The organism is Vibrio sp. ABG19, from assembly GCF_029962385.1.
Classification (GTDB): Bacteria; Pseudomonadota; Gammaproteobacteria; order Enterobacterales; family Vibrionaceae; genus Vibrio; species Vibrio ostreae.
This window is the reverse complement of sequence record NZ_CP071708.1, coordinates 1264390-2187135: the sequence shown is the minus strand read 5'-3', so window position 1 is coordinate 2187135 and position 922746 is coordinate 1264390. Positions and strand designations below refer to the sequence as shown.

At 50.8% G+C, this 922746-nt stretch carries 787 protein-coding genes, 48 tRNA genes, 9 rRNA genes, 2 other RNA genes, 6 pseudogenes, 2 riboswitches and 1 other annotated feature (2 of these 855 cut by a window edge); of the genes and pseudogenes, 351 read left to right on the top strand and 501 right to left on the bottom strand.

The features are described from left to right. Both rnt and J0X00_RS16310 read left to right on the top strand, forming a co-directional pair. A protein-coding gene (gene rnt / locus J0X00_RS16315) for a ribonuclease T (protein ID WP_282477213.1) crosses the window boundary here: on the top strand, window positions 1-494 show its 3' portion. Its footprint begins 163 nt before the window's first position; 494 of the gene's 657 nt are visible here — the last part of the coding sequence; the start codon falls outside the window, past its left edge; the stop codon is at window positions 492-494. Between the two features lie 33 nt (window positions 495-527). Next, the gene (locus tag J0X00_RS16310) at window positions 528-1853 is read left to right on the top strand and encodes a Na+/H+ antiporter family protein (protein ID WP_136487946.1); all 1326 of its coding nucleotides are present in this window, start codon (window positions 528-530) and stop codon (window positions 1851-1853) included. 397 nt (window positions 1854-2250) lie between these two features. Here the strand turns inward: J0X00_RS16310 and J0X00_RS16305 are convergent, their stop codons facing one another. The 10 genes from J0X00_RS16305 to nagE form a co-directional block, all read right to left on the bottom strand. Then, window positions 2251-3444, bottom strand: a complete 1194-nt coding sequence (locus J0X00_RS16305) for an ISL3 family transposase (protein WP_282477212.1) — start codon at window positions 3442-3444, stop codon at window positions 2251-2253. A gap of 160 nt (window positions 3445-3604) precedes the next feature. Next, window positions 3605-5119: an amidophosphoribosyltransferase gene (purF, locus tag J0X00_RS16300; RefSeq protein WP_136487947.1), complete on the bottom strand. Its 1515-nt coding sequence runs from the start codon at window positions 5117-5119 to the stop codon at window positions 3605-3607. Window positions 5120-5153: 34 nt separating this feature from the next. Next, on the bottom strand, window positions 5154-5645 hold the full coding sequence (locus J0X00_RS16295) for a CvpA family protein (protein ID WP_136487948.1): 492 nt from the start codon (window positions 5643-5645) through the stop codon (window positions 5154-5156). 62 nt (window positions 5646-5707) lie between these two features. Further along, entirely contained in the window at window positions 5708-6268 is a 561-nt protein-coding gene (locus J0X00_RS16290) for an SPOR domain-containing protein (RefSeq protein WP_136487949.1), read from the bottom strand. 16 nt (window positions 6269-6284) lie between these two features. Next, window positions 6285-7553, bottom strand: a complete 1269-nt coding sequence (folC, locus tag J0X00_RS16285) for a bifunctional tetrahydrofolate synthase/dihydrofolate synthase (protein WP_218562167.1) — start codon at window positions 7551-7553, stop codon at window positions 6285-6287. Between the two features lie 44 nt (window positions 7554-7597). After that, entirely contained in the window at window positions 7598-8524 is a 927-nt protein-coding gene (gene accD, locus J0X00_RS16280) for an acetyl-CoA carboxylase, carboxyltransferase subunit beta (protein WP_136487951.1), read from the bottom strand. A 175-nt stretch (window positions 8525-8699) separates the two neighbouring features. Then, window positions 8700-9494 carry a tRNA pseudouridine(38-40) synthase TruA gene (gene truA / locus J0X00_RS16275; RefSeq protein WP_136487952.1) on the bottom strand — a complete coding sequence of 265 codons (795 nt, stop codon included), beginning with the start codon at window positions 9492-9494 and terminating at the stop codon, window positions 8700-8702. A gap of 159 nt (window positions 9495-9653) precedes the next feature. Next, window positions 9654-14123 (bottom strand): FimV/HubP family polar landmark protein, encoded by a 4470-nt coding sequence (locus tag J0X00_RS16270; protein WP_348984821.1) that lies wholly within the window; start codon window positions 14121-14123, stop codon window positions 9654-9656. 284 nt (window positions 14124-14407) lie between these two features. Then, window positions 14408-16078: a glutamine--tRNA ligase gene (gene glnS / locus J0X00_RS16265; RefSeq protein ID WP_218562169.1), complete on the bottom strand. Its 1671-nt coding sequence runs from the start codon at window positions 16076-16078 to the stop codon at window positions 14408-14410. Window positions 16079-16336: 258 nt separating this feature from the next. Next, window positions 16337-17803: an N-acetylglucosamine-specific PTS transporter subunit IIBC gene (gene nagE / locus J0X00_RS16260; RefSeq protein ID WP_136487826.1), complete on the bottom strand. Its 1467-nt coding sequence runs from the start codon at window positions 17801-17803 to the stop codon at window positions 16337-16339. Between the two features lie 481 nt (window positions 17804-18284). Here nagE and nagA point away from each other — a divergent pair, with 481 nt between their 5' ends. The 4 genes from nagA (at window position 18285) to asnB (ending at window position 24183) form a co-directional block, all read left to right on the top strand. After that, window positions 18285-19424: an N-acetylglucosamine-6-phosphate deacetylase gene (gene nagA / locus J0X00_RS16255; RefSeq protein ID WP_282477210.1), complete on the top strand. Its 1140-nt coding sequence runs from the start codon at window positions 18285-18287 to the stop codon at window positions 19422-19424. Then, the gene (locus J0X00_RS16250) at window positions 19424-20638 is read left to right on the top strand and encodes an ROK family protein (RefSeq protein WP_282477209.1); all 1215 of its coding nucleotides are present in this window, start codon (window positions 19424-19426) and stop codon (window positions 20636-20638) included. The genes nagA and J0X00_RS16250 overlap by 1 nt, the downstream gene beginning before the upstream one ends. 76 nt (window positions 20639-20714) lie before the next feature. Then, the gene (locus J0X00_RS16245) at window positions 20715-22301 is read left to right on the top strand and encodes a cation:proton antiporter family protein (RefSeq protein ID WP_136487823.1); all 1587 of its coding nucleotides are present in this window, start codon (window positions 20715-20717) and stop codon (window positions 22299-22301) included. Between the two features lie 217 nt (window positions 22302-22518). Beyond that, window positions 22519-24183 (top strand): asparagine synthase B, encoded by a 1665-nt coding sequence (gene asnB / locus J0X00_RS16240; protein WP_136487822.1) that lies wholly within the window; start codon window positions 22519-22521, stop codon window positions 24181-24183. Window positions 24184-24275: 92 nt separating this feature from the next. On the opposite strand, the gene rfaH is transcribed toward asnB, so the two are convergent. Beyond that, window positions 24276-24776, bottom strand: coding sequence for a transcription/translation regulatory transformer protein RfaH (gene rfaH, locus J0X00_RS16235; RefSeq protein ID WP_136487821.1), 501 nt, complete (start codon window positions 24774-24776; stop codon window positions 24276-24278). 390 nt (window positions 24777-25166) lie between these two features. On the opposite strand from rfaH, the gene dtpA reads away from it, so the two are divergent. Beyond that, window positions 25167-26651 carry a dipeptide/tripeptide permease DtpA gene (gene dtpA, locus J0X00_RS16230; protein ID WP_136487820.1) on the top strand — a complete coding sequence of 495 codons (1485 nt, stop codon included), beginning with the start codon at window positions 25167-25169 and terminating at the stop codon, window positions 26649-26651. Between the two features lie 104 nt (window positions 26652-26755). Here the strand turns inward: dtpA and hemH are convergent, their stop codons facing one another. From hemH to htpG, 3 genes are all read right to left on the bottom strand, one after another. Then, complete coding sequence (gene hemH, locus J0X00_RS16225) at window positions 26756-27718, bottom strand: ferrochelatase (protein WP_136487819.1); 963 nt, start codon at window positions 27716-27718, stop codon at window positions 26756-26758. 203 nt (window positions 27719-27921) lie between these two features. Beyond that, complete coding sequence (gene adk / locus J0X00_RS16220; RefSeq protein ID WP_136487818.1) at window positions 27922-28566, bottom strand: adenylate kinase; 645 nt, start codon at window positions 28564-28566, stop codon at window positions 27922-27924. Between the two features lie 347 nt (window positions 28567-28913). Then, window positions 28914-30821: a molecular chaperone HtpG gene (htpG, locus tag J0X00_RS16215; RefSeq protein ID WP_282477208.1), complete on the bottom strand. Its 1908-nt coding sequence runs from the start codon at window positions 30819-30821 to the stop codon at window positions 28914-28916. Window positions 30822-31102: 281 nt separating this feature from the next. On the opposite strand from htpG, the gene J0X00_RS16210 reads away from it, so the two are divergent. From J0X00_RS16210 to J0X00_RS16200, 3 genes are all read left to right on the top strand, one after another. Next, the gene (locus tag J0X00_RS16210; RefSeq protein ID WP_282477207.1) at window positions 31103-31972 is read left to right on the top strand and encodes a transcriptional regulator; all 870 of its coding nucleotides are present in this window, start codon (window positions 31103-31105) and stop codon (window positions 31970-31972) included. An 11-nt stretch (window positions 31973-31983) separates the two neighbouring features. Then, entirely contained in the window at window positions 31984-32505 is a 522-nt protein-coding gene (locus J0X00_RS16205) for a regulatory protein ToxS (protein WP_136487831.1), read from the top strand. Window positions 32506-32573: 68 nt separating this feature from the next. Further along, on the top strand, window positions 32574-32852 hold the full coding sequence (locus J0X00_RS16200; protein WP_136487815.1) for a SelT/SelW/SelH family protein: 279 nt from the start codon (window positions 32574-32576) through the stop codon (window positions 32850-32852). 3 nt (window positions 32853-32855) lie between these two features. Here the strand turns inward: J0X00_RS16200 and J0X00_RS16195 are convergent, their stop codons facing one another. The 4 genes and pseudogenes from J0X00_RS16195 to J0X00_RS16180 all read right to left on the bottom strand — a co-directional run bounded on the left by J0X00_RS16195 (window position 32856) and on the right by J0X00_RS16180 (window position 35202). After that, entirely contained in the window at window positions 32856-33263 is a 408-nt protein-coding gene (locus J0X00_RS16195; RefSeq protein ID WP_136487814.1) for a CBS domain-containing protein, read from the bottom strand. Next, the gene (locus J0X00_RS16190; protein WP_136487830.1) at window positions 33260-33610 is read right to left on the bottom strand and encodes a P-II family nitrogen regulator; all 351 of its coding nucleotides are present in this window, start codon (window positions 33608-33610) and stop codon (window positions 33260-33262) included. The genes J0X00_RS16195 and J0X00_RS16190 overlap by 4 nt, the downstream gene beginning before the upstream one ends. Window positions 33611-33695: 85 nt before the next feature. Next, window positions 33696-34454 (bottom strand): annotated as a pseudogene (locus tag J0X00_RS16185) (DUF1538 domain-containing protein); the annotation flags it as partial. A 13-nt stretch (window positions 34455-34467) separates the two neighbouring features. Continuing rightward, a complete protein-coding gene (locus J0X00_RS16180; protein WP_282477206.1) occupies window positions 34468-35202 on the bottom strand; it encodes a DUF1538 domain-containing protein in 735 nt (244 codons plus the stop codon). A 189-nt stretch (window positions 35203-35391) separates the two neighbouring features. On the opposite strand from J0X00_RS16180, the gene J0X00_RS16175 reads away from it, so the two are divergent. From J0X00_RS16175 to J0X00_RS16155, 5 genes are all read left to right on the top strand, one after another. After that, window positions 35392-36306 (top strand): TIGR01777 family oxidoreductase, encoded by a 915-nt coding sequence (locus J0X00_RS16175; RefSeq protein WP_136487811.1) that lies wholly within the window; start codon window positions 35392-35394, stop codon window positions 36304-36306. A 36-nt stretch (window positions 36307-36342) separates the two neighbouring features. Beyond that, entirely contained in the window at window positions 36343-37170 is an 828-nt protein-coding gene (locus J0X00_RS16170) for an SDR family oxidoreductase (RefSeq protein ID WP_282477205.1), read from the top strand. A gap of 401 nt (window positions 37171-37571) precedes the next feature. Continuing rightward, a complete protein-coding gene (locus J0X00_RS16165; protein WP_282477204.1) occupies window positions 37572-38426 on the top strand; it encodes a co-chaperone YbbN in 855 nt (284 codons plus the stop codon). A 258-nt stretch (window positions 38427-38684) separates the two neighbouring features. Next, complete coding sequence (locus tag J0X00_RS16160; RefSeq protein ID WP_136487808.1) at window positions 38685-39614, top strand: SPFH domain-containing protein; 930 nt, start codon at window positions 38685-38687, stop codon at window positions 39612-39614. Next, window positions 39611-40090 carry an NfeD family protein gene (locus J0X00_RS16155; RefSeq protein ID WP_136487807.1) on the top strand — a complete coding sequence of 160 codons (480 nt, stop codon included), beginning with the start codon at window positions 39611-39613 and terminating at the stop codon, window positions 40088-40090. The genes J0X00_RS16160 and J0X00_RS16155 overlap by 4 nt, the downstream gene beginning before the upstream one ends. 76 nt (window positions 40091-40166) lie before the next feature. Here the strand turns inward: J0X00_RS16155 and cueR are convergent, their stop codons facing one another. From cueR to zipA, 3 genes are all read right to left on the bottom strand, one after another. After that, entirely contained in the window at window positions 40167-40592 is a 426-nt protein-coding gene (gene cueR, locus J0X00_RS16150; protein WP_282477203.1) for a Cu(I)-responsive transcriptional regulator, read from the bottom strand. 221 nt (window positions 40593-40813) lie between these two features. After that, window positions 40814-42823 carry an NAD-dependent DNA ligase LigA gene (gene ligA / locus J0X00_RS16145; protein WP_282477202.1) on the bottom strand — a complete coding sequence of 670 codons (2010 nt, stop codon included), beginning with the start codon at window positions 42821-42823 and terminating at the stop codon, window positions 40814-40816. Between the two features lie 84 nt (window positions 42824-42907). Next, on the bottom strand, window positions 42908-43834 hold the full coding sequence (gene zipA, locus J0X00_RS16140; RefSeq protein WP_282477201.1) for a cell division protein ZipA: 927 nt from the start codon (window positions 43832-43834) through the stop codon (window positions 42908-42910). A gap of 240 nt (window positions 43835-44074) precedes the next feature. Between zipA and cysZ the strand changes: the two genes are divergently transcribed. From cysZ to crr, 5 genes are all read left to right on the top strand, one after another. Continuing rightward, entirely contained in the window at window positions 44075-44821 is a 747-nt protein-coding gene (gene cysZ, locus J0X00_RS16135; protein WP_136487803.1) for a sulfate transporter CysZ, read from the top strand. Between the two features lie 146 nt (window positions 44822-44967). Continuing rightward, complete coding sequence (cysK, locus tag J0X00_RS16130; RefSeq protein WP_282477200.1) at window positions 44968-45936, top strand: cysteine synthase A; 969 nt, start codon at window positions 44968-44970, stop codon at window positions 45934-45936. Window positions 45937-46226: 290 nt separating this feature from the next. Continuing rightward, window positions 46227-46484 (top strand): HPr family phosphocarrier protein, encoded by a 258-nt coding sequence (locus J0X00_RS16125; RefSeq protein ID WP_136487801.1) that lies wholly within the window; start codon window positions 46227-46229, stop codon window positions 46482-46484. A 139-nt stretch (window positions 46485-46623) separates the two neighbouring features. Then, window positions 46624-48348, top strand: coding sequence for a phosphoenolpyruvate-protein phosphotransferase PtsI (gene ptsI / locus J0X00_RS16120; protein ID WP_136487800.1), 1725 nt, complete (start codon window positions 46624-46626; stop codon window positions 48346-48348). 104 nt (window positions 48349-48452) lie between these two features. Continuing rightward, window positions 48453-48962 (top strand): PTS glucose transporter subunit IIA, encoded by a 510-nt coding sequence (gene crr / locus J0X00_RS16115; protein WP_136487799.1) that lies wholly within the window; start codon window positions 48453-48455, stop codon window positions 48960-48962. Window positions 48963-49130: 168 nt separating this feature from the next. Here crr and J0X00_RS16110 read toward each other — a convergent pair whose 3' ends face one another. Continuing rightward, window positions 49131-50282 carry a 2-octaprenyl-3-methyl-6-methoxy-1,4-benzoquinol hydroxylase gene (locus tag J0X00_RS16110; protein ID WP_282477199.1) on the bottom strand — a complete coding sequence of 384 codons (1152 nt, stop codon included), beginning with the start codon at window positions 50280-50282 and terminating at the stop codon, window positions 49131-49133. A 351-nt stretch (window positions 50283-50633) separates the two neighbouring features. Here J0X00_RS16110 and miaB point away from each other — a divergent pair, with 351 nt between their 5' ends. The 5 genes from miaB to lnt all read left to right on the top strand — a co-directional run bounded on the left by miaB (window position 50634) and on the right by lnt (window position 56310). After that, window positions 50634-52058, top strand: coding sequence for a tRNA (N6-isopentenyl adenosine(37)-C2)-methylthiotransferase MiaB (miaB, locus tag J0X00_RS16105; protein WP_136487797.1), 1425 nt, complete (start codon window positions 50634-50636; stop codon window positions 52056-52058). A 127-nt stretch (window positions 52059-52185) separates the two neighbouring features. After that, window positions 52186-53295 (top strand): PhoH family protein, encoded by a 1110-nt coding sequence (locus tag J0X00_RS16100; protein ID WP_136487796.1) that lies wholly within the window; start codon window positions 52186-52188, stop codon window positions 53293-53295. Next, a complete protein-coding gene (gene ybeY, locus J0X00_RS16095; RefSeq protein WP_218562183.1) occupies window positions 53292-53756 on the top strand; it encodes an rRNA maturation RNase YbeY in 465 nt (154 codons plus the stop codon). Before J0X00_RS16100 ends, ybeY begins: the two co-directional genes overlap by 4 nt. A 77-nt stretch (window positions 53757-53833) precedes the next feature. Then, the gene (corC, locus tag J0X00_RS16090; RefSeq protein WP_136487794.1) at window positions 53834-54733 is read left to right on the top strand and encodes a CNNM family magnesium/cobalt transport protein CorC; all 900 of its coding nucleotides are present in this window, start codon (window positions 53834-53836) and stop codon (window positions 54731-54733) included. Window positions 54734-54777: 44 nt separating this feature from the next. Further along, window positions 54778-56310, top strand: a complete 1533-nt coding sequence (lnt, locus tag J0X00_RS16085) for an apolipoprotein N-acyltransferase (protein ID WP_136487793.1) — start codon at window positions 54778-54780, stop codon at window positions 56308-56310. Window positions 56311-56433: 123 nt separating this feature from the next. Here the strand turns inward: lnt and J0X00_RS16080 are convergent, their stop codons facing one another. Beyond that, a complete protein-coding gene (locus J0X00_RS16080) occupies window positions 56434-56904 on the bottom strand; it encodes a zinc ribbon-containing protein (RefSeq protein ID WP_218562185.1) in 471 nt (156 codons plus the stop codon). 122 nt (window positions 56905-57026) lie between these two features. Here J0X00_RS16080 and leuS point away from each other — a divergent pair, with 122 nt between their 5' ends. The 13 genes from leuS to J0X00_RS16015 all read left to right on the top strand — a co-directional run bounded on the left by leuS (window position 57027) and on the right by J0X00_RS16015 (window position 70000). Beyond that, a complete protein-coding gene (gene leuS / locus J0X00_RS16075; protein WP_218562186.1) occupies window positions 57027-59603 on the top strand; it encodes a leucine--tRNA ligase in 2577 nt (858 codons plus the stop codon). A gap of 109 nt (window positions 59604-59712) precedes the next feature. Further along, window positions 59713-60315 carry an LPS assembly lipoprotein LptE gene (gene lptE / locus J0X00_RS16070; RefSeq protein WP_282477198.1) on the top strand — a complete coding sequence of 201 codons (603 nt, stop codon included), beginning with the start codon at window positions 59713-59715 and terminating at the stop codon, window positions 60313-60315. A gap of 8 nt (window positions 60316-60323) precedes the next feature. Continuing rightward, window positions 60324-61349: a DNA polymerase III subunit delta gene (holA, locus tag J0X00_RS16065; protein WP_282477197.1), complete on the top strand. Its 1026-nt coding sequence runs from the start codon at window positions 60324-60326 to the stop codon at window positions 61347-61349. A gap of 66 nt (window positions 61350-61415) precedes the next feature. Then, a complete protein-coding gene (rsfS, locus tag J0X00_RS16060; protein WP_136487788.1) occupies window positions 61416-61733 on the top strand; it encodes a ribosome silencing factor in 318 nt (105 codons plus the stop codon). A 1-nt stretch (window position 61734) separates the two neighbouring features. Next, window positions 61735-62205: a 23S rRNA (pseudouridine(1915)-N(3))-methyltransferase RlmH gene (gene rlmH, locus J0X00_RS16055; protein WP_136487787.1), complete on the top strand. Its 471-nt coding sequence runs from the start codon at window positions 61735-61737 to the stop codon at window positions 62203-62205. Window positions 62206-62211: 6 nt separating this feature from the next. After that, entirely contained in the window at window positions 62212-64101 is a 1890-nt protein-coding gene (mrdA, locus tag J0X00_RS16050) for a penicillin-binding protein 2 (protein WP_136487786.1), read from the top strand. Continuing rightward, the gene (gene rodA, locus J0X00_RS16045) at window positions 64098-65219 is read left to right on the top strand and encodes a rod shape-determining protein RodA (RefSeq protein ID WP_282477196.1); all 1122 of its coding nucleotides are present in this window, start codon (window positions 64098-64100) and stop codon (window positions 65217-65219) included. The genes mrdA and rodA overlap by 4 nt, the downstream gene beginning before the upstream one ends. Window positions 65220-65221: 2 nt before the next feature. Beyond that, window positions 65222-66010 (top strand): septal ring lytic transglycosylase RlpA family protein, encoded by a 789-nt coding sequence (locus J0X00_RS16040; protein WP_136487829.1) that lies wholly within the window; start codon window positions 65222-65224, stop codon window positions 66008-66010. A 94-nt stretch (window positions 66011-66104) separates the two neighbouring features. Next, the gene (locus J0X00_RS16035) at window positions 66105-67280 is read left to right on the top strand and encodes a serine hydrolase (protein ID WP_136487784.1); all 1176 of its coding nucleotides are present in this window, start codon (window positions 66105-66107) and stop codon (window positions 67278-67280) included. 140 nt (window positions 67281-67420) lie between these two features. Further along, complete coding sequence (gene ybeD / locus J0X00_RS16030; RefSeq protein ID WP_136487783.1) at window positions 67421-67699, top strand: DUF493 family protein YbeD; 279 nt, start codon at window positions 67421-67423, stop codon at window positions 67697-67699. Between the two features lie 194 nt (window positions 67700-67893). Further along, window positions 67894-68556 (top strand): lipoyl(octanoyl) transferase LipB, encoded by a 663-nt coding sequence (gene lipB, locus J0X00_RS16025; RefSeq protein ID WP_282477195.1) that lies wholly within the window; start codon window positions 67894-67896, stop codon window positions 68554-68556. Further along, entirely contained in the window at window positions 68553-69518 is a 966-nt protein-coding gene (gene lipA / locus J0X00_RS16020; protein WP_136487781.1) for a lipoyl synthase, read from the top strand. The genes lipB and lipA overlap by 4 nt, the downstream gene beginning before the upstream one ends. A 155-nt stretch (window positions 69519-69673) precedes the next feature. Continuing rightward, window positions 69674-70000, top strand: coding sequence for a hypothetical protein (locus J0X00_RS16015; protein ID WP_218562189.1), 327 nt, complete (start codon window positions 69674-69676; stop codon window positions 69998-70000). 218 nt (window positions 70001-70218) lie between these two features. On the opposite strand, the gene glyA is transcribed toward J0X00_RS16015, so the two are convergent. Continuing rightward, entirely contained in the window at window positions 70219-71469 is a 1251-nt protein-coding gene (glyA, locus tag J0X00_RS16010) for a serine hydroxymethyltransferase (protein WP_136487779.1), read from the bottom strand. A gap of 428 nt (window positions 71470-71897) precedes the next feature. Here glyA and J0X00_RS16005 point away from each other — a divergent pair, with 428 nt between their 5' ends. Then, the gene (locus J0X00_RS16005) at window positions 71898-72497 is read left to right on the top strand and encodes a YitT family protein (protein WP_282477194.1); all 600 of its coding nucleotides are present in this window, start codon (window positions 71898-71900) and stop codon (window positions 72495-72497) included. Between the two features lie 92 nt (window positions 72498-72589). Here J0X00_RS16005 and vexH read toward each other — a convergent pair whose 3' ends face one another. Both vexH and J0X00_RS15995 read right to left on the bottom strand, forming a co-directional pair. Further along, complete coding sequence (gene vexH / locus J0X00_RS16000; protein ID WP_282477193.1) at window positions 72590-75703, bottom strand: vibriobactin export RND transporter permease subunit VexH; 3114 nt, start codon at window positions 75701-75703, stop codon at window positions 72590-72592. Beyond that, window positions 75703-76755, bottom strand: a complete 1053-nt coding sequence (locus J0X00_RS15995) for an efflux RND transporter periplasmic adaptor subunit (RefSeq protein WP_282477192.1) — start codon at window positions 76753-76755, stop codon at window positions 75703-75705. Before J0X00_RS15995 ends, vexH begins: the two co-directional genes overlap by 1 nt. 274 nt (window positions 76756-77029) lie before the next feature. On the opposite strand from J0X00_RS15995, the gene J0X00_RS15990 reads away from it, so the two are divergent. From J0X00_RS15990 to J0X00_RS15975, 4 genes are all read left to right on the top strand, one after another. After that, window positions 77030-77114 (top strand) — tRNA-Tyr (locus J0X00_RS15990). 85 nt (window positions 77115-77199) lie between these two features. Next, window positions 77200-77284: transfer RNA gene (locus J0X00_RS15985), tRNA-Tyr, on the top strand. A gap of 84 nt (window positions 77285-77368) precedes the next feature. Next, window positions 77369-77453 (top strand) — tRNA-Tyr (locus J0X00_RS15980). Window positions 77454-77537: 84 nt separating this feature from the next. After that, window positions 77538-77622 (top strand) — tRNA-Tyr (locus tag J0X00_RS15975). A 127-nt stretch (window positions 77623-77749) separates the two neighbouring features. Here J0X00_RS15975 and treC read toward each other — a convergent pair. The 4 genes from treC to gmhB all read right to left on the bottom strand — a co-directional run bounded on the left by treC (window position 77750) and on the right by gmhB (window position 82787). Beyond that, the gene (gene treC, locus J0X00_RS15970) at window positions 77750-79432 is read right to left on the bottom strand and encodes an alpha,alpha-phosphotrehalase (RefSeq protein WP_282477191.1); all 1683 of its coding nucleotides are present in this window, start codon (window positions 79430-79432) and stop codon (window positions 77750-77752) included. 91 nt (window positions 79433-79523) lie between these two features. Next, window positions 79524-80948 carry a PTS trehalose transporter subunit IIBC gene (gene treB / locus J0X00_RS15965; protein WP_282477190.1) on the bottom strand — a complete coding sequence of 475 codons (1425 nt, stop codon included), beginning with the start codon at window positions 80946-80948 and terminating at the stop codon, window positions 79524-79526. 281 nt (window positions 80949-81229) lie between these two features. Beyond that, window positions 81230-82201 carry a trehalose operon repressor TreR gene (gene treR / locus J0X00_RS15960; protein ID WP_282477189.1) on the bottom strand — a complete coding sequence of 324 codons (972 nt, stop codon included), beginning with the start codon at window positions 82199-82201 and terminating at the stop codon, window positions 81230-81232. 28 nt (window positions 82202-82229) lie between these two features. Then, window positions 82230-82787, bottom strand: a complete 558-nt coding sequence (gene gmhB / locus J0X00_RS15955) for a D-glycero-beta-D-manno-heptose 1,7-bisphosphate 7-phosphatase (RefSeq protein ID WP_136483578.1) — start codon at window positions 82785-82787, stop codon at window positions 82230-82232. Window positions 82788-83144: 357 nt separating this feature from the next. On the opposite strand from gmhB, the gene metN reads away from it, so the two are divergent. The 3 genes from metN (at window position 83145) to J0X00_RS15940 (ending at window position 85734) form a co-directional block, all read left to right on the top strand. After that, window positions 83145-84179: a methionine ABC transporter ATP-binding protein MetN gene (metN, locus tag J0X00_RS15950; RefSeq protein WP_136483577.1), complete on the top strand. Its 1035-nt coding sequence runs from the start codon at window positions 83145-83147 to the stop codon at window positions 84177-84179. Continuing rightward, window positions 84169-84846, top strand: a complete 678-nt coding sequence (locus tag J0X00_RS15945) for a methionine ABC transporter permease (protein WP_218562195.1) — start codon at window positions 84169-84171, stop codon at window positions 84844-84846. Before metN ends, J0X00_RS15945 begins: the two co-directional genes overlap by 11 nt. A gap of 78 nt (window positions 84847-84924) precedes the next feature. Then, window positions 84925-85734 carry a MetQ/NlpA family lipoprotein gene (locus J0X00_RS15940; RefSeq protein ID WP_136483575.1) on the top strand — a complete coding sequence of 270 codons (810 nt, stop codon included), beginning with the start codon at window positions 84925-84927 and terminating at the stop codon, window positions 85732-85734. Between the two features lie 126 nt (window positions 85735-85860). Here J0X00_RS15940 and J0X00_RS15935 read toward each other — a convergent pair whose 3' ends face one another. Further along, the gene (locus J0X00_RS15935; protein ID WP_136483574.1) at window positions 85861-86637 is read right to left on the bottom strand and encodes a Zn-ribbon-containing protein; all 777 of its coding nucleotides are present in this window, start codon (window positions 86635-86637) and stop codon (window positions 85861-85863) included. Between the two features lie 3 nt (window positions 86638-86640). Beyond that, the gene (syd, locus tag J0X00_RS15930) at window positions 86641-87186 is read right to left on the bottom strand and encodes a SecY-interacting protein (RefSeq protein WP_136483573.1); all 546 of its coding nucleotides are present in this window, start codon (window positions 87184-87186) and stop codon (window positions 86641-86643) included. Window positions 87187-87283: 97 nt separating this feature from the next. Here syd and queF point away from each other — a divergent pair, with 97 nt between their 5' ends. From queF to xni, 5 genes are all read left to right on the top strand, one after another. After that, the gene (gene queF / locus J0X00_RS15925; RefSeq protein ID WP_136483572.1) at window positions 87284-88129 is read left to right on the top strand and encodes an NADPH-dependent 7-cyano-7-deazaguanine reductase QueF; all 846 of its coding nucleotides are present in this window, start codon (window positions 87284-87286) and stop codon (window positions 88127-88129) included. Window positions 88130-88145: 16 nt separating this feature from the next. Next, window positions 88146-90413, top strand: coding sequence for a tetratricopeptide repeat protein (locus J0X00_RS15920; protein WP_282477188.1), 2268 nt, complete (start codon window positions 88146-88148; stop codon window positions 90411-90413). A gap of 109 nt (window positions 90414-90522) precedes the next feature. Continuing rightward, entirely contained in the window at window positions 90523-92088 is a 1566-nt protein-coding gene (locus J0X00_RS15915) for a GGDEF domain-containing protein (protein ID WP_218562199.1), read from the top strand. 312 nt (window positions 92089-92400) lie between these two features. Then, entirely contained in the window at window positions 92401-93762 is a 1362-nt protein-coding gene (gene ppnN / locus J0X00_RS15910; protein WP_136483569.1) for a nucleotide 5'-monophosphate nucleosidase PpnN, read from the top strand. A gap of 122 nt (window positions 93763-93884) precedes the next feature. After that, entirely contained in the window at window positions 93885-94676 is a 792-nt protein-coding gene (gene xni, locus J0X00_RS15905; RefSeq protein WP_136483568.1) for a flap endonuclease Xni, read from the top strand. Between the two features lie 82 nt (window positions 94677-94758). Here the strand turns inward: xni and rlmM are convergent, their stop codons facing one another. From rlmM to pomA, 7 genes are all read right to left on the bottom strand, one after another. Continuing rightward, the gene (rlmM, locus tag J0X00_RS15900) at window positions 94759-95850 is read right to left on the bottom strand and encodes a 23S rRNA (cytidine(2498)-2'-O)-methyltransferase RlmM (RefSeq protein ID WP_282477187.1); all 1092 of its coding nucleotides are present in this window, start codon (window positions 95848-95850) and stop codon (window positions 94759-94761) included. After that, entirely contained in the window at window positions 95847-96245 is a 399-nt protein-coding gene (locus J0X00_RS15895; RefSeq protein WP_282478309.1) for a DUF423 domain-containing protein, read from the bottom strand. The genes rlmM and J0X00_RS15895 overlap by 4 nt, the downstream gene beginning before the upstream one ends. Then, entirely contained in the window at window positions 96235-96858 is a 624-nt protein-coding gene (locus J0X00_RS15890; RefSeq protein WP_282477186.1) for an alpha/beta fold hydrolase, read from the bottom strand. The genes J0X00_RS15895 and J0X00_RS15890 overlap by 11 nt, the downstream gene beginning before the upstream one ends. Continuing rightward, the gene (locus J0X00_RS15885) at window positions 96839-97759 is read right to left on the bottom strand and encodes a transcriptional regulator GcvA (RefSeq protein ID WP_136483565.1); all 921 of its coding nucleotides are present in this window, start codon (window positions 97757-97759) and stop codon (window positions 96839-96841) included. The genes J0X00_RS15890 and J0X00_RS15885 overlap by 20 nt, the downstream gene beginning before the upstream one ends. Before the next feature lie 522 nt (window positions 97760-98281). Continuing rightward, window positions 98282-99730 carry a tRNA uracil 4-sulfurtransferase ThiI gene (gene thiI, locus J0X00_RS15880; protein ID WP_282477185.1) on the bottom strand — a complete coding sequence of 483 codons (1449 nt, stop codon included), beginning with the start codon at window positions 99728-99730 and terminating at the stop codon, window positions 98282-98284. A 233-nt stretch (window positions 99731-99963) separates the two neighbouring features. Beyond that, entirely contained in the window at window positions 99964-100932 is a 969-nt protein-coding gene (locus tag J0X00_RS15875) for a flagellar motor protein MotB (protein ID WP_136483563.1), read from the bottom strand. 11 nt (window positions 100933-100943) lie between these two features. Further along, window positions 100944-101708 (bottom strand): flagellar motor protein PomA, encoded by a 765-nt coding sequence (gene pomA, locus J0X00_RS15870; protein WP_136483562.1) that lies wholly within the window; start codon window positions 101706-101708, stop codon window positions 100944-100946. Window positions 101709-102124: 416 nt separating this feature from the next. Between pomA and xseB the strand changes: the two genes are divergently transcribed. From xseB to dxs, 3 genes are read left to right on the top strand one after another with little or no spacing between them, the layout of a single operon-like run. After that, window positions 102125-102367 (top strand): exodeoxyribonuclease VII small subunit, encoded by a 243-nt coding sequence (gene xseB / locus J0X00_RS15865; RefSeq protein ID WP_136483561.1) that lies wholly within the window; start codon window positions 102125-102127, stop codon window positions 102365-102367. A gap of 45 nt (window positions 102368-102412) precedes the next feature. Further along, the gene (gene ispA / locus J0X00_RS15860) at window positions 102413-103297 is read left to right on the top strand and encodes a (2E,6E)-farnesyl diphosphate synthase (protein WP_136483560.1); all 885 of its coding nucleotides are present in this window, start codon (window positions 102413-102415) and stop codon (window positions 103295-103297) included. Window positions 103298-103317: 20 nt separating this feature from the next. Beyond that, window positions 103318-105201, top strand: coding sequence for a 1-deoxy-D-xylulose-5-phosphate synthase (gene dxs, locus J0X00_RS15855; RefSeq protein ID WP_282477184.1), 1884 nt, complete (start codon window positions 103318-103320; stop codon window positions 105199-105201). Between the two features lie 136 nt (window positions 105202-105337). Here the strand turns inward: dxs and truC are convergent, their stop codons facing one another. Then, the gene (gene truC, locus J0X00_RS15850; protein WP_218562203.1) at window positions 105338-106081 is read right to left on the bottom strand and encodes a tRNA pseudouridine(65) synthase TruC; all 744 of its coding nucleotides are present in this window, start codon (window positions 106079-106081) and stop codon (window positions 105338-105340) included. Continuing rightward, window positions 106081-106392, bottom strand: coding sequence for a YqcC family protein (locus tag J0X00_RS15845; RefSeq protein ID WP_136483557.1), 312 nt, complete (start codon window positions 106390-106392; stop codon window positions 106081-106083). Before J0X00_RS15845 ends, truC begins: the two co-directional genes overlap by 1 nt. A gap of 80 nt (window positions 106393-106472) precedes the next feature. Between J0X00_RS15845 and J0X00_RS15840 the strand changes: the two genes are divergently transcribed. Further along, the gene (locus J0X00_RS15840; RefSeq protein ID WP_136483556.1) at window positions 106473-107510 is read left to right on the top strand and encodes a DUF3549 family protein; all 1038 of its coding nucleotides are present in this window, start codon (window positions 106473-106475) and stop codon (window positions 107508-107510) included. 4 nt (window positions 107511-107514) lie between these two features. Further along, window positions 107515-107817: a DUF3301 domain-containing protein gene (locus tag J0X00_RS15835; protein WP_282477183.1), complete on the top strand. Its 303-nt coding sequence runs from the start codon at window positions 107515-107517 to the stop codon at window positions 107815-107817. Here the strand turns inward: J0X00_RS15835 and J0X00_RS15830 are convergent. Beyond that, window positions 107774-108319 (bottom strand): GNAT family protein, encoded by a 546-nt coding sequence (locus tag J0X00_RS15830; RefSeq protein WP_136483554.1) that lies wholly within the window; start codon window positions 108317-108319, stop codon window positions 107774-107776. The two genes, J0X00_RS15835 and J0X00_RS15830, sit on opposite strands and share 44 nt — an antisense overlap. Window positions 108320-109201: 882 nt before the next feature. Here J0X00_RS15830 and J0X00_RS15825 point away from each other — a divergent pair. Together J0X00_RS15825 and J0X00_RS15820 are read left to right on the top strand one after the other, a co-directional pair. Beyond that, window positions 109202-109492 (top strand): hypothetical protein, encoded by a 291-nt coding sequence (locus J0X00_RS15825; protein ID WP_136483553.1) that lies wholly within the window; start codon window positions 109202-109204, stop codon window positions 109490-109492. Further along, on the top strand, window positions 109492-109941 hold the full coding sequence (locus J0X00_RS15820) for a YaiI/YqxD family protein (RefSeq protein WP_282478308.1): 450 nt from the start codon (window positions 109492-109494) through the stop codon (window positions 109939-109941). Before J0X00_RS15825 ends, J0X00_RS15820 begins: the two co-directional genes overlap by 1 nt. Before the next feature lie 117 nt (window positions 109942-110058). On the opposite strand, the gene ykgO is transcribed toward J0X00_RS15820, so the two are convergent. Next, window positions 110059-110184 carry a type B 50S ribosomal protein L36 gene (ykgO, locus tag J0X00_RS15815; RefSeq protein WP_136483552.1) on the bottom strand — a complete coding sequence of 42 codons (126 nt, stop codon included), beginning with the start codon at window positions 110182-110184 and terminating at the stop codon, window positions 110059-110061. Window positions 110185-110458: 274 nt separating this feature from the next. Between ykgO and tsaA the strand changes: the two genes are divergently transcribed. The 5 genes from tsaA (at window position 110459) to J0X00_RS15790 (ending at window position 114313) form a co-directional block, all read left to right on the top strand. Further along, window positions 110459-111154, top strand: a complete 696-nt coding sequence (tsaA, locus tag J0X00_RS15810; protein WP_136483603.1) for a tRNA (N6-threonylcarbamoyladenosine(37)-N6)-methyltransferase TrmO — start codon at window positions 110459-110461, stop codon at window positions 111152-111154. Window positions 111155-111295: 141 nt separating this feature from the next. Next, window positions 111296-113011 (top strand): proline--tRNA ligase, encoded by a 1716-nt coding sequence (locus J0X00_RS15805; protein WP_136483551.1) that lies wholly within the window; start codon window positions 111296-111298, stop codon window positions 113009-113011. 153 nt (window positions 113012-113164) lie between these two features. Next, window positions 113165-113812 carry a tellurite resistance TerB family protein gene (locus J0X00_RS15800; protein ID WP_282477182.1) on the top strand — a complete coding sequence of 216 codons (648 nt, stop codon included), beginning with the start codon at window positions 113165-113167 and terminating at the stop codon, window positions 113810-113812. Window positions 113813-113916: 104 nt separating this feature from the next. Further along, window positions 113917-114120 (top strand): YaeP family protein, encoded by a 204-nt coding sequence (locus J0X00_RS15795; RefSeq protein ID WP_136483549.1) that lies wholly within the window; start codon window positions 113917-113919, stop codon window positions 114118-114120. Between the two features lies 1 nt (window position 114121). Then, entirely contained in the window at window positions 114122-114313 is a 192-nt protein-coding gene (locus tag J0X00_RS15790; RefSeq protein ID WP_136483548.1) for a DUF4250 domain-containing protein, read from the top strand. Between the two features lie 230 nt (window positions 114314-114543). On the opposite strand, the gene purL is transcribed toward J0X00_RS15790, so the two are convergent. Further along, window positions 114544-118437, bottom strand: coding sequence for a phosphoribosylformylglycinamidine synthase (gene purL, locus J0X00_RS15785; RefSeq protein WP_282477181.1), 3894 nt, complete (start codon window positions 118435-118437; stop codon window positions 114544-114546). Between the two features lie 309 nt (window positions 118438-118746). Between purL and mltF the strand changes: the two genes are divergently transcribed. Both mltF and J0X00_RS15775 read left to right on the top strand, forming a co-directional pair. Then, the gene (gene mltF, locus J0X00_RS15780; RefSeq protein ID WP_136483545.1) at window positions 118747-120324 is read left to right on the top strand and encodes a membrane-bound lytic murein transglycosylase MltF; all 1578 of its coding nucleotides are present in this window, start codon (window positions 118747-118749) and stop codon (window positions 120322-120324) included. Window positions 120325-120602: 278 nt separating this feature from the next. After that, window positions 120603-120734, top strand: coding sequence for a hypothetical protein (locus tag J0X00_RS15775; protein WP_282477180.1), 132 nt, complete (start codon window positions 120603-120605; stop codon window positions 120732-120734). A 184-nt stretch (window positions 120735-120918) separates the two neighbouring features. On the opposite strand, the gene tadA is transcribed toward J0X00_RS15775, so the two are convergent. Together tadA and J0X00_RS15765 are read right to left on the bottom strand one after the other, a co-directional pair. Next, window positions 120919-121452, bottom strand: a complete 534-nt coding sequence (gene tadA / locus J0X00_RS15770; RefSeq protein WP_136483544.1) for a tRNA adenosine(34) deaminase TadA — start codon at window positions 121450-121452, stop codon at window positions 120919-120921. 127 nt (window positions 121453-121579) lie between these two features. Continuing rightward, window positions 121580-122452, bottom strand: a complete 873-nt coding sequence (locus J0X00_RS15765; protein ID WP_136483543.1) for a LysR family transcriptional regulator — start codon at window positions 122450-122452, stop codon at window positions 121580-121582. 265 nt (window positions 122453-122717) lie between these two features. Between J0X00_RS15765 and J0X00_RS15760 the strand changes: the two genes are divergently transcribed. After that, on the top strand, window positions 122718-123851 hold the full coding sequence (locus J0X00_RS15760) for an S-(hydroxymethyl)glutathione dehydrogenase/class III alcohol dehydrogenase (RefSeq protein WP_136483542.1): 1134 nt from the start codon (window positions 122718-122720) through the stop codon (window positions 123849-123851). Between the two features lie 128 nt (window positions 123852-123979). Next, entirely contained in the window at window positions 123980-124825 is an 846-nt protein-coding gene (gene fghA / locus J0X00_RS15755; protein WP_282477179.1) for an S-formylglutathione hydrolase, read from the top strand. Window positions 124826-124962: 137 nt separating this feature from the next. On the opposite strand, the gene J0X00_RS15750 is transcribed toward fghA, so the two are convergent. The 4 genes from J0X00_RS15750 to J0X00_RS15735 are packed head-to-tail and all read right to left on the bottom strand — an operon-like array spanning window position 124963 to window position 127038. Continuing rightward, entirely contained in the window at window positions 124963-125409 is a 447-nt protein-coding gene (locus J0X00_RS15750; protein ID WP_218562208.1) for a prepilin-type N-terminal cleavage/methylation domain-containing protein, read from the bottom strand. A gap of 48 nt (window positions 125410-125457) precedes the next feature. Then, entirely contained in the window at window positions 125458-125913 is a 456-nt protein-coding gene (locus tag J0X00_RS15745) for a hypothetical protein (RefSeq protein WP_218562209.1), read from the bottom strand. Continuing rightward, complete coding sequence (locus J0X00_RS15740) at window positions 125910-126557, bottom strand: prepilin-type N-terminal cleavage/methylation domain-containing protein (RefSeq protein ID WP_136483538.1); 648 nt, start codon at window positions 126555-126557, stop codon at window positions 125910-125912. The genes J0X00_RS15745 and J0X00_RS15740 overlap by 4 nt, the downstream gene beginning before the upstream one ends. Beyond that, complete coding sequence (locus J0X00_RS15735; protein WP_282477178.1) at window positions 126535-127038, bottom strand: GspH/FimT family pseudopilin; 504 nt, start codon at window positions 127036-127038, stop codon at window positions 126535-126537. The genes J0X00_RS15740 and J0X00_RS15735 overlap by 23 nt, the downstream gene beginning before the upstream one ends. A 97-nt stretch (window positions 127039-127135) precedes the next feature. On the opposite strand from J0X00_RS15735, the gene J0X00_RS15730 reads away from it, so the two are divergent. Next, the gene (locus tag J0X00_RS15730) at window positions 127136-127573 is read left to right on the top strand and encodes a type IV pilin protein (RefSeq protein ID WP_282477177.1); all 438 of its coding nucleotides are present in this window, start codon (window positions 127136-127138) and stop codon (window positions 127571-127573) included. A gap of 149 nt (window positions 127574-127722) precedes the next feature. Here the strand turns inward: J0X00_RS15730 and dnaJ are convergent, their stop codons facing one another. The 4 genes from dnaJ to grpE all read right to left on the bottom strand — a co-directional run bounded on the left by dnaJ (window position 127723) and on the right by grpE (window position 133522). Further along, window positions 127723-128874 (bottom strand): molecular chaperone DnaJ, encoded by a 1152-nt coding sequence (gene dnaJ / locus J0X00_RS15725; protein ID WP_136483535.1) that lies wholly within the window; start codon window positions 128872-128874, stop codon window positions 127723-127725. Between the two features lie 225 nt (window positions 128875-129099). Continuing rightward, window positions 129100-131013, bottom strand: coding sequence for a molecular chaperone DnaK (gene dnaK / locus J0X00_RS15720; protein ID WP_136483534.1), 1914 nt, complete (start codon window positions 131011-131013; stop codon window positions 129100-129102). Between the two features lie 282 nt (window positions 131014-131295). Then, window positions 131296-132567 carry a dicarboxylate/amino acid:cation symporter gene (locus J0X00_RS15715; RefSeq protein ID WP_282477176.1) on the bottom strand — a complete coding sequence of 424 codons (1272 nt, stop codon included), beginning with the start codon at window positions 132565-132567 and terminating at the stop codon, window positions 131296-131298. Window positions 132568-132910: 343 nt separating this feature from the next. Next, entirely contained in the window at window positions 132911-133522 is a 612-nt protein-coding gene (gene grpE, locus J0X00_RS15710) for a nucleotide exchange factor GrpE (RefSeq protein WP_218562214.1), read from the bottom strand. Between the two features lie 227 nt (window positions 133523-133749). On the opposite strand from grpE, the gene nadK reads away from it, so the two are divergent. From nadK to bamE, 3 genes are all read left to right on the top strand, one after another. Beyond that, entirely contained in the window at window positions 133750-134634 is an 885-nt protein-coding gene (nadK, locus tag J0X00_RS15705) for an NAD(+) kinase (protein ID WP_136483531.1), read from the top strand. A 134-nt stretch (window positions 134635-134768) separates the two neighbouring features. After that, complete coding sequence (recN, locus tag J0X00_RS15700; protein WP_282477175.1) at window positions 134769-136433, top strand: DNA repair protein RecN; 1665 nt, start codon at window positions 134769-134771, stop codon at window positions 136431-136433. A gap of 153 nt (window positions 136434-136586) precedes the next feature. Then, a complete protein-coding gene (gene bamE / locus J0X00_RS15695; RefSeq protein ID WP_282477174.1) occupies window positions 136587-136946 on the top strand; it encodes an outer membrane protein assembly factor BamE in 360 nt (119 codons plus the stop codon). Window positions 136947-137113: 167 nt separating this feature from the next. Here bamE and J0X00_RS15690 read toward each other — a convergent pair whose 3' ends face one another. Both J0X00_RS15690 and J0X00_RS15685 read right to left on the bottom strand, forming a co-directional pair. After that, entirely contained in the window at window positions 137114-137473 is a 360-nt protein-coding gene (locus tag J0X00_RS15690; RefSeq protein WP_136483528.1) for an RnfH family protein, read from the bottom strand. 59 nt (window positions 137474-137532) lie between these two features. Beyond that, a complete protein-coding gene (locus J0X00_RS15685; protein ID WP_136483527.1) occupies window positions 137533-137964 on the bottom strand; it encodes an SRPBCC family protein in 432 nt (143 codons plus the stop codon). Window positions 137965-138202: 238 nt separating this feature from the next. Here J0X00_RS15685 and smpB point away from each other — a divergent pair, with 238 nt between their 5' ends. From smpB to J0X00_RS21180, 3 genes are all read left to right on the top strand, one after another. Next, window positions 138203-138691 (top strand): SsrA-binding protein SmpB, encoded by a 489-nt coding sequence (gene smpB, locus J0X00_RS15680; protein WP_218562216.1) that lies wholly within the window; start codon window positions 138203-138205, stop codon window positions 138689-138691. Window positions 138692-138759: 68 nt separating this feature from the next. Continuing rightward, window positions 138760-139127, top strand: a transfer-messenger RNA (tmRNA) gene (ssrA, locus tag J0X00_RS15675). A gap of 96 nt (window positions 139128-139223) precedes the next feature. Further along, a complete protein-coding gene (locus J0X00_RS21180) occupies window positions 139224-139451 on the top strand; it encodes a DUF6538 domain-containing protein (RefSeq protein WP_348984820.1) in 228 nt (75 codons plus the stop codon). Between the two features lie 512 nt (window positions 139452-139963). Here the strand turns inward: J0X00_RS21180 and J0X00_RS15670 are convergent. Next, on the bottom strand, window positions 139964-140848 hold the full coding sequence (locus J0X00_RS15670) for a LysR substrate-binding domain-containing protein (protein ID WP_282478307.1): 885 nt from the start codon (window positions 140846-140848) through the stop codon (window positions 139964-139966). 162 nt (window positions 140849-141010) lie between these two features. Here J0X00_RS15670 and J0X00_RS15665 point away from each other — a divergent pair, with 162 nt between their 5' ends. Both J0X00_RS15665 and J0X00_RS15660 read left to right on the top strand, forming a co-directional pair. Further along, the gene (locus tag J0X00_RS15665) at window positions 141011-142273 is read left to right on the top strand and encodes a D-amino acid dehydrogenase (protein ID WP_282478306.1); all 1263 of its coding nucleotides are present in this window, start codon (window positions 141011-141013) and stop codon (window positions 142271-142273) included. Window positions 142274-142776: 503 nt separating this feature from the next. Further along, complete coding sequence (locus tag J0X00_RS15660) at window positions 142777-144327, top strand: alanine/glycine:cation symporter family protein (RefSeq protein ID WP_136483511.1); 1551 nt, start codon at window positions 142777-142779, stop codon at window positions 144325-144327. Between the two features lie 86 nt (window positions 144328-144413). Here the strand turns inward: J0X00_RS15660 and J0X00_RS15655 are convergent, their stop codons facing one another. From J0X00_RS15655 to J0X00_RS15635, 5 genes are all read right to left on the bottom strand, one after another. Next, window positions 144414-145328 (bottom strand): LysR family transcriptional regulator, encoded by a 915-nt coding sequence (locus tag J0X00_RS15655; protein ID WP_136483510.1) that lies wholly within the window; start codon window positions 145326-145328, stop codon window positions 144414-144416. A 50-nt stretch (window positions 145329-145378) separates the two neighbouring features. Further along, the gene (locus tag J0X00_RS15650; RefSeq protein ID WP_282477173.1) at window positions 145379-146575 is read right to left on the bottom strand and encodes a M20 aminoacylase family protein; all 1197 of its coding nucleotides are present in this window, start codon (window positions 146573-146575) and stop codon (window positions 145379-145381) included. A 150-nt stretch (window positions 146576-146725) separates the two neighbouring features. After that, window positions 146726-148039 carry an MFS transporter gene (locus J0X00_RS15645; protein WP_218562237.1) on the bottom strand — a complete coding sequence of 438 codons (1314 nt, stop codon included), beginning with the start codon at window positions 148037-148039 and terminating at the stop codon, window positions 146726-146728. Between the two features lie 362 nt (window positions 148040-148401). Next, window positions 148402-149346, bottom strand: a complete 945-nt coding sequence (locus J0X00_RS15640) for a bile acid:sodium symporter family protein (protein ID WP_282477172.1) — start codon at window positions 149344-149346, stop codon at window positions 148402-148404. Between the two features lie 267 nt (window positions 149347-149613). Beyond that, a complete protein-coding gene (locus J0X00_RS15635) occupies window positions 149614-150210 on the bottom strand; it encodes a GPR1/FUN34/YaaH family transporter (RefSeq protein WP_136483506.1) in 597 nt (198 codons plus the stop codon). Window positions 150211-150686: 476 nt separating this feature from the next. On the opposite strand from J0X00_RS15635, the gene J0X00_RS15630 reads away from it, so the two are divergent. Then, window positions 150687-151043, top strand: a complete 357-nt coding sequence (locus J0X00_RS15630) for a GtrA family protein (RefSeq protein ID WP_282477171.1) — start codon at window positions 150687-150689, stop codon at window positions 151041-151043. Between the two features lie 102 nt (window positions 151044-151145). On the opposite strand, the gene J0X00_RS15625 is transcribed toward J0X00_RS15630, so the two are convergent. Next, entirely contained in the window at window positions 151146-151871 is a 726-nt protein-coding gene (locus tag J0X00_RS15625; RefSeq protein ID WP_282477170.1) for an outer membrane protein OmpK, read from the bottom strand. Window positions 151872-153003: 1132 nt separating this feature from the next. Between J0X00_RS15625 and J0X00_RS15620 the strand changes: the two genes are divergently transcribed. Further along, window positions 153004-154710 carry a sulfatase gene (locus J0X00_RS15620; protein ID WP_282477169.1) on the top strand — a complete coding sequence of 569 codons (1707 nt, stop codon included), beginning with the start codon at window positions 153004-153006 and terminating at the stop codon, window positions 154708-154710. A 287-nt stretch (window positions 154711-154997) separates the two neighbouring features. Here the strand turns inward: J0X00_RS15620 and J0X00_RS15615 are convergent, their stop codons facing one another. From J0X00_RS15615 to J0X00_RS15600, 4 genes are all read right to left on the bottom strand, one after another. Beyond that, on the bottom strand, window positions 154998-155480 hold the full coding sequence (locus J0X00_RS15615) for a plastocyanin/azurin family copper-binding protein (protein WP_282477168.1): 483 nt from the start codon (window positions 155478-155480) through the stop codon (window positions 154998-155000). Then, window positions 155477-156583, bottom strand: a complete 1107-nt coding sequence (locus tag J0X00_RS15610) for an ABC transporter substrate-binding protein (protein ID WP_218562242.1) — start codon at window positions 156581-156583, stop codon at window positions 155477-155479. Before J0X00_RS15610 ends, J0X00_RS15615 begins: the two co-directional genes overlap by 4 nt. Before the next feature lie 809 nt (window positions 156584-157392). Continuing rightward, window positions 157393-157578 carry a hypothetical protein gene (locus J0X00_RS15605; RefSeq protein ID WP_282478337.1) on the bottom strand — a complete coding sequence of 62 codons (186 nt, stop codon included), beginning with the start codon at window positions 157576-157578 and terminating at the stop codon, window positions 157393-157395. 79 nt (window positions 157579-157657) lie between these two features. Beyond that, complete coding sequence (locus J0X00_RS15600) at window positions 157658-159103, bottom strand: MFS transporter (protein ID WP_282477167.1); 1446 nt, start codon at window positions 159101-159103, stop codon at window positions 157658-157660. 106 nt (window positions 159104-159209) lie between these two features. Between J0X00_RS15600 and J0X00_RS15595 the strand changes: the two genes are divergently transcribed. After that, a complete protein-coding gene (locus J0X00_RS15595; protein WP_282477166.1) occupies window positions 159210-160001 on the top strand; it encodes a helix-turn-helix transcriptional regulator in 792 nt (263 codons plus the stop codon). A 1171-nt stretch (window positions 160002-161172) separates the two neighbouring features. Here J0X00_RS15595 and J0X00_RS15590 read toward each other — a convergent pair. The 6 genes from J0X00_RS15590 to J0X00_RS15565 form a co-directional block, all read right to left on the bottom strand. Further along, window positions 161173-162111: a nucleoside recognition domain-containing protein gene (locus J0X00_RS15590; protein WP_282477165.1), complete on the bottom strand. Its 939-nt coding sequence runs from the start codon at window positions 162109-162111 to the stop codon at window positions 161173-161175. A gap of 56 nt (window positions 162112-162167) precedes the next feature. Next, on the bottom strand, window positions 162168-162650 hold the full coding sequence (locus J0X00_RS15585) for a RidA family protein (protein ID WP_282477164.1): 483 nt from the start codon (window positions 162648-162650) through the stop codon (window positions 162168-162170). 17 nt (window positions 162651-162667) lie between these two features. Beyond that, complete coding sequence (locus J0X00_RS15580) at window positions 162668-163498, bottom strand: PhzF family phenazine biosynthesis protein (RefSeq protein WP_065302312.1); 831 nt, start codon at window positions 163496-163498, stop codon at window positions 162668-162670. A 46-nt stretch (window positions 163499-163544) separates the two neighbouring features. Beyond that, entirely contained in the window at window positions 163545-163892 is a 348-nt protein-coding gene (locus J0X00_RS15575; protein WP_282477163.1) for a RidA family protein, read from the bottom strand. Window positions 163893-164017: 125 nt separating this feature from the next. Next, window positions 164018-164932 carry a LysR family transcriptional regulator gene (locus J0X00_RS15570; protein WP_282477162.1) on the bottom strand — a complete coding sequence of 305 codons (915 nt, stop codon included), beginning with the start codon at window positions 164930-164932 and terminating at the stop codon, window positions 164018-164020. Window positions 164933-165093: 161 nt separating this feature from the next. Then, on the bottom strand, window positions 165094-165486 hold the full coding sequence (locus J0X00_RS15565) for a helix-turn-helix domain-containing protein (protein WP_136483499.1): 393 nt from the start codon (window positions 165484-165486) through the stop codon (window positions 165094-165096). A gap of 114 nt (window positions 165487-165600) precedes the next feature. Between J0X00_RS15565 and namA the strand changes: the two genes are divergently transcribed. Further along, on the top strand, window positions 165601-166686 hold the full coding sequence (namA, locus tag J0X00_RS15560; RefSeq protein ID WP_136483498.1) for an NADPH dehydrogenase NamA: 1086 nt from the start codon (window positions 165601-165603) through the stop codon (window positions 166684-166686). Between the two features lie 384 nt (window positions 166687-167070). Here the strand turns inward: namA and J0X00_RS15555 are convergent, their stop codons facing one another. Then, window positions 167071-167340, bottom strand: a complete 270-nt coding sequence (locus J0X00_RS15555; protein WP_282477161.1) for a hypothetical protein — start codon at window positions 167338-167340, stop codon at window positions 167071-167073. Between the two features lie 373 nt (window positions 167341-167713). Here J0X00_RS15555 and J0X00_RS15550 point away from each other — a divergent pair, with 373 nt between their 5' ends. Then, window positions 167714-167902 carry a hypothetical protein gene (locus J0X00_RS15550; protein ID WP_282477160.1) on the top strand — a complete coding sequence of 63 codons (189 nt, stop codon included), beginning with the start codon at window positions 167714-167716 and terminating at the stop codon, window positions 167900-167902. A 60-nt stretch (window positions 167903-167962) separates the two neighbouring features. Here J0X00_RS15550 and J0X00_RS15545 read toward each other — a convergent pair whose 3' ends face one another. From J0X00_RS15545 to guaB, 11 genes and pseudogenes are all read right to left on the bottom strand, one after another. Beyond that, window positions 167963-168565 carry a 4Fe-4S cluster-binding domain-containing protein gene (locus J0X00_RS15545; protein WP_282477159.1) on the bottom strand — a complete coding sequence of 201 codons (603 nt, stop codon included), beginning with the start codon at window positions 168563-168565 and terminating at the stop codon, window positions 167963-167965. 2 nt (window positions 168566-168567) lie between these two features. After that, entirely contained in the window at window positions 168568-169074 is a 507-nt protein-coding gene (locus J0X00_RS15540; protein WP_282477158.1) for a hypothetical protein, read from the bottom strand. Next, window positions 169074-169283, bottom strand: a complete 210-nt coding sequence (locus J0X00_RS15535) for a DUF2997 domain-containing protein (RefSeq protein ID WP_282477157.1) — start codon at window positions 169281-169283, stop codon at window positions 169074-169076. Before J0X00_RS15535 ends, J0X00_RS15540 begins: the two co-directional genes overlap by 1 nt. Then, entirely contained in the window at window positions 169276-171624 is a 2349-nt protein-coding gene (locus J0X00_RS15530; RefSeq protein ID WP_282477156.1) for a hypothetical protein, read from the bottom strand. Before J0X00_RS15530 ends, J0X00_RS15535 begins: the two co-directional genes overlap by 8 nt. After that, the gene (locus J0X00_RS15525; RefSeq protein ID WP_282477155.1) at window positions 171624-173330 is read right to left on the bottom strand and encodes a hypothetical protein; all 1707 of its coding nucleotides are present in this window, start codon (window positions 173328-173330) and stop codon (window positions 171624-171626) included. Before J0X00_RS15525 ends, J0X00_RS15530 begins: the two co-directional genes overlap by 1 nt. After that, window positions 173327-176776 (bottom strand): AAA domain-containing protein, encoded by a 3450-nt coding sequence (locus tag J0X00_RS15520; RefSeq protein WP_282477154.1) that lies wholly within the window; start codon window positions 176774-176776, stop codon window positions 173327-173329. Before J0X00_RS15520 ends, J0X00_RS15525 begins: the two co-directional genes overlap by 4 nt. 15 nt (window positions 176777-176791) lie before the next feature. After that, on the bottom strand, window positions 176792-178381 hold the full coding sequence (locus J0X00_RS15515; protein WP_282477153.1) for an AAA family ATPase: 1590 nt from the start codon (window positions 178379-178381) through the stop codon (window positions 176792-176794). Window positions 178382-178467: 86 nt separating this feature from the next. Next, entirely contained in the window at window positions 178468-178767 is a 300-nt protein-coding gene (locus J0X00_RS15510) for a hypothetical protein (RefSeq protein ID WP_282477152.1), read from the bottom strand. 79 nt (window positions 178768-178846) lie between these two features. Continuing rightward, window positions 178847-179344, bottom strand: a pseudogene (locus tag J0X00_RS15505) (Arm DNA-binding domain-containing protein); the annotation flags it as partial. 306 nt (window positions 179345-179650) lie between these two features. Beyond that, window positions 179651-181204 carry a glutamine-hydrolyzing GMP synthase gene (gene guaA / locus J0X00_RS15500; RefSeq protein ID WP_136483496.1) on the bottom strand — a complete coding sequence of 518 codons (1554 nt, stop codon included), beginning with the start codon at window positions 181202-181204 and terminating at the stop codon, window positions 179651-179653. 146 nt (window positions 181205-181350) lie between these two features. After that, on the bottom strand, window positions 181351-182814 hold the full coding sequence (guaB, locus tag J0X00_RS15495; RefSeq protein ID WP_136483495.1) for an IMP dehydrogenase: 1464 nt from the start codon (window positions 182812-182814) through the stop codon (window positions 181351-181353). 168 nt (window positions 182815-182982) lie between these two features. Between guaB and xseA the strand changes: the two genes are divergently transcribed. After that, complete coding sequence (xseA, locus tag J0X00_RS15490; RefSeq protein WP_282477151.1) at window positions 182983-184368, top strand: exodeoxyribonuclease VII large subunit; 1386 nt, start codon at window positions 182983-182985, stop codon at window positions 184366-184368. Here xseA and J0X00_RS15485 read toward each other — a convergent pair whose 3' ends face one another. The 20 genes from J0X00_RS15485 to trmJ all read right to left on the bottom strand — a co-directional run bounded on the left by J0X00_RS15485 (window position 184369) and on the right by trmJ (window position 203152). Next, on the bottom strand, window positions 184369-184593 hold the full coding sequence (locus tag J0X00_RS15485; RefSeq protein WP_282477150.1) for a zinc ribbon domain-containing protein: 225 nt from the start codon (window positions 184591-184593) through the stop codon (window positions 184369-184371). Between the two features lie 354 nt (window positions 184594-184947). Then, on the bottom strand, window positions 184948-185832 hold the full coding sequence (locus tag J0X00_RS15480; protein WP_282477149.1) for an alanyl-tRNA editing protein: 885 nt from the start codon (window positions 185830-185832) through the stop codon (window positions 184948-184950). Window positions 185833-185910: 78 nt separating this feature from the next. Continuing rightward, a complete protein-coding gene (gene der / locus J0X00_RS15475; RefSeq protein ID WP_136483491.1) occupies window positions 185911-187395 on the bottom strand; it encodes a ribosome biogenesis GTPase Der in 1485 nt (494 codons plus the stop codon). Between the two features lie 175 nt (window positions 187396-187570). Then, window positions 187571-188731, bottom strand: coding sequence for an outer membrane protein assembly factor BamB (bamB, locus tag J0X00_RS15470; protein ID WP_136483490.1), 1161 nt, complete (start codon window positions 188729-188731; stop codon window positions 187571-187573). Window positions 188732-188743: 12 nt separating this feature from the next. Beyond that, window positions 188744-189358 (bottom strand): YfgM family protein, encoded by a 615-nt coding sequence (locus J0X00_RS15465; protein WP_136483489.1) that lies wholly within the window; start codon window positions 189356-189358, stop codon window positions 188744-188746. Between the two features lie 38 nt (window positions 189359-189396). After that, a complete protein-coding gene (hisS, locus tag J0X00_RS15460) occupies window positions 189397-190665 on the bottom strand; it encodes a histidine--tRNA ligase (protein WP_282477148.1) in 1269 nt (422 codons plus the stop codon). 25 nt (window positions 190666-190690) lie between these two features. Continuing rightward, the gene (gene ispG, locus J0X00_RS15455) at window positions 190691-191809 is read right to left on the bottom strand and encodes a flavodoxin-dependent (E)-4-hydroxy-3-methylbut-2-enyl-diphosphate synthase (protein ID WP_136483487.1); all 1119 of its coding nucleotides are present in this window, start codon (window positions 191807-191809) and stop codon (window positions 190691-190693) included. 8 nt (window positions 191810-191817) lie between these two features. Continuing rightward, entirely contained in the window at window positions 191818-192747 is a 930-nt protein-coding gene (gene rodZ, locus J0X00_RS15450) for a cytoskeleton protein RodZ (protein WP_282477147.1), read from the bottom strand. A 328-nt stretch (window positions 192748-193075) separates the two neighbouring features. Next, on the bottom strand, window positions 193076-194197 hold the full coding sequence (locus J0X00_RS15445; protein ID WP_218562250.1) for a bifunctional tRNA (adenosine(37)-C2)-methyltransferase TrmG/ribosomal RNA large subunit methyltransferase RlmN: 1122 nt from the start codon (window positions 194195-194197) through the stop codon (window positions 193076-193078). Between the two features lie 288 nt (window positions 194198-194485). Then, window positions 194486-194917 (bottom strand): nucleoside-diphosphate kinase, encoded by a 432-nt coding sequence (gene ndk / locus J0X00_RS15440; protein ID WP_282477146.1) that lies wholly within the window; start codon window positions 194915-194917, stop codon window positions 194486-194488. A 133-nt stretch (window positions 194918-195050) separates the two neighbouring features. Next, on the bottom strand, window positions 195051-196343 hold the full coding sequence (gene pepB / locus J0X00_RS15435; RefSeq protein WP_282477145.1) for an aminopeptidase PepB: 1293 nt from the start codon (window positions 196341-196343) through the stop codon (window positions 195051-195053). Window positions 196344-196531: 188 nt separating this feature from the next. Then, window positions 196532-196726, bottom strand: coding sequence for a Fe-S cluster assembly protein IscX (gene iscX, locus J0X00_RS15430; protein WP_136483482.1), 195 nt, complete (start codon window positions 196724-196726; stop codon window positions 196532-196534). A gap of 65 nt (window positions 196727-196791) precedes the next feature. Beyond that, entirely contained in the window at window positions 196792-197130 is a 339-nt protein-coding gene (gene fdx / locus J0X00_RS15425) for an ISC system 2Fe-2S type ferredoxin (RefSeq protein ID WP_136483481.1), read from the bottom strand. 13 nt (window positions 197131-197143) lie between these two features. Next, window positions 197144-198997 (bottom strand): Fe-S protein assembly chaperone HscA, encoded by a 1854-nt coding sequence (gene hscA / locus J0X00_RS15420; protein WP_136483480.1) that lies wholly within the window; start codon window positions 198995-198997, stop codon window positions 197144-197146. Between the two features lie 21 nt (window positions 198998-199018). Next, window positions 199019-199534, bottom strand: a complete 516-nt coding sequence (hscB, locus tag J0X00_RS15415; protein ID WP_136483479.1) for a co-chaperone HscB — start codon at window positions 199532-199534, stop codon at window positions 199019-199021. 190 nt (window positions 199535-199724) lie between these two features. Further along, complete coding sequence (gene iscA / locus J0X00_RS15410) at window positions 199725-200048, bottom strand: iron-sulfur cluster assembly protein IscA (RefSeq protein ID WP_136483478.1); 324 nt, start codon at window positions 200046-200048, stop codon at window positions 199725-199727. Between the two features lie 60 nt (window positions 200049-200108). Then, entirely contained in the window at window positions 200109-200492 is a 384-nt protein-coding gene (gene iscU / locus J0X00_RS15405; RefSeq protein WP_136483477.1) for a Fe-S cluster assembly scaffold IscU, read from the bottom strand. A gap of 36 nt (window positions 200493-200528) precedes the next feature. Further along, on the bottom strand, window positions 200529-201743 hold the full coding sequence (locus tag J0X00_RS15400; RefSeq protein WP_136483476.1) for an IscS subfamily cysteine desulfurase: 1215 nt from the start codon (window positions 201741-201743) through the stop codon (window positions 200529-200531). Between the two features lie 26 nt (window positions 201744-201769). After that, window positions 201770-202291, bottom strand: coding sequence for a Fe-S cluster assembly transcriptional regulator IscR (gene iscR / locus J0X00_RS15395; protein WP_136483475.1), 522 nt, complete (start codon window positions 202289-202291; stop codon window positions 201770-201772). A gap of 129 nt (window positions 202292-202420) precedes the next feature. Beyond that, complete coding sequence (gene trmJ, locus J0X00_RS15390) at window positions 202421-203152, bottom strand: tRNA (cytosine(32)/uridine(32)-2'-O)-methyltransferase TrmJ (RefSeq protein ID WP_282477144.1); 732 nt, start codon at window positions 203150-203152, stop codon at window positions 202421-202423. A gap of 180 nt (window positions 203153-203332) precedes the next feature. On the opposite strand from trmJ, the gene suhB reads away from it, so the two are divergent. Next, entirely contained in the window at window positions 203333-204136 is an 804-nt protein-coding gene (gene suhB / locus J0X00_RS15385) for an inositol-1-monophosphatase (protein WP_136483473.1), read from the top strand. 173 nt (window positions 204137-204309) lie between these two features. Here the strand turns inward: suhB and J0X00_RS15380 are convergent, their stop codons facing one another. The 6 genes from J0X00_RS15380 to queA form a co-directional block, all read right to left on the bottom strand. Next, window positions 204310-204867, bottom strand: a complete 558-nt coding sequence (locus tag J0X00_RS15380; RefSeq protein WP_218562254.1) for a cysteine hydrolase — start codon at window positions 204865-204867, stop codon at window positions 204310-204312. A gap of 111 nt (window positions 204868-204978) precedes the next feature. Next, entirely contained in the window at window positions 204979-205926 is a 948-nt protein-coding gene (gene secF / locus J0X00_RS15375) for a protein translocase subunit SecF (RefSeq protein ID WP_136483471.1), read from the bottom strand. 14 nt (window positions 205927-205940) lie between these two features. Next, entirely contained in the window at window positions 205941-207794 is a 1854-nt protein-coding gene (gene secD, locus J0X00_RS15370; RefSeq protein ID WP_218562255.1) for a protein translocase subunit SecD, read from the bottom strand. 21 nt (window positions 207795-207815) lie between these two features. Next, the gene (gene yajC, locus J0X00_RS15365) at window positions 207816-208148 is read right to left on the bottom strand and encodes a preprotein translocase subunit YajC (protein ID WP_136483469.1); all 333 of its coding nucleotides are present in this window, start codon (window positions 208146-208148) and stop codon (window positions 207816-207818) included. Window positions 208149-208253: 105 nt separating this feature from the next. After that, window positions 208254-209393 carry a tRNA guanosine(34) transglycosylase Tgt gene (gene tgt, locus J0X00_RS15360; protein ID WP_136483468.1) on the bottom strand — a complete coding sequence of 380 codons (1140 nt, stop codon included), beginning with the start codon at window positions 209391-209393 and terminating at the stop codon, window positions 208254-208256. A gap of 110 nt (window positions 209394-209503) precedes the next feature. Then, window positions 209504-210556, bottom strand: a complete 1053-nt coding sequence (queA, locus tag J0X00_RS15355) for a tRNA preQ1(34) S-adenosylmethionine ribosyltransferase-isomerase QueA (protein ID WP_282477143.1) — start codon at window positions 210554-210556, stop codon at window positions 209504-209506. Window positions 210557-210958: 402 nt separating this feature from the next. On the opposite strand from queA, the gene J0X00_RS15350 reads away from it, so the two are divergent. Beyond that, window positions 210959-211429, top strand: a complete 471-nt coding sequence (locus J0X00_RS15350) for a CBS domain-containing protein (protein WP_136483466.1) — start codon at window positions 210959-210961, stop codon at window positions 211427-211429. 228 nt (window positions 211430-211657) lie between these two features. Here J0X00_RS15350 and aceA read toward each other — a convergent pair whose 3' ends face one another. From aceA to J0X00_RS15335, 3 genes are all read right to left on the bottom strand, one after another. Beyond that, complete coding sequence (gene aceA / locus J0X00_RS15345; RefSeq protein WP_136483465.1) at window positions 211658-212968, bottom strand: isocitrate lyase; 1311 nt, start codon at window positions 212966-212968, stop codon at window positions 211658-211660. 154 nt (window positions 212969-213122) lie between these two features. Continuing rightward, on the bottom strand, window positions 213123-214829 hold the full coding sequence (aceB, locus tag J0X00_RS15340) for a malate synthase A (protein ID WP_256612066.1): 1707 nt from the start codon (window positions 214827-214829) through the stop codon (window positions 213123-213125). Between the two features lie 577 nt (window positions 214830-215406). After that, complete coding sequence (locus J0X00_RS15335) at window positions 215407-216312, bottom strand: hydrogen peroxide-inducible genes activator (protein WP_136483463.1); 906 nt, start codon at window positions 216310-216312, stop codon at window positions 215407-215409. A 198-nt stretch (window positions 216313-216510) separates the two neighbouring features. Here J0X00_RS15335 and J0X00_RS15330 point away from each other — a divergent pair, with 198 nt between their 5' ends. The 3 genes from J0X00_RS15330 to ppk2 all read left to right on the top strand — a co-directional run bounded on the left by J0X00_RS15330 (window position 216511) and on the right by ppk2 (window position 218965). Then, entirely contained in the window at window positions 216511-217122 is a 612-nt protein-coding gene (locus J0X00_RS15330; RefSeq protein WP_136483462.1) for a peroxiredoxin C, read from the top strand. A gap of 260 nt (window positions 217123-217382) precedes the next feature. Further along, window positions 217383-218135 (top strand): copper homeostasis protein CutC, encoded by a 753-nt coding sequence (locus tag J0X00_RS15325; protein WP_136483461.1) that lies wholly within the window; start codon window positions 217383-217385, stop codon window positions 218133-218135. A gap of 53 nt (window positions 218136-218188) precedes the next feature. Next, the gene (gene ppk2, locus J0X00_RS15320) at window positions 218189-218965 is read left to right on the top strand and encodes a polyphosphate kinase 2 (protein ID WP_136483460.1); all 777 of its coding nucleotides are present in this window, start codon (window positions 218189-218191) and stop codon (window positions 218963-218965) included. A 101-nt stretch (window positions 218966-219066) separates the two neighbouring features. Here ppk2 and phoU read toward each other — a convergent pair whose 3' ends face one another. The 4 genes from phoU to J0X00_RS15300 form a co-directional block, all read right to left on the bottom strand. After that, a complete protein-coding gene (gene phoU / locus J0X00_RS15315) occupies window positions 219067-219765 on the bottom strand; it encodes a phosphate signaling complex protein PhoU (RefSeq protein WP_136483459.1) in 699 nt (232 codons plus the stop codon). Between the two features lie 17 nt (window positions 219766-219782). Beyond that, window positions 219783-220601, bottom strand: a complete 819-nt coding sequence (gene pstB, locus J0X00_RS15310; RefSeq protein ID WP_136483458.1) for a phosphate ABC transporter ATP-binding protein PstB — start codon at window positions 220599-220601, stop codon at window positions 219783-219785. Further along, window positions 220602-222248 carry a phosphate ABC transporter permease PstA gene (gene pstA / locus J0X00_RS15305; RefSeq protein ID WP_282478305.1) on the bottom strand — a complete coding sequence of 549 codons (1647 nt, stop codon included), beginning with the start codon at window positions 222246-222248 and terminating at the stop codon, window positions 220602-220604. It lies immediately after the preceding gene. Window positions 222249-222324: 76 nt separating this feature from the next. Then, window positions 222325-224526 carry an ABC transporter permease subunit gene (locus J0X00_RS15300; protein ID WP_282478304.1) on the bottom strand — a complete coding sequence of 734 codons (2202 nt, stop codon included), beginning with the start codon at window positions 224524-224526 and terminating at the stop codon, window positions 222325-222327. 418 nt (window positions 224527-224944) lie between these two features. Here J0X00_RS15300 and ppk1 point away from each other — a divergent pair, with 418 nt between their 5' ends. After that, on the top strand, window positions 224945-227056 hold the full coding sequence (ppk1, locus tag J0X00_RS15295) for a polyphosphate kinase 1 (RefSeq protein ID WP_218562258.1): 2112 nt from the start codon (window positions 224945-224947) through the stop codon (window positions 227054-227056). Continuing rightward, window positions 227031-228683: an exopolyphosphatase gene (gene ppx / locus J0X00_RS15290; protein ID WP_282477142.1), complete on the top strand. Its 1653-nt coding sequence runs from the start codon at window positions 227031-227033 to the stop codon at window positions 228681-228683. The genes ppk1 and ppx overlap by 26 nt, the downstream gene beginning before the upstream one ends. 123 nt (window positions 228684-228806) lie before the next feature. Here ppx and J0X00_RS15285 read toward each other — a convergent pair whose 3' ends face one another. From J0X00_RS15285 to phoB, 3 genes are read right to left on the bottom strand one after another with little or no spacing between them, the layout of a single operon-like run. Then, the gene (locus tag J0X00_RS15285; protein ID WP_136483454.1) at window positions 228807-229817 is read right to left on the bottom strand and encodes a phosphate ABC transporter substrate-binding protein; all 1011 of its coding nucleotides are present in this window, start codon (window positions 229815-229817) and stop codon (window positions 228807-228809) included. A gap of 2 nt (window positions 229818-229819) precedes the next feature. Further along, window positions 229820-231118, bottom strand: a complete 1299-nt coding sequence (gene phoR, locus J0X00_RS15280; protein ID WP_136483453.1) for a phosphate regulon sensor histidine kinase PhoR — start codon at window positions 231116-231118, stop codon at window positions 229820-229822. Window positions 231119-231172: 54 nt separating this feature from the next. After that, window positions 231173-231862, bottom strand: a complete 690-nt coding sequence (phoB, locus tag J0X00_RS15275; RefSeq protein ID WP_136483452.1) for a phosphate regulon transcriptional regulator PhoB — start codon at window positions 231860-231862, stop codon at window positions 231173-231175. 216 nt (window positions 231863-232078) lie between these two features. Between phoB and rdgC the strand changes: the two genes are divergently transcribed. The 3 genes from rdgC (at window position 232079) to J0X00_RS15260 (ending at window position 234865) form a co-directional block, all read left to right on the top strand. Continuing rightward, complete coding sequence (rdgC, locus tag J0X00_RS15270) at window positions 232079-232993, top strand: recombination-associated protein RdgC (RefSeq protein ID WP_136483451.1); 915 nt, start codon at window positions 232079-232081, stop codon at window positions 232991-232993. A gap of 215 nt (window positions 232994-233208) precedes the next feature. Next, window positions 233209-234609, top strand: a complete 1401-nt coding sequence (gene yegQ / locus J0X00_RS15265) for a tRNA 5-hydroxyuridine modification protein YegQ (RefSeq protein ID WP_282477141.1) — start codon at window positions 233209-233211, stop codon at window positions 234607-234609. A 1-nt stretch (window position 234610) separates the two neighbouring features. Continuing rightward, window positions 234611-234865 (top strand): YfhL family 4Fe-4S dicluster ferredoxin, encoded by a 255-nt coding sequence (locus J0X00_RS15260; protein WP_136483449.1) that lies wholly within the window; start codon window positions 234611-234613, stop codon window positions 234863-234865. Between the two features lie 64 nt (window positions 234866-234929). Here the strand turns inward: J0X00_RS15260 and J0X00_RS15255 are convergent, their stop codons facing one another. From J0X00_RS15255 to J0X00_RS15240, 4 genes are all read right to left on the bottom strand, one after another. After that, on the bottom strand, window positions 234930-236372 hold the full coding sequence (locus tag J0X00_RS15255; RefSeq protein ID WP_136483448.1) for an MDR family MFS transporter: 1443 nt from the start codon (window positions 236370-236372) through the stop codon (window positions 234930-234932). A gap of 226 nt (window positions 236373-236598) precedes the next feature. Next, window positions 236599-237288, bottom strand: a complete 690-nt coding sequence (locus tag J0X00_RS15250) for a ChrR family anti-sigma-E factor (protein ID WP_282477140.1) — start codon at window positions 237286-237288, stop codon at window positions 236599-236601. Then, window positions 237285-237869: an RNA polymerase sigma factor gene (locus J0X00_RS15245; protein WP_136483446.1), complete on the bottom strand. Its 585-nt coding sequence runs from the start codon at window positions 237867-237869 to the stop codon at window positions 237285-237287. Before J0X00_RS15245 ends, J0X00_RS15250 begins: the two co-directional genes overlap by 4 nt. Before the next feature lie 169 nt (window positions 237870-238038). Further along, window positions 238039-238617 carry an LON peptidase substrate-binding domain-containing protein gene (locus J0X00_RS15240; RefSeq protein WP_282477139.1) on the bottom strand — a complete coding sequence of 193 codons (579 nt, stop codon included), beginning with the start codon at window positions 238615-238617 and terminating at the stop codon, window positions 238039-238041. A 350-nt stretch (window positions 238618-238967) separates the two neighbouring features. Between J0X00_RS15240 and J0X00_RS15235 the strand changes: the two genes are divergently transcribed. From J0X00_RS15235 to csdA, 4 genes are all read left to right on the top strand, one after another. Then, a complete protein-coding gene (locus tag J0X00_RS15235; protein WP_136483445.1) occupies window positions 238968-239786 on the top strand; it encodes an outer membrane protein OmpK in 819 nt (272 codons plus the stop codon). 107 nt (window positions 239787-239893) lie between these two features. After that, window positions 239894-240784, top strand: a complete 891-nt coding sequence (gene panE, locus J0X00_RS15230) for a 2-dehydropantoate 2-reductase (protein WP_282477138.1) — start codon at window positions 239894-239896, stop codon at window positions 240782-240784. After that, the gene (locus tag J0X00_RS15225; protein ID WP_136483443.1) at window positions 240781-241380 is read left to right on the top strand and encodes a DJ-1 family glyoxalase III; all 600 of its coding nucleotides are present in this window, start codon (window positions 240781-240783) and stop codon (window positions 241378-241380) included. The genes panE and J0X00_RS15225 overlap by 4 nt, the downstream gene beginning before the upstream one ends. A 1-nt stretch (window position 241381) precedes the next feature. Beyond that, on the top strand, window positions 241382-242593 hold the full coding sequence (gene csdA, locus J0X00_RS15220) for a cysteine desulfurase CsdA (RefSeq protein WP_282478303.1): 1212 nt from the start codon (window positions 241382-241384) through the stop codon (window positions 242591-242593). Window positions 242594-242753: 160 nt separating this feature from the next. Here the strand turns inward: csdA and csdE are convergent, their stop codons facing one another. The 4 genes from csdE to J0X00_RS15200 form a co-directional block, all read right to left on the bottom strand. After that, window positions 242754-243212: a cysteine desulfurase sulfur acceptor subunit CsdE gene (csdE, locus tag J0X00_RS15215; RefSeq protein ID WP_136483442.1), complete on the bottom strand. Its 459-nt coding sequence runs from the start codon at window positions 243210-243212 to the stop codon at window positions 242754-242756. A gap of 10 nt (window positions 243213-243222) precedes the next feature. Beyond that, on the bottom strand, window positions 243223-244032 hold the full coding sequence (tcdA, locus tag J0X00_RS15210) for a tRNA cyclic N6-threonylcarbamoyladenosine(37) synthase TcdA (protein ID WP_282477137.1): 810 nt from the start codon (window positions 244030-244032) through the stop codon (window positions 243223-243225). Between the two features lie 166 nt (window positions 244033-244198). Further along, window positions 244199-245314 carry a murein transglycosylase A gene (gene mltA / locus J0X00_RS15205; RefSeq protein WP_136483440.1) on the bottom strand — a complete coding sequence of 372 codons (1116 nt, stop codon included), beginning with the start codon at window positions 245312-245314 and terminating at the stop codon, window positions 244199-244201. 71 nt (window positions 245315-245385) lie between these two features. Then, complete coding sequence (locus J0X00_RS15200; protein WP_282477136.1) at window positions 245386-245844, bottom strand: DUF2850 domain-containing protein; 459 nt, start codon at window positions 245842-245844, stop codon at window positions 245386-245388. Between the two features lie 188 nt (window positions 245845-246032). On the opposite strand from J0X00_RS15200, the gene argA reads away from it, so the two are divergent. Both argA and J0X00_RS15190 read left to right on the top strand, forming a co-directional pair. Then, complete coding sequence (gene argA / locus J0X00_RS15195; protein ID WP_136483438.1) at window positions 246033-247373, top strand: amino-acid N-acetyltransferase; 1341 nt, start codon at window positions 246033-246035, stop codon at window positions 247371-247373. Between the two features lie 352 nt (window positions 247374-247725). After that, window positions 247726-247905 carry a hypothetical protein gene (locus J0X00_RS15190; protein ID WP_136483437.1) on the top strand — a complete coding sequence of 60 codons (180 nt, stop codon included), beginning with the start codon at window positions 247726-247728 and terminating at the stop codon, window positions 247903-247905. A gap of 118 nt (window positions 247906-248023) precedes the next feature. Here J0X00_RS15190 and recD read toward each other — a convergent pair whose 3' ends face one another. The 3 genes from recD to recC all read right to left on the bottom strand — a co-directional run bounded on the left by recD (window position 248024) and on the right by recC (window position 257645). Next, window positions 248024-250171, bottom strand: coding sequence for an exodeoxyribonuclease V subunit alpha (recD, locus tag J0X00_RS15185; RefSeq protein ID WP_282478302.1), 2148 nt, complete (start codon window positions 250169-250171; stop codon window positions 248024-248026). Further along, window positions 250171-253806: an exodeoxyribonuclease V subunit beta gene (gene recB / locus J0X00_RS15180; protein ID WP_282477135.1), complete on the bottom strand. Its 3636-nt coding sequence runs from the start codon at window positions 253804-253806 to the stop codon at window positions 250171-250173. The genes recD and recB overlap by 1 nt, the downstream gene beginning before the upstream one ends. Before the next feature lie 356 nt (window positions 253807-254162). Further along, entirely contained in the window at window positions 254163-257645 is a 3483-nt protein-coding gene (gene recC / locus J0X00_RS15175) for an exodeoxyribonuclease V subunit gamma (protein ID WP_282477134.1), read from the bottom strand. Window positions 257646-257811: 166 nt separating this feature from the next. On the opposite strand from recC, the gene J0X00_RS15170 reads away from it, so the two are divergent. From J0X00_RS15170 to J0X00_RS15155, 4 genes are all read left to right on the top strand, one after another. Next, a complete protein-coding gene (locus J0X00_RS15170; RefSeq protein WP_282478301.1) occupies window positions 257812-258702 on the top strand; it encodes a LysR family transcriptional regulator in 891 nt (296 codons plus the stop codon). A gap of 119 nt (window positions 258703-258821) precedes the next feature. Continuing rightward, window positions 258822-259112 (top strand): YebG family protein, encoded by a 291-nt coding sequence (locus J0X00_RS15165; protein ID WP_136483432.1) that lies wholly within the window; start codon window positions 258822-258824, stop codon window positions 259110-259112. Between the two features lie 326 nt (window positions 259113-259438). Beyond that, window positions 259439-260470 carry a 2,3,4,5-tetrahydropyridine-2,6-dicarboxylate N-succinyltransferase gene (gene dapD / locus J0X00_RS15160; RefSeq protein WP_136483431.1) on the top strand — a complete coding sequence of 344 codons (1032 nt, stop codon included), beginning with the start codon at window positions 259439-259441 and terminating at the stop codon, window positions 260468-260470. A gap of 173 nt (window positions 260471-260643) precedes the next feature. Then, window positions 260644-260743: riboswitch (purine riboswitch) on the top strand. 130 nt (window positions 260744-260873) lie between these two features. Continuing rightward, window positions 260874-261884 (top strand): adenosine deaminase, encoded by a 1011-nt coding sequence (locus tag J0X00_RS15155; RefSeq protein WP_282477133.1) that lies wholly within the window; start codon window positions 260874-260876, stop codon window positions 261882-261884. Between the two features lie 46 nt (window positions 261885-261930). On the opposite strand, the gene J0X00_RS15150 is transcribed toward J0X00_RS15155, so the two are convergent. Beyond that, complete coding sequence (locus tag J0X00_RS15150) at window positions 261931-262596, bottom strand: response regulator transcription factor (RefSeq protein ID WP_282477132.1); 666 nt, start codon at window positions 262594-262596, stop codon at window positions 261931-261933. Window positions 262597-263088: 492 nt separating this feature from the next. On the opposite strand from J0X00_RS15150, the gene J0X00_RS15145 reads away from it, so the two are divergent. From J0X00_RS15145 to J0X00_RS15130, 4 genes are read left to right on the top strand one after another with little or no spacing between them, the layout of a single operon-like run. After that, window positions 263089-263691 carry a hypothetical protein gene (locus J0X00_RS15145; RefSeq protein WP_282477131.1) on the top strand — a complete coding sequence of 201 codons (603 nt, stop codon included), beginning with the start codon at window positions 263089-263091 and terminating at the stop codon, window positions 263689-263691. A 25-nt stretch (window positions 263692-263716) separates the two neighbouring features. Continuing rightward, window positions 263717-264043, top strand: a complete 327-nt coding sequence (locus J0X00_RS15140; RefSeq protein ID WP_282477130.1) for a carbon storage regulator — start codon at window positions 263717-263719, stop codon at window positions 264041-264043. Between the two features lie 10 nt (window positions 264044-264053). Further along, the gene (locus tag J0X00_RS15135) at window positions 264054-264731 is read left to right on the top strand and encodes a C39 family peptidase (protein ID WP_282477129.1); all 678 of its coding nucleotides are present in this window, start codon (window positions 264054-264056) and stop codon (window positions 264729-264731) included. Between the two features lie 17 nt (window positions 264732-264748). After that, a complete protein-coding gene (locus tag J0X00_RS15130) occupies window positions 264749-265414 on the top strand; it encodes a hypothetical protein (protein WP_282477128.1) in 666 nt (221 codons plus the stop codon). Window positions 265415-265696: 282 nt separating this feature from the next. Here the strand turns inward: J0X00_RS15130 and J0X00_RS15125 are convergent, their stop codons facing one another. Then, entirely contained in the window at window positions 265697-266635 is a 939-nt protein-coding gene (locus J0X00_RS15125) for a transporter (RefSeq protein WP_282478300.1), read from the bottom strand. Between the two features lie 280 nt (window positions 266636-266915). Beyond that, the gene (locus J0X00_RS15120; RefSeq protein ID WP_282477127.1) at window positions 266916-268010 is read right to left on the bottom strand and encodes a GNAT family N-acetyltransferase/peptidase C39 family protein; all 1095 of its coding nucleotides are present in this window, start codon (window positions 268008-268010) and stop codon (window positions 266916-266918) included. Between the two features lie 85 nt (window positions 268011-268095). Between J0X00_RS15120 and J0X00_RS15115 the strand changes: the two genes are divergently transcribed. From J0X00_RS15115 to J0X00_RS15105, 3 genes are all read left to right on the top strand, one after another. Then, complete coding sequence (locus J0X00_RS15115) at window positions 268096-269547, top strand: RimK family protein (RefSeq protein ID WP_136483427.1); 1452 nt, start codon at window positions 268096-268098, stop codon at window positions 269545-269547. A gap of 51 nt (window positions 269548-269598) precedes the next feature. Next, complete coding sequence (locus J0X00_RS15110) at window positions 269599-270537, top strand: zinc transporter ZntB (RefSeq protein WP_136483426.1); 939 nt, start codon at window positions 269599-269601, stop codon at window positions 270535-270537. Between the two features lie 75 nt (window positions 270538-270612). Next, entirely contained in the window at window positions 270613-271164 is a 552-nt protein-coding gene (locus J0X00_RS15105; RefSeq protein WP_136483425.1) for a gamma-glutamylcyclotransferase family protein, read from the top strand. A gap of 156 nt (window positions 271165-271320) precedes the next feature. On the opposite strand, the gene galM is transcribed toward J0X00_RS15105, so the two are convergent. Next, on the bottom strand, window positions 271321-272355 hold the full coding sequence (galM, locus tag J0X00_RS15100) for a galactose-1-epimerase (RefSeq protein WP_282478299.1): 1035 nt from the start codon (window positions 272353-272355) through the stop codon (window positions 271321-271323). A gap of 331 nt (window positions 272356-272686) precedes the next feature. Between galM and chrA the strand changes: the two genes are divergently transcribed. Together chrA and J0X00_RS15090 are read left to right on the top strand one after the other, a co-directional pair. Further along, complete coding sequence (chrA, locus tag J0X00_RS15095) at window positions 272687-273847, top strand: chromate efflux transporter (protein WP_282477126.1); 1161 nt, start codon at window positions 272687-272689, stop codon at window positions 273845-273847. Window positions 273848-273993: 146 nt separating this feature from the next. Further along, the gene (locus J0X00_RS15090) at window positions 273994-275139 is read left to right on the top strand and encodes an HD domain-containing phosphohydrolase (RefSeq protein WP_136483419.1); all 1146 of its coding nucleotides are present in this window, start codon (window positions 273994-273996) and stop codon (window positions 275137-275139) included. Window positions 275140-275226: 87 nt separating this feature from the next. On the opposite strand, the gene J0X00_RS15085 is transcribed toward J0X00_RS15090, so the two are convergent. From J0X00_RS15085 to J0X00_RS15020, 14 genes are all read right to left on the bottom strand, one after another. Next, complete coding sequence (locus J0X00_RS15085; protein WP_282477125.1) at window positions 275227-276243, bottom strand: tetratricopeptide repeat protein; 1017 nt, start codon at window positions 276241-276243, stop codon at window positions 275227-275229. Window positions 276244-276254: 11 nt separating this feature from the next. Beyond that, window positions 276255-277211, bottom strand: a complete 957-nt coding sequence (locus tag J0X00_RS15080) for a type II secretion system F family protein (RefSeq protein WP_282477124.1) — start codon at window positions 277209-277211, stop codon at window positions 276255-276257. 1 nt (window position 277212) lies between these two features. Then, the gene (locus tag J0X00_RS15075) at window positions 277213-278178 is read right to left on the bottom strand and encodes a type II secretion system F family protein (RefSeq protein WP_282477123.1); all 966 of its coding nucleotides are present in this window, start codon (window positions 278176-278178) and stop codon (window positions 277213-277215) included. A 14-nt stretch (window positions 278179-278192) separates the two neighbouring features. Beyond that, a complete protein-coding gene (locus J0X00_RS15070; RefSeq protein WP_282477122.1) occupies window positions 278193-279647 on the bottom strand; it encodes a CpaF family protein in 1455 nt (484 codons plus the stop codon). Window positions 279648-279662: 15 nt separating this feature from the next. Next, on the bottom strand, window positions 279663-280883 hold the full coding sequence (locus J0X00_RS15065) for an AAA family ATPase (RefSeq protein WP_282477121.1): 1221 nt from the start codon (window positions 280881-280883) through the stop codon (window positions 279663-279665). 9 nt (window positions 280884-280892) lie between these two features. Beyond that, a complete protein-coding gene (locus J0X00_RS15060) occupies window positions 280893-281372 on the bottom strand; it encodes a TadE family protein (protein ID WP_282477120.1) in 480 nt (159 codons plus the stop codon). Beyond that, entirely contained in the window at window positions 281369-281803 is a 435-nt protein-coding gene (locus J0X00_RS15055) for a TadE/TadG family type IV pilus assembly protein (protein WP_282477119.1), read from the bottom strand. The genes J0X00_RS15060 and J0X00_RS15055 overlap by 4 nt, the downstream gene beginning before the upstream one ends. Continuing rightward, window positions 281804-282973 carry a pilus assembly protein TadG-related protein gene (locus J0X00_RS15050; RefSeq protein WP_282477118.1) on the bottom strand — a complete coding sequence of 390 codons (1170 nt, stop codon included), beginning with the start codon at window positions 282971-282973 and terminating at the stop codon, window positions 281804-281806. A 15-nt stretch (window positions 282974-282988) separates the two neighbouring features. Next, window positions 282989-283258, bottom strand: a complete 270-nt coding sequence (locus J0X00_RS15045) for a hypothetical protein (RefSeq protein WP_282477117.1) — start codon at window positions 283256-283258, stop codon at window positions 282989-282991. A gap of 12 nt (window positions 283259-283270) precedes the next feature. Further along, complete coding sequence (locus tag J0X00_RS15040; protein WP_282477116.1) at window positions 283271-284740, bottom strand: type II and III secretion system protein family protein; 1470 nt, start codon at window positions 284738-284740, stop codon at window positions 283271-283273. An 8-nt stretch (window positions 284741-284748) separates the two neighbouring features. Beyond that, a complete protein-coding gene (gene cpaB / locus J0X00_RS15035) occupies window positions 284749-285495 on the bottom strand; it encodes a Flp pilus assembly protein CpaB (RefSeq protein ID WP_282477115.1) in 747 nt (248 codons plus the stop codon). Further along, a complete protein-coding gene (locus J0X00_RS15030; RefSeq protein ID WP_282477114.1) occupies window positions 285492-286829 on the bottom strand; it encodes an AAA family ATPase in 1338 nt (445 codons plus the stop codon). Before J0X00_RS15030 ends, cpaB begins: the two co-directional genes overlap by 4 nt. A 39-nt stretch (window positions 286830-286868) precedes the next feature. Then, window positions 286869-287399 carry a prepilin peptidase gene (locus tag J0X00_RS15025; protein ID WP_282477113.1) on the bottom strand — a complete coding sequence of 177 codons (531 nt, stop codon included), beginning with the start codon at window positions 287397-287399 and terminating at the stop codon, window positions 286869-286871. A gap of 74 nt (window positions 287400-287473) precedes the next feature. Continuing rightward, window positions 287474-287656 carry a Flp family type IVb pilin gene (locus J0X00_RS15020; protein WP_282477112.1) on the bottom strand — a complete coding sequence of 61 codons (183 nt, stop codon included), beginning with the start codon at window positions 287654-287656 and terminating at the stop codon, window positions 287474-287476. 557 nt (window positions 287657-288213) lie between these two features. Here J0X00_RS15020 and J0X00_RS15015 point away from each other — a divergent pair. After that, window positions 288214-288954: an AraC family transcriptional regulator gene (locus J0X00_RS15015; RefSeq protein WP_282477111.1), complete on the top strand. Its 741-nt coding sequence runs from the start codon at window positions 288214-288216 to the stop codon at window positions 288952-288954. A gap of 201 nt (window positions 288955-289155) precedes the next feature. Further along, window positions 289156-290841 carry an AMP-binding protein gene (locus J0X00_RS15010; protein WP_282477110.1) on the top strand — a complete coding sequence of 562 codons (1686 nt, stop codon included), beginning with the start codon at window positions 289156-289158 and terminating at the stop codon, window positions 290839-290841. A 79-nt stretch (window positions 290842-290920) separates the two neighbouring features. On the opposite strand, the gene J0X00_RS15005 is transcribed toward J0X00_RS15010, so the two are convergent. Then, complete coding sequence (locus tag J0X00_RS15005; protein WP_282477109.1) at window positions 290921-291109, bottom strand: hypothetical protein; 189 nt, start codon at window positions 291107-291109, stop codon at window positions 290921-290923. A 98-nt stretch (window positions 291110-291207) separates the two neighbouring features. On the opposite strand from J0X00_RS15005, the gene J0X00_RS15000 reads away from it, so the two are divergent. Beyond that, complete coding sequence (locus J0X00_RS15000; protein WP_282477108.1) at window positions 291208-292113, top strand: LysR substrate-binding domain-containing protein; 906 nt, start codon at window positions 291208-291210, stop codon at window positions 292111-292113. Here the strand turns inward: J0X00_RS15000 and J0X00_RS14995 are convergent. Beyond that, complete coding sequence (locus J0X00_RS14995) at window positions 292110-292316, bottom strand: DUF1127 domain-containing protein (RefSeq protein WP_136483401.1); 207 nt, start codon at window positions 292314-292316, stop codon at window positions 292110-292112. The two genes, J0X00_RS15000 and J0X00_RS14995, sit on opposite strands and share 4 nt — an antisense overlap. 98 nt (window positions 292317-292414) lie before the next feature. Here J0X00_RS14995 and J0X00_RS14990 point away from each other — a divergent pair, with 98 nt between their 5' ends. After that, window positions 292415-293347, top strand: a complete 933-nt coding sequence (locus J0X00_RS14990) for a LysR substrate-binding domain-containing protein (RefSeq protein ID WP_282477107.1) — start codon at window positions 292415-292417, stop codon at window positions 293345-293347. A gap of 179 nt (window positions 293348-293526) precedes the next feature. On the opposite strand, the gene fusA (J0X00_RS14985) is transcribed toward J0X00_RS14990, so the two are convergent. Both fusA (J0X00_RS14985) and radA read right to left on the bottom strand, forming a co-directional pair. Further along, window positions 293527-295614: an elongation factor G gene (fusA, locus tag J0X00_RS14985; protein ID WP_282477106.1), complete on the bottom strand. Its 2088-nt coding sequence runs from the start codon at window positions 295612-295614 to the stop codon at window positions 293527-293529. Between the two features lie 365 nt (window positions 295615-295979). Then, window positions 295980-297359 carry a DNA repair protein RadA gene (gene radA, locus J0X00_RS14980; RefSeq protein WP_282477105.1) on the bottom strand — a complete coding sequence of 460 codons (1380 nt, stop codon included), beginning with the start codon at window positions 297357-297359 and terminating at the stop codon, window positions 295980-295982. Between the two features lie 147 nt (window positions 297360-297506). Here radA and J0X00_RS14975 point away from each other — a divergent pair, with 147 nt between their 5' ends. Beyond that, window positions 297507-299855 carry a PilZ domain-containing protein gene (locus J0X00_RS14975; RefSeq protein WP_282477104.1) on the top strand — a complete coding sequence of 783 codons (2349 nt, stop codon included), beginning with the start codon at window positions 297507-297509 and terminating at the stop codon, window positions 299853-299855. Between the two features lie 158 nt (window positions 299856-300013). On the opposite strand, the gene serB is transcribed toward J0X00_RS14975, so the two are convergent. Then, entirely contained in the window at window positions 300014-300994 is a 981-nt protein-coding gene (gene serB, locus J0X00_RS14970; RefSeq protein WP_282477103.1) for a phosphoserine phosphatase, read from the bottom strand. A 101-nt stretch (window positions 300995-301095) separates the two neighbouring features. Between serB and J0X00_RS14965 the strand changes: the two genes are divergently transcribed. After that, on the top strand, window positions 301096-301707 hold the full coding sequence (locus J0X00_RS14965) for a YtjB family periplasmic protein (protein ID WP_136483395.1): 612 nt from the start codon (window positions 301096-301098) through the stop codon (window positions 301705-301707). Window positions 301708-301783: 76 nt separating this feature from the next. Here J0X00_RS14965 and deoD read toward each other — a convergent pair whose 3' ends face one another. The 9 genes from deoD to J0X00_RS14920 form a co-directional block, all read right to left on the bottom strand. Then, window positions 301784-302518 carry a purine-nucleoside phosphorylase gene (gene deoD, locus J0X00_RS14960; protein ID WP_282477102.1) on the bottom strand — a complete coding sequence of 245 codons (735 nt, stop codon included), beginning with the start codon at window positions 302516-302518 and terminating at the stop codon, window positions 301784-301786. A 141-nt stretch (window positions 302519-302659) separates the two neighbouring features. Beyond that, the gene (locus J0X00_RS14955; protein ID WP_136483393.1) at window positions 302660-303880 is read right to left on the bottom strand and encodes a phosphopentomutase; all 1221 of its coding nucleotides are present in this window, start codon (window positions 303878-303880) and stop codon (window positions 302660-302662) included. Window positions 303881-303894: 14 nt separating this feature from the next. Beyond that, window positions 303895-305292, bottom strand: coding sequence for a thymidine phosphorylase (deoA, locus tag J0X00_RS14950; RefSeq protein WP_282477101.1), 1398 nt, complete (start codon window positions 305290-305292; stop codon window positions 303895-303897). Window positions 305293-305454: 162 nt separating this feature from the next. Next, window positions 305455-306234 (bottom strand): deoxyribose-phosphate aldolase, encoded by a 780-nt coding sequence (gene deoC, locus J0X00_RS14945; protein ID WP_282477100.1) that lies wholly within the window; start codon window positions 306232-306234, stop codon window positions 305455-305457. 500 nt (window positions 306235-306734) lie between these two features. Beyond that, a complete protein-coding gene (locus J0X00_RS14940) occupies window positions 306735-308000 on the bottom strand; it encodes a NupC/NupG family nucleoside CNT transporter (RefSeq protein ID WP_136483390.1) in 1266 nt (421 codons plus the stop codon). Between the two features lie 186 nt (window positions 308001-308186). Beyond that, a complete protein-coding gene (locus J0X00_RS14935; RefSeq protein WP_218562284.1) occupies window positions 308187-309008 on the bottom strand; it encodes a TatD family hydrolase in 822 nt (273 codons plus the stop codon). Next, the gene (locus tag J0X00_RS14930; RefSeq protein WP_168796949.1) at window positions 308983-309120 is read right to left on the bottom strand and encodes a DUF5363 family protein; all 138 of its coding nucleotides are present in this window, start codon (window positions 309118-309120) and stop codon (window positions 308983-308985) included. Before J0X00_RS14930 ends, J0X00_RS14935 begins: the two co-directional genes overlap by 26 nt. 23 nt (window positions 309121-309143) lie before the next feature. Then, on the bottom strand, window positions 309144-309920 hold the full coding sequence (gene yaaA, locus J0X00_RS14925; protein ID WP_282477099.1) for a peroxide stress protein YaaA: 777 nt from the start codon (window positions 309918-309920) through the stop codon (window positions 309144-309146). A 125-nt stretch (window positions 309921-310045) separates the two neighbouring features. Further along, the gene (locus J0X00_RS14920; protein ID WP_136483387.1) at window positions 310046-311470 is read right to left on the bottom strand and encodes a sodium:alanine symporter family protein; all 1425 of its coding nucleotides are present in this window, start codon (window positions 311468-311470) and stop codon (window positions 310046-310048) included. Window positions 311471-312165: 695 nt separating this feature from the next. Here J0X00_RS14920 and J0X00_RS14915 point away from each other — a divergent pair. After that, the gene (locus tag J0X00_RS14915) at window positions 312166-312345 is read left to right on the top strand and encodes a DUF3545 family protein (protein WP_136483386.1); all 180 of its coding nucleotides are present in this window, start codon (window positions 312166-312168) and stop codon (window positions 312343-312345) included. A gap of 92 nt (window positions 312346-312437) precedes the next feature. Here the strand turns inward: J0X00_RS14915 and J0X00_RS14910 are convergent, their stop codons facing one another. The 3 genes from J0X00_RS14910 to nfo form a co-directional block, all read right to left on the bottom strand. Further along, entirely contained in the window at window positions 312438-312989 is a 552-nt protein-coding gene (locus J0X00_RS14910) for a hemerythrin domain-containing protein (RefSeq protein WP_136483385.1), read from the bottom strand. A 113-nt stretch (window positions 312990-313102) separates the two neighbouring features. Further along, entirely contained in the window at window positions 313103-313780 is a 678-nt protein-coding gene (gene ung, locus J0X00_RS14905) for a uracil-DNA glycosylase (protein WP_218562286.1), read from the bottom strand. Between the two features lie 419 nt (window positions 313781-314199). Beyond that, window positions 314200-315075 carry a deoxyribonuclease IV gene (nfo, locus tag J0X00_RS14900; RefSeq protein ID WP_136483383.1) on the bottom strand — a complete coding sequence of 292 codons (876 nt, stop codon included), beginning with the start codon at window positions 315073-315075 and terminating at the stop codon, window positions 314200-314202. A gap of 326 nt (window positions 315076-315401) precedes the next feature. Here nfo and grcA point away from each other — a divergent pair, with 326 nt between their 5' ends. Further along, window positions 315402-315779: an autonomous glycyl radical cofactor GrcA gene (gene grcA, locus J0X00_RS14895; protein WP_136483382.1), complete on the top strand. Its 378-nt coding sequence runs from the start codon at window positions 315402-315404 to the stop codon at window positions 315777-315779. Between the two features lie 135 nt (window positions 315780-315914). Here the strand turns inward: grcA and thrC are convergent, their stop codons facing one another. From thrC to thrA, 3 genes are read right to left on the bottom strand one after another with little or no spacing between them, the layout of a single operon-like run. Then, window positions 315915-317198 (bottom strand): threonine synthase, encoded by a 1284-nt coding sequence (gene thrC, locus J0X00_RS14890; protein ID WP_282477098.1) that lies wholly within the window; start codon window positions 317196-317198, stop codon window positions 315915-315917. Next, window positions 317195-318151, bottom strand: coding sequence for a homoserine kinase (gene thrB / locus J0X00_RS14885; protein WP_282477097.1), 957 nt, complete (start codon window positions 318149-318151; stop codon window positions 317195-317197). The genes thrC and thrB overlap by 4 nt, the downstream gene beginning before the upstream one ends. Before the next feature lie 18 nt (window positions 318152-318169). Beyond that, on the bottom strand, window positions 318170-320629 hold the full coding sequence (gene thrA, locus J0X00_RS14880; RefSeq protein WP_136483380.1) for a bifunctional aspartate kinase/homoserine dehydrogenase I: 2460 nt from the start codon (window positions 320627-320629) through the stop codon (window positions 318170-318172). A 31-nt stretch (window positions 320630-320660) separates the two neighbouring features. Next, window positions 320661-320779 (bottom strand) — a sequence feature (Thr leader region). 295 nt (window positions 320780-321074) lie between these two features. Between thrA and J0X00_RS14875 the strand changes: the two genes are divergently transcribed. Next, window positions 321075-321539 (top strand): hypothetical protein, encoded by a 465-nt coding sequence (locus tag J0X00_RS14875; RefSeq protein WP_136483379.1) that lies wholly within the window; start codon window positions 321075-321077, stop codon window positions 321537-321539. A gap of 26 nt (window positions 321540-321565) precedes the next feature. On the opposite strand, the gene J0X00_RS14870 is transcribed toward J0X00_RS14875, so the two are convergent. Further along, the gene (locus J0X00_RS14870) at window positions 321566-322057 is read right to left on the bottom strand and encodes a putative 4-hydroxy-4-methyl-2-oxoglutarate aldolase (protein ID WP_168796957.1); all 492 of its coding nucleotides are present in this window, start codon (window positions 322055-322057) and stop codon (window positions 321566-321568) included. Between the two features lie 28 nt (window positions 322058-322085). Next, entirely contained in the window at window positions 322086-322475 is a 390-nt protein-coding gene (locus tag J0X00_RS14865) for a DUF3293 domain-containing protein (protein ID WP_136483377.1), read from the bottom strand. Window positions 322476-322794: 319 nt separating this feature from the next. On the opposite strand from J0X00_RS14865, the gene arcA reads away from it, so the two are divergent. Next, entirely contained in the window at window positions 322795-323511 is a 717-nt protein-coding gene (gene arcA / locus J0X00_RS14860) for a two-component system response regulator ArcA (RefSeq protein ID WP_136483376.1), read from the top strand. Between the two features lie 212 nt (window positions 323512-323723). Further along, a complete protein-coding gene (locus tag J0X00_RS14855) occupies window positions 323724-324917 on the top strand; it encodes an ISL3 family transposase (RefSeq protein ID WP_282476786.1) in 1194 nt (397 codons plus the stop codon). Window positions 324918-324948: 31 nt separating this feature from the next. Here the strand turns inward: J0X00_RS14855 and J0X00_RS14850 are convergent, their stop codons facing one another. The 3 genes from J0X00_RS14850 to J0X00_RS14840 form a co-directional block, all read right to left on the bottom strand. Beyond that, window positions 324949-325395 (bottom strand): hypothetical protein, encoded by a 447-nt coding sequence (locus tag J0X00_RS14850; protein WP_218562290.1) that lies wholly within the window; start codon window positions 325393-325395, stop codon window positions 324949-324951. 1 nt (window position 325396) lies between these two features. Next, the gene (arcB, locus tag J0X00_RS14845) at window positions 325397-327742 is read right to left on the bottom strand and encodes an aerobic respiration two-component sensor histidine kinase ArcB (protein WP_282477096.1); all 2346 of its coding nucleotides are present in this window, start codon (window positions 327740-327742) and stop codon (window positions 325397-325399) included. 317 nt (window positions 327743-328059) lie between these two features. Next, a complete protein-coding gene (locus tag J0X00_RS14840) occupies window positions 328060-328983 on the bottom strand; it encodes a TIGR01212 family radical SAM protein (protein ID WP_282477095.1) in 924 nt (307 codons plus the stop codon). A 538-nt stretch (window positions 328984-329521) separates the two neighbouring features. On the opposite strand from J0X00_RS14840, the gene gltB (J0X00_RS14835) reads away from it, so the two are divergent. The 11 genes from gltB (J0X00_RS14835) to J0X00_RS14785 all read left to right on the top strand — a co-directional run bounded on the left by gltB (J0X00_RS14835) (window position 329522) and on the right by J0X00_RS14785 (window position 347579). After that, window positions 329522-334060, top strand: coding sequence for a glutamate synthase large subunit (gene gltB / locus J0X00_RS14835; protein ID WP_282477094.1), 4539 nt, complete (start codon window positions 329522-329524; stop codon window positions 334058-334060). Continuing rightward, a complete protein-coding gene (locus tag J0X00_RS14830) occupies window positions 334060-335529 on the top strand; it encodes a glutamate synthase subunit beta (RefSeq protein ID WP_136483371.1) in 1470 nt (489 codons plus the stop codon). Before gltB (J0X00_RS14835) ends, J0X00_RS14830 begins: the two co-directional genes overlap by 1 nt. Before the next feature lie 416 nt (window positions 335530-335945). Further along, the gene (gene gltB / locus J0X00_RS14825) at window positions 335946-340409 is read left to right on the top strand and encodes a glutamate synthase large subunit (protein ID WP_136483370.1); all 4464 of its coding nucleotides are present in this window, start codon (window positions 335946-335948) and stop codon (window positions 340407-340409) included. Between the two features lie 18 nt (window positions 340410-340427). After that, a complete protein-coding gene (locus J0X00_RS14820) occupies window positions 340428-341840 on the top strand; it encodes an FAD-dependent oxidoreductase (protein ID WP_136483369.1) in 1413 nt (470 codons plus the stop codon). A gap of 222 nt (window positions 341841-342062) precedes the next feature. Further along, window positions 342063-342497, top strand: a complete 435-nt coding sequence (locus tag J0X00_RS14815) for a DUF1499 domain-containing protein (RefSeq protein ID WP_282477093.1) — start codon at window positions 342063-342065, stop codon at window positions 342495-342497. Between the two features lie 117 nt (window positions 342498-342614). Beyond that, window positions 342615-343310: a 5'-methylthioadenosine/S-adenosylhomocysteine nucleosidase gene (gene mtnN / locus J0X00_RS14810; RefSeq protein ID WP_136483368.1), complete on the top strand. Its 696-nt coding sequence runs from the start codon at window positions 342615-342617 to the stop codon at window positions 343308-343310. Between the two features lie 10 nt (window positions 343311-343320). Then, on the top strand, window positions 343321-344274 hold the full coding sequence (locus J0X00_RS14805) for a cobalamin biosynthesis family protein (RefSeq protein ID WP_136483367.1): 954 nt from the start codon (window positions 343321-343323) through the stop codon (window positions 344272-344274). Beyond that, window positions 344275-345132 carry a vitamin B12 ABC transporter substrate-binding protein BtuF gene (btuF, locus tag J0X00_RS14800; RefSeq protein ID WP_218562295.1) on the top strand — a complete coding sequence of 286 codons (858 nt, stop codon included), beginning with the start codon at window positions 344275-344277 and terminating at the stop codon, window positions 345130-345132. A 186-nt stretch (window positions 345133-345318) separates the two neighbouring features. Further along, window positions 345319-345939 carry a TRIC cation channel family protein gene (locus J0X00_RS14795; protein WP_136483365.1) on the top strand — a complete coding sequence of 207 codons (621 nt, stop codon included), beginning with the start codon at window positions 345319-345321 and terminating at the stop codon, window positions 345937-345939. A 202-nt stretch (window positions 345940-346141) separates the two neighbouring features. Next, window positions 346142-346555: a VOC family protein gene (locus J0X00_RS14790; protein ID WP_136483364.1), complete on the top strand. Its 414-nt coding sequence runs from the start codon at window positions 346142-346144 to the stop codon at window positions 346553-346555. Between the two features lie 118 nt (window positions 346556-346673). Continuing rightward, on the top strand, window positions 346674-347579 hold the full coding sequence (locus J0X00_RS14785; RefSeq protein WP_218562296.1) for a LysR family transcriptional regulator: 906 nt from the start codon (window positions 346674-346676) through the stop codon (window positions 347577-347579). Here the strand turns inward: J0X00_RS14785 and J0X00_RS14780 are convergent. The 7 genes from J0X00_RS14780 to secA form a co-directional block, all read right to left on the bottom strand. Beyond that, window positions 347470-348249 (bottom strand): TSUP family transporter, encoded by a 780-nt coding sequence (locus J0X00_RS14780; RefSeq protein WP_136483362.1) that lies wholly within the window; start codon window positions 348247-348249, stop codon window positions 347470-347472. The genes J0X00_RS14785 and J0X00_RS14780 overlap by 110 nt on opposite strands. Window positions 348250-348367: 118 nt before the next feature. Next, complete coding sequence (locus J0X00_RS14775; protein ID WP_282477092.1) at window positions 348368-348991, bottom strand: hypothetical protein; 624 nt, start codon at window positions 348989-348991, stop codon at window positions 348368-348370. Between the two features lie 263 nt (window positions 348992-349254). Beyond that, window positions 349255-352494 (bottom strand): carbamoyl-phosphate synthase large subunit, encoded by a 3240-nt coding sequence (gene carB, locus J0X00_RS14770; RefSeq protein WP_136483360.1) that lies wholly within the window; start codon window positions 352492-352494, stop codon window positions 349255-349257. 16 nt (window positions 352495-352510) lie between these two features. Further along, on the bottom strand, window positions 352511-353650 hold the full coding sequence (carA, locus tag J0X00_RS14765; RefSeq protein ID WP_282477091.1) for a glutamine-hydrolyzing carbamoyl-phosphate synthase small subunit: 1140 nt from the start codon (window positions 353648-353650) through the stop codon (window positions 352511-352513). Between the two features lie 481 nt (window positions 353651-354131). Continuing rightward, window positions 354132-354941 carry a 4-hydroxy-tetrahydrodipicolinate reductase gene (gene dapB, locus J0X00_RS14760; protein ID WP_136483358.1) on the bottom strand — a complete coding sequence of 270 codons (810 nt, stop codon included), beginning with the start codon at window positions 354939-354941 and terminating at the stop codon, window positions 354132-354134. A 110-nt stretch (window positions 354942-355051) separates the two neighbouring features. Then, window positions 355052-355450, bottom strand: coding sequence for an 8-oxo-dGTP diphosphatase MutT (gene mutT / locus J0X00_RS14755; protein ID WP_136483357.1), 399 nt, complete (start codon window positions 355448-355450; stop codon window positions 355052-355054). Window positions 355451-355732: 282 nt separating this feature from the next. Next, on the bottom strand, window positions 355733-358447 hold the full coding sequence (gene secA, locus J0X00_RS14750) for a preprotein translocase subunit SecA (protein ID WP_282477090.1): 2715 nt from the start codon (window positions 358445-358447) through the stop codon (window positions 355733-355735). A gap of 400 nt (window positions 358448-358847) precedes the next feature. Here secA and J0X00_RS14745 point away from each other — a divergent pair, with 400 nt between their 5' ends. Continuing rightward, window positions 358848-359306 carry a DciA family protein gene (locus J0X00_RS14745; protein WP_168796946.1) on the top strand — a complete coding sequence of 153 codons (459 nt, stop codon included), beginning with the start codon at window positions 358848-358850 and terminating at the stop codon, window positions 359304-359306. Window positions 359307-359507: 201 nt separating this feature from the next. On the opposite strand, the gene lpxC is transcribed toward J0X00_RS14745, so the two are convergent. From lpxC to rsmI, 16 genes are all read right to left on the bottom strand, one after another. Further along, entirely contained in the window at window positions 359508-360425 is a 918-nt protein-coding gene (gene lpxC / locus J0X00_RS14740) for a UDP-3-O-acyl-N-acetylglucosamine deacetylase (protein WP_136483354.1), read from the bottom strand. A gap of 97 nt (window positions 360426-360522) precedes the next feature. Next, window positions 360523-361737 carry a cell division protein FtsZ gene (ftsZ, locus tag J0X00_RS14735; protein ID WP_136483353.1) on the bottom strand — a complete coding sequence of 405 codons (1215 nt, stop codon included), beginning with the start codon at window positions 361735-361737 and terminating at the stop codon, window positions 360523-360525. Between the two features lie 30 nt (window positions 361738-361767). After that, complete coding sequence (gene ftsA / locus J0X00_RS14730) at window positions 361768-363030, bottom strand: cell division protein FtsA (RefSeq protein WP_218562299.1); 1263 nt, start codon at window positions 363028-363030, stop codon at window positions 361768-361770. Continuing rightward, window positions 363023-363793, bottom strand: coding sequence for a cell division protein FtsQ/DivIB (locus tag J0X00_RS14725; protein ID WP_282478298.1), 771 nt, complete (start codon window positions 363791-363793; stop codon window positions 363023-363025). The genes ftsA and J0X00_RS14725 overlap by 8 nt, the downstream gene beginning before the upstream one ends. A 228-nt stretch (window positions 363794-364021) precedes the next feature. Further along, entirely contained in the window at window positions 364022-365482 is a 1461-nt protein-coding gene (gene murC, locus J0X00_RS14720) for a UDP-N-acetylmuramate--L-alanine ligase (protein WP_136483351.1), read from the bottom strand. A gap of 10 nt (window positions 365483-365492) precedes the next feature. Beyond that, complete coding sequence (murG, locus tag J0X00_RS14715) at window positions 365493-366572, bottom strand: undecaprenyldiphospho-muramoylpentapeptide beta-N-acetylglucosaminyltransferase (RefSeq protein WP_218563442.1); 1080 nt, start codon at window positions 366570-366572, stop codon at window positions 365493-365495. Then, entirely contained in the window at window positions 366559-367752 is a 1194-nt protein-coding gene (gene ftsW, locus J0X00_RS14710; protein WP_136483350.1) for a cell division protein FtsW, read from the bottom strand. The genes murG and ftsW overlap by 14 nt, the downstream gene beginning before the upstream one ends. A 102-nt stretch (window positions 367753-367854) precedes the next feature. Beyond that, window positions 367855-369189, bottom strand: a complete 1335-nt coding sequence (gene murD / locus J0X00_RS14705) for a UDP-N-acetylmuramoyl-L-alanine--D-glutamate ligase (protein ID WP_282477089.1) — start codon at window positions 369187-369189, stop codon at window positions 367855-367857. Between the two features lie 44 nt (window positions 369190-369233). Then, entirely contained in the window at window positions 369234-370316 is a 1083-nt protein-coding gene (gene mraY, locus J0X00_RS14700; protein ID WP_136483348.1) for a phospho-N-acetylmuramoyl-pentapeptide-transferase, read from the bottom strand. Next, window positions 370313-371674 carry a UDP-N-acetylmuramoyl-tripeptide--D-alanyl-D-alanine ligase gene (murF, locus tag J0X00_RS14695; protein WP_282477088.1) on the bottom strand — a complete coding sequence of 454 codons (1362 nt, stop codon included), beginning with the start codon at window positions 371672-371674 and terminating at the stop codon, window positions 370313-370315. Before murF ends, mraY begins: the two co-directional genes overlap by 4 nt. After that, window positions 371671-373158: a UDP-N-acetylmuramoyl-L-alanyl-D-glutamate--2,6-diaminopimelate ligase gene (gene murE, locus J0X00_RS14690; RefSeq protein WP_218562302.1), complete on the bottom strand. Its 1488-nt coding sequence runs from the start codon at window positions 373156-373158 to the stop codon at window positions 371671-371673. Before murE ends, murF begins: the two co-directional genes overlap by 4 nt. Before the next feature lie 47 nt (window positions 373159-373205). After that, on the bottom strand, window positions 373206-374972 hold the full coding sequence (locus J0X00_RS14685; protein ID WP_282477087.1) for a penicillin-binding transpeptidase domain-containing protein: 1767 nt from the start codon (window positions 374970-374972) through the stop codon (window positions 373206-373208). Next, window positions 374969-375286: a cell division protein FtsL gene (ftsL, locus tag J0X00_RS14680; protein ID WP_218562304.1), complete on the bottom strand. Its 318-nt coding sequence runs from the start codon at window positions 375284-375286 to the stop codon at window positions 374969-374971. The genes J0X00_RS14685 and ftsL overlap by 4 nt, the downstream gene beginning before the upstream one ends. Window positions 375287-375385: 99 nt before the next feature. After that, window positions 375386-376336 carry a 16S rRNA (cytosine(1402)-N(4))-methyltransferase RsmH gene (gene rsmH / locus J0X00_RS14675; RefSeq protein ID WP_136483343.1) on the bottom strand — a complete coding sequence of 317 codons (951 nt, stop codon included), beginning with the start codon at window positions 376334-376336 and terminating at the stop codon, window positions 375386-375388. A 185-nt stretch (window positions 376337-376521) separates the two neighbouring features. Further along, an RNA gene (gene rnpB / locus J0X00_RS14670) (RNase P RNA component class A) lies at window positions 376522-376915 on the bottom strand. A 110-nt stretch (window positions 376916-377025) separates the two neighbouring features. Then, window positions 377026-377889 (bottom strand): 16S rRNA (cytidine(1402)-2'-O)-methyltransferase, encoded by an 864-nt coding sequence (gene rsmI / locus J0X00_RS14665; protein ID WP_282477086.1) that lies wholly within the window; start codon window positions 377887-377889, stop codon window positions 377026-377028. 69 nt (window positions 377890-377958) lie between these two features. Here rsmI and J0X00_RS14660 point away from each other — a divergent pair, with 69 nt between their 5' ends. From J0X00_RS14660 to J0X00_RS14645, 4 genes are read left to right on the top strand one after another with little or no spacing between them, the layout of a single operon-like run. Beyond that, window positions 377959-379764, top strand: coding sequence for a penicillin-binding protein activator (locus J0X00_RS14660; protein WP_282478297.1), 1806 nt, complete (start codon window positions 377959-377961; stop codon window positions 379762-379764). After that, the gene (locus J0X00_RS14655; RefSeq protein ID WP_136483590.1) at window positions 379751-380137 is read left to right on the top strand and encodes a YraN family protein; all 387 of its coding nucleotides are present in this window, start codon (window positions 379751-379753) and stop codon (window positions 380135-380137) included. Before J0X00_RS14660 ends, J0X00_RS14655 begins: the two co-directional genes overlap by 14 nt. Before the next feature lie 3 nt (window positions 380138-380140). Beyond that, complete coding sequence (locus tag J0X00_RS14650) at window positions 380141-380731, top strand: phosphoheptose isomerase (protein ID WP_136483340.1); 591 nt, start codon at window positions 380141-380143, stop codon at window positions 380729-380731. 3 nt (window positions 380732-380734) lie between these two features. Further along, on the top strand, window positions 380735-381304 hold the full coding sequence (locus J0X00_RS14645) for a BON domain-containing protein (protein ID WP_136483339.1): 570 nt from the start codon (window positions 380735-380737) through the stop codon (window positions 381302-381304). 164 nt (window positions 381305-381468) lie between these two features. Here J0X00_RS14645 and sspB read toward each other — a convergent pair whose 3' ends face one another. The 8 genes from sspB to zapE form a co-directional block, all read right to left on the bottom strand. Next, entirely contained in the window at window positions 381469-381960 is a 492-nt protein-coding gene (gene sspB / locus J0X00_RS14640) for a ClpXP protease specificity-enhancing factor (RefSeq protein ID WP_276605438.1), read from the bottom strand. Window positions 381961-381970: 10 nt separating this feature from the next. Then, window positions 381971-382606 (bottom strand): stringent starvation protein SspA, encoded by a 636-nt coding sequence (gene sspA / locus J0X00_RS14635; RefSeq protein WP_136483338.1) that lies wholly within the window; start codon window positions 382604-382606, stop codon window positions 381971-381973. A gap of 100 nt (window positions 382607-382706) precedes the next feature. After that, window positions 382707-383444 (bottom strand): cytochrome c1, encoded by a 738-nt coding sequence (locus tag J0X00_RS14630; protein WP_136483337.1) that lies wholly within the window; start codon window positions 383442-383444, stop codon window positions 382707-382709. Next, window positions 383441-384706, bottom strand: a complete 1266-nt coding sequence (locus J0X00_RS14625; RefSeq protein ID WP_136483336.1) for a cytochrome bc complex cytochrome b subunit — start codon at window positions 384704-384706, stop codon at window positions 383441-383443. Before J0X00_RS14625 ends, J0X00_RS14630 begins: the two co-directional genes overlap by 4 nt. Next, the gene (gene petA, locus J0X00_RS14620) at window positions 384706-385299 is read right to left on the bottom strand and encodes a ubiquinol-cytochrome c reductase iron-sulfur subunit (protein WP_136483335.1); all 594 of its coding nucleotides are present in this window, start codon (window positions 385297-385299) and stop codon (window positions 384706-384708) included. The genes J0X00_RS14625 and petA overlap by 1 nt, the downstream gene beginning before the upstream one ends. A gap of 419 nt (window positions 385300-385718) precedes the next feature. Next, window positions 385719-386111: a 30S ribosomal protein S9 gene (gene rpsI / locus J0X00_RS14615; RefSeq protein WP_136483334.1), complete on the bottom strand. Its 393-nt coding sequence runs from the start codon at window positions 386109-386111 to the stop codon at window positions 385719-385721. Between the two features lie 15 nt (window positions 386112-386126). Continuing rightward, the gene (gene rplM, locus J0X00_RS14610) at window positions 386127-386555 is read right to left on the bottom strand and encodes a 50S ribosomal protein L13 (RefSeq protein ID WP_136483333.1); all 429 of its coding nucleotides are present in this window, start codon (window positions 386553-386555) and stop codon (window positions 386127-386129) included. 269 nt (window positions 386556-386824) lie between these two features. Then, window positions 386825-387928 (bottom strand): cell division protein ZapE, encoded by a 1104-nt coding sequence (gene zapE / locus J0X00_RS14605; protein WP_218562306.1) that lies wholly within the window; start codon window positions 387926-387928, stop codon window positions 386825-386827. A gap of 151 nt (window positions 387929-388079) precedes the next feature. Here zapE and zapG point away from each other — a divergent pair, with 151 nt between their 5' ends. The 3 genes from zapG to degS all read left to right on the top strand — a co-directional run bounded on the left by zapG (window position 388080) and on the right by degS (window position 391767). Continuing rightward, window positions 388080-388532: a Z-ring associated protein ZapG gene (zapG, locus tag J0X00_RS14600; RefSeq protein WP_136483331.1), complete on the top strand. Its 453-nt coding sequence runs from the start codon at window positions 388080-388082 to the stop codon at window positions 388530-388532. A gap of 484 nt (window positions 388533-389016) precedes the next feature. Then, window positions 389017-390384, top strand: coding sequence for a Do family serine endopeptidase (locus J0X00_RS14595; RefSeq protein ID WP_218563444.1), 1368 nt, complete (start codon window positions 389017-389019; stop codon window positions 390382-390384). A gap of 321 nt (window positions 390385-390705) precedes the next feature. Next, the gene (degS, locus tag J0X00_RS14590) at window positions 390706-391767 is read left to right on the top strand and encodes an outer membrane-stress sensor serine endopeptidase DegS (protein ID WP_136483330.1); all 1062 of its coding nucleotides are present in this window, start codon (window positions 390706-390708) and stop codon (window positions 391765-391767) included. 196 nt (window positions 391768-391963) lie between these two features. On the opposite strand, the gene rplS is transcribed toward degS, so the two are convergent. From rplS to ffh, 5 genes are all read right to left on the bottom strand, one after another. Further along, on the bottom strand, window positions 391964-392317 hold the full coding sequence (gene rplS, locus J0X00_RS14585; RefSeq protein WP_136483329.1) for a 50S ribosomal protein L19: 354 nt from the start codon (window positions 392315-392317) through the stop codon (window positions 391964-391966). A gap of 41 nt (window positions 392318-392358) precedes the next feature. Next, entirely contained in the window at window positions 392359-393102 is a 744-nt protein-coding gene (gene trmD / locus J0X00_RS14580) for a tRNA (guanosine(37)-N1)-methyltransferase TrmD (RefSeq protein ID WP_136483328.1), read from the bottom strand. Between the two features lie 26 nt (window positions 393103-393128). After that, window positions 393129-393683 carry a ribosome maturation factor RimM gene (gene rimM / locus J0X00_RS14575; RefSeq protein ID WP_136483327.1) on the bottom strand — a complete coding sequence of 185 codons (555 nt, stop codon included), beginning with the start codon at window positions 393681-393683 and terminating at the stop codon, window positions 393129-393131. A gap of 29 nt (window positions 393684-393712) precedes the next feature. After that, complete coding sequence (gene rpsP / locus J0X00_RS14570; protein WP_136483326.1) at window positions 393713-393961, bottom strand: 30S ribosomal protein S16; 249 nt, start codon at window positions 393959-393961, stop codon at window positions 393713-393715. 302 nt (window positions 393962-394263) lie between these two features. After that, window positions 394264-395643, bottom strand: a complete 1380-nt coding sequence (gene ffh, locus J0X00_RS14565; RefSeq protein ID WP_136483325.1) for a signal recognition particle protein — start codon at window positions 395641-395643, stop codon at window positions 394264-394266. A 327-nt stretch (window positions 395644-395970) separates the two neighbouring features. On the opposite strand from ffh, the gene J0X00_RS14560 reads away from it, so the two are divergent. Together J0X00_RS14560 and J0X00_RS14555 are read left to right on the top strand one after the other, a co-directional pair. Then, entirely contained in the window at window positions 395971-396765 is a 795-nt protein-coding gene (locus J0X00_RS14560; RefSeq protein ID WP_136483324.1) for an inner membrane protein YpjD, read from the top strand. Between the two features lie 132 nt (window positions 396766-396897). Then, the gene (locus J0X00_RS14555) at window positions 396898-398172 is read left to right on the top strand and encodes a CNNM domain-containing protein (RefSeq protein WP_218562308.1); all 1275 of its coding nucleotides are present in this window, start codon (window positions 396898-396900) and stop codon (window positions 398170-398172) included. A 137-nt stretch (window positions 398173-398309) separates the two neighbouring features. Here the strand turns inward: J0X00_RS14555 and luxS are convergent, their stop codons facing one another. The 23 genes from luxS to pncC all read right to left on the bottom strand — a co-directional run bounded on the left by luxS (window position 398310) and on the right by pncC (window position 417380). Then, window positions 398310-398828 (bottom strand): S-ribosylhomocysteine lyase, encoded by a 519-nt coding sequence (luxS, locus tag J0X00_RS14550; protein ID WP_136483322.1) that lies wholly within the window; start codon window positions 398826-398828, stop codon window positions 398310-398312. A gap of 25 nt (window positions 398829-398853) precedes the next feature. Continuing rightward, window positions 398854-399459 carry a hypothetical protein gene (locus J0X00_RS14545; RefSeq protein ID WP_136483321.1) on the bottom strand — a complete coding sequence of 202 codons (606 nt, stop codon included), beginning with the start codon at window positions 399457-399459 and terminating at the stop codon, window positions 398854-398856. A gap of 16 nt (window positions 399460-399475) precedes the next feature. Further along, entirely contained in the window at window positions 399476-401041 is a 1566-nt protein-coding gene (gene gshA, locus J0X00_RS14540; protein ID WP_282477085.1) for a glutamate--cysteine ligase, read from the bottom strand. A gap of 156 nt (window positions 401042-401197) precedes the next feature. Further along, window positions 401198-404053 (bottom strand): pitrilysin family protein, encoded by a 2856-nt coding sequence (locus J0X00_RS14535; RefSeq protein ID WP_282477084.1) that lies wholly within the window; start codon window positions 404051-404053, stop codon window positions 401198-401200. A 9-nt stretch (window positions 404054-404062) separates the two neighbouring features. Next, window positions 404063-404524, bottom strand: a complete 462-nt coding sequence (locus tag J0X00_RS14530; protein ID WP_282477083.1) for a YqaA family protein — start codon at window positions 404522-404524, stop codon at window positions 404063-404065. Then, window positions 404518-405468, bottom strand: a complete 951-nt coding sequence (locus J0X00_RS14525) for an NADP-dependent oxidoreductase (RefSeq protein WP_136483317.1) — start codon at window positions 405466-405468, stop codon at window positions 404518-404520. Before J0X00_RS14525 ends, J0X00_RS14530 begins: the two co-directional genes overlap by 7 nt. A gap of 127 nt (window positions 405469-405595) precedes the next feature. Continuing rightward, window positions 405596-406726 (bottom strand): sodium ion-translocating decarboxylase subunit beta, encoded by a 1131-nt coding sequence (locus J0X00_RS14520; protein WP_136483316.1) that lies wholly within the window; start codon window positions 406724-406726, stop codon window positions 405596-405598. Between the two features lie 9 nt (window positions 406727-406735). Then, window positions 406736-408517, bottom strand: coding sequence for a sodium-extruding oxaloacetate decarboxylase subunit alpha (gene oadA / locus J0X00_RS14515; protein ID WP_282477082.1), 1782 nt, complete (start codon window positions 408515-408517; stop codon window positions 406736-406738). A gap of 26 nt (window positions 408518-408543) precedes the next feature. Continuing rightward, the gene (locus tag J0X00_RS14510) at window positions 408544-408801 is read right to left on the bottom strand and encodes an oxaloacetate decarboxylase subunit gamma (RefSeq protein WP_136483314.1); all 258 of its coding nucleotides are present in this window, start codon (window positions 408799-408801) and stop codon (window positions 408544-408546) included. Window positions 408802-409170: 369 nt separating this feature from the next. After that, window positions 409171-409247 (bottom strand) — tRNA-Arg (locus J0X00_RS14505). A gap of 132 nt (window positions 409248-409379) precedes the next feature. Beyond that, window positions 409380-409456: transfer RNA gene (locus J0X00_RS14500), tRNA-Arg, on the bottom strand. A 73-nt stretch (window positions 409457-409529) separates the two neighbouring features. Then, window positions 409530-409606: transfer RNA gene (locus J0X00_RS14495), tRNA-Arg, on the bottom strand. A gap of 132 nt (window positions 409607-409738) precedes the next feature. Beyond that, a tRNA-Arg gene (locus J0X00_RS14490) sits at window positions 409739-409815 on the bottom strand. A 73-nt stretch (window positions 409816-409888) separates the two neighbouring features. Further along, window positions 409889-409965 (bottom strand) — tRNA-Arg (locus J0X00_RS14485). 89 nt (window positions 409966-410054) lie between these two features. After that, window positions 410055-410147, bottom strand: a tRNA-Ser gene (locus J0X00_RS14480). Between the two features lie 58 nt (window positions 410148-410205). Then, window positions 410206-410282, bottom strand: a tRNA-Arg gene (locus J0X00_RS14475). A 39-nt stretch (window positions 410283-410321) separates the two neighbouring features. Then, a tRNA-Ser gene (locus J0X00_RS14470) sits at window positions 410322-410414 on the bottom strand. A 195-nt stretch (window positions 410415-410609) separates the two neighbouring features. Beyond that, a complete protein-coding gene (csrA, locus tag J0X00_RS14465; protein ID WP_004415691.1) occupies window positions 410610-410807 on the bottom strand; it encodes a carbon storage regulator CsrA in 198 nt (65 codons plus the stop codon). A gap of 92 nt (window positions 410808-410899) precedes the next feature. Continuing rightward, the gene (locus J0X00_RS14460; RefSeq protein ID WP_282477081.1) at window positions 410900-412087 is read right to left on the bottom strand and encodes an aspartate kinase; all 1188 of its coding nucleotides are present in this window, start codon (window positions 412085-412087) and stop codon (window positions 410900-410902) included. Window positions 412088-412305: 218 nt separating this feature from the next. After that, window positions 412306-414888 (bottom strand): alanine--tRNA ligase, encoded by a 2583-nt coding sequence (alaS, locus tag J0X00_RS14455; RefSeq protein ID WP_136483312.1) that lies wholly within the window; start codon window positions 414886-414888, stop codon window positions 412306-412308. A gap of 185 nt (window positions 414889-415073) precedes the next feature. Then, window positions 415074-415532, bottom strand: a complete 459-nt coding sequence (gene recX, locus J0X00_RS14450; RefSeq protein ID WP_136483311.1) for a recombination regulator RecX — start codon at window positions 415530-415532, stop codon at window positions 415074-415076. A 138-nt stretch (window positions 415533-415670) separates the two neighbouring features. Next, complete coding sequence (gene recA, locus J0X00_RS14445; RefSeq protein WP_136483310.1) at window positions 415671-416720, bottom strand: recombinase RecA; 1050 nt, start codon at window positions 416718-416720, stop codon at window positions 415671-415673. 171 nt (window positions 416721-416891) lie between these two features. Beyond that, a complete protein-coding gene (gene pncC / locus J0X00_RS14440) occupies window positions 416892-417380 on the bottom strand; it encodes a nicotinamide-nucleotide amidase (RefSeq protein ID WP_218562314.1) in 489 nt (162 codons plus the stop codon). An 86-nt stretch (window positions 417381-417466) separates the two neighbouring features. Here pncC and mutS point away from each other — a divergent pair, with 86 nt between their 5' ends. Continuing rightward, entirely contained in the window at window positions 417467-420028 is a 2562-nt protein-coding gene (gene mutS / locus J0X00_RS14435; protein ID WP_282477080.1) for a DNA mismatch repair protein MutS, read from the top strand. 275 nt (window positions 420029-420303) lie between these two features. On the opposite strand, the gene rpoS is transcribed toward mutS, so the two are convergent. From rpoS to folB, 11 genes are all read right to left on the bottom strand, one after another. Next, entirely contained in the window at window positions 420304-421296 is a 993-nt protein-coding gene (gene rpoS / locus J0X00_RS14430) for an RNA polymerase sigma factor RpoS (protein ID WP_282477079.1), read from the bottom strand. A 69-nt stretch (window positions 421297-421365) separates the two neighbouring features. Further along, on the bottom strand, window positions 421366-422364 hold the full coding sequence (locus J0X00_RS14425; protein WP_282477078.1) for a peptidoglycan DD-metalloendopeptidase family protein: 999 nt from the start codon (window positions 422362-422364) through the stop codon (window positions 421366-421368). Then, window positions 422364-422990, bottom strand: coding sequence for a protein-L-isoaspartate(D-aspartate) O-methyltransferase (locus tag J0X00_RS14420; RefSeq protein ID WP_136483305.1), 627 nt, complete (start codon window positions 422988-422990; stop codon window positions 422364-422366). The genes J0X00_RS14425 and J0X00_RS14420 overlap by 1 nt, the downstream gene beginning before the upstream one ends. After that, a complete protein-coding gene (gene surE / locus J0X00_RS14415) occupies window positions 422983-423762 on the bottom strand; it encodes a 5'/3'-nucleotidase SurE (protein WP_136483304.1) in 780 nt (259 codons plus the stop codon). The genes J0X00_RS14420 and surE overlap by 8 nt, the downstream gene beginning before the upstream one ends. 65 nt (window positions 423763-423827) lie before the next feature. Continuing rightward, window positions 423828-424874, bottom strand: a complete 1047-nt coding sequence (gene truD, locus J0X00_RS14410; RefSeq protein WP_218562317.1) for a tRNA pseudouridine(13) synthase TruD — start codon at window positions 424872-424874, stop codon at window positions 423828-423830. 46 nt (window positions 424875-424920) lie between these two features. Further along, window positions 424921-425397, bottom strand: a complete 477-nt coding sequence (ispF, locus tag J0X00_RS14405; RefSeq protein ID WP_136483302.1) for a 2-C-methyl-D-erythritol 2,4-cyclodiphosphate synthase — start codon at window positions 425395-425397, stop codon at window positions 424921-424923. A 141-nt stretch (window positions 425398-425538) separates the two neighbouring features. Beyond that, a complete protein-coding gene (ispD, locus tag J0X00_RS14400) occupies window positions 425539-426234 on the bottom strand; it encodes a 2-C-methyl-D-erythritol 4-phosphate cytidylyltransferase (protein ID WP_136483301.1) in 696 nt (231 codons plus the stop codon). Beyond that, window positions 426231-426515 carry a cell division protein FtsB gene (gene ftsB, locus J0X00_RS14395; protein WP_136483300.1) on the bottom strand — a complete coding sequence of 95 codons (285 nt, stop codon included), beginning with the start codon at window positions 426513-426515 and terminating at the stop codon, window positions 426231-426233. The genes ispD and ftsB overlap by 4 nt, the downstream gene beginning before the upstream one ends. Before the next feature lie 243 nt (window positions 426516-426758). Then, window positions 426759-427562, bottom strand: a complete 804-nt coding sequence (locus J0X00_RS14390) for an undecaprenyl-diphosphate phosphatase (protein ID WP_136483299.1) — start codon at window positions 427560-427562, stop codon at window positions 426759-426761. A 15-nt stretch (window positions 427563-427577) separates the two neighbouring features. Then, window positions 427578-428069 carry a 2-amino-4-hydroxy-6-hydroxymethyldihydropteridine diphosphokinase gene (gene folK, locus J0X00_RS14385; RefSeq protein WP_282477077.1) on the bottom strand — a complete coding sequence of 164 codons (492 nt, stop codon included), beginning with the start codon at window positions 428067-428069 and terminating at the stop codon, window positions 427578-427580. Then, the gene (gene folB, locus J0X00_RS14380; protein ID WP_136483297.1) at window positions 428066-428419 is read right to left on the bottom strand and encodes a bifunctional dihydroneopterin aldolase/7,8-dihydroneopterin epimerase; all 354 of its coding nucleotides are present in this window, start codon (window positions 428417-428419) and stop codon (window positions 428066-428068) included. The genes folK and folB overlap by 4 nt, the downstream gene beginning before the upstream one ends. Before the next feature lie 189 nt (window positions 428420-428608). On the opposite strand from folB, the gene plsY reads away from it, so the two are divergent. Beyond that, a complete protein-coding gene (gene plsY / locus J0X00_RS14375) occupies window positions 428609-429211 on the top strand; it encodes a glycerol-3-phosphate 1-O-acyltransferase PlsY (protein ID WP_136483296.1) in 603 nt (200 codons plus the stop codon). A gap of 170 nt (window positions 429212-429381) precedes the next feature. Then, window positions 429382-430575, top strand: coding sequence for an ISL3 family transposase (locus tag J0X00_RS14370; protein WP_282476786.1), 1194 nt, complete (start codon window positions 429382-429384; stop codon window positions 430573-430575). A 29-nt stretch (window positions 430576-430604) separates the two neighbouring features. Here J0X00_RS14370 and J0X00_RS14365 read toward each other — a convergent pair whose 3' ends face one another. Both J0X00_RS14365 and tsaD read right to left on the bottom strand, forming a co-directional pair. Continuing rightward, complete coding sequence (locus J0X00_RS14365) at window positions 430605-431420, bottom strand: alpha/beta fold hydrolase (protein WP_282477076.1); 816 nt, start codon at window positions 431418-431420, stop codon at window positions 430605-430607. A 260-nt stretch (window positions 431421-431680) separates the two neighbouring features. Next, window positions 431681-432706, bottom strand: a complete 1026-nt coding sequence (gene tsaD, locus J0X00_RS14360) for a tRNA (adenosine(37)-N6)-threonylcarbamoyltransferase complex transferase subunit TsaD (protein ID WP_136483294.1) — start codon at window positions 432704-432706, stop codon at window positions 431681-431683. A gap of 233 nt (window positions 432707-432939) precedes the next feature. Here tsaD and rpsU point away from each other — a divergent pair, with 233 nt between their 5' ends. The 10 genes from rpsU to J0X00_RS14310 all read left to right on the top strand — a co-directional run bounded on the left by rpsU (window position 432940) and on the right by J0X00_RS14310 (window position 441065). Beyond that, window positions 432940-433155 (top strand): 30S ribosomal protein S21, encoded by a 216-nt coding sequence (gene rpsU / locus J0X00_RS14355; RefSeq protein ID WP_001145625.1) that lies wholly within the window; start codon window positions 432940-432942, stop codon window positions 433153-433155. Window positions 433156-433183: 28 nt separating this feature from the next. After that, a complete protein-coding gene (locus J0X00_RS14350) occupies window positions 433184-433627 on the top strand; it encodes a GatB/YqeY domain-containing protein (protein WP_136483293.1) in 444 nt (147 codons plus the stop codon). Window positions 433628-433789: 162 nt separating this feature from the next. Then, window positions 433790-435541 carry a DNA primase gene (gene dnaG / locus J0X00_RS14345; RefSeq protein WP_136483292.1) on the top strand — a complete coding sequence of 584 codons (1752 nt, stop codon included), beginning with the start codon at window positions 433790-433792 and terminating at the stop codon, window positions 435539-435541. A gap of 97 nt (window positions 435542-435638) precedes the next feature. Then, a complete protein-coding gene (rpoD, locus tag J0X00_RS14340; RefSeq protein WP_136483291.1) occupies window positions 435639-437519 on the top strand; it encodes an RNA polymerase sigma factor RpoD in 1881 nt (626 codons plus the stop codon). Between the two features lie 140 nt (window positions 437520-437659). Continuing rightward, a tRNA-Ile gene (locus J0X00_RS14335) sits at window positions 437660-437735 on the top strand. A 98-nt stretch (window positions 437736-437833) separates the two neighbouring features. Then, window positions 437834-438925 (top strand): site-specific integrase, encoded by a 1092-nt coding sequence (locus J0X00_RS14330; RefSeq protein WP_282477075.1) that lies wholly within the window; start codon window positions 437834-437836, stop codon window positions 438923-438925. A gap of 283 nt (window positions 438926-439208) precedes the next feature. Next, window positions 439209-439529, top strand: coding sequence for a helix-turn-helix transcriptional regulator (locus J0X00_RS14325; protein WP_282477074.1), 321 nt, complete (start codon window positions 439209-439211; stop codon window positions 439527-439529). After that, entirely contained in the window at window positions 439514-439840 is a 327-nt protein-coding gene (locus J0X00_RS14320; protein ID WP_055467268.1) for a HipA N-terminal domain-containing protein, read from the top strand. The genes J0X00_RS14325 and J0X00_RS14320 overlap by 16 nt, the downstream gene beginning before the upstream one ends. Continuing rightward, on the top strand, window positions 439824-440870 hold the full coding sequence (locus J0X00_RS14315; RefSeq protein WP_282477073.1) for a HipA domain-containing protein: 1047 nt from the start codon (window positions 439824-439826) through the stop codon (window positions 440868-440870). The genes J0X00_RS14320 and J0X00_RS14315 overlap by 17 nt, the downstream gene beginning before the upstream one ends. Before the next feature lie 3 nt (window positions 440871-440873). Then, window positions 440874-441065, top strand: a complete 192-nt coding sequence (locus tag J0X00_RS14310; RefSeq protein WP_282477072.1) for a hypothetical protein — start codon at window positions 440874-440876, stop codon at window positions 441063-441065. A gap of 270 nt (window positions 441066-441335) precedes the next feature. Here J0X00_RS14310 and J0X00_RS14305 read toward each other — a convergent pair whose 3' ends face one another. From J0X00_RS14305 to J0X00_RS14295, 3 genes are all read right to left on the bottom strand, one after another. Beyond that, window positions 441336-441581, bottom strand: coding sequence for a hypothetical protein (locus J0X00_RS14305; protein ID WP_282477071.1), 246 nt, complete (start codon window positions 441579-441581; stop codon window positions 441336-441338). Between the two features lie 146 nt (window positions 441582-441727). After that, window positions 441728-441976 (bottom strand): hypothetical protein, encoded by a 249-nt coding sequence (locus tag J0X00_RS14300; protein ID WP_188963142.1) that lies wholly within the window; start codon window positions 441974-441976, stop codon window positions 441728-441730. 116 nt (window positions 441977-442092) lie between these two features. After that, window positions 442093-442893, bottom strand: coding sequence for a TIGR02391 family protein (locus J0X00_RS14295; protein WP_282477070.1), 801 nt, complete (start codon window positions 442891-442893; stop codon window positions 442093-442095). 967 nt (window positions 442894-443860) lie between these two features. Here J0X00_RS14295 and J0X00_RS14290 point away from each other — a divergent pair. The 10 genes from J0X00_RS14290 to J0X00_RS14245 all read left to right on the top strand — a co-directional run bounded on the left by J0X00_RS14290 (window position 443861) and on the right by J0X00_RS14245 (window position 451043). After that, window positions 443861-444100: a hypothetical protein gene (locus J0X00_RS14290; protein ID WP_017048924.1), complete on the top strand. Its 240-nt coding sequence runs from the start codon at window positions 443861-443863 to the stop codon at window positions 444098-444100. Window position 444101: 1 nt separating this feature from the next. After that, window positions 444102-444446 (top strand): TraK family protein, encoded by a 345-nt coding sequence (locus J0X00_RS14285; RefSeq protein ID WP_282477069.1) that lies wholly within the window; start codon window positions 444102-444104, stop codon window positions 444444-444446. A gap of 343 nt (window positions 444447-444789) precedes the next feature. Further along, a complete protein-coding gene (gene traJ, locus J0X00_RS14280; protein ID WP_282477068.1) occupies window positions 444790-445152 on the top strand; it encodes a conjugal transfer transcriptional regulator TraJ in 363 nt (120 codons plus the stop codon). Window positions 445153-445157: 5 nt separating this feature from the next. Beyond that, window positions 445158-446930, top strand: coding sequence for a TraI/MobA(P) family conjugative relaxase (gene traI, locus J0X00_RS14275; RefSeq protein WP_282477067.1), 1773 nt, complete (start codon window positions 445158-445160; stop codon window positions 446928-446930). 29 nt (window positions 446931-446959) lie between these two features. Further along, window positions 446960-447736 (top strand): P-type conjugative transfer protein TrbJ, encoded by a 777-nt coding sequence (trbJ, locus tag J0X00_RS14270; RefSeq protein WP_282477066.1) that lies wholly within the window; start codon window positions 446960-446962, stop codon window positions 447734-447736. Between the two features lie 2 nt (window positions 447737-447738). Next, window positions 447739-447927, top strand: coding sequence for a hypothetical protein (locus tag J0X00_RS14265; RefSeq protein ID WP_017048919.1), 189 nt, complete (start codon window positions 447739-447741; stop codon window positions 447925-447927). Between the two features lie 2 nt (window positions 447928-447929). Next, window positions 447930-449021, top strand: a complete 1092-nt coding sequence (trbL, locus tag J0X00_RS14260) for a P-type conjugative transfer protein TrbL (RefSeq protein ID WP_282477065.1) — start codon at window positions 447930-447932, stop codon at window positions 449019-449021. 101 nt (window positions 449022-449122) lie between these two features. After that, the gene (locus J0X00_RS14255) at window positions 449123-449368 is read left to right on the top strand and encodes a hypothetical protein (RefSeq protein ID WP_282477064.1); all 246 of its coding nucleotides are present in this window, start codon (window positions 449123-449125) and stop codon (window positions 449366-449368) included. Window positions 449369-449535: 167 nt separating this feature from the next. Then, window positions 449536-450261 (top strand): hypothetical protein, encoded by a 726-nt coding sequence (locus J0X00_RS14250; RefSeq protein WP_282477063.1) that lies wholly within the window; start codon window positions 449536-449538, stop codon window positions 450259-450261. Window positions 450262-450758: 497 nt separating this feature from the next. After that, a complete protein-coding gene (locus tag J0X00_RS14245) occupies window positions 450759-451043 on the top strand; it encodes a hypothetical protein (RefSeq protein WP_282477062.1) in 285 nt (94 codons plus the stop codon). A 186-nt stretch (window positions 451044-451229) separates the two neighbouring features. Here J0X00_RS14245 and J0X00_RS14240 read toward each other — a convergent pair whose 3' ends face one another. The 6 genes from J0X00_RS14240 to J0X00_RS14215 all read right to left on the bottom strand — a co-directional run bounded on the left by J0X00_RS14240 (window position 451230) and on the right by J0X00_RS14215 (window position 459465). Further along, the gene (locus J0X00_RS14240) at window positions 451230-452201 is read right to left on the bottom strand and encodes a hypothetical protein (RefSeq protein WP_282477061.1); all 972 of its coding nucleotides are present in this window, start codon (window positions 452199-452201) and stop codon (window positions 451230-451232) included. After that, window positions 452179-453927, bottom strand: coding sequence for a hypothetical protein (locus J0X00_RS14235; RefSeq protein WP_282477060.1), 1749 nt, complete (start codon window positions 453925-453927; stop codon window positions 452179-452181). Before J0X00_RS14235 ends, J0X00_RS14240 begins: the two co-directional genes overlap by 23 nt. Before the next feature lie 3 nt (window positions 453928-453930). After that, entirely contained in the window at window positions 453931-455163 is a 1233-nt protein-coding gene (locus tag J0X00_RS14230; RefSeq protein WP_282477059.1) for a metallophosphoesterase, read from the bottom strand. A gap of 1406 nt (window positions 455164-456569) precedes the next feature. Beyond that, the gene (locus J0X00_RS14225) at window positions 456570-457772 is read right to left on the bottom strand and encodes a hypothetical protein (RefSeq protein ID WP_282477058.1); all 1203 of its coding nucleotides are present in this window, start codon (window positions 457770-457772) and stop codon (window positions 456570-456572) included. Between the two features lie 132 nt (window positions 457773-457904). After that, window positions 457905-459092, bottom strand: coding sequence for a site-specific integrase (locus tag J0X00_RS14220; protein WP_282477057.1), 1188 nt, complete (start codon window positions 459090-459092; stop codon window positions 457905-457907). 10 nt (window positions 459093-459102) lie between these two features. Beyond that, the gene (locus tag J0X00_RS14215) at window positions 459103-459465 is read right to left on the bottom strand and encodes a hypothetical protein (protein ID WP_282477056.1); all 363 of its coding nucleotides are present in this window, start codon (window positions 459463-459465) and stop codon (window positions 459103-459105) included. A 72-nt stretch (window positions 459466-459537) separates the two neighbouring features. On the opposite strand from J0X00_RS14215, the gene J0X00_RS14210 reads away from it, so the two are divergent. Next, window positions 459538-459948, top strand: coding sequence for a hypothetical protein (locus J0X00_RS14210; RefSeq protein WP_218562344.1), 411 nt, complete (start codon window positions 459538-459540; stop codon window positions 459946-459948). Between the two features lie 275 nt (window positions 459949-460223). On the opposite strand, the gene J0X00_RS14205 is transcribed toward J0X00_RS14210, so the two are convergent. Further along, window positions 460224-460688: a hypothetical protein gene (locus J0X00_RS14205; protein ID WP_282477055.1), complete on the bottom strand. Its 465-nt coding sequence runs from the start codon at window positions 460686-460688 to the stop codon at window positions 460224-460226. A 704-nt stretch (window positions 460689-461392) separates the two neighbouring features. Here J0X00_RS14205 and J0X00_RS14200 point away from each other — a divergent pair. From J0X00_RS14200 to J0X00_RS14180, 5 genes are all read left to right on the top strand, one after another. Then, window positions 461393-461728 (top strand): helix-turn-helix domain-containing protein, encoded by a 336-nt coding sequence (locus tag J0X00_RS14200; protein ID WP_282477054.1) that lies wholly within the window; start codon window positions 461393-461395, stop codon window positions 461726-461728. Further along, window positions 461721-463127 carry a HipA domain-containing protein gene (locus tag J0X00_RS14195; protein ID WP_282477053.1) on the top strand — a complete coding sequence of 469 codons (1407 nt, stop codon included), beginning with the start codon at window positions 461721-461723 and terminating at the stop codon, window positions 463125-463127. Before J0X00_RS14200 ends, J0X00_RS14195 begins: the two co-directional genes overlap by 8 nt. Window positions 463128-463314: 187 nt before the next feature. Further along, window positions 463315-463635, top strand: a complete 321-nt coding sequence (locus J0X00_RS14190) for a helix-turn-helix transcriptional regulator (RefSeq protein WP_282477052.1) — start codon at window positions 463315-463317, stop codon at window positions 463633-463635. Beyond that, window positions 463620-463946, top strand: coding sequence for a HipA N-terminal domain-containing protein (locus J0X00_RS14185; protein WP_282477051.1), 327 nt, complete (start codon window positions 463620-463622; stop codon window positions 463944-463946). The genes J0X00_RS14190 and J0X00_RS14185 overlap by 16 nt, the downstream gene beginning before the upstream one ends. Further along, window positions 463930-464976 carry a HipA domain-containing protein gene (locus J0X00_RS14180; RefSeq protein WP_282477050.1) on the top strand — a complete coding sequence of 349 codons (1047 nt, stop codon included), beginning with the start codon at window positions 463930-463932 and terminating at the stop codon, window positions 464974-464976. The genes J0X00_RS14185 and J0X00_RS14180 overlap by 17 nt, the downstream gene beginning before the upstream one ends. 522 nt (window positions 464977-465498) lie before the next feature. Here the strand turns inward: J0X00_RS14180 and J0X00_RS14175 are convergent. The 8 genes and pseudogenes from J0X00_RS14175 to J0X00_RS14140 form a co-directional block, all read right to left on the bottom strand. Beyond that, window positions 465499-465609: pseudogene (locus J0X00_RS14175) on the bottom strand (integrase core domain-containing protein); the annotation flags it as partial. A gap of 96 nt (window positions 465610-465705) precedes the next feature. Beyond that, window positions 465706-466959 carry an enolase C-terminal domain-like protein gene (locus J0X00_RS14170; protein WP_282477049.1) on the bottom strand — a complete coding sequence of 418 codons (1254 nt, stop codon included), beginning with the start codon at window positions 466957-466959 and terminating at the stop codon, window positions 465706-465708. Window positions 466960-467034: 75 nt separating this feature from the next. Beyond that, window positions 467035-467736 (bottom strand): FadR/GntR family transcriptional regulator, encoded by a 702-nt coding sequence (locus J0X00_RS14165; RefSeq protein WP_282477048.1) that lies wholly within the window; start codon window positions 467734-467736, stop codon window positions 467035-467037. A gap of 109 nt (window positions 467737-467845) precedes the next feature. Then, window positions 467846-469132 (bottom strand): TRAP transporter large permease, encoded by a 1287-nt coding sequence (locus J0X00_RS14160; protein ID WP_282477047.1) that lies wholly within the window; start codon window positions 469130-469132, stop codon window positions 467846-467848. A gap of 4 nt (window positions 469133-469136) precedes the next feature. Beyond that, entirely contained in the window at window positions 469137-469616 is a 480-nt protein-coding gene (locus J0X00_RS14155) for a TRAP transporter small permease (protein WP_282477046.1), read from the bottom strand. A gap of 14 nt (window positions 469617-469630) precedes the next feature. Next, window positions 469631-470512 carry a TRAP transporter substrate-binding protein DctP gene (gene dctP, locus J0X00_RS14150; protein WP_282477045.1) on the bottom strand — a complete coding sequence of 294 codons (882 nt, stop codon included), beginning with the start codon at window positions 470510-470512 and terminating at the stop codon, window positions 469631-469633. Window positions 470513-470646: 134 nt separating this feature from the next. Beyond that, the gene (gene idnD, locus J0X00_RS14145; RefSeq protein ID WP_282477044.1) at window positions 470647-471690 is read right to left on the bottom strand and encodes an L-idonate 5-dehydrogenase; all 1044 of its coding nucleotides are present in this window, start codon (window positions 471688-471690) and stop codon (window positions 470647-470649) included. 10 nt (window positions 471691-471700) lie between these two features. After that, entirely contained in the window at window positions 471701-472468 is a 768-nt protein-coding gene (locus J0X00_RS14140) for an SDR family oxidoreductase (protein WP_282477043.1), read from the bottom strand. 806 nt (window positions 472469-473274) lie between these two features. On the opposite strand from J0X00_RS14140, the gene J0X00_RS14135 reads away from it, so the two are divergent. Next, window positions 473275-473487: a cold-shock protein gene (locus J0X00_RS14135; RefSeq protein WP_047460531.1), complete on the top strand. Its 213-nt coding sequence runs from the start codon at window positions 473275-473277 to the stop codon at window positions 473485-473487. A 248-nt stretch (window positions 473488-473735) separates the two neighbouring features. Continuing rightward, entirely contained in the window at window positions 473736-476468 is a 2733-nt protein-coding gene (acnA, locus tag J0X00_RS14130) for an aconitate hydratase AcnA (RefSeq protein WP_282477042.1), read from the top strand. 94 nt (window positions 476469-476562) lie between these two features. On the opposite strand, the gene J0X00_RS14125 is transcribed toward acnA, so the two are convergent. Both J0X00_RS14125 and J0X00_RS14120 read right to left on the bottom strand, forming a co-directional pair. After that, entirely contained in the window at window positions 476563-477780 is a 1218-nt protein-coding gene (locus tag J0X00_RS14125) for an MFS transporter (RefSeq protein WP_218562353.1), read from the bottom strand. A 494-nt stretch (window positions 477781-478274) separates the two neighbouring features. After that, window positions 478275-478946 (bottom strand): type 1 glutamine amidotransferase domain-containing protein, encoded by a 672-nt coding sequence (locus J0X00_RS14120; protein ID WP_136483267.1) that lies wholly within the window; start codon window positions 478944-478946, stop codon window positions 478275-478277. A 110-nt stretch (window positions 478947-479056) separates the two neighbouring features. Here J0X00_RS14120 and J0X00_RS14115 point away from each other — a divergent pair, with 110 nt between their 5' ends. Both J0X00_RS14115 and J0X00_RS14110 read left to right on the top strand, forming a co-directional pair. After that, window positions 479057-479947: a LysR family transcriptional regulator gene (locus J0X00_RS14115; RefSeq protein WP_218562363.1), complete on the top strand. Its 891-nt coding sequence runs from the start codon at window positions 479057-479059 to the stop codon at window positions 479945-479947. A 529-nt stretch (window positions 479948-480476) separates the two neighbouring features. Continuing rightward, the gene (locus J0X00_RS14110) at window positions 480477-481619 is read left to right on the top strand and encodes a GNAT family N-acetyltransferase (RefSeq protein ID WP_136483265.1); all 1143 of its coding nucleotides are present in this window, start codon (window positions 480477-480479) and stop codon (window positions 481617-481619) included. An 11-nt stretch (window positions 481620-481630) separates the two neighbouring features. On the opposite strand, the gene J0X00_RS14105 is transcribed toward J0X00_RS14110, so the two are convergent. Continuing rightward, window positions 481631-482488: a LysR substrate-binding domain-containing protein gene (locus tag J0X00_RS14105; RefSeq protein WP_282477041.1), complete on the bottom strand. Its 858-nt coding sequence runs from the start codon at window positions 482486-482488 to the stop codon at window positions 481631-481633. Window positions 482489-482590: 102 nt separating this feature from the next. On the opposite strand from J0X00_RS14105, the gene J0X00_RS14100 reads away from it, so the two are divergent. Continuing rightward, window positions 482591-483238: a glutathione S-transferase family protein gene (locus J0X00_RS14100; RefSeq protein WP_282477040.1), complete on the top strand. Its 648-nt coding sequence runs from the start codon at window positions 482591-482593 to the stop codon at window positions 483236-483238. A 368-nt stretch (window positions 483239-483606) separates the two neighbouring features. Here J0X00_RS14100 and J0X00_RS14095 read toward each other — a convergent pair whose 3' ends face one another. From J0X00_RS14095 to J0X00_RS14085, 3 genes are all read right to left on the bottom strand, one after another. Further along, window positions 483607-484569, bottom strand: a complete 963-nt coding sequence (locus J0X00_RS14095) for a transposase (RefSeq protein ID WP_282477039.1) — start codon at window positions 484567-484569, stop codon at window positions 483607-483609. Between the two features lie 298 nt (window positions 484570-484867). Next, window positions 484868-485782, bottom strand: a complete 915-nt coding sequence (locus tag J0X00_RS14090) for an alpha/beta fold hydrolase (RefSeq protein WP_282477038.1) — start codon at window positions 485780-485782, stop codon at window positions 484868-484870. 18 nt (window positions 485783-485800) lie between these two features. Then, window positions 485801-486172, bottom strand: coding sequence for a helix-turn-helix domain-containing protein (locus J0X00_RS14085; RefSeq protein ID WP_282477037.1), 372 nt, complete (start codon window positions 486170-486172; stop codon window positions 485801-485803). 77 nt (window positions 486173-486249) lie between these two features. Between J0X00_RS14085 and J0X00_RS14080 the strand changes: the two genes are divergently transcribed. After that, window positions 486250-487002, top strand: a complete 753-nt coding sequence (locus J0X00_RS14080; protein WP_136483259.1) for an SDR family oxidoreductase — start codon at window positions 486250-486252, stop codon at window positions 487000-487002. Window positions 487003-487226: 224 nt separating this feature from the next. On the opposite strand, the gene J0X00_RS14075 is transcribed toward J0X00_RS14080, so the two are convergent. Next, entirely contained in the window at window positions 487227-487760 is a 534-nt protein-coding gene (locus J0X00_RS14075) for an acyloxyacyl hydrolase (protein ID WP_240798122.1), read from the bottom strand. A gap of 209 nt (window positions 487761-487969) precedes the next feature. Here J0X00_RS14075 and J0X00_RS14070 point away from each other — a divergent pair, with 209 nt between their 5' ends. Then, window positions 487970-488542: a YceI family protein gene (locus J0X00_RS14070; RefSeq protein ID WP_282477036.1), complete on the top strand. Its 573-nt coding sequence runs from the start codon at window positions 487970-487972 to the stop codon at window positions 488540-488542. Window positions 488543-488781: 239 nt separating this feature from the next. Further along, on the top strand, window positions 488782-490536 hold the full coding sequence (locus tag J0X00_RS14065; protein WP_282477035.1) for a GNAT family N-acyltransferase: 1755 nt from the start codon (window positions 488782-488784) through the stop codon (window positions 490534-490536). Between the two features lie 431 nt (window positions 490537-490967). On the opposite strand, the gene J0X00_RS14060 is transcribed toward J0X00_RS14065, so the two are convergent. Then, window positions 490968-491897, bottom strand: coding sequence for a LysR family transcriptional regulator (locus J0X00_RS14060; protein WP_282477034.1), 930 nt, complete (start codon window positions 491895-491897; stop codon window positions 490968-490970). 295 nt (window positions 491898-492192) lie between these two features. Between J0X00_RS14060 and J0X00_RS14055 the strand changes: the two genes are divergently transcribed. After that, the gene (locus tag J0X00_RS14055; protein ID WP_282477033.1) at window positions 492193-493692 is read left to right on the top strand and encodes a UbiD family decarboxylase; all 1500 of its coding nucleotides are present in this window, start codon (window positions 492193-492195) and stop codon (window positions 493690-493692) included. Window positions 493693-494071: 379 nt separating this feature from the next. On the opposite strand, the gene J0X00_RS14050 is transcribed toward J0X00_RS14055, so the two are convergent. After that, window positions 494072-495805 (bottom strand): BCCT family transporter, encoded by a 1734-nt coding sequence (locus J0X00_RS14050; RefSeq protein WP_282477032.1) that lies wholly within the window; start codon window positions 495803-495805, stop codon window positions 494072-494074. Window positions 495806-496105: 300 nt separating this feature from the next. Beyond that, on the bottom strand, window positions 496106-498619 hold the full coding sequence (locus J0X00_RS14045) for a CoA transferase (RefSeq protein ID WP_282477031.1): 2514 nt from the start codon (window positions 498617-498619) through the stop codon (window positions 496106-496108). A gap of 509 nt (window positions 498620-499128) precedes the next feature. Here J0X00_RS14045 and J0X00_RS14040 point away from each other — a divergent pair. The 3 genes from J0X00_RS14040 to gcvA all read left to right on the top strand — a co-directional run bounded on the left by J0X00_RS14040 (window position 499129) and on the right by gcvA (window position 503153). Beyond that, complete coding sequence (locus tag J0X00_RS14040; protein ID WP_136483252.1) at window positions 499129-500286, top strand: iron-containing alcohol dehydrogenase; 1158 nt, start codon at window positions 499129-499131, stop codon at window positions 500284-500286. Window positions 500287-500462: 176 nt separating this feature from the next. Beyond that, the gene (locus J0X00_RS14035) at window positions 500463-501953 is read left to right on the top strand and encodes a CoA-acylating methylmalonate-semialdehyde dehydrogenase (RefSeq protein WP_282477030.1); all 1491 of its coding nucleotides are present in this window, start codon (window positions 500463-500465) and stop codon (window positions 501951-501953) included. Window positions 501954-502229: 276 nt separating this feature from the next. Continuing rightward, window positions 502230-503153 carry a transcriptional regulator GcvA gene (gene gcvA, locus J0X00_RS14030; protein ID WP_136483585.1) on the top strand — a complete coding sequence of 308 codons (924 nt, stop codon included), beginning with the start codon at window positions 502230-502232 and terminating at the stop codon, window positions 503151-503153. Between the two features lie 220 nt (window positions 503154-503373). Here the strand turns inward: gcvA and glmS are convergent, their stop codons facing one another. Both glmS and J0X00_RS14020 read right to left on the bottom strand, forming a co-directional pair. Beyond that, entirely contained in the window at window positions 503374-505206 is a 1833-nt protein-coding gene (glmS, locus tag J0X00_RS14025; RefSeq protein WP_136483209.1) for a glutamine--fructose-6-phosphate transaminase (isomerizing), read from the bottom strand. 92 nt (window positions 505207-505298) lie between these two features. Next, on the bottom strand, window positions 505299-506060 hold the full coding sequence (locus tag J0X00_RS14020; protein WP_282477029.1) for a DeoR/GlpR family DNA-binding transcription regulator: 762 nt from the start codon (window positions 506058-506060) through the stop codon (window positions 505299-505301). 436 nt (window positions 506061-506496) lie between these two features. Here J0X00_RS14020 and pykF point away from each other — a divergent pair, with 436 nt between their 5' ends. Next, complete coding sequence (gene pykF / locus J0X00_RS14015) at window positions 506497-507909, top strand: pyruvate kinase PykF (RefSeq protein WP_136483207.1); 1413 nt, start codon at window positions 506497-506499, stop codon at window positions 507907-507909. Window positions 507910-508353: 444 nt separating this feature from the next. On the opposite strand, the gene J0X00_RS14010 is transcribed toward pykF, so the two are convergent. From J0X00_RS14010 to J0X00_RS14000, 3 genes are all read right to left on the bottom strand, one after another. Further along, window positions 508354-510225 carry a diguanylate cyclase gene (locus tag J0X00_RS14010; RefSeq protein ID WP_282477028.1) on the bottom strand — a complete coding sequence of 624 codons (1872 nt, stop codon included), beginning with the start codon at window positions 510223-510225 and terminating at the stop codon, window positions 508354-508356. Window positions 510226-510453: 228 nt separating this feature from the next. Beyond that, window positions 510454-511152, bottom strand: coding sequence for an oxidative stress defense protein (locus J0X00_RS14005; protein WP_282477027.1), 699 nt, complete (start codon window positions 511150-511152; stop codon window positions 510454-510456). A gap of 274 nt (window positions 511153-511426) precedes the next feature. Next, window positions 511427-512329, bottom strand: coding sequence for a LysR family transcriptional regulator ArgP (locus tag J0X00_RS14000; RefSeq protein ID WP_136483205.1), 903 nt, complete (start codon window positions 512327-512329; stop codon window positions 511427-511429). Window positions 512330-512500: 171 nt separating this feature from the next. Between J0X00_RS14000 and J0X00_RS13995 the strand changes: the two genes are divergently transcribed. Next, window positions 512501-513124, top strand: coding sequence for a LysE/ArgO family amino acid transporter (locus tag J0X00_RS13995; RefSeq protein WP_136483204.1), 624 nt, complete (start codon window positions 512501-512503; stop codon window positions 513122-513124). Between the two features lie 135 nt (window positions 513125-513259). Here the strand turns inward: J0X00_RS13995 and mscS are convergent, their stop codons facing one another. The 6 genes from mscS to J0X00_RS13965 form a co-directional block, all read right to left on the bottom strand. Further along, window positions 513260-514123, bottom strand: coding sequence for a small-conductance mechanosensitive channel MscS (mscS, locus tag J0X00_RS13990; RefSeq protein WP_136483203.1), 864 nt, complete (start codon window positions 514121-514123; stop codon window positions 513260-513262). Between the two features lie 311 nt (window positions 514124-514434). After that, on the bottom strand, window positions 514435-515511 hold the full coding sequence (fbaA, locus tag J0X00_RS13985; protein ID WP_136483202.1) for a class II fructose-bisphosphate aldolase: 1077 nt from the start codon (window positions 515509-515511) through the stop codon (window positions 514435-514437). A 151-nt stretch (window positions 515512-515662) separates the two neighbouring features. Beyond that, window positions 515663-516826, bottom strand: a complete 1164-nt coding sequence (locus J0X00_RS13980; RefSeq protein ID WP_136483201.1) for a phosphoglycerate kinase — start codon at window positions 516824-516826, stop codon at window positions 515663-515665. A 254-nt stretch (window positions 516827-517080) separates the two neighbouring features. Next, a complete protein-coding gene (epd, locus tag J0X00_RS13975; RefSeq protein WP_136483200.1) occupies window positions 517081-518106 on the bottom strand; it encodes an erythrose-4-phosphate dehydrogenase in 1026 nt (341 codons plus the stop codon). 245 nt (window positions 518107-518351) lie between these two features. Beyond that, window positions 518352-519308 carry a siderophore ABC transporter substrate-binding protein gene (locus J0X00_RS13970; RefSeq protein WP_282477026.1) on the bottom strand — a complete coding sequence of 319 codons (957 nt, stop codon included), beginning with the start codon at window positions 519306-519308 and terminating at the stop codon, window positions 518352-518354. Between the two features lie 89 nt (window positions 519309-519397). Next, window positions 519398-521491: a TonB-dependent receptor gene (locus J0X00_RS13965; protein WP_282477025.1), complete on the bottom strand. Its 2094-nt coding sequence runs from the start codon at window positions 521489-521491 to the stop codon at window positions 519398-519400. 162 nt (window positions 521492-521653) lie between these two features. Here J0X00_RS13965 and J0X00_RS13960 point away from each other — a divergent pair, with 162 nt between their 5' ends. After that, on the top strand, window positions 521654-522550 hold the full coding sequence (locus tag J0X00_RS13960; RefSeq protein ID WP_136483197.1) for a LysR family transcriptional regulator: 897 nt from the start codon (window positions 521654-521656) through the stop codon (window positions 522548-522550). Between the two features lie 81 nt (window positions 522551-522631). Here the strand turns inward: J0X00_RS13960 and tkt are convergent, their stop codons facing one another. Further along, window positions 522632-524629 carry a transketolase gene (gene tkt / locus J0X00_RS13955; protein ID WP_282477024.1) on the bottom strand — a complete coding sequence of 666 codons (1998 nt, stop codon included), beginning with the start codon at window positions 524627-524629 and terminating at the stop codon, window positions 522632-522634. Between the two features lie 379 nt (window positions 524630-525008). Here tkt and metK point away from each other — a divergent pair, with 379 nt between their 5' ends. The 8 genes from metK (at window position 525009) to ruvX (ending at window position 531994) form a co-directional block, all read left to right on the top strand. Next, window positions 525009-526163, top strand: a complete 1155-nt coding sequence (gene metK, locus J0X00_RS13950) for a methionine adenosyltransferase (protein ID WP_136487555.1) — start codon at window positions 525009-525011, stop codon at window positions 526161-526163. 404 nt (window positions 526164-526567) lie between these two features. After that, window positions 526568-527365, top strand: a complete 798-nt coding sequence (locus J0X00_RS13945; protein WP_136487556.1) for a DUF2189 domain-containing protein — start codon at window positions 526568-526570, stop codon at window positions 527363-527365. Between the two features lie 206 nt (window positions 527366-527571). Further along, on the top strand, window positions 527572-528078 hold the full coding sequence (locus J0X00_RS13940; RefSeq protein ID WP_206208448.1) for a SprT family zinc-dependent metalloprotease: 507 nt from the start codon (window positions 527572-527574) through the stop codon (window positions 528076-528078). Window positions 528079-528259: 181 nt separating this feature from the next. Then, window positions 528260-528976: an endonuclease gene (locus J0X00_RS13935; RefSeq protein ID WP_136487558.1), complete on the top strand. Its 717-nt coding sequence runs from the start codon at window positions 528260-528262 to the stop codon at window positions 528974-528976. 223 nt (window positions 528977-529199) lie between these two features. Continuing rightward, window positions 529200-529931 carry a 16S rRNA (uracil(1498)-N(3))-methyltransferase gene (gene rsmE, locus J0X00_RS13930; protein WP_218562396.1) on the top strand — a complete coding sequence of 244 codons (732 nt, stop codon included), beginning with the start codon at window positions 529200-529202 and terminating at the stop codon, window positions 529929-529931. Window positions 529932-529942: 11 nt separating this feature from the next. Next, window positions 529943-530899 (top strand): glutathione synthase, encoded by a 957-nt coding sequence (gshB, locus tag J0X00_RS13925; RefSeq protein ID WP_136487560.1) that lies wholly within the window; start codon window positions 529943-529945, stop codon window positions 530897-530899. Window positions 530900-530976: 77 nt separating this feature from the next. Continuing rightward, on the top strand, window positions 530977-531540 hold the full coding sequence (locus J0X00_RS13920) for a YqgE/AlgH family protein (RefSeq protein ID WP_136487561.1): 564 nt from the start codon (window positions 530977-530979) through the stop codon (window positions 531538-531540). 28 nt (window positions 531541-531568) lie between these two features. Next, window positions 531569-531994: a Holliday junction resolvase RuvX gene (gene ruvX / locus J0X00_RS13915; protein WP_136487562.1), complete on the top strand. Its 426-nt coding sequence runs from the start codon at window positions 531569-531571 to the stop codon at window positions 531992-531994. Between the two features lie 157 nt (window positions 531995-532151). Here ruvX and J0X00_RS13910 read toward each other — a convergent pair whose 3' ends face one another. Together J0X00_RS13910 and J0X00_RS13905 are read right to left on the bottom strand one after the other, a co-directional pair. Further along, entirely contained in the window at window positions 532152-533267 is a 1116-nt protein-coding gene (locus J0X00_RS13910) for a PilT/PilU family type 4a pilus ATPase (protein WP_136487630.1), read from the bottom strand. A gap of 45 nt (window positions 533268-533312) precedes the next feature. After that, a complete protein-coding gene (locus J0X00_RS13905; RefSeq protein ID WP_136487563.1) occupies window positions 533313-534350 on the bottom strand; it encodes a type IV pilus twitching motility protein PilT in 1038 nt (345 codons plus the stop codon). A gap of 40 nt (window positions 534351-534390) precedes the next feature. Here J0X00_RS13905 and J0X00_RS13900 point away from each other — a divergent pair, with 40 nt between their 5' ends. From J0X00_RS13900 to hemW, 7 genes are all read left to right on the top strand, one after another. Then, window positions 534391-535101, top strand: coding sequence for a YggS family pyridoxal phosphate-dependent enzyme (locus J0X00_RS13900; RefSeq protein WP_282477023.1), 711 nt, complete (start codon window positions 534391-534393; stop codon window positions 535099-535101). Window positions 535102-535312: 211 nt separating this feature from the next. Further along, window positions 535313-536131: a pyrroline-5-carboxylate reductase gene (gene proC / locus J0X00_RS13895; protein ID WP_282477022.1), complete on the top strand. Its 819-nt coding sequence runs from the start codon at window positions 535313-535315 to the stop codon at window positions 536129-536131. 122 nt (window positions 536132-536253) lie between these two features. Beyond that, on the top strand, window positions 536254-536811 hold the full coding sequence (locus tag J0X00_RS13890; RefSeq protein WP_136487566.1) for a YggT family protein: 558 nt from the start codon (window positions 536254-536256) through the stop codon (window positions 536809-536811). Next, entirely contained in the window at window positions 536811-537101 is a 291-nt protein-coding gene (yggU, locus tag J0X00_RS13885; protein WP_136487567.1) for a DUF167 family protein YggU, read from the top strand. Before J0X00_RS13890 ends, yggU begins: the two co-directional genes overlap by 1 nt. Window positions 537102-537269: 168 nt before the next feature. Continuing rightward, complete coding sequence (locus tag J0X00_RS13880) at window positions 537270-537671, top strand: DUF4426 domain-containing protein (RefSeq protein WP_256612999.1); 402 nt, start codon at window positions 537270-537272, stop codon at window positions 537669-537671. A gap of 17 nt (window positions 537672-537688) precedes the next feature. Further along, a complete protein-coding gene (locus J0X00_RS13875) occupies window positions 537689-538312 on the top strand; it encodes an XTP/dITP diphosphatase (protein ID WP_282478272.1) in 624 nt (207 codons plus the stop codon). Continuing rightward, the gene (hemW, locus tag J0X00_RS13870; protein WP_282478296.1) at window positions 538312-539490 is read left to right on the top strand and encodes a radical SAM family heme chaperone HemW; all 1179 of its coding nucleotides are present in this window, start codon (window positions 538312-538314) and stop codon (window positions 539488-539490) included. The genes J0X00_RS13875 and hemW overlap by 1 nt, the downstream gene beginning before the upstream one ends. Before the next feature lie 124 nt (window positions 539491-539614). Here the strand turns inward: hemW and glsB are convergent, their stop codons facing one another. Together glsB and trmB are read right to left on the bottom strand one after the other, a co-directional pair. Beyond that, the gene (gene glsB, locus J0X00_RS13865) at window positions 539615-540535 is read right to left on the bottom strand and encodes a glutaminase B (protein WP_282478271.1); all 921 of its coding nucleotides are present in this window, start codon (window positions 540533-540535) and stop codon (window positions 539615-539617) included. A 171-nt stretch (window positions 540536-540706) separates the two neighbouring features. Then, window positions 540707-541426, bottom strand: a complete 720-nt coding sequence (gene trmB, locus J0X00_RS13860) for a tRNA (guanosine(46)-N7)-methyltransferase TrmB (protein ID WP_136487571.1) — start codon at window positions 541424-541426, stop codon at window positions 540707-540709. A gap of 194 nt (window positions 541427-541620) precedes the next feature. Here trmB and mutY point away from each other — a divergent pair, with 194 nt between their 5' ends. From mutY to J0X00_RS13800, 12 genes are all read left to right on the top strand, one after another. After that, complete coding sequence (gene mutY, locus J0X00_RS13855) at window positions 541621-542676, top strand: A/G-specific adenine glycosylase (RefSeq protein ID WP_136487572.1); 1056 nt, start codon at window positions 541621-541623, stop codon at window positions 542674-542676. Window positions 542677-542697: 21 nt separating this feature from the next. Beyond that, window positions 542698-542970 carry an oxidative damage protection protein gene (locus tag J0X00_RS13850; RefSeq protein ID WP_136487573.1) on the top strand — a complete coding sequence of 91 codons (273 nt, stop codon included), beginning with the start codon at window positions 542698-542700 and terminating at the stop codon, window positions 542968-542970. 94 nt (window positions 542971-543064) lie between these two features. Next, window positions 543065-544192 (top strand): membrane-bound lytic murein transglycosylase MltC, encoded by a 1128-nt coding sequence (mltC, locus tag J0X00_RS13845; RefSeq protein WP_282478270.1) that lies wholly within the window; start codon window positions 543065-543067, stop codon window positions 544190-544192. A gap of 150 nt (window positions 544193-544342) precedes the next feature. Then, a tRNA-Phe gene (locus tag J0X00_RS13840) sits at window positions 544343-544418 on the top strand. A 53-nt stretch (window positions 544419-544471) separates the two neighbouring features. Then, window positions 544472-544547: transfer RNA gene (locus J0X00_RS13835), tRNA-Thr, on the top strand. 7 nt (window positions 544548-544554) lie between these two features. Beyond that, window positions 544555-544630, top strand: a tRNA-Phe gene (locus J0X00_RS13830). Between the two features lie 132 nt (window positions 544631-544762). Continuing rightward, a tRNA-Asn gene (locus J0X00_RS13825) sits at window positions 544763-544838 on the top strand. A 1193-nt stretch (window positions 544839-546031) separates the two neighbouring features. After that, window positions 546032-546107 (top strand) — tRNA-Phe (locus tag J0X00_RS13820). 57 nt (window positions 546108-546164) lie between these two features. Then, window positions 546165-546240 (top strand) — tRNA-Thr (locus tag J0X00_RS13815). A gap of 33 nt (window positions 546241-546273) precedes the next feature. Then, a tRNA-Asn gene (locus tag J0X00_RS13810) sits at window positions 546274-546349 on the top strand. Between the two features lie 36 nt (window positions 546350-546385). Continuing rightward, window positions 546386-546461 (top strand) — tRNA-Thr (locus J0X00_RS13805). A 38-nt stretch (window positions 546462-546499) separates the two neighbouring features. Then, window positions 546500-546575: transfer RNA gene (locus J0X00_RS13800), tRNA-Asn, on the top strand. Between the two features lie 539 nt (window positions 546576-547114). Here J0X00_RS13800 and djlA read toward each other — a convergent pair. After that, window positions 547115-547966, bottom strand: coding sequence for a co-chaperone DjlA (gene djlA / locus J0X00_RS13795; protein ID WP_136487575.1), 852 nt, complete (start codon window positions 547964-547966; stop codon window positions 547115-547117). Between the two features lie 215 nt (window positions 547967-548181). On the opposite strand from djlA, the gene lptD reads away from it, so the two are divergent. The 6 genes from lptD to apaH all read left to right on the top strand — a co-directional run bounded on the left by lptD (window position 548182) and on the right by apaH (window position 555112). Next, entirely contained in the window at window positions 548182-550536 is a 2355-nt protein-coding gene (gene lptD / locus J0X00_RS13790) for an LPS assembly protein LptD (protein WP_136487576.1), read from the top strand. 63 nt (window positions 550537-550599) lie between these two features. After that, a complete protein-coding gene (gene surA, locus J0X00_RS13785; protein WP_136487577.1) occupies window positions 550600-551895 on the top strand; it encodes a peptidylprolyl isomerase SurA in 1296 nt (431 codons plus the stop codon). Further along, window positions 551885-552880, top strand: a complete 996-nt coding sequence (pdxA, locus tag J0X00_RS13780) for a 4-hydroxythreonine-4-phosphate dehydrogenase PdxA (protein WP_136487578.1) — start codon at window positions 551885-551887, stop codon at window positions 552878-552880. Before surA ends, pdxA begins: the two co-directional genes overlap by 11 nt. 27 nt (window positions 552881-552907) lie before the next feature. Then, a complete protein-coding gene (gene rsmA / locus J0X00_RS13775) occupies window positions 552908-553723 on the top strand; it encodes a 16S rRNA (adenine(1518)-N(6)/adenine(1519)-N(6))-dimethyltransferase RsmA (protein ID WP_136487579.1) in 816 nt (271 codons plus the stop codon). A 188-nt stretch (window positions 553724-553911) separates the two neighbouring features. Further along, a complete protein-coding gene (gene apaG / locus J0X00_RS13770; protein WP_136487580.1) occupies window positions 553912-554292 on the top strand; it encodes a Co2+/Mg2+ efflux protein ApaG in 381 nt (126 codons plus the stop codon). A 10-nt stretch (window positions 554293-554302) separates the two neighbouring features. Continuing rightward, on the top strand, window positions 554303-555112 hold the full coding sequence (apaH, locus tag J0X00_RS13765) for a bis(5'-nucleosyl)-tetraphosphatase (symmetrical) ApaH (RefSeq protein ID WP_282478269.1): 810 nt from the start codon (window positions 554303-554305) through the stop codon (window positions 555110-555112). A 98-nt stretch (window positions 555113-555210) separates the two neighbouring features. On the opposite strand, the gene folA is transcribed toward apaH, so the two are convergent. From folA to rplU, 6 genes are all read right to left on the bottom strand, one after another. Continuing rightward, entirely contained in the window at window positions 555211-555693 is a 483-nt protein-coding gene (gene folA / locus J0X00_RS13760) for a type 3 dihydrofolate reductase (RefSeq protein WP_136487582.1), read from the bottom strand. Between the two features lie 13 nt (window positions 555694-555706). Further along, window positions 555707-556177 carry a threonine/serine exporter family protein gene (locus tag J0X00_RS13755; RefSeq protein ID WP_136487583.1) on the bottom strand — a complete coding sequence of 157 codons (471 nt, stop codon included), beginning with the start codon at window positions 556175-556177 and terminating at the stop codon, window positions 555707-555709. A gap of 1 nt (window position 556178) precedes the next feature. Further along, entirely contained in the window at window positions 556179-556940 is a 762-nt protein-coding gene (locus J0X00_RS13750) for a threonine/serine exporter family protein (protein ID WP_136487584.1), read from the bottom strand. A 242-nt stretch (window positions 556941-557182) separates the two neighbouring features. Beyond that, complete coding sequence (cgtA, locus tag J0X00_RS13745; RefSeq protein WP_282478268.1) at window positions 557183-558358, bottom strand: Obg family GTPase CgtA; 1176 nt, start codon at window positions 558356-558358, stop codon at window positions 557183-557185. Window positions 558359-558649: 291 nt separating this feature from the next. After that, window positions 558650-558907, bottom strand: a complete 258-nt coding sequence (rpmA, locus tag J0X00_RS13740; RefSeq protein WP_136487586.1) for a 50S ribosomal protein L27 — start codon at window positions 558905-558907, stop codon at window positions 558650-558652. Window positions 558908-558927: 20 nt separating this feature from the next. Further along, complete coding sequence (gene rplU / locus J0X00_RS13735; RefSeq protein ID WP_136487587.1) at window positions 558928-559239, bottom strand: 50S ribosomal protein L21; 312 nt, start codon at window positions 559237-559239, stop codon at window positions 558928-558930. Window positions 559240-559510: 271 nt separating this feature from the next. On the opposite strand from rplU, the gene ispB reads away from it, so the two are divergent. Next, window positions 559511-560482, top strand: coding sequence for an octaprenyl diphosphate synthase (ispB, locus tag J0X00_RS13730; RefSeq protein WP_136487588.1), 972 nt, complete (start codon window positions 559511-559513; stop codon window positions 560480-560482). Window positions 560483-560699: 217 nt separating this feature from the next. Further along, window positions 560700-561893, top strand: a complete 1194-nt coding sequence (locus J0X00_RS13725; protein WP_282476786.1) for an ISL3 family transposase — start codon at window positions 560700-560702, stop codon at window positions 561891-561893. Between the two features lie 143 nt (window positions 561894-562036). On the opposite strand, the gene mdh is transcribed toward J0X00_RS13725, so the two are convergent. Continuing rightward, window positions 562037-562972, bottom strand: coding sequence for a malate dehydrogenase (mdh, locus tag J0X00_RS13720; protein WP_282478267.1), 936 nt, complete (start codon window positions 562970-562972; stop codon window positions 562037-562039). 398 nt (window positions 562973-563370) lie between these two features. Between mdh and argR the strand changes: the two genes are divergently transcribed. The 5 genes from argR (at window position 563371) to J0X00_RS13695 (ending at window position 569108) form a co-directional block, all read left to right on the top strand. Beyond that, window positions 563371-563844, top strand: a complete 474-nt coding sequence (argR, locus tag J0X00_RS13715; RefSeq protein WP_136487590.1) for a transcriptional regulator ArgR — start codon at window positions 563371-563373, stop codon at window positions 563842-563844. A 384-nt stretch (window positions 563845-564228) separates the two neighbouring features. Beyond that, window positions 564229-565197, top strand: a complete 969-nt coding sequence (locus tag J0X00_RS13710; RefSeq protein WP_136487591.1) for a TAXI family TRAP transporter solute-binding subunit — start codon at window positions 564229-564231, stop codon at window positions 565195-565197. Window positions 565198-565426: 229 nt separating this feature from the next. Further along, window positions 565427-568006, top strand: a complete 2580-nt coding sequence (locus J0X00_RS13705; RefSeq protein ID WP_282478266.1) for a TRAP transporter permease — start codon at window positions 565427-565429, stop codon at window positions 568004-568006. A 118-nt stretch (window positions 568007-568124) separates the two neighbouring features. Beyond that, window positions 568125-568562 (top strand): universal stress protein, encoded by a 438-nt coding sequence (locus J0X00_RS13700; RefSeq protein ID WP_136487593.1) that lies wholly within the window; start codon window positions 568125-568127, stop codon window positions 568560-568562. Window positions 568563-568724: 162 nt separating this feature from the next. Further along, entirely contained in the window at window positions 568725-569108 is a 384-nt protein-coding gene (locus tag J0X00_RS13695; protein ID WP_218562405.1) for a DUF2061 domain-containing protein, read from the top strand. A 133-nt stretch (window positions 569109-569241) separates the two neighbouring features. Here the strand turns inward: J0X00_RS13695 and J0X00_RS13690 are convergent, their stop codons facing one another. Both J0X00_RS13690 and rraB read right to left on the bottom strand, forming a co-directional pair. Continuing rightward, the gene (locus J0X00_RS13690) at window positions 569242-570042 is read right to left on the bottom strand and encodes a hypothetical protein (protein ID WP_282478265.1); all 801 of its coding nucleotides are present in this window, start codon (window positions 570040-570042) and stop codon (window positions 569242-569244) included. Between the two features lie 114 nt (window positions 570043-570156). Next, entirely contained in the window at window positions 570157-570579 is a 423-nt protein-coding gene (rraB, locus tag J0X00_RS13685; protein WP_136487596.1) for a ribonuclease E inhibitor RraB, read from the bottom strand. A 14-nt stretch (window positions 570580-570593) separates the two neighbouring features. Here rraB and J0X00_RS13680 point away from each other — a divergent pair, with 14 nt between their 5' ends. Further along, complete coding sequence (locus J0X00_RS13680; RefSeq protein ID WP_136487597.1) at window positions 570594-570776, top strand: hypothetical protein; 183 nt, start codon at window positions 570594-570596, stop codon at window positions 570774-570776. A gap of 96 nt (window positions 570777-570872) precedes the next feature. Here J0X00_RS13680 and tldD read toward each other — a convergent pair whose 3' ends face one another. From tldD to J0X00_RS13550, 26 genes are all read right to left on the bottom strand, one after another. Next, window positions 570873-572318: a metalloprotease TldD gene (tldD, locus tag J0X00_RS13675; protein WP_136487598.1), complete on the bottom strand. Its 1446-nt coding sequence runs from the start codon at window positions 572316-572318 to the stop codon at window positions 570873-570875. Between the two features lie 2 nt (window positions 572319-572320). Then, window positions 572321-573148: a carbon-nitrogen hydrolase family protein gene (locus J0X00_RS13670; protein WP_136487599.1), complete on the bottom strand. Its 828-nt coding sequence runs from the start codon at window positions 573146-573148 to the stop codon at window positions 572321-572323. An 11-nt stretch (window positions 573149-573159) separates the two neighbouring features. After that, window positions 573160-577101: a YhdP family protein gene (locus J0X00_RS13665; protein WP_282478264.1), complete on the bottom strand. Its 3942-nt coding sequence runs from the start codon at window positions 577099-577101 to the stop codon at window positions 573160-573162. 11 nt (window positions 577102-577112) lie between these two features. After that, window positions 577113-578582 (bottom strand): ribonuclease G, encoded by a 1470-nt coding sequence (gene rng, locus J0X00_RS13660; protein ID WP_136487601.1) that lies wholly within the window; start codon window positions 578580-578582, stop codon window positions 577113-577115. A gap of 22 nt (window positions 578583-578604) precedes the next feature. Further along, complete coding sequence (locus J0X00_RS13655) at window positions 578605-579195, bottom strand: Maf family protein (protein WP_136487602.1); 591 nt, start codon at window positions 579193-579195, stop codon at window positions 578605-578607. A gap of 7 nt (window positions 579196-579202) precedes the next feature. Continuing rightward, window positions 579203-579691, bottom strand: a complete 489-nt coding sequence (gene mreD / locus J0X00_RS13650; protein WP_136487603.1) for a rod shape-determining protein MreD — start codon at window positions 579689-579691, stop codon at window positions 579203-579205. Beyond that, window positions 579681-580583, bottom strand: coding sequence for a rod shape-determining protein MreC (gene mreC / locus J0X00_RS13645; protein WP_282478263.1), 903 nt, complete (start codon window positions 580581-580583; stop codon window positions 579681-579683). Before mreC ends, mreD begins: the two co-directional genes overlap by 11 nt. A gap of 54 nt (window positions 580584-580637) precedes the next feature. Next, a complete protein-coding gene (locus tag J0X00_RS13640; RefSeq protein ID WP_020332232.1) occupies window positions 580638-581681 on the bottom strand; it encodes a rod shape-determining protein in 1044 nt (347 codons plus the stop codon). A 149-nt stretch (window positions 581682-581830) separates the two neighbouring features. Then, a complete protein-coding gene (locus J0X00_RS13635; RefSeq protein ID WP_282478262.1) occupies window positions 581831-585382 on the bottom strand; it encodes a DUF6701 domain-containing protein in 3552 nt (1183 codons plus the stop codon). Next, entirely contained in the window at window positions 585379-585855 is a 477-nt protein-coding gene (locus J0X00_RS13630) for an MSHA biogenesis protein MshP (protein ID WP_282478261.1), read from the bottom strand. The genes J0X00_RS13635 and J0X00_RS13630 overlap by 4 nt, the downstream gene beginning before the upstream one ends. Next, window positions 585845-586546: a prepilin-type N-terminal cleavage/methylation domain-containing protein gene (locus tag J0X00_RS13625; RefSeq protein WP_282478260.1), complete on the bottom strand. Its 702-nt coding sequence runs from the start codon at window positions 586544-586546 to the stop codon at window positions 585845-585847. Before J0X00_RS13625 ends, J0X00_RS13630 begins: the two co-directional genes overlap by 11 nt. Further along, window positions 586546-587127 (bottom strand): prepilin-type N-terminal cleavage/methylation domain-containing protein, encoded by a 582-nt coding sequence (locus tag J0X00_RS13620; RefSeq protein WP_218562411.1) that lies wholly within the window; start codon window positions 587125-587127, stop codon window positions 586546-586548. The genes J0X00_RS13625 and J0X00_RS13620 overlap by 1 nt, the downstream gene beginning before the upstream one ends. Further along, window positions 587124-587618 (bottom strand): prepilin-type N-terminal cleavage/methylation domain-containing protein, encoded by a 495-nt coding sequence (locus tag J0X00_RS13615; protein WP_282478259.1) that lies wholly within the window; start codon window positions 587616-587618, stop codon window positions 587124-587126. Before J0X00_RS13615 ends, J0X00_RS13620 begins: the two co-directional genes overlap by 4 nt. 120 nt (window positions 587619-587738) lie before the next feature. Continuing rightward, window positions 587739-588215 (bottom strand): type II secretion system protein, encoded by a 477-nt coding sequence (locus J0X00_RS13610; protein ID WP_282478258.1) that lies wholly within the window; start codon window positions 588213-588215, stop codon window positions 587739-587741. Between the two features lie 33 nt (window positions 588216-588248). Continuing rightward, window positions 588249-588821, bottom strand: coding sequence for a prepilin-type N-terminal cleavage/methylation domain-containing protein (locus J0X00_RS13605; protein WP_136487611.1), 573 nt, complete (start codon window positions 588819-588821; stop codon window positions 588249-588251). 93 nt (window positions 588822-588914) lie between these two features. Then, the gene (locus tag J0X00_RS13600) at window positions 588915-589367 is read right to left on the bottom strand and encodes an MSHA biogenesis protein MshF (RefSeq protein ID WP_218562415.1); all 453 of its coding nucleotides are present in this window, start codon (window positions 589365-589367) and stop codon (window positions 588915-588917) included. A gap of 2 nt (window positions 589368-589369) precedes the next feature. After that, entirely contained in the window at window positions 589370-590599 is a 1230-nt protein-coding gene (locus tag J0X00_RS13595) for a type II secretion system F family protein (RefSeq protein WP_282478257.1), read from the bottom strand. 8 nt (window positions 590600-590607) lie between these two features. After that, on the bottom strand, window positions 590608-592332 hold the full coding sequence (locus tag J0X00_RS13590; protein ID WP_282478256.1) for a type II/IV secretion system protein: 1725 nt from the start codon (window positions 592330-592332) through the stop codon (window positions 590608-590610). Further along, on the bottom strand, window positions 592322-593434 hold the full coding sequence (locus J0X00_RS13585; RefSeq protein ID WP_282478255.1) for an MSHA biogenesis protein MshN: 1113 nt from the start codon (window positions 593432-593434) through the stop codon (window positions 592322-592324). The genes J0X00_RS13590 and J0X00_RS13585 overlap by 11 nt, the downstream gene beginning before the upstream one ends. Then, the gene (locus tag J0X00_RS13580) at window positions 593434-594276 is read right to left on the bottom strand and encodes an AAA family ATPase (protein ID WP_282478254.1); all 843 of its coding nucleotides are present in this window, start codon (window positions 594274-594276) and stop codon (window positions 593434-593436) included. Before J0X00_RS13580 ends, J0X00_RS13585 begins: the two co-directional genes overlap by 1 nt. A gap of 5 nt (window positions 594277-594281) precedes the next feature. Continuing rightward, a complete protein-coding gene (gene mshL, locus J0X00_RS13575) occupies window positions 594282-595940 on the bottom strand; it encodes a pilus (MSHA type) biogenesis protein MshL (RefSeq protein WP_282478253.1) in 1659 nt (552 codons plus the stop codon). Window positions 595941-595955: 15 nt separating this feature from the next. Next, window positions 595956-596297: an MSHA biogenesis protein MshK gene (locus J0X00_RS13570; protein WP_282478295.1), complete on the bottom strand. Its 342-nt coding sequence runs from the start codon at window positions 596295-596297 to the stop codon at window positions 595956-595958. A gap of 1 nt (window position 596298) precedes the next feature. Continuing rightward, on the bottom strand, window positions 596299-596955 hold the full coding sequence (gene pilO / locus J0X00_RS13565; protein WP_136487618.1) for a type 4a pilus biogenesis protein PilO: 657 nt from the start codon (window positions 596953-596955) through the stop codon (window positions 596299-596301). Next, a complete protein-coding gene (locus tag J0X00_RS13560; protein ID WP_282478252.1) occupies window positions 596955-598400 on the bottom strand; it encodes an MSHA biogenesis protein MshI in 1446 nt (481 codons plus the stop codon). The genes pilO and J0X00_RS13560 overlap by 1 nt, the downstream gene beginning before the upstream one ends. An 8-nt stretch (window positions 598401-598408) precedes the next feature. Next, window positions 598409-600415 carry an RNase E specificity factor CsrD gene (csrD, locus tag J0X00_RS13555; RefSeq protein WP_218562421.1) on the bottom strand — a complete coding sequence of 669 codons (2007 nt, stop codon included), beginning with the start codon at window positions 600413-600415 and terminating at the stop codon, window positions 598409-598411. A 384-nt stretch (window positions 600416-600799) separates the two neighbouring features. Then, window positions 600800-601345 carry a single-stranded DNA-binding protein gene (locus J0X00_RS13550; RefSeq protein WP_136487620.1) on the bottom strand — a complete coding sequence of 182 codons (546 nt, stop codon included), beginning with the start codon at window positions 601343-601345 and terminating at the stop codon, window positions 600800-600802. A 284-nt stretch (window positions 601346-601629) separates the two neighbouring features. Between J0X00_RS13550 and J0X00_RS13545 the strand changes: the two genes are divergently transcribed. The 4 genes from J0X00_RS13545 to J0X00_RS13530 all read left to right on the top strand — a co-directional run bounded on the left by J0X00_RS13545 (window position 601630) and on the right by J0X00_RS13530 (window position 608140). Next, a complete protein-coding gene (locus J0X00_RS13545) occupies window positions 601630-602280 on the top strand; it encodes a LuxR C-terminal-related transcriptional regulator (protein ID WP_282478251.1) in 651 nt (216 codons plus the stop codon). A 130-nt stretch (window positions 602281-602410) separates the two neighbouring features. Then, window positions 602411-603280: a UTP--glucose-1-phosphate uridylyltransferase GalU gene (gene galU, locus J0X00_RS13540; RefSeq protein WP_136487622.1), complete on the top strand. Its 870-nt coding sequence runs from the start codon at window positions 602411-602413 to the stop codon at window positions 603278-603280. Window positions 603281-603415: 135 nt separating this feature from the next. Beyond that, window positions 603416-606238: an excinuclease ABC subunit UvrA gene (gene uvrA, locus J0X00_RS13535; protein WP_282478250.1), complete on the top strand. Its 2823-nt coding sequence runs from the start codon at window positions 603416-603418 to the stop codon at window positions 606236-606238. Between the two features lie 69 nt (window positions 606239-606307). Next, entirely contained in the window at window positions 606308-608140 is a 1833-nt protein-coding gene (locus tag J0X00_RS13530; RefSeq protein WP_282478249.1) for a PglL family O-oligosaccharyltransferase, read from the top strand. A gap of 56 nt (window positions 608141-608196) precedes the next feature. Here the strand turns inward: J0X00_RS13530 and J0X00_RS13525 are convergent, their stop codons facing one another. Continuing rightward, window positions 608197-609318 (bottom strand): alanine--glyoxylate aminotransferase family protein, encoded by a 1122-nt coding sequence (locus J0X00_RS13525; RefSeq protein ID WP_282478248.1) that lies wholly within the window; start codon window positions 609316-609318, stop codon window positions 608197-608199. Between the two features lie 175 nt (window positions 609319-609493). Next, window positions 609494-609671: riboswitch (Lysine riboswitch) on the top strand. Between the two features lie 106 nt (window positions 609672-609777). Here J0X00_RS13525 and lysC point away from each other — a divergent pair. Further along, window positions 609778-611127 (top strand): lysine-sensitive aspartokinase 3, encoded by a 1350-nt coding sequence (gene lysC / locus J0X00_RS13520; RefSeq protein WP_136487626.1) that lies wholly within the window; start codon window positions 609778-609780, stop codon window positions 611125-611127. 79 nt (window positions 611128-611206) lie between these two features. Here lysC and metH read toward each other — a convergent pair whose 3' ends face one another. Beyond that, window positions 611207-614887 (bottom strand): methionine synthase, encoded by a 3681-nt coding sequence (gene metH, locus J0X00_RS13515; RefSeq protein ID WP_282478247.1) that lies wholly within the window; start codon window positions 614885-614887, stop codon window positions 611207-611209. Between the two features lie 190 nt (window positions 614888-615077). Between metH and J0X00_RS13510 the strand changes: the two genes are divergently transcribed. Further along, window positions 615078-616403: a sodium:proton antiporter gene (locus tag J0X00_RS13510; protein ID WP_282478246.1), complete on the top strand. Its 1326-nt coding sequence runs from the start codon at window positions 615078-615080 to the stop codon at window positions 616401-616403. 866 nt (window positions 616404-617269) lie between these two features. On the opposite strand, the gene J0X00_RS13505 is transcribed toward J0X00_RS13510, so the two are convergent. The 10 genes from J0X00_RS13505 to dusA form a co-directional block, all read right to left on the bottom strand. Continuing rightward, a tRNA-Asp gene (locus J0X00_RS13505) sits at window positions 617270-617346 on the bottom strand. An 85-nt stretch (window positions 617347-617431) separates the two neighbouring features. Beyond that, window positions 617432-617547: ribosomal RNA gene (gene rrf / locus J0X00_RS13500) — 5S ribosomal RNA — on the bottom strand. 167 nt (window positions 617548-617714) lie between these two features. Then, window positions 617715-620584: ribosomal RNA gene (locus J0X00_RS13495) — 23S ribosomal RNA — on the bottom strand. 326 nt (window positions 620585-620910) lie between these two features. Then, window positions 620911-622463, bottom strand: a 16S ribosomal RNA gene (locus tag J0X00_RS13490). The 16S, 23S and 5S rRNA genes sit together here with 1 tRNA gene alongside, the layout of an rRNA operon. Window positions 622464-623078: 615 nt before the next feature. Continuing rightward, entirely contained in the window at window positions 623079-623855 is a 777-nt protein-coding gene (locus tag J0X00_RS13485) for a phosphoadenylyl-sulfate reductase (RefSeq protein ID WP_136487937.1), read from the bottom strand. Continuing rightward, entirely contained in the window at window positions 623848-625581 is a 1734-nt protein-coding gene (gene cysI, locus J0X00_RS13480) for an assimilatory sulfite reductase (NADPH) hemoprotein subunit (protein ID WP_218562425.1), read from the bottom strand. The genes J0X00_RS13485 and cysI overlap by 8 nt, the downstream gene beginning before the upstream one ends. After that, window positions 625581-627428, bottom strand: a complete 1848-nt coding sequence (locus tag J0X00_RS13475; RefSeq protein WP_218562426.1) for an assimilatory sulfite reductase (NADPH) flavoprotein subunit — start codon at window positions 627426-627428, stop codon at window positions 625581-625583. Before J0X00_RS13475 ends, cysI begins: the two co-directional genes overlap by 1 nt. Window positions 627429-627542: 114 nt before the next feature. Beyond that, window positions 627543-627773 (bottom strand): hypothetical protein, encoded by a 231-nt coding sequence (locus J0X00_RS13470; RefSeq protein WP_136487934.1) that lies wholly within the window; start codon window positions 627771-627773, stop codon window positions 627543-627545. Window positions 627774-627876: 103 nt separating this feature from the next. Further along, window positions 627877-628116, bottom strand: coding sequence for an envelope stress response protein PspG (locus J0X00_RS13465; protein ID WP_136487933.1), 240 nt, complete (start codon window positions 628114-628116; stop codon window positions 627877-627879). Window positions 628117-628319: 203 nt separating this feature from the next. Next, window positions 628320-629303, bottom strand: coding sequence for a tRNA dihydrouridine(20/20a) synthase DusA (dusA, locus tag J0X00_RS13460; RefSeq protein ID WP_136487932.1), 984 nt, complete (start codon window positions 629301-629303; stop codon window positions 628320-628322). A gap of 245 nt (window positions 629304-629548) precedes the next feature. Between dusA and zur the strand changes: the two genes are divergently transcribed. Beyond that, a complete protein-coding gene (gene zur, locus J0X00_RS13455; protein WP_168797075.1) occupies window positions 629549-629998 on the top strand; it encodes a zinc uptake transcriptional repressor Zur in 450 nt (149 codons plus the stop codon). A gap of 23 nt (window positions 629999-630021) precedes the next feature. Then, a complete protein-coding gene (locus tag J0X00_RS13450; RefSeq protein ID WP_136487930.1) occupies window positions 630022-630483 on the top strand; it encodes a chemotaxis protein CheX in 462 nt (153 codons plus the stop codon). A gap of 127 nt (window positions 630484-630610) precedes the next feature. Here the strand turns inward: J0X00_RS13450 and pgi are convergent, their stop codons facing one another. Further along, a complete protein-coding gene (gene pgi / locus J0X00_RS13445) occupies window positions 630611-632263 on the bottom strand; it encodes a glucose-6-phosphate isomerase (protein ID WP_282478245.1) in 1653 nt (550 codons plus the stop codon). A gap of 319 nt (window positions 632264-632582) precedes the next feature. Between pgi and J0X00_RS13440 the strand changes: the two genes are divergently transcribed. Further along, a complete protein-coding gene (locus J0X00_RS13440) occupies window positions 632583-633002 on the top strand; it encodes a secondary thiamine-phosphate synthase enzyme YjbQ (RefSeq protein WP_136487928.1) in 420 nt (139 codons plus the stop codon). Between the two features lie 71 nt (window positions 633003-633073). Here J0X00_RS13440 and alr read toward each other — a convergent pair whose 3' ends face one another. Both alr and J0X00_RS13430 read right to left on the bottom strand, forming a co-directional pair. Further along, complete coding sequence (gene alr, locus J0X00_RS13435; RefSeq protein WP_282478244.1) at window positions 633074-634168, bottom strand: alanine racemase; 1095 nt, start codon at window positions 634166-634168, stop codon at window positions 633074-633076. 4 nt (window positions 634169-634172) lie between these two features. Further along, complete coding sequence (locus J0X00_RS13430; protein WP_136487926.1) at window positions 634173-635582, bottom strand: replicative DNA helicase; 1410 nt, start codon at window positions 635580-635582, stop codon at window positions 634173-634175. 162 nt (window positions 635583-635744) lie between these two features. Here J0X00_RS13430 and J0X00_RS13425 point away from each other — a divergent pair, with 162 nt between their 5' ends. Next, entirely contained in the window at window positions 635745-636509 is a 765-nt protein-coding gene (locus J0X00_RS13425; protein WP_282478243.1) for a DUF481 domain-containing protein, read from the top strand. A gap of 83 nt (window positions 636510-636592) precedes the next feature. Here the strand turns inward: J0X00_RS13425 and rplI are convergent, their stop codons facing one another. The 15 genes from rplI to fkpA all read right to left on the bottom strand — a co-directional run bounded on the left by rplI (window position 636593) and on the right by fkpA (window position 646633). Continuing rightward, on the bottom strand, window positions 636593-637042 hold the full coding sequence (gene rplI, locus J0X00_RS13420) for a 50S ribosomal protein L9 (RefSeq protein WP_136487924.1): 450 nt from the start codon (window positions 637040-637042) through the stop codon (window positions 636593-636595). 33 nt (window positions 637043-637075) lie between these two features. Then, window positions 637076-637303 (bottom strand): 30S ribosomal protein S18, encoded by a 228-nt coding sequence (gene rpsR / locus J0X00_RS13415; RefSeq protein ID WP_000090471.1) that lies wholly within the window; start codon window positions 637301-637303, stop codon window positions 637076-637078. 15 nt (window positions 637304-637318) lie between these two features. Next, window positions 637319-637621: a primosomal replication protein N gene (gene priB / locus J0X00_RS13410; protein WP_136487923.1), complete on the bottom strand. Its 303-nt coding sequence runs from the start codon at window positions 637619-637621 to the stop codon at window positions 637319-637321. An 8-nt stretch (window positions 637622-637629) separates the two neighbouring features. After that, window positions 637630-638007: a 30S ribosomal protein S6 gene (gene rpsF, locus J0X00_RS13405; protein WP_136487922.1), complete on the bottom strand. Its 378-nt coding sequence runs from the start codon at window positions 638005-638007 to the stop codon at window positions 637630-637632. 200 nt (window positions 638008-638207) lie between these two features. Continuing rightward, window positions 638208-638684 (bottom strand): bacterioferritin, encoded by a 477-nt coding sequence (bfr, locus tag J0X00_RS13400; protein ID WP_218562430.1) that lies wholly within the window; start codon window positions 638682-638684, stop codon window positions 638208-638210. A gap of 86 nt (window positions 638685-638770) precedes the next feature. Next, entirely contained in the window at window positions 638771-638959 is a 189-nt protein-coding gene (locus J0X00_RS13395; protein WP_136487920.1) for a (2Fe-2S)-binding protein, read from the bottom strand. Window positions 638960-639275: 316 nt separating this feature from the next. Next, on the bottom strand, window positions 639276-640460 hold the full coding sequence (gene tuf / locus J0X00_RS13390) for an elongation factor Tu (protein ID WP_218562431.1): 1185 nt from the start codon (window positions 640458-640460) through the stop codon (window positions 639276-639278). A gap of 122 nt (window positions 640461-640582) precedes the next feature. Beyond that, window positions 640583-642679: an elongation factor G gene (gene fusA / locus J0X00_RS13385; RefSeq protein WP_136487918.1), complete on the bottom strand. Its 2097-nt coding sequence runs from the start codon at window positions 642677-642679 to the stop codon at window positions 640583-640585. A gap of 75 nt (window positions 642680-642754) precedes the next feature. Continuing rightward, complete coding sequence (gene rpsG / locus J0X00_RS13380) at window positions 642755-643225, bottom strand: 30S ribosomal protein S7 (protein ID WP_136487917.1); 471 nt, start codon at window positions 643223-643225, stop codon at window positions 642755-642757. A gap of 117 nt (window positions 643226-643342) precedes the next feature. Then, on the bottom strand, window positions 643343-643717 hold the full coding sequence (rpsL, locus tag J0X00_RS13375) for a 30S ribosomal protein S12 (RefSeq protein WP_136487916.1): 375 nt from the start codon (window positions 643715-643717) through the stop codon (window positions 643343-643345). A gap of 183 nt (window positions 643718-643900) precedes the next feature. Next, on the bottom strand, window positions 643901-644176 hold the full coding sequence (gene tusB, locus J0X00_RS13370; RefSeq protein WP_282478242.1) for a sulfurtransferase complex subunit TusB: 276 nt from the start codon (window positions 644174-644176) through the stop codon (window positions 643901-643903). An 8-nt stretch (window positions 644177-644184) separates the two neighbouring features. Further along, window positions 644185-644541 (bottom strand): sulfurtransferase complex subunit TusC, encoded by a 357-nt coding sequence (gene tusC / locus J0X00_RS13365; RefSeq protein WP_136487914.1) that lies wholly within the window; start codon window positions 644539-644541, stop codon window positions 644185-644187. Next, complete coding sequence (gene tusD / locus J0X00_RS13360) at window positions 644538-644945, bottom strand: sulfurtransferase complex subunit TusD (RefSeq protein ID WP_240798232.1); 408 nt, start codon at window positions 644943-644945, stop codon at window positions 644538-644540. Before tusD ends, tusC begins: the two co-directional genes overlap by 4 nt. Continuing rightward, complete coding sequence (locus J0X00_RS13355; protein ID WP_136487913.1) at window positions 644942-645664, bottom strand: transcriptional regulator; 723 nt, start codon at window positions 645662-645664, stop codon at window positions 644942-644944. The genes tusD and J0X00_RS13355 overlap by 4 nt, the downstream gene beginning before the upstream one ends. A gap of 171 nt (window positions 645665-645835) precedes the next feature. Then, a complete protein-coding gene (gene fkpA, locus J0X00_RS13350) occupies window positions 645836-646633 on the bottom strand; it encodes an FKBP-type peptidyl-prolyl cis-trans isomerase (protein WP_136487912.1) in 798 nt (265 codons plus the stop codon). Window positions 646634-646772: 139 nt separating this feature from the next. Here fkpA and J0X00_RS13345 point away from each other — a divergent pair, with 139 nt between their 5' ends. Together J0X00_RS13345 and J0X00_RS13340 are read left to right on the top strand one after the other, a co-directional pair. Next, window positions 646773-647750, top strand: a complete 978-nt coding sequence (locus J0X00_RS13345; protein WP_282478241.1) for a hypothetical protein — start codon at window positions 646773-646775, stop codon at window positions 647748-647750. 2 nt (window positions 647751-647752) lie between these two features. Further along, window positions 647753-647980: a SlyX family protein gene (locus J0X00_RS13340; protein WP_136487910.1), complete on the top strand. Its 228-nt coding sequence runs from the start codon at window positions 647753-647755 to the stop codon at window positions 647978-647980. A gap of 1 nt (window position 647981) precedes the next feature. Here the strand turns inward: J0X00_RS13340 and J0X00_RS13335 are convergent, their stop codons facing one another. The 10 genes from J0X00_RS13335 to tsaE all read right to left on the bottom strand — a co-directional run bounded on the left by J0X00_RS13335 (window position 647982) and on the right by tsaE (window position 657655). Further along, window positions 647982-648107, bottom strand: coding sequence for a hypothetical protein (locus J0X00_RS13335; RefSeq protein WP_282478240.1), 126 nt, complete (start codon window positions 648105-648107; stop codon window positions 647982-647984). 31 nt (window positions 648108-648138) lie between these two features. After that, window positions 648139-648327: a DUF2065 domain-containing protein gene (locus J0X00_RS13330; protein ID WP_136487909.1), complete on the bottom strand. Its 189-nt coding sequence runs from the start codon at window positions 648325-648327 to the stop codon at window positions 648139-648141. Window positions 648328-648446: 119 nt separating this feature from the next. Beyond that, the gene (gene hflC / locus J0X00_RS13325) at window positions 648447-649430 is read right to left on the bottom strand and encodes a protease modulator HflC (protein ID WP_282478239.1); all 984 of its coding nucleotides are present in this window, start codon (window positions 649428-649430) and stop codon (window positions 648447-648449) included. A 2-nt stretch (window positions 649431-649432) separates the two neighbouring features. Next, window positions 649433-650623, bottom strand: a complete 1191-nt coding sequence (gene hflK, locus J0X00_RS13320; RefSeq protein WP_136487907.1) for an FtsH protease activity modulator HflK — start codon at window positions 650621-650623, stop codon at window positions 649433-649435. 45 nt (window positions 650624-650668) lie between these two features. Continuing rightward, complete coding sequence (hflX, locus tag J0X00_RS13315) at window positions 650669-651958, bottom strand: ribosome rescue GTPase HflX (RefSeq protein ID WP_136487906.1); 1290 nt, start codon at window positions 651956-651958, stop codon at window positions 650669-650671. A 42-nt stretch (window positions 651959-652000) separates the two neighbouring features. Next, window positions 652001-652264, bottom strand: coding sequence for an RNA chaperone Hfq (gene hfq, locus J0X00_RS13310; protein ID WP_136487905.1), 264 nt, complete (start codon window positions 652262-652264; stop codon window positions 652001-652003). 197 nt (window positions 652265-652461) lie between these two features. Beyond that, on the bottom strand, window positions 652462-653394 hold the full coding sequence (gene miaA, locus J0X00_RS13305; protein WP_136487904.1) for a tRNA (adenosine(37)-N6)-dimethylallyltransferase MiaA: 933 nt from the start codon (window positions 653392-653394) through the stop codon (window positions 652462-652464). After that, entirely contained in the window at window positions 653391-655466 is a 2076-nt protein-coding gene (gene mutL, locus J0X00_RS13300) for a DNA mismatch repair endonuclease MutL (protein ID WP_282478238.1), read from the bottom strand. Before mutL ends, miaA begins: the two co-directional genes overlap by 4 nt. A 12-nt stretch (window positions 655467-655478) precedes the next feature. Then, entirely contained in the window at window positions 655479-657152 is a 1674-nt protein-coding gene (locus J0X00_RS13295) for an N-acetylmuramoyl-L-alanine amidase (protein WP_282478294.1), read from the bottom strand. Window positions 657153-657190: 38 nt separating this feature from the next. Next, the gene (gene tsaE / locus J0X00_RS13290) at window positions 657191-657655 is read right to left on the bottom strand and encodes a tRNA (adenosine(37)-N6)-threonylcarbamoyltransferase complex ATPase subunit type 1 TsaE (protein WP_136487901.1); all 465 of its coding nucleotides are present in this window, start codon (window positions 657653-657655) and stop codon (window positions 657191-657193) included. Between the two features lie 207 nt (window positions 657656-657862). On the opposite strand from tsaE, the gene queG reads away from it, so the two are divergent. Further along, a complete protein-coding gene (gene queG, locus J0X00_RS13285; RefSeq protein ID WP_282478237.1) occupies window positions 657863-658975 on the top strand; it encodes a tRNA epoxyqueuosine(34) reductase QueG in 1113 nt (370 codons plus the stop codon). A gap of 864 nt (window positions 658976-659839) precedes the next feature. Here queG and J0X00_RS13280 read toward each other — a convergent pair. The 11 genes from J0X00_RS13280 to orn all read right to left on the bottom strand — a co-directional run bounded on the left by J0X00_RS13280 (window position 659840) and on the right by orn (window position 662118). After that, window positions 659840-659916: transfer RNA gene (locus tag J0X00_RS13280), tRNA-Met, on the bottom strand. Window positions 659917-659976: 60 nt separating this feature from the next. Next, window positions 659977-660052: transfer RNA gene (locus J0X00_RS13275), tRNA-Gly, on the bottom strand. Window positions 660053-660086: 34 nt separating this feature from the next. Then, a tRNA-Met gene (locus J0X00_RS13270) sits at window positions 660087-660163 on the bottom strand. A 199-nt stretch (window positions 660164-660362) separates the two neighbouring features. Next, a tRNA-Gly gene (locus tag J0X00_RS13265) sits at window positions 660363-660438 on the bottom strand. A gap of 122 nt (window positions 660439-660560) precedes the next feature. Continuing rightward, a tRNA-Met gene (locus tag J0X00_RS13260) sits at window positions 660561-660637 on the bottom strand. A gap of 59 nt (window positions 660638-660696) precedes the next feature. Next, window positions 660697-660772 (bottom strand) — tRNA-Gly (locus J0X00_RS13255). Window positions 660773-660893: 121 nt separating this feature from the next. Then, window positions 660894-660970 (bottom strand) — tRNA-Met (locus tag J0X00_RS13250). A 60-nt stretch (window positions 660971-661030) separates the two neighbouring features. Continuing rightward, window positions 661031-661106: transfer RNA gene (locus J0X00_RS13245), tRNA-Gly, on the bottom strand. Between the two features lie 50 nt (window positions 661107-661156). Beyond that, window positions 661157-661232 (bottom strand) — tRNA-Gly (locus J0X00_RS13240). A gap of 51 nt (window positions 661233-661283) precedes the next feature. Further along, a tRNA-Gly gene (locus tag J0X00_RS13235) sits at window positions 661284-661359 on the bottom strand. 213 nt (window positions 661360-661572) lie between these two features. Beyond that, window positions 661573-662118, bottom strand: a complete 546-nt coding sequence (gene orn, locus J0X00_RS13230; protein WP_218562437.1) for an oligoribonuclease — start codon at window positions 662116-662118, stop codon at window positions 661573-661575. A 170-nt stretch (window positions 662119-662288) separates the two neighbouring features. Between orn and rsgA the strand changes: the two genes are divergently transcribed. The 6 genes from rsgA to J0X00_RS13200 all read left to right on the top strand — a co-directional run bounded on the left by rsgA (window position 662289) and on the right by J0X00_RS13200 (window position 670118). After that, window positions 662289-663350 (top strand): small ribosomal subunit biogenesis GTPase RsgA, encoded by a 1062-nt coding sequence (gene rsgA, locus J0X00_RS13225; RefSeq protein ID WP_136487882.1) that lies wholly within the window; start codon window positions 662289-662291, stop codon window positions 663348-663350. 147 nt (window positions 663351-663497) lie between these two features. Further along, the gene (asd, locus tag J0X00_RS13220; RefSeq protein WP_136487883.1) at window positions 663498-664355 is read left to right on the top strand and encodes an archaetidylserine decarboxylase; all 858 of its coding nucleotides are present in this window, start codon (window positions 663498-663500) and stop codon (window positions 664353-664355) included. Between the two features lie 165 nt (window positions 664356-664520). Further along, window positions 664521-665936: an SLC13 family permease gene (locus tag J0X00_RS13215; protein WP_282478236.1), complete on the top strand. Its 1416-nt coding sequence runs from the start codon at window positions 664521-664523 to the stop codon at window positions 665934-665936. 243 nt (window positions 665937-666179) lie between these two features. Then, a complete protein-coding gene (locus J0X00_RS13210) occupies window positions 666180-667064 on the top strand; it encodes a DMT family transporter (protein ID WP_282478235.1) in 885 nt (294 codons plus the stop codon). 234 nt (window positions 667065-667298) lie between these two features. Next, window positions 667299-668831 carry a 2,3-bisphosphoglycerate-independent phosphoglycerate mutase gene (gene gpmM / locus J0X00_RS13205; protein WP_136487886.1) on the top strand — a complete coding sequence of 511 codons (1533 nt, stop codon included), beginning with the start codon at window positions 667299-667301 and terminating at the stop codon, window positions 668829-668831. Window positions 668832-668981: 150 nt separating this feature from the next. Continuing rightward, on the top strand, window positions 668982-670118 hold the full coding sequence (locus J0X00_RS13200; RefSeq protein WP_136487887.1) for a murein hydrolase activator EnvC: 1137 nt from the start codon (window positions 668982-668984) through the stop codon (window positions 670116-670118). Between the two features lie 104 nt (window positions 670119-670222). Here the strand turns inward: J0X00_RS13200 and J0X00_RS13195 are convergent, their stop codons facing one another. From J0X00_RS13195 to nudC, 4 genes are all read right to left on the bottom strand, one after another. Beyond that, window positions 670223-671179: a DHH family phosphoesterase gene (locus J0X00_RS13195; RefSeq protein WP_136487888.1), complete on the bottom strand. Its 957-nt coding sequence runs from the start codon at window positions 671177-671179 to the stop codon at window positions 670223-670225. A gap of 93 nt (window positions 671180-671272) precedes the next feature. Further along, a complete protein-coding gene (locus tag J0X00_RS13190) occupies window positions 671273-671908 on the bottom strand; it encodes a TetR/AcrR family transcriptional regulator (RefSeq protein ID WP_136487889.1) in 636 nt (211 codons plus the stop codon). A gap of 139 nt (window positions 671909-672047) precedes the next feature. Then, the gene (gene hemE / locus J0X00_RS13185) at window positions 672048-673115 is read right to left on the bottom strand and encodes a uroporphyrinogen decarboxylase (protein WP_136487890.1); all 1068 of its coding nucleotides are present in this window, start codon (window positions 673113-673115) and stop codon (window positions 672048-672050) included. Between the two features lie 294 nt (window positions 673116-673409). Then, window positions 673410-674195, bottom strand: coding sequence for an NAD(+) diphosphatase (nudC, locus tag J0X00_RS13180; RefSeq protein ID WP_282478234.1), 786 nt, complete (start codon window positions 674193-674195; stop codon window positions 673410-673412). 175 nt (window positions 674196-674370) lie between these two features. On the opposite strand from nudC, the gene rsd reads away from it, so the two are divergent. Beyond that, entirely contained in the window at window positions 674371-674865 is a 495-nt protein-coding gene (rsd, locus tag J0X00_RS13175; RefSeq protein ID WP_136487892.1) for a sigma D regulator, read from the top strand. A 124-nt stretch (window positions 674866-674989) separates the two neighbouring features. On the opposite strand, the gene rpoC is transcribed toward rsd, so the two are convergent. From rpoC to J0X00_RS13110, 13 genes are all read right to left on the bottom strand, one after another. Next, window positions 674990-679192, bottom strand: coding sequence for a DNA-directed RNA polymerase subunit beta' (rpoC, locus tag J0X00_RS13170; RefSeq protein WP_218562442.1), 4203 nt, complete (start codon window positions 679190-679192; stop codon window positions 674990-674992). Window positions 679193-679293: 101 nt separating this feature from the next. After that, on the bottom strand, window positions 679294-683322 hold the full coding sequence (gene rpoB, locus J0X00_RS13165; RefSeq protein ID WP_136487894.1) for a DNA-directed RNA polymerase subunit beta: 4029 nt from the start codon (window positions 683320-683322) through the stop codon (window positions 679294-679296). 230 nt (window positions 683323-683552) lie between these two features. Beyond that, window positions 683553-683921: a 50S ribosomal protein L7/L12 gene (gene rplL, locus J0X00_RS13160; protein WP_136487895.1), complete on the bottom strand. Its 369-nt coding sequence runs from the start codon at window positions 683919-683921 to the stop codon at window positions 683553-683555. A 59-nt stretch (window positions 683922-683980) separates the two neighbouring features. After that, entirely contained in the window at window positions 683981-684475 is a 495-nt protein-coding gene (gene rplJ / locus J0X00_RS13155; protein ID WP_136487896.1) for a 50S ribosomal protein L10, read from the bottom strand. Between the two features lie 290 nt (window positions 684476-684765). Beyond that, window positions 684766-685467, bottom strand: coding sequence for a 50S ribosomal protein L1 (rplA, locus tag J0X00_RS13150; protein WP_136487897.1), 702 nt, complete (start codon window positions 685465-685467; stop codon window positions 684766-684768). 4 nt (window positions 685468-685471) lie between these two features. Next, window positions 685472-685900 (bottom strand): 50S ribosomal protein L11, encoded by a 429-nt coding sequence (gene rplK, locus J0X00_RS13145; RefSeq protein WP_136487898.1) that lies wholly within the window; start codon window positions 685898-685900, stop codon window positions 685472-685474. Window positions 685901-686057: 157 nt separating this feature from the next. Further along, complete coding sequence (nusG, locus tag J0X00_RS13140; RefSeq protein WP_004728254.1) at window positions 686058-686606, bottom strand: transcription termination/antitermination protein NusG; 549 nt, start codon at window positions 686604-686606, stop codon at window positions 686058-686060. A 12-nt stretch (window positions 686607-686618) separates the two neighbouring features. Continuing rightward, window positions 686619-686999 carry a preprotein translocase subunit SecE gene (secE, locus tag J0X00_RS13135; RefSeq protein ID WP_136487899.1) on the bottom strand — a complete coding sequence of 127 codons (381 nt, stop codon included), beginning with the start codon at window positions 686997-686999 and terminating at the stop codon, window positions 686619-686621. A 243-nt stretch (window positions 687000-687242) separates the two neighbouring features. Then, the gene (gene tuf / locus J0X00_RS13130; protein WP_282478233.1) at window positions 687243-688427 is read right to left on the bottom strand and encodes an elongation factor Tu; all 1185 of its coding nucleotides are present in this window, start codon (window positions 688425-688427) and stop codon (window positions 687243-687245) included. Between the two features lie 105 nt (window positions 688428-688532). Beyond that, window positions 688533-688608, bottom strand: a tRNA-Thr gene (locus J0X00_RS13125). A 13-nt stretch (window positions 688609-688621) separates the two neighbouring features. Beyond that, window positions 688622-688696: transfer RNA gene (locus J0X00_RS13120), tRNA-Gly, on the bottom strand. A gap of 34 nt (window positions 688697-688730) precedes the next feature. Continuing rightward, window positions 688731-688815, bottom strand: a tRNA-Tyr gene (locus J0X00_RS13115). A 48-nt stretch (window positions 688816-688863) separates the two neighbouring features. Continuing rightward, window positions 688864-688939, bottom strand: a tRNA-Thr gene (locus tag J0X00_RS13110). Window positions 688940-689146: 207 nt separating this feature from the next. Between J0X00_RS13110 and coaA the strand changes: the two genes are divergently transcribed. Further along, window positions 689147-690070 (top strand): type I pantothenate kinase, encoded by a 924-nt coding sequence (coaA, locus tag J0X00_RS13105; protein ID WP_282478232.1) that lies wholly within the window; start codon window positions 689147-689149, stop codon window positions 690068-690070. 108 nt (window positions 690071-690178) lie between these two features. Here coaA and birA read toward each other — a convergent pair whose 3' ends face one another. After that, window positions 690179-691141, bottom strand: coding sequence for a bifunctional biotin--[acetyl-CoA-carboxylase] ligase/biotin operon repressor BirA (birA, locus tag J0X00_RS13100; RefSeq protein WP_136487961.1), 963 nt, complete (start codon window positions 691139-691141; stop codon window positions 690179-690181). Next, window positions 691141-692181 (bottom strand): UDP-N-acetylmuramate dehydrogenase, encoded by a 1041-nt coding sequence (gene murB, locus J0X00_RS13095; RefSeq protein WP_136487960.1) that lies wholly within the window; start codon window positions 692179-692181, stop codon window positions 691141-691143. The genes birA and murB overlap by 1 nt, the downstream gene beginning before the upstream one ends. A gap of 65 nt (window positions 692182-692246) precedes the next feature. On the opposite strand from murB, the gene J0X00_RS13090 reads away from it, so the two are divergent. After that, window positions 692247-692681: a GNAT family N-acetyltransferase gene (locus J0X00_RS13090; RefSeq protein WP_282478231.1), complete on the top strand. Its 435-nt coding sequence runs from the start codon at window positions 692247-692249 to the stop codon at window positions 692679-692681. Between the two features lie 89 nt (window positions 692682-692770). Beyond that, a complete protein-coding gene (gene pssA, locus J0X00_RS13085) occupies window positions 692771-694111 on the top strand; it encodes a CDP-diacylglycerol--serine O-phosphatidyltransferase (RefSeq protein WP_136487958.1) in 1341 nt (446 codons plus the stop codon). Between the two features lie 467 nt (window positions 694112-694578). On the opposite strand, the gene J0X00_RS13080 is transcribed toward pssA, so the two are convergent. The 11 genes from J0X00_RS13080 to trxA form a co-directional block, all read right to left on the bottom strand. After that, window positions 694579-694655 (bottom strand) — tRNA-Asp (locus J0X00_RS13080). 84 nt (window positions 694656-694739) lie between these two features. Then, a 5S ribosomal RNA gene (gene rrf / locus J0X00_RS13075) occupies window positions 694740-694855 on the bottom strand. 152 nt (window positions 694856-695007) lie between these two features. Further along, window positions 695008-697897 (bottom strand): 23S ribosomal RNA (locus J0X00_RS13070). A 389-nt stretch (window positions 697898-698286) separates the two neighbouring features. Continuing rightward, window positions 698287-698362, bottom strand: a tRNA-Glu gene (locus tag J0X00_RS13065). Window positions 698363-698549: 187 nt separating this feature from the next. Beyond that, window positions 698550-700102: ribosomal RNA gene (locus J0X00_RS13060) — 16S ribosomal RNA — on the bottom strand. Between the two features lie 508 nt (window positions 700103-700610). Next, entirely contained in the window at window positions 700611-701324 is a 714-nt protein-coding gene (fre, locus tag J0X00_RS13055) for an NAD(P)H-flavin reductase (protein ID WP_136487146.1), read from the bottom strand. 15 nt (window positions 701325-701339) lie between these two features. After that, window positions 701340-701609 (bottom strand): 2Fe-2S iron-sulfur cluster-binding protein, encoded by a 270-nt coding sequence (locus tag J0X00_RS13050; RefSeq protein ID WP_136487147.1) that lies wholly within the window; start codon window positions 701607-701609, stop codon window positions 701340-701342. Next, window positions 701606-703459, bottom strand: coding sequence for a 4-hydroxy-3-polyprenylbenzoate decarboxylase (ubiD, locus tag J0X00_RS13045; RefSeq protein WP_282478230.1), 1854 nt, complete (start codon window positions 703457-703459; stop codon window positions 701606-701608). Before ubiD ends, J0X00_RS13050 begins: the two co-directional genes overlap by 4 nt. Before the next feature lie 131 nt (window positions 703460-703590). Further along, window positions 703591-704589, bottom strand: coding sequence for a hypothetical protein (locus J0X00_RS13040; protein WP_218562449.1), 999 nt, complete (start codon window positions 704587-704589; stop codon window positions 703591-703593). A gap of 101 nt (window positions 704590-704690) precedes the next feature. Continuing rightward, complete coding sequence (gene rho / locus J0X00_RS13035; protein WP_136487150.1) at window positions 704691-705950, bottom strand: transcription termination factor Rho; 1260 nt, start codon at window positions 705948-705950, stop codon at window positions 704691-704693. Window positions 705951-706146: 196 nt separating this feature from the next. Beyond that, complete coding sequence (gene trxA / locus J0X00_RS13030) at window positions 706147-706473, bottom strand: thioredoxin TrxA (protein ID WP_136487151.1); 327 nt, start codon at window positions 706471-706473, stop codon at window positions 706147-706149. Between the two features lie 111 nt (window positions 706474-706584). Here trxA and rhlB point away from each other — a divergent pair, with 111 nt between their 5' ends. Beyond that, window positions 706585-707913 (top strand): ATP-dependent RNA helicase RhlB, encoded by a 1329-nt coding sequence (rhlB, locus tag J0X00_RS13025; RefSeq protein ID WP_282478229.1) that lies wholly within the window; start codon window positions 706585-706587, stop codon window positions 707911-707913. A 7-nt stretch (window positions 707914-707920) separates the two neighbouring features. Further along, a complete protein-coding gene (gene gppA, locus J0X00_RS13020) occupies window positions 707921-709414 on the top strand; it encodes a guanosine-5'-triphosphate,3'-diphosphate diphosphatase (RefSeq protein ID WP_136487153.1) in 1494 nt (497 codons plus the stop codon). Window positions 709415-709505: 91 nt separating this feature from the next. Here the strand turns inward: gppA and J0X00_RS13015 are convergent, their stop codons facing one another. Beyond that, window positions 709506-712940, bottom strand: coding sequence for a PAS domain-containing hybrid sensor histidine kinase/response regulator (locus J0X00_RS13015; RefSeq protein WP_282478228.1), 3435 nt, complete (start codon window positions 712938-712940; stop codon window positions 709506-709508). Window positions 712941-713090: 150 nt separating this feature from the next. Beyond that, complete coding sequence (locus J0X00_RS13010; RefSeq protein WP_136487155.1) at window positions 713091-714257, bottom strand: 3-phenylpropionate MFS transporter; 1167 nt, start codon at window positions 714255-714257, stop codon at window positions 713091-713093. A gap of 288 nt (window positions 714258-714545) precedes the next feature. Between J0X00_RS13010 and J0X00_RS13005 the strand changes: the two genes are divergently transcribed. The 9 genes from J0X00_RS13005 to fis all read left to right on the top strand — a co-directional run bounded on the left by J0X00_RS13005 (window position 714546) and on the right by fis (window position 724327). Continuing rightward, on the top strand, window positions 714546-716369 hold the full coding sequence (locus J0X00_RS13005; RefSeq protein WP_282478227.1) for a DUF294 nucleotidyltransferase-like domain-containing protein: 1824 nt from the start codon (window positions 714546-714548) through the stop codon (window positions 716367-716369). Between the two features lie 13 nt (window positions 716370-716382). Further along, window positions 716383-717009, top strand: coding sequence for a 3'-5' exonuclease (locus tag J0X00_RS13000; RefSeq protein ID WP_136487157.1), 627 nt, complete (start codon window positions 716383-716385; stop codon window positions 717007-717009). Window positions 717010-717222: 213 nt separating this feature from the next. Next, window positions 717223-719172 carry an acetate--CoA ligase gene (gene acs, locus J0X00_RS12995; protein WP_136487158.1) on the top strand — a complete coding sequence of 650 codons (1950 nt, stop codon included), beginning with the start codon at window positions 717223-717225 and terminating at the stop codon, window positions 719170-719172. Window positions 719173-719479: 307 nt separating this feature from the next. Then, window positions 719480-719929, top strand: a complete 450-nt coding sequence (gene aroQ, locus J0X00_RS12990; protein WP_136487159.1) for a type II 3-dehydroquinate dehydratase — start codon at window positions 719480-719482, stop codon at window positions 719927-719929. A gap of 61 nt (window positions 719930-719990) precedes the next feature. Then, on the top strand, window positions 719991-720449 hold the full coding sequence (gene accB / locus J0X00_RS12985) for an acetyl-CoA carboxylase biotin carboxyl carrier protein (protein ID WP_136487160.1): 459 nt from the start codon (window positions 719991-719993) through the stop codon (window positions 720447-720449). A gap of 13 nt (window positions 720450-720462) precedes the next feature. After that, the gene (accC, locus tag J0X00_RS12980; protein WP_136487161.1) at window positions 720463-721806 is read left to right on the top strand and encodes an acetyl-CoA carboxylase biotin carboxylase subunit; all 1344 of its coding nucleotides are present in this window, start codon (window positions 720463-720465) and stop codon (window positions 721804-721806) included. Window positions 721807-722011: 205 nt separating this feature from the next. After that, window positions 722012-722899 (top strand): 50S ribosomal protein L11 methyltransferase, encoded by an 888-nt coding sequence (gene prmA, locus J0X00_RS12975; protein ID WP_282478226.1) that lies wholly within the window; start codon window positions 722012-722014, stop codon window positions 722897-722899. Between the two features lie 139 nt (window positions 722900-723038). Next, window positions 723039-724007 (top strand): tRNA dihydrouridine synthase DusB, encoded by a 969-nt coding sequence (gene dusB, locus J0X00_RS12970; protein ID WP_136487163.1) that lies wholly within the window; start codon window positions 723039-723041, stop codon window positions 724005-724007. 23 nt (window positions 724008-724030) lie between these two features. Then, entirely contained in the window at window positions 724031-724327 is a 297-nt protein-coding gene (gene fis, locus J0X00_RS12965) for a DNA-binding transcriptional regulator Fis (protein WP_000462885.1), read from the top strand. A gap of 107 nt (window positions 724328-724434) precedes the next feature. On the opposite strand, the gene J0X00_RS12960 is transcribed toward fis, so the two are convergent. From J0X00_RS12960 to J0X00_RS12925, 8 genes are all read right to left on the bottom strand, one after another. After that, entirely contained in the window at window positions 724435-725760 is a 1326-nt protein-coding gene (locus J0X00_RS12960) for an aromatic acid/H+ symport family MFS transporter (RefSeq protein ID WP_282478225.1), read from the bottom strand. 128 nt (window positions 725761-725888) lie between these two features. After that, entirely contained in the window at window positions 725889-726668 is a 780-nt protein-coding gene (benD, locus tag J0X00_RS12955) for a benzoate diol dehydrogenase BenD (protein ID WP_282478224.1), read from the bottom strand. Then, window positions 726665-727708, bottom strand: coding sequence for a benzoate 1,2-dioxygenase electron transfer component BenC (gene benC / locus J0X00_RS12950; RefSeq protein ID WP_282478223.1), 1044 nt, complete (start codon window positions 727706-727708; stop codon window positions 726665-726667). The genes benD and benC overlap by 4 nt, the downstream gene beginning before the upstream one ends. Before the next feature lie 20 nt (window positions 727709-727728). Continuing rightward, a complete protein-coding gene (gene benB, locus J0X00_RS12945) occupies window positions 727729-728220 on the bottom strand; it encodes a benzoate 1,2-dioxygenase small subunit (RefSeq protein ID WP_282478222.1) in 492 nt (163 codons plus the stop codon). Next, window positions 728217-729596 carry a Rieske 2Fe-2S domain-containing protein gene (locus tag J0X00_RS12940; protein WP_282478221.1) on the bottom strand — a complete coding sequence of 460 codons (1380 nt, stop codon included), beginning with the start codon at window positions 729594-729596 and terminating at the stop codon, window positions 728217-728219. Before J0X00_RS12940 ends, benB begins: the two co-directional genes overlap by 4 nt. 186 nt (window positions 729597-729782) lie before the next feature. After that, window positions 729783-730721 (bottom strand): catechol 1,2-dioxygenase, encoded by a 939-nt coding sequence (gene catA, locus J0X00_RS12935; protein ID WP_282478220.1) that lies wholly within the window; start codon window positions 730719-730721, stop codon window positions 729783-729785. 96 nt (window positions 730722-730817) lie between these two features. Continuing rightward, window positions 730818-731108, bottom strand: coding sequence for a muconolactone Delta-isomerase (catC, locus tag J0X00_RS12930; protein WP_282478219.1), 291 nt, complete (start codon window positions 731106-731108; stop codon window positions 730818-730820). An 82-nt stretch (window positions 731109-731190) separates the two neighbouring features. Continuing rightward, entirely contained in the window at window positions 731191-732309 is a 1119-nt protein-coding gene (locus J0X00_RS12925) for a muconate/chloromuconate family cycloisomerase (RefSeq protein ID WP_282478218.1), read from the bottom strand. A 115-nt stretch (window positions 732310-732424) separates the two neighbouring features. Here J0X00_RS12925 and J0X00_RS12920 point away from each other — a divergent pair, with 115 nt between their 5' ends. Beyond that, complete coding sequence (locus tag J0X00_RS12920) at window positions 732425-733327, top strand: LysR family transcriptional regulator (protein WP_282478217.1); 903 nt, start codon at window positions 732425-732427, stop codon at window positions 733325-733327. Window positions 733328-733340: 13 nt separating this feature from the next. Here the strand turns inward: J0X00_RS12920 and J0X00_RS12915 are convergent, their stop codons facing one another. After that, a complete protein-coding gene (locus tag J0X00_RS12915; RefSeq protein ID WP_282478216.1) occupies window positions 733341-734120 on the bottom strand; it encodes an IclR family transcriptional regulator C-terminal domain-containing protein in 780 nt (259 codons plus the stop codon). A 199-nt stretch (window positions 734121-734319) separates the two neighbouring features. Here J0X00_RS12915 and J0X00_RS12910 point away from each other — a divergent pair, with 199 nt between their 5' ends. From J0X00_RS12910 to J0X00_RS12895, 4 genes are read left to right on the top strand one after another with little or no spacing between them, the layout of a single operon-like run. Then, the gene (locus tag J0X00_RS12910) at window positions 734320-735135 is read left to right on the top strand and encodes a CoA-transferase (RefSeq protein WP_282478215.1); all 816 of its coding nucleotides are present in this window, start codon (window positions 734320-734322) and stop codon (window positions 735133-735135) included. A gap of 5 nt (window positions 735136-735140) precedes the next feature. Continuing rightward, the gene (locus J0X00_RS12905) at window positions 735141-735917 is read left to right on the top strand and encodes a CoA-transferase subunit beta (protein ID WP_348984826.1); all 777 of its coding nucleotides are present in this window, start codon (window positions 735141-735143) and stop codon (window positions 735915-735917) included. An 11-nt stretch (window positions 735918-735928) separates the two neighbouring features. Then, window positions 735929-737131 (top strand): 3-oxoadipyl-CoA thiolase, encoded by a 1203-nt coding sequence (gene pcaF, locus J0X00_RS12900; protein ID WP_282478213.1) that lies wholly within the window; start codon window positions 735929-735931, stop codon window positions 737129-737131. A 15-nt stretch (window positions 737132-737146) separates the two neighbouring features. Beyond that, window positions 737147-737944: an alpha/beta fold hydrolase gene (locus J0X00_RS12895; RefSeq protein WP_282478212.1), complete on the top strand. Its 798-nt coding sequence runs from the start codon at window positions 737147-737149 to the stop codon at window positions 737942-737944. Between the two features lie 93 nt (window positions 737945-738037). Here J0X00_RS12895 and J0X00_RS12890 read toward each other — a convergent pair whose 3' ends face one another. Continuing rightward, window positions 738038-738922: an AEC family transporter gene (locus tag J0X00_RS12890; RefSeq protein WP_282478211.1), complete on the bottom strand. Its 885-nt coding sequence runs from the start codon at window positions 738920-738922 to the stop codon at window positions 738038-738040. Window positions 738923-739198: 276 nt separating this feature from the next. On the opposite strand from J0X00_RS12890, the gene J0X00_RS12885 reads away from it, so the two are divergent. After that, a complete protein-coding gene (locus J0X00_RS12885) occupies window positions 739199-740362 on the top strand; it encodes a 5-methyltetrahydropteroyltriglutamate--homocysteine S-methyltransferase (protein ID WP_282478210.1) in 1164 nt (387 codons plus the stop codon). Window positions 740363-741007: 645 nt separating this feature from the next. After that, complete coding sequence (locus tag J0X00_RS12880) at window positions 741008-743098, top strand: TonB-dependent receptor (protein ID WP_282478209.1); 2091 nt, start codon at window positions 741008-741010, stop codon at window positions 743096-743098. Between the two features lie 131 nt (window positions 743099-743229). Here the strand turns inward: J0X00_RS12880 and zntR are convergent, their stop codons facing one another. Next, window positions 743230-743628 carry a Zn(2+)-responsive transcriptional regulator gene (zntR, locus tag J0X00_RS12875; RefSeq protein WP_136487167.1) on the bottom strand — a complete coding sequence of 133 codons (399 nt, stop codon included), beginning with the start codon at window positions 743626-743628 and terminating at the stop codon, window positions 743230-743232. A gap of 74 nt (window positions 743629-743702) precedes the next feature. Between zntR and J0X00_RS12870 the strand changes: the two genes are divergently transcribed. The 3 genes from J0X00_RS12870 to purD all read left to right on the top strand — a co-directional run bounded on the left by J0X00_RS12870 (window position 743703) and on the right by purD (window position 746887). Beyond that, window positions 743703-743831 (top strand): phosphoribosylamine--glycine ligase, encoded by a 129-nt coding sequence (locus tag J0X00_RS12870; RefSeq protein WP_136487254.1) that lies wholly within the window; start codon window positions 743703-743705, stop codon window positions 743829-743831. Window positions 743832-743938: 107 nt separating this feature from the next. Continuing rightward, a complete protein-coding gene (gene purH / locus J0X00_RS12865) occupies window positions 743939-745531 on the top strand; it encodes a bifunctional phosphoribosylaminoimidazolecarboxamide formyltransferase/IMP cyclohydrolase (RefSeq protein ID WP_136487168.1) in 1593 nt (530 codons plus the stop codon). A 63-nt stretch (window positions 745532-745594) separates the two neighbouring features. Further along, window positions 745595-746887: a phosphoribosylamine--glycine ligase gene (purD, locus tag J0X00_RS12860; RefSeq protein ID WP_218562462.1), complete on the top strand. Its 1293-nt coding sequence runs from the start codon at window positions 745595-745597 to the stop codon at window positions 746885-746887. A 133-nt stretch (window positions 746888-747020) separates the two neighbouring features. Here the strand turns inward: purD and J0X00_RS12855 are convergent, their stop codons facing one another. After that, window positions 747021-747728 (bottom strand): DUF1481 domain-containing protein, encoded by a 708-nt coding sequence (locus J0X00_RS12855; RefSeq protein ID WP_136487255.1) that lies wholly within the window; start codon window positions 747726-747728, stop codon window positions 747021-747023. A gap of 42 nt (window positions 747729-747770) precedes the next feature. Next, window positions 747771-748043, bottom strand: coding sequence for a nucleoid-associated protein HU-alpha (gene hupA, locus J0X00_RS12850; protein ID WP_136487170.1), 273 nt, complete (start codon window positions 748041-748043; stop codon window positions 747771-747773). 330 nt (window positions 748044-748373) lie between these two features. Between hupA and J0X00_RS12845 the strand changes: the two genes are divergently transcribed. After that, window positions 748374-749453, top strand: a complete 1080-nt coding sequence (locus tag J0X00_RS12845) for a hemolysin family protein (protein WP_136487171.1) — start codon at window positions 748374-748376, stop codon at window positions 749451-749453. An 85-nt stretch (window positions 749454-749538) separates the two neighbouring features. Here J0X00_RS12845 and J0X00_RS12840 read toward each other — a convergent pair whose 3' ends face one another. Further along, window positions 749539-750834: a mechanosensitive ion channel family protein gene (locus tag J0X00_RS12840; RefSeq protein ID WP_136487172.1), complete on the bottom strand. Its 1296-nt coding sequence runs from the start codon at window positions 750832-750834 to the stop codon at window positions 749539-749541. Between the two features lie 383 nt (window positions 750835-751217). Further along, window positions 751218-751823: a DUF416 family protein gene (locus tag J0X00_RS12835; protein WP_136487173.1), complete on the bottom strand. Its 606-nt coding sequence runs from the start codon at window positions 751821-751823 to the stop codon at window positions 751218-751220. Between the two features lie 72 nt (window positions 751824-751895). On the opposite strand from J0X00_RS12835, the gene J0X00_RS12830 reads away from it, so the two are divergent. The 8 genes from J0X00_RS12830 to J0X00_RS12795 all read left to right on the top strand — a co-directional run bounded on the left by J0X00_RS12830 (window position 751896) and on the right by J0X00_RS12795 (window position 759023). Beyond that, window positions 751896-752822, top strand: coding sequence for a D-2-hydroxyacid dehydrogenase (locus J0X00_RS12830; protein ID WP_282478208.1), 927 nt, complete (start codon window positions 751896-751898; stop codon window positions 752820-752822). Next, on the top strand, window positions 752822-753466 hold the full coding sequence (locus J0X00_RS12825; protein WP_282478207.1) for a uracil-DNA glycosylase family protein: 645 nt from the start codon (window positions 752822-752824) through the stop codon (window positions 753464-753466). The genes J0X00_RS12830 and J0X00_RS12825 overlap by 1 nt, the downstream gene beginning before the upstream one ends. Before the next feature lie 105 nt (window positions 753467-753571). Continuing rightward, a complete protein-coding gene (locus tag J0X00_RS12820; protein WP_282478206.1) occupies window positions 753572-754546 on the top strand; it encodes an LPP20 family lipoprotein in 975 nt (324 codons plus the stop codon). A gap of 97 nt (window positions 754547-754643) precedes the next feature. Then, on the top strand, window positions 754644-755657 hold the full coding sequence (locus tag J0X00_RS12815) for a hypothetical protein (RefSeq protein WP_136487177.1): 1014 nt from the start codon (window positions 754644-754646) through the stop codon (window positions 755655-755657). A 3-nt stretch (window positions 755658-755660) separates the two neighbouring features. Next, complete coding sequence (locus J0X00_RS12810; RefSeq protein ID WP_136487178.1) at window positions 755661-756257, top strand: LPP20 family lipoprotein; 597 nt, start codon at window positions 755661-755663, stop codon at window positions 756255-756257. 156 nt (window positions 756258-756413) lie between these two features. After that, entirely contained in the window at window positions 756414-758018 is a 1605-nt protein-coding gene (locus J0X00_RS12805) for a transglycosylase SLT domain-containing protein (protein WP_282478205.1), read from the top strand. Between the two features lie 46 nt (window positions 758019-758064). Further along, window positions 758065-758247, top strand: a complete 183-nt coding sequence (locus J0X00_RS12800) for a hypothetical protein (RefSeq protein ID WP_136487180.1) — start codon at window positions 758065-758067, stop codon at window positions 758245-758247. A 2-nt stretch (window positions 758248-758249) separates the two neighbouring features. Then, window positions 758250-759023 carry an ETEC_3214 domain-containing protein gene (locus tag J0X00_RS12795; RefSeq protein ID WP_218562466.1) on the top strand — a complete coding sequence of 258 codons (774 nt, stop codon included), beginning with the start codon at window positions 758250-758252 and terminating at the stop codon, window positions 759021-759023. A 96-nt stretch (window positions 759024-759119) separates the two neighbouring features. Here the strand turns inward: J0X00_RS12795 and J0X00_RS12790 are convergent, their stop codons facing one another. Continuing rightward, window positions 759120-760439: an MBL fold metallo-hydrolase gene (locus J0X00_RS12790; protein WP_282478204.1), complete on the bottom strand. Its 1320-nt coding sequence runs from the start codon at window positions 760437-760439 to the stop codon at window positions 759120-759122. Between the two features lie 419 nt (window positions 760440-760858). On the opposite strand from J0X00_RS12790, the gene J0X00_RS12785 reads away from it, so the two are divergent. Next, a complete protein-coding gene (locus J0X00_RS12785) occupies window positions 760859-761731 on the top strand; it encodes an alpha/beta hydrolase (RefSeq protein WP_282478203.1) in 873 nt (290 codons plus the stop codon). 27 nt (window positions 761732-761758) lie between these two features. On the opposite strand, the gene rfbB is transcribed toward J0X00_RS12785, so the two are convergent. Further along, window positions 761759-762784, bottom strand: coding sequence for a dTDP-glucose 4,6-dehydratase (gene rfbB, locus J0X00_RS12780; RefSeq protein WP_282478202.1), 1026 nt, complete (start codon window positions 762782-762784; stop codon window positions 761759-761761). 662 nt (window positions 762785-763446) lie between these two features. On the opposite strand from rfbB, the gene wecA reads away from it, so the two are divergent. Together wecA and J0X00_RS12765 are read left to right on the top strand one after the other, a co-directional pair. Beyond that, window positions 763447-764538: a UDP-N-acetylglucosamine--undecaprenyl-phosphate N-acetylglucosaminephosphotransferase gene (gene wecA, locus J0X00_RS12775; protein WP_282478201.1), complete on the top strand. Its 1092-nt coding sequence runs from the start codon at window positions 763447-763449 to the stop codon at window positions 764536-764538. 433 nt (window positions 764539-764971) lie between these two features. Continuing rightward, window positions 764972-765923: pseudogene (locus tag J0X00_RS12765) on the top strand (IS66 family transposase); the annotation flags it as partial. 306 nt (window positions 765924-766229) lie between these two features. On the opposite strand, the gene galU (J0X00_RS12760) reads toward J0X00_RS12765, so the two are convergent. The 13 genes from galU (J0X00_RS12760) to J0X00_RS12700 all read right to left on the bottom strand — a co-directional run bounded on the left by galU (J0X00_RS12760) (window position 766230) and on the right by J0X00_RS12700 (window position 780844). Next, complete coding sequence (gene galU / locus J0X00_RS12760) at window positions 766230-767096, bottom strand: UTP--glucose-1-phosphate uridylyltransferase GalU (RefSeq protein ID WP_282478200.1); 867 nt, start codon at window positions 767094-767096, stop codon at window positions 766230-766232. 71 nt (window positions 767097-767167) lie between these two features. Then, window positions 767168-768334, bottom strand: a complete 1167-nt coding sequence (locus J0X00_RS12755) for a nucleotide sugar dehydrogenase (RefSeq protein ID WP_282478199.1) — start codon at window positions 768332-768334, stop codon at window positions 767168-767170. A gap of 93 nt (window positions 768335-768427) precedes the next feature. Next, entirely contained in the window at window positions 768428-769258 is an 831-nt protein-coding gene (locus tag J0X00_RS12750) for a glycosyltransferase (RefSeq protein ID WP_282478198.1), read from the bottom strand. Next, window positions 769248-770261, bottom strand: coding sequence for a hypothetical protein (locus tag J0X00_RS12745; RefSeq protein ID WP_282478197.1), 1014 nt, complete (start codon window positions 770259-770261; stop codon window positions 769248-769250). The genes J0X00_RS12750 and J0X00_RS12745 overlap by 11 nt, the downstream gene beginning before the upstream one ends. Before the next feature lie 25 nt (window positions 770262-770286). Then, a complete protein-coding gene (locus tag J0X00_RS12740) occupies window positions 770287-771156 on the bottom strand; it encodes a glycosyltransferase family A protein (RefSeq protein ID WP_282478196.1) in 870 nt (289 codons plus the stop codon). Between the two features lie 15 nt (window positions 771157-771171). Next, a complete protein-coding gene (locus tag J0X00_RS12735) occupies window positions 771172-772140 on the bottom strand; it encodes an acyltransferase family protein (RefSeq protein ID WP_282478195.1) in 969 nt (322 codons plus the stop codon). Then, a complete protein-coding gene (gene wzy / locus J0X00_RS12730; RefSeq protein WP_282478194.1) occupies window positions 772130-773344 on the bottom strand; it encodes an oligosaccharide repeat unit polymerase in 1215 nt (404 codons plus the stop codon). Before wzy ends, J0X00_RS12735 begins: the two co-directional genes overlap by 11 nt. Next, complete coding sequence (locus J0X00_RS12725) at window positions 773344-774255, bottom strand: glycosyltransferase family 2 protein (RefSeq protein ID WP_282478193.1); 912 nt, start codon at window positions 774253-774255, stop codon at window positions 773344-773346. The genes wzy and J0X00_RS12725 overlap by 1 nt, the downstream gene beginning before the upstream one ends. Then, the gene (locus J0X00_RS12720; protein ID WP_282478192.1) at window positions 774248-775504 is read right to left on the bottom strand and encodes an oligosaccharide flippase family protein; all 1257 of its coding nucleotides are present in this window, start codon (window positions 775502-775504) and stop codon (window positions 774248-774250) included. Before J0X00_RS12720 ends, J0X00_RS12725 begins: the two co-directional genes overlap by 8 nt. Before the next feature lie 170 nt (window positions 775505-775674). Beyond that, window positions 775675-776682 carry an NAD-dependent epimerase gene (locus J0X00_RS12715; protein WP_282478191.1) on the bottom strand — a complete coding sequence of 336 codons (1008 nt, stop codon included), beginning with the start codon at window positions 776680-776682 and terminating at the stop codon, window positions 775675-775677. Between the two features lie 349 nt (window positions 776683-777031). After that, window positions 777032-779200: a polysaccharide biosynthesis tyrosine autokinase gene (locus J0X00_RS12710; protein WP_282478190.1), complete on the bottom strand. Its 2169-nt coding sequence runs from the start codon at window positions 779198-779200 to the stop codon at window positions 777032-777034. A 55-nt stretch (window positions 779201-779255) separates the two neighbouring features. Continuing rightward, window positions 779256-779696, bottom strand: a complete 441-nt coding sequence (locus J0X00_RS12705; RefSeq protein ID WP_282478189.1) for a low molecular weight phosphotyrosine protein phosphatase — start codon at window positions 779694-779696, stop codon at window positions 779256-779258. A gap of 11 nt (window positions 779697-779707) precedes the next feature. Continuing rightward, a complete protein-coding gene (locus tag J0X00_RS12700; RefSeq protein WP_282478188.1) occupies window positions 779708-780844 on the bottom strand; it encodes a polysaccharide export protein in 1137 nt (378 codons plus the stop codon). 1010 nt (window positions 780845-781854) lie between these two features. Here J0X00_RS12700 and J0X00_RS12695 point away from each other — a divergent pair. The 9 genes from J0X00_RS12695 to J0X00_RS12655 all read left to right on the top strand — a co-directional run bounded on the left by J0X00_RS12695 (window position 781855) and on the right by J0X00_RS12655 (window position 793965). Next, a complete protein-coding gene (locus J0X00_RS12695; RefSeq protein WP_282478187.1) occupies window positions 781855-782742 on the top strand; it encodes a hypothetical protein in 888 nt (295 codons plus the stop codon). Window positions 782743-782848: 106 nt separating this feature from the next. Next, on the top strand, window positions 782849-784942 hold the full coding sequence (locus tag J0X00_RS12690; RefSeq protein WP_282478186.1) for a YjbH domain-containing protein: 2094 nt from the start codon (window positions 782849-782851) through the stop codon (window positions 784940-784942). 120 nt (window positions 784943-785062) lie between these two features. After that, on the top strand, window positions 785063-786001 hold the full coding sequence (rfaD, locus tag J0X00_RS12685; RefSeq protein WP_282478185.1) for an ADP-glyceromanno-heptose 6-epimerase: 939 nt from the start codon (window positions 785063-785065) through the stop codon (window positions 785999-786001). Window positions 786002-786324: 323 nt separating this feature from the next. Continuing rightward, complete coding sequence (locus J0X00_RS12680) at window positions 786325-787491, top strand: nucleotide sugar dehydrogenase (protein ID WP_282478184.1); 1167 nt, start codon at window positions 786325-786327, stop codon at window positions 787489-787491. A 374-nt stretch (window positions 787492-787865) separates the two neighbouring features. Next, window positions 787866-788849: a lauroyl-Kdo(2)-lipid IV(A) myristoyltransferase gene (gene lpxM / locus J0X00_RS12675; RefSeq protein ID WP_282478183.1), complete on the top strand. Its 984-nt coding sequence runs from the start codon at window positions 787866-787868 to the stop codon at window positions 788847-788849. Window positions 788850-788903: 54 nt separating this feature from the next. Beyond that, complete coding sequence (gene waaF / locus J0X00_RS12670; protein ID WP_282478182.1) at window positions 788904-789944, top strand: lipopolysaccharide heptosyltransferase II; 1041 nt, start codon at window positions 788904-788906, stop codon at window positions 789942-789944. A gap of 62 nt (window positions 789945-790006) precedes the next feature. Continuing rightward, window positions 790007-791269, top strand: coding sequence for a lipid IV(A) 3-deoxy-D-manno-octulosonic acid transferase (gene waaA, locus J0X00_RS12665; RefSeq protein WP_282478181.1), 1263 nt, complete (start codon window positions 790007-790009; stop codon window positions 791267-791269). A 343-nt stretch (window positions 791270-791612) separates the two neighbouring features. Next, window positions 791613-792557, top strand: coding sequence for a polysaccharide pyruvyl transferase family protein (locus tag J0X00_RS12660; protein WP_282478180.1), 945 nt, complete (start codon window positions 791613-791615; stop codon window positions 792555-792557). Between the two features lie 172 nt (window positions 792558-792729). Continuing rightward, window positions 792730-793965 carry an O-antigen ligase family protein gene (locus tag J0X00_RS12655; RefSeq protein ID WP_282478179.1) on the top strand — a complete coding sequence of 412 codons (1236 nt, stop codon included), beginning with the start codon at window positions 792730-792732 and terminating at the stop codon, window positions 793963-793965. Window positions 793966-793997: 32 nt separating this feature from the next. On the opposite strand, the gene J0X00_RS12650 is transcribed toward J0X00_RS12655, so the two are convergent. Then, on the bottom strand, window positions 793998-794714 hold the full coding sequence (locus J0X00_RS12650) for a 3-deoxy-D-manno-octulosonic acid kinase (protein ID WP_282478293.1): 717 nt from the start codon (window positions 794712-794714) through the stop codon (window positions 793998-794000). A 95-nt stretch (window positions 794715-794809) separates the two neighbouring features. On the opposite strand from J0X00_RS12650, the gene J0X00_RS12645 reads away from it, so the two are divergent. The 6 genes from J0X00_RS12645 to coaD all read left to right on the top strand — a co-directional run bounded on the left by J0X00_RS12645 (window position 794810) and on the right by coaD (window position 800198). Then, window positions 794810-795892, top strand: a complete 1083-nt coding sequence (locus J0X00_RS12645) for a glycosyltransferase family 9 protein (RefSeq protein ID WP_282478178.1) — start codon at window positions 794810-794812, stop codon at window positions 795890-795892. Then, window positions 795885-796667: a glycosyltransferase family 2 protein gene (locus J0X00_RS12640; RefSeq protein ID WP_282478177.1), complete on the top strand. Its 783-nt coding sequence runs from the start codon at window positions 795885-795887 to the stop codon at window positions 796665-796667. The genes J0X00_RS12645 and J0X00_RS12640 overlap by 8 nt, the downstream gene beginning before the upstream one ends. Beyond that, window positions 796667-797749, top strand: a complete 1083-nt coding sequence (locus J0X00_RS12635) for a glycosyltransferase (protein WP_282478176.1) — start codon at window positions 796667-796669, stop codon at window positions 797747-797749. The genes J0X00_RS12640 and J0X00_RS12635 overlap by 1 nt, the downstream gene beginning before the upstream one ends. Before the next feature lie 66 nt (window positions 797750-797815). Then, window positions 797816-798904: a glycosyltransferase family 4 protein gene (locus J0X00_RS12630; protein ID WP_282478175.1), complete on the top strand. Its 1089-nt coding sequence runs from the start codon at window positions 797816-797818 to the stop codon at window positions 798902-798904. A gap of 43 nt (window positions 798905-798947) precedes the next feature. Further along, entirely contained in the window at window positions 798948-799631 is a 684-nt protein-coding gene (locus tag J0X00_RS12625) for an acyltransferase (protein ID WP_282478174.1), read from the top strand. 69 nt (window positions 799632-799700) lie between these two features. Then, window positions 799701-800198: a pantetheine-phosphate adenylyltransferase gene (gene coaD / locus J0X00_RS12620; protein WP_136487206.1), complete on the top strand. Its 498-nt coding sequence runs from the start codon at window positions 799701-799703 to the stop codon at window positions 800196-800198. A gap of 71 nt (window positions 800199-800269) precedes the next feature. Here the strand turns inward: coaD and J0X00_RS12615 are convergent, their stop codons facing one another. From J0X00_RS12615 to J0X00_RS12580, 8 genes are all read right to left on the bottom strand, one after another. Further along, complete coding sequence (locus tag J0X00_RS12615; RefSeq protein WP_282478173.1) at window positions 800270-802273, bottom strand: LTA synthase family protein; 2004 nt, start codon at window positions 802271-802273, stop codon at window positions 800270-800272. A 236-nt stretch (window positions 802274-802509) separates the two neighbouring features. After that, window positions 802510-803514, bottom strand: a complete 1005-nt coding sequence (locus tag J0X00_RS12610; protein ID WP_282478172.1) for an NAD-dependent epimerase — start codon at window positions 803512-803514, stop codon at window positions 802510-802512. 39 nt (window positions 803515-803553) lie between these two features. Further along, on the bottom strand, window positions 803554-804390 hold the full coding sequence (gene mutM, locus J0X00_RS12605) for a bifunctional DNA-formamidopyrimidine glycosylase/DNA-(apurinic or apyrimidinic site) lyase (RefSeq protein ID WP_282478171.1): 837 nt from the start codon (window positions 804388-804390) through the stop codon (window positions 803554-803556). Window positions 804391-804655: 265 nt separating this feature from the next. Continuing rightward, on the bottom strand, window positions 804656-805129 hold the full coding sequence (locus J0X00_RS12600) for a hypothetical protein (protein ID WP_282478170.1): 474 nt from the start codon (window positions 805127-805129) through the stop codon (window positions 804656-804658). A 259-nt stretch (window positions 805130-805388) separates the two neighbouring features. Further along, window positions 805389-805556: a 50S ribosomal protein L33 gene (gene rpmG, locus J0X00_RS12595; RefSeq protein ID WP_005371942.1), complete on the bottom strand. Its 168-nt coding sequence runs from the start codon at window positions 805554-805556 to the stop codon at window positions 805389-805391. Window positions 805557-805569: 13 nt separating this feature from the next. Beyond that, window positions 805570-805806 (bottom strand): 50S ribosomal protein L28, encoded by a 237-nt coding sequence (gene rpmB / locus J0X00_RS12590; RefSeq protein WP_004728407.1) that lies wholly within the window; start codon window positions 805804-805806, stop codon window positions 805570-805572. A gap of 422 nt (window positions 805807-806228) precedes the next feature. Beyond that, on the bottom strand, window positions 806229-806903 hold the full coding sequence (gene radC / locus J0X00_RS12585; RefSeq protein ID WP_282478169.1) for a DNA repair protein RadC: 675 nt from the start codon (window positions 806901-806903) through the stop codon (window positions 806229-806231). A gap of 176 nt (window positions 806904-807079) precedes the next feature. Beyond that, window positions 807080-808756 (bottom strand): methyl-accepting chemotaxis protein, encoded by a 1677-nt coding sequence (locus J0X00_RS12580; RefSeq protein WP_218562507.1) that lies wholly within the window; start codon window positions 808754-808756, stop codon window positions 807080-807082. Between the two features lie 279 nt (window positions 808757-809035). Between J0X00_RS12580 and coaBC the strand changes: the two genes are divergently transcribed. The 3 genes from coaBC (at window position 809036) to lpxL (ending at window position 812089) form a co-directional block, all read left to right on the top strand. Next, the gene (gene coaBC, locus J0X00_RS12575) at window positions 809036-810256 is read left to right on the top strand and encodes a bifunctional phosphopantothenoylcysteine decarboxylase/phosphopantothenate--cysteine ligase CoaBC (RefSeq protein WP_282478168.1); all 1221 of its coding nucleotides are present in this window, start codon (window positions 809036-809038) and stop codon (window positions 810254-810256) included. A gap of 242 nt (window positions 810257-810498) precedes the next feature. Further along, a complete protein-coding gene (gene slmA, locus J0X00_RS12570; protein WP_136487214.1) occupies window positions 810499-811089 on the top strand; it encodes a nucleoid occlusion factor SlmA in 591 nt (196 codons plus the stop codon). 49 nt (window positions 811090-811138) lie between these two features. Beyond that, a complete protein-coding gene (lpxL, locus tag J0X00_RS12565; protein WP_136487215.1) occupies window positions 811139-812089 on the top strand; it encodes an LpxL/LpxP family Kdo(2)-lipid IV(A) lauroyl/palmitoleoyl acyltransferase in 951 nt (316 codons plus the stop codon). A gap of 247 nt (window positions 812090-812336) precedes the next feature. On the opposite strand, the gene pyrE is transcribed toward lpxL, so the two are convergent. Continuing rightward, window positions 812337-812978, bottom strand: a complete 642-nt coding sequence (gene pyrE, locus J0X00_RS12560; RefSeq protein ID WP_136487216.1) for an orotate phosphoribosyltransferase — start codon at window positions 812976-812978, stop codon at window positions 812337-812339. Between the two features lie 220 nt (window positions 812979-813198). Further along, entirely contained in the window at window positions 813199-813918 is a 720-nt protein-coding gene (gene rph / locus J0X00_RS12555; protein ID WP_136487217.1) for a ribonuclease PH, read from the bottom strand. A 256-nt stretch (window positions 813919-814174) separates the two neighbouring features. On the opposite strand from rph, the gene J0X00_RS12550 reads away from it, so the two are divergent. Together J0X00_RS12550 and J0X00_RS12545 are read left to right on the top strand one after the other, a co-directional pair. After that, complete coding sequence (locus J0X00_RS12550; RefSeq protein WP_282478167.1) at window positions 814175-815041, top strand: YicC/YloC family endoribonuclease; 867 nt, start codon at window positions 814175-814177, stop codon at window positions 815039-815041. Window positions 815042-815222: 181 nt separating this feature from the next. Further along, on the top strand, window positions 815223-816479 hold the full coding sequence (locus tag J0X00_RS12545; RefSeq protein WP_282478166.1) for a site-specific integrase: 1257 nt from the start codon (window positions 815223-815225) through the stop codon (window positions 816477-816479). A 17-nt stretch (window positions 816480-816496) separates the two neighbouring features. On the opposite strand, the gene J0X00_RS12540 is transcribed toward J0X00_RS12545, so the two are convergent. Beyond that, window positions 816497-817756 (bottom strand): hypothetical protein, encoded by a 1260-nt coding sequence (locus tag J0X00_RS12540; protein ID WP_282478165.1) that lies wholly within the window; start codon window positions 817754-817756, stop codon window positions 816497-816499. 129 nt (window positions 817757-817885) lie between these two features. On the opposite strand from J0X00_RS12540, the gene J0X00_RS12535 reads away from it, so the two are divergent. The 6 genes and pseudogenes from J0X00_RS12535 (at window position 817886) to mobF (ending at window position 823156) form a co-directional block, all read left to right on the top strand. Beyond that, a complete protein-coding gene (locus tag J0X00_RS12535; protein ID WP_222751113.1) occupies window positions 817886-818089 on the top strand; it encodes an AlpA family phage regulatory protein in 204 nt (67 codons plus the stop codon). Between the two features lie 42 nt (window positions 818090-818131). Next, entirely contained in the window at window positions 818132-818380 is a 249-nt protein-coding gene (locus J0X00_RS12530; RefSeq protein WP_282478164.1) for a hypothetical protein, read from the top strand. A gap of 140 nt (window positions 818381-818520) precedes the next feature. Beyond that, entirely contained in the window at window positions 818521-818826 is a 306-nt protein-coding gene (locus tag J0X00_RS12525) for a hypothetical protein (protein ID WP_282478163.1), read from the top strand. Further along, entirely contained in the window at window positions 818823-819554 is a 732-nt protein-coding gene (locus tag J0X00_RS21175) for a type IV secretion system DNA-binding domain-containing protein (RefSeq protein WP_348984825.1), read from the top strand. Before J0X00_RS12525 ends, J0X00_RS21175 begins: the two co-directional genes overlap by 4 nt. Then, window positions 819485-820555: pseudogene (locus J0X00_RS12515) on the top strand (type IV secretion system DNA-binding domain-containing protein); the annotation flags it as partial. The gene J0X00_RS21175 and the pseudogene J0X00_RS12515, both read left to right, overlap by 70 nt. 3 nt (window positions 820556-820558) lie before the next feature. Next, window positions 820559-823156, top strand: a complete 2598-nt coding sequence (gene mobF / locus J0X00_RS12510) for a MobF family relaxase (protein WP_282478162.1) — start codon at window positions 820559-820561, stop codon at window positions 823154-823156. A 56-nt stretch (window positions 823157-823212) separates the two neighbouring features. Here the strand turns inward: mobF and dcm are convergent, their stop codons facing one another. Genes dcm through J0X00_RS12495 form a run of 3 tightly spaced genes read right to left on the bottom strand, consistent with a single transcriptional unit; the run spans window position 823213 to window position 825180 of the window. After that, entirely contained in the window at window positions 823213-824388 is a 1176-nt protein-coding gene (gene dcm, locus J0X00_RS12505) for a DNA (cytosine-5-)-methyltransferase (protein ID WP_282478161.1), read from the bottom strand. Between the two features lie 23 nt (window positions 824389-824411). Next, window positions 824412-824957, bottom strand: a complete 546-nt coding sequence (locus J0X00_RS12500) for a hypothetical protein (protein ID WP_282478160.1) — start codon at window positions 824955-824957, stop codon at window positions 824412-824414. Beyond that, window positions 824947-825180 (bottom strand): helix-turn-helix transcriptional regulator, encoded by a 234-nt coding sequence (locus J0X00_RS12495; RefSeq protein WP_282478159.1) that lies wholly within the window; start codon window positions 825178-825180, stop codon window positions 824947-824949. Before J0X00_RS12495 ends, J0X00_RS12500 begins: the two co-directional genes overlap by 11 nt. Window positions 825181-825575: 395 nt before the next feature. On the opposite strand from J0X00_RS12495, the pseudogene J0X00_RS12490 reads away from it, so the two are divergent. The 3 genes and pseudogenes from J0X00_RS12490 (at window position 825576) to J0X00_RS12480 (ending at window position 829393) form a co-directional block, all read left to right on the top strand. Beyond that, window positions 825576-826786: pseudogene (locus tag J0X00_RS12490) on the top strand (integrase arm-type DNA-binding domain-containing protein). Window positions 826787-826982: 196 nt separating this feature from the next. Further along, window positions 826983-828068, top strand: a complete 1086-nt coding sequence (locus J0X00_RS12485) for a hypothetical protein (RefSeq protein WP_282478158.1) — start codon at window positions 826983-826985, stop codon at window positions 828066-828068. Window positions 828069-828190: 122 nt separating this feature from the next. Continuing rightward, window positions 828191-829393: an IS256 family transposase gene (locus tag J0X00_RS12480; RefSeq protein ID WP_282476358.1), complete on the top strand. Its 1203-nt coding sequence runs from the start codon at window positions 828191-828193 to the stop codon at window positions 829391-829393. Window positions 829394-829796: 403 nt separating this feature from the next. Here J0X00_RS12480 and J0X00_RS12475 read toward each other — a convergent pair whose 3' ends face one another. From J0X00_RS12475 to J0X00_RS12445, 7 genes are all read right to left on the bottom strand, one after another. Beyond that, a complete protein-coding gene (locus J0X00_RS12475) occupies window positions 829797-831203 on the bottom strand; it encodes a ThiF family adenylyltransferase (RefSeq protein ID WP_282478157.1) in 1407 nt (468 codons plus the stop codon). Beyond that, a complete protein-coding gene (locus J0X00_RS12470; RefSeq protein ID WP_282478156.1) occupies window positions 831200-832360 on the bottom strand; it encodes a multiubiquitin domain-containing protein in 1161 nt (386 codons plus the stop codon). Before J0X00_RS12470 ends, J0X00_RS12475 begins: the two co-directional genes overlap by 4 nt. Window positions 832361-832478: 118 nt before the next feature. Further along, a complete protein-coding gene (locus J0X00_RS12465) occupies window positions 832479-835868 on the bottom strand; it encodes an ATP-dependent helicase (RefSeq protein ID WP_282478155.1) in 3390 nt (1129 codons plus the stop codon). 3 nt (window positions 835869-835871) lie between these two features. Then, window positions 835872-836474: a hypothetical protein gene (locus tag J0X00_RS12460; RefSeq protein ID WP_282478154.1), complete on the bottom strand. Its 603-nt coding sequence runs from the start codon at window positions 836472-836474 to the stop codon at window positions 835872-835874. Then, window positions 836471-837262 carry a sigma factor-like helix-turn-helix DNA-binding protein gene (locus J0X00_RS12455; protein WP_282478153.1) on the bottom strand — a complete coding sequence of 264 codons (792 nt, stop codon included), beginning with the start codon at window positions 837260-837262 and terminating at the stop codon, window positions 836471-836473. Before J0X00_RS12455 ends, J0X00_RS12460 begins: the two co-directional genes overlap by 4 nt. Window positions 837263-837624: 362 nt before the next feature. Then, complete coding sequence (locus J0X00_RS12450; protein ID WP_238844871.1) at window positions 837625-837810, bottom strand: AlpA family phage regulatory protein; 186 nt, start codon at window positions 837808-837810, stop codon at window positions 837625-837627. A gap of 161 nt (window positions 837811-837971) precedes the next feature. Continuing rightward, a complete protein-coding gene (locus tag J0X00_RS12445; protein WP_282478152.1) occupies window positions 837972-838409 on the bottom strand; it encodes an RNase H family protein in 438 nt (145 codons plus the stop codon). Window positions 838410-838637: 228 nt separating this feature from the next. On the opposite strand from J0X00_RS12445, the gene radC (J0X00_RS12440) reads away from it, so the two are divergent. The 3 genes from radC (J0X00_RS12440) to J0X00_RS12430 all read left to right on the top strand — a co-directional run bounded on the left by radC (J0X00_RS12440) (window position 838638) and on the right by J0X00_RS12430 (window position 839949). After that, on the top strand, window positions 838638-839114 hold the full coding sequence (radC, locus tag J0X00_RS12440) for a DNA repair protein RadC (protein WP_086597662.1): 477 nt from the start codon (window positions 838638-838640) through the stop codon (window positions 839112-839114). Continuing rightward, complete coding sequence (locus J0X00_RS12435; RefSeq protein WP_282478151.1) at window positions 839111-839341, top strand: hypothetical protein; 231 nt, start codon at window positions 839111-839113, stop codon at window positions 839339-839341. The genes radC (J0X00_RS12440) and J0X00_RS12435 overlap by 4 nt, the downstream gene beginning before the upstream one ends. Before the next feature lie 119 nt (window positions 839342-839460). Continuing rightward, window positions 839461-839949, top strand: coding sequence for a TIGR00645 family protein (locus tag J0X00_RS12430; protein ID WP_136487221.1), 489 nt, complete (start codon window positions 839461-839463; stop codon window positions 839947-839949). 120 nt (window positions 839950-840069) lie between these two features. Here J0X00_RS12430 and J0X00_RS12425 read toward each other — a convergent pair whose 3' ends face one another. From J0X00_RS12425 to J0X00_RS12410, 4 genes are all read right to left on the bottom strand, one after another. Further along, entirely contained in the window at window positions 840070-842283 is a 2214-nt protein-coding gene (locus J0X00_RS12425) for a TonB-dependent receptor (protein ID WP_282478150.1), read from the bottom strand. Window positions 842284-842446: 163 nt separating this feature from the next. Next, window positions 842447-844420: a Fe(3+)-hydroxamate ABC transporter permease FhuB gene (fhuB, locus tag J0X00_RS12420; protein WP_282478149.1), complete on the bottom strand. Its 1974-nt coding sequence runs from the start codon at window positions 844418-844420 to the stop codon at window positions 842447-842449. Beyond that, a complete protein-coding gene (locus J0X00_RS12415; RefSeq protein WP_240798211.1) occupies window positions 844417-845319 on the bottom strand; it encodes an iron-siderophore ABC transporter substrate-binding protein in 903 nt (300 codons plus the stop codon). The genes fhuB and J0X00_RS12415 overlap by 4 nt, the downstream gene beginning before the upstream one ends. A 17-nt stretch (window positions 845320-845336) precedes the next feature. Further along, on the bottom strand, window positions 845337-846122 hold the full coding sequence (locus J0X00_RS12410) for an ABC transporter ATP-binding protein (RefSeq protein WP_136487225.1): 786 nt from the start codon (window positions 846120-846122) through the stop codon (window positions 845337-845339). A 158-nt stretch (window positions 846123-846280) separates the two neighbouring features. Here J0X00_RS12410 and J0X00_RS12405 point away from each other — a divergent pair, with 158 nt between their 5' ends. Further along, window positions 846281-848110 (top strand): ABC transporter ATP-binding protein, encoded by a 1830-nt coding sequence (locus J0X00_RS12405; RefSeq protein ID WP_282478148.1) that lies wholly within the window; start codon window positions 846281-846283, stop codon window positions 848108-848110. 138 nt (window positions 848111-848248) lie between these two features. Here J0X00_RS12405 and J0X00_RS12400 read toward each other — a convergent pair whose 3' ends face one another. Together J0X00_RS12400 and recQ are read right to left on the bottom strand one after the other, a co-directional pair. Next, window positions 848249-848551: a DUF3630 family protein gene (locus J0X00_RS12400; protein WP_218562532.1), complete on the bottom strand. Its 303-nt coding sequence runs from the start codon at window positions 848549-848551 to the stop codon at window positions 848249-848251. Beyond that, the gene (recQ, locus tag J0X00_RS12395) at window positions 848544-850379 is read right to left on the bottom strand and encodes an ATP-dependent DNA helicase RecQ (protein WP_136487228.1); all 1836 of its coding nucleotides are present in this window, start codon (window positions 850377-850379) and stop codon (window positions 848544-848546) included. Before recQ ends, J0X00_RS12400 begins: the two co-directional genes overlap by 8 nt. Before the next feature lie 254 nt (window positions 850380-850633). Between recQ and rarD the strand changes: the two genes are divergently transcribed. The 4 genes from rarD to ggt all read left to right on the top strand — a co-directional run bounded on the left by rarD (window position 850634) and on the right by ggt (window position 855068). Continuing rightward, the gene (gene rarD, locus J0X00_RS12390) at window positions 850634-851566 is read left to right on the top strand and encodes an EamA family transporter RarD (RefSeq protein WP_282478147.1); all 933 of its coding nucleotides are present in this window, start codon (window positions 850634-850636) and stop codon (window positions 851564-851566) included. Window positions 851567-851647: 81 nt separating this feature from the next. After that, on the top strand, window positions 851648-852451 hold the full coding sequence (locus tag J0X00_RS12385) for an AraC family transcriptional regulator (RefSeq protein ID WP_282478146.1): 804 nt from the start codon (window positions 851648-851650) through the stop codon (window positions 852449-852451). Window positions 852452-852514: 63 nt separating this feature from the next. After that, on the top strand, window positions 852515-853171 hold the full coding sequence (locus J0X00_RS12380) for a LysE family translocator (RefSeq protein WP_282478145.1): 657 nt from the start codon (window positions 852515-852517) through the stop codon (window positions 853169-853171). Between the two features lie 121 nt (window positions 853172-853292). Next, the gene (gene ggt / locus J0X00_RS12375; RefSeq protein ID WP_282478144.1) at window positions 853293-855068 is read left to right on the top strand and encodes a gamma-glutamyltransferase; all 1776 of its coding nucleotides are present in this window, start codon (window positions 853293-853295) and stop codon (window positions 855066-855068) included. A gap of 789 nt (window positions 855069-855857) precedes the next feature. On the opposite strand, the gene uvrD is transcribed toward ggt, so the two are convergent. After that, window positions 855858-858032 (bottom strand): DNA helicase II, encoded by a 2175-nt coding sequence (uvrD, locus tag J0X00_RS12370; protein ID WP_282478143.1) that lies wholly within the window; start codon window positions 858030-858032, stop codon window positions 855858-855860. Between the two features lie 324 nt (window positions 858033-858356). On the opposite strand from uvrD, the gene J0X00_RS12365 reads away from it, so the two are divergent. The 4 genes from J0X00_RS12365 to J0X00_RS12350 all read left to right on the top strand — a co-directional run bounded on the left by J0X00_RS12365 (window position 858357) and on the right by J0X00_RS12350 (window position 860892). Then, complete coding sequence (locus J0X00_RS12365; protein ID WP_136487235.1) at window positions 858357-858620, top strand: DUF2282 domain-containing protein; 264 nt, start codon at window positions 858357-858359, stop codon at window positions 858618-858620. Window positions 858621-858749: 129 nt separating this feature from the next. After that, window positions 858750-859646, top strand: a complete 897-nt coding sequence (locus J0X00_RS12360) for a DUF692 domain-containing protein (RefSeq protein ID WP_282478142.1) — start codon at window positions 858750-858752, stop codon at window positions 859644-859646. Then, on the top strand, window positions 859636-860400 hold the full coding sequence (locus J0X00_RS12355; protein WP_282478141.1) for a DNA-binding domain-containing protein: 765 nt from the start codon (window positions 859636-859638) through the stop codon (window positions 860398-860400). The genes J0X00_RS12360 and J0X00_RS12355 overlap by 11 nt, the downstream gene beginning before the upstream one ends. A gap of 9 nt (window positions 860401-860409) precedes the next feature. Then, complete coding sequence (locus J0X00_RS12350) at window positions 860410-860892, top strand: DoxX family protein (protein ID WP_282478140.1); 483 nt, start codon at window positions 860410-860412, stop codon at window positions 860890-860892. Between the two features lie 141 nt (window positions 860893-861033). Here J0X00_RS12350 and prlC read toward each other — a convergent pair whose 3' ends face one another. After that, entirely contained in the window at window positions 861034-863076 is a 2043-nt protein-coding gene (gene prlC / locus J0X00_RS12345) for an oligopeptidase A (protein WP_282478139.1), read from the bottom strand. A 160-nt stretch (window positions 863077-863236) separates the two neighbouring features. On the opposite strand from prlC, the gene J0X00_RS12340 reads away from it, so the two are divergent. The 9 genes from J0X00_RS12340 to J0X00_RS12300 all read left to right on the top strand — a co-directional run bounded on the left by J0X00_RS12340 (window position 863237) and on the right by J0X00_RS12300 (window position 878170). Then, window positions 863237-864076 (top strand): 23S rRNA (adenine(2030)-N(6))-methyltransferase RlmJ, encoded by an 840-nt coding sequence (locus J0X00_RS12340; protein WP_136487240.1) that lies wholly within the window; start codon window positions 863237-863239, stop codon window positions 864074-864076. Between the two features lie 150 nt (window positions 864077-864226). Then, a complete protein-coding gene (gene gorA, locus J0X00_RS12335; RefSeq protein WP_282478138.1) occupies window positions 864227-865582 on the top strand; it encodes a glutathione-disulfide reductase in 1356 nt (451 codons plus the stop codon). Between the two features lie 651 nt (window positions 865583-866233). Next, the gene (locus J0X00_RS12330) at window positions 866234-867382 is read left to right on the top strand and encodes an efflux RND transporter periplasmic adaptor subunit (RefSeq protein ID WP_136487242.1); all 1149 of its coding nucleotides are present in this window, start codon (window positions 866234-866236) and stop codon (window positions 867380-867382) included. Between the two features lie 6 nt (window positions 867383-867388). Continuing rightward, complete coding sequence (locus tag J0X00_RS12325; protein ID WP_282478137.1) at window positions 867389-870517, top strand: efflux RND transporter permease subunit; 3129 nt, start codon at window positions 867389-867391, stop codon at window positions 870515-870517. A 177-nt stretch (window positions 870518-870694) separates the two neighbouring features. Further along, a complete protein-coding gene (locus J0X00_RS12320) occupies window positions 870695-872032 on the top strand; it encodes a serine/threonine-protein kinase (protein WP_282478136.1) in 1338 nt (445 codons plus the stop codon). Then, window positions 872029-873474 carry a chromosome partitioning protein ParA gene (locus J0X00_RS12315; RefSeq protein WP_282478135.1) on the top strand — a complete coding sequence of 482 codons (1446 nt, stop codon included), beginning with the start codon at window positions 872029-872031 and terminating at the stop codon, window positions 873472-873474. Before J0X00_RS12320 ends, J0X00_RS12315 begins: the two co-directional genes overlap by 4 nt. Then, window positions 873474-874043, top strand: coding sequence for an ECF-type sigma factor (locus J0X00_RS12310; protein WP_136487246.1), 570 nt, complete (start codon window positions 873474-873476; stop codon window positions 874041-874043). The genes J0X00_RS12315 and J0X00_RS12310 overlap by 1 nt, the downstream gene beginning before the upstream one ends. A 1-nt stretch (window position 874044) precedes the next feature. Then, window positions 874045-875610, top strand: coding sequence for a hypothetical protein (locus J0X00_RS12305; RefSeq protein WP_282478134.1), 1566 nt, complete (start codon window positions 874045-874047; stop codon window positions 875608-875610). A gap of 223 nt (window positions 875611-875833) precedes the next feature. Then, window positions 875834-878170, top strand: coding sequence for a hypothetical protein (locus J0X00_RS12300; RefSeq protein ID WP_282478133.1), 2337 nt, complete (start codon window positions 875834-875836; stop codon window positions 878168-878170). 54 nt (window positions 878171-878224) lie between these two features. Here the strand turns inward: J0X00_RS12300 and J0X00_RS12295 are convergent, their stop codons facing one another. The 10 genes from J0X00_RS12295 to J0X00_RS12250 form a co-directional block, all read right to left on the bottom strand. Continuing rightward, complete coding sequence (locus tag J0X00_RS12295) at window positions 878225-879154, bottom strand: SPOR domain-containing protein (protein ID WP_282478291.1); 930 nt, start codon at window positions 879152-879154, stop codon at window positions 878225-878227. A 146-nt stretch (window positions 879155-879300) separates the two neighbouring features. Next, window positions 879301-880239, bottom strand: a complete 939-nt coding sequence (locus J0X00_RS12290) for an ABC transporter permease (RefSeq protein WP_136487250.1) — start codon at window positions 880237-880239, stop codon at window positions 879301-879303. Between the two features lie 2 nt (window positions 880240-880241). Continuing rightward, the gene (locus J0X00_RS12285) at window positions 880242-881219 is read right to left on the bottom strand and encodes an ABC transporter permease (RefSeq protein WP_136487251.1); all 978 of its coding nucleotides are present in this window, start codon (window positions 881217-881219) and stop codon (window positions 880242-880244) included. A 171-nt stretch (window positions 881220-881390) separates the two neighbouring features. Further along, window positions 881391-882947, bottom strand: coding sequence for an ABC transporter substrate-binding protein (locus J0X00_RS12280; protein ID WP_136487252.1), 1557 nt, complete (start codon window positions 882945-882947; stop codon window positions 881391-881393). 92 nt (window positions 882948-883039) lie between these two features. Beyond that, entirely contained in the window at window positions 883040-884755 is a 1716-nt protein-coding gene (locus J0X00_RS12275) for an ABC transporter ATP-binding protein (RefSeq protein WP_136487253.1), read from the bottom strand. 907 nt (window positions 884756-885662) lie between these two features. After that, window positions 885663-885739 (bottom strand) — tRNA-Pro (locus J0X00_RS12270). Window positions 885740-885744: 5 nt separating this feature from the next. Further along, window positions 885745-885820 (bottom strand) — tRNA-His (locus J0X00_RS12265). A 72-nt stretch (window positions 885821-885892) separates the two neighbouring features. Next, a tRNA-Pro gene (locus J0X00_RS12260) sits at window positions 885893-885969 on the bottom strand. 5 nt (window positions 885970-885974) lie between these two features. Then, window positions 885975-886050, bottom strand: a tRNA-His gene (locus tag J0X00_RS12255). A 33-nt stretch (window positions 886051-886083) separates the two neighbouring features. Then, window positions 886084-886160: transfer RNA gene (locus J0X00_RS12250), tRNA-Arg, on the bottom strand. A gap of 292 nt (window positions 886161-886452) precedes the next feature. Between J0X00_RS12250 and J0X00_RS12245 the strand changes: the two genes are divergently transcribed. Continuing rightward, complete coding sequence (locus J0X00_RS12245; RefSeq protein ID WP_136487957.1) at window positions 886453-886860, top strand: cytochrome c5 family protein; 408 nt, start codon at window positions 886453-886455, stop codon at window positions 886858-886860. Window positions 886861-886996: 136 nt separating this feature from the next. Here J0X00_RS12245 and rep read toward each other — a convergent pair whose 3' ends face one another. After that, complete coding sequence (gene rep / locus J0X00_RS12240) at window positions 886997-889012, bottom strand: DNA helicase Rep (protein WP_136487956.1); 2016 nt, start codon at window positions 889010-889012, stop codon at window positions 886997-886999. A 289-nt stretch (window positions 889013-889301) separates the two neighbouring features. Here rep and J0X00_RS12235 point away from each other — a divergent pair, with 289 nt between their 5' ends. After that, window positions 889302-889553, top strand: a complete 252-nt coding sequence (locus J0X00_RS12235; protein WP_136487955.1) for an accessory factor UbiK family protein — start codon at window positions 889302-889304, stop codon at window positions 889551-889553. A 138-nt stretch (window positions 889554-889691) separates the two neighbouring features. On the opposite strand, the gene ilvC is transcribed toward J0X00_RS12235, so the two are convergent. Continuing rightward, the gene (gene ilvC, locus J0X00_RS12230) at window positions 889692-891176 is read right to left on the bottom strand and encodes a ketol-acid reductoisomerase (protein ID WP_136487954.1); all 1485 of its coding nucleotides are present in this window, start codon (window positions 891174-891176) and stop codon (window positions 889692-889694) included. A gap of 137 nt (window positions 891177-891313) precedes the next feature. Between ilvC and ilvY the strand changes: the two genes are divergently transcribed. Continuing rightward, window positions 891314-892207 (top strand): HTH-type transcriptional activator IlvY, encoded by an 894-nt coding sequence (ilvY, locus tag J0X00_RS12225; protein ID WP_136487953.1) that lies wholly within the window; start codon window positions 891314-891316, stop codon window positions 892205-892207. 134 nt (window positions 892208-892341) lie between these two features. Here the strand turns inward: ilvY and J0X00_RS12220 are convergent. The 7 genes from J0X00_RS12220 to J0X00_RS12190 form a co-directional block, all read right to left on the bottom strand. Further along, a tRNA-Ser gene (locus J0X00_RS12220) sits at window positions 892342-892432 on the bottom strand. Between the two features lie 104 nt (window positions 892433-892536). Next, window positions 892537-892652: ribosomal RNA gene (gene rrf / locus J0X00_RS12215) — 5S ribosomal RNA — on the bottom strand. Between the two features lie 128 nt (window positions 892653-892780). Further along, window positions 892781-895670: ribosomal RNA gene (locus J0X00_RS12210) — 23S ribosomal RNA — on the bottom strand. A gap of 378 nt (window positions 895671-896048) precedes the next feature. Further along, window positions 896049-896124 (bottom strand) — tRNA-Val (locus tag J0X00_RS12205). 27 nt (window positions 896125-896151) lie between these two features. Then, window positions 896152-896227 (bottom strand) — tRNA-Lys (locus J0X00_RS12200). A 19-nt stretch (window positions 896228-896246) separates the two neighbouring features. Beyond that, window positions 896247-896322 (bottom strand) — tRNA-Glu (locus J0X00_RS12195). A gap of 68 nt (window positions 896323-896390) precedes the next feature. Then, window positions 896391-897943: ribosomal RNA gene (locus J0X00_RS12190) — 16S ribosomal RNA — on the bottom strand. A gap of 556 nt (window positions 897944-898499) precedes the next feature. Between J0X00_RS12190 and J0X00_RS12185 the strand changes: the two genes are divergently transcribed. After that, entirely contained in the window at window positions 898500-899048 is a 549-nt protein-coding gene (locus tag J0X00_RS12185; protein WP_282478132.1) for a gamma carbonic anhydrase family protein, read from the top strand. On the opposite strand, the gene J0X00_RS12180 is transcribed toward J0X00_RS12185, so the two are convergent. From J0X00_RS12180 to J0X00_RS12165, 4 genes are all read right to left on the bottom strand, one after another. After that, complete coding sequence (locus tag J0X00_RS12180; RefSeq protein WP_282478131.1) at window positions 899041-899307, bottom strand: DUF1488 domain-containing protein; 267 nt, start codon at window positions 899305-899307, stop codon at window positions 899041-899043. The genes J0X00_RS12185 and J0X00_RS12180 overlap by 8 nt on opposite strands. 1 nt (window position 899308) lies before the next feature. After that, on the bottom strand, window positions 899309-900139 hold the full coding sequence (aroE, locus tag J0X00_RS12175) for a shikimate dehydrogenase (RefSeq protein WP_282478130.1): 831 nt from the start codon (window positions 900137-900139) through the stop codon (window positions 899309-899311). An 83-nt stretch (window positions 900140-900222) separates the two neighbouring features. After that, window positions 900223-901137, bottom strand: coding sequence for an oxygen-dependent coproporphyrinogen oxidase (gene hemF / locus J0X00_RS12170; RefSeq protein ID WP_282478129.1), 915 nt, complete (start codon window positions 901135-901137; stop codon window positions 900223-900225). A gap of 15 nt (window positions 901138-901152) precedes the next feature. Further along, window positions 901153-901710, bottom strand: coding sequence for an L-threonylcarbamoyladenylate synthase (locus J0X00_RS12165; protein WP_136487770.1), 558 nt, complete (start codon window positions 901708-901710; stop codon window positions 901153-901155). Window positions 901711-901936: 226 nt separating this feature from the next. On the opposite strand from J0X00_RS12165, the gene purE reads away from it, so the two are divergent. Together purE and J0X00_RS12155 are read left to right on the top strand one after the other, a co-directional pair. Next, entirely contained in the window at window positions 901937-902422 is a 486-nt protein-coding gene (gene purE / locus J0X00_RS12160) for a 5-(carboxyamino)imidazole ribonucleotide mutase (RefSeq protein WP_136487769.1), read from the top strand. A 4-nt stretch (window positions 902423-902426) separates the two neighbouring features. Beyond that, window positions 902427-903563, top strand: coding sequence for a 5-(carboxyamino)imidazole ribonucleotide synthase (locus tag J0X00_RS12155; protein ID WP_282478128.1), 1137 nt, complete (start codon window positions 902427-902429; stop codon window positions 903561-903563). Between the two features lie 64 nt (window positions 903564-903627). On the opposite strand, the gene J0X00_RS12150 is transcribed toward J0X00_RS12155, so the two are convergent. From J0X00_RS12150 to J0X00_RS12135, 4 genes are read right to left on the bottom strand one after another with little or no spacing between them, the layout of a single operon-like run. Beyond that, window positions 903628-904215 (bottom strand): type I DNA topoisomerase, encoded by a 588-nt coding sequence (locus J0X00_RS12150; protein ID WP_136487767.1) that lies wholly within the window; start codon window positions 904213-904215, stop codon window positions 903628-903630. Window positions 904216-904255: 40 nt separating this feature from the next. Continuing rightward, window positions 904256-904732 (bottom strand): DUF494 family protein, encoded by a 477-nt coding sequence (locus tag J0X00_RS12145; protein ID WP_282478127.1) that lies wholly within the window; start codon window positions 904730-904732, stop codon window positions 904256-904258. Window positions 904733-904734: 2 nt separating this feature from the next. Further along, window positions 904735-905868: a DNA-processing protein DprA gene (gene dprA / locus J0X00_RS12140; protein WP_136487765.1), complete on the bottom strand. Its 1134-nt coding sequence runs from the start codon at window positions 905866-905868 to the stop codon at window positions 904735-904737. Beyond that, a complete protein-coding gene (locus J0X00_RS12135) occupies window positions 905855-906637 on the bottom strand; it encodes a hypothetical protein (protein ID WP_282478126.1) in 783 nt (260 codons plus the stop codon). The genes dprA and J0X00_RS12135 overlap by 14 nt, the downstream gene beginning before the upstream one ends. A 138-nt stretch (window positions 906638-906775) precedes the next feature. On the opposite strand from J0X00_RS12135, the gene def reads away from it, so the two are divergent. From def to J0X00_RS12105, 6 genes are all read left to right on the top strand, one after another. Next, window positions 906776-907288 carry a peptide deformylase gene (gene def / locus J0X00_RS12130; protein WP_136487763.1) on the top strand — a complete coding sequence of 171 codons (513 nt, stop codon included), beginning with the start codon at window positions 906776-906778 and terminating at the stop codon, window positions 907286-907288. Between the two features lie 15 nt (window positions 907289-907303). Further along, the gene (gene fmt, locus J0X00_RS12125; protein ID WP_282478125.1) at window positions 907304-908251 is read left to right on the top strand and encodes a methionyl-tRNA formyltransferase; all 948 of its coding nucleotides are present in this window, start codon (window positions 907304-907306) and stop codon (window positions 908249-908251) included. Between the two features lie 69 nt (window positions 908252-908320). Beyond that, on the top strand, window positions 908321-909616 hold the full coding sequence (gene rsmB / locus J0X00_RS12120; RefSeq protein ID WP_282478124.1) for a 16S rRNA (cytosine(967)-C(5))-methyltransferase RsmB: 1296 nt from the start codon (window positions 908321-908323) through the stop codon (window positions 909614-909616). A 62-nt stretch (window positions 909617-909678) separates the two neighbouring features. Beyond that, the gene (gene trkA / locus J0X00_RS12115) at window positions 909679-911055 is read left to right on the top strand and encodes a Trk system potassium transporter TrkA (protein ID WP_136487760.1); all 1377 of its coding nucleotides are present in this window, start codon (window positions 909679-909681) and stop codon (window positions 911053-911055) included. A gap of 12 nt (window positions 911056-911067) precedes the next feature. Continuing rightward, window positions 911068-912513: a TrkH family potassium uptake protein gene (locus tag J0X00_RS12110; RefSeq protein ID WP_282478123.1), complete on the top strand. Its 1446-nt coding sequence runs from the start codon at window positions 911068-911070 to the stop codon at window positions 912511-912513. A 5-nt stretch (window positions 912514-912518) separates the two neighbouring features. Further along, entirely contained in the window at window positions 912519-913142 is a 624-nt protein-coding gene (locus J0X00_RS12105; protein ID WP_348984824.1) for a DUF3157 family protein, read from the top strand. Window positions 913143-913298: 156 nt separating this feature from the next. Here J0X00_RS12105 and J0X00_RS12100 read toward each other — a convergent pair whose 3' ends face one another. Beyond that, complete coding sequence (locus J0X00_RS12100; RefSeq protein ID WP_136487758.1) at window positions 913299-913943, bottom strand: hemolysin III family protein; 645 nt, start codon at window positions 913941-913943, stop codon at window positions 913299-913301. Between the two features lie 71 nt (window positions 913944-914014). After that, window positions 914015-914806: a sporulation protein gene (locus J0X00_RS12095; RefSeq protein WP_136487757.1), complete on the bottom strand. Its 792-nt coding sequence runs from the start codon at window positions 914804-914806 to the stop codon at window positions 914015-914017. Window positions 914807-915489: 683 nt separating this feature from the next. Here J0X00_RS12095 and J0X00_RS12090 point away from each other — a divergent pair. The 4 genes from J0X00_RS12090 (at window position 915490) to J0X00_RS12075 (ending at window position 919108) form a co-directional block, all read left to right on the top strand. After that, window positions 915490-915756, top strand: coding sequence for a YihD family protein (locus J0X00_RS12090; RefSeq protein WP_282478122.1), 267 nt, complete (start codon window positions 915490-915492; stop codon window positions 915754-915756). A gap of 249 nt (window positions 915757-916005) precedes the next feature. Continuing rightward, window positions 916006-917430: a cytochrome c oxidase accessory protein CcoG gene (ccoG, locus tag J0X00_RS12085; RefSeq protein WP_282478121.1), complete on the top strand. Its 1425-nt coding sequence runs from the start codon at window positions 916006-916008 to the stop codon at window positions 917428-917430. A gap of 59 nt (window positions 917431-917489) precedes the next feature. Beyond that, the gene (locus J0X00_RS12080; protein WP_136487753.1) at window positions 917490-918476 is read left to right on the top strand and encodes a serine/threonine protein kinase; all 987 of its coding nucleotides are present in this window, start codon (window positions 917490-917492) and stop codon (window positions 918474-918476) included. Between the two features lie 32 nt (window positions 918477-918508). Next, window positions 918509-919108 carry a thiol:disulfide interchange protein DsbA/DsbL gene (locus J0X00_RS12075; protein WP_282478120.1) on the top strand — a complete coding sequence of 200 codons (600 nt, stop codon included), beginning with the start codon at window positions 918509-918511 and terminating at the stop codon, window positions 919106-919108. A gap of 164 nt (window positions 919109-919272) precedes the next feature. Here the strand turns inward: J0X00_RS12075 and J0X00_RS12070 are convergent, their stop codons facing one another. Together J0X00_RS12070 and J0X00_RS12065 are read right to left on the bottom strand one after the other, a co-directional pair. Further along, the gene (locus tag J0X00_RS12070) at window positions 919273-920211 is read right to left on the bottom strand and encodes an acyltransferase (RefSeq protein WP_282478119.1); all 939 of its coding nucleotides are present in this window, start codon (window positions 920209-920211) and stop codon (window positions 919273-919275) included. 113 nt (window positions 920212-920324) lie between these two features. After that, a complete protein-coding gene (locus J0X00_RS12065) occupies window positions 920325-921848 on the bottom strand; it encodes a YifB family Mg chelatase-like AAA ATPase (protein WP_136487750.1) in 1524 nt (507 codons plus the stop codon). A 485-nt stretch (window positions 921849-922333) separates the two neighbouring features. On the opposite strand from J0X00_RS12065, the gene ilvG reads away from it, so the two are divergent. Continuing rightward, on the top strand, window positions 922334-922746 hold the start of the coding sequence (gene ilvG / locus J0X00_RS12060; RefSeq protein ID WP_136487749.1) for an acetolactate synthase 2 catalytic subunit. It continues 1234 nt past the right edge of the window; the window shows 413 of its 1647 coding nt (coding positions 1-413); it begins with the start codon at window positions 922334-922336; its stop codon lies off the right edge, out of view.

Sequence of the window (922746 nt, the reverse complement as noted above, 5' to 3'; positions counted from 1 at the left end):
CTTCTACCATCCATTTTCATGTCGAGCCTTTTGAAGGTGCCAACCTGGAAAAAGCCGCGCTGGAATTTAATGGTATTCGTGATCCTTTCAGTCCGCTGCGCGGTGCGGTGAGCGAAGAACACGCCCTTAAAGAGATCTACAAACAAGTGCGCAAAGAGCAGAAAGCGGCCGATTGCAGCCGCGCGATTATCGTCGCGCATAACGCCGCTTTTGATCACGGCTTTGTGATGGCAGCCAGCGAACGCTGCAAGCTTAAACGAGTTCCGTTCCACCCCTTTGCAACCTTTGACACCGCGGCATTAAGCGGATTGGCTTACGGTCAGACAGTACTGGCTAAAGCCTGCAAAGTCGCAGGGATGGAATTTGACAACCGTGAAGCCCATTCAGCGCTTTACGACACACAACAAACCGCGGAGCTATTCTGCGGCATCGTCAACAAATGGAAAGCCCTTGGCGGCTGGCCGTTGGGCGACGATGACAATGAACTTGAATAATAATTAATTTTTGCATTATTGACCGAGAAGTATATGAATCCTGTAGTTATTTCTGTCTGTGTCATGCTGATCCTGGCGCTGATGCGCGTAAACGTCGTGGTTGCCCTGACGTTTAGTGCCATCGTTGGCGGCCTGGTTTCCGGCATGGATCTCAATAGTACGGTGGCAGCGTTTGAAAGCGGCCTGGGTGGCGGTGCGACCATCGCACTCAGCTACGCAATGCTGGGCACTTTTGCCGTGGCTATTTCTAAATCGGGCGTCACCGATTTACTCGCACAAAGCGTCATTAAACGTATTCATGGTCGTCATAGCATGGCCGCGTCGACCGGAATGAAGTACGCGATTGTGTTCGCTCTGCTGCTGATGGCAATGTCATCGCAAAACCTGATCCCGGTGCATATCGCTTTCATTCCAATTCTTATTCCGCCTCTGTTGAGCGTATTTGCCAAACTGGGTATCGACCGTCGTCTGATTGCCTGTGTGCTGACCTTTGGTCTGATCACGCCTTACATGGTACTGCCGGTTGGCTTTGGCGGCATTTTCCTCAATAACATCCTGCTGAAAAACCTGCGTGATAACGGCCTTGAGCATGTCACGGCAAGCCAGATACCTATGGCTATGCTGCTGCCAGGCCTGGGCATGGTATTCGGCCTGCTGGTTGCGATGTTCTTCTCTTACCGTAAGCCACGTGTATACCAGGAAACCGAACTGACGACCATCAGCCAGGAAACCACCGCAATCAATAAAATGCACATTGCTGTCGCCGGCGTTGGTATCGTGGTTGCGCTTGCCGTACAACTGGCAACCGGTTCAATGATCATCGGCGCTCTGGCCGGATTTATGGTGTTCACCTTTGGTGGCGTGATTGCCTGGAAAGAGACGCACGACGTCTTCACTCAAGGCGTGCACATGATGGCGATGATCGGTTTTATCATGATTGCAGCGGCAGGTTTTGCCGCAGTAATGAAAGCAACCGGCGGCGTGGAAGATTTGGTTCAGGCTCTGTCGACCAGTATCGGCGACAACAAACCACTCGCGGCACTGCTGATGCTGGTTGTCGGTCTGCTGGTGACCATGGGTATCGGCTCGTCGTTTTCAACCATTCCGATTATTGCCACTATCTACGTTCCGCTGTGTATCGCGTTCGGCTTCTCGCCTATGGCAACCATTGCCCTGGTGGGTACCGCAGCCGCACTGGGTGATGCAGGTTCACCGGCATCAGACTCCACGTTAGGCCCGACATCAGGCCTGAATGCAGATGGTCAGCACGAACACATCTGGGAAACCGTGGTTCCGACCTTTATTCACTACAACCTGCCACTGATTGCTTTCGGCTGGCTGGCGGCGATGGTGCTGTAGTTTAGCGCTTGCATCACGCACAAAGGCTTCCCGCAGGAAGCCTTTTTTATCTCTCAGGGCCTCTCTCCTCCATTGCCCTGTCATCGATGCCCTCCTCTCACAGCCACTGCCGTTTGACGGCCAACATCCCGGGTAATGATAACGCAGCGGTTTGCTCTGCCGCTTCATTAACGCCATGCGACCAACACGGCGTCACTGCACAGTCCCAATAGTCGCAATAGTCGCCACAGCAACGCATTCATTACGGGGCAATCCTGGCCTGGATCGCTGTATTCCATGACACCACAGATAAGATGTCAGCGCACTTTACCCGTAAATTCATGGGCTCATGATCCTGTATGTATGAACCGATACGACCAGACAACCTGGCTGGCTGAACGGCAGGCATAAAAAAGGTTCATCGCGGCTTTCCGGGGAAAGCCGCTTTTATCTTTAAAAAAAAGTAATCGATATCTCGGTAACCGTAGCCCATTCGTTTGATTAACTTTATCTTGTTGTTTATCCCTTCGAGCGTACAGGTATTGAGTGGGTAGCTTGCAGAAGCAACGATGCCATGAAGATACGGTTTGAGCTTTCTCGCGAAGTCCATAAGCGGCTTGATCCCGCTTTCTTGAACTTGCTCCCACCATACGTCCCATAAGTCTTCCGCTTCTCTTTCCGACTGGCACCTCCATAACTCTTTAAGCTGAGAGCCAAGTAAATACGTCACCATTAAGTCCTTGTTCATGCTCAGTATCTCACTCAGATAGCTCTCCTGCTTACCGTCTAAATTAGCTCTGTTTTTGAGGAGAACCCAGCGTGAACGTTTCACCCATTGGCGCGTTTTCTTGTCCTGTTTGAGTTGATTAGCTTGGTCAACTCTGACTCTATCCATCACTTCCCGGCCAAATTTGGCGACCACGTGGAATAAGTCGTACACAATGCGGGCGTTAGGACAATGTTGCTGCACTTCAAAGTCGAAAGCCGTATTCATATCCATTGCAACCGCTTCTATGTTCTGGCTATGCTCACCGAGTAATTCAAAGAAGGGACGGATATCTTTTCGGCTGCGTCCGACGCCTATCCAAAGCACTTGATGCGTCTTAGCATCCGCGATAACAGTGGCATAACGATGTCCCTTGAAGAGAGCAAACTCATCCATGACCAGTTGTCTCAGCTCTGCCCAGTTAACCTCTGGCACCACATGTTGCAGCCGACGCTTATCTATCGCCTTAATCGTATGCCAATGAACCCCCCTCATCTGGGCAATATGTTTGATAGGAAGAAGAGGCAACAACTGCTCAATGTAACTTCTTAAGCGGTTAGTCAGGCGAGCAAAAGGTTCAAGCCAAGAAATAGATTCGGTTTTGATACCGCAGTCAGGGCACTTGATACGCCTTGTTTGTAGGGATAGCTCGACGGGTACGCCGAGAATCATCGCTTCCTTAATCGTGCGCCACTGATAATCATGTATGGCTTGAACATGTTGCCCACATGAACATCGAGCAGTTGTGCTGGGTTGGAGAGTAATCGTGATGAGAGAAGACGTTTGTACAGACTTTACGACATGAAAGCCTTCCCAGAACGATGATAGGAAAGTATGATTCGGCATGAAAACGGTAGTTTGTGTAAGGTTGTGTTTGGCGATGTAACCTTATCACTTACTACCGTTTTTGTTTTAAGTTCCCGCTAATCCGCGATGAACCATAAAAAAGGCTTCTCGAAGGAAGCCTTTAGCAATAAACCGTAGCTAATACTGATGGTACAGGGGCTTAAGCGCCTTCGTTGTACAACTCAAGGTTGGCCAGCTCTTGCTGAATCTCACGCTCCGTCTTGGCATCATCGCTGCGCATCGACTCCAGGAAGTCCAGGTATTGCTGGTCGATATCGCCCGTCACGTATTCGCCGTTAAACACTGAAGTTTCAAACTTAGCGATGTCCTGGTTACCCACGCGTACCGCATCAACCAGATCATCCAGTGTCTGGAAGATCAGTGCGTCAGCACCAATTTGCTTACAGATCGCATCGTTATCACGGCCGTGTGCAATCAGTTCGTTTGCACTTGGCATATCGATACCGTAAACGTTCGGGAAACGAATTTCCGGCGCCGCAGACACCATGTACACTTTCTTCGCACCTGAATCACGCGCCATTTCAATGATCTGCTCTGAAGTCGTGCCACGAACAATCGAGTCATCCACCAGCAGTACGTTCTTGTCTTTAAATTCAGAACGGATGGTGTTCAGCTTACGACGAACCGATTTCTTACGCTGTTGCTGACCTGGCATAATGAAGGTACGGCCTACGTAACGGTTTTTCACGAAACCCTGACGGTATGGCTTATCCAGCGCCTGAGCAATCTCCAGTGCGATATCACATGAAGTTTCAGGGATTGGGATCACGACGTCGATATCCAGGTCGCTGAAATCAGCCTTGATACGCTCACCCAGTTTTTTACCCATTTCAACGCGTGCGCTGTACACCGAGATTTTGTCGATGAATGAATCAGGACGGGCAAAGTAAACGAATTCGAAAATACATGGATTCAGAACCGGGTTATCCGCGCACTGTTTAGTGAACAGTTCGCCTTCAAACGTCGCGTAAATCGCTTCGCCCGGCGCGACATCACGCATAAAGTCAAAACCAACCGCATCCAGAGCCACAGACTCAGACGCCACCATGTATTCAGTACGGCCGTTCACTTCACGTTTCCCCAGACACAAAGGGCGGATGCCGTTCGGGTCACGGAATGCAATCATGCCGTGGCCGATGATCATCGCTGTCACCGCATACGCGCCGCGAATAGTACGGTGCACGTTAGCAATGGCACGGAATACATCGTCCGCAGTCACGTTACCTTTTACTGTGTCGATCTCGTGCGCCAGAACGTTCAGCAGGACTTCTGAATCCGACGTTGTGTTGACATGACGACGGTCTTTCTCGAACAGTTTCTGACGAACTGCCGTGGCGTTGGTCAGGTTGCCGTTGTGTGCGAGGGTGATACCAAATGGTGAGTTTACGTAGAAAGGTTGAGCTTCTGATGCGCTGGAGCTGCCAGCAGTCGGGTAACGAACATGGCCGATACCCACAGAACCCTGAAGACGCTGCATGTGCTTAGCTTCAAACACATCCTTGACTAAACCGTTCGCTTTACGCAGACGAAAACGATTGCTTTCGATGGTACAAATACCAGCGGCATCTTGGCCACGATGCTGCAATACCGTTAACGCGTCATAAATTGACTGGTTTACAGGCGTTGTACCCACGATTCCAACAATACCACACATGTCCTAATCCTCGATTTGCGACAATAGCCGGCGCTTAACGCGCGCCGGACAGAAAACTTGATGTTGCTTGTAAGTGTTCAAAGAACGGAGCAATAATGCGGCTAAATTCCGGCACCAGCTGCGAGCCCTTCCACCACTCAGAGCTTGGGAATGCGGTGAACGCATCCATAAAAAATAAGGCTGCTGCAACAATCAGAACTCCACGCAAAGCGCCGAATACGACGCCGAGAATTCTGTCTGTTCCTGAAAGCCCGGTCTTCTGTACCAACTGCGAAATCACGTAGTTGACAATAGCTCCGACAATCAGCGTTGCGACAAACAACGCTGCGATTGCTGTACCATTGCGAAACATTTCATCTTTAATGTTAGTAAAGTATACCGCCAATTTGGCGTAGTACTCGGAAGCGATGTAAAAAGCTCCGAACCAGATTACTAACGACAATGCTTCTTTGGCAAAGCCACGTACCAGACTGATCAGCGCAGACAGGCCAATCACACTTAAAATGACAATATCTAACCAGTTCATGAGTTCTTACATTCTAAGTTGGCGCGCATTTTAACAGAAAAAAACGCGACGCAAACGTTTTCTTATGGGTTTAGTGGTTTAAATTTAAGCAACTGACCTTTTGCGCCGGTAATTTCTTCTAATTCCAGCAGCTGTTTTTCCAGCTTACTTTTCGAAACATCCGGGCCAATGATCACGCGGGTAAAACCATTTTCTTGTTTGGTATGAGCCTGATAGCCTCGCTTTTGCAGATCCGCGACCATGTTTTTCGCGTTATCTGCATTCTTGAGCGCCATCAACTGAATCAACCAGGCACTGTCCTGATACTCATTTTTTTCCGCCACACTGCGGGTCGCGGTAACCAAAGATTGCGCGGACTCAGCCTCCGGGGCTGAGTCTGTTTTGCTCTCCGGAGCGGTCGCAATCGCGACTACCGGCGTTTCAGGCAAGGCCGCATCTTCTTCTACCGGTTCCACCACCTCGAACTTTTCCACTTCACTGTCCAGTTCAGGCTTAATGGGGATGGCGGTCATCTCTTCCTTGTAATGCAGCTTTTTGCCATCAAGCACATCGGGTAACACGATAACCCCGACCGCTACAAGAATAATGGTACCGACCAAACGGCTTTGGAATTTACTTGCCATCTTTACTCCCTTGGAATTACGACGGGTTGGATTGTTGCCAATGCTCCAGCACTTCACCGACGGTATGGAAGGAGCCGGCGACGACTATGACATCGTCCGCCTGCGCTTGTGTCAACGCCGCTTCAAAAGCCTCTACCGGGTTCGCATAGCGCACCTGATCCACATCCAGTGTCAGACACAATTCATCCGCTGTCGCAGCGCGAGGGCCGCTCAATGACGCCGGATACCACTGCTTTACGACCGGTTTCAGAATCGCCAACGTCGACTTCACATCTTTGTCGTGCAGCATACCGACCACCATATGCACGCTCTGATCCTGAAATCGTTGCTGTAACTGCGATACAAGATATTCTGCCGAATGCGGGTTATGCGCGACATCCAGTAAGATGGTTGGCGAGTGGCTGATTTGCTGCATACGCCCCGCCAGAGTCGCATTGCTCAGGCCATTGACGATATTCACGTCACTGATCTCCAGCGCGGCGCTGCCCAGCGCCATCAGCGCTGTCGCTGCGTTTGGCAGCGGCAAAGTCGGTAACGGCAGATCGCTCAGATCAAACGAGCCACAGCTCCAGTTCCACGTCGTGTCACTGGTTTTTTGGTAATTGAACTGGATTCCGACCTGATAGAAATCGGCGCCAATGTCGTCCGCATGTGCTGCTACAGTCGGCGGAGGTGTCGGCTGACCGCAGATTGCCGGCTTACCTGAACGGTAAATCCCGGCCTTCTCGAAGCCAATCACGTTAATATCGCTGCCCAGCCAGTCAACATGGTCAACGGCCAGACTGGTGATCACCGACACATCATGATCGACCACGTTGGTCGCATCGAGACGCCCGCCCAAACCGACCTCTAACAGGACGACGTCCACTTGCTCGGTCTGAAACAGACGCAATGCGGCCAGCGTACCGAACTCAAACAAGCTGAGCGTAATGGTACCGCGCTGCTGTTCAACAAACGCAAAGGCTTCCGTGTGCTTTTCATCAGGCAGATCCTGACCATTGACTCGGACACGCTCGTTGTAACGAATTAAGTGGGGAGAACTGTAGACACCAACTGAATATCCGGCATCGAGCAGAATCGCTTCCATCAATGCACAGGTTGACCCTTTACCGTTGGTACCGGCAACAGTAATCACGGTCGGAGCAGGTTTGGTGAGATTGGCTTTTTGAGCGACAGCCTGAACACGGTCCAGACCCAGGTCAATAGCGGAGGAATGAATATGGGTTAAATAATCAAGCCACACCGATAATGGCGATGTGGCTTGTGGAATTGGGTTTTGATTCATCTAACGTATAACCATTGTTTTGCTTGGTTTAGTTAGCGACTACTTTACCCTTTTTTGTCCGCTTCTGGTACAGAATATGGTTCTTCATTTGGCGCATCGTTCACAGAAACAACCAGCGGTGATTCCTGACGAGTCATTTTTGCCAACAGTCCAGCCACGCGCTGACGCATTTCACGACGGTCAACAATCATGTCAATCGCACCGTGATCCAGCAGGAACTCACTGCGCTGGAAGCCTTGTGGAAGGTCTTCACGTACCGTCTGTTCGATAACACGACGACCAGCAAAACCGATCAGTGCTTTCGGTTCACCAATATTGATGTCACCCAGCATCGCCAGACTCGCAGACACACCGCCCATGGTCGGATCAGTCAGCACAGAGATAAACGGCAGACCTTTTGCGGTCAAACGCTCCAGTGCCGCACTGGTTTTTGCCATCTGCATCAGCGACATCAGCGCTTCCTGCATACGGGCACCGCCACTGGCGGAGAAACAAACCAGACCACAGTTAGCTTCGATTGCAGCGTCAACCGCACGTACAAAACGCGCGCCAACCACTGAGCCCATTGAGCCACCCATGAAAGAGAATTCAAACGCACAGGCAACCACAGGAATGGTCATCAGCTCGCCTTTCATTACAATCAGGGCATCTTTTTCACCACTGCTCTTCTGAGCAGCTGCAATACGCTCTTTATAACGCTTCGAGTCTTTAAACTTCAGCTTATCTTGCGGCTCTAGTTCTTCCGCAATTTCGTAGCGGTTTGCTTCATCCAAAAATGACTCAAGACGACGACGCGCTTTCATGCGCATGTGATGGTTACATTTTGGACAAACTTCAAGATTGCGCTCTAATTCGGCGTAATAAAGCACCTGTTCACAAGATGTACATTTGGTCCACACCCCTTCAGGGATAGACGCTTTACGTGAACTACCGATGTTGCTTTTCTCTAAAATCTTCTCAAGCCAGCTCATGCAAGACCTTTTACTCTCTCATCTGCCGCCGTATTGCGACAGATTTTTATTCGACATTAACGCGTGTGGATTAAAGCACAGAAAATGCCAACTGTGGACAAAAAACTGGTTGTACCTATTTCCTGAACAGTTATCCCACGCACAACATTGTTTAATTTGAGCTAATCCAATCCGGTTAGTTCAAACTTTCTGGTAAGAACAGCGGTCCCATCGGCGCTTCAGGCAGCTCAAACTCCGGCGGGTAATCAACATCGACCAGATACAAGCCTTCCGCTTTGGCCGTCGCCCCTGCCAGGCTGCGATTTTTCGCCGCCAGCAACCACTCTATCCACTCCGGTGCCTGCTCACCACGACCGACCGCAATCAGGCTGCCGGTAATGTTACGCACCATATGGTGGACAAACGCATTGGCTTTAATATCAATCACAACGTAGCGCTCATGACGAGTGACGTTTAAGTGCATTATGTTACGCCAAGGACTGCGTGACTGACAATGTGCAGCTCTGAATGACGTGAAGTCATTCTCACCCAGCAGGAATTGTCCGGCTCGATGCATACGCTCAGCATCCAGTTCACCATGATAGTGACTCACACCAGAAGACAAAATTCCCGGGCGATACATGTGATTGTAGATCACATAGCGATATCTGCGTGCTGTTGCACTGAATCGGGCATGAAATTCGTCCGGAACCTCTTTTGCCCAGCGCACCGCAATGTCCTTAGGTAAATTGGCGTTGGCACCCATGGTCCAGGCCACCATTTTACGGCTCGCTGTGGTATCAAAATGGACAACCTGGCCAGTACCATGCACACCCGCATCAGTGCGGCCTGCACACTGAACTTCTACCGGATGATTAGCGATCACAGTCAGTGCTTTTTCCAGCTCTTCCTGCACGCTTTTAACTTCTCGTTGGCGTTGCCAGCCATAATAGTGAGTACCGTCATACTCGATACCCAGAGCGATTCTCATGTCGTTTTTCTCTTAAACATCTAAGGGAAATGGGGCGGGCAGTATAAACCCTCTGCATGATAAATTCTAATGCACAGAAAAAAGAGGCAACCCGGTTGCCTCTTTTCTTACCCAATTATGACACTGCCGATGCAATACCACTCATTATAAGGCGACAGATTAAGCCCGACCATTAATCACATCGATCAGATGCTTGGCTTGGCGGCGAATATCATCATTGCCATCAACAATCGCTTCTTCCAATAGCTTCACTGCCCCTTTGTGATCATTCATTTCCATATAAATCTGGGCCAGATCCAGCTTACCGGCGGCTTCAGCATTGCTGTCGACATCAATATCGGAAATGTCACCGATCACATCCGGAAACTCATTCAGCCCCACATCCAGCTTGAGCTCTTCATCGTCAGGAGAAAGGCCTATATCTTCCCGCTCAACCTGAGCCATCAGCTCATCAATGGTCATAAACTGATTCTGCTGCGGGTCGAAGTCCATGATGTCTTCTTGCTTGCCCCAGTTTTCAGTTTCCACTTCCGGCTGCTGATTCTGAATTTCCGGATGCCAGGCCGCCAGATCTTCTTCCGGCACATCATCGACGATGTCAGCCTGCTGGTCCGCCGTCAGGCTAAAGCCGTTCCAGTCTTCGCCGCCCATATCCAGCATGGCTTCAATGTCCATACCCGCACTGTCAATCGTTTGGGCATCAATCGGACCATCAAACGCGAAGCCGTCACTGTGAGGCTGTTCATCAAGCAACGCATTGAGCGCGTCCTCGTCAAATTCCTCTCGCGCCGCCATCTTGTCTGGTTGAGGTGATGGCGTATTCTCGCTTTCGCCATGCGGTTCAGGCTCAGATTCACCACCCATGGCATCTTCGGCGAAAGACTGCTCCAGCTCGGCAAACAACTCATCAGACAGTGCTTCATCTTCATCACCGTCAAAAATGAACTCTGATTCTGCTTCATATTCACTGTCAGCCAGAGCATCGGCTTCGCTGTACTCCGGCAGCTCTAAGTCATCGAAAGCAAACGCTTCATCTGCTTCGGCACTTTCTGGCGGCTCTGCTTGTGCTGAGCTTTCAGGCTGTGCCTCGGCTTCCGGCTTCGCGATGCTGTCAGCCAGAGCATCCGCTTCGCTGTATTCCGGCAGCTCTAACTCATCGAAAGCAAACGCTTCATCTGCTTCGGCACTTTCTGGCGGCTCTGCTTGTGCTGAGCTTTCAGGCTGCGCCTCGGCTTCCGGCTCTGCAACGCTGTCAGCCAGAGCATCCGCTTCGCTGTACTCCGGCAGCTCTAACTCATCGAAAGCAAACGCTTCATCTACTTCGGCACTTTCTGGCTGCTCTGCTTGTGCTGAGCTTTCAGGCTGCGCCTCAGCTTCCGGCTCTGCAACGCTGTCAGCCAGAGCGTCTGCTTCGCTGTACTCCGGCAGATCTAAGTCATCGAAGGCAACCCCTTCTTCCTCTGACTCAGCCTGAGTATCGGTAAATTGCGCAGCCAGGTCTTCCGCTTGTGGCTCATGCTCTTCAGATTGTGGATCAAGCTCTTGCGTTTGTGGGACAGACTCTGCACTCGCTTCAGCAGTCAGCTCTGGCTCTTGCGGCGTGGCTTCCGCCTCTGCGACCGCTTCTGGTTCAGATTGTGCTTCTACCGGCTGATCCAGCCCGGCAATCAACTCATCAGACAGTGCTTCATCTTCATCACCGTCAAAAATGAACTCTGATTCTGCTTCATATTCACTGTCAGCCAGAGCATCGGCTTCGCTGTACTCCGGCAGCTCTAAGTCATCGAAAGCAAACGCTTCATCTGCTTCGGCACTTTCTGGCTGCTCTGCTTGCGCTGAGCTTTCAGGCTGTACCTCGGCTTCCGGCTCTGCAACGCTGTCAGCCAGAGCATCCGCTTCGCTGTACTCCGGCAGCTCTAAGTCATCGAAAGCAAACGCTTCATCTGCTTCGGCACTTTCTGGCTGCTCTGCTTGTGCTGAGCTTTCAGGCTGTGCCTCAGCTTCCGGCTCTGCAACGCTGTCAGCCAGGGCATCCGCTTCGCTGTACTCCGGCAGATCTAAGTCATCGAAGGCAAACCCTTCTTCCTCTGACTCAGCCTGAGTATCGGCAAATTGCGCAGCCAGGTCTTCCGCTTGTGGCTCATGCTCTTCAGATTGTGGATCAAGCTCTTGGGTTTGTGAGTCAGGCTCTTGGGTTTGTGGGTCAGACTCTGCACTCGCTTCAGCAGTCAGCTCCGGCTCTTGCGGCGTGGCTTCCGCCTCTGCGGCCGCTTCTGGTTCAGGCTGCTGCTGTTGCTCCAACCCGGCCATAAAATCAGCCGATGACAGCGGTTCAATTTCCTCTACGCCCGACGAATCAGCACCAAGTGGATCGTCCAGTAACCAATCATCATCCTGAGGAACGCCAAATTCATTCGCGACCGGTTCAGGCTGATTGCTGACGTTTTGTGGTGCGACCGGCTCATCCGCTGGTGCTGCGGGTTCCGCTTCGCTTTCGCTGCCTTCAATTTGCGGGCTAAACTCAAATTCGTCATCGCTGTCGCTATCGAGAGAAAACTCACTCTCATCACCAAAATCGAACTCTTCCAGCAAAGGATCATTGTCTGGTACCGCATCCAACAAATCATTTTTGAAATGGGTACTGTTGTACTCTGACTCAGGCTGCTGCGCCTGTTGCTCGATTTCCAGTAGCTCATCAAAGAATTCAGTGCCGTCATCCAGTTCCGCCAGCGCTTCCGGCTCGTCTTCGCTGGTTTCACTGCTCTCCTGCTCTTTCTCCAGCCATTCATCCAACAGGCTGTCACTGTCAATATCGAATGCATCATCTGCCGTCTCAGACGCACTCTGCTCTAACAGTTCATCCAGCATTTGGTCACTTTCATTCTGGGCAGAAATCTCGTCTGATTCTGCCAGCAACTCATCAAGCAACTCGGTGCTGTTACTATCGATGTCGAGTTCGAGATCCTCATCCAGCATTTCATCCAGCAGTGCCGCTTCATCGCTCTGCGCTTCAAGCTGATCCAGATCAGCCTGGGCTTCAATGTTACTGAACAGGCTTTCTAGCTCCTCATCCGAGGTAACTTTGGCATCATCGAGACTGTTCTCGTCCAGCAGGCTGTCAAAATCGAGCGCAGCCAGGTCGTCATCTTCATCCGTGCTGCTGTTAAACAAGTCATCCAGCATCGACTGTTCCAGCATACCGGATTCGAGCTCTTCGCCCGTATCATTTTCTCCGAGCAACGTGTCGAGGTCGTCCTGCACCGCAGAATCATCATCCGACAGGTCGAACACCGCTTCGTCGTCATCTTGCGGCTCTTGCACCGCCTGATCCAACGTACGCTCCATCTCTTCCAGACCCAGCGCTTTTTCATCACCGTTGACACTGATGCCACTGTTACCGCCAAAGTCGGTATCCAGATCTCCGTCATCGTCGATACCGGCAAACGGATCTTCACCGTCTTCATCTTCCAGATTGAAATCGAGATCGTTTTCATCCAGATCAGCAAAAATATCATCCTGTGTATCGTCAGCTTCTGCGGTTTCATCGCTGAACGTCAGTTCGCTGTCATCCGCTTCGCCAAATAAGTCATCATCTAGCAGCAGATCATCTTCCAGACTCTGCAGGGTTTCATCTCCGGCCACAACCGCAGCGGCCTCAGCCTGAGGTGGCGGAGTTTGTTCGGCAGGTTTCTGTTCCTGATTATCGGTTTGCGAGCGGCGATTGAGCAGCATCAGCACCAGGAAGGCGATCGCTAAACCCGGGATGAGTGCCATCAAGCCGACCAACCAACCATTGGACAGAATTTGATCCCAGGTTGATGGTGCCAGCTTCTGCTCTGCCTGCTGCTTGCTGCGTTGTTCATCCAGCAATTTTTCCACTTCTGAGCGGATGCGGTTCTCATCACCCAGTTCGTTTTTCAGCGTATCCACTTCTGACTGCATCTCAGCCAACATCAAACGCAAACGATGGTTCTTCTCTTCCAGCGCCAGCATCTCTGAATCGGATGAAGCAATCTGCTGCTCAACTTTATCCACGTCGCTGCGGGTGACTGGCGCAGGCGTGGCGTCGGGGGCCGCTGGGGTAGCTGTCGTCGCTGGTGTGGCCGGTTGGGCTGCAGGGGGCGGTTGAGGCTGCGGGGCGGCGATTTGCACCGGGGCTACCGGTCGGGCTGTGGTCTGGTTGAGGCGCGCCTGATGCGCGTTCATGACATTGACCGCTTCCTGAGTGGTCGCGCTGCGGACCTGCGCCAGCGATGGCACACGCAGCGTACTGCCAGGCATCAGGCTATGGATGTTCTGATTTTCAAACGCCTGAGGGTTAAGGCGATAGATGGCCAGCAAGGTCTGCTGAACAGAAACACTGGGCGACGGTCGTAACCGGCTGGCGATTGACCATAACGTGTCCTGCTCTGACGTCGGGCCAAAAAAAGTCGACGGCTCATTGGACGGCATGATATTGGCCGCTCTGGCCGAGACAGGAGCCGTCTGTTGGCTACGTACAGAAGGAGGCGCAGCCTCTGAGGTGCGAGCAGGAACGACCTGTTCGCTGAATTGAGGCTCGGATTGCACTTCACCGCCAGGTCCGATCAGGCGGATGCCCTCTGCATATACGATGGAAGTCTGAGTCACAACGGCTACGGCGAGAGGCCATAGCAATCGCTTGAAAAATTGATGCATAAAAGGCTCAGCTGAGTGCTTTAACTAATGAATTCTGTGATCTGTTAAATATATCGGATCGGAGGGGCAAAACTATAGGGGATAAAGTAAAAAATGTACCTAAGCCACAATAATCGCAGCAATCTCACACAAAACCTGCGGTTTTGCTAAGACTTTGGGCCAGGATTACGCGTTATTGATAAAAAGAAAGCCAGCATGCAGCTGGCTTTCGGATCAGGTTACCATTCGCTCAGATATCAGGCGTTTTCAATTTTCGCCCAGGTATCGCGCAGACCAACGGTGCGGTTGAAAACCAGCGCCTCTGGCTGTGAGTCTTTCGCGTCGGCACAGAAATACCCCATACGCTCAAACTGGTAGCCGAACTCAGCTTCTGCATTCGCCAGGCTTGGCTCAACAAAACCGTGCAGTTTGACCAGAGATTCCGGGTTAATGGTGGCAGCGAAGTCATCCGCGGCACCCGGGTTTGGTACGGTGAACAGACGATCGTACAGGCGGAACTCGGCAGCAACACCTTGCTGAGCCGATACCCAGTGAATCACACCTTTCACCTTACGGCCATCTTCCGGGTTTTTACCCAGTGTATCGGCATCGTAAGTACAGTAAATGGTGGTGATGTTACCCTGCTCGTCTTTTTCAACACGCTCAGCTTTAATCACGTAGGCGCCACGCAGACGAACTTCTTTACCCAGCACAAGACGCTTGTACTTCTTGTTGCCTTCCTCACGGAAATCTTCACGTTCGATCCAGATTTCACGGCTGAATGGCACATGACGCTCGCCCATTTCCGGCTTATTCGGATGGTTAGCAATGCTCAGCATTTCAGTGCTGTCCGCGTCAAAGTTTTCAATCACAACTTTGACCGGATCCAGAACCGCCATCGCACGTGGTGCGTTTTCGTTCAGGTCATCACGAATACAAGATTCCAGCACGCCAAACTCAATCATGTTGTCTTGTTTGGTCACACCGATACGTTTACAGAATTCGCGAATTGAGCCTGAGGTAAAACCACGGCGGCGCAGACCTGAAATGGTCGGCATACGCGGATCATCCCAACCGTTAACCAGTTTTTCGGTCACCAGCTGATTCAGCTTACGCTTCGACATCACGGTATATTCCAGGTTCAGGCGGCTGAACTCGTACTGACGTGGGTGACATTCGATGCTGATGTTATCCAGAACCCAGTCATACAGGCGGCGGTTGTCCTGGAATTCCAGCGTACACAGCGAGTGAGTAATCCCTTCCAGTGCATCGGAAATACAGTGGGTAAAGTCATACATCGGGTAGATGCACCACTTGTCACCCGTTTGGTGGTGGTCTGCAAAACGCACGCGATACAACACAGGATCGCGCAGTACGATGAATGACGATGCCATATCGATCTTGGCGCGCAGACAGGCAGTGCCTTCGGCAAATTCACCGGCACGCATCTTTTCGAACAGTGCCAGGTTTTCTTCTACGCTGCGATCGCGGTATGGGCTGTGCTTACCCGGCGCGGTCAAAGTACCACGGTATTCACGAATCTGCTCCGGACTCAGCTCTTCAACATACGCCAAGCCTTTTTGGATAAGTTCCACCGCATATTGATACAGCTTGTCAAAATAGTCAGATGAATAACAAACATCACCGGACCACTCAAAGCCCAGCCACTGTACATCTTTCTTAATTGACTCAACGTATTCGAGATCTTCTTTTTCAGGGTTTGTGTCGTCAAAACGTAAATTACACTGACCCTGATAGTCCTGAGCAATACCAAAGTTCAAACAGATCGACTTCGCGTGTCCGATATGCAGATAGCCGTTCGGCTCCGGCGGGAAACGAGTATGCACGCTAGTGTGTTTACCATCCGCTAAATCTTTATCTATGATTTGGCGAATGAAGTTCGATGGACGAGCCTCAGCTTCACTCATCTATAGCACCTCAAAGTTTATTTAGTATTGTCAGAAAACGGTTTCTGCGAAGAAGGCGTAAAGCCCGGCAGAGCAGAAATATTGCCACTAATGATCCACAATTCTGAATGAATTCACAATAAAAACTGCGGTTTTCTTACGATTATTTCTGCTCGCGGGTGGTTAAATGCACAAACAAAAAGCCCCCGCATGATGCGGAGGCTTGGATTTAACCAAACTCAGACTACAACCTGAACACCAGCGATGCCGGGACAGTGGTTAATCTTGGGAACGAATATCTTTCATCTGACCGGCAATGATTTCCGCCATTGGCCCCAAGATAACCTGCAGGTTGTTAGCCCCCAGTTTTACCACGCCCATCGCGCCCAGCTCTTTGAGCTGCTTCTCGTCAATCACCGACATATCATTCACAGTCAGTCGCAGACGAGTGATACAGGCATCAATATTGGCCAGGTTATCATGGCCGCCCAGTACCGCCAGATATTGCTTGGCCAGTTCAGCGGAATCGCCCGATGCCGCGCTCATGGTCGCCGCTTGCTCTTCATCTTCACGACCCGGTGTTTTAAGGCCAAATTTAACGATGACGGTACGAAATACCACGTAGTAGATAGCGAAGAAGACCAGGCCCTGCACAATAAGCATGTACCAGTTGATCGCCAGTGGGTTACGCGAAGAGAGCACCATATCCACCAGACCTGCCGAAAATCCAAAGCCGGCCATCCAGTGCATCGATGCTGCGATAAAGACAGAAATACCGGTCAGCAGCGCGTGCAGAACATACAGCAGCGGAGCCAGGAACATGAAGGAGAATTCCAGCGGTTCAGTCACACCGGTAAAGAAAGAAGCAAAACCGGCGGCGATCATGATAGAGGCCACTTTCTCTTTATGCTTGGCATTTGAGGTGTGGTAAATCGCCAGTGCCGCACCCGGCAGGCCAAACATCATGATTGGGAAGAAGCCCGCTTGATACATACCGGTAATACCAGGAACCGCGGTACCTTCCGCAATCGACTTCGCGCCACCAAGGAAATTAGGAATATCATTAATACCGGCGACATCGAACCAGAATACCGAGTTCAGCGCGTGGTGCAGACCAATCGGAATCAGCAGGCGGTTAAAAAAGGCATAAATACCTGCACCTGTTGCGCCAAGACCTTGAATAGACTCACCAAAGTTTACCAGGCCACCGTAAATCGCCGGCCAGACGTACATCAGCACAAACGCAATCAGGATACCGACAAATGAGGTCAGGATTGGCACCAGACGCTTACCGGAGAAAAAGGCTAAAGCTTTATGTAACTCGACGGTTGAGTAGCGGTTGTAAATCTCAGCGGAAACAATACCGACCAGAATGCCGACAAACTGGTTATTAATCTTGTTAAATGCGGCAGGAACGGCAGAAGGATCAATACCCTGGATTTGCGCGACTGCGCCTGGTGAGAGCAGGGTTGTGACCACCAGAAAGCCAACGAAGCCGGACAGTGCCGCTGCACCATCTTTATCCTTGGACATACCAAACGCCACACCAACTGCAAACAACACTGACATATTGTCTATAATGGCGGCACCAGCTTTGATCAGAAACGCTGCCAGAGCCGAGTTCGCTCCCCAGCCATTCGGGTCAATCCAGTAGCCTATACCCATTAAAATGGCCGCCGCTGGCAGCGTCGCCACCGGCACCATCAGGGCCTTCCCTACTTTTTGAAAATATCCAAGAATATTCACCTTACGTTCTCCCTATAGGAATTTGGTATACATTGGCTGACTTATTTTAGTCACTCAATTTAGTCCATGTCAGTGTATGCGAAATATTTCGGCTCACAAATTAAAACCGATTTAAATGTGATCTTAATCAAGAGTAAATTGGAAAAATCAAGGAATTTGCTAGCGAGATCATAAAACTTATTTTATCATACAAAAAAACAAACTCGTAACAGTACTATCTGGCGTTGAGTTACTCTAAAATAGTGACAGATACAGCCGTTGACGCCATGATAACCCGAGCCGGGTCGCGTTCGGAAGTCATTGAACTGACAAACGGTTTATCACTTATTTTCAACCAGAGCCTGCGTCTCTGGAAATCAAAAAGATAATTTGCGACCTAATTGAAGTCAGCAAAGAAAGTTCTGCCTCACACTTTCTGCTTAACTGACTGGCCTTGCCACATGAATTGATCAGATCTCGATAAAGATAAGGACTCGCTAATATGTACGCGCTAACTAACTGTAAAATCTACACGGGTAGCGAAATGCTCACAGAGCATGCAGTCGTGGTTGATGGCGACAGAATCCACTCTCTGCAACCTGTCGCTGACTTACCGGCTGAATTAGCCACTATTGACCTGCATGGCGCCAACTTAAGTCCCGGATTTATCGACGTTCAGCTCAATGGTTGTGGCGGTGTAATGTTTAATGATGACATCAGCGCCGCCACCCTGCACACCATGCACCGCGCGAATTTAAAGTCCGGCTGTACCAGTTTTCTGCCCACCCTGATTACTTCATCCGATGATGATATGCGTCAGGCGGTGGCCGCGCAGCGCGACTACCAGCAGCGTTTCCAGAACCACTCCCTCGGTCTGCATCTGGAAGGCCCGTACCTCAATCAGATCAAAAAGGGCATCCACAGCGTCGATTTTATCCGCTCGTCAAACGACGAAATGATCCGCTTCATCTGTGATAACCGCGACGTGGTGACCAAACTGACGCTGGCACCGGAAAAAAACAATCCGGCCCATATTACGCAACTGGCAGAGGCCGGCATCGTGGTTTCTCTTGGCCATACCAACGCGACCTACGTCGAAGCACGGCAGGGATTTGAAGCCGGGATCAGCTTTGCCACTCACCTGTTTAATGCCATGACGCCGATGATCGGGCGTGAACCGGGGGCTGTCGGTGCCATTTATGATACGCCGGATGTCTATGCCGGTATCATTGTCGACGGCTTCCATGTCGACTACGCCAACATCCGCATTGCCCACAAAATCAAAGGCGACAAGCTGGTATTAGTGACCGATGCCACAGCTCCTGCAGGCGCTGAGATGGATCACTTTATTTTTGTCGGTAAGAAAGTATATTACCGGGACGGCAAGTGTGTAGACGAAAACGGCACACTTGGCGGCTCAGCCCTGACGATGATAAAAGCAATTCAAAATACGGTTGAGCACGTCGGTATCGCTTTAGACGAAGCCCTGCGGATGGCAACCCTATATCCTGCCAAAGCTATTGGAGTGGACAACAAACTGGGTCGAATCCGTCCTGGCATGATTGCCAACCTAACGGCGTTTGACCGCGACTTCCAGGTAAAAGCGACGGTAGTAAACGGACAATACGAGCAAAATGTGTAATGAATGGCGGACAAATAGGTAACGTAGATCTTGTTAAACAGCTCAACAGCGCAGCGGTTTATCGTTTAATTGACCAGCAAGGTCCGATTTCCCGCATTCAGGTTGCCGATGTCAGCCAGCTTGCTCCGGCCAGCGTCACCAAGATCACCCGCCAGCTTCTCGAACGCGGCCTGATAAAAGAGGTCGCGCAACAAGCGTCGACCGGCGGGCGACGTGCCATCTCTCTCACCACCGAAGTGGCTCCCTTTCATTCCATCGCGGTGCGTCTCGGCCGCGATTATATCCAGCTCAGCCTGTACGATTTAGGTGGCAAAGAGCTGGCTAGCGCCGAACACGAATTTCTCTATGCCCAGCAGCCGCAATTAATCGAAGGTCTGCTTGGTCATATTAAAGCTTTCATTGCCCAGCACAGCACGCAGATTGATCAGTTAATTGCCATCGGTGTGGTCTTGCCAGGCCTGGTCAATCCTGAAACCGGTGTGGTGGAATATATGCCACACATCGATATTGATACTCTGGATCTGGGCGATATTCTGCGCGAGCATTTTCATGTCGAAAGCTTTGTTGGTAACGATGTGCGCGGTATGGCACTGGCTGAACACTATTTCGGCGCCAGCCAGGATTGTCAGGATTCCATTCTGGTCAGTGTGCACCGCGGCACCGGTGCCGGCATCATAGTCAACGGCCAGGTATTTCTGGGCTCTAATCGTAATGTGGGCGAAATCGGCCATATCCAGATAGACGCGCTCGGCGATAAATGCCAGTGCGGCAACTTCGGCTGTCTGGAGACCATTGCCACCAACCCGGCGATCATCAAACGCGTCACCAACCTACTGGCGCAGGGTTATGAATCAAGCCTGGCCGGCATTGAGCCGCTGAACGTCGAAACCATTTGTCAGCACGCCAATCAGGGCGATGAGCTGGCCAAACAGGCGCTGGTTCAGGTCGGAAACCAGTTGGGTAAAGCGATTGCCATTACCGTCAACCTGTTTAACCCGCAAAAAATTGTTATCGCCGGTCAGATTACTGCGGCTCCGGAGATTATTTTCCCGGCTATTTTGCGCAATGTACACAATCAGTCGCTCAAGACCTTCCACCGCGATTTGCCTATCGTTGCCTCAGCGGTGGATAAGCAACCGACCAAAAGCGCATTTGCCATGATCAAGCGCGCGATGCTTAATGGCGTTCTGTTACAAAAATTGCTTGAAGACTAATCAGTTGCATATCCTATAATATAGGGCCGTATCTCTATGAAGATACGGCCCTTTTTTAATTAAAATAAGAAACACTATGGATTTGATCATAATCTCTGCGGCATTTCTGGCTGGGTTTATCGCACTAAAATGTCACCTTCCTCCGTTAGTCGGCTTTCTGATTGCCGGGTTTGCCCTCAATGGCTATGGCTTTGAGTCAAACGAAACCATTACCACACTGGCTGACCTCGGTGTCACCCTGATGCTGTTTACTATAGGTTTGAAACTGGATGTCCGTTCTCTGCTTGAGAAGGAAATCTGGGCCGGAGCCACCGTGCACAACCTGCTGTCGACCGCCATCTTCACCCTTATCCTGATGGCGTTCAAAACTCTGGGGCTCGACAGCCTGGCCGATGTACCGGTCTCAAGCCTAGTGTTGCTGGGTTTTGCGTTGTCCTTCTCAAGTACCGTATTTGCGGTTAAATCCCTGCAGGAAAAAGGCGAACTGAATGCCACTTACGGCACACTCGCTATCGGTATTTTGGTCATGCAGGATATCTTTGCCGTGATATTTTTAACCGCATCGACCGGTAAACTGCCGGAATGGTATGCCATCGGCCTGTTTATGTTGCCATTCCTGCGCCCACTGATGTTTGAGCTGCTCGACCGGGTCGGCCACGGTGAAATGCTGATTCTGCTCGGTATCTTCCTGGCCCTGGTGGTGGGAGCTGGTCTGTTCGAACTGGTCGGGATGAAGCCGGATCTGGGCGCACTGATCCTCGGTATGATGCTGGCCGGACACAATAAAGCTTCGGAGCTCTCCAAATCGTTGTTTAACTTAAAAGAGTTATTTCTGGTTTGCTTCTTCCTGAATATTGGCCTGTCAGAAGAACCGACCGCAACCGGCTTTTTCCTCGCCCTGCTGCTGCTGATCCTGCTACCGATCAAAGGTATGCTTTATTTCTGGGTTATTAATCGCTTCCATTTCCGGGTGCGTACCTCGCTGCTAGCGTCAATTTCGCTGTTCAACTTCAGTGAGTTCGGCCTGATTGTTGGCGGACTGGCCTTTAAAATGGGCTGGTTGCCGGGCGATATTCTGGTCGCCCTGGCCATCTCGGTACCGCTGTCGTTTATTGTCGCCGCACCACTGAGCCGCAAGGGGCACGAACTTTACCAACGCTCGTCACATTGGTTTGATCAGCCCGCGCCGGAAGTCCTGCATCAGCGCGACGCCTTGATTAACCCGGGCAACGCTCAGGTGCTGATCCTCGGTATGGGCCGTATCGGAACCGGCGCTTATGAAGAAATGACCCAACGCTATGGCCAGATCTGTCTGGGTGTCGAACTACGCGAAGACGCCGCCAAAGGTCACCGCGATCAAGGGCGCAACGTCATCAGCGGCGATGCCACCGACCCGGATTTCTGGGAACGTATCCTTGATACCGGACATGGCAAAATGGTGCTGCTGGCGATGCCACATCACCAGGCCAACCAGATTGCCCTGTCGCTGCTGAAAAAGCGTCACTTCCCTGGTCATATTGCGGCAATTGCCGAATACCCGGACCAGATGGACAGCCTGATTGCCGATGGCGCACACGCTGCGTTTAACATCTACAGCGAAGCCGGCACCGGTTTTGCCCGCCATGTTTGCGACCAGCTCAATCCACATTTCAGCCGCAGCTAAACTGGTGATGACAACAAAAGTTAGCGGCTTTTGTTGTCATTCCCGGTGACAAATTAGCCCTTTTCTAAATTCCGTTTAAAATATTAGCCCTTAAATTAAATAATATTCATCACACACTCTTTTCTTTAAACTTTTTCACAATTATGGGTTGCCTTTTTTAACCAAAGTGGCAAATTGAAGTCATCTGATTGAAACTCGTCTAATTAAGGAAAGTTGTATGTGTTCTATCTTCGGTATTTTAGACATCAAAAGTGACGCGGCAGCACTTCGTCCGGTCGCTCTTGAAATGTCTAAGAAACTTCGTCACCGTGGCCCGGATTGGTCAGGTATCTACGCATCAGACCGAGCAATTCTGGCTCATGAGCGCCTGGCTATCGTTGGTCTGAATAGCGGTGCCCAGCCTCTGTACAGCCCAGATAGAAAACTGATCCTTGCAGTCAATGGCGAGATCTACAACCACAAAGAAATCCGTGCCCGCTACGAAGGCAAATACGAATTCCAAACCGATTCTGACTGTGAAGTTATCCTGGCACTGTACCAGGACAAAGGTGCCGACCTGCTGGAAGAGCTGAACGGTATCTTTGCATTCGTCCTGTACGATGAAGAGAAAGACGAGTATCTGGTAGGCCGCGACCACATCGGTATCATTCCGCTGTACCAGGGTCATGACGAGCACGGCAACTTCTACGTAGCATCTGAAATGAAAGCGCTGGTACCGGTGTGTAAAACCATCGGTGAATTTCCTCCGGGCAGTTCCCTGAGCTCTAAAGATGCAGAGCCAAAACGCTACTACATCCGTGACTGGAACGAATACGCAGCGGTGCAGAACAACTCCACCAGCAAAGAAGATCTGACCAAAGCACTGGAAGATGCAGTAAAACGCCAGCTGATGACCGACGTCCCTTACGGCGTACTGCTGTCCGGTGGTCTGGACTCCTCGATCACTTCTGCAGTCGCAAAACGTTTTGCAGCAATGCGTATTGAAGACGATGAAAAATCCGCAGCATGGTGGCCACAACTGCACTCATTTGCCATTGGCCTGGAAGGCGCACCGGATCTGAAAGCGGCTCGTGAAGTGGCGGACAAACTGGGTACTGTACACCACGAAATGACCTACACCGTACAGGAAGGTCTGGATGCCATCCGTGACGTGATTTATCACATCGAAACGTATGATGTCACCACTATCCGCGCATCAACGCCGATGTTCCTGATGGGCCGTAAAATCAAGGCCATGGGGATTAAAATGGTTCTGTCAGGCGAAGGCGCTGACGAAATCTTCGGTGGCTACCTGTACTTCCACAAGGCACCAAACGCACAGGAATTCCACGAGGAAACCGTCCGTAAACTGCTGGCGCTGAACATGTTTGACTGTGCCCGTGCCAACAAATCTCTGGCAGCATGGGGTGTTGAAGGCCGGGTACCATTCCTGGACAAAGAGTTCATCGACGTGGCAATGCGCCTCAACCCGGCCGACAAGATGTGTGGCAACGGTAAGATGGAAAAACACATCCTGCGTGAGTGTTTTGAACATTACCTGCCAGAGTCCATCGCATGGCGTCAGAAAGAGCAGTTCTCTGATGGCGTAGGCTACAACTGGATCGACACACTAAAAGCAACTGCTGAAGCGAAAGTCACTGATCAGCAGATGGAAACCGCGAAGTACCGCTTCCCGTACAACACACCATCGACCAAAGAAGGTTACGTGTACCGCGAGATCTTTGAAGAACTGTTCCCGCTGGAATCAGCGGCGCACTGTGTCCCTGGCGGCCCTTCGGTTGCCTGCTCTTCGGCGAAAGCAGTAGAATGGGATGAGTCGTTCAAAAACTGTATCGACCCGTCAGGTCGCGCAGTAAAAGCGGTTCACAACGAAGCATACTAATCCCCTTTCCAGCTGACTGCTCAGCGGGAAAACCGGATACGTAAAAGGCGCCTGTGGCGCCTTTTTTATTACTCGGACCAAATTAAGCAGGATTAACCTTTCAGGTCGAGATGCTTGTTATCAATGCTCATCGCCACTGGCTGACTGATCATTTTCACCAGCATAATCGAACGGCTCTCACCGTCCGGCTCCTGATAGATAGCCTTCAGCCCTTTGAACTGACCACCTTTGACTTCAATTTCCTGTCCCTTCACCGGCCCTTCAGACTGGGACATCGCCTGCAATGCACAGCCGAACTGCTTCAGTTCGTAGACTAAGTCACCCTGGATCTCTTTAGGCTCAGAGCCGAAACGAATAAAATCCGCCACCCCGCGCGTTGAACGTACCGTGGTGAATGTCGGACCTTGCTGAAAATCAAAACGGACAAACATGTAAGACGGAAATAACGGTTCCCGCACTTTTTGCCGCTTGCCGCGTAAAATTTTCTCGACTTCGATTTCCGGATAAAAGCACTCTACCCCCTGATTTTCCAGATGGGCTTTCGCTCTGACCTGCTCTCCTCGTTTACAGTACAGTAAATACCAACGTTTCATTTCTAACCAACTTTTCTTAACAACTGTGAACTATGGTTTACTCCACTCTGGATGAAGCTGATTGTTATCTCTTTGCTTGTAACACATGATCTTCAAATATGGAAAATTAGATTTCCAGATCCCCCGCCGCCAGACCCACCGCTAACTAATTGTATTTTATACCATTTAACATACGGATTAAAATTCGAACAAATAAGATCATTGCAGTTTTATTCTCTTGCATGTATACGTATCGACCGAATAAAACCTTAGCAATAATGTATTTAACAATATTATAAGCCTAAGGAAAATCATCATTTATAACACTGCATCAAAAGTGATATCCACGGTTTGCACAACGCACCACCGTGAACATTCACCAGAGATGGTTTCTGTCACAGGAAGTACTTTATGTCAGACTTGAATATATTCAAGCAACCTAAACCATTCTATTTGATCTTTTCAATAGAATTTTGGGAGCGATTCGGATTCTACGGGATGCAAGCCATCCTGACCGTTTACATGGTCAAAATTCTGAATATGGATGAATCGACCTCTTTTGTTCTGTTTGGTGCCTTTTCTGCGCTGGTTTACGGTTTCGTTGCCGCCGGTGGTTGGATCGGTGACAAGGTCATCGGCAGTAAACGGGCCGTGACGCTAGGTGCCATCATTTTAATGATTGGTTATGCCCTGCTTGGCTTGTCCACCGCAGAGCAAAGCTTCGGTGGTCCGACACTTATCTTTATTGCCATGGGCTTTATCACTGTGGGTAACGGCCTGTTCAAAGCCAACCCGTCCAGCCTGCTGGCCAAAGTCTACCCGGAAAACGATCCTCGCCTCGATGGCGCGTTCACCATGTATTACATGGCGATTAACCTCGGTTCGTTCATTTCGATGATCATCACCCCAATCGTAGCAGAGCGTGCCGGCTACGGCATGGCATTTGGTGTCAGCGCGATTGGCCTGGCGATCACTGTGGTTAACTTCATCATGTGCCAGGGCATGCTGCGCAAAGTCGGCTCACCGGCTGATCTGGCACCGGTGAATAAAACCAAACTGCTGCTGGTCACCGTTGGCTCTGTTATTGCCAGCTTTGTATGTAGCTACCTGCTGCAGAACCTGGCACTGGCGCACGGTATCCTGGTTGTCGCCGGCTTGACGATTGTATTTTTCTACTTTAAAGAAGCCCTGTCGATTCGCGGTATCGAGCGCCAGAAAATGCTGGTTGCTTTCGTGCTGATGCTGCAAGGTGTGGTGTTCTTCGTGCTCTACTTCCAGATGCCAACCTCACTCAACTTCTTTGCGATTCATAACGTCAGCCACGATATCTTTGGTATTGGTGTTGAGCCGGAGCAATTCCAGGCTCTGAACCCGTTCTGGATCATGGTGGCCAGTCCGGTCCTGGCGATGCTGTACGGCAAACTGGGCGATCGTCTGTCGATGCCGTTTAAATTTGCCTGTGGTATGGCGCTGTGTGCCATGTCATTCCTGATCCTGTCCTGGGGAGCGAACTTTGCCAATGCTGAAGGCATCATCAGTTCAAACTGGCTGGTGTTGTGTTACGCATTCCAGTCGATCGGTGAACTGCTGGTGTCCGGTCTGGGCCTGGCCATGGTGGCTCAGCTGGTTCCGCAGCGTATGATGGGCTTTGCGATGGGGATGTGGTTTTTGACCTCAGCAACCGCAGCCGTTATTGCTGGCTGGGTCGCAAGTCTGACCTCTGTACCGAGCCATGTAGCGTCCGCCACTGAATCACTGGCTATCTACGGTGATGTGTTTGGTAAGATTGGTTATGCCACTGCGGCCATTACCGTACTGACCTTCCTGATTGCACCTAAGCTGAGTAAAATCTGCCGTGGTGAGAACGAAGTCGTGCTGGAAACCGCGCAAGCTTAACGTCGGCCCGTCCAACATAAAAAGCCTCAGTTCGTGCTGAGGCTTTTTCGTCTCTGATGGTTGTGTATCTGAGCGTTGGGCTCTGGTATCGGTTAAGTCCGGCGTTACAGTCGTTCTCTGACCAGGCTTGCCATCATCGCGATATGAGCGGCTGAATCGTTGAGACACTCGATATAGTGGAATGTTTCTCCGCCGGCATGCAGAAAAATCTCGCAGTTTTGCTCGGAAATTTCTTCCAGGGTTTCGAGACAGTCAACCGAGAAGGCCGGACACAGAATATCAAGCTTTTTGACACCTTGCCCCGGCAGTGCCTGCAGGGTTTTGTCCGTATACGGCTGCAGCCACTCTTCACGGCCAAACCGTGACTGATAAGTCATCAGAACTTTCTCAGGAGCCAGGCCCAGTTCGGCAGCCAAAAGACGGGTGGTCTGCTCACAATGCTGAGGATAAATATCACCATTATCCGCATAGCGCTTGGGAATACCGTGATAGGAACAGACCAACAGATCACCCTGACCATTCTCCTGCCAGGACTGACGCACCTTGTCGGCCAGCGCTTGGATGTAAAGCGGATGATCGTGGTAATCGCGCACGAAGCTCAGATCCGGCACCACATCAACCTGTTTCATCGCTTTCGCCACACCGTCAAACACCGCCGCGCTGGTTGTTCCGGAATACTGCGGATACAACGGCAGAACAATAATGCTGTCCACACCTTGCTGCTGCAGCTTCTGAACGCCGCTCAGCAGGCTAGGCTCGCCGTAAGTCATGCCCAGTTCAACCGGTATATTGAGCGCCTGTTGCAAGCCCTGCTGCTGACGTTTGGAATAGACCATCAGCGGTGAGCCTTCATCCATCCAGATACTCTGGTACAGCTTAGCCACCTTTGGCGAACGTAACGGCAGAATAATGCCATGCAGGATCGGACACCACAGCCAGCGGCTCATATCCACCACACGCTGGTCGTGCAGGAATTCACTCAGAAAACGTTTTACCTCAGCCGCCGTCGGCGCTTGTGGCGTCCCCAGATTGGCTAACAGCACACCATAATTTTTGTTGTTTTGCATAATGTCCATTCAGGTTTGTCACGCAGCGTCACGCGCTGCCGGATTAAAATTGAATCTCGCAACATGACCGGCATCCCGGTCCCGGGCTGGAATCAACCGGTCTGAAGGTGCTTGTACGGACTTTTAGCAGAAAAAGTTCATAAAAAAAGCGACCTTACGGTCGCTTCACTATAACAAATATTCAGCTCAGGCTAAAATTGAGATTAAGCCAGTGCTTTCTCGATATCTGCGCTTACTTCAGCCACTTGCTTAGTGCCGTCGAATTTCAGGTATTTAGTGTTACCCGCTTGCGCTTCTTTACCGTAGTACTCAATCAGTGGTGCAGTTTGAGTGTGGTATACATCCAGACGTGCACGTACGGTTTCTTCTTTGTCATCTTCACGGATAACCAGATCTTCACCCGTCACGTCATCTTTACCTTCCACTTTTGGCGGATTGTAAACAACGTGGTAAGTACGACCTGAAGCCAGGTGAGCACGACGGCCCGCCATGCGCTCAACGATCACATCATCAGCAACGTCAAACTCAATCACGTAGTCAACGTCAACACCCATTTCTTTCAGACCGTCCGCTTGCGGGATAGTGCGTGGGAAACCATCCAGCAGAAAGCCTTTTTGGCAATCTTCTGCAGCGATACGCTCTTTGATCAGACCAAGAATGATTTCATCAGAAACTAGCTGACCAGCATCGATAACGGCTTTCGCTTGTTTACCAAGCTCTGTACCCGCTTTGATCGCAGCACGTAGCATATCACCAGTAGAGATTTGTGGAATACCGTACTTCTCCATGATGAATTGAGCTTGTGTGCCTTTACCTGCACCTGGAGCACCTAGAAGAATGATGCGCATGTTTAATCCTCTTTAGAAATGATATTTATACCGAAGCTCACAGCTCCTTGTGTCGCGAGACGGTAAGTTTCGGTATAACGAGACCAATAGGGTTTGTTGATGACTCCGCATGCCATAACGCAAACGGTTAAGCCCAACAAACAGGCGTGCCAAAATACACGCCTTATTAGTGACATTCAAGTCTGCTATTCTATCACAGAAATTCGTTGCACAGCGCTTTCTAAGACTAAAGAATACCCGTCAGCCGCCGTTTTCTCTGCAATTACATCAAAGATAGCGTGACTTCACGTCATATCGGCCCGTCGCCAATAAAAAAAGCTCGCACGCGGCGAGCTTTACCCTAAAACTTATTCAACCTTAGTCAAAAGCTGATTGATTGCAGTGACAAATTGTGACGGATCTTCCATCGCACCACGTTCCGCCAGCATCGCCTGGCCAAGCAGCACTTCGACCCAACGGGCAAACGCTTCCTGATCCGGCTCATCAGCCATACGTTTCACCATGGCGTGTTCCGGGTTGATTTCAAGAATGTACTTCACTTCCGGCGCCGCTTGACCGGCAGCCGCCAGCAGTTTCGCCATCTGTGTGCCCATTTCAAAATCATCAGTGACCACTACCGCAGGGGTTGAAGCCAGTTTGAAGGTGGTACGCACGTCTTTAACCCGCGCGCCCAGGTACTCTTTCACACGTTCAACGACAGATTTAAACTCTTGTTCTGTCTCTTTGTGTTTCTCTTTTTCCGCTTCGTCTTCAAACTTGCTCAGATCAAGGCCCGCTTTACTGATGGACTGGAACTGCTTACCGTCAAACTCGGTCAGATAGTTCATCATCCACTCATCAATGCGATCGTACATCAGCACGACTTCGATGCCTTTGGCTTTAAACTGCTCCAGGTGCGGGCTGTTTTTCGCTGCGCTGTAACTGTCCGCCGTCAGGTAGTAAATCTTATCCTGACCTTCTTTCATGCGTTCAACATAAGCACTCAGGCTGACATTCTGCTCAGCAGATTCACTGTCGCAGGAAGCAAAACGCAGCAGGCCGGCAATCTTCTCTTTGTTGGACATGTCTTCGGCCAGGCCTTCTTTCAGCACCATACCGAATTCTTTCCAGAAGCCCTGATATTTTTCTGCATCGTTGGACGCCATGCGTTCCAGCATGGTCAGCACCCGCTTGGTACAAGCGTTACGCAGCGATTGCGTGACCTTGTTATCCTGCAGAATTTCGCGCGACACGTTGAGCGGCAGATCGTTAGAGTCAATCAGGCCACGCACAAAACGTAAATAAGACGGCATAAACTGTTCAGCGTCATCCATGATGAACACGCGCTGCACGTACAGTTTCAGGCCATGCTTGTGATCGCGGTTGTACATATCCCAAGGCGCTTTAGCCGGAATGTACAACAGACTGGTGTAGTCGTTTTTGCCTTCAACTTTGTTGTGGCTCCACACCAGAGGATCAGCAAAATCGTGTGATACATGCTTGTAGAACTCCTGATACTCTTCATCACTGATATCAGATTTGGCACGAGTCCACAAAGCCTGCGCTTTGTTGATTTGCTCCCATTGGGTTTCACCGCTTGGCTTGCCTTCCTCATCCATCACCTGAGTCTGGATGTAGACCGGGATACCGATGTGGTCTGAGTATTTCGAGATCACATCGCGCAGACGCCATTCCGACAGGAACTCTTTACCTTCGTCACGCAGGTGCAAAATGATGTCAGTACCACGGGAAGATTTCGTGATGGTCTCCACGGTGTAATCGCCTTCACCTTGTGAATACCATTGCACCGCTTCTTCTGCCGCCAGACCCGCCGCACGTGAACGTACCGTCACCGCATCGGCAACAATAAAGGCCGAGTAAAAACCGACCCCGAACTGACCGATCAATTGTGAGTCTTTAGATTGATCTTGAGATAATTTTGAGAAAAATTCAGCCGTACCCGACTTGGCGATCGTACCCAGATGCTCAATCACATCGTCACGGCTCATGCCGATACCGTTGTCAGAGATGGTCAAAGTATTCGCTTCGCTGTCAAACGACAACTTCACTCCAAGATCAGCATCATTTTGATACAAATCTGCGTTAGATAACGCCTGAAAACGCAATTTATCCGCTGCATCTGATGCGTTCGAGATCAGCTCACGCAGGAAGATTTCTTTGTTGGAATACAAAGAATGTATCATCAGATGAAGTAGTTGCTTAACTTCAGATTGAAAACCACGTGTTTCTTTGTTTGCCATTGCAGTTTCGCTCATATTAGCTCCATAACATCATTTTTGCCCCCAGACTAAAATTTGGGGTATGAGGAACATCGATTTGGTATTAACATGTGGCCCCGGAATGTAAATTCAAGGTCAAAAACTATAAAAACTGAGTTTTTTGAAGTTTTTTTGATTATGCTCTATCCGAATTTTTATCAAGGAAGATAACCCCCGAATATTTCAACGTCGTTTTTTAATTCGTTCTACAGGGAAGGTTGTGGATAGTGGGTAGTCATTAGTCCAAGCTCTAAATACTAATTAAAAAGAAGATATCGATGAGTAATACAGCCACAAAGTTCATTCTTGCTGACAGATTTACTTTCGACCCAACGAGCAATTCGCTAGTAGACAAAGAAGCCGACAATGAGAATGTTCGTCTCGGAAGCAATGAAAGCCGCATACTATTACTGCTATCTCAACGCCCAAATGAAGTGATAACCCGCAATGAACTGCATGATTTCGTCTGGCGTGAGCAAGGATTTGAAGTCGATGACTCAAGCCTGACCCAAGCCATATCAACACTGCGCAAGATGTTGAAAGATTCGACAAAATCACCGCAATTCGTGAAAACTGTACCCAAACGTGGCTATCAGTTGATCGCAGAAGTTGAACCATTAGAAGCCGACGAAACTGCCCAGGCGCCGGATGAACAACCAGAGCAAACCGACAGCTCCGGTAGTAGCGTCATGCGCGCTGATATTCAGGTGACGGCAAACTCTGTCCCTGCATACACCACCAGCACGAATACAGAAAAGGCCGATCACTCACCTCTGACTTTACTGCACAAGTGCGATCTGCGGGTCAAGATCATGCTGATTGTCGCCATCTTACTGCCTTTATGTGTCATTTTGTTTACCAGCCCGGCCCCCTCCAAGCTGCGCCAGTTAGCCAATTACAATGGCGTAACGGTCAGTGCCCCTGTCAACCAGCCTGATCTGAGTGCCTGGATGCCACTGATTGAATCCTGCATCATCAAATACGCTAAGCTTCACCCGGGTGAAATGGCACCCAAAGAGGTCATCGCCACCGGCGGCCACAATAATCAACTGGTGCTGAACTACATTCATGCCCCTCAGTTTTCCGGACAGAACATTACGATACGTATCCTGTCCACCGAAGAAGATATTGATCAGATTTGCCAGTGAGGAGGCCCATGATGAACAGAAGAATTGCGATCCTGATTTTGCTGATTTCTGCCGCATTCAGCGCTTGGTTTTACTGGTTCAGTGACATCAAACTGCAACAGGTGCTGACCTCGCGCGAATGGCAATCCAAAATGGTCACCCTGATTGAGAGTAAACAACAAAATGATTCCGTTGGCCCGCTGCGCCGGGTTGATGTCACTTCAAACGTCAAGTACCTGCCTAACGGTACCTACCTGCGTGTGTCGTTAGTCAAGTTGTATGCGATGGATAAATCGGTACCGGAAGATGTGATCAACTGCTCGGAATCAGGCGAATGGGACGTCAGTGATAACTACCTGCTGCTGACACCGACCGATTTTAAAGACGTCTCTTCCACCCAGAGTAAAGATTTCACCCCCGAGCAGCTGCAATTGATCACCCAGCTGTTCCGCATGGACTCGGAGCAGAGTCAGCGGGTAGATATCGTCAATGATAAAACCCTGCTGCTGACCAACCTTAATCACGGCTCCACCGTGTTGTTCGGCAATAAATAGCCCTGTGGCTCAGCGCTGACAACCTTCAGCGCTGAGCCTCCTTTGTAACGTCAAGAGATAGTGCCATTATGGACAAAGCCCGTATCGATATTTACTACTGTCGCCAGTGCAACTGGATGTTACGTTCCACCTGGTTAACCCAGGAGCTGTTGCATACCTTCAGTGAAGAGATCGCAACCATCTCGCTCCACCCCGATACCGGTGGCCGGTTTGAAATTTTCTGTAACGGTGAACAGATCTGGGAACGCAAACAGGATGGCGGTTTTCCGGAGGCTAAAGTGCTCAAGCAACGCGTGCGTGATTTGATTGATCCGCAACGCGACCTCGGCCATTCAGACCGTAAATAATCACTATTCCTCATCTCGCGCCATGCCGTTGATCACGATATTATTGTAACTAACCATACCGATGACCCGACCATTTTCGATCACCGGTGCCCGGCTGATACCAAAGCGCTCGAACAGACGGGCGCAATATTTGACGTTCATATCCGGCGAGACCGATAACGCTGGCTTGGTCATGATTTCATAGATGTTGGTCCGCTTGGGCGAACGGTTGGTGGCCAGGACTTTTTTGGCAATATCGTTCATCAGGACAATACCGTACTCATCGTCCTCATGACGTTTATTGACGATTAACGCCTTCACCTGGTGCTGCTTAGCGAGACAGATCCCGTCATGGACCGTGGTTAAACCATCAACCATGACATAAGTATTCGCCATGACATCGCGAACGTGAATATTGTCGTGCCGACTCATAGGTTGTCCTCAATCACTTTGGTTAATGTTTCGACCTGATGCGCGACTCCGACTGCGTCTTCTATATCAATCTGAATCGCAATCCCCTGCCCCGATTCCTGATCAAACTCACCGACTTCGGCGATGGTTTCCAGAATATGGCGCGACAAATGCTCCTCCACCATCAGCAGCACCACATCTTTCTGCACTTCCAGGGTCAGGCCAAAAAAGGTGCGTTTTTTATTGAGCCCCTCGCCACGAGCATTATTAATCACTGTTGCCCCGGTAGCTCCCGCCTCACGCGCCGCGTCCAGCACCTCGTCGGTTTTGCTGTCCTCAACAAATGCGATAATCAGTTTAAACCTCATCATCTTTCTCCTTGCGCAACCTTGCTGCTGCCAGGCTAGGCTGACCAGAAACCGGCGCACTTTGCGCCGCCCGGCGTTCAGCCCTTCGGTTAAGCCACAGGGTTAACTGGGCATAGCCCATCACTGAAATCATCGGAAACAGGCTGGCAAAGGCAATCAAACCAAAACCATCCATCACCGGACTGCGTCCGGGCACCGTCGACGCCAGTCCGAGCCCAAGAGCAGCCACTATCGGTACGGTCACCGTTGATGTAGTGACCCCACCGGAATCATAAGCGAGCGGAACAATCAGCTTCGGGGCATAGAAGGTTTGCACCACCACCACGATATAACCGCCGATAATGTAAAAATGCAGCGCATCGCCGACCACAATCCGATAGCAGCCCAGCGTGATCCCGAGCGCAACCCCGAACGCCACGGCCACCCGCAGCCCGTTAACCCGGATACTCCCCCCGGACACCTGATTAGCCTTAAGCGCCACCGCGATCAGCGACGGCTCGGCAATCGTGGTACTAAAACCAATCATAAACGCAAACAGATACACCCAGTAGTAATCAACCCAGTGCAGGCTTTGTCCTGCGCTGAGCCTGAACTGCTGCAAAAACTGCAGATTGGTCAGCTGTTCAGCCATGGTTTTACCAAGCGGAAACAGTGCCAGTTCCAGGCCGAGTAAAAACAGCGACAAACCCAGAATCACATAAATAAAACCCACCGCTATTTTGACCGGATGCGCGACCGGTTTACGCAGCACCACCAGTTGAAAGCCAAAAATAATCACCACAATCGGCAGCACATCGCGCATGGTTGTGGTCAGGGTCTGGATAAATTCCGTGAGTCCTATCATGACGTGCCAGCCTTCATGTCATCATCATCCCGAAGACCATCACAAACATCATCGGCAACAGGGAAGCAAACGCAATCAGGCCGAATCCGTCCAGCATCGGGTTGCGCCCCTTAATGGATGAAGCCAGCCCCACTCCCAGCGCCGTGACCAGAGGCACAGTGATGGTCGAGGTCGTCACCCCACCGGAATCGTAGGCGATACCAATAATAAACGGAGGCGCGAACAGAGTCAGAATCACGACGCCGAGATAGCCAAACGCAATCATGTAATGAATCGGCCAGCCACGCAGAATGCGCAGCACACCAATCACAATCGCCAGTCCAACCGAGAACGCCACCGTCACTCTCAGACCGTGGGCATACTCATCACGCGTCAGCTCACTGTCCACGATAACGCCTCCGAGCGCGGCCACCCGCGCGGCTTCTTCCGCCACGGCCGTCAGCGCCGGCTCGGCAATGGTGGTACCAAAACCAAGGCAAAAGGCGAACACCAGCAGCCATACCACACTGCCTTTACGGGCCAGCGCCTGAGCCATCGACTCCCCAATCGGAAACAGGCCCATTTCCAGGCCGAAGATAAAGAAAGTCAGGCCGAAGACCACCAACACCAGGCCGGTCAGTACACTGACCAGATGGGGCAAAGGCTCCTGCAGCACCAGCAACTGGAAAAAAGCAATCACAGCGATAATCGGCAGCAGGTCACGCAGACTACCCATTAACGCTTTTAACAGTGCCACTACCCCAGCCATACCTGCTCCGATACAAATAGTTACACTTATGATGGCAAAGGATACATCACACTGATGTGACCCACCCGGCGCCGTGGCGAAAAAGTCAGCAAAGGTTAAAAAACAGAATGTTGGAACTTGAGCCAGATTCCTCTAAGCTGATGAGGCGGACGTGACAGCTATACTTAAACGAGCAAGCAAGGAGGCGACATGAAAATATTGATCACCGGGGGAACCGGCTTTATCGGACGTGAACTGATTAAGCTGCTGATGACTCATGATTTGGTCTGCCTGACCCGCAACTCTCATCACGCCCGCCAGCGGCTTGCCCACGTACATAATGACAAACTGACGTTCATCGAAAGTCTGGACGATCTGCACGATCTCAATCGCTTTGACGCTGTGATCAATCTGGCCGGAGAGCCGATTGCGGATAAACGCTGGACCGAACAGCAAAAGCAACGTATCTGCGACAGCCGCTGGAATCTGACAGAACGCCTGGTCGAACTGTTTCATGCCAGCACCAAACCCCCTCATGTGCTGATCAGCGGCTCAGCAGTCGGCTATTACGGTGACCAGCAGGAACACCCGTTTGACGAAAGCCTGCAGGTCAGTTCCCAGCGTTTTTCACATCAGGTTTGTGCAACCTGGGAGCAGATCGCTCTGCGCGCCCAGTCGGATCAAACCCGGGTATGTATTATGCGCACCGGTGTCGTTCTGGCTCCGGAAGGCGGAGCGCTGAAAAAAATGCTGCCGCCTTATCGTCTCGGCCTCGGCGGCCCAATTGGTTCCGGCCAGCAGTACATGCCTTGGATCCACATGAGCGATATGGTCAAAGCGATTGTTTACGTACTGGAAACCGAACATGCGCAGGGTATTTTTAACTTCAGTGCTCCGCACCCGGTCACCAATCGCAGGTTCAGCCGCTGTCTGGCACAAACGCTGAAACGTCCACATATTTTAACCACGCCCAAGTGGGCCATCCGTCTGCTGATGGGCGAAGCGAGTGAATTGTTGTTTGACAGTATCCGTGCCAAGCCGAAGAAACTGACTGAACTGGGTTTCCAGTTCACATACTCACGCGTCGAGCCGGCGCTCAAACATCTCCTGCAACATCACGTCTGACGATTTGACCTGAAATAATCCCTATCTGGAACTTGCATGACCCAATCGATATTAATTACCGGCTGTTCATCCGGTATTGGCTACATGGCTGCGACCGAATTACATCAGCGCGGCTACCAAGTGATCGCCTCCTGCCGCAAAGCAGAAGATGTACAACGCCTGCAGGCTGAAGGCCTGACCTGTATTGAGCTCGACCTCAGTGACGAAGCGAGCATTCGCCGCGGCGTCGAACAGGCCCTGCTGCTGTCGGACAATAAACTGTATGCCGTGTTCAACAATGGCGCCTACGGCCAGCCGGGCGCGTTAGAAGACCTGCCGACCGACGGACTGCGCGCTCAATTTGAAACCAACTTTTTCGGCTGGCATACCCTGACCACGCTGCTGATGCCGCACTTTCGCCGTCAGGGCTATGGCCGCATCGTGCAAAACAGCTCCATTCTCGGTTTCGCCGCAATGAAATACCGCGGCGCCTACAACGCGTCAAAATTTGCGATTGAGGGCTGGAGCGATACTCTGCGCCTTGAACTGCACGGCAGCGATATCCACATCAGCCTGATAGAACCGGGCCCGATAGAAACCCGCTTTCGCGCTAACGCTCTGAGTGCATTTAAACATTGGATCGACATCGACCATTCATTCCACAGCGCCAGTTACCATGCCCAGCTCAACCGGCTCGGTAATGATAAATCCAATAATGCCTTTGTGCTGCCTCCGGAGTCCTGCCTGAAACCTCTGCTGCACGCCCTGAGCTCGTCCAAACCGCGCTTACGTTATCGGGTCACCACTCCGACCAAAGTGTTTGCGCTGTTAAAACGCCTCCTTCCCGGTCGAACTTTGGACAAACTGCTGAATAAAGCAGCGTAAAATTACAATTCTGTCATTAATACGTCACAATCCGATGCGATGATGATTGACGAATCGTAGGATTCGTTTAACCGATTAATCAGCATTGCATTGGGTACACATCTATGACTTTAAACCAATGGAATTGGCTCGGTGTTGGTATCGCGCTGACACTCTTTCTTGTTTTATAGCGTTCTATTGAATTGCTTACCGCGCTTTGCGCTTCAACAGCTACCCTGACGGTAGCTGTTTGCTTTTCTGTGACTGCACAGCGCGCGTGACCTCTTTTGCGCAGCGGCCAGCTCTGGCTGTGATTCAGAACCATTTCAGCACGAAAAACTTTACCATCGCCTTGCTATGACTTGTGTTTTCAATTCATGCCCCCATCTATGGCTTAAAGCGCAAGCGTAAAAGGAATCATCATGCAATCACCTCATATTACTGACGTTACCCAACACAATTTCCGCGAAGTTATCGAAAGCTCAGCGTCCCGCCCTATTCTGTTTTACTTCTGGGCACCGATGAGTGAAGAAAGCGTACAACTTATTCCGCAATTGCAGCAGTTAACTCAGCAGTACAATGGTGCATTCCAGCTTGCCCAGCTTAACTGCCAGGACGAGCAAGCCATCGCGTCACAATTTGGTATTCAGGCTCTGCCGACCATCGCGCTGTTTTTCAACGGCCAGCCGGTTGATGGTCTGGGTGGCCCGCAGCCGATTGAAGCGATTCAGGACATGCTTAACCGTCACCTGCCAAGTCAGGATGAACAAAATCTGCAGTACGCACAGCAACTGATCAAAAACCAACAGCACCAGCAGGCACTGACTCTGCTGCTGGCGTTGCCGGAGCAGTGGAAGAGTAAAGGGGATGCCAAACTGGCGCTGGCCGACTGCTTCCTGGAAACCGGTCAGTTTGACGCCGCTAAAGCAGAGCTGAGCGCGATTCCGCTCGAATATCAGGACAGTTACTACAAAAGCCTGATCGCAAAACTGGAACTGCATGAACAGGCAGCTGACAGCCCGGAAATCCAGGCACTGGAAACCGCGCTGGCTCAAAACAGCAATGACGCCCAAATCGCTGTCGAACTGGCCACCCAGTACCATCAGGTCAAGCGTGATGAAGAAGCACTCGAGCTGCTGTGGAACTTCCTTAAAAGCGACCTCAACACACTCGATGGCGAAATGAAGAAAGTATTTATGGACATCCTCAGCGCGATTGGCCAGGGGAACAGCGTCGCCGCGCGTTACCGTCGCCAGCTGTACTCTCTGTTGTACTAACTCGGCTGTTGTACTAACTCGGCTGTTGTACTAACTCGGCTTTTGTACTAACTCTGCCCGACGGAGCCCGCAGTACCTCGCCAGGCTGACATCGAATCGATTCCGTCAGCTTGCTCCGTCAGGGAAGCTCACTATGTTTTTGATCATTAAGGCAGGATATCCTGCCTTAATTTTTTCTGGCGGCGATTAATTCATCACATAACATTGCCTATCCTGCCGCTATACTTGTTAATCTTTCACCTTTGCAAGGATAGGAACATGGCAATGGAATCTTTGATTACCATCGGCATTTTTGTCTTCGTCGTTATCGTGTTCATCGCCTCGGCGGTCAAGACGGTACCACAGGGCGATAACTGGACCGTTGAGCGCTTTGGCCGCTACACCCATTCACTCAGTCCCGGTCTTAACTTCATCATTCCTTTCATCGACCGCGTCGGGCGTAAAATTAATATGATGGAGCGGGTGCTGGACATTCCGGCTCAGGAAGTGATCAGTAAAGACAACGCCAATGTGGTGATCGATGCGGTCTGCTTTGTGCAGGTGATTGATGCCGCGCGGGCAGCTTATGAAGTCAATGATCTGGAAAATGCGATCCGCAACCTGACGCTGACCAACATGCGTACTGTACTTGGCTCAATGGAACTGGACGAAATGCTCAGTCAGCGCGATATGATCAACACCAAATTGCTGACCATCGTTGACCAGGCAACTAACCCCTGGGGTGTCAAAGTGACCCGGATTGAGATTAAAGATGTCCAGCCTCCGGCGGATCTGACTTCAGCGATGAATGCGCAGATGAAAGCCGAGCGTGAAAAGCGCGCCTCTATCCTTGAAGCCGAAGGAGTGCGTCAGGCGGAAATCCTCAAAGCCGAAGGGCAAAAACAGTCAGAGATCCTCAAGGCTGAAGGGGCCAAACAGGCCGCCATTTTACAGGCCGAAGCCCGTGAGCGCGCCGCTCAGGCGGAAGCCAGAGCCACTGAAATGGTTTCGAATGCCATTGCCCAGGGCGATATGAAAGCGGTCAATTACTTTATCGCTCAGGGCTACACCGAGGCACTAAAAGCCATCGGCAAGGCTGAGAATGGTAAAATCATTATGTTACCGCTGGAAGCGACCGGTTTGATGGGCTCGATTACCGGCATTGCCGAAATGTTTAAACAAACGGATACCCGTAAGGTGGATTCTTGATCGACTGGTTAACCCAATTTAATCACTGGCACTGGCTCGGACTCGGGCTGGCCTTGTTGGCGACCGAGCTGCTCGGGATGGCCGGTTATTGCCTGTGGCTCGGGCTGTCGGCGTTACTGGTGGCCGGGCTGATGCTCGGCATTCCGCTTAGCTGGCAACTGCAATGGTGCAGCTTTGCGGCTTTTTCGCTGGTCACGACCTGGCTGTGGTGGCGCCGTCAGCTCACTCACGACAAGCGCAGTGATGCCAGCCGAACACTCAATCAGAAGCAGAAACAGTTGATCGGGCGCAGCGCAACGGTCGCAGAAGATGTACCGGTTGGCCAGTTTCGCCTCCAAATTGGCGACAGTACCTGGATAGCAGAATGCGATACGCCGCTCAGCGCCGGACAGAGGGTCGAAGTCATTGCCGTCGATGGTACGGTACTGAAAGTCCGCCTACAACACGTCAGCCTACACCAACCCGCTGATCACTGAACTGTGCCTTTCCGCACCGTTATCCGGCCGCAACAGTGATGACGACAATAAAAGTGATCACGACAATAAAGACACTTTAGTCATCAGATGAGGCTGCCAGTGAATGCTGGCAGCAATGCCCTTTGAGATTATCGATGATTGGGCACTCACTGTTTTCATCACCGGGACACTCATTCACCCACTCTTCAAGCTGCTGCTTAATCAGGGTCAGCTCTTCCAGTTTTCTGCTCACCTGCTCCAGCTTGAGCTGGGCTTTTTCTTTGACCGCGTGGCTGGTACGCTGCGGGTTATTGGCCAGGGCCAGCATCGCCTTACATTCGTCGAGGGAGAAACCGACGCTCTTGCAGCGCGCTATCAGCAACAGATCATCCACATGACTCTGATTGTACTGACGATAGCCATTGTCAGAACGCACAGGGGCGGCAATCAGCCCTTTCTCTTCATACAACCGCACCGACTTAGCCGTCAGGCCGGTTTTTTTTGCCACTTCACTGATGTTCATCTTTCCTCCGTCGGGGCACTGCAGACAAATAGCCACTTGTCTGCAACGTAACCACTTGCCTCCAGCGGCTACCGCCAAATCCGGCACACAGTAACAAACAAAAAGGAGACAGGGTTAAACCATGCCTCCTTCCGGGGGTAATTGCAATGATTTGGCTCAGGTTACCGGCCAGGCGGCTTATCGCGCTTAACCCGTTCACGCAGGTAACCAGACCAGCACCATCAGCGGATCATATCAATCAGATCCTGTTCGCCACGCACTTCAATGCCAAGTTCCTGCGCTTTGGCCAGCTTAGAGCCCGCCGCTTCACCGGCAAACAGAATATCGGTTTTCTTCGATACGCTGCCGGTTACCTTAGCACCCAATGCCTGCAAAGCCGCTTTGGCATCACTGCGTGACAGCTGTGACAAGGTCCCGGTCAGAACCACCACTTTACCGGCCAGCGGCTGCGGCGTATCTTCGCTTTTCGCTTCGATATCCGGCCAGGTGATACCGAGATCGATAAGATCGCGCACTACGTTCTGGTTGCGTTCCTGAGTGAAGAAAGCATGGACATGGCTGGCGACTATCATACCGACATCCTGCACTTCAATAAGCGCTTCCACCGACGCCTGCATGATGGCGTCCAGATTGTAGAAATGGTGCGCCAGGTTCATTGCCGTGGCTTCACCGACTTCACGAATCCCCAATGCGTACAGGAAACGTGGCAGTGTGGTCTGTTTGGCCGCCTGCAGCGCATTGACAATATTCTGCGCCGATTTTGGCCCCATGCGATCCAGAATCGTCAGCTCCCCAGCGCGCAAGCGGAACAGATCCGCTGGCGTGGTGACCATCTCTTTGTCCACCAGCTGTTCGATCACTTTATCGCCCAGACCATCGACATCCATCGCTTTACGCGACACAAAATGTTTCAGCGCCTCTTTACGCTGCGCCTGGCACACCAGGCCACCGCTACAGCGTGCAACCGCTTCACCTTCTACCCGCTCAATGTCTGACTGACACACCGGGCACTGGGTCGGAAACACGATATCGCGTGCGCTGTCAGGGCGCATTTCATTCACCACCGACACAATCTGCGGGATCACGTCACCGGCACGGCGGATGATCACCGTGTCGCCGACTTTAACGCCGAGACGTTCAATCTCATCCGCGTTGTGCAGGGTCGCATTACTGACCGTGACCCCGCCGACAAACACCGGCTCCAGTTTCGCTACCGGAGTAATGGCACCGGTACGCCCGACCTGGAATTCCACATCATTGAGTAGCGTCATCTCTTCCTGAGCCGGGAACTTATAGGCAATCGCCCAGCGGGGCGCGCGGGCCACAAAGCCCAGCCGCTCCTGCAGGTCAATCGCGTCGACTTTGATCACCACGCCGTCAATTTCGTAGGCCAAATCGGCACGACGCGTCATGATGTCCTGATAGTACGCTTTCACCTCTTCCAGCGAATCGACCCGTTTGGTTTCCGGGCTCATCGGTAATCCCCAGCCTTTCAGTTGCAGAAAACGCTCATAATGGCTGCCGACCAGTTCACCGCCTTCAATCACCCCCACGCTGTAGGCATAAAATGCCAGCGGGCGCTTGGCGGTAATGCGCGAATCGAGCTGGCGCAGGCTGCCTGCCGCCGCGTTACGCGGGTTCACAAACACTTTTTCGCCTTTTTTCAGCGCTGCGGCATTCATTTTGTCAAAGCCGGCTTTCGGCATAAACACTTCACCACGGACTTCAATCCGGGTTGGCCAGCCACTGCCGCTCAGACGCAGTGGAATCGATTTAATGGTACGTACATTCTCGGTAATGTTTTCACCGGTCGCGCCATCACCACGGGTCGCCGCACGCACCAATACACCATCAACATACAGCAGGCTGACCGCCAGGCCGTCCAACTTAGGTTCACAACAGAAACGGGCCGATTTGGCCGCCGGAACGCGATCACTCATGCGGCGATAAAAGCTGTCCAGCTCGCCGTCATCGAATGCATTATCGAGCGACAACATCGGAATATCATGGGTCACCGGCTCAAAACCGCTCAACGGTGCACCGCCGACACGTTGGCTGGGTGAGTCCGGCGTGATCCAGTCCGGATGCTCAGCTTCAATATCCAGCAGCTCACGCATCAGACGATCGTACTCGGCGTCCGGAATGGTCGGGGCATCTTCGACGTAATAACGTATCGCATGATCATGCAGTATTTCTTTAAGCTCTTGTAAGCGTTGCTCTACGTTTTGCATTGCGTTTCTCTCGCAGTCAATCAGGTTCTATCATGAAAAAAGGCCCCGACACGGGGCCTTTCTTAACCAAACAAGGTTATGGAATCAATTATGTGCTGTCCGGTTCCGAAAGTCAGTAATTTGCTTACGGTAAGCGGCCAGGCGATCCGGTGTCATCAGGTTGCGCGCGTCATCGAGGACGTTGCCGCCCATATCATCGGCGATCTGCTGTGCCGTTTTCAGCATCAGCTTAAAGTTATGATCCGCTTCACCAAAGCATGGCAAGGTCATAAAGAATGAAATACCCTTGGTGGTGAATTCTGCCGGATCATCGTGTTTCAGCGTCCCGGGATGCATCATGTTCGCGACACTAAACAGCACCTTACCGGTACCGGACAAATCAGCATGGCGATGAAAAATATCCATTTCGCCGTACAACAGGCCGTTCTGCTGCATACTATCGAACAGCTTAGTACCAACAAAGGGTTCGTTGCCGGCACAATGTACATTCAACACGATAACCTGCATCTCATCCTGGGCCGGTTCTTCGGCCTGAGGAGCCGGTTCTGGCTGCGCTTGAGGCTTCTCTACCACAGGTTCAGCATCGACACCTGCTCGCGCAGTGCTGAACATCGGCTCTGATGGTGCTTCATAGACAGTCAGAGGCTCTGGCTGGGCTTCATCAACTGGCGCAGTTTCAGGCGCTTGAAATTCTGAGCGCACCTCACTCTGCTCTGTCAGCGGTTCTTCAGCAGCGGTGTAGCCACCGATCAGAGGATCCACCTCAGGCTCATCTTTAATCCCGAAGTCCGGCTGGTTGCGATCCTTACGAATGATTTCATAATCATCTTCCGGAGCAAAAGCACGCGCTGCCGCTACTTCATCTTCTTCAGGCTCTACGTCAATCCGGCCAAGTGGTTTATCACCAAACTTAGACTTCCCTTCTTTTTTACTGGTCCACAGACCATGAAATAGCAAAGCGGCTATCGCTAGCGCGCCAACAATAATGAGTACGAATCGCAATTCCTGCATCTTAAACTCTCAGTTTCTCGATTTTTGATGTCCTGAGCTTCAACGCTTGTCGTTAACGTTGCCAAAGGTAGGTTTTATCGGCTTATCAGTTTACTTTACCAAAAGTCAGCCCCTGTTTAGAACAACTTAATGTTAAAAGGTGCGTTAATGGTGTGATTTTTACCACGCTTTTCTTCCTCTGTTGCTCAGTTACAATAGAATGCAACTTTCACCGCTGGCAAATCGTATACGGAATACACTATGCAAAATCATAAGCGCTCAGGCTTTGGCTATTTTTTCTACGGCCTGGAACTGGCTTTATCACCCGGCATCCGCCGATTCGTGATTATGCCACTGTTGGCTAATATCCTCTTAGTTGGTGGCGCCCTGCTCTATCTGTTTTCACACCTCGACAGCTGGATTAATCAATGGATGGGACAAATCCCGGACTGGTTGTCCTGGCTGAGTTACATTCTGTGGCCGCTGTTGGTACTGACCATTCTCGCCACCTTCTCCTACTTTTTCAGCACGCTGGCTAACTTTGTCGCCGCACCGTTTAACGGTCTGCTGGCAGAAAAGGTTGAAGAAAAACTCACCGGTCACACGATTAATGACGAGGGTATACTGGCCGTCATCAAAGATGTGCCACGCATCATGGCAAGGGAATGGCGTAAACTGCTTTATACCTTACCCAAAGCCATCGGTCTGTTTCTACTGCTGCTGATCCCGGCCCTTGGCCAGACCCTGGGGCCGATTCTGTGGTTTTTATTTACCGCCTGGATGCTGGCCATTCAGTACTGCGACTATCCGTTTGATAACCATAAAGTCGCATTTAATGACATGCGTAATAATTTGAAACAAAAACAGGGCAAAGCGTATGGCTTCGGCATGCTGGTGTCGGTTCTGACAACGATTCCGATCATCAACCTATTTGTCATGCCGGTAGCGGTTTGTGGCGCGACCGCGATGTGGGTCAGCGAGTTTAAAGGGCATTATGTGACCCGATAGACATTTTGGCGGTGAAAGCCGCCGATACCTATAAGTTATAACTTTTTAATCCTTTTACCTTTTTAACCGAGCACATATTCTCTAAATCGTATCCGCAACGTATCGACTTATCGATAGCAAAACATGCGAAATGAAGGAACATCACAATGAGCAAAATTTACGAAGACAATTCTCTTACTATTGGTAACACGCCACTGGTTCGTCTGAACAAAGTCAGCAAAGGTAACGTACTGGCTAAAGTTGAATCACGTAACCCAAGCTTCAGTGTTAAATGCCGTATCGGCGCCAACATGATTTGGGATGCAGAGAAGCAAGGTAAACTGAAACCAGGCATCGAACTTGTGGAACCAACCAGTGGTAATACAGGTATTGCTCTGGCCTTCGTTGCTGCAGCGCGCGGTTACAAACTGACGCTGACTATGCCTGAGTCAATGAGTCTTGAGCGCCGTAAGCTGCTGAAAGCGCTGGGTGCAAACCTAGAGCTGACTGAAGCGGCTAAAGGCATGAAAGGCGCGATTGCTAAAGCGGAAGAAATTGTCGCCAGCAACCCTGAAAAATACCTGTTGCTGCAGCAGTTCGATAACCCGGCTAACCCACAGATTCACGAAAAGACCACAGGTCCTGAAATCTGGGAAGCGACTGACGGCCAGGTTGACGTATTCGTTGCTGGTGTTGGTACTGGTGGTACTCTGACGGGTACCAGTCGTTACATCAAAGACGAGAAAGGCAAAGCCATCACTTCTGTTGCAGTAGAACCGGCTGAATCTCCGGTCATTACGCAAGCACTGGCAGGCCAGGATATTCAACCAGCTCCACATAAAATCCAGGGTATCGGTGCCGGATTCATCCCTGGCAACCTGGATTTGGACCTGATTGACCGTGTTGAAACTGTGACTTCTGAAGAAGCGATCGAGATGGCTCGTCGTCTGATGGAAGAGGAAGGTATCCTGGCTGGTATCTCATCTGGCGCAGCCGTTGTTGCTGCTAACCGCCTTGCAGAACTACCTGAATTTGAAGGAAAAACTATCGTAGTTATCCTACCAAGCTCAGGCGAACGTTACCTGAGCACTGCCCTGTTCGCCGGCATTTTCTCTGAGAAAGAAAACCAGCAGTAATATGTGGTGAAATCAAATTTTGGTTTAAAAAAGCCCCCTTGAGGGGCTTTTTTGTTGATCCTAGCCTCACCTTTGGTAATATCAGGCATGTTTTATTTCTAGCTTCAAAATAAAGAAGCAGACAAGATTAGATTCAATGGCTGAGTGTCAACAAGGCGATTGATTATTTTTATACCAGTATCAGTTCTGACACGAAAAGCTCGTAGCTCAACTAGCAGAAACGAGCTGATACGGTTAAGCTAATTCTGGTTAATAAACTTACAAAAAATAAATTAATTGGGGTATAAAACATGTACGAGAAGCAAGTAGAAATCACTGCAGAAAACGGTCTTCACACTCGTCCGGCTGCTCAGTTCGTTAAAGAAGCTAAAGCATTCGACGCGGACATCACTGTGACTTCTAACGGTAAAAGCGCTAGCGCGAAAAGCCTGTTCAAACTACAGACTCTGGGTCTGGTTAAAGGCACTGTAGTGACTATCTCTGCAGAAGGTGCACAAGCTCAACAAGCTGTTGACCACCTGGTTGCTCTGATGGATCAACTACACTAATTCGCACCATTCCTGTCAAAGCCATTTTGTTCCCGCAAAGTGGCTTTGTTGGAAATAGGCTCTAGAATTAGCTACATATATCGTTAGCACAAACGTCCACTTATCTCCCGTTTACAGTTGACCAATTTAAGGTAAGGCTATGATTTCAGGCATCCTAGCATCTCCAGGTATTGCTATTGGTAAAGCACTACTACTTCAAGAAGATGAAATTGTCCTAAATACAAACACCATTTCTGACGCTCAAGTTGAAGCTGAAGTTGCGCGTTTCTACGACGCACGTAACAAATCTTCTGCCCAACTTGAAGTTATCAAACAAAAAGCCCTTGAGACTTTTGGTGAAGAAAAAGAAGCCATCTTTGAAGGCCATATCATGCTGCTTGAAGATGAAGAGCTAGAAGAAGAAATTTTAGCCCTCATCAAAGACGAAAAACTGTCAGCAGACAACGCGATTCACACTGTGATTGAAGAGCAGGCAGCTGCGCTTGAGTCACTGGATGACGAATACCTGAAAGAACGTGCTACAGATATCCGCGATATCGGTACACGCTTCGTGAAAAACGCCCTGGGCATCAACATTGTATCGCTGAGCGACATCAATGAAGAAGTGATCCTGGTGGCTTACGACCTGACTCCGTCAGAAACTGCACAAATCAACCTGGACTACGTTCTGGGCTTTGCATGTGATATCGGTGGTCGTACGTCTCACACCTCAATCATGGCTCGTTCTCTGGAACTGCCAGCGATCGTAGGTACTAACGACATTACCGCTCAAGTGAAAAACGGCGACATGCTGATCCTTGACGCGATGAACAACAAGATTGTCGTCAACCCAAGCGATGCTGAGCTGGAAGAAGCGAAAGCAGTAAAAGCCGCATTCCTGGCTGAAAAAGAAGAGCTGGCGAAACTGAAAGACCTGCACGCTGAAACCACAGACGGCCACCGCGTAGAAGTATGCGGTAACATCGGTACAGTGAAAGACTGTGACGGCATCATCCGCAACGGCGGTGAAGGCGTTGGTCTGTACCGTACAGAATTCCTGTTCATGGACCGTGACGCACTGCCAACGGAAGAAGAGCAATACAAAGCTTACAAAGAAGTAGCAGAAGCGATGGCTGGCCAGGCTGTGATTATCCGTACTATGGATATCGGCGGCGACAAAGACCTGCCATACATGGATCTACCAAAAGAGATGAACCCGTTCCTGGGCTGGCGTGCCGTACGTATCAGTCTGGACCGTCGTGACATCCTGCGTGACCAGTTGCGTGGTATCCTGCGTGCATCAGCACACGGTACTCTGCGTATCATGTTCCCGATGATCATCTCAGTTGAAGAAATCCGTGAACTGAAAGCAGCGATTGAAGAATACAAAGCTGAACTGCGTGCTGAAGGCCATGCATTCGACGAAAACATCGAAATCGGTGTGATGGTTGAAACCCCGGCAGCAGCGGCAATTGCCCCTCACCTGGCAAAAGAAGTTGCTTTCTTCTCTATCGGTACCAACGACCTGACCCAGTACACACTGGCAGTAGACCGTGGTAACGAAATGATTTCTCACCTCTACAACCCGCTGTCTCCGGCTGTTCTGACTGTGATCAAGCAAGTTATTGATGCATCACACGCAGAAGGCAAATGGACCGGTATGTGTGGTGAATTGGCGGGTGATGAGCGCGCTACACTCCTTCTGTTAGGTATGGGTCTGGATGAGTTCTCAATGAGCGGCATCTCTATTCCTAAAGTGAAGAAAGTGATTCGTAACACCAACTTCGCTGAAGTGAAAGCAATGGCAGATGAAGCACTGTCTCTGCCAACTGCAGCAGAAATCGAAGCTTGCGTTGAAAAATTCATCGCGAAAAACTCTCAATAATCTGCTAATACCAATAACATAGACGACTAAAAGTAGTCGTCTATTGTTAGTGAGTGGTATACTATACTTCACAGAATATATTAAAACGTTAGGAGCATGACACAATGGGTCTGTTTGACAAACTTAAGAAGCTAGTCTCTGACGACAGCGCTGACGCGGGTGCAATTGAAATCATCGCACCTCTTTCTGGTGAAATTGTAAACATCGAAGACGTGCCAGATGTCGTGTTTGCTGAAAAAATCGTTGGTGACGGTATCGCTATCAAGCCTACTGGCAACAAGATGGTAGCTCCTGTTAACGGTACTATCGGTAAGATTTTCGAAACGAACCACGCATTCTCTATCGAGTCTGACGATGGCGTTGAACTGTTTGTTCACTTCGGTATCGACACCGTTGAGCTGAAAGGCGAAGGCTTCAAACGTATCGCTGAAGAAGGTCAGTCAGTGAAAGTGGGCGACACTATCATTGAATTCGATCTGGCTCTGCTGGAAGAGAAAGCGAAATCAACTCTGACTCCTGTTGTTATCTCTAACATGGACGAGATCAAAGAGCTGGCTAAACTGTCTGGTTCGGTAAATGTTGGTGAAACTGCTGTACTGCGTGTAACTAAGTAAGCGGTTTGCAAAGCATTCAAAAAACGCTGCCATCGCAGCGTTTTTTTTCGTCTTTAATTTAGGGGGTTGCTTACATGTTAGGTCTTTGCTGACATGAATGCGTGAGCCGCGCCCCTCAACCAGGCCGCACCACAACAGGGTTACCGCCTGAATTATTCTGGCTGAGGTTTATAACCCCAGCGCGTAACGCAGTACCTGCTGCTTCACCGGCCCGGCATTGTCCGCCAGTTTCAGCGCCGCATTGCGCACCCACTTGAGCGGAGTGTGGTCATTACTGAATGCGGCATAGAAGAAGTCCATGCCACTTTGCATTAACAGGTTATCGCCCCGCCGCTGCCGCTGGTAACGCTCAAACTGTGCCTGGGTCAGTTCATCATGCCCGGCGGTTGCCTCCAGCAGGGCTGCGACATCCTTAAAGCCGAGATTCACGCCCTGCCCCGCTAACGGATTGATAGTATGCGCTGAATCGCCAACCAATACACAATGATTGCTGACATAGGTTTGCGCATGACGCCGGGTAAGCGGGAACGAGCCGTGCTGTAACACTTTAATATCCCCCAGCTCCGGCGGGAAATGACTCAGTATCTCTGCACGCAGCTGAGCCGGACTCATATGGCTAAGCTGCTTGATACGCGCCGGGCTGTCATACCACACCAAGGAGCCCTGATGACCGTTGAGCGGCAAAAATGAACGCGGGCCGGACGGGAAGAATTGCTGCCAGGTGATATCCTGCTGCGCCAGCTCGGTTTCGACATTAATCAGCATGCAGTGCTGGCGGTAATCCCAGGCGGTGATGCCAATACCGGCCAGGCTGCGCACCCTTGAGTTTGCGCCGTCCGCACCGATAATCCACTGACACTTCAGCTCAGTACCGGATTGCAGTGTGAGGGTCTGGCTGTCGCCAAACTCAATCGAGGCCAGTTTATCCGGACACAACAAAGTCAGATTCGGATAAGCACTAAAGGCTTGCCACAAACCCAGTTGAATCACCCGGTTTTCCACCATGTAGCCCAGTTGCTGCAGCCCCAGCGCCTCGCTGGAAAAACGAGTGCGGCATTCGGGATGCTCCCAGGTCTCAAGACGGCGATAAGGGCAAACCCGCATCGCACGGATACTGTCCCAGGCGCCCAGTGCTTGCAGTAAATCAACCGAAGTTTGCGAGATAGCAGAAATACGAACATCCATGGGCTGATCATCGTTAAACGCAGCAGGCTGATGCCCGTCCACAACCGCTACCCGACGCCCCTGCTGGGCAAAGCCGATGGCAGCTGCCGCACCGACCATACCACCACCAATGACTACTATGTCAAAATCGTTCATATCTACTGCTTCTACCTGACTGAATCGTAAAAACTAAGTCTACCACACAACCACTGTTTGGTCGGGTTGCGAGCGACAAAATATGACCATAAACAGCGGTTTGCTAAAGCATGGGGCAAGGTTGGTTTTCCTCTCGGCTCAAATTCCCTGCCCGGCAGAGAGGCAAAGCCAGTCACCACAACGGCTGGGGGTGAGAATGACTGGTCAGCTCCGGTTGAAACCAGTACAATACGCCGCTTAGCACCCAAGTGGTGGCTAATTTTTAACCAAGTCTGGCAAAAATATCCAGACGTCACTGGAAACACTGGGCGATTTGCTCCCTTAATTTAAACTAACGACCGAGCGAAGAACATGAGTAAAAAACTGCTAATCAAAACCTGGGGCTGCCAGATGAATGAGTACGATTCATCAAAAATGGCCGACCTGCTTAACGCTGCGAACGGCTATGAGCTAACTGAAGAACCAGAGGAAGCAGACGTACTTCTACTTAATACCTGTTCGATTCGCGAAAAAGCGCAAGAGAAAGTATTCCACCAGCTGGGCCGCTGGAAAACACTGAAAGACAAAAAGCCAGGCGTCGTAATTGGCGTGGGTGGCTGTGTCGCGACTCAGGAAGGCGATCATATCCGTGACCGCGCACCGTTTGTCGATGTTATTTTTGGCCCGCAAACTCTGCACCGTCTGCCAGAGATGATCAAACAATCTCAGTCAGATCATGCACCGGTGATGGATATCTCCTTCCCGGAAATCGAAAAATTCGACCGTCTGCCAGAGCCGCGTGCTGAAGGCCCGACCGCTTTCGTCTCTATCATGGAAGGCTGTTCTAAGTACTGTACTTACTGTGTGGTACCTTACACCCGTGGTGAAGAAGTCAGCCGCCCGATGGATGACGTGCTGTATGAAATCGCGCAACTGGCAGAGCAAGGCGTACGTGAAGTCAACCTGCTGGGTCAGAACGTAAACGCTTACCGCGGCCCGATGCATGACGGTGAAATCTGTTCATTTGCCGAGCTGCTGCGTCTGGTTGCGTCAATCGATGGTATTGACCGTATTCGTTTCACCACCAGCCACCCGCTGGAGTTCACTGACGACATCATCGCTGTATACGAAGACACCCCTGAGCTGGTGAGCTTCCTGCACCTGCCGGTGCAAAGCGGTAGTGACCGTATCCTGACCATGATGAAACGTCCGCACACCGGTATCGAATACAAGTCTATTATCCGTAAGCTGCGTAAAGCGCGTCCGGATATCCAGATCAGTTCTGACTTTATCGTTGCGTTCCCCGGCGAATCTGACAAAGACTTCCAGGACACCATGAAACTGATCCGCGATGTCGATTTCGATATGAGCTTTAGCTTTATCTTCTCGCCTCGCCCGGGAACACCAGCAGCGGATTACCCTTGTGATCTGACGGAAGAGACCAAGAAAGCACGTCTGTACGAGCTGCAACAGCAGATCAACAGCCAGGCGATGCGTTACTCACGCCTGATGATGGGTACCCAGCAACGTATTCTGGTTGAAGGTCCGTCGAAGAAAAACCTGATGGAACTTCGTGGTCGTACCGAAAACAACCGTGTAGTAAACTTCGAAGGACCGGCTGAGCTGATTGGCCAGTTTGTCGATGTCAACATTGTTGATGTGTTCCCGAACTCTTTGCGCGGTGAACTCGTAAGAACAGAAAAAGAGATGAACTTGCGTGTCGTGACTTCTCCTTCAGAAATGATGGCGAAAACACGCCGTGAAGATGAGCTGGGAGTAGCTACGTTTACTCCTTAAGTTTCAGTAACCCAAGACCGGCAAGATTTCGCGCAGAAACTCGCATTTCGTGCTGACTTGGGTATACACTGTCATGAGACGCCCGGTCAAAATCGGGCGTCTGAAAATGACATACTGAGAGGTTAAATTGAGCAATAAAATCGTTACTTTAGAGATAGATCTCGAACCTTCCGATAACCGCCGTCTTGCCAGTCTGTGCGGTCCTTTCGATGACAACATCAAGCATTTAGAACGTCGTTTAGGCGTTGAAATCAACCACCGTAGTAACTACTTCACGATTGTAGGTAAAGCACATACTGCGACTGCCGCGCTCGACATTCTGAAGACTCTGTATGTCGACACTGCGCCGGTCCGCGGCCAAATCGCCGACATTGAACCGGATCAGATCCATCTGGCAATCAAAGAGTCCGGCGTACTGGAACAGAGCACCGAATCGGAGCTGGTTACGCACGGCAAAGAAGTGTTTGTCAAAACCAAAAAAGGCATCATCAAGCCACGTACGCCAAATCAGGCTCAGTACCTGGTCAACATGGTGACCCACGATATCAGTTTTGGTATTGGCCCGGCCGGTACCGGTAAAACCTACCTGGCGGTTGCAGCCGCGGTTGATGCCCTGGAACGTCAGGAAATCCGTCGCATTCTGCTGACTCGTCCGGCGGTTGAAGCGGGTGAGAAACTGGGCTTTCTGCCCGGTGACCTGAGCCAGAAAGTCGACCCTTACCTGCGTCCGCTCTACGATGCGCTGTTTGAGATGCTCGGCTTTGAACGGGTTGAAAAACTGATTGAACGTAACGTCATTGAAGTGGCTCCGCTGGCTTACATGCGCGGCCGTACCCTGAACGATGCGTTTATCATTCTCGACGAAAGCCAGAACACCACCGTCGAACAGATGAAAATGTTCCTGACCCGGATCGGCTTTAACTCGCGCGCTGTCATCACAGGTGACGTGACCCAGATCGACTTGCCACGCGGTGCTAAATCGGGCCTGCGCCATGCAATCGAAGTACTGAGCGAAGTCGAGGAGATCAGCTTCAACTTCTTCCTCGCCGACGACGTTGTGCGTCACCCAGTGGTGGCTCGTATCGTCAACGCCTATGAGAAGTGGGAAGCCCAGGATCAGAAAGAGCGTAAAGAGTACGAGAAACGCCGTCGTGAAGAGCGTGAATCTAAACTGCTCGAGCAGCAGAAAGCTGAGCTGACAAGCTCAAGCGCTCTGGAAGAGTCTGGTGAGTCATGAGTATCGAACTTGATTTACAACTGGCCGTCGAGGATGAAACCGGGCTGCCGTCGTGTGACGATTTTGCCACCTGGCTGAGTGCAGCCGTCACGCCGTTTCAGCCTCAGGCTGAAGTGACGGTGCGCATCGTCGATGAACAAGAGAGCCACCAGCTCAACCTCGAATACCGCGGCAAAGATAAGTCCACCAACGTGCTGTCTTTTCCGTTCGAAGTACCGCCCGGTATCGAAATGGATTTGCTCGGTGATCTGGTGATTTGCCGCCAGGTCGTTGAACGCGAAGCAGAAGAGCAAAATAAGCCTCTGCTAGCACACTGGGCCCATATGGTTGTACATGGCAGTCTTCATCTGCTAGGTTATGACCATATCGAGGATGACGAAGCTGAAGAGATGGAGTCCCTCGAAACAGAAATCATGCAGAAAATGGGGTTTGAAGACCCATATCTGGCCGATAAAATCTAGTTTTCCGCTGCCATAACGGCGCGGTTAACTTAATGTGAGCTATCACACATCTGATAGCGTTACCGAATAGAGAAACAATGAACGAAGATAATTCGCCCTATTCTTCCGAAGGAAACAAAGAAAAATCGGACGGTCCGAGTAGAAAGTCCTTCTTTGAGCGCCTAGGTCAGTTATTTCAGGGAGAACCCAAGGATCGTCAGGAACTGGTTGACGTGATCCGCGACTCTGAAGTCAATGACCTGATTGACCATGACACCCGCGATATGCTGGAAGGGGTTATGGAAATTGCCGAAATGCGGGTTCGTGACATCATGATTCCCCGCTCACAAATGGTCACCGTCGAGCGTACCGATAACCTGGACTCGCTGGTCGCCTTGATTACCGATGCGCAGCATTCGCGTTATCCGGTCATCAGCGAAGACAAAGACCATGTGGAAGGCATTCTGCTTGCGAAGGACTTACTCAAATACTTAGGCTCGAACAGCTCCCCGTTTGACATCGAAGAAGTGATCCGCCCGGCGGTGGTGGTGCCTGAAAGCAAACGCGTCGATCGTCTGCTGAAAGAGTTCCGTGAGGAACGATATCACATGTCGATTGTCGTAGATGAGTTCGGGGGGGTTTCCGGCCTGGTGACCATTGAAGATATTCTGGAAGAAATCGTTGGCGATATCGAAGACGAAACCGACGATGAAGAGCAACTGGATATTCGTAAGCTCAGCAAACACACCTATGCGGTGAAGGCGCTGACCACCATCGAAGAATTCAACAATACCTTCGGTACCCGCTTCAGTGATGAAGAAGTGGATACGGTCGGCGGCCTGGTGATGACGGCCTTTGGCCACCTGCCAAGTCGTGGTGAAATCGTGGAAATCGATCGCTACAACTTCAAGGTAACGGCTGCTGATAATCGTCGCGTGGTTCAACTTCAGGTAACCATCCCCGATATGGAAGCTCTTCCGGAGATCAGCGAAGAGTAGTTCAAATCTCTCTTACTTCGGTAAGAGCATCAGAAAAGTTGCAGATGACGAATACAATTCATCGCCTTATGCGGCCGCTTGCGGCCGCTTTTGTTGGCGCCCTCACTACCCTGGCTTTCGCTCCTTATCAACTCTGGCCTGTGGCCATTCTCAGCCCGCTGCTGCTGTTATTGCTGCTCCATAAACAATCCGTCAAAGGCGCTGCGCTGATTGGCTATTGCTGGGGCCTGGGACAGTTTGGCATCGGTATTAACTGGGTTCATATCAGCATTGATACCTTTGGTGGTATGCCCAAAATCGCCAGTGTGTCCCTGATGTTACTGTTAGTCGGCTACCTGGCTATCTATCCGGCGCTGTTCGCCTGGGCGCTCAATCGCTTTTTCCCGGCCTCGGGTCGTGGCCGCTTATTACTTGCCGCTCCCGCTCTCTGGCTGGTCAGTGACTGGTTACGCGGCTGGGTGATGACCGGCTTTCCATGGTTGTGGCTTGGTTACAGTCAGATAGACAGTCCGCTCGCCAATTACGCGCCGCTCGGCGGGGTGGAACTGCTGACGCTAATGGTGATGCTGTCCGCTGGCGCACTGGCCCTGACGCTACTGAGTAAAAGTAAAACCCTTCTGCTGATCCCGGCGGTTATCTTTGCTGCCGGCTACGGGCTCAATGCCGCGCGCTGGGTCAAACCGGACACGGACAAAACCACCAAGGTAGCCTTGATTCAGGGCAATATACCTCAGGCACGTAAATGGCTGCCAAGCGAACGCTGGCCAACCATTATGAAGTACACCGACCTCACCCGTGAAAACTGGGATGCGGACATTATTATCTGGCCGGAAGCCGCCGTGCCGGCCTTCGAGTTTGAGCTGACTTCCTACCTGCACAACCTTGATGCGGCAGCACGCCTCAACCACAGTACCATCATCACCGGCATTCTGAATCAGACCGATGACAAGCAGTATTACAATAGCGTGCTGGCACTGGGTGATACTCCACAAGGCGAATACCAGTACGATGTGTCCCGGCGTTTCCATAAGCATCACCTGTTGCCATTTGGTGAGTTTGTTCCGTTTGAAGACCTGCTGCGTCCGCTGGCGCCGTTCTTCAACCTGCCGATGTCTTCATTTACCGCGGGTGACTATATCCAACCGAATATTATCGCCAGTGGCCATGCCCTGACGCCAGCACTGTGTTACGAAATCATCTTCAACGAGCAGGTACGTGCCAACACCACCGACGACACCGACTTCCTGCTCACCCTGTCCAACGATGCCTGGTTTGGCCGCTCGATTGGCCCGTTACAACATATGGAAATTGCCCGTATGCGCGCGCTGGAACTGGGTAAACCGCTGATTCGTGCCACCAATAACGGCGTGACCGCTGTGACTGACTACCGTGGTCAAATCACCGCCCAAATCCCGCAGTTTGAGACCGGCGTGCTGCGTGCCGAACTGGTGCCGACCCGTGGCCAGACGCCATATCATGCTCTGGGCAGTTGGCCGCTGTATATGTGGACTGCCCTGGCTATGCTGGCCGGCCTGTTGCTGCAACGCCGCCGTCACCATCCTGATGCAGATAGCTGACCATCAAAAACACTAAGAGCCCCGTCGGGGCTCTTAGTGTTTTTGCGTGTTACCGGAACGGATTCTTGTCGTATCACCAGGCTCTTGTCAGGACATCAGGCTCGGTGTCCGCATGAGCAAGTGCTAAGGCTTAAACGGCTGACGACTGAAAGCGGTCGCGCCGCAGCGGGTACAAGGGACAATTTCGGTCGGGTGATTGTATTCCATCCGATGGCCGCAGCTGTCGCACACCAACACGCCCAGTCCAATCATGTCCCCGGCTTTGTACAACCCCTGATGCTCGAGATCCTGAAACAGCTCGACCCACTCCACTTTGGTGCGATCGGTAATATCCAGCAGGCCCTGCCAGATGGAGTTGGTGATCATCAGATAAAACGGGCTGCTTTTTTCCTCTTCATAACTGTCAGCGAACTCTTTAAGGTCAGCTTTTATGTAGGCGGAAATCAGCGCCAGCTCATCTTTGGTCAGGTCATTGGCGGCGGCTACGACTTTGCCGGAAGTGTCCAGAATATGATCGACTTCTTGCGGACTCTTCTTGAGGGTTTCGACCACCTCTTCAACTAAAGCCTCGTAACCCGTTTTTTGTTTTGGCATATGTCACCTCTATCAAACCCGATTGGCTATTGTTGTGCTCCCTTGCTTTAGGTATTCTATGACGATCTATTAGTATCTGTTCAAACTGAACTCACAAATTCCAAGATAACCGGATATCATCGATGCAAGAGCAATACAACCCGCAAGATATTGAACAAAAAGTTCAACAGCATTGGGACGACAACAAGACCTTTGTTGTAAGTGAAGACCCAAATAAAGAAAAATTCTACTGTCTCTCAATGTTCCCGTACCCAAGTGGCCGTCTGCATATGGGTCACGTGCGTAACTACACTATCGGTGATGTGGTCTCTCGTTTCCAGCGTCTGCAAGGCAAAAACGTCATGCAACCAATCGGCTGGGATGCTTTCGGTCTGCCGGCAGAAAACGCTGCAGTCAAAAACAACACTGCGCCAGCGCCGTGGACCTACGAAAATATTGAATACATGAAAAACCAGCTCAAACTGCTGGGTTTTGGCTACGACTGGAACCGCGAATTTGCGACCTGTCGTCCGGAATACTACCGTTGGGAACAAGAGTTCTTCACCAAGCTGTACGAGAAAGGCCTGGTTTATAAGAAGACGTCTTCCGTTAACTGGTGTCCGAACGACCAGACCGTTCTGGCCAACGAACAAGTTGAAGACGGCTGCTGCTGGCGTTGTGATACCCCGGTAGAGCAAAAAGAAATCCCGCAGTGGTTCATTAAGATCACGGCATACGCGCAAGAGCTACTGGATGATCTGGATAATCTGGATGGCTGGCCGGAAATGGTGAAAACCATGCAGCGCAACTGGATTGGCCGCTCTGAAGGTGTGGAACTTAAGTTTGCAGTCAAAGATCAGGCGCAGGATCTGGAAGTGTACACCACACGTCCGGACACCCTGATGGGTGTGACGTACGTCGGCATCGCTGCCGGTCACCCGCTGGCAACGAAAGCGGCGCAGAGCAACCCTGAACTGGCTGCTTTCATCGAAGAATGTAAAAACACCAAAGTCGCCGAGGCAGAACTGGCGACGATGGAGAAGAAAGGCATGGCAACCGGCCTGACGGCGATTCACCCGCTGAATGGTCGTGAAGTACCGGTTTACGTGGCTAACTTCGTGCTGATGGACTACGGTACAGGCGCGGTGATGGCAGTACCTGCCCACGACCAACGTGACTACGAGTTCGCCACTAAGTATAACCTGGAGATCATTCCGGTCATCAAACCCGTTGACGGCAGCGAGCTGGACATTTCGGCTGAAGCGTACACCGAGAAAGGTGTGCTGTTTGACTCAGGTGAGTTCGATGGTCTGGAATTCCAGGCCGCGTTCGATGCGATCGCAGCCAAACTGGAAGCAGAAGGTAAAGGGGTCAAAACCGTTAATTTCCGTCTGCGCGACTGGGGTGTATCCCGCCAGCGTTACTGGGGTGCGCCAATTCCGATGGTCACCACTGAAGACGGTGAAGTTCATCCGGTTCCGGCTGACCAGCTGCCGGTCATTCTGCCGGAAGATGTGGTAATGGACGGCGTCACCAGCCCGATCAAAGCGGACAAAGAGTGGGCGAAAACCACCTTTAACGGTGAACCGGCTCTGCGTGAAACCGACACATTCGATACCTTCATGGAATCGTCTTGGTACTACGCGCGCTACTGTAGCCCGCAAGCCGATGACATCCTGGATCCGGAAAAAGCGAACTACTGGCTGCCGGTTGACCAGTACATCGGTGGTATCGAGCACGCGTGTATGCACCTGCTGTACTCACGTTTCTTCCACAAACTGCTGCGTGATGCCGGGTATGTGACTTCTGACGAGCCATTTAAACAGCTGCTGTGTCAGGGTATGGTGCTGGCCGATGCGTTCTACTACACCAACGAGAAAGGCACCAAAGAGTGGGTTTCTCCGACGGAAGTGAAAGTAGAACGTGACGCGAAAGGGCGCATCGCTTCTGCTGTCGACGGCGAAGGCCGCAACGTTGCACACTCAGGCATGATCAAAATGTCTAAGTCGAAAAACAACGGTATCGACCCGCAGGAAATGGTCGACAAATACGGTGCAGACACCGTACGTCTGTTCATGATGTTTGCTTCACCGGCGGATATGACGCTGGAGTGGCAGGAATCAGGCGTTGAAGGTGCCAACCGCTTCCTGAAACGCGTCTGGAAACTGGTGCGTGAGCACGCAGAGAAAGGCGCAGCCGGCGCGGTTGACGCGGCAGCACTGAACGCAGACCAGAAAGCGCTGCGTCGTGATGTCCACAAAACCATCGCCAAAGTGACCGATGATATTGCGCGTCGTCAGACCTTCAACACCGCAATTGCAGCGATCATGGAGCTGATGAACAAGCTGGCGAAAGCACCACAGGAAGAGGCTCAGGATCGTGCAATTCTGGATGAAGCACTGAAAGCGATCACGCTGATGCTGTACCCGATTGCACCGCACATCTGTTTTGAAATGTGGAATGCTCTGGGTCAGGCAGACATCGACAGCGCGGCATGGCCAACCTTCGATGAAGCGGCTCTGGTTGAAGACGAAAAACTGATCGTTCTGCAGGTTAACGGTAAGCTGCGCGGCAAACTGACGGTAGCGGCGGACGCGACGAAAGAGCAAGTCGAAGAGCTTGGTCTGAAAGACGAAAACGTGCTGAAGTTCACCGACGGCAAAACCATTCGCAAAGTTATCTATGTTCCGGGCAAACTGCTGAACATCGTTGCGAACTAATTCCGTCTCTGACGGTCTGTAAACAGGGCTTTTGGCCCTGTTTACTTATCTCAGCCCATCATGGTGGTGGGCTGAGATAAGTAAATCCATTTCATGAGAAAGTAGCCCCATGCGTTTGACATTGTCATCTACATTGAAGTTATCACTGGTTGTTCTGACCGCCTCCCTGCTCAGTGCCTGCGGTTTTCACCTGCGTGGTGACTACGATGTTCCGGAAGAACTGAGTACGATGTCGGTCACCAGTTACGACCAATACAGCACCTTTACCCGTTTAGTGAAAGGTCAGCTGCGCCTGAATGAAATCGCCCTGGTCAGCCCGAGCGAAAATGTGCCAAACCTGCATCTGCTGAGTGAAGGCATCAGTGAGCGCACTCTGTCGCTGTACCAAAACGCACGCACGGCAGAAAAAGAGCTGACCTTCCGCGCCTCTTACCGTGTTCTTATTCCTGAGCTGGGTGAAAAAACCTTCTCCACCAGCGTGACCCGCAGCTACCTGGATAACCCGCTGACTGCACTGGCAAAATCGGTCGAACGCGACATGATTGAAGATGAAATGCGCAAACTGGCCGCGAGTCAGATTGTGCGTCAGATGGCACGTCTTAAAGCCTCGATCGAATCTGGTCATATGGACGATCCGCAAACCGGTGATACCCATTCGGATTACCAGATCAACACCGTTCAAGAGCCAGCCGCTGCCGGCAACACTCAGTAGGCGGTCTGATGAGATTGTATGCTGACAAACTGGCCGACGCGCTGCAAAAGTCGCTGCTGCCGGTTTATCTGGTGTTCGGCAACGAGCCTTTGCTGATTCAGGAATCGCGCAGCGCGATTGAACAGCAGGCGCGCAGCCAGGGTTTTGAGGAAAAACATCGTTTTCAGATCGATGCCAGCCTCGACTGGAACGAAGTGTATGACTGCTGCCAGTCAATGAGTCTGTTTTCCAGCCGTCAGTTGATCGAGCTGGAAATTCCCGAGGCGGGTCTGAATGCCGCCGCAGGTAAAGAGCTGGCCAAGCTGGCTGACAGCCTCAATGCGGATGTTTTGCTGGTCATCGTCGGTCCGAAACCGACCCGGGCGCAGGAAAACAGCGCCTGGTTTAAGGCGCTGAGTGCGCACGGCGCGATGGTCAACTGCCTGACGCCCGACATCAGCCGCCTGCCCCAGTTTGTTACCACGCGCTGCCGGGCGTTAGGTTTACAGCCCGACGCCGAAGCGGTTCAGATGCTGGCACAGTGGCACGAAGGTAACCTGTTTGCCCTGGCCCAGAGCCTGGAGAAACTGATCCTGCTTTACCCGGATCGCCAGCTCACTCTGGTGAGACTGGAAGAGTCGCTCAGCCGCCATAACCACTTTACACCGTTTCACTGGATTGATGCGCTGCTGGAAGGCAAAGCCAACCGTGCTCAGCGCATATTGCGCCAGCAAGCGGCCGAAGGCGTGGAGCCGATTATCCTGATGCGAACAGCTCAAAAAGAGCTGTTTCAGCTGCTGCAGATGCGCCAGGCGATGAACAGTCAGCCTATCGGTAGCCTGTTTGATAAATATCGTATCTGGCAAAACAAACGTCCGTTATACGCCGCCGCTCTGCAACGTCTGTCAGTGCAGCATCTGCAACATCTGGTGCGCTTACTTGCCCAATGCGAAATTGTGGCAAAAACTCAATATGAACAGTCGCCCTGGCCGTTATTACACCAACTGAGCCTGGAGTGCTGTGTTCCGCAGGCAAACTTACCCTTGCCTGCCTGAAGCGTGCTATAGTGCCGCGCTTTTTTCATATCTTGTTATCGTTATTTATTTCAGAGGAACATTCCCTTGCAACGTGAAGAACTCAAAGACTTTCTTGCCGACAAAGCCGACGACATGAAAGCGGTCGACATTATTACCCTGGATGTGATCGGTAAATCCAGCGTCACCGATTACCTGATCATCTGTACCGGGACGTCGAAAAGACACGTTGCGTCCATTGCTGAGCATGTGGCCAGCGAAGCCAAAAAAGCCGGCATTGAACCGCTGGGCATCGATGGCGAGAATGAAGGCGAATGGGTCGTGGTCGATATGGGATCAACCATGCTGCACGTGATGCAGGAACAACAACGCGAGATGTACCAACTGGAAAAACTCTGGAGCTAAGGTGAAGATTCAACTGATCGCCGTTGGCACCAAAATGCCCAAGTGGGTCGAAGAGGGTTTTCAGGAATACCGTCGCCGCTTTCCGCATGATATGCCACTGGAACTGGTGGAAATCAGCGCCGGTAAGCGGGGCAAAAACGCCGACATTGCAAGAATTCTGCAAAAAGAAGGCGAAGCCATGCTGGCAGCCGTGCCAAAGGGTAACCGAATTGTTACTCTTGACATTCCCGGTAAGCGCTGGGACACCGAACAACTGGCGCAACAGCTGGAAAGCTGGAAACTGGATGCCCGGGATGTATCGATCCTGATTGGTGGCCCGGAAGGTCTGGCACCGGCGTGTAAAGCCGCCGCAGAGCAGAGCTGGTCATTATCACCCTTGACCCTGCCCCACCCACTGGTGCGAGTTGTGATGGCAGAAAGCCTGTACCGCGCCTGGAGTATTACCGCTAATCACCCTTATCACCGAGAATAGAGACTGATGTTACGTAAGCGTAACCCTATTCGAGACTATCTGGCAGAAGCACGGTTATTTCGTAACCGTGCTATTGTATCTTTTGTCGGCATTGTCTTGATGATGGGGATACTGGTCGCCAACCTGTACAACATCCAGGTGAACCAGTATCAGGATTATAAAACCCGTTCCAATGATAACCGCATCAAAGTCGTCCCTATCGCTCCCAACCGCGGCCTGATATACGACCGCAACGGTGTTTTGCTGGCTGAAAACCGCCCTGTCTTTAACCTGGAAATCATCCCGGAAAAAGTCAAAGACATGGACGACACCATCACGCGCTTACAACAGATTCTGCAAATCACGCCGGAACAAATCGCCGCGTTTGACAAAGAGCGTCGTCAAACCCGCCGCTTTAATTCGGTGCCGCTGCTGACCCAGCTGACTCAGCAGGAAGTGGCCAAATTTTCCGTTCAACAGTACAAGTTTCCCGGCGTGTCGGTGACAGCCAACCTCAAGCGCTTCTACCCGTACGGCGAAGTGCTGACCCACGTGCTCGGTTACGTATCACGCATCAATGACCGCGACATGCGTCGTCTTGAGCAAGAAGGCAAAGAAGCCAACTACCAGGCCACGCGTGATATCGGTAAGCTCGGCATCGAACGTTACTACGAAGATGTGCTGCACGGCACCGCCGGTTACCAGGAAGTGGAAGTCAACAGCCGCGGCCGTATCATCCGCACTCTGAAATACGTTCCGCCTACGCCGGGCAAAGATATCGTCCTCAATCTCGATATCGATCTGCAAGTCTATGTGCATAACCTGCTGGAAGGCCGTCGTGGCTCAGCCGTGGTGCTGGATCCGAAAGATAATGGCGTACTGGCCATGGTATCGAGTCCGAGCTACGATCCGAATGCGTTTGTGCACGGCATTTCAAGCAAGGCGTACAGCGCGCTGCTCAACGACAAAAACCGCCCGCTGGTTAACCGCACCACACTCGGGATTTATCCGCCAGCATCAACAGTCAAACCCTTTATCGCGGTGTCGGCACTGGAAGAAGGCGTCATTACACCCAACACCACCCGCAATGACCCGGGTTACTGGCGCATTCCAAACTCGAAAACCCGTCCGTTTCGTGACTGGTCCCGCTGGGGACACGGTACAGTGAATGTGACCAAAGCACTGGAAGAATCGGTCGATACGTTCTTTTATCAGGTCGCGTATGACATGGGCATCGACCGCCTGTCGACCTGGATGATGAAATTCGGCTTTGGCGACTACACCGGTATTGATATCCACGAAGAAAGTACCGCTAACATGCCTACTCGTGAGTGGAAAATGGCCCGCCACCGCACGCCTTGGTATCAGGGCGACACGATACCGGTGGGTATCGGCCAGGGTTACTGGACCGCGACCCCGATGCAAATCGCTAAGGCGACCTCGGTGCTGGTCCATCACGGTGAGGTGATTGCGCCGCACTTGCTGCGTTCAACCATCAACAATGGTGACAAATTCTCGACCCAGAAAGAGACCGAATACACCACCTATCCGCCGATCACCGGAGTACCGGACAAATACTGGAATATCGCCATCGAAGGCATGCACCTGGTCAACCACGGCAGCCGTGGTACCGCACGCCGCGCCTTTTACGGCTCTGAATACCAGAGTGCCGGTAAGTCCGGTACTGCTCAGGTATTTGGCCTAGCGGAAGGCCAGAAATATAACGCCGACGAACTGGCCGAGCACCTGCGCGACCATGCGCTGTACACCAGTTTTGCGCCGGTCGATAACCCGCAGGCGATTGTCACCATAGTGCTGGAGAACGCCGGTGGCGGCTCAAGTCATGGTGCACCGGTTGCCAGACAGATCTTTGACCACATTATTCTCAAGAAAGACGATAAGGCAAAACAGGAATGAAACTCGATCCTTCTACCGGCCGGAACCGGGCCTTTTTCGAACGCTTGCATATCGACCTGCCGCTGCTGCTGGGATTGCTGGTCGTGATGGGGTTTGGCCTGGTGGTGATGTACAGTGCCAGCGGCCAGAGCCTGGCGATGATGGATCGTCAGGCAATGCGTATGGTACTGGCGCTGGCAGTGATGATCGGCTTGGCCCAGTTGCCACCGCGTACCTACGAGCGCCTGGCACCGGGACTGTTTTTTGTCGGCGTGATCCTGCTGCTGGGAGTACTGTTTTTTGGTGAAGTCTCCAAAGGTGCTCAGCGCTGGCTGAATTTGGGCTTTGTCCGTTTCCAGCCATCGGAATTACTCAAACTGGCGGTGCCTTTGATGGTGGCACGCTATATCGGCAAGCGTCCGCTGCCGCCGAGTTTTCAGACTCTGATGATTTCGGCTGTCATGGTGTTCTTTCCGACCATACTGATCGCCAAACAGCCCGACCTCGGCACCTCGATTCTGATCGCCGCCTCCGGAGTGTTTGTTATCTTTCTGGCTGGTATCAGCTGGAAAATTATCGTCGCGGCGGCCATGGCGGTCGGTGCGTTTGTGCCGGTGCTGTGGTTTTTCCTGATGCACGAGTATCAGAAAACCCGGGTACGTACTCTGTTTAACCCGGAGTCCGACCCGCTCGGTGCCGGTTACCACATTATCCAGAGTAAAATTGCTATCGGTTCGGGCGGGATTCCCGGAAAAGGCTGGCTGCACGGCACCCAATCCAACCTGGAATTCTTACCTGAACGACATACTGACTTTATCTTTGCAGTAATCGCCGAAGAATGGGGCATGATAGGCATCCTTGCGCTATTGGCAGTTTACTTATTTATTATTGGCCGCGGACTCTACCTGGCAAGCAACGCACAAACCGCATTCGGTCGCATGATGGCCGGCAGTATTGTGCTAAGCTTTTTTGTTTATGTGTTTGTAAACATCGGGATGGTAAGCGGTATTTTGCCGGTAGTGGGTGTACCTCTTCCACTGATCAGCTATGGCGGTACTTCTATGGTCACCCTCATGGCAGGATTTGGTATTCTGATGTCAATCCATACCCATAGAAAAGCGTTTTCGAAGGCAAACTAATGATGCACTCCAAGCTCCTTGTTACCTTTTGCTGCGCCGCAATCCTGGCCGGCTGTAGTACCACCCCATCCGGGCGCTACGAGATCGACGATGATGTGGCGCCTGATACGCCAATGTCGGTCGATCATATTGAAGATGCCAACCCGCAGTACGAACCGTACAGTCTCGGGGGCAACAAAGATTACACCCTACGCGGTGTCAATTATCAGATTGAAAAACAGACGTCGGGCTTTAAACAGCGCGGCAAAGCGTCCTGGTACGGTAAAAAGTTTCATGGTCACCTGACCTCAAACGGCGAAATTTATGACATGTACTCAATGAGCGCTGCGCATAAAACCCTGCCGCTGCCGAGTTATGTCAAAGTAACCAATCTGGATAATGGCAAATCGACCGTGGTGCGGGTCAATGACCGCGGCCCTTTCCACTCCGGGCGCATCATAGATTTAAGTTATGCCGCAGCGTATAAAATCGGTGTGGTTCAGGCCGGCACCGCGAATGTAGAGATCGAGGTGATTGCCGTCAACAAAAGCAGTGATGCCAAGCCGAAATCCGGTGCACCTCAGTACATCATTCAGGTGGCATCTTCACAAAATGAACAAAGAGTGCGAACTTTAGCGCAAGAAATGGGTCAAAGCCTTTCAGTGCAAAGTTTTGTCGAGAGTATTGACCAAAGCCATCGCCTGTTTCTGGGGCCGTTCAGTGATTACACACAAACACAGGACACCCTCGAAAAGGTGAAAGCTCTGGGGTACGATACTGCCTTTATTAAAAAGCACTCAGTCACGCAATAATGGCATCCCAAGCCCGACCTGATTAGTCAGGTCTGGTTTGAGAAGTCGTTTCTGTTAATATAACGAACAATTAATTAAACAATTCGCATTCATCATGAAAAAAACCATCCTAAATTCTGTTTTAGCGTCTTCAATTGCGCTTTCCGCTACGTTCACCAGCACAGCTAACGCTTCTCCTGTCGTAATTCCAGATGCGCCACAGATCGCGGCAAAAGGTTTTGTACTGATGGACTATCATTCAGGCAAAGTTCTTGCCCAGAAAGAAATGAATACCAAGCTGTCTCCAGCCAGCCTGACCAAAATGATGACCAGCTACGTCATCGGCCAGGAACTGAAGCGCGGTAACATTTCTAACGATGATGACGTCACTATCAGCCGTAATGCCTGGGCGAAGAACTTCCCGGAATCATCAAAGATGTTCATCGAAGTCGGCACGACGGTCAAAGTACGCGATCTGAACCAGGGCATCATTGTTCAGTCAGGTAACGACGCCTGTGTCGCAATGGCAGAACACATTGCCGGCTCAGAAGATGCGTTCGTCGATCTGATGAACGCCTGGGGCAGCAGCCTGGGTATGAAAGATACCCACTTTGCCAACGTGCACGGCCTGGACAACGCGGACCTGTACACCACGCCTTACGACATGGCGCTGCTTGGTCAGGCTCTGATCCGTGACGTTCCGAACGAATACAAAATCTACTCAGAGAAGAAATTCACTTACAACGGCATCACTCAGTACAACCGTAACGGTCTGCTGTGGGATAAAAGCATGAACGTGGACGGCATCAAAACCGGTCACACCACCAACGCAGGTTTTAACCTGGTCAGCTCGGCAACCGAAGGCAAGATGCGTCTGGTTGCCGTTGTTATGGGCACCAAAGACATGAACGCACGTAAATCAGAGAGCAAAAAGCTGCTGAGCTACGGCTTCCGTTTCTTTGAAACCGTTGAACCACACAAAGCGGGCGAAACTTTCGTCAACGAAAAAGTATGGATGGGTGACAAGTCAACGGTTGCTCTGGGTGTAGGCGAAGACACTTACGTCACTCTGCCACGCGGCCAGGCGAAAGATCTGACTGCCAGCTTCGTGCTGGAAAAAGAGCTGAAAGCTCCTATCCAGAAAGGCGAAAAAGTCGGTACTCTGTACTACCAGGTAAACGGTGAAGATGTAGCACAACGTCCTCTGCTGGCGCTGGAAAACGTCGAAGAAGGTAGCATGTTCAGCCGTCTGTGGGACTACATTGTCCTGCTATTCAAAGGCTTGTTCTAAACCGACCGGCAGTGAGCCGTAAGGTGTAAACCTGTCAGACAAAGCCGCCTGCTGGCGGCTTTTTTGCGTGACTTGAGATCGCTGTCAATAGGCTGTACTATTCGACACCGTTATTGAATACCAAACTTGGAGTTTCCAATATGTTGACCATCAACTCTGATGCAAAATTGAAAGACCTGCTAGAGTTCCCATGCTCGTTTACTTACAAAGTGATGGGTCATGCGAAACCTGAGCTGCCAGAGCTTGTGTTGGAAGTTATTCAGCGCCATGCTCCAGGTGATTACAGCCCACGCGTCAAACCAAGCGGCAAAGGCAACTACCACTCAGTGTCAGTGACTATCACTGCAATTTCAATTGAGCAGGTAGAAGTGCTGTACAAAGAGCTGGGCGATATTGAAATCGTACGCATGGTACTGTAAGCGGCTCAATCTGGATTTATTTGATATATTCAATTTTTTTTGAAAGCAGCCACTGGCTGCTTTTTGTTTATTTATCAATAAATTAAAATAGTTACATAAATTTCAGGGTCAAAAATAGTGCTTCGATCTGTAGTTCAAAACGCTGAACACGTTTATAATCCCAGCACTTTATATATCACTGACGGACTTCTACGATGGATAACCAGCTTGTTGTCAGACGATTAGGTCGACAGGATTACCATCCTGTTTGGCAGGCAATGCATGACTTTACCGATCAACGCGATGACAGCACCTGCGATGAAGTATGGCTTGTCGAACACAGCCCGGTGTTCACCCAGGGTCAGGCCGGTAAAGCCGAACACCTTCTCAACACTGGTGACATTCCGGTTGTACAAAGTGATCGTGGCGGCCAGGTGACTTATCACGGTCCCGGTCAGATCGTCGCTTACTTCCTGATTAATCTGCGTCGTAAGAGCCTCGGAGTACGAGAACTCGTCACTGATATTGAGAACCTCGTAATTAACACGTTAAAAGCTTACAATATCGACTCTGCCGCGCGCCCGGATGCTCCTGGCGTTTATGTCGATGGTAAAAAAATCTGCTCACTCGGTCTTAGAATTCGTAAAGGCTGTTCGTTCCATGGTTTAGCGCTCAACGTCAACATGGACCTCTCTCCTTTTCAGCGTATCAACCCATGCGGTTACCAAGGTATGCAAATGGTGCAAGTGAGCGATTTAGGCGGCCCGGGTGATATCGCGGACGTCGAGCAACAACTCATAAAAGAACTCGTCAGCCTGTTTGGTTACGAACAAGTAGAATTCAGCACTGAAGCACCTGTCATAGGTAAGAAAGCATGAGCAAACCAATCCAAATGGAAAAAGGCGTAAAATACCGTGACGCCGACAAAATGGCATTAATTCCAGTTAAAAACATGCCTGCCGAGCAGAAAGAAATCCTGCGTAAACCGGAATGGATGAAAATCAAACTGCCTGCGGACAGTCAGCGTATTCAGGACATCAAGTCAGCAATGCGCAAAAATAATCTCCATTCTGTATGTGAAGAAGCATCCTGCCCTAACCTGGCCGAATGTTTTAACCACGGTACTGCAACCTTTATGATCCTGGGTGCTATCTGTACCCGTCGTTGTCCATTCTGTGACGTTGCCCATGGCCGTCCTCTGACTCCGGATGCACAAGAGCCGCACAAACTGGCTCAGACCATCAAGGACATGAAGCTGAAATACGTGGTGATCACCTCAGTGGATCGTGATGACCTGCGTGACGGCGGTGCTCAGCACTTCGCGGACTGCAACCGCGAGATCCGTGCTCTGAACCCTGAAATCCGCATTGAAACCCTGGTTCCTGACTTCCGTGGTCGTATGGATGTGGCGCTGGATCTGCTAAAAGATAACCCGCCAGATGTATTTAACCACAACCTGGAAACTGCACCGCGCCTGTACCGTAAAGCGCGCCCTGGTGCCAACTACAAATGGTCACTGGAACTGCTGCGTAAGTTCAAAGAGATGCATCCGGACGTTCCGACCAAATCAGGCCTGATGATGGGTCTGGGCGAAACCAAAGAAGAGATCGTCGAAGTACTGAAAGATCTGCGCGCTCACGGTGTGACTATGCTGACTCTGGGCCAGTATCTGGCTCCAAGCCGTCACCACCTGCCGGTAGAACGCTATGTGCCGCCATCGGAGTTTGATGAGCTGAAAGACATCGCACTGGAGCTGGGCTTCACTCACGCGGCCTGTGGCCCGTTCGTCCGTTCGTCTTACCATGCGGATCTGCAAGCGAAAGGCATGGAAGTCAAATAATTTCCCGCCTTTGCTTTAAAAACCGGCTTAAACGCCGGTTTTTTTATTTCTGTAGATCAGCCGGCAACGACAGCGCTTGAGATGAGCAGAGAAAATAGTCTACACTTTGCGCAACTATGTATATACGGACATGATGTCCTGTAAGGATGACCAGAATGACCAAACTGAGCCTGCTGGCTATGGTAGCAGTGGCGACAGCATCCGGCTGTGCGTCGAATACCACACAGGACAACTATCGCGAAGCCTCGTTTGAACTGTGCAACACAGAAGTGAATATCTACTCACTCAGTGACGACGGACGGGTGCGGATTGTCTGTGCCGACGGCGCTAAATTCGCCCTGCAGCAAGAGAGTACACTAGAAACCATGCGTGATATTAATATCGACTACTGTGATGGTGAAGGACTGGGTAAATTCAGCGAAAGCAACAGCTACTATCTGTTCAAATGTAAATCCGGCACTCTGCTGAGCATTGCCAAGTAATCCGGCGTGCTATCTGCCCGTGATACGTTTTGTCTATGGGACATGTTGTCCATGACACATCTGTCCGGGCGACGGACATAATCAGCGCCACTGAAGCACCTGTATTGAATCAACCTCAGTGCCGTTACTTAAAAAAAGATATAAAAAAGGCCTGCATCATGCAGGCCTTTAACGTCGATGGGCTCATTTACGCGTTAGCGTAACTGGCTTATCGGCACTTATGCGTAAACTGGCAGACGTTTACAGATTTCCAGAACTTTCTGTTTGGTTGCTTCGATCACAGACTCATCGTTGATGTTGTCCAGAACGTCACACATCCAGTCAGCCAGGTTCTTCGCATCTTGCTCAGTGAAACCACGACGAGTGATCGCCGGAGTACCAACACGGATACCAGAAGTCACGAACGGGCTGCGTGGGTCATTTGGCACTGAGTTTTTGTTGACAGTGATATTTGCTGCACCCAGAACGGCGTCTGCTTCTTTACCTGTGATGTTTTTATCAATCAGATCAACCAGGAACAGGTGGTTTTCAGTACCGTTAGAGACGATCTTGTAACCGCGCTCCTGGAACTGAGCAACCATAGCTTTCGCGTTTTGTACTACACGCTGTTGGTATGCTTTGAATTCAGGTTCCATCGCTTCTTTGAACGCGACGGCTTTACCAGCGATCACGTGCATCAGAGGGCCACCCTGACCACCAGGGAATACCGCTGAGTTCAGCTTTTTGTACATCTCTTCACCAGCGTTTGACAGGATCAAACCGCCACGTGGGCCAGCCAGTGTTTTGTGAGTTGTCGTAGTCACAACGTGTGCGTGAGGGATTGGAGTCGGGTATACACCCGCAGCAATCAGACCCGCTACGTGCGCCATGTCGACAAACAGGTACGCATCCACTTTATCTGCGATTTCACGCATGCGTTTCCAGTCAACGATTTGTGAGTAAGCAGAGAAGCCACCGATGATCATCTTCGGTTTGTGCTCCAGTGCCAGCGCTTCCATTTCGTCGTAGTTGATTTGGCCGCTTTCGTCGATACCGTAAGGAATGACGTTGTAGTGCTTACCAGAGAAGTTAACTGGTGAACCGTGAGTCAGGTGCCCACCGTGCGCCAGGCTCATACCCAGAACTGTGTCGCCCGGATTCAGCAGAGCCATGTAAACTGCGCTGTTTGCCTGAGAGCCAGAGTGAGGCTGAACGTTGGCGTATTCACAGCCAAACAGCTGACACGCACGGTCGATAGCCAAAGATTCTGCTTTGTCGACGTACTCACAGCCGCCGTAGTAACGCTTGCCTGGGTAACCTTCAGCGTATTTGTTAGTCAGCTGAGAACCTTGCGCTTCCATGACACGCGGGCTGGTGTAGTTCTCGGAAGCGATTAGCTCAATGTGTTCCTCTTGGCGAAGAGTTTCTTCTTGGATTGCTGCGAATAGCTCCGCATCATAATCAGCGATATTCATATCACGCTTTAGCATCTGTATCTCCTGACTCAGATTGTACTGAAATTGGCAAAAAACTGCACAATGAACCCAACGCAAACGTTTTCGTCACTCTAATGGCGCGCATTCTACATAATTTGATCTGTTGCTTAAAGTCCAAATTGCAGAAAATATCATGCAGTTTTTTCATAATGACAGACGAAGTGTTTTATCTTCCCGCAAAGGAAGTGTTCCTGACTTCGGGTTAAGGCCCACCATAGCATAAAAAGCGTGCTCCAGAAGGAGTTCCGCCCCACCACGTAGACCCGCCTCACAGTCTGCTTCGTCAAAGTGTCAATTTTATGCTTTACACCCTGTAAAGCGTTAATTACATAGGTTTACCTCAAATTTCCCCGCCTCGCTACCGAAATGATCAGCTTTTCTTTACTATCCGGAGCATTATCGGCCACTAAAATTTAAAGTTGATGGAAAAACACACACGTAAAGAAGATTGGATCGCGATGCTGACCGGTACCTTCCTGGTTGCCCAGGGAGTATTCTTACTCCAGGCCGGTCAGTTATTAACCGGAGGCGCTGCAGGACTGGCTTTATTACTCAGTCAAATCCTGCCTCTGTCGTTCGGCTGGCTGTTCTTTTTAATTAACAGTCCGTTTTATCTGCTGGCCTGGAAGCGTTTCGGCCACCAATTTGCCATCAACAGCGCAATGTGTGGTGCACTGGTATCAGTATTGACCGACCATCTTGCACTGGTTATCAGCTTCAGCAATGCCGAGCCGGCATTCTGCGCACTGGCTGGCGGCGTCCTGATGGGGCTGGGGATGCTGATTCTGTTTCGTCATCGCGCCAGTATCGGCGGCTTTAACGTACTGTGCCTGTATATCGAGGATAAATTTTCGATTCCGGTGGGAAAAAGCCAGATGGCGATGGATTGCGTGATCCTGGCGGTCTCGATGTTCTTCGTTCCAGGGCAGACCATCCTCACCTCCATTTTTGGTGCCGTGATGCTCAACCTGGTGCTGGCAATGAACCATAAACCCAAACGCTATATTGTCACCTATCGTTAGCGCCCTGCTGCGCAGAGCAATGAGCCCGCATTACGCGGGCTCATTGATGACACCATGACGGCTACCTTGTGTAAGGCTCACGCAGAGCAAGATTACTCATGAGTTGAACGCGAGCGGACATCGTACCCCAGTTCACGTTGCAGCTCGGCTTCCACATGACCAGGCGCCGCCGTTGAGCGGGCAATTAACTGGTACATCGCCGGTATCACAAACAGGGTCACCAGGGTTGAGAAGCCCATGCCAAAGAAAATCACCGTACCCACCGATACCCGGCTCTCATAACCGGCACCAGTAGAGAGGATCAGCGGTATCGAGCCAGCCAGCGTGGTAAACGCCGTCATCAGGATCGGGCGTAAACGTCTTGCCGCCGCATCGACTACCGCCTTTTCAAAGGCCAGACCACGGTCACGCAGCTGGTTGGCAAACTCAACGATCAGAATACCGTTTTTGGTCACCATACCAATCAGCATGATCATGCCGATCTGGCTGTAGATGTTCATGCCCTGCCCCATCAGATAAAGGCCGATAAAGCCGCCAAACACGCCCATCGGGACGGTAAACATCACCACCAGAGGGTTGATAAAGCTTTCAAACTGCGCCGCCAGCACCAGATAAGCCACCAGCAAAGCCAGAGCAAACACCACCGCCACACTGGACTGGTTCTCTTTAAAATCTTTCGACTCACCGGAGTAACTGATGGAGATATCGCTCGGCAGTTGCTTGATCGCCTGCTGATCGAGAAAATCGAGCGCGTCACCTAAGGTATGCCCATCGGCCAGGTTGGCAGTAATCGTGATCGATTTCTGCTTGTTATAGTGCGAGAGGCGAATCGATGATGCCACTTCGTCGATTTTGGTCACCGTATCCAGCGTCACCAGATCACCAGATGAGGTACGCATATAGATTTGCGTCAGATCGGTCGCATTATTAAAGCTGTTCTCATCACCACGCAGATAAACATCGTACTCCTGACCACGTTCCAGGAACGTAGTCACACTCTTACCACCCAGCATCACTTCCAGAGTATCGGAAATATCCTGTACACTGATACCGAGCTCAGCTGCGCGCTGACGGTCCACCGTCACCACCAGCTCGGGCGTTTTTTCCGAATAGTCAGTATCCACCCCGGTCATCACACCGGACTGACGCGCCTGCTCTTCCATCACGTCGGCCCATTTTTGCAACTCAGCGTAATCCGAGCCTCCGAGAACAAACTGGACCGGCTCGTTTGAGCCGCCGCGGAAACCGGGCATAAACGGGAACACCCGCACATCCGGAATACCGGCCAGCGCCTGCCGCACCAGGCCTAACCCGTTCTGAGCAGTCACAGTACGCTCTTTCCAGTCTTCCAGAATCATGATGACAAAACCGGTCTGGTCGCCGGCATTACCGCCAAACGCCGGCGACTGAATGCTGAATGACTTGAGAAACCCCTGCCCGAGCATCGGCATCAGACGCTCTTCAACCAGATCCATGTTGGCCGCCATGCGGTTATAACTGGTCGCATCCGCGCCACGCACAAACGCAAAAATCACCCCGCGATCTTCCGATGGCGTCAATTGAGCCGGTACCATTTGATTCAAACCGTAACTACCAACGATACAGGCCAGGATCACCAATGGAGCGGCCCACTTCAGGTTCAGGGCATGCGCCAGCCAGGCGCGATATCCCGACTCAAGCTTGCTGAACAGATGATCGACCGCGCGGTTAAAGCGGTTGGATTTCACATTGGCGCGCAGAATTTTACTGCCCAGTACCGGCGTCAGGGTCAGAGCAATCAGGGAGGAGAATATCACTGACATCGCCAGCAGCACGGAGAACTCGGTAAACAACAAGCCGACCATGCCATCCATAAACGAAATCGGCAAAAACACCATCACCAGCACCATGGTGGTCGCGATTACTGCAAATCCCACTTCACGCGCCCCTTTGAAAGCGGCTAGCAAGGGCTTCTCGCCCTGTTCAATATGGTGGTAGATATTCTCCATCACCACTATCGCGTCATCCACCACCAGGCCAATCGACAGGATCAGCGCCATCAAAGTGATCAGGTTGATAGAAAAACCAAAATAGTAAGCGGCAATAAATGAGGAGATCAGTGACACCGGTACCGTCACTGCCGGAATTAACGTCGCGCGCGCCTGACCAATAAAAATGTACAACACCAGAATCACCAGTGCGCCGGTAATAAACAGGGTACTGAACACCTCTTCAATCGAACGGTCAATAAACACCGTCGAGTCATAGTCAATCGCCAGGCGGGTCCCTTCCGGCAGGAACTGCTGAATGTTAGCCACCGCAGCATGGACCCGATCAGCGACATCGAGCGGATTAGCATCAGACTGCGGAACGATGCCCATACTGACGTTGACCACGCCATCGCTCTTAAAGGTCGAGTTTTCGTTCTCGGCCCCAATAAACACATCGGCCACGTCACGCAGATAAATCGGGCTGCGTCCGCTGGCATGCTTGACCACCAGATCCTGAAAGTCTTCTGGTTTCTGGTAACTACGCGCAGTGCGCACCGACATCACGGTCGAGTCGTTGCGCACTTCACCACCCGGGCTCTCGAGGTTTTCGCGGTTTAGTGCATCGGCAATATCGGAGGTCGTAACGCCCCGCCCCGCCATCAGCTCAGGCTTGAGGCGCACATACATCACCTTGTACAAACCGCCGGACACATCGACCGAACTGACTCCGGAGATCAGACTGAAACGATCAATCAGTACCCGGTCGATATAATCGGTCAGTTGAGTACGGTCCATCACGGTCGAACTGAGGTTAATGTAAACCGAAGCTTCGCCGGAGCCGTTATTCTTAAACACTTCCGGATCATCAGCCGAATCCGGTAACCAGCGCTGGGCACGGGCCACCGCATCACGCACATCACTGATGCCGGTATTGAGGTCATAACCGAGCTCAAATGTCACCGTAATCCGAGACATGCTGTTACGGGTAATCGAGGTGATTTCATCGATCCCGCTGATGCCCGCCAACTGGTCTTCCAGCACGGAAGTAATCTGGTTTTCGATGATGGTCGCCGAAGCGCCTTCATAACGGGTTGAAATCGACACCACCGGACTTTCAATATCCGGCATCTCACGCACTGCGAGTTTGGAAAAGGAGACCATACCGAACACGCACAGCAGCATACTCAGTACGACCGCTGCAACCGGTCTTTTTACCGAGACATCAGACAGCCACATTACAGTTCACCCTCTTTTGTCACCGGTTGACCGGAGACATCCACTTCTGTAATGGTCGCGCCATCTCGCATATTGACGATGCCCTGCACCACAATGTGCTGGCCAATTTCCAAACCATCTTCAATCACCACTTCATTCTCGATTCGCGCGCCGAGATGCACTTCACGCCGGCTGACGATGTTGTCGTCACCAACCACATACACATAACGCTTAGTGCCAGAGTATTCAAGCGCTTGAACCGGAATGATTGGCGCATTGATCGGGGCAAAATCAAGTTGGGCCGACAACAGCATGCCGGGTTTGAGTAAGCCTTGCGGATTCGCGAAATGAATCCGGACCCGCAGGTTAAGCGTTTCCTGATTGATGCGCGAATCAATCGCCACCACGTGGCCTTCAAACATCTCACCCGGCCACGCATTGGTGCGCCCGAGCACTTTCATGTCTTTCTGTAACTTGGAGAGATAACGCTCCGGCACCTGTAAATCGAGCTGCATCAGAGCAAGGTTATCGAGAGTCAGCAATTCTTCGCCGGCACTGACCAGTTTGCCGCGGCTGAAATCGATAAAACCGACCGTGCCGCTAAACGGCGCGCTAATACGCAGATCTTCCAGATTGGCCCGGGCAGCGTTGAGACGCGCCTGGGCGATTTCGACGCTGGCGCGCTGGGCGTCAATTTCGGTCTGGGTAATGGCGTTGCGCTTCACCAGTCGCTCAAACTCGCGCAGTTTACGCTGCTCATCACGCAGATACGCCGCGGCTTCGGTCACCGCTGCACGCGCTTTATCATCATTGAACTGGACCAGCAGTTGATCTTTTTTGACCTGCTGATTGGCTTTCACCGCGATAATATCGACTTTACCGGTCACTTCCGGGGCAATATCAACCGATTGATCCGCTTTTAGCTTGCCGACCAGTGACAGTGATTGAGAAACCGGGTGTGCCTCTACGCTTTCAATCACCACAGGTATAGCGCGCGACGCCCCGAAGGCAGACAACGGCTGAACAGTAAGGGCAGTAAGTAGGGTAACAAATAGACGAGTTGTTTTTTTCATAATAATGATCGATATATTGAATCTTATTATATTGTAACCGCTAATCTTTTTTTTAACGTCAACTAACGTAAAGATAGCTGGCAAAACTGTAAGCAATCCGCGCCAAAATGCTGTTTTATTAGCTTCTTTGACGAAAAAGCCAGCATTCGATTCAAAAACATAAAAAAAGGGTTTACAGAGAGAGCGAGTTTGATAATATGCGCTCCGCACTTGAGCGACGAGTTGGGAAAACGTCACTTAAGCTTATTCCGGTAGAGAATAAGAAAAACACCCTGGAGGGGTTCCCGAGTGGCCAAAGGGAGCAGACTGTAAATCTGCCGGCTCCGCCTTCGATGGTTCGAATCCGTCCCCCTCCACCATATTCTTCTCGTAAGAGAAAAACTTGATTGATGCGTTGGGAAAACGTCAGTCAAGCTTATTCTGATAAAGAATAAGAAAACCCCTGGAGGGGTTCCCGAGTGGCCAAAGGGAGCAGACTGTAAATCTGCCGGCTCCGCCTTCGATGGTTCGAATCCGTCCCCCTCCACCATATTTCTCTTTAAGAGAAACCCCTTGTTTGATGCGTTGGGAAAACGTCATTCAAGCTTATTCTGTGAAGAATAAGACCAACCCTGGAGGGGTTCCCGAGTGGCCAAAGGGAGCAGACTGTAAATCTGCCGGCTCCGCCTTCGATGGTTCGAATCCGTCCCCCTCCACCATATTTCTCTTTAAGAGAAACCCCTTGTCTGATGCGTTGGGAAAACGTCATTCAAGCTTGTTCTGCGAAGAATAAGACCAACCCCGGAGGGGTTCCCGAGTGGCCAAAGGGAGCAGACTGTAAATCTGCCGGCTCCGCCTTCGATGGTTCGAATCCGTCCCCCTCCACCATATACAGAAAGCCAGCTCATTGAGCTGGCTTTTTTGTTTTCAGCCACCGCTTCTTTTCAACCACATCGTGGCGAATCAGGCATCCAGCGACAGAATGCCTTTTATTTTACTTACTCAGAGACGTCCGCTACTCAAGCAAAATCACCAGGGTTTCATACGCGCGCAGAGTCTGCTGCTGAGTGACAGCTTGTTCCTCCAGCTGCGCATAATTGCCCAGCAGATAGCGCGCCCGCTCTAAATTCAGCGTCTCGGCCAGTTCGCACTGTACCGCATCGGCATAATAGTTGTTAAGGCAAATCAGGGTTTGCGTCGATGAGCGGCGCTGATAGGCAAAAATAGCCGGATGATCCGGTAGTAAGTCCTGGTAATCGCCCGTGGTAATCACCGGCACTTGCTTACGCAGTTCAATCAGACGCTGATAAAAGTAAAACACCGAATCCGGATCAGCCAGCGCCTGCTCTGCATTAATGGAGGGATAGTTGATCGCCACATCCAGCCACGGCTGCCCCTGACTGAACCCTGCATGAAGAGCATCGCGCCACTGCATCGGCGTGCGCGAGTTATCCCGTGATTTCTGCGCCAGAATCGCCATCATCTCCTGATGGGAAGTCTCTCCGTGGCGTACCATCAGATCATACATATTGATACTTTCCACATCGCGGTACTGCTCCAGGCGGGTATACCCCGGATTAGTCATGCCAATCTCTTCACCCTGATAAATATAAGGCGTGCCCTGCATCATATGAATCGATGCGGCCAGCATTTTGGCGGCTTCAACCCGGTACTGACCATTATCACCAAAGCGGCTGACCACCCGTGGCTGATCATGATTACACCAGAATAGCGCGCCCCAGCCTTGTCCGTTAAGCCCGCTCTGCCAGTGATTAAAAATCTGTTTGAGCTGCACAAAGTCAAACGGTGCACAGGCCCATTTATTGCCATCCGGATAATCGACTTTAAGATGATGGAAATTGAACACCATGGATAACTCGCGTCCATCGAGTGCTGAATATTGCTGGCAATGCTCTAAAGTGGTTGATGACATCTCACCCACCGTCACGCTGCCATAACGCTGGAACACATCACGGCTGATCTCCTGCAGGTACTGATGTACTTTAGGGCCATCGGTATAGAACCGCCGTCCGTCACCGCGCTCATCATCAACAAAGTCCTGCTGTTTGGAGATAAGGTTAATCACATCAAGCCGGAAACCATCGACCCCTTTTTGCGCCCAGAAACCGATCACCGCTTTGACTTCCTCACGCACCGCTGGGTTCTCCCAGTTGAGATCAGCCTGTTCGGTTGCAAACAGGTGCAGATAGTATTCCTTGGTCGCTTCATCCAGCGCCCAGGCACTGCCACCGAATTTCGACTGCCAGTTGTTCGGTTCGCGCCCGTCTTTAGGCGCCTTCCAGATATAGTAGTCACGATACGGGCTGGATTTGTCACCCAATGCCGCCTGAAACCAGGCATGCTCGGTCGAGGTGTGATTCACCACAATATCCATGATGATACGAATACCGCGCTGGTGTGCCTGCGCCAGCAACTGGTCAAAATCCTGCATCGTGCCGAACTGCGGATTGATGGCGTAATAGTCGGAAATATCGTAACCATTATCGACCATGGGCGACTGATAGACCGGCGTCAGCCAGATGGCATCAATGCCCAGCAACTGCAGATAGTCGAGCTTACTGATAATACCGCGCAGATCGCCGGTTCCCTTAGCGCCGCTGTCACAAAAGCTTTTCGGATAGATTTGATAAATCGTGGCGGTTTTCCACCACTCAGCATCGCCCTTATTGCTTGTCATACTCTTAACTCACTTACCTGAAAAATAAAAAATCCGCTATCAGGCTGAACGATAGTGACCACTCAACCTGAGTCACTGATGCCTGAGCCACTTATGCCTGCGCCACCGTCAGCTCGCCCTTGGCTTTAGCGCGCTTATACATCAGTAGAGTCAGCGCCACCGGCACCGCGATCGCAATTAACATCGCCAGTAAAAACACCATCCAGTACTGCGGCTGAATCGACAAAATACCTGGCAGACCACCAACCCCTATACCGTTTGCCATCACCCCAAAGCTGCCGCACACTGCAGCGGCTAGTGCGCTGCCGATCATGGCGCACAACATCGGAAACTTATATTTGAGGTTGATGCCGTACATGGCAGGCTCAGTAACGCCCAAATAAGCAGAGATCGCCGCCGGTACAGAAATATCCCGCTCGCCCTCTTTTTTGCTGATCAATATGATGCCGACCACCGCCGAGGCCTGGGCAATATTCGACAGGGCAATCAAAGGCCAGATAGGCGTGCCGCCGAGATCCTGCATGAGCTGCAGATCAACTGCGTTGGTGGTGTGGTGAATACCAGTGATCACCAGTGGCGCATACAAAAAGCCAAACAGCATCGAACCGATGACGGCAAAGTCACCGGTCATGGCTGCTTTAGCTGCGATACCAACCCCGTCACCGAGCATGCGCCCAAACGGGCCAATGATGGCGTGGGCCAGCAGCACCGACAGGAGGATAGAAATAAACGGTACCACCACTAAATAGAGGTAAGCCGGGACAATGCGTTTGAGGTTGGTTTCAATCAAAGCCAGCACCACACCGGCCAGAATGGCCGGAATCACCTGCGCCTGATAACCGACCTTATCAATCACAAACCAGCCAAAATCCCACGCTTCCGGCACCTGCTTACCAATCAGATAGGCGTTCATCAGTTGCGGTGACACCAGGGTTATCCCGAGCGTGATGCCCAGAATCGGTGTACCGCCGAGTTTTTTCACTGTCGACCAACAAACCCCGACCGGCAGGAAGAAAAAGATGGCCTCACCAATCAGCCATAGGAAGGAATGGACGCTGGCCCAGAACTGACTGATTTCAACCAGGGTTTTGCCATCAAACATACGGATGTCGCCGATGACATTACGAAAGCCCAGAATCAGACCGCCAGTAATGATAGCCGGCAGCAGGGGCACAAAAATCTCGGCCAGATGGGAAATTCCCCGCTCCAGCATGTTCATGTTCTGGCGCGCCGCCTGCTTGGCCTCATCTTTGGAAGCTTCAGTCTGGCCACTCTGTTGCAGCAGCAGCTTATACACCTGATCAACCTCAGTGCCAATCACGACCTGAAACTGACCGGCATTGGTAAAGCAACCTTTGACCATGCTCAGCGCTTCCAACTGCTTACTGTCTGCTTTAGCTGGTTCATTGAGCACAAAACGCAGCCGGGTCAGGCAGTGCGTTACGCTGGCAATATTCTCTTTGCCACCGACCAGCTCGATAAGACGCGCAACGTCTTGTGTCGCTATCTTACTCATATCCTCGTCCACCTTATTGGTTAAGTTCTTTTATCGTAATTAGGTTTTTTATAATAGTTCAATTGCATATGGGAACATTCCCATTGCGATGTAAAGAATAGTGACATAAGCAGAAATAAAGCAGAATGGGACTGTTCCCATTAATTGAAAAAGATCACATCCGGGGTAAGAGCGATGGATAAAAAAGCGATCTTGGTCGGATCGGGAGCCGGCCGCAGAAGCAAAAATGAACCTCAGAATGCCACCCGCACAACAGGCGGCAGGGTGAATCGCTAAAAGGGTTAATGGCTGGAAGGGTTAAATATCGTCGTCGCTGGTGCCTGGGTCAGATGAACACATTGGCTGATTTCACCCCGTAAGTGCTGAATCAGCAATCGGGCAGCCTGCTCTCCGGCTTCGCGATACCCGGGATCAACGCTGTACACCTTAGGAAACAAAAACGACAGCAGTTCATTGCCACCCACTCCGGTCACTGCCACGTCTTCACGCTGACACTCCTGTAGGCGTTTAATGACCCCCATGGCAATACTGTCGCTGGCACAAACAATCGCTTGGGTCTCGGCGGTCAGCACTTTGTCGACCAACTGATAAGCACTGTGATGATTCAGTTGCCCAGTTTGATAATTGGCCGCATAACCGTGCTCGGCACACCATTCAAGATAGGTATTAAGTCGCAGCGCTCCGGTGGTCTTATCTCCCGGGTCGACCCCGATATAAGCAATCCGGTTGAACTGCTGCTGCTCAAGATGAGCCAGCGCCGCGCGAATCACGCCGCAATTATCATAATTAATCGAAGAGACGCTGTCGCTGTCCATCGCAATCACGACGGCGCGATTATGCCATGGCGCCAGACTGACCATATCCAGCCCGGTAAAACCAAACACGATCACCCCGTCAACGTTACGCCTGGCCAGCACCTCGAGATGTTCACTTGTTTTAGCACGGTCGAACTGGCTTTCCATGATCACGACATCGTAGCCATATTGATAGAGTATCGGCAGCATACTGCTGACTGAGCGGTTTTCTGAAGGCGAGTCGAGGCGGGAAATAATCACACCCACCACTTTCTGCCGTCCGCCACGCATCGACTGGGCGGACTTGGATGGCACATAACCGTGTTCGGCAATCACCTGCTCTACTCTGGCACGGGTTTCCGGTTTCACTTTCGGATCCCGAGTCAGAACCCGGGACACCGTCGATTTACCAACCCCAGACAGTTTGGCAATATCCAGAATGGTGAGCTTTTTACTCATAGCAGGTCCAATGCAGTAAACCGGCTTATCAGCCGCGTGACTGCAGATACTCAGGCACGCTGCTGATGCTATCCAGTACAGCATCCGCCAGCGCTTCGCCTTGCTCGGTGACCGGTTTGCCGGTGCGCACCAGAATCTTAGTCCCCACGCCAGCGGCGGCGGCGGCCATCAGGTCTTCTGCTTTATCCCCTACCATGACCGAGTTCGCCATATCGATTTTGAGAAAATCACGCGCCGAGATGAACATCCCCGGTTTTGGCTTACGACAGTCGCAGTCTTCTTTATATTTACCTACGCCATGTTCAGCATGGTGCGGGCAATAATAGATACCATCAAACTCGACGCCGTTGTCAACGAAGTTCCAGTCCATCCACTGTGTCAGCGACAGAAAACGATCTTCACTGAACTTGCCGCGGGCAATCCCCGACTGGTTCGTCACCAGCACCAGCATGTAGCCCATGGCTTTTAGCTTTTTCGTTGCTTCGAACACACCGTCGATAAATTCAAAATCGTGCTCATCATGCACGTAGCCATGGTCAACGTTAATCACGCCGTCACGATCTAAAAACACAGCAGGTTTTGCCAAAATATTGCTCTCAAATAAGGTAGATAACTGGTTTTGATTATACCCGAGTCACCTCAAGATGCGAGTTTGATTGCACCGGTTATCAGCGGGCTCCCCGACAGCGCGCTGAGCCATCATATGCGCCTTATTTCTTTCCCTGCTATTTAATCACTTTCCCGTATTACATCGATCACTTTTTCGGAGTTAAAATTGGCCCATTTAGACGTCTAGACGTCAAAATATCGATTGACTTGATTGTCGATAAACCATAGCATCGTCTCCCCAGTGAGAGAGAGTTCAAAATTTTATACTGTTAATCACGGAAGGGCTCAGGATTATGAGCGTCGTCCGGTTCAGTATCCCTGCACAGGTTTAAACATGATTGAAATTAGTCACGTAAATAAAGTGTTCTACCAAGGTGATAAGGAAATTCACGCCTTGAAGGACATCAATCTTAAAATCGCACAAGGCACAATCTTCGGTGTTATCGGTTCTTCAGGTGCAGGGAAAAGTACTCTGATCCGTTGTGTCAACATGTTGGAAACTCCAACCGACGGCAGCGTGATTGTCGACGGTGTCGATCTGACTAAACTGAATTCAAAACAACTGTCGGAAACCCGCCGTAATATCGGCATGATTTTTCAGCACTTCAATCTGCTGTCATCGCGCACTGTGTTTGGCAACATCTCCCTGCCACTTGAACTGGCAGGCAAAGATGAACAGTACATCGAACGTAAAGTCACTGAACTGCTGAAACTGGTTGGTCTGGCAGATAAACGTGATACCTACCCGGCTAACCTGAGTGGTGGTCAGAAGCAACGTGTGGCGATTGCCCGTGCCCTGGCTTGTGATCCCAAAGTGCTGCTGTGTGACGAAGCCACCAGTGCACTGGATCCGGCAACCACCCAGTCGATTCTGGAGCTGCTGAAAGAGATTAACCGCAAACTGAACATCACCATGCTGCTGATCACGCACGAAATGGACGTGGTAAAAAGCATCTGTCACGAAGTGGCGATCATCGGTGGCGGTGAACTGGTTGAGAAAGGCAGTGTAGGTGACATTTTCGCCCACGCCAAAACTGAACTGGCGAATAAATTTATCCGCTCAACGCTGGATCTGTCGATCCCGGACGATTACCAGGCACGCCTGAATGAGCAGCGCGTGGCAGGCAGCAGCCCACTGGTTCGCCTTGAGTTCACCGGTGCGACTGTCGATGCACCACTGATGTCACAAATCGCACGTAAATATAATATTGATGTCAGCATTCTGAGTTCAGACATCGATTATGCCGGCGGCGTTAAATTCGGCATGATGGTAGCTGAAATTTTCGGCACCGAAGCCGACAGCGTTGCAGCAATGCAATACCTTCGCGATCACAAAGTAAAAGTAGAGGTTCTTGGTTATGTCCTTTGATGTTGTAAGCAGCTGGTTGTCACTCAACGGTGATCTTCTCCTAACTGCAACCTGGGAAACCGTCTACATGGTCGCCGTAGCAGGTATCGTTGGCTTTGTTTTTGGTATTCCTCTGGGTGTGATTCTGCACACCAGCAAGAAAGGCGGATTACTGGAAAACCCACGCCTGAACAAGGTATTGGGTGCTATTGTTAATATCGGTCGTTCGGTACCTTTCCTGGTACTGATGGTCGCTATCATTCCTGTGACCAAAATTATTGTCGGCACCTTTATCGGTACCACAGCCGCCATCGTTCCGCTGACTATCGGTGCTATCCCGTTTGTCGCGCGTCTGATTGAAGGCGCGCTGCTGGAAGTACCAAGCGGTCTGGTTGAAGCTGCTCAGTCAATGGGGGCAACCCCGATGCAGATCATCAGCAAAGTGCTGCTGCCGGAAGCCATGCCAACCATCATTAACTCAATCACCATCACGCTGGTGACTCTGGTCAGCTACTCAGCAATGGCCGGTACTGTCGGTGGCGGTGGTCTGGGTGACGTGGCAATCCGTTACGGCTTCCACCGTTACGACATCTCAGTGATGACAGTAACAGTAGTAATGCTGATTGTGCTGGTACAAATTATTCAGTCGGTCGGTGACAACCTGGTGCGCCGCGTCGATCACAGATAAACCGTTCTTTTCGTAAACACAACATAGTTACGTTAACCAACACAGATACGTTAAAAAGTTTATAACAAGGAGAATATTATGAAATTTAACCTTAAAGGTTTACTGGCTATCGCAGCCGCTGCATCAGCGCTGGTTCTGGCTGGTTGTGGTGATAAAGCCGTGGACAACAGCAAAGTAAAAATCGGTGTAATCGCCGGTGCTGAAGCTCAGGTTGCTGAAGTGGCTGCTAAAGTTGCCAAACAGAAATACGACCTGGATGTAGAACTGGTTACGTTCACTGACTACGTTACACCAAACGCGGCTCTGGATGACGGTTCTATCGACGCGAACGCATTCCAGCACAAACCATACCTGGACAAGCAAATTGCTGACCGTGGTTACAAACTGGCAATCGTAGGCAACACTTTTGTATACCCAATCGCAGCCTACTCAAAGCAAATCACCTCAGTTGACCAGCTGCAGGACGGCGCACGTATCGCAGTACCAAACGATCCAACTAACCTGGGCCGCTCTCTGATCCTGCTTGAGCAGCAAGGTCTGATCAAACTGCGTGAAGGCGCGGGTCTGGAAGCGACAGTACGTGACATAGCAGAAAACCCGAAAAACTTCCGTATTGTTGAACTGGAAGCCCCTCAGCTGCCACGTTCACTGGACGACGTTGAACTGGCGATCATTAACAGCACATTCGCAAGCTCAATCGGCCTGACACCAGAAAAAGATGGCGTGTTCGTCGAAGACAAAGAGTCTCCATACGTCAACCTGCTGGTTGCTCGTCAAGACAACGTCAATGCTGAAAACGTACAGAACTTCCTGAAAGCTTACCAGACTGACGAAGTAAACAAAGCGGCTTCTGAAATCTTCAACGGTGGCTCAGTCAAAGGCTGGTAATGCCTGCCTGGCACTGGCGTAGCAAATAGCGAAAATGCAGTAGCAAAGACAAAAAAGGTTGGCTTCGGGCCAACCTTTTTTATTGCGTGCAATCTCTGCTGCTGCCGTCAGATAGCCTGCCCCTGGCTATTTCAGGTGATCCCAGGAGATATTGGAGACAATCCGGCAGCTGTCGCATTTGAAGTGAAAAATATCATGCAGCGGCTCTGCAAGCAGCCATTCCCCGCCGCATTTCGGGCACGGCCTGGCCTTTTCGTCAGCCAGACTGCTGCCGCCGACCCGGTACTGGTAATAGTAAGTCGGCACCTTGGTCAGGTACTCAATCCGGCCACGCAGATCCCAGCCACGGCGGAACAAATCGCTGTCGGCGTCGCAGATTTCATGCAGCGCAGCGAACTCCGCCTTGCAGCCGCCCGCCATCTGGATTTCATCACACGCCTGCCACTCGGTCTGCCATTTGATCACCGCTTTGTGGTCACCGTTCAGGGTTGGTTCATTGCGATAAAGCGGGATCGGCAGCAGACTCTCGCCGCTGCGCAGCGGTGAACAGGTATGCACGTAAGTGGTATACAGTACCTGCCAGCCCGGCGTTTCCTCTTCGGCTGCCTGCTCTGAATTGATGTCCCGCCCCAGCAGGCGCACTTTCGGAGCCAGCAGGCTGGCTTGAGCCAGACGACCAATACACACCTTAACAAAATCAGAATGATTTTTCGGGTGCAGACTCTCCTGCTCCGGACACACGGCGCGGACAAAAAATTCGCCGTCTCCCAGCACTATAGGAAATTCACGCCCCAGCACCTGACCGTTGTAGCGCAGCGCGTCCATCAGACCATTCACGGCCTTATCCACGGCACTGATGGTGGTGTTATCAAAGCATTCAAACTGAAGTTCAACCACAAACATAACTTATACCGCCGGCTCTAACTGGGTTAAAAACTCGGCCACATCACAGCTCAATACCTGGCGTTTATCCGTGCCCAGCGTTTCCCGAATCACCTGGCCGGTCAGATTACAGATAGAGATCACGTCCATCTCGTCCTCTGTGGTCGCGATAAACACAGTTGGTTTTTGTTTCAGACGACGCTGCATCACCAGATGCCCCAGGATATTCTCCTGCAGACGGGCGAAATCTTCATCGCTCCACACCTGAAGCAAAGTCAGCGCTTCACCGCGCCAGGTTGCCGGCATATCAGCGGCAAACTGAGAACCGTAAAAATGGCCAATATCTTCATGTAAGGTCAGTTCCATACCACGCTCGACATTCGCCAGATCCACCGGCGTCTCACGCTCGACCGGTTGCCACTCGACACCATCGGCCAGAGTGCGCACCACACACTGAGAAGCCAGACCAAGCAGCTCCTCGTTGTAGGGCAGACTCTGATGCTTGTGCTGCACTGCATCAAGATAGCGTTGACTGAATGAGAATAAAGCCCGGGCCACGGAATGTGCCATGAAGTTCTCCATTGTTGAGTTAGTCGCGCCTGCCAGATGACACACGCGGCGGTATTGCGTAGAATTCCGGTTATTCTAATCGAATTGACTGTAAAGTATGAGCAAATATTCTGACGCAAAAGAACTGGCGGGTTTAACCCTGGGTAAAACCACCGAATACGCCAATCAGTACGACCCGTCTCTTTTGCAACCGGTGCCGCGTAGCCTGAACCGAGACGACCTTAACCTCGGCGATACGCTGCCGTTTCAGGGCTGTGACATCTGGACCTTGTATGAACTCTCGTGGCTGAATGACAACGGCCTGCCTCAGGTTGCGATCGGCGAAGTTGCCATTCCGGCCACCAGCGCCAATCTGATCGAGTCCAAGTCATTCAAGCTTTACCTGAACAGTTTCAACCAGACCCGTTTCGCCGACTGGCATAGTGTGCAGCAGTGCCTGGTCAAAGATCTCTCCGCCTGTGCCGGCGAAAGCGTCACGGTAGATGTCAAACCCCTCAGCGCCTACACCGCGCAGCCAATTGTCACCATGCAGGGCGAATGTATCGACGAGCAGGACATCGCGATCACCCGCTACGATTTTGACGCTAGCCTGCTCAATGGTGCCAGCAGCGATGAGATTGTTGAGGAGACCCTGCACAGCCACCTGCTCAAGTCCAACTGCCTGATCACCAACCAGCCGGACTGGGGCAGCGTCGAAATCGCTTACCGCGGGCCCAAAATCGACCGCGAAGCTCTGCTGCGTTACATCGTCTCATTCCGTGAACACAACGAGTTTCACGAGCAGTGTGTCGAGCGTATTTTCACCGACATCACCCGTTACTGTCAGCCGGAGTCACTGACGGTACAGGCGCGTTATACCCGCCGTGGCGGACTGGATATCAACCCATTCCGTTCCACGCAGCAGGCCGCACCTGCGCACAACCAACGTATGGCTCGTCAATAAAAGGATTTCGGACAGCATGACTCGTTTTCGCTGGCAGCACTGGCTGGGACTAACCCTGCTCTGTTTTGCAACCTGGTCTCAGGCAACCATTTACTCGTCTCCGACACTGAATGAAGCAAACGGCCTGGTGGAGATCTCTCCCAAGCAGGCCAAAGCACTCGCGACCGACTATCTCACCCAGCGAAAACTGGCTGATAAAGTGGAAAAAACACCGTCCACTATCAGCCGCGACGAGACCGACAGCCGGGTGCGTACACCCGGCAGTACCATCGATGCGATGAAAATCATTGCCAAAGCGCAGTACCAGCTTGGTTTTCCGCACATGGCATTCCAGGTCCTGGAGGAAGCACGTCAGTTGGCCCAGCAGTATCAGTTGGCCTATCTCGAGCTCGACGTCGACACCCTGCTGGTACGTCTGCAATGGATGGATGACGGCGATGCTTCTGCTGCGCGGGAAAAACTGCGTGACATCGCCAAACGCTACGAAGCGCTGGAAAATTCCGATCAACTCGCCAAGGGCATCAATTACAAGATGACCATGCTGCGTGCGGAAATCGCCTCACGCGCCAACGATGTTGAGCTGGCTGACCGTCTGTTTGCCGAAGCCAAGCCGTATATTGACAGCCTGCCGTCGCCGCAACAACAAATCGCATATCATCTTGAAGTGGGCCAGCATTACCTGACTCACGAGCGCTACAATCTGGCCCTGTCTGAATTACTGATGTCGTACTGGAGTGCGATTGAAGATAACGACGGTGCCCTGTTGGCGAAAACCAACACCTTATTGGCCCAGCTGTTCTATGAACGCCGCGTGCTGGATAAAACGCTGGTTCATCTGTCCCAGGCGGCTGATTTTTACGACAACTACGACAAATCGCCGGCTCTGGCTGCGGTCCTCAAGCGTATGGGCGACGTCTACTTCCTACAAGGCAAATATAACCTCGCTCTGGTGCATTACTTTAACGTCATCGACCATGAGAGCGGTGACAACAATCTGCACAGCGTGATAGAAGTGCGCCTCAGTCTGGCTGCCACTTACCTGCAACTATTCAACTATCCGCTCGCCGAGCAGTATCTGGTGCGAGCGGAAGATATGCTCAGCTACACCGATATTCCGCTGCTTAAAGGCCGGGCTGCATTGCTCAAAGCCGGCCTGGCTTACCATCAACAGCAGAGCAGCAAGGTGATTGAACAGGCTCAGCAGGCGCTGTCTATCAGCCATGATGTCGGCGATCTGGCGATGGAAGAGCAGGCTTATCACCTGCTGTCTCTGGGTTATGAACAACGTGGCGACTATGCCAACGCATTAAGCAGCGTCAAACACAGCAACTCAATCGCCAAGATCCGCCAGGAAAAGCTCAATCAAATCAGTGAAGATGCTTTCCGCCAGCAGAAAGAGTTTGTCGAGCAGACACTGCATCTGGTCGGCCAGGAAAAAGAGCTGCAGGATACCAAGCGCGAATACCGTAAATTCCAGAAAATCGCCTTTGCCCTGTTTATTGCCAGCGCCGTGTTTTTCCTGATTGTGCTGCGCCGCGGCTACCTGCTGCAACGCCAGAAAGAAGAGATTGCCGAGCTCAATACCAACCTGTATACCCACTCGCGCTCACGACTGCACAATCTGCGTATGCTCAACTCCAAACTGTTATCAACGCTGGAAAAAAGCAGCCAGAGCTATGAACAGTGGCATATCAGCGAGCTGATTCATGAACCGCTCAACGACCGCTTACGGTTCGCCATGATTGATGTGCCTTTCCTGCGTAATATGTACCTGCAGCACGGCTACAGTGCCGGACTTGAGCTCGAGCACGCCTTTGGCGAGTTTATTAAATCCAAGCTGGGCGAAGACGCGCGCTTGTACCACTTCTCTGATGCCAACCTGCTCTACATCGAACCGTGCAGCGACCGCGATCAACCACCGGAAGTACTGTGCAATAAGGTCCAGGACTGGATGCAGGAGTTTCAGCCGGAGCGGCCGCTCAACCGTACCATCCGGATGGGCATTGCCGATTATCCTTTCCTGCCGCGCGCTTATACCGCGATTAATGATAAAGAGTTACTCGATATTTTGCTGATGGCCGCCAGCGTAGCGCGTGAGCTGAGTATTCGCGAAAACAGCAGCCACTGGGTCTATCTGCGTGCGATTGATAACGCGCCAGCGGCCAGCTTTGCCTCAAACGATATTCGTAAATCATGCAAGCACGCCATCAACCAAGGGCTGATCAAAGTCCATTCTTCGTTCAAAAATGAGGAAATCATCAAAAAACTTTTAAAAGATGGGTAAAAGCTACGCGGTTAAGGCACTGAATTCGTGACGAATTCAAAATATTTGCTATTATCGACAAATCAGTAAATAGGATCGTACTGATCCCCTTTTTATTAGTTTGTTGTCGATGGGCATTCTTGAACAAGATATCCAAAATCAGTTAGACCAATTGCGTAGTAAATTGGAACAAACACGTTTGACACATCGGGATACTTCGTTCAAATTTAACCGAGAACAAAAAGTCCTGAAGCGCATCGTCGCATCGTTAAGTCAGGCTTGTCAGGGCGAGAATATCCAGTTAAACGGGTACCTTTCTGAGCTGCGTCAAGCCATCGAACAACAAACCGATATAAGCTCAATCATACCCCGACTGGCCGTACTGGAGCGCATGTTGAAGCAACAAACGTTGAACATGGATAAACAGAGTCACCACCTTGATGCTCAGATCAAAAGCAGTGGTGAAATTCTGTTACGCGTTCCCGGCCTGCCGGCAAAAATCAAACGTGACCTGCGTGATCTGCTCAGTTTTTCCGCCGCTCAGCCCCCCTCCAAAGTGGAACAGGCGATGCGACTGCTGGCGCTGTACGAACGCTCCGTCAAGATCATCTCCGCGAACCCGCAAGCATTGAATGCTGATTTGGCTGGCGGAGCTGACCAAGAGCTGTTGGCAAGTTTGAGTGAGGAACTGCAAAACCTGATCACCGAACTCGACTTCGACGGCGAATATGGTGACCTGCTGACCGACATCCGTGCCAAGCTGCTAAGCGGGGTGACCACCCAGTCGCTGCTGGAACTGACCATGGACGTACTCAAACTGGTCATCGCCGGCACCCACGCGGAACGTAAAGGCTCCGAGAAGTTTCTTGACCAAGTCAACACCTCCCTGTGTAACAACATCAAAAGCGTCAATCAGAACCTCGAGCAAAGCCAGAGCTACCAGGTGCACCGCGCGGAAATGCACGTGGAACTCAGCTCCCTGGTCGGACGCAGTCAAAGCACCCTGAAAGAAGGCACCGAACTGGCAGCCACCAAAGCCAGACTGGGGCCTATGCTGGATGAACTGGCTTCATTATCAGAACGTCTGACCCATGCCGAACAACGTGAACAGGTTCTGATTGAACGCATGCAGTACACCCGCAGCCAGATGGAAGCGCTGTACGAAATGACTCAGGATTATCGCCGCCGCCTTGATGATCAGGCCCGGCGTATGCAGCAGGATACCCTGACCAACGTCTATAACCGCAGTGCATTCAATGACCGGCTGGAACACGAATACCATCGTTGGATTCGTACCCAGAACAACCTGCGTCTGGTGATGCTGGACATTGATAAATTCAAAGCGATTAATGATAGTTTCGGCTTTATGGCCGGCGATAAAGCACTGCGTATTATCGCCCGCACTATCAGCAAAGAAGTCAACGAGACCGCGACCGTGGCAAGATTTTCCGGCGAAGAGTTTGTTATCCTGCTACCTGACCACAGTGATAATGACAGCTACCAAATCATTCAGCAGATTCAGCGCAATGTATCTAAACTGCCGTTTAAATTCCGCGATAAAAGCATCACCATTACCCTGACCGCGGCCAGTACCTGTTTTAAAGAATCGGACACGCCGGAAATCGTACTCGAACGCGCCTATCGAGCGATGAGCGATGCGAAGAAATACGGCCCGAATCAGATAGCCTGGAAGTAAAGCAGCGCCGTTCTCCAACCACATTCCCCATCATCAACGTGGCCATTTTTTGTACAACTCCACACGATTTTAGTGACCGCCTTCACATCTGCTGCGGCATAATATTTCCCAAAACTGTAGATCCGAACAAGATTGAAAGCGTAATATCAATTAGTTAAGTTATTAACTGCGGCTCAGTTTTCCCCATAACCAAAGTCACAATAAAATGCGCCGTCAGTGTTCCCATCCGGTGTAACGAGCAAAGTAATCACTACGCATTCCAACCCGCTCGCCAGGTGGACTCTCATTAACCTCTCAGCAAAGGAGGTCAGCATGATCACCCAAGTCAGCCCTGCGGGCAGTATGGATCTGTTGTCGCAACTTGAAGTAGAACGACTCAAAAAAACCGCGTCGAGCGGCGACCTGTACCAGCTCTACCGCAACTGTACCCTGGCGGTACTCAACTCAGGCAGCCACACCGACAACTCGAAAGAGCTGCTGGATAAATACAGCAATTTCGACGTCAACGTCCTGCGCCGCGAGCGCGGGATTAAACTGGAACTGACCAACCCGCCTGAGCACGCGTTCGTCGATGGACACATCATCAAAGGGATTCAGGAACACCTGTTTTCAGTGCTGCGCGATATCGTGTATGTCAATATGCACCTCGCCGACAGCCAGCGCCTCAATCTGACCAATTCGACCCATATCACCAACCTGGTGTTTGGGATCCTGCGTAATGCCGGTACTCTGATCCCGGGTATCATTCCCAATCTGGTGGTGTGCTGGGGCGGACATTCAATTAACGCGACCGAGTATCAGTACACCCGTGAAGTCGGTAATGAACTCGGCCTGCGCGAATTAAACATCTGTACCGGTTGTGGTCCGGGTGCCATGGAAGGGCCGATGAAAGGTGCTGCAATTGGCCATGCCAAACAGCGCTACCAGGAAAAGCGCTATCTTGGCCTGACCGAGCCTTCAATCATCGCCGCCGAGCCGCCAAACCCGATTGTCAATGAACTGGTGATCATGCCGGACATTGAGAAACGTCTTGAAGCCTTTGTACGTCTGGCGCACGGCATCATCATCTTCCCGGGCGGCCCGGGTACAGCTGAAGAACTGCTGTATATCCTTGGCATCATGATGCATCCGGAAAACACTCATCAGCCGATGCCTATCGTGCTGACCGGTCCGAAAGAGAGTGAAGAGTATTTCCGTTCGATTGATGAGTTTATTGCCGAAACTCTCGGTGATGACGCGCGTAAACACTACCGCATCGTGATCGACGATCCGGCTGAAGCGGCGCGCATTATGCGCAATGCGATGCCGACCGTGCGCCAGCACCGCAAAGATCACGAAGATGCCTACAGCTTTAACTGGTCGTTGAAAATCGAGCCGGAGTTCCAGTTACCGTTTGAGCCCAATCACGACAACATGGCCAACCTGGATCTGCACCTCGATCAGGCACCGGAAGTACTGGCCGCCAATCTGCGCCGCGCTTTCTCCGGCATTGTGGCCGGTAACGTCAAAGCGGAGGGAATTCGTGAAATCGAGCAGCATGGACCGTTTGAAATCCACGGCGACCCGATATTAATGAAGAAAATGGACAAACTGCTGAAAGATTTCGTGGCTCAGAACCGGATGAAACTCCCCGGCGGCAGTGCCTACGAGCCTTGTTACCGCATTGTCTCTTAAAGCACTGGCTACCCGCCCGTGCGGGTAGCAATCTCGAACAAACTCATTACAATAAGGGCCTTATCGCCCTTATTTTTTTATCTTGTCCCACGCCGGGCAGACAACCCAGGTAATCAACCCTTATGTCTCTTCATCTTGTCATCATCGATGCGTTAAATCTGATCCGCCGCGTCCACTCCGTACAACCCGATGAAAGTGACATTGCCCGTACTATCGACACCACGACCCGCACCCTGCAGCGCATCATTAATGAAGCGCAGCCGACCCACATTATCGCGGTGTTTGATCACCACCTACAACACCGTGGCTGGCGGGCAGAGATCCTGCCGGACTACAAAGCCAACCGTAAACCAATGCCGGAGCCTCTGGCACAAGGGCTGGACGCGATTCAGCAAGCCTGGTGGCAACTGGGCATCGATTCGCTGCTCTCTGACGGTGACGAAGCGGACGACCTGGTCGCGACGCTGGCGGTTAAAGTGGCCTCGCATCAGGAAAAAGTCACCATCATCTCCACCGACAAAGGCTATTGCCAGTTACTGTCACCGACCCTGCAGATCCGGGATTATTTCCAGCACCGCTGGCTGGATGCGCCGTTTATCGCCAAAGAATTTGGCGTCAAACCCGAGCAACTGGCCGACTATTGGGGGCTGGCGGGTGTCAGCTCAAGCCAGGTACCGGGCGTCCCAGGCGTCGGTCCGAAAGCCGCCAAAGAGATCCTGACCCAGTTTGCTGATATAGAAAGTGCCTACGCCAGTGAAGAACTGGCACCGAAGTACCGCAAAAAGCTCGACCAGCACATCGAACTGGCCCGGGTATGTAAACAGGTCGCCGGGCTCAAAACCGACATCGAACTGGGTTTTAATCTGCAGGATATCCGCTACGTTGTGCCGGGTAGTGAAGAATCTCAGAGCTAAAGAAAGCATCGCGCATAAGATCAGCCGATAAAAAACGCTCCCCGGGGAGCGTTTTTAGTCTGAGCAGCGAGCGATGAATGGATTAATACGGCGAAATCGTTTTCAGCACCTGAACATGCACCGTGATCTCTTCCCGGTCATGGTAAAGATGTTTCGCCTGCAGGCGGAATTTCACGTCATTGTCGCGCAGGAACAGCTTGAGGTTCTCAATATCTTCCAGCACCTCATCATAGCGCCCTTTCATCGGCAGCTTGAGGTTGAAAATCGCTTCTTTGGCCAATCCTCGGATCAGCCACTCGCCCATCAACTGTGCAACGCGTGACGGCTTTTCGATCATGTCACACACCAGCCAGGTGACGTTTTTACGCGGCGGTTCGAACTTAAAGCCATCCACCATGTGATGAGTCACCTGACCGGTTTCCATCAGACTGTCAGCCATCATGCCGTTATCAATCGCATGCACGAACATCGAACGTTTCACCAGTTGGTAGGTCCAGCCCCCCGGACAAGCACCGAGGTCAACCGCCCACATCCCGGAGGCCAGACGGGTCTCCCATTCTTCACGCGGAATAAAGACGTGAAACGCCTCTTCCAGCTTGAGGGTGGAACGGCTCGGAGCATCCGCCGGGAATTTCAGGCGCGGAATGCCCATAAAGAACTGCGAGTTGTTCGAGCTGTAAGAGAAACCGGCATAGCAATGGCCAGGCGCCACAAAACAGACATGCAGCACCGGCTTTTTCGGATGCTCTTTTGCCATCAGTAAGCCTTTGCCACGTAGCGCCTGACGCAGCGGAACCGTAAACTTGCGGCAGAACTTGAGCAGTTCTTTAGCTTCATTGGTGTCCGGCGTTTCGACACGCAGATCGCCGCAACGCGGAAAATCTTCTAACTCACCCAACCGGGACAAAATCGGTGAAATACGGTCATCTTTCGGCAGATCTTCAAACTCGGCCGCCACAGCAAACATCTGGCGGGCAAAAATCAGCGTCTGGAAATCAATCTCTTTGATCAGTTTCTGCGCATCACCTTCCTGGTAACACTCAAACATCACGAAACCACTATTGGTTTTCATGCGCGGAAATCCATACACTTCCAGTTGCGTGGCCTTGTCCTGAATCTCGCCGGCGCACTCTTTTTCAAAGCCCGCACGGCAATAGAGCATGACTTGTTTCACTGCTTCACCTCTTTAATACTCATCGCTGCCAAGGCAAACAGTCCCCAGCCGATCATAAACAGCAGCCCGCCAAACGGTGTCACCGGACCAAACCACTTGATTCCGGTCAGTGCCAGCGCGTACAGACTGCCGCTAAAACAAAAGATGCCGATAATAAAGCAAATCGCCGCGCGGCTAAAATAGTTTCGCGCTTTTTGTGCCAGTGGCAACTGCAACAGGATGCCGCACGCAATCAGCGCCGCCGCATGGATGAACTGGTACTGCACACCGGTTTGAAACACTTCCAGCAGATAAGGGCTCAGGATAGCTTTCAGACCGTGCGCCGCAAACGCCCCCAGGGCAACGGCAATGCCAGAAAACAGACCGCCAAATGTAAGTAAATACTTACTTTGCATCATACACCTCTTTAATAAACTGACTTAACCGCTCTACCGCCAGAGCAATATTGCCGGCTTCAGTGTGGCCGGACGCTTTGCGCGGTTTAAAGCTGTGGTCACCATCGGGCAAAAAACTGACCTCAATCTGGTCACTGAAGGTAAAATCGGCAAACTCATCCCGCGGACCAAAGGTATCGCGCTCACCCTGTAAAATCAGGCACGGTTTGGGCATGGTTGCCAGATGGTCACCTTTGAACTTTTCCGGTTTACCGGGCGGATGGAACGGAAAGCCAAGACAGGCAATCCCGACCACATGTGAGTGCTCACTCAGCAGCGAAGCCATACGCCCGCCCATCGACTTACCGCCAATCACCACGGGACCGGTGGCGTATTCGGCCAACACAGCTTGATAAGCATCGAGCAGCTTCGGTGCCCGATCCGGCGGACGGCGCTTGCCATCTTCACTGCGTTTGACCATATAAGGAAAGTTAAACCGCACCACCTTGATGCCGCGCTGCGCCAGTCCGGCTGCGACGGCAGCCATAAATTCATGATCCATATCTGCCCCGGCACCGTGGGCAAAAATAAATGTCAGTGGATGGCTGTCGCCATCAACGCGCACCTGCGTCATCGAGTAATTCCTCTTGTTCTCTGCGAGCTTTTTTCAGCATCCAGTCACGGAAAGTGGCGATACGCCCCATGTCCGCTTGTTTTTCATGGCACACCACATAGAAGGCGTTGTTGGTCATCAGCACCTGATCAAACGGAGCCACCAGCCGTCCGGCATCCAGCTCCGGCTGCGCCAGTACATTGTTACCCAGCGCGACCCCCTGCCCGTGTACGGCCGCCTGCAATACCATAGTCGAGTGACTGAAAATCGGCCCGTGGTTGACGTTAACGCCATCCAGGTTGTTCTCTTTGGCGAACTGCTTCCACTCTTTGCGTGACGTATCATGCAGCAGGGTGTGCTGACCAAGGTCACTCAGGTTAGCGAGCGGCTTACTGCCAATCAACAGGGACGGCGCACAAAGCGGGATCAGAAACTCCTGATACAACTTATCGGCGCGTAATCCCGCCCAATGGCCGCGGCCGTAATAGATCGCGACATCAACATCGTCGGTCAGCGATCCCTCTTCCATATCGACCGCTTTGATCCGCACATCGATATCCGGCTCCTGCTGATTAAAGTCCGCCAGACGTGGCACCAGCCACTGAATGGCAAAACTTGGCGGCAGACTGATGGTCAGCGCGCCTTTCTCGCTGCGTTCCAGCAGTTTGTCTGTTGCCTCTTGCAGGGAGACAAAGAGGTCTTTGATATCAAGAAAGTAACCCTGGCCCTCTTCCGTCAGCAACAGCGAACGGTTGCGGCGCCGGAACAGCTTAAGACCGAGAAATTCTTCCAGCGCTTTAATCTGATGACTAACCGCTGCCTGGGTGACAAACAGCTCTTCCGCCGCGCGAGTAAAACTCAGATGGCGGGCCGCTGCTTCAAACACTTTCAGCGAGTTTAATGGTGGTAATCTTCTCGACATGAGTACACTCTGTAACAGATTAGTTTTTTTAATCTGAAACATTATAAATTGTCCGTTGCTAACCAGCCAGAGAAAATCTATATTGCACCCCGCAACGCTGACCTGAACGGCTTGATTCTGTTTAGAATCAATGGGCTTAGTTGTTGCGATGTTGTGTTTGCAAACTCGGTTTTCGAGTTCGGTAGGTTTCTACCACCCTGTTTTGTGCAGTTATCCCCTGCTACAAAATATACTTCCTGTATTTATTTTTTGACCTGTCTGTCAAATTTTTAGCACCGCCTATATGGCGGTGTTTTTTTATCTGCCCCGCACAATAACCTGCTGATACTTACCTCAACAACTGTAACAATTCGTTAATAATACTAATTCGAAACTGTGATTTTGTGTCCGAAACGGCGCGCTTTTAGCCACGATTGAACCATTAACCAGCGGCCAATAAAAAAGCGCAAACCCGGCTGAGTTTACGCTTTTCATTATTCCAGACTGTTGCGGCTATGCCGCTGTCTGGTCGTCAGGCCAACCTTATGGGCGGTAGACCTTGATATTTTTAAAGCCCTGCTCTTGCAGATACAGCGCCTGCAGACGGCTCATCACACCACGTTCACAGTACAGCAGATAAGTCTTCGACTGATCCAGATCACCGAACTGAGTCGCCAGTTTGTAGAACGGCAGGTGCTGAACTTCAACCCCATCCAGTTCCAGCGGCTTATCATCTTCTTCATCCGGGCTGCGGATATCCAGTACCACGGCGTGCTCCTGCACGGCGGTGACCAGTTCCACTTCCGGAGCCTGCTGCTGCGACTCTTTCTCAATGTCACGAATGTCCATCTGGCGGGCATCGTAAACCACTTTTTCCAGAATAGAGAAGTCGAACTTGGCTTCTTCCGCTTCCAGCTTACCCTTCACCGCTTTCACTGTCGGGCTCTTCGAGATCACACCACAATATTCCGGCATGGTCTTGGCAAAATCTTCGGTACCGATGTCGCGCGCCAGAGTAATGATGTCATCTTTATCCCAGTTGATCAGCGGGCGCAGAATCAGGGTATCCGTCACGTTATCGATATGACGCAGGTTGGTCAGAGTCTGGCTTGATACCTGCCCCAGCGCTTCACCGGTCACCAGAGCCTGGATACCGAACTTCTCAGCCACCATACCAGCGGCACGCATAAACATCCGCTTAAGGATCACGCCCATCTGGCCGTCATCAACTTTTTCCAGGATTTCAGCCACCACCGGCTCAAAATCAATCGAGATAAAGCGCACTTTGGCCGATGAGCCGTACTTGTTCCACAAGTAGTGAGCGACCTGTTTAACACCAATCTCGTGCGCCGGACCACCCAGGTTGAAGAAACAGTAGTGAACTTTAGAGCCACGTTTGATGTGCAGGTAGCTCGAAACACCAGAATCGAAACCACCGGAAATCAGGCTCAGTACGTCTTCCTGTGTGCCCAGCGGGAAACCGCCCAGACCTTTGTGGCGGGCAATGATTTGGTTCAGCAGACCATCAACCACTTCAATACGAATGGTCACATCCGGTTTTTGCAGCTTAACGCGCGCGCTTTCCACCGCCTGATTCAAGCCGCCGCCAACATAGCGCTCAAGCTCAATTGATTTAAATTCGTGCTTACCACGACGTTTGGCACGCACTACGAACGTTTTGCCTTCGATCAGATCGCGGCTCTGTTCCAGTACCTGCTCATAAATATTGTGCAGGTCGGTAAACTCACTCTGCTTCACTTCCAGTACTTGCTGGATGCCAGGTGTGGTGGTCAGAATTTCCAGTGTCTCGGCGAAAAATTCATCGCTGTTGCCCGACACTTCAATATGATCACGACGGTTAAATACCGCGACACCTGTGGTACGGTTCTTGACGATATTGCGAATATTACCCTCAAGAATTTTAGTGAAACGCTTACGTACTGATTCACTTTTAACAAAAATTTCCGGATGTGGTTTAACTATAAATTTCATAAGGCTATTCGCAATTTAATGTGGACATTCTCTGGCTGACACTTCGGGTGGCGCTCAGTACTTCCGGGTCTGGCCGTTCATCATCGTGCTCTCACCAAGCATAGTGATGATATCACCAAGCATTCGGCAGACTCTAAGGGGGCCGGATTATACACGATCTCGGCCAAGAGAGGAAAGGTTAGAAAAAAGGCAAGCCGCCAGGCTTGCCTTTGTGACTAATACTACAGAGTTTTTTACTGGTTCTGAGTCTGACCGTCGCCCTGAGGGGCGGAAGGCACCTCATCGCTGTAGAGCGGTTCGCCCTGCATGATACTGATTTCAACCCGGCGGTTGCGCGCGCGCTGCGCTTCGGTATCGTTCGGGCCCAGTGGATCGGTATCGGCCATACCACGCACTTGCAGACGTTGGTGGTCAAAGCCTTTGACACTTTCCATCTCCTGTGCCACCGAGACGGCACGCTGGGCAGACAAGTCCCAGTTAGAGCGATACAGCTCTGAATCTAGACGCTGGTTGTCGGTATGGCCAGAAACACGCACGATGCCCGGTACATCTTTCACCAGTTCCGCTATCTGACGCACCAGAGGCCGGAACTTAGGCTGCAAGAAAGCGGATCCTTCCGGAAATGCCCCTTTCTCACGAATACGAATCACGATCTGCTGACCGAGGTTTTCCACTTCAATCGCACCCTGATCAATCTCTCGCTCCAGGGCCTTTTTAATGCTTTCGAGTATGGTTTCCATCTCTTCCGACATCGCCTGCGACTGCTGTTGCTGCATTTCAGATTCAGTGTTCTGATTGGTCTGAGTCGATGTCTCCGGTGACTGACCACCGGTCATCTGGCCCGCATCACGCTGGGTACCACCGGCGCGATCCGATTCACCTTCGTGGAATTCGAGTGTCTGCTGCGTGACATCAATCGTCTGCTGCATAATGACATCGATTGGCGTCGGTTCCGGGCGGCCGGGACGAAACTCCTGAGCGATAATACTGGTCCCTTTCGGGATATCTTTAACCTCCAGGCGGTTTTGTACCCCGAAGGCAAACTTCATCGAACCGGCGATCTGCTTAAACTTGAGTACGTCCATCTCTGAAAACGACAACAAAAGTACGAAGAAGCACATCAGCAGTGACATCAGGTCAGCAAAGGTCCCCATCCACAGCGGCAGACCGGGTGGCGGGCAATTTGGCTTTTCCTCATCCATTATAAGCTCCGCTATTCGTTATCCACATCAAGGGCGCGCTTACCTTCGTTGAGATAGTTTTTCAGGTAGCTGTCGATGACACGTGGGTTCTGACCATCCTGAATCGCCAGCACGCCATCCATAATCAGGCGACGGTTAAGCGTTTCCTGTTCGCGGCGCAGTGAAAGTTTGTCGGCAATCGGGAAAAACACCATGTTGGACAATACCGCACCATACAGCGTCGTCAACAGGGCGACCGCCATCGCAGGGCCGATTGACTTCGGGTCATCCATGTTGGACAGCATGGCAACCAGACCAACCAGAGTACCGATCATGCCCATCGCCGGAGACACATCACCAAATGCGCGGAACACGCTGGTGCCGGCCTGGTGGCGTTCATCGGTCAGAACAATATCTTTTTGCAGCGTGGCACGGACTACGTCGGCATCGTGACCGTCCACTAACAGGTCGATCCCTTTTTGCATAAATGAGTTGGAAATTTCCATCTCTTCCAGAGCCAGAAAGCCGCCTTTACGCGCAGCGTCGGCCATTTCAACCACCTTAGCAATCAGGTCTTCCGGCTCATCGGCTTTGAACATGAAGGCTTTACCGGCAATTTTGGCCGCTCCGAAGAACTGGCCCATGGTAAATTTCATCAGCACAACAAACAGTGAACCACCGACTACGATTAGAATCGAGGTGACATCGACGAACATCATCAGGCTGCCGCCCAAGATCATCGCCATAATAACGAAAGCTAAGCCACCAATCAGACCTATTAGCGTTGCTAAATCCACGAAGCGCTCCTCATGCTATTCATTCGCGTCTAAGACATTACTCTCGTTATCGGCAAGAGAATGCATTCTTTAACTTTTTTATCAGCTTGCGCTGCTCGATATGTTAGCTGGCGCGCTTTGCGACCAGATGACACTGAGCGCAAAAAGAAAAACGGGGCCAAGTGAATAAGCGCCAGCCTATGCAACACATCCCCCTGCGGCGAACCACGTGTCTCAGTGTATACTTAAACCCAAAGAATATGCACCCGCCAGCGGCACAGAAATGCAGGATAACGATAAGACTTTGGTGCCAATATGATCTTTCTTTCGACTGCCGGGTAAAAAACGTTGTATTTCTGACAAAATTGCTTGGTTAAATTTGACCATCACCACGCCCTGCGGTAACGTTCGTGCATCTTTCCAAAGGCAATATAATTATGGCGAGCAAGAAACCTGAAAACATGTCCTTCGAAGCGACCATTCAAGAGCTGGATCAACTGGTCGACCAACTGGAGAACGGGGATTTGGCATTAGACGACGCCCTGAAAAAATTTGAGCGTGGTATTGCCCTTGCCCGGTCCGGACAGAGTAAACTGGATGAAGCGGAACAACGCGTGAGCATTCTGCTCAGCAACAGTGATGACGCGCCGCTGACCGAATTTACCGATTTGCCTGAATAATTCTGAATTATTCTAAAATAACACTGAATTGCTAATGAGTGCCCTATGATTGAGGCCCTATCCTCTTTCCAACAAAGAAATAACCAACAACTTGATGTGTGGTTAAACCGTCTGCCTTATCAGAACCTGTCGCTGACTCAGGCGATGCGTTATGGCCTGCTGCTGGGCGGCAAACGTGCGCGCCCTTACCTGGTCTACATCACCGGCCAGATGCTGGGCTGTGAACTGGCAGCGCTTGATACTCCGGCCTCTGCGATCGAGTGTATTCACGCCTACTCGCTGATACACGATGATCTGCCGGCGATGGACGATGACGAACTGCGTCGCGGTCAGGCAACCTGTCACATCAAGTTTGATGAAGCCACCGCCATCCTGACCGGCGATGCGCTGCAGACGCTGGCCTTTACCATTCTGGCCGAAGGTGAGCTGTCGGCTGACGGTGAGTCCAACCGGATAAAAATGGTCCAGGCACTGGCTGAAGCCTCTGGCGCGCAGGGCATGTGTCTGGGGCAATCCCTTGATCTGGCGGCCGAGAACCGTCTGGTCACGCTGGAAGAACTGGAAAACATCCACCGCAATAAAACCGGCGCCCTGATGCGCTGTGCGATTCGGATGGGCGCGATGGCGGCCGGCCAGGCTGGTCTGGATATTCTTCCGCAACTTAACCGCTATGCTGACGCCATAGGCCTCGCATTTCAGGTTCAGGATGATATTTTAGATATCATCAGCGATACAGAAACCTTAGGCAAACCTCAGGGCTCTGACCAACTCTTGCACAAAAGCACCTACCCGGCTCTGCTTGGGCTCGAAGGTGCGATGAAAAAAGCTCAGTCACTGCTTAGCGAAGCGCTGCAGGCACTGGAAGATATTCCGTATAACACTGAGCATTTAGAACAGTTCGCCCGATATGTCATCGAGCGCAAAAATTAACACTATAAGCGCGCATTACTATGACTCTTGATATTTCAAAATATCCAACACTGGCTCTGGCAAGCAAACCAGATGAATTACGCAGCATGCCAAAAGAGGTGCTGCCTAAGCTTTGTGACGAACTGAGAACCTACCTGCTCAACTCCGTCAGTCAGTCAAGCGGCCACCTGGCCTCAGGTCTGGGTGCCGTAGAACTGACTGTAGCTTTGCATTACGTCTATAACACACCGTTTGATCACCTGATCTGGGACGTGGGCCATCAGGCCTACCCGCATAAGATTCTGACCGGCCGCCGTGAGCAGCTGCCGACCATTCGTCAGAAAGGCGGTCTGCACCCATTCCCGTGGCGTGGCGAAAGCAAATACGACACCTTATCCGTCGGTCACTCATCGACTTCCATCAGCGCCGCACTGGGCATGGCTATCTGTGCCGGTAAAGAAGGCCAGGATCGTAAAGTGGTCAGCGTGATTGGCGATGGTGCCATCACCGCGGGTATGGCGTTTGAAGCCATGAACCACGCCGGTGATGTCAAACCGGACATGCTGGTGATTCTCAACGACAACGAAATGTCGATTTCCGAAAACGTCGGTGCACTGAACAATCACCTGGCGCAGCTGCTGTCAGGCAACCTGTACACCTCCATTCGCGAGGGCGGCAAAAAAGTCCTGTCCGGCGTGCCGCCAATCAAGGAACTGGTGCGCCGCACCGAAGAGCACCTCAAAGGCATGGTGGTACCGGGCACTCTGTTTGAAGAGTTTGGTTTTAACTACATCGGTCCGATTGACGGCCATGATGTACTGGAACTTATCAAAACCCTGAAGAATATGCGTGAGCTGAAAGGCCCGCAATTTCTGCATGTGATGACCAAAAAAGGCAAAGGCTACGAGCCGGCAGAGAAAGATCCGATCGGTTATCACGGCGTGCCTAAGTTTGACCCGTCCCATAGCAGCCTGCCAAAGAGCACCAACAACAAACCGACCTTCTCCAAGATCTTCGGTGATTTTCTGTGTGACATGGCCGCTCAGGATCCTAAACTGATGGCGATTACTCCGGCGATGCGTGAAGGCTCAGGCATGGTGCGCTTTTCCAAACAGTATCCGGATCAGTATTTTGATGTGGCGATTGCCGAGCAACACGCGGTGACACTGGCGACCGGTATGGCGATTGGTGGTTATCATCCGATTGTGGCGATTTACTCCACTTTCTTGCAACGTGGCTACGACCAGCTCATTCACGATGTTGCCATCATGGATTTGCCGGTGATGTTTGCCATTGACCGCGCAGGCTTAGTCGGTGCCGATGGTCAGACCCACCAGGGTGCGTTTGATCTCAGCTTTATGCGCTGCATCCCGAACATGGTGATTATGGCGCCGGCCGATGAAAACGAATGCCGTCAGATGCTCTACACCGGCCACCAGCATCAGGGACCCAGTGCCGTGCGCTACCCGCGTGGTAACGGTATGGGCACCGAACTGGCAGCGACATTCAGCGCGCTGCAAATCGGTAAAGGCCGCATTGTGCGTCAGGCACAAGCTGCGGGCGAAGACGCCAAAGTGGCGATTCTCAGCTTTGGTACTCTGCTACCGGGCGCTTTGCAGGCAGCCGAAGCACTCAATGCGACGGTGGCCGATATGCGCTTTGTGAAACCGCTTGATGAAGCCCTCATCACAGAGCTGGCTAACAGCCATGATGTGCTGGTCACGCTGGAAGAAAACGTAGTCGCCGGTGGCGCTGGTGCCGGAGTGGTGGAATTCATGATGAGCAACAAACTGATTAAACCTGTGCTCAATCTGGGTCTGCCGGATCAGTTTGTCGCCCAGGGTACGCAGGAAGAAATGCACGCCGAGCTTGGCCTGGACGGTGCAGGAATTGAGCGCGCTATTCGCGCTTATCTGGCCAAATAATCCGCGCATCGCTTAGCCGATAAGCGTCTGAGAGCAGACAAAAAAAGCCTTCTCATTGAGAAGGCTTTTTACTAGGCAATGCTTGACTAAGTAATGCTTTACTCGGCAATATTTGCCGCGCTGTTGCGGGCAGATGCTATTTGGCCACTGTCTCGCACGGCTGAGGATTGTCCCAGCCAAAAGTGGCAAACAGACGCTGCCAGGTGTGGTCAAACCCGGCACGCAGCACCAAAGGCTGCTTGGTATACGGGTGAATAAAACTCAGCTCGCTGGCATGCAGCATCAGACGATGGCTGTCATACACCTCGCGATACAGACGGTTATGCTTGCCATCACCATGCGTCGTATCACCGACAATCGGGTGGCGCAGGTGTGCCATATGGCGACGCAGCTGATGTTTACGCCCGGTTTTCGGCTGCATTTCCATCAGACAGTAACGTGTGGTGGGAAATTGACCGGTTGAATGCGGCACTTCCACCTTGGCCAGCGGCTGATAGGCCGTCACGGCATCCTGAGCTTCTTTGTCCTGACGGGCAAACTTATCCGCAATCTTATCCAGCTCTTCTTTAAGCGGATAATCCAGCACATCAGCCTGCTCAATCCAGCCACGTACAATCGCATGATACGTCTTTTGCATCTCATGCTGCGCGAACATCGGCATCATATTCGCGGCGATCTCACTCGACAGGGCAAACACCAACACACCGGACGTCGGCCGGTCGAGACGATGGAGCGGAAACACATGCTGACCAATCTGATCACGCAGGGTCTGCATCACAAACTGAGTTTCGTGCTTATCAAGCCAGGAGCGGTGCACCAGCATACCGGCTGGCTTGTTCACCGCCACCATGTACTCGTCCTGATAAATAATTTCCAGCATTAGCGGCATGCCTCATCAATCTGGTAAAGAATCGTCATTACAGGGCCGAACTGTGTCTGTTCCAGCCAGACCTGCTCAAAATAAGGCGTGATGGCAAAACCACGCGGCAGCGATTGCCCGGATGCGATCATCTGCTGCAAACGCGGCACAAAGATCCACTGTAGCCATTCGTGCGGCGCCAGGCTATCCAGCGCAAACGGCTGGCTGCTCTGCAGTGCCATCTCGTCTGGCGCCTGGCTCTGCCATACACCGCATGCTCTGAGTTCGGCTTCCAGCTGCTGCAATAAGGAAAAAAGTGTCGGGGCGGTCATTAATCTATACACTCTGGCCTTGAATTAGCCGCGAATGATACCATCTATTCAACACAGAAAGTTAGGACCAATTTGATCCCATGCAATCCATTCATACTCTGAGCGAACTGCTCAACAACAGTGGCTGCCAGTACCAGGTATTTGACCTGGGTCGTCGCATTCAGCCCATCGATAACGCGCAATTTGCCCAAGTCGAAAAAGGCGCGCAGCCGTACCCTTTTCCGCTGCAGCGTAAAGCTCATCTGGCGATTGCCTACTGGAACGAGAGTCAGCAACCCTGGATCTGGTTTCTGAAGTTCAGCCTCGACGAGCGCGGCCTGTTGGCCCAGGCCGATATCGGCCAGTTTATCAAGTATGTGATTGAAGCTATGGGCACACGCCTGAATCAGGAACTGAGCGAAGAGCAGCAACAGAAACTGGCCAATAACCCTTACACCTTCAAACCATCCGATGACAAAATGGCGGTGTTCCATAGCCAGATCCGTGCCCGCCTTAATCTGTCGTGCAGCCAGTATTACGAACATGCCCAGCATTATTTCGATGGTGGCCTGGGTTGGGATAACTGGCAGACCGTCGGCCTGCAGGGGATTACCGATATCTGTGCCCGCCTTGGCAAACAACAAAACGGGGTGCTAGTGCGTAAAGCCATCGCCCATCTGCCAGCGCAACCGCTGTATGCTCTGCTTGGGGCGCTGGAACACACGGCTCTGCCGGATAAACTGGCCCAGCGCCTGGTTGAATTTGCCGACAGTGAAATCCACAGCCAGGATCCGGATTTGTTCCTGCTGTCAGCGTTAGTACGTGCCTTGTCCGGCGCTCCGGCTGAGCACCAGGTCACGGTGATCGATGCGATTCTTGCCAGTGCGCGTTTAAGCCATCAGGAAATATTGATTGCTATCGCCGGACGCAACTGGTCAATGTTGAACGACAGCGGCCGCGCGCAGCGCTTTTTAGTGCGCCTGGCTCAGACCGGTAACCAGACCCTGTTTAACCAGCTGTTTGCCGATCTGGTGATGCTGCCTGAACTGCGTATGGTGTTATTGCCATTGATCCACACCAGCCCGTCGCCGGAGCTGGCGGACGCGCTGCTTAAATTGCAGCAGTCAGCAAAAGGATAACGTGATGATCGGTGACCTGCTCAGCATCTTGCTGTTTTGTCTGGCCTGTTTTGCGTTCTGGCAGCAGCGTCGCCAATCCGAAATCGCCAAGACTCGCATCAACCGCAAGTGTGATGAACTGGAACTGCAGTTACTCAGTGTCTCGTTCGGCCAGCACAAATGGAAAACGCCAGACAATCGCTGGCGTTGGCATACGGTGTATTATTTTGAATTTTCAGCCCTGGGTGATGACTGTTACCAGGGCCATCTGGTGATGCAGGGTTTCAGGCCGCAGGCATTCCACCTGCCGCCGCACCGAATGCTATAAAGTCGTGCTCTGCCCCTGAAGGCTCGGTCTGTTGCCATTCAAACGCATAGTAAGAGCCGAAGGCATCCTGGCGGGTAGCACTAAGCTGAAAGCCCAGTTTGTGTAAGATAGCGATGGCGGCATAATTGCTCAGACTGGTACGTGCCGTTACCGCCGTCAGATTAAGCCGTGCGCACGCCTTAGCAAAGAACGCCTGCAGAGCTTCGCTCGCCAGCCCCTGTCCCCAGTAGGCTTTATCAAAAATAAAACCCAGTTCTGCCCGGCCATCTTCGGCCTGCACAAACACATGGCCCATAAACTCACGGTTATAGTTATCGAGCACTGCCATCGCGTACAGACTGTCATCATGCAGCACACGTTTAAACTGCTCTCGGGCGGCAGAGACCGTTTGCGGACCGTTAAGTTGGGCGCGGTTTTTCGCACAGCAATTGAGGATGAGAAATTCAGACTCAAACGATTCTGTGTAAGGAATAACAAGCGTTCTGCGAGTTACTATCGTCACGGACAATCCTTGTTAGCAGCAATTCCGAATAGACAAACCGATCCTTCTCCGCCACCAAGCGCATGCTCGCGGGCGGGAAAATCGAAAAAGAGAACCAAATAGACGAAGTAATATTGATTTAGGTGGCGACCTTAGTTGTTTTAGAGCTGAGCCAATTTATGTTTTTGATTTTGTGCTCAATGATTGATCGCGCCACGCGAATGTCATCGTCATCAGGATCAGACGACAGTGGTTGAAAAAATATTAAGAAAAGCCCCGACACACTAGGTATCGGGGCTTAAGTCTTACTCGCAGCATTCCGGCTACTGATGTTGCTCCATGCATCATCCATAATAGCGACAGAATCCTTCTGCCTTGTCCTCGCATCGCCGTCCTAGCGGTGTCCTTAAATCCTTTATGCTGATAATCCCATCAGCGCACTTCACTTGTTCCCTGAGCGGTGTCCTTGCCATCGTCCTGATGGTATTCCGACCTCGTCCCGAGGTGTCCTTCGCATTCCGTGCCAGTTTACTCCGTGTAAACTGTCGAATCCGTTCGAAGTCCTGTCTTCCGTGCTGGCGACTATCCGTCATCGCCAATTTCATCCTGAAGCCACCGTCCAGTGGTGAATCCAAATCCGTGTCAGTTCCCTTCCGACAGGGTTCAATTTACCCCTTTGGACTTTTTGTGCAATGCCCGCAGAACGTTTTTTTTATACCAAAAACACCACAAACAACAAAACTATTTTAATATCAAAAATTTAAATCAATTACAGCGCATATTTCTCTGCTGAAAAATCCAATATCCTACACTGTTTGTAAGCGATCTCGCACAAGCCCCTCCCTCTTTTGCTCGTGGGGAATTCGCAGTATGATCGGGCTAACTCAAGCATAAGGACAAATCATGCTCACAAAAGATGTATCACAGGAGCTGGAAGCTATTCTGACCAGCCTGCAGCAAGAAGGAAAAGAGCCCACTGTCGCTCTGGTTAAATCCCGTCTCTCCACCCCGGTTCCTATGCCGGCGCTGATCACTACCATAAAAAGCTGGAAGAGTGCCAACCGGGTACCGAAAGTTGAAGTGGCCGCACCGGTCGCGAGCGAAACGGATCGTATCACGCAGCTTGAGCAGCAAGTCGCCGACCTGACCTCGCGCCTGCAGGCCCTGGAGCAGAAGCTGGCGGGTGAAGAATGATGAAACTATGGGTGGATGCGGACGCCTGTCCGAAAGTGATTCGTGAAACCCTGTTTCGCGCCGCGGAACGCACTGGCATTGAATGTACTTTTGTCGCCAACCACCAAATTCCGCTGCCCAAGCGCGACAATATCCGCAGCCTGCAGGTCGCCAGTGGTTTCGATGTCGCCGACAACGAAATCGTGCAAAGAGTCGAGAGCGGCGATCTGGTGATTACCGCCGATATTCCGCTCGCCGATGAAGTGATCAGCAAAGGTGGCCTGGCACTGAGTCCGCGTGGCGAGTTGTACACCCTGGAAACCATCAAAGCACGCCTCAATATCCGTGACTTTATGGATACCATGCGCGCCAGCGGTATTCAGACCGGCGGCCCGGCCGCTCTTTCCCAGACTGAGCGACGTGAATTTGCCAATCATCTGGACCGGATTCTCGCCAAAGCCAAGCGCTGATCGAAACGCGGTTCCCGGCAGCAAAAAACCTGCGTCTGTCGCAGGTTTTTTAGTGAGCGCTCAACACCGCCCGGAGTAAGCAGCGGTTGTCAGCGCTGATCAGTCCGCCTTTGTCTGTTAGCGCTGCACCGCTTTAAATCTCGGATTGGTTTTACAAATCACATACAGGCGTCCGCGACGTTTAACGATCTGGCAGTCCGGGTGACGTTGTTTGGCGCTTTTCAGCGAGCTGAGCACTTTCATCGATAATTCCTGTTCGTTACTGCACGGTTCTTAATGGCTGTATCAGCATTCATCACCGGGCAGAGGTTGATTAAATGAATCTGAATCAATAATAACAATTGTTATGTTATAACATAAGCAAATAATAATCCGATTGCACCGCTTTGCAAGTACTATTGCATCCAACCACGATAAATGACGCGATTGAGCGCAGATGACTGAGCGCGCGCCCGACAGCGCTTTGTCGGCCAAAATGTGTTATTTTGCCGCCATGTTCTCTACTTTGACTCCTGCCATGCATTCGATTGAACCGATAGCGATTATAGAAAGCCCGTATAAAGAGAAGTTTGCCGTTCCACGTCAGCCACGCCTGGTGCCCAGCGCCACTGCACGTGCCCGCTTAACTGGTGAGATTAACTGCCAGGAAGCGGTACGCGGCATCGAGCAGTTCAGCCATTTATGGCTGCTGTTTCTGTTTGACCAGAATCTGGCAGCTGGCTGGAAGCCGACCGTGCGCCCGCCGCGCCTTGGCGGCAATGAGCGGATTGGCGTGCTGGCCTCACGTTCCACCTTCCGCCCCAACGGCATTGGTATGTCGGCGGTCGAACTGCGCGGCGTCAGCAAACAGGACGAGCAGATCTATCTCGATCTCGGCAGTGTCGATCTGGTCGATGGCACCCCGATCATCGACATCAAACCCTACATCCCCTACTCGGATGCGATCAGCGATGCTACCGGCGGTTATGCCGATGCTGAACCTGAACGAGCCGAAGTACAGTTTGCGCCCGCTGCCGCTGCCTGCCTGGTTGGCCTGCCCGACGCCACAAGCAAACAGGCCGTGATCGAAGAAGTGCTGAGCCAGGATCCACGTCCGGCGTACAAGAAAAACAAGCCAGACAGCAAAGAGTACGCGGTGAATTTGTACGATATGAACGTAAAATTCATCGTCAATGACAACTTAGTGACCGTCACCGCAATAGAACGCTTTTGACGAGAGCATTTGGCTGATATTATTAGCGGCTAAATAAATTTATCACCGGTCAGCACTTACCAATACTGCGCCAGCGATAGCGGCAGCAGAGTGAATGACACGAGCGGTGATCCCATCAACTTTTGATAAACGGATACATAAATGCGTACCAGTAAATATCTTCTTTCTACGCTGAAGGAGACTCCAAACGACGCAGAAGTTGTGAGCCACCAGCTCATGCTACGTGCGGGCATGATCCGTAAGCTAGCTTCAGGTCTGTACACCTGGCTACCTACCGGTCTGCGCGTAATGCGTAAAGTAGAAAACATCGTTCGTCAAGAAATCGATAATGCAGGTGCAATCGAAACTTTGATGCCCGTTGTTCAGCCGTTTGAACTTTGGGAAGAGACAGGACGCAGCGAAAAAATGGGTCCTGAGCTACTGCGCTTTACTGACCGACACGAGCGTCCGTTTGTCCTGAGCCCGACTGCAGAAGAAGTGATCACCAGTCTGGTGCGTAACGAAGTCAACTCTTACAAGCAACTGCCACTGAACCTGTATCAGATCCAGACTAAATTCCGTGACGAACGTCGCCCGCGTTTTGGTGTCATGCGTGCACGTGAGTTTTCGATGATGGACGCGTACAGCTTCGACATCGACAAAGACGGCCTGCAAAAAACGTACGATGCCATGCACGATGCGTACTGCAAAGCATTTGACCGTATGGGCCTGGACTACCGTCCTGTGCTGGCAGACAGTGGTGCTATCGGTGGTAACGGCTCTCAAGAGTTCCACGTACTGGCAGAAAGCGGCGAAGACCTGATTGCGTTCTCAACCGAATCTGACTACGCAGCGAACCTGGAAAAAGCCGAAGCGCTGGCGCCTGCGGATGCGGCGGATGCACCCACTTTGGAAATGACTCTGGTTGACACCCCGAACGCGAAAACCATCGCGGAGCTGGTGAACCAGCACGGTCTGCCAATCGAAAAAACCATCAAGACGCTGTTCTTCAAAGCGTCCGATGTTGTTGATGCGCCAATCGTTGCCCTGCTGGTTCGTGGTGACCATGAGCTGAACGAAATCAAAGCGGAAAATCTGCCAGAAGTGGCTGCGCCGCTGGAAATGGCGACCGAAGAAGAGATACGTGCCCTGGTTGGCGCAGGTCCTGGCTCACTGGGTCCGGTTGGCCTGAAACTGCCATGCATCGTTGACCGCAGCGTGGCTGTGATGAGTGACTTCGCCGGTGGTGCCAACATCGACGGTAAACACTACTTCGGTATTAACTGGGGTCGTGACGTAGAACTGGGTCGTGTAGAAGACCTGCGTAACGTGGTAGAAGGTGATCCAAGCCCATGTGGTAAGGGGACCATCCAACTGAAACGCGGTATCGAAGTAGGTCACATCTTCCAGCTTGGCACCAACTATTCAGAGAAAATGAACTGTAACGTGCTGGGTCCTGACGGCAAAGCTGTGACTCTGGAAATGGGCTGTTACGGTATCGGTGTATCACGTGTGGTCGCTGCAGCTATCGAGCAGAACAACGACAAATACGGCATCATCTGGCCGGATGCGATTGCGCCATTCCAGGTTGCTATCGTGCCAATGAACATGCACAAGTCTGAGCGTGTTCAGGAAGCGGCTGAGAAACTGTACGCTGAGCTGACTGCAGCTGGCATTGAAGTATTGTTTGATGACCGTAAAGAGCGTCCGGGCGTGATGTTCTCTGATATGGAACTGATCGGCGTACCACACACAGTGATCATCGGCGATCGCAGCATGGACGAAGGCAACTTCGAATACAAAAACCGTCGCAGCGGTGAGAAATCTCCGGTTGCGATGGAGCAAATCATCGAGCACATCAAAGCGCAACTGGCCTAATACCAGACGGTTGATGGCAACATCGATGACGGAAAAGCTGCCTGTGGGCAGCTTTTTTTATGCCCATTAATCTGCCATTCATCTTGCCTGTCTTACACTTATCCGCAATCTGGTGAGTTAATGCCAGCCCTGAGACAAGCAAGGAGAACAGGAATGGATCTGAAATCACTACTTAATCAGGCACTCAATTCTGATCTGGTGCGCAAAGGCACACAGCAGGCTAAAGCCGCGACGCAAAATAAAAGCCAGCTCGCCACCTTTGGTGCTGGTGCGCTCGGCGGCGGTCTGCTTGGTGTACTGATGGGCTCGAAAAAGAGCAAGAAGATGGGTAAAACTGCGCTCAAAGTCGGTGGGGCGGCCGCACTCGGAGCCCTGGCCTATAAAGTGTATAACGACTGGCAGGCCAATCAGCCCGCTTCCGCTCCGCCGGCAGACAGTTTCGATGAAAACAACCCGCGCCATGAGCTCTTGATCGTCAAAGCCATGATTGCGGCCGCCAAAGCCGACGGGCATATTGATGACGACGAAATGGGCAAAATTAACCAGGCCGTCACTGAACTCGGCGCCGATGCCGGTGTGGCGCAGCTGATTGATCAAGAGCTGAAAAAACCGCTCGATCCGGCCGAAATCGCTCTGCTGGCCGAGACACCGGCCCAGGCCTCCGAGATCTACCTTGCCTCTCTGCTAGTGGCCGATGAACAGAATTTTATGGAAAAAGCCTATCTGGATGAGCTGGCCAAACAGCTGCGCCTTGACGACGAACTGGTCGCACGCCTGAATCAGCAGGTCAGTGGTGAATAAACCACCACTTACACCTAAGCCTTGCGCCAAAACAAACCTCAGGTTTTGTCTTCATACCCGGCTCTGTGTATATTGAGAACAGATACCATTTAGAGGGCAAAACCATGCAAGTGTATACCTGTTGTGACCTGGTGCGAGAGCTCTATGCCCAGATTGGCAGTGGCGATCAGGCTTATGTGCCAAAAGCCATTTCCTGCGCGGTACGGGCGTTGAACGACGTGGCGGCAGATACCTCCCTGCCACTGGCAACGCGCGAGAAGGCGGCCTTTGCAGCGGCGAACTTACTGATTTCAGACTTTGAGGACTAACATGAACCTGGCCAATTTCGAAACCATGGATCCTGTCATGCTGATGAGCATTGTCAACATGAAACTGCGCGATGATTTCTCCGGCGATCTGGACCAACTGGTGGCGTATTTTGATATCGATCGCGCGGCGCTGGAAGCTCGTCTGGCAAGCGCCGGCTTTGATTACCTGCCTGAAGCGGGCCAGTTCCGTTAACAACAGCGCTTTATCAACCACCCGACACTCACAATCAGCGGCCGGCCACGGCCGCTTTTTTTATGCTCGTTAACCAAATATGTCGCAAAAACCAACCGACCGTAAACGCAAAACCGTAGCAAACCGCCTGCTCATACGGCGGTTTGGGTTTCACAATGACAATAAAAAAGCGCAGACCGAAGTCTGCGCTTTTCATCAATCCGTCAGGCGTTTGCCTGCACAGACAGGGATTAACCCAGGTTCTTACGCGCGTTCTGGAACATACGCATCCAGGCGCCGTTTTCACCCCAGCTGTCCGGGTGCCATGAGTTCGCTACGGTACGGAATACACGTTCCGGGTGCGGCATCATGATGGTCACACGGCCGTCTGCTGTTGTCAGGCCGGTAATCGCGTTTGGCGAGCCGTTCGGGTTGTTCGGGTACTGCTGCGTCGGGTTACCGAAGTTGTCCACGAAGCGTACCGCTACCGTACCAGACTGCTCAAGCGCATTCAGGTGTGCTTCATCGCGCACTTCAACACGACCTTCACCGTGTGATACTGCGATAGGCATACGAGATCCCGCCATGCCATCGAAGAATACAGAATCCGACTTCTGTACTTCAACCAGGCTGAAGCGAGCTTCAAAACGCTCAGATTCGTTACGCACGAAACGTGGCCACAGGTCAGCGCCCGGGATCAGCTCTTTCAGGTTAGACAGCATCTGACAGCCGTTACACACACCCAGAGAGAAAGTATCCTGACGGTTGAAGAACTGCTGGAACTGTTCACGTGCCTGAGCATTAAACAGCACTGACTTGGCCCAACCTTCACCGGCACCCAGTACGTCACCGTATGAGAAGCCGCCACAAGCAACCAGACCCTGGTACTCGTCCAGTGCCGCCTGACCAGTCAGGATGTCGCTCATGTGAACATCGACCGCATCGAAACCGGCACGGTCAAACGCCGCGGCCATTTCAACGTGTGAGTTTACGCCCTGCTCGCGCAGAATTGCCATCTTAGGCTTAGCCCCTTTTGCAATGTAAGGCGCTGCCACATCCTGGTTGACATCGAAGCTCAGTGCCACGTTCAGACCCGGGTCAGTGTTGTCTTGCTTAGCAACAAATTCCTGATCAGCACATGCCGGGTTATCGCGCATCGCCTGCATCTTATGCGTGGTTTCTGCCCAGATAGTACGCAGTTCGGTACGCGAGCGATCCAGCAGTACGTCTGCACCAGAAGCCACCACAAAGCGGTCTGACGCTTGTACCGAACCGATAACGTGTGAACACTGTGCCAGACCATTGTCTGCCAGCGTCGCCAGTACAGCATCCAGTTCAGCGTTCTTAACCTGAACCACAGCACCCAGCTCTTCGTTAAACAGCGCCGCCAGAGCGTCGTCGCCCAGTGCTGCGATATCGGCCTGCACACCACAGTGGCCGGCAAACGCCATTTCCGCCAGAGTCACCAGCAGACCACCGTCACCTTTATCGTGGTAAGCCACCAGCTTGTCTGCGCGAACCAGAGTCTGCATCGCATCAAAGAAGCCTTTCAGCTGCTCTGCGTTGTCAACGTCAGCAGGCTTATCGCCCAGCTGCTTGTAAACCTGAGTCAGTGCGGTTGCACCCAGACGGTTCTGACCGTTACCCAGGTCAACCAGTACCAGAGACGTATCGCCCTGGTCAGTGCGCAGTTGAGGAGTCACTGTCTTGCGTACATCTTCAACACGGCCAAACGCAGTAATAACCAGTGACAGTGGCGAAGTCACTTCTTTGCTTTCGCCGTTCTCTTCCCACTTGGTCTTCATCGACATTGAGTCTTTACCCACCGGAATGGTCAGGCCCAGCGCAGGACACAGCTCTTCGCCGACTGCTTTCACTGCTTCATACAGACCCGCATCTTCACCCGGGTGACCGGCCGGAGACATCCAGTTTGCTGACAGTTTAATGTGTTTGATATCGCCGATATCGGTCGCCGCGATGTTAGTCAGAGACTCACCGACTGCCAGACGCGCTGACGCGCCGAAGTCAAGCAGAGCAACCGGAGTACGCTCACCCATCGACATCGCTTCGCCGTGGTAAGTATCGTAGCTCGCTGCTGTTACCGCACAGTTCGCCACTGGCACCTGCCAAGGACCAACCATCTGGTCACGCGCAACCAGACCCGTTACGGTACGGTCACCAATGGTGATCAGGAAGGTTTTTTCAGCGACAGCCGGCAGACGCAGTACGCGCTCTAGCGCATCATTCAGTTCGATGCCGTTGCGATCCAGCGCCGGGCTGTTGACTTTCAGAGTCGTCGCTTCGCGGTGCATCTTCGGCGCCTTACCAAGCAGGATATCCATTGGCATATCGATTGGCGTGTTATCGAAGTGGCTGTCTTCCAGCGTCAGGTGACGCTCTTCAGTCGCTTCGCCCACAACGGCGTAAGGCGCACGTTCACGCTTACAAATCGCGTCGAACTGGGCCATGTTTTCTGCCGCTACCGCCAGTACATAACGCTCTTGCGATTCGTTACACCAGATTTCCAGCGGGCTCATGCCCGGTTCATCGTTTGGTACGTCACGCAGCTGGAATTTACCGCCGCGGTTACCGTCATCCACCAGCTCAGGCAATGCGTTCGAGATACCGCCCGCGCCCACATCGTGGATGAACGCGATTGGGTTGGCATCGCCCAACTGCCAGCAGCGGTCGATCACTTCCTGACAACGGCGTTCCATCTCCGGGTTTTCACGCTGTACCGAAGCGAAATCCAGATCTTCAGCCGACTGACCAGACGCCATAGAAGAAGCGGCACCGCCACCCAGGCCGATGTTCATCGCCGGGCCACCCAGTACAATCAGCTTAGCGCCGACCGGGATCTCTTTCTTCTGCACGTGCTCGTCACGGATGTTACCCATACCGCCGGCAATCATAATTGGCTTGTGGTAACCACGAATTTCTTCACCCGCGTGAGAAGTGACTTTTTCTTCGTAAGTACGGAAGTAACCCAGCAGGTTCGGACGACCGAATTCGTTGTTGAATGCCGCGCCACCCAGAGGGCCTTCCAGCATGATGTCCAGCGCGCTGACGATACGGCCAGGTTTGCCGAAATCGCTTTCCCATGGCTGAACAAATTCAGGAATACGCAGGTTAGAGACGGTAAAACCAACCAGACCCGCTTTTGGCTTACCACCGATACCGGTTGCGCCTTCGTCACGGATTTCGCCACCGCTGCCGGTTGACGCGCCTGGCCAAGGTGAAATCGCGGTTGGGTGGTTGTGAGTTTCCACCTTCATCAGGATGTGCGCATCTTCGTGATGGTAGCCATACTGACGAGAATCCGGGTTCGGGAAGAAACGACCGACTTTAGACCCTGTCATTACCGCCGCGTTGTCTTTATAAGCAGACAGCACGTGATCCGGCGTGGTTTCAAAGGTGTTTTTGATCATCTTGAACAGAGATTTATCCTGCGCAACACCATCGATGGTCCAGTCTGCGTTGAAAATCTTGTGACGACAGTGCTCTGAGTTCGCCTGAGCAAACATCATCAGTTCGATGTCGTTTGGATTGCGACCCAGTTTGGTGAAGTTTTCCACCAGGTAATCAATTTCATCTTCTGCCAGAGCCAGACCCAGAGCAACGTTCGCCTCTTCCAGAGCTTTACGGCCACCCGCCAGAATATCCACTTCAGTGTGAGGAGCGGGTTCTGCCACGGTAAACAGCGCCTGTGCCGCTTCCAGTTCGCTGAACGTCACTTCCATCATGCGGTCATGCAGCAGCGCTTTCAGCGCCGCAACCTGCTCTTCGCTCAGAGCCTGTTCGCTTTCGATGTAGTAAGCCGTGCCACGCTCAAGACGCTTCACCTGAGACAGACCACAGTTTTGCGCGATGTCGGTCGCCTTTGAAGACCAAGGCGAAATCGTACCCGGACGAGGGGTGACTAACAGCAGTAATCCCTGCGGTTCATGTTCTTGAATGGTTGGACCGTAAGTCAGCAGCTTCTCTAACTTTTCGAGTTCCGCACCATCGAGATCGGCTTTGAGATCAGCAAAGTGCATAAACTCAGCATAGATGCCGGTCACTGGCAGGTTTTGTTCACGACAAGTTTCCAGTAGTTTGTTAACTCGAAACTCGGAAAGCGCTGGGGAGCCACGCAAAATTCTCATGTGCTTAGGTCTCTTATATGCAAGTGATTAAGATGTAATTGGAATGAATTCATATAAATAACAGCAGATTAGGCCATTTTTCACTGAACTCATACCGATTTCATCTGTCGTTTGCGTGCGCATTATAGAGGATTTTTTTTTGTGACGTAACATCAAAAGCAACCGTTTGCGTCATTTTTTTTCTTAAATTTGAATTTCCACTCATTTGCTCAAATGTTAGACGCAAATTCCAGCCATCACCTGCAAAACTTTGCCAAGTGGATGGGGTTTGGTATAAAGGCAACACTAGACGTAAGAGATTTCGAATTCATGACCAAGCTTTCCTTCGCCTCACTGAGTCGCATCGTATTGCTGGCCGCCTTTACTTTACTGGCCTCCGGCTGCCAGATAGACTCCGAACCTAAAAGTGAGCTCGACCATATTCTGGAACGCGGCGTATTGCGTGTCGGGACCCTCAACAATCAGCTCTCCTACTATATCGGTCCCGATGGTCCGGCTGGTCTGGATTACGAACTGGCGCGTGAGTTTGCCCGCGAACTGGGCGTGAAGCTGGAAATGAAACCGGCTTACCGCCTGGCGAGCCTGTTTCCGGCCCTGAAAAATGGTGAGATAGACATCATCGCCGCCGGTTTGAGTCAGTCCGAGCAACGGCTGAAAAATTACCGGGCCGGCCCTGCTTATTACTACGTATCGCAGCAGATCGTGTATAAGAAAGGCGAATGGCGGCCACGTAATATTGAGCAGTTGCTGGCAAAACAGAACGAACTGTACGAAAACAACGGCGAACAGCCCATTCTGAGTGTGGTGGATGATTCACACTTCGAAAGCACCCTCAACAGCCTCAGAGCGACCTATCCGGAATTTCACTATCACGTCGATAATAACGCCGACGTGAATGATCTGCTCAAGCAGGTTTCTGTGGGGGATCTGCCATTTACCATGGCCGATTCGGTCGAGATTTCACTGTCCCAACGTATCTATCCCGATATTGCGACGGCATTTGAGCTAACCGAAGATCAACCAATTTCCTGGTTTATGCGCCGCTCGGATGACGAAAGCCTGTACGCCATGATGATTGAGTTCTTCGGTAACCTGAAACAGTCCGGTAGTCTGGCCTCTCTGGAAGAGAAATACATCGGTCATATCGGCAGCTTTGACTATGTCGATACCCGTGCCTTTATCCGTGCTCTGGATAGCCGCTTGCCGAAATGGATGCCGCTGTTCCAGAAATATTCGGAAGAGTTCGACTGGCGTCTGATTGCCGCGCTGGCCTATCAGGAATCACACTGGAACCCGAATGCCAAATCACCGACCGGGGTACGCGGCATGATGATGCTGACCCTGCCGACCGCGCGTAGTGTCGACGTCACCAACCGCCTCAATCCGGAACAGTCGGTACGTGGCGGGGTGGAATACCTGCGCCGGATGATAGAGCGGGTGCCGGATTCAATTCCCGATCATGAGAAAATCTGGTTTGCCCTTGCCTCGTACAACGTTGGCTACGGCCACATGATGGACGCGCGTCGCCTGACCAAACTGCAGGGCGGTTCACCGGATTCCTGGGCGGATGTGAAAGATCGCCTGCCACAACTGCGTCAGAAACGTTACTTTACCCAGACTCGTTATGGTTATGCACGCGGGGACGAAGCACTGAGTTATGTGGAGAACATCCGCCGTTACTACCAGAGCATCATCGGCCACGTCGAGCAGAAACAGCTTGAGAACGATGACTCAGGTACCGACGACCTGGCAGTCATCAGCGTTGAAGAGCCTGACGATACCGAAGATGACATGCTGGAAGAGAGTGAGGACGAGCTGGCACCGATCCAGAGCGCAGCCACGCCTGCGCAGCCAACCAGCGCCGCGCCAACAGCCGGTTCGCAATAATTACTTGATTTTTGTCCTTAAAAACCATACATAGGAAGGGGTCAGCACACGCAATGCCGTTGGCTGCCCCTTGGTGTGCTCCCGGATGATCACGCCTCTGCAAACGCGGGGTAGCATGACATGGCGGTGTCACACCAACACATTAAGCTGTTATTTTTGGGTTTCCTGCTCACCTCTCCCCTTGTTCTCAGCCCCCAGCGGTGTTAAGCCGCGGACTTTGCTGTGCGGATGAGAGTGGCAGGGTTTCTTGTTTATAGTCAGTTGTAGGAGGGTGTTTTATGCTGCGACGTAAACGTCACACAAAACTCCTGAATAAAGCCAGTTCGGCCAGTCGCCGACGCCGTATGATGACCAACAGCAAACGCAAAGTGCTGGCCCGTCATCGCGCGTATGTTCAGTTATCAGGATAGTGCTCAGTTTCCGGACAAGGTCACGTTCTGCAGATAAGATAACCTTGTCCGGATGAGCTCCGGAATGCAAACATCTGCTGCCAGTGGATGTTTGCCAATAGCCCGTCCTCTGCCATTGAACCCAAGCTTCCGGTCATTAAACCCATTCTGCCAGCTCGCAAACCAGTTCTTGGTGTGACACCACTTATTCATTACCCGCTTGCTGCTGCGCTTGTTTCTCCGCCTCTTTACGAGCTTTAATTTCCTTACGACGACGTTGAAAAAATGCCTGCAACTGAGCCCGGCACTCCTGCTCCAGTAAGCCTTTTTCGACGGTGGCGTAATGATAGGCCGCCTGACTGCTGAACAGATCCAGTACGGTACCGGCGGCGCCCGCTTTGAGATCCGGCGCGCCAAACACAATCCGTTTTACCCGGCTGTGCAGCAAAGCACCGGCGCACATCGGGCAGGGCTCGAGCGTGACATACAAGGTGGTATCAAGCAGACGATAGTTGCCCAACACCGCTCCCGCTTTGCGCAGCACCTGAATTTCCGCATGCGCGGTCGCATCACAGGCAGTGATCGAACGGTTCCAGCCTTCAGCGATCACCGCGCCGTCTTTAACCAGTACCGCACCGACCGGCACTTCACCTTGCGCTTCCGCCGCCGCGGCCAGTTCCATCGCGCGGCGCATAAAGAGTTCATCCTGGGGAGTAAAAGAGAATGTGCTGTCTGTCATGAGGGCCTCAATAGTCAGTGAAGCGCGATTATAGCAAGCTCACAGGCCGGATATTCAAATTAAATTTCCTGTGCCGCTTAATTCACTGTACCGGCGACGTCGCTGCGCGGTGAAATTCCCGACGGCTTCAGCCCGGCAAATGCTGGGCGAGATAATCCACCAGCAAACGTACTTTCGGCGACAAATGACGGTTTTGTGGATACAGCGCCCATACCCCTTCGCGGTCATCCCGATAGCTGGGCAGTACTTCAACCAGACGCCCGGATTCCAGATGCTCGGAGACGTAATAATCTGGCAACTGCGCCAGACCCATACTTTTCAACACCGCATCGAGTAACACCACTCCGCTGCTGCAACTGATGCGTCCTTTGACCCGAATCGAGCGCGACTGATGATTTTCTTTAAAACGCCAGTGATCATACGTCCCAATCAGACAATAGTGCTGGTTGAGCTCCGACAAGGTATGTGGCGTGCCATACTGAGCGAGATATTCCGGCGTGGCACACACGTACAGATGGCGGTTACTCAGACGACGGGCAATAAAACTCGAATCATCAAGCTGGCCGAGCCGCACCGCAACGTCAACACCCTGTTCAATCAAGTCCAGCTTCTGGTTGCTGAGCACCAGATCCAACTCCAGCTGCGGGTAGAGCTGCAAAAAATCGTGCAGCAGCGGCGCGATTTTCTGCTCGCCGTAAGTGACCGGTGCGGTCACTTTGACCTTACCTTTCGGTGTCTGCTGCATCTGGGTCACGGCCAGCTCGGCCTGTTCCAGCCCCTCAAGCAATGCGCGGCACTGCAGGTAATACACCTGCCCGGCTTCGGTCAGTGACACTTTACGCGTGGTGCGCAGCAGCAGCTTGACGCCCAGACGCTCTTCCAGTACCGCCACCCGGCGGCTGACGTTGGCAACCGAGGTCGTCATACGCAGCGCGGCCTGAGTAAAACTGCCGGTTTCGGCCACCGCAACAAATTCATTGACCCCTTCCCAGCTTGCCATAGCCCCTCACTTAGCCTGATGATCTCGATAAGCTTATCGTAATTACAATTACTTACCGTTTGATTATTACAAATTCGTAAAAGTCATTCTCACTTTACCCCGATTATAACAAGCTGAGAAGCGTCTATACTGATTATCTTAGTTCGCGCTCCGGCGTCGCTTTCCCGAGCGATAACGCTCTGACCCGGATGCAGACAATTGAATCAGTTTGATGGTGTCACGCACTCCGTCTTTCACCTTTAATGTTATGAAAAGGAATCACTCCATGTCACAAGACAAATTTATCAAATCTCGTGCAGCGGTAGCCTGGGGACCAAAAGAGCCACTGAAAATCGAAGAAGTGGACGTAATGCTGCCGCGTAAAGGCGAAGTACTCGTGCGTATCGTGGCAACCGGTGTTTGTCACACTGACGCATTCACTCTGTCTGGTGACGATCCGGAAGGCGTGTTCCCGTCAATCCTGGGTCACGAAGGTGGCGGTATTGTGGAAATGGTCGGCGAAGGCGTAACCAGCGTAGAAGTCGGCGATCACGTTATCCCGCTTTACACTGCAGAGTGTGGCGAGTGTAAATTCTGTAAATCTGGCAAAACCAACCTGTGTAGCGCGGTGCGTGAAACCCAGGGTAAAGGTCTGATGCCAGACGGCACTACCCGTTTCTACAAAGACGGTCAGCCAATCTACCACTACATGGGTTGCTCCACGTTCTCTGAATACACTGTACTGCCAGAAATTTCACTGGCGAAAGTGAACAAAGAAGCGCCACTGGAAGAAGTGTGTCTGCTGGGCTGTGGGGTAACCACAGGTATGGGCGCCGTAATGAACACTGCGAAAGTGAAAGAAGGCGACACTGTGGCTATCTTCGGCCTGGGCGGTATCGGTCTGTCTGCGATCATCGGTGCACGTATGGCTGGCGCCAGCCGCATCATCGGTATCGATATCAACGAGCGTAAATTCGACCTGGCCAAGCAACTGGGTGCGACCGACTGCATCAACCCGCAAAACTTCGACAAGCCTATCCAGGAAGTGATCGTTGAGATGACCGACGGCGGTGTAGACTTCTCGTTCGAATGTATCGGTAACGTGAACGTGATGCGTCAGGCACTGGAATGCTGTCACAAAGGTTGGGGTGAGTCTGTCATCATCGGTGTTGCCGGTGCAGGTCAGGAAATCTCAACGCGTCCGTTCCAGCTGGTAACCGGTCGTGTATGGCGTGGTAGCGCATTCGGTGGCGTAAAAGGCCGTTCACAACTGCCTGGCATCGTAGACCAGTACCTGGCGGGCGAATTCGGCCTGCAAGAGTTCATCACTCACACCATGTCACTGGACAAGATCAACGAAGCGTTTGACCTGATGCACTCAGGTGAAAGCATCCGCTCTGTGATTCACTACGACAAATAATCGCGTAATCACTTACGTCGATTGCAAATAATCCCGACTTAGGATTATCCCGCACATTAATCAGGTTGCAGCACTGCCAACGGCGCTGCAACCTTGTGCTATCGGAATACTCTGTCCAAGGAGCAAGAATGAGTCTCACCAATCTCAGTCAGGCTAAGGTGTTTGAAGGCTGGCACAAACAATATCAACACCGCTCAGACGTGCTGAGCTGCGACATGCGTTTCGCGATTTACCTGCCACCGGAAGCGTCTTCGACCAATCCGGTTCCGGTTCTTTACTGGCTGTCAGGCCTGACCTGCACTGACGAAAACTTCATGCAAAAAGCCGCGGCGTTCCAGAAAGCCGCTGAGCTGGGTATCGCGATCGTTGCCCCGGACACCAGTCCGCGCGGCGAAGGCGTACCGGATGATGCTGAAGGCGCCTATGACTTTGGCCTCGGCGCGGGTTTTTACCTCAACGCGACGCAAGAGCCATGGAAGCAGCACTACCAGATGTACAGCTACATTGTCGATGAGCTGCCACAACTGATTGAAGCCCACTTCCCGGTCAACAAACAGAAAGCAATTTCCGGCCACAGTATGGGCGGTCACGGTGCCCTGACCATCGGGATGAAAAACCAGGATCAGTACACCTCTATTTCAGCCTTCAGCCCGATTTGCCATCCGATGACAGTGCCATGGGGCCAGAAAGCGTTCCGTCACTACCTGGGGGAAGATAAATCGACCTGGGAACAGTACGACGCGGTCGAGCTGATGAAAGCGCTGCCGGTCAAAACGCCGATTCTGATCGACCAGGGTGAAGCCGACAACTTCCTCAACGACCAGCTGAAACCGGAAACAATGCAAGCCGTAGCAGAGGCCAAGCAGCTAGACGTGCAGATTCGTCTGCATCCGGGTTACGACCACAGCTACTTCTTTATCCAGAGCTTTATTTCAGAACATCTGGCGTTCCACGCCCAGTTCCTGAAAGCGTAAGGTGAGTCAGCATTTCACCATCGCCCTGCGTTACCCCGGATACCCCCTAAGCCCGCAGCTGCGGGCTTTTTGTGACTCACAACAACATGATCCCCGCGGCAATCCATCGGTTTCGCCACAAGCGGTTTCGCCACTTATCATTCATCATCAGCCTGATATTGCGCATAGCGTGACAGCAGGGTACTTAGCTCTATGCTGCGTTCGACACCGAGTCGATCGCGCCAGATCACTTCGATCCGAATCGATTTCAGTACCGGGCTGAGTAGAGTCACACTCCAGACCAAGCGATAATCCGAACCCGCAACCTCTTCGCCGCTGACCACATCGCGCGCAAAATCCGCGACCGTCAGCTCAGACAACGAAGATTGCGCGCCCCGGGTATAAAACCAGGTCAGCTTTTGCTCTGCCAGAGCAAGCGCCTGCCCGCTGCGCTGTGCATAATCGCTGCGCTGCTCAATAAACAGTTGCCAGCTCATCAGCCCCAGCAATCCAACACTGACCAGGATAAAGGCGATCATGACTTCTATCAGGCTGAATCCGTTCGCCCCGGCAGCTATACGCCGCCTAACGCGGCTCGCTGCCATTCTCTCTTTCTCCGTCTGATAGCTGCTCTTACCATCGAAATATCCATCTCAGCGTGCGCTCCAAGATCCCGGCTGCCAGACGATGCTCTGCTGTTGCTCCGGCTCGCTTTCTGCCTCTTCACTGCTAGCAGTATCGGCCTCGACGACATAGGCCAGAGTCCGTTGTATACGCCGATAGCCGTAACTGGCCCCGACCGTCACCAATCCCGGCTGACCGGATTCGCTCGGTTGTACCATCTGGTAATCAAACCGCACTAAACCATGCTGATTACACAGCGCAATACTGGCCTTGTCCGGCAGTCGCCCCGATTGATGAGTGATACTGAACAGGCACTCCAGGCCGCCTTCCGCTATCCAGAACTGCTGGCGTGAAATCAGCTCATTGTGGGCCCGTTTGATTTGATAAAACAGAGCCTGATGCAGCCCTAGCGTCATCACTAACGCCAGCATCAACAGCAGTGACACCACCAGCAGGGTGACCATGCCCTTGGCGTTCGTGCTCATTTTCCGTTACGGGTTAAAAGCTGAAAGGAAAGGCTGTGACTGAACTGTGGCTGCCTGGTCAGCCGCGCGCTGAGCCTGACCTCGGTGAGCAGAGCGGTAGCCTGCCCGCCAGCCACACGCCAAGTCGTGACCCGAAACTCTGAAACCCGGATCTGGCGCGGTTCAAACAGCGAATAACAATTCCCGCCCCAGCCGGAGTCCGACGCCTGAAGAAAAGTGAGCGGTGCAGGCTGGGCTTTCTCGCAAAGACGCAGTACTCCCTCTTCACGGTCAAAGCGATACACTACGTTGCGATAAGCCTGCTCACCATTTTCGGCAACTCGGTACACATAACCCAGTGATGCCGCATCCGGCCCCGACTGGATGACATGACCGCCATCCAGCAGAGTCACGGATCCGCCGCGGTCAAATCCGGCCTGATAGAGATCCTCTTTCAGCACCTGCATAACACTGCTCATAGTCTGCACCAGCAGCAGTTGCTGGCTGCGCTCTGCGACATAAGCCTGGCCTTTAATCATGACCTGGCTGGTCACGGACAATGCCATCAGCCCGAGTAAAGAGGCCACCATCATTTCGATCAGCGTTACACCACGTTGACGTTGCAGGCCGCGATGAAACGGATTAATCACATTTTGGATAGCCATAGCTCTCTCCATCCGGCGCACAGACCATCACCCGGCTGGCACCAAATGACGTGGTAAGACGCAGCTCCGGAGCCCCTGCACCGTCGGGATGAAAATAGAAACTGCCGTTACTGACTTTGCCGCGCACACCATCAAACTGAATCCGGTCGCGCGCGAAGGTGGCTCTCAGCTTGAGCGCGTGGAACTCGCGGCCATCGAGTGCCATTAATCGTTCTCCGCTACCGGGTTCGCTGCTGTCACTCAAAATCAGACGCCAGTGACTGTCGTTGTCAGCCTCCCAGACAATATGCCCCCATAAATCGCGGTTACGCAGTACAGCCTGGGATTTGGCGTGCTGGATGAAGCCCTGTAACTGCCCCGCCAGAGAACGCATTGTTTCCCGGCCGGTCACCTGGCTGAAATCGGGTATCGCTGCCGTCAGTAAAATGCTCAGCATCACTACCGTTATCAGCAGCTCTAGCAAACTAAATCCGCGAACCATTTCCAAGAACCTCATGCAATCAGAGAGAGAACCCATAACCCGTCTTGCTATCAGGCTAACAAGTTTCACAATGGTCTGAATACAGACAGGAAAAGCGATGGAAATGATTCGAATAAATAACTGCAACAGAGGACAAAGCAACATTCAGGGTATGACGCTGATCGAATTGATCCTGGCGATGGCACTGCTGCTGATACTCTCAGCCCTGACCTATCCGCTCTATGCTGACCATATGCAGCGCGCGTACCGCGGCCTCGCTCTGAGTGACATGACCCGGATTCAGTTGCAGCTTGAGACCAGTTACCGCAACGGCTATCACCGCCAGGAGATATTTAACGCCGGCCACTGCCTGCTGTGCGAATCAGACCCAAACCGGTATCAGATAGGACTGGAGCTGTCTGAAGGTGGTTATATGATTTATGCCACACCGCAAACACAAACTGAGCAGAACAGCGACAGGTGCGACGGACAGCTCTATACCCGGCTGACACTCAGCAGCCAGGGCGAACGTGAGCCCGTTGCCTGCTGGCGCTGATCACCAGGCACAAAAAAGGCCTGCAATGCAGGCCTTGTTAATTCTCGCTTTAAGCTAATCACTATCATTTTACTTAATCACGATCGTTTTACTTAATCACTATCGGTTTAACAGGTTACCGGATTAACTTAACGAATAATGTGTTCAGCTTAGCTGGTCAGATCGTCGAAGAATTTCTTCACACCGTTGAAGAAACCTTCCGATTTTGGCTTATGCTTATTAGCCGCTTCGCCACCGCAAGACTCTTCCAGCTCACGCAGCAGCTCTTTCTGACGCGCGCTCAGTTTCACCGGAGTTTCGACAACCAGCTTGACGATCAGGTCACCAACCGCACCACCGCGCACACTCTTCACGCCTTTACCGCGCATGCGGAACATACGACCGGTCTGAGTCTCTTCCGGCACTTTGAGGTTCACACGGCCATCCAGTGTTGGCACTTCGACTTCACCGCCCAAGGCTGCCATCGCAAAGCTGACCGGTACTTCACAGTACAGGTTATTGCCTTCACGTTCGAAAATATTGTGCTCTTTAACGTGCACCTGTACGTACAGATCGCCCGCCGGAGCGCCCATTTCCCCGGCTTCACCTTCACCGGCCAGACGGATACGGTCACCAGTATCCACACCTGCCGGGATCTTCACATTCAGCGTCTTGGTCTGCTGCTTACGGCCCTGGCCATGGCAAGAATCACAAGGATCTTTGATGATTTTGCCTTTACCGTGACAGGTCGGACAGGTTTGCTGCACAGCAAAGAAGCCCTGACGCATCTGTACCTGGCCGTGGCCATGACAGGTGCCACAGGTCTGAGCCGAGGTGCCTTTCTTCGCACCAGAACCGTCACAGCTGTCACAGTGCACCAGAGTCGGAACCTGGATCTCTTTCGAAACGCCACGCACGGCCTCTTCCAAAGTCAGTTCCATGTTGTAACGCAGGTCAGCGCCACGCTGCGGACGCGGAGAACCGCCGCCGCGACGGCCACCGCCGAAAATATCACCGAAGACGTCACCGAAAATGTCGCCAAAGTCAGCAGAACCACCGCCGCCGAAACCGCCGCCGCCAAAGCCGCCACCGCCCTGTTCAAAGGCAGCATGACCATACTGGTCGTACGCCGCTTTCTTCTGTGGATCAGTCAGAATCTCATACGCTTCTTTTACTTCTTTAAACTTATCCGCAGAGCTGGCCTCACCCTGGTTACGGTCCGGGTGGTATTTCATCGCCAGGCGTTTGTACGCCTTCTTAATATCGCGCTCAGAGGCATCACGGCTAACGCCTAATACTTCGTAAAAATCACGTTTTGACATGTTCTAGGTCACCAATCTGTTACTGCAAACGACGTGGTTACGCCGCTTGGTGTTTGTATCGACATAGTTAAAGAATCTAGCCCCTAGGATCCTTAACTAAGTCGACAAATTTACGGGCGTAAGAGTTTCCCCCAACGCCCGCATCGAACTTCGTGTTTCCCGTGAGGGAAGAGTCGAAGATGAAGGGCCTGAATTGTACAAATTCAAGCCCCTTCAGACAAAGAATTATTTCTTGTCGTCTTTTACTTCTTCAAACTCGGCGTCAACCACGTCGTCATCTTGCGATGCTGACTGCTGACCAGCATCAGCGCCTTGCTGTGCCTGAGCTTTCTGCTGAGCAATTTCCATCAGTTTCTGAGAAGCCGTCATCAGCGCTTGAACTTTCGCGTCGATTTCTGCTTTATCTTCACCGCGCTTCGCTGTTTCCAGCTCGTTCAGTGCAGCTTCGATTTTCTCTTTCTCGTCTGCTGGCAGAGCGTCACCCGCTTCTTCGATTTGCTTACGAGTACCGTGGATCAGTTGGTCAGCCTGGTTGCGTGCAGTGGCCAGCTCTTCGAACTTTTTGTCCGCTTCTTTGTTAGCTTCTGCTTCCTGAACCATTTTCTCGATGTCTTCATCGCTCAGACCACCAGATGCCTGGATAGTGATGTTCTGCTCTTTACCCGTTTGCTTATCTTTCGCTGATACGTGCAGGATACCGTCCGCATCCAGGTCGAAGGTTACTTCGATCTGTGGCATACCACGTGGTGCAGCTTGGATGCCTTCCAGGTTGAACTGACCCAGAGACTTGTTGTAAGTCGCCTGTTTGCGCTCACCTTGCAGTACGTGGATAGTTACGGCGTTCTGGTTATCTTCTGCCGTTGAGAACACCTGGTTCGCTTTAGTAGGAATCGTGGTGTTTTTCTCAATCAGCTTAGTCATTACACCACCCATCGTCTCGATACCCAGAGACAGTGGCGTTACGTCCAGCAGCAGTACGTCTTTCACGTCACCCGCCAGTACGCCACCTTGAACTGCAGCACCAACCGCTACGGCTTCATCAGGGTTCACGTCACGACGTGCTTCTTTACCAAAGAAGTCAGCCACTTTCTTCTGAACCATAGGCATACGAGTCTGACCACCCACCAGGATAACGTCAGTGATGTCTTTCACAGACAGGTCAGCATCCGCCAGTGCCACTTTCAGTGGTTCCAGAGAACGTTGTACCAGGTCTTCAACCAGAGATTCCAGTTTCGCACGCGTCACTTTAACGTTCATGTGCTTAGGACCCGTCGCGTCTGCAGTGATGTACGGCAGGTTCACGTCGGTTTGCTGTGCAGAAGACAGTTCGATCTTCGCTTTCTCTGCCGCTTCTTTCAGACGCTGCATCGCTAGCGGATCGTTTTTCAGGTTGATGCCTTGTTCTTTGTTGAACTCTTCAACCAGGTAGTTGATCATGCGGTTGTCGAAGTCTTCACCACCCAGGTGAGTGTCACCGTTGGTTGCCAGAACTTCGAACGTTTTCTCGCCTTCAACTTCATCGATCTCGATGATTGAAATATCGAATGTACCACCACCCAGGTCGTATACCGCAATAGTGCGGTCGCCGCCTTGTTTGTCCAGACCGTAAGCCAGAGCAGCTGCAGTCGGTTCGTTGATGATACGTTTTACTTCAAGACCTGCGATACGGCCAGCATCTTTGGTTGCCTGACGCTGTGCATCGTTGAAGTAAGCTGGAACTGTGATAACCGCGCCGGTTACTTTCTCGCCCAGGTAATCTTCAGCCGTTTTCTTCATTTTCTTCAGAACTTCAGCTGAAACCTGTGGCGCTGCCATTTTCTGGCCTTTCGCTTCGACCCAAGCGTCACCGTTGTCTGCCTTAACGATTTTGTAAGGCATGATAGAGATGTCACGTTGTACTTCTTCGTCTTCATAACGACGACCAATCAGACGTTTGATTGCGAACAGCGTGTTTTCTGGGTTGGTTACAGCTTGACGTTTCGCTGGTTGACCAACTAGCGTTTCACCATCTGTGTACGCAATAATAGAAGGTGTTGTACGCTCACCCTCAGCATTTTCAATTACGCGAGGTTTGTCGCCGTCAAGCACAGCAACACATGAGTTAGTAGTACCTAAGTCAATACCAATGATCTTACCCATCAGGCTATCTCCGAATAAATTCTATGTTCGTTTTGCTATACCCCTTATGTGGGGGTAGAGAATCGGGTTTCAACCCTGCTCACCAACAAAAACGTTGATGTTTGTTTCTCGTATGCCCCATAGATAAGGGCGGCAAGAGCCTTTTCAAGGGCCAAAATAAAAAAAGTTTTAATTTTTCTCGCTCTGACGTGGCAAATCGCCGTTCCTGGCCAATAAAAAAGCGAAGCCGCTAGGCTTCGCTCTGAAATATAAACAGATTATATCGCTCTGCAGCACGCTGTTTTAGCGTGATTCTGTTGCCAGTTCACCGTCCGCTTGTTGTGCAGCCAGCGCGCCTTCACTTTTGGCCACGATGGTGTTAACCGCCGTATCACCCACCACGTTAGATGAGGTACAGAACATATCGTTGATCCGGTCGACCGCAGCGATAATCGCCAGACCTTCTGGTGGCAGGCCCAGTTGGTGCAGCAATACACCGACCATCACCACACCGCCGCCCGGAACACCGCCGGCACCAATCGACAGCAGCAGAATCGTCAGACCCAGAGTAAAGATATCGGCCAAGTTAATCGGCTGGCCAAACGCGTTGGCAACAAAAATGGTCGCCAGCGCAATATAAATAGACACACCGGACATGTTCATGGTCGCGCCAAGCGGCACACCGAAACCGGCTACCGATTTTGACACTTGCAGCTTTTCAGTCAGGGTACGCATCGTCACCGGGATGGTGGCATTTGAACTGGCGGTCGAAAGCGAGAACAGTACCTGCTCACGGGTCGCGCGCAAAAATTGCTTCGGTGAAACGCTGGTTGTCATGCCGACGACCACCGGATAGAAGACGAAAATCCAGAACACCAGCATCACTACCACCAGGGCCACATAACCGGCGACCGAGAACAAGGTATTCGCATCCAGCGTCGCACCCAGTTGAGTCATCAGGGCAAATACACCGTATGGTGCCAGGCTCATCACCAGACCGACCAGCTTCATCATGATTTCATTGGCCATTTTAAAAGTACGGATCGCAGGGCCACCACGAGAGTCCAGGGCCTGAATGGCCAGACCGGTCAGAATCGCCATAAAAATAATTTGCAGCATGTCACCGTTAGCAAACGCCTGTACCGGGTTACTCGGTACAATGTTTACCACCAGCGAGAAAATGTCCGGCGTTTCTGTTGTGGTCAGCTTAACAGCCTGCGCAACCGTCCCGGCCAGATTCGCATCCGCCCCCGGCTGGAAAATCATGCCAACGGTCAGTGCCGCCGTAATCGCAATAATGGTGTTAACCAGGTAAAGCGCGAAAGTTTTGGTTCCCAGACGTCCAAAAGCCGAGATGTCTTTCAGGTCAACAATACCGCATACGATCGATACGTAAACCAGTGGCACCACCAGCAATTTGATCAGAGAAACAAACATCCCGCCTGCGCCTTCTGCAGCGCCAAGCAGATATACATCAAACAGGGCAACGCCCGAAAAAAGATACTGAATACCGGTGCCGAGCACCAAGCCAGCAAATAAACCTAAAAAGATTTTTGTTGAGAGCGATTTATCCATCGTTCCACTCCAGATTGTTGTGTTGAGTATTTCTAGTTATACAGCCGTTTATGTCACACATTGTGCAAAACGTGCGCGCATCATACACAGCAAACCAACAACCCAAAGCATTTGTTTACAAAAATGTTACATTGAGCAAGTTAGAATAATGAACATTTTTTAGCCATCAATCCCGTATTAAACTCTAATCGGTTGTTTTTAGTGTTATTTCTATTATTAATTAGCAATTAATAATAGAAAGCCATACGCAACAGTGAGTTACTGCACTGTTAGGCATAAAAAAAGAGAGACATTCGTCTCTCTTTTTTTACTTGATTGTCATAGCCGTTATGGCAGATGATGCTTATTTAGCAACCATTACCATCGCCGGACGTACAACACGACCATTCAGCTCATAACCTTTTTGCATTACAAACATCACTGTGTTTGATGCATGGTCAGGGCTTTCCTGAATCGACATCGCCTGGTGCAGCTCCGGATTGAACACTTCACCTTCCGGGTTGATCTCTTTCAGACCAAATTTAGCAATCGTGTCGACGAACGTTTTATGAGTAAGCTCAACGCCTTCCAGAATCGGTTTAATCGCTTCTACTTCACTATCAGCCGACTGAATTGCGCGCTCCAGGTTATCAATCACCGGCAGCAGCTCTTCAGCAAAACGGCTCAGCGCGAATTTACGTGCTTTGTCAATTTCCTGCTCGCTGCGGCGGCGCATGTTTTCCACTTCAGCACGGGCACGCAGCACGGCATCCTGCTGCTCTTTAACACGCTCTTCGCTGGTCAGCAAAGCGGCTTCCAGTTGAGCGATCTTTGCTTCTTTCTCATCAAGTTCGTCTGCAGAGTCAGCGCCTTGATTCCAATCGATATCAGCATCAGTGCCTACGGCTTCCGCTTCAGTTTGTACCGCGTCTTGCTGCAGCTCTTCGTCTTTCATCTTGTTTTCTTCGTTGCTCATGATATCTCCAGAACTCTTATCACTTATGTGCTAAGGAGTTGAAATGCTTATGAGATTATTACTGTTTTCCTCAGTAAGTCGCTGATAATGACGACCTGGTCTAATATTTGACCGGAAAACCGCAATAAGCCCTCGTTTCCTGACACAAAAATTCGCATAAAAGCGTAACTTGCCTTTATTATGGGGATGAAGAATTCTGATTCAAGCCTAATTCGGTTGGAAAACTTATGAAAAACCCATTTGAAGTGATCGCCATCATTGGTAAACCCCGGGATCAACAAGCAATTCAGACACATAAAGATCTCTACCATTGGTTAACTTCTTTAGGTAAGTCCGTGTTTATCGATGATCGGTTGCGTGACATCCTGACCGATATCCCCGGAGACCACTTCGCCAGTCTGATTGAACTGGGCAAGCATGCTGACCTCGGCATCGTTGTCGGTGGTGACGGCAACATGCTCGGAGCCGCACGTGTCCTTTCGCGCTTCGATATTTCGGTTATCGGCGTCAACCGCGGTAACCTTGGCTTTTTAACCGACCTCAATCCGGAAGATTTTCAGGATCGTCTGATTGATGTCCTCGCCGGCAACTATCTGGAAGAAGAACGTTTTCTGCTAGAAGCAGAAATTCACCGCCACGGCCAGGTGAAAAGCCAGAATGCAGCCCTCAACGAAGCGGTGCTGCACCCGGGAAAAATCGCTCATATGATTGAATTTGAAGTCTACATCGACAACAATTTTGCGTTTTCCCAGCGCTCAGACGGCCTGATCATTTCGACTCCGACCGGATCTACCGCCTATTCACTCTCCGGCGGAGGCCCGATTTTGTCGCCGAGCCTGAATGCCATCACTCTGGTCCCTATGTTCCCGCATACCCTCTCATCCCGCCCATTGGTCGTTGACGGCAAGCGCCATATCAAGCTGATTGTCTCGCCAGATAATCGGGGCACGCAGGAAATCAGCTGTGACGGCCAGGTATCCCTACCAGTGTCACCTGGAGATGAAATCCATATTTATCAGAGCCCTAACGTGCTGAAACTGATTCATCCGCAAGACTACAGCTATTACCATGTATTGCGAAATAAGCTCGGCTGGTCGAGTAAATTGTTCTAAAACCAAGATACGAGACCCAGATCACACTTTCTCTCTGGTTAAGCAAAAGATTTCACCTGACCAACTTTACTGTATAAAGAAACAGTATATACTGTTTTCTTATACAGTATTGTTCAATTATACAGGTGCACAAAATGCTGGCTCATCTAAGTGTAAATAATTTTGCGATTGTTAAAGCTCTGCAACTGGAGCTGTCAAAGGGAATGACCACCATCACCGGTGAAACCGGTGCCGGTAAATCGATTGCCATTGATGCGCTTAGCCTCTGTTTAGGCGGCCGCGCGGAAGCCAGCATGGTGCGACAAGGTGAAGAAAAAACCGAAGTCAGCGCCGCTTTTGTCCTCGACAATAATATTCACGCCACCCGATGGCTGGAAGATAACGAACTGCTGGATGGCAAAGACTGCATTCTGCGTCGCACCATCAGCAAAGACGGCCGTTCACGCGCCTTTATTAACGGCAGTCCGGTACCACTTTCTCAGCTAAAATCCCTAGGTCAATTGCTGATCAACATCCATGGTCAGCATGCTCACCAGCAACTGATGAAGCCGGAACAACAGCTGGCGATGCTGGATCAATACGCCGGCCACGGTGAACTGATGAAAAAGACCCGTCTTGCCTACCAAAACTGGCGTCAGGCCAACAATCAGTTAAAACAGCTGCAAGAAAACAGCCAGCAGAATCTGGCTCAGCTGCAACTGCTCGAATACCAAATCAAAGAACTGAATGAACTGGCGATCGGCGAAGACGAATACGCTGAGCTGGAGCAGGAGCACAAACGTCTGTCCAACAGCGGTGAACTGGCGATGAACTGCCAGCAAGCAATTGAACTGCTCTACGAAGGTGAAGATGTCAACGCGCTTGGCATGCTGCAAAGCGTCAGCCATACCCTGATTGAACTGGCTGAAATGGACACAAAACTGGCCGTATTGCCAAATATGATCAGTGAAGCCATGATTCAGCTCGAAGAAGCCAACAATGAACTGCGTTCCTATCTGGATAATATCGATGTCGATCCGGAGCGCATGGCGTATGTCGAAGAGCGCTACTCACGCATTATGTCCTTGTCACGCAAGCACCATGTCCTGCCGGAAGAGCTGTATCAGCATCATCAGGATCTGCTGCAGCAAATCGAACAACTCGACTGCTCGGAAGAAAAAATGTCGGAGCTGAAAGAAGAAGTCGGCAACAAATACCAGTTACTGGTCAACGTGGCAGAGAAACTGCACAAATCACGCAGCCGCTATGCCAAAGAGCTGGATAAGCTCATCAGCCAGAGCATGCATGAACTGAGCATGGAAAAAGCCGAATTCAAAATTGATGTGTGTAATCAGGGCGGCCACCCATCGCCGCTTGGTTTTGACTCAGTGACCTTTCTGGTTTCCACCAACCCGGGCCAACCGTTGCAGCCAATCGCCAAAGTTGCGTCCGGCGGTGAACTGTCGCGGATTTCGCTCGCCATCCAGGTGATTACCGCGCAGAAAGTCGATACTCCGAGCCTGATTTTCGATGAAGTGGATGTGGGTATCTCAGGCCCGACGGCAGCCGTAGTCGGCAAAATGCTGCGTACCCTGGGCGAGTCCACCCAGGTCATGTGTGTCACCCACTTACCTCAGGTTGCCGGCTGCGGTCATAACCAGCTGTTTGTCGCTAAACACACCAAAGGCGGCACTACGGAAACCCAGATGGTTAAGCTTGATAATGAACAACGAGTAGCAGAGCTGGCTCGCCTGCTGGGTGGTAGCCAGATCACAGAATCGACGCTGGCCAATGCCAAAGAGCTGCTCATCGCGGCTTAATCGACAAAATTTGCTAATTTTTGTTCACGCTTTGCAACCTAATTCAAAATTCGCAGTCATAAAAAGCTCAGGGAGAGTGTGAAGTTTTTACTTCTGCCCTGAGCTTGTTTATTATCACCCCAGTTTTGAGTTTGATCAGCAGTAGAATTGAATATGCAGTTAACCAAGTGGCTTGTTGCCCTACCCCTTGCCGTGACCATGTTGTCAGGCTGTTCTGTCGTTGAGCGTCTGGTTTATCGTATCGATATCAACCAAGGTAACTACGTTGAGCAACTGTCGGTTGATCAACTGAAGTTTGGTATGTCTAAAGATCAGGTACGCTACGTATTAGGCTCGCCAATGCTGGTAGAAAACGGCTATCCGGATACCTGGTATTACATCTACCATCACACACCAGGACACGGCGACACCGAGCAGAAAAATCTGGTCGTCAATTTTAATAATGACGGCAACCTGATGGATATCGCCGGTGATTTTAAAACCAGTGATGACTTCTTTGAAAGCCTGAACTAAATCGTGAGTCGGCGCTTTCAAGCTATCTCGGATAGGTAAAAATCACAGATAGTCAAAGCATCACAGAAGATGAAACAACACCAAATAGCGGATAGCAAAAGAGCTCGCCTAAGCGAGCTCTTTTTATTGCGCCGTGTTAACTCGGGTTGTTTAAAATTAACACATCATCAGGCTTCTTCTGCTTTGCGCTGCGCACTCGGCTTGCCACCGGTGGCCGGGGCTGCTTTAGCAGCCGCTTTAGCTTGTTCAGCGCGCTTGCGGCGGATTTCTTTCGGATCAGCCAGCAGCGGACGGTAGATCTCAATCCGGTCACGATCACGCACGGTCGCATTCAGCTTCACATTACGGCTGAACACACCGACTTTGTTTTTGCTCAGATCAATCTCTGGATACATCTTCAGTACGCCCGAAGTCTGAATGATCTCTTCCACCGTCATGTCTTTATTGACGACCAGAGTCAGCACACGCTGCTCATGCGGCAAAGCATACACCACTTCAACATGGATCATGTCTGATTCAATACTCATTGCGCGTTAACTCTCTTCGCTTAAACCGTGTATACACAAGCTTGCTAATCACAAGCCGGTTATACATAAACCTGTTTGGCACGCGCGGTAAACGCATTCACCATATTACTGGTCAGCTCGTTAAACACCTTACCAAACGCCAGCTCAATCATTTTACTTGAGAACTCAAATTCTAGTTTCAGCTCAACTTTACACGCCGATTCATCCAGTGGAGTGAAAAACCAGCCGCCACGGAGAGTACGGAACGGGCCATCCACCAAGTTCATAATGATCGACTGACCATGGCTCAGCTCATTAGAGGTCGTGAAGGTTTTGCTGATGCCGGCCTTGGACACATCCACAGACGCCACCATCTTATCTGAGGTTGTCTCCAGCACGCGGCTGCCCGAACATCCGGGTAAAAATTCCGGATAGCTCGCCACATCATTGACTAAATGAAACATCTGATCCGCACTGAACGAGACCAACGCGGAACGACTGACTTGCTTCATCTTTTCTCCTCACCTTCGCGTGAACTGCACCAAAAATTCGTGCCTACATAACTATTTATACCTATATTCCGCTCAGTTGAGTTCAGTTCGGAATATCGTACCCACTCTGATTGTACTTTTATCCCTTAGCGAGCTCAAGTTACTGCATAATGCCTCTTGAGCTATGATTCGGTTAACCTTATGCTACACAAAGAAAACCATTCCCTAACTTTCCACCAATCCGTATAATGCGCCCACTATGGTAAAGAAAAATTCAAAGACAAAAGCGGGTAGCAACACTATCGCGCTGAACAAAAAAGCCCGCCACGAGTATTTCATTGAAGATGAAATCGAAGCTGGTCTGGAGCTACAGGGCTGGGAAGTCAAATCACTTCGCCAGGGTAAAGCCAACATCGCAGAAAGTTATGTATACATGCGTGACGGAGAAGCGTTTATCTCCGGCATGACCATCACGCCACTGCAGCAAGCCTCCACTCACGTGGTCGCGAACCCGACCCGCGTGCGCAAGCTGCTGTTATCGCGTCGTGAACTGGATAACCTGTTCGGTCGTATAAACCGTGAAGGGATGACGTTAACCGCGCTATCGCTGTACTGGTCACGTTCTTGGGTCAAGCTGAAAATCGGCGTCTCGAAAGGTAAAAAACTGCACGATAAACGTGATGACCTGAAAGACAAAGACTGGCAACGCCAGAAAGCACGCGTCATGAAGAGCAATAACCTGCGTTAATAGTAACCAGTTAATCGTATACCACTGGACACACAATACTTTTCTGGTAGTATGCGAGTTACAACCTTGGGGCTGATTCAGGATTCGACGGGAATTTTGCAGTCTGAGGTGCATGCCGAGGTGCGGTAGGCCTCGTTAACAAACCGCAAAAAAATAGTCGCAAACGACGAAAACTACGCACTAGCAGCTTAATACCCTGCTGAGAGCTCTCTCGCCCTAGCTTCCGCACGTAAGACGGGGACCAACGAGGGATCAAAACCAAACGCGCTAGCCCGGATTTTCCCACCTGAGAGATGAACGGCGAATTATAATTCAGGTTAGTCATTCATTAGCGTGTCGGTTCGCAGGTGGATGGCGAAATTAAAGATCGACTAAGCATGTAGTACCAAAGATGAATGATTTTCGGACGCGGGTTCAACTCCCGCCAGCTCCACCAATCGATTGGAAAGGGCGGTAACTCTCTGAGTTATCGCCCTTTTTGTATTCGCCACTTCAATATTAGGCTGTTTGTACTACATTTTGGTACTAAAACATGCGCTATTTATCTATTTCAAAATCTGGCATTTGGCAGTTTCGCTATCACATCCCCTCTGAGCATCGACACTTACTTGACGGGCTTCGTGAAGTTAAACGATCGCTAAAAACATCAAGCAAAGATAAAGCTACGCTTTTAGCATTAGAACTAGAGATACAGGTTCGTCGCACCAGCATATCCCCCGACTGCAACCACAGCACTAAAGCAAGTCAGATCCATTCATAACGAAAAAAAGCACCCACCAGCAAAACAGAAAAAGCTTAAGGTGTTATGCCCAGAAAAAAAAGAGTCTGTAGAAGAGATCATAGCTCGTTTAAGGGCCAATCGAGATGGAATCTAACAATGAGTGCATGGCCAATTCGATGGGATCTGCTGTTTCGATACTGAATGATTGAGATTATTGCGTCATGGCAAGATCGCTTGATTGTATTGCTTCCGACACCGTTACCGCCGAGGGTTTTAAATCCCGCCTGCCGTTTATTGTTTTCGGTTACCGTTCACCACTCGAGTGCTGCTGTGTCGGCCAAGCGCGTAAATACGATGTACACAGACTCCGTCCAACTGGAAATATGGCGACATCAGCCTGGCGGGCCGCTGCCAGCGAAAGGCTAAGATAACTCCCAACAGCCGATTAAGTTCGAATCACCGCGTGCACGTCTCCCGGTGGCCGTGTCACCACTCCACTACCAGCACCGAGGGTTGAACACCCAATGACGCCACGACAGCCGCACGGCACCTTACGCGCCGATTTGCTGTTTCAGCCAGTCTCTGAATACCCGGGTGGTCTCATTGGCGGTATGAGTAATGAGAAAATAACCAGCGTTGGCCGCGATGGGCTCAAACGGCGTCACCAGTTTGCCGCTCTCCAGCTCGGTGGTAATCAGCGCCATCCGGGCCATCGCGATCCCCACTCCCGCTTCCGCCGCCGACATCGCCATATCAGTACGGTTAAAAAAGTGGCCGCGCTGGGTCGCCAGTTCCAGTCCCATTTCCGAGGCCCAGTACAGCCATTCAAAATCGCGCGGCGCTTTAGCCCACGGCATGGCATCGTGCAGCAGCACCACCTCTTTCCAGCCGGATGTATGACCAAGATCAGGGTGTCCGGCAAGATAAGCCGGGCTCATCACCGGCAGCAGCGATTCAGCCATCAGTAGTTCGGCGTTGGCTTTCGGATAAGGTAACGGACCGTAATCGATCGCCAGGTCAAAGTCACGCCGGTCACTGTCAACCAAGGCGCCTTCAGCAAACATCTGAATCTGAATATCCGGATTGTGACGATAAAAATCATCCAGCCTCGGCACCAGCCATTTAAACGCCAGAGACGGGGTCAGTTTGAGCCGGATCTCCTTACGGTTATCGCCCTGACTCAGGCTTTGCACTGCTGAATCGATTTCCTGAAAACTGCGCTGTACCACGGTCAATAATGTCTGGCCGGCTTCGGTCAGACGGACACCGCGCGAATGCCGTTCAAACAGACTAAAACCTAACTGCTCTTCCAGCTGCAACAATTGCTGACTAATCGCACCGGTTGTCAGATGCAGATCTTTCGCTGCACTGCTGAAACTCGGGTACTGAGCGACCTGCATAAAGGTATATAACGCGGAAACACTTTGGCTTTTCAGCCTGTCACTGTGTTTTTTTGAGTGATGACTCGATGTATTCAATATTGCCTGCTTATAGAATTTCTAAACACTGGTGATAATTTTTATCGATTGTTAACAAAAGGTAAAGCAAAGAAACTACGCCCAATACAAAAAAACAGCCAGTCACATAGGAAGTCAATGATGGAAGTTATCGTTTTAGGCAGCGGCGTCGTGGGTTTAACCTCAGCATGGTATCTGTCACAGGCAGGACACAGTGTCACGGTGATCGATCGCCAGGCACGCAGCGCAGAAGAAACCAGTTTTGCCAACGCCGGTCAGATCTCTTACGGCTACTCTTCACCATGGGCAGCGCCTGGTATTCCGCAAAAAGCGGTAAAATGGCTGTTTGAAAAGCATGCTCCACTCAAAATCAAACCATCGCTGGATCCAAAACTGCTCGGCTGGATGACGCAAATGCTGTCCAACTGCCAGTTGTCGCGTTACCAGGTTAACAAAGCCCGTATGCTGGCGATTGCCAACCACAGCCGTGAATGCCTGAATCAGCTTAACAAAGAGCATAACGTGCAGTACGAAGGTCGTCAGCAAGGTACACTGCAGGTGTTCCGTGATGAAAAACAGCTGGTTGCGATTGAAAAAGACATGCGCCTGCTGGAAGAGAGCGGCGTGCGCTTTGAACTGATGAATGTTGACAGCTGCATTGCCCAGGAACCGGGCCTGGCCCCGGTCAAAGACAAGCTGGTCGGCGGCCTGTACCTGCCGGATGATGCCACCGGTGACTGTTACCTGTTCTGTCAGCAAATGACTGAGCTGGCCAAAGCTCACGGTGTGCGTTTTGAATTCAACACGCAAATTAAAGCACTGGCTAAAGAAGGCAATAAGATCGTCGGTGTCCAAACCGATAAAGGCCTACTTAAAGCCGATGCTTATGTGGTCGCTATGGGTAGTTACTCGACGTCATTGCTAAAGCCAATAGGCATTGATATTCCAGTCTATCCGGTCAAAGGCTACTCGCTGACTGTGCCGATCACCAATCGTGACCTGGCACCGAAATCGACCATCATGGATGAGACCTATAAAGTCGCGCTGACCCGTTTTGATAACCGGATTCGGGTCGCCGGTACCGCAGAATTGGCTGGTTTTGATCCGTCTATTCCGACCGCACGCAAAGAGACCATCGAAATGGTGGTACGCGATCTGTTCCCGCAGGGAGGCGACTTCAATCAGGCGGAATTCTGGACCGGCTTCCGTCCGATGACGCCGGATGGTACACCGATTATTGGTAAAACTCAGTTCGATAACCTGTTTACCAATACCGGCCATGGCACGCTTGGCTGGACCATGGCATGTGGTTCTGCCCATCTGCTGGCCGACATTGTCACTCGTGGTGAAGCTGCGATTGATACTAAGGGCCTCAATGTGTTCCGTTACCAGAGCGCCTCTTAAGTCGCTTTGTCCGTTTGACCTGGTTGCCGGTGCAGCCAGGTGAACTGTTGAAGTGTTTGATCGGTTTAGCAGCACAACCGGTTAACTTTGCCCCATATTTACCGCACTAAGTCTGTTAAAAATGTTGCCTGAGTGGCTGGCCTCCCTCGCTTTCTGCTCAGGCACATCAGCCCGAACCGCGTAATCTGCCCGGATAGGGCGCCATTTTAGCGTCGCAGAACGATCCTCTACTGTTCTCTCACCGACAAGTATAGTCATATCTACCAGTTACTTATTCATCAATAGTGATATCATTTGCTTTATTAAGCAATTACGCACCAATCGACCATTTATTAACCAAAAACTAATAAAGCATACCATTAATTTAACATTTACCTAGCATTTCGTGCTCTAGCTCACGCTCCTGCGCTTTCCCAGACAAATCAGTTAACATTTAAATTACAAAAAGATTATTATGTTGAACGGAAAAACTAACACAACTTTCTAATAACAGGGAAATATTCATGCAGTCATTTGTTGATTTTCTGAACGGAATCATCTGGAGCCCGGCACTGATTTATCTGTGTCTTGGCGCAGGTTTGTTCTATTCAATCCTGACCCGTTTCGTTCAGGTGCGTCACTTCTTTGAAATGTGGCGTTTGCTATTGTCAGGCAAAAGCTCCTCTAAAGGGATTTCTTCATTCCAGGCACTGGCCGTATCACTGTCCGGTCGTGTCGGTACAGGTAACATCGCCGGTGTAGCAGCGGCTATCGGTTTCGGTGGTCCGGGTGCGGTATTCTGGATGTGGGTAGTGGCCTTCTTCGGCGCAGCAACTGCCTACGCAGAATCCACTCTGGCGCAGATTTATAAAGAAGAAGACAACGGTGAATTCCGTGGTGGTCCGGCTTACTACATTGAGAAAGCCATGGGCCAGAAATGGTACGCCTGGATCTTCGCTATCTCGACCATCTTCGCGTGTGGCGTGCTGCTGCCGGGTGTTCAGTCCAACAGTATTGGTAATGCGGTTGAAGCTGCATTTGGCTCAGGTGACATGATTAACACAGCGATCGGCACATTCAGTTTTGCAAAAATTCTGACCGGTACTGTGATTGCCATCATGCTTGGCTTCATCATCTTCGGTGGCGTAAAACGTATTGCCAGTTTCACCCAGATCGTGGTGCCATTTATGGCTCTGGCGTACATCATTACCGCTTTCGTGATCATTCTGCTGAACATCGGTGAAGTACCACGTATCTTTGCCATGATCATCGGCGATGCCTTTACACCTATGGCAGGTGTAGGCGCGGCGATTGGCTGGGGTGTGAAACGTGGTGTTTACTCGAACGAAGCCGGTCAGGGTACAGGTCCTCATGCCGCGGCGGCGGCAAGCGTAGAGCACCCGGCTCAGCAAGGTCTGGTGCAATCATTCTCTATCTACATTGATACCCTGCTGGTTTGTTCAGCAACAGCGTTCATGATTCTGATCACGGGTGCGTACAACGTACACGGCGGCGCAGAAGGTGTGTTCCTGGTTCAGAACCTGGCCGCAGATATCAGTGCTAACGGTCCGGTCTTTACTCAGACCGCTATCGAAACCGCCCTACCGGGCGTGGGTAAACCATTTGTTGCCTTTGCACTGTTCTTCTTCGCCTTTACCACCATTCTGGCTTACTACTACATTGCAGAAACCAACATCGCCTACATCCGTCGTACCTTTAAAGTTGACGGCCTGATGTTCATCCTGAAAATCACCATCATGGCGGCGGTATTCTACGGCACGGTGAAAACGGCTAACCTGGCCTGGGCAATGGGTGACATTGGTGTTGGCCTGATGGCGTGGCTGAACATCATCGGTATTCTGATCATCTTCTTCCTCGCCAAACCAACCATGGCGGCGCTGAAAGATTACGAAGATCAGCAAAAACAGGGTGTGGATGAGTACATCTTCAACCCGGTAAAACTGGGCATCAAGAATGCGACTTACTGGGAAGAGAAATATCAGCGTAAAACGGGTAAATCCCCGCATACAGCAGTTGAAGCCAGCTCGGAAACAGCACAAGAAACTTCAATCTGATAACAGCTGATTAAAATAATAAAAGCAGTGGATTACACAAAACCAAGGGCCAGCAATGCTGGCCCTTTCTTATTGGATCGAGACCGCTATGAGTGATTAAAGTCAGGATAAATATCGCGCATGTCCTGCAAGATGGTATCAAACAGCGTCATCGCACTCTGAGTCATAATTTCCCGCTTCGGACGCACCATAGAAATCACACTGTCAGGAATGTTGTCCAGCAGCGGCACCACCGCAAATTCGTTCTTGATATAATCCAGATCGAGCGATTCGACCGAAAACAGCGCGGCAAAATCAGCAGTCTGGATCAAAGCACGGGCCAGTGTCATTGATGTGCACTCACGAATGCGTGACGGGATAGGTAAACCGTTGACCGAAAAAAGTTGATGGTGATAAGTATTCGGGTCATCCGGCGCATCCAGTGTCAGCCATTCGCTCTGGTGCAATGTGCGCAGCGAGCGGGTATTGCACAGCGGATGCGACTTGCGCGTCACGACCACATTCGGAATACGGCAGATAGCCTGCCATTCCAAAGCGCTGTCTATCACCGGAATCTGCGAGGTAATGGCAAAATCAACCCCACCCTGGCGCAATTGATTAAGCAACGGCGCCGGACGCAGTTCAATAATACGCAGCGTTACTTCCGGATAACGCTGCATAAATGCGTTCAGGCTGGTGGTCAGCGATTTGATCAAAGACGCCACCGGCGTTACGCCGATGGTAATACTGCAATTGGATACCCCGCGCATGGTATCGATGTCCTGTTTGGCACGCCGTGCAGTCTCGTTCATCATGCGGGCATAGCCGAGCAGACGCTCACCATAAGGCGTGAGTGTCAGACCGCCGGAAGTACGTTCAAACAGCGCCACCCCGTATTGTTGCTCCAGCTCTTTAATCGCTTTGCTCAGAGCAGGCTGAGTCAGGTGTAACTGCTCGGCGGCCGTTTTCAGGCTGCCGGCATTACTGACCGCCAGAAAGGCTTTAATCTGATGTAATTTCATCTCGTCCTGTTACCTAATGGCGCCCTGTTCTCAGCCATAGTAAGCCGGTATTAATCTGCACGCAGATAATCACCGACCAACCGGACCCAACAGGCCGCACCTATCGTTACTAACTTATCATTAAAATCATAGCCCGGATTATGCACCGAGCAGCCATGCCACTCGCCTAATCCGTTCGCCAGGGTAAAATAACAACCCGGACGCTGCTGCAGCATCCAGGCAAAATCTTCGCTGCCCGGAATGACCGGCGCGTCATCGCCGGCCACATTGTCATCACCCAGCACGGCTTGCACCGCCGCACGCGCTGCCAGCGTTTCCGCAGCCGAGTTATGCACAGACGGAACCTGGCGCAAATACTCCACTTCGCCGCTAATCCCAAATGCCTGACACTGACCGGCAACAATTTCGCGAATGCGTTTTTCAATCAGATCCTGATTAGCAACACTAAAGTTGCGCACAGATAGCGTCATCATCGCATCATTTGGGATCACATTTGGTGTTGTACCTGCCAAAACCTGACCAATACTGATAATACTTTGATCCGCGGGATTGATATTGCGCGACACAATACTTTGCAGCCCGAGAATGATATGGCCGATGGCAATCGTGACATCGTTGGAGAGATGCGGCAGAGCTGCATGACCGCCTTTACCGGTCAGACGTATGGTCACTTTATCGGACGACGCCATAAACACCCCACTGCGTACATCGGCCTGGCCGACTGCCTTACCCGGCATATTATGCAACGCAAAGATGGCATCACACGGAAATCGCTCAAACAGACCATCTGCGATCATGGCTTTGGCGCCCGATAATCCCTCTTCATCCGGCTGAAAAATCAGATTGAGCGTGCCATCGAACGACCGGTGACGCGCCAAATGATATGCCGCCGCAAGCAAGATGGCAGTGTGGCCATCATGACCGCAGGCATGCATGCGCCCGTCAATGGTACTGGCGTAAGGCAATCCGGTTTGTTCATGAATCGGCAATGCATCCATATCAGCACGAAGGCCGATCGTGCGCGCTGAAGAACCATTTTTCAGCACTCCGACCACACCGTGGCCACCGATCCCGGCATGGGTCTCATAACCCCACTCGCGCAGCAGGCCAGCCACCAGCTCGGCAGTTGCCGGAACTTCGGCACCGAGTTCAGGGTGAGCGTGAATGGTATGGCGGGTCTGGATAAATTGTTCGCAACTGGCGACAAAGTCGGCGTCATTCAACAGAGAGAATTCAGGTACTGTCATCGTCATTTCCTTATGTTGGATTCAGGTTACATCAGCACGGGTTAAGTGCAGCGTTTTACTTATGCGAGCATGTTAACTGCGGCGCTTTATGACTACAGTTCTTTATGACTACAGTTCGTTATGACTACGGTTCTTTATGACTAAGGCTCTTTAAGACTTAACAGCTTTAGCCGGAAAACGGCCCATCGCGATGCAGCTGACCACGATGGCGAACATCAGATAAAAAGCCGGTGCCATCTTGTTACCACTCCACTCAATCAGACTAGCGACCAAAAGCGGAGTAAAACCACCGAAGACGGTTACACCAAAGCCGTAAATCATTGAAATCCCACTGGCCCGGTACTGCTGCGAAAACGCTTCCATGATCAGTACCAGCAGTGACGCATTCGATAACGCAAACAGGGCAATCAACACACCAATGACCAGCAGCGCTTTGACCACAGAAGCATCGCCACCCAGTAACGTGAAGGCCGGATAAATAAACAGGAAGGAACCGAACATGCCGAGCAGCGGCAGTGTTTTTCGGCTCGCCAGACGATCAGCCCATTTGCCGAACACCGGCATCAGCACCATCAACATCAGCCCCGCCATGACAGCGACGGCAAAGGCCGTGGTCGAGGAATAACCCAGCTCTTTGATGAGGTAAGTCGGCATGTAAAACACCTCAATATACATGCAGGCCGTGCCACCCCAAATCATCAGCATACCGGTTAGTATGGTACCACCCTGCTTGCTGAGTACGGTCTTGAACGGAGTGTCCTGCGCTTTTGGGTCAGCCTGATGGGATTCATTGAGATGACGACGGATGTACCAGCCAACCGGACCAATCAACAAGCCCAGTACAAACGGAATACGCCAGCCCCAGCTATGTACCTCTTCAGCTGACAACAGCCCGTTGACGGCAAAACCGACCAGAGCCCCGACCAGGGCAGCCGCGCCCTGACTGGCGATCTGCCAGCTCACCATATAACAGCGCCGCTGATAGTTATCCGATTCCATCAAGGCCGCAGAGGCAGTACCAATCTCTCCCCCCGCCGACAACCCCTGCAGCAGACGCCCTACCACCAGAATAATCGTGGCAGCAATCCCTATGCTTTCATAGGTCGGCGTCAGCGCGATCATCCCGGTTCCGACGGTCATCAGGGTAATAGTCAGGGTCAGCGCCGCTTTACGGCCATACTTGTCGGCATAGTTACCGATCATAACCGCGCCCAACGGTCGCATGACAAAACCGACCCCGAATGTCGCGAGCGAGAGCAGTAAACCTGCGGCAGCGCCACCGACATTGAAAAATAACTCACCGATAATGACGGCAAAAAAGCTGTATACGGTAAAGTCGTACATTTCCAGTCCGTTGCCGAGCGAAATGGCGAAAATGGCTTTACGTGAATCTGCTGTCTTGGCTTGCTGAACTTGGCCTGATGCTACTTCAGCATCAAGTGAACTCGATAGTGTGCTGCTCATGGTGTCCCTTCCCTGTCATTCGTCGCGATTCATTCGCTATCAATGCTATTGATAATAACCATTGCCCAACTTTCCATCACAAACCAAAAGCTAAGCAAATAACTAAAAAGTTAATTCTGCGGGCAGCAAAGCAAACCATAATCGCGCAAAGCGCACTACTTACGGGCATTGGATCTCATTTTTTACCAATACATGCTCAACCTGAGTCATATCACCGTATAAACCCTGTAACCATCGACCATTATCATCTATATGTACGTGCACGAACAATTGACTAAAAGTTTGGCCGATAAAAAAAAGGAAACAAAAAAGAAGACCGAAGCCTTCTTATTGTCATGATTGAATATGAGATCCGCGGCGGGCTAACGGCTACTTTCAGCGTCAGGCTGAGCACTCATCTGAGACGTTCGCTTGCTCCAGTATCCTGCCAGTAAAGAGCCGGAAAGATTGTGCCAGATGGAGAAAATCGTTCCGGCCACGGCTGAAGCCGGGGTAAAGAATTTCATCGCCAGAGCCGTCGCCAGACCCGAGTTCTGCAAACCGACTTCAAAGGCGACCGTACGACAAATACTCTCATTAAAGCCTAGCCCCCGGCACACCCAGTAACCCGCGGTAATACCCAAACTGTTGTGCATGATCACTGCCAGCGCCACGATAGGACCAATTGTCTGTAACTGGCCAGCATTCAGTGCCACAACGATAGCGATGATCATCACAATCGCCACCATAGAAATCAAAGGCAGGACAGGTTCCAGTTTTTCGGTAACAGAGTGGAGGAAAACGTTGATCAGCAGGCCAATCGCCACGGGCAACAGCACGATTTTAATCAGGCTGAGTAACATGCTCATCGCAGGCACATCCACACTGTGTCCCGCCAGCAGCTCGACCAGCAACGGGGTAAGTACTACGCCGAGCAGCGTCGAGATAGACGTCATGGTGATCGACAGCGCCACATCGCCTTTGGCCAGATAGCACATCACGTTGGATGAGGTACCGCCGGCCACACTGCCCACCAGCACCATACCTATAGTCAGAACCGGATCGAAACCGAGCAGCAGACTGATCAGCAGCGCCGCCAACGGCATCACGCTAAACTGCAGAATCAGCCCGACGCCAATCGCCTTTTTATTGCTGACAACATTAAGGAAATCTTTCGGTTTCAGAGTCAGGCCCATGGCCAGCATAATAATGGTCAGTAAAGGGACAATCTGGCTTTTCAGGTCGACAAATAATACGGGAGAGAAATACGCCCATAGAGAGAACAGCACGGCCCAAAGCGGGAAGAGCTGAGTAATAATCCGTAGCATGGTGATACATTCCTGTTGTAGTTTTTAAATAGAATTGTTGTGTTTATAAAACACTCATCAAACTATCATTTAACCATCAACAAACAACCGCAAATTTAGTAGGGGCAAATCATTTTCGGCCGGGATGAGACCAATGAGTCAGTGGAATGAAACGGGTTAATAAGTCGGATTAGACTATTGATCAGCAGATTTAAACCAAGCTATCAAACCGCAGGCATAAAAAAAGCTGGCACCAGGCCAGCTTGTTGTCCGCACTCGTGTCAGCGCTTATGCAGTGATTTCTTGCGCAGCAGGCGCTGACGCTTTTTTCTTCTCGCCGATTGGCAGTACCACACGACCGTATTCGTTGTTCAGTACTTGTGCCATTGCGAAGTACACTGCGCTCGCGCCACAGAAGATACCTTCGAAACCTGCAATCATGCCGATGAATTCATTACCGGTGAAGTCACGAATCGCCAGCAGAGCAAACAGGATAGTCAGAGAACCGAATACCACTTGCTTCGCTACCGGGTAGCACAGTGAACCGATGAACATAAAACCAGTGAAGATGCCCCACAGTGCCAGGTACCAGCCCATGAAAGAAGCCGGGCTTGCAGGCAGACCCATTTTTGGCATCACGATAAGACCAACCAGAGTCAGCCAGAACAGACCGTAAGAGGTAAACGCCGTCGTACCGAATGTATCACCACGTTTAAAGCACATGATGCCAACAATCACTTGGCTCAGACCGCCGTAAAAAATACCCATAGCCAGAATCATTGAATCCAGCGGGAAGAAACCTGCGTTATGAATATTAAGCAGAATAGTCGTCATGCCGAATCCCATCAGGCCAAGCGGTGCTGGGTTAGCTAATTTAGTAGACATCAAAGTTACCTTCAAAAATGTGAATAAAAATTGCGCGCGAATTTTAAATGCCACAAGAATAAAAGATAGATTTTATTTATGCAAACTTAGATTTCATATATATAGTTATTGAGCAACTTAAAACCAAAAGCTACAACATCAGAAAAAATAATTAAAAGTTGTTATAAAACAGAACGTTAAATTACAATCGAGTTGGAACAATTACTCAGTGCCGTACTCATAACTCGTTTCTGTATTTTCACTTACCGTCGCCTGCCCTATATACGGAGCAGCGTTCTATATTATCCATAAAGATAACAGCAATGGATTGCTTATTGGCACTAACATAAATGAAGACAATTGATGATGTACTCACACAGGGTCAGAACAGTGGCGGAGGATCACTTTCTGATCTCAATGACATTGCACTGCAGCGCTGCAACACAAATACTGACAGAACAACTCACAACCTCGGTGACGATAGCCAAAAATGCAGTATGCTTAAACTCTTTGCCAAATACAGCGCGATCGGCATAGTGAATACCGTCATTCACTGGGGGATCTTTGTTCTGTGTGTCTACGGGTGGAACAGTAGCCAGGCAGTTGCCAACCTAACCGGCTTTATACTGACCGCCAGTTTCAGCTTTTTTGCCAACGCCCGTTTTACCTTTCAATCTCAGGCGACCGGGGGCCGCTATCTCCTGTTTCTCGGATTTATGGGCCTGCTATCTCTGGCCAACGGATGGCTGGCCGATCAACTGGTACTGCCACCAGTGCTGACCCTGGTGACCACTTCCCTGCTCAGCCTGCTGCTTGGGTTTATCTACACCAAGCAAGTTATATTTCGCCGCTGATCGGGTTGTTGTGTCACGCTGGTTACTGTCTGTTCCTAGAGCCTCAAAGCAACAAGCCCATGACAACATGGGCTTGGTCACAATCAGAATCAACCGCCAGGCTCAGAAGTGCCACTTAACCAATAACGAAGCGTTGCGCTCATTGGCATTATCGATACCAAATTTATTATTCCAGAACGAATACTCGATACCGAGATACAAAGGTGATTCCAGGCCGAGATGTTTACCGGCATTCCATTTGATTTGTGAGGTCCAATTCATCTCTGCCTTGTTAGTGTACGAGGCGGACGACCAGTCAAGAAAACCATCCCACAGGAACTCTTCTTGCGCAATCGTCACCGGCAGGCCCCAGGTCCAGGTCAGCTGCTCATCGTCATCATTATTATCGTTATCGGCTTTATAAAGGTTGATATTGAAATATTTGAAGCCGGGAACATCGAGTGAAAAGCCTACACCATATAGCAGGTTGTCAAACCCTTCCCCAGACTCCCAGGTACTCGCCAGCAGCACATCCTTAACCGGACCAAATGACAGCTCACTGCCGGACAGATTACTCAGACTCAGGCGCGGTGAAAACTCCATGTAGTTTTCAGTGGTGCCGTCATCCCATTTGAGCCGATCCATGAAGAAGAAAGTATCGCCCCAGTTATGACCACTGGCATGTTCAAAGGTAAATACCTGGCGATCTTTATCGCCCACTTCATAGTGACTGCCGTTCAGATAAGTCAGGCTGAAATCCTGCCATTTCATTTCAGCCCAAGCCGTTGAAGTAGTCATGGCACTGCACAGGCCAATCAACAAAGTTGTCTCTGCGTGTCTGGTTTTCATCAATTCGTCTTCCTTTACGTAGGTTTTTTCAATTATCCCCACCGTGCCCTGCCGCAAGCAGAATGCATCGGTGGCATACAGATAGCAAAAATCTGACCATCTGGTTAAAAAAAGAAAAACTAAATAAAAAAACCAACATCATCAATAAGATAAAGAAAAACCACAAACTTCAAAAATAATTCATACGAAAAGTGATTGCATAACTCATGTGCACAATACGCATACCATGCTCTTAAATTGTGCAGAGAACATAATTTCATCGTACATTCCTTTTGCTCCTCAACGACAACAGTGAGCCAGAAACCATGATTTCGTCGCTGTGAGAGCGGATAATTCTTACAAGACCGTCCGAACAGCAAGCGTAATATGGGATTCACAGATTGCTTTTTGAGAAGAGATTAGATCTAAATCACAAATGAGAGTTGTGCTAGTTGTTCACGACATTTAAGCAAGCTATTTTAGAAGCGTTATAACGAATCATCGTTTATCAGACTCAAATAAAAAACATGAGTTTAAAACGGATTGTTATCGCGAAAGCGAGCAAAACCTGACAGGATTAACTTCTAACGTATTGAGTATGAAGTTAATCCTGTCAGGTTTTTTTATACATAAAATTTGCTTTTTTCGATTATGAAACGGGATTGTTACCAGTAGTAGGGTATAACCGGCGGTATTGCTGTTAGAGTTTGTATTTATCTTTCCCATTTTTATGTCGACGAATCATACGGATTCTCAGCTCATTTTAGTATATTTTTTACTCGGAGTTAAAAAAATCTGAGCCCATGAAAATACAAAGTAGAGTTCACTACATTGACGGTAGTGAATATCGAAAAAATTAAGCGTCTCAATGATGACCGTAACTTTGTAAAAAATATTCAGACCGACATAAATACCGGCTGCATTATAAATACCGATGTGTAAAAGAAAACCGAATAGCCATTATTTCCGCGATCGGAACTTGGTTAATTTGTCACACTCTATGAAAATTATTCACAAGACTTTTAAAAAATTAAGGCCAAATTTAAAGATCATTTTTATGACTAAAAATACTGCCGATAACGAGGTTCAAACATAGCCTAAATCGGCAAGCTCTTTGATGTTTCTGTTTACTTTATAAAGGTGAAAATATCTCATGAAGAATATCTTAGTTCCATCATTGATCACGCTAGCCGTTAGTGGCCAGCTATACGCAAATGAATACACACCGCAAATAAATAGTGAACGTCCAAATATAGTTATTATAATTGCCGAAGATATGAGCTCTCGAATAGGGGCTTTCGGTGACGAGATTGCGACAACCCCGAATCTGGATGCTTTGGCGAAAGAGTCAGTTCGGTTTAATCAGGTTTATACGATGGCAGGGGTAAGTGCCCCTTCTCGCGCTGGTCTTATTACCGGTGCACCTCAACATAAAACAGGACTTCAACACATGCGAACCTCAAAAATGAAGTACGCCGGTGTGCCGCCATCATATGTGAAAGCCTACCCTGAGTTACTGCGCAAGAATGGTTATTTTACATACAACGATATAAAGACAGATTATCAGTTTGTAAACGGTGCTTTTGATACTGGACCATTTACTATTTGGGATGCGAATGGAAGCGCGAAGAATTTTAACGATTTCCTAGTACCCTCTGCATGGCGGCAGCATGATCTTCAAAATAAACCATTCTATATTAATTTGAACCCAATGATCACTCACGAATCGGGTTTATTTACTCCTGAGCGTACTCCCGAAAAGTTCCGTGCTATGCAGCAGTTGGTAGAGAAAATTCGCGCTCAATACACGTATAAAACTCCAGATTCTAGCAAGATTGAATTGCCGAAATACCTTGTTGACTCGCAACAAACTCGAGATGAAATAGCTCGATTTTATGAAAACATTCAGATAATGGATACTCAGATCGGGAATGTTATCAGCGATTTGAAAGAAGATGGATTATGGGATAATACGATTTTTATATTCACAACCGATCATGGCGACTGTTTACCGAGGAGCAAACGCGAGGGGTTTGTTTCAGGAACGCATGTGCCAATGATTATGCATGTACCTGATAAATACAAGCCTGATTGGATGCCAGAGAATGGCGAAGAAGTTGACCGTTTGGTTTCTTTCGAAGATTTAGCACCGACTGTTCTTGGTTATGCGGGGGTAGAATCACTGCCTTACATGAATGGTATCGATTTATCTGACGATAATCCTAAAGAGCGAGAATACGCGTTTTCAGATCGTGCTCGTATGGATTTGGCAGATCTACGCTCTTATTTTGTTAAAGACAATGACTTCCAATATGTACGTAATTTTTCTCATAACCCAAATGGTGCGACGGTCGAATTTCGCGATTATTTAAGCTCTGTTGATGACCTAAACCAAGGGCATAAAAATGGTACTTTGACAGCAGATCAAGAAATCTGGTTTACCGCGAAACCTGACGAAGAGCTTTATGACTTGAACGCAGACCCTGAGCAATTAAACAACCTAGCGTCTGATCCTAAATATAAAGAAACACTGGACCGTTTTCGTAATGTAATGGATGAATGGCGAAATATTGGCTCTGACACCAACTTGATCGATGAAAAAACACTCATTGCTGATTTATCTAGCCCTGATGGAACCCAAAAAACCACGTTGCCTCCCGTTGCTGAGCTTGACAAAGTCACAGGAAAAATATTCTTAACCCCTCGTACCGGAGGTGCTTCTATTGGATATAGTTATGACAATAAAACATGGCATGTTTACAACAGAAGTTTCCTACCAAATCAAAGTGAAAAGAAACTTTATATCAAAGCCGTACGCTATGGCTGGAAAGAGAGTGAAGCAGTGGAGTTCCTACTTTAGATAATCGACATGAGCGTGGATAAATATCCGTTGCCGTTTGTTCACGCTCATTTCAATCTTCTTTTCCTCTCTTCTTACATTACCGATGAATCATACCCATCAAAATACCACGGTCAAACCGTGCTTGGCGTTGCCAGACATTGCCAAAATATGACTAAGTCAAAAACAAAAAACCGATATTACGAGGTATATTGATAGTGAAATAAACAATGAAGGCAACAGGCGAGGTTTACCTCGCCTGTTATTTACGGGCGTTAACTTGGACTTGAGTGTTATTATATTCTTTATTATTTACGGATGTTTTCCAGAAGATAATCAACTCTCTGTGGCTTTAAATGTGACTTGGCTTTTAAGCTAGGGAGCTTCTTTTCTACTTTGTCTAGGTTTGTTGCTCGACCTACTTGGATCATTCCCACCATCCCCATCATTAGGTGAGGGGGACAGTAGTAGATATGAATACCTTCGGTTGCTAACTTTACAGTCGTTCTTTTATCCATTTGTGTTTGCCAACGCTTTGTACTTGCTGGTGTAATAAACGATTGTGCGTAATGACCGGAATGTTCAGGTATAAAAACCACGGTATCTCCAGCCTCAGCTTGAATCACTGCAGGTTCAAATACCATTGATTCATTGCCCGCGTAATTCAACATTTTTATGGTCCATTCTTTTGCCTGAGCTTGTGAAGTGAGCATAAACAAGATAACGAACACTAGCTTAGTAGAATGGCGAAAAATGTGTTTGCTGTTGTTCCGCAACTCTAACTCTGTCATAGAGATGTTCCATCTAAATCAATCGTGAAAGTCCCATGAGGGTTAACAGGCAGATACTTCTCATAGAAATTAAGATAGTTTTTCTCAGGTTGTAGATCTTCAAATAGCCCTGGGTACAGGGATTTTGCCAAATACTGAATCATGGTGTAGTCGATGATACTTCGAGAAGCTCCTTGATAAACTCCGTGAATCCTACCATTTTTCACAGCAGGTAAAGAGCTCCATCCCGGACGCAGGGAAAAGCCCGCCAAGCGAAGTTGAGCTTGCTCATGGGAGATGCCTTCCCCCATTGTCATCGCATCTTTTTGTTTTACGTTTTCCGTACCTGCGATGAATATAACCTCTGGTTTAGATGCTATTACTTGCTCTGGATTAATCGGCCCCCACCACTCAACAAATGGTGCAGCAATATTTTCTGCTCCGGCCAAATCAAGCATTGCTCCCCACATATTTTTACCATAAGTGAAGCTATACTCTGATGGCCCTTTGTTACCAAACTCAACGTAAACACGTGGTTTAGGTCGGCCAGATTTTTTAATCCGGGATTGAATATCTTCTATCGCTGATTGATACTCGTCTGCAATCTGCTTGGATCGTGCGATTTGATTGGTAAGCTCGCCAATAACTAAAGTGCTTTTAATATGACGCTCTAAAGTTTGAGCATTGTAATCCAAAACGACCACTGGAATTCCCGCGTCTTCTAAGCGGTCTATATCAAAGCCAAGACCTTTATATTGCCAGTCTGCCAGTACAACAACATCCGGTTTTAAACTGATAACTTTTTCTATTGAGAATGTTTGTGCCTCTACCTCACCGACATCGACAATATTGTCTAAGTCTGGGCGTACTTCGACGTATTGCTTCCAACTCGCTGGTCGCCATACCTGCCAAGTATCTTTAGAAATACCTACGATATTGTCCAACGCTTTATCTGTACCGACTGCTATGTAATCTTCAGCGTAAAAGCCAAGCACAACACGTTTTGCTGGTACATTGATGTTGATTTCGCGGCCCAGTACATCTTCAATAGTTCTTATTTCAGCCTGAACTGACCATGAGATCAGACTAGTAACCACAGCAGCAATTAGTAATTTAAACTTCATACGTAAATCTCTATGTTATTAGTTTATTTAAATGTTAGATGGAGAACCATTTTTCATGCTTATAGTACACATTAATAGTGATAATGCTAATTATTTTCATTTGCGTACAAAAGGCAAGCCATTCGGCTTTAAGTTGGGTAATCGCTACTCTGAACTAGCCGCATTGAGGCGAACCTAAACTGGTTTTACCAGTGGTGTATCAGTACGATCCAATGTGACACGTCTTTGCCCCGAAATCATTTCGCATTTAATTCCTGACCACTTTCTTAAGTCAGTTATTGACCGACTTTTCTTGATGACAGATTGTGAACCTAGTTGAACATTTGCAGCTATACAGACATGTTCTGCAATTTATGAGTGAAAGGAAGAATAAGACCTATATAACGGTATGTTGCTGCGATGCCATACAAACGATCAAGGAATCAATATACTTTTCCTAATCTGACAGAACCCTTTTAGACCATAAGGTTTAGCAAGGCTTGGTCCAGAATTACCACAGAAGATCAGTCTTCAACTCTGTGATGATGATGATCGGTTTGATGTATATGAAATGATGGCCGGGGCACCATCATCGGCCCGTGTGTTTCTTAACTACTTACATTTGCCAAACGGCCAGCATCACAATGAACATCACTGCGAAGAAACCAAATACCTCTGCAAAGTTTTGAGGAAAGCAAAAATCCATAAAAAATGCCAGTCAGTAAAACTGAGTGGCATTTCATTTATTTACAAAAGGCTTTATTAGCTATTTATGGCTAGCCCTACTCCCACTCTAATATAAACAAGCACAAAATACATCGAAATAACAGCTAGTTAGAAGGGATACCTTTCTCAATACCATCATCTATACCATGCACTGATTTTTCTTGATTTTTTGCAGTTCGTCGGCGTTTTAGTTCTGCTTTGTCCCAAACTGAAGATTCGGCCATATCACAACGAAGCTCTTGTTTCTCTTCAATAGTAAGCATTCGTGGGGCCGATGTAATTCTATCCATCTTGCGCCTCTAATTTATGCCGCACATTTTACATAGCACACTTATTCTTCCTCTTCGCCGGTTACGGCCTCAGACGACATCAGTGCTTCGCCGGTACCAACTTCATCAGCAGAAAACACACAATAACCGCTGCAGCAAAGTTATATAGCATTCCTGTCACAAACGCAGAGGAATACTGATTCGCCAACTCTACAGATGCGCTAGTCTCGGATAATGCGCTAGTAAATAAAATACCGATAATCGCTACTCCCAATGCAGCCCCAAGTTGCTGAACAGTAGATATAACTCCAGAAGCCATACCTGCCTGATTTGTTTGAACAAACCCCAAGACCAAATTCAATAATGGTGTCATTATTGCACCTTGCGCAAATCCAACAATAAACAAAACTGGAATTAGGTGAGTTGGTATTAAATCAGACCCAGCCTCATGCACTTGTAAAATCAAAGCACCTATCGATACAGCATAAATTAATGCGCCGACACCGATTACTCGTTCACCGCACCTGACAATGAGCTTAGGGATAACTAGAGAAGCGACAACAAAACCGATACTACATGGTGCAAAGATACTACCAGCAATAAATGGATCCACTCCAAACCCTGTTTGTACCATTAATGCAAAACTCAAGAAAAATGAGCTAGATGTGGAATAGACAAATAGCACCAGCAGCGTTCCTAATGCAAAGTGTCTTTGGAACAAAAGCGACATATCGACTAAGGGGAGCTTACCTAACTTCCGATGACGCTCCTGTTGACGATAGAACAGCAGCAGTGTCAATGCTGCCCCGAGCAATGAATACACAGTCCAATCAGGCCATCCTTTGTCCGGCCCTTCAAGCAATGGAATTAATAATAGTGATAAGCCTATACTAACCAATATTACCCCGCCCCAATCTAAATTTGGCCTTTGTGCCGCCCTCGATTCCGGAATAAACCGAGAACCAATAACGGCGATGATTCCAATCGGAATATTCATCAGAAAGAGACTACGCCAACCTAAACCAAAGAAATTTCCATGGACAATCCACCCACCTAATACCTGAGCAGCAATAGCGGCCACCCCAAGCGTCATCCCCAGTAAACCAAATGCACGACGGCTATCATCCCCAGTAAAGTTGACTCGAATGGAGGCATATACTTGCGGGAACAACAGCGCCGCTGCAAGTCCTTGTAATACTCTCGCCCCAATAAGGAGGCTCGCACTAGGTGCAATCGCACAAAAAGCGGAAGCTAAGGTAAAGGCCGTCATGCCTGATATAAACAAACGACGTCGTCCGAACATATCGCCTAGCCGACCTCCGGTAATGAGAAGTACGCCAAACGCTAATTCGTAACCAGCGAGAATAAGGCCTATCTGTGAAAAACTCGCATCCAACCCAGCTTGCATACTAGGAATAGCGATATTAACAACAAATAAATCAAAAATAGTGACAAAGCCAGCCAATAACAATACATATAAACCACGCCATGGCGCAGATTGAGAATGAACATTATCACTGGTTACAGGTGCAGAATCTGTACTCATGTTGTGTCTCCAAAGTCATAAAAAACTTATTCTACAACCCCAATAGACAGTTACAATTTAACACTTTATGCTATTACTTACAGTAATAGTCTCAGAGATCACCAACATGCGGACGATGAAACGAACGCGCGAAGAACTTGCCACTTTTTTGCGCACCCGCCGAGAGCGTCTATCCCCTCACGAAGTTGGATTACCCAGCGGCGGGAGAAGGCGAACGCCAGGTTTACGTAGAGAAGAAGTTGCGGCTCTCTCCGGTGTCGGACTAACTTGGTATACCTGGTTAGAACAAGGACGTGATATAGGCGTATCAACGGCCTTTCTAGATAACCTCTCCAGGGTTCTAAAGCTCGATGCCTCTGAACGTCGACATCTGTTTTTATTAGCGCATGAACGTCCACCAACAGATCCAGGAAAAACTTGGTGTGTCGTCCCACCTTTGATTCATCGATTAATGGATGACATCCCACAGCATCCAGCCTACGTTTTAAATCTACGCTGGGATGTGTTGGCTTATAACGAGAGAGCCAATCACCTGTTTAACTTCGAACAGCACCCTCCAGAAAGACGTAATCTGTTATGGATACTTTTTACCGACCCCGCGCTGCGAAAGGTGTTTAGCTACTGGGATAATGAAGCACCTCAGATATTATCCAGTTTTCGTCGTGACTATGCTCAAGCCAGTCAGGAAACCGATATCAGGGAGTTGGTGGATGAATTGAAGAAAGTCTCACCCGATTTCAATAAGTGGTGGAAACAACATGATGTACATGCGCCATGTAATGGAACCAGAGCTCTGCAAATCAACGACAAAACCGTGACGTTCGAACACTCATCTCTGATTATTGATGCAGACCGCCATTTACGCTTAGTGATTTATGCCCAAAGTGAACATGACTAATTAAAAGCAAGGGTAAGTTATCCTAAGGATATTGCATCAACCTATAAAAAATGCCATTCAGTATTACTGACTGGCATTCCATTTCTATTCTAATGGCCTAATTAGCTATTATAGCCCGCCCTACTCCCACTCGAATATCAACGGTCACAAAATACATCGAAATAACAGCTAGTTAGAAATATCAGCTTTCTCGATACCATCATCTATACCATGCGCAGATTTTTTTTGATTTTTTGCGTCTCGTCGGCGTTTTAGTTCTGCTTGGGCCCAAGCTGAGGATTCTTGCATATCACGACGAAGCTCTTGTATCTCTTCAACACTAAGCCGTCGCGGACCTGATGTAACTCTATCCACCTTGTATCTCCAACTTGTCACTGTATATTTTAGATAGCTCATCAAAACATGAGTTATCAGCAAGGTACCTTAAGCATATTTTTTAGATTATTTTTCATACACATATTAAAAATCATCAGAATTGAACAAAAATTGCGTAATGAGAAATATCCTTATTAAAGAAAAGGAATAAATTATGGCTTTGAAACCAGGGAAAACCAATAGCCAAGTCGACCGGCAAGCCAGATCAGCGTCGACATGACAACAAAAAAACGCCAGGCGACACTCCAATCCTAAAGCCTAGCAAATCCTCGACCAAGTAACGCTACCTAAAGATCGAGTTAGAATAAGCTGAACTGACTATTGTAGCTAAAACACAAAACACAAAACACAAAACACAAAACACAAAACACAAAACACAAAACACAAAACACAAAACACACTTTTGCCCCAATCCAAGTTTACGCAATAAAACCGTGAAGAATTTAAGCTGAGAATTATCTGACTTTTCCTAATGGTTGTAATATCTATTGAAGCGTAATAATAATGGGTCCAATTCAACGAGAGCACCATTTCAGGTACTGGTATTCCCGTATGAAATTGAAATACCAGAACACGTTTTGCTGATTGCTTGCTGAACAGGCAATGGTGAATGGTAGGCAATTTCTGGCAGTGGAGAAGATCAAGAGTCGTTGTACAATGCCAAAAACAGAAAATTATTGTAGGCGATGAGTAAGAAGTGACCTGATTCACCTCAAAGATAAAGACTTTATTACTCTTTCACAGTTGCTGAGTTGTTAACCGGTAATCGATGCAACGAAACGTTATAAGAGTTCTTTTATATGTTGAAGATTAAAAAGTGAAGCAACGCTCTCACCAAGATTCCTAATAATATTCCTGGTATTGCATATTTAAATAGTCGTACAAAACGATAGCTTAGACCCAAGAATATACCTACACCCGGCAAGTCGAATGTATTAACCAGAAATCCGGCGGAGGTATTTATCTGCGTAGCGGACATATTGCCTTGTTGAATCAAATCGGTCGCAACACCTAAATAAGCAGTCCCTCCACCTAGGTATTTTGCCAGAGTGGGCATAACAAACATGGAAGATATATTGACGGCGTTCAACAGAGGCAATAATGTTTGCTCTAGAGCTGTAACGGCTCCAGCGGCTTTGAGAATGCCGACAATAGTAATTGACAAAGTCAGCATTGGAATAGCACCTACAGCTAATCGAATTGCGTCAAGGCCGGCATCATTAATCACCTTTATTAAACCACTATGGGACGAACTGTCATTTGATTCTTGGTCTGAAGAATGGCTGTCTTTATCTGATAAATTTCGCCCTGAGAAATACCAAGTCAATGAAGATGCACATAATCCACCGATGATAGAAATGGCAATTGCCGCCGTCCAATTGAGGCCTAAAGGGATCATTGGATAGAGAATATTGCCTTGCGCCATTGCTAATAGCATCGCCAAGGTTGCTGCCAAGTGTCGGTCTGATACACCTCGACTTTGCATAATAGACAATGTAGCAAGTGGAGCCGCGAAACTGATAAAGTTCATCTGAAGTAAGGCGAAGGTGCTCATTCCGGTTAAGCCAAACGGCTTAAAAATTGGAGTCAGCTTCTTAACAATGATATCCATTATCCCCTTTGTTTCCAGTACTTTCATGATACACAGCATGACTATCATGACAGGGAGAAGCGTATAGAGCGCGATATCAACAGAGAACCGACCTGAAGACAGAATAATTTCAATGAATGACATGCTGATTCCTGAAAGATATTTTTAGCGTTAGAAGTAGGGGGTTATTAAAGTTGTGTTTATTTGATGGCGAAAATGGCATCTACCTGGAGAATCATGTTGAAAGGCAGTGAATTCGCACCCATAACAGAGCGAGTGTGACAGCCCTTTTCGCCTAAAACTTCGACCAGTAAATCAGAGCAACCGTTCACAACTTTGGCATGATCAACGAAGCTATCGCTGGCATTGACCATACCAAATAATTTAACGACCGAATCAATACGTGATAAATCACCTAATACATCTTTAGCAACGGCCAGTATTTGTAACCCCACATTGCGCCCAGCCAAATAACCTTCCTGAACGGTAAGATCGTTACCCAAAGTTCCTGCTATAAATTGCCCATCTTCGCTTCTTGGTCCTTGCCCAGATAAATAAAGCATGTTTCCAACTAAACGTGCAGGTTGATATTGACCTGCCGGTTTAGGAGCTGAGGGTAAAATAATATTAAGTGATTCAAGTGTTTTCTCTGGTGATATTTGCATACCAATCTTCTCAATCATTAGTGAATGTTATTTGTTCAGCTAAGTAATCGTGCGCTGCCTGACACTTTGATCCCAGAGCCAATTTGAGGTGAGATCTCAGCGGTTAAGCGTGAAGGCATACCCATATCTTCCCCTTGATAAATCACGATAGATCCCTGATGAGGCCAAGTGATATCTCTGAGATATCCAGAAAGTGCTGCTGCCGCCGCTCCAGTTGCAGGGTCTTCAAATACTCCTCCAACAGGAAACGGATTTCGCGAGTGGAATACTTGATTCTGCTCAGCGTAAATCAGGTTGAATGTCACCAGCTTTTCTCGAAGAGATAAATGACGACCATCTTCTTGGTTATACTGCATCGCTTGCAATGTTTGTCTGTCTTTTAAGGCAAGGATCAAGTGATCTCCACCGCCATGAGCTATCGCTGGTGGAATTCGTAGATCAAGATCTGCCTCACTGAGGCCAAATAAAGCGAGGGCTTCAGAGAGTAATTCCTTACCAATTGGGCGGCTATGAGTAGGTGGAGAGATAAATGAAGCCCCCCAGTCCTGCTCAGAGAAGTAGCCTTCGACACTGATTTGCGCGTGATTGAGTGTTAATTGAAAGGTTCCAGGCCCAAAATCTCGCGCAAGAGCGGAGCCGAGCGCAATGGTTGCATGACCGCAAAAGTCTACTTCAACTTCTGGTGAAAAATACCGAACTCGCCAACCTGCATCGTTAGGAGCTGCAAATACAGTTTCCGAATAACCAATCTCTGCGGCCAATGTTTGCATCGTTTTGGTGTCAGGCATCAATTCACATAGAACAACGCCGGCGGGATTTCCCCCTTCTGAACCGTTTGAGAATGCAGCAATACGCTGAATATTCATAATATTTTTCTCCGAAATTAGGGAATTACAAAGATATGCCAATATCTCAACGGGTAAGTGGTTCAAAGGAAGCCACTAAGTCTATTTCAACCAAAGCATCTTCAAGAGCCAGTTGTGAGATAACGGTAGAACGAGTTGGCAAATGGTCGCCAAATGCGCGGGCAAATGCGGCATCAAATTTCTGAAAATTATTTCGCTCGGTAATCCATACACCGGCTTTTACGACGTTTTCTGGCCCCAAATTATATTCAGCTAGGACCTTAAACTGATGAGCAAGAATTAAAGCTGTCTGCTCTTCAATATCCCCTTGGATTTTGCCGTTGCTATCAAACGCAAGTTGACCAGATAAGAACAGTAATGAGCCTGATTTTATTGCTGGGGAAAGATGTGGCATATTGAGATCTCCTTTGATTATCTTCTGGAGACGATTGTGTCAACATGCACTTTGGGAGGCAATATCTTAAATTTGCACAATACTCATGCATTATTTGCATGAATTATACTTAAAGATAGCACTAACTATTTCCATGGTACTGGCTGAAATAGTTGTGAAATCCATTCACCAAATGCATCTGTGCGAGCTGATACATAGTGACGCGACGCTCGAACCAGATAAATTCCTCCATCACTATCAAAATGCCATTGCGGCATTAGTTGCACTAAGGTCCCTGTATGTATGTCTTGAGCAACAAGCCACTCTCCGGCGCCAAGCACTCCAATACCAGCCCGTGCCGCTTCTAGCATGGCGATACTATCGTTAGTGACTAATGTTCCGTTGGTACGAACCATAGCTAGTTGCTGTCTATCGGAAAGGCGCCATATTGGATAGGAGTGAAGACTTGGGTTACCGATACAGTTGTGCTCAAGTAGTTGGTCTGGCTCTAGAGGCGTTCCATGCTGTTGCAAATAATTAGGTGACGCAACAAGAATTCGTTTATGGCTGGCCAGCTTACGTGCAACGAGACGACTGTCGGTTAGATGCCCAATTCGAATAGCAGCATCAAACCCACCTTCAATAAGATCGACATAATCATCGCTATAGTTAATATCCAGTTCTAGCTTTGGATATTTCGCCATAAATTCAGGAATTTTCGGTGCTAACCACAAACGGCCCATCGTGGCAGGAAAAGCCAGTTTTAGTCTTCCACTCAGATTATTCGCGTTTTCAGTCGCTTCTTCTTGCGCTTCTTCTATAAGGTCAGTCGCTATCCTATATTTATCAGCGAGACGTTTACCTGTATCCGTTAGTTGAACCTGACGTGTCGTGCGTTCAACCAAACGAACACCAAGGCGGGTCTCCAATGAAGCGATACGTTTAGAAATAATGGTAGGATGTCGTCCAATTGCTTTTCCGGCTGCGGCAAAAGTTCCGTTAGCAGCAACGGCTAGCAGTGCCGCAACTTCATCAATATGTTGGCTGTTTATTTTCATCATAAATAGGGGCCTGCAGTCTGGTAAACACCTGCGGAATTGTACGGAATCTGCTAGTGTTTTAATAATATACTAGGTAACGTCCTGATTTTTTCCTGTTTAGGTTAGCGATTCAGGAATTAAATATATCGAATAATTCTGGAACAGTATTATTCCATTGAATTTTAAGGCAACAACGTTTTTTTTAGTTCGTCAAGATCCTCTTCAATTGCTGTTTTCAACCCTCGTTTTTCTAGCCATTGCCTACCCCATATACTTAAATCCAAAACAAGCTTATTTAGTTCCCTCCCCTCTTCACTGAGTGAATACTCAACCTTCGGCGGAACGACAGCATAAACCTTGCGCAGAACTAGTCCATCTTCTTCCAGCTCGCGTAGCTGCTTCGTAAGTAATCGTTGATTAATACTAGGCATAAAACGTTGTAGTTCACTAAAGCGGAGGGTTCCATCTTTGAAGAGATGATAAAGGATAACTCCTTTCCATTTTCCTCCCATGATATGAAGGGCCGCCTCCATGGAGCACCCTGGGGCTGAATCGTAGTTGCGTAATTTCTTCATGTTCACCTCTAAGTTACCTTTAGGTAAGTATATGTATTTTTTTACTGTATTTAATAATTTTGTTTATATGTTAGTTTGATTAGCCTTAATAGCAAGTCACTTTCTGGAGTAATAATGTCAACCTTACTTTTTGAACCAATTACCATCAATGGTATTGAGTTTCGCAACCGTATTGCGATGTCTCCCATGTGCATGCACTCGGCGTCAGATAACGGGCATATTAATGATTTTCATGTAGTCCATTATGGTGCTCGAGCCCTTGGAGGAGCAGGCCTCATCATGCTGGAGACAGCCTCCGTATTACCTAATGGACCCATTGGACCTGGTGACATAGGCATATGGGATGATAGTCATATTGAAGGTCTATCACGGGTGACTAGCGCAATTCATCGTTTCGGTTCCAAAGCGGGTGCACAAATTGGTCATGCTGGGCGTCAACTGGGTATTGACTTACCTTCAATTGCACCTTCTGCGATTCCTTTTACTTCTGATTCTCGAGTGCCACAAGCTATGACTGTCGATCAAATTAAAGAGGTCGTTGAAGCATTTCGCCAAGGTGCTCGCCGCGCTCGTGAAGCCAGTTTCGATGTAATTGAAATTCACTGTGCACACGGATATTTATTGAATCAGTTTTTGTCACCATTGGCGAATAAACGTACGGATGAGTATGGTGGGAACCAGGAAAACCGCTATCGCATTGTGCGTGAAGTTATTGATGCAGTGCGGAGAGAGTGGGACGGCCCACTATTCCTTCGTATCTCTTCTACAGATTATGCTGAAGGCGGTAATCGGCCTGAGGATTTCCTCGTTTACGGTAAGTGGATGAAGGAGCAAGGTATTGATCTTATCGATTGTTCAACTGGCGGTATTGCTATGGTTGACGTAAACACTTATCCGAACTATCAGGTTCCTGCGGCTGAACTTCTTCGTCGAGAGTTGGACATTAAAACAGGTGCTGTTGGGCTTATCGAAACTGGTCGTCAGGCGGAAGAAATTTTACAAAATGGTCGTGCAGATTTTGTTTTTGTTGGCCGAGATATGCTCAAAGACCCTTTCTGGGCTCGTAGCGCAGCTGATGATCTAAAAGTGGCTATTTCAGTGCCACCACAATACACTCGTTACGGCTCTGGCTGGCAGCGGTCACAACCAAGATTACCTGCCGCCCCATTAGATATAACAGTAGAGTGCACGAACACCTGATATTCAGGGTTCGATACATTGCGGTGTCTTACCATCAATGAAATACAGTGAACTGTAATGTTATCCCCCTGATAGGGCATATCAAGGGGATAACCTCGTTGAAAAAACAGATTGATAAATCAGTTGCAATGAACCTTATCTTAATGCCTGCTAAATCGGAAACAATAGATTCAAATGTCGTAAAACCACAATCAAATCATAAGAATCTAAACCACTCTTTAAACAATTCAATACCAGCAGTGATTCATCAATTTCTAAACTGGTAAACCACTTGGCAAAACGTTGTCCAGATATAAATTGCATTTTCTATGGCACATAGCATAGGGGTCAGAGGTACATGAAAATAAGAGCCGGTGCACCATCACCGGCCCATGTGCTTTCTAACTACTGGCGTCGACCAAACGGCCAGCGTCTCTTTTTGTCGATTTGATCGACCGATCTCGTCATGTCCTTGTAAGCACGTCCGGCCAACCTGTTTTGAAATACCTCCATTTTGTCGGCAATGGCTTTCATCTTCGGGCCGTGCCCGGTGTTGTGCAGCCACTGGCCCAAAAAGTAGAAAGCCAGCATCACAATGAACATCACGGCAAAGAAACCAAATACCTCCGCAAGGTTTTGAGGATGAAGTGAGAAACCATAAAAAATGCCATGCATCGTAAAAACGCTCAAGATGTCGGATTAGTCTCTTCAGAGGGCCAACTCACCCGCTTTACCATCACAAACATCCAGCTCAACTGGGAGGCCTCGGGCGACTTTTGCAAAGCATCTTTCGCCAAGAGTTGCATGTTGAGACGCCCCCCAGACACGCCAAACACCATTTCTGTGTTCATGACAGCAGCAGTCACAGCATTTCCACCGGTGATACTTTTGGCATTTCCTACAAGGTGTTTGACTCGCCTGTGGGCGAAAACCTGTTGTTTGTCACCACACCGCACCGGTACACTTAGACCCGCTCGCCATTCGTGCCAGCATCGAACAGCTGGCCGCACTTGAACCCAGGTTTATATACCTGACCCACTACGGAACGGTGCAGCCGACGGCCGCGAATATCCGGCAGTTACTGGCATCACTGGGTGCCTTTGCCGCCATCGCCGAACAACACGCCAGCCCGCTTGAAGGTTGTCACCAGCGCATTGCCGAAGCCATGCTCGACTGGCTGACAACACAACTGGCGACCATCAACCCGGCGGCAGACCTGCAACAGGCCCGCGCCTAGCTGGCAACAGATGCCGACTTCAACACCCAAGGGCTGGAAGTCTGGCTGGACAAATCCAAGTCACTCTGAATCTATTAAAGTCCCGAAAAAGCTGATGTCCGGGTAACCAAGAACTCTGATAGCAGCATTTTCATCAATAATGACTTCGACCTCGTTAGCGTCTTCTGGCGGCTCCAGAGGAATTCTTCCCCCCGGTAGGTAAATTAATTCCTGATTTGACGAGCCCCTCCAACGAAGATTCGTATTCCTGAAAGAAGAAGAGTAGCGACCAGTTATCATCAAGTCACAATGTTCTCTGAGCAACGCCCAATCCCTGCGTTTTACTAGCTCACTATACGTAAAACCTGTATATAAAACCGTCGAGCAGCCAGAGGAGCGCCTGAAAGAACTTAATAACCAACGTGTGTTTGATGCCTGTTGTAGAGGCTCACCTCCAAGTAGGGTTATGCCATCAATATCTCTGTATTGAAGAATTTCATCCAATAATTGCTCCCGATGTATCAATTGTTTAGGCTCAAATGACCACATCTGCTGATTCCAGCATCCTTCACAAGCTAACGAACATCCCTGGAGCCAAATAACGTAACGTTTACCAGGGCCATATATATGGCTTTCTGGTTCAATATGGGCAACGTTGAAGTATTCGCCGTAATCCTTGGCCACGTCTACACCATCCGGGTCAGAACCAGTTGAATCTGGCCTTTGCTGTTGGTGGTTTCCTTAACCGAGTAGCCTTGGGACCTGGCTTTGTCAATGGCTTGCTGGCGCGTTTTTTCAACTCTGGCCTTTCGCTCTTCCTCAAGGCGAATACGTTCCTGCTCGGCAAGCTTTTCGAGATGCTTTGCATAAGCCGATTCGTAAGCACTGCTCACGTCACTCAGAAATCTGGAAACCTTGGTATAACCCTTTACTGAAAAGCGATCGACGGTTCGACCTGCATACTCATCTGAATCATGCATCATCACCCAGCGATCACGTTCAAATCGAAATAACTGACGGCCGTTGTAATCGCTTCGATTAGTTAGAATATCGCCAATCCGAAGTCGATTGCGCTGAAGCAGACCAAGACCATCAGAGGTAACTTTTTGTGGCTCAGCACCAACCACTGCCAGAGCTTCTATCAGCACCTCTTCAATCACAAATGGCGTAGTAGTTTTGATCACAGCACTCATCAGGATTTCCCCTTGAGCGACTGAACCCTGGTCGTTTGTTGAGTCTGCTGTTGATGAAATTCATCGGTCTTCTTAACACTGCTGACGACGCCTTCCAGATTCAGCAACTCGTCCAAAGCCTCCAAACAGCTTTCACCCTTGAAACCAACGGTTTTAGCAGTAATCGCTCCATCGTCATCAATCGTAAGCGTGATTTTCTGTTCAGCCATTGGTGGACTCCTTGTCACATACAATTTTCGCCTTCAGGCGTTGAGCATCCTCTCTGGCTTGATTAATCTGATCAGTATCAAATACCACCAGATAACGATTCTGCTGATATTTACGCAGTTCCGTTCCTTCTGCTGGCAGCTCTTCTGATGGCCACAGGAATTGGTTTTCAGCAGCTATATTACCTTTCAGACCGAGCTGTTTGGCAAAGGCATCGGATACTTGTTTCTGCTGATACACAAACGATGCACCGTGTTCATTCAGTGCTTTTTCTGCTCGCTCTTGGTCTACTTTGCTGTTATCCAGTGTTTTTTGAGCCTCCTGAATATCACGCTCGATTTTCTTCAGGCCTTGTTCACAATCAGCTAGGCAGCGTTCAAAAGCACTGTAATACTTTTTCCAGGCCTTTTCCTTGATGAATGTTTTCCAGTTGTTTGCCTGCCTTACATCCATGGCTTGCAGAGCTTCTCGTTTGACTTTTATACAGGCCTGGCGAGCCTGTTGTGTTAATTCTTCACGTCTGGATTTGGCTTGTTGAATAGATTCCTGTCGAGCCTGCTTTTCCAGCTCATCAGCGTCTTTTGGTGCTGCCAGAGGTATCTCTGGCAAAGCTTCTGCCAGAAACTGTTCAGGCTTTAGATCGTTGATTTCGATCTCATTCACCTGCTGATCTGTCAGCTTTTCGGCAGCTGCAACCCAGCTATCGCTGAATTTTCGCTCAACCTGAGAAGTGGCCTCGGCCTTATTCTTTTCCAGCTGCTCAAGATCAGACAACTTCTGTTTCAACAGCTCGTTCACCTTCGACTGATCGGCTTTTAATGCATCACGACGCTGCTCCCAGCGCTGGTTTTTCTCGGCTTTATCCAGCTCCTGCTCGGTATCGGCACCACGCCTACGAATTTTATCCTGCAAGGATTCCAGACGCTGACGATATTGATCTCGTTCCGCTGGCGTTGCTGTAATAACGCACCAATTTTTGAGGACGTCGATTTCCTGATTCAAGGATTTCACCGATTGTCCCTGCCCGAGCAAGAACCCTTTGATAAAACCTCTTAACTTGTCAGCGATGCCAGCTTGCTGTTGGTCGATGTTGAACTGGGCAGTAGTCAATACTTCAAGTCGTTGCTGCCAATCCTGTTCTGAATTTTTCCAAGCCTGATACAAGGTATCCGGCTTTACACCCTCCGGACAATAAGGTGGGTGTACGACCACGTCATAATCAATAAAGTGGGCAAGCTGGCTGCGTTGCCAAGCCGTCACCCCAGATGCCAACTGTTTGGCATCATCACTCAGGAAGCTGTCGATACTCTGGGTGCTGATATCCTCAAGCTCAATTTCACGAACCTCCTCAACCACACATTCCAGACCCGGTTGATCAGCGAAACGGAGCCGTTGTTGATAATCGCATTCGCCTATCGCTGTTTTGGCTTGATATTGCCAGGCGGCCTCCTCAAAGGCCTGTTCGTATGCTTGCTCAAGTTTATGGCTTTGCCGTATTGATAGCTTTAAGCACCAGTTGGCAGCAGAAAAATCCGTTTGATCTGGCAGTAGCCAGTTACCCTCATTCGATAACAACAATGACGGTATCCGGTTATCGCTAAGCACAACGCCTGTACGAGCCTGCTTTGAAATTTCACTGGACTGAGTTCCCAATAGCAACCGCCAGCTATCACCAGAAGCACCAAAACCGGAATGAGTGGCCGCTTGAAGATGTTCCAGCGTATCGCCCAGACAATCGTTCAATGTGCCGCATAGCTGATGGGAGTGGTTGGTAACGACAGCGCCATCCGGATGCTGAACGCTGAATTGCTGCTGGTTCTGTTGCAGGTATTCCTCATTGCTATTTTCCCAGAACAGTTTGCAGAAGCTGCGGAAACTGTCATCGATCTGCTGACGCTCCAGCTGGACTCCCCAGGAAGGTTGATCAGCAGATACCAAAGGCTGACCAGACATCAACAGCAGCCCTTGAGCCTGAGTGGTGGTGTGATCTACCAGCACCAAAGTACCTTGCTGGCTCACACCCGTGCGAATCAGACAACGACCAGACAGGGTATCAATCGCCACCTTATTGGCGTTTTTCTCGCCCAACAGCAGATAAATACGAATGCCTTTTTCTGTCTGCTCTTTGATGGCCTGAATCAGCGATTCGTCTTTCAGTTGCTCACAGGCAATCAGCAGGGTCAGACGAGCCATGGAGATAATCCGGCTGAGAAACTCACTATTCCACATCGGCAAAACGCTACTGAAGTCTGCATCAGACTCCTGTTTGCTGAACAAAGCCGGTAAATGCTCGTGCTGGTAATCGATTCGAAATTGTTCCTGACGAGATACGATCCGTGTCATCAGAGAGCCTCCGCTACGGTGTTATTGATCTGCTCTTGCAAGTATCGAGGCAACTCAGCCTCTTCTTTCGGAGTGAAGGTCGGTGAGCCATCAACAATAAATCGGCCACCACTCTCACGAATAAAATCTAGCCCGCTGCTGCATTCCCAGCACCAGGTATGCTCCGTACCGACCAGAATCCAGTAGCGACCGTGGTTATCATTTTGCTTTTGCAGGATTTCGCGCGACCAGCTGTCTGGCAGTTCTGCTTCTTTTCCGTGCTGCTTATCCAGCGTTAACAGCAAGCCATCAGCATCAGTAAAATAAGCAGCCACTGAATTCAGGTTGCGGCTCTGGCGTGGGGTATGTACATAACGATCTGAATAGATGAAGTGTTCGATATATTCACCACCTGTCAGCTGTTGCAATAACTCACCAAGATCCAGCAGATCAGTATTTACCAAGCTGATTGGCATCCGCAACTTGCGGCTTCTGGACGAAGTGAGATCCGCCATTGCCGCAACATGCCAATAAGCCTGCGGCTGACTTTCGCGTGGAATCTCTGACAGCAAGGACTGCTGTTCTTTAAGTGGTAACTCAAAGTCATTCAATGCAATATGATCCAGCCATTGTGCCTGATTTTTACGAGCCTCCGGCGATGAGTGGTACTTTCTGCTGTAGAAATCTTCAAGCCAGAAGCGCTGCCATTTCTCGGCATCAAGCTGGTCGACTGGTTGAATAGGAATATGCTTAGCCTGAACTGACTTAAACCGACCTATAACAGTTGAAAGACCCGAACAATTCAAGCTACCGATCTGTAATTTCTGGACAGCGGATGGATAACGCTGAATCGACTCCAGAGAAGCCTGCAAGCGACGGTCTTCAATCAACCAATCGCCGTCGAATTCTCCGGCAATAGCCGCCATGACATCGTTCAGGCGATCACCAAAATCGTCAATGGAGAGAGCCAGAGCTTCTGGGCGTGAGCCGGTTTTGTTCTGTTTGAATTGCAACATATCCAACTGGCCTTTTAGGCTGACTAGCGACTGCGAAAAGTCGAGCGTCCATTCAAGCTCAATCTGTCCTGATTTTTCGGGCGAGCAAATCACTTCGGGTTCGAGCGATGCCAGCTGCAGGCTGTAATGCTTAGGCTCAGTCTTGTTACGATCGACAAAGGACTCTTCCAGAACGTTTAGCTGTACAGGCTGCTTAACTTGGAATTCTGACCGAGCTGCGTCCGCTCCTTTTTTCCAGCCTTTCATATTGGGATCTAAGAACGCCGTATCTCGCTGCATCAAGACCGGACGAGTTCTCAGCAACGGATCATTATCTGTGTACCAGATATGATAAAGACCTCGCTCTTTAGCTTCGAACAAGCCGCTATCAATAACTTGCTGACCTTTATCCGTGATTCCGGATTCATCCCACAGCGTTTCTCGCTTGAGATATGCCTTCAGTCGAGGCGGCATATCCGCAGGATTGTTTTGCATGCCCTTTAACAGGGACACCAGATCAGGTCTATCACGCAAGAATGTAACCTTGGCGATAATGGGAAAACGCTTTAGCTGAACATTTCGACTGAGCGTTAAGGCTAGTGAGCCTTTTTTGTTTACATTCTCTTTGACAGGCGTGGAGTGGTTTTTAGCCTCACCTACCGGTTCATTAGCGTCAGCGATTCCTTTCAAGTCTGAAAAGGAACTCATCTGGTGTTTTTTATGGTTACTCATGATCGAGACTTCCCTTTCTTACCTGCATTGTGGTGCGGTTGTTTTTGGCTATTTTCAGTCAAAACATGGCAGGATTCTGCGAGTTTCTTTAGCTCCAGCGTACGGGAACGCTGAGAGAAATATTCATGATGCCCAACAATCACCAACTGGTAACGGGCACGGGTAATGGAAACGTTAAGACGGTTGGGCGAGTCCATAAAGCCATCACGGTAAGTATTAACCATCGACAAGAACACGACATCCGCTTCCTGACCCTGGAAGTAATCCACAGTCGCCAACTTGATCGATATGCCTTTGAAATTAAATCGTGCATAACGATAGGCATTACCCGGCAGCTTTTGAAGGGCTTCCCGCAGGGCTTTTTCCTGACCTTTGTAGAAGGTCAAAATCGCAACGTCGAAGGCTTCGCCTTTTTTGTTTTTGCCTTCTGCCCAATCACAAAACGCTTTCAGCTCAGTCATCAGAGCCTGTGTTTCCTGCTTGTTACTATTGCCCCGTAATGTGGTTCCCCGAATGTCCAACCAGATATTTCTGGAATCATATCGCGGATAGTTCCAGGCTCGGTCGGAAGTCGTTTTGCCTCCATCGGCCAAAACACCTTTGGGGTAAAATTGCTGTCGAGGGAATACCGATATATCCGGATGCATCCGATGTTGATAGGTCAGCGTCGTATAGCGTCGGGACTTCTCAGAAGCATCAAATCCCTGATTCAAGGTCGTTGGTTCGTCGCTCTTACGTTTGACCAGTCCATCCCCCGATAACGCCTCAAGAATCGACGGGAAGGCAATATTTTTGAGTACATGAATTCGGCCATCAGCTGATGCTGACTTGGGGAAAAGCCGTTCCAGAGTGTCCTCCAAATAGCCGGTTTTTCGCTTCTGGTTGGCAGATAATCGCAGCCAGTACTCACGCTCCAGACGCCAGCACACTTCTTCCGACCATTTAGTGCTGTCGATACGGTCGAGCAATTCTTTATGAACATGAACGGTATCCGTGTATTCAGAGGTTTTAACTTTGAACGACTTACAGCCAGTTCCCGAAACCTTATGCTGCGCCGCCTGGGACGTGCGGCACCAATCGGGATGCAGAATCAACATATCGTCCGGAATCCAGCCCGTCAGTTCGCCCAGACAACCTTCTTCGACAAAACATAAACTGCGGCGATACAGCTGATCTGGCTTCTGCTGGATCTGTTTCAGCCCAAGCTGATGGCTATCTGCATCACGTCCTGCGTTTGCCGTTACGACCATCAGGTTATCCAGGCCCTTGGCAAGTTTTGGCAGCGAAGTACGTGTTCGAATTTCTGCAGCCAATGCACTTGCAACGTCACGGGTAACAGGCACCAACACTGGATGGGAATAGGGATTCCGATGGTCACCTCGCAGCTCCTCCAGCAGGAAGCAGGCTTGCTGGACTGCAGCAGGAAGGTTCTGACCGGGTATTTTACCTTTTGGTGGAACCAGCATCAGATTATCGAGGTTGGCGACGATCTGCTCACGATCAGTGAACGGCGATAGCTGACGCACGTCGCCTACCAATACCCAGCGTTTGGCGAAGCGGGCAGGCACCAGGAATTCCTGAAAAGTGGTTTTACTGCACTCGTCGATGATCATCACATCAAACGGTGGCTCGCCGGTATCCAGCGACACCTCGCGATCATTGAACAGTCTCAGGATACCGATGGTAGTACCGCAAACCAGATTGGAAGAATCTACCATCAGCTGCTTGCTGAGCTGATCACACCCGTGGATTTTCTGAAGACCGCTGAGCATATTATCGAACTGGAATTCTTCAACACCGATGGCATTGTTTTCATCACCGATGCGCAACGGAAAGATCTGTGCTGACAGCGCTGGGTTTTCCTTGATCCGCTCCAGTACATTGTTGATCGCGGCATGGGTCGAAGCTGACAACAGAACACGCTTGCCCTGCAACACCAGCTGCATGATCAGTTCAAGAATGGTGGTGGTTTTACCTGTACCTGGCGGGCCATCCAAAATGGTGAAATCTTCGTTAGCCAGGGCTTTGGTAACAAACTCACGCTGACGATCACAACCATCGAAGTTCGGGTCTGTCAGTACTGTCCAGCCGGACTCGGAGATTTGCACCACAGGTACGTCTGGCCAACTCGTCTGCCCACGTTTTTGCAACATCTGAACCAGCGGCCAATGTCCCCGTGCAGGCCGGCTCATCAATTGGTTGATGGCATCTTTCTGGCGTTTGAGCTGACTGGTATCCACACTCACGCGGATCTCGCAGGACTTCCCTTGTTGGGATGGATAGTCGCTGCTCCAGTTTTTCTTGCCTTTGATATTTCTGGCCAAGAGGATCTGGCGCTCGTCCTGACGGGCCTTGAGTACGCGGAAGCCGTCATCAAATTTTCGTTGAGTAGAGTCCAAAATTTTAATGTTCTGGTTATCGCCAAAGAAGTAATCCAGATCAGACTTGCCTGTATCGTCGCCACCTTCATTTTCGATCAGCTGTATCCACTTTTCTTCGACGCGCGCTTTTTCCAGTTGCCAGGCGAGAGCTGGAAATACGGAGCAAGTGAGAGAATCGGAATCATTGAATTCCTGATTAGTACGACTTTCCAATATTAGGCTTTGCGCTTGTTTGCTATCTTCTACTCGCAGTTCCCAGTGATCACTTTGCAGGGATTGAGCTTGATATTGAAAGTGACCGCAACTCAGCTTAGCCAGCTGCTTACTGGTAACATTTTCAAGCTTGTGCCCGTCGACCTGCGGCGGGGAGTCTGCAAACAGTAGCCAACCATTACCTTCTGGTTTGGCTTGCCATTGTTTAAGCTGGGATTCGTCCAGCCCCTTGATCAAGGTGAAAGGCGTGTCTTGCCCGTCAACGGACAGCGTGCTGCTGGCTTTCACATGGCCTTGCACAGTCAGCCCAGCACCATTTTGCTGCATCACTTTACATAGTTGGCCATCAATATAAACAGAGTCCAGCTTGTCAATTTGAACAGCCAGTGGACGCAGTTCCAGCTGATAACCGCTCCATGAGATAGGATCGTCGTCTAATTCAAGGTCAGGCAAATACAGCTGATGCTCCGAGGCGCTATAACCATCGTTGGGGATATCTGTCTCTCGTCGACCTTTACCTTTGCCTTGTCGAATAGGGTCGTCCTCATCCGGGTCAAAATCAGCATCGGGTAGCTCTCCATCAACGGTGAGAATTTCAAACCAGCCTTGCTTACCAGCCACAACTTCAATTTTGCTCACCGGCATCAGTTGCCAGATCAGTTTGTCAGGCTTGAGCTGATAGCGCTTGTTGGCAACAGGCTTCCATTCGCAGCTGACTTCCTTGTTCTCCAGTGCCTTGATGCTGTTATTCAGGTAATGCATAAACGGCATCAGGACATTATTTGTCTGGCTGGCCAGTACTTCAGCCTTGAAGCCTTGCTGTTCAAGGGCCGTAAAAAACGGGTTTTCCATAACAAGTTATCCTGATTATTTTCTGACGAACGGGTTTTCGCCTTCCTGTTTTAGACGGGGCTTTTTACTGTTGAAAGTATCCAGAAGTTCTGGCTCTGCCGAGCTGGCAGGAACTGCGCGCCCCTTCGCCCAAGCACGGGTATCCTGAATCATTTCCGCCATAGTAAAAGACAGTGGAGAGGTGGCCTGAATGGCCTTGAGAATATCGTCCTTGTTTAACTGGTGGCCTTCGTCAAAAGCCAGAAACATGGCCTCCTTGACGGCTTCTTCCAGTTCAGCTCCGGTAAAGCCCTTGCTGGCGAGCGCCAGCTCATCCAGTTCTTCTTGCGTAAAATCATCGAGACGATTACGGCGCTTCAGATGAATAGAGATAATGTCCTGGCGATCCTGCTGTACCGGCAGGTCCACAAAGAAGATTTCATCGACACGGCCTTTACGTAGCAGCTCGGGTGGTAATTGGGCGATATGGTTAGCGGTCGCTACCACAAACACCGGTTTCTCTTTTTCCTGCATCCAGGTCAGAAAAGTACCTAATACGCGGGATGTCGTACCGCCATCTGTGGCACCAGAACTTTGCATGCCCGACAGACCTTTTTCGATTTCATCCACCCAGAGAATACTGGGTGCCAGCGCTTCAGCAGTTTGTAGTGCCGAACGGATATTAGCCTCAGACTGCCCCACAATACCGCCATAGATTTTACCCATATCCAGACGCAACAGAGGCAGTTGCCAGGCATTCGCCACTGCTTTGGCGGCCAGGCTTTTACCTGTGCCCGGCAAACCGAGCAGCAACACACCTCTGAGAGTTTCCAGACCAAAATCACGGGCGTCTTTGGTGAACGACTGACGACGGCGATTCAGCCAGGATTTGAGGTTATCGAGGCCGCCGATATCGTCGAGCGTGGCTTTCGGATGGAAGTATTCCAGATGTCCGCTCTTGCGAATCACCTGCTCTTTTTCTTTAACGATAAAAGGGATTTCAGATTCGGTGAGACGTCTGAACTGACAAGCGGCCTTTGAGAAAGCCAGTTGGGCTTCGCTGGTTGAGAGACCAAGTGCAGACTCGATCAGAGCGGATGACTCTTGATAGTCCCTGTCGCCCAGTTCATATCGCTGCTTGGCCTGTCGCATCAGAGTTTTGAGGTCATCGGTATCCGGTAATGGCATTTCCATCACCTGCACCTCTTTCTCCAATTCTGGAGGCAGTAAAGGAGCAGGCTGGGATAACACAACAGTGACGTTATTGATTTCACGGCTGGCAACGGCGATCGCAAATGCACGCAAGCGGCTGATCAGAGTGTGCTCATTCAGGAAATGATGGAAGTCCTCCAGAAGCAGGATGAATTCAGATTGGTCTTGCGAAGATTCAACCAGCCACTCCAGAGCTTCCTGAGGCTGTTCACCCTCATCCTCCGATTCCCAGGAATCGTCTTCGAAATCGTATTTTCTCAAGCCCTGCGGCATGTTCCATACGTAGAGGTCTCTGTTCAGGTCTGTGGCCACCTGAATGCAGCAAGCGCGAATACGCAAGGTTTCGTGACTGATGATTTGAATAACCGGTGCAGCTGTTTCCGTATTTATCTTGAACAAATCCCTAAATGTCACTGTCTAACCTCCATGTTGAATTGCCAGTAACTATAACTCATGTAAGATGTATATAAGCATTAGAAATATCAAGACTCTGCCAACACTCAGGCGGAGCTTCTGGCCCTGACCCACTGAAAATAATCCGTACAGACTGATCCCGCTGCAATAATCGCCCCCTGTTTATCCAGCACTGGGATACCCTCCAGATGATCGAGAAATAGCGTCAGCATACTGTCGACCATGCTGTAGTACTCACCGGCCAGCCATTGGTTCTGGCTCAGCTGCTGTTCAACAATCGCAATAAAGCCACGAGCCGAAAGTTGATAAAGGATGGTGCGCTCCGGGCGATGGCGCACATGCAGCGGTGCGCCGACACTCGGGCTGGCTTCCCTACCAACCAGCACCGATCACTCCCACTCGAATATCAATAATAAAGAAATAAACTTATATAACAGCCATTTAGCATAGTGGTCAACTAAAATTGTCACGCGTATGCACAGCTGTTGCCGGAGCTCCCCTCTCTACTATCGCGTCAGTCAGTGCTCGCAGATCTTCATGGATGATTTCGGTCAGCTTCTGATTACCAAATTTGCTCACTAACTCTCGGGCATAAACTGAGCGACGCATGTCCCGGGTAGAGTCCGCCATCTGATAGCCACGCAGCCATTTCTGAGCCCACGCACCAAAAGTTTAAGCATCTTTGGTTCTCGCCTTCGCACGGGCTTTCTCTTTGGCCGGTGACTTTCCATCAATAACCATTCGCTTCGCTTCATTGAGACGCTCACGAGCTTCAGCTAACGTGATGCCTCCTACTCCGTAGCGGCCAAAGGTAATGGTTTCTTGCCTACCATTGATCGAGTAGTTGTAACGAAAGGAGATAGATCCCGCGGTGGTGACGGCAACATAGAGGCCATCACGGTCATTGACTTTGTATAGTTTATCTTTGGGTTTGAGATTGCGTAGCTTGGTATCAGTCAGCATGTTTCGACCTTTATTCTTGTTTGATACCATGCTGAAAAACCTCTAAATAATAAGAAGTTAATCTTTATAAAACAGATAGATATGAAAATTTAATACCATGTCCCATCAAAAACATTCAGCATGGTATCGGGCGTAATCCATGGCATTACTGATGAATCATACCCATCAAAATACCACGGTCAAACCGTGCTTGGCGTTGCCAGACATTGCCAAAAATGACTAAGCCAAAAACGAAAAAAGTCCGCAATTACGCGGACTTAAGTATGATTTAGTGCCTGTTAATGCCAGACCTTTCTTAAAGGAGGATTATTCCCACTCGATCGTCGCTGGTGGCTTACCAGAGATGTCGTAAACAACGCGTGAGATGCCGTCAACTTCGTTGATGATACGGTTGGAAACCTTACCCAGGAAGTCGTATGGCAGGTGCGCCCAGTGCGCGGTCATGAAGTCGATGGTTTCCACTGCACGCAGTGAGACAACCCAGTCGTACTTACGGCCGTCGCCCATTACGCCAACAGAGCGAACTGGCAGGAATACAGTGAACGCTTGCGATACTTTGTTGTACAGATCGGCAGCATGCAGTTCTTCAATGAAGATAGCGTCCGCGCGACGCAGCAGGTCACAGTACTCTTTCTTGATCTCGCCCAGTACACGTACGCCCAGACCAGGACCTGGGAACGGGTGGCGGTACAGCATTTCGTATGGCAGACCCAGTTCCAGGCCGATCTTACGAACTTCGTCTTTGAACAGCTCACGCAGCGGCTCAACCAGACCCATTTGCATGTCTTCTGGCAGACCACCTACGTTGTGGTGCGATTTGATAACGTGTGCTTTACCGGTTTTTGATGCCGCAGACTCGATAACGTCAGGGTAAATAGTGCCCTGTGCCAGCCATTTCGCGTTGGCCAGTTTCTTCGACTCTTCGTCAAATACGTCCACGAACACGTGACCGATGGTCTTACGTTTTTCTTCCGGATCAGACTTGCCTTCCAGCGCTTTCAGGAAGCGAGCTTCCGCATCAATCTTGATGATGTTCAGGCCGAATTTATCGCCGAACATATCCATCACCTGCTGACCTTCGTTCAGGCGCAGCAGACCGTTGTCTACGAATACACACGTCAGCTTGTCACCGATAGCGCGGTGAACCAACATCGCAACCACAGATGAATCAACACCGCCAGACAGGCCCAGGATCACTTCGTCGTCGCCCACTTGCTCTTTAATGCGAGCAATTGCGTCTTCGATGATTGACTCAGAAGTCCACAGACGTTCACAACCACACACACCCAGCACAAAGTTTTCCAGCATCTGCTGACCTTGTTTGGTGTGAGTTACTTCTGGGTGGAACTGTACGCCGTAGTATTTCTTCTCTTCGTTGGCCATGGCCGCGTAAGGACAAGTGTCGGTCTCACCCACTTTCACGAAGTCAGCAGGGATCTCAACGACTTTATCACCGTGGCTCATCCACACATCTTGTGTTTCAGCCAGATCTTTAAACAGCGCAGACTCGCCAGATACTTTTACCTGTGCGTAGCCAAATTCACGCTCGTTTGAGCCAGCGACTTTACCGCCCAGTTGTTCTGCCATGGTTTGCATGCCGTAACATACACCCAGTACAGGAACACCTGAGTCGAATACATATTGAGGTGCGCGTGGCGAGTTCAGTTCAGTCACGCTTTCCGGGCCACCAGACAGGATGATACCGTCCGGATTGAATTCACGAATATCCGCTTCTTCAACGTCCCAGCTCCACAGTTCACAGTAAACACCGATTTCACGGACACGACGAGCTACCAGCTGAGTGTACTGAGAACCGAAGTCCAGGATCAGAATACGTTGGTCATGAATATTTTTAGTCATTTTGAGCAGTCTTATAAGCTAGGTTATTAAAACAGAGGCGAGTGTACCCGCCTCTTCTTAATGCTTCAAGGGAAAAGCAAACGTTTACCTCAAGGGTATAAGCAGAAAAAACATGGCCAGTTTTACACTGGCCACATCATCATCACTTAACCGCGACGGTAGTTTGGCGCTTCCTTGGTAATTTGTACGTCATGTACATGAGACTCTTGCATACCTGCACCAGAGATACGAACAAATTCAGCTTTAGTACGCATATCTTCAATCGTTGCAGAGCCAGTCAGACCCATGCTTGAACGCAGACCACCCATTTGCTGGTGAACGATCTCTTTCAGACGACCTTTGTATGCGATACGACCTTCAATGCCTTCAGGAACCAGCTTGTCTGCCGCGTTGTCGGACTGGAAGTAACGGTCAGAAGAACCCTGAGACATCGCGCCCAGAGACCCCATGCCACGGTAAGCTTTGTAAGAACGGCCGTTGTAAAGAATCACTTCGCCCGGTGCTTCTTCAGTACCCGCGAACATAGAACCAACCATTACGCAAGATGCGCCGGCCGCGATAGCTTTACAGATGTCACCCGAGAAACGGATACCGCCGTCAGCGATAACCGGGATACCGTATTGGTTCGCCACTTCTGAAGCATCTGCGATCGCGCTGATCTGAGGCACACCCACACCAGTGACAATACGAGTCGTACAGATAGAGCCAGGGCCGATACCCACTTTTACTGCGCTCACGCCAGCTTCAATCAGCGCTTTCGCGCCAGCCGCTGTTGCAACGTTACCGCCGATGATGTCCAGGTCAGGGTAAGTTGCGCGAGTATCACGGATACGTTGCAGAACACCTTCAGAGTGGCCGTGTGAAGAGTCGATCAACAGAACGTCAACCCCCGCTTCAACCAGGGCTGCAACACGTGCTTCGTTACCCGCACCAGCACCCACAGCAGCACCAACGCGCAGACGACCACGTGCATCTTTACATGCATGTGGCTTACGCTCGGCTTTGTGGAAGTCTTTTGCGGTGATCATACCGGTCAGTTGGAAGTCGTCGTTAACAACCAGAACTTTCTCAACACGTGCTTCGTGCATTTTTTCCTGCACTTCTGCGCGGGTTGCACCTTCTTTCACTGAAGCCAGACGCTCTTTTGGAGTCATCACAACAGACACTTTCTTGTTCAGGTCGGTGACGAAACGTACGTCACGACCCGTGATGATACCTACCAGCTCGTTGCTTTCAGTGACGACCGGGAAACCGGCAAAACCGTGTTTTTCAGTCAGAGCAACCACATCAGCGATAGTCGCGTCAGGGTTGACGGTGACAGGATCCGTTACCACGCCCGCTTCGAATTTCTTCACGGTACGAACTTCAGCAGCTTGCTGCTCAATCGACATGTTCTTGTGGATAAAGCCAATGCCACCTTCCTGAGCCAGAGCGATAGCCAGACGGGCTTCCGTCACGGTATCCATCGACGCAGAAATCATTGGGATGTTCAGTTGGATGTTTTTCGTCAGCTGAGTGCGAAGATCAGCTGTATTTGGGAGAACGGTGGAGTGTGCTGGCACAAGTAGTACATCATCGAATGTCAGCGCTTCTTTGGCAATTCTTAGCATTTGCAATATCTCACAATTAATAGGAGTAAAAAGAACAATCCAAGCCTCATCGTTTCGCATAATGAGTTACAGCAGTGCTGTATTTGGATTAGATATTGCGGACGCATTATACGCCCAGAGCAATCGTTTGACCACACGTTTTTTCATTTTTTATTTGCATTACCCCCCTTGATATGTATTATATTGCCGCTAACTTCCATACTCACGTCTGAGAAACTTAGCGAGCCTTCCTTGACTAATCAAAACATCTACACCGTTTCACGCCTCAATGCTGAAGTCCGTTTATTACTGGAAAATGAAATGGGCGTGGTGTGGCTGATTGGTGAAATCTCCAACTTCTCCGCACCGGTTTCCGGTCACTGGTATCTGACCCTTAAAGACTCCCGCGCCCAGGTAAAATGTGCCATGTTCAAAGGCAATAACCGTATGGTGCGTTTTAAACCGCAAAACGGCCAGCAGGTACTGGTCAAGGCCCGTCTGTCGCTGTACGAACCGCGTGGCGACTACCAGTTGATTATTGAAAGTATGCAACCGGAAGGCGATGGCCGTCTGCAGCAGGAATTTGAACAGCTGAAGATGAAACTGGCCGGTGAAGGCCTGTTTGCCCACACGCTGAAGCAGCCTCTGCCGGAACATCCGCGCTGTGTCGGTATTATTACCTCCAAAACCGGTGCAGCCCTGCACGATATTCTCAACGTACTCAAACGACGCGATCCCAGCCTGCCGGTTATCATCTACCCGACTCTGGTGCAGGGTGAAGAGGCGGCAATCAGTATCGCCCAGGCCATCGGCCGGGCCAATGCCCGTGCCGAATGTGATGTGCTGATCGTAGGTCGTGGTGGGGGTTCGCTGGAAGATCTATGGTGCTTTAACCATGAGATTGTCGCGCGGACTATCTCCGCCAGCCAGATCCCGATCATCAGTGCGGTCGGGCATGAAATTGATGTCACCATTGCCGACTTTGTCGCCGATGTGCGCGCCGCGACGCCGTCTGCTGCTGCTGAACTAGTCAGCCGCGACAACAGCCATAAGAAACAGGCGTTTCAGGGCTTTGAGCATAAACTGGCCAGCGCAATGCGCCACTACTTTGCCGGGCACAAAGCTCAGGTAAGCCGCCTGCAGTACCGTCTCGACAAGCAACATCCGATGTATCGTCTGCAGCGTCAGCAGCAGCAACTCGATGAGCTTACGATGCGCCTTGAGCGCGCCACGCAGCGCCAGCTCAGTTGTATCCGTCAGCACCTCAACAAACAGCAGCACCGTTTAGAGCTGCAATCACCGGATAAAACCCTGCGCGAGCAGAAATACACTCTGGCTCTGCGCGAGAGAGCGCTGCAGGAGGCGATGCAACGCCTGGTGACCCGTTCACAACACCGCTTTGCCCGTCTGGCCGACAAGCTCAATACCGTCAGTCCGCTGGCAACCCTATCGCGTGGCTACTCAATCACCCAAACCGAACACGGCAAGATTGTACGCCAGCCACAGGATGTGCAAACGGGCGACCGTCTGGTGACCCGTTTAGCCGATGGCGAGATCTATTCCATCGCCGAGTAATCACGCTTTCGCAGGCTGAAATTCAAATCGTACCCGTGATTTGGATTTCAGCTCATTGCACTGGTTGCAAAAATAGCTTGCCGCACCACATGCCTGCAATTTTTCCATTGCAGCAGCGCAATCCGGACAAAATCCGACTTTGTCAAAATAGCACTGACACGGCTTGCAGTAATAATGCCCATCCCATTCCAGCTCCTGCTTACAGCGGGGACAACTATTGTTCATATGCTTTCCTCTTCTGCTGCCTGTCACACCAGCCTGGTTATTCCCCACCCGATCTGATTGACTCAATTTATCCTGAGCTCATCCTGTGTGATCTCAGAACTGCAATCCATGATCTTTATCACAAGCGCTGCTGCTATGCCTATTTTTTACCCCAGTGCTTGCTATGCTGAGCAGACAAAGATCGTCACCTGATCTTATGCTTTCTACATCTTGATCAGCGATCTACCCCGAAAAGAACATTTATATCACCACACACCGAAAGCATAAGTTACATATTCTGCATTTGGATTTTAAACAGGATTAAAGTCTTAAAATGAATTTAATGAGATCAAATAAAAGAATTTAATAAAAAGATCATTGTTCCGAAGTATGATTTACACGAGTGTGCATTTCGATATGCTGCTCATCGCGCTGCGTCAGCCGAACCTGCAGGCTGCTAAACTCGGTCAGACTCGCGGAATGCGTTCCGCCACAAGGGATCACGGCCAGATTCCCCTCCTGCAGATCACACTGCCAGTAACGGGAATCGGTCAGATGTTCCCCTTCGCAGCGCATAGTGATCTGCGCCTCGGTCGCCAGCCAGTTCGCTAACTGCTGATTAACCTTATTCTCTATTTCAGCCAGATCCAGCAGCATATTCTCACTGTTTAAGCCTCTTTTACGGAGTGTTTTACCAAGGCGGTAAGTATCCAGGCAGCTATCCTGGTCAACAAAGCTGGTGACCTGAGCGTAACTGTTGAAATCACAATGGCCGTGCGGGTCTTTCCGTTCGGCATCTTTACGCCAGTAGCCAGCGGCCAGCACCTTATTCAGCGCCAGATAGGCAAGATGACCGGCACTGTGACCGCGGCTCAAACTGTGTTGGTACTCCTCATCCACACTCAGTACCACGTCCTCACCGACGCTGACTATGCTGTCAGACGCCTCAATCACATGCACCACTACAAACACCCAGCCCGGCTCATCGCGTTTAACCGGGATCGCCTGACCGACATACAGCTCGCCGCTCGCCAGTTCAATCGCCCCCACCTGGCAATCCGTCACCGCATAGCTCGCCTGAGCCGTGCTCAGGGTGCCACGATCTGCAGGATGATCCGGCCAGATGTGGCTGACCGGATGAAACGGGGTCCGCGCGGTAACAACATACAACTGGTCGCCCTGGAGCTGAATCTTCTGTACCGGGCTCGACAGGCTGAAAATAGCTTGAGTAAAAGTAATCTGGGTTGGGGTGTAAGACATAATAACTTCTCTGCAAAACGAAATGGAAAAACTCGGCGCTTAAGATAGCAAAAAGCCCGGCGATTGCCGGGCTTGAGTTTATTTTTTGCGACCTTTCATCATGGTCATAAGACGCTTACGTTTACGCTCTTGCGATAACGTCATCTTATTGGTTTTACCCTCAAACGGGTTTTCGCTGTTCTGGAACTGAATACGAATTGGCGTGCCCATGATGTCCAGCGACTTACGGTAATAGTTCATCAGATAACGTTTGTACGAATCTGGCAGTTCGTTCACCTGGTTACCGTGAATCACGATGATTGGCGGGTTGTAACCACCGGCGTGCGCGTATTTCAGCTTCACACGGCGTCCGCGTACCATTGGCGGCTGGTGATCGTCGGTCGCCATTTTCATAATACGGGTCAGAACTGACGTACCAACACGGGTCGTTGCCGAGCGATACGCTTCCTGCACCGATTCAAACAGGTGACCAACACCTGTACCGTGCAGGGCCGAGATAAAGTGGATACGGGCGAAATCAACGAAACCCAGACGACGATCCAGCTCTTTCTTAACACGCTCTTTGACGTCAATGTCCAGGCCGTCCCACTTGTTAACCGCAATCACGATTGAACGACCGGCATTAAGAGCAAAGCCCAGCAGGCTCAGATCCTGGTCAGAAATGTTTTCGCGCGCATCAACCACCAGCAGCACAACGTTGGCATCTTCGATCGCTTTCAGGGTTTTGACCACTGAGAACTTCTCAACCGTTTCGTTGATGCGCTTACGGCGACGGACACCCGCGGTGTCGATCAGAACGTATTCACGTTCATCGCGTTTCATCGGGATATAAATCGAATCACGCGTCGTACCCGGCATATCGTACACCACCACACGCTCTTCACCGAGGATACGGTTGGTCAGGGTCGATTTACCCACGTTCGGACGACCGATGATCGCCAGTTTGATTGGCTGATCCTGCAGGCGCTGATACGCTTGCTCGGCTTCTTCTTCGGTGTAATCCAACTGCTCTTCTTCTACGTCGACCATACCGGTCAGATCGTTCAGCTGGGCCTGCTCTTCCTGCATCTGCTCAGCCACAGGGCTTAGCACGCGGTCAATCAGCGCGCCGACACCACGACCGTGGGCCGCAGCGATCTGGTACATGTTGTCCACGCCCAGTTGCCAGAATTCCGCACTGGCCGCATCGGCATCAATACCATCCACTTTGTTCACCACCAGCACAGCGTTCTTTTCAACGCGGCGCAGGTGGGCAGCAATCGCTTCATCTGCCACCGTCAGGCCGGCACGACCGTCAACCAGGAACAGAACGACATCGGCTTCATCAATCGCAGCCAGAGACTGCTGAGCCATTTTGGTTTCCACACCTTCTTCGGTGCCGTCGATACCGCCGGTATCGATGACGATAAATTCATGCTCACCCAGTTTCGCCTGACCATACTTACGGTCACGAGTCAGACCAGGAAAGTCCGCTACCAGTGCATCTCGTGTGCGGGTGAGTCGGTTAAACAGTGTCGATTTACCTACATTAGGACGCCCAACAAGAGCAACTACAGGTATCATAACAACCTCTACAATATTCATTTCTTATGTAGTTATAGGTAAACACTCGAGCCCAAGCGTTAAATTTTTAACTATAACCACAAGTTTGTTTTGACTAGACGGATAATAATCCGGGCAATAAAAGGCTCCTGGCCGTTACCAGCCAGGAGCCTTTTGTGAATTATATCACGAATTATTAATTGATCTTGAGTTTCTTTATGTCGCCGTCGCGGGTCATCACCAGATAACCGTCATCGAGTGCCAGCGGTGCCACAGCGAAACCGCTGTCGTCCACCAGTTGCTGGGCAACAAAATCACCGCTGCTGCGGTCAATCCAGTGCAGATAACCTTCACTGTCACCGACCACCAGGTAACCATCGATCAGAGTCGGCGCCGTCAGCTGACGGTTTTGCAATTTATCGTTGCTCCACAGCTCAGTACCGCTGCGCGCATCAACCGCCACCACGTGATCTTTATCCGTCACCAGAAACAGGTTTGAACCGTCACTCGCCAGATCAATCGCAGATGAGTAATTGCGCTTCCACATCGGTTTACCCGAACGCAGGTCAATCGCAATCAGCTGACCGTTGAACCCAATCGTGTACAGAGTCGCACCAATAATCAGCGGCGATGAATCCACATCGACCAGACGATCAATCTCAGTTGCGCCTTTCGGCTGACCAACCGGCTGCTGCCAAATCATCTGACCGCGTTCAATGATCGCGGCCGCCAGACGGCCGGCAGATGTCCCCCAGAACACACCGCCGGAAGCCGTAGCCGGGCGGCTGTCACCACGCAGAGTCAGGGTTGGTACTTCAGTACTGATGGTCCATTGCTGTTCACCGCTTTCCGGATCGAGCGCCACCAGAGCGCCGCGGCTGGTATTAACCAGCACCAGGTTGCTGTCAGCGACCGGAGCCGCCAGCACTTCACCTTCCACGCTGACGCGCCAGGCCAGTTTACCGCTCTCTTCATCAAGCGCGATCACTTCACCGTTTTCACTGCCAAGATAGATTTGGCCGTACGCCGAGCTGATACCACCGGACAAACGAGCCGGAGTGTCATTGTGCTCCAGTTCCGCTTCCCATAGGGTTTTACCGTTTTTCGGATCGAGCGCTTTCACTTCCCCGTCACGGCTGGCGACAAACACTTTATCGTACGCGTAATCCGGCGCAAGCTTTGAGAAGTAATGACCGACACCGTCACCCACGGAGCTGCTCCACTGAGATTCAGGTGTAAATGCACTTTTCACCACCGGCACCGGCGCCATGATGATGTTTTCTTCTTCTCCAGCACAGCCGGCCAGTAAACCTACGACAGCCGCAGACAGGAGCACTTTGTTGAACATTTTTTTCATCAAGGTGTGCCCTTATTTGGCCAGGTCATCCAGTTTCATTTGCAGAGTCTGACTTGCGTCATCCGCCTGCTGCGCTTCGCTGTAAGCTGCATAAGCACCGGCTTTGTCACCGCTGCGCAGGGCGATATCACCGCGCAATTCAGCCACACGACCGGTCCAGCCGTTTTCAGTGATGCTGTCCAGCTCACTCAGAGCCGCTGAGTAGTCACCCTGCTCTGCCAGCACGCGAGCCACACGGTAAGTAATCACCGGTTTCAGCGCTGCGTCCTGGGTGGTTGACTGGGCCCATTTCAGTTGCGCCAGAGCTTCATCAAGCTGCTTCGCTTCAACCTGCACTTTAGCCAGTTGCAGCGCTGCCAGCACGGCGTATTCAGATTCTTTGTTGCCATCAATAAATTGCTGTACGTCAGCTTCGCCCTCTGCACCTTTCGAGGCCAGAGTCGTCATTGCGGCCGTGTAACTTGCGGATGCGGCTTCCTGCGCTTCAGAGACAGAGTCCTGATAAAAACGCCAGCCAAACAGACCACCCAAGCCGATCACTGCGCCAAAGATGACGGCTTTACCGTTCTCTTTCCACCAATCTTTGATCGCTTCAACTTGTTGTTCTTCAGTATCGTAGAGTTCCACTTCCTGTCCTCTTAGTATGAAATCTCAAAAATTAGCGTTTAGACGAGGTGCGCCAGTTTGGCTGCGATCTCGGTTTGCGAAACGGTTTCCTGTTCGCCACCGGCCAGATCTTTTAGTACCACAGTACCGTCTGCCACTTCGTTTTCACCCAGTACCAGAGCGACTGCCGCGCCGACTTTGTCTGCACGTTTGAACTGTTTCTTAAAGTTGCCGCCACCAAAGTGAGTCATCACACGCAGGCCAGGAACCGTCTCACGTAACTGCTCAGCCAGCTGCATGCCCGCAGTCAGGGTACCTTCACCCGCGGTCACCATGTACACATCGACATTGCGACGCACTTCGTTCAGTTCCAGGGTTTCCATCATCAGAACCAGACGCTCAAGGCCCATGGCGAAACCGACTGCCGGCGTTGCTTTACCGCCCAACTGCTCAACCAGACCGTCGTAACGACCACCGCCACAAACTGTGCCCTGGGAACCCAGGCTTTCAGTGATCCATTCAAATACAGTACGGTTGTAGTAATCCAGACCACGTACTAAACGCTCATTAACGGTGTATTCGATACCCGCCGCGTCGAGAAGTTCACACAAACCGGCAAAATGTTGTTTTGATTCAGCATCCAGGAAATCAGACAGCTTAGGCGCTTCACCCAGAATTGCCTGAACATCCGGATTTTTAGAGTCCAGCACACGCAGCGGGTTGGTGTACATGCGACGTTTACAATCATCGTCCAGCACATTCTGATACTGCTCAAGGTATTCAATCAGCGCACTGCGGTATTCCGCGCGTGCTTCCAGAGAACCGATTGAGTTCAGCTCCAGACGCACATACTTGGAGATGCCCATATCGCGCCACATGCGTGCAGTCATCATGATCAGTTCCGCATCCACATCCGGACCATCCAGACCAAATACCTCAACCCCACACTGGTGGAACTGACGGTAACGACCTTTCTGCGGACGCTCGTGACGGAACATCGGACCCATGTACCACAGACGCTGTTCCTGGTTGTAAAGCAGACCGTTTTCGATACCTGAACGAACACAGCCCGCAGTCCCCTCAGGACGCAGCGACAGGCTGTCGCCATTGCGGTCTTCGAAGGTGTACATCTCTTTTTCCACCACGTCGGTGACTTCACCGATAGCGCGGCTGAACAGATGGGTCATCTCAACGATTGGCATGCGCACTTCGTTGTAACCGTATGCGCTGATCACGTTTTTCACGATGCCTTCCACTTTTTGCCAAAGCGGAGACTGAGAAGGGAGGCAGTCGTTCATGCCTCGGATTGCTTGAATAGTCTTTGCCACAGTAAATTACCGTATATCGTTGAGATTAATCTTGTTGTTTCACGTCGATGCGGTTGTTTGCATCTAACACAGCGGCTTTAGCGCGAATTTTGGCTTCCAGACGATCAACCAGATCATCGTTGTCAAAACGCTCTTTCTGACGCACGCCATCTTCGTAAAACGCACTTTTCTTGTTGCTGCCTGCCAGACCTAAATGCGACACCTCAGCCTCACCCGGACCGTTGACCACACAGCCGATGATAGACACATCCATCGGGGTCAGCACGTCTTCCAGGCGCTGCTCGAGCGCGTTGACAGTCCCGATCACATCAAACTCCTGACGAGAACAGCTTGGGCAGGCGATAAAGTTGATTCCCCGCGAGCGGATACGCAGCGATTTGAGGATATCAAAACCGACTTTGATCTCTTCCACCGGGTCAGCGGCGAGCGAGATACGCAGCGTGTCACCAATGCCTTCCGCCAGCAGCATGCCAAGACCGACCGATGATTTCACTGCGCCAGCACGGGCACCGCCCGCTTCGGTAATCCCCAGGTGCAGCGGCTGGTCGATCTTCTTCGCCAGCAGGCGGTAAGAGTCGACGGCCAGGAACACATCCGAGGCTTTAACACTGACTTTGAACTGGTCGAAGTTAAGACGATCAAGAATATCAACATGACGCATCGCCGATTCAACCAGCGCTTCAGGCGTTGGTTCACCGTATTTCATCTGGATATCTTTTTCCAGAGAACCACCGTTGACACCGATACGGATAGGAATGCCTTTGTCGCGCGCACAATCCACCACGGAGCGGATACGACCTTCGTTACCGATATTGCCCGGGTTGATGCGCAGACAGTCAACACCGTACTCCGCCACTTTAAGCGCGATACGGTAGTCGAAGTGAATATCGGCCACCAAAGGCACCGATACCTGTTGTTTAATCTGACGGAACGCTTCCGCCGCGTCCATGGTCGGAACCGAGACACGCACAATGTCGGCTCCCACATTTTCCAACGCCTTGATTTGTGCAACCGTCGCAGCCACATCTGTGGTGCGGGTGTTGGTCATGGATTGTACGGCGATAGGCGCGCCGTCGCCAATAGGCACGTTACCCACGTAAATGCGTGTCGATGGGCGACGTTTGATAGGAGACTCGTGTTGCATAGTAATGTCTAAGGTAAGGTGAATCGTGCTACTTTGCCTGAAGTATACCCAGAAAGGTCGACAGGTTCACTCGCAAATGTCACTGACACGCCTTCCGGAGCACCAAGAATCACTTGCAACGGCTTTTCACCACGCAGATTCAGCGTCTGGCCGGCTTTTTTAATGCCGGTTGACAGGGTTTTACCGCTTGCGTCTTTGACCTGAATCCAGCAATCGGCAGTAAAGTTCAGGGTCAGCAGATTAGCCACGGCCTGTTCAGTCGTGGCGGACTCTTCAGGCATCGCTTGTTCAGAAACAACTTGTTCAGAGGCAACTTGCTCATCTGCGACTGGTTGCGGCTCTTCAGCCATATCGGTGTCCGCAACCATTTCTGCAGCATCGCTGTCTTGTGCAGCAGAGATCTCATCATCCACACCGTTGATGGTCGCAAAATCCGGCTGCATCTCATCGCTGTTGCCTGCCACGGTGCTTTCCACCACGGCAGACACCGCATCAGCAGCGCTGTCCGGCTTCAAGGTATCCTGCTCGTTATTTTGCCACCACCACAGAGAAGACATACCAATGATCACCAGCAGGATGATCCAGGTAATGGTCATGATACGGCTATCGTGCTTGTCACGCTTGGTCTTTTTAGAAAAGCTTTGCATGGTCTGCTCTTGAGGTTGCAGCCCTTCCATCGCTTCGAAAGCATCCACGATTTCGCTTTCTGATAAGCCAACGGCTTTGGCGTAGGAGCGCAGGTAACCACGGGTAAATGTCGCCACCAGGTCGGACTTAAAATTATTGTCTTCCAGATTCTGGATAATGGTGATACGCAGTCGCAGACGATCCGCGACCTGCTTTTGCGTTAAGCCCAGAGCTTCGCGCTTTTGCTTAAGAAGTGTTCCTGGTTGTACGTGTGGCGTGCTTGGTGTGAGGTTGTCTTGTTCTGTGTTCATCCGCAATGTCAATCTCGTGTTTTTGTGCTCAAATCCACTGTCCCGCGCGCTTTTATTATTGATTGTTAGTAGCCGTCAGGTTGTGAGTTTCAACAACAGGAATGTATTGGTGTTATTTTATCAGTCTTTTGTCCAGACTTTGATAATAGAGAATCATTCTAATAGATAATAGGCGGTAAACAACATGCAATTGGGAAAGAAATTACAGACAGCTCAAGGTTTTTCGTTAAATTGACACAGAAAGCCCCGCCCAGCCTGCTGTTGCCCTGCCCTGACACCAAAAACAATAAAGCCAGAGAGAACTCTGGCTTTATTGTAACTATCTGTATTAAAGCGTTTTAACCGGAATGGCATTTTCCGCGCTTTGTTTGAGCTTAGTCCGCTTGGTACGGTCAATCACATCACCGACCAACTGACCACATGCCGCATCGATGTCATCGCCACGGGTTTTACGTACCGTCACAGTGATATCGTATTCCATCAACACTTTCTGGAAACGGTCAATGCGCGAGTTGCTCGGTTTTTTGTACGGCGAACCCGGATACGGGTTAAACGGGATCAGGTTGACCTTGCACGGCGTATCTTTCATCAGCTGTGCCAGCTCATGCGCATGCTCTGTGCCATCGTTGACGTGATCCAGCAGAACATACTCCACCGTCACTTTACCGCGGTTCGCGTTGGACGAGGCAATGTAGCGACGCACAGACGCCAGGAAGTCCTGGATGTCCCAGCGATCATTGATCGGCATGATTTCACTGCGCAGTTTGTCGTTTGGCGCGTGCAGCGAGATAGCCAATGCCACGTCGATGTTGCCGGTCATTTGATCCAAGCCAGACACCACGCCAGAAGTTGATACGGTCACACGGCGCTTCGACAGGCCAAAACCCAGATCATCGAGCATAAGTTCCAGCGCTGGGATCAGGTTTTTCATGTTCAGCAGCGGCTCCCCCATACCCATCATCACCACGTTGGTGATAGGACGACGGCCGGTCTCTTTTTCCATGCCAATTTCACGTGCAGCACGCCACACCTGACCGATGATCTCTGATACCCGCAGGTTACGGTTAAAACCTTGCTGCGCCGTTGAGCAGAATTTGCATTCCAGAGCACAACCAACCTGAGACGATACACACAAAGTCGCGCGGTCGTCTTCCGGGATGTACACGGTTTCGACGTCCTGATCGCCAACACGCATCGCCCATTTGATCGTGCCGTCACTCGAGTGCTGCGCTTCCGATACATACGGTGCACGAATTTCACAGCGCTCTTTGAGCTGCTCACGCAGTTTCTTGTTCAAGTTGGTCATCTTATCGAAGTCATCACAGCCAAAGTGATAGATCCACTTCATAACCTGCTCAGCGCGGAATGCTTTGTCGCCCAGTTCTTCAACGAAAAATTCGCGCATGCCTTTGCGATCAAAATCGAGCAGATTGACTTTTTCTGTGCTCATGTGGCCTCTCAGAGATGGAACAAGAATTAAGGGCGCGAATTGTACAGCCTTTACGCAGTGACAACAAGAGTTGAAAAACCATGACTTTACTAAGACATTAATAAAGCAATGATTAAATTTTAACCAGACAAACTTTGAACTGGCTCACACTGGCTGAAAGCCGTACTGAGCGCACCGCAAAGACAAAAAAAGCCCTCCGCAGAGAGCTTTCAACCGGTCAATTGCAACTGACTAAGTGTCAATCACTGACTTGCTAGGTGTCAATCAATGACAAATTTGCTGATTTGCTTATTTACTGCGTGGGCAAATTTCAGATTGCGGAAAGAAAAACTCGATTTCACGCGCTGCCGATTCCGGGCTGTCGCTGCCGTGCACTGAGTTGAGACGCATGCTAATCGCGTAGTCAGCACGCAGTGTGCCACAAGCCGCCTGCTCCGGGTTGGTTTTCCCCATCAGCTCACGGTAACGGGCAATCGCATTTTCGCCTTCCAGTACCTGAACCATGATAGGACCAGACGTCATAAACTCTTTCAATGGCGCGAAGAACTCTTTGCCTTCGTGCTCAGCATAGAAACCGCTTGCCTGTTCATTATTCAACTGCACCATTTTGGCCGCGATAATGCGCAGACCCGCTTTTTCAATGCGGTGGTAAATTTCGCCGATCAGATTACGTTCTACTGCGTCAGGCTTAATAATCGAAAATGTTCTTTCAAGAGCCATAAGATAGATGTCCTTTATTGACTATTTTAGTTATTTACCGCCCTCTCACTCCGCATACCGGTGGCATGCCGGCATTTGGCCCCTGAGAGCGGCCATCAGGGCAACTCAGGCTGCCCTGTGTGACGGGATGGGTTTACTTGGCTTCATCCATCAGAATGCGTGCGACAGTACGGATACCAGTACCGGTTGCACCTGCGCCCCATTTATCGCTGGCTGACTTGCGGTAAGTCGCCGCGCAATCGACGTGCAGCCATCCCTGCTTGTAGTTATCGACAAAGTACGACAGGAAGGCTGCTGCTGTGCTGGCACCCGGTGAATAATCACCTGAGCTGATGTTCGACAGATCAGCAAAGTTCGATGGCAGCATCTCACGGTGGAAATCGGCCAGTGGCAGTGGCCACAGACCTTCGTGCTCTTCTTTCGCGGCCGTCAGCGCGTTGTGCGACAACTGGTCGTCAAAGCTCAGCAACGCGTGGTAATCGTTACCCAGCGCGTTTTTCGCCGCGCCGGTCAGGGTCGCACAATCAATAATCAGCTCTGGTTTCTGCTCTGACGCGTAGATCAGACCATCCGCCAGCACCAGGCGACCTTCAGCATCAGTGTTCATGATCTCAACGGTTTTACCGTTTTTGTAGGTGATCACATCGCCCAGTTTCAGCGCGCGGCCGGAAACCATGTTTTCCGCGCAGCACAGGATCAGTTTAACCCGCTTATTGAAACCACGCAGAATCGCCAGACCGAGCGCGCCGGTTACAGTCGCAGAACCCCCCATGTCCGATTTCATCGCGGTCATGAAGTTCGATGGCTTCAGGCTGTAACCACCTGAGTCGAAAGTAATGCCTTTACCGACCAGACACGCGAACACGGGGGCGTTTTCATCACCGGTCGGGTTAAAGTCGAGTTGCAGCATCGCAGAGGTACGCTCTGAGCCGCGACCAACCGCGTAAATACCTTCCCAGCCCTCGGTAAGCAGATCTTTATCTTTCACGATGCGGTAAGAGACCGCATCAGGCGCCAGCGATTTAATGAATTCAGCCGCCATCGTGGCCAGCTGACGCGGTGCCACTTCTTCGGCACTTTTGTTGATGATGTCGCGCGTCCAGTCAGAGGTTTTGATGCGCGCCTGCAGTTCATTCTCTTCTGCAGCGGCCAGAGCGTTCCACTCCAGCGTATTCTTGCGCTTGGCATCACGGTAGCCCTGGTAAAACGCCCAGATAGCTTCCAGAGTCCAGCCTTCACCGTCGAGCAGTAACGCACGCAGTCCCTGACTATCGAGTTTACGTGCGGCACGTTGAATAGCGCCCAGATCATGGGTTTGATCGAGGTGAATGGTTGCACCCTGTTCAGAAAACGAAATAAGCGCCTTCTCTCCCCACTGAGGCTGGGCAGATTCTTGGCTAATAAATACAGACATCTGTGTAGACATGGTTACTCCTTGTCTTTATCGTGGCATTGCTTGGCCACGTCGAATAATGAACGTTCGGATGTTAGCATTTTGTCAGGTAAAAATGTCAAATTGATAAAAAAACGGACCATTTGGCCCGTTTCTTTTGCTCAAAACTGTTAACTTGGCTTTATTTCCAAACTCGTGGTTGCCAGGTTCAAGGCTTAAGCTTAATCGCGCTCATCCATCCAGCACAGGATTACCGCTTCGAGAATCTTTTCATTTGAGTGGTTAGGCTCATCATCAAAATCTTCCAGATCCAGAATCCACTGATGCAAGTCAGTAAAGCGTACTGTCTGCGGATCAATGTCCGGATACAGGTCGCACAGTTCAATCGCGATATCGCGTGAGTCGGTCCATTTCATAGCATCGCTCCTAGGATAAAACGCCCCGCATCCGTGAGGAAGCAGGGCTGATTAAATGAATAGAATTAATGATCTTCGCTGGCGTGGTTGAGCGAGTACTTAGGAATCTCGACCACCAGGTCTTCATCCGCAACCCGAGCCTGACAGCTCAGACGAGATTCCGGCTCCAGACCCCATGCTTTATCCAGCATATCATCTTCCAGCTCGTCACTCTCTTCCAGTGAATCAAAACCTTCACGAACAATACAGTGGCAAGTGGTACACGCACATGATTTCTCACACGCGTGGTCAATACTGATACCGTTTTTTAGTGCCACATCCAGAATGGTTTCTCCTGGTTGCGCTTCTAATACTGCGCCTTCAGGACAAAGGGATTCATGAGGCAAAACAATAATCTTTGGCATGGTTATAATCTCTTTAAATCTCGTCAACAGAATGACCGGCCAGTGCCGCGCGGATGGATTTATCCATACGACGTGAGGCAAACTCCTGACTGGCTTTGTCGGTATCTTTAATTCCCTGCTCAATCGCATCAGCATTATCGCCATTGCGCAGTTCAATCAGGCTTTCAATTGCCTGCAGCAGTGCCTGACGCTCTTGCTCATTGAGCAGGTCATCACCGTCTGCCTGCAGCGCTGAAATCAGACCTTCAATCACGCGGTCTGCTTCAACACGTTGCTCAACCAGAGCACGGGCCTGCATGTCATCTTTGGCATGGGCCATCGAATCTTTCAGCATGTCCGCCACTTCATTATCGCTCAGACCGTAAGACGGTTTGACCTGAATTTCGGAGTGCACGCCAGTACTTTTTTCCATCGCCGTCACCGACAGCAGGCCATCGGCATCGACCTGGTAGGTGACGCGAATGTGTGCCGCGCCGGCCGCCATCGGCGGAATGCCTTTCAGCGAGAAACGCGCCAGAGAACGACAATCGTCGACCAGTTCACGTTCACCCTGCACCACGTGCACGCTCATTGCGGTCTGGCCGTCTTTGAAGGTGGTAAATTCCTGCGCGCGGGCGACAGGGATCGTGGTGTTACGCGGAATGATTTTCTCCACCAGGCCGCCCATGGTTTCAATACCGAGCGACAGCGGAATCACATCCAGCAGCAGCATTTCTGAATCCGGCTTGTTACCAGCCAGGATATCGGCCTGAATCGCCGCGCCAATCGCGACCACTTCATCCGGGTTGATGCTGGTCAGCGGGGTACGGCCAAAGAATTCGCCCACCATGTCACGCACATAAGGCGTGCGGGTTGAACCACCGACCATTACCACTTCCAGCACTTCCTCAGCGCTGACATCCGCATCTTTCAATGCGCGGCGGCAAGACAGCAGGGTCTTTTTCACCAGTGGCTGAATCAGTTCATTCAGAGTCTCGCGGCTCAAGGTACCGCTCCAGCCCAGTACCGATACTTCGGTCTCTGCGCTGTCGGTCAGGGCAATTTTCGCCGCGGTCGCAGCATTCAGCAGACTACGGTAATGTTCTGCGCTCAGCTTACCGGTCTGGCCACTCAGTTGTTGCAGGTGCTCAGCAATCAGGTGGTCAAAGTCATCGCCGCCCAGCGCAGAATCACCGCCAGTCGCCAGCACTTCAAACACCCCTTTCGACAGGCGCAGAATGGAAATATCAAAGGTACCACCACCGAGGTCGTAAACCGCGATCACACCTTCCTGACCCGAGTCCAGGCCGTAGGCAATCGCCGCAGCGGTTGGTTCATTGAGCAGGCGCAGGACATGCAGACCCGCCAGGCTGGCGGCATCTTTGGTGCCGACACGCTGCGCATCATCAAAATACGCCGGGACGGTGATCACCACGCCCGCCAGTTCACCACCCAGGGTGTGCTCGGCGCGCTGGCCTAACGCTTTCAGAATATCAGCAGAAACCTGAATCGGGTTTTTGTCACCGCGTGCGGTTTGCATCACAGGTAAGCCATTGTCACTGGCTTTGAAGTGGTATGGCAGGTTGCGGTAACGCTGCTGGATATCCTGTAATGAACGGCCCAGCAGACGTTTCACCGAAATAATGGTGTTTTGCGGATCTGCCTGCGCTTTATCTCGTGCGTCGTAACCCACAGAAATCTCGTCGCCAGCGTAGTTGACTACGGATGGCAGAATGCTTCTGCCCTGCTGGTCGACCAAGGTAGACGCTGTCCCACTTCGAACCGAAGCAACCAGCGAGTTGGTGGTTCCCAGGTCAATGCCAGCCGCCAGCTTGTGCTGGTGCGGGGCTGAGCTTTGGCCGGGTTCTGCAATCTGAAGTAATGCCATGGATGGGTCCTTTTATTTGAATTAGCCGAGCAGTTTGTCTTCGACTCGTTCTATTTCATTTTTTAATTTGGCAATAAATTTGAGCTTACGAACGGTGTCAGCAGCGACATCCCATTGCATCTTATTCAGCTCCTGTTCTACCTGAGCTAAATGCTGTTTGTACATGCGGCTCACTTTCGCATCGAAATCAAACAGAGCACTTTCCGGGTCCGCGCTGTGTTCAACCGCTTCCAGTTCCTCACGCAGCTCCATCTGTTCCATCAGGAACATCGGATCCTGCAGCGTCTGCTGCTCGCCACGTAACTCTACCCCGTTGAGTGACAACAGGTATTCGGCGCGGTTAATTGGGCTTTTTAACACTTGATGGGCGTCATTAATCTGCGCCGCTTTCTGTACCGCCATCAGACGGTCGCGCTCAGAGGCGGTGGCAAAGTTATCCGGGTGGAAACGTCTTTGCAACTCGCGAAACTGAGAAGAAAGAAGGCTACCATCCAGATCAAACTGAGTTGGTAGCCCAAATAATTCAAAGTAATTCATGTAAAACCGGTCCCTATGCTCGGGCTCTGGCCGTACTCAACGTCCGCCAAAACACCGATATGATGCCCCGGTCAGAACCAGTCAGTAACAGATGATGCGCTCAGGGCTTGGGGGATGCTATCGACATCACACTTGGCCAGTCAACGAACGTCATCATCAGACAATGACTCAACTCACCGGGAGACAACCGTTAAACGTTGAAGCTTTCACCGCAACCACATTCACTTTTCGAATTTGGGTTGTCAAATTCAAAGCCTTCGTTTAACCCTTCTTTCTTGTAATCAAGCTGAGTGCCGTCGAGGTAAACCAGGCTCTTCGCATCAATGATCACTTTCACACCGTGATCTTCGAACACCTCATCTCCCTCGTTGAGTTCGTCAACGAACTCCAACACGTAAGCCATACCAGAGCAGCCCGTCGTTTTTACGCCCAAACGTAATCCAATGCCCTTGCCACGATTGTCAAGGAAGGATCTCACTCGGTTTGCTGCGGTTTCTGTTAGGGTAATGGCCATGTTACAACCTTTGACTGTCAATGAATAAAGGGGGGGAGCAGCACTCTGCTCCCACATAAATTACTGATCGTGTTTTTTCTTGTAATCCGCAACGGCGGCTTTGATCGCGTCTTCTGCCAGAATTGAACAGTGAACTTTCACTGGAGGCAATTCCAGTTCTTCTGCGATTTCAGCGTTCTTGATAGCAGCCGCTTCATCGATAGATTTACCTTTAACCCACTCGGTTACCAGTGAGCTGGACGCGATAGCACTACCGCAACCGTAGGTTTTGAATTTTGCATCTTCGATGATGCCTTCCGGTGATACTTTGATTTGCAGACGCATTACGTCGCCACAAGCCGGAGCACCAACCATGCCGCTGCCGATTGATGGGTCTTCTTTGTCAAATGAACCAACGTTACGTGGGTTCTCGTAGTGATCAATTACTTTTTCGCTGTATGCCATGATAGTTACCTCAAATCCTCTATATCCCTGGAACGATTAGTGGTGAGCCCATTCAACGGTACTCAGGTCCACACCCTCTTTATACATATCCCATAGAGGAGACATGTCGCGTAGTTTGTTGACTGCTACACGAATCAGTTCGACTGCGTAGTCTACTTCTTCTTCCGTCGTAAAACGACCGAATGAGAAACGAATTGAGCTGTGAGCCAGTTCGTCGTTCAGACCCAGCGCACGCAGTACGTACGATGGTTCCAGACTGGCTGATGTACACGCACTGCCTGAAGAGACGGCGATGTCTTTCAGCGCCATCAGCAGTGATTCACCTTCAACAAACGCAAAGCTGATGTTGAGGTTGTGCGGAACACGCTGTTCCAGGTCACCGTTGATGGTCACGGCTTCCATATCTTTCAGGCCATCCAGCATGCGGTTACGCAGTGCCAGAGCGTGATCGTAATCTTTCTGCATGTCTAGCTTAGCGATGTGGAACGCTTCACCCATACCTACGATCTGGTGAGTAGCCAGAGTACCTGAACGGAAACCACGCTCGTGACCGCCGCCGTGCATTTGCGCTTCGAGACGGATACGCGGCTTACGACGCACGTACAGAGCACCGATACCTTTCGGGCCGTAGATTTTGTGTGCAGACAGAGAAATCAGGTCCGCTTTCACTTCCTGAACATCGATAGGCAGTTTGCCTGCTGACTGGGCTGCGTCAACGTGGAACACGATTTTACGTGCACGGCACAGTTCACCAATCGCGGCGATATCCTGGATAACACCGATTTCGTTGTTCACGTGCATGATAGAAACCAGAACGGTGTCATCACGCATCGCAGCTTCCAGCTTAGCCAGGTCGATCAGACCATTTGACTCAGGCTCAAAGTAAGTCACTTCAAAGCCTTCACGCTCAAGCTGACGAGTGGTATCGAGTACCGCTTTGTGTTCAGTTTTGCAGGTGATGATGTGCTTGCCTTTCTTGCTATAGAAGTGGGCAGCACCTTTAATCGCCAGGTTGTCAGATTCAGTCGCACCAGACGTGAATACGATTTCACGCGGGTCTGCATTCAGAAGATCGGCAATTTGCTCACGTGCGGCATCTACCGCTTCTTCTGCCTGCCAGCCATAACGGTGAGAGCGCGATGCCGGGTTACCGAAGTTACCGTCCATCGTCATGCACTGAACCATCTTTTCAGCAACACGTGGGTCTACAGGTGTTGTTGCTGAATAGTCTAAATAAATAGGCAGTTTCATTTTTTACTCCAATGTAAACATTGCCGCTATGAGCGAACGTTAATACCAACGGGTGCCGCACCGATAGTGACGGTATTTGATTTCTTCTGGGACAACCCTTGGTTAACCGCGAGACCAATATCCTGGCGGTCTGAAATCTCTAAAACTTCGTTATCAATCATCAACTCACCCAGAGTGATGTTGTTGAGGAAGTCGCTGATGCGTGAGCTTAGGTCACGCCACAATGTGTGGGTCAAACAACGGGTTCCACCCTGGCAATCACCTTTGCCGTTACACTTGGTTGCATCCACGGATTCATCAACCGCTGCAATCACAGTACCGATTGAAATCGTGCTGGCATTCGCGCCGAGGCGGTAACCGCCACCAGGTCCGCGTACACTGGCCACCAAGCCTGCTTTACGCAGCTTAGAAAACAGCTGTTCTAAGTAGGAAAGCGAAATACCCTGACGTTCTGAAATGTCCGCCAGTGGCACTGGGTTCTGTTGCGAATGCAGAGCCACATCTAACATGGCTGTTACTGCATATCTTCCTTTAGATGTAAGTCTCATATCACACCGTATCCACATTGTTTCTGTGGTTAGGAGTGTTCCATACCTGACCAATATGGTCAAGTATTTATTTGACTAAATTACTCGGGTATTTACCCCTACCATTGACATGGTCAATAATGTCAGCCGTTACTGATTATCGCGCTGATTTTTCTCAACTGCCGTTAATATACCACGCAATATATTCAGTTCCTGCTCCTCAGGTCGCGCACGGCTAAACAAGCGACGCAACTTGTTCATCACCTGACCCGGTTTGTCCGCAGAGATGAACTGGGTCTCCAGCAACACCTTTTCAAGGTGGCTGTAGAACATTTCCAGCTGGTGATGACGTGGGTATTCCACTTCCGATGCCGGTGCAAACTGCGCCTCCTGCTGGTTAAGATACGCAACGCGGATCTCGTAGCACAGCGTCTGTACTGCCATGGCCAGGTTGAGCGAGCTGTACTCCGGGTTGGCCGGAATCGCGACGTGATAATGGCACTTTTGCAGCTCTTCGTTGGTCAGGCCAGTCCGTTCACGACCAAATACGATCGCAACTTTGTGATGCAGGCCTTCCTGGGCGAATTTTTCGCCACACTCACGCGGGTCGAGCATCGGCCATTCCAGCGTACGCGAGCGCGCACTGGTGCCCACCACCAGGCCGCAGTCATCCACCGCCTGCTCCAGCGTAGTCACAATCTGCGCGTTGAGAGCAATATCACTGGCACCGGCGGCCAGTGCGATGGCCTGAGCATCGACTTCACATTGCGGATCCACCAGTACCATTTGCTTTAGCCCCATGACTTTCATAGCACGAGCTGCGGAACCGATATTGCCAGAATGCGACGTTCCGACTAAAACCACCTTAACATTGTCTAACATTGCGTTATTACACCCCTAAAATTAGCGCGCCCGAATCTTAACATAAACCTGAGTAAAATGGTCAGACCCTTTCCCGCCCCCGACCGTTAAGCGCACAAAAAATAACCACTTCCCTTTTGGTAGAGTTTTGGTATACTGCCGCCCGCTTTTTCGTTCTTTAACATCCGTTGGGAAAACCGTATGCATCCTATGCTAAACATTGCTATTCGCGCAGCGCGAAAAGCAGGCAACCATATTGCCAAATCTCTAGAAAATGCTGAGAAAATCGAATCAACTCAGAAAGGCACGAACGACTTTGTTACTAACGTAGACAAAGAAGCAGAAGCAATCATCATTGCGACTATTCAAAGCTCTTACCCGGAGCACTGCATCGTTGCCGAAGAAGGCGGTCTTATCGAAGGTAAAGATAAAGACGTACAATGGATCATCGACCCACTGGATGGCACCACTAACTTCATGAAAGGTTTACCTCACTTCGCGGTATCTATCGCCGTGCGTTTTAAAGGTAAAACTGAAGTTGCTTGTGTTTATGACCCAATGCAGAACGAACTGTTTACCGCACAACGCGGTTCAGGCGCACAACTGAACAACGCGCGTATCCGCGTCCAACCAGTGAAAGATCTGCAAGGTACTATCCTGGCAACTGGCTTCCCGTTCAAACAGAAACAGCACTCAGAATCGTACCTGAAAATCCTGTCAGCTCTGTTCGTTGAGTGTGCAGACTTCCGTCGTACCGGCTCTGCAGCACTGGATCTGTGTTACCTGGCGGCTAACCGTGTTGACGGTTACTTCGAGCTGGGCCTGAAACCTTGGGACATGGCAGCAGGTGAACTGATCGCCCGTGAAGCTGGCGCAATCCTGACTGACTTTGCCGGCGGTACTGATTACATGAAATCAGGCAACATCGTTGGTTCAAGCCCACGTGGTGTAAAAGCGATTCTTAAGCACATCCGTGAAAACGGCAACAGCGCTATCCTGAAATAAGGCGCTGGTCAGCCCGTGCTGACGGCTGTGAAAACTGGACTACTGTAAAAACTGAATACCGCACGCGGTGGTTCAGGCAAGACAAATAACAAAGCCCCGGCACTGCCGGGGCTTTTTCGTTTCAGGCTAATGCTATCAAATGAATATAGCCATTAAGCCTCGCACAATCACTCTCAGCGGTTGAGAACGTTGAGCAGATCCTGCGTCGTGCCCACTTCACCCAACATGGGGAACACCGCGGCAATACTGTGTGCGTGGTTATCGAGATTAAGGTCGGTCATGGCATCGCTGCACAGAGTGACGTTATAACCGAGCTCAAACGCCTGACGCGCGGTCGATTCAACCCCGATGCTGGTGGCAATACCGATCACCACCACCTGAGTCACCCCCAGAGCCTGCAGCTGCTGATGCAGTTCAGTATTGATCAGCGCGCCCCAATTTTGCTTGGTGATCAGAATCTCATCACTATGCCGTGGCAGTTCATCCACCAGCGTGCTCCAGTTATCCGGCAGCGAACCATGTGACCCCAGGCCGCGGTCCACGCGTCCCGGCGCTGCACCGGCTACATTGACCAATACCACAGGTTGCTGATGCTGATGAAAAGCACTGATCAGCTGCGCTGCGTTCTCCAGGACACCCGGAACGGTCTGCTGCGGTGGCAGCGCAACAATGCCGTGTTGTAAATCAATCACGATCAGCGCAGTCTTGTTATCAATTTGAGTGATAGCCATGATCTCTCCTATTCTGGTTATCTATCCGCCGGGCGATTTTTCGCCCCGGCGCGGCCAATTTGCAGGCCTGAAAAGAAAAAAGCCACTGACAAGTCAGTGGCTTTCGTAATGTTATGGCAGCTCGTCCAGGTCAGCGCCCTCTTTTTCCACTTGGGGTGGCATGAGGTGCTCACGAGTTATGCCCAGTTTCAGCGCCAGGGCTGAAGCCACATAAATCGACGAGTAAGTACCGACTGTGATACCCAGCAGCAGTGCAGTCGCAAAACCGTGGATATTGGCACCGCCCTGTACGAACAGCGCAATCACCACAAACAGCGTAGTACCTGAAGTAATCAGAGTACGGCTCAAAGTCTGGGTAATCGAGATATCCATGACTTCAGGTGGCTCGCCTTTACGCAGTTTACGGAAGTTCTCACGAATACGGTCAAACACCACTATGGTATCGTTGAGTGAGTAACCGACCACGGTCAGCAGCGCCGCAACGATAGTCAGGTCCACTTCAATCTGCATCACAGAGAACACGCCCAGGGTAATGATAACGTCGTGTGCCAGTGCCAGTACTGCACCTGCCGCCAGACGCCATTCAAAACGCATCGATACGTAAATCAGGATACAGATCAGCGAGACCAGAATCGCCAGGCCGCCCGCTTCGGTCAGTTCATCCCCCACGTTCGGGCCGACAAACTCGATGCGACGCATTTCAACGTTTTCACCCGTGCCCTGCTTGATGGCATCGATGATCTGGTTACCCAGAGTTTCACCGGCAACGTTGTCACGCGGACGCAGACGAACCATCACCTCACGCGCTGAACCAAAGTTCTGCACCGTGGCATCACCAAAGCCTTTCGCTTCAAGTGACGTACGGATCTGCTCCAGGTTAGCCGGCTGCTCAAAGCCCACTTCAATCAGCGTTCCGCCGGTGAAGTCGAGGCCCCAGTTAAGCCACTTGGTCGACAGAGTGAAGATCGATGCACCGATCATCAGCAGTGAAAACACAAACGTCACTTTCGACCAGCGCATAAAGCCGATCGTATGGTCTGCTTTCATTAATTGAAACATAATACTTCCCGGCCTCAGATCGACAGTTTCTTGATGCGTTTACCGCCGTACGCCAGGTTGACGATACAACGCGTGCCGATGATGGCTGTAAACATGGAGGTCAGAATACCGATTGACAGTGTCACCGCGAAACCTTTGATCGCACCGGTACCCACAGCAAACAGAATGATGGCTGTGATCAACGTGGTGATGTTGGCATCCGCAATGGTACTGAACGCGTTAGCGTAACCTTGGTGAATCGCCTGCTGCGGATTACGTCCGTCGCGCAGCTCTTCACGAATACGTTCAAAGATCAGTACGTTGGCGTCCACGGCCATACCGACGGTCAGAACGATACCGGCAATACCCGGCAGCGTCATGGTGGCACCCGGAATCATCGACATAATACCGATGATCAGCACCAGGTTAGCCGCCAGCGCCATGTTGGCAATCAGACCAAACTTACGGTAGTAAAGCAGCGTAAACAGCATGACCGCGACCATACCCCAGATACAGGCCTGAATACCCATATCGATGTTCTGCTGACCCATTGACGGACCAATAGTCCGTTCTTCAACGATAGAGATAGGCGCGATCAGCGCACCGGCACGCAGCAGCAGCGCCAGGTTATGCGCTTCAGAGACCGAGTCGATACCTGTGATGCGGAAGTTACGGCCCAGGGCAGACTGAATGGTTGCCTGGTTGATGACTTCTTCATGCTTGGTCAGGATGACTTTGCCTTCCGGCGTCTTCTTACCGCTGTCTTTGTACTCGGCAAACACGGTCGCCATCAGCTTACCGATGTTCTTCTTAGAGAACGCCGCCATCTTGCTGCCGCCTTCACTATCGAGTGAAATGTTCACCTGAGGACGGCCGTATTCATCTGCGCTGGAGCTTGCATCCGTGATGCTTGAACCACCCAGAATGACACGTTTTTTCAGCACAACCGGACGACCTGAACGATCGGTTTTCACCTCACTGCCCGGTGGTACACGGCCTGCAGCCGCCGCTGACAGATCAACACTGTCATCGACTTCGCGGAATTCCAGCGTCGCCGTAGCACCGAGGATTTCTTTGGCACGTGCCGTGTCCTGAACACCCGGCAGTTCAACCACGATGCGCGTTGCACCCTGACGCTGAACCAGTGGCTCAGCCACACCCAGTTCGTTCACCCGGTTACGTAAAATAGTGATGTTCTGTTCTACGGCGTAATTACGGATTTCCTGCAGACGCGTTTCCGTAAAGGTTGCCGTCAGAGTGTAATCCCCTTCCGCATCAGAAGAGACAAACGTCATATCGCGATGTAAAGGCGTCAGGACACGACGGGCTTCATCCACCTGTTCAGCACTGCGCAGGATAATTTCCACCGAGTCGGACTGAGGACGAATCGCGCGATAACGAATTTTCTCTTCGCGCAGCTCGCTACGGAACGCTTCTTCCTGTTGGCCGACCAGCTTTTCCATCGCAGCGTCCATGTCCACTTCCATCAGAAAGTGCACACCACCACGCAGGTCAAGACCCAGCTTCATTGGCGCCGCACCGATAGACTCCAGCCAACCAGGGGTTGCCGGGGCCAGGTTTAACGCTACGATCTTATCACTGCCCAGCGCTTCGCCAATAACGTCGCGGGCACTAATTTGAGTATCGGTGTCTTTAAATCGAACCAGAATAGATCCATTTTCGAGAGCAATGGATTGATGAGAGAGATGCGCTGCATCGAGCGCTTGAGTGACAGCATCCAGCGTTGACATATCTACAGAGGCGCCACGCGCCCCTGTAACTTGAATAGCCGGATCTTCACCGTAGATATTTGGAAGTGCGTATAATGCGGAGATGGCAATAGCAAAGACTACCATCAGGTACTTCCACAATGGATAACGGTTTAACACAGCGAGGATCCTCTAGCTGTTTTATAGAGATTTCAGCGTACCTTTAGGCAGCACTGCAGTAACGAAGTCTTTTTTGATCACAACTTCATTGTTTGCGTTCAGTTCAATCGATACGTAATCGTTGTCTTCCGCGATCTTAGTGATTTTACCCACCAGGCCACCGCTGGTCAGAACTTCATCACCTTTTGACATGGATGCCATCAGGTTCTTATGCTCTTTTACGCGCTTTGATTGTGGGCGGTAGATCATGAAGTAGAAGATCACCGCGAACATGCCAAGCATGATCAGCATTTCAAAACCACCACCTTGTGGGGAACCTTCACCTGCTGCATGTGCTACAGAAATTAAACTCATTGAGAAACGTCCTCTAAGTTATTGTTGTCTAATTGTGGATTTTATTGGGCTGCGCCAGATTAAATTCAAGCTATTCAGCGTATAAATCTAACCTGGCGCACGAAATCACGCTTTTTCTGTCTGCAGTGGTGGCACTTCGCGGTTACGACGGGCGTAAAACTCAGTGACAAACTGCTCAAAGCGGTCTTCTTCAATCGCACTGCGAATGCTCTCCATCAGGCGTTGGTAATAACGCAGGTTATGGATAGTATTCAGACGTGCACCCAGGATTTCGTTACAACGATCCAGGTGGTGCAGGTACGATTTTGAATAATTTTTGCAAGTGTAACAGTCACAGTGCGGATCAAGCGGTGATGTATCCGTTTTATGTGATGCATTACGGATCTTAATCACACCGCCAGTCACAAACAGGTGACCGTTGCGCGCGTTACGGGTTGGCATCACGCAGTCAAACATGTCGATGCCGCGGCGCACGCCTTCCACCAGGTCTTCCGGTTTACCCACGCCCATCAGGTAACGTGGCTTATCTTCCGGCAGTTGCGGACAGGTATGCTCCAGTACGCGGTGCATGTCTTCTTTTGGTTCGCCAACGGCCAGGCCGCCGACCGCATAACCGTCAAACCCGATCTCGGTCAGGCCTTTTACCGACACATCACGCAGATCTTCATACACACCGCCCTGCACAATGCCGAACAGTGAGTTGGTGTTTTCCAGTTTATCGAAGTGATCACGTGAACGCTGAGCCCAGCGCAGTGACATTTCCATCGATTTTTTCGCTTCATCGTGGGTCGCCGGGTATGGCGTACACTCGTCGAAAATCATCACGATGTCCGAACCCAGGTCTTTCTGGATTTCCATCGATTTTTCCGCATCCATAAAGATCTTGTCGCCGTTGACCGGGTTACGGAAATGCACCCCTTCTTCGGTGATCTTACGGATGTCACCCAGGCTGAATACCTGGAAGCCGCCTGAGTCAGTCAGGATCGGACCTTGCCAGTTCATGAAATCGTGCAAATCTCCGTGCATTTTCATCACTTCCTGACCCGGGCGCAGCCACAGGTGGAAAGTGTTGCCCAGCAGAATTTCTGCCCCCGTCGCCGCCACTTCTTCCGGTGTCATGCCTTTAACCGTACCGTAAGTGCCCACGGGCATAAATGCCGGAGTTTGTACTGTGCCACGCTCAAAGGTCAGTTGACCACGACGAGCGGTGCCATTAGTTTTTTTCAGTTCGAACTTTAACTTCACAAAGCCTCCAAATGTCAGAGAAACAGTCTGACGGATTTACATCGCCCGGATAAGAGTCCTGACGACGATAGATTAAATAAGGTTTATTGCGTTTTTGCGCTGTGGCTGATTTATGCCGTACGCTTACGAATAAACATCGCATCACCATAACTAAAGAAGCGATACTGCTGCTGCACGGCATGCTGGTAGGCTGCCATGGTGTGCTCGTAACCGGCAAACGCACTCACCAACATGATGAGGGTCGATTCCGGCAGATGGAAATTGGTGATCAGACAATCCACCAGTTGGTATTCATAACCGGGGTAGATAAAGATCTCGGTATCGCCAAAGAACGGCACCAGCTCAGTACCGTTTTTCAGTGCATCCTGCGCCGCACTCTCCAGTGAACGTACTGACGTGGTACCGACAGCAATGATGCGCCCGCCACGTGCTTTGGTCGCAGCAATGGCATCCACCACTTCCTGCGGTACTTCCACATATTCGGCGTGCATGTGGTGATCGTTGATATTCTCAACCCGCACCGGCTGGAAGGTACCTGCACCGACGTGCAGCGTAACGTAAGCCAGTTCGACACCTTTAGCCGCAATTTGTTCAAGCAGCGCCTGGTCAAAGTGCAGACCAGCCGTCGGCGCGGCGACCGCACCCGGCTTCTGGTTGTACACCGTCTGGTAGCGCTCTTTATCGGCATCCTCATCCGGACGGTCGATATAAGGCGGCAGCGGCATATGACCAATCTGGTTAAGAATGTCCAGCACCACAGTGTCGGCAGTGAAACGAATCTCAAACAGCGCATCGTGACGCGCTTCCATCACCGCATGAAACTCGTCGTTTTCGCCCAGATACAGTTCAGTGCCTGGTTTGGGCGGTTTCGAGCAACGTACGTGGGCCAGAATCGAGTGCTCATCGAGCATACGCTCCACCAGCACTTCCAGCTTACCGCCAGAGGCTTTGCGGCCAAACATACGCGCCGGAATCACCCGGGTGTTGTTGAAAACTAATAAATCGCCCGGTTGCACACAGTTGAGCACGTCTTTAAAAGTGCCATCAACCAGCTCACCGGAGTTACCATCTAGCTGCAGCAGACGGCTGGCGGTACGTTCCGCCATCGGATAGCGAGCAATCAGCTCGTCCGGTAGTTCAAAATCAAAATCTGAAACTTGCATGACTTTCTGTTGATTCTCTCGGCTTTCGCCATTATCGGATGGGTGCGACGGTTTAATTCGCGGCGCGGCAGTATACCTCAAGATGAGAGATTCATCGACATTTGCGTGTTCGGGTTTGCAGTTTTTGCCTGCGCTGATTGTGCCGGATAGCAACCTGATTTGAAAAGCGCCCGATTGTAATCAAACATGACACTTGCCTTTCTCGTCCGCTGCAACAGATAACAAAAACCGACTGAACTCTCAGATATTTACCGGCAAAAAAACTATAGTTAGGGAAAAGAGATAATCCATGAACACGTTATCTGCCCGGTGCGGCAAGCAGGCGAGCCAGTTGCTGTGGCAGACTTTGCCAGGTGGCGGAGCGCTCAGCGCCTGCGACCGCAACAAGAACAGGAGTCGGTTATGATCAAGGTTGAAGATATGATGACGCGCAACCCGCATACTCTGGAGCGCACCCACACTCTCGCCGATGCCAAAAACATGATGGAAGCGCTCGATATTCGCCATATTCCGGTGGTGGACATCAACCGCCAGTTGCTGGGCATTGTCACTCAGCGCGATATTCTCGCCGCTCAGGAGTCCAGTCTGCATAAAAGTCCGCTTGAGCAGGAAGAGATTCAGCAAACTCCGCTCTATCAGGTGATGCATACCAGCGTGATGAACGTGGCACCGCAGGCCGGACTGAAAGAGAGCGCCATCTATATGCAAAAGCACAAAGTCGGCTGTCTGCCGGTAGTCGCGAAAGGCGAACTGGTCGGCATCATTACGGACAGCGACTTTGTCACCATTGCGATTAATTTACTGGAACTGAGCGAAGAGGTCGAGCCAGAAGAGCTGGAGCCGGAAACGGACTTCGACGACAGCGAGCTGTAAAGCCGACCCCATCCCATCGATTGGCTTGCAATAGATTGGGTTGGCCATCAATAGTGACTGCGGCGCGAGCAAAGCTTGCAACGAAAAGCATCGTCTCAAAACCATACCGCCTGGCGTATAAAGGCTGATGTAAAAAGCTGACGTAAAAAAGAGCGGCCGGGGCCGCTCATTAGATGGATGGTGACAGTAATGGTGATAAAGCAGTGCCCGTCCGGCACTGCTCTCCGGTCAGAACTGATCTTCTTCGGTTGAACCGGTCAGCGCCGTCACCGACGACTGGCCGCCCTGAATGGTGTTGGTCATCTTATCGAAGTAACCGGTCCCCACTTCCTGTTGGTGCGCCACAAAGGTGTAGCCTTTTTCTGCCGCCTGGAACTCGCGGCGCTGCACCATTTCCACGTAATGACGCATACCTTCACCCTGAGCATAAGCATGAGCCAGTTCAAACATGTTGAACCACATATTGTGGATGCCGGCCAGAGTGATGAACTGATATTTGTACCCCATGTCTGCCAGCTCCTGCTGGAAGCGGGCGATGGTGTCCGCATCAAGGTTTTTCTCCCAGTTAAACGATGGCGAACAGTTGTAGGCCAGCAATTGATCCGGGTACTGGGCATGAATCGCTTCGGCAAACTTACGCGCTTCTTCCAGATCCGGCTTGGCGGTTTCACACCACACCAGATCGGCATACGGAGCATAAGCCAGACCACGCGCAATCGCCTGATCGATACCGGCCCGTACGCGGTAGAAACCTTCTGCCGTGCGCTCACCGACAATGAAGTCCGCATCATACGGGTCGCAATCCGAGGTAATCAGATCCGCAGCGTTGGCATCGGTACGGGCAATCACCAGCGTGGTCGTGCCCGCCACATCCGCTGCCAGACGCGCCGCAACCAGTTTCTGCACCGCTTCCTGGGTCGGCACCAGAACTTTACCGCCCATGTGACCACATTTTTTCACTGACGCGAGCTGGTCTTCAAAGTGCACCCCGGCCGCACCGGACTCAATCATCGACTTCATCAGCTCATACGCATTGAGCACGCCGCCAAAACCGGCTTCTGCATCGGCGACAATCGGCAGGAAGTAATCAATCCCGCCCTCATCCTGCGGCGACTTGCCGGATGACCACTGGATTTGGTCAGCACGGCGAAAGGCATTATTAATGCGCTTTACCACGCTCGGCACAGAATCAACCGGATAGAGCGACTGGTCCGGATACATAGTGCTGGCGGTGTTGTTGTCTGCTGCGACCTGCCAGCCGGACAGATAAATCGCTTCAATCCCCGCTTTGGCCTGCTGCACTGCCTGACCACCAGTCAGTGCGCCCAGACAGTTCACATAGCCTTTTTTGGCATGGCCGTTGACCAGTGACCACAGTTTGTCAGCACCACGCTGCGCGATGGTGTTGGCCGGCGTCATGGAACCGCGCAGGCTGACCACCTCTTCCGCACTGTAAGTACGTTTGACGTTTTTCCAGCGTGGATTGGTGGCCCAGTCTTTTTCCAAAGCTTCGATTTGTTGGCGGCGAGTCAGTGTCATAATCATTCCCTCTTGTTATACGCTTGTGGCGCATGGTCATCCTTTTCGCTATCAGCACATCCCGGCCTGATATTGATGAGACGTTCACGTTATTGATTGTTGTTAAAATATGTCATCGGCACGACGCGAATGTGCGCCGGGCGGTATCCTGGCATCAATCCAGATAGTCATACCCGGGTATGGTCAGGAAATTACTCAGTTCATCACTGGTGGTCAGGCTTTCCATCAGCTCGGCCGCCTGCTCAAAACGGCCGGCCTGAAAACGTGCCTCGCCGATTTCCGCTCTGACCACCTCAATCTCCTCGGCGAGGTAAGCGCGGAACAGTTGCTTGGTCACGACCTGGCCGTTATCCAGCGCTTTGCCGTGCTGAATCCACTGCCAGATAGAGGCGCGGGAAATCTCAGCGGTGGCGGCATCTTCCATCAGGCCGTAAATCGGTACACAACCGTTGCCGGAGATCCACGCTTCGATGTACTGCAGAGCCACCCGGATGTTGTGGCGCATGCCCTGCTCTGTGCGCGGTCCTTCGCATGGCTCAAGCAGGTCCGCCGCATGAATCGGTGCATCAGCCATCCGGCTGACATCGAGCTGGTTACTGCGCTCACCCAAAACCTCACTGAACACGTCCATCGCGGTATCGGCCAGGCCCGGATGCGCAACCCAGGTGCCGTCATGGCCATTGGTGGCTTCGAGCATTTTGTCAGTGCGAATTTTATCCAGCACCCGCGCATTCTCCTGCGGGTCTTTGGCCGGAATAAACGCCGCCATGCCGCCCATGGCAAACGCGCCGCGCTTGTGACAGGTGTAAACCAGCAAGCGCGAATAGGCGCTCAGGAACGGTTTATCCATGGTGACGACCTGACGGTCCGGCAGGACACGATCCGGATGCTTTTTCAATGTTTTGATGTAGCTGAAAATGTAATCCCAGCGTCCGCAGTTCAGACCGACAATGTGCTCTTTGAGCGCGAACAGGATTTCGTCCATCTGGAATACCGCCGGCAGAGTTTCAATCAGCACGGTCGCCTTAATCGTGCCGGTATCCAGACCGAAATAGGACTCGGTAAAATGGAAGACTTCACTCCACCATTTGGCTTCCTGATGCGCCTGCAGTTTCGGCAGGTAAAAATACGGACCGCTGCCTTTTTTCAGTAACGCCTGATAGTTGTTGTAAAAATAGAGCGCAAAGTCGAACAGCGCGCCCGGGATCACCATGCCGTCAAACTGAACGTGTTTCTCTTTGAGATGCAGGCCGCGCACCCGGCAGATAAGTACCGCCGGATCGTTCTTAAGCTGGTAGCTCTTGTCGTTGTCCGGATTGGTGTAGCTGATGGTGCCATTCACCGCATCACGCAAATTGATCTGGCCGTCGAGTAACTTGTCCCAGGCCGGCGACATCGAATCTTCAAAATCAGCCATAAACACTTTCACGTTGGCATTTAAGGCATTGATGACCATTTTGCGCTCGGTCGGTCCGGTGATTTCGACCCGGCGATCCTGCAGATCGTGCGGAATCCCGAGGATCTTCCAGCTGCCTTCGCGAATATCCTGCGTCTCAGTAAGAAAATCCGGCAGCGCCCCTGCATCAATCTTGCTCTGACGCTGCTCGCGTTCAGCAAGCAGCCCGTCAACCTGCGGCGCAAAGCAGGCACACAAGTCAGCCAGAAACGCCTGGACTGGTTTTGAGAAGATCTGCGCCTGGGTCTGAGTCACATGGCCGGTCACATTGAGCCGGGTCAGATTGTCGCCTGATTGATGCCCGGCGGTATGCTGAGTTGCGGCGCTATCTTGAGTACAGGCAGAGCCTTGTTCTGGCGTTTGAGCAAGCATGAGTCCTTCCTTAGAATCGTTAACAAGCAACATTTGTAAGTTTTGAACTACAAACGCTTCTTGCGCCTCTTGGCAGTGAGTATCTTCCTTTTCCTCAGCCAGCGGTAAACTGCATTAAATGTTGCGCTGCGGCGGCTGAGGTTTAAGTGCTAAAAACATAATTAAAATCTACTCCAACAAGGAAGTAACGAAAACCCCCTCAAGCCACCAAAGCTGAAATTCGAAGTTTTATTCCGCTGCCGATTTAGGGGTATCTCACTAGGCAAATCCGTAACTAATTACGTAATAAAATTACAGTGAAATTGAGTCTGTTAAAAAGGGTCAAACAGCAGATACAGATGAGGGAAATATCGCCAGAGGTTGCACAGACGGGGTATCAGCAGAGTGACCCGAGCGGGTTTAAAACCGGTGACTAAGGAGTTTGTGTAAAATTTACTTTGTGAAGTTTTACGATTTTATGAAAGGTTCACTCAGAATGTTCTGTAAAATTTTACAATAAAAAAATCACCAGCAGAGTTTAATACTAAAAAATGCGCCTATATCAGCGCATTTTCACTAGTATTCGACCACTCTACGGCGCTGGCTACGCCAATTCTCGACCTGAGAAGACCTAAAGCAGCTCCGAAACCACCTCCGCCAGACGCTCAAAAGTGTGACTCCGCGAAGAACTCGGGCGCCACACCAGACCAATTTCCCGCGATGCCTGCTGGCCGGGCGGGTCGATCACCACCAGATTCTGGTTATCAAGTAAACCGTGTTTGATCGCCATTTGCGGGATAAAGGTCGTCCCCAGCCCATTCGCCACCATCTGCACTAAGGTATGCAAACTGGTGGCAGTAAACGGATTGATCTTCTCTTTATCCGTCAGCTTACAGGCCGAAACTGCGTGCTCGGTCAGACAGTGTTCATTCTCGAGCAGAAAAACCGAGTTGTCCGGCAGGTCATCATATTTGATCGGCACCCGAATCGCGTCCGCCTGTTTACGGCTGATCACCATGCGGAACGGATCCTGGCCGACCACGCGACTTTCCATACTGCCGATATCCATCGGCAGTGCCAGCAGCAGCACATCCAGCTCGCCGTTACGCAAGGCGGTGAGCAGATTGGCGGTGGTGTCTTCGCGCAGCAACAGATGCAGCTGCGGATAGTGCACATTGACTTCCTGCACCAGATCGCCGAGCAAAAAAGGGGCGATGGTCGGAATGCAGCCGAGTTTGAGTTGCCCTTCCATTAAGTCGCCCTGACACTGTTTACCCAGTTCCATCAGATCCTGGCCACGCGCCAGCAGCTCGCGCCCTTGTTTCACCACCTCTTCACCCGCCTGGGTAAACACCAGCGGGCTTTTTTTATCTTTCTTTTCATACAATGGGCAGCCAATCAGCTCTTCCAGATTCTGAATCCCTTTACTTAGCGTCGACTGACTGACAAAACACCGCTCGGCGGCATCACTGAAATGACGGGTCTCATGGAGCGTCACCAGGTAATGCAGCTGCTTTAAACTGGGCCATTTATTCATCGTAAGTTTAGTCTTTGTTCTGTTTCTGTTTTTTTCGCCGGCAGATTTTTGGCTCATCGCTTTTTTCGATAAACTTAATCTATTTAATTCGCTTTTTTCTATACTACGATCTGTACTATAGTTTGTCTCGCAATTATACGGACTGGGTTAACTAATCTTGGTAACCCGGAACTAACCATTAATCTTAGGAGCAAAAAAATGGTACTAGTAGGTCGTCAAGCCCCTGATTTTACTGCTGCAGCAGTGCTAGGTAACGGTGAAATCGTTGATAACTTCAACTTCGCAGAATTCACTAAAGGTAAGAAAGCGGTTGTTTTCTTCTACCCACTAGACTTCACTTTCGTTTGCCCATCTGAGCTGATCGCATTCGACAAACGTTTCGAAGACTTCAAAGCTAAAGGCGTAGAAGTAATCGGCGTTTCTATCGATTCTCAGTTCTCTCACAACGCATGGCGTAACACTGCTATTGAGAATGGCGGTATCGGTGAAGTTCAATACCCACTGGTTGCTGACGTTAAGCACGAAATCGTTAAAGCATACGATGTTGAGCACCCAGAAGCTGGCGTTGCTTTCCGTGGTTCTTTCCTGATCGACGAAGACGGCGTTGTACGTCACCAAGTTGTTAACGACCTGCCACTAGGCCGTAACATCGACGAAATGCTGCGCATGGTTGACGCTCTGAACTTCCACCAGACTCACGGTGAAGTATGTCCTGCACAGTGGGAAGAAGGTAAAGCTGGTATGAAAGATTCTCCAGCGGGCGTAGCTGCTTACCTGTCTGAGCACACTGCTGACCTGAACAAAAAATAATTCACCTCTTAAACGCCCGCGCTCAAACCGGGTTTGTGGTTGGATTATAAGTGATACAACTCGCCAATCAGTTTAAGAAGTAAAGTCTGTAAAGCCCCGATCACCGAGCGGGGCTTTTTATTTGCCTTGTCCTCACTCAATGGCTTGTGCTCAGGCAATGGCGGAAATGCCTCACCATCCGCTTTACCTCTATTTCCTGCCCTCTGCGCTAGCGAACCTTGCTACAATCTGGGCTCTGTTTTCTGACTGGTCGCCAAACAATGCCTTATCATCTCGAAGTCTGTATCGACACCATTGAATCTCTGCCGCATGCTCTGGCTGGCGGTGCCACCCGTATCGAACTGTGCTCGTCACTGGCCCTGGGCGGCCTGACACCAAGTTTCGGTTTAATGCGCCAGGCCGCGCAACGTTCCAGTGTCCCGGTGTACGCTATGATCAGGCCGCGCCAGGGCGATTTCCTCTACGACGCTGACGATATCGCCTGCATGCAATACGATATCGCGGCGGCCCATCAGGCAGGATTGCAGGGCGTCGTGCTGGGACTGCTGACTGAACATGGTCAAGTGGATACACAGCGCTGCCGGAAACTGATCGAACAGGCGCACAGCCTTGGCCTTGGCGTAACCTTTCACCGCGCCTTTGACCAGTGTCAGGACGCGCAGCAGGCGCTGGAGAGCATCATTGAGCTTGGCTGCGAGCGGCTGCTCACATCAGGTCAGGCGCCAACGGCGCTGCAAGGTGCCGACCTTATCGCCGAGCTGGTCAGGCAGAGTAACGGACGGATTGCGATTATGGCGGGTGCCGGGGTGAATGCCGCCAATGCGCCGCTCCTGGCGCAGCACACCGGCGTGACTGAGCTGCACCTGTCGGGCAAAACCACCCGCGCCAGCAAGATGCGTTTTATCGCCGCGCAGAGCAAAATGGGCGCCGCTGCAGTGGATGACTTTGTGGTACCGGTCACCGACCGTCAGACGATTGCCGATACCGCATCAGCTCTCAAATCAGGAGCATAAGCCTGTTGATGCATTAGGTCGGTGCTAATATGCGCTTATCAAAGGAGTGAACGATGACCAAATTAAAAAGAAAAGTGTACGAGAAAGAGCTCGAACGGCTGCAGGTTGAACTGGTTAAGCTGCAAGAGTGGGTCAAACATGAAAAGCTCAAAGTCGTGGTCATTTTTGAGGGCCGCGATGCCGCCGGCAAAGGCGGCGTCATCAAGCGTATCACCGAAAAGCTCAATCCGCGGGTGTGCCGGGTTGCCGCTCTGCCCGCACCGACGGAAAAAGAGAAAACCCAGTGGTACTTTCAGCGTTATGTTGCCCATCTGCCGGCGGCTGGTGAAATCGTGCTGTTTGACCGCAGCTGGTATAACCGCGCCGGGGTAGAGAAAGTGATGGGATTTTGCAGCGGCGAAGAGTATGAAGAGTTTCTGCGCTCCTGCCCGGAATTTGAACGAATGTTGCAGCGCTCCGGGATTATTCTGCTCAAATACTGGTTCTCGGTCTCTGATGAAGAGCAGGAAAAGCGCTTTCTCGAGCGGATCAAAACCCCGATTAAACGCTGGAAGTTCAGTCCGATGGATCTGGAGTCCCGTCACCGCTGGGCCGATTACTCCAAAGCGAAAGACAAGATGTTCGCCTACACCGATACCAAGCAGTGCCCTTGGTGGGTGGTGCCTTCCGATGACAAGCGCAGTGCACGCCTTAACTGCATCAGCCATCTGCTCAGCAGCATCGAATATCGCAGCATTGAATATCCGCCCATCCACCTGCCGGAAATCAACAAGGAAGGCTATGTTCGCTCGCCGATAGAAGAACAGACGCTGGTACCGCTCAAGTATTAACCCGCACGATAACAGCGCCGCTTGCGTCGGCGCTGTTATTTGTAGCGATTGATGTACGCACCGCTCTTTATATACGCGCCGTTCTTTGTGTAGGCTCAGGTCTAACGCAGTGCGTCATCGATGCCTTCATCGCCAAGGTGGCGCACATCCTTACCTTTGACGAAATAGATGATGTACTCACAGATGTTCTGGCAGCGGTCGCCGACCCGCTCGATGGAGCGCGCCGACCACATCACCTGCAGAATATGCGGAATGTTTTTCGGGTCTTCCATCATGTAAGTCATCAACTGACGAATCACCGCTTCGTACTCTTTGTCGAGCTTGTCATCCAGCTTATGCACCAGAGCAGCCGCTTCCACGTCCATACGCGCAAACGCATCGAGCACCTGATGCAGCATATCTATTGCCTGACGACACAAGGGTTCGAGCGAGACATGAAACTGACTCTCTTTAGCATCCGGGCTCTCAATCGCCACATAAGCAATTTTGGTCGCCACGTCGCCGATTCGTTCCAGATCAGTGATGGTCTTAATGATGGCCATGATCAAGCGCAGGTCTTTTGCCGTCGGCTGGCGCTTGGCAATAATGCGCGTGCACGCCTCATCAATCGACACTTCCATCGCGTTGACTTTATGGTCATCGCGCACCACTTTGCGCGCCAGATCTTCATCACCTTTATTGAGCGCCTGCATGGCAAATGACAACTGCTGCTCAACCAGGCCTCCCATCGTCAGCACATGCGTGCGGATCGACTCCAGCTCCACGTTAAACTGTCCTGAGATATGACGACCTAATTGCATATTGATTCCTTTATCGATTAACCGTAGCGCCCAGTAATGTAGTCTTCAGTCTGTTTTTTCAATGGTGAAGTAAAAATAGAATCGGTATCTGCGTACTCGATCAATTTTCCCATATGAATAAAAGCGGTATGGTCACTGACCCGGGCAGCCTGTTGCATATTGTGGGTGACGATCACCACGGTGTACTTGGTTTTCAGCTCGTGAATCAGCTCTTCGATCGTCAGGGTGGAAATCGGATCCAGCGCCGAAGTCGGTTCATCAAGCAGCAGAACTTCCGGCTCAATCGCAATCGCACGCGCAATCACCAGGCGCTGCTGCTGACCGCCGGACAGCCCAAAAGCATTCTCATGCAGGCGCCCTTTAACCTCATCCCACAAGGCGGCCGCGCGCAGCGCATGCTCAGCGGCATCATCCAGCGCGCGGCTGTTACGAATCCCCTGCAGGCGTAACCCATACACCACATTCTCGTAAATCGACTTCGGAAACGGATTGGGGCGTTGAAACACCATGCCGACCCGGCGGCGCAGCGTCGGCACATCCACGTCCGGCGAGTAAACATTCTTGCCGTGCAGTTTGACTTCGCCCTCGACCCGGCAACCTTCGACCAGATCATTCATCCGGTTGATGCAGCGCAGCAAGGTCGATTTGCCGCAGCCGGACGGGCCGATAAATGCCGTGACCTGGCCTTTGGGAATCCGCATCGAAATATCGTTCAATGCCCGGGTCTGTTTGTAAAACAGATTGAGGCCTTCGATCGCAATCGCAGTCTGTTTATCGGTTAAGTTGTTGACGTCGAGCGGCGCCTGGTAACCCAGCGCCTGATTGACAGAAAGCATTTAATCTTGTCCTAAAGTTCGGTATTTCTCGCGTAAGTTATTACGAATGCTGATCGCCGTGAGGTTGAGCGCCACAATCACTGTCACCAGCAAAAATGAGGTCGCGTACACCAGCGGGCGCGCCGCTTCAATATTCGAAGTCTGAAAGCCGATGTCGTAAATATGAAAACCGAGGTGCATAAACTTACGTTCCAGATGAACAAACGGGAATTCCCCGTCCACTGGCAGACTTGACGCCAGCTTGACCGCCCCGACCAGCATCAGCGGTGCCACTTCACCCGCCGCACGCGCAATCGCCAGGATCAGTCCTGTAATCATAGCAGGGCTGGCCATCGGCAGAACAATGCGCCAGATAGTTTCAAACTGAGTCGCGCCTAACGCCAGAGAGCCGTGGCGCACCGAGAGCGGAATCCGGGTCAGGCCTTCTTCGGTCGCCACAATCACCACCGGCAGCGTCAGCACGGCCAGAGTCAGGGCTGACCACAACAGGCCAGGCGTCCCGAACGTCGGCGCAGGCAGACGCTCGGCATAAAACAGCTGGTCGATCGAGGCACCTATGGTGTAAACAAAAAAGCCGAGGCCAAACACACCGTACACAATGGACGGAACCCCGGCGAGGTTAATCACCGCAACCCGGATCAGGCGGGTAAAGGTATTGTCTTTGGCGTATTCATGCAGATAAACCGCGGCCACCACACCGAGCGGCATCACGATGACCGACATGATCAGCACCAGAAAAACCGTGCCGAAAATGGCGGGGAAAACGCCGCCTTCCGAGTTGGACTCACGCGGATCATCGGACAGAAATACCCACACCTGCTTGCCCCACTGCGCAATTTTTTCCCCCAGCGTCATGTCATTCGGAAACCAGTAATCGAGAATCTGACTGAGCGGAATCCGCACCTTGAGGCCATGCATATCTTCCATCAGCAGCGCCTGATGACTGAGCTGGGAGCGCAGAAAATCTAGGTGCTGCTCCGCCTCAACCAACTTGGCATCCAGCGCTTGCTTGCGCTCACGATAACGAGCCAGATAGTCGTCAGTTAGCTTGCCGTTCAGTTCATGACGGCGCCGCTCAAGACGCAGGTTTTCGACCTGATTACCAATCTGGCGAATCTGTTGATTAATCACGCCATCCATCTCGGCGCGCAGTTCCTCGGCCTGCTCCAGCCCCTGGCTGAGCAAGGTCTCGATGTGCGGGCTGATGTTGCCATTAACCTGTTCAAAACCAAGCGGCTTGCCGTAAAACTGGCCGTCACGGGCCCGCTCTATCACCATCCAGCCGGCGGGTTTGGTCGGCTCACTCAGCTTGAGCGCCAACATAGAGACAAAATCGCTGCCATACAGTTCACGGTTAGCAATTTTGATATTGAGCCGTGTCGCGCTGCCCGCTTCGATCACCTCGTCCGGTAGCTCGATATCCATATCCTTCAAATGGCTGACCGGCACCGATTCCGATGCATACAACTGCCCCACCAAATACTGACCATCTTGCGATTGCCACTGGTAAAGTGGCGCCGGCCAGAAATAGGTCAGCCCTTTCCAGCCGATCAGCAGCAGCAACCCCAGTACCGAAATCAGACTCAGGCTGACTGCACCACCGGTTAACCAAATCCATGGCGCGCCGGATTTCATCCAGTGCGAAATTTTCATCTGCAATCCATTAGTTTCCTTGGTAACCTATTAATTTCATTGGTAACTCATTAATTTCATTGGTAACCCATTACAACGAACGATACTTAGCGCGCAGTCGCTGACGTACCCATTCCGCCAGCGAGTTAACCGCAAAAGTAAACATAAACAGCAGTAACGCCGCCAGGAACAAAATACGGAAATGCGAGCTGCCCACTTCTGATTCCGGCAATTCAACCGCAATCGTGGCCGACAAGGTGCGCATGCCTTCGAGAATATTCCAGTCCAGGATTGGCGTATTACCGGTCGCCATCAGCACGATCATGGTTTCTCCCACTGCGCGTCCCAGCCCCATCATCATCGCCGAGAAAATACCCGGACTGGCAGTGAGCAGCACAACATGAATCAGGGTCTGCCACGGTGTCGCACCCAACGCCAGCGAACCATCGGAGAGGTGCTTCGGTACGGAGAAAATCGCATCTTCCGCGATGGTGAAAATGGTCGGGATCACGGCAAAGCCCATGGCAAAACCGACCACCAGCGCATTACGCTGGTCAAAATCGATACCGTGCTGGGCCAGAAAAACCTGAACGTCGCCGCCAAACAGCCAGCGCTCAATGTCTGTGCTGTACGACAAAATCACCACGCTCACCGCCAGCAGCACCGGGATCAGGATCAGCGCATGCCAGCCACCAGCCATTCTGCGCAGCCAGGTTTTCGGCAACGATGACCAGACCAGGCCTATCAGCACCGCCGACAAAGGTAAAAACAGCACCAGCGCGGCAATCGCACTGAGGTTATTCTCCACAATCGGCGCAAACCACAACCCGGCGAGAAAACCGATGATCACCGTCGGCAGCGCTTCCATCAGTTCAATACTCGGCTTGACCACCCGGCGCATTTTCGGGGCCATAAAATAAGCGGTATAGATGGCGCCCAGCACCGCTATCGGCACCGCGAACAGCATGGCATACAAGGCCGCTTTAAAGGTCCCGAACGCAATCGGCACCAGGCTGAATTTGGCCTCGAAATCATCACTGGCTGATGTCGACTGCCACACATACTGCGGCTCAGGGTAGCTTTCGTACCACACTTTCTGCCACAGAGACGAGAATGACACTTCCGGATAGCCGTTATCCACCTCAGCCACGCTGATGGTGCCACGATCATACGTCGCCAGATAGCGTTCATTGGATGACATCGCCGCCAGCTTCGGCACCTGCTGATAGGCGCGGGCGAACACCACCAGTTTGTCGCTGGTGGTGTAGTGACTCTGCACCGTACCGTTCTGATAAAAACTGTAAAAGCCCTTACTGTAAGTATCCGGCAGAATAAAACGCAGCTGCTCGGCCAGTTTAAAATCCCGGATCTGGGTCAGGTGGCGTTCGCCGTTGTGTAACACGTCAAACCATTGAGTGACCAGTCCGTCCTGATGGGAAACCAGCAGTGAGTAGGCACCGGACAACAGATAGATGGCACTGACAGCATGGTCGGCTTGACCCTGGCTGAGATCAATCACCTCACGCACGCGGTAATTCAGGCCGTCGCGCACTGCCACCGCCAGCTCAGAACCGGTGCGCAAATACAAAGTGCGTCCGTCCGGAGTCAGCTTGATCTCATCAAGCTGGTCAAACGGGGCCGCAAAAGTAAAGTCATGACGAATGGCCGGATTGCCCCGCTCAGCCCAATGCACAGAAACCTGATTATCCGACTGGTAAGTGGCTAAAAAGACCGTGCTGTCGCTGACCGCCAGCGCCAGTTGCTGAATATGAATTGACTCCGGCAACAGTGACCAGTCCGTACCGAGCGGCAGCGCTTCCAACTTAGGAATAAACAGACGCCCCTGCGCGCTGACGGTGTTGGTAAAATGGGGACGGGCGATATAGACCCGGTTAGCCGCGTCCGTCACGGCGAACCAGCGCGTATCGGCCATACCAGCCGCAAACTGCACCGGTTCCAACGGCAATGATCCGCGCCACAATGGCTGGCTGCGCTCATGATTGAGCGACCAGAATTCGGCCTTGCCCTGCGCGCTGAGGACAAACGCGTGCTCACCGTAATCATCCACCGCCAGCATCTTAGGCGCCGGCGTGTTAATCGGCTGACTGGCATAGCCGGTTTCCAGTTTCGCATCAGAAAACAGCGGCAGGACCACCAGAACCAGATAGATAAAGATCAGAATCAGGGCGCCAAGCACACTGACACCACCACCAGTCACTGCAAGACGGACAAGACGATCCTTAATAATTCGTTTTTGATCCCGCTCTTTCAATGAAAACTCGGCCTGTGCCATCAATCCCTCTACCTCTGCCGCTCCGCTACACGAAAATGTCATCAAAATGCGATTGCACGCCCGAATACGAGCAGGCCTTAACCTGTCTGAAGGGGAACGCCTGAAGAGTGTGACTCTCAGCGGTGAAATCCGGCCTGGGTGACAGAGTGCCTGTAAACCTTATGGCGACCGGTTTGCGCAGTGCATTTATTGAAGATACTCAAGTACAAGATTATAGGTCTGTTAAGTGACAATTATATTACAGATCACATTAAACAACTGAAAATAAAACAACTATAGAGAGTACGCACTTTTGCAATAAAAGTGTCATATTTAAAAACTAATTTGCAATGAATACCCCAGGGTTAATAACTAAACAATCATTAAAAAGTCATTTTAACCCGACACAAAATCATCAGAACAAGTCAGTAGGTAAGTCATGAGCGCGGAAAAGTTGTATATCGATAAAGAATTAAGTTGGCTCTCTTTTAACGAGCGGGTGCTGCAGGAAGCCGCCGATAAGACCGTGCCGCTGGTGGAACGTATCCGTTTTCTGGGCATTTTCTCCAACAACCTGGATGAATTCTATAAAGTCCGCTTCTCCGATGTAAAACGACGTATTCTGATCAACCGCGAACGCGGCGGCAATGACTCCAATAAACACCTGCTCAGTCGCATGCAGAGCAAAGCATTCAAACTCAATCAGGATTTCGACAACCTGTATAATGACATCATTCTTGAGATGGCACGGCGGCGTATTTTCCTGGTCAATGAAACCCAGCTCGATGAAGCGCAGCAGCGCTGGATCAGCAAGTATTTCCATAAAGAAGTGCTGCCGCACATTACGCCGCTGCTGATGAAAGATGACATTGATGTGCTGCAGTTTCTCAAAGATGAATACGCCTATATCGCCACCGACATGAAAAAAGGCGACGAATCCCATTATGCGCTGATCGAAATTCCGACCGATCACCTGCCGCGTTTTGTCATGGTGCCGGAACAGAAAGGTAAACGTCGCAAGACCATCATTCTGCTCGACAACATCATCCGTTACTGCCTGGACGATATTTTCCGCGGCTTTTTCGATTACGACTCGCTCAATGGCTACGCCATCAAAATGACCCGCGATGCGGAATACGATCTCAGTCATGAAGTGGAATACAGCCTGCTGGAGCTGATGTCGGAAGGCCTTAACCAGCGCCTGACCGCGATGCCGGTGCGTTTTGTTTACGAGCGCGATATGCCGGAGCAGATGCTCAATTTCCTGTGTGAAAAGCTGCAGATTTCCCATTACGACAGCTTGCTGCCGGGCGGGCGCTATCACAACTTTAAAGACTTTATCGGCTTTCCGAACGTGGGACGCGACTATCTGGAAAACCGTCCGCTGCCGCCAATCAAGTGCGCCGATTTTGAAGGCTACCTGAATGCGTTTGACGCCATCAAAGCGCAGGATATCCTGCTGCACTACCCGTACCACAGCTTCGAGCACATTACCGAGTTGGTCCGTCAGGCGTCCTTTGACCCGAAAGTGGTCAGCATTAAGATCAATATCTACCGTGTGGCCAAAGACTCTCGTCTGATGAACTCGCTGATTGATGCGGTCCATAACGGCAAAAATGTCGTGGTGGTGGTGGAACTGCAGGCCCGTTTTGATGAAGAGGCCAACATTGAATGGTCACGGGTGCTGACAGAAGCCGGCGTGCACGTGGTGTTTGGTACACCGGGAATGAAAATCCACGCCAAACTGCTGCTGATCACCCGCCGTGAAGAGAATGAATTTATCCGTTACGCCCATATCGGCACCGGTAACTTCCACGAAAAGACCGCGCGTATCTATACCGACTTTTCTCTGCTGACCGCCGACAAAGATCTCACCAACGAAGTGCGTAACGTGTTCGGCTATATTGAAAATCCGTTCCGCCCGGTGAATTTCAATCATCTGATTGTCTCACCGCGCAATTCACGTAACCAGTTGTACCGTCTGATCGATGAGGAAACCGCGCATGCCCTGGCGGGTAAAAAAGCAGCGATTACCCTGAAAGTCAACAACCTGGTCGACCCCGGCCTGGTCAATAAACTGTATGCCGCCAGCAGTGCCGGTGTGCAGATAAAGATGATCATTCGCGGCATGTGTTCTCTGGTGCCCGGCTTAGAAGGCATTAGCGATAACATTCGTATCATCAGTATTGTCGATCGCTTCCTGGAGCACCCGCGGGTTCTGATCACACATAATGAAGGCAATCCCAAGGTTTATATCTCTTCTGCTGACTGGATGACACGTAATATTGATCACCGTATCGAAGTGACCGCACCAGTGCGTGACGAGCGGCTGAAACAGCGTATTATAGACATCATCAATCTACAGTTTACGGATACCGTCAAAGCACGGGTGATCGATAAAGAAATGAGTAACCGCTACGTTAACCGCGGTAACCGAAAGAAAGTTCGTTCACAACTGGCTATTTATGACTATCTTAAAAATGTAGAAAAACAAACACGTAAGCATAAGGGATCAGCAGATATCCATGACTCAGCCCAGCAACACGCCTGACCACGCTAAGACTGAAAACGATCAGCCAGACAACGATCAGCCAGACAATACGACGCCTGGTAACGATACGCCTGCAACCGACAGCGTGAATGACACGCAGCCTGAACACGTGTCAGGTGATAGTTCAATTCGGGATGAGACCAGTACACGCGAAATCGCCGCGATTGACTTAGGCTCGAACAGCTTTCACATGGTGGTGGCTAAAGTCGTTGACCAGGATTTACAGCTGATCAGCCGCCACAAACAGCGGGTCCGTCTCGCTTCAGGTCTGGATGAGCAGCACAATCTCGATAACGCATCGATAGAGCGCGGCCTCGAGTGTCTGGCGATGTTTGCCGAGCGTCTGCAGGGCATTGATGCCGACAATGTACGTATCGCCGCGACGCATACCCTGCGTCAGGCCAATAACGCGCACATCTTTCTGCAACGCGCGCAGCAAGTGCTGCCCTACCCAATCGAGATTATTCCCGGTACAGAAGAAGCGCGCCTTATCTACCTCGGAGTCGCACATACTCAGCCCCAGGCAGAATCGATGCTGGTGGTCGATATCGGCGGCGGCAGTACCGAAATGGTGATAGGCAAGGGCTTTGATGCCGAGCTGGTCAACAGCAAACAGATGGGCTGCGTCTCCTATACCGACCGCTATTTTTCTAACGGCAAACTGTCGAAGAAGAATTTTGCTCAGGCGATGCTGGCAGCCGAACAGAAACTGGAATCGATAGCCAGTAAGTACCGCAAACTAGGCTGGAAGATCGCCTTTGGTTCATCCGGTACCGTCAAAGCGATTCACGAAGTGCTGATCGGCCTCGGATTTGATGATGGCATCATTACCGAGGAGCGGCTGGGTAAACTGATCGACAAACTGTGTGACTGGAACTCGATTGACGATATTCAGCTCTCCGGTCTGACCGAAGATCGTAAGCCGGTATTTGCGGCCGGAGTCGCTATCCTGAGTGCGATTTTCCACGCCCTTAAGATCAAAGAGATGTTCTTCTCCGACGGCGCGCTGCGTGAAGGCTTGCTGTATGAGATGGAAGACAGGTTCAAGTATTCGGATATTCGCCTGCGCACCACGGAAAACCTGGCGACTAAACATCTGGTTGATTTGGAACATGCCGCCAAGGTCAAAGGCCAGGCACGCGAATTTCTCGATCAGGTCGCCGCTGAACTGGGGCTGAAAAAGAACAACGAACTGTTCGATTTGCTGGAATGGAGCGCCCTGCTGCATGAAGTCGGTCTGAGTATCAGCTTGCAGGCATTTCACCGTCACTCAGCCTACATACTGCACCATACCAACATGCCCGGCTTTAACAGCGAGCAACAACTGGTGCTGTCGACGCTGGCCAGATTCCAGCGCAAAGCGTTAAAACTCAATGAAATGGCTGATTTTTCCCTGTTCAAGAAAAAACATATTCTTGGCCTTATCCGGGTGCTGCGCCTGGCCATTGTGGTTAATGGTCAGCGCAATGACGACCCGTTACCTGAGCTAAGTCTTAACATCAAAGACGACGAATGGCAGCTCAAATGCGTAGAAAAAGAGTGGCTGGAGAACAACAAGCTGCTGCATGCTGACCTGCTCAGTGAACAGGAGTACTGGCATAATGCCGGCTGGCAACTGAGCTTCTAGCTATCGGCTGACAAAGAGTAAAACATCGCAGGTCAAACAAGACGGACTGCTAACATAAAACAAGCCAGCACTGTGCTGGCTTGTTGCGTTTGCGGGGGCGCAAGCGGAGCAATAGGCGTTGATTTATTCGATACCGACCTTGTGCAACTCCTGATGAACCAGATCCGGTGAGATAGGCAGATATCCATCTTTCGCGACTATGTCCTGCCCCTGCCTGGAGAAGATAAAGCGGATGAATTCACGCTCAACCGGACTCAGCTCGCGGGTCGGATTCTTGTTAATATAAACGTACAGATAGCGGGATAGCGGATAGTCACCGGACAAAATGTTAGCGCGGGTCGGCTCAACATACTGCTCACCTTCTACCGCAATAGGCAGTAACTTGACCCCGGAGACACGGTAACCGACCCCGGAGTAACCTATGGTGTTGATGGTCGAAGCCACCGACTGCACCACCGAAGCCGACCCCGGCTGTTCGTTGACGCTGCGTTTAAAATCACCGCCGCACAGCGCATTTTGCTTAAAATAGCCATACGTACCGGACACCGAGTTACGACCAAACATCTGAATACCACGTTTCGCCCACTCATAAGACAAACCAAGTTGCTCCCAGCGTTCGACCGACTCGGTCGCGCCGCAGCGCAAAGTGGCGGAAAAAATACTGTCGAGCTGAGTGAAATTAAGCCCTTTGATTGGGTTATCACGATGCACGAAGATACCAATCGCATCAATCGCCACCCGCAGCGCCGTCGGTTTATAGCCATAGGTACGCTCAAACGCTTCGATTTCACTGCTGCGCATCGGCCGACTCATCGGACCAAACTGAGCGGTACCTTCGGTCAGCGCCGGTGGCGCAGTGGCTGAGCCGGATGCCTGCACCTGACCAATCACATTGGGGTAAATCGATTTAAACTCTTCCACCCACAAGGTGGTCATTCCGGCTAAGGTATCGGAACCAACCGTAAGCAGGTTACCGGCCACGCCGGGCGTCTTTTCATAGTCACTTAGGTCATAGTCACTTAAGCCATTGTCACTTAAGTCATAGTCACTTACGCCATTATTACTTAAGGCCTGTGCCGACGCCGGGCCATAACAGGCCGCCAGCAGCGCCAACAGAGTTATTTTTTTCCACATGCTTACTTCACCACCAGGCGCTTGGGCAGCACAAACGAGAACTGGCTGCCGACACCAACCTGGCTTTTGATGTCTAAATGAGAGTCATGATGCGACAAGGCATGTTTCACAATCGCCAGCCCTAAACCACTGCCGCCAGTGTCACGCGAGCGCGCTTTGTCAACGCGGTAAAAACGCTCAGTCAGACGATGCAGGTGCTGCGGCTCGATACCGTCGCCTTTATCTTCCACTTCCAGACAGGCGCCCTGCGGGCTTTGATACCAGCGCACATTGATCTCGGCGCCAGGCGGGGTATATTTGACCGCATTATACACCAGATTTGAGATCGCACTGCGTAACTGATCTTCATCCGCCAGCACGCGCAGTTTTTTATCCACCTCAAAATGGAGCTGATGCTGATCATCACCGCTCAGGCTGACCGCTTCTTTTTCCAGAATCTCCAGAATCGACGGCACATCAACCACTTCGTCCAGTTCGTGAATCGGCGAGGCTTCAATCTTGGACAAGGTCAGCAGCTGGCTGACCAGACTGTTCATGCGGTTGAGCTGCTCGGTCATCACACCGTGCGCTTTCGGCCACATCGGGCCGACCAGCATATCCGGGTCTTCGGTCATCTCCAGATACCCCTGCAGCACCGTCATCGGGGTACGCAGTTCGTGCGAGACGTTGGCAAAGAAGTTACGCCGCATACCTTCCAGCTGCTTGAGCTGAGTGACATCACGCACCACCATCAGGTGCTCGCCCTCGGTATACGGCACGATCCGCAGTTCGAGCGAACGTTCCACATTGAGCGGCGAACGCATGTCGAGCGGCTCAGTGAAGTCGCCTTTTTGCAGGTATTTGATGAAATCCGGAGTACGAATCAGGTTTGAGATCGGCTGTCCGGCATCATCCGGCCAGCGAAAGCCGAGCAGATGCTGCGCCAGGCGGTTACACCACACAATGTTGCCTTCACCGCGAAACACCACCACCGCATCGGGCAACGATTCTGCCCCGTTGCGAAAACGACGGATCAGATTGGTCAGTTCTTTGCGCTTTTTGCGCTGGCGCTGCTGCAGGCGGTAAATGCCGTTAAACAGCGACTCCCAGTTGCCGGACCCGGAGGGCGGCGTGAGGCGCTTTTCATCCCACAGCCAGGCAGAAAGTCGCATCTGGTTATGTAAATGCCACACAAGCTGCAAAGCCGTGGCCGCCAACAGCAACCACGGCATGTAGCCGAATATCCACCCGACCACAATCCAGGGCAGGTAAAAAAAAGCCAGCTCCCAGGCCAGCTTTTTCCAAGTTAAACGTTCAACCATAATGTCTTCATGCCGCATCCGATTCGGCGGAATCCAGGACCGGCGTCAGTCCCCTTACGCTTTGGTTGAGAAACGGTAGCCAGCGCCGCGCACCGTCTGGATCAGCTTATCGTGACCCGCTTCTTCCAGTGCTTTACGCAAACGACGGATATGCACATCAACGGTACGGTCTTCCACGTAAACGTTCGTGCCCCAGACGTTGTTCAGCAGCTGCTCGCGGCTGTACACCCGTTCCTGGTGCGTCATAAAGAAATGCAGCATTTTGAATTCGGTCGGACCCATATCCAATGCATCATCATTGGCCGTCACACGGTGCGAGACCGGATCCAGTTTCAGGCCCTGCACATCAATCACGTCTTCCAGTGCCGTTGGCGTCACACGGCGAATGACCGCTTTGAGACGAGCCACCAGCTCTTTAGGAGAGAAAGGTTTGGTAATGTAGTCATCAGCGCCGACTTCCAGGCCACGGACTTTATCTTCTTCTTCACCACGTGCGGTCAGCATCACAACCGGAATGTTACGTGTCAGCTCTTCACGTTTCATATGCTTGATGAAGTTAATGCCGCTGCCACCAGGCAGCATCCAATCAAGCAGAACCAGATCAGGGAAGGGTTCAGCCAGTTTATTCACCGCAGTGTCATAGTCTTCGGCTTCCACTGCCTGATAACCTTTTTGTTCAAGCACGAAACACAGCATTTCACGAATCGGCGCTTCGTCTTCAACAACCAGAATCCTTCTAGACATAATTGAATAACCTTTTTATTTAATCAACGCTGTGCATTATGAGAAATGATTATGACACTTTTGTGACCTTTGCAAACAATTTTTAATATAACTTTCTTATCAAATTCATCGTTATATCAACCTGGTTTCGGGTGGCAATTTTTTGAATTCGCCGTGAGACATTGCCAGAGAGATGTCCTATGATGTCACGCTTTCGAACAAGGAAAAGAAATAGATATGTGGTTTAAAAACTGTATGGTCTATCGCGTCAACCGCGATATCAACTTCAATGCCGACCAGCTGGAACAGCAACTGGCAGAGTTTCGCTTCACCCCTTGTGGCAGCCAGGACAAACAGAAATTCGGCTGGGTACATGCGATGGGCAAACATGGCGACATGATGACTCACGTCAGTGAAGACCGCATTCTCATCTGCGCCAAGAAAGAAGAAAAAATGCTCCCGGCCTCGGTGATCAAAGACTCACTCAATGCCAAAGTTGAAGCAATGGAAGCCGAAGAAGGCCGTCCGTTGAAAAAGAAAGAAAAAGACAATATCAAAGACGATATCGTCATCGATCTGCTGCCACGCGCGTTCAGCCGCAGCCAGTACACCTTTGTGCTGATCATGCCGTCGCAAGGTCTGATCCTGGTCGACGCCAGCAGCTACAAAAAAGCCGAAGACGTGCTGGCGCTGCTGCGTAAAACCATGGGCAGCCTGCCGGTGGTTCCGGCTATCCCGGAAGTGGCCGTCGAAACCACCCTGACCCAATGGGTCAAAGACGGCAACCTGCCGCAAGGTTTCAACCTGCTGGATGAAGCCGAGCTGACATCGACTCTCGATGACGGCGCCGTAGTGCGTTGTAAAAAACAGGAGCTGACCAGCGATGAGATTCTCAATCACATCGCTGCCAACAAGGTGGTGACTAAGCTGTCTGTCAACTGGCAGGATCGGCTGAGCTTTATTCTGGCCGAAGACTGCAGCATCAAACGCATCACCTTCAGCGATGAACTGAAAGATGAGAACGAAGACATTCCGCGCGAAGATCAGGCGGCGCGTTTCGATGCCGATTTCTCGCTGATGTGCGGTGAATTTTCCGCCTTCCTGCCGAATCTGTTCGACGCCTTAGGCGGCCTGCCGCAAGCCGACGCTTAAGCCCCTCCCCGATTCAGGCCGGTCCCTTGTGACCGGCCTGACTTTTTTGAGACAGTCGTTATCCACCTGGCAGCAATCACTCTGTCAGCTCATCCTCTCTTATCACCTGCAATCTCAACTGGTCATGGCTCACATTTTGACGTAAAATTTGCGCCCCTTCCAATGCCATCAGGTGGCATTGGCCTGACTTGAGATCAGATTGAGATAAAGAAGCAATGACTACTGAGAAAACTTTCGTACCTGAACTGCTGTCACCGGCAGGTAGCCTGAAAAACATGCGTTACGCGTTCGCCTACGGTGCAGATGCTGTGTACGCAGGCCAGCCGCGTTACAGCCTGCGGGTACGTAACAACGAATTCAACCACGAGAACCTGCAAATCGGTATCGATGAAGCGCACGCCCAGGGCAAACGCTTTTACGTGGTCTGTAACATCCAGCCGCACAACTCGAAGCTGAAAACCTTCATCCGCGATCTGAAACCTGTGGTTGATATGGGTCCGGACGCACTGATCATGTCTGACCCGGGTCTGATCATGATGGTACGTGAAGCTTTCCCTGACATGGCGATTCACCTGTCCGTACAGGCCAACGCGGTCAACTGGGCAACCGTGAAATTCTGGGCAGCTAACGGCGTTGAGCGCGTTATCGTCTCTCGCGAGCTGTCTCTGGAAGAGATCGAAGAGATTCGTGAGCACTGTCCGGAAACCGAGCTGGAAGTTTTCGTCCACGGCGCACTGTGTATGGCTTACTCAGGTCGTTGCCTGCTGTCTGGCTACATCAACAAACGTGACCCGAACCAGGGCACCTGTACCAACGCCTGTCGTTGGGAATACAAAGTTGAGAAAGGCAAAGAAGACGAAGCGGGTCAAATCGTTGAACAATTCGATCCAAATGCCGCTCAGGCAATTGAAGTACAGGAAGAGCGTCCGGAAACCACCATCGGTCGTGGTAAGCCAATTGATGACGTTGTCCTGCTGTCTGAAAGCCACCGTCCGGAAGAGAAGATGGCCGCTTATGAAGATGAGCACGGCACTTACATCATGAACTCCAAAGACCTGCGTGCGGTACAACACGTTGAGCGCCTGACCAAGATGGGTGTGCACTCACTGAAAATCGAAGGCCGTACCAAATCATTCTACTACTGTGCACGTACTGCTCAGGTTTACCGCAAAGCGATCGATGATGCTGTGGCCGGCAAACCGTTCGATGAGAACCTGATGGGCACACTGGAAAGCCTGGCGCACCGTGGTTACACCGAAGGCTTCCTGCGCCGTCACACACATGACGCGTACCAGAACTACGACTACGGCTACTCTGTCTCTGACGCACAGCAGTTCGTCGGTGAGTTCACCGGTAAACGCCGTGGCGACATGGTGGAAGTGGAAGTGAAGAACAAATTCATTCTGGGCGACAGCCTGGAGCTGATGACGCCAAAAGGTAACGTTGTTTTCACTCTGGAAGCGATGGAAAACCGTAAAGGCGAAGCGATTGCCGATGCGAAAGGCAACGGCCACTTCGTTTACATTCCGATGCCGCAGGATATGGATCTGAACTACGCTCTGCTGATGCGTAACCTTAACGCTGGTCAGGATACCCGTAACCCAACAGGCAAATAATATGGCCTTATTGATCACTGATAAGTGCATTAACTGTGATATGTGCGATCCGGAATGCCCGAACGGCGCCATCTCGATGGGCGAGTCCATCTTTGAGATTGATCCGGATCTGTGTACCGAATGTAAAGGTCACTATGACAAGCCGACCTGTCAGTCGGTGTGTCCGATCACTAAATGCATCATTGTTGATCCGAACCACGTTGAAACAGAAGAAGAGCTGTTAGAGAAATTCGTGATCATTCAGGGTCTGGCCTGATAGGTTACGCCCCTTCACGGCGGCGCAACCCAGACAAAAAACGGTCTCAGCTGAGACCGTTTTTTTATGCGCTTTTTTCCGTCGCCCAACTGTAGTCATCAAGCTGAATCAACGGCGCGCGCGCCGCGTTAAGCACACAGGTAAACGCAAATAACGCCGCCAGCAGATAGCCGGTCTGGAACGCATCGGCCACTACGTCCTGAGGCGTCTCCAGTAAGGTACTGATTGAGCTGCTGGCATCAAAACCGGGGATTTGCGAGTAAATCAGGGTACCAAATACCGCCGTACCGACTGACGCGCCCAGCGAGCGCGACAGCGCCGCCATAGAGGTAATCCGCCCCAGGCTGGCTTTACCAGCCACGGTCTGTATCAGCACCTGGGTCGATGGCATCACAGTGCCCAGCCCGAGGCAGCATAAAAAACCGACCGCACTGACCGCATTCGGCCCCATATCGACCGTAGCTAACGTCAGAAACGCCAGGGTACTGACGCTCATGCCGCACACCGGAATCCATTTTGGTACTCCGCTGCGGGCAATCAGTTTACCGGTGATAAACGAGCCGGTAATAATGCCGGCCGAAAGCGGGATCATCAGCAGGCCGGAGCGGGCCGCGCTGACGCCCAGACCGATTTGCATAAAAATCGGCAGGAAAAACACCAGGCCAAACAAACAGGAAGCAAACAGAAACGTCGAAATCAAAGGCACATGAATCTCTTTACGCACCAGCAAAGGTAAAGGCAGAAAAGAGTGACGGACCCGCTTTTGTTGCCACACAAAGCTCACCACTAACAACACAAACACACCAAGTAGCAGCAGGCTGGTTTCTGATCCCCAGGCAAAGTAATGTCCACCGGCCGACAGCCAGTAGATAATCGTTGTCATCAGGGTCGGAAACAGCAACAACCCGAAAACGTCGATGCGGCTTCTGGCACTTTTAACCTGACTCGACTGCAGACGCGATAAACGAAACAGCGCCAGCGCGACCAGCGGCAGATTAATCCAGAACAGCCATTGCCAGGAGAGATAAGTCACAATCACCCCGCCCAGCACCGGGCCACCGATACTCGACAGCGCAAACAACGCCGAAAAGTAGCCCTGAAAACGTGCCCGCTGACGCGGCGCGACCAGTTCGCCAATCAGCGCCTGTGACAGGCTCATCAGGCCGCCACTGCCCAAACCCTGGATAATCCGCCCCGCGACTAAGCCCGGCATGTTGACCGCCAGAGCGCAGACCAAAGAGCCAAGTGCAAAAATGCTGAGCGCAATCCCGAGCATACGTTTACGACCGTATTGGTCGCCCAGCCAGCCATATATCGGCACAGAAGCCGCACCGGCCAGCATATAGCCAACCGCAATCCAGGAAGAGAGTTGGATGTCACCCAGCTCACTGACCATGGCCGGAGTAGCAGTGGCCAGCAGAGTCTGATCCACCGCGGCCAGAAACATCGGCAGAAACACCGTGGCAAACAAGCTGAGAAACGTTTTTTTATCAATAGGCTGAGACATACTTTGGTGCGACATAGTGTGATTTTATGTAATAGATTGAATACTCATGCATCATACACTGAACCCGGCGCAGAAATGCCAGAGAAGTGTGGTCGGGACAAAAAAAAGGCCACAAAGTGGCCAGCAGGAGTAACAAATCAGGAGGGTGACTTTTAGGCTTAACACCCCAGCAAGACAATCCCTGAATACAAGGTTCTTATGGATAAAGTTCTTACGGATAATGTTCTTATGGATAAAGCCCTTTGCCAAACATATTAAACAGCCGAGCCACACCACGGGTAAACAGCATCGGCTCAGTCAGTACCGTCAGACACAGGCAGTCCTGGTCCTGAGCGGTTTGGGGTGAATGATGCACACTGCCATCACGCAGAATGAAATCACCGGCGTCATAATGATCGTCTTCATCTTTGAACCCGCCGTGCAGCACCAGCGTTGATTCCGTGCCCAGATGAGTATGCTGAGGAATACTCACACCGGCACTGATGTACATTAGATTCATGTGCGTGTTGTCATCACTGTGCAGCGCCAGGCTGAACACCTTGCCGCCATAACTGCGCCATTTCGCATCGGCGCTCACAAAGCGCTTCAGCGCCCGTGGAACGGCAATCTGACGGCCGTTGACCGACACAACCGGCGCTTTGGCCCGGGTCAGTTTGGGCCGCGCAGGCGCATCACTGGCAAAAATCTGCTCCAGCATCTGCTGCCAGTGGGCATCGGCAGTGGGCGCCGCGGATGCCTGACTGGGTGTCATTTCTAAATTGAGTAGTGCGTCTCCGCAATGCTCTTCCAATTGCCGGGTTTGCTGACGGCAGTGTGGACACATCTCTAGATGAGTGGCCACAGACACGCCATGAATGGCATCGATAGAGCCTTGGGCATAGGCTTCAAGTAATGAAAAATCTGGATGGTAGCTCATAGCCGCTCCGCATCGATTGAAGTTCTGAGTTTTTCCACTGCCAGACGCAAGCGTGATTTGACGGTACCGAGCGGAATGTCAAACATGTCGGCCACCTGCTGATGAGGAATTTCCTCAAGGTAAACCGCACGTACCACTTTTTGCTGCGCTTCCGGCAGAGTGTCGAGAAATTTAAGCACCTGCTCTTTGAGCATTTCATGCTCCGGAGCGTAGTGCTCAACCAGGTCAGGCGGGCAGAAATCTCCCGGCCAGATATCGTCAGCAAGGACATGAGGCTCCTTGCCTTTCTGTTTACGCATCAGGTCAAAACACAAATTACGTGCAATGGTGTAGACCCAGGTCGATAACGAACTTTTTGAGCCATCAAAAAGATAGGCTTTATGCCACACGGTGGTCATCGCTTCCTGAACCAGTTCAACGGCGACGTGCTCGTTACCCAGATGCTTGAAAACAAACTGTTTCAGCCGCGGAGAAAAATAATGAAAGATAACTGCGAAAGCTTCCTTATCGCGTTGTTTCACTTTCTCCATACACTTGGTCCAGTCCTGACGGCTGAAGGTTTGTGGATTCACATTAGTCATGAGATGTCCTGTCCTTAACGGCCTGAAATTCAGGCCTTCCTGCACCTATCGCCTGTTGTACGAGCTGAGCATCCATTCAGATCACAGCAAAGCGGTCAGGCACCCTGCTTTCATTATAGTGCCAGCTTTTTCTGTTAGTGCGGATGGCCGTCGGTCACGTTGGAGGGAGTCAGTCGTCGTACGCTTCGATAGCCTGATTCAGGAAGGCCAGCGCGCTGTGGCAGGTTTCCTGCTGGGCCAGTTCATCAAACTGACCGTTAGACAGCGGCAACAGTTCCAACCAGCGCTGACTGACCCAGCTGGCATCATCGAAGAAACGATGATCATACAGACTGCCGATCTGCGGAAACTCCTGATACAACTTTTGCAGATGCTGACTGAGGAAAACTTCCCGCTCTGGCATTTGCTGAGTTGGCCAGTTCGGCAACCATTCCACTTTCGCGCGGCGCAACCCGTCGTGCTCGACCCGGATCTTGCGGATCACGAAGCGTTTCATTCCCACCACGGTAATGCCCAGCAGGCCGTCATCGAGCGTTTCGAAGTCGACAATTTTCACCCATGTACCAAATTCGGAAAGAGGATTTGCTTTTCCTGTGCTTTTGCTATCGAACAAACAGATCCCGAATCCGCTGGCGGTTTTGCTGCATTCCGCCACCATACGTTTGTATCTTGGCTCAAAAATACGCAGTTTCATCTTACCTTCGGGTAAAACAACCGAACTGAGCGGAAATAACATTATCTCTTCCATCTGGATTTCCTGCCTATGTGAAGTTGATCTGCTAACCAAGTGTGTTTGTTGTGCATACGCAATTTGCAAAACCCCAGATCACTGACTACGCGTTTAGGTTATTCAATAAGCTTAATATCCTTCAACCCAAACGTTTGCGTGACAAAAATCACAAATAAAATGCAAATTCTTGTAACACAAAAAAGTTCCGTAAATAAAATACAATAATGTGACCATGATCACCAAAGAAGCTAAATTTTGCACGCCGTATCACTTTTAATTGAGATTTTAGTCGCTATCATTCCCGCCAATTGGAAGAAGCAGTGATTAATTATTCTTCTGAATCAATACATACATAGAGAGTCCCCCTTATGCGCAAATTACTTTTAGCTCTTGGTCTACTGGCAGCATCCGCTGCACCAGCTCTGGCAGCTGACTACTCAGATGGCGATATCCACAAAAACGATTACAAGTGGATGCAGTTCAACATTATGGGTGCGTTCAATGAGAAAGGTGCCGCTGACGAAGATTCAAGCCACGATTACCTGGAAATGGAATTCGGTGGCCGTTCAGGCATTTTCGATCTTTACGGCTATGTTGATATCTTCAACCTGACTTCAGACACAAGCAGCGACAAGTACGGTCGTGATAAAATCTTTATGAAATTTGCACCGCGTGTCTCTCTGGACGCTCTGACTGGTAAAGACCTGTCTTTCGGTCCGGTACAGGAGCTATATCTGGCTTCTCTGATCCAATGGGATGGCGGTAGCGACGGTCTGAACACTCAGAACATCGGTCTGGGTTCAGACGTGATGGTGCCATGGTTTGGTAAAGTAGGCGTAAACCTGTACAAAACTTACGATTCAGGTAAAAAAGACTGGAATGGTTACCACTTTGCCACTAACTGGTTCAAACCTTTCTACTTTTTCGAAAACGGTACGTTCATCGCATACCAAGGTTACATCGATTACCAATTTGGCATGAAGAGCCAATACAACACGTCTAGCACTGGCTTTGACATGTTCAACGGTATTTACTGGCACTCAGACCGCTTCGCAGTGGGTTATGGCCTGAAGCTGTTCAACGATGTATACGGCTTTGAAAACGGCGAAGGTCTGCCATGGGATGCATCTGCAACTGCAGACTCAACCGGTATCGGCCATTACCTGGCAGTAACTTACAAGTTCTAAGTAAATCCTGCTCAAGCTTTGAGAGGGCGCCAATCGGCGCCCTTTTTTATTGCTTTCGCTCTGCGGGGCATTATCCTTAGCGCAAACCCTTAACCGAAGTTGTTTGCATGAATATCGTGATTGTCGGTCCCGGAGCCATTGGCAGCCTGTGGGCGACGCATCTGCACCAGGCCGGACATCAGGTGGCGCTGTGGGGCACTCAAAACGCCACACACTGGTCGCTGCAATGTGATGAGCAGCCCAAGCTCAATTTTGCCTATAATCAGCCTGACACGCTGCACCGCGCTGATTTGTTACTGATCACGGTGAAAGCCTGGCAAGTCGCGTCGGCTTTACCTGCCCTGCTTGAGCAAATTGCCGATGAGACCATCCTGCTGTTTATGCATAACGGTATGGGGGCGCTGGATGACCTCAGTGATCGCCTCGCGCCTTATCCTGTGCTGTTGTCGACCACCACGCATGGCGCGCTAAAACCTGCGCCGGACAAGGTGCTGCATACCGGGCAAGGGCAAACTCAAATCGGGCCCTTTAATACGCCGGGTGCCCGCTGCGAGTTTGTCTGTGACGTGCTGCAGCATGCCCTGCCCCAGGTGAGCTGGAACCAACACATTGAGCACGCCCTGTGGCAGAAACTCGCGATTAACTGTGCGATTAACCCGCTGACAGCGATTGAGCAAATCAGTAATGGAGAGCTGGCCGACCCGCGCTATCGCGCCCGGCTAGATAGCATCATTGCCGAAGTTGCCGCTGTGATGCGCGCGGAAGACATTCCGGTCGATCAACACTCGCTGCGCGCCACCGTCGATCTTGTCATTGCCGCCACGGCACGTAATCGCTCTTCAATGCATCAGGACGTTGTCCATCAGCGCCAAACCGAGATAGACTTTATCAACGGATACGTGGTGCGCAAAGCGCAGCAGCATGGTCTGGCCGTACCGGTTAACCAGCAACTGTATCAACACATTCAATCCTTACAACAAAGTTGGACCCAAGCATGACAAAACGCATTCTGATCCCTATCGCTCCGGGCACGGAAGAGATGGAAGCCGTCACTCTGATTGATATTCTGGTCCGGGCCGGTTATCAGGTTGTGGTAGCCAGCGCGGATTTCGACGGTCACCTCACCATGCGCGCGTCCCGAGGCGTGACACTGACTGCCGACTGCAAACTGGTCGACGTCGCCGATGATGAATTTGATGCCGTGGTGCTGGCCGGCGGTGTCGGCGGCGCAGAAGTGTTCCGTGACAGCACTGTGCTGGTCGAGATCATCAGACAGCAAAAATACGATGGCCGCCTGGTTGCCGCCATTTGCGCCGCGCCGGCGGTGGTCCTGCAGCACCACGACCTTTATCCGGGTGCGCTGATGACCTGTCATCCCAATTTTCAGCAGTGTATTCCCGCCGACTTGTGGCGGAACCGCCGCGTCACCTATGACGTCAACAACAATCTGCTGACCAGCCAGGGGCCGGGCACGGCGCTGGAATTTGCGGTCGAAATCATTGTCCAGCTGTCCGGAAAAGCGCTGGCGCGTGAAGTCGCCGTTCCGCTGGTTGCCCTGCCTCAGCTTAACTATGAAAAACTGGGTATCGAATAACATGCTGGATATTGCCGCGGTTCGCGCCCAGTTTCCGGCGCTCAAGCAAACCATTAATGATCAGGCGCTGATCTACCTCGACAGTGCGGCGACCACGCAAAAGCCGCAAGTGGTGATTGATGCCATCAGCCGTTATTACAGCGCGCAGAATGCCAATGTGCATCGCGGCAGCCACAGCCTGACCGCGCATGCCACCAGCCAGTTTGAAGCCGCGCGTGAACGCATCGCCCGCTTTATCAACGCGCCAAGCAGTAAAAGTATTATCTGGACCCGGGGCGCGACCGAAGCACTTAACCTGATTGCGCAGACATACGCCCGTTCAACTCTGCAACCCGGCGATGAAATCCTGGTCAGCGAAACCGAGCATCACGCCAACATCGTACCGTGGCAGATAGTGGCGCAGCAGACCGGCGCTAAGGTGGTCAAAATTCCGATGACCGCCAACGGCGAGTTTGGCCTGGATGCTTTCCACCACTTGCTGTCTGACCAGTGCAAAATTGTCGCGCTGGCCCACATCACCAATGTCACCGGCACCCGCCAGCCGATTGAAGCGGTGATTGACGCCGCCCATCGGGCCGGCGCAGTGGTGGTGGTCGACGGCGCGCAGGGCATCGTGCATGAAGAGATCGATCTCACCGCGCTGGACGCCGATTTTTATGTCTTCTCCGGTCACAAACTGTATGCACCGGCCGGTATTGGCGTGCTGTATGGCAAACTGGCGCTGCTGGAAGCGATGCCACCCTGGCACGGCGGTGGAAAAATGGTGGAGAAGGTCTCGTTTGACGGCACCACCTTTGCCGAGCTGCCGGGTAAATTTGAAGCCGGCACGCCGAATGTGGCCGGCGCGATTGCACTGGCGACGGCCATCGACTGGTACTGCGGGTTTGAGCGCACCGAGGTTGAAGCGCATCTGCATCAGTTGCAGCACACGACCTATCAGGCGCTGCTGCAGCTGGACGATATTCAGGTGCTGGGCTACCAGCCGGACTCAAGTATTCTCAGTATCGTGATGGACGGCGTCCATCATCAGGACTTGGCCACACTGCTCGATCAGCAGGGCATTGCGGTCCGTGCCGGCCATCACTGCGCTCATCCGTTAATGGATGCCTTCGCTGTCAAAGGCACTGTGCGGATCTCGTTCGGGATTTATAACTCGATGCAAGAAGTGCAACGCTTAATCGCAGCAATAGAAAAAGCAGTCGATATGCTGTAGTTGAGAGGAGAAGGGTTTTAGGAACCAGGAATCAGGATCCTAAAATCTTATACCCAAACAACTTGGAGTTGCAGGTAGGCGGCAAATAAGTGAATCCCCAATCACATAGAGACAGTATGTGTGATTGGGGTGAACGAATGCAGCCAACACCGTTGCAGCTTCAAGTAGGAAGGGGATATGTCGCCAGATGTTTAATCTGCTCAACAATCGCTTTCAGGCCATTGCCGCGCGACGGGCTGAGATGCGCAATCAGGCCCAGTCGGGCAAAGTAATCATCGATATCAAACGCCTGAATCTGGGCGCTGGTTTTACCTTCATAAGCCGCCATCACCAGAGCGATCAGGCCACGCACGATGCGCGCATCCGAATCGGCGCAAAAGTGCCACACATCGCCCTGCTGAGCCGCCAGCAGCCAGACCTGGCTTTCACAGCCAGCGACCGTCACTTGCTCGCTCTTTAGCGCATCCGGCATCTGTGGCAGCTTTTTACCCCACTGAATCACCTGACGATAGCGATCTTCCCAGCCTTTCATCTGCTGCATCACTGCCAGTACATCAGTGCTGTGAATGTCGCTGCCAAATGGCGAATCCGGAAAATCAGACCAAGAATAATCAGACATAAAGGCTCCGTTACGCGCGGTGTTTCTGAATCAGTTTTTCGATAATGCGTGACACCGCGACAAAGCCGAAGGTCGCCGTTACCACAGTCGCCGCACCAAAGCCGCTGGCACAGTCCATACGTTTCGGTCCTTCCGCACTGGATTTGACCGCGCACACACTGCCATCTGCCTGCGGATATTTAAGGTGCTCCGTGGAGAACACACAATCAATACCGAATTTACGCGCCGGATTGGTCGGGAAATTATGGAAACGGCGCAGACGGTCTTTGATCTTTTTCGCCAGCGGATCCTGAATCGTCCTGGTCAGGTCCGCGACTTTAATCTGGGTCGGATCGGTCTGACCGCCAGCCCCGCCAGTCGTGAGCACCTTGATTTTATTGCTGCGGCAGTAAGCCAGCAGTGCAGCTTTCGCTTTAACGCTGTCGATTGCATCCAGTACATAGTCGTACTCTTTGCTCAGGTACTCATGCTGGTTATCGGCAGTAATAAAGTCGTCAATCAGGTTCACTTTGCATTCCGGATTGATCAGTCTGACCCGCTCGGCCATCACTTCGATTTTGCTCTGGCCAACCGTACCGCTCATGGCGTGGATCTGACGATTGATGTTAGTGACGCACACATCATCCATATCGATCAGGGTCAGTTCACCAATTCCGGAGCGCGCCAGCGCTTCCACCGCCCAAGAGCCCACACCACCAATACCAATCACACACACATGGGCCGCACGCAGAATGTCCACTTCGCTGTTGCCGTATAAACGACGTGTGCCGCCAAAACGCTGGTTATAACTGTCAGAGGCTGGGGTATCGAGTTCGCGCATACTAATCATCCACAACAGGAAATGTCCGGATTACCACACGATCGGCGACATTTACGCGCCGTCTATTGGCTCCGGACCATCCACAATCAAAGGGTTCAAAAAAGAAAGAGTGCGATTTATACGCACTCTTTAACCAAAAGTCTAGCCGGGCAAGCCCGCCGGGTAACTATTGTAACTTCTCTGGCGGTGTAGCCCAAGGTGCTTGTGTCGGACTGTTTTCCAGCCCCAGTTTCCATACCCGGCCAAAGTGTTTGTAATGGCCGGCTTCGGTCCCGGCACGCGGCCCCATGCCGTGGTACAGATCGAGGTGATTCTGTTTTACCGCACCGCCGGTATCGAGCACAATCAGCAGGCGTAGCTGATGAGCGCCGGACCAGCTGCCATCGGCATTCAGCAGCGGTACTTCGGCCAGAATCGGCGTGCCCATCGGTAACAGCGAGCGATCTGCGGCCACCGAAGCCATCGGCAGCAGCGGGATCCCGGCACTACCCGTTACTGGCGCCGCAGCGCGCGGGGCAAAAAATACATACGACGGATTCTGCTCCAGCAGCTCTTTAACCGTAGCGTCATCGTTGGCCAGCACCCAGTCTTTAATCGCTTTAAGCGACATCTTGTCACGTTCGACCAGGCCACGCTCAATCAGAATCCGGCCGATACTCACGTACGCTTTATTATTCTTACCGGCATAGGCGAAATATTCCAGCGTGTCGTCATCGCCGAAATGGACAAAGCCACTGCCCTGCACTTCCATAATAAACGGATCAATCCGGTTAGCAGCGTAGCCTAATTCCAGCCCCTGACCTTGCAGTGCACCAGCGTAGATCTGCTCACGGGTCGGGCAGTCTGAACTGCAATCCGGTTTGGCATAGACCGGAAAATGAAACTCGTCATCCGGGGTGTGACGCAGCTCGATCACCGGCGAAAAATAACCGGTGAACAACACATTGCCTTTCTTATCACCGCCGCCCATCTGTGCAGCCTGAATACCAAACTGAGCCAGAGTCTGCGGATCGCCGCTTTGCATCGCCCACTCACTCAGTTGCTCGTACAACGGGCCGTACATCGCCGCCATCGAAGGCGATTTCGTCACCACCGCCTCACTCTGCTTGGCAAACTCGGTAAAATCACGTGGCGAGTTGGAGTGTACATCAGCGACCTGATTCAGTGGCTGGGCAAATTCGGGATCTAGGTACTGCTGGGCGCGATCAGTCGGCTGGGCACAGCCGACAAGCAGCGCTACCGGCAGCGCCAGAGAAAGATAGGAAAATAAACGTTTTGTCACTGGAGTTCGTCCATTTGCTGAATTAGGCAAAAGGATGACAAACTCCGCTCACAAGCGCAATTCAGGAATGGTTACTGAAGATGTTTTTTGTCATTTTCTGACAATTGCCCCGCCGGCGCTGACAATTGAAAAGTCGGATTATAGTGCGCTGACGAAGCTAACCTCATTTCCGTGTGCTCCTCATTTCGCATCTGAAACAGATAAGCCTGGCCACCGACCCGATAACGCAGCGAGTGCCCGTCATAGTCATAGCGGGTCGTCACCACCCGGCCATCCATTAACACAACATCCGGCCGGATTTCGATGGTTTGCGCCAGATACGGCGCGACATCTTTTTCTTTCCACACGCCGTACAGAGTGCTTTTCGGCGGCTGGGTCAAGGATGCCAACTGACTGAACAGATTGCCGTACAGCAGCAGAACCAGCACAGTGCCTGCCACCGCAATCGTTAGTAAACAACGCTCAACGGTTTTGCGCTGCACAGAGCGCAACGCGGCAAAAAGCGCTGCGAAAGCCTCATTATCTGACATGTTATTCCATTTTGAGTTGCATAATGTGGCAGCCGAGGCCACCATTTCACTGACCGGGATAACCGGCCCGACCCGGCTCTGTCACATCAAGATGATATTTTAAGCTGAAAGCAAAAAAATACTTGTTTACAGATGAATAAAAAGTCATTATTCAAACATAAATAAACAATCAACTTGAGTGTCAGGCCGTGAAAATTCGTAGTACCGCCCTTGTAAAGGGGTTCAGACAATCCGCACCCTATGTCAACGCTCACCGTGGCAAAATCATGGTGGTCATGGTGGGTGGTGAAGCGATTGCTGATAAAAACTTCACTAATATCATCAGCGACCTGGCATTGCTGCACAGCCTGGGAGTCAAAATCGTCCTGGTGCATGGTGCCCGTCCTCAGATCAACCAAATCCTCGAAGCGAATAATCACACCACGCCTTACCACAAAGGTATCCGTATCACCGACGAAGAAGCACTCGGCCTGGTTATGCAGGCTGCCGGTCAGTTGCAACTGGCGATCACCGCCCGCCTGTCGATGAGCCTCAACAATACCCCGATGGCCGGCACTCAGCTCAATGTCGCCAGTGGGAACTTTGTCATCTCCCAGCCGCTCGGCGTGGATGACGGCATTGATTACTGCCACAGTGGTCGTATCCGCCGCATCGATATCGACGGGATTAACCGTACCCTAGATCAAGGCTCAATTGTACTGCTGGGTCCGATTGCCAGCTCTGTCACCGGTGAGTGTTTTAACCTGCTCTCAGAAGAAGTGGCGACCCAAGTGGCGATAAGATTAAAAGCGGATAAATTGATCGGCTTCTGCTCGGAGCAGGGCATCATCGATGAGAAAGGCAACTCGATCGCCGAATTGTTCCCGGCCGAGGTTGAAAAACTGGTCCAGCGTCTGGAATCAGAAAGCAATCCGTCCAGCGATGATTCGACCGGAACCCTGCGCTTTTTGCGTGCCGCGGTTTCCGTCTGCCGCGCCGGTGTACCGCGCAGTCATTTGATCAGTTACAAAGAAGATGGCGCTCTGATCCAGGAACTGTTCTCGTTTGACGGTATCGGTACCCAAATCGTCATGGCGAGTGCCGAACAGGTGCGTCAGGCTCAGATTGACGATATCGGCGGCATTTTTGATCTGATTCGCCCGCTGGAAGAACAAGGCATCCTGGTACGTCGTTCGCGTGAGCAGTTAGAACAGGAAATTCATAAGTTTACCATCATCGACAAAGACAGCCTCTTGATTGGCTGCGCCGCGCTCTATCCGTATCAGGAAGAGAGCATGGCCGAAATGGCGTGTGTGGCGATCCATCCTGAGTACCGTGATGGTAACCGTGGTCTGCTGCTGCTCAATCACATGAAACACCAGGCCAAACAGATGGGCATTGAGCGTTTATTTGTCCTCACTACTCACAGCTTACACTGGTTCCGTGAGCAAGGTTTTACCGAAGTCGGGGTTGAGAGCCTGCCGATGGCCAAGCAGAGCCTGTACAACTATCAGCGCCGTTCAAAAATCTTAATTTTAAATCTTAAGTGAAATTTTCATCTATATTACTGCCATGAAAGCAGTATATAGTTCGAGCAAAGCTCAATATAAAAAGATTCAATCCGTTGCATCTTTTTGTTTATAAAATCAACACTTTTCAAGCCTGCCATAACTGTGTAAAATTCGCTCAAACGTGACAGGCATCACCTTTTTATTGCGGTGACCTTTTGTATTCAGGTGACCTTTGCTGCACGTTGCACTCCAATCACTTCGATTTGAATACCTGGCTTTGAAGCCTGCAGCTTAAGTGAAGCGGAGTCTCAGGATTATCAGCTAAGCGACAAAGCTTAGTACGCGCATGGATTGCTTTTATCACTCAACCAGTCGTTAAGAGCAACTTAAGATGAAAACCGTTATTTGTAACTCACTGCAAAGCTTTTGGGATATGGCCGATAACGAGTTCCTGGAAGGGTTGGACGTGCATTGCGTTTTCCCGGTAAGCGAGCAACTTCGGACGTTTATCCTTGAATCAAAACAACGCTACAAGATTCGTACTATTACTTTTACCAAAGCGTTTATCTGACGCGATAAAGGTGCCTGACTGACTCAATGTAGCCATTAAAGACATAGTCACTGACCCAATAGTTAACAGGCAGCCCAAGGGCTGCCTGTTTGTTTTTCCCAGCGCGATACAGCAAAATTCAGGACGCGCTTAAACGCTGCACCAAACCACTGGCACGCTGGGTTTTCAGCTTGATCGCCCGCTTCATCACGCCCATATCACAATACAGTGCCAAACGACGCTTGGCGCGGGTAATACCGGTATAGACCAGCTCACGGGTCAGGATCGGGCTGAATTCCGGCGGTATAATCAGCAGAGTAAAATCAAATTCACTGCCCTGGGATTTATGAATCGTCATCGCATAGGCGGTTTCATGCAGAGGAACCCGGCTTGGCAAGACCGCTTTTACGCTGCCGTCCGGCAGCTCAAAATAGACTTTAAGCCGTTGCTGATCGTCCTGCTCATCGCGCAGGCAGATACCAATATCGCCGTTATATAATCCCAGAGCGTGATCATTGCGGGTCACCATCACCGGGCGACCGCTGTACCAGAGCTCATCCTGAACTTTGATCAGTTTGCGTGCCGCCAGAGCGCGCTCAATCCGCACGTTGAGTCCGGTGACGCCAAAGTCACCCTCGCGCAGCGCGCACAATAGGCGGGTCTGACTGAACAAAGTCAGTACCTCGCGCGCTTTATCGGCCATCGACTCCGCAACGCGATCGGACTCCGCAGCCTGCAACGGCTGACGCAGGCGCTGCAGATACAGCGTATAACCTGTCACCAGCGACTGCAGCATCTGATGGTAATGCTCACTACTGAGCGCAAAATGGGCAATGTCGGCAAAATCTTGCTGCCACACCCGGTCAATCCACATTGCCTGACCGCTGTTGACGGCTTTGGCCAGCTGGCCTATTCCGGAGCGGGCATCGAAGCGGTAACTCTTTTGCAGCATACATAAACTGTCGCTAACCGCTGCGCGGGCACCTGCGGCAATCTCATCCTGACGCGGGTTAAGCGCCGCCGGCATAAATCCGGTTAAGCGCGCCAGCAGCTGACTTTGTTCGGCACTGTAACCCTGCTGCAGAAAAGAGCAGATATCGCCCAGCACCGCACCGGCCTCGACCGAGGCAAGCTGGTCTTTATCGCCAAGCAGGATCAGACGCGCGTGTGCGGGCAACGCATCGACTAATTTGACCATCATAGGCAAATCGACCATTGAGGCTTCATCAACCACCAGCACATCCAGGTGCAGCCGGTTAGCGGCGTGATGACGGAACTCCGCGCTGTCCGGGATAGCCCCCAGCAGCCGGTGGATGGTGCTCGATTCAGTCGGGATCAGCGCTTTAAGTTCCGGCTCCACCGCTAGATCCGCGACAGCTTTGCCGATCGACTCGGTCAGCCGCGCTGCGGCCTTACCGGTCGGCGCCACCAGCTTGATGGCCGAAATATGGCCCTGCTGCTGCGACTGGCTGATCAGCGCCGCAAGCAGTTTGGTCACCGTGGTGGTTTTACCGGTGCCGGGGCCGCCGGAAATCACCGCAAAACGGCGCGTCAGCGCAATCGCCGCCGCCACTTTCTGCCAGTTGAGGCAGTGAGCCTGCGGCACTAAGCTGTCCAGCACGTTCAAATCCGTCAGGCGCGGCGCCCCCTGCAACTTGGCATCAATCGCGTCCCAATCCAGAGCTCCCTCATCGACCACATCCAACAGGTCACACACCAGACGCTGACGCGCGACCTGATTGAGATCCGGGCTGAGCGCCTGATGCAAAAAGCGATAGTCACGGGCAAACAGATTATCCAGCCGCAGACGCAGATTATCGACCTCCGCAGGCTTTAGGATCATGGGTGTCCCAAAGCTCTGTAAGCGCTGCGCCAGAGTCACTTCATAGTGCCAGTAACGATGCAGATACAGCCGTTCACCGTCGTACATCAGCGGCACCGCTTCGCCCTGCACGCCAAGCAAAGTGCACTGCTTAACCAGCTCGGCCCAGTCACAGGCCAGCCATAACTGATTAAGCGGCAGCGCGGCATCCCCAAACAAGCCGAGCCGGGCGGCGAGATCCAGTGCATTGCCCTGCTCATCACGCAGTGGCAGGCAGATATGACCGCGCCCCAGCTCTGCGCTGACCGCTGCCGCCACCAGCAGCAGTACACTGCGCTGCGCCTCACTCAGTTGTCCGGCCGGACACTGCGCGGTTATAAAGCGCGCGAACTGGTAATCGATCTGGCGCAGCCCGCCCTGCTGGCTTAGCTGCTGTAAGGTGGTTTGTACCTCATCAAAGGTCATCATAAATCAAGCTCCATCTGCCCGGCAGAGGTGGTTCGGCTTTGCGGCTCTAATCCACGAATCAAATCATCCAGTTCCTCGAGCATCGCCTGGCTCGGTCTGGCGCTGAAAATACCATGATCCGATTCTCCATCCATGCCACGCAAAAACAAATAATATACCCCGCCGAAATGGCGCTGGTAGTCATAATCGGCAATCCGGCTGCGCAGAAAACGGTGCAGCGCCAGGGCATAGAGCTGGTACTGCAAATCATAGCGGTGCTCGGCCATCGCCTGCTGCAGGCGCGCGCCATGATAGGCGGCCACATCATCACCGAGATGATTGGATTTCCAGTCCAGCACGTAATACTTGCCCTGATGTTCAAACACCAGGTCAATAAAGCCTTTCAGCATGCCCTGTACGGTATAGAAGCAGAGGTCACCGGCCTGAGCCGACAGCGGATCGTGACGCTGCACCACCCGGTTCAACGCGGTTGCGCTCAGCACTTCGATCGGCAGTAAAAATTCCATTTCGGTCAGACGCTGCTCCGGCGATTTCTGATTAAGACGCAGCGCTTTACCGTCCAGCGGCGTGCTGAGCACAGTATCGACCAGCTGCTGCAACACTGGCAGCCACTCGCTGCCGACCTGCTCGCGCTCCATCAAGTCGCTAATAGCCTGGGTATTCAACTCACTGCCGGCAGGCTGGGTAAATTCCACCTCCTCAAACAGCGAGTGCAGAAAGGTGCCCGGCTGGGCGCCGCGCGGAAAGGTGAAAATTGAGCGCTCCGGTTCCGGCAGCCCTTCCTCATCATGTTCATCGGCCGAATCCACATCGAAACCGCCGATTTCCAGCGTGGCATCATGGCTGTGACTGCCCTGTTTGACCAGGCCGGAGTAGCTGGTGATGCGCCATAAACGGTCAATCTCGCGGCTCAGCGTACGCGCGTTCAGCTCAGGCAGACTCTCCTGGCGGGCGACAAACGGCTGCGGCGGCAGCTCCGGCGGCTCACTCGCAGCGACACAGGCCAGCGTATCGACCTGCTGCTGCACGCTGCTGCGCAGCAAATCCAGCCCACCCTGCTCACCATTTTGCAGCAGGTAACCCATCGCGCTTTGGTGTACCCCGGTCGGCTCTTTGCTTGAACGGCCATTGCGCAGTGGTGCCAGGCCGATGAAACAGCCGTACACCGCACGGGTCAGCGCCACATAAATCAGGCGCAGATCTTCTGCCAGGCGCTCTTTGTCAGCCTGCTGCAACGAAGCGTCCTGGGCAGTGATATCCAGCAGAGTCTCACCGCTCGCCGCATCATAATATTTCCCTTCACTCGCTTCGCGGTAACTGAGCACAAACGGCAGAAACACCAGCTCATACTCCAGGCCTTTCGATTTATGAATGGTGACGATCTGAACCAGATTCCGCTCCGACTCAAGGCGCTGAATCGCCTCATCACTGCCGCCCAGCCCCTGCTCGGCATCGACAATCGACTGCGCCAGCCAGCGCAGCAGACCGTGGTCGCTGTCAATCTCCTGCGTCGCCTGCTGCAACAATTCACTGAGATGCATAAAATCTGTCAGTAAGCGCTCGCCATCACTTTCTTCCAGCCAACGTTCAGCGATATGACGCAGACTGAGCACACTACGCAGCATCGGCAACACGCCGCGATCGATCCATAACTGGCGATATTGCTTAAACTCATTGACCGCGTTTTCCCACTCATTCTCATCGTTATTGAGCGCATCCAACTGCTCGGCATTAAGCGCAAACAAGGGCGAAGCCAGCGCGGCACGCATCGCGCGATCATTTTCCGGTGTCAGCACCGCCTGCAGCAAACGCTGCAGATCCGCCGCCACCGCACTGCTGAACACACTATCGCGGTTGGAAAGGTAGACACTGGCAATGCCCTGTCTGGCCAGTGCTTCTTTGATCATCCGCCCTTCATTACCGGTGCGCACCAGCACCGCGATATGACCGGCTTCAATCTGCGCACCGTCACTGAACTTTGCGGCGCCCTGCTGGGCCGCGCTGAGAATATGCTGGATCTGGCTGGCGGTGGCATTGGCCATGGCATCAAAATAGCTGCCTTTGGTGACCGGCGCTTCGGCCTCAAGATGCCAGTAATTGAGCGCCGGCTGCGCCTGACCATCAAGTAACCAGCCACGCTGCGCGGCTTTCGGGCTCGGCTGCACCGGCAGAAACGGAATGTCGTCGTCGTAAATAAACGGGCTGTCCGGGCGTTCAAACACCTGGTTAACGGCGGCCACCATATCCGCGCTCGAGCGCCAGTTAGTACCGAGCGTATAGTGAGCACTTACCTGATTACGGGCACGGATATAGGTAAAGATATCCGCGCCGCGAAAAGCATATATCGCCTGTTTCGGGTCACCGATCATAAACAGCCCGCACTGCGGGTAATCAAGATAGATGCGGCTGAAAATACTGTATTGCAGCGGATCGGTATCCTGGAATTCATCGATCATCGCTACCGGATACAGCGTGCGGATGCGGGCCGCCAGCGTCCCTTGCTCATCGCCGTCCAGCGAGGCCGATAACTGCGTCAGCAGATCATCAAACGACAACCACTGTTTGCTCGCTTTGGCCTTCGCCAGCATGGTACGACAATGGGTAATCGCATGCGCCAGCAGCGGCGCTTCCAGCGTCACCGGCTGGGCGAGGAAACGTTCGATAGCCGCAAACAGCTCGTGCTGCGGCACTGCGCCGGAGGGCGTTTTCTCAGCCAGTACATTCTGGGCAAAGCGCTTTAAGTGCTCCGGCACGTCATAGCCGCTGGTCGGCTGCGCCGCCCAGTGCGACACGGTTTCAATCCATTGGGGCAGGGATTTTTTGGTATAGCTGCGTTTGTTGATGCCGGAACTGGCAATGCAGTCATGTATATCGTCCTGCGCCGCACGCCACTGCGCTTTCAGCGCTTCGATGCGTTGCAGATTGTCCTGATGCAGGGCCGCGAGATCGCCGTCCATCACCGGTGTGGTCAGTTTAAGCGGCGAGCCGGTCAGATAGCCGCCGATTTTCTCCAGCAAGGCCGCCGGTGATGCCCACAGGCGGCGCACTTCGGCGGCCAGATGCAGCGGCAGCGGATAGAACTGGCGCCGCCAGTAATCGGCCACCACCTGAGCTTTGAGATGGCTTTCATCGGTGACAAATTCATTATTAAAACGGCTGCCCGACTCAAACGCATTCTGGGTCAGCATACGCTGGCAGAAACCATGGATGGTATACACCGCGGCTTCATCCATCTGCCGCTCCGCATTGAGCAGCAGACTGGCCGCCTGGCGGTGGTCGCTCACTTCCTCAAGCAGGGGGGCAATCACAGGATCGCTGCTCACCCCGCGGCTGAATGCCAGACGCGCATCGTGAATCCGGGCCCGGATCCGATCTCGCAGCTCGGCCGTGGCCGCTTCGGTAAAAGTCACCACCAGGATCTGGTCAACCGTCAGCGGCACCGCATGCCGGGTTGCTTCGTCCAGTCCGTCAAATCCGGCCTCATGGCCGTGCCCCAGCAACAAACGCAGATAGAGACCGGCGATGGTAAAGGTTTTACCAGTCCCGGCAGATGCTTCAATCAAACGGGCGCCATGCAAGGGAAAACGCATGGTTTCCAGCGGTGTTGCCGTGATGTGGGAAGTGACACTCATGGTCTGATGCATCCTCAGTTGATGATTGACCACCCATTTCCGCTGCCGGGTAAACAGAGGATTATGTGATCCAAATTATAAAAATGTATGTATTTATGTAAATTTTTGTTTTAGCGCAAGGTAATGAGATCTGACTCACGATACGCACCAAGTTGGCACACTATACTGCACCCCATTGATGCAAGCCCGCCATACACCATCCGGTGAGCTCGCACTCCACCGCATTCTGTTTCAAACGACTACTGTTTCAAACGACTACTGCTTTAAACAAACGAATAATGGTCCCTCTGACCTGTGGCCGTACAGCGAACGCCCTACACTATAATGATTTTCTGGCGGCCACCCACTCTTACCCATTACTCTCTCTCCGCACTGTCTGTCAGTTGCAGCCTTGGCGCCTGAAACACCAGGCTTGCCAGCATACGTACCTGCTGCGCCAGTTCCTCATTCCATTGCGGCCATAAGCGCGCAATGTAAGCATCGTTACCTTCACCATGACTCATAAAGCCGTCATTAAAGGTATCTGCCATCTTCTTCAGTGCTTTCTCTTCGTCATCCACCCACTTACCGCGGCTGAAGCCGGCTTCAATACCCGCCTGCACCGTTTTAGGGAAATAAGGCAGCGGCTCGGTCATGCCCTGATAGAACAAGCGCACCAATTCATTGAGCTGCGCCGTCGCAAGGCTCTGACTCTGCTCAGCCGATTCACCGAGCGGCGGCAGCACCTGGTGCACCACGCCCTCTTTACGGTCATAACCGATCAAATGGGTGGTCACCCTGTGCCCCATGGCGGCAGCGGCCAGATGATCAATCCAGGCAGCGAGAATGTCCTGCGAGCGAATCGAGCCGCTGCGATAACGCACCAGCCCCGACTGAAAACAGCGTGTCAGCCAGCCGGTTAACTGCACCGGGCGCGATTCGCCCAGTCCATCCAGCGTGAGGTTGACCTCGCGGTCATCGAGCGGCGCCTGACACAGGTAATGGATTTTTTCCACCAGCTCTTCCGCCTGAACCCGGTTGGTTTCAAATTCCAGCTCACCAAAGGCGCCGACCGGCAGTTTACCCTGGGCGCGCTGCTGCTGATTAAACTCAGCCAGCACTGCCTGACGTTTCTCTTCATCCGCCGCACCGAGCAGGTTTTCCAGCAGCGCATCTCGCAGCTGATAGCTGGCCAGCCCGCCGAGGGCAAACGGCTCATCATCTTCCATCACCGGCAGCGGCGGCTCAAACACCACTTTAAGACGGCGGTTGAAAAAATAGCGCACCGGCAAACGCCAGAAGCGCTGCAGCTCAACCAGATCCAGCTCGAGCGGATAAACCACATCGAGCAGGTAATCCTCCAGCGCGCGCTGAAATTGTCCGCCCGGCTGGCCCTGGCGCAGTGCAGCCGGTAACCATTCACGGGCGTAGCTGCCAACATCAGACAAAAACGCCTGCGGGCTGAATGGCACCATGGCATGGCTGAAATGGATTTGATCCACCAGACGCTGGCCCGATTCGTCACACGGCAATGCGCTGTCAGTCACCAGGCAGTAATTCTGCTGACAATATTCCAGCAGCTCACTGACCAGTACTGACGGCACGCGCACGGTATTATCCTGGATCGAACGGCCGACGTAACTGATGTACAAGGTCTGCTGGGCCGACAACATCGCCTCCAGGAACAGGTAACGGTCATCATCACGCCGTGAGCGATCGCCGGGACGGGTGCGGCCATTCATCAAATCGAAACCTTCCGGCGGCATCGAACGCGGGTAGACGCCGTCATTCATGCCGAGCAGACACACCACGCCAAACGGAATCGAACGCATCGGCATCAGGGTACAGAAGTTGACCTGGCCGGCCAAAAAGCGCTGACTGACCCGGGTGCCGGACAGTTTATCGTGCAGGTACTGGCTGATAATAGCCGGCGCGATATCCTGCTGGTAACCGGCATCGCTGAGCTGCTCTTTCAGCGCCGCCAAGGTATCGCGAATCGATTTAAGCGCCATCTCCCCTTCCAGCTCGACACTGAAACAATCATCCAGTAGCGCGGAGAGCCGTTCACGCCAGGCATCGATCGACTGGGTCTTGGCCAACTCGCTGCGGTAATGGCTGATGGTGTCGATAAAGTGCGCCAGCTTACCGGCCAGCTCGGCACTCATGCCCTGCACTTCATTGTAAGGAGCCAGCATCTGCGCACCATTATCAAACAGACCGGCCGAGGTCGGCATCGCATAGCCCAGCAACATACGGGCAATACCGAACTGCCAGGTATTCTGGCCGGTGGGCGGCAGCTCAAACTCACTCGCGGTGCTGTCATTCAGCCCCCAGCGGATACCGGACTCTTCCACCCAGCGCTTGGCAATCTCGAATTCACTGGTATCGAGGGCAAAACGCGCCATCATGGCCGGTGTTTCGAGCAGCTCCAGCAGCTCAGAAGCGAGACAGCGCGACTGAGGCAGATTGACCAGCTGCATGAAGGCGTTGAGGATCGGGCTTTCCTGATCGGCGGTACGATCCGAAATGGAATACGGGATAAAACGCTCGCCCGGCGCGTTACCGAACACCGCCTGAATGTAAGGGCTGTAAGCGTTGATATCTGCCACCATTACAATCACGTCGCGTGGTTTGAGGTCCGGATCGCGGTCAAACATCGCCAGCAGCTCGTCGTGCAGCACTTCCACTTCCCGCATCGGACTGTGGCAGGCGTGCAGAGTCAGCGAGCGATCGCCGCTTGCCACCTGCGCTTTATGCGCGCTGCTTTCCAGCAAACGGTCATCCTGATGCTCTGCGAGATGGAGAATATCGGCCTGCAGCTGATGGAGCAGGCTATCGCGCTCAACCTCAATAAACAGTTCGTGCTCTTCATTCTCGCTCTGTGCCAGCAGATAAAGGTTATCGCGCCCGAGTTTACCGAGCGACGCGAGCAGGCTGTTACCCACCGCCTGCGCGGTGTGCAGTTCATCCTCCTGCGGATAGTCATCCAGGCTGCCTTTGAGCGGTGAGACCTCCGCACTGACTTCGACCCGGTCACCATCAAGCGCCAGCCGCTTGCGACGCTGGTTTTCGACCCGGGCGAGATATTTACGATCGCGAATGTCACCCCAGTAGTGCTGGCAAGGGTTGGTAAACATCAGATGGACATCGATGTGCTCCCCGAGTGCTTTCAGTGCGTCCATATAGCGCGGCGGCAACGCCGAAATACCAAAGATAAACAGCCGCTTAGGCAGTTTATTCAGCCACTCCTGACTGAGGCCAGGCGCGGCCAGCGCATCAATAAAACTCTGATACAGATTGGCACGGTGATAATGCGACTGGCCCTGCTCCAGGGTGTAATCGTAGAGCGCTTTCCACAGCAGCGGCTGCCACGGGTGTTCACCGTCGATTTCGGCCACATCCAGCCCCGCTTCCCAGCTGGCAATCCAGTCGGGACGGTACACCAGGTAGCCATCGAAGATATCGGCGATTTTTTCCGCCAGCTGATACAGCTTGGACTGATCGCTGTCATCCTGCAGATAGCGGCGCAGCGGCACGAATTCGTCCTGACCGAGCATGCCCGGCAACAGCTCCATCAGCTTCCAGGTCATCGCCTCTTTGTTAAAAGCACTGCGTTTCGGTACGTCCGGCAACACATGGGTAAACATCTCCCAGATGAAGGTGGCCGGCAGCGGAAAATCAATATTGGCGGCCACGCCCAGCTCCTGCGCCAAAGCCATTTTCAGCCACTGCGACATCCCCGGGCTCTGCACCAGAATCTGCTCTTTGGCAAAGGGATTGGCCAGCGGATCATTTTTAATCAGATGCACCAGCAGGATTTTCAGCGTATCAACTTTATTGGAGTGGTAAACGGTAAACACAAGGCACTCACGCAGCTCTAACCATAATAATATTCAGATTATCATAAGCATGCCCGGCTGTACGGGATAGAGTGCGCAAAGGGTTAAGCAATACGCAATTTGCCGTGCTTGTAACCGGTCAGATATACTGAACCTATTCTGATTGATGTTAAACACAACTAAACCTATGGCTGCCAATATTTCGCTCAAGCAATTGCGGGTCTTTACCACCGTCACCCAATATAAAACCCTGACTGCCGCCAGCGAGATGCTGTTCCTGTCCAAAGCTGCGGTTAGCATGGCGTTATCGGAGCTGGAAAAACAGCTCGGCCACGCGCTGTTTGACCGGGTCAATAACCGCCTGATCCTCAACCAGGAAGGGCAAAAACTGCTGCCGCTGGCCGATGAACTGCTCAGCCGCGCCAGAGATCTCGACCAACTGTTTAACGACAACCAGACCCTGTCCGGCCAGTTACGTATCGGTGCCAGTGATACGATTGGCAATCAGGTCGCGCCCTATCTGCTCAGTGCCTTCCGGGATAAATTTGACCATCATTCACAAAGCCTGTTTATTGGCAATTCGGCACTGATTTGCGAGAAACTGGTCGACTATGAGCTGGATATTGCACTGATTGAGGGGAAAACCCTGCACCCGCAACTGATGTCGACCCAGTTCAGCCAGGATGAAATGTGCATCGTCTGCGCGCCGCATCATCCGCTGGCTGCACAAGACAAAGTATTGCTGCGTGATTTCGAGCAGAGTGACTGGGTACTGCGTGAAGCGGGCTCAGGCTCACGTGAGTTTTTCCTGCGCGCGATTGCGCCGCGTATCGAGCAGTGGCATGAAGCGTTTGAACTCAATACCACCGAAGCGCTGATCAACAGCGTTTCGGCCGGACTGGGCTTTGGCTGCCTGTCGCGCCTTGCCGCCAAAAGCGCCATTAATGATGGCCGCATCAAGGTGCTCAATGTCCCGCTCGACATGAAACGCCGCTTCTGGGTCCTGGTACATAAAGAGAAATACCAGAGCCCGCTGCTACAACGTTTCATCGAATTCTGCCATCACTGGCAAGGCTGATTCAGACTGTTCATCCGCACTTAAGCACACGCCACAGTTTTCGCACTGTGGCTGGACTTCTGATTGCAAAAACTGTATAAAAAGCCAGTAATTTATTAGCAAAATGTAGAGGATGAACCATGGCTGTCATCGTTAAGTACGTGGTGGAACGCAACGGAGAAGAGAAAATGACTTTTACCTCGAAAGCCGAAGCTGACGCATATGACAAAATGCTGGACATGGCGGACGAGCTGTTCGAACTGCTGGGTAAAAGTGAACTGGTAGAAGACGAAAGCAAACAGGAAGAGCTGGCCATGTATCTGGCCCAGAACAAAGAAGAAGTTCTGTATGCCCTGGGTGCCAAACGTAAACCGACACCAAAGAAACCTAAAGCCGTCAAAGACGATCAAGCTGTCGACGACGCCGCTTAATCCAATCCCAAACCGCTGTTGTTGTTTTCCGGCTTAAGTCGTTGCTTTTCGGCTTTAGCGGGTAAACCGGTAGCGGTTTTTTTATTTTTTTCATGCAATTAACACGCAAAACCAGCATCACTACCGGCTAATTCCATCTAAAGAGATATGTCTCTCATCAGACAAAAAGTATCGTTCTACGGACGGATCCCCGCTTTGCACTTTCCTCACCGGGTGACTCTCTTTATGATGAGCTTAATCGTTTTGAGCGAATCATTTTTAAACAGACAGCAGCGCTCAACCTGCTGTAAACCGGATTACTAATTATAAAGTTTATGGAGACCAACATGGCAAACTTTGCACTTGGCTTTGGCAGCGCGACCAAAAACCGCGACGGTAAAATCATTGAAGCTTTCTTCCCTGCCCCAATTCTGAACCCAAGCGACAAGCTGATTGCCGATGTAGCAGCGGTTGCAGGCTACAGCGCAGGTAACCAGGCCATCGAAATCAGCGCAGAGCAGAGTGCCCAACTGGCACAAGCTTTCGCCGCCAACGAGCAGGCAGCAAATGCATCATTTGCAGAAAAAGCCGCCGCTTCAGCGCAGCCACTGGTACTGGTTGTACTGGCAGCAGACGAGCAACCACAGAGCGTGGCAGAAGGTTTCCTGAAACTGCAACTGATCTCAAACCGCCTGGTTCAGCCACACGGCATCATCCTGGATGGTATCTTCGGTCTGCTGCACAACATCGCATGGACGAACGAAGGTCCTATCGACCTGCCTGAACTGGCTGATCGTCAAATCGAAGCGCGCCTGGCTGGCCGTGCTCTGAGCGTCGATTGTGTAGACAAATTCCCTAAAATGGTGGATTACGTGGTACCAACTGGTATCCGTATCGCTGACACGTCTCGTGTCCGTCTTGGCGCGCACGTCGGCGAAGGCACCACAGTGATGCACGAAGGCTTCATCAACTTCAACGCTGGCACCACCGGTGTGAGCATGGTTGAAGGCCGTATCTCTGCTGGCGTACTGGTCGGTAACGGCTCGGATATCGGCGGCGGCGCATCTATCATGGGTACCCTGTCTGGCGGCGGTAAAGTGGTGGTTTCTATCGGTGAAAACTCGCTGCTGGGCGCCAACTCTGGTCTGGGCTTCCCGCTGGGTGACCGTTGTACGGTTGAATCGGGTCTGTATGTAACGGCAGGCACGAAAGTGCGCATGCTGGACAACCAGGGCAACGAAGTTGAAATCGTCAAAGCACGTGATCTGGCTGGCGTTTCTGACCTGCTGTTCCGTCGCAACTCTCAAACCGGTCAGGTTGAGTGTCTGGCGAACAAATCTGCGGTTGAGCTGAACAGCGAGCTGCACAGCAACAACTAAGGATCACTCCTTGATGATTAATGAGGCTGGCCATAGGGCCGGCCTTTTGTTTGTCCGCTCTTGCGGCTTACGTTGTTCTGCCCTTCCTTTGGTTTACCCTTCATTTACGCAGCCTGCTGAAAATTGGCGTTTTTCTCTCAATCGGTTATCATTAACCATGTTCCTATATAAAGTGGAACACACAACTGTTGCTTCGTATAACCCCACTGATAAGGTGTGGGGGTCTCTACCAGAATCCGTAAAATTCTGATTACGAAGAGTTAAGCGCATGATCGCTTTTCTCTTTGTATGGCCCGACACCACTGCCCAAGGCGAAAAGCGATTAATCTCTGTTCACTCACGCTGACCATACAGTCCGGTATTGGCGGCAGAACAGGCCAACTTTTTGATTAAGAGCCGATATATGAAAGAATTTATTCAGCAACTGCCAAAAGTAGAGCTCCACCTCCACATCGAAGGTTCACTGGAACCTGAACTGATGTTCAAACTCGCTCAGCGTAACCACATCGACATCCCGTTTGCTTCCCCCGAAGAAGTGCGCACCGCCTATCAGTTTTCTAACCTGCAGTCTTTTCTCGATATCTATTATCAGGGCGCCAATGTGCTGATCCATGAGCAGGACTTTTTCGATCTGACCTGGGAATACCTGCTGCGTTGTCAGCAGGATAACGTGATGCACACCGAGATCTTTTTCGATCCCCAGACGCACACCGCGCGCGGCATTGCGTTTGAAACCGTACTGAACGGCATCGTCGCCGCTCTCAATAAAGCAGAGCAGGAGCTCGGCATTACCAGCCAGATCATCATGTGTTTCCTGCGTCACCTGAGTGAAGACGAAGCGCTACAGACCCTGGAACTGGCCCTGCCGTATAAAGATAAAATTGTCGGTGTTGGTCTGGATTCCTCCGAACAAGGTCACCCGCCGGAGAAATTCAGCCGCGTGTTTGCCAAAGCGCGTGCGGCCGGCTTTATTGCCGTCGCCCACGCCGGCGAGGAGGGCCCAGCGCTCAATATCCGCAACGCGATTGATCTGCTCGGTGTACAACGGGTTGATCACGGCGTGCGCTGCGTTGAAGATGCCGCCCTGGTGGAAGAGCTGAAACAGACCCGCATGCCGCTGACCGTATGTCCGCTCTCCAATCTGAAACTGAAAGTATTCCAGCACATGACTGAGCACAACATCGTCGAACTGCTGCGCCAGGGGCTGTGCGTCACCATTAACTCAGACGACCCGGCCTACTTTGGCGGCTACATGACCGACAACTTCCTGGCGGTCTCTGATGCGCACAGCATGACCCATCAGGAGCTGGCCCAGTTCACCCGCAATGCGATTGAAGCCAGCTTTATCTCTGCAACAGAAAAAGCGCGCATGAACCTTAAGGTAGACGCCATACTAGAACAGCACTCTTTATAATCTTAACCATCAAATTTGAGTAAGGGTCGTCATATTGACTGCCCTTCTATTTCAGGAACTGATTAGGCTGCTTAACCAAGTTAATCACCTGTTGGCGTTTGTGAATATTCAGTTTTTTGTAAATTTTATACACATGGGTTTTTACTGTACTTTCTGCCAAAAATAAGCTCTCCGCTATTCCGCTGTTTGACTTACCTTGCGCCACTAATTGTAAAATTTGCTTCTCACGGTTAGACAATTGACTGAAACTGCTTGGTTCTTTATGCTCATGGGAACGTAGATGGTCAATCATTTTCTCCAAGTAATGGCGTGGAAACCATAATCCACCAGCCAAGATACATCGGACACAATTGACTAATTGCTCTACTGAAGTGTTTTTAAACAAAATGCCTTTCAAGAAGGTCCATTGGGGAAAAAATATGTTAAACATATCATTAGGTATATTATAAATTAAAAATCTAATTTCAAGTTGATCAAAGTCAGGCAAAAGATCTTGTTCATATAGATATAGAAAGTACTCATACTCAACTAGAACCATATCCACTTGTTGTACATGTATACTATCTAAAAATCGCTTCCCTTCACAAATTATAAGCTCCCCTGCCCCTCCAAGCTTGAGTTGCTGTTCTATCAAACTGCTCTGCAGGTTATGTTCTGCCAATATAATTAAAGGATTGTTTTCCATAACATTATTACAAATATCCTTAGCCATGAAATTAATTATAAAAATTTTAAGTTAATTTTCATAACATTATAGAACACCAAACCAAGTTATGCCGAAATATTAAAATCAACAGATTTCAAAATAGACCATATAGTCATATCACTACCAAAATATAAAATAAAATCCATTATAATCAATAAATTAAAGATATCTCATCACATATTTAACACCAAAATGACAATATGCAACCAAAGGTAGTATTATCCACTACAACTTTTATCCTATTTTTTAATACTATTCTCATACAATTAAAAGGATAAAAAAATATTTCATTTACAATCAATGGAATAACAATATTTTTTTAACTTAAAATAATTAAACGCATAGAAGTACTTGATCATTCTTTTTCCGGTCTAAATTATGAGACACCTAGTTTTTAGCATTTATCTACAATAAGTTTGCTTCGGATAAAAAATGTCTGGAGTTAGGAGTAGTAGTTCAATCTAAAGTTCGACAATATTGAATATCGGAGATAGAAAAATGCAAGTAAAAAATTCAACTCTAGCACTTATTATTGCATCACTATTTTTGTCTGGCTCTGCACTTGCGAGTGGTGGACATGATAGAAATAGTAACGGTGGTATTGAAGACAGTTTTAATACTGAAGATAGTTTCAATACCGATCTTGACTACAACAAAACCAATTCGTTTAATTCAAACGAAACCAATACAACTAACACGACTAATACCACTACAAATACCTCCAGTACAAATGAGGGCAACGACAACAGTAGCTGGGATTCCGAAATGAACATGAACAGCTGGATGTTTGTTAAAAAAGAATCTACTGATATTAGCATTGATGTCGATACTGTCATTGCAGAAAGTGCTTTGAGTGCCGAAGTAACAGGAAACACCGTAAGTTACGGAGCCAGTAGCTCACCAGCTTCGTCACGTGGGTTCGGCCGGGGTCATGGCCATGATAACGATGACAGTTGCTGCGGCGGTTTAACCGTCACACACACTAACTCGTTGAGTGGCTTTGATGGTGCAGCTGGTATCAATGTTGTTGGTCAAAATGCGGGTAACAACAGTTTGGTGCAACAAGCGATTTCAACTAACGCATCTGTATTTACCAACTAGGTTCTTTGGCTAGCAGGAGACAGCAATGCGTATTGCACTGATTGCCTTGAGTGCGATGGCAGCACTATCCGCTAATGCCGATGATATTGTCATGTCTACTAACGAGTTATCCGATGCAGTTTTGGGTAACTCGAGAGGTGGCCAATATTACATCGACATAGAGAACGTATCAGCTTCATCTGACATCTATGGAACAAGCACTGGTAATACTGCTAATAACTCTGTGACCGGCAACAACATAATGACTGCTGGTGCATTGGCTGGCAGTTCAGGTATAAACAGTGTTATCCAGAACAGTGGCAATAATGTACTGATACAAAACTCAACGGTCGTAAACCTAACACTCAAATAACTAGATGAATATGAAAGTATGGCATTACTCATTATGGGCGGCACTGGCACTGTCAGCATCCGCCCATTCTTTAGACTTTCTACCTAATCGTGGGCTATATTCCGTGCCGGTTAAAAGCTATAAAGAAATGTTGTTTGGCGATGTTTATCGACAACAATATGATTTTAGCTGTGGTTCAGCCGCAGTGGCTTCACTTCTGACTTATCATTACGAAACTCCAGTATCCGAACAGGATATTTTTAAAGTCATGTTCGATAACGGCGATCGGGCCGTAATTGAACAAAAAGGATTTTCTCTTTTTGATATGAAGAAGTATTTGGAGTCAAAAGGTTTTCGTGCTGATGGGTTTAACATTAGTCTAGAAAAAATCCGTGATGTAGGAGTACCAGGCATAACTCTAGTCAACTTCGATGGTTATCAACACTTTGTTGTCGTCAAAGGAATTAGTAATAACTCCATTATTGTAGGGGACCCGTCACGTGGGACCTTAAAAATGGACTTTGAACGCTTCAAACAATATTACCAGGGCGTGGTTTTACTTATACGGAACTATGCAGAAGTAGGCAGAGAGAGCTTTATCACCTCTGATGATTTCTCAGTACATACACCGTCACCTTTAGCAACTGGTGTTCGTCGAGAGTCACTAGGGATATTCAGTATTACCCTACCAGAAGCGGGTGAGTATTAGCCATTAAGGATATCAATATGACATATTGGAAAATACTCTTTGGAGTTCCGATGTTGTTCATTAGCTTACCGGGGTATGCATCACCAACCTCGGATATCTTGATAGAACAAGGAACTACTCTCGTGCCATTAGGAAATCAAGATCTATCGAAGTATCGCGGAGGATTCAGAATAAAAGATAATTACATCATTAACATAGGGCTAAGTATTACGTCATCTATTAATGGTGCTCAAGTTTTTCACAGCAAAATAGCGAATTTAATAATACGGAATGGCGTACTAAAAAAACAGTTGCCAGATAGAAAACAGCCGGCTCACCTTGTGAATGTAATACAGGCGGGTCAAGGTAATATCGTTGATAACGGATATGCCTCGAATACAGATAGTCCATTGGATGATAACGAGTACGGTGTGGACGTGAGCCCACCACATAGAAGTACCGATAACTCGCAGGCATGGTCAGAAAACTATGATATTTCGCAAGTTTTGGATGCCCCGGTCATGCCAATAGATTCTACAGGATTTGGATCACAGTCGATTACGAACTTAATCCAAAACAGTTTAGATAATAGTGTTATAGGGATAAGTACCATAGTCAATATTGATACACAGCTAGGTAATGTCATCAAACAGCTCCAAATCAATCAAAAATTGGAAAACGCAATTAACTCAAGATTATACTAACTATACATTTAACATTTTGTACATTTGCCATTGTATCAACTTCATAAATACAAATACGTAAAGTAAAATTCGCATTATTTACTGTTGTAATCATCCTAGCCCTAGGCGCTGGGATGATTTCTTTCTGTTGCTCTATAAATATGCAAATATTCTAAACAACGTGGAGTTTCAGTTAGGCAGCAAATGAGTGAATCCCCTATCACATAGATAGATACACTGTGTGATAGGGACGAACGAATACAATCAACAGCGCTGCAGCTTCAAGTAAGAATGGGATAAGACTTACATGCTAAACGGTACCCTAACAGTCAATTGGAAATCAGGGGCATCCTCTGTCAACCCAGCTTGTACACCAATGTTCAATGACGTTTTACGGTTAAATGCGTAATTCACCCCAAAATTAAATGTGTCCAATTGCAACATTCGTGCATTTTCTTGGGTACTGCCGTCCACTTTGCTTTTCAGGATTGTTTGGTGACTTAACCCCATACTCAATGAAAGGTCCGGGTTTATAGCAAAACCCATTCCCGCCCCCAACCCAATCGTATCACCTAAATCGACTTCAACAGAATTGCCGTCCACAGTCACATCGTCTTTAAAGTTATAAATATAGCTGATATTAGCGTATAAAACGGCAGGATCCGTGGGATATAGCATAGATAACGAAGGCTCAACACTCCAAAAGCCAGAACCGGTCGGTACTTCATTAAACGTACCATTACTGTTGATATCGACATCATATGGCGACTTACCAGTGTCTGATTTTACCGTTATGCCACCAATCCAGTAAGGCGTTGTTTCAAAATTAAACTGATGTCGCACGGCCAGTTCTATATCACCCAAACCACCGCCATCGAGCGAGTTTCGACTGGCAGAATCATCACCTTCACCAATTTCTCGGGTAAACACTTGATCGTTGCGGTAGACATAAGGAATGCGAAGCTCAATCTCAGTATCATCAGAAATACCATATCGGACCGCACCACCCGCGGTAATTGTTGTACGATCTGAATCGGACACCTCAATACGCCCGACCAGCAAAGTGGGCAGAATAGTATAGCCCACCACGGAGACTCTATTTGAAGAGTTTTGCGTATAACTTAACGATAAATCAAAAGCAAACTGCCCCTCCGGGGTCAATACGCCGGAACGCACAAACACATCATTAACGGTTTGGGGGCGCTTAACCAGTTCTGACTCTTCAGCAGAAAAGGATGACATTGAATAACAGAGTAAGGATAGGGGTAAAGCACAGTATGATTTAGTTAAACTTAGCATTCGACCACCTTTAGACAGTTTCCAGTAGATGACTATCCTTAAACCTAGACAGAAATCTGAAAAAAACCCAATCGAATACTGATTATTTATCCTGAATCACAGTTAAAATTTTGTGATGGGCAATTGTTTATGCAACAGGTATCTCTAGCGTTAAATAGTCATCTGATACTCTCTATTACTGAAACGTTCACAGCGCAATTGCACTGGTTTTCTCAATTGAATGTTAAGCATCGCGCCGACTGATCACCACACAAGCAATCTGTTTTTGCTTACCGAACCCGAGGATCTGTGACAAGGCTCTTTTACCAACCGGCACATAGCCGGACGCCACTGCATGATCTTCCGACTCGGCATGCGGATCGTGGAAAAAGAAAAACTTCTCACTCATCCCGCTCAACACGATCCAGTGCGGCTCTTTCTTGCCGTCAAAACGATAGGTACTGATCAGCAGCAACACACAAGCGCCCTGATTGACCCACTCCTCAAGCTGAGCCTGGGTTGGCGGCGCGTCAATGGTTTCAACATCTTCTTCAAGCAACTGGCGGCAAAAATCCTGATGAACCAGCTCAATCACTTCTTTTTTATTCGCATCACGCACACTGTCGATAAACGGTGTGCTGCGTGACTGACTCCATAACTCAACGTGAAAGCCGCGCCGCGCCGCCGCCAGAGCCAGCCCTTGTCCGCTGCAGCCGCCGTGCCCGGCCGCCATGAAAATCGTGGTCGCCTCACGCCACAACTGCATCTCTTTCACCCTGCTTGGTTCAAAGCTGTCATCCAGGCAGGAGAAGCTCATTAACAGACAAGCCGCGCCGCAGGTAAAAGGGGTGGTCTGAACGTATAACGGCATCGGTAGCAGAACTTTCGGGCCATGGGGCGTTAAACGCTTTTGCATGCGACGTCCATCACATAAATCGTCATAGTAATGGATCAATAGCTTCAAAGTTTTATAGCTCATTTTTTCATATAATTTAATGGCTGCTATATTGTCTTCACGAACTTCTAGCCGTAATGTAGTAGAGCCTTGATCAAGAGCGGCACGCTCGCATTGCTCAACTAAAGTCTGAGCAATCCTCCGCCCTCTGAAATCAGGTTTAACGGCAATCGAATACAACCTTGATAGCTGTGTACCTTGATGAAACAACAACAATGCATATCCAGCCAGTTCCTCACCGGCATCAGCCACCAACAAGATCGCCTGGTCGGAGTGTAAAAAGCGCTTCATTTGACGCGGAGAAATTTTATCGCCTTCAAACAGCTGTTGTTCTAATGCATTGAGCGCAGAGAGATCAGAGTCTTTCGCATGACGAAAGTCCATACGATGTCCTTACTGGGTTGACAGGATAGTAGTTGGCAAGATTGCGATATAATCATACACCTATTGCTATAGGAAAAAACGAAAGATGGCAAACCTTTTAATCGTGACCGATCAGGCCAGTGACTGGCAACAGTACTTCCCTTCCGAACAAGTGATCAGTGTCGATCAATACCTGGATGCGGACTGGAAAAACAACCACCGCAGCCTGCAGGTCGTCAACCTGTGTCGCGATTATGACTACATGAGCGCCGGCTATTACTGCTCGCTGATGGCGGAAGCGCGCGGTCACCGCGTGATTCCGCGCGTGATGGCGATTAATGATATTAATCAGCCATTTTTGCTCTCATCCGGACTGCTTAAACTCAATAAACTGTGCAAAAACACCGAGACTATCGCGTGTAAGATTTATTTCGGCCGCACACCGGAGCCCGGCCTGGACAAACTGGCCCGTCACCTGTTTGAGCAGTTTATGGTCCCGGTAATAGAACTGGAAATGACCAAGGGTCAGGGCCAGTGGCAAATTAGCAAAATCGCCCCGTTCCCGTTCCAGGACCTCAATGATCCGGAGCAGGATTTCTTCATCGAATCGCTCGAGCTGTTCTCGACCAAGGTGTGGCGCAAACCCAAACAAGAGAAAAAATACCGCTACGACATCGCCATGCTGGTCGATGAAGAAGAGAAAATGCCGCCATCAGATGCCTCGGCCCTGAAACGTTTTCGCCGCGCCGCCAACCGTTTAGGCATGAACCTGGAAAACATTTCACCGGATGACTTGTCACGTCTGGGCGAATTTGACGGCCTGTTTATCCGCGCCACCACCAACATCAGTAACTACACCTATCGCTTTGCCAAAACCGCAGAAAAAATGGGCCTGGTGGTGATGGACGACTCAGAGTCGATCATGAAATGTACCAACAAGGTATTTCTGACCGAACTGCTGCAACGCAATAATGTGCCGGCACCGAAAAGCGTGATCCTGCAAAGCTTTGACCCGGACTGGCAGGCCCATCTGCAGCAGCATCTTGAGTTTCCTATGGTGCTGAAGATCCCTGACGGCGCGTTTTCACGTGGCGTGGTTAAAGTGCGTAATGAACAGGAGCTGGAGAAGGAAGCCGCGGCGCTGTTTGAAAAGAGCGCGCTGATTCTGGCACAGGCCTTTATGCCAACCGACTACGACTGGCGCATTGGCGTGATGAACCGCCAACCGATATTTGCCTGTAAGTACATGATGAGCCGTGGTCACTGGCAGATTTATCAGCACCACAACAGCGGCCGCGTTTCATCGGGTGGTTTCGAAACTCTCGATCTGAAACAAGTGCCGAAAACGGTGGTCGACGTGGCGGTCAAAGCGGCTAACTTAATTGGTGGCGGTTTGTATGGTGTTGACTTAAAAGAAATTGACGGCCAAGTTTATGTTATTGAAGTCAACGATAACCCAAGTATTGATCACCACGTTGAAGACGCCTTCCTGGGCGATCTGCTCTATGACCGGGTGATGACTGAGTTTTTACGCCGCATTCAGATGCGTGGTTTCTAAGCTTGGCAGGCCGCTTGCGGCCTGCTGAACTTTCCAACGAAAAGGACCGATATGGATTTTCTCATCGATCACTGGCACTTTACTGAATCACAAGTTATTCGACCAACCCAGACACCGGACAGCATAGAAGCGGATCACTGGTATCACTGCCAGCGTGATGCGCCGGGCGTACGGGAGTGGCTGATCGACAACGCCATTCCGGCGTCTATCATTGACAGCCTGCTGGCCGAAGACACCCGCCCACTGTTTGAACAGTATGATGAGCAGAACTTTCTGCTCATTCTGCGCGGCGTAAACCTGAATGAAAATGCCGACCCGGCCGATATGCTCAGTGTGCGCATTCTGTGTTACAACGGCGCGCTGATTTCAAGCCGCAAGATCCCGTCTAAAACCATCAATGCGATTCGCACCGCGCTGAGCGAAGGGCGTGGCCCAAAAACTCTGGCCGAACTGGTGCTGGGTGTGATTGATGGCCTCAGTCGCAACATAGATAACTATCTAGATCTGGTGGAAGAAAAGATCACCGATTTTGATGACGAGCTTGAGCTGACCGAAGAACTGATGACCACGCACAAAGCACTGTTGAAAATCAAACGCTTTATTAAACCACAGCAATACGCGATTGACGATTATCAGAACTCGAGTGTACCACTGGCCGGCCACAAACAGTTGCGATTGCGCCATAGTGTCAACACCATCACCCGCATCAACGAAACGCTGGACTTTTATCTGAGTGAACTGGAAATCATCAAAGGTGAACTGCGTCAGTACCATGCGGAAAAAATGAACCAGAACACTTATCTGTTCTCTGTGATTGCGGCCATTTTCCTGCCAACCAGTTTCCTTACCGGCCTGCTCGGTGTTAACGTAGGGGGGATTCCCGGTACAGAATCACCGATTGCGTTTGGCCTGTTCTGTGCCGGACTGGTACTGATCTTCGGACTGGAATTGTGGATATTGCGCCGTCTGCAGTTCTTCGGCGGCAAGTAACCAGAGCTGCGATGCGCCAGCAGATAAGCGGCGTTCGCTCAGTTAGTGTATGTCTCTAAGCAGCAGGAACAGTTTATGTACATTTTCGGCTACGGCAGCCTGATGAATTCAGCCTCACGGCAACTGACCGGTAACACCGGGCAGGCTTTACCCGCTATCGTGCACGGCTTAGTGCGCCATTGGGGCAAAATTGACGACAGCTATGTTATTTCTCCTCTGGTGGTCAATCCTGGCCAGGGAGAGGTTAATGGCGTGCTGCTTGAGATTGATGATGCCGCACTGGTGGAGTTTGATCGCCGCGAACGTGGCTATCAACGCATTGCCCTCAGCGCCGAGCAAATTGAAACTGATCACGCCTTTGATCGCACTCAGCCCATCTGGGTCTATATCAAGGATGATCATCAACCGCCATGTGCCAACAGCCCGATTGTCCAGACTTATGTCGATACCGTGCTGGCGGGTTGCCTGGAAGTATCGGAAAACTTCGCGCGCCATTTTGTCGAACACACACTTGGCTGGCATCATCCGCTGGAAAACGATCGCCATGCACCGAAATACGGTAACCTGGCCGGCGTCAAGCAAGATCACCATCCGCTGATCGATGCCCTGCTGGCTGACGTTCGCTAAACACCCGGCACAGAATTCATCATTGACAGAAAGGCCCTCTGCTTGCAGAGGGCCTGTTATCATCTCTTTGTTCACCCCAATCACATAGATACACTATGTGATTGGGGTGAACAAATGCAGCCAACACCGCTACAACTTCAAATAGGAAGGGGATAGCTATGCCAGTTGGAACTGATACACAGTCGTGAACTTATATTCCTGCTCCGGTAACAAGATACAGCTCTGCTGAGCCCATTCTGGATGGTTGGGTGAATCCGGCAGAAACTGAGTTTCCAGCGCCACGCCTTGATAGCTCCGGTACTCACTGCCATTACGGCCCGGCGTACCTTGCAGCCAGTTGCCGCTGTATAGCTGCAGCGCCGGCTTTGCGGTAAACACCTGCATAACCACCTGTTCATCATCTGACACCAGAGTGGCGGCACACTGCCCGCCGCGACATGCATCGTTGAGCCAGTAACTGTGGTCATAGCCTTGCGACGCTTGTTGCTGCTCATCTTTAAGCAGATCCTGACCCAGGGTTTTCGCCTGCTGAAAATCAAACCCGCTGCCCTGCACCGGCGCTAAATGACCCAGCGGAATCGCGCTATCATCAATCGGCAGATACTCCGACGCCGCGATTGACAATCTATGCCCAAGCACGTCGCAGCCGGACTCGGCACCCATCAGATTAAAATAAGCATGGTTGGTGAGGTTGACCGGAGTTGGCTTATCGGTGCTCGCCTGATAGGTGATACTCACCTGGTTATCATCACCCAGCTCATAACGCACGGACGCGCTGACATGACCGGGAAATCCCTGTTCACCATCTTGCGATTCAATGGTAAAACAGGCGAAGTTGTCGCCCTGACTGTCCAGCGTCCAACGACGATGACTCCAGCCCGGAGCGCCACCATGCAGACAGTTATCACCCTGACTGGCCACCACCTGGATCTCTTCGCCCTGATAACGATAGCGCGCATTAGCGATCCGGTTAGCATAACGCCCGACCGATGCGCCCATAAACGCCCCCTGCGCTTCAAAGTCTGCCATAGTGTCCACACCGAGCAGCACTTCACGGCTTTCTTGCGCCAGCGGCAAGCGGCAGCTGAGCCAGGTTGCACCAACATCCATCAGCACAATACTCATACCATGACGGTTAGTCAGCTCCACCAGCTGCGCCGGGCGACCATCACCAAACGCCTGCTGCGTCATCGATTCAAACAACGAACTCTTCACCACATCCTCTCTTTTGGTTACGGAAGCGGCAAAACACCAAACGTGCAGGCTTCCTTTCGGGTCAATAACGCCAGTCTAGCAACTAACCCATTGAGTTGACTGTGAGTTAGCCCGCACTAGTGAAAACGTTTTCACTGATATTGGCGATACCATCTCCCCATCAATGATACGACTATCTAACAATTCACAGCTGTCGCGTAATTGTCATCTCACTGCGCTATTTTCTTACAACTTTGACGTTGAGCATCAAGTAGTAAGCCATTACATTTTCCTCAGTTAATCCAACGGGTGTAAGCAGCAGGCGGTTATGTTCGAGATATTTAAAATTTTCTTTGCCTTAGGATGGGTTAGTTTCGGCGGCCCGGCAGCACATATCGGCTACTTTCGTCACACCTTTGTCGAACAACGCGCATGGCTGAGTGATGAAGAATACGCTCAGTTGGTTGCGCTCAGTCAGTTTTTACCAGGCCCGGGATCCAGCCAGGTGGGTTTCGCGCTCGGTTACCAGCGTGGTGGCTTGGGCGGCGCATGTGCTGCGTTTATCGGCTTTACTCTGCCTTCCGTGCTTTTGATGCTGGCCGTTGCCCTGCTGAGCAGCCAGTTTCTACAGCAGCCACTATTTCAGCATATCGTGCATGGATTGAAACTGCTGGCGGTCATGGTGGTAGCAGATGCGACCTGGGGCATGTTCAAAAATTTTTGCCAGCAGAAGCTCACCTTGTCCCTCTGCTTACTCACCGCTATCGTTCTGCTCCTTATCCCCTCATTGAGCAGCCAAATGTTGGTGCTGATCATCGGTGCCTTAATTGGGGCCTTGTATCTGAAACATCCGACAAGCCCAGGAAAAACCAGCAGATTCTCGCTTTCGTGGCCGCCATTAGTCGCTTTTCTTGCTCTGTTTTTTGCGTTACCTCTGCTCGCGCCGTTATCATCCTACTGGCAAACATTGGATCAGTTTTATCAGGCCGGTAGCCTGGTGTTTGGCGGCGGCCATGTCGTGCTGCCTCTGCTGCAAAACGCTCTGGCAGATAACCTCTCTACCGACGCCTTTCTGACCGGCTACGCTGCCGCGCAGGCAGTTCCGGGCCCCATGTTTACCCTGGCGACTTTCCTGGGCTTTGTTCTTCATCCTGAAACCCCTGTGATCGGTGCTCTGCTGGCAACGCTGGCGATTTTCCTGCCGGGTTTCCTGCTGCTATTGGGCGTGATTAAGAACTGGCAAGCATTGTCGAACGTTCCTGCCATCGCCGGGGCGTTGCAAGGGGTTAATGCCTGTGTGGTGGGTCTGCTGCTGGCGGCGCTTTATCAGCCGGTATTTATCAGCGCTGTCGCAGATGCTTATGATCTTGCCTTTCTGCTGATCGGTTTTATTTTGTTAAAAGTCGCTCGCGCCCCCATCCTGGTACTCGTGCTGTACTTTGCCGTTGCAGGCATGCTGCTGGGATTCATTTATCCCCTTCCTACTTAAAGCTGCAGCGGTGTTGGCTCAACTCTGAGTTGTTTCGGTATCGATCAATCATGAGTGCAAAATATCGGCGCACTATTGGTCGTTTCCTTACTCGATCACCTAAACTTAACTGTTAGGAGAAAGGGGATCTATGAGGAGGCGTACCGATGGAAACACACAGTAAAACCAGCGAACACAGTTACTTTCCGACTGCTGGTACTTTGAATAATCAGTTGGCCGATATCCACCAAAGGTTACGGGTGGCTGAGCCGGAAATCGACCGGATTTCGTTTGCGCTGTATGACGCCGATAGCGATCATTTAAAAACGTATGCTGACAGTACTTTTCACGGCTTCGAGCTGATGCACTATGAGTTTCCGCTGGATGCACTGCCCTCACTTAAACAGTGTTCGCTGTCCGGTGAAAGCCGCTACATCAACGACATTCCACAAACGCTCACACCTCGTTATCCACACACGAAATGGCTGATTGAACAGGGCTTCCAGTCTTCAATGGCGGTTCCCGCTTATCACGGCGAACATTTCATCGGTTTTATCTTTCTTAACTCTTGCCAGAAAGACTATTTTAATGAAGTACGTAAAGCCTCGCTCAAACCCTATATCGAGATTATTCGCTTTATTGTTTCGTCCGAATACGATTTAGTCCACGCACTGCTGCAATCAGCAAACGATATGAATGCCAGTTCACCGGAACACTTTCAGGAATCGCACGAACACAAAGAACGCATCAGCCGCTTTGCGAAAGTGATTGCCCTGGAGGTCGCCCCTATTTATGACCTCGATGACGAGATGATCGAAACCATCAGCCAGTTCTCTAAATGCCACGATATCGGCAAATTATCGGTTCCGGCCAGCGTATTGAATAAATCCAACTCACTGGTGGATGAAGAGCGTGAACAGCTCAACGATCATGTCGAAAAAGGAGTCGAGATCATCAACCATATCATTGAGGATATGGGAGCGCCCAACCATCCTTGTGTATCAGTATTAAAAGAGATTGTGGCCTATCATCACGAATTTTTGGATGGCAGTGGCTATCCCTACGGGCTGACCCAGGATGATATCCCGATATCGGCTCGCATTATTTCAGTGGCCAATATTTTCGATGCCCTGACCAGTCACCACCCCTATAAACAGGCCTGGTCCGTTCCTTTTGCCTTGCTGGAGCTGGAAAAAATGGTGGTGGTTGGCAAGCTGGACAAGCATTGTGTGAATGCACTCCGTAGCCATCAGGACTACCTGAAAAAGGTGATCGAAGCCTATCCGGAACCTGATCCAATCGATAAGCTTTAGCAACGGCTATAAACAATAAGCGCAACCCTGAGGTTGCGCTTATTGTTTATAGGTAAAAATGCTGTTGATAGGTAAAAATCGGTTAAGTTACTGTACCTTGACTCGTGTGCTGTCGCTCGAGTTCGCCCGCACCTCAAGTAACGCACGCTCCAGATTTTCATTCGCCACCTTGTAGTAGGACGGCTTTTTATCAATCGCCTGTTGCAGGAACGGAATCGCATCTTCCGGCTTGCCCTGCAACATCAGGAAATAACCCACGTTGTTAAGCGCTTCCGGCGCATCCATAAAACGCATAAAGACATTCAGCGCCCGTTGGGCATCCCCTTCCGCCAGATAAATCAGCGCCAGATTGTTCTGCGCTCTTTGGTTATTGCTGTCCTGTTCAAGTGCAGCCTGGGTATAACGTTTGGCCGGAGCATACTCTCCGCTCATGTAATAGGAGTAGCCCATGTTCATCAGCGCCTTACTCGATTTAGGCTCGATTTGTAGCGCGTGACGATAGAAGCCTTTCGCCACATCATGATTGGCTTTAACATCATATAAAATGCCCAATCCCATATAGGCCAACGCCGGTGACTGATCATCGCTGCTCAGCTTATCAAGCTGTTCCACGGAAACGTTGGAAGTATCCAGTTTATTGCGACTTGCCAAACGTAGCTGGTCAGCATTGATGGCACGTAAAAAATAGCTTTCACCCTGCTTGGTATCGCCTTGTTTGGTGTAATTGGATCCCAACTGTTCCAGTACCTGAATGTTGTTTGGGTTGGCTTCCAGAGCTAACAAGTACGCTTGCTCGGCCAAATCCAGATTACCACGCGATTGGTGTATGCGCCCCACAGTGTAGAGTGTTTTGTCGCGGTATTGCGTATCAGGGAAATCCAGCGAACGCAGATACTCATACAAGGCCAAATCGGTATTGTTGTTTTTCAACGCATAATCGCCACGTTTGATCGCTTCGGTTTCAGTCATCGGCGCCGCGTCAGAGCTTAACGTTTCTACCGGACGACCATCGTAAAGGGCGTTCTCGAAAGGCTTGGGTTGGGTGGATTGGTTGGCGCAACCAACAAGCAGGCTGGCACAAAGAGCAACAACTTGATATCTCATAAACCTCTCCTTTACGAACCAAAATAGACTAACAAGAAAAGAATGGTAGGGCCTACAGCAACAATAAAGAAACATGGCCATATAAAAAGTAATAGCGGAAAAATCATCTTGGTGGGGATTTTTGCCGCAATTTCTTCGACTTCCTGATTGCGTTTGTCACGAAAATCTTCGGTATAGTCTCGTAATGTTTGAGCCAGACTGCCACCAATCCGAGATGCATGCGCTAACATGCTTACCAATCCGCTAATCTCGGTGATGCCGGTCCGTTCAACTAACTGAGCCAACGCCTGAGGAACTTCCACGCCAGCTTTAATTTTAGCGCAGACAGTATCGAGTTCATCCGCCAGTTCGGGATGAGAAATAACCAATTCATCCGCAACTCTGCGCAAAGCTGCATTAAAGCCCAAACCAGACTCAGTACAAACTACCAACAGATCGAGAGCATCAGCTATACCCCCTCTAATCTTTGATTTTCTTTTCTTGACTAAATGTCTTAAAACAACATTAGGACCAAAAAGACCAACAGCGATAGAGGTAACGATAATTAACAGGAGATTTTCCGTATTAGGAAATAAGAAAAAAACAAGAGCACTCAGAGTAATCGCTGCTAAAGTAAGCGCTGTTTTTATCGCATAGTACATATTTAGAGCATTAGCACTATGAAAACCGGCATGCATCAATTGATGACGAACACTATCTCGTTCCTTGATATCTCGGGGAGAGAACATTGGCGAGATGGATTCTAGTGTATTACTGATTTTACTATTTTTTTTTCGATGTAAGCTGGATGAACCAACCAAGCTCTCTTGTCTTATCTCGCCTAGTTGACGCTTAATCTGGTTTCTGCGCCCAGTAATGAGCAAAGCTACTGAAAAAAAGAGCAATACAGTTGAAATCATTATCAGCGCGAAGAAAATGGTTCTCTGTGAAATTTGCACTGAGGAAAAAACAGCCATAATATTTTCCATATCACACCTCAAAGTTGATTATCTTTCTCATCCATAAAGCACCAAAAAAAAGACTAACCACACCGTAGCTAATTAAATTAACTCCTCTAGGATCTTCGTATAATGGAGCTAAAAATTCAGGCTTAAATAGTGACATGGCAATAAACAATACAAATGGTGATAATACCAATATCCAGGCAGACATACGACTTTCCGCTGAAATAGTCTTTATTTTTCGCATTAACTTAAATCGGGAGCGTAAAACTTTACACACTTTGTCTAGGTTTTCCGATAAATTACCACCTGTTTCTTTCTGTAAAAGTACGGCGCTAGAAAATGCCAGCATTGACACTGTTGGAGTTCTGTCAGCCATTTGCATAATTGCTAGTCGCATATCATAGCCGTAATTGAGTAAGTTGAATGTGTTTTTAAACTCGATACCTATTGGCGCTGGCATTTCATCACCAACTTCCTTAAATGCTTGGGTTACAGGTTGGCCAGCCTGTAACATACGTCGAATAATATCAATCGCGTCAGGGAGTTGCTCTTCAAATTTAGCGAGTCGATCCGATATTTTCTTGTGTACGAAAACATGTAAACATCCCCATACAAAAACTACTGCGGCTAAACACAAATACCAAATCTGATTCAGTATCAATAAGCCTAAACCAGCCCCTAAGCTTAGTAACGCAGTAACCGCTAACGTTTGGGACAATGACCAGTCAAGACCTGATAATTCGAGATTTTTCTTAAACGAGGCCAGTAGTGGAATCTGTATTAACTTACGGTCAAGAGGCGTTAAACTTTTTAGATAATGCTCCTGGAGTAAAGAGCGACTTTCTGCATCCAGGTTAGCCTGGCTCTCTTTCAAACGACTCGCAAGTTGCTTATGTTTTGCTTTGTTACCTGCGGCAGGTAGTAATAATGCTTGTGAAATAATCACCACGGCAAAAAATAGCAAAACTAAAAACATGGTTAAATCTTGCATAGAGACCTCCTATTCTAACGGTGTGTCTCGCTAAAAATCTCATGCGGTAAATGGAAGCCTCTTTTTGATAACGCATCATGACACTGAGGCACTACACCAGTTGCAGTGTAATAACCCAGAACATTACCATCTTCATCCATTCCAAGACGCTGAAATTTATAAATTTCCGACATGGTAATAATATCACCTTCCATACCATTAATTTCAGTAATGCTAACCATACGGCGTTTACCATCTTCTTGGCGCTCCATTTGCACCACTAAATGTATTGCCGATGCGATTTGTGCTCGCAAATTCTTAGTGGAAATATTCCAGCCAGCCATCGAAAACATATTTTCTACCCGGCTCAACGCATCGCGCGGCGTATTGGCGTGTATTGTTGCAAGCGAACCATCATGGCCAGTATTCATCGCAGCCAGCATATCAACCGCTTCACTGCCACGCACTTCCCCCAAAACTATTCTGTCCGGTCGCATCCGTAACGAGTTCTTAACCAGCTCCCGCTGAGTAATTTCACCTTTACCTTCCAGGTTAGCCGGACGCGTTTCCAATCTGACCACGTGCGGTTGTTGCAGTTGCAACTCTGCTGAATCTTCAATCGTGATGATGCGATCTTCTTTGGGGATAAAACCGGAAAAAATATTCAGCGTAGTGGTTTTACCCGAACCTGTCCCGCCAGAAATCAGAATGTTGAGCTCACCTTTAACCGCAGCTTCAACAAAGGCAGCCATCGGTTCAGACAGGGAATTAAAAGAGAGCAGGTTATCCATCGTCAATTTATCAACGGCAAAGCGACGTATAGAGACTGAAGGTCCGTCCAATGCGAGAGGTGGGATAATTGCGTTAACCCTCGAACCATCTGCCAAACGGGCATCGACCATAGGAGAGGCTTCATCTATGCGACGACCAACCTGACTGACAATACGATCAATAATATTGCGCAAATGGCGGTCATCCAAAAACGTGTAGGGTGTTCTTTCCAATTTACCACGCCGTTCCACATAAACACTTTTAGCACCATTGACGAGAATGTCCGAAACCGTTGGATCATTGAGGAGAGGCTCCAACGGCCCTAAACCGAACACTTCATCTTCGATCTGCTTAATGACTCGTTTACGCCCCTCAGCACTCAATGCATGAGTTTGGTCTTCAGACATTAACTGTACGATAGAATCGTGCAAATCTTTTTTTGCTCGTTCTTTTTCAAGGCTTGAGAGTAGCGCTAGATCTAATGTTTCAAGTAATCGTTTATGATAAAAATGCTTGATTGATAGCTCTTGCTCCAGTTGCTTGCGCGCATCGTCTATTTCTCGATTTTTAAGTTCAGCCTCGCGAACTTTCCGCTCCAACTGGTTTTCATTTTTATATTCAGTTCGACTCGTTACCTCAGGCTCATCGGAGCCAACCACTGGATCCGATAAAGACTGATCTTGATATTCAGTATTAATATTTTTTCTCTTGAAGAACATATGGCCTCCGAAGAATCATGAAAACAATCGCTTTATCCAGCCTTTCTGCTCGATAGTTTCAGGTGCGAGAGTCTGAGAAAGTTCGATAATCGATTTAGTAATTGAACTGTTTTTCTTCAGCTCAACAAATGGTTTACCCAAATTGGCACTCTCAATAGCGACTTTAAAATCATTGGGAATACTATGAGTCTCCATACCAGGTAACGTTTGTTGAATATCTTTTAATTTTATCGATTGATTTTTTTCGTAACGATTGATAATTAACTCGATTTGATCTTTTGACAGACCGTATTCCATCATTAAAGACTTAACGATTCGCGACGCATTTTTTATTCCCACTAAGTTTTGCTGAGTCACCATAAAAACTTTTGCCGCTTGAGAAAGCACTGGTGAGAACATTCTATCAACACCCATTGATAAATCGATAAAAACATAAGGATAAAACTCACGTAAAGTTGGAATTAACTTTCCTAATTGCATCGCTTTATCAAAGTTTTCATTGTGATTTTCATGCTTAAAACTCAAAACATGTAATCCGGATGGATGCTTAGAAACCAAACTCTGTAATGACATCTCATCCAAGTCAGCAACATTAGCAATCGCATCATTGATACTGTAGGTCGGATTAATATTGAGATAATCCATAATGACACCGAAGTGAATATCCAAATCGAGTAACAGCACTTTACTGTCACATTGCATTGCAACTTCAACGGCAGTATTTAAAGCGATAGTAGTTGCTCCAGACCCGCCTTTTGTATTAAGAAACACAAATAACTGACCTAATTTTCGTGCAGAGATTTTTTCTTCCGCACTATTTTTCAAAAGTGGAACCAAATCCGATAAAGTTGCCTGATCAGAAACAAAATCAGTCGCACCGATGCGTAATGCTATTTTAAGCGCACCACTATCATTTTCATTACCAAACACAACCAGCGATGTGTTAGAGCCTTCATCAACCTCCATACTGTCATAGTTTTGCATTTCAACAATTTTTTGCGCCCAGTTAGGTCCGGTTTCAACAAAAATTAAATCCGGTGGATTAAAGCTCTTAAAGCTGTCTTGTTTCATACTATGCAAAGAAAATGCATTAAAAGTGATGTTTCGACACAACGACAATTCTTCACTCAGATGAATTTTAAAACGATCGCTGGAGTATAAAACCCAAATAGTTAAATTGGTTTTTAAACGAATATTTTCACTCTCACCACGAGATAAATGCACTGTTTCACCCATGCCCACTCCTTAACAATCCGTCTTCGCGTCTGGATCGTCGACTCTTAATACTCCCAAAGATTCAGCAGGCAGTGTCGTCTGAAAATCTGGTACGGTAATAACACCATTATCACTTAAAAAGCCAAGAGCCCCAGAAAACCCGTAATCGTAATTGATAACTCTGGCTCTGACATAACGAATATTGATATGCCCGGCAACAGGATCAACAATCACATCTCCATCTTCGTCAAGATAATTAATCTCTATGTTATCAGCGGTAAAATCTTTAGGCGTCCATTCACTAAACACTAACGTTTTAATCTCGCTATCATTAACTACACAGACTGTAGCAATACGTGCTGAGCGCCGACTGATATCATTGAGCGTCTGTAATGAATAAACAAATACCGCAATTTCAAAAATAGCAAATAAAATAATTAGCAGAACAGTGGCCACAATAGTAAATTCAATCACCGTCAGGCCATGCTGATTGTTTAACTTTCTCGTCATTGTGTCACCCTCATCACGGCAGAAGCAGTCAAAGTTACATCCGACAAAAGATCGTTTAGCCATGGACCAACCAGCGGCTGATAAGGATATGTGCCGGTAACCACAACATAATCATCGCCTGTACTATAGGTTACGGTCACGGTCATTGCCTCAAGTATTGGCTGCGTGTCCACTACTGTCTTTGGACTCCCATACATAACCGCTTGCTTAATCTTCTCATCGGAAGCAATATTTTCTGCTTTTGCGGTACCGTAAACCTCAGTGACAGCCATACGAGCACCATTTTGTACGGCTTTACTCAATATGTTGTAACGGATGAAAGCATTGCCAAACTCAGCGATGGCTGCCAGTATCAACAACAATACGGGTAAAACAATCAACAACTCGATCGAGGCTAACCCTTTGATATTTTTCACACGCGTCGTTTTCATTTATGAATCCTCATTTAAAGGATCTTTATACAAGACGATACGATAAGAGCCGCCGGTATTACTTTCACCATCATTGTGGCTGTTTTGTACCGTACAGTCGTACATGTACTCACCCACAATGGAGTCTTTACCGCTATTATTATCAGGGGCTTTCTCAACCAGGAAAAAACAGCCCACAGCGACCACAGAGAAATCCTGACTGCCAGAACTCGGAGAGCTGCAATCAACGATAGGTACAGCAATTTCTCTTCGCCCATTGTGTAAATCGTTGGCTAAATATTCATCATGAGTAATGTTTTCAGTGGTTACGCCATCAGAAGAGAAATCACTGCTGCTTGTTCCGCCTTTGTATTCGCCAAATCGGGTATTGATACCTTGCCCAACAGGACCAATGGTATTGCCGGGCTTAGTAGTAACAATATCATTTTTACCTACGCAGCCTTGGAAGTTACCCGCTAATTGATTGCGAATATGGTTGTCTTTGGCATTTTTATTTGCGCTCTCATCCACGTCCAAATCTAATAACTGAAAATTCCCCGGCCCCATTTCAGAGTTATTTTCACTTAGTTTGATGTCATAATTGACCCCGTCTTCAAACCCTGCGGTTTCTTCATCCGAAGCATCATTCGCACAGATAGCCATAGGCACGACATTACAGGTATCGCCCCCTGCACTAGGGCCGGCAACGGCACTGGCACTGATTGCTTTAGTATCGGTGAATAATTGGATGAAAAAACTTTGTAATGTCAGATCACTGACAGCCACTCGTACATAGCAATCCCCCCCCAGCACACAGCTACCACCGGTAAAGCGAGAATCGTTATTGAAAGTCACTGCAATATTTGCATCCGGAACCGTCACTTCTGCATTGCCCGAAGACTGTCCCATTTTGGTCAACGCATCTTTTGCTGCCTGACTGGCTGCATTCTGAACCGTGTTCTGGTCAACTCCGCTTTTATTTAGAACAACGGCTGCAGCCAGAGCAGCAGCATCGACCCCGTTTTGAAGTTTCGTCCGGTTCATAAACGCATGATTAATATCAATGGCTAGTGCAGCCGCACCAAGCATCGCCAACAAGGCAATAGTGACAATCACAACTACTACACCTTGTTGGCGCCGGCTTCGTTTATGTCCTGGAACCGAACGTCCAGGTTTAAATTGAGTTTTCATAGCACCCTCTCCGGGTTAAAAACCAGTAATGATCTGACTGGTCGATGATCCTTTTAAATCTTCACTCTTTTTGCCGGTATAGATACTGTAGGCATCTTCCATCCGCTCACCATTACCATCGGGAATGATTGTCATATTCTCCTGAGTTGCGTTCGGGTTGTAGGTTTGCAACTCTCTGATTTGCGCAACGTGTCCGCCTAACTTTTGCACCCCAACGTGGCTCTGATTAGCGCATCCACTCATGGCCAATGTAATACCCATACCGATCAGTAGCGTCGTTTTCATACTCTTCTCTCCCTATAACCCGTGGCCGAATGAGCCTTCCGAACCGCCTTTACCTGCAGTGACCGCAGGGTCATAGGAGGAAGAAGCCCGAGTGCGTTTTACATCACCGGGTGAAGCCAGATATGCACCTTGTCCGAGTAAGTAGTACTTCATATCAGTAGGTTCAACAAAGGCATCCGTGGGTAACGTCACTTTAGAGCGATCAATCGGTTTAGCTAGTCTTGGGGTCACCAGAATAACCAGTTCGGTTTCACCAGAAATATACTCCTGGCTGTTAAAAAGCTGCCCCAGCAACGGAATATCACCCAGCCCTGGCATTTTAGAAATGGAGTCGCGCACGTTCTCACTCAGTAAACCGGCAATACCGATAGTTTGGCCATCAGCCAGCTCGAGAGTAGAGGAAGCGCTACGCCGGGTAATCGGCGGGATAAAATAGGCAGCATTAGAACCGGTAGGCGTAAACGTTAAAGTAGTCGAACTGGCTATTTCACTCACATCCACCGCCATATTAAGATTGATTTTTTTATCGCTCAGCACAGTGGGGATAAATTTCAGTCCGACACCATAGGGCTTATATTCAATGGTAATGCCATCGTCGTCAGGCACTGGAATAGGAAATTCGCCGCCCGCCAGAAACTCAGCTTTAGCCCCGCTTAACGCAGTCAGGTTCGGCTCGGCCAACACTTTTGCCACGCCATTCTCTTTAGCGATATCCAGTGCCAGGGTAAACAAGGTGTCTCCGTCAATAAACGTAGACAGCAATCCGGTGCCTTCGATGGTTGGTGAGTTAAACACCGGACCAATCACACCAGGGGCTATGTCATCAATATAACCACCAGCTGATGTACCGCCCCAGGAGAACTTGCCGTTGTTTTGGAAAAAGTGGAAATTAGAGTCCAAACGGCGCACCAGGCTGCGCTGCACTTCAGCGACAGTGACTTCCAGCATCACTTGCTGCGCACCACCGATGCTCATCAGATTAACCACACCGGTTTTCTCCGCTTCTTTGTTACGCGAGTCGGTTTCTTTATCTGCCGACTCGCCTGCGGCATAGGTTTCTGCCAAACGCAGCGCAACATTCATCTTGTCTTGCGAGCTGACCTGGCCACTCAGTATCAGACGGTTTTGCGAACTGTGTACCGCGATATTCTCATCCGGCAGAAACTCGTAGAGCTTGGCTTTGAGGCTATTCACATCGTGGGTCACTTCGATATTGATCGATTCAATTAGCTGCCCGCGGCGATCCCAGGCCATTAGATTGGTTGAACCCAGTTTTTTACCAATCAAAAACAGCTCATTGGATTTAAGCATCACAATATCCAGCACTTCAGGGTCACCCAGAGAAACCCGACTCGCATTGCCCTGCAGCAGTACATGGGTCGATTTATGATGCGGAACGGTGACCACTTTACCGCTCTGAGTCGCAGCTGCCCAGACACTGAATGTAAAGAACACAGTCAGAATGACTAATATGTTTTTCATAACTCACCTCAATTCCTTACACGCACATTGGATGTGTCCGTTCCCTTGATAATCGTGACACTTGGTGGCGGAACGTATTTCACCACTTTCGGCTCGATGGCATGCGGGTTACGCAAAGCGAGCTGTATGTCTCCCTTACTTTTGGCACTTAAAAGCTTTTCAGCTTCTTTAGGGGAGACTTCTAACGTGACGGCCCGTACGATCACCGGTTTGTTGTCACTGGTACGTGCGGTCTGATCAACTGCCAAAACTTTAATGTCCTTAAGAACCGTATCTGTATTCGCGGAGTTCTTTCCATACTTAACAGTGCTCAATACATCCACTTTATTGCCAGGCAACAAAAACCCCGCCACACCAATCACATCATTAACCCGGATCGTTACTGCACGTTTATCTTCCGGCAGAACAGCAGCGAGAGTGGCACCTTCACCAGGAATGCTTAACCTTTGGTTCAGGACAACTTCATCCGGATACAAAGTCTCAGAAGCAATTTTTCCGATAACATCCGCCGGATCACTAAACTGATTGTCATTAGTCCACGATTTCTCTATTAGACGTGTTGTCAGATGCTGGGCTTCAATCACCGTCGTCACCGGTATCTCTGTAGCGGCAACAATAACTGGCACACGTTCTACCACTTCGACTTCGGTTGTGGGCTTAACTTGGTTATCCATCCACTGCTTGGCGAAAAACACTGCTCCCAGTCCCAACAATATTGAGACCAACAGTAATAAAACCACTTGATTGCGACTCATCTGGTACCTCCTCCTTTGCCATCGGCGGTGAAGTAAACCTCCCAGGCGCGCTGCAAAATTTCTGGCGTAACAACGGGTTGAGTATCTTCAAAAGCAACGATGTCTCGACTAATCCCAAGTAAGTCTTTTGGCAGGCAGGGATAAAATCCTATGTTATGCCGACGATGCAAATCATAAAGCGCATCAAAAGACGATGATTGAACAGTCATATTTTTGGTTGCAGCCATATCTTCCCACAAGGCGTGGTATTCGGTTCTCTCCAGAGGATGGAACTGAATCTTATATCCTAGCCGACGCAAGAACGCAGGATCACTGATCCTTTCCGGATCCAAGTTAGTGGAAAACGCTAAGGTCAGTATAAAAGGGATAGTCACTTGTTGACCGTTTGGCAATGACAGGTAGTCATAAAAATACTCCATCGGTACAATCCAACGGTTCAGAATAGCATCGACCGGAAACGGTTGACGCCCCAGGTCATCAATGATGAAAATACCGTTATTGGCCATCATCTGCAGCGGTGCCATCCAGACTCTGTTGTGCTCAGTATGATTCACTTCCAGCATATCCATGGTAAGCTCCCCACCGACCTGAATACTTGGCCTCTCACACAACACCCAACGCTGATCATGTTGATCCCTAAAAGACAAAGAATCTAAGCCTTTACTTTCTTCAACTCTGACGTGGTGCTGCTGAGAATAAACTTTGATAACATTGCCCATTGCATACACGGCATGTGGTATATAAACCGATGTGTTGAGCGAGTTGAGCAATCGGGTGGCGACAAAAGTTTTACCGGTCCCGGCATCTCCATAGAGTAACAGTGCCCGCCCTGAATTAATCGCCGGTCCCAACACCGAAATTAGCCGTTCTGAACCATAGACATCACTCAGAGCGTGTTCGACATCCGGACGAGTAATAATCTTAGAACGCACATCCTGGGCCGAAACCATCTGATTATAATCATCCAGCGAAACCGGAGCCGGCCCTATGTATGCATCTCTTAAAAATGCGCGTTCAGCTTCCCGTCCACCAGTCTCAGATAAACCGTATCTGACATGGCCAACAGTAGAGTGTGACTCTGCCTGAAATACCTCGACCAATGAACGCAGTCTCAGTAAGGCGAGCAACTCTTCCACCAGGTGGCTGCTGATGCATAAATACTTGCTAAGCTGCAGAACATCGATTTTGGGATAAGCAGAGAGATGCTTTAACACCAAGTTTTCCAGTACTGCTTTCGGTACTTTCAAGTCATCAAAACTTACTGGCACCTCAGGAGCTTTGGCTTGTGGCGTTAAAACCGTTCGATGAATATTATCTATCACCAATGTGCCCATTGACTGACTCCTTGGTTTCTAATCTTTGTCACGCAAAGTTCAAAACGAAAAATGTAAATATTGTGCTAAAGCGACTCCACAAACAACAACTGGAGCAAATGGCATTACCAGCCGATTATCTTTCAGATCGCAAACAATAAAACTCCGATATGGTTTAGCACTGAAGCAGAGTAAGGCTCTGAAAAAACCATCGATACTTATTTCTTTGTTAAATATTATAATTTTATTTAAAACCCAATACATACAACCTATAAATACCGAACTAACACCTATGCAAAATACTAAGTTCAGTAAATCATTAAAGCCAAAAATAAATCCAACTATAGCTAGTAACTTTACGTCTCCTGGTGCCATCCAGCCACAAAAATGGAATAGTAGAGCTATAGAAAAAAACATAGACATCGAAAGGAGATGAAGAAGAAAAGTATCAACATCTCCTTTTAAAACTGTGAGCTTTAATGTCACAAGCAGTACAATCAGGCCAAGAAGATAATTAGGTATACGATGCTCTTTCGCGTCATTAATGCCTACTATAAATAAAAGAAGCCAGAGGGATATATCCATAACCATATTGCCACCTTCGAACCTAGTGTAGATTAAGAGTCATATTCCTCTCTGGCTGTGTGTTGATATCTAAAATCAGTCTATGAACCGTCAGCAATATTTCCAATAATGGCTGTTATTTTTGTCTGTAACTGAGTTCCCATTGTTGCAAACAGACCAGCTAAGGCTACTACCAATAAACCCGCACCAATTACATATTCAACTACTGTCAACCCTTCTTCATCTTGCCAAAAGTTTTTAATCGCTTGAGTGAACTTATTCATGATTTGGTCTCCTTCCTGACACATTGAATGTTCATATTCAATTTAGATAGTTCTATCAGTAGCGGTTAGGACTTTTTTGTCAGGGTTTGGTACTTTCTTTAACATTAAGTAACAAAATACTCACTAACTATTGATTTAAAAATCATTTAAAGATGCGAAATATTTGGCACAAATAGCGTTTAATACCCTTTAGTAGTAACAACACGCACTGTTATATTGATATTTTTCGCTTTATTACTCGGTAAACAGGCCATAAACAGTCACCAGCAACATTCTCATTAGTGAAACAAACACAATAAAGTTACATTGCATATTCAACCATTGATCACTTGGAAATGTGCGCTAAACCAATTATTTGACCTAAGACCTTGGGAGGTTTATTTGCACTTTTTTGGCTTAATTCTAGGCTTACAATTAAGCCTCTTGCTTTCTCGGGTGGCAACTAGTGTGGTTTTAGAATCTGTGCCTTTCGAAGCTATAACTTTAGAAGAAGCTATGACTTTAGAAGCTATGACTTTAGAACCTTGGTGTGAAAATCTGTGGTGTGAGAATTCGGTATGGCAGGAAAATATCAGGGTCACTGGTTAGGTAGTCCGCTGACGACGCTCCCACGGCGTGTTCAGGACGTGTGTAAGCACTATTTCGATGTGGTTGAGCACGGCAGTGATGTCTCGGTCCTTAGTGAACCTGATGTCTCCTATGCGCTGTTTTTTTATCAGAAGGATCGCTGCCAGGGGTTACTGCTGACTTCACTCAAGATCTGTATGAATTTAAACAAGTACTTGATCATTATTCACGATGGCTCATACAAAAACAGTATCGGCCACCAAGAACCCGTTCTGGCCCTGCTTGATATCAGTGAGGATGAACCCTCGATGGCTATCTCTGGTATTTGCGAGAAGCTTAACAATAACGTTGACCAGCAGACCATTGAGCAACAAGTTCTGCATTCACCTAAATCTCCACATAGTCTAAGTAAAGAGATGTTAGATATTCTGCGTTATATTGATTTGAATATTACTAAAGAAATCCGTGAAGAAGATATTGCCGAATACTGCCACTATTCTATCTCGTACTTTTCAAAACGCTTTCACAAAGTGATTGGCGTCAGCTTTCGCGACTACATCTGCGATAAACGTATCGCCATGGCCAAGAGATTATTGGTGGATGAGAAAAATGCCAAAATCGCTTTTATCGCTTATCAATGCGGCTACCGGGATGTGTCTTACTTCTCGCGTATCTTTAAAAAGAAAACCGGCATCAGCCCCGGCGCTTTTCGCCAGCTTCATTCGCGCTGAACGCCCTGTCAGGCGCTTACCACTGGTAACACTTTGGGTATAAGTCCGTGTAATTAAGGCTTTATTTGCACAGTGCTTACTGCTAAAGTTAACAAAAATTTAACATAACAATAAACTCGTTTTGCCAAACCAATGCTGACTTTACTGACGACCTGAGCTCTCTGCAGACAGGCGGACAGGCGAGCAGCCAGGAGTTAGAGAATGATCCAACCTAACACATTGAGCAAATCAAACTGTGCTCTCCACACACCCGACGAGATGATTTTAAAATGGGCGCAACAGCGTCCGGACGAAATCTATCTCAAACAGATTATTAACCGCCAGTTTGTCACCTTTACTTTTGCGCAAGTGGCCGATCAGGCGCTGAGACTGGTCTCGGCTTTACAATCACTCGGTGCCGAGCCCGGCGATAAAATCGCCCTGGTCTCGAAAAACTGTGCTGAGTGGTTTATCTGCGATCTGGCCATGATGCTGGGTGACTTTGTCAGTGTCCCCATCTTCCCGACCGCAGGTGCCGAAACGATCGAATACTGCATCACCCACAGTGAAAGTAAGATTCTGATCGCCGGGAAACTGGATGATGGCAAAGCAACCGAACAGGTGCTGACTCATCTGCCTGACTTAATCACCATTTCACTGCCCTATGACTCAGCGCCAAAATGTCAGCATCGCTATACCAAGCTGATTGCCGAGCATACGCCCAGTGAATTTCGTCCTCAGCACAGCGAGGACAAACTGATGTCTCTGGTTTACACCTCCGGTACATCCGGGGTTCCCAAAGGCGCCATGCTGACCTACGGCGGGTTCTGCTGGTCGGTACAGCAACTGATTAACCATATCGGCATTGAACCCAATGACCGCCTGTTCTCATATCTGCCGCTGGCTCATATTACCGAACGGGTTTATATCTTTGGTTCCTCCGTGATGGGCGGCGTACCTACGGCGTTTCCGGAATCGCTCGATACTTTCATTGATGATGTCAAAATGCAGCGCCCGACACTGTTTATCTCCGTGCCGCGTCTGTGGACCTTGTTCCAGCAGCGGATTCAGGACAAGCTGCCACAGGCAAAATTAAACCTGCTGCTTAAGATCCCGCTGGTCAATTCGCTGATCAAGAAGAAGATAGCCAAAGGACTGGGCTTAGACCAGGCGCGCGTGCTGGGCTGCGGTTCTGCGCCGGTGTCGCCGGCGCTACTGGCCTGGTATCACAGCCTGGGTCTCAACATTACTGAAGCCTGGGGCATGACGGAATCCTTTGCCTACAGCACACTCAACTATCCGTTCCGGGCTGATAAAATCGGTACCGTTGGTAACGCCGGGCCGGGGGTAAAAATAAAAATTGCCGATGACGGCGAAATCATGGTGCAGAGCCAGGGGCTGTTCGCCGGCTATTATAAGAACGACATTGCCAGTAAAGAGTCGTTCAACAATCAGGGCTGGCTGCATACCGGAGATATCGGCACACTCGACAGTGAGGGTTTTCTCTCGATTCAGGGACGTAAAAAAGATACCTTCAAGACCGCCAAAGGTAAGTTTGTCTCACCGGTGCCGATCGAGAAGAAGCTGTTTGAATATAGTCGGGTAGAAATGATGTGCCTGATCGGGCTCGGACTGCCGGCACCGATCCTGCTCGTCGTGCCGCATGACTTTACGAACTTTAACCGCCAGCGTTATGAGCGCAGCACTGAGAAAGTCATCGCCAAGATGAATGCACAGCTCGAATCCCATGAACAGATCAAGGGCGTGCTGATGATTAAAGAGCCGTGGAGCATTGAGAACGGCATTCTCACCCCGACCCTGAAAATAAAGCGCCACGTGCTGGAGCAAAAGTATCACCAAGTGGGCCAGAACTGGCCAAAAGGGCAACTTGTCGTTTGGGAAGACTAGCCCTGTGACACAACAGCAAAAGGGAGCAATCAAAGCTCCCTTATTTTTCAATCTGAATAAGCCAGTTTTATAGTCCGCATTACAGATAGTCTCTGTAATCGTGGCGGTGAGGCGGCTTTTCCTGCCAACCAATATCCTTACGCAGGTGTTCATTTAACGGTAATGATTGTTGCGGCTGTTGCTTGTCCCCGCTTAGCTTGCGCCATAATCCTGAAATTACACGCCTTAAGCTGAATGTTTGCCGCAAGTTTTTTGTGCTGGTTGTCATGCTTACTTCCTGTACCCACTGCTTTGTTAGTCGTATTATGGAAATATTCCCGTCCGGAAACGAACGATCATTCACCACTCGTCATATAAGCAGAAGTTATGGACAACCGGTTACGTCACCTTTCCGGGCTGCGCTTTTTTGAAGCGGCGGCCCGCCACCAAAGTTACAGTGAAGCTGCGCGAGAGCTGTTTGTCTCTCAGGCTGCCGTCAGTCAAAAACTGCGTCAGTTAGAGCAGCAACTGGGCTGTAAGCTGTTTATGCGCCAGGGGCGGGAAATGTTGCTGACCGAAAAAGGCCAGCAGTTGTATCTGCAAGTCAGTCAGGGCTTTGAACGCATTATTACCGGACTGAACCAGATTCAGAATGAACCACTGGAAGGCATACTGTGCGTACGTACCCCGCCCTCTTTCGCCTCACGCTGGCTGATGCCACGCTTGTGGCGCTTTACCATGGAACATCCCTATATTCCGATTCGCCTTATCACCGATTGTGACAGCCCGAACATCCGCCACAGCGCAATTGATGTGGCTATCTGGCAGGGGAATGAAGATGTCACCGAGTCCGGCTTGAAGCAGGAATTTCTCCATGAAGAGCCAGTCTATCCGTTCTGTTCGGTGCAGCTGGCACAATCTCTGCAACTGGTCCATCCGGATCAACTGTTGCAATGCTGGCTGATCCACTTCGATTCACAAAGCTTTCCCTGGTCCGAGTGGTTTGCAACGGCCGGAGTCACGGTCAGCAAAGAGACCATGCAATGGATGGAAGTCAGTACCTTTGATATGGCGCTTAATGCGGTGATCGCCGGACACGGTGCGTGCCTGGCTACCGATAACCTGGCCGCTGACTATGTGCAACGCGGCGTACTGGTTAAACCGTTCGAGATCGGCCTGACTCCCGGCGTGCGTTACAGCTTGATCAGCGATCCCTCCTCTTCCCGCGCAGCGCGAATTGAAGCATTCAGCGACTGGCTACGACGGGAATTAGCTCAGACATCATTGGCTTAACGCCAGAACGGCTTGTTCACTTCCGCCATCACCTGTTCATACTCCAGCCCCAAATCTTTCCACAGGTGGGGCGGAAGTTCTGCCAGATGGCGGCGAGTGCGGTAGTTGCGATGCCAACGTCGCAACTGACTTAAGAATGCGTTAAGCCAACCGGATAATTCACTCTGTTCTGTCACTCTGGTTTCTAGATTCACAGCCTTCATAAGTCCTCCTTGAACCCTGCTCGGTTGTGACTAATAATCGTCATTAACCGCTATTTCCACAAACGATAGATTTTGCCATTCAGTTAAGGAAAACTAATGTGAGTCAACGTATACCGCCATTACAGGGGCTGTTCTATTTTTATACCGCGGCAGAAAGCGGCAGTTTCAAACTGGCGGCAGAGAAGCTGTTTGTCACTCCCGCGGCAGTCAGCCAGCAGATTCGTCTGCTTGAAGAGTGGCTCGGTGCAGAACTGTTTATCCGCCAGCATCGTAAAATTCAGCTCACTCACGAAGGCAACGTGCTCTATCAGCAGGCGCAAAAAGGCTTTGCCCATCTGCAGGAAGGCATTCGCCTTATCAATCAGGATCCCTCCCCTCACCAGTTATCTATTTCGACTCTGCCTTCTTTCGCCCAGCACTGGCTGGTACCGAGGATCGGTGATTTTCGTACCCATAACCCTGATATTTCGCTGCTGATAGAACCCACCAGCCAACTGGTCAATTTTCAGGACTCCAGTGTCGATGTCTGTATCCGCTACGGCAGCGGCGACTATAAAAACGTGCGATCGGAGTGGTTGATGGATGAAGTGCTATACCCGGTTTGTCACCCGATTTATCAGCAGCAACATCAGATTTATCAACTGGAAGATCTGGTACGCGCCGATTTGATCGAGGACATCTGGCCAGATATGGACTGGGGGCTGTGGCTGAAAAATGTCGGTCTGCCAAGCAACCAGCCGACGCTGCAGTACAACGGTTCCCAGTTTGTGCTGGAAGGCGCGTTAGCGGTGCAGGGTGTGGCGCTGGTCAAACATGCGACCGTGTGTCGCTATATCGAAGAAGGCAAACTGGTACAGATTGGTAATGTGGCGCTCAAACCCAGATTCCAGTTCTATCTGTGCGCGCCCAATGGTTACTTTAAACGTCCGAAGATCCAGGCTTTTCACCGCTGGCTACAAGCACAAATCAACCAGTTTCAGCAGCGTTACCCTTATCTGGGGGAAGTGCGTGACACCCGGTTTGATCTGTAACTTCACCGCAGAACAAAGCCGAAAGTCCGTAAGTCCGTAAGTCCGTAAGTCCTTAAGTCCTTAAGTCCTTAAGTCCGCTAATAAAAAAGAAAAAAGAAAAAAGAAAAAAGAAAAAGCCCCGTTAGCTTGCACTAACGGGGCTTTGTTATTACTTAGCTTAAAGCGTTTAACTTAAAGAATTACTTCTTCGCGTTACGCTCTTTAACTTCAGCAATTACTTTTTCAGCAACGTTTGCTGGACATGCTGCGTATTTTTCGAACTCCATAGAGAACTGACCACGACCAGAAGTCATAGTACGCAGAGTACCGATGTAGCCGAACATCTCTGAAAGAGGAACGTCTGCTTTGATACGTACGCCAGTTGCGCCAGCTTGTTGGTCACGGATCATACCACGACGACGGTTAAGGTCACCGATTACATCACCAACGTGGTCATCTGGAGTGAACACGTCAACTTTCATGATTGGCTCAAGAAGTTGCGCGCCCGCTTTAGGCATAGACTGACGGAATGCGCCTTTCGCTGCGATTTCAAATGCGATTGCAGATGAGTCAACTGCGTGGAAACCACCGTCGAACAGTTCTACTTCAACGTCCAGAGTAGGGAAGCCAGCCAGCACACCGTGCTGCATCATGCCTTCAAAACCTTTCTCAACTGCTGGCCAGAATTCCTTAGGAACGTTACCACCAACGACAGTTGATTTGAAAGTGAAGCCAGAGTTTGGCTCACCTGGTTTGATACGGTAATCGATCTTACCGAACTGACCAGAACCACCAGACTGTTTCTTGTGCGTGTAGCTATCTTCAATTGCTTTAGTGATAGTTTCACGGTAAGCAACCTGAGGAGCACCCACTTCCAGCTCAACGCCGTAAGTACGTTTCAGGATGTCTACTTTGATGTCCAGGTGCAGTTCGCCCATACCTTTCAGGATGGTTTCGCCTGAATCTTCATCAGTCTCAACCTGGAATGATGGATCTTCTGCAACCATCTTACCGATCGCAATACCCATTTTCTCAGTAGAACCTTTATCTTTCGGAGAAACCGCGATAGAGATTACTGGAGTTGGGAAGATCATTGGCTCAAGAGTACATTCGTGTTTTGGATCACACAGTGTGTGACCAGTTTGAACGTTCTTCATACCAACAACTGCGATGATGTCACCCGCTTGTGCTGAAGTGATTTCAGTACGGTCATCTGCTTGCATCTCAACCATACGGCCGATACGCTCAGTTTTACCTGTTGCAGAGTTAAGTACAGTGTCGCCTTTCTTCATCACGCCTGAGTAGATACGGATGAAAGTCAGAGCACCGAAGCGGTCATCCATGATCTTGAATGCCAGCGCTTTCAGCGGTTCTGCAGCGTCTACGATCGCTTTTTCACCAGTTGGTTCACCAGTTTCTGGATCAGTCAGATCTTGTGGATCAACTTCAGTTGGGTTTGGCAGGTAATCAACAACCGCGTCCAGAACCAGCTGAACACCTTTGTTCTTAAATGCAGAACCACAGAAAGTTGGGAAGAACGCCAGGTCACGAGTACCTTTACGGATACAACGTTTGATGTCTTCGATAGAAGGCTCTTCGCCGTCCATGTAAGCCATCATCAGATCGTCATCTTGCTCAACAGCAGTTTCGATCAGGTATTCACGGTATTCTTCTACCTGATCAACCATGTCTGCTGGAACTTCTTTGATTTCGTAGTTTTCTGGCAGACCTGAGTCATCCCATACGTATGCTTGACGGTTCAGTACGTCTACCACACCCACGAAGTCATCTTCACGGCCGATAGGCAGAGTCATTACCAGCGGAGTTGCCGCCAGTACGTTCTTCACTTGCTCTACAACGCGGAAGAAGTCTGCACCCATACGGTCCAGTTTGTTAACGAAGATCAGACGAGATACTTCTGATTCGTTCGCGTAACGCCAGTTGGTTTCTGACTGAGGTTCAACACCGCCAGAACCACAGAATACACCGATACCGCCATCAAGAACTTTCAGAGAACGGTATACTTCTACTGTAAAGTCAACGTGTCCAGGAGTATCGATAACGTTTAGACGGTGGTTTTTCCACTCACAAGTTACCGCAGCTGATTGGATAGTAATACCGCGCTCTGCTTCCTGCTCCATGAAGTCTGTAGTAGATTCACCATCGTGAACCTCACCAGTTCTATGGATTTTACCAGTAAGCTTAAGAATACGCTCAGTGGTAGTGGTTTTACCCGCGTCAACGTGCGCGAAAATACCAATGTTTCTGTATTTCGATAAATCTGCCATTGTCTTACTCTGTTAATAAGGTATAAAGTGCGCGCAGAGTATATCACAATCCATCAAGACTGATACCCCTGCGTCCATTTGCTGAAAAAAAATATTTATACCCTTACTACTTGAAGCTGCAGCGGTGTTGGCTGCCTTCATTCCCCCCAATCACATCGTGTCTCTATGCTCATAGGGATTCACTCATTTGCCGCCTACCGGCCACTCCAAGTTGTTTGGGTATAGACCCGGTTATTGCTGCTGAAATGTTCGGTCTATGCTGATGAAATATAGGTGATAGCACGCCATCACGCGAGGGGACCTGATAAATATTCTGACCTCCCCCGTCCGGACCAAACCCGGCCCCTCTTTAACTCATGTTCTGATTACAGTTCATCAAACGCACTGATCGCTTCCGACAATTTGCGTACCCCGTGAATCTGCATGCCCTCGATACCGCCTTTGGGCATATTGGCTATCGGTACGATGGCTTTCTTAAAGCCGTGCTTAAAGGCTTCATTGAGGCGTTCCTGCCCGCTCGGTACCGGACGAATTTCCCCCGCCAGACCGACTTCACCAAACACCACCACATCTTTCGGCAGCGGCTTGTCACGGAAACTCGACAACAGCGCCATCAGCAAAGCAAGGTCAGCACTGGTTTCTGTCACCTTAACGCCGCCGACCACATTGACGAACACGTCCTGATCCGCCATCTGCAAACCACCGTGTTTATGCAGCACGGCTAATAATAGAGAGAGACGGTTCTGCTCCAGACCGACCGCAACCCGGCGCGGGTTGGCCAACTGGGAGTAATCCACCAGCGCCTGAATCTCCACCAGCAGCGGGCGCGTGCCTTCCCACACCACCATCACCGAACTGCCTGAGGTTGCTTCTTCACCACGTGACAGGAAGATTGCCGACGGGTTACTCACCTCTCGCAGGCCCTGGCCAGTCATGGCAAACACCCCGAGCTCATTCACCGCACCGAAACGGTTTTTATGGCTGCGCAGGGTACGGAAGCGGCTGTCAGTGCCACCATCGAGCAGGACTGAACAGTCAATAATGTGCTCCAGAACTTTAGGCCCGGCCAGCGTACCGTCTTTGGTCACATGGCCGACAATAAATACCGCCACGTTATTTTGCTTAGCATAGCGGGTCAGCGCCGTCGCCGCTTCTCGCACCTGAGCCACACTGCCCGGTGAGGACTGTACGTCAGCCACGTGCATCACCTGAATCGAGTCAATCACCATAATGCGCGGCTGCTCGCGCTCAGCAATCTGGCAAATCCGATCGACATTCGTTTCCGACAGCATCTTAAGATGCTCTTTGGGTAAACCGAGTCGTGAAGCGCGCAAAGCAACCTGCTGCAACGACTCTTCGCCGGTGACATATAAGGTCGTCATCTGGGCCGAAAGCAGACACATGGTTTGCAGCAGCAGGGTCGATTTACCCGCGCCCGGGCTACCACCAATCAAGATTGCCGCGCCCGGGACGATGCCGCCGCCAAGTACGCGGTCGAGCTCTTTAAAACCACTGGTAAAACGCGGCACTTCCTGCAGATTGATTTCCGCCAGCGTCTGTACCGTGGCTTCCGTCGCGCTGCCGGCATAACCACTCAGGCGTTCATTGCGTGCTGCCTGCGGTGAAGCCGCCAGACGAACTTCTGAAATGGTATTCCAGGCGCCACAGGCGTTACATTGCCCTTGCCAGCGCGGAAAATCAGCCCCACAGTCATTACAGACGTAGGCACGTTTAGCTTTAGCCATGAAAACTTAAACCTCAAACCTGAAAAATGTTTAAAAGCTGTGAAGCGACAGCTTTTATAAATTCATGAATCACTGCAACATACTGCTAAAGAACCGGCCCTCCGGGCCGATGTATCAAGTATGAGAATGACACTCTAACAGAAAACTATGCAGCCACCTGAAATACTCTCGTTCACGGAACAATTGATTCCGGCCTATCACTCACCTGATTTTGAGTCGTTGCTCAATCAACTAACCGAAGGTCATCCGCCTTCGGTCAAACTGTTGGTTAAGATGGAACTCAAACGCCTGATGACACCGTGCACTAAAAGCATTGATCTGCGTGGCCGGGTTCAGGGCGAGTGCCGTGAGTATCAGTTGGACGGACTCAAACACTGGCTGGATGATGTTGCCTTTAACACTTATCACAAAGGGGTGAAAAGATTCGGCAGCTACACCGAAGGTGTCTGGGACCTTTTGTATAACACCCGCAACAACTTCCGGGTGATGAAACAGCGTGGCACGCTCAATCAGGGCAAGATCACCGAACCGAACAGCCCGTTTGAAGTTGAACCGGTCAAACTCGGCTACGATCTCAAACGCCAGGAAAACCGGCTGAAAATATCGTCGCAGGTAAAAATCATTCTGCGTAACAGCAAGCACACCGTGCACGGCCTGAGTATTGATCTCTCCTCTTCCGGCGCCAAGTTTAAAGTCCCGTCCGCTTTTGATTACAAACTGGGCGACACTATTTCAGTCACGTTTACCGAAATGAGCGAGACCTCCGAGGTACCCGGCCTGGATCAGGCGATCGAATACCGTATTCTGGCAATTGACGACTCGTATGACAATGATGCCATCAAGTTTTTGCGTACTCTTAAGCTCACCGAGACCAATGTCATCGAACGCATCATCATTGAATCACTGCGTGACAACAGCCAGAAAGCCAAGCATGACAACCAGGACAAAATCATCCGCGCCCGCACACGCGGCTATGAGCACAGCTATCTGAAACATACGTCCAACCTGCCGGTGTTTTTCAGCGGCAGTGAACTCCAGCTGGTGCTGATGACCGAAAACAACCAGTCGATCTGGCAGTACTGGCAGGATGAGCGTAATCAGCAGGCACTGAGTAATCTGTTCAATAGCGCACGTATGGAGCAGCTGACCAAAGACGGCCTGCGCGGCAGCAGCAATGTGCTGTATGCCTTCAAACATGATCATCAGGGTAAGACGCTGTTCTTTTCGATGATGATGCCGGAAGCCACACGCGCTCAGCGCCATCTGTTCTGGCACATCGGTGCGCGGCGCAGCAGCTGGAAAGCGTTTCGTCTTTCAGTGTTTGAACTGTCAGATCAAGAACGCCAGGAACTTGCCAGCCACTCACGTGAACTGACCGATCGCTCCAGTGCCCTGACCCACTGCGCTATACTGCAGGAAATCACAGACAGCACCAGCGCCAAAGATTATCTGCTGGTCGAGAAGCCGGCCCTGGCGAGCAGTGAGCTGGCCCCGTTCCGCCATCCGCGCAAGGTTTCCCACACCCCGATTAACATTTATTACGATGCGCGCTCACGGCGCCGGGAGCCGCGCTATCGTTTCAAGACTCCGCTGCAACTGCACATCGAAGGTAACGTATTGGCTGAAGGCTTCACCATCGATATGTCCAAGCGTGGTCTGAGCATAGTGCTGGATAAAGCGGTTGACCTCAAAGCCGGCGATAGCGCACAGATCAACTTCCGCGAACTGCGTTTGTATGACAAAAGCCTGCCGCTTGATGCCCTGCCGTACACGGTGATCCGGGTCGGCCCGGAAGGACGTAAACTGCAGTTAATGGTTGAGGAAACCACGCAGACGTTAAAGAGCATTGCGTTTTTCAACAGCATCATCGAGAACAATCAGGATAAAATGCTGCGTAAAGATGAAGTGCTGCCGAGTGCCCATCTGCTCGAAGGGCTGCATAACATTCTGCTGGATAAAATTGTCAGCGCGCCGGTATTCGTGGAAAAAGTCGGCGCTAACCTGCGGCCGAAAGTCATCGGGGTTAACTATCCCTTGCCGCCGCATCTGGCGCTGCTGGCCAAACTGGGCCACGATAACCAAATCACGCTTGAACCTATCTACAAAGGCCACACCAATACACTGCTCGCTACGCCAATGCGGCGCATTGACGGTGCGGAGCCGCAGTATCACGAAGTCTATATTGCCGCGGCCAAATTCGGTGCCCGTATTCAGTCGGTCGAATCACGCCTCATCACCGATTTCGTCAACATTAAAGATCGTATCCAGTTTATTCAACATGCTCTGGAACTGGGCGAGCTGTTTGTGCTGCGCATCAGTGCAGCGCCGGTATTCGATCCGTTTACCACCCTGATGCGCAGCGATCTGGCCGAACTGGCGCAGATCAGCATGCCACATGCCAAAGCGCTGGAGAAAGAACTCGGCGCCATGGCCGGATTTGGCGAAATCATCGATATCACCGAAGAAGTACTGATTCGGCTTGAACTGACCCAGTAACAGTGCCCAGGCCGAGAGCGTAAGCTGAAACAGACCACTAGAAACTAATATAATCTAATAGAAACTAATAGAAAACGAGGCTCCATAGCCTCGTTTTTTTGTGCGCAGCTGTATCTGTGCTGCTTATGGTCAACGACTCAGCGTCGCAATATCTTCACTTACGGCTTAGCCTGCCAGCTCAGTTTCTGCTGCCTGACCAGACCGGCCGACAGAATGCACAGCACACCGCCCAGCGCCGAGAAACGTACGGAAGTCTGCGCCTGTGCTTCCACCTTAGGTTTCGCGTGATACGCTACGCCCAACCCCGCCACGCCCATCATGACCAGATCGTTGGCGCCGTCCCCGACCGCCACGGTATTGTGCATTTCAATGTCGAACTGCTGGGCCAGATCCGCCAGAATTTCCGCTTTGGTCTGCGCTGAAACCACATCGCCCAGCACTTTACCGGTCAGCTTGCCATCGACAATCTCCAGTGTATTCGACTGCGCGTGATCGAGTGACAGCATCTGCTGGAGGTGATCGGAGAAATAGGTAAAGCCGCCGGAAGCGATCGCGGTCTTCCAGCCGAACGCATGCAGAGTGCCAATCAGAGCCGGCAGTTCCGGCATCAGCGGCAGCTCTTTGCGCACCGCTTCAAGGATCGAGGCATCGGCGCCTTTCAGCTTGCCGACGCGCTGGCGCAGACTCTGTTCAAAGTCCAGTTCGCCCTGCATGGCACGTTCAGTCACTTCTGCCACTTCTTCGCCGACTCCGGCCAGTTTGGCAATCTCATCGATACATTCAATCTGAATCGCGGTCGAGTCCATATCCAGTACAATCAATCCTGGCTTGGATAAATCCGGCACTTCGCTGATCCGTGCATAATCGAGCTCTAATCCCTTGAGAATCGTCTCATGCTCAGCGGTCAGTTCACCTGACATCAGCGCCACTTCGTAATGCCCGACTTTCCAGCATTCGACAATGGCATTGAAATGGCCGGTAAAGAAATCCATGTCTTCAAATTGCTGCGCAGTCAGCGTCGGTGCGTAGACAATCCAGTTCGCTTTTGCTTTCTCCAGTCGGTTAGCTAAACGCGTTTCAGGCAGACGGTTAAGTAAATTTGTATGTTTTTTGATAGATAAAGTTGTTAAAGCGTCCATGTCCACTTTCCATTGTTGGTATTCCCTGACGTTACCCTATTGCAATTTCAAAAGGCAAGTCTCAATATGAGCCGGAGTTTATTTTTCTTTAGGTTAACGGTATGGATGGTTCATTATTCTCCTTTCGTATGGTGATGCGGGTGCTGGCTGTCATCCTGTTAGCCGTGATGTTTTTCATCACCATTCAGAACAGCGTGGTGATCAGCAAGGGTAATGAACGCATTCAGGCCAACCAGTTAGAAACCCTGACAAAAGTGCTGATTACCCAGGCGTCGCAATCGGCCAGCAGCATGATTGCCGATCAGGATCAGGAACGTTTGCTGGCGCTGACTAACCAGTTAGCCTCAGAACGTCTGGTCTTTGATGCCACCATTTATGATGCAGAAGGGGTCAAACTGGCCGCGAGTGATTCGGCCCTGAGTGTGCGTGAAGTACTGGGGCTCGATACGCCGCTGCAAACCGCGAGCATCGGCCGTCAGCAACTGGTTGAACCTGTGATGCACGATGGCAGCCTGATCGGCTTTGTGCGCATCACCTTTGAAACCGGTAAAGTGACTGCCATTTCTGACCACCACTACCGTAAAAGTGACCGCTACATGTACCTGATGCTGCTGATGAGCTTTATCAGTGGCGTATTGCTGACCTTGCTGCTGCGGCGTCAGCCGAAAGATAAAGGCGAGAACCTGTTGCTGAAAAATGCCGGGGAAATATAAACCCCGGCACTGTTAGTGAATGACCAAACCATCCGCTTAATGACCAAACCACCGCCCAGCCTGAGCTCTCGAATGCCTAAGGTGTGGCGGCTTTTTCCGCATCCGCGACCAGCACTGAATCGAGCGCTATCTCTATCATCTCATTGAAGGTGGTCTGACGCTCTTCTGAAGTGGTCTGTTCGCCGGTTTTGATGTGGTCCGAGACGGTACAAATCGCCATCGCTTTGGCGCCATACTCGGCCGCAACGCCGTACAGACCGGCGGCTTCCATCTCCACACCGACGATACCGTACTTTTCCATCACCTCAAACATCGATGGATCCGGGGTATAAAACAGCTCAGCCGAAAACAGGTTGCCGATTTTAACTTCAATGCCACGTGCCAGAGCCGCATTCTCGGCCGCTTTGACCATACTGTAATCAGCGATGGCGGCAAAGTCGTGATCTTTAAAACGTATCCGGTTCACTTTTGAGTCGGTACAGGCACCAAGGCCAATCACCACATCGCGCACCTTGATGTCATCGCTGACCGCACCACAGCTGCCAACCCGGATGATTTTCTTTACCCCGAAATCTTTAATCAGCTCAGTGACGTAAATCGAGCAGGACGGAATGCCCATACCATGCCCCATCACTGAGACTCGGCGGCCTTTATAGGTGCCGGTGAAGCCGAGCATATTACGGACATCACACACTGCCCGGACATCCTGTAAAAAGTACTGAGCAATGTATTTGGCCCGCAACGGATCGCCCGGCATCAAGACGACATCAGCAAAATCGCCCAGTTCAGCATTGATATGTGGAGTTGCCATATGTGTTTTCCTTTCGCGCTTATACCCAACGTCACTGTTATCCAGTAACACTGACCTTATCCAAGTCTAAGCGCTGAATCGGGTTTACGCCGCAGCGCAACCCGATCTTTACCTGGCAATGACACAGCGCCAGGTCAGGAATTAAAGGAAATTACTGCCGTAGTCCATCGCCGACACGCCGAAGTAGTCAGCCAGGCTCTGGCCGATATCAGCGAAGGTTTCACGCTGGCCCAGAGAGCCCGGCGCCACTTTTTTGCCGTACACCAGCACAGGAATATGCTCACGGGTATGATCGCTGCCCGGCCAGGTCGGGTCACAGCCGTGATCCGCGGTCAGGATTAGGACATCATCGTCCTGCATCAGATCCAGCACCTGTGGCAGACGCTGATCGAAATATTCCAGCGCAGCGGCATAACCGGCCACATCACGGCGGTGGCCATAGGCCGAATCAAAGTCAACGAAGTTAGTGAACACAATCGTGTTGTCACCGGCCGCCGCAATTTGCTCCAGTGTGGCATCAAACAGCGCCGGAATACCGGTCGCTTTGACTTTATCGGTAATACCGCAGTTGGCATAAATGTCAGCAATCTTACCAATCGACACCACCTTGCCCTGCTTCTCTTCGACCAGCTTTTGCAGCACAGTCGCCGATGGTGGCTCGACCGACAAATCACGCCGGTTACCGGTGCGCTCAAACTGACCCTTGCCCGGCCCGATAAACGGACGCGCAATCACCCGGCCTATGTTGTAATCCGCCAGCTCTTCACGGGCGATCTGACACAGTTCCAGTAAGCGCTGCAGACCAAAGGTCTCTTCGTGACAGGCAATCTGGAATACCGAATCGGCCGAGGTATAGAAAATCGGCAGACCGCTCTGCATGTGCTCTTCACCCAGATCATCGAGCACCTGAGTCCCGGAAGCGTGACAGTTGCCAAGGAAACCGTCCAGACCCGCGCGGGCCAGAATACGATCCGTCAGTTCCTGCGGGAAACTGTTCTGTTTGTCGGTGAAATAGCCCCACTCAAACAGCACCGGCACCCCCGCGATTTCCCAGTGGCCTGACGGAGTGTCCTTACCGGAGGAAAGTTCAGCCGCATGGCCGTATGCGCCGATAATATCAGCCCGCTGATCCAGCCCGGGCGCAAAGCGACCGGTCGCTTCCTGGTGTGCCATCGCCAGGCCCAGTTTAGACAGATTAGGCAAAGTCAGTTCGCCACGACGCTGGGCGTTATCCGCCGCGCCTGCGGCACACTGATCGGCAATGTGGCCCAGGGTATCCGAACCGACATCACCAAATTTGTCGGCATCCGGCGCCGCGCCGATACCAAATGAGTCCAGGACTAAAATGAATGCTCTTTTCATTGCTTGCTCCAGCATTAAATATCTTGTTCACGGATCTGACGGTACACATCCGGTGTCGCCACATAGTCGCCACCGATGGTAATCGCCTGTTGCAGCGCCTGTGCCGCCTGCTGCCACTGCGCTTCACTGCGCGCATGGATAACGGCCAGCGGTTTGCTGCTATCTGCGCTTTCACCCAGACGGATAAACTGATCAAAACCGACCGCATAATCGATGTTGTCGCTCGCCACGCGGCGACCGCCGCCCATGCCGACCACAGCCATGCCAATCGCCCGGGTATCCATCGCAGACACTACGCCGCTCTGCGTGGCATACACCGGCTTCACGATCTCCGCTTTATCCAGATAACGATCATAGTGCTCGACAAAATCGTCCGGGCCGCCCAAACCAGCCACCATCTGACCAAAACAGCGCGCCGCCGCACCGCTGTCCAGTGCCTGCTGCAGTTTCTGCTCGGCCTCAGCACTGTCTTTAGCCAGATTGCCCAGCACCAGCATTTCGGCACACAGCGCCATGGTCACGTTGTACAGACGCGGATTACGGTATTCACCACTCAGGAAGCGCACGGCCTCGCGCACTTCCAGCGCGTTGCCGGCCGAAGAGGCCAGCACCTGATTCATATCGGTCAGAATCGCGGTGGTTTTCGTACCGGCACCATTGGCAACCGCCACTATCGATTTGGCCAGCTCTTCTGAGGCTTGATAGGTCGGCATAAAGGCGCCGGATCCGACTTTGACATCCATGACCAGCGACTGCAGACCCGCGGCGAGTTTTTTCGACAGAATCGACGCGGTAATCAGAGAAATGTTATCCACCGTGGCGGTGATATCCCGCGTGGCATAGACGCGTTTGTCCGCCGGCGCCAGATCACCGGTCTGGCCGATAATCGCCACGCCCGCCCGTTTGGTCACCGCACCGAAGACCTCATTGCTCGGCGTGATGTTGTAGCCAGGAATGGATTCGAGCTTATCCAGCGTACCGCCGGTGTGTCCCAGGCCACGCCCGGAGATCATCGGCACATAACCGCCACACGCCGCGACCATCGGCCCCAGCATAAGGGAAGTAACGTCACCCACGCCCCCGGTGGAATGTTTATCGACAATCGGGCCAGCGAAGTTCATCGCGCTCCAGTCAATCACCATGCCGGAATCACGCATGGCACAAGTCAGCGCAATGCGCTCATCCATGCTCATTTCACGAAAGAAAATGGCCATTGCAAAGGCGGCAATCTGACCTTCCGACACCGTGTCGTCAGCCACCCCCTGGATAAAAAACTCAATCTCTTCGGCGCTGAGCGGTTCGCCGTCGCGCTTTTTACGAATGATTTCCTGCGGCAAAAATGGCACGGCACGCCCGCTACTGGCCGCGGATTTATCACTGAATGAAGACGACTTATCACTAAATGAAGACATAGCTATCCCCCCAAGCTCTGTTACAGAGCCATGGTTAAGAGAAAAAATACGTGGTGAATCGAAAATACTGATTAGTAGAAAACACTGATTATTCGAAAACACGGCGAGTAAAAGGTGATGCGTGACGCACCACCTGTTTACTCAGAGATGAAGCTGAGTCGATCAGTACGCCGCCGGATCAGCTTTGTCATTGCTCACTTCCAGCGTGTTAAGCAGATTGGTCAGCAGGCTTGAGGCGCCAAAGCGGTAGTGACGGCTGTCGACCCAGTTATCACCCAGGATCTCATCGGCCATCGCCAGGTAGAGCGCAGCATCTTCTGCCGTGCGCACGCCACCGGCCGGCTTAAAGCCAACACTTTGTGCCACGCCCATGTCACGGATCACTTCCAGCATCATGCGCGCATATTCCGGAGTCGCATTTTGCGCCACTTTACCGGTCGAGGTTTTAATGAAGTCCGCGCCCGCTTCAATACAGATTTGCGAAGCCTGTTTAATCAGCGCTTCCTGTTTCAGCTCACCGGTCTCGATGATCACTTTCAGCAGCACCTTATCACCACACGCCGCTTTACACTGTTTAACCAGCTCAAAACCAATCTGCTCATTACCAGCCATCAGTGCGCGGTACGGGAACACCACATCCACTTCATCTGCGCCATAAGCGACAGCCGCTTTGGTTTCCGCTACAGCAATCTCGACATCGTCATTGCCGTGCGGGAAGTTAGTCACCGTCGCAATACGCACGTCAGGTGTACCTTGTTCACGCAGGGTCTTCTTAGCAATAGGAATAAAGCGAGGGTAGATACAGATGGCGGCGGTATTACCGACCGGGCTTTTCGCATCGTGACAAAGCTGGATCACTTTGGCATCCGTATCGTCATCATTCAGCGTGGTTAAATCCATCAGTTTCAGTGCACGTAGTGCTGCTGCTTTTAAATCGCTCATTTCTATCTCCGATCAATAGTGTCAATTAGCTCACCACCCGAATGGTCATCTGACATCATTCCGGGCAGCAATAAAATGAACGGACTTGGTTCCCTGAAGACTCGGCAGCCGGACATCAGCCAGCCTGCCAATTGCTATCCTTGTCACCGCACAGTACCCGTTTACGCTCGGTTTCGGGCTCAGCAGGTGTATATAGGTACTGTTGAGACGGGCATGACAACTCCTGTCACCATGCTTACCGACCTACACAGTATAGATATTCACAGCAAAACTGTAGCGCCCTGCCCGGAGCAAACGGTTTGTATCTCAAAATAACAGACTGAGGAAATCAGCCTCTGTCGGGCCGGCGCGCCATAAAGCCAATCACGCAGGTCGGGTGGGTCCGTTCTGTCCACCCGACTTTTCTCCCGCCCTGAGAGAAAAAAATAAAAAAACCCCGCAGCATTCTCTTGCTACGGGGTGATGTTTAAACGGCGTCTATATATAGATTCTCGACTGACTTAGAAAGACAGGAAGAAGCCAGCAATGGTTGCTGCCATCAGGTTAGATAGCGTACCAGCAGCCACAGCTTTCATACCGAAACGAGCGATGTCGTGACGACGGTTAGGTGCAATACCACCCAGGCCGCCCAGCAGAATCGCAATCGATGACAGGTTCGCAAAACCACACAGAGCGAACGAGATGATTGCTGCGGTCTTCTCAGACATCACGGCGCCAGTTGTTGCCAGTACCTGCGCATTTTCGCCCACGTAAGGCACGAAGTTCAGGTAAGCAACGAATTCGTTCACTACGATCTTCTGACCAATGAAAGAGCCCGCCAGAGTCGCTTCAGACCAAGGCACACCGATAACGAATGCCAGTGGAGAGAAAACCCAGCCCAACAGCAGTTCCAGAGTCAGTTGTGGCATACCGAACCAGCCACCAACGCCACCCAGAATACCGTTGATCAGCGCGATCAGACCGATAAACGCCAACAGCATCGCACCGATATTCAGAGCCAGTTGCAGACCCATTGATGCACCACCAGCAGCGGCATCAATGACGTTAGCGGGTTTGTCGTCGCCGCCGTCGATGTCTACGTTACCCAGTTCTTCTTCCGGAGCGTCAGTTTCAGGTTTGATGATTTTTGCAAACAGCAGACCACCCGGTGCCGCCATGAAAGAGGCCGCAACCAGATACTCCAGTGGCACACCCATCGCTGCGTAACCGGCCATGACACCGCCCGCTACCGAAGCCAGACCACCACACATCACTGCGAACAGCTCAGACTGTGTCATTTTTGGTACAAACGGACGGACTACCAGTGGAGCTTCAGTTTGACCAACGAAAATGTTGGCTGCAGCAGACATAGATTCCGCACGAGAAGTGCCCAGCGCTTTTTGCAGGCCACCCCCCAGAATCTTAATAACCCACTGCATGATACCCAGGTAGTACAGAACTGAGATCAGGGCTGAGAAGAAAATGACGGTAGGAAGTACCTGGAAAGCAAAGATAAAACCGATACCGTCAACAGAGAAGTTAACCAGGCTGCCAAACAGGAAGCCGATACCGTCTTTACCATAATCGATTACGCTCTGAACACCAGCAGTGAAGCTTGCCAGCAGATCACGACCCCAAGGGACGTAAAGAACGAAACCACCCAGTGCGAATTGGATAGCGAATGCGCCACCCACGGTTCTAAAGTTAATAGCTTTACGGTCTTCAGACAGCAGCAGGGCGATGCCGAGCAGTACTGCCATACCGATGAGGCTCATAAACAGGCTCATAGTTTATGATTTCCTTATAAGTTTATTGTTGGCGTGTAACAAAATGGAGCTCAAAAGCGTGGCAATTATACTCACCCCTAGATCGATAAAGTAATGCACCCTTCACACTTTCTAATAAGATTCACTGTTCATTCATTTCAATATGTGACTTTAATCACCATTTTGTCACTAAATGTGACAATCGTACTACATTTCCGTTGGGATTCGTTCACAAATAGAAAAGAGCAAATTGCTGTTTTTCCAAACTGTACTAGCAACCGTTTGCTTATCCTCTTTTCGCAGCAGAACCAGTTCGTTCAATACCAGAGGCAAACGGCAGGGATGGTTGTTGTGGCCCTGGTATCCGCACAATGGCATATCAGGGGCATCGGTTTCGAGCACTAAATGCTCAAGTGGCAGAGCAGAAATTGTACGCCGGGTTTTATTGGCGCGCGGATAGGTAATCCCGCCGCCAACGCCGATTTTAAAGCCCAGATCGATAAACTGACGCGCTTGCTGCTCACTGCCAGAGAACGCGTGTAATACGCCACCGCCCTGAAAGCGTGTCTGCTTGAGCAGTTGCAATAAACGGTTATGGGTTTTGCGGCTGTGCAGCACCACAGGCAAGCCTGCCGCTTGTGCTAACGCCAGTTGGCCGAGTAACAGCGTTTCCTGCACCTTGGCGTCAATATCCACCATAGCGTCCAGCCCCACTTCTCCCACAGCGACACAAGCAGAGCTGCGGGCGTCGAGCGCCTGTTCAAGGTCATCTAATGGATTTAAACCAGCCGATGCTAAGAAATAAGGGTGGTAGCCCAGTGCATAATAGATGTGGTCCGGATAATCAGCAGCGAGTGTCGCCACCCGCTGCCAGTTTTGCCGGCCGATAGAAGGGATCAGAATGCGTTGCACACCCTGCTGGCATGCCAAAGCCAATTCGTCGGCAAACTGCGCCGCGAAGGCATCGAAATCAAAATGACAGTGAGTATCAAACAGAGGATACTCAGGCGTCGTCACGGCTGCGCTCATGGACCGGGTCTTTACGATACGGCACACAACAGCGTTTCTGCTCCGGCGTCAGTCCCATGCTGACACACCAGGCATCATAACGCGCCAGCCACTTTTTAAACCATGCCATCATACTCTGTCCTCTTGCGGCGTTAATTAAGCCTGCTCTTCGCGTTTGAATACCAACTCGGTCGGCGTCGATTCATCCGCGGCAAAATAGTAACCTGCCGTATCAAAAGCTTCGAGCTGCTTCACCGATTCAATGCGGTTTTCAATAATATAGCGTGCCATCATGCCGCGCGCTTTTTTGGCGTAGAAGCTGATGACCTTGTACTGACCGTTTTTGCAGTCTTTGAACACCGGCGTAATGATCTGCGCATCCAGTGCTTTCGGCTTCACCGCCTTAAAGTACTCGTTAGACGCGAGATTGATCAGCACATTATCGCCCTGCGCGCTGAGCGCCTCATTCAGCTTGTCGGTAATGATGTTGCCCCAGAACTGATACAGGTTACTGCCGCGTTCATTAGCCAGCTTCGTGCCCATCTCCAGACGGTATGGCTGCATCAGATCAAGCGGCTTGAGCAGACCGTACAGGCCTGAGAGCATACGCAGATGGCTCTGGGCATAGCTCAGGTCATCATCGCTCAGGGTTTGCGCATCCAGACCGGTGTAGACATCACCTTTAAACGCAAAGACAGCCTGACGGGCGTTATCCGTGGTAAACGTCTCGCTCCACTCGGCAAAGCGTGCCACGTTGAGACCGGCAATTTTATCGCTCACTTTCATCAGCTCAGAAATGTCAGCCGGGGTCAGTTGGCGGCAAACCTCAATCAGCTGTTTGGATTGCTCGGTCAGCTCCGGCTGGGTGTAACGTTCACTCGGTAGCGGTGACTCGTAGTCAAGCGTTTTGGCTGGTGATACCACAATCAGCATAATCATATCCTAGTTGTTTTCTTTGCCTATAGCCTACAAAAAAAGCCATGCATTGTCTGCATGGCTTTTCCAATAACAGCTATCGGTACAATCTTACAACCAACAGCCCTATAACGTATCCGTGGTTACTTATTGTTATCCCAGATACCGTCTTCCAGCTGAGATTTCAGCTCAGGGTACTCATTGGCATCAAAGGTCGGCACTTTACCCGCTTTCAGCTGACGGTTGTAGTCTTTGGCCAGCTTAATCACGATACCGGACAGCAGCAGAATCGCCACCAGGTTAACAATCGCCATCATACCCATCGACACGTCTGCCATCGACCATACGGTTGGCAGGGTCGCCAGTGAACCAAACATCACCATACCCAGGAACACGATACGGAAGATAGCCAGACCTTTCTTGTTGTTGTGTTCAAGGAAGATAAGGTTCGTCTCAGCGTATGAGTAGTTAGCGATGATTGAGGTAAAGGCGAAGAAGAAGATCGCCATGGCGATAAAGATGCTACCCCAGTTGCCCACTTGCGAGCTTAGCGCGCGCTGAGTCAGCTCGATACCGGTCACATCGCCGTGCGGCACGTATTCCCCCGACATCAGAATAATAGCCACAGTCGCTGAACAGATAACGATGGTGTCAACGAACACACCCAGCATCTGTACATAACCCTGTGAAGCCGGGTGTGGCGGGTACGGTGTTGCCGTGGCAGCCGCGTTCGGCGCAGAGCCCATACCGGCTTCGTTCGAGAACAGGCCGCGTTTAATACCGTTGATCATCGCCTGGGCAATCGCATAACCCAGACCACCAGCCGCCGCTTGCTCAAAGCCGAACGCACTCTTGATAATCAGAGTCAGCACTGCTGGCAGCTTCTCAATGTTCATCACCATCACAAACAGCGCAATACCCACATATGCCAGCGCCATAAACGGAACGATGATTTCTGCCGTGCGGGCAATCTTACGGATACCACCGAAGATCACAAACGCAGACAGTACAACAATCACAATACCGATGTGCAGCGGCTCAAAACCAAATGCGGTAGTCATCGCGTTCGTGATCGAGTTGGCTTGTACTGCGTTGAATACCAGACCAAACGCGATCATCAGGAAGATAGAGAACAGGACACCCATCCAGCGCATGCCCAGGCCTTTTTCCATGTAGTAAGCTGGCCCACCGCGGTAATTGCCGTCTTTATCACGAGTTTTGTACAGCTGCGCCAGCGTACTTTCTGCAAATGAGGTCGCCATACCGAGCATAGCGGTCATCCACATCCAGAAAATCGCACCCGGACCACCCATGGTCAAAGCCACAGCGACACCCGCCATGTTACCGGTACCGACACGAGCAGCCAGACTGGTACAAAGGGCTTGGAAAGAAGAAATACCAGCTTTGTCCTCTTTGCGGCTGTTCTTCAAAACTGAGAACATGTGGCCGAAATGACGGAACTGAATGAAACCTAAACGCAGTGTGAAATAAATGCCCACACCCACCAGCAGATAAACCAGAATTGATCCCCAAAGCAGATCGTTCATCAAATTAATTAAGTCTGTCACAAGAACCTCTCGTAGAGTGATTGCGCTAATCTGAGCCGATCGTCAGCACCACAAACGTATCTTCGCAAACAGCGAAATTATCAGAGTTATGGCATACGTTTGTTGTGATTTCCGCGGTCGGGATGACCAGTAGAATAAATCAGCGAATTTTTGACGGGCGGATAATGCAGGCTGCAATAGCAAAAATCAATATGCAGCAAAGTGCATTTTATTGTTATTTTTTACTATACAATCACCATTCATTAACACGTTACCAATCAAAAATAACACAAAGTCAGAACAATAGACCAGCAATTACGTAACATATCAGGATAAAAACACAGCATAAAAGCCTGGTTGCATAAAATCAATCTCATCCATTGAGAATAAAGGGATAAGGCGCAGAGCGACGTTATTTTGTCAGTAAAAAGTCATAATTTTAAATCAAGCGCACAAAAAACCATCAACCACAGATTGTCGCACGAACTCTTCAACACCTTTTTAACAACCTTCCCAGACCACTTTATCGTTTGCGTGACTCCAAGTGCTGCTTTTTTGCTCACCTCAATCGATGGAAATTGTGAATTTCAGACAAAAAACACATTTAATATTCATCTAAACGAAACAAATGAGAAATAAATCAAAGTTAGCCTGAGGCTAAACGTGCTATTTAGACAGCACTCATGGCGAGATGACAACAACAATGAGGCTTGATTATGGATGACTTGCACTTTGATGAAATGTTGGATAGGGAAATCACCAAGATTCGCACTACCCGTGCGAAACCGGCCAAACGAATGTGGCGGGAGATCGAAGCCATTCGCGATAAAAAGCGTCTGGAAAAAGAGCTGCTCGACATGGACGTCTGTCTGGAACTTGATGAGCTCAAACTATGATGTAGTTTAACCAGTGAGACGTCAAAGGCACCCTTGGGTGCCTTTTTAGTGTCTGGACTTTAGCCTGGCTATCGCCCAACGGCATTACCGAATCAGGTGCATTCGGATTCGCTTTTACGTACCCGGCGCGCAAGCTGAGTAAAGCGATCAGCAATGGTTTCACCAAACACTGGATCGTCTTCATTCTGGCTCCATTGCTCTTCCACTTTCTGCCAGTCTTCCACGCTAAAGGTGCGGCTGATAAGCGGTAAAATCGACTGCTCTTCCAGTTCCATATGGCGACGCTGCGCGCTAATAAAGCTTTCCATTTTTTCGATAAACACATCCTGCGGCACCACCGCGTCCTGCAGAATCATTTCAACCACATCGACAAAAGCGTGGGTTTGCTCAGCCAGACGTACGTGCTCTTTCTCCAGGTCCTCTACCGATTGGTTATCACCGTAATGGTCCATATAATAGCGGTAGAGAATGTCTTCTTTCGGATGATGCACCGTTTCAGAATGTGTCGCCAGGTAATCGACGATCTCTTTGACCAGGCTGTAGTTGATTGGCTGCTCATCCTTAAGCAATTGCAGCTTGTTACGCAAAATCGCCAGTAGCCGTGTCATGTAGCCGTGTTCGCGTCTGATTCTCTCGATCATCATAGTGTGTCTCCCGTACACTTACTTAAAGTAAGTGTATATAAGGAAGCCGGGACACGCTTTGATTCTGGTCGAAAAAAACGCAATTATCGCCCAAAGACGATATCTTACCCAACTCAGTCAGAGTGTGGCTGCCAGTCGATGGGTGCTAAACCTTGCTGCTCAAGTATCTGATTGGTTTTGGAAAAATGTCCGGAACCGAAAAAACCACGGTGGGCGGATAACGGGGACGGGTGCGGCGCGGTCAGCACATGGTGACGCTGACGGTCAATCATGCTGCCTTTTTTCTGCGCGTGAGAGCCCCACAACAGAAATACAATGCCGTCACCATGCTGATTAAGCGCATCAATCACTCGGTCGGTAAAGGTTTCCCAGCCGGTTTTGGCGTGTGAGTGGGCCTTGCCCTGCTCAACGGTTAACACCGTGTTGAGCAGTAATACACCTTGTTCAGCCCAGCTCTTCAGATAGCCGTGTGCCGGGATGGTAAAACCGGGAATGTCCTGTGCTAACTCTTTATAGATGTTCACCAGGGATGGCGGTGTTTTGATACCAGGTTGCACAGAAAAGCATAACCCGTGAGCCTGATTTGGCCCGTGATAAGGATCCTGGCCGAGAATCACCACTTTTACCTGGTCAAACTCAGTGAAACGAAACGCGTTAAAAACATCGTGCGCGGGAGGAAAGATGACTTTGCCGGCCTGTCGCTCGGCTTCAATAAACGCCAGTGTGTGCTGAAAATACTCTTGTTGTTTTTCGTTGCCGATGACATCGTGCCACGTCAGGGACTGAGCCATAAACCTTCCTTACTGTCTGAATGAGCAGGTGATTGTAACCTGATTTTGCTTCAGACGTCAGTGCCGTCGGACATGGCCCAGTGTGACAGCAGAACATCAGCTAATGATGGGGTCTGCTCGGTTGCGGTGAACGATGATGACCCTGACCGGTGACGTGGCGGTTTGGTACCGGCATACGTGGCACGGCGCGTGAAATCGTGGTGAGCGTAGCGCATGAAATGGTAAGTGAGGTACGAGTCACTGCTTGCATAATGGCATCCTTCTTTATCTGTTATTTAAATATCAGCTATAACATCAATGATTCAAACATGCGCCACGCAACGGCGAGTGCGCATGGGTAAAATCATAGTGATGAAACATCATCTACATATAAATGTAATGAAAGAAAAATGCCAAGAAAGAGAAATTAGCCGAATATTTTACGCCTGCTGATGAAAATGGCGTAGCGCCTGAATCTCATCCGCCCAGAGATCCGGGTCGATCGTTTCTAAAATCAATGGGATACCATTAAAACGAGTATCTTTAGCTATGTATTCAAAACAGCTCCATCCGATCTCTCCCGCCCCCAGCGAGTGGTGACGGTCGACCCGGCTACCGTAGGCCGACTTTGAATCATTAATATGCATTGCCCTTAAATAGTGCATACCGACAATGCGATCGAATTCAGCAAAGGTCGCTTCGCACGCTTGGGCACTGCGCAGATCATAGCCGGCAGCAAAGGTATGACAGGTATCTAAGCACACACCGACCCGCGATTTATCTTCCACCTGCGCGATGATTTCCGCCAGATGTTCAAACTTCCAGCCGAGGTTAGTGCCTTGCCCTGCGGTGTTCTCAATCACCGCAATCACATCTGGTACGGCCTGATGAGCCAGGTTAATCGATTCGGCGATCGTGGCCAGACATTCACTTTCGCTAACCTGTTTCAGATGACTGCCGGGATGGAAGTTGAGCAGCGTCAGACCCAGTTGCTGGCAGCGTTCCATCTCGTCAATAAACGCCGCGCGTGACTTATTGAGTTTTTCTTCTTCCGGCGCGCCCAGGTTAATCAGATACGAGTCATGCGGCAAAATGTGCTCAGCGGAAAAACCCAGCCGGGCACAGTTGGCTTTGAATGCCCGGATAGTGGACGCTTCCAGCGGCTTGGCCACCCACTGACGCTGGTTCTTGGTAAACAGAGCAAAGGCGTTGGCGCCGATCTCTTTCGCTCGCAACGGAGCCTGATCGACCCCGCCGGATGCCGAAACATGCGCGCCGATAAATTTCGTGGTCAGGTTGGTATTACTGTTTGTCATTCAATCACTACACACTTTCAGTTCTACTTGCTAACTGCCTGATGTCGGGCCAGGCAGAACACGCCAAGAACTAAATATGTAGTAAAATTACTACATATTTAGTTCTCACATAAATTTGAGTACTTACGACCAGAAAAGCATTGCTATGTTTTAAAACGCTTTGTTGATCATAATCAACATTTTAACCGTTATTGAATTGTGGCTTAATGTTGTTTATTGACCTAAATCAATACAATAAATAGGGATATTGGATATATAATATCAAGCTCAGCCCGCATTGAAAATTAACAACCATTCATGCCCTATCAGTGAACGAGGAGATTGTAATGATCCAAGGTATCCAAATTACTCAAGCCGCTAATGATGACCTACTTAACTCCATTTGGCTAATCGATAATGAAGCCAACGAAGCGCGCTGCGTTGCCGCTGTCGCCGGTTATCAAGCCGATCAGGTGGTGGCTTTAAACGAACTGGGTCAGTTCGAAAGCCGTGAAATTGCAATTGAGCGCACACCACGCATCGAAGGCGGTCAGCACCTGAACGTCAACGTCCTGAAACGCGAAACCCTGCTGGATGCAGTCGAAAACCCGGATAAATACCCACAGCTGACGATTCGTGTTTCCGGCTACGCGGTGCGTTTTAACTCGCTGACTCAAGAGCAGCAGCGCGACGTTATCGCGCGTACTTTTACTGAGACTCTGTAAGTCTCAGACCGACACTTAAGTCACAGGACAAAGTCCAGATGCAAAAAAGCGGTGCTCCAGGCACCGCTTTTTATTTACTGTGGCACAACGACTCATTTGCTCACCCAGAACAAACCGTCGCTCTGTATCGGCCGATTAAGACTGCACATTAACCAGCAGCGATTTCAGCGCGTCGAAGTCATTATCCAGATCCACCGACAGCAGCTCCATCGCCGCATGCTTGGCCAGAGGAGCCGGCAGTTCGATATCTGACTGCAGAATATCATCCACCACTTCTTTGAATTTCGCCGGATGCGCGGTACACAGGAACAGGCCAGTTTCACCCGGCTGAAGCTGTTCATTCAGGACGCGGTAAGCGATTGCACCGTGTGGCTCACACAAATAACCCAGAGCGTGCAGCTCTTTCACCGATTCAGCACTTTCGTTATCCAGCACTGCGCCTTTACCCAGAGTTTCCAGACCCCAGTCTTTCAGGCGGCACAACTCTTCGATACGCGGCCAGTTGTTCGGCTGGCTGACGTCCATGGCGTTTGAGGTGGTGGCAACCGTTGGCTTGGGATCCCATTTACCGGTTTGCAGGTAACGAGGCACCGTATCGTTGGCATTCGTTGCCGCGATAAAGCGCTTGATTGGCAAACCGAGTGCTTTCGCCAGCAGGCCGGCAGTCAGGTTACCAAAGTTACCGCTTGGTACCGAGATCACCAGGTTTTCGCGTTCAGCTTTGCTCAGCTGCGCGGCAGCTTCGAAGTAGTAGCAGATCTGCGCCATCAGACGACTAATGTTGATCGAGTTTGCTGAGTTCAGACCGATCTGCTTACGCAGCTCAGCATCATCAAAGGCTTTTTTCACCAATGCCTGACAGGCATCGAAATCACCGTTGATCGCCACAGTGTGGATATTGTTACCCAGGGTACAGAACAGTTTTTCCTGCAGCGGACTGATCTTGCCTTTCGGATACAGGATCACGACATTGATGTCTTCCATGCCGTAAAACGCGTGCGCTACTGCTGCACCGGTATCACCGGACGTTGCGGTCAGGATGGTGATTTTACCGCCGTCAGAGACGGCAGCCAGTGATTGCGCCATAAAGCGACCACCGAAGTCTTTGAACGCCAGAGTCGGGCCATGGAACAGCTCCAGTGCGTACACGCCGTCTTTGACTGACTTAATCGGAGCCGGGAACTGAAATGCCGCATCGACCATAGCGTTGACCTGCTCTTCTGCCAGTTCGTCACCAATCAGTGCCGACAAAATCTTGGTGCTACGCGCGACAAAGTCTTGCGCCAGCAGCGCATCGATGTCATCAAACTTAGGCAGTTCCGACGGGAAAAACAGGCCCTGGTTACGGCCTAACCCTTGGCGCACGGCTTGGCCAAAGGAAACTTGTTCATCATTTTCTTTTATGTTGTAAAGCTTCATAGCTCACTTCCTGTCACTTTCGAACCCTGCTTGTCGAGACGACAAACATGCACGAATCCTTCTTCATTTTGGACGTAATTTTGTTCCAGCCAACGCGCAACACGCTCAGCCACTTCTTTATCTTTGCAGACACTGAACAGGGTCGGGCCGCTGCCCGAGATACCGGTGGCCAGAGCGCCTGCAGAGGTCGCGTACTGACGCGCCTGCGCAAAGCCAGGCAGCAGTTTCTCACGATACGGCTCTGCGATCACGTCTTTGATCATTTTTGCCGCCAGTTCAGGCTGACCGGTATGGCAAGCGTGAATAAAGCCGGCCAGATAGCGGCCATGGGCAATAATATCCTGACGACGATACTGCGCCGGCAGAATCGCGCGCGCTTCGGCGGTGGAGACCTTGATGCCCGGATACGCCATCACCCAGTACCAGTCATCAAAACACGGGACTTCCTGGCTGATGATACCCAGCTCTTCCAGCATCAGTTGCACACCGCCCAGATAACACGGCGCCACATTGTCATAGTGGATGCCACCGGAAATCTTGCCTTCCATTTCGCCCATCAGCGCCAGCAGCTCGGTTTCATTCAGCGGCTGACCGTGAAAACGGTTCAGCGCATCGAGTGCGGCCACGATAGAACAGGCACTGGAGCCAAGGCCGGAACCAATCGGCATATTCTTTTCCAGTGTCATGTCGAGCGGTTTGAGTGCGATGTGCTTTTTGTCCAGTTCGCGGGCAAACACAGTCCAGCAGTCGTAAACGATATTCTCTTTCGGATCGGTCGGTAGTTTAGCAACAAAGTTACCAGCCGTGTGCAGAGTAAACGCTGCGCTGCCCGCTTTGACCATCACGCGGTCGCCGAGCAGAGTGCCGTCCACCGGGGACACCGCGGCCCCCAGTACATCAAAACCGACACTGACATTACCAATCGATGCCGGAGCATAAACGACGACACTCATATCACTTGAACTCATTGATTAAACCCCTAATTTCCAGCCTAAAGTACGCATCACATCGGCAAATACACCGGCCGCAGTCACTTCGGTACCCGCGCCGTAGCCGCGCAGTACCAGAGGAATTGGTTGATAGTAACGGCTGTAGAATGCCAGCGCGTTCTCGCCATCCTTGATCTTAAACATTGGATCGTTTTCATCGGCCACCGCAATACGCACGTGACACTGGCCGTCGCTGATCTCACCCACGTAACGCAGCACTTTGCCTTCTTTAGCCGCTTCATCACACAGCGACTTGAAGTACGCATCCGCCTGCGGCAGACGAGCCATGAAATCTTCCACACTGCCTGACGCATCAAAGCCCGGAGGCAGAGCCTGCTCGACATTCACATCCGCCAGCTCCAGCACCATACCCGCTTCACGTGCCAGGATCAGCAGCTTACGCGCCACATCCATACCGGACAGGTCATCACGCGGATCCGGCTCAGTGAAACCCTTCTCTTTGGCGACTGTGGTGGCTTCACTGAAAGAAAGCCCTTCATCGAGTTTACCGAAGATAAACGACAGCGAACCGGACAGAATACCGTTGAATTTCTCCAGCTCATCACCGGCGGCAATCAGGTTTTGCAGGTTTTCAATGACCGGCAGACCGGCGCCAACTGTGGTCTCGTACATCAGTTTACGACGTGAGTGGCGCGCCACTTCACGCAACTGATGGTAGTACGCCATGCTGGCCGTATTGGCTTTCTTGTTCGGTGTCACCACGTGGAAACCGGCCGACAGGAAGTCTGCATACTGGCTGGCAATCTCATCGCTTGACGTACAGTCGACCAGCACCGGGTTAATGATGTGGTTGCGTTGCACCAGGGCAATCAGACGCGCCAGTGAGAACTCTTCTGAAGCATCGTTCATGCGGTCACGCCAGTGCTCCAGCGGCAGACCGTCACTGTCCAGCAGCAGGCCTTTGCTGTTCGCCAGACCGCACACGCGGATCACGATACCTTTGTCTGCCAGTTTCGCTTGCTGACGATGGATCTGATCAACCAGTTCGCCGCCGACACCGCCGACACCGACCACGAACACATCGAGGAAGTGTTTCGAGTTGAACAGATTTTCGTGGCACGATTTGATCGCCAGCGACACTTTATCTTCCGGGATCACCGCTGAGATCGCACGCTCAGACGAGCCCTGGGCAATCGCCACGATATTGACGTGCGCTTCGGTCAGTGAAGCGAAGAATTGTGACGCCACGCCGCGTGTGGTGCGCATGCCATCACCAACCAGAGTGATGATCGACAGGTCATCGATAAACTCAACCGGCTCGAGCAGTCCATCTTTCAGTTCCAGCTCGAACGACTCGGCCAGCGCCTGTTGGGCCAGCGCTTTGTGCTGCGCTTCAATACAGAAGCTGATGCTGTACTCAGAAGAAGACTGAGTGATAAGCACAATCGACACACCCGCAGCAGACATAGCGCCGAACACTCGGCTCGCCATACCAACCATGCCCTTCATCCCCGGGCCGGAGACGTTGACCATGGTCAGATCGTTCAGGGTAGTGATGCCTTTGATCGCCAGTTTATCTTCACCGGTATCCTGGCCAATCAGCGTGCCCGGACCTTGCGGGTTGAAGCTGTTTTTGATCAAACAAGGGATATGGAACTGGGCAATCGGCGCGATGGTTTTCGGGTGCAGAACGGACGCACCGAAGTAAGACAGTTCCATCGCTTCCTGGTAGCTGAGTGATTTGAGCAGACGCGCATCGTCGACCAGACGCGGATCACAGTTGTAGACACCGTCGACATCGGTCCAGATTTCACAACAATCAGCCCGCAGACAAGCTGCCAGTACCGCCGCCGAATAGTCAGAACCATTACGGCCCAGGCACACCAGCTCGCCTTTTTTATTGCCGGCAGTAAAGCCAGGCATGATGTTGACGTGATTGGCTGGGAGTGGGTTCTGTTTAAAGCGCTGCGTGGAAGCATCCACATCCACCATGGCTTCCAGATAGTCGCCTTTGGCCAGCAGGTACTGCACCGGGTCAATCAGGTTAGCGGCCAGCCCCTTCGCTTCCATCACCGCTTTCATCAGCTGGATAGAAATGCGCTCACCTTTACTGATGATGCGGGCATTAACATAATCCGGGCAAGTGCCCAGCAGGCTCATGCCGTGCACATACTGACGCAGTTGCGCCATGGCTGTGCTGACCTGCTGCTCGAAGTCTTTACCATCGATATTCGGTAATACCGCTTTAATCGCTGCAAACAGCTCATGAAATGACGTTTCCAGTTCTGCGACCTGGAGTTCAGCTTCGCCGTTGCGCAGTGCATTTTCAATCACGGCCACCAGCTTGTTGGTGGTTTTACCCGGCGCTGAAAGCACCACTGCCACTTCTTCTTGTTGTGCATTGTTGGCAATGATATCGGCCGCTCTTAAAAAACGGTCAGCATCAGCTAACGATGAACCTCCAAACTTTAATACTCGCATCCCTTCCTCCGAATATTGTAAAAAACTGGTATAAAAAAAGGCCTGTACCGGTTGGGGTACAGGCCTTTTTTCGAAAATTTTACGCTCAGCAGCCTGCCCCAACATGCGTAATGTCGGTAATAATAATGGTGGTGGTCATTACTACTAGGCTGTTTGTAAACATATGAATTCTTGCGTAAGTCGTGTGTTTGCGTTCCCTTACGTTTAACCTATTTTTGCTTAAAGAGTCAACGAAAAATTTGATTTTTTGGCCTCTTTTTCAAAATTATCGCCTAAAGCTTCAAATCATCATGATTCATATAACTGCTTTATGGCCGAAGCGGGTATACGCTAGGTTGATGATTCAGAATCAGATTATTTCTTCGGCAGCCCCGCCGATTTTGTGCTTTACTTAAACGCAGTGCAGTGGACAGCAGACAACGATAAAAATGATAAGGAGGGGTGAATGAAAGTCATTCTCGGCATATCTTGCCTCGCCTTCGCCTTGTCGGCGCAAGCCATCACCCTTCCCTCGCTGCCATCGCAGCAGGTCACCTCACCACACAACATGTTTTTCACCACCGAACAGGACAATCAGGGCTTTGACAGTTGGGTGATTGATGGTGGCTACATGTACAACATTTTTCGCGATGTCGACCTGTATGTTGGTGCGCGGGTCAATTCATCGATTAACGGCGGAGAAAATGGTTTTCTCAGCGGCGTGCGCTATCAACTGACCGAGCGGGTATCGTTGAAAAGTACCGTGTACTCCCTCAACCGCAGTGATGATGACAGTAAGAATGGCAATGACTCCCTCTCAGCCGAACTCTCCAGCAGCCTGCGTCTGTCAGACAATCTCGACCTGCGTGCCACACTGGATTATCAGCAGTGGCAGCAAGGCATTGAGGTCGGTATCGGCTTTCGTTTCTGACGTCAATCGGACTCAGTCAGTCTGACTCAAAGAGAGCTTAAATCCAGTTGGTGCTGGGAGAGCAGCACACCATTCCAATCGGCATAAATGTAATCGCCCGGATGAATCATCTGATTGTGGATATTGAGGCTGACGTTGATATCTCCGGCACCGCGTTTCTCGGTTTTGAACGGACAGGCGGCCAGCGCTTTAATGCCTAAATCGATTTGCGACATGGTCACCACATCACGCACTGCGCCATTGATGATCACCCCTTCCCACTCATTTTCAATCGCACTGATGGCAATCTGATCGCCCATCAGCGCTTTGCGGCAAGAACCGTGGCCGTCGACCACCAGCACCTTACCCTTACCATTACGGCTCAGGACTTCTTTGACTTTAGAATTATCATGGTAGCAACGTACGGTGACAATCTCGCCCCAGAACGCACTGCGCATGCCAAAGTTTTGCAGTGGCAACTCAAGCAGCGTTACCTTGGATTGGTATTTATCACAAATATCCGGTGTTATATCTCTCATCATTCCTCCATGATTCTTGCTGGGCTTATTATGGTAATTTATCGCGCAGCGGGCCCAGGCAATACGCCTGATGAGGCACACAAGCGTGCAGCCACAACTCGCCGTCGCTGATATAGTAAATCGCATTCTGGCCAAACTCAGTGGCCAGCTGCAGCGCTGCAGCTAAAGGCATGGCTACGGCAAAACTGTCTTCAAACCAGTCAAACCTTGGGTCGCCGACCCGGACTCTACTCCAATCATAGTTGGCTATGGTTTGCTGTAAACGTTGATTATTTACGCAATTCTCACTGTCTGACAACCGAATACTTTTCGGGTTCCATGCGGTAATTACCGCAAAAGAGGCAAATAACGTCTCGTTTTCAAAGCAAAAACAGACATTTTGGTAAGCCTGCCATAATCTTGGGTCGATAGTGCTCATTCTCGTCTTTTTACAACTCGTTATTACTATTCATATCTGTTACATTTCAACCCTTGATATAAATCAACAAAGTTGTTGGAATTAACATCAGGCCGTTGTTAGCAAGCTGTTAACATTATAGAATTCGTTTTAAAGACTAGTAGAACCAGTGGGATATTGGATCTCAATGGCTAGTGTTATCCATGGAAGGCGGGCAACCAAAGTCAGCATAATCACGAAAATCTTTGGTTTATTATCAACATAAAATTACTTGTATGTTATGTTTTTGCCTAGAATAAGTTCTATTAGCACATTTTTTTCACAAGTTTAGGTACCGCCAATGCAAACCCCGCAGATTCTTATCGTTGAAGACGAGCAGGTGACTCGTAACACTCTGAAGAGTATTTTTGAAGCAGAGGGCTACGCTGTTTTTGAGGCCAGTAACGGTGAAGAGATGCACCATGTGCTGACCGATAACGCCATTAATTTGGTGATTATGGATATCAACCTGCCAGGTAAAAATGGCCTGCTGCTGGCTCGCGAACTGCGTGAGCAAGCGGACGTAGCCCTGATGTTCCTGACAGGTCGCGACAATGAAGTTGACAAAATTCTTGGCCTGGAAATCGGTGCAGATGACTACATCACTAAACCGTTTAACCCACGCGAGCTGACCATTCGTGCCCGTAATCTGCTAAGCCGTTCGATGAACGCCAGCAGCAGCCACGAAGAAAAACGCTCGGTTGAGAAATACGAATTCAACGGTTGGGTTCTCGACATCAACAGCCGTTCACTGATCAATCCTAACGGCGACAGCTACAAGCTGCCACGTTCAGAGTTCCGTGCCCTGCTGCACTTTTGTGAAAACCCGGGCAAGATCCAGACTCGTGCGGATCTGCTGAAGAAAATGACCGGTCGTGAGCTGAAACCACATGACCGTACTGTAGACGTTACCATCCGCCGCATTCGTAAACACTTTGAATCGGTAACCGGTACGCCGGAAATCATCGCCACTATCCATGGTGAAGGTTACCGCTTCTGCGGCGACCTGGAAGAGTAATCCAGGCTCTGCCAGCAGGTGTCAGCGCCGCTGCCATAACGACCTTATGCAGCACCGGATCTCGCCTCACCAGCTCACAAAGATGAAAAAGCCTCTGCATTAGCAGAGGCTTTTTTGTGGTTCATCGCGGATTAGCGGGAACTTAAAACAAAAACGGTAGTAAGTGATAAGGTTACATCGCCAAACACAACCTTACACAAACTACCGTTTTCATGCCGAATCATACTTTCCTATCATCGTTCTGGGAAGGCTTTCATGTCGTAAAGTCTGTACAAACGTCTTCTCTCATCACGATTACTCTCCAACCCAGCACAACTGCTCGATGTTCATGTGGGCAACATGTTCAAGCCATACATGATTATCAGTGGCGCACGATTAAGGAAGCGATGATTCTCGGCGTACCCGTCGAGCTATCCCTACAAACAAGGCGTATCAAGTGCCCTGACTGCGGTATCAAAACCGAATCTATTTCTTGGCTTGAACCTTTTGCTCGCCTGACTAACCGCTTAAGAAGTTACATTGAGCAGTTGTTGCCTCTTCTTCCTATCAAACATATTGCCCAGATGACGGGGGTTCATTGGCATACGATTAAGGCGATAGATAAGCGTCGGCTGCAACATGTGGTGCCAGAGGTTAACTGGGCAGAGCTGAGACAACTGGTCATGGATGAGTTTGCTCTCTTCAAGGGACATCGTTATGCCACTGTTATCGCGGATGCTAAGACGCATCAAGTGCTTTGGATAGGCGTCGGACGCAGCCGAAAAGATATCCGTCCCTTCTTTGAATTACTCGGTGAGCATAGCCAGAACATAGAAGCGGTTGCAATGGATATGAATACGGCTTTCGACTTTGAAGTGCAGCAACATTGTCCTAACGCCCGCATTGTGTACGACTTATTCCACGTGGTCGCCAAATTTGGCCGGGAAGTGATGGATAGAGTCAGAGTTGACCAAGCTAATCAACTCAAACAGGACAAGAAAACGCGCCAATGGGTGAAACGTTCACGCTGGGTTCTCCTCAAAAACAGAGCTAATTTAGACGGTAAGCAGGAGAGCTATCTGAGTGAGATACTGAGCATGAACAAGGACTTAATGGTGACGTATTTACTTGGCTCTCAGCTTAAAGAGTTATGGAGGTGCCAGTCGGAAAGAGAAGCGGAAGACTTATGGGACGTATGGTGGGAGCAAGTTCAAGAAAGCGGGATCAAGCCGCTTATGGACTTCGCGAGAAAGCTCAAACCGTATCTTCATGGCATCGTTGCTTCTGCAAGCTACCCACTCAATACCTGTACGCTCGAAGGGATAAACAACAAAATAAAGTTAATCAAACGAATGGGCTACGGTTACCGAGATATCGATTACTTTTTTTTAAAGATAAAAGCGGCTTTCCCCGGAAAGCCGCGATGAACCTTTTTTGTTAGCCGCAGATCGGTCAGTATCAGTACACTTTATCAATGCTCACTTTGTGCTGCACCAGCCAGATCTCGCCCTGACTGTCGCTCAGACCCAGCGCGACACTGACGCTGCGGTCGATATTCACTTCACTGCCGCTCTGGAACACCACTTCCCAGCGGTTATCACTCTCAGTGCGCAGCTCGACCATGTCACCATCAATGATCCACATCGAGTCGCCCTGTTTAATCACGATCTCACTGACCGTCAGATCGGCTGGCAGTTGATCGGACGTTTCCAGGCGCAAAGTTCCGTTCAGATTCTGGCTTTGCGCACCGGCGCCGGCTTTAGGCATCTGATCGGTCCAGAGATTACTCTCGAGCTGAATCGCCGTTTGTTCAATCATGGCCAGGTTGCCCTGCTGCCAGTTCACATTCGGGGTCGAACAGGCGACTAAACCTAAGGTCGCCAACAATAAAAGCCATTTCTTCATGTTATCTCCTTTGCGCTAACCACTGTTTTAATACCTCAATGTCGTTCAGGTACTCGTTTTTAATTTCATCGACCCAGTCTTCAATATTCTCCCACCAGGCCGGCGCATCCGGCGACTGCGCTTTCTGCGCCACACTCTGAATGTGTTTCAGACCAATTGACCCTGCCGCCCCTTTGATCTTGTGCGCTTCCGAAACGATACCATCCTGATCTTTCGCTACCATATTGGAGTCGAGGATCTCGATGTAGTCCGGCATCATCTGCTCAAACATCTCAATGCTGTCGAGCACCGGCTGCGGGCCCACAATCTCAACATATGACTCCAGCATACTGAGATCGAGCAGGCGGTTATACAGCTCATCATGACCATCCTGCGGCGCTTCTGTCGGCATATTAGTCTCCTGGGGGACTTCGGTATGCTGATAAACCAGTTTATTGATCACTTCCTGCACCGCCTTCACCGACAATGGCTTACTAATCGCTTCATCCATACCTTTGCGCTGATACTCAGCTTTGTCTTTCAGCACGTTGGCGGTCAGGGCCACCAGCGGCGGCAGCTGAGGGTACGTCGCGCGATAATACTGGGCGACGTCAAAGCCAGTCATGTCCGGCAACTGGATATCAAGGAAGGCGAGATCAAAGGCCGCAGGATCGAATTTCTGTTTGGCCTCTTCACCGGTCATGGCCACTGACACGGTATGACCCAGGCTTTCCAGCAGCGAACGTGCTACGGTAATGTTGAGCTCAATGTCTTCGACCATAAAGATATTCAGGCTCTTATGCTCAAGCGGGCCCTGCTGCGGCTCGCTCTCTTGGGCCAGCGGTACACAGATGCTGACGGTAAAGGTGCTGCCAAAGCCCTCTTCGCTGCTGACCGTGATATCACCGCCCATCAGGTTAATCAGCTGACGTGAGACTGCCAGGCCGATACCGGTGCCGACGGCATGCAGGTTGTCTTTGCCGGACTTAACCTGATAATACATGGCAAAAATCTTATCCAGTTCTGCTTCCGGAATGCCGATGCCGGTATCTTCAATGTCCATCACGATGTAAGCCTGACCATCTTCAATATCGGCGCTGACGGTCATCACTACCCCGCCCTCTTTGGTAAATTTCATCGCATTGCTGATCAGGTTCCACAGCACCTGACGCAGGCGGGTCGCATCCACCTCAACCAGCGCCGGCAGATCGGTGAGACGTTCCAGATCGAAACGCAGCCCTTTTTGCTCCGCCATCAGAGCCGACAGGCTTTCCAGCTCAACCACGAACTCCTCAAAGCTGAGCGGTGCCGGGAACAGCTCCAGTTTACGCCGGTCGAACTTATCCATATCGATGATATCGTTAAAGATATTGCCCAGAGTCACCGCGCTGACGTTAATGGTCTGCATATGCTTACGCTGGTCCGGATCGAGCGGTGTATCGAGCAGCATGCGGCTCAGGCCGACAATACCGTTCAGCGGAGTGCGCAGCTCATGACTGATGGTGGAAATAAAGGTGGTTTTGTCACGGCTGGCTTTTTCCAGCGACTCTTCATGGCGTTTGCGTTCGGTGATGTCGCGTCCGAAACCAACCAGCCCGAGGTGGCGGCCCTCTTTGCTGTAAAACGGCACTTTACGCAGCTCGAAGTAATTTTTGCGTCCGTCCGGATATTCCAGCCACTGCTCATAGGTGAGCGAGCGGTTATTCTGGAACACTTCCTGGTCGGTTTCGACAATCGACTGGGCGATCTCTTTGCGGTACACATCCCACGGCGTCAGACCGACCAGATCGCTTTCGCGTTTGCCGGTCAGCTCTTCCATCGCACGGTTACAGCCCGAGAATTCGCCTTTGGCGTTACGGTAGTAAATCAAATCCGGTGACGCATCGATAAACGAGCGCAGCAGCGCAGTACGCTCAGCCAGTTCCATCTGAGTTTTCTCACGCTGAAACACCTCATTTTCCAGGTCAGCCATCGCCATCTCGCGCGCTTCTTCCGCTTTGATGCGCTCTTCGATCTCCTGATTGAGCTTGACGATGTTCATCTGCAGCTTCTGATTGAGCTCCTGGTCACGGGAGCGCATGTCTTTCAGCTTCGACACCAGTTTAGATAAGCGCTGGCGCGACTCTTCCAGTTGATCGACCACCACGGAAAGGAAATAGACCGCCCACGGTGTGATCAGCAGGCCGAAAAACACCGAGCGTACAATATCGATATCGTCGACATAGCCATTCAGAGCCAGGGTGATCCCGACCTGAACCACCACCGCCAGCGCAACCAGGGCCAGCGCCAGCAAAATAGAAAAACGTAAAATGCCCAGTTTCACCAACAGGTCAACGTAATACTGAGCGAGATTCTTCATCGGTTTCATTCAATGCTCCGCAGCAAAAATTCGACGGCTTGAGGCCGCACGGGGCCATTGCCCGCAGCGACTAGTCTAACGTGTTTCAAGGTCAGGCGTCAGCCATTGGCTTCACAACCCGTTGAAAAATCGGAGCAATGAGCAGCGATTTCAGCCATAAGGAGACAATCGCTGCCGGAGCCCGGCCGCTCGCAACGCCGGGACAGGAAGACGAGTGCTATATCAGGGTAAGACGAGCGCTGCGGCAGATGAAAATAGTGCTACAGCAGATGAAAACGAGTGCTACGGCAGATGAAAACGAGTGCTACGGCAGATGAAAACGAGTGCTACGGCAGATGAAACGGCCGGCCGAGCAGCGACCCCTGCGCGCCATCCCGGTCCAGAGTACGGCCGATGGCCGTCATCGCCAGCCAGCGGTTTTCACACCACAGCGGCGCCAGCAGGGTCGGCTGCCGCGCTGCCGAGGTGACGCGATGAAACACCACCTCAGGCGGAGTGCGGCGAATCATCTCACAGACCGTAGCGACATAATCATCCAGCTGCGGCGCCTGCAGACGACCGGCACGCCAGGCTTTCGCCATGGTGCTGCCCTCAACAATGTGCAGGCCGTGCAGCTTAATGCCGTCGGTCCCGACCGCCAGCACCTTATCCAGGGTGGTGAGGTTATCGGCCCGGCTCTCGCCAGGCAGGCCGACGATCATATGGGTGCAGACTTTAATCCCTAGCGCGCGGGCACGGCCGGTCATCTCTGCATAACAGGCAAAATCATGGCCGCGGTTAATGCGTTTCAATGTTTGCTCCCGGGCGGTTTGCAGGCCAAGTTCGAGCCAGATTTCATAGCCCTGCGCTACATAACCGGCCAGCAATTCCAGCACCGCATCCGGCACGCAATCGGGCCGGGTACCGACACACAGGCCGACAATATCCGCCGTCTGCAGCGCCTGTTCGTACATGCTCTTCAGGGTCTGTACTTCGGCATAAGTGCTGGTATAGGCCTGAAAATAGGCCAGATACTTTTTCGCGCGCCGCACTTCACCGGCCCGGTCGTGTAACTGCTCAGCGATGCTTTTGACCTGGCTCTGTTCATCGGCAAACGAGGCCACGTTACAAAAAGTACAGCCGCCGCGGCCGATGGTGCCGTCACGGTTCGGACAGCTGAATCCGCCGTGCAAAGTCAGCTTATGCACTTTTTCGCCGTAGCGGCGCTGCAGATCCTGGCCGATGGTATTGACTAACTGGTGCAGTTGCATGCTAACCCTTACTTTTCCGTTGTTCACAAATGAAAATAAATCTCACTTCGATTTATGTAATTAAATTACAAATTTTGGCTGAAATATTAGGAACATGAGGGCAAATTTTCTCTGGCAGAAATCAATAAACATTCATTAAAAACTGCCTTTATTCACTATTGTTGCATTCGTGTTATACAGGTTATGCATTTGAAAACAAAAAAAACGCCCCAAAAAGGACACTTTTCGTTGCATTTTCGTGCAACAAAATTGTAGGATACTTACAGTTTTGCGTGGTTTTTTGATTAGTTTACAACACAAAACTTCGCAAATTATCGGTGATATTCCGCGCCTACCTATATAAACCACTAGGAAAGTGGTTCGATAAAAGGGATATCACTAAGGATTGTTTTTCTCACAAAACTTTTCCTGTGAGAGACGGAAAGGAAGCGAACCGGCCACACTGGCTGGTTTAGATTCATAACAATTAAAGGACAGGATACACAGCTGGGGCTTGCCTTGGCTTAATTGTGTCCGCTTGAACTGGAAGGATGTATCTATGGTAGATCAAGAGCAAAGTTCACAAGGTCTCTATACTCCGGAATTGGAGCATGACGCTTGTGGTATCGGTTTTGTTGCTCATCTGAAGAACCGTAAATCTCACCAAGTCGTGACTCAGGCATTGGATATGCTGGCACGTATGGAACACCGTGGCGGCCAGGGTTGTGACCCGTGCAGCGGTGATGGTGCAGGTATCTTGTTGCAGAAACCGCACGAGTTTCTGCTGGAAGAAGCGGTTAAACTGGGCATCAAGCTACCGGCGTTCGATAAATACGGTGTCGGTGTGGTACTGTTCCCGAAAGACGCAGACAAACGCGCCCAATGCCGCGAAATCCTCGAGCGCAATGCCAAGCGCCTGGATCTGGATGTGATCGGTTACCGTGTTCTGCCAACCGACAACTCAATGCTGGGCGCTGATCCGCTCAGCACGGAACCGCAATTTGAGCACGTGTTTATTTCCGGCGGTCCGGGCATGAACGCGGACGAGCTGGAGCGTAAACTGTACGTTCTGCGTAACTACACCGTACGCGTATGTCTGGAAAGCGTGTCGAACATTGGCGACGACTTCTACATCAACTCACTGTCTTACAAGACGCTGGTGTACAAAGGTCAGCTGACCACCGAGCAGGTACCGCAGTACTTCCTCGACCTGCAAAATCCGACCATGGTGACCGCGCTGGCGCTGGTTCACTCACGCTTCTCTACCAATACATTCCCTAAATGGCGCCTGGCGCAGCCTTTCCGTTACATTGCCCACAACGGTGAAATCAATACCGTACGCGGTAACCTGAACTGGATGAAGGCACGCGAGGCTATCCTGCAGTCAGACCTGTTCACCCAGGCTGAAATCGACATGCTGCTGCCAATCTGTCAGGAAGGCGGTTCAGACTCAGCCAGCTTCGATATGGTGCTGGAACTGCTGGTACTGTCAGGCCGCAGCCTGCCACACGCCCTGATGATGATGATTCCGGAAGCGTGGCAGGAAAACAAAAACATGGATCCGAAGCGTCGCGCTTTCTACCAGTTCCACGCCAACGTGATGGAACCGTGGGACGGCCCGGCTTCGGTGTGCTTTACCGATGGCGTACAGGTTGGTGCAACGCTGGACCGTAACGGTCTGCGTCCGTCCCGTTATACCGTGACCAAAGACGATTTCCTGATCATGGCATCCGAGTCCGGCGTCGTTGAAATCGCTCCGGAAAACGTGGAACACCGTGGTCGTCTGCAACCTGGCCGTATCTTCGTCGCTGACCTGGAACAGGGTCGCATCATCTCTGATGAAGAAGTTAAAGATGGCATCGCCAATGCGCAGCCATACCAGAAATGGGTGGAAGACAACCTGCTGAGCCTGAAAAAACTGCCAGCTTCAGACAACGTCCACAGCCAGCCTTCACCGGAGCGTCTGCTGCACCGTCAGCAATCGTTCGGTGTCAGCAGCGAAGAAGTCAACGACATCATCCTGACTCTGGCGAAAACCGCCTACGAACCGCTTGGTTCGATGGGTGCGGACTGGCCGGTTGCCGTACTGTCACATCAGTCACAGCATCTGTCTAACTACTTCAAGCAGCTGTTTGCCCAGGTCACCAACCCGCCGATCGACCCGATCCGCGAGCGCATGGTGATGTCGCTCAATACCTACATTGGTCGCGACCAGAACCTGCTGGCAGAAAGCCCGGCGCACTGCCGTAAAGTTGAGCTGGAATCTCCGGTCATCTCTAACGCCGAGCTGGAAAAACTGCGTGCTATCGACAACGAGCACCTGCAGGCGAAAACCCTCGACATCGTATTCCAGGCCAGCGAAGACGCCGGTAAGCTGGAACGCGCGCTGAAACGTATCTGTCAGTACGCCGAAGATGCGGTGGTTGACGGTTACTCTATTATCGTTCTGACTGACCGCGCGGTGAACTCAAACCACGCGGCGATTCCGGCCATGCTGGCAGTCGGTGCCGTGCACCACCACCTGATCCGTAAAGGTCTGCGTGCTAAATGTGGCATCGTGGTTGAAACCGGCGATGCGCGTGAAACCCACCACTTTGCAACTCTGGTCGGTTACGGCGCCAACGCGGTCAACCCGTACCTGGTCACCGAGACCATCGTTGATCTGCAGCGCGTCAAGAAACTCGACGCAGACGTTTCTGTCGAGCAGTACTTCGACAACTACCGTAAAGGTATCAATGGCGGCCTGCTGAAGATTTTCTCGAAAATGGGCATCTCGACCCTGCAGTCGTACAGCGGCGCGCAAGTGTTTGAAGCGCTGGGGATCAGCAAAGCCGTGGTGGATAAATTCTTCACCGGCACCGTGACCCGTATCCAGGGCATGACGCTGGATGATATCGCCAAAGAAGTGCTGGTTCGTCACCGTGTCGGTTACCCGACCCGTGAAATCCCGCTGCAAATTCTAGATGTGGGCGGTGTTTACCAGTGGAAACAGCGTGGTGAAAAACACCTGTTCAACCCGGAAACCATCCACCTGCTGCAAAAATCGACCCGTAACAAAGATTTTGCTCAGTTCAAGCAGTACGCCGCTGAAGTCGACCGTCAGGGCGACAAAGCCGTCACGCTGCGCAGCCAACTGGACTTCGTTAAGAATCCGGCCGGTTCCATTCCGATTGAAGAAGTGGAATCGATTGAAAGCATCGTGAAACGTTTTGCGACCGGTGCGATGTCGTTCGGTTCTATCTCGTACGAAGCGCACTCGACCCTGGCTGTGGCGATGAACCGTCTGGGCGCGAAATCAAACTCTGGTGAAGGTGGTGAAGACCCAATCCGCTTTACGCCAAAAGAGAACGGCGACTGGGAACGCTCAGCGATCAAACAGGTCGCGTCAGGCCGTTTCGGCGTCACCTCTTACTACCTGACCAACTCTGAAGAGATTCAGATCAAGATGGCGCAGGGCGCAAAACCGGGTGAAGGTGGCCAGCTACCGGGCGACAAAGTCGATGACTGGATCGGTGCAACGCGTCACTCCACTCCGGGCGTCGGTCTGATCTCGCCACCGCCGCACCACGATATCTACTCTATCGAGGACTTGGCGCAGCTGATCTACGATCTGAAAAACGCCAACCGTAAAGGCCGTGTCAACGTTAAGCTGGTGTCCGGCGCAGGCGTCGGTACGATTGCCTCTGGTGTGGCGAAAGCGAAAGCTGATGTCGTGCTGATTGCCGGCCACGATGGTGGTACCGGTGCATCGCCAATTTCATCCATCCGTCACACCGGTCTGCCGTGGGAACTGGGTCTGGCTGAAGCGCACCAGACACTGCTGAAAAACGGTCTGCGTAACCGTATCGTGGTTCAGGCTGACGGCCAGATGAAAACCCCGCGTGACATCGCGATCGCTACTCTGCTGGGTGCAGAGGAATGGGGTGTGGCGACGGCGGCCCTGGTGGTTGAAGGCTGTATCATGATGCGTAAGTGTCATAAAAACACCTGTCCGGTTGGTATCGCAACCCAGAACAAGACCCTGCGTGAGCGCTTTGACGGCCGCGTAGAAGACGTGGTGACCTTCTTCCAGTACATGGCGCAAGGTCTGCGTGAAATCATGGCGGAGCTGGGCTTTCGCACCATCAACGAGATGGTTGGTCAGGCCCAGAAACTGAAAGTGCGCGAAGAAGTCGGTCACTGGAAGTACAAAAACCTGGATCTGTCGACCCTGCTGTTTATCGAGCCGCCACGTGCCGGCGACGGTATTCACTGTCAGACTCAGCAGAACCACCAGCTGGAAAGCGTGCTGGATCGCCAGTTGATCGAAATTGCCCAACCGGCGCTGCACAGCGGCCAGGCAGTTGAAGCTGAATTGCCGATCATCAACACCGACCGCAGTACCGGTACCATGCTGTCGAATGAAATTTCGAAAGTGTACAAAGATGCCGGTCTGCCGCAGCCAATGAACGTCAAGTTCAACGGTAGTGCAGGTCAGTCATTCGGTGCCTTCCTGACCAAAGGCGTTAAATTCGAAGTCGAAGGCGATGCCAACGACTACTGGGGTAAAGGCCTGTCCGGCGGTACGCTGGTGCTGTATCCGGATCGCAACTCCAGCCTGGTGGCTCAGGATAACATCGTGGTCGGTAACGTCTGTTTCTACGGCGCGACCTCAGGTGAGTCTTACATCCGCGGTCTGGCAGGTGAGCGTTTCTGTGTACGTAACTCAGGCGCCAAGGTGGTGGTGGAAGGCGTGGGCGACCACGGCTGTGAATACATGACCGGTGGTGTGGCTGTGATTCTGGGCGCAACCGGACGTAACTTCGCCGCCGGTATGAGTGGCGGTACCGCCTACGTGTGGAACAAATCAGGCGACTTCGAAACCAAGCTCAATGCTGAGCTGGTGGACTTGGATCCGATCGAAGCCGAAGACAAAGCACTCCTGAAAGAGATGCTGACCAAACATGTAGAGTTCACAGGAAGTGACGTTGCACAAGCGTTCCTGGACAACTTCGAAGATAACCTGGCCGATATGGTTAAGGTCATGCCGCGTGATTACAAAGCGGTACTGAAGCAGCGTCAGGAAGCAGCAGCAACAGCAGAAGCGGAGGCAGTGTAATGGGTAAGCCTACTGGATTTTTAGAATTTGGTCGTGAACTACCACAGAAGATCGACCCGGCAGAGCGTATCAAGAACAACAAAGAGTTTGTTCTCAACGACGAGTTTGGCAGCAAGATCAACGAGCAGTCATCCCGTTGTATGGATTGTGGCGTACCGTTTTGTCATAACGGCTGCCCGATTGGTAACATCATTCCTGAGTTTAACGATGCGGTGTATCGTGACAGCTGGGAAGAAGCGTGGAACATTCTGAGCTCGACCAACAACTTCCCGGAGTTTACCGGTCGTGTGTGTCCTGCTCCGTGTGAAAGTGCCTGTGTCCTGGGCATTAACCAGGACCCGATCACCATCTGTAACATCGAAAAGACCATCGTGGAGCGTGCCTACCAAGAAGGTTACGCCAAACCGAAAACCCCACGCAGCCGCACCGGCAAAAAAGTGGCGATCATCGGTTCAGGCCCGGCGGGCCTGTCCGCAGCCGAGCAGCTCAACAGTGCCGGCCACGAAGTGACGGTATTTGAACGGGATGAGAAAGTCGGTGGTCTGCTGCGCTTTGGTATCCCGGATTTCAAACTGAGCATGGATGTCATCGATCGTAAGATTAATCTGATGGCGGAAGCCGGCGTCAAGTTCGAAGTCAACCAGCACATCGGTGTCGATGTGAACGCTCAGCAACTGCGTCAGGAATTTGATGCCGTGCTGCTGACCGGTGGCTCAACCGTACCGCGTGATCTGCCGATCCCGGGCCGTGAACTGAATGGCGTATACTTTGCGATGCAGTTCCTGGGTCAGAACAACCGCCGTGCCAACAACATGGACCTGAAGACGGAAGAAATTCACGCCAAAGGCAAGCATGTGGTGGTCATTGGTGGTGGTGATACCGGCTCTGACTGTGTCGGTACGTCCAACCGACACGGCGCAGCCAGCATCACTCAGGTGGAAATCATGCCGATGCCACCGGAAAAGCGCCCGGCAAACATGCCTTGGCCGCAATACCCGATGATTCTGCGCACCTCAACTTCCCATGAAGAAGGCTGTGAGCGTCACTGGAATATTCTGACCAAAGAATTTATCGGCAACGATAAAGGCGAAGTGACCGGTCTGCGCATTGCCGACATCGTGTGGAAAGACGCCGCACCTGGCGAACGTCCGGGCTTTGAAGAAGTCGCGGGCAGCGAGCGTGTGATTGCGTGTGATATGGCGTTCCTGGCCATGGGTTTCCTGCATCCGGAACCACACGGCGTGCTGGCTCAACTGGACATTAAACTGGATGAGCGCGGCAACGTGGCGACCCAGGATTTCGCCACCAACCAAAAAGGCGTATTCGCAGCAGGCGATATGCGTACCGGCCAGTCTCTGGTGGTACGTTGTATCAACGAAGGCCGTGAATCTGCCCGTGCGGTTGACGCTTACCTGATGGGTAATACCCATTTAGAGGCAAAAGCGGACTCACTGATGCTTTCAGCATAAAAGTCCAGAAATTAAGGCTCGACAGAAGCAATTCTCTGCGAGCCTTAATTTAGACACCATAAGATCCTTCCTATTGTTCCTATTTGGCTAGCAGTCTCTGCTAGCCTTTTTTATGTGATTCTCATCCGCTGAGAGTTATTTGTTAAAAACCTGTAACACCACCATTCCTATCTATTTGAATTTATTGACAATTAACAGAGTAATAGCTGGTAAATAGCTGACAGACATGATTATTCACCAAAAACTTGACCTTTTTCACAATAAGCTATAGGTTGTGAATTCAGTGATAAATAGACTGTCTCGAATTGTTAAGTTTTTAGTCACTTAATTTTCATAATTATTTAAATTATAACAATACGAACGAATAGTTAGTCATTTACTGTCTGGATGACAGAGAAGCAAAAGGGAGAATTGCAATGGCTCTATATGATCCAAGTCTTGAGAAAGACAACTGTGGATTCGGCTTGATCGCGCACATGGAAGGTCAGGCTAGTCATAAATTGGTTCGCACCGCGATTTCTGCTCTCGATCGCATGACTCACCGTGGCGGTATTGCTGCCGATGGAAAAACCGGTGATGGCTGTGGTCTCCTGCTACAAAAACCCGATTCTTACCTGCGCCTGATGGCTGAAGAACAGCACTGGAAGCTGGGTAAGCAATACGCGGTTGGTATGATCTTCCTGAGCAGAGATCCTGTAAAAGCGCAGACTGCGCGCGACATCATTAATAAAGAGCTGGCGCAAGAAACACTCACGGTATCCGGATGGCGTACCGTACCAACCAATCCGAAGGTACTGGGTCCGATCGCCGCGGAATCCCTGCCTGATATTCAACAAGTCTTCATTTCTGCCCCGGCTGGCTGGCGCGAGCGTGATATTGAACGCCGCCTGTATATCGCCCGTCGTCGCATCGAAAAACAGATCAGCGAAGACAAAGATTTCTACATCTGTTCGCTTTCAACTCAGGTCATTGTTTACAAAGGCTTGTGTATGCCGGCGGACCTGCCACGTTTCTATCTTGATCTGGCAGACCTGCGCATGGAATCCGCGATCTGTCTGTTCCACCAGCGTTTCTCAACCAATACTCAGCCTCGCTGGCCGCTGGCTCAGCCGTTCCGCTATCTGGCGCACAACGGTGAGATCAACACCATCGAAGGTAACCGTCAGTGGGCCCGTGCCCGCGCGTACAAGTTCTCTTCGCCGCTGCTGCCGGATCTGAAGAGTGCCGCCCCGTTTGTTAACGAAACCGGTTCTGACTCGTCCAGCCTGGATAACATGCTGGATCTGTTTTTGGCCGGTGGTATGGATATCTTCCGTGCCATGCGCATGCTTGTGCCGCCTGCGTGGCAGAATCACCCGGATATGGACGACGATCTGCGCGCGTTCTACGATTTTAACTCCAAACACATGGAGCCGTGGGATGGCCCGGCCGGTATCGTTCTGTCTGACGGCCGCTACGCAGCGTGTAACCTCGATCGTAATGGTCTGCGTCCGGCGCGCTACGTGATCACCAAAGACAAGCTGATCACCCTCGCCTCTGAAGTCGGTATCTGGGATTACGCTCCGGATGAAGTGGCCGAGAAAGGCCGCGTCGGTCCGGGCGAGCTGCTGGTGATTGACACCCGTAAGGGCAAACTGTGGCAATCGGCCGAGATCGATAACGATCTGAAGAGCCGTCACCCGTACCGCGAGTGGATGAAAAATAACGTCTACCCGCTGAAAAGCTTTGCTGAACTGCCGGATGATCAGGTCGGTGAGCGCAACTTCGATGAAGATCAGCTCAACACCTACCAGAAACAGTTTGCGGTGACCCGTGAAGAAGTGGATCAGGTGCTGCGCGTCATGGCCGATATGGGCCAGGAAGCGGTCGGCTCTATGGGTGATGACACTCCGATGGCGGTGCTGTCTTCCAAAGAGCGCCTGCTGACCGACTATTTCCGTCAGAAATTTGCTCAGGTCACCAACCCGCCGATCGACCCGCTGCGCGAAAAACACGTGATGTCGCTGGCGACCAGTATCGGTCAGGAAATGAACGTCTTTAACGAGACCGATGGCCACGCCCATCGTGTGACTTTCGACTCGCCGGTCCTGCTTTACTCAGACATGCAGCAGCTGCTGACGCTGAGCGATCAGCATTACCGCAATACGATTCTCGACATCAACTTTGATCCGCAGCAGCAAGATCTGAAACAGGCCCTGCTGGAACTGTGTGATAAAGCCGAGCAGGTGGTGCGCGAAGGCACAGTGCTGATCGTTCTGTCGGACCGCGCCCTGACTGAAGGCAAACTGCCGATCCCGGCCGCGATGGCCGTCGGCGCGGTGCAAACCCGCCTGGTGGAAGCCAACCTGCGTTGTGACGCCAACATTATTGTTGAAACCGCGACCGCCCGTGACCCGCACCAGTTCGCCGTACTGATCGGCTTTGGCGCGACAGCAGTCTACCCGTACCTGGCGTACGAAGTGGTCGGCAAACTGGTTGATGACGGCGTGCTGGAGAAGAGCTACCGCGACGCGATGCAGAACTACCAGTACGGTATCAACAAAGGTCTGTACAAGATCATGTCCAAAATGGGCATCTCGACCGTGGCCTCTTACCGTTGTTCACAACTGTTTGAAGCGGTCGGCCTGCACACCGACATCGTCGATCTGTGCTTTAAAGGTGTGGCGACCCGTATTCAGGGCGCGAACTTTGAAGACTTCCAGCAGGATCTGTTCAACCTGTCACGCAAAGCGTGGACCAAACGTAAAACTGTTGAACACGGTGGTCTGCTGAAATACGTCCATGGCGGTGAATACCACGCCTACAACCCGGATGTGGTCGGCACACTGCAAAAAGCGGTCAAATCCGGCGCAAGCAGCGATTATGCTGAGTTTGCCAAACAAGTGAACCAGCGTCCGCCAGCCATGCTGCGCGACCTGATGACACTGAAAAAATCCGATAAGCCACTGCCGCTGGAGCAGATTGAACCGGCTACCGAGCTGTTTAAACGTTTCGACTCAGCCGCAATGTCTATCGGCGCCCTGAGTCCGGAAGCGCACGAAGCGCTGGCCATGGCGATGAACCGCATCGGTGGTCACTCAAACTCAGGTGAAGGTGGTGAAGATCCACGTCGTTTCGGTACCGAGCGTAACTCGCGCATCAAACAGGTCGCCTCCGGCCGCTTTGGTGTCACACCGCATTACCTGACTAATGCTGACGTGCTGCAAATTAAAGTCGCACAAGGCGCGAAACCAGGTGAAGGCGGCCAGCTGCCGGGCCACAAAGTGACGGCGGAAATCGCCAAGCTGCGTTACTCGGTGCAGGGCGTCACCCTGATTTCACCGCCGCCGCACCACGATATTTACTCGATTGAAGACTTAGCCCAGCTGATCTTCGACCTCAAACAGGTTAACCCGCAGGCGCTGGTTTCGGTCAAACTGGTTTCCGAACCAGGGGTCGGCACCATCGCGACCGGTGTGGCGAAAGCCTACGCGGACCTCATCACTATTTCCGGTTATGACGGCGGTACCGCCGCCAGCCCGCTGACGTCGGTTAAGTATGCCGGCAGCCCTTGGGAACTGGGTCTGGCGGAAACGCAGCAGGCACTGGTCGCCAACGGTCTGCGCCACAAGATCCGCCTGCAGGTGGACGGTGGCCTGAAAACCGGTCTGGACGTGATTAAAGGTGCGATTCTCGGTGCGGAAAGCTTCGGTTTTGGTACCGGTCCAATGGTGGCGATGGGTTGTAAATTCCTGCGTATCTGTCACCTCAACAACTGTGCAACCGGTGTGGCGACTCAGGACGAAACCCTGCGCCGCGACTACTTCAAAGGTCTGCCGGAAATGGTCATCAATTACTTCACCGGTATTGCCGAAGAAGTACGTGGCTACCTGGCGGAGCTGGGCGTTGAGAAACTGACCGATCTGATTGGCCGTACTGACCTGCTGGAAACCGTGCAGGGCATGACCGCCAAACAGAGCAAACTGGACTTGTCCGGTATTCTGGAAGCGCCGCTATCACCGGATAACTTGCCACTGTACTGCACCCAGCCAAACACACCGTTTGACAAAGCGGTACTGAACCAGAAGATTGTCGACGATGCGCTGCAAGCGGTTGAGAACCAGCAGTCGACTGAACTGTACTATGATGTGATTAACACTGACCGCTCCGTCGGCGCCCGCCTGTCGGGTGAAATTGCCAAACGTTACGGCAACGCCGGTATGGCGGCTAACCCGATCAAAGTGGTACTGCAAGGTACCGCGGGTCAGTCCTTCGGGGTATGGAACGCAGGCGGCGTAGAGCTGTACCTGACCGGTGATGCCAACGACTACGTCGGCAAAGGCATGGCCGGCGGTAAGATTGTGATCAAACCGCATCTGGGTACCGCGTTTACCTGTAACGAAGCGACCATTGTCGGTAACACCTGTCTGTACGGCGCAACCGGCGGTAAGCTGTTTGCGGCCGGTAAAGCGGGCGAACGTTTCGGCGTACGTAACTCAGGCACCATCGCGGTTATCGAAGGCGCGGGCGACAACGCCTGTGAATACATGACCGGCGGTATCGTCGCGATTCTGGGTGCAACCGGGGTCAACTTCGGTGCGGGTATGACCGGTGGTTTTGCTTATGTGCTGGATGAAAACGGCGATTTCGCAGGCCGCGTCAATGACGAGTCGGTCGAAGCGCTGTCGCTCAATGAGCTGTACATCCATCAGGAGCATCTGCGTGGTCTGATCGCCGAGCACCTGGAAGAAACCGGTTCAGTGCATGCTGAAAACATTCTTGCGAACTTTGATGAATGGATTCCGAAGTTCTACTTAATTAAACCTCAGTCTGCGGATCTACAGACCCTGCTCGGTCACCAAAGCCGCAGCTCTGCAGAACTGCGCGTTCAAGCACAATAATTGGAAGGAGCCGAAGTAATGAGCCAGAACGTATACCAATTTATTGATGTTAACCGGGTTGATCCGGCCAAGAAGCCGATCAATGTGCGTAAAATTGAATTCGTAGAAATTTACGAACCTTTCACCCAGCAGCAAGCGGGCGCTCAGGCGGACCGCTGCCTGGATTGCGGTAACCCGTATTGTGAATGGAAATGTCCGGTGCACAACTACATCCCGCAATGGCTGAAACTGGCCAACGAGGGCCGGATTCTGGAAGCGGCCGATCTGGCGCACCAGACCAACAGCCTGCCGGAAGTGTGCGGACGCGTCTGTCCGCAGGACCGTCTGTGTGAAGGTTCCTGTACCCTGAACGATGATTTTGGCGCAGTCACCATCGGTAATATTGAAAAATACATTACCGATACCGCGTTCGAAATGGGCTGGAAACCGGACATGTCGAAAGTGGTGTGGACCGACAAAAAAGTCGCGATCATCGGTGCCGGCCCTGCTGGCCTCGCTGCGGCTGACGTACTGGTGCGTAACGGGGTCAAACCGGTCGTGTTTGACCGTTACCCGGAGATCGGTGGCCTGCTGACGTTCGGTATCCCGTCCTTCAAGCTGGAGAAAGGCGTGATGGAAAACCGTCGCCGCGTCTTCACTGAGATGGGGGTTGAGTTCCGCCTTAACATCGAAGTGGGTAAAGATGTCCAGCTGCAGGATCTGATCAACGAGTACGATGCCGTGTTCCTGGGCGTAGGTACCTACAAGTACATGCGTGCCGGTCTGGAAAACGAAGATGCGCAAGGCGTGTACGATGCCCTGCCGTTCCTGATTTCCAACACTTATAAAGTGATGGATCTGCCAAGCAACGAACCTTTCCTCGATATGGCCGGTAAAAAGGTCGTCGTGCTGGGTGGTGGTGATACCGCAATGGACTGTGTACGGACCTCAATTCGTCACAACGCGGCTAACGTTATCTGTGCGTACCGTCGTGACGAAGAGAATATGCCGGGCTCACGCCGCGAAGTGAAGAACGCCAAAGAGGAAGGGGTTGAGTTTATGTTCAACCTGCAGCCGCTGGGGATTGAAGTCAACGCCGCGGGCCACGTCAGCGGTGTCAAAGTGGTCAAAACTGCACTGGGTGAACCGGATGCCGCCGGCCGTCGTCGTCCGGAGCCGGTCGAAGGCAGCGAACACGTGCTGGCGGCCGATGCCGTTATCATGGCGTTTGGTTTCCAACCGCACCAGATGAGCTGGCTGGAACCATTCGGGGTCGAGCTGGATCAATGGGGCCGCATTAAAGCGCCTTCTGAGCAATCATTCCGCTTCCAAACCAGCAATGAGAAAATCTTTGCCGGTGGTGACGCAGTACGCGGCTCAGATCTGGTGGTGACCGCTATCGATGAAGGTCGTAAAGCGGCCGAAGGCATCATGGACTTCCTCGAGGTCTGATCGATAGCCGTAGTGCCTGTCGCCATGCGTCAGGCGCTACACGCTTCACTGTTTGACAAAAGGATTCATCATTGATGAATCCTTTTTGTTTTATACTAGGGACTGTCGGCTGCAGCGCTCAGGGCGTTGGGTTTAGTCAAGCTAAGCGAGGTAAACCTAAGCTAAGCGTGATGACCTTGCGGCCGCTTATCTTCACTCATATCAAGTTACAGGACCGCGCCGATGCAAAGAGAGGGAATCCTGCTGGTTGCCGTGCTATTGCTCAGCGCGTGCAGTCAGGGAGTCGCACCAATGACAGACAAAACCCAAACCCCTTGCGGTGATAAGCCCAACTGTGTTTCCACCCAGGAAAGCCGCGACAAGTTTGCCCTGGCGCCCTTTATCCTGCGTCCGGGCGTCACGCTCGATCAGATTGAACGGGTCGCCCTGACCCTGCAGGGGGCGAAAACCGCCGACAAACAGGATAACTACCTGCGCATCGAGTGCACCACGCGCTTCCTGCGTTTCGTCGATGATCTGGAGATCCGGCTGCGTGACGATCACCTGATCGTGCGCTCTGAATCGCGGGTCGGTTACAGTGACTTTGGCGTCAACCGCCGCCGCGCCGAAAATCTGCGCGAGAAACTGGCCGCTGCCGGTATGCTGCGCCAGCCTTAGAGCTTCTCTATACACGAATAAACCCGGCCTCACACGAATAAACCCGGCCTCGCGCAAGCAGCGCAGAACGTGGTAGACTCTGCGCAGTTTTTTCATAATTGATATAAGAGATTCTGCATGAAAATTGGCATCATCGGCGCAATGCAACAGGAAGTCGCGATTTTAAAAGACGCCCTGGAGAACGTTCAGCAAACCAGCAAAGGCGGCGCGACCTATTACACCGGTCAGCTGCACGGCGTAGACGTTGTGGTACTGCAATCGGGCATCGGTAAAGTGGCCGCTGCGGTCGGTACCGCGATCCTGCTTGACCAGCACCAGCCGGATGTCGTGATCAATACCGGTTCAGCCGGTGGTTTTGACTCCTCCCTCAACGTCGGCGATGTAGTGATTTCAACTGAAGTTCGCCATCACGATGCTGATGTGACCGCATTCGGCTACGAAATCGGTCAGATGGCTGGCCAGCCAGCCGCGTTTAAAGCCGATGACAAGCTGATGGCGGTGGCAGAGCAAGCGCTGGCCACCATGCAGGACAAACATGCGGTTCGCGGCCTGATCTGTACCGGCGATGCGTTCGTGTGCAGCGCGGAACGTCAGGCAGAAATCCGTCGCCACTTCCCGTCAGTGATCGCGGTTGAAATGGAAGCCTCGGCTATTGCCCAGACCTGTCACCAGTTCCAGGTGCCGTTTGTGGTGGTACGTGCTATCTCGGATGTGGCCGATAAAGAATCTCCGATGTCTTTTGACGAGTTCCTGCCACTGGCAGCGCAAAGCTCGTCAGAGATGGTGATCAAAATGGTGGAACTGCTGAAGTAAAGCCACGCTCATGGACGAGATATTTCATACTTTGTATGCCAACGGTGCGCTCCTGGTCATGTGGGGCGCGCTGTTATTTCATCTGATCCTGCCTATCCCACGCGGTGCTCATCCGGTCACGCTGTGGCACAAGTTCGCCGATCTGCTGGCCAGTAAAGTCAACACCCAAACCAATTACGCTCAGAGTCAGTTATCCGGTACCTTAGCCTGGATGCTGATGATCCTGCCGGCGCTGGCGGTTCTGATTGCCCTTAAACCACTGGTCTGGCAGCCACAGCTGTTTGAAATGGCCCTGTTGCTGCTGGCGCTGGACTGGCGCAGCCAGGAGCAGCTCGCCAATCAGCTCAGTCAGGCTCTGGCACGCGAAGATAAAAAGCTGGCGCGCAGCCTGCTGATGCCTTACGTCAACCGCGATACCTCCACCCTGTCACCTCTGGGGCTGGGTAAGGCCGGCACCGAAACCATAGTGATGGGTTTTGGCCGCAATGTGGTGTGCGTACTGTTCTGGTACGGATTACTCGGTGGCGTTGGCGCCCTGCTCTATCGCCTGATGGTCGAACTGTCTCGCGCCTGGTCACCGTCCCGCGCCCGTTTTCAGCCATTCGGACGACCAGTGGTGCACGCGGTCGCAATACTGGAATTTATTCCGCTGCGCCTGTTCAGTTTGTTTGTGGTGTGCGGCAGCAAAGCCACAGAAGTGTTGTCGACCACGCTGGCACAAAGCCGCGCCTGGCCGCTGCCCGGGCCGGGCTGGTTGCTGTGTGCCGTCGGCAACAAACTGCAGCTGTCGCTGGGCGGACCAGCCATTTACGGCGAGCAGAAAGCGGTGCGGGTTAAAATTGGCGGTCGGATAGCCCCGTCAGCCATTCATCTGGCGCAGGTACATAAACTGCTGGCTTGGCGCATCTTCGCCTGGATTGTGGCAGAAAGTGCCGTGCTGGTATTGATTCATCAAGGAGTTTAAATGCGCCTCTGGACGCTCAGCCTTATCTGTTTCAGCGCCTGGTGTCAGGCCGCCCCGTCTCAATCTCAGGTCGCCTCGTCTCAATCTCAGGCCTCATCGGTGCAGCGGATTATCAGCCTGGCACCGCACGCAACCGAAATCGCCTTTGCCGCCGGCCTCGGCGATAAGCTGGTGGCGGTCAGTGAACACAGCGACTACCCGCCAGCCGCGCGGAAAATAGAGAAAGTGGCCAACTATCAGGGCATCAAGATCGAACGTATTCTGGCTCTGCACCCGGATCTGGTGCTGGCCTGGCCGTCGGGTAATCCGGCACGCGAACTGGATAAACTCAAACAGCTCGGCCTCAATATTTACTATTCAGAAACCGGCGATCTGGACAGTATTGCCAACAATATCGACAAGCTGAGCCAGTATGCCGATGATCCGTCGGTCGGTGCCAGGGCCGCAGCCGATTTCCGTCAGCAGCTCAGCGAATTGCGTGCCCGCTATGCCGATGCAAGACCAGTGCGCTACTTTTATCAGCTCAGTCAGAAACCAATCATTACTCTGGCGCAAAACGGCTGGCCGACGGAAGTGTTCCGCTTTTGCGGCGGTGAAAATGTGTTTCAGGACAGCCCGTCTCCCTACCCGCAGATAGGTATCGAGCAGGTGCTGGTCGCCCAGCCGGAAGTGATTTTCACCTCCCAGCATGCAATGGCCAACGGCACCATGTGGTGGCGCTGGTCAGAACAACTGCCGGCGGTAGCAGAGCGCCATGTCTGGTCACTCAATTCGGACTGGATCAACCGCCCGACCCCGCGTACGCTCAATGCGATCAAACAGGTGTGTGATTATTTTGATCAGGTGCGAAATCAGTAACAGGATCAGCAAAAATCCCTTACAATCTGCGCCCCATAAATACATCACTCGCAGGATGTTATCCGCCGATAAACCGGCTGTGACCAGATTAGGTTATGCTTAAGGCAGCCAAAGGTCGCAGGTTATGTCGTGGCGGCTACCATCCGGCGAACCTTTATTCACAGATCTAACAAAGCGAACGACATCTTGGATACTTCACTGCTCTTTCTGATCGATATGTTTGGTACTGCAGTTTTCGCCATTTCCGGCGTACTTTTAGCCGGACGGTTAAAAATGGATCCGTTCGGGGTTATTGTACTGGCCAGCGTCACCGCCATCGGCGGCGGCACGATCCGCGACATGGCTCTGGGCGCTACCCCGGTCTTCTGGGTACGGGATACCACTTATCTGTGGGTGATCCTGATCACCTGTATTGTGATGATGATTGTGGTACGCCGCCCGAAGCGTCTGCCGTGGTGGATTCTGCCGGTGTGCGATGCCATCGGCCTGTCGGTATTTGTTGGCACCGGAGTGGAAAAAGCGCTGATGTATCAGGAATCGGCGATGATTGCGATCATCATGGGCGTGATCACCGGCTGTGGCGGCGGCATTATCCGGGATGTGCTGGCGCGCGAAATCCCGATGATACTGCGCAGTGAAGTGTATGCCACCGCTTGTATTATCGGCGGGGTATTCCATACCACTGCACTGGCGATGGGCTACGACAGCTCGACCGCGTTTATCTCCGGTACCCTGTCGACCCTGATTATCCGCCTCGGTGCGATTCGCTGGCACTTATCCCTGCCAACGTTTGCTCTGACCCGCTAACGCCAGCCATCACCGCTGGCAGTGGCTTAACGCTGCGTCGCAAACCACCTTAAACGGTGTTTTTTTTATTGCTTTATCCTGCTTTTTCCGCCACCAGACGAATTTCTCACCCAGCCCAGGCAATTAAATAAAGTAAAATGTTTACTTAATCAGTTTTACGACTAAGCTGAAAGAGCAGACCGATAATAACCAGGAGAATGTCATGTCAGCTTATGTCGAACACGCCAATATCACCGTCGCCGATTTAGATCAGGCGATTGTGTTTTTACAGACTGCTGTGCCGGAATTTACCGTGCGTCATCAGGGACAAAACCGCTATCGCTGGTGTCATATCGGTACAGAGCACAGTTACATCGCCCTGCAAGAAGTCGTCGAGCGCACTGAGCCGGACCGCACCCCTTATGTCGATGTCGGTATTAACCATATCGGTATTGTGGTCGATGACAGCCACGCTGTGGAGCAGCGCCTGCTTGCCGCCGGCTATCGTGCCAATGAATTGAGTGAAGACAGTGCGTACCGGCGCCGGGTGTACTTTTTCGACCCGAGCGGAACAGAGTGGGAATTCATCGAATATTTCTCTGCCGACCCGGCGCAGCGTAATCATTATCCGGAGTAAGTGCCAGCCAAAGCGGTCAAAGATAAGGTCAGTGCTGCTTGGTGTGCGCTGCGACATAGACTCATTGGTGGCTTAGGGTACAATAGGACTATCTATTCCTGATTGTCATTGAAAGCCCATGCTATTGGAAGGCATTGAAACTTTGCTGGTACTGAGCAAAGAAAAAACCATGAGTCGTACCGGTAGTCAGCTGTATATCAGCCAGTCTGCGGTCAGCAAACGGATTGCAAATCTGGAAAAAAAACTGGGTAAAAAGCTGATTGCTCCGGCTGGCCGCCAGGTCAAACTGACTGCCGAAGCCGAGCAGCTGATTGCCAATATCGGCCCGACCTTTAACGAACTGCGCGGCATGATTTTCGAGCAGCAGGCGCTGGAAGATAACACCCAGATCCGCCTCGACTGCTCGGAAACTCTGGTGGCCGGTTACCTTAGCAAGGTGATGGGCCAGTTTCGCCAACGCGACCCGCATTTTACCATCACCACCCACCATACCCCGCGTATCGTTGAACATGTCCAGTCCGGTAAAGCGACTTTAGGCTTCTGCGCCGGTTATCTGCCGGGCAATCACGGCCTGATGGCTTTTCACCTGTATGACGAGCCATTCTGTATTGTCAGTCACAGCCCGCTCAGCGGTCTGCCGGCTGAGCTGGTGACCAACGATCTGAACAATCCGGCCAATACCTACCAGGCCGCGATCCTGGAACGACTCGGTATCACGCCGGTAATGGAAATGGACTCCTACACCGCCGCCGCCCAACTGGCGCTGGGCGGAATGACTCCGGCGCTGGTGCCTTTATCAATCGTCAATGCATTGAAAATAGAGCCGGGCTACTGCCACTATTTTGCCGAGCTGGCGCCGCTGTTTCGCCCAATTCACATCTGTGTACGCGCGACCAGCTACCGCTCGCAAAGGGTCAGAACATTGATAGCAACCATTGAGAGTGCTGTTCCCACAACAGCTTGGTCGCCATCAGCATCGACATCACAATCACCAGCGGACGGATCCACTGCTGGCCTTTACTGATCACCACTTTCGCGCCCAGGCGGGCACCGATAAAGCCGCCGACGGCCATCGTCAGGCCAAGCTGCCAGATAGGCAGACCGGCTATCAGGAAAAAGGTCAGCGCGGCAATGTTGGAGGTAAAGTTGAGTACCTTGGTACGTGCGGTGGCTTCCACCAGACTGAAATGGCCCAGCACCACAAAACATACGGTAAAAATTGACCCTGTGCCCGGGCCAAAGAAGCCATCATAAAAGCCGACTCCGCCACCGACACAAAACGCAAACAGCGCTTCCGGCAGAGGCTTTTTACCTGAATCAGCACGAGTTTGCGGTGCCAGCAGAAAGTAGAGTGAGATAGCAATCAGCAGCAGCGGGATCAGGCTGGTCAAAAGCGAGGCATCTATCACCTGCACCAGCTCAGCACCGGCGGCAGAACCAACAAAGGTACACACAATCGCCAGGCGCATATCTTTGAGGCTGACAATGCCGTTACGGATAAAATACCAGCTGGCGGAAAAGCTACCGAACGAACTCTGCAGCTTATTGGTCGCCAAAGCCTGAGTCGGCGGCACCCCGGCCGCCAGCAGAGCCGGCACGGTCAGGAGTCCTCCCCCTCCGGCCATCGCATCAATAAACCCGGCCACACCCGCGACCACAAACAGCAGAGCTAAAATATCTAACGAGACTTCCATGAACTTCCAAAACTGAGACGAGAAAGGCTACACGCTACCACTGCGCCCCGTCCGCTAACAGCGAATTGAAAGAAAATGATCCATTCCTAATATTCAACGATAAAATCCCGTAGCGCGATTAACGATAGTAATCTTTGCCTGTTACCTGTTGCAGCCAGTCTTTCACGGCATATAAAGAAACAAACACCGCCGGATGAGAGGCTTGCTCTCCGTTCGGCCAGAGGACACTGCCCGAGACATAACCATGATTGATGCCAATCAGCTCAGCATGATCATTATAAACCCCGCCACCGGACATACCGCTGGACACGACACCGGTTGTGGCCGACATCTGGCATCCGTCCCAGCCCTGAACAAATACATCGCCGACATACTTACCCTTGCTCGCCGACAGAGGCAGTCCTATCGGATAGCCGACATGCAGGATTTCCTGGCCATTAAACACCATACCTACCGCAACAGAAATGGTGCCGGCATTTTTGACCAGTGCAATATCGCAGTAAGGATGGTAGTAAACTTCTCTGCCCTGCAGAGCCAGAATGACCCGGTTGTGTTTCGCTGTCAGTATCCAGCTTTCATCCAACCTGGCCATCGAACCTTCTAAACTGGCAAGTACCGGAATTCCAATAAATATTTTCTGGTTGTTTTGCTCTATCGTGCCATCGATATCACTCCTGGCGATCCATTGACTGCTGCATCCGGTCAGTAGTAAGCACAACATAATGACGAAACGTTTCAGCATGACTCATCACTCCGTTCAGTAAGGAGGAACTAGCCACATTGACAATTCAATCAGTAAAGTTTGTTGTTTTTATGATAAATCCCACATTAATAGTAGGGAAAGTAGAAACGAAGATGAGCAAGTGATGCCGTTGTCGCAAAAAATAGACAAGCTTTCAGCTGTGCTACCAAACTGAGTCATAGCGACAGGAAATAAAAAAGCCCGCTCAGATGAGCGGGCAATGAGGTTGTCAGATAAGTTTTACTTACCCGTATTGTTATCCGTTATGCTTTTGCAGCCTGATCAGCGCGCACTTGTGCGTGCAGTTCCTGAACTGACGTTACGTTCGCTTTGGCATCCGCAGTGTGAGACATACAGGTTGCAAACGCCGCATTCAGCGTTGTGGTGTAGTTCACTTTCTCAGCCAGAGCGCCGCGACGCAGAACTTTTGAGTCTTCAATCGCCTGACGGCCGGCAGCCGTGTTGATGATGTAGGTGTACTCATTGTTCTTGATGCGGTCCAGAATGTGCGGACGACCTTCGTGTACCTTGTTGACCAGACGAGGGTTGATACCCGCTTCGCCCAGAATCACAGCCGTACCGTGAGTGGCATCCAGTTTGTAGCCCAGTTTCTCCAGCTTAGAAGCCAGGTCAACCACACGCTCTTTGTCGCCTTCACGCACAGACAGCAGTGCACGGCCACCTTCAGGGTACACGTTGCCACAGCCCAGTTCCGCTTTCGCGAAAGCTTCAGCAAACGTTGCACCAACACCCATCACTTCACCGGTAGAGCGCATTTCAGGGCCAAGCAGCGGGTCAACACCCGGGAACTTGTTAAAAGGCAGCACCACTTCTTTCACTGAGTAGTACGGTGGAATGATCTCTTTGGTGAAACCTTGCTGTTCCAGAGACTGGCCAGCCATGACACGCGCAGCGATTTTCGCCAGCGGTGCACCGGTTGCTTTCGATACGAAAGGCACGGTACGGGCCGCACGCGGGTTCACTTCAATCAGGTAAACTTCGTTGTCTTTGACCGCAAACTGCGTGTTCATCAGACCACGAACGCCCAGTTCCATCGCCAGTTTCTCAACCTGCTCACGCATCTTGTCCTGGATTTCCTGGCTCAGCGTGTACGCTGGCAGAGAACATGCCGAGTCACCAGAGTGAACACCTGCCTGCTCAATGTGCTCCATGATACCGCCGATCACAACGCGCTCGCCGTCACAGATAGCATCGATGTCAACTTCGGTTGCATCATCCAGGAAACGGTCCAGCAGAACCGGAGACTCGTTCGATACGCTCACCGCCTCGTTGAAGTAACGACGCAGGTCTGCTTCATCATATACGATTTCCATCGCACGGCCGCCCAGCACGTAAGAAGGACGAACCACCAGCGGGAAGCCGATTTCTTTTGATTTCTCAACCGCTTGCTCGATTGCAGTCACGGTCGCGTTTTCTGGCTGTTTCAGACCCAGACGCTCAACCGCGTGCTGGAAACGCTCACGGTCTTCTGCGCGGTCAATCGCATCCGGGCTGGTACCAATGATAGGCACACCTGCCGCTTCCAGCGCACGCGCCAGTTTGAGCGGAGTCTGGCCGCCGTACTGCACGATAACGCCTTTTGGTTTTTCAACGCGTACAATGGCCAGTACATCTTCCAGAGTCACGGGTTCAAAGTACAGACGGTCTGACGTGTCGTAGTCAGTCGATACGGTTTCCGGGTTACAGTTCACCATGATGGTCTCGTAACCGTCTTCACGTAGCGCCAGTGACGCATGCACACAGCAGTAGTCAAATTCGATACCCTGACCGATACGGTTCGGACCACCGCCCAGAACCATGATTTTGTCTTTGTCAGTCGGGTTCGCTTCACACTCGTCATCGTAAGATGAGTACATGTACGCAGTGTCAGATGAAAACTCAGCGGCACAGGTATCCACACGTTTGTAAACCGGGTGAATGTTGAACTGGTCACGCAGACGGCGGATTTCGCTTTCCGCTACGCCCAGCAGAGCAGACAGACGAGCATCCGAGAAGCCTTTGCGCTTCATCGCGCGCAGTGTGGTCTCAGTCAGACCGGCAAAGCCACCCGCTTTGATGTCATTTTCCATCAGTACCAGTTCTTCAATCTGAACCAGGAACCAACGGTCGATGTTCGTCAGGTTGAATACACCGTCGACCGACATACCGGCACGGAATGCATCAGCAATGTACCAGATACGCTCGGCACCTGCGTCTTTCAGCTCGTGACGAATCTTAGTCAGTGCATCCGGAGCATCCAGATCGACCATTTCGTCCAGACCGTTAGCACCCACTTCCAGACCGCGTAGTGCTTTCTGCAGTGATTCTTGCTGGTTACGGCCGATGGCCATCACTTCACCGACAGATTTCATCTGCGTGGTCAGACGGTTGTTAGCACCCGCAAATTTCTCGAAGTTAAAGCGAGGAATCTTGGTCACAACGTAGTCGATGGTCGGCTCGAACGACGCCGGAGTTGCACCGCCGGTGATGTCGTTCATCAGCTCGTCCAGCGTAAAGCCGACTGCCAGTTTGGCGGCGACTTTTGCAATCGGGAAACCGGTCGCTTTTGAGGCCAGTGCAGAAGAGCGCGATACACGCGGGTTCATCTCGATGATAACCATACGGCCATCTTTCGGGTTGATACCAAACTGTACGTTTGAACCACCGGTTTCTACGCCGATTTCGCGCAGAACCGCCAGAGATGCGTTACGCATCAGCTGGTACTCTTTGTCAGTCAGAGTCTGGGCCGGTGCCACAGTGATCGAGTCACCAGTGTGGATACCCATAGGATCGAAGTTTTCGATCGCACACACGATGATGCAGTTGTCCGCTTTGTCGCGCACCACTTCCATCTCGTACTCTTTCCAGCCGATCAGAGATTCGTCAATCAGCAGCTCGTTGGTTGGCGACAGGTCCAGACCACGGCGACAGATTTCTTCAAATTCTTCTTTGTTGTAAGCGATACCGCCGCCGGTACCACCCATAGTGAACGAAGGACGGATGATACATGGGAAACCCACCATATCCAGCACGCGGTATGCTTCTTCCATTGTCTTCGCGGTATCGGCTCGTGGACACTCCAGGCCGATAGATTTCATCGCTTTATCAAAGCGCGAGCGGTCTTCTGCTTTATCAATCGCATCCGCCGTTGCACCGATCATCTCCACGCCGAACTCTTCCAGCACGCCATGTTTTTCCAGCGCCAGCGCACAGTTCAGTGCCGTCTGGCCACCCATGGTTGGCAGAATCGCATCCGGACGCTCTTTTTCGATGATCTTACGCACAACTTCCCACTGGATTGGCTCGATGTAAGTCGCATCCGCCATTTCCGGGTCAGTCATAATGGTCGCCGGGTTAGAGTTGACCAGGATAACGCGGTAACCCTCTTCACGCAGCGCTTTACACGCCTGCGCGCCAGAGTAGTCAAACTCACAAGCCTGACCGATAACAATTGGACCAGCACCTAAAATCAGAATGCTTTTAATGTCAGTACGTTTTGGCATTGTTTACTACTCCAAATTAAGCGCGGTGTTGTTTAATCAATTCAATGAAGTGGTCGAAAAGCGGTGCCGCATCGTGTGGGCCCGGGCTCGCCTCAGGGTGACCCTGGAAGCTGAATGCCGGCTTGTCCGTACGGTGGATACCTTGCAGTGAACCATCAAACAGCGATTTATGAGTCGCACGCAGGTTCTCCGGCAGAGTCGCTTCATCGGCCGCAAAACCGTGGTTTTGCGAGGTGATCATCACGACATTACGATCCAGATCTTTCACCGGGTGGTTAGCACCGTGGTGACCGAACTTCATCTTGACCGTTTTAGCGCCTGAGGCCAGTGCCAGAATCTGGTGGCCCAGACAGATACCGAAGACCGGCAGACCTTTTTCAAGGAATGTCTTGGTTGCTTCGATAGCGTAAGTACATGGTTCAGGGTCACCCGGGCCGTTCGACAGGAACACGCCATCCGGATTCAGCGCCAGAACGTCCTCGGCAGACGTTTCAGCCGGAACCACAGTCAGACGACAGCCACGGTCAACCAGCATACGCAGGATGTTACGTTTCGCACCGAAATCGTAAGCCACAACGTGGTACGGCAGTTCGCTGTCATCTTTCGCTTCAGGCAGTCCGCCTTCCAGCGTCCATGAACCTTGCTTCCATTCGTAAGCTTCTTTCGTCGTTACTACTTTCGCCAAATCCATCCCTTTCAGGCCCGGGAACTCTTGTGCTTTTGCCAGCGCCAGAGCTTCATCCAGGTTATCGCCTGCCAGAATGCAACCGTTCTGAGCACCTTTTTCACGCAGAATGCGAGTCAGCTTACGGGTATCGATATCCGCAATGCCGATGATGTTTTGCGACTTAAGGTAATCAGAAAGGGAACGTTCACTACGGAAGTTAGAAGCGATAAGAGGAAGATCGCGGATCACAAGGCCTTGTGCATGAATCTGGGATGATTCTTCATCTTCGGCATTGGTGCCGGTATTGCCAATGTGAGGGTAAGTAAGGGTAACGATTTGTTGAGAATAGGAAGGATCAGTGAGGATTTCTTGGTACCCCGTCATCGAGGTATTAAAAACGACTTCACCAACGGACGAACCATCTGCTCCAATGGAAATTCCGTGGAACACTGTCCCATCTTCCAGGACTAACAGTGCTGATTTACTCAAGACAACCTCCAGAATAAAAATGCAAAAATTTTAAATTAAACTGCATATTTGCCTTCCTGTTCGCATTTTAACTTTGCTTTAGGGCATATCAGACAAATTGGCGGTATTCTAATTATCACCGTGACTTCTGTCAATAATTGTTCAAAAATAAAATTGGAATTTGACCTGTTACAACGAAAAATTCACTCAAACACAGCAAAACTACATGTTTTGGCCGGTTTGAGAATTAACTTATGCAGAATTGAATAAAAAACAGCCACACAGAGTCAATCTTGGCGTTTTTTTTGCTATCCCGATTGAGGCAAACGATAATCTGGATTTTTTAACACATAAAAAATCGATTACATTCCATTTTTTACTTCAAACTAAAATAATAAGCAGAAAAGTAGTCAGGAAAGACTAAAAAAGGATGAGATGATTTTGCTGAGTTTAACAGAAAGGAAACGAATGCGCCAAGGGGTCTTGGCGCATAATTATGTAATTAGAGATCGTTAAGACCGATCACGTCTGTCATGGTGTAGAAACCCGCTGATTTTTCATCCAGCCAGATCGCAGCCTTAACGGCGCCATTGGCAAAGGTCATGCGGTCGGTCGCTTTGTGGGTGATCTCAACCCGCTCACCGATATCAGCAAACATCGCAGTATGCTCACCGACAATATCGCCAGCGCGGATAGTGGCAAAACCAATTTCGTTACGGCTGCGCTCGCCGGTAATACCTTCACGGGCATACACAGCCACATCGCTGAGCTTATTGCCCATCGCACCGGCAATCGCTTCACCCATGCCGATAGCAGTGCCGGACGGCGCATCGACTTTATGACGGTGATGCGCTTCGACGATTTCGATATCGCAGTAATCACCCATCACTTTGGCCGCTTTTTCCAGCAGCTTGAACACCAGGTTAACACCCACACTGTAGTTCGGTGCCATCACGATTGGAATAAGCTTAGCAGCTTCATCAATTTGCGCGCGCTCTTGTTCACTGAAACCTGTGGTACCAATCACCAGCTTCTTACCATGTTTTTTACACAACTCCAGGTTAGCCAGCGTGCTGACCGGGGCGGTAAAATCAATAATGACGTCAAACTGGTCAATCACCTGCTCCAGGTTGTCGACCAGGGCAACATCAAAACGGCCTTCACCGCACAGTTCACCGACATCGACCCCCACCAGAGATGACTCGGGACGTTCTGAACCCGCACCCACAGTAGACAGCGGGTTATGATGCGTCGCTTTAACCAGATTACGGCCCATACGACCGGCAGCGCCTGCAATCGCAATTCTTACCATTGCGTATTCTCCATTCTTTTGTTCATTCGTGCACAGCACGATGGTTCCTGCTAGTAACGATAAACTATCAACTATCGCTGGCTGTGGCTAGCACTTACTGTGGCTGAGCGTTAAGCGAATTCTCTCAGCACGCGCTCCAGCACGGGCACGTTGGCTTCCGGGAAAGGATAGTCTTTCAGATCGGCGACTTTAACCCACTGCCCACTTTGTCCTTCACGTCCGTAAGGCTGGCCGTTAAACGCCGTCACCAGGATGAAATCAAACTTGAGTGATTTTTCCGGATAGTCATATTCCAGGTGCTCGAAACACGCCTGCTCAGTGACTTCAATGCCAATCTCTTCGTTGAGTTCGCGCGTCATCGCCTGTTCAATTGACTCACCCGCTTCAACTTTGCCGCCGGGAAATTCCCAGAAACCGCCTTTATGCAGGTTATCCGGACGCTTAGTGATAAAAATGTGTGATTGGTCGGGATTAAAAATAATCCCTGCGACGATATGAATACGTTTCATATAAATTCCTGTGCATTAGAACTCGGAGCTCACTATTGACCGACTAGATTATCGCTCAAGATGTGAAAGTCCAGAGTTAGCTGCGCCCGGCCGTTATCATCCGAGATCAGGCTGAGCATAAATATGCAATAGATTGTGTTATAAAAACTCATCAGAGAAAGTGGGCTTAGCAACAAAGCCATGACCCTCTCTGTAAACGGGCGGGCAATCTCAAAACACTGACCAGCAGACCAACAGACAAAAAAAGAGCCGCCCTGGGGCGACTCTCTGTTTCAATCAGGATCAGGCAATCTTGCCATGACACTGTTTGTATTTTTTACCACTGCCACACGGACAAGGTTCGTTGCGACCGACTTTACGCTCGTCACGCACTTGTGGCTGATGATCATTCTGCTCGTCGTCGGAACCATCCACGCTCTGGTGCTGAGCCTGAGCCAGACGTGCCGCTTCTTCAGCCTGCACCCGGCGCTGCTCTTCCATGCGTTCCACTTCTTCCTGCTGCTGAACACGAACTTTGGACAGAATCATGATCACATCAGATTTCAGTGAATCAAGCAGACCTTCAAACAGTTCAAACGACTCGCGTTTGTACTCCTGTTTCGGGTTTTTCTGCGCGTAACCACGCAGGTGAATGCCCTGACGCAGGTGATCCATCGCCGCCAGATGCTCTTTCCACAGCGTATCTAGAGTCTGCAGCATCACCGATTTCTCGAAGTTGCGCATTACAGATTCGCCCACTGCGGCTTCTTTCTGCTGGTAAACGGTGACCGCCTGCTCAAGGATACGCTCACGCAGCGCTTCTTCGTACAGTTTGTCGTCGTTATCCAGCCATTCCTGCAGCGGCAGTTCCAGATCAAAGTCGTTTTTGAGGCGATCCTGCAGGCCGGCGATATCCCACATATCTTCCAGTGACTGCGGCGGGATGTACTCATCAATCACAGCCGTCAATACATCGATACGGTTTTGTTCAATCATCTCACTGATGTTGTCTGCCACCATCAGCTCATCACGCAGCTCGTACACCACTTTACGCTGGTCGTTTGCCACATCATCGTATTCCAGCAGCTGCTTACGAATATCGAAGTTGCGGCCTTCCACTTTACGCTGGGCCTTTTCGATCGAGCGCGACAGCATCTTGCTTTCGATCGCTTCGCCTTCTTCCATACCGCTCTGGATCAGGCTCGCCATCCGATCTGAGGTGAAGATACGCAACAGGGTATCTTCCATCGACAGATAGAATCGGGTTGAACCCGCATCCCCCTGACGACCGGCACGACCACGTAACTGGTTATCGATACGACGTGATTCGTGACGCTCAGTACCGATAATGTGCAGACCACCGGATGCCAGTACCGCATCGTGCACCTGTTTCCACTCTGCTTTGATCTCGGCAATCTGTTCCGGAGTCGGGTTATCCAGCGTCTCAACTTTAGACTGCCAGCTGCCACCCAGCACGATATCGGTACCACGACCGGCCATGTTGGTCGCGATAGTCACCGAACCTGGTTTACCCGCTTCCGCAACGATTTCCGCTTCTTTTTCGTGGAACTTGGCGTTCAGCACGTTGTGCTTGATGTTGTCTTTCTTCAGCGCGTTGGAGAGCAGTTCCGACTTTTCAATCGATACCGTACCCACCAGTACCGGCTGGCCTTTTTCGACCCGAGCCTTGATGTCTTCTTTAATCGCGGCAAATTTTTCTAATTCGGTACGGTACACCACATCCGGCATATCGTTACGAATCATTGGTTTGTTGGTTGGAATCACCACAGTTTCCAGACCGTAGATCGACTGAAACTCGAACGCTTCAGTATCTGCAGTACCCGTCATACCCGACAGTTTTTCGTACAGACGGAAGAAGTTCTGGAACGTAATCGAAGCCAGAGTCTGGTTTTCGTTCTGGATCTTCACGCCTTCTTTGGCTTCCACCGCCTGGTGCAGGCCATCCGACCAGCGACGACCCGGCATGGTACGACCGGTGTGTTCGTCAACAATGACCACTTCGCCATTGTCCGTCACGATGTAATCGACGTTCTTCTCAAACAGAACGTGAGCGCGCAGTGCCGCGTTCACATGGTGCAGCAGGCTGATGTTAGCTGGCGAGTAAAGGGTATCACCCTCTTCCATCAGGCCATTGTTGATCAGCAGCTCTTCGACATATTCCTGACCGGTCTCGGTCAGATAAACCTGTTTGGATTTTTCATCCACGGTGTAGTGACCGTCACCACGGTACTCTTCCGAATCCTCTTTATCCTGCAGCTTCAGGTGCGGGATCAGAGTATTAATCTTAGTGTACAGCTCAGAACTGTCTTCTGCCGGACCGGAAATGATCAGCGGAGTACGCGCTTCATCGATCAGGATCGAGTCCACTTCATCGACCACAGCAAAGAAACGTTCACGCTGCACACGGTCTTCCACACGGAAGGCCATGTTGTCACGCAGGTAGTCAAAACCGAATTCGTTGTTGGTGCCGTACAGGATATCCGCTTGATACGCTTCTTTTTTCTCTTGTGGTGGCATGTTCGGTACGTTGACGCCGACGGTCATACCGAGAAATTCGAACAGCGCACGGTTGGTTTCCGCGTCGCGTTTAGCCAGATAGTCGTTGACGGTGACAATATGCACGCCTTTACCGGGCAGCGCATTCAGATAAGCCGGCAGGGTTGCGGTCAGGGTTTTACCTTCACCGGTACGCATCTCTGCGATTTGGCCGGCATTAAGCACCATACCACCAATAAGCTGCACGTCGAAATGACGCATGCCAAAAACACGTTTAGAGGCTTCACGTACGGTTGCAAAGGCTTCTGGAAGGAGTTGGTCGAGCGATTCGCCCTGTTCAATACGTTGACGGAATTCGACGGTCTTGGCTTTCAGTTCATCGTCAGAAAGTGTTTCAAATGCAGGTTCGTAGTTGTTGATTTCTTTTACGATTTTTCTTAAGCGACGCAATGTACGGTCATTGCGGCTGCCAACCACTTTGGTCAGTAACTTAGTTATCATTGATGTGAATCTCTCTTTACTTCGATCATCCCGATCTACTTAATGCCTTTGTAGTGTCTACCTAATTTCAACTAAGGATACTGAGGTATGTCATGTATCTTGGGATATTGTGATGGTGACGCGTATTTTCAAGGCAGTAAATGAATTAAGTGGCGCCTAGTTTAGAGAATTTTTGTCCGAACAACCATGCTCAACCCCGTTTGTTTACAGCAAGCTTACTAATTTGTGCGCTCAAGCCACTGTTTAGTGCGTCATTGGTCATCAAAGCGCACTGCAGCAGGCCGGTTGATACCGGTGTGTAGCGCTCAACTGCCGGGCGCTTCTGGCTCAGTGCAGATCCATTTTCGTTCAGGGCCGATAACAGTTAGAATAAAACCAGACCCATTACCGGATGCACCCGATGCGCGATCACCGCCCGACCAACACTGAAGAACTGCTCGAAGCATCGCGACTCAAGCAGGTGCAAGAGCATGCCAAAGAAATTCTCCAGCTCAATCAAATCCTCAAAACGCTGTTGCCACGCGGCACGGAAAAGCATGTGCGCGCCGCCAACATCCGCGGTGGCCATCTTATCCTCGAAGCCGCCAGCGCGGCGATCAAAATGAAGATCGACTACGATCGTCTGTCACTACTCAATCAGCTGCGCGCGCAAGGCTTCGGGCGCTTGATCAGCATAGAGATCCGGATCAACCCGGCTCTCTATCGCGGCAACTCTGCCGCGGCGGCAAAAAAAGACGAGGCAAAAGCTCGCCCTCCCCTGACTGATCATGCCGCCCATGTGTTGATGACCATCGCCGAAAATGCGTCACCCAAAGTGCGTAAGCGACTAGAAAGCCTGGCCAAACTTGCCAAAAAGTAGTCATCCGCCAAAGGGAAAGCTCGGTAACGGATGCCAGTCGCTGTCTATGCCAATAGCTGCGTAATTCATACCTTATATGTAAGCAATACCGATAGCTGTGTAAATCCTACCAAGCGCCAAATTTCAGACACAAAAAAGCCAGACCTGAGTCTGGCTTTATTATTCTTTCGACCTGATGACAGGCTTTCAAGTGCTGATGCGTTAAGCAATCACCATGTTTGGTTCTGCAAATGCCACCGGAGAGCCCACTTCTTCTTCGAAGGTCGCCCATTCCCACGCTTCCTGATCCGCCAGTACTGCGCGCAGCAACTGGTTATTCAGACCGTGGCCCGATTTGTAGGCACAGAATTCACCGACAATCGCGTGTCCGCTCATGTACAGGTCGCCGATTGCGTCCAGGACTTTATGGGTCACGAATTCGTTGGCAAAACGCAGGCCTTCTTCGTTCAGAATGCGGTAATCATCCAGTACGATAGCACAATCGAAGCTACCACCCAGACACAGGTTCTGTGACTGTAAGTATTCGATATCACGCATGAAACCAAAGGTACGTGCACGGGAAATCTCTTTTACAAAGCCTTGCGATGAGAAGTCGAACACCAGATGCTGTTCGTCACCATCAATCGCCGGGTGATTGAATTCGATTTCGAAGTCCATTTTGAAGCCGTTATGCGGGCGCAGTTCCGCCCACTTGTCGCCGTCTTCAATGCGAACTGGTTTCTTAATACGAATGAATCGCTTAGGTGCGTTCAACGTTTCTACGCCCGCTTGTTGCAGCAGGTATACAAACGGACTCGCACTACCGTCCATAATCGGAATTTCCGGCGCATCCACCTCAACGATCACGTTGTCGATGCCCATACCCGCTAACGCTGCGCTCAGGTGCTCAACGGTAGAGATACGAATGCCTTCGTCATTCACCAGAGCGGTACACAACATGGTGTCACGTACAGATTCTGGGTCAGCCGGGAAATCCACTGGTGGATTTACGTCAGTACGACGGTAAACGATACCCGTGTTTGCAGCAGCTGGGCGAAGAGTTAACGTGACCTTACGACCAGAGTGAAGTCCCACCCCAGTTGTTTTCACTATTTCTTTCAGTGTACGTTGTCTAATCATCTACTTGCCTCTAAATCGATGCCACAAAGCTCGGCCGATATACTTACCGACCGACATCCTACCAGAATTTTGAACAGTGTCAAATTGTGGCGAGATTCTAATCAGCCTGACGACGTAAGAAAGCCGGGATATCCAGATATCCGTTTTCTTTCTCTTGCTTAGGCGCAGTGCTTTGGCTTGCTGAAGCAGACGCTGAGCTCTGAGCCGGTGCTGGCTGAGTTTTCACTTCTACTTTTTCTTGCAAAGGTTGTGCCGGTTTTTCTTCCACTTTCGCTGCGACTGCCGCTTGTTGTGGTTGAGCTGCCTGCGCAGGTTTCGCTTTACCGCCGGCGACCAGAGTGATATCCGGTTTACGCTCGTTGCCGATACCTGTGGCAACAACCGTTACGCGAATCTCTTCAGCCATATCCGGATCCAGAGAAGTACCGATCACGACAGTCGCATTGTCAGAAGCAAATGCTTTAACAGTGTTACCAACCGTTTCGAACTCATCCAGACGCATATCCAGACCTGCGGTAATGTTAACCAGTACGCCTCGCGCGCCAGCCAGGTCGATATCTTCCAGCAGTGGGCTGGAAATCGCCATTTCGGCCGCTTCTTCAGCACGGTCTTCACCTTTCGCAACACCGCTACCCATCATGGCGTGACCCATTTCCGACATTACGGTACGTACGTCCGCAAAGTCGACGTTGATCATACCCGGACGAGTAATCAGTTCTGCGATACCTTGTACTGCATTCTTAAGTACGTCGTTCGCGCTGGCAAAGGCTTCAAGTAAAGTGATCCCACGACCCAGTACTTTCAGTAGTTTTTCGTTTGGAATAGTGATCAGAGAGTCAACATGCTTAGACAGCTCTTCAATACCCTGTTCCGCGAACGAAAGACGTTTTTTACCTTCAAAGCTGAATGGCTTAGTCACTACAGCAACGGTCAGGATGCCAAGTTCTTTAGCCACTTCCGCAATCACAGGAGCAGCACCGGTACCGGTACCGCCACCCATACCAGCGGCGACAAATACCATATCGGCACCTTCGAGAACTTCTTTAATACGTTCTCTGTCTTCGAGAGCTGCATCACGTCCTACTTGCGGATTAGCACCCGCACCCAGGCCTTTGGTGATATCGCCACCGATTTGAATGACTGTGCTTACGCTGGTTTTACGAAGCGCTTGTGCATCTGTATTGATACTGATGAATTCCACGCCTTCGATGGACTCACGTACCATGTGTTCAACGGCGTTACCACCGCCACCACCAACCCCAACGACTTTGATTACAGCTTCGTCAGACATTTCCATCATCGGTTCAAACATGTGTTATCTCCGTTTTTCCTGCAACTCAGGTTAAAACTCTTTTTGTATCCAATTACGCAAACGACCGAATAATCCCGACACCGACTGGCGCTTAGGCTCCTGGTAATCGCTGTCGTCATTAATCTGGCTGTCTTTTGCGTAATGAAGTAAACCCACTGCCGTAGAATGATACGGCTCTTTAACGTAATCGGTCAGGCCACTGACCTCGAGAGGTTTGCCAACTCTGACCTGGTTGCGGAACACCCGCTCCGCACACTCAACTAAACCTTCTATTTGCGCCGCGCCGCCGGTTAACACAATACCGGCTGCCAGGTGATGTTTAATTCCGTCCTGGCGCAATGTTTCCTGAACTGAGTCAATCGTCTGGTTTACCAGGCCCATTAACTCAGTGTAGCGAGGCTCAATGACTTCCGACAAGGTTTGACGCTGCAAACTGCGAGACGGACGCCCACCCACGCTGGGAACGTTAACTGTGTCATCTTTGCTGACCAGTTCGCTCAGCGCACAGCCGTATTTAACTTTGATCTCTTCGGCGTCGCTGACCGGTGTGCCGAATGCAAACGCAATATCACTGGTGACCGCGTTGCCGGCGTATGAAAGCACTTCGGTGTGCCTTAGAGCGCCGCCCGTCCAGATGGCAATATCCATGGTGCCTGCACCAATATCGATCACACACACACCAAGTTCGCGCTCATCTTCAGTAATAACGGCATTACTGGCCGCCAATCCTGAGTACACTAACTGTTCAACTTTTAAACCGCAACGTTCCACCGCTTTAATGATGTTTCTTGCCATATCATTGTGACAAGTGATCAAATGTACGCTGACTTCCATACGTACACCTGATAATCCTAGCGGATTTTTAATGCCTTCTTGATAATCAATCGTAAATTCTTGAGGAATGACATGCAAGATTCGCTGCTCTTCACCAATTTTGATTGATTTCGCGGTATGGATCGCCCGATCCATATCGTCCTGGGACACCTCTTCATCCGAAATGGTTCCCATGCCTTTTTCAATTCGGCTGGCAATGTGTCGCCCGGAAATCGACAAAAACACATTGTTAATCTGGCACTCGGCCATTAATTCTGCCTGGTCTATCGCACGCTGGACCGATTTCACCACCGATTCCAGATCGTTGACGCCACCTTTATCCATACCACGAGATGGACTATTACCTGAGCCAATAATATTAATTTGACCATCAGGGAGGACTTCACCCACAAGCGCGGATACGGTGGCGGTGCCGATATCCAGACCAACAATAATGTTGTCGTTGGCAGTTTTAGTCATCTGTATTCTCTTGTGCTAACTCTTGTTCTGAGATCCAACCTACTGCAGCGCCGGTATCGTATCTGAGGTCGATATAACTGACCCGGTCAGCGTCACTGCCTAATTGCTTGTAGAGCAGGAAAAAGCGGTTAATACGTTCATCAAGCGACTCTTTTCCCAACTCCAGCCGGATACCGTTATCCAAAATGATTTGCCAGGCGCGGCGTTCATTGAGCAGCAGCGATGAGATGCTGTGCCCGATACGCGCAAACTTATCCTGATACTGACGCCAGACTTTTAACACTTCCGGCGCACTGCCCTGTGGGCCATACAGTTTTACGTGCTCTTCATTCACCAGACCGATATCGCCGTCAAACACGTACCCAGTGTCATCCAACAGCGCATTACCATTCCAGATGGCGGCAACTTTGTGCTCGGTCAGAAACACTTTAATCGTATCCGGCCACTGCTTGCGAATCGAAGCATGTGACACCCAGGGAATCGACTGCACGCTGTCCTGCAGCACATCAATATCCTGGGACATAAAAGTGCCGATGTGATCGATACGGGCAAAAGACCGCTGCACATCAGAGGTCGAGACGTATTGTAAATCACCCTGCAATACGATTTTGGACAGTGGCAGACGTTGCTCGTCCCACATCCAGCTGATCGTCGAATACAACAAAAAGCCAATCAGCAACAGCACCACGATAAAAAAACTGCCGCCAGCGGCATGTTGTTTTAATTGCGGCGACGCGGACAATCGGCGACCTTCGGCAAACACGTTACCTTTGGCGAACACATTATTCAGCAAAGTCCGATGATCCTGTTGACGACTGGCAAATTGATTCCCTATTTCTTTTTGCAATAGAGGCAAAAGCACTGACTTTAACCTTTGGATTATACTGAGGTGCTGGAAAGTATCAAATACTGATAGATAAAATTACTCGTCAATATGAGCTTAGTTCAGCCACCACCCCAGATATACAACTTTTTACTTTTTTTTGCAGCGTTACTGCCCCTGCATCTTTTCAATGCACAGTTCCAACGCCGCCAAATCTTTGGCTACTTTGCCCACATCACCGGCGCCTTGCGTCAGAACCAGGTCACCGTCTTGTAGGACGTTGGCTAAAACTGACGGTAAGGTCTTGCTGTCAGGGACAAAAATCGGATCCAGCTTACCGCGGCTACGAATGGTGCGGCACAGGGATCGGCTGTCTGCACCAGCGATGGGTTTCTCACCGGCCGAGTACACATCCAGCATCAGCAGCACATCAACCTGCTCCAGCACATTGGCAAAATCGTCATACAGATCGCGGGTCCGGGTGTAACGGTGCGGCTGGAAAATCATCACCAGACGTTTATCACTCCAGCCATTGCGCGCGGCAGCGATGGTCACATCCACTTCGGTCGGGTGATGGCCATAGTCGTCCACCAGCATCGCTTTACCACGACCAGTGGCAAATTCACCCAACTGGTCAAAACGACGCCCGGTGCCCTGGGTACTCTCCATCGCGCGCAGAATAGCGCCATCATCGACATCGTCTTCGGTCGCCACCGCAATCGCGGCGGCGGCATTGAGTGCATTGTGGCGGCCCGGAATATTGAGAGTGATATCGAGGTTTTTGCGCCCCTGACGCACCACGGTAAATTTGCCCTGCTGACCTTCCTGGCGGTAATTTTCAATCCGCACATCGGCGTCTTGTGAGAAACCGTAAGTGATCACATGGCGGCTGATACGCGGGATCAGTTCACGAATCACCGCGTCGTCGACACACATGATCGCGCGACCGTAGAACGGCAGGTTATGCAGAAATTCGATAAAGGTCTGTTTCAGAGTTTCAAAATCGCCACCATAAGTGTCCATGTGATCCGCTTCGATGTTGGTCACAATCGACATCATCGGCTGCAGATGCAGGAACGAGGCATCACTCTCGTCGGCTTCAGCAATCAGAATACGGCTCGAACCAAGACGGGCGTTAGTACCGGCGCTTTTCACCAAGCCGCCGTTGACAAAGGTCGGGTCGAGGCCGGCTTCAGAATAAATCTGTGTCACCAACGCTGTGGTGGTGGTTTTACCGTGCGTACCGGCCACCGCGATACCGTGACGAAAACGCATCAGCTCAGCCAGCATCTCGGCGCGGCGCACAACAGGGATACGTTTTTCACGCGCCGCTTTGATTTCCGGGTTCTGTTCATTGATAGCGGTCGAGACCACGACCACGCTGGCCTGCGCTATGTTCTCTGCAGCATGGCCGATAAAAATGGCGGCACCTTTTTCCGCCAGACGCTGAGTCACAGCGTTCGAGGCGATATCAGACCCTGAGATCTGGTACCCCTCATTGAGCAACACCTCAGCGATCCCGCTCATACCGGCACCGCCGATACCGATAAAATGAATGCATTTCACCCGGCGCATTTCCGGAACCATAGCGCGAATCTGTGCTAAATCTTGCGTGTGTTTAATTGTCATGAATCTGTTCTCAATTTGGAGTGTGGCCAGGCTCTGTCAGCGCAATAATCGCCTCCGCCACCACTTTATCTGCGTCCAGTTTGGCCGCATGGCGGGCCTGCTCGGCCATCGCCAGCAGCGCCGCGCGATCCAGGCCGGAAATCGTCTGTGCCAGTTTATCCACGGTCAGTTGCGGCTGCTCAATCATTTGCGCCGCGCCGCATTCGACCAGATGGTCGGCATTAAGCGCCTGCTGGCGGTCTTTGTGCATAAACGGAATGAAAACCGCGCCGACTCCGGCTGCAGACACTTCAGAAACGGTCAAAGCGCCTGAGCGGCACACCAGAAGGTCGGCCCAGGCATAAGCCTGCGCCACATCATCGATAAACTCGGTCACTTCGGCATCAGTCACGCCCTGCTGCTGATACGCCTGTTCTACCTCAGCCTGGTTATTTTTACCCGCCTGATGGCGAATCTGATAACCGGCGCCCAGTTTCGCGGCGACCTGCGGCAGAGTCTGGTTAAGAATTCGTGCGCCCTGACTGCCGCCCATGACCAGAATCCGCACCGGGCCTTCACGCCCAGCCAGACGCTGCGCTGGTGCCGGCAACGCCACCACATCGGCGCGAACCGGGTTACCCACTACCGGCGCGTGCGGGAATGCGCCGTCAAAAGCCTGAAAGACCTTACGGGCTATTTTCGACAGCCACTGGTTGGTCAGTCCGGCCACCGCATTCTGTTCATGCAGCACGACTGGAATACCCAGCGTCCAGGCGGCGATGCCTCCCGGCCCACTGACGTAACCGCCCATGCCCAGCACCGCATCCGGCTGCCAGGCCTGCATATGACGGCGTGCCTGCATAATGGCGTTCACTATCTGAAACGGCGCTTTAATCAGGCGCGCGATACCCTGTCCGCGTAATCCTTTGACGCGAATAAAATCAATCTCGATACCATGCTTAGGCACCAGATCCGCTTCCATACGATCAGCGGTGCCCAGCCAGCGGATGTCCCATCCCTGCTGCTGCAGCTGTTTCGCCACCGCCAGCCCCGGAAAGACATGCCCTCCGGTGCCACCAGCCATTACCATCAATCGTTTATTGTTTTTCATCATTGAGTTCTTTTGTGTTGTGGCGTTGCGCCAGCCGGCATTCGTGATCAATACGTAACAGTATCGACACCGCCACCGACATAATAATCAAACTGGAGCCGCCGTAACTGATCAGCGGCAGAGTCAGGCCTTTGGTGGGCACCATACCAGCCGCAGCACCGACGTTAACTAAGGTCTGAAACGCAAACCAGATACCGATACCAAACGCCAGATAACCACCAAACTGGTGATCGTGTTCGAACGCTTTTTTACCGATCAGGATCGCTTTGAATACCAGGCTGAAAATCAGCATCAGCACCAGAGTGACACCGACAAAACCAAGCTCTTCTGCCATCACGGCGAATACAAAGTCGGTGTGCGCTTCCGGCAGGTACTCCAGCTTCTGAATCGAGTTGCCCAGCCCCTGGCCGAACCATTCGCCACGGCCAAAAGCCATCAGAGACTGAGTCAGCTGATAACCGCTGCCAAACGGGTCTTCCCACGGGTCTAGAAATGAGGTCACACGGCGGATACGATACGGTTCAGCAGCAATCAGCGCCACCACGGCCAGAATGCCAGCCACCATCAGCGCCAGGAACTGGGACAGTTTGGCCCCGGCAATAAACAGCATGCCAAACAGCGTCACCAGCATCACGATCACAGTCCCGAGATCGGGCTGACCGAGCAGCAGGATCGCCAAGGTCCCAAACACCATGATCGGCTTCATAAAGCCGCCGAAGAAGGTCTGGCGTACTTCATCGTGTTTACGCACCAGATAACCGGACATGAAAATAAACAGTGACAGCTTAGCCACCTCGGCCGGCTGCAGGTTGAACAGCCCGAGCGGGATCCAGCGCGATGCACCGTTGACCGACTTACCGGCCAGCAACACGATGATCAGTAAAAGGAATGAGATCGCCAGCAACACGGTGCTGTATTGCATCCAGCGTTGCATCGGTACCCGCAGCACCACGGAAGAAGTGGCGAGCGCCAGCAACAGAAAGATGCCGTGGCGGAACATAAAGTGGAACGGATCGTCAGTCAGCCGTGAACTGATTGGGAACGAAGCCGACGTCACCATCACCAGGCCAATCAGCATCAGGCCGAGCGCAATCCACACCAGTTGCCGGTCAAACAGGACTTGTGGTGAGGGCGTGCGCAGCCAGTGGCTCAGGGCGGAAATGGGTCTGGACAGTAACAAAATCGTTCCCTTGGTTTAATTGCTTCAAGCGCTTAATGAAATAAGCGCTTAGTTAAGTACATCGATAACGCTGCACACCGGCAGATGATGCCGATTGATAGATTAAGCATAGTGACGCGCCAGCTCAGCAAAAGCATCGCCGCGCGCCATAAAGTTAGCAAACTGATCAAAGCTGGCACAGGCAGGCGACAGTAAGACCATATCTCCGGCCTGAAGTTGCGGGCGAATCGCACGCACCACATCCTGCATGCTGTCATAACGCTGCGCCGACGGATGAAGCGGCATAAACTGATCGCCGTCGCGGCCGAAACAGCACAATTGCAGCGGCAGCGTAGCCAACACCGGCTGCAGCGGCGTAAAGTCCGCCCCTTTGCCAACCCCACCGACCAACAGGTACAAAGTGCCCTGTACGCTCAGACCAGACAGCGCGGCCAGCGTGCTGGCCACGTTGGTGGCCTTAGAGTCGTTAACCCAGGTTATACCCTGATTATCGGCAACCACCTGACAACGATGTGTCAATCCGGTGTAAGACTTAAGCGCCGCGAGTGCATTTGTATAATTCACGCCCGCGGCATCGAGTAAAGCAAGCACCGTCAGTACGTTAGCGACATTGTGTCGCCCGACTAGGGTCAGTTCGCGGCTCGGTAGTACTGCCGTGCCGCGCGCCATCAGCCACTCCTGCGGCTCAGCGCCGTCGGCACTGATGAGTGCCGTGCAGTAATCGGCCGGCTGTTCCAGACCAAAGCTCACGCTGCGGACATTGTCCTGCTCGGGCCAGGTCTGATTGTCATCGGCGTTAATCACCGCCGTGGCCGCATGGTCAAAAATCCGCAGTTTCGCCGCGCGGTAGTCCTGCATGCTGTCGTAGCGGTCCATATGATCTTCAGACAAATTAAGGAAGGCAGCGGCAACCGGCGCCAGGCTGGCAGTAGTTTCAAGCTGGAAGCTGGACAGCTCCAGCACATACAGCTCAGCAGACGTCGCGAGTAAATCCAGTGCCGGCACACCAATGTTACCGCCAATCGCGGTTGCAACACCGGCAGCGTTAGCCAGCACGCCGGTTAAATCGGTGACGGTGCTTTTGCCGTTTGAACCGGTAATCGCAATCACCGGCTTATCGCAGTGCCAGGCAAACAGCTCAATGTCACCCACCACAGGGACTCCGGCGGCCAGCGCCTGCTGAATCTGCGCCGTGGCCAGCGCAATGCCGGGGTTGGCGACAATCAGATCCGCCTCCAGCAGCCACTCCAGGTTCCAGCTGCCGCAATGCAGGCCGACCTCAGGGGTAAGCTGGTCACGCCCGGGCGGCGTATCACGGGTATCAATCACCCGCACCTGCAACTGAGGATGAAATTTTTGCAGATATTTAACGACAGAGAGCCCGGTAATACCGAGCCCTGCGACCACTACATGCTTAATGCCTTGCCAACGGTCCATTTTATTTCCAATTTCAGTGAGTTACTTTAACGTCACCAGCCGGATTAGCGCACCTTAAGCGTCGCCAAACCAATCAGTACCAGTACGATAGAAATGATCCAGAAACGTACGATAACCCGCGGCTCCGGCCAGCCTTTCAATTCATAGTGGTGATGGATAGGGGCCATACGGAAGATACGCTGACCGCGCAACTTGTAAGAGCCGACCTGCAGAATCACCGACAGAGTTTCCATCACGAACACACCGCCCATGATCACCAGCACAAACTCCTGACGCACCAGCACGGCAATCGTACCCAGCGCGCCGCCCAGTGCCAGTGAGCCGACATCGCCCATAAACACTTGCGCCGGATAGGTGTTGAACCACAAGAAGCCCAGGCCGGCACCGACCATGGCAGTACAGACCACCACCAGCTCCGAGGTGTACGGAATGTATGGAATATGCAGATAATTAGCGAAGTTAACGTTACCGGTTGCCCAGGCAATCACGGCAAAACCGGCCGCGACCAGTACGGTCGGCATGATCGCCAGGCCATCCAGACCATCGGTCAGGTTGACCGCATTACTGGTTCCGACAATCACAAAGTAAGTCAGCACGATGTACAACAGCCCCAACTGCGGCATGACATCTTTGAAGAAAGGCACCACCAGCTGAGTCGCGGCAGTATCCTGGCCATGGGCATACAGGGCAAATGCCACCACCAGCGCAATCGCCGACTGCCAGAAATATTTCCAGCGTGCGATCAGGCCGTCGGTGTTCTTACGCACCACTTTACGGTAATCATCGACAAAACCGACCACCCCATAGCCGAGTAGTACCGCCAGTACCGCCCACACATACGGGTTGCTTAAATCAGACCACAGCAGGACAGTGATAATGATCGAAGCCAGGATCATCACCCCGCCCATGGTCGGCGTACCGCGTTTACTGAAATGCGATTCCGGACCGTCGTTACGTACCACCTGGCCGATTTGCAGCAGCTGCAGGCGTTTAATCAGACGCGGGCCCATCCACAAGGAGAGCGCCAGGGCGGTCAGGATGCTGACGATTGCTCGAAATGACAGGTATTCAAACAAACGGAAAAACGAAAAATATGGCTGGAGTAACTCCGCAAGCCAAATAATCATGAGTATTTCTCCTTAAGAGCAGCAGCGATCTGGCCCATACCCGCACTGTTCGCCCCTTTGACGATCAGTACGTGAGCGCGATCCTGTTGTTGGTCAAGTTGCTGCTCGATAAACATAATCATATCCTGATGAGAGGTAAAATGACGGCCGTGACAGACCTCGCTGATCACTTTCGTATCCTCACCATATGTCAGAACATATTCAAACTGGAATGGTGCAGCATGTTCACCGACTTGTCGGTGAAGTGCAAGGCTTTCCTCGCCTAACTCGGCCATATTGCCTAAAATCAACCAGCGGGTGGCACAAAAACCACCCAGCAGATCCACCGCGGCCTGCATGGCCGGAACACTGGCATTGTAGCTGTCGTCAATCAGACGAATGTTGTCGGTCAGTTGCGTCGCTTCCACCCGGCCTTTCACTTTGGCCAGATGAGCCAGCCCGGCCTGAACCTCACTCAGTGTCGCGCCCAGTTCCAGTGCCAGTGCGCAGGCTGCCAGCGCATTGGCGACATTGTGCTGGCCGATAATGCCAAGCTTCACCGCGATTTCTCCCTGCGGCGTCACCATGATAAAGCTCGCTTCACCGGTGCTATTCAACACGATGTCACGCGGATAAAAGTCAGCGCTGTGATCCGTCACGGAAAAAGTTTGCACCGTTTTGTCGGCCAGCACCGCCTGCCACAGTTCACCGCCGTGACTATCGAGGTTGACCAGTGCGGTGCTCCCCGGCTTAAGACCCTGATAAATTTCACCTTTAGCGCGTTTCACCCCATCAATCGAGCCAAAACCTTCCAGGTGCGCAGCCGCCACATTGTTGACCACTGCCACATCCGGCTTCACCAGCGCGGTGGTATAAGCAATCTCACCGATGTGATTGGCACCAAGCTCAATCACCGCGTAATCATCCTGCGCTGTCGAGCGCAGCAGCGTCAGCGGCACCCCGATATCATTATTAAAGTTACCGGCGGTAAACAGCACCTGACCTTTGGCGCTAAGAATACTGGCCACCATCTCTTTAACCGTGGTTTTACCGCAGCTGCCGGTGATCGCAATGGTCGGGGTTTGGCACTGCTGATGCACCCAGCTTGCCAGCTGGCCGAGCGCCTGTTTGCTGTCGTCCACAATCAGTTGCGGCGTCGCAACCGCCAGTTCGCGCTCAACCAACAAGGCACTGGCACCGGCTTCTACTGCCTGGGCGGCAAAATCGTGCGCGTCAAAGCGCTCGCCGACCAGAGCCACAAACAAGGCTGCAGGCGGCAGATTGCGGGTATCGGTTGAAACCGCACTGATTGCGCGGTCTGCGCCCACAAGGCGCGCGCCCAGTACAGCCGCAAGCTGAGTTAAAGTCGTGGTAATCATGCCGGTAACTCCAGTAATTGTTGGGCGCTTTCACGGTCCGAGTAGTGAATCGTCTCATCCGCCAGCACCTGATAATCTTCATGCCCTTTGCCCGCCAGCAGAATGATGTCCTGCTCACCGGCCTGCTGCAGCGCAAAACGCGCCGCATCCAGACGGCGGTGCTCGACATGGGCATGGGCAGGCTCACGCATACCGGCCAGCATGTCCTGGACGATTCGTTGCGGGTCTTCACTGCGCGGGTTGTCGTCGGTCAGAATCACCCGATCGGCAAACTGCTCCGCCACGGCGGCCATCATAGGTCGTTTGCCTGTATCGCGGTCACCGCCGCAGCCGAAAATGGCCCATAAGCGGCCCTGACAATGTACGCGCAATGCACGCAGCGCCTTTTCCAGCGCATCCGGCGTGTGGGCGTAATCGACCACGATTTTGGCTTTACCTGGTGCCTGAAACAGTTCCATGCGACCTAAAACCGGGGTCAGTTTAGGCGCCGCCGCTAACAACGCCGTTTTATCAAAACCGAGACTGAGTAAAGTCGCCAGTGCCAGCAGCAGATTGGACGCATTAAATTCGCCAATCAGCGGCGCATGCAGCTGCCCTTCGCCCCAGCTGCTGCTGAAATCAAGGGTAATCCCACTTTCAGCATAACTGACGGACGTTGCCCATAAACGGCGTTCAGACGCTGGCTGAGCAAGCAGAGAAACCGCCACAGATTGGGAGAGCTGTGCGGCCCATTCAGCGCCGACAGCGTCGTCGACATTGATAATCGCATGCTGCGTATTGTGCTCGGTGAACAGGCTCAGTTTGGCGGCGGCGTAAGCCTGCATGGTGCCGTGATAATCAAGATGGTCGCGGCTGAGGTTAGAAAACACCCCGGCGGCGAAAGTCAGCGCTTTGACGCGCCCCTGCACCAGACCATGCGAGGAGACCTCCATCGCGGTGTATTGCGCACCTTGCTGCGCCAGCGTATGCAGCGTCTCCTGCACCTGAAGTGCATTACCTGTGGTATTGGCGGCAGGCGCAAGGTTGGCCAAAAAGCCATTACCGGTTGTGCCCATCACCGCAGCTTTGCTGCCGAGCAGTTCAATCCACTGCGCGATCAGCTGGGAAATGGTGGTTTTGCCATTGGTGCCGGTGACGGCAATCACCTGATTAGCATGTACGCCGTACAGACGGCCGGCCAGAGCGGACAAATGGTCACCCAGTTCGGCCAGATAGACAACAGCCATACCGCTGCGCCACTCGAGCTGGCCATGCGGATGCTGCTCACACGCCTGCGCCAGAACCAGATTCGCGCCTTGCTGCAACGCTTTATCGATAAAGCGGCGTCCGTCGGCTGCATGGCCGATAATGGCGACAAAGGTATCGCCCGGATTGACTTTGCGACTGTCGAGTTCCAGCCGGGTGACGGTCAGCGCCGTCAGTTCTGGCTCATCAATGCTCAGCCAGGGAGCAAGCAGTTGGGGTAAGGCCATGCCAGTGTTCATTGTATTCTCACACTCTCTGCCCCTGCCGTGACGACGGCCGGGTTGGTTCAGTTTTGAAAACGGTTCTCATCCGGTGCAATGTTTAAGATCTGCAACGCGCCTTTCATAATTTCAGAAAAGACCGGACCGGCGACCGCACCGCCGTAATAGGAGTCGCCCTGCGGCTCATTGACCATCACCATCAGTGAAATACGCGGGTCGCTGACCGGCGCCACACCCGCGGTATAGGCAAAATATTCATCGCTGTAGCCACCGGCAATCGCTTTGCGCGATGTGCCTGACTTGGCCGCAATCCGGTAACCCGGTACGGCGGCTTTGACTGCCGTACCGCCCGGCTGGGTCACGGTTTCCAGCATATCCAGCACTTTGCGGGCATATTTGGCGTCCACCACCTGGTGCGACAGATCCTCATCGTTACTGTCAATCAGATGCACCGGCTGATATTTACCCAGGTTACCTAAGGTGGCATAAGCGTGCGCAAGCTGGATCGGGGTGATCGCCAGACCGTAGCCAAACGCCAGGGTGGCAATTTCAAACTGCGACCAGCGGCGGCGATTGGGGAAAATACCGGTGGTTTCACCAACCAGGTTAAGGCCGGACACTTCACCCAGGCCGACTGCGTTATACATGCTGAGCATATCCTGCAGCGGCATCCCCAGCGCCAGGTGAGTCACACCGACGTTGCTGGATTTTTTCAGAATCATCTGCAGCGTCGCTTTACCAACTTTCGACGTATCGCGCACCCGGCTGCCGCCGATGCGCATTACCCCATCGCCAGTATCGATAATGGTTTTCTCATCCGCCGTGCCGTTGGCCAGCGCCGCCAGGACCACAAACGGTTTGACCGTCGACCCCGGCTCAAACGCATCGGTGATGACCCGGTTACGCATTTTAAAGCTCTGCCAGTCAGCACGGTTATTCGGGTTATACGACGGCGCATTGACCATCGCCAGCACCGCGCCGGTTTTGACATCCAGCATTACCGCCGAAGCAGAAGTGGCGCGATAATCGGCCATTGCCTGCTTGACCGCACGAAACGCAATCGCCTGCAGACGCTGATCGATGGTCAGCTTAAGCGGCTTGCCCTCTTCACGCTCTTCGAGCGAGATGTTCTCCACCACGCGGCCATAACGGTCTTTACGAATAATACTCTTACCCGCTTCACCGGTCAGCCATTTGTCATAACTGCGCTCGACCCCTTCCAGGCCATGACCGTCAATACCGGTCACACCAATCAGGTGCGCACTGACTTCACCGGCCGGGTAGTAGCGGCGCGATTCCGATTTCAGTCCGACCCCGGACAACTTGAGCTCACGAATGTATTTCGCCATCGCCGGGCTGACCTGACGCTGCAGGTAGATGAAGCGCCGGGTTTGGTTGTCGGCGATTTTTTTCATCATTTCCTGACGGTCCAGACCCAGTACATCGGCCAGCGCGTACCAGCGATCCTTTTCGACCAGACCGCCCTTTTTGTAAATCGTGGCCGGATCGGCCCATACCGCTTCGACCGGCACACTGACCGCCAACGCTTCACCATTGCGATCGGAAATAATACCGCGCGCCGATTCGAGCGTTTTGGCCCGCACCGAGCGCATATCGCCCTGACGGATCAGGTTATCCGGCTCAATGATCTGGATAAATGCCAAACGCCCGACCAAAAGGCCGAAAGCCAGCAACACAAAAAATACGATCAGATAAAAACGCCAGCGAATGAATGTCGGCGCATCGCCTGCGCTGGCTTGAGGTTTGGATTTTGGGCTATCGGCAGACTTAGATTTAGACTTGGCGCTGTCTTTGGCTGGCTTTTTCGTCATTTGAGTTCAATCACTACTTCTTTGTCAGCATCAGGACGTTTCATATTGAGGTCGTTTTGGGCCACTTCCTGCACCCGGCTGTGTTCCGCCAGTGCGGTTTCTTCCAGGATCAGGTTGCGCCACTCGTTGTCGAGGTGGTCACGCTCTTCCAGTACCTGATCTTTTGCAGTAATGGCCTGGCGGGTATGGTGGGTGGTGAACACCACCCCCATGGCTGACGCAAAAATCAGCACCAGCATCACCAAAGGCACCCGCCCGACCGTAAGCAGGTCGAGAGCGATAAGTTTGGCAAGGTTCGGCTTGGTTTGCGACATATTAACTATTTCTTACCTGCTTTGAGCTAATCATTACCCGCTTTCAGCTCTCGGTTAGCGGTTATGTTTATCGGTTATGAGAAAGTCGATTGCTGGCCATCACAGTTTTTCTGCAATGCGCAGCACCGAACTGCGTGAACGCGGATTCATCTCCACTTCCTGCTGCGAAGGTTTAATCGCCTTACCGACCGCTTTCAGATTAGCGCTACCGAGCGCTTTGATCTGATCCTGGGTCAGTGGCAGACCGTGCGGCACTTCCGGGCCCTGACTCTCTTTACGGATAAAGCGTTTCACCATGCGATCTTCCAGCGAGTGGAAACTGATCACAGATAAACGGCCTTCAGGCGCCAGAATCGAAGCCGCACCTTTAAGGGCAGTATCAATCTCTTCCAGTTCACTGTTGATGTAGATACGAAAGGCCTGGAACGTGCGCGTCGCCGGATGTTTTTTCTCTTTAAAGCTCTTTGGCGCCGCTTCAGAAATCAGCGCAGCCAGATGACTGGTGCGAGTCAGCGGCTCTTTTTCTTCGTTGTCACGATGAGCAACAATTGCTTTGGCAATACGGCGCGCGTGTTTGTCTTCCCCAAATTCACGAATCACCCAGGTGATGTCATCGAGATCCGCCTGCAGCAGCCACTCCGACACCGGCAGGCCGGAAGTCGGGTCCATCCGCATGTCGAGCGGGCCGTCTTTCATAAAACTGAAACCACGTTCGGCATCGTCCAGCTGCGGTGAAGAGACGCCTAAGTCAAACAGCACCCCATCGACCTTACCGACTAAATCGTAACGCTCGGCGTATTCGGCAATGCCGGAAAACGGGCCATGTACGATGGTAAAGCGCGGATCGTCGATCTTCTCTGCTTCGGCGATGGCCTGCGGATCGCGGTCAATACTGAACAGACGGCCATTCGGACCCAGTTTGGACAAAATAGTACGGCTGTGCCCGCCACGACCAAAGGTGCCATCGATATAAGTGCCGTCCGGCTTAATTGCCAGACCGTCGATCGATTCATGGAGAAGCACGGAAATATGTTGGAAAGATTCAGTCATAATGGTCTCATTTTGCGGGAACGCCCGTCAGTGTCTGTGAGTAGTGTACCGATTTCCCGCACTACTGCTACCCATAAGCATATACAGGACGTGACATTGCGCTAAGTTTAATGGTTTTACGGTCGACTAAGTCAGTAAAAAGCAAAAAACCCATCATAACGTTGCCGTTATGATGGGTCCTGAATAGGTGGAGCCGACGTATAAGCCGGGTTCTGTTCCGCTTGCGCGGTAGTAGCCATTCGTCTAGGCCAGCAATCGCTCACTGGCTCAAGCAACCTACCCGCTTCCTAACGCGAGCCACGCTGTGTGGAAGCCTATTTGGTCTTGCTCCGGGTGGAGTTTACCCTGCTACGAACTGTTGCCAGACGCACGGTGCGCTCTTACCGCACCCTTTCACCCTTACCTGATCCCTTACGGGCCATCGGCGGTCTTCTCTCTGCTGCACTTGTCGTAGGCTTGCGCCCCCCAGGCGTTACCTGGCACCCTGCTCTATGGAGCCCGGACTTTCCTCCCCCTTATCAGTCTCCCCAACACAAGGTCAAGGGACGTCAATAAGGCAGCGACTACCCAGTCAACTCCAGGCGCGAATTCTAGCGGCAACGCCCGCCACTGTCTAGGAAGAATCGGACTTAGTGCTAAAATTGAGCCCAAGTGGTCATTCCTGCAGCGATTTGGGTGCCATTGTGGGCTTAGCCCAGGTTGTCCAGCCCCCACTTATACAGTGCGTTCTTTTTCAGGTTGTAGATTTCCGCTGTGGCGGCGGCCGCTTTTTTCAATGGCAGCTCTTTAACCAGAATCCCCAGCGTGCGCAACGCTTCTTCCGGCAGCGACTCTTCAGCACTATCACGATAGCCGTGGATCAGCACCACCATCTCGCCCCGTTTGCGGTTGTCGTCTTCTTCAATCCAGTCGATCAACTCGCCGAGCGGCAGCCCCTGAATGGTTTCAAAGGTTTTGGTCAGTTCACGCGCCAGCACCACATCACGCTCCGGGCCGAGGATCTCCAGCATATCCTGCAGGGATTCGGTAATCCGGTGCGGCGATTCATAAAAGATACAGGTCCGTTCGGCTTTCGCGATTTCCAAGAATTTATCCTTACGGCCCTTGCTCTTCGCTGGTAAAAAGCCTTCAAAACTAAAGCGGTCAGATGGCAGACCCGAGGCACTCAGCGCGGTGATTACCGCGCACGCACCTGGTAATGGCACAACTTTAACACCGGCCTGACGACACTGATTGACTAAATGGTAACCTGGATCACTGATGAGTGGTGTCCCGGCATCAGACACAAGCGCAATAGATTGCCCGGCCAGTAATTTCTCAACTAATACTTGAGCTTTTTGCTGTTCGTTGTGATCATGCAGAGCGAACGTCTTCGTTTGAATATTGAAGTGCGACAGCAGTTTGCCCGTGTGACGAGTGTCTTCTGCGGCGATAACGTCAACATTTGACAGCACATCCAGTGCCCGTTGGGTAATATCCCCTAGATTGCCTATCGGAGTCGGAACTATGTATAAAGTTGGGACTTCTGTCGGCAAGGTTTTGCTATCTGTCATTTGTTTACCATCACTTCAACGATTAATATAGAGACAATTTTACACGGATTAACGAAAGAACTCATGGCTATGAAAAACCATCAGAGACGCAGTGTACCACGCTTACTCACTCCCGTTGCATTAGCAATTACCCTGGCCGCCTGTTCGTCGACCTCAACCTCACCGTTGAAAGTCAACCTGACAGACGAGCCAAGCTTGCCGACCCAGGTCTATTTGATGCAAGCGGACAGCAGTCAAGGCAGCCTGCAAAACGACTGGTTGATCATGGCGCTGAAAGCAGCACTGGCAGAAAACGACACCGCGCAGGCCGACCTGATTAACCGTCGCCTCGCCAAACAGACCCTGAGCCATGCGCAGCAGGCGGAATGGCGCCTGACTCACGCAGCACAGCTGTTTAACGCCGGGCAGTACGCCGATGCCCTTAAGCAGCTGCAATTTACCCACGACTGGCAACTGGCCGATCAGCAGTGGCAGCAATACCACCAGCTGCGGGCCGATATTTTCACCGCGCAGGATCGCAGCTTTGACTCCAGCCGCGAGCTGGTTGCGCTGTATGATTTCGTCAATCGCGAGCAGTATGAAGCCTTATCCGACCAAATCTGGACCAACCTGAGCCGCTACTCTGCCCAGGACATCACCAAGCTCTCGGCCGGTGCCGATGAAGCGGTGCTGGACGGCTGGCTGCAACTGGCAGTGTATGTCAAAACGCTGGGCAGCGATCTGCCCCAGTTGAAGAATACCCTGCAAAAATGGCTGCAGGAGAATCCGGATCATCCGGCAGCACGTTATACCCCGCAGGCAATTGAAGATATCCTTAACCTGGAAATCGTCAAACCTAAGCACACCGCGCTGCTGCTGCCGCTGAGTGGTAAATTCTCCAAGCCGGCACACCAGATCCGCGATGGCTTCATCATGGCACTGATGAACGATGAACAGCGCGATCCGCAAGCAACGCTGACCATCATCGATACCAACAGTGAAACGCCAGAGTCGATCGATAAAACCCTCATCAACAACAAGATTGATTTTGTGGTCGGTCCGCTGATTAAAGACAACATCCAAGCGCTGCAGAAACATCAGCAGCAACGCGGTCAGACCATCCCGGCCCTGGCACTCAATATTCCCGATCAGGTCGAGGAAGGTGCGGACACCTGTTACCTCGCCCTGTCACCCGAGCAGGAAGTCGAGCAGGCAGCCAAGCATTTGTATGATCAAGGCTACCGCTATCCATTGATTCTGGCCCCGCAAGGCAACTACGGCCAGCGTGTGGTTGAAGCCTTTGACCAGGCGTGGAAACAGTACAGCAAACACAAAGTCGCGGTCAGTCAGTATCAGGATCGCCGTCAGCTACAACGCAACATCAACAATGTGTTTGGTCTGCAGGACAGCCAGCAGAATATTGCTCAGATGGAATCCCTGCTGGGCATGAAGATGGAAAGCCAGCCGCGCAGTCGTCGTGACATCGACGCCGTGTATATCGTCGCCAATAGTGCGGACCTGACCCTGATTAAGCCATTCATTGAAGTAGCGATTAACCCGGATACTCAGCCACCAAAACTGTTCTCGAACTCAGCCAGCAACAGCGGCGGTCGCCAGTATGAAGATTTGAGCGGTGTCAGCTACAGCGACATTCCACTGCTGATTCACCCGGATGAGAAGATTGCCGAGCAGATGGAAAAACTGTGGCCGAACTCTTCCAACGCCGAGCGCCGTTTACAGGCAATGGGCATGGATGCGTACCAGCTGATGGTTGAACTTCCGCAGATGAAAGTCGTCCAAGGTTATACTATCCAGGGCCAGACCGGTGTGCTGGGCATTGACGATAACTGTGTTGTACAGCGTGAAATCAGCTGGGCTGACCATGGGGCTCTTTAGCCGTCTTAAGCCAGTCAACCGGCGTCAGCAAGGTCAGAATTATGAACAGGCGGCGGCAGATTATCTGCGCCGCCACGGCCTGCTCCTGATTGAGCAAAACTTTCAGGTCAAGGCCGGTGAACTGGATTTGATCATGCGCGACAATGACACCCTGGTGTTCGTTGAAGTGAAATACCGCCATGACCAGCGCCACGGTCACGCTGCTGAAACCGTAACCAGACAGAAGCAGGCACGCTTGATCAAAGCGGCAAATTGGTGGATGCTCAAACAAGGCCTGAGTGCCGACCACACCAGTTTTCGATTCGATGTCGTGGCCATTCATGATAACGGACGCCAGATTGACTGGATAAAAAATGCAATCACCGAAGGATAATCGATGCTAGACAGCATTAAAGACAGTTTTACCGAAAGTATTCAAATTCAAATCGCCGCAGCAGAAGCGCTGCCGGATGCCATCATGCATGCCGCTCAGGCGATGGTCGCGACTCTGCTTAATGGCAACAAGATCCTGTGCTGTGGCAACGGGGGATCAGCCTCAAACGCGCAGCAGTTTACCTCTTGCCTGATTAACCGTTTCGAAACTGAACGCCCGAGTCTGCCAGCCATGGCCATGACCGCTGATAATACCACCCTGACCGCGGTCGCTAACGACTACCACTATCAGGAAATCTTTTCCAAACAGGTGCGCGCATTTGGTCAACCAGGTGACATTCTGCTGGCGATCTCCACCAGTGGTAACAGCCAGAACATTATCAAAGCGATGGAAGCGGCAGTAACCCGTGACATGACCATTATCGCGCTGACCGGCAAAGACGGCGGCGAGATGGCGGGCCTGCTGGGTGAAAACGATGTGGAAATCCGCATTCCTTCGCACCGTACCGCCCGAATTCAGGAAGTGCACATGGTCACCCTGCACTGTTTGTGCGACTTGATCGATCAGGTTTTATTTCCCGCTCACGAAGAGTAAGTTATGAAAACACTACGCCTATTTTCTGTTTTACTGGCTCTGGTCTCCCTGTCGGGATGTGCCGGACTGTTTATCGCCGGTGCCGCGACCACGGTCAATATCGCAACCGATCCGCGCTCCACGCAAGAGATCTGGAAAGATAACAATCTGGAGCTCGACATTACCGGTCTGGCCAATAAAACGCCTTACCAGCATCAGATGCGTATCACAGCCAAATCCTACCGTGGTACCGTGATTCTGATCGGTCAGTCGCGGACTGAAGATATGCTGCGCCAGTTCGTCGGCCAGGTCGAGCAGCTGCAAGGTGTCAAAGAGCTGCACAACCAGGTCAAAATTAAAGAGCCGCTTTCGTTTGGCCAAATCAGTAATGACAGCTGGATCACCACTAAGGTGAAATCAGCGCTGCTGGCCAAAGGTGAACTCAACGGGGTGAAAGTCTCGGTGATCACCGAGGACAGTGAAGTGTACCTGTTTGGCTATGTCAGCCGTGAACATGCTGCTATCGCCACCGACGTTGCGCGCAATATCTCCGGTGTTACTCAGGTCATCAAAGCGTTTCAGTATGCGGACTAAACGCTGAGTGTCTCACGCAGATTAGCCCAGGCTCCGGGCATAAAAAAATGCCCGGCCCGCAAATCGAGACATAAAAATCAAGACATAAAAAAAGCAGCGTAATAACGCTGCTTTTTGATTTTCTGCTGGCTAACTTGCCACTCTAATGACGAATAACCCTGCGGTTATTTCACCACACGCAGGCTTGGTTTGCCTTTGGCCGGACGAGGTGTTTCTTCCTCGTCACCAGCTTGCTCGCCATCATCCTCAACCGTAGCAACCGATACATCGGTCAGCGCCGGCTCAGCCGGGCTCTCATCCTGCAGGTTTTCTTCCGGCAGTTCCATGTACGCCTCTTCAGGCTCAAACATGGTACCCGCCCCGTTCTCACGGGCATAAATGGCCTGTACCGCGTAAATAGGCACGATAACCTGATGCGGGCGACCGCCAAAACGGGCGCTGAATGTGACCGCGTCGTTACCCAGTTCCAGGTTACCGACCGCACGTGGCGCAACATTAAGAATGATCTGACCGTCCTGTACGTATTCCATCGGAACACGTACACCCGGCAGAGTGGCATCAACCACCAGATGAGGCGTCAGTTCGTTATCCAGCAGCCAGTCATAAAATGCCCGAAGCATGTATGGCCGGCGCGGTGTCATTTGCTCGATATCCATTACTCAGGCCTTAACGAGACAGACGCATCTCGCGTTCTGCTTCAGTCAGAGAAGCCAGGAATGAATCACGTTCGAACACACGGTTCATGTAAATCTTCAGCTCTTTAGAACCCGGGCCGATCAGTTCAATGCCCAGTACCGGCAGACGCCACAACAGCGGAGCCAGGTAGCAGTCGATCAGGCTGAACTCTTCGCTCATGAAGTATTCGTATTCAGCAAAGAGCGGCCCCAGAGTCAGCAGCTCACCACGCAGTTCGTTACGTGCAGATTCCGCTTCCTCCGCACTACCTGTCACGATCTTGTCTGCCAGTGAATACCAGTTACGTTCGATACGGTAAATCATCAGACGGCTGTTACCACGGGCAACCGGGTAGACAGGCATCAATGGCGGATGAGGAAAACGCTCATCAAGGTATTCCATGATGATTTTTGAGTCGTAAAGCGCAAGCTCACGGTCAACCAATGTTGGTACTGATTTATATGGGTTCAGTTCAAGCAGTTCTGCAGGCAGATTGTTATCGTCTACCAGCTCAACCTCAACACTGACACCCTTTTCAGCCAGCACAATACGCACCTGATGGCTATACATATCTGACGCACTAGAAAATAGAGTCATCACAGAACGTTTATTGGCAGCTACAGCCATGGAGCCCTCCAGCACACACTTACAAATATAAAAAACAATGGAGGCTGAGCCTCCATTGATGATTCGATGAATCAAGAATTAGCACGGCATAATAGCACAATTAGTGCACATCACGCCAATACTCTTTCTTAAGCAGCACTACAACTATGGTCAACAGCACCAGGAAGGCCATCACCCACCAGCCCATGCTCTGACGCTCGAGCTTGACCGGCTCACCGGAATACTCAAGGAAGTTCACCAGGTCACGCACTGCCATATCAAATTCGCCGCTGCTCAGTTCGCCATTACCACGTGATTGGGTGCCCACCACGGTACGCACTTCTTCACCGTTCACCATATGGGTGCCGAATACCGGATCCGGAATACCTTGCAGCTCTTCCAGTACGTGCGGCATACCAACGCTCGGGAAGACAATGTTGTTGACCCCGAACGGACGACTCGGATCGGCATAGAAAGAACGCAGGTAGGTATACAGCCAGTCAACACCACGCACACGAGCCACCAGAGTCAGATCCGGAGGCGGCGCGCCGAACCACTTGGCCGCGGACTCTTGCGGAATCGCGTTTTCCATCAACGAACCAATTTTGGTTTGCGGATCAAAAATCAGATTCTCTTTCATCAGGTCAGCCGGAATCCCCAAGTCAGTGGCAACGCGCTCATAACGCTGATACTGAGTCGAGTGACAACCAAAACAGTAGTTCATAAACAGCTTGGCGCCACGCTGCAAAGAAGCCTTGTCAGTCAGGTCATTACCCGCTTTGTCCAGATGTACATTGGCTCCGGCTGCCATCACCAGGGAAGGCAGCATGGCAAACAAAATTACAATCCATTTTTTCATTTGAATGTCACCCTCTTCGGTAATGGTTTGGTTGCTTCGTTTTTACTGTAGAAGAACAGCAGCACGAAGAACATGAAGTAACCCAGACTAAAGATGCGCGCCAGCAGAGTATAAGTTGGCGTCGCAGGCAGCGCGCCCAGAATACCCAGGGCAATGAAACAAATGGTAAATTGGATAATGTTCACCAGGTGGAACTTACTGCGGTAGCGGTAAGAACGCACTTTACAGCGGTCCAGCCACGGCAACAGGAACAGCACCACAATCGATGCACCCATCGCGATAACACCAATCAGCTTGTCCGGTACCGCACGCAAAATGGCGTAGAACGGAGTGAAATACCAAACCGGTGCAATGTGCTCAGGGGTTTTGAGCGGGTTAGCCGCTTCAAAGTTAGGCGGCTCAAGGAAATAGCCTCCCATCTCTGGATTAAAGAACAACACATAACAGAACAGGAACAAGAAACCCGCCACACCAACCAGATCTTTTACCGTGCCGTAAGGATGGAAAGGAATCGAGTCGATAATGTCGTATTTCTTGGTGTAGTACTCATGGAACTTGAACTGGCTCTGGTAATCGTCCCCCATCGAGCCTTTTGGCAGCTTGGTTTCGATACCATCCGGGTTGTTTGAACCCACTTCATGCAACGCCAGAATGTGCAGTACAATCAGCAGCAGCAGCACGATCGGCAGCGCAATCACGTGCAGCGCAAAGAAGCGGTTCAGAGTCGCACCGGAGATCACGTAGTCACCACGGATCCACAAAGTCAGGTCGTCACCAATCACCGGAATGGCACCAAACAGAGAAATGATCACCTGTGCGCCCCAGTAAGACATCTGACCCCATGGCAGCAGGTAACCCATAAAGGCTTCCGCCATCAACGCCAGGAAGATCAGCATACCGAAGATCCACAGCAGCTCGCGCGGTTTCTGGTACGAGCCGTAGATCAGACCACGGAACATGTGCAGGTAAACCACCACGAAAAATGCCGACGCGCCGGTCGAGTGCATGTAACGCAGCAGCCAGCCGTATTCGACATCACGCATGATGTATTCGACTGAGGCAAACGCCCCTTCGCCGGACGGCACATAGTTCATTGTCAGCCAGATACCGGTCAGGATCTGGTTCACCAATACCAGCATTGCCAAGGAACCGAAAAGGTACCAAAAGTTAAAGTTCTTCGGCATCGGGTATTCAGACAGGTGCTTTTTGTACGCATTCATCGCGGGCAGGCGTTTTTCCACCCAATCAAGTAGTGCTTGCATTATGCCTCCCCGGTTTCGTCAAGACCGATAACCATACGGGTATCGCTCAGGTACATGTACTTAGGAATGACCAGGTTGAGTGGAGCAGGTACACCCTGGAATACACGGCCCGCCATGTCGAACTTAGAACCATGACAAGGACAGAAGAAACCCGATTTAACACCTTGCACTTGTTCACTAAAAGAGTCCGGTAAATAGGTAGGTGAACAGCCCAGGTGGGTACAGATACCAACCGCGACAAAGTATTCAGGCTTGATCGAGCGGTAGGTATTTTGTGCGTAGTCAGGTTGTTGATCTTCTTCAGAATTTGGATCGCGCAGTTGATCATCGTGCTGTTTAAGACCATCGACGATTGACTGCGAACGACGTACAACCCAGACCGGTTTACCACGCCATTCGACGCGAACCATTTGCCCCGCTTCGAGTTTACTGATGTCAACTTCGACCGGGGCGCCGGCGGCTTTCGCCTTGGCACTTGGGTTCCACGATTTGATAAAAGGTACAGCCACAGCAGCCGCTCCCAACCCGCCGACCACTGCTGTGGTAGCGGTTAAGAAACGTCTGCGACCGTTATTTAAAGGCACATTGCTCATCCAGACATTCTCCCATTTGCTCCTTGTGGATTCCTGTTATTCCTCTCAAGAGCATGGCTAACAAAATACGTTTATAATTGTATGTATTTGATGAGTGAGCATAAATAAAACCCTACTTTTTGACAAGATAAAGCTACCTTTTGCTAACATCAGTGCGGCGTTTCGCACGTCAGGTCACAAAAGAAGCAGAAGGGTGAGAAAACCGACAGAAGGACGCTGTGAGAAAGAGCAGCATTGCCCTGCGGGAGAAGAGTGAAAACAGTTCTATTTGCTGACAAATTAGCTGCTAACTATCTAAAAAAACTGAATTTAAAGCGAAAATCCTGAATGACAGACACAAAAAAGCCCGGTAAAAACCGGGCTTTTTGATCCACAATCCAGCCAGGCTGGAAAGCGAGACTCTTTTCGTAGTGAAAAGATTAACGCTTAGAGAACTGTGGACGACGACGTGCTTTACGCAGACCAACTTTCTTACGTTCAACGCGACGAGCGTCACGAGTAACGTAGCCAGCTGCACGTAGAGCAGGACGTAGAGACTCATCGTATTCCATCAGAGCGCGAGTGATACCGTGACGGATAGCACCTGCCTGACCAGAAATACCACCACCAGAAACAGTGATGTAAAGGTCTAGTTTCTCAACCATCTCAACTAGCTCTAGAGGCTGTTTAACAACCATGCGAGAAGTTGGACGACCGAAGTACTCATCAAGGCTACGCTTGTTGATTACGATGTTGCCGCTGCCTGGTTTAATGAAAACACGCGCAGCTGAGCTTTTGCGACGGCCAGTGCCGTAGTATTGATTCTCTGCCATTTCCGAAATCCCCGATTAGATGTCTAGTACTTTAGGTTGTTGAGCAGCGTGGTTGTGCTCAGCGCCTGCGTAAACTTTCAGCTTACGGTACATAGCACGGCCTAGAGGACCTTTTGGAAGCATACCTTTAACCGCTAGCTCAAGTACCATCTCTGGCTTACGTTCAATCAGCTTCTCGAAGCTAGTTGACTTAAGGCCACCTGGGAATTCAGTGTGACGGTGGTACATCTTGTCTTTAGCTTTGTTACCAGTTACAGCAACTTTCTCCGCGTTTACGATGATGATGTAATCACCAGTGTCAACGTGTGGAGTGTATTCAGCTTTGTGTTTGCCACGTAGGCGAGATGCAATTTCACTTGCTAGACGGCCAAGAGTTTTACCTTCAGCGTCTACAACGTACCAGTCGCGTTTTACAGTTTCTGGTTTAGCAACGAAAGTTTTCATGCTAATAATAACCCGTTTAATCAAATTTACACTTAAAGGAGCGTATACGCTCCCACTGTCTAAGAGCCCAGTCATCACCCCTTCGAGTGGGTGGCACTCTCGGCCTTTAAAAGACCTGCAGTAACGGTGGGTCGCAGGATTATAGAGAAGAGAGAAGAAAAAATCACCTCTTTTTGCTTAAAAAACTCATTTTTTTAAGCCCTGCGCCCTTTTTTTCGGGCTTACGCCCAATGTTTTTCAGGCTGACGCCCTATGTACAGCGGAATGAATTACGCGAGATGCTCGCGAGCCAGATATTCATGGCTCTGCATTTCTGTCAGCCTTGACTGACAACGTTTAAATTCAAACTCCAGCTGGCCCGCAGTATACAGATCTTCGAGCGCAACTTCTGCAGAAATTATCAGTTTTACATGCCGTTCGTAGAATTCATCGACTAAGGCGATAAAACGGCGTGCCGCGTCATCGATGGTGCGCCCCATCTGCTCCACGTCCGCCAGCAACACCGTGTGATACAAACGTGACATCTCTATATAGTCGTTCTGGCTGCGTGCGGTCTGGCACAACTGGGCAAACGTGGCATGCAGCACACCATCACTGGCAGCAAGCACATCAATGCGGCGATGATTGATCTCAATTTGATCCGCTTTAGGTTTATCTAGGCCAACCAACTGAGTGTAATATTGCTGCAGATTGCTGCGCGCCTGGTCATCAAGCGGATAATGGTAAATTTCAGCCTGCTGCAACGTACGCAAACGGTAATCCACTCCGCTGTCAACATTCAGCACATGGCAATTGGCTTCAATCAGGGCGATGGCCGGCAGGAAACGAGCGCGTTGCAAGCCGTTGCGATACAGATCGTGCGGCGGAATATTGGAAGTAGCGACCAGGATCACGCCGCGCAGGAACAGCGCCTGAAACAGAGTTCCTAGGATCATCGCATCGGTGATGTCTGACACAAAAAATTCATCAAAGCAGATGATCACCGCCTCATCACGGAATTTATCTGCCACGATCTCTAAAGGATCGCCGACATCACCCAGTTGTCTCAGTTCATCATGTACCCGATACATAAAGCGGTGGAAGTGGACGCGCATCTTTTTATCGGTCGGCAGCGCCTCATAAAACGTATCCATCAGATAGGTCTTACCGCGCCCGACGCCCCCCCAGAAATAGAGACCTTGCGGCGGCTTCGGCACTGCCTCTTTTTTACCGAGTAACTTTTGCCAGCGTGAAGGTCGTACCACTGGGGTATTAATGAAATCGATTACCTGATGATGCAAGGCATCCAACGCATCAACCGCGCGCGCCTGCGCTTCATCCCTTTGAAAATCAGATCGTTTTAGATCTTGCTCGTATCGCTGCTTTGGTGTCATGACAGTCTGCTAAAAAAATGAGGGGTAAATTCTGACGGTTAAAGGGTGTGCTTTTTGCTTTATCCGCCAACAGTCTCATAGTAACATGTCCCTTGAACATGTGTAACCAACCAGTGAAAAACATGTTAAATAACAACAATAAGGAGCAGTTATGCCTTGGATATATGCCATTGTGGGCTTGCTAGTAGGACTCGTTGCAGGGATTGTAATTGCTCGCCTGACGACCCCTCAATATAAGTCCCAGAAGACCCTACAGAAAGATTTAGACAGCGCTAAGTTTGAAATTGAACAGCATCGCCAGGAGCTGGCGGACCACTTCGCCCAGGCTGCGGAGATGCTGGATACACTCGGTAAAGATTACACCAAACTTTACCAGCACATGGCTGCCACCTCGTCAGAGCTGCTGCCAAGTTTGCCTGAGCAGGACAATCCGTTTGTGAAAAAGATTGCCCAGCATAAAGAGAGCGACACCTCATCAGCCAGCAGTGACGATACGTTCGAGCAGCCGCCGAAGGATTATGCCCAAGGCGCGACCGGCCTGCTGAAACCAGAAGAGAAAGCCATCATCCGCTCTTCTGAAGTGGTCAGTGCCAAAGCGAGTTAATCGTCCGCAACGGTTGTGCGCTGAAGCGACTGTTTTATCGAGATATCGCTTTCTGCAAACAATGTTTTATCTAGACGTGTTTTATACATACGCTTTATACAAACATACGCTTTATACAAACATAGTTTTCTATAAACGTTGCTATACCGAGACAACTTGGCGTTGCAGCCAGCACCGAGGCAGCTTCAAGTAGGAAGGTAATCTGCGCCACACCATGCGTCACCGCCCACCATACCTTTGTGGCCGGTGACGCATTCGTTTAAGGGCTGCTTTCTTTTAAGTCATGCATGCGTTATCGGTGATGCCGGGTTTAGTGCTTACACATCGTTTATGAGTTAAACATCGTTTAGCGCGCAAACATCGCTGTGCAGTAAATGAACTTTACTCATGTTTTTGAGTCATAACCCTCACTGAGCCTGTTGAAATGTCAGATCCTGACACAAATATCACAATAGCCAGACGTTAATCTATGAGGAGTTTTATGATGAAAAAACCTTTGCTTGCCTTAACCGTCCTGTCTCTAAGCTTAAGTTCCATCATCGCCCCACTACCGGCCTCCGCCGCCCTGCCTTTATCTGTCAACGGAGAACAGGTTCCCAGCCTGGCCCCAATGCTGGAAAAAGTCACTCCGGCCGTGGTCAGCATTGCGGTTGAAGGCACTCAAGTCTCTCGCCAACGTATTCCAGACCAGTTCCGTTTCTTCTTTGGCCCTGACTTCCCGACTGAACAATTACAGGAACGCCCGTTCCGTGGCCTCGGCTCCGGTGTGGTCATCAACGCCGACAAAGGCTATGTGGTCACTAACTACCATGTCATTAACGGCGCGGAAAAAATTCGCGTCCAGCTGCATGACGGTCGTGAGTATGACGCCGAGCTGGTTGGCGGCGACCAGATGGCCGATATCGCCCTGATCAAACTCGATAAGGCGAAAAATCTGACCCAAATTAAGATTGCCGATTCCGACCAGCTGCGGGTCGGTGATTTTACCGTCGCGATCGGTAACCCGTTTGGTCTTGGTCAGACCGTCACGTCGGGTATTGTGTCGGCGCTGGGCCGCAGTGGCCTCAACATCGAAAACTTTGAAAACTTCATCCAGACCGATGCCGCGATCAACAGCGGTAACTCCGGTGGCGCGCTGGTCAACCTTAATGGTGAACTGATCGGCATCAACACCGCGATTCTCGGCCCGAACGGCGGTAACGTCGGCATCGGCTTTGCCATCCCGGCCAACATGATGAAAAACCTCACCGATCAGATCCTCGAATTCGGCGAAGTGAAGCGCGGTATGCTCGGCGTGCAGGGTGGCGAGATCACCTCTGAACTGGCCGAGGCACTAGGTTACGACTCCAGTAAAGGCGCATTTGTCAGCCAGGTGCTGCCGGACAGCGCCGCGGATAAAGCCGGTATCAAAGCCGGAGACATCATTACCTCGGTCAACGGCAAGAAGATCGACACCTTTGCTGAGCTGCGTGCCAAAGTCGCCACCCTTGGCGCAGGCAAAACCGTTGAACTGGGTATCGTGCGTGACGGCAAGTCGCGCAGCTTCGATGTCACCCTGGGTGAACAGAGCAACGCTAAGACCAAGGCGGATAAACTGCATGAAGGCCTGACCGGTGCTGAGCTAAGCAATACCACCGATCAGGATCCGATAGAAGGGGTCAAAGTGACCAGCGTGGAGAAAGATTCTCCGGCGGCCAACTATCAGATCGAGAAAGATGACATCATCATCGGCGTGAACCGCAAACGGGTGAAAAACCTCGGTGAACTGCGTAAAGTTCTGGAGAAAACCCCCAATGTACTGGCGCTCAATATCCAGCGCGGTGAACGCACCATTTATCTGGTGGTTCGCTAGTCAGCTTTCAGGGCGAGACTCCGCCCTGATCTGTCACCAGAAACATTCTGGTTATTAGTGATATATTTATAGGAAAAGGGCAGCTTTGTTACGCTGCCCTTTTGTTATTTCAGCCGGTAATGCTATTCTTCGGATTCGTTACCAAACTGCCCCAACGCGAGTCAGGTCGTTGAAATCGTTATCCGATCTAAACCGGGCAGAACCGAACCAACCCACGCGATGCCGAGCAGGTACTGTTGTATCCCTGACTCACCATCAGGCCCTGAGCAGCGTACGTGGAATACCTTTATTTTCGTCATCGACTAACCGTTTGGGGAATATATGCTGAAATTTCTGGGTCGCTCGGTCGGACTTGGGCTGGTCACCGCTGCTGTGGTGGTGTTTGCTGTGCCTTCACTGCGTCAGCACGTGATACCACCATCGGCGCCCAAACCAGCCAATATTGCGTCACTGCAAATCTCATTTAATCAGGCCGTACGCCGCGCTGCGCCTGCCGTGGTCAATATCTACAGCCGTAAATATTCCGAGAGTGACAAATCCAAACTCTCCACCCAGGGGCTGGGCTCGGGGGTTATTGTCAGCGAAAAAGGCTATATCATTACCAACTATCATGTCGTAGCCCAGGCAGACCAAATCATTGTTGCGCTGCAGGACGGCCGTGTTGCCGCTGCCCAGTTAGTCGGTAAAGACCGCCGCACCGATATCGCTGTGTTGCGGGTCGATGGCACCAACCTGCCGGTTATCCCGCAAAACCCGAACTACCAGGCTGAAGTCGGTGACGTGGTACTGGCCATCGGTAACCCGTATAACCTCGGCCAGACCACAACGTTCGGCATCATTTCGGCGACCGGCCGCTCCTCAATCAGTGCCGATGGCCGCCAGGCGTTTATTCAGACTGACGCCGCCATCAATGAAGGCAACTCAGGTGGTGCGCTGGTCAATACTCAGGGCGAACTGGTCGGCATCAACACCGCCTCATTCCAGCAGGCAACCGAGCTTGAGACTTACGGCATTTCGTTTGCCATTCCGTTCGCGCTGGCGCACAAAATCATGGACAAGATCATCGCCGACGGCCGGGTCATCCGCGGCTATATCGGCGTTGACGGCCAGGACATCAACTCGATGACCTCAAGGCTGCTCGGCAGTGAACATGTCGGCGGGATTGTGGTACTGGGCATTGACCCGAACGGCCCGGCCGCCAAGGCCGGCTTTCAGATCCGCGATGTCATTCTTAAAATCGACGGCCAGAAGATCAACGGCCGCCAGAACGTGATGGATACCGTGACTGACCTGCGTCCGGGCACTGTGGTCGAATTTACCCTGCTGCGCAAAGGCAAAGAGGTCACGGTGCCGGTCACGATTGCTGAGGATAGCCGCGAATAACCTGGGTCAACAGCCTGAAGTCCGATGGGCACAAGGTAACCCAAGGCACAAAGTAAACAGATGAGCTCAGAAGCTGGCCACTGCATTGCAGCCGTTAGAAAAACGCTGAGCGAGAAAAATACCTGAACCTATTCAAGAACGCATAAAAAAACGGAGCCCAAAGGCTCCGTTTTTTATGAGAACGCGAGTTCTAGCATTACTTCTTAGCAAGCTTCTCTTTGATACGAGCAGCTTTACCAGACAGTTCACGCAGGTAGTACAGCTTGGCACGACGTACTGCACCACGGCGTTTAACTTCAATGCTATCAACAACTGGAGAGTGTGTTTGGAACGTACGCTCAACACCTTCACCGTTAGAGATCTTACGTACAGTGAATGCTGAGTGCAGACCACGGTTACGGATTGCGATTACAACGCCTTCGAAAGCCTGTAGACGCTCACGGTCACCTTCTTTTACCTTAACTTGAACAACAACAGTGTCACCTGGTGCAAATTGAGGTAGGTCTTGTTTCATTTGCTCTTGTTCTAGAGCTTTGATGATGTTACTCATTGTGTAAATTCCTAGAATAAACTGATACTAAATTTAATAGGTTACTTAGCGTGAGTCTCTTTAATGTACTCGGCTAGTAATTGTTCCTGTTCGTCAGTCAGAGCTAGGTTTTCCAGGAGCTCTGGTCTTCTCAGCCAAGTTCGGCCCAGCGACTGTTTCAGTCGCCAACGACGAATGTCCTCGTGATTGCCGGATTTCAGTACCGCAGGTACCTCTTTTCCGTCTAACACTTCCGGACGCGTATAGTGCGGACAATCCAGCAGGCCATTGGCAAAAGAGTCTTCTTCTGCCGACGCGAAATCTCCCAATACTCCCGGAATAAACCGTGAGACCGAATCAATCAACGTCATGGCCGGGATTTCCCCGCCCGTCATCACAAAGTCACCAATTGACCATTCTTCGTCAACTTCAGACTGTATGATGCGCTCATCTACCCCTTCATAACGGCCACAGATCAGAATCAGATTCTGATTGGTTGCCAGTTCTTCAACGCCTTGCTGGTCGAGTTTTCGACCTTGAGGCGAGAGGTATATGACTTTCGTCTTTCCCGGTGCAGCGTGTTTCGCAGCATGGATGGAATCGCGCAAAGGCTGAACCATCATTAACATGCCAGGGCCGCCACCGTAGGGTTTATCATCGACAGTGCGACGTTTGTCATGAGTGAAATCACGAGGATTCCAGGTCTCAACTGACAACAACCCTTTTTTAACCGCTTGACCTGTTACTCCGAAATCGGTAACGCTGCGGAACATTTCAGGAAATAGGCTAATTATGCCAACCCACATGTGTTCTTCGCCTTATCGTTTCGAGTTTAGAACGCAGGATCCCAGTCAACTTCGATCCGTTGAGCTGAGCGATCAATCTGCTTGATCACTTGCTCTTCAAGGAACGGAATCAATCGTTCCTTTTGGCCAAAAGCATCTTTCAGATTTGCTTTCACTACCAGAACATCGTTCGAACCGGTTTCTAGCATGTCCACCACTTCACCAAGGTCGTAACCTTTCGTCGTGAACACCTTCATACCGAACAATTCCCGCCAGTAGAACTCGTCTTCTGACAATTCAGGCAGAGATGCCGGGTTGATAGCAATTTCTAAGTTAGTCAGCAGGTTTGCGTCTTCACGGATTTCAAGCCCTTCCAACTTAGCCACCATACCTTTGTTATGGCGCTTCCAGCTTTCTACTTTGTACTCAACCCATTCGCCCTTGTGGTTCACGAACCACGGACTGTAATCGAAAATGCTTTCAGCATTGTCTGTATAGGAAAAAACTTTAAGCCAGCCACGAATGCCATAAGAAGCACCAAACTTGCCTACAACAATCTTTTCGCTTTGCTCACTCATTGTTTCTTTGCCTTTCATCGACATAAACTAATTACTTCTTACTAAAGTAAGAATTAAGCCGCTTTTTGAGCGTCTTTAACTAGCTTAGCTACGCGGTCAGAAACTGAAGCGCCTTGTGAAACCCAGTGGTTCACGCGATCCAGATCCAGGCGCAGGCCTTCTTCTTGACCTTGAGCTGTAGGGTTGAAGAAACCTACTTTCTCGATGAAACGGCCAGTTGCAACGTTGCGGCTGTCAGCAACAACGATTTGATAGAATGGACGCTTTTTAGCGCCGTGACGTGCCAAACGAATGGTTACCATGTCGTCCTCTTTGCTTTCTCAAAAATAAAATTAACCCCAGTAACCATTTTATCAAAAACGGCTTGGGGTCTCGTGCCAAAATAAAGCCCCGGAATTTTACTCTTATTCCGGGGCATTGCAAGGGTTTTAGCTATTTTTTCGCCACCAGAAGTGGGGATAAAATACCGTGAGCTGGCTAACAGTTTGAAACTTAGCTGCAGAAGCGCACTGATGACGGGCGACTGCATTTAACCAACCTACTGGCCTGAGCCGGTTTTCACCCGTTCAAGCCAACTGTCTGCCCCGGCTGCAGACTATCCGTGCTAGCGACCGAAGAAACCGCCGCCACCGCCACCCATGCCGCCCATCATGCCTTGCATGTTGCGCATCATGCCTTTCATGCCACCCTTTTGCATCTTCTTCATCATCTTCTGCATCTGGGTGAACTGTTTGAGCAGACGGTTGACATCCTGTACCTGAGTACCGGAACCGGCTGCAATCCGTTTTTTACGCGAACCTTTAATCAGCTCCGGACGCTCACGCTCTTTCATCGTCATCGAACTGATGATGGCTTCCATCTGCTTGAACATACGGTCATCAACTTTATCTTTGATGTCGGTTGGCAGCTTGTTCATGCCCGGCAGCTTATCCAGCATACCCATCATGCCGCCCATGTTCTGCATCTGACCCAGCTGTTCGCGGAAGTCTTCCAGATCGAAGCCTTTCTTCTCTTTGAACTTCTTGGCCAGTTTTTCCGCTTTTTCCTGGTCGACATTGCGCTGCAGATCTTCGATCAGCGACAGCACATCGCCCATGCCCAGAATACGTGACGCCACGCGATCCGGGTGGAAAGGCTCCAGCGCATCGGTCTTCTCACCAACACCGAGGAATTTAATCGGCTTACCGGTAATATGACGCACCGACAGCGCTGCACCACCACGGGCATCACCATCGACTTTGGTCAGAATCACACCGGTCAGCGGCAGTGCATCACCAAACGCTTTGGCGGTATTGGCCGCATCCTGACCTGTCATCGCATCGACCACAAACAGGGTTTCCACCGGCGTGATCGCCTGATGCAGCTGCTTGATTTCCGCCATCATCTGTTCATCGATAGCCAGACGACCGGCGGTATCGACGATCAGAACGTCGTAGAATTTTTTCTTCGCGTGATCAATTGCCGCGTTGGCGATATCAATCGGCTTCTGGTCAGCAGAAGACGGGAAGAAATCGACCCCCAGGTCGGTTGCCAGGGTCTCGAGCTGTTTGATCGCCGCCGGGCGATACACGTCCGCCGAGACCACCAGCACTTTCTTCTTGTCACGCTCTTTGAGCAGTTTCGACAGTTTACCGACCGAAGTGGTTTTACCGGCACCCTGCAGACCCGCCATCAGAATCACCGCCGGTGGCTGCGCCGCCAGATTCAGTGCTTCATTGGACTCACCCATGACCGCTTCAAGTTCATTGCGAACGATCTTGATGAATTCCTGGCCCGGAGTGAGAGATTTAGACACCTCAACCCCAACCGCATTTTCCTTCACACGGGCGACAAACTCACGCACAACCGGCAGAGCGACATCCGCTTCCAGCAACGCCATGCGAACTTCACGCAGCGTCTCTTTAATATTGTCTTCTGTAAGACGTCCTTTTCCGCTGATATTCTTCAGCGTACTGGACAATCGATCCGTTAAATTCTCAAACATGCTTTTCTCTTCGCGATTAGGCGATCAATAGCGCTGAGTATACCTTAGCCAAAAGGATAGGCATACCCATAGTGCGGTTGCTGGTCAGTTTCTTTGTCGGTTTGCGCCCATCGAAGCGGGATTTTGCTGCTCACAGCGCGATTTTGCGCGTCACTGTCAGGCTGTGGCTCCCTTGTGGCGGCCTTTGGGGACGAAAACTGATACTCAACCCTAAGGTGGGGGTAAATTCTTATATCTCAACTCTCAAAATCGATCACGATCCAACGTAGCCCATCGGGGTCAGGCAAGGTATAATTCGCCACTTAGTCCACCATTATTGTGAGAAGCATGGATAACCTTATCGCTATCGTTGCCGCCATCTTGTACCTGCTGTCAATTGCGACGATTGTACCCGGCCTTTCCGGCCAGACCGGCATCAAAGCTAAAGCTGTCTTCGTCAGCGCCGCACTGGCACTGTTGTTTCACGCCTGGCTGCTCAGCGACCTGATTCTGCACGGCAGCGGCCAGAACCTGAGCATGCTTAACGTCGCCTCTTTAATCAGCTTTATTATTTCGCTGGTAATGAGTATCGCGATGTTCAAAACCCGTTTGTGGTTCCTGCTGCCGGTGGTGTACAGCTTCTCTGCCATCAACCTGTCGGCGGCAACCTGGTTGCCGGGCACGTTTATTACTCACCTCGAGAATGATCCTAAGCTGATGGTGCACATCTCGTTTGCACTCTTCTCCTATTCAACCTTATCGATTGGCGCTCTGTACGCGTTGCAGCTGGCATGGCTCGATTACAAGCTCAAAAAGAAAAAAGGCCTGAGCATCAATCCCAATATGCCGCCACTGCTCATGGTTGAGCGTCAGCTGTTTAAGATTATTCTGATTGGTAACCTGCTGCTGACCGGCACCCTGATCACCGGTATTTTCTTTATCGGCGATATGTTTGCCCAGGGCAAAGCGCATAAAGGCGTGCTGTCTTTTATCGCCTGGATTGTTTACTCCATTTTATTGTGGGGGCATTACCAGCGTGGCTGGCGCGGGCGCAAAGTGACCTGGTTTGCGGTCGCAGGGGCGACACTACTGACGTTGGCGTACTTTGGCAGCCGATTTGTCAGAGAGATTATTCTGCGCTAAGGTCAACGGGTTAGAAGATTGACACCCAGCCACAGTTAAGCCATTAATAGTTAAAACGACCGTTAGTTCATCATTAAAAAACGGATCAGGCCAACCTGATCATCTAAATTCATTACAAGGAAACCAAGCGTTTTGGACGACATATCAACGGGTATCTTATTTGCGCTGCTCGCGTGTCTCATTGTTATATCTGCTTATTTCTCCGGTTCAGAAACCGGCATGATGTCGCTTAACCGCTACCGTCTTAAGCATTTAGCGAATACCGGCCACAAAGGGGCCAAGCGGGTCGAAAACCTGCTGGGACGTCCGGACCGTCTGATTGGTCTGATCCTGATCGGTAACAACCTGGTCAACATCCTCGCCTCTGCCATTGCCACCATTCTCGGCATGCGTCTGTACGGCGACATGGGGGTTGCTATCGCCACCGGTGTGCTCACCCTGGTGGTACTGGTATTTGCCGAAGTGACACCAAAAACCCTGGCCGCGCTGTATCCGGAACGGGTGTCCTACGCGAGCAGTATTCTGCTCAGCCTGCTGATGAAACTGCTGTCACCACTGGTGATTTTCGTCAACTTCATCACCAACGGTTTTATCCGTCTGCTTGGCCTGTCAGCCCAGCACGGCGGTGACGACCCGCTCAGTTCAGAAGAGTTGCGCACTGTGGTCAACGAAGCCGGCGGTCTTATCCCACGCCGTCACCAGGACATGCTGCTGTCGATCCTCGATCTGGAGCACGTCACCGTCAACGACATCATGATTCCGCGTAACGAGATTACCGGCATCAACATTAACGATGACTGGAAATCGATTGTGCGTCAACTGACCCACTCGCCGCATGGCCGCGTGGTGTTGTACCGTGACAATATTGATGAAGTGGTGGGTATGCTGCGTCTGCGTGAAGCCTCGCGTTTTATGCTGGAGAAAAATGAATTCACCAAAGAGACACTGCTGCGCGCAGCCGATGAAGTCTATTTCATTCCGGAAAGTACCCCGCTCAACGTCCAGCTGCTGAAATTTCAGCGCAATAAAGAGCGTATCGGTCTGATTGTCGACGAATACGGTGATATCAATGGCCTGATCACGCTGGAAGATATTCTGGAAGAGATCGTCGGTGAGTTTACTACTTCGATTGCACCAAGCCTGTCGGATGAGATCACACCGCAAGGGGATGGTAGCTTCCTGATTGAAGGCAGTGCCAATATCCGCGATATTAACAAGAGCCTGAAGTGGAAACTGCCGACCGATGGTCCGCGCACCCTGAACGGTTTGATTCTGGAACACCTGGAAGAGATCCCGGCCAGCCACCTGAGCGTGAAGGTCGCCAGTCATCCGATGGAGATCGTCGAGCTGGAAGAGAACCGCATCAAGCTGGTGCGCGTTCACCCGCGCAAGAGCAAGAAATCTTAGTCGCAGGCCGCTTAAAAGAGAATCGGCAGATTCAGACACTAAAAAAGGCTTGGGAAATCCCAAGCCTTTTTTATCCGCCTACACACTGCTTTTCCGCCCGTAAACTGCGCCGTCATTGCCACTCGGCATGCGCGGGCTTAGTTCACTTTCAGCTCTTGCAGCATCGACTCCGGCAAGGCCAGTTCGTCGTTCTTGTTGACTGAAATACCGGCCGCAATCACCTTCTCTGCAATCGCTTTCGCTTCGGTCAGTGAGTGCATCGCTGCGGTACCGCACTGGTACTCGTTCAGCTCAGGGATTTTATCCTGACCTTCGACTTTCAGTACATCCTGCATCGCTGCCAGCCACGCGCTTGCAACCTGGTCTTCGCTTGGCGCACCAATCAGGCTCATATAGAAACCCGTGCGACAGCCCATTGGCGAGATATCGATGATTTCGACGTTAGCCCCATTAAGGTGGGCACGCATAAAGCCGGCATACAGGTGCTCCAGCGTATGGATACCACGCTCTGACAGAATATCCTGATTCGGCAGGGTGAAACGCAGGTCAAATACCGTGATGGTATCGCCCTTTGGTGTTTGCATGGTCTTGGCCACACGTACCGCCGGCGCACTCATGCGAGTGTGGTCTACGGTAAAGCTGTCTAATAATGGCATGTTTGTCTCTCCCTTGCAGGCCAGCTTAGAAAAACCAGCTGCGGTTATCTTCTAATTCCTGACGGCACTGTTTCAGCTGCCATCCATAATCATTGGCTTGTTGTTCAACCTTGCGCGCCACACGTTGTAATGCGGGCTTCGACTGATAGGTTTTACGTTTAAATCCGCCCCGTCCTTCATGATAGGCGAGATACTGATGATAGGTATCCCATTTCGAGACCCCAAGCGTACGCTGAGTTTCGCTGGTATACCAGCCAATAAACATCAGCGCATCATCAAAATTGGTGCGCGAGCCGCCATAATCGGTCGCATCCTGAAAATCGTCCCAGGCCGGATCCTGAGCCTGGGCATAACCATATGCACTGCTGACCCGGCCCCAGGGAATAAAGCCGAGCAGGTAATCTTTCGGTGGTTTGGCATCATGACGGAAACTGCTTTCTTGTTTGACGAACGCCATCGCAATTTGCATCGGCGTGCCCCACTCTTTTTCCATCGCCAGCGCATCTTCGTACCAGTCCGGATACTCACGGAAAATCTCGCACAGATTATTCTGCTGGGCCGGTGGCGATGTCGCACACCCGGCCAGCATTCCGGCACTGGCAAGAACCGCTAACTGGAAACCTTTTCTCATCGCAGTGCCCGGCCGCTTATTTCAGGTAGGCAAAGTAGTGTTGCAGAAAGGCATCGAAGTCGAGCTCGTCCTGCTGTTCAATCTCAGCCTGAGCCGCAACCGAACGCACCACTTCCTGTTCCATCACCTGTTGTGAATACACTTCATATTGATGGTCGAGGTTGTGCTGACGGTACTTCAGCCCCAGCGCGCAGCCGGTTTTACCCAGGCCGCCCATCTGTTTGGTCATCGCCAGGATTTGCGCTGACAAGGTACGCTCCGGATGGTCGATCCAGCCTTGCAGCTCACGACAGACATCCTGATAGGCACTGCCGCCCTGGGCCGCATCCATCAACTCAGCAATCTGCGCCAAATCGGCAAACACACGTTTGGCCCAGCTTTGCAGCGACAATTTTTCACCATGACAACCGATCTGCAGTTCCAGACCCGGCTTGCGCCCTTCCAGTACCACTTTGCTCCAGTTGTCACGCCAGCATTCCAGCTCACAGCCATCCATCGGGTCGGAATCAGACAATGCCGCCCAGGTCAGGAACAGATCGAGGAAACGCACCTGCTGCTCAGTGATCCCCACCGGGCTGAACGGGTTGACGTCCAGTGAACGCACTTCGATGTATTCCACCCCACCGCGACCGAGCGCTTCGGACGGTTTCTCACCGCTTTTCGCCACCCGTTTCGGACGGATTGGCGCATAGAGTTCGTTCTCAATCTGCAGCACATTGCTGTTGAGCTGACGGTATTCACCGTCCACTTTCACGCCCAGCTTGGCAAACTCGTCAGAAGGCGTGCGAATCGCCTGGTTAAGGCCCTGCAGGTATTGCTCAATGCTGTTAAAACCAATTTTCAGCGCACTCTGCGCATTATTGGTGTAACCCAGATCGCTCAGACGCAGCGAAGTGGCGTATGGCAGATACAGAGTCTGACCGATATTCTCAAACGGCAGCTTACTTTCGCGGCCACGCAGAAAAGAGGAGCACAAGGCCGGCGAAGCACCGAAGAAATACGGGATCAGCCAGCCAAAGCGGTAGTAGTTACGGATCACGGCAAAGTAAGCATCGGACTTGGTCGCCTGACGCTGCTCGTCATCCTGTTCACCATACAATGCATCCCAGAAAGAATCCGGGAACGAGAAATTAAAATGCACGCCTGAAATGATCTGCATCAGGCTGCCGTAACGGCGTTTCAGACCGGTACGGTAGAGTGTTTTCATGCGGCCACTGTTGGAGCGGCCATACTGCGCCAGTTCGATGTCATCTTCACTGCCGACATAACATGGCATCGACATCGGCCACAGCTTCTCTTCACCCATTTTGCTCTGGGCAAAATGATGGATATCAGCCAGCTGGGACATCAGGACAGGCACCTGGTTCGACACCGGGGTGATGAACTCAAGCAAAGGCTCAGCGAAATCCGTCGTGATCCAGTTGTTGGTCAGTGCCGAACCCAGTGCTGTTGGATGAGGCGTCTGTGCGATAGCTCCATCCGGAGTATAACGCAGCGTTTCACGTTCAACGCCTCGGCCAAACTGTTGAAACACTTCAGGTTGTTGAGCGACTTTGGTAAGTCGCGCGGCAAAATTAGTCAAAATGAGATTCGCTTATGTGTGTGATAATCCAAATGAAGCTGAGCTAACTCCGCAACACAAAACAGCGTCGATTATACGCGGGACCGATAAGGTAGCCCGTAATCCACCATGTTTGCAACAGGAGGCGTAAACTTCGCCTCCTGTGTTATGTGTACTCTAGCGGATGATTTCAAGCTCTTCTACGGGAATTGTTAACTTTTCCAGTTCAGGTTTGAGTGTTTTGGTATCGCCGACCACTATGATCTGGTAATCATCCGGATTGAACCATTTGGCGGCCAAATCATCCAGGGTCGATTTATCGATATCCTTCACGATCTCATTGCGCTGCTGCAGATAATCGCGATCGAGATTGTAGGTCAGGATACTGCTCAGCAGCTGCGCTTTCTGTGACGGTGTTTCATAGTTGAGCGCATCCTGCTGGCCCACCGCCAGGCGCATAAACTGCAGCTCTTTCTCCGTCATACCCTGCTGGCTGAAGCGGCTCATCTCTTTTTCCATTTCGATGATCGACGGCACAGTTGAATCCGCACGCACCTGAGCATTATAGACAATCGCGCCGACTTCACGGTTGCTGGCAAAATAGCCGTTCGCGCCGTAGGTGTAACCTTTGTCTTCACGCAAGTTCTGGTTAATGCGGCTGTTAAAGTTACCGCCGAGATTAAAGTTAGCCAACTGGCTGCGGTACAGCTCACCGGTGGCGTCAAACGGCAGACCGCGCCGTACCAGACGCACGATGCTTTGCGGCGCGCCCGGTTTATCAACCAGATACACTTTCTGACCGTTGAGTTTCGGGATCACCTGCGGACGCAGCAGTGGCGACACCTCACCTTTCCAGTCGGCGAAGAAATGCAGCTCACGACGCACTTCACGTTTGCTGATATCGCCCACCACCACAATCTGCGCGCCTTGCGGGGTGTAATGCTGCTGGTAGAAACCTTTGACATCATCCAGCGTCAGCGCAGCAATCGACTGTTTGGTACCGTCACTGGTGCGGGCAAACACCGAATCACCAAACAGCACCTGACGGGTGGCCTGGGAAGCCAGCCAGCCCGGCTGCTGGTGCTGATACACCACGCCTTCAATCATCTGCTGCTTGATACGGGCAAAGTCTTCGGCGCGGAAGCCGGGATGGAACAGCACTTCCGACACCACATCCAGCGTCTGCGGCAGATTTTTCTTCAGGCTCGAAATCACGATGCTGGTCGAATAGGAATTGGCATTAACGCTGACCTGCGACCCGAGTTTATCCAGTTCAGCCTGGATCTGTTCCACACTGCGCTTAGTAGAGCCTTCCTCCAGCATCGCCGCAGTCAGATTGGCCAGCCCTTCTTTCCCGCTCTCGACATGGCGCTCACCGGCCGGCAGCTTGATTTTGACCAGCACGGTCGGGGTTTCTGAAGTCTCGGTGCCGAGCAGTTCAGCGCCATTATCAAAATACAGCTCATACAGCGACGGCATATGCGCCTGCACCGCCTTGGCCACTTGCGGCATCACCGAACGGTCAAAGTCGTCATCAACTGTGCGGTAGTTGAGCTCGTCATCGCTGATTTTGTGATACTCAGGCAGCTCGCGTGCCGGCGGAGTGAAGTTGTCTGGCTGCACCGCCAGCTCGGTTTTCCCGCGCGGCACCACACTCAGGGTCACTTTATGTTGACCATCAAGATAACGCTGATAGACATCCTTGACCGATTGCGGCGACACCGCGCGCAACTGCTCAAGCTGGGTTTCAATCCGATCCGGCTGACCATAGAAGGTTTCATTGCTGGCCAGCTGAGTCACCTTACCCTGGACACTTTCCAGCGCAAATACCGCATTGGCCTCCGCCATGCCGTTGATCTGATCAAGACGACCTTCAGGCACACCCTGCTGCTCAAATTGCTGCAGCGTCTGCATCAGCTCATGATAAAGCGGTTTAAGCTGCGCCTTATCGCCGGACGGTGCCATGGCGTAAACATAAAAGTTGCACGCCAGCTCAGCACATTCCTGGAACGCACCGGCGTCGACCGCTTTCTGGGTTTTGACCAGGTTCTGATACAGCAAGCCGTTAGTTCCGCCGCCCAGCACCTTGGCCAGCGCATCCAGTGACGCCTGATCATCCGAGCCGCGGTAGCTGGTCGGCCAGCCGATCACGACCATCGGTTGCTGAATGCGATCCTGCATGGTGACATAACGGTCCTGCGGCACAATCGCCGGCTGTTTCGGCGCCTTATCCACTTCCGGACCGCGCGGGATAGAACCAAAGTACTTATTGACCCACTGCAGCGTCTGTTTGACATCGATATCACCACCGATCGTCAGCACCGCATTGTTCGGGCCGTACCAGCGCAGGAAGAAAGCTTTCAGGTCATTAACATCGACCCGGTCGAGATCCTCAACATAGCCAATCGTCTGCCACGAATAAGGATGGTCTTTGGGATACATGGCTTCGCCCATTTTCTCCCAGATCAAACCATACGGGCGGTTGTCGTAATTTTGCGCGCGTTCGTTTTTCACTGTGTCGCGCTGAATCTCGAACTTACGCTGCGAGACGGCGTCGAGCAAAAAGCCCATCCGGTCGGACTCCAGCCACAGCACTTTTTCCAGCTGATTGGCCGGCACGGTCTCGTAGTAGTTGGTGCGGTCGCGGTTGGTCGAGCCATTGAGCGAGCCACCCGCTTCGGTGATCAGACGAAAATGTTCCTGATCCGCCACATGTTTCGAGCCCTGGAACATCATGTGCTCAAAGAAATGGGCAAAGCCGGATTTGCCCGGAACTTCACGCGCCGAACCGACGTGGTAAGTCACATCAACGTGAGTCAGCGGATCGGAGTGATCCGGCGAAAGAATCACCGTCAGGCCGTTGGCCAGGCGGTACTTTGAATAAGGGATCATCACTTTTCCCGGCTGTGCATCCTCTTGTTCAACAAGAGTGACGCCGGAAGGCAGAGATGAGAAAAGCGATGTTGGGGTGTTCGTTGAGGTACAGCCATAAATGGCGATAAGAGAAACGACACCAATCCAGATTTTTCTCATGACATATCCTTAGAAAAAACCATAAAAAACAGCAGCCAGCAAAGAATAACGTGCGGCTTTGCCAATCAGAATCAGTAAGGCGACCAAAAACCAGTGCATACGAAGCCAGCCAGCCGCCAGGCAGAGCGGATCACCGATAATCGGTAACCAGCTCAGCAGCAGAGCCCAGTAGCCGTGTTTATGCAGCCAGGCTAAAGCTTTATGACCCTGCTTTTCCTGATCAGTTCGATTTGGCAGCCACAAACCAAGCCAGTAGTTTGTCATACCACCCAGGGTATTGCCCAGTGTTGCCACCAGAACAATCATGATTGGCGAGTATTGCGGAAGAGATAAGGTTGCAACCACGGCGGCTTCGGAGCCGCCGGGCAGTAGAGTTGCACTGAGAAACCCGCCCCAGAACAGCACCCACAGGGCGGAGTCTGCAAACAGCGGAATCAGTTGGGAAAAGCCAGAGTTAATCCACTCTAGCATTGCATATCAAGCAGTACCTTGCCCCGGGTATGGCCAGACTCAAGCTGAATGTGGGCCTGCGCCGCCTCGGTCAGCGGATAGACGTGCTGAATTTCGGTTTTCAACAAGCCGACACTGACCATGTACAGCATGGTATCGAGTTGCTGCGGATTGGGGTCAACCAGCATACCGGTGGCATTAAAGCCAAGCAGCTTGGCTTTTTCACAAATCAGCTCGGCGCTTAACGTCGGCACAGTGACCACCCGCGCGTCATCGCTCAGACACTTGAGCGCATCCAGCGCCGCATCGCCGCCGACCAGGTCAATCAGCACATCCACATCCTGCAGACGCTGTGACACCGGCTCGAAATTGTAGTTAATCGCATGCGCGCCTAAGGTGGCAAGGTAATCCAGGTTACCTTCACTGCAGGTGGTATACACTTCGGCTTTGGCCGCAATGGCGATTTGCACCGCCAGATGACCGACGCCGCCGGCCCCGGCCAGGATCAGCACTCGTTCACCTTCTTTCACTTCGGCTTTGCTCAGCGCCTGAGCGGCGGTTTGTCCGGCCAGCGGTAACACCGCCGCGGCTTCGAGTGTGACCGCATCCGGCACCACACTCAGCTCACTTTGCGGCACGCACACATACTGACTGTAACCACCGCCACGCAGCGGAAAGCCGATAAAGCCCGCCACATTCGCGCCCGGCTGCAGAGCGCTGACACCTTCGCCGACTTTGACCACGGAGCCGGAAATATCATAACCCGGCACCCAAGGCAGATTGTCTTTATTCTGCGCGGCGGCCCAGCCAAGTCCGGCCCGGGTTTTCACGTCAATCGGATTCACGCCGGCAAAGGCGACCTTAACCAATACTTCGCCGGCCTGCGGCTCGGGTAGCGCGGATGATTGAATGGCGAGCACGTCCGGCCCGCCAAATCGGGTAATTACAATCTGCTTGTTGTCCATGTCCTTTCCTTGAGCCTGTGGGCGAAATGAAAAAAGGATGCCGAAGCATCCCTTTGAATATATACCAAATTATCTGCGACCGTGAATACGGGCTTCGCAATTTGGCCTTTAGTTAACCGATAGATAGTTAACCGACCAGCGCCAGCAACACACCCGCGGCAACTGCCGAACCCAATACCCCGGCCACGTTGGGCCCCATGGCATGCATCAGCAAAAAGTTCTGCGGATTGGCCTGCAGACCGACTTTGTTGACCACCCGCGCTGCCATCGGTACTGCCGATACACCGGCCGCGCCAATCAGCGGGTTGATGTCCTCTTTGGAGAACTTGTTGAGCAGCTTCGCCATCAGTACGCCACCGGCAGTACCGATACTGAATGCCGCCGCACCCAGCGCCAGGATACCCAGCGTCTCCAGGTTGAGGAACTTGTCTGCCTGCAGTTTAGAGCCGACACCCAGGCCAAGAAAAATGGTCACTATGTTGATCAGCTCGTTCTGCGCCGTTTTCGACAAACGCTCGACCACGCCCGCTTCACGCATCAGGTTACCCAGACAGAACATACCGACCAGCGGCGTCGCCGCCGGCAGGAACAGAATCGTCATCAGCAGTACCATCAGCGGGAAAAGGATCTTTTCCGCTTTACCGACATGACGCAGCTGCGCCATTTTGATCTGACGCTCTTCTGGCGTGGTCAGCGCTTTCATGATCGGCGGCTGAATAATCGGCACCAGCGCCATATAGCTGTACGCCGCTACCGCAATCGCACCGAGCAGATCCGGCGACAACTGACTGGCGAGGAAAATCGCCGTCGGGCCGTCCGCACCACCGATAATCGCGATTGACGACGCATCGGCCATGGTGAACTCCATGCCCGGCACATAGTTGAGCAAAATCGCCCCGAACAGCGTGGCGAAAATACCCAGCTGCGCCGCTGCGCCAAGCCAGAGGGTTTTCGGGTTGGCGATCAAAGCGCCAAAGTCGGTCATCGCACCAACGCCCATAAAAATCAGCAGCGGGAAGACACCCGACTCAATACCGATATGGTAGACGTAGTACAACAGGCCGCCCGGCTCGGTAAATCCGGCGTTAGGAATGTTGGCCAGCACCGCACCAAAGCCAATCGGCAGCAACAGCAAAGGCTCAAAGCCTTTACTGATCGCCAGAAACAGCAGCAGGCAGCCGACCAGAATCATGATGATCTGGCCAAACTGGAAATTGGCAATGCCGGTTTCCAGCCACAGGGTCATTAATCCGTCCATGGTTCTCCCTTACGCCAGGCTGAGCAGAGGTGCGCCGACAGTCACAGAGTCACCCTCTTTGACCAGCAGCTCCTGCACCACACCGCCGCGTGCGGCGCGAATTTCGGTTTCCATCTTCATCGCTTCCAGTACCACCAGAATATCGCCTTCGGCGACTTCGCTGCCGGCATGGACATTGATTTTGAAGATATTGCCGGCCAGCGGTGCCGGAATCGATTCGGCATCCTGCGCCGCGACGACCGGGGCGGCCGCCGCCGGTGCTGCTGCCGGAGAGACCGACGTCAGCTGGCCCTGCGGCCCGACTTCGACGTTGTAGACCTGACCGTCCACTTTCACGCTGTAAGTTTCAATCTTACCGGCAGATGCGGCAGGCGCAGATGAAGGCGCAGCAGGCGCTGGCTCACTGCCTGGTGCCGGTTCAAACGCATCCGGATTGCCGCGATTGGTAAGAAACTTGAGGCCAACTTGCGGGAATAAGGCGTAAGTCAGTACATCATCCACCTGCTCATCCGCCAGTCGGATACCGTTGGCTTTCGCTTTAACCTGCAGCTCACTGGTCAGGTTATCCAGCTCATCACTGAGCAGATCAGCCGGGCGGCAGGTAATCGGCTCAGCGCCTTCCAGCACGCGGCTTTGCAGCTCAGCATTGACCTCGGCCGGCGTCGCACCGTATTCGCCTTTCAGCACACCAGCTGTCTCTTTGGTGATGCTCTTGTAGCGCTCACCGGTCAGCACATTGATCACCGACTGAGTGCCGACGATCTGCGAGGTGGGTGTCACCAGCGGGATATAACCGAGATCCTGACGCACACGCGGGATCTCCTGCAGCACTTCGTCCATACGATCAGACGCGCCCTGCTCTTTAAGCTGGCTTTCCATGTTAGTCAGCATCCCGCCCGGAACCTGGGCAATCAGGATACGTGAATCGACCCCTTTCAGCTGACCTTCGAATTGAGCGTATTTTTTGCGCACTTCACGGAAGTAGGCCGCAATCGGCGCCAGTTTTTCCAGTTGCAGCTGGGTATCGCGCTCTGTGCCTTCCAGCATCGCCACCACGGTTTCAGTCGGGGTGTGGCCGTAAGTCTGGCTCATGGAGGAGATCGCGGTATCCAGAATATCGATACCGGCTTCAACCGCTTTAATCGCGGTTGCGGTCGACAGACCAGTCGTGGCATGGCAGTGCAGCGCCAGCGGCACATCACACGAGGCCTTAATACGGCGGATCAGTTCATCCGCTTCATACGGCTTGAGCAGACCGGACATATCTTTGATACACAGCGAGTGACAGCCGAGATCTTCCAGGCGCTTGGCCAGGTCAACCCAGGTCTCGATGTTATGCACCGGACTGGTGGTATAAGACATGGTGCCCTGGGCATGACCGCCGACATCAATCGTGGCTTTCACCGCCTTCTCGAAGTTACGTACATCGTTCATCGCATCAAAGATACGGAACACATCCATGCCGTTGGCATGGGCACGTTCAACAAATTTTTCCACCACGTCATCGGCGTAGTGACGGTAACCAAGCAGGTTCTGGCCACGCAGCAGCATCTGCATCGGCGTATTCGGCATCGCTTGCTTCAGCGCGCGCAGACGCTGCCACGGATCTTCACCCAGATAACGGATACAGGCATCGAAGGTGGCGCCGCCCCAGGTCTCTAGCGACCAGTAGCCCACTTTGTCCAGTTCGGCAGCGATCGGTAACATATCCTCGATACGCATACGCGTCGCGAACAGGGATTGATGTGCGTCACGAAGGACCACATCGGTAATAGCGAGTGGTTTAGACATGCTTATAAACTCCTTTTAAATTCTGACTACTTCGCCGCTGAAGTACGGTGTTGGTGTACAGCAGCGGAAATCGCAGCCACAACCTGAGGGCTGACAGCAGCAGAGGCGGGTTGCATTTTTTTCGCTGGGGACTTGGATACGATCGGCTGAGGTACTTCTTGTGGTACCCATTTAGACATTAACCGAACGAGATAAACCAAAATGGTGAGGAATAGAAATACGACCGTCATCCCTGTAACCATCAGGGTGGCCGCATCAACTAGCAGGCTTCCGATATTTGTCATTTTGCTTCCTTTCAGTGTCATCCTGACAACATATACCGCATACGTATAAAGACGCAGCGATATGTGAACAAGGATTATCAATTGTGGTGAAAAATTGTCAATTTAGTTCACACCACTCTTTAAGGCTTGCCACAAAATCAGCGTAAGATTCGTCACACAAATCACAAAATGTCATGCAATCTGCGATTTACTCGCTCAGTTATGTGCCGAATATGACGAGGTTAGTAGATAATCGGAATGAAAATTGAGATGCGGTTAATAAAGTGGCAACTCGCTTTGTAAAAACAAAGAGTTGTAAATAAAGAATAGACAAAATGCTAATGGAATGTAAACAAAAAAGCCCTGCACGAATGCAGGGCTTTAGAAAGGTGGCGCGCTCGAGAGGATTCGAACCTCTGACCGCCTGGTTCGTAGCCAGGTACTCTATCCAGCTGAGCTACGAGCGCGCAATTTTTGTTATCGATGGCAAATAAAGCCAAGATAAACAGGGCAATGCCCTTCACATTGCTTCTGTAAACAGAAGCTCGGTTCAAAAAGCGATTCAGGATAAAACCTGACTAACTTTTCAAAATGAAAAGTGGCGCGTCCGAGAGGATTCGAACCTCTGACCGCCTGGTTCGTAGCCAGGTACTCTATCCAGCTGAGCTACGGACGCGCAGGCTTGACTGTAGCAGCGAGAAATCCCGCTTCTGCAATCGACTTTTGATAAATCAAAAGCTTAAAAATAGTGGCGCGCTCGAGAGGATTCGAACCTCTGACCGCCTGGTTCGTAGCCAGGTACTCTATCCAGCTGAGCTACGAGCGCGCAATGTTTGTTATCAATGGCGGATAAACCAAAGATAAACAGGGCAATACCCTTCCCAATACTTCTGTAACCAGAAGTTCGGTTCAAAAAGCAATTCAGGATAAAACCTGAGTAACTTTTCAAACTGAAAAGTGGCGCGTCCGAGAGGATTCGAACCTCTGACCGCCTGGTTCGTAGCCAGGTACTCTATCCAGCTGAGCTACGGACGCGCAGGCTTGACTGTAGCAGCGAGAAATCCCGCTTCTGCAATCGACTCCTGATAAATCAGAAGCTTAAAAATAGTGGCGCGCTCGAGAGGATTCGAACCTCTGACCGCCTGGTTCGTAGCCAGGTACTCTATCCAGCTGAGCTACGAGCGCGCAGTTCGTGAAGTCTATCACGTTTTGAGGCGTGAACTATATCACGTTTTTATTCTTTTGGAATAAAAAATTGACCTAAGGTCAAGAAATGGCGGTGAGGGAGGGATTCGAACCCTCGATGCGGCTACAAACCACATACTCCCTTAGCAGGGGAGCGCCTTCGGCCTCTCGGCCACCTCACCACTTTTCTTCTCAAAGAACTTATGTTCCAAGAGAACCTTGCATATTCCCGCAGGAATATGGCGCGTCCGAGAGGATTCGAACCTCTGACCGCCTGGTTCGTAGCCAGGTACTCTATCCAGCTGAGCTACGGACGCGCATTTCACTTAACATGCTAAAATTAAGCGTCGCAAGAATGGCGGTGAGGGAGGGATTCGAACCCTCGATGCGGCTACAAACCGCATACTCCCTTAGCAGGGGAGCGCCTTCGGCCTCTCGGCCACCTCACCGTCTTGCGGGGGCTCATATTACGTTTTACCAAAAATATGTCAAACACTTTCTTGGCAAAAATAATAAAAAACTGCTTAAGCGTTGGCTATTTAACCAAAGCGCCGGGAATTTGAACTTTCACCATTCAAATCCCCCTATCCCGATAAAAAACACGACAAAAAAGGCCGGCAAAATTGCCGGCCCTTCTCTGATAATCAGTAGTTGCCTGATGCAACGTTACCATTACCCTTTTCCGCTTGAATGCGCATGTAGATTTCTTCACGGTGTACCGATACTTCTTTTGGAGCATTCACACCGATACGTACCTGGTTACCTTTTACGCCCAGCACAGTCACTGTCACTTCGTCACCGATCATGAGGGTTTCGCCAACACGGCGAGTCAAAATTAGCATTATTTGCTCCTTGAGTGATCTCTGTATTCTCTTGCAACGCTTTTATTATCCACTAAAAGTTATATTTACGTAAACTCTCTAATGCAGACTAATCATCCCGAACAGGCATGTTTAGCTTCAACTGCGACGAAAAGCTGCGAATCAATATAAGCTTCATGTAAAATATTTGCTGCTTTATCAATATCTTGCGGCGAAAGCATTAACATTAATGATTGTGAAGTGGTTGAAACATGCTCAACCCCAATATTATTTGCCGCCAACAATGCACAACACTGTTCCTTCAGTTCTGGTGCTTGCAAACCAACCTTGGTCAGTAAGCTTACTTGCTCACTATTACGGATTTTATTGCTGAACACCAGATCCAACTTAGCACAAGCGTCATGTTTTATCACAACACCCGCCCATTCTGCCTTTTCGATCACATTCCACACTTCAATTCCCAGCATCTGACATTGTGCTGTCAACGCGGCAAGTGAGTCATGATCAACCGTGACCAACGCCAAATCACGCTGCAGCGCCAGGCCGCAGATTGGCTGAGTACCGGTTTCGCCTTTAATCAGGCTGCCGGCATTAACATCAAAGGTCGACAGAACGCGCAGCGGAACCTGGTTTTTCCATGCGAAACGAACGCATGGCAGGTGCAGGACCTTAGCGCCTTTACGAGCCATCTCTTCCATTGAAGGAAAATCAATCACATCCAGCTTTTTCGCGCCAGGAACCACACGCGGATCGCAGGTATATACCCCGTCAACATCAGTAAAGATCTGACACTCATCCGCTTTTAAGGCGCCCGCCAACGTCACCGCACTGGTATCAGAACCGCCGCGGCCTAACGTGGTGATATCCCCATTCTCATTAACACCCTGGAATCCGGCCACGATAACAATTTGATCCTGCTCCAGCAGGTCCGTTATCGCCTGAGTATCAATGGCTTTAATCGTCGCATCATTATGCTGATTATCGGTGACGATATTTGCCTGACCGCCCGTTAACGAGCGCGCCGCATAACCCAGTTTATTCAGGGTCATCGCCACCAGTGCCATAGATACCTGCTCACCGGCAGAGAGCAAAACATCAAGTTCTCTGGCAGTCGGAACACTGTCCACCTGATGGGCCAGGCCCAGCAGACGGTTGGTTTCACCCGACATAGCAGAAACAACTACAACAACTTGATTACCATCATCTTTCGCTTTGATGATGTGCTTGGCGACTAAGTGCATGTTTTCAATTGAACCAACTGAAGTGCCACCAAACTTTTGCACGATAATGGGCTTTTTCACCAGTATTCACCTTCCCAGGACCGAAGTCTCATTAAGACCAAACCTGTCAACAATCAGTTGAATATCAGTTTGATCACAATAAAAAACAAAACCAAGCGGCTAATCAGCCCGCTGTTGCTCAAGCTAATTAAACCACTTGGTTGACCAGATAAAGTTACACTCAATCAACAAAACGCTGATTGAGTGTCTTTAATTTTCAATGAATAACGATTTGATCGTTACAGACGCTCGGAAATCCAGGCATCGACTGACGCAAGCGCTGCCGGCAATGCTGCTGCATCGCTGCCACCCGCCTGAGCCATATCAGGACGACCACCGCCTTTACCACCGACTTGCTGGGCCACCATGTTGACCAGCTCACCGGCTTTCACTTTAGCCGTCAGATCTTTTGTCACACCGGCAATCAGGCCCACTTTATCGTCAGCCACGTTACCCAGCATGATGATGCCGCTGCCCATCTGGTTTTTCAGTTCATCAACCATACCGCGCAACGCTTTGTTATCCGCGCCATCCAACTGCGCAACCAGTACCTTCACGCCGGCAATCTCTTTGACATTGCTGGTCAGGTTGGCACTTTCTTTCGCTGCCAGTTTGTCTTTCAGCTGATTGATCTCTTTTTCCAGAGTCTTCGCTTTTGACGCCATCTCGTTCATTTTCTGCTGGTACTGAGCCTGTTGCTCGTCCAGGTAATCCAGCGCCGCTTCACCGGTCACCGCTTCGATACGACGCACACCGGCTGCGATACCGCTTTCCGAGATGATTTTGAACAGGCCGATATCACCAGTACTGTTGGCGTGGATACCACCACACAGTTCAGTGGAGAAATCACCCATTGACAGTACGCGTACCATCTCTTCGTATTTCTCGCCAAACAGTGCCATCGCTCCTTTCGCTTTCGCCGATTCCACATCCATAATGTTGGTTTCGATCGGGTGGTTACGACGCACTTGTTCGTTCACCATACGCTCAACTTCTTTCAGCTCTTCAGCAGTGACCGCTTCCAGATGAGAGAAGTCAAAACGCAGCGCTTCAGCACGCACCAGCGAGCCTTTCTGCATGACGTGCTCGCCCAGGATACGGCGCAGCGCTTCGTGCATCAGGTGTGTCGCTGAGTGGTTGAGTGAAATGGCTTTACGACGCTTGGCATCCACATCTGTGGTCACGCTGTCGCCTTCAGCAAATACGCCTTCCGCCAACACACCGTAATGGGCAATCGCGTTACCCAGTTTCTGGGTATCTTCGACCTGGAAAACACCAGATTCAGTTTTAATCGTACCGGTATCACCGCACTGACCACCAGATTCCGCGTAGAACGGCGTTTCATCCAGAATGATGATCGCCTCATCGCCTGCCGACAGTGACGATACTTCATTGCCTTCAACAAACAGCTTGCTGATGCGGCTTTGACCGGCAGTTGCGCCGTAACCACAGAATTCAGTTTTGCCGTCCACTTTGATCATTGAGTTGTAGTCAGCACCAAAGTTACCCGCCTCGCGCGCGCGCTGACGCTGCTCTTCCATCGCCGCTTCAAAGCCCGCTTCATCAATGATGAAACCACGCTCACGTGCCACGTCGTTGGTCAGGTCAGCCGGGAAACCGTAAGTATCGTACAGCTTGAAGACAGTCTCGCCGTCCAGCTCGTTACCTTGCAGGTTGTCCAGCGCTTCATTGAGCAGTGACATACCGCGATCCAGGGTGCGGCCGAAGTTTTCTTCTTCGATGCGCAGTACTTTTTCCACGATAGCCTGTTGGTTCTTCAGAATATCACCGGCTGTGCCCATGATGTCCGCCAGAGGGCCAACCAGTTTGTGGAAGAAAGAACCCTGAGCACCCAGCTTGTTACCATGACGTACCGCACGACGAATGATACGGCGCAGTACATAGCCACGGCCTTCGTTAGACGGCATTACGCCATCCACAATCAGGAACGCACAAGAACGGATGTGGTCTGCCACCACGCGCAGTGACTGATTAGACAGGTCGTCGTAACCAATCACTTCCGCTGTCGCTTTAATCAGCGTCTGGAACACATCGATTTCGTAGTTAGAGTGTACGCCCTGCATGATGGCAGAGATACGCTCGATACCCATACCGGTATCTACCGATGGTTTTGGCAGCGGTTCCATAGTGCCGTCAGCGTGACGGTTGAACTGCATGAAAACGTTGTTCCAGATTTCGATGAAACGGTCACCGTCTTCTTCTGGTGTGCCCGGACGGCCGCCCCAGATGTGATCACCGTGATCGTAGAAAATTTCGGTACACGGACCACAAGGGCCGGTGTCACCCATCTGCCAGAAGTTGTCTGATTCGTACGCTTTGCCGCCCGGCTTATCGCCGATGCGCACAATACGATCCGCCGGAACACCCACTTGTTTATTCCAGATATCAAACGCTTCATCATCGGTTTGGTAAACCGTAACCAGCAGGCGGTCTTTTGGCAGTTTCAGTACATCAGTCAGAAACTCCCATGCAAACTTAATCGCATCTTCTTTGAAATAGTCACCAAAGCTGAAGTTACCTAACATTTCGAAGAATGTGTGGTGACGTGCGGTGAAGCCCACGTTTTCCAGATCGTTGTGCTTACCACCGGCACGCACACAGCGTTGCGCGGTCGCCGCTCGGGTGTATCCACGCTTCTCCAAGCCTAGGAAACAATCTTTAAACTGGTTCATACCTGCGTTGGTGAACAGCAGGGTCGGGTCATTATCAGGCACCAGAGATGAACTCTCGACAATTTGGTGGCCTTTACTTTCAAAGAATGAGAGGAACGCGCGGCGAACCTCATCCGTGCTCATGTACATGCAGCTCTTCCTGAAATACTCAAGTTAGAATTTTGCGCTATTGTAAAGCATGGATAAGACTTCGCCTAGTTTTCTTCAAGAAAAGACGAAAATGAATTGAATTTTAACCCAATGTCAGAAGGTTAAATTTGCCCGTAACCGACAGGACAACAGAGAGTCTGGCCAGCCCCCGGGCACAGGTGGGATTATTCGGTCTCGTCACTCAGCGCATACTGGATTTGCTCAAAGCTGAAACCGCGGTACTGCAGAAAACGCACCCGCTTGGCGTACTCTTTATTATCCTTGCCGCGCAAATCGCTGAATTTTTTCTGCGCCGTCTGTCTGGCCAGTTCAAACCAGTCGGTGCCCTCTTCGGCCAGCGCCTGATCAATCAGGTCACCGTTGACCCGTTTTTGCTGCAGCTCCTGACGAATGCGCCGTTCACCGTGACCTTTACTGATGTGCTGACGCACCTGGCTGTGGGCAAAACGCAAGTCGTCCAGAAAGCGGTGCTCAAGACAAAAGCTGAGCGCCTGGGCGATCTCCTGCTCGGGGTAGCCCTTTTGTTGCAGTTTCTGCGCCAGTTCATGTTCGCCATGGTCACGGCGTGACAGCAGTGCCAGTGCACTCTCCTGACAACTGCGCGGAGAAGATTTGCCAAACATAGTCGCTCCTTGGCGTGTGAATCACATTGATGAGGTGAGCGCGGCTTAGCACGCCAGAATAGGCAAAGCCCCGCACAGGCGAGGCTTTGATTAACTGTTGATTGTAAGCCAGTCTTGCTCGGTGGCAAACCGCGCGGCTTACAACTCTTCTTCTTGCTCTGGCACTGCACCAAACTCTGGCTCATCGGCTGGCACCTGAGTCGGGTTCAGCAGCATATCACGCAGTTTAGTGTCCAGTTCTTTGGCAATATGGGTGTTCTCACGCAGGTACTTACACGCGTTTGCTTTGCCCTGGCCAATTTTATCGCCATTGTAGCTGTACCAGGCACCGGCTTTTTCCACCAGCTTGTGTTTCACGCCCAGATCCACCAGCTCACCTTCGCGGTTAAAGCCCTGACCGTACATGATCTGAGTATTGGCTTCTTTAAATGGTGCCGCGATCTTGTTCTTAACCACTTTGATACGGGTTTCGTTACCGACCACTTCGTCGCCTTCTTTAATCGAACCGGTACGACGGATATCGAGACGGACTGACGCGTAGAACTTCAGCGCGTTACCACCTGTTGTGGTTTCCGGGTTACCGAACATCACCCCGATCTTCATACGGATCTGGTTGATGAAGATACACATACAGTTCGACTGTTTCAGGTTACCGGTCAGCTTACGCATCGCCTGTGACAGCATACGTGCCTGCAGACCCATGTGGCTGTCGCCCATCTCACCTTCGATTTCCGCTTTCGGCGTCAGTGCTGCAACCGAGTCCACCACCATAACGTCAATCGCACCTGAACGAGCCAGCGCATCACAAATTTCCAGCGCCTGTTCACCGGTATCCGGCTGAGACACCAGCAGTGCGTCGATATCTACGCCCAGCTTCTTGGCATAGACAGGATCCAGTGCGTGCTCAGCATCGATAAAGGCACAGGTTTTACCTTCACGCTGCGCAGCGGCAATCAGTTCCAGAGTCAGTGTGGTTTTACCTGATGATTCAGGACCGTAAACTTCGACGATACGCCCCATTGGCAGGCCACCGGCACCCAGAGCGATATCCAGAGAAAGTGAACCTGTAGAAATGGTTTCAACATCCATGGTGCGGTTATCACCCAGACGCATGATGGAACCTTTACCGAATTGCTTTTCAATTTGACCCAGGGCTGCGGCCAGAGCCTTCTGTTTGTTCTCGTCCATTACTCTCTCCAGACTGTCACTACTGCTCATGGTGAGGCTATCAATAGTGATACGTGAATGCGTAAAATTTGCTTCGACATAAGCTGTCATATTGCTGCTCATTATACTGTTGATTCATACAGTGTCCACCCCTGTATAGAAAAAACTTGCAGCAACCCGACAAACTTCAAACTAACTTACTGATAAATGGTTTGCCACCCCGGCCAGGGCATGCTGTACCGCTAACTGACGCACTGTTTGCCGATCGCCGGCAAAAAACTGAGTCTCAACCTGCTGCCAGCCCTGCTTGTCCGCCCAGGCAAAACAGACCATGCCGACCGGTTTTTCTTCGCTGCCGCCACCGGGTCCGGCGATACCGCTGATCGACACGGCGATGGTGCCGTTCGAATGGGCCAGTGCGCCCTGCGCCATCTCAATCACCACCGGCTCAGATACCGCGCCATGCTCCGCCAGCGTTTCTGCGCGCACGCCAATCATCTCCTGCTTGGCCTCGTTACTGTAGGTGACAAAGGCGCGGTCAAACCAGGCCGAGCTGCCGGCAATATCAGTCACCGCGGCGGCCACACCACCACCGGTACAAGATTCTGCCGTGACCAGCACCTGCTGCCGTGCAAGCAATAACTCGCCTACCTGTTCACTTAATCGTTGCTGCAATTCCATGCCCAAAAACCTCTTGTTGTGTCTTTTCGCTCGATAGGGATTCACGTATCCTAAGCCGCTATGTCCACAAACAAAAGAAGTAACCCGTGACTGCCGAGCAAAAACATACGCCCATGATGCAGCAATATCTCAAACTCAAAGCGGAGAATCCGGATATTTTGCTGTTTTACCGGATGGGCGACTTTTATGAACTGTTTTATGACGATGCCAAACGTGCCTCGCACCTGCTGGATATTTCCCTGACCAAACGCGGCGCGTCGGCCGGGGAGCCGATCCCGATGGCCGGTGTGCCATTTCATGCCGTGGAAGGGTATCTGGCCAAACTGGTTCAGCTCGGCGAATCGGTGGCTATTTGTGAACAAATCGGCGACCCGGCCACCAGCAAAGGCCCGGTGGAACGTAAAGTGGTGCGTATTGTCACGCCGGGCACGGTCACCGACGAAGCCCTGCTCTCGGAGCGGGTTGATAACCTGATCGCGGCGATTTACTACCATAATGGCCGCTTTGGTTACGCCACGCTGGACATTACCTCCGGCCGTTTCCAGCTCAGTGAGCCGGAGTCGGAAGAAGCCATGGCGGCCGAACTGCAGCGCACCGCGCCGCGCGAGCTGCTGTTTCCGGAAGATTTCGAACCGGTGCATTTGATGGCCAGCCGTCAGGGCAACCGCCGCCGCCCGGTGTGGGAGTTTGAACTCGACACCGCCAAGCAGCAGCTCAACCAGCAGTTCGGCACCCGTGACCTGGTTGGTTTCGGCGTCGAGCAGGCCAAGCTGGGCCTGTGTGCGGCCGGCTGCCTGATCCAGTATGTCAAAGACACCCAACGCACCGCCCTGCCGCATATCCGCTCGCTGACGTTTGACCGTCAGGATCACTCAGTGATCCTCGATGCTGCGACCCGCCGTAATCTGGAACTGACCCAGAACCTGGCCGGCGGCAGCGACAATACTCTGGCCGAAGTGCTTGATCACTGTGCCACCCCGATGGGCAGCCGGATGCTGAAACGCTGGATCCACCAGCCGATGCGCAGCCTGGATACCCTCAATCAGCGTCTCGATGCGATTGGGGAAATCAAACAGCAGGGCCTGTTTGCCGATCTCTATCCGGTGCTGAAACAGATTGGTGATATCGAACGTATTCTGGCCCGTCTCGCCCTGCGCTCGGCCCGGCCGCGCGATCTGGCCCGCCTGCGCAACGCGCTGCAGCAACTGCCGGAGCTAAGTGACGTATTGCAGCCGCTTGAAGGCGACTATCTTGGCAAACTGCGTGAGTTCGCCCAGCCTCTTGATGAGCTATGCGAACTGCTTGAGCAGTCGATCAAGGACAACCCGCCGGTGGTGATCCGCGATGGCGGCGTGATTGCCGACGGCTACAGTGCCGAACTGGATGAATGGCGCGATCTGGCCAACGGCGCGACCGAATACCTCGACAAACTGGAGGCAGAAGAGCGCGATCGCCACGGCATCGAAACGCTCAAAGTCGGCTATAACAATGTGCACGGCTTTTATATTCAGGTCAGCCGCGGCCAGAGCCACCTGGTGCCACCGCACTATGTGCGTCGCCAGACCCTGAAAAATGCCGAACGCTACATTATTCCGGAACTGAAACAGCACGAAGACAAGGTACTCAATTCCAAATCCAAAGCACTGGCACTGGAAAAACAGCTGTGGGAGCAACTGTTTGATCTGCTGCTGCCACAACTGGAGCAGATGCAGAACCTGGCCTCAGCGCTGTCGCAACTGGACGTACTGCAAAACCTGGCCGAACGGGCGGAAAGCCTCGATTACTGCCGTCCGCAACTGAGCGAAGAGCCGGGCATTCATATTCAGGGCGGCCGCCACCCAGTGGTCGAGCAGGTGCTGGACGAACCCTTTATCGCCAACCCGATAGAGCTGAATCCGCAGCGTAAAATGCTGATCATTACCGGTCCGAATATGGGCGGTAAATCGACTTATATGCGCCAGACCGCTTTGATTGCCCTGCTGGCGCACATCGGTGCGTATGTACCGGCCGAGTCCGCCCGTATCGGCTCGCTGGATCGCATTTTCACCCGTATCGGCGCGTCAGACGATCTGGCCTCAGGCCGCTCGACCTTTATGGTTGAGATGACCGAAACCGCCAACATTCTCCACAATGCCACCGCCCGCAGCCTGGTACTGATGGACGAAATTGGCCGCGGCACCAGTACCTATGATGGCCTGTCTCTGGCCTGGGCCAGTGCGGAATGGCTGGCCAAACAAATTGGCGCGATGACGCTGTTTGCGACCCATTACTTTGAGCTGACCGAGCTGCCCAACACCCTGCCGCATCTGGCCAATGTCCATTTAGACGCGGTAGAACACGGCGATGATATTGCCTTTATGCACGCAGTGCAGGAAGGCGCAGCCAGCAAGTCGTATGGTCTGGCCGTAGCCGGACTGGCCGGCGTACCGAAAGCGGTGATCAAGAACGCGCGCAGCAAACTGAGCCAGTTAGAGCAGCTCAGCCTGCAGCAACCAAGCAGCCACCCAAGTCAGGTGGATATCACCAATCAGCTCAGCCTTATCCCGGAGCCAAGCGAAGTGGAACAGGCGCTGGCCGGTATCGACCCGGATGATCTGACCCCGCGTCAGGCACTGGAAGCGTTGTACCGCCTGAAGAAAATGCTCTGAGCCTTGCCGGCATCAACTGACGGTCGGTAAGTTCACACATTCAGCAAGATCAAAAAAGGCACTCAACTGAGTGCCTTTTTCATATTTAAGCTGCGCATTGACCGCTTTAGCTGCACATTGGCCTTGCTAAACGGCGCAGTAAGGTACAATTCAGCAAGGTACAATTCAGCAGGGTACAATGCCGTAAGAACAATATCGGCCGTAAGAACAATATCGACCGTAAAGAACAATATCAGCCGTAAAGAACAATATCGGTAAAAGGTATCACTAACGGATTATTGCTCGTTTTCTACGTTAAACAGCGATTCCATATTCAGACCCTGTTTCATCAGGATTTCACGCAGACGACGCAGGCCTTCGACCTGGATCTGACGTACCCGCTCACGGGTCAGGTTAATTTCGCGACCGACTTCTTCCAGCGTAGAAGGTTCATAACCGAGCAGGCCAAAACGGCGCGCCAGCACTTCTTTCTGTTTCGGATTCAGTTCATCCATCCAGGCAACCAGTGAGTCACGGATGTCATCGTCCTGAGTCGAGACTTCCGGGTCCGAGTTGTTGATGTCCGGAATAATGTCGAGCAGCGCTTTGTCGCCGTCACCACCAATCGGCGTATCCACTGAGCTGATACGCTCATTGAGGCGCAGCATTTTGCTGACATCATCCACCGGTTTATCCAGCTCCAGTGCGATCTCTTCTGCCGTTGGCTCGTGATCGAGTTTTTGCGACAGTTCACGCGCAGTACGCAGGTAAATGTTGAGCTCTTTGACGACATGAATCGGCAGACGAATGGTACGGGTCTGGTTCATCAGCGCACGTTCAATGGTCTGGCGGATCCACCAGGTGGCGTAGGTCGAGAAACGGAAGCCGCGTTCCGGATCAAATTTTTCCACCGCACGGATCAGACCCAGATTGCCTTCTTCAATCAGATCAAGCAGAGCCAGACCACGATTGCTGTAACGGCGTGAGATCTTGACCACCAGGCGCAGGTTACTTTCGATCATACGTTTGCGTGCCGCTTCATCGCCACGCAGAGCACGGCGGGCATACAAAACTTCTTCTTCGGCGGTTAAAAGTGGTGAGAAACCAATCTCACTCAGATACATCTGAGTGGCATCCAGACTCTTCGTCGATGCGTCAAATTCTTCGCGAATCTCTTCAGATTGGTCTTTACTGTTAGTGAGTTGTTCTTCAGCTTCCGCGGCATTCATTGCTTCGGCATCGAATTCAAACTCTTCGTCGACTTTAGTGGCTGTATTGCTGATACTCATAGCGCCTCCCCTGGCGAGCTAGCAAGACATTACTACTGCTTAATGTCACATGACTCTGAACAAGTATGTTTATGGTAAGTAGCGTTTTGGATTCACTGACTTACCTTGATAACGAATTTCAAAATGTAAGCGAACACTACTGGCTCCTGAACTGCCCATTGTGGCTATCTTCTGGCCGGCGTTTACACTTTGTCCTTCTTTAACCAGCAACCGATCGTTGTGGGCATAAGCACTCAGATAATGATCGTTGTGCTTGATAATGACTAGATTGCCATATCCGCGTAGTGCACTGCCCGAATAAACCACTGTTCCTGCTGCGGTGGACATGATGGACTGACCGCGCTGTCCTGCGATGTCGATCCCCTTGTTGCCTTGATCCCCAGCGGAAAAGTTCTGAATCACCCGACCTTTAGTCGGCCACATCCACTTCGCTACTTTAGTACTCGAACTCGCTGGCTTAGCGTTGGAACTCGCTGGCTTGGCGTTCGATTGAGCTACCTTAGCGTTCGAAGATGAAGATTCACTTACTTTTTTGTTAACAGTTTGTTTATTTACAGAACCAACATACTCCTTTGGTTTTGATTGTTCAACACCCTTACTTGGGTATTTTTTAACCTGATCAGCGGTTACATTAGCAGTTTGTGATATTGATGCGGTATTAGAGCTATTGCTCGCTTTGATCGGTTTAGCAGCAGAAGCCGCTGCTTTAGCCGGCGCTGATGCGGCCGTAGCCACAGCAACCGCTGGACCAGCTCCGGTGCCGCCATAAGCGGGAGGCGTGTAGGCAGGCTGCCAGAGCTTAAGTTTCTGCCCCGGGTGAATGGTGTAAGGTTTCGCCAGATTATTGTAACGAATGATGTCATTGACGTTCTTATCGGTAATATAGGCGATGTAGTACAAGGTATCGCCACGGCGAACCTCATAGTAGCTGCCACGATAACTGCCACGTTCGATAGAGGTGTAATCTTTCTTCAGTCCCGATACCGGCGCAGGGGTATGCGCTACGCAGCCTATCATCAGACTGCACAGCCCTGCGACCAGTAAACTTCGGCACCAAAGCGGGCGCATCAGGCCAGATCACCAGAAACTAAAGGCACAAAACGCACCATCTCCACCACATGGGTGTCGAAATGGTCACCATGGCGAACAATCAGCAGCAGTTGCTGCTCTTCTTCACCGACCGGGATCACCAGACGTCCGCCGTCAGCCAGTTGATCCAGCAGAGCCTGCGGAACAACGGGAGCGGCTGCGGTCACAATGATGGCATCAAACGGCCCTTTCGCCGCCCAGCCCTGCCAGCCGTCACCGTGTTTGGTGGAAACATTATAAATATCGAGCTGCTTAAGACGGCGCTTGGCTTCCCACTGCAGCGACTTTATCCGCTCCACCGAACAGACATGATCGACCAGCTGTGCCAGCACTGCGGTCTGGTAACCAGAGCCTGTGCCGACTTCCAGCACCTTACTGTCACGCTGCAACCCGAGCATCTGGGTCATTTTCGCCACGATGTAAGGCTGGGAAATGGTCTGACCCTGACCGATCGGCAAAGCGTTATTATCATAGGCCTGATGCATCATCGCCTGCGACACGAACTTTTCCCGTGGCAGAGCGTGGATGGCGGCCAGTACTTTCTCATCACTAATACCGTGACCGGATAACAGTTGAATCAGTTTGTCCGCTTTCGGATTAGTCATCCGCACCTTCCTTTCCCTTGGTCATCAACCAGTCGTTCATCGCGCCCAGCGACTCATGGGCGGTCAAATCCACCTGCAGCGGCGTAATCGACACAAAACCATGCTCAACCGCATGGAAATCGGTGCCTTCACCGGCATCCTGCTCACGCCCCGGAGGACCAAGCCAGTAGATATCGTGGCCACGCGGGTCTTTCTGTTTAATCATATTCTCGGCATGGTGACGGGCACCCAGGCGCGTGACCTTCTGGCCTTGCAGTTTGGCCAACGGCACATCCGGAATGTTGACATTGATTAATCGGTTGGTCGGAATCGGAGAAGATAAATGTTGCTCAACCAGCTGACGGGCAATTTTCCCCGCGGTGGCAAAATGATGTTTTCCGACCAGAGAAAACGCAATCGACTGCACGCCGAGGAAATGGCCTTCCATCGCCGCCGCAACCGTGCCTGAATAGAGCACGTCATCGCCGAGGTTAGCGCCGTGGTTGATACCACTCAGCACCAGATCCGGCAAATCATCTTTCATCAGCTCGTTTAACGCAAAATGCACGCAGTCGGTCGGCGTGCCCTGCACTGAATAGGTATTCGGTTCAATCTTGGTGACGCGTAATGGCTGCTCTAAGGTCAGAGAGTTCGACGCTCCGCTGCGGTTGCGATCCGGGGCGACAATCACGATTTCAGCCATATCTGCCAGCGCATAAGCCAGAGCACGAATGCCCTCCGCGTATACGCCATCATCATTACTGAGCAGAATTTTTAATTTTTTATCACTCATCCGTCCGTTACGCCTGTTGATGTTCACTCATAAAACCGCTGTGTTCATTCGTAGCCACGCGGTATTCACTCATAGACCCGTTCGACGGCAATCTCTTCCACCAGCTCGCGTACAATCGAGGTCGCGAAGCTGCCGGCATCCAGCGCAAAGCGCAGGGTAATCTCATCACCGTTGACGTCCCAGCTCAGATCCTGCGGCATCATCGACACCGCACGTCGATCGTGACGCATACGGTTACCGCCAATCAGCTTGAGCAGGTCCGGCTCCGCATCCAGCTGCGGCTGCTCCAGCGCCAGCGCGTCACTACGGGTTGGCAGCGCGTTGTCACCCGCCAACGCCGCAGAAATCGCCGCCTGACCTTGTTCCAGCAGCGCGTTCCATTCGCTGAGCTTATCGGCCTCAACCAATGACTGCTCCTTACCTTGCAGGGCGATGTCGCCGTCAATAAAGCGATAAAAACAGCCGGCCTCAATGCGCGCAGACACGATATGATTAAAGATCCACGAACGGGCACTGGACAGATACAGGCTACGCTGACTCTGGTTGCGGGTACGCACATTCTCTCGCCCCCAGCGCCGCGCTTCATGCAGGTTGTTGCCATCGCGGCCAAAGCGCTGATTACCAAAATAATTCGGAACGCCTTGCTGTGCAACTACTTGCAACCTTTGCAGCACATCATCCATATCGCTGACTTCACTTAAGGTCACCTCAAACCGGTTGCCCTGCAGATCGCCCGGACGCAGCTTTTTATTGTGACGCTGCATCGCCAGCACCTCAATACTCGGATACTGGGCTTCAAACTGAGCCAGATTGGGGAACTTACCCTGTGGCAGGTGAACACTCAGCCACTGCTCGGTCACCGCATGGCGGTCTTTCAGGCCGGCCCAGCTGACGTCTTTCGACTTCACGCCGCACGCTTTGGCCAGTTCATTGGCAACAAAACTGGTATTCTCACCGGTTTTGCGAATCCGGATCATTACCTGTTCGCCCTGACCACTGAACTCGTAGCCCAGCTCCTCAAACACCTTAAAGTGTTCCGGCTTGGCTTTGATTTTTGCTTTCGCTGTTGGTTTACCACATAAATAAGCCAACGATGATAAAAGATCTGTCATTTTTTATTCCGATATGTGAGCGCAGTACGCCAATCACCTGATGTGATCAGGCTTTAACCAGCAGTACCACAGCCTCACAGGCAATGCCTTCTTTACGCCCGGTAAAGCCAAGCCGCTCTGTCGTGGTGGCTTTAACATTGACGTTGGTTAATGCTGTTTCTAAATCGTGCGCGATGGCCGCACACATGGCGTCGATATGCGGCGCCATTTTCGGAGCCTGAGCCATGATGGTGACATCGCAGTTACCCAGACGGTAACCCTGCGCCTTCACCCGGCGGTAAACATCTTTGAGTAGCTCTCGGCTGTCCGCGCCTTTCCATTTCTCATCGGTATCCGGGAAATGGCGGCCGATATCACCGGCCGCAATCGCACCAAGCAGCGCATCACACAGCGCATGCAAAGCCACGTCGCCATCGGAGTGCGCGATCAGACCTTGCTCGTAAGGCACCGCGACACCACCGATAATCACCGGTCCTTCACCACCAAATTTATGCACGTCAAAACCGTGGCCGATTCGAATCATGTTCAGTCCTTCTTCTTTTTATCGCTGCTTTTTATCGCTAATTTTTTTGAGCTATTTGTTAAGACACAGGTTATCGCGACTCAGTTGGTCAGCCGTGGCTTAAGCTTTTTGCCTTAAGCTTTTTGCCTCAAACTTTTTGTCTTAAGCTTTTTGTCTTAAGTAAAAGTCCGCCAACGCGAGATCTTCCGGCTGAGTAATTTTAATGTTATCGGCGCGGCTGGCAACCAGGCCGGGTTTGTCACCCAACCACTCGAAAGCGGACGCTTCATCGGTGATCGCTATCTGTTGCTGCAAAGCCTGAGCCAGCGCATCACGCAGTGGCCGGATGCGGAACATCTGCGGCGTCAGCGCGTGCCATAAAGCCACTCGTTCCACTGTATGGTCGATATTGCCGCTGCCGTCACCACGCTTCATGGTATCACGTACCGGCGCGGCCAGAATCGCTCCGACCGGATGTTCCTGAGCGGCCTCAATCAGGCGCGAAATATCCGCATGCTGTACACAAGGCCGGGCAGCATCATGCACCATGACCCACTGATTAGATAACTGCTGCTGGCAAAGATAGTTCAGCGCCGATAACACCGAATCGGCCCGTTCACTGCCGCCATCAACCCGCACCACGCGCGGATGAGCAGCCAGCGACAGCTCAGCAAAATAGGGATCGCCCGGACTGACAGCAATCACCACCTGGCCGATAGCCGGGTGACTGAGCAGTTTTTCAACCGTATGTTCAAGCACAGTATGGCCGTGCAGAGTCAGATATTGTTTCGGCCGGTCGGCCTGCATCCGGCTGCCGACGCCGGCGGCAGGAACGATGGCAGTGATAAGGTCAGTCATGACCGGTTTTCCTCACCTATGATGCGGTAAAACGTTTCGCCATCCTTGACCATACCCAGCTCGTGGCGGGCACGCTCTTCTATCGCGTCCAGTCCCTGACGCAGATCGTCAATTTCGGCAAACATTTCCTGGTTGCGCACATGCAGGTTATTGTTCACCTGCTGCTGAACCTCGATTTCACCCGCGACCGAACGATAGTCAGCAATACCGTTTTTACCCATCCACAAGTCATACTGCAGGCAGGCAAACAACAGAGTCAGTGCCACTGCAAATACACGCATTGCCTTTCTCTCGCTTCTCTCATAAACACATACTGATTAATGGAAATGCTGCCGCCCAAAGGCAGCAGCGTATATATCGATCTATTGTCTTTAACATAGGTATTCTCTTTAACATCGGTATCATCGTTAACCGATGACCATGGTTAACCGATGACCATAGTTACATGTTAAGAAAAGTTCACCACTTATACCATAAGCCCGATAGTGAGGCGAGTCAGGAGCCGGCCCGCCCCAACACTTAGCTTACTGATTGAGTAAAAAGGCAAACAACCCGATACCTAATAATAAACGGTAAATCACGAACGGTGTCATGCCCATGCGAGAAATCAACTTCAGAAAAAAGAAGATACACAAATAAGCACTGACAAAAGAGGTCGCAATTCCGGTCAGCATAAAACCGGCATGGACAGGCGCACCACTGGTCACCAGCTGCATACCAAGATAGCTGGCTGCCAGCACAATGATCGGAATCGACATCAGAAATGAAAAACGTGCGGCTGCCTCGCGGGTAAAACCGAGATACAGCGCTGCAGTGATAGTGATACCCGAGCGGGAAGTGCCGGGAATGATCGCGACCGCCTGAGCCAGACCGATAAACAGCGCCTTTTTCCAGCCGGCCTGATATTCATCATCCTGCGCGACGGAGTATTTATCGACATACCACAGCAGCAGACCAAACACGATAGTCGTGGTCGCTATCACCCACGCACTGCGCAGATAGGTTTCCACCACATCTTTCATCACCAGGCCAAACACGCAAGCGGGGATCGTCGCCAGCACGATCATCCAGGCCAAAGTGACCTCTTTGCCGCGCTGACCTTTGAAAATCGATCCGAAAAACGCCCGTAACAGGGTGATGACCTCACGCCGAAAATAAATCACCACCGCTGCCAGCGTACCGGCGTGCACTGCCACGTCGAACGCCAACCCCTGATCGGCCCAGCCAAAAATGGCCGAAGGCAAAATAAGGTGCGCGGAACTGGAAATCGGTAGAAATTCGGTTAAGCCCTGAATTAAAGCCAACATGAACGCTTCAAAATAACTCATTGTATTCTCTTATTATTAATTAACTGAGAACCAAAGCTCCACAGGCTTAAGCGCCTCCAGCCCTTTGGCTTGCTGCCACACCTGTGCGATCGTTTGCTGATCGCCGGGAATGGACAACGTCGGACACAGCTCATACAAAGGCTGTATCACAAAGGGATATTGATAAATGTCCGGGCGGGGCAACTTGGGTGCCGCGGGCGACACAGTGTCTCCATACAGAATGATGTCGAGATCAAGCGTCCTGTCCTGAAATTTCTGCGCCTGGCTGTCACGGCCCCAGCGCAGTTCAATATCACGCAGGGTTTGAGACAGCTCAGACAAATTTAGTTCCGTCTGCAATTCAACCACCAGATTAAAAAAGGCATGGCTGTCAAATCCGACCGATTCACACTCATAGATAGTGGAAAGGCGCAGCCCTTCCCCTAACCCGGCCAACTCGTTAATCGCGGCCTCTATGTGTTTGTGACGCTGCAGATTGGAACCCACACCCACATAGGTGGTGATCATGCTTTTCCTCGCTCAATGATCACACCCACGCCTTTGGCCTGAGCCACTGCACCCGGCTTAGTGAGGCGAATCCGGATCCAAGGCACCGAGAAACGGCTCATAATGATCTCTGCCACTTCTTCTGCCACGCGTTCCACTAACAGGAAACGGCCGTTTTCAATGTGATCGATCACCGCCTGACTGACCTGAGAATAGTCCAGGGCATCCGCCACATCGTCACTCAGCCCGGCAGGCTTATTGTCGTGTGCCATTTCCAGATCCAGTACCAGCTTCTGCTTGATCTCTTGTTCCCAGTCATACACACCGATGGTGGTGATCACTTCCAATTGCTCGATAAAAACTTTATCCATCTTTCTATTACATCCTTTTTACAGGTCGGATACCCTATTTGAGGAAAAAAACGTATTATTCTGCTGAATCGCGTTATCATATACCTAAACCACCTCAAGATGCGAAATCCGGACAGAATTTTTACTTTGAGCTTGGTTAACAAGGACTTGTGAACCGATCTTCCGGTAAATCTTCACTTTGAGGAAATTATGACGCCACTGGCACTCATTATGATCATTTCTGCTTACCTGCTAGGATCCGTCTCCAGTGCGGTGTTGATCTGCAAAATGACCGGACTGCCAGATCCGCGCGCCGTCGGCTCGCATAATCCGGGCGCGACCAATGTGCTGCGTATCGGCAGCAAAAAGACCGCGGCGGCCGTGCTGCTGTGTGACATGCTCAAAGGCACCATTCCGGTCTGGAGTGCGTATTTTCTCGGCATTGATGCGCTGCTGCTGGGCGTGATCGCGATCGCTGCCTGCCTTGGCCATATGTATCCGCTGTTTTTTCATTTTAAAGGTGGTAAAGGGGTCGCTACAGCACTGGGGGCGATCGCACCGATCGGACTCGATCTGACTGCGATGATCATGGCCACCTGGCTGGTGATCGCGGTGATCTTTCGCTACTCTTCTCTGGCCGCACTGGTCACCGTACTGCTGGCACCGTTTTATACCTGGATGGTCAAACCGCATTACACCCTGCCGGTGGCGATGCTGTGCTGCCTTATCGTGCTGCGCCATCATCAGAATATTAAACGCCTGATCAGCGGCACCGAGCCGAAAGTCGGCACCAAACACCGGGATCTCGACTAACCGGGTAGACCCGCAGTAAACGCGAGCGCGGCCGTGAGGTTCAGATCTAAAAAAAGGCCGTAACGGCCTTTTTTTAGGTTCATCGCGGATTAGCGGGAACTTAAAACAAAAACGGTAGTAAGTGATAAGGTTACATCGCCAAACACAACCTTACACAAACTACCGTTTTCATGCCGAATCATACTTTCCTATCATCGTTCTGGGAAGGCTTTCATGTCGTAAAGTCTGTACAAACGTCTTCTCTCATCACGATTACTCTCCAACCCAGCACAACTGCTCGATGTTCATGTGGGCAACATGTTCAAGCCATACATGATTATCAGTGGCGCACGATTAAGGAAGCGATGATTCTCGGCGTACCCGTCGAGCTATCCCTACAAACAAGGCGTATCAAGTGCCCTGACTGCGGTATCAAAACCGAATCTATTTCTTGGCTTGAACCTTTTGCTCGCCTGACTAACCGCTTAAGAAGTTACATTGAGCAGTTGTTGCCTCTTCTTCCTATCAAACATATTGCCCAGATGACGGGGGTTCATTGGCATACGATTAAGGCGATAGATAAGCGTCGGCTGCAACATGTGGTGCCAGAGGTTAACTGGGCAGAGCTGAGACAACTGGTCATGGATGAGTTTGCTCTCTTCAAGGGACATCGTTATGCCACTGTTATCGCGGATGCTAAGACGCATCAAGTGCTTTGGATAGGCGTCGGACGCAGCCGAAAAGATATCCGTCCCTTCTTTGAATTACTCGGTGAGCATAGCCAGAACATAGAAGCGGTTGCAATGGATATGAATACGGCTTTCGACTTTGAAGTGCAGCAACATTGTCCTAACGCCCGCATTGTGTACGACTTATTCCACGTGGTCGCCAAATTTGGCCGGGAAGTGATGGATAGAGTCAGAGTTGACCAAGCTAATCAACTCAAACAGGACAAGAAAACGCGCCAATGGGTGAAACGTTCACGCTGGGTTCTCCTCAAAAACAGAGCTAATTTAGACGGTAAGCAGGAGAGCTATCTGAGTGAGATACTGAGCATGAACAAGGACTTAATGGTGACGTATTTACTTGGCTCTCAGCTTAAAGAGTTATGGAGGTGCCAGTCGGAAAGAGAAGCGGAAGACTTATGGGACGTATGGTGGGAGCAAGTTCAAGAAAGCGGGATCAAGCCGCTTATGGACTTCGCGAGAAAGCTCAAACCGTATCTTCATGGCATCGTTGCTTCTGCAAGCTACCCACTCAATACCTGTACGCTCGAAGGGATAAACAACAAAATAAAGTTAATCAAACGAATGGGCTACGGTTACCGAGATATCGATTACTTTTTTTTAAAGATAAAAGCGGCTTTCCCCGGAAAGCCGCGATGAACCTTTTTTTATTGGTGTTGCAGAGTGACTTATTTCAGCGCCTTGGCCAAAAAGCGTTGCAGCATTTCCGTCACGAACTGCGGCTGCTCCAGATTACTGATGTGGCCGGCCTGCGGGATCACCACCAGTTCACTGCCGCTAATGCTGTCCTGCATCAGATACGATTCCAGCACCGGACGCGGGCTGTCTTCAGCGCCAACCGCAATCAGTACCGGCAGCGCAAACTTCTCGACCTCTTCCATCAGGTCACGACGACCAAATACCATCCGCCCGATACGCGCCACTTCCACCGCCTGCTCACCGCTCAGAGCGACCAGATGCTGTTTAAAGCCCTGCACCAGTTGCGGCGTCGTTTGCGCTGCCTGCTTGGCAAAAAACATCGGTGCCACCGTCTCGACAATCGGCTCCGGCACCGCTTGCAGTGAGGTAATGGTATCCAGCATGTGGAAGTACTTCGCATGGGTCACTTCCGGCTCCAGGCCGACAAAAGTATCCATCATTACCAGGGCTTTGACGCGCTGCGGCGCCAACGCCGTGAGCTCTGCGCCCCACATACCGCCCACCGACAGGCCAACGATGGTGAAGGCCTCAATGCCGAGATGATCCATCAGCGCCAGAATATGTTGGGCATAATCACTCAGGCTGCGCATCGATGCCGGCGCCGGTTGCGACTGACCATGCGCCCACAGGTCAGGCACGATACAGCGGTATTTTGCGCTCAGCGCTTCGACCTGCGGCGCCCACATCGCGCTGTCCCACAGATAACTGTGGCCAAACACAATCACTTCACCCTCGCCCTGATCAAGATAATGCATCTGCTGGCCGTCATGGGTAAACATCGTCATGGTCATTATTCCTTTCTTGGTCTGGCAATCAGCATCGTGGCTAATTGCTGTTGTCACTGATAACTATTGTTACTAATAACTATGTTACTAATAACTGTTGTCACTGATTACGATTGCCGCTGAGTGATGAGATTGCACCGGATCTTACTGACTGACCACACATCACCCGCGCTCAGATAAAAAAACGGCCGCCGCAGCGACCGCCCTTCTTTATTTAACACTGATCCGATCCGAGATTTAAAATCAAACCGAACCGAGGATTAAGCGTCAGCCGCAATCGGCGTCAGTTGATCAATCGGCCAGCGCGGACGCGCATCCAGGCTCAGATCCGTGGTATCACCGTTTTTGAGGCGCTGCATCCCGGCATAAGCGATCATCGCACCGTTGTCGGTACAGAATTCCGTGCGCGGGTAGTACACCTCACCGCCGATTTTGTGTGCCAGTTTACCGAGCGACTCACGCAGCTGCTTGTTGGCACTCACGCCGCCGGCAATCACGATACGTTTCATCCCGGTTTGTTCCAGGGCACGTTTACACTTGATCACCAGCGTGTCACACACCGCTTCCTGGAACGCATAGGCGATATCGGCGCGGGTCTGCTCATCATCACCATTGCTGGCAATGGTATTGGCAGTAAAGGTTTTCAGGCCGGAAAAGCTCATGTCCAGACCCGGACGGTCGGTCATCGGACGCGGAAACTTAAAGCGGCCCGGCGTCCCCTTCTCCGCCAGACGCGCCAGCAGCGGGCCGCCCGGATAATCCAGCCCCATCAGTTTCGCGGTTTTATCAAACGCTTCACCGGCCGCATCATCAATCGACTCACCGAGGATCTGATATTCACCAATGCCTTTCACTTCCACCATCATTGAGTGGCCGCCGGACACCAGTACCGCGACAAACGGGAACGGTGGCGGGTTATCTTCCAGCATCGGCGCCAGCAGGTGGCCTTCCATGTGATGCACAGGCACCGCCGGCACATTCCAGGCGTACGCCAGGCTGCGGCCGATTGTGGCGCCAACCAGCAGCGCGCCCACCAGGCCCGGGCCGGCCGTGTAAGCCACACCGTCAATATCGGCCGGCGTCAAATTGGCATCGGCCATCGCCGCTTTAATCAGAGGAATGGTTTTTTTAACGTGGTCGCGTGAGGCCAGTTCCGGCACCACACCACCGTAGTCTGCATGAAGTTTGACCTGACTATAGAGTTTGTGCGCCAGCAATCCGTTCTCGTCGTCATAAATCGCTATACCCGTCTCATCACAAGAGGTTTCAATACCAATAATGCGCATAGTTTTCTCAGCGTGCTTTCATCTATAATTAGAAATTGGCGCCATGTTACCTCGGCTTGGCTTTACAAACAAATTTTGTACAGACTGTAGTCGACAAAATGCTTTACAAAGCCCTGTCGATCGGATTAAAATTCGGCACCATTTTTGATCAAGCTGGTAGATAGACTAAGCAAATTATTGTTTCGGTCACTGAACTCCAGCGTTAACGAATTAACCCCTGAGGTGAAAGGCATATGCCAGTAGTTAAAGTACGTGAAAACGAACCGTTCGACGTAGCACTGCGTCGTTTCAAGCGCTCTTGCGAAAAAGCAGGTATCCTTTCTGAAGTGCGTCGTCGTGAGCACTACGAAAAACCAACTACAGTTCGCAAACGCGCTAAAGCAGCAGCTCAAAAGCGTCACGCTAAGAAGCTTGCTCGCGAAAACGCTCGTCGCGTTCGCCTGTACTAATAACTGATTCCTTACTTAGGAATTTGTTATGGCTCTGATTGACACGCTCAAAGAAGAGCAAAAATTAGCGATGAAAGCCAAGGACAAAACGCGCCTTGGCACTATCCGTTTAGCTTTGTCAGCCATTAAGCAACGTGAAGTTGACGAACAGATTACTCTGTCCGACGACGACATTCTTGCTGTGCTGACGAAAATGGTTAAACAGCGTCGCGACTCTGTTGCGCAATTTGAAGCAGCCGGTCGTCAAGACCTCGCTGATGCGGAAAAAGCCGAAATTACAGTACTTGAGGATTTTATGCCTCAACCACTGACCGAAGACGAAGTGTCTGCACTGATTGACAGCGCAATCACCGAATCAGAAGCAGCGGGCATGCAAGACATGGGTAAAGTAATGGCTGTGCTGAAACCGCAAATTCAAGGGCGCGCAGATATGGGTAAAGTAAGCGGTTTAGTTCGCGCTAAGCTGGCTTAATACCACGCCCAATTGCAGCAAGCCGTGCTATTCTTCGGAACGCACGGCTTGTTTGTATCTATACTCCTGGCCTTTGCAGACCCGAACCTCAGCCTTAACCGCGAGGCTCGCCGCCTATCCGGCCGGATGTAATTTTTCGTTTAGCTCTTTGTTTTAGGTTTTATGGCAGGACAGATCCCTCGTAGTTTCATTGATGACCTCCTCGCTCGACTTGATATCGTCGACATCATTGACGCACGTGTAAAACTTAAAAAAAAGGGTAAAAACTACAGCGCCTGCTGCCCGTTCCACAACGAGAAAACCCCCTCTTTCAGCGTCAGCCAGGAAAAACAGTTTTATCACTGTTTCGGTTGCGGCGTACACGGTAATGCCATCGACTTTATGATGGAGTACGAGCGACTGGAATTTCCGGAAGCGATTGAAGAGCTGGCCTCCTTTCTCGGCCTGGATGTACCGCGCGAAGCGCGCTCCAACGGCAGCTTCAATAACAGCAGTAATGCCCCGCGCGCCAGCAGTGAAGAAAAGCGTAATCTGTACGACTTAATGGGCAACATTGCCCAGTTCTACCGTCAGCAGCTAAAAGTTGCCACCAACCGCACCGCCATCGATTACCTGAAAAACCGCGGTTTATCCGGTGAAATCGTACAGAAGTTCGGTATCGGCTACATCGCTGACGAGTGGGACCAAGTGCGTAAAAACTTCGGTCAGAGCCGCCATAACCAGGACATGCTGGTCTCCGGTGGCATGCTGATTGAGAACGAAAAAGGCAACCGCTACGACCGTTTCCGTGGCCGTATCATGTTCCCGATCCGTGACCGGCGTGGCCGGGTGATCGGCTTTGGTGGCCGGGTGCTGGGTGACGGTACACCGAAATACCTCAACTCGCCGGAAACGCCGATTTTCCACAAAGGTAAAGAGCTGTACGGCCTGTATGAGGTGTTGCAGGCTTACCGTGAACCACCGCAGATTCTGGTGGTCGAAGGTTATATGGATGTGGTGGCACTGGCGCAGTATGGTATCGACTACTCCGTCGCTTCTCTGGGTACCTCAACCACAGGTGACCACTTACAACTGCTGTTTCGCCAGACCAACACCGTCGTGTGTTGTTACGACGGTGACCGTGCCGGCCGTGAAGCTGCCTGGCGCGCGCTGGAGAATGCGCTCAGCTACCTAAAAAGTGGCAACATTCTCAAGTTCCTGTTCCTGCCCGATGGCGAGGACCCGGACAGCTACGTGCGTAAATACGGCAAAGACGCCTTTGAACAGCAGATGCACAACGCAGAGCCGCTGTCTAAGTACCTGTTCTCCAATCTGCTCAGCCAGGTGGACACCAGTACTTATGAAGGCAAAGCCGCCTTACAGGCGATGGCACTGCCACTGATTAACCAGATTCCGGATGAATCGCTGCAGGATCAGCTGCTGCGCATACTGGAGCAGAAGACCGGCATTTATAAAAAGCCGAGCGTGCCGGCGGCCGCTAACCCGCGCCCGCAGCCACACAAAGAGATTAAACGCACCCCGATGCGTGAAGTCATCGCTTTGCTTCTGCAAAATCCGAGCTATGCTGAAATAGTACCTGATCTTTCCAGCGTGAAAGAGCTCGCTATACCTGGGTTGAGTTTGTTGGTCGCAGTGCTTGAAAACTGTCGACAAAACCCCCATATATCAACAGGCCAATTACTTGAACATTGGCGCAACGAAAATCATGAGGCACTTCTGTCTCGTCTGGCGAGCTGGGAGATACCGCTCGTCGAAGACAATCAGGAAGAACTATTTTTAGACTCACTGGACAAGATTCTTGCTCAGTGCGTAGAGAAACAAATTGACAACTTGCAGGCTAAAGAGAGAAGCGTCGGTTTATCAAGCGACGAAAAAAGGGAGCTAGTAGCGTTAATGCTAGAATTAAAAGCGTAACCCAGTTTAAATAGTCAGCAACGAATAAATTTGTTAGTATACGTGGTTTGCATTTCGCATACTATTCCTTCACCAGATACGAAGTTGGATACCGTCTATGGATCAAAGTCCGCAGTCACAGCTTAAAGTACTTGTCTTAAAAGGCAAGGAACAAGGCTATCTGACCTACGCCGAAGTAAATGACCACCTACCTGCCGAGATCGTCGATTCTGAGCAGGTAGAAGATATTATTCAGATGATCAACGACATGGGCATCAAGGTAGTAGAAACTGCCCCAGATGCCGATGATCTTGCGTTAAACGACGACGATACGATCACTGATGAAGATGCAGCAGAAGCCGCTGCCGCTGCGCTGTCCAGCGTAGAAAGCGAGATTGGTCGTACGACCGATCCAGTCCGCATGTACATGCGTGAAATGGGTACAGTAGAACTACTGACTCGTGAAGGTGAAATTGATATTGCCAAGCGCATTGAAGATGGTATCAACCAGGTTCAAAGCGCGGTCGCTGAATACCCGGGCACCATCCCTTACATCCTGGAACAGTTTGATAAAGTCCAGGCTGAAGAGCTGCGCCTGACCGACCTGATCTCAGGTTTTGTCGATCCGAATGAAGAAGAGAGCACTGCGCCAACTGCGACGCACATCGGTTCTGAACTGACCGAAGCCGACCTCAAAGATGAAGACGACAAAAACATCGACGACGATGAAGACGACGAAGATGAAGACGGTGACGGCGATTCAAGCGACGACAGCGAAGAAGAAGTCGGTATCGACCCTGAGCTGGCTCTGGAAAAATTCACGCAACTGCGCAACAAATTCCAGAACCTGCAACTGGCGATCAACGAGCACGGTAACGAAAGTTCGCACGCTCAGGAAGCAACTGATCTGGTACTGGACGTATTCCGTGAATTCCGTCTGACACCTAAACAGTTCGACCACCTGGTGGAAACACTGCGCACTTCCATGGATCGCGTTCGCACCCAAGAACGTCTGATCATGCGTTCGGTGGTTGAAGTGGCTAAGATGCCGAAAAAATCGTTCATCGCGGTTTTCACTGGCAACGAGTCAAGCGAAGCGTGGCTGGATCAAGTACTGGCGTCTGACAAACCGTACGCGGAAAAAATCCGTCGTAACGAAGAAGACATTCGCCGTTCAATCCAGAAACTGCAGATCATCGAACAAGAGACTTCTTTGAGCGTAGTACGCATCAAAGACATCAGCCGTCGCATGTCGATCGGTGAAGCGAAAGCCCGCCGTGCGAAGAAAGAGATGGTGGAAGCGAACTTACGTCTGGTTATTTCTATCGCCAAGAAATACACCAACCGTGGTCTGCAATTCCTCGATCTGATTCAGGAAGGTAACATCGGCCTGATGAAAGCGGTGGATAAGTTTGAATACCGTCGTGGTTACAAGTTCTCAACTTACGCCACATGGTGGATTCGTCAGGCGATCACCCGTTCTATCGCCGACCAGGCGCGCACAATCCGTATTCCGGTTCACATGATCGAAACGATCAACAAACTGAACCGCATCTCTCGTCAGATGCTACAGGAAATGGGTCGTGAGCCACTGCCGGAAGAACTGGCAGAACGCATGCAAATGCCGGAAGACAAGATCCGTAAAGTACTGAAAATTGCCAAAGAGCCAATCTCAATGGAGACACCAATCGGTGACGACGAAGATTCGCATCTGGGCGATTTCATCGAGGATACCACCCTCGAGCTGCCACTGGACTCAGCAACATCAACCAGCCTGAAAGGCGCGACCCGCGACGTTCTGGCCGGCCTGACGCCACGTGAAGCCAAAGTACTGCGTATGCGTTTTGGTATCGACATGAACACTGACCACACGCTAGAAGAAGTGGGCAAACAGTTCGACGTCACCCGTGAACGTATTCGTCAGATCGAAGCCAAAGCACTGCGTAAGCTTCGTCACCCAAGCCGCTCAGAAACTCTGCGCAGCTTCCTGGACGAATAATCGACCAAGACTGAAAAAAGGTGAGCTCTGGCTCACCTTTTTTATTGTCTGTTGTGCTAAGTGAATAAAAACTAAGCGCAATTGGCCACCCTAGCGTCTAGACACCCCGTAAAGCTTCCCCTATAATCTTTGACCTGTATGGCCCCTTAGCTCAGTGGTTAGAGCAGTCGACTCATAATCGATTGGTCCCCAGTTCAAGTCTGGGAGGGGCCACCATTCAAATCAAGCACTTATCGCTTACCCTTCTTTGAATGTTGCCTTTTATTTCGTCCCGAGGTACAAAATCAGTACAGTACGCATTCGGGAGTACTCACATGGCAACTTTAGTTAAAACCTCTTCAGGTACCTGGAAAGCCGTTATTCGAAAAACCGGCTGGCCAACGACGTCTAAAACTTTTCGTCTCAAACGCGATGCCGAGGATTGGGCAAGACGCACTGAAGATGAAATTGTACGTGGCGTGTATATCAAACGTTCCTCATCTGAACGACTCACCATTGAAGAAGCATTAAAACGCTATCTGGCAGAAATTTCACCGACCAAGCGACCGGCGACCGCTGCTTGTGACGCGAGACATTCCAAACCGATTATCAAAGCCCTGGGGAAATACTCCCTGGCCGCCCTGACGCCCGAAATCATTGCCAAGTATCGAGACGACCGGTTAGCAGGCCTGGACCGTTGTGACGCCAGAGGTAACCCGGCACCCAAACCACGCTCAGCGAATACCGTGCGCATAGACCTGGCCCTGCTCAGTCACCTGTACAACATTGCGATTAAAGAATGGGGTATCGGCCTGGCGATTAACCCGGTTCAGAATATTCGTAAGCCCTCCCCGCCTTCTGGCCGGGAACGACGCTTGACCGAGGAAGAAGAGCGACAGCTCCTGAAAGCCGTTGAGGCACACACCAACCCGATGCTGGCCTGGATTGTTCGTATCGCGCTGGAAACCGGGATGCGTTCCTCTGAGATCACCTCTCTGCGCCGCTCTCAGGTCGATTTAAAAAAGCGTGTGGTTTTCCTGGTCGAAACCAAAAACACCATGCCGAGAACCGTTCCGCTTTCTCTCCTGGCGTTAGAATCCTTTAAGCAGGCGATTAATAATCCGGTACGGCCCATTGATACCGACCTGATTTTCTTTGGCGAACCAGGCAAAGACGGCAAGCGACGCCCGTACAACTTCAACAAGGTATGGATGAAAATTAAAGCCAAGATTGGCCTGAAGGATTTTAAATTCCACGACCTGCGCCATGAGAGCGTCAGCCGCTTGGTTGAAGGCGGGCTAAGTGATCAGCAAGTCGCCGCCATCAGCGGCCACAAATCCATGCAGATGCTACGCCGCTACACGCACCTCAGAGCCGAAGACCTGGTTGAAGAACTGGACGCAATTGCCAAAGGGAAAAAGGCTTAGCCAACTCTGCCCCTCAAGTGTCAATGAAATGAGGATTAGCCGGTTTAACCAGGCTTTACTAACCAGAAAAGGCTGGTTTATTGACACTTGAGGGGCCAGAAGTACAGATCAGTTGAGCCACAGGAATTGCATAGCACCAAAGGTTCGTATATGAGCCACTTTTCTACCTAAAACAACCCAAGGGTCATTAATGGCATAAAAGCGGTTTACATAGGCTATTTTTGAGCTTATATTCATAGAAAACCGCCATATGGTTCATATTTGATACATCAGAGGCAATGCTATGAATCCTAAAGTGCTACAACTTCGCAATCTCACCAGTAAGCTTGAGTCCGAAATTCACGAAGTTTTCGAAGAGATGCTTAGCAACGTTGAAGCCTCAAGCAACCGTCCTATTTCAAGCTACTCAATTTACGAGACCAACACTCTGATTGAGGATATGCAATCACGCAAGAAGAGTATCTCATTAGAAGATCTTGAATTGCAGACGGATATTTCTAAATCAACGATAAAACGAATGCTTAAAGATCCAAGCAAGACTTCGCTGGATAACTTTTTAGCCGTTGCGAATGAACTCGGAATGAAAATATGGATCGAAAAGTAAAAGTTCTTTTGTACGGCAAGTTTTGCGGGGTTTTGTCTCAAAACGAACAAGGTTATCTGTTCGAATATGAGCCTGGTTATCGAGGCCGTAGCTTATCGCTGAGTATGCCTGTCGCCGATGGGCCATTTGAGAGTAAAGAGCTGCATCCTTTTTTCCTCAGTCTTGCCCCAGAAGGGTGGCTGAAGAAGCGCTACTCAGAACTACAAAAAATTGATGAAAACGATCCGCTGGGTATGCTGCTGTCCAACGGCAAAAATTTACTTGGTGCAGTCCAACTGTTGAGGTTAGAAGACCATGTATCCGAGCAATAGAAGCCTTATTAGCCTCGATGAACTCAATGAACAAAATAGAGAACAAGTCGAGTATAAAAAGGGGGAGATCAAAACCCTGCTAGGTTCGAATAGATTTCAGATCCAATTGCCTTTTTCGCGCGCGGAATTTGTTACTGAGTTGCCAAAGAAACAAAAAGGCATGAGTATTTCCGGTTATCAACCCAAGCTTTCTCTGGCGATTAATGACGATAACCAGCTAGGGGTTGTGGAGGATAAGGCGCTATTTATTCTCAAGCCTTCACCAGAAGAATTTCCTCATCTTGCCGAAAACGAACACGCAACCATGTTAGTCATGAAATTCCTCGGTTTCGATACGCCTCCATTTGGATTAGTTCGATTTAACGATCCGGACGGAGAAGGTGAACTCGCCTTTATGATTAGGCGCTATGACCGCTTAAACGCAGGTAAAGAGGCGATTCATCAGGAGCAACTGGATGCCGCAATGGCCGTACGGGAAAAGTACGGGAAGACAGAAGGCGATGCCGAAGGATATGTGAGCTACGAGCAAGCCTGTAAGTTCTTAATTCATCAAGTAGACGGCAGCTTAAACTTTAAGAAAGAGTTATTTAGCCGAATACTCGTCGCCTACTTTCTCGGTAACAATGACCTACACCTTAGAAACATTGGTTTGCTACTACCGGAACAAGAGGCCACGCGACTCGCGCCAATCTATGATTACGTATCTATAGCGCCCTATCCTGGCTACATCGCAAACGAGAACCCATTAGCATTACCTCTTCTCGCGAGTGAAGAAGGCGATAATTACAATACCAATGGTTATCAATCACATAGTACATACACCGGCTATGACTTTCTCACTTTCGCGCAAAATATTGGTCTCAACCCTAAACTGGCGACCAAAATGATCCAAGACTTGTGCGCCAAGCAAGAGGAGATTCTCGATATCTACCGTAATAGCTTCATGCTCCCAGAGCATGTAGAGAAAGTCGCTGAATGGATATTGAGCCGAATTAACTACTTGGGCCAATTAGAGCATGTGGCGGTTTAATACATGGTTGAAGGCGGGCTAAGTGAGCAGCAAGTCACCGCCATCAGCGCCCACAAATCGATGCAGATGCGACGCCGCTACACCCACCTCAGAGCCGAAGACCTGGTTGAAGAACTGGAAGCGATTGCGAAAGGGAAAAGGCTTAGCAAACACCGCCCCTTAAGTGTCAATGAAATGAGGTTTATGCCTATGTAACCTGGCTGTGCTCGATAGACAAGGCTGGTTTATTGACACTTGGGGGGCGCTGTACCTACGTGTAAGGCAAGATAGTTAGCCACCAGTCTCCACAACAACAATTCATACTGCCTAAATCGTTTTGTCATATTAGGAAAAGTATGTTGATTCCTTACTCGTTTGTTATGTGCCTTGAAGGCTAAGCTAGAATAACATAAATTACTAATATTATTATAGTTTTATATTTCACAGTTGACTAACTCATAAAAGAGCTTTTCTTACGTATCACCTTTAACAAGTACAATGTTCTTCTAAATTTTCACATTCATCACAATACGAACACACGCACTCTTCTTCTTTTTCTCCACAATTGTCACAAGTAGGACATGAACAAAAATCGCTTAACTCACCACAACCATCGCATTTTTCACAAATACATTCATGTTCTTTTTGTTCACATTCATCACAATACGAACACGTGCAACAGCTTCCAGGCAAAGCACATCCATCACAAATTTTATCCATATCATCAATCATTATTTTTACCTCTATTATTTATAAAACACGATATATCATAAGCACGTAACGCAAAACTCACGAGTGGAAAAACGCGTTGGCGTTTGACGTCCCAGCAGCTGCAAGCTGCGAGTAATGCACCTTGTTATGGGTTGTCACAAATCTTCTTAAAACCGCCAAGACTTAGCCCCGGTGATAACTAACACCTCACCAATTAAATTTTGATGAGCGTAGTTGATTAGCTCATCGAGGGATGAAAACTCTCTAGCATCTTGGCCAGTTGAATCACCAAGATAAGCTGTTGAGGCACCAACTTTTATGGCTAAGCACCATGTTTCGTTATCTTGTGGAAGTGCCGCAACCTTTGCTGCACTTGAACTAGATGCCTTTTCAAATTTTGACCTTTCGTAGATCATATCTATTTCCTTGTGAGATCAATTACACATAACGCCCGCATTTGCGGCTGGTTTGGAGCGCAGCGGAAAACCAATCCGGCAACATGCGCTTGTTAGCACTAGAATGGCATGCAATTTTATACTTGCGTCGCATTATCTAGTTTCCTATGTATAAACGATACTGTAGACATAATATCCAAAGCATCTTGTTCGCTCATTGGCCAAGATGTTTTAGGCGCATGAGCAATGGGGTTTCTAACTGAACCAAATAGCCCTACAAGCATATTACTAAAACCTTTTTGCTCGCTTACTTCAGTGTCCGTGGTTAAGCTGTTTATTCTTAGGACTGGGTTCTTGACTGAAAACGCAGTATTTACCAGGTCGGCACCATCCGTCGTTAAGCTGGACATGTCTCTGATTCGCTGCGCGATACCTTTTATTGCTTCTAGAACAGCATGAAAGTAGTTTTCATCAAGTAGTTCTGCACGACAGTAATTAAAGACTTCGGCATGAGCACCTCGATCTTCAAGTTTTGCCCTCAATGCACCAGCTCTCTCCCTAGCTCCTCTGAGCGTTGTCTCTCTCGTTGTTCTAGCTACTTTGCCGTCCTCTCTGACGTAGAACCCAGAGAAGGATAAAACTACATTTAATTCAGATCTTCGCCATTCAAATTTTTCTTTATCGCGAGCATAGCTCACGGGGTCAAGCGCTCGATTAATGAACATTACTAGATGATTACCCACTTGATGCTTATTCTGAGCTTCAGCGAGAGCGTTGAAGAGTCTCTTCCATTTAGTCATTGTTGGAGCAACATCTTGGATTTTACAATCCTGAATCAAATACCTCAGCTCTGAACCAGTTAAGCCTCGTTCAGTATCTGCAAGCACTCGACAAGCTGCTTCTAATTTTTGTGCGTTGAAAGGTTCGATTCGTTCCATGATTTTGTAGTGCTGACAGTGCTTTTTAAGCAGACATTGTCTTTATAATATTTTCAGAAAATACAGATACCATAGTAGTAGCATACTGTTCTGTAAGCCTTATCTTTCCTTGCTCTCACAAATTGCAGAACATGTCTGCATAATAGCAAGTGCTCACCTAAGCTCATAATCTGCTAGTAAAGAAAGTTGGTCAATAAGTGACACGAGAAAGTGGTCAAGAATTAGATGTTGGGTGATTTTTGGGGCATTTACGAGTTAACACTTTCATTTCATAAGCTGTCGTTACGACTCTCAAAAGCCCCCTCATATGTCAATAACACCACCATTACTATAACAGTGTCTCACAACCTCTCTCAGAAAATCGTACCAATTGACATTTAAGGGACACGACCATAAGGACTCAAGGCTTATCTCCTATTTAGTGAAAACATCAGATCTAAATTTCACAAAAAATAGAATATTTAGGAATAAAAAGGGTTAGTTTAAGATCCTTTAGTAATTTAACTACAACTTTTCTTAGTCTAGTCACTATCTTTATCAATTCACCGTTTAGATCCTGCCCCCTCTATATCTCCTTCTCTTCTAAACACTTAAAAGCCCAACGTAATAAATAAAATAATCCAATGAAAACAATCCATTAAAAAAACAAAACTACTAATAATTTATTTAATTTCGATATACCGAAATGAATATATCTCTCTGACGAATTTTAGCGGCTAAAAAAGCCATTCTAAAACGGTAAAAACAAAAGAAAACGCAACAAAAGTATAGCTAAACTTTGTATAATTTAGTGTTATTTTGCGATATTTGATGCAATTTAGGAGCAGTTAGACGCATTTGACGACACATTCATCTTATGATTATCCTTCAATAGTTCCCCACTCCACCGTTCAGCAAAAATAGCCATCAAGGGTGTTCTCGTGGGCCATTATCCCAACCATTCACGAATGTAAGGAAGGAGAGCAACATGACGACTGAAGAATGGTTGTACAACAAATACGGAAATTCTCCGCTGCTGTCATTTACTCAGGTTGCAGAGATCCTGCATCGCAGTCCTGAAGGGTTGAGAATTACTCTTCGCACTAACTGTGATTTAGCCAACAAGCTGAAACCCAATCGACTCAAAATAGGCAGACGCGTTTATTTCAAAGTCTCCGATATCGCCAACTTAATTGACCAGGCTACCCCGGACAATATGGAGGCTTGAGATGTCGGATTACGTCAAAGAGCTGCAAGCCTGGATTATCCAGCGCCAGCCCAATACTCGCCCTCCCACCAAGCAGGAAGTCCTGGCAACTTTCCTTGGCGTTCAACCCTTCGTCGAGGAAAGCATTGAGGCCGGATATAACCTCAAAACCATTTGGGAGTACCTGACGGAGCAGAAATATATCTCGTTCCGCTATGAAACGTTTCTGCGCTACGTAAAGCAGTACATCACGACAGTTCCCAAGCCCCACACAACCGATAAGACAGTGAAAAAGAAGCAAAACGTTTCGCGAAAAATCAGCGGATTTTCGTTTGATGCCAAGCCAAATAAGCAGGACTTGATATGAATACGCAGCCACGCTGTTTACCCGCTATCAGCTCGCAGCCGCAGCGCTACCAACGTGCAATGCCGACACAACTTTGTGTGTTTTTCGCTGGTATTGATGTGGTTTGTTCGTGTTTTTGCCTGCTTTTGGGCTGGTTTACGCACAATTGCGCGATAGCAGCGCAGCATACCTGCGATATCCAAAACACAGTTGCGGGCGATATTGCGGGCAGGATAGGTGAAGTGGTCCCCCCGACAAGTCGGCGGTTACCACTTCACTTCCCTTATTCGCGCCAGGGCGCTCAACGGTAATCCTGCCCTGCGGGGCCGAGTCAGTAACAGACGGTTCGAGACGGAGACAACACATGAATCATGCAGAGAAAGTCACCAGGAAGAATACGACGCCAATCAAAGTCTATTGCCTGCCGGAAGAGCGTGAACAGATTGAAGCCAACGCCAAACAAGCCGGGCTGAGCGTATCCACTTACCTGCGCAGAATTGGTCAGGGACGCCAAGTGAAAAGCGTCGTCGATGCTGAGCAAGTGCGGGAACTGGTTAAGGTCAACGGCGATCTTGGCCGTCTTGGCGGTTTACTCAAACTCTGGCTGACCAACGATGTTAAAGCCGCGCAAATCGGTGTGCCGACCATTAAAGCCGTGCTGAACCGGATTGATACCACCAAAGATCAGATGAGCACCATCATGGAGTCGGTCCTGCGCCAAAGGTGATAGTCATGATTGTTAAACACATTCCGATGCGTTCCACGCACAAATCTGATTTTGCCGGCTTAATCAATTACCTCACCGATGCTCAAAGCAAAGAGCACCGCTTAGGGCACGTAAAGCTGACGAACTGCCACGCCGATTCCGTGCGGGACGCAATCAGCGAAGTGCTTGCCACTCAGCAGTCGAACACCCGGGCAAAGAACGATAAAACCTATCACCTGATCATCAGCTTCCGAGCCGGTGAACAGCTTGAGCAGGACGTGCTTTCAGAGATTGAAAAACGTGTATGTGACAGCCTTGGATTTAGCGATCATCAACGTATCAGCGCCGTTCACAACGACACCGACAACCTGCATATCCATGTTGCCATCAATAAGATTCATCCCACGCGCCACACTATGCACGAACCGTATGCCGCCTATCGAACCTTGGCCGAACAATGTGAGCAGTTAGAAAAAGCGTTTGGACTCCAGCAGGACAATCACACACCACAGCAAACTCACAACGCTGCGCGCGCGGCTGACATGGAGAGACATTCTGGTATTGAGAGCCTGACAGGTTGGATTAAACGAGAGTGCTTAGAAGAGATGAAAGCCGCCCAAACCTGGGCTGAACTGCACGATACCTGCCGCACACATGGCCTAACGCTATCGGCCAAAGGTAATGGTTTGGTTTTCTCGGCTGACAATGACATCACGGTCAAAGCCAGTACGGTTGCGCGCTATCTCTCAAAGCCCAAGTTAGAAGCTCGATTCGGTACTTTCCAACCGTCTCAGACCGATAGCAATCACTCCGGCCAAACCGCGCAGCGCAATTACCAAAAGCAGCCGCTAAAAACACGCATCGATACCAGCGAACTGTATGCACGCTATCAGCGTGAGCAAAAGGCTCTCGCAACTCATAAGGCCACCGCTTTAGCCCAGCTTCGCCACAAGAAAAACCAGCAAATCATCAACACCAAAAATAACAACAAGGTGCGCCGCGCCGCCATCAAACTGACCGGCAGCGGCCGATTTACTAAACGCGTACTGTATTCCCAGGCGAGCCAGGCACTGCAAAGCCGCTTGGACTCTATCCATAAACAATACCGACAAGAACGCCAACAGGTTTATCAAACTCACAGCAAGCGCACCTGGGCCGACTGGCTGAAGCACCAAGCACAACACGGCGACCAAAACGCATTAGCCGCATTGCGGGCGCGAGAAGCGGCTCAAACACTGAATGGCAACACGCTCCAGGGAAGCGGGCAGACACGCAAAGACCAGAGCTGTGTGATCGATTCAATCACCAAAACCGGCACCGTTCTGTTTCGCTCCAAAAATGGCGCAGTACGTGACGATGGACAGCGCCTCCAGGTTTCGACTCAATCCGATTCTGAAGCGATAACTCAGGCGCTCAAAATAGCCCTGGAGCGTTATGGCAATCAAATCAGCGTCAATGGTTCCCCGGAGTTTAAAGCTCGCGTAATTCGCGCAGCGGCAGACACCGGCCTGCCCCTCACTTTCAGCGATAAAGGTCTGGAACAACGCCGACTCGCACTGCTGTCTGCCAACCATCAGGCCACACCGGCTATGGCTCAACGCCGTGGTGTTCCGCCGATTGGCAAAGCCCCACCTGGTATCAGGCGCAACACGCTCAGCACTCTTTCCCAGCTTGACGTCATGCGTTTTGCCAAACCAGCGGAGCAAAGGCCAACGGCACTGGAACAACGCAAAGCGCAACTGCGCGCTGAAATGGCTCAGAAAAAACAGAAACAAGCCAAGAAGAGCAGAAGTCGATAAACCACTTAAACGTCAGTAAGGAATATACGATGAACATCAGCACAAAAATTTTAGCGGCTAAAATTCGTCTTTTAGCACTCGGCGGGATAATGGCGCACGCTAACCCTGTTTGGTCCGGTATACCGGTGGCCGACGGCGTTAACCTGCAACAAAACATCATTTCAGCAATGGAAGCCGTGACGCAGACCGCCAAACAAATCCAGCAGTATCAGTCCCAATTGCAGCAATATGAAAACATGCTGCAAAACACCATGGCTCCGGCTTCCTACATCTGGGACCAGGCTCAATCCACAATTCATGATCTGACTCAGGCGACCAATACACTCGCCTACTATCAGAATCAGCTTGGCAGTCTGGACGAGTATCTGGGCAAATTTCAGGATGTGGCCTACTACCGCAGTTCACCTTGTTTTTCCTCTTCAGGGTGCAGTGAAACGGAAAGGACAGCCATGATCCAAAACCGTCGCTTAGCGTCTGAATCCCAGAAAAAAGCCAACGACGCGTTATTCAATAACCTGGCACTCCAGCAAGACAACTTACAAACCGATGCCCGTCAGCTTCAGCGATTGCAGTCAGCCGCTCAGGGAGCTGATGGTCAGATGGCCGCCATCGGTTATGCCAATCAACTTGCCAGTAACCAGGCTAACCAACTGCTGCAAATCCGCAGTTTATTGATTGCTCAGCAAAACGCTGTCGGTGCTCGGATGCAGGCAGACGCCGATAAAGAGGCACTGCAACAAGCTGCCCACGAAGCACTTTTTGATTTTGGTTCGCCAACCGACCGTTCCCAAAACAGAGGGTTTTAAGCATGAAAATTACTTCATCTATCGCTTTGTGCCTGCTTACGTCATTGCTTCTGCTTGGCTGTGACCAATCGCAAGACATCAAAGATATCGATTGCGACTCACCGAACCTGACCAAAGCAGAAAAACAACAAGCCAACTGCTTTTGGAACATGGGTGACCCTACCGATCGCAGCCAGAATAAGGGGTTCTGATCATGAAGGTTCGTCAGGTAATTTCCTTGGGCTTGATTATCCCTTCGGCAGCCGCCCATGCTGCCATTGATAACAACGGTGTGCTGGATGATGTCGCATTACAGTTCATGACGGTCGCCAGTACCTGGGCAGGCGTGATGACTAACTACGCCAGTTGGCTGTTCTGGCTGCTTGGCACAATCTCTCTGGTTTGGACCGGAGGAACCCTCCTCCTCCGCCAAGCGGATATCAGAGAATTCTTTGCTGAGTTTATCCGCTTCATAATGACGTTCGGCTTCTTTCTGTGGCTGCTACGTAATGGCCCTGAATTTGCCACGTCTATCATCGATTCACTGAGAATCATCGGTGCAGAAGCTGCGGGGTTACCCCGTGAACTCACGCCATCCGAGCCAATCAGTATTGCGCTGGATATTGTGGCTAAATCAGGCAATGCCTACAGCTTTTCCAGCCCCTTCGACAGCCTGGCGATCTTTATCATCACCCTGCTGATTGTCGTGTGTATGACGATTGTTTCTGCCAACGTGTTAGTGGCCTTGGTGTCGGCCTGGGTACTTTGCTATGCAGGCATCTTTGTCCTCGGCTTTGGCGGCTCACGCTGGACCTCCGATATCGCCATTAACTATTTCCGCAACGTCCTTGGCCTGGCGTTAAAACTCATGACGATGACACTCATGATCGGCATTGCGATGTCCATCATGAATTCATTCCTGGTCAACCTATCTGACGACGCCCCCATGCGAGAGCTATTGGTTATTTTCATTGTTGCTCTGGTCCTGGTGCTACTGATCCACTCCGTTCCCAATATCGTTGCTGGTCTCATCCCAGGCGCAGGTGCCGCCAGCAGTTCGGGCAACATCAGTGCCGGAGCAATGGCTGGGGCCGCAATGACCACCGGGGGAATGGCCACTGGTGCAGTCATGAGCACTGCCGGTGGCGCATCCGCCCTTCAAGCCGCGTTTAAGTCGGCGACCAACTCAGACATGGCTGAGATGATGACAGGCTCAATTGGCAGCGATTCTGCAAAGTCCGAAGAACCAGGTACAGGTGACACACCGTTCGCGAGAGCCGCAGGTATGGGGCGTGAGTCGAATTGAGTTTTAGCGGGCAGGTAGACGGTTGGCTAAAGAATCACACACCGAAGTTCTGAGAGAACAGGTCTCCAGGATTTCACCATTAGGCATAGAGGAGAACAAGCATGGAACTACATTTTCCACCTCAAAACTGGACCGACTTTGGCGCGTTTTTCGCGGTCATGTTCCTGGTAATGCTGGCGTTTTATTTTGCTGGTCAGTGGGCACACTCAACCAAGTACAGTCAGCGGCTTTATCGCTTAGCTGACGTGCTGGAAGGGATTCAAAACAAAGTGGCCGATAAGGCGTATCGAGGAATGATGTCTTTGAATAAGCCAACCAACAAAACCAGAGGTTGGCCGTTCAAGTAACGCAAATAATCAAGACACACAGGCCGGTGCTCGCAACACCGGCCCGCATTTTCACATTAACCTTCCTGAGAGGCATAACATGACAACAAAACATTATAGAGCACCTCACACAGAGTTAAAGTGCTTAAATTTCACCCTATCCAATGTGTCTTGTGAGGACTGATAGCATGTCACGCAAGAACACTAAGACAACACCAACAGCAATCAAAGGCTATTCCTCTGAAGTACGTGTAGTTCTGCGAGTAGTAAAACAAGGTAGCGTACCAGAGGCTACTCGCCGTTTGATAGACAAGCTGAAGCACTTTCAGGACAAGCCCTTTGTTCTCAGGTCTCTAAACTCACTGATTAGCCCTCACAGAGATATGCAGCGCCGCGTAAGAGTCAGAGCGTTTCGGGTCTTAACGGTTCTAATCAGTTATATGGATTGGGCAACATTCCGCATTGGAGTCCCAAAGACCGCATTTAATGATCCAGTCAAACACCGAGCCATGATCAAGCGGTATGAAAAAATGTATAACGAAACAATGCCTGAATCCTCTTGGTTTCGTTATATCGATAAATTAACGCAAGCAGGCTACCTCAACAGTGCCAACATGGATATTCGTAACCAAGACGGTCAAATTCGTGGGACGGCTGGACTTAAATGGTTAACCATGAAACTGATGAAAGAACTTCGTATCAAATCGGGCTGGCTGGATGAACAAAGAAATCATGCACTGGAGCGGTTAAAAAAGTCAGGTCGGTGTAACGTATGGCCTACCTATTTCAGTAAAATGGCCCAGAAGAAACGAGTTAAAGCGATAGTGGACGAAGCCACACAAACAGAATCATTCCAGGGGCAATTTGATACAGGCTTAACACCGCCCGACTTGAGATACCCACCCATTCATTAGTACGCCCTAATTTTTATGCCAATTAGCTTTGGTAGACTTGTCACGTCTTCAAATCAGCCATCAACGCTAACGCTCAAGTTTTAACCTGAATATATCTAAAATCTTGCACCGTATCCCTCTGACATAACTCCGTTGAGTCTGTTCAACAGACTCGGTTTTGATGTACCTACAAGCGTTCCGAAAAAATGAGAGTTGATAAAAGAATCCGGTATAACAAGTGGTTACTTCATTAACCTCACGGTTAAGATCTATCACTGGTTTATTCATGCCTCGTCCCTCGTCATGAATAAACTTTTTAAGTAGATATTGAAGGTTTACGCTGCGCTATGCCCAAAGGGACAAGCCCCTCTGGACTCCCATTGGAAGCTTGGTCACCTTGCTACAAGAGCAGCTCACATATTGAGCACCTGAGCAGATGGTGAGATGATAGTTTTTACGCCAGGAAGGTAATCGACTTAAACCACCAAAATCTTCTCACCTAGAGAGTCAGACGCAGCATGAAAAGAAAAGCACCCGATACAGAGCCACCACGCCCCCTCACAGAAGCCGAAAAGGAAAACTTGAGGAAAGATATGCTGGAGTCGTCAAAATGGGCCAGAGAAGAACTGAGAAAGAGAAAAGAAGCCAGGGCATCTCGTTCTGAGTATCTAGATCATGATGGGCCAAGACCACTCACGCCTGAAGAAATTGAAGATCTACGCCAGGACATGAAAGATGCGTCCGCCAAGATGACTGAGGTTTTAGAAAATAGGTATAACTCGAAGCACCGTAAAATCAAATAAGGTTATGCATTGATTGCCTTCGAGCGTTCTGTCCTAGAATGCATAGGTAGACATTTATTTGAACAAGTACAACGCGATAAAAATTTTATTAAGATTTTTATCTTAAGATCCACAAGAAATAAAAACACATACTGCCAGCCAAAATAATATTATGACTAGCAGTCATAGCAATATATTTTTATAGAATTAAACCTTAGAAGATATTTTAGATATAATCAACTCACCGCTTGCATTTACTTCATGAGTCACATTTCTTTTATATTCAGAGTAAATGCAACTAACATTCTCAAATATATACCCCGCAAGAACAGATGCTAGAATATGAGGCTTTGGTCCAAATTGAATTATGGTAACATTATATTCCTTCCTCAATGGTTGAATGAGCTGACATAAGCTCTCAAATGTTGTTCTAACACTATTAATTGGTAATTTTATGAGCTTTTTACCTTTTTCAAGATTATGCTCTATAAAAGACTTATTTATGAATAATGCTATCTCTTCATAAGTTGGTAATGAACCAGGGGCAGCTATAACCCCATAACTAATATCAGGTTCAATCATATTGTAAAAGCTCTGAGGACCGATATTATCGAATCCAAGCATAAATATAACTGCTTTTTTTCTTTTTGTGATAGAAGAACCATTACAACCAGGAATGACCCTCACCTCTCCCAAATCAAAATCTAAGAACTTGCTAGAAATAGGGTATTCAGCAGATGAATACACAGAAAATATTTCAAATTTATCAGGATCTGTTTTAAAAATAAAATTCAATATCGCAGAATACCAATTTCTTGACATCGAAGAATAATCTATAAGTATTTTAATCTTACCTTCTGAAGATAAATGTTTTATGCTGTTTATTTTTTGTATTAAATACTCATATATGGCAGTAACTTCTCCATGATTTACATATACTTTTTTATGACTTTGGTCGTAATTAGAAAAATAATCTTCTGATTTAGAGTTTATCTCTTCAGAAAATGTAAGGATCAAGGCGTCCTTCATTTTTTCTTTAGAAAGATAATTATACAAATATGCACACCTTGGCTCATACCCTGAAGAAAATATAGCCAAATCAAAAGTGATATCATTAAATTCAGATATTGACAAATCTTCAATATTCAATTTAACATTAGAATAGCTCTTGTTGTTCATGACTACTCCTCGCCTTAATATTTAATACATTATAAATTTTTAAGCTTCTATCTTTTCTAGGAAACAAATCAAAGTAAGGAGCTAAACAGTATGCTAAGAAAAAGTCACCTTCTTTCTCAGGAAAGTAGTGTTTAACATTTGAATTACGTTTTAAAGACGGATATAACAACCCCAAATCTACAGCTGTTTTTATATGATTCCAAGTTTCATCATCTAAACTTGGATCTATATTAATTGCTTGAGGAGTATTCGAGCCAAGTTTTTCTACATGAGTTTTACTTTTAAAAAAGTTACCTAACTTTTGCATTAACTCATGAGCCTCTCTACCACCTCTTTCAAATTTGATAACCTCTAACTCTGCAAATGAGAAAGCTTTCAAATTCTTAGTTTGAACTTCAGGAGAGATCTGTTCAAGAAATTGTCCTTCCAATAAGTGCTTAAACAGTCTAAACAAGCGTCTTGGATTTCCATCTGAACACCTAGCGATTACTGAAACACCACTAAAAACAGAAATAGATGAGTTACCTTTCCTATTTTGGTATTTTTCTCTAATGATTAGCAATCCTTTCAGCTTTCTATATATGCTGTTCCTATATAGTTCAATATTATCTCTATACGCGCTATTTGCTCTAGCAATCAGCTCTGGAGTACAATGTTTCTCTACAAGAGATAATATATATTTCTCATCATCAAAATCACCATCCAAACTAGTTAATTGTGATTCACCAACTAGTTTGTTAAGATCAATGCCTGACGAAAAATCATACCTCTTAAGTCTATTTTCAAAAAGCTTAATAGCGAAGTCATAAATGGTCATATCAGCTATATCTTGATTTTTATTATGAGTACCCAATCTATCTATATAAACATAATTTAAATCATGATGAATATTAACGTTTGCTGAAACATAAGTACCTAGAGTGCTATGACGATAAGGCATAGTTGTTATTTTAAAGGATAAGTCTGAAGAAGATCTCATGTGTGTATTAATAATTTTCAAATGCTCTTCTGTTAAAAACTCTGCCTCATCAATACATAAAACCCATTTTGTTATTTCGGAATCAAATCCGAACTCTCTGTTTAATTGTTTAGTAACAATAGAGAATGGAGAAAAAAGATTATTGTGAAAACTTTCACCAGCTTTATTTTCATCATCACTCGTAGGTAAACCCATCGAAAGCTTATTAAAAAACAAGCTTTTCATATATTCAATTTTTTCTAGTTCATATTGAATACTAGAAAGATTATTTACTATCTTATCTTTACCCAACCAAAACTCAGAGATGTTTTTGCTAACTCTCGATTCTAATCTTAATTGTTCAATTTCATCTTCTATATACTCTTCAATACAGCTTTTTATAGTTTCTATTAATCTAGAGCAAGTAGATAAATTCAAACTCCATTTAAAATATTCATCGGTATGATCACCAAAATTATTTACTGAATTTACCCAATCAACCTTTAACGGAACATATGTAGCAATGATACTCTTATCTTTTATAATATCTTGCGCTCTCTTATCTTGTATATTTTTTAGATTTGAGTGTGATAACATTTTCACTAATGCTGTTTTACCTGAACCTCTAGAGCCAAGAATTACTTGATTATTCTCCGTTAATATTTCGGTAAATGAATCAGTCCAAATAAATTCAGAAGATAATTGTTTAGCACCAATAGTTCTTGCGTTAGAAGATTCAAAAATGTCACTAAGTTCTAGATCTTTCATTACTTACTCCTTGAGAAGCGCAAGATTGTTATTCTTGTTAAACATCACTTCAAAACCATGGACAACTGACATCTCATTCAATAGGTTCAATAAAATCCTACGGTTGCAATATTCCAGCCCATTTAGTGAAGAAGATAAAGATTCCCATTTTATACTATCGCTCTTCTTAAAAAGCTCTAAAACCGTACGCTCTAGTTCTTTCTTTAGCTTTTTTCTGTTCATAAATGAACCAAAGTATTCTTCATGAGAAATAGAATCTCGCTCTACATCGGACTTTATCCATTTTTTATTTAAAAAATAGGACCAACTCTTTATCTTCCCACATATATTGTCTTCATTTTCACATATCTTATCTATTTCAATAACATGAAAAAAATTGGCAACGCCGTTATGATACTCTTTTAGTGAAGCACTGAAACTACCCGCACATAAAGTAACAACTGGAACATTATTTATGTCGGAATGAATATCGAACCTCGGGATATGTTTATGACCGTGAATCAGTAAATCAAACTCATTTTCAACAGCGAATTGAAGAAAATCTTCACTATTTTTCATCTGACTAAAATCAGGGTCATCAAAAGTCGTATCTGAATAATTTTTAGGATGATGGTGTGTAAACAATACCCGAATTCTACGTTCAGAATCATCTAAATCACTAATTTTACTGGATATTTCCTTCAAGTGTTCGATTTTAACTTCACCGTGATGAGGTCTTTTATCAAAAGTATCAAAAACAGAAGAGTTTACCCCTACCGCAATTACTTCATCACTGAGCCAAATCGATGTATATGGAGATTTGTAATATGATTTAAAAGATGCATTATCATGAAGCTCTTTGAAAAAATCATGCTCCATTATATTCCAAAACTTTTTCTCAACTATCTTATCTTGAGGTAATCCGTCATTTTGAGCAGTTTCTTCGTCCTTCCAATGACTATCATGATTTCCAGGTACAAAATAAATATTAGTAGTAGAAATATCTAGAATATCTGCTAAGTCTTTAATTCTCTTGGATGCTAGTTCGAACTCTTTATATCCTGCTCTATTTGTTATATCACCAGCGATCAGCATGTGAGTAGCTTGTATTGAGTTCTCTTCTACAAAAGAACGAAAGTCATCAATGTAATTTTTAGAGTTGATGTTAGACGTACTCCCTTCGGTACAAAAGTCATCACCTCTTGCCGACTCCCCCACATGCAGGTCACTAATAATCAATATCTTAACTTGCTTCACGATACTCTCTATCTTAAGTCTGCGATGTGCCCAATCATATCTAGAAGAATATGACCACAAGCCTAATGTAAGTAATCTTACTCTATCAGACACTTACCTCATGGTCATCTACAAGTTCAGGTAAAGTACGTTTAGCGGGAGGGTTTCATAATAAATGTGCATGTAAGCACTCTTTGCGATCATGACCAGTCCTTTAATCTAGCCTCAGCTTAGTAGCTGTGACTACTATTGTTCCTAGTTAGTACTTAACCCATAATCTAGCAATGAAAAAGTGTCAGCTTGAATAGCCACCAAATTGAAGAAGCCTAAAAATACTTTTCCATATAACTAAAGGTACACTAGAGGTACAGTCACTAGTTTTGACACTTTTAGTAAAACTACGCTAAACTACTGTTTAATAAATACTTTAAGGTATTTTTAGTTACGCTTAATTTACCTCGGTTTTCCTAGACTTCCTGCGTTAGTGGCTAACTCATAATCGATTGGTCCGCAGTTCAAGTCTGCGAGGGGCCACCATTATTTTGAAAGCCTGATGGAGAAATCCGTCAGGCTTTTTTCGTTCTAGTCCGGTCGATATCCGGTCCCTTTTCTCTAAACAATAACTACTTCCGGTAAGCTCTGGTCCATCAGGTTAGCCGAAAGACTCCACGTAGTCGCCATAGAGACACAGTTCCTAGTTCAGACTGGATATCCACCATCAGAACCTTTTCTCATCTGTACAGCACGAATCAGAGCAGATACATACCACTCAACATCAGAACTGAATCCCAGAAAAACTTCGCGCTGGAACCAACAAAAATATAACCAACATCCTGTCCATTAGCTGAAGTTATTAATATAGATATGGGATGGATATCTAGTTCAGTGACAGGAAGGACACCCATGGTCCAAAAGCTCTCAGAACTAGCCAGTCAGGAAAAAACAGCATTCAATGATGACCGATTACCCTCAGTGGTAATCGGTCTGTCTTTCTTTAATGTAACTTCGGCTAGTAATCATCGACACTCAACCACAGCACCAGAACCAGCAGCTAAACGCAGGACTGGTATTCATACTCAGAACGGAAAAACCAACGGCACACTGGATTACAGCGCGAATCTGGTATGAGTTAGGGCTACGAGTTGGGTTGGTGCAATCAGATGGAACTACCGTCGACGACGTCGGCAAACTGGACGGAAAACCTAAATAAGAAATTTACATTAGGGTTCGTGTCCAGCTCGGTATCTAACCAAAATCGCAGCTAAAGACCGGATAGAAACCGGACCGACGACGCCGTCGCGATAATTACAGAAACTACATCATGCAGGAAGTCAGGCAGGATAAGCCTTAGAGAGAGATTACAGGGTCAGTCTGGTGTGACCGACCCAGCGATCTAGGATTTTAGTTGGGGGGTGTTGTGGTGGCGGCTAAGACTCAAGATACTTTTGTACCAATTTTAGCCTTGTCAGTTGCGATTCAATGACGCCCAGATCTTGCGGAGAGGATAAGAAATCCAACATCTGCTGAATACTTTTTGCTTTGATTGGGTTTGCTATGAAAAACTTAAGCATGTCTTCAACATACAGGGAAATTTTAAAACATTTTATCTCGGTGTTTGGTGGTAGGAACCCTAAGTGAGATAGCTTGTTTCTAGAATCCCTTAGGTTATTCACAATCATTTTCTCCAGTTCATTCTCTTCATAAATAAATGAGAGTTTCCTAGCTATTTCTTTTGTATCATTTGCCTTAAGTAATATCTCTAGTGTTGATGATAGCTTTAAGAATCTAGATTCAAGATCTAAGGTATCTATTGAAGATATGTAGTTTATGAGTGTATTTAATAAAAAATCCCTATAGGGGCTGGAATTAATCTTCCTTAAATAAAGATTGGTATATTTATTAAAGCTAGACATGTCATCAATGACTGGCGATTCCAAGTTAGTATAGTGCTTCAATGTGATCTGTTCATTGGTGTTTATATCGCTGGAGTCATCGAACAAAAAATGATCCTTTCCCAACCTAATCAAAGAACGACTCCAGTATTTAGATTCTTGGTCTTGTGCTAGTAAGTTAAACTGTTTTTTGAATAACAATTGCCATATAGCTCTTAAAGCGTCTACTGATTCTATAGCTTTTTCTATAGCAGCGTCTCTACTGGGTGCTTTAACGAAGGCTAGAACGAATCCCTTACATCCATCACCTTGAATGAAGTCATAGTCAATTTTATTTTTTAAATTTCTAGGAGGATTATCATAGAATACCAACCTGACCTCATTTATATTTTTTGGCGGAATTTTAATTCGTGTGTTAATGGAGAATAGTATTTTATATGTATGAATAATTTTAGATTGATCATGAATCATTTGGTCAAATATAGATAATATTCGTTCTGTATTCTCTATTTCATTTTCTTTAAAGCTTTCTTTTATGGATTCTTGAAATATATCAAAAGTTTCTCTTGTACTTAATGTGCTTTTTTGTTGTACATAACCAAATAATGTGTCAGATATCAATTCAAAATATGGTCTTTGGGATACATTGCCATTATCATTCAACCTGAGCATAGGCTTTATTTCTTTAACTAATCGTTTTGCACTCTTCTCTTCTTTGTTGTTCCACTTACTTTTCAATGTGTTCTCCTTTAAAATAAAAAGAGTTAAGCCGGACTCAAAACTCGATCATATATTCTAAACATTATCTATGCGTTTGGAATAGAGTGGCTAGAATACACTATTCATGAGCCACTCTTTATCACATACGTACTATACGCTAACTCCACCAACCAACTCAGCCACATTCGCGCTAACCTCTCTCAGCCTTGAACTAGCTAAATGGGCATACCTTGTACTAGTTTGAGGACTCTGGTGCCCCAACAAATGCTGAACATCATAGAGAGTCGCATTTCCGCTGTTGATCAGGATCGAGGCAAAGCTATGCCTGAGGTCATGAATACGAAAATTATCGATTATACCAGCGGCGGCTTTAATCCGAGCAAATGCCTTCTTCGGATGAGCGATAGGTCTACCGGGTGCATCTCCGGCAAAGATATAGGGGTTCTTCGGTTGTTGAAATCGTCGTTGATCATGGATGACTTCCTTAGCTAAATGGTTGAGCAGGACCGTTCTCGACAGTCCCGACTTAGTGTGTGGTAGAAATAGGCTCCAATTGCCGTCGTCGTCGACGGTAAGATACTCCCATTTTGAGCCAGTTATTTCACCTATGCGCATTCCGGTCAGAAGTGCGAATTTCAGTGCGTTAGATTGGGTGCGACTCGGTTCCTCGTTACATGCCTTGATGAAGGATGAAACCTCGGCTCGTGACAGGAAACGTTGACGGACGTTATTTTCCTTCAACTTCCTGATGTACTGACCGGGATTAGAATCAACATAGCCCCATTCCATTGCCAGTCTGAACATGCGAAGGACCAAGGAACGTAGACGGTTCACCGTTGCAGGTTTCCTACCTTCTAGTAATCCATCTAGCAATTTCTGAATGTCTTGCTGACCGATATCAGTGAGAGGTTTCTTGCCCCATTTCGGATAGAAATGAAGCTTAAGACTACCCGCATCACTTTTGGCTGTGAGCTTGTTCATCATGGCATAGGGAAGATAGTGCTGTTCTGCGAACTCTTGGAATGTGAGTACATTGCGCTTTTCGTCCCTCATTGCTTTGGGATCATTCCCTAGTGCAATTTCCCGTTTATGGTCATTGGCAATCTGACGAGCAGTGTTGATGTCTAGTGCTGGATACTCACCTAACTGGATAGATTTCTTGGTTCCGTGGAGAGTATATCTGAACAAGAAACGTTTTCTGCCTTGGCGGTTGACGATCATCTTAAGCCCAGAGCATAACTCGTCTGTGTATTCTGTTTCCTTACTTTTGCTCGTCGTCGGCGTCGGTGGCAGTGAGTCGAGTTGGCGCTTATTGAATTTGAATTTTCGGGATTGCATCACTGCCTCCTTAGTCATTCTCGATGGAGAAGTATTGGCGTAATTCGGTGAGCAGTGTCTTAGGTAGCAGTATGTAGATACCCTTACCAGAGTCCTCGACAATGCTCAGGGTGAGCACTGCTCCGTAGTCCAGATCGTCTTCGAATTCGGTGTAGGTTAATGCTCGCTTTAGCATTTCGATATCGTCGACGACGACGGCAGAGATTTCGGAAATTGATGTGAGAAACCAGAGCTCACATTGCAGTTCATCCCATGCCTGCTGGGTTTCTGTTTCATCGTGAAATGGTTCGGTGAGTATGGCTTTGACTTGTTTTTGTAGGATTGTGGTGATTGGAAGGGTTGTGATTTGTTGAAGGTTGGTGATCTTGTTCATATTTAAATTCCATGTTTATCAGTATCATGGATTTAATATGTTTTTGATTTTCATAATAATACAGGAACTACAATGTCCAGTTGGAATAAAACTAAAGGTATTTTAAAACAGACTAACCCATTAATTTGGCTAGTAGCGGAAAGTGTAGAGCAGTCATCGAAGGCAATGCAAAATGCATCCAATAAAGATTTGCAGGCTTTGAGATTGGAAGCTGAAAAGCAAAAAATTCAAATGCAATTTGCTCGTGACCAAGCCAAAGTTGAACAAGAATTGGCTATTGCTAGAAGAATAGACAGCGCTTTAGAAGTCGAAATAGAAGAGTTTTATGATAATTCCCTTAGTGGAAAAGCTGGTTTATCTGCTGACGCGAAGAGCGAGACTGTTTCTTTAGGTGCATCTGGTGAAGGTCGAAAAGTTACTAAGCGGGTCTACAGATTTAAAAGTTCTGTAAATGAGGAAGTAGTTACACAAGAGCCCGTATAACACCAACCACCCACCTAAAATCCTAGATCGCTGGGTCGGTCACACCAGACTGGCCCTGTAATCTCGCACTAAGGCTTATCCTGCCTAACTTCCTGCATGATGTAGTTTCTGTAATTATCGCGACGGCGTCGTCGGTCCGGTCTCTGTCCGGTCTTTAGCTGCGATTTTGGCTAGATACCGAGCTGGACACGAACCCTAATGTAAATTTCCTATTTAGGTTTTCCGTCCAGTTTGCCGACGGTGCCGTCATTACGTCGACGACGTCGAGAAACCCATCATGACTTCTGTATGAGCGCTAATAGGTCAGCTTTTTGCTCATCGTAATCTTTCGATTTGATATGCAGATAAATAGATGACTCGGCTTTTGTTGCCAGATTAAGGCCCCGAGCAATTGCAGCACAGAAACCTTGATTGTTGGCTGAACCGGAAGAATAGAGAGATTTATACACCTGACTTTTCCATGGCTTGTCGCCCTGTGATTCGATAAGGTCTAGCAGCCTACTGAGAAGAATCCACTGTTTTGAATGCAATCCTGCTCCGCCACTTTGTCCGGCAATACGAAAGTAGAGTTGATCATCTTCGCTGTTTTGAGCAATCTCGTAGAGCACCGTTCCTTGGGACTTTGCTCCTAGCTTTGGTGCTTCACCTGTTTTAAGAATGGTAGAGAATGGATTGTCTACTGATGTGGTTTTAGATGTATCAGCCTCTGCATTCTTCCTGCTGTTTTTGGGTTGGTTCATAGAAACTCCTTTATTTCATTGAGTTAGAAATAAGAAAGCCCCTACCGGACGAATCCAATAAGGGCTCTTACAATTCAATAATATAAATTCGTTTTGCTGCTTGTTACGCCTAGGAGTTTTTTCCTGTCTTTTCCGGTACCGTTCCTGTCTTTCCACCCAGACTTAACCCCATTGCCTCGTCGGCGTCATCGTACTAATCATAGCCAACAATTCCCGTCGGCGACGTCGGTAAAATCATTCGGGTAATCAGGTGATGTGATTTTGCTGGTGGATTTAGGCGGGATTCATGGCAGGGTTACTATGTTGATTGTGCGGGGAGGTTGCGTCAGACCTTCGCTCATAATCGATTGGTCCCCAGTTCAAGTCTGGGAGGGGCCACCAAATTCTAGAAGGTTAGTAAGCGTAGTGTTTACTAACCTTTTTTTGTACCTGACGATTTTGGGTCAGGTAAGCCCCGATCACGCACTCTTCTCTGTCTTCTCCCAATATTAATCCGAATACTACGCTGTTGCCAAATGTGTCCTTCTGGCTGATAAAACTCTCTCATAGAGAACAAAGAGAGAGATCGAACTCGCAAACCAATCATAAGTAACTTAAATTGCACTTATAGATAATTTCTTATACAGTCACGACAAAAGTGAGTTATAGTGAACTTATATATTGAGACGAACCCCATAATAACAAAAGTACATTAAAAGGCACTTATGAAAAAAGGTAAGATGGTAAAGGCACAACCTATGCCTGATTTGAATACCGAGTTCAGTATGGAAACGCTGGGGTGCGCCATTCGCTCAAAGCGCACCGATAGAGGCTGGCGTATTGATGATCTCGCTTCAAAAGCCAACTTATCTCGTAGAACAATCATGAAAGTAGAAAAAGGCGATACCAGTGTCACCTTTGCCAATGTACTCGTCCTCATGGACATCTTAGGGCTATCGTTACGCCTTATCGATTTAAACCTATTTGTTCGTCCACATAGCCAAATAACCTCCCAAGCTGAAAACAGCGTGAGAAGCAATGAAGATGGTTGGTATGAGTAAGTTACAACAGTTAGACGTGTTTATCGGTACGAATACCAAAATTGGTCGTTTGATTCTTCCTGTCGGAACAGAAACAGAGTTCTCATTCATCTATGAAGATGAATGGAAACACACTGGTTTCCCAATTTCGCCACACATCCCTTTCGATGATCGGGCTTCGCCACGTAGTATTGAGAACTACCTCAGAAATCTCCTTCCTGAAGGAGAAGCCTTTGAGGAGATGATACAAAACACCACTATCTCCAAAAGCAATACATTCGGGCTGATTCGTAAGCTTGGTGCGGAAACATCTGGCGCATTGTCTTTTCGAGTTCCAGACTCAGAACCTGGGGAAACCAGCTTTAGATCTGTACCTGATGATGAACTAATAGAACGACTAGAGCGAAATCTAGCGCCATTAGTGTATTGGGACGGTAAGGTTCGCCTTTCGGTTGCTGGTGTTCAAAGCAAGTTAAACTTACTTAAGCGCGGTGATGAGTGGGGGTTTGGTGAAGGCAAATTAAGTTCGAACTGCATTCTGAAGTTTGAAAGCGGTAAAGCACCGTGTATTGCTGTTAATGAGTTCTTTTGCATGACATTAGCCAAGCTAGCAGGTCTGGACGTCGCTAATGTTGAGTTAACTCGCATTGGGAAGACTAGAACACTGATAATAGAGCGGTTCGATCGTGCCTATATCGAGGCTCGTAATGTCGTTCAACGAAGACATGTGATTGATGGCTGTCAGGCAACTGACTTACCTCCAGGTTACAAATACGAGCGTCAGAATGGAGATGAAGGCGATGGCGTATATATGCGTGATGGCGTTTCTTTCCCACGCCTACTGAGCGTCAAAACCATAGACACGGTCATCACCAATCTAAAGCTTACCCAATGGATGCTCTTTAATCTAGCAACGCTAAACTACGATGCCCATGGTAAAAATATTAGCTTCTTCGTCACCCCTAAAGGGCTAGAACTCACCCCTTTTTATGATTTAGTAAACATAGAAGCCATCGCTCAAGAGGGAGCAAAACGTAACTCACGAAGCGGTAAATTGTCTGCTGATGAGGGTCGTGCCGCCAGTATCCCTCAATATTTTGCAATGTCGATTGGAGATTGGGAAAGTGAAGACTTTCAAAATCCGCCGAAAGGTAACTTCAAACGCCCTATCACCAGCTATGATTTAGCTGAATTCGGCGCTCTGCTGGGTTATTCAGGCACCAAAATGGCTTCCATAATGGTAGAAACCGTTGGTGCTATAAAAAAGGCCCTGAAGGAAGCGATTGACCTTACCGAAGATCAAGGAATCGAGGATGGAGAACGTGAACACATAGAGCTATGTGTCTCACTCATCCAAACAGAGTGTGAATACTTGCTAGAGCAAGCCGACAGTGTGCCAGAAATGAGTGAGCTTCTTTAATGGCTAAAGATGATTGAGTAGGACTGTCCTCGAAAGACCGCTAAAGGCTCGTACATGAGCCATTTTTCAACCCAAAATAACATAAAGGTCATAAATGAAACCAAAGCGGTTTACACGGGCTATTTTTGAGCTTATATTTAAATAAAACCGCCATATGGTTCATATTTGACACATCAGAGGCAACGCGATGAATCCTAAAGTGCTACAACTTCGCAATCTCACCAGTAAGCTTGAGTCCGATATTCACGAAGTTTTCGAAGAGATGCTTAGCAACGTTGAAGCCTCAAGCAACCGCCCTATTTCAAGTTACTCAATTTACGAGACCAACACTCTGATTGATGATATGCAATCACGCAAGAAGAGTATCTCATTAGAAGATCTTGAATTACAGACGGATATTTCTAAATCAACGATAAAACGAATGCTTAAAGACCCAAGCAAGACTTCGCTGGATAACTTTTTATCCGTTGCTAATGAACTCGGAATGAAAATATGGATCGAAAAGTAAAAGTTCTTTTGTACGGCAAGTTTTGCGGGGTTTTGTCTCAAAACGAACAAGGTTATCTATTCGAATATGAGCCTGGTTATCGAGGCCGGAGCTTATCGCTGAGTATGCCTGTCGAAGGTGGGCCATTTGAGAGTAAAGAGCTGCATCCTTTTTTCCTCAGTCTTGCCCCCGAAGGATGGCTGAAGAAGCGCTACTCAGAACTACAAAAAATTGATGAAAACGATCCGCTGGGTATGCTGCTGTCCAACGGCAAAAATTTACTGGGTGCAGTCCAACTGTTGAGGTTAGAAGAGCATGTATCCGAGCAATAGAAGTCTGATTAGCCTCGATGAACTCAATGAACAAAATAGAGAACAAGTCGAGTATAAAAAGGGGGAGATCAAAACCCTGCTAGGTTCGAATAGATTTCAGATCCACTTGCCTTTTTCGCGTGCTGAATTTGTTACTGAGTTGCCAAAGAAACAAAAAGGCATGAGCATTTCCGGTTACCAACCCAAGCTTTCTCTGGCGATTAATGACGATAATCAGCTCGGGGTTGTGGAGAATAAGGCGCTATTTATTCTCAAGCCTTCACCAGAAGAATTTCCTCATCTTGCCGAAAACGAACACGCAACCATGTTAGTGATGAAATTCCTCGGTTTCGATACGCCGCCATTTGGATTAGTTCGATTTAACGATCCGAACGGAGAAGGTGAACTCGCCTTTATGATTAGGCGCTATGACCGCTTAAACGCAGGTGAAGAGGCGATTCATCAGGAGCAACTGGATGCCGCTATGGCCGTGCAGGAAAAGTACGGGAAGACTGAAGGCGATGCCAAAGGATATGTGAGCTACGAGCAAGCCTGTAAGTTCTTAATTCATCAAGTAGACGGCAGCTTAAACTTTAAGAAAGAGCTATTTAACCGAATACTCGTCGCCTACTTTCTCGGTAATAATGACCTAAACCTTAGAAATATTGGTTTGCTGCTACCGGAACAAGAAGCCACGCGACTCGCGCCAATCTATGATTACGTATCTATAGCGCCCTATCCTGGCTACATCGCAAACGAGAACCCATTAGCATTACCTCTTCTCGCGAGTGAAGAAGGCGATAATTTCAATACCAGTGGCTATCAATCACATAGTACCTACACAGGCTATGACTTTCTCACCTTCGCACAAAATATTGGTCTCAACCCTAAACTGGCGACCAAAATGATCAAAGATTTGTGCGCCAAGCAAGAAGCGATTCTCGATATCTACCGTAATAGTTTCATGCTGCCAGAGCACGTAGAGAAAGTAGCTGAATGGATATTGAATCGAATTAACTACTTGGGTCAATTAGAGCATGTGGCTGTTTAATACATGGATGCCCTGACCTGCGCCATGAGAGAGTCAGCCGCTTAGTCGAAGGCGAGCTAAGTGATAAGCAAGTCTCGGCCATCAGCGGCCACAAATCGATGTAGGTGCTGCGCCGCTGCACTCACCTCAGAGCCGAAGACCTGGACGCGATTGCCAACGGGAGAAGAGTTAGCTAATACCGTCCATTAAGTGTCAATGAAATGAGGTTTGTGCCGATGTAACCTGGCTGTACTCAATGAACAAGGCTGGTTTATTGACACTTGGGGGCCGGTACGTTTAAGTGCAAGATAGTCAGCCACCAATCTCCCCAACAATTCATATGGCTTAAATCATTTTTGGACAGAATGAGCTAGTGACTTTTGCTAAATTAGCGCATCATGGATAACTACAGTGACCTGCCCCCGAGTCAAGCACACTGCGGGTATCAACTTGTAGCAGTATAATCACAAACTCGTCACAACCCATGTGCGCGTCAATATCGCTTTTACGCATGCTCACTTATAAGCGTTGCCCCTCTTCACACAAAAATTGCTCAGTGAGCTCACGCACTTCGTTCAATGTTTTGAAGACATACATGTTAAGTATCTCCGTACGATAAGCCCGGTTGAATCTTTCGATAAAGGAATTTTGTGTGGAAAGAGACAAGTTAGTTTGAACTTGAGGATAAATGCTGAACTTAAAGGATAACTCTTTGTAAGTTCAGCACGCTTAATATTGTCTAATAAAAACCTAAGGACGAGAAGCTGTACCGTCAGGTGTTCTTGCGTTCGTCCATGAAGGTATACCCCCTTCAATTGGGTATTTTTTGGCTAGGTCTTCATTAATATCAATACCCAGGCCTGGTTTATCGCTAATATATGCATATCCTTGCTCAATCTCTGGACATCCTGGGAATACTTCACGAAGTGCATCGTTCATAGGAGTATATTCCTGAATTCCCATATTCGTGCTGTTCAGGCTCAGGTGCATGTTTGCCGCCACACCCACTGGAGAGATATCACCCGGTCCATGCCAAGCCGTACGTACACCACACAGTTCACTCATCACAGCCAGTTTCTTCGCAGGAGTGAGACCGCCTATCATGCTGATGTGGCAGCGAATAAAGTCAATTTCCTTATTGATAATCAGTGATTTATAATCATTCGGTGATGTAAAAAGTTCGCCCATAGCAATCGGTGTTGATGTTTGTTGGCGGAAGGTTTTCAACCAGTCCACATTTTCTGGAGCAACCGGGTCTTCCAGATAAAACAGTTGATAGTCTTCAACATTTTTTGCCAATTGCAGCGCATTAATCGGTGTAATTCGTTCATGCACATCGTGAATGAATTCAATGCCAAACCCTAGTTTGTTACGTAAATGATCGAACAACTTAGGCACTGCCTTCGCATAAGCCTCTGGATCAAAGTAAATGCCATGCGTTTTATTTCTCGGAGAACGCTTTGGCTGAATGTTTTTGGCTCGGTCCAATTTGTTGGCGATCAGCTTAAGATCTTCAGTACCAGCACCACCATACATCCCCATCTGGCAGCGAACATATTGATAGCCTTCTTCCATCGCGGCACGAATACTATCTTCAACTGCCACCTCATCTTCACCATCAGTATGACGATAAAGCGGAACACCATCACGACATCGACCACCCATTAAGTCATAAACCGGCATACCTGCCACTTTACCTTTTAAGTCCCACAATGCCATATCAACACCCGACAAGGCATTGTTTGTAATAGGACCATTACGCCAATAACCACTGACCATTGCGGATTGCCAAATATCTTCAATACGGGCGGGATCCTTGCCAATCAGAAAAGGTTTCAGGTACTCATCTATCGCTGTTTTTACGGCCACAATACGTTGGGTGAATGTGGCACATCCCAATCCGTAGATTTCAGGCTCATTGGTTTCAATTTTAACAACGGCCAGGTCAATTCCACCAGGCGCAGTAAGAATCGTTTTTACATTTGTAATTTTCAATGTACTCATTAACCGATCTCCAGCTTGTTAGTTGTCCTACATTTAGAATTGTAAAAAAATGCCCTGAACGGACATTTTTGTGGATTACTCTCCGAATTTCTCTAAAGCATCCACGTTATCGCCCATAGCTTCATCTAAGATCTGAACCGCTTTCTCCGCATTTCGCTCAGCAATTGCCAGATAAACATCTCGATGAGCATCAATACTTTTTCTGGAAATACCGAAAACACGGTTGATTTCTTCCAGATAGTACAAATACATATCTTTCATCAATGTCATCGCTGAAACAAACATACTATTATGTGATGCTTTAACGATAGCTAAATGAAAATCGTAATCGGCTAAAGAATATTTTTTATATTCATGCATAAAAAGCCACATACGACTTAATGCTTTTTCCATTTCTTCCAGATCACTGTCTGTCGCATATTCCACAGCTAATTGGATACATTTGAATTCAACTGTTTTTCTGAATGTTAGCATATCGTAAAACTCATTTTCACTTAAGTGCATAACAGGCTTTACGAAATCTTGAGCAAACATTTCTTTATCAAATTGATCAGAAACGAATGTTCCTTTACCTTGATAGGTGACAACAATTCCATAATCACGAAGTTTTTGAACTGCGCTACGAATGCTGACCCTACTCACTTCAAACATATCGGCAAGCTTTGGCTCTGATGGTATTTTTGTACCAGGTTTCCAAATATTGTTGCAAATGTTTGCCTTAATCTGATCGTAAACAACATCTACGACGTTCTGCTTTTTAATTGCTTTCAGGCTCATATCAAAGTTATATAGTCACGTAACTTGTAGGACATTATCGTCTAACACTAATAGTGAGTAAACCACTTTTGCTTCAATTCGATGTTATCCGTGATATGAGCCTGTCCATCTAACCTCTTAGCATCGATGGTAACCATGTCGATAATGCCGGGACGTAAGTAAACAATAGTGCACACAGTATCTCGACGACTATAAATGGCATAATCGCTCTACTCACAGCACTCACGGGTTGCTTACTGATCCCACATGCGACAAACATGGTCGTTCCAAACGGAGGCGTAGCCTGACCCAAAGCAAGAAGAAACACAAAGATCAGTCCGAAATGTATCGGATCCACGCCGAAAGAGATCGCAATAGGAGACAAAATAGGTGCCAAAATTAAGTTTGTTGCACCAACTTCCATAAACATTCCAAATAACAAAAGAAGAATATTAACTAAGAACAAGAAAATATACTTGTTATCAGCAATATATAAAAATGCTTCTGTTACTATAACCGGAATCTCATAGTATGTGATCAACCAACCGAACATCTGAGCCGTAATAACCAACATCATTAAGTTAGCGGTACTCACTGCTGTACTGTGAATAATTTCCCAAGAGGATTTTAATGTCACCTCCTTGTAGATCACTAAGCAAACGATCAATCCATACGCAACGGCAACAACCGCTGACTCGGTTGGCGTAAAAACCCCCGCATAGATACCACCAAGGATAACGAGTGGCATGACCAAGGCCCATGAAGCGGAACGAAAAGCAAGTAGAAATTTTTTGAAACTGAAGTTATCTTCTTTCGGATAGTTTTCTTTCCTTGCTTTGAAGTAGGCATATAAACATAAAGCGAAACCACAAATGATGCCAGGGATCACACCGGCCATTAGCAATTCAGAAACAGATGTGCCAGTTATATTGCCGTAAATAACAAAAACGATGCTTGGAGGAATGATAATTCCTAATGTTCCGCCAACAGCTTGTAATGCAGCGGCATAGTTTTCTGGGTACCCTCGTTTTGTCATTTCCGGATACATTAAGCCACCGATTGCAGCCGTTGTGGCAACTGAAGAGCCAGAAATCGCGGCGAAAAATGTACAAGCCAGCAAAGACACCAACGATATTCCGCCAGAAATCCATCCTACACACGAGTCCGCAAAGGCTACTAGCCGCTTTGATAGACCACCTTCTGACATGATATTCCCAGCCAAAATAAATGCGGGAATAGCTAGCATCGAAAAGTTGTCTGCACCAGTAAAGATTCGCTGTGCAATGACAAGGAATTGCAATTTGTCATCTAAGAGTATAGATACAATACATGCGAAACCCAAAGACCAAGTAATAGGCAGGCCTATAATTAACGTTACGACAAGACTAATCAACAAAAATATTGCAGGATAATCCATAACCTTATACTCCACCTATATTTTTCACTTTAAACATCGTTTCGTACCCATTCATTATTACAGCAAGCAATGAGAGACAAAAACCGACAAACATAATAAAGTAAATAATAGCCATAGGGATCTGCATTGCAGGACTTAATTGATAGACGCCAAGTTGAATAAACTTATAAGCACTATAAGAAAATATAACAATGACAGTCATAGATATTAATAACTTTGCATAATCTATTACTGTTTTAAACCAACCACTAATGTAGTTATCTATAACGCTAATTCTGATCATATCACCATTATAAATAGCGGCATTAAAACCTGTAACAATCATTATAACAAAAAGATATCTCGATGCCTCTTCTGACCATGGTAAGCTATAGAAAATGACAAATCTTGTAAAAGTTTGTAGCAAAACCACAGATACCATTAATATCAAACTAACAGCAGATACAAACGAAGAGATGGATTTTATTTTTTTATATAATTCCATTTTCAACCCTCTATTTATCCATGTTTAATCTTATCTAACATAGGACCATATTCATCTCGATAACTATCTCTGAAACCCTTAGAGTTATTGATAAACTCATCTTTATTTGGATGAGTAACGATTACTCCTTGCTTCTGTAGATTTTCAAGCGATTTTATTTCTAAGTTTCTATTTAATTGACGTTCATAAACATTCATTTCATTCATCGTGTCAGAAAATATTTTCTTATCTTCATTACTTAACACACTCCACAAAGCCGGATTCATCACAACAAAGACTGTCGAATACGCATGCTCTGTGATTGCTAAATACTTGTTTACCTGTCCTACGTTATTAGTATCAATAACCAGGATTGGGTTTTCCTGCCCATCGATTGCGCCTTGTTGCATCGCAGTATAAGCTTCAGACCACGCCATTGGCACAGGATCAGCATCTATGTATCGCCAGAAGCGCTGATGAGTTTGGTTTTCCATGGTACGGATCCTGAGCTTTTTCACATCAGCCAGTTCATTGACTGGTTTAACGCTATTGGTTAAGTTTCTGAATCCCGATTCCCAAATTCCGACTGCTTTTAAACCGACATGGTCGAGTTGATCCATAAAGTAATGGCCAAGGTCGCCAAGAAAAACTCGGTCCGCATGCTCATAACTTGAGAATAAATAAGGTATATCTAACACAGAAAACTCTTTCACAAAGTTCGCCAGTACCGCCTGGTTAACCACGGTTAAATCAAGCGTACCCATTTGAATATTCTCGATCGCGTCCCGTTCTCCGCCAAGTTGTCCGTTATGAAAAAGATTTATTTTGTATCTTCCGTTAGTCCGCTCTGAAATCAATTGGGAAAATTTTTCCATCGTTCGCCCAATCGCTCCCATTTCAGAGGATACTTGGCTCATTCTTAAATTAATGACTCCATCTTTTGACGCAGTATACACTTCAGAGTCTTTATTTATCATTAAGAATGATAATAGGAAGACGAGGGCAAGAGATATTATTATGTTCTTCATATTAGGCCTTCGCTATTATTAACTTACTGTATTTTTAAGATCACTTTGGTTGATTTAGATTTATCAGCGGCAGCGATAATCGCAGATTTCGCGTCATCCAAGTCAAAAACACCTGAAATTAATGGCGTTGGATCGACTCTTTTGGTCTCCAACCAATTCACAGCTACTGCAAATTCTTCATTGAATCTAAAAGAACCAATCCATTCAATTTCTTTGACCAGGAATGAACTAATCGGATAGTCAATACTGCTGTTCCCCATGCCTAACTGAATACATTTTCCATTAGGCTTAGTAAAAGCGACCGTTGTTTGGATCGCAGAAGGGACACCTGTCGCTTCAAAAGTGATATCGAAGTAACCATTGTCTTGCTGATATTTCGCTACTTCGTCGTTGTCAAGCGGGCTAAAACTGTGGTCTGCTCCCATTTCTATTGCGACGTTACAGCTACGCTCACTGACATCGCAACCAAATACAACTTGGGCTCCCGCGGCTTTGGCTGCTGCAATCACTAACCCGCCAATCGTACCCGATCCAATAACCAATACCTTTTTACCAATTAAGCTACCCGCCATATTAATAGCATGAATTGCAACACTTAATGGCTCAGAGAATGCCATGATTTCAGATGACATAGACGCATCATAAGGGAAACACTGATTCGTATTCACCGATACATATTGTGTAAAACCACCTTGAGTATGTGGATAATGTTGCGCACTACCCATGAATTTCATTGATTTACAATGATTCAGTTGTCCTGTTCGGCATCGTTCACACTGGTAGCAAGGTTGAGATGGGTTAATCGCGACTTTCTGTCCCACTTTTAACGTAGATCCCACAGGGATATTTTTTACGACTCCGACAAACTCATGACCAATCACCATCGGTTCTTTAATCACTGATGCTCCGGCTCGTCCATGTTGATAATAGTGAATATCTGAGCCACAGATCCCACCGGCTTCAACCTTAACCAATACTTTATGTTCGTCATGATTCAGCGTTCTATTTTCGATTACTAGATCTTGTTCTGAGCGAATAATACAAGATTTTGACTGCACTTCTGTCATCACTGTGCCCTCACAATACAGATAACCAGCCGCCATCAACATAGATGATCTGGCCATTAATATAGTTAGACGCACTAGACGATAAATACACGGCTGTACCAATCAGTTCGTCAGGGTGTCCCCAGCGTTTAGTGGGATTGCTTGCTTTCACCCAACTGTCAAATTCTTTATTCTCAATAAGAGCAGTATTCATATCAGTAAGAATATAGCCAGGACCAATAGCATTCGTCTGGATATTATGTTGTGCCCATTCAGCAGACATTGCTTTTGTTAGCATTTTAACTCCCCCTTTCGCAGCGGTATATGGAGATACCGTTGCTCTAGCAGCTTCACTAGTCAAAGAGCCAATATTGATAATTTTCCCTCCAGTATCTTTCGCAATCATACGTTTTGCCGCTTGACGAGATACAATGAATACACTATTCAAGTTGATATCAATTACTTTTTTCCAGGACTCTAATTCTAACTCCACCATGGGTTTTCGATACTGGATACCCGCATTATTAATAAGAATATCAATATGAATATTGTCACGATCAAATTCTTCAAATACCTTTAATACTTGCTCTTCAGAAGATACATCGAATACTCTCCCTAACACATCAAGCCCTTCAACTTTCAATTGAGCAACAGCTTTAGAGAGAACGTCTTCATTCCGGCCATTCAAGATCACGCGAGCCCCTGCGTGAGCTAACCCTCTAGCATAAGAGAATCCCAACCCTCTTCCTGAGCCAGTCACAAGTGCGGTCTTGCCATTCAAATCAAAAATACTATTCACTTTAACCTCGCCTTAACACAGCAGTTGTCTAACAAGTAAGGAAAGGTTATCACTATAAAAACACTAAACAACTCCGTTTTTATTAGCTTGAGCCTTAGATCACGTTCCACAATAAACTTGTAGGACATTTACTTATGGGTATCATGTTTTGAACAAAACGGTCATAGCTGATTGCTTTTTAATCACCCTTGTTAGAGCTTAATAACATCGCCCGATGTTCTATTTTCTTATCCACTTTGCTAGGAAAGATTCCTCTTGACGCTCTTCTTTGAGGTACAGTACAGGTACAGTCACTAGTTTTGACACTTTTACCAAAACCAAGCTAAACCACTGTTTAGTAAATACTTTAATGTATTTTTAGTTACGCTTAATTTACCTCGGTTTTCCTAGACTTACTGCGTTAGTGGCTAACTCATAATCGATTGGTCCCCAGTTCAAGCATGGGAGGGACCACCAATTTCCAGAAGGCACGTAGAGAAAGTAGCGGAATGGATATTGAGCCGAATCACCATTTGGGTCAATTAGGCCATGGTGCTGTTTAACACATGAACTCCGTACTGGTATTTTTAAATCAGAGCCGTACCACTAAATGAAACTAGGATTGAGGACTAAACTAACTATTTTCAATTTAAGGTTTATACTTAAAGTAGCTCTACCAATTTGAGTTACTTTTTCATTATCAACCAAGTTTCCTTTCACAGTTATTCTCGCTCCTTTTCGTTTAACTGCTGCGACAGATATCTTGATTTACTATGGAATAGCTCTATTTTTCAGAGCTTTAACCTATAACATTAGTCGAGGTATGTATGTCTGACAGAGTAACGGGATCAGTAAAATGGTTCAACGAAACTAAGGGCTTTGGTTTTATCACCAAAGATAGTGACGGTAAGGATATTTTTGTTCATTTCCGTTCAATTTCCTCTGATGGGTTTAAGACCCTGTTGGAAGGCCAAAAAGTAAGTTTTGAAGTTGAACCCGGTGAGAAAGGCCCGCAAGCAACCAATGTGACTCTCATCTAAGTACGGTTGAAGGCTGAGCCAACTCAAGCTTTGCCTTCATTTTTTAGAGTCTAGTTATTGTTTGAGGGCAAAAATCCATTCCAACGTCTTCCTTCTTTTCGAATTTCAACTCTGATCCTTCAGGTTATAGATTTTCAGCTGATTAAAGCTATTTGGATATGGGAAATATGAAAATGTCCCAGAAAACATATCTATGACAACGAGGCTGCCTTTTTAAAAGGTCAACCATCATTGAAAGGAAGTTAATCATGAGACCTACCAACGAAAAATCATGGCGTGAAACATACCAAAGGTCGATGAAGGTAAACGGAACCGAATATAAATACTGGTCTCTAAAACAGCTGGCCCAAGACTATCAAGCCAACCTGTCGAAGATCCCTTTTACTAAGCGCATACTTATTGAAAATATCGTTCGACAAGCGTCTGATTTTGAAGAAGCAGCTCGAATTATCGAAGCGTTGTTTCTTACAAAATCGACTTTCCCTTCAGAGAGTCACGGGCATTCATCTGAGTTTAATTTCTATCCCAGCAGAGTCTTGATGCAAGACTACACCGGTATTCCAGCCTTGGTTGATCTGGCTGCTATCAGAGATGCGATTGCACAAACTGGCGGGGATCCAAGCCACGTCACACCCATGTGTAAGGTTGATCTTGTCATTGACCATTCGTTGATTGTCGATCAGTCAGGTTCAGAATCCGCGATACATACGAATTATGAACACGAAATGGCTCGAAACAAAGAGCGGTATACATTCTTGAAATGGGCACAAAAGAACTTCCGGAACTTGACCGTTATCCCTCCCGGTAAGGGCATATGCCATCAGGTTAATCTGGAATATCTGGCACAAGTTGTTCATGAAGACGAAAATGGTGTGCTATTCCCAGATACGGTTATCGGAACCGATAGCCACACCACTATGGTCAATGGATTAGGAGTGTTGGGCTGGGGCGTCGGTGGAATTGAAGCTGAAGCCGTAATGCTAGGCCAACCACTCAATATAACGATTCCCAAAGTAGTCGGAGTGAGGCTTGATGGGCAACTGCGTCCCGGTGTTACTGCAACGGATTTGGTCTTATCTATCACTGAGAAGCTAAGATCCCATGGTGTGGTGGGTAAGTTGGTCGAGTACTATGGTTACGGTTTAGCCGCTTTGTCTGTGGCCGACAGGGCTACGATTGCTAACATGGCTCCAGAGTACGGCGCCACATGCGGTTTTTTCCCTATCGATGAAAACACACTTGCCTATTTGACCCTTACTAACCGATCTTCTGCTCTGGTTGACAAAGTTCGAGCTTATGCGAAAGAGCAAAGCCTATGGTGGGATACAAAAGAAACCTCACCGGAGTATGATGAAAATATTGTGGTAGATTTATCGACCATTGTGACCTCAGTGGCTGGGCCCAAAAGGCCACAAGATCGACTTAACATCAGTGCAATTAAGCAAGCGACGCTTGAACAATGCGCTATTGAAGGTGTTTCCTCCTCAAGCCCCGGAGCAAAACATTCCGAGTCATCCACGCACCTCCATCATGGTGATGTCGTAATTGCCGCCATCACTTCATGTACGAACACTTCAAACCCAGCGGTTATGTTAACGGCCGGATTGGTTGCGAAGGCCGCCGTGGAAAGAGGGTTGTCCGTTCCTGCTTATGTAAAAACGTCTCTCGCACCAGGGTCATTGGCGGTAGCCAGATATCTCAATGAGACTGGGCTGCAACATTACTTAGACTTGTTGGGATTTCATCGTGTTGGATACGGGTGTACTACATGTATTGGGAATTCAGGTCCACTCAAGAACAATCTAGAAGAAGAGATTTCGGCAAATAGCTTGCACGTATCCGCTGTGTTATCAGGGAACCGAAATTTCGAGGGACGAATCCATCCATCAGTCAGCTTAAACTGGCTTGCCTCTCCACCATTGGTTGTCGCGTTTGCGTTAGCGGGTACAACCTGTATTGACCTAGAAAATGAACCCATTGCCATCAATAGTAAAAATGAGCCTGTCTATCTGCGGGAGCTTTGGCCGAGTCCGCTCATGCTGGAGGAAATGCTGAGTCAGGTTCATGAGAGCCACTTTAGATTGAGTTACAGTGACATTGCTGAAGGGGATGAAGAGTGGGAACAATTATCGATGCAAGATAGTCCCTGTTATCCTTGGGAGCCGACCTCGACCTACATACAACGTCCACCATTTTTGGAACTTCCATCCCCCACATTTCCTATTGAGTCAGCACGTGTATTAGCTATTTTGGGAGATTCGATAACAACAGACCATATTTCTCCGGCGGGTCTTATCTCAGTAAATAGTCCTGCAGGACAATATTTGCGGTCAGAAAATATCACTCCAGAAGAGTTCAATAGCTACGGTGCGCGCAGAGGGAACCACAACGTCATGGTTCGCGGCACTTTTTCAAACGTGCGACTGGAAAATAAAATAGCATCGCCGACTAAAGGTGGCGTCACAAGATGTTTCGGTGATACCAAGCTGGATGAATGTAACATGTCGACCACGGAGAAAAGGCCTCCAGTCATGCCTATTTTTGAAGCGAGCAGAAACGCCATTGAACTGCAGGTGCCATTGGTCATATTTGCTGGCAAAGACTATGGTTGTGGTTCAAGTCGAGATTGGGCCGCTAAAGGATGCTTGTTATTGAATGTAAAAGCCGTCATCGCGGAATCGTTTGAACGAATTCATCGCAGCAACTTAGTGGGTATGGGCATATTGCCGCTCCAACTTAAAAGACCAGGCGAACTCGACGCGCTCACTCTGGAAGGCAATGAGACCGTGTTTATTGCCCCTAATGAGCCGATGAAGCCCTTGCTGGAATTAGACATTATTGTCGTAACGGCTCAAGGTACAGAACATTCCGTACCTGTTGTTGCACGTATCGACAATCCAAAAGAGTTAGAGTATTTCAACGCAGGAGGCATTCTTCAGTATGTGCTAAAGCAACTCAAGACGCCTAAAATGCCATTGTGAAATTTAATCTCTCGGGTGACGGGGCATGTGGGAGCTAAAGATATGATTGATAAAGGGAAGGCTCCCAACGAACTGCGCAGGGAGCCTTTAAGAGTTACGCTGCTGCCATGCTCAAACGTGGTACAGGCTTGTCATTGATTGGAAGATGAATCAATGCAGCAATAAACGCGAGTACGGCCGCTGACCACCAAATTGGATCATAAGACCCGTAATAATCGTAGATACGACCACCAACCCATGCCCCCAAAAAGCTGCCGACTTGGTGAGTGAAAAACACCAAACCATATAGCGTCGACAGGTAACGAGCTCCAAACATTTGACGGACTAAACCAGATGTAAGCGGCACCGTTCCTAACCAACAAAAACCGATGGCAGCACCGAAGATAAGCGCCGTTTGCTCGGTAATCGGCAGTGCCAAAAAAGCACCGATCACAACCGTACGCATCACATACAACGCAAACATCATATAACACTTGCTAAAACGATCTGCCATTACCCCCCAGAAATATGAGCCAAGGATGTTAAATATACCCACGTAAGCCAACGCCATGGCCGCGGTTGATGCAGGTAGATTTTTATCCGCCAAATAGCTAGGCAGGTGAGTCGCGATAAACATCACATGGAAACCACACACAAAAAAACCAGCATGAATCAACCAGTACCCTTTGTGGGCAAACGCTTCTTTCAAAGCTTCTTTTAGTGTTTGTTTGCCCTCGTGAACATGGTTGTTAGCAGTATTTGCATTTCGCTTTGCCGTATTCATGAATAGTGCAAACAACACCATAAAACTGCACAGTACCGCGAAGATTTGCATTGAACTTTGCCAACCAGAAGCGCTCAACAATGCTTGCGCCCCCGGGATCATAGCAAACATGCCGAATGATCCAGCTGCCGTGGTCAAACCGAAGGCTTTCGCCGCATGTTGCGCTGGTACAACTTTAGCGACTGCACCGAGCACGATCACGTAGCTGGTTGCGCTTAAACCAAGACCAACAAGCACACCTAGCGATAAGTACACCATTGTTGGATCAGCGCTGATAGAAGTTAAGTACAGCCCCAGGGCGTAAGAGATAGCACCTAAAATGATGATACGTTTCGCTCCCCAACGGTCAGCGGCCATACCCACAAATGGCTGGAACGCTCCAAACAATAAGTTTTGCAATGCGATTGCAAAGCTGAAGAACTCTCGTCCCGTTTGGAAGTAGTCGGATATCGGTGTCATGAAGATACCAAAGGATTGTCTGATCCCTAGACTGGTAATCAAAATACCGATACCTAGCCAAACAAGCAGTGGAAATCGAAAAATAATCATAAATCGCTCTTATTAATGAGTGTGGTGCTGAAAATGGCCTTCCTGCCACTTATGAATTCGAGATCACCACTGGTAATAGACTTCACTGTCACTATTGCCAATAACCTTGACGAGTTATGGATAAAGATTAATAACAGGCACTAAATGTTACACTCAGGTAACAAATCATTTCGAAGTGTAAAGAGTGTTATGCAGTGACACAAATGATTAAAAGTGAATTAATTCATGCAAATTGTGCATAAATAAATTTAGGCTTATGGCTAAACGCCTAAACATCCAAAGGCAGAGCGTAAACGGCGAAGTTGAGCCATAAACCTCCCGCTAAAATAGCGGGAAAACAAAAAAGACAAAAACAAAGAGCAAAAACAAAGAGGACACACACCTTACTATGACGGCGTGTGTCCTCTTTAATTAACATCGCTCAGAGACAAAAATAGCCCACGTTCCGTGAGCTATTGGGTAATTAATCGATCTTAAACCTTAGCGGTTGTGGTTTACGACAACGCCGCGACCAATGCTTTACCGACGCCATGAGCACTGGTTGGGTTTTGCCCGGTAATCAGTCGCTCATCAACAATGACGAACTCCTGCCAGGGCTGCACTTTACTGAAACGGGCTGCTTTTCGGGTCAGTGATTCTTCCAGCAAGAACGGAATGTGTTCGATGGTGCCAAAATCAATCTCTTCTTCGCGGGTAAAGCCGGTAACCGATTTAGAGGCCAGTAAGCTTTCACCGCTGCTCAGAGTAATTGGCAGCAGTGCCGCCGGGCCATGACAGACAGCCGCAATCGTGCCGCCACCTTCATAATGTTTGGCCGCCAGTTGTGCAAAGCTGGCATTGCTTGCCAGATCGGACAGCAAGCCGAAGCCGCCCGGGTAGAATAGCGCAACATAGTCATCAATATTGATTTGCGAGACCGGAATGGTGTTATTGATGCGATTTTGAAAATCATCATCCGCCAGTACTCGGCTGTTCACCTCATCACCTTCGATGTCAGTGCCATACAGCGGTGCTTTGCCACCGTTAATCGACGCTATGTCATACTCAAATCCCGCTGTGGTCAGCTCATGAATGACGTGCGTAATCTCTGGTGAGTAAGTGCCGTTCGCCTGGTCGGTATCGCCCAGAGTGGCATGGTTGGTTACCGGAATTAGAATCTTCTTCATTGCTGTCTCCTGCATTATTGAGTACAAAAAAGATACTAATTGAAAATCATTTCAATGATAATACCGCCAATCAACAAAAGATTATTGCTAAATAGCAACAATGGAAGATTATGAACAGTTTCGAGGGCATCATCGAGTTTGTCGCCGTGGCGGAAACTCAGGGCTTTTCGGCGGCCGCTAAACAGCTCAGTTGCAGCACCAGTCACGTCAGCCGCCAAGTATCGCGGCTGGAGGATCGCCTGGGGGTCACCTTATTTGCCCGTTCAACCCGGCAAATCAACTTAACCGATGCCGGTCAGCTGTATTACTCGCAATGCCGAGAGCTGGTGACCGGGCTGGAACAGGCCAATGAAGGCTTAAACTCACAGCAAATTACTCTAAGCGGCACCTTGCGTGTTAGTGCTGCCGGCGGATTCGCGGAAGAACACGTCGCTCCGGCCCTGATGCAGTTTGCCAAGTTGTACCCAGAAGTGACCATCGAGATGGATTTTAACTCCCGGATGGTCAATTTTATTGAAGATGGCATCGACTTCGCGATTCGTTACGGCGCGCTAAAAGATTCGGGTCTGGTTGCCAGAAAGCTGGTTGACCGCCCAATGGCCGCCGTCGCCAGCCGTGACTATTTACATCGCTTTGGTGAGCCAACCCACCCGAATCAACTCAAACAGCATAGCTGCATCATTACCAATAACGATCACTGGCAATTTGCCAGCGAGAGCAAACCTCTCAGCGTGCGAGTGCACGGGCGCTGGAAAAGTAACAATTCCAATGCAGCCATTGCAGCCTGCGAGGAGGGGCTTGGCATCGCCTATATGCCGAAAAGCAGCCTGGCCAGAGGATTGGAATCCGGCACGCTGTTTCCGATCCTGCAAGACTTCTGGGGACCAGGCAACAGCAGCTGGATTGTGTATCAGAACCAACGCTTTCTGCCGTTACGTGCCCGCCTGGCGATCGACTATCTGGTCAGTTATTTCGCTGACTGGGCACAAGCTGGCAAATAACGTCCGCTCTAAGCAGGACACACACCGTATTCGAAAGCCACAGCTAAACAGGACACACACCCGATTAGAAGCCAAACAGAGCCAAACAGAGCCAAACAGGACACACACCTCAGCTAACGGCAAAGCTAACCGATCTAACCAGCGTTCTAAGCAGGACACACACCCGATTAGACAGTGTGTGTCCTGCTTAATGTCTCCCACAAATTGTAAACCTAAGCCGGAGCGATAGAGTCAGATTAATAACGGGATAGTCACCTATGTTCCAAAAGCTCATTAATCTGACCATAAAAAAGCTGCACAACATAACTATATGTATTTAAATAAATAATAACTCATTTGTAAGAAAATAGATTAAGGAGGGTTACCCATGTTCTAAAAGCTTTTAAAGCTGTACAAAGAGGCAGATCCGCCGTTAACAATCCTGTCCATATAATGCGTATGTCCCGCTAACGGTTTGCTGATCACGGTTTGTCCTGATAAGGGTTTCTGCTAGGATAAATTACGCCTGTTTACTGCTTGGACGCTCCCCATGGCCCTCATCAAAGTTCACCAACAACTGACCGACATTCCGCAGCCTGAGTGGGACGCGCTGCGCTGCTGTGACTATCCGTTTCTGTCATACGCCTATCTGAGCGCGTTAGAACAAAGCGGCTGTGTCAGTGATGACAGCGGCTGGCATCCACTCCATCTGACCTTAGAAGATGAGCACGGCTCTCTGCTGGCAGCGATGCCGATGTATCTGAAAAGTCACTCCTGGGGCGAATACGTGTTTGACTGGTCATGGCAGGAAGCATTTGAAAAAGCAGGCGAAGAGTATTTTCCCAAGCTGGTGACGGCAATTCCGTTTACACCGGTCAGCGGCCCGCGCCTGCTCTATCGCGCAGAGGTCATCAGCTATGACGACGCCCTACAGCCGATGCTGAGCGCAGTGCGTCAGCTGTGTGCCGAGCATCAGTTCTCCGGCTGGCATGGACTGTTTGTCGAAGCGCGGCATATCCAAAAGTTCAAGCCGCTCTCGGTACGGATGGACTGCCAGTATCACTGGTATAACCGTGGCTATCAGCACTTTGATGATTTCCTTGCGACCCTGACTTCACGTAAACGAAAAAACCTGCGTAAAGAGCGCGAGAAAGTACAACAGCAACAGGTGGAACTTCGCGTTATTGAGGGAGAGCTGCTCTCTGCCGACGATGTGGCGGTGTTTTTTGAGTTCTACCAGCTGACTTATCTCAAACGCGGCCGCTATCCTCATCTCAATCAGGCCTTCTTTGAACAGCTACGCCGGCAGATGCCCACCCAGATTGTCCTCATCATGGCGTACCACCAACAGCTGCCCGTCGCCGGAGCCTGGTATTTTAAAGACTCGCAAACCTTATACGGCCGTTACTGGGGCTGCACACAAGAGTTCGACAGCCTGCACTTTGAAGCCTGCTACTATCAGGGGATAGAGTACTGCATCACGCATCAGCTTGCGCACTTTGACCCGGGCGCGCAAGGGGAACACAAGATTCAGCGCGGCTTTGAGCCGCTTGCCACCTGGTCCGTGCACTGGATTGAGTCCGCGACGTTTCGCCCGGCGGTCGCCGATTTCGTCCGCCGGGAGCAGCAGCTGGTACAAGACAGAATGGCGGCTCTCGCCACGTATCTGCCTTACAAGTCAGATCAGCCCTGAGCGCCCGTGCCTCAGACTACCGGTAAGGCTGTTTTAGCGCAGCAAAGCTCACCGATTTGATTGAGAAACTGACGCGGCAGCAGCGGATGGGATTTAGCGGCCACCAGCAACACAATATCGACCGCTGGCAGCGGCGGAAAGTCACTCAGGATGGTGAGATCGTCGGTTACACTGAGCCGCCCCATCGCGCCAACCGCCAGCCCCTGACGGACAATCGCCCGCTGCGCCGATGACGTATTACAACACGCCACTAAGTGAAACGGCACACCGCGCTTGGTCAGGCTGTCGATCGCAGCAGCATGATAACGGCAATCTGCCTGAAACAGCGCCAGCGGCAACGAAGCACCCTGAGTGACCGCCGCATCCGGCTGCGCGCAGATCCAAACGCCCTGATCACTGGTAATCCAGTACCCTTCCTCACTGTTGGACGAACGCGTCACAATCGCGGCATCCAGCTTACCTTCGTCCAGCCACTGGCGCAGTACCACACTCGGCTCATTAAACACCTGAATTGAACAGGTCGGTTTCGCCGCCAGTAATGCCTGCATTAATTTCGGCAATACCTGATCGTTATAGTCTTCCGGACAGCCGAGTCGCAGTGGCTGTTTGTGCTGGAACTGTTGCAACTCGACCAGCGCCTTATCGTGCCGATCCAGCAGTTCATGGGCATGATTGACCAGGCGGATACCCGCTTCGCTCAGGGCCAGATTACGCCCCTCTTTGACAAACAGTTCACTACCGATTTCCTGCTCCAGCTTGCGCATCTGCGCACTGAACGCCGATTGGGTCCGGGCAATTTGCTTGGCGGCGCGGGTAAAACTGCCGGTGTCGACAAAGGCCAGAAAACTGCGTAACGAGTCAATATCCATATCAATCCATCGCTTTTATTAATGGTTATTATCCAAACAATCCGTTAGTCAGGCTGCGATTGTTTTTCTATGCTGAGCAACAGACAAGACAAGGAGTTATGTATGCAACTTTATATCGCCAATCAAAACTACTCAACCTGGTCACTCAGAGCCTGGCTGATTTTTGCCCACTACCAACTGCCGGTCGAGATCCGTAAACTGCAGCTATGCACCCCGGAGTTTTATACCACGCTGCAAGCCATTACGCCGACAGGCAAAGTCCCGGCGCTACAGGATGGTGACATAGTGGTGTGGGAATCGCTGGCGATTCTTGAGTACGTCAATGACAACCATCTGAGCGGCCAAGCCTGGCCAGCGGATAACGCTGACAAAGCTAAAGCTCATGCCATCAGTTGCGAAATGCACTCCGGTTTTACTGCCCTGCGTAACGAAATGCCGATGAACTGCCGCGCGCGCCGTCACGTTGAGTTAAGCGATGCCGCACAACAGGATATCGCCCGCATTGATACGTTATGGAGTGAGCAGATGGCACGCTATCCAGGCCAATGGTTGTTTGGCAAGTGGTCTATTGCGGATGCAATGTTTGCCCCGGTCGCGCTGCGCTTTAAAACCTACGGTATCGAACTATCACCCGGCGCCGCCCAATACCGGGATCACTTGCTCGCCAGCCCGACCATCCAGCGCTGGCTCAGCGAAGCCAGCTTAGAAACCGAGATTGTTGATATCGATGAGGCTGGCACGCCAGTCTGATTTTTAGTGGGACACACACCGTTATTCTCATACTCTTAACGGGACACACACCGTAAATATTGACGACTGATTAAAGTGTGTGTCCTGCTAATATATCCGAGCAGTATCCGAGCAGGACACACACCTTGAATTATGGTGTGTGTCCTTATCCACTCCCTCATCCACTCCCTTCAACACAAATGAATCTGAACAGGACACACACTTTAAGCGCAAAGACTAAACGTATAGTGTCCTTCACTCTCTAAACCAATATCAGAAAACGAAAGTAAATGAGGGTTATGACATCAAGGTGTACCAAAGCGGAAAGAAAGGTGTACCAAAGAGGACGTAAATACAGCAGAAATGAATCTGTACCCGGTTTTAAATAACTAAGAAATGACGATCCCCAGCATACGCTGGCGATTTAACTGCGATTTAGCATGCATGAGATGACGCTGCGAACCAACCCATGCTCTCGGCCTCTTCTCAAGTTCAGAGCAAAGCGTTAAACACTCTTTCTGCACCAGTGATAAACGCTGCAGAATGCCCGGTGCGCTCTCATCAAGAACCCCACGTTTACCTTCTCTCATCTGCCGTCCCAGCCAATCCAACAGCTCCAGATAATCCATCAATCGAAACGGGATACCACGCTTTTTTTCCTGGCTGTGGTAACCAATAAAATCCAGCAAAGCACGCGCAGAGGTTTTACCTCTATCCAGGGCAACCAGGCGCGCTTTCACCGAAGTATGGTCAGACTGCTCAGGCGTATCCGCGACTTTCGCCCGTACAGGATTAAGATCAGCGTACGCCATAGCCGCCAGCAGAGCTTTGTCATCGAGCAGGGCCTGAGACTTAAACCGTCCTTCCCAGAACCGACCTGTGCACTGATCCTCTTGATTCGCCTGCCGTGCTATCTGGTAATTTAACTCTTTCATAAACCAGCTCAGTGAGCAAAGACGAGAGCGCCAAACCTCGATAATTTCCCGGCACTTCTGCCATTCGGCGGCAGCTAATTTCTGACCTGATTGATAACGCTGAATCAGTCTAGGCAAACAATGTTCTATCCCCCAGCGTTCAATGACGTCTGAATCGGAAAGTGCAGCCACGCCGTCCATGTCAATAAAGGCCACCAGGTGATAGTGATTACTCATCACTGCATAAGCGCAAATATCAATGCAGTAAATGGTCGCCAGAGTTAAAATGCGCTCTTCCACCCAAGCGCGACGATGTTGATAAGACTGACCGGTATGAGAATCCTCTCCACATAAATACGAACGACGTACGCAGCGAGAAACGCAGTGATAATAGGGTGTGATGTCAGGGCAAATCAACTGAGAGCGTGCTGTCGTCATAGGTCATGTCATTTATGGGTGATATGACGAGTCTGGCGCACAGAGCATAAAGCGCAAACGCACAAGAAAAAACTGCAGTCCAGATATCGTAACAGCTGCAACTGCACTGCTTATAAAGCATTAGAAAATGGCCGCTCACCCGGGGGAAATGAACAGAAATAAACAGGACACACACCGTCAGTCACATTGAAATGATGGTGCGTGTCCTCGTCAAGGTCTCCACATTGAAATGATGGTGTGTGTCCTCGTCAAGGGCTCCCCGTTAACGGAGTGTGTCCGGCTAACAAACGGGCTAACACTACTCACATGGTGATAAACCGGCGATGAATGGCGCCATGTAATGGTGAGCCTCAAACACACAGGCGAGATGCGTCGCACCTGGCATCTCGTGACTTTGCAACAACTCACTCCCGTGCTGATTTGCAAAATCGCGCATCGCCTCACTATCAAACAGTTCATCGTTCTGAGCAAACAGCAGTAAGGTTGGGACAGGTAACGAAGACAGCTGTTTCGCGGGATGACGTGGCGTCAGCGCGTTAGCCATGTTAACGCTATAGCGCGAGACGAAGTCAGGTGCAGCCTTTAATACTTGCGCCGGGAAATTGAGCTTAACCGCCCAACACTGCCCGAACAGGTAGCCCGCACTGATTGCATTAACAATGAATGGCCACTGCCGTACCTGAGCAAAGCGCTGTTTCTCATCAATTGGACGAGCGATTCCGGCAAACGGACCAAGCTCAGGCGCGAGAAGAGTGAGGCTGTCAGCCGAGCGCCGATCATTGTAGCGGGTAAAATAGTTGATCAGCATACCCGCGCCACTAGAGTGGCCAGCAAGATGCCGCTGCGCATAAGGAAAACATCGTGTTATCTCATCGACTATCGTATCCACATCCCGCCAAATGAGCTCAGGTTGGGCAACGCTGCCCCGTTTTCCATCAGATTTACCATGCCCGCGTATGTCAACCAGGCAGACTGCAATTCGGGGATCGACACACAGCTGATAAGCCAGCACCGGATAACCTGCGTTACGATGAACGCCACCGCCATGGTACAGAATAATCACATCTGAGGGGGTATCACTTTGCTGATATACACAAAAGCTCAAACCCGCTACCTTCCCCTCACGGGTTTTCACCGCAGCATATTGCGCACTATCAAATTGGCCGAGATATTGAGAGTAACGATTAAAGTCAATCAAGTCAGAGAGTTCCATTCAAATAATTTCATCATTTCAACCAGCAGTATGACCCAACAGTGCCTGCCTATGTTCCGTCATCCATAATGCCAGAGAATCCAGCGTGGGTTTTAATGTTTTACCAAGCTCAGTGATCTGGTATTCCACTCTGGGTGGCATCTCCGGATAGACAGTTCTGGTCACAAGCCCTCTCGCCTCGAACAGGCGTAACTGCTTAGTCAGTTCCTTCTGAGTAATAGTCCCAATCGCGCGCTGTAATGCACCGAATCGAATCACCCCATCGGTCACGATGAGACGGTAAAGAATGGGGATCGCCCACTTACCGGAAATGATGTTTACGAAATCCACCATAGGGCAATGGAAGCTATTGGCAGCCAGTTTATTTTGATCAATTCCTTTAGTATCCATTTGGTACCTACTTCCTTATTCATACTATTAACTTAATAATGTTCATTTTTAACCCAAACAACAAGCAGGAAGTGAATATGAATGACCGGTTGAAAAACAAAGTGGCCTTGATTACCGGAGGTACCGCAGGAATCGGTTTGGAAACGGCCAGGCAGTTTCAACTCGCAGGAGCCAAAGTCATCGTGACCGGGCGCAGTCCCAAGGGGATTCGACGCGCACAACAATACTTAGACACCTCTGCCACAGTTATCCCAAACGATGCTGCATGCCCAGGCCAGCAAAAACGATTAGCGCAGCAACTCAGCGCTACAGTCAACAAATTAGACATCGTCTACCTTAACGCTGGTGATGTGACACACCTGCCTTTAGAAGAATGGGATGAAACCAGCTTTGACCGTGTTATCGCAACTAACCTGAAAGGGCCATTTTTCCTGATTCAATCCTTACTGCCACTACTTAATAACGGGGCTTCGATTATTCTGTGCGGTAGTGCCTCGGCCCACATTGGTCTGGCACAAAGCAGCATCTATGCTGCCAGCAAAGCCGGTTTAATTTCTCTGGCCCGGACTCTTTGCGCCGAACTCAAGCACAGAGGAATCCGGGTGAATGTTCTGAGCCCGGGACCGACTCAAACGGATGCATTTGATAAATTTGGTTTACCGGCAGAACAGCAAGCGGTATTGCTGGAACAAGTCAAACAACTGGTGCCGCTCAACCGCTTAGGTACACCTGTAGAAGTCGCCAAAGCGGCATTGTTTCTCGCTTCTGACGATTCGTCTTATATGCTGGGTTCCGAGCTGCTGGTTGACGGTGGGGTGGTAAATATCTAGTCACTACCAGCACACACCTGACAACGATGAGAAGGTGTGTGTCCCCTTTAACTTCTTGAACTTAACGCCCCGCTAACCTAACCCCGATTACGGTGTGTGTCCTCGTTACGTTCCTAACGCACAAGAAAAAACTGCAGTCCAAATATCGTAACAGCTGCAACTTCACTGCTTATAAAGCATTAGAAAATGGCCGCTCACCCGGGAAAAAATGAACAGGACTGATGTCACCAGGAATAACGCACATTGATCAGTGCGGTGTTGTAGCCGGCGTTCTCATCATACAGCCCGCCGTTCGAGTAGTGAACATACATAAAGGCGAGATAAACCGCGTCATATTTCAGCCCGGCCGCGATTCGGTCTTCAAACTGGAAGTGGCCGCCCATGTCACGATCGTTGACATAACGGTCGCTGATGTAACTCACCCCGATACCGAACTCAACCACAGGGACGCCACCGAGCAGCGGCTGCGTGAACTGGTAATAGAGCACCGGCGTCAGCGCGATGATGCTGAAATCATCATCGTCGCGCAGGAACCAGCGGTTGTAGGACGCATCCCAGTACACAGCGAGATGGCCGCGGTCACTCTCCAGCCAGCGGTAATCGAGGTCGTGTTGCCCCCCAATGCGCCCCAGCAGGTCGTCTTCAAACGAATAACCGGCCCCGATGCTGACACCGTCCACCAGGCTCTGACTGTAACTGGCAGGAACAAACAGAATAGACATGATGACTATCAATAGATTACGAAATAAAATATTCATAGTTTTGCTTTCTTGTTGTTATTGATAAAGGACATTTTAGTATAGGCACGCCATTAGTGTACTTTCTTGGCGCGGCGTCTGCAGGCAAAGTGACTAAGGCAACGGCCGTTTGCAGGCAGGCCCTTTCACTCTCATACCAACAATGTTTGTCATCCCGTGAATTAACCGACTACGCTTATGGCTAATCCTCTCCCGATAAGGTTAGCATAATGAACAAAATCACCACTTCCCTCTGCCTCGCACTCACCGCTTTCTCTGTGCCAACGCTCGCCACCGGTGACTACCTGCTTGACCCTAACCTCTCTTCGGTCAGTTTCGCCACCATCAAAAAGCAGTACATCGTCGAACCGGCCAGCATACGTACCCTGAGCGGACAGCTGAGCGAAGATGGTAAGTTCTCAGTCAATATCGACCTGACAGGCATCCGTACCGGCGTACCGATCCGGGACAGTCGCCTCAACGAGATCTATTTTGAGAGCATGAAATATCCGCAGGTGACGGTCAGCGGTGCGGTCGACAGTAAACTACTGTCCGGGGCCGCCAGCAGCAGCATTATCTCAGCAGAGGTCACCCTGTACGGCCACAGCAAGATGGTGGATTTCCCGGTGGTGATCATGCCCGCCGATGGTAAGGTCATGGTCAGCTCCAGCGCTCCGGTCATCATCAACGCCGCTGATTTCTCGATTCCGGCCGCCAACCTGAGCGCCCTGTCAGACACCGTGGGCGGGCTGAGTTTGTCGGACAGCGTGCCGGTCAGCCTGACGCTGCTGTTTCAACAATAAGTTCAGTAATTACTTAAACAGTAACTTCAACAATAACACGCGGCACTTGAGCGCTTAATGGAATCAATAGTTTGGTGAAACCAGCACCAGCCGGCGTCACTAATTTGTAGTCAAGTCACTAATTTGTAATCAAGTCACTAATTTGCAATCAAACCGCCATTAAAGCCTCATGAAAGCGCCGCGAATCTGACACACAGCCTGACTAGCATAACGTCAACACATAGGATTGTGAGGACGTTATGCTATCCACCAGCCCCTTCAAATTACCGCGTAAAACCCCGTTTGGCCTTGGCGAACACCTGGCAGAATGGGCAACCGGATTAAGCCATCTGGATAAATTCTACGCCCAGCGCCCGGCCGGCTGTGACACCGCGCAGTTCCTGCGCTTTACCCTCGAAATTCTCGGTATCGATTATCAGCTCACGAAAGGATCGTTAGCTCATGTGCCGCAAAGCGGTGCCACTGTAGTGGTTGCCAACCACCCGCTCGGCTGCGTGGAAGGCGTCATTCTGGCCGAAATGCTGCTGACCCGCCGCTCTGACATCAAGATCCTCGCCAACCACTACCTCAAAACCGTACCGGAACTCGATTCACTGTTTATCGGCGTCGATGTGTTTGAAACCGAGAAATCGGCCAAAGCCAATCTGCTCGCGATGCGCCAGGCACATAAACACCTTGAGCAAGGGGGATTGCTGCTGATTTTCCCGGCTGGTGAAGTGTCGCAACTGGTCGATCGCAAACAGCGCCGCCTGGAAGACAAAGAGTGGAGTCACTCAGTCAGCCGCCTGATCAAAAAACACAAAGCTAAAACGGTGCCGGTGTTTATCGACGGCCATAATTCGAAACGCTTTTATATGGCAGGTAAAATCCACCCGCTGCTGCGCACCCTGATGCTGGGACGCGAGCTGCTCAATAAAAAACAGAGCTGTATCTCAATCGCGATTGGCGAAACCATTCACTACAAAGAGATTCACGATCTGTGCGACCAGCAGCTGGTCAATTACCTGCGCCTCAACACCTACCTACTGCACAGCCAGCACACCATCACGCGGAATAAGGCGACCCAGGACAGTTCGCTGCAGCCAATCGACAGCCGACTGCCATTGGAGGATCTGCGCCAGGATTTAGCGCGCCTGCCTTTCTCCGATCATCTGCTGCGCCACAACGAATTTGACGTCTACTGCACCCGGGCCGAAAACATTCCGGCCATCATGCATGAGATTGGTCGGGTAAGAGAAATCAACTTCCGTCAGGTCGGTGAAGGCACTGGGCTGGCGCTCGATATCGATGAGTTTGATCGCGACTACCTGCATCTGTTTATTTGGGATCGCGAGCGTCAGGCACTGGTCGGCGCCTACCGTCTTGGCCTGGTGGATCAAATTCTGACAGAGCGCGGTATCGACGGCCTCTACTCCAGCACCCTGTTCCATTACGATCCGCGCTTTTTGCACAACATGGGCAATGCGATTGAAATGGGTCGCTCGGTGATCGACACCTATTATCAGAAGAGCATGGCACCGCTGCTGCTGCTGTGGAAAGGCATCGCCACTTACGTCAGCCGCAACCCGCAGTACACTCATCTGTTCGGGCCGGTCAGCATCAGCAGTGATTACAGCGATCAGGCTCGGCGCCTACTGGCCGATACCATGACCCTGCACTACTACGACAAAGCGCAGGCGGATTTGGTCGAAGCCACCAACCCGCTGCCGGTCGGTCAAAATCTGTGGAATGCCAGCCTGCTTACCTCACTGGCCGATCTACAACTGCTGTCGCGGGTGATTGCGCGTATCGATGAAGGCAAAGGGATACCTGTTCTGCTGCGCCAGTATCTCGGCCTGAACGGCAAACTGGTCAGCTTCAACATCGACCCGGACTTTAACGATGCGCTGGACGGCCTGATTGTGGTTGACCTGCGCAACGTACCGCAGCGCACGCTGGCGCGCTATATGGGCAGCGCCGAAGCTGAGCAGTATCTGGACTACCACCAGCAATAATTATCTGCCAGACGAAACTATCTCTTAGGAGGACACACACCGTAATTAAATGCGCATCTCTTAACAGGACACACACCGTAACTCAAGCAGCAACTAAAGGTGTGTGTCCCCGTAACAAAGAGGCATCGTAACGGCGTGTGTCCCGCTTACTTTCCCTGCAATCATCTTTCTGCCCGCGAAGCCACGCCCTCTCTTACCTGGACACACACCGTAACTCAAGCAGCAACTAAAGGTGTGTGTCCTCGTAACAAAGAGGCATCGTAACGGCGTGTGTCCCGCTTACTTTCCCTGCAATCATCTTTCTGCCCGCGAAGCCACGCCCTCTCTTACCTGGACACACACCGTAACTCAAGCAGTAACTAAAGGTGTGTGTCCCCGTAACAAAGAGGCATCGTAAGGGCGTGTGTCCTGCTTACTCTTTCTCTGCAGACTTAAGCGCTACGATGGCGCGGGTGGGTGACAATCTCACTGATGATGTGCTCGCGAAACCAGCGGTGTGCGCTGTCATTGTTGAATTTTTCGTGCCAATAGACGGAATGCTGAGACTGCGCGACCCGAAACGGTAGCACCCGAACCACCAGGCCGAAGTCCTGCGCCATGTATGTCGCCAGATGCTGCGGCACCACAGAGATCATCTCGCTGCTGCGAATGGCACTAAAAGTCGGGATATAGCCCTGAGTGGTGAGTTTAATATTGCGTTTCAGACGGCGTTGGCTGAAATAGCGGTCAATCTGTTTCGAGCTGCCGCCACCAGTCACGGTCTGCACAAACGGCTGGGCAAGAAACTGATCCATGCTGATCTCAACCTGATTAGCCAGCGGATGATCCGCGCTCATCACCATCACCCAGTGATCTTTATCGATCACCTTACGGATGAAATTGGGCGCAAAGTCTTCATCTATGGTGATCACAAAGTCGATCAACCCCTCCAGCAGCAGGCTGCGCGCCTGCACATCCCAGTTGATAACATGAAACGACACCTGCGACTCATCATCCAGATAGGGCCGGAGCACATCCGGCAGAATGTAGGCACTGACGTAATCCGGACAGGCAATAATAAACTCGCGCTTATCCTTATCCGGATCATAACTGGCGGCAAAAATATCATTCAGCCCGTCCAGCACCAGCGCCAGACTCGACTGGATCTCAAGCGCAGTTGGCGTGAGCTGCATGTGTGACCCGACCCTTACCAGCAGTTGGTCATTGAGTAAGCGGCGTAACTGGGCGAGATGCTTACTCATGGTCGGCTGGGCGATACCCAGCGACTCTGCTGCCGCGGTAACACTCTTGTACTCCAGTAAGGCATTGAGCGGGATCAGCAGATTCATATTGATCTGATTAAGCGGTTTAACCTGCTTCATAAACATTCCAAAACATAATATTTCACATTCATTTTAGGTTATGGATAACTTGTACTCAATCTCTATACTGGACCGCAGATAACAGGTTGCTCTCTGCGACCCGTTCACAGCACCACCCCGCGTACCAACGGCGTATCGCCCGCTTTGACAGATCCGACAAATCACGCCCGTCAGACACAGCCTTAATGCTGGGCCAACGCACGCCCGTGATGGCCTTGTGTATTCCTCAAAGCCGCTGCCCACCGTTGTGCGTTAAACCTGAAGTAGCAGCACACCACCGCTGCGAGGATCTAACATGCAAAAATACCGCCCTGAAGATTATCAACGCGCCCGGGAAGAGATCACCGACCTGCGCTCCGCGATTCAATTTCTCTCCGAATATGAAGGCCAGCTGCTGGAAACCGATATCGAAGTCGATCCGGTCGGTGAACTGTCCGGTGTCTATCGTCATATCGGCGCGGCCGGCACTACCATGCGCCCAACCAAAGAAGGCCCGATGATGCTGTTTAACAACATCAAAGGCTTTGAGAAATCACCGGTTGCGATTGGCGTACTGGCCAGTCGCGCACGTACCGCCCTGCTGCTCGGCCATGAGCCGGAACACCTCGGCCATGCCATGATGCAGGCCGCCAACAACCCGATCAAACCGATCCTGGTCGATCAGGCGCCGTGCCAGGAAGTGGTGCACTACGCCGACGATCCGGACTTCGATATCCGCAAACTGATCCCGGCCCCCACCAACACAGTGGAAGATGCCGGCCCGTACGTCACCCTCGGCCTGGTGTATGCCGAAGATCCGGAAAACGGCGATACCAACGTCACCATTCACCGCCAGTGCTTTCAGTCGCGGGATGAAGTATCGATCTTCTTCGCGCCGGGCCGTCATATTGATGTGTTCCGTAAAAAAGCCGAAGCGATGGGCAAACCTCTTCCCATCACGGTCAATATCGGTCTCGATCCGGCAGTGTATGTTTCTGCCTGCTTTGAGCCACCAGTCACACCGCTTGGCTTTAACGAACTGGAAATTGCTGGCGCGTTCCGTAACCGCCCGGTCGAACTGGTTCAAGCCAAAACGGTAGATACCAAAGCGATTGCCCACGCAGAAATCGTGATTGAAGGCGAAATTATGCCGGACTACCGCGTGGTGGAAGATCAAAACAGCCACACCGGTAAAGCCATGCCGGAGTTTCCCGGTTACACCGGCGAAGCCAACCCGAGCCTGCCGGTGATCAAAGTAAAATCGGTGACAACGCGCACCAACCCAATCACCCAAACCTGTATCGGCTGCAGTGAAGAGCACGTCAGCCTGGCGGGTATCTGTACGGAAGCGAGTATTTTGTCGATGACTGAGCGCGCTATGCCGGGCCGGGTGCTCAACGTCTACGCCCACTCGTCCGGTGGCGGTAAACTGATGGCGGTGATGCAATTCAAGAAACTGAGCGCCAAAGATGAAGGTCGTCAGCGCCAGGCCGCACTGGTCGCCTTCGGTGCCTTCCCTGAGCTGAAGAACATCATAGTGGTTGAAGATGACGTGGATATTTTTGACTCTAACGATGTGCTGTGGGCGCTCAATACCCGCCACCAGGCCGATGTCGATACCATCGTCATTCCGGGCGTGACCACCCACGTACTCGACCCGTCACAAATGCCGGACATGAGCCCGTCGATCAAGGCGCGCGGTATGTCGTGTAAAACCATCTACGACTGCACCATCCCTCTGGAACTGAAAGAGACCCGCTTCCAGCGCTCGCAGTTTATGGAAGTCGATTATCAACGCTTCTTACCACAAGACTGATCCTACGAGCAGAGCTCCAGCAGAACATGCGCTAAGCAGGACACACACCTCAACGAGCGATAAACCCAAAGGCGTGTGTCCTCGTTAAAAAGCGACATCACGACGGTGTGTCCTCTGTCCCGGTTAAAGATTGGCCCTGTTAAGGCTTCAACGATTAAAGGGATTTAAGAGAAGGCGTGTTCAAGTGACCAAAAGTAAAAAGGCACAGCCAGAAATCAATCTGACTGCGCCTGAACAATCGGCAGGACAACCCGGCGTATGCTCCCCCTTATACCGGGTTGTCCCTGTGCTTACTGTGCCCCGGCCAATGGGTGGGCGAGAGACAAGTAACTGATTCACCTAAGGGCGAAGATTATCGGTTAGTGGATCACTCCCTTGCTCAGGAAAGATCGGCGATTTCTCTTTCCACGATTTTTTTCACTTGATCCTCATCGGCAACAAAGCTTTCTCTGTCTTTGCGTAACGATTTCACCAAACCAAACATCATCGCAATAATAACAAGGGTAAAGGGCAAAGCCCCTGCAATCGAGGCCGCTTGCAGTGCTTTTAACGCCTCTTTCCCCCCCATTAACATAATCATCAGGGTGACCACTCCCAGTAACGAGCCCCACAAAATACGTTGCTGGACAGGTGGACGACGCCCGAACGATAGCAGCCGGCCCAATACCAGAGTGCCAGAGTCCGAAGCGGTCACGAAAAAGACCACCACCACAATCAGCGCGCAGACTTTTGCAATGGTCGCTGCGATACCAGGGGTGAGCACATCAAAGGCGGCAAACAAGGTGCCCGCATAATCCCAATGGTTTACCGCGGTGTGGTAAATGGTCATGTTCGAGCCATAAATCGATTGATAGATACCCGCTGAACCGATAACGCTGAACCAGATCAAGGAAACTAACGTCGGGATAAAGATGACGCCCATAACAAACTCGCGGATGGTACGTCCTCGTGAGATGCGCGCGATAAACATGCCGACAAACGCCGACCAGGCAATCCACCATCCCCAATAGAAGATGGTCCAGCCGCCCTGCCAGGTTTGTTCTTCTGTGCTTCGTGCCGTCCACAAAGTCATAAAGAAAGACTGGGAAACGTATTCTCCCAGCGTCGTTAAACTGCTCGCAATCAAGTAGTTACCATTCGATGCCAAAAGAAAATACAGAATAATAGTAATGCAGATGTAGCTGTTGAACTGAGACAGCATATTAATACCTTTGGCGACACCGCTTGTGGCCGACAAGGTCGCAATCAAGGTAATAAAGATGATAGACAGAACGGTGACGGTGGTGGATTTTTCTGCTAAAAAGTTGAGTGAAATGAGTCCGGCGCTGATCTGCTCCACCCCCAGTCCCAACGTGGTGGCAATACCGAAGATAGTGCCAAAAACGGCCAGTATATCCACCGCATGCCCTATCGGGCCGTAAATCTTATTGCCAATTAATGGATAAAGCGCGGAACGAATTGAAAGCGGCAGCCCCTTCCGAAAAGAAAAATAAGCGAGTGACAAGCCGACGATGGCATACAACCCCCACCCCACAGCTCCCCAATGGAATACGGTTAGGGTCACTCCCCCCACCGCGGCTTCGGCCACCAGATCATTAGGAACCGGAAATCCGGCATCTCCGGGTTGCAAGCCAGCGGCCAGTGCGACCTGTTTGGCTTCAAAAAAACGCCTGACCGCGCTTTTCACCTCGGCGCTCATGAACGGATTGCCGCCGCTCCAGTCGCTGGCAAAGTGTATCATGGGTTCAGACATGGAAAAAAACAGCATACCGGCCCCGGTTCCACAGCCAAACAGCATAGAAAACCAAGCAAAATTGGAAAACTCCGGTTTTTCGTCATCCCTGCCTAACCGAATGCCTCCCACCTTAGAAAGCATTAACGTTGTGCACACCAGGAAAGAAAGCAGCATGATGATAATGTAATACCAGCCCAGCGTTTCTTCGATCCATCTTTTTAGCCTCAGGAACTGCTGACTGGCCACTTCCCCCAGCAAAATGGTATAGAGAATAAACACCACAACCATCACTAAAGCGGTTATTCCCAGGGTTGCATTGAGGCCTTTAAGTACTCCTCGCTGAGCAATAAAGGCATCGATCTGTCTATCTTCAAGCATTGGTAACCTCTTATTTTTTTTATTGTGCCAGTGTTATCCTAAAAATCTAAAAGGGATACAACAAACTAGAAAAACAGGGTCATTCCATAAGTAAATTAATGGATTACCAGCAAAACCCTATCCGTTTAACCCGGTTTATATGCACTAGTGTCGCTTACTCTGGGATAATGCGATCAAGTCATCGCCACAGGGGCAGTGACTTGATCCGATTGCATTATTGAGTCCCAACCACTGAATACATGTTCTATTACTTATTACTTAGTAATTACTAATTATTGGCTATTGGCTTTTGGCTACGCGCTAGCCGGGCAAATATTGTTTACTCCAGCCTAAGCTGGCGATATTAAGCTCGATCATGCTTGCTATTTCACACTCGCTATAGCCGATACTGGCTAACACGGCTTGGGTTGAGTGACCAAATTTTTCCGTCGCAGCGATCGCCCGTATTGCCGCCCGGCTTGGCCGAATCGAATAGTGGTCAATTTGGGTAAAACAATGCCCGCTGGGATGATCAGGATAAATAGAAAACGCATAACTCCCTAAATGCGTGCCAACGCTGCCATCGTGCACACGGCTGTATTGCTGGCGTAAAGCCTCGATGGAGTTTGGCTCCGCCACCGCGACATCGGCCTCACGGAGAAGATTGAGCCAATGGGCAGTCGCCGCTTGTTTGAAAGCATTTTTTAAATAGACGTGTACATCCGGCGTATCGCTCAGCTCGGTTAAACCCTCAATGGCGGTGAGTTGGTCCAATTCGCTCGGATTGGAGTCGAGAAAGATCCAACCGTCCAGGGTTTGATAAAAATGTGACAGCGGATGATTGCCTAATACGGTGCGGCCCGATGCCTCGTTAAATGGCTCTCGTCCTTCATAATCAAACATAAACGGAAGCTGAGCCATATTGGTGACCGCCGAAAGAGACGTTCTGACCCTGCTGACCTGACCGGTCATTAATTGATGGTACATCGCCAACGCCATCCCCATACCCGCTGCAAAACCACAGTTGACGTCTAAGGTACCGACATGAGCGTGTTCTTCCGGCGTTTCACTTCCGCCAAAACGCATCATGATGCCACTGTTGGCCTGAATAATATCATCGTAACCAATGTAGTTGGTTTTAGGTCCTGGCAAGGGGCCACCAAAACAGTCTAAGCGACAAAACAGCACCTCCGGATTGACCGCAAGCAGACTCTGAGCGTCCAGGCCCAGAGGTTCAAGCTGGCGTTGCGGGGCATTAATCAGCACCAGATCCACCGACCGGATCAGGCGATGCAGCACTTCACGGCCTTGTTCGGTCATGATGTTAACCAACGCTTTCTTTTTGCCCATATCAGTTTGAAAGCTGTAGACACAGCCGATGAGCGGATCATAAAGCGGCGTGACCGGATCCAGCTTAATCACCTCTGCCCCAAATCGGCCTAAAAACGCGCCCGAGTGAGGTCCGGCGATCACATTGGTCAGATCGAGCACTTTTTTACCGTCCAGCCAGCCTTTCTGCTCTTGGCCAGTGGCGCCAACCGCTTGAACTGCATTAGGTGCAAAAGGAGAAACTGTGCTATTTAAACGCTCTAATGCTGCCTCAAAACTGACAAATTCTCTGCCCCTGGCTTGGATAAACGCCGCCGGATTGTGTTCAAACCAGACTAACGGGCCAGGCTGCTTCATCCAGCCATATTCTGGGTCATTCACCTCAATAATTAAACCGGCCTGGTTGGTATGCTCGTCATGCAGCCATTCTTGCGTTGTACGCTGTGACGCGCCAGGGATCCCCGTTTCGCCAAAAATGCGATCCCACTCACTGGCCGTTTTGGTCAGAAACGCCCGCTTCATTTTAGCGGCAACGACCTTGGCCCATTTTTCCGGCAACGGGTAGACTCCGAGTGAGGTCTCCCCGTCCCATTCATCGACCGGTAAGTGCAGATCTTTTACTTCGGGAAAGCCTTCCGCCATCAGCTCATCGTACACGCCAAGAACCTGCAGAGCACGTTTGGCATGATTACGGTGAGACGGACACACACAGTAAAACTTTCGGCCATCGGCACAATCATAGGTGCGGAAAAACGGATCTAAGTACTCTTGCAGCTCGGCATAACTGAGATCCATGTCTATGTCATTGTCGCGACGATAAGCAATTTCATGCTCCCGCATGGTCTTGTAGCGCTCGGGCAGCTGATCAATCACAAACGAATTATATGAAAGGCCTTCCATTAAGGCCGCCGCGACCGGCACTTCGATGTGGTCGCCCTGGCCGCTTTGCGCCCGTTCATACAAGGCCATGACAACGGAACTGGCTGCCAGCGATATGGCATAGGAGGAGCCAAGCGGAACCGGCGAAAAGCTGGGCTCAATCCCCATCAGCACACGGTTAAATCCCATATCGGTAAAAGAGCCTGAGGTGGCCGCGATGATCGCCTCGGTCGCTTTCCATTCTCGTCTTAGCATGTCGTTGCTGGCAAAGCCTGGTATCGACAAGGTGATCAGTTCAGGACGCTCTGCGCGTAATGCATCGAAATCAATGCCAAGTCGACTTAAAACACCCGGCCGAAAGTTCTCGATCACCACGTCTGCCTGCGCAATCAGCTGTTGTGCCTGGCTTAGCCCTGTCGCGGATTTTAAGTCTAAGGTGATGCACTGTTTATTGCGATTTAACACTGCATTGGCAGGGCTAACCCACTGTGGCCCTTGCGGTGGGTCAATATGAATCACTGTTGCGCCAAGGTCGGCTAACGTCATGGCAACAGCTGGAGCAGCGATTTGTTGTCCAAAGTCCACGACCCGGACACCAACAAGAGGCAGTTGATGGTTATTATTCATCTCTATTGATCCTGTGTAAAAAGCGTCTTTTCACTGAATGAAGAAACCCCGTTTGGAGCGGGCTTATTCACTTGTTTTTTATTACCGCGGCAGAGCCACCTCGTAAGTACTGCAAAGTTCAGCACAGGCGGAATACTAGAATTGCACTTCGATAGCCACTAGCAATAAAAACAAGACCAATGGGTGAATTTTTTTTATGTCTGCGAAAAAATAACAAAGTTGAATATACAAGCGGCTGATAAAAATAAGATATTTAAATAGGCTCACCAGAGCAGATTAACAGCTATAAAAATATTTAACTCTAAGGGTTATTTTTTATTGCTTTAAAGATCCAAGCTTATTCATAACAATGAAGTTGTTTATCAGTCTTAGGTTGGGTTAATTCCTGCTGAGTCATAACGCAATAATGCTTACCCGTATTTAATTGCCGTATTGAATGCTTAGCCGTATTTGAGGTGTTATTTGCAGATAAGCTAAGGATAAGCTAAATAACAATAAGTGGAGCCGATATGTCTAACCAAATAATTCTGCCTCGTATCCTCCAGGTAGGAGAAAATGCCAGTTTAGAAATTCCGACCATTCTGAACAGTCTAGGGTGCTCTCGCCCCCTCATCATTACAGATAAAATGATGGTTGAACTGGGCTATGCGCAACAAGTTCAGTCTTGCTTAAACGAGCATCAAATCATCTCGGAAGTGTTTGATGATACCGTGCCAGAGCCAACAGTCAGCTCAATTCAGGCGGGAGTCAACGTCGTTCGTCATGGTAACTTTGACAGTATTATTGCTTTAGGCGGCGGCAGTCCAATCGACAGCGCAAAGGCGATCAGTATCCTGGGTAAATTTGGCGGCGAAATGCGCGATTACAAATTCCCAAGAGTCGTCAATGAACAAGGTCTGCCTATCATCGCCGTCCCGACCACAGCCGGTACCGGCTCCGAAGTGACACGCTTTACCATCATCACCGACGAGACCAATGATGAAAAGATGCTGTGTGCAGGGGTGGGTTTTATGCCAATCGCTGCTCTGGTCGATTACACACTGACCCTGAGCCTGCCTGCCCGAATCACCGCCGATACCGGCATTGACGCTTTGACGCATGCCATAGAAGCCTATGTCAGTAAAAAGGCCAGTCCGTACAGTGACAGCCAAGCCATTGCCGCGATGAAGTTAATCGGCCCTCACCTGCGCCGCGCTTATCACGATGGTCGAGATCATCAAGCCCGGGAAGCCATGATGTTAGGTTCTACATTAGCCGGCATTGCCTTTTCTAACGCTTCCGTTGCCTTAGTGCACGGTATGAGCCGACCGATTGGCGCCGCCTTTCATGTTCCTCACGGGCTCTCCAATGCCATGCTGTTACCCGCGGTGACCGAGTTTTCAATTCCAAGCGCAGCGCACAGGTACGCGGACTGTGCGCGGGCAATGGGTGTTGCTACGCAATCCGATAGCGATCAAGAGGCCAACCGTAAACTCATGGCGGAACTGCATGCGCTCAATGACGAACTGATGGTACCGACGCCAGCGCAATTTGGCATCGACCGCCAGCAGTTTTTGGCACTCATGCCTACGATGGCAGAACAAGCTCTGGCATCAGGCTCACCAAATAATAACCCCGTTGTACCAACACCAGAACAAATCATCGAAATTTATCAACAGCTTTGGTGAGTGAGTACAGCATGACGAGCTCGCCCGGACGGCTCGCTCTTAGCGCAATGTTTGTACTTAACGCAATGTTTGTACTTAACGCGATATTTGTACTTAACACCATATTGATAATTAACGTAATACCTTGTACTCAAAGAAAAAACCAGTAACAGGCAAACTATATTCGAGGAAGAACAATGAACACCATCGGACACCTAATTAACGGTCAGTTAGTAACAACAGCTCAACGCTTGCAAGATGTTTACAACCCTGCAACCGGTACAGCCTCAAAGCAGGTTGCCTTAGCACCGAAAGAAACCGTGCAAGAAGCGATTGCCGCTGCGCAGGCAGCATTCCCGGCCTGGCGCGATACGCCAGCGATCAAAAGAGCCAGGGTTATGTTCCGCTTCAAGGAATTACTGGAGCAACATGCAGATAAAATTTGCCAGTTGATCGGCGAAGAGCATGGCAAGATCTGCCATGACGCGGCTGGTGAGCTACAAAGAGGCATCGAGAACGTCGAATTTGCCTGCGGCGTGCCGGAACTGCTCAAAGGCGAGTTCAGTAAAAATGTCGGGCCAAATATTGATTCCTGGAGTGAATTTCAGCCATTAGGTGTAGTGGCCGGAATTACCCCTTTCAACTTCCCGGCCATGGTACCGATGTGGATGTTTCCGCTCGCCATTGCCTGTGGTAACACCTTCGTTCTGAAACCTTCAGAACGCGACCCGAGCTCAACCCTGTATATTGCCCAGCTGTTAAAAGAAGCCGGCCTGCCGGATGGCGTACTCAACGTAGTCAATGGCGATAAAGAAGCCGTTGATGTGCTATTAACGGATGAGCGTATTAAAGCGGTCAGCTTTGTCGGGTCGACCCCGATTGCCGAATACATTTATGCCACAGCGTGTGCCAATGGTAAGCGTTGCCAAGCATTGGGCGGAGCGAAAAACCACGCGATTGTGATGCCGGATGCGGATATGGACAATGCGGTTAACCAACTGCTCGGCGCGGCATTTGGCTCATCAGGTGAACGCTGCATGGCGTTGTCGGTTGCGGTTGCGGTCGGCAAAGAAGCGGCCAATGCCTTGGTCGACAAAATGCAAACCGCGATGCAGCACCTTGCAGTTGGTGAGTACAGTGACAAAAACAATGATTTTGGCCCGGTGATCACGCGCGAGCATCAGCAAAAGATTATCGGTTACATTAACAGTGCGGAAGCTGATGGTGCGAGCGTAGTGGTCGATGGTCGCCATCCCAACGTAGCGGGCTATGAGAGCGGCTTCTTTGTCGGCGCAACATTGATAGATGGCGTCACCCCCTCAATGCAAAGCTACCAGGAAGAAATTTTCGGTCCCGTCCTGCAGGTGGTTCGTGTCGAGACCATGGAACAAGCAATGCAGCTGATTAATGATCATGAATACGGAAACGGTACTTGCATCTTCACGCGTGATGGCGAAGCTGCGCGCTATTTCTCTGATCACATTCAAGTGGGCATGGTCGGGATCAACGTACCGCTTCCTGTCCCCGTCGCTTATCATAGCTTTGGCGGTTGGAAACGCTCGCTGTTTGGTGATATGCATGCCTATGGCCCTGATGGGGTGCGCTTCTACACCAAGCGTAAAACCATCACACAGCGTTGGCCGTCAAGCGGCGTGCGCGAAGGTGTGACCTTTGCTTTCCCGAGCTAAGCCTCCCATCGTCATCATAGCCAGTCCAGCCTAGCGCTGGCCTGGCTTTTTTATCCGGTGTAAAAGTCGCTGTTTACGATATTCAGCGAATCGCTTCTTCATATTCATCACCTCCGTCATTGGATAAACATTAGTCAGTGCAGACCAGAGCAGATTAAAGGGAACTGGTCACAAAATAGCAAATGCAGCCGTTCACGCCCAACTTGTTAGGGTTAGAATGACGGTAAAAAAAAACGTTTTAAACGCACACAGCCTAGTGAACATAAGAAGCAAAAAATGAAAAAAAAACTGCCCCCCCTCAATTGGCTTAGATCATTTGAAGTTTCCGCACGCTGCCTGAACTTCACCCAGGCAGCTCAGGAACTTAACATGACTCAAGCCGCCGTCAGCCAGCAAATCAAAGGATTAGAAGCGCAATTAGGTACTGAGCTGTTTAAACGCTTACCCAGAGGCTTAGAACTGACCAAATCCGGCCGTGCATATATTCCCATCGTGCATGAATCTATCAAACGGCTGGCCGACGTCACCAATGAATTGTTTGGGCAAGGGCAGACCCGGCCGTTAACCATTCGCTCTAGTCTGGTTTTTTTTAGCACGTGGTTAGCGCCGCGATTAGGGCGTTTCAGAAAACTGCACCCAGAGGTCAACCTGCGCCTGCCGGCCAATATCTGGGTAGAAAATCTCGATAAAGAATCGGACATGGAGATTCGTTACGGAATGGGGGAGTGGTTTGGTATGCATTGCCACAGACTCACCTGGGACTACCTGATCCCGGTATGTAGCCCTGCACTTCTCAATACTACTATCCCGCTAACCACGCCCAATCAACTGCTCAATCACACCCTGCTGCATGTTGACGGGTATAACGAAGGATGGGCTTACTGGCTGAACAAAACCGGCTTTGCGCACATTGACTCTTCGCAGGGGATTCATTTTGATACCTTAATTTCAGCCCTCGAACTGGCCAAAGCTGGCGAAGGGGTTGCATTAGGAAGAAGCTCTTTGATTCAAGGCATGCTCACCGCCGGGCAATTGGTGGCGCCATTTGAACAAAAACTCCCAACCAGTGAGGCATTTTATCTGGTGAGCCCTAACCAAGCTATCGAGCATCCCCACGCTCGCCTGTTTCGGTCTTGGCTGTTAAACGAAGTGGAACAAGGAAAAAGCCACTGGTCTTTGCCGGCCTGCGGGACGGCCTAGTGCTGATTATATGGGGTCTGTAGACACAAACGAAGCCCCCTTAAAACTCACTCCTCTCAGCCCTCTTTTAGCAGGACACACACCATCTCTTACCAGGACACACACCGTAACTCAAGCAGCAACTAAAGGTGTGTGTCCTGTTCCGGGAAAGTGAATACACAAAAAGGCGCAGCCAGAAATGCCTCTGACTGCGCCTTTGTTGTTGGGTCGGGTAACTGAATTACTCTACGGTTACCGCTTTAGCCAGGTTGCGTGGCTGGTCGACGTCGGTGCCTTTGATCAGGGCAACGTGGTATGACAGCAGCTGCATCGGTACGGTGTAGAAGATCGGTGCGGTGATCTCGCTGACGTGCGGCATCGGGATGATCTTCATGCTTTCGTCGGCTTCAAAGCCGGCCTTCTCATCGGCGAACACATACAGCAGGCCGCCACGGGCGCGCACTTCTTCTACGTTCGATTTTAGTTTTTCCAGCAGGTCGTTGTTGGGTGCAATCACCACGACCGGCATATCGGCGTCGATCAGTGCCAGCGGGCCGTGTTTCAGTTCACCGGCTGCATAGGCTTCTGCGTGGATGTAGGAAATTTCTTTCAGCTTCAGTGACGCTTCCATCGCGATTGGGTAGTACTCACCGCGGCCCAGGAACAGGGTGTGGTGCTTGTCGGCAAAATCTTCCGCCAGGGTCTGGATCTGCTTGTCGAACGCCAGAGCGCTTTCAATTTGTGCCGGCAGCGCGTGGATCGCCTCAACGATTTCCGCTTCTTTGGCTTTATTGATTCGGCCCTGCTCTTTACCAATTGCCGTGACCAGCATCAGCATCGCCGCCAGTTGCGTCGTAAAGGCTTTGGTTGAAGCCACACCGATTTCAGTTCCGGCGCGGGTCATAAACGCGATGTCGGATTCACGTACCAGAGATGAACCGGAGACGTTACAGATGGTCATCGCAGCCATGTAGCCACGCTCTTTGGCGATACGCAGCGCAGCCAGAGTATCGGCGGTTTCACCCGACTGAGACAAGGTGATCAGCAGGCTGTTCGGACGGGTCACGAAGTTGCGGTAACGAAATTCAGACGCGATTTCTACGTCACAGCTGACACCGGCCAGCGCTTCAAACCAGTAGCGCGCTGCCATGCCCGAGTTGTAAGAAGTACCACAGGCGATGATCTGCACGTGCTCTACTTTACTCAGGATCTCGACCGCGTTAACACCAATGCTTTCGGTGATCACTGAATCTTTAGTGATACGGCCTTCCATGGTGTTGAGCAGCGCTTTTGGCTGTTCAAAGATCTCTTTTTGCATGAAGTGACGGTACTGGCCTTTATCACCGGCATCGTGCTCGGCGTTCGATTCGACAATCTCACGCTCAACCTGCTCACCTAAAGTGTTAAAAACGTTCACTTCGCGGCGGGTCATTTCCGCCACGTCACCTTCTTCCAGGTACATAAAGCGGCGGGTCACACTCAGCAGGGCCAGTTGATCTGAAGCCAGGAAGTTTTCGCCGACACCAAAACCGATCACGATCGGGCTGCCGGAACGGGCCACGACCAGACGGCTTGGGTCTTTGCGATCCACAACCACAGTACCGTACGCTCCTTCCAGCTGCTTAACGGTTTTTTGTACCGCTTCCAGCAGCGAAGAAGCGCTGCGCAGTTCCCACTCCACCAGGTGAGCGATCACTTCGGTATCGGTTTGTGATTCAAATACGTAGCCGCGCGCGCGCAGTTGCTCACGCAGGGTTTCGTAGTTTTCGATGATGCCGTTGTGCACCACAGCGATGTCACCGGACATGTGCGGGTGGGCGTTGACTTCAGACGGCTCACCGTGCGTGGCCCAGCGGGTATGGGCGATCCCGGTACCACCGGAGACCTGCGCGGCGTCAACCGCGTCGGCCAGTTCCTGCACTTTACCCAGGCGGCGGATGCGGGTCAGTTGCTGCTCTCCATCCACAATCGCTACACCGGCTGAGTCGTAACCACGGTACTCAAGACGGCGCAGGCCTTCGACCAGAATTTCTGCCACATCACGCTGCGCTACCGCGCCAACAATTCCACACATGTTTATACTCCATTAATCATTTTGTTCTGTTTTGAACGACATTATCCTACCCGCCAACACAGGCATACCATTCAAAACGGGATAATTGGTTATCAGGCCCGGATCACCCGCACCTGATGAGATTCAATTTGTTCAGCATAGTCATCAGACAGATCTCTGTCCGTGACCAGCACGTCTATACTGTCCCAGGCCAGTTCCAGATTGGGAATCTTACGGCCGATTTTTTCTGACTCGACCATCACAATCACTTCACGCGATACTTCCGCCATCACCTTGCTCAGGCCGACCAGTTCGTTGAACGTGGTGGTGCCGCGTGCCAAATCAATGCCGTCTGCGCCGATAAACAGCTGATCAAAATCATAAGAGCGCAGCACAGATTCTGCCACCTGGCCCTGGAATGATTCCGAATGGGTATCCCAGGTGCCGCCGGTCATTAATAAGGTGGGTTCGCTTTCCAGTTCATTGAGGGCATTGGCGACATTGAGCGAGTTGGTCATCACCACCAGGCCGCGTTTGTCGTTCAGTTGCTGAATCAGTGCCGCGGTGGTACTGCCGCTGTCGATCACAATTCGGTTATGTTCCCGGATTAACTCTGCTGCCGCCTTTGCCAGCTCAACCTTTCGAAACGAAACTTTTGAACTCATTTCATCAGCGACCACTTCGCGCGGCAGGGCTATCGCACCACCGTAGCGTCTGAGCAGCAGGCCATTGGTTTCCAGTGAGGCCAAATCCTTACGGATGGTGACTTCGGAAGTATCAAACTGACTGGAAAGCGCTTCGACGCTCACTTCACCTTTCTCATTGACCAGATTGGCAATCGCGTGGCGTCTGAGCTGAGTATTTCGTTTCGACATGATTTCTTGTTTTGTTAGTTTCGAACCGAAAGAAATTATAATCAAGATGAAACATTTCTGTCCATTTATTTCGATCCAAAAAATTATTATTTCGCGCTAAAACCTTGTCCTAAGACAAACCTTAGACAGTGATATTGCCTTCATTCAGTGTTAGAATTCACACCCGAAAAGAAAAAAAATTACAGAATCAGATCACGAACTGGTGTCACAAAAGCCGTTCAACATGGATAAGTTGAAGATTTCTGAAATTTCATCCCATACAAATGGTCATAAAATGACTAAATTTGTTGAAAGACTTTCAGCTTTGAGGTGAGTAAAACTCGTGAACTACACTTGGCAATAGAAGAAGATAAGTTGCCACCACCGAGCTCACTTCGACGCTAACAACGAAACTTTACTTTATTTATTAAATTTTATTTACCGGAGAGACCCTTCCATGAAAAAGACCAAAATCGTTTGTACGATTGGCCCTAAAACTGAATCTGTAGAGAAGCTGACTGAACTGGTTGCAGCTGGCATGAACGTGATGCGCCTTAACTTCTCTCACGGTGACTTTGTTGAGCACGGTACTCGCATCGCGAACTTCCGTACTGTCATGGAAAACACAGGTAAGGAACTGGCTATCCTGCTGGATACTAAAGGTCCTGAAATCCGTACCATCAAACTGGAAAACGGGGATGACGTTGAGCTGGTTGCCGGCCAGGAATTCACCTTCACGACGGATACTAAAGTAGTCGGTAACAAAGACATCGTTGCAGTGACTTACGCAGGTTTCGCGAACGACCTGAACGTCGGTAACACTATCCTGGTTGACGATGGTCTGATCGAAATGGAAGTGGTGGCGAAAACTGACAGCGAAGTAAAATGTAAAGTTCTCAACAACGGCGCACTGGGCGAAAACAAAGGTGTTAACCTGCCAGGCGTTTCTGTGAACCTGCCAGCGCTGTCTGAAAAAGACAAAAACGACCTGAAATTTGGTTGTGAGCAAGGCGTTGATTTCGTTGCAGCATCTTTCATCCGTAAAGGTTCTGACGTGAAAGAAATCCGCGACGTGCTGAAAGCATTCGGCGGCGAAAACATCCAGATCATCTCTAAAATCGAAAACCAGGAAGGCGTAGACAACTTCGACGAAATTCTGGAACTGTCTGACGGTATCATGGTTGCACGTGGCGACCTGGGTGTAGAAATCCCGGCTGAAGAAGTTATCTTCGCGCAGAAGATGATGATCGAGAAATGTAACCGCGCGCGTAAAGTGGTTATCACTGCAACCCAAATGCTGGATTCAATGATCAAGAACCCACGTCCGACTCGCGCAGAAGCGGGTGACGTAGCGAACGCGATCATGGACGGTACTGACGCAGTGATGCTGTCTGGTGAAACCGCGAAAGGTAAATACCCGGTTGAAGCTGTGAAGATCATGGCGCAAATCGCAAACCGTACTGACGCCGCACTGAAAGCGGAACTGGGCTCTCGTCTCGACAGCCCACGTCTGCGCATCACTGAAGCTGTATGTAAAGGCGCGGTAGATACTGCTGAGAAACTGGCTGCACCACTGATCGTGGTTGCAACTGAAGCGGGTAAATCAGCACGTTCAGTACGTAAGTACTTCCCGACTGCGAACATCATCGCGGTAACGACTAACAAGAAAACCGCCGCTCAGCTGGTGCTGACTAAAGGTGTGCGTCCGGTCGTGGTTGATTCAATCGCCAGCACTGATGACTTCTACCGTCTGGGTAAAGAGATTGCTCTGGAATCTGGTCTGGGTAAGAAAGGCGACATCGTAGTTATGGTTTCTGGCGCTCTGGTTGCTTCAGGTACCACTAACACAACGTCTGTTCACGTACTGTAATTTCAGTAGCAGCACTTGTCCGGTCTGCGCCGGATAAAATAACAGACAATAAAAAATCGGGGCATGCCCCGATTTTTTTGTCTTTAATTTCTGTGGTTCAGCTACCAGCCAAAGAACTCTTTGTGATGGGTATTCAGCAATAAAACCATAGGTAGGAAATAAAGTGCGCTCAGTTTTATGCCCAACACCAACAAAAAGCCAATGGTCAGCCTCACCAGAAAGTGGTTAACCATACCTGCCCCGTTTTGCCCGGCGTCCTTATCGTGCTGTCTGTTCATCACGCAGCGGTGACGACATGACCACCCAGTTTCCGGACAGCTATTGACGAAAAGAACAACAGTCTACTTATTGTACAGTTTAGCTCAAGCAAAAAGAGAAATTAGACTTTAGTCTCAGTGTCAGAAAAATGTGACACCCATCAAGATTTATCGGCATTAATAGACTTTATGCGATATCATCACAGCTATAACAGAGGGAAACCCGGTTACGCCCCAGAGTTTTAGACTCATATAAGGCAATATCGGCGCATTTATAGGAACGGGTGCTGTCCTGATTCAAGTCGGTAATTCCGGCACTGATGGTCACGGTTAGACTTTGGTCTAGGTCAACCGCATGGCGCAGACGCTCGACCACCGCCTGCGCTTCATCGATAGCCGTATGCGGCATAATCACAGCAAATTCCTCACCGCCGATCCGGCTGATAAAGTCGGTAGTGCGTAACTGGCTCACCAGAAGGTCGGCGACCTGCGCGATGACCCGGTCACCGGCGTCATGCCCCTGCTCATCATTAATCCGTTTGAAAAAGTCGATATCAATCAGCACCAGACAAGCATCGTGGCTGTCGGGATAACGCGCCACCAGCTGAGTCTGAGCCTGCAACTCCTGCTCAAATTTACGCCGGTTCCACAAATGGGTCAGCGAGTCCTTCTCACTCAATTCACGCAGCTTATTTTCCAGTGCTTTGTGCTCGGAAATATCCACCAGTGAAGTTATGTAATAACTGATGCGTCCGGCTTCGGAGATAGCCTGGATGCGCATGATGGTGGTCAGATGGCGCTGCTCCGGGGTGACAAATTCCACTTCGCCCTGCCACAATTTCTCCTGTTCAATGCGCTCCATTATGCGGACAATAAATGTCATGCCATGTTGATTAAACATCACTTTCAAAGCATTTTTTCCAAGAACCGCGTCACTGGATAAACCCGTAATTGTTTTAAATTGCTGATTGACCTTAATCACTCGGTTCGTGTTGTCAGAGATCATCACCGCCGACATCCCCTCCAGAGCCGCGCGCGCCAGTTTGCTTTCAATGTTACGGCGATGGTAATGCAGCGCCATCGAGAAGGTCGGCAGGATAAACACCAGCAACAGCAGAAACACGAAAATCCCCTGCTTGACCAGATCATCCACATCCCGTTGCAGACGCTGTTCCAATTGCTCAGGCGACAAGGTGATCACCAGATGCAGCTTTTGGTCTGCGGAGAGATCAAAGGTGGTAAAAATCAGCAGATGGCCTTTTTCCTCGGTATAGCCATTTTGCATCTGCTTGATTTCATCCCAGCTGAGCGTAAAACGCTGCGCCAAACTTTCTCCGCGCAGGGAGCCTTGCCCCGGCGCATGCAGGTAATTACGTCCTGAGGCGGCCAAATAGATCCCCTGTTCAGAAACCAGATGCGGCCGCAGTTCGTTATTTAGCACATAATTGAGCCGGTTGGCCAGATTCCACGGATCGACACTGACCATGATGTAGCCATAGCGCTTATCCAGTACCGATACCGGTGTAATGACCCGAATAGACGGTAAGGTTAAGTCAACATCCGGCCCCAGCGCGTGCTGTGAACTCCAGATACCAATATCATCGGCGGCGAGGGTTTGAGCGTAGCGAAAGAATCCGCTCTGTGAGTGATCGTGGCGGTCTTCCATACTTTGCGCAGAATGGGTATGCGGATAATAATCGACCCGCAGTTTTTCGATGCCTTGATTGTCAACGAAACGGATATGATCGTACCACTTCTGACTCTTGAGCACAGACACGAACATACTTTTCAATTGGTTCTTATTGTGTTTGCTCGGGTCAAGCGCAAAATCGGCCGTCAACTGGCCGTCGCCGAGCAGGTCAACCACAGAGAACAGCTGCTCCTGACTGTTGGCAAATTCACGCTCACTGTAGGTCAGCTGATTCAGGCCGCTCTGAGCGATCTCAATAATGGATGCTTGCTTGATTGCCTGGTAGCGCTGGGAGTAGTAAGCGGCCGTTGCGGTCAAAATCAGGGTGCTGACAATCGCAAGAAAGATCACTACTCTTGAAAATCTCATCACTCTGCGCCACTAATCCGCCAAAAATTAAGTCGGGCATTATAGCACCATCGCACGCAGACAGAATATAAAACAGCCGATTCATCATTTAACTCCATGCTTTCTGCATTCGGCAGCAAAATAACGTGGTGTTGCAATGAATTATCGGCTGTCGTTGGTGAATCATCCTTAAAACTAAAAGTTAATCAGTTATCCGCTTGTTATTTGAATTGGCTGCGCTCGGCACAGCTACTCCTCCAGACGATAGATAACCTGTACCCGATCGCGGATAGTCAGCACTGAGTCCTGATAGGTATCACTGATGGCGCGCTTTTCGCTCATGTTCATGCTGCGCATCAGTACCGGTTGCTGATTGGCATCGTTATATTCCACCTGCCAGATAGCACCGAGATGACGCTCAAAACCTTTTGCCACTGATTGTGCCTTAAGTTTGGCATCCTCAATCGCGGCCATACGTGCCTGCATCTGATATTTAGCCGGATCACTGACTTTGAGCTGAATGTTATCCACCTGGTTGATACCCGCAGCCAGAGCAATATCGAGATACTGATTCAGATTGGCGATCTCGCCGACTTCAACCGTCACATTACGCGACGCACGGTAGCCGACCAGTTCCGGCTGGCCCGATTGCGGATAATGATACTGCGGCGCAACAAACAGGTTGGAGCTGGCAATCTGCTTGCGCTCCACGCCAGATTCGGCCAGGCGGTCGGTAAACTGCGCCACTACCTTGTCCACAGCAGCTTTGGCCTGCTCGGCATTCATCGTGGTTTCCACCACCCGCACCGAGAACTGCGCCATGTCAGGCTGAGCCTCGACTTCACCATACCCTGTGGTCACCAGATGAGGAAAATCCGCAGTTTGTGCAAGCACACTCAGTGATGTCACACTGCAAAACACTAACGCTAGCTGGGCGATCCATTTCATTTATTCACCTTTTCTCGTCAAAGCCGGGGCCTGACCATACAGGGCCCGGGCAGATAAACCAGAGCAATAGCGCATCAACCCGTGCTGACTGCTCCCCTGTCTCTTGTGTTGTCTCGCCTGCACAGTTTAGCTTAGCCCGCAGGCACCCCCAACTGTGCACACCACCAACACGCAGACTTTGAGCTTATAATAGGTGAAAGGTTGCACACTCTCCGTCAATCCCAGGTAAACTGACATAACTTTGACCTGATAACCCTTACGACCCTGACTGTGACTATATTGATTGCGGCAAAACACGCTGCGCCACGCGGATAATGTCGCGCGACAGACGCTTCAGAATGCCGCTCTCCAGCTGCCAGTGATGCCAGTACAGCTTTTGATCGATGCGCATGCCCGGCAAGATCTCCACCAACAGTCCCTGCTCCAGCTCAGCGCGAATCTGAATTTCCGGGATCATGGCAAACCCGATCCCGGCCAGCGCGCCTTTCACACACGCCTCAGAACTGCCGACACTGTGCTTAACCGGACTTTGCATCTCATAGCCCAGCGACTTACGCACAAAGCGCTCGTTGACATAATCATTGGGATCAAACGCGATTGAGGGGGCGCTTTCCAGTGCCGCGCCGCTCACGCCAGCCGGGAAATAGCGCTGATAAAATCCCGGCGCACAGACGCACAGATAAGGCATATCGCCAAGCAGCACCGCTTCACAGCCGGGGATCGATTTAGCCGACTGACTGATGGCAGCGACCACCTCGCCGTTTTTGAGTTTTTCTATCGTGCGGTGCTCGTCATCGACCAGCAGGTTAAGCTGGATATTGCTCTGCTCAACCAACGGTGCCAGCGCCGGGATCAGCCAGGTCGCCAGACTGTCTGCATTGGTAGCAATGGAGACTGAGACGGTTTTGTCGCTGTCATCACCACTCAGATCCGGCAGAATTTCCTGTTCCAGAATGCATACCTGACGATATAAGCCGAGCAACTTCTGTCCGGCCGGTGTGACGCGCGGTGGTTGCTCGCGCACCAGCACCGGCTGCGCCAGCCACTTTTCCAGCTGCTTAATCCGTTGTGATACCGCCGACTGCGAGATACACAGTACGTCGGCGGCTTTTTCAAAACTGCGCTGAGCGATGATCTCATCCAGGGCTTCTATCCAGCGATAATCCAATCCGCGCATGACCCGACCTCATTAGCCTAACTTATTAGCAATTAATATTATTAGATTTATTTATTTTCACCCATCCTTTATTTTAACGCCAGATTTAATACTTACTCAGTTTTAAAACATAACTATTGTTTTCTGAATATAACTATTGTTTCCGAACAACTATTGGCTTTAGGTTTCACTATGAACTTATGGATTTTACTGCAGGGCTTTGGTTTCGGCGCGACCATGATTATTCCGATCGGGGCTCAGAATGCGTTTGTGCTTAATCAGGGCATTAAGCGCAACCATCATCTCACCACCGCCACCCTGTGCAGCTTTTTAGACATCTTTTTTATCTCACTGGGGATCTTTGGCGGCGGCGCAATTCTGACTCAAAATGAATGGTTGCTGGCGCTGGTGACCCTGGGCGGCATTCTGTTTCTGATTTTCTATGGTATCCAGTCGCTGAAAAGCGCCTTTGACCAGCAGCAGGCAAGCAGCGATAAGCAGGCGATGCTGCGCGGTCGCCGGGCGGTGATTCTTGGCACCCTGGCCGTGACCGTGCTCAACCCGCACCTGTATCTGGATACGATTGTGATTCTGGGCTCGATTGGCGGCCAGTTTGAAGGCAGCGACCGGCTTTCCTTTGCCATCGGTACCATACTGGCCTCGTTCGTGTGGTTCTATTCACTCTCCATCGGCGCGGCAAAACTGGCCCCGACGCTGTCCAAACCTAAGGTGAAAAAGATCATCGATCTGGTGGTGGCCGCAGTGATGTTTCTCATCGCCTTTACGCTCGGCCATAACCTGCAGTGGCCGGTTTAATCCGGCGCTGCAGCATAGAAGAAATGCCAAGCATAGAAAAAGTGCCAAGCACATAACGTAAAAACGGAGGCTGAAGCCTCCGTTTTTTCTTAGTGAACCAAGTTGGTCCTAATAAATAACGAGCTGAATGAATAATTAGTCCAGCTTGTTGAGATGCACATCCATTTGCGGGAATGGGATCTCGATACCGTTTTCATCCAGCGCTTCTTTAATTGCCTGAGTCAGATCCCAGTAGACCGGCCAGTAATCGGCACTGTTCACCCAAGGGCGCACAATCAGGTTGACCGATGAATCTGCCAGCGTATGCACGGCAATATTGACCGCCGGATCTTTCAGTACGCGCGGGTCACTTTCCACCACTTTACGCAGCACTTCTTTGGTCTTTTTCAGATCCGCTTTGTACGATACGCCAATCAGCATATCCACCCGGCGGGTGTCGTAGCGTGAGTAGTTGACAATCGAGTCGCCAATCACAGATGAGTTCGGCAGTACGATCATCTTGTTATCCGGCGTTTTCAGAATGGTCTGGAAAATATGGATAGAATCCACTGAACCGGCCACGCCTGCCACTTCGACGTAGTCACCGGATTTGAACGGACGGAATGCCACGATCAGTACACCAGCGGCGAAGTTAGACAGCGAGCCTTGCAGAGCCAGGCCAATTGCCAGACCGGCCGCACCGATAACCGCGACCACAGATGCCGTCTGCACGCCGATGCGGCCCAGCGCCGCAATCAATACGATGACAAACAGCAGGTAACGCACCAGACCGTAGATGAACTGCACCACGGCTTTGTCCATCTGTTTCTTCTGCAGTACTTTGGACACGCTGCCGGCAATCACCTTGACGATGATATTACCGATAAACAAGATCAGCAGCGCAGAGATAATATTCACGCCGTATTGGATCAACAGATCCGAGTTATTGGTCAGCCAGGTATTGACCTGACCCAGACTATCGACAATTGGTATGTCTACACTGCTCGATTCACCAGCCATAGTGTTTATCCTCTAGAGTAATCATTATGTATTTCTATATAAACCACTGACTATCATACACATAATATGCGCCGTGCTGACATCAGATTTTGGTTAATTATTCGTTTGGCACAGCTTATCTGCGACAATTTGCATTAAATTGACACAGCAAGTTTAAAAGCTTACAAAGCAAAAGGTTATGAGGTGAGCATCGTGCCTGTTACAGCGTATGCAATAAATACCGGCGTTGCCAACTCAGGCACTGATTTGTTTGCGGCAGATACAAAAAAACCCGCTCGATGAGCGGGTTTGCGAATCACATCAATGCCAGATTACAGTACGTCAACTGAGTTCAGGTCAGAGAATGCTTGCTCCAGGCGAGTTACCATTGAAGCTTGACCAGCACGCAGCCATACGCGTGGATCGTAGTATTTCTTGTTTGGTGCATCTTCACCAGTCGGGTTACCGATTTGACCTTGCAGGTAATCGTGGTTAGCCGCTTCGTATTCACGGATACCATCCCAACATGCCCACTGAGTATCAGTATCGATGTTCATTTTGATAACACCGTAGCCGATAGATTCGCGGATTTCTTCCAGAGAAGAACCTGAACCACCGTGGAATACGAAGTTCAGTGAGTTTTCTGGCAGGTTGAATTTCTCAGAAACGTATTTTTGAGAATCACGCAGGATAGTTGGAGTCAGTACTACGTTACCTGGTTTGTAAACGCCGTGTACGTTACCGAAAGAGGCTGCGATAGTGAAACGGTGGCTGATTGCGCTCAGTTTTTCGTAAGCGTATGCCACGTCCTCCGGAGAAGTGTACAGCTCAGATGCGTCCATGTCAGAGTTATCAACGCCGTCTTCTTCACCACCGGTACAACCCAGTTCGATTTCCAGAGTCATGTTCATTTTCGCCATGCGCTCAAGGTATTTCGCTGAGATCTCGATGTTTTCTTCCAGAGACTCTTCAGACAGGTCGATCATGTGAGAAGAGAACAGTGGCTTACCGGTTTCTGCGAAGTGTTTTTCACCCGCGTCCAGCAGACCGTCGATCCATGGCAGCAGTTTTTTCGCTGCGTGGTCAGTGTGCAGGATGACAGGCACGCCGTAAGATTCTGCAACAGTGTGAACGTGTTTTGCACCCGCGATCGCACCCAGGATTTGAGTTTGCTGACCTTCAAGTTTCAGACCTTTACCAGCAAAGAAACCCGCGCCGCCGTTAGAGAACTGCACGATAACCGGAGATTTAACTTTCGCTGCTGCTTCCAGTACTGCGTTTACAGAATCAGAACCGATACAGTTTACTGCTGGCAGAGCAAATTGGTTTGCTTTAGCAATTTCAAATACTTTCTGAACGTCGTCGCCAGAGATCACACCTGGTTTAACGAAATCGAAGATCTTAGACATGGATATAATCCTATTTTTGTCGTTTTAATTAAAAACGGTAAGTTTACATTCTTGTAAAAGCTTGCTTACAACTGGCGCTATTCTAGCAGAAGAAACCGGCCGGTGCAGCAAACAAGAAAGCGGGAAATCACTCCCGCTTTCTATCAATCAGTTACGCTTTAGCGCGTGCTTCCAGCATTTCAACTGCAGGCAGAACTTTACCTTCTACAAACTCAAGGAAAGCGCCGCCGCCGGTTGAGATGTATGAAACGTCTGCTTTGATGCCGAACTTGTCGATCGCAGCCAGTGTGTCACCACCACCGGCAACAGAGAAACCTTCAGACGCTGCAATCGCTTCTGAAATGCCACGGGTACCGGCTTCGAAGTTCTTGAACTCGAATACGCCTACCGGGCCGTTCCACAGGATAGTTTTCGCGTTTTTCAGGATTTCAGCCAGTTGCGCCGTTGAATCCGGGCCCAGGTCGAAGATCATGTCGTCATCCTGAACGTCAGCCACGTTTTTGATTTCCGCTTCTGCGTTTTCGTCGAAGGCTTTGGCACACGCCACGTCAGTCGCAACCGGAATGGCACACTCGTCCATCAGTTTCTTAGCCGTGTCAACCAGGTCAGCTTCGTACAGAGACTTACCTACGTTGTGGCCTGCTGCTGCGATGAAGGTGTTGGCGATACCACCGCCAACAACCAGTTGGTCAGCGATTTTCGACAGTGATTCAAGTACCGTCAGTTTGGTCGATACTTTAGAGCCGCCAACGATAGCAACCATTGGGCGAGCCGGGTTGTCCATGGCTTTACCCAGTGCATCCAGTTCGTTCGCCAGCAGAGGACCTGCACATGCGATCGGTGCAAACATACCCACGCCGTGAGTTGAAGCTTGTGCACGGTGCGCGGTACCGAACGCGTCCATTACGAATACGTCACACAGTGCTGCGTATTTCTTAGACAGCTCTTCTTCGTTTTTCTTTTCGCCTTTGTTGAAACGAACGTTTTCCAGAACAACCAGTTCACCAGCGTTCAGTTCCAGACCTTCCAGGTACTCTTTCGCCAGTTTCACTTCGCAGTCCAGCGCGTCGTTCAGGTAGTTCACAACAGGCTGTAGAGAGAACTCTTCTGCGTATTCGCCTTCAGTAGGACGACCCAGGTGAGATGTCACCATTACTTTCGCGCCAGCTTCCAGGCAGTGCTTGATCGTTGGTAGTGATGCCAGGATACGTGCATCAGAAGTCACTTTGCCATCTTTTACTGGTACGTTCAGGTCAGCACGGATAAATACGCGTTTACCTGCCAGATCCAGGTCAGTCATCTTGATTACAGACATGGTTTGTCCTCTCAAATATTCAAAGAAAATAAAGTTTTCGTCAGTTCGGCGATCCTGCCGAACCTGTCAATTCTTAAACTGCTTAGTCAATTTTTAAACTAAGTTAGTCAATTTTCAAACTACTTAGTCAATGTTCAAATTACTTAGGATATGGGGATCATGATATTTATTTCAATGCTAAAAATAAATATTTTTCCCCAATCAGGGGCAGCGTTCTCCCCATTCGGGGGCAACCGCCTCACCAGGCTAAAGCGCTATTGCGCGGCCTGCATCGCTAACGCAGTATCGAGCATACGGTTAGCAAATCCCCATTCGTTGTCGCACCAGACCAGCATTTTGACCAGTTGCCCGTTACTTACCCGTGTCTGGGTTCCGTCCACAATCGCACTGTGCGGATCATGGTTAAAATCGATGGAAACGAGCGGCGCTTCAGTATAGTCAACAATGTTGCTTAATGTACACTGAGACGCCTGTACTATGGTTTGATTTACGTCATTAACTTTCACATTTGTGTTCAAGGTAACGCTTAAATCCATCGCGGTCACATTTACGGTCGGCACGCGCACCGAAATGGCTTCAAATTTGTTGGAAAATTTCGGAAATATCCGTTCGATCCCTTTGTGCAGTTTGGTATCGACCGGAATGATCGACTGGCTGGCCGCACGGGTACGGCGCAGGTCACTGTGATAAGCATCGATGACCTGCTGATCATTCATTGATGAGTGAATGGTGGTGATGGTGCCGGAGTCAATGCCGAACGCATCGTCGAGGACCTTGATGATTGGTACGATGCAGTTGGTGGTACAGGAACCGTTGGAAACGATGTGCTGATCAGCGCTCAGGGTGTCGTGGTTCACACCATAGATGATGGTGTTATCGATGTCCGCTGCACCAGGATGGGAAAACAGCACCTTGCCGGCGCCGGCCTCAATATGTTGCAGTCCATCGGCACGCGATCCGTACACGCCGGTACAATCGAGCACGATGTCGACATCAAGATCGCGCCACGGCAGCAGCGGTATTTCAGCCAGATGCAGAATACGCACCCGGTCAAAGTCGCCGTTGTCATGATGAATATACATGTGTTCCTGATCGTGGCTGATTTTTTTACCAAACCGGCCATGACTGGTGTCATATTGCAACAGGTGCGCCATGGCTTCGGGCTTGGCAAGCTCATTCACCGCCACCACTTTAATGTGTTGGTTTTTGCCACTTTCGTACACAGCCCGCAGCACGTTACGGCCAATGCGTCCGAATCCGTTGATCGCCACTTTTAACATCGGTTCACTATCCCTTATTCCTTGTGCTGTGATGGTAGCGAGAAACGTCCGTTGATTCACCAAAAATCCGCCGCCAGCGGCTATCTTTTCTGCTTGTTTTGGAGTGAAACCGCTCCCAGCCGGGCTGGTTTACTGTACACCCAGTGATTAATTAAGCCGCTCTATGCCTAATTTCGGCGCATAAAGAAGCCCGGCACCATGGCCGGGCTTGAAACAGGACAGTGTTCAATCTTAATCAGGCAGGCTTACTGCTCAAAACGACTGCTCAGATCGTTGAGGGTTTTGACTACACTCTGATAGCCGCCCAGGGCCAGGTACCACTCTTTCGGGTTGAGGTAGTAAACCTGCTCTTTTTGCCATGCCGTCGTCGCGGTGATCTTGTCCATTGCTGACAGAGTTTCCACCGCTTTACCTTGACCACCGGTCGCCGCGCCGCGATCCAGCACAAACAGCCAGCTAGGGTTTTCAGCCAGGGCCGCATCCAGACGCTGCTGACGCTCAGCCTGTTGCTGCTTGGCTTCTTCTGAGCCTGGTTTGGCACGTGGTTTCGGCTCTGCCGCTTCCACGGCCGGTACCACAGATTTGAGGCCGGTCAGGTCATACAGCATACCAAAACGCTCACCCGGCGCATGCAACATCACATGGCCGTTAATGGTAAACAGCACCAGTGCCGGGCCTTGTTTGGCCGCTTGCGCATGCAGGCTGTGCAGTTTGTTATTGAATTCGACACTCAGTTGCTGCGCTTTTTCCTGCTGGTTGAACAGGGTGCCGAGCAGTGCCAGATTATGCTGCATGCCTTGCACGAAGTGGCCAGCATCAATGCTCAGATCCAGTGTCGGCGCCAGTTTGCTCAGCTCCTCGTAAGCACGTGACGAACGGCCGGCAACGATGATTAAGTCCGGCTGCAGCTGTTTCAGCGCATCGTAATCGGGCTTGAACAGATCGCCAATTTTAGTGACGTCGTCTCCTGAGTAGTGGCTGAGGTATTGCGGCATAAAAGTGTCCGGCACGCCCGCGGCGCTGACACCCAGGGCATTCATGGTATCCAGGGTTGCCAGGTCAAACACAGCCACACGCTGCGGTGCCTGCTCAACGGTCGTCGTGCCCTGCTTGTGCTGCACGGTCAGCGGAAACGCCAGCGCAGGCTGGATAAAACTCAATACGCTGGCGACAACCGCCAGGCCAACTGCCAATATTTTCATTGCTGTTCTCTTATATAGTCAGGTTTGCTCACGATAAAGCGGAAGGCCGGTATTTTATTCTCCGGGCCTCCCGCCTTTACTCTGTCAACTTAGAAGCGCATGGTCAGCGCCAGGTTGTACTTACGACCATCGAGGATGTAACGGTAGTTCTCGTCTTTCTCCGGGTTGATCTCTTTGTTAAACGCGTTGTACACGCCTGCTTTCAGGCTGATGTCTTGTTTGATTTTGTACACCAGACCGAGGTCAAACAGGGTATAGCCCGGGATCTTGAGGCCGTTGCTTGAGCTGCCGCTGGTGCCGGTCTGCCAGCGACCGGTGGTTTTGCTGCGGTAGTTACCCTGGGTCCAGAGCAGCAGTTTCTCCGTTGCCTGCCATTCCACTGACGCGTTGTACATGTGTTTCGCCACATCATTGAGCGGCTCACCTTTGTACTCACCGCTCTTCTGCTCGGTTTTGGTAAAGGTGTACGACTGGCGCAGCAGCACATCTTCGTTGATCTGGTAATCCATGGTCGCTTCAATACCGGACATTTCCGCTTTAGCGATGTTTTCGTAGGCGGTATAACCGTATTGGTGCGCCGGATAGACAGTGCCGCCGTAGTTACACTCGACGTTGGCTTCACAGATACGGCCGGTGCGGTTGATCTTGTCTTCAAACTCGGTCAGATACGCGGTCAGCGTGGCGGAGATACCCGAATCATAGCTGTCGTCAAAGCCAAGGCCGATTTCATAGTTGATACTGGTTTCCGGTTTTAGATCCGGGTTACCGATGATCACACCACCGCGCGAGGTGGAACCAAAATCGGTTGCGCTCTGGCGCAGGCTCGGCGCTTTGTAGCCGGAAGTCACCCCGCCTTTGACCACCCAGGCATCGGTCAGGCCGTAGACGGTGTACACTTTCGGGCTGAAGTGGTTACCAAACGCTTCGTTGTCATCAAAACGGCCGCTCAGCACAATTGACCAGTCATCCATCGGCAGCCATTCATTTTCGGCAAAAATCGAGTACTGGTAACGTTCCATGGTGTTGATGGCATCGGCGTCGGCGACCACAGGCTCAGACAAGCCATTGGTCGCACCATCTTCCAGTTTTTCGTTTTTGTAGGTCGCGCCGACCGTCAGGGTATTGGCGTCCCAGAACCAGTTGGCTTGTGAGTTCAGGGTCAGCACATCGAAGTCGATACCGTTACCGGTATTTTCGTTCACCCGCGACGGGTTCTCGGAGTGGTCGTAGTTGACGTAAGATTTAACGCGCATGCGATCATAGTGACCTTCATGCTCAAGGAAATAGGTGTCACGGATGGATTTGCTGTAGCTCTGCTCCGCATCACTGATGCTGCCGTCGCGGTTGGTGACGGTTTTCGCAATACTCACGCCCGGGTTATGGGTGCGCTCCTGCTCGGCACGGCTGTAGCCGAATGTCAGGTTGTTTTGCTCATTCACGCTCCAGTTGAGCTTAGTGCTGAAGTTGCGGCGTTTGTATTCCGGATCGGACGCTTCACTGTCATCGCTGCCGATAAAGTGGCTTTCGTCCTGATTGAGGTAAGAACCGGTGAACTGCAGTGAGAGCGTATCATCGATCAACGGCGCATTGAGCGCCACGCTGGTCTGGGTGGAATCTTCATTCACTTTGTTCGAGCTGTCGGCCAGGTTGTATTCCGTGGTGATGCTGCCGCTCCACTCATTGCCGACTTTCTTGGTGATCACGTTAATCACGCCGCCCATCGCATCCGAGCCGTACAAGGATGACGCCGGACCACGGATGACTTCGATACGCTCGATTTGCGAAACAGGAGGCAAAAAGTTAATCGGCGTACCAGCCTGGGTGCCATTAAGGCCAAAGGCATCGTTGCCTTGTACCGGACGGCCGTCAATCAGGAACAAGGTGTAATCAGATGACATACCGCGAATCATGATCGACTGCTCTACACCACCACCGGAGACTTGCACCCCGGAAATATTTTTTAACACATCAGTGATGTCGGTGTAGGACTTTTTTTCGATATCTTCAGCGGTGATCACCGAGATGGTTGCCGGGGCACGGGTAATATTCTGCTCAAAGCCCGAGGCGGTGACCACCACAGTTTCGTGAGCCTGATCTTGCGCCTCATTGGCCAGAGCCGGGAATTGACAAACCAGGCCGAGGGATACTGCTAATGAGACTCTAGATGGCGTCCATGTGTACATCTGACACTCCTTTCTGCTTTAAATGAAAATAATTATCAAAATCAAGATGAGAATTATTCACAAAAAGGAGTGCATGAATAGGGCAAGATGTGGAATACTTAGGCCCAGTTATGGAACAAAGCCTAATTTTTGTTGTCACCTCGGCCCGAAGAGGAAAGAAAAATGCAGGATCTCAGTGCAGTGCGCGCCTTCCATGCGCTCTGCCAACACAAAAGCCTGACCGGAGCGGCCAAAGCCCTCAACCAGCCTAAATCCACGCTCAGCCGCCGTCTGACTCAGTTAGAAGAAGACTTAGGCCAGGCTCTGGTCACACGCCAGGGCAACCGCCTGGCGCTGACCAAAGCCGGCGAAGTATTTGCCACCTACTCTGAGCAGTTGCTTGATCTGGCCAATAAAAGTCAGGAAGCCCTGCACGAGCTCAACCATGAGGTCAGCGGTGAAATGACCCTGGTCGTTCATCCTAACCTGACCCGCGGCTGGATGAGCCGGGTACTGGATGAATTTATGCTGCAACATCCGCAGTTGCGTGTGCGTCTCTACAGTCAGTTTCAGCATGGTGAACAGGCGCTGGAACCGGATTTGATTATCTGGATCGGCGATATCGGTCCGGCTGGCTACCGGCGCGAACTGCTCGGAGAGTGGCGCTGCGCCGTCTATGCCTCCCCAGCTTATCTTGAGCAGCATCGCCAGCCCGGCCATCCGCGCGATCTGACGCAGCACGCCTGGATTGACCTGGTCGCGCTGCGCCACGAAGCGCTGACGCTGACCCACCCGCAACTGGGCGATTATGTGCTGCCGGCCAAAGAGAGCCGCCTGCAGTGCGACAGTCTCTACATGCAGATCGACACCATTGCCAAAGGGCGCGGTATCGGCCTGCTGCCCAACTGGGTGGCACAAAGCTATGAAAAGCATCATCCGGGCAGTATCGCGGTCTGTCTGCCGCAGTGGTCAGCCGCCCCTTCCAATATCAACTGCTACTACCCGACCGGACGCCATCCGTTGCGGCTGCGCCTGTTTATTGATGCGCTGCGCGCCGCCTGCCCCGATGAGTGGAAATAAGCATGTCGCTAGCATGCCTTAAACGAAAAAGGCCCTGCTCAGTGAGCAGGGCCTTGGGTTTCATTGCGTATTAAACCCGGCTTACGCCAGCAGTTCGTTCGCCGTATTGACCACGTTTTCCGCCGTGAAGCCGAACATCTTGAACAGCTCGCCCGCTGGTGCAGATTCACCGAAAGTAGTCATACCGATGATACGACCGCCAAAGCCGACGTACTTGTACCAGAAGTCTGCGATGCCCGCTTCAACCGCGATACGTGCCGTGACGTCTGATGGCAGTACCGCTTCACGGTAAGCCGCATCCTGCTTGTCGAAGGTGTCCGTCGATGGCATAGACACCACGCGAACCTGCTTACCTGCGGCAGTCAGTTGCGCTGCGGCTTGTACGGTCAGTTCCACTTCAGAGCCGGTCGCGATCAGGATCAGCTCAGGTTTGCCGGCACAATCTTGCAGAATGTAACCGCCTTTGGCGATGTCCGCCACTTGCTGCGCGCTGCGTTCTTGCTGAGCCAGGTTCTGACGCGAGAAGATCAGCGCCGATGGCGCATCTTTACGCTCGATAGCCAGTTTCCACGCGACCGCAGATTCGACCTGGTCACACGGGCGCCACGTGCTCATGTTTGGTGTCATACGCAGTGACGCTACTTGCTCGACCGGTTGGTGAGTCGGGCCATCTTCACCCAGACCGATGGAGTCGTGAGTGTAGACCTGGATGTTCTGAATCTTCATCAGCGCCGCCATACGCATCGCGTTACGTGCGTATTCCATGAACATCAGGAAAGTCGCGCCGTAAGGCACGAAACCACCGTGCAGGGCAATACCGTTGATGATGGCGGTCATACCGAATTCACGTACACCATAGTGGATGTAGTTTCCGGCGAAATCTTCGTGAGTCAGCGACTTAGAGCCAGACCACATGGTCAGGTTAGACGGAGCCAGGTCGGCTGAGCCGCCCATGAATTCAGGCAGGATCTTACCGAACGCTTCCAGCGCGTTTTGGGACGCTTTACGTGACGCGATGTTGGCCGGATTGGCTTGCAGATCAGCAATCACTGCGCTGGTCACTTGTTCCCAGTCAGCCGGCAGATCACCGGCCATGCGGCGCTGGTATTCCGCCGCTTCGGCCGGGTAAGCCTCAGCGTAGGCTGCAAATTTTTCATTCCAGGCGGCTTCTTTGGCTGCGCCGGCTTCTTTGGCATCCCACTCGGCGTAGATATCGGCCGGGATTTCAAACGCGCCGTATTCCCAACCGAGGAATTCACGCGCAGCTTTGATTTCGTCTGCGCCCAGCGGAGCGCCGTGACAGTCGTGTGAGCCCGCTTTGTTTGGTGAACCAAAACCGATGATGGTCTTGGTACAGATCAGGGTCGGACGACCGGTTTCCGCCTGTGCGGCTTCGATAGCGGCATTAATCGCTTCTGGATCGTGACCGTCTACTGCCGGGATAACGTGCCAGCCGTAAGCTTCGAAACGTTTTGGCGTATCGTCAGAGAACCAGCCTTCAACGTGACCGTCGATAGAGATGCCGTTGTCATCCCAGAAGGCAATCAGTTTGCCCAGACCGAGCGTACCGGCCAGAGAACATGCTTCGTGCGAGATGCCTTCCATCAGACAGCCGTCGCCCAGGAATGCATAAGTAAAGTGGTCAACGATGTCGTGACCTTCTTTATTGAACTGCGCGGCCAGCGCTTTTTCCGCAATCGCCATACCCACGGCGTTAGTGATACCCTGACCCAGCGGACCTGTGGTGGTCTCGATGCCTGGTGCGTAACCGTATTCAGGGTGACCCGGGGTTTTCGAGTGCAGCTGACGGAAGTTTTTCAGGTCGTCGATTGACAGCTCGTAGCCACTCAGGTGCAGCAGAGAGTAGATCAGCATAGAGCCGTGGCCATTGGACAGCACGAAGCGGTCACGGTCAGCCCAGTTCGGGTTTTGCGGATTGTGGTTCAGGTGACTGCGCCACAGCACTTCAGCGATGTCAGCCATGCCCATCGGGGCGCCTGGGTGACCAGAGTTAGCCTGTTGTACACCATCCATGCTCAGCGCGCGGATTGCGTTAGCCAGTTGTTTACGGGAAGACATGTCAGCTCCTAAAGCAATATGCGAAAAAATATCCGTCGGTCGCCAATTGACCTCACCAAGCCGCTTTCAGGGCGTGACGTTGAGGTCAATCGGGGAGAAAATTGGCCGATATTGTCGCAAAGCCGGATCGGCACTGCAAACCTTTTGCTGGCGCTTTGTTCCAATTTTGCAATGCTTTACGACATATTGATGCACAAAGCCTGCAAAAGTCCTGCCGATAAGCAAACGTTTGGTTAGCAATCAGACAAAAAAAGAGCTTGTAATTTAAGCATTCAAAACTAGAATAGACGTCTAGATGTAGAAACGCCTACATAATGAACGATTTTACAGAGCAGTGACCACGGCGCACTGCTCTTTTGATTATAGAATTGGAGCAATCATGGCTAAGCACCTGTTTACTTCTGAATCAGTATCAGAAGGCCATCCGGATAAAATCGCAGACCAAATCTCTGATGCGGTTTTAGATGCCATTTTGGAACAAGATCCAAAAGCACGTGTTGCTTGTGAAACTTACGTGAAAACCGGCATGGTTATGGTCGGTGGTGAAATCACCACTTCAGCTTGGGTTGATATCGAAGAGCTGACGCGTGAAACCGTACGTGAAATTGGCTACACCCACTCAGACATGGGTTTCGATGCGGACTCTTGTGCGGTACTGAACACCATCGGTAAACAGTCTCCAGACATCAACCAGGGCGTCGACAAATCTGACCCTAAAGAACAGGGCGCCGGCGACCAGGGCATCATGTTCGGTTATGCATGTAACGAAACTGACGTGCTGATGCCTGCACCAATTACATACTCTCACCGTCTGGTTGAGCGTCAGGCGAAAGTGCGTAAGAACGGCACCCTGCCGTGGTTGCGTCCGGATGCAAAATCTCAGGTCACTTTCCAGTACGACCAGGGCAAGATCGTCGGTATCGACGCGGTGGTTCTGTCAACGCAACACTGTGATTCAATCTCTACCCCGGATCTGCGTGAAGCGGTGATGGAAGAGATCATTAAGCCGGTTCTGCCAGCTGAATGGCTGAACAAAGAGACAAAATTCTTCATCAACCCAACCGGCCGTTTCGTTATCGGTGGTCCTATGGGTGACTGTGGCCTGACCGGTCGTAAGATCATCGTTGATACTTACGGCGGCGCAGCACGTCACGGTGGTGGTGCATTCTCTGGTAAAGATCCATCAAAAGTAGACCGCAGTGCAGCGTACGCCGCGCGTTACGTAGCGAAAAACATTGTTGCTGCCGGTATGGCTGACCGCTGTGAGATCCAGCTGTCTTACGCTATCGGTGTTGCGGATCCAACCTCAATCATGGTGGAAACGTTCGGTACTGAAAAAGTCTCACACGACATCATCATTGAAGCGGTACGTCAGTTCTTCGATCTGCGTCCGTACGGTCTGCAAGAGATGCTGAACCTGCTGCAACCTATCTACAAGAAGACCGCAGCATACGGTCACTTCGGCCGCGAAGAGTTCCCTTGGGAAGCCACTGACAAAGCCGCTGAACTGCGTGACTTCGCCGGTCTGAAATAAGTTCTTTCAACGGACATAAGTTCAGTCAGCGCACATCATAAAGCGCCACATTTCAAAGCCCTTGCCATCGCGCCAGGGCTTTTTTATTACCCCTCTTTCTTGCCCGCTTACTTGCCCGCTTAGCTCGCTGCCTATCAGTGCTTTCAATCTGCTATTTCCTGGTTAAATTTTATTCGTTTATTTGTGTTTTTGCTGCACGTCAGCAATAGTTAATACGAACAGACTGAATAGTTAATACCAACAGACGCAATCGTTCATACCAACAGACGAAATAATGAATACCGATAGAATTGATACTGCGCTGCCCGGGGGACTTTCCTCTTCAAGACACCACGCTCTTGCAAGGCACCCCGCTGGCTGCGTTCCTTATCCCACTGCTGTGCCTAATCGATCAGGGAGGATTTATGCCTCGTACGGTTCACTCTTCCGACTTCGACCATAAGCAAAAAGAAGTCGGTCCACAGGAATACGCCCGCACGCTGCCATGTAACTCGGTGAGTGTGTCTGCTCCGTTTCACTGGCTGGCGCTCGGCCTGCATGACTTTATCCGCATGCCGCTCATCAGCGCGTTCTACGGGCTGTGCTTTATGGCCGCCGCGATCGGTATTGTGCTGCTGGTGCAGTGGCAAGGCACCCACCTGGTCATTCTGCCCAGTCTGGTGATCTATATGCTGATTGGCCCTTTCCTTGCGCTCGGTTTGTACGCCGCGAGCTGGGAACGGGAGAAAGGCCACTCCGCCGGTCTGCTCCATTCGATTAAAGCCATTACCCGTAACTCCAGTTCACAGTGGGCATTTGCGGTGATGCTGGCCGTGGCGATGATTTTCTGGATGCGGATTGCCGCGCTGCTGCACGCGCTCTATCCGTCGGTGCAGGGCGCGCCGCTGACCGACTTCCTGCCGTTTCTGGTGATTGGCTCGCTGGTCGGTTTCGTGATTGCCTGTGTCATCTTCAGTATCTCGGCGTTTTCGATTCCGCTGATGATGGAGCGCCGCGTCGATGTGATGACCGCCGTGTTCAGCAGCTTTAACGCGGTGAAGTCCAACATTCCGGCCATGATCGTCTGGGCCGGGGTGATTGGCGGCGGGATCCTGATTGGCTTTGCCACCTACGGTATCGGTATGCTGTTTACTATGCCGATTCTCGGCTACAGCACCTGGCACGCCTACCATGCGATCATCAAGAAGAAACATGACGGCTAATCCTGGCCACAAGCGGACAATGTGTAACAAATGACACTGATATCAAAGGTCTCCAACCTGACTCACTGTCCCGTCCACTGGATACTACAGCGAGTACGGTCAACAGTGTTATGATAAAACCTCAGCCAAATGCTGAGGTTTTTTTTATCTTTTCTCTCGTGCCCCCGTGACCACACGCCGTTACTGAGCACGCTTCGCCGGAGTCCCTGTTTGTGGTCGATTTTGAACTGCAGTATCGCGCCAAAGCGCAAATTCAACGTTGTATCGACAAAGCCGAGCGCTATTTTAAGCGTCCCTTTGCCACTCCAAAGCTGAGCTTTCAACTGCGCGGTAAAGTGGCCGGCAAAGCCTATCTGCAGTTGCAGGAGATCCGTCTCAATCCGGTGCTGTTTGGCGAAAACCCGCACGCTTTCATCGAGGAAGTGGTGCCGCATGAAATCGCCCACCTGATCACCTATCAGATTTACGGCCGGGTGCGCCCGCACGGCAGCGAGTGGCAACACATCATGACTGAGGTATTTGGCGTGCCCGCCAATACCACCCACCGTTTCTCGGTCGCCTCAGTACAGGGCAAGACCTTTGAGTATCTGTGTGCCTGTAACCGTTATCCGCTCTCGGTGCGCCGCCACAATAAAGTGCTGCGCAATCAGGCGGTGTACCGCTGCCAGCAGTGCCAGCAAACTCTGACCTTCACCGGCAAACAACTCTCTTAAAGCTGCGTCTGTGCGGCCATTGCCGAGCCTGATTTTATCGGACGTTATATGTTAACGGCCACCGCAGCGCGCAAGTTTTGGTCAGACAGTGCGCTGCGTTCCGTAATGATAAAAACATCTGCTCAAACTGCCATTTATGAGTGATAGACTGGAAAAAATCACACTATAACCAGTCTTTACTATGTTGCGTTTATTACTTGCGCTGGGCTTAAGCAGCCTGGTTTCGGCAGCCTGGGCTTCAGCACCGACCTCTTTTTATCAGGCCAAAAAGGCCGCACTGACGATTTATCAGGATCATCCGGTCAGCTTTTACTGTGGCTGTAACATCACCTGGCAGGGCAAAAAAGGCACACCGGATCTGCAGAGTTGTGGCTATCAGGTGCGCAAACAGCAAAAACGTGCCAGTCGCATCGAATGGGAACACGTTGTTCCGGCCTGGCAGTTTGGCCACCAGCTGCAATGCTGGCAAAAAGGCGGGCGCAAAGAGTGCTCACGTCATGACGCCACCTTCAAGCGTATGGAAGCGGATCTGCACAATCTGACCCCGGCGATCGGTGAGGTGAACGGCGACCGATCCAATCTCAACTTCAGCCAGTGGAACGGCATCGACGGTGCGACTTACGGCCGCTGCGAAGTACAGGTCAACTTTAAACAGCGCCGGGTGATGCCGCCGGAGCGCGCGCGCGGCGCGATTGCACGGACCTATCTGTATATGAGCGACCGCTACGGTTTTCGTCTCTCCAAGGCCCAGGCTCAGTTGATGCAGGCCTGGAACCGCCAGTATCCGGTTAACCAGTGGGAGTGCGTGCGCGATCAGCGTATCGAACGCATTCAGGGCAACCACAACCCGTATGTCATCGAGCAGTGCCGCAGCTACGCACTGAGCGCCAAACCTTAATCGTACGCGCTTTATCATCTGCGCGTTAATCCGCGCGGCCACACCACAGCCTGACTGCCCAGCCGCAAGCGGTCTATGACTATGCTGACAGATGACCATGCTGACTTTGCGCCAAAACTGACTTTGTGCCAAAACAAGGGCAATCCGCGATTGCCCCTTGTTTTTTTGCTGTAAAGCGCCCATCTTAAGGGCCAGATAATTAGCATATTTCAGGAATACCAGCATGCGAGTTCCCCGTATTTATCACCCGCACCCTATTACTCATCTTGGCGCGCTCACTTTGAGTGAAGATGCGGCCGGTCACATCGGGCGCGTACTGCGCATGCAACCGGGTCAGGAAGTCCTGCTGTTTGACGGCAGTGGCGCGGAATTTCCGGCTGTGATTACCGAATCCGGTAAGAAGCAGGTGGTGGTCGAACTTTCTGAGCGGGTTGAGAACAGTATTGAGTCCCCGCTCGATCTCCATCTGGGACAAGTCATTTCCCGTGGCGATAAAATGGAGTTCACCATTCAGAAATCGGTCGAGCTCGGCGTCAACACCATCACACCGCTCATCTCTGAGCGCTGCGGCGTCAAGCTGGATCCGAAACGGTTTGAGAAGAAACTGCAGCAATGGCAGAAGATAGCCATCAGCGCCTGTGAACAGTGTGGCCGTAATATCGTGCCGGAAATTCGTCCGATCATGAGCCTGGAAGAGTGGTGTGGCGAGCAGAGCGACGCGCTCAAACTCAACCTGCATCCGCGCGCTAAATATTCCATCAATACCCTGCCACAGCCGGTAAGCAAAGTGCGCCTGCTGATTGGCCCGGAAGGCGGCCTGTCATCACAAGAGATCAAGATGACCCGCGATCACCAATTTGAAGAAACGCTGCTCGGCCCGCGCGTACTGCGCACCGAAACCGCAGCCTTAACCGCAATTACAGCCCTGCAAGTTCGCTTCGGCGATCTTGGCTAACGGAGATGAGCATGATTAAACTCGGCATCGTAATGGACCCGATTTCGTCCATTAACATCAAAAAAGACACCAGCTTCGCCATGATGCTAGAAGCGCAACGTCGCGGTTATGAGATTCATTATATGGAGATGAATGATCTACACTTAGATCAAGGCGTCGCCATGGCTGACACCAAAGTTGTCGAGCTGAAAGAAGATCCAACCGGCTGGTATGAATTCAAGTCCGAGCAATCCATCGCCCTGTCTGAACTCGACGCCGTGCTGATGCGTAAAGATCCTCCGTTTGATACTGAATACATTTACGCGACCTACATTCTGGAACGTGCAGAAGAAGAAGGTACCCTGGTGGTCAACAAGCCACAAAGCCTGCGTGACTGTAACGAAAAACTGTTCACTGCCTGGTTCCCGGAACTGACGCCGACCACGATGGTGACGCGTAAAGCCGAGAAGATTAAAGCGTTCCGCGAGCAGCATGGTGACATTATCCTTAAGCCTCTCGACGGCATGGGCGGCGCCTCGATTTTCCGGGTCAAGCAAGGCGATCCGAACGTGTCGGTGATCATTGAAACGCTGACCAACCAGGGACAAAACTACTGCATGGCACAGACGTTCGTGCCGGATATCAGCAACGGTGACAAACGTATCCTGGTGGTGGATGGTGAACCGATGCCTTACTGTCTGGCTCGTATTCCGGCCGCCGGTGAAACCCGTGGTAACCTGGCTGCCGGTGGTCGTGGTGAAGCACGCCCGATCAGCGACACTGATCGCAAGATTGCCGAAACCGTGGCACCGGTACTAAAAGAAAAAGGTCTGATCTTTGTCGGCCTTGACGTCATTGGCGATAAACTGACTGAGATTAACGTGACCAGCCCGACTTGCGTACGCGAGATTGAGGCGGCCTTCGATATCTCAATCACAGGTAAACTGATGGACGCGATTGAGCGTCGTATCAAAGCCTTGTCATTGTAAGGAGCTCCGCTCCTGAAAATTGGGCCTCACTCGCGGTGCAAATACCGCAGTGCCGGCCCTTGCAAGTGGAGACACAGATGAACCTGACCAACCATTTTCTCGTCGCCATGCCGAGCATGCAGGATCCTTACTTCAAGCACAGTGTGATTTACATCTGTGAACACAATGAAGAGGGGGCGATGGGGCTGATGATCAATGCTCCGATTGATGTCACTGTCGGCGGGATGCTCGAGCAGGTTGAAGTGGAAGCGGCGTATCCGCAGTCACACGCTGACAGCCTGAAACGTCCGGTATTTAACGGTGGGCCGATTTCGGAAGATCGCGGTTTTATTCTGCACCGTCCGAAAGATCATTATGAATCGAGCATTCATATGACCAACGAGATCAGTGTCACCACCTCAAAAGATATTCTGACGGTACTGGGCACCGATGCCGAGCCAAGCGGCTACATTGTCGCACTGGGCTACTCCGGCTGGTCGCCGGGTCAGCTCGAAGATGAACTGGCGGAAAACTCCTGGCTGACGATTGAAGCCGATCCGGAGCTGATCTTTAACACCCCGGTGCATGAAAAGTGGAATAAAGCGATTCAGAAACTGGGTATTAATCCGCACCAGCTGTCCACCCAGACCGGACACGCCTGAGCGGCGCGCAATTTAAGAGAAACACCCTATGTCACGCACTATTATGGCGTTTGATTTCGGTACTAAGAGTATCGGCAGCGCCATTGGCCAGGAAATCACTGGCACCGCCTCACCATTGAAAGCGTTTAAAGCCAACGATGGCATTCCCAACTGGGATGAGATTGAAAAGCAGATCAAAGAGTGGCAACCCGATCTGCTGGTGGTTGGCCTGCCGACTGACCTGCAAGGCAAAGCGCTGGAAACCATTACCCCGCGCGCCAAGAAGTTTGCCCAGCGGCTGCACGGCCGCTACGGCCTGCCGGTCGAACTGCATGATGAACGGCTGTCAACTGCCGAAGCGCGCGCCGAGCTGTTCTCGATGGGCGGCTACAAAGCGCTGAGCAAAGGCAACGTCGACTGCCAGTCGGCGGTGGTGATCCTGGAAAGCTGGTTCGAAACTCTGTGGGGCGAATAGCGACTGACTGCGCAGCATTTCCATCCTGCTCCAGCAACAGCATGTAAAAAACAGCCTGCTTCGGCTGTTTTTTATCATTCCCCATCACCCCGGGCGCTGAATCCATATACACTTAGTCCATATAAACTTGGTCCACATAAACTTGGTCCATATAAACTTAGTCCATATCAATCTGCACATTCGCCAGTGAACCGCCGGACAGCGCAGAACCCTCTGTGCCCGAGCGGGTTTTGAGCATCAGACGCAGATCATTGGCCGAATCGGCACTGTGCAGCGCTTCCTGCTCATCGATTTTATCCTCTGCCACCAGCTGATACAGCGCCTGATCAAAGGTCTGCATGCCGTTCTCACGTGATTTGGCCATGGTCGCTTTCAGTTCATGCAGATCGCCGCGCCGGATAAGATCCGCCACGCGCGGGCTGTTGAGCAATATTTCAAACACCCCGTGCCGCCCCTGACCCTGTTTATCCGCCAGCAATTGCTGCGCGATAATCCCTTGCAGGTTGAGCGACAGATCAAACAGAAACTGCTCGCGGCGCTCTTTGCTGACCAGATGTAAAATGCGCTCCAGCGCCTGGTTGGCATTATTAGCGTGCAGGGTAGCCAGACACAGATGGCCGGTTTCGGCAAAGGTCATGGCGTATTCCATCGTCTCACGTGTGCGGATCTCCCCGATGACGATCATGTCCGGTGCCTGACGCAGCGAGTTTTTCAGCGCCACTTCAAAACTGTCGGTATCCAGGCCGACTTCACGCTGGGTCACGATACTGCGCTGATGGGGATGAACGAACTCAATCGGATCTTCCACGCTGAGGATATGCCCGCTGCGCTCGGCATTGCGATAGCCGGTCATCGCCGCCAGGGTGGTCGACTTACCGGAGCCGGTCGCTCCCACCACCAGCACCAGGCCGCGCTTGGCCAGTGCCAGATCTTTCAGTACCGGCGGCAAATCGAGCTGCTCAAAGGTCGGGATGTCGGTTTCGATGCGGCGGATCACCGCGCCCGGCTGCTCGCGCTGCATAAAAGCACTGACCCGGAAACGGCCAAAGTCACGCACCAGGGCAAAATTAGCTTCATGGCTGGCGGCAAACTCTTGCTGGCGGGCACTGTCCATCATCGCATCCAGCAGTTGCCCGACCTGAGCCGAGCCAAGTGCACTGCCCTCAGCCTCCAGTGCGCCGTTGACCCGGTACAGCAGCGGCGCGCCGACCGTGATATAGATATCGGACGCTTTACGCGTCACCATGCCCTGCAGGCACTCATCGAGTTGCATCATGCTCTCTTTATCCTGATTACTCATAAACGCTCGGCCAGCTGCTTAAAACCCAGCAATATCGGTGGCGATTTTTTGCTGCACTTCAGCCTGATCCACCAGCCCTTTCGCCAGCAGCTGCTTGGCATTCTGCTCCATGGTCTGCATGCCGTGCATGGCACCGGTCTGGATAATCGAGTACATCTGCGCCACTTTATCCTCGCGGATCAAGTTACGGATCGCCGGAGTGGCCAGCATCACCTCATGACAGGCCACCCGGCCGCCCCCGACCCGTTTGAGCAGCTTCTGGGCGATCACCGCGCGCAGTGACTCCGACAGCATGGAGCGCACCATAGATTTATCATTGCCGGGGAAGACATCGATAATCCGGTCGATGGTTTTCGCCGCCGAGCTGGTGTGCAGGGTACCAAACACTAAGTGGCCGGTTTCTGCGGCGGTCAGCGCCAGGCTGATAGTCTCCTGGTCACGCAGCTCACCAACCAGAATCACATCCGGATCCTCACGCAGCGCGCTGCGCAGCGCATTTTTAAAGCTATGGGTATCGCGGTGCACTTCACGCTGGTTAATCAGGCATTTATTGTTGCTATGGACAAACTCGATCGGGTCTTCAATGGTCAGGATATGTTTATTATGGTGGGCATTGATGTAATCCACCATCGCCGCCAGTGTGGTCGATTTACCGGAACCGGTCGGGCCGGTGACCAGCACCAGGCCTTTCTCATAGTTGGCGATTTTACTGAAGATCTCCGGCGCTTCCAGCTGCTCTAAACTTGGAATCGTGGTCGGGATGGTCCGCAGCACCGCTGAGGCACCACGCGCCTGATGAAATGCGTTGACCCGGAAACGGCCGACCGACGGCAGTTCAAAGGAAAAGTCCACTTCGAGCCGTTCTTCATACTCGCTGCGCTGGGCATCGTTCATAATTTCAAAAATTAATCGATGCACGTCAGCATGGCTAAAAGCAGGCACACCAAGCTTTCTCACCTCGCCGTCGATACGAACCATCGGAGGAACGCCTGCAGAAAGATGTAGATCTGACGCATTATGTTTTACACTAAATTCCAGTAATTCAGAGATATCCATTTAATTTTCCTATGGTCAACAGACCCAAATAAGTCCGGCTATGAGTAGTATTCAACAAAATCTTGAACTTATCACGGCGCAGATCGCAAGCGCACAACAAAAGTGTGGTCGCGCTCCAGGCTCAGTGCAACTTCTGGCAGTGAGCAAGACTAAACCGGTTGAAGCCATTCTGGAAGCTGCCGCGGCAGGCCAGCGCAGCTTTGGTGAAAACTATGTCCAGGAAGGCTGCGATAAAGTGCAGTTTTTCGCCACCCAACATCCTGATCTCGATCTGGAATGGCATTTTATCGGCCCGCTGCAATCCAATAAAACCCGCCTGATTGCCGAGCACTTTGACTGGATGCACACCATTGACCGCGCCAAGATTGCCCAGCGCCTCAGTGAACAGCGTCCGGCCCATCTGCCGCCGCTGCAGGTGCTTATCCAGGTGAATACCAGTGGTGAAACCTCTAAGTCCGGCATCAGTGCGCAGCAATTATTTCCGCTCGCGGAATTGATTTCTACTCTGCCGGGCCTCACGTTAAGAGGATTGATGTCAATTCCGGAGAACGTCACCGACTATCAGTCGCAGTTGGCCGCCTTTCAGCAACTGGCCGCGTTAAAACAGCAACTGGCGGACAAGTTTGACGGCATTGATACCCTGTCGATGGGCATGAGCGGCGATATGGACGCGGCAATTGAAGCCGGCAGTACCATTGTGCGCATCGGTACCGCGATTTTTGGTCAGCGCGATTACAGCCAGAAAGGGTAATCCGCGCCGTGATCCAGGGTGTGGTTAACGTACCATTTGCCGCACCGTTTTACCGTCTGTAACGATTTAAGCGGGTGCACCGCGCAGACAGACTGTACCCTAAGTCATCAGTCTGGTTGTGACACGAATTTGGAACTCAGGTCTGCGGCTCTGAGCCGGTATCGGCCGATATCAGCACAGGTCAGCAGCCACAATATTGGACAAGAGAAGCATGGAACAAAGAACCGTCGCCTTTATCGGGGCAGGAAACATGGCACACGCCATCATCGCAGGTTTGGTCAGCAGCGGCTATCCGGCGCAGAGCATCATTGCCACCGCACCTTCTGAAACCCGCCGCCTGCCGCTGGAGCAGAACTATGGTATCCGCACCAGCAGTGACAACCTGGCGGCGGCCAGCGAAGCCGATGTGGTGGTGCTGGCAGTCAAACCGCAGCTGATGGCTGAGGTTTGTAAGCCGCTGCAGGCGATCGATTTTTCCGGCAAGCTGGTGATTTCGATTGCGGCTGGTGTGTCGGCGGCGCGTCTCAATGAGATGCTGGCAACGCAACTGCGTCTGGTGCGCGTCATGCCAAACACCCCTTCGCTGGTGAACCGCGGTATGGCCGGTCTGTTTGCGACTCCGCAGGTGGCCGAGCAGGATAAAGTGTTCACCGCAGATCTGATGCGCGCCGTGGGTGAAGTGTGCTGGGTAGAACAAGAGTCCGGCATCAATAGCGTGATTGCTGCAGCAGGCAGTGCCCCGGCCTATTTCTTCCTGTTTATGGAAGCAATGCAGGCTGAAGCGATAGCCCAAGGCTTTGACGCGGCAACCGCGCGTCTGCTGGTGCAGCAGTCAGCGCTAGGCGCTGCGGAGATGGTTAAAGCCAATCCGCAGATTGAACTGTCGACCCTGCGTGAGCAGGTGACCTCGAAAGGCGGCACCACCGCCGAAGCCATCCGCACTTTCAATGAGCATCAGCTCAGTGAGATTGTCGCGCAAGCGATGCGCGCTGCCGTGAGCCGCGCACAAGAGATGGAAAAATTATTTTAATATTAACGATCGTTTCATTACCCTAGTGCACACTCAATACTTCCGCTGCCGCACCCGTGCCAGACAGTGGTAAATTGTGCCGTGTCAGACCCAACGATCATCCTACGCAGTAAGGGCAACCTATGAATGCAATGAGTTTTTTAATCTCCACCCTGTTTGATCTTTATATCATGGTCGTGATTCTTAGAATCTGGCTGCAGGCAGCGCGTGCTGATTTCTACAACCCATTTTCCCAGTTTGTGGTAAAAGCGACCCAGCCGGTAGTCGGCCCGCTTCGCCGTGTTATTCCATCCGTCGGCAGCCTGGATCTGGCCACGATCTTGTTCGGTTATGTGTTGTGTATTCTCAAATACGTTGCCCTGATCCTGATCGCCTCCGGCGGCAGTGTGGTATTCAGCGCTGACTTCCTGCTGCTTGGTCTGCTGTCGCTGATTAAAGCGGCCGGTGGCCTGCTGTTCTGGGTACTGCTGCTGCGCGCAATTCTGAGCTGGGTTAGCCAGGGTCGCAGCCCGGTGGAGTACGTGTTCCATCAGCTGACCGAGCCGATGCTGGCGCCGATCCGCCGCGTGATCCCTGTGATGGGCGGTTTTGACCTCAGCGTACTGGTGCTGTTCATTGTGCTGCAGTTTGCTAACTTCCTGATGGGTGACTTTATCGGTCCTATCTGGTATCAGCTATAATGAAAGCAGCCTGGTTTGACGGGGACGATCTGGTGTTACGGCTGTATATTCAGCCCAAGGCCAGCCGTGACACAATTGTCGGTTTACATGGCGATGAGCTGAAAGTGGCGATTACCGCCCCGCCGGTGGACGGCAAAGCCAACGCACATCTCAGTAAGTTCCTAGCAAAACAGTGTAAGGTAGCGAAAGGACTGATCGCGATAGAAAAAGGGGAGCTTGGCCGCCACAAACAAGTGCGCATCAGTGCTCCGGTCTGTCTGCCGCCGCCGGTTGCGGCACTGCTCAGTTAATTACATACTTCCCCACCTTATGGTGGGGATTGTTTTTAGAGCAGTGCCATTTGATCACCATCCCGAACCTGCGGGCCGGGTGGGTCTTTTATGGAGAAAGCCCTTATGCATCTGAAACATTCTCTGCGCCAGCTCAGCGCACGTCACTGGGCTCTGGGCCTGCTGCTGATGGCCATCGTGCTACCGGCCAGCGCACAACAACAGATCACGATAAAGGATATTGAGGTACACTACTCGGCGTTTAACTCGACCTTCCTCACGCCGCAAGTCGCCACGCAGTACCAGTTGACCCGTAATGGCTACTCGGCCATCCTCAACGTCAGCGTACTCGATACGGCCGCGCTGGGTAAACCGGCCACCGAGGCTAAGCTCTCCGGCCAGGCCAAGAACCTGATCGGCAACATACGTGAGCTGGAGTTTCGCGAGGTGAAAGAAGGCGATGCGATTTATTATCTGGCTGAATTTCCGATCAGTAACGAAGAAAACCTGACCTTTGACATTGACGTCAACGCCGGGATGAAAGGCGCCGGCAAGCTCAAATTCAGCCAAAAATTTTATGTAGAACCGTAAACAAAATTGAGATAAGCATGAACAAGATTGTATTGGCCACTGGCAACCAGGGCAAAGTACGCGAAATGGCCGACCTGCTGGCCGAATTTGGTTTTGACGTGGTCGCACAAAGCGAATTTAACGTCTCTGACGTGGCAGAAACCGGCACCACCTTTATCGAAAACGCGATTATCAAAGCGCGTCACGCCGCCAAAGAGACCGGTATGGCGGCGATTGCTGATGACTCAGGCCTGGAAGTGGATTACCTGGCCGGTGCGCCGGGTGTCTATTCTGCCCGTTACGCAGGTGTTGGCGCGACCGATGCCGACAATCTCAATAAGCTGCTTGAGGCGATGCAGGGCGTACCGCAGGAGCAGCGCACGGCGCGTTTCCACTGCGTGCTGGTACTGATGCGTCACGCTGACGACCCGACACCGCTGGTGTGCCACGGTAAGTGGGAAGGGCGTATTCTGGAGCAGGCTCAGGGCAGTAACGGTTTTGGCTATGATCCTGTGTTCTTTGTACCGCAAGAGAACTGCGCTTCGGCAGAGCTTGAACCGGCGCGTAAGAAGCAGCTGTCACACCGTGGGCAGGCACTTAACAAGCTGTTTCAGGCGATTGAAGAACAAAAGCAGTTTGCCATTGAAGAGCAGAAGCTGTGATGTTAACTCCTCCGGCGCTGAGCCTGTATGTGCACATTCCGTGGTGCGTGCAGAAATGCCCGTACTGCGACTTTAACTCGCACGCCCTGAAAAATGATATTCCGGAAGATGAGTATATTGATGCCCTGCTGGAAGATCTCGATACCGATATTGAACGTTATCAGCTCAATCAGGCCCCGCGCCCGCTGCATTCGATTTTTATCGGCGGCGGTACGCCAAGCCTGATTTCAGCCGAAGGCATCGGCCGACTGCTGCGCGGGATTGAAGCACGGATCCCGTTTCAGCCGGAGATCGAAATCACCATGGAAGCCAACCCGGGCACGATTGAAGCCGAGCGTTTTGCCGGCTACCGCAGCGCGGGCGTGACCCGGATTTCGATTGGGGTGCAGAGCTTTGAGCCGGAGAAACTGACCCGCCTCGGCCGCATTCATGGTCAGGCTGAAGCGGTCAATGCCGCCAAACTGGCGCACCAGATTGGCCTCACCAGCTTTAACCTTGATCTGATGCACGGCCTGCCGGATCAGAGCCTGGAGCAGGCGCTGGCTGATCTTGACCGCGCGCTCGAGCTCGATCCACCTCACCTGTCCTGGTATCAGCTCACCATCGAGCCCAATACGCTGTTTTACTTTAAGCCACCAACCCTGCCGGATGATGATGCGCTGTGGGATATTTTTGATCTCGGCCATCACAAGCTGACCGAGGCCGGTTATGTACAGTATGAGATCTCCGGTTACAGCAAACCGGGTTATCAGTGCCAGCACAACCTCAACTACTGGCGTTTTGGTGATTATCTGGGTATCGGCTGCGGCTCGCACGGCAAGCTCAGTTTCAGTGATGGCCGCATCGTACGTACCACTAAGGTGAAGCATCCGCGCGGTTATCTGGCGGCCTATCAGAATCTGACCAAGCCGTATCTGGATAACGAGCAGCTGGTGGCCGATATCGATCGTCCGTTCGAGTTCTTTATGAACCGTTTCCGTTTGATCGAGCCGTGTCCGAAAGCTGACTTCACCGCCACCACCGGCCTGCCGCTCAGTGTGATTGAACCTACCCTCAACTGGGCGTTGCAGCAGGGCTATCTGAGTGAGGATGCCACCCACTGGCAGATCACCGAGAAAGGTAAACTGTTCTTAAACGATCTGCTGGAAGCCTTTATGGCGGAAGAAGAGGACGAGTAGCTTCCGTAGCTTGCTCACCTCATCGAGGTTATCTCAGCTGCTGTTCGTGAATGAGAAATAGCAAAAAGTCAGCCGATTGGCTGACTTTTGTCTCTGCAGAGCGAATGATCACACTCCGGTGCACTCAGAAGATAGAGCGGCCGATTCGCTGCGCCAGCAGCTCCAGTGCCCGGGTACCGGCCAGTGAGTTACCGCACGGATCCAGCTCCGGTGACCAGACTGCGATGGTCATTTCGCCCGGCACGATAGCGATAATACCGCCGCCGACCCCGGATTTACCCGGCATGCCGACCCGGTAGGCAAACTCCCCGGCACCATCATACAGGCCACAGGTCGCCAGCAGCGCGTTGATCTGCTTACTTTGCGTGGCAGTGATCACCGGCTCGCCGGTATGCACCGACACGCCTTTATTGGCCAGATAACTGAACATTTTCGCCAGCTCGACACAGCTCATTTTCAGCGCGCAGGCATGAAAATAGTTATTCAGCACCGGCAGCACTTCGTTGTCAAAGTTACCAAACGCGCGCATCAGATAAGCGATGGCCGCGTTGCGGTCGCTGTGCATCATCTCCGACGCGGCGACCACTTTGTCATACACTAACTGCGCTTCGCCGCTCAGTTGGCGCGCGAACTCCAGCAGGCGCTGGCGCGGCGCCGACAAGCGGCTTTGCAGCAAATCGGCAATCACAATCGCCCCGGCGTTAATAAACGGGTTGCGCGGAATGCCCTTCTCCATTTCGAGCTGGATCAGCGAGTTAAACGCCTGTCCGGACGGCTCCTTGCCGACCCGGCGCCATAGCTCATCCGGCTGATACAGATTCATGGCCAGGGTCAGGCTGAGCGCTTTCGAGATCGACTGAATCGAGAAGCCCTCGTGCGCGTCACCGGCGGTGATCACTTCACCCTGATTGGTGTACACGGCGATACCCAGCTTGTCATTCGGCACCTGTGCCAGGGCTGGTATGTAGTCTGCGACTTTTCCTTGTCCGATCAGTGGGCGAACTTCATCCAGGATGTCCGCCAGTATGTCTGAGGTCGGTTTCATGTCTTCAACTGTCTTGGTTGTTATTGTTGTTGATAGGATATGAGGTGCAGCCAGCTCAGGCTGCGCAGTCAAAAAAGCCAACATTGCAGTCATGTTGGCTTCGTTTCACGTTATGCCCGGTCAGTATCAGTTGCCCGGTCTGGCTTGTCCAGCGTTAGCTGGCGGCCCAGATTAACTGATGCGCTGAAATTTGATGTCCCACACACCGTGGCCGAGACGGTGGCCACGCTGTTCAAATTTGGTCAGCGGACGATCCGCCGGACGCTCGACAAAATCGCCTTGCTGCGCGATGTTCTGGTAACCCGGCGCCTGATTCATCACTTCAATCATGTGCTCGGCGTAGTTTTCCCAGTCGGTCGCCATGTGGAAGATACCTTCACCCGGGATCAGCTTCTGACGCACCATCTCCGCGAACTCCAGCTGCACGATACGGCGTTTGTGGTGACGCTTCTTGTGCCACGGGTCCGGGAAGAACAGCTGCAGTGTCGTCAGGCTGCTGTCAGGAATCATATTGGCGAACACTTCCACCGCGTCGTGACACATCACGCGCAGGTTAGTCACCCCCGCCTCACGCGCCGAAGAGAGACACGCCCCCACACCCGGGCTGTGCACTTCGATACCGATGAAGTTTTTCTCCGGTGCATTCTTAGCCATCTCAACCAGAGAGGCGCCCATGCCAAAGCCAATTTCCAGTACCACAGGGTTACTGTTACCAAATACCTCGCTCCAGTCCAACAGAGCATCCTGATAATCAATACCCATGGTTGGCCAACACTCTTTCATCGCGGCTTCCTGACCTTTGGTCAGACGGCCTTCACGACGAACGAAACTGCGAATTTTACGCACAATTTTGCCGTCTTCAGTGAACTCATTTTTGGTTACTTCAGTCATGGATATTGCCTGCTTAATTTTTACTCTCACTCAAAGGGCTTGTGATTATCCAAAGAATTGCTTTGGGTGCAAGTGTTATTGCTAACCAAAGAACCGCAAAGATAGCGAAATAACCGCAAATATTGTCTGTTTTACTTCTGGTAAAATATGTGCTGCAATTTTGCCCCATTATTATTCTTAATACAGAGCAAGTCGTGACTCCTTTCGCTAAGGCTATTCTTACCTGGTATGACGCTTACGGGCGTAAAAACCTGCCGTGGCAACACAACAAAACCGCATACAGCGTCTGGCTGTCGGAAATTATGCTGCAACAGACTCAGGTTGCTACCGTGATCCCTTACTACCAGCGCTTTATGCAGCGCTTCCCGACCGTGACTGCGCTGGCCGCAGCCGAGCAGGATGAGGTGCTGCATCACTGGACCGGCCTTGGCTATTACGCCCGCGCGCGTAATCTGCACAAAGCCGCCAAGATTGTCGCCACCGAGTACGGCGGTGAGTTTCCGACCGACATTGAGCAGCTCAATGCCCTGCCCGGCATCGGCCGTTCGACTGCTGCCGCGATTTTGTCTTCGGTGTACAAACAGCCGCACGCTATCTTAGATGGTAACGTCAAGCGTACCCTGGCACGCAGTTTTGCGGTCGAAGGCTGGCCGGGGCAAAAGAAAGTTGAGAATCAGTTGTGGCAACATGCCGAGCAGCACACTCCGGCCACCGATGTCGACAAATACAATCAGGCGATGATGGATATGGGCGCGATGATCTGTACCCGTTCCAAACCCAAATGCAGCCTGTGTCCGGTGATGGAGTTCTGCAGCGCATACCAGCAAGGCAACCCGCTCGACTATCCGGGCAAAAAGCCGAAGAAAGACAAACCGGTCAAAGAAACCTGGTTTGTCATGCTGCATCACGGTGAAGATGTGTGGCTGGAGCAACGGCCGCAAAGCGGGATCTGGGGCGGCCTGTTCTGCTTTCCGGAAACGGCCGATGCCGCGATTGAACACGCTCTGGATCAGCGCAGTATTGCTGATAAGCTGGTAGTAGCGAAAAAGACTTTAATCGCTTTTCGCCACACATTCAGCCATTATCACCTCGATATTACTCCGGTTTTGCTGGAATTATCCGCCAAACCCGACATCATCATGGAAGCGGACAAAGGTCTTTGGTATAACTTAAACCAACCTGAAGAAATCGGCTTAGCTGCCCCTGTAAAGCAGCTGCTGCAAAGTCTTCCATTTGAAATTCATGCATAAAAAATTAAAGAGGAAGTCGTTATGAGCCGCACTGTATTTTGTGCTCGACTACAAAAAGAAGCGGATGGTCTGGATTTTCAGCTGTATCCGGGTGAACTGGGCAAACGTATTTTCGATAACATTTCGAAAGAAGCCTGGGCGCAATGGCAATCTAAGCAAACCATGTTGATCAACGAGAAGAAGCTCAACATGATGGATCCTGAGCACCGTAAACTGCTCGAGCAGGAAATGGTGAACTTCCTGTTTGAAGGTCAGGAAGTTCATATCGAAGGTTACACGCCACCAAGCGAGTAATTCGAGACCATTTCTATGAAAAACAATGACATCACAGCCTTCCGCTCTGGTGTCATTTTTGTTTTTAACCGTCTCAATCACGTTCGGGGAGCAAATGAGAAAGCTAGTTTATTGCCTGACGGTCATGCTGTTGGCAGGCTGCAGCCGGGAATTTGTCGAGAGCTTGTACGATGTCGATTACGAGCCTACTAACCGCTTTGCCACCAATCTGGCGCAGCTGCCGGGCCAGTTTGTCAAAGACACCGCGGCCCTCGATGCGCTGATCAACAGTTTCTCCGGCAATATCGAAAAACGCTGGGGCAGCCGCGAAATCAAGATTGCCGGTAAGCGTAACTATGTCAAATACATCGATGACTACCTGAGCCGGGCCGAAGTTAACTTCAACGACGGTCAGATCCTGGTCGAAACCATCTCGCCGACCGATCCTAAAGGTCACCTCAAGAAAGCCATAGTCACCACCCTGCTCACTCCGGATGATCCGGCCCATGTCGACTTATTCTCATCACAAAATATTGAATTAAAAGGGCAGCCTTTTCTGTATCGTCAGGTGGTCGATCAGGAACACAAGCCAATTCAGTGGAGCTGGCGCGCCAACCGCTACGCGGATTACCTGATTGCTCATCACCTTAAAGTTAAACAGGTCGACTTTAAACAAGCCTATTATGTCGAGATCCCTATGGTCGAAGATCAGGTCGAGATCCGCAGTTACCAGTACGCCAGTATTGTCCAGCGTGCGGCGCGCAAATATGACATTCCGGAAGATTTGATTTACGCCATCATCAAAACCGAGAGCAGTTTCAACCCTTATGCGGTGAGCTGGGCCAACGCCTACGGACTGATGCAGGTAGTGCCAAAAACCGCCGGGCGCGATGTGTTTAAGCTGGTCAAGAACCGCTCCGGCCAGCCGTCCCCCGAATATCTGTTTAATCCGGAGAACAATATTGATACCGGAACGGCCTACTTTCACATTCTCAAAACCCGCTATCTGCGCGATGTGCGCAACCCGGTCTCACTCGAGTACAGCATGATTTCAGCCTATAACGGTGGTACCGGCGGGGTACTCAACACCTTCGACCGCAACCGGCAGCGGGCGATGAATGACCTCAATTCACTCAAACCGAATCAGGTTTACTGGGCTTTGACCAAAAAACACCCGAACGCAGAGTCGCGCCGCTATCTGGAGAAAGTGACCCAATTTAAGAAACAATTTAACGCTGGCTGAGAAAAAGTTAACGCTGGCAAAGAAAAAGTGATGCATTTGCAGTAAAAACCACCACCTTGCTTAAAATAGCGGCGCTTAAGCGATTTTTTAATTTTTTTTAGAAAAACAGGTTGACGACTGGAGGGAAAATCCGTTTAATAGCGCTCCGTTGCCCGGATAGCTCAGTCGGTAGAGCAGAGGATTGAAAATCCTCGTGTCGGTGGTTCGATTCCGCCTCCGGGCACCACAATTTAAATGTTGTTGGTGCAGGTCACCAGCAGCAGTAAAAGAATACAGTGCGCCGACTTAGCTCAGTAGGTAGAGCAACTGACTTGTAATCAGTAGGTCACCAGTTCGATTCCGGTAGTCGGCACCATTCTTTTGCCTCGATAGCTCAGTCGGTAGAGCAGAGGATTGAAAATCCTCGTGTCGGTGGTTCGATTCCGCCTCGAGGCACCATATTATTTCCGGTGCTCACTAACCTTGTAAGGTTAAGTTGAAAATCATCGGTCAGTGCCCTGGGCGGGCCCGTTATTCCGCCTCGAGGCACCATTATTTGGTGCTTTACTCTGCAAAGAGTACACAAATAATTCCCCCTTAGTTCAGTCGGTAGAACGGCGGACTGTTAATCCGTATGTCGCAAGTTCAAGTCTTGCAGGGGGAGCCACTTTACAAAACCCAGTCTTCGGACTGGGTTTTTGCTTTTGTGCAGTATGGGAAATTAAACGCCTTTGTGAACGGTAGATATGTCGCAACCGAAGGTCGGCCCGTACAAGTCCTGACAGCGGGAACCTCTTTAGAAAATCCAGTCTTCGGACTGGTTTTTTGCTTTTCTGCAGTATGGGAAATTAAACGCCTTTGTGAACGGTAGATATGTCGCAACCGAAGGTCGGCCCGTACAAGTCCTGACAGCGGGAACCTCTTTAGAAAATCCAGTCTTCGGACTGGTTTTTTGCTTTTCTGCAGTATGGGAAATTAAACGCCTTTGTGAACGGTAGATATGTCGCAACCGAAGGTCGGCCCGTACAAGTCCTGACAGCGGGAACCTCTTTACAAAATCCAGTCTTCGGACTGGGTTTTTGCTTTTCTGGTCCAAAAAAACTGTGCGAAAATTCCATTTCTTTGTGAACGATGAATATGTCACAACCAGTAGGCTGGCCCGTACAAGTCCTGACAGCGGGAACCTCTTTACAAAATCCAGTCTTCGGACTGGGTTTTTGCTTTTCTGCAGTATGGGAAATTAAACACCTTTGTGAACGGTAGATATGTCGCAACCGAAGGTCGGCCCGTACAAGTCCTGACAGCGGGAACCTCTTTACAAAATCCAGTCTTCGGACTGGGTTTTTGCTTTTCTGCAGTATGGGAAATTAAACGCCTTTGTGAACGGTAGATATGTCGCAACCGAAGGTCGGCCCGTACCAGTCCTGACAGCGTGAACCTCTTTTAGAAAACCTAATTTCTTTACAAACCTAGCTTCGGACTGTTTTTTTGCTTTTGTGCGCAATCAACAGTGCCGTATGAGACATTAAACCGCTCCTGCCCGGTAACGGATAGCGCCCCGTATACTCACCAACAGCCGTAGTATTCAGTGCAAAAGATAGCCTCACAGCGTGAAGCTGCCGTTTAGTTTGATCCGCTTTGCCGAAAAAACACCCATTCCGAACTAACTATCTGGCAGCTAACAAGCCAGCGCCCTCGCCTGTCTCCCTGGCGCAACAGCTTTTAGGCCGCGGGATCTGGGCAAATAGTAGCTTCTGATGGATAAAAACAGGCCATTAAGTATAGAAAAACAACAAACGATATTTTTTTTGCATTTTACTGTTGACGGGAAATCGGAAAACTCGTTTAATACACCCCGTTGCCTCGATAGCTCAGTCGGTAGAGCAGAGGATTGAAAATCCTCGTGTCGGTGGTTCGATTCCGCCTCGAGGCACCATATTTTAGAATGTTGGTGTACATCACGAGCATGCAACAAAACATAAAGATTCGGTGTGCCGACTTAGCTCAGTAGGTAGAGCAACTGACTTGTAATCAGTAGGTCACCAGTTCGATTCCGGTAGTCGGCACCATTCTTTACAAGACCTTGAGTCTTAAAAATCTGTTCCCCCTTAGTTCAGTCGGTAGAACGGCGGACTGTTAATCCGTATGTCGCAAGTTCAAGTCTTGCAGGGGGAGCCACTTTTCCTCAATGAGCTTTAATAGCTGATTGAAAAGGCCGACTTAGCTCAGTAGGTAGAGCAACTGACTTGTAATCAGTAGGTCACCAGTTCGATTCCGGTAGTCGGCACCATTGTTTTGACAATAGCAAAACAGTGAACAACAAATAATTCCCCCTTAGTTCAGTCGGTAGAACGGCGGACTGTTAATCCGTATGTCGCAAGTTCAAGTCTTGCAGGGGGAGCCACTTTAGAAAACCCAGTCTTCGGACTGGGTTTTTGCTTTTCTGGTATATGGAAAATTCTTCATTTGTGAACGGTAGATATGTCGCAACCGAAGGTCGGCCCGTACAAGTCTTGACAGCGGGAGCCACTTTAGAAAACCCAGTCTTCGGACTAGGTTTTTGCTTTTCTGGTCCAAAAAAACTGTGCGAAAATTCCATTTCTTTGTGAACGATGAATATGTCGCAACCAGTAGGCTGGCCCGTACAAGTCCTGACAGCGTGAACCACTTTTAGAAAACCCAGTCTTCGGACTGGGTTTTTGCTTTTCTGGTATATGGAAAATTCTTCATTTGTGAACGGTAGATATGTCGCAACCGAAGGTCGGCCCGTACAAGTCCTGACAGCGGGAGCCACTTTAGAAAACCTAATTTCTTTACAAACATAGCTTCGGACTGGTTTTTTGCTTTTCTGGCCCCCACCCTGCCTGACAGACTGACCAGCCGGCAAACTGCACAGGTAAAAAAGGCAAGCCGCAGCTTGCCTTGTGCTTGAGCACGCTCAGATTACTTGATGCCTTTTTCCTTTTTGATCAAGTCATAGGCATGCTGGATTTCCTGCGATTTCTCTTTGGCGACGTTCATCATCTCCGGCGGCAGGCCTTTGGCCATCAGTTTATCCGGATGATGCTCGTTCATCAGTTTACGGTAAGCGCGCTTGATTTCTTTCGCGTCGGAATTTTCATCCACCCCGAGTACCGAATACGCATCGGCCAGACGGTCGCGGCTTGACGTTTGCTGCCACTGGCCGCCTGAGTAGTGTTGCTGCCCCTGTCCACCAGCGCCACCTTGCTGGAAACGAAACGCCGCTTCCTGCATACGCAGGCGACGCTCTAGCTGGTCAGCCGAAAAACCTAATATCTGAGCAACACGGTGCAGCACATCGCGCTCACTCGGATGCAGATCGCCGTCGGCAAAAGCGGCTGAGATTTGCAACTCGAGGAAAAACTGCAGCAGGTCAAAACGGCCGCCGGACGAAATGCGTACTTTTTCCAGTACCCGGTCAAGCGGGAAATCGGCATCTTTACCGTCACGAAACGCGTCCTGCGCTGCACGGCGCTGGTCGCCATGCAGGTTCATGCGATCCATCATGACACTGGCCAGTTGAATCTCTTGTTTGGTGACCTGGCCTTTCGCTTTGGCCACATGGCCCATCACAGCAAAGGCCGCTTTAAAGAATTCTTCCTGCCGTTCCGCCTGGCTCGGACCGGAACCAAACCCGCCGGAACTGAAGCCGGCACGGCTCATACGACGGGCTTTATCAAACTGATGCCCAATAAACAGGCCAAAGATTGCGCCTAGCGGACCGCCAAACAGGAGGCCGAAGAAAGCGCCAAGAATTTTGCCAAAAATATGCATTATGTGCTCTCAATCTATGAATTTTTTAGGTGTGCCGTGGTCTGATAGTGCCGGGAGCGTGAAATTCCTTTATGATAAGGAACGGTTTTTATTATACCCAAGTCATCTCATCGGCTGTGTCACAGCCAGGTTCAGGATGAATTTACATACAGGTGCTTGGGTGTATCATCTCCCAATATCGGACTTAAACAATTTCAACAGGATAGTACAATTCGATGTCACGTTTTTCCCGCACGTTTTTAGCCGCTTCGATTAGCGCCGCGCTCTTTGCGCCTCAGACTCAAGCAGACGCTACGGTGGATGACAGTGTGCAGGAACTGCCCACTATCGATCAATGCCTGGTGGATAAACCAGCAGCAGAGAATTCCGCCCAACAGCCTATCAATGTCGAAGCGGATAAGCTAGAAGCAATTAATGGCGATCGCGCCACCTACTCCGGCCATGTTGTTGTCATTCAGGGTAATAAGCAGATTCAGGCTGACAATGTGACCCTGCACCAGAAAGAGAACCTGGTGGTGGCTGAAGGTAATGTGAATTTCAGTGACGGCCAGGTCAGAGCGCGCTCAGATAAAGCCACCAATGATCTGACCAATGATCAGATGACACTGGAGAACACGGAATACAAATTCCTGTGTGAGCCAGGCCGTGGTAATGCAGCCTATATCTCCAAGACAGGTAAAGCGGTATACGAGATTGAAGATGGCTCGATTACCTCCTGTCCGGAAGATGATAATGCCTGGCGCCTGAGAGCCTCGGGGATTCATGTCGACCAGGATGAGGAACAGGCCACCTTCTATAACCCGCGTCTGGAAGTGCTCGACGTGCCGGTGTTTTACTTCCCGTACCTGACCGTGCCGATTGGTGATACCCGTAAAACCGGCTTCCTGTATCCGACCGTTTCTTACGGTTCGCGCGACGGTTTCGAACTGGAAGTACCATTCTACTGGAACCTGGCACCGCAGTACGATCTGGAAACCACCCTGCACTATATGGACAAGCGCGGTACTCAGCTCAACAGTATCTTCCGCTACCTGACTGATTTTGGTCAGGGCAGCCTCAAATCTGAGTTTTTGCCGGATGATGATCTGAACCCGGATCTGGGTAAGCGCTGGGCATTCCAGTATCAGCACAGCGGCATTTATGACCAGTCATGGAAATTCGATTTCGATTACTCCAAAGTCAGCGATATTAACTACTTCTCTGATCTGAGCTCGTCGATCGGTAACCGTGAAGACGGTCAGCTGATTCAGGAAGGTGAAGTTGCCTACCGCAGCCAGAACTGGGACAGCGCCATCCGGGTACGCCAATTCCAGCTGCTGCTGGATGATAACAACAGCACCCAGCAGCCTTATCGTCTGATGCCGCAACTGGCGTTTAACTACTACTCACCTCAGGCCCTGCGTTACATGGATCTGGACTTTAAATCGCATATTTCGCGTTTTGAGACCGATGCCAACGGCCGTCCTTCTGCGACCCGGGTACATATCGAACCAGGCATGCAAATCCCGATTGCCACCACCTGGGGCACCTGGACCACAGAAGCGCGCGTACTGGGCACTTACTACCAGCAAGATCTGGACGACGTCGATATGACCGACTCCGATAACCGCGATCTGGAAGAGAGCGTGACCCGCGTCATTCCTGAATTCCGCACTCACGCCGGTATCGTGCTGGAACGAAATACCAAGATCTTTGACAGCTACACCCAGACCCTGGAACCACAGATCCAGTACCTGTATGTACCTAAAAAAGACCAGAGCAATATCGCCCTGTATGACACTACCCTGCTGCAAACCGACTACTACGGTCTGTTCCGCAGCCGCAAATACAGCAACATCGACCGTGTCGCCGCGGCGAACCAGCTAAGCTACGGCGCTTCCACCCGTTTCTTCGACGATGCGTATAAAGAGCGCCTCAATATCTCGTTCGGTCAGATTTTCTATATCGACAAAGATTTGAAAGTCCGCTCCACAGCATCGGATGAAGAGACGGAGTCGAACTACTCGGCCTGGGCTGTGGAAATGGATTTCAACTACGATGACTTCCTGTTTTACCACGGCGGCGTGCAGTATGACGTCGATACCAGCTCCATGCAGCTCGCCAACAGTACGCTGGAATACCGGTTTGATGGTGGTTTCATCCAGACCAACTACCGTTATGTGCCAAAAGAGTACATTCAGGAAACCGTGGACTTTGATGTCTCCAACATTACTGAAGACGGTATTTCTCAGGCCGGTCTGCTGGCCAGCTACCAGCTGTCACGCAAATGGAGTTTCAGCGGCCAGTACTTCTATGATCTGACCACAGATCAGGCGCTGGAGTGGCTGGCGGGCTTCCGCTATACCTCTGACTGCTGGTACATGGGTTTCAACTACAGCAACCAGCTTAAGGGCTGGAACCAGACCCTTAGCGACGGTTATGACAACTTTGGCGATCCTGATTATGAGAACAACTTCAGCTTCAATATCGGCATTATCGGCTTTGGTACCAGTGTTGGTTCCGACTCTGATCTGCTGAGCAGCAGTGATAACTCTCTGGGATACGGTCGTCCGTTCTTCCTGAATAACTGAGTCTCTGAGTCACGAACAGACAGGCCTGCCCAAGGCAGGCCTTTGCAATAGATAGGACATGTAATGAAATTGTGGAAACACACCCTACTGACGCTTGTCGGGCTACTTACTATCGGTACTGCGCAGGCACAGCCGGTTGAAATGGACCGCGTCGCTGTCGTCGTCAATGACGGCGTTATTTTACAAAGTGATGTGGATGCCGCCATGCTGACCGTTCAGGCCAATGCCAAACAAAACGGTCGTTCACTGCCGGCGCAGGATGTGCTGCGTGAGCAGGTGGTGGAAAAACTGATCATTGATACCCTGCAACAGCAGGAAGCGGATCGGATCGGGGTACGCATCGATGATGAACGCCTTAATCAGGCCATCAACGATATCGCACGGGATAACAAACAGACTCCTGAGCAGCTGCGCGCGGCTGTGGCAGAACAAGGCCTGACCTACGCCGAATTCCGCGAACAGATCCGTAAAGAGATGTCCGCCAGTGAAGCGCGTAATGCACTGGTGCGCCGCCGCATCAACATTCTGCCGGCTGAAGTCGATACCCTAGCCGAGATCCTGGCCCAGGAAACCAATGCCACTGTGCAGTACAAAATCAGCCACATCCAGCTACGCTTCAATGACGGGCAGGATAAAGCAGATGTCGAAGCTCAGGCCAAGAAACTGGTCCAGGAGCTGAACGATGGCGCTGACTTCAGTAAAATGGCCAGCACCTACTCAAAGGGCCCGAAAGCGCTCGAAGGCGGTGACTGGGGCTGGATGCGCAAAGAAGAGATGCCAACCATCTTCGCTGACCAGATTAAAATGCAGAACAAAGGCACTATTATTGGTCCGTTCCGCAGCGGTGTCGGTTTCCACATCCTCAAAATTGATGATGTCAAAGGTCTGGAGACCGTGGCCGTGACTGAAGTCAATGCCCGCCATATCCTGATTAAGCCGACCATTATCCTCAGTGATGAAGGCGCTCAGAAGCAGCTCAATGACTTCATTCGCCGTATTAATAACGGTGAAGCGACCTTTGCTGAACTGGCACGTCAGTACAGCCAGGACCCGGGTTCAGCGGCACAAAATGGTGAACTGGGTTATCAGACCCCTGACCTGTATGTACCGGAATTTAAACACCAGGTAGAAACCCTGCCAGTGGGGCAAATCAGTAAGCCATTTAAAACCGTGCACGGCTGGCATATTGTCGAAGTGATGGATCGCCGCGAAGTTGACCGTACCGACTCCGCACTGAAAAACAAAGCGTACCGAATTCTGTTCAACCGTAAGTTCAATGAAGAAGCCAGCGCCTGGCTGCAGGAGCTACGTGCCGGTGCTTTCGTTGAAGTACTCAAGGACAACGAAGATGACAATTAAACGCATCGTCGTCACCGCCGGAGAACCGGCGGGCATTGGCCCGGATCTGGTGTTGGCACTGTCGCAGGAAGACTGGTCGCATCAACTGGTGGTGTGTGCCGACAAATCGGTGCTGGCTGAACGCGCCAAACTGCTCGGCCTTGATGTCACCTTATTAGACTACGATGCTGCAGCACCGGCCTCTGCGCAGCGTGCCGGCACCCTGGTAGTGGATCACATCGCGATCAGCAAACCTGTGGTTGCCGGTCAGCTCAATGAAGCCAACGGCCGCTACGTATTAAATACGCTAGAAAGAGCCGCTGCAGGCTGTATGAATGATGAATTTGATGCTATTGTCACCGGCCCCGTGCATAAAGGGGTGATCAACCGGGCTGGCGTTGCATTCAGCGGCCACACCGAGTTCTTTGCTGAGCAGTCCAATACCCCTCTGGTGGTGATGATGCTGGCAACAGAAGGGCTGCGGGTTGCACTGGTCACGACCCATATTCCATTGGCTTATGTGTCTAAAGCGGTAACCAGTGAGCGCCTGGAAAAGATCATTCATATTCTCCACAAGGATTTGGTCGAGAAATTTGCGATTGAGCAGCCGAACATTTATGTTTGCGGCCTCAATCCGCATGCCGGGGAAGATGGTGTACTGGGTCATGAAGAGATCGACACCATCACACCAACCCTGGAAAAATTGCGTCAGCAAGATGGTATCAATCTGATCGGTCCGTTACCGGCCGATACCATCTTCAGCGAAAAATATTTGCAGCATGCAGATGCTGTTCTGGGCATGTACCACGATCAGGTGCTGCCGGTACTGAAATACAAAGGCTTTGGCCGCTCGGTAAACATTACCCTTGGCCTGCCGTTTATTCGGACTTCGGTTGACCACGGTACGGCGCTTGACCTGGCAGGTACAGGCAGCGCAGACGTCGGCAGCTTCAGAACAGCCCTTGCGCAAGCGATTGAATTAGTAGACAAGAAGAAGGCTTCTTGACGACAGTAGAAGAATATTGAGAACACTATGAGAAACGATGTCCATTTAGGACACAAAGCGCGTAAACGTTTTGGTCAGAACTTTCTGAACGATCCATACATCATTGATGGCATCGTATCAGCCATTAACCCTCGTCCGGGACAAAACCTGGTTGAGATCGGTCCTGGTCTGGGTGCCATCACCGAGCCGGTCGGCCGTGAAGTGGATAAGTTCACCGTGATTGAGCTTGACCGTGACCTGGCTGAGCGCCTGCGTAACCATCCGGATCTGGCTGACAAGCTGACCATCCATGAAGGCGATGCAATGCGCTTTGATTTTACCCAGCTGGTGAAGCCGGGTAACAAGCTGCGCATTTTTGGTAACCTGCCGTACAACATCTCTACCCCGTTGATGTTCCACCTGTTTGAATATCATAAAGATGTGCAGGACATGCACTTTATGCTGCAAAAAGAGGTGGTTAACCGCCTGGCAGCAGGTCCGGGCAGCAAGGCTTACGGTCGGCTGACCGTGATGGCGCAATACTACTGCAAAGTGGTTCCAGTACTGGAAGTGCCGCCGACTGCATTTGTGCCGCCACCGAAAGTCGACTCAGCCGTAGTCCGCCTGGTGCCTTACGAGGTTCTGCCACACCCGACGACCAGCCTGAAGTGGCTGGACCGCGTGGTACGTGAGGGCTTTAACCAGCGCCGTAAAACGGTACGTAACTGCTACAAAGGTCTGCTGGAACTGGAAGTACTGGAAGAGCTGGGTGTCAACCCGACCATGCGTCCGGAAAACCTGACCCTGCAGCAATTCGTTGCCATGGCCAACTGGCTTGACGCCAACCACGGCCAGCAGGCATAAACAGAAAGGATGACCCTAACGGTCATCCTTTTTTGCATTCTTGCCCGCTTGAGTAATTTGTTCCCTTTCGTTGTTTCGTGTCCGGTATGCCTTTATGAGCGCATCTTGTCAGGTTATGTTTGCGTAACGGTGGTCATCTTCCATATCCTGCGGTAATGTCGACACAGCGATTCGGAAAAGGAGTTTTTATGGATACTGCCACGCCCTGTATTAAGGTACAGGTTCATACCAAATACATACCTGAGCAATCCACCCCGGAACAACAGCGCTATGTTTTCGCCTATTTGATCACGATAAAGAATCTCAGTAACCAAACCGTGCAGTTGATCAGTCGCCGCTGGTTGATTACCGATGCCAACGGCAAACAGATGACAGTCGAAGGCGATGGCGTGGTTGGCGAACAGCCGTTTATCCCCGGTCATGATGAATATACCTACAGCAGCGGTACAGCCCTGGAGACTCCGGTCGGCGTGATGCAGGGCCACTACATCATGCACGATGAAGAGGGTAAACAGTTTATCGCGGAAATTGAGCCATTCCGGCTTGCCGTCCCTCATGTACTGAATTAAAGGATACGGCGTGGCCAATTATATTGTCGGTGATATCCAGGGCTGCCTGGATGAATTACAGCTGCTGCTGCAACAAGCCCAGTTCTCTGCCGAGCAGGATACCTTATGGGTCGCCGGTGACCTGGTGGCGCGCGGGCCAAAATCGCTCGAAACATTGCGTTTTATCCGCGATCTCGGCACGGCCGCTAAAGTCGTACTGGGGAATCACGATTTGCACCTGTTGGCGGTCGCCAACGGTATCCACCCGGTCAAAAAGAAAGACAAGACCGAGCCGATTTTCGCCGCACCGGACGGGCCTGAGCTGCTGCAATGGCTACGTCGTCAGCCGCTGCTACAGGAACATGATGAGTTTGTCGTTGCCCACGCCGGCATTTCACCGATGTGGGATCTAGCGACTGCCAGAGCGGCAGCGGAGGAAATCAGCGTCCTGCTCAGCGGTGAGCGCTGGTTGTGGCTGATTGAAAACATGTACAGCAATATGCCGGATCAGTGGAGCGCGGATTTAAAAGGTATTGATCGCTACCGCTATATCATCAACAGTTACACCCGGATGCGCTTCTGCCATCCCGACGGCAAACTGGATATGAAATGCAAGTTACCGCCGGATCAGGTCAGCCGTAAAAAGCTGCTGCCATGGTTTGAGCTCAAACAGCGGGTCGCGCTGGATAAAACCGTATTATTCGGCCACTGGGCCGCGCTGGAAGGCTATCGCAGCAAGCAAATCATCGGCCTGGATACCGGCTGTGTCTGGGGCGGAACTCTGACTATGCTGCGCTGGGAAGATAAACGTTATTTTGCAGTTGAGGCGTTGCAGTACTGACCTGCAGCAACCTTGCGGTAGCAAATAAAAACTCGTCATAACGACGAGTTTTTATTTTAGTGCTTACGCCCAGTTTCCGGTGCCGCAGGATTTGGACTCTAGATTTTCTCAAGCACAACAAAATCCATATCGTACTGGTTTTTTTCATCGGCACGGTAGTGCTCACGATGAGTTTCTGTCCAGTCGTTGCCCCATTGCGGGAAACGAGTATCACCATCGAGCTCTGCAGCAATGTATGTCAGATAAAGCTTATCGGCCTGGGGCAGACACGCCTGGTAAATACTACCGCCACCAATGATCATGACTTCTTCGGCACTGCCGGCCAGCTCCAGCGCAGCGGCAATTGAAGTCACCACATCCACGCCGTCAATCTTCAGTTCAGGATCGCGGCTGATAACAATGTTCTGCCGACCCGGCAGCGGGCGACCGATTGATGCGTAAGTCTTACGCCCCATCACGACCGGCTTACCCATAGTACAACGTTTAAACCAGACAAAATCAGCGGGAAGATGCCACGGCATCTCATTGTCTTTACCTATAACTCTGTCGCTTGCCATCGCGGCAATCATACTGATGATCATCAATTTCTTCCTGTTAAACAATCGGCTTGCGGCGATAGAATAACAGCCCCGGCACAGCAAGACCAACCGCAAGACCGGCAATGATGAACATCGCTTTAAGAAAGTTCTCAAGCAGGGTTTCCAGCAGCTCCGGATTAAAGCCGAGATGGTTGATCTCCACCATGGCGATCATCGCCCGGTACGCAAATACGCCCGGCACCATAGGGATCAGGGCCGCAACAGTAAACACTTTCGGGTGCGCAAGAAATTTGTGCGACCAGTGCACGCCAATCATACCCACGATAGTAGCGGCGAAAAATGTCGCCCATTCAATCGGAATGCCAAAATGCATCATGATAAAGCGTGAGCCATGCCCTATCGCTCCGCCCAGCGCGCAATATTTGAGTGCCCGCACCGGTACGTTAAACACCAGCGCAAAGCCGACCGCTGGAATGGCGGCAAAAAACATATCGTTAATCAGTCCGAGTAACAGTTGCCAGTTCATCTTACCACCCCCAGATTCCGGTAATACTCATCGCGGCTATAATGCCAAGACAGGTCGACAGCGTCAGCAGACTGGCCATCACAAAACGGGCAATACCGATATCGATGTACCCCTTAAGCATATCTGCCACCGAATTGATCAGCGGGAAACCCGGCACCAGCATCAGCACAGAAGATGCCATCACCAGAGTCGGGTTATTGCCGAGCTGAAAGTTCACCGCCTGGGCGGAAATCACTGAAGTGACAAAAGCGGTCGCGGCAAAGTTAAGCAGCGGATTGAAATGACGATGGCCGATCTCCTGACGTACTGTCATACCGACCGCAGAGGCAATAAAGGTGATGGCAAACACGGTCCAGTCACCACCGGCCAGGCGGCTGAATGCCGCACACGACAAACCGATCATCACGACCACCACCCAGCGGTTGTAGCGCTCTGGGCTGATCTGATTCAGCTTTTTTTGTGCCATGTTATGATCCAGCAAGCCACGCTCGATCATAATGCAGATGCGCTGGATCTCCGTCACTGCCCGCATGTTAATTCCGCGATCCGCGCAGCGGCGGGTCGTGGTAATACAGTGGCCCTGTTGTACTGTGGTAACCACCAATGAACTGGCTGATAACGAGACTTCCACCTCGCTCATGCCACACGCCAGCCCGATGCGGCGCATAATATCCCCAACCAGGGTACTTTCCGCTCCATGAGCCAGCAGCATTTGTCCGGCCTGAGCAATCAAACGAGAAATACTTCTCTGTTGCGAGGTCATGATCCCTTTCCTAAACGTCAACTTACTTAAAATAAAACCCGCCAAACCGATGGCGGCAACAGGCTGCCAACCACACCGTAACCCAAGCGGTACTCGCAATGGTGCCCGGCGCGCAGGTTACAGTGTGCATGAAAAAAGCGCTTGGAAATATGATTTAGATACAAAAAAGCCGCAATTTCCATTGCGGCTCTGAATTGAGAGTTTTTTGCCTGATACGCGCAAAATCTCAGAATTTAGTCCGATTATTCACGCACATAGATGACGTGACCATCGTCTTCTTCGTCATCCCAGTCATCCCAGTCGTCGTCATCATCTTCGGTGATCACGTTACGACCAGCCATGGCGTCTTTGTGGTAATCATCCCACATAAACTCGACTTTCTGCTCTTCGCTCAGCTCTTCTTCGGCGCGCGGCAGAGTTTCCATGAAGTCAGCCAGCTCGCGACAAAGTTCAGCCGTACCTTGTTTGTTGACCGCTGAAACCTTGAAGTAAGGGCCTTCCCACGCGAGCGCTTCTAAGATCTCCTGGATCTTTTCATCCGCTTCTTGTTCCAGCATCAGATCCGCTTTATTGAACACCAACCAAACAGGCTTCTTGGCCAGCTTTTCGCTATACTGCTCCAGCTCATCCATAATGGTCAGCGCGTTTTGGGCTGGTTCACTTCCATCGATAGGTAAAATATCGATCATGTGCAATAGCACGCGACAACGCTCAAGGTGTTTGAGGAAACGAATCCCCAGACCGGCACCTTCAGCAGCACCTTCGATCAGCCCTGGAATGTCAGCAACCACAAAGCTTTTCTCAGGTACTACACTCACGACACCCAGACTTGGGATCAAGGTGGTAAACGGATAATCCGCTACCTTTGGCTTCGCTGCTGACACAGAACGAATAAAGGTTGATTTACCTGCGTTCGGCAGGCCCAGCATACCGACATCAGCCAGCAGCAGCAGCTCAAGACGCAGTTCACGAACCTCACCTTTGGTACCCATAGTCTTTTGACGTGGCGCGCGGTTTACCGACGATTTAAAACGGGTGTTACCCAGACCGTGCCAGCCACCTTTGGCAATCATGACTTTCTTGCCATGCTCAGCCACTTCACCGACAATCTCATTGGTATGAATATCTACCGCACGAGTCCCAACCGGCACTTTCAGCGTAATGTCTTTACCGCGTTTACCGGTACAGTTACCGCCGCTACCATTTTGACCACGTTCTGCCGCGTAGAAACGCTGAAAACGATAGTCAACCAGTGTGTTTAAGTTCTCATCAGCCTGGATGTAGACATCGCCGCCGTCGCCGCCGTCGCCGCCGTCAGGGCCACCTTTCGTTACGAATTTTTCACGCCAAAAGCTCACGACACCGTTACCGCCATCGCCTGCTTCGACTTTAATTACCGCTTCATCAACGAATTTCATTACTTACTCCGCATTACTTGCGTTGCAATATCACCGCGTTGCCATCCAAACCTGCTGCGACAACTGATTGTCGCCACTTAAGCCTGCGCTATGCCAATGATATAAATTTTAGCAGAAGTTTGCGTGACCCAGGATCGCGCCCCCTCTGCTTGGGAACAGATAACAAGCCGCTCTGCAATGACGCTACCTGAGGTAACACTCGGCAGGGCCTCTTGTTATTGGCTCTTCTCTCCAGATAAATAAAAAACCCCACCTAACGGCAGGGCTTTTAAATTCATCGAGAAACTAAACTTATTCAGCGTCGATGCTAACGAATTTACGGTTTTTAGGACCTTTCACTTCGAATTTCACTTTACCGTCAGATAGAGCGAACAGAGTGTGGTCTTTACCGATACCTACGTTAGTACCAGCGTGGAACTTAGTGCCACGTTGACGAACGATGATGTTACCTGCAAGTACAGATTCACCGCCGAAACGTTTTACACCAAGGCGTTTACTTTCAGAATCGCGGCCGTTACGAGTAGAACCACCAGCTTTTTTGTGTGCCATTGTTAAACTCTCCTAATAACTTAAGCGTTGATACCAGTGATTTTCACTTCTGTGAACCACTGACGGTGACCTTGTTGCTTACGAGAGTGCTTACGACGACGGAACTTAACGATTTTAACTTTATCGCCACGACCGTGCTGTACAACTTCAGCAGTCACTTTACCGCCCTCTACCAGAGGAGCGCCAACTTGGATTTCTTCACCGTTAGCAACCAGCAGAACTTTATCAAATTCTACAGTTGCGCCAGTTTCAACGTCTAATTTCTCTAAACGAAGAGTTTGACCTTCGCTTACACGGTGTTGTTTACCACCAGATTGGAAAACAGCGTACATATTTTACTCCGCTCTTTCCGCACAGCCAATGCTTACATTTTGAGCAATAAGGGTGTGCGCTAAACTAATCATCAATAGGGCGCAGATTCTACGTGAATGACGACCCTATGACAAGCCATATTTGAAAAAAATTGGCGAAAAGCTAATCGCCAAATAAAAGTGCGCCAATCATGCCCTTAAGCCATGTATTAATCAACGTTTTTTAGTGTATTATTGCCGCATTCTTGAAGAACCAAATGCCTTACAAGTTCTAACTTCAGCCGGATGTACAATGGATTTTAAAGCTATCCAAACGCTTACTGCCGATGACATGGCAAAAGTGAATGAAACAATTCAAGCGCAGCTCAACTCTGACGTTTCTTTAATCAACCAACTTGGCTTTTATATCGTCAATAGCGGTGGCAAGCGTCTGCGTCCGCTGCTGGCGGTTTTATCGGCCAGAGCGCTCGGTTATCAGGGCCAGGGTCATACCCTCGCTGCTGCGTTTATTGAATTTACCCATACCGCCACACTGCTGCACGATGACGTGGTCGATGAATCGGACATGCGCCGCGGCAAAGCGACGGCCAACGCTGCGTTTGGTAATGCGTCCAGTATACTGGTCGGCGATTACATTTATACCCGCTCGTTCCAGATGATGGTGGAGCTTGGATCGATGAAGATCCTGCAGCTGATGAGTGAAGCGGTTAACGTGATTGCAGAAGGTGAAGTTCAGCAATTAATGAACTGTAATGATCCGGACACCAGCGAAGAGAGCTACATGCAGGTCATCTACTCCAAGACTGCCCGCTTGTTTGAAGCCGCTACTCAGATTGGTGCAATCTTAAACGATGCGCCAGCGCCTATTGAAATGGCCCTGCAAAATTACGGTAAATATCTTGGCACCGCATTCCAGCTCATCGACGATGTGATGGACTACACTGCCGACGGTAAAGAGATGGGCAAAAACGTCGGTGACGACCTGGCAGAAGGAAAACCGACCCTGCCACTGCTGCATGCGATGCGGAACGGCACACCGGAGCAGGAAGCGATGATCCGTGAAGCGATCGAACAGGCCAACGGCATGGATCGTTTAGATGACATTCTCGCGGCAATGGATCAGGCCGGCTCGCTGGCATACACCGTTAAGAAAGCGCAGGACGAAGCCGATAAGGCGATTGCAGAGCTGGATGCGATTCCGGACAGCGAATACAAACAAGCGCTGATTACCCTGGCTCATATGGCGGTACACCGCAGTAAATAGGCCGGCGTCCCCACGCCCAGCGACTCGTCGCGCGACAGTCATAATTCGTCCTCAATGTGTAAACACATATCAGGACGAGACACCGCAAACAATAAAGCCTCGCACCCAGCGAGGCTTTTTTGTGGTTCATCGCGGATTAGCGGGAACTTAAAACAAAAACGGTAGTAAGTGATAAGGTTACATCGCCAAACACAACCTTACACAAACTACCGTTTTCATGCCGAATCATACTTTCCTATCATCGTTCTGGGAAGGCTTTCATGTCGTAAAGTCTGTACAAACGTCTTCTCTCATCACGATTACTCTCCAACCCAGCACAACTGCTCGATGTTCATGTGGGCAACATGTTCAAGCCATACATGATTATCAGTGGCGCACGATTAAGGAAGCGATGATTCTCGGCGTACCCGTCGAGCTATCCCTACAAACAAGGCGTATCAAGTGCCCTGACTGCGGTATCAAAACCGAATCTATTTCTTGGCTTGAACCTTTTGCTCGCCTGACTAACCGCTTAAGAAGTTACATTGAGCAGTTGTTGCCTCTTCTTCCTATCAAACATATTGCCCAGATGACGGGGGTTCATTGGCATACGATTAAGGCGATAGATAAGCGTCGGCTGCAACATGTGGTGCCAGAGGTTAACTGGGCAGAGCTGAGACAACTGGTCATGGATGAGTTTGCTCTCTTCAAGGGACATCGTTATGCCACTGTTATCGCGGATGCTAAGACGCATCAAGTGCTTTGGATAGGCGTCGGACGCAGCCGAAAAGATATCCGTCCCTTCTTTGAATTACTCGGTGAGCATAGCCAGAACATAGAAGCGGTTGCAATGGATATGAATACGGCTTTCGACTTTGAAGTGCAGCAACATTGTCCTAACGCCCGCATTGTGTACGACTTATTCCACGTGGTCGCCAAATTTGGCCGGGAAGTGATGGATAGAGTCAGAGTTGACCAAGCTAATCAACTCAAACAGGACAAGAAAACGCGCCAATGGGTGAAACGTTCACGCTGGGTTCTCCTCAAAAACAGAGCTAATTTAGACGGTAAGCAGGAGAGCTATCTGAGTGAGATACTGAGCATGAACAAGGACTTAATGGTGACGTATTTACTTGGCTCTCAGCTTAAAGAGTTATGGAGGTGCCAGTCGGAAAGAGAAGCGGAAGACTTATGGGACGTATGGTGGGAGCAAGTTCAAGAAAGCGGGATCAAGCCGCTTATGGACTTCGCGAGAAAGCTCAAACCGTATCTTCATGGCATCGTTGCTTCTGCAAGCTACCCACTCAATACCTGTACGCTCGAAGGGATAAACAACAAAATAAAGTTAATCAAACGAATGGGCTACGGTTACCGAGATATCGATTACTTTTTTTTAAAGATAAAAGCGGCTTTCCCCGGAAAGCCGCGATGAACCTTTTTTGTTACGTAACCGGACCGACCGTATCAGTTGCATAGCTTGCCCATAATCAACCGCAGCGCGCATAAAAAAACCGCTCGTCACAAGAGCGGCTTTTATGTGATTTGTCGGCAGGGCTGAGCGATCAGCCAGACGATTTACTTAACGAAATCAACACCGATTTGGATATCACCTTTCAGGGTGTCCAGCATGCCTTCCAGTGCGTCCTGCTCGAACGCGCTCAGCGCGCCGTAGCTCAGCACTTCTTCGATACCCTCTTTACCCAGCTTGACTGGTTGAGCAAAGAAAGAGGCATGTTCACCATCACCTTCGACATACGCATACTCGATAACCGCTTCATCGCCCTGCAGCGCTTTGACCAGCGACAGACCAAAACGACATGCAGCCTGACCCATCGACAGCGTTGCCGAGCCGCCACCCGCTTTCGCTTCTACCACTTCAGTACCCGCGTTCTGGATACGCTTGGTCAGTGCCGCCACTTCTTCATCGCTGAACTCAACGCCCTCTACTTGTGACAGCAGCGGCAGGATAGTCACACCTGAGTGACCACCAATCACAGGCACACGGATCTGGCCTGGATCTTTGTCTTTCAGTTCTGCAACGAAAGTTTCTGCGCGGATCACGTCCAGCGTCGTGATACCAAACAATTTGCGTTTGTTGTAAACACCGGCTTTTTTCAGCACTTCGGCCGCGATTGGCACAGTGGTGTTGACCGGGTTAGTGATGATACCGATGCACGCATTCGGACAAACTAAGGCGATACGCTCAGCCAGAGACTTAACGATACCCGCGTTAACATTGAAAAGATCCGCACGATCCATGCCCGGTTTACGTGCGACACCCGCAGAGATCAAGACTACGTCGGCACCATCCAGCGCAGGGGTTGGATCTTCACCAGAGTAACCTTTGATCGAAACCGGAGTCGGAATGTGGCTTAAATCAGCCGCTACGCCTGGCGTTACCGGTGCAATGTCATATAGAGCCAGATCACTACCGGCAGGAAGACGGTTTTTCAGTAACAGAGCGAGGGCTTGACCGATGCCGCCTGCGGCACCAATAACAGCGACTTTCATCGTAGTTCTCCTTGAGAGTGAATCTTCTTATAAGTTTTTAAATATTATGTAGGGTGGTGTTGTCTATCTTTTATCCAACCCTGAAAAAGCTATAGCAATCACAAAGTGATTACAATCAATTAACGTCAGCTTTGCGACCTTGCGCAACTCCGCTCGTAGCGGCCTTTGGCAAGGGGCGCGATTATGAAATGATTTGTGTTGGATGACAAAGATTTAAGTGCTTAACTGAACTAACCTTATCTATTTTACAGTGACCTTTTAGACAGTTTTAGGTGATAATTTGGCACGACTCCCCGACCTATGGGAAAATACTTTGAGGGGCCGTATCTCTTTCGCGCCAGTAAAACCGCGCAAGAGATACCGCTCTTCATCATCATTTCGCAAACAGTAGAAGAACAATGCGCCATACAGATAACAAACAAGACAATCTCGTCCGTGCTTTCAAAGCGTTGTTGAAAGAAGAACGCTTTGGATCTCAAGGTGATATTGTCGACGCTCTCAAAAATGAAGGCTTCGACAACATTAACCAGTCAAAAGTATCACGCATGCTGACTAAGTTCGGCGCGGTTCGTACCCGCAATGCGAAAATGGAAATGGTTTACTGTCTGCCAGCCGAACTGGGTGTGCCGACCGTGTCCAGCTCGCTGCGTGAACTGGTCCTCGATATCGACCACAACAATGCCCTGGTTGTCATTCATACCGGTCCGGGCGCCGCGCAGTTGATCGCACGTCTGCTCGATTCTCTGGGCAAATCGGAAGGCATCCTCGGTGTGGTGGCCGGTGACGATACCATTTTCATTACCCCGACCTTAAGCATCAGCACCAAGCAACTGTTCACGTCCGTATGTGAACTTTTTGAGTATGCGGGCTAAGCTTTGCTATCGGCTGCAGTAACCTGGTTTTACTGAGTCAATTACCAACAAAGCGTATTAAAAACAGCCAGATGGAGTCACTCAGCCTAGCTTTAGTGTGACTCCACTCTCAAGTTAACCAAGGGTTAACATCTGGAACAAAATCTAATTAACTGATTGATTTTCATCCCTTTCATGCCTAAAAATCACGCGACTAAGTGTGAATTAAACCAGTCTGTTTTCCTACATATTGAGACAATCCTATAATTATCTTTCAATTTTTTGCTATTATTCAGCGACTTTTTTAACTTGTCGGTTGAAAAAGCCATCGTTTCTCGATGAAGAAACGCCCAAAGCAACTACACTTGGTTTGGGGCAAAATAGTAAAAGAAGGAAGGGAAATTCATGGCATTGAATAAAATAATTAAGGTCGGTGCAATTGCTGCCGCAATATTGGGCGCAGGCGCTGTTAACGCACAGGAATTCATCACAATTGGTACAGGTTCAGTAACTGGTGTTTACTATCCTACCGGTGGTGCTATCTGTAAGCTGATTAACAAAGACCGCAAGGAACACAATATCCGCTGCTCTGTAGAATCGACTGGCGGTTCTATTTACAACGTCAACACCATTCGTTCCGGCGAACTGGATTTCGGTATCGTTCAGTCTGACTGGCAATACCACGGTTACAACGGTACCAGCGAGTTTAAAGACCAAGGCCCGTACAAGAAACTGCGCGCAGTGTTCTCTCTGCATACCGAACCTTTCAACATCATCGCTCGCTCAGATTCAGGCATCAACAACGTGAAGGATCTGGCCGGTAAGCGCGTCAACATCGGTAACCCGGGTTCTGGTGACCGCGCCACCATGCAGGTTGTGATGGATGCATTTGGCTGGACCAATGATTCATTCAAACTGGCTTCAGAACTGAAAGGCTCCGAGCGTTCACAAGCTCTGTGTGACAACAAGATTGACGCCTTCATCTACATGGTTGGCCACCCGAACGGTTCAATCAAAGAAGCAACCACTTCTTGTGATGCAAAACTGGTTCCTGCTACCGGTCCTGAAATCGAGAAAATTGTTGCTGACAACCCGTACTACGCTTACAGCACAGTACCGGCTGGCATGTACCGCGGTACTGACACTGACGTGAAAAGCTTCGGTGTGGCAGCCACACTAGTGACCAGCGCTGATGTATCAGACGATGTGGCTTATAACGTGGCCAAAGCGGTGTTCGAGAACTTCGACACCTTTACCCGTCTGCACCCTGCTTTCGCTAACCTGAAAAAAGAAGACATGGTCAAAGCAGGTATCTCTATCCCACTTCACCCAGGTGCAGTGAAATACTACAAAGAAGTTGGTCTGCTTAAATAATTAAGCCGGCTGACTGATGCCCCGCTAACATCAGCAGACCTACGTCTGCTGATGATGACAATATCAAGCCCGATCTTTATCGGGCTTTTAACAGTAGTGTTTTTAGTCACTACCGTGTGTTTAGTAACAACCATGTGTTTAGTAACAACCGTGTGTTTAGCTTTTCGTTTGCTTTGAAAGGCTGCCTTTCCATGTTTACCAAGACCATCAAATAATAAGGATAACATCCATGACGCAGACAACGACGCCGTCGCAAGATGTGCAAGAGATGGTTGCACAGGCTAATACCGGAGCAAGGAATCCAAAAGGGATCCCAGGCCGAATTCTGTGGTTTGTACCACTGTGCTGGTCACTGTTCCAGCTGTGGTACGCCTCCCCGCTGCCATTCATTTTTGATTTTGGCGTACTCAATGATACCCAGGCTCGCGCCATCCATTTAAGCTTCGCTATTTTCCTCGCCTTCACCGCCTATCCGGCGCTGAAGAGCTCTTCCCGTGAGCGTATTCCGGCGGTCGACTGGATTCTGGCTCTGGCGGGCAGCTTTTCCGCGGCCTACATTTATCTGTTTTACCAAGAGCTGGCCGGCCGTTCAGGCGCACCAACCACGCTCGATGTGGTGGTCGCCGGCATTGGGATGCTGTTACTGCTCGAAGCGACACGGCGCGCGCTCGGTCCGCCGCTGATGGCGGTAGCCGGTGTTTTCCTGCTGTATACCTTTGCCGGTCCTTACATGCCGGACGTGATTGCTCACAAAGGTGCCAGTCTGAATAAAGCCATGTCGCACCTGTGGCTGACCACAGAGGGTGTCTTCGGTGTGGCACTCGGCGTATCAACCTCGTTTGTATTCCTGTTTGTGCTGTTCGGCGCGATGCTGGAACGCGCAGGTGCCGGCGCTTACTTTATTAAAGTCGCCTTCTCGATGCTCGGTCACATGCGTGGCGGTCCGGCCAAAGCGGCAGTGGTTGCCTCCGGTTTGTCCGGCCTGGTATCCGGCTCTTCGATTGCTAACGTGGTGACCACAGGTACCTTCACCATTCCGCTGATGAAGCGGGTCGGTTTCCCGGGCACTAAAGCGGGGGCAGTGGAAGTTGCCGCATCAACCAACGGTCAGCTGACACCGCCGATTATGGGCGCAGCCGCGTTCCTGATGGTGGAATATGTCGGTATCTCCTATGTGGAAGTCATTCGTGCCGCCTTGCTGCCAGCACTTATTTCCTACATTGCATTGATTTATATCGTGCACCTTGAAGCGTGTAAGGCCGGTATGCAAGGTCTGCCACGCCGCCACAACCCGACCCTGCTGCAAAGCCTGGCGTCATTTATCGGCACCATTCTTGCCCTGTGTGTCATCAGTGCCGTGGTGTATTACGGCATTGGCTGGACCAAAGATGTGTTTGGCGCCGCCGCCACTCCAATGGTTACCATCGCATTGCTGATCGTCTACGTCCTGCTGGTACGCGTGTCAGCCAAGTACGCCGATCAAGCCGGTATGAATCTCGATGAGGAACTGACTGAAATCCCGGACACCGGGCCAACGGTCAAATCCGGCCTGCACTTCCTGCTGCCGATTGTAGTTCTGGTCTGGTGTCTGACCGTTGAGCGTTTCTCGCCGGGTCTGTCTGCATTCTGGGCCACGGTGTTTATGGTGTTCATTCTGCTGACCCAGCGCCCGCTGATGGCAATCTTCAATCAGACCGGAGATCTGTCCGGCAAGCTGAAAGAAGGCGTAACGGATCTGCTGGAAAGCCTGGTTGCCGGTGCGCGCAACATGATCGGTATCGGTGTAGCGACTGCAGCAGCAGGTACGGTTGTTGGCGTAGTGACTCTGACCGGTATCGGCCTGGTGATGACTGACTTTGTCGAGTTCATCTCTGGTGGCAGCGTGATCATGATGCTGATCTTTACTGCGGTGATCAGCCTGATCTTAGGTATGGGCCTACCAACCACAGCCAACTACATTGTGGTATCCACCCTGATGGCCCCGGTGATTGTCACCCTGGGCGCGCAGCACGGCCTGATCATTCCGCTGATTGCCGTACACCTGTTCGTGTTCTACTTCGGTATTCTGGCCGATGATACACCACCGGTCGGTCTGGCCGCGTTTGCTGCGGCAGCGATTGCCAAGTCAGACCCGATACGGACCGGTATCCAGGGCTTTACCTACGATATCCGTACTGCCATTCTGCCGTTTATGTTTGTGTTCAACACCCAGCTTCTGTTGATGGGGATTGATACCTGGTGGCACCTCGCGCTGACGGTGATATCGTCGATTATCGCCATGCTGCTGTTCTCGGCGGCCACTCAGGGCTGGTGGTTTACCAAGACCAAATGGTGGGAAATCGTCGCCCTGCTGGTGCTGACGTTCACCTTCTTCCGTCCGGGATTCTGGTGGGATATGGTTTATCCGGCGCAGAAACTGTATCCGGGTACTCAGCTTGAGCAGGTGGTCGAACAGACTCCGGTCGGCCAGTCGGTGGCGATGATTGTGGCTGGTGACACGCTCGACGGTGATCATGTCTCGAAAACCGTATTGCTGCCGTTTGATGATCGTGCCCAGGGTGCGGATGAGCGCATTGCTTCAATGGGACTGATGCTGAAACCGGAAAACAATCGTATGCTGATTGATATGGTGGAATTCGGCAGTCCGGCAGAAGCGGCCGGTATCGACTTTGACTGGGAGATCCGTTCGATTGTGGTCGACAGTGATCGTCCGATGAAAGAGTGGGTATTTCTGCCAGCGCTGTTGCTGACCCTGTTACTGGGCTGGAACCAGAAACGCCGTGCGGCGCGCGAGCAGAATATTGCCTGATGCGATTGATCAGATGCCCTGCCTGGCAGGGCATCTGTGATCAGGCCCCCGGCAGCCAAATCCTGCTCAGATATACTGGGTAGTATGAAGGCCCTACCCTACACAGAGATTACGCATCATGTATAAACATATCCTTGTACCGGTTGATTTAAACGAAAAAGGCTTTGGTGATAAAGCCCTGCAACAGGCAATCTGGCATGCCAAACAAGCCAATGCCACCCTGCATCTGCTTAACGTGTTACCCGGCATCCATATGTCGATGGTCGCGACCTACTTTCCGAAAGATGCGGCCGCCAAAATGAAGCAGGATGTGCGTCAACAGCTGACTGCATTTGCCGAGCAACAGATTGGTGATGCCGTGCCTTATCAGTTGCATGTTGCTGAAGGCAAACCGTATTCGACCATCCTCGACTACGCCAAACAACTGCATGCTGATCTGATTGTCATGCCAAGCCACAAGCGCTCGAAACTTGATAAAGTCATGCTCGGTTCAGTGGCCAGTAAAGTCGTGGAGCTTTCACCGGTTCATGTACTGGTGGTCAAACCCCAGGCTTAACTCTGCTTTGCCCGCAGCGGCCATCTTAGTGATAGAAAAAGACGCTCAATGCGTCTTTTTTATTCGGTAAAACCTATCAAATAAATCGTTCAAACCTATTTTTGTTTTTGCGAATAATTATCAATAATACTCGCATCAAACAGATACAGGGTTGGACCGATCATGAAAAAGACACTCAGCTTTGCCGCTATTCACTTCACCATTGCGTTTAGCGTCGCCTACATTCTGACCGGGGATGTCATCATCGGCAGCCTGATCGCCATGCTGGAACCTATGGTCAATACCGTGGCTTTTTACTTTCATGATCAAGCCTGGAACCGTTACGCTCAACGCAGCGGTAAGACGGTCAATGCGCGCATCAAAACCGCGACCTTTGCACTCATTCACTTCAGTGTCGCCTTTAATGTCGCCTATCTGCTGACGGGGAGCTGGTTAGTCGGCGGGATCATGGCGCTGATTGAACCCAGCATTAATACCTGTGCTTACTATCTGCATGAGAAAAACTGGCAAAGTAAACACACCACTTCGTGGGGATGTGCTCACTAAGTATAAAGAATCAGTCATGCCAGCGCCGCTCTGCTGAAAATAGAAATCCCGCCTGCCTGCGGGATTTGTTGACCTCTGTCGGAGCTTAAAGCGCAGTGACCTCGGCTCAGAGCGGAATGACGCCACCGATAGCTCATAACGGGAAATGGCTGACGCACAGATCCTGATTTAACCCGAGCTGGAACGCCAGTATCTGCCCGTCCAGCTCAATCCGGACATCATAACGGGCTTGGTTTTCCGGCCGCTGCGGATCAAAGTATTGCGGAGCCTCAATCTGGAACAGTGCGCTGGCACGGCTGCTGCGTACATCAATCGGCAGCTGATAAGTCATGCTGCCAAACTTAACCGTCGCCGCAATCAGTCCGGGTGAATAGGTCTGAAAGAACAACTCCACCAGCACTTCACAACCACCGCCATGGTGCCAGATCTGCTCGGTCGCAACATGCTCAAGCCGCACATGGCGGATACACTGCAAAAACGGCGCACGCCAGATGCCGATCCGGCTGTCATAAGGTTTGGCCTGCTCAGCCGATAAGGCACACAGCTGGGCCGGCTCTTCATCAAGCAGCCACTCTTCCTCCTGTTCAAGGAACAGGATTTCAAACCGGTTACGGCCCGGATTCAACCAAGGTCGAATATCTTTACGATACACAGTCTGCAAGCCATCGCAGTCAAACAGGGCAACTCCGTTGAGACGCACTTCAGCATGATAGTCGATCCCCTCCAGCACCAGATCAATCGCCGCAAAGCTGAGCAGAGTGTCGTCGATCTCGATGTCATGCATCAGATGCCATTCCTGCTCAGCAATGCTCTGTTCAGACAGCTCATCAGGCAACACGGCGCTGAGCGGCGCCGGAAAGGTAATGTCATTCTGGGGAATGGATAAATCGGTCAGAGGAGAGAGCTGCCAGAGGCCGGCAAGAGAAAGCTGCATGAGATCCGCCGTTAGATAATAATCAGTTAAGGGCTTGAAGCACGATTTACTTCATTCAAACATGCAGGGTAAAAAAATACCAGCCAAGTGGCTGGTATTTGTAACGATTATTATTTATGCGTCGTCGTCTTCATCTTCTTCGTCGTCACCGTACAACGCATCTTCACCCTCATAGTAGGTGCCCCAGCCGTCGTAAATGACGTCGTATTTTTCCGCCAGGTTGACCAGCTTCTCGACCTGCGCATCAATGCTGTCTGCATTCAGTGCAGACTGCATGGTCGCATCGAAACACAACAGCTTGTTGCCGTCTTCATCTTCGGTTTCTTCCGCTTCAAGCACTTCGAAACCCATCTTGAACGCTTCGACTGCCGCTTTCTCTAGCGTGTCAAAATCTTCGGCAAAGAAGTGGTGTTCGATCTCGTACTCAGCTTCTGGATCACTGCCGTCCTCAAGGAGTGCCTGAATGATATCGCGAGTCTCTTCCTTTTGGATCTCGAGTAACTCTTCAACTGACAGATATTCATCTTCATGAGACATAAGTGTGCTCCAGAATGGTTAAATTAGGTCAAATTTCAGTGCGACGAAATATGGCACGGATCGTCAGTAATTACCACCCACAAAACGATCCGGATCCGATCTTTCTGCCGCTGTTGGTTGATAAATATGCCAAAACCACCTCACGCCAGCAAGCCGCCAAAACAAAGCCGCATCACTGCGGCTTGGTTATGATATGAGCTGACGAATTAGCTATGAACTGATATTAGTTATGCACCGATATTCGTTATAAAGCGGTATTACTTATAAAACGGCATTAGTGATGAACCGATTCTCTACTCGGTACCACCCACGGTCAACGCATCCAGCTTCAGCGTTGGCTGACCAACACCGACCGGCACGCTCTGGCCGGCTTTACCGCACACGCCGACCCCGCGGTCGATACTCAGATCGTTACCGACCATAGAAACTTGCTGCATCGCTTCAATCCCGGAACCGATTAAGGTGGCGCCTTTGATCGGATGAGTCACTTTACCGTTTTCAATCATGTAAGCTTCAGAAGCTGAGAACACAAACTTACCGGAGGTGATGTCAACCTGACCGCCACCGAAGTTCGGTGCGTAGATACCTTTCTTCACTGTCGAGATGATCTCTTCCGGCGTATGCTGACCAGGCAGCATGTAGGTGTTGGTCATACGCGGCATTGGCAGATGGGCATAAGACTCACGGCGGCCGTTACCGGTCGGTGCCACCCCCATCAGGCGCGCATTGTGCTTGTCCTGCATGTAGCCTTTCAGAACACCTTTTTCGATCAGCACATTGTACTGACCGTTCACACCTTCATCATCAACGTTGAGTGAGCCGCGCAGATCTTTCAGCGTGCCGTCATCGACGATGGTACACAGATCAGAGGTGACTTTCTGGCCAATCTTGCCGGAGAAGACCGACGATTCTTTGCGGTTGAAGTCGCCTTCCAGACCATGACCTACTGCTTCGTGCAGCAGTACGCCCGGCCAGCCAGAGCCCAGTACCACCGGCATAGTACCGGCCGGGGCCGCGACCGCTTCCAGGTTAACCAGCGCCTGACGAATCGCTTCGTCAGCAAAAGAGTACGCCATCTGCTGACCATTTTCTTCCGAGAGGAAAAAGTCGTAATTGAAACGGCCACCGCCGCCTGAGCTGCCGCGTTCACGGCGATCGCCTTTTTGCGCCAGAACACTGATCGACAGACGCACCAGCGGACGGATATCACCGGCATAAGTACCATCGGTCGCTGCGACCAGGATCTGCTCATGCACACCACTTAGGCTGATAGAGACTTCCTGAATCAGCGGCTCTTTGGTGCGGATGTAAGCATCCAGCTGTTTGAGCAGTTCGGTTTTCTGCTGTTTCTCCCAGCACTCCAGCGGGTTAACCGCAGCGTAGTAACTCTGGTTACTGCTGCGTTGAAAAGCCTGGACTTTGCCATTCTGGCCTTGCTGGGCAATGCCGCGCGCTGCGATAGCGCTCTGTTTCAGCCCGTCGAGCTGGATTTGGTCAGAGTAGGCAAAACCGGTTTTCTCGCCGGTAATCGCACGCACACCGACACCACAGTCAATGTTGAATGAACCGTCCTTGATGATGCTGTCTTCGAGCACCAGTGACTCATGCCAGCTGGACTGAAAGTAGATGTCAGCATAATCAATTTCACGAGTGGCGATGGTCGCCAAAGTGTCAGCGATATCCTGCTCTGTCAGCCCGGCGGGGGTTAATAGTGCTTCTTCAATACGGGTAATACTCATAGCTAACTCTTTATCTCTTTAAATTGATTATCAAAGCGCGTGTGCTCAATGATAGGCATGGTACGTCTTAGCCTGTCCAGTTGGTCCAGTTCAATATCAGCCACCAGATTGGCAGGGCTTTGTCCCAGCGAAGCCACTACTTCACCCCAAGGGTTGATGATCATGGAGTGGCCCCAGGTTTCACGTCCGCACGGATGGTGACCGCCCTGACCGACCGCGATCACCCAGCACTGGGTCTCGATTGCGCGGGCACGCAGCAACACTTCCCAGTGCGCGCGTCCGGTTACCGCGGTAAACGCGGCAGGTACCAGCAGAATCTGAGCCCCGAGGCGGCGCAGCTCTGCGTATAAATTAGGAAAACGAACGTCATAACAGATAGACAGCCCAAGCTGTCCGAACGGTGTCGGTACGACCACCACTTGGTTACCCGGGGTAAAGGTTTCCGACTCCCGATAACGCTGATGGCCATCGGCAACATCCACATCAAACATATGCAGCTTATCATAATGTGCCACTGCTGCGCCCTGCGGATTAAATAAAATCGATGTGGTTGTCACGCCCTCAGCTCTGGCGATCGGCATACTGCCTACCAGTAACCATAGCTGATTGTCGCGCGCAATGCGGGATAGCTCAGCCTGCATCGGCCCCTGGCCGAACGCTTCAGCATGACTGTGGTAGTCTTCGCGATTGCCCAGTACCACCGCGTTTTCCGGTGTCACCACCCATTCCGCACCCTGACCGGCCAGCACTTGTGCCTGCCTGGCGATGTAGGCCAGATTCTGTTCTACATCCGGACCTGAGGTCATCTGAATTAATCCGACACGTTGCATGTTCTCACTCCCTATTCTGCTAACTTTCTCAGCTTTTCCGGTAACTTGAACTCACCGCGGGTACGCGAGAGCTCTTTGACCGTCGGCGCATCCAGTGGCCCTTTCACTTCATAGTTGACCTGGGTAAAGATCTCGACCACAGGTGAAATCAGCGTATTAACGGCCAGCACATACAGCGCGGTGGCCGGCGTGACCGCAAATGCGCTCAAAACCGGAATACCGGAGGTCAGATCCGGCACAAAATTCACTTCCGCATCAACCGTTCGGGTGTTGAGATCCGCCAGACCTTTAATGGTCATCTCGCCCGCCACCGCATCCATTTTGATGTTATTGGTAACAAACACCCCCTGGGAAATTTCGCCGTTACCGGTGATCGAGTTAAATACCATGCCGTCATCAAACACGTCACTGAAATCAAGCTGCATTTTACGAATGATCGAATCGAGGCTGAACAGCCCCAGCAAGCGGGCCGCGCCGCTGACGTTCGAGATCACGCCTTTGCCGAGCTCAGTCTCCAGCTTGCCCTGCAGAGTGTTGACCTTCATTGACCAAGGCGCCCCGTCCCACTGCAGCTGGCTGGTCATATCAAACGGCGCTTTCTGAATACCGGAGCTGATACCGAAACGCTCCATCAGATCGCTGTTATTGTCACCTTTCATGGCCAGATTCATCGTGGTATGGCTGCGGTCATTGTGCAGCGTCCAGCCACCGTTGATGTGCACTTCATTGGTACCGCTGGTCAGATCAATCTGTTTCCAGTTCAGGGTATTGTGCTGGCGCTCCATCGCCATCGCCAGCTTACCGACTTTATAGCCCTGCAACCAGAAGTCACTGATATCCAACTTAAGATCCGGCATCAGCGCGTGGAACTGACGATCAAAATCAGAAATCAAGGGGGCATCCTGTTTCTCGATATCGACCAGCGGCGCTTTCCCATCCTGCTCATCGAGCTGCGGAATATAGAGATGCAGACGCTGTAAGTTAACACTGAGCTTGTCCGGCAGTTGATAATCCGCCACACCCTGCGCTTCCTGACTGTCGATCGTCATCTGCCACAACTGATCTTTCTGACGCGCATTAAAAACCACATCATGCCAGTCCAGATCCGCCACATGCAGCTCTTTGACTCGCACGTCGACCCGCTGCGGGGTCGGGATCTGCGGGGTATTCACAGTCGCCAAAGCTGAGGTTGACTTGCTTTGTGGCTCAGGCTGCAGCAGAGAAATCCACTGGTCGAGATCTAACTTGTCAGTACGGATCTGCGCATCATGCCCGACCACGGGGCTGATGCGAAAACTGCCCTGGCCGACCACCAGATTGGTGGCGGTCAGGACCGGAACGGACTTGGTAATGTCGATTTCAGCCTGGTACTTGGCATTCGGCACCTGAACCCGGGCACTGATCGACTGCTGGTTACCGGAGGCTTGCAGCAATGCCGTCCCCTTGCTATTAACCGGCTTATTGAGCGGATACGGATAACGGCTCGCCACCCGGTTCAGATTAGCACGTGCATCAATCTGATAGGTAAAGCCGACATCGTTAAGCTGAATATCGACGCCCATCTGCCACGGCGCATGGCCCTGGAGAGGATTGAGCCAGCGCGCGCCGACATACGGCGCGAGCGGTTTCAGTTCCCAGTCACCGACCAGATCGATATTAACCGCATAGCCCTGCGCGGCACTTTCGCCCCGAAAATCAAACGAAATCGGCTGCTCAAGCAGCGAAGCCGACAAACCGGCGGCGGTCACCACATCATTGTCAAACTCAATCCGGCCGCTGACCGCTTCCAGCGTCATCGGCGGCGCATCAATCTCGACATGGTTTTTATCCAGGTCCACCCAGCCCCAGGCACGCGGCTCCTGCTTGGAGCTAAACGGAATATTGAGCTGGAATTCAGACGTCACATCACCGCTGACCTGAATCGCAGTCAGTGCCGCCCCCACCGAGTCGACCAGCGGCGTCGCGGTCATGTAATCACGCACCGTATTGCCCTGCGCCACTGCGCTGGCTTCAATTTCAATATGTCCGTCCGATTCAAGATGCGGAATACGGCCGGTAATACGCTGCGCTTTGACCTCTTTCAGTGTTGCGGCATGTGAGTCAAGGTACATGGCATCATTTTCAAACAGCAGATCAAGCTGCATATCGGTAATCGCCGGCCAGGCGGTATCAAAACTAAAGGTCGCCTGTTTGAGACCAACCCAGGCCTGGAACATGCCGTTGTGATTCGAATAAGGGAAATCGCCCAGCTCACCGTACCACAGCAGCTTGGCAGTATTGACTTTACCGCCCTGAATCGCGGTTGAGAGATAGTCGGTCAGCTCATGACCCAGCGCCAGGGTCGGCAGATAACGCCAGGTCTCGCCGGCATTATGCAGATCGGCTTCGGCGTAAAAGGACAGAAACGGACTTTTATCCTCAGGAAAATCGAGCCGGAACGCGCCCAGCACCTGCAGATCCGGGGTCGCCGCGGTGACTTTATCCGCCCACAGCGACCAGCCGCTGTCATCGCGCTGCCACACCATATCGACCTGACCCTGGCGAATATTGAGCGGCGCCTGGAACACCTCACCATACGGCAGCACATCATCAATCAGACTGGCGTGAATCACCGCCTTATCCGGCGTTCCGCTCACTTTAGCCTGCAGATTATGCACTTCCGGCAGCAGTTCCCACTGCTTGATACCAATATCTTGCAACGTGGCCGAATAGCGCAGTGACTCAGGCGTCACACCTTGCTGCACACGCAGGTTTTCCACCAGACCGCTCGGACTGAGCTCATCAAGTAACTGATTGGTTTGCTGGGATTCCGGCACCAGACGGGCCAAGGGCAGCAGGGCCGCAATATCCAGTTGGGAGGCGTTGAGGCGCCACTGCTGCGGCTGCCAGTCCAGGGCGAAGTCGAGCTCCGGCCACGGCGTATCGTCAGTACGAGCTTTTAGTGAGTGCGCACTTACTTTCCAGCCATCTTTATGCGGAGAAAGGACCAGAATACCCGATTCAAGCAGCAGCTCATGGCGCTGCGAATCTGTGGCTTGTTCACTGCCGGATGACAACTCGGCATCCTGCTCAGCTTCTGACTCGGCAGGAGCCTGCTGCCAGATAAGCTCAGACGGTTTTAAGGCGACATAGCCATCGACCGGCTGATTGTTTTCCAGTGTCATCCAGCCGTCGAAGCTGACCACACCGCGCTGAATCCCGGTCGCATCTTTCAGATAACGGGTCAGCCACGGCAGGACGCGCAGCTTATCGGCACTGACATAGAAATCACCGGAAATGTCACTCAAAGAGCCGTGATCGCGAAAGTCAGCACTCACTTTGAGCGAGTTGATTTCCGCATCGGCCAGGCTGACTACCCCTTCGGCCAGATGGCGCTGGCCCTGGTTTTTCCAGTGCAGCTTATCAATATCGAGCTGGCGCATATCGCCGGCCAGACTTTGATACTGAATGGTGGAGTTCTGCAAAGAAAAGTCATCTAACTGACGTAAGAAAAGATCATCCAGGCGGCGTAATACCCGCCCCTGAGCGCCGGGCAGCGCCTCGTCGCCGGAAGACGGGTTCAGCTGGTTGAGATCAACCGAACGGATATCAAGCCTGAGCTGATGGATAACCAGATTAGCGACCACCGGCTCTTGCTGTAGCAGCGAGTCAAACAGATCAAACTCGACATCAATCCGGTCGGTGTTAAATTGAATCTGACTGCCGTCAGGGAAACGGGCCTGAACGCCCTGCAGGGCCAGCGACGGGTGGGTATTGCGCCAGAAGCCACGTACATCCGAGATTTCAAACTGAATGTGGCTCTGCGCGCTGACCCAGCCCTGGATCTCATCCTTAAAGCGATTCATTTCCGGCAACAGAACACGCAGCGCCGTGATGGCAATTGCCAGCAGCACCAACAAACTGACCAGCAGCCAGGTTACGATCCGCCCAAGGCGAGTTAACATTGAGATCACTCGCTGTCCTATTACATCATTACGACATCAAATTGCTCTTGCACATACAAAGGTTCAGCCTGAATACGTACTTCCTTCCCGATGAAGACTTCCAGCTCCGCCAGAGAGTGTGATTCGTCGTCGTGCAGCGTTTCTGCCACCGCCGGTGACGCATAGACCACAAACTGATCCGCATCGTAGGCCCGGTTAACCCGGGTAATTTCACGCAGGATCTCGAAACACACGGTATCAACGGTCTTCACGCTGCCACGCCCTTCACAAGTTGGACAAGTGGAACACAGCACATGTTCAATACTTTCGCGCGTCCGTTTACGGGTCATTTCTACCAGACCAAGGTGGGTAAAGCCGTTAATGTTGGTTTTCACCCGGTCTTTGCTCAGCGCTGCATCAAGTGAAGTAAGTACCCGCTTACGGTGTTCTTCGGATATCATGTCGATAAAGTCGATAATGATAATACCGCCCAGGTTACGCAAACGTAGCTGGCGCGCAATCGCCTGAGTGGCTTCAATATTGGTGTTGAAAATCGTCTCTTCCAGATTACGACGCCCGACAAACGCACCGGTGTTGATATCGATGGTGGTCATGGCTTCGGTCTGATCGATGATCAGGTAACCGCCGGACTTCAGTTCGACTTTACGCTCCAGGGAACGCTGAATCTCGTTCTCGGTGTCGTACATATCGAAAATGGGCTGATCGCCTTCGTACAACTCAAGCTTATCGGTCAGCTCAGGCACAAATTCCGAGGTGAACTCAAGCAGATTTTCATATTCCTGCCGTGAATCGACCATAATTTTGGTCAGGTCAGTACCGACGAAATCACGCAGAATGCGCTGTGCCAGGCCCAGTTCGCCATACAGGGTCGAACGACTCTTGTATTTAGCCCGGCGCTCCATCACTTTACCCCACAGACGCTTAAGGAAAGCGGCATCCTGGGACAGCTCTTTCTCTTTCGCCGCTTCGGCAGCGGTACGGATAATAAAGCCACCGTGCTCATCGCAATATTGCGAGACCACATTTTTCAGACGATCACGTTCAGATTCGCTTTCAATCCGCTGCGAGACACCGACATGGCTGGCACCCGGCATGTAGACCAGGTAACGGGAAGGAAGAGTGATATCTGTGGTCAGACGCGCGCCCTTAGTGCCAAGCGGATCTTTCACCACCTGCACCACGATATCCTGGCCCTGACGCACCAGTTCCGAAATATCACGCACCTGGAATTGCTGTTTCTCGTTCTCGGCCACGCATTCAGTGTGCGGAACGATATCAGAAGCATGCAAAAACGCCGCTTTGTCTAAGCCGATATCAACAAACGCAGCCTGCATACCAGGCAGAACCCGGCTCACTTTGCCTTTGTAGATATTGCCAACAATGCCCCGCTTTGCTTCACGTTCAATGTGGATTTCCTGAAGGACACCGCCTTCAATCATCGCCACCCGCGTTTCACTCGGTGTGACGTTTAAGAGCAACTCTGCACTCATGAGCGCACCTCAATGTTTTAAATTATAAGAATTCGCGCAAGAGCTGGTCAGTTTCGTAGAGTGGTAGCCCGACGACGGCGTAGTAGCTGCCTTCTAATCTTGTTACAAATCGTCCACCCAATCCCTGAATGCCATAACTGCCAGCTTTATCGCAAGGTTCACCGCTTTGCCAGTACTGTTCGATTTCTTGTTCGGTCAGAGCTTTAAACCAGACGTCTGTGGTCACCACGACAGAGCGATGCTGCTGTGCTGTAGCCACCGTTACCGCGGTCATCACCTGATGGCGATTGGCCTGCAGATGCAGCAGCATGCGGCGGGAGTCCGCAAAATCGTGCGGTTTTTCCAGCACCAGTCCGTCCTGCACCACTATGGTGTCGGAGCCAATCACGACCATATCATGACTTGCTACCGTATGATTGCTGGCGGCTGCCAGGGCTAAGCCAGCCAGCGCTTTATCACGGGATAAACGTGCTACATACTGCCGCGCACTTTCATCCGCTTGCTGCGCTTCTTCGACATTGGGGACCAGGACATCAAACTGATAACCCAACTGAGCTAACAATTCGCGCCGTCTTGGCGAGCCGGAAGCTAAGATCAGTTTTTTATCGCTCATCGCGTTATCACTTAATATGCCAATGACGTCGAACCCGACGCAGTAATAAGAACATCCACGGCCAGAGTATACAGCTAATTAAGCCACTCCAGAGTGACAATGGATTAAATGTCACGTCCTGGATCAAATATTCGCCAAAGAAAATCAGGATTTCCAGCACCATAGAAAGCACGGCAATCACCATTGCCTGCTGCCACAGTGCCATATTACGCAACACCAGGAAGTTGAGTGCGACCAGGTAAACCACGATCGACATCATCATGCCGCGAATACCCAGCGTCGAGCCGAGCAGTAAATCCCACAGTAAACCCAGTATCAGTGCGCTACCGACGTTGACCCGGTGCGGCAGCGCCAGCACCCAGTAACAGGTCACCAGCAGCAACCAGGACGGGCGCAGCAGATCGAGCGCACCTGGCCAGGGAATGGTTTGCAACACCAGAGCAAAAAAGAATGAGGCCCAGATAACAACACGGCCTGCCCAATCATTACTGGCCATTATTATTGCCCTCTGCATTGCTGCCAACTGTTGTCGGTTGCATATCAACGTTAATCACTTGCTGCTGGCGGTCTTCATTCGGCCAGATCAATAGCAGGTAGCGTAAGCGGTCAAAATCGACCACCGGCGTTGCTTTAATCGCCGCAAATTCACGCCGGGTATCTTTATCGACCTGGGCAACGTAAGCCACCGGATAACCTTCCGGATAAACTCCGCCCAACCCCGATGTCACCAGCATATCGCCGACTTCAATATCGGTACTGGTGGCAATGTGCTCAAGCTGAATCTCATCGCTCTGGCCGTTCCCGGACGCGATGACACGGATATCATTACGGATATTCTGCACCGGAATGGCATTGTTGGGGTCAATCAGCAGCAATACGCGGCTGTTATGCGCCGCAACAAAGGTCACCTGACCGACAATCCCTTTTTCATTGATGACCGGCTGGCCTTCGTAAACGCCATCCACGCGGCCTTTATCAATCACCACCTGATGACGATACGGTGAGGTATCGACCGCCATCACTTCCGTCACGACTTTTTTCTCATCTCGCACAAAAGTAGAGCCAAGCAGTTTACGCAGGCGCTGGTTTTCTTCGCGGTATTGGTCAAGCAGGATCAGATCGCTTTTCAGCGTCAACACGTCCTGTTTCAGCGTGCGATTCGATTCCATCAGTTGCTGACGGGTGTTAAAACGCTCGTAGAATCCATCAAACATACTGCGCGGCAGGTCGGCAGCATATTGAATAGGCGCAACTAAACTGTTGAGCAAAAAACGTACATGTGTGAATGTACCTAAACGACTATCAGCCAGCATAAGGCTGGCTGATATAATGACCGCGAAAAACAGACGCAACTGAAGGGAAGGCCCACGGCCAAATATTGGCTTCATCTTAAACCATCCTAAAGTTGAATTCGGGCACTCCGCAGAGTGCCAGACAAGCCATTATTCATCGCTGAACAGATCGCCACCATGCATATCTATCATTTCAAGAGCTTTACCGCCACCACGCGCCACACAAGTCAGCGGGTCTTCAGCGATAACAACTGGGATGCCGGTCTCTTCTGTCAGCAGACGATCCAGATCTTTCAGCAGTGCGCCGCCGCCGGTCAGAACCATGCCGTTCTCGGAAATATCAGACGCCAGCTCTGGCGGACACTGTTCCAGCGCCACCATCACCGCCGAAACGATACCGGTCAGCGGCTCTTGCAGCGCTTCCAGGATTTCATTCGAGTTCAGGGTAAAGCTGCGTGGCACACCTTCGGCCAGGTTACGTCCGCGTACTTCAATTTCCTGAACTTCATCGCCCGGATAAGCGGAACCGATCTCGTGTTTGATCTTCTCGGCCGTCGCTTCACCGATCAGGCTGCCGTAGTTACGGCGCACGTAGTTGATGATCGCTTCATCAAAACGGTCACCACCGATACGCACTGATGATGAGTACACCACACCGTTCAGAGAGATAACCGCCACTTCAGTGGTACCACCACCGATATCGACCACCATAGAACCGGTCGGCTCAGACACACGCAGGCCCGCACCGATCGCCGCCGCCATCGGCTCATCAATCAGATACACTTCACGTGCACCGGCACCCAGCGCCGATTCACGGATTGCACGACGCTCAACCTGGGTTGAACCACATGGCACACAAACCAGCACGCGCGGGCTAGGTTTCAGAATACTGTTGTCATGCACGCTGCGGATAAAGTGCTGCAGCATTTTCTCTGTCACGTAGAAGTCAGCAATCACGCCGTCTTTCATCGGACGAATAGCGGAAATATTGCCCGGCGTACGGCCTAGCATCTGCTTAGCTGCGTGACCCACAGCCGCAACAGTTTTGCCACCACGACCTTTATCCTGGCGAATGGCAACGACGGAAGGCTCGTCTAGAACGATACCCTGTCCTTTAACATAAATAAGTGTGTTGGCTGTACCTAAATCGATCGATAGGTCATTTGAAAACATGCCACGAAGTTTTTTGAACATAATCTTCGTTCGTCCTGCAAGAAATGAAGAGAAAAATTGCACTAAATGTACCAATGCCTTGCCATCACAGCAAGGCATTGAGGTCTAAACATGGGCTGAAACACGCAATTTCTAACAGATTCCTAACCTGGGGGGTGAAAATGACGGGATCATTGCCCGGTCAGGCGTGCTTCACCACGGAAAATCACCCGATCGTTGCCGCGATGCACGCCGAAGGTCACCACTGCCGACGGATCCTCATCACCAACACCGCGCCAATTGTATTGCAGCCAGGGATTATCGGCCCCCTGCGGACCACAGGTTACGCTGCTGTCGGCCAGCTGCGGCGAGCGGCTACTGCTGTCATCAAGTCGCAGCCAGAAACGTACCTGTTCACGCACACTGTTCTGCTCCTGCTCGGAATGGGGAGTCGCCATCAGTTGATCGCTCTCTCCTGCCGCTACTGTCGGGATTTGCAGTGACGCCTGGCGCGGCTCGAGTGATGAATTGAACTTACCGGCATCTGCAGTCCATATGCTCTGGCGGCAAACCGAATTGGCGCTCGATCGGAACCAGCTGCCGTTATCATCACGGTTGGTGACAAAGCGGCTGCCCTGCCAGTATTCCGTCCGCAGCGGTACATTTATCTTACTGACGGTGGTACCGCCGACGTCATCCAGCACCATACGCCCGTAACGAATATCCGGTTGCGAACCAAACACCGCACCGCGATCCACTGTCGTACCATCCTGAGTTAATGTCAGTTGCGGTGAAGTAAAGTCCACACCATCCACTTTATCGGTCACCCGCAAGCCAAATCCGCTGCTAAACGGACCATCCGCGCTGGTGGTATAAGGAGAGGGATTGGTTACACGCTTGCTGAATGTCAGTGAGTGCTCACCTGACAACACACCATCCGACCAGGAGCCGGAGCCATCCCAGAACTGTAGATCGTAATCGGCAATCCGCGCGCCGAGATCGCCACCACTGCTGTCCACCGCCAGCAGCTTAATATCGGCGATCAGGGCCGGATCAAATGATGAATAGTTTTGGGTAACCTGGCCCTGGCTGTTCTGCGCTTCAACACTAAACCCATAACCAAACGGCTGATTCATGTAAGCAAAACCTGCCTGACCATCGGGATAATCCCAGTCGTTGGCGCTGAGACTGAGCCAGGCCGGATAAAAGCGGCCAATTTCGCGATAACCCGGATTGACCGTCATGCCGAGGTACTCATCACTCAGGCCCGCTTGTACCCGCAACACCCCGACTTCACTCCAGTTGAGATCGCTAAAGGGCAGATATTCATCGTTAACCCCTGAGGTATTGTATCGTTGCAACTCACCATTGAGCGTACCGTTCGCTCCATCTTCGGGTTCAGCAACCCGATAGCTGAGTTCTGCCTTTGCACTGAGTTGTGCGGCAGACGAAAAGAAGTTTTGCGTCACCGGCCGGGCACACAGGCCTGAAGTTTCAATCTCACCTTGTGCGGCGCCACCACTGATCCAGCGTAGCGGACGCACATTCAGCCCGAATGTGTTGCCGGCTGCAGTAAAGGCAGTGCTGTTGCGAACAGTAATATTGCCGTCCATCGCACTGCTGTCACCGGGCGAACAAATGGCTAAGGTCCACGGACGTGAATACACAGTAAAACTGCCCTGCAACGTGCCTTTACCTTTGATCGGGCAATCGTCGCCCAGCTCGCGGCAGTTAAAGTTGCTGTCTTCCAGCAGCACGGTTTTGATGCCGCTGTCGTCCATCACTAAATCCGCCGTCGCTTCCCCATCTTTGAAAACAGGAGAAAACTTCAGCTCACCAACGCCGTTAGCTGGTGCCTGCCACACTGAACTGACCGCAGGCGTGCCTTGGTAGGCTAGATCTTTCGGGCTGCCATCCGCAGTACAGGTTTGGGCCGTGATGGTAACTGGCTGCGGTTTGCTGGCAATCACGCGCTGGTCTTCGGCGGCCAGTTTATACGGTACAAAATGGTAAGTGCCGACGACCGAGTCACTGGTGCCTTTGGGATTGAGATGCCCGCTGATGGTCAGGGTCTGGCTTGCCGTCGCGGCTAAATCAAACCATAGCTCGCCATTGCTGTTAGGGGTATACAGCCCGTTGCTGCCGCTGCCTTTTCCTTCCACCAGCGTCAAATCACTGCTGGCTGGTGAAATACGGATCTGACCGCTGTAAGAACGGCTGGGCAGACTGTTAAGATCCACCACCTGAAACTCCAGGCGTTGGGTCTCACAGATGAGTGCATAGTCCGCTGCAGGCTGTAACGTGAGTGCATACTGACTGGTGATCGAGCTGCCGTCCCAGCACTCCGGTTTATTGGCGGGTGCACGTAAAGCCAGACCACTGCTGACAGTAAGCAGATTGGTGGTGATCGAGCCCTGCATATTCATATAGTTGGGAATGGTGACACTTTTCGCCAGCACCGATGCACGCAGCTCATTATTACTGCGCAGCAGCATATCCGCGCGTGGGCCGTAGAATACCGGCGCGATATAACCCGTCATACCATCGCGATAATGGGTATCCAGAGCATTGGCCGGAGCCAGGCTATCGACAATATTGACCTGCGCATTGCTCTCGAAATACCAGTTGCCGCTACCACTGCCGGATACTGTTCTGAAATTGATCCGCGCCGAGTTGTAAAAATATAGGGCCACGTTACCACCATAAGTCAGGGTTTCGATTTTGCGTCCGTCATCCAGCATCAGGTAAAGCCTCTTCGTCGACCAACCATTGAGATAAAGACTACGTAAATTCTTTTTCAGGTGAATATAGATATTGCCGTCAGCCGGATCGGAATAAGAACAAACGGCAGAATTGGCCCGGCACACAGTCTGATAACTGCGCGAATCCGTGGTCCCATTGTTAATTTCGATCGTATCCTGGCCATCAAAATTAATGTTGAGCGGCTGCGGCGTCTTAGCTTTCCTTTTTTCGAGCAGGCCATCATCATTACCGGGGTAACAGCCCATGCTACCGTTACAGATCCTGGAGTCCGGATTCTTATATTCAATATACTCATTACCCACGTCATCAAAACCAATCCGCAACGTGTCCCAGGAAGTGCCGTTTTGCCATGGCTGGGAGTAATGATAAATATTATGCTGATCTGCCAAATAAGCCGGTGACCAGCCACGGATATCGGTGGCCGCGTTCTGCACATTGAACTTGCTGGGCGGGAAAGCGGCGTAGGCGCTGCTGCCCGCAGTTTTCCAGCTCTGCACTGGTTGCGGGAACACATCACAGGTATCGACCGGGATATGGATGGGCGGCTCAGAACCATCTGGATTACAATTCAAGTGATAAATAGATTCATCACCACGTATATTTCTTGGTCGCCCAAGATCCAAAATACTGCCTCTATCGCGCCATTCTCCCCCGTACGTGAGATTGCGTATGTAGTAAGTGGCTCTCAGTAAGGTGTAAACCAGACGCACCCGATAGCGGACTCCCTTCTGTAAATAAGGCTCGTTGAATTCTGCGCCAAACAAACTTCCTTGATTTCTGGTAGACCACAACTCACGGCCGAAAAGAAAGCCATCATCACTAAACAGCTTTTGCTGCACATCACCCTGACCAATTACATCAAACTCTATCGCCGTATCCTGCCACCAATAAGACGACACGGTACAACGTTCCACCAGCGCAAAGGCTGGCCTGGCCATGCACAATAACAGCAGCAATGTCAGTTGAATGACTCTTTTCACAATGCCTCCTTCACCAGCACATCCTGGACCCGTTCGACCTGATAACGGCCACTGCCACAGGTGACACGACTTTCCAGCTTAAATATTTGCTCATCCTGCAGCTCCCCAAGCGGAATACACTGAGTTTGTGCCGAACAACCCGGATACTGCGTTATCATGCTGTTTGCCTCAGCCGAGATTGCTGTCCAGTCATCATTACATACGGTGCTGACCGCGGCCGACTGGCCGAGCGGATAGAATTGGGTCAGCGCCATCTCATTGACGGAATGGGCAGCAAACCAGGCCTGAGTACCGAGCAGTTCGCGCGCCAGGCCGTCCTGATTGGACCATTCCATCCGGCTTAATGCCGAAGCGAGAAAGCCCATCACCACAATAACAAACAGGGCGACCATATATAAATTGCCGCCCTGTTTACGCCGCCCGGCCAATGGCTGACGGGCAGCTGGGCATGACTGCACTTTATCAGGGAACATTGAGTACCTGCACATCCTGTTCAAAATCACTCGACTCACCATTCTGGCTGAAACGCAGCGACAAATGCACCACGCCACTGCGTTGCAAACTGGCCGACTCATAATCAAAACTGCCGCTGCTGATGCTGTCACCGACGATAACCCCATTACGGCTGATGGTGCTGGCAGCAAAATTAAGGCAATACTCCACCGCCGAGCGATACATATAAAATCGTTGTGCCACCGACTGGCTGCTGAGCGGCTGCGCTAAAGTCAGCGTGGTATCACTGCCGCTCATCGCAATGCCGCTGCCGGAGTTAAACTCTTCCTGATGACTCGGATTGATCATCATGGTCAAACCATCAAAGTTGAGCGAACTGCTCGCCTGCGATACGTTACCGACCAGAAAACTGAGCTGTGTGTTGTCTTCGCCGCCCAGGGCATAAAAACCGGAATAGACAATCGGGTAAAACGATAAACACTGCCCACTGCTGTCCGTGGACAGTGCCAGACTGTTGGGAATTGCGTGGCGAATCTCACGCATCATTTTTTCCAGTACAAACTGGGCCTGGGTCTGGATACGCTGCCGGGCCACGCTATCAGCGTAGCCGCGACTGCCGAGTTCGACAAATCCGGCGATCCCGAGTACCAGAATCGAACCGACAATCAGGGTCAGGATCATTTCGACCAGAGTAAATCCGCGCGTGCGCATCAGTAATTCCCCCGATAGGCGACAAACTGGTACTGGCCATAACCGCCGGTATCCACTGTGAGGCGGATTTGCTTGAGTGCAGTCACTGCCGCCAGCGGCTGATAATTACTGCCGGCATAACTAACGGCCACGGTGACGGTAAAATGGCGGTAGTTGGCACTCACATCCTGGCCCAGCACATTGGCCAGCGGATAAACATCGGGATTCGAACCGCAATCGCTCGCCCTGTCGCTGTACCAGCAGCCGATATAGTCATCGACATCGTTAAACTGATCCGGTGAGGATTCTCCGGGCGTTGAATTCCCGTCCCGGCCCAGTGATTCAGGAGGCGTACACGCCTCGGCGCCCGCTTCACCGCAGCGCAAAAAGCCGCCGTCAAAATCACTATTTTCGTCAAAACCGAGCGCCAGGATCTGGCTCATCATACTCTGGCCAAGATTGGCGGCGCGGGTCTGGTAATGCGGCGTGGCGGAGCGCTCGACCTGCGGATAGAGAAAGCTGACCAGAGTCACCATCGCCAGACCAATGATCACCATCACCACAATGCTTTCAATCAGGGTGAAACCGCGCTGGCGCATCATACGCAGCCTCCGCGTGACACATAGCCCTGCGAGTTAATGCAAATCTGGGTTGAGCTGTCCGGCGCGCTGATCAGGATCGTCAGGCCGGGCTGAGTAATCCCGACCGGATTACCGAGCAGATCAAACGACAGGCTCTGGTTATTGAGCGATACAGAAGAGGCGAACGAGAGTTGGTCACCACGCAGCACATCGCTGCGTGCGTCATCATTTCCGGCCTGGCAGGCCGCGACCGAGCCTACACAGTCTGGTGTCACGGCCAGGGTATAATAGCCGTTGCTTTGCAGCTGTTCGGCACTGAGGTTGGACTGCATGCGGCTGAGCTGGATCTGGCGGATAATCGAGATCGCCTGCTCCTGGGCGGTAAAGGCAGAAAAGCTCGCCACACCGACAAAGCGGCTGGCAGCGTACACCGACACAATGCCGATTAAGATGATCACCACGATCAGTTCCACCAGGGTAAATCCGGCGTTAGTACGAGCAGATGAGTGCATCGATTCTCTGGTTAAGGAAAGATAAAGGGTAAGTGTAGCAAGCCGGTCAAAGCTCAGGCTCTAATTTCAGACCGGCTAAAGCAATAAAGGCCAGCGAGGCTGGCCTTGGAATACATCTGATTAACAATCTCCTGCATCTGACACTGTAATAACAGGTTCGGATCCAGCGGTTTCTGCTGCTTTATATGTAACATTACAAGTCCAGTTTGGATTGTCTCCTGCTGGAGTAACCTGAATTACAGCACCCGCAGTATCAGCTCCCCCAGAAACTTGCCAATCACCGTCAGTATCAAATCCTTTCATAGCAGCTACAATGCCTGCACTGCTAGCAGTAGGGTATCCAAAAATAGTATTTACATTACCTTCGGCTGAAGAAATAACTACCACTTCATCGCTAGTTTCAACCCCACTAATCGCAGCCTTACCATAAACAATACCCGCAGCCCCCTGCATTGCACCTTTCAGACCTTGAAGTGCTGACGCTCTAGCATCACTTTGCAAATTCAGGAAACGCGGCGCGGCTGTGACCGCCAAAATGCCGAGGATTACGATCACTACCACCAGTTCGATAAGGGTAAAACCGCCTTGTCTTTTCATTGTAACTCTCTCTCTTATAGAAAAATAAATCGTTTATTGTAAGGTGACCGTTACCCGGCCGGTTCGGATCTCGTACACAAACTGATGTGCGCTGTTGCCTTCCTGCTGCACGTAAGTGCAGGTCCAGTTACTGCCGTCAGCCTGTGCGCTGTATCGGATATCATCATTACTGCTGGCATTGGCCACCGTATCGACTTGCGGTGGGTTCTGCAGCAGGTTGTCCATCAAGTCGACACAATTCTGGTCATCCAGACTGCCCGGCGCGCTGCCACCGTTATCATTGAGCGCAAACGGATAACCGTCGCGAAAATCGGTGCTGGTGCCGCTGCTGTCCTGGGCGCGGGTCAGCCAGAAGTCCATGCCATCATAGTTAACCGTATTGTAGCGCTCGTTACCAACCGTCACCGAGGGACGCGATCGCGCTTCCCACTGCGCACGGGCAGAGAGCACGCCAGTGGCATAACCACCGGCCACACCTTCAATACTGGCCTTTTTGGCCTCATCGGTAACGTCGAGAAAACGGGGTAAGGCGGCCACCGCCAGTAAGCCCACCACCACAATCACGATCACCAATTCGACCAGGGAGAAACCCGACTGCTTACTCATATCTCTAATCCTAACACACTCATCAATGTTGCATATACAGGCAACCGGTTTTCGCTCAACTTCGTGACACGGTAAATAGAATCTGCGGCCCGATTAAGGCTGCGGGCGTATTTTCGCTGAAAACCTGTTGTTTTGTAACCGTATTTCTATCGTATTGTCGTTGTGGTATTCAAACACACATTCATAGCCGTTACTCAGCGTTGTGCCAGTCACCCGCGGCGGCTGATTCAAAATTGTGACCTGCGGGTAAAGCTGGGCTAACAGAGTGTTGCAATCTACCGCGCCCTCGCCGTCCAGGCGCGGATAGAGCCAGCCATGCGGTGAGAATGTCATCCATTCGCCATCAATCTCACTGCGCTGCGGCTGGCCGCGCAGCAGCCACTCCTGCTTGTAAAAGTTGGCCCGCTCAATCATACGGCCGCTGGCAACCTCAAACGCGGTACGCTGTAATTCTCTGTTTATCGGCTGCCAGGCAGAAAACATGACCGCAATCAGACTCAATACCACCAAGGCCCACAAAATCAGGCCGGAACGCTGTGTGAGCACCGTTAACGCCCTTTGATGGCATCCATCATGCCCCACATCGGCAGGAAGATACCCAGCGCCAGTACCAATACCATCGCGGCGACAATCACCAGCAGAATAGGTTCGATCCTGGCGGTCAGCGTTTTGAGATCATAATCCACTTCACGATCATAGAAATCCGACACTTCGAGCAGCAGCTCATCAATCCGGCCGGTCTCTTCCCCGACCGCGATCATCTGGATCACCAGCGGGGTAAACACGCCACTGTTGATCGCTGTGGCCGACACACTGCTGCCAGCCTCAATCGCCGCCTTCATCTCCAGCAGGCGCGCCTCGAGAAACTTATTGTCGAGCGCTTCGGCAGCCAGAGCCAACGACTGATTAAGTGGCACCCCAGCACGTAACATTAAGGAAAACGTGCGGGAAAAACGCGACAACTGTGCCCGATTGACTATGGTGCCGACAATCGGCATACGCAGGCGGAATTTATCCCACTTTTCGCGTCCGGCTGCGGTGTTGAGCCAGGCGCGAAACGCAAACAGCAAGGCCATCATCACCGCGACCATACCCAGCCAGTAGTGAACGAAAAAGTCCGACATACCAATCAGAATCCGGGTCGGCAACGGCAGATCAACACCGAAGCGCTTAAACATGCTGGCAAACTGCGGAATCACTTTGATATTGAGAATAAACAGCGCCAGTAAGATAAAACTGATCACAAAGGTCGGATAACGCAACGCGGTTTTGATCCGTTTGCGGGTTTCAACCTCCTGCTCATAGTAGTTGGCCAGCTGTAATAATGCCTGATCAAGACGACCGGTATTTTCACCGACATTGATCATCGATACAAATAGCGGGCTGAACACGCCGGTATGCATCTGCATCGCCGATGACAGACCACGTCCGTTGGTCAGTTCGTTGGTCACTTCTTCCAGCGCATGCTGCAACTGCTTGTTGGAGCAGTTTTGAGTCAGACCTTTGATTGAACGCAGCAGTGGCACACCGGCCTTGGTCAGGCTGTACATCTGGCGGCAGAAGATCACCATGACTTCGAGCGGTACCGCAGGTACCAGCAGCGTGCGCCAGTCAAAACCGCTACCAGCGCTGGTTTTGCCTTTACCGCGCGCGATCGACGTCGGGATCACCCCTTTGTTGATCAGCGTTTCAGCCGCCAGCTCTTCGTTCGGCGCTTCAACCGAACCTGAGGTCTTGCTGCCGTCCAGATTGCGGCCTGAGTATCGATAGGTTGGCATACGTTATCCTACAACTCGAACGCCTGGGCCATGCCGGACGAGTCACCCTCACCCAGGGCCATCACTTCATCCAGACTGACCACGCCCTGCAGCGCCAGCTCCATCGCCGACACTAACAGAGGTTTGTAGTCTTTATCGGCGCGCGCAGCGCGGGCAAAACCGACCGCATCATTGGCACGCAGTGCGTCCATCATATGGTGTTCCAGCTCCAGCATTTCAAATACCCCGATCCGACCGCGATAGCCGGTCAGGTTACAGCTCTGGCAGCCGCGGCCACGCATAAACGGCGCCGCGACCTGATTGGGAAAACGCTGTGCCAGCCACTGCTGGCGCGCATCATCCACCACATCCTCGCTTTTACAATCCGGGCAGACTTTACGGATCAGGCGTTGTGCAATAACGGCCCGCACCGCACTGGCCACCAGGTAGCCAGGTGCGCCCATATCAATCAGACGCAGCGCACTGTCGACTGCGTCGTTAGTATGCAGGGTCGACAGCACCAGGTGACCGGTCAGTGCCGCACGCAGGCCAATTTCCACCGTCTCCTGGTCACGCATCTCGCCGACCAGAATGATATCCGGGTCCTGACGCAGAAAGGTGCGCAGCAGGGTTGAGAAATCGAGATTAATTTTCGGATTAACCTGCACCTGGTTGACCCGCTCGATGCGGTATTCAACCGGGTCTTCCGCGGTAATGATTTTCTTACCGGCGACATTAAGCTCGGACAGCGCACCATACAAAGTGGTGGTTTTACCGGAACCGGTCGGCCCGGTCACCAGGATCATACCATGCGGGCGTTTAAGCTGACGCCGTAGACGCAGCAACAGATCTTCCGGAATACCGGACTGTTCCAGCTTGCGCACCCCGGAGGTCTGGTTGAGCAGACGCATCACCACCGACTCACCATGCTGCACCGGCATGGTCGACATCCGGATATCCACTGACTGACCTTTACTGCGGATATTAAACCGGCCGTCCTGCGGCAAGCGTTTCTCGGAAATATCCAGGTTGGCCATCAGTTTGAGGCGCAGTACCAGCGCCGGTGCGATGTTAACTTCATTAAGCAGGGTTTCATGCAACACCCCGTCGATGCGCTGGCGCAGACGCAGCATGTTCGCTTCCGGCTCGATATGGATATCCGACGCACCGACCTGAATCGCGTCTTCAAACAAGGAGTTGATCAACTTCACCACGGTGACATCTTCGCTGTCTTCACCGCCTATGGTGTAATCAAAAGCATCGTTGCCCTGGTGTTCAGCGTGCAGCTGCTCCGCAAACGAGGCGATTTCTTTAGTGCGACGGTAATATCGGTCAAACCCTTCCACCAACTGCTTTTCCGAGGCAATCACAAACTCAAAGCCGTACATCGGCAGCTGGTTCAGCAGCGACTCCTGGGCAAACAGATCCGCCGGATCACTCATGGCGACGCGCAGAATATCGCCTTCACGGCCAATCACCAGCGCCCGTAAGCGGCGCGCATGCACTTCCGGCAGCAGTTGCACCGCATCAATGTCGATGTGGGCGCGATTGAGATCAATCAGTGGCAGAGAAAGCTGCTGGGACAGAAAGGTCAGCATCTGCTGCTCGGTCAGAAAACCAAGCTCAATCAGGGTGCTGCCCAGTTTACGCCCGCTTTCACGCTGGGCTACCAGCGCCTGTTCAAGCTGCGTTTCACTGACAATGCCCTCTTCAACCAGCAGGTCGCCGAGACGTTTCCGAAGTTTAATTTGCACGTTTGTCTTCCTCCACAGCAGCAATCACGGCCAGACGATCGCGGATAAAGGTTTGTGATTGCGAAGAGAGTCCCACTTTGCTCAGCGCCTGCTGATACGACGCTCTCGCCTCAGGCAGGGTGAACGCCCGCTCCTGCTGAATGGCCAGACCCAGCCACCAGCGGCCATTGCCGGGCTCTTTTTGTGTCAGCGCCTGATAGCTCTCCAGCGCCAGTTCGTTATGTTTACTCTTTTGCGCCAGAGCGGCGCGCAGCGATAAATACTCCAGCGATGGCGCGGCAGGCAGAAAAGCCAATGGCGACAGCGCCGCTTCCGGCTGCTGTTCTTTAATCAGTAATTTCGCCAGAGCGATACGCAGCCGCTCGCCCTGGCGATTAAGTTCAATGCCGTTTTGCAGCAGGTCAAACGCACGCCGTACATCCCCTTTACCATAGTAAAGCGCCGCCAGTTTCTGGCGCACGGTTTCATCCTCGGGGGTATAACGCAGTGCTTCACTGTAGGCATCGACCGCATCCTGAAAATCATTGCTGTCGAGCGCTTTATCGGCGCGGCTGAGCGCTTTTTGCGCCAGTTGCTGCGGGGTCAGTTCCACCTGCTCAACCATCATGTGCGCGTCACGGTTATCGCTTTCCACGCTCTGTGCCGATGTATCGGTAGCCGATTGACGATCTGACTCCTGCGCAGCAGGTTGCTGCGGCGGTGCCGATCGCGGTGCCGTGACGGATGGAGGCGGTGGCTGAGATTGGGCCGCGGCTTGAGCGACATTTTTTTCGCGCGGCGCATCACTAACGGTACGTGACGGCCGGTAGACTTCAATCGCCGTCGGGCTGGTATTGCGGGTCGGCGAAGCCGTCGGAGCTAACTCAGTTTGCTGCGCTGCGAGCAAGACAGGTTCGCCTTGCCCTTCGTCCGCTGGCAGACTGTGCGGCGCCTGCCAGGACACCGCCCAGCCGCCTAAAGCCAGGCTGAGCGCGCAACCGCCCAGCGCCCAGACCCAGCCGGGACGGGTTTTCACCGGCGCCACGCGGGCCGCTTCAATCTGCTCCAGTGAGGCTCCGCGCTTGGCCGCCAACTGGGACAGCGCTTTGTTGATCTCACTCATTACTGACTCCATCCCCACAGCAGCGGGGTTTTGAATTTAGGTTTACAGGTATCAAAGGTGTCATGAATTGCCGCATAAACATGCTGGTTGCTCACTTCAGGTACCGCATCATAAAACGCCAGTAACAGCGCTTTATGGCACACCTGGTTGATAAGACGCGGGATACCATGACACGCGCGCCACAAGGCTTTCTTTTGCCCGAGGCTGAACAGCTCCTGAGCCGCACCGGACTTTTTTAAACGGTTATCGATATAAGCCACGCTCTCTGCCAGATTGAGCGGGCGCAGGGTGGCACTGAAAGTGATGCGCTGACGAAACTGGCGCAGATGATGTTCGCTCAGGCGCACATCCAGTTCCGGCTGGCCTATCAATACCATCTGCAGTAATTTGGTCTGCTCGGTTTCCAGGTTGCCGAACAAACGCAGCACTTCCAGCGCTTCATCGGATAACGCCTGCGCTTCATCCACCATAGCGACCACCCGCTTGCCCTCATCGTGCAGCGTCATCAAACGGGCCTGAATGCTTTCCACCAGCGTGCTGTCACTGAGTTCACCGAGCTGCAGTTCGTGGGCCACCGCGCGGCGCAACTCCATCGCACTCAGCGCCGGATTGGGTAAATAGAGCAGCTCGACATCAGAGGACAAATGGGTCAGCAACATCCGGCACACCATGGTTTTACCGGTGCCGACTTCACCGGTGATTTTGATTACCCCTTCGCCCATTTCCAGCGCGGCGCCGACACTTTGAATCGCCTCATAATGCGGCGCTAAGCCCAGAAATAACCGCGTGTCCGGGGTGAGGTGAAACGGCAACTGCTCCAATCCGAAGTGGGCCAGATACATAATAATTACTCAGCGTCCGGGAACCATTCCTGCAGCAGATCGCGCGAACGTTCCAGCTCTTTATGCCAGGTGTTCACCCCGACCACGGTCGGCTTCAGCAAGATGACCAGCTCGGTTTTCTCTTTGGTCTGGGTGGTGCTGCGGAACAGGTGGCCGAGGGCAGGAATATCGCCCAAAAACGGCACTTTCGACACGCTGTTACTGGTATCGGTTTTCATCAGACCGCCAATCACCACCACATCGCCATCCTGAGCACGAATCACCGAATCCGATTCACGAATCGAACTGCGCGCCAGTGGCAGCGTAAAAGTACTGTCGTTATAGGTAATTTCTTTGTCCTGCTGCTCGACTTCGATTACAGACGGGTGCACATGCAGCAGCACATTGCCTTTATCATCGATCTGCGGCGTGACATCGAGCGAGATGCCGGAGAAGAACGGCGTCAGTTCAACGTTGGGGGCAGCCTGGGTATTGTCGCCCGAGCCGACCACACTGGTCAGATCGGTCACATAGTACTCATCACTGCCGACCTTGATCACCGCTTTCTGGTTGTTGGCAGCCGTCACGCGCGGGCTGGACAGCACATTCAGATCGCCCTGGGTGGCCATAAAATTAAGCACCGAGGTAAAACTGCCGTCGGAAATGGTGATATTGGTCTGGCCGCCGAGCAAGGTACCGATGGCATCCAGTCCCGGCAGGGTCGAGCTACCGCTGCCAACCCGGTTGATCACCACATCGCCGTTACCGAGCGACATGTTTGACCAGTTAATCCCTTGCTGATAGCTGTCAGTCAGAGTCACTTCGAGAATTTTCGCTTCCAGCACTACCTGGCGCTGCATACGCTGCTGCGACACATCGAGAAAACGGCGCACTTCGCGGATTTCATCCGGATAGGCACGCAGAGTGATCACCCCCGCTTGCGGGGTCACCACCACATTCTGCCCGCGCCCGCTGCCAATCAGGCGACCGACCGCGGTTTCCAGCTGCGGCCAGAAGTCACTCTCACTGGTGGTTTCGATTTCTGTCCCGCCACGTGCTGTTTCTGCCGAAACCGAGCTTTCCCGATTAGACCCGTTTGAATCAGAAGATGAAGAACTATTGCTGTTGACTGAACGTCTTCCGTTACTTGAATTATTACTGGAGTCCGTATTGGTAATCGTACCGGTGGTGATCGACGTCAAGGAGCGGCCACTGCGCTTAAACTGCAGATAATCGACCGGAATGGTCACGGTACGCAGGCCCGCCGGATACACCTGCACCACTTTTCCCTGGGTTTCGATATCATAACCGTACAGGTTGCGTACCACATCCAGTGCTTCATCCAGAGTAACATCGCTCAGATTGACCGTGATGTTGCCTTCAACGGCAGGGTGAATGGCTACGCTGTAGCCGGTATTTTGTACCAGGCTGGCAAAAAAGGCCTTGGCATCCACCTCTTTGGCCTGAATGCGAAAGCGCTTGAGATTACGCACCGCACCGGATTCCGTCTCATGCAAATCGGGCATCAGATCGGCTTCGACCGAAGCGGGCAACTGCTCCAGATTACGGCTGTTTGAGTCCTGGATCGACTGGTCAAGTGACTTCTTTACCTCAACCGGATCCCGATGCCCCATCGAACACCCCATTAAGGCGGCGATCATGACACCGATAACCACTTTACGCATAAGTAATCTTCTACCTTATTGTTTGATATCAAGGGAAAACAGCGTGAGTTCCCAATGCTGTCCACCACGCGTGAGCCTGACCATGGATTCAGTCACAGCCGCGACCAGATAACCATCCACTTTATCGCCGCTCTGCACGACCCGGTCGTTGACGATGGCATTGCAGGTCTGGCTGCACAAAATGCTGTTCAGCTCAGGTAACGCCGTTTTCGCCGGTGCACTGGCTTTAGCAGCCGGAGTAAACCCCAGCGGCGCGGTCGGATCTGTGCTGGCGAATGCCAAAGTGCTGCCGAGGAGCGCGCCGCCCAGCAGCATATAACTTTGCCTGACTCGTGTTGTCAGCCTGCGAATTACCATATTAGCCACCAATAAACTCCTGGCGTGAGCCCAGGGTATACACCTGCACAATCAAGCGTGCCTGCGGGTATTCTTCCACCGCGTAGTGGAAACTGCGCCAGTAGTATTTGACCGGCAGACTCTCCAGCGCCAGCAGATAATCACGGATGGCAAAATAGCTCCCCGTCAGCTCAAGGCGCACCGGATGGACATAATACGTGCTGCTTTCCTGCTCCTGCTGCGGTTGACCGGTTTTCATCGGCTCAGCCGGCAGTGACGTCAGACTGATCAATTTGAGCTTGCTGCTGCGCTCTAAAACGCTTTGCAGCAATTGTGCCATTTGAGTCGGCGAAACCAGAGTCGACGTCAGTTCAGCCAAGGTCATCGACAGCTCCTGACTCTGCGCTTGCAGGCTGGCGAGCTGCTTATCGACATCCGCATCGGGATTTTTGCTCAGCGCGACTTCAAACTGCTGAATCGTCATCACTTTGCTGCCATTCGCTGCATTCAGACTGGCCAGTTGGCTGCGTTGCTGCTGATAGCGTGCCAGGACAGGATCCAGCAGCCAGGTCTGCAGCAGCAAGGCAACCGCGACTAAACCACACACGGCAATCAGCCATTTCTCGCGCGCCGAGCGCACAGCAAAAGCCTCGTTCCAGGCAATCCAGCGTTGCTTCATCACTTAGCTCCTTGCTGAGTCTTCAGTTCAAAAGTAATCACATCATCGTCATTGCGGCCAATCACCAAGCGGTCAAAACTGCGTCCGGTCAGGTGCAATTCACTCTGAAACTCGGCAATCCAGCTCGGCACCACTTCCGCATCACGGGCCAGCCCTTCAATGTCGAAGCGCTGCGGCGTCATATCAATCTGACGCAATGAAATATCTCTGCGGGCCAGTTTGGCCAGGGCATTCATCACCCCGGAATAACCCACCTGCTGGGAGTGATCAAACTGATTGATCGCAGCCAGTGACTCCTGTTTAGCGTCAATCTCTTTTTTGAGCCGGGCGACAGCAGCCAGTTTCTCTGCCGAGGGCTGATGCTGGGCAACCTGCTGTTTCAAGGTGCTGATCTGTTTGTCCCGCTGCGCTGCGAGCGCTTTAGCCTCCGCAACCTGCTGATCCAGCGCAGACAAACGAAAGTGATAAACGACGGCCACAGCCAGCATGATCAACGCCACTCCGCCCCAGGCGAGGCAAACATTAGCCAGGGTGAAATGATCTTTTTGCGGCTTGAGCTGCTGCTGATAGAAATTCACCGCTGAGTCAGGCAGATGGCGGCAATGGCGCGCCAGCAACTGGCCGGATAACTCCTGCGGCACCTCATCGGAGAGAGTGAACACCTTTACGTTCAAACGCTCATTCAAGCCGCTAATCAACTCCGCATGATCCTCGCCATCACAGCAGATATGCAGCTGATGCAGGGGAATGCCTTTTAGCTGGGAGGAGAGGTAATCAATCGAACGTTGCAGCTCCAGAGCCAGTCCGTCCAGTTGCAACATCGAGCTGGCCATACCGGTTAGCGGCGCGACGATGCCGCGCAAAGTGCGCTGGAAATTACACTGCTTATCGACAAACGCATCCAGTTTAAAATGGCCGCCCTGACTGCGTTGCAACAACAAAAAGTGCGCCTGTTCGGGCAGGCAATGAGCCCAGACTTCCTGCTCGGGAACCATGCGCCCCAGATGGCAGCCGAGCTTTTCCAGACTGTCCGCTAACTCGAGGATCGGCGCTTTGGCCATGACATACGTCTGGACCTTGTTGCTGCCGGTCAACGGGTGAGCATCAGCGACCACCTCGGTCACTTTCTCGCTGATTAGATCTTTAAGTAGAAAAGGCAGGGCGGCCGTCCACTCTTCACGCGGTACGGCCGGCTGATCAATCTGGTAGCTCTGATAAAGCTGGGAGTGTAACACCACATCCAGGGTGACCCCTTTCAGGCCGGCTTTGCGCACCGCTGCACACAAAGCTTGTTGCCAGCTATGACCGTCAAGCGTGCTGCGTTCCGGCAAGGCAGGCACAGCCGCAGAGGCAAAATAAATTGCATCTGGCTGCACCACAGCGCTGATGGTGTGCTTCTGGCTGCTCTTGCGGGTCAGTTTCTTGATTACATCATCCAATGTCATAGATTATTTCACTTTGTTCGCCAGCGGTTACGACGTCCGGGTTTGACCAGACTTTTCAGTGCGTTGACAGGCGGTGGCGGCGCAGGAATCAAATCCTGCTCTTCGGCAAACAGACGCCCCTGGCCACCATCAACACCGAGCGACAACAACATCTGCCATTCGGATTCACTCTCCACCCCGACCGCAATCACTTTGGTTTCCGTGCCGCTGCACACCCCGATCATACTGCGTACAAACAGCTGATTTTCATGGCGCTGATCGATGTTCTTAATGAGGCTACGATGTAGTTTCAAATACTTAATTTTTAAATCTTTAATGTAATGAGTGGCGACAATAGTCCGCCCGGCCTGGCCAACCACCAGCTCACAGCCCATTCCGGCCATCATCCGCATCACCGGACGCATGTAATCGAGATGCTGCACCAGATGACCTTCAGCAAATTCGAACGACAAACGCGAACGCAGGCTATGCGGCAACTGCATCAGCTCATTGCGGAACCAGCGCAGATAGCGCTTATCGGCAAACGGCACCACATGCATATTGAGCGAGAAGGTTTCAGCCTCCCACTCGGCTTGTTTGAGCAGTTGCAGCACCCGGCTGAATACGGCGCGATCCAGTACCATTTCATAGCCAACCGTTTCTAGTGCAGCGCTGAAGCGGGAGGCTTTCAGCAGACCCTGCTCAGGATCATCAATCCGTACAAATAACTCATTATGAACTAATGTTAGTCCATTAACCGCATCAGATAAATAACATGGCTGACGAAAAAGCCTGATTTTTTCGGGAGTTAAGCATTGGTCAAACAGAGTTCTCCAGCGTACGCTACCGCGCTCATCATCTGCTTTGGCCACTTTTTTAAACCGGCTCCAGGCATTACTGCCCTGCAACTGGGCGCTGCGCAGTGCCGTTTCCGCTTCATCAATAATCCGGCCACGTCGCTCACCTTCCTGGTACATACTGACTCCGATATGGAACCAGTTGTCATGATCCATCGGGATTGGCGGTGTGATGCGTTCAATTAATTTGAGACATTGTGTCGCTACATGCGCGACATCCTTCGAGCTCTGATTCGGCATAAAAATAGCAAATACCGCATCGTAATAGCGGGACAGAATCACTTCCGGATAACGGGCAATGACGTTGGAGATGCACTCTCCGACCTCAACCACAAAATCATCAATGGTACGTTTATCCTGCTCTTCCCGCGCGGCATCCAGCTCTTCCATACGAATCATAATCACGCCGCCATGAGCGCCGCTTTCCAGCATGGTTGATTCCAGCTTACTGTCGAACAATATCCGGTTGGCCGCCCCGGTCAGCTGATCCAGAAACGTCTGGCTGCGGATAAAGGTATCAAAACGGCTGCGTTCCTGGCGCGCATCCTGTAACTCTTCAATCAACACATCCAACGCTTCACTGGCGGTATACGGCCACTCACGCTCATCTCCTTTGGCGTACTGCTCAACCCGGCCGGCCAGAATCATCCGCCCGCGCTCTTCCAGCAGCTCTGAGCCATGCAACTGCTCTTTGAGCCACTTCACTCCGCGCACCAGGCAGAACACGATTAACATCACCGCCAGAGTGATCGAGCCCATGGCACCCATGGAGTAACCATAACCGAGGTATGGCGGGACTATCTTGAAATGAATCGAGTAGCCCTGATTACGCGCTAAAGCGATATCCGTATCGTACAGCCGAGCGGGGTCGGTCTTCGATGAGGTGTCTTTAAAACGGTAGATAGTGCCGGCCGGCGAAGAGAGCTGCATCTCCACGATGTTAGAGGCCTGCAGCATTTTGGGCATCCAGCGCTGCATGGAGTATGCCGCATCCGGATCTTCTAATTCTTTGTCCACCACCTCAACGATCCCGTGCAGGTAGTGATTGAGGTACTCCTGCCCCATACGCTGAAACGACAAAGTGCCACCGATGAACAGAATAAACATCGCACTGATAACAATTAACGTAACGAACGCAACTAAACGCGTACTCAATTTAAGCGTCGGTGTATACCGCATGAAACTGAATTCCCTTCCTATTCATCGGTTGAGGCAACAAACTCAACGGGCATTGAAGCATTCTGTCACTCGGGATCCCGGTGATCTTATTCACTCAAAGCGACCAGCGGAGCTGATCAATACAGCTTTGCGAGCCGAGAAGTCATGCTTATTGTGATGTCCCGTCTGGCGGTGGACTATATCATCCGATGCTCGCCATCAATACGCGGACGGGTTTACTGCCTGATAATCGATGTTCGACCCCGCCTCAATACCGGGTTGCGCGGTATCAGCGGGAGACTCAGTCTGGGCTGGATACGGTTCCTGAAGCCACAATTTGAGTATCGATGAGTTAACTATATAAAAAAGCCGCGAAATTCGCGGCTTTTTTATATCTCGGAGCTCTTAGAATGGGATGTCGTCATCAAAATCCATTGGTGGCTCATTGTACTGCGGCTGCGACTGCTGCGGTGCCTGCTGCTGCTGTGGCTGTTGTGGCTGGCGCTGCTGCATGGCCGGTTGCTGAGGCTGACCCCAACCACCCTGCTGTTGTGATGACTGGTTCATGCCACCACCTTGTTGCGGCATACCGCCTTGCTGACGGCCACCCAGCATCTGCATGATACCGTTATAACCCTGAACAACGATTTCAGTGGTGTAACGATCCTGACCAGATTGATCCTGCCATTTACGAGTCTGCAGTTGGCCTTCAATATAAACCTGTGAACCTTTACGCAGGTATTCACCAGCGACTTCTGCCAGCTTGCCGAACAGAGCAACACGGTGCCATTCGGTTTTCTCGCGCTGTTCACCAGTCGCTTTGTCACGCCATGTTTCTGACGTAGCAACTGTGATGTTTGCTACCGCACCACCACTAGGCATGTAGCGAACTTCAGGATCGCCACCCAGGTTACCAACCAAAATTACTTTATTCACGCCACGGCTTGCCATGTTCTGCTCCGTATTTAAATTCGGTGTATTTCTGAAATAGTCGGCAAGGATAACATGCTTTGCATCGACTACCAATCATCCACCAGATAGTTCTCTCTCCCGGCGCAAAAATCCATCCTTCACGCTCAATTTCTTCGGCGCACTTCGAGCTTTTTACCCCTGATAAGCTGCTCATTTACCTGAACAATTGAATTCTCACGCAAAGCCTGATTTTGCATTCGCCTCTGTCGATTAATTTCGGCATGTTACAGCTTTCAGCCCCACAGATGGAAAGGAGAACTGTCATGTCACGCACCAACTACACCCGCACGATTTACCTGCTGTGTCCGGATCAAAACCAGCCACCCGCCCCCTCGCTGCAAGAGGCATTATCGCGTCTGCCAGTCGACGTACCCAGCATCGAACCCGAACAACTCCTGCACGAATACAAAACCGACAAACATAAAATCCTGTTATTTAATTATGACCAACATCAGGAACTTCGCCAGCGCCTGAGCCCGTTACGGCTGACCAATATCAACCTGGAAACCATACTGTTTAACGTCAACCGCCGGCTGCGCACCGAGGATTTGCTCTCATTCGGTCATCTTAAGGGGCTGTTTTATCGGCAAGACACGCCTGAACTGATTGCCGACAATCTGGCGGAAATCATCAATGGCTATAATCGCCTGCCGCGCCATGTCATTAGTCAGCTGCTGCATCATTTCCGTCACGTCTGTCAGCATCACAACACCCAGGCCAGCCTCAACCTGACCACGCGCGAGCTGGAAATACTGCGCTGCCTGCAGACCGGCAAGTCCAACCTCAGAATGGCGGAAAGTCTGTTCATCAGTGAATTTACGGTCAAATCGCATCTCTATCAGATCTTTAAAAAGATTGCGGTCAAAAACCGTACTCAGGCGGTCGCCTGGGCTAACCAGAATCTGTTCTCATAACTGAGGTGAGCAGCACATTTTCTGGTCCGGGACGGAGAATGTGCTGAAGTCACGCCCCAGAACATGGTAAAGTCGTAGCCAAATTGGCTTCCAACTATACAGAATCAAAGAAAAATAGGGCTTTAAACTTATGATCAACAAATGCCTTTTCCCGGCAGCTGGCTACGGCACCCGCTTCTTACCGGCAACAAAATCAATGCCAAAAGAGATGATGCCAGTGGTGAACAAACCTCTGATTGAATATGGTGTTGAAGAGGCCATTCAGGCGGGTATGACTGGTATGTGCATTGTGACCGGACGAGGCAAGCACTCGATCATGGACCACTTTGATATGAACTACGAGCTGGAACATCAGATCAGCGGCACCAACAAGGAAAAACTGCTGGTTGATATCCGTTCGATCATCGATACCGCGCAGTTCACTTACATCCGTCAACGCGAGATGAAAGGCCTGGGTCACGCGATTCTGACCGGTCGTGAACTGGTCGGTGATGAACCCTTTGCCGTGGTGCTGGCCGATGACCTGTGTGTGAATGAGCAGCAGGGTGTGCTGGCCCAGATGGTTGCACTGTACAAACAGTTCCGCTGCTCGATTGTCGCCGTACAGGAAGTCCCGCAGGATGAGACCCACAAATACGGTGTGATCTCAGGCGAGATGATCAAAGACGATCTGTTTCGCGTGGATGACATGGTGGAAAAACCAGAACCAGGTACTGCACCGAGCAATCTGGCGATCATCGGCCGCTACATTCTGACTCCGGATATTTTTGAGCTGATCGAAAATACCGAACCAGGCAAAGGCGGTGAAATCCAAATCACCGACGCGCTGCTGAAACAAGCCAAAGCGGGCTGTGTGCTGGCTTACAAATTCAAAGGTAAGCGTTTCGACTGCGGCAGCGTTGAAGGCTACATTGAAGCCACCAACTACTGCTTCGAGAACCTGTACCAGAAAGATCAGCAAAAGGTTGAGCTCGACAAGCACTCAACCCAGAAATCATAATTGCTGTACCTGACCTGATTCTGCAAGCCATCCTCCGGGATGGCTTTTTTTAACTGTTTTTTTATCCAGTAATTATTTGCACACTTGTCACTCTATGTAATACTTGTCCGACTTGGTATGACATAGAGAAAACTGATGGATAAAATCGAAGTTCGTGGTGCCCGTACCCACAATCTGAAGAACATCAACCTGACCATTCCGCGTGACAAACTGATTGTCATCACCGGGCTGTCCGGCTCGGGTAAATCATCGCTGGCTTTTGACACCCTGTACGCTGAAGGACAACGTCGCTACGTTGAATCCCTGTCGGCCTATGCCCGTCAGTTTCTCTCTTTGATGGAAAAACCCGACGTCGACCATATTGAAGGTCTGTCGCCGGCCATTTCTATCGAACAAAAATCGACCTCTCACAACCCACGCTCAACCGTCGGTACCATTACCGAAGTCTATGACTACCTGCGTCTGCTCTATGCCCGGGTCGGTGAGCCACGTTGTCCGGATCACCATGTGCCGCTGGCCGCACAGACCATCAGCCAGATGGTCGATAAAGTGCTGGAAATGCCGGAAGGCGCCAAGATGATGCTGCTGGCACCGATCGTCAAAGAGCGTAAAGGTGAGCACGTTAAAACGCTGGAGAATCTGGCCGCACAGGGCTTTATCCGCGCCCGTATCGACGGTGAAACCTGTGATCTGTCCGATCCGCCGCCGCTGGAACTGCATAAAAAGCACACTATTGAAGTGGTGGTGGATCGTTTCAAAGTGCGTAGCGATCTGCAGCAGCGTCTGGCAGAGTCGTTTGAAACCGCGCTCGAACTGTCCGGCGGTATCGTCGTGGTCGCTCCGATGGACGGTGACGGTGAAGAGCATGTCTTCTCCGCCAACTTCGCCTGTCCGCACTGTGGCTACAGCATGCGTGAACTGGAGCCGCGCCTGTTCTCATTCAACAACCCGGCCGGTGCCTGTCCGACCTGTGACGGTCTTGGCGTACAGCAGTATTTCGATCCGCAGCGCGTGATTCAAGATGACAGCCTGAGTCTGGCCCAGGGCGCGATTCGCGGCTGGGATCAGAAGAACTTCTACTACTTCCAGATGCTGACTTCACTGGCCAAACATTACGATTTCGACCTGCAGGCACCATTTAAACAGTTGCCGAAAAAGATCCAGGACGTGATCCTGAACGGCTCCGGCCGCACCGAAATCGAATTCAACTACATCAATGACCGTGGAGACATCCGGGTTAAACGTCATCCGTTTGAGGGCATACTCAATACTCTGGAGCGCCGTTACCGCGATACCGAATCCAACTCGGTGCGTGAAGAGCTGGTGAAATATATTTCGACCAAATCCTGTGCCAGTTGTGACGGCACCCGGCTGCGGCTGGAAGCGCGGAATGTGTTTGTCAACGACACCACCCTGCCGCAGATTGTTGAACTGAGCATTGCTGACGCGCTGCAGTTTTTCCAGTCGCTGCAACTGGAGGGCCAACGCGCCAAGATCGCCGAGAAGGTCATGAAAGAGATCAACGACCGGCTGCATTTTTTGGTCAACGTCGGCCTCAACTACCTCAACTTATCGCGCAGCGCCGAAACCCTGTCCGGCGGTGAAGCACAGCGCATCCGTCTGGCAAGTCAGATTGGTGCTGGCCTGGTTGGCGTAATGTACGTGCTGGATGAGCCGTCTATCGGCCTCCACCAGCGTGATAATGAGCGCCTGCTTAGCACCCTGACTCATCTGCGCGATCTGGGCAATACTGTCCTGGTGGTCGAACACGATGAAGATGCCATCCGCCTTGCCGATCATGTGATTGATATCGGTCCGGGAGCCGGAGTGCATGGCGGGGCTGTGGTTGCCGAAGGCACGGTGCATGAAATCATTGCCAACCCGGACTCGCTGACCGGCCAATACCTCAGCGGCAGCAAAGCGATTCAGATCCCGGCCAAACGCGTGCCTCGTGACCCGAAAAAAACCGTCGAGCTCATCGGCGCCTCCGGTAACAACCTCAAAGACGTTAATCTGTCGCTGCCGGTGGGCCTGTTCAGCTGCATTACCGGCGTATCGGGCTCCGGCAAGTCGACCCTGATCAATGACACCTTCTTTAATATCGCTCACATCGCCCTGAACGGCGCCACCACCTCCAAACCGGCACCGTACAAATCGATTCAGGGTCTGGAGCACTTTGATAAGGTGATCGATATCGATCAGAGTCCGATTGGGCGTACACCACGCTCGAACCCGGCCACTTATACCGGCATTTTCACTCCGATTCGCGAGCTGTTTGCCGGAACTCAGGAGTCGCGCTCCCGCGGCTACAAACCAGGCCGTTTCAGCTTTAACGTCCGTGGCGGACGCTGTGAAGCGTGTCAGGGCGATGGCGTAATTAAGGTTGAAATGCACTTCCTGCCGGACGTATATGTACCGTGTGATATCTGTAAAGGTAAGCGCTACAACCGCGAAACCCTGGAAGTGCGCTACAAAGGTAAAACCATTGATGAAGTGCTGGAAATGACGGTGGAAGACGCGCGAGCTTTCTTCGAACCGGTGCCGGTGATTGCGCGTAAACTGCAGACCCTGATCGATGTCGGCTTGTCTTATATTCGTCTGGGCCAGGCGGCAACCACTCTGTCCGGTGGTGAAGCACAACGGGTCAAACTGGCGCGCGAGCTGTCGAAACGCGATACCGGCAAAACCTTATATATTCTTGATGAACCGACCACAGGTCTGCACTTCCACGATATTCAGCAACTGCTCGATGTCCTGCACCGCCTGCGCGATAATGGCAACACCGTGGTGGTGATCGAACACAACCTGGATGTGATTAAAACTGCCGACTGGATCGTCGATCTCGGTCCGGAAGGTGGCCAGGGCGGCGGCGAAATTATTGCCGAAGGAACCCCGGAAGATGTGGCCCAGGTCGAAGGTTCACATACCGCGCGCTTCCTTAAACCTATGTTGAAATAGAAAAAAGCGCTAAAGTGAAGAAACCAGCGGATGACGCTGGTTTCTTTTTTCGTTTACTAGTGAGACGTTATGGCAACCTTGTTACTCAGTGGCACTCAGCTCGAACCGCAGGCCCCTCGAGCTCCGTTGAATAAACCTTTTCTCCTGGTGCTGGGCGCTGTTTACCTGCTCGCCATGCATTTTTTCATGCCTAATCCCGGCGGCTCCGGACTGGCGCTGGCTTTTAATCCGGCGACCTGGCTGACCCTGAGCGTGGCACTGGCCATTGGCCTTTATCAGCTGGCCTCCTATCGTAAGCTGCGTTACTCCAAGCTAAGTATTGTCCTGCTGATCTGCAGCGTAATTATGTCGCTGCCGATGCTCTACACCAATGCCTACTGGCCGGGAGCCATCAGCCGCATGACCGGATTATGGGCCGGCCTGCTGCTGTTTATCGTGCTGCAGCAGTTCTACTTCAGTAATAAACACAAACAGCGTCTGTTGTGGTACATCATATTGGGCTGTCTGATTGAAGCTGCCTTTGGCCTGGTGCAGTATTTTGTGCTGCAGCCAGGCAATCCGTTTGGCTACAATGCCGTCGATAATCGTCCGTATGGCATTTTCCAGCAGCCTAACGTCATGGCCAGCTTCCTCGCCACTGGCCTGGTTTTGTCCGGCTACCTACTGGCCCGTCAGCCGAAGAAATACAACAAACACCTCAGTGAAGTGAGCCTGCTTTATCTTACCCCACTGATGACAGTACCGCTGCTGATCGTTCTTGCCTCACGCACCGGCTGGCTGTCGGCCATTCTGGGAGTCGGTCTGATCCTGCCGTATCTGTACCGTTTTTCTCCCCGCCAGCGCTTCGTTAACTGGCTGCTGGCCACACTGGGCGGGATACTAATTGGTATCGGCGCCATGTACTCCCAGGGCGGCGATGGTCTGGTGGCGGACAAAGCGGATCTGGACAGCCCGCGCCGCTACACCTTCCCGCAAACCCTCGACATGCTGATCGAAAAACCGTTTACTGGTTACGGCTACGGTGACTTTGAGTCCAGTTATATTCTCTACACCGCACGCCAGCACCAGCTCAATGATCAATACCCGGCCGGTCTGCCGGCGATGGACCATCCGCACAACGAAATCCTTTACTGGGGGGTCGAAGGCGGCCTGTTGCCGGTTCTGGGGATGGCCATTGCTGCGGCTTTTGTCCTGCTGCGCATCCGCTCAGCCAAACGGGGGACCCGGCTGGCGATGTTTGCTCTGGTGCTGCCGATCCTGCTGCACACCCAGCTTGAGTATCCGTTTTATCACTCCGCCATTCACTGGATCACCTTCGTGATCCTGCTGTTCTGGATCGATCTGCGCGTCGCCAGATTCCATGTGGTCCGTTTTAGTAAGATCAGCCGTTCGGTGCTGCGCGTACTGAGCCTGATCCTGCCGCTACTGACTGGGTTTTATATGCTCAGCGCGCTGCACACTAACTACGTTCTGATGCAGTTTGAGCACTCCAAGCCGCGTAATCCGGCCCTGCTGGATAACGTCACTAACCCTGTTGTATGGCGTGACCGCTTCGACTGGGATGTGTACAGCACTTACCTCAATATAGGTCTGGCACAAGACAAACCTGAGTATATCCAGCCGTACATTGACTGGTCGCTGGACATTATCAGACACAAACCGCGCCCGGCGTTTTACAGCAATCTGATCCTGGCCTATCAGGGGCTGGGCGATAACAGCCGGGCCGAACAAATCCGCGCCGAAGCCAGTTTCCTGTTTCCGGGCAAGGATTTCAGTCAGATTCAATACCGGGCCCCGTCTGAAGCGCTATCTCAGACTGCGTCCAGCACCTCATCCGCTGATCTCGGTCACAGCCAGCTACGCAGGGCTGTAGGCTCTTTACCTGAGCCTGCTAGCCAGTGATCAAAAAAGGTGGCCTTGCGCCACCTTTACTCTATTTGGATCTCATGTTGCGACAATCAACGCTGCAGCGCTTCTTGTAGTGCTTTCAGACACAAGGCAATATTTTCAGAACGGGCGCCATAACCCATCAAGCCGATTCGCCACGCTTTACCCGCCAGCGCGCCCAGGCCAGCACCGATTTCCAGGTTGTACTCTTGCAGCAGATAACGGCGCACCGCTGCATCATCAACGCCTTCAGGAATATAAACCGCATTCAGTTGCGGCAGGCGGCTTGCTTCATCCACCACAAAGCTCAGCCCGAGCGTCTCTAAACCTGCTTTTAATTTCTGGTGCATCTTACTGTGTCGCGCCCAGGCATTCTCCAGCCCTTCATTTTTCAGGACCAGCAGTGCTTCATGCAGTGCATACAGGCTGTTGACCGGAGCCGTATGGTGGTAGCTGCGCTTACCCTGCCCGCTCCAGTAACCCAGCACCAGGCTTTGATCCAAGAACCAGCTCTGAATCGGTGCCGTGCGGGTCTGAATTTTTTCAATCGCCAGCGCAGAAAACGTCAGCGGCGAGAGGCCGGGTACGCACGACAGACATTTCTGACTGCCGGAATAGACCGCATCCAGCTGCCATTCATCCACCAGCAGCGGTACACCACCGAGCGAGGTGACGGCATCAACAATCGTCAGCATACTGTGTCGCTTGGCAAGCTGGCCGAGCGCTTTGGCGTCGCTGCAGGCACCGGTCGAGGTTTCAGCATGCACAAAGGCCAAAATTTTCGCATCCGGATTCTGTTCGATAGCGGCGGCCACTTTATCTACCGAGACTGGCGTCCCCCATTCATCATCCACCAGTACCACTTCACCACCGCAGCGCAGCACGTTTTCACGCATGCGCTCACCAAACACGCCGTTACGGCACACAATCACTTTATCACCCGGCTCGACCAGATTGACGAAACAGGCTTCCATACCGGCACTGCCCGGCGCCGAGACAGCAATGGTAAATTCGTTCTCGGTCTGAAACGCATATTTAAGCAGTTGTTTGAGTTCGTCCATCATGGTGATAAACAGCGGATCAAGGTGACCGACGGTCGGACGACTCAACGCCTGCAGCACCTGAGGTGAAATATCAGAAGGCCCCGGGCCCATCAGAATGCGGTGTGGTGGAATAAAACTGCGAATAGTCATGTTGGCTCCATGCGTTGGGGGATGAAATATCAAGACTAATGCAAATTATGCCCTATCACAATTGGCCATAAGTCGAGAGGTCGAACCTGTCACATGCGCAGTGAATAATTATTTTGTCCGCAAGCAGAATTTACAATTGACATTAACGGCATAAACCCGTTCAATGTGTGAGCTATTTAGCAGAAGAGGAGCACTGCCCAGGCAGATATTTTGTGGAGCCTCAACTCCAAAACAAAATATTCAGGGGGAGTAGTGCCGAGACAAATCTTAATTGTGGTTTTGATTTGTCGGTTGACTGGGCTGAATCCCTTCAACTGTCATTGGCCCCGAGCTGATGAAGAGCTTCTGAGGTCATCTTTTCATAGTCTCACCTCTTTTTTGCTCTAAAGAACACTCTCTTCAAACATCGGATGTTGGAATACCAACCATTTTTATTTCTGGAATTCTGGGAGAAATGCCGTGAGAGCATTCAATGTCGCCAAGTTTGGCGGAACAAGCGTTGCAAATTTTGAAGCCATGAGCCGTTGCTCTGCCATTATCGAGAACAATCCACAAACCAAACTTGTGGTGAGCAGTGCATGCTCGGGCGTGACAAACCTGCTGGTTGAACTGGCGAACGGTGTCCAGGACGCAGAGCGTCGCTTGGCTGTAGTCAAAGAACTGGCAGACATTCACAACGCCATTATCGACCAGCTGGCGGAGCCGGTTAAGGTTGAGAAAGAAGTACACGCTATTCTCGACAGCGTCGCGAGCGCAGCAGAAGCGGCATCGTTCCAGTCGAGTAAAAAGCTGACCGACCATCTGGTCGCATGCGGTGAACTGATGTCGACTCATATCCTGGCTCAACTGATGCGTGAACGCGGGGTTGACGCGGTGCGTTTTGACATCCGTGAAGTGCTACGTACCGATGACAACTATGGTAAAGCTGAAGCACAAGTCGAAGAAGTGAAACGTCTGGCGCAAGAGAAACTGATTCCTCTGTGTGAGAATCAGGTTGTCGTCACACAAGGTTTTATCGGTTCCGATGAGCAAGGCAATACCACCACTCTCGGCCGTGGCGGCAGTGACTACTCAGCGGCGCTGATCGCCGAAGCGGTTCAGGCTTCAGGCCTTGAGATCTGGACCGACGTACCGGGCATTTACACCACTGACCCGCGTATCGCACCAAAAGCATCACCGATTCCGGAAATCACTTTCAGCGAAGCGTCAGAAATGGCCAACTTCGGTGCCAAAATTCTTCACCCTTCAACGCTGGTACCGGCGATTCGTCACGGTATTCCTGTGTTCGTCGGTTCATCGAAAGAACCGGAAAAAGGCGGGACCTGGATTCGTCAGCAAGTGGAAGAATCACCACAATTCCGTGCTCTGGCACTGCGTTGCAACCAAACCATGGTGACCCTGCGCAGCGACAAGATGTTCCATGCCTATGGTTTCCTGGCCAAAGTGTTTGAAGTGCTGGCGAAATATAAGATCTCGGTTGATTTGATCACGACTTCAGAAATCAGTGTTTCCCTGACTCTGGATAAAACCGATACGTCAGGCGGCGCACCGGAACTGCATCAGGCCGCTCGTGAAGAGCTAGAACAACTGTGTACGGTAGAAGTCGAACACAACCTGTGTCTGGTTGCTCTGATCGGTAACCAGATGGAAACCAAAGGTTACGCTAAGCAAGTGTTCAGTACCCTGGGTGACTTCAACCTGCGCATGATCTGTTACGGCGCGAGCGATCACAACCTGTGCTTCCTGGTTGACGCACCGGTCGCGAAGAACGTCATCCAGACTCTGCACCAGGAGCTGTTTGAAGGTTAATGCTCTGCCAGTGCCAAGTAGTGAGTTTCAGGCATTAAAAAGGTCACCCTCGGGTGACCTTTTTGTTGGCTGGCGTTTATTAGCCGTTAATATTCGGACCGAGCCATTTTTCCGCTTCCAGGCTGTCCCAGCCCTTACGCTCGGCGTAACTCTGGACCTGATCATCCTGAATCTGTGCAATAGCAAAGTAACGCGAGTCCGGATGCGAGAAGTACCAGCCCGACACTGAAGCGCCCGGCCACATCGCATAACTGGTGGTCAGCGACATACCAATGGTCTGCTCGACGTTGAGCATTTCCCATAGCGTGCCTTTCTCGGTGTGCTCCGGACAGGCCGGATAACCCGGTGCCGGACGAATACCCTGGTATTTCTCACGAATCAGCTCATCGTTAGACAGATTTTCATCGGCTGCATAACCCCAGATTTCCTTACGCACTTTTTCATGCAGGCATTCAGCAAATGCTTCCGCCAGACGATCCGCCACCGCCTGAATCATGATCGCGTTGTAATCGTCGCCCTGCGCCTTGTACAGATCCGCCAGCTCACGCTCACCGATACCACCGGTCACCGCAAACGCACCAATCCAGTCATGCTTACCACTCTCTTTCGGCGCAATGTAATCGGCCAGACAGTAGTTAGCGCCTTTCGGCTTCAGGGTTTGCTGACGCAGGTTATACAGCACATGCGCCACCTCGCTGCGCGACTCATCGGTGTAGACTTCAATATCATCACCAATACTGGCGGCCGGGAACAAGGCACACATGCCGCTCGCTTTAAGCAGGTCTTCGCGTTCAACCCGATCGAGCAGATCGTTGGCATCTTTAAACAGACGCTGCGCTTCTTCTCCCACCTCTTCATGCTCGAGAATCGCCGGGTATTTGCCCATCAGAGACCAGGTCATAAAGAACGGAGTCCAGTCGATGTACTGACGCAGCGTAGCAATATCAAAATCGTCAAATACATGCACACCCGGTTTAGCCGGGACCGGCGGCGTGTAGCTGTCCCAGTCGATCGGCGCTTTATTGGCGCGTGCTTCTTGCAGCGTGACCGGACGGCTTTTCGGCGTTTTACGCGCGTGCTGATCACGAGTACGCTCGTAATCCAGATTCAGCTTTTCGATAAAGGCCGGCTTCTGCGTTTCCGACAGCAGCGCCGAACACACACCTACCGCGCGAGAAGCGTTGTTCACGTACACCACCGGCTGATGATAGTTCTGCTCAATCTTCACCGCAGTGTGTGCTTTCGAGGTGGTCGCACCGCCGATCAGCAACGGCAAATCAAAGCCCTGGCGCTCCATCTCTTTGGCGACGTGCACCATCTCATCCAGTGAAGGAGTGATCAGACCGGACAGGCCGATAATATCCACCTGCTCTTCTTTGGCGACTTTGAGAATGGTCTCACACGGTACCATCACGCCCAGGTCGATAATTTCGTAGTTATTACACTGCAGCACCACGCCAACGATATTCTTACCGATGTCATGCACATCGCCTTTCACCGTCGCGAGCAGAATCTTACCGTTGGAAGAACCGGATTGTTTTTCCGCATTGATGAACGGCTCAAGGTGCGCCACCGCCTGTTTCATTACCCGCGCCGATTTCACCACCTGCGGCAGGAACATCTTACCTTCACCAAACAGATCGCCGACCACGTTCATGCCGTCCATCAGCGGACCTTCAATCACTTCCAGTGGTTTGCTGGCATTCACACGGGCTTCTTCAGTATCTTCAACGATAAATTCAGTAATACCTTTCACCAACGCGTGCTCAAGACGCTTGGCGACCGGCCAGGTACGCCACTCTTGTGCAGACGCATCTTCCTGCTTGCCAACCGCATTTTCGCGGTACTGTTCGGCGATTTCCAGCAGACGCTCGGTACCATCGTCACGACGGTTGAGCACCACGTCTTCCACCGCTTCACGCAGTTTGTCCGGCACGTTATCGTAAATCTCAAGCTGACCGGCATTGACAATGCCCATGTCCATGCCGTTTTTGAAACAGTGATACAGGAACACGGCGTGGATCGCTTCACGCACATAGTTGTTACCACGGAACGAGAACGACACGTTAGAGACACCACCGGAGATCATCGCGTGCGGCAGATCGCGTTTGATGTCCGCCACGGCATTGATAAAGTCCAGGGCGTAGTTATTGTGTTCATCGATACCGGTCGCGACCGCAAAGATGTTCGGGTCAAAAATGACATCTTCCGGCGGGAAACCGACTTCATCGACCAGGATATGGTAAGCACGGGTACAGATTTCCAGCTTGCGCTCACGGGTGTCCGCCTGACCGACTTCGTCAAAAGCCATAACGATCACTGCCGCGCCATAGCGACGAACCAGCTTAGCCTGCTGAACGAATTTCTCTTTACCCTCTTTAAGGGAAATCGAGTTCACGATGCCTTTGCCCTGGATACATTTCAGGCCGGCTTCAATCACTTCCCATTTGGAGGAGTCGACCATGACCGGAACCTTGGAAATCTCCGGCTCGGAGGCACACAGGTTAAGGAAGCGCACCATACAGGCTTCCGCATCCAGCATACCTTCATCCATGTTGATATCGATGATTTGGGCACCGTTTTCCACCTGCTCGCGCGCGACATCCAGCGCCTCATCGTACAGCTCTTCTTTGATCAGACGTTTAAAGCGGGCAGAACCGGTAACGTTGGTCCGCTCACCGACGTTCACAAACAGTGTCTCTTTAGCGATATTGAGCGGCTCAAGGCCTGACAGGCGACATTCTACATTCAGCTCTGGCAGCGCGCGGGGCGTTACGCCCTCAACAGCTTGCGCCATCGCCGCAATATGTTCTGGTGTAGTACCACAACAGCCGCCGACCAGGTTAAGGAAACCCGTTTGGGCCCATTCAGAAATGTGCTCAGCCATATCTTCCGGTGACAGATCGTATTCACCAAATGCGTTTGGCAGACCAGCGTTCGGGTGAGCAGAGACATAGCACTCAGAAATACGCGACAGCTCTTCGACATACTGACGCAACTCATCCGGACCCAACGCACAGTTAAGACCAAATGAGATAGGACGCACGTGACGCAGCGCATTATAGAACGCTTCTGTTGTCTGGCCAGACAGTGTCCGGCCGGAAGCGTCGGTAATGGTGCCGGAAATCATCACCGGCAGCTCAATCCCCATTTCTTCAAATACCGACTCAACCGCGAAAGCACACGCTTTGGCATTCAGAGTGTCAAATATGGTTTCGATAAGAATCAGGTCACTGCCACCGTTAATCAGCGCACGGGTCGACTCTGAATAAGCCGTCACCAGTTGATCAAACGTAACGTTACGATAGCCGGGATCATTCACATCCGGTGAAATCGAACAGGTCCGGTTGGTTGGACCAAGCACGCCAGCGACAAAACGTGGCTTATCCGGTGTCTTTGCCGTCCATTCATCGGCAGCTGCACGGGCTAACTTTGCCGCCGCGAAGTTAATCTCTGCGCTCAGCGATTGCATGTCGTAATCGGCCATCGCAATTGTAGTGGCGTTAAATGTGTTGGTTTCCAGAATATCCGCGCCGGCTTCCAGATAAGCAGAGTGAATTTCTTTAATCAGTTGAGGCTGACTCAGTACAAGTAAGTCATTGTTACCTTTGAGATCGCAATGCCAGTCAGCAAAGCGCTCACCGCGATAATCTTGCTCTTCCAGTTTATAGCCCTGAATCATCGTACCCATACCACCGTCAATGAGTAAGATACGCCTATTCAGTTGCGTTTCGATTTGGTGTCTCACATTACTTCCCACAGTACAGCCTCATTCCTTATGCCTTTTGACATCCTATCACACATTGATTAGAAATCTAGACGTCTAAAATACCAAATTGGCACTTATTATTCCTATTATCAATGAATCATGCAGCACTAAAAAAACGTTTGCTATTTGCTCAACATCCAACGACAATTTCGCTCATATTTTGTTACACAATGAGAAAAAAATGTCGGTCTATTACACTCTGTGCTTTCTATCTGCCGCGGCGATGATGATCGCCTTTTTAAACAGTAAAATAGGGAAGATGCAAACCACCATTGCCATAACAGCGGGTTCTATGCTCCTCTCGTTACTTATCTTAATTGCTGGTCAGAATAATTGGTTCCATCTGACACAAATCGCCACCGAAACCGTCACTAGTATCAACTTCGAAAATTTTCTTCTCAAAGGCATCCTTGGTTTTCTTCTCTTTGCCGGCGGCCTCGGTATCAAACTTCCTAATCTGAAAGACCAAAAATGGGAAATCACCGTCTTAGCGCTCGGAGCGACATTATTCTCCACCTTTTTTATCGGTTTCGTTCTGTACGGTTTCTGCCACCTGATTGGTATTCAGTTTGATTTGGTTTATTGCTTACTGTTTGGCGCTCTCATTTCTCCGACCGACCCTATCGCCGTTCTGGCTATTGTAAAAAAACTCAACGCGCCCAAGCGTATCTCGACTCAAATCGAAGGTGAATCCCTGTTCAACGATGGTTTCGGCCTGGTTATCTTCGTCACCATCTTTACCATTGCATTCGGCACTGAAGCGCCTACCGTGATGAGCGTAACTGGCCTGTTTATCCAGGAAGCGATTGGCGGTATCGTCTACGGTTTCCTGCTTGGCCTGCTGTTCCATTATCTGATTAGTGCCACTGATGACCACTCCATGGAGCTGCTGCTGACCATTGGGGTTCCAACCGCAGGTTACGCGTTCGCGGATGTGATCCATGTATCCGGCCCGCTGGCGATGGTAGTATCCGGTATCATGATCGGTAACTGGACCCGCTTTATCGGTTTCTCTAAAGAGAGTGAAGAACATCTGGATCACTTCTGGGAACTGGTCGATGAATTTCTTAACGGCGTACTGTTCCTGCTGATCGGTATGTCAATGCTGCTGTTTGAATTCCACCAAGAAGACTGGATTCTGATGGCATTTGCGGTCCCTCTGGTACTGGCTGCCCGCTACCTGAGCGTGTTTACTTCATACATTGGTTTCAAACGCTACCGCAGCTACAACCCGTGGTCGATTAAAATTCTTACCTGGGGTGGTCTGCGTGGTGGCCTGGCGCTGGCTATGGCTCTGTCCATCCCGTCTGGCGTGATGATCATTCCTGATAAACTGATTGATGTAAAAGAGCTGATTCTGGTCATGACCTACGCGGTCGTGGTGTTCTCGATCTTAATTCAGGGCTCAACCATTACCCCTATGATTGAGAAAGCCAAGAAGGAAGAGAAAGCGATGGCGCAGCAAAGCGCTGCACAAGAGAACCTGGTTAAAGACCAACAGTCTTAAACCCAGCAGATCAACACGCACATATGAGAGCCCCGCAGACTACTGCGGGGCTTTTTTGTAGGTGTTATCAAGTTCTAAGGAGTCTATTCCAGATTCTAGCATCGTAATTCCTTAGGTAAAAATAGCGGCACGGCTATCTACCCGACATCAACACAAAAGATGCTTCTGCCTTCTCTCATACCAAGGGGCCAAGGTGAAGCTCCTAAATGTCAGCGGACACCTAATCTAGGTTGGTGCAATATCAGCTCTGTGGGCTGTATCCGTCGTTCAATTAGCCTAGGAACCTATGCTCTGAAGTTGTAACGAATCAGATAAAAGATATGCCGTAATCACTTGGAGTGAAAAATCTCTCCTTATAGGCGCTGGAAGTCCGGGTTTGAAATAGCACCCAATAAAAAAGCCCAGGCACAAGTCTGGGCTTCTAAACAACAATGGCAGACGGCCAGCATTGCTGCGGGGACGCCTAGTCTAGGGTTTCGAATAAGTGGCGGATGGCCGGGCTGGCGCACCATCGGAGACGCGTACGTCTGGGACTCGTTCGGCCAAAGGACGAAACGCTTCTCTACCACCAAAAACAAAAAACCCAGTCATAAGACTGGGTTTCTGTAAATAAGTAACGGACGGCTGGGGTCGCACACGACGGGCAGGCCTCCCTGCGGGACTCGTCATCGCAACGCGATGAATTTGGCTCAGCTTAAAACGACAAAACCCCAGTATTACTGCGGGGACGCCTAGTCTAGGGTTTCGAATAAGTGGCGGACGGCCGGGCTGGCGCACCAGCGGGACTCGTTCGGCCAAAGGACGAAACACTTCTCTATCACCATAAACAAAAAACCCAGTCATAAGACTGGGTTTCTGTAAATAAGTGGCGGAGCGGACGGGACTCGAACCCGCGACCCCCGGCGTGACAGGCCGGTATTCTAACCAACTGAACTACCGCTCCGCATTGGTCAGACTATAAAGTCTTTTCTCGTTTTTGCTTTCAGGCTATTCCTTAAAAAAGGAGCAAACTGAAGCAAGTAATTAAAGCCTGGCGATGTTCTACTCTCACATGGGGAGGCCCCACACTACCATCGACGCTGTTTCGTTTCACTTCTGAGTTCGGAATGGAATCAGGTGGGTCCAAAACGCTATGGTCGCCAAGCAAAATTTTGTCAGGAACAAAATTTAACGCACTTTAGTGCGGCCCGAAGGGTTAACTACATGGATGTAATTAATAAATTCAATTCCAAAATTCGGAAAGCTGTTTATGTTCTCATCACACATTCAATGTACTGGTCATTGAGTCCATCAAAACCCCTTGGGTGTTGTATGGTTAAGCCTCACGGGCAATTAGTACAGGTTAGCTCAACGCCTCACAACGCTTACACACCCTGCCTATCAACGTTCTAGTCTCGAACAACCCTTTAGGACACTTAAAGTGTCAGGGAAGACTCATCTCAGGGCTCGCTTCCCGCTTAGATGCTTTCAGCGGTTATCGATTCCGAACTTAGCTACCGGGCAATGCGTCTGGCGACACAACCCGAACACCAGAGGTTCGTCCACTCCGGTCCTCTCGTACTAGGAGCAGCCCCCTTCAATCTTCCAACGCCCACGGCAGATAGGGACCGAACTGTCTCACGACGTTCTAAACCCAGCTCGCGTACCACTTTAAATGGCGAACAGCCATACCCTTGGGACCGACTTCAGCCCCAGGATGTGATGAGCCGACATCGAGGTGCCAAACACCGCCGTCGATATGAACTCTTGGGCGGTATCAGCCTGTTATCCCCGGAGTACCTTTTATCCGTTAGAACCACCGGATCACTATGACCTGCTTTCGCACCTGCTCGAATTGTCATTCTCGCAGTCAAGCGGGCTTATGCCATTGCACTAACCTCACGATGTCCAACCGTGATTAGCCCACCTTCGTGCTCCTCCGTTACTCTTTGGGAGGAGACCGCCCCAGTCAAACTACCCACCAGGCACTGTCCTCGAACCGGATAACGGTCCAGAGTTAGAACATCAAACATACAAGGGTGGTATTTCAAGGACGGCTCCAACGCAACTGGCGTCACGTCTTCAAAGCCTCCCACCTATCCTACACATGTAGGTTCAATGTTCAGTGCCAAGCTGTAGTAAAGGTTCACGGGGTCTTTCCGTCTAGCCGCGGGTACACTGCATCTTCACAGCGATTTCAATTTCACTGAGTCTCGGGTGGAGACAGCGTGGCCATCATTACGCCATTCGTGCAGGTCGGAACTTACCCGACAAGGAATTTCGCTACCTTAGGACCGTTATAGTTACGGCCGCCGTTTACCGGGGCTTCGATCAAGAGCGTCGACCGAAGTCTAACCCCATCAATTAACCTTCCGGCACCGGGCAGGCGTCACACCGTATACGTCATCTTACGATTTTGCACAGTGCTGTGTTTTTAATAAACAGTTGCAGCCACCTGGTATCTGCGACTTCCAATAGCTCCATCCGCGAGGGACTTCACCGTCAGAAGCGTACCTTCTCCCGAAGTTACGGTACCATTTTGCCTAGTTCCTTCACCCGAGTTCTCTCAAGCGCCTTGGTATTCTCTACCCGACCACCTGTGTCGGTTTGGGGTACGATTCCTTACAATCTGAAGCTTAGAGGCTTTTCCTGGAAGCATGGCATCAATGACTTCATCACCGTAGTGACTCGACATCGTGTCTCAGCCTTACAGAGAGCCGGATTTACCTAACTCTCAAGCCTACGCACTTGAACCTGGACAACCGTCGCCAGGCCCACCTAGCCTTCTCCGTCCCCCCATCGCAATTGTAAGAAGTACGGGAATATTAACCCGTTTCCCATCGACTACGCCTTTCGGCCTCGCCTTAGGGGTCGACTTACCCTGCCCCGATTAACGTTGGACAGGAACCCTTGGTCTTCCGGCGAGGAGGTTTTTCACCCCCTTTATCGTTACTCATGTCAGCATTCGCACTTCTGATACCTCCAGCATGCCTTACAGCACACCTTCAACGGCTTACAGAACGCTCCCCTACCCAATGCGATAAATCGCATTGCCGCAGCTTCGGTTTACAGCTTAGCCCCGTTACATCTTCCGCGCAGGCCGACTCGACTAGTGAGCTATTACGCTTTCTTTAAATGATGGCTGCTTCTAAGCCAACATCCTAGCTGTCTGAGCCTTCCCACATCGTTTCCCACTTAGCTGTAATTTGGGACCTTAGCTGGCGGTCTGGGTTGTTTCCCTCTCCACGACGGACGTTAGCACCCGCCGTGTGTCTCCCGGATAGTACTTACTGGTATTCGGAGTTTGCAAAGGGTTGGTAAGTCGGGATGACCCCCTAGCCTTAACAGTGCTCTACCCCCAGTAGTATTCGTCCGAGGCGCTACCTAAATAGCTTTCGGGGAGAACCAGCTATCTCCGAGTTTGATTGGCCTTTCACCCCTAGCCACAAGTCATCCGCTAATTTTTCAACATTAGTCGGTTCGGTCCTCCAATTGATGTTACTCAATCTTCAACCTGCCCATGGCTAGATCACTCGGTTTCGGGTCTATATCCAGAGACTGTGCGCCCAGTTAAGACTCGGTTTCCCTACGGCTCCCCTAAATGGTTAACCTTGCCACTGAATATAAGTCGCTGACCCATTATACAAAAGGTACGCAGTCACACCACGAAGGTGCTCCTACTGCTTGTACGTACACGGTTTCAGGTTCTATTTCACTCCCCTCACAGGGGTTCTTTTCGCCTTTCCCTCACGGTACTGGTTCACTATCGGTCAGTCAGGAGTATTTAGCCTTGGAGGATGGTCCCCCCATGTTCAGACAGGATAACACGTGTCCCGCCCTACTCGATTTCACTGAACATACGCTGTCGGCTACGGGGCTATCACCCTGTTTCGCGGTCCTTTCCAGAACCTTCACCTGACGCATATAAAGCTTAAGGGCTAATCCAATTTCGCTCGCCGCTACTTTCGGAATCTCAATTGATTTCTTTTCCTCGGGGTACTTAGATGTTTCAGTTCCCCCGGTTCGCTTCATTAACCTATGTATTCAGTTAATGATACCTGCTTATGCAGGTGGGTTTCCCCATTCGGAAATCGTAGACTCAAGTGGCTCTTACTGCCTCATCTACGCTTATCGCAAGTTAGTACGTCCTTCATCGCCTCTGACTGCCAAGGCATCCACCGTGTACGCTTAGTCACTTAACCATACAACCCGAAGGAGTTTCGAGTTGATGAACCAAGTCACCAAGGTTTCGTTGTCTCTCATTATTTGAATGAGCGAGAGACTTTTCGATTTTGCCGGACTCAATTTTGAAACTTGTTAAACAAGTTTCTACCAAGCACACTTGAATGTGTTGTTGGTGTATTCCATTTCGGAATACATTGAGAACTTTACAAATAATGTTTCGTTTACGAATAAACAAAAGATTATTTTGTCAGCTTTCCAAATTGTTAAAGAGCAATAACAGCCCGAAGCATTACGCTTCAAAACCATCAATCTGTGTGAACACTCATCGCAATAATCATTCGTATAAGGAGGTGATCCAGCGCCAGGTTCCCCTAGCGCTACCTTGTTACGACTTCACCCCAGTCATGAACCACAAAGTGGCAAGCGTCCTCCCGAAGGTTAAACTACCTGCTTCTTTTGCAGCCCACTCCCATGGTGTGACGGGCGGTGTGTACAAGGCCCGGGAACGTATTCACCGTGGCATTCTGATCCACGATTACTAGCGATTCCGACTTCATGGAGTCGAGTTGCAGACTCCAATCCGGACTACGACGCACTTTTTGGGATTCGCTCACTTTCGCAAGTTGGCCGCCCTCTGTATGCGCCATTGTAGCACGTGTGTAGCCCTACTCGTAAGGGCCATGATGACTTGACGTCGTCCCCACCTTCCTCCGGTTTATCACCGGCAGTCTCCCTGGAGTTCCCGACTTTACTCGCTGGCAAACAAGGATAAGGGTTGCGCTCGTTGCGGGACTTAACCCAACATTTCACAACACGAGCTGACGACAGCCATGCAGCACCTGTCTCTCAGTTCCCGAAGGCACAAGACTGTCTCCAGTCTCTTCTGAGGATGTCAAGAGTAGGTAAGGTTCTTCGCGTTGCATCGAATTAAACCACATGCTCCACCGCTTGTGCGGGCCCCCGTCAATTCATTTGAGTTTTAATCTTGCGACCGTACTCCCCAGGCGGTCTACTTAACGCGTTAGCTCCGAAAGCCACGGCTCAAGGCCACAACCTCCAAGTAGACATCGTTGACGGCGTGGACTACCAGGGTATCTAATCCTGTTTGCTCCCCACGCTTTCGCATCTGAGTGTCAGTATCTGTCCAGGGGGCCGCCTTCGCCACCGGTATTCCTTCAGATCTCTACGCATTTCACCGCTACACCTGAAATTCTACCCCCCTCTACAGTACTCTAGCCTGCCAGTTTCAAATGCAATTCCGAGGTTGAGCCCCGGGCTTTCACATCTGACTTAACAAACCACCTGCATGCGCTTTACGCCCAGTAATTCCGATTAACGCTCGCACCCTCCGTATTACCGCGGCTGCTGGCACGGAGTTAGCCGGTGCTTCTTCTGCAGCTAACGTCAAACGAATGCGCTATTAACGCACCCGCCTTCCTCACTGCTGAAAGTACTTTACAACCCGAAGGCCTTCTTCATACACGCGGCATGGCTGCATCAGGCTTGCGCCCATTGTGCAATATTCCCCACTGCTGCCTCCCGTAGGAGTCTGGACCGTGTCTCAGTTCCAGTGTGGCTGATCATCCTCTCAGACCAGCTAGGGATCGTTGCCTTGGTGAGCCCTTACCTCACCAACTAGCTAATCCCACCTGGGCATATCCTGACGCGAGAGGCCCGAAGGTCCCCCTCTTTGGCCCGAAGGCATCATGCGGTATTAGCCATCGTTTCCAATGGTTATCCCCCACATCAGGGCAATTTCCCAGGCATTACTCACCCGTCCGCCGCTCGCCGCCCTTAACGTTCCCCGAAGGTTCAGTTAAGTCGCTGCCGCTCGACTTGCATGTGTTAGGCCTGCCGCCAGCGTTCAATCTGAGCCATGATCAAACTCTTCAATTTAAGATTTTGTTCCCTAAATAATTAGGGGAGGCTCAATGAATACTGACTTCAAATTACCTTAGTAATTCAAAGCTATTACCATTCCAACAGAATGGTAATGAATTGACTGTGCTCGAATGATTGCTCATTCAAATTGGTCACTCAGTTCATTGATACCTAAGTTGATTCTTTAGAATCATCTTCGATTATCATCAACGAGTGCCCACACAGATTGATAGGTTTATATTGTTAAAGAGCGTTGCCTTTCGAAACTTTCTTCTCAAAGCGGAGGTGCATTCTAGCGAGTTAATTTGAAGAGTCAAACACTTTTTCAAATTTATTTCTCAGAAGCTTTTCACCTCACTGACCAGCGCTGAAGCCTTGCGGCGTCTGCCGTGTCAGTGAGGCGGCATTATAGAGAGTTGCTTCCCGTTGGCAAGCGATATTTCAAAAAAATGCAAAAATAACGCTTAAGTGGCGATTTAACACTCAAAGCCTTATTTATCCATTTTTACCCCAAACTTGGCAACAACTTATCCACAGAGTTATACCTTTATGGGAGGTAAGCCAGGCAGAAAAGACAAAACAACTAAGATAAAAAAAGCCGCTGACGCGGCTTTTTTTATCTGTTTCGGATTAAATACCCGAACCATCCTGTTCAGGTGGTGTATCTTCGTGAAGACCACACTCTCGTTTCAAACCAAAGAAACGGGTTTCTTCTTCACTCATACCCGGTTCCCACTTACGTGTGGTATGGGTATCACCCACTGAAAGGTACCCCTGCTCCCATAACGGATGGTATGGCAGGTTGTGTTCCTCTAAATAGTAGTGCACGTCTTTATTAGTCCAGTCGATGACTGGTAAGAACTTAAACACACCATTTTGGATGGCAAGAATAGGCAAGGTTGCACGTGACTTAGATTGTTCACGACGCAGCCCGGAGAACCAGGTCCCCACTTCCAACTCGTTCAGAGCTCGGCGCATTGGCTCGACTTTGTTCAGTTTGTTGTACTGTTCAATGCCGGTCACGCCTTGTTCCCATAATTTACCAAAGCGCGCTTCCTGCCATGCAGGCGATAATTCGGCCGAGTAAATTTTCAGGTTCAGGCCCAGGCGCTCAGTCAACTGGTCAATAAACTGATACGTCTCAGGAAACAGATAGCCGGTATCGGTCAAAACAACCGGGACATCTTTCTTCACCGAAGTTACCAGGTGCAGCATCACAGCAGCCTGGATACCAAAACTGGAAGAAACCGCATGGGTTCCCTGCAGGTTATCCAGTGCCCACGCAACGCGGTCCTGAGCAGTTAATGTTTCCAGATAAGCGTTAATCTCTGCCAGGTGCAGCGTTTGCTGCACCTTAGTCAGGGTTAACAACTCCGTCAGATTCGGAGTAGTTACGGTCTCAGGCATAAAAATCCCTCTTGGAGACCACCACTTCCTGGATAATACCGGTACGAATAGTGAAGTCACCAAAGGCTTCGCCATCCTGACGCTCAGTTGCCCAGCGTCCTACCAGTTGATCGATCTCTTCCAGGATTTGTTTATCAGTGATGTTCTCTTTATACATTTTAGGAACACGGGTACCCGCGCGGTTACCGCCAAGGTGCAGGTTGTAACGACCTGGTGCTTTACCTACCAGACCGATTTCAGCCAGCATGGCTCGACCACAACCATTCGGACAACCCGTAACTCGCAGAATAATGTTGTCTTCTTTTGGCAGTTGGTGTTTTTCCAGAATGCCTTCCACATCCGTCACGAAGCCAGGCAGGAAACGTTCTGCTTCTGCCATCGCCAGCGGACACGTCGGGAATGCCACACACGCCATTGAGTTCTTACGCTGCTCGCTGACAGTGCTGTCCATCAGGCCATGCGCTACCGCAATGGCTTCGATTTCCGCTTTCTGCTCTGCCGGAACACCCGCAATAATCAGGTTCTGGTTTGCGGTCATACGGAAATCGCCCTGGTGAATCTTCGCGATTTCAGCGACACCGGTTTTGAGCGGTTTACCCGGATAATCGAGCAGACGGCCGTTTTCGATAAACAGCGCCAGGTGATGTTTCCCATCAATACCTTCAACCCAACCAATACGGTCACCACGGTCGGTGAACTCATATGGACGGCTGTCAGCGAATGTTACCCCAGCACGTTTTTCCACTTCGGCTTTAAATACATCCACACCAACGCGGTCCAGAGTGTATTTGGTTTTCGCGTTCTTACGGTTAGAACGGTTACCCCAGTCACGCTGAGTGGTAACAACGGCTGCTGCGACATCCAGAGTTTTATCCAGCGGGATAAAGCCAAAGTCATCAGCACGACGCGGGTAAGTCGATGTATCACCATGCGTCATTGCCAGGCCACCACCCACCAGCACGTTAAAACCAACCAGTTTGCCGTTATCGGCAATCGCAACGAAGTTCAGATCGTTGGCATGCACGTCGATGTCGTTGTGCGGCGGGATAACCACTGTGGTTTTGAATTTACGTGGTAAATAGTTGCTACCCAGGATTGGTTCTTCATCTGTGGTTTCAACTTTCTCGCCATCCAGCCAGATTTCTGCGTAAGCGCGGGTTTTCGGCAGCAGATGCTCACTGATTTTCTTCGCCCACTCGTACGCTTCCTGATGCAGTTCAGACTCTACCGGGTTTGAAGTACATAGTACGTTACGGTTTACGTCACCCGCGGTTGCGATTGAATCGATACCAATGCTGTTCAGCGTCTGGTGCATCAGCTTAATGTTTGGCTTTAGTACACCGTGGAACTGGAAGGTCTGACGGGTGGTCAGACGGATGCTGCCGTACATAGTGTGCTCAGTGGCAAACTTGTCGATCGCCAGCCATTGCTTCGGCTGGATGATGCCGCCCGGCATACGGGCACGCAGCATCACGTTATGCAGTGGTTCCAGTTTCTGTTTGGCACGTTCGTTACGAATATCACGGTCATCCTGCTGGTACATACCGTGGAAACGGATCAGCTGGAAGTTATCTGCAGTGAAACCACCGGTGATGCGATCCTGCAGGTCCGCTTCAATGGTGCCACGCAGGAAATTACTCTCGCGTTTCAGACGCTCGTTGTCAGAAAGTTGGCCCAGTACTTCGCCCAGTACTTCCTGAGTGTTGTTTTCAATTTTGTAGCTCATTAGTACACATCTCTCTGGTAACGTTTGGCTTTGCGTAGGTCGTTGAAATACTCTTCTGCTTTCTCACGTGACAGACCGCCTTGTTGCTCAGCGACTGTGACTAAAGCTTCGTGTACATCTTTTGCCATACGGGTTGCATCACCACAGATGTAGACATAAGCGCCATCTTGCAGCCATTGCCATACTTGCTTGGCCTGTTCCAGAACACGATGCTGTACATACACTTTTTCATTCTGATCACGGCTGAATGCCACATCCAGACGGTGCAGAGCGCCAGACTTGAGATATTTCTGCCATTCCACCTGATACAGGAAGTCCTGAGTAAAGGTGCGATCACCAAAGAACAGCCAGTTTTTACCTGATGCGCCACGGTTATCACGTTCCTGGACGAAACTGCGGAACGGCGCGATACCGGTCCCCGGACCAATCATGATCACCGGGGTTGCGTCATCCTGAGGCAGTTTGAAGTTATTGTTGTGTTCAATGAACACTTTCACTTCTTCGCCTTCTTCCAGACGCTGACCAAGGAAGCCTGACGCGCCACCCTGACGAGGCTGGCCATCTACATCGTACTCAACGATACCGACGGTCAGGTGGACTTCTTCATCCACTTCAGTCTGGCTGGAGGCGATTGAGTACAGACGCGGAGTCAGACGACGCAGCAGAGAGATCAGCTGCTCAGCCGACAGTTTGGTTTTCTTCTCCAGCAGCACATCCAGGATCTGGGTGTTGGCTGAGTACTCACGTAACTTGTCTTTGTCTTCCACCAGCTGCTGCAGTTTTTCACTGCCGGACAGTTCAGCAAATTTAGTGACAAACTGTGGATTAGAAGTGGTGATTTCAAATTTGCTGACCAGAGCACTGTGCACCGACAAGCTTTCGCCATCGATTTCAACACTTTCGACCCCAGACAGACCAGCCGCTGCCAGTACAGCATTGGCCAGTTCAGGACAGTTTTCATACCACACGCCCAGTGCATCACCCGGCTGATATGACATGCCAGATTCCGCCAGATCAATTTCAATGTGACGGACATCTTTGCCTGAATCACGACCAGTAATTTTCTGGCTGGTGAGCAGCGTCGCTGTGTATGGATTTTGTTTGTTGTACTGAGAATGGTGACCAGCAGCCTGACCAACCGGAAGCTGAACCACTTCCGCCTGGCTGTTTGCCAGCGCTTCTTTGACCACTTCCAGTGCTTTAGCACGCCATTCCGCTGCCGGTGCATCGTAATCCACGTCGCAGTCAACACGGTCGATGAAACGTTGTGCACCCAGTTTTTCCAGGAAGGCATCAAAGTCTTTACCGGTTTGGCAGAAGAATTCATAGCTGGAGTCACCCAGACCAATCACACCGTACTGCAGATTTGGCAGTTTTGGCGCTTTCTTCGATTGCAGGAACTCATGCAGCTCCAGAGCGTTGTCTGGTGCTTCGCCTTCGCCGTTGGTCGAGGCAACAAAGATCACGTGCGTTTCTTTCGCCAGATCTTTGCCTTTGTAGTCGCTGGCATCAAACAGCTGTACCGCAACACCGGCTGCCTGCGCTTCCTGTTCTAACAGTTCCGCGACGCCTTTGGCGTTACCGGTCTGCGAAGCATAGATGATGCTCAGCTTACCAGCTGGTTTTGCTGCCGTCAGTGCGGCGGCCTGAGTCAGAGGAGCTACAGCACCCTGAGTCTGGCTTAATCCCCAAAAATAACCGCTCACCCAAGCCATCTGCTGAGGTGAGAGTTGTGAAATCGTTTGTTGCAGCTGGTTGAGCTGCGAGTCGTTTAGTGGGCTTGCCAACCCAGCTAGTTCTTTTGGTATGGTGTTTCCTGAAGACATTGTCACGACTTCCTTATTCATTGCGTGACGATAGATTAACCACTCCTCTTAATAACAAGAAAGAATAGATGAGCATGTTTTATAACTTTTTGGAAGTAAGGAGGATAAAATTTCACCCTTAGCACTTAAGTGCCCTTATCTGGCTTCCACCCTTACCTGTTTAAAGCCGACCGCCATGGCGGATTTGGAGGCTTGATCCAGGTCGCCGTAGTGGCACTCCTCACCATTAGGGCCGGTCAGTAATAAGAAACCGCCTTCCTGATGGCGGAACTCCACTATCCATTCTCCTTCATCTGAATAAGGCTCGATGATCGCTTCTACCAGCATCTTTGCGCGGTATAGGTTTCTCAGTTCCGTGATAGTCATCGCCATTCTCACTATATTGCCGATCCTTCGTTATTAAGCATGGACGATTTCCATCAGAATGCGAATCGGCCGATACAGAAGGTTGATGACGACCACGCTCTGCTCAGCGGCGCCAGTTCCTGTATTGCGCATTACGGCCAGTGTCCCGGCAGTAATAACGGTAGGCCAGTACCGCCAGACCAATCACAATGATCCAAGGCAATAACTTAAGCGCGATGCCGAGCACACTAAGCAGCAGCATAGTCACTGCCGCCGCACCAGCGGCCACCAGCACGCCCATCATGGTCAGCCCGCTGACCAGTAAGCCGACCACAAATACGGTCAGTACAATCAATTCCATCATAATGCTTCTCTGCGCCTCTTGCGTTACCCATCATGTGCTGTACTGACAATGTACAACTCTCATGCTGAAAGTGTTGCAGATTACAGGCCAGAAAATCAAACAGGCTAACCCACTGATAACTAACCGTGAGGCAATAAAAAAGCCACATGAGTTACCTCACATGGCTTGGTCATTTGGTCAAAAATACCAGTTAGCGGTGAATTTTACACACCGAGATCCTGGTATGGAATTTTGGCCAGCGCCTGCTCGACCACTTCAATGCCCGCGCCCGGTTTGTGCGCATTTTCACTGATGTGACGACGCCACTGGCGGGCACCCGGCATACTCTGGAACAGGCCCAACATGTGGCGGGTGATGTGGCCCAGATACGCGCCCTGCGACAACTGCCGCTCAATGTACGGATACATCTCGTGCACAATCTCAGAGCGCTTCTTGACTGGCTGTTCGAGGCCAAAGAGCTGCTGGTCAACTTCCGCCAGAATATAAGGACTCTGATACGCTTCGCGGCCAATCATCACCCCGTCCAGATGCTCGAGGTGCAGTTGCGCCTCCTGCAGTGACTTAACGCCACCATTGATAGCGATAGTCAGATGCGGAAAATCCTGCTTAAGCTGGTAAGCACGCGGGTAATCGAGCGGCGGGATCTCTCGGTTCTCTTTCGGACTCAGGCCACTCAGCCACGCCTTACGGGCGTGAATAGTAAACTGCTCACAACCGCCCTGCTCAGAAACCAGAGTCACAAAGCGGGTCAGGAATTCATAAGAGTCGAGATCGTCGATACCGATGCGGGTTTTCACCGTCACCGGAATATTGACCTCAGCTTTCATGGCTGCAACACATTCGGCAACCAGCTCAGGTTCAGCCATCAGGCAGGCACCAAAGCGGCCGTTCTGCACCCGGTCAGACGGACAACCGACATTGAGGTTAACCTCATCGTAGCCGCGCTCTTCGGCCAGTTTGGCACAGCGCGCCAGATCCGCCGGGTTAGAGCCGCCCAACTGCAGGGCAAGCGGATGCTCTTCCTGGTTGTAGGCCAAAAAGTCACCCTTTCCATGGATGATCGCACCTGTGGTTACCATTTCGGTATAAAGTAAGGTTTGCGATGAGAGCAAACGATGGAAATAACGGCAGTGGCGATCGGTCCAATCTAACATTGGCGCCACAGACAGCCGGCATGAGTGAGTCATTGGTCTAACATCCCCGTTTTCGGTCTAAAGCATTCGGTCACCGGGTGACCAAAACAAAGCTTGGCATTGTAATCGCTTCTGTTTATCTCGCCAACCGTTGTTCGAGGTATCGTTTTGTGAACAAATAAGGTAAGTTAGCGCTTATCTGACGAGATATCCTTGTTAGTGGTTGAAAAAGCCGGTTTTATTGATGAGGAAACGATCTTCATTCGGAAATAGTATATGATTACTAAAGTCCGGCAATTATGGTGATAAATTTGGATACTAAGCTTACCCAACAGATTGAAGAAATATGTGCCGCACGAGGTGTCAGGCTCACAACGCAGCGCAAACGGGTCTTTGAACTGATTTGTGCCAGCAAAAAGGCATCCAGTGCCTATGAGTTACTGGAAGACCTCAAACAGAGTGAACCACAAGCCAAACCACCAACCGTTTATCGGGCACTGGACTTTCTGATGGAGCAAGGTTTCATTCATCGGGTGGAATCCACTAACAGTTTTATTTCCTGCTGTTCCTGCAATGCCCACAAGCATTTCTCGCAACTGTTGATTTGTGACCAGTGTGGCAACGTCATTGAACTGCAAGATGATAGTCTGATAGCCTTACTGGCAGACAACGCGGAGAAACACGGCTTTAAGATTGATAATCATGTGATTGAATCACATGGCGTGTGTCAATCGTGTTCCTCAAAATAAGAATGAAACAATAGAAGAAGGTTATGCGCGCTGAATTTGTAAACCCGTTTTTAGCGTCTTTGTTGAACGTTTTAAAAACGATGGCTTCACTAGAGCTGAAGCCCCAGAAACCTCGTCTGAAAAAAGATGAGATCGCCCGCGGTGATGTGTCCGGTTTGATTGGCATGATCGGGCAGCAGACTCGTGGCTCAATGTCGATCACCTTCGATGAGAGTCTGGCACTGGAGATCATGCAGAACATGCTGGGCGAAAGGCCAAACGGGTTGAACGAAGAAGTGACCGATATGGTGGGTGAAATCACCAACATGGTTACCGGTGGTGCAAAACGCATTCTGGCAGAAAGCGGCTTTGATTTTGATATGGCCACGCCTGTGGTGGTATCCGGCCGTGGTCACACCATTCGCCACAAGTGCGAAGGCTCCATCATCATCATGCCGTTTGCTTCCCAGTGGGGTAACGCTTTTATCGAGATCTGTTTCGAATAATCCCTGGCGGTATTCATACATAGAAAAAGCGGATGCACCGGCATCCGCTTTTTTGTGTCTGTGACTTCAGAACCTGAGTCGTTTCTGAATCTGCATGCTTCGGGCACTTGGCCCGAAGCATTAATGGTTAAGCGCGAAACGCTTTAAACGCATTGATCAGACCGTTGGTTGAACTGTCGTGTGAGCTGATTGCCGCATCGTCTGCCAGTTCCGGCAGGATTTGGTTAGCCAGTTGTTTACCCAGTTCTACCCCCCATTGGTCAAAGGTGAAGATATTCCAGATCACGCCTTGTACGAAGATTTTGTGCTCGTACATCGCAATCAGGTTACCCAGCGTACGCGGGTTGATCTGTTTGACCAGAATCGAGTTGGTCGGACGGTTACCTTCAAACACTTTGAATGGAACCAGCTCTGCCGCTTCCTGCTCTGTTTTGCCCGCTTTTAGCAGCTCAGCTTTCACTGTCTCAGCTGACTTACCAAATGCCAATGCTTCAGTCTGAGCGAAGAAATTCGACATCAGTTTTTGATGATGGTCGCTAACGGCATTGTGAGTCTGCGCTGGCGCGATAAAATCACAAGGAATCAGTTTGGTACCCTGGTGAATCAACTGGTAGAACGCGTGCTGGCCGTTAGTACCTGGTTCACCCCAGATAATAGGCCCCGTCTGGTAAGTCACCGGGTTGCCGTTACGGTCAACGTACTTACCGTTTGATTCCATGTTACCTTGCTGGAAGTAAGCCGCGAAACGGTGCATGTACTGATCGTATGGCAGAATTGCTTCTGATTCCGCGCCGTGGAAATTGTTGTACCACAGGCCAATCAGCGCCAGGATAACCGGAATATTGCTTTCAAACGGAGTCTCAACAAAGTGTTGGTCCATTTCATGCGCACCGCTCAGCAGCTCAACAAAGTTGTCGTAGCCGATAGACAGGATGATCGACAGACCAATCGCTGACCATAGTGAGTAACGACCGCCCACCCAGTCCCAGAATTCAAACATGTTGTCAGTATCGATACCAAACTCTGCCACAGCCTGAGCGTTGGTTGACAGTGCCGCAAAGTGTTTTGCAACATGCGCTTCATCACCGGCAGACGCCAGGAACCAGTCACGGGCTGAATGCGCGTTAGTCATGGTTTCCTGAGTGGTGAAGGTTTTCGATGCCACCAGGAACAGCGTAGTTTCCGGGTTCACTTTCTTCAGTGTTTCTGCGATGTGAGTACCATCAACGTTCGACACAAAATGCATAGTCAGATGATTTTTGTATGGCGTCAGCGCTTCTGTCACCATATAAGGCCCCAGATCCGAACCACCGATACCGATGTTCACGACGTCAGTGATGGCTTTGCCAGTGAAGCCTTTCCACTCACCACCGATGATGCGCTCAGAGAAACCTTTCATTTTCTCCAGCACAGCGTTGACTGCAGGCATGACATCCTGACCGCCAGACATCACCGGGTTATTGCTGCGGTTACGCAGTGCCGTGTGCAGCACTGAACGACCTTCAGTCTGGTTGATCGCTTCACCGCTGAACATGGCTTCAATCGCGCCTTTAACGTCTGTCTCTTCTGCCAGAGCCAGCAAGTGCTTCATGGTCTCTTGGTTGACCAGGTTCTTAGAGTAGTCAACCAGAATGTCAGCGCCAAAACGTGTAGAGTAGTTGGCGAAACGCTCACTGTCCTGTGCGAACAATGATTTGAGGTCCATATCCTGTGCAGATTCAAAGTGTGCAGTCAGTGCTTTCCAAGCTTGTGTTTGCGTTGGATTGATATTTTTCAACATGGTATCTATCCCGATGTTACTTTGGTTTTATTCCACTAATCTTAGCCACTGGCGCCAAGAATGCAGAATCCCCGATTGAGCAAAAAGAAAATGATAAAATTGGGTGCGGATTGCCGCTTAAAAATGTAATAAATTTTCAATGCACAATTATGACTCAGCTGTGCGCTACCCGCATTGAGTTAAGTCACGTAAACACCTAGTGTTTAACTATTACCTGGTGTTTAACTATTGCCTGATATTTAAATATTGTATTGCAATCAAGTGGCGCCACCATAGCGTTTCTAGCACCGTTTGCCAAATAGATTATGGAGAGACCCTTATGTGGGCACAACAGAAAATTCAACTACGCGCATACCCGCGCGGCTTTCATCTGATCACTGATGAAATTGAACAACAATTGCCGCAGTTGCGTGAGTTATCTGTCGGTTTACTACATCTGTTTATCCAGCATACCTCAGCCAGCCTGACCATCAATGAAAACGCCGATCCGACCGTACGCTCCGATATGGAACAGCACTTTAACCACTTTGTTCCGGAGCGGGCTGCCTACTACGTGCATACCTATGAAGGGGATGACGACATGCCGGCTCACATCAAAGCATCCCTGCTCGGATCCAGTATCACGCTGCCAATCAGCAACGGCCGGTTAGCTTTAGGAACATGGCAAGGCATTTACCTCGGGGAGCACAGGGATCATGGTGGGCCGCGCCGTCTGATTGCGACGCTGCAGGGCGAATAAGGGAGAGCCAGGGTGTGCAGAGAAAAATGTCATCGCGCCTTCAGCTATTGAGCGCCAATAAAAAAACAGGCCTAAAGGCCTGCTTCGCTATAAGACATCACCACCCGGGCGGTCAGCTTAGTGACCAGCTCATAGCCGAGAGTTCCGACATGGCGTGCGACATGCTCGACCGGTAGGCCGTCGCCCCATAAAATGGCTTCATCGCCGACTTTCTCGCTGCCATGCGGGCCTAAGTCAACACACAGCATATCCATGGACACCCGCCCCGCCAACGGCACGATACGGCCATTGACCAGCACCGGCGTACCGTTTGGTGCCATGCGCGGATAACCATCGCCATACCCTATAGCGATCACACCAATCCGGGTATCGCGCAGCGCGGTCCAGTGTCCGCCATAACCGACACTTTCACCCTCTTTGACGTCACGCACCGCGATCAGCCGCGATTTCATCGTCATCACCGGCTGGTAACCCAGCTCTGATCCGGTCTGGTCGGCAAACGGCGACACACCATACATAATGATACCCGGACGAACCCAGTCCATCTGGCTGCGTGGCCAGGCGAGTAATCCGGCCGAAGCCGCCATCGAGCGCTCACCCGGCAGACCGAGAGTGACGGCCTGAAACTGTTTGATTTGTTCGTGAGTAACCGGGCTGTCCAGTTCATCGGCACAGCCAAAATGGCTCATAAAGCGCACCGGTTGCGCCACATTGGCACAGCGTTGCAGGCGCTCAATAAATCCCGCGCACTGTTCAGGGCGCACGCCAAGGCGGTGCATGCCGCTGTCGATTTTGAGCCACACCACGACCGGTTTATCCAGAGTGGCAGTTTCCAGCGCTTGTAACTGCTCTTCGCAGTGCAGCGCAGTCTGAATATTGTGTGCGGCCAGTAATGGCAAATCGGCGGGCAGATAAAACCCTTCCAGCAGCAAAATAGGTTTGGTGACACCACTGGCGCGCAGCTGCAGCGCTTCTTCCATCCGGGCGACGCCAAACGCATCGGCTCCTTGTGCATGCTCAGCAACCGGGCATAAACCATGACCGTAGCCATTGGCTTTCACCACTGCAATTAAGCGGCTGTGCGGCGCCTGCTGCTGGATACGCTGCAAGTTATGGCGCAGCGCAGCCAGATTAATATGGGCGGTGGCCGCCTGGGTATAGCTCATACCCTTACTCATCATCGTCAAAGGCCGGCCCCGCGTAGTTGTCAAAGCGCGAATACTGGCCCTGGAAGGTGAGACGTACCGAACCGATAGGGCCGTTACGCTGCTTACCGATGATGATTTCAGCGGTGCCTTTCAGCGCGCTGTCCGGGTGATAGACTTCATCGCGATAGATGAACATGATCAAGTCGGCATCCTGCTCGATTGAGCCGGATTCACGCAAGTCCGAGTTAACCGGACGTTTATCGGCCCGTTGCTCGAGCGAGCGGTTCAGCTGTGACAGTGCGACCACAGGTACATTAAGCTCTTTGGCCAGCGCTTTCAGCGAGCGTGAAATCTCAGCAATTTCCAGTGTCCGGTTATCAGACAGCGCCGGTACACGCATCAGCTGCAGGTAGTCGACCATGATAAGCGACAAGCCGCCGTGTTCACGTGCAATACGGCGTGCACGGGAACGCACTTCGGTTGGTGTCAGACCCGAGCTGTCATCGATGTACATGTTTTTCTTCTCCATTAGGATCCCCATGGTAGAAGAAATACGTGCCCAATCCTCATCATCAAGCTGACCGGTACGAATCTTGGTTTGATCAACCCGTGATAATGAAGCCAGCATACGCATCATGATCTGTTCAGCCGGCATCTCCAGCGAGAAGATCAATACTGGCTTTTCCTGCTCCATGGCCGCGTTTTCACACAGGTTCATCGCGAAGGTGGTTTTACCCATCGACGGACGTGCCGCCACAATGATGAGATCCGAGCCCTGCAGACCGGCGGTTTTCTTGTTGAGGTCGGTAAAACCGGTATCGACCCCGGTCACACCATCCTGCGGCGTTTTGTACAACAGTTCAATCCGCTCCAGGGTCTTTTCCAGAATGTTGTCAACATTCTGTGGCCCTTCGTTCTCACTGGTACGCGCTTCAGCGATAGCAAACACTTTACTCTCTGCCAGGTCGAGCAGATCTTCCGAGCTGCGCCCCTGCGGATCATAACCGGCATCAGCAATTTCATTCGCCACACCAATAAGGTTGCGAACCAGCGCGCGTTCAGCGACAATTTCGGCGTAAGCATTAATGTTGGCCGCACTCGGCGTATTCTTGGCCAGGTCAGCCAAATAGGCAAAGCCACCGACATCTTCCAGCTGCTCACGCTGTTCAAGAAATTCGGACAGCGTGATCAGATCGAGAGGTTTGCTCGCTTCCAGAATAGATTTCACGCCATCGAAAATCAGGCGATGGGGCCGGCTGTAAAAGTCGTGAGTAACAACCCGCTCTGAGACCGTGTCCCAACGTTCGTTATCCAGCAATAAGCCGCCGATCACGGACTGCTCGGCTTCTAAGGAATGCGGCGGTGCTTTGATCGCTTCCACCTGGGCATCGGAAGATTTGCGGTTTCGATTATCTGTTCGGGGATCAGCCATGACTTCACTCGGTAACTCTTTAATGACCGACCATTATACACAATTTATAATCACCCAAGAGAAAGTTTATGGGCTGCGAAAACAGAATTAACGGTCACATGACCCACGCCCGACGAGACAAACTTATTATGCAATTTATCCACCCGTTTTTTGAGGTACTGCGTGTCCAGAATTTGGCTTCTTAGTCTTGGCCTGATGACCAGTTACTGTGTATTCGCACAGGAAGAACCTGATAGTGAAAGCGAGATTCAGGTGCCTTCCCACTGGACCAGCCAGGTAGAATTTGGCTACCAGTCCCATACCGGCAATACCGATTCGGAGTCGCTCAATACCCGCATCAAAGGTGAATATATCGAAGGGCGTCACCGGACCAACGGTGAGTGGCGTTTTTACCGGCTGAATAAAAATGGTAAAGAGGACAAACGCCAGTCGAACTATGCGCTGCAGACCGACTACAAGTTAGGCCCGAAATCCTATCTGTACGGCAGCTTTAAAGGGATTGATTCACGCTACAGTGCCTACTTTACCGATTACACCTGGTCGGCCGGTATGGGTTATCAGCTGACCAATACCGAAGATCTGCTAATTGAACTCGAAGCCGGCCCCGGTTATCGCTATCAAAAACCGAACCTGGATGAAATCGACAGTGACGATGTGGTGTTCCCGAATAAAGTGAAGGAGCCTATCTTCCGCAGCAACATCAAAGCGGAATGGCAGGTATTCAAATCACTTAAGCTGGCGGCAGACCTGAACCTTATCAACGGTGAAAGCAATACCCGGCTCGATTCCGAGCTGAGTGTCATTAATAACATCACCGAAGATATCGCTCTCAAGATCAACCAGTCGCGCCAGTATCACACCAAGGTGCCGGAAGGACTGAGCAAGGCCGACAGCGTGTTGTCGGTCAACCTGATCTTCCTGTTCTGAGGTTCTGAGGCCCGGAGCACGGATTACAGACATAAAAAAACACCAGCCGAGGCTGGTGTTTTTAATTCGTCTGTCAGCTGAAATTACTCAGCAACAACCTGCAGATTCACAGTTGCGAAAACTTCAGAGTGAAGTTGAACGCTAACTTCGAATTCACCAGTGTTGCGCAGAGCGCCTTCAGGTAGGCGAACTTCGCTCTTAGAAACTGCAACGCCTGCTGCAGTGATTGCATCAGCGATGTCACGAGTACCGATAGAACCGAACAGTTTACCTTCGTCACCAGCTTTAGATGCGATAACTACCGCTTCCAGAGCTTCAACTTGGTCAGCACGAGCTTGTGCAGCAGCCAGTTGCTCAGCAACTTTCGCTTCAAGTTCAGCACGACGGCCTTCAAACATTTCAACGTTAGCTTTAGTTGCCATTACAGCCTTACCTTGTGGGATAAGGAAGTTACGAGCATAACCAGATTTAACGCTAACTGTATCGCCAAGACCACCTAGGTTACCGATTTTATCAAGTAGAATAACTTGCATTGCTTAATCCTCTTTCTTAATAAACGGTGCCAATTACTGATGTTTGTCAGTGTATGGCAGTAGAGCTAGGTAGCGAGCACGTTTGATTGCACGAGCTAGCTGACGCTGGTACTTAGCACTGGTACCAGTGATACGGCTAGGTACGATTTTACCAGCTTCAGTGATGTAGTTCTTAAGAGTTGCTACGTCTTTGTAATCAATCTCTTGTACGCCTTCTGCAGTAAAACGGCAGAATTTACGACGACGGAAGAAACGAGCCATGGGCTATCTCCTGATCTAAATTTGGATAATGTTGTCGGCATGAAGCACCACTTTACCGACGCCATTCCGGCCGGTCTGGTAAGCGACAAACCCGCTCACCTGAATGGTGCTGCCTTGTACTAAATGTTGAGTTAACGCTTTTGACCTTTGCCCGCTGACCACCACTGGCATGCGGCAATACACTTGCCTCGGCAGGTCGGCTTCAAGCACTGTAGAGCGATGTTCAAGCCAGAAACGGCAATGTTCAACACCCGACGGGCTCTTGCTTCGAATCGGAGGTTTCGCGACTGAGCCACTCAACTCCATTCGATTGGTCATAAAGGAAATTACTCAGCTGCTTCTGATTTAGCTTCTTCACGATCTTCGCGACGAGGAGCACGCTCTTCTTTCGCTTTCAGCATGATAGACGCTTCAGTTACAGGCGCTTTAGTACGCATGATCATGTTACGCAGAACTGCGTCGTTGAAACGGAAAGCAGTTTCCAGTTCATCGATAACAGCTTGGTCAGCTTCAACGTTCATCAGAACGTAGTGAGCTTTGTGAAGCTTGTTGATTGGGTAAGCCAGTTGACGGCGGCCCCAGTCTTCCAGACGGTGTACAGTACCGTTCGCTTCAGTGATAAGACCAGTGTAACGCTCGATCATGCCAGCAACTTGCTCGCTTTGATCAGGGTGCACCATGAATACGATTTCGTAATGACGCATCGAATTGCTCCTTACGGATTATTCAGCTTCCAGAGTTGGCCCGGTCGTCCAGAGGAAGCAAGGAACTAATGAAAATTGACCGAGAATTTAGGAGCGGAGATAGTACAGAAAGACAGCAGCTTTAGCAAGGGAAATGTGTGGGTCTCACAGTGTGGAATTCAGGGTCCGGGACAGCGCCCAAACCCTGTAAAGATAAACCGTTAGTCTTCATCGACAAACTGGGCTTGCAGATAGTTTTCAACGCCAGTCATTTCAATCAGACCAAGCTGGGTTTCCAGCCAGTCGACATGTTCTTCTTCGTCTTCCAGAATATCCTGGAACAGATCACGGGAGACGTAATCACGAATATCTTCTGCATAAGCAATCGCATCACGTAAGTCCGGTATCGCGGCCATTTCCAGTTTCAGGTCGCATTCGAGCATCTCTTTGGTGTCCTCGCCGATCATGAGTTTACCCAGATCCTGCAAGTTGGGGATGCCTTCCAGAAATAAGATACGTTCAATCAGATGATCCGCGTGTTTCATCTCGTCGATAGACTCGTGATACTCCTTATCAGCGAGGTGTTTCAGGCCCCAGTCTTTATACATACGGGCGTGGAGAAAGTATTGATTGATGGCAACCAGTTCATTGCCGAGAATTTTATTCAGGTGTTGGATGATGATTGGATCACCTTTCATGACAAAGCCCTCCTCTTTGGCTCTTTTAACTGTAGAACCAAATGAGAGAGTGTCAAAAAAGTCAGCAAGTTAAGTATTAACTAATACTAACTGGCCTGTTGGTATTGAACCGGAATAATTTCGCCGAGAATCTCTTTTGCCTGCCTCACACATTTTCCGCATTGAGAGCCGAGAGCGGTACAGCGTTTGATTCCACGAATATCCGTGACGCCCTGTTCAAGGGCTAACTTCTTAATCTTTTTGTCAGAGACACCATGGCACAAACAAACGTACATACTTCACCTCTCATTCATCATTAATGGCAATATAAAAGAGAATCATTCTTATTACTAGCCATTTTCAGGCACGAGCTAAGATCGATTAGTTATAAAAAACCGGTGAAATTTGAGGGCAAAAATAGTTAGCTGCCGCAATAATGACAGTTATCTTAGTAACACTTTGTTTTAGAAAAGAAGTTATCTCGAACGAAAAACTAAGGCAGGAATTTTCTTATAACCGAATGGCTATAAGGCTCAAACTCGATCGATAAAAAGCAAAAAGGGAAGCCGAAGCTTCCCTTTTCTAATGCGATATGCGCACTAAGTTTCGCGATTAAGCGAAGATCTTAGCTACAACACCAGCACCTACTGTACGGCCGCCTTCACGAATCGCGAAACGTAGACCTTCGTCCATCGCGATTGGAGCGATCAGGTCAACAATCATCTTGATGTTGTCGCCTGGCATTACCATTTCTACGCCTTCTGGCAGCTCGATGTTACCAGTTACGTCAGTTGTACGGAAGTAGAACTGTGGACGGTAGCCTTTGAAGAATGGAGTGTGACGACCACCTTCATCTTTAGACAGTACGTAAACTTCTGATTCGAACTTAGTGTGTGGAGTGATTGAACCTGGTTTAGCAAGTACTTGACCACGTTCTACTTCATCACGCTTAGTACCACGTAGAAGTGCACCAACGTTCTCACCTGCACGACCTTCGTCTAGCAGTTTACGGAACATTTCAACACCTGTACAAGTAGTAGTTGTTGTGTCGTGGATACCAACGATCGCAACTTCATCACCTACTTTCAGGATACCGCGCTCGATACGGCCAGTTACTACTGTACCACGACCTTGGATTGAGAATACGTCTTCGATTGGCATCAGGAACGGCATGTCTACTGCACGCTCTGGCTCTGGGATGTAGTTGTCCAGTGCTTCTGCCAGTTCAACGATTTTCGCTTCCCACTGCTCTTCGCCGTTTAGTGCGCCTAGTGCAGAACCTTGGATAACTGGTAGGTCATCACCTGGGAAATCGTATTCAGAAAGAAGTTCACGAACTTCCATTTCTACTAGTTCTAGCAGCTCTTCATCATCAACCATGTCACATTTGTTCATGAATACGATGATGTATGGGATACCAACCTGACGGCCTAGCAGGATGTGCTCACGAGTTTGTGGCATTGGACCATCTGTCGCAGCAACAACTAGGATACCACCGTCCATCTGTGCAGCACCGGTGATCATGTTTTTAACATAGTCAGCGTGTCCTGGGCAGTCTACGTGTGCGTAGTGACGAGTTGGAGTGTCGTACTCTACGTGTGAAGTAGAGATCGTGATACCACGCTCACGCTCTTCTGGAGCGTTGTCGATTGACGCGAAGTCACGAGCTGAACCACCGTACACTTTTGACAGTGTAGTACAGATAGCTGCTGTTAGAGTTGTTTTACCGTGGTCAACGTGGCCGATAGTACCAACGTTTACGTGCGGTTTCGTACGTTCAAATTTTTCTTTAGACACGATCGTGTTCCTTCCTAGTTATGATTCACCTTGAGTAACGTACACTCAGGGCGCGCCAGAAATTGCTATTTTATGCGCCAACGTCCGTCAGCGCAATAGATACGTCATTAATCAAATAACAACTAACCGCGTTCTGCCACAATTGCATCAGCAATGTTTTTTGGCACCTCGGCGTACTCTTTAAACTCCATGGAGTAAGAAGCACGACCTTGGGTTGCAGAACGCAAATCAGTCGCGTAACCAAACATCGCAGACAGTGGGACGCGGGCACGGATAATTTTCAGACCCGCCGGGCCATCATCCATACCTTCGATGATGCCGCGGCGACGGTTAAGGTCACCGACTACATCACCCATCCAGTCTTCCGGAGTGGTTACTTCGACTTTCATCATCGGCTCAAGAATAACCGGATTCGCTGCAAGCGCACCTTTCTTGAATGCCATGGAGCCGGCGATCTTAAACGCCATCTCACTCGAGTCGACATCGTGGAATGAACCATCGTAAAGTGTTGCCTTAACATCCAGTACTGGATAGCCGGCCAACACACCGTTGTTCATTTGTTCCTCGATACCTTTCGCTACCGGGCCGATGAATTCCTTAGGAATCGCACCACCCACGATTTCGTCGACGAAGACAAAGCCTTCGCCAGGTTCGGAAGGTTCGACTTTCAGCCAGACATGACCATATTGACCACGACCACCTGACTGACGAACAAACTTACCTTCCACTTCCGCTTTACCAAGAATGGTTTCGCGGTATGCAACCTGAGGTTTACCCACGTTACAGTCTACGTTGAATTCACGCTTCATGCGGTCAACGATGATGTCGAGGTGAAGTTCACCCATACCCGAGATCAGAGTCTGACCGGTTTCATCATCGGTTTCCACGCGGAATGACGGGTCTTCTGCAGCCAGTTTACCCAGCGCAATACCCATTTTTTCCTGATCGGCTTTAGAACGAGGTTCTACCGCGATCTGAATAACCGGAGTCGGGAACTCCATGCGCTCCAGAATCACTTTATGATTCGGATCACACAGGGTATCACCTGTGGTTACGTCTTTCAGACCGATTGCCGCAGCAATATCACCAGCGCGAACTTCTTTGATTTCTTCACGTTTGTTGGAGTGCATCTGAACGATACGACCGAAACGCTCTTTCTTCTGTTTCACTGAGTTGTAAACAGCATCACCTGAGTTCACAACACCAGAATAAACACGAATAAAGGTCAGCGTGCCCACGAATGGGTCGGTTGCGATCTTAAACGCCAGAGCCGAGAAAGGTTCGCTGTCGTCAGCGTGACGCTCAACTTCTTTCTCGTCATCATCAATACCTTTGATTGAAGGAACTTCAGTCGGTGATGGCAGATACTCAACCACAGCATCCAATACGGCTTGTACACCTTTGTTCTTAAATGCACTACCACAAGTGGCCAGTACAATTTCGTTATTTAGTGTACGCAGGCGCAGGCCTTGCTTGATTTCAGCTTCGCTCAGCTCACCTTCTTCAAGGTATTTATCCATCAACTCATCGTTCGCTTCTGCCGCAGCCTCAACCAGGTGAGTACGCCACTCTTCAGCAAGCTCTAACATGTCGGCCGGAATGTCTTCGTAAGTGAAGGTCATGCCTTGATCGGCTTCATTCCAGTTGATGGATTTCATCTTGATAAGGTCGATGACACCTTTGAACTCGTCTTCCGCACCAATGTTCAGTTGGATAGGAACCGGGTTCGCACCAAGACGGTTTTTAATTTGGTCTACAACGCGTAAGAAATCTGCACCCGCACGGTCCATCTTGTTAACAAACACCATGCGTGGAACATGATATTTATCTGCTTGACGCCATACAGTTTCAGACTGAGGTTCAACACCTGAGGAGCCACAGAACACAACGACAGCACCGTCAAGTACACGAAGAGAACGCTCTACTTCGATTGTGAAGTCAACGTGTCCCGGGGTGTCAATGATGTTGATGCGATGATCGTCGAATTGAGCTTCCATACCACGCCAGAAGGTGGTAGTCGCAGCGGAGGTGATTGTGATACCACGCTCTTGCTCTTGCTCCATCCAGTCCATGGTGGCAGCACCATCGTGAACTTCGCCGATTTTGTGAGAAAGGCCAGTGTAGAACAGAATACGCTCAGTAGTGGTAGTTTTTCCTGCATCTACGTGAGCACAGATACCGATGTTGCGGTAGCGCTCAATAGGAGTTTTACGAGCCACGATTGTATCCTCTTACTAAGGTTAACCTTAGAATTTAGAAATGTGCTGCGAGAGAACCTCGCAGCACAGAAGGTATTACCAGCGGTAATGAGCAAACGCTTTGTTCGCTTCTGCCATACGGTGAACGTCTTCACGTTTCTTAACAGCAGTACCTTTGTTTTCTGACGCGTCTAGCATTTCAGCAGCTAGGCGTGCAGCCATAGATTTTTCACCACGCTTACGCGCAGCTTCAACCAACCAACGCATAGCAAGTGCGTTACGGCGAACCGGACGTACTTCTACAGGAACCTGGTAAGTTGAACCACCAACACGGCGAGATTTAACCTCTACCGCTGGGCGAACGTTTTCAAGAGCTTCTTCAAATACAGCTAAGTGATCTTTACCAGATTTCTCAGCCATAGAGTCTAGTGCAGTGTAAACAATTTTCTCTGCAGTAGATTTTTTACCGTCAACCATAAGGATGTTAACGAATTTTGCCAGCAGTTCAGATTTGAACTTTGGATCTGGAAGGATCTTACGCTGACCAATAACGCGACGACGTGGCATGGAATATTCTCCGTTGTCTTCTTCAGGTTTTATCCAAAACTTTTCAGTTTTTTCAAAAAATTAAAATTGAAAATAAGTGTTTGGCCTTACTTAACGCTTTCTTTATAAAAAGACGCATTAAGACTTAGGACGTTTCACACCGTACTTAGAACGAGCTTGTTTACGATCGTTAACGCCTGAACAGTCAAGCGCACCACGTACAGTGTGGTAACGAACACCCGGAAGGTCTTTAACACGACCGCCACGGATCAGAACAACGCTGTGCTCTTGCAGGTTGTGGCCTTCACCACCGATGTATGAAGTCACTTCAAAACCGTTAGTCAGGCGAACACGACATACTTTACGTAGTGCTGAGTTAGGTTTTTTAGGTGTAGTAGTATATACACGAGTACATACACCACGTTTTTGTGGGCACGCTTCTAGTGCAGGCACGTTGTTTTTCGCAACTTGCTTTACACGTGGCTTGCGTACCAACTGGTTAATAGTTGCCATTAGCTAGCTCCTGAAATTTACTAAAAAGTAAGCTTTGTGAAAAATCTATCCCTATTGCACTTAGCGCAATTAGGGACGCAAAATTCTATGCAGCAGTGGGAAGTGTGTCAAGAAATATACAGATCTTTTTTGCCGGTTGGCGCAAGTGGGGTGGACACCCGAACGTACACCCCGCAGCGCTTATTACCAAGTAATTGATTTACCGTATTTTACTGTGGCATCCACCCAACCATCCATATCGATAACCTCAACCAGTGGAGGACAGTGTGCGAGCCATCCGCGCGCTTGCAGATCCTCTTGCAGTGCATACACAGGAACAGCCGTCGGAAGATGGGAATAAAACGGGCTGACCTGACTCGCCGCATACACGGCATTCTCAACCAGCAACAGAGCATCTTGGCTAAGCAGGTAACGGCTGACCAGCGCCAGTTGCTGAGGCGTTTTTACAATATGCAGCATACGATGTCCTAAAACGTCACAATCTGATCAAAGCGTTGCCACAGCGTCGCAATCGCCTGCGGCTCCAGCGGCTTAGTCCCGACCACCAGATCCTCACTGCGCAGGCCCCATTCAGTGAGGCTGTGCGCGCAGGTATAACGCTGTTCGATGTCATACAAATCGAGCAGTTTAAATGCACTGATGTAATCGCGGCTCAATACTGCACCCGGCTCCTGACCCGCGACCAGTTGCAACACCCCTTCACCAATAAAAAATACCGCCAGATCTTCGCTATAAGCCGAGGCCGCCAGCAAAGCATCCAACCCTTCCCGACCGGCACTGACGGCATGCGGCGCGGAATGAAATACAAACGCGACTTTATTCAAAACTGTACCACCCTGTCTTGTGCCAATAATGCTTCTGCCAGACTACCAAGCCCGGTCTGTTCGAACGGTGCGGCCAGATTCGAGGCAGGCAACTGGTGCTGCTCGGCTTCAGCTGGGCTGAGCACACCGCGGCGCAGCGCAGCAGCCACGCAAGTCTCGAGGCGTACATTATGTTCTGCCGCCAGGCGCTGCCATGCGGCAACCAGATCAAATTCATCGTTAGCCGGTGCGGTCAATGCCGAGCCATTCTGCACTCCGTCCTGATAAAAGAATACGCTGCGCAGAGTATGGCCCTTGGCAATCACCCGGCTGGCAAACAGGTAAGCGTTGCGCGCCGACTGGGTACCGTACACCGAGCCATTAACCAGCAAGGTAAAAGTCAGAGTCTGGTTTTCAGTGCTCACTTCTCGTCGTCCTCGGTCTTGCGCTGACGGATATAGAGATAGACGGTGTGCTTAGAGATGTTGAGGCGATCCGCGACGCGGTTAATCGCATCTTTAATATCAAAAATACCTTTATCAAACAGCGCCATCACAATCTGACGGTTCTTGGTGTTGTTCGACACCGATTTGTCAGCATTGATCTCTTCAATGGTGCGCTCTACGGTCTGATCCACCAGCTCCTCAACGTCACTGGCGAAGTTGACCGATGAGGCGGCCGCTTCCGCTTCCTGGGTCGGCATAAACGAGTGCAGCACCTGCGAAAACGGAGCGTCGAGGTTGACGTTGATACACAGCAGACCAATGACGCGGTTTTCGTCATTGCGGATCGCAATCGTGATCGACTTCATCAGCACGCCGCCTTTGGCGCGGGTAAAGTAAGAACGCGAAAAATTGCGCTCCGAGCCCTCGATGTCGCGCAGCATTTTCAGCGCCAGATCGGTGATCGGCGAGCCGACCTGACGCCCGGTATTTTCACCATTGGCAATTTTGACCGCCGAGGTGTTCAGATCTTCCAGCGAATGCAGAACGATTTCACAAAATGGCCCAATCAGGCTGGCTATCCCATCCACGACCGCTTCATATGAGCGCAGAATGACTTTGTCATGGTCCGTAAATGGTTTGACATGCACGGATTCCATTTCAAGTAACATATCGGCATTAAGGTTTTCTGTCGTTGTCACTGTACTTTGACCCTAGAACGAAAAATCAACAAATTGATGTAAGTTTATCAGAAAATTTTAACCGAATACTCAGCTATCTTGCCAACAAGTGATTTAGAACAACTTATGTACCCGGCGTACAAAAAAAGGGCCTGAACAAGTCAGGCCCTCCGATTACTTACTCAGTGCGGCTTACTGCGCGCTTTTCGCTTTTGCGTCGGCATCGCCGTTATCGATCTTCAGCAGCTCAACTTCAAACACCAAAGTTGAGTTAGCCGGAATCGTTGGCGTGTCCTGCTCGCCGTACGCCAGTTCTGGCGGGATAACGAACTTGTACTTAGCACCCACTTTCATCAGTTGCACGCCTTCAGTCCAGCCCGGGATCACACGGTTAAGCGGGAATGTTGCCGGTTCACCGCGATCGTAAGAGCTGTCGAACTGAGTACCGTCGATCAGTGTGCCTTTGTAGTGCACTTGTACGGTGTCCGTTTCTTTTGGCGTTTCGCCTTCACCCGGAGTCATCACCTGGTACAGCAGACCCGAGTCAGTCTTCTTCACACCATCCTGTTTTTCAAAATCAGCACGGAAGTCATCACCAGCCTTCTTGTTGGTGGCGGCTTTCTCTTCAGCCTGAGCTTTCATTTTCTCTGCAACACGTTTGTCCAGGCTTTCCAGCGCGGCACGCGTCTCTTCTTCAGTCATTTCTGCTTTACCGGCAAATACGTGCTGAATACCTTCCAGAACCAGATCCTTGTTGAGGTTAATTCCGATTTCAGCCGGCTTTTCAATACTGTTGCTCAGGTAGTTAGCAAACGAAACACCGATGGCGTACGCTGCTTTATCGTCTTCTGACTGCAGGTTCACCGTTTTCGCGGCGGCTGACTGTTCAGCGGCAGGTGCCGCACCTTCCGTTTTCGGTGCATCTTCCTGACAACCTACGGCCAGCATAACGGTTGCGGCAAGTAGCGACACTTTCAAAAGTGATTTCATTGAATTCTCCAATTTCGAGGCAAACCTTTTGTTATTGTGCACAAAACTTGGTTTCAAGCTGGTGCGCAACACAAAGTTGTACCAATATAGCTTTATGTATTCAGATTGTCTTTACACACTAGACGGATAATTAGATTTGATGCGAATAATTTCTCATTCCATCCTGCTGCTTGTTGTCATAGCGATGTTAAATGGCTGCTTTTTCTCTAACCAGGAAGCCGAACGCTGGGAGCTGGAGCCGGAAGGGTCCACCAGTTTCGGGCTCAGCAGAGACGGTCGCTTCGCCCTCGTCTATTCCAAACAACACCAATTGGTGTTCTGGGATCTCACCGAGCGCAAGCAACTGGCAGAACTCGGGGCTCATGACCCGCAGGCCAGCACAGTATCGCTGATCCGCATCTCAGATAACGGCCGCTTTGCGATCACCGCGACCCAGGACAATTTCGCCGTCTGGGACCTTGGCTGGACACAAGCCGAAGGTCTCTGGTCCATCTCTGATGGTCAAATCCGCGCAGTGGATATCGCCAGTAACGGCGAACAGGTGCTGCTCGGATTATCCAATGGCAAAGCCATTTACGTCGATTTAGTCAGCGGGCGGCGCCTGGAGTTCCTTGCCCACCAAGAAAAAGTTAATTCTGTCGCGCTGGCCCCTAACGGACGCTACGCGCTGACCGGCGGCAATGATTACGCTGCATACCTGTGGGATACCCAAAGCGGACAAATTCTGCGTAAGTTTGAACACGAACAAAGGGTCAATCGGGTCGCACTACAGCGCGATGGGAAACTGGCCTTTACCTCAGACGGCGGTAACCAGTCTCTCATCTGGGATCTGGAAAGTGGTCAAAAGCGCTCAGCGCTGCGCAGCTTCTCGCGTCAGCTGATTTTTTCTAGCGCACGCTTTTCCGATGACGGTTCAAAACTGGTGACCGGCACGCCATCCAGCCGCATCGAAGTGTGGGATACCAAGAGTGGCAAAAAGTCCGCCACCTTCGAAGCAGAACCTCGAAAAGATGCCCGCCCGCCACGCGCAGTAGTGTATGATGCGGCTTTTGATGCACAGCAGAGGGTCATATCGGCCACGTCTGCTGGGATAGCCCAAGCCTGGAAACTCGATTAATCATGCAAGACAACACCACGCAACAGCTGCTACAGCGTATTGATGACCTGGAATGTAAATTAGCGTTTCAGGAGCAGACCATTGACGAACTGAACGAGGCCCTAAGCCAGCAACAACTGCTGATCACTAAGATGCAGGATCAGATGAAATACGTGGTGGGTAAAGTTAAGAATATGGATACCTCCAACCTGGCCGACCCGGCGCAGGAAACGCCGCCGCCTCATTATTGAGTCAGGCGCTGCATCCGTTTTTATCTCGTCGCTCTGAGCCTTGAAACAAGCAGCTCAGGGCGGCCTGAATCTGAGCCGGCGCCTGCGATGCCGTTGCTGGCTGCGGGTTCATATCGGCCAGTTCCATCGCTCTATTCCTTCGCTCAATTCGCCGCAGCTCAGCGAATAAACCAGTAGGCAATCACCGCACCGGTGACCACCAGGCAACCGCCTATCCGGCGCAGTTGGGTATCCGGCTGCTGACTAAGCTGAGCGACCATTTGCCGCCACCCATTAGGCGAGATTAACGGCCCCAACCCTTCGGCAATCAAGACCAGGCCAAAGGCAATCCAGAGTGAATCCGGCATTTTCTTTCTCTCCCGAGCGTATTCGCTCAACATTCTGTCTATGCCAACAATCCGATAAGCCCGGTCAGTACAGACGAAAAAAAGGCTCCGTGACGGAGCCTTGGTATACTATCAAGCGATTACTGAGCGGAGACCGTTCCCTTCGCATTGTTCATGTATTTGAAGAAGTCGCTCTTCGGATCCAGAACCAGAATATCGCTCTTATTACTGAATGATTTCTCATACGCCTGCAGTGAACGCAGGAAACCGAAGAACTCCGGATCTTTGTTGTAAGTATCCGCATAGATTTTGGCTGCATTCGCATCCGCGTCACCACGGGTCACGCGCGCGGTTTTATCCGCTTCGGCCAGAATTGTTGCCACTTCCAGCTCTGCCTGAGCTCGAATCACTTCTGCTTTTTCACGACCTTGCGAACGGTGCTTACGAGCAACCGACTCACGTTCAGCACGCATACGACGGTAAATCGATTCACTGATTTCATCCGGCAGGTTGATTTTCTTCATCCGGAAGTCAACCACACGCACACCCAAATCTTTCATCGCGCTGGTCCGTGTATCCGCCAGCACGTTTTCCATGATTTGGTCACGCTGACCATCGATTTCCAGAGCCTGCTTGGCCGCTTCAGTGGTTACCACCTCGGAATCCGGACTGTCTGGCAGCACGTCGCTGTTGCGCGGACCGGAAACGATTTGTTTGATTTCACGCGCACCGATTTCTGAACGCAATACGTCGGTTACTTTACGTTCCAGCAACGCTTCTGCCGTCAGAGCGTTACCGCCACCGGTTGCCAGGTAGTACTGACCAAAGTCATCAATACGCCATTTCACGTACGAATCAATGATGACGTCTTTTTTCTCCGAGGTCACGAAACGGTCAGAACGGCCGTCCATGGTCTGGATACGAGCATCAAGAGTCTTCACACGGTCAAATAGTGGCATCTTGAAATGCAGACCCGGCTCGTAAATACGGGCGATTTCGTTGTTGTCTTTCAGGACACGACCAAAGCGGATTACGATACCGCGTTCCCCTTCAGGGATCACGAACATCGCCATCAGCAGCAGTGCCAGAACAACAACAACGACAGGGATCATCAACTTACGCATTCTTAGTATCTCCCTTGACGTGTGCTGGTTGAACGAGATTGGTCTTCACTTGGCGTTTCAGTACGCTGTGATTCCAGTTCGATCTTGTCGTAAGCCGACGAAGATTTGGTCTGACGTTTGGTCTGCTCACCTTCCTGACCTGCCAGCTTATCAATTGGCAGGTACAGCAGGTTGCCGCTTGAGTCTGAATCCACCAGCACTTTAGATGTATTACTGTACACTTCCTGCATCGCATCCAGGTAGAGACGATCACGGGTAACTTGTGGCGCCGCCTGGTATTCCGGTAACAGTTTCTCGAACTGCGCTACCTGACCCAGAGCTTCGTTGACGATGCGCTCATTGTAACCTTGTGCTTCTTTCTTCAGACGCTCAGCACGACCGGTTGCTTTAGGCAAAATTTCGTTTTTGTACGCTTCTGCTTCACGGATGAAACGCTCTTCATCTTCTCGCGCGGCAATCGCGTCATCAAACGCGTCTTTTACCTGCTCCGGCGGACGGGCAGACTGGAAGTTGACATCGACCAGAATCAGGCCCATGTCGTAGTTATCAATGATTTGATTCAGTGTTTCCTGAGTGTACTGACGAATCTGTTGACGACCACTGGTCAGGATGCTGTCCATCAGCGAGTCACCGATTACCGCACGCAGTGCAGAGTCGGTGGCCTGACGCAGGCTGTCATCCGCATTGGTCACCTTGTACAGGTACTTGTACGGGTCAGCGATACGGTACTGAACGTCCATCGAAACCGTCACCACGTTTTCATCTTTGGTCAGCATGAGACCTGATGCACGCAGTGAACGGATCGCCTGCACGTTAACCGGAGTCACTTCATCGATAAAACGCGGACGCCAGTTCAGGCCCGGATCAACGATACGATCGTATTTACCCAGACGTAACACCACGCCACGCTCAGCTTCACCAATTGTGTAGAAGCCAGCAAAGAACCAGATAGCGATCGCTATAACAGCAATGACACCAAAGCCAATTGCGCTACCACCAGAGAAAGACGGTCCTTTCCCTCCGCCTCGCTTACCAAACTTGCCCCCCAGTTTCTGACTCAGCTTGTTAAAGACTTCGTCTAAATCTGGCGGACCTTGTTCACGGCCACCTTTACCGCCGCGATTATTGTTACCCCAAGGGTCATTATCGCGGCCGTTGTTGCCGTTGTTATTACCGGGCTCATTCCACGCCATTAGAAAGCTCCATCATTTGATATGACGTTATACTTTAGCAGTCCTTTAAGTAACTATAAAGTCACGTAAAACTGCCTCTTCTCTTTTCTCTAGTCTAGACCAATCCACCTGCTGCATACGAACTGTGATCAGTAAATTGCCTTCCTGATCATACTCTTCGTCCTGTATACACTTCATTTGGAAGAATGTACTACGGATTCTGCCCTGATGTTGCGGCGGAATGCACAGGCGGTGCTCGACTATCTGACTGGCCAAACGCTCGGTCAGTGCTGCAAATAGCAGATCCAGCCCCTGACCTTCCATAGCCGAGAGCCATACCGTTCTCGGTACGCCTTCGTCATCTCTCTCTATACGAGGTTGCTGTCCATCCAGATTATCTATTTTGTTCATCACCAGCAGAGTCGGGATTTCATTCGCCTCAATCTCTGTCAGTACAATATCAACAGCTTGGATATTCTCACGAAAACGGTCATCACTGGCATCGACAACATGTAACAAAATGTCAGCTTCCTGAGTTTCTTGTAACGTTGCTTTAAATGCCGCCACTAAATCGTGGGGTAAGTGACGAATAAAACCTACCGTGTCAGCCAGAATCGCCGGTCCGACATCCGCCAGGTCAATTTTACGCAGGGTAGGATCCAGCGTCGCAAATAACTGGTCTGCGGCGTAGACATCTGCCGCGGTAATGCGGTTAAACAGTGTCGATTTGCCTGCGTTTGTATAGCCGACCAGAGAAACAGTCGGAATTTCTGCCCGGTTACGAGCCCGTCGACCTTGTTCACGCTGTTTAGCCACTCGGTCTAAACGGCGCAGAATCGCTTTGATACGTTCACGCAATAAACGACGGTCGGTTTCCAGCTGAGTTTCCCCCGGCCCACGTAAACCGATACCCCCTTTCTGCCGCTCCAGGTGCGTCCAACCACGAATCAGGCGCGTTGAGATATGACGCAGCTGCGCCAATTCAACTTGTAGTTTACCTTCATGGGTACGGGCACGCTGTGCAAAGATATCCAGGATCAGACCGGTACGGTCAATCACCCGACACTGGCAGAGATGTTCGAGGTTACGTTCTTGGGCAGGAGAAAGGGCATGGTTGAAAATCACCACATCCGCGCCGGTCATCTGAACGGCTTGTGCGATTTCCTGGGCTTTGCCCTCACCGACATAATATTTAGGGTGAGGAGATTGTCGGCTGCCGGTCACAACCTGCAGCGTCGATACTCCAGCAGAAGAGACCAGCATCTGGCATTCGCTGAGATCTTCCCACTCACCCTCTTGCGTGAAGTTGATATGAACAAGTACGGCTCGCTCACCGGCTTCATAACGGTCAAACAAGCTACCAACTCCTTAATCGATAGTAATATACACGCAGAAGAATTAGTCTTCTGACTTATCAGCACCACGCTCATTAGCAGGACGTTCACCGCTGTGATGGCTCACAGGACGAGCAGGTACTACTGTTGAAATCGCGTGCTTGTAAACCATTTGGTTTACTGTGTTTTTCAATAGGATCACAAACTGATCAAATGATTCAATCTGGCCTTGCAGTTTAATGCCGTTTACCAAGTAAATTGATACTGGGATACGCTCGCGACGTAGTGCATTCAAGAATGGGTCTTGTAGAGATTGCCCCTTAGCCATTTTATTTTCCTTATTTTGTATTTTGTTGTAGTTATTTAGCTAGCGGTGCACGAACTTCTGTGCGGCCTTCGCATCTGAGCTAAACGAATAAAATCACCCCGTTGTTACCTATGATTGGGGCAGATGCGCCAAAAACAAGTAACGGATCCTTTACAGGGTACATCTACGCAAAAGCGATCACATTATACACAGCTAATTCAATCAGATGCTATGGCATTTGAGAGAGTTTCCAATGCTTGTTCAACGTTTTCGCTATCTAACCAAGTTAAATCATTCCAGCTGCGTAACCAGGTGATCTGACGCTTGGCCAATTGACGAGTGGCGCAGATTCCGCGAAAAATCGCTTCATCCAGAGTACCGTTCCCGTCTAAGTAATCCCACATCTGTCGATAACCGACACAACGAATGGATGGCAGATCCGGGTGAAGATCATCACGCTGATACAGCGCTCTGACTTCTTGTTCAAACCCGGCTTCGACCATCTTTTCAAATCGGAGTTCAATTCGACGATGGAGTTCAGCCCTTTCCTTGGGAGCTATAGCGAACTGCTTAACCCGGAAAGGCAATGCCTCACCTTTAGTTTGAGTCAGTTCAGTAAGAGTTTTACCTGAAATCCGGTAAACTTCCAATGCCCGAGACAATCTTTGTGGATCATTTGGATGAATTCGCTGCGCAGAAACGGGATCAATGTCTTGCAACTGCTGATGCAGATGAGCCCAGCCAAACTGTTTGGCCTCGTCATCGATCTGCTGACGAATATCAGGATTCGCCGCCGGCAGAGGCGATAAACCTTCCAGCAGCGCTTTGTAATACAGCATAGTACCGCCCACCAGTAGCGGGATTTTGCCCTGATCGGCAATCGCCTGCATTTCACGCAGGGCATCGCGACGAAAATCAGCTGCTGAGTAAGCCTCGCTCGGATCGAGAATATCGATCAGACGATGCGGCGCCAGTGCCAGTTCAGACGGCTCCGGCTTGGCGGTGCCGATATCCATGCCTTTATAAATCAAAGCGGAATCGACACTGATGATCTCGACCGGGAATTTCTGGCGCAGGCGAATCGCCAGATCGGTTTTACCGGAGGCGGTCGGCCCCATTAAAAACAGGGCTAAAGGTAATTGTTCACTCATGACTTCAATGCTGCAATGGTCGCGGAAAAATCCACAGGCCGGACAAACTGCCTGTCGTGTAAGGGAAGGGTTCCCTGCCACAACTGCTCAATCTCTGCTATCAATTGGATGGCCTGCGACAAAGTGTAGTCCGCTTTGCGGTCTGCCACATAATCAGCCAACCAATCCGCCAGAGCGCCGAGGGTTAACTCATCCGCTGCCTGCTCGTAAATTTGGGTGACGTAAGATAACAGATCTGGCAGTAAGTTTTGCAGATTTTGCTGCCTTAATGGTTGCGGCACCCCCATCACCATCAAAGAAGTGCCATTGCGCGCTTTGAGCTCAATACCAAACCGGCTGAGCAGAGGCTGATAATGCGGCAGCGCGGCAGCTTCCTGCGGGGAAATTTTCAGTGCCAGCGGTACCAACAGCGGCTGACTCCTGAGTGACTCTTGCTGCGGTTCAAGCTGACCACGACTGCGCAGCCAGGCCGCTTTGGCCAGTGACAACAATACACACCCCTGCAGAGACGTCATCAGCAGATACTCGCCTTCCACCACAGCAACCGCTTTGCCGAGCTGTTCGAGGCTGAGCGGCAACTCCTCTGGATGGGGAACCTGTGTCTGGTGCTGAGCTGGTTGATCGCCTTGTGAAGCTGCGGATGGTAAATCCGGGGTTTGCATTAAACGCTGGTAGGCTCTGACCTCTGCCGCACTGGGAGACGGTTTGGAACCGCGCTCGGATGCCGCCCGGCCCGACGAAGACGAGACCTCACGCCACTCAGAACGCGGCGCCGATTCACGCACCTGACTGCGCTCGCCGCCTGATGAAGAGCGGTCGGAGGCGTAGTCAGAACGCCCCGGATAGGACGGGGTATTTTCCACCGCACGATAAACATGCTGAGGCACCGGCGATGAGCCGGCTTCAGCCACCGCTGGCTGCGCCAGCCGGTTGTCCTCTTCTGCCGTCTGTTCTGACATCGCGGCCTGCTCTGACATCACGGCCTGGTCACTTGGCTGCACTGGCGGGGATGGCTGAGACGACGAATGGGGCTGATGGAATGCCGCTTCACTGTGGGCCGGAGCATCAATATGCTGGCTTTGTGCTAACGCGCTGCTCAGCGCCTGATAAATAAAATCATGCACCAGTCGGGCCTGATGGAAACGCACCTCATGCTTGGCGGGGTGGACATTAACATCCACTTGATGCGGATCGATTTCGATAAACAGGACATAAGTTGCGAACTGGTCGGGACGCAGGCTGGTTTCATAACTCTGGCGGATGGCATGATTGATGAGTTTGTCGCGCATCATGCGTCCGTTGACATAGCAGTACTGCAAGTCACTTTGGCTACGGGCGCCCTCTGGGGTGGTTATCCAGCCATGCAGTCTGAGCCCCTGATGTTCGAGCTCAATTTTCAGCATATGACGCACAAAAGAGGCACCGCAAACCGCAGCAATACGCTTTTCCAGCTGAATTTCCGTTTTGGCAGCCCGGTACTGGCGAATCATTTTACCGTTATGGCGCAGATTAAAGGTGACATCAAAACGGCTCAGAGCAATACGCTTGAGCAACTCGTCGATATGGGTAAATTCGGTCTTTTCGGTACGCAGGAATTTGCGCCGCGCCGGAGTATTGAAAAACAGATCCAGCACTTCCACACTGGTTCCGATCGGATGTGCTGCCGGTTGCAGCTTCACTTCCATATCGCGGCCTTCACTGTAGGCGGACCAGGCTTCTTCCTGTGTCGCCGGGCGAGAAGTCATAGTCAGACGTGACACCGAACTGATACTGGCCAGCGCTTCACCACGAAAGCCGAGGCTGATGATGGCTTCGAGATCATCCAGAGTATGGATTTTAGAGGTCGCGTGACGACTCAATGCCAGCCCTAATTCATCTTTATCTATCCCGCAGCCGTTATCTCGGATACGGATCAGCTTGGCACCGCCTTTTTCGATATCGATATCGATGCGGGTAGCACCGGAATCAAGGCTGTTCTCAACCAGTTCTTTGACCACAGAAGCCGGTCTTTCCACCACTTCCCCGGCGGCAATCTGGTTTGCCAGACGTGCCGGCAAAATACGAATCGTCATACACGCCCCGTGTTATTTATTGGGAATAATCAGCACCTGTCCCACCGCCAGCTGATCAGAACGCAGCTTGTTGGCATCGCGAATACTCTGAACGCTGACACTGTATTGTGAGGCAATTTTACCGAGGAATTCACCACGCGCCACCTTATGTTTACGCAATGGCTTATCTTTCAGACTGACGGTAATTTTCAGCTTCTGTCCCAGGCGCAGAGTATCGGACTTCAGGTTATTCTCACGCTTAATCGCCTCAACCGATACTTTATAGGTCGCGGCAAGCTTACCGAGGTAATCACCGGATTTCACCTCATGGGTAATCGTCTCGGTCTCAACCGGATTATTCAGCACCGGAACCTGGACCGGAGAACGCTGCCCTCCCGGAATAGTCAGTACCTGCCCCACCGCAATGCTGCTGCTTTTCAGCTTGTTGACCTGCATCAGGGTATCCACGCTGGTACCGTACTTACTGGCAATCACCGACAACGATTCGCCGCGCGCCACTTTATGCTGCTGCTTTTTACCCCGGTTGGCAAACAGTGTTCCTTCCGGCGGATTATCCTCAAAATACTGCACCACCGCTTTGGTCATCGCCCGGGCCAGCTTGTCCTGATGGCTGCGCTGGAAGAGTAGCTTCTCCTCCGTGGGGTTAGAGATAAAACCGGTCTCTACCAACACCGAAGGAATATCCGGTGATTTCAACACTGCCAGACTGGCGTTGACCGGGTCTTTTTTATGTAAGTGTGCCACTTTACCCATTTCCCGCAAAATGTTGGAGGCGACTTTGTAGCCCTCTTTCTGCGAATGGCTGAACTGCAGATCAAGCAAGGTCTGACTGACGTTGCGGTCGGCATTGTTCTTAGACAATACTTCACCGGCACCACCCAGTAATTCTGATTGCTGCTCATGATTTTCAACCCAACGGGCAATCTCGGTATTGGCACGACGGGTGTTAAGCACAAACACCGATGCGCCACGCGGCTGCGGCGAACGGAATGCGTCTGCGTGTACCGACACCAATAAGTGCGCTTTGTTCTTACGGGCGATTTCTGAACGTTTGTTGAGATTGACGAAATAGTCGCCACGACGAGTCAGTACCGCCTTCATACCCGGAACCGCATTGATCTGCGCCGCCAGCTTCTTGGCCACACTCAGCGTGATGTCCTTTTCATAGCGACGGGACGGACCAATTGAGCCCGGATCTTCGCCACCATGTCCGGCGTCGATAGCCACCACGATATCTTCGGTACCATACAGCTGAGAGGCATCTCGGCTGACTTTATTCTCGCTGCTGCCAGCAGATGACGCGGTCGATGACGTATCGCCATGGGGCAGATCGATGACCAAACGATGACCGTACTGCCCTCCCGGTGTCGGAGCCAGTTTGAACAATTGCGGCGTGGTGCTTTTTTTCAATTCCAGCACCAGACGGTAGGTCGATTTCTCAGGAGGAGAGCTGGCACGGATTTTGGTAAGAATTGCACTGTCGCTGACCGAAACCGGCAGCTTAGTGCCTGATGAGGTTTGCTGCAGGTCAACCACCAGGCGATCAGGGCCACTTAAGGTAAAGTAACTGAAGGTGACCTCAGACTTAACGTCGATCACGACACGAGTTTCATCGGGTGAGGGCCAGACCCGCACCCCTTCGAGAACATTGGCATTCGCAAGCGCAGAAACAAATGCCAGCGCCATGACAATCAGGGCGCTGCAAAAACGGGAAGGTTTAACAATCAACATAACTCCAACTGACTCAGTAAAGTTCGCCCATAGTCATTATTGGCCGTCAACACCGCCTGACGTTGCTGCCCATCGTAACGCATTTCAATATCCAGGTCGGATGTGGGCAGCATGCCGTAGCCCTTCTCAGGCCATTCCACCAGACAAATAGCATCATCGGTAAAGTAATCGCGGATACCCATGAATTCTAACTCTTCCGGATCCGCCAGACGGTAAAGATCAAAATGATAAACCTGCCAATCGGCTAACTGATACGGTTCCACCAAGGTGTAAGTCGGGCTTTTCACATTACCCGGATGACCGAGAGCGCGAATGAAACCGCGGCTGAACGTGGTTTTACCGGCGCCTAGATCACCGTGCAGATAGAGGGTGGTTTGTTGCGAGCACAGATTTGCCAGCGCCGTGCCGAGTTTTACCGTCTCTTGCTCATCTTTAAGAGTGAAAGTCTTGGTGCTCATGAATAATATCTCTAATACGTCGAACATCGACTATATAAAAATCAAAAGAAACAGAATAGTAAACTGGGTTGGATTTAAGAGACAAGCTCTGTTCTGTAAGCATACCGAAAAATCTTCGGTGGATAAGAAGTAAAAGCGCCGGATCCGGCTGGATCCACAGACTGAGATCCGCTAAGATCCCGCCCCCCTTGCAGCGAGCGTTAGACTATGGATTACCATCAACTTGCCGATCAAATCAAACTGTGGGCCAAACAACTCGGTTTTGACAAGGTTGGGATCTGCGATGTCGATCTAAGTGAACACGAAGCGGAGCTGCAGCGCTGGCTGGATGCCGGCTACCATGGTGATATGGACTGGATGGCAAGACATGGCATGCTAAGAGCCCGGCCAGACGAGCTGCTGCCAGGCACGATTCGGGTTATCAGCGCACGAATGAACTATCTGCCACCACAAGCCCAGTTTGCCAGTAACCTTGATGATCCGAGCCAGGCCTATATCAGCCGCTATGCGCTGGGGCGTGACTATCACAAGCTGGTACGCAACCAGTTAAAAAAGCTGGGTGAAAAAATTGAGCAGGCCGTGGGACAGTTAGGTTATCGCCCGTTTGTGGACTCGGCGCCTATTCTGGAGCGCCCGCTGGCGCAAAAAGCCGGACTGGGCTGGAGCGGCAAGCACTCACTGATACTGGATAAAGACGCAGGTTCATGGTTCTTTCTCGGTGAGTTGCTGGTTGATATCCCGTTGCCGGTTGATACACCAGCCAGTAATGAGTGCGGAAAATGCCAGGCCTGCATGACATCCTGCCCGACCGGTGCGATTACAGAAGAAGGGGTCGTTGATGCCAGACGCTGCATTTCGTATCTGACAATTGAGTTTGCCGGTGTGATACCGCTCGAGTTTCGCCAAGCGATGGGTAACCGAATTTATGGCTGTGATGATTGTCAGTTGGTGTGTCCGTGGAACCGCTTTTCCGATGTGACCGAACAGATCGATTTTCATCGACGGGATATTTTTAACGACCCGGATCTGGTCACGCTATTTGAATGGGATGAAGAAACCTTCCTACGCAATATGCAAGGCTCGGCAATTAGACGTATCGGCCATGAGCAATGGCAGCGTAACTTAATTGTTGCCATGGGGAATGCCCCTTACTCTGGCAGAATCATTGCCACGCTGGAGAGTCACCAAGGCCGCTCAGAATTGCTGGATACACATATTGAGTGGGCGCTGGCGCAACAGTACCAACAGTTACCACAGACGAATAACAAGCATCAACGCTTAATACGGATAATCCAAAAAGGGCTGCCAAGGGATGCATGAGTAATATCTGGTGACACAACCGCTACGCACATACTTTGATATGGTTCTCAAATATACGTAATGTGGAAAAAATTTTAACTCCACTTCATTTTCTAAATTTCAGAAAAGTTAGTCACACCAGCAGGAAATGATTAGGATCAACGAAAATACAGTTAATGATCGTTTTTTATCCAGAAGAAAACCGAGAAAAATCAAAAGATATCTATTAGAATCAAAAAGTTACATATAACCCAGTTGTTGAACATAACTGGGGACACGAGAAAAGATCCTGCCGCAAGTGTCCATTCCAGCTACTGAAAAACACTTTATACACCAAGTTATCCACAATTCTATTCTGTGGATAAGTCTGTTAATGAACGGTACAAAATCCGTGTACTCCTGACAAAAGAGCAACGAAAACTTGCTGGATAATGTTTTTTTGAGGTAAAAAAACCACCCTGCCAGACAGCAGCGTGTTCTTTTTAAATGGGGGTTTATGCTTCACAGCATTAGAGAAAGAGCGTTGGCGACTAAGCCAGATTTGCTGTTTTCAAAGCAAAAAAATCTGCGAACCAGTCGCAGTATTCTTTAACTTCTATTCACTTTGTTGAATTTGGTTGCTTTGCCGGGCTGTATTTGAACCTAGCGGCGCATCCGTCGATGACCTGAGGGTTATGATTATCACAACGGTCAGACTATCTTGAATTTGGTTGCGGGGGCCGGATTTGAATCGGGCGGCGCATCCGTCGACGGCCTGAGGGTTATGATTCTCATAACGTTCAGACTATCTGAAATTTGGTTGCGGGGGCCAGATTTGAACCGGGCGGCGCATCCGTCGACGGCCTGAGGGTTATGATTATCACAACGAGCAGACTATCTTGAATTTGGTTGCGGGGGCCGGATTTGAACCGACGACCTTCGGGTTATGAGCCCGACGAGCTACCAAGCTGCTCCACCCCGCGTCCGTATTGTGTTCACCGTTGAGCACGATGAGGGCTTGTACTTTCGGTTAAGAAAGAATTTGGAGCGACACACGAGGTTCGAACTCGTGACCTCAACCTTGGCAAGGTTGCGCTCTACCAACTGAGCTAGTGTCGCATAACAATTCGTTATTAAACCAATTGCTTGAATTTGGTTGCGGGGGCCGGATTTGAACCGACGACCTTCGGGTTATGAGCCCGACGAGCTACCAAGCTGCTCCACCCCGCGTCCGTATTGTGTCACCGTTAAGCACGATGAAGGCTTTTACTTTCTGTTAAGAAAGAATTTGGAGCGACACACGAGGTTCCCTTACCTTTAACAAAAAGGCGTGACCTCAACCTTAGCAAGGTTGCGCTCTATTTAATGAGCGAGTGTCGCAAGGATTAATCGTATTAACGATTAATCTAGCTTTCTTTATCAAAGAAAATGGAGCGACACACGAGGTTCGAACTCGTGACCTCAACCTTGGCAAGGTTGCGCTCTACCAACTGAGCTAGTGTCGCATAACAATTCGTTATTAAACCAATTGTTTGAATTTGGTTGCGGGGCCGGGTTTGTACCGGGCGGCGCATCCGTCGACGGCCTGAGGGTTATGATTCTCATAACGTTCAGACTATCTGAAATTTGGTTGCGGGGGCCGGATTTGAACCGACGACCTTCGGGTTATGAGCCCGACGAGCTACCAAGCTGCTCCACCCCGCGTCCGTATTGTGTCACCGTTAAGCACGATGAAGGCTTTTACTTTCTGTTAAGAAAGAATTTGGAGCGACACACGAGGTTCGAACTCGTGACCTCAACCTTGGCAAGGTTGCGCTCTACCAACTGAGCTAGTGTCGCATAACAATTCGTTATTAAACCAATTGCTTGAATTTGGTTGCGGGGCCGGGTTTGTACCGGGCGGCGCATCCGTCGACGGCCTGAGGGTTATGATTCTCATAACGTTCAGACTATCTGAATGTGGTTGCGGGGGCCGGATTTGAACCGACGACCTTCGGGTTATGAGCCCGACGAGCTACCAAGCTGCTCCACCCCGCGTCCGTATTGTGTCACCGTTAAGCACGATGAAGGCTTTTACTTTCTGTTAAGAAAGTAATTTGGAGCGACACACGAGGTTCGAACTCGTGACCTCAACCTTGGCAAGGTTGCGCTCTACCAACTGAGCTAGTGTCGCATGTCATCGTTAAGCACGATAAAGGCTGTACTTTCTGTTAAGAAAGATTTTGGAGCGACACACGAGGTTCGAACTCGTGACCTCAACCTTGGCAAGGTTGCGCTCTACCAACTGAGCTAGTGTCGCATTGTCATCGTTAAGCACGATACAGGCTGTACTTTCTGTTAAGAAAGATTTTGGAGCGACACACGAGGTTCGAACTCGTGACCTCAACCTTGGCAAGGTTGCGCTCTACCAACTGAGCTAGTGTCGCATCAACAACGATTTCCGTCGTTTAGGGCTGCGAATTATAAGAGCATTTTTTTGCGATGCAAGAGATTCTCGCTAAAAAAACAGAAGTTTTTTTTGTTTGCCGAAAAAACATGCAGAAAGCACCATATTTGAGAGGCTTACTGGCGACTATAGCAGCAGCAAGCGTCTCAAGCGGACATTGAACACAGCCCAAATGCGTTATTCGCACCACAAATCAGATGGAGAATATGGTCGCACGATAATATTTGAGTTCAGCAATCGACTCACGAATATCATCCAGAGCAAGGTGGCTGCCCTGTTTAGAAAAACCATCCAGAATTTCCGGTTTCCAGCGCCGAGTCAGTTCTTTCAGGGTACTGACATCAAGATAGCGATAATGAAAATAGGCTTCCAGGCGTGGCATATGCTGGTAAAGGAAGCGACGATCCTGGCCGATGCTGTTACCACAGATGGGTGACTTACCCTCAGGAACCCACTGGCGCAAAAACGCGATAGTCTGTTCAACGGCTTCATCTTCGCTGATGGTACTATTGCGCACACGCTCCACCAGCCCGCTTGAGGTATGCGTATTGGTACACCAGTCATCCATTTTCTGCAATTCTGATTCTGGCTGATGAATTGCTAACACCGGACCTTCAGCCAGAATATTGAGCTGAGAGTCGGTCACAATAGTCGCAATTTCAATGATTTTATGAGATTCCGGCTCTAAGCCAGTCATCTCCAGATCGACCCAAATCAGGTTTTGATCGCTAAAAGACATAGACGGGTACCTATAGGTTTATCGATAAAGCAGGTACTATATACCCAAGTGTACATAATTCAAATTGTCAGCCGCGGCTGATAACGAAAATTTCAACCCGATGATTTGCGGCAATCTGCGGAGTTTTTCCGGGCTTCCCAAACCATCCAGCAACACGAAAGTAGAGCAGAGTGGCAAAGAAAAAAAAGCTGACTAAGGGTCAGGTACGACGCGTTCGGAATAACCAACACCGTAAACTGAAACAGGAAAAAACCATCGAATGGGATGAGTCGATGCTGCACAGCGCCAAAACGGGTCTGGTGATTACCCGTTTTGGTCAACATGCTGATGTGGAAGATCCGGAAAGCGGTGAAATTCACCGTTGTAACCTGCGCAGAGGGATTGAAACGCTGGTCTCAGGTGACAAAGTTATCTGGCGCCCGGGAGTGGAAAAGCTGGCCGGCATCTCCGGAGTGGTCGAAGCCGTTGAGCCACGCCAATCCGTACTGACCCGCCCGGATTATTACGATGGTTTAAAACCGGTGGCTGCCAACGTCGATCAGATGGTGATCGTCTCTTCTGTTCTGCCCGACTTATCGCTCAATATCATTGACCGTTATCTGATAGCGGCCGAAACCCTGGCGATTTCTCCATTGCTGGTCCTCAATAAAGTCGATCTGCTGGACGATGCTCAGCGTGAACACTATCAGACCTTGTTGGGTGAATATCAACGCATCGGTTACGAAGTGCTCTACGTCAGTAAAAAGAGTGGTGAAGGCATTGCGGCGCTGGAAGCTAAATTGGGTGAACACACCAATATTTTTGTCGGTCAGTCCGGTGTGGGTAAATCCAGTCTGGTGAATGCCCTGATGCCTGATTTGGAAGACTGGGTGGAAGAGGGTGAAATTTCCGAAACCTCAGGCCTTGGTCAACATACGACGACAGCCGCCCGTTTGTATCACATCCCTTCCGGTGGCGACCTTATCGACTCGCCGGGGGTGCGTGAATTCGGCCTGTGGCACTTGAGTGCAGAAGAAGTGACCAAAGCGTTTGTCGAGTTCCGCCCGTTTCTGGGTGGCTGTAAATTCCGTGACTGTAAGCATGGTGACGATCCGGGCTGCATGCTGCGTGAAGCGGTCGACAAAGGCGACATCAGTGCCGCGCGTTTTGAAAACTACCATCGCATTATCGAAAGCATGGGTGAAAATAAAGCCAACCGTCAGTATTCACGCAGTAAAAAAGCCGACTTGTAAGCGCTTAAGTCGCGATTTTGCGCAAAAACGTCGATACAGATAAAAAAGCAGAGATGTAATGACGTATGCTGGGATAACTGCTGACATGCGTCATTATTTTCAGTAACATTCTGCGCCCAAAAGTTAAACACATTGGAATTGTAAACAATGGATAAGATTAAAGTCAGACTGCAATACTGGATTCCCCAACATGGCCTGACCCGCCTGATGGGTAAACTGGCTTCAGCCAAGGCTGGCGGTCTGACCACAGCCGTCATTCGCTGGTTTATCAAACAGTACAACGTCAATATGGACGAAGCACTGCATTCAGATCCAAAGCACTTTAAAACCTTCAACGAGTTTTTCGTGCGTGAACTGAAAGCTGGCGCGCGCCCAATTGCCGCTGGTGACGAGGTAATTACCCACCCGGCCGATGCCTGTGTGAGCCAATTCGGCCCTATTACCGATGGCAAACTTATTCAGGCCAAAGGTCACGACTTCTCAGCCCAGGAACTGCTGGGCGGCGATGCCAAACTGGCAGAAGAATTCCGTGACGGTGACTTTGCCACACTGTATCTGTCGCCAAGCGATTATCACCGTGTTCATATGCCGTGTGATGGCACACTGCGTCAGATGATTTACGTACCTGGTGACCTGTTTTCGGTTAACCCGCTGACCGCTGAAAATGTGCCAAACCTGTTTGCACGTAACGAGCGTGTCGTGTGTATCTTTGATACTGAATTTGGCCCGATGGCCCAGGTGCTGGTTGGCGCAACGATCGTCGGCAGTATCGAGCTTATCTGGGCGGGTACCGTCACCCCGCCGCGCGGCAACACCGTATACCGCTGGGACTATCCGGCGGACGGTGATAAAGCGGTCGTACTGAAAAAAGGTCAGGAGATGGGCCGTTTCAAACTGGGCTCAACTGTGATTAACCTGTTTGCTAAAGATGCGATTCGTTTTGATGTGACCATGCAGAACAATACGCCGACTATGTTAGGTGCTGCGTACGCACATAAAGCCTAAGCGCTCAACGTCGCCTTCGCTTTCTGCGGAGGTGACGTTTGACTCTCCGCACACTTCCTGATCTGCATGACGCTTAATATGTAAAACTTTGCCACTCCTCTAAGACCTGTCACGGTTAAAACCTTACTCTGTCTGCAGTTATTTCGATTGGATAAGGAAGACGCGATGCAGACACTCAACACCAGCCTTATATTGCGGCTGATGATTTGTTTCGGATTGCCGGCATTGGTGCTGATGTTACCGATCGATGCCATTCCTATCGCCGACCTGACTCTGGTGCAACACCGCTTACTGGCGATTTTTCTGCTCGCGGCTTTGCTGTGGGTACTCGAACCGGTACCGGTATTCGCCACCTCAATTCTGATCATCGCCCTCGAGCTGGTCATGATTTCCAACAAAGGTCTGCACGCTTTTCGGGCACCGGTTGAAGGTCACGAGCTGGGGCAACTGCTGGCCTACACTGATATTTTTTCCGCCTTTTCCTCACCGATCATCATCTTGTTTATGGGTGGCTTTGCCCTGGCCATTGCCGCATCAAAATATGAACTGGACAACAACCTAGCGCGGGTCCTGCTCAAACCGTTTGGCAGTCAGCCTAAATTCATTATGCTCGGGCTGATGCTGATCACGTCCGTGTTCTCGATGTTCATGTCCAATACCGCAACCACAGTGATGATGCTGGCTCTGCTGGGCCCCATCGTTGCCTCAGCGCCAAAAGGCGACCTGGGGATTAAAGCCTTGGTACTGTGTATTCCAATCGCCGCCAATACCGGCGGCATCGCCACGCCAATAGGGACACCACCGAATGCCATCGCCTTGCAGTATCTGACCGGCGATAACAGCATCAGCTTCTTGTCCTGGATGATGATGGGGCTGCCGTTTGTGCTGATCCAGCTCACTCTGGCCTGGTTTTTACTACAAAAACTGTTTCCGTCTTCCCAGGCCAGTATGAGCCTCAAACTGGATGGTCGTTTCCAGCGCAGCTGGCAGGCGATGGTGGTGTATGTCACCTTTGCGCTTACCATAGTGCTGTGGATGACTACGGCGCTGCACGGCATGAACACTTACGTGGTCGCCATCCTTCCGCTGGCAGTGTTTACTCTGACCGGAATTATGGGCAAAGAAGAGCTGAAACAGATCAACTGGGATGTGTTGTGGCTGGTTGCCGGCGGGATTGCGATTGGTATCGGTCTGGAACAAACCGGACTTGCCCACGCACTGGCGCATGCGATTCATTATGAAACCCTGTCACCAATGGCCGTCGTCATCGCCTTATCTCTGGTGTGCTGGCTGATGGCCAACTTCATGTCCAATACCGCCACCGCTAACCTGTTAATGCCAATCGCAGCGGCCATTGGTACCAGTATGCCGAGCCTGGCCGAAGCCGGAGGCCTGCAGGGGCTGTTAGTCGTGGTGGCATTCTCCGCTTCTCTCGGGATGATATTACCGGTCTCAACACCGCCGAACTCGCTGGCCTACTCGACCGGCCTGATTGAAAGCAAAGATATGGCTAAGACCGGCCTGGCACTGGGCATTATCGGTCTGCTGGTTGTCTACCTCGCTGTAGCTATCCTGATCTAAACAGATAGTACTGCTATGAACAGGATAACCCTGCATAGGGCCAGCGCCACGGCGTGTGGCCCCCGTCTTTTATACTGCGCTTAACCGTCTATCGCACTGTACGACTGGCGGTCAGTGCCCCATAAGTCACTGTTTTAACCATTGCGCTGCCAATCCACCCTGCGGTCAATTCACTTTGTTTTCCATGTGGTTAATGGCATATTGAGTGCTCTTTTCTTTCCCCTTTCTGATAAGGACAACCATATGGGATTTGAGTGGCTGGCGCTGGCTGCGGCGTTTTTGTGGGCCGTGGCCAGCCTGTTATCAGTAGCGCCAGCCCGACATCTGGGCACATTTGCCTACAGTCGCTGGCGCATGGGCTGCACCTCGGTCATTCTGGCCAGTATCGCCCTGCTGACCGGTGGCTGGTCCAGTGTTGCTATGGCTGACGTAACACCGATGATGTTGTCCGGTCTGATTGGTATTTTTATCGGCGATACCGCACTGTTTGCCTGCCTGAACCGGATGGGCCCCCGCCAGTCCGGCTTGCTGTTTTCCTGCCATGCGGTGTTTTCCGCCATCATGGGCTATTTCCTGTTTCAGGAGAGTATGAGCAACCTGGAATTACTCGGCTCGGCGTTAGTTTTCAGTGGCGTACTGACTGCGATCTTTTTTGGCCGGCGCGGACAAAACCACAGTCTGGAAACGTTGAATGGCAGCGTCTGGGCCGGGGTTGCTCTTGGCCTGACGGCCGCACTGTGCCAGGCGCTGGGCGGTATTATTGCCAAGCCGGTGATGCAAACCAGCATCGACCCTGTCGCAGCATCGGCCATCCGGATGATGACCGCCTTCTGTGCCCACTGTGTGCTGCGCGCAACCGGCACTAAGGTCAGCCGGGCACTGCACCCAATCACCGGTCGTATTTTTGTGATTACCGCGGTGAACGGTTTTCTCGCCATGGCGGTTGGCATGACCCTGATTCTGTATGCGCTGCGCGAGGGCAATGTCGGTATGGTTGCCCTGCTCTCTTCCACCACACCTATCATGCTTTTGCCTATACTTTGGGTCTATACCCGGCAACGTCCGAACCGCTTTGCCTGGCTGGGAGCCACCGTGGCGGTGATAGGTACCAGTATCTTGGTGTACTGAGAATTGGTGTACTGAGATATGTGACGACTGATATCTCAGACAACGAACACCTCAGACAACTGGGGCAAACAGCCCTAAAGCCACTGAGGTTAAGGGGCTGCTGAATTTGATCAATAGGCAACGTTTTATTGCATTGATAGGGAAATTCATTGATCTTACCCTACTGCAAACACAGCAAAGTGTAGTAAAATTACGCTAATTTCTAGTTACTATGAATTTGACGAGGTCATTACTATGTCAGCTAAGAAGCCTATGGCTCTGGTGATCCTGGATGGATGGGGTTACCGTGAAGACAACTCAAGCAACGCGATCAACAATGCAAACACGCCTGTTCTTGATGGTCTGATGGCAAACAATCCGAATACCCTAATTTCTGCTTCAGGCATGGACGTTGGCCTGCCAGACGGTCAAATGGGTAACTCTGAGGTGGGCCACACGAACATCGGTGCAGGCCGCATCGTGTATCAGGATCTGACTCGCATCACCAAATCGATTGCCGACGGTGAATTCCAGCAGAATGAAGTACTGGTCGCTGCAATCGACAAAGCGGTTGCCGCAGGTAAAGCCGTTCATCTGATGGGTCTGATGTCTCCGGGTGGCGTTCACTCACACGAAGATCACATCTATGCCGCCGTTGAAATGGCAGCAGCACGTGGCGCAGAGAAAATCTACCTGCACTGCTTCCTGGACGGACGTGATACGCCGCCACGCAGCGCAGAAGCGTCACTAAAACGCTTTGATGAGCTGTTCGCTAAACTGGGCAAAGGCCGCATCGCATCGGTAGTTGGTCGCTACTACGCGATGGACCGTGATAACAACTGGGATCGCGTTGAAAAAGCTTACGATGTTCTGACGGCAGCACAAGGCGAATTCACCTTTGATTCTGCGCTGCAAGCGCTGCAAGCGGCTTACGCACGTGAAGAAAACGACGAATTTGTTAAAGCGTCTGAAATCCGTGCGGAAGGTCAGGAATCTGCAGCCATGCAAGACGGCGATGCAGTGATCTTTATGAACTACCGTGCTGACCGTGCACGTCAGATCACCCGCACTTTCGTGACTGACTTTGCAGGTTTTGAGCGTAAAGTCTTCCCGGCGATCGACTTCGTGATGCTGACTCAATACGCAGCAGACATTCCGCTGCTATGTGCATTCCCACCAGCATCGCTGGAAAACACTTACGGTGAATGGCTGGCGAAAAGCGGCAAAACCCAGCTGCGTATCTCAGAAACTGAGAAATACGCACACGTGACTTTCTTCTTCAACGGCGGCGTAGAAAACGAGTTTGACGGTGAAGAGCGTCAGCTGGTTGCGTCACCAAAAGTGGCAACCTACGATCTACAGCCTGAAATGAGCTCCAAAGAGCTGACGGACAAACTGGTTGCGGCGATCAAGTCTGGTCAATACGACGCGATCATCTGTAACTACCCGAACGGCGACATGGTCGGCCATACCGGCGTATACGATGCCGCAGTTAAAGCATGTGAAGCGGTTGATGAATGTATCGGCCGTGTCGTGGAAGCGATCAAAGAAGCAGACGGTCAACTGCTGATCACTGCCGACCACGGTAACGCTGAGATGATGATCAACCCGGAAACCGGCGGCGTGCACACTGCGCACACCAACCTGCCAGTACCACTGATCTATGTGGGTAACAAAGACATTACCCTGAAACAGGGCGGTAAACTGTCTGATCTGGCGCCAACCATGTTGGCACTGACTGATCAGGAAATCCCAGCTGAAATGTCTGGCGCAGTTCTGTTCTCGTAAGCCTGGCTTACCGGTTATCAAACCCCGATTTATCGGGGTTTTTTTTCGCCTTTTTGTGCCCGCCACCGAACAATGACAAACTTTTTACCTGCCATACGCACCATTAGGTATACTGGCAGCTTCAAGGCCCATTACGATTATTGTAAAAACATGACGTTATTCACTTGCAAAATGGCTTCCCGCGCCCGATTCGGTCTGTGGCTGCTGGTCATCGGTGCCGGCAGTCTGCCGCTTACGACGCAGGCCGCATCGCAGCAGGAGCTGAAAGGGGTAAAGAACGAGATTTCCCGCCAGCAACAATCACTGTCGGCGCGGCAGAAAGAGCTCGATCAGCTGCAAAAGTCATTGAAACAGCAGGAACTGGATATTTCCACGCTGGAGAATCAGATCAAGTCCAGTAAAAACCAGCTTGCGCAAGCCAATGCCAACATTGCCCGGCTGCAGGAAAAAATTGCCCGGCTGGAAACCCAGCGTAAGCAGCAGGCCGACCAGCTGGCCGAACTGATTGAAACCTACTATATCACTCAGCGTGCCAGTTCAGCGGGTGATATCTTTAACAACAGCGCGCAGCAAGATCGCATCAGCCAGTATTATCAGCACCTGGCCAAAGCGCGCAGTGAAACGATTGAAGCATTGCAGCAGACTCGCAAGGCACTGGATGACAGTGACCACCAGCTGAAACTGGAACGGGATCAAATAGAATCACTGCTGGAAGAGCAGACACATAAACGTGACCAGCTGGCCAGCACCCAGACTAACCGCCGTAAAACCCTGGGCAAAATTCAACAAAGTATCTCCGGTGATAAAGTCTACCTGGCTGAGCTACAGCGTAATGAAACCCGTCTGAAAGCCGAAATCGCCAAAGCCGCCAAACGCAATGCCGTACCTATGAATGGTATCAGCCAGCAGCGCGGCAAGCTGCCGTGGCCGCTGAAAGGACAAGTACTGCATAATTTTGGTGAGCGCCAGACCGGACAAATTGACTGGAAAGGCATGGTGATCGATGCCAATTATGGTCAGGCGGTCAAAGCGGTTTATCCGGGCACTGTGGTGTTTGCCGAATACCTGCGCGGTTACGGCCTGGTGGTCCTGCTGGATCACGGCAAAGGCGATATGACCTTGTATGGATTCAACCAGTCACTGATGAAAAAAGAGGGCGACAAAGTCACGGCCGGCGAAACTCTGGCTCTGGCGGGAGATACCGGTGGGCAAAGCCGTCCAGCACTCTATTTTGAGATCCGCCGCAACAGTAAAGCCGAGAACCCACGTAACTGGCTGAGTCGTTAACGTCTATCCTATTATCCGTTCTAGTTCAAAGGCCACTTCATGAGTGGCCTTTGTTGTTTCATCGCGCTGTGATAGTGCTCAGCTATAACTTAACCATCCAAAGCTTAACCATAATAAGCTTCAACGGCTTCAATCAGACGGGTCAGGTCCTGCTTGGGCAGCAGGTTAATCCCGGCCGCAGCTTCACGCCCGCCACCGGTCTCAAACTGTGCACACAATGTCCCGGCACCCTGCTTGTTGCTGAGCGGCGCGCGCAGCGAGACCGTGAAATGCTGCTCATCGGCTTCGGTCAGCACCAGATGGGCCTGATCCGGCTGCTGATTGGCCAGCAGATTACCGTACACCCCGCTGACACGATGGGAGGCCGACTCATCCGGCAGTTCAAACACACGCAGCAGCGGACTTTGATGCACCGCCTCCAGCGCCAGAGCATGGGCAATATCGCGCTCATAAGCGGCTTTAAGAACATGATAGGCCGAGTCCGGATCGGCAATCACCTCAAACGGTGAGGTGTAGCCACTCAGGGCACGCAACAAATCGGCCGGATGGTAGTGCAGATCGGCGGTGGTTTTACCATATCCGTTATAGTTAATCAGGGTGCCGAGCTCTTTAAGCTGCTCAGCCTGAGAGGTCCTCAAACCGGCTTTAGCCGCCAGCCCGTCAGCCACCTTAAGCAGGTTATCGCCGTAAGCCGCGGTAATCGCCCAGTCATGGTACTGGCCCTGCAGCAGCTCATCGACTATCAAAGCCGTGCACATGTTCGCATCCAGATTGATATGCGCTTGCAGATTATCATGCTGAGGGATATCACCGGCCTGATGGTGATCGGCGTAAAACACGCGTGCACCGGCAGCGAGTGCCTGTTGTAACGCGGCGCTGTTTTTTGCCATCGAGACATCAAGCACCGTCAGACTGTCACCGGTCTGAAAAGGCACTTTAGCGAGCAGTTGAATATCGCGTTTGACCCCAGTCACCAACTGGCTGTCGAGCGGCGTCGCGAGGCGCAACTGAAGCAGAGCGATGATACCGTCGGCATCACCATTGAACACGTCATAATGCATAATGAAGGCTACTTTTAATTCCTTGTATTAACATGGGAAATTATCAGTATCTGCGCCACCAGCCTAAGAATGAAAGGTTATATATCATCCCTTTTAAGCATGCATTGCCCGTACGCCATCGGCCAGTAATTGCAACTGCTCCACTCCCTGCTCGGTCGCGTTCGGTTTCATCACCGAAATAATCTGCAGCATGCCCTGATGGATAATCTGCTCGGTGATGTCGGTTTTAGGTGACATGGCCGCCTGATAGGCCAGCCAGCTGCAGGCAATCAGATGCAGAGTCGTGACCAGCTGTTTCATCTCTTCCTTATTGAGGTCGAGTAACTGCATGTCAACAAAGGCCTGCATGATGTTCACCAGGTTAGCCTGCAACTTTTCCTGCACGCGGATGTAATCCTGATGCAACTCTTCGTCACGCTGCAGAATCTCTGGCAAATTGGCGTAGAAAAAACGGTATTTCCACATCAGGGTAAAAATCGAATCAAGATAATGCTTAAGCAGAGTCAGGGTTTCGTACTGCCCCTGCAAAGGTTTAAAGCGCTCTAATAGCTCGCTCGAGTAGAGGGCAAAAATCTCACGCACGATTTCCTGCTTATTGCGAAAATGGTAGTAGAGATTGCCCGGGCTTATCTCTATGTGCGCAGCAATATGATTAGTGGTCATCGGGCGTTCGCCATGCTCATTGAACAGCTCCAGTGCGGCATGGACAATTCTGTCTCTTGTTTTCATCTGGCGGTCACACTCCTTCCTGATTAAGTGAAGTATATACCCAAGTTGTGGTCAGTGGCATGATCACACACGCTCAGAACCGGAACAGAGTAAAAAAAAAGCGCCCTGATTCGAGCGCTTATATTTACAAACTGCAAAGTTACTTATGGTACGGCTTGGATAACTCATGCACCGCATCAACAAATACGCCGGCGTTTTCCGGCGGCACATCAAGGTGAATGCCATGACCAAGGTTGAAGACGTGGCCGGTGCCACCCTCCCCAAAGCCTTGCAGAATTGACGCGACCTCTTCGCGAATCCGCTCCGGCTGAGCGTACAGCATCGACGGATCCATGTTGCCCTGCAGCGCCACTTTATCACCAATGCGCGCTTTGGCGTCCGCAATATTGATGGTCCAGTCGAGACCCACCGCATCACAACCGGTGGCAGCAATCTGCTCCAGCCACATACCACCGTTTTTAGTGAACAGCGTCACCGGCACGCGGCGGCCGTCGTTTTCACGGATCAGACCATCGACAATCTTGTGCATGTACTGCAGTGAGAACAGGTTGTAATCACGCGGAGTCAGTACGCCGCCCCAGGTATCAAATACCATGACCGACTGCGCACCGGCTTTGATTTGCGCATTCAGGTACTCGATCACGCTATCCGCCAGTTTATCCAGCAACAGGTGCAGGGTGGCTGGCTCGGCATACATCATTTTCTTAATCTTGGTGAAAGCTTTTGAGCTGCCGCCTTCAACCATATAAGTCGCCAGAGTCCACGGGCTGCCGGAGAAGCCGATCAGCGGAACTTCCCCCTGCAGGTCTTTACGGATCTGACGCACCGCATTCATCACGTACTGCAGCTCGCCCTCCGGATCCGGCAGACCAATTTTATCGACATCAGCTTTACAGGTAATCGGGCGATCAAACACCGGACCTTCTCCGGCCGCAAAACGCAGGCCAAGGCCCATTGCATCCGGAATAGTCAGAATATCTGAAAATAGAATGGCGGCATCGAGCGGGAAACGACGCAATGGCTGCAGAGTCACTTCTGAAGCCAGCTCGGCATTACGGCACAGCGCCATAAAGTCGCCCGCTTGCGCACGTGTTGCGCGGTATTCTGGCAGATAGCGTCCAGCCTGGCGCATCATCCATACCGGGGTGCAATCAACTGGCTGCTTGAGCAGTGCGCGCAGATAGCGGTCGTTTTTTAATTCTGTCATTCCGTATTCCACTTCTATTTAGGCTTATGGTTTGATGGTTACATCATCGCAATGGGGCGTATTCTAACATTGATTGCCACTGCGTAACGAGGAGCTTTGCAACCTGGATCATGTTATTAAGTATTAAATCATTGCTTAATTTGCGTACGATGTCATTCAATGTTACAAATTTGTTCGCTAGCGAAAACTACAACTATAACTGGGTATTTGATACTCAGCATCTCATAACGACATCTTACTTACCCCCTCCCGAAACGGAGGGTTTTTTTTAGCGGTCCGTTCACAGCACCCGCTTTAAGCATCCGGGTAATCACGCTTGATTTCACTCAGGGTGTGCTCAATCAGCTCACGGGCGATCGTGCCCTTCGGCGCGACCGGCGGCATTGTCTGGGGAGTAAACCATTTAGCATCACACAGCTCGGTGTAGTCCGGTTTGACCTCTCCGGCTTTATAGTCGGCCACAAACCCCATCATCATACTGGATGGGAAAGCCCATGGCTGGCTGCCGAAATAACGGATATTGTGCACATCAATTCCGGTTTCTTCTTTGATTTCCCGCGCCACGCACTGCTCCAGTGTCTCACCCACTTCGAGAAAGCCGGCAATCACTGTGTACATGCCTGAGCGGTGACGGGCATGCTGAGCCAGCAGGATGTGCTGCTGACGCCGCACCGCAACAATAATACACGGGAAAATACGCGGATAGTGCAACGTACGACAGTCATGACACTGCATTGCCATATCACGATGATTGAGATAATTACGCCCGCCGCACTGTGGGCAAAAGCGCATGCTCTGGCTCATATGGCCATACTGAATCGCTTTGCTGGCGAGCAGGAAAATTGCCTCCGGCAGTTGCAGCATGTCACGCAGTGATACCAACTCAAGATCCCGGTCCAGATCCGCGGCATTGAGCCAATAAACCGGTAAACCCTGATAGCGATCGATCTCGATCGCCGACTCCGTCGGCAGATCCCACTGATCTGCGGTTCCGAAAGGCAGGGTCCCATCTACAGTCCAGATCTCACTTCCTGAAACAACGCACCAATAAGCGTTTTTCGCGTCACTGTTTTTTAACATGCTCACTCCTGTTTGCTTGCAGTCTGTACATTTTACTGGCAATCTAACTTCATACCAGAGTTTGTACGGATTTGATTTCAAATCTATTCAATCTCTTAGGGACGATAAGTTGTACTGTACCGCAATAACAAATAGGCAAAGGATAGATCATTATTAATGATCCGATCATGAGGACATGGTCATGCTAAAAAAATTCAAAACAACGCAAGAACAGTGGGGCGGCTCAAGTGACGTCATCGATCACTGGCTCAATAAGAGGCAGCAACTGATCGTTGAATACTGCAAACTGGCAGCGCTGCAACCCTGTGCAACAAAAGCTGCTGTCACTGAACTCCCCTCTCCCGACGAACTGAAGTTTTTCTGCGAAGAGCTCGTCGATTACATTTCTGAAGGCCATTTCAAAATCTACGATATGGTGATGAACAAGTGGCAGGCCACTGGCTTTCACGCCACCGACGAAATCAATCAGACTTATGCTGAAATCGTCGAAACCACCGATCCACTGCTCAACTTCAATGACCGCTACGCTGACGTCAGTGAAGATGATGATATGGAAACCCTGGATGATGATTTGTCTGAAGTGGGAGAACTTTTAGAATCACGCTTTGAAACCGAAGACCAATTGATCCAATTGATTGCCGACAGTCTGTCGATCCCGCCCGGTGCATAACTAGCCAGCGTATCATGCCACCAGCGTAGCAGCGGTCAGCAGAAGCGGATAGCTGACATTGATTTCGCAATCGCAAGCAATAAAAAAGGCACCCGAAGGTGCCTTTTTTCATACTGAGATACGATTACTCGTCAGCAGAGAAGCCTGCGTTCAGCAGCGCTGCCAGATTGTCAGTCGCTTGTTCCGCTGAAGGACCTTCTTTTTGTGCATCACGTTGAGACTGACGCTCTTGGTGATACGCAAAACCAGTACCCGCAGGGATCAGACGACCCACGATCACGTTCTCTTTCAGGCCGCGCAGATCATCACGCTTACCAGAAACCGCAGCTTCAGTCAGTACGCGCGTCGTTTCCTGGAACGATGCGGCTGAGATGAACGATTCTGTTGCCAGAGACGCTTTGGTAATACCCAGCAGTTCGCGTTCGATACGTGCAGGTTCTTTACCTTCTGCTTCAAGATTACGGTTAGCAATCTTAACTTGTGCGTATTCTACTTGCTCACCAGGCAGGAACTCAGAGTCACCTGCGTGAGTAATAGTACACTTACGCAGCATCTGACGAACGATAGTCTCAATGTGCTTATCGTTAATCTTAACGCCTTGCAGACGGTATACTTCCTGAACTTCGTTGGCAATGTAAGTCGTTACTGCGTGGATACCACGTAGGCGCAGAATGTCATGTGGAGACTCTGGACCATCCGCGATAACGTCACCACGTTCAACACGCTCACCTTCGAACACGTTCAGCTGACGATGCTTAGGAATCATCTCTTCGTAAGTCTCACCGCTGTCGCGAGTGATGATCAGACGACGCTTACCTTTGGTCTCTTTACCGTACGATACCGTACCTGTATGTTCAGCCAGGATCGCAGGCTCTTTCGGCTTACGGGCTTCAAACAGGTCAGCTACGCGAGGCAGACCACCGGTGATGTCTCGGTTACCACCAGATTTCTGCGGGATACGAGCCAGCGTGTCACCCACGCTTACTTCTGCACCATCGTCAATGTTAACGATCGCTTTACCCGGCAGGAAGTACTGCGCTGGCATATCGGTACCTGGGATCATAACGTCATTGCCGTTAGTATCAACCAGTTTGATAGCCGGACGCATATCTTTACCTGCTGACGGACGAGCGGCTGGATCGGTAACTTCACTTGAAGACAGACCCGTCAGATCATCAGTCTGACGAGAAACAGTTACACCATCGATCATGTCAACGAACTGGATACGACCTGCCACTTCAGTAATGATTGGCAGTGTGTGCGCTTCCCAGTTAGCAACGGTTTCGCCGGTATCTACCGCATCGCCGTCTGCTTTACTCAGCAGCGAGCCATATGGCAGTTTGTGTTTCTCTTTGGTACGGCCAAATTCGTCAATGATAGTCAGCTCAGATGCACGAGAAGTGATCACCAGCTTGCTGTCTTTGTTGATAACGAATTTCGCGTTATGCAGTTTAACCGAACCTTTGTTCTTCGCCTGGATGCTGTTCTCAGCTGCTGCTGTCGATGCCGCACCACCGATGTGGAACGTACGCATCGTCAGCTGTGTACCAGGTTCACCGATTGACTGAGCCGCGATAACACCAACCGCTTCGCCTTGGTTAACCAGGTGACCACGCGCCAGGTCACGACCGTAACATAGTGAACAACAACCGAAGTCTGAATCACAAGTTACTACTGAACGTACTTTAATGTTGTCCACGGAATTCTCTTCCATGATTTGACACCATTTTTCGTCGATCAGCGTGTTACGCGGGATCAGTACTTCTTCAGTACCTGGTTTCAGAATGTCTTCTGCAACCACACGACCCAGAGCCAGCTCAGTCAGGGCAACTTTAACGTCACCACCTTCGATGTGAGGCATCATTTCAACGCCTTCAACGGTGCCACAGTCGTGTTCAGTAACCACAACGTCTTGTGCAACGTCTACCAGACGACGAGTCAGGTAACCCGAGTTCGCTGTTTTCAGTGCCGTATCCGCCAGACCCTTACGAGCACCGTGCGTTGAGATAAAGTACTGAAGTACGTTCAGACCTTCTTTAAAGTTCGCAGTGATTGGCGTTTCGATGATCGAGCCATCCGGACGAGCCATCAGACCACGCATACCAGCCAACTGACGAATCTGCGCTGCAGAACCACGAGCACCTGAGTCGGCCATCATGTAGATGCTGTTGAACGACTCTTGTTTCTCTTCTTCGCCATCACGGTTCAGAACCAGTTCAGAAGACAGGTTTTCCATCATCGCTTTCGCAACGCGATCGTTGGTCGATGCCCAGATATCGATCACTTTGTTGTAGCGTTCGCCGGCTGTTACCAGACCAGACTGGAACTGTTCCTGAATCTCACGTACTTCTTCTTCTGCTTCTGCAATCTCAGTGTATTTCGCAGGTGGTACAACCATATCGTCGATACCTACAGAAACACCTGACAGTGCCGCGTATGCGAAACCGGTGTACATGATTTGGTCAGCGAAGATTACCGTGTCTTTCAGACCCAGTTTACGGTACGCCTCGTTCAGCAGGCTAGAAATCTGCTTCTTGCCCAGCTTTTGGTTAACGATGCTGAATGGCAGACCTTTCGGTACGATTTGCCACAACATTGCACGACCAACCGTGGTATCCACCATCTTGGTTTCTGTCGTGCTGTTACCGTCTTCGTCAACCACTGTTTCAGTAATACGTACTTTTACGCGTGCGTGCAGTGCAGCAGTCTTAGTGCGGTATGCCTTCTCAGCCTCTTTCGGGCCAGCCAGGTACATGCCTTCACCCAGTGCGTTCACTTTTTCACGGGTCATGTAGTACAGACCCAATACAACGTCCTGAGAAGGTACGATGATCGGATCACCTGATGCTGGCGACAGAATGTTGTTGGTCGACATCATCAGAGTACGAGCTTCCAGCTGAGCTTCCAGAGTCAGAGGTACGTGTACCGCCATCTGGTCACCATCGAAGTCCGCGTTATAGGCCGCACACACCAGTGGGTGCAGCTGAATCGCTTTACCTTCAATCAGCACTGGTTCGAACGCCTGGATACCCAGACGGTGCAGTGTTGGTGCACGGTTCAGCAGTACCGGGTGTTCACGGATAACTTCATCCAGGATATCCCATACTACTGCTTCTTCACGCTCTACCATCTTCTTAGCTGCTTTGATAGTCGTCGCCAGGCCACGAGTTTCCAGCTTGCTGTAGATGAATGGTTTAAACAGCTCGAGTGCCATCTTCTTAGGAAGACCACACTGGTGCAGACGCAGGTAAGGACCTACTGTGATTACAGAACGGCCTGAGTAGTCTACACGTTTACCCAGCAGGTTCTGACGGAAACGACCCTGTTTACCCTTGATCATATCAGCAAGAGATTTCAGAGGACGTTTGTTCGAACCTGTGATCGCACGACCGCGACGACCGTTATCCAGCAGCGCATCAACAGACTCTTGCAGCATACGTTTTTCGTTACGTACGATGATGTCCGGAGCAGCAAGCTCTAGCAGACGCTTCAAACGGTTGTTACGGTTGATCACACGACGGTATAGATCGTTCAGATCTGAAGTCGCAAAGCGACCACCATCCAGCGGTACCAGCGGACGCAGATCCGGCGGAAGTACCGGAAGCACAGTCAGGATCATCCACTCAGGTTTGTTACCTGATGAGACGAACGCTTCAACCAGCTTCAGACGCTTGGTAACTTTCTTGCGTTTAGTTTCAGAGTTAGTGGTATCCAGCTCTTCGCGCATCTGCTCAGCTTCCGCTTGCAGATCCATAGAGGTCAGCAGATCTTTGATCGCTTCCGCACCCATTTTCGCAGAGAACTCGTCGCCCCACTCTTCCAGGCGATCCAGGTACTCTTCTTCTGTCAGCATCTGACCACGTTCCAGGTCAGTCATACCTGGTTCTGTCACTACGTACATTTCAAAGTACAGTACGCGCTCGATATCACGTAGTGGCATGTCCATCAGCAAACCGATGCGAGACGGCAGTGATTTCAGGAACCAGATGTGAGCTACTGGTGACGCCAGTTCAATGTGGCCCATACGGTCACGACGAACTTTAGTCTGAGTAACTTCAACGCCACACTTCTCACAGATAACTCCGCGGTGTTTCAGGCGCTTATATTTACCACAAAGACATTCGTAGTCTTTTACCGGACCAAAGATACGCGCACAGAACAGACCATCGCGCTCAGGTTTGAACGTACGATAGTTGATGGTCTCAGGTTTCTTTACTTCACCAAAAGACCATGAACGAATCATGTCCGGTGAAGACAGACCGATTTTGATTGCATCAAATTCTTCGGTCTTATGCTGTGCTTTCAGAAAGTTTAATAAGTCTTTCACAATCAGCTCCTGTAAGGAGTTAAAAGGAGCTCGCCGCGTGAACTGCGAGCACCTTCCTACCAGAAAACCGGTTAGGTTCCCCATGCGGGGAACCTTAAGGTTTACTCTTCGTCTTCTAGCTCGATGTTGATACCCAGCGAGCGAATCTCTTTCAACAGTACGTTGAACGATTCAGGCATACCAGGTTCCATCGAGTGGTTTCCGTCGACGATGTTCTTATACATCTTCGTACGGCCGTTAACGTCATCCGACTTAACGGTTAGCATTTCTTGCAGGGTGTAAGCCGCACCGTATGCTTCCAGTGCCCATACTTCCATCTCACCGAAACGCTGACCACCGAACTGAGCTTTACCACCCAGCGGTTGCTGAGTAACCAGGCTGTAAGAACCGGTTGAACGAGCGTGCATCTTGTCATCAACCAGGTGGTTCAGTTTCAGCATGTACATGTAACCAACCGTTACAGGACGCTCAAACGCATCACCAGTACGACCATCAAACAGAGTCAGCTGGCCAGATTCTGGCAGATCACCCAGTTTCAGCAGTTCTTTGATCGATGCTTCGTTCGCACCGTCGAAGACTGGAGTCGCAATTGGCAGACCACTACGCAGGTTGTTCACCAGCGTACGCACTTCGTCATCAGACAGCGCAGCAATATCGACAACCTGACGGGTATTACCCAGATCATAAACCTTCTGCAGGAACTCACGCTGTTTAGCCAGCTCTTGTTGTTCCTTCAGCATCTGGTTGATCTTGTCACCGATACCTTTCGCAGCCAGACCTAAGTGAACTTCCAGGATCTGACCGATGTTCATACGCGATGGTACACCCAGCGGGTTCAGTACGATGTCAACAGGCTGACCTTTTTCATCGTATGGCATGTCTTCAACAGGGTTAATCTTAGAGATTACACCTTTGTTACCGTGACGACCCGCCATCTTATCACCCGGTTGGATGCGACGTTTCACTGCCAGGTACACTTTAACGATCTTCAGAACGCCAGGTGCAAGGTCATCACCTTGGGTGATCTTGCGACGCTTGGTTTCGAATTTCTTGTCGAAGTCAGCTTTCAGCTCGTCGTACTGTTCAGCCAGCTGTTCCAGCTGAGTTTGCAGTTCGTCGTTTTCCAGTGTCTGTTCCAGCCACTGTTTGCGCTCGATAGAATCCAGCTTCGCTTCGCTGTAACCACCGGCCAGCAGCAGTGAACGAACACGAGCCAGCAGACCGCCTTCCAGGATCTGGAATTCTTCGGTCAGGTCTTTCTTCGCTTCTTTCAGCTGCATCTGTTCGATTTCAAGCGCACGCTTGTCTTTCTCTACGCCATCGCGAGTGAAGACTTGTACGTCGATAACCGTACCTGCAACCGAGTTAGGTACACGCAGAGAAGTATCTTTAACGTCAGACGCTTTTTCACCGAAGATTGCACGCAGCAGTTTCTCTTCAGGGGTCAGCTGAGTTTCACCTTTTGGTGTTACTTTACCAACCAGGATGTCGCCACCCTTCACTTCAGCACCGATGTAAACGATACCTGACTCATCCAGCTTAGACAGCGCTGCTTCACCTACGTTTGGAATATCCGCAGTGATCTCTTCCGCACCCAGCTTGGTATCACGCGCCACACAAGACAGCTCTTGAATGTGGATTGTGGTAAAGCGGTCGTCTTGAACAACACGCTCAGATACCAGGATCGAGTCCTCAAAGTTGTAACCGTTCCAAGGCATGAATGCGATACGCATGTTCTGGCCTAGTGCCAGTTCGCCAAGGTCAGTCGAAGGACCGTCTGCCAGTACGTCACCGCGAGCCACAGGCTCACCCGGCATCACACATGGACGCTGGTTGATACACGTGTTCTGGTTCGAACGGGTGTACTTAGTCAGGTTGTAGATGTCGATACCCGCTTCGCCAGGGATCAACTCTTCTTCGTTCACTTTAACCACGATACGAGAAGCATCTACAGACTGGATCATACCGCCACGTTTAGCGACTGCAGTTACACCTGAGTCTACCGCTACGTTACGTTCAATACCGGTACCAACCAGAGGCTTTTCAGCTTTCAGAGTCGGTACTGCCTGACGTTGCATGTTCGCACCCATCAATGCACGGTTCGCATCATCGTGTTCCAGGAATGGAATCAGCGATGCCGCGATCGATACAACCTGGTTGGTCGCAACGTCCATGTAGTTGATGTGTTCACGTGGGTGAAGACCAGATTCACCTTTCTGACGAGCAGTGATCAGCTCATCAGCAAAGCTAGATTCGTCAGTCAGTTTCGCGTTCGCCTGAGCGATAACGAATTGACCTTCTTCGATAGCAGACAGGTAATCCACTTCATCCGTTACGATGCCGTCAACCACACGACGGTATGGGGTTTCCAGGAAACCGTACTCGTTGCAGCGTGCGAACGCAGACAGCGAGTTGATCAGACCGATGTTTGGACCTTCAGGCGTTTCGATAGGACACAGACGACCGTAGTGGGTCACGTGTACGTCTCGAACTTCAAAACCAGCACGCTCACGAGTCAGACCACCAGGACCCAGAGCAGAAATACGACGTTTGTGCGTAACTTCTGACAGCGGGTTGTTCTGATCCATAAACTGAGACAGCTGTGAAGAACCAAAGAATTCTTTAACAGCAGCAGAAATAGGTTTCGCGTTGATCAGATCTTGTGGCATCACGTTGTCCAGATCGCCCAGGCTCAGACGTTCTTTCACTGCGCGTTCTACACGTACAAGACCAACACGGAATTGGTTCTCTGCCATTTCGCCTACTGAACGGATACGACGGTTGCCAAGGTGGTCGATATCGTCCACTTCGCCTTTACCGTTACGGATCGAGATCAGTTTCTTCATCACTTCGATGATGTCTGTTTCATCAAGAGTGCCTTGCTCACCGGCGTCTGCACGCTCGATAGAGCTGTTGAACTTCATACGGCCTACAGTAGACAGGTCGTAGCGTTCTTCAGAGAAGAATAGGCTTTCAAACAGGGCTTCAGCCGCTTCTTTCGTTGGCGGCTCGCCAGGGCGCATCATGCGGTAGATTTCTACCAGCGCCGAAATACGGTCAGTCGTGCTGTCGATACGCAGCGTTTCAGACATGAACGGACCGTGGTCTAGATCGTTCGTAAACAGAACTTCTAGCTTTTTGTAACCGGCTTGTGACAGGTTCGCCAGCGACTCCAGGCTGATTTCCTGGTTCGCACTCACGATAACTTCGCCTGTGGCTTCGTTGATGTACTCTTTCGAAGACACTTTACCTACGATGTACTCAACCGGTACTTCGATAAAGGTCACGCCATCTTTTTCAAGTTGACGGATATGGCGAGCCGTTACGCGGCGGCCTTTTTCCACATACACTTTGCCATCAGCTTCGATGTCGAACGACGCAGTTTCACCGCGCAGACGCTCTGGAACCAGCTCCATTTTCAGAGTCTGATCCTGAACTTCGAAGTTAATTTTCTCAAAGAATAGGTCTAGGATTTCTTCTGACGTCTTACCCAGCGCACGCAGAATGATCGAGGCTGGTAGTTTACGACGACGGTCAATACGAACGTACAGGTTGTCCTTCGGATCGAACTCGAAATCCAACCATGAACCGCGGTAAGGAATAACACGCGCGTTGTATAGAACTTTACCAGAAGAGTGGGTCTTACCCTTATCGCTGTCGAAGAACACGCCTGGGCTTCGGTGCAGCTGGGATACGATAACCCTCTCGGTACCATTGATTACGAAGGTACCATTCTCTGTCATGAGTGGAATTTCACCCATGTAGACTTCTTGTTCTTTAATATCTTTGACAGTACCTGCTGGCGCGTCTTTATCAAAAATCACCAGGCGCAGTTTTACGCGCAGTGGTTTTGAATAAGTTACACCACGGATTTGACATTCTTTAACGTCAAAAACTGGCTCACCAAGACGGTAGCTAACGTATTGCAGCTCTGAATTGCCGTTATAGCTCTGGATAGGAAATACAGAACGAAAAGCGGCTTCAAGTCCGTATTGTCCTTCAGGATCCTGTTCGATAAATTTTTCGAACGAATCGAGCTGGATCGATAGCAGGTATGGAATGTCCAAAACTTGTGGACGAGTACCAAAGTCCTTACGGATGCGCTTTTTCTCGGTATAAGAGTAAACCATGGGGTTCCTCAGCTCGCTGATAAGTGACCCAAACTGTCTGCATCAAAGAAGACAGTGACTAAATAGCTGTTTACTGTAGTGACGTCTCATTACGAAAGAATGAGGCGTTTTTTGCATGGATATGAAACGCTTAAACAGCGGGAAAATTCGCTCATACCCTACAGCGCAAAAAGGCCGGTGGTCAATAAACCACCAGCCATTAGCCTTACGGCTAAGAAATTAAGTAATTATTACTTAACTTCAACAGTTGCACCAGCTTCTTCAAGCTCTTTCTTCAGTGCTTCAGCTTCGTCTTTAGAAACTGCTTCTTTCAGAGGTGCTGGAGCACCGTCAACTAGAGCTTTAGCTTCTTTCAGACCTAGGCCAGTTGCGCCACGTACTGCTTTGATAACAGCAACTTTGTTTGCGCCAGCAGCAGTCAGAACAACGTCGAATTCAGTTTGCTCAGCAGCAGCTTCGCCTGCAGCAGCACCGCCAGCTACAACAGCAGCAGCAGCAGTAACACCGAATTTTTCTTCCATTGCAGTGATCAGTTCAACAACTTGCATTACAGACATTTCTGCAACTGCGTCTAGGATTTGCTCGTTAGTAATAGACATAACAATTCTCTTTTAAGTCAACAATAAGTTTATTTAGCAACCAGTAAAAAGCAAGGCTATTAAGCCGCTTCTGCTTCTTTTTGGTCGCGGACAGCAGCGATAGTGCGAACCAGCTTGCCAGCAGAAGCTTCTTTCATGCACATCATCAGACGTGCAATTGCTTCGTCGTAAGTTGGTAGCGTCGCTAGTACTTCAACGTCAGTAACTGCGCCTTCATATGCAGCCGCTTTGATCTCGAATTCTTTGTTCTCTTTAGCGAAGTCTTTGAAAAGACGCGCTGCAGCACCTGGGTGCTCGTTAGAGAAACCGATCAAAGTAGGACCTACGAATACGTCTTGAAGACATTCGTAAGCTGTGCCTTCTACTGCACGACGTGCAAGTGTGTTACGAACAACTTTCAGGTAAACACCAGCTTCACGAGCTTGTTTACGCAGAGTTGTCATCGCAGCAACTTGTACACCACGAGAGTCAGCTACAACTGCAGAAAGTGCACCACTGGCCGCTTCGTTGACTTCAGCGACAATTGCTTTTTTGTCTTGAAGATTTAAAGCCATCTTGGATTACTCCTGGTTGTTGTTACACCACTCACTATTATCACAACAGTGAGAGCTTAATAGGTGCATTCCCAGAAGAAAGGTAACTAATAAAATTAGAGCTTTCTGTCAGTTCGGGCACCATCTACGTAGGTTGCATTAAGTTATCTTTCGATAACGCCTACGGTCTTGGACGGAGACTGGGTCTTAATTCACACTGAATTCCGCAGAATTCAAAGAACCAAAGTTCAGCCCCAACCACAAATATTAGGCGCGAAATTATACACTAATTTCGCACCTAAGCAAATGCATTATGCTTGAGTGTTCAGGCTAGCCTGATCAACTGCAACACCAGCACCCATAGTAGTAGAGATGCTTACTTTCTTCAGGAAAGCGCCTTTCGCTGAAGAAGGTTTTGCTTTCTTAAGCGCAACTAGCAGAGCTTCTAGGTTCTCTTGCAGTTGGTTGCCTTCGAAAGACACCTTACCGATAGTGGTGTGGATGATGCCGTTCTTGTCGTTACGGTAACGAACCTGACCTGCTTTTGCGTTCTTAACCGCTTCAGCAACGTTAGGAGTTACAGTACCAACTTTAGGGTTTGGCATCAGGCCGCGTGGACCAAGGATAGTACCCAGTTGACCTACAACGCGCATTGCATCTGGAGATGCGATAACTACGTCGAAGTTCATCTCGCCTTTCTTAACTTGGTCAGCAAGCTCTTCCATACCTACCAGGTCAGCGCCAGCTTCTTTAGCAGCTTCAGCGTTTGCACCTTGAGTAAATACAGCAACACGTACTTCACGACCAGTACCGTGTGGCAGTACAGTTGCACCGCGAACGTTTTGGTCAGATTTACGAGCGTCGATGCCCAGGTTAACAGCAACGTCAACAGATTCTACGAATTTTGCAGTCGCCAGTTCTTTCAGAAGAGCAACCGCTTCGTTGATTTCGTACTCTTTAGTTACATCCACTTTTTCGCGGATAGTACGCATGCGCTTAGTTAGTTTTGCCATTATATTAACCCTCTACCACTAGGCCCATTGAACGAGCAGTACCCGCGATAGAACGCTTCATTGCTTCAACATCAGCACCAGTCATGTCAGCAGCTTTAGTTTCTGCGATTTCTTGGATTTGAGCGTCAGTAATGGTACCCACTTTTTCAGTGTTTGGACGACCAGAACCAGACTTGATGCCTGCTGCTTTCTTCAGAAGAACTGCTGCAGGTGGAGTCTTAGTTTCGAACGTGAAAGAACGGTCGCTGTATACAGTGATAACAACTGGGATTGGTAGACCTTTCTCAACAGATTCTGTTTTTGCGTTGAACGCTTTACAGAATTCCATGATGTTCACACCACGTTGACCTAGAGCAGGACCAACTGGTGGACTTGGGTTAGCCATACCCGCTGCAACTTGCAGCTTGATATAAGCTTCAACTTTCTTAGCCATGATATTTCCTAAATTATGGGTTCAAACGCTAACCAATCGATCAGCTCCCCGTTTACTGTCTTAATTCTACCGGCCTTTAAAACAGTTAAAGACCAATAAAAAGGCGCGAAATTATAGTCAGATTTCGCGCCTTAAACAAGCCTGTAAAGGTGTTTTTTTAATCAAGTTTCTCAACTTGACCAAATTCAAGCTCAACGGGTGTTGCACGACCAAAGATCGATACAGACACTTTCAGGCGGCTCTTCTCGTAATCCACTTCTTCAACGGTACCGTTGAAGTCAGCAAATGGACCTTCGTTAACACGTACCACTTCACCGGCTTCGAACATGGTCTTAGGACGCGGCGCTTCGCTCGCTTTCTCCAGACGGTTCAGAATCGCATCCGCTTCTTTATCAGTGATAGGTGCTGGACGATCAGAGGTACCACCAATGAAGCCCATCACACGAGGAACACTACGAACCAGGTGCCATGATTCATCATTCATGATCATTTGCACCAGCACATAGCCAGGGAAGAATTTACGCTCGCTCTTGCGGCGTTGACCCGCGCGCATCTCAACAACTTCTTCAGTTGGAACCAGAACTTCGCCGAACAGCTCTTCCATGCTATGCATTTTGATATGTTCGCGTAGCGACTGAGCGACACGACCTTCAAACCCTGAGAAGGCTTGAACTACATACCAGCGTTTTTTTGGAGCTTCACTCATGTATTAAACCCTCTATACTCCGGTTGCAAAGGCAACAAGACGAACCATAATGCCGTCAATGCCCCAAAGCACCAGAGCCATTACTATACTTACAGCTAACACGATCAACGTGGTTTGCATCGATTCCTGACGCGTTGGCCAGACAACCTTGCGAACTTCCATACGCGACTCGCGTGCAAAAATAATCGCAGCTTTACCTTTTGCGGTGGTCGCTGCTACGCCAAGCGCAGCTGCAATCAGCACAATCACACCTGCAGCGCGAATCACTACAGACAATTCACCATACAGGTAATTACCCACAACAGCAGCGGCCAGCAGAACAAAAGTGACTAGCCACTTAAACGTATCTGCAGCACTTGAGCTATCAGGAGTCTCAGCATTGTTTGCTTTCATAAACCAACCTGTCACAAGTCTTACTATAGACGACAACCGCCCCGCTGTTGCAGGGCAAATCCATTCAAAAAACACATCACGTGTTGATTGAGCGCTCAGACCAAGCACTTAGTCTTAGTCCCAGAATTCCTTGCTCGTGATCGACTAATAAATCGACACAAAAAGATACAGCGCAGAAAAAGGGCATCAAATGATGCCCTCTTTACTACTGTGTAGTCAAATCATTCTTCACTAATCGAAAGATTAAGCAAAGATTTTCGCTACAACACCAGCACCTACTGTACGGCCGCCTTCACGAATCGCGAAACGTAGACCTTCATCCATCGCGATTGGAGCGATCAGCTCAACAACCATCTTGATGTTGTCGCCTGGCATTACCATTTCTACGCCTTCTGGCAGCTCGATGTTACCAGTTACGTCAGTTGTACGGAAGTAGAACTGTGGACGGTAGCCTTTGAAGAATGGAGTGTGACGACCACCTTCATCTTTAGACAGTACGTAAACTTCTGATTCGAACTTAGTGTGTGGAGTGATTGAACCTGGTTTAGCAAGTACTTGACCACGTTCTACTTCATCACGCTTAGTACCACGTAGAAGTGCACCAACGTTCTCACCTGCACGACCTTCGTCTAGCAGTTTACGGAACATTTCAACACCTGTACAAGTAGTAGTTGTTGTGTCGTGGATACCAACGATCGCAACTTCATCACCTACTTTCAGGATACCGCGCTCGATACGGCCAGTTACTACTGTACCACGACCTTGGATTGAGAATACGTCTTCGATTGGCATCAGGAACGGCATGTCTACTGCACGCTCTGGCTCTGGGATGTAGTTGTCCAGTGCTTCTGCCAGTTCAACGATTTTCGCTTCCCACTGCTCTTCGCCGTTTAGTGCGCCTAGTGCAGAACCTTGGATAACTGGTAGGTCATCACCTGGGAAATCGTACTCAGAAAGAAGTTCACGAACTTCCATTTCTACTAGTTCTAGCAGCTCTTCATCATCAACCATGTCACATTTGTTCATGAATACGATGATGTATGGGATACCAACCTGACGGCCTAGCAGGATGTGCTCACGAGTTTGTGGCATTGGACCATCTGTCGCAGCAACAACTAGGATACCACCGTCCATCTGTGCAGCACCGGTGATCATGTTTTTAACATAGTCAGCGTGTCCTGGGCAGTCTACGTGTGCGTAGTGACGAGTTGGAGTGTCGTACTCTACGTGTGAAGTAGAGATCGTGATACCACGCTCACGCTCTTCTGGAGCGTTGTCGATTGACGCGAAGTCACGAGCTGAACCACCGTACACTTTTGACAGTGTAGTACAGATAGCTGCTGTTAGAGTTGTTTTACCGTGGTCAACGTGGCCGATAGTACCAACGTTTACGTGCGGTTTCGTACGTTCAAATTTTTCTTTAGACATGAGTTGTCCCTCTAGGTACGGATATAGGTGGCTTTAATTAATGACCACGCAACCAAAAATTACCGGTAGTAAAGTATATATCAAAAGGAAAGTTTTGCTTAGAGCTGGTGCTGATAGGCAGAATCGAACTGCCGACCTCATCCTTACCAAGGATGCGCTCTACCGACTGAGCTATATCAGCACTCTTAAATGAGTGGAGCGGGCAGCGGGAATCGAACCCGCATCATCAGCTTGGAAGGCTGAGGTAATAGCCATTATACGATGCCCGCACACGTAACTCTGAGAGCTATTTCCTTAAGAATATGGTGGAGGGGGACGGATTCGAACCATCGAAGGCGGAGCCGGCAGATTTACAGTCTGCTCCCTTTGGCCACTCGGGAACCCCTCCAAATTTTTTGCCATTTTCACTGCCATCAAGCCTGGCTTGAGGAGAAAATGGTGCCGACTACCGGAATCGAACTGGTGACCTACTGATTACAAGTCAGTTGCTCTACCTACTGAGCTAAGTCGGCATAAGTGGGGCGCATTCTATTGAATGATTTCTCACCTTGCAACCCTTAAACTTAAAAAAAATCAAAATTTGCCACGTTTTTGTTTATTCGATGGTTTTTCATTCAAATTTCCGGCCAATCGCTAATTATGCCATCTTTCTCATTTGCTTTATCAGCACCATATTGTATGTTCCCCTCTCTTATTCTAATTATACGATTGAGCATTTTATGAGCCCGTACTTATCTTTTGCTCGTCATCAGTGGGCAGAGTTACGTAATTCTGTACCTATGACGTTGTCGGAAGCGGACCTGCGAGAGCTGCAAGGCATTAACGAAAGCCTCACAATTCAAGAAGCGGTCGAGATCTACCTCCCGCTGGCGAGGCTGTTAAACCTGTATGTCGCTGCCAGGCAAAGCCGCAACTCAGTACTGAATCAGTTTTTAAGCAATACCGAGAAAGCACCTCCTTTTGTCATCGGCATTGCCGGCAGTGTCGCGGTAGGCAAAAGCACCACTGCACGTCTGCTGAAAGCGCTGCTGTCACGCTGGGACAACCACGCCAAGGTCGAACTGATCACTACTGATGGCTTCCTGTACCCGAACCAGGTGCTCAAAGACCGCGGTATCATGCATAAGAAAGGGTTTCCCGAGTCTTATGATATGCGCCGCCTGGTGCAGTTTGTTTCCGATGTCAAAGCCGGCACACCGCATGTGGCAGCACCGGTCTATTCCCATCTGACCTATGACATCACCGATGAACAAAAGGTGGTTGACCGCCCTGATGTGCTGTTGATTGAGGGGTTGAACGTGCTGCAGAGTGGTATGGACTACCCGCATGATCCGCATCGGGTGTTTATCTCTGATTTTCTCGACTTTTCAATCTATGTTGATGCTGACAGCAGCATGATTGAAAAATGGTACATCGAGCGCTTTATGAAGTTCCGCCAGGGTGCCTTTACCAAGCCCGGCTCTTATTTCAGTCACTACACCCAGTTAAGTGAAGATGAAGCGATCAGCAAGGCGAAAGAGATTTGGCACAGCATCAACGGTAAAAACCTGCAGGAAAACATCCTGCCGACCAAGGAACGCGCCCAGCTCATCCTGCGTAAAAGCATCGACCATACCGTCGAGCGGGTTCTGCTACGCAAATAGTGCCGTACTGGAACAAGCCGAATAAACAAAAAAGAGGCGGCTGCCTCTTTTTTGTTGTACTTCATTCTGATTGCTCTCGGCCAGAGAAAGACTGGCGCTCAAAGCACGTTACTCACCTTTACGCAGTGATATCTCACCACCGACGTAGCTTTTCAGGCCTTGCCCGGTTTCCAGCAGTACACCGCCATGAGCATCGATGCCGCGTTCGATACCACTTACCTCGTTATTGCCCATAATCAGCTTCACTTTGCGGCCGATGAAGTTATCCAGGCGGTTCCAGCGCTCGACGAAATCCTGCATACCATGCAGCTCATAGTCACGCAGCGCCTTATCCAATGCCTGAATAAAGGCGATCGCCAGCTGGTTGCGATCAATACGATCCTGACCGATCACCTCCGCCAAACTGACCCAGGGCTGATCGATAGCCGATTCACGATCCTGCATAATCAGGTTCATACCCATACCGATCACCAGATGGGCGGCACCGCCGGCCTGTCCGGACATCTCAACCAAAATCCCGGCCAGTTTGCGGTCCTGATAGTACAAATCATTTGGCCACTTGAGCTTAACACCATCAAAGCCCATGTTTTCCAGCGCTTCGACCACGGCCACACCCACAACCAGGCTCAGCCCCATCGCGGCAGCCATACCGGCTTCCAGACGCCAGTACATGGAAAAGTAGAGGTTAGAGCCAAACGGCGATATCCACTGCCGTCCGCGCCGTCCGCGACCGCTGGCCTGATATTCAGCCAGACACACAGTACCGGAGGCGATATTGTCGAGATTATCGATCAAATGCTGATTGGTTGACCCGATGATGGGATGCAACTCAACCGGATTACTGACCTGCGACTGGATAGCCGCTTCTTCCAGCATCATCAGCGGCTGGGCCAGTTGATAGCCTTTGCCCTGCACGCGGAAGACATCTACGCCCCACTCCTGGATTCCCTGGATATGTTTGCTGATGGCTGCGCGGCTCATGCCAAGCTGCTCACCTAATGATTCACCGGAATGAAAAGTGCCATCTGACAGGGTCTTTAATAACGCCAGCTTTACACTATGCTCTTTCACTACGCTTGCTCCAGTATTTCCGTTAAGTTGGTTTCCCCTTGCACGCCGATAAAGCGCACTTCATGCTCAAGGGTAATAGCATATTTGTCCTGTACCCTCTGACGGACCAATGCCGCCAGCTCAATCACATCCCGTGCCGTGGCATTATCCGCATTAATCAGCACCAAAGCCTGTTTGCTGTGTACCTGGGCACCACCAACACGAGTGCCTTTGAGACCAGCACTGTCGATAAGCCAACCGGCCGCGATTTTCATGCCGTCACCGGCCGGATACGCCACCATGTGGGGAAATTCAGCCAGCAACTGGTGATATTGTGCCTGACTTATCACCGGATTTTTGAAAAAGCTGCCCGCATTACCGACTTCATGCGGGTCCGGCAGTTTATCGAGCCGGGTCTGACACACACACTGGTATATCGCTTCAGCGCCACAGGGCTGCGCCAGTGCTTTAAGCGGCCCATAGGAAGAGACCGGCTGCCAATTCTTGGCCAGCTTAAGCCCGACAGCCACCACAATCGCCTTGTTATATAAAGCGTGCTTGAAAATAGAGTCACGATAACCAAACTGACACTGTTCAGCGGTCAGACGTTGTACCGTCAGGGTATCCAGACATAAGTAATCGACGTAATCACACACATCTTTAAATTCGACCCCATAAGCACCAATATTCTGAATCGGCGCCGAACCGGCACAGCCCGGAATCAAAGCCAGATTCTCCAGTCCGTATAACCCCTGCTCCATACACCAGGCCACCAATTGCGGCCAGTCTTCACCGCCATGGACATGCAGATAGTGAAACTCAGCATCCTGGCTGTGGTCGATGCCGGATAACTGGTTCACCATCACCAGGCCCTGATAAGGCGCAGTAAACAGAATATTACTCCCCTTACCCAGCATCAGTTTTGGCGTGTGTTGCCATTGCTCGGATTGATAAATAGAAATCAGGTCCTGAACCGACTCAATCACAGCCAGAGATCGACAAGACTGATCGATGGCGAAGGTATGGTACGGCTTTAAATTCGCGTCGAGATGTAATTGCATGGGATTCTTTGGATAAACTAAACTTGGGTCATTCTACAACAGATGCACTTTTAAGACAGATACAAATGCCGACTCTGAACTTTGAACACATAGACCCGATAAAGTTGCCTCTGGTAAAGCGTTTTTACAAACAGCACTACCCGGGCACCAAGCCAAAAAGCGATGAACTGATGATCGGTGGCTACACTGAACAGGGTATGAAAGCCATCGTGCGCTTTCGCCAGGTCGCTCAGTACCGTCTGCTGACCGGCATGGTCGTAGACAGCCGCCTGCGCGGTGACAAAATAGGCTCTCAGCTGCTAAGTTATTGTCAGCAGAACGTACTACAGGACAAGGATTACTGTTTTGCATACTCACATCTTGAGGGTTTCTATCAGCAAGCCGCGTTTGAAACCATTGATTCCAGCCAGCTGCCAGCCGAGCTGCTCGGTCTATTCCAGCGTTACAGTGCGAGTGGAAAAGATCTCATTCCAATGCAATTCATTCCAGAGATCAGGTAAGAATTGTCCTCTTTCCTAGCCATTGTTCATTCACTTTTGGTAATATGCTCTGATCGCAATTTTGCACATACGTAAGGTAAAGCATCCCTATGATTGCTCGTAGAAATCCATTCGAACAGCTACCCACTATTGCGCAAGATCCGGATAAGTTTGGTATTTTGTTCTCAGCCGAGGAATTTCGTACTCATTTGATTGAGTCGATTCGTCAGGCGAGTAAACGCATTTATATCGTGGCTCTCTACCTTGAGGACGACGAAGCTGGACGTGAAATTCTCACTGAGCTGTATGAAGCGAAGCAGCGCAACCCCGGGTTGCAAATCAGTATTTGTGTAGACTGGCATCGCGCCCAACGCGGCCTGATAGGCGCCGCGACCTCAGAAGGTAATGCGGCGATGTACAAGTCTTTTAAACAGCAGTATGACCACTGTATCCCGGTCTACGGTATTCCGGTGCGGGGCAGAGAAGTGTTTGGTGTTCTGCATCTCAAGGGCTTCATCATCGATGATGAAGTGATCTACAGCGGTGCCAGCCTGAATAACGTCTATCTGAATAAGAAAGAGCGTTACCGTTTTGACCGCTACCATACGTTCGAAAACAAAACGCTGGCTGACAGCATGGTGAAGTTTATCCAGCAACAGATGCTGGAGCACCCTGCCGTTAACGATTTGGCATGTAACAGTAAACCAAGTACCAAAGAGATTAAAGCCGATATTCGTCAGTTCCGTGCTTCGCTAACCCAGGCAAGCTACGAGTTTGAGCCGGAGAAAGTCTCAGAGCAGCAGATTGGTGTAACACCACTGGTTGGTATCGGTAAACGCCGTAACCGGCTGAACCAGTACATAGTCCAGCTCATCGCTCAGGCGAAAGAAGAAATCTTTATTTGTACCCCTTACTTCAACTTCCCGCGCGGAGTCGCGAAAGAGGTACGCAAAGCGATTCGCCGTGGAGTGAAGGTACATATCGTGGTGGGTGACAAAACCGCGAATGACTTCTACATTCCGCCAGAGCAAGGTTTTAAAACCATCGGTGGTCTGCCTTATCTGTATGAACTTAACCTGCGCCGCTTTGCCAAGCTGAACGAGGCCAATATCGCCAGCCGTAACCTGTCGATTCACCTGTGGAAAGACGGTGACAACAGCTTCCACCTCAAAGGCATCTGGATCGATAAACGTTATATGCTGCTGACCGGTAATAACCTCAATCCACGCGCGTGGAAACTGGATCTGGAGAACGCCCTGCTGATCACCGATGATCACCATCATCTGAATGAGCGCTTTGAGCAGGAGATTGAAAACATCCTGCAACATACTCAACTGGTGTGTACTTATAAGCAGATAGAGAAGATGGAAAACTACCCAGAGCAGGTCCAGCGCCTGATCCGCAAGATTATGCGCCTCAAAGCCGACCGGGTACTGAAACAGATTCTTTAACCCGAACCTGCGATATCACATAATAAACAGCCCTGGCCTAGTAGCGGGGCTTTTTTGTAAGGGTCTAGGGTCTAGGGTCTAGGGTCTAGGGTCTAGGGTCTAGGGTCTAGGGTCTAGGGTCTAGGGTCTAGGGTCTAGGGTCTAGAACTTAAAATAATAACCTGGGCAGATAACAAGATATTCCGGTCTCGATGTTGGCAGGAATAGATAAGGAAGTAGCGGACGGCTGGGGTCGCACACGACGGGCAGGCCTCCCTGCGGGACTCGTCATCGCAACGCGATGAATTTGGCTCAGCTTAAACGACAAAACCCCAGTATTACTGCGGGGACGCCTAGTCTAGGGTTTCGAATAAGTGGCGGACGGCCGGGCTGGCGCACCATCGGGACTCGTTCGGCCAAAGGACGAAACACTTCTCTATCACCATAAACAAAAAACCCAGTCATAAGACTGGGTTTCTGTAAATAAGTGGCGGAGCGGACGGGACTCGAACCCGCGACCCCCGGCGTGACAGGCCGGTATTCTAACCAACTGAACTACCGCTCCGCATTGGTCAGACTATTAAGTCTTTTCTCGTTTTTGCTTTCAGGCTATTCCTTAAAAAAGAGCAATCTGAAGCAAGTAATTAAAGCCTGGCGATGTTCTACTCTCACATGGGGAGGCCCCACACTACCATCGACGCTGTTTCGTTTCACTTCTGAGTTCGGAATGGAATCAGGTGGGTCCAAAACGCTATGGTCGCCAAGCAAAATTCTGTTTAACTACCGCTGTAAGCGATAATTACCTTTTATTTTCACTTTTTTAAAAGTGAAGACAAAAGATTGGAAAGCTGTTTATGTTCTCATCACACATTCAATGTACTGGTCATTGAGTCCAATCAAAACCCCTTGGGTGTTGTATGGTTAAGCCTCACGGGCAATTAGTACAGGTTAGCTCAACGCCTCACAACGCTTACACACCCTGCCTATCAACGTTCTAGTCTCGAACAACCCTTTAGGACACTTAAAGTGTCAGGGAAGACTCATCTCAGGGCTCGCTTCCCGCTTAGATGCTTTCAGCGGTTATCGATTCCGAACTTAGCTACCGGGCAATGCGTCTGGCGACACAACCCGAACACCAGAGGTTCGTCCACTCCGGTCCTCTCGTACTAGGAGCAGCCCCCTTCAATCTTCCAACGCCCACGGCAGATAGGGACCGAACTGTCTCACGACGTTCTAAACCCAGCTCGCGTACCACTTTAAATGGCGAACAGCCATACCCTTGGGACCGACTTCAGCCCCAGGATGTGATGAGCCGACATCGAGGTGCCAAACACCGCCGTCGATATGAACTCTTGGGCGGTATCAGCCTGTTATCCCCGGAGTACCTTTTATCCGTTGAGCGATGGCCCTTCCATTCAGAACCACCGGATCACTATGACCTGCTTTCGCACCTGCTCGAATTGTCATTCTCGCAGTCAAGCGGGCTTATGCCATTGCACTAACCTCACGATGTCCAACCGTGATTAGCCCACCTTCGTGCTCCTCCGTTACTCTTTGGGAGGAGACCGCCCCAGTCAAACTACCCACCAGGCACTGTCCTCGAACCGGATAACGGTCCAGAGTTAGAACATCAAACATACAAGGGTGGTATTTCAAGGACGGCTCCAACGCAACTGGCGTCACGTCTTCAAAGCCTCCCACCTATCCTACACATGTAGGTTCAATGTTCAGTGCCAAGCTGTAGTAAAGGTTCACGGGGTCTTTCCGTCTAGCCGCGGGTACACTGCATCTTCACAGCGATTTCAATTTCACTGAGTCTCGGGTGGAGACAGCGTGGCCATCATTACGCCATTCGTGCAGGTCGGAACTTACCCGACAAGGAATTTCGCTACCTTAGGACCGTTATAGTTACGGCCGCCGTTTACCGGGGCTTCGATCAAGAGCGTCGACCGAAGTCTAACCCCATCAATTAACCTTCCGGCACCGGGCAGGCGTCACACCGTATACGTCATCTTACGATTTTGCACAGTGCTGTGTTTTTAATAAACAGTTGCAGCCACCTGGTATCTGCGACTTCCAATAGCTCCATCCGCAAGGGACTTCACCGTCAGAAGCGTACCTTCTCCCGAAGTTACGGTACCATTTTGCCTAGTTCCTTCACCCGAGTTCTCTCAAGCGCCTTGGTATTCTCTACCCGACCACCTGTGTCGGTTTGGGGTACGATTCCTTACAATCTGAAGCTTAGAGGCTTTTCCTGGAAGCATGGCATCAATGACTTCATCACCGTAGTGACTCGACATCGTGTCTCAGCCTTACAGAGAGCCGGATTTACCTAACTCTCAAGCCTACGCACTTGAACCTGGACAACCGTCGCCAGGCCCACCTAGCCTTCTCCGTCCCCCCATCGCAATTGTAAGAAGTACGGGAATATTAACCCGTTTCCCATCGACTACGCCTTTCGGCCTCGCCTTAGGGGTCGACTTACCCTGCCCCGATTAACGTTGGACAGGAACCCTTGGTCTTCCGGCGAGGAGGTTTTTCACCCCCTTTATCGTTACTCATGTCAGCATTCGCACTTCTGATACCTCCAGCATGCCTTACAGCACACCTTCAACGGCTTACAGAACGCTCCCCTACCCAATACGATAAATCGCATTGCCGCAGCTTCGGTTTACAGCTTAGCCCCGTTACATCTTCCGCGCAGGCCGACTCGACTAGTGAGCTATTACGCTTTCTTTAAATGATGGCTGCTTCTAAGCCAACATCCTAGCTGTCTGAGCCTTCCCACATCGTTTCCCACTTAGCTGTAATTTGGGACCTTAGCTGGCGGTCTGGGTTGTTTCCCTCTCCACGACGGACGTTAGCACCCGCCGTGTGTCTCCCGGATAGTACTTACTGGTATTCGGAGTTTGCAAAGGGTTGGTAAGTCGGGATGACCCCCTAGCCTTAACAGTGCTCTACCCCCAGTAGTATTCGTCCGAGGCGCTACCTAAATAGCTTTCGGGGAGAACCAGCTATCTCCGAGTTTGATTGGCCTTTCACCCCTAGCCACAAGTCATCCGCTAATTTTTCAACATTAGTCGGTTCGGTCCTCCAATTGATGTTACTCAATCTTCAACCTGCCCATGGCTAGATCACTCGGTTTCGGGTCTATATCCAGAGACTGTGCGCCCAGTTAAGACTCGGTTTCCCTACGGCTCCCCTAATTGGTTAACCTTGCCACTGAATATAAGTCGCTGACCCATTATACAAAAGGTACGCAGTCACACCACGAAGGTGCTCCTACTGCTTGTACGTACACGGTTTCAGGTTCTATTTCACTCCCCTCACAGGGGTTCTTTTCGCCTTTCCCTCACGGTACTGGTTCACTATCGGTCAGTCAGGAGTATTTAGCCTTGGAGGATGGTCCCCCCATGTTCAGACAGGATAACACGTGTCCCGCCCTACTCGATTTCACTGAACATACGCTGTCGGCTACGGGGCTATCACCCTGTTTCGCGGTCCTTTCCAGAACCTTCACCTGACGCATGTAAAGCTTAAGGGCTAATCCAATTTCGCTCGCCGCTACTTTCGGAATCTCAATTGATTTCTTTTCCTCGGGGTACTTAGATGTTTCAGTTCCCCCGGTTCGCTTCATTAACCTATGTATTCAGTTAATGATACCTGCTTATGCAGGTGGGTTTCCCCATTCGGAAATCGTAGACTCAAGTGGCTCTTACTGCCTCATCTACGCTTATCGCAAGTTAGTACGTCCTTCATCGCCTCTGACTGCCAAGGCATCCACCGTGTACGCTTAGTCACTTAACCATACAACCCGAAGGAGTTTCGAGTTGATGAACCAAGTCACCAAGGTTTCGTTGTCTCTCATTATTTGAATGAGCGAGAGACTTTTCGATTTTGCCGGACTCAATTTTGAAACTTGTTAAACAAGTTTCTACCAAGCACACTTGAATGTGTTGTTGGTGTATTCCATTTCGGAATACATTGAGAACTTTACAAATAATGTTTCGTTTACGAATAAACAAAAGATTATTTTGTCAGCTTTCCAAATTGTTAAAGAGCAGATGTTGAATAAACATCATTCAAGAGTTCTTAATAAAAACGCTTTGATGATGACTTTCGTTTTAGACAAGGCAAATTGAGAGGACGTGTGTAATCATACACGACGACCAATTTAACGCAGTATAAAGCGAAAGTGGTATCCCGTAGGGGAGTCGAACCCCTGTTACCGCCGTGAAAGGGCGGTGTCCTAGGCCTCTAGACGAACGGGACACAATCTAACTTGATGTTTTTGCTTAACTCTTCGTTGTACTGCCTGTCCTCGTTCAGTTACATACTTATGTATGTGCCTTCACTCGTCAGTTGCACGCCTTGATTTAAACAAAAATCTCTTCGTTATATCTCTTTTCTATAAAACCATATCAATCTGTGTGGACACTCATCGCAATAATCATTCGTATAAGGAGGTGATCCAGCGCCAGGTTCCCCTAGCGCTACCTTGTTACGACTTCACCCCAGTCATGAACCACAAAGTGGCAAGCGTCCTCCCGAAGGTTAAACTACCTGCTTCTTTTGCAGCCCACTCCCATGGTGTGACGGGCGGTGTGTACAAGGCCCGGGAACGTATTCACCGTGGCATTCTGATCCACGATTACTAGCGATTCCGACTTCATGGAGTCGAGTTGCAGACTCCAATCCGGACTACGACGCACTTTTTGGGATTCGCTCACTCTCGCGAGTTGGCCGCCCTCTGTATGCGCCATTGTAGCACGTGTGTAGCCCTACTCGTAAGGGCCATGATGACTTGACGTCGTCCCCACCTTCCTCCGGTTTATCACCGGCAGTCTCCCTGGAGTTCCCGACTTTACTCGCTGGCAAACAAGGATAAGGGTTGCGCTCGTTGCGGGACTTAACCCAACATTTCACAACACGAGCTGACGACAGCCATGCAGCACCTGTCTCTCAGTTCCCGAAGGCACAAGACTGTCTCCAGTCTCTTCTGAGGATGTCAAGAGTAGGTAAGGTTCTTCGCGTTGCATCGAATTAAACCACATGCTCCACCGCTTGTGCGGGCCCCCGTCAATTCATTTGAGTTTTAATCTTGCGACCGTACTCCCCAGGCGGTCTACTTAACGCGTTAGCTCCGAAAGCCACGGCTCAAGGCCACAACCTCCAAGTAGACATCGTTGACGGCGTGGACTACCAGGGTATCTAATCCTGTTTGCTCCCCACGCTTTCGCATCTGAGTGTCAGTATCTGTCCAGGGGGCCGCCTTCGCCACCGGTATTCCTTCAGATCTCTACGCATTTCACCGCTACACCTGAAATTCTACCCCCCTCTACAGTACTCTAGCCTGCCAGTTTCAAATGCAATTCCGAGGTTGAGCCCCGGGCTTTCACATCTGACTTAACAAACCACCTGCATGCGCTTTACGCCCAGTAATTCCGATTAACGCTCGCACCCTCCGTATTACCGCGGCTGCTGGCACGGAGTTAGCCGGTGCTTCTTCTGCAGCTAACGTCAAACGAATGCGCTATTAACACATCCGCCTTCCTCACTGCTGAAAGTACTTTACAACCCGAAGGCCTTCTTCATACACGCGGCATGGCTGCATCAGGCTTGCGCCCATTGTGCAATATTCCCCACTGCTGCCTCCCGTAGGAGTCTGGACCGTGTCTCAGTTCCAGTGTGGCTGATCATCCTCTCAGACCAGCTAGGGATCGTCGCCTTGGTGAGCCCTTACCTCACCAACTAGCTAATCCCACCTGGGCATATCCTGACGCGAGAGGCCCGAAGGTCCCCCTCTTTGGCCCGAAGGCATTATGCGGTATTAGCCATCGTTTCCAATGGTTATCCCCCACATCAGGGCAATTTCCCAGGCATTACTCACCCGTCCGCCGCTCGCCGCCCTTAACGTTCCCCGAAGGTTCAGTTAAGTCGCTGCCGCTCGACTTGCATGTGTTAGGCCTGCCGCCAGCGTTCAATCTGAGCCATGATCAAACTCTTCAATTTAAGATTTTGTTCGGCTCAATGAATACTGACTTCAAATTACCTTAGTAATTCAAAGCTATTACCATTCCAACAGAATGGTAATGAATTGACTGTGCCGATACCGAAGTATCGATTGGTCACTCAGTTCATTGATACCTAAGTTGATTCTCTAGAATCATCTTCGATTATCATCAACGAGTGCCCACACAGATTGATAGGTTTATATTGTTAAAGAGCGTTGCCTTTCGAAACTTTCTTCTCAGAGCGGAGGTGCATTCTAGCGAGTTAATTTGAAGAGTCAAACACTTTTTCAAATTTATTTCTCAGAAGCTTTTCACCTCACTGACCAGCGCTGAAGCCTTGCGGCGTCTGCCGTGTCAGTGAGGCGGCATTATAGGGAGGTTTTAAAATGGCGCAAGGGCTTTTTGCAAAAAACTTTAAAAAAACGGCCATTCGCTGAATAAAGCATCGAAATGATGAAAAAGAGGGCATTTTAGCCCTCTTTTCTTTATCTGCGCTGTAGTCACAGTTAGATAAATGCGTACGCATCCGCAAACATACGTTCACTCAGCGCCTGTTTGTTCTGAGTAAACATCTCTCTTGCCGCGCCCGCCATCTCAAATCGACCGGCGATATAGATATCGTAATCAGCAAGTGATTCGAAATCCTGACTGATGGCCTGAAGCACATTACCCACTTTGCCCTGCCAGTTAGCTTCTGCTTGTTCCACTACCGGAATAAAATGCACATTGTCATATTGAGCGGCAATTTGAGTCAGTTCATCTTTAGCATACAGCTGGTTCGCATCACGGCCACCCCAGTACAGATAGATAGGATTGGTCTTCTTCTGGGCCACACAATGATCAAGAATAGAACGCACATAGCTAAAGCCGGTACCGCCGGCGACCAGCAACAGCGGACGTTCGCTGTCTTCTTTTACCCAGGCATCACCGTGCGGTGCATCAATCGTGATGTCACCATTTTCTTCCAGCGCCTGACGCATCGCGTTCACCACATCCTGCGCGTAAGCATTATGTTCTGCCGCACCGATGTGCAGTTCCAGTTCACCTTCGTGGCGACACGGGCTACTGGCAATCGAAAACGGGCGCTTGTCTTTCTCGCCCATTACTACCATCAGATACTGGCCAGCTTTAAACGCAACCGGTGCTTCCGGGTGCAGCAAGATCTGGAAAGTGTTGCTGGCTAATGGCTGGATAGACTTTACTTTACATTTAATGGTCATGAGCTTCCTTCTTACCTACTCCTCGAAAGTAAGTACTAAATGACTTTCAGCGAAGGCCTGACAGGGAAATACCCATCCTTCGGCTTGCTCCCTCTCTGTGAGCATAGGCTCCAGGTGGTAACTCACCTCACCTTCTACTTTACGGCACAGGCAGGCTGCACAGGCTCCTACCTGGCAACGGTGCGGAAATGAAACATGCTGGTTGAGCGCAGCATCCAACACCGTCTGGCCTTTTTCTACCTCAAACTGAATATTACTCGGAAGCAAACGTACAGTGTAGGTCATAGGATATCTAATTTGTCCCAGATTTGGTCGATTTTTGCTACTAGTTTAGGATCCTTTTTAATCGGCGTCCCCCACTCACGTTCAACCTCTCCGGGATATTTGTTGGTGGTATCCAGGCACAGTTTCGAACTCTGCTGGTCGCAGGCCGGAATCCGTAACGTATCACGCGCCGGATCCATCCGGGTAGTAATAGCCCAGATAATGTCATGCCAGTCATGGATATTGACGTCTTCATCACACAGCACAACAAACTTGGCATCAACATAATCAGCAACGAAAGTTTGCAACGCATCTAATACGGCTCTGGACTGCCCCGCCATCTCTTTATACATAGAGACCAGCACAAAACGATTATCCGCTGAGGCTGGAAGATGAATATCGATGATTTGTGGATGCTGCTGTTTAAATGCCTGCATTGCCTCAGCCGGAATGTCACTTTTCTCTGCAGTGCTCACTGGCGCTGACATCGCCAGTTCCGCATCCCACTTAATCGTAGCATCCAGCCCCATTTTCGAACCCAGTCCGACCACAGGTGAGGCGAAATCGAGTGAATCAATCGGCGTATGCTCAATCATCAGAGTATCGCGCACCGGATCCATATGGGTGGTCATGGCCGCAATCACTTCGCTCCAGTCACGGGCATTGACCGCCTCATCGCACACAATCACATATTTGGTGTACATAAACTGACGCAGGAAAGACCATACCCCCATCATCACCCGTTTGGCATGACCCGGATACTGCTTCTTCATGGTCACCACCGCCATACGGTAGGAGCATCCTTCCGGTGGCAGGTAGAAATCCTCAATTTCCGGGAACTGCTTTTGCAGAATCGGGACAAATACTTCGTTGAGTGCGACCCCTAATACCGCAGGTTCATCCGGCGGACGTCCAGTGTAGGTACTGTGATAAATCGGCTTTTGCCGCATGGTCACATGGGTGACCGTAAACACGCGGTGCCGCTCGACCTCATTGTAATAACCGGTGTGATCGCCATACGGACCTTCATCGGCAAACTCATTCGGGTCAATGTAACCTTCCAGCACAATTTCAGCGCTGGCCGGTACTTCCAAATCATTGCTGATTGACTTGACGACTTCCGTTTTACTGCCGCGCAGCAAACCTGCAAACGCATATTCGGATAAGGTGTCCGGCACCGGTGTGACCGCGCCGAGAATAGTGGCCGGATCCGCTCCGAAAGCGACCGAAACCGGGAAAGGTTCACCCGGGTTGGTTTCCATCCAGTCACGCAAATCCAGTGCACCGCCACGGTGAGCCAGCCAGCGCATGATGATTTTGTTCTTAGCAATTTTTTGCTGACGATAAATACCGAGATTCTGGCGCTTTTTGTTTGGTCCGCGGGTCACAGTCAGGCCCCAGGTCAGCAACGGGGCGACATCATCAGCCCAGCAGCTCATGACCGGAATCTTATCCAGGTCCACCTCATCGCCCTGCCAGACTATCTGCTGGCAAGCCGCCTGACGCAGACGCTTGGCCGGCATATTGAGGACCTGTTTGAACACCGGCAGTTTATCCAGTGCGTCTTTAAAGCCACGTGGCGGCTCTGGCTCTTTAAGATAAGCGAGTAGTTTACCTACTTCACGCAGCTCTTTGGCATGACTGCGTCCCATCCCAATCGCGACCCGCTCCGGCGTACCAAACAAATTCGTCAGCACCGGGATATCGGAACCAATCGGATTTTCAAACAACAGAGCCGGACCGCCTGCGCGCAGCGTGCGATCGCTGATCTCTGTCATTTCATAATGAGGGTCAATCGGGTGAGTAATGCGTTTTAGCTGACCATGCTGCTCAAGATGGTCGAGAAATTCGCGTAAATCCTTAAAACTCATAGGGCTTCTGATGGCTGGTTAATCTGCAGGCAGTATAACAAAAAGAGGGAGTTACGCTCCCCCTTTTGCTGTATAGAATCGTTATAAACAACGCCTTTGTCTGCACAGGTGTGCCCGGAAAACCGAAAACATCACTGAGAAAGAACCTGTAAGATAGCGTGTCGTTTGACCTCACGGTTATTGACCAGAAGATCGTTGAGCCACGATTGATACCCCTGCTCGGCCAATGCCTGTGCCACTATCGGCGCATCGTCGGCACGGCCGAGACGCGACACCAGAAAAGCTTTCACTTCATCACTCATCGGATTGAGACGCGCCAGATCCTGCAAAGCCTGGGATTTCAGACGTGGATTACCCTCCGCCACCATCAGTTGCCCAATGGCAAATTCGTCACCCTGACGGGCCAGACGGGCGAGGCGATCCAGCTCCTGCTCAATATAGAAGTCGGCGCGCATCAGCCATAACAGTTTGTAAACCTGGGGATCTTCACTGACCTGTGCCAGACGCACCATCAAAGAGGAAGTGGGTAACCAACTGGTCACCGGGGCCTGAGTCAGCTGCTCTGTCAGCGCTTTGACCGCAGGCGGAGACAAATTGCCGAGCTCACGGATCAGCAGCGCTTCTCTGGCCTGAACCAGGTGTTCATGCCCGGATAGCCACTGCTGCAGGTTGAGTTCATAGCGCTCGGCTTTAAACACCAAATCCAGCACACGCTGATCCTGATTCCACTGCTTGATTAACCGGTTCGCAATGCTCTGGTAATCAAACGCCGGAACCGAAAACTCGTAGCCCTCTCCTTTCTCCATGGTCTGATAGACCGGAACCGCCTGACGCTGCGATTCGATAAAATTGACCATATACGGTGTCAATACCAGTTGGCTCTGATCGAGATGCTGCAACAGCAGATAACGCACCGCTTCCTGTTGCGGCAGGGCCAGCCGTTGCAGAGCAAAATTCAGCGCATCGACATCATCCTTCACCGCCATTTCGACCAGTTCCGCTACTTTCTGTTGCAGCTGGCTGTCTTGCAATAACTGCTCACGCTGCTGCGGGGAAATTTCCACCGCCCGGGCGGGCATCATACTGAGTGAAAAAGTAAGGAGAAGTGTGCACAACATTCCTTGTTGCATATTAACCTCCTGTTAACATTTCAGCCATTGTCGATGCTTACTGGCCAGAATGCAAACAAAAACACCACCCATTGGGTGGTGTTTTTTTAACCTGTTGATTGTTATTGACGACGCATGGCGTCAAAGAACTCATCGTTGGTCTTGGTCATCGCCAGTTTGTCGATGAGGAACTCCATTGCGTCGGTTTCACCCATCGGGTGCACAATCTTACGTAGGATCCACATCTTCTGCAGCTCATCGGTTTTGGTCAGCAACTCTTCACGACGGGTACCTGAACGATTGAAGTCGATAGCAGGGAAAACACGTTTTTCTGCAATCTTACGATTCAGATGCAGTTCCATGTTACCTGTACCCTTGAACTCTTCGTAGATCACCTCATCCATCTTCGAACCCGTATCCACCAGCGCAGTCGCGATGATAGTCAGGCTGCCGCCCTCTTCAACATTACGGGCCGCGCCAAAGAAACGCTTCGGACGGTGCAGTGCGTTGGCATCCACACCACCAGTCAGCACCTTACCTGATGAAGGTACCACGGTGTTGTAGGCACGCGCCAGACGAGTGATAGAGTCAAGCAGGATAACGACGTCTTTCTTATGTTCAACCAGACGCTTGGCTTTTTCAATCACCATTTCTGCCACTTGTACGTGACGAGAAGCTGGTTCATCAAAAGTCGAAGCAATCACTTCACCTTTAACCAGACGCTGCATCTCGGTCACTTCTTCCGGACGTTCGTCAATCAGCAGTACCATCAGCACACACTCAGGGTGGTTGCTGGCAATGCTCTGCGCGATGTTTTGCAGCAGCATGGTTTTACCCGCTTTCGGCGGAGCAACGATCAGGCCACGCTGACCTTTACCAATCGGCGCTGCCAAATCGAGTACGCGTGCGGTGATGTCTTCAGTCGAACCGTTACCACGCTCCATCACCATACGTTCGTTGGCGTGCAGCGGCGTTAAGTTTTCGAACAGGATCTTGTTACGGGCATTATCCGGTTTGTCGTCGTTAACTGTGTTCACTTTCAACAGTGCAAAGTAACGCTCGCCTTCTTTTGGCGGACGGATTTTGCCAGCTATTGAGTCACCGGTACGCAAGTTGAAACGACGAATCTGGCTTGGTGACACATAAATGTCGTCAGGACCGGCCAGATATGAGCTGTCTGCACTGCGTAAGAAACCAAAACCGTCTTGAAGAATTTCCAAGACCCCGTCACCAAAAATATCTTCACCACTTTTCGCATGCGCTTTTAGGATGGCGAAAATGATGTCTTGTTTTCTCAGGCGCGCCAGGTTTTCAAGGCCCAGACTCTCACCAAGTTTCACAAGATCAGACACAGGTCTGTTCTTCAATTCTGTTAGATTCATTGTGGTGGATACTTGTTTAGTCAAAATAGGATCTGTTTTTAAGTTAAGATGGATTTGGTCTCAGGATTGACCAAGAAGTGAACATTTGTTTAATTAACGTGCGATAAACTAGCACTAAATATTAGCCTAGTCTAGAAAATGTTTTTTACCAAAAACAAAACCGCACATATTGCTATGTACGGTTTGGGGCGTGTTTTTACAGGTTGGCGTCCAAGAATTCTTTCAGCTGAGTCTTAGATAGCGCACCAACTTTAGTTGCTGCAACGCTGCCGTCTTTGAACAGCAGAAGCGTTGGAATGCCACGAATACCGAACTTAGGTGGTGTACCAGCGTTGTGGTCAATGTTCAGTTTGCCGATAGTGAGTTTGCCTTCGTACTCTTCAGCGATTTCATCAAGAATAGGCGCAATCATCTTACAAGGACCACACCATTCTGCCCAAAAATCAACAAGAACAGGGCCTGCAGCTTTGATCACATCTGCTTCAAAACTATCGTCAGAAAGCTGCACAATTTTATCACTCATCTTCCACTCCAGTGTGTTTTTCTGAACTGGTTGCATACTAACCAGTAAATAGATGCTCTATTGGAATGTATTTACTTCCGTATTGCAAGCCTAAGCTGATATTCTATACCTATGAAAAAGACGCATATCACAGAGCACAAGTTCGCCGACTTCGGTTTACATCCGCAAGTCATTGAAGGATTGGAAAAAAAAGGGTTTGAATACTGCACCCCGATCCAAGCTTCGGCGTTGCCGGTACTGCTCGCCGGCCAAGACATCGCAGGCCAGGCCCAAACGGGCACTGGTAAAACGCTCGCGTTTCTTACTGCTACATTCCACCATTTGCTGAAAACACCACCTGTTGAAGGTCGTCAGCCAACGCAGCCGCGTGCCATTATCATGGCGCCAACGCGTGAACTGGCGATTCAGATTTACAACGATGCCGAGTCACTGGTCGAAAGTACCGGTATTAAGGCCGGTTTGGCCTACGGCGGCGAAAGCTATGATAAGCAGTTGGGTAAACTGCAGGAAGGTGTGGACATTCTGATCGGCACCACCGGCCGTATCATCGATTTCTACAAACAGCGCGTGTTTAACCTGAACGCGATTCAGGCTGTCGTGCTAGATGAAGCTGACCGTATGTTCGATCTCGGCTTTATTAAAGACATCCGTTTCTTGTTCCGTCGCATGCCGGAAGCCAAAGACCGTCTCAACATGCTGTTCTCTGCAACACTGTCGTACCGTGTGCAGGAGCTGGCCTTCGAACACATGCACAATCCGGAACACGTGGTGGTGGAACCTACCCAGAAAACCGGACACCGCATTAAAGAAGAGCTGTTCTACCCGTCGAATGAGCACAAAATGTCGCTGCTGCAGACACTTATCGAGGAAGAGTGGCCGGATCGCGCCATCATTTTCGCCAACACCAAACACCGCTGTGAACAGATCTGGGGCCACCTGGCTGCCGACGGGCACCGTGTTGGTCTGCTGACCGGCGACGTACCACAGAAAAAACGTGAGCGTATTCTGGCGCAGTTCACCAAAGGTGAAGTGGATATACTGGTTGCTACCGACGTGGCTGCCCGTGGTCTGCATATTCCGCAGGTAACCCACGTGTTTAACTACGATCTGCCGGATGACAGCGAAGACTACGTACACCGTATCGGCCGTACTGGTCGCGCTGGCGAAAGCGGTAACTCACTCAGCTTTGCCTGTGAAGAGTACGCGATTAACCTGCCGGGTATCGAAGAGTACATCGAACACACTATCCCGGTTTCCGAATACGATCCTTCAGCTCTGCTGACTGATCTGCCAAAACCGCTGACCATGCGTTCTACTCAGCAGCGTCGTACCAACACTGGTGGCTCTCGCTCAGGCAACAATAACAACCGTGGTAAATCGCAGCGCCGTTCGCGTCCGCCGCGCAACCGCCAGAACCAGAACCAGAAAAAGGATTCGTAAGCCGTCTATGAGTCAAGCCGTCTCTTCACCGCTGTATGCGGCTATCGACCTCGGGTCGAACAGCTTTCACATGCTGATTGTGCGCCACATTGAGGGCAGCGTTCAGACCATGGCCAAAATCAAGCGTAAAGTTCGCCTGGCAGCTGGTCTGGACGAGCACAATGCGCTGAGCCAAGAAGCGATGCAACGTGGCTGGGATTGCCTGAGCCTGTTTGCCGAACGTCTGCAGGATATTCCTGATGAGAATATCCGTATCGTCGGTACCGCGACTCTGCGTACCGCGACCAATGTGGATGCGTTTCTTGCCAGAGCCAATACCATTCTCGGCCATCCGATTGAAGTCATTTCGGGTGAGGAAGAAGCGGCGACCATCTATAAAGGTGTCGCCCATACCTCCGGAGGCATGGGACGTCGGCTGGTCGTTGATATCGGCGGCGCCAGCACAGAGCTGATTATCGGTGAAGGGTTTGAGGCAAAGGCACTGACCAGTTTGAAAATGGGCTGTGTAACCTGGCTGGAGCGGCACTTTAAAGATCGCCAGCTCAACAGCACCAATTTCAATAACGCCATCCACGCGGCCAAGCAGATGCTGGAGCCAATCCTGGAGCAGTATACCGCTCTGGGCTGGGATGTGTGCGTCGGTGCCAGCGGTACTGTGCAGGCACTGCAGGAAATCATGCTGGCACAGGGGATGGATGAAGTCATCACTTTAGCCAAACTGAAGCGGCTGCAAAAGCAGGCCATGCTGTCGGACCATCTCGAAGAACTGGAAATCGAAGGCCTGACTCTGGAACGTGCCCTGGTATTCCCAAGCGGTTTGTCGATTCTGATCGCGGTGTTTGAATCACTTAATATTGAAGCGATGACCCTGGCCGGTGGTGCGCTGCGTGAAGGGCTGGTGTATGAAATGGTCGCTGGCCTGCGCCAGGATGATATCCGAGCCCGCACCATCGCCAGTGTACAGAGCCGTTACCAGCTGGATGAAACTTATGCCGACCAGGTCGCCACTCTGGCCAGTAAACTGCTTGCGCAGTGCGGCGGCGATGAGTGGGTCGGTGAACCGCAGGCCGAGATGCTGCTGCGCAGTGTCGCCCAGTTACACGAAATCGGTTTGTCGATCGACTTTAAAAAAGGCGGCGAGCACAGTGCCTATCTGCTACAGCATCTTGATTTGCCCGGTTTTACCCGTGCCCAGAAACACTACCTGGGGGAGCTGGCACGCCGTTACCGTGAGCAACTGACTTCACTGCCGGAGCAACATGCATTGTCGAGCAGTAGCAGTAAACGGGTGCTGCGCCTGTTCCGTCTCGCGGTCATCCTCAGCCATCGCCGTAACCCGGCGCTGGAGCCGGAGTTTGCCCTCAGTGCAGAAGGCGACAAACTGACCCTGAGTATCAGCAATGCGTGGCTGCAGGCCAACCCGCTGACGTATGCCGAACTGGAACTGGAGGCTAACCGCCAGACCGATATCGGCTGGCCATTGACCCTGCTTGCCAGCTAAAGCAGCAAAAGGATCATGGCAACCCAAAAGCTCAAACGCCCTCTTGTGAGGGCGTTTTTTATTGACGTTTAGTAACGAAATCATTGCGTGCTCATGCCACCCGATTGAGCAGCGCGCGCAGTTTAAGTGGCTTGACCGGTTTGGCGATGAAGCCAAAGCCGTTGGATTTAATCCCGTCAAGAATATCTTCGCTGCGGTCAGCACTGATCACGATACCCTCAAAGCAGTCACCGAGACGCAGGCGACACTGCTGCAACACTTCCAGCCCGGTCCGGCCCTGATCGAGCCGGTAGTCCGACAGCACCACATCCGGCACCCAGTGATTATCCAGCGCGCGCAGGCTGGTCACCAGATCGGTGGCAGTGCGCACTTCACAGCCCCAGCGTTCCAGCAGGTCACGCATCCCGACCAGAATGTCTTCCTCATTATCGACACACAGCACCCGCAATGAGAGCAGCTCAGGCACACTCTGCGGCGCGGCGCTAACCGGTGCCACCGGATCGACCGGTACGGCTTTATCGAGCGTAATGGAAAAGACACTGCCCCGCCCTGGCCAGGAGCGCATCGAAATTTCATGCCCCAGCACATGGGCAATGCCTTTCGAAATCGCCAGCCCCAATCCCAGCCCCTGCTCGGAGCGCACCTGCCCGCCACGGTTGAACTCTTCAAAAATCTCCTGCTGTTTATCCTCTTCGATACCAATACCGTTATCCCACACATCGATTCGCACCTGGTCACCCAAATTACGTACCCCGAGCAGCACTTTGCCATGCGGGTTATAGCGAAACGCGTTGGTAAGGAAGTTCTGCACCACGCGGCGCAGCAGTTTCGGATCTGAGCGGACGTATAAAGAAGACGGCACCATAGCGAAGGTAACGCCCTGCTGACGCGCCAGTGCACTAAATTCGGCATTGAGATTAGCCAGCACATCTTTAATGGCAAAACTTTGCGGATGAATTTCCAGCTTGCCGGACTCAAGGCGCGAGATATCGAGCAGGTCACCAATCAAATCTTCCGCCGCACTGAGCGCACTTTCGATATGGTGGGATAGGCGACGGGCCTCATCATCTTTAGCCACTTCCGCCAGAGAAGAGGCAAACAGACGCGCCGCATTAAGCGGTTGCATCAGATCGTGGCTGACCGCGGCCAGGAAGCGGGACTTAGAACGTGACTCGAGCTCTGAACGCTGGGTTGCCGAGACCAGTTGCTGGTTGAGTTTTTCCAGCTCACGGGTGCGATCCAGCACGCGCTCTTCCAGAGTTTCGTTAGCTTCTTTCAATGCCTGCTCGGCATCGCGGAATACCGTGATGTCGGTAAAGCTCATCACAAACCCACCGCCCGGCATCGGGTTACCCTGCACTTCAATCACCCGCCCGTCAGGACGAACCCGCGATGAAGTGTGTCGGGTGCCCTGTTCGAGGTGATACACCCGGCGCCGCACATGATCTTCCGGGTCACCCGGACCACATAAGCCTTGCTCGGCATTATGGCGAATCACATCGGCAATCGGTCTCCCGACCTGAATCAGGCCGAGCGGAAAATCGAACAACTCAAGATAACGCTGGTTCCAGGCTACCAGGCGCAGTTGTTTATCCACCACCGCAATGCCCTGCCCGATATGCTCAATCGCGCCCTGCAACAGGCCGCGACTAAAGTCGTACAGCTCGGAGGCTTCATCAACAATCGTCGCGACCTCTTCCAGCTGCATATTGCGCCCCTGCAGCGCCGAGGTCAGCACCAGCTTGGCCGACGACGCGCCGAATACCCCGGCCAGCACCCGCTCGGTGTGACGAATCAGAGTGGACGGAGCCTGCTGATTAGGCATCAGGGTTTCACGCTGCTGACTCCAATACTGACTGAACGCACTGCGCACCCGCGAGCGCCCAACAAAGCGTGAAGCCAGCATTTCCAGCTCGGCCACCGTTACCCGGCTCTGATACAGGCTCATATTCTCGTTTTCCGGCAGCGGTGTACCAACAAACGCCGCCGACTGCAAACGTTCACTCAGGCTGCAGCGGGTCACCATTGAGACCAGCACATAACATAGCGCATTGACACTGACACTGAGCAACATACCCCAGTCAGCACTTTTCAGACCGAGACTGGCAATAACCTCAGGCGGAGTAATCAACCACAGCAGCACGTTACTCTGCTCATCACCGGCCAACATATTCGTGGCAGTCATCAGGGTCACCAGCCACAGGGTAAAACCGACTGCCAGACCGACATACACCCCTTTACGATTGCCTTCACGCCAGTACATGCCGCCGATCAGCGCCGGCGCGAACTGGGTAATGGCAGAAAAAGAGAGAAAACCTATCGCCGACAGGGACGGAATCGCATCCAGTGCCAGATAGAATCCCCATGCGCCCATCAGCAGCACGAAGATCAGGCTGCGTCGGATCACCACCAGCAGGCCGGAGAAATGGCGATGATTACGCTGCGCCAGGCGCATACGGCGCAGCAGCAGCGGCATCACCAGATCGTTGGAGACCATAATCGCGAGCGCGATGGTCGAGACGATGACCATGCCGGAAGCGGCCGAGGTGCCGCCGAGAAACGCCAGCAGAGCAATGTCTTCCGCCCCGACCGACATCGGTAAACTGATGACAAAGGTATCGGCCGAGGTACCACTCAGCATGCTCTGGCCAATCCAGGCAATCGGCAGCACAAAAATCCCCATCAGGATCAGATAAAGCGGAAACAGCCAGCGCGCGGTATGCAGATCCTGGGCGCGCTCATTCTCCACCACCATGGTATGGAACTGACGCGGCAGACAGATGATTGCCATCATGGTCAGCAGCGTGTGCACCAGCAGCGTCGGCCAGTTCGGTGACTGATAAGTACTGCGCGCGGTTTCGAGCAGGTTTATGCTGTCACTGCGCAGCGCCAGAAACACGATGAACAGCCCGACCACCAGAAACGCGACCAGCTTAACGATCGACTCAAACGCTATCGCCATCATCATGCCGCGGTGATGTTCAGTGTTATCGATATGGCGGGTACCGAACAACATGGTAAACAACGCCAGCGCCAGGACCACAAACCAGGAGACATTGATGTCCTGGTAACCAAATTCGGTGCGCAGATCGGGCGCGACAATATTGAGCCCCATGGTGATCCCGCGCAACTGCAACGCGATATAGGGCAGAATCCCGGCCACCGCAATCAGGGTGACCAACACCGCCAGGCCCTGTGATTTACCATAACGGGCACCGATAAAATCGGCAATTGAGGTAATGTGCTCACGCTTGGCGATAAGGATCAGGCGGGCCAGAATGCGCCAGCCAAAGGCAAACACCAGGATCGGCGCAATATAAATAGGCAGGAACGACCAGGGATTGGCACTGGCCTGACCGACCGTACCGTAAAAGGTCCAGGACGAACAATAGACCGCTATCGACAGGCTGTAGATCCACGGCCGCCATTTGGCCAGCCAGTTTGTCTGCCGATCACCGTACCAGGCAATCAGAAACAAAACCCCGAGGTACATAAGCGATACCGGTATCACCAACCATCCTTGCATTTGTTATCCTTGTTTTCGCAATCCAGCCACAAAAAAGCCCTGCGCTCCGGCAAGGCTTTTATTAAACAAAGGATAACGGATCAGCTCAATCACGCTGCATGAAATCTGTGCATCAGACTCCGCTTTCTGCCGTTAACCCTAACTATGGCTTCACGCCACACGAGTTTTGAGTGACGACTGCGGCGCCTCGACTTTAATCAGCAGTGCCAGCAGCCCCATCACCGCCATCATCCAGAACATGGTGCCGGCTCCGGCCGAGTCATACACCCAGCCGCTCACCATGGTCATCAGCGCGGTAAACGCACCCAGTGCCACCGCGTTATACAGCGCCTGCAAGGAGACAATCTTGGTGGTCGGCGCGCGCTGGATATACTGCACGGCCGCCAGATGGGCGGTAGCAAAAGTGACGCCATGCAGCAGTTGCACCAGCACCAGCAGAGCAAGCGACGTGGTTGACGCCACTATTCCCCAGCGCAACATTACCCCCACCGCTGCAACGGTAAATAGCAGGCGCAGGCTCCAGCCGGCAAACAGACGCTTACTGAATGCGAACACAACCAGCTCGGCCACCACCGCCAAGCCCCATAAGTAACTGGTGATATCTTCCGAGTACCCCGCCTGCTTCCAGTACACCGCACTAAAGGCGTAATAAGCGGCATGACTGCCCTGAATCAGCGCGGTCAGGGCAAGAAACTTAACCACCGGCCATTCGCGCAGCACCTGCAGCAGCTTCGGACGTACGCCGTGATCGTCCACTTCTGTGACCGGCTTGTGGCGTGGATGACGCAGACTGAGCAGCAGACACACCAGGGCGCCAAACATCGCGGTGTAGACGATCATCACGGCGCCGTAGCGCGCGACTAACTGGCCAACGGCGACCGTACCGGCCACAAAAGCGGCCGAGCCCCACAAGCGGGCACTGCCGTAATCGAGCAGATTAAGTTTGGCATAGTGGTTGGCAGTGGCATCGGAGAGCGGAATGATCGGCCCGAGACACAAGTTGACCAGGACCGTTGCCAGCGCCAGCATCCAGAAGTTCCCCCCGGCAAACAGGTGGAAGAGAATAAACAGCAGCAGGGCAAAACTGAGCCAGCGCAGCGCCGGCAGAAGATGTTCGACCCGGTGTACAACCCGGGTAATCAGCAGATTGGCGACACAGCGCGTCACCAGACCGATCCCGACCAGTAAACCGATGTCGGTGGCTGAGACGCCCTGCTCTTTAAACCACACTGACCAGAACGGCAGGTAGACCCCGTACGCAAAAAAGAAGCCGCTGAAGTACTGAGCTACCCAGCCAAAAGGAGAAGGGTTAAACATGATGTGTCCTAACAACAAAAATCAACCGCGTGCATCGCCAGCACAGCAAGTGTGACGAGCCCGAACCACTGCTCAGGCAATCCAGCCTGACAGCCCGGTTATTATGCAGCGCCAACCGGAGCGGAAAAAGTGCTGTTTACTCAACGCACTGTTTCCTCTTTTCTGCAAAATAGCGCTTGTTTTACTGTGACCCGCCTGCCAGGAACCGCGGCCATTAGACCAAAGTCGTCTGGAGAGGCGAAAGAAATTGGTCACACTTAAACTGAGAACATTCCCAGGATAGCCGCCATGCCGGATAAATTTAACATGCACTCGCCACCGTTCGATCGTCTGAGCGAAAGCCAGCAAAAACATCTGCGCGCTTCGCTCGACGTGGCCTACTATCGTGAACGCGAGACCATACTGCATAGCGGCCAGGCGTGTTCACAGCTGTTTGTGCTGATCAAAGGCACGGTGGAAGAGCGCTCGGCAGACGGCAGCGAGGTTTACGCCCACTACGCCAACGACGACATGTTCGATGTGCGTTCACTGTTTGAGGGCCAGAGCAAGCACCATTACATCGCCCTGGAAGATACCCTGAGTTACCTGCTGCCGCAGCCGGTCTTTCTCGAGCTGTATAACAACAACGGCGAATTCGCGGCCTACTTTGATAACAATCTGGCCAAGCGACAGGAGCTGATTGAAGCTGCGCAGCAACAGCAAAATATCGCCGAGTTCATTCTTACTCAGGTCGACCGCTCTATTTTCACCCCGCCGATGCTGCTCAGTCCGGAGCAGCCGCTGCAGCACGTCACCCGGCAGATGAAAGAGAGCGGCGTCGATGCGGCACTGGTCAGGCTCTCAGACGACGACCCGCGTCTGACAGAGAGCCGTGAACATCCGTATGCCATCGTCACCCGGACCAATATGCTGCATGCAGTGATGCTGGATGATATCGCGATCGATGCGCCGGTCGGTGACATCGCAACGTTTCCGGTGCTGCATGTCGATCAGGGCGAGTTCCTGTTCAACGCCATGGTGATGATGACCCGCCACAAGGTGAAACGCCTGATGGTATGTGAAGGCAATCAGGCGGTCGGTATCCTGGATATGATTCAGATCCTGAGTACCTTTTCGACCCATTCCCATGTCCTGACCCTGGCAATTGCGCGCGCGACCAGCATCGAAGAGCTGGCACTGGCCTCAAATAAACAGCGCCAGTTGGTGGAAAGCCTCAGTCGCCGTGGCGTACGCACCCGCTTTGTGATGGAACTGATTTCGGCGGTCAACGAGCAAATCATTGAAAAAGCGTTTGAACTGGTGGTGCCACCAGCGCTGCACGATCATGTCTGTCTGCTGGTACTCGGCTCTGAGGGGCGCGGTGAGCAGATCCTGAAAACCGATCAGGATAATGCGCTGGTCATTAAAGATGGCCTGCAATGGCATCAGTGCGACAGTATCATGCAGACTCTGACCCATACCCTGCTGCAACTCGGTTATCCGCTCTGCCCCGGCAAAGTGATGGTCAACAATCCGAAGTGGGTCAAATCACAAAGTGCCTGGAAACAGACTCTGAGCAGCTGGGTCAGAGCCGCCCGGCCTGAGCAGGTGATGGACATCGCCATCATGGCCGATGCGCATGCCGTGGCCGGCAATAAACAGTTACTTGAACCGGTGCAGCAGCATCTGAGAGATCTGATGGCCGATCAGGAGCTGATTCTGACCGAATTTACCCGTCCTGCGCTGAGTTTTTCCGTACCGCTCACCTTGTTTGGCAATGTCAAAAGCGCCAAATCCGGCCTGGATATCAAACAAGGCGGCATCTTTCCGATTGTGCACGGCATCCGGGCGCTGAGTCTGGAATACAAGCTCGATGTCAACAATACCTTCCGTCGTATTGAAGCCCTGGTCGAGCGTAAAGTGCTGGAACAGGAGACCGGCGATAACCTCAGTGAAGCACTGAAACAGTTTTTCAAACTGCGCCTCGCCCAGCAACTGAGTAACCAGCACAATGCCAACACTCTGGATTTGAAACAGCTCGACCGTGCGGAACGCGATCTGCTGCGCCACAGCCTGCATGTGGTGAAGAAATTCAAACAGTGGCTCGGCTACCACTATCAGATTCGCGACTGACCGGCAGGTAACGATGAACTGGCTAACGCGCCGCTACTGGCATCACAGACTGCAAGGCTCCCCTTATCAGGCACTGTTTACCAAGCCTGAGAGTCAGGTGTTTGTGTCGCTCGACTGCGAAACCACCAGCCTGGATCCCAAACGCGCCGAACTGGTCACCATAGCGGCGACCAAAATTATTGATAACCGTATTCTTACCAGCCAGCCGTTTGAAGTACGGCTGCGCGCCCCGCAGTCGCTCGATTCCGGTTCAGTACGCATCCATCGTATGCGCCATCAGGATCTGGCCGACGGCCTGAGCGAAAAAGAGGCGCTGAGCCGCCTGATTGAGTTTATCGGCAACCATCCTCTGGTCGGCTATCACATTCGCTATGATAAGACGATTCTCGATATTGCCTGCCGCAAGCATTTCGGCTTTCCGCTGCCTAACGACCTGATTGAAGTCAGCCAGATCTACCATGACAAACTGGAACGCCACCTGCCCAATGCCTATTTTGATCTCAGCCTGGATGCCATCTGCCGCCATCTTGATCTGCCGCTGCAGGACAAACATGACGCGCTGCAGGACGCCATCGCCGCTGCGCTGGTGTTTGTACGTCTGACCAAGGGCGATTTGCCCACCTTCACCTCTCCGTCCTGACTACAGCCGGTCCACGGCGTACCACACAGCCTGACCCAGCTCGCAAAAAACTATTTAACTCTCTATTTTTCCAATAAAAAGTCGGCATTCATCCTAAAGTCTAATTGTGCAAACCCGGCCTGTGGCTAACAGTTATAGGCAGATTCGATTTCTTGCCCCGTGTTTGAAACACGGCGCGAAAGGAACTGGCTGTATTCACAAGGAGAATAAGCAATGAGTGAAGCCCACATTTATCCGGTCAAAGCGAACATCAAAGCGAATACCCACGCAGATAACGATACCTACCTGGCGATGTACCAGCAGTCTGTCTCTGATCCGGAAGGGTTCTGGAGTGAACACGGCAAAATTGTCGATTGGATCAAGCCATTCACCCAAGTAAAAAATACCTCATTTGATACCGGCCATGTCGACATCCGCTGGTTTGAAGACGGCACCCTCAACGTGTCGGCCAACTGTATTGACCGCCATCTGGCTGAGCGCGGTGACGAAGTGGCCATCATCTGGGAAGGCGATGATCCGGCCGACGACAAGACTCTGACGTTTAATCAGCTGCACCGCGAAGTGTGCCGCTTCTCCAACGCACTGAAAGCTCAGGGCGTTCGCAAAGGCGATGTGGTGTGTCTCTACATGCCGATGGTGCCGGAAGCCGCCGTGGCGATGCTGGCCTGTACCCGTATCGGTGCGGTACATACCGTGGTCTTCGGCGGCTTCTCTCCGGAAGCACTGGCCGGGCGTATCATCGACTCCGATGCCAAACTGGTCGTGACTGCCGATGAAGGCGTGCGCGGCGGACGCGCAGTACCGCTGAAGAAAAACGTGGATGAAGCCCTGACCCATCCGGAAGTAAAAAACATCAGCAAAGTCATCGTATTCCAGCGCACCGGCGGCGATGTCGCCTGGCATGAGCATCGCGACGTGTGGTGGCATGATGCCGTCGCGAGCGTTTCTGATGTCTGTCCGCCGGAAGAGATGAACGCCGAAGATCCGCTGTTTATCCTGTATACCTCAGGCTCAACCGGCAAACCAAAAGGCGTACTGCACACCACAGGTGGTTATCTGGTGTATGCGACCATGACGTTTAAATACGTCTTTGATTACCAGCCTGACGATATTTTCTGGTGTACCGCGGATGTGGGCTGGATCACCGGCCACACTTACCTGATTTACGGACCACTTGCCAACGGCGCCAAAACCATCCTGTTTGAAGGTGTGCCCAATTATCCAAGCACAGCACGCATGAGCGAAGTGGTCGACAAACACCAGGTCAGCATTCTTTACACTGCGCCAACCGCAATCCGTGCGCTGATGGCGAAAGGTGACGAAGCGGTCCAGGGCACTTCCCGCAGCAGCCTGCGTATCATGGGCTCGGTGGGCGAACCGATTAACCCGGAAGCCTGGGAGTGGTACTACAAAACCATTGGTAATGAAACATCACCGATTGTGGATACCTGGTGGCAAACGGAAACCGGCGGCATCCTGATCACGCCGCTGCCGGGCGCAACCGAACTGAAACCAGGCTCAGCCACTCGTCCGTTTTTCGGCGTGCAACCCGCCTTGGTTGATAACAGCGGTGACATCATTGAAGGCGCAGCCGAAGGTAACCTGGTGATCCTCGATTCATGGCCGGGCCAGATGCGCACCGTGTACGGCGATCACGAGCGCTTCGAGCAAACCTACTTCTCCACCTTTAAAGGCATGTACTTTACCGGTGACGGCGCACGCCGTGATGAAGACGATTACTTCTGGATTACCGGCCGGGTCGATGACGTCCTCAACGTGTCCGGACACCGCATGGGGACTGCAGAAATCGAATCCGCGCTGGTGGCGTTTGACAAGATTGCGGAAGCCGCTGTGGTCGGCGTTCCACACGATATCAAGGGACAGGCGATTTACGCTTACATTACTCTCAATGACGGCGTGTTCCCGAGCGCGGACCTGCACAAAGAAGTCAAAGACTGGGTACGTAAGGAAATCGGCCCGATTGCCACCCCGGATGTCCTGCACTGGACCGATGCACTGCCAAAAACCCGCTCAGGAAAAATCATGCGTCGTATCCTGCGCAAGATTGCCACCGGCGATACCAGTAACCTGGGTGATACCTCAACTCTGGCCGATCCAAGCGTGGTCGACAAACTGATTGCCGAAAATCAACAGCTGAATTAAACCAGCAAAATCCATACGTTAAACTCCGGTCGGGGAAACCTGCCCGGAGTTTTGTTTTTCAGTCCCGGTAAGCCGTTATCCAGCCACAGGACGCCCCTTTCTTTTTTACCAATCTGTTAACCTGAGCCCAGTCGCTGACGCCTAACTAGGTGATTAGACCAGTAAATTGCTGCCATTTGCTATGAATTAGCTATAATCTTGGTCAATTTAATAAAACCCGCGTTTTTTTGACAAAAAAAATCTCGCGGATCTGCGATAATATGGGAATATTCGTAATTACAACATTATAAACGGAGATAACAACACAATGTCAGCAAAATTACGCATTCTGGTACTAAATGGTCCAAACTTGAACTTATTAGGCTTGCGCGAGCCAGCCCACTACGGTTCAAACACGCTGGAACAAATTGTAGCTAAGCTGCAGCAACAGGCAGAAAGCGCTGATGTTGAGTTGGAACATCTCCAGTCGAATCGCGAATATGAGCTTATCGAAGCCATTCACCAGGCTTACGGTAAAGTGGATTTCATCATTATCAATCCGGCCGCATTCACCCATAGCAGCGTAGCGCTGCGTGATGCTCTGCTGGGCGTAGCGATTCCCTTTATCGAGGTGCATTTGTCAAATGTACATGCTCGTGAACCGTTCCGTCATCACTCCTACCTGTCTGATAAAGCACAGGGCGTGATTTGCGGCTTAGGTGCACAAGGTTATGAATTCGCTTTGTCTGCTGCCATTCGTGCGCTGCAAACAAAGTAACCCCAAACACTCTGCAGCCCTTTAGGGCTGTCTTACTCACAAGATAAAAGAGAAAGAAACAATGGATATTCGTAAAATCAAGAAGCTTATCGAATTGGTTGAAGAGTCTGGCATTGCTGAGCTGGAAATTTCAGAAGGTGAAGAATCGGTACGCATCAGTCGTAACGGCGTTGCACCAGTAGCACCGATTCAGTACGCAGCGGCGCCTGCGCCAGTTGCGGCACCAGCTCCTGCAGCAGCACCAGTGGCGGCACCAGCAGAAGCTCCAGCTGCTAAAGTGCAAACTGGTCACATGGTTCTTTCTCCAATGGTTGGTACGTTCTACCGCTCTCCAAGCCCGGATGCGGCGTCATTCATCGAAGTCGGTCAGAAAGTTTCTGTTGGCGATACGCTGTGTATCGTTGAAGCGATGAAAATGATGAACCAAATCGAAGCGGACAAATCTGGTGTGGTAACTGAGATCCTGGTAGAAGACGGCCAGCCAGTAGAATTCGACCAGCCGCTTGTAGTCATCGAATAATCGAGGCGCTGTTATGCTAGATAAGTTAGTCATCGCGAACCGAGGCGAAATCGCGCTTCGTATCCTTCGTGCATGTAAAGAATTAGGCATCAAAACTGTTGCCGTACACTCAACCGCAGACCGTGATCTGAAACACGTCCTGCTGGCTGATGAAACTGTCTGTATCGGTCCTGCGAAAGGCATCGACAGCTACCTGAACATTCCGCGTATCATCTCGGCGGCAGAAGTGACCGGTGCGATTGCTATCCACCCGGGTTACGGCTTCCTGTCTGAGAACGCAGACTTCGCTGAACAAGTTGAGCGCAGCGGCTTTATCTTCGTGGGTCCTAAAGCGGACACCATTCGCCTGATGGGTGACAAAGTGTCAGCAATCAACGCGATGAAAAAAGCGGGCGTACCATGTGTACCAGGCTCTGACGGCCCGCTGGACGGCGACGAAGCGAAGAACAAAGCGCACGCGAAACGCATCGGCTACCCGGTCATCATCAAAGCATCGGGCGGCGGCGGCGGTCGTGGTATGCGCGTGGTTCGTTCTGAGAAAGAACTGATCAACGCCATCAACATGACCCGCGCAGAAGCACGTGCAGCATTCAACAACGACATGGTGTACATGGAGAAATTCCTGGAAAACCCACGTCACGTTGAAGTTCAGGTTCTGGCTGACGGCCAGGGCGGCGCTATCCACCTGGGTGAACGTGACTGTTCAATGCAGCGTCGTCACCAGAAAGTGGTAGAAGAAGCTCCGGCACCAGGCATCACTGAAGAGATGCGTAAGTACATCGGTGAACGTTGTACCCGTGCGTGTATCGAAATCGGTTACCGCGGCGCAGGTACGTTTGAGTTCCTGTACGAAAACGGCGAGTTCTACTTCATTGAAATGAACACCCGTATCCAGGTTGAACACCCGGTGACTGAAATGGTGACTGGCGTTGACCTGATCAAAGAACAGCTGCGTATCGCGGCCGGTCAGCCTCTGTCATTCACTCAGGATGACATCAAGATCCGCGGCCATGCGATGGAATGTCGTATCAACGCAGAAGATCCAGAGCGCTTCCTGCCATGTCCGGGCAAGATCACCCGTTTCCACTCACCAGGTGGTATGGGCGTTCGTTGGGAATCACACATCTACTCCGGCTACACGGTACCGGCATACTACGACTCAATGATCGGTAAACTGATCACTTTCGGTGAAAACCGTGATGTCGCGATTGCCCGTATGCGTAATGCACTGGAAGAGATGATTGTGGAAGGCATTAAGACCAACATCCCGCTGCAGCAAGAAATCATGAAAGATGAAAACTTCCAGCACGGTGGCACGAACATCCACTATCTGGAGAAAAAGCTGGGTCTGCAATAATCCCCTGCTGATTTCATCAAAGATGCCCACCTCGGTGGGCATCTTTGTTTTTATGCGCCGCCCTTTGTCAGTGATATGACTGCGCTAAAAGACGCAGCCGCGCTACACAAGCTGCTGCTGGAGTACAAACGCCACTGCTTCTATAAAAGCTCGCTAAATCTGCTACACTCTGCGCCAACTGAACGAACTGAAGAGAGCAAGAGCCATGCCTTGGATTCAAATTAAACTCAATGCGACCAACGAAAACGCAGAAGCCATCAGTGACATGCTGATGGAAGAAACCGGTGCGCTGTCGGTCACCTTCATGGATGCAAAAGATACCCCTGTGTTTGAACCTCTGCCGGGTGAAACCCGTTTGTGGGGCGATACCGACGTTCTTGCCCTTTACGATGCCGAAGCAGACACTGCCTGGGTACTGGAACAGATTCATCATAGCCAGCTGTTGGCGCAGGATTTTGCCCATAAAGTTGAGCAGATCGAAGATAAGGACTGGGAACGCGAGTGGATGGATAACTTCCACCCGATGAAGTTCGGCGAACGTCTGTGGATTTGCCCGAGCTGGCGCGATATTCCGGATCCGAGCGCAGTGAATGTCCTGCTTGATCCGGGCCTGGCGTTCGGCACCGGTACCCACCCGACCACAGCGCTGTGTCTGCAATGGCTTGACTCCCTCGATCTGGCGGGCAAAACCGTCATCGACTTCGGTTGTGGCTCCGGCATCCTGGCGATTGCCGCAATTAAACTCGGCGCCGCACGCGTGATCGGTATCGATATCGACCCACAGGCGCTGCTGGCGAGTAAAGATAACGCTGAACGTAACGGCGTCGCTGACCAGATTGAAGTCTTCCTGCCACAAGACCAGCCACAAGGCCTGGTGGCGGACGTCGTGGTCGCCAATATTCTGGCCGGCCCGCTGCGTGAGCTGTCACCGGTGATCAAGAGCCTGATTAAACCAGGCGGTCTGCTGGCGATGTCCGGCGTGCTTAACACTCAGGCCGAAGATGTGGCTGATTATTACCGTGATGAACTGCAACTGGATCCTATCGCAGAGAAGGAAGAATGGTGCCGTGTGTCCGGTCGCAAACAAGGCTAGATAAGACTTTGCGCGCTAATTGACTGAAAAATAGACCATTTACCAAAACATTTTGTAAATGCTCAAATATTAGTCTTTTCACGCATCGAAAAAATGCGTAAAATGCGCGCCCTTGCTGGTATGAAGCTGTGAACACGTTTTGAAAATCGGAAATTATCAACTTAAGAACAATCTAATCGTCGCACCTATGGCTGGTGTCACCGACAGACCGTTTCGAGAGTTGTGCCTCCGTTACGGGGCTGGTATGGCCGTCAGTGAAATGATGTCCGCTAACCCGGCTCTGTGGAAAACAGACAAGTCGAGAAACCGCATGGTGCATGAAGGCGAATCGGGCATTCGCTCTGTACAGATTGCGGGAAGCGACCCACAGCTGATGGCCGATGCGGCCCAGTTCAGCGTTGAGAACGGTGCGCAAATCATCGACATCAACATGGGCTGCCCGGCAAAGAAAGTGAACAAGAAGCTGGCTGGTTCTGCCCTGCTGCGCTACCCGGATGTGATCGAAGACATCCTGAAAGCGGTAGTGGATGCAGTGAGTGTCCCTGTGACACTGAAAACCCGGACCGGCTGGGACACAGACAATAAAAACTGCGTCCAAATCGCTAAACTTGCCGAAGACTGCGGCATTCAGGCACTGGCGCTTCATGGGCGAACCCGTACCTGCATGTACAAAGGTGAGGCGGAATACGACAGCATTAAAGCGGTCAAACAGGCTATTCAAATTCCGGTCATCGCTAACGGTGATATCGATTGTCCGGAGAAGGCCAGGTATGTGCTGGAGTACACCGGCGCGGACGCTTTAATGATTGGACGCCCTGCCCAGGGACGTCCTTGGATTTTCCAGGAAATCCAACACTATTTGGAAAACGGCACCACGATGCCTGATCTTCCCTATGCGGAAGTGAAAGACATCCTGCTTGGTCATGTGAAGGCTCTCCATCAGTTTTATGGTGAGTATTTAGGCCCACGCATCGCGCGCAAGCACGTTGGGTGGTATCTCAAAGAACATGAGCAGGCGAGTGAGTTTCGCCGTACCTTCAATGCCATCGAAGCAGCACCACTGCAGTTAGAGGTATTGGAAGGTTATTTTGATAACGTTGCATCATAATTAAGAGAAGAGCTAGACCGAATATGTTCGAACAAAATCTGACTTCAGAAGCTTTAACAGTAACTACCGTAACTTCACAAGATCAAATCACGCAAAAGCCACTACGTGATTCAGTTAAAGCGTCTCTTAAAAACTACCTGGCTCAATTAAACGGTCAGGAAGTCACAGAACTTTACGAATTAGTTCTAGCTGAAGTTGAACAACCACTCCTAGACACTATCATGCAGTACACTCGCGGCAACCAGACTCGCGCAGCAACCATGATGGGTATCAACCGTGGTACTCTTCGTAAGAAACTGAAAAAATACGGCATGAACTAATTTCCAATTAGTGCAAGCATTCAAAGCCAAACCCAAGCGGGTTTGGCTTTTTTATACGCTGAACTTTTACCGCTGCAGACGTTGCTGATAAAGAGAATGGGGCAGGGTTAGCTTTCAGCGGCCAGGGCCGGTTTGCTACCAAAGCGCCGCCCGACCAGGGCAATTGAAATGGTGGCTATCACCCCGGGCACCGCCAGCACTAGGAAGTTCATATGATGCGGCAGAGCAAGTGCCAGCAGTGTACCGCCAACCATAGGGCCGAAGATGGCACCATTACGCCCTACTCCGGAAGCCCAGCCCAAACCGGTGGAGCGGATGTTGGCCGGGTAATACTGTGCCACATACGCGTAAAGCAGGATCTGCGAACCAATCGTGGTCGCACCGGCAATACCCATCAACAGATAGAGCAGCGTGGTAGGATGCGGGTAGCCCAGCGCCATCAGGGATAAGGAGCCGGCAATAAAAAAGGAGACCAGCACTGAGCGCAGTGAGAAACGGTCCGCCAGCCAGCCGCCGCCGACCGCACCAATAATCGCCCCGATATTGAGCACCAGCAGAAACATCAGGCTGGAGCTGAGCGCGTAACCGGCCTGCGACATCAGTTTGGGTAACCAGGAGCCCAGCGCGTACACCATCAGCAGACAGCAGAAGAAGGCCACCCAGAACATCATGGTGCTAAACGCCCGGCCGCGACTGAACAACTCAAGCACCGGCGCTTTCTGTTTGCCTGCCTCGGTCAGCACGAGCTTATCGCCCGCCGCGAGATCGATATCCGGCTCCACCTGCAGCATCAGCTGACCAGCCTCACTTTGCCGTCCCTGCACAACCAGAAACGTGACCGATTCCGGTAATGCCTTGATCATAATCGGCAGCAACAGCAGTGGCAGCGCCGCTAGGTAGAACATGATTTCCCAGCCGTAATTCGGCACGATCCAGATACCAAGCCCCGCTGACATCATGCCGCCCACCGCGTATCCGGAAAACATCAGAGCCACCAGCGTACTGCGACTTTTCTTGGGTGAATACTCACTCATCAGTGACACCACATTCGGCATGACTCCGCCAATGCCGAGTCCGGCAATAAAGCGCAGCAGACCAAACTGCCACGGCGACGTCACCAGGCCATTAATCGCACTGGTGACACTAAACAGAATCACACAGGCCAGAATGGTCTTCTTGCGCCCCCATTTGTCTGACAGCATGCCGAATCCGACCGCACCAAACATCATGCCGAGCAGGGCGCTGCTGCCAAGCAGACCGGCAACATAAGGGTCGAGCTGCCACTGGCTCATCAGAATCGGCAGAACCACACCGTAAATCACCAGATCATAGCCATCAAAGATAATAATTAAGGTGCACCAGAACAGCACCTTCCAGTGAAAAGAATGAAACTTCGCGTTATCAATCGCGTCATTGACGTCGATATTTTTCATGCTCTGTTACTCCATGTATTGTACTAGTCAGCCGCCTTTCCTGGCGCACTTCTCTGTTTAACCACTCAGTCAGAACGCACTGTCAGAGATAACTTCTCGGCCGGAAAGCCGGTTGGCTGACGGCGGCATCAGCCCACATCGCCGCCGGCGACGGGCAGAATGGTGCCGGTGATATAGCTCGCGGCCTCGGAGGCCAGAAACAGAATCGGATCTGCCTGCTCATCCAGGGTGCCGTAGCGATGCATCAGGCTGGTCTGATTGGTCTGATCGATTAACTGCTGATACCACAGCTGCTCCCGATCCCCCTGCGCTTCACTGTTGCGCGGCGTCAGACGCGGCGGAGCTTCCGTCCCTCCCGGAGCCGTAGCATTAATACGGATCCCCTGCTGGGCATACTCAAACGCCATGTTGACCGTCAGCGCATTCACGCCGCCTTTGGCTGCACCATACGGAACGCGCATCAGACCACGGGTCGCCACCGACGAGACATTGACGATAGCACCACGGCCCTGCTCGAGCATATAAGGGATCACGGCCCGGCAACACCATAAGGTCGGAAACAGCGAGCGCCGTATCTCCTTCTCGATCTGCTCGGGCTGATACTCCTCATAAGGCTGAGCCCAAATCGTGCCACCGACGTTGTTAATCAGAATATCGATGCGGCCATAGGTCTGTTTAGCTTCGGCCATCACCTGCTGCGCGCCCTCCCAAGTTTCAAGGTCAGCCTGCACGACCTGCACCTCAATGCCGTTATCACGCAGCTCAGCCGCCACGCCATGCACATAGTCGGCAATATCGACCAGCAGCAGACGGGCGCCTTCACTGCCGGCACGCTCGGCAACACGTTTACCTATCCCCTGCGCTGCACCGGTCACCACCATCACTTGATTACTAAATCGCGCGCTCATGCCACTTGCTCCTCAGCCAGAGGAACAGCCGCCGGCGTGCTGGCGGTGAATTTCTCGTAATGGAACGAGTGCGGCGTGATGCCCTGCTGCTCAAAGTAACCCAGCACCGCATTGACCATCGGCGGCGGACCACACAGGTAGACATCCACTTCACCGTGTTCAAGCGGCGCATCCTGCATATGACCGGTCACATAACCTTTACGCGGATGAGTACTGTCGGCGCTGGCCACCACGGTGGTAAAGCTGAAGTTGTCGATGCTCGCGGCAAATGCCTGCAACGCCTGAACACACACCAAATCTTCATCATTGGTGACGCCGTAGATCAGGTGTGCAGGTTGAGGGCACCCCTGTTGCTGCAGATGTTGCAGCATAGCGAGAAACGGGGCCAGCCCGGTGCCACCGGCCAGCATCAATAGCGGACGCTCGACCGCACGCAGATAGAACACCCCCATCGGCCCGGTCAGGGTCAGAGAATCCCCCGGCTGTGCCTGCTCCGTTAACCAACTGCTCATCAGCCCGCCCGGTACATTGCGGATCAAAAAGCTCAGGCTGCGGCTGCCCGGCTGTGAACTGAAGGAATAGGCGCGGGTCTCGCTGGTGCCCGGTACCGTGATATTGACGTACTGGCCCGGCAGAAAACCCATGTCGCTATCGGCCTGCAGCGTCAGCTCAATCGCCGTCGGCGACATCTGTGTGACCGCAGTGACAGTGGCCGTCACCGCCTGGCTGGCTCCCTTGCTGCACAGAGACGAAGCGGCCGGGATCTCGACCACACAATCACTGTGCGGCACCATCTGGCAGGTCAACACCAATCCCTGACCCGCTTCATCATCAGTCAGCGCGTCATCAATATATTCGTCGCCGAGATCGTAGCGCCCCTGACGACAGGCCCCTTTACAGGTGCCGCACACCCCATCGGAACAATCCATCGGCAAGTTAAGCTGGGCACGATAAGCCGCATCGAGGACAGTTTCGCCTTCATTACAGCGAATCATCCGGGTGACACCATCTTCAAAATTGAGGGCAATGTTGTAAGTCATAGTCATACTCCTGGCCTGGTTCACAAGTGATAAACGTCAATCGCCTGGTTAATACAGTCGTTGGTCAGCACAATTTTTTTAAAGCGGATCAGCGGCTCGCCGCTCTGCAAGTCCAGGGTGTAAAATGAAGTGCCGTAATACTCCTGAGTTTTCTTGTAACGGTACGATTTAGTCAGCCAGTTAAAACGCAGTTGCACCTCTTCGCCCTGCTGCGACAAAATCTCCAGCCCGCTGATGAAATGCTTGGTGCGCGGCTCCGGCAAAGAGCTGGCCCCGGAGCGCTCGGTCTTGAGACGGTAGACGCGGTCTTCCAGTCCCTGGCGGTTGGGGTAGTAAATCAGTGAAATTTCGCTTTGCGGATCTTCGGTCAGTTCATCGTCATCATCCCAGGCCGGCATCCAGTAGGTAACATCCGCGTGATAACACGCCAGCCAGCCGTCCCAGTCCCGGTCATCCAGGTAACGGGCTTCACGGCTGATAAACTGTTCGATATCGTGATAACTCAGAGTCATGCGCTGGTCTCCTCTGTCTGAACCGGAATAAGCAGGGATAATTCGGCTTCAATGGCACGGGTTATTTCGTGTTGCCAGTGCTGATGGTGATTGACATACAAGCCCTCATCTTCCGGCTTCACTCCGCTCATTTGCGGCTGCATATTAAGTTGCTCGGCATGTGCATCCGGGCCGTCAATCCAGTGCGCCGCACCGCGGCTCATGTCATTCCAGCGCGCGCCACGTGCTTCATAACCATCCTGACAGGCACGGAACTCTTCCAGGTCATCCGGCGTACCCATCCCCGATACATTGAAGAAATCTTCATACTGGCGAATGCGTTTGGCGCGCAGATCAGCCGGTTCATTTTTGGGAGCAAAAGCGTAAATCGTGACTTCGGTTTTATTGACGTCGATCGGACGCGAGACCCGGATCTGAGTCGAGAACTGATCCATCAGATAGACGTTTGGATAGAGGCATAAATTCTTGGTGGTACGCACAATCGAGTCGGCACGGGCTTCACCAAAGGTGCTGACCAGGCGATCAAGCTGGCTGTACACCGGACGCACCTGCGGGTTGAGCAAACGGGTCCATAGCATCATGTGGCCGTGTTCAAACGAGTAGAAACCGCCTTCCGCCGACCAGCTTTTGGCATCCACCGCTTCGGTGCCGCCATTTTCATAGTTACGCTGGCCCATGGTTGAGAGGTAGTTCCAGTGCACGGTACTGACATGGTAACCATCGGCGCCATTCTCAGCGGTCAGTTTCCAGTTACCTTCATAGGTATAAGTCGAACTGCCGCGTAAGAGCTCCAGGCCGTCTTCGGCCTGATCAACGATGTTGTCGATGATCTTGGTGGTTTCGCCCAAATGCTCTTGCAGCGGCAGGACATCCGCGTTCAGGCTGCCGAACAGAAAGCCGCGATAATTACCAAACCGGGCCATCTGTTTCAGGTCATGTGAGCCTTCGCTGTTAAACTGCTCAGGATAACCACCTTTTTTCTGATCTTTAGCTTTGAGCAGCTTGCCGTCATTACGAAAGGTCCAGCCATGGAACGAACAGGTAAACGAGGCTTTGTTACCGCGTTTTTTACGGCATAACGTCGCCCCGCGATGGGAACAGGTGTTAAGAATGGCTTTCAGATCGCCTTCTTTGCTGCGGGTGATGATCACCGGCTGGCGTCCGACCGTCACCGCATAATAGTCACCCGGATTTGGGATCTGGCTTTCATGAGCCAGGTAAACCCAGTTCCCTTCAAAGATGTATTTCATTTCCAGTTCAAACAAGTCGGGATCGGTAAAGATGCCGCGGTCGCACTGGTAACGGCCGCTGTGCGGGTCAGCGACAACGGCATTACGGACTTTATCGGCCAGCTGGGTCAGTTTATTGTTCATCATGATGCTTCCTTATTCTGGGCTGCCTTTTCACCGGCTTGTTGCCACGTGTTGACGACAAGAACTGTGCCGTAAGGGAAATACTGCAACGACCATGCGAAATCGCGGCTGCAGCAACCCGCGCCATCCGTTAGGGATGGCGTCAGACAACAAACCAGGTTTACAAGTATGGTGGGGTTAAAAAGCGCTTCAGCCTTGCTCTTGCAGTGCGCGCTGACGCAGGTGACGCTCCTGCAATTCGGCTTTATTGGTCGCAACCAGCTGAATATTAAATTCAACCCGGGTAAACGGTGCACTCAGGCCGAATGCATCGCCCTGCGCGGCATCGTCAATACGTACCGCTTCCACCACCAGCTCATCACGGGTTGCAAAAGCGAAGTCATCATAGGTGTACTCATCACCGGCCAGATTGATTTGCGTGGTGAGATGTTTAAAGCCGGGTTTAGAAATAAAGAAGTGAATGTGGGCGGGACGATTGCCATGACGGCCCAGCTGATTGAGCAGTTGCTGGGTAGACCCTTCCGGCGGACAACCGTAGCCGGCCGGGATAATAGAACGTGCGGTATAGCGACCGTTCTCGTCCGTTACAATACGGCGACGCAGATGATATTCACTCTGTGACTGGTCAAAGTAAGAATAAGCACCTTTGCTGTCGGCATGCCATACATCCACGATTGCATTTGCCAGCGGATTGCCCTGCTCATCGCTGACCACACCGGTCAGTAGCATTGGCTCCGCATCCGTGTCAGTGCCGTCATCCATCCGCGCAAAGCCCTCGCTTTGCGGCGCACCCGCCACATACAACGGACCTTCGATCGTGCGCGGTGTACCGCCGGCAAGGCCAGCCTGCTCATCCGCAGCATCCGAGCGAATATCGAGGTATTTGTCCATCCCCAACCCGGGGGCCAGCAGCGCTGCTTCACCGTTTTTACCCAATTGGTTGATATAATACACCGCCTGCCAGAACTCATCCGGCGTGATGTCTAAATCCTCAATGATTTTAAACACATCATGCATGACGCGATGCACGATAGTTTTCACTCGCTGGTCACCATTCGGGTTATTGAATCCAGCGACTTTTTCCAGCAGGTCTTGTACTTCTGTAGTGTGTAGGGTTTTCACGTTCATTGGTTCTATCCTTGCTTTGAGGTAATCGTTATTGGCTAATGAACTGCTTTATTGTTGTTATTGGTTTGGTTGTTTGTCAGTTTTTGTTGGGCTGATTTAGCTGTCATCCTCACGAATTGAGGACGGATGGCGGCACAAGGGTGCGACCGTGATCTCCATGTACGGAAACAGCGGCAGGTTACCGATCAGTTGCTGCAGTTCATCGTTATCAGCGACATCGAAAATGCTGACATTGGAATAGCTGCCGGCAACGCGCCACAGATGACGCCATTTACCCTGTTGCTGCAACTCCTGTGAGTAAGCTTTTTCACGCGCTTTGATCTCATTGGCAATATCACTCGGCATGTCGTGCGGGATATTTACCTTCATTTCCACTTTAAATAACATGAGTTCTCCTTGTTCAGAGCGAAATTCCTCACCAGGCCACACCTGCATAAAGGCCTGGCCTGATAACCTTAATCAGTCAGACCTAGCGGCGGCGGTAATAAGCCAGCTTGTCTTCATCTATTTCGATACCCAGACCCGGACCGGTCGGCAGTGATACACCGTTGTCGTGAAACTGCAGTGGCTTGACCACAATGTCATCTTTCATCAGCAGCGGACCAAACATCTCGGTCCCCCAGTGCAGAGTCTCCAGAGTCGACCAGGCGTGCAGTGAGGCCGCCGTGCCAATCGTGCCTTCTAGTAAGGTGCCGCCATACAAACCGATACCGGCAGCCTGCGCAACCGAGGCCTGACGCAGTGCCTGCAGCGGCCCGCCGGCTTTGGCTATTTTAAGTGCCACCGCGCCGCTGAATCCGGCAGCTGCCAGGTTGTACATATCCTTGCCATCGGCGACCGCTTCATCGGCCAGAATCGCCAGTTCGAATTTCTGCGACAAACGCACCAGCGCGGCGAAATCTTTCATCGGCGTCGGTTGCTCAACCAGATCAACCCCGCCGTCCTGGAAAGCCGCCATCGCGATCGCCGCACTGGCTTCATCCCAGGCCTGATTGACATCAACCCGCACACTGGCGCTGTCACCCAATGCCTGTTTGATCGCCACCACATGGCGAATATCTTCTTTCAGGGCCCGGGAGCCAATCTTGAGTTTGAAATCACAATGGCGACGCTGGGCAATCAGGCTCATCGCCTCATCGATATCTCTGGAGGTATCGCCGCTAGCCAGGGTCCACAGCACCGGCAGGTGTGAATGCAAGCGACCACCAAGCAGTTCTGCAACGGGTTTGTTAAGACGTTTACCCTCCAGATCCAGCAGCGCAGTTTCAATCGCAGACTTGGCCAGGTTGTTACCGACCACAGTTTTATTCAGCGTAACCCGCAGTTTGTTGATGGCACCCGCAGGCTGACCGAGCAGTTGTGGTTGGAAGTAAGTGTCGATGGTAACCTTGACACTCTCCGGGCTTTCCGGACCATAGGCCAGCCCGCCTATGGTGGTCGCTTCCCCAATTCCTTCCAGTCCGTCGGAGTCTTTAATGCGCACGATAACCATGGTCTGTACTCCCATGGTCGCCACGGACAACTTGTGTGGACGGATAGTCGGGATATCGACCAGCATTGTTTCAATGGAATGAATGGTTGCAGACATGTGCTCTCCGATGAATGTTAATACAATGTTAATCAGCTGTTAGATCCAACAGTACATAAATTCATCACTCTCAACCAATATCAAATAGGTAGTGAGCAATACCTTGGAGGTATGGATGGAACTCAGACACCTGCGCTACTTCGTTGTCGTCGCCGAAGAAGGCAACCTGACCAGAGCCGCAGAAAAGTTATTTATTACTCAGCCGCCGCTGACCCGCCAAATCAAACAGCTGGAAGAAGAAATCGGCGCGACCCTGTTTATCCGCAAAGCGCGCGGGCTGGAACTGACCGATGCCGGAAGCTTTTTTCTTGAGCAGGCTAAACAGCTGCTCGATAAAATGGATACCACAATTGAAGATACCCAGCGCATTGCCCGGCACCGTAAATCGCTGTTTTCAATTGGCTTTGTGCCGTCGGTTTTTTACGGCCAGCTGCCGCTGATGGTACGGCGCCTGCGTCAGAACAAGAATCTGGAAATCGTGCTGCATGAACTGAAAACCCAGGAGCAGGTGGAAGCGCTGAAAAGCGGTAAGATTGATATTGGTTTTGGCCGGGTCAACATCAGTGACCCGGATGTCGAGCAGGAGCTGCTGTTTAATGAGCCGCTGATCGCCGCAGTACCGGTCGGGCATCCGCTCACTGACCACCCGCCCTCCTTGCAGGAACTGGCTGCCTACCCGATGGTGGCCTTTCCGGCCGGTCCCGGGCCTAAGTTTGCCGATATTATCCAGCACCTGTTCCACAACCGCGGCATGCAGTTGCGGGTCAGCCAGCAGGTCAATGATCTACAGACCGCATTGTCCCTGGTGGCATCCGACATGGGCTTTACCCTGGTGCCGGATCAGGTGCGCAAGCTTAACCGCGAAGGGGTCAGCTACGTCAATTGTGATGACCCGAACCTGACCATTCCGGTTATCGCCTCACGGCGCAGGGGCGAGCGTCTTAACGCCCGCATGCGTCTGGTCAATACCATCATCGAGGAGCTGGTCGAAAACCGCCGCGCCGGCCGTTATCCCTAGCGGAACTGCGGCCTCAGCGGGTGGTCTGTCTAACCTTGTCTGCCAGCAGCTGCAGGCGAGGCAGGTAGCTCTCAAGCAAGGTTTCCATCGATACTCGCGCGCCATTGGTGCTAATATTGGCGGCCCCGAGCAGCTCACCAGCCCCGGAGAACACCGGCACCGCCACCGAACGCAGGCCGAGATCCAGCTCCTGGTCGACCACCGAGTAGCCCTGCTCACGTACCTTGATAATTTCGGCGCGTAGCTGAGTGCGATCGGTCAGGCTATACGGCGTAAAGGCTTCCAGCTCTGCCCGCTCTAGCACCGCATCGAGCTGCGGATCTGGCAGATGGCTGAGCAGCACCCGCCCCATCGATGTATATGCGGCCGGTAAACGGGTACCAACCGAGAGAGTAATCGCCATCAGACGATGACGCGCCGCCGAGCGCACCACGTAAACCACTTCATCACCATCCAGAACAGCCAGCGATGATGACTCACCCAGTTCATCGGTGATCTCTTCCAGGTATTGCTGAATCACCATCCGGTACTGATTAGACGCCTGATAGGCATAACCGAGCTGCAACACCCGCGGTGTCAGTTCGAACTGGCGTCCGCTCTGTTTGACAAATCCCAGTGCCACCAGCGTAAGCAGGAAACGGCGCGCTTTAGCGCGATCCATCGCCGTCTTCGCCGCAACTTCACTGACCGTCATGCGCCGGTGCTCGGCATCAAACGCCTGCAACACTTCCAGCCCCGACGCCAGCGCACCGACATAATCCCGGTCCCCGGGTTGAAGAACCTGTTCATCCATCTGCTTTTCCTGCCCTGTCGATCAATTCGTTCGTCGTCATGGTAGCAGCTTGTTCGTATTACGAACATCCGTTCTTTTTACGAACTGGTGAAAATTTGTCCTTGACGATCCATTTCGATCTGATCCATAGTTGTTCGTATAGTGAATTAATGTTCGTAATACGCACAAATAACAAACAGAACATCAAGGAGACCCTACAATGGCTCAATTCCTCTCTCTGCGGGATGCGGTGAACAAGTACATCAAGGACGGCGATAGCATTGCGATGGAAGGTTTTACGCACCTGATTCCCTTCGCTGCCGGGCACGAAATCATACGTCAGGAGAAACGTGACCTGACCTTAATCCGCATGACTCCGGACCTGATTTACGACCAGCTGATCGGTGCCGGCTGCGTCAATAAACTGATCTTTTCCTGGGGCGGTAATCCGGGCGTCGGCTCGCTGCACCGCCTGCGTGATGCGGTAGAAAAAGGCTGGCCGCATCAGCTGGAAATCTTTGAGCACAGCCATGCAGCCATGGCTTGCGCCTATGAAGCGGGTGCTTCCGGTCTGCCACTGGCGGTGCTGCGCGGCTATGTCGGCAGCGATCTGCCCAAAGTGAACGAGCAGATAAAATTCATCGAATGCCCGTTTACGGCTGAGCGCCTGGCAGCGGTGCCCTCCATTCGTCCTGACGTAACCGTGATCCATGCCCAGCGCGCGGATCGCCAGGGCAACGTCTTGATCGAAGGAATCGTCGGCGTGCAGAAAGAAGCGGTACTGGCAGCCAAACACAGCATCGTCACGGTAGAAGAAATCGTTGATGACCTGCAAGCCTCTGTAAATGCCTGTGTGCTGCCAGCCTGGGCCATCAGCGCGATTGCCGAAGCACCACGTGGCGCCAGCCCGTCTTACGCGCTCGGCTATTACGAGCGTAATAACGCGTTTTATAAAGAGTGGGATGGTATTGCCCGCGACCGTGAACGATTCCAGGTCTGGCTGCAAGACAGCGTGTTTGAACAAGGAGTGAACTAATGAGTATGGAATTTACCTCAGCGGAGATGATGAGCATCACTGCCGCACGCGCCCTGAATAACGACATGACCTGCTTTGTCGGCATCGGTCTGCCGAGCGAAGCGGCCAACCTGGCGCGCCTGACCCACGCACCGGACATCACTCTGATTTACGAATCCGGCACCCTGCAAACCCGCCCGGATATTCTGCCACTGTCAATTGGGGACGGTGAGTTGTGCAAAAGTGCGCTGACCACCGTCTCCGTACCGGAAATGTTCCGCTACTGGCTGCAGGGCGGCCACGTCAGTGTCGGCTTTCTCGGCACCGCACAGATTGACCGCTTTGCCAATCTCAACACCACCCTGGTCGGCGACTACCGCGCACCGAAAGTACGTCTGCCAGGCGGCGGCGGTGCACCAGAGATTGCCACCAACGCCAAAGAAGTGTTTATCACCGTCAAACACTCTAAACGCACCTTCGTGGAAAACGTCGATTTCATTACCACCGTCGGCTTTGGCCGTGACGGAAAAGCACGCGATAACGTGCCAAATCTAGGTAACGGCCCGACGGTGGTCATCACCGATTTGTGTATTCTCAAACCAGACCCGGCCACCAAAGAACTAGTGGTAGTGTCGCTGCATCCTGGCGTCAGCCGTGCACAGGTCACTGAAGCCACCGGCTGGGCAGTGCGTTTTGCTGCTGATCTGCAAACCACTCCGGCCCCGACCGAGACCGAACTGAACGTGCTGCGCGATCTTAAGCAGCGTACCCAAACGCAACACGCTGCCCAACCGACAGCCTGAGGACAACCGCTATGACTGATGTATACCTGTGTAATCCACGCCGCTCGGCCATCGGCCGCTTTGGTGGCACCTTATCCGGCGTACGCCCGGACGACCTGGCCGCGCACATCTTCAAAGCAGTTCTGGAACAGGCACCCGGGCTCAATCCCGCGGCCATTGATGAAGTGATTATGGGCTCAGCCAATCAGGCTGGCGAAGACAACCGCAACGTCGCCCGCATGTCCTCACTGTTGGCCGGTCTGCCGACTTCGGTCCCGGGAACCACCATCAACCGCCTGTGTGGCTCAGGCATGGATGCAGTCGGTACCGCATTTCGCGCCATCCGGTCCGGTGAAATGGAGCTGGTGCTGGCGGGCGGAGTGGAATCGATGTCGCGCGCGCCGTATGTCATGGGCAAAGCGGATGCTGCCTTCACCCGCGGTCAGGCCATCGAAGACACCACCATCGGCTGGCGCTTCGTCAATCCGCTGATGAAGGCACAATACGGTGTCGATGCGATGCCGGAAACCGCCGAGAACGTAGCGGAGCAATTTGCCATCTCCCGCGCTGATCAGGATCTGTTCGCCTTCCGCTCGCAGCAAAAAACCGCCGCGGCGCAGGCGGCCGGAATTTTCAAAGAAGAAATCGTACCGCTGGTCATTGAACGGCGGAAACAGGAGCCACTGGTGTTTGAGCACGATGAACACCCACGTCCGAGCACACTGGAAAAACTCAACGCCCTGCCGACTCCGTTTCGCGAGAACGGCAGCGTCACCGCCGGTAACGCTTCAGGCGTCAATGACGGCGCCGCAGCCATGCTGGTCGCCAGCGCACAAGCGGTCAAACAGCACGGTCTGACACCGATGGCGAAAATTCTTGGTATGGCGACCGCCGGGGTGGAACCTCGGATTATGGGGATTGGCCCGGTGCCTGCGGTGAAGAAACTGCTGGAAAAACAAGCGATCAGCATCCATGATATCGACGTTATCGAACTGAATGAAGCGTTTGCCGCGCAAGGTCTGGCGGTGCTGCGTGAACTGGGCGTGGCCGACGATGATCCGCGCGTCAACCCGAATGGCGGTGCGATTGCGCTCGGTCATCCGCTTGGTATGTCCGGCGCGCGACTGCTGATGACCGCCGCCCACCAGCTGCAGCGCAGCGGTGACCGCTACGCCCTGTGCACCATGTGCGTCGGCGTTGGTCAGGGCATTGCGGTCCTGATAGAACGAGCTTAACAGCAAGGAGTTAACATGCAATTTCTCACCCGCCAGGGCCGCACCCTGGGCTTTCGCCTGCTGGGTGCCAGGGAAAAACCGTTACTGGTTCTGGCTCATCCGCTCGGCATGAACCAGAGCGTCTGGGACGAACTGCTGCCTTTTCTGCTGCCAGAGTTTTGTGTGCTGAGCTGGGATCTGCCCGGCCATGGTGCCAGCAGCCCCTGGTCAAATGGCGAGACAACACTGAACGCGGAGAACCTCGCCCAGGACCTACTGGCTCTGACTGAGCACGCCGGGGCAGAACAGTTTCATTTTATCGGCACCTCGATTGGCGGCGTCATCGGTCAGCAGCTACTGACCCGGCACAGCGAGAGCCTGCTGTCCGCAACCCTGACCAATACCGGCGCAGTCATCGGCACGCCGGATGGCTGGGCTACCCGCGCCGGTGCGGTGCGCACTCATAGCCTGAGCACTATGGCCGAAGACATTGTCGCACGCTGGTTTGGCAGTGAAGCCTGCCGCCATCAGCCGGCACTGCTGAGCGGCTGGCAGCACTGTTTGAATCAGGTGGACGATGAGAGCTATGCTGTGCTGTGTGAAATGCTCGGTGCGGCGGACTATCGTCAGCAGTTGCAACGGCTACCACCTAGCGTACCGCTGTTGCTGATCGCCGGCAGTGATGATGTCGCGACCCCGCCGCAATCACTGCAGCAACTGGCTCAATCGAGCAATGCTGCGGCACCGAAAGTACTGCAGCATATCGGTCATGTTCCCTCAGTGGAAGCACCAGAGCTGCTGAGCGAGTTGGTCCTGCACCACATTCGCAAGTAGTCATTGTTCTGCCTGATCAGAGAGCCCGCCAAATAGCGGGCTCTCTGATGTGACAAGAATTGTTTATGTCGGGGTAATCCCGTACACCTCTGTCTACACAATCACCCATAACTTGATAATCACCAGCGCCACCAGCGCAGTCGGTAGAGTCAGAAAAGTGAGACCGGCGACGTCATTGACCGGGCCGTTAAAGCGGGTCGCGAACAGATAATTCAGCACCGCGACCGGCATCGAGCAGGCGATCATCAGGTTGGCGGTATGCAACGGTGACAACTGGAACAGCAGCGCAGCGCCCCAGGCGGTCAACAGGCCAATCAGCGGGCGGTAGACCGACATCAGCGCCAGCTTAAACCAAGGCGCTTCGCGCACCTTCATGTGCGCCAGGGCGCGGCCCAGCATCAGTAGCATCACCGGCACGGTAATACTGCCGATCATATCGAACGCCCGCAGCAGAAACTCCGGAATCGGCACATTCAGCCCAAGCAATACGGCACTGACCAGCAACGCCAGCATCGGCGGATTGGCCACCAGCTTGCGCGCTGAATAGGTGCCGGACATCATGCCCATCCCTAAGGTAAAGTGGCTGATTTCAATAATCGAAGAGATGATCACCGCGCCGGCCAATCCCTGCTCACCAAGCAGAGAGTAAGCGATCGGAATACCCAGGTTACCGGTATTCGGGTTAACCAGCACCGGCAGGTAAAAACGCAGTGGCTGGCCCGTTGCTTTGAGCACCAGCCAGGTTGCCACCACCATTGCCAGCAATGCCGTAACTGCGCCCAGTACCAACTTGCTCATACCAAGAAAATCAATGTGACTGCCAAGCATCGAGTGCAGCAGCAGGCACGGCATCGCGACATTGACCACCAGCCGAGGCAGGTTGGGGTCATCCAGATAAGCAGTCTTTTTGCTCAGCAGAGCGCCGAGCAGCGCAATCATAAGCACCGGGAGAATTGCGACAATAAATGCAGCCAGCATGGTGTGTCCTTACACAGGTTGGTCCCGGCACAGCCCGGGGATAGCAGAGGGGCGAGGTCGCCAAAGCAGCAAACAAGGTCCTAATCTACAAGGCATGGCCGGCAAGCACAAATCAATCACGCTGAAAATTCATCCGATCTTCATCACAGCATGCCTTTACCACTCTATAGTGAATTAATTTCATACTCAGCATGAAAAAGCATCCCTTAACAGCCGTCCGGACATCCGATAATTTAACCCTACACCCATTAATCATTCACCGAGAGGCGCCTTGCTATGTCTACTGTACTTCCTCCTTTTCGTGCTGACGTTGTCGGCAGTTACCTTCGCCCGGATTATCTGCATCAGGCCCGTCGTGATTTCGCCAGTGGTACTATCGACCAAGCGCAACTGACCGCGGTGGAAGATCGTGCCATCACTGAACTGGTGGAAAAGCAGCAACAGGCCGGCCTGAACGTGATTACCGATGGCGAGTTTCGCCGCAGTTGGTGGCATCTCGATTTCATGTGGGGGCTGAATGGTGTCGAAAAAGCGCAGATCGAGCAGGGTTACCAGTTTGCCGCGGTTGAAACCCGCGCCGAAAGCACCCGCCTGAGCGGCAAAATCTCCGGCCACAACCACCCGTTTATTGAACATTTCAAGTTTCTGCTACCGTTGGCTGCGCCAGGCGTCACCCCGCGCCTGACCATTCCTGCCCCGGCCCAGTTTTTAAAAGAGCTGTTGCGTCCGTGCAATAAAGCCCACACCGAGAGCATCTACCCGGATGAAGCCGAGCTGCTGGCCGACATCGCCGCCGCTTATCAGACCTTTATCGCTGAATTGTACGCCGCCGGCTGTCGCAACCTGCAACTCGACGATTGTACCTGGGGCATGCTGACCGACCCGAAAGTCGCCCAAGCGAGCGTAAAAAATGATGCCGCGTGCGGCTGCGGCCACAGCCACGAGAACGGCTTTGAGCATCAGGGCGCGATTCAACCGCTGCTGAATAAACTGGTGAAGGTGAATAACGCAGCGCTGCTTGGCGCGCCGCAGGATCTGGTCCTCACCACCCACGTCTGTCGTGGCAACTACCGCTCAACCTGGGCCGCAACGGGCGGTTACGCACCGGTCGCGGATGTGCTGCTCGGTGAGTCTGCCGTCTCGGCGTTTTATCTTGAGTTTGATACCGACCGCGCTGGTGACTTTGCCCCGCTCGCCAAACTGGCCCCCAACAAACAAGTGGTGCTGGGGCTGGTGTCCTCCAAAGAAGGTCAACTGGAACCGGCAGACGCGATCGTCGCGCGCATTAAAGAAGCAGCTCAGTACGTACCACTGGAGAATCTGTGCCTCAGCACCCAATGCGGTTTTGCCTCCACCGAAGAAGGCAACGCCCTGAGTGAAGCGCAGCAGTGGGCCAAAATCGCCCTGGTCAAACAGGTCGCCGATGAGGTTTGGGGGTAAATCCCCGACTGGCGCCAACACGCTATGACAAAATTTGGCTGCGCCGGACATGCCGCAGCCCTTTACCCCATGTTGAGCGAGCCGTCTGGTTCGCTCTTTTTTATCTGCCGGACAGCTAAAAACAGGCTCTAACCCGCCTCTGAACCCCAATAAGCACGTGCTTCATCTCCAGCCGAAAGCGCCACGGACACTGCTGAGCGAAAATAATTCGTTCCAAATACGGAATACCTCATCCCACATCCTGCACATTAAAGACCGGTTCCGTTTGTTTGCCAGCACTCTATGCAAGTGCCTGATTTACTGCCTGCGTTACTGCCGCGTTTAAAACGCACAGCCCGCCCTTGCCACATTACTCAAAGAAAAAATATATTAAATAACATTAATTTACAAAAACTTACATTCTAAAGATCTGTTCGCATAAGTTCAGATAATGGCTACACAAACCGCGTATCAAGCCGGTTTTCACTGCCCAAACCGGGCAGTTCTTGAGCAACCAATCATCATCCCTATCAATATATCTGTCAGCACATCTCAACTCTGCGTGCCATTACTGACACAAGAACCAATACGAATGGTATTGATAATTGTTAACATTAATAAATATAATGCGCGCCTCTCACCGTTTTGTTTCAAGGATTTACAATCGTGAAGTTCCACTACTCAGCCCTAGCTATCTCTATTCTGTCCAGCTTGTATGCCGTGAACAGTGTTGCGGCAACCGCCGCCGATGAAACTCTGGTGGTCACGGCCAATGCAGGTTTAGAGAAAAAAATCACCGATGCTCCGGCATCAATTTCAGTAGTCAGCCAGCAAGATCTGGCCGAGAAAAACTACATGGATCTCGGTGAAGCGCTGAGTGGCCTGGAAGGCGTTGACGTGCGCAGCAGCACAGGTAAAACCGGTGGCCTCAACATCAGCATCCGCGGTATGAGCAGCAGCCATACCCTGATCCTGATTGACGGTATCCGCCAAACCGCCAGTTCAGACACCACACCAAACGGCTTTGGTGAGATGGGCAATGGCTTCGTACCACCGCTGTCTGCGATTGACCATATCGAAGTGATCCGCGGCCCGATGTCGACCCTGTACGGTTCTGACGCGATTGGTGGTGTGGTCAACATCATCACCAAGAAGAATCAGAAAGAATGGGTCGGTAACGTCAGCGCGGGTTACAACCTGCAGGAACACGATAAATGGGGTGATACCTCATCGCTGAGCTTCAACACTTCCGGTCCGTTAGTTGAGGACAAACTGAACCTCAACCTGCGCGGCACTATCAAGCACCGTGAAGGTTCAAGCATTACCTCGCTGAGCGAAAACAGCGCATCCCGTACGCCTTACCCGACTGAGAGCGACAACTACAACATCGGCGGTAAGCTGAGCTACAACATCAACGACGATCACACTGTGTTTGTTGACGGTCATATCGCTCGCCAGACTTATGACAACAGCGACAGCCAGTTGGGCGATGTCGGCACTTCCGGTGGTGGTTATGAAGATGAGCTGAAATTCAACGAAGATCAGCTCATTATCGGTCACGAATCCACTTTTGACTTCGGTCGCATCCAGTCCGATGCCTCTTACATGGTGACTGAAAACGAAGGTCGTCTGCTGACTTCACGCTCTGGCTTCAGCGGCGCAACCATAGGTAAAGATCGTAAACTGGAAAACAGCAACACTATCGTCAACAGCAAACTGATGACTAATATCGGTTCAGACCACTCTGTCACCATCGGTGGTCAGTACTGGCATGCAGAGATGAAAGATGGCGTGGTACTGGAAAAAACCGGTGAAACCTTTAAGCAAGACACCTTTGCCCTGTTTGCGGAAGATGACTGGTATCTTGCCGATCCACTGATCCTGACTCTGGGCGCCCGTTACGAGCACCACGATTCATTCGGTAGTCACGTCAGCCCGCGTGCCTACCTGGTATGGAACGCCAACCAGAACTGGACCGTCAAAGGCGGTGTCAGCACCGGTTACCGCACGCCGAGCCTGGCGCAACTGCATGACGGTATCAGCGGTATCTCCGGCCGTGGCACCGTTAACGTCATCGGTAACCCGGATCTGGATCCGGAAGAGAGCACCAGTTACGAAACTGGTGTTTACTACGAAGGTGACAACAACTTCAAAGCCAACGTGACTGTATTCGTTAACCACTACAAGAATGCGATCCAGTCTTACGATGTCGACAGCACAACGACATCATACGAAAACGTCGGTAAAGCGAAAATTGAAGGGGTCGAAGTCGGTTCATCCTTCCCGCTGTTCCGCGATGATCTGTCGATGAACCTGAACTACACCTACACCCACAGCGAGCAGGTCGGCGGCGATGACGACGGTGCACCATTTGGTAACACGGCCAAACACATGGCGAACGCCAAAGTGCGCTGGATTGCCAGCGAGTCACTGGATGCCTGGCTGGGTGCGGAATACCATGGTAAAACGCCGCGTTACACCAGCAACTACGACAACCTGAGCGATACGCAGAAATCGATCATGGACCAGAAAGGCAACCTGAAAGCCTGGACTGTGGTCAACATGGGCGCCACTTACGCAATTACCAAAGATCTGAAACTGAACGGTGCGGTGTACAACCTGCTGGATAAAGACTTCACCGATCTGGAGGTGATTGGCGGCGAATACGCGGGTGATTACTTCGATACTTCACGCTCAACGTCAGGTTACGTGAACCCAGGCCGTAACTACTGGGTATCGATGAATTACGACTTCTGAGTCAGCATGACATTCTAACAAGGTTGCCAGTAACCTTCGGGAGACTCAAAGCAATCTGAGCAATGCCAGAGCCAGCCTTCGGGTTGGCTCTGTTTTTTTCAGCGCGGACACACCATCATCACGCAGCGCGGCTATTCCAGCGCAGCCAGAATCGAGCAGTGGGTCGCATCATCATCGATATCCCCGCAGCAGGCATCATTGATTTTCTGCAGCGCGGCACGAATCCGGGTCAGCTCGGCAATCTTGTCATCAATCACCTGCAGTTTGGCACTGGTAATCGCTTTGGCTTCAGCGCAACTGTGTTCACTGGCCTCCAAACGAATCTCGAGTAATTCGCGGATCTCCTCCAGGCTCAGACCGAGCGCCTTCGCTTTGAGAATAAAACTAACCTGTTTTAAATTATTTTCATCATACAAACGATAGCCGGACTCACTGCGTCCGGCCGGTGCGATCAGCGCATTTTTCTCGTAAAAACGCAGCGTATCGGTGGAAACTTGGCACCGTTTGGCTAATTCTCCGATTTGAAACATAGTATCTCTCATTGGAAACATAGTATCTCCCGTTGGAAATATAGTATCGCCCATTGACTGCTTGGCTACTTTTTTTGCTTGAAAAACCAGTTTTTAGCTATTATTTTTCCCATGCCAAACGATTGCGCGAGATCTTTTGTAATAAATTGGTTAGAATACGCGCCATCCTGAAAGCCTGGAACAAAGGTCTTTACCAAAACTGACCAAGCTGTGATCAGAACGGATAAAAAATTCCCCTCTGCGTCACCCATGAACACTTTTGGCAAACATCTTTCGTCATTAACTCCATGAATTAAAGGAAAATGGAAGCATGAATAACGCTCGTCCTATTCGCCGTGCACTGATCAGCGTATCAGATAAAACTGGCATTGTTGAGTTCGCACAAGCGCTCGCTGAGCGCGGTGTTGATATCCTGTCTACTGGCGGTACGGCTCGTCTGCTGGCTGAAAAAGGTATCGCTGTGACTGAAGTCTCCGATTACACCGGTTTCCCAGAAATGATGGATGGGCGCGTAAAAACGCTGCACCCGAAAGTTCATGGTGGCATCCTGGGCCGTCGCGGTCAGGATGATGACGTAATGGCCACTCACGCCATTAACCCAATCGACATGGTAGTCGTGAACCTCTACCCATTCGCAGCAACCGTTGCCAAACAAGGCTGTTCACTGGAAGATGCGGTAGAAAACATCGATATCGGTGGCCCGACTATGGTTCGCTCTGCAGCGAAAAACCATAAAGACGTGACCATCATCGTGAACGCAACCGACTACGATCGCGTCATCGCAGAAATGGATGCCAACGACAAATCGCTGACTCTGAATACCCGTTTCGACCTGGCTATTGCCGCATTCGAGCACACTGCCGCCTACGACGGTATGATCGCGAACTACTTCGGTACCATGGTAGCAAGCTACGGCGAGAACAAAGAAGGCGACGAAGAATCTCAGTTCCCACGCACCTTCAACCAGCAGTTCATCAAGAAACAAGACATGCGTTATGGCGAAAACAGCCACCAGAACGCCGCGTTCTACGTGGAAGCGAACCCGCAAGAAGCGTCCGTCTCTACTGCGCGTCAAATTCAGGGTAAAGCTCTGTCTTACAACAACATCGCTGACACTGACGCCGCACTGGAATGCGTCAAAGAGTTCGCAGAGCCAGCGTGTGTGATCGTTAAGCACGCCAACCCATGCGGTGTGGCACTGGGCAGCGACATTCTGGAAGCGTACAACCGCGCTTACCAGACTGACCCGACCTCTGCGTTCGGCGGCATCATCGCCTTCAACCAGGAGCTGGATGCTAAAACGGCATCAGCTATCGTTGAGCGTCAGTTCGTGGAAGTGATCATCGCACCGAAAGTTTCTGCCGAAGCGGTTGAAGTGGTAGCGGCGAAGAAAAACGTCCGTCTGCTGGAGTGTGGCGAATGGTCAACCAAGACCACAGGTTTCGATCTGAAACGTGTTAACGGTGGTCTGCTGGTACAGGACCGTGACCAGGGTATGGTGACTCTGGATGACCTGAAAGTGGTGTCTAAGCGCCAGCCAAGCGAAGAAGAGCTGAAAGATGCGCTGTTCTGCTGGAAAGTCGCGAAATACGTTAAATCAAACGCTATCGTGTACGCAAAAGGCGACATGACTATCGGTGTCGGCGCAGGCCAGATGAGCCGCGTATACTCGGCGAAAATTGCCGGTATCAAAGCCGCGGATGAGAATCTGGAAGTGGCCGGTTCAGTAATGGCATCGGATGCGTTCTTCCCGTTCCGTGACGGTATCGATGCAGCCGCCGAAGCGGGCATCAAGTGTGTGATTCAGCCAGGCGGCTCAATGCGTGATGACGAAGTTATCGCAGCAGCAGACGAGCACGGCATGGCGATGATCTTCACTGGTATGCGTCACTTCCGTCACTAATTTATTTATGAGGTCCCGGGGCTGATTAGCCCTGGGCATTTATTCTTTTCGTTAGGATAGATTATGCAAGTTTTAATTATCGGTTCTGGTGGTCGTGAGCACGCACTGGGCTGGAAAGTCGCGCAAAACCCTGCGGTTGAGACCGTGTTCATTGCACCAGGTAATGCGGGTACTGCGCTGGAAGCGAAACTGCAAAACGTCAACATCGGCGTAGAAGATGTACCTGGCCTGGTAGCGTTTGCCCAGGACAACGCGATTGGACTGACTATCGTCGGTCCGGAAGCGCCACTGGTTATTGGTGTGGTGGATGCATTCCGCGCCGCTGGCCTGCCAATCTTTGGACCGACCGAAGCAGCGGCGCAGCTGGAAGGCTCAAAAGCGTTCACCAAAGATTTCCTGGCACGCCACAACATCCCGACGGCGGCTTACGCTAACTTCACTGAAATCGAACCGGCGCTGGCTTACGTTCGTGAGCAAGGCGCACCAATCGTCGTTAAAGCCGACGGTCTGGCGGCAGGTAAAGGCGTTATCGTCGCGATGACGCTGCAAGAAGCTGAAGATGCGATCAAAGACATGCTGGCTGGCAACGCGTTTGGCGATGCCGGCAGCCGCGTGGTGATCGAAGAGTTCCTGGACGGCGAAGAAGCCAGCTTTATCGTTATGGTTGACGGCAAAAACGTTCTGCCGATGGCCACCAGCCAGGATCACAAACGTGTCGGCGACAAAGACACCGGCCCGAACACGGGCGGTATGGGTGCTTACTCTCCGGCGCCAGTGGTCACTCAGGAAATCCACGACCGCATCATGCAGGAAGTAATTTACCCGACCGTGAACGGCATGGCTTCTGAAGGCCACCCGTACACTGGCTTCCTGTACGCTGGCCTGATGATCGACGCATCCGGCGCGCCAAAAGTGATCGAGTTCAACTGCCGCTTCGGCGATCCGGAAACGCAACCCATCATGATGCGTATGCAGTCTGACATGGTGGAACTGTGTCTGGCGGCTATCGACGGCAAACTGGACCAGGTTGAATCTAAGTGGGATCCACGTGCCTCAATCGGTATCGTCCTGGCCGCTGGCGGCTACCCGGGCGATTACGCTAAAGGCGATGTCATCTCCGGCCTGCCAACCACAGACGTGGAAGGCGAGAAAGTGTTCCACGCCGGTACCACAGACCAAGATGGCCAGGTGGTGACCAACGGCGGCCGCGTACTGTGCGCAACCGCGCTGGGCAACACTGTGCTTGAAGCGCAGCAACGCGCTTACCAGCTGGCGAAACAAATCAGCTGGGACGGCATGTTCCACCGCAATGACATCGGCTACCGTGCAATTGCACGCGAGCAGGCGGAAAAATAAGCAGGCTGACGGAGTGACCGGTTCGCTCCTCAGTTAAGCCTCGGTATTTTCACCAAGGCTCAGACAGACCAAAGGCGCTCATTGAGCGCCTTTTCTTTTATGCATTTCTGATCTGCATCAGCAGAGTCAAACCTTATCCGTCCTGCTCAGCGATCAGAGCCGGGCGTTTCACACAGTCGTGGCTGTCATCATCCAGAATGAGGATTTGGTCGATGCGTACCGTCTGTTTATCCGCCGAACCAAGAAATGCGACATAACTATCAAGCGAGGATAACCGGCTGACGACAAAATCCGGCAGAGTCTGATTGAATTCGACCTTGCTGTAGTCGGTGTCGGAGCAGCTTTCAAACACCTCCCCATCCCAGATGCCCTGAATTAGGGTCAGCCCCTGGCTGTCGAGCTGCCTGGTTTTCTCAACCAGCTCACTGGCCTGCTGCTGGTACTGAGCGAGCTGATTCTGATTGAGTGGCAGGACTTTGCCATCGACCCGGTACTGCTGATAAATCGCATCACCGTTTTTATCAAAGCGGATCTGCACCCGGTAAGGCACCAGCTGGCGCTCTTTCGGCTGCATACCCTCGCGAACCACTTCGCGCAATTCACCTTCGTCCCAGCGATAATTGGACTGATACCAGCCAAATCGCTGCGAAACCACGTAATCAGCCGCAGAGACAGTCTGATCCTGCCGCGCGCTGGTCCAGTAAAAGCTGGTCGCGTCGCCTGCGGTTTCACCGCCACTGTAATCACTGATTTGCTGGAGCTGCAGGGGATCGTACGGAAGAGAAGTGGCGCATCCGGCCAATAAGGCCGCACTGAAAGCGGAGAGAAGAAATGGTTTCATCATGAAAAAACGCCGAGACTAAGAATCTCGGCGTAGTATAGATTATTTCACTGAATCTTTCAGTGCTTTACCAGCAACGAACGCTGGTACGTTAGCTGCTTCGATTTTGATCTCTTCGCCAGTCTTAGGGTTACGACCGGTGCGCGCTGCGCGGTGATTTACTTTGAATGTACCAAAACCAATTAGTTGAACCTGGTCACCCTCTTTCAGTGCGCCTTCAACCGCGCCCAGAGTCGCTTCCAGAGCAGCTTTTGCCTGAGCTTTAGACAGGTCTGCTTTTTCGGCAATAAAGTCGATTAATTGGGTCTTGTTCATTAGGTTTCCCTTCTCATAGGTTATCGAATTGAGTTCACTCTAAAGCATAAATGCCCCGTCTGGCAAAGGTTTGTCGCGTAACTTGTGTCTCTCTGACGTAGTTTTAACCATAATATGAGTATTCACTCACAATTTGTTACCCAATGCCGCGAGCGCCTGACTTATTTTTAACGCAAAATATCCCTGGCTCTAGCAGGAAAATCCTCTTTAAGCCTTGTCATATCAAGGCTTTTACCTGATTGAGTGCAGACAAAAAAGCAGCAGTTGCTGTTGTTTTTTCGTCACATAATGTCACCCTTAGCGGGGTAGATGAACCATTAAGGAAGCTCCATGTTTTTGCTTACGATTTACGTCGCGATTGCGATTGGCGTATCGTTTATCTGTTCTGTCCTGGAAGCCGTACTACTGAGTATTACGCCCAGTTACCTGGCGCAGTTGCGCCAACAATCCCACCCGTCATCAGACAAGCTGGCTCAGCTCAAAGCGGATATCGACCGCCCGTTGGCCTCGATCCTGACCTTAAACACCATTGCCCATACCATAGGCGCGGCCAGTGCCGGCGCCCAGGCCGCGCTGGTATTCGGCAGCGAGTGGCTTGGCCTGTTCTCTGCCGCACTCACGCTCGGTATTCTGGTACTGTCGGAGATCGTGCCGAAGACTATCGGCGCCACTTACTGGCGCCAGTTGGCGCCGCTCACCGCGGTCATTTTGCGCTGGATGGTCTGGATTCTGGCCCCCTTCGTCTGGTTTTCGCAGCAGATCACTCGCCGTTTGGCCAGCAACAGTCAGTTGCCGCGCATGCGTGAAGAGCTGTCGGCGATGGCGATGCTGGCCGATGAAAGCGGCGAACTGGCGGAAGGTGAGTCGAAAATGCTGCACAACCTGCTCGCGATCCGCGATGTACTGGTCACCCAGGTGATGACGCCGCGTACGGTGCTGTTCCGGGTTCCGGCCGAGCTGACCATTGATGAGTTCCTGACCCAGCACCGTGATACGCCGTTTTCGCGCCCGCTGATCTACACCGAAACCACCGATAACATTATCGGCTTCGTCCACCGCCTGGAGCTGTTCCGTCTGCAGCAGAACAAGCTGGGCAGCAAGCAGCTGGGCGCGGTAATGCGTCCGATCCATGTCCTGCTCAACACCCAGACCTTGCCGGTTGCGTTTGAGCAGATGATGCAAAGACGACTGCAACTGGCCCTGGTGGTGGATGAATACGGCACAGTACAGGGGCTGCTGACCCTGGAAGACATCTTTGAACACCTGCTGGGAGAAGAGATCATCGATGAAGCTGACCGCACCACCGATATGCAAAAGCTCGCCACCGAACGCTGGGAACGCTGGAAAGCCGAGCACGGGGTACGTGAGAGCCGCGATGATGAGGACGATCAAACCAAATCCGGTTTCTAACCGCTATCTCAGCGCCTGACAGTACGCAGAAAAAAGCGCCGCCCTGATTGCAGAGCGGCGCTTTTTTATCGGTTGGCAGCAGCGGTTACTGCTGTGAGGCCCGCTCGTCATTCAGCGCGGGTTCAATCCAGGCTTGCGGCGCAGCCGGGCTTAAACGGCGAAAGTCACTGCCGGTCGGCGCCTGCGCCACGCGCAGACCAAACTGCGGCAGCACCGCATAAACATGGTCAAAGAGATCCGACTGAATACGCTCATATTCAACCCACTCGGTATTGGCCGCAAAGCAGTACAACTCCATCGCAATACCTTCATGCGTCGGTGCTAATTGGCGCACCATCAGGGTCATCGACTGGTGGATTTCCGGATGGGCACGCAGATAACGTTCCAGATAAGCACGCAAACTGCCAAGGTTGGTGAGATGACGGCCGTTAATCAGGCTGCCGTCGTCATAGTTATGACGCTGGTTAAAAGCACTGATCTCTTCCACTTTGTGTTTCAGATAGGGCTCGAGCAATTTGGCGCGGGTCAATTGCTCCACTTCCTGCGGCGACAGAAAATGCACACTGGTGGCATCAATCAGCACACTGCGCTTGATACGCCGGCCACCGGAAACCTGCATCCCTTTCCAGTTTTTAAACGAGTCGGAGATCAGCGAATAAGTCGGGATGGTGGTAATGGTTTTGTCCCAGTTCTGCACTTTAACTGTGGTCAGGCTGATATCAATCACATCACCGTCAGCGCCGTATTTCGGCATCTCCAGCCAGTCACCGACACTGAGCATCTTGTTGGCAGAGAGTTGCACCCCCGCCACCAGGCCCAGGATCGGGTCACGGAACACCAGCATAATAACTGCGGTCATCGCACCCAGGCCACTAAGCAGGATCACCGGCGACTTGTCGACCATAATCGAGGTCGCCAGCAGTGCAGCGATGACAAAGAAGACGATTTTCAGGCTCTGGACGATGCCGCGTACCGGCATATTGCGTCCGAAGGCCGTGCGCGCCAGCAGGGTATCGGCCACATCCAGCGCCGAGAACAGCGCCAGTAGGGTAAACAACACCACCCACAAGGCCACCAGCGTCACGATCCATTCGCGGATGATGCTTTCCTGCGACAGCCAGAGATTAGCCTGTATGCCGATCAGCATGCCCTGAATAACCAGGAAAATACGGCTGAATAACTTACCGGAGAACAGCGCATGGCGCCACATCGCACGTGATTGATCCGCGCGGCGCTTGAGCGTACCGACAATGCCGCGCTGCAAAATAAAATGCACCACGACCGCAATCAGGACAATCAGCCCCAATGCCTTCGAAATCTGCATTAACTGCGTCATTTCAATGCCGTTCTGGCTCAGCCAGTTTTCAACAGACTGCCACATACCCTCTCCTTATTACTTTGCCGCCGGATAACCCAGCACCACACTACGCACAGACATTGAGCATGGTACCGTATTCAGATGGCGTTTTGTGTGTCCGTCATCTTTTATAACAAAAACCCGACCTGACATTGAAAAAACGCTGAAATGAACATGCTGCTTTGCCGTACCTTGCTCCCTGATTTACACAAACAGGCACGATTTTCAGAAATAAACCCGATTTACCGAGACAGGCTCGACTTGCAAAACCTAAGAGGCAAGTAGTCATCATTCGTCCTCAATGTGTAAACACATTTCAGGACGAGACACATTTCAGGACGAGACAAACAACATAAAAAAAGCAGGCTAAAAAGCCTGCTTCTCACCATCCATCCGAACCAAGAGGATTAAAGTTCAATACCAATGTTGCTGACGCACTCATCACGCAGCTCAAAACGCAGGTCTTTAATCAGCTCGATATCGCGCTCGGTCGCTTCACGCAGCGGACGGTACAGCGCCCACTGCACATCCCATTCACCGCACACCGCTTCATTCTCTTTCTGGTTAGCGTTGCTGATGCTCTCACCGGTTTGTGCTTCTTCCAGTTGAGCCACAGTCTGGACCGAGATCTGGCTGACTTTCTGCATCGATTCGTACAAACCATCACGATCGAGCAGACCGTGCAGCAGAGTCGCCAGTGCTTCACAGGCATCAATCGCCGGATACACCATGTAAATATCAAACTCTTCTGACGTCGGGATCAACTCCTCCAGCTTTTCCAGCTGACGCTCGAAGTTGATTTTGGCGTTTTTCACCGTCATCAGTTCCCACACCGCATCGAGAATATCACGGTAACGACGCGGATCCGCAAATTGGGTATGTTCACAGAACATGGCGTAATTTGGGTACATGCGTTCACACAGGCTCGCCATAAAGGTAATCTGTTGCCAAGGTTCAAACTTCTCAAGGCGAAGTTGCAAAGGGTTCTGTAACCCATTTGATGTCTGTAACATGGTCACTCAATTCGTTGCGGATAAAGACAGCGGAAGTGTACTGGATAACCAGCGGGGAAAAAAGGCGCATCTATGAACAATTTTACGCATCAGCTGTATATTTTAACCGAGCATGATGAGCTCTATCGCCGGGCGATTGAAACGCTCAATCTGCCGGACCTGACCATCACCACCAACCGGGATGAAGCCACCCTGCTACTGGCTGCACCGCCAATGGCCGCGCCGTACCTGAATGACTTCCCGCGCCTCACCTGGCTGCAGTCGGCCTATGCCGGGGTCGACGCCCTGATGGCACCGGGCTTGCGCCAGGATTATGAGCTGACCAATGTCAAAGGCATCTTCGGCCAGCAAATCGCCGAATACGTGCTGGGCTACGCGATAAGCCATTACCGCCATTTTGCCTGCTATCAACAGCAGCAAACTCAGCAACGGTGGCAACCGCACCTCTATCAGTCACTGAGCGGCAAAACAATGACCATACTCGGCACCGGCTCCATTGGCAGCCATCTGGCCAAGGTAGCCAGTGCCTTCGGCCTGGAAGTGATTGGCGTCAACCGCTCCGGCATTCCACCCAAACAGAGCCAGTTCACCACTACCTATCATGTCAACGAACTGGGCGCGGCACTGGCGAAAGCGGACATCATAGTCAACACCCTGCCCAATACACCGGACACCATTGGCCTGCTCGGCGCGGAGACTTTTGCCCACTGTCACCAGGCATTGCTGTTTAATGTCGGACGTGGCAAAACTCTGGTGGAAGACGATCTAATCCCGGCCATCGACGCCGGCCAGCTGGCGCACGCTTTTCTCGATGTGTTTGTCAGCGAGCCACTGACCGCTGACCATCCATTCTGGTGCCATACGGCGATTACCGTCACGCCACACATTGCTGCGCTGAGCTTCCCTGAGCAGGTCGTGGAAATTTTTGCCGCCAACTACGCCCTGTGGCGCGACGGCTTCCGCCTCCAGCACCGTATCGATTTCAGTAAAGGTTACTGATGCGCCGCGCAGACATTCCCACCACCGATCCGCTGCAGCCGCTGCTGGAGGAGATCCGTCACTGCCGGGTGTGCGAACCCGATTTGCCACTCGGCGCTAACCCGGTGATTCAGGCTCATGGCGATGCACGCATCCTGATCATCGGCCAGGCGCCGGGGCTTAAAGTGCACCAAAGCTCCGTGCCATGGAACGACCCAAGCGGCGACCGGCTGCGCAGCTGGCTCAACATCGACCGCGACACCTTTTACGACCCGCGCCAGGTTGCCATCATGCCAATGGGGCTGTGCTACCCCGGACGGGGCAAAAGCGGCGACCTGCCGCCACGCAAAGAGTGCGCGCCACTGTGGCACGCCAAAGTATTACAGCAACTGCCCAATATTGAACTGACACTGCTGATCGGCCAGTACGCGCAGAACTATTATTTATCCGGGGCCACTCAGCCAGAGAAGCCAAAGACTCTGACCGAAACCGTGCGCCAGTGGCAACTCTGGGCGCCGCACTATGTGCCGCTGCCGCATCCGTCACCGCGTAATACTTTGTGGTTGAAGAAAAACCCATGGTTCGAAACCGAGGTTGTGCCCTTTTTATCCAAGCAATTACATGACATTCTCAATTGTCAGAAAAAAGTCAAAAACCTGATCTGACTCATAAAAATGTGACACTCTACCAAGAAATGCGTTTATCTCAAAAACACATACATATAGTATTCAGTGCACAAACACGTCTTGTAGTGCCACTGATTTGATAACATGCTAACCATAAAAAGAAAGCTCATTCTCGGCTTATGCAGTCTCACGCTGTTGGCCTGTCAGTCGACCACCGCGCCGGACTGGTACAGCGCACCACCAACCAATGACCCGCAGTACCTCACCGCCGTCGGTCAGGGCCTCAATCTGACTCAGGCCAAGCAATCGGCACTCAGTCAAATCAATGCCCAGCTCTGGACCCAAATCAACTCCTCGTTTGTCTCACGCGACATCGTCCAGAGCCGTAACCAGTCTGAGCATGCCAGTTCTCTCATCGATAACCATGTCAACAGCAAAACCGCCAATATCACTCTGACCGGCATCGATTATCCGCAGGTCGCTAAGAACGATATCGGTTACTACGTCCAGGCGAAAGTCAGCCGCGACACTGTGGTGCGCCAGCTGCGCTCCGAGATTGAACAGAGTAACCGTCATGCACAAGCCGTGCTGCAACAGCGCCAGCATCAGGATGCCCTGTTGTGGTGGCTGGCCAACCGCGCGCAAAGCGAGCAAGCTCAGGCCGTTGCCGTGCGTCAGGCGATGTTGCGCGCCCTCGGTCAGGACGATATACCTAAGGCAGAAAGTATCGACCAGCTGGCCTCGGCACTGGCGCAAGCGCAGTCCGGCATTGTTATCCGCGTCTCCGCCAGCCGCAAAGATCAAAAAAGCGCTGAGCTACTGGCAGAGCAGTTTTCCAAGCAAAGCCTGAAAACCACCTTCAGCGGCACCCCAAATACCACCCACGTACTCAAATTAACGTCACAGTTGCGCCAGAGCACGGTCGGCCAAGCCTATATTTCTACGCAGTTTACGACACTAAAACTCCAGGGTCGTAACGGCAACATACTCGCGAGTCACGAGATTATTTCCAGTGGTAACTCACTGACCAATTATACCTTCTCGAAAGAAGGGGCTGAGCGCAATTTCGCAGACACTGTCAGCGCTCAAGGGCTGTGGACTTCACTTGGAATTCAATAAACAGAGGCACGGGATTGAATAAGAAAAGCTTGGTATTAAACCAGCAAGATCCCGGGTTCAAATAAATAAAGAAAATAACAATATGGAGTTGTCTATTATGTTCAAACCAACCGCAGTGGCGCTGGGTGTGTCGGTTCTACTTTCTGGCTGTAAACTGATGGGGGAAGATGCCATCTGTACCCCGGATACCGCCGTGCCATTAGCACAAGCGGCAGTGACCGCAGCCTCAAGTGAAGACCGTAAAGTGATCGTATTACCTGTCGATATGGAATATGAAGACAGTGCGCAGAAACGCATGAAGTCGAGTATGCGTAACTCACTGGAAAGTCAGGTTATCAGCACAGGTACTCAACTGGTCGACCGTAAACTGGCCAACAAACTGAAAAGTGAAATCAAGCTGGCAGAACAAAGCGGCCGTTACAACACCAAGGGCGTGCCGATTGCGGATTACGCTGTGCTGACCGAAATCACCAACTCAGATTTGTCGGCGTCTTTCAGTGAGTCTTACACCTATAAAACCAAAAAAGGCGAAACCAAACGTGTGCCGTCGAAATGCAGTTTTACCGTCGACGTCAAAGCGATCGTCAAAGTGGTTTCCCTGCCGGATATGGCTCTGGTGAAACGCATTGAGATCAGTGGCGATGAAAGTGCCACCAGCGAAACCCGTGATTCACGTTGCCCTATCTCGCCGGCCAGCTACAAAGGCATGGCAACCAAAGCGGCGGCAGAAGCGGTTGAATATAGTGGCGACATCAAAGAGCTGCTGGCAGCACAAGCCTCGGTACTGGAGCTGCGTCAGTGTGAAACCGGCTCTATGGTTAAAATCGGTGTGGGTTCAGACAAAAACGTGCAACCAAACGACGAAGTCTCTTTCTCCACCATTATGAAAAACGCTTCCGGTGAGAAAGAAACCTTTGCTGTCGGTGAAGGTGAAGTGGTCAACAACCCTCAGCACGGCATCAAGCCAAAATATTCCTGGGTGAACATCGACGAAGAAACAGCACTGAAACTGCATATTGGAGATGCGGCGAAAATCGTACCGTCAACGTGCCAAAACTTATTTGATTTGCAGTGCCACACCAAAAACATGATGGAAACGGCGGGACTATAAACCATGAAAAAAACGATATTAATGAGCCTGATGGCACTGTCGCTGGCGGCATGTAACAGCACTCAAACTGTAGAGCAAGCGCAGCAGTTCGCGCAGTGTACTTTCCCGGATGCACCAACCACAGAAGCACCCGCCTGGATCTGTGATGTGATGCCAAACGATCTGGAAGCCGGAGCCATGGGTTACGCCAAAAAAAGCGTTGCGGGTATGGGCGTGATGCGCAAAGTGGCCATCAACGAAGCACGCGTACAACTGGCCGCGCAATTCCAGACCGACGTCAACAACCTGTTTAAACAAGCGGTGGAAAGTTCGGTCGATACCGATGAAACCGGCGCGATCGAAAGCGTGGTTGAGACGTTTGAAAGCGTAACCAAAAACGTGGTGACCCGCAGCCTGTCTAACAGCAAGCTGATCGTCAGCCAGGTTAGTCCGACCGGCGGCCTGTACGTACTGGTGGGTATGGACAAAGCGACCTATCAGGCCAACGTGGATCAGGTAGTCGATGCGGCGGCCAAAGAGTCTCAGCTGTGGAGCCAGTTCAATTCAGAGAAAGCTGAGCAAGAGCTTAGCAATGCGCTGAATTCACTGAAAACCATGTGATATCAAAGCGGATAAGCCGTGATTTCCCTCTGCTTCGCCATGGTCATCACTGCTTAACCTGATACAGAAGTATTCAGACGGGTAAATCATATCAGCAGGGAGAAGGACTCTCCCTGCTGGTGTCTCACTCGCTGATCGATTGGTTAGGACCTGCCAATGCGACTATTTTCGAAAACACTTATCGCCCTTTCACTCTCCGCTCTCTGTTCCGGCAGTTTTATCGCCCATGCGACCACGACAAGCCAGGACGCCGAACTGACCCAAGCCACCGCCCAGGTACGCAATCCGCAGGATCGCTCTGCCGAATTTGCCAAATGGGTCGATGAGCGCCTGAATGAATACGAAACGTGGCGCGAAGATTACACCCGCGACCTCGACCACAAGCGCCAACAATTGATTGACCAGTGGGGCAGCGCGCAAATCTCCGATGCCACCACAGATGTGGAATACAGCACCGACAGTACGGTGAGAAAAGTGGTCGATTATCAGGACAACACCGCAACCGTATCTGTCCTGGTCGACGCCAGCATGAGTGATGAGCAGGCCAAGCAACTGCTACTGGCACAAACCGCATTACCGGATGGCGCAACGGCCGACCTGAACCAGGCGACCCTATACCAGCAGAGCGTCAAATACTCAGGCGCTGAAGAAAAACGGGAAACAGATTTTGTCCTCAGCCAGACCCGCTCCCAGATGAACGAATTTGATGTCCAGGCCGAACGCCTGGTGATGGCCAATATCGGCATCAGTGATCAATTTATCTATCAGCGCGCCTACATTAAAAAGCTGGCCCTGATTGATGAAGCCAAACTGCGCATCCAGGCAATCCGTGAACAGTACAGCGCAAAACGGGCAGAACTCGGCATACCGGAACCTGAGCGTACAACCAGCGAGCCAACGAAGAGCGTGGTTCAAAGCGATCCTGTTTCTAAACGCGAAGCTGTTTCTAAACACGCTTCCGTTTCAAAAAATAATGCCGGTGAGAAAAACACCGCCGGTCAGCAAAATAATAACGGCGAACAAACTGAGCGTCAGATTGCCACCGTCAGCACGCAACAGCCGGAAACTGGCGCGCAGCAAGCGACGGCTTCTAAGGCAAGTGCGCAAGCAGCAAAGGCAGCACAAACCCAAAGCAGCCAGCCAAACGAGAAATCTCAGCCTGCTGCGAAAAAAATCGTCAGCTACAAGATCAGCCTGCCCAATAACAGCCTGACCAAACGTGCTCAGCAGTATCAGCCGATAGCACAGCAAGAGAGCGAAAAGTTCTCGGTCAACCCGGCGCTGGTCATGGCGATCATGCACAGTGAATCGGCGTTCCGCCCGGAGGCAAAATCCCACGTGCCGGCCTTTGGTCTGATGCAAATCGTGCCGACCACCGCCGGTCACGATGTCAATCTGCAGGTACGAAACATTGATGCCCCCATGCGCGAAGCCGAGCTGTATCAGCCGCCGGTCAACGTCGAAACCGGTACCGCCTATCTGCATATTCTCGACAGCAAGTACCTGAAAAACATTAAGGATGAGCAGAGCCGGCTGTACTGCACCATCGCCGCCTATAACACAGGGGCTGGCAACGTGGCGCGCGCCTTTAACCCGGATCGTTCAACCAATATTCGTAAAGCCGCCACCACCATCAACCAACTGACGCCGCAGCAGGTATACCAGCAGTTGATGACCAACCTGCCTTACGACGAAACCAAGAATTATCTGAAAAAGGTATCGGCACGTATTGCACTCTACCAACCGCAAAGCGCGCTTTAAGCCTCTTGCGGGCCAAGCAACAGCAACAGAAACAGGAGCAGCGGCGATGTTGCGCTTAATGCCGATAATTTTAATCGTGACCGGTATCTATATCGGTATGCAATATAAGGACACCCTCATTGACTGGCTGGGTCAGGACTCGCTCGATAACATCGAAGACCTGGCGACAGAAATGGTCAGTCAGAGTGGTGATGCCATTGTCGATAAACTGAAAGAGATGAAAGAGTAGTCATGTCAAATCAGCAACAAACTCTGGACCAGTCCGGGCAGCCACAGGCTGAACAAGGCAGTGTACTGAAACAGCAGTGGGGCAAAATCATCGCTCTGGTCTCTATCGTCGCGATTGCGCTGGGCAGTTTTAATGACAGCATGGACGCGCTGGAGAAAATCTACGATTTCTCGCTGGCCCAGTTCACCGACATTCCCTCCCAGAACAAGCTGGATAAAGTCTACGTGCGCGCTTCGGCTAGCGTGCTGGATGAAGCACTGGGCGCGCCGGTTTACATCAAGCGCTCCGGCGCCGGTGATGTGATCAAGTATTATCAGGATGACCGCTTTGTGCTGTCAGCAGTGATCAAAGATGATGCGATTGCGGCCTACCTGGTCTTTCCGGCCAACGGTTTTATGCCGGATACCAGCAAATCGTCCGGCGGCAGCGATCTGCTGCGCAGCCACTTTGGCGACCAGGAAGGCGTCAGTGATCTGCGTGCTGCGCTGTCGCGTATGCTGACCTACTACATTGAAGAGAACACCGGCGGCGAGTTCAATACTCTGTATAACTCGGTCAGCGGCTACTCGGATTTTGAAACCAGCCTGAGTGAGCAGCAACGTGCCCAATTGGGCCGTCTGGTTGACGATATGCTGCTGGGCGATGATGTCAGCGATGCCGCGCAAACCCTGCGTCACAATCTGATTCCGAACTTTTACGGTTACAGCACCATCGGCCTGTCAGCACTGGAAGATGCGATTCTGACCAAATCCGAGTTCCGACTGATTCAGCCCTGAGCTGCCACAACGGAACCCGAGATAAAAAGGCCGCGTCCGGTATCACTGGGCGCGGCCTTTTTATTACTGACGGATTGAATCCAATAACTGGCGGGTTTAATCCACCACGTTATACCCTTCACTGCGCAGCAGCGCGGCAAACGCTTCACGCGCGCTCTGCTCACCGTGGATCAGATGCACCGCTTTCGGCTTGTCGTCCAGGCCATGGACAAAATTGAGTAAATCCTCCTGATCGGCATGGGCCGAATAACCCGACATGACGTGGATCTGTGCATTCACCACAATTTCCTCATCATCAATAGTGACGGTTTTATCGCCCTGCATCAGTGCACGGCCTAACGTGCCTTGCGCCTGAAAGCCAGCAAAAATCACATCGGTGCGCTCATCCGGCAGTAAGGCCTTGAGATAATCAACAATCCGCCCGCCTTCGCACATGCCGGAAGCCGCGACCACAATCGAGGCTTCACCGGTTGAAGCCAGGCGATTAACCAGCGCCAGATGCGAGCGGTGATCTTCAATCAGGACACACTGGTCAAACGCGAGCGGATGACGGTGCATTTCCAGGCGTTGCTTAGCCTCCTCACCCCACAACTGTTTAAAGCGGCGATACGATTCCGTCACCTTTTGCGCCATCGGTGAATCGAGAATAATCGGCAGGTCGGCCTTGATCTGATGCTGATAAACCAACTGCTCAATATCAAACAGCAGCTCCTGGGTGCGGCCGACACTGAACGCCGGGATCAAAATCGTGCCGCCATCGGCCAGCGAGCGGCTGATAATCTCATTGAGCTTTTGCGCGCGCACTTCCACCCCGTCATGCTGCGAACCGCCATAGGTGGTTTCCAGCACCAGGTAATCGGCATGCATCGGCGCAACCGGATCCGGCAGCAGAGGCGTATTACTCGGCCCCAGATCGCCGGAGAAGATGATCACTTCCTGATTCGGCAACTGGATTTCCACATAGGCCGAACCGAGAATGTGTCCGGCCGGGACAAACTGACACTGCAACATATGTCCGAGCGGCGATTCAATCCGGAACAGCGTTTCGTACTCAACCGGCTCGAGCAGATGATCGATTTTATCCAGCACCACTTCGCGCTGTTTGGCGGATAAATCCGACTGCAGCTTCATGCCATCTTGCAGCATCAGCGGGATCAGCTCTGCCGTGGCCGGCGTGCAGTAAATCGGCGCGCTGAAGCCAAGCGCAATCAGCCACGGCAGACGGCCGATGTGGTCAATATGGGCATGGGTCAGCAGCAACGCCTGAATCGGCTCGATATCAAACTCCGCCTCGGCGTCCTGCACATCCTGGCCCTGAAACATGCCGCAGTCGATCAGTACCGCCAGGTCATCGACCCGCAGCTCGTGGCACGAGCCGGTTACCGTATGTTTACCACCATGATGTATCAGTTGCATGCGCGTTTCCTTGTAAAGCTGAAGTGACACTCCGCATAGCGCGAAGCGCTGAGTAGCAGAGCCGGCAACCTTCCCGGCGTGGCCTGCCGTTACTAGCAGCATAGTCTGAAAAGCGGGGGATTAACCGGACGCACTGAGCACTCTGCGACAGATTTCAAACCCGGCATTGCACCTGCCCCGCGATTTCGCTGCCCGCTTTGAAGTGGCTCGAAAAACGCATCATCCGCGCATAACCCCCTCACCCGCCCTCACATCTGCGAGTCACTTAACGCCTGCAAAGCAACGGCCTGTTGCCTTATCAGCCATCGCTGAACACTCACTCGCAGTGCGGCACTTTCAATAGTGGTTACAGGCTGAAATACGGTTACAACCACAGCTTTGCATTGATTTATCCCTTTCCATCAATCCGGAGCCAGGCCATGTTACTGATCACCAACCGCAAGCTGGATAAACAGCGTTTTGTCGCCAGCAATGAACTGTCGCAGTCGATTTTGTATTGTCAGCAGCAGGGCGACTACACCGTCGAACTCGGCAGCGAAGTGTGGATGCGTACTCTGCAGCAAACCAAAGCGAAGCAAGTGTTGATCTATATTCACGGCTTCAACAATCAACCGTATAAAGACATCCTGCCCCGCGCGCAACAGCTGCAGGCGATGCTTGATGATGCCGGGAGCCAAACCGTGCTGATCCCGGTGATCTGGCCGTGCGATAACAACTTTGGCATCATCCGCGATTACTGGGACGACCAGCTGGCCGCAGAACTGTCCGGGCAGATATTCAGCCGCGCTCTGGGCAAGCTGTTACTGTGGCAGGAACGGCACGCCGACACACCCTGCTACCGGCCCATTTCACTGCTCGCGCACTCGATGGGCAACCGGGTGATGCTGAAAACCTTGTCCAGCTTCGCTACCTCGTACGGCAATCAGGGCGTACCGCTATTGTTTGATCAGATATTTTTAATGGCCGCAGACATCCCGAACGATGTGCTGGAAGAAGATAAAGAAGGTTACTGGATAACCCAGGCAGGCAAGCAGCTGACCTGCTTTTACGCCAAAGACGATCTGGCCATGCCGGCCAGCAAAGTGATGAATGTGAAAAACCGGGTCTACACCCGCCGCCTTGGCCACAGCGGCCCCAAACACCCGCTCCCGGATTTGGATGTCATCGACTGCAGCCGTTTCAATCAGCGCTTCGACCCCATCAAGGGCCACAGTTATTTCTTTGATAGCGCCAGCCCGGCTTGGCAGGCAGTCGTGGAAAGGTTAGCTAGCTTGGAAATACGGCAACCGTAATCCCTATTCCAGTATCGTATAGCCTAGTTACACATGCTCCAGCAGCCACTGCTGATTGTCTAAATACCACTGCACGGTTTTGCGCAGCCCGGACTCAAACGATTCTTGTGGCTGCCACCCGAGTTCGCGCTGAATTTTGCTCGCGTCGATGGCGTAGCGCACATCGTGCCCGGGACGATCGGCAACATAGGTAATCAAATCGGTAAACCGTTTAACGCCGTCAGGTTTTACCGCTACCAAATCTTCCAGCAGCTCGCACAGGGTAGTGACAACCTCAAGATTCGTCTTCTCATTATGGCCTCCGATGTTGTACGTCTCACCGCTGATACCAAATTTAAGCACCTGATACAGCGCGCGGGCATGATCATCAACGAACAGCCAGTCGCGAATTTGCTGTCCATCACCAAATATCGGCAGACTCTGCCCACGTAACGCCCGCAAGACCATTAAAGGAATGAGTTTTTCCGGATACTGGTAAGGGCCATAATTGTTGGAACAGTTGGTGACGACTATCGGCAAACCGTAAGTTCGTGACCACGCTCGCACCAAGTGATCACTGGATGCCTTAGAGGCGGAATAGGGATTGGAAGGAGCGTACGGTGTTTGCTCAGTAAACAGCTCGTTCGAGTTATGCAAATCACCAAACACCTCATCGGTTGAAACGTGATGAAAACGAAATATATCTTTTTGTTCTGGGGGTAATTGCGACCAGTAATCTCTGGCGACTTCCAGCAATTGATAAGTGCCGACAATATTGGTTTTGATAAACTCGGCCGCCCCTTCAATTGAACGATCAACGTGAGACTCGGCAGCAAGATGCATCACCGCATCGGGTTGATAAGTGGCAAACACGCGTTGCAACTGCACCGCATCACACACATCGACTTGCTCGAAACTATAACGCTCACTGCCAGCGGCCTGACCAAGCGATGTCAGGTTGCCTGCATACGTAAGCTTATCAACATTGATAACCTGCTCTGTGGTCTCTTGTATCAAATACCGAATCAGCGCAGATCCAATAAAACCCGCTCCGCCTGTTACCAATATCTTCATTATTTATATCCAATCCTACGAAAAACGTTGAAAGCAACTATCTTTGTAAGTCATCGTCAAACGAAGAGATTAACATAACGATTATGAGAGCCTAAAGCCACATCGAGTTCAAGCCTCATCAGAGCTGCATATAAGAAGGAAGCAATGGTCAAAACTTTTTTAACGTACACTACTTAATAAGATGAATGTAAGACGGAATGTCAACAAGTAGCAACTCAAACTATACTGCTCTAATGAATTTGAGTGACTGCGTAACACGCGTCGCCTCAACATCGCTAGTTTGAATATTATGAAAACAAAACAACTTGAACCAGCGGTGTTTCCCCCATCATCCCTATTCTTAAATATAAAACAGATCCCATAATAATGAAAAAAATGGAAAAACTCTCAAAAAAGAGAAAACATACAGGTTACAATCGACCTTTGGAACGAATCTATTATTTTCGAACTTTATTTCTACAGATAAAAGATACATATATCATGATAACAGACTGATTCTATTAACCAGACTCGCAATAAAGTACAAAAATAGGACTTTTATGTTTAAAAATGACTAGCCAGTATTCATGGTAACTAACTTTTAGAGACCATTTTTTTGGGGTAAAATTCCTACAGCAGTGAAAAATAAACAACACCCTTCAACGGAATAAAATGGCTAGGCTATGATTTTGGAACTTACTTTCATTTTCCTTAGTGCGTCTGTAATACTCTTTTTATTAAGAAAAATTGCAAAAAAAATTGGTTTAGTCGATAAACCGAACGCACGGAAACTCCACCAAGGCACCGTCCCTCTAGTGGGCGGTATTTCTACGTGTATCGTATTAACTCTCTTCCTGGCCTTCCGGCCAGATCTCATCCGCTACAGCGGCTTATTCATCTTCTCAATCATGACACTGACCTTAGTTGGTGCGCTGGACGATAAATACGACCTGAGCGTCAAGGTGCGTATTATTGTTCAGACTCTACTGTCACTGATCATGATGCATGTAACCGGCATTGAACTTAGCAGCCTGGGCAACCTTTTTGGTACCGGTGATCTTCATTTAGGCTGGTTCGGTTCCGTTGTAACCATCTTTGCAGTGATTGGTGCTATCAATGCGTTTAACATGGTTGATGGCATTGATGGTCTTCTTGGTGGGCTGTCAGTCGTCACATTTGGTGCATTAGCTTTCGTGCTGAACGTTGACAGTCAGCACGGTCTGGCTTATTTGTGCGTGGTAATTATCGTGGCGATGCTGCCTTACATCTTTATGAATCTGGGCATACTAGGACGTGAACGTAAAATATTCATGGGCGATGCGGGCAGTATGATGATTGGATTTACTGTGATTTGGCTACTTTTGGGTTCCAGTCAAGTGGAGAGTCATTCTCTGATGCGACCGGTGACCGCTCTGTGGCTGATAGCAGTACCTTTGATGGACATGGCTGCAATTATGATTCGGCGAATAAAGCGTGGAGACTCCCCATTCAAACCAGATCGAGAGCATCTGCACCACATTTTTCAACGCCTTGGACTCAGCTCGCGTCAGACACTCTTGGCCATTTGTACTATTGCTGTTGGCTTTGCAGCATTTGGTATTTATGGCGAAACCGCAGACATCAGTGAAGCTACCATGTTCTACACATTTATTGCCACTTTCCTGATTTACACGACACTTCTTAGCTATGTTTGGCGGATTACCTCAGCGATTCGTCGCTGGAGATACGGACAACAGTCTTCACGTCGAGACCAGCTGAGAGCACAATCACGTTAATAACTGTCATATCATGCTGGCATTCCGTAAACCCCAGAGCTTATGTTCCGGGGTTTTATTTTTCGGTATGCTGACTGTCAATCCCTCCGAATAAAACAACTTGCGCAGTTTGCTCTCTATCCGTAAGCGCATCATAAACCCCGCATTCTAATCGTCTAGATCGTCTAGCCCGAATAATAAGATCAAACCTCCAACCCAAAGGAGATTTGGCATGGTTAAACGACGCACTAACCAAGAGTGGCGAACCCTGTTCGAACAATATGAATCCAGCCAGCTATCACAACGACTATTCTGTGAACGTAACGGCCTGAGCCTTTCCACTTTTTTTGCTAAGCGCCAACAATTAAAGCACATCGAAAAACCGAACTCAGTTGGCTTTGTTAAAACCGAAGTCGTTGAAAAGCCCACAAGGTATCAAGCTACTCACGTTGCAGTGGCCAACATTATCCTCGGTAAATACCAATACGCGATGCCACTTTATCGCCAAGAATCCCTGTTTACTTAGTCGGGTATCGAGCTATCACGCACCACCATGGCAAGGTGGGTTATCCAAGTCAGTGAGAAGTTCGCACCGCTATGCCGCCTTGAAGGAATACCTACTGCCACAAGTGGTGGTTCAAGCGGATGAAACACCGCTCAATGTGCTCAAGGAAGAGAAACAGTGTTATATGTGGCTGTACTGTTCGGGTGCAGCCTCGCCTGACGCCGCCCTGCCTGATGTAAAAAATATCGCCTTGTACGACTATCAAAACAGTCGCGCGAGGGCATGTCCTGTCGCCTTCCTTGGTGACTATGACGGCTACCTGCAAACCGATGGCTATGGTGCGTATGATGGTCTTCACCAAGTGACCAGTCTCGGTAGCTCGGCGTAAGTTCATGGAGGCGAAGAAGCTGAAAGGCAAAGGAAGGTCGGGCAAAGCGGATAAGGGATTGGCGAAAATCCAAAAACTCTATGAAATAGAATCGTGCTTAAAAGGAGCCTCTTCTGAACATCGAAAAGTCGAGCGTCAAACATACGCCAAACCGATATTGGATGCGCTTTACGAATGGATGACAACGCAGCAGGGCTGGTTAAAGTGCGTTAGGTAAAGCGATCAAATACACGCTTGGACAATGGCCGAAACTCATTCGCTACATTGACGACGGCCATTTATCCATCGACAACAATCGAGCTGAACGCGCAATTAAACCGCTGGTCATTGGCAGAAAAAATTCTTCTCGACCAATCCTAATGGACTGAAGCGAGTGCGATGCTTTACAGCATCGTTGAGACAGCGAAAGCCAACGGTCTCATCCTCTACGACTACATGGTCAAGTGCATGAAGGAGTTAGCGAAAGCTGAGCCTGATATCGATGCACTTCTGCCATGGAGCTTCAAACACTAGCAAATTGCCCCGTAGGTTCATGGGACGGATACCTATCAGCAATGCATAAAGTTAGGTTGATGAATATACCTGAAAAAGTCTAAAGCCTATGTGTACAGCTTAGAAACCATAGTTACTTCAGTATCGCGCTAGAACGGAGAAGGAGCTTTCCCATTAAACATTTGGAATATCTCATTATAACCATTAGTAAACTCTGCCCAGCAGGACTTGTTCATCTTATTAAGAAAGAATCGAAAACCAACGAATAGAAGGGAAAAGAAAAGTAATGGTATAAGCAGGCTCTGGTTGATAGCAGAGCCTGCTTATTTACGCTGCTTTAATATCGGTTTGATTTTTCTCAGACTTACCAGGTGATTGATACAAATTCTCGTAACAATAGTTTGTTGCTTCAATGTAACCTTCAACACTACCGCAATCGAAACGGTGGCCTTTAAATTTATACGCCAGTACACAACCCGCTTTTGCCTGCTTGAGCAGCGCATCAGTAATTTGGATCTCGCCTCCTTTGCCCGGCTCGGTTTGCTCGATTAAATCAAAGATATCCGGAGTCAGGATATAACGGCCGATAATCGCCAGGTTGCTTGGTGCAGTGCCCGGCTCTGGCTTCTCGACCATGTCATCAACACGGAAGATGTCATCTTTAATCATCTCACCCGAGATCACACCGTATTTGTGTGTTTCTGATTCTGGCACTTCTTGCACCGCAACAATAGAGCAACGGAACTGGTTGTACAACGCAACCATTTGCGCCAGTACGCCTTCATCCGGGTTGACACACAGGTCATCGGCCAGTACCACGGCGAACGGGTTATCCCCCACTAACGGGCGACCGGTTAAAATCGCGTGGCCTAGGCCTTTCATTTCGCTCTGGCGAATGTAAGTAAAACTGGCCGCATCGATCAGTGAACGGATATCGGTAAGCAGAGACTCTTTGCTGGTACCACTGATTTGGTGTTCCAGCTCGTAGTTTTTATCGAAGTGGTCCATCAGCGCGTGTTTACCACGGCCGGTAACGACACACATTTCGTTCATCCCTGCCTGAATCGCTTCTTCAACGCCGTATTCGATCAGCGGTTTGTTCACCACTGGCATCATCTCTTTCGGCATGGATTTAGTCGCAGGTAAAAAACGGGTGCCATAACCTGCTGCGGGGAAAAGACATTTCTTAATCATGATATTCTAGCCAATTAACTTAGATGAATGGAAAACGCAGAGGCCAAGCTGAGCCTCTGCTTTATGCTTGTTTAGTCACTGCCAAACAAATCACGGGTGTAGACCTTATCGGCCACATCTTCGAGATCCGCCGTCATACGGTTGGACACAATCACATCCGACATGGCTTTGAACGCTTCAAGATCGCTCACCACCTGAGAGTGGAAGAACTCGTTCTCTTTAAGAACCGGTTCGTAAATCACAACCTCGATCCCTTTCGCTTTAATGCGCTTCATAATGCCCTGAATAGAAGACGCGCGGAAGTTATCTGAGCCGGATTTCATTATCAAACGGTAGATACCTACGCGTTTGGGCGCACGGCGGATAATAGAATCGGCCACGAAATCTTTACGGGTGCTGTTGGCATCGACAATGGCACGAATCATGTTGTTCGGCACGTTAGAGTAGTTCGCCAGCAGTTGCTTGGTATCTTTAGGCAGGCAGTAGCCACCGTAACCGAACGATGGGTTGTTGTAATGGCCGCCGATACGAGGATCTAACCCGACACCCTGAATAATTTGGCGGGCATCCAAGCCGTGAACTTCTGCATAGGAATCCAGCTCGTTAAAGTAAGCCACACGCATTGCCAGGTAAGTGTTAGAAAACAGTTTGACTGCTTCTGCTTCTGTTGAGTTAGTAAACAGAACCGGAATATCTTTTTTGATCGCCCCTTCAACCAGCAGGTTTGCAAAAGTTTGCGCACGCTCGCTTTGCTCACCGACAATCACGCGGGAAGGATACAGGTTATCGTAAAGGGCTTTGCCCTCACGCAGGAACTCAGGCGAGAACAAAATATTATCGCAGCCCAGCTCTTGCTTAATTTGCTCGGTGTAACCGACAGGGATGGTCGATTTAATCACCATCACCGCGCCCGGGTTAATCGCCATAACATCTTTGATCACAGATTCAACAGAACGTGTGTTGAAGTAGTTGGTTTCAACATCATAATCCGTGGGGGTTGCGATGATAACGAAATCGGCATTGGCGTACGCATCTTGCTTATCTAACGTGGCACGGAAGTTAAGTGCCTTGTTGGCCAGGAAATCTTCGATCTCTGTATCTACAATCGGCGACTGCTTATTGTTAAGCATTTCAACTTTGCTTTCGATGATATCGATAGCCACCACTTCATGATTCTGCGCCAACAGCATTGCGTTTGATAAGCCGACGTAGCCTGTGCCGGCAATAGTAATTTTCATTTTTCTTTCCAAATATGGCGTTAGTTAATGTATTTATTGAACAAATAATGACAAAAAACCTATAATCCTAACTAAAAATTATAGGATAAAATACTATCTCAATGTTTTATATGCCCACTTTTTAATTGATGTAGGAGCAATTCGAAGTAAAAAAAGATTTATAGTATGCACAACATTACTTACTGTCATTACATCTAGTTTACGAAATGCATAAACTCTTGATTTAAAGTCATTCATTGCTTTTTTCAATCCACGCCTTGAGTGAAAAGATTCATTGACTCTAAACTTCAAGAGTGCTTCATTAATATTTGCAAACTTTTTCCCAGCTGCGAGAAGATCTACCCATAAATAGTAATCTTGAGTATTCATCAGCTCAGATTTATAACGATACCCTTCATTAAATACAGCCATTCTAAACATTACCGATGGATGATTAAATGGACATCTCTTAATTATTTTTTTCGAGATATCCTCATGTGTAGAAGCCATCTTTTTATAGAACCCATCTATATTCAAATCATCGAATTCCAAAACGTCTGATCCAACGACATCAATATCGTTATTTAACAAGAAAAAATCGACTTGCTTTTCAAACCTTAAGTTATTACTTATATCATCTGCATCCATGCGAGCTAGAAAATCATAGTCTCCGTGTTTCACGGCCAAATCGATTATTTGATTCAATCTAAAAGCCAAACCTTTATTAAATTCATCATAAATAACCGTCACGTTATGATTATCTAAGCTTTTGAGATAACTAAAAACTTGGTCATCCACCTTCCCATCTAACGCAATAAAGAAATCGAAATGGGAATATGTCTGCTCCAAAATGCTATTAACGGCAAGTTCCAAAGATTCTAAGCTATCACCACGATAAACTGACATAGCAACGGCAATTTTATAATTAGGCTTATTATTTCTCATAAATATAACTCGCCAAAGATTTTGAGAAATATTCTTCTACGCATACATTATCTACAGGGCTGCAGTTAACTTGACCACCACTTTCGACTGTAAATACTCTTTTAGCATTCATCATTGTTGCCAAACCAAAGTGTACTGATTGAAACTCGATCACAGAAAACTCACTGTTGCTTGATTCTGCTATATCAAGAGAAACAAACGGTGTATCAAGCTGATTTCTAGTTTTTTCAGCGAATTTTATTAATTCGTCCGAAGGGCTAATTTCATAATCAAACTTGCCACTTCCCGAAGCCCTAAAATCATTATCACGTACGTACCTCTTTAAAACAAAGACAGACTTACCGAAAACCAACACTTTCCAATCAAACTCTAAGTTAGGAATAAATTCCTGAAGAACAACTTGTCCTATTTTTTTGGGGTACAGACCTTTGTATTTATAAAAATACTTAACGGTTCGTCTTAGTGTTTCATCTACGCTATTTAATGGCAAATAATAAGTAGACATTAGAGAAGATACAGATTTTGAAAGTTCACCGCTTTCCTTTACTAATTGTACACCTTTACTACCAAACCCTTGAGATGCCTTTACAACAACTGGTACGACTGGTTTAATGGGAGAATTTGAAGTTGATAATAACTGTGCATGTGGTGTCTTGACATTAGTTCTACTTTTATATAATTCTTGATAGTACTTATTATCATGTGATTTATATAAATCATACTTTGGTAAAAGAATTCCTCCCCTGCATTGTACGTCATAAGCGACATCCAATATTGTATTTTTATAATTTTGGATCTGAGATGATGTAAAGAAAAAATAATTCCCATTAATATCTTCATCATCATTCAATAGCTTAGAAGCTAAATCATCAAGACTAATAGTATAACAAATAAATCCTTCTTTTAAGAAATCTTTTAGCTTGTCTAAATCTAAGCCAATAGTTTCATGCAACTTCTGAGGTATTATATTCTTATAATTAGTAACAAAAAAAATTCTTTTCATATTAGTTTATTCAACCATACCAACGTTAATATTTAAAAACCAAACTTAATGTTCTTAAGCTCGGTTTAAAAATCATCGACTTAAACAAAAACTTAACAAATCTTAAGTCATTGTTCTTTCTATATGCCCTTGCGATTAAATGATACATTCTCGATTCAAATATCATTTTTTCATCGCCATCGAGATTATGAATAATATTACTATATTTTTCCCTAATTCTAGACACAGAGTCAATATGCTTTGCAGGATCTGATGATATTTGTTTCCCAGTGCTTTTATGTACGGTATAGAGAATATTATAACTTAAATCCCACTTTGCCTTGGTCAACTGAAGAATACGAACCCACAAATCATAATCCTGTAAAGATTTAAGGTTTTCATCAAAACCTCCGGCTTTAACAAAAACGGCTTTTGTTATAGCAACACCCGAAGTAGTACCTATATAGTTGCCTTTCCATAATGAATTACATCTAGTGTTTTCTTTACTTTTTCTATAAACATGATCTAAGTCATTTGAATAGACAAATTGTTTTCCCGTGTAAACTAATTCGTGCTGATCATCAATACATGCAACTTGAGTTTTTATTTTATCTTCTAACCAATAGTCATCATCATCAAGAAACATCAGAATGTTATTTTTTGATTTTTCGGCACCTAAGTTCCGAGAGTAATTCCCGCCCATACCCACATTGTTATAATGATAATGAAAGTAAATATCTAATGACTTAAGTTTAGCTATACATTCTGAGACAACAGCCTCATCAATTTTAACGGATGAGCAGTCGTCTATGACTATTATTTCTAATGGTTTAACACTTTGTTTAGCTACAGAGTCTATTGCTCTAAACAAAAAATCAGGTCGATCTTTAGTTGTAATAATTACTGAAACGCCCATACAGACCTCTACACTTTATCCCATTAGTATTGATTTTAGATTCTTGTTAACTTCTTTCCTTCTCTCAAACATGCTCAAAGCAATGTTTTTTAATGCTACTAGCATAAGGGAACCTGAAACAACAATGAAATAATTTGCGATCCAACTACTAGTTAAGCTTGAAAGATTAATAATAAACACTATATGAAACAAGTATATCCATATACTGTTTCTGGAAATATATCCAATCGCACTTTTTATGAATTCATTCCCAATAGAAACATAATTCCAAAGAATTAAAGAGACAAACATACCATAAGAAATAAAAATCCCCCTAGGAGGATATTTATAACTTTGTATATCATAAACACCGCTTATTATATAATAAAATGTTACCAGTCCGAAAAACAAAAAGACTAAGTTCATTTCCAGTTTTCTTAGTCTAAAAATAACCATACCAAGAACAAATAAAGGTAAATATCCTAACCAATCAAATAAAAATATTCTTGACACGGCACCAATAGAATCAATAAAAACATACATTAAAGATTCATTCAGGATAAAAAAAATAAAGATAATAAATACTATAATCTTGTTGCTGTTAATTTTTTTAATTGAGCAATATATAATTGGCGACAAAATTGAGAAGATAAATATTATTCTTATAAACCAAACGTAACCAATACCAGAAATCAGTGAATAGGATTTCAAAACATTTTCAATATTCACATACGACTTATCAAAAGAAAATAAGAAAAGTAACGTCAAAAACAACCATGTAGGAAATACCAATCTAAATATTCTTTTAACTACATATCCAACATAAGGTATGCTTTTGTATGACAAAGAAAAAGAAACACCTGATAGGAATATCATCATTGGAACATCAAAATTCCTTAGTTGAAATAAAAAATCAGGCGGATCTATATGTGCAAAAATAATAAGTAAAATTCCAATACCACGAAGAAAGTCTATCTTAAAATTTCGTTCAACTTTATAATCCATTTTTTAAACCTTTCATTATACGTATGCAGAGAATAACAAAAATAAATACCACCAATGCTTGTATATAAAGACTAAAACTATAAAACCATCCATGAAGAAGCATTATCAACACTGTGATCCATGAAAATGAAACAACTTGCCTAGATAAAAGTTTACTCAATAATATGGTTAATGCGACCAAAAATATTATATAAAATAAAATTAGTAACAACTGATTACTCTCTACTATCATCCACAATGAAATAGGAGTATTGATTCTCCAGCTATATGCGCCATGTACTGCTTGAGCTAAAACTAATTGTAAGTCTATTGTTTTTGACAATGAAAAGATGTCATAAACTCTATTTTGAATCCAACCCTCCGCAAAAAAAGGAGTTACTCTAACACTGTTGACTATATCATCAATCTTATTTTCTACTAAGCCGAAATATATAATACCAACATGTTCAAATCGTTCTATTGTAGAGAACAAGTAAATCTTAAATAAATCTGATATTGAATTAATATCTCTATAGTACATTACTGCGTTAATAGCATCAGTATATGACGCACCATTTTGACTAGTATTTACTGTTGAAACTACACTTTTGAAGAATTTTAAAAATGGTGATAACATTACACCCAAAATAAAAATATATAGAAATTTAATTTTATATTTCAATATAAAATCATTATTTAGCATAATAAAAATATATGCCAAATAAATAAATGATGACAACCATCCCTTAAGGACAGAGAACAACATAAGTATTATGGCATTAACATAAAACAGCTTTCGCTTTTGGTCACTTGTATAAGCTAAATATATATAGGTCAAAAATATAGGCTGCATAAAAATAAAGAAATATAAAGGTATTTTAGGAACACCTTTATCAATCTCAACGCCTGCAATACCTACATCATACTTTAATGAAAACAATCCAAACGACAAATTCAAAAATATAAAAAAAACATCTAATGTGAAATAGTTTTCGCTAGTAGATATTCTTTTTACTTTAATAAAATTTTCTAATATAGGATATAGCAAGTATAAAAGAAAATACATAGATATCATCAAGATGAAAAGAGCCACTAGCATCATTGCTGGATAACGTAGTTCATACCCACGTAAATCACCACCAACTACACCACTAAAAAAATAAATAATAGCAGCAATAATATTTGATACTAAATATATTCTAAAAAATACCTTCCTTTCTAACATTACTTATAGCCTCTGAATTTTTGTAAAATTAACTGAGGTGACTTTAAGTAATCAATCTTTAGGTTTGGAATAATTTTTTGCTTATTGTAAACCATTGAAAAAAATGTACTAGCAAACACTTTAAAACCAAAGTTTTTAGACCAAATCAAATAACTCAATAATGGACTACAATATTTATTCATACTATGTTTCTTTAAGTAGTCATTAAATCTAAACATAACATCTAAGCGCGTTTTGAAGGAGTTGAAATTCTTTGTCTTTGTTAATGATGTATTATTCTCTGTAACACAGTATATAACATCTTCTTTGACATCAATTTCATTAGCATTCAATCCTATTTTTACAGAAAACATAACATCATTAGAGAACATAACCTCATCAAAATTTATATTATTTTTATAAACTAGATCCTTCTTAATTAGCTTACTCCAAGGAACTAGATATTTTATTTTAAGATTCATGCTGGCATCAAAACTTTTGTATTTGATAAAATCCAGCACCAATTTCTCATATCTTTGATGTCGAGAACCACTGATCTCAGAATCAATATTCCAACTAATCGGTTTATAGAAAACAATATCAGAAGTAGTAGTATTTATGTCTCTAAAAACAACATCAAATGCTTTTGCTGTAAAATAATCATCAGCATCTGCAAATAGTAACCATTCACCACTACATTTGGTCATTCCATAGTTTCTAGCGGAACCTGCGCCCTTCTTTCCTGGATTTAAATAGGTTCTAACATTTGTTCTTTCACTAAAAAAGCATGCATTCAACTCGAAATCACTATTATCATCAACAACGATAATTTCGATTCTCTTATCATCTGGTATTGATTCAACCAAATTTCTTAACGATTTATATGAGTTAAAATGAGGAATAACGACCGAAACCAATAAATTATCAATCATAATATGTGTCTTTTTTTGACTCAATGAATACAAAAAGTATTATTGCTACGTATATTAATGATGATGCCAAACAGAAAAGTTCAACAGAGATTAACTCATCTTTGTAGTAATATATCCCAACTAATAGGGATACTACTCTTAATATAAAACTAAATACTTCTATAATTAAAAAATGTTTTTGGACCTTTATAACAGGAATTAAACTAATTGAAGGTCTTGATATTAGGATGAAAAAACATAAAATGGCCAGCCACTTAGCATAGTGGCCTGCCATAACCCATTCTTCACCGAAAACCAACGTAAATATTTGACTACCGAAAAAAATAAAGGCTCCAAACGGTATAACACTGATAACCATCAATGATAGAGTTGACTTTATCAGCAATCTATTTACATTCTGACCTTCGTTTCTCATATTTACATATTTGGGATACAACACACTATTCAATGAATTTCCTAACAAATTTACAGGAGCAGTAAACAACGTTCTACAAAGTCCATAATAGGCAGCTGACTTTAACCCAAAGCTCATAGACAACAGAACAACTGGTAAATCTTGAGAAATTGCGTTTAGAAGCATCTGAGGACATCTATATTTAGGAAAATCTGCATACTGTCGTAATATTCGTTTAATTTCCCCAAATCTAATGTTACATGTAAATTTTAAACCATTTAATTTATAGCAAATTATTGAATTGATTAAGTTCGATACATTAATAACTCCAACTAACATTATTGATGTCGAAGAAAACAACCCACCTACATATTTACTTACATTAGTGATAATTGAGGACATAATATTTGATCTAGCTAAAATAGTGTATTTATCACTTTTTATCATGTCCTTTTTAATTATATCAGCCCATGTTACAACCATCAAATAGAAGGGAATACAATACGCCCACCCTCCTAAATCATTAATAGAGAAAAAATTAAAACCACTATATTTAACTATTAAAATACATGACAATATGACAAAAAACATAATAATAGATATGGCCATATTAGCTTCTATTACTTTGTTTGTTTCTTTTCTTTCACTAGTTAAAACAATAGCTAAAGGAAGAGTAAGGGCACCTAATGGTGTCAATATAGCCACTATTGACAGAAAAACACTTTGTACACCATAAACTTCTGGACCATAAAGCCTTGTAATCAGAGGCACAAATAAAAATGAAATTACTTGTGCACCGGCTGTACTTGACAGAACTATCGATATTTTCTTTACAAGTGATGATTTTAGCAACATTATCAACTCATATATGGTTACAATTCATGAATTAAATATGGATTTTTAATTCTATCACGCAACCAAAAAATGCAAACTTGATACTTTATAAAATTTGACTAAATAGGAATCTAAGCATACCTAATATCAACCAATAATAAAATATTCTTTTACTTTCATATGAAATGTACTTAGTCAAATACATAGTGCTCTTTATACCATTCAACAAACTTAGCTACACCAGTATTCACATCGACAATAGGCTTGTATCCTATTGCATCAAACAAAGCAGTTGTATCTGCATATGTTTGATAAACATCTCCAGGTTGCATCGACATAAAGTTCTTTTTCGCTTCAATGCCTAGTGACTCTTCCAGAGCTTGAATATAATCCATTAGTTTTACTGGTTGACCGTTACCAATATTATACACACGGTAAGGTGCAGAGCTGGTTGCTGGTGAACCCGTTTCTACTATCCAGTTACTGTTCTTTTCTGGAACTACATCCTGAATACGAATAATGCCTTCAACAATATCATCGATATAGGTAAAGTCTCTGCTCATATCGCCGTTATTGTATATATCGATGACTTCGCCTTTTACGATCTTATGGGTAAATTTCAGCAGCGCCATATCCGGACGGCCCCAAGGCCCATAAACCGTAAAGAAGCGCAGACCCGTCGTTGGAATGTCGTACAAGTGAGAATACGTATGCGCCATCAACTCATTAGATTTCTTGGTTGCCGCATAAAGAGAAACCGGGTGATCAACTGAATCGTCTGTGCTAAACGGCACTTTGCTGTTTAATCCATAAACCGAGCTGGAAGAAGCGTAGACTAAGTGCTGAACCTGATGATGACGACAACCTTCTAAAATATTCAGATGCCCAACTAAGTTGCTATCAGCATAAGCTAAAGGATTATCCAGCGAATAACGCACACCAGCCTGTGCTGCTAAATGGATTACACGATCAAACCTCTCTGCTGCAAACAGCTCTGGAATCGCTGTGCGATCAGCGATATCCAACTGAATAAATTTAAATAAAGGGTGGGTAATACGCTCTAAGCGGGCGTATTTCAGGTTTACATCGTAATAATCGTTGATATTATCAATGCCTACAACTTTGTGGCCCAATACTGTTAGCCGCTCGACCACTGCACTGCCGATAAACCCGGCCGCACCCGTTACTAAATATTTCATGATATTTCCTAGCCAATAAACAACATCTCTCAGTGAGAGACGATTAACGTGTATTTACTTTGCAATATAAAGGGGATTGGTTGCATATTTTTGGCCTTAATTTAAAAAAGAGATCTTGAGCCAAAAATAAGTATAAAATCCATCAATATGATACAAGCCGTCGATGTGAACAAACTGTTCCTGCTAATACCTCTTGAATGAAAATCATTCTACCCTATTCATCATCTCAATATTGAGACAAGATGATTTGCACACAGTTTTGTTTGGTGCGTGCTTAATGCAGGAGAGATTTAGCGTCAGCAAAAGGGCCTATACAGGCCCTTTTTTATCTTATTGTTTGCAACCGGAGTTACTTACCATCACTCTTATATGAATAGTTATAATAACCATAACCATAATAGCTGGATGCGGTTTTTTCCGTAGCGTTTAGAATCACGCCTTTCACTTCAATACCTGATTGTTCAAAACGGTTACGTGCTACATCAATCTCTTTAATGGTATTCATACCAAAACGTGCCACCATCAATGTCGTGCCAGCCAAGGCACCGACAATACTTGGGTCCGTCACCGCCAATACTGGCGGGGTATCAATAATCACCAAGTCATATTTTTCGCTGGCCCAATCGACTAACTGTTTAAAGCGCGGGTGCATTAATAGCTCTGATGGGTTGGGCGGGATCTGGCCACGGGTAATAATATCCAGGTTCTCCACCTGAGTGGCTTTCACCGCTTGCTCTCTGGGCACCTTGCCGCTTAAAAAGTCAGAGAGGCCATTTTCCCAACCTATACCAAATGGTTGCTGTAAATAGCCTTTGCGCATATCGGCATCAATAATCAGTACCTTCTGCCCCGTTTTTGCCGCCACCGCCGCAAAGTTGGTGGATACAAACGATTTACCCACGCTCGGTGCCGGACCTGAGATCATCAGTACATTGTTTTTGGCTTCCATCATCGCAAAATGCAAACTGGTGCGCAGGCCACGCAGTGCTTCAATAGAAAGGTCCGCCGGGTTGGATTCAGCCAGTAATGTCAGCTCTTGGTTCTGTCTATGCCGACGTTTTAACTGGTTAAACAGCTCTAATTGCAAGCTGGATTTCGGCACACTGGCATAAACAGAAAGGCCAATCTGCTCAATATCATCTGGGTTTTCTACCCCACGATGTAATGCGGCTTTAACCAACACATAAGCAACACTTAAGATACCACCAAACAGAGTCGCCAATATAACAATCAAAGTTTTTTGTGGTTTCACTGGTAACGCATATGCTAAAGCTTGATCAAGAATACGTACATTACCGACCGTACCCGCTTTTACAATGCTTAGTTCCTGTACTTTATTCAGCAATTGCACGTAAATTTGCTGGTTTACTTCCACATCACGCGTCATACGTAGTACTTCGCGCTGTGTTTTTGGCATTTTCTGAATCTGCTTATTTAAACGCTCTTTCTCTTTTAGCAAAGTCTCTCGTTTATCCAACAGCGCAATATAAGAAGGATGGTCTTTAGTAAAACGTTGGCTAATTTCACTCTCTTTAAAGGTCAGCTCATTCAATTGTGCTTCCAGTTCTACCATCACTTTTAAAGTTGATTGCGCTTCTAAGCCTAAATCGATCGAATCATTGGCCTGACGGAAACGATTAAGTGTATCTTCGGCATCAGTCAGCTTATTTTTTACATTCGGGAGATGGCTCTTTAAAAATTCCAGACTTTTTTCTGCTTCGGCAGCATTACGCTCTACATTCTGTAAAAAATAATTTTTCGCAATATCATTTAAAATTTCAGCGATTTGCGTACGATCTTCACCTATATAACTTAAATCTAGTATACCGCTTTGCTTACCCCGCTCACTTACAGTAAGGTTTCTTTTCAACCATTCAATCGCATCCAACTTACTACGCTTCGCTATAGAAAACTCGAAACCGCTTTCAGCTTGTAAATCAGTAACAAAGAGCTCATAGCCGTCTTTCTGAGCTAATTCACCAGCCTTTCCTTCCAGCACTATTTGGCCGTCACGTAGTAACTGGTAAGTTTTTTGTTCTGCATCCACGATTTCAATAGCATGCTCACTTTGGCGCGAAAAATCGGGGATAGCGAAACGACTCACATCTATGATATTGCTCTCACCACCTATACGTGCTAAGCCTTTACCTATTACGGGGAAATATTCAGGAGTCACTACCGTAGTGAGATTAAACTTATCAACCGTATCACCCAGAATCATCCGTGAGTTAATAATTTCAATTTCAGTGGTGGCGGTTGATTCAGAAGAAAATAGTTCTCCCATATCACCACCAACCAAGGCACTAATGCCACCGGAGCTTTTCTGTTCTATCTGAATCAATGCGTTCGCTTTATAAACCGGAGTGGAGAGCAGGGTAAATACCACACCAAACACGGCAAAAACAAAAGTCGTAATCACTATAATCCATTTAGAATCGAGAAGAATGCCCAAAAGCTTACCTAAATCAATCTCGTCAGAAGTGTTGTCAACTGAAGGTCGGGATGGTTGTGTTGTCATTGTTATAAATGTCCTGGGGAAAATCTGGAAGAAATCTTTGGCGAAATTATCAGCGTTATAGCTTGCTTACCCAAGCTTCGGCCGCCTGATCGATCAGCGAATAGGCATGCTCAAACGCTTCGCGACTTTGCCGGTAGGGGTCGGGAATCTCTTTTTTCCCAATCCACTGGCCAAACAGCATGGTTTTGCCCCTGGCTTGCGGAGCAATCTCCGTTAAAGCTGAAAGGTGGCCTTTTTCCATCACCAGTATTAAATCGTATTGTGCGCACAGGGCCGGGGTCAGTTGTTGGGCACTGTGCCCTGCTAAACTCACCCCGCGTTCTGCAGACATTTCCATCGCTGTGTTATCGGCAGGTTTACCACTTAAATGGCTTTTCTCGGTGCCAATCCCGGCGGAGGCCACCTGTTTATTCGGGAGCTTTTGTTGAAGCAACCGCTCCCCGTAAGGGGAGCGGCAAATATTACCCACACAAACCACTAATATTTTATCAAACACCAATCATCTCTCTATGGCCAGTTGCGTACGCGAAGTACACCTTCAGTCAGATCATTAAAGCCGGAAATGGTCGGAATCAGTTGACTAATCACACGGTTCCAACGTGTAAGCGGTGCTGCAGTGACATACACCACATCGTAGGGTTGAATCTCAAATTCGGTACCAATCACCAACGCAGAGGCATCCTGAATATTAAGCTGATAAATGTCTGCCAAACGCTTAGATTTATCTTTCGCAGTACGAATGACGAAGACACCGGTGGCATCTGCAGATAGCTGGCTGATCCCGCCCACGCTACTCAGCGCTTCCGTTAAACTCATCCCCGCTCGATCAATTTTTAGCATTTGTGGGTTGTTCACTTCCCCCATCACAAACACCTTTTGGCTATCATTACGCGGCACATGAATAATGTCGCCGGCTTGCAGTAAACGGTTTTGGGTTAAATCGCCTTTCTGCATTAATGCATATAGAGAAATCGCCTGCTCGGAGCCATTACGGGTCAGAGTCACATTACGCCAGTCAGCATCCGATGCCAGCCCGCCTGCATTGTTAATCGCATCCAGCAAAGTCAGTGGAATATTAGTAATCGGTTGTAGACCAGGCCTGGTCACTTCACCTGTCACATACGTTTTTTGCGATCGAAAGGCAGCAATACTGACATCCACTTGCGGGCTTTCAATATATTTAGCTAAGCGCTGAGACAATGTATCACGCACTTCACGCACCGTTTTTCCACTTACGGCTACGGTACCAATATAAGGATAAAAAATGGTGCCATCAGCGTGTACCCAGTTACCCGCTTCCGAGGCACTGCGGTAAGAACCAGCCGGAATCGTCAGCTCAGGATGATCCCAGATGGTTACGTTCAGAATATCACCAGGGCCGATTTTATATTCATAGGCTGCAAGCTGGGTATCTAAAGACGAATTTGCCTGAGAGCGAAAATCATCAGAGAGATGGTATTGGCCAATACTATGAGCATCGAGCGGATAAATATTGACTTGTTCCGAGATGTTATCCGTTAACTCGGATTCAGTCTGAACTACTTGTTTACCACTGGATGAAAGATGGGAGCCCGGCGTAATTGTACACCCGGCAAGAATCGCCGGCGCTAGAGCCGCGATCATGAAATGTTTTTTTAGTTCCATGTAAGCCAATTTCGATTGTTTGTACCCTAAATTGCAGAAGCACCATACCTGACTAACTTCACACAACAGAGTAACCGTCCTATAATTAACAACAGTACGCAACGCTGTACAGACACAGCATTGAGACCCTCTGCATCTCTCAAACAGCACGCTGTTCAGATGAGTCTATACCACTCTATTCAATCCTGTTTGGAGAAAATCACTTTAAAGACCAAGCTCAGCGCCCAACGGTAAGCATCACTACCCCAACGAAAAGATATGCTACCGCCCTTCGGTTCTTGCGTATCAACCTAATACCGCTCGCTGGTAACAATGAAGTTTCATTTTGCAAGCGGGTTAGGACTCCAAGGCTATAACTCTTGTTGCTGACGCCGAAGAATTGATTCGTGTCAGATGCTAACACACTCTGGTGCCAGAATGGTGAGTTTACGGTCTTGTCTCACTTGAGTTATAAAACAGTATCAGAAGATACTGCGTGTACAATTTGTAAAAAGCCTAGCCTAACTAAATCCGCTGTTGTCTTAATGTTTCTTGTAAATTTTAAACTATTACCGTTACTGCTTGATATAACAACAGTATCTACTAGGGCAACGTTACCAGGCTTTATCCAGCCAGATAGTACCTCAGCCTTCAACCTAAAACGGCTTGCAGAGGACTAAACTAACAACCTGTATTTGATTATTATTGTATTTTTAGAGCAAGATAACAAAAAGTTACTTTTCCGACTTACGCCGAAAAAGTCAGCACGTAATTAACCACAAGCGCTGCCCGATTGCAATCTTGATGCATGCAGCCTCCTCCCACCTTAACGGCTAAGTTGGCTCGTTGTCTCAATAACAGGATGTTTATTAATTCGTTTCCATTTTGTCACAAAAACGATCAAAACAATCGAATATAATTCGCAAGCTTTTGTACGCTTTAGCTGGTGGCGAGTATTTACACACCTATGAACTGAGGTTATTCTCTCTACTGTGGTTGGAACCTAATTTCTATAATCGGAGCTTATTATTGTGAAATATAAATTACTAACAACTTGCGTAGCAGTGGCTTTACTGGCTGGTTGTGGCAGCGACAATGACAACGATGCCACTACTGGCGTTCAGGCTTATGATGGCGCGATCCGCGGCATTTCAGGTAGCTACACCTGTGAAGACGGTACCTCAGGAGCAATTCCTGCAACAGGTTCTGATGGTTTTGCTTATGTTTCAGGTGCAACGGCGGTTGAATCACCGAATACCTGTAGCTTTACCTTTAACCCAACTGCGGGCGCGGTTGATATGTCAAACGGTAAGGATATGAGCGCCGTTGAACTGTCTATTCCCCGCGGTCTGGCTGAGGGCTCTCGTGTTCAGGCAACACCGTTCACCACTCTGGTTTCACGAAAAATGGAAGAAACCGGCGCAACTACTTACGACGAATCAACGGCAATCGAAGTTCTTAACGATTTGGGCCTAGGCGACTTGACGAACCAAGGCGTCACGATTTCGCAAATAATGACGGACCTCGACTCGGTGATTACTCAGGTTAAGCAAAGCAATCCAGCTTTGGGCGCTCAACTTGTCGCGACCACCCATATTTTGAGTGATGTCCTTACTACCAATGTAACTGACACGACCCAAATTTCCAACGCATCTCAAAACTTAGCGAAAAAAACCGTAGCTGCTAATCCAAACTACCCAACCAGCCAATCTGGCGGTGATGTAGTTGTCGATGTAAAAGACTACGACATGAGTTCGGTGACTGACGAAGTGCTGGATGACACAGCCATCGATAACCTGGAAGACGTTCCGGAGCAGGAAGCAGAGCCTGTAGATGAGACTCCGACTGGCGGTGGTGGTACTGGTGGTACTGGTGGTACTGGCAGCACCGGCGGTGCTGGTGGTACCAGCGGCGCATAATCCCCGCCTGCTAAGCGCTATTGAAGGCACTCCTCGGAGTGCCTTTTTATTGTTTGATCTTCGTGATTCATCTCCCGTATGAATCCTGTGCGTGAATGGACATCGCATGAAACCTATAATTCCTATTTCCTTCGCTGTAGCCAGTCTGCCTTTTTCTTTCTGCATTCAGGCTCAGCAGCAAGTTCTAACTTCCAACCAATCATTTTCCGGCTTGGTATTCACCCCTAACGCACAAGTTATCAATCCAGGTGACTTTGCTTTTAGTTTTGGCCGCGGCGTACCATTGGATACCGATATCGCTCGCCTGGATTCACTGAATTTCTCTCTTGGCCTGTTTCCGGGTATGGAAGCCAGTGGTCGCATTGTTACCAAAACGTATGACAATAACCTATTCACAGATTCAGATGGCGGTATTCGAGATCTGTCTGCTTCATTTAAATATCAAGTCCCGGCTTTCTGGCAAGACTGGGGAGCGCTGGATGGATTAAATCTGGCGGTCGGAATGCAGGACGTGGGTGGCGCTGCCAATAACTTCGATACACGCTACGCTGTAGCGGACTACTCATTTGATTTCCTCCCTATTCGGCTCAGTGCCGGGTACGGGACAACAAAAATTGAAGGCAGCGTGATGGACGGTGCTTTTGGTGGGATCGAAATTCAGCCAACCAACTTTCTACAGCTGGTTGGTGAATACGATGGTGTTGAATACAACACTATGGCAAAAGTATTCACCCCAAAGGGGATGCTACCCTGGAATATGCAAGCTTCGCTGGGTTGGATGGTTTCTAGTGGTCATGAAGCAGAAAACGATCATCAGGTATGGCAATCACAGATTGTGGTGCCACTAGCCGGCGACTACGTGAATCGTGAGACTCAGCTCAGTAATCAACTCAGTCTGCAAGACAAATTACAGTTAGCTTTGGATAAGTCAGACAGTGCCTCTTTGACGGGACTAAAACATGCATTGGAAGACGAGGGGTTTCTGAATGTGCGCCTCGGTACTCAGAATAAGAAATTACTCGTGATGCTGGAGGATCGTCGTTATAACCACAACCAAGTGGATGGCCTGGGTGTGGCACTGGGTATTATTTCCAGCCACTACAGTGAAACCAGTGCAAGTGAACTGGGTTTAAGCAGCGACGAATTTACCATGGTAGCGCTGCACAACCAAATACCTGTTGTAAAAGTAGCTACATCCGCTGCCACTTATCGCACATTTATCCGTGATGGTGGCAATGCTCAGGGGCTGATGTTCAGCACCAGTGACATGTTTAACGTTCTCGATAATGTTCAGTGGCTGGGTGACAAAACCCGCTCAGGTTTCGGCCGCACTCAATTAATTGTCTCTCCAGGGCTACGTTATGCTGTCGCCACTGAATACGGTGTGTTTGACTATTCACTCGGACTAGAAACTAATACCTACACATCTTTGTGGCCAGGTGCAGCCATCGACCTGCGTTATGTAACCCCGGTTTCAGACAGCGACGATTATGATCACGGATATTGGCGTAATGCGGCTTACGAAAGTAATTTGGATCGCGCTCAGTTCCATCAAGCCATCAACCTACCCTTCGATCTGCGCTACCAGTTCTCTTACGGTTTAGTCTATACCGATTATCTTGGGTTCAAAAACGATGCAGCTTGGTATTCACCATCCGGCCGGCATATGCTCGGAGCGGAGCTGGGGGCTTACTCCCATGTCGATGACAAGAATCAATATGGTTTACCCTATGAAGACCATGATATCCGCCTTGCTCGTTACACCTACTCTCAGCCAGCATGGGGCTGGCAACTTGACGTAAAAGGCGGAGAATTCTGGGCCGGAGATGAGGGCTATCAGGTAACGACTAATCATTGGTTTGGCGACGTCCGTGTTTACGCGTCTTATCTTGAGTCAAAATTCGAAGATAGTGAGAAGGAAAAATTCCTGACACTGGGCGTCGCATTCCCGCTGACACTATGGCGTGATATGTCACCAAATTATGTTCAACTTCGCGGTATCGATGAGTTTAATTTTAGCATCCAGACTCGTATTGATGAAGATCATAACCAACTGAACCAAGGTTCTGGAGGGACCGTGCCATTCCAGCATAGTATGGAGCGGGAGTACTTTAACCGAGGCCGCTACGGCAGTGGTTATTTCGAGACTCAAACCGTGCGCTTACGCAACGCCTATCTGCGTTGGTTAGATAATAACTAACGAAGAGGTTTGTGCACCATTAACTCATAAAGGTTCTGGGAAAACATTACTTCACCTAGAACCTTTATCTTCCCCCTGCTACTATTCGACACAGTATTTAAGCTTAAGTGGAAAGTAATTATGATCATCGTAACTGGTGGTGCTGGCATGATTGGCAGCAATATTGTGAAAGCTCTGAATGACCGTGGTATCACGGATATTCTGGTGGTCGATCATCTTAAAAATGGCCGTAAATTTAAGAATCTGGTTGATTTGCAGATCACCGATTACATGGACCGTGATGACTTTCTCACTCAGGTGATGGCCGGTGATGATTTCGGCCCGATTGAAGCCGTATTCCATGAAGGTGCCTGTTCAGCCACCACCGAGTGGGATGGCAAGTACATGATGCTCAACAACTATGAGTACTCCAAAGAGCTGCTGCACTTCTGCCTCGATCGTGAAATCCCGTTCTTGTATGCCTCATCGGCTGCGACTTATGGTGAAACCGATACCTTTATTGAAGAGCCACAATATGAAGGTGCGCTCAATGTCTACGGTTACTCCAAACAGCAGTTTGACAACTACGTACGCCGCCTGTGGCAAGATGCCGCAGAACACGGTGAAAAACTGCCGCAAGTGACTGGCTTCCGTTACTTTAACGTCTATGGCCCGCGCGAGCAGCACAAAGGTTCTATGGCATCCGTAGCGTTCCACCTGAACAATCAGATGAACTCAGGTGAAAACCCGAAACTGTTTGCCGGCAGTGAAACCTTCAAACGTGATTTCGTTTACGTCGGTGATGTGGCGGCGGTAAACCTGTGGTTTATGGAGCACGGCGTGTCCGGCATCTTTAACTGCGGCACTGGTAAAGCGGAATCATTTAATGAAGTGGCCAAAGCGGTCATCGCGCATCACGGCAAAGGCGACGTGGAAACCATTCCGTTCCCGGATCACCTCAAAGGTGCTTACCAGGAATACACTCAAGCCGATCTGACCAAGCTGCGCGCCGCAGGCTGTGATGTTGAGTTCAAAACCGTCGCCCAAGGTGTGGCAGAGTATTTAGCGATTATTAATTAAAAAGGTTCTAGGGAGATAAGTTCCTAGGTAAGAAAGGTCCTAGGATCCTAGGTAAGAAAGGTCCTAGGATCCTAGGTTCTAGGCCATGGGATGCGCGCTGGTAGTTGGATGTATTCATTTGAACACTCAACAATCACTTCAGGCAGCGTGCTGGGAATTGTGTATATCATCTGAATCCCCAGCGAAGACCCTAGGACCTAGGAACTAGTACCTAGAAGCCTGATACACAGGACCTAAAAACCTTTAACACCAAAACTTTAAAAGAATGCTGACCCTAGGACCTAGGCCCTAGGATCTAGGAACTAAAAAACCGGAAAACTAAAATGAAAATAGCCGTAGCAGGGACAGGTTACGTCGGCCTGTCCAATGCCTTGCTGCTTGCGCAGCACAACGAAGTTGTCGCTTTGGATATCGTTCAGGAAAAAATCGAGATGCTCAATCGCGGTCAGTCGCCGATTGTTGATAACGAAATTGAGCAGTTCCTGAGTGAAAAATCGCTGAACTTTACCGCAACTACGGATAAAGAGCAGGCTTATACCGGTGCACAATTCGTGATTATCGCCACTCCGACTGATTACGATCCGAATACTAACTACTTCAACACCTCATCGGTTGAGTCAGTGATTCGTGATGTGATGGCGATTAATCCGGATGCGACCATGGTGATCAAATCCACCATTCCGGTCGGTTATACCGAAACGCTCAAACAAGAGATGCAGTGTAACAACCTGATCTTCTCTCCAGAATTCCTGCGTGAAGGCAAGGCGCTGTACGACAACCTGTACCCGTCACGTATTATTGTCGGTGAGCAGAGTGAGCGGGCACAAACCTTTGCCAACCTGCTGGCACAAGGTGCCATCAAGCAAGACATTCCAATGCTGTTTACCAACTCCACTGAAGCCGAAGCGGTCAAGCTGTTCTCAAACACTTACCTGGCGATGCGCGTGGCTTACTTTAATGAGCTGGATTCCTACGCTGAAGTGCATGGCCTCGACAGCCGCCAGATTATCCAAGGGGTCGGCCTGGATCCGCGCATCGGTAATCACTACAACAACCCGTCGTTTGGTTACGGTGGTTACTGCCTGCCGAAAGACACCAAGCAGCTGCTGGCCAACTATGATGAAGTACCGAATAACATTATCGGTGCCATCGTCGATGCCAACCGCACCCGTAAAGACTTTATCGCCGACTCTATTATCAAGCGTCAGCCAAAAGTGGTCGGTATTTATCGCCTGATCATGAAGTCCGGTTCAGATAACTTCCGCGCTTCTTCTATTCAGGGCATCATGAAACGCATCAAAGCCAAGGGTATTGAAGTGGTCGTGTATGAACCAGTGTTGCAAGATGAGCACTTCTTTAACTCCCGAGTGATCAATGATCTGGCAGCGTTCAAGCAGGAAGCAGATGTCATTGTCTCTAACCGTCTGGCTGAAGAGCTGAAAGATGTGGAAGAGAAGGTTTATACCCGTGATCTGTTTGGGAGTGATTAGGTTTTAAGGTTCCAGGATCCTAGGCTTTAGGATCCTAGGGACTAGGTCCTAGATGCGTTCGCTGGAACTTATTCGGAGCTTCTAAGTTTTAGGGCTGCGGCACGTTTGCCTTTAGCAATCCAACCCGTAACAGCCAAACTGAGCGCGACCTTCTAGGGCCTAGGGGGCTAGGTCCTAGATGCGTTCGCTGGAACTTATTCGGAGTTTCTAAGCTTGAGGTCTGCGGCACGTTTGCCTTTAGCAATCCAACCCGTAACAGCCAAACTGAACGCGACCTTCTAGGGCCTAGGATCCTAGGACCTTTTCCCTATATCCCTTACTCCTGTTATACTCATCGATAATTTTACTCAAAAAACAAACCATCTGAGCAAACTATGTCGACTTCTCGTCTCTCTTCATCGCCGCGCGATGACTTTGATGAATATGCCTACAACCCGCAGTTTCATTGGAATTTTCTGCATCCCAAATATTGGGGAACCTGGTTTGCTATTGCCTGTGCTTGCCTGCTGAGTTTTTTACCGGCCGCCGCCAAACGGGCTATTGCCGGGTCTCTGGCCAAATTGGCGCTGAAAGTAAACAGCAAAGCCAATACCCGCGCGCGGGTGAATCTACAGATGTGTTTTCCGCAAAAATCGGACGCTGAGCGTGAAGCCATTCTTAAGCAGATGTACATCACCTCGACCATGTTTCTGATCGGCTTTGCATCCACCTCAATCCGCAGTAAACGCTGGCTGGAAAATAACACCACCATTCGTGGTTTTGAACATGTGCAGCAGGTACTGGATCGCGGTGAGAACGTCATTTTACTGGTACCACACACCTGGGCGATAGATATTCCGGCCATTTTGCTCGCTTCGCGTGGCCTGCCGGTGTCTGCCATGGCCAAAAGTCAGAAGAATAAAGTCTCCGACTGGCTGATGCATAAGCAGCGCGTACAGTATGGTGGCCGGGTATACGATCGCAGTGTCGGCATTAAACCGTTTATTAAATCGGTCCGTAAAGACGGTTACCTCGGCTATTACCTGCCGGATGAAGATCTCGGCCGTGAACACAGTGTGTTTGTCGACTTTTTTGCTACCCACAAAGCAACCATCGCCGGTTTAGGTCGCCTTTCTACGTTAAGCAAAGCGAAAATCGTCCCGCTGTTTGCTATGTACAACAGCACCAGCGGCGAGTATGAGCTCGACTTTTATCCTGAGCTGCCGTTTCCGACCGGTGACGAACATCAGGATGCACGCATGATGAATGAATGCATTGAAAACTACGTGACTCAACGCCCGGAGCAATATATGTGGATTTTGCGTCTGCTCAAGACCCGCCCGGACTCTGATCTCAATCCTTATACGAGGAAACACTAAAATGTATCGTGCAGTCATGATTTGAAACGTTCACTACGGCTTAAATAATAGAAGATGAAATACTTAATTATCGGCCCTTCCTGGGTCGGAGACATGGTGATGTCTCAGTGCTTGTACACAAGCATCAAACAGCAGCATCCCGATGCCATCATCGACGTTATGGCGCCGGCCTGGTGTAAACCGATTCTGGAGCGCATGCCGGAAGTCAATCAGGCGCTTGATATGCCGATTGGCCACGGCGAATTTAACTTTTTCACCCGCCGGGCAATCGGTAAGTCGATGCGAGGCCAGTATGACCATGCCTACATTCTACCGAATTCCGCCAAATCAGCCCTGATTCCCTGGTTTGCCGGTATTCCGGTTCGCACCGGCTGGAAAGGGGAAATGCGTTATGGCCTGCTAAACGACCTGCGTCCGAATAAAAAATCATTCCAGTACATGACGGAGCGTTATGTCGCCCTGTCGCGTCCAAAAGCAGAGATGATCGATTCATCATCACTGGGCGGTCTGGACACGTTACCTCGCCCAAGCTTATCGATTGATGCTGAAGTTCAGCAGCAGACTCGGAATAAGTTCGCGTTGAACTCTGCACGCGCCGTGATTGGCCTGTGTCCCGGTGCAGAATTTGGCCCGGCCAAGCAGTGGCCGACTGAGCACTACGCAGCGGTTGCTGCTGCCATGATAGACCAGGGTAAACAGGTATGGTTATTTGGTTCAGCTAAAGACAGTCAAACTACCCAATCTATCATCGCGCAACTGAGTGAAGCGCAGCGCGAACATGTTGCTGACCTGGCCGGCAAAACCAGCCTGATTGAAGCGGTGGATATGCTCGCCTGCTGTGAAAGTGTGGTCAGTAACGACTCCGGCCTGATGCATGTTGCTGCTGCCGTCGGTTGTCAGGTGGTGGGCGTGTATGGCTCAACCTCTCCGACCTATACACCCCCACTGGCCGTGAAAAAGGCCATCGTGCACACCGATATCGAGTGCCGGCCGTGCTTTAAGCGTGAATGTCCGCTCGGCCACCTAAAATGCCTGAAAGATCTCGCACCGCAGCCGGTAATTGATGCTCTGACGCAGTTTGACGCCAGCGCGTAGTGACCTCCGGTAACGCTATCGTTACCGGTTAAAGTAACGTTGACCCGATTTAAGATAGCCCTATGCGCCTGATATATACCCTGTTACTCGCTCTGCTCAGCCCGCTGTTTTTGTACTCGCTGTACAAGACTAAACCGGGTAAACCGGCCTTCGGATCGCGCTGGAAAGAACACTGGGGCTGCACGCCTCAGGTGAAAGCCCGCCGGCCAATCTGGATTCATGCTGTATCTGTGGGCGAGTCGATTGCCGCGGTCCCTGTGATTAAGGCGCTCAAACAGGCCCGGCCCGAGCAAGCTATTGTCGTCACAACGACTACCAGCACAGGAGCCGAGCAGATCGCTAAACTGGGCGATCTGGTTGAGCACCGCTATATGCCGCTCGACTTTGCCTGGTGCGTACGACGCTTTATCAAAGCAGTACAACCGGCGCAATTGCTGATTGTCGAAACCGAGTTATGGCCCAATACCCTCCAAACCGTTCATCAGCGCAATATTCCGGTTACTGTGATCAATGCACGGCTATCGGAGCGTTCTTGCCAGCGCTATCAGAAGTTTTCTGCCCTGTTCAATCTGATTCGCCCTTATGTGGATCGCATCTTGTGCCAGTATGCCAGTGATGGTGAACGCTTTCAGCGCCTCGGTTTTCGCGCGGACCAGATTGAGGTCACTGGCTCAGTGAAGTTTGATGTCGATATCAACCCGCAGGTGCTGGAAGCCGGTGCTGAGCTGCGCCAGCAACTGGGGACGCAGCGCCCGGTCTGGATTGCCGCCAGTACCCATGAAGGTGAAGATGCCATTCTGCTGGCTGCACACCGCCAACTGCTGACGCATTACCCGAACGCACTGCTGATTCTGGTGCCACGCCATCCGGAACGTTTTAACGCTGTATTTGAACTGTGCCAGCAACAAGGTTTTGCGACTCAGCGCCGCACAGCTCAGGCCTCAGACGCAGAAACATGTCAGGTGTATCTCGGCGATACTATGGGTGAAATGCTGACTCTGATCAGCGCGGCAGATATCTGCTTTATGGCCGGCAGTTTAGTCGGCGATAAAGTGGGTGGGCATAACCTGCTTGAGCCGGCGGCGTTAGGTAAACCGCTGCTCAATGGGCCGAGCTTTTTTAATTTCAGTGAAATTATGAAGATGCTGCAGGGTCATAACGCTGTCACTATTTGCACGGATAGCAGCTCAATCAGTGAAGCTTTATCCGCACTCTGGGCAGAGCCGGAACTCATGAAACTGAAAGGCAGCATGGCTCGTAAGGTAGTCGAACGCAACCGGGGAGCTATTAACAAAGTTGTGAGTGATGCATTCACCCCAAGCTAAACAATAACCGAACAGCTTTACCTGATGAATAAATTCAGAACGCAATTAGTACATTCTCATATGATAAAATTTAGCCTTATTAAGGTATATATCTGAACTAGTTTAATCAGACGTTGTCAATAAAATACTAAATTTACCATCTAAGTTTGTGAACATTGACAAAATCATAATCACAGGGTAAATGTACTCCATTCGCAAGTTTAGCGAATCTAATTCTTGTAAGTCATGGACCCCAAGAAGTTCGCATGACAAAATCTTACCTGCCGCAATACCAATTAATAGGCCATAACCGCATGACATATTCACTGGAAAATAAACTAAGGCAGGCCTTCGAGTCGGATTTATGTATTTAGAATATTGCACAACTGAACTAGGCAATTTTGGTGATGATCTTAACCCTTGGTTATTTCCCCAAATGATGCCTAAAGCTTTTGAGAACAAAGATGATAAAATCGCATTCATTGGTATTGGCACAATACTCGACCAAAAACGGGTCGAGCGCGAAAGACTAAATGCAAATAGAGCCAATATCGTTTTTAGTTCAGGAGCTGGTTTTGGTCAGCCACCTCAACTCAATGATTCATGGCATATATATTGTGTTCGAGGCCAGCACACTGCCAATCAACTTGGTATAAGCAAAGATAAAGTCATTGCTGACGGTGCTTACCTGCTACGCAATCTGCTTGATTACAAAAACATCCAAAAAACAACAGAGGTTGGGTTTATCCCACATCACAGCAGCGAAAACTATCTCAATTGGGAAAACATCTGTAAGCAATGCGGATTTACATTTATCTCGATGCGACAGCCGGTGGATCAGGTTCTCCAACAAATGATGAGCTGTAAAACTATAGTCACTGAAGCAATGCACGGTGCTATTGTCTCAGATGCATTACGAATTCCATGGATACCAGTGAGCTATAGTCCTAAATTCATGTTAGAAAAGTGGCAAGATTTCAGTGGGGCTTTAGATATCGATCTGACGGTAACAAAGCTACCATTTTATGTCGATACACCGCTCAATATAGGTCAGAGTGTTGAACATATTTTTAAACGCAAGATCAGCAAACTTGGTTTTGGACCTGACAAATGGATTAGGCTGCCTAATGCTTACAGAACAGCCAGCACTATGCAACTTGACCAGCTATGTGAAATATTGACTGAAACCGCTCATAACGGGAAAGCCCATCAGAGTTCAGACATCGTTGTCGAGAATATCACTCAAAAGTTAAACGACTCGATTGGTACTCTTTACAGAGACTATCTGGCTGGTAAATTTAACGCATAGCTCTCGATATATTGATATAAAGTGGTAACTCAGACAGTGTTACCACTGCTTATTCATGGCTTGCACTATAAACCCATCAATGCCAAAGTTTAAATTGCTGGCTATGATTGTAAAATTTCTGTCAAATTATATAGTAATAAAACAGCCCTTACTTGTATGAAAGAAAAGATAAATGATTCAACGTATGCCTAGACTTAATTTCATAGCCACTCTGTTACCAGCGATTTTCTTCGCGACTTTAACACTAACCCCGGATTCATATGCATTCGCCGCATTATTAATTGCTCTACTAAGCCTGATTCTTCTCCCTAAAACTTTCCGTGCCACACTTCAGCCCTCTAGCAAAGCACTCAGTGTGAGCTTACTACTGTTTTGGCTGCTTTACCTCTTCTCCTTCCTATACCACAGTGACCCCGTCAGCAGCATTGATCTTCCCAGCAGAGCATTACTGGCTATGTTCAGCTTATGGTTTTTCTTAACCTACCCACCACGCCTGTCATGGATTATGTTTGGTATTTCGTTGGGTGCCATTAGCTCAGGTATTAGCGCGATAATACAAACCTACGGATTCAATCTGAGGGCATTTAGCCATTCTGGCTATATGGTTATTCAGATCGGTGGCATTTGTGCTTGGTTGGCAGCTCTTAGCACCGTGAGCTTTATCTATTTTCATAATAAATCGAATAAGCTTGGCCTCTACCTGGCTTTCGCAGGCACGGGATTAGCTTTAGCGGCAAGTTTACTATCCGGAGCAAGAGGTTCTTGGGTTCCCACACCATTCGTACTGATCGCAATTCTTTGGTTTGCCCGATACTATATCAACAGACGAATGTTGGTAAGTTTATTGGTGGTGTGGAGCACAGCGTTGGCTATTTCTGCACCGCAGATTAATCACCGAGTCAACGCTGTCGTATCGGACCTAAGCCAATATGAGAACAAAAACGCTGCATCCTCTTCGGGGATCCGTTTAGAACTTTGGAAATCAGCACTATACGCAGCTCTTGAAAGTCCGTTGACTGGCTTCGGTCATGATGGACTATCTGATGTAAAACAATCGCAGGTTGAGCAAGGTTTAGTCGATAAAGTCGTCATCCGTTTTTCAAGAGCTCATAACCAGTTTCTGGAAGAACTTCAGACCAAGGGAATCATTGGCTTAGCGGGTATTATTCTGGTCTTGGGAATACCGTTTTTCGTATTTGTAACACGATTATTTTCGGCTAGAGCTAAAAAAGACCCGGCTCTGCTTTTTGCCTCTATAATGGGTTGTGTTCACATCTTAATGGTGGCTGGTTTTTGCCTCACCCAACACTACCTGAATCATCATTCAGGCATACTAATGTATTCTTTTGGCACAGCGATCCTGTCTGCACTGGTAATCAACTTGAATACATCCACGCCTGAAAATTAATCACGTGTTTCTGGATGGTTATCGCTCTAATTCTATAGATTGGCGTGATAACCATCTTTCAACACTTTAAAATCGCTCAATGACCAATGTATTTGTCGTTTATCCACTTCCTTACGAAACGATCTCAACAAGCGAGCTAAGTTAGCCTCTTTCCAGCCATCTCCTGCCTGACGTGCGCATTTATCAAAATCAATCAGCCACACCTTGCCTGCTTTATCGAGCAGGATATTGTGGATATTGAGATCGGTGTGATTGACCCCGGCCTCATGCATGGTACGAATCATCCGGCCGATGGCCTGATACACCTCATCACTCAAAGCCTGCTTTTGCAGTACATCGACCAAATCACTGGCGTTGGGCACTTTTTCCACCAGAATATCGGCCTGGTAACTGAAACCGCTGCGCCGGGCACGAGCCGCTATCGGTCGCGGCACATTCACCCCGGCCTCAGCCAAATGGCGCAGCAGTTCGAACTCCTGCGCACTGCGCGTGTTCTCCCAGCCGGTAAACAGATAGTGATCACTCACCAGCTTGCCGAACAAACCGCCGCGACGATAGTGACGCAGCGCGCCCTGACAGGCCTCAAGCTGCACAAACCAGGTAGTGCCGCGCCCCTGCGCGCTGCCGGTCACTTTGCCGCTGCGCTGCCAGAAATCCGGGTCAAAACTGTGCTCCGGAGCGGTGGACAGCAGCTCAGCGTCATACCAGATTTGCTGGCCAGGAAGGGGAATATTACGAATATCGGACATAATCAGCGCTTTATCTGTCAAAGTAGGCAACGACATTTTACATTCATTCGTCCGATACGCATAATTGGCGTAATTTTCCTCTTTATCGATGAGTTATGAGTCTACTGAGCTCTCCACCTAAATCGTTGTGTGTGCTGCGTCTGTCCGCCATTGGTGATGTCTGCCACGCCATTTCTGTCGTACAAGCCATTCAGGCCCACTGGCCTGATACTAAGATCACCTGGATTTGCGGAAAGGTCGAAGCTCAGTTAATGGCCGATCTGCCTGGTATTGAGGTGGTGGTCTTCGATAAGAAACAGGGTATGGCGGGGATGCGAGCGCTGTGGTCTCAGTTGAAACAGCAACGCTTTGATGTGCTGCTGCATATGCAGGCCGCGTTGCGGGCCAGCCTGCTGTCGTGGGGCATCAAGGCGCGTTATAAAGTCGGTTTTGGTAAAAACCGTACCCGTGAAGGTCAGTGGTGGTTTACTAACCGTCATCTGCCGGAGACTCAAGCGTTGCATGTGCTGGACAACTTTGCCGAATTTGCCCGTTATCTCGGCGTGCCGTTTGACCAGCCACGCTGGAATATTCCGCTCAGCGCTGACGATACAGAGTTTGCGTCCCGCGCACTGCAGGGTAAACCGTCATTGGTCATCTGCCCGGCCGCGAGCAAGGACAGCCGCAACTGGCTGACTGAGCGCTACGCCGCCGCGGCGGATTTCGCGGCTGACAACGGCCTGCAGGTCGTGCTGTGCGGCTCACCGGCCGAGCGCGAAGTCAGATTAGGGCAGAGTATTGCCGAACTGTGCCGCCAGCCGGTGGTCAACCTTATCGGCCAGACCTCGCTCAAGCAGCTCACTGCAGTGCTGAAACAGGCACATGTTGTGCTGGCACCGGACTCCGGACCGGCGCATCTGGCCACGACGCAAGGCACGCCGGTGATTGGCCTTTATGCGCACAGTAATCCGCTGCGCACCGGCCCCTACAACAGCCTGGCGACGACAGTCAACGCTTACCAGCGCCTGGCTGAGCAGCAGTTCGGACGCCCGGTCAGCGAACTGGCCTGGGGCACCCGCCTTAAGGGGGAGGATCTGATGAGTGATATTCAGGTCGAAGAAGTGACTGAGCTGCTACAACCTTTTTTAAGCGATGCTTTTTTAACTGATGCCGTGTTAACAGGAAACCAAAATGACTGAGCGTAAGCCGACTCTCGGCGTACTGATGATTGTCAAAAACGCCGAACAACATCTGGAAACTACCCTGCGCTCCGTGCACGGCTGGGTAGACGAAATTGTGATTGTCGACTCCGGCAGCAGCGACAGCACGCTGGCGATCGCCGCCCGTTATACCGACAAGGTTTACCATCAGGACTGGCTTGGCTTTGGCCCGCAGCGTCAGAAAGCGCAAAGTTATATGAGCGCCGACTGGGTGCTGCCGCTCGACTCAGATGAAGAAGTCTCGAATGAACTCAAAGTCTCGATCCTCAATGCCATTGCGACCGATGATGGCCGTTCTGTGTATCAGATAAACCGCCTGACCGAAGCGTTTGGTAAATTTATCCGCCATTCCGGCTGGTACCCGGACTGGGTGACCCGCCTTTACCGCCGAGAAAGCACTCAATACAACGATGTGCTGGTGCATGAATCGGTCATGATCCCGGACGGTTATCGGCTCAAATCGCTCTCAGGCGATCTGTATCATTACACCATCGATAACCTGCCTAACTATGTTGAGAAAACCCAGCGCTATATGAAAGCCTGGGCCGACCAGCGCGAAGGGCGCAAAAAGTCCTCTCTGGGCGGCGCCATTTTGCACGGTTTTTTCCGCTTCTTTAAAATGTACGTGATTAAACTGGGCTTTCTCGATGGTCGCCATGGACTGCTGCTGGCTCTGCTGAGCGCCAACACCACCTTTACCCGCTACGCCGATTTGTGGCTGCGTAATGAACTCAAACGAAAAGAGAAAAAATAGTGAAAAAAGTTTGTTTTGTTAACACTTCTATGTCTTGGGGAGGGGGAGAAAAATGGCATTCAGCCGCAGCGCAACTATGCCATGCCACCGCTGATGTCACCGTTATCACTAAACCGGGCAGTAAACTAGGAGACCAAGTAATTTCAAAGGGTATTTATGTCTTCGAGACTAAAATATCTAACGCAAGTTTTCTCAATCCACTTAAGCTGTTTAAGCTGTATCGCCATTTTAAACAACAGCGATACGATGCCGTAGTTCTTAATTTACCCGCTGATGCGAAATGTGCTGGACTTGCGGCGAAGCTGGCAGGAATAAAAAAAATTATTTACCGCAGGGGGATGCCTCACCCAATTAAAAACACGATAATTAATCGTTATCTTTTTAAAAATGTGGTGACAGAAGTAATCGTTAATTCAGAGGAAATTGGTCGTTCAATTACGAAGAACAATCCAGACATGATCGAAAAATCCAAAATAAACATTGTTTATAATGGTGTTAATCTGGACGATTATAATCCAGAAACAACTACGGATATCGAGAAAGAAGATGGTGAGATAATACTCGTAACAACGGGACGCTGCGTTACACAAAAAAACCAACTAATGCTAGTAGACTGTATTAAAACTCTGCTCGAACAAGGGTTCAATATTAAACTCTATATAGCGGGAACAGGTCCACTCTTGTGTGAGATGATTAATAAAATTGAGCAAAATGACCTAAAAAATAAAATCATCCCACTAGGTTTTGTATCGGATACCAGGCATTTGCTGGCCGCTGCCGATATTTTTGTTTTCCCCTCACACTATGAAGGATCCGCCAATGCAATTGTAGAAGCAATGGCTATGGGTTTACCTGTTGTATCATTTAATGTCAGTAGTATGCCCGAAATGGTTATCCATAATCAGACAGGTCGACTTGCAACTTATGAGGACCATGAGGATTTTCGCCTGCAATTAGAATCCTTGCTAAAGGACGAAAAACAAAGACATATACTGGGGCAAAACAGTCGTAGGATGGTTGAAGATAAATTTGATAACACAAAAATCTTCCATCAGATAAAAAGTATTGTCCTAGGTGAGTAAGCATATGTTCTTTCAAAACTAACTACTCCAATACGTTTACATTACGATCACATTTAAGAAGGTTTCATGAAGGTTTTAATTTTCAGTTCATATAAAGACGCCTGGAACAGCGTGCGTCCGGAAGCGGAAATGTTTATTGAAATGGCCAAGATGGGCCATGACGTGACCATCATGACTCAGGGCCATGCCGAATATGTCGCGCGCTTTCGTGACAACGGCGTTAAGATCATCGATTGCTATCCGACCAAGAAAATCTGCCGCAAAAGCATCAGAACTCTGCGTCAGGCGCTGCGCGAAAACCAGTACGACGTGGTGTATGCGATGAACTCGAAAACCATCCCCAACGCTGCGTTTGCCTGTATCGGGTTTAAAAACACCAAACTGGTCACTTATCGCGGCACCGTGGGTGGCTTATACCGTCACGATCCGAGTGCTTACCTGACCCACCTCCATCCGCGAGTCAACGGTATCAGCTGTGTGGCGCAGGCGGTAACCGACGATGTGCGTAAACACGTATGGAAGAACGCCGATAAGGTGACCACGATTTACAAAGGCCATGATATCGCCTGGTATCAGGCCCAGCCAGCCGATCTGACCAGCCTCGGTCTGCCGAAAGATGCATTCAGCGTGATCTGTATTGCCAACGCCCGTCCGAGTAAAGGCGTGCATGTGCTGCTGGAAAGCGCCAAGCAACTGGCCAAGCTGCCCAATCTGCATCTGCTGCTGGCCGGACGTGACATGGATACCGAGCAGAATCTGGCTTTAGCTGAGCAGAGCGGGATGCAAGAGCGCATCCATTTCCTTGGTTATCGTAAAGATGTGCCGGAACTGCTGGCCGCAAGTAAGGTGCAGGTTCAGCCTTCGATCAGCGGTGAAGGCCTGCCGAAAACCATTATCGAAGCCATGGCAATGGGCATTCCGTCGGTAGTGACCACCACAGGTGGCGGTAAAGAATTGCTGCTGGACGGTGAAACCGGCTTTGTAGTGCCGGTCAAAGACGCTCAGGCCATCGCCGACAAAATCGAGTGGTTGTATGCTTCAGAGCCGAACCGCGCCGAGATGGGACGCAAAGCGCAGCAGCGCATGATAGATGACTTCTCGTGCCAAGAAAGCGCTAAACAGCATTTAGACTTTTTTAAGTCTATGTTTAAATGATAAAACATGGATCGATGACGTTAAAAAGCCATAAGGACAGATTGTGAAACTGTTGGACTATCTGCTTGCATTACCCAAAACACTCTATTTTAACCTCCACTACTTCGGCTTACGCGGGCTGAAACTTCCGGTATTTATTTCCAATCAGACTGCGTTGGTGAAAATGAAAGGGAGCATCACGCTGCCGGAAAATGCCAAATGTGCAGGAGTTAGGATCGGTTTTGGCAATGTGCCAATTTTCGATAAAAGACGAAGTCGGACAGTGTTTTACAACGAAGGAACTATTACTTTCTCAGGCCGCGCCAAAATAGGTCATGGTGGAAAAGTTGTAGTCAAAAAAAATGCATCATTAACATTAGGCAACCGATTCAATATGTCAGCAGAAAGCACTATATACTGCTGTAATCGAATTGAATTTGGTCACTACAATTTATTATCCTGGAATGTCCAGATTTTAGACTCAGATTTACATGATATTTATAGTCTGGATGCTCCCGGAATTGCCATCAATCCCTCTAAACCAATAAAAATCGGTGATTCTGTTTGGTTTTGTTCACGTACTAATGTGCAGAAAGGCGTGTCTATCGCCCCAAACTCTATCATTTCATCTCAAACTAATGTGACCCGCCCATTATTAGAGAGCAACTGTATATATGGTGGCAATCCAGCTAAAGTAATACGTTCAAATGTCTGCTGGGACAGTGCGGTAAGAGACTACACTTATTAACGATCTCCTTTAGATAAGTTCATCCATATACTGGTATCAAAAATAATAATCGCAAACAGAGTAAAATTAGTGACTTCAAAAAGTATCTCCCGTGTGATTTATCCGGGCACCTTTGATCCGATTACCAACGGCCACCTTGACCTGATTGAGCGTGCTGCCAGCATGTTTGATGAAGTAATCATCGCCGTAGCCGCCAGCCCGAGCAAAAATACCCTGTTCACGCTTGAAGAACGGGTTGAGTTTGCCAAAGCCGTGACCAGCCATCTGGATAATGTCACCGCGAAGGGCTTTTCTGGCCTGATGGTGGATTTCGCCAAAGCTGAAGGCGCAACCGTACTGGTGCGCGGCCTGCGTACCACAGTCGATTTCGAATATGAATTCGGTCTGACCAATATGTACCGCCGCCTGATGCCGGGGCTGGAAAGCGTGTTCCTCACGCCTTCCGAGCAGTACGCCTTTATCTCTTCTTCTCTGGTACGCGAAGTCGCCATTCACGGCGGCAATGTGGATGAGTTCGTACCTAAACTGGTCGCCGATGCACTGCATGATAAGAAAGTGGTTAAATGATATGGAGTTCCTAGGATCCTAGGAACTAGGGCCCTAGAATCCTAGGTCCTAGACCCTATAAACCTAAAACGCTACTGCACCATAGGGACCACCTGCGAACGCAGGTAGTAATCCTGCAGCAGATGGTATTCTTTCGCCCACTCGGCATCGAACGGAACTTCGCTGACCGGCATGGCCTGATTGCGCAGCGGCGATGACGCCTGCCACGGATAGTACAAACCATTGCCCTGGGTGCTGAAGGCTCCGTACTGATTAATACTGCGCGTGGCATTATAGCCAAAGCGGCTGACATCCTGCTCAGCCAGCATGTTCTCGCCGCCGAGTGAAATGTAATCCTGATCCGACAAGCTGAAATGATACAGGGTCGGGAACAGGTCACGGTGTGAACCGACCCGCTGCGTATCGAACTCATAGCGGGTATTGGCCAGAATCGGCTGTGGCACATTGAGATAAAACGGCACCGCATAGGTCATGGCAAACTCTTCCGGCTCATCGGTACTGCTGTAACGCATACGGTGATCGCCGGTCACCGCAATCACAGTGTTGTCTTTCAGTTTATCGGACTGTTTGATGCGACCGATAAACTGGCCCAGTGCATCGGAGGCATACTGGAAGGTTTGCAGTAATACACTGGCCTGCTCACCCTGATAACCAATCAGATGGGCCAAACGCTCACTCATCCTAGTCGGCGCAGGCTGATAGTACTCCGGCACTTTATACGGCGAGTGATTGGTCACCGTCATAATAAACATCATGGTCGGCTTTTCGGCCTGCTCCAGCACCCGATTGGCAAACTTGAACAAGTAACCATCCGGCACACCCCACGGCCCGGCATACTGCTCGGATTCAGGAAACGCTTCCATAATGTCATTTTCGTCATACACCCGGTCAAAGCCCTGCACTGGCAGGTAGTTAGCCAGGTTGCGCCACATACCGTTACCCCCGTACAAAAACACCACCTCATAACCGGCCCGTTTATACGGCAACGCCGCCGAGCTTGGCAACGCAATATTCTGCACTGCCGAGTGGCTTATGGTCGCGACTGGGCTGTGAAACAGCGTCATGACGATACTGTCGATGGTAGCAGACGTGCCTGCCATAAAACGCTCAAACCAAAAGCCCTGGTCACGGTACTGACGGAAACTGCCGAGCAGATCATTGGTCTTAGCGTCATCTTCGACCAGTATATTCATGCCCATGCTCTCCATCATTGCTACCACCACATGCGGCGGATGCTGTTGCAGGTAATCATTGGCAGGCGTGCGATATTGCGGGGTCGGCTGACCAAGAATTTTGTTCATCTGCGCCGTCAGTTCAGCCTGGCTGACCGGAGCAAAGTTATGCTGCTCTTTGTAATCGGTCATCGCCCAGTCGAGCGCCATAAATACGTTCGGCGTGATCATATTCAGTGGTTTGTAAGGCGAGACTGCCGCGTGATAACGCTTAAGCGGATGACTGCTGAGCGAGCCACGTGCCACCGCGAAGGTCACCAGCACCACACACAACACCGCCAGCGATGTCACGCTCCAGTGCCAGCTGTGTTTGCACTTGAGCCGGCCAAATGCGCTGCGCATAAACCAGCGCGCCGTGACATAAGCCAGCACAGAAAGACTCAGTGCCAGCAGCAAAGCGCGCAGGATCGGATAGTCCTGCCAGATGTTAACCAGCACTGCTTTGGAGTCATCCTCCCACAAGCCAAACATGAACAGATCGATGTGGGTGCCGTAAGTCAGGTAGTAATAATAGTTACCGATGCAGCCCAGCACATACAGCAGTGCGATCAGCGCATGATAAAGCGGAGCGACACGACACCAGCGGGCATAACCAGGCCGGGAAGCCGCCAGGACAAGGCCGGCCAGCAACAGCGGGGCATAAGCAATCGCGGTGACTTTGGCATCAAAGCGTGCGCCGACCCGGAATGCACGCCAGATATCCTCTGTCACGCCGGGCTGAATCAGCACGTCCTGAATATGATGAAAGAAAACACCACGCGCAATCAGCAAGATGCTGAATGAAAATACAAAAAACTGCAGCAGCACGAGACAGAGCTGACGCAAATGTGACTGATAATTCATGAGATAGACAACTACAACAGATAACGAGCGGCGACCTCTGAGGGACTTACCAGACTCATTATGAAAACAACAGACTTTAATTGACGTTGAAAATGTAAAAAGGTTCAGACATTAATAAAAGTTAGTGATCTGACCGCTGATTTTATAAATATGAAGGAATGATTGCAGCGCGCGGGAGGATAACGATAAGCAGGCAGAGCACCAAGCTCTGCCTGTCAGGAGTGTGGCAGACGTCGCTATACCGAATAGAATTCTTTGTACCAGTTCACAAAATTAGCCACCCCCTGCTCAACCCCCATCTGCGGCTTGTAGTGGGTTGCGGCAAACAGGTCTTCGGTATCGGCGTAAGTGGCGTACACATCACCCGGCTGCATCGGCAGCATATTTTTCTTGGCTTCAATGCCCAGTGCACTTTCCAGCGCCTTAATGTAGTCCATCAGCTTAACCGGACTTCCGTGGCCAATATTGTAAACCCGGTAAGGAGCAGAGCTGGTCGCGGGTGTGCCCTCTTCCACCGTCCAGTCAGTGTTGGCTTGTGGAACCACATCTTTAATACGCACAATGCCTTCCACAATGTCGTCGATGTAGGTGAAATCACGCTGCATATCGCCGTTGTTGTAGACGTCAATCGCATCGCCATTGATGATGGCTTTGGTAAACTTGAACAGCGCCATATCCGGGCGGCCCCACGGACCATACACGGTAAAAAAGCGCAGGCCGGTAGTTGGCACGCCGTACAGGTGCGAGTAAGTATGCGCCATCAGCTCATTCGATTTCTTGGTCGCGGCGTACAAAGAGACCGGATGATCGACGCTGTCTGAGGTGTTAAACGGGGTTTTACGGTTCAGACCGTAAACCGAGCTCGAAGAGGCATACACCAGATGCTGAATCTTATGGTGGCGACAGCCTTCCAGAATCGTCAGATGACCAACCAGGTTGCTGTCGGCATACGCCATCGGATTATCGATTGAGTAACGCACGCCAGCCTGAGCCGCGAGGTGAATCACTTTATCGAACTGCTCAGCTTCAAACAGGCCAGCAATGCCTTCACGATCCGCGATGTCCATTTCAATAAAGGTGAACTGGTCGTGCGCCGCGCGCTCAAGACGGGCATCTTTCAACGCCACATCGTAGTAGTCATTCAGATTATCGATACCGATAACTTCGTGCCCTTCTGCACACAAACGCTCGACTACCGCAGAGCCAATAAAACCGGCCGCACCGGTCACCAAGTATTTCATCTGATTTCTCTCTTACACAGAAACTATCTGTTGTTTATATCACATTGAGTGTTTTTTTTCCGCTGTAACTAACTGGCAGGACGGACAGAAAAACGAGTTACGCTGACCGATTTTAAGCTCTTCAATTAAGGTTTCACAACGCGGGCACTGGCCGCCTTTTTTGCCATACACCTGCAGCTCCTGGGCAAAATAACCCGGTTTACCGTCCGCCTGGGCAAAATCTTTCAGCGTGGTGCCGCCCTGTTTGATCGCCGTCGCCAGCACCGTTTTAATATCCGCGACCAAAGAGGTCCACTCCGCTTCACTGATTGAATGCGCCGGGCGCAGCGGATGAATCCGTGAGCTGAACAATGATTCGTTGGCGTAGATGTTACCCACCCCGACCACGATTTTGTTGTCCATGATGAAGGTCTTGATCGCCACCCGTTTATTACGCGCTTTATCCAGCATGTATTGCGGATTGAATTCATCGGTCAGCGGCTCAGGTCCCATATGATCGAGCACGCTGTGGCTCTCACCCGGTTCACACCACAACCAGGCACCAAAACGGCGCGGATCGTTATAACGCAGCACTTTGCCGTTTGTCAGCGCCAGATCCACGTGATCGTGTTTGCCCGGCGCAAAATCTCCATCCAGTACCCGCAGCGAACCCGACATCCCCAGATGCACAATCGCCGTGCCTGCCGTGGTTTCCAGCAGCAGATACTTGGCCCGACGCGTAATCGCGGTAATCACCTGCCCTTCCATCCGCTTCAGCTCCTGCGGGATATCCCAGCGCAGTTTCGGGGTACGAAAGGTCAGCGTACGCACGGTCTGCCCCACCAGATGCGGTGAGATCCCCATACGGCTGACTTCAACTTCAGGTAATTCAGGCATGCTTTCTCCTCGGGAGATCCTTGGTTCAGGGTCTTTGCGGTTAGTAGGACTTAGTTTAACGGAACTCAGGCCACGCTGGCGAGGAGTAAAAGGATTTAAGATCCTAGGGCCTAGCCCCTAGGAAAAGAAGATTCTGTGGTCGGGGGAAATCTAGTGATACAAATCCGTCATCTAAAATCAAAGCTAATTCACCGCCTTGATTATCGCTAAAATCTCGCAGCGATCTCCCCCTAGGGCCTAGGAACTAGGAACTAGCATTTAGGAACTAAGGAAACAAATACCCCGCTTCCGCCGAGACCGCTATCCACTCGTTCTGCCAGTTTTTAAACAGCCAGAACTGCGGCGCCTGATAGTAGGTGATCCTTTGCGGCTCTTCCTGGCCCTGATACCAGACTTCAATGCTATGTGGGTTGCCCAGTTTAGGCTGCAACGACTGATAGGTTTGTTCATCGACCCGGGTGCCGGTCAGTTGCTGCCAGCGCTCAATCAGCGCCTGAGGTTCAATATTGATTGGCGGGCTGGCCTGCCACTCTCCATGACTCTTCTGCAGCGATAAGCGGGTAAAATGCATCGCCTGCAACTCAGCCTGCGGATTGAGTAATGCCGGATACGGGCTGACGGGCGGCTCGATTAAATAGCTTTTAATGATCGACGGCAGGTTGATGATGCCGATAAACAGAATCACCGCCAGAATCAGAAGATTATTCCAGCGGCGACGTCGCCGGGGCGAGACGCGCATGACCGCAGTCCTTAGTTGATTGAATCTTAAGCCAGATTAGCAGAGTGCGCAGCGGGATCCTAGCGTGCCAAAGACAGGTGGGTCAGGTAATGAAACGACAAGACGAGAAGGATGTGCAGAGCGGGAGCGAAGATAACCGGGTTACCTGCCAAAGGGGAACTTGGTGAGCCTAGTGAGAAACATTCGAACGGGATAGCAGAAAACAAAAAACCCAACCAAAAGGCTGGGTTTTTCTACTAACACCAAAGCAAGCGATCAATTACTTGATTTTCGCTTCTTTGTATAGAACGTGCTGGCGTACTACTGGATCAAATTTCTTGATCTCGAATTTGCCTGGCATGTTGCGTTTGTTCTTGTCAGTTGTGTAGAAGTGACCAGTACCTGCTGAAGATACCAGACGGATTTTCTCACGAATGCCTTTAGCCATTGTTTAATTCCTCTTAAACGTTTTCGCCACGTGCACGGATATCAACAAGAACAGCATCGATGCCTTTCTTATCAATGATACGCATGCCTTTAGCAGTTAGACGTAGTTTAACAAAACGTTTTTCGCTCTCTACCCAGAAACGATGAGTTTGTAGGTTCGGCAGAAAACGACGCTTAGTAGCATTTCGTGCGTGTGAACGGTTGTTACCCGTTACTGGACGCTTACCAGTTACTTGGCATACTCGGGACATGAATGTCTTCTCCAAATCGTTTCAGCTCGATATCAACCTTGGTGGCCGAACCTCTCTCTTTCACTTAAGAAGTTGAGGTTAAAAACCGTTATGGAAAATCCATACAAGGCTATCAAAGGTCGCGCATTATACTAACTTGACACGCGTTGCTCAAGACCCGAACAGATCCTTTTTACAGAATTACCTGATCTTTTTCTCTGTTGAGCTGATTGAGGTTAAAAAATGTGTGCGAATCATACCAGAAAACAGCAGAAAGCTAAGCATTTTTTGTACATTCCGCTCAAATGCCGATAAGGCCCGCTTTTATTGCTCGCTGCAAAATATCCACTTCATCGCTAGTCCTTTGTATTACTTAGCTTGTTTGCACTTGACCACCAGGTTGCTTCACACCCGCATAGAGCAAAAAAAGAATACTTCAGCTGCTAAAGCCAGCCGCGTTCAGCAAAGGAAACCACCTCACCGTCGCCGACCACGAAGTGATCCAGCACCCGGATATCCACCAGCGCCAGTGCATCGGCCAGTCGGCGCGTGATCCTTCGGTCGGCCTGACTCGGCTCCGCGACACCGGACGGATGGTTATGGGCCAGAATCAGCGCAGCAGCGTTATGGTGCAGCGCCCGTTTCACTACCTCACGCGGATAAACGCTGGCGGCGTCGATGGTGCCTTCAAATAAGATTTCATCCTGAATGACCCGGTTCTGGTTATCAAGAAACAGAATATAGAAGGCTTCACGCTGGCGATCGCGCAATACGCTGGAAAGATACAATTTGGTGTGCTGCGGACTGGTCAGCGCTTCGCCGCGCCTTAACGCTTCCCCCAGGTATCGCTGCGTCATCTCCAGTACCGCCTGCAACTGGACATATTTAGCTTCGCCCAGCCCTTTATGACAGCAAAAGTGATCTTTGCGGGCAGAAAACAGCGCGCGCAGCGATCCAAACTCCCTGAGCAGAAAATCGGCCAGCTCGATCACATTCATACCCCGCGTGCCGGTACGCAGAAATATCGCCAGCAGTTCGGCGTCAGATAAGGATTGCGGCCCGCGGGCAAGCAGCTTTTCACGTGGCATCGACTCGCTGGGCAGAAACTTGAGACTCATATCGGCTCCTGTAAAAAAGCCTGCCGATCCTAATGCCCGGCAGGCTCTGTATCTACTCAAACCGATTTGACCTGTGCAATGCAAACGCAAAACAGGATCTTGGGTCACACTTCAATCTTTGCTGTAACTGCCCTGTTGCTCAAAGCGGCAAATCAACGTTGGCACCGCAGCAGCGCTTACAGTTTGAAATGACCGACCAAACTGTTCATCTGCTGGCCCGACTGCGCCAGACGGCTGCTGATCGCTTCAGAGCGCTGCAGATTATGCGTCAGATCATTCACGATATGCTGAATCGCCACCAGGTTCTGGTTAATGTCTTCCGCCACCGCGCTCTGCTGCTCAGCGGCAGATGCAGTCTGGATGCCCATGTCATGAATCAGGCTGACCGCATCAGAAATGCCGGACAAGCTATCTTTAATCTGCACCGACTCCAGCGCCGTTTTCTCACCGCGCTCCTGACTCAGCGCCATACTGCGCACCGCTTTGCTAACACCCTGATGCAACTGCTGCAGCATGTCGCCGATTTCCTGGGTGCTGTTCTGGGTGCGGCTGGCCAGCGAGCGAACCTCGTCAGCCACCACAGCAAAGCCACGCCCCTGTTCACCCGCCCGCGCCGCTTCAATCGCTGCGTTGAGTGCCAGCAGATTGGTCTGCTCGGCAATTTCACCAATCACGTTCAGCACCTTGGTTATCTGCTCGGTTTGCTGGCTCAGCTCAGAAATGGCTTCTGAAGTGAGGTTGACTTCGTTGACCAGCTCGCCAATGCCTTCGATGGCCAGGTTCACTTCCTGCTGTGCATCGGAGATCTGGCGGTTGGCCGAATCAATCGCCTGCGCGGTGGAATGCGTGTTATTGGCCACTTCACGCGATGTGGCGCTCATTTCGGTTACCGCGGTCACCACTTTATCGGTTTCCAGACTGTGATCGCCCATCTGCTGGCTCGACTGACTGGTCTGCACATCGAGATCCGACGCCGCCGATTGCACTTCCTGCGCCGAACTGCGCAGATCGACAATTAACGGATGCAGTTTATCCATAAAGTCGTTAAAGGCCTTAGCTACTTCACCGATTTCATCACGGCTTTCCACTTTCAGCCGCGCAGTCAGGTCACCGCCACCGGCTGCCACCGCTTTTAATGAGTCCACGACATGCTGCAACGGCGCGACACCGCGCGAGACCAGCACGCTGACAATCACAATCGTCAGCACCAGCCCCGCCAGAGACAAACCGACCGCAGACCAGGTCTGTTCACTCAGCTGTGCTTCACGCTGCGCCTCGAACTGGGCGACCTGAGTGTCGATATCGTCAATATAAATACCCGTGCCCAGCACCCAGTCCCATTTTGGCAGGTACTCGGCATACCCCAGTTTCGGCGCCTGAGCATCAAGCGAAGGCTTGTGCCAGGAGAAATATAAGAAGCCGTCGCCACTTTTTGCGGCCTGGATCAATCCGGCGATCACCGGGACGCCATTTTTATCTTTCAGATCGTAGAGGTTCTTGCCTTCCAGCGCCGGATTGATCGCGTGCAGAGTATTGACGCCCTGCGAATCATAGGCAAAAAAGTAGCCGTCGCTTTCAAAGCGCATCGCTTTGAGGATCGCTTTCGCCTGCGCCTGGTTTTCACCGTTGCGGTCTGCATCGTACAGATCTTGAATCGCCGTCACGCCCATCATCAGATACGCTTTAAGCTCAGCTTTGCGGCTTTCGACCAACTGGGCGCGGTATTGGGTCAGTTCCTGCTGTAACGAGTTCATCCCGCTCCAGTAATTGACGGCCGTCACGATGGCCGTGATCACGACCAACGGGATTACGGTCAGCAATAGCAGTTTAGTTCGGCTTCTAAGAGAGATCATGTTCTGGTCCTGTGGCTTTATAATTGTTGCTTTATTTTGTTGGTATACAAATAACCTGAGGCTATACCCTTGCTACTTGAAGCTGCAGCGGTGTTGGCTGCAACTCCAAGTTGTTTGGATATATCTTGCCTCATTGGCAGAAAAGTTCTGTGAGGGTGACATAAGTTTCATACCTGCATGTTTAGCCTTTATCGGCCACCATCGGCGATACTTGACGCAGCTCCGACATCTTTCTGCAGTTGTGCTAACATAGCGCGCAGAATTTTTGAGGAATCCAGTATGCAAACGTTGGCAGGAAAAAAGATTCTGCTTGGTATCAGCGGCGGTATCGCTGCGTACAAATGTGCAGAACTCACCCGTCGCCTGATTGAGCGCGGGGCCGAGGTCCGGGTCGTTATGACGACGGCGGCGAAAGAATTTATTACCCCATTGACCATGCAGGCGGTGTCCGGTCATCCGGTGTCCGACAGTCTGCTCGATCCGGCAGCGGAAGCGTCGATGGGCCATATTGAACTGGCCAAATGGGCCGACCTGGTGTTGCTGGCACCGGCTAGCGCCGATTTGATTGCGCGTATGGCGGCTGGCATGGGGAACGATTTGCTGACTACGCTGGTGCTGGCAACAGATGCACAGGTTGTGGTGTCTCCGGCCATGAACCAGCAGATGTACCGCAACCTGGCCACGCAGGACAATATCGCGACGCTGACACAGCGCGGCATGCAGATCTGGGGGCCGGGCGCCGGTCAGCAGGCGTGTGGTGATGTGGGGCCAGGCCGTATGCTCGAGCCGATGGATTTAGTCCAGCGCTGTGAGGGTTACTTCGGCCCCAAGCCGCTGCGCGGTAAACGGGTGCTGCTCACCGCGGGTCCGACGCGCGAGGCGCTCGATCCGGTGCGTTACATCACCAATCACAGTTCAGGGAAAATGGGCTTTGCGATTGCCGACGCGGCAGCGAAACTGGGTGCAGAAGTGACCCTGATCAGCGGACCGGTGCATTTAACTACCCCAGCCAATGTGTCGCGTATTAATGTTAGCAGCGCCGTGGATATGCATGCTGAGGTGATGAACCAGGCCTGCGCACACGATATCTTTATCGGCTGTGCGGCCGTGGCGGATTACCGCCCGCAGCAGGTCGCCGCCCAGAAAATGAAAAAGACCGATGACAGCGATACGCTGACCATCACCATGGTCAAAAACCCGGATATTGTCGCCAGTGTGGCCGCAATGGCGCAAAACCGACCATTTACTGTTGGCTTTGCCGCTGAAACTGAGGACGTAGAGCAATACGCCCGCGGTAAACTGGTGAAGAAAAACCTCGATATGATTTGCGCCAATGATGTTTCAGTCGCAGGTCAGGGGTTTAACAGTAACGATAACGCGCTGACGGTCTACTTTGCCGGAGATGCAACCCGTCCTGAAGGCAAACAGCTGCTACCACTGGCCTCCAAAGCCGAGCTGGCACATGCCCTGATGCTGTTGATCAACGACAAAATAAGCTAAACGCCGCTGAGTGCGCATCCCGCTGCGGGATGCGTGTCACGAGTTAACACTTTCCTCTTGTCTATTTGTGTTTACTCGCCGATATCACCACTCAGAGACAGCAACCGCCTGTGCGGTGCTGCCGTGCGCGCGACGACAGGCAGCCAAGTCAGTCGTCGCATAAAACTGTAGTGGTACTGAAAAGCTTGATTTGCAATAACTTTAATTTTAAAAAGCTTACGTTTTGAAAAGGAAAGACGGTTATGGCCGGCACTAAGAAAAGCAATCGACGTGAAGAAATACTGCAAGCCTTAGCAGAGATGCTCGAATCCCATGAAGGTGCCTCACGCATCACCACCGCCAAACTGGCCAAGCAGGTGGGTGTGTCTGAAGCCGCTTTGTATCGTCATTTCCCGAGCAAAGCACGTATGTTTGAAGGCCTGATTGAATTTATCGAAGAGTCCCTGATGTCACGCATCAACCGGATTCTGGATGAAGAAAAAGATACTCTGAACCGGATTCGGATGGTGATGCAACTGCTGCTGGCCTTCTCTGAACGTAACCCGGGCCTGACAAGAATTTTGTCCGGACATGCTCTAATGTTTGAAAATGAGCGCCTGCGTGAACGTATCAATCAGTTGTTTGAACGCATTGAAACCTCGCTGCGTCAGATCCTGCGCGAGCGTAAGATTCGGGAAGGCAAATCGTTCCCGGTCGATGAAAACATTCTGGCCGCGCAGTTACTCGGCCAGGTGGAAGGCAGTCTGAACCGCTTTGTACGCTCAGATTTCAAATACCAGCCAACCGCTAACTTTGAAGAGTACTGGTCACTGCTCAGTGCGCAGATTCAGTAATCTTGAATCATGACAATCTATTTTTACTCTTAATCAGACAGACCACATTATGAGTCAAAACAAATACGCCAAACCCGAATTTACTTTGTCACTGCTGCACCCGAAAAACTGGGGGGTGTGGCTCGGCTTTGGTTTTCTCGCTCTGCTGGTGAACCTGCTGCCCTATTCACTGCTGCTCAAACTGGGCCGGAGTCTGGGCAAGCTTGGAATGCGCTTTGGTAAAAAGCGCGTCCATGTCGCCAAACGTAACCTGGAACTGGCCTTTCCGGATAAAGCGGCCGATGAAATCGAACGCATGGTGGAAGAGAACTTCAAAAACACCGGCGCGGCGCTGATTGAAACCGGCATCGCCTGGTTCTGGCCGACCTGGCGCTTCAAACGCCGCCTGATTAATAAAGACACCAGCGCACTGGCCGAGCACTTGCGTCACAAACAAGGCGTGCTGATGTGCTGTGTGCATGCACTTAATCTGGAAATCACCGCCCGTGCGTGCGGCGCACTGGGCTTGTCCGGTTACGGAGTATTCCGCCCACATAACAACCCGGCGTATAACTTTATTCAGTACTGGGGCCGCACTCACAACGGCAATAAGCTGGTTGACCGCAAAGATGTCAAACAAATGATTCGCGTCATGCGCCAGGGTGAGCTGCTGTTCTACCTACCGGACCACGACTACGGCCGCAATAAATCCGCGTTTGTACCTTTCTTTGCGGTTGAAGATGCCTGTACCACCACTGGTACTTACCTGCTGGCCAAAGCCAGTAAGTGTGCGATTGTGATGGGTTCGGGATTTCGCAACGCGGAGGGTAAATATGAGATCTTCGCAGACCTGTCGGTGGAAGATCACTTCCCGTACGACGATGAAACCGCCTCTGCCGCTTACATGAATCAGTTTGTCGAGCAGCTGATCCTGCGCGCGCCAACCCAGTGGATGTGGCTGCACAAACGCTTTAAGACCATGCAGGATCCGAAGGTGGAAAAAGGCATTCGCTATAAGTGAGGTTGAGGTTCTAGGTTCTACGTTCTAGGAGAAAAGGTCTTAATAGCGGTGAATATCTTCACTGCGATGATGAAAAGTCTTAATCTCAGCTTGATACACTAAAAATAAAGCTCCGGCCTGAATCATCAGCGCCGGAGCTTTTAGATCTGGGTCCCTAGAGAAAAGTTTGCTCTGAATATTTAGGGTCCAAAGACTGGGCCCTAAATAAAAAATCACTCCGAACGCCTAGGTCCTAGATCCTAGGGCCTTAAATACCATATTGCGCGCGGTACGCTTTGACCGCTGCCAGGTGCTCGCTGTTACCGCCCTTCTCTTCGAGGTAAGTAATCAGGTCAGTCAGGCTGACAATCGAGACCACAGCACAGCCAAAATCACGTTCCACTTCCTGAATCGCCGACAGCTCGCCTTTGCCTTTTTCCTGACGGTCAATCGCCACCAATACACCGGCCAGATCCGCGCCGTTATTCTTGATGATCTCCATCGATTCACGAATTGCAGTACCGGCGGTAATGACGTCGTCTACCAGCATGATACGCCCCTGCAGCGGACTGCCGACCAGACTCCCGCCTTCACCGTGGTCTTTGGCTTCTTTACGGTTAAAGCAGTATGGCGTATCCACATCGTGGTGATCCGCCAGCGCAACGGCAGTGGTGGTCGCAATCGGGATGCCTTTGTAGGCCGGGCCAAACAGCACATCGTATTCGATAGCCGAGTCCATCAGCGCTGCGGCATAAAAACGGCCCAGACGCGCTAAATCGCGGCCAGTATTGAACAGACCAGCGTTAAAGAAATAAGGGCTTTTACGGCCTGATTTCAAAGTAAACTCACCAAATTTCAGGACTTCCTTTTCTAGTGCAAACTCAATAAATTCACGCTGGTACGCTTTCATGACTTTCTCTCTTTGATTTAGGTTCTAGGGATTAGGATCCTAGGCCCCAGGTTGGTTGCTTGTATATCATCAGCTCTAGAACAACAGGTTCTGGAGTCAATATAATCGTCGACCTTGCCGGTTAAGATCTCAGGCCCCAGGTCCTGAAAACCTTGTGCTAATCGCAGCAAGGACGACAAAAAAAACACAAAAAAATAGCCCCCATAACGGGAGCTATCGATCAATTATTTTCTAACGACGCCTTCTGCGCCGAGACAATGTCTGCAATGCCTTTCTTGGCCACCGCCAGCAAATCCAGCAGTTGCTCATGGCTAAACGGTTCGCCTTCAGCCGTACCCTGGATTTCGATCATGTTACCTTCTTCGGTCATTACCACATTCATGTCGGTGTCAGCAGCCGAGTCTTCAACATATTCCAGATCACACAACACGTCCTGCCCCAGAATACCTACCGACACGGCCGCCACATGGCCTTTCATCGGGTTCTTCTTCAGTTTACCGCTCTCGACCAGCTTATCGAATGCATCCGCCAGAGCCACGCTCGCACCGGAGATAGACGCCGTACGGGTACCGCCGTCAGCCTGAATCACATCACAGTCAACCGTAATCATCAGCTCGCCCATGGCTTTCAGATCCACCACAGCACGCAGGCTGCGCGCGATCAGACGCTGGATTTCCATGGTACGTCCACCCTGTTTACCGCTCGCCGCTTCACGGCGAGTACGCGAGTGAGTAGCACGCGGCAGCATACCGTATTCAGCGGTTACCCAGCCTTTACCCTGGCCTTTTAGCCAGCGTGGCACGCCTTCTTCTACCGTGGCGTTACACAGCACTTTGGTATTACCAAACTCAACCAGTACAGAGCCTTCTGCATAGGCGGTGTAATGACGAGTAATCTTGATCGGACGAACCTGATCCGCAGCGCGGTTATTTGGACGCATAGGGCCTCTACCTTGTTTGTGTGAACGACGTTTTATGGTTTTACACAACACTTATGGCTGCGAAACGACGCGGGGTTGCAACGACAACCGGTCGAAACGGCGGTTGAACAAAACCGCAGCCGAAGGGTCGAATTTATTGGGGCAAAATTATAGCGGAAATCCTTGCTCAATCACAGAGTCTCTACACCCACTCGGCAACTTTTCTATGCTAGTATTATCGCCAGTTCATTTTTGAATATAAACCAAGGACATTTCGATGATTTACAGCATGACGGCGTACTCACGCAAAGAAGTCAAAGGCGATTGGGGCAGTGCCGTGTGGGAAATCCGCTCGGTCAACCAACGCTATCTGGAGACCTACTTCCGCCTGCCGGAACAGTTCCGTGGCCTGGAGCCAGTGCTGCGTGAGCGTTTCCGTAAGCGTCTGGCGCGCGGTAAAGTCGAATGTCATCTGCGTTATGAAGCCAACCATGCCGCGCAAAGTGAACTGAGCATTAACGAAGACCTGGCCAATCAGGTCATTAAAGCCGCCAGCCAGATCATGCATATGACCGGCGAGCTGAGCCGTATCAACCCGTTCCAGGTCATGCAGTGGCCGGGCGTGATGGAAACGCCTGAGCAGGATATGGACGAAATCAACCAGGCTCTACTGAACGGTTTTGAAGACGCACTGAGTGAGTTTATCGAAGCACGCGGCCGTGAAGGCGACAACATGAAAGCCTTGATCGTGCAGCGCCTTGATGCGATCAGTGCCGAAGTGGTCAAAGTTCGCGCGCGGATGCCGGAAATCCTCGACTGGCAGCGTGAACGCCTACTCACTAAATTCGAAGAAGCTAAAGTCGAACTGGAGCCGACCCGGGTTGAGCAGGAACTGATCCTGCTGGCACAAAAATCCGATGTCGCCGAAGAGCTAGACCGACTCGATTCTCACGTCAAAGAGACGCACAACATCCTCAAAAAAGGTGGCTCGTGCGGTCGCCGTCTCGACTTCATGATGCAAGAGTTCAACCGTGAGTCGAACACGCTGGCGTCAAAATCGATCAGCACCGACATCACCGCCTCCGGCGTGGAACTGAAAGTGCTTATCGAGCAGATGCGTGAGCAAATTCAGAATATAGAATGATATATCATGACAACTCTCATGTGTTTAATTTTCATTTAAAACAATGAGATATAACAAACCATTCAATTCATAAGCTTTCACAAGCCCCCATAAAACCTCATTTAAGTGGTGACATAAAAGGTGACAAAAATTCCTAACTATTTTAGGATTGTCACTTATGTCACCATTTTTATTTTGACTTATGAATGACGCACAACTGAGATCAAAACTTAAATCGGGAAAAGTCGGGAAGTACAAAGTCGATACAGGGCTTTACTTCCGAGTCACTGAGCAGCAGAGTGCCTTTTGGGTTCTCCGCTACACCATCTTTGGCAAACGTAGAGAAATGACACTAGGGAGATACGGTAGACCTCCGGAAGGAATTTCTTTGTCCGAAGCAAAATTAAAGGCATTAGAATCCCGAGCGATAGTAAAGCAAGGTTTAGATCCTTTAGCCGAAAGAAAACGCAGCCAACTGCCGCAATTCAATACGGTAAACGATGTTGCACAAGACTGGCTTAAGGAGTGTGAAAGACATCTTAAGAACCCAAGCATACCCGCTCGTGTATATCGAAAAGACATCGCTCCCTACATCGGAGAGCTTGGCGTTAACCAAGTAAACTCTAGAGATATTTTGCAAATCATCAGAGCCATTAACGAAAGTGGACGCCGAACCATTGCAAACGATGCATTAAGCTACTGTAAGCAACTCTTTAACCATGCCCTAAAACTCGATCTAGTTGTAAACAACCCTGCGACCCCATTTAAAGACAAGGACGCAGGCGGAACTGAATATTCCCGAACACGTATCCTTTCTCTCGATGAGATAAGAACAGTCTTCGAAGTCTTTGATAAACGCCCTGATGTCATGACAAGAGAAAACTACCTAGCTATCCTAATTTTACTTCTACTAGGCATCCGAAAAGGTGAACTGATTGCTGCAAAATGGAGTGAATTTGAACTGTCTAAAAAAATCTGGGATCTACCAGCAGAACGAACAAAAACAGGAGTAGCAATTCGAATTCCATTACCAGAGCAACTGATACCTGTATTTTTTGAGCTTCAAGTTAGAGCGAACGGATCTGAATACGTTTTCCCTTCTCGAAGAGCCAGCAAACGTCGCAAATACATCAGCGACGATACCTTAAATCACGCGCTAGCTAAATTGTTTGGTCGAAAAGTCGACTCTAAAAAACAGCCCCTCCCCAATATATTTGGAGAACATGGCATAGAGCATTTCGTCGTGCATGATCTGAGGCGAACATTCCGCAGCCTCCTAGCTAAAAACGGAGTACCAAGTCATATTGGTGAACGCAGCCTCAACCACAAATTAAAAGGTACTGAGGAAGTTTACGACCGATATGACTACTTCAATGAGCGAAAAGATGCCATTTCACAGCTTGCTGAGATAATAGTGGATACAATTAACCTAGAAACACTGACATTTATACAGAAATAACAAGTACATATATTCATTCATCTAAGTCCTAACTCTTTAATGAGACGACTAGCTCTTTGAGGGCTTATCTCTACCTCTCTAGCTATTACTGAGGCATTGATACGCCCATTATGTTTAATTTGGTTGTTAGCCAATTCAGATATTTTATTTCTTAGACCATCATTTTTAGCCACTGCGCCTTTTTCAGGGCCTCTTGGTTGGGGTACTTTCTGAATCTTGATAAATGACTGATACCTCTGCAAAACATTAAAGAGAGTTCCCCATCTACTCTCAGGGACAAAATTCATCTCAATAGGTATTTTTTCAGACAGCTCATTTGTATCTTGCCATGACTCGATATCAAGGCCAGACGGATCTAATCTACTGACCACAAGACAAAAGAAATGACCCCATGAAGTTTTGGACTCCTGCGGTATATCCTTTAGTTTCGCATAAGCATCAGGGAAATAAGTCGATGCTATTTCCATTAGTTCTTCCACTGACTTAAGTCTATCCCCATCATCTTCTTGGGTATTACTGCTACTTATCACTTTGTAAGCCTGCGAAAATGTGCCAGTGAGAGCGTAGAGGGCTCTTGCTGAAGAACTGCGATTTGTAGAAGTATTCCCTATGATTTTCAGTTTTTCTCGATCTTCTAAGGAGTTCCTTCTTCTCGCAGCATTGAGAACCTTTCGTTTATCTCGATGATAGCCCCCACTATTAATATTAGGATGATGATACTTACAGTAGTGGTTTGAGTATCCTTCATCTCCAAAGTTTATACGTCGATATTTATGCACTAGCCGCCAACAGAGAGAGCAATATTCCTGAAAATGCCCATCATATGACCGCTTGCCTTTCCAAGTGACTTTAACGTTAGCCATTGCAATAGAATAACTTTGATACAACTCTTCAACATAATCAGAATAAAAAATATCGAGATGACTCTCTCGCAATAAGTCCTTTACCTTGTCTAAGTGATTCTGAGTTTTTTTTACTGATGAGAATGCTTTAAGTAAGCTGCCAACAGTATGCTTAATAGATTCTGATTGAAGTTCGTCTGGGAGTGTATGCTTAGAAGATATCGCCTGAAGCTGTTTTGTGAAGAAGATAATGACAAGCCAAACTTCATTATCTATCAATACATCATCTAGCACACTCCATAAAACTATGCTCTCTCCCCCCCCTCTTACTGTTATAGAGCGGTTGCTAACAAGCGCCTCGTTCACAGCAGTATCTAGCGCACCTTTGACACTCTCCGCTAACTTTCCAACTCTGTCGCCGTAATCAAATTCCACGCAAAAAACTACTCATTCGATAAATTAGACCGTTAAAAAATTTAAACAGAGTTATTAACGGTTAGCAAGTAAATCTTTGAAATCTCCTGATAGATACTGACAGCGTGTTCAACAAGTAGGAGATGTCATATGTCCCAAACAGCATTACTCATCCGATGCAATGAGCTTGCGCTAGAGCTCGGCATCAGTAACAGCACGCTTTTCAGGTGGAGGCAAAATGGAGAAATCCCCAAGCCTATCTATCTAGGGCCACGAATCGTGGCATGGGAAAGAGCACAAATAGACCAATGGTTAGCTTCAAAGCGCAACCCAGCTAAGAAAACGAAGAAGTGAATTCTTCGCCGAATCCAAAAATAAATAATTAAGGAACATACTATGTTTAAACATAACAACCGCAACACAAAACCACAGACGTTTCGCGACTACCAAAAAGGTAAGTTGAGTTACCTACCCGCGTTGAAATCGCTCTTGCAGCCTCGCAAGTGGAAAGACTTACCTTCTGAACTTCAACTCATTGCAGCTCGCAGAAGGCTACACAAACAACTTCCTAACGGACTGCCCCTTTTTGATCCCAACAAGGGGAATGACACAGACCCAATCGCTCCTAGCCGAGCTGACGGTTAAACCATAAGCCCACGCTAATCTCATATTTCTCATGGGGTTAGCGTGTTTACCAAGCTGTCTACAAGACCCACCCATAACCCCGAATAAATACAACAAAATCAATGTGTATACATTGTTGACTGTAAAAAGGACTCTAAATCATGGCGAGAAATTACCGACTCAACACAAAATCCAAAGCGTTTTCAGTGCGCTTTTCTGCGACCGATACACCTCAAGTCGAAGAAGATATTGAGAGAAGCGGGAAAAACCCGTCCGAATTTTTCCGAAATTTATGGGAAGAAAGTAATGAGCTAAAGCACCTACAAGCTCAGTTAAATGCGTTAGAGATACGCCTACTAAATAGAACCTTTGAAATGGTGGCCGCTATTGCGGGACTTGATGATCGCCAAAGAGACTTAGCGAAAAAAGCGTACCAGACTCGACTTAAAGCGAGACAATCACAATGAAAAGACGCGCTTGGTACATCCTTCAATTTTCAGCCTTACACCTCTTGTTAACGACAGTTTTTTTCGTTTTAACTGTCACTTTTTCTTGGTCATGGCTATCTCCTAAAGGTTGGGGCTCTATTTCACAAGACGCCCTTTCATTCTTTTCTGCCCTTGGTTATTTATCGCCACTGGTTTCCTTAGACCGTTGGGAGTGGTTCAACGAAAGGCTCACATGGTACGGCTGGCAGACAGTTTTTTATCTTCACCTTTGCATTCCGCTTTGTACTTCGGCCCTTCTGTCCTTTTTCATAACCAAGATATGCTTCAAACATCGGACCTTCTCTAAAGAGTTGGCATTTGTGTCTGGCCCTGAGCTTCGCACAGGAAAGAAAGCCATCGCCCATGCGAATAAGATGCAAAGACAAGAACTAAAGAATGCTAACACCCAGTTAGGCATTAAGGTTCACCCTAAAATTCCGATTTCGACCGCCCGAGAGCAAAACAACCTCTGTGTTTTAGGAACCACAGGTGCGGGGAAATCGACAGCCTTAAAACCCATTATTGAGCAAGTCATTGAGCGTGGTGACTATGCGGTCATCTACGACGAAAAAGGTGATACACCGAAAGCTTTTACCATGCGTCTAATACGCTATTACTCGCCCCGTGGGATGCTAGAAGTGCGATGTGGGACATCTGTAAAGATGTTCATTCAGAACAAGATGCCGAGTTGCTCGCTCAGTGTTTGATTCCCCATAGTGGCGGCGCTAAGGAAGAAATCTGGAACGACGGAGCGCGTTTAATTCTGACTGGGATGATTGTATCGTTGATTCATGACCATCGAGGAATCTGGGAATGGAACGATTTATATGAGTTACTAAAACTCCCTCCCGACTATGCCCTGATTCGTATCGAACCTCACTACCCAACCATCAACAGCCTAGTTCAGAAAAATTCGAAAACCACGCAAGGTTTCTACGTTCATCTGATTACACACTTGAACTGGCTCAAGTATTTAAGCCTAGCGTGGAAGAGAGACAGCAAAAAGCCGTTCAGCCTGCGCCAATGGGTTAAAAGCGGTAACAGTAAACGTGTGATCATCATTCAAGCCAATAGCGAATATGAAGCCATCGGCAAGCCTCTTTGCAATGCGGTGATCTCGTTTATGACAAAACACTACCTATCAGCCAGCAATACTTTTCATAGACCCACTTGGTTGTTCATTGACGAATTCGCCAACTTGCCACCTAACCCCAGCGTTAAAAAGTGGCTCGAACTGTCACGAGCTAGCGGCGGGCGATCTGTCATCTGTACTCAATCCCTATCTCAAATACGAGATATTTACGGAGAAGACGAAACCAGCGTCTTATTAAACCTACTGTCTAACGTCATCACATTGCGGCTTGGCACGGCGGGAGATGATGCCACGTATACCGCAAAGATGCTGAGCGAACAGACCGTTGAAGTACCCGACTATCAGAATGCCAATCGAATAGGCATTCGCTCAAAACAACTTGTGGTTGACGCTTCTGAGCTGACACAGCTCAGGCCAGCGAATAAACAAGGCGTTGAAGGCTATCTCTTTATTCCGAGTTGGCAATCCGTTTATAAGCTGACGTGGCCTCTCTTCACTAAGCCAGCTCAAGCCAAGAAATTTATCCCTGCTAAATGGCTGTTAAAGACAAAGGGGGAAGAAAAACTCACACCCCCGACTCCTCACAATAAAAACCCTCTAAATAAATGGAGTTAAGACATGGTTGCAACGATCAGCACTGTTAACGATAAGAACTACCTGCCCGATCAAACGAAAATGAATAAAAAGGGCCAGTCCAAGGAATACTACTCGGATCATGGTGAACCAGAAGGACGATTCACGGGCACAGGAAGCCGTGTATTCAACCTGCATGGAAAAGTCATTGATAAAGACACCTATGACAAATTGATGGATGGCTACTCGCCCGATGGATTTAAGCTTGTTCAAAACGCAGGAAAAGAAGACCGCCGTTGTGCTTGGGACGTAACGTTCAGTGCCCCCAAAAGCGTCAGTATTTATTGGGCTTGTGGTACACCAGAGCAACAAAAAGACATTGAGAGAGCCATGCGTCAGTCCGTGCAAAAAGCCATTGCTATGATGGAGTATAAAGCCGCTATAACCCGTCGAGACAAAGGTTCAAAACGCTATGAAAAACCCGTTGGTTTGATTATGGCAACCTTTGAGCATTGTACCAATAGGCATCAAGAAGTTCACAGCCATTGCCATGTACTAGTGCTAAATGTGGCCCCAAGAAAAGACGGCACCTTTGGGAGCATCGACTCTTATAAAATCTACCGTTGGATAAAACCGTTGGGGGCGGTCTTTCGTGCAGAGTTGGCTTATCAGTTAATCAAGCTGGGTTATGACATCGAGCCGGATGGCGAATCTTTTCGCCTAAAAGGCGTTTCCCAAGAGCTATGTGACGCTCACTCTTCTCGTTCTAAAGCGATACAAGAAGAATTAAACAAAGCGGGGATAAAAAGCAGCGCTAGCAAGGAAGGCCAACATTTCAAAACCAGCACTCGCCCCAGTAAAAAAGACGTGAATCGTCGTGAGTTATTTCAGAAGTGGCAGACAGAACTACATGAGGAAGGACTTACCCAAGATTATATTCAGTCCATGCTCGCGTCGGAGAAAGCCCCTAAAGCAAACTTACTCGACAAAGACCTAATTCTTGCCGAACTCACTGAGCAAAAGGCAACCTTTACCGAGCAAGAGCTATTTTATCTTGTAGGCGTAAAGGCATCGCATTGTGGTGTTAATGCATTGGAAGCTAAAGCCTTCGCTGAACTTATACTCGAAAACGAATCAGTCATTTCGTTAAGTCGAGAGGAAATCTACGCACCTCGCTATACAACACAAGAGGTGTTGTATAGCGAGAAACTTATGATTGATGATGCGAGGTTCCTAGCGTCCCAACATTCAAAAGTCATCCAAGAACATCAAGCCCTACATGCGATTCAAGCCGCAGAGAAGCAACTCGGTTTTGGCTTTGATAAAGAGCAACAAGCGGCCATTCAGTACTCTCTTAAAAGTGGTGATTTTTGTATCACACAAGGCTCGGCTGGAGCGGGTAAAACTACCTTGATGTTGGCGGTGAAAATCGCTTATGAAAGCAACGGGCTCAACATTGTTGGAGCCAGCATCGCCAAAAAAGCCTCTGATAATCTTTTTGAAGAAACGGGCATTCCTTCTCGTACTATCGCCAGCTATATCCATTTAATTGAAAATGGTCAGCACCCACTAAGAGACATAGATGTACTGGTCATAGATGAAGCGGGGCTTGTTCCTAGTACAGACCTACAAGCCCTACTTTATGAGGCAAGAACATCACATTGCAAACTCATTCTGACTGGCGAAGATAGGCAGCTTGATGCTATCACTAAAGGAGGTGCGTTACGCTACTTATCTCGACCTGAGGTCGTAGGGACACAGCGAATCGAAACCATACGTCGACAAAGGCAAGATTGGGCAAGGGAAGTGGTTGCAGATTTAAGAGATGGCAATTCAGAAAAAGCGTTAGACACCTTAGAAGAAAAAGGATGCCTTCACTGGGGAGAAACAAAAGACGAGACAAAAGCCGCATTAATCCGCGATTGGCATCAATATCAAAAAGACCATCCAGATAAACAATCCCTTGTACTCGCACAAGAATGGAAAGATGTTAAAGAGTTAAGCGAGGCTATCAGAAATATTCACATTAAAGAAGACCGGGTAGGAACTGAAAACATCCCGCTCAAATGCAGTGTAGCAGATAGACTTTTTCATTATGAGTTTTCAGTCGGTGAGCGCATCAAATTTTGCCGTAATGACACCTTACTGAAAGTAGCCAATGGCACGCTCGGCACAATCAAACAGATTGAAAGCGTTGAACACGATACCAAACTAACCGTCGAAATAGACGGTAACAGAACCATCTCTTTCCTCGCGTCAGAATACAGCGACGAGATCGGTGTAAACCTTTGCCATGCTTACGCCCTTACCGTCTTCAGCACCCAAGGAACAACCGTCAACGGGAATACCTTCACTCTCTACAGTGGCCAAATGGACAGAGCAAACACTTACGTAGCATTAAGTAGGCATAAGAACGAATCTCATATGTATGTAAACACGTTGGAAATAAGTGAAAGGGCTAAACTGATCAAAGACATACCAAAATCAACCACAAAAATAAATCACACAGCTCTAGCAAAATTGATGAGTCAAGACCGATACCATTCTTTAGCTGTCGAATTTTTGGAACAAAGAGACTGCTTAAAACGACAATCTCTTCCTAAAGAAATCGATCAGAATATTGAAAATGAATTGATCTTTTAATCTGCCCGAAGCATCTCAACACAAAAGCCTAAATAAAAACGGCTATAGAACAATTGTTAAGATGCTTTCTTTAACCGTGTTTGAACATATGTATTAAAAATTGGTGTGAGGATATTTCTAGATATAAAATCTATAACAGGAACACAAACGGCATCCCCCATTGCAAAGTACCCTTGATTATCATTCTTCGGCAATATGTAAGAGTCTCTAACTCCCTGTAAACGAGCGTATTCTCGAGGAGTCAACAATCGAACTGACCACGAGCCAAAGCCTGCTTGCACTACAATTTGTTTACTAGAGCCTCCTCGTGGCGTTCGTAAACAACCAGCGATACCATCAGTACGCATCTCCGCCATAGACAACCCTTTTCTCATTCGACGATAAACTGTTCCATACGAAAAAGCGTTTTTTGAGCACATTTCGGCCAGTAGGTCTTTATGCTTATCACTCATTTGAGAATAGAGCTTTTCTTTTCGTTCGGTATTCCACCAAAGTTCAGAATCGCCCGAAATTGTTGTGTCAATGATATCATCTAGTGTTTGAGACAATTTAGGAAGAGCGGGCACATCTAAAAGCCCCCAACTTAAACCTGGGTTTTTCTTGATAACTCTCTCTAATTTTATAGATCTTAATTCGGTTTTTTGTTTAAACAGATCCCACCATCCATCCAATATTGAATCAGTATTTTCTTTGATGGTCATAACTGAAGGAGCGATATCCTTATCAACTGCAATCAAAAATACTCTATGCCGACTTTGAGGAGTAAAGCAATCTGCATTAATTTCAATAATATCAACAACATAACCAAGATCATTGAAAATTTTTACAGTATCTCTAACATCATCCCCGTCATGAGACGTTAGAAATCCAGCAACATTCTCAAGCATCACGACCTTTGGGGCTGAGCCTGATTCTCTTTTGCTCAATATTATTTTCAATACAGCATTTAAAGACCCTGAGTGAGTCCCAGCTAGTCCAGCTCTTCCTCCGGCTACAGATAAATCAGTACATGGGAACGATGCGGTATACAGAAAAGCATCATCGGGGATGGTTGATGAATTATCAGCAAATCTCCATACGTCTCCCAAATGGAAGTCATGATCACCATAATTCGATATATATGTTTGCATCTTCTTCTCACAAATATCATTCGCCCAAGAACAGATCCAACCATTACCAGCTAGCCCTTCTCGAACTAATCCAACACCCGCAAAAAATTCAACAAATTTCATATATGGCCCGACTTAACTAAAGATTACCGCTCTAAGTATACTGTATTTTTATACACTAGTTCTGTATTTTTGATCTCGAATACTACTTTAGCATTTTTGGACACATAACCATATGGAATTGACTTTCTAAAACGTTGACGACGCAAGCTTGAATCCACTCTCTTATTGTAGTTACTTTCGTACAATGGTAGCCACTTATCGAAATAATCATGTCTTAGCTGTTGTCCGTCCATCACTCGCACTGTCACATCCTTATAGTCCTTTGAATAGGAACAAAAAAGATGCTTCACTGTACAGTCTTCATGGAGTTTTTGTTGGCCTGTATTCAAGTGATACTGATATTCGAAAGATGACCTATCTACAGAAGATTTAACTTCCCAACCTTCAAGATCAGCCCCAGTTACACCAGTCCCGTTTTTTCCTGTGATAATAGAGCCAAATAGTTCCCATAAAACGGACGGGACTACACCAGCAATTTTCAAGTTATGTTCTACTAGTAGCGAGATTTTATCTTCATCATAAATGTGTTTTTTATAGAACTCATAAGCTTTATCAATGCTATCCATCATACTCTCCATGCTTACTTAGGAGGTTTTCAGGTGGGCATCCCAAAGCATCTGCAATTCGACAGATATTGATTAGACTAACATTACGTTTACCTCTCTCAATCGAGCTTATGTATGTTCTATCTAACTCCGTTAATTCAGCGAGCTTTTCTTGACTAAGTCCCCTAGCTTTCCTTAAACGAGCAACATTACTGCCAAATAGTCGCAATAGGCTGTTATTGTCCACTTTCAACTCCAAAATCTTGAGTGAACAATTTTTGCTGATGATGACTATAAGTCCACGGACTTTAAGTCACATCTAAGCTGAATATGATTCTGGTGACAAATATGGTGACAAAAAAACAAAAATAAAACATTAATTTAATTAAAATCAATAATATAAATCAATTAAACTAATTCAAATTCAGAATATTGAATAGATTCCACACGCTTCCATTATGTTATTTAAATCATTAAATATCAAAAACTTAACTAAAAATAGATTCCATACCTGTCCATAACCAACCACAATTAACCACCACCAACTGGTGGTTAAAGTGGTGGGTTGTTACACTAACAGAAGAGCTTATCGGTGGGTAAGATCAAGTCCCGCCGATTTAATGGATATGGAGTTAGGTTAGGGTGTCTCAGTTAACAGTTAAGAAAGTGGAAGCATTAATTAAAGCTGGTGGGGAGAAAACAAAGCGCCATGGTGATGGTGGTGGTTTGTATTTAGTTGTTCCCCATTCTGGCTATCCTAGCTGGATGCTACGTTTCACATCGAACAAAAAGCGCCGCGAAATGACGCTCGGCAAAGTCAGCGACATCTCTCTGCATGATGCCCGACTACTCGCTGCCGAAAAAATGAAGCAAGTTCGTGATGGGTTTGATCCGCTTATACAACGAAAGCGCGCAGAACAAGAAAAAATAAAAACCGTTAGCGATCTATTTGAAGATTGGTATCCATCCTTAGCAAAACGTTTAAAGCATCCCAATATCCCTAAACGTATCTTCATGAAGGATATATCCCCTCATATCGGCGATATCCCTCTAGACCAAATCAATGCTCGTGATATTCGCAACACCATTAATGCCATCACTGCTGCCGGAAAACCCACAATCGCTAACGATGCTCTCGGCTATTGCAAACAGTTATTCAACCATGGAATGAAGCTCGACCTCATGCAAGGTAACCCTGCTTCTGCGTTTACGGTTCGGGATGCTGGAGGCGTGGAAAAGAGCAAGGATAGAGCCTTAACCTCCGAAGAGCTTAAACAGTTTTTTTATACTGCTAAACAAAACCCGATGAGTTTTACACGTGACAACTATTTAGCGTGTGCCTTGCTCGTGTGCTTAGGCGTGCGTAAATCCGAGCTATGTGAAAGTTTGATTTAGAAAAAGCAGTGTGGGAGCTACCCAAAGAGCGTAGTAAAACCAATGTCGGTCTTCGTATCCCTTTAGCGCCACCAATATTCGAATGGCTTGAAGAACTAAAGGTGAGAAGTTTTGGCTCTAAGTATGTGTTCCCTAGCCGCCGAATCAGTAAAAAACCGCATATGGGACCTGATACGCTTAATCGTGCGATTACCAAACTATTTGGGCACGAGCCTGGTAAAAAGAAACAACCACCGAATCTTATGGGGGATATGCCTCACTTTACTGTGCATGATCTACGTCGTACGTGCCGCACTTTATTAGCGCAACAAGGCACCCCCGGCCATGTGGCCGAGAGATGCTTGAATCACAAATTAAAAGGTGTTGAAGGGATTTATGACCGACATGATTATTTTGAAGAACGGAAAGATGCGTTAGATACGCTAGCCCTGCACATTTCTGCAGTTGTGGATTTTTAAACTATCGGTCAGCTCGAGTCATATCTTCGTTTCTGATATATAAACTATAAGCTAAACAAAGATGAGGAATGTAGCTACATTCTTCATCTTACAAACTCCTCTCATTCCCATCAAATTTCTAGAATCTTATTCAGTATTGAAAGTTAACTCTTTGAACCCAATAAATATCAAAGCCTCTGTTAACTGGATAATAAATATGAGCAGAACCGAAATTAAGTTCATCAAACCCTGCCTCCATCAAAGAGAAGAGCACTTCCCTCTCACTCCACTGTATACCCACCGCTGCTTCAGTCAGGGAAAAATTGTACAAATAAACTTAGACAATTGTTCTATTCAGAGAATGGAAGAGCTATCAGATAACGCCTCAATAGAAGATGTAAAAGAAGTAGGTCTTCTGCCTTTAGTTGAGCTCCTGCAACACGGAGCTGTCTCGTTAACAGCTATAGGTGTTGATGAAATGCCCGATTGGCGCGTACAAAAAGCCATGGAATCTTATCAAAGGTTTTGTCAAAAGTTCTGGCCAGGTCATAAAGATGATGTTGAGGCAACGTTTCGAAACTTCGACCCAAAGTCCCTGAATAAGAAAGTGATTTTTTCAGAGCTCAGTGATTCCGCTAGATGTACATACGGAATCTCGTATGTTGCTATGCTTCAAATTCAAAATATTCAATTAAACCATTCTGATAAATCACCAACTGAAAGGTTCGAAATTTACGTTCACAGTATAGCGGGAATGTTAGACCTACTAACCGCATACGATATGGAGATCGCGAAATATGCTTTTTGGGAGCAGACCGCTAATCAGATCAACCAGTTGCCAGAAAATATTCGCCTGCGCAGAAAATATATTAAGCAAAACTTTCATAAACCCTCATCTAGCCTCAATAAGTGCCGATGGCTAGCATTTGATGCTGCGATGGATCTTTATTGGCTTAGTGGTGCCAATTTAGCAGAGAATCTAGGAGCAACTATTAACATCAACGGTAAAGAATATAAAACCGAGAACTGGGTAGGCACGAATGACCATAAGCTGTTTTCAATCTGTCAAGACATTCATTCTGTATATGTTAATGGAACAGCGATGAAAGGTTTAGCCACAACCAGAGAGGACTTTCTTGCTCAACAGCCATACTGGAATTTCGTTGACCATTTTGCTAATTCAATAATGGAATACAGAAAACGCAGAGGTTATCGCAGTATTGATGAACTACTACATAGAGTAGACAGCGCAGTCAAACATATAGAGAGTGAATTAAAAGCTGGATTTTCCCGAAAGGGATAGTAGTTATTCATATTACAATTTAGTCAATCTATGGTAAGGCCTGAAATTTACTAATTCAGTCCAGATGGTAGTGTTTAGAAATCTGTGTCATTTCAGTATGATATACAAAACAGGAATGACACATGAACAAAGACTTCGATCTAGAACAAGCTATTAAAGCCCTTCAGTCAGGCCAAGACCTGACAGGTAAAGATGGCTTCTTAACTCCGCTCATTAAACAAATCACAGAAGCTGCTTTGAAAGCAGAACTCGAACAGCACCTTGAAGGTGATGAGCAACCTAACCGTAAGAACGGCTCAAGCAAGAAAACGATTAAGTCTTCTGTCGGCACGTTTGAACTGGATACCCCACGCGACCGCTCTGGAACATTTGAACCCCAGTTAGTTAAGAAGAACCAGACTAAATTGACCGATGAGATCGACCGTAAGATCCTATCCATGTTCTCGCTCGGTATGAGCTACCGTGATATCCGTGGTCACGTCGAAGATATGTATGGCATTGAGGTCTCTGAGGCCACCATCACAGGTGTTACCGACCGTTTGATACCTGAACTGAAGGAGTGGCAGCAACGTCCGCTCGATGCGCTCTATCCGTTTGTCTGGCTCGATGCAATCCACTACAAAATTAAAGAAGACGGACGCTATGTCAGTAAAGCGATATACACAATCCTAGGGTTAAACATTGAAGGTAAAAAGGAACTTCTTGGGCTGTACCTATCAGAGTCAGAAGGGGCAAACTATTGGCTATCAGTGCTGACAGATTTGTATAACCGTGGCGTTGAAGATATCTTGATCGCCTGCGTAGATGGGCTAACAGGCTTCCCAGAAGCGATAGCAACCATCTATCCTGATACAGAAGTTCAGCAATGCATCATTCACCAAATCCGTAACTCTATGAAATATGTTGCCTCTAAGCATCAGAAGGCGTTTATGGCCGACTTGAAGCCAGTCTATCGGGCTGTGAGTAAAGAAGCGGCCGAGATGGAGTTGGATCGTTTGGAAGCCAAATGGGGACAGCAATACCCAATAGTGATTCGTTCCTGGCGGAACAAATGGGCAAATTTATCGGTTTACTTCAAATATCCAGAATACGTCCGAAAGGCTATTTACACGACAAATGCTATTGAAGCCGTACATCGCCAATTCCGCAAACTGACCAAAACTAAGGGAGGGTTCCCAAATGAAAATAGCTTGCTCAAGCTACTGTATGCTGGGATATTGAATGCTTCTAACAAATGGACAATGCCAATACAGAATTGGAATATGACATTGTCTCAACTGGCGATTCATTTTGAAGGTCGCTTGGATGACGTCTTAGATATTTAGCCAAAATTAGCTGACACAGAATTCTGAACGCCCTCGTCCAGATCTGAAGGTATCTAGCTTTTCAGGCCTTACCAATTTTAGCACCACACAACTTTTCCTTTTTTAAGCCAAAAATGAGAACAGCAGCCGCTCTTTAACCACACCGATGGGTGTAATGTGGGGCGATTACAGCTATCTATTGTCAGCTTCCAATTAGGATTAGCCTCCTTAATAAGCAATAACTCTAATCTTCTTCCGCACCCACATGGACACTTAAAGCCCACGGCCCACTGTTCGCCCTCTTCTTGTGCTAAAACAATGTTTCTCCTCGGCAACTGGTCCGGAGGAGTGTCGCCTTCGATTATATTAACTGTGCGAGCTGGCAATACATACTCAATTAGTTTTAGCAACCACAATGGCTTTCTCATATATCCTCCCTCGAACTAGATCGACTTTTAGCTAATCCTGGAATTCCGAGTAGTGGTTCTTCAAGTCCGCTTCCAATGAGAGGATTTTGAGAACAGTCGAAAGCACTATCGCTTTCAAACTCTTCTTCACACGCAGCCAAAGAAAAGATAGTTCGACTAAACATATGGTTAGGTTCATGTCTAAATGGATAACGTCTCATGATAAACTCCATCACACATGCGCTAGCTGCACGCATATTTAGAGCAATCACATCTGGTGCTTCCTCTACCACACCTTTTAAATAGCCTTCGGCTACTTGCTTATCATGATCTTCAGGAGAAACCGAGTGTAAATATTCCTTCCGTAAAGATTCTGATGTGTATACCTTCCTATCATATAAGGAAGGAGCGCCTGGATGAACGTAGTCTAAGCGACCATATACATCAGCAATAGCTGTACCGCCGCATTTTGTCTTTCGGGTCGGAATAGTGACACCTACGTCAAATAATGGCATTAGAAATGAAGACGATATTTGATCACATATATAGCGTCCTTCGGAGCTATCAACACAACAAAACAGTAAGTCAGCCTTCCCTGCTGCTTCTATAGCCTCGCGGCTATTTATACTGCTTTCGACACACTCAATCTCAATCTCTTCACGATAAAGCTTAATGCAATCAGCTAACATTCTGGTCTTATGACGTTTTTTATTTGCATCTTCCACGGTAGAGTTGAGGATTCTATTAAGATTTCTGTGTTCAATGCAGTCAAAATCAATTAGAACGAGCCCTCCAATCCCCATTCGAGCCAACTGCTCCGCAATAATTGATCCCGTACCTGAAACACCAACTACACAAGCAGTTAAAGATTTCAGGTCTTGTCCCATATCAGAGGAAAATGCCAAAGGCTGAGTAAGCGAATTTTCATTTGCCCTCCATATAGACAGGTTCTCAGACGCACAGTGAACGGACTCAACAAATTCAAACTCTAAATCTCTTGTATAGATTCGTGCTTTTATTGCACCATCAGGAGTCATGATCGCCGAGCCATAGCACACATTAGGTGAAGATACCCCTTCAAATAAGCTTGGCATTGCATGGCGATCACTTTTATTGTCACATTCTGAAAAGGAAAATAGTCCACCTGGATGAGAATGAATGAGAATGATAGATAACTCTTCTACTTCTGCTATATCTATCGCTTCTTCAATGCTCGAGCCTGGCCAAATAATTCTATCTGGTAGCCTTACTCCACAAGCTTGATACTCGATAGGTAGTAGCTTTTTGACAAGCAAACGATATTTACTACTCTTGGAGCAAAGTAAAATTGCAGCAGACTCCAGCCCATCTCCCGGAAACAAATGGGCTACCAACTGCTGATGATGTGCGTTAGAAATGACTAACTTATAATGATTGCAACTCATTTCGCCACCTCCCGTAAAATGCACTCTTCTATTACAGCCATCTGAGTCATCACACTATCAGTCAACGGATTCCATTTTGTCTTTCCATTTAGGTGTCGACTCCATCTTTGATAGCTTTGGCCGACGATAGACATGTGACACGATGTTTGAGCAATAACTGCGCCTGATTCCAAGCGCAAAGCAGGAAAACAATAGAACATATCAAGAGCTGCACCTGGATAGGCAGCAGGTATATCTATTGCGATATCTACTTTTTCGTGGTTGTACCCACTAGGAAGTGTATAGTTACGAATAATTAGCCAGCGTCTACCATTATCGATTAAGGTTTCCCATTTGAAACCTAACTTGTTCAGATAGTCAGTATCTTTCTCCAGCAAAGAAAAGTCTGATTTCACGCAAAGGGCTTTTTCACCATTTCGTATTTCAGCAGGAGTCATTCTTAACTTTTCAATACCTGGAGTTGTTAAATCAATAACATAATCAACCCCAATTGGCTTCTTAGGCTCCCCTTTTACCTTGAGGAAAAGCATCCAATCATCTGCAGGGTTAAATCCGGCGGCAATCATTGCATCTGAAGCAACAATCGTTGGCTCATCCGATACAATTTGGACACCTTGAACATTTAGCTTCCAGCTACGCTTAGCTGAGTAAACCTTCTCCAACCCTGATGCAGATAGGTTAAGATTCGCGTCGGTATCAAGAAGCAAATCCGCCGCTTGTTTCTGCTCCAACCAAAGTGCATGTTTTGGAGTAATATTACCAATGGCCCGAAGTGCTTTCTCACTGATATTTTCAGCTCCCCACGGGTATCGCTTCCCGTTTAACTCAAAGTAAAAAACGCGGTCACTTTCAAATGCAATAAATTGTTCAACACCTCGGTGATAAACATCTACAACTTCTGATAAGTTAACTTCTTCAAGCATGCCTGTATTCTGTTTCATCAACAGAATGTAATCATTGGCTGGGGAAAGATCGGATGCTTCCAATATTTGGCGGCCAGTTGGAGTTGGATCAGCAATTAAAACCATTTTTGGTTCAAAACTCTGATCAACCACGCGTATTTGATATTGCTTAGCTGAGCGAGGCTCTCTATTTTCAAGTAGGCATTCGGTGATGTCTTCTACGGAGAGCTCTGATTGTAAATCTTGTTGTTTCATAACGATTAACCTCGTACTAGATTTAGGGTAACCACGACATGTGGTTATTTTCCCTTTCATACTGTTAATCGTTTGAAAACTCCCAAACCGGAAAGGCTAAACAATTTTTTTTAATTTTTTATGAGGGCATACCTCCACATAAAAAAAAGCTTGGACAAGTAGGACAACTGCGAGCACTTGGAAAAGCGGGAAACTCCCCATTTGAAATAGCTGATATGGCATTTTGGCAATTGGTTATTCTTGTGGCTTGCTTTTTATCAGTGACAGAGACAGATTGATGAGTTTCACCAGCCAAATGAATTGCTTCAACGATAGTACCTTTTCCATATTGCTGCTCAGCAGCCTTAATCAGGAGGGTATATCCCACTTGATCAAACTCTGTAGAGAGCTGCTTACCTGACTTAATCTTTCTAACTCTATGAACACCTACCTCATCAACGGTAACCTCATCAGGAGTGATAGTGACAGTTCCTCCTGGAAAAGGGACCTTAATTTCAACTGGTGTTATGAGAGATTTATTTTGTCTTGTCTCCCACAAATACTCCAATAAGCGTTTTCCTATTTGCTTATAATCTTCTGCATAAGCGTTATCAGTAGGTCCATTTACATCCCAAGAACTATTATACTTGTCGAATAGTTTTGTTGCGCTAGGCGTGGAATCAGAAAAATCAGATTTAAGCCAACCCAGAACATCGTGAACAACGTTATGCATTTGCATATACGCATTATCTACTTGTCTTCCACCTAAGTTTAAGTGGCGCGTATAAAAGTACCGTCTCGGGCATCGTTCGTACAACTCTAAGTCGCTAGCTGTTAACTGTATTTGCTTGTCAGACTCTGACACTGTTTTTTCTGCGTTCGCTGTAATTTCAGCTAATCCATTATGCTTACTTTTTCTAATATAGGCCTTGATCTCTTCTATGAACTTAGATGGACTACGACGACGGTCATTGTTCTGTAATGATGATGCATATAACAAAAGGTGTTTCTTTGCTCTTGAAGTGGCAACAAAAAACTTACACTCTTCTTCTTCATCATGACCAAGTTTCACCGCTTCTTTTCCAGAGAGTCCTACGGTTCCCTCAATTAAAGAATCTGGTGGTATACAATTCGGAGGTCTATTGGAACCAGGCAATCCTGTAGACACCATTCCTGGCAAATGAACAATATCAAACTCCAAGCCTTTACTTGCATGAATGGTCAACAACCTTACTCCATCAAGGCGACTGGCGACTGCAGGTAATTGACGAACATCTCTATCTTCAGACAACTGAACAATTCGACGAATTCTTCTAAGTAACCGCTCAACAGGCACACCTTTGCCTTTAATCACATTTTTGCTGAAATTTAATAATTGCCAAATAGCAATGCCTTTCATCCGATCACTTAGATGATTCGAGCTGTAAATCGTTTTACCAAGCTTCAATCTATCTAATACAATCGTTGCCAATACTGACCATGGGTAATCTTGGCTTGTAAAACCAGAAAGCAAACTCGTTACTGACTGTAAAGATTTAGTTCCCTTATCAGATAACTCTTCAATTTTGTTTATATGTTCAGCCCAATCTAGAGATTTAAGATTATTTTCCTTTATATATTGGGCTATTGCCTTGATATCATTGGATGATATTTCCGCCCCACAGGCTCTCGCAGCTCTAAGCAATCCTTGTGCTCTGCTATCCGAGAGTAGCGATAATATTGAAAGCAAGTCTCTAACTTCAGGCCTCTCAAAAAGGCTTCCTAGATAAAGCACTGGCACACCCTGTGCCTCCAGGTATGCCGCAATATCATCCAACCTGGCATTCGAAGTGCAGAGTACCGTCTGCTGACTATATGAAAATCCCTTATTCCTCATTTCAGCTATACCAGTTGCTACAGCCGAAAGCTCATCATCTGGCTTTCCAGCAATAGTAAAGACTGGCAGAATACCTATTTGACCTTTGTGAGCTTTGAGGTTTAGTGGTAAAACTCCATCTGACGCCTGCATTTTCTTCGAAAAAGCAGAAAACAAGTCAACAATCTCACCTGCTGAACGATAATTTATGGCCAACTGCTCTGACTTGGAACCTGGAAAGTCTTCCGCGAATCGCTTCATATTTGTAGAAGATGCACCTCTAAAACGATAAATAGACTGCCGAGAATCTCCTACAACCCATAAATTTTCCCCAGTTTCAGCAATAGCCTTAATCAGACGTACAGATGCCCTGTTCACATCCTGATACTCATCAACGAGTATATGTTTATGCCTCTTCGATAGAGCACTTCTAACGTCTTCATTCGATTCGACTAATTCAACAGGAAGCTTTACTAAATCACCAAAGTCAACAGCATCCCGTTCTTTCAGTAAACGTTCGTAACATTGGTAAACAGAAGAAACTTCTAGACATTTTTCCGCTTGAGCTAGTTCTTGATCATCTTGAGCTTTTTCTAACATCGCTTTTGATAGTGCAGTATAAGATGCCGCATCCACCACTTCATCTTTAGCTCTAGATATTGCAGATAAAATATCACTGAGAGTTAAAGTTGGGTCATAATAGTTTCTGTAATGCTTTAGCTTTAATCTCGCTAACTCTCCCTCAAGCCACTCAATCGCTTCATAACGACTTACAACTGTTGGATTCTCGGAAAGACCTAAGATTTGATGAAAACGATGAACAATGTCTAGGCCAAACGCATGAAACGTTCCTATCCATAGTAAGGCTGCGGCATCTGACGCTTTTTCAGATATACGTTCACGAAGTTCATTAGCGGCCTTATTTGAGAAGGTCAATACTAAAATTTCGGACGGTTCAACTCCATGCTCCAACAGATGAAGGACACGTCGAACCAGTGTGCTTGTTTTACCTGTACCTGGGCCTGCTTGAAGTTGGTAAGGGCTACCACTATACATCGCAGCTCTTTTCTGAGATGGGTCGGGTTCATAAGTTTTTTTATCTGCCATCTCCTGTGCTTCTGTTGCAGGAGGCAATAGCAAAGCATCTAATAGTTGTTGTTGAACAACAGAAATAGGAACACCAGTCTTACTAGCTATGTTGTCAGAAGTTGAGTCCTCTTTAATATACCATTTGCAAACTAATGAGCGGGGGAGAAGAAACTCACGCGCAAATACATCCATCGTAACTTCTTTGCGTTCACGACTGCCATAGTCAAGAACCTGATCCACAACAGCAGGAGAAGTCTCACAACCCCTTAAGTAATCAACATTTTCCGCTATAAAGTCTTCATCATACCCTTCTAGTACAATATGACCCAATTCATGTGCTAGTAAAAAAGCTTTCTCAAAACTAGTTCCGCAATCTTCATATAAGATTAATCCTGCTTGGCTATCAAATATCGCCCTTCCCCCTTTTAACTGGGCACTGCCTTTATCTGCGGGGAAAACCTCAATATCTCTATTGTCCAACTCAGCCAAAACAAACTCTAGCGGGTTACTTGCATCTACCCCTGATAGAGCAAGTTCGTTATGCAGTTGTTCTGCGACTTGGCGGGCGACTTCAATTCCATCCATGAACTAGTCCTTCATCGACATTAGTTTTTCTTTCTGAGAGTCTGACAATTTACAACTCTGTAACGCGTCCTCAAACGATATCTGTTCAGAGGCTGTAGGTTTACCGTCCGCTTTAAAACGAACAGATGTAGATATAATAGAAGAACCCGCCAATGAACTCCTGAGGCTATCAATACTTATACTCAACTCTTCTGATAGTAATCCAATAAATTTCAGGGGGATAGTTGACACTTCAATAGTCTTATCCCGAAGCATTGCTAGAAACAGAATATTGATATCTAGTTTTTTTGCCAATGATCTGAAACTTTTTTTATCAAGAGTCACTAGAGGGTTTTCAGGAACGCTCAGCTCAGAAACTGGATCGGATGGTAAAAGAGAAGATTGCAACTTTTCCCATGCCATATTCATTCCTCTGCTGTCACCTTCATTAACAGGTACAAAGTCTTCTCGTGGTGCTGCAAACAGCTCAACCGATAGATCAATCAATTCATCTCGATACTGTGGATACTTCTGAAGGTATACTTCTAGTGTTGCTGAGTCTTTGTTTGGCTCTATAGAAAATTCGTAGAGCACCTCGTCTCTCATCTCATCAAATTTAGATTTCATAATTCCTCCTCCAGAAGCAATTTATCCTTTAAGGCTGAATAGGCCCGTTTCAATCGGTTCCTTACCGTTCTATCCGTACACCCTAAAATACTAGAAATTGTAGCCTTATCAGCATCTTTGGATTCAACAGGTAGACCTTGCAAATAAAGTCCTATTACTCTTCGTTCGTCTTCTGGTAGCTCACTAATCGCATTCTGGAAACAAATCCGGAAAGAAGGATCATTTAAAATTGACTTGCTCAGCTCACTTAATTCCAGCGCACTAATTTCAACCTCTGTTCTTACCTCTGAATCCGACTCGCGTTCTATAGAGACAGCATTAGATAGAGGGTCCTCTTTCCTAGCAGGTCCAATTTGACGCAGTACATCTATACGAAACTTATGGAAAGCATCATTGAAATTCACTTCAAAATAATCCAGTTTCACTCCATCATCATTTCGATCTTTTGCTATCAATTCAACAAACCTGCCTAAAATCTCTTGGCGTATATCTTCCGCTTGTTCCGGCTTTTGATAGCTCCAATCAACGATAGATCTTCGCAAAGCCCCCTCAAGCCGTCGAACAAACATTTCAAATAGAGATTTGAACAGAATAGGAGTCAATGGAAGTTCTTTTACTCTTAAAAAGTATAAAAGAACTTCCATTGGTATTAACTCTTCCTCGTTCAAACAACGCTCTACCTGTTCTGCGATAGGTAGCTTTTCTAGTTCATCTATCAACCCTTCTATTTCTGAGCGTCGTTGGTAAACCTTTCCGTCTCTCGATATTTTCCTTAGCGGTATTGACATCTATATCACCAAAGTAGATATAAAACATATATCAATCATACCACTTAGCTTAAAGTTGTATAGAAATCAATCAACGCAATGGACTAAAATTTAAGGCCATTTCTCTCACCCAAATCCTCAAATCGTTATAGTTTAACTCGTAGTGGATACACATTTAGTCTGACACTTCCACGCCTTCAAAAGTATCCAAAGCACATCTGCACGATAACTTAAAAACAAGATAGCAAGCGTTATACCTAAACAAGGTAACCTCCTTGCAGGATGATGGCTTTTAATGAAAACTAACCGTATACAAACTTCAACTGATGACCCACTGGGCACCTAAATTTAAAATCAAAATCTTAAGAATTCCTCTCCTTGTGTTATTCCGTTTCAGCAACTTCTATCTTCAACATCATCCAATCTTCAATATCACTTTCCAGCCAAGCCTTACGCTTCCCCATCACAGTGACACTCTTGGGAAACTGACCAGCATTAATTAAGTTGTAGATACTGCTTCTGCACAATGATGTCTTTTCAATAACTTGCTGTAGTTTAAGAAATTTCATTTTAAAACCTTGTTATGTAGTTCAACTCATAACAAAGGCCGCAGCGTTATTTTTTACTTTTCCTGCTCGCCTACTCTGAGAGTACAGCTAACAATTCCTGAACAAAGCAGCACACAAAGATGAATCACTTGCTGGTACTACCAGCAAGTGATTCATTGTCCTTACAACAGACGTTTCGTCGCCAGGAGAGCGTATCTATAAGCGGCATCTTTTCCTGCAGAACAGGCAGCGACTTTTCTCACCTCAACACGCTTCTCCGCACTTCTTTCATCCACCAGCCGCCAAAGATCCTCATTAGCGATCGGTTCTTTATTTGCCTTACGCCAATCTCGTCGCTTCCAGCCATCTAACCACTCATTAAATCCCTTGACGCAATAATCGCTACTTGAATAAATAATATCGCCATCTCTCGCACGCTTTAATCCAAAAGCAAGCGCTGACAGATCTAGGTAAGCCTGGTCAGTAACATAGTCAACAGGATCCCAATCTTCATCATCAATACATCCATCAGCATCAAGTGCTATGTACGCAACACCACCAACAAGACGACCTCTTTGCTTCCTCACCATGGCCGCTTCTACATAAATTTCTATACTCATTCTCATACTCTCCAGAGACTAAAAAGCCGATACATTCTCTGAACCGGCTTGATTGTTAATAACTTGCTTTAAAGCGATTCCTACATAACAACGGCAAGTAAGTTATTTTTTACCTGTCTCTGGGCACGCTTGCTTTCTACCGTCCAATGCCTAACAAGTCTGATTTAAAACACTTTCAGATATATTTCATCAGTACGCATACCCAAACAGATAGCTTAAGGAGCTCTTATGCGTACCCCAAAGACTGACCATGATTACCCCTTTGAGACTTCAGAACTCAATGAACTGCTAGAGCGTGCAGCCGAGGCGCTGGCTGTGAAATACAAACGTGAAGGCACGTTCACCAACCCAACCAATGTCAAAGAGTACTTAAAACTCAAATTAGGAGCTCATGACCGAGAAGTTTTTGCTGTGATGTTTCTTGATAATCAACATCAATTGATCAGTTTCGAAGAGCTGTTCTTTGGCACGATTGACGCCGCTTCGATTTATCCCCGCGAAGTATTGAAGACAGCACTAAACCACAACGCTGCCGCGGTGATTTTTGCCCACAATCACCCTTCCGGTATTGCTGAGCCTAGCCAAGCCGACAAACGCATTACACAGCGACTTATCGACGCTCTAAAGCTCGTGGATATCCGTGTCTTAGACCACATCGTTGTTGGTGAAGATTGTGTTTCATTTGCTGAGAAGGGATTGATATGAGTGAGTTTATTATTTCCGGGCTTAATGATGAGCTCATTACTCCAATGCATTGCTTTCTTGATGCCCTGCTATTGGACAGCACCATTCCTAATACAGTTGAACGATTGGCGTTAAACATTCGCTCTCAAGAGACTGGCCAACGATTTCAACCCATTGAAATTCAATTAGAACGCACATCCAGTGCAGTGAAGGTGTGTGTCCCCGTTAAAAAGCCACCTATGATTTGACACAATTTAACCTTGTTTCATAAACGATGATTATAGCCAAGCAACTGAAAAGCAGAGTAATATCCGGCAGCAGAGCAATGCGGCTCTGCTCTCTTTAATCTAATAAGCAGCTTGTCATCATGGAAAATATTGTCGAAAAACTTCTTTATTCGTCGCGCTGGATTATGGCGCCAATTTATCTCGGCCTGAGTTTGGTCCTGGCTGCTCTGGGTATCAAATTTTTTCAGGAGGTGTTTCATCTTATTCCGGTGATTTTCACCATTAAGGAAGTCGATCTGATTTTGATTTCCTTATCGCTGATTGATATCTCTCTAGTCGGCGGCCTGATTGTGATGGTGATGTTTTCCGGTTACGAAAACTTCGTCTCTAAAATCGATCTGGATGAGAACGATGACAAACTCGGATGGCTGGGTAAACTTGACACAAGTTCGCTGAAAAACAAGGTATCTGCGTCTATTGTTGCGATTTCATCGATCCATCTACTGAAAGTGTTTATGAATACCGAACAGATCGACGGTGAAAAAATCAAATGGTACCTGCTGCTGCATGTCACCTTTGTTGTCTCAGCGTTTGCGATGGGCTATCTAGATAAAATCACCAAAAAGTAACGGTTAAGGTGTGTGTCCTTCGAAGAGAATTAAGGAAGAGAATTAAGGGCGAGTGTCCTCGTTATAAATTATCTTCGTTATAAAAAAACCAGCCTCGGCTGGTTTTTTGTTTTTCTGGTATCAGAAATCGTAGCTGGCTGACAGTACGAAGGTGCGCGGTGATCCCTGCACCAGGTAGTTGCTGCCCGGGTAACCACCGGCAGATGCCCAGTAGTTTTTGTCGGTCACGTTATCGACCCGGGCACGCAGTGTCAGTACGTTATCTCCGACTTGCATACCATAGCGGGCACCGAGATCAAAGCGGGTCCAGGACGGCAGTTCCAGTGAATTGTCAGAACTCATGTATTGTGCACCAGTATACAGGGTACGACCTTCCAGAGTCAGGCCTTCCACAAACGGAGTCGCCCATTCCAGGTTCAGGTTAGCCTGCACTTTCGGTACGCCGATCGCGTTCTTACCTTGCGATTCTGAATCACTTTTCACAATTTCAGCATCAAGCAGAGTCACACCACCCAGTACTCTTACGCGCTCGATTGGCTCACCAAACGCTGACAGCTCAATCCCACGGTGACGCTGCTCACCGTTATCGGTATAGCTGTTGTTGCTGTCGTACATGTATGTCGGTTTGCTGATTTCAAACAGGCTGACCACCGCGCCGTAGCTGCCGGTATCGTACTTAACACCGACTTCATACTGCTCTGAACGGTTAGGTTTGAGTACTTCACCTTGGTTCGCCACTGCGCCGCTGGTATTTGAAGCTGGTGCTATCTCGCCCGGTAACAGTGCTTCAGCATAGTTGGCATACAGAGAGACATCCAGGGTTGGCTGATACACCACCCCCACTGACGGAGTCAGGGCCGTTTTGCTGTAAGCGCCATTTTCTGCACCAGTACCGTAATCAAAACTCTTGGTTTCTATCCTTTGCAGACGCGCGCCCAGCATCAGTTTGACCTGGTCATCAAACAACGACAACGTATCCACCGCCGCCGCACTGCTGTAAGTTACACGTTCCGTTTCAATCGGATCACTCAGGCTGCCACCAAGCCATGCACCGGCTGGCTGGCTGATCTGGGTGTAATCATCCAAAGAGCCGACGCTGGTCGTCGCTGACATCACATACGCGTTTTTCGAACGCGACTGATACAGTGAGCCGGATAGCACAACAGTATGACCAATATTGCCGGTAGTAAATTCGTGTCTTACCCCGCTGTCGGCTGACATCACGGTATCTTCACGCACGTTTTCAAACAGATACGCGGTCAGATTACCATTACCGTCAGCGGTCGGGTTAGCCAGCAGGTTATGCTCTTTGCCGCGGCGCATGCCCGCTGCAAGCCAGCCGCTCGTCTGGCTGCTGAAGTCGTATTCTGCCCGCACCACACCAAACAGCTGCTTCTCATCCGTGTATGTCCAGTCCTGAGCATAGTTAGCATCGCTGCCTGGCAATGGCGGGATCGCACCACCCGGCGTCACACTCGGACGCGGTGAATCAATATGATGATCCTGATAACCGGCATCCGCCGACATACGGAAGTTCTCGCCCCGATGATCAAAGCCCAGGCTCAGCATACCAAGCTGGGTATCCTGATCATCGACGGTATCATCACCGCCGCGGGCAACCAGATTGACACGCAGGCCATTCTCCTGGTTGTCACCAAAACGACGCCCCAGATCCAGCGCGCCATAACCCTGACCACCGGACTGAGTACCGACCGTGACGCGGGTCAGCGGTTCGCTGCCGGCGCGCTTCGGTACCAGGTTAACCGAACCGCCAATCGCACTGCCGCCCGGCGCCGCACCATTCACAAAAGTGTTGGCACCGCGGAACACTTCGACCCGTTCCAGCATTTCTGCTGCCACATACTGACGCGGCAGAATGCCGTACACGCCGTTCAGGGTCATGTCGTCGGAATAAACCGGGAAACCACGAATCATGTACAGTTCCTGGAAATTACCAAAGCCGACCGACTGACGTACCGTCGGGTCATTTTTCAGCGCATCACCGACACTTTTTGCCTGCTGGTTAGCCATCAGTTGTGAGGTGTAATGCGTTGATGAAAATGGCATATCCATGAAATCCTGATTGCCGAGAATACCCGCCCGGCCGGAACGCGCTACTTGCCCACCCTGGTACTCACCACCCAGATCAACTTGTGAACCAACAATGGTGACCACTTCGTCAGGGTGTGTGTCCTCGTTAGAAGTAGTAGAAGTAGTGGTTTGGTTAAGGTGTGTGTCCCCGACAGCTGTGTCTGCCAGAGCATAGCTGGCTTGCCCTATGGTTAACGCGGCAATCACGCCAAGTCCGACCGGAGTGAGACGGAACGATTTCATAAATACCCCTGCTGTATTAATAGACTAATCATTAATTTTTAAGGAATGATATTGCCAATGAGAACGATTTGCAATGGCAATAAAGTATCAACCAGCGCGAAGCAATAAAAATGTCAGGGAAAAGAGGGGATCTGAGCGCGATCCCCTGTTAAAGACGGCAAGGTTAACGGCGGGTCAGACGGTTGAACACCAGCAGAGCAAGAAAATAGAGCGCGCCGAGAATGGCGACCAGCGTACCCGCCGCTATTTGGTTCGGATACAGCACCACCTGCCCCAGCCAGTCGGACCATAACATGGTGGTACCGCCAATCAGGCTGGCGAGCAGCAGCTGTGCTTTGGTCTGCTGGGCACCGAGCATGCGCGCCAGATGTGGCGCAATCAGACCAACAAATGACACCGGCCCCATGGTCGCCGTGACTACCGCGCACAACATGGCCACCAGCACCAGTAAACCGAGCGAAGTCAGCGAACTGCTCAGTCCACGTGCCTGGGCAAAAGAGCGGCTGATCGAGATCAGCGTCAGCGCGCGGCTGCTCATCAGGCTCAGTATCAGCATGGCTGCCACCAGCGCAGCCAGTAACAACGCCTGCTCTGCGGTCACCCGGTAGGTTGACCCGGCCAGCCACTGCAGAATTTTGTAGCTGTCCTGATTGCCTTTGGCGAGACAGAATTGCACAAATGCCTGCAGCAGTGCGGTCATGGCAATCCCGGTCAGAATCACGCTCGATGGCGCAAACTGGTGTTTACGTCCCAGCACAATCAGCACCAGCAATACCGCCATACTGCCGACCAGGGCCGTGCCCCATTGAGTAGATTGCAGCGACTGTCCGAGAAACAGGCTGGAGAAAACCAGTGCAAACGTGGCACCGGCCGACACGCCGAGAATATCCGGGCTGGCGAGCGGATTGTAAATCAGGCGCTGTAGTATGCTACCGGCCAGCGCCAGACCAATACCGGTAAACAGCGCGGTCACCATGCGCGGCCAGCGCAGAGCCCACTGGAACTCGTTTGGCCAGGCCAGTGTCAGCCCACTCTGCTGTGGCTGATAACCGATATATAAGGCAGCGCCAAGCAGCATCAGCAGGGCAATCGAGACCGGCATAGGCCATGAAATACGCGGCCGTGAGCCAGGCAATGCCACCGCTATTCCGTCCTGCGCTTTGAGCTGACGACGGCTGAACCAGATCAGCGCCGGCGCGCCAATCACTGCAGCGGTCACCCCGCTTGGCACCACCTGACCGGCCCAGACACTGAGCCATTGTGCCAGCACATCGGTCGCCAGCAGCAATAATGCGCCGCACACCAGGCTGGCCACCAGCTCGATGCGCGGCGTGCGTGCGCCCAGTGCACGAACAATGTTGGGGGTCAGCAGGCCGATAAAGCCAATCAAGCCGACCACGGTAATCGAGGCCGACACCAGCCAGATCCCGAGAGCCATCAACAGGAAGAAGGCCGGAATCACCGGCAACCCGCGCGCCTGAGCGCCCTGATGGCCAAGGCGCAATAGAGTCAGAATCCGTGGCGCAATCAGCAAAAGTATCAGCAATGGAGTCAGGCGCGGCAGCAGCCATTCAATCTGCTCCCAGCCATTTTGCGCCAGGTCGCCGGCGCCCCACATAAACACATTCTGGGCGTAGTCCTGATGGAGCAGAATAATGGCACCGGCTATCGCCCCCAGCATGATATTGATCACCATACCGGCAATCACCAGCGGCAGGCCGGTCATATTATCCAGTCCGGCAATCAGCACAATCAGACCAAATGCCAGCAAAGCACCGGTCATGGCCGCCAACGCGCTGTAATCGGCAATCGCCTGCGGCCACCAGATGTTAAGGATGATCAGCGCCAGCCAGGCGCCGGATGAGGTGCCCATGGTCAGCGGTGAGGTCAGCGAGTTTTGAGTCAGTTGCTGCATCAGGCTACCGACCAGGCCGAGCACGGCTCCGACCAGCAAGGTAATCACCAGACGCGGCAGCTGGGCATAGGCAAAATTGAAATCATCAAATGACTGCGCCAGCTGCGGGTCGCCGATTAAACGCCACTGCATCGTAAAGCCCAGCGTTTGATTGAACTGCAGGCTGGCCAGTGCGGCGGCCACCAGCAGCATGGTTACCGGACTGAGGTGTCGCCAGCTCATGACTCCGGTTCCATTGCCAGCAGGCTAGCCGCAATCGCCTCAGCGGCATACTGCAGTGACATCGCACCGCCATAACTCCATACCGATTCAACCGAATTGACCCGGTGGGTACGCACAAACGGCAGCGCCTTCCACAACACCGATTTTTTCAGTTTTTGCTCTTCATTAAACGGCTTGATATACAACACATAACCTTGCTGAATTACCCGCAGATCGCTGATCGGCTTTTGCACTATGCCCCATTGTGCCGGCGGTTCGACCAGCGCCTGCTTCATACCGAGCTGATGCAGCACATAGTCAATCATCGAATCTTCGGTATAGATAAAGGTCGATTTGGTATCCGCAAAGCGCATCACCAGCGCCTGTGGCAACGAGCCGCCAAAATGTGCTTTGAGCTGTTCACTCAGCTCACTGAAACGTTGCTGCATCTGGGCCAGCTTGTGTTCCGCCAGCTCTTGCTTAGCAAACAGCTGCGCCAGCTGACGAAACTGTTTGATCGCCACTTCCGCCTGCTTGTCATCTTTACTGAAGTTGGTGTACAGCAGCACCGGGGCTATCTGCTCCAGACGTGGTTTGAGATCACGCTGCGCGTCGCTGATCAGAATAATGTCCGGCTTGAGCGCGGCAATTTTTTCCAGGTTCGGCTCGCCGCGCGTACCAACATTCTGCGCCGAGTCCGGAATCGCCGGCTTGACCACCCAGTCGCGATAAGCGTCAGCATCGGTGACCGCAATCGGAGTGATACCGAGTTCAATCACCTGCTCCAGCACATCCCAGTTCAGCACCGCCGCGCGCTGCGGCACGGCGGGCAAAGTATGTTCACCGAGAGAATCGCTGACCTGAATCTCAGCCCAGGCAGAGGACGACGCACTGACCAGCAGGCCCAGCACCCCAAGCATTTGCTTACATTTCGACATCAGGCACATACGATAGCGACCTTATTGGTAGTGGCCTGATCAGTATCACCCGGGTGATCAATCAGACGAATCGGAGTTTGGTACAGTTCAGACAAACGCTGCTCATCAGCCAGACCGGCAGCCGGGCCGTCAAAAGCGATACGCCCTTGTTTAAGAGCCACAATGTGGGTGGCATAGCGCAGCGCCAGATTGAGGTCGTGCAGAATCACGATAATACCGCAGCCCTGCTGCTGATTAAGCTCGGCCAGTAGAGCCATGAGCTGGTACTGGTGCTGCACATCGAGTGCCGAGGTCGGTTCATCGAGGATCAACACCGGCGACTCCTGCGCCAGCAGCATCGCCACCCAGGCACGCTGGCGCTCACCACCGGACAGTTCATCCACATAGCTGTCAGCAAAGGCAGCCACGCCGGTTTTTTCCATCGCCGCGGCTATCATGTCATTATCCTGCTGACGCCAGAATCCCAGCGCGCCACGCCAAGGAAAACGGCCCAGGCGCACCAGCTCGCGCACCGTCAGTCCGGCACTGGCCGGGAGTTTCTGCGGCAGAAAGGCCACTTTTTTAGCCAGCGTTTTACTGCCCAGCGAAGCCAGCGACACAGCGTCAAGCTGCACCGTGCCGCTGTCAGGAGCCTGCTGACCGGACAGCAAACTGACCAGGGTAGATTTACCGGAACCGTTGTGGCCCAGTACCACCGTCAGCTCATTGGTGGGGATGCATAACTGATCAATCGCAAGAATCGTGCGGCCGCCGCGTACCATCTCCACGCCAGATAGGGTGAACATTGGGTTACCTCCCGGCTCTCGGATACACACAAAGGTTATTGAGAACCATTTTAATTATCATTACTATACCACTCCGCCATTTTACTGATTATTTACTCGATGAAAAGTCAGTAACCCCATTCAAATTGCAACTACTGCCGACAAGCAAGGTCAACCTCATGTTTCACTGGTTTGAAAATCTTACCGACGCGTTTCCGGATCACGATCCGCAGAAACCGCCCAAAACTCTGTTTGGCTTCTGCCGTTACTACACCCGTGGCTTTGAAAAACCGCTGTTCATCATGTCACTGCTTAGCGCCTGTGTGGCGATCGCTGAGGTGACGCTGGTGCGCTACATGGGCGAACTGGTTGATATGCTCAGCAACAGCTCGCGCGCCAATTTCTGGGCCGACAACGGCGACACCCTGCTGTCGATGGCCCTGCTGGTAGTGGTGATAATGCCGATCCTGGCTTTCGTCCACTCCAACCTGCTCCATCAGGCCATCCTTGGCAATTATCCGATGTCGATTCGCTGGCTGGTGCACCGTTACCTGCTCAAGCAGAGTGTCGGTTTTTTCCAGCGAGATTTCGCCGGCCGGGTCGCGACCAAGGTGATGCAGAGCGCACAATCGGTACGCGAAGTGGTGATGAAGCTGGTCGATCTGTCGGTGTATATTTCGGTCTATTTCGTCTCAATGCTGGTGATGATTGCCAGCGCCGACGACGTCTTGGTACTGCCAATCCTGGCTTGGCTTTGTCTGTACATACTGATTCAGGTGCTGTTTATTCCGCGTCTGAAACGCATCTCCACCGAGCAGGCCAACGCCCAGTCTTCCATGACCGGTGGCATTGTTGATACCTACACCAACATCAGTACGGTGAAATTGTTCTCGCATTCCGAGCGGGAAACTGAATATGCCAAACAGGGCATGAAAGCGTATCTCGCCACTGTGTACCAGCAGATGCGCACCCTGACCAGCCTGCTGTACAGCGTAGACCTGATAAACTATCTGCTGCTGTTCTCCATGGCGGCACTGGCCATTCAGCTCTGGCTGGCCGAGAGTGTGACTGTGGGGGTGATTGCGATTGGTATCAGCATTGCGCTGCGTCTGCAGGGCATGTCGAAGTGGATCATGTGGGAAATCCGCGGCATGTTTGAAAGTATCGGCATGGTGATCGACAGCATGAACACCATCGCCAACGACATCGAAATCGAGGACAGCCATCAGGCCAAACCACTGACGGTTTCTCAGGGTGAGATTCGCTTCCGCCAGGTCGATTTTCGCTACAACGAGCAGGAAGCGGTATTTACAGCGCTCGATCTGCACCTTAAACCGGGCGAAAAAGTCGGGATCGTTGGCCGCTCCGGCGCGGGCAAATCCACGCTGGTCAATCTGCTGCTGCGCTTTTATGAACTCAATGCGGGCAAAATTGAAATTGACGGTCAGGATATCAGTCAGGTCACCCAGCAGTCGCTGCGCCAGCAGATTGGCATGATCACGCAGGATACCTCGCTGCTGCACCGTTCGATTCGGGAAAACATCCTGTACGGCAATCCGCACGCCAATGAAGACGCGCTGATGCATGCCAGCCGCCAGGCCGAAGCGCACGATTTTATCGAACTGCTGAAAGATGAAAGCGGCCACAGCGGTTATGACGTGCAGGTGGGTGAACGCGGCGTGAAGCTGTCCGGCGGCCAGCGCCAGCGCATCGCGATTGCGCGCGTGCTGCTCAAGGACGCACCGATCCTGATCATGGATGAAGCCACTTCGGCCCTCGACTCAGAAGTCGAAGCAGCGATTCAGGATAATCTGGATCAACTGATGGACAACAAGACGGTGATTGCCATTGCCCACCGCCTGTCGACCATTGCCGCCATGGATCGCCTGATCGTGATGGATAAAGGCCGGATTATCGAACAGGGTTCGCATCAGCAGTTGCTGGAGAAGAACGGCGTCTATGCCCAGCTGTGGGCGCACCAGACCGGTGGTTTTATCGGCGAAGTGTAACCCCATATCCGCACACTAAAACGCAAAAAGCCCCGCAAGGGGCTTTTTATCAGGCTGGCCGACGAATACCGGGAGCAATCATTGATTGAAAAACAAATCTTTGATTAAGAAATAACGCGTTCATTAAAAACGCATCGTTCAGATGCCGCGTTGCAGCAGCGTGGCGATAAAGGCCAACTCCTCATCCGCCAGCCCCTGACCCAGTGCTTCCAGCCACACACTTTCACTGTAGTGTTCCGCGCGCAGCATCAACTGACACCCTTCAAAATCAATCAGCCACGAATGCAGATCGGCATCACTCTGCTTTTCGATGATGCGCGCCGACAGTCCGGCCACCAGGCGCTCGCCCAGCGGCGGAAACGAGTCATAATCAAACCCCGGCGCGGCAACAATAATGCGCCCCTCTGCGGCAAGGTATTGCGTTAAGCCAAACTCAGCCATGATAAGTCAGATGCTCCTGAATTAAGTCCAAAAACGGGTCGGCGTATTTATCCAGTTTACGCTGCCCCACGCCGTTGACTGCCAGCATTTCTCCGTACGACGTCGGCAGAATTTCCGCCATATCAATCAGCGTTGCATCACTGAACACCACGTACGGTGGCAGGCCTTCTTCATCGGCGATTGATTTACGCAGCTTACGCAGTTTGGCAAACAGCGCCTTATCGTAATTCTTGCTCGACAGCTTATCCGCTTTAGCGGCACGTACCGCAGTGTCCAGACGCGGCACTGCCAGCTCAATTGACATATCGCCGCGCAGCAGCGGGCGTGCCTCTTCGGTCAGCTGCAGGGTCGAATTACGGGTAATATTCTGATGCAGCAGTCCTTTATGGATCAGCTGACGGAAAATACTCACCCAGTAATCGTGGCTGTGATCGCGACCCAGGCCGTAAGTCGACAGTTTATCGTGGCCCTGCTCGCGGATACGGATATTCTGCATCCCACGCAACACTTCAACCACATAGCCGATACCAAAGCTCTGGTTGACCCGGTACACACACGACAACGCTTTGCGCGCCTCTTCTGTGGCATCGAAATGCTTGGGCGGATCGAGGCACACATCGCAGTTGCCACATGGCTTGTCACGATATTCACCAAAATAGTTGAGCAGTACCTGACGGCGGCAGGTCTGCGCTTCGGCAAAACTACTCATGGCCGTCAGCTTGTGGGTTTCGACCTGTTTCTGCGCGCCGTCCGGCTTTTCATCCAGCATGCGGCGCAGCCAGGCAATATCAGCCGGGTCATACAACATCACCGCTTCCGCCGGCAGGCCATCGCGCCCGGCGCGGCCGGTTTCCTGATAGTAGGATTCGATGTTGCGCGGAATATCAAAGTGGACCACAAAGCGTACGTTGGGTTTGTTGATGCCCATACCGAACGCCACGGTGGCGACCACGATCTGGATGTCATCCTTCTGAAACGCATCCTGCACATAGGCGCGCTCGTCGACGTCCATCCCGGCATGATACCCGGCAGCGCGGATGTGGTTATTGCACAGCTTCTCGGTCAGCATTTCAACTTTTTTGCGACTGCCGCAATAGATAATGCCGCACTGACCTTTTTGCGTACCGAGATAACGGATCACCTGCGACACCGGCTTGTGCTTTTCCATCAGGGTGTAGCGAATGTTCGGCCGGTCGAAACTGCCCAGATAAATGTGCGGGTCAGTCAGATTAAGGCGGTGCAGAATATCACTGCGCGTCGCATCATCCGCGGTCGCGGTCAGAGCCATAAACGGCACGTGCGGGAACTGCTGTTTGAGCTGGCCGAGCGCGGCGTATTCCGGGCGGAAATCGTGTCCCCACTGGGAAATACAGTGCGCTTCATCGACCGCAATCATTGCCAGCGGCAGATTATGCAGCCGTTCGATAAAGTCCTGGGTCAGAACCCGCTCCGGCGAGACATACAGCAGTTTAATCTGCCCGGCATGTACCCGGTTATAAATAGAGATCAGCGCGTCGCGGGTCTGGGTCGAGTTGACACACTCCGCCGACACACCGTTGGCCTTGAGCTGGTCGACCTGGTCTTTCATCAGCGAAATCAGCGGTGAAATCACCACCGTCACCCCTTCCCGTGCCAGGGCCGGGATCTGGTAGCACAAGGATTTCCCCCCACCGGTCGGCATGATCACCAGTGAGTCGTTGCCGGATACTGCCGCGTCGATCACTTCCTGCTGGCCAACGCGGAAAGTCTGGTAGCCAAACACATCACGCAGGATTTGCTGCGGCTCGGGCAAGGCGTCGGATTGTTCTGCGATTAAAGTGGCGGTCATGCAGGCTCTCGATGATGAACAGATGAATTAGCAATAAAGATGACTGCCGGCGCTGAGCGAGGCAGTAAGCAGCCGGATATTGTAGTGACCTTTGGCGGTGAATTAAACCGCTATCGGCAAAGTAATTGCGTTGTGCCGCCAAGCTTGAGTGCACATCGACATGGTTTACACGGTATACTGGCGGGTAAATCGCCTCCTGTGCCGGGGCGGTGTCGCGCCGGACCGGGATGGCGCTCTTAAACGAGACATTAACAATGACATTTGAACAACAACAGGAAGTCCGCAAAGGCGTCTTCCTGGCGCTGGCTGCCTACATTATGTGGGGAATTGCGCCGATCTACTTTAAAACCGTGAGTTCGGTAGCGGCATTGGAAGTACTGAGTCACCGAGTGGTGTGGTCGTTCTTTCTGCTCGCCGCCCTGCTCCACTTCAGCAAACAATGGCGCGGCGTGCTGAGTGTACTGCGCACGCCGAAAAAAGTCGGTTTTCTGCTGGTCACCGCGCTGCTGATCGGTGCGAACTGGCTGACCTTTATCTGGGCGATTAACGCCAATCACATGCTGGATGCCAGCCTGGGTTACTACATTAACCCGCTGATTAATATCGTGCTCGGCATGCTGTTTCTCGGTGAACGGCTGCGCAAACTGCAGTGGTTTGCCGTGCTGCTGGCGGTGATTGGGGTCGCGATTCAACTGGTGGTGTTCGGCTCTCTGCCAATCGTGGCATTCGTGCTGGCCTTCACTTTTGCCGTGTACGGCCTGCTGCGCAAAAAAGTCGGCGTCGACGCGCTGAGCGGCCTGTTTATCGAAACCCTGCTGCTGGTGCCGGTGGCGCTGCTTTATCTGGCCTGGTTTGCCGATTCGCCGACCAGCTCTATGCTGCTCAACGACTGGCACATCAATGCGCTACTCATCGCCGCCGGAGTGATCACTACCCTGCCGCTGCTCTGTTTCACTGGCGCGGCGACGCGACTCAAACTGTCGACACTGGGCTTTTTCCAGTACATCGGCCCGAGCCTGATGTTTGTGCTGGCAGTGCTTATCTATGGCGAAGCGTTCAGTGCCGATAAAGCGATTACCTTCGCCTTTATCTGGAGCGCGCTGCTGATTTTCACCTGGGACGGTCTCGGCCAACGCCGCCGCCAGAACGCGATGGTGCGCAGCGCACAGCAGGCGGCACTCAAGTAAAACCGTGATCGTTTTTTACAAGACAATCTCATTCCGCCCCGTTAAGCTGGATGAGATTGTTGCTATTTTCACCGGTTCCACATGGATAAAGTTCGCTACCGCACCACCCCCGATTCAGCCATCAGCCTGATTGAAGGTGACTATCACGAGTTCGCCTTTCAACGTCATTATCATCTCGATTTTCATCTGGGCCTTATCACCCAGGGGCAGCAGCGCTTTGCCTATCAGGGCGCCCAGCATCAGGTCGGCCACGGCGAACTGGTGATCATGCCACCGGATGAACTGCACGATGGTCGTTCACTGGCTGAATCCGGTTATCAGGTGCGGGTGTTTGCGATTGAGCCGGATTGGTTTAACCAGCACCTTGAACTGGCCCGCCCGCAGCAGATGATGAGCTTTGACCGCCTGATTGTCAGCGACCCGCAGCTGTTCAGCCGCTTGTGTCATCTGCATCAGGCACTGGCACAGCCAAGCCTGAGCCAGTTAGCCAAAGACTGCCTGCCCTACGAAGGTTTTTCCGGGCTGGTGCAACGCTACGGCGCCAGCAAGGAGCGCGCCCCGGTCACACTCGGCCGCCAGTCGCTGGCCACCCTGAAAGAGTACCTGCTGGCCCACCTGGATCAGGCCGTACGCCTGGAACAACTGGCCGCACTGTGCGACTTGACACCGACCCAGTTGCAGCGTCATTTTAAAGCCCGCACCGGCATGACGCCTTATGCTTGGCTGAGCCGGTTACGTCTGGAACAGGGCATGAAACTGATCAAAACCGGTATTTCCGGCACTGAGGTGGCGCAGCAGGTTGGTTTCTACGACCAGGCCCACTTTACCAAAGCGTTCAAACACACTTTTGGTGTTTCCCCTTCCGCCGTCGGCCACTGTCAGTAATTTACAAGCCACATCCTCCGCCAACTGCCACAATAGCGCCCAGATCGCAGGAGATGTGTTGTTATGAATGAAGTCAGTATTCTTGTTACCCTTGCCACCGTGCACTTTATCGCCCTGATGAGCCCCGGCCCTGATGTCGCCCTGGTGGTACAAAATGCCAGCCGCTACGGCCGTCAGACTGGACTGTATATTGCCCTCGGCTTGTCGTTCGGCATTCTGCTGCATTCTTTGCTCAGCCTGACCGGAGTCAGTTATCTGGTCCACCAGCAGCCGCTACTGTTTGCCCTGCTGCAACTGTGCGGCGGCAGCTATCTGCTCTATCTGGGCTATGGCGCGCTGCGCGCGACGCTGGCCAACTGGTCCCGGGCTCCGGGCGAACTGAGCCAGAAGCCGGAGCTGCTGCTGCATAATAAGCGTCAGGCCTTTTCACGCGGCTTTATGACCAATATTCTCAACCCGAAAGCGCTGGTATTCTTCGTCAGCCTGATGTCGACGCTGATCCCGGCCGGAATGTCACTCGGCGGCAAAGGCATCGCGCTGCTGATCTTGTGGGGGCTGGCGCTGGCCTGGTTTGCCGCGCTGGCCTGGATGCTGTCAACCCGGCATCTGCAGCAGAAACTGCAGGCCGCCGGCCGCTACATCGATCTGCTGTGCGGAGTGATATTTACCGCCATCGGCATGATGATCCTGTACCAGTCGCTCAGTGGTTTACTGAGCTAACACCACAGTAATCGCAATCTAAACCGCTAACAATGCTGCATATTTTCCTTATCATGCTGGCAAAATAGCCCGCCGGCTGCCACTCTGAACAAGTGAATGGACACTCATCAGGGAGACAGGGATGCAGCACATCAGCAGCGCGGCCCGCGCACTGGCCTTATCCGGGCTATTATTTTCGTTTGGCGCGGTCGGTACCGAATCCGTCAACTCAGCTCAGGTGACCGACAGTGTCGCTCCGGAGCAGAGCAGCGGCTATCAGGAGAAGAACCTGATCAGCACCCAGCACTGGATGGTCACAGCCGCCAACCCGCTCGCCGCCGAAGCGGGGGCCAAAGTACTGCGCGACGGTGGTAATGCCATTGATGCCATGGTGGCGGTGCAACTGATGCTCGGCCTGGTCGAGCCGCAGTCCTCCGGTATCGGCGGCGGGTCATTTCTGGTCTACTTTGATGCTGAAAATCAGGAGCTGACCACTTTTGACGGGCGGGAAACCGCCCCACTTGCCGCCACCCCAACTCTGTTTCAGGACGCGAGCGGCCAGCCGCTAACATTCTATGATGCGGTGGTCGGCGGGCGTTCAGTCGGCACGCCCGGCACAGTCAAACTGCTGTGGGACACCCATCAGAAATATGGCCAACTGCAATGGGCGCGCCTGATTGAGCCGGTTATTGCTCTCGCCCGGCAAGGATTTGAAGTCAGCCCGCGTCTCGCCACGCTGATAGCGGAAGATGCCGACCGGTTGAGCCGCTTTGCCGGCGCAGAAGCCTACTTCTTTGACGCCAAGGGCCAGCCACTGCAGGCGGGTCATATTCTCAAAAATCCGATGTATGCCGATACCCTGGAGCAGATTGCCAACCACGGCGCCAAAGCCTTCTATCAGGGTGAGATTGCCCGCGACATCATCCGCACTGTGCAACAGGCACCCGGTAACCCGGGCGTACTGGCGCAGGCCGACTTTGATGCCTACCAAATCAAGCAGCGTGATCCGGTGTGCGCGCCATACCAAAGCTATCAGGTATGCGGCATGGGACCACCCAGCTCCGGCGCACTGACGCTGGGCCAAATCCTCGCCATCAGTGAGAAATACGATCTCAAAGGCTGGGGGCCGGATAGTGCCCTGTCCTGGCAGGTGATTGGCGACGCTTCGCGCCTGGCCTTTGCCGACCGCGGCCTGTACATGGCGGATCAGGATTACGTACCGATGCCAAGCGAAGGCCTGCTGGACAAAGCCTATCTGGGCCGGCGCGCCAAACTGATCACGCCGGGCAAAGCGCTGAGTGAGGTCAAACCTGGCAATCCACACTGGCAGCATGCCATGCTGCTCAGCGCCGATCAGTCGCTTGAGCTGCCTTCGACCAGTCACTTCAATATCGTTGACCGCGATGGCAACGTGGTCTCGATGACAACCTCGATAGAGAATGTGTTCGGCTCGCGCCTGTTTGTACGCGGTTTTCTGCTCAACAACGAGCTGACCGACTTTTCTTTTGCGACCCACAACAACGGCCGCCCGATCGCCAATCGTCTCGAACCGGGTAAACGGCCACGCTCTTCCATGACTCCGACGATCGTCATGCAGGGTGACAAACCCTATCTGGCCATTGGCTCGCCCGGCGGCAGCCGCATCATCGGCTATGTGGCCCAGGCACTGATCGCCCACCTGCAGTGGGGCATGGACATTCAGTCGGCGATCAACCAGCCGCATGTGCTGAGCCGCTTTGCTGACACCGATCTGGAGCAAGGTACGGCCGCGGAAAAACTGGCCCCGGAGCTGGAAAAATTCGGCGTCAAAGTGACCATACGCGATCTTAATTCGGGGCTGCACGCTATTCGTATCAGCGATCAAGGGCTGCAGGGCGCCGCGGATCCGCGCCGCGAAGGGGTGGCAATCGGTCAGTAACCACCACAGCACGCCGCCTCGTGCTGGCCGATCAGCCCGCCGGCTTGTAAGAGATCTCTCACAAGCCGGTAGGTAAATTTCGCTTTTTATTAGGAAAAATGGGTAGAAATCAAACCTAAGTCATTGATTAAAATAGAACGACTGTCATAAAGATGAAATAATTATTCAAGAAATCGATTTCACTACGTTGCTGAAAAGCGTGCAATCAGTAATATGAACGGTGTCGGAAGGATGCTGACACGGAATAGGGAATCACTAGGGATTGGTGATCTTCAGGATGAAGATGCGGTTGTTCAGGATGAATGATCGGCAAGGATAGCAAGCAGGACATTGAACGGACTCAATCGTTACCAGGATGGCGACGACAAAGGAAAGACAATGGACTCCTCTGGACGAGGAAAGGACTTAACATCAGGATGATGTCAGGGACACCGCTCAGGGAACAAGTGATGTGAGCTAACGTGGATGGTTAGCAGATCAGGATGATCAAGGACACCGCTAGGATGGCGATGAACGGATTGCGCTGAAGGATACAGCACACTTATCAGGGAAAAGATGCAGGGAGCACCTTTTAGTAGCCGGATTGCTGCGAGTAAGACTATAACCCCGAAGGGCTTTGGCCCCTCGGGGTTTTTCTTTTTCCGCGCCAGGTACGCAGATCACGAGCGGCGCAGGCCAGCCCTTCCGCATCCAGACCAGACGACAGCGCATAAAAAAACCGGCCATCAGACCGGTTCTGTTTACAGCAGTGTATGCGCGCTGAACAAAAAAAGCGCTACACTAACGCGGTTAAAGCTTTTCCAGTTTGGCATACGCCGTCACCAGCCACTTAATGCCTTCGCCGTTGAATGCCACCTGGACCCGGCTCTGCGCGCCGCTACCTTCAAAGTTAATAATGGTGCCTTCGCCGAATTTCGGATGCATCACCCGCGCCCCCAGGGTGAAGCCGGTTTCATTAAAGCTCTCTTTCACTACAGTCTGGCTGAAACGGCCACTGCTGGCCGGGCGGCTGACCTGAGCTTTCATGCGCACTTCATCCAGGCAAGTTTCCGGCAGCTCACGAATAAAGCGTGATGGCTTGTGGTACTTATCCTGGCCATACAGACGACGCATCTCGGCATAGGTGATATACAGTTTCTTCATCGCCCGGGTCATGCCGACGTAACATAAACGGCGCTCTTCTTCGAGACGCCCGGCTTCCTCGGCTGACATCTGGCTCGGGAACATACCCTCTTCTACCCCGACCATAAACACCAGCGGGAATTCCAGCCCTTTGGCACTGTGCAGCGTCATCAGTTGCACCGCATCATCAAACTCATCCGCCTGACCTTCGCCGGCTTCCAGCGCGGCATGGGTCAGAAACGCGGTCAGCATGGTCATTTCATCGGCTTCTTCCGGCTTTTCAAACTGGCGGGTCGCAGTCACCAGCTCTTCCAAGTTCTCAATCCGTGCTTTGGATTTTTCGCCTTTTTCCTGCTGGTACATCTCAAACAGGCCGGAGGTTTTGATCACATGGTCGGTCTGTTCGTGCAACGGCATCTCCGCACTGTCATCTTCCAGCGCGTTAATCAGCTCAACAAAGCGGCTCAATGCCGAAGCGGCACGGCCAGCCAGCACTTTTTCGTCCAGTAGAGCGACGCTGGCCTGCCATAGGGTGCAACCGCGGTCACGCGCAGCAAAACGTATCGTATCCAGGGTTTTGTCGCCCAGGCCACGGGTTGGTGTATTAACCACCCGCTCAAACGCGGTGTCATCAAAACGGTTATTCATCAAGCGCAGATAGCTGAGCGCATCTTTGATTTCCTGCCGCTCGAAGAAGCGCATACCGCCATAAATACGGTACGCCAGGCCAGCCTGAATCAGCGCCTCTTCCAGCACCCGTGACTGGGCGTTGTTCCGGTATAAAATAGCGCAATCATTAAGGATATCGCCTTTATCGTGCCACTCTTTAATTTTACCGACCACAAAGCGCGCTTCGTCCAGCTCGTTGTAAGCCGAATAGACCGAGATCGGATCGCCCACCTGGCCTTCGGTCCACAGCTCTTTACCCATCCGCTCGGTGTTATTGGCGATCAGGGTGTTGGACGCTTCCAGGATGGTTTTGGTCGAGCGGTAGTTCTGCTCAAGGCGAATGGTGTTCACGCTCGGGAATTCGAGGGTAAACTTCTCGATGTTCTCTACTTTGGCGCCGCGCCAGCCGTAAATCGACTGGTCATCGTCACCAACGATCATCACATGGGCGTCCGGGCCGGCCATCATGCGCAGCCAGGCGTACTGAATGTTGTTAGTATCCTGGAATTCGTCGACCAGAATATGTTTAAAGCGCGCCTGATAATGTTCGCGAATATGCTTGTTATCGCGCAGCAGTTCGAGCGTACGCAGCAGGATTTCGGCAAAGTCAACCAGACCGGCGCGATCACACGCTTCCTGATAAGCCGAGTAAATCTGCAGGTAAGTCTGGGTGACCGGATCGCGGTACGCATCAATGTGCGCCGGGCGCAGCCCTTCGTCTTTCTTGCCGTTGATCCACCACGAAACCTGGCGCGCCGGCCACTGTTTGTCATCCAGATTCTGCGCTTTGATCAGACGTTTCAGCAGACGCTGCTGATCGTCACCATCGATGATCTGAAAATCTTCCGGCAGCTTAGCATCAAGATAATGAGCGCGCAGAATGCGATGACAAATGCCGTGGAAAGTGCCGTTCCACATCCCCGAGGCGCTGCCCATCATCAGCTCTTCAATCCGGCCGCGCATTTCCGCTGCGGCTTTGTTGGTGAAGGTCACCGACATGATCGAAAACGGCGACGCCTGCTCGACCGACATCAGCCAGGCGATGCGATGCACCAGCACCCGGGTTTTGCCACTGCCTGCCCCCGCCAGTACCAACAGGTTTTCAAGCGGTGCTGCGACCGCTTCGCGTTGTTTGTCGTTCAAACCGTCAATTAAGAGAGAGGGATCTATCATGGCTAAGCTACTGGTTATTTATACATAATTTGAACGATTATACCTGTAAACGCAGTCAGACCCAAGTAGGGCCGGGAATGGATTTGCTGCAGATTTATCCAGTGAATTGCCCGCTATGCAGAGCGAAAAGACAAAAAATCATCAGATTTTTATTGTCTATAAATCATTAATTTAATCATTAATACGCTAAATAACAGCGCAAAATTTACCCACTGGGTGAAAGTTTTCTGTCCACCATCCGCTCTTTTTCTCTAAGCAAACGCGCTACTTGATTTCGTTACCACGGCCGTTTGTTACACATGGAACAGTTAAGAGGATAAGACAATGAGCAAATCAAATCTGGCGGTCACCGCCGCAATTACCGGCCTGCTGGCCATGGGTGGCACTCTGCTGAGCGCAGCGCCGGCAATAGCCGCCGAGAAAGAAAAATGCTATGGCGTGGCTAAAGCGGGCCATAATGACTGCGCGACCAAATCCAGCTCCTGCGCCGGTACGTCCAAAATGGACCATCAGAAAGATGCCTTTGTGGTAATGCCCAAAGGGCTATGCGACAAACTGGCCGGCGGCAGCACCATGGCGCCGAAATAAGCCCGCACTGCGCCCTGCCTGAGAGAACGTGCGGCAGCGCCGTACGTTCTGCCCGGATGACTCATCGACCGCTCTTTATGCACCGTTAGCAGCAAGTATCGAATTGCGCACAAGGATAAGGATGCCATTATGAACCCTGCGATTTCTCACCCCCTGGTCGGTGTCGGTCTGCGCCCCGCCCATCTCGATTTTTTCTGCCACCAGCCAACGCCGCTCAGCTGGCTCGAGATCCACAGCGAAAACTATTTAGCGCCCTTTTCACCGGCGCGCCGCACCCTGCAGCATATCCGCGCCAACTACGACATCAGCTGTCACGGCATTGGTCTCTCTCTAGGTTCTGCCACCAGCATCAATCCTGACCATTTACGCCAGTTGCAGGCGCTGGTGAATGACATCGAGCCCATCATGGTCTCGGACCATCTCAGCTGGAGCGAGCATGGCGGCCACTATTTTAACGACCTGCTGCCGCTGCCCTACACCGAGGAGGCACTGAATGTATTTTGCCGCAATGTGCTGCAGGTGCAAGATGCCCTGGCGCGGCCGCTGCTGATTGAAAACCCGTCCAGTTATCTGCGTTTCAGTCATTCCACCATTGATGAATGGACTTTTCTGGCCGAAGTGCAGCGCCGCACCGACTGCCGTCTGTTGCTCGACCTCAACAATGTTCAGGTCTCAGCCTTTAATCACGGTTTTGCTGTCGCGACTTACCTCGCAGCCATTCCGGCCGATGCGGTGGATGAAATTCACCTCGCCGGCTACAGCGTGCGTCAGTTACCGCAAGGGGAGATCCGCATCGACAGCCACAATCGTCCGGTCAGTGACGCGTTATGGCAGCTGTTTCGCGCCTGGACGGCGCGCCACGGTGTACGCCGTACTCTGATAGAGTGGGATACCGACCTGCCTGAAGCACAGGTCCTGCTGGCAGAAGCCGACCACGCCGCGCAGATCCTGCGGCAGGTGACCTCGGCGCGATATCGCCACCCGGTTGACAGTTTAGTGGCACAAGGAGGCGCTGATGAGCTGTGATCTGGCGCGGCTGCAAGCCGACTTTGCCCGCGCACTGAACGGTGACAACAAGGCCGTTGAACACCTGCTTACCAGTGACCGCTTTCGTGGCGGGCAGCGGCTGCAGATTTATCGCAATAACTATGTGATCAGCCTGAGTGACGTGCTCGCTGCCGGTTACCCGCTGCTCAGAGCCGTGATCGGTGAAGAGTGCTTCTCTGCGCTGGCGCGCCACTATGTTATGCATCATCCCCTGACCTGCGCTGATGTCAGCGCCTACGGCGCCGGGCTGGACAGTAGCATCGCCGCGCTGCCACATATTGAGCAGGCCGTGCCTTACGCCGCTGATCTGGCACGTTTTGAGTGGCAACTGGATATGGTGCAGCAAAGCTATGCAACGGCGCCCCGTCCGGACTGCCAGCCGCTGACCCGTTTAGCGACACTCAGCGCTGCGCAGCAGGCGCAAGTCCGGCTGCAACTGTCGCCCTGGGTCAGTTTGTTCAGTGCGCCGTACGCCTTGTTTGATCTGCGCGCAGCTTTCCACAATGATGATTTTTCTGCGCTGCAACTGGCTGAGGCGCAACGCGGCCTGATCGCCTGCGATAGCGACGGCCAGCCCTGGACCCGCGCGTGCAGCGATTCGGAATATCATCTGCTGCACGCGCTGAGCGCTGCCACCCCGCTCGGCGCAATAACAGCAGAGTTATTGGCCACTCTTCCGGCACTGACCCAGTTAAATATTGTGGCCGGTTTTACCCTGCCCGGCACGGAATAGGAGACGGATATGAACACCCTGATTGCACGCTATCAACAAGGCAGCGGCTGGCTGCAAACTGTGCTGGCACCACTGATTTTACTGCTGGCGCGGCTGTGGGCAGCCAGTGTGTTTTTCCAATCCGGCCTGGTGAAAATCAGCAGCTGGGACAGTACCCTGTATCTGTTTGAATTTGAATATCAGGTGCCGCTACTGCCGTGGCAATGGGCGGCTTACCTTGGCACCGCGGCCGAGCTGCTCCTGCCGCTGCTGCTGATCGCCGGCCTGCTTGGCCGCCTTACCGCACTGGCGCTGTTCGGCTTCAATATCATCGCCGTCATCTCGTATCCGCTGCTGTGGGAGCGCGGTTTCTATGACCACCAGCTGTGGGGGGCGCTGCTGCTGATGGTCATGGTGTGGGGGCCGGGTAAATGGTCACTTGATCACTGGCTCAGCCAGCGCTGGCATGGTGCGGCGCAATCAGCACCGAACGTACGCAGCAACGCAGAATAACGATCAGTAACAGAATAACTATCAGTAACCGCAATGGCAGAACAAAAATGGCACCATCGAAATAGCACAAGCGCGGTGCGCAGAATAGCAAAAGGCCAGCCTCAAGCAGGCTGGCCTTTAATGGTTGGACTTGGACAGTGCTTATGCAGCGATGCCGGCGTGGCGCAGCAACGCGTCAATTTGCGGCTCACGGCCACGGAAGCGTTTGAACAGCTCCATCGGCTCTTCACTGCCGCCCATTTCCAGAATGTTATTCAGGAAGCTCAGGCCGGTGTCGCGGTTGAAAATACCGTCTTCCTCAAAGCGTGAGAAGGCATCGGCTGACAGCACTTCCGCCCACAGATAGCTATAGTAACCGGCGCTGTAACCACCGGCAAAGATATGGCTGAAGCTGTGTGAGAAGCGGTTCCACTCCAGGCTTGGCAGGACGGCCACTTTTTTCTTCACTTCGGCCAATGTTTCCAGCACTTTCGGTCCCTGATCCGGATCGTAGGTGGTGTGCAGGGTGAAATCGAACAGGCCGAATTCAAGCTGACGCAGGATAAACATCGCTGACTGGAAGTTTTTCGCCGCCAGCATTTTTTCCAGCATCGCTTTTGGCAGCGGCTCACCGGTCTGGTAATGGCCGGAGATAAACGCCAGCGCCTCTTCTTCCCAGCACCAGTTTTCCAGGAACTGGCTTGGCAGCTCGACCGCATCCCAAGGCACACCATTGATGCCCGATACCGCACCCACTTCAACCTGAGTCAGCATATGGTGGATGCCGTGGCCAGTTTCGTGGAACAGGGTCACCACTTCATCGTGGGTAAACAGCGCCGGTTTATCACCGACCGGACGGTTGAAGTTACAAGTCAGGTATGCCACCGGGGTTTGCAGTTCACCGGCCGCATTAATACGGCGCACCCGGCATTCATCCATCCAGGCGCCACCACGTTTATGTTCACGCGCGTACAAATCCAGATAGAAGCTGCCACGCAGCGCACCATTGCTGTCGAAAATATCGAAAAAACGCACTGACTCATGCCAGGTATCCACACCTGCACGCTCTTTGACCTGCATGCCGAACACGCGGCCCAGGACCTCAAACAGGCCGTTCACCACCTTGTGTTCCGGGAAATAAGGGCGCAGCTCTTCATCCGAGATCTGGAACAGGTGCTGTTTCTGCTTTTCACTGTAGTAAGCGATATCCCACAGTTTCAGTTCCGTGACGCCAAACTCCTGCTCGGCAAACTGGCGCAGCTCTTCCACTTCGCGCTCGCCCTGCGGCTTGGCTTTAGTGGCCAGGTTATTGAGGAAATCCATTACCTGCTGTGGCGACTCTGCCATCTTGGTCGCCAGTGATTTTTCGCTGTAGGTGTTAAAACCGAGCATACGCGAAATTTCATAGCGCAGCTTGAGCTGCTCGGCGATGATTTCGCTGTTGTCCCATTTACCGGCATTCGGGCCACGGTCCGACGCGCGAGTGACGTAGGCTTCATACAGCTCCTGACGCAGCGCCTGGTTGTCACAGTAGGTCATGACCGGCAGGTAAGACGGAATATCCAGCGTCAACAGGTAGCCGGTCAGGCCTTTGGCTTCCGCTGCCGCTTCGGCTGCTGCCAGTGCCGACTCCGGCATGCCGGACAGCTCATTGACGTCCGTCACGTGCTTGCTCCAGCCCATGGTGGCATCGAGCACGTTGTTGGAGAATTTAGAGCCCAGCTCTGACATACGCTTGCTGATCTCACCATAGCGTTTCTGCTCATCGCTTGGCAGGCCGATACCGGACAATTCGAAATCACGCAGCGCGTCAGTCACGGTTTTCTGCTGCGCACGGCTCAGCGCGCTGAACGCTTCGCTGGCTTTGATCGCCTGATAGGCTTTGAACAGCCCTTTGTGCTGACCAACCCAGGTGCTGTATTCCGACAGCAGTGGCAGGCAGCTTTCGTACGCTTCACGCAGCTCCTCGCTGTTGGTGACCGAGTTCATGTGACTGACCGGTGACCAGATGCGGCTCAGGTGATCATCCACTTCTTCGATCGGAGCAATGACATTGTCCCAGCTTGGCTCAGTATTTCCTTCCAGTACGGCGTTAATCTTTGCACGGCAATCTTCAATCGCCTTTTCAAGCGCAGGCTTGACGTGTTCTGGTTTGATAGCAGAAAACGGTGGCAAATCCGTAAAGGTCAGAAGTGGATTAGACATAGAACGTTCCTTTTGATCGAAAGAGGGTCAGTGAATGATATTCACTGGCTATTACGTTAATAGATATAGCCAGGTTCAGCAATTTTCAATACTGGCGTATAATCGGCGATAATGTTTTTTGAACTGACCAGCACCCCGCGACCGGGTGAGAGAGCGCAAATTGTTAAGTTACCGACACAGTTTCCATGCCGGAAACCACGCCGATGTGGTGAAACACATCGTACAAAGCTTAATCCTGACGTCCCTGCAGCAGAAGGATAAGCCGTTTGTTTATCACGACACCCACTCCGGCGTCGGCCGCTATGACCTGACTCATGAGTGGTCAGAAAAAACCGGCGAATATAAACAGGGCATCGCCCGTTTGTGGCAGCAGGCGGATGTGCCGGCAGATATCCAGAGCTACCTGGCGTCGATTAAAGCGCTGAATCAGGGTGACGAGCTGCGCTACTACCCGGGTTCGCCGCGAGTGGCGCGTGCTCACCTGCGTGCTGATGACCGCATGGTGCTGACCGAACTGCACCCGAGCGACTACCCGTTGCTGGAGCAGGAGTTCCACCGCGACCGCCAGGTGGCGATTTTTAAAGAGGATGGCTTTGCCCGCCTCAAAGCCAGCCTGCCGCCGAAAGAGCGCCGTGGCCTGGTGCTGATTGACCCACCGTATGAACTGGCCAAAGAGTACCGCGACGTGGTCAATGCGATAGCACAAAGCTACAAGCGCTGGGCGACCGGCATCTATGCTATCTGGTATCCGGTGGTGAATCGCTGCGATATTGAAGACATGATTGAAGGCCTGCAGGGACTCGGCATTCGCAAAATTTTACAAATTGAACTCGGGGTTTCACCGGATACCAACGAGCGCGGCATGACCGCCTCTGGCATGATAGTGATTAATCCGCCGTGGAAACTGCAAAGTCAGATGGAAACCATCCTGCCGTTCCTCAAGCAGACCATTGCGCCGGCCACCGGTCACCACAAAGTGGAATGGATTGTACCCGAGTAATTAAACCGGTCCCCAGAGTCTGGGAGCTGACAACAAGAATCAACCGCAGGGATTGAGTTCTGACATTCTGTCCTCCATCTACTGATGATACATATTAAAAAACACGCAGGGCATGCGACACCACTCGCCCCTGCCTGACGGGAGAAAGTAATGGCAACACATTTTGACTATATCTGTATCGGCGGCGGCAGTGGCGGCATTGCGTCAGCGAACCGCGCGGCTATGTACGGTGCTAAAGTGGCGCTGATTGAAGCCAAAGATCTGGGCGGCACCTGTGTCAACGTCGGCTGTGTGCCGAAGAAAGTGATGTGGCACGGCGCGCAAGTGGCAGAAGCCATGAACCTGTACGCGGAAGATTACGGATTCGATGTTGAAGTGAAAAACTTCGACTGGAGCAAAATGGTTGAAAGCCGTCAGGCTTACATCGGCCGTATCCACCAGTCTTACGACCGCGTGCTGGGCAACAACAAAGTTGAAGTGATTCGTGGCTTTGCTAAGTTTGTCGACGCCAAAACCGTGGAAGTGAACGGCGAGCACTATACTGCTGATCATATTCTGATCGCTGTCGGCGGCCGTCCGACTATCCCGAACATTCCGGGCGCGGAGTACGGTATCGACTCGAACGGTTTCTTCGACCTGAATGAACAACCAAAACGCGTTGCTGTGGTTGGCGCAGGTTACATCGCAGTGGAAATTGCCGGTGTACTCAACGCACTGGGCACAGAAACCCACCTGCTGTGCCGTAAAGAATCACCGTTGCGTAGCTTCGACCCGATGATCATTGATACTCTGGTTGAAGTGATGGCGACAGAAGGCCCGCAACTGCACACCCACAGCGTGCCAAAAGAAGTGACCAAAGAAGCCGATGGCAGCCTGACCCTGCATCTGGAAAATGGTGAAAGCTGCAATGTTGACACCCTGATCTGGGCGATCGGCCGTCACCCGGCCACCGATGCCATCAATCTGGCCGCGACCGGTGTTGCCACCAATGACAAAGGTTACATCAAGGTCGACGCTTATCAGGCCACCAACGTACCGGGCATCTACTGTGTCGGCGACATTATGGAAGGCGGTATTGAGCTGACTCCGGTCGCCGTCAAAGCTGGCCGTCAGCTGTCTGAGCGTCTGTTCAACAACAAGCCGGATGCCAAGATGGACTACAACCTGGTACCGACCGTGGTATTCAGCCACCCGCCAATCGGCACCATCGGCCTGACCGAGCAGGAAGCGATTGAACAATACGGCGCCGACCAAGTGAAAGTCTACACTTCTGGCTTCACGGCGATGTACACCGCCGTCACCAAGCACCGTCAGCCATGTAAAATGAAGCTGGTGTGTGCTGGCGATGAAGAAACCGTGGTTGGCCTGCACGGCATCGGTTTCACTGTCGATGAGATGATCCAGGGCTTTGCCGTAGCAATGAAGATGGGCGCAACCAAAGCGGACTTCGACTCCGTGGTGGCGATCCACCCGACTGGCAGCGAAGAGTTCGTGACGATGCGTTAAGGCGTACCTGTCCTTTAGCCCAGTAAAAAAGGCCGGGTTTCCCGGCCTTTTTGTATTTCTGCTCCCGGTCATCCGGCCACCCTCAATCCCAGTGGAAGCGTCATATCGACCGCCAGCCGCACCAAACAGCTCTTGTCGCACGAGCATGGAGCGTACTGACCCCTCATCTGACCCAGTGACCGACTCAGTGACCGACTCAGCCAACTCAGTCACCACTCAGAGTTCTCCAGCCTGAGGCCGCTTTATTGACTTCTTGCTCCCCTGTCTGGCACAGCTTCTGCTTCAGTTTTGCTACCCATGGCCGATTTAAAAACGACCAGTAACAAATTTGCGCATGCATCTGCGTGCATTAGGTGCGACAATTCCCAACCGGGAAAATCGGATAAAAATTGCACTTCCTCATTAATTGTCCATCTGTGCAGCAAAATTTACTTGTCCAATTGTGCAATAAATGACAGAGTTCTATCCAGCAGCCAGACATGCGATTTTTACCTGGGTTCATCAGGATGACATCGGGTGTTGAGAGGCTTTGCAATTAATCAGCATTCTCACAAAGACATTTGAGCCGGTGAATCTGAGCGGTGGTTTGTACGTATACCTGAAAGGATCACTGAGTTTAATACGTTCTACGTGGTAAAGGAGAGAGAAATTATGGGCGACGGTAAAGCCTTTTCTAAACAGTGGCTAACCGCAGTTGTAGCCGCAATTGCACTGGCGGGTTGTCAGCCAGATGCCACACCACAAGCTGGCGGCGACAGCGCACCACCTCCGGTGGCAGTCGATGTAGTTACCATCACGCCTCAGCCGGTCGATGTCACCAGTACCCTGCCGGGTCGAACCAGCGCCTATCGTATCGCTGAAGTCCGTCCTCAGGTCAGCGGCATCGTCACCAAACGTCTGTTTGTGGAAGGCAGCCAGGTGAAAAAAGGCGACGTGTTGTTTGAACTGGATGCTTCCACTTATCAAGCTGCTCTAGCCAGTGCCAAAGCCAGCCTGGCCCGTTCAGAAGCGAGCCTGGTTCAGGCTCAGTTTCAAGCCAAGCGTTACAGCGAATTGGTGAAAAAGAACTCGGTCAGCCAACAGGATTACGAAGACGCGCAGGCAAGCTACAAGCAAGCACTAGCGTCGGTAGAAGAGGCGAAAGCCAACGTTCACTCTGCTGAAATCAACCTCGCCTACACCAAGATCACTGCGCCGATCTCCGGCCGTATCGGTCGTACTCTGATCACTGAAGGTGCATTGGTTACGGCGAACCAGACCAACGCTCTGGCAACCATTCAACAGCTGGATCCGCTTTATGTCGACCTATCTCAGCCAAGTAGTGAGTTGCTTAAACTGCGTCAGGCGACTGGCATAAAAAACACAGAGCTGAGCGGTATTAAACTGTTCCTTGATGACGGCACACCCATTGACCAGCGTGCAACGCTGCAGTTTGCGGAAGTATCGGTCAACGAAAATACCGGTACGGTCAATGTACGCGCCACCGTTGATAACGCCGATCAGTTCCTGCTGCCTGGCCTGTATATACGCGCTGCAGTTCCGACCGAGCATCGCGAAGACGGCATCCTGATTCCTCAGGCCGCAGTCACCCGCAACGCGCGCGGCGAAGCGTCGGTATTTGTGGTGGATGCAGACAACAAGGTTGAATCACGCATGGTAGAAACCAGCAACACTATCGGCAATCAGTGGCTGATTGACTCAGGCCTGAAAGCCGGCGAGAAAGTAGTGGTTAACGGTATCCAGAAAATTCGTCCGGGCAGCTCAGTCACTCCTCAAGTCCTGGAAGATTCTAAGGAATAATAAGACATGGCACGATTTTTTATAGATCGCCCAATATTCGCGTGGGTGATCGCCATCATCATCATGCTGGCGGGTGTGTTGTCAATCATGACACTGCCCGTCTCGCAATATCCGGATATCGCGCCGCCGGCGGTGTCGATTTCCGGCTCATACCCAGGTGCTTCGGCGGACACGGTGGAAAACAGCGTGACCCAGATAGTCGAGCAGAACATGAATGGTATCGACAATCTGCTCTACATGTCGGCCACCAGTGACTCTGCGGGTAACTTCAGTATCACCCTGACCTTCGAATCCGGTACCGATCCGGATATTGCTCAGGTTCAGGTGCAGAACAAGTTATCGCTGGCGGAAGCAACCCTGCCGAACGAGGTAACCCAACAAGGTCTGACGGTGGCGAAGTCCTCCAGTTCATTCCTGATGGTTGTCGGCTTTATCTCGAAAGACGGCAGCATGAACAACACTGAAATCTCTGACTTCATGGTATCGCAGGTTAAAGACCCGCTGAGCCGTGTACAAGGTGTCGGTGAAGTTCGTGTGTTCGGTGCCCAGCACGCCATGCGTATCTGGCTTGATCCGAACAAACTGAGTAACTACCAGCTGACGCCTGCGGAAGTAAGCAACGCAATTCGCGCGCAAAACACCCAGGTATCAGTAGGTCAGCTCGGTGCAGCACCGGCAGTCGAAGGCCAGCAGCTTAACGCGACCATCACGGCACAAAGCCGCTTTACCACAGTCAAAGAGTTCCAGAATATCCTGCTGAAAGTGGATACGGACGGCGCGCAGATTCGTCTCAAAGACGTGGCACGGGTTGAACTTGGCGCTGAGAACTACCAGACCGCGGCCCGTTACAACGGTAACTACGCGTCGGGCATCGCGATCACGCTGGCGACCGGTGCCAACGCTCTGGACACCGCAGATGCGGTCCGCGCACGCCTGGCTGAACTGCAGCCAACCTTCCCGGACAACATCGAAGTGGTGTATCCGTACGATACCACTCCGTTTGTTAAAATCTCGATTGAAGAAGTAGTTCATACCCTGTTGGAAGCGATTGTACTGGTCTTCTTCGTGATGTACCTGTTCCTGCAAAACTTCCGTGCCACGCTGATCCCAACCATCGCGGTGCCTGTGGTTCTGCTCGGTACCTTCGGGATCATGGCGGCATTCGGCTTCTCAATCAACACCCTGACCATGTTTGGTCTGGTTCTCGCTATCGGCCTGTTGGTGGATGACGCCATCGTGGTGGTGGAAAACGTTGAGCGGGTAATGAGCGAAGACGGCTTGCCGCCACGTGAAGCAACCCGTAAATCAATGGGTCAGATCACCGGCGCTCTGGTCGGTATCGCGATGGTACTGAGTGCGGTATTTATCCCGATGGCGTTCTTTGGTGGCGCAGCGGGTGCGATTTACCGTCAGTTCTCACTGACCATTGTATCGTCAATGGTACTGTCAGTACTGGTGGCGATGATCCTGACTCCGGCACTGTGTGCAACCATGCTTAAGCCGGTGAAAAAAGGCGAAGATCACCACGTAAAATCCGGTCCGCTGGCCTGGTTCAACAAGTGGTTTGACCGTGGTACCCAAGGCTACCAGAACACCGTCGGCAAAGGCGTTAATCGTCGCTGGCGTTACCTGCTGGTTTACGGCGTGATTGTCGGCATTCTGGCCACACTGTGGACCCGCCTGCCATCTTCATTCGTACCGGAAGAAGACCAGGGTATTTTCTTGTCTGTTGTCCAGTTGCCGGTCGGTTCCACTCAGGAACAAACCCTGGCAGTGATGGATAAGGTGCGCAAGCACTTCCAGGAAGATGAAAAAGATCTGGTGGTTTCTGTGTTTACCGTTGCCGGCTTTAGTTTCGCCGGTCAGGGCCAGAACATGGGTATGGCGTTTGTGCGCCTGAAAGACTGGGATGAGCGGACTGAACCTGGCCAGTCGGTGGATGCGGTTATCGGCCGTTCATACCCTGCGTTTGCGCCAATCAAAGAAGCACAAATCTTCTCATTCAACATCCCGGCGATTCAAGGCCTGGGTAGTGCGAGTGGTTTTGATGCTTACCTGACAGATACGGCTAACCTGGGTCACGAAAAACTGATCGAAGCGCGTAACCAACTGCTGGGCATGGCCGGTTCGAACCCCAACCTGACTCAGGTACGTCCGAACGGTATGGAAGATACGCCGCAGTTCCGCATTGATATCGACTATGAAAAAGCGATGGCAATGGGTGTGACAGTATCGGACATCAACACCACCCTGTCGACCGCGCTGGGTTCGAGCTACGTTAACGACTTCATCGATAACGGCCGGGTCAAACGCGTTTACGTGCAGGCCGATGCGCCTTACCGGATGACGCCGGATGACCTCAGCCTGTGGCACGTGCGTAACGCCGATGGTGATATGGTGCCGTTCGATGCCTTCGCTACTACGCGCTGGTCGTTCGGTTCACCTCGTCTGGAGCGCTTTAACGGCGTACCGGCCGTCAACATTCAGGGCTCGGCGGCACCGGGTAAGAGTACCGGTGATGCGATGCAGGCGATTCTGGAAATTGTTGATCAGCTGCCGGAAGGCATTGGCCTGGAATGGACGGGGGCCTCGTACCAGGAAATTCAGACCGGTTCACAAGCGCCGTTCCTGTACGCCCTGTCTATCTTAATCGTATTCCTCAGCCTGGCTGCGTTGTACGAAAGCTGGAGTGTGCCATTCTCCATCATCCTGGTCGTTCCGCTGGGGGTATTTGGTGCGATTCTGGCGGCAACCACCAAGTCGCTGTCGAACGATATTTACTTCCAGGTTGGCCTGCTGACCACCATTGGTCTGTCAGCGAAAAACGCCATCCTGATCGTGGAATTCGCCAAAGACCTGTATGACGATGGCATGGATCTGGTGAAAGCGACCGTTGAAGCGTGTCGTATGCGTCTGCGTCCGATCATGATGACCTCGTTCGCGTTTATTCTTGGCGTACTGCCACTGGCTCTGAGTACCGGTGCCGGTGCAGCGAGCCGTAACGCGATCGGTTGGGGTGTTGTGGGTGGTATGCTGGCAGCAACTATCCTGGCGATTTTCTTCGTCCCGGTGTTCTTTGTGATGGTGATGAAACTATTCGGCACCAAACCGCATAAGATTCCGACCGACGCTTAATCGAGTGAACAGCCTCCAAATGCCCACCCGCCTCCGGCCGGTGGGCATTTTTTTATTCCGGTCATCCAATAATGCTTAACTCACATTCAGCAGATGTAGCAATAGTAAGAAAAGTTTCACTTTGCACATACATTTTGGATACACTACCAACGTGGTTATTCATACGATAAAAAATCCGTGCAAGCACCTGACTCTTCAACACAATTTTTTTACGACTGGCTGGATCTGAGCGAATCGGAGCAACAAGATGCGATCGCGCGTTTACAGGTCGAGCAACCCGATCTTTATCAGGAAGTGCTGCCTCTGCTGACTGCCTCAGCCGCCACCAGTTTGCATCAGGTTCTGGCCCATCATGCCTTGGCGTGGGCCGCAGACAGCGCAGATTACTCACAGCAACTGATCGACAAATACCAGCTGCACGACGAAATCGGCCGCGGCGGTATCGGCATCGTTTATGCCGCAACCCGCGCCGACAACACCTATGAACAGCAACTCGCTGTCAAGCTGATTCAGCCACACATCATTGAACAACTGGGCCAGCGAGCGCTGTTTGCCGAGGCGCAGATCCTGGCCCGCCTCAACCATCCCGGGATTGCCAAAGTGTACGATGGCGGCCTGTTTCACGACCAGGTCTATATCGTGATGGAATACATTCACGGTCCGACGCTGGACAGTTATCTGCAACAGCAGGAGTTAACCCGTCAGGACAAGCTGCGGCTGTTTATCCGTATCTGTCAGGCAGTCGAACACGCCCATGACCACCAGGTGCTGCATGCCGATCTCAAACCGGCTAACATCCTCATCTCCAGCGGAGATCAGCCCAAGCTAATCGACTTCAACCTGACCCAGAAATTCAAACCGCAGTCCGCTCAGTTGCATGACTCCTCTCTGCTCGCGTTCAGTAATCAGTACGCCAGTCCGGAGCAAAAACAAGGGGAATACCTCACCCAACAAAGTGACGTCTACTCACTGGGTAAGATATTACACACTGTATTTCCGACGCCTAAAGCGGGCTCAGATCTGGCGTGTATCATAGCTAAAGCGACCGAGTCAGATACCGGGCAGCGCTATCTCAGCGTGGGTGACCTGCGGCATGATGTAGAGCATCTGCTCGCTCTGCGGCCGATTTCGCTGCGCCAGCATCTGCCGTTTTACCTGCTCAAACGTCTGGTGCAAAGACGGCCTTTTTACTGCTTGTTACTCTCGTTACTCCTGGCATCAGCGACCAGTTTTACCATCGCGGTGATCGAGAAAAACCACCAATTGTCGGCGGAAAAGAAGATCTCGGACAACATGTTGTTCGAGCTGACCCAACTGCTGTTTCACAGTAAGAATTCGCTCGAACAACCACTGAGTATTGATGCCATGCTTGAGATCACCCGGCGGCGGATTTTATCCAACCCGGATATCCCGCAACACATTAAACAAAAAATGTTACTGGCACTGCTTACGCCGACACCACCAAAACAGCACAATCGACCAACGGCTCAGCCAGCGACCCCGAATCAACCATGACCATCCTACGTAATCTGCTCCTGACTACCGCCAGCCTGCTGGCCACCAGCCCGCTGGCCGCCGCGCCTGATACACAGCAGGGCTATTTTATTGATGCGCCAGTCACCGGCCTGTTTTACACCACCAGCTCCGGACTCAGCGGCACAACTCAGAAAGGGACCTTTTCCTATCATCCCGGCGATGTGATCCGCTTCTATCTCGGCCTGGATGAACATGGCTATCTGCTCACCACCCTGAGTGGTCAGGAAGTGGTGACCCCAACCCTGGCCAGTACCCAGGTCAGCCGCAGTGTAAACATGACCCGTTTACTGCTGTCGCTGGATTCGACCCCACAAAACCGCGAAGAGATCACGCTGCTCAGCCAGGCACTGACTGACCGGGATTTTATTCAGCAGCTTAAACAGCTGGACTTGTCATTTCTTGACGATCATCTTGCGGCACTTAACCTGCCGCTGGTCTCGACTCAGCAAGCGGTCGAACACCTCAATCAGAGCCAGCACTATATTGAGCAGAATTTTGTATCCGACCAGGTTATTTACCGGCCAAAAGGCGTAATGTACGAAACCAGCCTGGTACCCAAAAAAGACTGGCAGGGAAAAATCTGCGCGTACAATCTCGATCGCGCTGCTCATCCCAATTACTTTGCCCCGATAGGTAAAACGCGCTTTTCAGTCGGAGCGGAAACACTGACCGAGTATCCGGCTATCGGTGATCACTTTAACGGCTGCCAGCTCAGACCTGAGCACGGGCTCACCCAGGCAGTAGAGCATCCGCTGAGCCAATTTGCCTATGAGGCCGGCCTGATTGGCTGCGCCCGGCACGGCTGTACCCGTAACGATCTCAATGGCTTCTATGTCGAGGACTTTGACGACGAAGGCGACTGGAAATACCGCACCATCGCGATGAACTTTGACCCACTCACTGAGCTGTTTATGGAGAAATCGCAGGGACTGGGCCATAAAGCCGGCGTCAGCCACAACAACCGCAGTGAGATGATGTGGTTTACCTACCCGAACGGTAAGGGCGACCACATTCCATTACCGGGCATCTGGTTACGTACTCGCTACCTGGTCTCAGGCATTCAGCATCAGTGCCTGCACATCACCACCAACCAGGTCCTGCTCGGGCCTGAGTCGGTCAGTGAGTGTCCTTCCGAGCCACAAAACTACACCCGGGACGTCACTGCACAATACCGCGATATGTGGTGGCTGCAAAAACCGGACAACAGGATCAATGTGGGCGATCTCAATATTACCGTGACCTGGTTTGACCCGGAGCGTGGCCCACAATTTACCAGCTGGGAATACCTGCCGGCCGGCCACCACTGGGATCAGGGCATTTTGTATCGCTATCAGCAACGCAAACAGCGCGCCGTTGACGGCCAGGAATCAATGCAAACCCTGAGTGTCGATGAATTCACCAAACAGCATAAGGACAGCTAATGGTCTCTTCTCCCTTTACGCAAGTACTGCATAACTGGAAGCAGGGTGATAAGCCCGCAGAAAGTGAACTCTATCATATTGCTTACGCGCAACTGCGCCGCCTGGCGGAACAGGAACAGGCGCGTAACGCAGGCAAATATGGCGACAGTAATCCAATTCTCAATGACAGTATCCACAGCACCACCGCCCTGGTGCACGAGGCTTATCTTCGCTTATCACAAGCCGATCTGGATGATGTGCATCATCGGCGTGATTTTTATCTCAAAGCGGCCAAAATCATGCGTCAGATTTTGATCGACCATGCGCGGCATAAGCAGGCACAAAAGCGCCAGCCGGTGACATCGTTACCGGATGCAGAGCCCGCCGCATCATTTGAACAACTGATCATCATGGATAAAACTCTGGATACCTTCAGTGCCCGCTATCCGCGCCAGTCGAACGCGCTAAAGCTCAAGTATCTGATCGGCATGAAAGTCGATGAGATCAGCGAGCTGCTGGAGTGCAGCCGCAGCCTGATTGAAAAGGATCTCAAATTCGCCCTGTGCTGGTTCCAGTCGAGGCTAAGTTAAGATGCGCGTTCTTGTTTCACTGAGTGCCGCAGTACTGGGGGCCTGGCTGTTGTGGCCCGCCGACTCGCGCACCGAGCAATTGGCAGTGGATGAAACCGCTCAGCGCGGGTTAACACCGGGCCATGCTTGGTGGCCGGACAGTCACAGCGCATCGCGCGCCGCAGCGTCCGCTCCCTCTCTCTCTGCAGGTACACATAGTGCCGATAACAACGCAAGCCGATCACCAGCCGACTCCACCGATGAGACGGAAAGCAGTGACGGTGAACCTGAGACAGAGCAACCATCTGAGGAAACAGCGCCTGACAGCGCGGGCGCGGAGGTGAAGACAGTCACGACGGCAGAGAGTGATACGGCCAGCGCCGCAGAAGAGAACCAGCCGCCGCAACTCAACAGCGAAGCCTATCAACGCATCAGTGACGAAATTGCGACCTGGCAACTCAGCCCGGGCAATGCTGTGCGTTATCAGGTTGATATCAGTGATCTGTTCACCGATCCGGAAGGCGACCTGATCTCCTACCGGGTATCGGTCACCAGCGCAGCCCTGCGACTCAACCTTGCTCAACTGCTGACCGTAAGCGGCACACCGGAGCCGGATAGTGGCGCCCCGACGCTGCTGATTGAAGCCAGTGACGATGCTCATGCCGACGAGACCTGGCCAAGCACCAGTTTTGTGTTGCCGGTTGCACAGGATGACAACGAGCAGGATACCCGACAGCTGGAAGATACCCGTTTATACCGTATCCAGACTACGCGCCAACTGGGTGGCCAACACTATGATTATGACGTGCTGTATTGTGAACTGTTCTACCTCAGTAAAGGGGTGGTTTATTATGCCATGGGACAAACCCGCCTCGACTGCCCTGACAGCGCAGCGCTGCAGCGCGCCGGAACCTATCAGCGCAAGACGCAGCAAATCGACTTCAGCCTTGATTCTAACCATCTCTACAGCTGGATTTTTCGCCACAGCTATCCGTCACGCATCTATAACAGCAACAATTTTCTCGTCACCAGCTATGACGGTGACGAATATCAAACCGATACTCTCTCCGACACCCGCGAGGCAGCACAAGCACGTCTGAACGGTGATACCGGCCAGTACCTCTATCAAGGCGGTAACTTTGACTACCTGCTGATGGACGAGCAACAGAACTATTACTGGGTCAGCATGGGCAACTACATTTACGACCGCCGCTTCGACAACCCTAACTATTATCAACCGGCAGACTCAGATCTGAACATCGTGACCGATCAGGGCGATCTCTCCTGTCGTCAGTTTGAACCTTATTTCGCCTTTTCCTCCCTGACCGGCCCGACCCTGTATCAGCAAACCATGATGGTGTTTTCCGGCGATTATTATGGCAACTATCCGCCAGCCTGTTATGAATTTGACTCTCATCAGCGTCCGATCAGCCTTTCTTCGGATTTGGAATACTCCGAGTATGACATCCCGCTTGAGGGAGAAATTTATACCTATATTTTGCGCCCGCGTCCGGAGTACACCCAGTGGCTGGAAACCCTGAAAATCAATTTAATTTATCACCATCCGGATCCAAACATCACGCCGTAAACCGCATGACGACTGGTTTCCAGCCACTAATGATAAAAAAAATAAATTAATTTACGGGTTTTATGCTGCTTTCCGTATATTGCCAGCAGGTATGGCAACAGGTAGAACGTGGCTCAGATTTGGTATTTTACGCTTTAACTCTATTTTTGCGCCGGGACAGCATACAACAGGCGCAGCAAATAAAGCATCCACGTTCTCGTTTGCAATCGACAGGGAAATAATAATGAAGAAAATGACTTTTCTGGCAGTGTCTGTGGCTTTGGCATTAACCGGCTGTGGCGGCGGCGGTGGCTCAGACAGCAGCGGACAAACCGCGGCTCAGAGCACCACCATCACAGGTTTCGACGGCTACTTTAATCAGGCTGTACTGTTTGACGATACCAACAACAACGGCCTGCTGGATATTGGTACAGATACCTTGTTTGGCCTGACCAACGAGAACGGCCAGCGGGTTCTGCCTGCCGGTACCGAGATTGCAGGCTCACTGGCGCTGCAAACCCTGACTCCGGGCGGTGCAATGCAGACCGCTCTGGCGAACCTGGAACCGGAAACCTACGCCGGTAAATACACCATCGATATGGATAACCCGGGTCAGGCTATGGCGCATGAGCTGGTATTCCGCGCGCCGGGCTCATCGCAGGTGATCTCCCCGGTCACTGACCTGGTTGCGATTGCGATGAGCAACGACAGCACGCTAAGCGAAGATGACGCCAAACAGAGTGTGGCACTGAGTTTGGGTCTGACCGAAGAGCAGGCGGATGATGTGTACAGCGACTTTGTCGATGGTAACAAAGCTAACCGTAAGCTGCATAAAGTAGCCCAGATTCTGACCGAATCAAAAGCGGATGCCCAAACCAAAGGCAACGACTACAGTACGCACGCCAGCCAAATCGCTCTGACGGCACAAAGTACGGTCTACAACATGGATGATGCGCAGTTAGCTTCTGACACCTATAAGCCGGTGGTACCGGTTAATGGTGACAGCGTCGGCACTGTCATCAGCAATAACCAGTTAATCACAGACACAGCAACCGTCGATAACATTCAGACACGCCTGACCGAACTGAACGTTGCCGAAGGTGAAAATTTTAGCGGTGCGACCCTCGATCTTAGCGGCCTGTTCCGCGACACCGACCTGGCTGACGGCATCGCACCCGTTATCACAGTCAAAGAGTCCAGCCTGGGTACCACAGGGATTGCGCTCAGTGTCAGCGACCAAATCCTAAGCCTGGCCGCGGTCAATCCGGTTGCGAGCGGCGGTGAGTATACGATCACTCTGCAGGCCAGCGATCGCGATGCTAATGGCGACAAGATTGGTGCGCCTGTTGCTGTAGTGCTCAACGTGACCATCGTATCCGCCAATCTGGCCCCGGTTGTCGAGTCGGGCGAGCTGAGCCGGATTCAGTCGATCATCGATGGCTGGCAACTGCAGCAGGGGACACCGTTTAACCAGACTCTGTCACTGGTCAACCTATTCAGCGATGCGGACGGTGATATCACCGAATACGAATCCGGTACCATTGCGGTCGACGGTCTGACCCTGAGCATCGATCAAAGCCAGGCCATTGCCACCATCTCAGGCACACCCACTCAGGCCTATCCGTCAGGCGTCAAGTTGCGTATCTCAGCACGTGATGATCAGGGCAGCTCTTCTGCAGCCGCCGTATTTACCCTGCCAGCAGTGCAGGAAGGTGTAGCACCACCAGCCAGCGATTTGCACACTCTGGAAGGCAAAACCTGGTACCGCCTGGAACACGGCTCTTCTAACGGCATCAACGAGCAAAACTACAGCAGCGTATGGTGTGACGCATTCCGCTTTGAAGACGGCCTGGTGTACGAAAACGTGCGAACTCCGGACAATTTAACCCAGTGTAGTGAAGCCACCCAGCAGGCTAGTGGTGCAAGCTATGTGGTAGACGGCGATAACCTGGTTGCAACCTTCTACGATCCGGATGAAGGCGGCAACGTGGACGTCACCTTAAGTGTCAGCGATGCGAGCGTTATCTCAAGCGGTGCCCAGACTCTGCTGTGGACGGTAGAGGAAGACGGAGAAGCGGAGACTGAACGTTACACCTTCTTCAGCAATAAAGCTGATGCCGAAGCGCGTATTCAATTGCAGTCTGATGATGATGGCGACACCCGCTACTTCCCGATGATTCTGCCAACCCAGAACGGTGGTGAAGCGGTCGGCAAGGTTGGCCTGTCAATCAACGATCAGCCGTCAATTGGTGATGATGGCGCCATGGATGCCAACGTGGTACTGGAATTTGCCGATGAGAATTTTACCTGTAAAGATGCTCAGAACCTTTACCGCCACATGCTGTTTACCGGTGCCGACCTGAGCTGGGAATACTCATCCGGTGGCAATTATGACGATAACTTCGAGTGTTACAACAATACCCAAGACAATATCATCCATGCCAACATCGACTTTGATTTACCGTCACTGACCGTTGGCAACGTATACAGCTTTATCGGCCGGGTGAAAGAATCCCAGGGCGCTTATGTCGAAGCCGTTAAGTTCAACATGCAGTGGACTGGCGCGAGCGATAACGATTAATAACACGTCAAATCAGGCTAGGTAACCATAACCCCGCAATGCGGGGTTATTTTTTTATCCTTTCACACACAACACATTCAGCAGTGAGGTACCTTTCAGATTTGTCGTCCTGCCATTGGTAAACAGCCCTTTACGCCCCTCTCCCCAGTACGGCAGATACACCGGCCACTGTTCACGTTCCATCACTTTTGAATTGAGTAACTGCTTCCACTCCTGCTCATTAGCCAGGCGCATATTCTGGCTGCGGCACATTTTTTCCGCGCCGTCATAGCTGAGCCGGTTCCAGGCTTTGTTATGCTCCATATAAAACTGCACATTGTCGGCCAGGGTGTAAGGCACCACATAACTCACTCCGTTGAGTGACGTCTGATGGCGGAAACTGACATCGGCCCCCTGAGACGCAACGGTTGCAGGTAAAGCACGGGTTTCGGTCAACGCAGCGGCTGGCTCAGGTGCCACCGCAACAGGTTTAGGTTGCGGGGCTGATGCCTGAGCTTTAGCAGGCTTTGGGGCAGCGGCTGGAGCACGCTTTACCGGCGCAGCCGTTGTCACTGACGTCGCCGTGCTTTTTGCGACTTCACGAATAAAGGCTTCCTTGTAGCCGCCCACAGTACGCACGCCGCGCAAATCTTTGCGCGCCTTGGCGAAATCATCGTAAGGCCCGATCAGACAGCGGGTGCCTTTGTCTTCCGGTTTCATCCAGACATGGGTTGAGATATGTTGATACAAACCCTGGGCCTGGGCTAACGATAAAGGCTTGGTCAACAAGCCGCACTGAATCCAGAAATCAGAATCCTTTCTTTTCGGGGCCGAGTTACCCCATAAACCTTGTCCTATCGGACACGTCTTATCCAGGACCGGCAACTGATTGCTGGCGGCCTGAGTCGCATCACAAAGAAACTCCTGAGCATGTACCGGTAATGAAAACAGGGGTACAGCGCAGCAGGACAGGCTCAACAGAACTCGATGGGTGATTTTAGGCATCACGACCACTCTCATCTCCATAGTTATCCTACTCATAGTGACAATGGTTACTGCTCAACGTTCGATTACAGATGCAAAAAAAGAGCCGCAATCACTTACGGCTCTTAGTTTAGGTACATTATTCGAACAAAATCAATCGACTCCGCTCAACCTTTGTAGATTTTCGGGTTAAACACATCGCGTAACCAGTCGCCCAGCAGGTTAATCACCAACACCAGGGTAACCAGCACCAGACCTGGGAAAATGGTAATCCACCACGAGCCGGAGAAAATGTAGTTAAAACCGATACTGATCAGTGAGCCCAGTGATGGCTGGTCCACCGGCAAACCCAGACCGAGGAAAGAAAGTGCCGCCTCCGACATGATGGCATTCGCTACCTGCACGGTTGAGATCACCAGAATCGGCGACAGACAGTTCGGCAGAATATGACGGAACATGATACGCAGTGATTTAAAGCCCATCACCCGCGCCGCTTCAACATACTCTTTTTTCTTCTCAGCCAGCACCGAGGCACGAATGGTACGCGCATATTGCGGCCATTCCGCCACACCGATGATCACCACCAGCATCAAAACCGCGTATTCACTGTAGAACTCGCTGCCAAAGCTGGCTTTAAAGATGGCCGATACAATGATCGCGACCATCATGGTCGAAAACGACAGCTGCACATCCGCAAAGCGCATCAGGAAGCTGTCGATACGGCCACCGAAATAACCGGCTGACAGGCCGATCACGATGCCAAAAAGCAGCTGCAAGGCAACGGCAAGAAAGCCGATCGTCAGTGACAAGCGGGAGCCATACAAAATGGTCGATAAAATATCGCGCCCCTGGTTATCGGTGCCGAGCAGGAAGCGCTCATCGCCGCCATCCAGCCAGGATGGCGGTAACTCCGAATCCATAATATCGATTGAGGTTAAATCATACGGGTTGCTCGGGGCAATCAACGGGGACACCAGTGATGTGACCAGTACCACCATAAAGATAACAAAGCTGACCATCGCCACTTTGTCACGCAGGAAATAGTAAAGAAAATCGGACTGCTTAAAACGCTCCCAGCGTGAAGGAGCTGCGACTACCTGGCTCATGATTATGCTCCTTTTCCGGTCAGGTTAACGGTTGGGTTGATCAGACCATACATCAGATCCACGATGGTATTGGTCACGACGAAAATCAGGCCGACAAAAATCACGTACGCCGTGATAAGCGGCGTATCCACCCGGTTAATCGCCTCAAGGAACAAAAAGCCGGTACCCGGCCACTGGAACACCGTCTCGGTCAGAATGGTGTAGGCCACCATAGTCCCGATCTGCACACCACCGACGGTCAGCACCGGCAGCATGGTGTTTTTCAGCGCATGCTGGTAATAAATCTTGTTCATCGCCAGGCCCTTCGCCTTGGCAAACTTAATGTACTCCGAGCTGAGCACTTCGAGCATCTCAGCCCGTACCAGACGGATAAACAGTGGCAGCATGATAGAGGCCAGCGAGACACAAGGCAGGATCAGGTGCGCAAGACCATCAAGGGTAAAGAACCCCGACTCCCAGCCGAGCCAGTTTGCGGTTTCACCGCGGCCATAGGATGGCAACCAGCCAAGCTCAATCGAGAACACATACATCAGCATAATCGCGGTCAGAAACACCGGGATCGAAATACCAATACTACTGCCGGCCATGACCAGCTTGGTAAACACGCTTTTCGGATGTATCGCTGAATACACCCCAAGCGGAATGGAACAGACAATAATGATCAGCGAGGCACCGAACACCAGTTCCAGTGTCGCGACCAGTTTGTCGAGAATCACTTCAACCGCAGGACGCTTGAAGAAATAGGAGGTACCCAGGTCGCCCTGCACCGCGGCAGTGACAAAACGGGTGTATTTAGTGACGAAGGGATCGTTGAGGCCCAGTTCATCACGCAGCGCCTGGCGCTCCGTCTCTGAAACCGACTGACCGACAAGCTCGCGCAGCGGGTCGCCCAGGTTATCCTGAATGGCAAACGCCACCAAACTGATCACAAACATCACTATCAGTGCCTGAAACAGGCGCTTGACCAGAAACGAAAACATTCCTTGCCCCTTAACTTTCCATGCTAAATCCATCCGGGTTAATGCCCTGCGATGGACCCTATTCAGCCTTTAAAACAGTCACTAACCCGACTGAAACAAGATTAATGACCTAAGGTGAGAAAGCCCCCGCAACCGGGTTACGGAGGCTCCTGTTACCAGTTAATGCGCAACTTACTCTTTGACCACCAGGTCACCGAAGTATGGGAACTCCATCGGGTTAACGATTGGTTTGACGTCCAGCGTTGATTTCGCCCCCCAGGCCAGGTTCTGCCAGTGCAGAGGAACGAACGCGGCATCGTTGTACAGGGTCGTTTCTACCTGCTGCAGCATCTGGGCACGTTTAGCCGGATCGGTTTCGACGTTTGACGCTTCCACCAGTTTATCGACTTCAGGGTTTGAGTAGTGACCACAGTTGTACTGACCTTTACCGCTCTCTTCGTTACGGGTCATGGTCAGGAATTCAGAGAAGTTGGCTGAATCCTCGGTATCCGCGTGCCAGCCGATCATCAGCATGTCTGCCGCACATTTATCAAACTCAGGCCAGTACTGCGCTTTTGGCATGGTTTTCAGATCAACTTTGATGCCGATCTTCGACAACATTGCCGCTGCAGCCTGGGCCACTTTAGCATCATTCACATAGCGGTTATTCGGCGCGATCATGGTCAGGTTAAAGCCCTTCTCATAACCCGCTTCCTTCATCAGCTCTTTGGCTTTGTTCAGGTCATAACGCGGCACCAGTTCAGGATTGTAGCCAGCATAGCCTTGCGGGCTCTGCTGACCGGCAGCCGTTGCAAAACCTTTCATGATTTTGTCCACGATACCCTGATTATTGATAGCGTAAACAATCGCCTGACGCACGCGCACATCTTTCAGCGCTTCATTGCTCGACTGGTTCATTTGCAGCGTAATAATGCGGGTACCTGGCAATGTTACCAGATCGACACCTTTGGCTTCTTCGACACGTTTGTGGTCATTCGGCGCAACCGGCGCAATCATATCCACATCGCCGGACAGCAGAGCCGCAACACGGGTCGCATCTTCTTTGATAGGCACCAGAGTCAGATGGTCAACATTACCTTTCGAATCTTTGTCCCAGTAGTCTTTGAAACGTTCGAATTCGACTTTTACGCCCTGTTCACGTTGCGTTACGATAAAAGGTCCGGTACCGGAAAGGTGGGTAGACGCAAACGAGTTACCGTGTTTCACCACTTCACTCTTATCTTTGCCGTCTTCAGTCTTGCCTGAATAGAACTTGCTGTCCATCGGGAAAATGTAGGTCGCGGTTTGCAGTACCAGCGGGTAAGCGCCCTTCGATACCAGGTCAACCGTGTAGTCGTCAACTTTGACCATTTTCTCATATGGTTCAAAAATCGCTTTGAAATCCGGCGAGCTTTGCAGACGGTCAAACGTCCACACCACATCGTCGGCTGTCATCATATTACCGGAGTGGAATTTCACCCCTTCACGCAGGTGGAAACGCACGGTTTTGTCATCCAGACGTTCCCAGCTGCTCGCCAGGCGGGGTTCAAAGTCCAGATCCTGGGTGTAGCGAACCAACGGATCAAACACCATGTGAGACAGTTGCAGCGTACCACCTGACAGTTGTTCATGCGGGTCCAGTGATACCGGATCAGCGTCGTAAGCCACTGTAATATCAGCCGCGCTGGCGGCAAAGCTGAGGCCAGCTGCCATTAAAGCCACTGCAAGTTTGCTTTTCATGGTTTTCATTGCATAACTCCTTATGCGGGAATCCAAATCCCTAGTTGTTGTATTTGCTTCTGTTTCAAAACCCGGCCCCGGAAGGCCGGCAATCTGTGCGGCTAGGCCGCGCTTACACCGTCTCTCAAGCCGGTAAACTCCGGCATCAAGGAAATCAGTTGCTGGCTGTACTCATGCTGCGGCGAGGTGAACAGTTGCTCGGTCGGCGCCACTTCCAGCAAGGTACCCATTTTCATTACCCCGACCCGATCACACATCTGACGAATCACCGGCAAGTCATGACTGATGAACATCATGGTCAGGCTTAATTCATCCTGCAGATCTTTCAGCAGGTTAAGGATTTGCGCCTGAACGGAAACGTCCAGTGCCGAAGTCGGCTCATCACAGATCAGCAGGCGCGGGCGGGTAGCCAGCGCGCGCGCAATCGAAATACGCTGACGCTGACCACCGGAAAATTCATGCGGATACTTCACCCCGGCCATTTTACCCAGGCCAACATAATCGAGCAGGTCATTGACGATTTGGCGGGTTTCCCCTTCCCCACTGGTTAGTTTATGGAAGCGGATCGGCTCGGCAATAATGTCGAAGACCTTCATACGCGGGTTCATTGACGTATAAGGGTTCTGGAACACCATCTGCATCTGGCGACGCACCGGACGGCGCTCTTTCTCTGACTTCATCGCCGTCAGATCAAGACCTTCAAACGTCACCCGGCCTTCATTCGGCTGGTACAAACCGGCAATCACCCGGGCAATGGTCGATTTACCCGAACCAGACTCGCCCACCAGGCCGAAAGTCTCTCCTTCCTGCACCTCGAAGCTGACATTATTGGAAGCCTGCACGTACTCGCGGCGACTTTCAAACAGTGAATCTTTGGTCACAAAGCGCAGACTGACGTTTTCCACATTGAGCAGCGGGCCGGTGTACTCACGCTGATCCTGACTCTGTCCCAACCAGTGATTCTTAATATCCAGCGTTTTGTGCTCAGCGGCATCTTCGATATAAGTGACCAGCGGGAAGCGATCCAGTTTGATGTCGGAGCGCGGTACTGCGGAAATCAGGCTGCGGGTATACGGATGATCCGGATCACCCAGTACTTTCGCCGTCGGACCGAATTCAACCAGATCGCCGCGGTACATCACCGCGACACGATCAGTCACGTTGGACACCACGCCCATGTCGTGGGTCACCAGCATACAGCCGACATTATTTTTAATGCACAGCTCGCGGATCAGACTCAGGATCTGGTCCTGAATGGACACATCCAGGGCCGTGGTCGGTTCATCGGCAATGATCAAATCCGGTTCGCCCGCCAGAGCGATAGCAATCACGACACGCTGACGCATACCACCGGAGAATTGGTGCGGATATTGTTTGAGACGGTTTTCCGGTTGCGGAATACCGACCTGCTTCATCAATGATAATGCGCGCTGGTAGGCTTCATCATCACTGACCTTCATGTTGGCATGAATGGTCTCTTTCAGTTGCTGCTCTACGGTGAACAGCGGATTGAGAGAGGTCATCGGGTCCTGGAAGATAAAGCCAATTTTAGACCCGCGCACGGCACGCATTTTTTCCGGAGACAGGCCAGAGATTTTCTCGCCATCCAGAAAGACTTCACCGCCGGCTATCGTGCCCGGAGGACTCAGCAAATCAATAATCGCGTTACCCACTGTCGATTTACCGGCACCGGACTCACCGACTACGCCGACAATCTCGCCGCGCTCAATGCTGAAAGACAACGATTTCACCGCTGCATGCACACCGTGGCGTGACGGATATTCAATACGAAGGTTTTTTACTTCTAAAAGTGACATCTAAACCAGACCTCTACTGCTGCGGCAGTTTTCTGCCCTGTCTGCGGCCCGCGGCGATCGATACCATCAGCGGTCGACCAACGCATGCCCAAGTGAATCCATTCAAACCAGTATAATATTCTGGCAATTTATAAGGCCATCAATATGGCGAAAACTTCACACAAAAGCAACATTAAAAGGATAAAAAATCGATAACGCACCACTTTAAAGCAGCATAATCGAATTTATATGCACTAAAACTAGATATTAGTGTGGTCCGATGTTTCGCCACATTCGGTAGACTAACTCAAACTCATAGCGTTAAACACTGATATAGCGCAAATATTACGGATATTGTAAAAAACGAGCAGATGCATATTTTAGCAAGTGTCAAGTCAAGACAGCCATTAACAATAAAGAAACAATCTCACATGAAATCCATTACCTAAACCATAAAAACCAGACATTCAGCCATTAACCAGCAATTAAACCCAATAATGTAAAATTATGCAGAGCATTAAACTTATCATTTTTGTGAGCTAACTCAACTCAGATCCAAACGGACACTGAGCAGATAAATTGTTCACGTGCAAAACGTCTGTTTAAAGACTAGAAGAGGAATTGCGCACCAATCCGCATAAAAATAAAAAAAGTGATAGTACGCACACAAATGGTGAGAGAGGGCAATAAAGGTTCTAGGTTCTAGGTTCTAGGTTCTAGGTTCTGGGTTCTGGGTTCTGGGTTCTGGGTTCTGGGTTCTGGGTTCTGGGTTCTGGCAGAGTGTCTTAGGCAACAGGGACAGAATCAAGCCTAAAACAGTACAAGCGATTGATAGATTATCCGAAGCTCAGGGAACCAGGCCCTAGCTCCTCGGATCCTAGGGCCTGAAACGAAAAAGCCCCGTCATTACTGACGAGGCTTTAAATGGTGGTCGGTGAAGAGGGATTCGAACCCCCGACCCTCTGGTCCCAAACCAGATGCGCTACCAAACTGCGCTATTCACCGACAAATGGGGTGGCTAACGGGATTCGAACCCGCGACAACCGGAATCACAATCCGGGACTCTACCAACTGAGCTATAGCCACCGCTGAATTTTGTGATAACCGCTTATCTGCCGTTATCTCAGTCTCACGCTTTACGCCTGACACTTAAATAAGTGGTCGGTGAAGAGGGATTCGAACCCCCGACCCTCTGGTCCCAAACCAGATGCGCTACCAAACTGCGCTATTCACCGACGAATGGGGTGGCTAACGGGATTCGAACCCGCGACAACCGGAATCACAATCCGGGACTCTACCAACTGAGCTATAGCCACCACTAAATTTTTACCGATATTGCTTCCGGGAATTGGCGCGCCCGAAAGGATTCGAACCTTCGACCTTTGGCTCCGGAGGCCAACGCTCTATCCAGCTGAGCTACGGGCGCATGCCCTATCGGCGGATGGGAATAATACGTAGATCCCCATGGGCCGTCTAGTACTTTTTCAACTTTTTTTGTTCGGTTGGCGTCTTTTTCATCAGATAAGGCAAATTAACGCTATTTCAAGGATGTGACTCACCCCCTGAAGATCGCAACTTGTTGTTTATTGCACCATGTTATCGATCTATAATCACCCACAGTTTACATTGATTTAACAGCCAGTCCGGCCGATAAGTCACCCTACGCTAAATAATAATTGGGTAAGCAGCACTTACCTTTGGAATGTAAAGTGAGTTAAATGGATATGTCTCGATCAGTCTTAAGCGTATTGTTCGCTGCACTAACCTTTTCTACCGCCTCCTTCGCAACCAGTTCCGCCGATGCTGATGCCATTGCAGAACGCATCAAACCTGTGGGTAATGTGTATCTGGCAGGCAGTGAACCGGTCGCTGCAGAACCAACCGGCCCGCGTGATGGCGCCTCTGTTTACGGCACATTTTGTATCGCTTGTCACGCATCCGGAGTCAGTGGCGCGCCCAAAATCGGTAATGCCGCTGATTGGGCTCCGCGCATTGCCCAGGGTAAAGATGTCCTGCAGCAGCACGCCATTAACGGTCTGAATATGATGCCACCACGTGGTACTTGTATGGACTGTTCAGACGATGAAATCATGGCCGCGATTGAGCATATGATAGAAGGTCTGTGATCAGCCCGCAATGCAGTGACAGCTTGGATAATTTAATCAAAGCGTTGCTAAAGCAAGAAAGGTTTGGATAAAAGAAGAAAGGCTTGGATCAACCAAGCCTTTCTTCTCTGCCGTCAAAGGCAGACAAGCACGCATGCTATTTTTTAAACATCGCCTTCAGATTGGCGATATGCGCCTGACCTTTAACCATTCGCTCTTCCTGTGATAGCGGCTTCTTCTTTACTTCCCATTCGACATCATCGTAAGGCAGTTCATCGAGAAAACGGCTCTGGGTCGGCTTGAGCAGCTCACCATACTGACGGCGCTCTTTGCACATCACAAAGGTCATTTCACGCTGGGCACGGGTAATCCCCACATACATCAGACGCCGCTCTTCTTCGACATTGTCTTCATCAATACTGGTCTGGTGCGGCAGAATGCCCTCTTCCGTACCAAGCATGTATACGTAGGGAAACTCGAGGCCTTTAGAAGCGTGCAACGTCATCAGTTGCACCGCATCACTGTCGTCCTCATCTTCACCACGCTCCATCATGTCACGTAGCGTCAGGCGCTGCACCACCTCTTTGAGGGTTTTCTCTTCCTGATCATAATTATCTCCCTCAAGGTCAGAGACAATCCAGGAATAGAGCTCAGAGACGTTCTTCATCCGCATCTCGGCCGCTTTCGCACTGGATGAGGTTTCATACAACCAGTCTTCATAGTGAATATCGCGTACCAGAGAGCGCACAGCCTCTACGGTGTTGCCGCGCTCGGCATTATCGGAAATTGCAACCAGCCACTGGGTAAAACGGCGCAGGTTGTCCAGGCCGCGCCCGGACAGATGCTGTTCCAGCCCGAGTTCAAAACTGGACTCAAACAGGCTCTTACCACGCATATTGGCGTAACTGCCCAGTTTCTCCATGGTCGCCGGGCCGATTTCCCGTTTCGGTGTGTTAACGATACGCAGAAACGCATTGTCGTCATCCGGGTTCACCAGCACGCGCAGGTAGGCCATGATGTCTTTGATTTCCGCGCGGGCAAAAAATGACGTCCCCCCGGAAATTTTGTACGGCACCCGGTTCTGCATCAGGGATTTTTCAATCAGACGAGACTGATGGTTACCACGATACAGAATCGCATAATCACGATAATGAGTGCGATTGAGGAATTTATGCGCCACGATTTCCGCGGTCACCCTTTCGGCTTCATGGTCATCATTCTTGGCCATGATCACTTTGAGTTTTTCACCATCCGGGATCTCGGAAAACAGCGATTTCTCGTACACGTGCGGGTTATTGGCAATCAAAATGTTGGCCGCACGCAGAATACGACTGGTCGAACGATAGTTCTGCTCCAGCTTAATCAGGCGCAGGTTGGGGAAATCCTGCCCCAGCAGCACCAGGTTTTGTGGTTTGGCGCCACGCCAGGAGTAGATCGACTGGTCATCGTCACCGACCACCGTCAGACGGCCGCGTTCACCAACCAGCAATTTCACCAGCTCATACTGACTTGAGTTGGTGTCCTGATATTCATCGACCAGCAGGTAACGAATCCTGTTCTGCCAACGCTGTCGCACCTCTTGCTGGCCACGTAACAAAAGGACTGGCAGCAGGATCAGATCATCAAAGTCGAGCGCGTTATAGGCTCGCATCTGGGTGTGGTACATCTCGTAGCAGAAGGCAAACAGCTGCTGTTGCTCGCCCTGCGCCTGTGCTTTGGCCTGATCCGGCGACAACATGTCGTTTTTCCAGTTTGAGATGGTGCTCATCAACTGACGCAATAGATCTTTATCGCCGTCGAGCTGCTTTTCGGTCAGCTCTTTCAGCAAGGCGAGCTGGTCCTGGTCATCAAACAGAGAAAAGCCGGCTTTGAGACCCAGCTGCTTGTACTCACGACGAATAATATTCAGCCCCAGGGTATGGAAGGTCGATACCATCAGACCACGGGACTCGGCTTTACCCAAAGTCTGGCCGACACGTTCTTTCATTTCACGCGCGGCTTTATTGGTAAAGGTCACCGCCGCGATATTCCGCGCTTTGTACCCACACTGCTGAACCAAATAGGCAATTTTATTGGTGATCACCCGGGTTTTGCCCGAGCCTGCACCCGCCAGTACCAGGCAGGGGCCAGATACGTATTTCACGGCTTCATCTTGTCTTGGGTTCAGCTTCATAGTGCTCTCTGATCTGCGTATTGAAGGCGCTCATGATAATGCCGCAAGCGGACACTTTCCACTCCGATACCATCCCAGCGCTAAAAATCATCCTGCAGGTCAGCGCCTGATCTTAAGCAGCGCACACGGCATCGAGCAAGGTCTGGGTGCCGCAGCAGCGTGTCCGATACCGTACTCCTTTGATCTGAGTGACAAAAGTATGCTTTCGCGCTTTTTTGTCATCGCAATTAACGACTTTCGACACTGAATTGCATAGAATGAAAGACATAAATACAGGAGTGAATAACCAATGTTTGATCCAAAGAAACTTGAGCAAATCGCGAAACAGATTCACGAATCCATGCCGCAGCCGGTCAAAGACCTGGGTACCGATGTCGAGCAGAAAGTGCGCCAGGTGATTCAGGGCCAGCTCAACAAGCTGGATGTGGTCAGCCGTGAAGAATTCGACGTGCAGACCCAGGTGCTGCTGCGCACACGTCAGAAACTGACAGAAATGGAACAGAAGCTGGCTGAGCTGGAAGCCAAACTGGCTGACAAATAATAGCGTGTTCCGGACGGCCCGGACTGGCTGGCAACACCGGTCAGCACAAATTATAAAGGGCTTAGTCTTGCGACTAAGCCCTTTTTGTTTTTATGTTGTGTTGTGTTTGCTTTTATTCTGCTTTTTAAGCCGACTTAATTAGTCACCTACCGCGATGCGCTTCATGTCTTTCATGTAGCCACGCAACTCTTCACCGATGAACTCAACCGGGTGGTTACGGATGATGCTGTTCACTTCAATCAGAGTCGCGTTATCAACCTGGTTAGATGTTTCGCCCAGGCCTTTACCAATTACGTCAGTACCGACTTTAGGCATGAATTTCTCGCGCAGTAGCGGAGTCGCTACGTTTGCGAACAGGTAGTTACCGTATTCTGCAGTGTCAGAGATAACCACGTTCATTTCGTACAGACGCTTACGTGCGATAGTGTTGGCGATCAGTGGCAGTTCGTGCAGTGATTCATAGTAAGCCGACTCATCGATGATGCCTGACGCTGTCATGGCTTCGAATGCCAGCTCAACCCCGGCGCGAACCATAGCGATCATCAGGATACCGTTGTCGAAGTACTCTTGCTCTGCGATCTTCACATCTGACTCTGGGTAGTTCTCAAAGGCAGTTTCTGCAGTCTCTGCACGCCAGCCCAGCAGGTTCACGTCGTCGTTCGCCCAGTCAGCCATCATGGTGCTTGAGAAGTGGCCAGAGATGATGTCATCCATGTGCTTGTTGTACAGTGGACGCATCAGATCTTTCAGCTCTTCAGAAAGTTCAAACGCTTTGATTTTCGCCGGGTTAGACAGACGATCCATCATGTGCGTGATGCCACCGAATTTCAGTGCTTCCGTCACTGTTTCCCAACCGAACTGCAGCAGTTTACCGGCGTAACCCGCATCGATACCGTCAGCAATCATCTTCTCGTAACATACGATAGAGCCCGCTTGCAGCATACCACACAGGATAGTCTGCTCGCCCATCAGGTCAGATTTCACTTCAGCAACGAATGAAGACTCAAGGCAACCTGCACGGTGACCGCCAGTGGCTGCTGCCCATGCTTTTGCGATTTCCAGACCGTCACCTTGAGGATCGTTCTCCGGGTGTACCGCAATCAGAGTAGGAACACCGAAACCGCGCTTGTATTCTTCACGTACTTCAGTACCTGGACACTTAGGGGCAACCATCACTACGGTCAGGTCTTTACGGATTTGCATGCCTTCTTCAACAATGTTGAAGCCGTGTGAGTAACCCAGAGCGGCACCCTGTTTCATCAGAGGCATTACTGTTTCAACAACGTTTGAGTGCTGTTTATCCGGAGTCAGGTTCACAACCAGATCAGCTTGTGGAATCAGGTCTTCATAGCTGCCTACCACAAAACCATTGTCTTTGGCGTTTTTGTACGACTGACGCTTCTCGTCAATCGCTGCCTGGCGCAGTGCGTAAGATACGTCCAGACCAGAATCACGCATGTTCAGGCCTTGGTTCAGACCTTGAGCACCACAACCTACGATGACCACTTTTTTGCCTTTCAGGTAATCTGCTTCAGTTGCAAATTCTTCACGTGCCATAAAACGGCAGCGGCCTAGTTGGTCCAGTTGCTCACGCAGGTTCAGGGTATTGAAATAGTTCGCCATGAGGGTGCTCTCCTTTAATTTGTTCCATCAGGTCGGTGGCTGTGCACCGAATGAATTCATACTAAAACAGACATTCAGTTGCTCAAAGTGATATATTCACAATTAGTTATTGCAATTAATGCAACATGGGTCCGCTTATGAACATTAAAACCTTACAACTGTTTCTCCATCTTTGCGACAGTATGAATTTCAGCAAAACCGCGACCGCGATGCATGTCAGTCCGTCGGCACTGAGCCGCCAGATTCAGAAACTGGAAGATGAGGTCGGTCATCCTCTGTTCGTGCGTGATAACCGCAGTGTCGAGTTGACTCCGGCCGGTAGCAAGCTACTGCCGGTCGCCATGCGAATCACCAGTGAATGGCGCCAGTTCCACACCTTGCTCAATGAGCAGGAAGCCGAGCTGAAAGGTGAAATCCGCCTGTTTTGCTCAGTGACAGCCAGCTACAGCCATTTACCGGAGCTACTCAACGCGTTCCGGCTTAAACATCCGTCGATTGAATTTAAACTGTTGACCGGGGATCCGGCCCAGGCGATCGATAAAATATTGAATGATGAAGCGGATATTGCGATTTCCGCAATGCCGGAGCATCTGCCATCCCGGGTGGAATTCACCACCATCAGTGAATTGCCGTTGTCAGTGATTGCACCGATAGGGATCAGCAGTTTTGTCGAAGAGGTACAGAAAGAACATCCGGACTGGTCTCAGGTGCCGTTTATCGTGCCTGAAGTCGGCACGGCGCGCGACCGAGCCAACAGCTGGTTTAAGCGTATGAAGATCAAACCTAACATCTACGCTCAGATTGCCGGTCATGAGGCGATTGTCAGCATGGTCGCGCTGGGTTGCGGGGTGGGCATCGCTCCCGATGTGGTGATCAATAACAGTCCGGTGCGGGAAAAAGTACAACGCCTCTCTTTCTCACCGATTAAGCCATTTAAACTTGGGGTGTGCTGCAAACGCTCGCAGCTGGATGATCCGCTGGTCAGAGCGCTATGGCGAGTGGTATCGGCCAAACGCAGTATTGTTGATTAGAAGCTAGGGTCTAGGGTCTAGGGTCTAGGGTCTAGGGTCTAGGGTCTAGGGTCTAGGGTCTAGGGTCTATAATTCTAGGCCTTGATCCTATAAACGCAAAAAACCCGCTGATTGCTCAGCGGGTTTTTTAATAGTGGCGGAGAGATAGGGATTTGAACCCTAGGTACGCTATTAACGTACGCCGGTTTTCAAGACCGGTGCTTTCAACCACTCAGCCATCTCTCCGCAAATTGTCACTAAAAATCGAGTCTTACACTTACGACGCTGGATATTTAGCTGTGTTTCCAGGATCTTCTCTCAACAAAGAGAGTTCTGAAAACGATATTAAAGCCTGGCGATGTTCTACTCTCACATGGGGAGGCCCCACACTACCATCGACGCTGTTTCGTTTCACTTCTGAGTTCGGAATGGAGTCAGGTGGGTCCAAAACGCTATGGTCGCCAAGCAAAATTTTGTTTTTATTTTCACTTTTTCTAAAAAAGTGAAGACAAAAAATTCGGAAAGCTGTTTATGTTCTCTTTACACATTCAATGTACTGGTCATTGAGTCCAATCAAAACCCCTTGGGTGTTGTATGGTTAAGCCTCACGGGCAATTAGTACAGGTTAGCTCAACGCCTCACAACGCTTACACACCCTGCCTATCAACGTTCTAGTCTCGAACAACCCTTTAGGACACTTAAAGTGTCAGGGAAGACTCATCTCAGGGCTCGCTTCCCGCTTAGATGCTTTCAGCGGTTATCGATTCCGAACTTAGCTACCGGGCAATGCGTCTGGCGACACAACCCGAACACCAGAGGTTCGTCCACTCCGGTCCTCTCGTACTAGGAGCAGCCCCCTTCAATCTTCCAACGCCCACGGCAGATAGGGACCGAACTGTCTCACGACGTTCTAAACCCAGCTCGCGTACCACTTTAAATGGCGAACAGCCATACCCTTGGGACCGACTTCAGCCCCAGGATGTGATGAGCCGACATCGAGGTGCCAAACACCGCCGTCGATATGAACTCTTGGGCGGTATCAGCCTGTTATCCCCGGAGTACCTTTTATCCGTTGAGCGATGGCCCTTCCATTCAGAACCACCGGATCACTATGACCTGCTTTCGCACCTGCTCGAATTGTCATTCTCGCAGTCAAGCGGGCTTATGCCATTGCACTAACCTCACGATGTCCAACCGTGATTAGCCCACCTTCGTGCTCCTCCGTTACTCTTTGGGAGGAGACCGCCCCAGTCAAACTACCCACCAGGCACTGTCCTCGAACCGGATAACGGTCCAGAGTTAGAACATCAAACATACAAGGGTGGTATTTCAAGGACGGCTCCAACGCAACTGGCGTCACGTCTTCAAAGCCTCCCACCTATCCTACACATGTAGGTTCAATGTTCAGTGCCAAGCTGTAGTAAAGGTTCACGGGGTCTTTCCGTCTAGCCGCGGGTACACTGCATCTTCACAGCGATTTCAATTTCACTGAGTCTCGGGTGGAGACAGCGTGGCCATCATTACGCCATTCGTGCAGGTCGGAACTTACCCGACAAGGAATTTCGCTACCTTAGGACCGTTATAGTTACGGCCGCCGTTTACCGGGGCTTCGATCAAGAGCGTCGACCGAAGTCTAACCCCATCAATTAACCTTCCGGCACCGGGCAGGCGTCACACCGTATACGTCATCTTACGATTTTGCACAGTGCTGTGTTTTTAATAAACAGTTGCAGCCACCTGGTATCTGCGACTTCCAATAGCTCCATCCGCGAGGGACTTCACCGTCAGAAGCGTACCTTCTCCCGAAGTTACGGTACCATTTTGCCTAGTTCCTTCACCCGAGTTCTCTCAAGCGCCTTGGTATTCTCTACCCGACCACCTGTGTCGGTTTGGGGTACGATTCCTTACAATCTGAAGCTTAGAGGCTTTTCCTGGAAGCATGGCATCAATGACTTCATCACCGTAGTGACTCGACATCGTGTCTCAGCCTTATAGAGAGCCGGATTTACCTAACTCTCAAGCCTACGCACTTGAACCTGGACAACCGTCGCCAGGCCCACCTAGCCTTCTCCGTCCCCCCATCGCAATTGTAAGAAGTACGGGAATATTAACCCGTTTCCCATCGACTACGCCTTTCGGCCTCGCCTTAGGGGTCGACTTACCCTGCCCCGATTAACGTTGGACAGGAACCCTTGGTCTTCCGGCGAGGAGGTTTTTCACCCCCTTTATCGTTACTCATGTCAGCATTCGCACTTCTGATACCTCCAGCATGCCTTACAGCACACCTTCAACGGCTTACAGAACGCTCCCCTACCCAATACGATAAATCGCATTGCCGCAGCTTCGGTTTACAGCTTAGCCCCGTTACATCTTCCGCGCAGGCCGACTCGACTAGTGAGCTATTACGCTTTCTTTAAATGATGGCTGCTTCTAAGCCAACATCCTAGCTGTCTGAGCCTTCCCACATCGTTTCCCACTTAGCTGTAATTTGGGACCTTAGCTGGCGGTCTGGGTTGTTTCCCTCTCCACGACGGACGTTAGCACCCGCCGTGTGTCTCCCGGATAGTACTTACTGGTATTCGGAGTTTGCAAAGGGTTGGTAAGTCGGGATGACCCCCTAGCCTTAACAGTGCTCTACCCCCAGTAGTATTCGTCCGAGGCGCTACCTAAATAGCTTTCGGGGAGAACCAGCTATCTCCGAGTTTGATTGGCCTTTCACCCCTAGCCACAAGTCATCCGCTAATTTTTCAACATTAGTCGGTTCGGTCCTCCAATTGATGTTACTCAATCTTCAACCTGCCCATGGCTAGATCACTCGGTTTCGGGTCTATATCCAGAGACTGAACGCCCAGTTAAGACTCGGTTTCCCTACGGCTCCCCTAAATGGTTAACCTTGCCACTGAATATAAGTCGCTGACCCATTATACAAAAGGTACGCAGTCACACCACGAAGGTGCTCCTACTGCTTGTACGTACACGGTTTCAGGTTCTATTTCACTCCCCTCACAGGGGTTCTTTTCGCCTTTCCCTCACGGTACTGGTTCACTATCGGTCAGTCAGGAGTATTTAGCCTTGGAGGATGGTCCCCCCATGTTCAGACAGGATAACACGTGTCCCGCCCTACTCGATTTCACTGAACATACGCTGTCGGCTACGGGGCTATCACCCTGTTTCGCGGTCCTTTCCAGAACCTTCACCTGACGCATATAAAGCTTAAGGGCTAATCCAATTTCGCTCGCCGCTACTTTCGGAATCTCAATTGATTTCTTTTCCTCGGGGTACTTAGATGTTTCAGTTCCCCCGGTTCGCTTCATTAACCTATGTATTCAGTTAATGATACCTGCTTATGCAGGTGGGTTTCCCCATTCGGAAATCGTAGACTCAAGTGGCTCTTACTGCCTCATCTACGCTTATCGCAAGTTAGTACGTCCTTCATCGCCTCTGACTGCCAAGGCATCCACCGTGTACGCTTAGTCACTTAACCATACAACCCGAAGGAGTTTCGAGTTGATGAACCAAGTCACCAAGGTTTCGTTGTCTCTCATTATTTGAATGAGCGAGAGACTTTTCGATTTTGCCGGACTCAATTTTGAAACTTGTTAAACAAGTTTCTACCAAGCACACTTGAATGTGTTGTTGGTGTATTCCATTTCGGAATACATTGAGAACTTTACAAATAATATTTCGTTTACGAATAAACAAAAGATTATTTTGTCAGCTTTCCAAATTGTTAAAGAGCGTTGTTTCTTTCGAAACAGAGTACCTGTTTGGCACTTTCTAAAGATTCTCAGCGTCAGAAATCCGAACCACGTACGTTTTACTGAAGTGGTTTGGAATTTGAAATCCAAAAATACTTAGAGAGTGGTGGGCGATACCGGGTTCGAACCAGTGACCCCCTGCTTGTAAGGCAGGTGCTCTCCCAACTGAGCTAATCGCCCATCTTATTTTAATTCCCATGGAAGGAATGGTGGGTCGTGCAGGATTCGAACCTGCGACCAATTGATTAAAAGTCAACTGCTCTACCAACTGAGCTAACGACCCCTTTTATTTCACAAGGAAATGGTATCCCGTAGGGGAGTCGAACCCCTGTTACCGCCGTGAAAGGGCGGTGTCCTAGGCCTCTAGACGAACGGGACACTAAGATACTCTTCTTTATCTAAACCGTATCAATCTGTGTGAACACTCATCGCAATAATCATTCGTATAAGGAGGTGATCCAGCGCCAGGTTCCCCTAGCGCTACCTTGTTACGACTTCACCCCAGTCATGAACCACAAAGTGGCAAGCGTCCTCCCGAAGGTTAAACTACCTGCTTCTTTTGCAGCCCACTCCCATGGTGTGACGGGCGGTGTGTACAAGGCCCGGGAACGTATTCACCGTGGCATTCTGATCCACGATTACTAGCGATTCCGACTTCATGGAGTCGAGTTGCAGACTCCAATCCGGACTACGACGCACTTTTTGGGATTCGCTCACTTTCGCAAGTTGGCCGCCCTCTGTATGCGCCATTGTAGCACGTGTGTAGCCCTACTCGTAAGGGCCATGATGACTTGACGTCGTCCCCACCTTCCTCCGGTTTATCACCGGCAGTCTCCCTGGAGTTCCCGACTTTACTCGCTGGCAAACAAGGATAAGGGTTGCGCTCGTTGCGGGACTTAACCCAACATTTCACAACACGAGCTGACGACAGCCATGCAGCACCTGTCTCTCAGTTCCCGAAGGCACAAGACTGTCTCCAGTCTCTTCTGAGGATGTCAAGAGTAGGTAAGGTTCTTCGCGTTGCATCGAATTAAACCACATGCTCCACCGCTTGTGCGGGCCCCCGTCAATTCATTTGAGTTTTAATCTTGCGACCGTACTCCCCAGGCGGTCTACTTAACGCGTTAGCTCCGAAAGCCACGGCTCAAGGCCACAACCTCCAAGTAGACATCGTTGACGGCGTGGACTACCAGGGTATCTAATCCTGTTTGCTCCCCACGCTTTCGCATCTGAGTGTCAGTATCTGTCCAGGGGGCCGCCTTCGCCACCGGTATTCCTTCAGATCTCTACGCATTTCACCGCTACACCTGAAATTCTACCCCCCTCTACAGTACTCTAGCCTGCCAGTTTCAAATGCAATTCCGAGGTTGAGCCCCGGGCTTTCACATCTGACTTAACAAACCACCTGCATGCGCTTTACGCCCAGTAATTCCGATTAACGCTCGCACCCTCCGTATTACCGCGGCTGCTGGCACGGAGTTAGCCGGTGCTTCTTCTGCAGCTAACGTCAAACGAATGCGCTATTAACGCACCCGCCTTCCTCACTGCTGAAAGTACTTTACAACCCGAAGGCCTTCTTCATACACGCGGCATGGCTGCATCAGGCTTGCGCCCATTGTGCAATATTCCCCACTGCTGCCTCCCGTAGGAGTCTGGACCGTGTCTCAGTTCCAGTGTGGCTGATCATCCTCTCAGACCAGCTAGGGATCGTCGCCTTGGTGAGCCCTTACCTCACCAACTAGCTAATCCCACCTGGGCATATCCTGACGCGAGAGGCCCGAAGGTCCCCCTCTTTGGCCCGAAGGCATCATGCGGTATTAGCCATCGTTTCCAATGGTTATCCCCCACATCAGGGCAATTTCCCAGGCATTACTCACCCGTCCGCCGCTCGCCGCCCTTAACGTTCCCCGAAGGTTCAGTTAAGTCGCTGCCGCTCGACTTGCATGTGTTAGGCCTGCCGCCAGCGTTCAATCTGAGCCATGATCAAACTCTTCAATTTAAGATTTGATTCCCTAAATAATTAGGGGAGGCTCAATGAATACTGACTTCAAATTACCTTAGTAATTCAAAGCTATTACCATTCCAACAGAATGGTAATGAATTGACTGTGCTCGAATGATTGCTCATTCAAATTGGTCACTCAGTTCATTGATACCTAAGTTGATTCTTTAGAATCATCTTCGATTATCATCAACGAGTGCCCACACAGATTGATAGGTTTATATTGTTAAAGAGCTTCTCTTCCGACTGCAGTGACTGAGTCACCGTGGAAGAGGCGGCCATTTTAGCGAGATAAATTTTGGTGTCAAACACTTTTTAAATTTATTTTCGCAAGCTTTTCAGCTTTTAAAATGAACCTGACTGACTGCTTGGTTTCTTGCGAAGCTTTGCCGTGTCAGCGAGGGGGCATTATAGAGATCGCGCTCACGTTGGCAAGGGTTTTTTATCGTTTTTTCCGTTTTTTTTGTCGTTTGACGTTTTTTTACTCACAAAGGGCTATTTCTTACACTCTTTCACTTCTAAACTGGCCTTTACAGCCTAAATAAGGAGGCGTCATGAGCGCAATTCGTAGTTATAAAGGAATCATTCCCCAATTGGGTGAGCGGGTTTATGTCGATAGCAGCGCCATCATTGTCGGCGATATCACCTTAGGTGACGACGCCAGTGTCTGGCCACTGGTCGCGGCGCGCGGCGATGTGAACCATATACAGATCGGCGCGCGCTCCAATATTCAGGACGGCAGCGTACTGCATGTGACCCATAAAAACGCGGAGAACCCGGATGGCCATCCGCTTTTGATTGGTGATGATGTGACTGTCGGCCATAAAGTGATGCTGCACGGCTGCACTATAGGCGACCGGGTACTGGTCGGTATGGGGGCGATTGTCTTAGACGGCGTGGTAGTAGAAAGCGATGTCATGATCGGGGCCGGTAGTCTGGTACCACCAGGCAAAGTCTTACAAAGTGGCTATTTATATGTCGGCAGCCCGGTTAAACAAGCCCGCGCACTGACCGACAAAGAGAAGGCCTTTTTAGTCAAATCTGCCCAAAACTATGTGCAGAACAAAAATGACTATATGAATGAAGTCGAAGTCGTCAGTTGACGACTTCAATTTGTCCGTACTGATTGAAGGCTTCATCTTCAATCAGTGCCTCAGCGCTCTCTTCAAGATCAAAGCGCCACTCGGCAAATGTATCCAGCGCTTGCTGGCTACCCTCAACTACCCGGCCGCTTAAACGACTCAGTTCAGTTAATGGCACCACACATTCGATCAGGGCACCGGACTGCTGAGCCGGAAAAACCACCGCCTGCAGCACTTCATCCCAACGTTGTATATCAGGAAATAAAATTGACTGATTCATTTTACGCTTCCAGGTTGTTACGTAACTCGCGCAGAATTTGCTTTGTGCCGGGACGTAAACCACGCCATAACATAAAGCTCTCCGCCGCCTGGCCAACCAGCATACCCAGCCCGTCGTAGACATGAGCAGCACCGTTGTCCAGTGCCCATTGGTTAAAGACGGTCAGTCCTTTGCCATACATCATGTCATACGCCACGCTGTGCGAACCGAAGATCGCACCACTGACCTCAGGCAGTTTGCCTTCCAGACTGGCCGAGGTGGAGTTAATTACCACATCGTAGCCGCTGGCGACCTGATCCATCGCTACCGCCTGCACCCGCTCATCACTGGCAAAATTCGCCACCAGCTGCTCAGCTTTACTCAACGTCCGGTTAGTCACAGTAATAGAACGAGGATTTTTATCCAGCAAAGGTTTGATCACCCCGCGTGCGGCACCGCCGGCACCAATCAGTAAAATATTGCTATCCTGCAGTACCACCTGGTGCAACATCAGATCCTGAACCAGACCCTCACCATCGGTGTTGTCACCGAGAATAATGCCGTCGTCGAGCTTTTTCAGCGTATTGACCGCTCCCGCCAGGCGGGCACGCTCAGTGAGCCGGGTGGCAAACTGAAACGCCTCTTCTTTAAAAGGGACAGTCACATTACAGCCTTTTCCACCAGTGGCGAAAAACTGTGTGGCTGCCGTGACAAAACCATCGACCGGTGCAAGCTGCGCCGTGTATGTCATCGACTGGTTAGTCTGACGGGCAAACAGAGTATGTATAAAAGGGGATTTGCTGTGCCCAATAGGGTTGCCGAACACTGCATAATGATCGTTTTGAAAAGCCATATCCATGCCTGAATTATTTTTGCCTGAATCCTGAATAGAAAATAGGGTCGCTGATGCGACCCTACCACCGACACGAAATTCTGTCACCACTCGCGCGGTACTAAAAACTCACCCAGTTGTGCCTCGGCGCTGCCTTCCTGAGGCTGATAGCGATATTCCCAGCGAGCCAGGGGAGGCATCGACATCAGAATCGACTCAGTACGGCCTCCTGACTGCAGGCCAAACAAAGTGCCGCGGTCAAAGACCAGATTGAATTCGACGTAACGGCCGCGACGATAGAGCTGGAAGTCACGCTCACGCTCGCCGTAGGGTGTCTGCTTACGACGTTCAACAATCGGCAAATAGGCCTGGGTATAGCCTTCTCCCACTGCTTTAATGTAATCGAAGCACTGCGCGAAACTCCACTGATTCAGATCATCGAAAAACAGGCCGCCAATGCCACGCGTCTCTTCACGGTGCGGCAGGTAGAAATAGTCATCACACCAGGCTTTATGCTCACGATAGACATCCGGACCAAATGGCTGACACAGATCCTTTGCCGTCTGGTGCCAGTGCTGACAATCTTGTTCAAACGGATAAAACGGCGTTAAGTCAAAGCCACCACCAAACCACCAGATCGGTGCTTCACCCTCTTTTTCGGCGATAAAGAAACGCACATTAGCATGCGAAGTCGGCACATAAGGGTTGTTAGGATGCATCACCAGTGACACCCCCATGGCCTCAAAGCAACGCCCGGCCAGTTCAGGACGATGCGCCGTCGCAGAGGCCGGCATCTGTTGACCCGCAACATGAGAAAAGTTCACACCGCCCTGCTCAAACACCTGACCATTGCGCATCACCCGGGTACGGCCACCACCGCCCAGACGTTCACCCGGCTCACGCTGCCAGGCATCTTCTTCAAATCGGGCCGCGCCATCGACGGCTTCGAGCTGCTGACAGATAGAGTCCTGTAATTCGAGCAGGAACTGTTTGACCGCTTCTTTATCTATACTCGGCATGGTGGTGTCCTTGTGTTAACCCTGTCTTAAGACCTGAAGTGTTTTCGCGTCACGAATTTCGCTTGGCTTGTTCCGTCCGCCGGTTTCACCGTGCAGAATCGCCACCAGCTTGTCGCCTAGTTGCTGCTCGACTTCTGCCGTAGTCATACATGGTGGCAGCCCGGACAAGTTAGCACTGGTTGACGTCAGCGGTTTGCCGTACGCCTGGCACAGCTGCTGTACCAGCGGATGATCAGTCACCCGTACCGCGATGGTGTCGAACTGGCCGCTGACCCAGGATGAGACCCGCTCACTGGCCGGCATGATCCAGGTCACCGGACCGGGCCAGGTTGACTGAACCCGCTCCAGCTGTTCAGCAGTCAGCTGCGATTCATCAATATAAGGCAGCAGCTGCTGATAAGAAGCCGCAATCAGAATCAGACCTTTTTCCACCGGGCGCTGCTTGAGCTGCAGCAGTTTTTCAATCGCCTGCGGGTTATCCGGATCGCAACCGACCCCGAATACGCCTTCGGTCGGATAAGCAATCACTTCACCAGACTGCAATGCCTGCAGTGTATGTTCGAAATTATTCACCTGAGATTCCTACTATTTAGCTGACTTGTACTTGCCAGGCTCTGTTGACCTGCTCTGTATTTGCCGCTTAGTGTACAAATTATCCGGCGTGACAGCTAAATCTAATTATGGCTAATTTAGCGGTCGGGAAACACCCCATTAGCGCAAACGTTTGCTTGCGAGAAAAATCCTCGTATAATGCGCCAACGATCGCTCACCCAAATTAAAACGCTTGAAGGAGTTTGAGATGAAAGTCGGCATTATCATGGGATCAAAATCGGATTGGCCAACCATGAAGCTAGCAGCAGAGATGCTGGATCAGTTTGGTGTTCCCTACGAAACAAAAGTGGTTTCAGCGCACCGTACCCCTCAACTTCTGGCCGATTATGCCTCAAGCGCAAAAGAGCGTGGCCTGAAAGTCATTATTGCCGGCGCAGGCGGCGCGGCTCATCTGCCGGGTATGGCAGCAGCCTTTACCAGCCTGCCAGTCCTTGGCGTACCAGTACAGTCGCGTGCTCTGTCAGGCATCGATTCACTGTACTCTATCGTACAAATGCCAAAAGGTGTTGCGGTAGGCACACTGGCCATCGGTGAAGCCGGTGCGGCGAACGCCGGTCTGCTGGCAGCGCAAATCCTCGGCACGCAGGATGAAACCATCATGGCCAAGGTAGAAGCGTTCCGTGCCGCGCAAACCGAAACCGTGCTGGCTAACCCGAATCCGGCTGAGGAGTAATCCTATGCACGTTCTGGTATTAGGTTCCGGCCAGCTGGCGCGCATGATGTCGCTGGCAGGCGCGCCACTCAATATTGGCATTAGCGCTTTTGATGTGACCAGCGCTAATGTGGTGCATCCGCTCACCCAGGCTGTGGTCGGTCACGGCCTGGAGCAGGCAATTGAACAAGCGGATGTGATCACCGCAGAATTCGAACATATCCCACATGACGTGCTGGCCGTATGCGAGCGCAGCGGGAAATTCCTGCCCAGCACACAAGCCATCAAAGCCGGTGGCGATCGCCGGCTAGAAAAAGCCCTGCTGGATAATGCCGGTGTCCGTAACGCCAAATACGCGGTGATTAACAACCGGGCCGATTTTGATGCAGCGATCGAAAAAATCGGCATTCCTATGGTACTGAAAAGTGCGCTGGGTGGTTACGATGGCAAAGGCCAGTGGCGTCTTAAACAAGCGGCTGATGCCGATGCAATCTGGACTGAAATGGCGCAATGTATCGCTGCGTCAGACAACCAGGCGATTGTCGCTGAGCAATTTGTCCCTTTTGACCGCGAGGTTTCCCTGGTGGGTGCGCGTGGCAGCAATGGCGAAATCGCGGTGTATCCGCTGGCGGAAAACGTCCATGTTAACGGCGTACTCAGCCTGTCGACCGCGATTGATGCGCCGCAGTTGCAAGAACAAGCGAAACAGATGTTCAGCGCAGTGGCAGACAGCCTGGATTACGTCGGCGTACTGGCACTGGAGTTCTTTGATGTGCAGGGCGAACTGCTGGTCAATGAAATTGCGCCGCGTGTGCATAACTCTGGTCACTGGACCCAGCAGGGTGCAGAAACCTGTCAGTTTGAAAATCATCTGCGCGCGGTATGCGGCCTGCCTCTGGGCAGCACCAAGCTGATCCGTGAAACCGCCATGATCAACATCCTGGGTGAAGATACTCTGCCAACACAATTGCTGGCGATGGAAGGTTGCCATATTCACTGGTACGGCAAAGAAAAACGTCCGGGGCGTAAAATGGGCCATATCAACGTGACGGCCGACTACAGCGGTGAGCTACAGCGCAAGCTGTGTGAACTGGCCACAGTGCTCGACGCCGATACCTTCCCTGCCGTACAGGAAGTAGCACGTCAGATTCAGCCACAATAATTGCCGCTGAATCGAAACCGCAACGGCGCCCTGAGGCGCCGTTTTTTATTGTGCAGATTACTGATTATTGCGCCGGTGACGAATCACTGCTCTGCGTATGGCCGCATTTTCGGGCCGCACACTGATAACGGGTACCGCTGGCGAGCTTCTTCTCGATCAGCAAGCCAAAACCACACGCTTCACACTGCCCGGCCACCGGTGGCAGGTTAACGGCAAACTTACACTTAGGGTAAGCATCACAAGCAAAAAAGGTTTTACCAAATCGGGTTTTACGTTCAACCAGATGACCGGTTGCACACTCAGGACAAGCCAGAGCCTGCCGCTGTGGAGAGGCGTCTGCCGGCTGGTCCGGCGATTCAATATGGTGACAAGCCGGGTAATGACTGCAACCGATAAACATGCCGTAGCGTCCCTGGCGTAAAACCAGCTCATGCCCGCATTCCGGACAAGGCACACCGAGCTCTTTGATGATGTGACCATCGTTGTGATGAAGTGGTTTGATATAGTCGCAGGCCGGATACTGGCTGCAGCCCAGAAAAGGGCCGTGTTTGCCATGGCGAAGCGCAAGCGCCCCGCCACATTGAGGACAAGGTTCGTGATTCAGGGCCTGCTCATGGGCCGAGAACAACTGGTGATCGATTTTACTGCTCATAACCGCGCTACTGTGGAAACTCTGATCGGTTCAGAGGGGATTAATGCAGGATACCCTGCTCTTTGCTGTACAGCAGATCTTCCATTAGCGTATACGCATTTTCATTGCCCGGCACATTAAACAGCACCATGAGGATGATCCATTTCAGGTCATCCAGTTCAAACTCATTGGTTTCCAGCCCCATGACCCGATCAATCACCATCTCGCGCGTTTCCGTCGTCAGCACCTTAAGCTGCTCGAGGAACATCAGAAAACCGCGTGATTCTCGATCGAGGCGTTCCATCTCCTGCGCCGCATAAATACGCACCGACGTTGGCGAACTGGTTGCAATTGCCGATTGCGCATCAGTCTGCTGCAACGCGGCCAGCTCTTCCAACCAGTGAAGGGCTTTATAGATGTCTTTCTGGTGAAATCCGGCCCGAACCAGTTCTTCTTCCAGTTCGTCTTGGTCCACTTGCAACTCTGCATCGCTATGGATATACGTTTCAAACAGATACATCAAAATATCCATCATCATAGCTAGCCCCTCCCCTTTCGAATATAGCCACCGGAAACTGCAACAACATGCCCTGAAAGTTCAAGCTCCAGGAGCTGCGTCATGACATCCTGGACAGGTATATGGGTCCTGCTTGCAAGAATATCAACTGGTGTAGCTTCTTCCCCTACGTTAGCTAACAGCTCGGGAAATGGCAATTGTTCTTGCTGATTTGGGTGAGAAAAAAGTTCAGACTGCGCCGTTTGCTGCGACTTAAGTGACCAATCGAGCAAATTCGCGACTTCATCGAGGATCTGCCCGACATTCTGCACCAGGCAAGCCCCCTGGCGAATCAACTGATTACTGCCGGTGCTGTGCGCGTTGTGAATTGAACCGGGAATGACAAACACATCGCGGTTCTGCTCACTGGCATAACGCGCGGTGATAAGGGAACCACTTTTTTCCGCCGCTTCCACCACCAACACCCCGAGCGACAAGCCGCTGATAATCCGGTTGCGACGCGGGAAGTGTTCAGCCCGTGCCCGGGCAGAGGGCCGAAACTCGGAGACCAAGGCGCCTTGTTCGGCAATTCGCCCGGCCAGGCGACGATGGCGGGCCGGATAAATATGCTCTAAACCGCAGCCGAGCACGGCCACGCTGTCGCCACCGCCATTCAATGCGCCGTCATGGGCATAGCCGTCAATACCGAGCGCCAGGCCACTGGTGACCACCAACCCCTGCTCGGCCAGTTGGGCACCGAACTGGGCCGCGATCTCCAGCCCGCCGCTGCTGGCATTACGGCTGCCGACAATTGCGATCTGCGGTTGCAGCAGCACACCGGCATCACCTTCGATAAACAGCACCGGCGGCGCAGCCGCAATTTCACTGAGCAAGGGCGGATACGTGGCGCAGCGGGCGGTGATAATCGCGCGCTGCGATGACTGCTCACGCCAGTACAGGCACGCCTCCACATCCTTTGTGGCCTGACTGCGCAGATAAGCAAGCTGACTGGCATTCAGGCCGGGGCCCATCCCCCTTTTTTGAATATCACGCAACTGGACACTGAGCGCATCACGCGCCGCCAAACGCTGCACGGCACGCAGACCAAAGCCGGGCACAAAAGCAAAGGCTAGCCAGGCTTGGAACTCTTCCTCATTCCACTCTTCATGGTGACTCATTCAACACACTCCCGCTCACTGCGTCTGTGTCGTCAGACAGCGCACGCAGTACCACTTTATTATCAATCACCTGACTGCTGGCGGTTATCCGCGCCAGGCTCAAGCCAGGGTACACCAGCTCAACCACCAGGCGGCCAACCGCTAAATCCGCCATCAGGGCGCCGGAGGCAATCTCAGCGCCCGGTGCCGCGCGCTGAAACAGTGCAAAACGTTGACCGGCCACCAGCTTGTCCTCGGCACCTTTATCCAGTACCAGCCAGTCATTCCGCACCGCGTAGTGCAGACCTTGCGGGGTGCCCAGGATAGAGACTGTGATCGGTTCGGGATGCTTGGTGGAAAAGCGGATGTCCGCCAGCCTTACGGCCGGCAAAGCGATATCCCGGGGACGAATTTCCTGGATCTGGCTGGTCACTTGCAACGTGCTGTGCGCGCCATCGCTGGCCGTCAGCGAGGCGCGAGCGACCAACCTCAGTGCCTGCATGGATTGCTGGCGTGGAGAGAACAGAGCCAACGGGCGGTAGATCCCCCACCTTTGTTCGGTATACGCTCCGCTGATGTATATCGGCTGCGGCTGAATGAGATAAGCGCGCGGCAGCGAAGTACCCAGGACACGGCTTACCTTTGCTAACGCGGTCTGGTCGAGCAGACGCATCTCGGGCAGAACCGGCCCGGACTCACTCAGCCCGGGGGCAGCGACTGACACACCACGCAGGGAAAAGTAACAGAGCAGGGCAAAAACAGAGCTAAAACGACACAGCAGTCTCAACATGAGCGTGTTTTCCGGAGCAGACTAGGGACCAGGATCTGGAGAAATCACGCAGGATGCTGTCATTTAGGTCATAAAATGTCTAGAATTGAGCCAACAAGCGTTTAGCTGATTCGGCACAGTTCAATTTTTCGAGTGTATATGTCTGTATTACAAGTATTAACATTCCCGGATGATCGTCTTCGCACCGTTGCCAAGCCGGTTGAGAAAGTCACCCCTGAGATTCAGAAAATCGTCGATGACATGATTGATACCATGTACGACGAGGAAGGTATCGGTCTGGCCGCGACCCAGGTCGATGTGCACCAGCGCATCGTCGTGATCGACATTTCTGACACCCGCGATCAGCCGATGGTGCTGATTAATCCTGAAATTCTGGAAAAACGCGGGGAAGACGGCATTGAAGAAGGCTGTCTGTCTGTACCTGGCGCGCGCGCCCTGGTGCCACGCGCAGCGGAAGTGACCGTCAAAGCACTCAACCGTGATGGTGACGAGTACACCTTTGAAGCGGACGACCTGCTGGCCATTTGTGTGCAGCACGAGCTCGACCACCTGGAAGGTAAGTTGTTTGTCGACTACCTGTCGCCGCTCAAACGTAAGCGCATCAAAGAGAAGCTGGAAAAAATCAAACGCTTCAACGAGAAAAATCAATAATTTAGTGAGGTTACCTTGAGCCAATCATTACGTATTGTGTTTGCAGGTACTCCGGATTTCGCCGCCCGTCACCTGGCGGCGTTATTGTCTTCGGAGCACGAAGTGATCGCGGTGTACACTCAGCCGGATCGCCCGGCCGGACGCGGTAAGAAACTGACCGCCAGCCCGGTAAAACATATCGCCCTTGAGCATAATATTCCGGTCTATCAGCCGGAAAACTTCAAATCGGATCAAGCCAAGCAGCAATTAGCCGAGCTCAATGCCGATCTGATGGTGGTGGTCGCTTATGGCCTGCTGCTGCCAAAATCCGTGCTGGATACGCCAAAACGGGGCTGTATCAACGTGCACGGCTCCATCCTGCCACGCTGGCGTGGCGCGGCACCCATCCAGCGCTCTATCTGGGCCGGTGATGCTGAAACCGGCGTGACCATCATGCAGATGGATGTCGGCCTGGATACCGGTGATATGCTGAAAATTGCCACCCTGCCGATTGAAACGACCGATACCAGTGCTTCCATGTATGACAAACTGGCTGATCTTGGTCCGCAGGCTCTGATTGACTGCCTGGCCGACATCAAGGCCGGTCAGGCCGTGCCTGTCAAACAAGATGATGAGCTGGCTAACTACGCCAAGAAACTGAGTAAAGAAGAAGCCCGCATTAACTGGCAGGACAGCGCCGAGCATATCGAGCGCTGCGTACGTGCTTTCAATCCATGGCCAATGAGCCACTTTGAAGCCGCGGACAACAGCATCAAAGTATGGAAAAGTTGTGTTGCGGATCAAAGCACTGACCAGCCAGCCGGAACGATAATTCAGGCGGATAAAACCGGTATCTATGTGGCAACCGGTTCTGGCGTGCTGGTGTTGGAGCAACTGCAAATCCCGGGCAAAAAAGCGCTGCCGGTGCAGGACATTCTCAATGCCAGAGCTGACTGGTTCCAGGTTGGAACACAACTGAGCTAAGCTTTGGTTACCATCACAGTACATTAACCGGGGACAGAGATGTCCCCATTGAATTTTAAGGGTTTCACCATGAATGTTCGCGCTGCGGCTGCCAACGTCCTTTTCCAGGTGGTCGACAAAGGTCAATCACTTTCCCACGCTCTTCCTGCGGCTCAAAAAACCATACGTCCGAGAGATCACGCCCTGTTGCAGGAAATCTGCTACGGCGCGCTGCGTTATTTACCGCGTCTGGAGTCGATTGCCAATGAACTGATGGATAACCCGCTCAAAGGTAAAAAGCGCGTCTTCCACCATCTGATCCTGGTCGGTATTTACCAGCTCAGCTTTATGCGTATTCCCTCTCACGCAGCGGTAGCCGAAACGGTCGAAGGGACCAAAACCCTGCGTGGTACTAACCTGAGCGGTCTGATCAATGCCGTACTGCGCAGCTATCTGCGTAACCAGGAAGAGCTGGACGCCGTGGCAGTCAGTCACAATGCCGGTAAATACGGTCATCCGAGCTGGATTCTGAAACTATTACAGGAAAGCTACCCGCAGCAATGGGAAGCCATTATTGAAGCCAACAACAGCAAGGCGCCGATGTGGCTGCGTGTCAACCGCCAGCACCATACCCGGGCTGAGTACCAGCAGTTGCTCGATGCAGCTGAGATCAGCTACACCCTGCACCCAGAGGCCGCGGATGCGATCAAGCTCGATGCACCGTGCGATGTCACCCTGCTGCCTGGCTTTGAGAAAGGCTGGGTTTCAGTGCAGGACGCTGCCGCGCAGTTAGCGGTTGATTATCTGACCCCACAGGAAGATGAGCTGATCCTCGATTGCTGCGCCGCGCCGGGCGGCAAAACCGCACATATTCTGGAGCACACCGAGAATACCGAAGTGGTCGCATTAGACAGCGATCCGACCCGCCTCAACCGGGTACACGATAATCTGCAGCGCCTGCAACTGCGCGCTGATGTCATCTGTGGCGATGCCCGCTACCCGCAACAGTGGTGGCCGGGAGCGCAGTTTGACCGCATCCTGCTCGACGCACCGTGTTCAGCCACCGGCGTTATCCGCCGCCATCCGGACATCAAATGGTTACGCCGCGCCAATGATATCGAAGCATTAGCGGAGCTACAGCGCGAAATTCTCGATGCGATGTGGCAACAGCTTAAGCCGGGTGGTACTTTGGTGTACGCAACCTGTTCAATTACCCCGCAAGAAAACGTACTGCAGGTCAAAGACTTCCTGCTCCGTACCGCGGATGCGCAATTGCAAGGCTCAGATCCTGAGCAGCCGGGACGTCAGATCCTGCCGGGTGAAGAGAACATGGACGGCTTCTACTACGCCGTGATCCGCAAAAGCGTGACGCCTGCTCAGGCATAAAGGACGAGACCGGGGCAGCCGACAGGCTGCCTTTGGCGTGTAATCACAAGAGACATTTAGGTATGAAAATCATCATTCTTGGCGCAGGTCAGGTCGGCGGTACGCTGGCGGAAAACCTGGTTGGTGAAAACAACGACATCACCATCGTCGATAAAAGCAGCGAGCGATTGCGCGGCCTGCAGGATAAATATGATTTACGGGTGGTCAATGGCCACGCCAGTCACCCGGACGTACTGCGCGAAGCAGGGGCTCAGGATGCCGACATGCTGGTCGCGGTGACCAATACCGACGAAACCAATATGGCCGCCTGCCAGGTGGCCTTTACTCTGTTTAATACGCCCAACCGTATCGCCCGCATCCGCTCGCCGGAATATCTGGCTGAAAAAGAAGCCCTGTTCCAGTCCGGCGCCGTTCCGGTCGACCATCTGATTGCCCCGGAAGAGCTGGTCACCAGCTACATTGAACGCCTGGTGCAATACCCGGGCGCGCTGCAGGTGGTGAGCTTTGCCGAAGAGAAAGTCAGCCTGGTCGCGGTCAAAGCCTATTACGGCGGCCCACTGGTTGGTAACGCCCTGTCCGCCCTGCGCGAGCATATGCCGCACATCGATACCCGAGTGGCGGCGATTTTCCGTCAGGGACGGCCAATCCGCCCGCAGGGCACCACCATTATCGAAGCCGATGATGAAGTGTTCTTCGTTGCCGCCAGCAACCACATCCGCTCGGTGATGAGTGAGCTGCAGCGCCTTGAAAAACCGTATCGCCGCATCATGATTGTCGGTGGCGGTAACATCGGTGCCAGCCTGGCCAAACGCCTCGAACACAGCTACAGCGTCAAGCTGATTGAACGCAATTATCAGCGCGCCGAACAGCTGTCGGAACAGCTGGAAAACAGCATTGTCTTCTGCGGCGATGCCGCCGATCAGGAGCTGCTGACCGAAGAGAATATCGATCAGGTCGATGTGTTTATCGCCCTGACCAACGAAGATGAAACCAACATCATGTCAGCCATGCTGGCCAAACGCATGGGTGCCAAAAAAGTGATGGTGCTTATCCAGCGCGGCGCTTATGTCGACCTGGTGCAGGGCGGCGTGATTGACGTGGCGATTTCACCGCAGCAGGCGACCATTTCAGCCCTGCTAACCCACGTACGCCGCGCTGATATCGTGAACGTGTCTTCGCTGCGCCGCGGTGCAGCCGAAGCAATTGAAGCGATTGCCCATGGTGACGAAACCACCTCCAAAGTGGTCGGCCGCGCGGTCGGTGATATTCGCCTGCCGCCGGGCACCACCATTGGTGCGATTGTGCGTGGTGAAGAGGTCCTGATTGCCCACGACCGCACTGTGATTGAACAAGATGATCACGTGGTGATGTTTCTGGTTGATAAAAAATACGTGCCCGACGTGGAAGCTCTGTTCCAACCCAGCCCGTTTTTCTTGTAGGTATACGGCGTCATGCTCAATTTACGCCCGATAATGTTCGTGATCGGCCTGGTTTTGTCCAAACTGGCACTGTTCATGTACGTCCCCACTCTGGTGGCTTTTTTTACCGGTACCGGTGGTTTTCTCGACTTTGCCAAGGCGGTGATCATCACCCATGTGGCCGCGTTCCTGTGCCTGACGCTGGGACGCACTGCCGATTTTCGCCTCAGTGTGCGTGACATGTTTCTGATCACCAGTCTGGTGTGGACCATCGCCAGCGCGTTTGCCGCCCTGCCGTTCGTGTTCATTAACCACATCAGCTTCACTGACGCCTATTTTGAAACCATGTCCGGCATTACCACCACCGGCTCAACCGTACTGAGCGGCTTAGACGACATGGCACCCAGCATTCTGTTGTGGCGCTCGATTCTACAGTGGCTGGGCGGGGTTGGCTTTATCGTGATGGCGGTAGCGGTGCTGCCGATGCTTAACGTCGGTGGTATGCGCCTGTTCCAGACCGAATCCTCCGACTGGTCGGATAAAAGCAGTCCGCGCGCCAAAACCGTAGCTAAAAACATTGTGATTGTTTATCTGGTGCTGACCGGCTTGTGTATTCTCGGCTATATGCTGACCGGGATGGGCATGTTTGACGCCATCAACCATGCCTTTACCACCTTATCGACGGGCGGCTACTCCACTTCCGATGGCTCAATGAACCACTTCTCGCACGGTTCACACTGGGTCGCGACCCTGTTTATGTTCCTCGGCGGCTTACCGTTCCTGCTGTTTGTGACCGCACTGCGTAAACGTCAGCCACAGGAGCTGCTGCAGGATGCCCAGGTTCGTGGCTTCTTTGTGCTGTTTGTCGTTGCCAGCCTGATTGTCGCGGCCTGGTTGCACTGGCATAACGGCTACAGCATACTTGATGCGCTGCGGGTCTCAATGTTTAACATCGTTTCCGTGGTGACCACCACAGGTTTTGGCCTGGATGATTTCACCGCCTGGGGCGCGCTGCCAAGCACCCTGTTTGCCTTCCTGATGATGGCGGGAGCCTGCTCCGGCTCAACTGCCGGCGGGATTAAGATTTTCCGTTTTCAGATCTGTTTTACCCTGCTTAATAACCAGATGATGCGCCTTGTTCATCCGTCTGGTGTATTCGTGCAGCGCTATAATCAACGCCCGGTTAACGAAGATATCGTGCGTTCCGTCGTGGCATTCGGCCTGACGTTTGTGATTACTATTGTCCTGATTGCCGGCACATTGTCGGCGATGGGACTGGATACCATTACCAGTATTTCCGGCGCAGTCACTGCGGTGGCCAACGTCGGTCCGGGCATGGGTAATGTGATTGGCCCAACCGGTAATTTTGCTTCCCTGTCTGACGGTGCGAAGTGGATTTTAAGTTTTGGTATGCTGATGGGACGCCTGGAAATCCTCACCATTCTGGTGCTGTTTTTCCCTGCGTTCTGGAAACGTTGAGGATAATGATGAAATACCTGCAGACTCTGTTAGCGACCGCTTGTGTCGCCGCGCTGACAGCGCCAGTCGTTCAGGCTGCGCAAAGAGTGACTCTGGATGACGGTCGCCAGGTCGAACTGAATGACGACTTCACCTGGCACTATGTACAGCCTGCCGCGCCAGCAAAACCAAAACCTGCGGCCGAAAACCGTACCGAAACCAGTCCGGTCACCACGGCAGCACCAGCCGCAGCAGCGGCCCCGCTCATCGCCGCACCGCTGGTACCACGCCAGCGCGGCACTCTGGTTGAAGTAGGCAGCACCAAACCGACGCTGCAACTGAGCCAGTCCGGCGTGGATATCGTGCTCGGCAGCGCCCGTTACGAAGACGGACACCTGATCATACCGACCGCGATCACTAACCAAAGCCTGCAGTCGGTGATCAGCATTGCACTCAATGTTGAACTGATGGACGAACAGGGCAAGGTACTGAGTCACGACAGCGCAACCATCTGGCAGTCAATCAAGCGCATGGCGGAAACTTACCTGCGCCCGCAGACCGCAGTAGCCGGTAAAGAACTTAAGCTGGCAACTGACCAGGCCGAACGTTACCAGATCCGGGTTAGCGTCGAAAATCTGCAAACCCGCTAGTCGATCGCCGGGCAGCGTATTCCCGGACGGGACAGCCAAAACAAAAGCACTCCACAACCGGAGTGCTTTTTTGTTGGTTATCACCCACAATGCTGAGTGCAGCTGATCGATAACCACTCTACCATAGTGATATCAATGACATCAGGTCAATATCCGTTACACCGGATCGATATACAGATAAATCGCCATAAAATGACATGCACAGCCACCGAGCACAAAACCGTGCCAGATGGCGTGGTTATACGGAATGCGCTGCGCGACATAAAAAATCACCCCCAGTGAATACACCACACCACCCAGCGCCAGCAACGTCAGGCCACCGATATCGAGATTCAGCGCCAACTGATAAATCACCACCAGCGACAGCCAACCCATCGCCAGATAAGTCACCAGCGACAACTTCTCAAAACGGTAAATGAACGCCACCTTAAATAAGATACCAAGCAGGGCAATCGACCAGATCACTATCATCAGGCTGATCGCCAGCGGGGTGCGCAGGCTGACCAGCAAAAAAGGCGTGTAACTACCGGCAATCAGCAGGTAGATAGCACAGTGGTCGAAGGTTTTCAGCCAGCGTTTAGCACGCTGATGAGGAATGGCATGGTACAGGGTGGAGGCCAGAAACAGCGCTATCATACTGCCGCCGTAAACGCTCATACTGGTGATGGTCAGCGCATCTGCGCTGTGGGCAAACGCTTTGAGCAGCAGCAGCACTAAACCGACAATCCCTAAAATCAGGCCAATGCCGTGGCTGATGGCATTGGCCACTTCCTCTTTGACACTGTAATCACTCACTGACATATATCAATCCATACTAAAGAATTCACATCCAGTATGGCACATTGAGCGAGCATGTGTAAGCCAGAATCGTGTCAGGAAGAGGTATCGAGAAAATCAACAATCTGCTGACCGGCCCTCTCCGGCGGGGTATCGGCCGCAATGGTGAGCTGACGTTTCAGCTCTCCGCGCCCGAGCAGACTGGCCAGCATGCCGCGCGCACCGCGTTGAAAACGATCAATCTCGAACCACATCTGCAGCTTATCCGCATCGCGGTAAGCCACAATCTCCAGCTCGCGCCAGCGGCCGTGAAACGGGCCATCAGTTGGCACAAATTCAAACTCCTGCACAAACGGCAGCGCGAAGCCTTGCGCTGCTTCACACTCAACCTGACGCAGACGCAGGCCCTGCTCTTCCAATGCGGTAAAAATACCATCCATCAGGGGATCGGGACGCACAGTGAGAATATCCTTGTCAGCCGGGTCGAGCGCCATGGCAATATCAAGGCCCGTCTCAAGCCATACTTTGGCATCCCCAATGGTGACCGGTGTATGCCATGGCACATCCAGCTCGACTTCAAAATCACGCGTTTCACCACTGGCGATGGTAAATGCATACGGCAGCGACCAGCTGGCCAGGACATAAGTCTGGGCGATGCGGCGGGTCTGACTATCCGCTTGCTCCCCCTGCCCGCTGTGCACCTCTTCGATATAACGGCAACATAATTTCAGCTCGATATTATCGATCGCCTGCTCAGTGGCACCGCCATAGACGTGAATCGTCACTTTGACTTTGTGGCCGGGAAACAGCGTCTCCTGTTGCAGGACTGAATCGACTTTCGCGGATCCGATACCGAAACTGGCGAGGGTTTTCTTCAGAAACGACATACGTACCTCCTGTTGATGAACTCCCAGTGTAAAGCGGAAAAGATCCCGATCACAATGGGACTTTCATACTATTGCTCACACTCTTACCGAAAGGCTGCCCCTCAGCGATGCAAAAAAATTGTGTAGAATCTCTGCTCAACTATCGACCAAATCCTGGCATGGTGCTACTCTATTTTCGATATGCATGCATATCGTTATTCCTGAGCAAAGATTTGGATTGGCGAGTGCCAGAAGAGCGCCCCTTCTGCCCCGGCGGAAGTTCAGCTCATCCTTGTTCAGGCCATTTGACCGGCAATGGATATGCCTGACCGTTAGGTTAATAATGCGCCCAACATCCGTCAGGTTTTCGCACACGAATACCAGTGCAATGCGCCGTCGTAGTGGTTTTACTGCTGCGCCGGTTGCGAAAAAAGTCGCGCCCGCTCCAACTCTTGTCGAGAAAAATGCAGCTTCTGCATCGCCGGAAACAAAAGTGGTTAAGGCCGCTTAAATAGAAAAGCGCAGTTTTCACTGCGCTTTTTTCTTTTCCGTTTCCCTACACCGTTCACCACTCGCTCATAACGAGTGGTTTGTGCGTAACGCTTGTATTTGTACATATCGATTGTCTTTACACATATCAATTGTATTCCTGCCCTGTTTTGATAACTTAGCCGCATACCATTACAAAAAATATGGAGAAAGCCATGCAATGCCATCGTATTGAAGAACTGCTGCAATTGCTTGAGCCCGAGTGGCAAAAAGAGTCTGATTTCAACCTGGTGGCCTTTATCGCCAAACTGGCGGCAGAAGCGGGCTATCAGGGACAGCTACAGGATTTGACCGATGATGTGCTGATTTACCATCTCAAAATGCGCAACAGCAGCAAAAACGAAGTAATACCGGGCATCAAGAAGGATTACGAGCCGGATTTTAAAACCGCCATATTGCGCGCGCGCGGCATCATCGACTGAGCGACCCTCTCATCCCCAGGAGCGGCCCACGGCCGCTCTTCTTTTTGCATCCGTTTTGTTGTTAAAGATTGATAGCGGTAAAAAAAGCCTGGCTGAATTGACGCTATAATCACCAGGTTACATAGAAAAGAGCCTCTCCAGCCCGGTTGCCCGAGCAATCAGCGTTGGTGAACAGCGATGAGCCCGCTGCAATGTCAAAACAGAGTGCGAACGACAGAAATCGCACCCGCTGCCCAAAAGGATAGTTTGATGAGTAAGGATAAGATTGACGTCAAAGACGTCACTCCGAAAGTCTTTAACCCCAAAACCCACAAAGGTCAGGAAGGAGACCGTTTCAATCCGGGTAACCGCATTTACGTGCGTGAAAGCAAAGGCGTCTATCAGCAACTGCGCCGTTACGGCGGCTGGTTTTTGTTGCTGTTATTCGGCCTGGTGCCCTGGATCTCTTACGGTGAACGCCAGGCGATTTTGCTCGATATCGGTAATCAGCAGTTTAACTTTTTTGGTACCACCCTTTACCCGCAGGATCTCACCCTGCTCGCCCTGCTGTTTATGATCGCCGCCTTTGGCCTGTTCTTTATTACCACCTTTTTAGGCCGGGTGTGGTGTGGCTATCTGTGTCCGCAAACCGTATGGACCTTTATGTACATCTGGTTTGAGGAAAAACTGGAAGGCAGCGCCAACAAACGGCGTAAGCAGGACAGCGGCAAACTGAATGCGAATCTCGCTGTGCGCAAAACCGCCAAGCACTTTGCCTGGCTGGCAATTGCCCTGCTGACCGGTTTTACCTTTGTCGGCTATTTTGTTCCGGTGCGCGCGCTGGTGATCGATTTCTTCACCCTCAATGCCAGCTTCTGGCCGGTATTCTGGGTGCTGTTTTTTGCCGCCTGCACTTACGGTAACGCGGGCTGGATGCGATCTATCATGTGTATCCACATGTGCCCTTATGCCCGCTTTCAGTCTGCGATGTTCGATAAAGACACCTTTATTGTCGGCTATGACGCCAAGCGCGGTGAGCAGCGCGGCCCGCGGCCGCGTAAAGCCGACCCGAAGGCGCTCGGTCTGGGTGACTGTATCGACTGCGACCTGTGTGTCCAGGTTTGTCCGACCGGGATTGATATTCGCGACGGGCTGCAATATGAATGCATTAACTGCGGCGCCTGCATCGATGCCTGTGACACCACCATGGAACGCATGGGCTATCCGAAAGGACTGATCAGCTACACCACAGAACACCGTCTGTCCGGCAAACATACCAAGGTGATGCGGCCAAAACTGCTCGGCTACGGTGCGGTAATGCTGCTGATGATCGGTCTGTTTGTTGCTCAGGTGGCGAGTGTCGATCCGGCCGGACTAAGCGTAATTCGCGATCGCAATCAGCTGTTTCGCACCAACAGTGCCGGTGAAGTCGAAAATACCTATACCCTTAAAATCATTAACAAAACCCAGCAGGCTCACACCTATCGTCTCGATGTGTCCGGTCTGAATGATGTCACCTGGTACGGCAAGCAGACGGTGCAGGTTCAGCCCGGTGAAGTGCTCAATCTGCCGATGAGTCTGGGCATCAAAGCGGAAAATCTCAGTTCTCCGGTCGCGACAATTCAGTTTATACTGACCGAAGACAGTCAACAATTCACGCTGCAGGTAGAAAGCCGCTTTATCAAAAAGTTATAGCTGCATTTTCCCGCCGCAACAGATGGCAAAGGGCTCAGTAATGAGCCCTTTTTATAACCATGACACAAGCAAGCTTCCATTTTGACGCCCTGACTCCGGACCTGATGTGGTACGCGCTGGAAAGTATCGGCGTGCGCGCCGAGTCCGGCTTTCTGGCGCTGAACAGTTACGAAAACCGGGTCTACCAATTCACCGATGAAGAACGACGCCGCTTTGTGGTTAAGTTTTACCGTCCGCAACGCTGGAGCGTGGAGCAGATTCAGGAAGAACACGATTTTGCCCTGCAACTGGCTGAAGCCGAAATTCCGCTGGCCGCACCGCTGGTGATTAACGGTATGACCTTGCACCACTATCAGGGCTATCACTTTGCCCTGTTCAACAGTGTCGGCGGTCGCCAGTTCGAAGTCGATAACCAAGAACAGCTGGAGTGGGTCGGACGTTTTCTCGGCCGTATCCACAAAGTCGGCGCCAGCCAGACCTTCCGCCATCGTCCGACCATCGGCCTGGACGAATATCTCTATCAACCGCGTACCCTGCTGCAACAGTCACAATGTATACCGGCCCACCTGGAAACCAGCTTCTTCAATGATCTCGACTTGCTGATCACGCGTATCGAACAACACTGGCAACCCGACTACCGCTCGATTCGTCTGCATGGCGACTGCCATCCGGGTAATATTCTGTGGCGTGACGGGCCGATGTTTGTCGACCTTGATGACGCACGCAACGGTCCGGCGGTGCAGGATTTGTGGATGTTACTCAGTGGCGAGCGGCAGGAAAAACTGCTGCAACTGGATATTGTGCTTGAAGGCTACCAGGAGTTCTGCGATTTTAACCACAGTCAGTTGAAACTAATCGAGCCCCTGCGTGGTCTACGAATGGTGCACTATATGGCGTGGTTGGCAAAGCGCTGGCAGGATCCGGCCTTTCCATTGGCCTTCCCCTGGTTCAATGACCCGAAATACTGGGAGAGTCAGGTACTGGCATTTAAAGAACAACTCGCCGCATTGGAAGAGCCGGCGCTCTCTCTGATGCCACAATGGTAAATTGCAATTCAATAAGAATCATGGAGTCACGAATGAAAAAGCTGTTTGCACTGGTTGCAACCCTGATGTTAAGCCTGTCAGCACATGCTGCACAGTTCAAAGAAGGTGTGCATTACAAAGTGCTGGACCTGGAACCTTCGAGCAAACCGAGCGTAGTCGAATATTTCTCATTTTACTGCCCGCACTGTAATGCGTTCGAACCGATTGTAAGACAATTGCAGGCCGGCCTGCCCGAAGGCGTGAAACTGCAAAAGAACCATGTCTCTTTCATGGGCGGCAACATGGGCCAGTCAATGAGCAAAGCTTACGCGACCATGGTCTCTCTGGGCGTGGAAAACACAATGATTCCGGTCATGTTTAACCGCATCCATAACCTGCGCAAACCACCAAAAGACGACGCTGAGCTACGCCAGATCTTCACTGATGAAGGCATCAGCGGCGAGAAATTTGATGCAGCGTTCAACGGCTTTGCGGTTGACTCTATGGTGCGTCGTTTTGATAAACAGTTCCAGGCCAGCGGCCTGCGCGGGGTACCGTCAGTTGTGGTCAACAACCACTATCTGGTTCAGGCTCAGGACATCAAAACCGTTGATGAGTACATCGAACTGGTCAACTTCCTGCTGGCGAAATAACCTGCTGACAAAATAAATGGTGGCCCGCACGGGCGGGGGACACCCCATACACAAAAGGGAGCTGCGGCTCCCTTTTGTGACTCTGTTGCTAAAGGTTAGTCTTACTACCCTGAATGCCAGACCATCCCCAGAATGGGAAGGTACTGCCCTCAGGCCCGGTCGTCCTACTTACCGACAGAGACGCTGGGCTCTTGCACCTGCGGCGTGCTGTCATGCTCAGCGCGCACGGCATGAATTTGGGCCAGGCGCTGGTCCTTAGCCTGCCATACACTACCCAGCCAACGCTGAAACTGACGCTTGTACCGCTTGTCATTAAAGTAGTCGCCACGGACCTGCTCATCGACCGGCAGTACTTCAATCTGGACCACAATACGCTTCATGCGTCCCATCAGCATGTCACGAAACGGCTTAGCACTATTGTCCGGATAAGCCAGGGTCACATCGATAATATTGGAGAACTGCTCCCCCATCGCCGCCAGAGTATAAGCAATGCCGCCGGATTTCGGCGTCAGTAAATGCTGATAAGGCGAACGGCTGCGCTGCTGCTTGTCACTGGTAAAGCGAGTGCCTTCAACATAGTTCACCACCGTGGTCGGGTTATGTTTGAATTTTTCGCACGAACGGCGCGTGGTGGCCAGATCCTGTCCGCGCTTGTGCGGATGGCGGATCAGGTATTCACGTGAGTAGCGGCGCATAAACGGCATATCCAGCGCCCAGCAACCCATGCCGATAAACGGCACATACAGCAGTTGCTGCTTAAGGAAAAATTTCGGCATCGGGATGCGATCTTTAAACACGCTGCACAACACGACAATATCGGTCCAGCTGAGATGATTACTCATTATCAGATACCAGCCCTGCTTATGCAGTTGCTCTCCGCCTTCAATCTGCCACTCCACCCGGTTCGACACGGTCAGAATCATCAGATTCAAACTGGCCCACAGCCACATCACTTTATCGGCTATGCACGTCGCCGCCGTTTTCAGCCTGACGCTCGGCAGCAGCACCTTGACCAGCGCAATGGCACAGATCAACACAGACGCAAACATGGTGTTCAGCACCACCAGCAGCACATTAAGTATCAGTAAAGGGTAAGCCAGCATAATCGGAACCGGGGTCAGATATTTGAATAAAAAAACAGCGCGCTATTATACCCGCTCACCCAGTGAATGAAATATCCGCGCCAATGGTCAGAGTAGCCGTGCTGACAGACTATCTACACCGATTGCGCAGTGAGTTGTTTAAGTAACCGGTCCATAGCGCGGTAACCGAGCGCTTCCGCCAAATGCACGCGCTGAATGTGCGCTTCTCCCTGCAGATCGGCAATGGTGCGCGCCACTTTAATGATACGGTGATAAGCCCGGATCGACAGCCCTAACTGATGCAGCGCGTTTTCGAGAAATTCCGCATCCGCCTGGTTAAGCGGACAAAATTGCTCGATTTCGCGACTCTGCAGCAAAGCATTGACCTTGCCGCTGCGCGCCAGCATCACTTCACGCGCCTGCTGCACGCGCTGTTTGACCATAGCGGTCGCTTCACCGCGATCGCCACCATGCGCCAGCGTACCTTTGGGCAGCGCCGGAATTTCAATCGACATATCAAAGCGGTCCAGCAGCGGACCGGACAGACGACTCAGATAACGCAGGATCATCTGCGGATTGGCACGGGCCTGATTGCCTTCGTAATAACCGGTCGGGCTGGGATTGAGCGCTCCGACCAGCTGAAAGCGGGCCGGAAAGCGGGTCTTACCCTGCGCGCGGGAAATAATGATTTCGCCCGACTCGAGCGGCTCACGCAGCGAGTCGAGCACTTTACGTTCAAACTCCGGCATTTCATCTAAAAACAGCAGGCCGTTATGCGCCAGCGAGATTTCGCCCGGACGCGGAATCGTGCCGCCGCCGACCAACGCTGCCATCGAGCTCGAGTGATGCGGGGCGCGAAACGGCCGCAGTTTCCAATTATGCTGATTGATCTCCTGCTGGGTCAGCGACGCCACCGAGGCCGTCTCCATTGCTTCAGCATCGCTCATCTGCGGCAGCAGATCGCACAAGCGCGAAGCCAGCATGGTTTTGCCAGTGCCGGGCGGGCCGAGGAACAGTAAATTATGATTACCGGCTGCCGCTATCTCCAGCGCGCGCTTCCCCTGATGCTGACCAATTATATCCTGCAGGTCGCGATTCGCTTGCGGGACACTCTCGGTCGCCTCACTCTGAAACAGTGACAAGCTCTGCTGACCGCACAAATCCGCGCACACCTCCAGCAGAGTCTGCGCCGAGCGATGGCGATCCGCGCCGACTAAGGCCGCCTGATCGCCATTATAATGCGGCACCACCAAATGACGCCGGGCCTGATTAGCCGCGAGCGCCGCCGGCAGGACACCTTTTACACTGCGGATTTCTCCCGACAGCGCCAGCTCACCGATAAATTCATGCTCATTCAGCTTACTGTCCGGGATCTGCTCTGAGGCCGCGAGAATACCGAGCGCAATCGGCAGGTCAAAACGGCCGCCCTCTTTAGGCAGGTCCGCCGGGGCCAGATTGACGGTAATCCGCTTGGCCGGAAATTCAAATTTGGAATTGATGATCGCACTGCGTACCCGGTCGCGCGACTCTTTAACAGTGGTCTCTGGCAGTCCGACCAGAGTAAAACCCGGCATACCGTTACTGATGTGCACTTCCACAGTCACCTCCGGAGCCTGAACGCCGATACTGGCCCGGCTGTGAATAATCGCAAGTCCCATGTCTATCCTTAGTGATTGATTAAAAACCATTCAGCCCGGCTATTCGCTTGCTTACTCCGCGCCTGACTGGTTATATAACCCGGCGCACAAAAATCGGAATATGAAAAAAGAATGAGTTTTTGCTTGTCAGATAACGGAAATGTGTGTTACCACTAAGGACGCAAACACTTTCGTACTCAGGTACGACAATTATTCAGAATAAGTAAGATGAATTTATACGCCCGTTTCAACTCTCTGATTAGCCTTATTATCGTGGTCCTGATTATGACCGCGCGGGGGCTTGTGGGCGCAAAATAAAGACCAGATTCAAAAAACCCCCGCACTGAAAAGTCCGGGGGTTTTTTTGCAACTGAATAGACTTAAAAAAGCACATACTGATGATAATTTACTCAGTATAATAGGAAGAATGGGAGCCCGCACATGACGTGCAAGCACAACACAACAACACAAAACAGCGAGTCGGATCGCTGCCAGGGAGGCCTACGATGACAGGTGCACAATTAGTCGTAGCCGCATTAAGACAGCAGGGAATCAAAACCGTTTTTGGTTACCCCGGCGGCGCCATCATGCCCATCTATGATGCATTGTATGATGGTGGTGTTGAGCACATTCTGTGCCGACACGAGCAGGGAGCAGCTATGGCCGCTATCGGCATGGCAAGAGCCACACAGGACGTGGCAGTATGTATGGCCACTTCCGGCCCAGGCGCCACCAACTTAGTCACCGGCCTGGCCGATGCTTTCCTTGATTCCGTTCCTCTCGTTGCTATTACCGGTCAGGTTGCCAGTTCCCACATCGGCACCGACGCCTTCCAGGAAATGGATGTGATCGGTATGTCTCTGTCCTGTACCAAACACAGTTACCTCGTTACCGATATTAATGAACTGGCACCAACGCT

Bases quoted from the DNA above. Each gene is read 5' to 3' on its own strand.
- rep (WP_136487956.1), bottom strand. From the start codon at position 889,012: ATGAAGCTGAACCCAAGACAAGATGAAGCCGTGAAATACGTATCTGGC.
- J0X00_RS12275 (WP_136487253.1), bottom strand. From the start codon at position 884,755: ATGTCACTTTTAGAAGTAAAAAACCTTCGTATTGAATATCCGTCACGC.
- J0X00_RS12830 (WP_282478208.1), top strand. From the start codon at position 751,896: ATGAACAATTTTACGCATCAGCTGTATATTTTAACCGAGCATGATGAG.
- zapE (WP_218562306.1), bottom strand. From the start codon at position 387,928: ATGACACCAAAGCAGCGATACGAGCAAGATCTAAAACGATCTGATTTT.
- glyA (WP_136487779.1), bottom strand. From the start codon at position 71,469: ATGCTAAAGCGTGATATGAATATCGCTGATTATGATGCGGAGCTATTC.
- J0X00_RS13725 (WP_282476786.1), top strand. From the start codon at position 560,700: ATGCCGAATCATACTTTCCTATCATCGTTCTGGGAAGGCTTTCATGTC.
- J0X00_RS15615 (WP_282477168.1), bottom strand. From the start codon at position 155,480: ATGACAGAGTTAGAGTTGCGGAACAACAGCAAACACATTTTTCGCCAT.
- J0X00_RS14100 (WP_282477040.1), top strand. From the start codon at position 482,591: ATGCAACTTTATATCGCCAATCAAAACTACTCAACCTGGTCACTCAGA.
- J0X00_RS12895 (WP_282478212.1), top strand. From the start codon at position 737,147: ATGCAATTTCTCACCCGCCAGGGCCGCACCCTGGGCTTTCGCCTGCTG.
- J0X00_RS13995 (WP_136483204.1), top strand. From the start codon at position 512,501: ATGAACTTATGGATTTTACTGCAGGGCTTTGGTTTCGGCGCGACCATG.
- J0X00_RS14975 (WP_282477104.1), top strand. From the start codon at position 297,507: ATGCAGCCACCTGAAATACTCTCGTTCACGGAACAATTGATTCCGGCC.
- J0X00_RS15660 (WP_136483511.1), top strand. From the start codon at position 142,777: ATGCAGTCATTTGTTGATTTTCTGAACGGAATCATCTGGAGCCCGGCA.
- J0X00_RS15520 (WP_282477154.1), bottom strand. From the start codon at position 176,776: ATGGAAAACCCGTTTTTTACGGCCCTTGAACAGCAAGGCTTCAAGGCT.
- fbaA (WP_136483202.1), bottom strand. From the start codon at position 515,511: ATGTCTAAGATCTTCGATTTCGTTAAACCAGGTGTGATCTCTGGCGAC.
- dusA (WP_136487932.1), bottom strand. From the start codon at position 629,303: ATGACTCACTCATGCCGGCTGTCTGTGGCGCCAATGTTAGATTGGACC.
- ndk (WP_282477146.1), bottom strand. From the start codon at position 194,917: ATGGCTCTTGAAAGAACATTTTCGATTATTAAGCCTGACGCAGTAGAA.
- hemH (WP_136487819.1), bottom strand. From the start codon at position 27,718: ATGCAAAACAACAAAAATTATGGTGTGCTGTTAGCCAATCTGGGGACG.
- J0X00_RS15225 (WP_136483443.1), top strand. From the start codon at position 240,781: ATGACAAAACGCATTCTGATCCCTATCGCTCCGGGCACGGAAGAGATG.
- J0X00_RS13470 (WP_136487934.1), bottom strand. From the start codon at position 627,773: ATGACTATCACGGAACTGAGAAACCTATACCGCGCAAAGATGCTGGTA.
- J0X00_RS13210 (WP_282478235.1), top strand. From the start codon at position 666,180: ATGGGATTTGAGTGGCTGGCGCTGGCTGCGGCGTTTTTGTGGGCCGTG.
- J0X00_RS16195 (WP_136487814.1), bottom strand. From the start codon at position 33,263: ATGAGTCGGCACGACAATATTCACGTTCGCGATGTCATGGCGAATACT.
- murD (WP_282477089.1), bottom strand. From the start codon at position 369,189: ATGGACCGTTGGCAAGGCATTAAGCATGTAGTGGTCGCAGGGCTCGGT.
- slmA (WP_136487214.1), top strand. From the start codon at position 810,499: ATGGCCGGCACTAAGAAAAGCAATCGACGTGAAGAAATACTGCAAGCC.
- galM (WP_282478299.1), bottom strand. From the start codon at position 272,355: ATGACGCAGCAGGCGTTTGGTGATGGTCGCCCGGCGCAGCTGGTGGAG.
- J0X00_RS15130 (WP_282477128.1), top strand. From the start codon at position 264,749: ATGACATATTGGAAAATACTCTTTGGAGTTCCGATGTTGTTCATTAGC.
- J0X00_RS14965 (WP_136483395.1), top strand. From the start codon at position 301,096: ATGGATGGTTCATTATTCTCCTTTCGTATGGTGATGCGGGTGCTGGCT.
- tldD (WP_136487598.1), bottom strand. From the start codon at position 572,318: ATGAGTATTACCCGTATTGAAGAAGCACTATTAACCCCCGCCGGGCTG.
- rpoB (WP_136487894.1), bottom strand. From the start codon at position 683,322: ATGGTTTACTCTTATACCGAGAAAAAGCGCATCCGTAAGGACTTTGGT.
- J0X00_RS14785 (WP_218562296.1), top strand. From the start codon at position 346,674: ATGCTATTGGAAGGCATTGAAACTTTGCTGGTACTGAGCAAAGAAAAA.
- J0X00_RS15995 (WP_282477192.1), bottom strand. From the start codon at position 76,755: ATGAAAAAAACAACTCGTCTATTTGTTACCCTACTTACTGCCCTTACT.
- J0X00_RS12630 (WP_282478175.1), top strand. From the start codon at position 797,816: ATGAAGGTTTTAATTTTCAGTTCATATAAAGACGCCTGGAACAGCGTG.
- ftsB (WP_136483300.1), bottom strand. From the start codon at position 426,515: ATGCGTGTATTTGCAGTGGCACTGACTCTGTTGTTTGCCTGCCTGCAG.
- dtpA (WP_136487820.1), top strand. From the start codon at position 25,167: ATGTCAGACTTGAATATATTCAAGCAACCTAAACCATTCTATTTGATC.
- J0X00_RS15025 (WP_282477113.1), bottom strand. From the start codon at position 287,399: ATGGTTATGGATATATCCCTCTGGCTTCTTTTATTTATAGTAGGCATT.
- rsmA (WP_136487579.1), top strand. From the start codon at position 552,908: ATGAGAAACGATGTCCATTTAGGACACAAAGCGCGTAAACGTTTTGGT.
- J0X00_RS12285 (WP_136487251.1), bottom strand. From the start codon at position 881,219: ATGTTTTCGTTTCTGGTCAAGCGCCTGTTTCAGGCACTGATAGTGATG.
- J0X00_RS12135 (WP_282478126.1), bottom strand. From the start codon at position 906,637: ATGTTGAGACTGCTGTGTCGTTTTAGCTCTGTTTTTGCCCTGCTCTGT.
- J0X00_RS12095 (WP_136487757.1), bottom strand. From the start codon at position 914,806: ATGTCGTTTCTGAAGAAAACCCTCGCCAGTTTCGGTATCGGATCCGCG.
- rsmI (WP_282477086.1), bottom strand. From the start codon at position 377,889: ATGACAGATAGCAAAACCTTGCCGACAGAAGTCCCAACTTTATACATA.
- murC (WP_136483351.1), bottom strand. From the start codon at position 365,482: ATGACAATTAAACACACGCAAGATTTAGCACAGATTCGCGCTATGGTT.
- J0X00_RS14745 (WP_168796946.1), top strand. From the start codon at position 358,848: ATGCGCGATCACCGCCCGACCAACACTGAAGAACTGCTCGAAGCATCG.
- zipA (WP_282477201.1), bottom strand. From the start codon at position 43,834: ATGCAGGAATTGCGATTCGTACTCATTATTGTTGGCGCGCTAGCGATA.
- rsd (WP_136487892.1), top strand. From the start codon at position 674,371: ATGGTCATGCTAAAAAAATTCAAAACAACGCAAGAACAGTGGGGCGGC.
- tusB (WP_282478242.1), bottom strand. From the start codon at position 644,176: ATGCTGCATATTGTAAAAACGCCTCAGCAACTGGCGCTGGTCAGCCGT.
- J0X00_RS12410 (WP_136487225.1), bottom strand. From the start codon at position 846,122: ATGTTCACCCTATCTGGCGTGGAGATGGTACGCGGCGGCCGCACGATT.
- bfr (WP_218562430.1), bottom strand. From the start codon at position 638,684: ATGAAAGGTGATCCAATCATCATCCAACACCTGAATAAAATTCTCGGC.
- J0X00_RS16125 (WP_136487801.1), top strand. From the start codon at position 46,227: ATGTACGAGAAGCAAGTAGAAATCACTGCAGAAAACGGTCTTCACACT.
- folK (WP_282477077.1), bottom strand. From the start codon at position 428,069: ATGATCACCACCTATGTGGGTGTGGGTTCCAATCTGCAGCGTCACAAA.
- J0X00_RS12400 (WP_218562532.1), bottom strand. From the start codon at position 848,551: ATGGCTGAGTTTGGCTTAACGCAATACCTTGCCGCAGAGGGGCGCATT.
- J0X00_RS15020 (WP_282477112.1), bottom strand. From the start codon at position 287,656: ATGAATAAGTTCACTCAAGCGATTAAAAACTTTTGGCAAGATGAAGAA.
- rarD (WP_282478147.1), top strand. From the start codon at position 850,634: ATGACATTTGAACAACAACAGGAAGTCCGCAAAGGCGTCTTCCTGGCG.
- J0X00_RS14935 (WP_218562284.1), bottom strand. From the start codon at position 309,008: ATGAGCGCAGCCGTGACGACGCCTGAGTATCCTCTGTTTGATACTCAC.
- J0X00_RS15335 (WP_136483463.1), bottom strand. From the start codon at position 216,312: ATGAATAAATGGCCCAGTTTAAAGCAGCTGCATTACCTGGTGACGCTC.
- J0X00_RS15620 (WP_282477169.1), top strand. From the start codon at position 153,004: ATGAAGAATATCTTAGTTCCATCATTGATCACGCTAGCCGTTAGTGGC.
- J0X00_RS15835 (WP_282477183.1), top strand. From the start codon at position 107,515: ATGATCGGTGACCTGCTCAGCATCTTGCTGTTTTGTCTGGCCTGTTTT.
- btuF (WP_218562295.1), top strand. From the start codon at position 344,275: ATGCGCCTCTGGACGCTCAGCCTTATCTGTTTCAGCGCCTGGTGTCAG.
- dprA (WP_136487765.1), bottom strand. From the start codon at position 905,868: ATGAGTCACCATGAAGAGTGGAATGAGGAAGAGTTCCAAGCCTGGCTA.
- rodZ (WP_282477147.1), bottom strand. From the start codon at position 192,747: ATGAACACAGAACAAGACAACCTCACACCAAGCACGCCACACGTACAA.
- J0X00_RS12475 (WP_282478157.1), bottom strand. From the start codon at position 831,203: ATGAGTTGCAATCATTATAAGTTAGTCATTTCTAACGCACATCATCAG.
- J0X00_RS14055 (WP_282477033.1), top strand. From the start codon at position 492,193: ATGCAAAAATACCGCCCTGAAGATTATCAACGCGCCCGGGAAGAGATC.
- J0X00_RS14205 (WP_282477055.1), bottom strand. From the start codon at position 460,688: ATGAACCAACCCAAAAACAGCAGGAAGAATGCAGAGGCTGATACATCT.
- J0X00_RS15060 (WP_282477120.1), bottom strand. From the start codon at position 281,372: ATGACGAGAAAGTTAAACAATCAGCATGGCCTGACGGTGATTGAATTT.
- J0X00_RS14865 (WP_136483377.1), bottom strand. From the start codon at position 322,475: ATGAGCACTATCGACCCAAGATTATGGCAGGCTTACCAAAATGTCTGT.
- ybeY (WP_218562183.1), top strand. From the start codon at position 53,292: ATGAGTATCGAACTTGATTTACAACTGGCCGTCGAGGATGAAACCGGG.
- J0X00_RS15915 (WP_218562199.1), top strand. From the start codon at position 90,523: ATGGGCATTCTTGAACAAGATATCCAAAATCAGTTAGACCAATTGCGT.
- ruvX (WP_136487562.1), top strand. From the start codon at position 531,569: ATGTCACGCACTATTATGGCGTTTGATTTCGGTACTAAGAGTATCGGC.
- J0X00_RS15145 (WP_282477131.1), top strand. From the start codon at position 263,089: ATGCAAGTAAAAAATTCAACTCTAGCACTTATTATTGCATCACTATTT.
- accB (WP_136487160.1), top strand. From the start codon at position 719,991: ATGGATATTCGTAAAATCAAGAAGCTTATCGAATTGGTTGAAGAGTCT.
- def (WP_136487763.1), top strand. From the start codon at position 906,776: ATGTCTGTATTACAAGTATTAACATTCCCGGATGATCGTCTTCGCACC.
- J0X00_RS14085 (WP_282477037.1), bottom strand. From the start codon at position 486,172: ATGGATACTAAAGGAATTGATCAAAATAAACTGGCTGCCAATAGCTTC.
- J0X00_RS12815 (WP_136487177.1), top strand. From the start codon at position 754,644: ATGTTCAAACCAACCGCAGTGGCGCTGGGTGTGTCGGTTCTACTTTCT.
- J0X00_RS13000 (WP_136487157.1), top strand. From the start codon at position 716,383: ATGAACTGGCTAACGCGCCGCTACTGGCATCACAGACTGCAAGGCTCC.
- J0X00_RS16290 (WP_136487949.1), bottom strand. From the start codon at position 6,268: ATGGCAAGTAAATTCCAAAGCCGTTTGGTCGGTACCATTATTCTTGTA.
- J0X00_RS13335 (WP_282478240.1), bottom strand. From the start codon at position 648,107: ATGGAACTGGCCGATATGAACCCGCAGCCAGCAACGGCATCGCAGGCG.
- truA (WP_136487952.1), bottom strand. From the start codon at position 9,494: ATGAGAATCGCTCTGGGTATCGAGTATGACGGTACTCACTATTATGGC.
- mraY (WP_136483348.1), bottom strand. From the start codon at position 370,316: ATGATTATTTGGCTTGCGGAGTTACTCCAGCCATATTTTTCGTTTTTC.
- J0X00_RS13345 (WP_282478241.1), top strand. From the start codon at position 646,773: ATGCGAATAATTTCTCATTCCATCCTGCTGCTTGTTGTCATAGCGATG.
- accC (WP_136487161.1), top strand. From the start codon at position 720,463: ATGCTAGATAAGTTAGTCATCGCGAACCGAGGCGAAATCGCGCTTCGT.
- ubiD (WP_282478230.1), bottom strand. From the start codon at position 703,459: ATGAGTTTTAAGGATTTACGCGAATTTCTCGACCATCTTGAGCAGCAT.
- J0X00_RS15075 (WP_282477123.1), bottom strand. From the start codon at position 278,178: ATGCAAGATTTAACCATGTTTTTAGTTTTGCTATTTTTTGCCGTGGTG.
- rsmB (WP_282478124.1), top strand. From the start codon at position 908,321: ATGAATGTTCGCGCTGCGGCTGCCAACGTCCTTTTCCAGGTGGTCGAC.
- J0X00_RS12180 (WP_282478131.1), bottom strand. From the start codon at position 899,307: ATGAATCAGTCAATTTTATTTCCTGATATACAACGTTGGGATGAAGTG.
- J0X00_RS16015 (WP_218562189.1), top strand. From the start codon at position 69,674: ATGACCAAACTGAGCCTGCTGGCTATGGTAGCAGTGGCGACAGCATCC.
- pyrE (WP_136487216.1), bottom strand. From the start codon at position 812,978: ATGAAAGCGTACCAGCGTGAATTTATTGAGTTTGCACTAGAAAAGGAA.
- ppnN (WP_136483569.1), top strand. From the start codon at position 92,401: ATGATCACCCAAGTCAGCCCTGCGGGCAGTATGGATCTGTTGTCGCAA.
- J0X00_RS15325 (WP_136483461.1), top strand. From the start codon at position 217,383: ATGCCTTATCATCTCGAAGTCTGTATCGACACCATTGAATCTCTGCCG.
- J0X00_RS12800 (WP_136487180.1), top strand. From the start codon at position 758,065: ATGTTGCGCTTAATGCCGATAATTTTAATCGTGACCGGTATCTATATC.
- J0X00_RS15065 (WP_282477121.1), bottom strand. From the start codon at position 280,883: ATGGGTGAAACAGTGCATTTATCTCGTGGTGAGAGTGAAAATATTCGT.
- J0X00_RS13630 (WP_282478261.1), bottom strand. From the start codon at position 585,855: ATGTTCCCTGATAAAGTGCAGTCATGCCCAGCTGCCCGTCAGCCATTG.
- fhuB (WP_282478149.1), bottom strand. From the start codon at position 844,420: ATGAGCTGGCGACACCTCAGTCCGGTAACCATGCTGCTGGTGGCCGCC.
- J0X00_RS14870 (WP_168796957.1), bottom strand. From the start codon at position 322,057: ATGAGAGATATAACACCGGATATTTGTGATAAATACCAATCCAAGGTA.
- J0X00_RS15285 (WP_136483454.1), bottom strand. From the start codon at position 229,817: ATGTGGAAAAAAATAACTCTGTTGGCGCTGCTGGCGGCCTGTTATGGC.
- dapD (WP_136483431.1), top strand. From the start codon at position 259,439: ATGGCAAACTTTGCACTTGGCTTTGGCAGCGCGACCAAAAACCGCGAC.
- J0X00_RS13015 (WP_282478228.1), bottom strand. From the start codon at position 712,940: ATGCAAGGATGGTTGGTGATACCGGTATCGCTTATGTACCTCGGGGTT.
- J0X00_RS15165 (WP_136483432.1), top strand. From the start codon at position 258,822: ATGGCTGTCATCGTTAAGTACGTGGTGGAACGCAACGGAGAAGAGAAA.
- J0X00_RS15380 (WP_218562254.1), bottom strand. From the start codon at position 204,867: ATGGCTATCACTCAAATTGATAACAAGACTGCGCTGATCGTGATTGAT.
- J0X00_RS15805 (WP_136483551.1), top strand. From the start codon at position 111,296: ATGCGTACCAGTAAATATCTTCTTTCTACGCTGAAGGAGACTCCAAAC.
- J0X00_RS15110 (WP_136483426.1), top strand. From the start codon at position 269,599: ATGGATTTTCTCATCGATCACTGGCACTTTACTGAATCACAAGTTATT.
- recQ (WP_136487228.1), bottom strand. From the start codon at position 850,379: ATGACCGCCACTTTAATCGCAGAACAATCCGACGCCTTGCCCGAGCCG.
- J0X00_RS14250 (WP_282477063.1), top strand. From the start codon at position 449,536: ATGTCACGCAAGAACACTAAGACAACACCAACAGCAATCAAAGGCTAT.
- rsmE (WP_218562396.1), top strand. From the start codon at position 529,200: ATGCGAGTTCCCCGTATTTATCACCCGCACCCTATTACTCATCTTGGC.
- J0X00_RS14915 (WP_136483386.1), top strand. From the start codon at position 312,166: ATGGATGACTTGCACTTTGATGAAATGTTGGATAGGGAAATCACCAAG.
- J0X00_RS13530 (WP_282478249.1), top strand. From the start codon at position 606,308: ATGGCAACCTTGTTACTCAGTGGCACTCAGCTCGAACCGCAGGCCCCT.
- J0X00_RS15485 (WP_282477150.1), bottom strand. From the start codon at position 184,593: ATGAACAATAGTTGTCCCCGCTGTAAGCAGGAGCTGGAATGGGATGGG.
- hemF (WP_282478129.1), bottom strand. From the start codon at position 901,137: ATGCCGAGTATAGATAAAGAAGCGGTCAAACAGTTCCTGCTCGAATTA.
- J0X00_RS12090 (WP_282478122.1), top strand. From the start codon at position 915,490: ATGCAATGCCATCGTATTGAAGAACTGCTGCAATTGCTTGAGCCCGAG.
- J0X00_RS14780 (WP_136483362.1), bottom strand. From the start codon at position 348,249: ATGGAAGTCTCGTTAGATATTTTAGCTCTGCTGTTTGTGGTCGCGGGT.
- J0X00_RS14850 (WP_218562290.1), bottom strand. From the start codon at position 325,395: ATGAAGAAATGGCTTTTATTGTTGGCGACCTTAGGTTTAGTCGCCTGT.
- J0X00_RS14330 (WP_282477075.1), top strand. From the start codon at position 437,834: ATGGCAACTTTAGTTAAAACCTCTTCAGGTACCTGGAAAGCCGTTATT.
- J0X00_RS12640 (WP_282478177.1), top strand. From the start codon at position 795,885: ATGACTGAGCGTAAGCCGACTCTCGGCGTACTGATGATTGTCAAAAAC.
- mscS (WP_136483203.1), bottom strand. From the start codon at position 514,123: ATGGCTGGTGAATCGAGCAGTGTAGACATACCAATTGTCGATAGTCTG.
- J0X00_RS14955 (WP_136483393.1), bottom strand. From the start codon at position 303,880: ATGAAAAGAGCATTCATTTTAGTCCTGGACTCATTTGGTATCGGCGCG.
- J0X00_RS14255 (WP_282477064.1), top strand. From the start codon at position 449,123: ATGGAACTACATTTTCCACCTCAAAACTGGACCGACTTTGGCGCGTTT.
- J0X00_RS14325 (WP_282477074.1), top strand. From the start codon at position 439,209: ATGAATCCTAAAGTGCTACAACTTCGCAATCTCACCAGTAAGCTTGAG.
- J0X00_RS15820 (WP_282478308.1), top strand. From the start codon at position 109,492: ATGAAACTATGGGTGGATGCGGACGCCTGTCCGAAAGTGATTCGTGAA.
- J0X00_RS12435 (WP_282478151.1), top strand. From the start codon at position 839,111: ATGAGTGAGTTTATTATTTCCGGGCTTAATGATGAGCTCATTACTCCA.
- recA (WP_136483310.1), bottom strand. From the start codon at position 416,720: ATGGACGAGAACAAACAGAAGGCTCTGGCCGCAGCCCTGGGTCAAATT.
- J0X00_RS12355 (WP_282478141.1), top strand. From the start codon at position 859,636: ATGAGCTGTGATCTGGCGCGGCTGCAAGCCGACTTTGCCCGCGCACTG.
- J0X00_RS15190 (WP_136483437.1), top strand. From the start codon at position 247,726: ATGAAAACCGTTATTTGTAACTCACTGCAAAGCTTTTGGGATATGGCC.
- glnS (WP_218562169.1), bottom strand. From the start codon at position 16,078: ATGAGTGAAGCTGAGGCTCGTCCATCGAACTTCATTCGCCAAATCATA.
- J0X00_RS12795 (WP_218562466.1), top strand. From the start codon at position 758,250: ATGTCAAATCAGCAACAAACTCTGGACCAGTCCGGGCAGCCACAGGCT.
- J0X00_RS13485 (WP_136487937.1), bottom strand. From the start codon at position 623,855: ATGCCTGAGACCGTAACTACTCCGAATCTGACGGAGTTGTTAACCCTG.
- J0X00_RS14120 (WP_136483267.1), bottom strand. From the start codon at position 478,946: ATGAAGAAGATTCTAATTCCGGTAACCAACCATGCCACTCTGGGCGAT.
- J0X00_RS12710 (WP_282478190.1), bottom strand. From the start codon at position 779,200: ATGACAACACAACCATCCCGACCTTCAGTTGACAACACTTCTGACGAG.
- vexH (WP_282477193.1), bottom strand. From the start codon at position 75,703: ATGTGGCTGTCTGATGTCTCGGTAAAAAGACCGGTTGCAGCGGTCGTA.
- J0X00_RS16035 (WP_136487784.1), top strand. From the start codon at position 66,105: ATGAAAAAAACCATCCTAAATTCTGTTTTAGCGTCTTCAATTGCGCTT.
- J0X00_RS16205 (WP_136487831.1), top strand. From the start codon at position 31,984: ATGAACAGAAGAATTGCGATCCTGATTTTGCTGATTTCTGCCGCATTC.
- J0X00_RS15735 (WP_282477178.1), bottom strand. From the start codon at position 127,038: ATGGTTCGCGGATTTAGTTTGCTAGAGCTGCTGATAACGGTAGTGATG.
- rplL (WP_136487895.1), bottom strand. From the start codon at position 683,921: ATGTCTATTACTAACGAGCAAATCCTAGACGCAGTTGCAGAAATGTCT.
- dnaK (WP_136483534.1), bottom strand. From the start codon at position 131,013: ATGGGTAAGATCATTGGTATTGACTTAGGTACTACTAACTCATGTGTT.
- zur (WP_168797075.1), top strand. From the start codon at position 629,549: ATGGTGATAAATTTGGATACTAAGCTTACCCAACAGATTGAAGAAATA.
- glmS (WP_136483209.1), bottom strand. From the start codon at position 505,206: ATGTGTGGAATTGTTGGCGCGGTAGCGCAGCGTGATGTGGCAGAAATT.
- cysI (WP_218562425.1), bottom strand. From the start codon at position 625,581: ATGAGCTACAAAATTGAAAACAACACTCAGGAAGTACTGGGCGAAGTA.
- J0X00_RS15590 (WP_282477165.1), bottom strand. From the start codon at position 162,111: ATGTCATTCATTGAAATTATTCTGTCTTCAGGTCGGTTCTCTGTTGAT.
- J0X00_RS13510 (WP_282478246.1), top strand. From the start codon at position 615,078: ATGTCGGTCTATTACACTCTGTGCTTTCTATCTGCCGCGGCGATGATG.
- J0X00_RS14035 (WP_282477030.1), top strand. From the start codon at position 500,463: ATGAACACCATCGGACACCTAATTAACGGTCAGTTAGTAACAACAGCT.
- thrB (WP_282477097.1), bottom strand. From the start codon at position 318,151: ATGAGTGTCGTCGTTTATGCTCCGGCATCGATTGGTAATGTCAGTGTC.
- J0X00_RS14110 (WP_136483265.1), top strand. From the start codon at position 480,477: ATGGCCCTCATCAAAGTTCACCAACAACTGACCGACATTCCGCAGCCT.
- J0X00_RS13465 (WP_136487933.1), bottom strand. From the start codon at position 628,116: ATGATGGAATTGATTGTACTGACCGTATTTGTGGTCGGCTTACTGGTC.
- csdE (WP_136483442.1), bottom strand. From the start codon at position 243,212: ATGTCTGATTATTCTTGGTCTGATTTTCCGGATTCGCCATTTGGCAGC.
- traJ (WP_282477068.1), top strand. From the start codon at position 444,790: ATGAATCATGCAGAGAAAGTCACCAGGAAGAATACGACGCCAATCAAA.
- J0X00_RS15015 (WP_282477111.1), top strand. From the start codon at position 288,214: ATGGCAGGAAAATATCAGGGTCACTGGTTAGGTAGTCCGCTGACGACG.
- J0X00_RS16080 (WP_218562185.1), bottom strand. From the start codon at position 56,904: ATGCCAAAACAAAAAACGGGTTACGAGGCTTTAGTTGAAGAGGTGGTC.
- J0X00_RS15525 (WP_282477155.1), bottom strand. From the start codon at position 173,330: ATGAGTAACCATAAAAAACACCAGATGAGTTCCTTTTCAGACTTGAAA.
- uvrD (WP_282478143.1), bottom strand. From the start codon at position 858,032: ATGATAGATCCCTCTCTCTTAATTGACGGTTTGAACGACAAACAACGC.
- J0X00_RS13850 (WP_136487573.1), top strand. From the start codon at position 542,698: ATGAGCCGCACTGTATTTTGTGCTCGACTACAAAAAGAAGCGGATGGT.
- J0X00_RS14195 (WP_282477053.1), top strand. From the start codon at position 461,721: ATGAGTAAGTTACAACAGTTAGACGTGTTTATCGGTACGAATACCAAA.
- J0X00_RS12460 (WP_282478154.1), bottom strand. From the start codon at position 836,474: ATGAAATCTAAATTTGATGAGATGAGAGACGAGGTGCTCTACGAATTT.
- J0X00_RS15715 (WP_282477176.1), bottom strand. From the start codon at position 132,567: ATGGATAAATCGCTCTCAACAAAAATCTTTTTAGGTTTATTTGCTGGC.
- J0X00_RS13330 (WP_136487909.1), bottom strand. From the start codon at position 648,327: ATGCCGGATTCACTCTGGATTGCCTTTGGCCTGGTCTTGATTGCCGAA.
- iscR (WP_136483475.1), bottom strand. From the start codon at position 202,291: ATGAGACTTACATCTAAAGGAAGATATGCAGTAACAGCCATGTTAGAT.
- J0X00_RS14165 (WP_282477048.1), bottom strand. From the start codon at position 467,736: ATGAGCCTGAAAGCAATTAAAAAGCAGAACGTCGTAGATGTTGTTTAC.
- J0X00_RS13880 (WP_256612999.1), top strand. From the start codon at position 537,270: ATGGCCATCGTGCTACCGGCCAGCGCACAACAACAGATCACGATAAAG.
- J0X00_RS16175 (WP_136487811.1), top strand. From the start codon at position 35,392: ATGAAAATATTGATCACCGGGGGAACCGGCTTTATCGGACGTGAACTG.
- ung (WP_218562286.1), bottom strand. From the start codon at position 313,780: ATGGCTCAGTCCCTGACGTGGCACGATGTCATCGGCAACGAAAAACAA.
- metN (WP_136483577.1), top strand. From the start codon at position 83,145: ATGATTGAAATTAGTCACGTAAATAAAGTGTTCTACCAAGGTGATAAG.
- benC (WP_282478223.1), bottom strand. From the start codon at position 727,708: ATGACTTACAACATTGCCCTCAATTTTGAAGATGGTGTCACCCGGATG.
- rplM (WP_136483333.1), bottom strand. From the start codon at position 386,555: ATGAAAACTTTCGTTGCTAAACCAGAAACTGTAAAACGCGACTGGTAC.
- J0X00_RS15400 (WP_136483476.1), bottom strand. From the start codon at position 201,743: ATGAAACTGCCTATTTATTTAGACTATTCAGCAACAACACCTGTAGAC.
- J0X00_RS15445 (WP_218562250.1), bottom strand. From the start codon at position 194,197: ATGAGCACAGAAAAAGTCAATCTGCTCGATTTTGATCGCAAAGGCATG.
- ispF (WP_136483302.1), bottom strand. From the start codon at position 425,397: ATGATTCGAATCGGCCACGGTTTTGACGTGCATAAATTTGGTGGTGAA.
- pssA (WP_136487958.1), top strand. From the start codon at position 692,771: ATGATTGCTCGTAGAAATCCATTCGAACAGCTACCCACTATTGCGCAA.
- gshB (WP_136487560.1), top strand. From the start codon at position 529,943: ATGATTAAACTCGGCATCGTAATGGACCCGATTTCGTCCATTAACATC.
- J0X00_RS12735 (WP_282478195.1), bottom strand. From the start codon at position 772,140: ATGGATTATAAAGTTGAACGAAATTTTAAGATAGACTTTCTTCGTGGT.
- J0X00_RS13215 (WP_282478236.1), top strand. From the start codon at position 664,521: ATGCAGACACTCAACACCAGCCTTATATTGCGGCTGATGATTTGTTTC.
- trbJ (WP_282477066.1), top strand. From the start codon at position 446,960: ATGAACATCAGCACAAAAATTTTAGCGGCTAAAATTCGTCTTTTAGCA.
- J0X00_RS12465 (WP_282478155.1), bottom strand. From the start codon at position 835,868: ATGGATGGAATTGAAGTCGCCCGCCAAGTCGCAGAACAACTGCATAAC.
- J0X00_RS15300 (WP_282478304.1), bottom strand. From the start codon at position 224,526: ATGGCACAGGCCGAGTTTTCATTGAAAGAGCGGGATCAAAAACGAATT.
- J0X00_RS14320 (WP_055467268.1), top strand. From the start codon at position 439,514: ATGGATCGAAAAGTAAAAGTTCTTTTGTACGGCAAGTTTTGCGGGGTT.
- J0X00_RS15790 (WP_136483548.1), top strand. From the start codon at position 114,122: ATGAACCTGGCCAATTTCGAAACCATGGATCCTGTCATGCTGATGAGC.
- J0X00_RS15330 (WP_136483462.1), top strand. From the start codon at position 216,511: ATGGTACTAGTAGGTCGTCAAGCCCCTGATTTTACTGCTGCAGCAGTG.
- waaA (WP_282478181.1), top strand. From the start codon at position 790,007: ATGCGCCTGATATATACCCTGTTACTCGCTCTGCTCAGCCCGCTGTTT.
- tsaD (WP_136483294.1), bottom strand. From the start codon at position 432,706: ATGCGCATTATTGGTATTGAAACCTCTTGTGATGAGACGGGTATAGCG.
- prmA (WP_282478226.1), top strand. From the start codon at position 722,012: ATGCCTTGGATTCAAATTAAACTCAATGCGACCAACGAAAACGCAGAA.
- hemE (WP_136487890.1), bottom strand. From the start codon at position 673,115: ATGACAGAATTAAAAAACGACCGCTATCTGCGCGCACTGCTCAAGCAG.
- J0X00_RS15895 (WP_282478309.1), bottom strand. From the start codon at position 96,245: ATGCAAAGTAAGTATTTACTTACATTTGGCGGTCTGTTTTCTGGCATT.
- J0X00_RS14220 (WP_282477057.1), bottom strand. From the start codon at position 459,092: ATGCAATCCCGAAAATTCAAATTCAATAAGCGCCAACTCGACTCACTG.
- J0X00_RS12905 (WP_348984826.1), top strand. From the start codon at position 735,141: ATGGAATTTACCTCAGCGGAGATGATGAGCATCACTGCCGCACGCGCC.
- trkA (WP_136487760.1), top strand. From the start codon at position 909,679: ATGAAAATCATCATTCTTGGCGCAGGTCAGGTCGGCGGTACGCTGGCG.
- J0X00_RS12310 (WP_136487246.1), top strand. From the start codon at position 873,474: ATGGTCTCTTCTCCCTTTACGCAAGTACTGCATAACTGGAAGCAGGGT.
- J0X00_RS15650 (WP_282477173.1), bottom strand. From the start codon at position 146,575: ATGACAGTACCTGAATTCTCTCTGTTGAATGACGCCGACTTTGTCGCC.
- J0X00_RS12580 (WP_218562507.1), bottom strand. From the start codon at position 808,756: ATGATCTCTCTTAGAAGCCGAACTAAACTGCTATTGCTGACCGTAATC.
- J0X00_RS15775 (WP_282477180.1), top strand. From the start codon at position 120,603: ATGCTGCGACGTAAACGTCACACAAAACTCCTGAATAAAGCCAGTTCG.
- iscA (WP_136483478.1), bottom strand. From the start codon at position 200,048: ATGGCCATTACCCTAACAGAAACCGCAGCAAACCGAGTGAGATCCTTC.
- J0X00_RS15245 (WP_136483446.1), bottom strand. From the start codon at position 237,869: ATGACTAATGTGAATCCACAAACCTTCAGCCGTCAGGACTGGACCAAG.
- J0X00_RS15605 (WP_282478337.1), bottom strand. From the start codon at position 157,578: ATGGATAGAATTACATCGGCCCCACGAATGCTTACTATTGAAGAGAAA.
- J0X00_RS13910 (WP_136487630.1), bottom strand. From the start codon at position 533,267: ATGCAACTCGATGAGTGCCTGCAGGGCATGGTGACGCGTAAAGCGTCC.
- J0X00_RS12235 (WP_136487955.1), top strand. From the start codon at position 889,302: ATGTTTGATCCAAAGAAACTTGAGCAAATCGCGAAACAGATTCACGAA.
- mreC (WP_282478263.1), bottom strand. From the start codon at position 580,583: ATGAAGCCAATATTTGGCCGTGGGCCTTCCCTTCAGTTGCGTCTGTTT.
- surA (WP_136487577.1), top strand. From the start codon at position 550,600: ATGAAATTGTGGAAACACACCCTACTGACGCTTGTCGGGCTACTTACT.
- J0X00_RS12450 (WP_238844871.1), bottom strand. From the start codon at position 837,810: ATGAAATTTCTTAAACTACAGCAAGTTATTGAAAAGACATCATTGTGC.
- dctP (WP_282477045.1), bottom strand. From the start codon at position 470,512: ATGAGCCAAGTATCCTCTGAAATGGGAGCGATTGGGCGAACGATGGAA.
- J0X00_RS14595 (WP_218563444.1), top strand. From the start codon at position 389,017: ATGAAAAAACCTTTGCTTGCCTTAACCGTCCTGTCTCTAAGCTTAAGT.
- J0X00_RS13580 (WP_282478254.1), bottom strand. From the start codon at position 594,276: ATGTATCTGGCCCACTTCGGATTGGAGCAGTTGCCGTTTCACCTCACC.
- J0X00_RS13545 (WP_282478251.1), top strand. From the start codon at position 601,630: ATGTCACGCACCAACTACACCCGCACGATTTACCTGCTGTGTCCGGAT.
- J0X00_RS13875 (WP_282478272.1), top strand. From the start codon at position 537,689: ATGAACAAGATTGTATTGGCCACTGGCAACCAGGGCAAAGTACGCGAA.
- grcA (WP_136483382.1), top strand. From the start codon at position 315,402: ATGATCCAAGGTATCCAAATTACTCAAGCCGCTAATGATGACCTACTT.
- fusA (WP_282477106.1), bottom strand. From the start codon at position 295,614: ATGGCAGATTTATCGAAATACAGAAACATTGGTATTTTCGCGCACGTT.
- J0X00_RS15080 (WP_282477124.1), bottom strand. From the start codon at position 277,211: ATGGAAAATATTATGGCTGTTTTTTCCTCAGTGCAAATTTCACAGAGA.
- J0X00_RS16040 (WP_136487829.1), top strand. From the start codon at position 65,222: ATGCACTCCAAGCTCCTTGTTACCTTTTGCTGCGCCGCAATCCTGGCC.
- J0X00_RS14185 (WP_282477051.1), top strand. From the start codon at position 463,620: ATGGATCGAAAAGTAAAAGTTCTTTTGTACGGCAAGTTTTGCGGGGTT.
- petA (WP_136483335.1), bottom strand. From the start codon at position 385,299: ATGAGCAATGTGCCTTTAAATAACGGTCGCAGACGTTTCTTAACCGCT.
- secF (WP_136483471.1), bottom strand. From the start codon at position 205,926: ATGTTTCAATTAATGAAAGCAGACCATACGATCGGCTTTATGCGCTGG.
- J0X00_RS15570 (WP_282477162.1), bottom strand. From the start codon at position 164,932: ATGATGAAAATAAACAGCCAACATATTGATGAAGTTGCGGCACTGCTA.
- queA (WP_282477143.1), bottom strand. From the start codon at position 210,556: ATGCAAGTTTCAGATTTTGATTTTGAACTACCGGACGAGCTGATTGCT.
- J0X00_RS14010 (WP_282477028.1), bottom strand. From the start codon at position 510,225: ATGAGATTTTCAAGAGTAGTGATCTTTCTTGCGATTGTCAGCACCCTG.
- mltF (WP_136483545.1), top strand. From the start codon at position 118,747: ATGACCAAGCTTTCCTTCGCCTCACTGAGTCGCATCGTATTGCTGGCC.
- fis (WP_000462885.1), top strand. From the start codon at position 724,031: ATGTTCGAACAAAATCTGACTTCAGAAGCTTTAACAGTAACTACCGTA.
- pepB (WP_282477145.1), bottom strand. From the start codon at position 196,343: ATGTCTACACAGATGTCTGTATTTATTAGCCAAGAATCTGCCCAGCCT.
- J0X00_RS16005 (WP_282477194.1), top strand. From the start codon at position 71,898: ATGGAAAAACACACACGTAAAGAAGATTGGATCGCGATGCTGACCGGT.
- J0X00_RS12925 (WP_282478218.1), bottom strand. From the start codon at position 732,309: ATGTCTGCAACCATTCATTCCATTGAAACAATGCTGGTCGATATCCCG.
- priB (WP_136487923.1), bottom strand. From the start codon at position 637,621: ATGACCAATCGAATGGAGTTGAGTGGCTCAGTCGCGAAACCTCCGATT.
- J0X00_RS16250 (WP_282477209.1), top strand. From the start codon at position 19,424: ATGAATGGCGGACAAATAGGTAACGTAGATCTTGTTAAACAGCTCAAC.
- rng (WP_136487601.1), bottom strand. From the start codon at position 578,582: ATGAGTGCAGAGTTGCTCTTAAACGTCACACCGAGTGAAACGCGGGTG.
- J0X00_RS14045 (WP_282477031.1), bottom strand. From the start codon at position 498,619: ATGAATAATAACCATCAACTGCCTCTTGTTGGTGTCCGGGTCGTGGAC.
- J0X00_RS15250 (WP_282477140.1), bottom strand. From the start codon at position 237,288: ATGAGCTACCATCCAGATTTTTCATTACTTGAAGCCTATGCCCAAGGC.
- J0X00_RS14940 (WP_136483390.1), bottom strand. From the start codon at position 308,000: ATGAGCCTGTTTATGAGCCTCATCGGTATGGCAGTACTGCTCGGCATC.
- J0X00_RS14350 (WP_136483293.1), top strand. From the start codon at position 433,184: ATGGCTCTGATTGACACGCTCAAAGAAGAGCAAAAATTAGCGATGAAA.
- lptD (WP_136487576.1), top strand. From the start codon at position 548,182: ATGTCACGTTTTTCCCGCACGTTTTTAGCCGCTTCGATTAGCGCCGCG.
- J0X00_RS16210 (WP_282477207.1), top strand. From the start codon at position 31,103: ATGAGTAATACAGCCACAAAGTTCATTCTTGCTGACAGATTTACTTTC.
- J0X00_RS13965 (WP_282477025.1), bottom strand. From the start codon at position 521,491: ATGTACACATGGACGCCATCTAGAGTCTCATTAGCAGTATCCCTCGGC.
- J0X00_RS15800 (WP_282477182.1), top strand. From the start codon at position 113,165: ATGGATCTGAAATCACTACTTAATCAGGCACTCAATTCTGATCTGGTG.
- mshL (WP_282478253.1), bottom strand. From the start codon at position 595,940: ATGCGTAAAGTGGTTATCGGTGTCATGATCGCCGCCTTAATGGGGTGT.
- aceA (WP_136483465.1), bottom strand. From the start codon at position 212,968: ATGACACTGACTCGCCGCCAACAAATCGAAGCTTTGGAAAAAGACTGG.
- J0X00_RS15040 (WP_282477116.1), bottom strand. From the start codon at position 284,740: ATGAAAAACATATTAGTCATTCTGACTGTGTTCTTTACATTCAGTGTC.
- alr (WP_282478244.1), bottom strand. From the start codon at position 634,168: ATGAGCTATACCCAGGCGGCCACCGCCCATATTAATCTGGCTGCGCTG.
- J0X00_RS12405 (WP_282478148.1), top strand. From the start codon at position 846,281: ATGTTTCACTGGTTTGAAAATCTTACCGACGCGTTTCCGGATCACGAT.
- pstB (WP_136483458.1), bottom strand. From the start codon at position 220,601: ATGCTTTCTGTCAATCAGGCGCTGGGTTACCAGGCGCCGCTCGACGTC.
- J0X00_RS12470 (WP_282478156.1), bottom strand. From the start codon at position 832,360: ATGAAACAACAAGATTTACAATCAGAGCTCTCCGTAGAAGACATCACC.
- panE (WP_282477138.1), top strand. From the start codon at position 239,894: ATGAATATCGTGATTGTCGGTCCCGGAGCCATTGGCAGCCTGTGGGCG.
- J0X00_RS15645 (WP_218562237.1), bottom strand. From the start codon at position 148,039: ATGAGCAGCACACTATCGAGTTCACTTGATGCTGAAGTAGCATCAGGC.
- wzy (WP_282478194.1), bottom strand. From the start codon at position 773,344: ATGTTAGAAAGGAAGGTATTTTTTAGAATATATTTAGTATCAAATATT.
- J0X00_RS14310 (WP_282477072.1), top strand. From the start codon at position 440,874: ATGGTTGAAGGCGGGCTAAGTGAGCAGCAAGTCACCGCCATCAGCGCC.
- ppk1 (WP_218562258.1), top strand. From the start codon at position 224,945: ATGAGCGCGGAAAAGTTGTATATCGATAAAGAATTAAGTTGGCTCTCT.
- dnaJ (WP_136483535.1), bottom strand. From the start codon at position 128,874: ATGTCAAAACGTGATTTTTACGAAGTATTAGGCGTTAGCCGTGATGCC.
- J0X00_RS13525 (WP_282478248.1), bottom strand. From the start codon at position 609,318: ATGACTATTCGCAGTTTTATTCCACCACACCGCATTCTGATGGGCCCG.
- truD (WP_218562317.1), bottom strand. From the start codon at position 424,874: ATGACAGATCTTTTATCATCGTTGGCTTATTTATGTGGTAAACCAACA.
- J0X00_RS15200 (WP_282477136.1), bottom strand. From the start codon at position 245,844: ATGTCAGATAATGAGGCTTTCGCAGCGCTTTTTGCCGCGTTGCGCTCT.
- J0X00_RS14125 (WP_218562353.1), bottom strand. From the start codon at position 477,780: ATGATTATTTTTCGATTTCCACTGCTTGTTTGGCTAGGTATCGGTATT.
- J0X00_RS12530 (WP_282478164.1), top strand. From the start codon at position 818,132: ATGTTTAAACATAACAACCGCAACACAAAACCACAGACGTTTCGCGAC.
- benD (WP_282478224.1), bottom strand. From the start codon at position 726,668: ATGAGCGCGCGATTTAGTAATCAAGTGATGGTGGTGACCGGTGCAGCG.
- J0X00_RS13710 (WP_136487591.1), top strand. From the start codon at position 564,229: ATGGCATTGAATAAAATAATTAAGGTCGGTGCAATTGCTGCCGCAATA.
- J0X00_RS12100 (WP_136487758.1), bottom strand. From the start codon at position 913,943: ATGTCAGTGAGTGATTACAGTGTCAAAGAGGAAGTGGCCAATGCCATC.
- J0X00_RS12455 (WP_282478153.1), bottom strand. From the start codon at position 837,262: ATGTCAATACCGCTAAGGAAAATATCGAGAGACGGAAAGGTTTACCAA.
- ispB (WP_136487588.1), top strand. From the start codon at position 559,511: ATGGATTTTAAAGCTATCCAAACGCTTACTGCCGATGACATGGCAAAA.
- trmD (WP_136483328.1), bottom strand. From the start codon at position 393,102: ATGTGGGTTGGCATAATTAGCCTATTTCCTGAAATGTTCCGCAGCGTT.
- J0X00_RS15260 (WP_136483449.1), top strand. From the start codon at position 234,611: ATGGCCTTATTGATCACTGATAAGTGCATTAACTGTGATATGTGCGAT.
- J0X00_RS12785 (WP_282478203.1), top strand. From the start codon at position 760,859: ATGTTACTGATCACCAACCGCAAGCTGGATAAACAGCGTTTTGTCGCC.
- J0X00_RS14245 (WP_282477062.1), top strand. From the start codon at position 450,759: ATGAAAAGAAAAGCACCCGATACAGAGCCACCACGCCCCCTCACAGAA.
- nudC (WP_282478234.1), bottom strand. From the start codon at position 674,195: ATGTTAAAAAACAGTGACGCGAAAAACGCTTATTGGTGCGTTGTTTCA.
- rplU (WP_136487587.1), bottom strand. From the start codon at position 559,239: ATGTACGCTGTTTTCCAATCTGGTGGTAAACAACACCGTGTAAGCGAA.
- J0X00_RS13040 (WP_218562449.1), bottom strand. From the start codon at position 704,589: ATGCAACAAGGAATGTTGTGCACACTTCTCCTTACTTTTTCACTCAGT.
- J0X00_RS13690 (WP_282478265.1), bottom strand. From the start codon at position 570,042: ATGCAGCTTTCTCTTGCCGGCCTCTGGCAGCTCTCTCCTCTGACCGAT.
- epd (WP_136483200.1), bottom strand. From the start codon at position 518,106: ATGTTAAAAGTGGCGATCAACGGATTCGGACGCATTGGCCGTAACGTG.
- J0X00_RS14630 (WP_136483337.1), bottom strand. From the start codon at position 383,444: ATGAAAAAATGGATTGTAATTTTGTTTGCCATGCTGCCTTCCCTGGTG.
- J0X00_RS21175 (WP_348984825.1), top strand. From the start codon at position 818,823: ATGAAAAGACGCGCTTGGTACATCCTTCAATTTTCAGCCTTACACCTC.
- rsmH (WP_136483343.1), bottom strand. From the start codon at position 376,336: ATGACTGAATCTTTCCAACATATTTCCGTGCTTCTCCATGAATCGATC.
- ppx (WP_282477142.1), top strand. From the start codon at position 227,031: ATGACTCAGCCCAGCAACACGCCTGACCACGCTAAGACTGAAAACGAT.
- lipB (WP_282477195.1), top strand. From the start codon at position 67,894: ATGGATAACCAGCTTGTTGTCAGACGATTAGGTCGACAGGATTACCAT.
- mobF (WP_282478162.1), top strand. From the start codon at position 820,559: ATGGTTGCAACGATCAGCACTGTTAACGATAAGAACTACCTGCCCGAT.
- J0X00_RS12720 (WP_282478192.1), bottom strand. From the start codon at position 775,504: ATGTTGCTAAAATCATCACTTGTAAAGAAAATATCGATAGTTCTGTCA.
- J0X00_RS12110 (WP_282478123.1), top strand. From the start codon at position 911,068: ATGCTCAATTTACGCCCGATAATGTTCGTGATCGGCCTGGTTTTGTCC.
- J0X00_RS14420 (WP_136483305.1), bottom strand. From the start codon at position 422,990: ATGACTAATCCGAAAGCGGACAAACTGATTCAACTGTTATCCGGTCAC.
- ftsA (WP_218562299.1), bottom strand. From the start codon at position 363,030: ATGACTAAAACTGCCAACGACAACATTATTGTTGGTCTGGATATCGGC.
- cysZ (WP_136487803.1), top strand. From the start codon at position 44,075: ATGCAAAATCATAAGCGCTCAGGCTTTGGCTATTTTTTCTACGGCCTG.
- J0X00_RS12645 (WP_282478178.1), top strand. From the start codon at position 794,810: ATGAGTCTACTGAGCTCTCCACCTAAATCGTTGTGTGTGCTGCGTCTG.
- J0X00_RS15535 (WP_282477157.1), bottom strand. From the start codon at position 169,283: ATGGCTGAACAGAAAATCACGCTTACGATTGATGACGATGGAGCGATT.
- coaA (WP_282478232.1), top strand. From the start codon at position 689,147: ATGAGCCCGTACTTATCTTTTGCTCGTCATCAGTGGGCAGAGTTACGT.
- chrA (WP_282477126.1), top strand. From the start codon at position 272,687: ATGTTCGAGATATTTAAAATTTTCTTTGCCTTAGGATGGGTTAGTTTC.
- idnD (WP_282477044.1), bottom strand. From the start codon at position 471,690: ATGACAGAAGTGCAGTCAAAATCTTGTATTATTCGCTCAGAACAAGAT.
- J0X00_RS12940 (WP_282478221.1), bottom strand. From the start codon at position 729,596: ATGATGAACAATAAACTGACCCAGCTGGCCGATAAAGTCCGTAATGCC.
- J0X00_RS14645 (WP_136483339.1), top strand. From the start codon at position 380,735: ATGAAAACACTACGCCTATTTTCTGTTTTACTGGCTCTGGTCTCCCTG.
- J0X00_RS12385 (WP_282478146.1), top strand. From the start codon at position 851,648: ATGGATAAAGTTCGCTACCGCACCACCCCCGATTCAGCCATCAGCCTG.
- traI (WP_282477067.1), top strand. From the start codon at position 445,158: ATGATTGTTAAACACATTCCGATGCGTTCCACGCACAAATCTGATTTT.
- J0X00_RS12145 (WP_282478127.1), bottom strand. From the start codon at position 904,732: ATGATGATGGATATTTTGATGTATCTGTTTGAAACGTATATCCATAGC.
- waaF (WP_282478182.1), top strand. From the start codon at position 788,904: ATGAAATACTTAATTATCGGCCCTTCCTGGGTCGGAGACATGGTGATG.
- J0X00_RS14210 (WP_218562344.1), top strand. From the start codon at position 459,538: ATGTCCAGTTGGAATAAAACTAAAGGTATTTTAAAACAGACTAACCCA.
- J0X00_RS15920 (WP_282477188.1), top strand. From the start codon at position 88,146: ATGACTCGTTTTCGCTGGCAGCACTGGCTGGGACTAACCCTGCTCTGT.
- J0X00_RS14160 (WP_282477047.1), bottom strand. From the start codon at position 469,132: ATGGATTATCCTGCAATATTTTTGTTGATTAGTCTTGTCGTAACGTTA.
- fkpA (WP_136487912.1), bottom strand. From the start codon at position 646,633: ATGAAATCACTTTTGAAAGTGTCGCTACTTGCCGCAACCGTTATGCTG.
- J0X00_RS16110 (WP_282477199.1), bottom strand. From the start codon at position 50,282: ATGAACGATTTTGACATAGTAGTCATTGGTGGTGGTATGGTCGGTGCG.
- J0X00_RS15635 (WP_136483506.1), bottom strand. From the start codon at position 150,210: ATGTCTACTAAATTAGCTAACCCAGCACCGCTTGGCCTGATGGGATTC.
- J0X00_RS14520 (WP_136483316.1), bottom strand. From the start codon at position 406,726: ATGGACGGATTAATGACCCTGTGGCTGGAAACCGGCATTGCCAATTTC.
- J0X00_RS13705 (WP_282478266.1), top strand. From the start codon at position 565,427: ATGACGCAGACAACGACGCCGTCGCAAGATGTGCAAGAGATGGTTGCA.
- J0X00_RS14390 (WP_136483299.1), bottom strand. From the start codon at position 427,562: ATGAGTTATTTTGAAGCGTTCATGTTGGCTTTAATTCAGGGCTTAACC.
- rpoS (WP_282477079.1), bottom strand. From the start codon at position 421,296: ATGAGTATCAGCAATACAGCCACTAAAGTCGACGAAGAGTTTGAATTC.
- rfbB (WP_282478202.1), bottom strand. From the start codon at position 762,784: ATGAAGATATTGGTAACAGGCGGAGCGGGTTTTATTGGATCTGCGCTG.
- aroE (WP_282478130.1), bottom strand. From the start codon at position 900,139: ATGGCTTTTCAAAACGATCATTATGCAGTGTTCGGCAACCCTATTGGG.
- ispG (WP_136483487.1), bottom strand. From the start codon at position 191,809: ATGCAACACGAGTCTCCTATCAAACGTCGCCCATCGACACGCATTTAC.
- J0X00_RS14080 (WP_136483259.1), top strand. From the start codon at position 486,250: ATGAATGACCGGTTGAAAAACAAAGTGGCCTTGATTACCGGAGGTACC.
- rpsP (WP_136483326.1), bottom strand. From the start codon at position 393,961: ATGGTAACCATTCGTTTGGCACGTCACGGCGCTAAAAAGCGTCCATTC.
- phoR (WP_136483453.1), bottom strand. From the start codon at position 231,118: ATGGTTGAACGTTTAACTTGGAAAAAGCTGGCCTGGGAGCTGGCTTTT.
- J0X00_RS12360 (WP_282478142.1), top strand. From the start codon at position 858,750: ATGAACCCTGCGATTTCTCACCCCCTGGTCGGTGTCGGTCTGCGCCCC.
- J0X00_RS15575 (WP_282477163.1), bottom strand. From the start codon at position 163,892: ATGCCACATCTTTCCCCAGCAATAAAATCAGGCTCATTACTGTTCTTA.
- J0X00_RS15120 (WP_282477127.1), bottom strand. From the start codon at position 268,010: ATGGACTTTCGTCATGCGAAAGACTCTGATCTCTCTGCGCTCAATGCA.
- radC (WP_282478169.1), bottom strand. From the start codon at position 806,903: ATGAGTCTCAAGTTTCTGCCCAGCGAGTCGATGCCACGTGAAAAGCTG.
- J0X00_RS14370 (WP_282476786.1), top strand. From the start codon at position 429,382: ATGCCGAATCATACTTTCCTATCATCGTTCTGGGAAGGCTTTCATGTC.
- hscA (WP_136483480.1), bottom strand. From the start codon at position 198,997: ATGGCATTACTTCAGATTGCAGAACCCGGCCAAAGCTCAGCCCCGCAC.
- rpsL (WP_136487916.1), bottom strand. From the start codon at position 643,717: ATGGCAACTATTAACCAGTTGGTACGCAAGCCACGTGTAAAGCAAGTT.
- galU (WP_282478200.1), bottom strand. From the start codon at position 767,096: ATGATTAAGAAATGTCTTTTCCCCGCAGCAGGTTATGGCACCCGTTTT.
- lpxM (WP_282478183.1), top strand. From the start codon at position 787,866: ATGTCGACTTCTCGTCTCTCTTCATCGCCGCGCGATGACTTTGATGAA.
- J0X00_RS12350 (WP_282478140.1), top strand. From the start codon at position 860,410: ATGAACACCCTGATTGCACGCTATCAACAAGGCAGCGGCTGGCTGCAA.
- J0X00_RS15235 (WP_136483445.1), top strand. From the start codon at position 238,968: ATGCGCAAATTACTTTTAGCTCTTGGTCTACTGGCAGCATCCGCTGCA.
- djlA (WP_136487575.1), bottom strand. From the start codon at position 547,966: ATGCATATTTTTGGCAAAATTCTTGGCGCTTTCTTCGGCCTCCTGTTT.
- purL (WP_282477181.1), bottom strand. From the start codon at position 118,437: ATGAGAATTTTGCGTGGCTCCCCAGCGCTTTCCGAGTTTCGAGTTAAC.
- oadA (WP_282477082.1), bottom strand. From the start codon at position 408,517: ATGTCTAAACCACTCGCTATTACCGATGTGGTCCTTCGTGACGCACAT.
- J0X00_RS15745 (WP_218562209.1), bottom strand. From the start codon at position 125,913: ATGAGCACGAACGCCAAGGGCATGGTCACCCTGCTGGTGGTGTCACTG.
- murF (WP_282477088.1), bottom strand. From the start codon at position 371,674: ATGATTACCACGACTTTAACTCAGCTTGCGGCTGTACTGGGCGCGCGC.
- J0X00_RS13970 (WP_282477026.1), bottom strand. From the start codon at position 519,308: ATGAAAATATTGGCAGTTGGCCTGGCGGTTGTCGCCAGCGTATTGAGT.
- J0X00_RS12425 (WP_282478150.1), bottom strand. From the start codon at position 842,283: ATGAAATCGTTCCGTCTCACTCCGGTCGGACTTGGCGTGATTGCCGCG.
- J0X00_RS12715 (WP_282478191.1), bottom strand. From the start codon at position 776,682: ATGAAATATTTAGTAACGGGTGCGGCCGGGTTTATCGGCAGTGCAGTG.
- J0X00_RS12655 (WP_282478179.1), top strand. From the start codon at position 792,730: ATGATTCAACGTATGCCTAGACTTAATTTCATAGCCACTCTGTTACCA.
- J0X00_RS14240 (WP_282477061.1), bottom strand. From the start codon at position 452,201: ATGAACAACAAGAGCTATTCTAATGTTAAATTGAATATTGAAGATTTG.
- J0X00_RS12280 (WP_136487252.1), bottom strand. From the start codon at position 882,947: ATGAAAACCATGAAAAGCAAACTTGCAGTGGCTTTAATGGCAGCTGGC.
- J0X00_RS13585 (WP_282478255.1), bottom strand. From the start codon at position 593,434: ATGAGTGAGATCAACAAAGCGCTGTCCCAGTTGGCGGCCAAGCGCGGA.
- J0X00_RS15600 (WP_282477167.1), bottom strand. From the start codon at position 159,103: ATGAGTACAGATTCTGCACCTGTAACCAGTGATAATGTTCATTCTCAA.
- J0X00_RS13755 (WP_136487583.1), bottom strand. From the start codon at position 556,177: ATGAACTGGCAACTGTTACTCGGACTGATTAACGATATGTTTTTTGCC.
- plsY (WP_136483296.1), top strand. From the start codon at position 428,609: ATGACGCCACTGGCACTCATTATGATCATTTCTGCTTACCTGCTAGGA.
- J0X00_RS12525 (WP_282478163.1), top strand. From the start codon at position 818,521: ATGGCGAGAAATTACCGACTCAACACAAAATCCAAAGCGTTTTCAGTG.
- rpoD (WP_136483291.1), top strand. From the start codon at position 435,639: ATGGATCAAAGTCCGCAGTCACAGCTTAAAGTACTTGTCTTAAAAGGC.
- J0X00_RS15150 (WP_282477132.1), bottom strand. From the start codon at position 262,596: ATGGCTAAGGATATTTGTAATAATGTTATGGAAAACAATCCTTTAATT.
- J0X00_RS12660 (WP_282478180.1), top strand. From the start codon at position 791,613: ATGTATTTAGAATATTGCACAACTGAACTAGGCAATTTTGGTGATGAT.
- J0X00_RS14930 (WP_168796949.1), bottom strand. From the start codon at position 309,120: ATGATGGCATGGTTTAAAAAGTGGCTGGCGCGTTATGATGCCTGGTGT.
- J0X00_RS15585 (WP_282477164.1), bottom strand. From the start codon at position 162,650: ATGATTGAGAAGATTGGTATGCAAATATCACCAGAGAAAACACTTGAA.
- mrdA (WP_136487786.1), top strand. From the start codon at position 62,212: ATGTTACGTAAGCGTAACCCTATTCGAGACTATCTGGCAGAAGCACGG.
- iscX (WP_136483482.1), bottom strand. From the start codon at position 196,726: ATGAAATGGACCGACTCACGCGATATCGCGATTGAACTGTGCGACCTG.
- hflC (WP_282478239.1), bottom strand. From the start codon at position 649,430: ATGCGTAAGTTGATGATCCCTGTCGTTGTTGTTGTTCTGGCACTGCTG.
- J0X00_RS15825 (WP_136483553.1), top strand. From the start codon at position 109,202: ATGCTCACAAAAGATGTATCACAGGAGCTGGAAGCTATTCTGACCAGC.
- J0X00_RS15630 (WP_282477171.1), top strand. From the start codon at position 150,687: ATGCTTAAACTCTTTGCCAAATACAGCGCGATCGGCATAGTGAATACC.
- deoD (WP_282477102.1), bottom strand. From the start codon at position 302,518: ATGGCAACTCCACATATCAATGCTGAACTGGGCGATTTTGCTGATGTC.
- coaBC (WP_282478168.1), top strand. From the start codon at position 809,036: ATGCAAACGTTGGCAGGAAAAAAGATTCTGCTTGGTATCAGCGGCGGT.
- J0X00_RS15105 (WP_136483425.1), top strand. From the start codon at position 270,613: ATGTACATTTTCGGCTACGGCAGCCTGATGAATTCAGCCTCACGGCAA.
- J0X00_RS15760 (WP_136483542.1), top strand. From the start codon at position 122,718: ATGTCACAAGACAAATTTATCAAATCTCGTGCAGCGGTAGCCTGGGGA.
- J0X00_RS12300 (WP_282478133.1), top strand. From the start codon at position 875,834: ATGAAGAAAATGACTTTTCTGGCAGTGTCTGTGGCTTTGGCATTAACC.
- zapG (WP_136483331.1), top strand. From the start codon at position 388,080: ATGCCTTGGATATATGCCATTGTGGGCTTGCTAGTAGGACTCGTTGCA.
- apaG (WP_136487580.1), top strand. From the start codon at position 553,912: ATGGATACTGCCACGCCCTGTATTAAGGTACAGGTTCATACCAAATAC.
- wecA (WP_282478201.1), top strand. From the start codon at position 763,447: ATGATTTTGGAACTTACTTTCATTTTCCTTAGTGCGTCTGTAATACTC.
- rdgC (WP_136483451.1), top strand. From the start codon at position 232,079: ATGTGGTTTAAAAACTGTATGGTCTATCGCGTCAACCGCGATATCAAC.
- J0X00_RS16190 (WP_136487830.1), bottom strand. From the start codon at position 33,610: ATGAGGTTTAAACTGATTATCGCATTTGTTGAGGACAGCAAAACCGAC.
- J0X00_RS13980 (WP_136483201.1), bottom strand. From the start codon at position 516,826: ATGTCTGTAATCAAGATGACTGACCTGGATCTGGCAGGTAAACGCGTA.
- surE (WP_136483304.1), bottom strand. From the start codon at position 423,762: ATGAGTGATAAAAAATTAAAAATTCTGCTCAGTAATGATGATGGCGTA.
- J0X00_RS16305 (WP_282477212.1), bottom strand. From the start codon at position 3,444: ATGCCGAATCATACTTTCCTATCATCGTTCTGGGAAGGCTTTCATGTC.
- recB (WP_282477135.1), bottom strand. From the start codon at position 253,806: ATGAGTGTCACTTCCCACATCACGGCAACACCGCTGGAAACCATGCGT.
- J0X00_RS13050 (WP_136487147.1), bottom strand. From the start codon at position 701,609: ATGACCTACACTGTACGTTTGCTTCCGAGTAATATTCAGTTTGAGGTA.
- J0X00_RS14425 (WP_282477078.1), bottom strand. From the start codon at position 422,364: ATGCGCCCGCTTTGGTGCCGAAGTTTACTGGTCGCAGGGCTGTGCAGT.
- J0X00_RS12805 (WP_282478205.1), top strand. From the start codon at position 756,414: ATGCGACTATTTTCGAAAACACTTATCGCCCTTTCACTCTCCGCTCTC.
- sspA (WP_136483338.1), bottom strand. From the start codon at position 382,606: ATGGCTGTAGCTGCCAATAAACGTTCTGTGATGACTCTATTTTCTAGT.
- guaA (WP_136483496.1), bottom strand. From the start codon at position 181,204: ATGACTAAAAATATTCATGACCAACGTATTCTGATCCTGGACTTCGGT.
- dnaG (WP_136483292.1), top strand. From the start codon at position 433,790: ATGGCAGGACAGATCCCTCGTAGTTTCATTGATGACCTCCTCGCTCGA.
- csrA (WP_004415691.1), bottom strand. From the start codon at position 410,807: ATGCTAATTTTGACTCGCCGTGTTGGCGAAACCCTCATGATCGGTGAC.
- J0X00_RS14065 (WP_282477035.1), top strand. From the start codon at position 488,782: ATGCTATCCACCAGCCCCTTCAAATTACCGCGTAAAACCCCGTTTGGC.
- rph (WP_136487217.1), bottom strand. From the start codon at position 813,918: ATGCGTCCAAATAACCGCGCTGCGGATCAGGTTCGTCCGATCAAGATT.
- J0X00_RS12600 (WP_282478170.1), bottom strand. From the start codon at position 805,129: ATGCGCGTCTCGCCCCGGCGACGTCGCCGCTGGAATAATCTTCTGATT.
- J0X00_RS13890 (WP_136487566.1), top strand. From the start codon at position 536,254: ATGAATGCAATGAGTTTTTTAATCTCCACCCTGTTTGATCTTTATATC.
- J0X00_RS14655 (WP_136483590.1), top strand. From the start codon at position 379,751: ATGGGGCTCTTTAGCCGTCTTAAGCCAGTCAACCGGCGTCAGCAAGGT.
- J0X00_RS14560 (WP_136483324.1), top strand. From the start codon at position 395,971: ATGGATAACCTTATCGCTATCGTTGCCGCCATCTTGTACCTGCTGTCA.
- J0X00_RS12890 (WP_282478211.1), bottom strand. From the start codon at position 738,922: ATGCTGGCTGCATTTATTGTCGCAATTCTCCCGGTGCTTATGATTGCG.
- J0X00_RS15170 (WP_282478301.1), top strand. From the start codon at position 257,812: ATGGCTGCCAATATTTCGCTCAAGCAATTGCGGGTCTTTACCACCGTC.
- J0X00_RS15350 (WP_136483466.1), top strand. From the start codon at position 210,959: ATGATCAAGGTTGAAGATATGATGACGCGCAACCCGCATACTCTGGAG.
- deoC (WP_282477100.1), bottom strand. From the start codon at position 306,234: ATGAGCGATTTAAAAGCAGCAGCACTACGTGCACTGAAACTGATGGAT.
- murE (WP_218562302.1), bottom strand. From the start codon at position 373,158: ATGAACACTGGCATGGCCTTACCCCAACTGCTTGCTCCCTGGCTGAGC.
- J0X00_RS14190 (WP_282477052.1), top strand. From the start codon at position 463,315: ATGAATCCTAAAGTGCTACAACTTCGCAATCTCACCAGTAAGCTTGAG.
- rfaH (WP_136487821.1), bottom strand. From the start codon at position 24,776: ATGAAACGTTGGTATTTACTGTACTGTAAACGAGGAGAGCAGGTCAGA.
- J0X00_RS13595 (WP_282478257.1), bottom strand. From the start codon at position 590,599: ATGCCAACCTATCGATACTCAGGCCGCAATCTGGACGGCAGCAAGACC.
- rplI (WP_136487924.1), bottom strand. From the start codon at position 637,042: ATGCAAGTTATTCTACTTGATAAAATCGGTAACCTAGGTGGTCTTGGC.
- J0X00_RS12105 (WP_348984824.1), top strand. From the start codon at position 912,519: ATGATGAAATACCTGCAGACTCTGTTAGCGACCGCTTGTGTCGCCGCG.
- J0X00_RS15625 (WP_282477170.1), bottom strand. From the start codon at position 151,871: ATGAAAACCAGACACGCAGAGACAACTTTGTTGATTGGCCTGTGCAGT.
- rimM (WP_136483327.1), bottom strand. From the start codon at position 393,683: ATGTCGATGAAAGGCAAAGAAACAATGAGTGAGCAAAGCGAAAAGATT.
- J0X00_RS12430 (WP_136487221.1), top strand. From the start codon at position 839,461: ATGGAAAATATTGTCGAAAAACTTCTTTATTCGTCGCGCTGGATTATG.
- fghA (WP_282477179.1), top strand. From the start codon at position 123,980: ATGAGTCTCACCAATCTCAGTCAGGCTAAGGTGTTTGAAGGCTGGCAC.
- J0X00_RS13450 (WP_136487930.1), top strand. From the start codon at position 630,022: ATGCGCGCTGAATTTGTAAACCCGTTTTTAGCGTCTTTGTTGAACGTT.
- J0X00_RS12680 (WP_282478184.1), top strand. From the start codon at position 786,325: ATGAAAATAGCCGTAGCAGGGACAGGTTACGTCGGCCTGTCCAATGCC.
- dxs (WP_282477184.1), top strand. From the start codon at position 103,318: ATGACTCTTGATATTTCAAAATATCCAACACTGGCTCTGGCAAGCAAA.
- mtnN (WP_136483368.1), top strand. From the start codon at position 342,615: ATGAAAATTGGCATCATCGGCGCAATGCAACAGGAAGTCGCGATTTTA.
- carB (WP_136483360.1), bottom strand. From the start codon at position 352,494: ATGCCAAAACGTACTGACATTAAAAGCATTCTGATTTTAGGTGCTGGT.
- htpG (WP_282477208.1), bottom strand. From the start codon at position 30,821: ATGAGCGAAACTGCAATGGCAAACAAAGAAACACGTGGTTTTCAATCT.
- trmB (WP_136487571.1), bottom strand. From the start codon at position 541,426: ATGACTGAAGTAACCAAAAATGAGTTCACTGAAGACGGCAAAATTGTG.
- J0X00_RS15010 (WP_282477110.1), top strand. From the start codon at position 289,156: ATGATCCAACCTAACACATTGAGCAAATCAAACTGTGCTCTCCACACA.
- J0X00_RS15540 (WP_282477158.1), bottom strand. From the start codon at position 169,074: ATGAGTGCTGTGATCAAAACTACTACGCCATTTGTGATTGAAGAGGTG.
- rplK (WP_136487898.1), bottom strand. From the start codon at position 685,900: ATGGCTAAGAAAGTTGAAGCTTATATCAAGCTGCAAGTTGCAGCGGGT.
- deoA (WP_282477101.1), bottom strand. From the start codon at position 305,292: ATGTCTTCATTTAGTGATAAGTCGTCTTCATTCAGTGATAAATCCGCG.
- J0X00_RS14200 (WP_282477054.1), top strand. From the start codon at position 461,393: ATGAAAAAAGGTAAGATGGTAAAGGCACAACCTATGCCTGATTTGAAT.
- rpsF (WP_136487922.1), bottom strand. From the start codon at position 638,007: ATGCGTCATTACGAAATCGTATTCATGGTGCACCCTGATCAAAGCGAG.
- J0X00_RS12295 (WP_282478291.1), bottom strand. From the start codon at position 879,154: ATGCCTAAAATCACCCATCGAGTTCTGTTGAGCCTGTCCTGCTGCGCT.
- rpsG (WP_136487917.1), bottom strand. From the start codon at position 643,225: ATGCCACGTCGTCGCGTTATTGGTCAGCGTAAGATCCTTCCAGATCCA.
- J0X00_RS15765 (WP_136483543.1), bottom strand. From the start codon at position 122,452: ATGGCAAGCTGGGAAGGGGTCAATGAATTTGTTGCGGTGGCCGAAACC.
- rplJ (WP_136487896.1), bottom strand. From the start codon at position 684,475: ATGGCTTTAAATCTTCAAGACAAAAAAGCAATTGTCGCTGAAGTCAAC.
- J0X00_RS16170 (WP_282477205.1), top strand. From the start codon at position 36,343: ATGACCCAATCGATATTAATTACCGGCTGTTCATCCGGTATTGGCTAC.
- yegQ (WP_282477141.1), top strand. From the start codon at position 233,209: ATGACTACTGAGAAAACTTTCGTACCTGAACTGCTGTCACCGGCAGGT.
- J0X00_RS12960 (WP_282478225.1), bottom strand. From the start codon at position 725,760: ATGAAAAATATCGACGTCAATGACGCGATTGATAACGCGAAGTTTCAT.
- J0X00_RS12245 (WP_136487957.1), top strand. From the start codon at position 886,453: ATGGATATGTCTCGATCAGTCTTAAGCGTATTGTTCGCTGCACTAACC.
- rfaD (WP_282478185.1), top strand. From the start codon at position 785,063: ATGATCATCGTAACTGGTGGTGCTGGCATGATTGGCAGCAATATTGTG.
- yaaA (WP_282477099.1), bottom strand. From the start codon at position 309,920: ATGCTGATTGTGGTATCACCAGCCAAAACGCTTGACTACGAGTCACCG.
- J0X00_RS12915 (WP_282478216.1), bottom strand. From the start codon at position 734,120: ATGGATGAACAGGTTCTTCAACCCGGGGACCGGGATTATGTCGGTGCG.
- J0X00_RS13395 (WP_136487920.1), bottom strand. From the start codon at position 638,959: ATGTACGTTTGTTTGTGCCATGGTGTCTCTGACAAAAAGATTAAGAAG.
- J0X00_RS14840 (WP_282477095.1), bottom strand. From the start codon at position 328,983: ATGCAACTGCACCAGTTAGTCAATACCATCGGCCAGGATCTGCAGCGC.
- tadA (WP_136483544.1), bottom strand. From the start codon at position 121,452: ATGACAGACAGCACATTCTCTTTTACTCCCCAGGATGAACTCTTTATG.
- J0X00_RS14005 (WP_282477027.1), bottom strand. From the start codon at position 511,152: ATGAAATGGATCGCCCAGCTAGCGTTAGTGTTTTGCAGTGTGACATCA.
- J0X00_RS13700 (WP_136487593.1), top strand. From the start codon at position 568,125: ATGTATAAACATATCCTTGTACCGGTTGATTTAAACGAAAAAGGCTTT.
- J0X00_RS13920 (WP_136487561.1), top strand. From the start codon at position 530,977: ATGAACCTGACCAACCATTTTCTCGTCGCCATGCCGAGCATGCAGGAT.
- J0X00_RS15750 (WP_218562208.1), bottom strand. From the start codon at position 125,409: ATGGCAGCGAGCCGCGTTAGGCGGCGTATAGCTGCCGGGGCGAACGGA.
- J0X00_RS15240 (WP_282477139.1), bottom strand. From the start codon at position 238,617: ATGGAAGAGATAATGTTATTTCCGCTCAGTTCGGTTGTTTTACCCGAA.
- J0X00_RS14290 (WP_017048924.1), top strand. From the start codon at position 443,861: ATGACGACTGAAGAATGGTTGTACAACAAATACGGAAATTCTCCGCTG.
- gppA (WP_136487153.1), top strand. From the start codon at position 707,921: ATGAGTCAAGCCGTCTCTTCACCGCTGTATGCGGCTATCGACCTCGGG.
- aceB (WP_256612066.1), bottom strand. From the start codon at position 214,829: ATGTTGCTTGTTAACGATTCTAAGGAAGGACTCATGCTTGCTCAAACG.
- J0X00_RS14050 (WP_282477032.1), bottom strand. From the start codon at position 495,805: ATGCTTGAAGATAGACAGATCGATGCCTTTATTGCTCAGCGAGGAGTA.
- yggU (WP_136487567.1), top strand. From the start codon at position 536,811: ATGAAAGCAGCCTGGTTTGACGGGGACGATCTGGTGTTACGGCTGTAT.
- purH (WP_136487168.1), top strand. From the start codon at position 743,939: ATGAATAACGCTCGTCCTATTCGCCGTGCACTGATCAGCGTATCAGAT.
- J0X00_RS15580 (WP_065302312.1), bottom strand. From the start codon at position 163,498: ATGAATATTCAGCGTATTGCTGCATTCTCAAACGGTTCAGAAGGGGGA.
- J0X00_RS15070 (WP_282477122.1), bottom strand. From the start codon at position 279,647: ATGTTCTTCAAGAGAAAAAATATTAATACTGAATATCAAGATCAGTCT.
- rplA (WP_136487897.1), bottom strand. From the start codon at position 685,467: ATGGCAAAACTAACTAAGCGCATGCGTACTATCCGCGAAAAAGTGGAT.
- J0X00_RS15115 (WP_136483427.1), top strand. From the start codon at position 268,096: ATGGCAAACCTTTTAATCGTGACCGATCAGGCCAGTGACTGGCAACAG.
- J0X00_RS15480 (WP_282477149.1), bottom strand. From the start codon at position 185,832: ATGTCTTACACCCCAACCCAGATTACTTTTACTCAAGCTATTTTCAGC.
- J0X00_RS14820 (WP_136483369.1), top strand. From the start codon at position 340,428: ATGAGCCAGAACGTATACCAATTTATTGATGTTAACCGGGTTGATCCG.
- J0X00_RS12365 (WP_136487235.1), top strand. From the start codon at position 858,357: ATGAGCAAATCAAATCTGGCGGTCACCGCCGCAATTACCGGCCTGCTG.
- J0X00_RS12855 (WP_136487255.1), bottom strand. From the start codon at position 747,728: ATGAAACCATTTCTTCTCTCCGCTTTCAGTGCGGCCTTATTGGCCGGA.
- accD (WP_136487951.1), bottom strand. From the start codon at position 8,524: ATGAGCTGGCTTGAGAAGATTTTAGAGAAAAGCAACATCGGTAGTTCA.
- J0X00_RS13610 (WP_282478258.1), bottom strand. From the start codon at position 588,215: ATGAAAAGACAAGGCGGTTTTACCCTTATCGAACTGGTGGTAGTGATC.
- ggt (WP_282478144.1), top strand. From the start codon at position 853,293: ATGCAGCACATCAGCAGCGCGGCCCGCGCACTGGCCTTATCCGGGCTA.
- J0X00_RS12840 (WP_136487172.1), bottom strand. From the start codon at position 750,834: ATGTGGCAGTCTGTTGAAAACTGGCTGAGCCAGAACGGCATTGAAATG.
- mutT (WP_136483357.1), bottom strand. From the start codon at position 355,450: ATGAAACGTATTCATATCGTCGCAGGGATTATTTTTAATCCCGACCAA.
- J0X00_RS15090 (WP_136483419.1), top strand. From the start codon at position 273,994: ATGGAAACACACAGTAAAACCAGCGAACACAGTTACTTTCCGACTGCT.
- J0X00_RS13475 (WP_218562426.1), bottom strand. From the start codon at position 627,428: ATGAATAAGGAAGTCGTGACAATGTCTTCAGGAAACACCATACCAAAA.
- folB (WP_136483297.1), bottom strand. From the start codon at position 428,419: ATGGATAAAGTTTTTATCGAGCAATTGGAAGTGATCACCACCATCGGT.
- J0X00_RS12745 (WP_282478197.1), bottom strand. From the start codon at position 770,261: ATGAAAAGAATTTTTTTTGTTACTAATTATAAGAATATAATACCTCAG.
- fdx (WP_136483481.1), bottom strand. From the start codon at position 197,130: ATGCCAAAGATTATTGTTTTGCCTCATGAATCCCTTTGTCCTGAAGGC.
- J0X00_RS13960 (WP_136483197.1), top strand. From the start codon at position 521,654: ATGCAGGATCTCAGTGCAGTGCGCGCCTTCCATGCGCTCTGCCAACAC.
- thrC (WP_282477098.1), bottom strand. From the start codon at position 317,198: ATGAAGCTTTACAACATAAAAGAAAATGATGAACAAGTTTCCTTTGGC.
- nadK (WP_136483531.1), top strand. From the start codon at position 133,750: ATGAAAAACCCATTTGAAGTGATCGCCATCATTGGTAAACCCCGGGAT.
- J0X00_RS12835 (WP_136487173.1), bottom strand. From the start codon at position 751,823: ATGTTACAGACATCAAATGGGTTACAGAACCCTTTGCAACTTCGCCTT.
- J0X00_RS14060 (WP_282477034.1), bottom strand. From the start codon at position 491,897: ATGAAGCAGGTTAAACCGCTTAATCAGATCAATATGAATCTGCTGATC.
- gltB (WP_282477094.1), top strand. From the start codon at position 329,522: ATGGTAGATCAAGAGCAAAGTTCACAAGGTCTCTATACTCCGGAATTG.
- csrD (WP_218562421.1), bottom strand. From the start codon at position 600,415: ATGCGGTATACACCGACGCTTAAATTGAGTACGCGTTTAGTTGCGTTC.
- J0X00_RS14625 (WP_136483336.1), bottom strand. From the start codon at position 384,706: ATGCAAGCACTACTTGATTGGGTGGAAAAACGCCTGCCCGCGATGAAT.
- J0X00_RS15045 (WP_282477117.1), bottom strand. From the start codon at position 283,258: ATGAAAACGACGCTACTGATCGGTATGGGTATTACATTGGCCATGAGT.
- leuS (WP_218562186.1), top strand. From the start codon at position 57,027: ATGCAAGAGCAATACAACCCGCAAGATATTGAACAAAAAGTTCAACAG.
- secE (WP_136487899.1), bottom strand. From the start codon at position 686,999: ATGAAAGCAAACAATGCTGAGACTCCTGATAGCTCAAGTGCTGCAGAT.
- J0X00_RS15085 (WP_282477125.1), bottom strand. From the start codon at position 276,243: ATGAGATATCAAGTTGTTGCTCTTTGTGCCAGCCTGCTTGTTGGTTGC.
- argR (WP_136487590.1), top strand. From the start codon at position 563,371: ATGCGCCATACAGATAACAAACAAGACAATCTCGTCCGTGCTTTCAAA.
- rplS (WP_136483329.1), bottom strand. From the start codon at position 392,317: ATGAGTAACATCATCAAAGCTCTAGAACAAGAGCAAATGAAACAAGAC.
- J0X00_RS13550 (WP_136487620.1), bottom strand. From the start codon at position 601,345: ATGGCAAGCCGTGGCGTGAATAAAGTAATTTTGGTTGGTAACCTGGGT.
- pilO (WP_136487618.1), bottom strand. From the start codon at position 596,955: ATGAAGCAACGCTGGATTGCCTGGAACGAGGCTTTTGCTGTGCGCTCG.
- purD (WP_218562462.1), top strand. From the start codon at position 745,595: ATGCAAGTTTTAATTATCGGTTCTGGTGGTCGTGAGCACGCACTGGGC.
- J0X00_RS13010 (WP_136487155.1), bottom strand. From the start codon at position 714,257: ATGTTTAACCCTTCTCCTTTTGGCTGGGTAGCTCAGTACTTCAGCGGC.
- J0X00_RS12610 (WP_282478172.1), bottom strand. From the start codon at position 803,514: ATGAAATACTTGGTGACCGGTGCGGCCGGTTTTATTGGCTCTGCGGTA.
- J0X00_RS14365 (WP_282477076.1), bottom strand. From the start codon at position 431,420: ATGACGATGTTTACCCATGACGGCCAGCAGATGCATTATCTTGATCAG.
- J0X00_RS15000 (WP_282477108.1), top strand. From the start codon at position 291,208: ATGGACAACCGGTTACGTCACCTTTCCGGGCTGCGCTTTTTTGAAGCG.
- fre (WP_136487146.1), bottom strand. From the start codon at position 701,324: ATGACCATTAAATGTAAAGTAAAGTCTATCCAGCCATTAGCCAGCAAC.
- pcaF (WP_282478213.1), top strand. From the start codon at position 735,929: ATGACTGATGTATACCTGTGTAATCCACGCCGCTCGGCCATCGGCCGC.
- rpmA (WP_136487586.1), bottom strand. From the start codon at position 558,907: ATGGCACACAAAAAAGCTGGTGGTTCTACTCGTAACGGCCGCGATTCT.
- J0X00_RS14775 (WP_282477092.1), bottom strand. From the start codon at position 348,991: ATGCTGAAACGTTTCGTCATTATGTTGTGCTTACTACTGACCGGATGC.
- J0X00_RS13945 (WP_136487556.1), top strand. From the start codon at position 526,568: ATGCCTCGTACGGTTCACTCTTCCGACTTCGACCATAAGCAAAAAGAA.
- suhB (WP_136483473.1), top strand. From the start codon at position 203,333: ATGCATCCTATGCTAAACATTGCTATTCGCGCAGCGCGAAAAGCAGGC.
- rhlB (WP_282478229.1), top strand. From the start codon at position 706,585: ATGAAAAAGACGCATATCACAGAGCACAAGTTCGCCGACTTCGGTTTA.
- J0X00_RS15135 (WP_282477129.1), top strand. From the start codon at position 264,054: ATGAAAGTATGGCATTACTCATTATGGGCGGCACTGGCACTGTCAGCA.
- hflK (WP_136487907.1), bottom strand. From the start codon at position 650,623: ATGGCGTGGAATGAGCCCGGTAATAACAACGGCAACAACGGCCGCGAT.
- J0X00_RS12820 (WP_282478206.1), top strand. From the start codon at position 753,572: ATGCTAACCATAAAAAGAAAGCTCATTCTCGGCTTATGCAGTCTCACG.
- pykF (WP_136483207.1), top strand. From the start codon at position 506,497: ATGAAAAAGACCAAAATCGTTTGTACGATTGGCCCTAAAACTGAATCT.
- J0X00_RS12615 (WP_282478173.1), bottom strand. From the start codon at position 802,273: ATGAATTATCAGTCACATTTGCGTCAGCTCTGTCTCGTGCTGCTGCAG.
- zntR (WP_136487167.1), bottom strand. From the start codon at position 743,628: ATGTTTCAAATCGGAGAATTAGCCAAACGGTGCCAAGTTTCCACCGAT.
- J0X00_RS13340 (WP_136487910.1), top strand. From the start codon at position 647,753: ATGCAAGACAACACCACGCAACAGCTGCTACAGCGTATTGATGACCTG.
- recD (WP_282478302.1), bottom strand. From the start codon at position 250,171: ATGACCTTTGATGAGGTACAAACCACCTTACAGCAGCTAAGCCAGCAG.
- mutL (WP_282478238.1), bottom strand. From the start codon at position 655,466: ATGACGATTCGTATTTTGCCGGCACGTCTGGCAAACCAGATTGCCGCC.
- secA (WP_282477090.1), bottom strand. From the start codon at position 358,447: ATGATAACTAAGTTACTGACCAAAGTGGTTGGCAGCCGCAATGACCGT.
- J0X00_RS15555 (WP_282477161.1), bottom strand. From the start codon at position 167,340: ATGCATGGCATTTTTTATGGTTTCTCACTTCATCCTCAAAACCTTGCG.
- J0X00_RS13605 (WP_136487611.1), bottom strand. From the start codon at position 588,821: ATGAGTAAGCAGTCGGGTTTCTCCCTGGTCGAATTGGTGATCGTGATT.
- recX (WP_136483311.1), bottom strand. From the start codon at position 415,532: ATGTTTGGCAAATCTTCTCCGCGCAGTTGTCAGGAGAGTGCACTGGCA.
- J0X00_RS12690 (WP_282478186.1), top strand. From the start codon at position 782,849: ATGAAACCTATAATTCCTATTTCCTTCGCTGTAGCCAGTCTGCCTTTT.
- arcA (WP_136483376.1), top strand. From the start codon at position 322,795: ATGCAAACCCCGCAGATTCTTATCGTTGAAGACGAGCAGGTGACTCGT.
- J0X00_RS15005 (WP_282477109.1), bottom strand. From the start codon at position 291,109: ATGACAACCAGCACAAAAAACTTGCGGCAAACATTCAGCTTAAGGCGT.
- J0X00_RS12810 (WP_136487178.1), top strand. From the start codon at position 755,661: ATGAAAAAAACGATATTAATGAGCCTGATGGCACTGTCGCTGGCGGCA.
- J0X00_RS15125 (WP_282478300.1), bottom strand. From the start codon at position 266,635: ATGTCATCCTTTTCTGCTGAAGAGTCAGAACTGGTTAAGCGCCCCCAA.
- J0X00_RS16295 (WP_136487948.1), bottom strand. From the start codon at position 5,645: ATGAACTGGTTAGATATTGTCATTTTAAGTGTGATTGGCCTGTCTGCG.
- trbL (WP_282477065.1), top strand. From the start codon at position 447,930: ATGAAGGTTCGTCAGGTAATTTCCTTGGGCTTGATTATCCCTTCGGCA.
- J0X00_RS13625 (WP_282478260.1), bottom strand. From the start codon at position 586,546: ATGCGCACGCGCGGATTTACTCTGGTCGAAATGATCCTGACCCTGATT.
- J0X00_RS14660 (WP_282478297.1), top strand. From the start codon at position 377,959: ATGAAAAACCATCAGAGACGCAGTGTACCACGCTTACTCACTCCCGTT.
- xseB (WP_136483561.1), top strand. From the start codon at position 102,125: ATGGCGAGCAAGAAACCTGAAAACATGTCCTTCGAAGCGACCATTCAA.
- J0X00_RS14070 (WP_282477036.1), top strand. From the start codon at position 487,970: ATGAACAAAATCACCACTTCCCTCTGCCTCGCACTCACCGCTTTCTCT.
- iscU (WP_136483477.1), bottom strand. From the start codon at position 200,492: ATGGCATACAGCGAAAAAGTAATTGATCACTACGAGAACCCACGTAAC.
- trxA (WP_136487151.1), bottom strand. From the start codon at position 706,473: ATGAGTGATAAAATTGTGCAGCTTTCTGACGATAGTTTTGAAGCAGAT.
- J0X00_RS14295 (WP_282477070.1), bottom strand. From the start codon at position 442,893: ATGGAACGAATCGAACCTTTCAACGCACAAAAATTAGAAGCAGCTTGT.
- J0X00_RS15050 (WP_282477118.1), bottom strand. From the start codon at position 282,973: ATGAAAACTCAATTTAAACCTGGACGTTCGGTTCCAGGACATAAACGA.
- J0X00_RS16200 (WP_136487815.1), top strand. From the start codon at position 32,574: ATGGACAAAGCCCGTATCGATATTTACTACTGTCGCCAGTGCAACTGG.
- J0X00_RS13750 (WP_136487584.1), bottom strand. From the start codon at position 556,940: ATGACCTCGCAACAGAGAAGTATTTCTCGTTTGATTGCTCAGGCCGGA.
- J0X00_RS13570 (WP_282478295.1), bottom strand. From the start codon at position 596,297: ATGGTAATTCGCAGGCTGACAACACGAGTCAGGCAAAGTTATATGCTG.
- J0X00_RS12070 (WP_282478119.1), bottom strand. From the start codon at position 920,211: ATGCTGGCTTACCCTTTACTGATACTTAATGTGCTGCTGGTGGTGCTG.
- xni (WP_136483568.1), top strand. From the start codon at position 93,885: ATGTCTCTTCATCTTGTCATCATCGATGCGTTAAATCTGATCCGCCGC.
- degS (WP_136483330.1), top strand. From the start codon at position 390,706: ATGCTGAAATTTCTGGGTCGCTCGGTCGGACTTGGGCTGGTCACCGCT.
- bamE (WP_282477174.1), top strand. From the start codon at position 136,587: ATGCAGTTAACCAAGTGGCTTGTTGCCCTACCCCTTGCCGTGACCATG.
- J0X00_RS14170 (WP_282477049.1), bottom strand. From the start codon at position 466,959: ATGAGTACATTGAAAATTACAAATGTAAAAACGATTCTTACTGCGCCT.
- ccoG (WP_282478121.1), top strand. From the start codon at position 916,006: ATGAGTAAGGATAAGATTGACGTCAAAGACGTCACTCCGAAAGTCTTT.
- murB (WP_136487960.1), bottom strand. From the start codon at position 692,181: ATGCAATTACATCTCGACGCGAATTTAAAGCCGTACCATACCTTCGCC.
- folC (WP_218562167.1), bottom strand. From the start codon at position 7,553: ATGAATCAAAACCCAATTCCACAAGCCACATCGCCATTATCGGTGTGG.
- dcm (WP_282478161.1), bottom strand. From the start codon at position 824,388: ATGAAATTTGTTGAATTTTTTGCGGGTGTTGGATTAGTTCGAGAAGGG.
- gcvA (WP_136483585.1), top strand. From the start codon at position 502,230: ATGAAAAAAAAACTGCCCCCCCTCAATTGGCTTAGATCATTTGAAGTT.
- asnB (WP_136487822.1), top strand. From the start codon at position 22,519: ATGTGTTCTATCTTCGGTATTTTAGACATCAAAAGTGACGCGGCAGCA.
- smpB (WP_218562216.1), top strand. From the start codon at position 138,203: ATGGTAAAGAAAAATTCAAAGACAAAAGCGGGTAGCAACACTATCGCG.
- aroQ (WP_136487159.1), top strand. From the start codon at position 719,480: ATGTCAGCAAAATTACGCATTCTGGTACTAAATGGTCCAAACTTGAAC.
- J0X00_RS13295 (WP_282478294.1), bottom strand. From the start codon at position 657,152: ATGGCGCTGGCATTTGTTTCTGCGCTTGCGAATGCCAATGTTCTCGAA.
- J0X00_RS13935 (WP_136487558.1), top strand. From the start codon at position 528,260: ATGTTGCGTTTATTACTTGCGCTGGGCTTAAGCAGCCTGGTTTCGGCA.
- hupA (WP_136487170.1), bottom strand. From the start codon at position 748,043: ATGAACAAGACCCAATTAATCGACTTTATTGCCGAAAAAGCAGACCTG.
- J0X00_RS16310 (WP_136487946.1), top strand. From the start codon at position 528: ATGAATCCTGTAGTTATTTCTGTCTGTGTCATGCTGATCCTGGCGCTG.
- J0X00_RS15595 (WP_282477166.1), top strand. From the start codon at position 159,210: ATGCGGACGATGAAACGAACGCGCGAAGAACTTGCCACTTTTTTGCGC.
- catA (WP_282478220.1), bottom strand. From the start codon at position 730,721: ATGAACGTGAAAACCCTACACACTACAGAAGTACAAGACCTGCTGGAA.
- J0X00_RS15055 (WP_282477119.1), bottom strand. From the start codon at position 281,803: ATGAAAACGACGCGTGTGAAAAATATCAAAGGGTTAGCCTCGATCGAG.
- miaB (WP_136487797.1), top strand. From the start codon at position 50,634: ATGAGTAAAAAACTGCTAATCAAAACCTGGGGCTGCCAGATGAATGAG.
- treR (WP_282477189.1), bottom strand. From the start codon at position 82,201: ATGAGTAAAAAGCTCACCATTCTGGATATTGCCAAACTGTCTGGGGTT.
- J0X00_RS14235 (WP_282477060.1), bottom strand. From the start codon at position 453,927: ATGAAAGATCTAGAACTTAGTGACATTTTTGAATCTTCTAACGCAAGA.
- J0X00_RS13695 (WP_218562405.1), top strand. From the start codon at position 568,725: ATGAAAAAGACACTCAGCTTTGCCGCTATTCACTTCACCATTGCGTTT.
- ppk2 (WP_136483460.1), top strand. From the start codon at position 218,189: ATGACCAAATTAAAAAGAAAAGTGTACGAGAAAGAGCTCGAACGGCTG.
- J0X00_RS14530 (WP_282477083.1), bottom strand. From the start codon at position 404,524: ATGCTAGAGTGGATTAACTCTGGCTTTTCCCAACTGATTCCGCTGTTT.
- J0X00_RS13200 (WP_136487887.1), top strand. From the start codon at position 668,982: ATGACGTTATTCACTTGCAAAATGGCTTCCCGCGCCCGATTCGGTCTG.
- metK (WP_136487555.1), top strand. From the start codon at position 525,009: ATGGCTAAGCACCTGTTTACTTCTGAATCAGTATCAGAAGGCCATCCG.
- J0X00_RS14155 (WP_282477046.1), bottom strand. From the start codon at position 469,616: ATGGAATTATATAAAAAAATAAAATCCATCTCTTCGTTTGTATCTGCT.
- ptsI (WP_136487800.1), top strand. From the start codon at position 46,624: ATGATTTCAGGCATCCTAGCATCTCCAGGTATTGCTATTGGTAAAGCA.
- J0X00_RS16245 (WP_136487823.1), top strand. From the start codon at position 20,715: ATGGATTTGATCATAATCTCTGCGGCATTTCTGGCTGGGTTTATCGCA.
- phoB (WP_136483452.1), bottom strand. From the start codon at position 231,862: ATGTCTAGAAGGATTCTGGTTGTTGAAGACGAAGCGCCGATTCGTGAA.
- J0X00_RS13900 (WP_282477023.1), top strand. From the start codon at position 534,391: ATGAGTAGTATTCAACAAAATCTTGAACTTATCACGGCGCAGATCGCA.
- pgi (WP_282478245.1), bottom strand. From the start codon at position 632,263: ATGTTGAAAAATATCAATCCAACGCAAACACAAGCTTGGAAAGCACTG.
- J0X00_RS13905 (WP_136487563.1), bottom strand. From the start codon at position 534,350: ATGGATATCTCTGAATTACTGGAATTTAGTGTAAAACATAATGCGTCA.
- J0X00_RS12330 (WP_136487242.1), top strand. From the start codon at position 866,234: ATGGGCGACGGTAAAGCCTTTTCTAAACAGTGGCTAACCGCAGTTGTA.
- J0X00_RS14215 (WP_282477056.1), bottom strand. From the start codon at position 459,465: ATGAACAAGATCACCAACCTTCAACAAATCACAACCCTTCCAATCACC.
- J0X00_RS12445 (WP_282478152.1), bottom strand. From the start codon at position 838,409: ATGAGTATAGAAATTTATGTAGAAGCGGCCATGGTGAGGAAGCAAAGA.
- namA (WP_136483498.1), top strand. From the start codon at position 165,601: ATGTCAACCTTACTTTTTGAACCAATTACCATCAATGGTATTGAGTTT.
- rpsI (WP_136483334.1), bottom strand. From the start codon at position 386,111: ATGGCAGAGAATCAATACTACGGCACTGGCCGTCGCAAAAGCTCAGCT.
- alaS (WP_136483312.1), bottom strand. From the start codon at position 414,888: ATGTACATGAGCACGGATGAGGTTCGCCGCGCGTTCCTCTCATTCTTT.
- J0X00_RS15945 (WP_218562195.1), top strand. From the start codon at position 84,169: ATGTCCTTTGATGTTGTAAGCAGCTGGTTGTCACTCAACGGTGATCTT.
- J0X00_RS13670 (WP_136487599.1), bottom strand. From the start codon at position 573,148: ATGCAACGTGTCGGATTAATTCAGATGACCTCAGGTCCGGATGTAGAA.
- adk (WP_136487818.1), bottom strand. From the start codon at position 28,566: ATGCGCATCATTCTTCTAGGTGCTCCAGGTGCAGGTAAAGGCACACAA.
- sspB (WP_276605438.1), bottom strand. From the start codon at position 381,960: ATGGATATCGAGCAAATGACACCGCGCCGGCCATACATGCTTCGGGCA.
- J0X00_RS15890 (WP_282477186.1), bottom strand. From the start codon at position 96,858: ATGACGCAGGTGCGCGTTGATGGCGACAGCCATCCACTGACATTTATT.
- tkt (WP_282477024.1), bottom strand. From the start codon at position 524,629: ATGTCTTCCCGTAAACAACTGGCTAACGCAATCCGCGCGCTGAGCATG.
- J0X00_RS15685 (WP_136483527.1), bottom strand. From the start codon at position 137,964: ATGAAGCAAGTCAGTCGTTCCGCGTTGGTCTCGTTCAGTGCGGATCAG.
- lnt (WP_136487793.1), top strand. From the start codon at position 54,778: ATGACGAATACAATTCATCGCCTTATGCGGCCGCTTGCGGCCGCTTTT.
- lptE (WP_282477198.1), top strand. From the start codon at position 59,713: ATGCGTTTGACATTGTCATCTACATTGAAGTTATCACTGGTTGTTCTG.
- ftsZ (WP_136483353.1), bottom strand. From the start codon at position 361,737: ATGTTTGAACCGATGATGGAAATGTCTGACGAAGCTGTAATCAAAGTC.
- J0X00_RS12845 (WP_136487171.1), top strand. From the start codon at position 748,374: ATGTTTTTGCTTACGATTTACGTCGCGATTGCGATTGGCGTATCGTTT.
- J0X00_RS12150 (WP_136487767.1), bottom strand. From the start codon at position 904,215: ATGAGCAGTAAAATCGATCACCAGTTGTTCTCGGCCCATGAGCAGGCC.
- ispA (WP_136483560.1), top strand. From the start codon at position 102,413: ATGATTGAGGCCCTATCCTCTTTCCAACAAAGAAATAACCAACAACTT.
- J0X00_RS14020 (WP_282477029.1), bottom strand. From the start codon at position 506,060: ATGTCGAAACGAAATACTCAGCTCAGACGCCACGCGATTGCCAATCTG.
- orn (WP_218562437.1), bottom strand. From the start codon at position 662,118: ATGTCTTTTAGCGATCAAAACCTGATTTGGGTCGATCTGGAGATGACT.
- der (WP_136483491.1), bottom strand. From the start codon at position 187,395: ATGATACCTGTAGTTGCTCTTGTTGGGCGTCCTAATGTAGGTAAATCG.
- grpE (WP_218562214.1), bottom strand. From the start codon at position 133,522: ATGAGCAACGAAGAAAACAAGATGAAAGACGAAGAGCTGCAGCAAGAC.
- mdh (WP_282478267.1), bottom strand. From the start codon at position 562,972: ATGAAAGTCGCTGTTATTGGTGCCGCAGGCGGCATCGGTCAAGCCCTC.
- hemW (WP_282478296.1), top strand. From the start codon at position 538,312: ATGTTAACTCCTCCGGCGCTGAGCCTGTATGTGCACATTCCGTGGTGC.
- dapB (WP_136483358.1), bottom strand. From the start codon at position 354,941: ATGGTAAGAATTGCGATTGCAGGCGCTGCCGGTCGTATGGGCCGTAAT.
- J0X00_RS14265 (WP_017048919.1), top strand. From the start codon at position 447,739: ATGAAAATTACTTCATCTATCGCTTTGTGCCTGCTTACGTCATTGCTT.
- tcdA (WP_282477137.1), bottom strand. From the start codon at position 244,032: ATGCGCGAACTCGATACCCCAGCCTCTGACAGTTATAACCAGCGTTTT.
- J0X00_RS16180 (WP_282477206.1), bottom strand. From the start codon at position 35,202: ATGGCTGGGGTAGTGGCACTGTTAAAAGCGTTAATGGGTAGTCTGCGT.
- J0X00_RS12790 (WP_282478204.1), bottom strand. From the start codon at position 760,439: ATGCAACTGATACATCATGGTGGTAAACATACGGTAACCGGCTCGTGC.
- J0X00_RS14095 (WP_282477039.1), bottom strand. From the start codon at position 484,569: ATGACGACAGCACGCTCTCAGTTGATTTGCCCTGACATCACACCCTAT.
- J0X00_RS14105 (WP_282477041.1), bottom strand. From the start codon at position 482,488: ATGGATATTGACTCGTTACGCAGTTTTCTGGCCTTTGTCGACACCGGC.
- nfo (WP_136483383.1), bottom strand. From the start codon at position 315,075: ATGACAAACAGTAATACCAACCTGACCACGAAATTTATCGGCGCGCAT.
- J0X00_RS12740 (WP_282478196.1), bottom strand. From the start codon at position 771,156: ATGGGCGTTTCAGTAATTATTACAACTAAAGATCGACCTGATTTTTTG.
- hfq (WP_136487905.1), bottom strand. From the start codon at position 652,264: ATGGCTAAGGGGCAATCTCTACAAGACCCATTCTTGAATGCACTACGT.
- yajC (WP_136483469.1), bottom strand. From the start codon at position 208,148: ATGAGTTTAATTTCTGTAGCACATGCAGCAGGTGAAGGTTCCCCACAA.
- cueR (WP_282477203.1), bottom strand. From the start codon at position 40,592: ATGAACATCAGTGAAGTGGCAAAAAAAACCGGCCTGACGGCTAAGTCG.
- mltC (WP_282478270.1), top strand. From the start codon at position 543,065: ATGAGAAAGCTAGTTTATTGCCTGACGGTCATGCTGTTGGCAGGCTGC.
- J0X00_RS12885 (WP_282478210.1), top strand. From the start codon at position 739,199: ATGTCTACTGTACTTCCTCCTTTTCGTGCTGACGTTGTCGGCAGTTAC.
- J0X00_RS14525 (WP_136483317.1), bottom strand. From the start codon at position 405,468: ATGGACAACAAGCAGATTGTAATTACCCGATTTGGCGGGCCGGACGTG.
- J0X00_RS14315 (WP_282477073.1), top strand. From the start codon at position 439,824: ATGTATCCGAGCAATAGAAGCCTTATTAGCCTCGATGAACTCAATGAA.
- rraB (WP_136487596.1), bottom strand. From the start codon at position 570,579: ATGTCTCATGAAGATGAATATCTGTCAGTTGAAGAGTTACTCGAGATC.
- J0X00_RS15840 (WP_136483556.1), top strand. From the start codon at position 106,473: ATGCAATCCATTCATACTCTGAGCGAACTGCTCAACAACAGTGGCTGC.
- lpxL (WP_136487215.1), top strand. From the start codon at position 811,139: ATGAGTCAAAACAAATACGCCAAACCCGAATTTACTTTGTCACTGCTG.
- J0X00_RS14995 (WP_136483401.1), bottom strand. From the start codon at position 292,316: ATGAAGGCTGTGAATCTAGAAACCAGAGTGACAGAACAGAGTGAATTA.
- J0X00_RS12065 (WP_136487750.1), bottom strand. From the start codon at position 921,848: ATGGGACTTGCGATTATTCACAGCCGGGCCAGTATCGGCGTTCAGGCT.
- J0X00_RS14650 (WP_136483340.1), top strand. From the start codon at position 380,141: ATGCTAGACAGCATTAAAGACAGTTTTACCGAAAGTATTCAAATTCAA.
- J0X00_RS13440 (WP_136487928.1), top strand. From the start codon at position 632,583: ATGTGGGCACAACAGAAAATTCAACTACGCGCATACCCGCGCGGCTTT.
- ligA (WP_282477202.1), bottom strand. From the start codon at position 42,823: ATGCAAAACGTAGAGCAACGCTTACAAGAGCTTAAAGAAATACTGCAT.
- J0X00_RS15875 (WP_136483563.1), bottom strand. From the start codon at position 100,932: ATGGATGAGGAAAAGCCAAATTGCCCGCCACCCGGTCTGCCGCTGTGG.
- nusG (WP_004728254.1), bottom strand. From the start codon at position 686,606: ATGAGTGAAGCTCCAAAAAAACGCTGGTATGTAGTTCAAGCCTTCTCA.
- murG (WP_218563442.1), bottom strand. From the start codon at position 366,572: ATGAAAAACAATAAACGATTGATGGTAATGGCTGGTGGCACCGGAGGG.
- ilvY (WP_136487953.1), top strand. From the start codon at position 891,314: ATGAACATTAAAACCTTACAACTGTTTCTCCATCTTTGCGACAGTATG.
- J0X00_RS12415 (WP_240798211.1), bottom strand. From the start codon at position 845,319: ATGCTTGGGGTGCTGGGCCTGCTGGTCAGTGCGTCGTCCTCTGCCTGG.
- J0X00_RS13655 (WP_136487602.1), bottom strand. From the start codon at position 579,195: ATGAGCGATAAAAAACTGATCTTAGCTTCCGGCTCGCCAAGACGGCGC.
- queG (WP_282478237.1), top strand. From the start codon at position 657,863: ATGGATTACCATCAACTTGCCGATCAAATCAAACTGTGGGCCAAACAA.
- J0X00_RS14115 (WP_218562363.1), top strand. From the start codon at position 479,057: ATGAACAGTTTCGAGGGCATCATCGAGTTTGTCGCCGTGGCGGAAACT.
- uvrA (WP_282478250.1), top strand. From the start codon at position 603,416: ATGGATAAAATCGAAGTTCGTGGTGCCCGTACCCACAATCTGAAGAAC.
- J0X00_RS15940 (WP_136483575.1), top strand. From the start codon at position 84,925: ATGAAATTTAACCTTAAAGGTTTACTGGCTATCGCAGCCGCTGCATCA.
- acnA (WP_282477042.1), top strand. From the start codon at position 473,736: ATGAGACCTACCAACGAAAAATCATGGCGTGAAACATACCAAAGGTCG.
- J0X00_RS14305 (WP_282477071.1), bottom strand. From the start codon at position 441,581: ATGATTGATGATATGGATAAAATTTGTGATGGATGTGCTTTGCCTGGA.
- J0X00_RS12910 (WP_282478215.1), top strand. From the start codon at position 734,320: ATGGCTCAATTCCTCTCTCTGCGGGATGCGGTGAACAAGTACATCAAG.
- J0X00_RS15155 (WP_282477133.1), top strand. From the start codon at position 260,874: ATGAAAGAATTTATTCAGCAACTGCCAAAAGTAGAGCTCCACCTCCAC.
- guaB (WP_136483495.1), bottom strand. From the start codon at position 182,814: ATGCTAAGAATTGCCAAAGAAGCGCTGACATTCGATGATGTACTACTT.
- J0X00_RS12080 (WP_136487753.1), top strand. From the start codon at position 917,490: ATGACACAAGCAAGCTTCCATTTTGACGCCCTGACTCCGGACCTGATG.
- treB (WP_282477190.1), bottom strand. From the start codon at position 80,948: ATGAGTAAGATAGCGACACAAGACGTTGCGCGTCTTATCGAGCTGGTC.
- J0X00_RS15530 (WP_282477156.1), bottom strand. From the start codon at position 171,624: ATGACACGGATCGTATCTCGTCAGGAACAATTTCGAATCGATTACCAG.
- J0X00_RS12290 (WP_136487250.1), bottom strand. From the start codon at position 880,239: ATGAGCCAGGTAGTCGCAGCTCCTTCACGCTGGGAGCGTTTTAAGCAG.
- J0X00_RS15730 (WP_282477177.1), top strand. From the start codon at position 127,136: ATGGAAATGATTCGAATAAATAACTGCAACAGAGGACAAAGCAACATT.
- J0X00_RS15935 (WP_136483574.1), bottom strand. From the start codon at position 86,637: ATGTTTGTGGTTGAACTTCAGTTTGAATGCTTTGATAACACCACCATC.
- pncC (WP_218562314.1), bottom strand. From the start codon at position 417,380: ATGGAATTGCAGCAACGATTAAGTGAACAGGTAGGCGAGTTATTGCTT.
- radA (WP_282477105.1), bottom strand. From the start codon at position 297,359: ATGGCTAAAGCTAAACGTGCCTACGTCTGTAATGACTGTGGGGCTGAT.
- J0X00_RS13640 (WP_020332232.1), bottom strand. From the start codon at position 581,681: ATGTTCAAAAAACTTCGTGGCATGTTTTCAAATGACCTATCGATCGAT.
- thrA (WP_136483380.1), bottom strand. From the start codon at position 320,629: ATGCGAGTATTAAAGTTTGGAGGTTCATCGTTAGCTGATGCTGACCGT.
- J0X00_RS12755 (WP_282478199.1), bottom strand. From the start codon at position 768,334: ATGAAAATTACTATTGCCGGCACAGGCTACGTCGGCTTATCAAACGCA.
- lipA (WP_136487781.1), top strand. From the start codon at position 68,553: ATGAGCAAACCAATCCAAATGGAAAAAGGCGTAAAATACCGTGACGCC.
- J0X00_RS13195 (WP_136487888.1), bottom strand. From the start codon at position 671,179: ATGCATTATGACGTGTTCAATGGTGATGCCGACGGTATCATCGCTCTG.
- syd (WP_136483573.1), bottom strand. From the start codon at position 87,186: ATGGCACATTCCGTGGCCCGGGCTTTATTCTCATTCAGTCAACGCTAT.
- trmJ (WP_282477144.1), bottom strand. From the start codon at position 203,152: ATGTTAGACAATGTTAAGGTGGTTTTAGTCGGAACGTCGCATTCTGGC.
- J0X00_RS15255 (WP_136483448.1), bottom strand. From the start codon at position 236,372: ATGTCTCAGCCTATTGATAAAAAAACGTTTCTCAGCTTGTTTGCCACG.
- J0X00_RS14535 (WP_282477084.1), bottom strand. From the start codon at position 404,053: ATGAGAAAAATCTGGATTGGTGTCGTTTCTCTTATCGCCATTTATGGC.
- miaA (WP_136487904.1), bottom strand. From the start codon at position 653,394: ATGAGTGAACAATTACCTTTAGCCCTGTTTTTAATGGGGCCGACCGCC.
- rpsU (WP_001145625.1), top strand. From the start codon at position 432,940: ATGCCAGTAGTTAAAGTACGTGAAAACGAACCGTTCGACGTAGCACTG.
- J0X00_RS16160 (WP_136487808.1), top strand. From the start codon at position 38,685: ATGGCAATGGAATCTTTGATTACCATCGGCATTTTTGTCTTCGTCGTT.
- nagA (WP_282477210.1), top strand. From the start codon at position 18,285: ATGTACGCGCTAACTAACTGTAAAATCTACACGGGTAGCGAAATGCTC.
- J0X00_RS15885 (WP_136483565.1), bottom strand. From the start codon at position 97,759: ATGTCGAGAAGATTACCACCATTAAACTCGCTGAAAGTGTTTGAAGCA.
- pdxA (WP_136487578.1), top strand. From the start codon at position 551,885: ATGACAATTAAACGCATCGTCGTCACCGCCGGAGAACCGGCGGGCATT.
- gltB (WP_136483370.1), top strand. From the start codon at position 335,946: ATGGCTCTATATGATCCAAGTCTTGAGAAAGACAACTGTGGATTCGGC.
- J0X00_RS15740 (WP_136483538.1), bottom strand. From the start codon at position 126,557: ATGGCTATCCAAAATGTGATTAATCCGTTTCATCGCGGCCTGCAACGT.
- J0X00_RS12535 (WP_222751113.1), top strand. From the start codon at position 817,886: ATGTCCCAAACAGCATTACTCATCCGATGCAATGAGCTTGCGCTAGAG.
- J0X00_RS15640 (WP_282477172.1), bottom strand. From the start codon at position 149,346: ATGCTACGGATTATTACTCAGCTCTTCCCGCTTTGGGCCGTGCTGTTC.
- treC (WP_282477191.1), bottom strand. From the start codon at position 79,432: ATGACAAGCAATAAGGGCGATGCTGAGTGGTGGAAAACCGCCACGATT.
- J0X00_RS16165 (WP_282477204.1), top strand. From the start codon at position 37,572: ATGCAATCACCTCATATTACTGACGTTACCCAACACAATTTCCGCGAA.
- radC (WP_086597662.1), top strand. From the start codon at position 838,638: ATGCGTACCCCAAAGACTGACCATGATTACCCCTTTGAGACTTCAGAA.
- J0X00_RS14285 (WP_282477069.1), top strand. From the start codon at position 444,102: ATGTCGGATTACGTCAAAGAGCTGCAAGCCTGGATTATCCAGCGCCAG.
- J0X00_RS12325 (WP_282478137.1), top strand. From the start codon at position 867,389: ATGGCACGATTTTTTATAGATCGCCCAATATTCGCGTGGGTGATCGCC.
- J0X00_RS13005 (WP_282478227.1), top strand. From the start codon at position 714,546: ATGCCGGATAAATTTAACATGCACTCGCCACCGTTCGATCGTCTGAGC.
- J0X00_RS14135 (WP_047460531.1), top strand. From the start codon at position 473,275: ATGTCTGACAGAGTAACGGGATCAGTAAAATGGTTCAACGAAACTAAG.
- J0X00_RS15795 (WP_136483549.1), top strand. From the start codon at position 113,917: ATGCAAGTGTATACCTGTTGTGACCTGGTGCGAGAGCTCTATGCCCAG.
- J0X00_RS12185 (WP_282478132.1), top strand. From the start codon at position 898,500: ATGAGCGCAATTCGTAGTTATAAAGGAATCATTCCCCAATTGGGTGAG.
- J0X00_RS14510 (WP_136483314.1), bottom strand. From the start codon at position 408,801: ATGACAAATATCGGAAGCCTGCTAGTTGATGCGGCCACCCTGATGGTT.
- mreD (WP_136487603.1), bottom strand. From the start codon at position 579,691: ATGGCCAGTAATGATTGGGCAGGCCGTGTTGTTATCTGGGCCTCATTC.
- rho (WP_136487150.1), bottom strand. From the start codon at position 705,950: ATGAATCTAACAGAATTGAAGAACAGACCTGTGTCTGATCTTGTGAAA.
- J0X00_RS15655 (WP_136483510.1), bottom strand. From the start codon at position 145,328: ATGAAATTACATCAGATTAAAGCCTTTCTGGCGGTCAGTAATGCCGGC.
- purE (WP_136487769.1), top strand. From the start codon at position 901,937: ATGAAAGTCGGCATTATCATGGGATCAAAATCGGATTGGCCAACCATG.
- J0X00_RS12920 (WP_282478217.1), top strand. From the start codon at position 732,425: ATGGAACTCAGACACCTGCGCTACTTCGTTGTCGTCGCCGAAGAAGGC.
- J0X00_RS15845 (WP_136483557.1), bottom strand. From the start codon at position 106,392: ATGACCGCCCCGACACTTTTTTCCTTATTGCAGCAGCTGGAAGCCGAA.
- J0X00_RS12650 (WP_282478293.1), bottom strand. From the start codon at position 794,714: ATGTCCGATATTCGTAATATTCCCCTTCCTGGCCAGCAAATCTGGTAT.
- J0X00_RS12825 (WP_282478207.1), top strand. From the start codon at position 752,822: ATGCGCCGCGCAGACATTCCCACCACCGATCCGCTGCAGCCGCTGCTG.
- J0X00_RS14040 (WP_136483252.1), top strand. From the start codon at position 499,129: ATGTCTAACCAAATAATTCTGCCTCGTATCCTCCAGGTAGGAGAAAAT.
- J0X00_RS12500 (WP_282478160.1), bottom strand. From the start codon at position 824,957: ATGATGGATAGCATTGATAAAGCTTATGAGTTCTATAAAAAACACATT.
- J0X00_RS12545 (WP_282478166.1), top strand. From the start codon at position 815,223: ATGAATGACGCACAACTGAGATCAAAACTTAAATCGGGAAAAGTCGGG.
- thiI (WP_282477185.1), bottom strand. From the start codon at position 99,730: ATGAAATTTATAGTTAAACCACATCCGGAAATTTTTGTTAAAAGTGAA.
- J0X00_RS12700 (WP_282478188.1), bottom strand. From the start codon at position 780,844: ATGGAACTAAAAAAACATTTCATGATCGCGGCTCTAGCGCCGGCGATT.
- serB (WP_282477103.1), bottom strand. From the start codon at position 300,994: ATGGACGCTTTAACAACTTTATCTATCAAAAAACATACAAATTTACTT.
- J0X00_RS12725 (WP_282478193.1), bottom strand. From the start codon at position 774,255: ATGATTGATAATTTATTGGTTTCGGTCGTTATTCCTCATTTTAACTCA.
- folA (WP_136487582.1), bottom strand. From the start codon at position 555,693: ATGATCATCAGTATGATTGCCGCGATGGCAAGCGACAGAGTTATAGGT.
- J0X00_RS13190 (WP_136487889.1), bottom strand. From the start codon at position 671,908: ATGAAAACAAGAGACAGAATTGTCCATGCCGCACTGGAGCTGTTCAAT.
- J0X00_RS14300 (WP_188963142.1), bottom strand. From the start codon at position 441,976: ATGATCTACGAAAGGTCAAAATTTGAAAAGGCATCTAGTTCAAGTGCA.
- J0X00_RS15665 (WP_282478306.1), top strand. From the start codon at position 141,011: ATGGAAGTTATCGTTTTAGGCAGCGGCGTCGTGGGTTTAACCTCAGCA.
- tsaE (WP_136487901.1), bottom strand. From the start codon at position 657,655: ATGAGCACCAAGACTTTCACTCTTAAAGATGAGCAAGAGACGGTAAAA.
- J0X00_RS12305 (WP_282478134.1), top strand. From the start codon at position 874,045: ATGCGCGTTCTTGTTTCACTGAGTGCCGCAGTACTGGGGGCCTGGCTG.
- tsaA (WP_136483603.1), top strand. From the start codon at position 110,459: ATGCATTCGATTGAACCGATAGCGATTATAGAAAGCCCGTATAAAGAG.
- truC (WP_218562203.1), bottom strand. From the start codon at position 106,081: ATGCTGGAAATTATTTATCAGGACGAGTACATGGTGGCGGTGAACAAG.
- ffh (WP_136483325.1), bottom strand. From the start codon at position 395,643: ATGTTTGAGAATTTAACGGATCGATTGTCCAGTACGCTGAAGAATATC.
- rpmG (WP_005371942.1), bottom strand. From the start codon at position 805,556: ATGGCTAAAGGCATTCGTGAGAAAATCCGTCTGGTATCTTCAGCAGGT.
- J0X00_RS13560 (WP_282478252.1), bottom strand. From the start codon at position 598,400: ATGACATTGGATGATGTAATCAAGAAACTGACCCGCAAGAGCAGCCAG.
- J0X00_RS12550 (WP_282478167.1), top strand. From the start codon at position 814,175: ATGATTTACAGCATGACGGCGTACTCACGCAAAGAAGTCAAAGGCGAT.
- J0X00_RS14830 (WP_136483371.1), top strand. From the start codon at position 334,060: ATGGGTAAGCCTACTGGATTTTTAGAATTTGGTCGTGAACTACCACAG.
- J0X00_RS12075 (WP_282478120.1), top strand. From the start codon at position 918,509: ATGAAAAAGCTGTTTGCACTGGTTGCAACCCTGATGTTAAGCCTGTCA.
- J0X00_RS21180 (WP_348984820.1), top strand. From the start codon at position 139,224: ATGCGCTATTTATCTATTTCAAAATCTGGCATTTGGCAGTTTCGCTAT.
- J0X00_RS15030 (WP_282477114.1), bottom strand. From the start codon at position 286,829: ATGGGCACATTGGTGATAGATAATATTCATCGAACGGTTTTAACGCCA.
- arcB (WP_282477096.1), bottom strand. From the start codon at position 327,742: ATGAAACCGATGAAGAATCTCGCTCAGTATTACGTTGACCTGTTGGTG.
- benB (WP_282478222.1), bottom strand. From the start codon at position 728,220: ATGACTCTGAGTTATCACGATATCGAACAGTTTATCAGCCGTGAAGCC.
- J0X00_RS12750 (WP_282478198.1), bottom strand. From the start codon at position 769,258: ATGAGAAATAATAAGCCTAATTATAAAATTGCCGTTGCTATGTCAGTT.
- J0X00_RS15565 (WP_136483499.1), bottom strand. From the start codon at position 165,486: ATGAAGAAATTACGCAACTACGATTCAGCCCCAGGGTGCTCCATGGAG.
- J0X00_RS14000 (WP_136483205.1), bottom strand. From the start codon at position 512,329: ATGCGCGGATTGGATTATCGCTGGATAGAAGCCCTGGATGAGATCATC.
- holA (WP_282477197.1), top strand. From the start codon at position 60,324: ATGAGATTGTATGCTGACAAACTGGCCGACGCGCTGCAAAAGTCGCTG.
- tuf (WP_282478233.1), bottom strand. From the start codon at position 688,427: ATGTCTAAAGAAAAATTTGAACGTACGAAACCGCACGTAAACGTTGGT.
- J0X00_RS12480 (WP_282476358.1), top strand. From the start codon at position 828,191: ATGAACAAAGACTTCGATCTAGAACAAGCTATTAAAGCCCTTCAGTCA.
- rpsR (WP_000090471.1), bottom strand. From the start codon at position 637,303: ATGGCTCGTTTCTTCCGTCGTCGTAAATTCTGCCGTTTTACTGCAGAA.
- J0X00_RS14875 (WP_136483379.1), top strand. From the start codon at position 321,075: ATGAAAGTCATTCTCGGCATATCTTGCCTCGCCTTCGCCTTGTCGGCG.
- cpaB (WP_282477115.1), bottom strand. From the start codon at position 285,495: ATGAGTCGCAATCAAGTGGTTTTATTACTGTTGGTCTCAATATTGTTG.
- phoU (WP_136483459.1), bottom strand. From the start codon at position 219,765: ATGCAATTAGGTCGTCATATCTCAGGACAGTTTAACGTGGAGCTGGAG.
- J0X00_RS12315 (WP_282478135.1), top strand. From the start codon at position 872,029: ATGACCATCCTACGTAATCTGCTCCTGACTACCGCCAGCCTGCTGGCC.
- J0X00_RS13090 (WP_282478231.1), top strand. From the start codon at position 692,247: ATGCCGACTCTGAACTTTGAACACATAGACCCGATAAAGTTGCCTCTG.
- rpmB (WP_004728407.1), bottom strand. From the start codon at position 805,806: ATGTCCCGAGTATGCCAAGTAACTGGTAAGCGTCCAGTAACGGGTAAC.
- gpmM (WP_136487886.1), top strand. From the start codon at position 667,299: ATGTCAGCTAAGAAGCCTATGGCTCTGGTGATCCTGGATGGATGGGGT.
- recN (WP_282477175.1), top strand. From the start codon at position 134,769: ATGCTGGCTCATCTAAGTGTAAATAATTTTGCGATTGTTAAAGCTCTG.
- J0X00_RS14805 (WP_136483367.1), top strand. From the start codon at position 343,321: ATGGACGAGATATTTCATACTTTGTATGCCAACGGTGCGCTCCTGGTC.
- csdA (WP_282478303.1), top strand. From the start codon at position 241,382: ATGCTGGATATTGCCGCGGTTCGCGCCCAGTTTCCGGCGCTCAAGCAA.
- acs (WP_136487158.1), top strand. From the start codon at position 717,223: ATGAGTGAAGCCCACATTTATCCGGTCAAAGCGAACATCAAAGCGAAT.
- J0X00_RS14090 (WP_282477038.1), bottom strand. From the start codon at position 485,782: ATGGAACTCTCTGACTTGATTGACTTTAATCGTTACTCTCAATATCTC.
- galU (WP_136487622.1), top strand. From the start codon at position 602,411: ATGATCAACAAATGCCTTTTCCCGGCAGCTGGCTACGGCACCCGCTTC.
- J0X00_RS13615 (WP_282478259.1), bottom strand. From the start codon at position 587,618: ATGCACTCATCTGCTCGTACTAACGCCGGATTTACCCTGGTGGAACTG.
- bamB (WP_136483490.1), bottom strand. From the start codon at position 188,731: ATGAAAAAAATGTTCAACAAAGTGCTCCTGTCTGCGGCTGTCGTAGGT.
- J0X00_RS14910 (WP_136483385.1), bottom strand. From the start codon at position 312,989: ATGATGATCGAGAGAATCAGACGCGAACACGGCTACATGACACGGCTA.
- gorA (WP_282478138.1), top strand. From the start codon at position 864,227: ATGGCAACACATTTTGACTATATCTGTATCGGCGGCGGCAGTGGCGGC.
- J0X00_RS15610 (WP_218562242.1), bottom strand. From the start codon at position 156,583: ATGAAGTTTAAATTACTAATTGCTGCTGTGGTTACTAGTCTGATCTCA.
- prlC (WP_282478139.1), bottom strand. From the start codon at position 863,076: ATGTCTAATCCACTTCTGACCTTTACGGATTTGCCACCGTTTTCTGCT.
- luxS (WP_136483322.1), bottom strand. From the start codon at position 398,828: ATGCCATTATTAGACAGCTTTACCGTAGACCACACTCGCATGAGTGCG.
- purF (WP_136487947.1), bottom strand. From the start codon at position 5,119: ATGTGTGGTATTGTTGGAATCGTGGGTACAACGCCTGTAAACCAGTCA.
- J0X00_RS14815 (WP_282477093.1), top strand. From the start codon at position 342,063: ATGCAAAGAGAGGGAATCCTGCTGGTTGCCGTGCTATTGCTCAGCGCG.
- ilvC (WP_136487954.1), bottom strand. From the start codon at position 891,176: ATGGCGAACTATTTCAATACCCTGAACCTGCGTGAGCAACTGGACCAA.
- J0X00_RS14790 (WP_136483364.1), top strand. From the start codon at position 346,142: ATGTCAGCTTATGTCGAACACGCCAATATCACCGTCGCCGATTTAGAT.
- J0X00_RS12380 (WP_282478145.1), top strand. From the start codon at position 852,515: ATGAATGAAGTCAGTATTCTTGTTACCCTTGCCACCGTGCACTTTATC.
- rodA (WP_282477196.1), top strand. From the start codon at position 64,098: ATGAAACTCGATCCTTCTACCGGCCGGAACCGGGCCTTTTTCGAACGC.
- J0X00_RS14855 (WP_282476786.1), top strand. From the start codon at position 323,724: ATGCCGAATCATACTTTCCTATCATCGTTCTGGGAAGGCTTTCATGTC.
- J0X00_RS15140 (WP_282477130.1), top strand. From the start codon at position 263,717: ATGCGTATTGCACTGATTGCCTTGAGTGCGATGGCAGCACTATCCGCT.
- J0X00_RS12485 (WP_282478158.1), top strand. From the start codon at position 826,983: ATGAGCAGAACCGAAATTAAGTTCATCAAACCCTGCCTCCATCAAAGA.
- J0X00_RS13680 (WP_136487597.1), top strand. From the start codon at position 570,594: ATGGTTAAATTAGGTCAAATTTCAGTGCGACGAAATATGGCACGGATC.
- ftsL (WP_218562304.1), bottom strand. From the start codon at position 375,286: ATGTCGCAAACCAAGCCGAACCTTGCCAAACTTATCGCTCTCGACCTG.
- J0X00_RS13620 (WP_218562411.1), bottom strand. From the start codon at position 587,127: ATGATGCGCCAGCGCGGTTTCACCCTGATTGAAAGCATTGTGGTGATG.
- J0X00_RS15690 (WP_136483528.1), bottom strand. From the start codon at position 137,473: ATGAGTATTGAATCAGACATGATCCATGTTGAAGTGGTGTATGCTTTG.
- cgtA (WP_282478268.1), bottom strand. From the start codon at position 558,358: ATGAAATTCGTTGATGAAGCGGTAATTAAAGTCGAAGCAGGCGATGGC.
- proC (WP_282477022.1), top strand. From the start codon at position 535,313: ATGGAACAAAGAACCGTCGCCTTTATCGGGGCAGGAAACATGGCACAC.
- ispD (WP_136483301.1), bottom strand. From the start codon at position 426,234: ATGACTGACCTTATCACTGCCATCGTTCCTGCCGCCGGCGTCGGCAGC.
- queF (WP_136483572.1), top strand. From the start codon at position 87,284: ATGAGCAAATATTCTGACGCAAAAGAACTGGCGGGTTTAACCCTGGGT.
- cysK (WP_282477200.1), top strand. From the start codon at position 44,968: ATGAGCAAAATTTACGAAGACAATTCTCTTACTATTGGTAACACGCCA.
- mutM (WP_282478171.1), bottom strand. From the start codon at position 804,390: ATGCCTGAATTACCTGAAGTTGAAGTCAGCCGTATGGGGATCTCACCG.
- J0X00_RS14545 (WP_136483321.1), bottom strand. From the start codon at position 399,459: ATGAGAAAAGGTTTCCAGTTAGCGGTTCTTGCCAGTGCCGGAATGCTG.
- J0X00_RS14075 (WP_240798122.1), bottom strand. From the start codon at position 487,760: ATGAATATTTTATTTCGTAATCTATTGATAGTCATCATGTCTATTCTG.
- crr (WP_136487799.1), top strand. From the start codon at position 48,453: ATGGGTCTGTTTGACAAACTTAAGAAGCTAGTCTCTGACGACAGCGCT.
- J0X00_RS14180 (WP_282477050.1), top strand. From the start codon at position 463,930: ATGTATCCGAGCAATAGAAGTCTGATTAGCCTCGATGAACTCAATGAA.
- J0X00_RS13430 (WP_136487926.1), bottom strand. From the start codon at position 635,582: ATGGCTGATCCCCGAACAGATAATCGAAACCGCAAATCTTCCGATGCC.
- corC (WP_136487794.1), top strand. From the start codon at position 53,834: ATGAACGAAGATAATTCGCCCTATTCTTCCGAAGGAAACAAAGAAAAA.
- catC (WP_282478219.1), bottom strand. From the start codon at position 731,108: ATGTTATTTAAAGTGGAAATGAAGGTAAATATCCCGCACGACATGCCG.
- lpxC (WP_136483354.1), bottom strand. From the start codon at position 360,425: ATGATTAGACAACGTACACTGAAAGAAATAGTGAAAACAACTGGGGTG.
- ykgO (WP_136483552.1), bottom strand. From the start codon at position 110,184: ATGAAAGTGCTCAGCTCGCTGAAAAGCGCCAAACAACGTCACCCGGAC.
- ybeD (WP_136487783.1), top strand. From the start codon at position 67,421: ATGTTGACCATCAACTCTGATGCAAAATTGAAAGACCTGCTAGAGTTC.
- glsB (WP_282478271.1), bottom strand. From the start codon at position 540,535: ATGAAACCGACCTCAGACATACTGGCGGACATCCTGGATGAAGTTCGC.
- asd (WP_136487883.1), top strand. From the start codon at position 663,498: ATGGATAAGATTAAAGTCAGACTGCAATACTGGATTCCCCAACATGGC.
- J0X00_RS14685 (WP_282477087.1), bottom strand. From the start codon at position 374,972: ATGACGAAAAAGCCAGCCAAAGACAGCGCCAAGTCTAAATCTAAGTCT.
- J0X00_RS12155 (WP_282478128.1), top strand. From the start codon at position 902,427: ATGCACGTTCTGGTATTAGGTTCCGGCCAGCTGGCGCGCATGATGTCG.
- hscB (WP_136483479.1), bottom strand. From the start codon at position 199,534: ATGAATTACTTTGAATTATTTGGGCTACCAACTCAGTTTGATCTGGAT.